This is a genomic window from Rhodococcus sp. PvR044 (assembly GCF_040548995.1).
Lineage (GTDB): Bacteria > Actinomycetota > Actinomycetes > Mycobacteriales > Mycobacteriaceae > Rhodococcus_G > Rhodococcus_G oryzae.
The window spans coordinates 1-922746 of the sequence record NZ_JBEPSX010000001.1 but is presented as its reverse complement, the minus strand read 5'-3'; the positions used below and the strand labels follow the sequence as shown (position 1 = coordinate 922746).

At 69.1% G+C, this 922746-nt stretch carries 817 protein-coding genes, 9 tRNA genes, 1 other RNA gene, 4 pseudogenes and 1 riboswitch (1 of these 832 only partly in view); of the genes and pseudogenes, 277 read left to right on the top strand and 554 right to left on the bottom strand.

The features are described 5' to 3' along the window. Positions 1 to 1595 carry the 5' portion of an ATP-dependent DNA helicase RecG gene (gene recG / locus ABIC28_RS04150; RefSeq protein WP_354577627.1) on the bottom strand. The gene continues 646 nt to the left of window position 1, outside the view, so 1595 of the gene's 2241 nt are visible here — the first part of the coding sequence; it begins with the start codon at positions 1593 to 1595; the stop codon falls past the left edge of the window. Between the two features lie 8 nt (positions 1596 to 1603). Further along, on the bottom strand, positions 1604 to 3238 hold the full coding sequence (locus ABIC28_RS04145) for a DAK2 domain-containing protein (RefSeq protein ID WP_245220879.1): 1635 nt from the start codon (positions 3236 to 3238) through the stop codon (positions 1604 to 1606). A 225-nt stretch (positions 3239 to 3463) separates the two neighbouring features. On the opposite strand from ABIC28_RS04145, the gene rpmB reads away from it, so the two are divergent. From rpmB to ABIC28_RS04110, 7 genes and pseudogenes are all read left to right on the top strand, one after another. Continuing rightward, complete coding sequence (gene rpmB / locus ABIC28_RS04140; RefSeq protein WP_072750141.1) at positions 3464 to 3655, top strand: 50S ribosomal protein L28; 192 nt, start codon at positions 3464 to 3466, stop codon at positions 3653 to 3655. An 83-nt stretch (positions 3656 to 3738) separates the two neighbouring features. Further along, positions 3739 to 4536 (top strand): enoyl-CoA hydratase/isomerase family protein, encoded by a 798-nt coding sequence (locus tag ABIC28_RS04135; RefSeq protein WP_097212636.1) that lies wholly within the window; start codon positions 3739 to 3741, stop codon positions 4534 to 4536. A gap of 402 nt (positions 4537 to 4938) precedes the next feature. After that, positions 4939 to 5091, top strand: a complete 153-nt coding sequence (locus ABIC28_RS04130) for a hypothetical protein (protein ID WP_179800613.1) — start codon at positions 4939 to 4941, stop codon at positions 5089 to 5091. Positions 5092 to 5396: 305 nt separating this feature from the next. Beyond that, positions 5397 to 6107, top strand: coding sequence for a DUF222 domain-containing protein (locus ABIC28_RS04125; RefSeq protein ID WP_354577623.1), 711 nt, complete (start codon positions 5397 to 5399; stop codon positions 6105 to 6107). Then, positions 6104 to 6454 (top strand): annotated as a pseudogene (locus ABIC28_RS04120) (DUF222 domain-containing protein); the annotation flags it as partial. The gene ABIC28_RS04125 and the pseudogene ABIC28_RS04120, both read left to right, overlap by 4 nt. Before the next feature lie 99 nt (positions 6455 to 6553). Next, a complete protein-coding gene (locus tag ABIC28_RS27235) occupies positions 6554 to 7369 on the top strand; it encodes an HNH endonuclease signature motif containing protein (RefSeq protein ID WP_502944993.1) in 816 nt (271 codons plus the stop codon). Next, entirely contained in the window at positions 7366 to 8019 is a 654-nt protein-coding gene (locus tag ABIC28_RS04110) for a DMP19 family protein (protein ID WP_354577620.1), read from the top strand. Before ABIC28_RS27235 ends, ABIC28_RS04110 begins: the two co-directional genes overlap by 4 nt. Before the next feature lie 84 nt (positions 8020 to 8103). Here ABIC28_RS04110 and ABIC28_RS04105 read toward each other — a convergent pair whose 3' ends face one another. Genes ABIC28_RS04105 through ABIC28_RS04095 form a run of 3 tightly spaced genes read right to left on the bottom strand, consistent with a single transcriptional unit; the run spans position 8104 to position 10290 of the window. Beyond that, positions 8104 to 8784, bottom strand: coding sequence for a uracil-DNA glycosylase (locus ABIC28_RS04105; protein ID WP_269588254.1), 681 nt, complete (start codon positions 8782 to 8784; stop codon positions 8104 to 8106). Then, on the bottom strand, positions 8784 to 9305 hold the full coding sequence (locus ABIC28_RS04100; protein WP_136906383.1) for a gamma carbonic anhydrase family protein: 522 nt from the start codon (positions 9303 to 9305) through the stop codon (positions 8784 to 8786). Before ABIC28_RS04100 ends, ABIC28_RS04105 begins: the two co-directional genes overlap by 1 nt. A gap of 13 nt (positions 9306 to 9318) precedes the next feature. Next, on the bottom strand, positions 9319 to 10290 hold the full coding sequence (locus tag ABIC28_RS04095) for a thiamine-phosphate kinase (RefSeq protein ID WP_354577970.1): 972 nt from the start codon (positions 10288 to 10290) through the stop codon (positions 9319 to 9321). A gap of 132 nt (positions 10291 to 10422) precedes the next feature. Between ABIC28_RS04095 and ABIC28_RS04090 the strand changes: the two genes are divergently transcribed. Together ABIC28_RS04090 and ABIC28_RS04085 are read left to right on the top strand one after the other, a co-directional pair. Further along, positions 10423 to 10650, top strand: coding sequence for an Lrp/AsnC ligand binding domain-containing protein (locus tag ABIC28_RS04090; RefSeq protein ID WP_354577617.1), 228 nt, complete (start codon positions 10423 to 10425; stop codon positions 10648 to 10650). Next, positions 10629 to 11252 (top strand): DUF3515 domain-containing protein, encoded by a 624-nt coding sequence (locus ABIC28_RS04085; RefSeq protein ID WP_097213556.1) that lies wholly within the window; start codon positions 10629 to 10631, stop codon positions 11250 to 11252. The genes ABIC28_RS04090 and ABIC28_RS04085 overlap by 22 nt, the downstream gene beginning before the upstream one ends. A 21-nt stretch (positions 11253 to 11273) precedes the next feature. On the opposite strand, the gene ABIC28_RS04080 is transcribed toward ABIC28_RS04085, so the two are convergent. Both ABIC28_RS04080 and ABIC28_RS04075 read right to left on the bottom strand, forming a co-directional pair. Further along, entirely contained in the window at positions 11274 to 12380 is a 1107-nt protein-coding gene (locus tag ABIC28_RS04080) for a D-alanine--D-alanine ligase family protein (RefSeq protein WP_097213657.1), read from the bottom strand. Positions 12381 to 12462: 82 nt separating this feature from the next. Continuing rightward, positions 12463 to 13461, bottom strand: coding sequence for an NAD(P)H-dependent glycerol-3-phosphate dehydrogenase (locus tag ABIC28_RS04075; RefSeq protein ID WP_097213557.1), 999 nt, complete (start codon positions 13459 to 13461; stop codon positions 12463 to 12465). Between the two features lie 109 nt (positions 13462 to 13570). On the opposite strand from ABIC28_RS04075, the gene cofC reads away from it, so the two are divergent. The 3 genes from cofC (at position 13571) to ABIC28_RS04060 (ending at position 17502) form a co-directional block, all read left to right on the top strand. Beyond that, the gene (gene cofC, locus ABIC28_RS04070; protein WP_354577613.1) at positions 13571 to 14278 is read left to right on the top strand and encodes a 2-phospho-L-lactate guanylyltransferase; all 708 of its coding nucleotides are present in this window, start codon (positions 13571 to 13573) and stop codon (positions 14276 to 14278) included. A 128-nt stretch (positions 14279 to 14406) separates the two neighbouring features. Continuing rightward, positions 14407 to 16542 (top strand): RNA degradosome polyphosphate kinase, encoded by a 2136-nt coding sequence (locus tag ABIC28_RS04065; protein WP_373560289.1) that lies wholly within the window; start codon positions 14407 to 14409, stop codon positions 16540 to 16542. Between the two features lie 33 nt (positions 16543 to 16575). Next, positions 16576 to 17502 carry an NUDIX hydrolase gene (locus ABIC28_RS04060; RefSeq protein ID WP_354577611.1) on the top strand — a complete coding sequence of 309 codons (927 nt, stop codon included), beginning with the start codon at positions 16576 to 16578 and terminating at the stop codon, positions 17500 to 17502. Positions 17503 to 17586: 84 nt separating this feature from the next. Here ABIC28_RS04060 and ABIC28_RS04055 read toward each other — a convergent pair whose 3' ends face one another. The 3 genes from ABIC28_RS04055 to leuC form a co-directional block, all read right to left on the bottom strand. Beyond that, a complete protein-coding gene (locus tag ABIC28_RS04055; protein WP_354577609.1) occupies positions 17587 to 18306 on the bottom strand; it encodes an HU family DNA-binding protein in 720 nt (239 codons plus the stop codon). Between the two features lie 154 nt (positions 18307 to 18460). After that, complete coding sequence (leuD, locus tag ABIC28_RS04050) at positions 18461 to 19072, bottom strand: 3-isopropylmalate dehydratase small subunit (protein ID WP_097213562.1); 612 nt, start codon at positions 19070 to 19072, stop codon at positions 18461 to 18463. Between the two features lie 27 nt (positions 19073 to 19099). Then, positions 19100 to 20524 (bottom strand): 3-isopropylmalate dehydratase large subunit, encoded by a 1425-nt coding sequence (gene leuC, locus ABIC28_RS04045; protein ID WP_179800677.1) that lies wholly within the window; start codon positions 20522 to 20524, stop codon positions 19100 to 19102. Positions 20525 to 20663: 139 nt separating this feature from the next. Here leuC and ABIC28_RS04040 point away from each other — a divergent pair, with 139 nt between their 5' ends. From ABIC28_RS04040 to ABIC28_RS04030, 3 genes are all read left to right on the top strand, one after another. Then, positions 20664 to 21383 (top strand): IclR family transcriptional regulator, encoded by a 720-nt coding sequence (locus tag ABIC28_RS04040; protein WP_097213564.1) that lies wholly within the window; start codon positions 20664 to 20666, stop codon positions 21381 to 21383. Between the two features lie 103 nt (positions 21384 to 21486). Further along, positions 21487 to 21987: a pyridoxamine 5'-phosphate oxidase family protein gene (locus tag ABIC28_RS04035; protein WP_354577605.1), complete on the top strand. Its 501-nt coding sequence runs from the start codon at positions 21487 to 21489 to the stop codon at positions 21985 to 21987. Positions 21988 to 22070: 83 nt separating this feature from the next. Further along, the gene (locus ABIC28_RS04030; RefSeq protein ID WP_077041171.1) at positions 22071 to 22253 is read left to right on the top strand and encodes a DUF5302 domain-containing protein; all 183 of its coding nucleotides are present in this window, start codon (positions 22071 to 22073) and stop codon (positions 22251 to 22253) included. Positions 22254 to 22375: 122 nt separating this feature from the next. Here the strand turns inward: ABIC28_RS04030 and ABIC28_RS04025 are convergent. From ABIC28_RS04025 to ABIC28_RS04010, 4 genes are all read right to left on the bottom strand, one after another. Further along, positions 22376 to 22448, bottom strand: a tRNA-Glu gene (locus ABIC28_RS04025). Positions 22449 to 22572: 124 nt separating this feature from the next. Further along, positions 22573 to 22644: transfer RNA gene (locus ABIC28_RS04020), tRNA-Gln, on the bottom strand. Between the two features lie 138 nt (positions 22645 to 22782). Next, complete coding sequence (gene gltX / locus ABIC28_RS04015; protein WP_354577602.1) at positions 22783 to 24258, bottom strand: glutamate--tRNA ligase; 1476 nt, start codon at positions 24256 to 24258, stop codon at positions 22783 to 22785. A 102-nt stretch (positions 24259 to 24360) separates the two neighbouring features. After that, a complete protein-coding gene (locus ABIC28_RS04010; protein WP_354577600.1) occupies positions 24361 to 25134 on the bottom strand; it encodes a fumarylacetoacetate hydrolase family protein in 774 nt (257 codons plus the stop codon). Between the two features lie 128 nt (positions 25135 to 25262). On the opposite strand from ABIC28_RS04010, the gene ABIC28_RS04005 reads away from it, so the two are divergent. Further along, entirely contained in the window at positions 25263 to 26477 is a 1215-nt protein-coding gene (locus tag ABIC28_RS04005) for an MFS transporter (RefSeq protein ID WP_181320864.1), read from the top strand. Between the two features lie 75 nt (positions 26478 to 26552). Here the strand turns inward: ABIC28_RS04005 and ABIC28_RS04000 are convergent, their stop codons facing one another. The 6 genes from ABIC28_RS04000 to ABIC28_RS03975 all read right to left on the bottom strand — a co-directional run bounded on the left by ABIC28_RS04000 (position 26553) and on the right by ABIC28_RS03975 (position 34721). Then, positions 26553 to 27566, bottom strand: coding sequence for a 3-isopropylmalate dehydrogenase (locus tag ABIC28_RS04000; protein ID WP_077041169.1), 1014 nt, complete (start codon positions 27564 to 27566; stop codon positions 26553 to 26555). A 30-nt stretch (positions 27567 to 27596) separates the two neighbouring features. Further along, a complete protein-coding gene (serA, locus tag ABIC28_RS03995) occupies positions 27597 to 29189 on the bottom strand; it encodes a phosphoglycerate dehydrogenase (RefSeq protein WP_097213568.1) in 1593 nt (530 codons plus the stop codon). A gap of 165 nt (positions 29190 to 29354) precedes the next feature. Beyond that, the gene (locus ABIC28_RS03990) at positions 29355 to 31049 is read right to left on the bottom strand and encodes a SulP family inorganic anion transporter (RefSeq protein ID WP_097213569.1); all 1695 of its coding nucleotides are present in this window, start codon (positions 31047 to 31049) and stop codon (positions 29355 to 29357) included. 153 nt (positions 31050 to 31202) lie between these two features. Next, a complete protein-coding gene (ilvC, locus tag ABIC28_RS03985) occupies positions 31203 to 32204 on the bottom strand; it encodes a ketol-acid reductoisomerase (protein ID WP_179800683.1) in 1002 nt (333 codons plus the stop codon). Positions 32205 to 32268: 64 nt separating this feature from the next. Beyond that, positions 32269 to 32772 (bottom strand): acetolactate synthase small subunit, encoded by a 504-nt coding sequence (ilvN, locus tag ABIC28_RS03980; RefSeq protein WP_027499209.1) that lies wholly within the window; start codon positions 32770 to 32772, stop codon positions 32269 to 32271. Continuing rightward, on the bottom strand, positions 32769 to 34721 hold the full coding sequence (locus tag ABIC28_RS03975) for an acetolactate synthase large subunit (RefSeq protein WP_354577595.1): 1953 nt from the start codon (positions 34719 to 34721) through the stop codon (positions 32769 to 32771). The genes ilvN and ABIC28_RS03975 overlap by 4 nt, the downstream gene beginning before the upstream one ends. A gap of 259 nt (positions 34722 to 34980) precedes the next feature. Here ABIC28_RS03975 and ABIC28_RS03970 point away from each other — a divergent pair, with 259 nt between their 5' ends. Next, positions 34981 to 35505, top strand: coding sequence for a PH domain-containing protein (locus ABIC28_RS03970; RefSeq protein ID WP_269588257.1), 525 nt, complete (start codon positions 34981 to 34983; stop codon positions 35503 to 35505). Between the two features lie 143 nt (positions 35506 to 35648). After that, positions 35649 to 37490 carry a dihydroxy-acid dehydratase gene (gene ilvD / locus ABIC28_RS03965; protein WP_097213571.1) on the top strand — a complete coding sequence of 614 codons (1842 nt, stop codon included), beginning with the start codon at positions 35649 to 35651 and terminating at the stop codon, positions 37488 to 37490. A gap of 98 nt (positions 37491 to 37588) precedes the next feature. On the opposite strand, the gene ABIC28_RS03960 is transcribed toward ilvD, so the two are convergent. Next, positions 37589 to 38608 carry a Glu/Leu/Phe/Val dehydrogenase family protein gene (locus tag ABIC28_RS03960; protein ID WP_257017720.1) on the bottom strand — a complete coding sequence of 340 codons (1020 nt, stop codon included), beginning with the start codon at positions 38606 to 38608 and terminating at the stop codon, positions 37589 to 37591. 422 nt (positions 38609 to 39030) lie between these two features. Here ABIC28_RS03960 and ABIC28_RS03955 point away from each other — a divergent pair, with 422 nt between their 5' ends. After that, on the top strand, positions 39031 to 40563 hold the full coding sequence (locus tag ABIC28_RS03955) for an amino acid permease (RefSeq protein WP_097213573.1): 1533 nt from the start codon (positions 39031 to 39033) through the stop codon (positions 40561 to 40563). A gap of 28 nt (positions 40564 to 40591) precedes the next feature. Here the strand turns inward: ABIC28_RS03955 and ABIC28_RS03950 are convergent, their stop codons facing one another. Continuing rightward, a complete protein-coding gene (locus tag ABIC28_RS03950) occupies positions 40592 to 41428 on the bottom strand; it encodes a DoxX family protein (RefSeq protein WP_257017721.1) in 837 nt (278 codons plus the stop codon). A 98-nt stretch (positions 41429 to 41526) separates the two neighbouring features. Between ABIC28_RS03950 and ABIC28_RS03945 the strand changes: the two genes are divergently transcribed. Beyond that, positions 41527 to 42666, top strand: coding sequence for a PQQ-dependent sugar dehydrogenase (locus ABIC28_RS03945; protein ID WP_097213574.1), 1140 nt, complete (start codon positions 41527 to 41529; stop codon positions 42664 to 42666). A 64-nt stretch (positions 42667 to 42730) separates the two neighbouring features. Here ABIC28_RS03945 and ABIC28_RS03940 read toward each other — a convergent pair whose 3' ends face one another. From ABIC28_RS03940 to ABIC28_RS03930, 3 genes are all read right to left on the bottom strand, one after another. Further along, on the bottom strand, positions 42731 to 43942 hold the full coding sequence (locus tag ABIC28_RS03940; RefSeq protein WP_097213575.1) for a cation:proton antiporter: 1212 nt from the start codon (positions 43940 to 43942) through the stop codon (positions 42731 to 42733). Between the two features lie 62 nt (positions 43943 to 44004). Further along, positions 44005 to 45525, bottom strand: coding sequence for an Asp-tRNA(Asn)/Glu-tRNA(Gln) amidotransferase subunit GatB (gene gatB, locus ABIC28_RS03935; protein WP_097213661.1), 1521 nt, complete (start codon positions 45523 to 45525; stop codon positions 44005 to 44007). 10 nt (positions 45526 to 45535) lie between these two features. After that, positions 45536 to 46186, bottom strand: a complete 651-nt coding sequence (locus ABIC28_RS03930) for a TetR/AcrR family transcriptional regulator (protein WP_097213576.1) — start codon at positions 46184 to 46186, stop codon at positions 45536 to 45538. 133 nt (positions 46187 to 46319) lie between these two features. Here ABIC28_RS03930 and ABIC28_RS03925 point away from each other — a divergent pair, with 133 nt between their 5' ends. Continuing rightward, positions 46320 to 47942: an MFS transporter gene (locus ABIC28_RS03925; protein WP_354577589.1), complete on the top strand. Its 1623-nt coding sequence runs from the start codon at positions 46320 to 46322 to the stop codon at positions 47940 to 47942. A 7-nt stretch (positions 47943 to 47949) separates the two neighbouring features. Here the strand turns inward: ABIC28_RS03925 and ABIC28_RS03920 are convergent, their stop codons facing one another. The 3 genes from ABIC28_RS03920 to ABIC28_RS03910 form a co-directional block, all read right to left on the bottom strand. Continuing rightward, positions 47950 to 48981 (bottom strand): 6-phosphofructokinase, encoded by a 1032-nt coding sequence (locus tag ABIC28_RS03920; RefSeq protein ID WP_097213577.1) that lies wholly within the window; start codon positions 48979 to 48981, stop codon positions 47950 to 47952. Positions 48982 to 49067: 86 nt separating this feature from the next. Beyond that, entirely contained in the window at positions 49068 to 49730 is a 663-nt protein-coding gene (locus ABIC28_RS03915; RefSeq protein ID WP_097213578.1) for a response regulator, read from the bottom strand. A 9-nt stretch (positions 49731 to 49739) separates the two neighbouring features. Next, on the bottom strand, positions 49740 to 50984 hold the full coding sequence (locus ABIC28_RS03910; protein WP_373560288.1) for a sensor histidine kinase: 1245 nt from the start codon (positions 50982 to 50984) through the stop codon (positions 49740 to 49742). Positions 50985 to 51150: 166 nt separating this feature from the next. On the opposite strand from ABIC28_RS03910, the gene ABIC28_RS03905 reads away from it, so the two are divergent. The 3 genes from ABIC28_RS03905 (at position 51151) to ABIC28_RS03895 (ending at position 53682) form a co-directional block, all read left to right on the top strand. Then, positions 51151 to 51801, top strand: a complete 651-nt coding sequence (locus tag ABIC28_RS03905; protein WP_354577587.1) for a hypothetical protein — start codon at positions 51151 to 51153, stop codon at positions 51799 to 51801. Further along, entirely contained in the window at positions 51798 to 53210 is a 1413-nt protein-coding gene (locus ABIC28_RS03900; protein WP_354577585.1) for an alpha/beta-hydrolase family protein, read from the top strand. Before ABIC28_RS03905 ends, ABIC28_RS03900 begins: the two co-directional genes overlap by 4 nt. A gap of 76 nt (positions 53211 to 53286) precedes the next feature. Next, positions 53287 to 53682, top strand: a complete 396-nt coding sequence (locus tag ABIC28_RS03895) for a hypothetical protein (protein ID WP_354577583.1) — start codon at positions 53287 to 53289, stop codon at positions 53680 to 53682. A 58-nt stretch (positions 53683 to 53740) separates the two neighbouring features. Here ABIC28_RS03895 and ABIC28_RS03890 read toward each other — a convergent pair whose 3' ends face one another. The 3 genes from ABIC28_RS03890 to ABIC28_RS03880 are packed head-to-tail and all read right to left on the bottom strand — an operon-like array spanning position 53741 to position 55953. Continuing rightward, positions 53741 to 54034, bottom strand: a complete 294-nt coding sequence (locus ABIC28_RS03890; RefSeq protein WP_097213583.1) for a DUF1330 domain-containing protein — start codon at positions 54032 to 54034, stop codon at positions 53741 to 53743. Positions 54035 to 54067: 33 nt separating this feature from the next. Next, the gene (locus ABIC28_RS03885) at positions 54068 to 55498 is read right to left on the bottom strand and encodes an MFS transporter (protein ID WP_354577580.1); all 1431 of its coding nucleotides are present in this window, start codon (positions 55496 to 55498) and stop codon (positions 54068 to 54070) included. After that, positions 55495 to 55953, bottom strand: a complete 459-nt coding sequence (locus ABIC28_RS03880; protein ID WP_245220878.1) for a MarR family winged helix-turn-helix transcriptional regulator — start codon at positions 55951 to 55953, stop codon at positions 55495 to 55497. The genes ABIC28_RS03885 and ABIC28_RS03880 overlap by 4 nt, the downstream gene beginning before the upstream one ends. A 144-nt stretch (positions 55954 to 56097) precedes the next feature. On the opposite strand from ABIC28_RS03880, the gene ABIC28_RS03875 reads away from it, so the two are divergent. Next, positions 56098 to 56697, top strand: a complete 600-nt coding sequence (locus ABIC28_RS03875) for a recombinase family protein (RefSeq protein WP_097213585.1) — start codon at positions 56098 to 56100, stop codon at positions 56695 to 56697. On the opposite strand, the gene ABIC28_RS03870 is transcribed toward ABIC28_RS03875, so the two are convergent. The 3 genes from ABIC28_RS03870 to ABIC28_RS03860 form a co-directional block, all read right to left on the bottom strand. Then, complete coding sequence (locus tag ABIC28_RS03870) at positions 56621 to 57064, bottom strand: DnaB-like helicase N-terminal domain-containing protein (protein ID WP_354577577.1); 444 nt, start codon at positions 57062 to 57064, stop codon at positions 56621 to 56623. The two genes, ABIC28_RS03875 and ABIC28_RS03870, sit on opposite strands and share 77 nt — an antisense overlap. 62 nt (positions 57065 to 57126) lie before the next feature. Continuing rightward, the gene (locus tag ABIC28_RS03865) at positions 57127 to 57276 is read right to left on the bottom strand and encodes a hypothetical protein (RefSeq protein WP_179800678.1); all 150 of its coding nucleotides are present in this window, start codon (positions 57274 to 57276) and stop codon (positions 57127 to 57129) included. A gap of 11 nt (positions 57277 to 57287) precedes the next feature. Continuing rightward, complete coding sequence (locus ABIC28_RS03860; RefSeq protein ID WP_097213587.1) at positions 57288 to 57884, bottom strand: TetR/AcrR family transcriptional regulator; 597 nt, start codon at positions 57882 to 57884, stop codon at positions 57288 to 57290. A gap of 110 nt (positions 57885 to 57994) precedes the next feature. On the opposite strand from ABIC28_RS03860, the gene ABIC28_RS03855 reads away from it, so the two are divergent. After that, positions 57995 to 58864 (top strand): SDR family NAD(P)-dependent oxidoreductase, encoded by an 870-nt coding sequence (locus tag ABIC28_RS03855; protein ID WP_097213664.1) that lies wholly within the window; start codon positions 57995 to 57997, stop codon positions 58862 to 58864. Between the two features lie 47 nt (positions 58865 to 58911). Next, positions 58912 to 60051: an NAD(P)/FAD-dependent oxidoreductase gene (locus ABIC28_RS03850; protein WP_354577573.1), complete on the top strand. Its 1140-nt coding sequence runs from the start codon at positions 58912 to 58914 to the stop codon at positions 60049 to 60051. Between the two features lie 90 nt (positions 60052 to 60141). Here ABIC28_RS03850 and gatA read toward each other — a convergent pair whose 3' ends face one another. Next, positions 60142 to 61617, bottom strand: a complete 1476-nt coding sequence (gene gatA, locus ABIC28_RS03845; RefSeq protein WP_354577571.1) for an Asp-tRNA(Asn)/Glu-tRNA(Gln) amidotransferase subunit GatA — start codon at positions 61615 to 61617, stop codon at positions 60142 to 60144. Then, positions 61614 to 61913 (bottom strand): Asp-tRNA(Asn)/Glu-tRNA(Gln) amidotransferase subunit GatC, encoded by a 300-nt coding sequence (gene gatC, locus ABIC28_RS03840; protein ID WP_027499190.1) that lies wholly within the window; start codon positions 61911 to 61913, stop codon positions 61614 to 61616. Before gatC ends, gatA begins: the two co-directional genes overlap by 4 nt. A gap of 296 nt (positions 61914 to 62209) precedes the next feature. On the opposite strand from gatC, the gene ABIC28_RS03835 reads away from it, so the two are divergent. Continuing rightward, positions 62210 to 62860 (top strand): ACT domain-containing protein, encoded by a 651-nt coding sequence (locus tag ABIC28_RS03835; protein WP_097213590.1) that lies wholly within the window; start codon positions 62210 to 62212, stop codon positions 62858 to 62860. A gap of 15 nt (positions 62861 to 62875) precedes the next feature. Here the strand turns inward: ABIC28_RS03835 and ABIC28_RS03830 are convergent, their stop codons facing one another. From ABIC28_RS03830 to ABIC28_RS03820, 3 genes are all read right to left on the bottom strand, one after another. Beyond that, positions 62876 to 63364 (bottom strand): GNAT family N-acetyltransferase, encoded by a 489-nt coding sequence (locus ABIC28_RS03830; protein ID WP_097213591.1) that lies wholly within the window; start codon positions 63362 to 63364, stop codon positions 62876 to 62878. Positions 63365 to 63469: 105 nt separating this feature from the next. Beyond that, a complete protein-coding gene (locus tag ABIC28_RS03825; protein ID WP_097213592.1) occupies positions 63470 to 64528 on the bottom strand; it encodes an S-adenosylmethionine:tRNA ribosyltransferase-isomerase in 1059 nt (352 codons plus the stop codon). Continuing rightward, entirely contained in the window at positions 64525 to 65226 is a 702-nt protein-coding gene (locus ABIC28_RS03820) for an SDR family NAD(P)-dependent oxidoreductase (protein WP_354577567.1), read from the bottom strand. The genes ABIC28_RS03825 and ABIC28_RS03820 overlap by 4 nt, the downstream gene beginning before the upstream one ends. A gap of 87 nt (positions 65227 to 65313) precedes the next feature. Between ABIC28_RS03820 and soxR the strand changes: the two genes are divergently transcribed. Beyond that, positions 65314 to 65787, top strand: a complete 474-nt coding sequence (gene soxR / locus ABIC28_RS03815) for a redox-sensitive transcriptional activator SoxR (RefSeq protein WP_354577565.1) — start codon at positions 65314 to 65316, stop codon at positions 65785 to 65787. A 12-nt stretch (positions 65788 to 65799) separates the two neighbouring features. Here soxR and ABIC28_RS03810 read toward each other — a convergent pair whose 3' ends face one another. Next, a complete protein-coding gene (locus tag ABIC28_RS03810) occupies positions 65800 to 66573 on the bottom strand; it encodes an IclR family transcriptional regulator (protein ID WP_354577563.1) in 774 nt (257 codons plus the stop codon). 136 nt (positions 66574 to 66709) lie between these two features. Between ABIC28_RS03810 and ABIC28_RS03805 the strand changes: the two genes are divergently transcribed. The 3 genes from ABIC28_RS03805 to ABIC28_RS03795 are packed head-to-tail and all read left to right on the top strand — an operon-like array spanning position 66710 to position 70327. Further along, a complete protein-coding gene (locus tag ABIC28_RS03805; RefSeq protein ID WP_097213596.1) occupies positions 66710 to 68098 on the top strand; it encodes an SLC13 family permease in 1389 nt (462 codons plus the stop codon). Continuing rightward, positions 68095 to 68886: an enoyl-CoA hydratase/isomerase family protein gene (locus ABIC28_RS03800; protein WP_354577560.1), complete on the top strand. Its 792-nt coding sequence runs from the start codon at positions 68095 to 68097 to the stop codon at positions 68884 to 68886. The genes ABIC28_RS03805 and ABIC28_RS03800 overlap by 4 nt, the downstream gene beginning before the upstream one ends. Positions 68887 to 68914: 28 nt before the next feature. Further along, positions 68915 to 70327, top strand: a complete 1413-nt coding sequence (locus ABIC28_RS03795) for an acyl-CoA synthetase (RefSeq protein WP_097213598.1) — start codon at positions 68915 to 68917, stop codon at positions 70325 to 70327. Between the two features lie 23 nt (positions 70328 to 70350). Here ABIC28_RS03795 and ABIC28_RS03790 read toward each other — a convergent pair whose 3' ends face one another. Continuing rightward, a complete protein-coding gene (locus ABIC28_RS03790; RefSeq protein ID WP_209925878.1) occupies positions 70351 to 71292 on the bottom strand; it encodes a MerR family transcriptional regulator in 942 nt (313 codons plus the stop codon). Positions 71293 to 71431: 139 nt separating this feature from the next. On the opposite strand from ABIC28_RS03790, the gene ABIC28_RS03785 reads away from it, so the two are divergent. Further along, positions 71432 to 72691, top strand: coding sequence for a hypothetical protein (locus ABIC28_RS03785; RefSeq protein WP_354577557.1), 1260 nt, complete (start codon positions 71432 to 71434; stop codon positions 72689 to 72691). 7 nt (positions 72692 to 72698) lie between these two features. Here ABIC28_RS03785 and ABIC28_RS03780 read toward each other — a convergent pair whose 3' ends face one another. The 9 genes from ABIC28_RS03780 to ABIC28_RS03740 all read right to left on the bottom strand — a co-directional run bounded on the left by ABIC28_RS03780 (position 72699) and on the right by ABIC28_RS03740 (position 82538). Further along, positions 72699 to 73253 (bottom strand): dihydrofolate reductase family protein, encoded by a 555-nt coding sequence (locus ABIC28_RS03780; protein WP_097213601.1) that lies wholly within the window; start codon positions 73251 to 73253, stop codon positions 72699 to 72701. 21 nt (positions 73254 to 73274) lie between these two features. Further along, on the bottom strand, positions 73275 to 75437 hold the full coding sequence (gene ligA / locus ABIC28_RS03775) for an NAD-dependent DNA ligase LigA (RefSeq protein WP_257017731.1): 2163 nt from the start codon (positions 75435 to 75437) through the stop codon (positions 73275 to 73277). A gap of 63 nt (positions 75438 to 75500) precedes the next feature. Next, positions 75501 to 76523 carry a methionine synthase gene (locus tag ABIC28_RS03770; protein ID WP_097213602.1) on the bottom strand — a complete coding sequence of 341 codons (1023 nt, stop codon included), beginning with the start codon at positions 76521 to 76523 and terminating at the stop codon, positions 75501 to 75503. Beyond that, entirely contained in the window at positions 76520 to 77608 is a 1089-nt protein-coding gene (gene mnmA / locus ABIC28_RS03765) for a tRNA 2-thiouridine(34) synthase MnmA (RefSeq protein ID WP_354577554.1), read from the bottom strand. The genes ABIC28_RS03770 and mnmA overlap by 4 nt, the downstream gene beginning before the upstream one ends. Beyond that, positions 77608 to 78867 (bottom strand): cysteine desulfurase family protein, encoded by a 1260-nt coding sequence (locus tag ABIC28_RS03760; protein WP_097213604.1) that lies wholly within the window; start codon positions 78865 to 78867, stop codon positions 77608 to 77610. Before ABIC28_RS03760 ends, mnmA begins: the two co-directional genes overlap by 1 nt. Positions 78868 to 78931: 64 nt before the next feature. Then, positions 78932 to 79795: a lysophospholipid acyltransferase family protein gene (locus tag ABIC28_RS03755; protein ID WP_269588280.1), complete on the bottom strand. Its 864-nt coding sequence runs from the start codon at positions 79793 to 79795 to the stop codon at positions 78932 to 78934. Continuing rightward, on the bottom strand, positions 79792 to 80607 hold the full coding sequence (locus tag ABIC28_RS03750; RefSeq protein WP_269588281.1) for a GNAT family N-acetyltransferase: 816 nt from the start codon (positions 80605 to 80607) through the stop codon (positions 79792 to 79794). The genes ABIC28_RS03755 and ABIC28_RS03750 overlap by 4 nt, the downstream gene beginning before the upstream one ends. 129 nt (positions 80608 to 80736) lie before the next feature. Further along, entirely contained in the window at positions 80737 to 81693 is a 957-nt protein-coding gene (locus ABIC28_RS03745; protein ID WP_097213606.1) for an electron transfer flavoprotein subunit alpha/FixB family protein, read from the bottom strand. Between the two features lie 44 nt (positions 81694 to 81737). Further along, positions 81738 to 82538 carry an electron transfer flavoprotein subunit beta/FixA family protein gene (locus tag ABIC28_RS03740; protein ID WP_354577550.1) on the bottom strand — a complete coding sequence of 267 codons (801 nt, stop codon included), beginning with the start codon at positions 82536 to 82538 and terminating at the stop codon, positions 81738 to 81740. A 274-nt stretch (positions 82539 to 82812) separates the two neighbouring features. Here ABIC28_RS03740 and ABIC28_RS03735 point away from each other — a divergent pair, with 274 nt between their 5' ends. The 3 genes from ABIC28_RS03735 to ABIC28_RS03725 are packed head-to-tail and all read left to right on the top strand — an operon-like array spanning position 82813 to position 86425. Then, positions 82813 to 83622: a class I SAM-dependent methyltransferase gene (locus ABIC28_RS03735; protein ID WP_502944992.1), complete on the top strand. Its 810-nt coding sequence runs from the start codon at positions 82813 to 82815 to the stop codon at positions 83620 to 83622. A gap of 32 nt (positions 83623 to 83654) precedes the next feature. Continuing rightward, positions 83655 to 85184: a 1,4-alpha-glucan branching protein domain-containing protein gene (locus ABIC28_RS03730; protein ID WP_209928890.1), complete on the top strand. Its 1530-nt coding sequence runs from the start codon at positions 83655 to 83657 to the stop codon at positions 85182 to 85184. Next, positions 85181 to 86425 (top strand): glycosyltransferase family 4 protein, encoded by a 1245-nt coding sequence (locus ABIC28_RS03725; RefSeq protein ID WP_097213610.1) that lies wholly within the window; start codon positions 85181 to 85183, stop codon positions 86423 to 86425. Before ABIC28_RS03730 ends, ABIC28_RS03725 begins: the two co-directional genes overlap by 4 nt. Positions 86426 to 86494: 69 nt before the next feature. Here ABIC28_RS03725 and ABIC28_RS03720 read toward each other — a convergent pair whose 3' ends face one another. Continuing rightward, on the bottom strand, positions 86495 to 87238 hold the full coding sequence (locus ABIC28_RS03720) for an acyltransferase (RefSeq protein WP_097213611.1): 744 nt from the start codon (positions 87236 to 87238) through the stop codon (positions 86495 to 86497). A gap of 16 nt (positions 87239 to 87254) precedes the next feature. Further along, on the bottom strand, positions 87255 to 87506 hold the full coding sequence (locus ABIC28_RS03715) for a hypothetical protein (protein WP_077041130.1): 252 nt from the start codon (positions 87504 to 87506) through the stop codon (positions 87255 to 87257). Between the two features lie 353 nt (positions 87507 to 87859). Between ABIC28_RS03715 and ABIC28_RS03710 the strand changes: the two genes are divergently transcribed. Further along, positions 87860 to 89158 carry an outer membrane protein assembly factor BamB family protein gene (locus ABIC28_RS03710; RefSeq protein ID WP_097213612.1) on the top strand — a complete coding sequence of 433 codons (1299 nt, stop codon included), beginning with the start codon at positions 87860 to 87862 and terminating at the stop codon, positions 89156 to 89158. Here the strand turns inward: ABIC28_RS03710 and ABIC28_RS03705 are convergent. The 12 genes from ABIC28_RS03705 to ABIC28_RS03650 all read right to left on the bottom strand — a co-directional run bounded on the left by ABIC28_RS03705 (position 89155) and on the right by ABIC28_RS03650 (position 100913). After that, positions 89155 to 90315, bottom strand: coding sequence for a class I SAM-dependent methyltransferase (locus tag ABIC28_RS03705; RefSeq protein ID WP_097213613.1), 1161 nt, complete (start codon positions 90313 to 90315; stop codon positions 89155 to 89157). The genes ABIC28_RS03710 and ABIC28_RS03705 overlap by 4 nt on opposite strands. Beyond that, positions 90315 to 91295, bottom strand: a complete 981-nt coding sequence (locus tag ABIC28_RS03700) for a class I SAM-dependent methyltransferase (protein WP_097213614.1) — start codon at positions 91293 to 91295, stop codon at positions 90315 to 90317. Before ABIC28_RS03700 ends, ABIC28_RS03705 begins: the two co-directional genes overlap by 1 nt. A gap of 66 nt (positions 91296 to 91361) precedes the next feature. After that, positions 91362 to 92141, bottom strand: coding sequence for an enoyl-CoA hydratase/isomerase family protein (locus ABIC28_RS03695; RefSeq protein WP_077041129.1), 780 nt, complete (start codon positions 92139 to 92141; stop codon positions 91362 to 91364). Between the two features lie 10 nt (positions 92142 to 92151). After that, positions 92152 to 92964, bottom strand: coding sequence for an NUDIX hydrolase (locus ABIC28_RS03690; RefSeq protein WP_097213615.1), 813 nt, complete (start codon positions 92962 to 92964; stop codon positions 92152 to 92154). A 72-nt stretch (positions 92965 to 93036) separates the two neighbouring features. After that, entirely contained in the window at positions 93037 to 93867 is an 831-nt protein-coding gene (locus ABIC28_RS03685; RefSeq protein WP_027499165.1) for an ABC transporter ATP-binding protein, read from the bottom strand. Between the two features lie 71 nt (positions 93868 to 93938). Beyond that, positions 93939 to 94601: a membrane protein YczE gene (gene yczE / locus ABIC28_RS03680; RefSeq protein ID WP_354577544.1), complete on the bottom strand. Its 663-nt coding sequence runs from the start codon at positions 94599 to 94601 to the stop codon at positions 93939 to 93941. A gap of 91 nt (positions 94602 to 94692) precedes the next feature. Beyond that, positions 94693 to 95199 (bottom strand): hypothetical protein, encoded by a 507-nt coding sequence (locus tag ABIC28_RS03675; protein ID WP_257017737.1) that lies wholly within the window; start codon positions 95197 to 95199, stop codon positions 94693 to 94695. A gap of 32 nt (positions 95200 to 95231) precedes the next feature. Continuing rightward, positions 95232 to 96044 (bottom strand): MerR family transcriptional regulator, encoded by an 813-nt coding sequence (locus tag ABIC28_RS03670; protein ID WP_354577542.1) that lies wholly within the window; start codon positions 96042 to 96044, stop codon positions 95232 to 95234. A 49-nt stretch (positions 96045 to 96093) separates the two neighbouring features. Next, entirely contained in the window at positions 96094 to 96846 is a 753-nt protein-coding gene (locus ABIC28_RS03665) for an aminoacyl-tRNA hydrolase (protein ID WP_097213617.1), read from the bottom strand. Then, positions 96846 to 98066, bottom strand: coding sequence for a phosphoserine phosphatase SerB (gene serB / locus ABIC28_RS03660; RefSeq protein WP_097213618.1), 1221 nt, complete (start codon positions 98064 to 98066; stop codon positions 96846 to 96848). The genes ABIC28_RS03665 and serB overlap by 1 nt, the downstream gene beginning before the upstream one ends. Before the next feature lie 108 nt (positions 98067 to 98174). After that, positions 98175 to 99908 (bottom strand): aa3-type cytochrome oxidase subunit I, encoded by a 1734-nt coding sequence (gene ctaD, locus ABIC28_RS03655; protein ID WP_097213619.1) that lies wholly within the window; start codon positions 99906 to 99908, stop codon positions 98175 to 98177. A gap of 171 nt (positions 99909 to 100079) precedes the next feature. Then, complete coding sequence (locus ABIC28_RS03650) at positions 100080 to 100913, bottom strand: DUF427 domain-containing protein (RefSeq protein ID WP_354577539.1); 834 nt, start codon at positions 100911 to 100913, stop codon at positions 100080 to 100082. A gap of 102 nt (positions 100914 to 101015) precedes the next feature. Between ABIC28_RS03650 and ABIC28_RS03645 the strand changes: the two genes are divergently transcribed. The 4 genes from ABIC28_RS03645 to ABIC28_RS03630 are packed head-to-tail and all read left to right on the top strand — an operon-like array spanning position 101016 to position 104702. Continuing rightward, positions 101016 to 102017: an ABC transporter substrate-binding protein gene (locus ABIC28_RS03645; RefSeq protein WP_354577537.1), complete on the top strand. Its 1002-nt coding sequence runs from the start codon at positions 101016 to 101018 to the stop codon at positions 102015 to 102017. A 36-nt stretch (positions 102018 to 102053) separates the two neighbouring features. Then, entirely contained in the window at positions 102054 to 103130 is a 1077-nt protein-coding gene (locus ABIC28_RS03640) for an ABC transporter substrate-binding protein (RefSeq protein ID WP_354577535.1), read from the top strand. Then, complete coding sequence (locus ABIC28_RS03635; RefSeq protein WP_354577533.1) at positions 103114 to 104208, top strand: HtaA domain-containing protein; 1095 nt, start codon at positions 103114 to 103116, stop codon at positions 104206 to 104208. Before ABIC28_RS03640 ends, ABIC28_RS03635 begins: the two co-directional genes overlap by 17 nt. A gap of 2 nt (positions 104209 to 104210) precedes the next feature. Beyond that, the gene (locus ABIC28_RS03630) at positions 104211 to 104702 is read left to right on the top strand and encodes an NUDIX hydrolase (RefSeq protein WP_097213624.1); all 492 of its coding nucleotides are present in this window, start codon (positions 104211 to 104213) and stop codon (positions 104700 to 104702) included. Here the strand turns inward: ABIC28_RS03630 and ABIC28_RS03625 are convergent. After that, positions 104674 to 105057: a VOC family protein gene (locus ABIC28_RS03625; protein WP_354577530.1), complete on the bottom strand. Its 384-nt coding sequence runs from the start codon at positions 105055 to 105057 to the stop codon at positions 104674 to 104676. The genes ABIC28_RS03630 and ABIC28_RS03625 overlap by 29 nt on opposite strands. A gap of 188 nt (positions 105058 to 105245) precedes the next feature. On the opposite strand from ABIC28_RS03625, the gene ABIC28_RS03620 reads away from it, so the two are divergent. From ABIC28_RS03620 to ABIC28_RS03605, 4 genes are all read left to right on the top strand, one after another. Further along, positions 105246 to 105752, top strand: a complete 507-nt coding sequence (locus ABIC28_RS03620) for a YbaB/EbfC family nucleoid-associated protein (protein WP_269588288.1) — start codon at positions 105246 to 105248, stop codon at positions 105750 to 105752. Further along, positions 105749 to 106063, top strand: coding sequence for a WXG100 family type VII secretion target (locus tag ABIC28_RS03615; RefSeq protein WP_097213627.1), 315 nt, complete (start codon positions 105749 to 105751; stop codon positions 106061 to 106063). The genes ABIC28_RS03620 and ABIC28_RS03615 overlap by 4 nt, the downstream gene beginning before the upstream one ends. After that, entirely contained in the window at positions 106063 to 106932 is an 870-nt protein-coding gene (locus ABIC28_RS03610) for a WXG100-like domain-containing protein (RefSeq protein WP_097213628.1), read from the top strand. Before ABIC28_RS03615 ends, ABIC28_RS03610 begins: the two co-directional genes overlap by 1 nt. Positions 106933 to 107022: 90 nt before the next feature. After that, the gene (locus tag ABIC28_RS03605) at positions 107023 to 107400 is read left to right on the top strand and encodes an RDD family protein (protein WP_257017738.1); all 378 of its coding nucleotides are present in this window, start codon (positions 107023 to 107025) and stop codon (positions 107398 to 107400) included. Here the strand turns inward: ABIC28_RS03605 and nrdF are convergent. Genes nrdF through nrdH form a run of 4 tightly spaced genes read right to left on the bottom strand, consistent with a single transcriptional unit; the run spans position 107397 to position 111265 of the window. After that, positions 107397 to 108371: a class 1b ribonucleoside-diphosphate reductase subunit beta gene (nrdF, locus tag ABIC28_RS03600; protein ID WP_097213630.1), complete on the bottom strand. Its 975-nt coding sequence runs from the start codon at positions 108369 to 108371 to the stop codon at positions 107397 to 107399. The genes ABIC28_RS03605 and nrdF overlap by 4 nt on opposite strands. Positions 108372 to 108405: 34 nt before the next feature. Beyond that, the gene (gene nrdE, locus ABIC28_RS03595; protein WP_077041116.1) at positions 108406 to 110592 is read right to left on the bottom strand and encodes a class 1b ribonucleoside-diphosphate reductase subunit alpha; all 2187 of its coding nucleotides are present in this window, start codon (positions 110590 to 110592) and stop codon (positions 108406 to 108408) included. Then, positions 110550 to 111008, bottom strand: coding sequence for a class Ib ribonucleoside-diphosphate reductase assembly flavoprotein NrdI (gene nrdI, locus ABIC28_RS03590; RefSeq protein WP_097213631.1), 459 nt, complete (start codon positions 111006 to 111008; stop codon positions 110550 to 110552). Before nrdI ends, nrdE begins: the two co-directional genes overlap by 43 nt. Positions 111009 to 111031: 23 nt before the next feature. Continuing rightward, positions 111032 to 111265, bottom strand: coding sequence for a glutaredoxin-like protein NrdH (gene nrdH, locus ABIC28_RS03585; protein ID WP_077041114.1), 234 nt, complete (start codon positions 111263 to 111265; stop codon positions 111032 to 111034). A gap of 329 nt (positions 111266 to 111594) precedes the next feature. On the opposite strand from nrdH, the gene ABIC28_RS03580 reads away from it, so the two are divergent. Both ABIC28_RS03580 and ABIC28_RS03575 read left to right on the top strand, forming a co-directional pair. Further along, positions 111595 to 112416, top strand: coding sequence for a siderophore-interacting protein (locus ABIC28_RS03580; protein WP_269588292.1), 822 nt, complete (start codon positions 111595 to 111597; stop codon positions 112414 to 112416). A gap of 43 nt (positions 112417 to 112459) precedes the next feature. Then, on the top strand, positions 112460 to 112639 hold the full coding sequence (locus ABIC28_RS03575; RefSeq protein ID WP_269588293.1) for a hypothetical protein: 180 nt from the start codon (positions 112460 to 112462) through the stop codon (positions 112637 to 112639). 61 nt (positions 112640 to 112700) lie between these two features. Here ABIC28_RS03575 and ABIC28_RS03570 read toward each other — a convergent pair whose 3' ends face one another. Then, positions 112701 to 113264, bottom strand: coding sequence for an NADPH-dependent FMN reductase (locus tag ABIC28_RS03570; protein ID WP_354577523.1), 564 nt, complete (start codon positions 113262 to 113264; stop codon positions 112701 to 112703). Positions 113265 to 113386: 122 nt separating this feature from the next. On the opposite strand from ABIC28_RS03570, the gene ABIC28_RS03565 reads away from it, so the two are divergent. Together ABIC28_RS03565 and ABIC28_RS03560 are read left to right on the top strand one after the other, a co-directional pair. Beyond that, complete coding sequence (locus ABIC28_RS03565) at positions 113387 to 113977, top strand: TetR/AcrR family transcriptional regulator (RefSeq protein ID WP_209928886.1); 591 nt, start codon at positions 113387 to 113389, stop codon at positions 113975 to 113977. Positions 113978 to 113986: 9 nt separating this feature from the next. Further along, the gene (locus ABIC28_RS03560; protein WP_354577521.1) at positions 113987 to 114766 is read left to right on the top strand and encodes an META domain-containing protein; all 780 of its coding nucleotides are present in this window, start codon (positions 113987 to 113989) and stop codon (positions 114764 to 114766) included. An 11-nt stretch (positions 114767 to 114777) separates the two neighbouring features. Here the strand turns inward: ABIC28_RS03560 and ABIC28_RS03555 are convergent, their stop codons facing one another. Next, positions 114778 to 115332: a nucleosidase gene (locus tag ABIC28_RS03555; RefSeq protein ID WP_097213635.1), complete on the bottom strand. Its 555-nt coding sequence runs from the start codon at positions 115330 to 115332 to the stop codon at positions 114778 to 114780. A 100-nt stretch (positions 115333 to 115432) separates the two neighbouring features. On the opposite strand from ABIC28_RS03555, the gene nadE reads away from it, so the two are divergent. Further along, complete coding sequence (nadE, locus tag ABIC28_RS03550; protein WP_354577519.1) at positions 115433 to 116272, top strand: NAD(+) synthase; 840 nt, start codon at positions 115433 to 115435, stop codon at positions 116270 to 116272. 81 nt (positions 116273 to 116353) lie between these two features. Then, positions 116354 to 117040: an SDR family oxidoreductase gene (locus tag ABIC28_RS03545; protein ID WP_354577517.1), complete on the top strand. Its 687-nt coding sequence runs from the start codon at positions 116354 to 116356 to the stop codon at positions 117038 to 117040. On the opposite strand, the gene ABIC28_RS03540 is transcribed toward ABIC28_RS03545, so the two are convergent. Together ABIC28_RS03540 and moaA are read right to left on the bottom strand one after the other, a co-directional pair. Next, positions 117041 to 117340, bottom strand: a complete 300-nt coding sequence (locus tag ABIC28_RS03540) for a MoaD/ThiS family protein (RefSeq protein ID WP_097213638.1) — start codon at positions 117338 to 117340, stop codon at positions 117041 to 117043. Further along, positions 117288 to 118361 (bottom strand): GTP 3',8-cyclase MoaA, encoded by a 1074-nt coding sequence (moaA, locus tag ABIC28_RS03535; protein ID WP_097213639.1) that lies wholly within the window; start codon positions 118359 to 118361, stop codon positions 117288 to 117290. Before moaA ends, ABIC28_RS03540 begins: the two co-directional genes overlap by 53 nt. Before the next feature lie 100 nt (positions 118362 to 118461). Here moaA and ABIC28_RS03530 point away from each other — a divergent pair, with 100 nt between their 5' ends. The 4 genes from ABIC28_RS03530 to ABIC28_RS03515 all read left to right on the top strand — a co-directional run bounded on the left by ABIC28_RS03530 (position 118462) and on the right by ABIC28_RS03515 (position 122898). Next, entirely contained in the window at positions 118462 to 119652 is a 1191-nt protein-coding gene (locus ABIC28_RS03530) for a molybdopterin molybdotransferase MoeA (protein WP_097213640.1), read from the top strand. A 71-nt stretch (positions 119653 to 119723) separates the two neighbouring features. Then, positions 119724 to 120689, top strand: a complete 966-nt coding sequence (gene moaCB / locus ABIC28_RS03525) for a bifunctional molybdenum cofactor biosynthesis protein MoaC/MoaB (protein ID WP_097213669.1) — start codon at positions 119724 to 119726, stop codon at positions 120687 to 120689. After that, a complete protein-coding gene (locus ABIC28_RS03520; protein ID WP_097213670.1) occupies positions 120682 to 121095 on the top strand; it encodes a molybdenum cofactor biosynthesis protein MoaE in 414 nt (137 codons plus the stop codon). The genes moaCB and ABIC28_RS03520 overlap by 8 nt, the downstream gene beginning before the upstream one ends. A gap of 261 nt (positions 121096 to 121356) precedes the next feature. Continuing rightward, positions 121357 to 122898, top strand: coding sequence for a DEAD/DEAH box helicase (locus tag ABIC28_RS03515; RefSeq protein ID WP_097213641.1), 1542 nt, complete (start codon positions 121357 to 121359; stop codon positions 122896 to 122898). Positions 122899 to 122901: 3 nt separating this feature from the next. Here ABIC28_RS03515 and ABIC28_RS03510 read toward each other — a convergent pair whose 3' ends face one another. Both ABIC28_RS03510 and ABIC28_RS03505 read right to left on the bottom strand, forming a co-directional pair. Beyond that, positions 122902 to 123957 carry a CobW family GTP-binding protein gene (locus ABIC28_RS03510; protein WP_097213642.1) on the bottom strand — a complete coding sequence of 352 codons (1056 nt, stop codon included), beginning with the start codon at positions 123955 to 123957 and terminating at the stop codon, positions 122902 to 122904. A gap of 73 nt (positions 123958 to 124030) precedes the next feature. Then, positions 124031 to 125161: an N-acetylmuramoyl-L-alanine amidase gene (locus ABIC28_RS03505; protein ID WP_502944990.1), complete on the bottom strand. Its 1131-nt coding sequence runs from the start codon at positions 125159 to 125161 to the stop codon at positions 124031 to 124033. Positions 125162 to 125357: 196 nt separating this feature from the next. On the opposite strand from ABIC28_RS03505, the gene murJ reads away from it, so the two are divergent. Then, positions 125358 to 126953: a murein biosynthesis integral membrane protein MurJ gene (gene murJ, locus ABIC28_RS03500; RefSeq protein WP_097213671.1), complete on the top strand. Its 1596-nt coding sequence runs from the start codon at positions 125358 to 125360 to the stop codon at positions 126951 to 126953. 69 nt (positions 126954 to 127022) lie between these two features. Here murJ and ABIC28_RS03495 read toward each other — a convergent pair. The 3 genes from ABIC28_RS03495 to ABIC28_RS03485 all read right to left on the bottom strand — a co-directional run bounded on the left by ABIC28_RS03495 (position 127023) and on the right by ABIC28_RS03485 (position 128519). Then, a tRNA-Ala gene (locus tag ABIC28_RS03495) sits at positions 127023 to 127095 on the bottom strand. Between the two features lie 158 nt (positions 127096 to 127253). Further along, complete coding sequence (locus ABIC28_RS03490; RefSeq protein WP_097213644.1) at positions 127254 to 127994, bottom strand: DsbA family protein; 741 nt, start codon at positions 127992 to 127994, stop codon at positions 127254 to 127256. Positions 127995 to 128030: 36 nt separating this feature from the next. Further along, on the bottom strand, positions 128031 to 128519 hold the full coding sequence (locus ABIC28_RS03485; RefSeq protein WP_097213672.1) for a MauE/DoxX family redox-associated membrane protein: 489 nt from the start codon (positions 128517 to 128519) through the stop codon (positions 128031 to 128033). 36 nt (positions 128520 to 128555) lie between these two features. On the opposite strand from ABIC28_RS03485, the gene ABIC28_RS03480 reads away from it, so the two are divergent. Continuing rightward, positions 128556 to 129299 carry a VIT1/CCC1 transporter family protein gene (locus ABIC28_RS03480; RefSeq protein WP_097213645.1) on the top strand — a complete coding sequence of 248 codons (744 nt, stop codon included), beginning with the start codon at positions 128556 to 128558 and terminating at the stop codon, positions 129297 to 129299. On the opposite strand, the pseudogene ABIC28_RS03475 reads toward ABIC28_RS03480, so the two are convergent. From ABIC28_RS03475 to ABIC28_RS03450, 6 genes and pseudogenes are all read right to left on the bottom strand, one after another. Beyond that, positions 129285 to 130481, bottom strand: a pseudogene (locus ABIC28_RS03475) (MFS transporter); the annotation flags it as partial. The gene ABIC28_RS03480 and the pseudogene ABIC28_RS03475 sit on opposite strands and share 15 nt — an antisense overlap. A gap of 34 nt (positions 130482 to 130515) precedes the next feature. Next, positions 130516 to 132159 (bottom strand): phosphoglucomutase (alpha-D-glucose-1,6-bisphosphate-dependent), encoded by a 1644-nt coding sequence (pgm, locus tag ABIC28_RS03470; RefSeq protein ID WP_097213673.1) that lies wholly within the window; start codon positions 132157 to 132159, stop codon positions 130516 to 130518. A 43-nt stretch (positions 132160 to 132202) separates the two neighbouring features. Further along, a complete protein-coding gene (gene crcB / locus ABIC28_RS03465; RefSeq protein ID WP_245221191.1) occupies positions 132203 to 132559 on the bottom strand; it encodes a fluoride efflux transporter CrcB in 357 nt (118 codons plus the stop codon). A gap of 5 nt (positions 132560 to 132564) precedes the next feature. Beyond that, positions 132565 to 132903: a DUF190 domain-containing protein gene (locus ABIC28_RS03460; protein WP_354577511.1), complete on the bottom strand. Its 339-nt coding sequence runs from the start codon at positions 132901 to 132903 to the stop codon at positions 132565 to 132567. A gap of 1 nt (position 132904) precedes the next feature. Beyond that, complete coding sequence (gene crcB / locus ABIC28_RS03455) at positions 132905 to 133309, bottom strand: fluoride efflux transporter CrcB (RefSeq protein WP_097213674.1); 405 nt, start codon at positions 133307 to 133309, stop codon at positions 132905 to 132907. Positions 133310 to 133318: 9 nt separating this feature from the next. Then, positions 133319 to 133960, bottom strand: coding sequence for an LON peptidase substrate-binding domain-containing protein (locus ABIC28_RS03450; protein WP_306455754.1), 642 nt, complete (start codon positions 133958 to 133960; stop codon positions 133319 to 133321). A 114-nt stretch (positions 133961 to 134074) separates the two neighbouring features. Here ABIC28_RS03450 and ABIC28_RS03445 point away from each other — a divergent pair, with 114 nt between their 5' ends. After that, a complete protein-coding gene (locus tag ABIC28_RS03445) occupies positions 134075 to 135277 on the top strand; it encodes a lipase family protein (protein ID WP_354577508.1) in 1203 nt (400 codons plus the stop codon). A 687-nt stretch (positions 135278 to 135964) separates the two neighbouring features. Here ABIC28_RS03445 and ssrA read toward each other — a convergent pair. Beyond that, positions 135965 to 136335, bottom strand: a transfer-messenger RNA (tmRNA) gene (ssrA, locus tag ABIC28_RS03440). A gap of 159 nt (positions 136336 to 136494) precedes the next feature. Here ssrA and ABIC28_RS03435 point away from each other — a divergent pair. Next, positions 136495 to 138582 (top strand): membrane dipeptidase, encoded by a 2088-nt coding sequence (locus ABIC28_RS03435; protein ID WP_209925851.1) that lies wholly within the window; start codon positions 136495 to 136497, stop codon positions 138580 to 138582. A 91-nt stretch (positions 138583 to 138673) separates the two neighbouring features. Then, on the top strand, positions 138674 to 140719 hold the full coding sequence (locus tag ABIC28_RS03430) for an elongation factor G-like protein EF-G2 (RefSeq protein WP_354577506.1): 2046 nt from the start codon (positions 138674 to 138676) through the stop codon (positions 140717 to 140719). Here the strand turns inward: ABIC28_RS03430 and smpB are convergent. From smpB to ABIC28_RS03395, 7 genes are all read right to left on the bottom strand, one after another. Continuing rightward, positions 140716 to 141192: an SsrA-binding protein SmpB gene (gene smpB, locus ABIC28_RS03425; RefSeq protein WP_077041093.1), complete on the bottom strand. Its 477-nt coding sequence runs from the start codon at positions 141190 to 141192 to the stop codon at positions 140716 to 140718. The genes ABIC28_RS03430 and smpB overlap by 4 nt on opposite strands. 67 nt (positions 141193 to 141259) lie before the next feature. Further along, positions 141260 to 142165 (bottom strand): permease-like cell division protein FtsX, encoded by a 906-nt coding sequence (gene ftsX, locus ABIC28_RS03420; RefSeq protein WP_077041092.1) that lies wholly within the window; start codon positions 142163 to 142165, stop codon positions 141260 to 141262. A 53-nt stretch (positions 142166 to 142218) separates the two neighbouring features. Beyond that, complete coding sequence (ftsE, locus tag ABIC28_RS03415; RefSeq protein ID WP_097213651.1) at positions 142219 to 142908, bottom strand: cell division ATP-binding protein FtsE; 690 nt, start codon at positions 142906 to 142908, stop codon at positions 142219 to 142221. Between the two features lie 65 nt (positions 142909 to 142973). After that, a complete protein-coding gene (locus ABIC28_RS03410) occupies positions 142974 to 143411 on the bottom strand; it encodes an Rv3103c transmembrane domain-containing protein (protein ID WP_354577502.1) in 438 nt (145 codons plus the stop codon). After that, positions 143408 to 144298 (bottom strand): mechanosensitive ion channel family protein, encoded by an 891-nt coding sequence (locus tag ABIC28_RS03405; RefSeq protein ID WP_269588304.1) that lies wholly within the window; start codon positions 144296 to 144298, stop codon positions 143408 to 143410. Before ABIC28_RS03405 ends, ABIC28_RS03410 begins: the two co-directional genes overlap by 4 nt. A gap of 4 nt (positions 144299 to 144302) precedes the next feature. After that, positions 144303 to 145406 (bottom strand): peptide chain release factor 2, encoded by a 1104-nt coding sequence (prfB, locus tag ABIC28_RS03400; RefSeq protein WP_097213653.1) that lies wholly within the window; start codon positions 145404 to 145406, stop codon positions 144303 to 144305. A gap of 49 nt (positions 145407 to 145455) precedes the next feature. Further along, on the bottom strand, positions 145456 to 146412 hold the full coding sequence (locus tag ABIC28_RS03395) for a metallophosphoesterase family protein (RefSeq protein ID WP_354577499.1): 957 nt from the start codon (positions 146410 to 146412) through the stop codon (positions 145456 to 145458). A 124-nt stretch (positions 146413 to 146536) separates the two neighbouring features. On the opposite strand from ABIC28_RS03395, the gene hisN reads away from it, so the two are divergent. Further along, positions 146537 to 147376: a histidinol-phosphatase gene (hisN, locus tag ABIC28_RS03390; RefSeq protein WP_354577497.1), complete on the top strand. Its 840-nt coding sequence runs from the start codon at positions 146537 to 146539 to the stop codon at positions 147374 to 147376. 1 nt (position 147377) lies between these two features. On the opposite strand, the gene ABIC28_RS03385 is transcribed toward hisN, so the two are convergent. Continuing rightward, a complete protein-coding gene (locus ABIC28_RS03385; RefSeq protein WP_257017743.1) occupies positions 147378 to 147704 on the bottom strand; it encodes a hypothetical protein in 327 nt (108 codons plus the stop codon). Positions 147705 to 147838: 134 nt separating this feature from the next. Here ABIC28_RS03385 and ABIC28_RS03380 point away from each other — a divergent pair, with 134 nt between their 5' ends. Together ABIC28_RS03380 and ABIC28_RS03375 are read left to right on the top strand one after the other, a co-directional pair. Next, positions 147839 to 148633 carry an LLM class flavin-dependent oxidoreductase gene (locus ABIC28_RS03380; protein ID WP_097213656.1) on the top strand — a complete coding sequence of 265 codons (795 nt, stop codon included), beginning with the start codon at positions 147839 to 147841 and terminating at the stop codon, positions 148631 to 148633. Between the two features lie 111 nt (positions 148634 to 148744). Beyond that, positions 148745 to 150649, top strand: coding sequence for an HNH endonuclease signature motif containing protein (locus ABIC28_RS03375; protein ID WP_354577494.1), 1905 nt, complete (start codon positions 148745 to 148747; stop codon positions 150647 to 150649). Here the strand turns inward: ABIC28_RS03375 and ABIC28_RS03370 are convergent. Further along, complete coding sequence (locus tag ABIC28_RS03370; RefSeq protein ID WP_097210631.1) at positions 150646 to 151014, bottom strand: DUF1304 domain-containing protein; 369 nt, start codon at positions 151012 to 151014, stop codon at positions 150646 to 150648. The two genes, ABIC28_RS03375 and ABIC28_RS03370, sit on opposite strands and share 4 nt — an antisense overlap. Before the next feature lie 145 nt (positions 151015 to 151159). Between ABIC28_RS03370 and ABIC28_RS03365 the strand changes: the two genes are divergently transcribed. Together ABIC28_RS03365 and ABIC28_RS03360 are read left to right on the top strand one after the other, a co-directional pair. Beyond that, entirely contained in the window at positions 151160 to 152662 is a 1503-nt protein-coding gene (locus tag ABIC28_RS03365; protein ID WP_097210630.1) for a multicopper oxidase family protein, read from the top strand. A gap of 15 nt (positions 152663 to 152677) precedes the next feature. Next, positions 152678 to 153004, top strand: coding sequence for a hypothetical protein (locus ABIC28_RS03360; RefSeq protein ID WP_097210629.1), 327 nt, complete (start codon positions 152678 to 152680; stop codon positions 153002 to 153004). On the opposite strand, the gene ABIC28_RS03355 is transcribed toward ABIC28_RS03360, so the two are convergent. The 6 genes from ABIC28_RS03355 to ABIC28_RS03330 all read right to left on the bottom strand — a co-directional run bounded on the left by ABIC28_RS03355 (position 153001) and on the right by ABIC28_RS03330 (position 159089). Beyond that, a complete protein-coding gene (locus tag ABIC28_RS03355; protein WP_306455715.1) occupies positions 153001 to 154515 on the bottom strand; it encodes a DUF4153 domain-containing protein in 1515 nt (504 codons plus the stop codon). The two genes, ABIC28_RS03360 and ABIC28_RS03355, sit on opposite strands and share 4 nt — an antisense overlap. A 101-nt stretch (positions 154516 to 154616) precedes the next feature. After that, positions 154617 to 155606 (bottom strand): HAMP domain-containing sensor histidine kinase, encoded by a 990-nt coding sequence (locus ABIC28_RS03350; protein ID WP_097210626.1) that lies wholly within the window; start codon positions 155604 to 155606, stop codon positions 154617 to 154619. Further along, positions 155603 to 156280, bottom strand: a complete 678-nt coding sequence (locus tag ABIC28_RS03345) for a response regulator (RefSeq protein WP_097210625.1) — start codon at positions 156278 to 156280, stop codon at positions 155603 to 155605. The genes ABIC28_RS03350 and ABIC28_RS03345 overlap by 4 nt, the downstream gene beginning before the upstream one ends. 77 nt (positions 156281 to 156357) lie before the next feature. Next, positions 156358 to 156990, bottom strand: a complete 633-nt coding sequence (locus ABIC28_RS03340) for a response regulator (protein WP_097210624.1) — start codon at positions 156988 to 156990, stop codon at positions 156358 to 156360. After that, positions 156987 to 158165, bottom strand: a complete 1179-nt coding sequence (locus tag ABIC28_RS03335; RefSeq protein WP_257017135.1) for a sensor histidine kinase — start codon at positions 158163 to 158165, stop codon at positions 156987 to 156989. Before ABIC28_RS03335 ends, ABIC28_RS03340 begins: the two co-directional genes overlap by 4 nt. Before the next feature lie 39 nt (positions 158166 to 158204). Then, positions 158205 to 159089, bottom strand: coding sequence for an amidohydrolase family protein (locus tag ABIC28_RS03330; protein ID WP_209925822.1), 885 nt, complete (start codon positions 159087 to 159089; stop codon positions 158205 to 158207). Positions 159090 to 159247: 158 nt separating this feature from the next. On the opposite strand from ABIC28_RS03330, the gene ABIC28_RS03325 reads away from it, so the two are divergent. The 3 genes from ABIC28_RS03325 (at position 159248) to ABIC28_RS03315 (ending at position 162416) form a co-directional block, all read left to right on the top strand. Continuing rightward, positions 159248 to 160660: an acyl-CoA dehydrogenase family protein gene (locus ABIC28_RS03325; RefSeq protein ID WP_097210623.1), complete on the top strand. Its 1413-nt coding sequence runs from the start codon at positions 159248 to 159250 to the stop codon at positions 160658 to 160660. Positions 160661 to 160688: 28 nt separating this feature from the next. Continuing rightward, the gene (locus ABIC28_RS03320; RefSeq protein ID WP_097210622.1) at positions 160689 to 161897 is read left to right on the top strand and encodes an acyl-CoA dehydrogenase family protein; all 1209 of its coding nucleotides are present in this window, start codon (positions 160689 to 160691) and stop codon (positions 161895 to 161897) included. A 210-nt stretch (positions 161898 to 162107) separates the two neighbouring features. Further along, complete coding sequence (locus ABIC28_RS03315) at positions 162108 to 162416, top strand: WhiB family transcriptional regulator (RefSeq protein WP_354577960.1); 309 nt, start codon at positions 162108 to 162110, stop codon at positions 162414 to 162416. On the opposite strand, the gene ABIC28_RS03310 is transcribed toward ABIC28_RS03315, so the two are convergent. Then, on the bottom strand, positions 162409 to 162756 hold the full coding sequence (locus ABIC28_RS03310) for a hypothetical protein (protein ID WP_143548388.1): 348 nt from the start codon (positions 162754 to 162756) through the stop codon (positions 162409 to 162411). The genes ABIC28_RS03315 and ABIC28_RS03310 overlap by 8 nt on opposite strands. Before the next feature lie 243 nt (positions 162757 to 162999). Here ABIC28_RS03310 and ABIC28_RS03305 point away from each other — a divergent pair, with 243 nt between their 5' ends. After that, on the top strand, positions 163000 to 164625 hold the full coding sequence (locus ABIC28_RS03305; protein WP_354577487.1) for an acyl-CoA synthetase: 1626 nt from the start codon (positions 163000 to 163002) through the stop codon (positions 164623 to 164625). Here ABIC28_RS03305 and ABIC28_RS03300 read toward each other — a convergent pair. From ABIC28_RS03300 to ABIC28_RS03285, 4 genes are all read right to left on the bottom strand, one after another. Then, entirely contained in the window at positions 164622 to 165281 is a 660-nt protein-coding gene (locus tag ABIC28_RS03300) for a type 1 glutamine amidotransferase (RefSeq protein WP_354577485.1), read from the bottom strand. The two genes, ABIC28_RS03305 and ABIC28_RS03300, sit on opposite strands and share 4 nt — an antisense overlap. Before the next feature lie 75 nt (positions 165282 to 165356). Beyond that, positions 165357 to 165433 (bottom strand) — tRNA-Met (locus ABIC28_RS03295). A gap of 14 nt (positions 165434 to 165447) precedes the next feature. Next, on the bottom strand, positions 165448 to 165786 hold the full coding sequence (locus ABIC28_RS03290; protein ID WP_354577483.1) for a hypothetical protein: 339 nt from the start codon (positions 165784 to 165786) through the stop codon (positions 165448 to 165450). 159 nt (positions 165787 to 165945) lie between these two features. Then, positions 165946 to 166022: transfer RNA gene (locus ABIC28_RS03285), tRNA-Met, on the bottom strand. A 448-nt stretch (positions 166023 to 166470) separates the two neighbouring features. Between ABIC28_RS03285 and ABIC28_RS03280 the strand changes: the two genes are divergently transcribed. Further along, positions 166471 to 167058, top strand: coding sequence for a transglycosylase family protein (locus ABIC28_RS03280; protein ID WP_269588310.1), 588 nt, complete (start codon positions 166471 to 166473; stop codon positions 167056 to 167058). A gap of 70 nt (positions 167059 to 167128) precedes the next feature. On the opposite strand, the gene ABIC28_RS03275 is transcribed toward ABIC28_RS03280, so the two are convergent. Next, positions 167129 to 170053 carry a UPF0182 family protein gene (locus tag ABIC28_RS03275; protein WP_097210616.1) on the bottom strand — a complete coding sequence of 975 codons (2925 nt, stop codon included), beginning with the start codon at positions 170051 to 170053 and terminating at the stop codon, positions 167129 to 167131. 82 nt (positions 170054 to 170135) lie between these two features. On the opposite strand from ABIC28_RS03275, the gene ABIC28_RS03270 reads away from it, so the two are divergent. Further along, complete coding sequence (locus tag ABIC28_RS03270; protein WP_257017121.1) at positions 170136 to 170753, top strand: PPA1309 family protein; 618 nt, start codon at positions 170136 to 170138, stop codon at positions 170751 to 170753. Positions 170754 to 170775: 22 nt separating this feature from the next. On the opposite strand, the gene ABIC28_RS03265 is transcribed toward ABIC28_RS03270, so the two are convergent. Then, positions 170776 to 171798, bottom strand: coding sequence for a YlbL family protein (locus ABIC28_RS03265; protein ID WP_097210615.1), 1023 nt, complete (start codon positions 171796 to 171798; stop codon positions 170776 to 170778). A gap of 90 nt (positions 171799 to 171888) precedes the next feature. Between ABIC28_RS03265 and ABIC28_RS03260 the strand changes: the two genes are divergently transcribed. The 3 genes from ABIC28_RS03260 (at position 171889) to ABIC28_RS03250 (ending at position 175588) form a co-directional block, all read left to right on the top strand. Beyond that, positions 171889 to 173262 carry a zinc-dependent metalloprotease gene (locus ABIC28_RS03260; protein ID WP_097210614.1) on the top strand — a complete coding sequence of 458 codons (1374 nt, stop codon included), beginning with the start codon at positions 171889 to 171891 and terminating at the stop codon, positions 173260 to 173262. Between the two features lie 98 nt (positions 173263 to 173360). Beyond that, the gene (locus ABIC28_RS03255; RefSeq protein ID WP_354577479.1) at positions 173361 to 174251 is read left to right on the top strand and encodes a hypothetical protein; all 891 of its coding nucleotides are present in this window, start codon (positions 173361 to 173363) and stop codon (positions 174249 to 174251) included. After that, positions 174248 to 175588, top strand: coding sequence for an ABC1 kinase family protein (locus ABIC28_RS03250; RefSeq protein WP_354577477.1), 1341 nt, complete (start codon positions 174248 to 174250; stop codon positions 175586 to 175588). The genes ABIC28_RS03255 and ABIC28_RS03250 overlap by 4 nt, the downstream gene beginning before the upstream one ends. Before the next feature lie 21 nt (positions 175589 to 175609). On the opposite strand, the gene ABIC28_RS03245 is transcribed toward ABIC28_RS03250, so the two are convergent. Further along, a complete protein-coding gene (locus ABIC28_RS03245) occupies positions 175610 to 176227 on the bottom strand; it encodes a TetR/AcrR family transcriptional regulator (RefSeq protein ID WP_097210611.1) in 618 nt (205 codons plus the stop codon). Between the two features lie 186 nt (positions 176228 to 176413). Here ABIC28_RS03245 and ABIC28_RS03240 point away from each other — a divergent pair. The 3 genes and pseudogenes from ABIC28_RS03240 to ABIC28_RS03230 form a co-directional block, all read left to right on the top strand. Beyond that, positions 176414 to 177568, top strand: a pseudogene (locus ABIC28_RS03240) (aromatic ring-hydroxylating oxygenase subunit alpha); the annotation flags it as partial. Further along, a pseudogene (locus ABIC28_RS03235) lies at positions 177542 to 177730 on the top strand (nitroreductase/quinone reductase family protein); the annotation flags it as partial. The pseudogenes ABIC28_RS03240 and ABIC28_RS03235, both read left to right, overlap by 27 nt. A 60-nt stretch (positions 177731 to 177790) precedes the next feature. Beyond that, a complete protein-coding gene (locus tag ABIC28_RS03230; protein ID WP_269588312.1) occupies positions 177791 to 178705 on the top strand; it encodes an exodeoxyribonuclease III in 915 nt (304 codons plus the stop codon). Between the two features lie 18 nt (positions 178706 to 178723). Here the strand turns inward: ABIC28_RS03230 and ABIC28_RS03225 are convergent, their stop codons facing one another. Together ABIC28_RS03225 and ABIC28_RS03220 are read right to left on the bottom strand one after the other, a co-directional pair. Beyond that, positions 178724 to 179002 carry a WhiB family transcriptional regulator gene (locus ABIC28_RS03225; RefSeq protein ID WP_077041064.1) on the bottom strand — a complete coding sequence of 93 codons (279 nt, stop codon included), beginning with the start codon at positions 179000 to 179002 and terminating at the stop codon, positions 178724 to 178726. 488 nt (positions 179003 to 179490) lie between these two features. Continuing rightward, on the bottom strand, positions 179491 to 181629 hold the full coding sequence (locus tag ABIC28_RS03220; RefSeq protein WP_097210609.1) for an ATP-dependent DNA helicase UvrD2: 2139 nt from the start codon (positions 181627 to 181629) through the stop codon (positions 179491 to 179493). An 87-nt stretch (positions 181630 to 181716) separates the two neighbouring features. Here ABIC28_RS03220 and ABIC28_RS03215 point away from each other — a divergent pair, with 87 nt between their 5' ends. Further along, a complete protein-coding gene (locus tag ABIC28_RS03215) occupies positions 181717 to 181974 on the top strand; it encodes a mycoredoxin (RefSeq protein ID WP_077041062.1) in 258 nt (85 codons plus the stop codon). A 15-nt stretch (positions 181975 to 181989) separates the two neighbouring features. On the opposite strand, the gene nudC is transcribed toward ABIC28_RS03215, so the two are convergent. Continuing rightward, positions 181990 to 182877 (bottom strand): NAD(+) diphosphatase, encoded by an 888-nt coding sequence (gene nudC / locus ABIC28_RS03210; protein ID WP_420030201.1) that lies wholly within the window; start codon positions 182875 to 182877, stop codon positions 181990 to 181992. A 38-nt stretch (positions 182878 to 182915) separates the two neighbouring features. Further along, a complete protein-coding gene (locus ABIC28_RS03205) occupies positions 182916 to 183986 on the bottom strand; it encodes a potassium channel family protein (protein ID WP_097210607.1) in 1071 nt (356 codons plus the stop codon). Between the two features lie 119 nt (positions 183987 to 184105). On the opposite strand from ABIC28_RS03205, the gene ABIC28_RS03200 reads away from it, so the two are divergent. Then, positions 184106 to 184486, top strand: a complete 381-nt coding sequence (locus ABIC28_RS03200) for a DoxX family protein (protein WP_354577473.1) — start codon at positions 184106 to 184108, stop codon at positions 184484 to 184486. Positions 184487 to 184526: 40 nt separating this feature from the next. On the opposite strand, the gene ABIC28_RS03195 is transcribed toward ABIC28_RS03200, so the two are convergent. Together ABIC28_RS03195 and ABIC28_RS03190 are read right to left on the bottom strand one after the other, a co-directional pair. Further along, positions 184527 to 187916, bottom strand: coding sequence for an ATP-dependent helicase (locus tag ABIC28_RS03195; RefSeq protein ID WP_354577957.1), 3390 nt, complete (start codon positions 187914 to 187916; stop codon positions 184527 to 184529). Continuing rightward, positions 187916 to 191215 carry an ATP-dependent helicase gene (locus ABIC28_RS03190; RefSeq protein ID WP_354577471.1) on the bottom strand — a complete coding sequence of 1100 codons (3300 nt, stop codon included), beginning with the start codon at positions 191213 to 191215 and terminating at the stop codon, positions 187916 to 187918. Before ABIC28_RS03190 ends, ABIC28_RS03195 begins: the two co-directional genes overlap by 1 nt. An 89-nt stretch (positions 191216 to 191304) precedes the next feature. Between ABIC28_RS03190 and ABIC28_RS03185 the strand changes: the two genes are divergently transcribed. From ABIC28_RS03185 to ABIC28_RS03175, 3 genes are read left to right on the top strand one after another with little or no spacing between them, the layout of a single operon-like run. Continuing rightward, positions 191305 to 192081 carry an alpha/beta fold hydrolase gene (locus ABIC28_RS03185; protein ID WP_209928871.1) on the top strand — a complete coding sequence of 259 codons (777 nt, stop codon included), beginning with the start codon at positions 191305 to 191307 and terminating at the stop codon, positions 192079 to 192081. After that, positions 192082 to 192378: an MGMT family protein gene (locus ABIC28_RS03180; protein WP_097210604.1), complete on the top strand. Its 297-nt coding sequence runs from the start codon at positions 192082 to 192084 to the stop codon at positions 192376 to 192378. A 12-nt stretch (positions 192379 to 192390) separates the two neighbouring features. Continuing rightward, positions 192391 to 192801, top strand: a complete 411-nt coding sequence (locus ABIC28_RS03175; RefSeq protein WP_354577468.1) for an ACT domain-containing protein — start codon at positions 192391 to 192393, stop codon at positions 192799 to 192801. 12 nt (positions 192802 to 192813) lie between these two features. Here ABIC28_RS03175 and ABIC28_RS03170 read toward each other — a convergent pair whose 3' ends face one another. From ABIC28_RS03170 to ABIC28_RS03160, 3 genes are read right to left on the bottom strand one after another with little or no spacing between them, the layout of a single operon-like run. Beyond that, positions 192814 to 194055, bottom strand: coding sequence for a kynureninase (locus ABIC28_RS03170; RefSeq protein ID WP_354577466.1), 1242 nt, complete (start codon positions 194053 to 194055; stop codon positions 192814 to 192816). Further along, entirely contained in the window at positions 194052 to 195062 is a 1011-nt protein-coding gene (locus ABIC28_RS03165; RefSeq protein ID WP_354577464.1) for an amidohydrolase family protein, read from the bottom strand. Before ABIC28_RS03165 ends, ABIC28_RS03170 begins: the two co-directional genes overlap by 4 nt. Positions 195063 to 195073: 11 nt before the next feature. After that, positions 195074 to 195937 (bottom strand): tryptophan 2,3-dioxygenase, encoded by an 864-nt coding sequence (locus ABIC28_RS03160; protein ID WP_257017118.1) that lies wholly within the window; start codon positions 195935 to 195937, stop codon positions 195074 to 195076. Positions 195938 to 196067: 130 nt separating this feature from the next. Here ABIC28_RS03160 and ABIC28_RS03155 point away from each other — a divergent pair, with 130 nt between their 5' ends. Further along, on the top strand, positions 196068 to 197291 hold the full coding sequence (locus tag ABIC28_RS03155; RefSeq protein WP_354577462.1) for an NAD(P)/FAD-dependent oxidoreductase: 1224 nt from the start codon (positions 196068 to 196070) through the stop codon (positions 197289 to 197291). Between the two features lie 28 nt (positions 197292 to 197319). Then, positions 197320 to 197664, top strand: a complete 345-nt coding sequence (locus ABIC28_RS03150) for a zinc ribbon domain-containing protein YjdM (RefSeq protein WP_097210599.1) — start codon at positions 197320 to 197322, stop codon at positions 197662 to 197664. Positions 197665 to 197671: 7 nt separating this feature from the next. On the opposite strand, the gene ABIC28_RS03145 is transcribed toward ABIC28_RS03150, so the two are convergent. After that, positions 197672 to 198175 carry a VOC family protein gene (locus ABIC28_RS03145; RefSeq protein ID WP_354577459.1) on the bottom strand — a complete coding sequence of 168 codons (504 nt, stop codon included), beginning with the start codon at positions 198173 to 198175 and terminating at the stop codon, positions 197672 to 197674. Between the two features lie 79 nt (positions 198176 to 198254). Between ABIC28_RS03145 and ABIC28_RS03140 the strand changes: the two genes are divergently transcribed. Further along, positions 198255 to 200024, top strand: coding sequence for an NTP transferase domain-containing protein (locus ABIC28_RS03140; RefSeq protein ID WP_354577457.1), 1770 nt, complete (start codon positions 198255 to 198257; stop codon positions 200022 to 200024). Here ABIC28_RS03140 and ABIC28_RS03135 read toward each other — a convergent pair. The 8 genes from ABIC28_RS03135 to ABIC28_RS03100 form a co-directional block, all read right to left on the bottom strand. After that, on the bottom strand, positions 199966 to 200649 hold the full coding sequence (locus ABIC28_RS03135) for a sirohydrochlorin chelatase (protein ID WP_502944989.1): 684 nt from the start codon (positions 200647 to 200649) through the stop codon (positions 199966 to 199968). The two genes, ABIC28_RS03140 and ABIC28_RS03135, sit on opposite strands and share 59 nt — an antisense overlap. Positions 200650 to 200708: 59 nt before the next feature. Then, complete coding sequence (locus ABIC28_RS03130) at positions 200709 to 201869, bottom strand: uroporphyrinogen-III synthase (RefSeq protein ID WP_097210595.1); 1161 nt, start codon at positions 201867 to 201869, stop codon at positions 200709 to 200711. Then, positions 201866 to 202285, bottom strand: a complete 420-nt coding sequence (nirD, locus tag ABIC28_RS03125) for a nitrite reductase small subunit NirD (RefSeq protein ID WP_097210594.1) — start codon at positions 202283 to 202285, stop codon at positions 201866 to 201868. Before nirD ends, ABIC28_RS03130 begins: the two co-directional genes overlap by 4 nt. A 108-nt stretch (positions 202286 to 202393) precedes the next feature. Then, entirely contained in the window at positions 202394 to 204904 is a 2511-nt protein-coding gene (gene nirB, locus ABIC28_RS03120; RefSeq protein ID WP_354577452.1) for a nitrite reductase large subunit NirB, read from the bottom strand. Next, on the bottom strand, positions 204901 to 206421 hold the full coding sequence (locus tag ABIC28_RS03115; protein WP_354577450.1) for an FAD-dependent oxidoreductase: 1521 nt from the start codon (positions 206419 to 206421) through the stop codon (positions 204901 to 204903). Before ABIC28_RS03115 ends, nirB begins: the two co-directional genes overlap by 4 nt. After that, positions 206418 to 208589 (bottom strand): molybdopterin oxidoreductase family protein, encoded by a 2172-nt coding sequence (locus ABIC28_RS03110; protein ID WP_097210591.1) that lies wholly within the window; start codon positions 208587 to 208589, stop codon positions 206418 to 206420. The genes ABIC28_RS03115 and ABIC28_RS03110 overlap by 4 nt, the downstream gene beginning before the upstream one ends. After that, the gene (locus ABIC28_RS03105) at positions 208586 to 209965 is read right to left on the bottom strand and encodes an MFS transporter (RefSeq protein WP_257017132.1); all 1380 of its coding nucleotides are present in this window, start codon (positions 209963 to 209965) and stop codon (positions 208586 to 208588) included. The genes ABIC28_RS03110 and ABIC28_RS03105 overlap by 4 nt, the downstream gene beginning before the upstream one ends. Positions 209966 to 210228: 263 nt before the next feature. After that, a complete protein-coding gene (locus ABIC28_RS03100; RefSeq protein ID WP_257017131.1) occupies positions 210229 to 211401 on the bottom strand; it encodes an MFS transporter in 1173 nt (390 codons plus the stop codon). A gap of 173 nt (positions 211402 to 211574) precedes the next feature. Between ABIC28_RS03100 and ABIC28_RS03095 the strand changes: the two genes are divergently transcribed. Then, positions 211575 to 212252, top strand: coding sequence for a FadR/GntR family transcriptional regulator (locus tag ABIC28_RS03095; RefSeq protein ID WP_097210588.1), 678 nt, complete (start codon positions 211575 to 211577; stop codon positions 212250 to 212252). A gap of 4 nt (positions 212253 to 212256) precedes the next feature. Here ABIC28_RS03095 and ABIC28_RS03090 read toward each other — a convergent pair whose 3' ends face one another. Next, entirely contained in the window at positions 212257 to 213105 is an 849-nt protein-coding gene (locus ABIC28_RS03090; RefSeq protein ID WP_097210587.1) for a TIGR02569 family protein, read from the bottom strand. Positions 213106 to 213161: 56 nt separating this feature from the next. Then, a complete protein-coding gene (gene moeZ / locus ABIC28_RS03085; RefSeq protein WP_209929266.1) occupies positions 213162 to 214346 on the bottom strand; it encodes an adenylyltransferase/sulfurtransferase MoeZ in 1185 nt (394 codons plus the stop codon). A 125-nt stretch (positions 214347 to 214471) separates the two neighbouring features. Between moeZ and ABIC28_RS03080 the strand changes: the two genes are divergently transcribed. After that, complete coding sequence (locus ABIC28_RS03080) at positions 214472 to 214918, top strand: acyl-CoA thioesterase (protein ID WP_097210586.1); 447 nt, start codon at positions 214472 to 214474, stop codon at positions 214916 to 214918. A 4-nt stretch (positions 214919 to 214922) separates the two neighbouring features. On the opposite strand, the gene ABIC28_RS03075 is transcribed toward ABIC28_RS03080, so the two are convergent. Next, a complete protein-coding gene (locus ABIC28_RS03075) occupies positions 214923 to 216041 on the bottom strand; it encodes a DUF3152 domain-containing protein (protein ID WP_209928859.1) in 1119 nt (372 codons plus the stop codon). 253 nt (positions 216042 to 216294) lie between these two features. Here ABIC28_RS03075 and fasR point away from each other — a divergent pair, with 253 nt between their 5' ends. Next, positions 216295 to 216939: an HTH-type transcriptional activator FasR gene (gene fasR, locus ABIC28_RS03070; protein WP_027500149.1), complete on the top strand. Its 645-nt coding sequence runs from the start codon at positions 216295 to 216297 to the stop codon at positions 216937 to 216939. An 82-nt stretch (positions 216940 to 217021) separates the two neighbouring features. Here the strand turns inward: fasR and ABIC28_RS03065 are convergent, their stop codons facing one another. Both ABIC28_RS03065 and ABIC28_RS03060 read right to left on the bottom strand, forming a co-directional pair. After that, positions 217022 to 217252, bottom strand: coding sequence for a DUF3107 domain-containing protein (locus ABIC28_RS03065; RefSeq protein WP_077041048.1), 231 nt, complete (start codon positions 217250 to 217252; stop codon positions 217022 to 217024). Positions 217253 to 217364: 112 nt separating this feature from the next. Then, positions 217365 to 218045: a ferritin-like fold-containing protein gene (locus ABIC28_RS03060; protein ID WP_097210584.1), complete on the bottom strand. Its 681-nt coding sequence runs from the start codon at positions 218043 to 218045 to the stop codon at positions 217365 to 217367. Between the two features lie 318 nt (positions 218046 to 218363). On the opposite strand from ABIC28_RS03060, the gene ABIC28_RS03055 reads away from it, so the two are divergent. Beyond that, entirely contained in the window at positions 218364 to 219971 is a 1608-nt protein-coding gene (locus ABIC28_RS03055; protein ID WP_097210583.1) for a DEAD/DEAH box helicase, read from the top strand. A gap of 9 nt (positions 219972 to 219980) precedes the next feature. After that, on the top strand, positions 219981 to 221195 hold the full coding sequence (locus ABIC28_RS03050) for an Rv3212 family protein (RefSeq protein ID WP_354577444.1): 1215 nt from the start codon (positions 219981 to 219983) through the stop codon (positions 221193 to 221195). Positions 221196 to 221199: 4 nt separating this feature from the next. Here the strand turns inward: ABIC28_RS03050 and ABIC28_RS03045 are convergent, their stop codons facing one another. Beyond that, positions 221200 to 221994 carry a ParA family protein gene (locus ABIC28_RS03045; RefSeq protein WP_077041046.1) on the bottom strand — a complete coding sequence of 265 codons (795 nt, stop codon included), beginning with the start codon at positions 221992 to 221994 and terminating at the stop codon, positions 221200 to 221202. A gap of 71 nt (positions 221995 to 222065) precedes the next feature. On the opposite strand from ABIC28_RS03045, the gene ABIC28_RS03040 reads away from it, so the two are divergent. Beyond that, positions 222066 to 222653, top strand: a complete 588-nt coding sequence (locus ABIC28_RS03040) for an acid phosphatase (RefSeq protein WP_097210581.1) — start codon at positions 222066 to 222068, stop codon at positions 222651 to 222653. Between the two features lie 22 nt (positions 222654 to 222675). After that, positions 222676 to 223149 carry a GNAT family N-acetyltransferase gene (locus ABIC28_RS03035; protein WP_354577441.1) on the top strand — a complete coding sequence of 158 codons (474 nt, stop codon included), beginning with the start codon at positions 222676 to 222678 and terminating at the stop codon, positions 223147 to 223149. 3 nt (positions 223150 to 223152) lie between these two features. Here ABIC28_RS03035 and ABIC28_RS03030 read toward each other — a convergent pair whose 3' ends face one another. Then, positions 223153 to 223515 carry a hypothetical protein gene (locus ABIC28_RS03030; RefSeq protein WP_097210579.1) on the bottom strand — a complete coding sequence of 121 codons (363 nt, stop codon included), beginning with the start codon at positions 223513 to 223515 and terminating at the stop codon, positions 223153 to 223155. Between the two features lie 100 nt (positions 223516 to 223615). Here ABIC28_RS03030 and ABIC28_RS03025 point away from each other — a divergent pair, with 100 nt between their 5' ends. Both ABIC28_RS03025 and ABIC28_RS03020 read left to right on the top strand, forming a co-directional pair. After that, positions 223616 to 224572: a diacylglycerol/lipid kinase family protein gene (locus ABIC28_RS03025; RefSeq protein WP_097210578.1), complete on the top strand. Its 957-nt coding sequence runs from the start codon at positions 223616 to 223618 to the stop codon at positions 224570 to 224572. 291 nt (positions 224573 to 224863) lie between these two features. Beyond that, on the top strand, positions 224864 to 225118 hold the full coding sequence (locus ABIC28_RS03020; protein ID WP_027500159.1) for a WhiB family transcriptional regulator: 255 nt from the start codon (positions 224864 to 224866) through the stop codon (positions 225116 to 225118). 93 nt (positions 225119 to 225211) lie between these two features. Here ABIC28_RS03020 and ABIC28_RS03015 read toward each other — a convergent pair whose 3' ends face one another. Both ABIC28_RS03015 and ABIC28_RS03010 read right to left on the bottom strand, forming a co-directional pair. Continuing rightward, positions 225212 to 226723, bottom strand: a complete 1512-nt coding sequence (locus tag ABIC28_RS03015; protein ID WP_354577438.1) for a sensor histidine kinase — start codon at positions 226721 to 226723, stop codon at positions 225212 to 225214. Positions 226724 to 226740: 17 nt separating this feature from the next. Then, on the bottom strand, positions 226741 to 226956 hold the full coding sequence (locus ABIC28_RS03010; protein ID WP_027500161.1) for a biotin/lipoyl-binding carrier protein: 216 nt from the start codon (positions 226954 to 226956) through the stop codon (positions 226741 to 226743). Between the two features lie 94 nt (positions 226957 to 227050). On the opposite strand from ABIC28_RS03010, the gene ABIC28_RS27230 reads away from it, so the two are divergent. Together ABIC28_RS27230 and ABIC28_RS03005 are read left to right on the top strand one after the other, a co-directional pair. After that, complete coding sequence (locus ABIC28_RS27230; protein ID WP_115967926.1) at positions 227051 to 227125, top strand: 50S ribosomal protein bL37; 75 nt, start codon at positions 227051 to 227053, stop codon at positions 227123 to 227125. 224 nt (positions 227126 to 227349) lie between these two features. Then, positions 227350 to 228015: a hypothetical protein gene (locus ABIC28_RS03005; protein ID WP_097210576.1), complete on the top strand. Its 666-nt coding sequence runs from the start codon at positions 227350 to 227352 to the stop codon at positions 228013 to 228015. A 67-nt stretch (positions 228016 to 228082) separates the two neighbouring features. Here ABIC28_RS03005 and rsrA read toward each other — a convergent pair whose 3' ends face one another. Together rsrA and ABIC28_RS02995 are read right to left on the bottom strand one after the other, a co-directional pair. Continuing rightward, positions 228083 to 228364, bottom strand: coding sequence for a mycothiol system anti-sigma-R factor (gene rsrA, locus ABIC28_RS03000; protein WP_097210575.1), 282 nt, complete (start codon positions 228362 to 228364; stop codon positions 228083 to 228085). Then, on the bottom strand, positions 228361 to 229035 hold the full coding sequence (locus tag ABIC28_RS02995; protein WP_097210574.1) for a sigma-70 family RNA polymerase sigma factor: 675 nt from the start codon (positions 229033 to 229035) through the stop codon (positions 228361 to 228363). Before ABIC28_RS02995 ends, rsrA begins: the two co-directional genes overlap by 4 nt. 157 nt (positions 229036 to 229192) lie before the next feature. On the opposite strand from ABIC28_RS02995, the gene ybaK reads away from it, so the two are divergent. Both ybaK and ABIC28_RS02985 read left to right on the top strand, forming a co-directional pair. Then, entirely contained in the window at positions 229193 to 229687 is a 495-nt protein-coding gene (gene ybaK, locus ABIC28_RS02990) for a Cys-tRNA(Pro) deacylase (protein WP_209928850.1), read from the top strand. An 89-nt stretch (positions 229688 to 229776) separates the two neighbouring features. Further along, positions 229777 to 230790: an LLM class flavin-dependent oxidoreductase gene (locus tag ABIC28_RS02985; protein WP_209928849.1), complete on the top strand. Its 1014-nt coding sequence runs from the start codon at positions 229777 to 229779 to the stop codon at positions 230788 to 230790. On the opposite strand, the gene ABIC28_RS02980 is transcribed toward ABIC28_RS02985, so the two are convergent. After that, entirely contained in the window at positions 230758 to 231573 is an 816-nt protein-coding gene (locus tag ABIC28_RS02980) for an SOS response-associated peptidase (RefSeq protein ID WP_209928847.1), read from the bottom strand. The genes ABIC28_RS02985 and ABIC28_RS02980 overlap by 33 nt on opposite strands. Before the next feature lie 38 nt (positions 231574 to 231611). Here ABIC28_RS02980 and aroA point away from each other — a divergent pair, with 38 nt between their 5' ends. Both aroA and rsgA read left to right on the top strand, forming a co-directional pair. Next, positions 231612 to 232922 (top strand): 3-phosphoshikimate 1-carboxyvinyltransferase, encoded by a 1311-nt coding sequence (gene aroA, locus ABIC28_RS02975; protein ID WP_209928846.1) that lies wholly within the window; start codon positions 231612 to 231614, stop codon positions 232920 to 232922. Beyond that, positions 232919 to 233929, top strand: coding sequence for a ribosome small subunit-dependent GTPase A (gene rsgA, locus ABIC28_RS02970; protein ID WP_179800472.1), 1011 nt, complete (start codon positions 232919 to 232921; stop codon positions 233927 to 233929). The genes aroA and rsgA overlap by 4 nt, the downstream gene beginning before the upstream one ends. 340 nt (positions 233930 to 234269) lie before the next feature. On the opposite strand, the gene ABIC28_RS02965 is transcribed toward rsgA, so the two are convergent. The 6 genes from ABIC28_RS02965 to ABIC28_RS02940 form a co-directional block, all read right to left on the bottom strand. Next, on the bottom strand, positions 234270 to 235511 hold the full coding sequence (locus ABIC28_RS02965) for a fatty acid desaturase family protein (protein WP_209928844.1): 1242 nt from the start codon (positions 235509 to 235511) through the stop codon (positions 234270 to 234272). A 110-nt stretch (positions 235512 to 235621) separates the two neighbouring features. Beyond that, the gene (locus ABIC28_RS02960; protein WP_097210567.1) at positions 235622 to 236848 is read right to left on the bottom strand and encodes a fatty acid desaturase family protein; all 1227 of its coding nucleotides are present in this window, start codon (positions 236846 to 236848) and stop codon (positions 235622 to 235624) included. Positions 236849 to 236953: 105 nt separating this feature from the next. Next, on the bottom strand, positions 236954 to 238069 hold the full coding sequence (locus ABIC28_RS02955) for a ferredoxin reductase (RefSeq protein ID WP_077041033.1): 1116 nt from the start codon (positions 238067 to 238069) through the stop codon (positions 236954 to 236956). Positions 238070 to 238143: 74 nt separating this feature from the next. Beyond that, positions 238144 to 238650: a DUF6912 family protein gene (locus tag ABIC28_RS02950; protein ID WP_097210566.1), complete on the bottom strand. Its 507-nt coding sequence runs from the start codon at positions 238648 to 238650 to the stop codon at positions 238144 to 238146. Between the two features lie 9 nt (positions 238651 to 238659). Further along, the gene (locus ABIC28_RS02945) at positions 238660 to 240027 is read right to left on the bottom strand and encodes a WS/DGAT/MGAT family O-acyltransferase (protein WP_077041031.1); all 1368 of its coding nucleotides are present in this window, start codon (positions 240025 to 240027) and stop codon (positions 238660 to 238662) included. Continuing rightward, entirely contained in the window at positions 240021 to 240443 is a 423-nt protein-coding gene (locus ABIC28_RS02940) for an HAD-IA family hydrolase (protein WP_097210565.1), read from the bottom strand. Before ABIC28_RS02940 ends, ABIC28_RS02945 begins: the two co-directional genes overlap by 7 nt. A gap of 169 nt (positions 240444 to 240612) precedes the next feature. On the opposite strand from ABIC28_RS02940, the gene ABIC28_RS02935 reads away from it, so the two are divergent. Continuing rightward, entirely contained in the window at positions 240613 to 241119 is a 507-nt protein-coding gene (locus tag ABIC28_RS02935; protein WP_097210564.1) for an Rv3235 family protein, read from the top strand. 5 nt (positions 241120 to 241124) lie between these two features. Here ABIC28_RS02935 and secA read toward each other — a convergent pair whose 3' ends face one another. The 19 genes from secA to ABIC28_RS02840 all read right to left on the bottom strand — a co-directional run bounded on the left by secA (position 241125) and on the right by ABIC28_RS02840 (position 262459). Next, positions 241125 to 243917 carry a preprotein translocase subunit SecA gene (gene secA, locus ABIC28_RS02930; protein WP_097210563.1) on the bottom strand — a complete coding sequence of 931 codons (2793 nt, stop codon included), beginning with the start codon at positions 243915 to 243917 and terminating at the stop codon, positions 241125 to 241127. Between the two features lie 111 nt (positions 243918 to 244028). After that, positions 244029 to 244703 (bottom strand): ribosome hibernation-promoting factor, HPF/YfiA family, encoded by a 675-nt coding sequence (gene hpf / locus ABIC28_RS02925; RefSeq protein WP_097210562.1) that lies wholly within the window; start codon positions 244701 to 244703, stop codon positions 244029 to 244031. A gap of 171 nt (positions 244704 to 244874) precedes the next feature. Beyond that, entirely contained in the window at positions 244875 to 245534 is a 660-nt protein-coding gene (locus tag ABIC28_RS02920; protein WP_097210561.1) for a ComF family protein, read from the bottom strand. 30 nt (positions 245535 to 245564) lie between these two features. Further along, positions 245565 to 247316 carry an MtrAB system accessory lipoprotein LpqB gene (gene lpqB / locus ABIC28_RS02915; protein ID WP_097210560.1) on the bottom strand — a complete coding sequence of 584 codons (1752 nt, stop codon included), beginning with the start codon at positions 247314 to 247316 and terminating at the stop codon, positions 245565 to 245567. Next, positions 247313 to 249046, bottom strand: coding sequence for an MtrAB system histidine kinase MtrB (mtrB, locus tag ABIC28_RS02910; protein WP_209928843.1), 1734 nt, complete (start codon positions 249044 to 249046; stop codon positions 247313 to 247315). The genes lpqB and mtrB overlap by 4 nt, the downstream gene beginning before the upstream one ends. Beyond that, positions 249043 to 249720, bottom strand: coding sequence for an MtrAB system response regulator MtrA (gene mtrA / locus ABIC28_RS02905; protein WP_097210558.1), 678 nt, complete (start codon positions 249718 to 249720; stop codon positions 249043 to 249045). The genes mtrB and mtrA overlap by 4 nt, the downstream gene beginning before the upstream one ends. Positions 249721 to 249785: 65 nt before the next feature. Beyond that, positions 249786 to 250427 (bottom strand): dTMP kinase, encoded by a 642-nt coding sequence (locus ABIC28_RS02900; RefSeq protein WP_097210557.1) that lies wholly within the window; start codon positions 250425 to 250427, stop codon positions 249786 to 249788. Positions 250428 to 250438: 11 nt separating this feature from the next. Continuing rightward, the gene (ahcY, locus tag ABIC28_RS02895) at positions 250439 to 251920 is read right to left on the bottom strand and encodes an adenosylhomocysteinase (RefSeq protein WP_097210556.1); all 1482 of its coding nucleotides are present in this window, start codon (positions 251918 to 251920) and stop codon (positions 250439 to 250441) included. A 67-nt stretch (positions 251921 to 251987) separates the two neighbouring features. Beyond that, positions 251988 to 252626: a TetR/AcrR family transcriptional regulator gene (locus ABIC28_RS02890; RefSeq protein ID WP_097210555.1), complete on the bottom strand. Its 639-nt coding sequence runs from the start codon at positions 252624 to 252626 to the stop codon at positions 251988 to 251990. Positions 252627 to 252634: 8 nt separating this feature from the next. Continuing rightward, a complete protein-coding gene (locus ABIC28_RS02885) occupies positions 252635 to 253873 on the bottom strand; it encodes an NAD(P)/FAD-dependent oxidoreductase (protein ID WP_269588328.1) in 1239 nt (412 codons plus the stop codon). Continuing rightward, complete coding sequence (locus ABIC28_RS02880; RefSeq protein WP_027500191.1) at positions 253870 to 254043, bottom strand: rubredoxin; 174 nt, start codon at positions 254041 to 254043, stop codon at positions 253870 to 253872. Before ABIC28_RS02880 ends, ABIC28_RS02885 begins: the two co-directional genes overlap by 4 nt. Then, entirely contained in the window at positions 254043 to 254207 is a 165-nt protein-coding gene (locus ABIC28_RS02875) for a rubredoxin (protein WP_209928842.1), read from the bottom strand. Before ABIC28_RS02875 ends, ABIC28_RS02880 begins: the two co-directional genes overlap by 1 nt. A 2-nt stretch (positions 254208 to 254209) precedes the next feature. Further along, entirely contained in the window at positions 254210 to 255424 is a 1215-nt protein-coding gene (locus ABIC28_RS02870; protein ID WP_209929263.1) for an alkane 1-monooxygenase, read from the bottom strand. A gap of 203 nt (positions 255425 to 255627) precedes the next feature. Further along, positions 255628 to 257157, bottom strand: coding sequence for an amino acid permease (locus ABIC28_RS02865; protein WP_097210550.1), 1530 nt, complete (start codon positions 257155 to 257157; stop codon positions 255628 to 255630). A gap of 83 nt (positions 257158 to 257240) precedes the next feature. After that, positions 257241 to 258161, bottom strand: coding sequence for a cation diffusion facilitator family transporter (locus tag ABIC28_RS02860; protein ID WP_097210549.1), 921 nt, complete (start codon positions 258159 to 258161; stop codon positions 257241 to 257243). Between the two features lie 65 nt (positions 258162 to 258226). Next, positions 258227 to 259459 (bottom strand): mannose-6-phosphate isomerase, class I, encoded by a 1233-nt coding sequence (manA, locus tag ABIC28_RS02855; protein ID WP_097210548.1) that lies wholly within the window; start codon positions 259457 to 259459, stop codon positions 258227 to 258229. Next, complete coding sequence (locus tag ABIC28_RS02850) at positions 259459 to 260571, bottom strand: tobH protein (protein WP_097210547.1); 1113 nt, start codon at positions 260569 to 260571, stop codon at positions 259459 to 259461. Before ABIC28_RS02850 ends, manA begins: the two co-directional genes overlap by 1 nt. A 59-nt stretch (positions 260572 to 260630) precedes the next feature. After that, on the bottom strand, positions 260631 to 261995 hold the full coding sequence (locus tag ABIC28_RS02845; RefSeq protein WP_097210546.1) for a phosphomannomutase/phosphoglucomutase: 1365 nt from the start codon (positions 261993 to 261995) through the stop codon (positions 260631 to 260633). 71 nt (positions 261996 to 262066) lie between these two features. After that, entirely contained in the window at positions 262067 to 262459 is a 393-nt protein-coding gene (locus ABIC28_RS02840; protein WP_097210545.1) for a DUF3499 domain-containing protein, read from the bottom strand. A gap of 81 nt (positions 262460 to 262540) precedes the next feature. Between ABIC28_RS02840 and ABIC28_RS02835 the strand changes: the two genes are divergently transcribed. After that, positions 262541 to 263035, top strand: a complete 495-nt coding sequence (locus tag ABIC28_RS02835; RefSeq protein WP_077041018.1) for a metallopeptidase family protein — start codon at positions 262541 to 262543, stop codon at positions 263033 to 263035. Between the two features lie 29 nt (positions 263036 to 263064). Here the strand turns inward: ABIC28_RS02835 and ABIC28_RS02830 are convergent, their stop codons facing one another. Continuing rightward, positions 263065 to 263298, bottom strand: a complete 234-nt coding sequence (locus ABIC28_RS02830; RefSeq protein ID WP_179800471.1) for a WhiB family transcriptional regulator — start codon at positions 263296 to 263298, stop codon at positions 263065 to 263067. Between the two features lie 475 nt (positions 263299 to 263773). Here ABIC28_RS02830 and cofD point away from each other — a divergent pair, with 475 nt between their 5' ends. Genes cofD through ABIC28_RS02815 form a run of 3 tightly spaced genes read left to right on the top strand, consistent with a single transcriptional unit; the run spans position 263774 to position 266639 of the window. Further along, positions 263774 to 264748: a 2-phospho-L-lactate transferase gene (gene cofD, locus ABIC28_RS02825; RefSeq protein ID WP_354577422.1), complete on the top strand. Its 975-nt coding sequence runs from the start codon at positions 263774 to 263776 to the stop codon at positions 264746 to 264748. Further along, positions 264745 to 266088 carry a coenzyme F420-0:L-glutamate ligase gene (locus ABIC28_RS02820; protein ID WP_354577420.1) on the top strand — a complete coding sequence of 448 codons (1344 nt, stop codon included), beginning with the start codon at positions 264745 to 264747 and terminating at the stop codon, positions 266086 to 266088. The genes cofD and ABIC28_RS02820 overlap by 4 nt, the downstream gene beginning before the upstream one ends. Beyond that, the gene (locus ABIC28_RS02815; RefSeq protein WP_354577418.1) at positions 266085 to 266639 is read left to right on the top strand and encodes an NUDIX hydrolase; all 555 of its coding nucleotides are present in this window, start codon (positions 266085 to 266087) and stop codon (positions 266637 to 266639) included. The genes ABIC28_RS02820 and ABIC28_RS02815 overlap by 4 nt, the downstream gene beginning before the upstream one ends. Positions 266640 to 267006: 367 nt before the next feature. Here the strand turns inward: ABIC28_RS02815 and ABIC28_RS02810 are convergent, their stop codons facing one another. The 5 genes from ABIC28_RS02810 to rfbD all read right to left on the bottom strand — a co-directional run bounded on the left by ABIC28_RS02810 (position 267007) and on the right by rfbD (position 272716). Further along, entirely contained in the window at positions 267007 to 268959 is a 1953-nt protein-coding gene (locus tag ABIC28_RS02810) for an HNH endonuclease signature motif containing protein (RefSeq protein ID WP_354577416.1), read from the bottom strand. A gap of 79 nt (positions 268960 to 269038) precedes the next feature. Then, on the bottom strand, positions 269039 to 269824 hold the full coding sequence (locus ABIC28_RS02805) for an SGNH/GDSL hydrolase family protein (RefSeq protein ID WP_354577414.1): 786 nt from the start codon (positions 269822 to 269824) through the stop codon (positions 269039 to 269041). A 43-nt stretch (positions 269825 to 269867) separates the two neighbouring features. Next, positions 269868 to 270962: a mannose-1-phosphate guanylyltransferase gene (gene manB / locus ABIC28_RS02800; protein WP_269588334.1), complete on the bottom strand. Its 1095-nt coding sequence runs from the start codon at positions 270960 to 270962 to the stop codon at positions 269868 to 269870. Beyond that, positions 270952 to 271845 (bottom strand): glycosyltransferase family 2 protein, encoded by an 894-nt coding sequence (locus ABIC28_RS02795; RefSeq protein WP_097210669.1) that lies wholly within the window; start codon positions 271843 to 271845, stop codon positions 270952 to 270954. The genes manB and ABIC28_RS02795 overlap by 11 nt, the downstream gene beginning before the upstream one ends. 10 nt (positions 271846 to 271855) lie before the next feature. Next, positions 271856 to 272716, bottom strand: a complete 861-nt coding sequence (rfbD, locus tag ABIC28_RS02790) for a dTDP-4-dehydrorhamnose reductase (RefSeq protein WP_097210532.1) — start codon at positions 272714 to 272716, stop codon at positions 271856 to 271858. A 106-nt stretch (positions 272717 to 272822) separates the two neighbouring features. Between rfbD and ABIC28_RS02785 the strand changes: the two genes are divergently transcribed. Continuing rightward, entirely contained in the window at positions 272823 to 274325 is a 1503-nt protein-coding gene (locus tag ABIC28_RS02785; protein ID WP_097210531.1) for an LCP family protein, read from the top strand. Positions 274326 to 274363: 38 nt separating this feature from the next. Beyond that, the gene (locus ABIC28_RS02780; protein WP_269588336.1) at positions 274364 to 275068 is read left to right on the top strand and encodes a TIGR03089 family protein; all 705 of its coding nucleotides are present in this window, start codon (positions 274364 to 274366) and stop codon (positions 275066 to 275068) included. On the opposite strand, the gene ABIC28_RS02775 is transcribed toward ABIC28_RS02780, so the two are convergent. The 11 genes from ABIC28_RS02775 to ABIC28_RS02725 all read right to left on the bottom strand — a co-directional run bounded on the left by ABIC28_RS02775 (position 275052) and on the right by ABIC28_RS02725 (position 286124). Further along, positions 275052 to 275303 (bottom strand): pyridoxamine 5'-phosphate oxidase family protein, encoded by a 252-nt coding sequence (locus ABIC28_RS02775; protein ID WP_209928834.1) that lies wholly within the window; start codon positions 275301 to 275303, stop codon positions 275052 to 275054. The genes ABIC28_RS02780 and ABIC28_RS02775 overlap by 17 nt on opposite strands. Positions 275304 to 275409: 106 nt before the next feature. Then, complete coding sequence (locus ABIC28_RS02770) at positions 275410 to 275739, bottom strand: polysaccharide deacetylase family protein (protein WP_269588430.1); 330 nt, start codon at positions 275737 to 275739, stop codon at positions 275410 to 275412. Positions 275740 to 275835: 96 nt separating this feature from the next. After that, the gene (locus ABIC28_RS02765; protein ID WP_269588337.1) at positions 275836 to 278286 is read right to left on the bottom strand and encodes an ABC transporter permease; all 2451 of its coding nucleotides are present in this window, start codon (positions 278284 to 278286) and stop codon (positions 275836 to 275838) included. Beyond that, positions 278280 to 279035, bottom strand: a complete 756-nt coding sequence (locus ABIC28_RS02760) for an ABC transporter ATP-binding protein (RefSeq protein WP_097210527.1) — start codon at positions 279033 to 279035, stop codon at positions 278280 to 278282. The genes ABIC28_RS02765 and ABIC28_RS02760 overlap by 7 nt, the downstream gene beginning before the upstream one ends. A gap of 103 nt (positions 279036 to 279138) precedes the next feature. Next, a complete protein-coding gene (locus ABIC28_RS02755) occupies positions 279139 to 279834 on the bottom strand; it encodes a response regulator (protein ID WP_097210526.1) in 696 nt (231 codons plus the stop codon). A 1-nt stretch (position 279835) separates the two neighbouring features. Beyond that, positions 279836 to 281026, bottom strand: a complete 1191-nt coding sequence (locus ABIC28_RS02750) for a sensor histidine kinase (RefSeq protein ID WP_097210668.1) — start codon at positions 281024 to 281026, stop codon at positions 279836 to 279838. 68 nt (positions 281027 to 281094) lie between these two features. Continuing rightward, positions 281095 to 282255 carry an acyl-CoA dehydrogenase gene (locus ABIC28_RS02745; protein ID WP_077041003.1) on the bottom strand — a complete coding sequence of 387 codons (1161 nt, stop codon included), beginning with the start codon at positions 282253 to 282255 and terminating at the stop codon, positions 281095 to 281097. Positions 282256 to 282379: 124 nt separating this feature from the next. Then, the gene (locus tag ABIC28_RS02740) at positions 282380 to 283054 is read right to left on the bottom strand and encodes a TetR family transcriptional regulator (RefSeq protein WP_354577407.1); all 675 of its coding nucleotides are present in this window, start codon (positions 283052 to 283054) and stop codon (positions 282380 to 282382) included. Positions 283055 to 283135: 81 nt separating this feature from the next. Next, complete coding sequence (locus ABIC28_RS02735; protein ID WP_097210525.1) at positions 283136 to 284242, bottom strand: Rv3169 family protein; 1107 nt, start codon at positions 284240 to 284242, stop codon at positions 283136 to 283138. A 99-nt stretch (positions 284243 to 284341) separates the two neighbouring features. Further along, positions 284342 to 284860, bottom strand: coding sequence for a 5-(carboxyamino)imidazole ribonucleotide mutase (gene purE, locus ABIC28_RS02730; RefSeq protein WP_097210524.1), 519 nt, complete (start codon positions 284858 to 284860; stop codon positions 284342 to 284344). Then, positions 284844 to 286124 (bottom strand): 5-(carboxyamino)imidazole ribonucleotide synthase, encoded by a 1281-nt coding sequence (locus tag ABIC28_RS02725; protein ID WP_097210666.1) that lies wholly within the window; start codon positions 286122 to 286124, stop codon positions 284844 to 284846. The genes purE and ABIC28_RS02725 overlap by 17 nt, the downstream gene beginning before the upstream one ends. 71 nt (positions 286125 to 286195) lie before the next feature. Between ABIC28_RS02725 and ABIC28_RS02720 the strand changes: the two genes are divergently transcribed. Beyond that, the gene (locus tag ABIC28_RS02720; RefSeq protein WP_097210523.1) at positions 286196 to 286756 is read left to right on the top strand and encodes a GtrA family protein; all 561 of its coding nucleotides are present in this window, start codon (positions 286196 to 286198) and stop codon (positions 286754 to 286756) included. Positions 286757 to 286758: 2 nt separating this feature from the next. Here ABIC28_RS02720 and ABIC28_RS02715 read toward each other — a convergent pair whose 3' ends face one another. From ABIC28_RS02715 to ABIC28_RS02695, 5 genes are read right to left on the bottom strand one after another with little or no spacing between them, the layout of a single operon-like run. Further along, a complete protein-coding gene (locus tag ABIC28_RS02715; RefSeq protein WP_097210522.1) occupies positions 286759 to 288042 on the bottom strand; it encodes a sensor histidine kinase in 1284 nt (427 codons plus the stop codon). Positions 288043 to 288054: 12 nt separating this feature from the next. Further along, entirely contained in the window at positions 288055 to 288732 is a 678-nt protein-coding gene (locus ABIC28_RS02710) for a response regulator transcription factor (RefSeq protein WP_097210521.1), read from the bottom strand. Positions 288733 to 288741: 9 nt separating this feature from the next. Then, positions 288742 to 289281 carry a PH domain-containing protein gene (locus ABIC28_RS02705; protein ID WP_077040997.1) on the bottom strand — a complete coding sequence of 180 codons (540 nt, stop codon included), beginning with the start codon at positions 289279 to 289281 and terminating at the stop codon, positions 288742 to 288744. A gap of 16 nt (positions 289282 to 289297) precedes the next feature. After that, entirely contained in the window at positions 289298 to 290509 is a 1212-nt protein-coding gene (locus ABIC28_RS02700) for an AI-2E family transporter (RefSeq protein ID WP_209928832.1), read from the bottom strand. After that, positions 290506 to 290967, bottom strand: coding sequence for a DUF6069 family protein (locus tag ABIC28_RS02695; protein WP_209928830.1), 462 nt, complete (start codon positions 290965 to 290967; stop codon positions 290506 to 290508). Before ABIC28_RS02695 ends, ABIC28_RS02700 begins: the two co-directional genes overlap by 4 nt. Before the next feature lie 155 nt (positions 290968 to 291122). Here ABIC28_RS02695 and ABIC28_RS02690 point away from each other — a divergent pair, with 155 nt between their 5' ends. Further along, positions 291123 to 291524 carry a DUF7144 family membrane protein gene (locus ABIC28_RS02690; protein WP_097210518.1) on the top strand — a complete coding sequence of 134 codons (402 nt, stop codon included), beginning with the start codon at positions 291123 to 291125 and terminating at the stop codon, positions 291522 to 291524. A 53-nt stretch (positions 291525 to 291577) separates the two neighbouring features. On the opposite strand, the gene ABIC28_RS02685 is transcribed toward ABIC28_RS02690, so the two are convergent. After that, the gene (locus ABIC28_RS02685; RefSeq protein ID WP_097210517.1) at positions 291578 to 292420 is read right to left on the bottom strand and encodes a biotin--[acetyl-CoA-carboxylase] ligase; all 843 of its coding nucleotides are present in this window, start codon (positions 292418 to 292420) and stop codon (positions 291578 to 291580) included. Positions 292421 to 292556: 136 nt separating this feature from the next. Here ABIC28_RS02685 and ABIC28_RS02680 point away from each other — a divergent pair, with 136 nt between their 5' ends. The 3 genes from ABIC28_RS02680 to ABIC28_RS02670 are packed head-to-tail and all read left to right on the top strand — an operon-like array spanning position 292557 to position 295140. Further along, complete coding sequence (locus ABIC28_RS02680; protein WP_097210516.1) at positions 292557 to 294197, top strand: acyl-CoA carboxylase subunit beta; 1641 nt, start codon at positions 292557 to 292559, stop codon at positions 294195 to 294197. Further along, the gene (locus tag ABIC28_RS02675) at positions 294194 to 294502 is read left to right on the top strand and encodes an acyl-CoA carboxylase subunit epsilon (RefSeq protein ID WP_097210515.1); all 309 of its coding nucleotides are present in this window, start codon (positions 294194 to 294196) and stop codon (positions 294500 to 294502) included. Before ABIC28_RS02680 ends, ABIC28_RS02675 begins: the two co-directional genes overlap by 4 nt. Further along, positions 294499 to 295140 carry a Maf family protein gene (locus tag ABIC28_RS02670; protein ID WP_097210514.1) on the top strand — a complete coding sequence of 214 codons (642 nt, stop codon included), beginning with the start codon at positions 294499 to 294501 and terminating at the stop codon, positions 295138 to 295140. Before ABIC28_RS02675 ends, ABIC28_RS02670 begins: the two co-directional genes overlap by 4 nt. Before the next feature lie 91 nt (positions 295141 to 295231). Here ABIC28_RS02670 and ABIC28_RS02665 read toward each other — a convergent pair whose 3' ends face one another. After that, positions 295232 to 319567, bottom strand: a complete 24336-nt coding sequence (locus tag ABIC28_RS02665; protein WP_354577399.1) for a non-ribosomal peptide synthase/polyketide synthase — start codon at positions 319565 to 319567, stop codon at positions 295232 to 295234. Positions 319568 to 320026: 459 nt separating this feature from the next. On the opposite strand from ABIC28_RS02665, the gene ABIC28_RS02660 reads away from it, so the two are divergent. From ABIC28_RS02660 to ABIC28_RS02640, 5 genes are all read left to right on the top strand, one after another. Continuing rightward, positions 320027 to 320923: a sulfurtransferase gene (locus tag ABIC28_RS02660; RefSeq protein WP_097210513.1), complete on the top strand. Its 897-nt coding sequence runs from the start codon at positions 320027 to 320029 to the stop codon at positions 320921 to 320923. Then, positions 320920 to 321333: a SufE family protein gene (locus tag ABIC28_RS02655; RefSeq protein ID WP_097210512.1), complete on the top strand. Its 414-nt coding sequence runs from the start codon at positions 320920 to 320922 to the stop codon at positions 321331 to 321333. The genes ABIC28_RS02660 and ABIC28_RS02655 overlap by 4 nt, the downstream gene beginning before the upstream one ends. A 106-nt stretch (positions 321334 to 321439) precedes the next feature. Then, complete coding sequence (locus ABIC28_RS02650; RefSeq protein WP_269588341.1) at positions 321440 to 322852, top strand: condensation domain-containing protein; 1413 nt, start codon at positions 321440 to 321442, stop codon at positions 322850 to 322852. A 188-nt stretch (positions 322853 to 323040) separates the two neighbouring features. Then, positions 323041 to 324828, top strand: coding sequence for an acetyl/propionyl/methylcrotonyl-CoA carboxylase subunit alpha (locus tag ABIC28_RS02645; protein ID WP_097210510.1), 1788 nt, complete (start codon positions 323041 to 323043; stop codon positions 324826 to 324828). An 83-nt stretch (positions 324829 to 324911) separates the two neighbouring features. After that, positions 324912 to 325247: a hypothetical protein gene (locus ABIC28_RS02640; RefSeq protein WP_209928827.1), complete on the top strand. Its 336-nt coding sequence runs from the start codon at positions 324912 to 324914 to the stop codon at positions 325245 to 325247. On the opposite strand, the gene ABIC28_RS02635 is transcribed toward ABIC28_RS02640, so the two are convergent. Together ABIC28_RS02635 and ABIC28_RS02630 are read right to left on the bottom strand one after the other, a co-directional pair. After that, on the bottom strand, positions 325240 to 326046 hold the full coding sequence (locus ABIC28_RS02635; RefSeq protein ID WP_097210508.1) for a tyrosine-protein phosphatase: 807 nt from the start codon (positions 326044 to 326046) through the stop codon (positions 325240 to 325242). The genes ABIC28_RS02640 and ABIC28_RS02635 overlap by 8 nt on opposite strands. A gap of 33 nt (positions 326047 to 326079) precedes the next feature. After that, positions 326080 to 326451, bottom strand: coding sequence for a MerR family transcriptional regulator (locus tag ABIC28_RS02630; protein ID WP_209928826.1), 372 nt, complete (start codon positions 326449 to 326451; stop codon positions 326080 to 326082). Between the two features lie 51 nt (positions 326452 to 326502). Here ABIC28_RS02630 and ABIC28_RS02625 point away from each other — a divergent pair, with 51 nt between their 5' ends. Beyond that, positions 326503 to 327144, top strand: coding sequence for an NAD(P)H-dependent oxidoreductase (locus ABIC28_RS02625; RefSeq protein WP_097210507.1), 642 nt, complete (start codon positions 326503 to 326505; stop codon positions 327142 to 327144). Between the two features lie 12 nt (positions 327145 to 327156). On the opposite strand, the gene ABIC28_RS02620 is transcribed toward ABIC28_RS02625, so the two are convergent. Beyond that, complete coding sequence (locus ABIC28_RS02620) at positions 327157 to 327612, bottom strand: carboxymuconolactone decarboxylase family protein (RefSeq protein ID WP_097210506.1); 456 nt, start codon at positions 327610 to 327612, stop codon at positions 327157 to 327159. Between the two features lie 73 nt (positions 327613 to 327685). On the opposite strand from ABIC28_RS02620, the gene ABIC28_RS02615 reads away from it, so the two are divergent. Continuing rightward, entirely contained in the window at positions 327686 to 328564 is an 879-nt protein-coding gene (locus tag ABIC28_RS02615; protein WP_097210505.1) for a sigma-70 family RNA polymerase sigma factor, read from the top strand. A gap of 4 nt (positions 328565 to 328568) precedes the next feature. Here the strand turns inward: ABIC28_RS02615 and lat are convergent, their stop codons facing one another. Beyond that, positions 328569 to 329900, bottom strand: a complete 1332-nt coding sequence (lat, locus tag ABIC28_RS02610; protein ID WP_097210504.1) for an L-lysine 6-transaminase — start codon at positions 329898 to 329900, stop codon at positions 328569 to 328571. 65 nt (positions 329901 to 329965) lie between these two features. After that, positions 329966 to 330406 carry an Lrp/AsnC family transcriptional regulator gene (locus tag ABIC28_RS02605; protein ID WP_097210503.1) on the bottom strand — a complete coding sequence of 147 codons (441 nt, stop codon included), beginning with the start codon at positions 330404 to 330406 and terminating at the stop codon, positions 329966 to 329968. Between the two features lie 50 nt (positions 330407 to 330456). On the opposite strand from ABIC28_RS02605, the gene amaB reads away from it, so the two are divergent. Further along, on the top strand, positions 330457 to 331977 hold the full coding sequence (amaB, locus tag ABIC28_RS02600; protein WP_209928822.1) for an L-piperidine-6-carboxylate dehydrogenase: 1521 nt from the start codon (positions 330457 to 330459) through the stop codon (positions 331975 to 331977). Here amaB and ABIC28_RS02595 read toward each other — a convergent pair. The 3 genes from ABIC28_RS02595 to ABIC28_RS02585 are packed head-to-tail and all read right to left on the bottom strand — an operon-like array spanning position 331928 to position 335201. Then, positions 331928 to 332809 (bottom strand): SDR family oxidoreductase, encoded by an 882-nt coding sequence (locus ABIC28_RS02595; protein ID WP_097210501.1) that lies wholly within the window; start codon positions 332807 to 332809, stop codon positions 331928 to 331930. The two genes, amaB and ABIC28_RS02595, sit on opposite strands and share 50 nt — an antisense overlap. After that, positions 332806 to 334269, bottom strand: coding sequence for a flavin-containing monooxygenase (locus tag ABIC28_RS02590; protein ID WP_209928820.1), 1464 nt, complete (start codon positions 334267 to 334269; stop codon positions 332806 to 332808). Before ABIC28_RS02590 ends, ABIC28_RS02595 begins: the two co-directional genes overlap by 4 nt. Then, entirely contained in the window at positions 334266 to 335201 is a 936-nt protein-coding gene (locus ABIC28_RS02585) for a patatin-like phospholipase family protein (RefSeq protein ID WP_097210499.1), read from the bottom strand. The genes ABIC28_RS02590 and ABIC28_RS02585 overlap by 4 nt, the downstream gene beginning before the upstream one ends. A 68-nt stretch (positions 335202 to 335269) precedes the next feature. Between ABIC28_RS02585 and ABIC28_RS02580 the strand changes: the two genes are divergently transcribed. Continuing rightward, a complete protein-coding gene (locus ABIC28_RS02580; RefSeq protein ID WP_209928819.1) occupies positions 335270 to 335887 on the top strand; it encodes a TetR/AcrR family transcriptional regulator in 618 nt (205 codons plus the stop codon). Beyond that, positions 335884 to 336909 carry an acyl-CoA dehydrogenase family protein gene (locus ABIC28_RS02575; protein WP_209928817.1) on the top strand — a complete coding sequence of 342 codons (1026 nt, stop codon included), beginning with the start codon at positions 335884 to 335886 and terminating at the stop codon, positions 336907 to 336909. Before ABIC28_RS02580 ends, ABIC28_RS02575 begins: the two co-directional genes overlap by 4 nt. Positions 336910 to 336937: 28 nt before the next feature. Here the strand turns inward: ABIC28_RS02575 and ABIC28_RS02570 are convergent, their stop codons facing one another. Together ABIC28_RS02570 and ABIC28_RS02565 are read right to left on the bottom strand one after the other, a co-directional pair. Then, positions 336938 to 338605, bottom strand: coding sequence for an alpha/beta hydrolase (locus ABIC28_RS02570; RefSeq protein ID WP_209928816.1), 1668 nt, complete (start codon positions 338603 to 338605; stop codon positions 336938 to 336940). A 12-nt stretch (positions 338606 to 338617) separates the two neighbouring features. Beyond that, the gene (locus tag ABIC28_RS02565; protein ID WP_097210496.1) at positions 338618 to 339034 is read right to left on the bottom strand and encodes a DUF7144 family membrane protein; all 417 of its coding nucleotides are present in this window, start codon (positions 339032 to 339034) and stop codon (positions 338618 to 338620) included. Positions 339035 to 339109: 75 nt separating this feature from the next. Here ABIC28_RS02565 and ABIC28_RS02560 point away from each other — a divergent pair, with 75 nt between their 5' ends. After that, complete coding sequence (locus tag ABIC28_RS02560; RefSeq protein ID WP_502944983.1) at positions 339110 to 343648, top strand: ATP-dependent helicase; 4539 nt, start codon at positions 339110 to 339112, stop codon at positions 343646 to 343648. After that, a complete protein-coding gene (locus ABIC28_RS02555; RefSeq protein ID WP_097210494.1) occupies positions 343635 to 344423 on the top strand; it encodes a DNA-formamidopyrimidine glycosylase family protein in 789 nt (262 codons plus the stop codon). Before ABIC28_RS02560 ends, ABIC28_RS02555 begins: the two co-directional genes overlap by 14 nt. Positions 344424 to 344588: 165 nt before the next feature. On the opposite strand, the gene ABIC28_RS02550 is transcribed toward ABIC28_RS02555, so the two are convergent. Both ABIC28_RS02550 and ABIC28_RS02545 read right to left on the bottom strand, forming a co-directional pair. Beyond that, entirely contained in the window at positions 344589 to 345176 is a 588-nt protein-coding gene (locus tag ABIC28_RS02550) for a TetR/AcrR family transcriptional regulator (protein ID WP_097210493.1), read from the bottom strand. Positions 345177 to 345204: 28 nt separating this feature from the next. Then, positions 345205 to 345972 carry an SDR family NAD(P)-dependent oxidoreductase gene (locus ABIC28_RS02545; protein ID WP_097210492.1) on the bottom strand — a complete coding sequence of 256 codons (768 nt, stop codon included), beginning with the start codon at positions 345970 to 345972 and terminating at the stop codon, positions 345205 to 345207. A 62-nt stretch (positions 345973 to 346034) separates the two neighbouring features. Between ABIC28_RS02545 and ABIC28_RS02540 the strand changes: the two genes are divergently transcribed. Then, complete coding sequence (locus tag ABIC28_RS02540) at positions 346035 to 346703, top strand: TetR family transcriptional regulator (RefSeq protein ID WP_245221173.1); 669 nt, start codon at positions 346035 to 346037, stop codon at positions 346701 to 346703. A 195-nt stretch (positions 346704 to 346898) separates the two neighbouring features. Continuing rightward, on the top strand, positions 346899 to 347393 hold the full coding sequence (locus ABIC28_RS02535) for a hypothetical protein (protein WP_097210491.1): 495 nt from the start codon (positions 346899 to 346901) through the stop codon (positions 347391 to 347393). A gap of 16 nt (positions 347394 to 347409) precedes the next feature. On the opposite strand, the gene glpD is transcribed toward ABIC28_RS02535, so the two are convergent. After that, positions 347410 to 349143, bottom strand: a complete 1734-nt coding sequence (gene glpD / locus ABIC28_RS02530; RefSeq protein WP_097210490.1) for a glycerol-3-phosphate dehydrogenase — start codon at positions 349141 to 349143, stop codon at positions 347410 to 347412. Positions 349144 to 349307: 164 nt separating this feature from the next. Here glpD and glpK point away from each other — a divergent pair, with 164 nt between their 5' ends. Further along, a complete protein-coding gene (gene glpK, locus ABIC28_RS02525; RefSeq protein WP_269588349.1) occupies positions 349308 to 350804 on the top strand; it encodes a glycerol kinase GlpK in 1497 nt (498 codons plus the stop codon). Between the two features lie 12 nt (positions 350805 to 350816). Here glpK and ABIC28_RS02520 read toward each other — a convergent pair whose 3' ends face one another. Together ABIC28_RS02520 and ABIC28_RS02515 are read right to left on the bottom strand one after the other, a co-directional pair. Beyond that, a complete protein-coding gene (locus ABIC28_RS02520) occupies positions 350817 to 352001 on the bottom strand; it encodes an aminotransferase-like domain-containing protein (protein ID WP_245221172.1) in 1185 nt (394 codons plus the stop codon). 174 nt (positions 352002 to 352175) lie between these two features. After that, positions 352176 to 353579 carry an NAD(P)H-quinone dehydrogenase gene (locus ABIC28_RS02515; protein ID WP_097210489.1) on the bottom strand — a complete coding sequence of 468 codons (1404 nt, stop codon included), beginning with the start codon at positions 353577 to 353579 and terminating at the stop codon, positions 352176 to 352178. 164 nt (positions 353580 to 353743) lie between these two features. Here ABIC28_RS02515 and ABIC28_RS02510 point away from each other — a divergent pair, with 164 nt between their 5' ends. Further along, positions 353744 to 354217 (top strand): gamma-glutamylcyclotransferase family protein, encoded by a 474-nt coding sequence (locus tag ABIC28_RS02510; RefSeq protein WP_027500255.1) that lies wholly within the window; start codon positions 353744 to 353746, stop codon positions 354215 to 354217. Here ABIC28_RS02510 and ABIC28_RS02505 read toward each other — a convergent pair. The 3 genes from ABIC28_RS02505 to ABIC28_RS02495 are packed head-to-tail and all read right to left on the bottom strand — an operon-like array spanning position 354214 to position 357300. Continuing rightward, on the bottom strand, positions 354214 to 355377 hold the full coding sequence (locus ABIC28_RS02505; RefSeq protein ID WP_097210488.1) for a M20 family metallopeptidase: 1164 nt from the start codon (positions 355375 to 355377) through the stop codon (positions 354214 to 354216). The genes ABIC28_RS02510 and ABIC28_RS02505 overlap by 4 nt on opposite strands. Then, positions 355374 to 356549 (bottom strand): M20 family metallopeptidase, encoded by a 1176-nt coding sequence (locus ABIC28_RS02500; protein WP_269588351.1) that lies wholly within the window; start codon positions 356547 to 356549, stop codon positions 355374 to 355376. Before ABIC28_RS02500 ends, ABIC28_RS02505 begins: the two co-directional genes overlap by 4 nt. A gap of 52 nt (positions 356550 to 356601) precedes the next feature. After that, positions 356602 to 357300 (bottom strand): enoyl-CoA hydratase/isomerase family protein, encoded by a 699-nt coding sequence (locus tag ABIC28_RS02495; RefSeq protein ID WP_097210486.1) that lies wholly within the window; start codon positions 357298 to 357300, stop codon positions 356602 to 356604. Positions 357301 to 357318: 18 nt separating this feature from the next. Here ABIC28_RS02495 and ABIC28_RS02490 point away from each other — a divergent pair, with 18 nt between their 5' ends. Beyond that, the gene (locus tag ABIC28_RS02490; RefSeq protein WP_209928808.1) at positions 357319 to 358131 is read left to right on the top strand and encodes a purine-nucleoside phosphorylase; all 813 of its coding nucleotides are present in this window, start codon (positions 357319 to 357321) and stop codon (positions 358129 to 358131) included. 11 nt (positions 358132 to 358142) lie between these two features. Continuing rightward, positions 358143 to 359648, top strand: coding sequence for a phospho-sugar mutase (locus tag ABIC28_RS02485; RefSeq protein ID WP_502944982.1), 1506 nt, complete (start codon positions 358143 to 358145; stop codon positions 359646 to 359648). A gap of 3 nt (positions 359649 to 359651) precedes the next feature. Here the strand turns inward: ABIC28_RS02485 and upp are convergent, their stop codons facing one another. Continuing rightward, positions 359652 to 360281: a uracil phosphoribosyltransferase gene (gene upp, locus ABIC28_RS02480; protein WP_097210483.1), complete on the bottom strand. Its 630-nt coding sequence runs from the start codon at positions 360279 to 360281 to the stop codon at positions 359652 to 359654. Between the two features lie 98 nt (positions 360282 to 360379). On the opposite strand from upp, the gene ABIC28_RS02475 reads away from it, so the two are divergent. Genes ABIC28_RS02475 through ABIC28_RS02455 form a run of 5 tightly spaced genes read left to right on the top strand, consistent with a single transcriptional unit; the run spans position 360380 to position 363883 of the window. Next, on the top strand, positions 360380 to 360703 hold the full coding sequence (locus ABIC28_RS02475; RefSeq protein ID WP_354577378.1) for a type VII secretion target: 324 nt from the start codon (positions 360380 to 360382) through the stop codon (positions 360701 to 360703). Between the two features lie 2 nt (positions 360704 to 360705). Further along, positions 360706 to 361923 (top strand): C40 family peptidase, encoded by a 1218-nt coding sequence (locus ABIC28_RS02470; protein ID WP_209928802.1) that lies wholly within the window; start codon positions 360706 to 360708, stop codon positions 361921 to 361923. Further along, entirely contained in the window at positions 361920 to 362276 is a 357-nt protein-coding gene (locus ABIC28_RS02465; protein ID WP_354577375.1) for a hypothetical protein, read from the top strand. Before ABIC28_RS02470 ends, ABIC28_RS02465 begins: the two co-directional genes overlap by 4 nt. Positions 362277 to 362295: 19 nt before the next feature. Further along, positions 362296 to 362601: a YbaB/EbfC family nucleoid-associated protein gene (locus ABIC28_RS02460; RefSeq protein WP_097210479.1), complete on the top strand. Its 306-nt coding sequence runs from the start codon at positions 362296 to 362298 to the stop codon at positions 362599 to 362601. 10 nt (positions 362602 to 362611) lie between these two features. Then, positions 362612 to 363883, top strand: a complete 1272-nt coding sequence (locus tag ABIC28_RS02455) for a SatS C-terminal domain-containing protein (RefSeq protein ID WP_209928801.1) — start codon at positions 362612 to 362614, stop codon at positions 363881 to 363883. 4 nt (positions 363884 to 363887) lie between these two features. Here ABIC28_RS02455 and ABIC28_RS02450 read toward each other — a convergent pair whose 3' ends face one another. From ABIC28_RS02450 to ABIC28_RS02440, 3 genes are read right to left on the bottom strand one after another with little or no spacing between them, the layout of a single operon-like run. Continuing rightward, positions 363888 to 364979, bottom strand: coding sequence for an adenosine deaminase (locus ABIC28_RS02450; protein ID WP_209928799.1), 1092 nt, complete (start codon positions 364977 to 364979; stop codon positions 363888 to 363890). Then, entirely contained in the window at positions 364976 to 366277 is a 1302-nt protein-coding gene (locus ABIC28_RS02445; RefSeq protein WP_209928798.1) for a thymidine phosphorylase, read from the bottom strand. The genes ABIC28_RS02450 and ABIC28_RS02445 overlap by 4 nt, the downstream gene beginning before the upstream one ends. Next, positions 366274 to 366693: a cytidine deaminase gene (locus ABIC28_RS02440; RefSeq protein ID WP_097210659.1), complete on the bottom strand. Its 420-nt coding sequence runs from the start codon at positions 366691 to 366693 to the stop codon at positions 366274 to 366276. Before ABIC28_RS02440 ends, ABIC28_RS02445 begins: the two co-directional genes overlap by 4 nt. 268 nt (positions 366694 to 366961) lie before the next feature. On the opposite strand from ABIC28_RS02440, the gene sdhC reads away from it, so the two are divergent. The 4 genes from sdhC to ABIC28_RS02420 are packed head-to-tail and all read left to right on the top strand — an operon-like array spanning position 366962 to position 370351. Then, positions 366962 to 367366 (top strand): succinate dehydrogenase, cytochrome b556 subunit, encoded by a 405-nt coding sequence (gene sdhC / locus ABIC28_RS02435; RefSeq protein WP_072753666.1) that lies wholly within the window; start codon positions 366962 to 366964, stop codon positions 367364 to 367366. Between the two features lies 1 nt (position 367367). Continuing rightward, the gene (locus ABIC28_RS02430; protein WP_077040953.1) at positions 367368 to 367808 is read left to right on the top strand and encodes a succinate dehydrogenase hydrophobic membrane anchor subunit; all 441 of its coding nucleotides are present in this window, start codon (positions 367368 to 367370) and stop codon (positions 367806 to 367808) included. A 15-nt stretch (positions 367809 to 367823) separates the two neighbouring features. Next, positions 367824 to 369575 (top strand): succinate dehydrogenase flavoprotein subunit, encoded by a 1752-nt coding sequence (gene sdhA, locus ABIC28_RS02425; RefSeq protein ID WP_354577370.1) that lies wholly within the window; start codon positions 367824 to 367826, stop codon positions 369573 to 369575. Further along, positions 369575 to 370351, top strand: coding sequence for a succinate dehydrogenase iron-sulfur subunit (locus ABIC28_RS02420; RefSeq protein ID WP_077040951.1), 777 nt, complete (start codon positions 369575 to 369577; stop codon positions 370349 to 370351). The genes sdhA and ABIC28_RS02420 overlap by 1 nt, the downstream gene beginning before the upstream one ends. 52 nt (positions 370352 to 370403) lie before the next feature. On the opposite strand, the gene ABIC28_RS02415 is transcribed toward ABIC28_RS02420, so the two are convergent. Together ABIC28_RS02415 and ABIC28_RS02410 are read right to left on the bottom strand one after the other, a co-directional pair. Further along, positions 370404 to 371519: a CapA family protein gene (locus tag ABIC28_RS02415; RefSeq protein WP_354577367.1), complete on the bottom strand. Its 1116-nt coding sequence runs from the start codon at positions 371517 to 371519 to the stop codon at positions 370404 to 370406. A gap of 51 nt (positions 371520 to 371570) precedes the next feature. Then, positions 371571 to 372308, bottom strand: a complete 738-nt coding sequence (locus tag ABIC28_RS02410; protein WP_354577365.1) for a GntR family transcriptional regulator — start codon at positions 372306 to 372308, stop codon at positions 371571 to 371573. A gap of 179 nt (positions 372309 to 372487) precedes the next feature. Here ABIC28_RS02410 and iolC point away from each other — a divergent pair, with 179 nt between their 5' ends. Genes iolC through ABIC28_RS02385 form a run of 5 tightly spaced genes read left to right on the top strand, consistent with a single transcriptional unit; the run spans position 372488 to position 378267 of the window. Beyond that, positions 372488 to 373465, top strand: coding sequence for a 5-dehydro-2-deoxygluconokinase (gene iolC, locus ABIC28_RS02405; RefSeq protein WP_280923558.1), 978 nt, complete (start codon positions 372488 to 372490; stop codon positions 373463 to 373465). After that, entirely contained in the window at positions 373458 to 374351 is an 894-nt protein-coding gene (iolB, locus tag ABIC28_RS02400) for a 5-deoxy-glucuronate isomerase (RefSeq protein WP_097210658.1), read from the top strand. Before iolC ends, iolB begins: the two co-directional genes overlap by 8 nt. Before the next feature lie 2 nt (positions 374352 to 374353). Then, a complete protein-coding gene (gene iolD, locus ABIC28_RS02395; protein WP_502944981.1) occupies positions 374354 to 376270 on the top strand; it encodes a 3D-(3,5/4)-trihydroxycyclohexane-1,2-dione acylhydrolase (decyclizing) in 1917 nt (638 codons plus the stop codon). Positions 376271 to 376304: 34 nt separating this feature from the next. Then, positions 376305 to 377210 carry a sugar phosphate isomerase/epimerase family protein gene (locus tag ABIC28_RS02390; protein ID WP_354577360.1) on the top strand — a complete coding sequence of 302 codons (906 nt, stop codon included), beginning with the start codon at positions 376305 to 376307 and terminating at the stop codon, positions 377208 to 377210. 16 nt (positions 377211 to 377226) lie between these two features. Continuing rightward, on the top strand, positions 377227 to 378267 hold the full coding sequence (locus ABIC28_RS02385) for a Gfo/Idh/MocA family protein (RefSeq protein ID WP_354577358.1): 1041 nt from the start codon (positions 377227 to 377229) through the stop codon (positions 378265 to 378267). Between the two features lie 14 nt (positions 378268 to 378281). Here ABIC28_RS02385 and ABIC28_RS02380 read toward each other — a convergent pair whose 3' ends face one another. Then, the gene (locus ABIC28_RS02380; RefSeq protein WP_354577356.1) at positions 378282 to 379028 is read right to left on the bottom strand and encodes a class I SAM-dependent methyltransferase; all 747 of its coding nucleotides are present in this window, start codon (positions 379026 to 379028) and stop codon (positions 378282 to 378284) included. Between the two features lie 119 nt (positions 379029 to 379147). Beyond that, on the bottom strand, positions 379148 to 379735 hold the full coding sequence (locus ABIC28_RS02375; RefSeq protein ID WP_269588357.1) for a TetR/AcrR family transcriptional regulator: 588 nt from the start codon (positions 379733 to 379735) through the stop codon (positions 379148 to 379150). 96 nt (positions 379736 to 379831) lie between these two features. On the opposite strand from ABIC28_RS02375, the gene ABIC28_RS02370 reads away from it, so the two are divergent. Continuing rightward, the gene (locus ABIC28_RS02370) at positions 379832 to 381505 is read left to right on the top strand and encodes an outer membrane protein assembly factor BamB family protein (protein WP_269588358.1); all 1674 of its coding nucleotides are present in this window, start codon (positions 379832 to 379834) and stop codon (positions 381503 to 381505) included. Between the two features lie 118 nt (positions 381506 to 381623). Here ABIC28_RS02370 and ABIC28_RS02365 read toward each other — a convergent pair whose 3' ends face one another. From ABIC28_RS02365 to ABIC28_RS02350, 4 genes are all read right to left on the bottom strand, one after another. Further along, positions 381624 to 381872 (bottom strand): helix-turn-helix transcriptional regulator, encoded by a 249-nt coding sequence (locus ABIC28_RS02365; RefSeq protein WP_097210467.1) that lies wholly within the window; start codon positions 381870 to 381872, stop codon positions 381624 to 381626. Then, positions 381862 to 382704: an ABC transporter permease gene (locus ABIC28_RS02360; RefSeq protein ID WP_269588359.1), complete on the bottom strand. Its 843-nt coding sequence runs from the start codon at positions 382702 to 382704 to the stop codon at positions 381862 to 381864. Before ABIC28_RS02360 ends, ABIC28_RS02365 begins: the two co-directional genes overlap by 11 nt. Continuing rightward, positions 382701 to 383630 carry an ABC transporter ATP-binding protein gene (locus tag ABIC28_RS02355; RefSeq protein WP_354577352.1) on the bottom strand — a complete coding sequence of 310 codons (930 nt, stop codon included), beginning with the start codon at positions 383628 to 383630 and terminating at the stop codon, positions 382701 to 382703. The genes ABIC28_RS02360 and ABIC28_RS02355 overlap by 4 nt, the downstream gene beginning before the upstream one ends. A 91-nt stretch (positions 383631 to 383721) precedes the next feature. After that, entirely contained in the window at positions 383722 to 384027 is a 306-nt protein-coding gene (locus ABIC28_RS02350) for a hypothetical protein (protein WP_354577350.1), read from the bottom strand. Positions 384028 to 384139: 112 nt separating this feature from the next. Here ABIC28_RS02350 and ABIC28_RS02345 point away from each other — a divergent pair, with 112 nt between their 5' ends. Then, complete coding sequence (locus ABIC28_RS02345) at positions 384140 to 385432, top strand: D-alanyl-D-alanine carboxypeptidase family protein (protein WP_097210463.1); 1293 nt, start codon at positions 384140 to 384142, stop codon at positions 385430 to 385432. An 18-nt stretch (positions 385433 to 385450) separates the two neighbouring features. Here ABIC28_RS02345 and yhjD read toward each other — a convergent pair whose 3' ends face one another. The 14 genes from yhjD to ABIC28_RS02275 form a co-directional block, all read right to left on the bottom strand. Next, positions 385451 to 386479: an inner membrane protein YhjD gene (yhjD, locus tag ABIC28_RS02340; protein ID WP_097210462.1), complete on the bottom strand. Its 1029-nt coding sequence runs from the start codon at positions 386477 to 386479 to the stop codon at positions 385451 to 385453. Between the two features lie 6 nt (positions 386480 to 386485). Continuing rightward, the gene (gene trpS, locus ABIC28_RS02335) at positions 386486 to 387574 is read right to left on the bottom strand and encodes a tryptophan--tRNA ligase (RefSeq protein ID WP_245221169.1); all 1089 of its coding nucleotides are present in this window, start codon (positions 387572 to 387574) and stop codon (positions 386486 to 386488) included. Positions 387575 to 387616: 42 nt separating this feature from the next. After that, the gene (locus tag ABIC28_RS02330) at positions 387617 to 388096 is read right to left on the bottom strand and encodes a barstar family protein (RefSeq protein ID WP_097210461.1); all 480 of its coding nucleotides are present in this window, start codon (positions 388094 to 388096) and stop codon (positions 387617 to 387619) included. Then, positions 388096 to 388491: a guanyl-specific ribonuclease gene (locus ABIC28_RS02325; RefSeq protein ID WP_097210460.1), complete on the bottom strand. Its 396-nt coding sequence runs from the start codon at positions 388489 to 388491 to the stop codon at positions 388096 to 388098. Before ABIC28_RS02325 ends, ABIC28_RS02330 begins: the two co-directional genes overlap by 1 nt. After that, positions 388481 to 390598, bottom strand: coding sequence for an MMPL family transporter (locus tag ABIC28_RS02320; protein ID WP_097210459.1), 2118 nt, complete (start codon positions 390596 to 390598; stop codon positions 388481 to 388483). The genes ABIC28_RS02325 and ABIC28_RS02320 overlap by 11 nt, the downstream gene beginning before the upstream one ends. A gap of 37 nt (positions 390599 to 390635) precedes the next feature. Next, positions 390636 to 391439 carry an exodeoxyribonuclease III gene (locus ABIC28_RS02315; protein ID WP_097210458.1) on the bottom strand — a complete coding sequence of 268 codons (804 nt, stop codon included), beginning with the start codon at positions 391437 to 391439 and terminating at the stop codon, positions 390636 to 390638. Positions 391440 to 391475: 36 nt separating this feature from the next. After that, positions 391476 to 392528: an NAD-dependent epimerase/dehydratase family protein gene (locus ABIC28_RS02310; protein WP_354577346.1), complete on the bottom strand. Its 1053-nt coding sequence runs from the start codon at positions 392526 to 392528 to the stop codon at positions 391476 to 391478. After that, on the bottom strand, positions 392513 to 392764 hold the full coding sequence (locus ABIC28_RS02305) for a hypothetical protein (protein ID WP_209928778.1): 252 nt from the start codon (positions 392762 to 392764) through the stop codon (positions 392513 to 392515). Before ABIC28_RS02305 ends, ABIC28_RS02310 begins: the two co-directional genes overlap by 16 nt. Next, positions 392761 to 394455, bottom strand: coding sequence for a fatty acid CoA ligase family protein (locus ABIC28_RS02300; protein ID WP_354577343.1), 1695 nt, complete (start codon positions 394453 to 394455; stop codon positions 392761 to 392763). The genes ABIC28_RS02305 and ABIC28_RS02300 overlap by 4 nt, the downstream gene beginning before the upstream one ends. Next, positions 394452 to 395354, bottom strand: a complete 903-nt coding sequence (locus tag ABIC28_RS02295) for a beta-ketoacyl-[acyl-carrier-protein] synthase family protein (protein ID WP_209928774.1) — start codon at positions 395352 to 395354, stop codon at positions 394452 to 394454. The genes ABIC28_RS02300 and ABIC28_RS02295 overlap by 4 nt, the downstream gene beginning before the upstream one ends. Positions 395355 to 395359: 5 nt before the next feature. Beyond that, complete coding sequence (locus tag ABIC28_RS02290; RefSeq protein ID WP_077040928.1) at positions 395360 to 396409, bottom strand: 3-oxoacyl-ACP synthase III family protein; 1050 nt, start codon at positions 396407 to 396409, stop codon at positions 395360 to 395362. A 61-nt stretch (positions 396410 to 396470) separates the two neighbouring features. After that, a complete protein-coding gene (locus ABIC28_RS02285) occupies positions 396471 to 397184 on the bottom strand; it encodes a formyltransferase family protein (protein WP_097210455.1) in 714 nt (237 codons plus the stop codon). Then, positions 397181 to 400201: a non-ribosomal peptide synthetase gene (locus tag ABIC28_RS02280; RefSeq protein WP_354577340.1), complete on the bottom strand. Its 3021-nt coding sequence runs from the start codon at positions 400199 to 400201 to the stop codon at positions 397181 to 397183. The genes ABIC28_RS02285 and ABIC28_RS02280 overlap by 4 nt, the downstream gene beginning before the upstream one ends. A 147-nt stretch (positions 400202 to 400348) precedes the next feature. Beyond that, positions 400349 to 401566: an NADP-dependent isocitrate dehydrogenase gene (locus ABIC28_RS02275; protein ID WP_097210453.1), complete on the bottom strand. Its 1218-nt coding sequence runs from the start codon at positions 401564 to 401566 to the stop codon at positions 400349 to 400351. A gap of 321 nt (positions 401567 to 401887) precedes the next feature. Between ABIC28_RS02275 and hutU the strand changes: the two genes are divergently transcribed. The 3 genes from hutU to hutG are packed head-to-tail and all read left to right on the top strand — an operon-like array spanning position 401888 to position 405727. After that, on the top strand, positions 401888 to 403582 hold the full coding sequence (gene hutU, locus ABIC28_RS02270) for a urocanate hydratase (RefSeq protein WP_097210452.1): 1695 nt from the start codon (positions 401888 to 401890) through the stop codon (positions 403580 to 403582). Positions 403583 to 403592: 10 nt separating this feature from the next. After that, positions 403593 to 404768 (top strand): imidazolonepropionase, encoded by a 1176-nt coding sequence (hutI, locus tag ABIC28_RS02265; protein WP_097210654.1) that lies wholly within the window; start codon positions 403593 to 403595, stop codon positions 404766 to 404768. After that, positions 404765 to 405727, top strand: coding sequence for a formimidoylglutamase (gene hutG / locus ABIC28_RS02260; protein WP_209928771.1), 963 nt, complete (start codon positions 404765 to 404767; stop codon positions 405725 to 405727). The genes hutI and hutG overlap by 4 nt, the downstream gene beginning before the upstream one ends. On the opposite strand, the gene ABIC28_RS02255 is transcribed toward hutG, so the two are convergent. The 3 genes from ABIC28_RS02255 to ABIC28_RS02245 all read right to left on the bottom strand — a co-directional run bounded on the left by ABIC28_RS02255 (position 405724) and on the right by ABIC28_RS02245 (position 409856). Next, on the bottom strand, positions 405724 to 406737 hold the full coding sequence (locus ABIC28_RS02255; protein ID WP_209928767.1) for a DUF4231 domain-containing protein: 1014 nt from the start codon (positions 406735 to 406737) through the stop codon (positions 405724 to 405726). The two genes, hutG and ABIC28_RS02255, sit on opposite strands and share 4 nt — an antisense overlap. Positions 406738 to 406839: 102 nt before the next feature. After that, on the bottom strand, positions 406840 to 408387 hold the full coding sequence (hutH, locus tag ABIC28_RS02250) for a histidine ammonia-lyase (protein WP_354577336.1): 1548 nt from the start codon (positions 408385 to 408387) through the stop codon (positions 406840 to 406842). Between the two features lie 77 nt (positions 408388 to 408464). Next, positions 408465 to 409856 (bottom strand): amino acid permease, encoded by a 1392-nt coding sequence (locus ABIC28_RS02245; RefSeq protein ID WP_209928764.1) that lies wholly within the window; start codon positions 409854 to 409856, stop codon positions 408465 to 408467. Between the two features lie 181 nt (positions 409857 to 410037). Continuing rightward, a riboswitch (SAM riboswitch) is annotated at positions 410038 to 410155 on the top strand. Between the two features lie 135 nt (positions 410156 to 410290). On the opposite strand from ABIC28_RS02245, the gene ABIC28_RS02240 reads away from it, so the two are divergent. From ABIC28_RS02240 to metX (ABIC28_RS02230), 3 genes are all read left to right on the top strand, one after another. Beyond that, positions 410291 to 411601, top strand: coding sequence for a bifunctional o-acetylhomoserine/o-acetylserine sulfhydrylase (locus ABIC28_RS02240; protein ID WP_097210446.1), 1311 nt, complete (start codon positions 410291 to 410293; stop codon positions 411599 to 411601). Then, a complete protein-coding gene (metX, locus tag ABIC28_RS02235) occupies positions 411598 to 412782 on the top strand; it encodes a homoserine O-acetyltransferase MetX (protein ID WP_420030195.1) in 1185 nt (394 codons plus the stop codon). The genes ABIC28_RS02240 and metX (ABIC28_RS02235) overlap by 4 nt, the downstream gene beginning before the upstream one ends. Before the next feature lie 262 nt (positions 412783 to 413044). Further along, on the top strand, positions 413045 to 414205 hold the full coding sequence (metX, locus tag ABIC28_RS02230; RefSeq protein ID WP_097210653.1) for a homoserine O-acetyltransferase MetX: 1161 nt from the start codon (positions 413045 to 413047) through the stop codon (positions 414203 to 414205). Between the two features lie 78 nt (positions 414206 to 414283). On the opposite strand, the gene ABIC28_RS02225 is transcribed toward metX (ABIC28_RS02230), so the two are convergent. Then, positions 414284 to 414595 carry a DUF3017 domain-containing protein gene (locus ABIC28_RS02225; RefSeq protein ID WP_097210444.1) on the bottom strand — a complete coding sequence of 104 codons (312 nt, stop codon included), beginning with the start codon at positions 414593 to 414595 and terminating at the stop codon, positions 414284 to 414286. Between the two features lie 9 nt (positions 414596 to 414604). After that, on the bottom strand, positions 414605 to 415465 hold the full coding sequence (locus ABIC28_RS02220; RefSeq protein WP_179800460.1) for a bifunctional methylenetetrahydrofolate dehydrogenase/methenyltetrahydrofolate cyclohydrolase: 861 nt from the start codon (positions 415463 to 415465) through the stop codon (positions 414605 to 414607). A gap of 32 nt (positions 415466 to 415497) precedes the next feature. Between ABIC28_RS02220 and ABIC28_RS02215 the strand changes: the two genes are divergently transcribed. Both ABIC28_RS02215 and ABIC28_RS02210 read left to right on the top strand, forming a co-directional pair. Further along, on the top strand, positions 415498 to 416019 hold the full coding sequence (locus tag ABIC28_RS02215; protein ID WP_179800459.1) for a GNAT family N-acetyltransferase: 522 nt from the start codon (positions 415498 to 415500) through the stop codon (positions 416017 to 416019). A 97-nt stretch (positions 416020 to 416116) separates the two neighbouring features. Then, positions 416117 to 416506: a winged helix-turn-helix transcriptional regulator gene (locus ABIC28_RS02210; protein ID WP_354577331.1), complete on the top strand. Its 390-nt coding sequence runs from the start codon at positions 416117 to 416119 to the stop codon at positions 416504 to 416506. Here ABIC28_RS02210 and ABIC28_RS02205 read toward each other — a convergent pair. From ABIC28_RS02205 to ABIC28_RS02195, 3 genes are all read right to left on the bottom strand, one after another. Continuing rightward, complete coding sequence (locus ABIC28_RS02205) at positions 416503 to 417111, bottom strand: pentapeptide repeat-containing protein (RefSeq protein WP_354577329.1); 609 nt, start codon at positions 417109 to 417111, stop codon at positions 416503 to 416505. The two genes, ABIC28_RS02210 and ABIC28_RS02205, sit on opposite strands and share 4 nt — an antisense overlap. 98 nt (positions 417112 to 417209) lie before the next feature. Beyond that, entirely contained in the window at positions 417210 to 417599 is a 390-nt protein-coding gene (locus ABIC28_RS02200; protein WP_354577950.1) for a pyridoxamine 5'-phosphate oxidase family protein, read from the bottom strand. A 126-nt stretch (positions 417600 to 417725) separates the two neighbouring features. Then, positions 417726 to 420047: an arylsulfatase gene (locus tag ABIC28_RS02195; protein WP_245221168.1), complete on the bottom strand. Its 2322-nt coding sequence runs from the start codon at positions 420045 to 420047 to the stop codon at positions 417726 to 417728. A gap of 390 nt (positions 420048 to 420437) precedes the next feature. Between ABIC28_RS02195 and ABIC28_RS02190 the strand changes: the two genes are divergently transcribed. Both ABIC28_RS02190 and ABIC28_RS02185 read left to right on the top strand, forming a co-directional pair. Beyond that, on the top strand, positions 420438 to 420695 hold the full coding sequence (locus ABIC28_RS02190; RefSeq protein ID WP_354577327.1) for a hypothetical protein: 258 nt from the start codon (positions 420438 to 420440) through the stop codon (positions 420693 to 420695). A gap of 689 nt (positions 420696 to 421384) precedes the next feature. Continuing rightward, on the top strand, positions 421385 to 422605 hold the full coding sequence (locus ABIC28_RS02185; RefSeq protein ID WP_354577325.1) for a protein kinase family protein: 1221 nt from the start codon (positions 421385 to 421387) through the stop codon (positions 422603 to 422605). Between the two features lie 325 nt (positions 422606 to 422930). Here the strand turns inward: ABIC28_RS02185 and ABIC28_RS02180 are convergent, their stop codons facing one another. Further along, positions 422931 to 423152 (bottom strand): Gp19/Gp15/Gp42 family protein, encoded by a 222-nt coding sequence (locus ABIC28_RS02180; RefSeq protein WP_354577323.1) that lies wholly within the window; start codon positions 423150 to 423152, stop codon positions 422931 to 422933. A gap of 42 nt (positions 423153 to 423194) precedes the next feature. Then, complete coding sequence (locus tag ABIC28_RS02175; RefSeq protein ID WP_354577321.1) at positions 423195 to 423737, bottom strand: DUF7691 family protein; 543 nt, start codon at positions 423735 to 423737, stop codon at positions 423195 to 423197. A 619-nt stretch (positions 423738 to 424356) separates the two neighbouring features. On the opposite strand from ABIC28_RS02175, the gene ABIC28_RS02170 reads away from it, so the two are divergent. Then, on the top strand, positions 424357 to 424560 hold the full coding sequence (locus tag ABIC28_RS02170) for a hypothetical protein (protein ID WP_354577319.1): 204 nt from the start codon (positions 424357 to 424359) through the stop codon (positions 424558 to 424560). Positions 424561 to 424606: 46 nt separating this feature from the next. Here ABIC28_RS02170 and ABIC28_RS02165 read toward each other — a convergent pair whose 3' ends face one another. Next, entirely contained in the window at positions 424607 to 424891 is a 285-nt protein-coding gene (locus ABIC28_RS02165) for a hypothetical protein (RefSeq protein ID WP_354577317.1), read from the bottom strand. Between the two features lie 415 nt (positions 424892 to 425306). Between ABIC28_RS02165 and ABIC28_RS02160 the strand changes: the two genes are divergently transcribed. Together ABIC28_RS02160 and ABIC28_RS02155 are read left to right on the top strand one after the other, a co-directional pair. Continuing rightward, a complete protein-coding gene (locus tag ABIC28_RS02160; RefSeq protein ID WP_354577315.1) occupies positions 425307 to 425732 on the top strand; it encodes a hypothetical protein in 426 nt (141 codons plus the stop codon). A 116-nt stretch (positions 425733 to 425848) separates the two neighbouring features. Continuing rightward, positions 425849 to 426082, top strand: coding sequence for a DNA sulfur modification protein DndB (locus tag ABIC28_RS02155; RefSeq protein WP_354577313.1), 234 nt, complete (start codon positions 425849 to 425851; stop codon positions 426080 to 426082). A 94-nt stretch (positions 426083 to 426176) separates the two neighbouring features. Here ABIC28_RS02155 and ABIC28_RS02150 read toward each other — a convergent pair whose 3' ends face one another. The 5 genes from ABIC28_RS02150 to ABIC28_RS02130 form a co-directional block, all read right to left on the bottom strand. Next, positions 426177 to 426485 carry a hypothetical protein gene (locus tag ABIC28_RS02150; protein ID WP_354577311.1) on the bottom strand — a complete coding sequence of 103 codons (309 nt, stop codon included), beginning with the start codon at positions 426483 to 426485 and terminating at the stop codon, positions 426177 to 426179. Positions 426486 to 426973: 488 nt separating this feature from the next. After that, positions 426974 to 427378 carry a hypothetical protein gene (locus tag ABIC28_RS02145; RefSeq protein WP_354577309.1) on the bottom strand — a complete coding sequence of 135 codons (405 nt, stop codon included), beginning with the start codon at positions 427376 to 427378 and terminating at the stop codon, positions 426974 to 426976. 90 nt (positions 427379 to 427468) lie between these two features. Further along, positions 427469 to 428236, bottom strand: a complete 768-nt coding sequence (locus ABIC28_RS02140) for a hypothetical protein (protein ID WP_354577307.1) — start codon at positions 428234 to 428236, stop codon at positions 427469 to 427471. A gap of 349 nt (positions 428237 to 428585) precedes the next feature. Then, positions 428586 to 429608 (bottom strand): AAA family ATPase, encoded by a 1023-nt coding sequence (locus tag ABIC28_RS02135; protein WP_354577305.1) that lies wholly within the window; start codon positions 429606 to 429608, stop codon positions 428586 to 428588. 550 nt (positions 429609 to 430158) lie between these two features. Continuing rightward, positions 430159 to 431127, bottom strand: coding sequence for a hypothetical protein (locus ABIC28_RS02130; RefSeq protein WP_354577303.1), 969 nt, complete (start codon positions 431125 to 431127; stop codon positions 430159 to 430161). 326 nt (positions 431128 to 431453) lie between these two features. On the opposite strand from ABIC28_RS02130, the gene ABIC28_RS02125 reads away from it, so the two are divergent. Then, positions 431454 to 432002 (top strand): hypothetical protein, encoded by a 549-nt coding sequence (locus tag ABIC28_RS02125; RefSeq protein WP_354577301.1) that lies wholly within the window; start codon positions 431454 to 431456, stop codon positions 432000 to 432002. Between the two features lies 1 nt (position 432003). Here the strand turns inward: ABIC28_RS02125 and ABIC28_RS02120 are convergent, their stop codons facing one another. Next, entirely contained in the window at positions 432004 to 433842 is a 1839-nt protein-coding gene (locus ABIC28_RS02120; protein WP_354577299.1) for a recombinase family protein, read from the bottom strand. Between the two features lie 20 nt (positions 433843 to 433862). Between ABIC28_RS02120 and ABIC28_RS02115 the strand changes: the two genes are divergently transcribed. Further along, complete coding sequence (locus ABIC28_RS02115; protein WP_354577297.1) at positions 433863 to 434327, top strand: tRNA (cytidine(34)-2'-O)-methyltransferase; 465 nt, start codon at positions 433863 to 433865, stop codon at positions 434325 to 434327. Here ABIC28_RS02115 and ABIC28_RS02110 read toward each other — a convergent pair. From ABIC28_RS02110 to ABIC28_RS02100, 3 genes are read right to left on the bottom strand one after another with little or no spacing between them, the layout of a single operon-like run. Further along, the gene (locus ABIC28_RS02110; protein ID WP_097210432.1) at positions 434324 to 435109 is read right to left on the bottom strand and encodes a class I SAM-dependent methyltransferase; all 786 of its coding nucleotides are present in this window, start codon (positions 435107 to 435109) and stop codon (positions 434324 to 434326) included. The genes ABIC28_RS02115 and ABIC28_RS02110 overlap by 4 nt on opposite strands. 3 nt (positions 435110 to 435112) lie before the next feature. Next, on the bottom strand, positions 435113 to 435349 hold the full coding sequence (locus ABIC28_RS02105) for a DUF167 domain-containing protein (protein WP_097210649.1): 237 nt from the start codon (positions 435347 to 435349) through the stop codon (positions 435113 to 435115). 8 nt (positions 435350 to 435357) lie between these two features. Further along, positions 435358 to 436245: a LysR family transcriptional regulator gene (locus ABIC28_RS02100; protein ID WP_077040915.1), complete on the bottom strand. Its 888-nt coding sequence runs from the start codon at positions 436243 to 436245 to the stop codon at positions 435358 to 435360. 91 nt (positions 436246 to 436336) lie between these two features. On the opposite strand from ABIC28_RS02100, the gene ABIC28_RS02095 reads away from it, so the two are divergent. Beyond that, positions 436337 to 437425, top strand: a complete 1089-nt coding sequence (locus ABIC28_RS02095; protein WP_209928755.1) for a TDT family transporter — start codon at positions 436337 to 436339, stop codon at positions 437423 to 437425. A gap of 19 nt (positions 437426 to 437444) precedes the next feature. On the opposite strand, the gene ABIC28_RS02090 is transcribed toward ABIC28_RS02095, so the two are convergent. Then, on the bottom strand, positions 437445 to 438572 hold the full coding sequence (locus ABIC28_RS02090) for a hypothetical protein (RefSeq protein ID WP_257017076.1): 1128 nt from the start codon (positions 438570 to 438572) through the stop codon (positions 437445 to 437447). Between the two features lie 195 nt (positions 438573 to 438767). Further along, a complete protein-coding gene (locus ABIC28_RS02085; RefSeq protein ID WP_027501746.1) occupies positions 438768 to 439037 on the bottom strand; it encodes a metal-sensitive transcriptional regulator in 270 nt (89 codons plus the stop codon). A 312-nt stretch (positions 439038 to 439349) separates the two neighbouring features. On the opposite strand from ABIC28_RS02085, the gene ABIC28_RS02080 reads away from it, so the two are divergent. The 5 genes from ABIC28_RS02080 (at position 439350) to ABIC28_RS02060 (ending at position 443229) form a co-directional block, all read left to right on the top strand. Beyond that, a complete protein-coding gene (locus ABIC28_RS02080; RefSeq protein WP_245221167.1) occupies positions 439350 to 440048 on the top strand; it encodes a TenA family protein in 699 nt (232 codons plus the stop codon). Then, a complete protein-coding gene (locus tag ABIC28_RS02075) occupies positions 440045 to 441067 on the top strand; it encodes an ABC transporter substrate-binding protein (RefSeq protein ID WP_373560227.1) in 1023 nt (340 codons plus the stop codon). Before ABIC28_RS02080 ends, ABIC28_RS02075 begins: the two co-directional genes overlap by 4 nt. Then, complete coding sequence (locus ABIC28_RS02070) at positions 441045 to 441815, top strand: ABC transporter permease (RefSeq protein ID WP_097210429.1); 771 nt, start codon at positions 441045 to 441047, stop codon at positions 441813 to 441815. Before ABIC28_RS02075 ends, ABIC28_RS02070 begins: the two co-directional genes overlap by 23 nt. Then, positions 441808 to 442671, top strand: coding sequence for an ABC transporter ATP-binding protein (locus ABIC28_RS02065; RefSeq protein ID WP_097210428.1), 864 nt, complete (start codon positions 441808 to 441810; stop codon positions 442669 to 442671). Before ABIC28_RS02070 ends, ABIC28_RS02065 begins: the two co-directional genes overlap by 8 nt. A 93-nt stretch (positions 442672 to 442764) precedes the next feature. Continuing rightward, positions 442765 to 443229: an Rv0313 family protein gene (locus ABIC28_RS02060; protein WP_245221166.1), complete on the top strand. Its 465-nt coding sequence runs from the start codon at positions 442765 to 442767 to the stop codon at positions 443227 to 443229. On the opposite strand, the gene ABIC28_RS02055 is transcribed toward ABIC28_RS02060, so the two are convergent. The 4 genes from ABIC28_RS02055 to ABIC28_RS02040 form a co-directional block, all read right to left on the bottom strand. Beyond that, positions 443230 to 444867: an FAD-dependent oxidoreductase gene (locus ABIC28_RS02055; RefSeq protein WP_354577291.1), complete on the bottom strand. Its 1638-nt coding sequence runs from the start codon at positions 444865 to 444867 to the stop codon at positions 443230 to 443232. Positions 444868 to 444954: 87 nt separating this feature from the next. Further along, positions 444955 to 445785 carry a DUF4349 domain-containing protein gene (locus ABIC28_RS02050; RefSeq protein WP_097210426.1) on the bottom strand — a complete coding sequence of 277 codons (831 nt, stop codon included), beginning with the start codon at positions 445783 to 445785 and terminating at the stop codon, positions 444955 to 444957. Positions 445786 to 445857: 72 nt separating this feature from the next. Further along, entirely contained in the window at positions 445858 to 449166 is a 3309-nt protein-coding gene (locus tag ABIC28_RS02045; RefSeq protein ID WP_354577289.1) for an error-prone DNA polymerase, read from the bottom strand. Positions 449167 to 449285: 119 nt separating this feature from the next. Then, on the bottom strand, positions 449286 to 450287 hold the full coding sequence (locus ABIC28_RS02040) for a zinc-binding alcohol dehydrogenase family protein (protein WP_354577948.1): 1002 nt from the start codon (positions 450285 to 450287) through the stop codon (positions 449286 to 449288). 122 nt (positions 450288 to 450409) lie between these two features. Here ABIC28_RS02040 and ABIC28_RS02035 point away from each other — a divergent pair, with 122 nt between their 5' ends. Continuing rightward, complete coding sequence (locus ABIC28_RS02035) at positions 450410 to 452521, top strand: MMPL family transporter (RefSeq protein WP_097210425.1); 2112 nt, start codon at positions 450410 to 450412, stop codon at positions 452519 to 452521. Positions 452522 to 452581: 60 nt separating this feature from the next. Here the strand turns inward: ABIC28_RS02035 and ABIC28_RS02030 are convergent, their stop codons facing one another. Beyond that, positions 452582 to 453070: a GNAT family N-acetyltransferase gene (locus tag ABIC28_RS02030; protein WP_245221165.1), complete on the bottom strand. Its 489-nt coding sequence runs from the start codon at positions 453068 to 453070 to the stop codon at positions 452582 to 452584. A 95-nt stretch (positions 453071 to 453165) separates the two neighbouring features. Here ABIC28_RS02030 and ABIC28_RS02025 point away from each other — a divergent pair, with 95 nt between their 5' ends. Beyond that, positions 453166 to 455145, top strand: coding sequence for an SDR family oxidoreductase (locus ABIC28_RS02025; RefSeq protein WP_097210424.1), 1980 nt, complete (start codon positions 453166 to 453168; stop codon positions 455143 to 455145). A 15-nt stretch (positions 455146 to 455160) separates the two neighbouring features. Here ABIC28_RS02025 and ABIC28_RS02020 read toward each other — a convergent pair whose 3' ends face one another. From ABIC28_RS02020 to ABIC28_RS02005, 4 genes are read right to left on the bottom strand one after another with little or no spacing between them, the layout of a single operon-like run. Beyond that, a complete protein-coding gene (locus ABIC28_RS02020) occupies positions 455161 to 455337 on the bottom strand; it encodes a DUF1737 domain-containing protein (RefSeq protein ID WP_097210643.1) in 177 nt (58 codons plus the stop codon). A gap of 29 nt (positions 455338 to 455366) precedes the next feature. Further along, positions 455367 to 456254: a ferredoxin family protein gene (locus tag ABIC28_RS02015; RefSeq protein WP_097210423.1), complete on the bottom strand. Its 888-nt coding sequence runs from the start codon at positions 456252 to 456254 to the stop codon at positions 455367 to 455369. 21 nt (positions 456255 to 456275) lie between these two features. Next, on the bottom strand, positions 456276 to 456881 hold the full coding sequence (locus tag ABIC28_RS02010; RefSeq protein ID WP_097210642.1) for a YdeI/OmpD-associated family protein: 606 nt from the start codon (positions 456879 to 456881) through the stop codon (positions 456276 to 456278). 49 nt (positions 456882 to 456930) lie between these two features. Beyond that, positions 456931 to 457446, bottom strand: a complete 516-nt coding sequence (locus tag ABIC28_RS02005; RefSeq protein ID WP_354577285.1) for a hypothetical protein — start codon at positions 457444 to 457446, stop codon at positions 456931 to 456933. Positions 457447 to 457470: 24 nt separating this feature from the next. Between ABIC28_RS02005 and ABIC28_RS02000 the strand changes: the two genes are divergently transcribed. Beyond that, entirely contained in the window at positions 457471 to 458292 is an 822-nt protein-coding gene (locus ABIC28_RS02000; RefSeq protein WP_097210641.1) for a helix-turn-helix domain-containing protein, read from the top strand. 38 nt (positions 458293 to 458330) lie between these two features. Further along, positions 458331 to 458903, top strand: a complete 573-nt coding sequence (locus ABIC28_RS01995) for a hypothetical protein (protein ID WP_097210421.1) — start codon at positions 458331 to 458333, stop codon at positions 458901 to 458903. A 15-nt stretch (positions 458904 to 458918) separates the two neighbouring features. Here the strand turns inward: ABIC28_RS01995 and ABIC28_RS01990 are convergent, their stop codons facing one another. Genes ABIC28_RS01990 through imuA' form a run of 4 tightly spaced genes read right to left on the bottom strand, consistent with a single transcriptional unit; the run spans position 458919 to position 464286 of the window. Then, positions 458919 to 459662, bottom strand: a complete 744-nt coding sequence (locus tag ABIC28_RS01990) for an alpha/beta fold hydrolase (protein ID WP_097210420.1) — start codon at positions 459660 to 459662, stop codon at positions 458919 to 458921. Positions 459663 to 459721: 59 nt separating this feature from the next. Continuing rightward, positions 459722 to 461866 (bottom strand): copper-translocating P-type ATPase, encoded by a 2145-nt coding sequence (locus tag ABIC28_RS01985; protein ID WP_502944980.1) that lies wholly within the window; start codon positions 461864 to 461866, stop codon positions 459722 to 459724. A 57-nt stretch (positions 461867 to 461923) separates the two neighbouring features. Further along, on the bottom strand, positions 461924 to 463492 hold the full coding sequence (locus tag ABIC28_RS01980; RefSeq protein WP_354577282.1) for a DNA polymerase Y family protein: 1569 nt from the start codon (positions 463490 to 463492) through the stop codon (positions 461924 to 461926). Continuing rightward, positions 463489 to 464286 carry a DnaE2-dependent mutagenesis accessory factor ImuA' gene (gene imuA' / locus ABIC28_RS01975; protein WP_097210639.1) on the bottom strand — a complete coding sequence of 266 codons (798 nt, stop codon included), beginning with the start codon at positions 464284 to 464286 and terminating at the stop codon, positions 463489 to 463491. The genes ABIC28_RS01980 and imuA' overlap by 4 nt, the downstream gene beginning before the upstream one ends. 210 nt (positions 464287 to 464496) lie before the next feature. Here imuA' and ABIC28_RS01970 point away from each other — a divergent pair, with 210 nt between their 5' ends. Then, positions 464497 to 465702: a serine/threonine-protein kinase gene (locus ABIC28_RS01970; protein ID WP_179800456.1), complete on the top strand. Its 1206-nt coding sequence runs from the start codon at positions 464497 to 464499 to the stop codon at positions 465700 to 465702. A 27-nt stretch (positions 465703 to 465729) separates the two neighbouring features. Here ABIC28_RS01970 and ABIC28_RS01965 read toward each other — a convergent pair whose 3' ends face one another. Both ABIC28_RS01965 and ABIC28_RS01960 read right to left on the bottom strand, forming a co-directional pair. Further along, entirely contained in the window at positions 465730 to 466386 is a 657-nt protein-coding gene (locus ABIC28_RS01965) for a response regulator (protein WP_097210418.1), read from the bottom strand. Continuing rightward, positions 466383 to 467756: an ATP-binding protein gene (locus ABIC28_RS01960; protein ID WP_097210417.1), complete on the bottom strand. Its 1374-nt coding sequence runs from the start codon at positions 467754 to 467756 to the stop codon at positions 466383 to 466385. Before ABIC28_RS01960 ends, ABIC28_RS01965 begins: the two co-directional genes overlap by 4 nt. Positions 467757 to 467900: 144 nt before the next feature. Between ABIC28_RS01960 and ABIC28_RS01955 the strand changes: the two genes are divergently transcribed. The 4 genes from ABIC28_RS01955 (at position 467901) to ABIC28_RS01940 (ending at position 470965) form a co-directional block, all read left to right on the top strand. After that, positions 467901 to 469310 (top strand): PspC domain-containing protein, encoded by a 1410-nt coding sequence (locus ABIC28_RS01955; protein ID WP_097210416.1) that lies wholly within the window; start codon positions 467901 to 467903, stop codon positions 469308 to 469310. After that, positions 469303 to 469518, top strand: a complete 216-nt coding sequence (locus ABIC28_RS01950) for a hypothetical protein (protein ID WP_097210415.1) — start codon at positions 469303 to 469305, stop codon at positions 469516 to 469518. Before ABIC28_RS01955 ends, ABIC28_RS01950 begins: the two co-directional genes overlap by 8 nt. 32 nt (positions 469519 to 469550) lie before the next feature. Then, entirely contained in the window at positions 469551 to 470447 is an 897-nt protein-coding gene (locus ABIC28_RS01945) for an aminoglycoside phosphotransferase family protein (RefSeq protein WP_179800455.1), read from the top strand. Between the two features lie 113 nt (positions 470448 to 470560). Then, on the top strand, positions 470561 to 470965 hold the full coding sequence (locus tag ABIC28_RS01940) for a PspC domain-containing protein (protein WP_269588391.1): 405 nt from the start codon (positions 470561 to 470563) through the stop codon (positions 470963 to 470965). A gap of 58 nt (positions 470966 to 471023) precedes the next feature. On the opposite strand, the gene guaA is transcribed toward ABIC28_RS01940, so the two are convergent. From guaA to guaB, 4 genes are all read right to left on the bottom strand, one after another. Continuing rightward, on the bottom strand, positions 471024 to 472610 hold the full coding sequence (gene guaA, locus ABIC28_RS01935) for a glutamine-hydrolyzing GMP synthase (RefSeq protein ID WP_097210412.1): 1587 nt from the start codon (positions 472608 to 472610) through the stop codon (positions 471024 to 471026). 120 nt (positions 472611 to 472730) lie between these two features. Further along, the gene (locus tag ABIC28_RS01930) at positions 472731 to 474500 is read right to left on the bottom strand and encodes a GMC family oxidoreductase N-terminal domain-containing protein (RefSeq protein WP_097210411.1); all 1770 of its coding nucleotides are present in this window, start codon (positions 474498 to 474500) and stop codon (positions 472731 to 472733) included. Positions 474501 to 474630: 130 nt separating this feature from the next. Then, the gene (locus tag ABIC28_RS01925) at positions 474631 to 475770 is read right to left on the bottom strand and encodes a GuaB3 family IMP dehydrogenase-related protein (RefSeq protein WP_097210410.1); all 1140 of its coding nucleotides are present in this window, start codon (positions 475768 to 475770) and stop codon (positions 474631 to 474633) included. Positions 475771 to 475835: 65 nt separating this feature from the next. After that, on the bottom strand, positions 475836 to 477359 hold the full coding sequence (gene guaB / locus ABIC28_RS01920) for an IMP dehydrogenase (RefSeq protein ID WP_097210637.1): 1524 nt from the start codon (positions 477357 to 477359) through the stop codon (positions 475836 to 475838). Positions 477360 to 477584: 225 nt separating this feature from the next. On the opposite strand from guaB, the gene ABIC28_RS01915 reads away from it, so the two are divergent. Further along, complete coding sequence (locus ABIC28_RS01915; RefSeq protein ID WP_027501780.1) at positions 477585 to 477989, top strand: DUF5319 domain-containing protein; 405 nt, start codon at positions 477585 to 477587, stop codon at positions 477987 to 477989. Between the two features lie 72 nt (positions 477990 to 478061). Here ABIC28_RS01915 and ABIC28_RS01910 read toward each other — a convergent pair whose 3' ends face one another. From ABIC28_RS01910 to ABIC28_RS01900, 3 genes are all read right to left on the bottom strand, one after another. Next, positions 478062 to 479138 carry an anti-sigma-D factor RsdA gene (locus ABIC28_RS01910; protein WP_097210409.1) on the bottom strand — a complete coding sequence of 359 codons (1077 nt, stop codon included), beginning with the start codon at positions 479136 to 479138 and terminating at the stop codon, positions 478062 to 478064. Continuing rightward, positions 479131 to 479709, bottom strand: coding sequence for a sigma-70 family RNA polymerase sigma factor (locus ABIC28_RS01905; RefSeq protein WP_097210408.1), 579 nt, complete (start codon positions 479707 to 479709; stop codon positions 479131 to 479133). Before ABIC28_RS01905 ends, ABIC28_RS01910 begins: the two co-directional genes overlap by 8 nt. A gap of 88 nt (positions 479710 to 479797) precedes the next feature. Continuing rightward, positions 479798 to 480592, bottom strand: a complete 795-nt coding sequence (locus ABIC28_RS01900; RefSeq protein WP_257017070.1) for a Cdc6/Cdc18 family protein — start codon at positions 480590 to 480592, stop codon at positions 479798 to 479800. A 484-nt stretch (positions 480593 to 481076) separates the two neighbouring features. Here ABIC28_RS01900 and ABIC28_RS01895 point away from each other — a divergent pair, with 484 nt between their 5' ends. From ABIC28_RS01895 to ABIC28_RS01880, 4 genes are all read left to right on the top strand, one after another. Further along, positions 481077 to 481370 carry a WhiB family transcriptional regulator gene (locus tag ABIC28_RS01895; RefSeq protein WP_027501783.1) on the top strand — a complete coding sequence of 98 codons (294 nt, stop codon included), beginning with the start codon at positions 481077 to 481079 and terminating at the stop codon, positions 481368 to 481370. 121 nt (positions 481371 to 481491) lie between these two features. After that, a complete protein-coding gene (locus ABIC28_RS01890; RefSeq protein ID WP_097210407.1) occupies positions 481492 to 482145 on the top strand; it encodes a fasciclin domain-containing protein in 654 nt (217 codons plus the stop codon). A gap of 31 nt (positions 482146 to 482176) precedes the next feature. Then, positions 482177 to 482827 carry an ECF RNA polymerase sigma factor SigK gene (sigK, locus tag ABIC28_RS01885; protein ID WP_097210406.1) on the top strand — a complete coding sequence of 217 codons (651 nt, stop codon included), beginning with the start codon at positions 482177 to 482179 and terminating at the stop codon, positions 482825 to 482827. Beyond that, on the top strand, positions 482827 to 483567 hold the full coding sequence (locus tag ABIC28_RS01880; protein ID WP_097210405.1) for an anti-sigma factor: 741 nt from the start codon (positions 482827 to 482829) through the stop codon (positions 483565 to 483567). Before sigK ends, ABIC28_RS01880 begins: the two co-directional genes overlap by 1 nt. A gap of 72 nt (positions 483568 to 483639) precedes the next feature. Here ABIC28_RS01880 and groL read toward each other — a convergent pair whose 3' ends face one another. Both groL and groES read right to left on the bottom strand, forming a co-directional pair. Next, a complete protein-coding gene (groL, locus tag ABIC28_RS01875; protein ID WP_097210404.1) occupies positions 483640 to 485256 on the bottom strand; it encodes a chaperonin GroEL in 1617 nt (538 codons plus the stop codon). Positions 485257 to 485343: 87 nt separating this feature from the next. Then, the gene (groES, locus tag ABIC28_RS01870) at positions 485344 to 485643 is read right to left on the bottom strand and encodes a co-chaperone GroES (RefSeq protein ID WP_027501788.1); all 300 of its coding nucleotides are present in this window, start codon (positions 485641 to 485643) and stop codon (positions 485344 to 485346) included. A gap of 230 nt (positions 485644 to 485873) precedes the next feature. Here groES and ABIC28_RS01865 point away from each other — a divergent pair, with 230 nt between their 5' ends. The 3 genes from ABIC28_RS01865 (at position 485874) to ABIC28_RS01855 (ending at position 488526) form a co-directional block, all read left to right on the top strand. Beyond that, positions 485874 to 486224: a DoxX family protein gene (locus ABIC28_RS01865; protein ID WP_097210403.1), complete on the top strand. Its 351-nt coding sequence runs from the start codon at positions 485874 to 485876 to the stop codon at positions 486222 to 486224. An 84-nt stretch (positions 486225 to 486308) separates the two neighbouring features. After that, positions 486309 to 488039, top strand: a complete 1731-nt coding sequence (locus ABIC28_RS01860) for a TIGR03767 family metallophosphoesterase (protein ID WP_097210402.1) — start codon at positions 486309 to 486311, stop codon at positions 488037 to 488039. A 43-nt stretch (positions 488040 to 488082) separates the two neighbouring features. Continuing rightward, positions 488083 to 488526 carry an RrF2 family transcriptional regulator gene (locus tag ABIC28_RS01855; RefSeq protein ID WP_097210401.1) on the top strand — a complete coding sequence of 148 codons (444 nt, stop codon included), beginning with the start codon at positions 488083 to 488085 and terminating at the stop codon, positions 488524 to 488526. A gap of 9 nt (positions 488527 to 488535) precedes the next feature. On the opposite strand, the gene ABIC28_RS01850 is transcribed toward ABIC28_RS01855, so the two are convergent. From ABIC28_RS01850 to ABIC28_RS01815, 8 genes are all read right to left on the bottom strand, one after another. Further along, on the bottom strand, positions 488536 to 489078 hold the full coding sequence (locus ABIC28_RS01850; protein ID WP_097210400.1) for a potassium channel family protein: 543 nt from the start codon (positions 489076 to 489078) through the stop codon (positions 488536 to 488538). Then, positions 489068 to 490120 (bottom strand): tRNA (adenosine(37)-N6)-threonylcarbamoyltransferase complex transferase subunit TsaD, encoded by a 1053-nt coding sequence (tsaD, locus tag ABIC28_RS01845; protein WP_097210399.1) that lies wholly within the window; start codon positions 490118 to 490120, stop codon positions 489068 to 489070. Before tsaD ends, ABIC28_RS01850 begins: the two co-directional genes overlap by 11 nt. Then, entirely contained in the window at positions 490117 to 490599 is a 483-nt protein-coding gene (gene rimI, locus ABIC28_RS01840) for a ribosomal protein S18-alanine N-acetyltransferase (RefSeq protein ID WP_097210398.1), read from the bottom strand. Before rimI ends, tsaD begins: the two co-directional genes overlap by 4 nt. Further along, the gene (tsaB, locus tag ABIC28_RS01835; protein ID WP_097210397.1) at positions 490596 to 491240 is read right to left on the bottom strand and encodes a tRNA (adenosine(37)-N6)-threonylcarbamoyltransferase complex dimerization subunit type 1 TsaB; all 645 of its coding nucleotides are present in this window, start codon (positions 491238 to 491240) and stop codon (positions 490596 to 490598) included. Before tsaB ends, rimI begins: the two co-directional genes overlap by 4 nt. 15 nt (positions 491241 to 491255) lie before the next feature. Then, positions 491256 to 491738 carry a tRNA (adenosine(37)-N6)-threonylcarbamoyltransferase complex ATPase subunit type 1 TsaE gene (gene tsaE, locus ABIC28_RS01830; RefSeq protein WP_097210396.1) on the bottom strand — a complete coding sequence of 161 codons (483 nt, stop codon included), beginning with the start codon at positions 491736 to 491738 and terminating at the stop codon, positions 491256 to 491258. Then, positions 491731 to 492807 (bottom strand): alpha/beta fold hydrolase, encoded by a 1077-nt coding sequence (locus tag ABIC28_RS01825; RefSeq protein WP_097210395.1) that lies wholly within the window; start codon positions 492805 to 492807, stop codon positions 491731 to 491733. The genes tsaE and ABIC28_RS01825 overlap by 8 nt, the downstream gene beginning before the upstream one ends. Further along, positions 492804 to 493961 (bottom strand): alanine racemase, encoded by a 1158-nt coding sequence (alr, locus tag ABIC28_RS01820; RefSeq protein ID WP_097210635.1) that lies wholly within the window; start codon positions 493959 to 493961, stop codon positions 492804 to 492806. The genes ABIC28_RS01825 and alr overlap by 4 nt, the downstream gene beginning before the upstream one ends. 100 nt (positions 493962 to 494061) lie before the next feature. Further along, complete coding sequence (locus ABIC28_RS01815; protein ID WP_097210394.1) at positions 494062 to 495522, bottom strand: NAD(P)H-hydrate dehydratase; 1461 nt, start codon at positions 495520 to 495522, stop codon at positions 494062 to 494064. A 49-nt stretch (positions 495523 to 495571) separates the two neighbouring features. On the opposite strand from ABIC28_RS01815, the gene ABIC28_RS01810 reads away from it, so the two are divergent. Further along, positions 495572 to 495916: a cupredoxin domain-containing protein gene (locus ABIC28_RS01810; protein WP_097210393.1), complete on the top strand. Its 345-nt coding sequence runs from the start codon at positions 495572 to 495574 to the stop codon at positions 495914 to 495916. Between the two features lie 15 nt (positions 495917 to 495931). On the opposite strand, the gene glmS is transcribed toward ABIC28_RS01810, so the two are convergent. From glmS to ABIC28_RS01795, 3 genes are all read right to left on the bottom strand, one after another. Continuing rightward, complete coding sequence (glmS, locus tag ABIC28_RS01805) at positions 495932 to 497797, bottom strand: glutamine--fructose-6-phosphate transaminase (isomerizing) (RefSeq protein WP_097210392.1); 1866 nt, start codon at positions 497795 to 497797, stop codon at positions 495932 to 495934. Positions 497798 to 497865: 68 nt separating this feature from the next. After that, positions 497866 to 498900 carry a sialidase family protein gene (locus ABIC28_RS01800; protein WP_209928753.1) on the bottom strand — a complete coding sequence of 345 codons (1035 nt, stop codon included), beginning with the start codon at positions 498898 to 498900 and terminating at the stop codon, positions 497866 to 497868. 203 nt (positions 498901 to 499103) lie between these two features. Next, complete coding sequence (locus ABIC28_RS01795) at positions 499104 to 500186, bottom strand: alpha/beta fold hydrolase (protein WP_097210390.1); 1083 nt, start codon at positions 500184 to 500186, stop codon at positions 499104 to 499106. A gap of 45 nt (positions 500187 to 500231) precedes the next feature. Between ABIC28_RS01795 and ABIC28_RS01790 the strand changes: the two genes are divergently transcribed. Further along, entirely contained in the window at positions 500232 to 501056 is an 825-nt protein-coding gene (locus ABIC28_RS01790) for a poly(ethylene terephthalate) hydrolase family protein (RefSeq protein WP_097210389.1), read from the top strand. On the opposite strand, the gene ABIC28_RS01785 is transcribed toward ABIC28_RS01790, so the two are convergent. The 14 genes from ABIC28_RS01785 to eccCa all read right to left on the bottom strand — a co-directional run bounded on the left by ABIC28_RS01785 (position 501032) and on the right by eccCa (position 516186). Next, on the bottom strand, positions 501032 to 501223 hold the full coding sequence (locus ABIC28_RS01785) for a hypothetical protein (protein ID WP_097210388.1): 192 nt from the start codon (positions 501221 to 501223) through the stop codon (positions 501032 to 501034). The genes ABIC28_RS01790 and ABIC28_RS01785 overlap by 25 nt on opposite strands. After that, a complete protein-coding gene (locus tag ABIC28_RS01780) occupies positions 501220 to 502458 on the bottom strand; it encodes a hypothetical protein (protein ID WP_097210387.1) in 1239 nt (412 codons plus the stop codon). The genes ABIC28_RS01785 and ABIC28_RS01780 overlap by 4 nt, the downstream gene beginning before the upstream one ends. Continuing rightward, a complete protein-coding gene (locus tag ABIC28_RS01775) occupies positions 502455 to 502700 on the bottom strand; it encodes a hypothetical protein (RefSeq protein ID WP_143548381.1) in 246 nt (81 codons plus the stop codon). Before ABIC28_RS01775 ends, ABIC28_RS01780 begins: the two co-directional genes overlap by 4 nt. Before the next feature lie 74 nt (positions 502701 to 502774). Further along, entirely contained in the window at positions 502775 to 504610 is a 1836-nt protein-coding gene (locus tag ABIC28_RS01770; RefSeq protein WP_097210385.1) for an acyl-CoA dehydrogenase, read from the bottom strand. Between the two features lie 88 nt (positions 504611 to 504698). Continuing rightward, positions 504699 to 504902 (bottom strand): PspC domain-containing protein, encoded by a 204-nt coding sequence (locus ABIC28_RS01765; protein ID WP_077040870.1) that lies wholly within the window; start codon positions 504900 to 504902, stop codon positions 504699 to 504701. A 184-nt stretch (positions 504903 to 505086) separates the two neighbouring features. Continuing rightward, positions 505087 to 506427, bottom strand: a complete 1341-nt coding sequence (glmM, locus tag ABIC28_RS01760) for a phosphoglucosamine mutase (protein ID WP_097210384.1) — start codon at positions 506425 to 506427, stop codon at positions 505087 to 505089. A 118-nt stretch (positions 506428 to 506545) separates the two neighbouring features. Next, positions 506546 to 507070: a 30S ribosomal protein S9 gene (gene rpsI / locus ABIC28_RS01755; RefSeq protein ID WP_097210383.1), complete on the bottom strand. Its 525-nt coding sequence runs from the start codon at positions 507068 to 507070 to the stop codon at positions 506546 to 506548. Continuing rightward, positions 507067 to 507510 (bottom strand): 50S ribosomal protein L13, encoded by a 444-nt coding sequence (gene rplM / locus ABIC28_RS01750; protein WP_097210382.1) that lies wholly within the window; start codon positions 507508 to 507510, stop codon positions 507067 to 507069. Before rplM ends, rpsI begins: the two co-directional genes overlap by 4 nt. 196 nt (positions 507511 to 507706) lie before the next feature. Next, complete coding sequence (gene rocD / locus ABIC28_RS01745) at positions 507707 to 508933, bottom strand: ornithine--oxo-acid transaminase (protein WP_097210381.1); 1227 nt, start codon at positions 508931 to 508933, stop codon at positions 507707 to 507709. Next, positions 508930 to 509799: a dimethylargininase gene (gene ddaH / locus ABIC28_RS01740; RefSeq protein ID WP_354577263.1), complete on the bottom strand. Its 870-nt coding sequence runs from the start codon at positions 509797 to 509799 to the stop codon at positions 508930 to 508932. The genes rocD and ddaH overlap by 4 nt, the downstream gene beginning before the upstream one ends. Positions 509800 to 509943: 144 nt before the next feature. Next, positions 509944 to 510234 carry a WXG100 family type VII secretion target gene (locus ABIC28_RS01735; RefSeq protein WP_077040866.1) on the bottom strand — a complete coding sequence of 97 codons (291 nt, stop codon included), beginning with the start codon at positions 510232 to 510234 and terminating at the stop codon, positions 509944 to 509946. Between the two features lie 82 nt (positions 510235 to 510316). Further along, positions 510317 to 510631: a WXG100 family type VII secretion target gene (locus ABIC28_RS01730; RefSeq protein ID WP_097210380.1), complete on the bottom strand. Its 315-nt coding sequence runs from the start codon at positions 510629 to 510631 to the stop codon at positions 510317 to 510319. Between the two features lie 144 nt (positions 510632 to 510775). Further along, positions 510776 to 512167: a type VII secretion-associated protein gene (locus ABIC28_RS01725; protein WP_143548380.1), complete on the bottom strand. Its 1392-nt coding sequence runs from the start codon at positions 512165 to 512167 to the stop codon at positions 510776 to 510778. Further along, positions 512149 to 516186 carry a type VII secretion protein EccCa gene (gene eccCa / locus ABIC28_RS01720; RefSeq protein ID WP_097210378.1) on the bottom strand — a complete coding sequence of 1346 codons (4038 nt, stop codon included), beginning with the start codon at positions 516184 to 516186 and terminating at the stop codon, positions 512149 to 512151. Before eccCa ends, ABIC28_RS01725 begins: the two co-directional genes overlap by 19 nt. A gap of 208 nt (positions 516187 to 516394) precedes the next feature. On the opposite strand from eccCa, the gene eccD reads away from it, so the two are divergent. Beyond that, on the top strand, positions 516395 to 517861 hold the full coding sequence (gene eccD, locus ABIC28_RS01715) for a type VII secretion integral membrane protein EccD (RefSeq protein WP_097210377.1): 1467 nt from the start codon (positions 516395 to 516397) through the stop codon (positions 517859 to 517861). Next, complete coding sequence (mycP, locus tag ABIC28_RS01710) at positions 517858 to 519246, top strand: type VII secretion-associated serine protease mycosin (RefSeq protein ID WP_257017064.1); 1389 nt, start codon at positions 517858 to 517860, stop codon at positions 519244 to 519246. The genes eccD and mycP overlap by 4 nt, the downstream gene beginning before the upstream one ends. Here mycP and eccB read toward each other — a convergent pair. Continuing rightward, positions 519213 to 520679, bottom strand: coding sequence for a type VII secretion protein EccB (eccB, locus tag ABIC28_RS01705; RefSeq protein WP_097210376.1), 1467 nt, complete (start codon positions 520677 to 520679; stop codon positions 519213 to 519215). The genes mycP and eccB overlap by 34 nt on opposite strands. A gap of 145 nt (positions 520680 to 520824) precedes the next feature. Between eccB and eccE the strand changes: the two genes are divergently transcribed. Then, positions 520825 to 522426, top strand: coding sequence for a type VII secretion protein EccE (gene eccE, locus ABIC28_RS01700; RefSeq protein ID WP_257017063.1), 1602 nt, complete (start codon positions 520825 to 520827; stop codon positions 522424 to 522426). 7 nt (positions 522427 to 522433) lie between these two features. Here the strand turns inward: eccE and ABIC28_RS01695 are convergent, their stop codons facing one another. Next, positions 522434 to 522997, bottom strand: a complete 564-nt coding sequence (locus ABIC28_RS01695; RefSeq protein ID WP_097210374.1) for an NADPH-dependent FMN reductase — start codon at positions 522995 to 522997, stop codon at positions 522434 to 522436. Between the two features lie 110 nt (positions 522998 to 523107). Between ABIC28_RS01695 and ABIC28_RS01690 the strand changes: the two genes are divergently transcribed. From ABIC28_RS01690 to ABIC28_RS01680, 3 genes are all read left to right on the top strand, one after another. Beyond that, complete coding sequence (locus tag ABIC28_RS01690; RefSeq protein WP_097210373.1) at positions 523108 to 523782, top strand: PadR family transcriptional regulator; 675 nt, start codon at positions 523108 to 523110, stop codon at positions 523780 to 523782. A gap of 138 nt (positions 523783 to 523920) precedes the next feature. After that, the gene (locus tag ABIC28_RS01685) at positions 523921 to 524952 is read left to right on the top strand and encodes an ABC transporter ATP-binding protein (RefSeq protein WP_269588415.1); all 1032 of its coding nucleotides are present in this window, start codon (positions 523921 to 523923) and stop codon (positions 524950 to 524952) included. Further along, positions 524949 to 525770 carry an ABC transporter permease gene (locus tag ABIC28_RS01680; RefSeq protein ID WP_354577257.1) on the top strand — a complete coding sequence of 274 codons (822 nt, stop codon included), beginning with the start codon at positions 524949 to 524951 and terminating at the stop codon, positions 525768 to 525770. The genes ABIC28_RS01685 and ABIC28_RS01680 overlap by 4 nt, the downstream gene beginning before the upstream one ends. A gap of 67 nt (positions 525771 to 525837) precedes the next feature. Here the strand turns inward: ABIC28_RS01680 and ABIC28_RS01675 are convergent, their stop codons facing one another. The 5 genes from ABIC28_RS01675 to ABIC28_RS01655 form a co-directional block, all read right to left on the bottom strand. Beyond that, entirely contained in the window at positions 525838 to 526710 is an 873-nt protein-coding gene (locus ABIC28_RS01675; RefSeq protein WP_354577255.1) for an Ig-like domain-containing protein, read from the bottom strand. Positions 526711 to 526763: 53 nt separating this feature from the next. Next, positions 526764 to 527909, bottom strand: coding sequence for an Ig-like domain-containing protein (locus ABIC28_RS01670; RefSeq protein ID WP_354577253.1), 1146 nt, complete (start codon positions 527907 to 527909; stop codon positions 526764 to 526766). A gap of 56 nt (positions 527910 to 527965) precedes the next feature. Continuing rightward, positions 527966 to 529924: an Ig-like domain-containing protein gene (locus ABIC28_RS01665; RefSeq protein ID WP_354577251.1), complete on the bottom strand. Its 1959-nt coding sequence runs from the start codon at positions 529922 to 529924 to the stop codon at positions 527966 to 527968. A 56-nt stretch (positions 529925 to 529980) separates the two neighbouring features. After that, positions 529981 to 531948 (bottom strand): Ig-like domain-containing protein, encoded by a 1968-nt coding sequence (locus ABIC28_RS01660; protein ID WP_354577249.1) that lies wholly within the window; start codon positions 531946 to 531948, stop codon positions 529981 to 529983. Positions 531949 to 532120: 172 nt separating this feature from the next. Continuing rightward, positions 532121 to 532711, bottom strand: coding sequence for a TetR/AcrR family transcriptional regulator (locus ABIC28_RS01655; protein ID WP_354577247.1), 591 nt, complete (start codon positions 532709 to 532711; stop codon positions 532121 to 532123). A gap of 55 nt (positions 532712 to 532766) precedes the next feature. Between ABIC28_RS01655 and ABIC28_RS01650 the strand changes: the two genes are divergently transcribed. Next, complete coding sequence (locus ABIC28_RS01650; protein ID WP_354577245.1) at positions 532767 to 533909, top strand: acyl-CoA dehydrogenase family protein; 1143 nt, start codon at positions 532767 to 532769, stop codon at positions 533907 to 533909. An 84-nt stretch (positions 533910 to 533993) separates the two neighbouring features. On the opposite strand, the gene ABIC28_RS01645 is transcribed toward ABIC28_RS01650, so the two are convergent. Beyond that, complete coding sequence (locus ABIC28_RS01645) at positions 533994 to 534953, bottom strand: chymotrypsin family serine protease (RefSeq protein ID WP_354577243.1); 960 nt, start codon at positions 534951 to 534953, stop codon at positions 533994 to 533996. A 222-nt stretch (positions 534954 to 535175) separates the two neighbouring features. Between ABIC28_RS01645 and ABIC28_RS01640 the strand changes: the two genes are divergently transcribed. Further along, positions 535176 to 535556, top strand: a complete 381-nt coding sequence (locus ABIC28_RS01640) for a PAS domain S-box protein (protein WP_143548410.1) — start codon at positions 535176 to 535178, stop codon at positions 535554 to 535556. Between the two features lie 19 nt (positions 535557 to 535575). On the opposite strand, the gene ABIC28_RS01635 is transcribed toward ABIC28_RS01640, so the two are convergent. Beyond that, entirely contained in the window at positions 535576 to 536130 is a 555-nt protein-coding gene (locus ABIC28_RS01635) for a CGNR zinc finger domain-containing protein (protein ID WP_097211084.1), read from the bottom strand. A gap of 54 nt (positions 536131 to 536184) precedes the next feature. On the opposite strand from ABIC28_RS01635, the gene ABIC28_RS01630 reads away from it, so the two are divergent. Then, the gene (locus tag ABIC28_RS01630; RefSeq protein ID WP_354577240.1) at positions 536185 to 537198 is read left to right on the top strand and encodes an EamA family transporter; all 1014 of its coding nucleotides are present in this window, start codon (positions 536185 to 536187) and stop codon (positions 537196 to 537198) included. A 15-nt stretch (positions 537199 to 537213) separates the two neighbouring features. Here the strand turns inward: ABIC28_RS01630 and truA are convergent, their stop codons facing one another. The 8 genes from truA to infA form a co-directional block, all read right to left on the bottom strand. Next, the gene (truA, locus tag ABIC28_RS01625; RefSeq protein ID WP_502944988.1) at positions 537214 to 538083 is read right to left on the bottom strand and encodes a tRNA pseudouridine(38-40) synthase TruA; all 870 of its coding nucleotides are present in this window, start codon (positions 538081 to 538083) and stop codon (positions 537214 to 537216) included. A 2-nt stretch (positions 538084 to 538085) separates the two neighbouring features. Further along, positions 538086 to 538631 carry a 50S ribosomal protein L17 gene (rplQ, locus tag ABIC28_RS01620; RefSeq protein ID WP_077040854.1) on the bottom strand — a complete coding sequence of 182 codons (546 nt, stop codon included), beginning with the start codon at positions 538629 to 538631 and terminating at the stop codon, positions 538086 to 538088. Between the two features lie 33 nt (positions 538632 to 538664). Then, complete coding sequence (locus tag ABIC28_RS01615) at positions 538665 to 539729, bottom strand: DNA-directed RNA polymerase subunit alpha (RefSeq protein WP_077040853.1); 1065 nt, start codon at positions 539727 to 539729, stop codon at positions 538665 to 538667. A 117-nt stretch (positions 539730 to 539846) separates the two neighbouring features. Beyond that, positions 539847 to 540452 (bottom strand): 30S ribosomal protein S4, encoded by a 606-nt coding sequence (gene rpsD / locus ABIC28_RS01610; protein WP_077040852.1) that lies wholly within the window; start codon positions 540450 to 540452, stop codon positions 539847 to 539849. Between the two features lie 21 nt (positions 540453 to 540473). Then, positions 540474 to 540884 carry a 30S ribosomal protein S11 gene (rpsK, locus tag ABIC28_RS01605; RefSeq protein WP_077040851.1) on the bottom strand — a complete coding sequence of 137 codons (411 nt, stop codon included), beginning with the start codon at positions 540882 to 540884 and terminating at the stop codon, positions 540474 to 540476. Beyond that, positions 540884 to 541258 carry a 30S ribosomal protein S13 gene (gene rpsM, locus ABIC28_RS01600; RefSeq protein ID WP_027503171.1) on the bottom strand — a complete coding sequence of 125 codons (375 nt, stop codon included), beginning with the start codon at positions 541256 to 541258 and terminating at the stop codon, positions 540884 to 540886. The genes rpsK and rpsM overlap by 1 nt, the downstream gene beginning before the upstream one ends. Positions 541259 to 541485: 227 nt before the next feature. Then, positions 541486 to 541599 carry a 50S ribosomal protein L36 gene (rpmJ, locus tag ABIC28_RS01595; protein ID WP_025347279.1) on the bottom strand — a complete coding sequence of 38 codons (114 nt, stop codon included), beginning with the start codon at positions 541597 to 541599 and terminating at the stop codon, positions 541486 to 541488. An 81-nt stretch (positions 541600 to 541680) separates the two neighbouring features. Further along, entirely contained in the window at positions 541681 to 541902 is a 222-nt protein-coding gene (gene infA / locus ABIC28_RS01590) for a translation initiation factor IF-1 (protein ID WP_003418601.1), read from the bottom strand. Positions 541903 to 542091: 189 nt separating this feature from the next. Here infA and dtd point away from each other — a divergent pair, with 189 nt between their 5' ends. Then, positions 542092 to 542523 carry a D-aminoacyl-tRNA deacylase gene (dtd, locus tag ABIC28_RS01585; protein ID WP_097211081.1) on the top strand — a complete coding sequence of 144 codons (432 nt, stop codon included), beginning with the start codon at positions 542092 to 542094 and terminating at the stop codon, positions 542521 to 542523. Positions 542524 to 542541: 18 nt separating this feature from the next. Here dtd and ABIC28_RS01580 read toward each other — a convergent pair whose 3' ends face one another. From ABIC28_RS01580 to rpsJ, 28 genes are all read right to left on the bottom strand, one after another. Further along, positions 542542 to 543456: a TAXI family TRAP transporter solute-binding subunit gene (locus ABIC28_RS01580; protein ID WP_354577234.1), complete on the bottom strand. Its 915-nt coding sequence runs from the start codon at positions 543454 to 543456 to the stop codon at positions 542542 to 542544. Continuing rightward, complete coding sequence (locus tag ABIC28_RS01575; protein WP_354577232.1) at positions 543453 to 544922, bottom strand: sensor histidine kinase; 1470 nt, start codon at positions 544920 to 544922, stop codon at positions 543453 to 543455. Before ABIC28_RS01575 ends, ABIC28_RS01580 begins: the two co-directional genes overlap by 4 nt. Positions 544923 to 544941: 19 nt before the next feature. Continuing rightward, the gene (locus ABIC28_RS01570) at positions 544942 to 545607 is read right to left on the bottom strand and encodes a response regulator transcription factor (RefSeq protein WP_097211078.1); all 666 of its coding nucleotides are present in this window, start codon (positions 545605 to 545607) and stop codon (positions 544942 to 544944) included. Positions 545608 to 545658: 51 nt separating this feature from the next. Beyond that, positions 545659 to 547020 (bottom strand): MFS transporter, encoded by a 1362-nt coding sequence (locus ABIC28_RS01565; protein ID WP_269588653.1) that lies wholly within the window; start codon positions 547018 to 547020, stop codon positions 545659 to 545661. 196 nt (positions 547021 to 547216) lie between these two features. Next, positions 547217 to 548011: a type I methionyl aminopeptidase gene (gene map, locus ABIC28_RS01560; RefSeq protein ID WP_097211076.1), complete on the bottom strand. Its 795-nt coding sequence runs from the start codon at positions 548009 to 548011 to the stop codon at positions 547217 to 547219. A 9-nt stretch (positions 548012 to 548020) separates the two neighbouring features. Then, positions 548021 to 548566 carry an adenylate kinase gene (locus tag ABIC28_RS01555; protein ID WP_027503168.1) on the bottom strand — a complete coding sequence of 182 codons (546 nt, stop codon included), beginning with the start codon at positions 548564 to 548566 and terminating at the stop codon, positions 548021 to 548023. Beyond that, positions 548563 to 549873 carry a preprotein translocase subunit SecY gene (secY, locus tag ABIC28_RS01550; RefSeq protein WP_097211075.1) on the bottom strand — a complete coding sequence of 437 codons (1311 nt, stop codon included), beginning with the start codon at positions 549871 to 549873 and terminating at the stop codon, positions 548563 to 548565. Before secY ends, ABIC28_RS01555 begins: the two co-directional genes overlap by 4 nt. A gap of 182 nt (positions 549874 to 550055) precedes the next feature. Then, a complete protein-coding gene (gene rplO, locus ABIC28_RS01545; protein ID WP_077040845.1) occupies positions 550056 to 550499 on the bottom strand; it encodes a 50S ribosomal protein L15 in 444 nt (147 codons plus the stop codon). Positions 550500 to 550501: 2 nt separating this feature from the next. Further along, positions 550502 to 550681, bottom strand: coding sequence for a 50S ribosomal protein L30 (rpmD, locus tag ABIC28_RS01540; protein WP_027503165.1), 180 nt, complete (start codon positions 550679 to 550681; stop codon positions 550502 to 550504). A 1-nt stretch (position 550682) separates the two neighbouring features. Then, the gene (gene rpsE, locus ABIC28_RS01535) at positions 550683 to 551333 is read right to left on the bottom strand and encodes a 30S ribosomal protein S5 (RefSeq protein ID WP_097211074.1); all 651 of its coding nucleotides are present in this window, start codon (positions 551331 to 551333) and stop codon (positions 550683 to 550685) included. Positions 551334 to 551364: 31 nt separating this feature from the next. Beyond that, a complete protein-coding gene (gene rplR / locus ABIC28_RS01530) occupies positions 551365 to 551772 on the bottom strand; it encodes a 50S ribosomal protein L18 (RefSeq protein WP_077040843.1) in 408 nt (135 codons plus the stop codon). 1 nt (position 551773) lies between these two features. Continuing rightward, positions 551774 to 552313: a 50S ribosomal protein L6 gene (gene rplF / locus ABIC28_RS01525; protein ID WP_097211073.1), complete on the bottom strand. Its 540-nt coding sequence runs from the start codon at positions 552311 to 552313 to the stop codon at positions 551774 to 551776. A 14-nt stretch (positions 552314 to 552327) separates the two neighbouring features. Further along, the gene (rpsH, locus tag ABIC28_RS01520) at positions 552328 to 552726 is read right to left on the bottom strand and encodes a 30S ribosomal protein S8 (protein ID WP_050063876.1); all 399 of its coding nucleotides are present in this window, start codon (positions 552724 to 552726) and stop codon (positions 552328 to 552330) included. Positions 552727 to 552868: 142 nt separating this feature from the next. Then, positions 552869 to 553054 (bottom strand): type Z 30S ribosomal protein S14, encoded by a 186-nt coding sequence (locus ABIC28_RS01515; RefSeq protein ID WP_005239644.1) that lies wholly within the window; start codon positions 553052 to 553054, stop codon positions 552869 to 552871. A gap of 3 nt (positions 553055 to 553057) precedes the next feature. After that, the gene (gene rplE, locus ABIC28_RS01510; protein WP_077040842.1) at positions 553058 to 553624 is read right to left on the bottom strand and encodes a 50S ribosomal protein L5; all 567 of its coding nucleotides are present in this window, start codon (positions 553622 to 553624) and stop codon (positions 553058 to 553060) included. 1 nt (position 553625) lies between these two features. Next, the gene (gene rplX / locus ABIC28_RS01505) at positions 553626 to 553940 is read right to left on the bottom strand and encodes a 50S ribosomal protein L24 (protein WP_027503160.1); all 315 of its coding nucleotides are present in this window, start codon (positions 553938 to 553940) and stop codon (positions 553626 to 553628) included. Further along, positions 553940 to 554308: a 50S ribosomal protein L14 gene (gene rplN, locus ABIC28_RS01500; RefSeq protein WP_027503159.1), complete on the bottom strand. Its 369-nt coding sequence runs from the start codon at positions 554306 to 554308 to the stop codon at positions 553940 to 553942. Before rplN ends, rplX begins: the two co-directional genes overlap by 1 nt. A gap of 250 nt (positions 554309 to 554558) precedes the next feature. Continuing rightward, on the bottom strand, positions 554559 to 554846 hold the full coding sequence (gene rpsQ, locus ABIC28_RS01495) for a 30S ribosomal protein S17 (protein WP_077040841.1): 288 nt from the start codon (positions 554844 to 554846) through the stop codon (positions 554559 to 554561). Continuing rightward, a complete protein-coding gene (rpmC, locus tag ABIC28_RS01490; RefSeq protein ID WP_077040840.1) occupies positions 554843 to 555079 on the bottom strand; it encodes a 50S ribosomal protein L29 in 237 nt (78 codons plus the stop codon). Before rpmC ends, rpsQ begins: the two co-directional genes overlap by 4 nt. After that, positions 555079 to 555495 carry a 50S ribosomal protein L16 gene (gene rplP, locus ABIC28_RS01485; RefSeq protein ID WP_027503156.1) on the bottom strand — a complete coding sequence of 139 codons (417 nt, stop codon included), beginning with the start codon at positions 555493 to 555495 and terminating at the stop codon, positions 555079 to 555081. The genes rpmC and rplP overlap by 1 nt, the downstream gene beginning before the upstream one ends. A gap of 3 nt (positions 555496 to 555498) precedes the next feature. Beyond that, positions 555499 to 556308, bottom strand: a complete 810-nt coding sequence (gene rpsC / locus ABIC28_RS01480) for a 30S ribosomal protein S3 (protein WP_097211072.1) — start codon at positions 556306 to 556308, stop codon at positions 555499 to 555501. Further along, positions 556308 to 556712: a 50S ribosomal protein L22 gene (gene rplV / locus ABIC28_RS01475; protein WP_027503154.1), complete on the bottom strand. Its 405-nt coding sequence runs from the start codon at positions 556710 to 556712 to the stop codon at positions 556308 to 556310. Before rplV ends, rpsC begins: the two co-directional genes overlap by 1 nt. After that, positions 556709 to 556990: a 30S ribosomal protein S19 gene (gene rpsS / locus ABIC28_RS01470; RefSeq protein ID WP_003940820.1), complete on the bottom strand. Its 282-nt coding sequence runs from the start codon at positions 556988 to 556990 to the stop codon at positions 556709 to 556711. The genes rplV and rpsS overlap by 4 nt, the downstream gene beginning before the upstream one ends. Before the next feature lie 13 nt (positions 556991 to 557003). Continuing rightward, a complete protein-coding gene (gene rplB, locus ABIC28_RS01465) occupies positions 557004 to 557843 on the bottom strand; it encodes a 50S ribosomal protein L2 (protein WP_077040838.1) in 840 nt (279 codons plus the stop codon). 40 nt (positions 557844 to 557883) lie between these two features. Continuing rightward, positions 557884 to 558189: a 50S ribosomal protein L23 gene (rplW, locus tag ABIC28_RS01460; protein WP_056818486.1), complete on the bottom strand. Its 306-nt coding sequence runs from the start codon at positions 558187 to 558189 to the stop codon at positions 557884 to 557886. Beyond that, positions 558186 to 558866, bottom strand: a complete 681-nt coding sequence (rplD, locus tag ABIC28_RS01455) for a 50S ribosomal protein L4 (protein WP_077040837.1) — start codon at positions 558864 to 558866, stop codon at positions 558186 to 558188. Before rplD ends, rplW begins: the two co-directional genes overlap by 4 nt. Then, positions 558863 to 559519 (bottom strand): 50S ribosomal protein L3, encoded by a 657-nt coding sequence (gene rplC, locus ABIC28_RS01450; protein ID WP_097211071.1) that lies wholly within the window; start codon positions 559517 to 559519, stop codon positions 558863 to 558865. The genes rplD and rplC overlap by 4 nt, the downstream gene beginning before the upstream one ends. Before the next feature lie 20 nt (positions 559520 to 559539). Then, positions 559540 to 559845 (bottom strand): 30S ribosomal protein S10, encoded by a 306-nt coding sequence (rpsJ, locus tag ABIC28_RS01445; RefSeq protein WP_003938093.1) that lies wholly within the window; start codon positions 559843 to 559845, stop codon positions 559540 to 559542. A 480-nt stretch (positions 559846 to 560325) separates the two neighbouring features. Between rpsJ and ABIC28_RS01440 the strand changes: the two genes are divergently transcribed. After that, on the top strand, positions 560326 to 560802 hold the full coding sequence (locus ABIC28_RS01440) for a hotdog fold domain-containing protein (protein WP_354577221.1): 477 nt from the start codon (positions 560326 to 560328) through the stop codon (positions 560800 to 560802). A gap of 19 nt (positions 560803 to 560821) precedes the next feature. Here ABIC28_RS01440 and ABIC28_RS01435 read toward each other — a convergent pair whose 3' ends face one another. Continuing rightward, entirely contained in the window at positions 560822 to 561625 is an 804-nt protein-coding gene (locus ABIC28_RS01435; RefSeq protein ID WP_354577219.1) for an oxygenase MpaB family protein, read from the bottom strand. Between the two features lie 271 nt (positions 561626 to 561896). Between ABIC28_RS01435 and ABIC28_RS01430 the strand changes: the two genes are divergently transcribed. Genes ABIC28_RS01430 through ABIC28_RS01420 form a run of 3 tightly spaced genes read left to right on the top strand, consistent with a single transcriptional unit; the run spans position 561897 to position 564543 of the window. Further along, positions 561897 to 562880 carry an ATP-binding cassette domain-containing protein gene (locus ABIC28_RS01430; protein WP_077040835.1) on the top strand — a complete coding sequence of 328 codons (984 nt, stop codon included), beginning with the start codon at positions 561897 to 561899 and terminating at the stop codon, positions 562878 to 562880. Further along, positions 562877 to 563692, top strand: a complete 816-nt coding sequence (locus ABIC28_RS01425) for an ABC transporter permease (protein ID WP_257017292.1) — start codon at positions 562877 to 562879, stop codon at positions 563690 to 563692. The genes ABIC28_RS01430 and ABIC28_RS01425 overlap by 4 nt, the downstream gene beginning before the upstream one ends. Continuing rightward, entirely contained in the window at positions 563689 to 564543 is an 855-nt protein-coding gene (locus ABIC28_RS01420) for an ABC transporter permease (protein ID WP_097211070.1), read from the top strand. Before ABIC28_RS01425 ends, ABIC28_RS01420 begins: the two co-directional genes overlap by 4 nt. A gap of 77 nt (positions 564544 to 564620) precedes the next feature. On the opposite strand, the gene ABIC28_RS01415 is transcribed toward ABIC28_RS01420, so the two are convergent. The 14 genes from ABIC28_RS01415 to ABIC28_RS01350 form a co-directional block, all read right to left on the bottom strand. Continuing rightward, positions 564621 to 591005, bottom strand: coding sequence for a non-ribosomal peptide synthase/polyketide synthase (locus tag ABIC28_RS01415; RefSeq protein ID WP_354577215.1), 26385 nt, complete (start codon positions 591003 to 591005; stop codon positions 564621 to 564623). A gap of 212 nt (positions 591006 to 591217) precedes the next feature. After that, the gene (locus ABIC28_RS01410; RefSeq protein ID WP_354577213.1) at positions 591218 to 600748 is read right to left on the bottom strand and encodes a non-ribosomal peptide synthetase; all 9531 of its coding nucleotides are present in this window, start codon (positions 600746 to 600748) and stop codon (positions 591218 to 591220) included. A gap of 507 nt (positions 600749 to 601255) precedes the next feature. Next, positions 601256 to 602161 carry an oxygenase MpaB family protein gene (locus ABIC28_RS01405; protein ID WP_354577211.1) on the bottom strand — a complete coding sequence of 302 codons (906 nt, stop codon included), beginning with the start codon at positions 602159 to 602161 and terminating at the stop codon, positions 601256 to 601258. Positions 602162 to 602185: 24 nt separating this feature from the next. Continuing rightward, on the bottom strand, positions 602186 to 602767 hold the full coding sequence (locus tag ABIC28_RS01400) for an Rv1363c family protein (RefSeq protein WP_179800493.1): 582 nt from the start codon (positions 602765 to 602767) through the stop codon (positions 602186 to 602188). Next, on the bottom strand, positions 602764 to 603975 hold the full coding sequence (locus tag ABIC28_RS01395; RefSeq protein WP_354577208.1) for an MlaD family protein: 1212 nt from the start codon (positions 603973 to 603975) through the stop codon (positions 602764 to 602766). The genes ABIC28_RS01400 and ABIC28_RS01395 overlap by 4 nt, the downstream gene beginning before the upstream one ends. Further along, positions 603972 to 605054 (bottom strand): MCE family protein, encoded by a 1083-nt coding sequence (locus ABIC28_RS01390; protein ID WP_097211065.1) that lies wholly within the window; start codon positions 605052 to 605054, stop codon positions 603972 to 603974. Before ABIC28_RS01390 ends, ABIC28_RS01395 begins: the two co-directional genes overlap by 4 nt. Next, entirely contained in the window at positions 605054 to 606172 is a 1119-nt protein-coding gene (locus ABIC28_RS01385) for an MCE family protein (RefSeq protein WP_354577206.1), read from the bottom strand. Before ABIC28_RS01385 ends, ABIC28_RS01390 begins: the two co-directional genes overlap by 1 nt. After that, positions 606169 to 607215: an MCE family protein gene (locus ABIC28_RS01380; protein ID WP_097211107.1), complete on the bottom strand. Its 1047-nt coding sequence runs from the start codon at positions 607213 to 607215 to the stop codon at positions 606169 to 606171. Before ABIC28_RS01380 ends, ABIC28_RS01385 begins: the two co-directional genes overlap by 4 nt. After that, complete coding sequence (locus ABIC28_RS01375; protein WP_097211063.1) at positions 607215 to 608264, bottom strand: MCE family protein; 1050 nt, start codon at positions 608262 to 608264, stop codon at positions 607215 to 607217. The genes ABIC28_RS01380 and ABIC28_RS01375 overlap by 1 nt, the downstream gene beginning before the upstream one ends. Continuing rightward, on the bottom strand, positions 608261 to 609490 hold the full coding sequence (locus ABIC28_RS01370; protein WP_209928721.1) for an MCE family protein: 1230 nt from the start codon (positions 609488 to 609490) through the stop codon (positions 608261 to 608263). The genes ABIC28_RS01375 and ABIC28_RS01370 overlap by 4 nt, the downstream gene beginning before the upstream one ends. Position 609491: 1 nt before the next feature. Beyond that, the gene (locus ABIC28_RS01365; protein ID WP_097211061.1) at positions 609492 to 610352 is read right to left on the bottom strand and encodes an MlaE family ABC transporter permease; all 861 of its coding nucleotides are present in this window, start codon (positions 610350 to 610352) and stop codon (positions 609492 to 609494) included. Further along, complete coding sequence (locus ABIC28_RS01360) at positions 610352 to 611161, bottom strand: MlaE family ABC transporter permease (protein WP_354577203.1); 810 nt, start codon at positions 611159 to 611161, stop codon at positions 610352 to 610354. The genes ABIC28_RS01365 and ABIC28_RS01360 overlap by 1 nt, the downstream gene beginning before the upstream one ends. Before the next feature lie 325 nt (positions 611162 to 611486). Then, entirely contained in the window at positions 611487 to 613073 is a 1587-nt protein-coding gene (gene fadD5 / locus ABIC28_RS01355; RefSeq protein ID WP_097211059.1) for a fatty-acid--CoA ligase FadD5, read from the bottom strand. A 195-nt stretch (positions 613074 to 613268) separates the two neighbouring features. Then, complete coding sequence (locus ABIC28_RS01350) at positions 613269 to 614066, bottom strand: enoyl-CoA hydratase (RefSeq protein WP_354577200.1); 798 nt, start codon at positions 614064 to 614066, stop codon at positions 613269 to 613271. Positions 614067 to 614370: 304 nt separating this feature from the next. Between ABIC28_RS01350 and ABIC28_RS01345 the strand changes: the two genes are divergently transcribed. Next, positions 614371 to 615603, top strand: a complete 1233-nt coding sequence (locus ABIC28_RS01345) for a TetR/AcrR family transcriptional regulator (protein WP_269588643.1) — start codon at positions 614371 to 614373, stop codon at positions 615601 to 615603. Between the two features lie 19 nt (positions 615604 to 615622). Here the strand turns inward: ABIC28_RS01345 and ABIC28_RS01340 are convergent, their stop codons facing one another. From ABIC28_RS01340 to ABIC28_RS01325, 4 genes are all read right to left on the bottom strand, one after another. Continuing rightward, the gene (locus ABIC28_RS01340) at positions 615623 to 617038 is read right to left on the bottom strand and encodes a wax ester/triacylglycerol synthase domain-containing protein (RefSeq protein ID WP_179800492.1); all 1416 of its coding nucleotides are present in this window, start codon (positions 617036 to 617038) and stop codon (positions 615623 to 615625) included. Positions 617039 to 617067: 29 nt separating this feature from the next. Then, positions 617068 to 618525: a wax ester/triacylglycerol synthase domain-containing protein gene (locus tag ABIC28_RS01335; RefSeq protein ID WP_097211055.1), complete on the bottom strand. Its 1458-nt coding sequence runs from the start codon at positions 618523 to 618525 to the stop codon at positions 617068 to 617070. Between the two features lie 105 nt (positions 618526 to 618630). After that, positions 618631 to 619527 carry an oxygenase MpaB family protein gene (locus tag ABIC28_RS01330; protein WP_502944979.1) on the bottom strand — a complete coding sequence of 299 codons (897 nt, stop codon included), beginning with the start codon at positions 619525 to 619527 and terminating at the stop codon, positions 618631 to 618633. 9 nt (positions 619528 to 619536) lie between these two features. Then, positions 619537 to 621066, bottom strand: coding sequence for an aldehyde dehydrogenase family protein (locus tag ABIC28_RS01325; protein WP_209928713.1), 1530 nt, complete (start codon positions 621064 to 621066; stop codon positions 619537 to 619539). A gap of 174 nt (positions 621067 to 621240) precedes the next feature. Between ABIC28_RS01325 and ABIC28_RS01320 the strand changes: the two genes are divergently transcribed. After that, positions 621241 to 622386, top strand: coding sequence for an acyl-CoA dehydrogenase family protein (locus ABIC28_RS01320; RefSeq protein WP_354577194.1), 1146 nt, complete (start codon positions 621241 to 621243; stop codon positions 622384 to 622386). Between the two features lie 44 nt (positions 622387 to 622430). Then, positions 622431 to 623126 carry a GntR family transcriptional regulator gene (locus ABIC28_RS01315; RefSeq protein WP_097211051.1) on the top strand — a complete coding sequence of 232 codons (696 nt, stop codon included), beginning with the start codon at positions 622431 to 622433 and terminating at the stop codon, positions 623124 to 623126. A 21-nt stretch (positions 623127 to 623147) separates the two neighbouring features. Here ABIC28_RS01315 and ABIC28_RS01310 read toward each other — a convergent pair whose 3' ends face one another. Continuing rightward, on the bottom strand, positions 623148 to 632267 hold the full coding sequence (locus tag ABIC28_RS01310) for a non-ribosomal peptide synthetase (RefSeq protein ID WP_354577192.1): 9120 nt from the start codon (positions 632265 to 632267) through the stop codon (positions 623148 to 623150). A 354-nt stretch (positions 632268 to 632621) separates the two neighbouring features. Here ABIC28_RS01310 and ABIC28_RS01305 point away from each other — a divergent pair, with 354 nt between their 5' ends. Further along, on the top strand, positions 632622 to 632954 hold the full coding sequence (locus ABIC28_RS01305; protein WP_209928710.1) for a hypothetical protein: 333 nt from the start codon (positions 632622 to 632624) through the stop codon (positions 632952 to 632954). Positions 632955 to 633020: 66 nt separating this feature from the next. On the opposite strand, the gene ABIC28_RS01300 is transcribed toward ABIC28_RS01305, so the two are convergent. The 6 genes from ABIC28_RS01300 to ABIC28_RS01275 all read right to left on the bottom strand — a co-directional run bounded on the left by ABIC28_RS01300 (position 633021) and on the right by ABIC28_RS01275 (position 670031). Continuing rightward, positions 633021 to 633242: an MbtH family protein gene (locus ABIC28_RS01300; protein WP_097211048.1), complete on the bottom strand. Its 222-nt coding sequence runs from the start codon at positions 633240 to 633242 to the stop codon at positions 633021 to 633023. A gap of 31 nt (positions 633243 to 633273) precedes the next feature. Beyond that, a complete protein-coding gene (locus ABIC28_RS01295) occupies positions 633274 to 665961 on the bottom strand; it encodes a non-ribosomal peptide synthase/polyketide synthase (protein WP_354577189.1) in 32688 nt (10895 codons plus the stop codon). A 629-nt stretch (positions 665962 to 666590) separates the two neighbouring features. Further along, entirely contained in the window at positions 666591 to 667016 is a 426-nt protein-coding gene (locus ABIC28_RS01290) for a PPOX class F420-dependent oxidoreductase (RefSeq protein ID WP_209928707.1), read from the bottom strand. A gap of 41 nt (positions 667017 to 667057) precedes the next feature. Continuing rightward, positions 667058 to 667807, bottom strand: coding sequence for an SDR family NAD(P)-dependent oxidoreductase (locus tag ABIC28_RS01285; protein ID WP_097211045.1), 750 nt, complete (start codon positions 667805 to 667807; stop codon positions 667058 to 667060). Next, a complete protein-coding gene (locus tag ABIC28_RS01280; protein ID WP_209929250.1) occupies positions 667804 to 668811 on the bottom strand; it encodes a phosphotransferase family protein in 1008 nt (335 codons plus the stop codon). The genes ABIC28_RS01285 and ABIC28_RS01280 overlap by 4 nt, the downstream gene beginning before the upstream one ends. Positions 668812 to 668822: 11 nt before the next feature. Further along, on the bottom strand, positions 668823 to 670031 hold the full coding sequence (locus ABIC28_RS01275; RefSeq protein ID WP_097211106.1) for an acyl-CoA dehydrogenase family protein: 1209 nt from the start codon (positions 670029 to 670031) through the stop codon (positions 668823 to 668825). 145 nt (positions 670032 to 670176) lie between these two features. On the opposite strand from ABIC28_RS01275, the gene ABIC28_RS01270 reads away from it, so the two are divergent. Then, complete coding sequence (locus ABIC28_RS01270; RefSeq protein WP_354577186.1) at positions 670177 to 671070, top strand: TetR-type transcription factor C-terminal domain-containing protein; 894 nt, start codon at positions 670177 to 670179, stop codon at positions 671068 to 671070. 8 nt (positions 671071 to 671078) lie between these two features. Here the strand turns inward: ABIC28_RS01270 and ABIC28_RS01265 are convergent, their stop codons facing one another. Together ABIC28_RS01265 and ABIC28_RS01260 are read right to left on the bottom strand one after the other, a co-directional pair. Beyond that, positions 671079 to 671993: an SDR family oxidoreductase gene (locus tag ABIC28_RS01265; RefSeq protein WP_209928704.1), complete on the bottom strand. Its 915-nt coding sequence runs from the start codon at positions 671991 to 671993 to the stop codon at positions 671079 to 671081. Between the two features lie 27 nt (positions 671994 to 672020). Next, a complete protein-coding gene (locus tag ABIC28_RS01260) occupies positions 672021 to 672485 on the bottom strand; it encodes a MarR family winged helix-turn-helix transcriptional regulator (RefSeq protein WP_097211104.1) in 465 nt (154 codons plus the stop codon). 57 nt (positions 672486 to 672542) lie between these two features. Between ABIC28_RS01260 and ABIC28_RS01255 the strand changes: the two genes are divergently transcribed. Continuing rightward, complete coding sequence (locus ABIC28_RS01255; RefSeq protein WP_502944978.1) at positions 672543 to 674075, top strand: MFS transporter; 1533 nt, start codon at positions 672543 to 672545, stop codon at positions 674073 to 674075. Positions 674076 to 674209: 134 nt separating this feature from the next. After that, on the top strand, positions 674210 to 675205 hold the full coding sequence (locus tag ABIC28_RS01250; protein ID WP_307861331.1) for a DUF6777 domain-containing protein: 996 nt from the start codon (positions 674210 to 674212) through the stop codon (positions 675203 to 675205). An 18-nt stretch (positions 675206 to 675223) separates the two neighbouring features. On the opposite strand, the gene ABIC28_RS01245 is transcribed toward ABIC28_RS01250, so the two are convergent. From ABIC28_RS01245 to ABIC28_RS01190, 12 genes are all read right to left on the bottom strand, one after another. Next, the gene (locus ABIC28_RS01245; protein ID WP_097211040.1) at positions 675224 to 675979 is read right to left on the bottom strand and encodes a FadR/GntR family transcriptional regulator; all 756 of its coding nucleotides are present in this window, start codon (positions 675977 to 675979) and stop codon (positions 675224 to 675226) included. An 88-nt stretch (positions 675980 to 676067) separates the two neighbouring features. Then, entirely contained in the window at positions 676068 to 676805 is a 738-nt protein-coding gene (locus ABIC28_RS01240; RefSeq protein ID WP_097211039.1) for an ABC transporter ATP-binding protein, read from the bottom strand. Next, entirely contained in the window at positions 676802 to 679519 is a 2718-nt protein-coding gene (locus ABIC28_RS01235; RefSeq protein WP_209928700.1) for an ABC transporter permease subunit, read from the bottom strand. The genes ABIC28_RS01240 and ABIC28_RS01235 overlap by 4 nt, the downstream gene beginning before the upstream one ends. Before the next feature lie 27 nt (positions 679520 to 679546). Then, on the bottom strand, positions 679547 to 680770 hold the full coding sequence (locus ABIC28_RS01230; protein WP_269588633.1) for an ABC transporter substrate-binding protein: 1224 nt from the start codon (positions 680768 to 680770) through the stop codon (positions 679547 to 679549). A 203-nt stretch (positions 680771 to 680973) separates the two neighbouring features. Further along, a complete protein-coding gene (locus ABIC28_RS01225; RefSeq protein ID WP_354577180.1) occupies positions 680974 to 682932 on the bottom strand; it encodes an acetoacetate--CoA ligase in 1959 nt (652 codons plus the stop codon). A 15-nt stretch (positions 682933 to 682947) separates the two neighbouring features. Continuing rightward, positions 682948 to 683295, bottom strand: coding sequence for a carboxymuconolactone decarboxylase family protein (locus ABIC28_RS01220; protein ID WP_083742898.1), 348 nt, complete (start codon positions 683293 to 683295; stop codon positions 682948 to 682950). Positions 683296 to 683360: 65 nt separating this feature from the next. Beyond that, positions 683361 to 684557: an acetyl-CoA C-acetyltransferase gene (locus ABIC28_RS01215; RefSeq protein WP_097211035.1), complete on the bottom strand. Its 1197-nt coding sequence runs from the start codon at positions 684555 to 684557 to the stop codon at positions 683361 to 683363. A 59-nt stretch (positions 684558 to 684616) separates the two neighbouring features. Continuing rightward, positions 684617 to 685453, bottom strand: a complete 837-nt coding sequence (locus ABIC28_RS01210; protein WP_097211034.1) for an HpcH/HpaI aldolase/citrate lyase family protein — start codon at positions 685451 to 685453, stop codon at positions 684617 to 684619. Continuing rightward, positions 685450 to 685935: a MaoC family dehydratase gene (locus ABIC28_RS01205; protein ID WP_077040797.1), complete on the bottom strand. Its 486-nt coding sequence runs from the start codon at positions 685933 to 685935 to the stop codon at positions 685450 to 685452. Before ABIC28_RS01205 ends, ABIC28_RS01210 begins: the two co-directional genes overlap by 4 nt. Continuing rightward, positions 685932 to 687095 (bottom strand): acyl-CoA dehydrogenase family protein, encoded by a 1164-nt coding sequence (locus tag ABIC28_RS01200; protein ID WP_097211033.1) that lies wholly within the window; start codon positions 687093 to 687095, stop codon positions 685932 to 685934. The genes ABIC28_RS01205 and ABIC28_RS01200 overlap by 4 nt, the downstream gene beginning before the upstream one ends. Next, positions 687092 to 689137 carry an acetyl/propionyl/methylcrotonyl-CoA carboxylase subunit alpha gene (locus ABIC28_RS01195; protein WP_354577176.1) on the bottom strand — a complete coding sequence of 682 codons (2046 nt, stop codon included), beginning with the start codon at positions 689135 to 689137 and terminating at the stop codon, positions 687092 to 687094. The genes ABIC28_RS01200 and ABIC28_RS01195 overlap by 4 nt, the downstream gene beginning before the upstream one ends. Positions 689138 to 689142: 5 nt before the next feature. Then, entirely contained in the window at positions 689143 to 690744 is a 1602-nt protein-coding gene (locus ABIC28_RS01190) for a carboxyl transferase domain-containing protein (RefSeq protein ID WP_097211032.1), read from the bottom strand. Positions 690745 to 690860: 116 nt separating this feature from the next. Here ABIC28_RS01190 and ABIC28_RS01185 point away from each other — a divergent pair, with 116 nt between their 5' ends. Further along, positions 690861 to 691460: an SACE_7040 family transcriptional regulator gene (locus tag ABIC28_RS01185; RefSeq protein WP_097211031.1), complete on the top strand. Its 600-nt coding sequence runs from the start codon at positions 690861 to 690863 to the stop codon at positions 691458 to 691460. Between the two features lie 111 nt (positions 691461 to 691571). On the opposite strand, the gene ABIC28_RS01180 is transcribed toward ABIC28_RS01185, so the two are convergent. From ABIC28_RS01180 to ABIC28_RS01105, 16 genes are all read right to left on the bottom strand, one after another. Continuing rightward, positions 691572 to 692243 carry a YoaK family protein gene (locus tag ABIC28_RS01180; protein ID WP_209928692.1) on the bottom strand — a complete coding sequence of 224 codons (672 nt, stop codon included), beginning with the start codon at positions 692241 to 692243 and terminating at the stop codon, positions 691572 to 691574. A gap of 57 nt (positions 692244 to 692300) precedes the next feature. After that, positions 692301 to 692564, bottom strand: coding sequence for a GlsB/YeaQ/YmgE family stress response membrane protein (locus ABIC28_RS01175; RefSeq protein WP_179800489.1), 264 nt, complete (start codon positions 692562 to 692564; stop codon positions 692301 to 692303). 182 nt (positions 692565 to 692746) lie between these two features. Further along, positions 692747 to 693856: an NDMA-dependent alcohol dehydrogenase gene (locus tag ABIC28_RS01170; RefSeq protein ID WP_097211029.1), complete on the bottom strand. Its 1110-nt coding sequence runs from the start codon at positions 693854 to 693856 to the stop codon at positions 692747 to 692749. Positions 693857 to 693878: 22 nt separating this feature from the next. Then, positions 693879 to 695381, bottom strand: coding sequence for an aldehyde dehydrogenase family protein (locus tag ABIC28_RS01165; RefSeq protein ID WP_354577172.1), 1503 nt, complete (start codon positions 695379 to 695381; stop codon positions 693879 to 693881). A gap of 85 nt (positions 695382 to 695466) precedes the next feature. Beyond that, a complete protein-coding gene (locus ABIC28_RS01160; RefSeq protein ID WP_097211028.1) occupies positions 695467 to 697134 on the bottom strand; it encodes a sigma-54-dependent Fis family transcriptional regulator in 1668 nt (555 codons plus the stop codon). Between the two features lie 12 nt (positions 697135 to 697146). Then, positions 697147 to 698820 (bottom strand): AMP-binding protein, encoded by a 1674-nt coding sequence (locus ABIC28_RS01155; RefSeq protein WP_097211027.1) that lies wholly within the window; start codon positions 698818 to 698820, stop codon positions 697147 to 697149. A 159-nt stretch (positions 698821 to 698979) separates the two neighbouring features. Beyond that, positions 698980 to 700314 carry an MFS transporter gene (locus tag ABIC28_RS01150; protein ID WP_097211026.1) on the bottom strand — a complete coding sequence of 445 codons (1335 nt, stop codon included), beginning with the start codon at positions 700312 to 700314 and terminating at the stop codon, positions 698980 to 698982. 127 nt (positions 700315 to 700441) lie between these two features. Continuing rightward, the gene (locus tag ABIC28_RS01145; RefSeq protein WP_097211025.1) at positions 700442 to 700960 is read right to left on the bottom strand and encodes a winged helix DNA-binding protein; all 519 of its coding nucleotides are present in this window, start codon (positions 700958 to 700960) and stop codon (positions 700442 to 700444) included. A gap of 99 nt (positions 700961 to 701059) precedes the next feature. Further along, positions 701060 to 701914 (bottom strand): alpha/beta fold hydrolase, encoded by an 855-nt coding sequence (locus ABIC28_RS01140; protein WP_257017277.1) that lies wholly within the window; start codon positions 701912 to 701914, stop codon positions 701060 to 701062. Positions 701915 to 701976: 62 nt separating this feature from the next. Beyond that, the gene (locus ABIC28_RS01135) at positions 701977 to 703548 is read right to left on the bottom strand and encodes a long-chain-fatty-acid--CoA ligase (protein WP_097211024.1); all 1572 of its coding nucleotides are present in this window, start codon (positions 703546 to 703548) and stop codon (positions 701977 to 701979) included. 43 nt (positions 703549 to 703591) lie between these two features. Further along, entirely contained in the window at positions 703592 to 704239 is a 648-nt protein-coding gene (locus tag ABIC28_RS01130; protein WP_354577168.1) for a 3-oxoacid CoA-transferase subunit B, read from the bottom strand. A gap of 76 nt (positions 704240 to 704315) precedes the next feature. After that, complete coding sequence (locus tag ABIC28_RS01125) at positions 704316 to 705080, bottom strand: CoA transferase subunit A (RefSeq protein WP_097211022.1); 765 nt, start codon at positions 705078 to 705080, stop codon at positions 704316 to 704318. Continuing rightward, positions 705077 to 705658 carry an RBBP9/YdeN family alpha/beta hydrolase gene (locus ABIC28_RS01120; RefSeq protein WP_354577166.1) on the bottom strand — a complete coding sequence of 194 codons (582 nt, stop codon included), beginning with the start codon at positions 705656 to 705658 and terminating at the stop codon, positions 705077 to 705079. Before ABIC28_RS01120 ends, ABIC28_RS01125 begins: the two co-directional genes overlap by 4 nt. A gap of 158 nt (positions 705659 to 705816) precedes the next feature. Beyond that, positions 705817 to 706872, bottom strand: coding sequence for a beta-keto acid cleavage family enzyme (locus ABIC28_RS01115; protein ID WP_097211020.1), 1056 nt, complete (start codon positions 706870 to 706872; stop codon positions 705817 to 705819). A 58-nt stretch (positions 706873 to 706930) separates the two neighbouring features. Continuing rightward, positions 706931 to 707779, bottom strand: a complete 849-nt coding sequence (locus tag ABIC28_RS01110) for a TauD/TfdA dioxygenase family protein (protein WP_097211099.1) — start codon at positions 707777 to 707779, stop codon at positions 706931 to 706933. An 80-nt stretch (positions 707780 to 707859) separates the two neighbouring features. Then, a complete protein-coding gene (locus tag ABIC28_RS01105) occupies positions 707860 to 708834 on the bottom strand; it encodes a quinone oxidoreductase family protein (RefSeq protein WP_354577164.1) in 975 nt (324 codons plus the stop codon). 245 nt (positions 708835 to 709079) lie between these two features. On the opposite strand from ABIC28_RS01105, the gene ABIC28_RS01100 reads away from it, so the two are divergent. The 3 genes from ABIC28_RS01100 to ABIC28_RS01090 all read left to right on the top strand — a co-directional run bounded on the left by ABIC28_RS01100 (position 709080) and on the right by ABIC28_RS01090 (position 712042). Continuing rightward, a complete protein-coding gene (locus tag ABIC28_RS01100; RefSeq protein WP_097211018.1) occupies positions 709080 to 710084 on the top strand; it encodes an AraC family transcriptional regulator in 1005 nt (334 codons plus the stop codon). A 175-nt stretch (positions 710085 to 710259) separates the two neighbouring features. Beyond that, the gene (locus ABIC28_RS01095; protein ID WP_097211017.1) at positions 710260 to 710646 is read left to right on the top strand and encodes a carboxymuconolactone decarboxylase family protein; all 387 of its coding nucleotides are present in this window, start codon (positions 710260 to 710262) and stop codon (positions 710644 to 710646) included. 49 nt (positions 710647 to 710695) lie between these two features. After that, positions 710696 to 712042, top strand: coding sequence for an MFS transporter (locus tag ABIC28_RS01090; RefSeq protein ID WP_097211016.1), 1347 nt, complete (start codon positions 710696 to 710698; stop codon positions 712040 to 712042). 53 nt (positions 712043 to 712095) lie between these two features. Here the strand turns inward: ABIC28_RS01090 and ABIC28_RS01085 are convergent, their stop codons facing one another. From ABIC28_RS01085 to mftE, 10 genes are all read right to left on the bottom strand, one after another. Then, positions 712096 to 713391 (bottom strand): haloacid dehalogenase-like hydrolase, encoded by a 1296-nt coding sequence (locus ABIC28_RS01085; protein WP_373560238.1) that lies wholly within the window; start codon positions 713389 to 713391, stop codon positions 712096 to 712098. A gap of 111 nt (positions 713392 to 713502) precedes the next feature. Continuing rightward, entirely contained in the window at positions 713503 to 714300 is a 798-nt protein-coding gene (eutC, locus tag ABIC28_RS01080) for an ethanolamine ammonia-lyase subunit EutC (RefSeq protein WP_097211015.1), read from the bottom strand. Then, a complete protein-coding gene (locus tag ABIC28_RS01075; protein ID WP_354577160.1) occupies positions 714297 to 715709 on the bottom strand; it encodes an ethanolamine ammonia-lyase subunit EutB in 1413 nt (470 codons plus the stop codon). The genes eutC and ABIC28_RS01075 overlap by 4 nt, the downstream gene beginning before the upstream one ends. Beyond that, entirely contained in the window at positions 715706 to 717139 is a 1434-nt protein-coding gene (gene eat, locus ABIC28_RS01070; protein ID WP_354577158.1) for an ethanolamine permease, read from the bottom strand. Before eat ends, ABIC28_RS01075 begins: the two co-directional genes overlap by 4 nt. Positions 717140 to 717249: 110 nt before the next feature. Then, positions 717250 to 717789: a DUF779 domain-containing protein gene (locus ABIC28_RS01065; protein WP_354577940.1), complete on the bottom strand. Its 540-nt coding sequence runs from the start codon at positions 717787 to 717789 to the stop codon at positions 717250 to 717252. Between the two features lie 166 nt (positions 717790 to 717955). Beyond that, complete coding sequence (gene adh / locus ABIC28_RS01060) at positions 717956 to 719479, bottom strand: aldehyde dehydrogenase (RefSeq protein ID WP_027500587.1); 1524 nt, start codon at positions 719477 to 719479, stop codon at positions 717956 to 717958. A 116-nt stretch (positions 719480 to 719595) separates the two neighbouring features. Then, on the bottom strand, positions 719596 to 720834 hold the full coding sequence (locus ABIC28_RS01055; protein WP_269588669.1) for a sigma-54-dependent transcriptional regulator family protein: 1239 nt from the start codon (positions 720832 to 720834) through the stop codon (positions 719596 to 719598). 114 nt (positions 720835 to 720948) lie between these two features. Then, positions 720949 to 722445: a mycofactocin dehydrogenase MftG gene (mftG, locus tag ABIC28_RS01050; RefSeq protein WP_269588627.1), complete on the bottom strand. Its 1497-nt coding sequence runs from the start codon at positions 722443 to 722445 to the stop codon at positions 720949 to 720951. A gap of 3 nt (positions 722446 to 722448) precedes the next feature. After that, positions 722449 to 723846, bottom strand: coding sequence for a mycofactocin biosynthesis glycosyltransferase MftF (mftF, locus tag ABIC28_RS01045; RefSeq protein WP_269588626.1), 1398 nt, complete (start codon positions 723844 to 723846; stop codon positions 722449 to 722451). 25 nt (positions 723847 to 723871) lie between these two features. Further along, entirely contained in the window at positions 723872 to 724558 is a 687-nt protein-coding gene (gene mftE, locus ABIC28_RS01040) for a mycofactocin biosynthesis peptidyl-dipeptidase MftE (protein ID WP_354577155.1), read from the bottom strand. A gap of 84 nt (positions 724559 to 724642) precedes the next feature. Between mftE and ABIC28_RS01035 the strand changes: the two genes are divergently transcribed. Both ABIC28_RS01035 and ABIC28_RS01030 read left to right on the top strand, forming a co-directional pair. After that, entirely contained in the window at positions 724643 to 725242 is a 600-nt protein-coding gene (locus ABIC28_RS01035; RefSeq protein ID WP_354577153.1) for a hypothetical protein, read from the top strand. Between the two features lie 24 nt (positions 725243 to 725266). Then, positions 725267 to 725836 (top strand): histidine phosphatase family protein, encoded by a 570-nt coding sequence (locus tag ABIC28_RS01030; protein ID WP_097211007.1) that lies wholly within the window; start codon positions 725267 to 725269, stop codon positions 725834 to 725836. A gap of 6 nt (positions 725837 to 725842) precedes the next feature. On the opposite strand, the gene ABIC28_RS01025 is transcribed toward ABIC28_RS01030, so the two are convergent. The 6 genes from ABIC28_RS01025 to mftA are packed head-to-tail and all read right to left on the bottom strand — an operon-like array spanning position 725843 to position 732619. After that, positions 725843 to 727795 (bottom strand): mycofactocin system FadH/OYE family oxidoreductase 2, encoded by a 1953-nt coding sequence (locus tag ABIC28_RS01025; RefSeq protein WP_354577150.1) that lies wholly within the window; start codon positions 727793 to 727795, stop codon positions 725843 to 725845. Then, complete coding sequence (locus tag ABIC28_RS01020; RefSeq protein ID WP_269588624.1) at positions 727792 to 729753, bottom strand: mycofactocin system FadH/OYE family oxidoreductase 1; 1962 nt, start codon at positions 729751 to 729753, stop codon at positions 727792 to 727794. Before ABIC28_RS01020 ends, ABIC28_RS01025 begins: the two co-directional genes overlap by 4 nt. Before the next feature lie 23 nt (positions 729754 to 729776). Continuing rightward, positions 729777 to 730952 (bottom strand): pre-mycofactocin synthase MftD, encoded by a 1176-nt coding sequence (gene mftD / locus ABIC28_RS01015; RefSeq protein WP_077040772.1) that lies wholly within the window; start codon positions 730950 to 730952, stop codon positions 729777 to 729779. A gap of 34 nt (positions 730953 to 730986) precedes the next feature. After that, entirely contained in the window at positions 730987 to 732204 is a 1218-nt protein-coding gene (mftC, locus tag ABIC28_RS01010) for a mycofactocin radical SAM maturase (RefSeq protein WP_354577147.1), read from the bottom strand. Positions 732205 to 732245: 41 nt separating this feature from the next. After that, a complete protein-coding gene (gene mftB, locus ABIC28_RS01005) occupies positions 732246 to 732536 on the bottom strand; it encodes a mycofactocin biosynthesis chaperone MftB (RefSeq protein WP_072750956.1) in 291 nt (96 codons plus the stop codon). Further along, positions 732521 to 732619 carry a mycofactocin precursor MftA gene (gene mftA / locus ABIC28_RS01000; RefSeq protein WP_072750957.1) on the bottom strand — a complete coding sequence of 33 codons (99 nt, stop codon included), beginning with the start codon at positions 732617 to 732619 and terminating at the stop codon, positions 732521 to 732523. Before mftA ends, mftB begins: the two co-directional genes overlap by 16 nt. A 110-nt stretch (positions 732620 to 732729) precedes the next feature. Here mftA and mftR point away from each other — a divergent pair, with 110 nt between their 5' ends. Next, positions 732730 to 733350 (top strand): mycofactocin system transcriptional regulator MftR, encoded by a 621-nt coding sequence (gene mftR / locus ABIC28_RS00995; RefSeq protein WP_245221159.1) that lies wholly within the window; start codon positions 732730 to 732732, stop codon positions 733348 to 733350. Positions 733351 to 733519: 169 nt separating this feature from the next. After that, positions 733520 to 734575 carry a ferredoxin--NADP reductase gene (locus tag ABIC28_RS00990; RefSeq protein ID WP_269588623.1) on the top strand — a complete coding sequence of 352 codons (1056 nt, stop codon included), beginning with the start codon at positions 733520 to 733522 and terminating at the stop codon, positions 734573 to 734575. Between the two features lie 51 nt (positions 734576 to 734626). On the opposite strand, the gene ABIC28_RS00985 is transcribed toward ABIC28_RS00990, so the two are convergent. Then, positions 734627 to 735364: a DNA alkylation repair protein gene (locus tag ABIC28_RS00985; RefSeq protein ID WP_354577143.1), complete on the bottom strand. Its 738-nt coding sequence runs from the start codon at positions 735362 to 735364 to the stop codon at positions 734627 to 734629. A gap of 122 nt (positions 735365 to 735486) precedes the next feature. Here ABIC28_RS00985 and ABIC28_RS00980 point away from each other — a divergent pair, with 122 nt between their 5' ends. Then, positions 735487 to 735858, top strand: coding sequence for an SPW repeat protein (locus tag ABIC28_RS00980; RefSeq protein ID WP_027500601.1), 372 nt, complete (start codon positions 735487 to 735489; stop codon positions 735856 to 735858). 135 nt (positions 735859 to 735993) lie between these two features. After that, positions 735994 to 736617, top strand: a complete 624-nt coding sequence (locus ABIC28_RS00975) for a TetR/AcrR family transcriptional regulator (protein WP_097210999.1) — start codon at positions 735994 to 735996, stop codon at positions 736615 to 736617. Positions 736618 to 736626: 9 nt separating this feature from the next. Here ABIC28_RS00975 and ABIC28_RS00970 read toward each other — a convergent pair whose 3' ends face one another. From ABIC28_RS00970 to ABIC28_RS00960, 3 genes are all read right to left on the bottom strand, one after another. Beyond that, positions 736627 to 737379, bottom strand: a complete 753-nt coding sequence (locus ABIC28_RS00970) for a glutamate racemase (protein WP_097210998.1) — start codon at positions 737377 to 737379, stop codon at positions 736627 to 736629. Positions 737380 to 737444: 65 nt separating this feature from the next. After that, on the bottom strand, positions 737445 to 738275 hold the full coding sequence (locus ABIC28_RS00965) for an SDR family NAD(P)-dependent oxidoreductase (protein WP_354577140.1): 831 nt from the start codon (positions 738273 to 738275) through the stop codon (positions 737445 to 737447). Between the two features lie 33 nt (positions 738276 to 738308). Then, entirely contained in the window at positions 738309 to 738788 is a 480-nt protein-coding gene (locus tag ABIC28_RS00960) for a MarR family winged helix-turn-helix transcriptional regulator (protein WP_097210996.1), read from the bottom strand. 99 nt (positions 738789 to 738887) lie between these two features. Between ABIC28_RS00960 and ABIC28_RS00955 the strand changes: the two genes are divergently transcribed. Next, a complete protein-coding gene (locus tag ABIC28_RS00955) occupies positions 738888 to 739745 on the top strand; it encodes an alpha/beta fold hydrolase (protein WP_354577138.1) in 858 nt (285 codons plus the stop codon). Positions 739746 to 739759: 14 nt separating this feature from the next. Here the strand turns inward: ABIC28_RS00955 and ABIC28_RS00950 are convergent, their stop codons facing one another. The 6 genes from ABIC28_RS00950 to ABIC28_RS00925 all read right to left on the bottom strand — a co-directional run bounded on the left by ABIC28_RS00950 (position 739760) and on the right by ABIC28_RS00925 (position 744462). Then, the gene (locus ABIC28_RS00950) at positions 739760 to 740860 is read right to left on the bottom strand and encodes a thiolase C-terminal domain-containing protein (RefSeq protein WP_354577136.1); all 1101 of its coding nucleotides are present in this window, start codon (positions 740858 to 740860) and stop codon (positions 739760 to 739762) included. Then, positions 740857 to 741309 carry a Zn-ribbon domain-containing OB-fold protein gene (locus ABIC28_RS00945; RefSeq protein ID WP_097210993.1) on the bottom strand — a complete coding sequence of 151 codons (453 nt, stop codon included), beginning with the start codon at positions 741307 to 741309 and terminating at the stop codon, positions 740857 to 740859. The genes ABIC28_RS00950 and ABIC28_RS00945 overlap by 4 nt, the downstream gene beginning before the upstream one ends. A gap of 9 nt (positions 741310 to 741318) precedes the next feature. Next, positions 741319 to 742518 carry an NAD(P)/FAD-dependent oxidoreductase gene (locus tag ABIC28_RS00940; protein ID WP_269588617.1) on the bottom strand — a complete coding sequence of 400 codons (1200 nt, stop codon included), beginning with the start codon at positions 742516 to 742518 and terminating at the stop codon, positions 741319 to 741321. A 156-nt stretch (positions 742519 to 742674) separates the two neighbouring features. Further along, positions 742675 to 743376 (bottom strand): SDR family NAD(P)-dependent oxidoreductase, encoded by a 702-nt coding sequence (locus tag ABIC28_RS00935; protein WP_354577133.1) that lies wholly within the window; start codon positions 743374 to 743376, stop codon positions 742675 to 742677. A gap of 55 nt (positions 743377 to 743431) precedes the next feature. Continuing rightward, a complete protein-coding gene (locus ABIC28_RS00930; protein ID WP_097210990.1) occupies positions 743432 to 743920 on the bottom strand; it encodes a twin-arginine translocation pathway signal in 489 nt (162 codons plus the stop codon). Next, on the bottom strand, positions 743917 to 744462 hold the full coding sequence (locus tag ABIC28_RS00925) for an Rv1363c family protein (protein WP_097210989.1): 546 nt from the start codon (positions 744460 to 744462) through the stop codon (positions 743917 to 743919). Before ABIC28_RS00925 ends, ABIC28_RS00930 begins: the two co-directional genes overlap by 4 nt. Positions 744463 to 744561: 99 nt before the next feature. Here ABIC28_RS00925 and ABIC28_RS00920 point away from each other — a divergent pair, with 99 nt between their 5' ends. The 5 genes from ABIC28_RS00920 to ABIC28_RS00900 are packed head-to-tail and all read left to right on the top strand — an operon-like array spanning position 744562 to position 747082. Beyond that, a complete protein-coding gene (locus ABIC28_RS00920) occupies positions 744562 to 745023 on the top strand; it encodes an Asp23/Gls24 family envelope stress response protein (RefSeq protein ID WP_027500612.1) in 462 nt (153 codons plus the stop codon). A 59-nt stretch (positions 745024 to 745082) separates the two neighbouring features. Beyond that, the gene (locus ABIC28_RS00915) at positions 745083 to 745361 is read left to right on the top strand and encodes an Asp23/Gls24 family envelope stress response protein (RefSeq protein ID WP_097211096.1); all 279 of its coding nucleotides are present in this window, start codon (positions 745083 to 745085) and stop codon (positions 745359 to 745361) included. Beyond that, on the top strand, positions 745358 to 745537 hold the full coding sequence (locus ABIC28_RS00910; RefSeq protein ID WP_072750969.1) for a DUF2273 domain-containing protein: 180 nt from the start codon (positions 745358 to 745360) through the stop codon (positions 745535 to 745537). Before ABIC28_RS00915 ends, ABIC28_RS00910 begins: the two co-directional genes overlap by 4 nt. Then, positions 745530 to 746522 (top strand): DUF6286 domain-containing Asp23/Gls24 family envelope stress response protein, encoded by a 993-nt coding sequence (locus ABIC28_RS00905; RefSeq protein ID WP_097210988.1) that lies wholly within the window; start codon positions 745530 to 745532, stop codon positions 746520 to 746522. Before ABIC28_RS00910 ends, ABIC28_RS00905 begins: the two co-directional genes overlap by 8 nt. After that, positions 746519 to 747082 carry a hypothetical protein gene (locus ABIC28_RS00900; protein ID WP_097210987.1) on the top strand — a complete coding sequence of 188 codons (564 nt, stop codon included), beginning with the start codon at positions 746519 to 746521 and terminating at the stop codon, positions 747080 to 747082. The genes ABIC28_RS00905 and ABIC28_RS00900 overlap by 4 nt, the downstream gene beginning before the upstream one ends. A 192-nt stretch (positions 747083 to 747274) precedes the next feature. Here the strand turns inward: ABIC28_RS00900 and tuf are convergent, their stop codons facing one another. The 5 genes from tuf to ABIC28_RS00875 form a co-directional block, all read right to left on the bottom strand. Next, complete coding sequence (gene tuf, locus ABIC28_RS00895) at positions 747275 to 748468, bottom strand: elongation factor Tu (protein ID WP_077040759.1); 1194 nt, start codon at positions 748466 to 748468, stop codon at positions 747275 to 747277. A 107-nt stretch (positions 748469 to 748575) separates the two neighbouring features. Beyond that, entirely contained in the window at positions 748576 to 750678 is a 2103-nt protein-coding gene (gene fusA, locus ABIC28_RS00890; RefSeq protein ID WP_097210986.1) for an elongation factor G, read from the bottom strand. Positions 750679 to 750812: 134 nt separating this feature from the next. Then, the gene (gene rpsG, locus ABIC28_RS00885; protein ID WP_027500619.1) at positions 750813 to 751283 is read right to left on the bottom strand and encodes a 30S ribosomal protein S7; all 471 of its coding nucleotides are present in this window, start codon (positions 751281 to 751283) and stop codon (positions 750813 to 750815) included. After that, positions 751283 to 751657 carry a 30S ribosomal protein S12 gene (gene rpsL / locus ABIC28_RS00880; RefSeq protein WP_027500620.1) on the bottom strand — a complete coding sequence of 125 codons (375 nt, stop codon included), beginning with the start codon at positions 751655 to 751657 and terminating at the stop codon, positions 751283 to 751285. The genes rpsG and rpsL overlap by 1 nt, the downstream gene beginning before the upstream one ends. A gap of 300 nt (positions 751658 to 751957) precedes the next feature. After that, positions 751958 to 752584, bottom strand: coding sequence for a TetR/AcrR family transcriptional regulator (locus ABIC28_RS00875; protein WP_354577127.1), 627 nt, complete (start codon positions 752582 to 752584; stop codon positions 751958 to 751960). A 152-nt stretch (positions 752585 to 752736) separates the two neighbouring features. Between ABIC28_RS00875 and ABIC28_RS00870 the strand changes: the two genes are divergently transcribed. Beyond that, positions 752737 to 752865, top strand: coding sequence for a hypothetical protein (locus ABIC28_RS00870; RefSeq protein WP_257017258.1), 129 nt, complete (start codon positions 752737 to 752739; stop codon positions 752863 to 752865). A 93-nt stretch (positions 752866 to 752958) separates the two neighbouring features. Here the strand turns inward: ABIC28_RS00870 and ABIC28_RS00865 are convergent, their stop codons facing one another. The 8 genes from ABIC28_RS00865 to ABIC28_RS00830 form a co-directional block, all read right to left on the bottom strand. Next, positions 752959 to 753759 (bottom strand): enoyl-CoA hydratase family protein, encoded by an 801-nt coding sequence (locus ABIC28_RS00865; RefSeq protein ID WP_354577125.1) that lies wholly within the window; start codon positions 753757 to 753759, stop codon positions 752959 to 752961. A 2-nt stretch (positions 753760 to 753761) separates the two neighbouring features. After that, positions 753762 to 754922, bottom strand: coding sequence for an acyl-CoA dehydrogenase family protein (locus tag ABIC28_RS00860; protein WP_097210983.1), 1161 nt, complete (start codon positions 754920 to 754922; stop codon positions 753762 to 753764). Further along, the gene (locus ABIC28_RS00855) at positions 754919 to 756931 is read right to left on the bottom strand and encodes an acetyl/propionyl/methylcrotonyl-CoA carboxylase subunit alpha (RefSeq protein ID WP_354577122.1); all 2013 of its coding nucleotides are present in this window, start codon (positions 756929 to 756931) and stop codon (positions 754919 to 754921) included. Before ABIC28_RS00855 ends, ABIC28_RS00860 begins: the two co-directional genes overlap by 4 nt. A gap of 11 nt (positions 756932 to 756942) precedes the next feature. After that, positions 756943 to 758541, bottom strand: a complete 1599-nt coding sequence (locus tag ABIC28_RS00850; RefSeq protein ID WP_097210982.1) for an acyl-CoA carboxylase subunit beta — start codon at positions 758539 to 758541, stop codon at positions 756943 to 756945. Next, positions 758538 to 759686: an acyl-CoA dehydrogenase family protein gene (locus ABIC28_RS00845; protein WP_209928673.1), complete on the bottom strand. Its 1149-nt coding sequence runs from the start codon at positions 759684 to 759686 to the stop codon at positions 758538 to 758540. The genes ABIC28_RS00850 and ABIC28_RS00845 overlap by 4 nt, the downstream gene beginning before the upstream one ends. Beyond that, entirely contained in the window at positions 759683 to 761425 is a 1743-nt protein-coding gene (locus ABIC28_RS00840; RefSeq protein ID WP_209928671.1) for an acyclic terpene utilization AtuA family protein, read from the bottom strand. Before ABIC28_RS00840 ends, ABIC28_RS00845 begins: the two co-directional genes overlap by 4 nt. After that, positions 761422 to 762216, bottom strand: a complete 795-nt coding sequence (locus ABIC28_RS00835) for a TIGR03084 family metal-binding protein (RefSeq protein ID WP_209928670.1) — start codon at positions 762214 to 762216, stop codon at positions 761422 to 761424. The genes ABIC28_RS00840 and ABIC28_RS00835 overlap by 4 nt, the downstream gene beginning before the upstream one ends. A gap of 1179 nt (positions 762217 to 763395) precedes the next feature. Further along, positions 763396 to 763878 carry a DUF309 domain-containing protein gene (locus ABIC28_RS00830; protein WP_269588611.1) on the bottom strand — a complete coding sequence of 161 codons (483 nt, stop codon included), beginning with the start codon at positions 763876 to 763878 and terminating at the stop codon, positions 763396 to 763398. Between the two features lie 115 nt (positions 763879 to 763993). Here ABIC28_RS00830 and ABIC28_RS00825 point away from each other — a divergent pair, with 115 nt between their 5' ends. Next, the gene (locus tag ABIC28_RS00825; RefSeq protein WP_097210978.1) at positions 763994 to 764455 is read left to right on the top strand and encodes an SRPBCC family protein; all 462 of its coding nucleotides are present in this window, start codon (positions 763994 to 763996) and stop codon (positions 764453 to 764455) included. 115 nt (positions 764456 to 764570) lie between these two features. Further along, positions 764571 to 765647 (top strand): class I SAM-dependent methyltransferase, encoded by a 1077-nt coding sequence (locus ABIC28_RS00820; protein ID WP_354577118.1) that lies wholly within the window; start codon positions 764571 to 764573, stop codon positions 765645 to 765647. 77 nt (positions 765648 to 765724) lie between these two features. On the opposite strand, the gene ABIC28_RS00815 is transcribed toward ABIC28_RS00820, so the two are convergent. Continuing rightward, on the bottom strand, positions 765725 to 766969 hold the full coding sequence (locus ABIC28_RS00815; RefSeq protein WP_097210976.1) for an acyl-CoA dehydrogenase family protein: 1245 nt from the start codon (positions 766967 to 766969) through the stop codon (positions 765725 to 765727). A 345-nt stretch (positions 766970 to 767314) separates the two neighbouring features. Between ABIC28_RS00815 and ABIC28_RS00810 the strand changes: the two genes are divergently transcribed. Then, positions 767315 to 767848 carry a class I SAM-dependent methyltransferase gene (locus tag ABIC28_RS00810; protein ID WP_354577937.1) on the top strand — a complete coding sequence of 178 codons (534 nt, stop codon included), beginning with the start codon at positions 767315 to 767317 and terminating at the stop codon, positions 767846 to 767848. Positions 767849 to 767872: 24 nt separating this feature from the next. Here the strand turns inward: ABIC28_RS00810 and ABIC28_RS00805 are convergent, their stop codons facing one another. Continuing rightward, a complete protein-coding gene (locus ABIC28_RS00805) occupies positions 767873 to 768262 on the bottom strand; it encodes a hypothetical protein (RefSeq protein WP_209928666.1) in 390 nt (129 codons plus the stop codon). 191 nt (positions 768263 to 768453) lie between these two features. Here ABIC28_RS00805 and ABIC28_RS00800 point away from each other — a divergent pair, with 191 nt between their 5' ends. Both ABIC28_RS00800 and ABIC28_RS00795 read left to right on the top strand, forming a co-directional pair. Further along, positions 768454 to 768891, top strand: coding sequence for a PaaI family thioesterase (locus tag ABIC28_RS00800; RefSeq protein ID WP_097210973.1), 438 nt, complete (start codon positions 768454 to 768456; stop codon positions 768889 to 768891). Then, complete coding sequence (locus ABIC28_RS00795) at positions 768888 to 769826, top strand: FAD-dependent oxidoreductase (RefSeq protein ID WP_354577115.1); 939 nt, start codon at positions 768888 to 768890, stop codon at positions 769824 to 769826. Before ABIC28_RS00800 ends, ABIC28_RS00795 begins: the two co-directional genes overlap by 4 nt. Here the strand turns inward: ABIC28_RS00795 and ABIC28_RS00790 are convergent, their stop codons facing one another. Together ABIC28_RS00790 and ABIC28_RS00785 are read right to left on the bottom strand one after the other, a co-directional pair. Then, a complete protein-coding gene (locus tag ABIC28_RS00790; protein ID WP_354577113.1) occupies positions 769827 to 770300 on the bottom strand; it encodes a MarR family winged helix-turn-helix transcriptional regulator in 474 nt (157 codons plus the stop codon). Then, a complete protein-coding gene (locus ABIC28_RS00785; RefSeq protein ID WP_354577111.1) occupies positions 770287 to 771405 on the bottom strand; it encodes an LLM class flavin-dependent oxidoreductase in 1119 nt (372 codons plus the stop codon). Before ABIC28_RS00785 ends, ABIC28_RS00790 begins: the two co-directional genes overlap by 14 nt. A gap of 279 nt (positions 771406 to 771684) precedes the next feature. Here ABIC28_RS00785 and ABIC28_RS00780 point away from each other — a divergent pair, with 279 nt between their 5' ends. After that, positions 771685 to 771825, top strand: a complete 141-nt coding sequence (locus tag ABIC28_RS00780) for a hypothetical protein (protein WP_179800488.1) — start codon at positions 771685 to 771687, stop codon at positions 771823 to 771825. 138 nt (positions 771826 to 771963) lie between these two features. Here the strand turns inward: ABIC28_RS00780 and ABIC28_RS00775 are convergent, their stop codons facing one another. Both ABIC28_RS00775 and ABIC28_RS00770 read right to left on the bottom strand, forming a co-directional pair. Then, complete coding sequence (locus ABIC28_RS00775; protein ID WP_097210969.1) at positions 771964 to 773487, bottom strand: DHA2 family efflux MFS transporter permease subunit; 1524 nt, start codon at positions 773485 to 773487, stop codon at positions 771964 to 771966. Continuing rightward, positions 773484 to 773900 (bottom strand): MarR family winged helix-turn-helix transcriptional regulator, encoded by a 417-nt coding sequence (locus tag ABIC28_RS00770; RefSeq protein WP_077043522.1) that lies wholly within the window; start codon positions 773898 to 773900, stop codon positions 773484 to 773486. The genes ABIC28_RS00775 and ABIC28_RS00770 overlap by 4 nt, the downstream gene beginning before the upstream one ends. Before the next feature lie 212 nt (positions 773901 to 774112). On the opposite strand from ABIC28_RS00770, the gene ABIC28_RS00765 reads away from it, so the two are divergent. Continuing rightward, complete coding sequence (locus tag ABIC28_RS00765; protein ID WP_097210968.1) at positions 774113 to 774601, top strand: SixA phosphatase family protein; 489 nt, start codon at positions 774113 to 774115, stop codon at positions 774599 to 774601. 10 nt (positions 774602 to 774611) lie between these two features. Here ABIC28_RS00765 and ABIC28_RS00760 read toward each other — a convergent pair whose 3' ends face one another. Next, positions 774612 to 775577, bottom strand: coding sequence for an NADPH:quinone oxidoreductase family protein (locus tag ABIC28_RS00760; RefSeq protein WP_209928658.1), 966 nt, complete (start codon positions 775575 to 775577; stop codon positions 774612 to 774614). Between the two features lie 137 nt (positions 775578 to 775714). On the opposite strand from ABIC28_RS00760, the gene ABIC28_RS00755 reads away from it, so the two are divergent. Further along, entirely contained in the window at positions 775715 to 776473 is a 759-nt protein-coding gene (locus ABIC28_RS00755; RefSeq protein ID WP_097210966.1) for an acyl-[acyl-carrier-protein] thioesterase, read from the top strand. An 18-nt stretch (positions 776474 to 776491) separates the two neighbouring features. Here the strand turns inward: ABIC28_RS00755 and ABIC28_RS00750 are convergent, their stop codons facing one another. From ABIC28_RS00750 to rplJ, 17 genes are all read right to left on the bottom strand, one after another. Next, positions 776492 to 778162: a 4Fe-4S binding protein gene (locus ABIC28_RS00750; protein ID WP_097210965.1), complete on the bottom strand. Its 1671-nt coding sequence runs from the start codon at positions 778160 to 778162 to the stop codon at positions 776492 to 776494. A 149-nt stretch (positions 778163 to 778311) separates the two neighbouring features. Next, positions 778312 to 778515, bottom strand: a complete 204-nt coding sequence (locus tag ABIC28_RS00745; RefSeq protein WP_077040743.1) for a hypothetical protein — start codon at positions 778513 to 778515, stop codon at positions 778312 to 778314. Between the two features lie 120 nt (positions 778516 to 778635). After that, entirely contained in the window at positions 778636 to 782595 is a 3960-nt protein-coding gene (locus tag ABIC28_RS00740; RefSeq protein WP_097210964.1) for a DNA-directed RNA polymerase subunit beta', read from the bottom strand. A gap of 120 nt (positions 782596 to 782715) precedes the next feature. Continuing rightward, entirely contained in the window at positions 782716 to 786222 is a 3507-nt protein-coding gene (gene rpoB / locus ABIC28_RS00735; protein ID WP_097211093.1) for a DNA-directed RNA polymerase subunit beta, read from the bottom strand. 418 nt (positions 786223 to 786640) lie between these two features. Then, a complete protein-coding gene (locus tag ABIC28_RS00730; protein ID WP_097210963.1) occupies positions 786641 to 787459 on the bottom strand; it encodes a hypothetical protein in 819 nt (272 codons plus the stop codon). Positions 787460 to 787610: 151 nt separating this feature from the next. Continuing rightward, positions 787611 to 788219: a hypothetical protein gene (locus tag ABIC28_RS00725; RefSeq protein ID WP_354577934.1), complete on the bottom strand. Its 609-nt coding sequence runs from the start codon at positions 788217 to 788219 to the stop codon at positions 787611 to 787613. A gap of 54 nt (positions 788220 to 788273) precedes the next feature. After that, positions 788274 to 789521 carry an MCE family protein gene (locus ABIC28_RS00720; RefSeq protein WP_097210961.1) on the bottom strand — a complete coding sequence of 416 codons (1248 nt, stop codon included), beginning with the start codon at positions 789519 to 789521 and terminating at the stop codon, positions 788274 to 788276. Then, on the bottom strand, positions 789518 to 790786 hold the full coding sequence (locus ABIC28_RS00715) for an MCE family protein (RefSeq protein ID WP_179800487.1): 1269 nt from the start codon (positions 790784 to 790786) through the stop codon (positions 789518 to 789520). Before ABIC28_RS00715 ends, ABIC28_RS00720 begins: the two co-directional genes overlap by 4 nt. Positions 790787 to 790800: 14 nt before the next feature. Continuing rightward, entirely contained in the window at positions 790801 to 792087 is a 1287-nt protein-coding gene (locus ABIC28_RS00710; protein WP_373560237.1) for an MCE family protein, read from the bottom strand. Further along, a complete protein-coding gene (locus tag ABIC28_RS00705; protein WP_097211091.1) occupies positions 792087 to 793082 on the bottom strand; it encodes an MCE family protein in 996 nt (331 codons plus the stop codon). The genes ABIC28_RS00710 and ABIC28_RS00705 overlap by 1 nt, the downstream gene beginning before the upstream one ends. Continuing rightward, positions 793079 to 794146: an MCE family protein gene (locus ABIC28_RS00700; protein ID WP_097210959.1), complete on the bottom strand. Its 1068-nt coding sequence runs from the start codon at positions 794144 to 794146 to the stop codon at positions 793079 to 793081. Before ABIC28_RS00700 ends, ABIC28_RS00705 begins: the two co-directional genes overlap by 4 nt. Further along, positions 794143 to 795507, bottom strand: a complete 1365-nt coding sequence (locus ABIC28_RS00695; protein WP_097210958.1) for an MCE family protein — start codon at positions 795505 to 795507, stop codon at positions 794143 to 794145. Before ABIC28_RS00695 ends, ABIC28_RS00700 begins: the two co-directional genes overlap by 4 nt. Continuing rightward, on the bottom strand, positions 795504 to 796364 hold the full coding sequence (locus ABIC28_RS00690; RefSeq protein ID WP_077040736.1) for an MlaE family ABC transporter permease: 861 nt from the start codon (positions 796362 to 796364) through the stop codon (positions 795504 to 795506). The genes ABIC28_RS00695 and ABIC28_RS00690 overlap by 4 nt, the downstream gene beginning before the upstream one ends. A gap of 3 nt (positions 796365 to 796367) precedes the next feature. Beyond that, positions 796368 to 797162 carry an MlaE family ABC transporter permease gene (locus ABIC28_RS00685; RefSeq protein ID WP_027500658.1) on the bottom strand — a complete coding sequence of 265 codons (795 nt, stop codon included), beginning with the start codon at positions 797160 to 797162 and terminating at the stop codon, positions 796368 to 796370. Between the two features lie 9 nt (positions 797163 to 797171). Next, positions 797172 to 798218: an ABC transporter ATP-binding protein gene (locus ABIC28_RS00680; RefSeq protein WP_097210957.1), complete on the bottom strand. Its 1047-nt coding sequence runs from the start codon at positions 798216 to 798218 to the stop codon at positions 797172 to 797174. Between the two features lie 294 nt (positions 798219 to 798512). Further along, positions 798513 to 798899 carry a 50S ribosomal protein L7/L12 gene (rplL, locus tag ABIC28_RS00675; protein ID WP_097210956.1) on the bottom strand — a complete coding sequence of 129 codons (387 nt, stop codon included), beginning with the start codon at positions 798897 to 798899 and terminating at the stop codon, positions 798513 to 798515. Positions 798900 to 799019: 120 nt separating this feature from the next. Next, positions 799020 to 799556, bottom strand: a complete 537-nt coding sequence (rplJ, locus tag ABIC28_RS00670) for a 50S ribosomal protein L10 (protein ID WP_027500661.1) — start codon at positions 799554 to 799556, stop codon at positions 799020 to 799022. A gap of 416 nt (positions 799557 to 799972) precedes the next feature. Between rplJ and ABIC28_RS00665 the strand changes: the two genes are divergently transcribed. After that, a complete protein-coding gene (locus ABIC28_RS00665; RefSeq protein WP_354577102.1) occupies positions 799973 to 801601 on the top strand; it encodes an MFS transporter in 1629 nt (542 codons plus the stop codon). A 61-nt stretch (positions 801602 to 801662) separates the two neighbouring features. On the opposite strand, the gene rplA is transcribed toward ABIC28_RS00665, so the two are convergent. From rplA to ABIC28_RS00610, 11 genes are all read right to left on the bottom strand, one after another. Continuing rightward, on the bottom strand, positions 801663 to 802379 hold the full coding sequence (gene rplA / locus ABIC28_RS00660; protein WP_077040733.1) for a 50S ribosomal protein L1: 717 nt from the start codon (positions 802377 to 802379) through the stop codon (positions 801663 to 801665). Positions 802380 to 802451: 72 nt separating this feature from the next. Next, positions 802452 to 802886, bottom strand: coding sequence for a 50S ribosomal protein L11 (rplK, locus tag ABIC28_RS00655; RefSeq protein ID WP_027500664.1), 435 nt, complete (start codon positions 802884 to 802886; stop codon positions 802452 to 802454). A 55-nt stretch (positions 802887 to 802941) separates the two neighbouring features. After that, positions 802942 to 803745: a transcription termination/antitermination protein NusG gene (gene nusG, locus ABIC28_RS00650; protein WP_097210954.1), complete on the bottom strand. Its 804-nt coding sequence runs from the start codon at positions 803743 to 803745 to the stop codon at positions 802942 to 802944. Positions 803746 to 803785: 40 nt separating this feature from the next. After that, a complete protein-coding gene (gene secE, locus ABIC28_RS00645; protein WP_179800486.1) occupies positions 803786 to 804190 on the bottom strand; it encodes a preprotein translocase subunit SecE in 405 nt (134 codons plus the stop codon). Positions 804191 to 804221: 31 nt separating this feature from the next. After that, positions 804222 to 804294: transfer RNA gene (locus tag ABIC28_RS00640), tRNA-Trp, on the bottom strand. A 180-nt stretch (positions 804295 to 804474) separates the two neighbouring features. Next, positions 804475 to 804903, bottom strand: coding sequence for a (3R)-hydroxyacyl-ACP dehydratase subunit HadB (gene hadB / locus ABIC28_RS00635; protein ID WP_097210952.1), 429 nt, complete (start codon positions 804901 to 804903; stop codon positions 804475 to 804477). Next, the gene (gene hadA / locus ABIC28_RS00630; protein WP_097210951.1) at positions 804903 to 805358 is read right to left on the bottom strand and encodes a (3R)-hydroxyacyl-ACP dehydratase subunit HadA; all 456 of its coding nucleotides are present in this window, start codon (positions 805356 to 805358) and stop codon (positions 804903 to 804905) included. Before hadA ends, hadB begins: the two co-directional genes overlap by 1 nt. A gap of 86 nt (positions 805359 to 805444) precedes the next feature. After that, the gene (rpmG, locus tag ABIC28_RS00625; RefSeq protein ID WP_027500669.1) at positions 805445 to 805609 is read right to left on the bottom strand and encodes a 50S ribosomal protein L33; all 165 of its coding nucleotides are present in this window, start codon (positions 805607 to 805609) and stop codon (positions 805445 to 805447) included. Positions 805610 to 805675: 66 nt separating this feature from the next. Continuing rightward, positions 805676 to 805748: transfer RNA gene (locus ABIC28_RS00620), tRNA-Met, on the bottom strand. A gap of 40 nt (positions 805749 to 805788) precedes the next feature. Continuing rightward, a tRNA-Thr gene (locus ABIC28_RS00615) sits at positions 805789 to 805861 on the bottom strand. Between the two features lie 146 nt (positions 805862 to 806007). Beyond that, positions 806008 to 806090: transfer RNA gene (locus ABIC28_RS00610), tRNA-Tyr, on the bottom strand. A gap of 153 nt (positions 806091 to 806243) precedes the next feature. Between ABIC28_RS00610 and ABIC28_RS00605 the strand changes: the two genes are divergently transcribed. Beyond that, complete coding sequence (locus ABIC28_RS00605; protein WP_027500670.1) at positions 806244 to 806735, top strand: YajQ family cyclic di-GMP-binding protein; 492 nt, start codon at positions 806244 to 806246, stop codon at positions 806733 to 806735. A gap of 143 nt (positions 806736 to 806878) precedes the next feature. On the opposite strand, the gene htpX is transcribed toward ABIC28_RS00605, so the two are convergent. Continuing rightward, a complete protein-coding gene (gene htpX / locus ABIC28_RS00600) occupies positions 806879 to 807751 on the bottom strand; it encodes a zinc metalloprotease HtpX (RefSeq protein WP_077040728.1) in 873 nt (290 codons plus the stop codon). Positions 807752 to 807865: 114 nt separating this feature from the next. After that, a complete protein-coding gene (locus tag ABIC28_RS00595; RefSeq protein WP_097210950.1) occupies positions 807866 to 808897 on the bottom strand; it encodes a polyprenyl synthetase family protein in 1032 nt (343 codons plus the stop codon). 195 nt (positions 808898 to 809092) lie between these two features. On the opposite strand from ABIC28_RS00595, the gene ABIC28_RS00590 reads away from it, so the two are divergent. After that, the gene (locus tag ABIC28_RS00590) at positions 809093 to 810301 is read left to right on the top strand and encodes a geranylgeranyl reductase family protein (RefSeq protein WP_257017310.1); all 1209 of its coding nucleotides are present in this window, start codon (positions 809093 to 809095) and stop codon (positions 810299 to 810301) included. On the opposite strand, the gene ABIC28_RS00585 is transcribed toward ABIC28_RS00590, so the two are convergent. The 9 genes from ABIC28_RS00585 to menD all read right to left on the bottom strand — a co-directional run bounded on the left by ABIC28_RS00585 (position 810294) and on the right by menD (position 821134). Continuing rightward, positions 810294 to 810644 carry a Zn-ribbon domain-containing OB-fold protein gene (locus tag ABIC28_RS00585; protein WP_245221157.1) on the bottom strand — a complete coding sequence of 117 codons (351 nt, stop codon included), beginning with the start codon at positions 810642 to 810644 and terminating at the stop codon, positions 810294 to 810296. The two genes, ABIC28_RS00590 and ABIC28_RS00585, sit on opposite strands and share 8 nt — an antisense overlap. A 192-nt stretch (positions 810645 to 810836) precedes the next feature. Beyond that, on the bottom strand, positions 810837 to 813161 hold the full coding sequence (locus tag ABIC28_RS00580) for an ATP-binding protein (protein WP_354577096.1): 2325 nt from the start codon (positions 813159 to 813161) through the stop codon (positions 810837 to 810839). Between the two features lie 75 nt (positions 813162 to 813236). Continuing rightward, complete coding sequence (locus ABIC28_RS00575) at positions 813237 to 813638, bottom strand: Zn-ribbon domain-containing OB-fold protein (RefSeq protein ID WP_354577094.1); 402 nt, start codon at positions 813636 to 813638, stop codon at positions 813237 to 813239. Then, positions 813635 to 814519, bottom strand: a complete 885-nt coding sequence (locus ABIC28_RS00570) for an alpha/beta fold hydrolase (protein WP_097210945.1) — start codon at positions 814517 to 814519, stop codon at positions 813635 to 813637. The genes ABIC28_RS00575 and ABIC28_RS00570 overlap by 4 nt, the downstream gene beginning before the upstream one ends. A gap of 103 nt (positions 814520 to 814622) precedes the next feature. Continuing rightward, positions 814623 to 816971 (bottom strand): ATP-binding protein, encoded by a 2349-nt coding sequence (locus ABIC28_RS00565; protein WP_354577092.1) that lies wholly within the window; start codon positions 816969 to 816971, stop codon positions 814623 to 814625. A gap of 87 nt (positions 816972 to 817058) precedes the next feature. Continuing rightward, the gene (locus tag ABIC28_RS00560) at positions 817059 to 817757 is read right to left on the bottom strand and encodes a demethylmenaquinone methyltransferase (protein ID WP_269588594.1); all 699 of its coding nucleotides are present in this window, start codon (positions 817755 to 817757) and stop codon (positions 817059 to 817061) included. Positions 817758 to 817815: 58 nt separating this feature from the next. Continuing rightward, positions 817816 to 818958, bottom strand: coding sequence for a glycosyltransferase family 4 protein (locus tag ABIC28_RS00555; RefSeq protein ID WP_354577089.1), 1143 nt, complete (start codon positions 818956 to 818958; stop codon positions 817816 to 817818). Between the two features lie 86 nt (positions 818959 to 819044). Then, positions 819045 to 819515: a DUF3592 domain-containing protein gene (locus tag ABIC28_RS00550; protein ID WP_209928650.1), complete on the bottom strand. Its 471-nt coding sequence runs from the start codon at positions 819513 to 819515 to the stop codon at positions 819045 to 819047. Beyond that, positions 819512 to 821134: a 2-succinyl-5-enolpyruvyl-6-hydroxy-3-cyclohexene-1-carboxylic-acid synthase gene (gene menD, locus ABIC28_RS00545; RefSeq protein WP_354577086.1), complete on the bottom strand. Its 1623-nt coding sequence runs from the start codon at positions 821132 to 821134 to the stop codon at positions 819512 to 819514. Before menD ends, ABIC28_RS00550 begins: the two co-directional genes overlap by 4 nt. A gap of 99 nt (positions 821135 to 821233) precedes the next feature. Between menD and ABIC28_RS00540 the strand changes: the two genes are divergently transcribed. Further along, the gene (locus ABIC28_RS00540; RefSeq protein WP_097210941.1) at positions 821234 to 822064 is read left to right on the top strand and encodes a siderophore-interacting protein; all 831 of its coding nucleotides are present in this window, start codon (positions 821234 to 821236) and stop codon (positions 822062 to 822064) included. A 63-nt stretch (positions 822065 to 822127) separates the two neighbouring features. Here the strand turns inward: ABIC28_RS00540 and ABIC28_RS00535 are convergent, their stop codons facing one another. The 4 genes from ABIC28_RS00535 to ABIC28_RS00520 all read right to left on the bottom strand — a co-directional run bounded on the left by ABIC28_RS00535 (position 822128) and on the right by ABIC28_RS00520 (position 825871). Next, positions 822128 to 823309, bottom strand: a complete 1182-nt coding sequence (locus ABIC28_RS00535) for a GDSL-type esterase/lipase family protein (protein ID WP_354577084.1) — start codon at positions 823307 to 823309, stop codon at positions 822128 to 822130. A 235-nt stretch (positions 823310 to 823544) separates the two neighbouring features. After that, entirely contained in the window at positions 823545 to 823991 is a 447-nt protein-coding gene (locus ABIC28_RS00530) for a DUF6918 family protein (RefSeq protein ID WP_077040721.1), read from the bottom strand. 66 nt (positions 823992 to 824057) lie between these two features. Beyond that, positions 824058 to 825086, bottom strand: a complete 1029-nt coding sequence (locus tag ABIC28_RS00525) for an o-succinylbenzoate synthase (RefSeq protein WP_097210939.1) — start codon at positions 825084 to 825086, stop codon at positions 824058 to 824060. Beyond that, positions 825083 to 825871: a 2-phosphosulfolactate phosphatase gene (locus ABIC28_RS00520; RefSeq protein ID WP_209928649.1), complete on the bottom strand. Its 789-nt coding sequence runs from the start codon at positions 825869 to 825871 to the stop codon at positions 825083 to 825085. The genes ABIC28_RS00525 and ABIC28_RS00520 overlap by 4 nt, the downstream gene beginning before the upstream one ends. 91 nt (positions 825872 to 825962) lie before the next feature. On the opposite strand from ABIC28_RS00520, the gene ABIC28_RS00515 reads away from it, so the two are divergent. Then, positions 825963 to 826856, top strand: coding sequence for a 1,4-dihydroxy-2-naphthoyl-CoA synthase (locus ABIC28_RS00515; protein WP_027500684.1), 894 nt, complete (start codon positions 825963 to 825965; stop codon positions 826854 to 826856). A gap of 5 nt (positions 826857 to 826861) precedes the next feature. On the opposite strand, the gene ABIC28_RS00510 is transcribed toward ABIC28_RS00515, so the two are convergent. Continuing rightward, a complete protein-coding gene (locus ABIC28_RS00510; RefSeq protein ID WP_245221154.1) occupies positions 826862 to 827962 on the bottom strand; it encodes an alpha/beta hydrolase in 1101 nt (366 codons plus the stop codon). Positions 827963 to 828188: 226 nt separating this feature from the next. On the opposite strand from ABIC28_RS00510, the gene ABIC28_RS00505 reads away from it, so the two are divergent. The 7 genes from ABIC28_RS00505 to ABIC28_RS00475 all read left to right on the top strand — a co-directional run bounded on the left by ABIC28_RS00505 (position 828189) and on the right by ABIC28_RS00475 (position 833246). Beyond that, positions 828189 to 828638 (top strand): hypothetical protein, encoded by a 450-nt coding sequence (locus ABIC28_RS00505; protein ID WP_097210936.1) that lies wholly within the window; start codon positions 828189 to 828191, stop codon positions 828636 to 828638. Positions 828639 to 828640: 2 nt separating this feature from the next. Further along, positions 828641 to 829030 (top strand): VOC family protein, encoded by a 390-nt coding sequence (locus ABIC28_RS00500; RefSeq protein WP_097210935.1) that lies wholly within the window; start codon positions 828641 to 828643, stop codon positions 829028 to 829030. A 101-nt stretch (positions 829031 to 829131) separates the two neighbouring features. Continuing rightward, positions 829132 to 830763: an MFS transporter gene (locus ABIC28_RS00495; RefSeq protein WP_097210934.1), complete on the top strand. Its 1632-nt coding sequence runs from the start codon at positions 829132 to 829134 to the stop codon at positions 830761 to 830763. Positions 830764 to 830967: 204 nt separating this feature from the next. Then, positions 830968 to 832194: an inorganic phosphate transporter gene (locus tag ABIC28_RS00490; protein ID WP_097210933.1), complete on the top strand. Its 1227-nt coding sequence runs from the start codon at positions 830968 to 830970 to the stop codon at positions 832192 to 832194. Between the two features lie 13 nt (positions 832195 to 832207). After that, complete coding sequence (locus ABIC28_RS00485; protein ID WP_097210932.1) at positions 832208 to 832483, top strand: hypothetical protein; 276 nt, start codon at positions 832208 to 832210, stop codon at positions 832481 to 832483. 31 nt (positions 832484 to 832514) lie between these two features. After that, entirely contained in the window at positions 832515 to 832829 is a 315-nt protein-coding gene (locus tag ABIC28_RS00480; RefSeq protein WP_307861328.1) for a DUF3349 domain-containing protein, read from the top strand. Between the two features lie 12 nt (positions 832830 to 832841). Beyond that, a complete protein-coding gene (locus ABIC28_RS00475; protein ID WP_257017235.1) occupies positions 832842 to 833246 on the top strand; it encodes a DUF3349 domain-containing protein in 405 nt (134 codons plus the stop codon). Here ABIC28_RS00475 and ABIC28_RS00470 read toward each other — a convergent pair. The 4 genes from ABIC28_RS00470 to ABIC28_RS00455 all read right to left on the bottom strand — a co-directional run bounded on the left by ABIC28_RS00470 (position 833243) and on the right by ABIC28_RS00455 (position 836714). Further along, entirely contained in the window at positions 833243 to 833848 is a 606-nt protein-coding gene (locus tag ABIC28_RS00470; protein ID WP_097210931.1) for a TetR/AcrR family transcriptional regulator, read from the bottom strand. The two genes, ABIC28_RS00475 and ABIC28_RS00470, sit on opposite strands and share 4 nt — an antisense overlap. Before the next feature lie 117 nt (positions 833849 to 833965). After that, the gene (locus ABIC28_RS00465) at positions 833966 to 834646 is read right to left on the bottom strand and encodes an SMI1/KNR4 family protein (RefSeq protein WP_209928648.1); all 681 of its coding nucleotides are present in this window, start codon (positions 834644 to 834646) and stop codon (positions 833966 to 833968) included. Positions 834647 to 834789: 143 nt separating this feature from the next. Next, complete coding sequence (locus ABIC28_RS00460) at positions 834790 to 836313, bottom strand: HNH endonuclease signature motif containing protein (RefSeq protein ID WP_354577079.1); 1524 nt, start codon at positions 836311 to 836313, stop codon at positions 834790 to 834792. A 53-nt stretch (positions 836314 to 836366) separates the two neighbouring features. Further along, on the bottom strand, positions 836367 to 836714 hold the full coding sequence (locus ABIC28_RS00455) for a DoxX family protein (protein ID WP_097210316.1): 348 nt from the start codon (positions 836712 to 836714) through the stop codon (positions 836367 to 836369). A gap of 91 nt (positions 836715 to 836805) precedes the next feature. Between ABIC28_RS00455 and ABIC28_RS00450 the strand changes: the two genes are divergently transcribed. The 4 genes from ABIC28_RS00450 to ABIC28_RS00435 all read left to right on the top strand — a co-directional run bounded on the left by ABIC28_RS00450 (position 836806) and on the right by ABIC28_RS00435 (position 840451). After that, positions 836806 to 837264: a MarR family winged helix-turn-helix transcriptional regulator gene (locus ABIC28_RS00450; protein WP_097210315.1), complete on the top strand. Its 459-nt coding sequence runs from the start codon at positions 836806 to 836808 to the stop codon at positions 837262 to 837264. Between the two features lie 4 nt (positions 837265 to 837268). Further along, positions 837269 to 838429 (top strand): o-succinylbenzoate--CoA ligase, encoded by a 1161-nt coding sequence (menE, locus tag ABIC28_RS00445; RefSeq protein WP_354577076.1) that lies wholly within the window; start codon positions 837269 to 837271, stop codon positions 838427 to 838429. 193 nt (positions 838430 to 838622) lie between these two features. After that, positions 838623 to 839621, top strand: a complete 999-nt coding sequence (locus ABIC28_RS00440) for an ATP-binding cassette domain-containing protein (RefSeq protein WP_097210313.1) — start codon at positions 838623 to 838625, stop codon at positions 839619 to 839621. Further along, positions 839618 to 840451: an ABC transporter permease gene (locus tag ABIC28_RS00435; protein ID WP_354577074.1), complete on the top strand. Its 834-nt coding sequence runs from the start codon at positions 839618 to 839620 to the stop codon at positions 840449 to 840451. Before ABIC28_RS00440 ends, ABIC28_RS00435 begins: the two co-directional genes overlap by 4 nt. A gap of 63 nt (positions 840452 to 840514) precedes the next feature. Here the strand turns inward: ABIC28_RS00435 and ABIC28_RS00430 are convergent, their stop codons facing one another. Further along, a complete protein-coding gene (locus ABIC28_RS00430) occupies positions 840515 to 841006 on the bottom strand; it encodes a MarR family winged helix-turn-helix transcriptional regulator (RefSeq protein WP_097210312.1) in 492 nt (163 codons plus the stop codon). A 183-nt stretch (positions 841007 to 841189) separates the two neighbouring features. Between ABIC28_RS00430 and ABIC28_RS00425 the strand changes: the two genes are divergently transcribed. Then, positions 841190 to 842638, top strand: a complete 1449-nt coding sequence (locus ABIC28_RS00425) for an MFS transporter (RefSeq protein WP_097210311.1) — start codon at positions 841190 to 841192, stop codon at positions 842636 to 842638. 39 nt (positions 842639 to 842677) lie between these two features. Here the strand turns inward: ABIC28_RS00425 and ABIC28_RS00420 are convergent, their stop codons facing one another. Then, positions 842678 to 845971, bottom strand: a complete 3294-nt coding sequence (locus ABIC28_RS00420; RefSeq protein ID WP_269588582.1) for an AfsR/SARP family transcriptional regulator — start codon at positions 845969 to 845971, stop codon at positions 842678 to 842680. Between the two features lie 122 nt (positions 845972 to 846093). Between ABIC28_RS00420 and ABIC28_RS00415 the strand changes: the two genes are divergently transcribed. Next, positions 846094 to 846963, top strand: a complete 870-nt coding sequence (locus ABIC28_RS00415; protein ID WP_209928639.1) for a 1,4-dihydroxy-2-naphthoate polyprenyltransferase — start codon at positions 846094 to 846096, stop codon at positions 846961 to 846963. Between the two features lie 77 nt (positions 846964 to 847040). On the opposite strand, the gene ABIC28_RS00410 is transcribed toward ABIC28_RS00415, so the two are convergent. Then, positions 847041 to 847424: a phage holin family protein gene (locus tag ABIC28_RS00410; protein WP_097210309.1), complete on the bottom strand. Its 384-nt coding sequence runs from the start codon at positions 847422 to 847424 to the stop codon at positions 847041 to 847043. 67 nt (positions 847425 to 847491) lie between these two features. On the opposite strand from ABIC28_RS00410, the gene ABIC28_RS00405 reads away from it, so the two are divergent. After that, complete coding sequence (locus ABIC28_RS00405; RefSeq protein WP_354577069.1) at positions 847492 to 848037, top strand: GNAT family N-acetyltransferase; 546 nt, start codon at positions 847492 to 847494, stop codon at positions 848035 to 848037. A 72-nt stretch (positions 848038 to 848109) separates the two neighbouring features. Then, positions 848110 to 848415: a hypothetical protein gene (locus ABIC28_RS00400; protein ID WP_097210307.1), complete on the top strand. Its 306-nt coding sequence runs from the start codon at positions 848110 to 848112 to the stop codon at positions 848413 to 848415. Between the two features lie 25 nt (positions 848416 to 848440). On the opposite strand, the gene ABIC28_RS00395 is transcribed toward ABIC28_RS00400, so the two are convergent. Both ABIC28_RS00395 and ABIC28_RS00390 read right to left on the bottom strand, forming a co-directional pair. Further along, positions 848441 to 849016: a Clp protease N-terminal domain-containing protein gene (locus tag ABIC28_RS00395; RefSeq protein WP_097210306.1), complete on the bottom strand. Its 576-nt coding sequence runs from the start codon at positions 849014 to 849016 to the stop codon at positions 848441 to 848443. A gap of 4 nt (positions 849017 to 849020) precedes the next feature. Next, complete coding sequence (locus ABIC28_RS00390; RefSeq protein WP_027500706.1) at positions 849021 to 849236, bottom strand: hypothetical protein; 216 nt, start codon at positions 849234 to 849236, stop codon at positions 849021 to 849023. 115 nt (positions 849237 to 849351) lie between these two features. Here ABIC28_RS00390 and ABIC28_RS00385 point away from each other — a divergent pair, with 115 nt between their 5' ends. Then, positions 849352 to 849654, top strand: coding sequence for a hypothetical protein (locus ABIC28_RS00385; protein WP_097210305.1), 303 nt, complete (start codon positions 849352 to 849354; stop codon positions 849652 to 849654). Between the two features lie 27 nt (positions 849655 to 849681). Here ABIC28_RS00385 and ABIC28_RS00380 read toward each other — a convergent pair whose 3' ends face one another. Beyond that, positions 849682 to 850158: a DUF8021 domain-containing protein gene (locus tag ABIC28_RS00380; protein ID WP_097210304.1), complete on the bottom strand. Its 477-nt coding sequence runs from the start codon at positions 850156 to 850158 to the stop codon at positions 849682 to 849684. Positions 850159 to 850341: 183 nt separating this feature from the next. Between ABIC28_RS00380 and ABIC28_RS00375 the strand changes: the two genes are divergently transcribed. Both ABIC28_RS00375 and ABIC28_RS00370 read left to right on the top strand, forming a co-directional pair. Beyond that, entirely contained in the window at positions 850342 to 850815 is a 474-nt protein-coding gene (locus tag ABIC28_RS00375; RefSeq protein WP_354577065.1) for a cupin domain-containing protein, read from the top strand. A 144-nt stretch (positions 850816 to 850959) separates the two neighbouring features. Next, complete coding sequence (locus ABIC28_RS00370) at positions 850960 to 852849, top strand: ABC transporter ATP-binding protein (protein WP_097210302.1); 1890 nt, start codon at positions 850960 to 850962, stop codon at positions 852847 to 852849. 66 nt (positions 852850 to 852915) lie between these two features. Here the strand turns inward: ABIC28_RS00370 and ABIC28_RS00365 are convergent, their stop codons facing one another. Continuing rightward, on the bottom strand, positions 852916 to 854577 hold the full coding sequence (locus ABIC28_RS00365; RefSeq protein ID WP_354577931.1) for a 2-isopropylmalate synthase: 1662 nt from the start codon (positions 854575 to 854577) through the stop codon (positions 852916 to 852918). A gap of 196 nt (positions 854578 to 854773) precedes the next feature. Between ABIC28_RS00365 and ABIC28_RS00360 the strand changes: the two genes are divergently transcribed. Continuing rightward, positions 854774 to 855469, top strand: coding sequence for a FadR/GntR family transcriptional regulator (locus ABIC28_RS00360; RefSeq protein WP_097210300.1), 696 nt, complete (start codon positions 854774 to 854776; stop codon positions 855467 to 855469). 33 nt (positions 855470 to 855502) lie between these two features. Here ABIC28_RS00360 and cds1 read toward each other — a convergent pair whose 3' ends face one another. Further along, complete coding sequence (cds1, locus tag ABIC28_RS00355; RefSeq protein ID WP_097210367.1) at positions 855503 to 856588, bottom strand: L-cysteine desulfhydrase Cds1; 1086 nt, start codon at positions 856586 to 856588, stop codon at positions 855503 to 855505. 8 nt (positions 856589 to 856596) lie between these two features. Beyond that, positions 856597 to 856935 (bottom strand): DUF4229 domain-containing protein, encoded by a 339-nt coding sequence (locus tag ABIC28_RS00350; RefSeq protein ID WP_354577062.1) that lies wholly within the window; start codon positions 856933 to 856935, stop codon positions 856597 to 856599. Positions 856936 to 857097: 162 nt separating this feature from the next. Here ABIC28_RS00350 and ABIC28_RS00345 point away from each other — a divergent pair, with 162 nt between their 5' ends. Further along, positions 857098 to 857310 carry a BldC family transcriptional regulator gene (locus ABIC28_RS00345; protein ID WP_077040695.1) on the top strand — a complete coding sequence of 71 codons (213 nt, stop codon included), beginning with the start codon at positions 857098 to 857100 and terminating at the stop codon, positions 857308 to 857310. A gap of 19 nt (positions 857311 to 857329) precedes the next feature. Here ABIC28_RS00345 and ligD read toward each other — a convergent pair whose 3' ends face one another. After that, a complete protein-coding gene (ligD, locus tag ABIC28_RS00340) occupies positions 857330 to 858304 on the bottom strand; it encodes a non-homologous end-joining DNA ligase (RefSeq protein ID WP_354577059.1) in 975 nt (324 codons plus the stop codon). Between the two features lie 143 nt (positions 858305 to 858447). On the opposite strand from ligD, the gene ABIC28_RS00335 reads away from it, so the two are divergent. The 3 genes from ABIC28_RS00335 to ABIC28_RS00325 all read left to right on the top strand — a co-directional run bounded on the left by ABIC28_RS00335 (position 858448) and on the right by ABIC28_RS00325 (position 860472). Beyond that, positions 858448 to 858930, top strand: coding sequence for a Zn-ribbon domain-containing OB-fold protein (locus ABIC28_RS00335; protein WP_354577057.1), 483 nt, complete (start codon positions 858448 to 858450; stop codon positions 858928 to 858930). Continuing rightward, a complete protein-coding gene (locus ABIC28_RS00330; protein WP_354577055.1) occupies positions 858927 to 860132 on the top strand; it encodes a lipid-transfer protein in 1206 nt (401 codons plus the stop codon). Before ABIC28_RS00335 ends, ABIC28_RS00330 begins: the two co-directional genes overlap by 4 nt. Before the next feature lie 136 nt (positions 860133 to 860268). Continuing rightward, a complete protein-coding gene (locus ABIC28_RS00325; protein WP_077040692.1) occupies positions 860269 to 860472 on the top strand; it encodes a hypothetical protein in 204 nt (67 codons plus the stop codon). Between the two features lie 45 nt (positions 860473 to 860517). Here ABIC28_RS00325 and ABIC28_RS00320 read toward each other — a convergent pair whose 3' ends face one another. From ABIC28_RS00320 to hemL, 8 genes are all read right to left on the bottom strand, one after another. Beyond that, positions 860518 to 862167: an NTF2-like N-terminal transpeptidase domain-containing protein gene (locus ABIC28_RS00320; protein ID WP_354577052.1), complete on the bottom strand. Its 1650-nt coding sequence runs from the start codon at positions 862165 to 862167 to the stop codon at positions 860518 to 860520. Between the two features lie 149 nt (positions 862168 to 862316). Next, complete coding sequence (locus tag ABIC28_RS00315) at positions 862317 to 863441, bottom strand: MinD/ParA family ATP-binding protein (protein ID WP_392978249.1); 1125 nt, start codon at positions 863439 to 863441, stop codon at positions 862317 to 862319. 33 nt (positions 863442 to 863474) lie between these two features. Continuing rightward, entirely contained in the window at positions 863475 to 864458 is a 984-nt protein-coding gene (gene ccsB / locus ABIC28_RS00310; protein ID WP_097210294.1) for a c-type cytochrome biogenesis protein CcsB, read from the bottom strand. Positions 864459 to 864474: 16 nt separating this feature from the next. Continuing rightward, positions 864475 to 866160 (bottom strand): cytochrome c biogenesis protein ResB, encoded by a 1686-nt coding sequence (resB, locus tag ABIC28_RS00305; protein WP_097210293.1) that lies wholly within the window; start codon positions 866158 to 866160, stop codon positions 864475 to 864477. After that, positions 866157 to 866990, bottom strand: a complete 834-nt coding sequence (locus ABIC28_RS00300) for a cytochrome c biogenesis CcdA family protein (protein WP_097210365.1) — start codon at positions 866988 to 866990, stop codon at positions 866157 to 866159. Before ABIC28_RS00300 ends, resB begins: the two co-directional genes overlap by 4 nt. A 5-nt stretch (positions 866991 to 866995) precedes the next feature. Beyond that, complete coding sequence (locus tag ABIC28_RS00295; RefSeq protein ID WP_097210292.1) at positions 866996 to 867589, bottom strand: TlpA disulfide reductase family protein; 594 nt, start codon at positions 867587 to 867589, stop codon at positions 866996 to 866998. Further along, a complete protein-coding gene (locus tag ABIC28_RS00290; RefSeq protein ID WP_179800445.1) occupies positions 867586 to 868254 on the bottom strand; it encodes a histidine phosphatase family protein in 669 nt (222 codons plus the stop codon). Before ABIC28_RS00290 ends, ABIC28_RS00295 begins: the two co-directional genes overlap by 4 nt. A gap of 34 nt (positions 868255 to 868288) precedes the next feature. After that, positions 868289 to 869620: a glutamate-1-semialdehyde 2,1-aminomutase gene (hemL, locus tag ABIC28_RS00285; protein ID WP_307861327.1), complete on the bottom strand. Its 1332-nt coding sequence runs from the start codon at positions 869618 to 869620 to the stop codon at positions 868289 to 868291. Between the two features lie 140 nt (positions 869621 to 869760). Between hemL and ABIC28_RS00280 the strand changes: the two genes are divergently transcribed. Beyond that, positions 869761 to 871299: an ATP-binding protein gene (locus tag ABIC28_RS00280; RefSeq protein ID WP_245221152.1), complete on the top strand. Its 1539-nt coding sequence runs from the start codon at positions 869761 to 869763 to the stop codon at positions 871297 to 871299. 9 nt (positions 871300 to 871308) lie between these two features. Here ABIC28_RS00280 and ABIC28_RS00275 read toward each other — a convergent pair whose 3' ends face one another. Together ABIC28_RS00275 and hppD are read right to left on the bottom strand one after the other, a co-directional pair. Continuing rightward, positions 871309 to 871668, bottom strand: coding sequence for a hypothetical protein (locus ABIC28_RS00275; protein WP_097210290.1), 360 nt, complete (start codon positions 871666 to 871668; stop codon positions 871309 to 871311). 73 nt (positions 871669 to 871741) lie between these two features. Then, on the bottom strand, positions 871742 to 872950 hold the full coding sequence (gene hppD / locus ABIC28_RS00270; protein WP_097210289.1) for a 4-hydroxyphenylpyruvate dioxygenase: 1209 nt from the start codon (positions 872948 to 872950) through the stop codon (positions 871742 to 871744). A 119-nt stretch (positions 872951 to 873069) separates the two neighbouring features. Here hppD and ABIC28_RS00265 point away from each other — a divergent pair, with 119 nt between their 5' ends. The 3 genes from ABIC28_RS00265 (at position 873070) to ABIC28_RS00255 (ending at position 875221) form a co-directional block, all read left to right on the top strand. Then, complete coding sequence (locus ABIC28_RS00265; protein ID WP_179800444.1) at positions 873070 to 873537, top strand: Lrp/AsnC family transcriptional regulator; 468 nt, start codon at positions 873070 to 873072, stop codon at positions 873535 to 873537. 119 nt (positions 873538 to 873656) lie between these two features. Then, positions 873657 to 874196, top strand: a complete 540-nt coding sequence (locus ABIC28_RS00260; protein WP_354577046.1) for a TetR/AcrR family transcriptional regulator — start codon at positions 873657 to 873659, stop codon at positions 874194 to 874196. Continuing rightward, positions 874193 to 875221 carry an SDR family oxidoreductase gene (locus ABIC28_RS00255; protein ID WP_209928632.1) on the top strand — a complete coding sequence of 343 codons (1029 nt, stop codon included), beginning with the start codon at positions 874193 to 874195 and terminating at the stop codon, positions 875219 to 875221. The genes ABIC28_RS00260 and ABIC28_RS00255 overlap by 4 nt, the downstream gene beginning before the upstream one ends. Here the strand turns inward: ABIC28_RS00255 and ABIC28_RS00250 are convergent. The 5 genes from ABIC28_RS00250 to ABIC28_RS00230 form a co-directional block, all read right to left on the bottom strand. Further along, positions 875218 to 876537 carry a class I SAM-dependent methyltransferase gene (locus tag ABIC28_RS00250; RefSeq protein ID WP_209928630.1) on the bottom strand — a complete coding sequence of 440 codons (1320 nt, stop codon included), beginning with the start codon at positions 876535 to 876537 and terminating at the stop codon, positions 875218 to 875220. The genes ABIC28_RS00255 and ABIC28_RS00250 overlap by 4 nt on opposite strands. A gap of 120 nt (positions 876538 to 876657) precedes the next feature. Continuing rightward, positions 876658 to 876999 (bottom strand): DoxX-related protein, encoded by a 342-nt coding sequence (locus ABIC28_RS00245; RefSeq protein ID WP_245221151.1) that lies wholly within the window; start codon positions 876997 to 876999, stop codon positions 876658 to 876660. Positions 877000 to 877025: 26 nt separating this feature from the next. Then, positions 877026 to 877562 (bottom strand): Rv1363c family protein, encoded by a 537-nt coding sequence (locus ABIC28_RS00240; protein WP_307861326.1) that lies wholly within the window; start codon positions 877560 to 877562, stop codon positions 877026 to 877028. A gap of 20 nt (positions 877563 to 877582) precedes the next feature. After that, positions 877583 to 877912 (bottom strand): thioredoxin, encoded by a 330-nt coding sequence (gene trxA / locus ABIC28_RS00235; RefSeq protein WP_097210284.1) that lies wholly within the window; start codon positions 877910 to 877912, stop codon positions 877583 to 877585. A gap of 93 nt (positions 877913 to 878005) precedes the next feature. Then, a complete protein-coding gene (locus tag ABIC28_RS00230; protein WP_077040672.1) occupies positions 878006 to 878431 on the bottom strand; it encodes a winged helix-turn-helix transcriptional regulator in 426 nt (141 codons plus the stop codon). A 128-nt stretch (positions 878432 to 878559) separates the two neighbouring features. Between ABIC28_RS00230 and ABIC28_RS00225 the strand changes: the two genes are divergently transcribed. Genes ABIC28_RS00225 through fahA form a run of 3 tightly spaced genes read left to right on the top strand, consistent with a single transcriptional unit; the run spans position 878560 to position 881830 of the window. Beyond that, on the top strand, positions 878560 to 879753 hold the full coding sequence (locus ABIC28_RS00225; RefSeq protein ID WP_097210283.1) for a homogentisate 1,2-dioxygenase: 1194 nt from the start codon (positions 878560 to 878562) through the stop codon (positions 879751 to 879753). Then, the gene (locus tag ABIC28_RS00220) at positions 879750 to 880628 is read left to right on the top strand and encodes a hypothetical protein (protein WP_097210282.1); all 879 of its coding nucleotides are present in this window, start codon (positions 879750 to 879752) and stop codon (positions 880626 to 880628) included. Before ABIC28_RS00225 ends, ABIC28_RS00220 begins: the two co-directional genes overlap by 4 nt. After that, positions 880625 to 881830 carry a fumarylacetoacetase gene (fahA, locus tag ABIC28_RS00215; RefSeq protein WP_097210281.1) on the top strand — a complete coding sequence of 402 codons (1206 nt, stop codon included), beginning with the start codon at positions 880625 to 880627 and terminating at the stop codon, positions 881828 to 881830. Before ABIC28_RS00220 ends, fahA begins: the two co-directional genes overlap by 4 nt. 4 nt (positions 881831 to 881834) lie before the next feature. Here the strand turns inward: fahA and ABIC28_RS00210 are convergent, their stop codons facing one another. Then, entirely contained in the window at positions 881835 to 882812 is a 978-nt protein-coding gene (locus tag ABIC28_RS00210; protein ID WP_097210280.1) for a DUF389 domain-containing protein, read from the bottom strand. A gap of 149 nt (positions 882813 to 882961) precedes the next feature. On the opposite strand from ABIC28_RS00210, the gene ABIC28_RS00205 reads away from it, so the two are divergent. Then, positions 882962 to 884881 carry an acyl-CoA dehydrogenase family protein gene (locus tag ABIC28_RS00205; RefSeq protein ID WP_354577041.1) on the top strand — a complete coding sequence of 640 codons (1920 nt, stop codon included), beginning with the start codon at positions 882962 to 882964 and terminating at the stop codon, positions 884879 to 884881. 25 nt (positions 884882 to 884906) lie between these two features. Here ABIC28_RS00205 and ABIC28_RS00200 read toward each other — a convergent pair whose 3' ends face one another. From ABIC28_RS00200 to ABIC28_RS00120, 17 genes are all read right to left on the bottom strand, one after another. Further along, entirely contained in the window at positions 884907 to 886715 is a 1809-nt protein-coding gene (locus tag ABIC28_RS00200) for a glycoside hydrolase (protein WP_179800443.1), read from the bottom strand. A 192-nt stretch (positions 886716 to 886907) separates the two neighbouring features. After that, positions 886908 to 888197, bottom strand: coding sequence for a HAMP domain-containing sensor histidine kinase (locus ABIC28_RS00195; protein WP_097210278.1), 1290 nt, complete (start codon positions 888195 to 888197; stop codon positions 886908 to 886910). Between the two features lie 29 nt (positions 888198 to 888226). Then, positions 888227 to 888889 (bottom strand): response regulator transcription factor, encoded by a 663-nt coding sequence (locus ABIC28_RS00190; protein ID WP_097210277.1) that lies wholly within the window; start codon positions 888887 to 888889, stop codon positions 888227 to 888229. 55 nt (positions 888890 to 888944) lie between these two features. After that, the gene (locus ABIC28_RS00185) at positions 888945 to 890420 is read right to left on the bottom strand and encodes a flavin-containing monooxygenase (protein WP_257017043.1); all 1476 of its coding nucleotides are present in this window, start codon (positions 890418 to 890420) and stop codon (positions 888945 to 888947) included. A gap of 77 nt (positions 890421 to 890497) precedes the next feature. Further along, positions 890498 to 892711: a heavy metal translocating P-type ATPase gene (locus tag ABIC28_RS00180; protein ID WP_097210276.1), complete on the bottom strand. Its 2214-nt coding sequence runs from the start codon at positions 892709 to 892711 to the stop codon at positions 890498 to 890500. After that, positions 892708 to 892911 (bottom strand): heavy-metal-associated domain-containing protein, encoded by a 204-nt coding sequence (locus ABIC28_RS00175; protein WP_179800442.1) that lies wholly within the window; start codon positions 892909 to 892911, stop codon positions 892708 to 892710. Before ABIC28_RS00175 ends, ABIC28_RS00180 begins: the two co-directional genes overlap by 4 nt. 11 nt (positions 892912 to 892922) lie before the next feature. Beyond that, the gene (locus tag ABIC28_RS00170; RefSeq protein WP_072842629.1) at positions 892923 to 893204 is read right to left on the bottom strand and encodes a metal-sensitive transcriptional regulator; all 282 of its coding nucleotides are present in this window, start codon (positions 893202 to 893204) and stop codon (positions 892923 to 892925) included. A 57-nt stretch (positions 893205 to 893261) separates the two neighbouring features. After that, positions 893262 to 893507, bottom strand: coding sequence for a hypothetical protein (locus ABIC28_RS00165; protein ID WP_257017042.1), 246 nt, complete (start codon positions 893505 to 893507; stop codon positions 893262 to 893264). Beyond that, the gene (gene mce1N / locus ABIC28_RS00160; RefSeq protein ID WP_097210273.1) at positions 893504 to 893992 is read right to left on the bottom strand and encodes a transport-regulating membrane protein Mce1N; all 489 of its coding nucleotides are present in this window, start codon (positions 893990 to 893992) and stop codon (positions 893504 to 893506) included. The genes ABIC28_RS00165 and mce1N overlap by 4 nt, the downstream gene beginning before the upstream one ends. Then, positions 893985 to 894416 (bottom strand): hypothetical protein, encoded by a 432-nt coding sequence (locus ABIC28_RS00155; RefSeq protein ID WP_097210272.1) that lies wholly within the window; start codon positions 894414 to 894416, stop codon positions 893985 to 893987. Before ABIC28_RS00155 ends, mce1N begins: the two co-directional genes overlap by 8 nt. Before the next feature lie 5 nt (positions 894417 to 894421). After that, positions 894422 to 894973 carry a hypothetical protein gene (locus tag ABIC28_RS00150; RefSeq protein ID WP_245221150.1) on the bottom strand — a complete coding sequence of 184 codons (552 nt, stop codon included), beginning with the start codon at positions 894971 to 894973 and terminating at the stop codon, positions 894422 to 894424. Positions 894974 to 894989: 16 nt separating this feature from the next. After that, on the bottom strand, positions 894990 to 895964 hold the full coding sequence (gene hemB / locus ABIC28_RS00145; RefSeq protein ID WP_269588665.1) for a porphobilinogen synthase: 975 nt from the start codon (positions 895962 to 895964) through the stop codon (positions 894990 to 894992). Between the two features lie 68 nt (positions 895965 to 896032). Next, positions 896033 to 897604, bottom strand: a complete 1572-nt coding sequence (locus ABIC28_RS00140) for a bifunctional uroporphyrinogen-III C-methyltransferase/uroporphyrinogen-III synthase (protein ID WP_097210271.1) — start codon at positions 897602 to 897604, stop codon at positions 896033 to 896035. A gap of 90 nt (positions 897605 to 897694) precedes the next feature. After that, entirely contained in the window at positions 897695 to 898711 is a 1017-nt protein-coding gene (gene hemC / locus ABIC28_RS00135) for a hydroxymethylbilane synthase (protein ID WP_097210270.1), read from the bottom strand. After that, entirely contained in the window at positions 898708 to 900105 is a 1398-nt protein-coding gene (locus tag ABIC28_RS00130; RefSeq protein WP_209928621.1) for a glutamyl-tRNA reductase, read from the bottom strand. Before ABIC28_RS00130 ends, hemC begins: the two co-directional genes overlap by 4 nt. Then, positions 900102 to 900929 (bottom strand): redox-sensing transcriptional repressor Rex, encoded by an 828-nt coding sequence (locus tag ABIC28_RS00125; protein WP_373560219.1) that lies wholly within the window; start codon positions 900927 to 900929, stop codon positions 900102 to 900104. Before ABIC28_RS00125 ends, ABIC28_RS00130 begins: the two co-directional genes overlap by 4 nt. A 168-nt stretch (positions 900930 to 901097) precedes the next feature. Next, positions 901098 to 901358 carry a glutaredoxin family protein gene (locus tag ABIC28_RS00120; RefSeq protein WP_097210268.1) on the bottom strand — a complete coding sequence of 87 codons (261 nt, stop codon included), beginning with the start codon at positions 901356 to 901358 and terminating at the stop codon, positions 901098 to 901100. A gap of 148 nt (positions 901359 to 901506) precedes the next feature. Here ABIC28_RS00120 and ABIC28_RS00115 point away from each other — a divergent pair, with 148 nt between their 5' ends. Further along, positions 901507 to 902505 carry an HAD family hydrolase gene (locus tag ABIC28_RS00115; RefSeq protein WP_097210267.1) on the top strand — a complete coding sequence of 333 codons (999 nt, stop codon included), beginning with the start codon at positions 901507 to 901509 and terminating at the stop codon, positions 902503 to 902505. Between the two features lie 61 nt (positions 902506 to 902566). On the opposite strand, the gene ABIC28_RS00110 is transcribed toward ABIC28_RS00115, so the two are convergent. The 8 genes from ABIC28_RS00110 to ABIC28_RS00075 all read right to left on the bottom strand — a co-directional run bounded on the left by ABIC28_RS00110 (position 902567) and on the right by ABIC28_RS00075 (position 910479). Continuing rightward, on the bottom strand, positions 902567 to 904924 hold the full coding sequence (locus ABIC28_RS00110) for an arylsulfatase (RefSeq protein ID WP_097210266.1): 2358 nt from the start codon (positions 904922 to 904924) through the stop codon (positions 902567 to 902569). A gap of 135 nt (positions 904925 to 905059) precedes the next feature. Then, positions 905060 to 906073, bottom strand: coding sequence for a lysophospholipid acyltransferase family protein (locus ABIC28_RS00105; RefSeq protein ID WP_097210265.1), 1014 nt, complete (start codon positions 906071 to 906073; stop codon positions 905060 to 905062). Next, positions 906070 to 907134, bottom strand: a complete 1065-nt coding sequence (locus tag ABIC28_RS00100; protein WP_354577033.1) for an NAD-dependent epimerase/dehydratase family protein — start codon at positions 907132 to 907134, stop codon at positions 906070 to 906072. Before ABIC28_RS00100 ends, ABIC28_RS00105 begins: the two co-directional genes overlap by 4 nt. 245 nt (positions 907135 to 907379) lie before the next feature. Beyond that, complete coding sequence (locus ABIC28_RS00095) at positions 907380 to 907481, bottom strand: 30S ribosomal protein bS22 (protein ID WP_003402602.1); 102 nt, start codon at positions 907479 to 907481, stop codon at positions 907380 to 907382. A gap of 221 nt (positions 907482 to 907702) precedes the next feature. Beyond that, on the bottom strand, positions 907703 to 907936 hold the full coding sequence (locus tag ABIC28_RS00090; RefSeq protein ID WP_077040650.1) for a helix-turn-helix domain-containing protein: 234 nt from the start codon (positions 907934 to 907936) through the stop codon (positions 907703 to 907705). 125 nt (positions 907937 to 908061) lie between these two features. Beyond that, positions 908062 to 908877: a pyrroline-5-carboxylate reductase gene (gene proC, locus ABIC28_RS00085; protein ID WP_209928619.1), complete on the bottom strand. Its 816-nt coding sequence runs from the start codon at positions 908875 to 908877 to the stop codon at positions 908062 to 908064. A 55-nt stretch (positions 908878 to 908932) separates the two neighbouring features. Next, a complete protein-coding gene (locus tag ABIC28_RS00080) occupies positions 908933 to 909817 on the bottom strand; it encodes a thioesterase family protein (protein ID WP_269588566.1) in 885 nt (294 codons plus the stop codon). Beyond that, positions 909814 to 910479 carry a MerR family transcriptional regulator gene (locus tag ABIC28_RS00075; RefSeq protein WP_097210261.1) on the bottom strand — a complete coding sequence of 222 codons (666 nt, stop codon included), beginning with the start codon at positions 910477 to 910479 and terminating at the stop codon, positions 909814 to 909816. The genes ABIC28_RS00080 and ABIC28_RS00075 overlap by 4 nt, the downstream gene beginning before the upstream one ends. A 107-nt stretch (positions 910480 to 910586) precedes the next feature. Between ABIC28_RS00075 and ABIC28_RS00070 the strand changes: the two genes are divergently transcribed. Further along, on the top strand, positions 910587 to 911003 hold the full coding sequence (locus ABIC28_RS00070; protein ID WP_097210260.1) for a hypothetical protein: 417 nt from the start codon (positions 910587 to 910589) through the stop codon (positions 911001 to 911003). A 9-nt stretch (positions 911004 to 911012) separates the two neighbouring features. Here ABIC28_RS00070 and ABIC28_RS00065 read toward each other — a convergent pair whose 3' ends face one another. The 3 genes from ABIC28_RS00065 to ABIC28_RS00055 are packed head-to-tail and all read right to left on the bottom strand — an operon-like array spanning position 911013 to position 914245. Beyond that, a complete protein-coding gene (locus ABIC28_RS00065; RefSeq protein WP_097210259.1) occupies positions 911013 to 911885 on the bottom strand; it encodes a sugar phosphate isomerase/epimerase family protein in 873 nt (290 codons plus the stop codon). Positions 911886 to 911897: 12 nt separating this feature from the next. After that, positions 911898 to 913295, bottom strand: a complete 1398-nt coding sequence (locus ABIC28_RS00060; RefSeq protein ID WP_354577029.1) for an Rv0497 family membrane protein — start codon at positions 913293 to 913295, stop codon at positions 911898 to 911900. Next, positions 913292 to 914245 carry a Ppx/GppA family phosphatase gene (locus ABIC28_RS00055; protein WP_077040644.1) on the bottom strand — a complete coding sequence of 318 codons (954 nt, stop codon included), beginning with the start codon at positions 914243 to 914245 and terminating at the stop codon, positions 913292 to 913294. The genes ABIC28_RS00060 and ABIC28_RS00055 overlap by 4 nt, the downstream gene beginning before the upstream one ends. 66 nt (positions 914246 to 914311) lie before the next feature. Between ABIC28_RS00055 and ABIC28_RS00050 the strand changes: the two genes are divergently transcribed. Together ABIC28_RS00050 and ABIC28_RS00045 are read left to right on the top strand one after the other, a co-directional pair. After that, the gene (locus ABIC28_RS00050; protein WP_097210257.1) at positions 914312 to 915106 is read left to right on the top strand and encodes a DUF3109 family protein; all 795 of its coding nucleotides are present in this window, start codon (positions 914312 to 914314) and stop codon (positions 915104 to 915106) included. A 71-nt stretch (positions 915107 to 915177) separates the two neighbouring features. Next, the gene (locus tag ABIC28_RS00045) at positions 915178 to 915525 is read left to right on the top strand and encodes a hypothetical protein (RefSeq protein WP_143548379.1); all 348 of its coding nucleotides are present in this window, start codon (positions 915178 to 915180) and stop codon (positions 915523 to 915525) included. Between the two features lie 170 nt (positions 915526 to 915695). On the opposite strand, the gene ABIC28_RS00040 is transcribed toward ABIC28_RS00045, so the two are convergent. From ABIC28_RS00040 to ABIC28_RS00030, 3 genes are all read right to left on the bottom strand, one after another. Beyond that, a complete protein-coding gene (locus ABIC28_RS00040) occupies positions 915696 to 916385 on the bottom strand; it encodes a winged helix-turn-helix domain-containing protein (RefSeq protein ID WP_097210255.1) in 690 nt (229 codons plus the stop codon). Continuing rightward, a complete protein-coding gene (locus ABIC28_RS00035) occupies positions 916382 to 917701 on the bottom strand; it encodes a sensor histidine kinase (RefSeq protein ID WP_097210254.1) in 1320 nt (439 codons plus the stop codon). Before ABIC28_RS00035 ends, ABIC28_RS00040 begins: the two co-directional genes overlap by 4 nt. Positions 917702 to 917860: 159 nt before the next feature. Then, positions 917861 to 918628 carry a phosphoglyceromutase gene (locus ABIC28_RS00030; RefSeq protein ID WP_179800450.1) on the bottom strand — a complete coding sequence of 256 codons (768 nt, stop codon included), beginning with the start codon at positions 918626 to 918628 and terminating at the stop codon, positions 917861 to 917863. Between the two features lie 145 nt (positions 918629 to 918773). Between ABIC28_RS00030 and ABIC28_RS00025 the strand changes: the two genes are divergently transcribed. The 5 genes from ABIC28_RS00025 (at position 918774) to ABIC28_RS00005 (ending at position 922604) form a co-directional block, all read left to right on the top strand. Beyond that, a complete protein-coding gene (locus ABIC28_RS00025) occupies positions 918774 to 919361 on the top strand; it encodes a TetR/AcrR family transcriptional regulator (protein WP_209928609.1) in 588 nt (195 codons plus the stop codon). Positions 919362 to 919451: 90 nt separating this feature from the next. Beyond that, complete coding sequence (locus ABIC28_RS00020) at positions 919452 to 919847, top strand: DUF3224 domain-containing protein (RefSeq protein ID WP_097210252.1); 396 nt, start codon at positions 919452 to 919454, stop codon at positions 919845 to 919847. A gap of 67 nt (positions 919848 to 919914) precedes the next feature. After that, a complete protein-coding gene (locus tag ABIC28_RS00015; RefSeq protein WP_354577025.1) occupies positions 919915 to 920565 on the top strand; it encodes a CatB-related O-acetyltransferase in 651 nt (216 codons plus the stop codon). Then, on the top strand, positions 920562 to 921461 hold the full coding sequence (locus ABIC28_RS00010) for a Vgb family protein (protein ID WP_354577023.1): 900 nt from the start codon (positions 920562 to 920564) through the stop codon (positions 921459 to 921461). The genes ABIC28_RS00015 and ABIC28_RS00010 overlap by 4 nt, the downstream gene beginning before the upstream one ends. A gap of 75 nt (positions 921462 to 921536) precedes the next feature. Then, a complete protein-coding gene (locus tag ABIC28_RS00005) occupies positions 921537 to 922604 on the top strand; it encodes a DNA polymerase IV (RefSeq protein ID WP_209928606.1) in 1068 nt (355 codons plus the stop codon). The last annotated feature ends 142 nt before the right edge of the window (positions 922605 to 922746 follow it).

The following is a 922746-nucleotide window of genomic DNA, read 5'->3' as shown; positions in this document are numbered from 1 at the left end:
CCGATCCGCGAGCACACCACATAGGCCTGCCTGCCGTCGGCGACCTCCTCGCGGATCCGTTCCCAGGCGCGGTCCACCCACGCAGGCTGGGTCAGAGCGGGCACGACCTTGCTGACGATGGGCGACCGCCCGCTGGGCAGCTGCCGCAGCGTCGAGGTCTCGAGGTCGCCGAGCACGGTCATCGCGATGGTCCGGGGAATGGGCGTCGCCGTCATCACCAGCAGGTGCGGGCTGAGCCCCTCGCGTGCCCGGCCCCGCAACTCGTCGCGCTGCTCGACGCCGAACCGATGCTGTTCGTCCACCACCACCATGCCGAGGTTGAAGAACTCGACGCCGTCCTGGATGAGGGCGTGGGTGCCGATGACGATCCCGGCATCGCCCGTCACCGCCTCCAGCAACGCGGCGCGGCGGGCCGCGACCGACATCGACCCGGTCAACAGGGCCACCCGCGTGGCCAGCTCGTCGGCGCCGAGTTCGCCTGCCATGGCGAGGTTTCCGAGCATCTGCCGCAGCGACCGGGCGTGCTGCGCGGCGAGCACCTCCGTCGGCGCCAGCAGCGCGCACTGGTAGCCGGCATCGATCACCTGCAGCATGGCGCGCAACGCGACGACGGTCTTACCTGAGCCGACCTCACCCTGCAGCAACCGGTTCATCGGGTGTGCCCGGCCGAGGTCGGCGGAGATCTCCTCGGCGACCGCGTGCTGCCCCTCGGTCAGGGTGAACGGCAGCCGCGTCTCGAACGCGGCGGCGACACCGTCGGGCTTCGGCGGGCAGGCGGGCGCCACCCGTCCCGCCACCTCGTGGCTGCGCTGCGCCAGCACCAACTGCAGGGCGACCGCCTCGTCGAACCGGAGGCGCTCGCGGGCGAGATCCACCTCGTCCTTCGTCTCCGGCAGGTGCACCGATCGCAGCGCCTCGTCGAGACCGATCAGCCCGTGCTCACGCCGAATCTCCTCGGGCAGCGGGTCCTGCACCTCGTCGAGCTGGTCGAGCACCTGACGGATGCACCGGAGCAGCGTCCAGCTCTCGACCTCGCGGGTCGCCGGGTACAGCGGGATGAGGTTCCGTTCGAAGATCGACATGTCGACCCCAGCGCCCGGATCCTGCGCGCTGCGCGCCATCCCAGCCAGGGCACCACCACCGCGCACCTTGCCCGCGGCCACCACCGAACCGTCGTCCTCGTCACGGTTCGGCAGGATGAGATAGCTGGGATGGGTGAGCCCCAGCTTGCCCCTGAAGTACTTCACGTTCCCCGAGAACATCGCGCGCACACCGGGTTTGATGGAGTGCGCCACCTTTTGCGGGTTGAAGAAGGTGGCGTCGACGCTCTGCTTGTCGGACGTCAGCACCACCTTGAGCATCTTCCCGCTGCGCGACTTCATCGAGATGATCGCGGCCGAGGTCACCGTCGCCAGGATCGTCAGGTGCGTGCCCTCGGGCGGCTCCTTCTCGCCGAGCTCGGCGCCCTGCGTCGCGTACCGGTGTGGGTAGTGCCGCAGCAGGTCCTGCACGGTCTCGATCCCGAACGCCTCCGCGAGCGGCTCCGCGACCTTGCGGCCCAGCAGGTGATCGATCCGATCGGTCAGAGTTGCCATCACACCGCCTATTCGACGCCGAGCTGCAGCAGATCCCCGGCCTGCCCGCCCTCGTAGACCAACACCTCGACGCCCGGGTGGCGCGCCGCGACATGCTCCGAGAGGAGGTCGGCGAAGCCCGCGGGAATCTCTGCCCCCAACAACAAAGTCAACAGTTCGCCGCCGACCCCGAGAACCTGGTCGATCAGGCGCCTGCCCGCCTCGGCCGGATCGGGCGCGATCACCACGACCTCGCGTCCGATCAGCCCGAGTCCGTCGCCGGCCTCGCACGTACCCATCAGGGTGAGCGCCCGCTCCGTCGCCACGCGCAACGATCCCCAGCGCGTCGTCGCTGCCGCCTCGGACATCGCGAACACATCGTCGACGGCGGCCCGACCCGGGTCGTGCACGGCGAGGGCGGCGAGTCCCTGCACCATCGACGAGCAGGGCAACAGCAGCACCTCGTGGCTCTCGTCGCGGGCGGCGACTCCGATGGTCACCAGCTCCGGCGCCGAGAGCGCGCCGTTCGGGAGCACCAGCACCTCACCGCAATCGAGCGCGCGAATCGCGTCGAGCAGCTGATCGGGGGTGACCGGTTCGTCACAGCGGAGCACCATCGCACCCTCCCCCGCGAAGAGGTCGGCGGCGCCGTCACCCGCGACGATCGCGAGAACCCCGCGGTCGGTCGCGCCTGCACGCCTGCCCACCCGCCCGGCACGCGTCTCGTCGAGGGCAAAGCAGGAGATCCGGATGTCGTGGGTGCGACCCGCCGCGAGCCCGGCCTCGACCGCGGGGCCGGGATCCGAGCAGTGCACGTGCACCGACCAGGAGCCCTCACCGTCACCGACGATGATCACCGAGTCGCCCAGCTCACCGAGCCGGGACCGCAAGGTGTCCACCCTTCGCGAGTCGGACCCGGAGAGCAGGTACATCACCTCGTAGTCCTGCTCGCCCGGCTCGTCCGCGCAGGCGGACGGCGGGACGACCACGCCGGGGGTCGCCAGCGTGACCGGCGCGACCACGATGTCCTGGCGCTCGGGTGTCGCCCCCGTGACCACGCCGACGAGCGCGTCGAGGATGACCAGCAGCCCGAGCCCGCCCGCGTCGACCACGCCCGCCGCGCCGAGAACGGAGAGCTGCGAGGGGGTGCGCGCGAGCGCCTCGGCGGCGGCGTCGGCGGCCTCCGTGGCCACCACCGACAGCGCCGCGTCGTGCGGGCACCCGTCCGCCGCCGCGGCGGCATGCCGGAGCACCGTCACGATCGTGCCCTCGACCGGGATGCTGATCGCCTCGGTCGCCAGCACGGCGGCCTCGTTCAGCGCACCGCGCAGCAGCCGGGCGTCCAGCGGCTCGTCGCCTGCGACCTCGGCGATCCCACGCAGCACCTGGGACAGGATCACACCGGAGTTACCGCGAGCTCCCGCGACCGCACCTCGGGCCAGGGCCGCGGCCACCGCACCCACCGAGGCGGCCGGGCCGACGACCTCGGCGCCTTCGGCAGCCGCGCGCATGGTGAACAGGAGATTCGTGCCGGTGTCCGAGTCCGGGACCGGGAAGACATTGAGGCTGTTGATCTCCTCGCAGCGGGCGACGAGGCCGTCCACGCACCATCGCGACCAACGCAGCAACGCCTCGCCGTCCACGCTGTCCAGGGCAATGAGCAACTCGACTCTTCCTCTCTGCCCTAGTGGGAACTGCTCGGCTCGGCCAGACTATCCTTCTCCACAGACGGTCCGCCCGGCTCCACGTGCGGGACAGGCCGGTTTGGTCAATCAACACGGATACGGTTACTCTTGCAGGGTTGCCTCGCAAGGGTCACTTCGGTGTCCCGTGTTCGTAGGCCAGCACCAAAGAAGATATCCGTACATCAATTCAAGGAGTTCGCGACTATGGCTGCCGTCTGCGACGTATGCGCCAAGGGGCCCGGCTTCGGTAAGTCGGTCTCGCACTCGCACCGGCGTACCAACCGTCGTTGGAACCCGAACATTCAGACTGTCCGGGCCCAGGTTGGACCCGGTACCCGTCAGAAGCTCAACGTGTGCACCTCCTGCCTCAAGGCAGGCAAGGTCGTCCGCGGCTGACGCGTTCCACGCTTTCACGACTGTGCCCCGACACCTCAGGTGTCGGGGCACAGTCGTATCTGCGGCCCCGATATGGTTCATCGGTGACTTCACTCGACGGCCTCAGCCACGTCCGCCTCGAAGGCGACGTACTCCGAATCGCAATCGCCACCGCCGACAACGGCACCTCCCTCGACTTCGACGGGGTGAGCCAGGGCACCACCGCCCTGCAAGCCGTGGCGGCGGGCACCCTCGCCGCGCGCAGCGTCCTGTTGATCGGCGAGGGCGCCAACTTCTGCGCTGGCGGCAACGTCCGGGCCTTCGCCGCCGCCGAGAACCGCGGCGAGTTCGTCGACTACCTCGCGCGCACCCTGCACGACTTCGTCCGCGCGATCGATGCCACCGAGATCCCCGTCGTCGCCGCGGTTCAGGGCTGGGCGGCAGGCGCGGGCATGAGCCTGGTCTGCGCCTCCGACGTCTCCATCGGTGGCCCGTCCACCAAGCTCCGCCCGGCCTACCCCTCGATCGGGTACACCCCCGACGGCGGCATGTCCTGGACGCTGCCGCGGATCGTCGGTATCGCCAAGGCCCGCGAGATCCTGCTCACCGACGCGATCATCGGCGGTGACGAGGCGGTGCGGCTCGGCATCCTGAGCAGGCTGGTCGGCGATGACGAGATCCGCGAAGAGGCACTGCGGGTCGCCCGCACCCTCGCGGCAGGCCCGACCGCCGCATATGCGGGCATCAAGCGCCTGCTCGCCCAGTCGGGTCAGCGTTCGCTGTCCGAGCAGCTGGACGCCGAGACCGCCTCGATCTCGGCGGCGGCCGCAGGCCCGACCGGCCGGGAAGGCGTCGACGCCTTCGTCGAGAAGCGTCGCGCCGACTTCTCCGCAGGCCAGTAGCTCGACCAGCGCTTCCGACAGGTTCACCACGCGCGATAGGAGGCCGGAGGGACTGCTCGCGAGCTGTCCCTCCGGCCCACGTATGCGGTCGGGCCGACTCAAAAGGCCACCCGAGCAACGGGCCCAAGCGTCTACGGGAGTTGGAAAACACCGATCCCAGGACTGACCGGCACCTGAGGCCAGGTGCCGCTCCCGTGCGGGAATACGCGGGCATTGACGTCGGCGATCGAGGCGACCGTGCCGCTACCGGCGACCACTGTCGCGGGGGCGTATCGGCACCACTCGTCCGGCGCGATGGACGCACTGAAGTCAGTGGGCTGTATGGCTCGGAGCACGGTGGTACCGGCCGCACCCGTGGTCAGATTTCGCCAGTTCACCGACACGTCAATACAGTCGAGCGTGGTGATCGAGGTCGTCGTCGGAGGACCGGCCGCAAAGGTGACCACGCCGGGAGCACCCGTCGTGGCCGTCGGCGTCACCGCTGCCAGCTGGTGCGGCACCCAGCATCTGAACCCAACCGTGCTACACGCCGAGACGAACGTCACCGGGACCTGAAACACCGTGGTCGCCGGGGTCGGCATGGGCGGCCCGTCCGCCTGCGCCGCGGCGGGCAAGCCAAGCGGGAACGCCAGACCAGCCGCGGACGCAACGGCCCAGGCGACGAACCGACGACGACTCGCGACATAGCGCATGGCGTGACCCTCCACGACAGAATCCGCCCCGACCTGCTGCAAAGTCAGCGTACTCGCGAGTCCGGACCGCCCCGCCGAACGCTGGTTTGGCCGGCCACGAGATGTGTGCCGACTGGATACGACTTCGTGATGACGTGTCGTGTCGGACCCCCACGCTAGAATTCGAACATGAGTTCGATCGATGACGCCGGGGCTGCGAGGCAGGTGCAGGAACACCTGTCCGCGATCGCCGACGCCGTCGAGGGACTGGGCGACTGCGATTTGACCGGGCTCTCCGACGCCGAGCTGACCGACACCATGCGCTGGTTGGAGAAAACGCTGCGCCGGGCCTCGGCGGTCGGCCACAACCTGATCGTCGAAACGGCCGAACGTTCGCTGCCCGGCAAGCTCGGTCACAAGTCCGTCAACAAGCTGCTCATCGGGGTGCTGCGGATCTCCGCGGCCGACGCCTCCGCTCGGATCACCGCGGCGAAATCGCTCGGTACCTGGCATGCGCTCTCCGGTCAGCCGCTTCCCGTGGACCTGCCCGAAACCGCTGCCGCGCAACGCGACGGAGACATCGGCCCGGACCACGCACGCGCGATACGCGAAGTCATCCGCAAGATCCCCCACACCGTCAGCAGTTCCGACGTCGCAGTCGCGGAGCAGATTCTGGCGGAACTGGCGCGCTCGGCCACGCCCGAGGACGTCGAGAAAGCCGGGCACGAGTTGCTCGCGCACCTGAACCCCGACGGCAACCTCACAGACGACAAGGACCGCAAGCGTCTTCGCGGGATCAGGTTCGGCCGCCAAGACCAGAACCTCATGACCCCGATCTCCGGGCACCTCGACCCCGAGACCCGAGCATTGCTCGACCCGATCTTGGCGAAGTGGGCATGAACAATCCCGACGACCCCGAATCACCCACCGGCGCCGCCGAACACCCCAGCGTCGACCGTGACCGGCTTGCCGCCGCCGCGGGCCGCGACACCCGCACCGCCGCGCAACGCAACCACGACGCCGTCAAGGAAGCACTGCGCGCACTCCTCGCATCCGGCGTCCTCGGTTCCCATCGCGGGCTGCCGGTAACCGCGATCATCACCATGACCCTCGATCAGCTCGAACACGCCACGGGTGTCGCCACCACCGCGTCCGGCGGGATCCTCCCCATTCGAGACGCACTGACGATGGCCGAACGCTCGCACCCAGTACTGGTGCTCTTCGACCACAACGGCAGACCACTGCACCTCGGACGTTCGAAACGCCTCGCCACCGCAGACCAACGACTCGCGTTGATCGCCGCCGATCGAGGCTGCACCAGACCCGGCTGCGACGCCCCCGCCACCATGACCGCCGTCCACCACGTCCACGACTGGTCCAAGGGCGGCGCCACCGACATCGGCAGCATGACCCTCGGATGCGACGGCTGCCACGCACTCATCCACGACGGCCCCGGCGGCTGGCAAACCCGCACCGCGTCCAAAGCCTCCAAATACGCCGGACGCACCGAATGGATCCCACCGCCGCACATCGACCCCGAACAGAAACCCCGGATCAACCACCGCCACCACCCGAAAGAGCTCCTCGAACGCGCCCGGCGAAAAGCGCAGGCGCGTCGAAAGACAGCGAGCGCCCACAATGCAGCCGTACGTTCAGCTCGCGGGGTCGTAGTGGAACGCGCGTACCTCCTGCGCGCACTGGCAGGCAACCGCGATCTTCGCAGCCCATTTCAGTGCCGCCTCGCGGGAGGGCAACTCCAGCACCGTGTAACCGCCTTCGAGCTGCTTCGTCTGCGGGTACGTGCCCTCGGTCACCGTGCCATCCCCATCGACCAGGACAGGCGGAACGCTCTCGTCGATTCCACCGCCGAACACCCAGACGCCGGCGTCCTTCGCCTCCTCCACCACCGCGTGCGACGCATCCGACGCTGCCTGCAGAACCTCGTCGGGAAAGTCCATGGCGCCACTCGGGAACGAGATCAGGTACTTCGTCATCGCGTCGACTCCTTCTTGACGTTTCAGGGATCGGATCCAATCCTCGCCCACGCGGCGCGCGCTGCACACAGGAATGAGACCCGACTCGGACCCATTACCCGCACTCTCCGGATCCGACAGGGACGTGTCATCACCCCAGTTCAGGACCTGATTAGGATCTCCGGGTGACAGAGGAACGATTCGACACCAACGGGACTAACCGCATCACCGGCGTCGCCCTCACCAATGCCGCCGTCGTGCTGACCCTCGCCGACGGGCAAACACTCACTGAGCCGCTCCGGCGCCATGTTCGTCTGGAGAAGGCGACACCCGCGGAGCGGGAGCGGTGGGCGCTGACCGATGACGGTCACGGCGTGAACTGGCCGGAACTGTGGGAGCCGAGCCCGGAGGGAATGGTGAGCGTGTGGGAGATCCTGCAGGATCGCCTCTACGACGCCGCACTCGGCCGACTCATGACCGCCGATTGGAACGTGGATGCGATCTCGCCGCGCGACTGCGACCTGGTCGCGCTGTGGCGGGCGGAGGCCGACATCAACAACGGCGGGTTCCTGCAGTTCCTCGGGAACTGGGGCATCCGCAATCACGAGACCGCGGTCACCGCATTGGATGCGATCGGCGCGGCGGCGGCCGCCGGCATCCTGCGGGCGATGTTCATCGTCGTCGAGCCGCACCTCGCCGCAGGCGGGATCGAATCGATCTCGGACATCTACGGCCGCCTGACCGAAGCCGACAACGGACGCCTGGGCGAGCTGGACGAAGCCTTCTGGGAGTACCCAGACCCGCTCACCCGCCTCGTCGTGGAGCACTACGGCCCCTGATCTCAAGGGAGACAAGCGTTCCTACCTGATGCTCAGTTCCCCCGACACCGTTGCATGAATATCAACCCACGGCGGGGCGATCGCTCAGGAGGGCAGCCGCCAGTCGACCGGCCCCTCCCCCAGTTCGTCGAGGAGCCGGTTGGCGCGGCTGAACGGCCGCGACCCGAAGAATCCACGCCGGGCCGACAGCGGCGACGGATGCGCGGACTCGATCACCGGCACATCGCCGAGCATCGGCTTCAGGGTGCCCGCGTCACGTCCCCACAGGATCGCCACCATCGGCTCGGGCCTCGCGACCAGTGCCCGGATGGCCTGCTCGGTCACGGCTTCCCAGCCCTTGCCTCGATGCGCGGCCGCCCTGCCGGACTCGACGGTGAGCACCCTGTTGAGCAGCAGCACGCCCCGCTCGGCCCACGACGTCAGGTCGCCGTTGCCGGGCGTGGGCAACCCCAGATCCTCGCTGTACTCGGCGAAGATGTTGCCGAGGCTGCGCGGCACCGGACGCACGTCCGGCGCCACCGAGAAGCTCAGTCCCACCGCATGTCCCGGCGTCGGGTAGGGGTCCTGGCCCACGATCAGCACCCGGACGTCACGAAACGGCTGCCGGAAGGCCCGCAGCACGTTCTCCTGAGCAGGCAGGGGGTCGCGGCCCTGCGCGGCCTCGTCACGCACGAACTCCTCCATCGCGGAGATCCGTCCCGCAACCGGCGCCAGGGCCTGCGCCCAGCCCGCCTCCATCAGCTCGTCGAGCGGTCGGGCCGGCATCAGTCGAGACGCCGGAGCGCGTCCCGGTAGAACGCGGCGTTCGCCGAATAGGTCTTCACGTTGATATCCAGGTGCCCCTCGGGCACCTCGTAGCCCTCGCGGATCTTCGCGGGCACGCCGAGCGCCATCCGGCGCGCGGGCACCTCGAACTTGAACGGGATGACGGCTCCGGCGCCGACGATCGCGCCGCTGCCGACCTTCGAACCGTTCAGCACGACCGATCCGGACGCGATCAGGCAGTTGTCGCCGATGGTGGCGCCCTCGATGTGCGCGCTGTGCCCCACCACGCAGCCCGACCCGATCACCGTCGGATCGATCGGGGTGCAGTGGATGACGGTGCCGTCCTGGATGTTGGTGTCCGCGCCGATCGTGATGGTGCCGTAGTCGCCGCGCAGCACCGCCTGCGGCCACACCGAGGCACCCGCGGCCAGGGTGACCGCACCGATCACCACGGCGTCGGGGTGGACGTACGCGTCCGGATGGATGTCGGGAACGCGGTCACCGAGGGCGTAGATAGGCATGCGGGCAATCTATCTAATCGAAGCTCTGCCATCCGCCGCCGCCCGCCCAGGAACGGCCGTCGACCTGCACGCCGTCACCGGCCAGGACCGACCCGATCCGACGCCAGCCCGAAGGCAGCGACGCATCGGCGGGGAAGGTCGCGGCCAGGGCATGGTCCTCGCCACCGGTGAGCACCCAGTCGAGCGCGTCCGCCCCCAGCGCCGTCGCTGCCTCGGAGAGCTCGGGCCCGGGTTCGAGCAGCGCGCCGTCCAGGTCCATCGCGACCCCCGAGGCTGTGCACATGTGCCCCAGATCGGCGATCAATCCGTCGGACACATCGGTCATGGCGGTGGCCCCTGCGCGCGCCGCAACCGGACCGCTCTCATAGGGTGGGACCGGAACCTTGTGCGCGGCAACCAGTTCCGGGAAACGATCCGATTCGGCGAGCAACGCGGCCAGTCCCGCCGCCGACCAGCCGAGCCGACCCGCGACGGCCACCTGATCGCCGGGACGCGCCCCGGACCGCAGCACCGGCGCGTGCCCGCCCAGGTCTCCGAGCACTGTGATCGAGACCACCAACTGCTCCGCCTGCACCATGTCCCCGCCGATCACACCCGCACCGAACCCGGCCACCTCGGCCCAGATCCCGTCCGTCAGCGCGTCGGTGACGGATACCGGCGTGCTCGGTGGGCACCCGATCGCGACCAGGAACGAGGTCGGCCAGGCGCCCATCGCGACGATGTCCGCGCCGTTCTGCGCGACCGCCTTGCGCCCCACCTGTTCGGGGGTCGACCAGTCCAGCCGGAAGTGCCTGCCCTCGACCAGCATGTCGGTCGAGGCGACCACCGCGCCGTCCGGCGCCCGCACCACCGCGGCGTCGTCTCCGGGGCCGAGCAGCGTGCTCTCGGGTTGCGCTCGACCCGCCACCGCCCGGTCGATCACCGCGAATTCGCCGATGTCGGCGACCGTGCGCCCGGCATCGGTGCCGCGATCAGTCGATTCGATGACGCACCTCCGAGGAATGAGAACCGGTACCCTTTATCGCAGCCGGGAGTGACCCGACCGTGCAAGTGGCAGGCCAGGGCCACCGCGACTCTACCGAGGTCGCGGGCACTGCACCGAGAAGGGGCGTCAGCGATGCAAGCTTTCGTTCTGATCCAGACCGAGGTCGGCAAGGCCCTGCTCGTCTCCGAGGTGATCAGCCAGCTACCTGGCGTTCTCAGCGCGGAGGACGTCCTCGGCCCCTACGACGTGGTGGCCCGGGTCGAGGCCGCGGATACGACCGAGCTACCAGGCGTGGTGCAGCGGATTCAACGCGTCCAGGGAATCACCCGGACCCTGACATGTCAGGTTGCGGCACACTAGTAACCGTGAACGACCCCGATCTCCCCGATTCCGCTGACGCTCCCGAACCCACAGAACCCCATCCCACCGCACGGCGCAGCCCGGCGCTGATCGCCGTCGCGGTCGCCCTCCCGGTCGCCCTTGTGGTCGGCGTGCTCGTCGCCGCCGTGATCGCCGGACGCGACCCCATCCAGGAGCCGGTCGCGCTCGGCACGGTGCCCGCCCCCGCCGCCGAGTCCCCCGAGTGCGCCGCCCTGATCGCGGCATTGCCCGAGAACCTCGGCGATTTCGAGAGAGCCGAACTGATGGATCCGGCCCCCGTTGGAGCGGCCGCCTGGCAGGCGGACGACGCCAAGGAGGTCGTGCTTCGCTGTGGGGTGGACCGTCCGCTCGAGTTCAACGCGGCATCGCCGTTGACGGTGGTCGACGCGGTGCAGTGGTTCGAGGTTCCCGGCGAAGAAGGACTGGACGCCAGCACCTGGTTCGCGGTCGATCGAGGCGTCTACGTCGCACTGACCGTGCCGCACGGATCGGGTCCGACCCCACTGCAGGACGCCTCGGCCGCAATCACCAGCACTCTGGAGCAGCGGCCGCTGGACCCGGCGCCCATTCCGACCCCATGACCCCGGGCCTGCCGGCCTGCGTCAGCGCAGGCCGGTCCCCCGGGCCAGCGCCGTCTCGACCAGGGTGGACACCAGGGTCCGGTAGTCGATCCCGGCCGCGTCCCACATCCGCGGGTACATCGAGATCGAGGTGAACCCGGGCATCGTGTTGATCTCGTTGATCACCGGGCCGTTCTCGGTGATGAAGAAGTCGACCCGGGCGAGCCCCTGGCAGTCGAGCGCGGCGAAGGCCCGCACGGCGATCGCCCGGATCTCCTCGCTGATCGCGTCGTCGAGCTTGGCAGGGACATCGAACTCGCAGATGTCGTCGAGGTACTTGGTGTCGAAGTCGTAGAAGGCGCCGTCGTCGCCAGCGAACTCCGGCATCCGGATCTCCGCCACGACACTGGATTTCACTGAGCCATCCGGGAATTCGAGGACACCGCACTCGACCTCGCGGCCGACGATGCCCGCCTCGACGATGACCTTCGGGTCGTGTCTGCGGGCCATTTCGATCGCCGCGTCGAGCTGATCCCATGATGACACCCGGGAGATACCGATCGAGGACCCACCGCGGGCGGGCTTGACGAACACCGGGAGGCCGAGCCGCTCGCGATCGGCGGGCGACACCGTCGCGGTGCCCGCGCGCAGCACCACCTGCTCACCGATCGGCAGCCCATCGGCCGCGAGCAGCTTCTTGGTGAACTCCTTGTCCATGCCCGCCGCGCTGGCCAGCACACCGGGACCGACGTACGGCAGGCCCGCGAGCTCGAGCAGGCCCTGGATGGTGCCGTCCTCTCCGTAGGCGCCGTGCAGGACCGGGAACACCACGTCCACCGACGCGAGGACCGCGCCCGCCTCGTCGTTGCTCAGCGACACAAGCGCGCCCGAACGGGTCGGGTCGGCGGTCAGGGTCAGTGCGGTACCCGCCGCGTCGACGGTGGGCAGTGAGCGGCCCGCGATGGTGAGGGCGTCGGGATCCGTCGGACCGAGCACCCAGGCACCGTCGGGGGTGATGCCGATCGGCACCACCTCGTAACGCTCGGGATCGAGGTTGCGAAGCACACTACCAGCGGAAACACAGGAGACCGAGTGCTCACTGCTACGGCCACCGAAGACCACAGCCACCCTCGTACGCGGATTACTCACGTACCGAACCGTACCGTTGGACCAACCGATCTGCCGCGTCAGGTCACCGCTGATCGGGACCGCGCGAACCGTTCGGGCCTGCTCACTCGGGCTTGGTGCGCCGCCCCAGGAGCAGTCCGACGGCATCCGGGACCGACATGCCCTCGTGGCAGACCCGATGAACCGCGTCGGTGAGCGGCATCTCCACGTCGTGACTCGCCGCCAGCGCCCGCACCGAGGTGCAGGACTTCACGCCCTCGGCCACCTGCCCCTTCGTGGCCCGTTGCGCGCTCTCCATGGAGCCGCCCGCACCGAGATGGTGTCCGAAGGTCCGGTTTCGCGAGAGCGGCGAGGAGCAGGTCGCGACGAGGTCGCCGACGCCCGCCAGCCCGGCCAACGTCGCCGGGTTCGCGCCGAGCGCCACCCCGAGTCTGATCATCTCGGCCAGCCCACGGGTGATGATGGTGGCGTTGGTGTTCTCCCCCAGGCCGATCCCCGACGCCATTCCGCAGGCAAGGGCGATCACGTTCTTGCACGCTCCTCCCACCTCGCAGCCGATCACGTCGGAGTTGGTGTACGGACGGAAATACCCGGTGGCGCAAGCCTTTTGAAGGTCCACCGCGCGAACGGAATCGGTGCACGCGATCACGGTGGCTGCCGGCTGGCCCGCGGCGATCTCCCTGGCCAGGTTGGGCCCCGACAGCACCGCCACCCGCGACGGATCCGCACCCGCCACCTGGCTGATGACCTGGCTCATCCGCATCAGTGTCCCGCTCTCGATGCCCTTCGCCAGGGACAACAGCGTCGAATCGGGCTCGATCGACGGCGCCCAGGCACCGAGGTTCTCGCGCAGCGACTGCGAGGGCACGGCAAGGACGACGATATCGGCACCCTCGAGCGCGACGCGATGATCACTGGTCGCCGACAGCGAGGGCGGCAACGCGATCCCCTCGAGGTAGAACGGATTCTGGTGATCGACCGAGATCGACTCGGCCACTTCGGGTCTCCGCGCCCACATCGTGACATCGGTGCCGGCATCGGCCAACACCTTCGCGAACGCCGTCCCCCAGGATCCCGCCCCCAGTACCGCTGCCTTGCTCATGGAATGTCCCTTCCCCTCGCCACCCGCTGCCACCGGGACCCAAGAGTAGACGGCCGCAGGGGCACCGCGGTCTGCTCGCCCGCTGCGGCGTGCTGGCAGGATTGCCGGTATGGACCCAGCGCATCGCACGCCGCCCGCGGGGCAGGCGCACGTGTTGATCGCGGTCAAGGAGCTCGGCCGGGCCAAGAGCAGGCTGGCCGCCCGCCTCGGGCCGCAGGAGCGGACCGCGCTCGTGCTGGCCATGCTGCGCGACACCTTGACGGCGGCCGCGAACGCGTCGGGGATCGCCGAGCTCACGGTCATCACCCCGGACCCGTCGGTGGCCTTCGTGGCGCGCGAGTGCGGGGCCGGGCACTATGCCGATCCGGCAGGCGAGGGCGGCGATCGCCTCAACACCGTCCTGCGGGCCGCCGCCACCCATGTGCGATCGACCCACTGCCGCGGACCCATCGTGGCGTTGCAGGGCGATCTCCCCTGCCTACGCCCGGACGAGCTGACGGCGGCGCTGGCCGCTGGCGCACGGGCACCCCGCTCCTTCGTGGTCGATCACCACGGCACCGGGACCGCGGCGCTGATCGTCGGGGATCCGGAGGCCGACCTCGACCCCGCGTTCGGCCCGGACTCGGCGCGGCGACACCGCCTTTCCGGGGCCGCGGAACTGACCGGCGACTGGCCGGGGCTGCGACTCGATGTCGACACCGCGGCCGACCTCGATGCCGCGGTGCTGCTGGGGCCCGGCCGGGCGACCGCCGCGGAGCTCGACCGGATCGGCTGGCCTGGCGTCGCGGGAACCGCCCGGCGAATTCACCGAAGATAAATGCGCATCGTTTGTCGCCCACTCGCGATCTGGGGGATGATCTACGCGTGAGTAACGGTGAGGTACGCGGACAGGACGCCGGGCAGCACACGGCGTCGGGAACCGGCGAGCGCGATTGGAGCGCACCGATCGTCAATCACCTTCCGGTGATCCCGACCGCGCCGCCCGCCGCCACCCCGGTGGTGGTCGACGGTTCGGTCATCCCCCTGCCGGAGGAGCGCTACCTCAACCGCGAGCTGAGCTGGCTCGACTTCAACTCCCGGGTGCTCAGCCTCGCCGAGGATCCGTCGCTTCCGCTGCTCGAGCGCGCCAAGTTCCTCGCGATCTTCGCCTCGAACCTCGACGAGTTCTACATGGTCCGGGTCGCGGGCCTCAAGCGCCGGGACGAGACCGGACTCTCGGTCCGTTCCGCCGACGGCCTGAGCCCGCGCGAACAGTTGGCGCTGATCGGCAGGCGGACCCAGGAGATCGCAGAGAAGCACGCCAGGACCTTCCTGGACAAGGTGCTGCCCCAGCTCGCCGAGGAGGGCATCTCCATCATCGGCTGGGCAGACCTCGATGCCGACGAGGAGGAGCGCCTGTCCGCGCACTTCCGCGAGCAGGTGTTCCCCGTGCTGACCCCCCTCGCGGTCGATCCGGCCCACCCGTTCCCCTACATCAGCGGCCTGAGCCTGAACCTCGCGGTGACCGTGAAGGATTCGTCGACGGGCGGCGAGCACTTCGCGCGGGTGAAGGTGCCCGACAACGTCGACCGGTTCGTCCGCGTCAACCGCACCGATTCCCCCGCGACCACCCCGGCCTTCCTGCCCATGGAGGCGCTCATCGCGGCGCACCTGAACGCGCTGTTCCCCGGGATGGAGATCGTCGAGCACCACGCCTTCCGTATCACCCGCAACGCCGACTTCGAGGTCGAAGAGGATCGCGACGAGGATCTGCTGCAGGCCCTCGAGCGCGAACTGGCCCGCAGGCGGTTCGGGTCGCCGGTGCGGCTCGAGGTCGCGGACGACATGACCGAGCACATGCTCGAACTGCTGCTGCGCGAGCTCGACGTGGATCCGGGCGACGTGATCCAGGTCCCCGGCCTGCTCGACCTGTCCTGCCTGTGGCAGGTCTACGGCGTCGACCGCGCCAACCTCAAGGACGCCCCCTTCGTGCCCGCGACCCATCCGGCATTCGGAGAGCGGGAGACCCCGAAGAGCGTGTTCTCGACGCTGCGCGACGGCGACGTCCTGGTGCATCACCCCTACGACTCGTTCTCCACCAGCGTGCAGCGGTTCATCGAGCAGGCGGCGGCCGATCCGCATGTGCTGGCGATCAAGCAGACGCTGTACCGCACCTCCGGCGACTCCCCGATCGTGAACGCGCTGATCGACGCCGCGGAGGCTGGCAAGCAGGTGGTGGCGCTCGTCGAGATCAAGGCACGGTTCGACGAGCAGGCGAACATCAAGTGGGCGCGCAAGCTCGAACAGGCGGGCGTGCACGTGGTGTACGGGCTGGTCGGGCTCAAGACCCATTGCAAGACTTGCCTTGTCGTACGCCGGGAGGGCTCGGCGATCCGCCGGTACTGCCACATCGGCACCGGGAACTACAACCCGAAGACGGCCCGGCTGTACGAGGACGTGGGCCTGCTCACCGCCGCACCCGAAATCGGTGCCGACCTCACAGACCTGTTCAACTCGCTGACCGGATACTCGCGTAAGGCGCAGTACCGGAACCTACTGGTCGCTCCCTACGGCGTCCGCGACGGCATCATCAAGCGGATCGACGCGGAGGTCGCGCGCCAACTCGAGGGCAAGTCCGCGGGAGTCCGCCTCAAGGCCAACGCCCTGGTGGACGAGCAGGTGATCGACGCGCTCTATCGCGCCTCGCAGGCAGGCGTGCAGGTGCAGGTGGTGGTCCGCGGTATCTGTGCGCTCAAGCCAGGGGTGCCGGGACTGAGCGAGAACATCGAGGTCCGTTCGATTCTCGGGCGGTTCCTCGAGCATTCACGCATCCTGCATTTCGTCGGCGCGGAGGAATTCTGGATCGGCAGCGCCGACATGATGCACCGCAATCTCGACCGGCGGGTGGAGGTGATGGCCCAGGTGAAGGATCCGCGGCTGGCACGTCAGCTCGGCGACATCTTCGACTCCGCTCTCGACCCGACCACCAGGTGCTGGGTGCTCCAGTCCGACGGGCACTGGGCGGCCTCGCCCGCCAGGGGTGAAAGCGTCCGCGAGCACCAGCAGGAGCTGATGCGCGGCCGCCGTGCAATCGGCTCGTAGGAACGTTTTCCGGCCACCACAGGAAGGCAGCCAGTGAGCTCGAAGTCGGATCGACCCATCAAGGCCAACATCTTCGCGGCAGGTGCCGTGCTCTGGCGTAAGTCACCGACCAATCCCTACGAGATCGAGATCGCACTGATCCACCGGCCCAAGTACGACGACTGGTCCTTCCCCAAGGGCAAGCTCGACCCCGGGGAGACGCCGATCGTCGCGGCGCTGCGAGAGGTGCAGGAGGAGACCGGGCTACGGGTGCGCCTGGACCGGCGCGTGACCCGAGTCGCCTACGAGATCCCCGGCCACCGCAAGCGCAAGCGGGTCGACTACTGGGCCGCCGAATCACTCGGTGGCGAGTTCGTACCGAATTCCGAGGTCGACGAGCTCCGGTGGGTGGCACCCGAGGACGTGGCAGGCGAACTCTCCTACTCGGTGGACGGCAAGGTGATGCGCCGGTTCCTCCGTGTTCCCGCCGACACCACCACCATGCTCGTCGTCCGGCACGGCAAGGCCGGACGACGGAAGGACTCTCCGGACGACACGCTACGACCGTTGGATCAGCTCGGGCGCGTCCAGGCCGAGGCGCTGGTGCCCCAGCTCCTCGCCTTCGGTGCGACGGCGGTCCATTCAGCCGATCGCATCCGCTGCGAGCAGACGGTGGAACCGCTGGCGCGTGCGCTGGGCACCGAGATCGTGGCGGAACCGCTGCTCTCGGAGGAGGCGTACGCGGAGGATCCGGCCGCGGCCCGGTCCCGCGTGCGGAAGATCGCCACGCTCGGCGGCGTCCAGGTGATCTGCAGTCAGAGCGGGGTGATCCCCGACCTGCTGAGCTGGTGGGCGGAACGGGACGGGATCACCCTGCCGCCTGCCCGCAACCGGAAGGCCAGCACCTGGGTTCTCTCGTTCTCCGGGGGCAAGCTGGTGGACGCCAGCCACATCGACAGCCCGCTGCCCGAGAACGCCTGAGGCGGCCACCGATCCGACAGAGGGCGGCGACGGTTTCCCGTCGCCGCCCTCGATCTCGTGCGGGGCACGAGTAGTCGGTCGTGCCTACTTCTTGCGAGCGGGCGCCTTCTTGGCCGGCGCCTTCTTGGCCGGCGCCTTCTTGGCCGGAGCCTTCTTGGCCGGAGCCTTCTTCGCGACGACCTTCTTGGCCGGAGCCTTCTTCGCGGGCGCCGCCTTCTTCGCCACGACCGCCTTCTTGGCCGGTGCCGCCTTCTTCGCCACGACCGCCTTCTTGGCCGGTGCCGCCTTCTTCGCCACGACCTTCTTGGCCGGAGCCTTCTTCGCGGGCGCCGCCTTCTTCGCCACGACCGCCTTCTTGGCCGGTGCCGCCTTCTTCGCCACGACCTTCTTGGCCGGAGCCTTCTTCGCGGGCGCCGCCTTCTTGGCCGCAACCTTCTTCGCTGCGGTCTTCTTCGCCGCTGCCTTCTTCGCAGGTGCCGCGGCCGCCGAGCCACGCTTGACCGCGGGTCCGCTGGCCGGAAGCTTCTGGCTACCGGCGATCACGGCCTTGAACTGGGCGCCCGGACGGAACGCAGGCACCGAGGTCGGCTTGACCTTGACGGTCTCGCCGGTGCGCGGGTTACGCGCGACGCGGGCCGCACGGCGACGCTGCTCGAAGACGCCGAAGCCGGTGATCGTGACGCTCTCGCCCCTGTGCACGGCGCGCACGATGGTGTCGACGATGTGCTCGACCGCATCGGTTGCCGTACGGCGATCCGAGTCCAACCGTTCGGTCAAGATGTCAATGAGCTCTGCTTTGTTCATGGAAGTCCTCCGCAAACTGATGGCCCATTGTCGGACCGACTAGCAAACACGGTAATCCGGAAAAGGGCAAGAGTCTATGTGCCACGCCAATTCTCATGTACCTCTCAGAGGCGTGGCACCCTCTTTCGTGCCTGAATCCCGTTAGTCGGTCGTATTAGTTTCCCTCGGCAACCCGTGCCGGGAGGGTGGCAGGTTTCCATGACGGCCTTGACTTTTCGAACTCCGAAATCGCATCTACCTGCCGCAATGTCAATCCGATATCGTCCAGACCCTCGAGCAGACGCCACCGCGTGTAGTCATCAATGTTGAAGCGCACCACCAGCGTTCCTGCGGTCACCGTGCGCTCCGTGAGATCCACAACAATTTCGAGACCGGGCTGCTCTTCAAGCAACTTCCAGAGCAGTTCGACGTCCGACTGGTCGACCTGAGCGGCCAGCAGACCGGCCTTGCCGGAGTTGCCGCGGAAGATGTCCGCGAAGCGAGAGGCGATCACTACGCGAAATCCGTAGTCCGATAGCGCCCACACCGCGTGCTCACGGGACGAGCCGGTGCCGAAGTCCGGACCCGCGACGAGAACCGAGCCCTTGTCGTACGGCGGAATGTTCAGGATGAACTCGGGGTCGGCCCGCCAGCCCGCGAAGAGGCCCTCCTCGAAACCGCTACGAGAGACCGACTTTAGGTAGACCGCCGGAATGATCTGGTCGGTGTCGACATTGGAGCGCCGCAGGGGGACGCCGATTCCCTTGTGTGTCGTAAAGGCTTCCATCAAATACTCCTGTCGTTCCGGTGGTCTTCAGTCCAGGTCCACGGGCGCCGAGAGCGTGCCTCGCACCGCCGTCGCCGCCGCAACCAGCGGGGAGACGAGATGGGTCCGCCCGCCCTTGCCCTGCCTACCTTCGAAATTCCGGTTGGAAGTCGATGCCGAGCGCTCACCCGAGGACAGCTGATCGGGATTCATGCCGAGACACATCGAGCACCCCGCCTGCCGCCATTCCGCACCCGCTGCGGTGAAGATCTCACCGAGGCCCTCCTTCTCGGCCTGCGCGCGAACCCTCATCGAGCCGGGGACGACCAGCATCCGCACGCCCTCGGCCACCTTGCGACCCTTCAGCACGCCCGCCACGGCCCGCAGATCCTCGATCCGGCCATTGGTGCAGGAACCGACGAAGACCGTGTCCACGGCGATCTCACGCAGCGGAGTGCCTGCCGTCAGGCCCATGTAGGTCAACGCCTTCTCGGCGGCCTGGCGTTCGCTCTCGTCGACCATCTGGGTGGGATCCGGCACCGAGTCGCCGAGCGGCGCACCCTGGGCCGGGTTGGTCCCCCAGGTGACGAACGGGGTCAGCGAGTTCGCGTCGATGTAGACCTCTTGGTCGAAAGTCGCACCCTCGTCGGTCTTCAGCTGCTCCCACGCGGCGACGGCGGCATCCCAGTCCGCGCCCTGCGGCGCGTGCGGCCGTCCCTTGATGAACTCGTAGGTGATCTCGTCGGGCGCGATCATGCCCGCGCGGGCACCGGCCTCGATCGACATGTTGCAGACCGTCATTCGGGCTTCCATCGACATTTGACGGATGGCCGATCCGCGGTACTCCAGGACATAGCCCTGGCCGCCGCCAGTGCCGATCTTCGCGATGACGGCGAGCACGACGTCCTTGCTCGTCACCCCGGGCTGGAGTTCGCCGTCGACGTTGATCGCCATCGTCTTGAACGGGCGCAGCGACAGCGTCTGGGTCGCCATCACGTGCTCGACCTCGCTGGTACCGATTCCCATTGCGAGAGCACCGAAGGCGCCATGCGTGGAGGTGTGGCTGTCGCCGCACACCACGGTCATGCCGGGCTGGGTCAGGCCCAGCTGCGGACCGACGACGTGCACGATGCCCTGGTCGAGGTCGCCCATCGGATGCAGGCGGACACCGAACTCCTCGCAGTTGCGACGAAGGGTCTCGACCTGGATACGGGAGACCGGGTCCGCAATCGGCTTGTCGATGTCGATCGTCGGGACGTTGTGGTCCTCTGTGGCGATCGTGAGATCGGGGCGGCGCAATGGCCTGCCCGCCAACCGAAGGCCGTCGAAGGCTTGAGGACTGGTCACTTCGTGAATGAGGTGCAGATCGATGTAGATGAGGTCCGGGTTACGCGATGCGCCCTCCCCCTCGCCCTGGACGACGACATGCTCGTCCCACACCTTCTCTGCCAGGGTGCGCTTTCTACTGACCATGTTCTCCACCTCTCAGTGTGACTAGTGCGTCCCGGACATCGGACGGCCTGGAGTGCGCCACTTCCATCATCTCCCCGATCACGCCCGATCGAAGCCGTCCGAATTTCCATCTCAGAATGCGAGACGGTAGTATCGCCCTATGAGACAGCATAGCGGCTCCCCCGCCTCGAGCGGGATCGGGGTGCTCGACAAGGCGATGACCGTTCTCCACGCCGTTGCGGAGCAGCCCTGCAATCTCGGAGAGCTGTGCGCCCGCACGGGTCTGCCCCGGGCGACGGCTCATCGACTGGCGGTCGGCCTCGAGGTGCACCGACTCCTCGCCCGCGACGGCGACGGACTCTGGCGCCCTGGCCCCGGCCTTGCTGAGCTGGCCCCGACCGCACACGACAGCCTCCTCGAGGCGGCCGCCATGATCCTGCCGCGACTGCGCGAGATCACCGGAGAGAGTGTGCAGCTGTACCGCAGGGAGGGCACCCAGCGGGTGTGCGTGGCCTCCATGGAGCCGCCCACCGGCCTCCGGGACACCGTACTGGTCGGCGCACGGCTGCCGATGACCGCAGGCTCGGGAGCCAAGGTGCTACTGGCATGGGCGGATCCGCAGACCCAGCGGGCGGTGCTGGCCGACGCGCTCTTCAGCGAACGGGCACTGCTCGAGGTGCGCAAGCGTGGCTGGGCACAGAGCGCCGCCGAACGCGAACCCGGCGTGGCGAGCGTCGCGGCGCCGGTGCGTGATGGCGCGGGCGTCGTGGTCGCGGCGATCTCGGTCTCGGGCCCGATCGACCGAATGGGCAGGCGCCCCGGCGCCCGCTGGGCCGCCGATCTCCTCGCCGCCGCGGACGCACTCCACAAACGTCTGTAGCCGCCTTCGCATCCGATGTGGCCCATATGGCCACAGTCACATGTGTGGCCCATGGCACAGTGCATGCGAGAACAGGTTCCAATCCCCATGGGAGGACAGCGCAGTGGGCACCAACCAACGTAGCCAGATCACGATGAACGACGACGAGATCGCCGGGTTCATCGAACGCAGCCGGATCGCCACCATGGCCACGGTCGGCGCGAAGGGCGCGCCGCACCTGATCGCCATGTGGTACGCCGTGATCGACGGCGAGATCTGGTTCGAGACGAAGTCGAAATCACAGAAGGCCGTCAACCTCCGCCGGGACAACCGGATCACCGTGATGATCGAGGACGGCAACACCTACGACACCCTGCGCGGCATCTCCATCGAGGGCACCGCCGAGATCGTCGACGACCGAGACGCCCTCTGGCAGGTCGGCGTCAGCATCTGGGAGCGCTACACGGGCCCGTACTCCACCGACGTGGACCCGGCGATCGAGATGATGCTCAACAAGCGGGTCGCCGTGCGGGTGAAGATCGATCGCATCCGGTCCTGGGATCACCGCAAGCTCGGATTGCCCCAGATGCCCGTGGGTGGCACCACTGCGGCTTTCCTGTCGTAGCGCCACCGCAGAAATCTGCGGGACTTCCCGCGGCGGCGGCGGTACCGTCACGGTGCGACCAAACAGAATGGGAGGAGCGCACCGTGACTGACTCCGCGAAGGATCAGAACGAGAACGATCAGATCAAGCAGCAGTTCCGCGAGGCACTAGAGCGCAAGAATCACAAGAACGCGAACCCGACGGCCGCCACGGCCGGCGATTCGAAGATTCATCACACGCACGGCCCCGCCGATCACAAACGAGAATTCCGCCGCAAGAGCGGCTAGCCGTTTCGAGCGAAGGCGCTCACCCGACTCGGGTGGGCGCCTTTTTTCGAGCGCCGCCCGTTCGATCTGCCGGAGACAAGAAAAAGACCCCCTGGCATGTGCCAGAGGGTCTTCTTCATTTGTAGCCCCGACGGGATTCGAACCCGCGCTACCGCCTTGAGAGGGCGGCGTCCTAGGCCGCTAGACGACGGGGCCAAGAACACGCTGTACTGATTTGTTGCGCTGCTGTGGAACTCTTCCGGAGAGAAGTTCCGCATCAGTGGAAGCTCGGCTAGCTTAGCTGGCCGGAGTTCAGAGTCAAAATCGTCTGAACTCTCCGCTGGGGTACCAGGACTCGAACCTAGAATGGCGGTACCAGAAACCGCTGTGTTGCCAATTACACCATACCCCAATGACCTCGGCGGCTCGCTCAACCTTGCGGCTGTGCTCTCCGTTTCGGACGAGGAGAACAATAGCAAAGCCCTAGGGCCATTCTCCAAATCGGCTGGTCAGGGGCCTGAAATTGCCCCTGGCCAGCCGACAGGAACTCCTACTGACCCACCTGAGCGCGTGCCGAGCGCAGCCGGGCCATCGTCTTCTCCCTGCCGAGCAGCTCCATCGACTCGTACAGCGGCGGGCTGATGTGTGAGCCGGTCACCGCGACCCGCACGGGCGCAAAGGCCTTGCGCGGCTTGAGTTCCAGGCCATCGATGAGAGCGGCCTTGAGAGACTCCTCCAGGTCCGCGCTCGCCCAGTTCGGCGTCGCCTCGAGCGCGGCGATCGTGGCGTCGAGCACGGGAGCGGAATCCGCGCCCAGGTTCTTCGCGGCCGCGGCCGGATCGATCGCGAACTCGGACTCGTCCACGAAGAGGAACTTGAGCAGATCCCACGCATCGGCGAGGACGACGATGCGCGTCTGCACGAGTTCGGCCGCGACGGCGAACGAGGCCTCGTCAAGCGACTCAACGGGATGACCGTGACCGGCCAGGAACGCCCGCAGCCGCGCCGTGAAATCGGCGGGGTCGAGCAACCGGATGTGCTCGGCGTTGATCGCGTCGGCCTTCTTCTGGTCGAAACGCGCCGGATTGGAGTTGACCTTCGAGATGTCGAAGGCCTCGACCATCTCCGTGAGCGAGAACACGTCGCGATCGTCCGCGATGCCCCAGCCGAGCAGGGCCAGGTAGTTGAGCAGGCCCTCGGGAATGAAGCCGCGGTCCCGATGGATGAACAGGTTCGACTCGGGGTCGCGCTTCGAGAGCTTCTTGTTGCCCTGTCCCATCACGAACGGGAGGTGACCGAACTCCGGGGTGAGCTCCGCGACGCCGATCCGCTGCAGCGCCTCGTAGAGGGCCAGCTGGCGCGGCGTCGACGACAGCAGGTCCTCGCCACGCAGCACGTGAGTGATCTTCATCAGCGCGTCATCCACGGGGTTCACCAGGGTGTACAGCGGGATGCCGTTGCCCCGGGTGAGCGCGAAATCGGGCACCGTGCCCGCCTTGAAGGTGGTCTCGCCGCGAACCAGGTCGTTCCAGGTCAGGTCGTGGTCGGGCATCCGCAACCGCACGACGGGCTTACGCCCCTCGTCGAGGTACGCCTGACGCTGCTCGGCGGTCAGATCGCGATCGAAATTGTCGTACCCGAGCTTGGGGTCACGGCCGGCCGCCTTGTGCCGCTCCTCGACCTCCTCGGGGGTGGAGAAGGACTCGTAGGCCTCCCCCGCCGCCAGCAGCTTCGCGACGACCTCGAGGTGCAGGTCTCGTCGCTGCGACTGGCGGTACGGCGCGTACGGGCCGCCGACCTCGGGACCCTCGTCCCAGGTCAGGCCGAGCCAGTTCAGCGCGTCGAGGATCGCCTGGTAGGACTCCTCCGAGTCCCTCGCGGCGTCGGTGTCCTCGATACGGAAGACGAACTTGCCGCCGTGGTGCCGGGCATAGGCCCAGTTGAACAGGGCCGTACGGATCAGCCCGACATGGGGCGTGCCGGTCGGCGAGGGACAGAAACGAACACGCACTTCGCTGGAGGTCATGGCTCACTTGGGTCGGAGGGGGGAATCGGTCCCCTACAGGCTAGTCTTCCCCGCCCCCACCCGGCCCGGCAGTGACCACCGACCGTCGCAACGCCGCCGGACTCAGCCCTTGGCGGCCACCGGGTTGGCGAGGGTACCGATCCCCTCGATGGTGACGCTCACGGTGTCGCCCGCGACGATCGGACCGACCCCCTCGGGGGTGCCGGTCAGGATGACGTCACCGGGGAGCAGCGTCATCACCGCGGAGACCCACTCGATGATCTTCGGAATGTCGTGCAGCAGAAGCGAAGTCCGGCTGCGCTGCTTGACCTCACCATCGACATCCGTCTTGATCTCGAGATCTGAGGCGTCGAGGGTGGTCTCGATCCACGGGCCGAGTGGGCAGAACGTGTCGTGCCCCTTGGCCCTGGTCCACTGACCGTCCTGGCGCTGTTGATCGCGCGCGGACACATCGTTCGCGGCGGTGTATCCGAGCACCACGTCGAGCGCCTTCGCGGCGGGCACGTCCTTGCAGGGACGCCCGATGATGATCGCGAGCTCGCCCTCGTAGTGCACCTCATTCGAGCTGGGCGGCAACATGATCGGCACGCCGGGGCCGATGATCGAGGTGTTCGGCTTGAGGAAGATCACCGGATCCTCGGGCGCCTCGGAGCCCATCTCGGCCGCGTGCGCCGCATAGTTCTTGCCGATGCAGATCACCTTGCTGGCCAGGATCGGCGCGAGCAGCCGGACATCGGCGAGCGGCCAGCTCCTGCCGGTGAATGTCGGGTTGCCGAACGGGTGCTCGGCGATCTCCTTCGCGGTCTGCGCGTCACCCTCCCCTTCGATGGAAACAAAGGCGACCCCATCGGGGCTGGCGATTCGACCTAGACGCATGGCGGCAGTCTATCGGCCGCCACCGGACCCCCGCGTCCGCCCGTGGCGCGCGGCCGGGAACGGCGCGATACACTCGATCTCAAATTCCATTCTATAAGATTCTCATTCCACATCTTGGGACGGCTTGCATGAGTGTTCAGGAACAGAACAGACAGGATCCGCAGATCACCGCGCCCAGGCGGTGGTCCATGCTCGGCCTCGGTGTCCTCGCCCAGGCTGCGGGCGGCGTATTCGCCAACGCGCCCGCCTTCCTCATCCCGACCCTGCACGACGCGCAGGGCATGAGCCTGGCCCGCGCCGGGCTGATCGCGGCCGCCCCGACGGTCGGCTTCCTCGTCAGCCTGTTCGCGTGGGGTGTGGTGGTCGACCGGATCGGCGAACGCCGGGTGCTGGCCATCGGACTCGGCGCCGCCGCCCTCGCGACTGCCGCGGCCGCCGCACTGAGCGCGTCCTTCCTGGCACTGGGGGTGTTCCTGTTCCTCGGCGGTGTGGCCGCCTCGAGTGCCAACGCCGCCAGCGGGCGGGTTGTGGTGGGCTGGTTCCCGCCGCACCGGCGCGGATTCGCGATGGGCGTGCGCCAGATGGCACTGCCCCTCGGGGTTGCGGTGGCCGCGCTGACCGTCCCGAACCTGGCCGCCGACCACGGGATCGGCTGGGCGCTGGCCGTGCCCGCGATCATCTGCGCGGTCGCCGCACTGGCCTGCCTGGTGTTCGTGGTCGACCCACCGCGACCCAGCCGCGCGGCCGCGTCGTCGCAGGGCCTGTTGGCCAACCCGTACCGGAACCAGAGCGTGCTGTGGCGAATCCACTCGGTCTCCGCGGTGCTGGTGGTGCCGCAGTACCTGGTGTGGACCTTCGTCCCGGTCTGGCTGATCACCGACCAGCACTGGTCGGCGGCGTCGGCGGGCATCCTCATCACCGCGACCCAGCTGCTGGGCGCGCTTGGCCGGATCGGTGCGGGAATCTGGTCGGACCGGGTCGGCAGCCGGATGGGCCCGCTGCGGACCGTCGCGGTCGCCGCGGCGCTGTCCATGGCGGCGCTGGCGATCACGGACTGGCTCGACTCGCCGATCTCCGTCGCCCTGATGGTGGTGGCCTCGGTGATCACGGTGGCCGACAACGGACTCGCCTTCACCGCGGTTGCGGAGATCGCGGGCCCGTATTGGAGCGGCAGGGCCCTCGGCGCCCAGAACACCGGCCAGTTCCTGGTTGCCGCGTTCGTGCCGCCGGTGTTCGGCGCGGTGATCGGGACTCTCGGCTTTCCTGCCGCCTTCGCGCTCGCCGCCGCGCTACCGCTGGCCGCCGCCCCGCTGGTCCCCGCCGACCCGCCGACATCGACGTGAACCAACCCCGAACGCACTCCGCCCGCGAACCTTTCGGTTCGCGGGCGGAGTGCTACTACGGAGTTTTCGCCGAGCCTAGAGGCTCGCGGCGATGCGGTCGCCGACCTCGGAGGTCTTGATCGGACCGTCACCGCGGGCCGCGAGATCGGCCTCGACGGCCTGCTCGACGCGGGCCGCATCCTCCTCGCGCCCGAGGTGACGCAGCATCAGTGCCACCGACAGGATCGCGGCGGTGGGATCGGCGATGCCCTTACCCGCGATGTCAGGAGCCGAGCCGTGCACGGGCTCGAACATCGACGGGTTGGTGCCCGAGGCGTCGATGTTGCCGGACGCCGAGAGACCGATACCACCGGTGACCGCGCCTGCCAGGTCGGTGATGATGTCGCCGAACAGGTTGTCGGTGACGATCACGTCGAAGCGCGACGGGTCGCTGACCATGTAGATGGTGGCGGCGTCGATGTGGCAGTACGCGGTCTCGACGTCCGGGTACTCGGCACCGACGGTCTCCACCGCACGAGACCAGATCGCGCCCGCGTTGGAGAGCACGTTGGTCTTGTGGATCAGCGTGAGGTGCTTGCGCCGCGTCTGCGCCAGCTCGAAGGCGTAGCGGACGACGCGCTCGGCACCGAACCACGTGTTGATCGACACCTCGGTGGCGATCTCGTGCGGCGTCCCGACGCGGATGGCGCCGCCGTTGCCGGTGTACGGGCCCTCGGTGCCCTCGCGCACCACCACGAAATCGATGTCCGGGTTGGCTGCCAGCGGCGACGTCGCGCCCGGGTACAGCCGCGACGGACGCAGGTTCACATGGTGATCGAGCTGGAACCGCATGTTCAGCAGCAGGCCACGCTCGAGGATGCCGGGGCCGACCAGGCGCGGGTCGCCGATCGCGCCGAGCAGGATCGCGTCGTGCTCGCGAATCTGCGCGAGCTCCGCGTCCGGCAGCAGTTCACCGGTCGCGTTGTAGCGCGTCGCACCGAGGTCGTACTCGGTGGTCTGCAGGTCGGGGACCAACTTGCGCAGCACCTTGAGCGCCTCTGCCGTGACCTCGACCCCGATGCCGTCGCCGGGAATGACTGCAAGCTTCATGTACTTACCCACTTCCTCGCAGAGACGAAATCAGGACAGGTCGACCTGGGCCACGCGGGCGTCGAGCTGTGCGACGACCTCCGCGACCTCGGCATCGCCGACCACGCGGTCCACGCGCAGGATGACGGTGGCGCCCTCGCCCTCCACGTCCTGGCTCAACGCCGCGGCCTGGATGTCGATGCCTGCGTTGCCGAGCACAGTGCCGAGGGTGCCGAGCACGCCCGGACGATCCTGGTAGTGCACGACGATGTTGTGGCCCTCGGCGCGCAGGTCGAAGCTGCGACCGTTGACGTTGACGATCTTCTCGATCTGCTGCAGGCCGGTCAGCGCGCCCGCGACGGCGGTGACGGTGCCGTCGGCCGCGACGGCCCGCACCTCGACCGCGCTGCGGTGCGTGAGCGCCTCGCTGTGCTTGTCGACCTCGACGCTCACGCCACGCTGCTCGGCGAGCGCGGGCGCGTTGACGAAGGTGACCGGCTCGTCGCTGCTGGCCGAGAAGAGTCCGCGCAGCGCGGCAAGGCCGAGGATCTCGACGTTCTCCGCCGACAGCTCACCGCTGACGATGACCTGGATGTTCTGCACGGCCTCCGGGGAGAGGGTGCCCGCGAGCAGACCGAGCTTGCGGACCAGGTCGAGCCACGGCGCGACCTCCTCGCCGACCGGGCCACCGGAGACGTTGACGGCCTCGGGCACGAACTCGCCCGCCAGCGCGAGCAGCACGCTCTTGGCGACGTCGGTGCCCGCGCGGTCCTGGGCCTCCGAGGTGGACGCGCCTAGGTGCGGGGTGACGACGACGTTGTCGAGGTCGAACAGCTTCGAGTCGGTGCACGGCTCGGTGTTGAACACGTCCAGGCCCGCGGCGCGGACCTTGCCGGAGACGAGCGCGTCGTACAGCGCATCCTCGTCGATCAGGCCGCCGCGGGCGGCGTTGACGATGATCAGCCCGTCCTTGGCAGTGGCGAGACGCTCGGCGTTGATCAGGCCGGCGGTCTCCTTGGTCTTCGGCAGGTGCACGGAGATGAAGTCCGAGCGCTTGACCAGCTCGTCGATGTCGACGAGCTCGATGCCGAGCTGCGCGGCGCGGGCCGCGGGCAGGTAGGGGTCGTACGCGATGACGTGGGTCTCGAACGCCGCGAGGCGCTGCGCGAACAGCTGTCCGATCCGGCCGAGGCCGACGACGCCGACCGTCTTGCCGAGGATCTCGGTGCCGTTGAAGCTCGAACGCTTCCAGGTCTTCTCGCGGAGGGTGCGGTCGGCGGCCGGGATCTGGCGCGCGGTGGCCAGCAGCAGGGCGACGGCGTGCTCGGCTGCGGTGTGGATGTTCGAGGTCGGCGCGTTGACGACCATCACGCCGCGCTCGGTGGCGGCCGGGATGTCGACGTTGTCCAGGCCGACGCCTGCACGGCCGACGATCTTCAGCTTGGTGCCCGCGGCGAGGACGTCCGCGTCGACGGTGGTCGCCGAGCGGACCAGGATCGCGTCGGCCTCGGGGACGGCGGCCAGCAGGGCGGGACGGTCGGGACCGTCGACCCAGCGCACTTCCACGCCATCGCCGAGCGCCTCGACCGTGGACGGCGCGAGCTTGTCTGCGATCAGAACAACGGGACGGCCTGGCTGGCTCACGAGTGAACTCCTGTGTTAGGTGTCGGGCGGATCGTCCGCGGCCCGGCGCCGCCTCGGGCGCCCACGTGAGGCCGTGACCGAAGACAGCTTAGTGTGCGGGCCCCCGGGTTTCGGCACCCTGGGTGCGCCGATACCAGATAGTGGACACCTCGTGGGACGGATCACTCAGCCGGAGCGGCCGGCCTCGAACGCCTCCACCGCGGCGTCGAGGGTCGGATAGAACCTGTCGTGGCCGAAACGGTCGCCGACCCCGAACAGGATCAGCCGATCCTTCACCGGTCCCTTCATCTCGGCGAAGACCAGTCGCACCCCGTGGCTGTCCAGGTACTGGTCGAGCTCCACCAGTTCGTCCACCGCCGTGGTGTCGAGCCCGGTCAACGGCTCCGAGGCGATCACCACCCATCGGACCGGATCGGGCGCGTCGGTGACGAGCCCCCGCACGTAGTCATCGAACAGCGCACCGTTCGCGAAGAAGAGCTGTGCGTCGAACCGCGCGATGACCAGGCCCGGGATCCGGTGGCCCTCGGGGTGCCTGGCGAGGTCGTGGTAGCCGTCGAGGTCGGGTACCACCACCAGTTCCGCACGGTACGGCTGCCACGCGTGCACGACGACGGCCACGAAGGACAGGGCGATCGCCACCACGATGCCCTCCAGCACCCCGACCAGCGCGACGCCGAGGAACGCGGCGATCGCCAGGGACGCCTCCACCTTGCTCATCCGCCACATCGCCACCATCCCGCGGACGTCCACCAGCGAGGTCGCCGCCACGATCACCACCGACGCCAGCACCGCCGACGGCAGGTAACCGGTGACGCCGGGCGCGACGAGGATGAACAGCACGATGGCCAGCGCACCGACCACCCCGACGAGCTGGGTCTTGGCACCGTTCTGTTCGGCGACCGGGGTGCGCGAGGAGCTCGCGGACATCGGGAATCCGCCGAGCAGCCCGCTGGCCACGTTGGCGGTCCCGATCGCTCGCATCTCGATGCTGCCGTTGACACTCTCGCCGCGCCGCGCCGCGAAGGTGCGCGAGAGCACCCCGGTGTCGGCGAACGCGATCAGCGCGATGCCCGCGGCCGGGACGATCAGGTCGGCGACGTCGGACCAGGCCAGCCCACCGAGCGCGGGTGCAGGCAGGCCCTGCGGCAGCGCGCCGACCATCGGGAGGTCGTCCTGCAGACCCAGGACGTAGGCCAGGATGATCGCGCCAACCACCGCGACCAGCACACCGGGGATGCGGCTGTGCAGCAGCTTGAAGGCCAGGATGACCGCGATGCCGCCGATGCCGAACGCGGCGGCGGTCGGGTCGATCTCGCCGTCGGCGATCGCGACAACGGTGTTGCGGGCCTCGTCGATGAGGTTGACGCCGTCGACGGAGAAGCCGAGCAGCTTCGGTATCTGGCTGACGACCACGACAAGGGCGATGCCGTTGAGGTAGCCGAGCCGAATCGGTTTGGACAGCAGGTCCGTGACGAAGCCCAGGTTCAGCAGGCCACCGGCGACCAGGATCAGGCCCATCAGGATCGCGAGCAGTCCGGCGAGGGCGACGGCCCGGTCAGGATCTCCTGCGGCGAGCGGCAGTACGGCCGCGCCGATGATCGGGGCGAGCGAGGAATCGGGGCCGAGCACCAGGATCTTCGAGGGCCCGACCAGTGCGTAGACGAGCAGCGGCACGATGGTGGCGTATAGGCCGGTCTCCGGGGGCAGGCCTGCCGCCTCGGCGTACCCCATGCCCGCGGGGATCAGCAGCGCGGTGAGCGCGACCCCGGCGGTGAGGTCGGGGCGCAACCAGGACCGCTCGTATCGGCGGGCGACCTCGACACCAGGAAGCCATGACCCAAGGGACGATTGTCGTGCCATCCATCACCTACCCCGGACAACGCAAGGGCCCGATGCCCTCCGTGACAGTCTGCACTGTCACGGGGTGACATCGGGCCCCGAAATGCGCTTCGCGCCCCGTGAGTCTTTTCGGCCCCCTACGGGACCAAAAGGACTCACGGGTGGCGCAGCCGCCTAAGCGGTTTCGGTGATCGGGCGATCGACCCAGCTCATCAGGTCGCGCAGCTTCTTGCCGGTGACCTCGATCGGGTGCTCGGCGTTGGCCTTGCGCAGGCCCTCGAGCTCGGTGTTGCCGTTCTCGACGTTGGCGACCAGCCGACGGGTGAACTCGCCGGACTGGATGTCGGCCAGGATCGCCTTCATGCGGTCCTTGGTGCCTGCGTCGATGACGCGCGGGCCGGAGAGGTAGCCACCGAACTCGGCGGTGTCGGACACCGAGTAGTTCATGCGCGCGATGCCGCCCTCGTACATGAGGTCGACGATCAGCTTGAGCTCGTGCAGAACCTCGAAGTACGCCATCTCGGGCGCGTAGCCGGCCTCGACCATGACCTCGAAGCCCGTCTTGACGAGCTCCTCGGTGCCGCCGCAGAGCACGGCCTGCTCGCCGAAGAGGTCCGTCTCGGTCTCTTCCTTGAAGGTGGTCTTGATGACGCCGGCGCGGGTGCCACCGATCGCCTTGGCGTAGGACAGCGCCAGGGCCTGGCCCTCGCCCTTCGGGTCCTGGTCGACGGCGATGAGGGCGGGAACGCCCTTGCCGTCGACGAACTGACGGCGCACCAGGTGGCCGGGGCCCTTCGGGGCGACCATGCCGACGGTGACGAACTCCGGGGCCTTGATCAGGTCGAAGTGGATGTTCAGGCCGTGCCCGAAGAACAGCGCGTCGCCGTCCTTGAGGTTCGGCTCGATGTCGTTGGTGAAGATCGACGCCTGCGCGGTGTCGGGTGCCAGCACCATGATCACGTCTGCCCACTCGGCGACCTCGGCGGGCGTGCCGACGGTCAGGCCCTGCTCCTCGGCCTTGGCCCGAGACTTCGAACCCTCCTTCAGGCCGATGCGCACATCGACGCCCGAATCACGCAGGCTGAGCGAATGCGCGTGTCCCTGGCTGCCGTAGCCGATCACAGCGACCTTGCGGCCCTGGATGATCGACAGGTCGGCGTCATCGTCGTAGAACATCTCGACTGCCACTGGTATTACCTCTCCTCGGTTATCTGAAGACTTGATTCGTGAATAGAAAGTACTAGCGGGCCGCGGTGATGGACTTCGGCCCACGGCCGACAGCCACGACACCGGACTGCACGATCTCCCGGATCCCGTAGGGATCGAGCATCCGCAGCAGCGCGTCGAGCTTCGACCGGGTGCCGGTCGCCTCGATGGTCACCGACTCGGGCGAGACGTCGATCACCTTGGCGCGGAACAGGTTCACCGTCTCGAGGACCTGCGTCCGAACGCTGGCGTCGGCCCGCACCTTGATCAGCACGAGCTCGCGGGCCACCGAGGCCTCGGTGTCCTGCTCGACGATCTTGAGCACGTTGATCAGCTTGTTGAGCTGCTTGGTCACCTGCTCGAGCGGGAACTCGTCGACGGTCACGACGATGGTCATGCGGGAAACGTCGGGGAGTTCGGTCCCCCCGACCGCGAGGGACTCGATGTTGAAGCCCCTGCGCGAGAACAGCGCGGCCACCCTGGCCAACACTCCCGGCTTGTCCTCGACGAGAACGCTGAGGGTGTGGCTGGTGCTCACTGGTTGTCCTCCCTTGCGGCGGCAGCGGCCTGGCCGGACTGCTGCTCGCGCTCCATGGCCTCGTGGATGACGGCGGGCTCGTTGACGGCCTCGTCGTCGTCGAACAGCGGCCGGATGCCCCGCGCCGCCTGGATCTCGTCGTTGCTGGTGCCCGCGGCCACCATCGGCCACACCTGGGCGTCGGCGCCGACGATGAAGTCGATCACCACCGGCTTGTCGTTGATGGACTGCGCCTCGCGGATCGCAGCCTCGACGTCCTCCTCGCGCTCGACGCGGATGCCGTGGCAGCCCAACGCCTCGGCGAGCTTGACGAAGTCCGGGATCCGGATCGCGCCGTGGGTGCCGAGGTTGGTGTTGGAGTAGCGCTGGTCGTAGAACAGCGTCTGCCACTGCCGCACCATGCCGAGGTTGCCGTTGTTGACCAGCGCGACCTTGATCGGCACGCCCTCGACCGCGCAGGTCGCGAGCTCCTGGTTGGTCATCTGGAAGCAGCCGTCACCGTCGATGGCCCAGACTTCCTTGTCCGGCATGCCCATCTTGGCGCCCATCGCGGCTGGCACCGCGTAACCCATGGTGCCGAGGCCGCCGGAGTTGAGCCAGGTGCGCGGCTTCTCGTACTTGACGAACTGCGCCGCCCACATCTGGTGCTGGCCGACGCCCGCGCAGTAGATCGCGTCCGGGCCCGCGAGCCTGCCGACCGCCTCGATCACGTACTCAGGGGACAGCGCGCCGTCCGACGGCTTGCCGTAGGCCAGCGGGTAGGTGTCGCGCAGACCGTCCAGGTACGACCACCACTCGGCGTAGTCGAGGGTGGTCCCGGTGGCCTGATCCGCCTTGATCGCCTCGATCAGCTCGGTGATCACCTCGCCGCAGTCACCGACGATCGGGACGTCCGCGTACCGGTTCTTACCGATCTCGGCCGGGTCGATGTCGGCGTGGATGACCTTGGCGTCGGGTGCGAACGAGTCGAGCTGACCGGTCACCCGGTCGTCGAAACGCGCGCCGAGGGTGATCAGCAGGTCGCTCTTCTGCAGCGCGCCGACCGCCGCGACGGTGCCGTGCATACCCGGCATGCCGCAGTGCAGCTGGTGGCTGTCGGGGAACGCGCCGCGGGCCATCAGCGTCGTCACGACGGGGATGCCGGTCAGTTCCGCGAGCTCGAGCAGCTCGGCGGACGCGTCGGCCTTGATGACACCGCCACCGACGTAGAGCACCGGCGCCTTCGACTCGGCGATCAGCCGGGCCGCCTCGCGGACCTGCTTACCGTGCGGCTTGCTCACCGGGCGGTAGCCGGGCAGGTGCATCTCCGGCGGCCACGAGAACGTGGTCTGCGCCTGCAGCACGTCCTTCGGGATGTCGACGAGGACGGCACCGGGACGACCGGAGGCCGCCAGGTAGAAGGCCTCCGCCATGATCCGCGGGATGTCAGCGCCGTCGGTGATCAGGAAGTTGTGCTTGGTCACCGGCATGGTGATGCCGGAGATGTCGGCCTCCTGGAAGGCGTCGGTGCCGATCAGGCTGCGACCGACCTGGCCGGTGATCGCGACGATCGGGACCGAGTCCATCTGCGCGTCGGCGATCGGGGTCACCAGGTTGGTGGCGCCGGGGCCGGAGGTCGCCATGCAGACGCCGACCTTGCCGGTGGCCTGGGCGTATCCGGTCGCGGCGTGTCCGGCGCCCTGCTCGTGCCGGACGAGGACGTGCCGAACCTTCTTCGAGTCGAAGAGCGGGTCGTAGACGGGCAGAACGGCGCCGCCGGGGATGCCGAATACAGTGTCGACCTCGAGCTCCTCGAGGGCCCGAACCACGGACTGGGCGCCGGTCACTCGCTCGGGGGCGACTTGACGGCGGGTACCGGGTTGGGCGGCCGGCGCTGCCGCGGGGCTGGGCTGACCCGTTCCCCCCGACTTGCGCGGCGTGGGCTGCGGCCGTGCGGTTGGTGCGCTCACTGCATAATCCTCTGGTCTTGACGGTTCAAGCTGGCTCCGGGCAAGAAAAAACCCCCGTCAGCAATCTTGCTGTACGAGGGTGGCGCGTCGTGCTTGTGAGTTGACGAAATCGACTCAGGCGGCGACGCGCCGGCCGATTACGAGGAACTCATTCTGCTTCACGCGCTCGAAGGTAGGCGCGTCAAGGGTGAACAGTCAACTTGGTGAGTCGGCTGTCCCAGAATGTGAGAAGCGCTGACCGCAATGCAAGGATGGTGCGGTGTCATCCTCATCGCAGCCCGTGCCACCGAACTCATCCTCGCACACCGCCGAACCGATCGAGCAGTCCATACACATCTCGAAGCTCGGACTCCTCGCGGTTGGCCTGCTGGCGATCTGCCTGAGCCCGGTCGTGCTCACCAAGCCGGTCCCCCTTCTGCTCCTGCTGCTGATCCCGGTCGCGGTCGCCTGGTGGATGCTGCGGGTACGGACCACGGTCACCGCCGAGGGACTGCGCCTGCGCCGGATGTTCTCCACCGAGAACATCGAGTGGAGCCAGATCAAGGGCTTCCGCTTCCCCAAGCGCGGATGGGCGCGTGCCGACCTGACCGACGGCCGCGAGGTGAGCCTGCCCGTGGTCACCTTCGGTCGGCTCCCCCAGATCGCGGCGGCCAGCGGCGGCCGGGTGACCGACCCCTACGCGGCCGCGGATCGCGCGGCCCGTGAGAAGGCCGCTGCCGAGAGGGCCGCCGCAGAGAATGACGAGACCGAGTCCGGCACGGAGTCGGATCCGGGAACGAAATAGCCCGCGAGTAGCGTTGCTACGGACACTCGACGCCAGGGCGCCGACGGCAGCAACCCCCTGCCGAGGACCCGCCCACCGGCCCAGCCCGCCGGAGCCGCTCGAGTCACGGCAACGTTCGCAGTTCGACGATTAAGGACAGTCCTATGCCCCCGTTGAGGTCCCGCACCACCACCGTCGGACGCAATGCCGCCGGAGCCCGCGCCCTGTGGCGCGCCACCGGAATGACGGACTCCGATTTCGGCAAGCCGATCGTCGCGATCGCGAACTCGTACACCCAGTTCGTCCCCGGGCACGTGCACCTCAAGGACGTCGGCGAGATCGTGGCCGAGGCCGTGCGCGCCGCGGGCGGCGTGCCCCGTGAGTTCCACACCATCGCGGTGGACGACGGCATCGCGATGGGCCACGGCGGCATGCTCTACTCGCTGCCCAGCCGCGAGATCATCGCCGACTCGGTCGAGTACATGGCGAACGCGCACACCGCCGACGCCCTCGTCTGCATCTCCAACTGCGACAAGATCACCCCCGGCATGCTCAATGCCGCGATGCGCCTGAACATCCCGACCGTCTTCGTCTCGGGCGGTCCGATGGAGGCAGGCAAGGCCGTCGTCGTCGGCGGCGTCGCGCAGGCCCCCACCGACCTGATCACCGCCATCTCGGCATCCGCGAACGACGCGGTGTCCGAGGAAGGCCTCGACGAGGTCGAGCGCAGCGCCTGCCCGACGTGTGGCTCCTGCTCCGGCATGTTCACGGCGAACTCGATGAACTGCCTCACCGAGGCACTCGGCCTTGCGCTGCCCGGCAACGGCTCCACCCTGGCCACCCACGAGGCCCGCCGCGCGCTGTTCTCCCGCGCGGGCACCACGGTCGTCGAGGCCGCGCTCAAGTACTACCGCGACGAGGACGAGTCGGTGCTCCCCCGGAACATCGCCACCCCCAAGGCGTTCCGCAACGCGATGGCCCTCGACGTCGCGATGGGCGGCTCGACCAACACGGTCCTGCACACCCTCGCCGCCGCCCAGGAGGGCGAGGTCGACTTCGACCTCGACACCATCGACGAGATCAGCCGCCTGGTGCCGTGTCTGTCGAAGGTCTCACCCAACTCCGATTACCACATGGAGGACGTGCACCGGGCAGGCGGAATCCCCGCACTGCTCGGCGAGCTGCGTCGCGCGAACCTGCTCGAGACCGATGTCTCCACAGTCCACACCAAGAGCTTCGACCAGTGGCTCGACGACTGGGACATCCGCTCCGGCAAGGCAACCGACGAGGCGATCGAGCTCTTCCACGCCGCACCGGGCGGGGTCCGCACCACCGAGCCGTTCTCCACGTCCAACCGCTGGAGCGCGCTGGACACCGACGCCGCAGGCGGGTGCATCCGGGACAAGGAGCACGCGTACACCGTCGAGGGCGGACTCGTGGTGCTGCGCGGCAACATCGCGCTGGACGGCGCCATCCTCAAGACCGCGGGCATCGACGAGGAGCTGTTCTCCTTCCAGGGTCCGGCGCTCGTCGTCGAATCGCAGGAGGAGGCCGTCTCGGTGATCCTGCAGAAGAAGATCAAGTCCGGCGACGTCCTCGTGGTCCGCTACGAGGGCCCCAAGGGCGGACCGGGCATGCAGGAAATGCTGCACCCCACCGCATTCCTCAAGGGTGCGGGCCTCGGCAAGGAGTGCGCGCTCATCACCGACGGCCGCTTCTCCGGCGGCACCTCCGGCCTGTCCATCGGGCACATCTCCCCTGAGGCCGCGGCGGGCGGCGTGATCGGCCTGGTGGAGAACGGCGACCAGGTCCGTATCGACGTCGCGACCCGGACCCTCGAGATCCTCGTCGACGACGCCGTGCTCGCCGAGCGCCGCGCCAAGATGGAGGCGTCCGAGCGTCCGTGGCAGCCGGTCGACCGCCAGCGCACCGTCACCACCGCGCTGCGTGCCTACGCGGCGCTGGCGACCTCCGCGGACAAGGGTGCCGTTCGCTACGTGCCGTAGTCCTCACCGTTCACAGACAGCGCCCCTGCGGTGCCGGGAATGCCCGGAACCGCAGGGGCGCTGTCGTATCGGCGGGATGCTCCCGCTCTTGCCCCGGCTCAGGCCGCGCGGACCTCCGCGATCCGCCGCTCGGCCAGCTCGATCGCGGCGGTGGAGGTGTCCACCCCGGTCACCCGGGCCCGGTCGAGGATCTCCATCACCACGTCCGCAATCCGGTCCACCTTGCCGACGAAGTCCGTCAGCCCGTTCACCTCGGCGTCGCAGGAGATCAGGCCGCCCGCGTTCGACACGAAATCCGGGACGTGCACGATGCCGCGGGCGGTCAGCGCGTCACCCGCGGCCTGCGAGGCGAGCATGTTGTTGGCCGCTCCGACCAGCGCCACCGCCTTGAGCCGGTCGACTGCACGCTCGTCGATCACCAGGCCTGGACCCGCGGGGCAGACCACATCGACGTCGGTCTGCAGGATCTCGTCCAGCGAACTCGCCTGCGCACCAAAACCTTCCACCGCGAGCCGCACCCGCTCCGGATCGGGGTCGGCCACCAGCACCGTGGCCCCGGCCGCGGAGAGGAGCTCGACGATCCCGAGGCCGACGTTGCCGGCACCCTGCACGGCTACCCGCAGCCCGTCGACGCCGTCGCGCCCCAGATGGTCGGCGACCGCCGAGATCGAGGCGACCACTCCCCTGGCCGTGTACGGCGAGGGATCGCGGCCGTCGCTGGAGACCCGGGGGGCGTGCTCCGCGATCACCTTCAGGTCCGCGGGTCCGGTGCCCATGTCGGCGCCGGGGATGTAGCGGCCACCGAGCAGCCCGATGTGCCTGCCGTGCGCCTCCAGGAGCGAACGCGTCTTCTGGCTGCGGGGATCGGCGTTGATCACACTCTTCCCGCCGCCGAGCGCCAGGCCGGCGAGCGCCGCCTTGTAGGTCATCGCGCGTGCGAGGCGCATCGCGTCCGCCGCGGCCGCATCGTCGGATTCGTACTGGCGGATCCGGACTCCCCCGAGCGCGGGCCCGAGGGTGGTGTCGTGCACGGCGATGATGCTGGCGAGCCCGTTCTCCACGCGCTGGATCGACAGCTGCTCGAAGTCCTGCTCGGCCAGGGAATTGATGGCGCTCACTACTGCTCCTGAGGTCAGCCCACGACAGATGACACCCTTGTGGGGCTGATCCGTTGCGGGACAGAGAGTTACGGCACTTGTGGCCGCGACGGGCGGAGTACCTGCCCGGCATGAACTGTAAGGCGCGTCACACGGATGTCAAGCCGTTGCCTGTTCCGCGCACGGCGACCCCGGGGTCGCGATCACGGGCCAAGGCAGCAGAATTGGCGAATCGGCCTAAACCAGGTGTGCACATCGCGCAGTTCGCCCGAGCGATTCGGCGCGCAGCTGAGCAGGATGCGCCATCGAGCGATCGGGTGTTGCGCATCGGGTTCACAGGTGGTTCTCTCTTCACGCCGATGAGACACAGATCACATCCGGTCAAGCACAGCCCCCACCCGGCGACCCACAAGGTCATCGGGAGTCAACCAAGGAGCCCATCCATGCCCGGAGTCGGTATTTGGCGCACCAAGTCCGTCGAACAGTCGATATCAGATACCGATGAACCCGGTACCCGCCTACGCAAAGAGCTGACCGCCTGGGACCTGACCGTCTTCGGCGTCGCCGTGGTCATCGGGGCGGGCATCTTCACCCTCACCGCGAGGACGGCAGGCAACGTCGCAGGGCCGTCCATCTCGCTCGCCTTCGTCCTCGCCGCCATCGCGTGCGGGCTCGCGGCCCTCTGTTATGCCGAGTTCGCCTCCACCGTCCCGGTCGCAGGCAGCGCGTACACCTTCTCCTATGCGACGTTCGGCGAGTTCGTCGCCTGGATCATCGGATGGGACCTCATCCTCGAGTTCGCGCTCGCGTCGGCAGTTGTCGCCAAGGGATGGTCGCTGTATCTGGGGAACGTGCTCGGAGCCAGCGGTTCGACCACCGCGCATCTCGGCCCGATCGACTTCGACTGGGGCGCCCTGCTGATCATCGGCGCGATCACCACCGTGCTCGCCATCGGTACCAAGGTGTCCTCGCGGGTGTCGGCCATCATCACCGCCATCAAGATCGCCGTGGTCCTGCTCGTCATCGTGGTCGGCGCGTTCTACATCAACAAGGACAACTACTCCCCGTACATCCCGCCGGCCGAGGGCGCGGCCAGCACGGCCAGCGGCATCCACCAGACCCTGTTCTCGTTCCTCACCGGCGCCGACGGCAGCAGCTACGGCTGGTACGGCCTGCTCGCCGCGGCCAGCCTCGTGTTCTTCGCGTTCATCGGGTTCGACGTCGTTGCCACCACCGCCGAGGAGACCAAGAACCCGCAGAAGGCGCTCCCCCGCGGCATTCTCGGTTCGCTCGCCATCGTCACCGTCCTGTACGTCGCGGTGACCCTGGTCCTGACCGGCATGGTCAAGTACACCGACCTGAAGACCGGCAGCCCGCTCGTCGGCGACAGCAGCGCCACCCTCGCGACCGCATTCGAGGCGCACGGGATCACCTGGGCTCAGTGGGTGATCAACTTCGGTGGCCTCGCCGGACTGACGACCGTCGTCATGGTCATGATGCTCGGCCAGACCCGGGTGTTGTTCGCGATGTCGCGGGACGGGCTGATGCCGCGCGGTCTCGCCAAGACCGGCACCAAGGGCACCCCCGTTCGGATCACCGTCGTGGTCGGCGTGATCGTGGCGCTGCTCGCCGCCTTCTTCCCGATGGGGACCCTCGAGGAGATGGTCAACATCGGCACCCTGTTCGCCTTCGTCCTGGTCTGCATCGGGGTCGTGGTGCTGCGCAAGACGCGACCCGACCTGCCGCGCGGATTCCGGGTCCCGCTGGTTCCCCTCGTGCCGATCCTCGCGGTGCTGGCCTGCGGGTGGCTGATGCTGAACCTGTCCGTGGAGACCTGGATCCGGTTCCTGGTCTGGATGGCGATCGGCGTGGTGATCTACTTCGCCTACGGCAAGCGCAAGTCGGTGCTCGGCCAGCGGCTCGCCGCCCAGTCCACACCGCCCCCGGAGGAGCAGCTGGAGACGGTCACCGCCTGACCGCCCCGATCGCGAACCCCCTGATCACTCAGATCAGGGGGTTCGCCCCGTTGAAGAAGATCCAGAGGCAGACGCCTGCCGCGACGCCGAGGATCAGCGCGACGAAGGAACCGATGTGCGGCCTGGTCGCCCACTTCCGGCCACCGTCCAGCGAGAACCGGCCGGGGCCGGTCAACACCACCGCGACGGCCGCGGCGACCAGCATCGTCTCGTGCTCGACGCCGGACGGTGCGAAGAACTGCAGTCCCGGCTCGGCCACCTGGCGAACGCACCACGCGTTGATCAGCACCGCGAGCACCGCGGCGCCGGCCAGCGGCGTCACAAGACCGATGATCAGGAGGGCGCCTGCCGCGACCTCACCGACCGCGGTGAGGATCGAGAGCAGTCGGGCCTGCTCGAAGCCGGCATCGAGGAGCGTCGTCTCGAAGCCGTCGAGTCCGGGGCCGTTCCACCAGCCGAACAGTTTCTGCAGCCCGTGGAACAGCGCGACCGTCCCGAGCCCGACCCGGAGGACGAGCAGGCCGAGGTCGAGCGTGCCTCGCCCGGACGGCGTCTCCGGCGCGATCGTCTCCGGCATCGCCTGCTGGACGGGCGAGGTGAATGCCGACACGACGGCAGGCTCGGACGGATCGGCGAACCGCAGTTCCTCGGTGGGATACACCTCGTCCGTGGGATACACCTCATCGACCGAACTGCCCCGGTAGGTCGGGATCTGCTCGGTGGGCATCAGCCCGAGGTCGTCGTCCGATACGGGCAGCGCGCCGCCGGCGGAGGTGGGAAGTTGCTCGGTCGGCAGGTCGAACGGACTGGAGGCGGTGCCATCGGCGCCGTCGCGGTCCGGGTTCCCTTGCTGCTTCGCTGTCACGATGGACAGCGTAAGGGCGAGCGGCAGATACGCGCTCCGGCGCGCCGCACCGGGCCGCCGTGGCGCCGCCCGCACCGGATTCCGTACCGTTTGCAGTCATGGGAGCAAGTCGGGTCAGGGTGTTGGCGGCCGTGTCGATCGTCGTCGCGGTGGCGGGCTGTGCCCGGTTCGACGACTCGGCAACGAGCCCGTTCACCCCCGCGCCGACGTTCGACGCCGGCGGCGAGCTCCGGCCCCGACCGCCCGGCACACCCCCGACCAGCCCCCGCGAGCCCCTCCCGACCGTCGAACCGGCGCCCTGCATCGACCCCGACCCCGCCGTCGTTGCGACCTGCCTCGACACCACCGGCGGCATGGTCATGCTGCCCGGCGGCGATTCGGCGCTGGTCACCGAGCGCCGCACCGGCCGCATCCTCCGCGTCACCCCCGGCAAGCCCACCGAGGAGTTCGCCCGACTCGACGTCGACGGCTCCACCGACGGTGGCCTGCTCGATGTCGCGCTGTCGCCGACCTTCGTCGAAGACAACCTGGTGTACGCCTATGTCTCCACCCCCGGCGACAACCGGGTGGTGCGGGTCGCACCGGGCGATGTGCCCAAGGACGTCCTGACCGGTATCCCGCGCGGATCCGTCGGCAACACCGGAGCCCTGACCTTCGCAGGCCCCAATGAACTACTGGTACTCACCGGCGACGCCGGAAACCCCTCCGCCGCAACCGATCCCGGCTCACTGGCCGGAAAGCTGCTCCGCGTGACCGCGCTGACGCCCGGGCCCCCCGGGTCACAGCCCTTCCCCCAGGTCGCGCTGTCGGGCATCGGCGGCGCGGGCGATGTCTGCGTGGACCCGACCGACCAGAACATCTGGGTGACCGACCGAACCCCGCTCGAGGACCGACTGCAGAAGGTCGCGCCGAACGGCGCGGCAGGCGTCCCGGTCTGGACCTGGCCGGACCGGCCCGGCGTCGCAGGCTGCACGGCGGGCGGCGGGTCGGTCGCCATCGCGCTGACCGAGGGCCGGGCACTCGCGCTGCTCGACACCGATCCGCAGACCGGCGCCGTGACCGCGGCGCCGTCGCTGATCGCCCAGGACCGGTACGGCCGGCTGGGCGCGGCCGCGCTCGGGGCCGAGAACACGATCTGGGTCTCGACCGTCAACAAGGCCGACGGCCATCCCGGCGGCCCGACCGATGACCGGGTGGTCAAGATCCCCGCACCGCAGGGCGGCGGCGGCTTCGACTGACCGTCGAGTGTGCAGCTGCCGGGGCATCGGCCGAGAACACCCGCCGGCAGGTGCACACTCGGCGCTAGCCGGTGGCGGGGGCCGGGACCTTCTTCGGCGCCTTCGGCGCGAGCAGCGAAGCGGACAGCGGCAACACCAGCACGGTGATCGCGCCCGCGGCGACCAGGATCGAGGCGTTCGACTCGGTCATCTGACCGGCGTTCACCGCGACCCCCGTCACCGCGACGATCAGCGGCAGACCGGTCGCGGCGTACAGCGCAACCTGCCCCCGCTCCCGCACGGTCGGCTGCGGATCCTTGAGCTCCGGACCCCGGTCGAAGCGTTCGGCGAAGAACACAGGCAGCCCGCGCACCAACAGGATCAGCACCAGGAACGCGAGCAGGATGCCCGGCGCAGCGGCCACGGCCTTGACGTCGATCGCCATGCCCGAGGTGACGAAGAAGATCGGGATGAGCAGCCCGAAGGCCAGCCCGTCCAACTTCGCCTCCAGCTTCTCGTCGCCCGACGGCATCGCGCGGCGCAGGATGAAGCCCGCGGCGAAGGCGCCAAGGATGATGTCGAGGTCGAAGATCGTCGCGACCGCGATCAGCGTGACCAACAGCAGGATCGTCAGCCGCACGGTCGTCTGGGCGGTGGTCTCGGAGCCCAGCCGGATGATCGAGGCCAGCTTCGAGCCCTCGCGGCGCAGGCCCGCGGGGATGAACGCGACCCCGACCGCAGCCGCCGCGAACGCCGCCAGCACGACCAGCGACGCGCCCGCACTCCGCGAGCTCAGCAGGATCGCCATCGCGATCACCGGGCCGAGCTCACCGAAGGCGCCGTGGTTGAGAACGGTTCGGCCCAAGCGGGTTCCGAGCATGCCGCTGTCCTTGAGGATCGGTAACAGCGTGCCCAGCGCCGTGGAGGTCAGGGCGATGGCCACCGCGATCTCCGCATTGATCGCGCCGGTGAGGCCGAGCAACCCGACCACCACGAAGGCCAGCACCAGGCAGGACAGCCAGGTGATCAGCGCCCGACGCCCGCCCCGACCGGTCAGCTCACTGGTGTTGATCTCGTAGCCGGCGAGCAGGAAAAGCATGCCGAGGCCGAGCTCGCGGAGCAGGTCGATCTCGCTGCCCATGACCGCGAGGTCGAGCACGTGCGGCCCGACGATGACGCCCGCGATCAGCAGCAGCACGACCTCCGGCACCAGCTTGCGTGGCACCAGCCCGGCGACCAGCGGAGCGATGACGGCGCAGAGCGCTATCCAGAAGAACGAAGCGGAAACTGAGGGCACCCGCCTGATTCTGCTAGACGGGGACCACCATCGACGACAGGACCCTCACGCCGTGTGTCGGCTCAGGAGCAGGCCGCGATGACCAGGTCCTTGACCTGAGCCGGGTCTGCCTGGCCCCGGGTCGCCTTCATGACGTCGCCGACGATCTTGCCTGCCGCCGCGACCTTGCCCGCGCGGATCTTCTCGGCGATGTCCGGGTTCGCGGCGAGCGCGGCGTCGACCGCGGCCTGCAGCGCCGAGTCGTCGCGCATCACGGCGAGTTCCCGCTTCGCCACGACCTCGTCCGGCTCGCCCTCGCCTGCCAGCACACCGTCGACGGCCTGCCGCGCCTGCTTGTTCGCCAGTGTGCCGTCGGCGACGAGCGCGATGATCCGCGCGAGCTGGGCCGGGGTGATCGGCAGCTCGGCCAGCGCCACGCCACGGGTGTTCGCCTGCTGCGAGAGGTACGCCACCCACCACGAGCGGGCCGCGTCCGCGGGCGCGCCTGCCTCGGTGGTCGCGATGACCAGTTCCAGCGCACCGGAGTTCACCAGGTCGCGCATCTCCTCGTCGGAGACGCCCCAGTCGGCCTGGATGCGGGCGCGGCGGATCCACGGCAGCTCGGGCAGCGTGCCGCGCAGCTCCTCGACCCACTCTGCTCTCGGGGCGACGGGCTCGAGGTCCGGCTCCGGGAAGTACCGGTAGTCCTCCGCGGTCTCCTTGCGGCGCCCGGCGGAGGTGGTGCCGTCGGCCTCCTGGAAGTGCCGGGTCTCCTGGATGACCTCACCGCCCGAGCTGAGCACGGCGGCCTGGCGGCGCATCTCGTAGCGGACGGCCACCTCGACGCTCTTGAGGGAGTTGACGTTCTTGGTCTCGGTGCGGGTGCCGAACTCCTTGGCGCCGATCGCCATCAGCGAGATGTTGGCGTCGCACCGCATCGACCCCTGGTCCATCCGGACGTCGGAGACGTCGAGCGACTTGAGCAGATCACGCAGCGCGGTGACGTACGCGCGGGCGACCTCGGGGGCGCGCTCGCCCGCACCGGAGATGGTCTTGGTGACGATCTCCACCAGCGGGACGCCTGCGCGGTTGTAGTCGAGCAGCGAGTGGCTGGCGCCGTGGATCCGGCCGGTGGCGCCGCCGACGTGCAGCGACTTACCGGTGTCCTCCTCCATGTGCGCGCGCTCGATCTCGACCCGCCAGGTGGTGCCGTCGTCGAGCACCACGTCGAGGTAGCCCTCGGTGGCGATCGGCTCGTCGTACTGCGAGATCTGGTAGTTCTTCGGCTGATCCGGGTAGAAGTAGTTCTTCCTGGCGAAGCGGCCCCACGGGGTGATCGAGCAGTTCAGCGCCAGACCGATGCGGATGGCGGACTCGACAGCCGACTGGTTGACCACCGGCAGCGAGCCCGGAAGGCCCAGACAGACCGGGCACACCTGGGTGTTGGGCTCGGCACCGAAGGTCGTGGGGCACGGGCAGAACATCTTCGTCGCGGTGTGCAGCTCGACGTGCACCTCCATGCCCATGACGGGCTCGAAGCGGGCGAGCACCTCGTCGTAATCGAGAAGGTCAGTACTTGTCGCCACCCGGCCGGCTGCAGTCATGGTCACGAGTTTATGCGCCCCGCTTCGGCAGCAGCAGGTCGGCCAGGTTGTCGATCTGCTCGTGCGCATCCGGCCAGGCATCGCGGGCCGCATCCGCGTGCGGATAACGGGTTTGCGCGAGCCTCAGCGCCACCATGCCGTGCGTCGCGCTCCACAGGTGCATCCCGAGCAGCACCGTCTCCTTCGCGTCCGCAGGCAGGTCCAGGTATCGCCCCACCTCCTCGGTGATGAGCCGGATGGCGCGGTGCGCGTGCGAGTCGGCCATCCTCTCGCCGGCCTGATGACGCAGGTTGGAGACGAACAGCACCCGGTAGTGACCGGGATTGGCCAGCCCATAGCCGACGTAGGCGTGCCCCATCGCCCGCAGCCGAGCGCCCGGGTCCTCCCCCGCCTCCTCGGCGGCCGCCTGCAGCACGGCGGCGAACTCCTCGAACCGGAGCTGCTTCACCGCCAGGTGGAGCTCCTCGCGATCGGCGAAGTGCAGATAGATGGAGGTCGGTGTGACGCCGACGCGCCTGGCGACGCCGCGCAGCGACACCGCGTCGACGTCGCCGGTCTCACCGAGCATCTCCGCGGCTGCCGCGAGGATGTCCGTTCGCAGCGACTCGCCCGCGCCCCGCCTGGACGGCGTGCGCTGGGTCTTCTTCCTCGTCGAAATCACGCGAGCCACCTTAGTCGCGGGGGTCAGCCGACCCGGGCCGGGCGTTCCGCATTGACACCCGTAGGGCTACGACTGTTAATTTACACCCGTAGCGCTACCCGATCCGGCACGGCGCGTCCGCAGAGGAGGACCGATGGCCGGTACCGGCTCGCTCACCGACATTTCCGACCGGCTGTCTCGAGCGACCTGCAAGCAGTCGCCAGCGGAGGCCACCGCGGAGTCGACCGCCGCCCATCCGACCGCCACGCTGATCACGGTCTGCATCGGGATGTTCATGCTGATGCTGGACATGACGATCGTCGCGGCCGCGCTGGCCAACATCCAGTCCTCCCTCGACGCCTCCCTCAGCGGACTGCAGTGGGTGGTCGACGCCTACACGCTGCCGGTCGCGGCGCTGCTGCTGACCGCGGCCACCCTCGGCGACCGACTCGGCCGACGCCGCCTCTACATCGTGGGCATGTCGATCTTCACGCTCACCTCGCTCGGCTGCGCGCTCGCGGGCGACATCGTGACACTCAACGTGGTGCGGGCGGTCCAGGGCGTCGGCGCGGCGCTGCTGTTCGGCGTCTCCCTGCCCCTCGTTGCCGTCGCCTTCCCCGATCCGATGAAGCGGGCAAGGGCGATCGGCATCTACGGCGCGGTGATGGCATCGGCGACCGCCGCCGGTCCCCTGGTCGGCGGGGCCCTCGTCACGGCGATCGGCTGGGAGTGGATCTTCCTGATCAACGTTCCCATCGGCATCGCCGCGGTGGCGTTGGCGTACCGGTACGTCACCGAATCCCGTGCGGACAGTGCGGCGCCCGCGGACTGGGCGGGTACAGGGCTGCTCACCCTCGCGCTCCTGTCCGGGGTGCTGGCGCTGATCGAGGGCAACGAGTGGGGCTGGTCGTCCACGCGGGTGATCGCCCTCGGCGCCACCTCGATCGCCGGACTGCTCGCCTTCATCGCCTGGGAGCTACGTGCCGCACACCCGATGCTGGACCTTCGCCTGGTCGTCCGGCCCGCCTTCGCGGCAAACGCGCTCGCGGCCTTCGCCGGAGCCGGAACACTCGTCGCCGCAACGAATTTCCTGGCGCTGTACTTCATCAACACACTCGGCCACGACCCGTTCCAGGCGGGTCTGCGGGCCCTGCCGCTCACCCTGTCCGCGCTCGTCGTCGCCCCGCCGATCGCCGTGCTGCACGACCGCCTGCCCGCGAGGTGGTCGCTGCCGGTCTCGATGGGGGTCGTCGCGGCTGGCCTGTGGCTGTGCACCGGTGCGGACGCGTCCACCACGTGGACGCACTACATCGCCGGGTCGATCCTCGGCGGCGCCGGACTCGGCGCGGTCACCGTGATCGCCTCGCAGTCCGCGCTGACCTTCGTCGAGGTGGACCGGGCAGGCATGGCCACGGGCGCGGTCAACACCGCCCGCCAGGTCGGCATCGTGGTCGGGGTGGCCGGCCTCGGCGCGGTCTTCTCGCACGCGGTCGCCGCCGAGGCGGGTGCCGGGCTCGCCTCGCTGACCGTCGGGACGATGACCGTCTCCGTCCCGGACGAGCAGGCCGACATGATCACCGAGGCACTCGGTTCCGGTGCCGGACAACGGGTCATCGAGTTCGTCCCCGATCAGTTCGCGGCCGCGGTGCCCGCGCTGTCCGAACTGGCACGCGGGGCGACCGCGCAGGGACTGGACGCCGTCATGGCGACGAGTTCGGCGATCGCGGCCGTGGCCACCCTCGCGGTCTTCGTGCTGCTGCGGATCGGGCGGCGCTGACCCGGGTTCACCCGAAGATCACCCGCATCTCCTGATACCGGTGCGCGGGTACCGACTTGTGGTCGACGAGCGCCTCGTCGAAACCCACCCGCACGATCTCCGTTCCGTGCAGCGCCACCATGTGGCCCCACTCCTCGTCCGCCACCAGATCGGTGACCGCCATGCCGAGCCTGGTCGCGAGGACACGGTCGAACGCGGTCGGAACGCCGCCCCGCTGGATATGGCCCAACACCGTCGCCCTGGTCTCGATTCCGGTGCGCTCCTGGATGATCGGCGCCAGCAGCTCGGCGATCCCACCGAGCCGCGGGCGGTCGAAACCGTCCATGCCCTTCGTCGAATGGGCCGCCGTCATGTCCGGCAGGGTGAAGCCCTCCGCGACGACAACCATCGGCGACCGGCCGCGTTCGCGGACGCTGTTCACCCACGAGCAGATCTGCTCGACACTCTCGGGCTGTTCGGGGATCAGGATCGCGTGCGCGCCGCCGGCCGTCCCCGAGTGCAGGGCAATCCATCCGGCGTTGCGCCCCATCACCTCGAGGACCATGCACCGCTTGTGCGAGTTGCCCGTCGTCCGCAGCCGGTCGATCGCCTCGGTCGCGATCTCTACCGCCGTGTCGAATCCGAAGGTGTAGTCGGTCTGGTCGAGGTCGTTGTCGATGGTCTTCGGGACCCCGACGATCCGAATGCCCTCGTCGAACAGGCGCTGCGACGCGGCGGCGGTGCCCTCGCCACCGATGGCCACCACCGCATCGACCCCGAGCCGCTCCATGGTGCGGGCGATGTTCTCCGCCCCACCGTTCGGTCCCTGATACGGACCGATGCGGCTGGTCCCGAGAATGGTCCCGCCCTCGTGCGAGAGTCCGCGGACGCGGCTGCGGTCCAGGGGCATCGCGTCGCCCTCGACCAGACCGCGCCACCCGTCGAGGAATCCGACGAACTCCTGACCGTGCACCTCGGAGCCCTTGAGCACCGCACCCCGGATCACCGCGTTGAGGCCGGGGCAGTCGCCGCCGCTGGTGAGAATGCCGATCGTCGTCATCGTCAATCGCCCGTTCTACGTGCAGGTGGATGCTCAGTGTCCCACTGCATACTGCCCTCGCCCGGCGGTTCGGGCACGCCGGCGGGTCAGCCGGGGGTGACCAGGCCCGTCTCGTAGGCCAGCACCACGGCCTGCGCCCGGTCCCGCAGGTGCAGCTTGCCGAGCACCTTGCCGACGTGCGTCTTGACGGTCTGCTCGGCCACGAACAGCGACTCCGCGATCTCGACATTCGACAGCCCGCGGGCGATCAGTTCCAACACTTCCCGTTCGCGGGGCGTCAGCGCCGCGAGCTGCGCAGGCTCGCGCCGTGCGGGCGCGCGCCTGCTGGTGACGTCGGCGATGAGCCTGCGGGTCACGGTCGGCGCGAGCAGTGCCTGCCCGTCCGCCACCACCCGGACCGCCCGGATCAGTTCCTCGGCGGGGGCGTCCTTGAGCATGAAGCCACTGGCACCGACGCGCAGCGCCTCGTAGACGTAGTCGTCGATGTCGAAGGTGGTGAGCATCAGCACCCGTACCGGCTTGTCGAACGAGACCGACAGGATCTGCTGCGCCGCCTCCAGCCCGTTCAGGTTCGGCATCCGCACGTCCATCAGGACGACGTCCGGGCGAAGGCGCATCACCTCGTCTACTGCGATCTTCCCGTCTGGGGCGTCGCCGACCACGCTGATGTCGGGCTGCGCGCCGAGCAGCGCGCCAAAACCCTGGCGCACCATCGCCTGATCGTCCGCAATGAATACCGTGATCGCCACCCGATCACCCTATGCCGGGGTGACGTGGCCGCTCGACACCGCCGTCCCCGGCATCGCCGGCACTCGCGCCAGCACCTCGAATCCGCCGTCGGGGCGCGGTTGCGCGACCAGGCTTCCACCCACCGACGAGGCCCGATCGATCATGCCGGTGATGCCGTGCCCACCGGCATGATCGGCGACGGTCGACACAGTGGTACCGACGGGCGGGTCGTTGACCACCGCCATGGTGGCGAGGCCCCCGTCCCGGCCGAGGATGACGCGAACCGGCGCCCCCGGCGCGTGCCGGGCCGCGTTGGACAGCGATTCCTGCAGGATCCGGTACATCGTCAGTCCCGCCGAATCGGACAACCGCTCGGGCATCCCGATCCTGTCCACCTGCACCTGCATGCCCGCCCGCCTGCTTCCCTCCACCAGCTCGTCGATCCGGTCGAGGCCCGGCATCGGGGCGTCCTCGGCGAGCTGGCCGTCGCTGCGGAGCACACCGAGCATGCCCCTGATCTCGTTGAGGGCATCGCGGGCGGTGGCACCGATCGATTCGAACTCCGCCCGTGCCGCGGGCGAGACGTCGTCGATCCGGTACGGCGCGCTCTGCGCCTGCACCACGACCAGCGACATGTGGTGCGCGACGACGTCGTGCAGGTCGCGGGCGATGCGCGCCTTCTCCTCGAGGATCGCCCGCCGCGCCCGCTCGACCTCGGTGACCTCCTCCTGGCGGGCGAGCTGCCGGCGGGAGAGCACCAGCCAGCGGATCAGCAACCCGAACAGCACCAACGCGGTCAGCCCGACCGCCCAGCCCCTGCCGTCCTGGCCAGGGGCGTTCGCGAGGAACAGCAGCGCAGTCGCCATCCACGAGACGCCGACGACGGCGAGCGGCGAGCGCATGCTGACGGCGAGGAGCAGCGCCATGATCACCATGACGTGCACGACCTGCCACGGAAAGTCGTAGTCGTCGGTGCGTTCGAACACCAGTGGGATCACCAGCGCGCCCGCCGCCGAGATCGCCCATCCCAGGGCGGGATTCGACCGAACCAGCAGCAGGGGCAGCGCCGCGAGCCCGGCGATGACCGGCTGCACCCCGGCCGGCACGTGGTGCGTGACCTGCAGCGTCGGCCAGGCGATGGCGAAGAGCACGCCCGTGACGAATACGATGAAGATGTCCACCCACAGACTCGAGCTCACCCGCTTGAGTCGCGGCGCGGCCGCCACGGCGGCGTCATTCGCGACCTTCTTGAGCGCACGATTTGTCTTACTCACATCCAGAACAGTAGGAACCGGGACCCGAAAAGTCCTCATACTGCGGGGTGAGACCGGCGCGGCACCAGGGTATGAGGGCGCCGCACCGACGCCCCCTGCGCGGGGACCCGGGAACCACGCTGCGGGGTGATGTGCCCTGGTCCCGCCGATTCCTAGCGTCTTCTCCATGCGGAAGACGACCTGGACAGCACTGACGGTGGCCGCGGCGGCCGCCCTGACGACCACCCTGATGGCCGACCCGGCCGCTGCGGAGCAGCCTCGCGAGAGCACCCCCACCGCGGCCGCGATCGCCTCGCTCACCACAGCCGATCACGCGGCGCCCGCGTCGTCGATCCCGGCGGACTTCGCCGCCACGATGGGCTACCGCCCGGCCGTCGAATCCGGGATGCTCGTGAACCCGAGCGGCGACTGCTCCTCCCCGGTCACGCTGCCCACCGAGTTCGAGACCGCCTGCAAGGCCCACGATCTCGGCTACGACCTGCTGCGCTATGCAGACCGCCACGGCGCCGCGCTCGGACCGTGGGCACGGAAAAGCCTTGACGCGCAGCTGGACCGGCGGATGCACGGCGCCTGCGACGCGCGCACGGTCGATGCGGCGCGGACCTCCTGCTACGTGATGGCCAACATCGCGAGCGCCGCGGTGACCTCGAACTCCTGGCGGCAGGGATATGTCGCACCTCGACCCGAGCCGATGACCGGCTACGCGCTCGCGGGCGGCGTGGGGGCCGTGCTGATCGTCGGTGCGGTCGCCGCGACCAGCCGGCGCGGGCGGGGTACCACCGCCGTCGGCGCGCCGACCCGATCGGCGCTCGCATGACCGCCGTGATCGATCGGCCCACCGCGACCGTCGACATCGCCGCCGTCGCACTGCCCCGGGTACTCACCAGCGTCGCCGTCACCTCGATGGTCGCGGTCTCGCTCGCGCCCTCCCTGCTCCCCCGCAGCGCGGTGGTCCAGGCGGTCCTCACCGGACTGCTCGCGGTGCTCGGCTGGGGTCTCGCGAGCGCGTGGCATCACCGGCCCCGAAGGCGCAGGGCAGGTGATCCCGCGCCGTCGCGGGACTCCGCACGGCTGCTGGTGCTGCTGGCGGGCGCGGTGACCGTGGCAGCGGCGATGCTGCTGGCCGATCACTGGCAGGACTCGCTGCGCGTCGCGATGGGCGTGCCGACGGTCGGCGGCGGACATTGGGCACAGGTGGTCGTGGGCGCCGCCGCCATCGCGCTGATCCTGGCGGCCGGGACGAGGGCCGTGGCGGCCGGTGTTCGTCGACTCGGCGCGGTGCGGTCGGCCGCGGTCGTCGCCGCGCTCGCGATCGCAACACAGTTCTGGGCCGGGCCCGCGCTCTGGCAGGCGCGCGCCCAGTCGTATCACGCGGCGAACACGACCGTCGACACCTCACTGCGGCAACCGGTTTCGTCGTCGATCTCCGGAAGCCCCGACTCGCTGACGTCCTGGTCCTCGCTCGGCGCCCAAGGACGCAAGTTCGTCGCCGCCGGGGCGGCCTACGGCGCGGTGCGCACCTACGCGGGCATCGACAGCGCCCCCGACCAGGACGGCCGGGTGCGCCTTGCCGTCCGCGAGCTGGAACGCGCAGGCGGCCTGGCCAAGTCCACCGTCGTGGTGGCCGTGCCCACCGGATCCGGCTGGATCGACGGCAACGCCGCGGAGGGTCTCGAGCAGCGCTTCGGCGACGACGTCGCCCTCGTGGGGGTGCAGTACTCCAGCGCCCCGAGCTGGGTGACCTTCCTGTTCGATCGCGATGCGGCCGAGCAGTCCGCGCGGGCGCTGTTCACCGCGGTCTCGGACCGGATCTCGCTGCTGCCCGCGGGGGAACGCCCCCGGCTGTACGTCTACGGGCAGAGCCTCGGCGCGGTGGGCGCGAGCTCGATCTTCCAGGACGAGGAATTGGGCGAGCGGGCCTGCGGCGCCCTCTACGCGGGACCACCCGCAGGCTCAGCCCGCACCGCTGGGGCGGTGGTGCTGGCCAACTCATCCGATCCGGTGGTGCGATGGTCGCCTCGGCTGTTGCTGCACCCGCCTGCACTGGACCGGACCCGGACCGACGCGCCGCGCCCGGCCTGGCTGCCGGTCGTCAGCTTCGTGCAGACCAGCGTGGACCTGCTCTCGGCCCTGGATGCCCCGGCCGGGCACGGCCACCGGTACGGCACCGACCAGGGCACGGCACTGCCCGACGGCGACTGCGCCACCGGTGCGGCCCCTGCATGACGTCGATCGCCCGGCATCGCGGTCTTCTTACCGATCAAGGCGGCAACCACTGGGGCATCCGTAGCCCCTGGAGCGGATGGTCGGCAGTTCCAACGGCGCCGGCAACGAAGCGCCCACTCACAGCCCGCACCGACGGTCACTCACGACCACGACGCCCTACCGGGCCGGGCCGCCTGGCGCCGGCAAGTCCAGCGCGCACGAGCACCTGTTCAGCGGCGGCGACCGTACCCATTGGCGCGAACTCGATTCCGACGTGTTCAAGGGCTATCTCCTCGAGGCAGCCATCGACAATGGCTCGCTTCAAGAAATGCTGCCCGAGAACCTCCGAGTGTCAGACCACCAGGGCTACTTCTACCCGAATGAGCTGTCCGCGCTCGTCCATCACGAATCGACCGACCTGGTCGCGACCGCCGCGAAGGACGTGATCGGCCGCGGCGACAACCTCGCTGTTCGCGACGGTGCGGCGCGCTGACGAGCCGGGGTGATCCCCGCAGTCGGCTTCGTGTTCGTCGCCGACGCAGCCTCGATCGTCAGTCGAGGCCTTCGATGATGCGGAAGTCGCGCTCGACGCCGTCAGCAAGTGCGGCCAGCGCCTCCTGGTAGGCCGCACTCGCATGTGCGGCGACCGCCTGTTCGAAGCAGTCGAACTCGATCAGGACGGTCCGCTCGCCGATTCCGGCGTCGTGTGCGACGACCCGACCGTCGCGGGCGAGCACCCGCCCGCCCCCGGCCTTGACGGCCGGAGGGGCCAGCTTGTTGTAGGCAGCCAGCTTCTCGGGGTCTGCAATGGTGCGGTAGGCGCTGACCCAGTAGCCCTTGGGCATGGAACCTCCAGTGTTGGGATGAGTGCATCTGACTTACGGGTTGGTCTCGGACGAGCGTCGGCGGGCGAGAGCGACGCTTGTCAGCGTCGTGATCGCCATGGCGCCGATGCCGACCAGCGCCGCGGTGGTGTAGGCGCTGTCGTCGGGAAAGAGGTGGCCGGGGCCGGTGCCCGCGGCGAGGATCAGGCCGCCGATGGCGCTGCCCAGGGAGTACCCGACGCTGCGGACGACGTAGTTGAAGCTCATTGCGCTCGACGTCTCGCTCTTGGGGGTGACGGCCAGGATGACACCGGGCATGGCGGCCGAGAAGCTGCCGACGCCGAAGCCCAGCACGCCCATGGCCGCGAGCAGTTCGGCCAGGTTGGACCGGGCGGTGGCGAACAGGACGAACCCGCCGCCGACGATGGCGGCGCTGCCGGCCAGGAGCAGGGGGCCGTCGATCCGTTCGCGGACCCGCGGCGTGAGCTTGCCGGCGACGAATCCCAGCACGGAGAACGGGATGAGGACCAGCCCCGCCACGAAGGTGGTCAGTCCGAAGCCGTAGCCGGCGCTGTGCGGCGTCTGCGCGTAGCGGGTGATGAGCGTGAGCAGGAGGTACATGCCGCTCCCGCCGACGAACATGGCGATGTTCGCCCCGGCGACCGCCGGGTGCCGTACCGCCCGGACGTCGACCAGGGGCGTCTTGGTTCGCAGTTCGGAAACGGTCCAGACGCAGAGCAGGAGTAGGGCGGCGACGGCAAGGGTCACCGCCACGGCGAGGTGTCGGCTCCACAGGCTCCCCTCGCCGGCCAGGAACAGGACGAGGAGCAGTCCACCCGCCAGGACGAGCGCACCGGCCACGTTCACGTGAGCGGAGCGGCCTTCGGGAGCTGCGGGCATGGAGCGCCACGCGGTCACGAAGGCGATGGCGGTGACGAGCAGGCCGAGGCCATAGGCGGCTCGCAGTCCGCCGAACTCGGCGAGCAGCGCGGCCAACGGGTAGCCGACGCCGGCTCCGATGATGGAGACCACTGAGATCAGGGCGATCGTGGCCGCGCTGCGCTCCTCGGGAAGATGGTCGCGGGCCACGCCCATCATCAGCGCAGTGAGACCGAGTCCGACGCCTTGGGCCGCTCTGCCCACGAGCAGCCAGGCGAACGGCAGCGGCAGCACGGTGAGCGCGCTGCCGACGACGACGATCGCCAGCGTGGCGAGAATCGTGCCCCGCCGGTGCGGACCGGCTCCGAGCCGGCCGAGGACGGGTGTGGCGACGGCGCCGCTGAGCAGGGCGATGGTCAGCGTCCACTGCGCGCTGTCGAGGGAGACCTGGAACGTGGTCGCCACGCTGGTGATGAGCGGCGTCCCGAGGCTGGCGACCGCCGCAACGACCAGGACGATGAACATCAGGGCGGGGACCAGCAGACGTGCCTCGGAACGTATCCGGGCAGTGCTCATGGGCTGGTCATGAGCCTGGGCCGCGGTCACCGGTCCGACTCCTCTCGGGCGTGGCCTTCGAGCTCCGCCAGATGCAGCAGCGCCGGAAGGGCTGCTGCCAAGGCCTCGATCTCGTCACCGGTGAGTTCGTCGATCAACCGCGCGTACGCGTCGACGCCCGCCTGGCGTCGCGTCCGGACGTACGACGCGCCGGCCTCGGTCAGGCACACCAGCGTGACCCGCTTATCGGACGGATCGCCCTTCCGCTCGACCAGCCCGGATGCCTCCATCACCCGGACCAGGACGGTCATCGCGGGCTGGGTGACGGCCTCGGCCACCGCCAGATCGGTGATCCGTCGCGGGCCGGTCTTGTCCAGGGTGGCCAAGGTGGCGGCGGACGTCAGGCTCATGTCGCGGGGAAGGCGTCTCACGGCCCTGGTGGCCAGACCGTAGAGGGCTGACCCGATGGCATCGGAAGCGCCGTGCGCGGCGTCTCGGCGACTCATGCCTGAAGCATAGCAACTTTATATAAATCCTTTATGCATCTCCCGATCGGGGTTCGGCGAAATCGACACTTTCTTCGTCGTACCGGACACTCCCCCGGCCGAGTGCTGTATTTGAAAACCTGGCTATTTGGGTATCCGGTAGGCATGTTCACTGGATACGCGCGGTGCGCCGCCCAGGGCGATGACGAACGCGAGCAGCGTGCGGCACTCGTCGAGCTCGGGGTGCCAGCGGACCGGATCTTCGTCGATCACGGGTTGACCGGCACCGACCGTGAACGCGAGGGATTGCCTGCCGCGCTCGCCGGGTTGTCGACCGGCGACACCCTGGTCGTCACGAAGCTGGAGCGTCTCGCGTGGTCAGTAGCCGACCTGAGTCACACGGTCACCAAACTCGAGGACCGGGGCGTGAAGCTGTCGTTCGACGGCGAGACGTACGACGCCGCGGATCCGATCGGGCGGAAGGTGTTCGCCATTCTCGGCACGACGTTCGCCGAGTTCGATTCCGGGCTGATCCGCCTGCGGACCTCGGGCGGGGTGGCCAAGGCCAAAGCTGAGGGGAAGTACCGGGGCCGCGTGCTCAAGCTCTCTCCCGAGCAGCAGAGCGAGCTGTTCGACCGGCACCAGTCCGGCAAGTACAAGATCGCCGAGCTGCAGAGCATGTACGACCTCAGCATGAAGGCGGTCTACAACTACGTGGACAGGGAAAGGCCGCCCGCGCAGCGAAGTAGATGCTGCGGTAGCTAGCGGCGACGACGCTGGCCGCGTATTGCCCCACTGAAGCGGTCGAGCTTCCCAGGGTCAGGACGGTGCGCAGGGCGTTGTGAACGGCGGTGGGGACCTTATCCCGTCCCGCCTGGGTGTAGCTGGCTGCGATGATCGTCGGGTCGTGCGGCTGACTGGCTGCGAGTGCGTCGCCGATCGCGGTGAAGATCGGGCGGTGGAAGGGGTTCTCGAAGTTGTCTTCCCGCATGTGGGTGAACAGGAATCGCAGGGTCGTTTCGTCGCGGGACCACAGGGCCGCGCACAGCAGATGTGCTTCTGGGTCCAGATCCATTTCGACATAGTCGATTTCCGGATCCGCGTCTGGCTCGTGTGTGTGGTGTTCCGTCATGTCTCCCCCCTCCCCCCCCTCGGGGCGGGCCAGGCGTCTCGCACCCGGCCCGCCAGTCTCGATCAAGCGTTGCTGCTGGCCTTCTCGACCTTGGCCGACCAGGACCGGTAGCCGGTGTCGGCGGTGCTCGACCACCATGGCCCGGCGCGCCCGTAGGCGCCGTCCTCGAGCACCTTCTCAGCCTTCTCGATGTTCCAGATGGACGGATCCACCTGCGGGGCAATCAGCTCGGGCGCACCGCCGCCAGGACCAGGTCGAGCAGGGAGTCCACATACGCCTCGGTCAGGCCTCCCAGCCCGAGCGCCCAACGGGTTTGGACAGGCCCGACCAGCAGGTCGACCGCGACCTCCAGGTCGGCGTCCGCCCGGATCGCGCCGGACAGGGCCGCGACCCGGAGCCGCTCGCGAATCGCCTCGCGCTGCGGCGCGAGCAGCCGATCGCGGTAGATCTCGGCGAGGTCCGGATCCGACTGGATCTCGATCATGACCGCGCGGAGGAAGGCATCGAAGCGCGGTTCGGTCATCTCCGCCACGGTGGCGCGCAGGAACAGCGCGAGATCCGCACGCAGGTCACCGGTTTCGGGCAGGGCGACCCCGTCCGGGCCGCCGGACAGCTCAAGCAGCGCGTCGAACAGCACCGCCCCTTTGGTCGGCCACCAGCGGTAGATCGTCTGCTTGCCCACGCCCGCGCGCGCCGCGATCGCCTCGATCGTCAGCCGGCCGTAGGGCACCTCGAAGACCAGCTCCGCGGTGGCGGTGAGGATCGCCGACCGGGCGCGCTCGCTGCGCCGCGCAGGCGCGGCCTTGGGTTCGGGTGTCATTCGCCCACCGTATCAGCGAGACGAGACGTTGCGTCTTGACACACCCTCATTGCGATGCCACTGTGGTTCACGAGACGCACCGTCTCGCGAACTCACCCGAGGAGGCCACGATTCCCACCACCGAACCCCGCACCTGGTTCATCACCGGCGCCGGACGCGGACTCGGACACGCCTTCGCCACCGCCGCGCTCGACGCAGGCGATCGGGTGGTCGCCACCGCCCGCGACGCGACGACCCTCCTGAACCTGGAGGCCGCCCACCCGGGGCGCGTGGCCGCGCTACGACTGGACGTGACCGATCGCGACGCCGCCGCCGAGGCCGTTGCGCGGGCCGTCGACCGGTTCGGCCGGATCGACGTCGTCGTCAACAACGCCGGGTACGGACTGATGGGCGCCGTCGAGGAGATCACCGAGGACCAGGCCAGGTCCCAGATGGAGACGAATTTCTTTGGCGCCCTGTGGGTCACCCAGGCCGTCATACCGCAGCTGCGAGCGCAGGGATCGGGACACATCATCCAGATCTCCAGCGTCGGCGCGGTCGGCGCGATGCCCACCTTCGGCCTCTACAACGCGAGCAAATGGGCCCTCGAGGGCTTCAGCGCCTCGGCAGCCGAGGAGCTCCGCCCGTTCGGGATCTCGGTGACGATGGCGCAACTCGGCGGTTTCGACACTGATTGGGCGGGCTCGAGCATGAGGTTCGCGACCGCGAACCCCGCCTACGACGAGACCCGTCTCGCCATCCTCGGGACCGCGGCATATCCGGACCCGAGCGCCCCGCCGCAGGCGGAGCCCGAGGACTCCGATCCCGAGTGGGTCGACGCCCCACCCGCGGAGGCGGCGGCCGCGCTCCTCGCATTGGTGGACAACCCGCACCCGCCGGTACGCCAGATCATCGGCACCGGCGCCCATCAGATGGTGAACATGGCCCTCGCCGCCCGCCGAGCGGATTACGAGGCGGACGCCGAGTTCGTCTGGCCGTAGCGCTCACACCCTTGCCTCCTCGCCCCCGGCGGGGGGAGCCTTGATGAATGCACACCGTGCTGATCCTCGGCGCCGGGTTCGGAGGACTCGAGCTGGCCGCGAGTCTGTCCGAATCGGTCGCCGACGAGGCCCGCGTCGTGCTCGTCGACAAGAGCGACTCGTTCATGTTCGGGTTCGCGAAGATGGACCTCCTCTTCAAGGGCGCGACCGAAGAATCGGTCCGGATTCCGTACCGCGACCTCACCCGGCCGGGCGTCGAGTTCCGGCAGGAGACGGTGACCTCGATCGATCCGAGAAACCGCCGGGTGATCACCGACCGGTCCGAGTACGAGCCGGACACCCTGGTGGTCGCGCTCGGCGCCGACTACGAGCCCGGCGCGACCCCGGGATTCCTGGCGGACGGGCACGAGTTCTACTCGGTCGACGGCGTCGGCCGGCTGCGCGCCCGGCTCGACGAGTTCACCGGCGGCAGGGTGGTGCTCGGCATCCTGAGCGTCCCGTTCAAGTGCCCGCCCGCACCCTATGAGGGCACCCTGCTCCTGCACGACGAACTGGTCCGGCGCGGACTGCGCGACCGGACGAGCATCCACGTGCTCAGCCCGATGGACTCGCCGATCCCGGTGTCGGCGGGAACCTCCACAGCCCTCGTCGAGGCGCTCGTGGAACGCGGCATCGAGTACTCGCCGGGACGCCTGGTCCACGCGCTCGACCCGTCGGCGCACCGCGCCCGCACGCGTGCAGGAGACCTCGATTACGACCTGTTCATCGGGATCCCGGCACACCGCGTGCCTGCCGTCGTCGCCGCCTCCGGCCTGACGGAGGGCGGAACGGACGGCTGGATCGCCGTCGACCAGTGCACGCTCGCCACGCCCTTCCCTGGCGTCTATGCCATCGGGGACTGCGCAGACGCCCCCGTCCCCCTGGCCGGGGCGTTCGCCGAGGACGCCGCCCGCACGGTCGCCCCGGTCATCGCCGCCAGGGCGCGATCAGAGCCTCAACCCGAGGTGAAGTACAGCGGCAGGGGCGCCTGCCACATCGAGTTCGGCGGCGGCCTTGTCGGCAAGGTGGACGCGGACTTCCTGTCCGGTCCGGCGCCCGTCGCTCCGTTCGTCGCGCCGTCGGCCGAGTTGGCCCGAGAGAAGGCGGAATTCGCCGCGGCCCGGCGTCGCCGGTGGTTCTCCGGCTGACCCGGCAGGAAAACGCCGAACGGGCGGTTATCGGGACATCGGTCTAGTGACCGAACCGATAACCGCCCGCTCGTGAGCGCGCGACGAATGTCAGCGCACGATGGGTCCGCGCGCGGCCTCGTAGGCCGCGCCCACCCGGTACAGCCGCTCGTCGGCCATCGCCGGGGCCATGATCTGCAGGCCGACGGGCAGCCCGTCGTCCGAGGACAGACCCGAGGGCACCGACATCGCGCAGTGCCCGGCCAGGTTGGTCGGCAGGGTGCACAGGTCGGAGAGGTACATCGCGAGCGGATCGTTGACCTTCTCCCCCAGCTTCCATGGGGTGAAGGGGCTGGTGGGCGAGACCAGCACGTCGACCGACTCGTAGGCCTTGTCGAAGTCGCGCGCGATGAGCGTGCGGACCTTCAGCGCCGAGCCGTAGTAGGCGTCGTAGTAGCCGGAGGACAGCGCATAGGTGCCGATCATGATGCGGCGCTTGACCTCCTTGCCGAATCCGGCGGCCCGGGTCGCGGCCATCACCTGGTCGGCGCTCATGTTGCCGTCGTCGACCCGCATGCCGTACCGCATCGCGTCGAAGCGCGCCAGGTTCGAGGAGACCTCGCTCGGCAGGATCAGGTAGTAGGCCGCGAGCGCGTGCAGGAAGTTCGGGCAGGAGACCTCGACGACCTCGGCACCGAGCTCGGTGAGCTGCGCGACGGCCGCGTCGAAGGAGGCGATGACGCCGGGCTGGTAGCTCTCCGAGTGCAATTCCTTGACGACGCCGACGCGCACGCCCTTGAGGTCGCCGCTCGCACCCTGACGGGCGGCCTCGACCACGGGACGGACCGGCGCGTTCACCGAGGTGGAATCGCGCGGGTCGTGGCCTGCGATCACCTCGTGCAGGAGCGCGGTGTCGAGGACGCTGCGGCCACACGGGCCGCCCTGGTCCAGCGAGGACGCGCACGCGACCAGACCGAACCGGGACACCGTGCCGTAGGTGGGCTTGGTGCCGACGGTGGCGGTCACGGCCGCGGGCTGACGGATCGATCCGCCGGTGTCCGTGCCGATGGCCAGCGGCGCCTGGTTGGAGGCGAGCGCGGCGGCCGAACCGCCGCCGGAGCCGCCCGGGATCCTGGTGGTGTCCCACGGGTTGCGGGTGGGTCCGTAGGCCGAGTTCTCCGTGGACGATCCCATCGCGAACTCGTCCATGTTGGTCTTGCCCAGCACCGGGATGCCGGCCTCGCGTAGCTTGGTGGTCAGCGTCGCGTCGTACGGCGACACCCAGCCCTCGAGGATCTTCGATCCGCAGGTGGTGGGCATGTCGGTGGTGGTGAACACGTCCTTGAGCGCGAGCGGGACACCGGCAAGCGCGGAGGCGGGCGCCTGGCCGGAGCCGATGGCGTCGTCCACGGACTTGGCGGCGCTCAGCGCCTGCTCCCCCGCAACGTGCAGGAAGGCATTGATCTCGCCGTCGACCGCGGCGATGCGGTCCAGGTGCGCCTGGGTGACCTCGACGGAGGACACCTCGCGGGCATGGATCTTCGAGGCGAGGACGGAGGCGTCCAACGCGGTCAGGTCGGTGGTCACTGCTCTTCCCCCAGGATCTGCGGCACGGCGAAACGGTCCTGCTCGACGGCGGGCGCGCCGGAGAGCGCCTGCTCGGGGGTGAGTCCTGGAACGATGACATCCGGGCGCGTCACGTTGGTGATCGCATTGGGGTTCGCGGAGGGCGGCACATCGTCCGTGGCGACCTCGGCCACCGTCTTGACATGGCTGAGGATCGAATCGAGCTGACCGGCGAACTCGTCGAGTTCGGCGTCGGACAGCGCGAGCCGGGACAGCCGGGCGAGGTGGGCGACCTCGTCACGGGAGATGGCAGGCACCGCGTGGGCCCCTTTCAGGTCGGAGACAGCGATCGGCCCCTAGCCTAGAGCGTCACCGCCCGGCCGCCACAGCCAGAGCCGGGGCCGGACGCGCCCCGGCGCGCGATGCGACTTCATTTCCGCGGCGGAACGATCACATGTCGCCCGTGTCACCGAACCGCGGCGAGCTGGGAGTCCGACGGGCAGCGGCGAATTCGCGGACACGTCCGGGCGGCACGCGGACCGCCAACGGTGCAAGGATGGGGTCACGGGCGAACCCACCGTTCCCCGACCACCCGCAATAGAAGGAACGCCCCGTGTCGTATCTCCTGCGTGTCCAGCTCCCCGATCGTCCAGGAAGCCTGGGCTCGCTGGCCGTCGCGCTCGGCTCGGTCGGAGCCGACATCCTCTCCCTCGACGTGGTCGAGCGGGGCGCCGGGTACGCGGTCGACGACCTCGTCGTCGACGTGGCGCACGGCTCGTTGCCGGACACCCTGCTGACCGCCGCGGAACAGCTCGCCGGCGTGCGCGTCGACTCGATCCGGCCCTACACCGGAATCCTCGACACCCACCGGGAACTGGAGCTGATCGATCAGGTCGCCACGGCCACCGACGACCGGCTCCAGGTCCTCGTCGACGGCGCCCCCCGAGTGCTGAGGGTCGGCTGGGCGACGGTGATCGGTATCGGCTCGCGCGGGACGTACCGGGTGGTCGGCAGCTCGGGAGCCCCCGAAACCCATGCCGGGGAAGCGCCGTGGATGCCGCTGACCAAGCCGACGGTCCTCGACGGCGAGGACGACTGGGTGCCGACGGTGTGGAAAGACATGAACACCACGCTCGCGGCGGCCCCCCTCGGGCATTCCGATCAGGCGCTGCTGCTCGGCCGCCCGGGCGGACCGGAGTTCCGGCCGTCCGAGATCGCGCGGCTCGGCTACCTGGCCGGCATCGTGGCGACCGTGCTCAGCTAGTCCCGCCCTGCCGGCTCACACGAACTCGCGCACCAGCACGGTGAGCGCGACGCCCGGCATCGGCTCCCAGTCGCGCTGGGGCGCGGGGACGAAGTCGTTGCGATCGTAGATGCGGCGAGCGTCGACCATGTCGGCCTCCGTCGAGATCACCACGCGCGCGAGCCCTCGGTCGTAGGCCTCGTCCAGGACGTGCTTCACCAGAGCCGAGCCCACGCCCTTGCCGCGGGCGGTCGGCGCGACCGCGAGCATCCGGAACTCCAGTTCGCCCGGCTCCGCGACATCGGCGAAGGGAGTGCCGGGCTCCGCGATCGTCAGCGAACCGACGATCTCGTCGCCTGCGACGGCCACCACGACCTCGGCGTGCTCCGCGCGGGTCGCGGTATCGCGCAGGCGGTTCACGTACGTGCTCGTGTCCGACACGAATCCACCGTCGACGTAGACGTCGACGGTCAGCTCGCCGATGGTGTCGTAGTCGGCTGGCGTTGCGGGGCGAATCTCGATCATGGCGTCACTATCGCAGGACTTTCGTGAGATCCGGTCACGCGTGCGGGCCGATTGTGAACAACCTCACCCCCCGACCAGGGCCGACGTGAGGGGCGCGAGCAGGCCTTATGCCCGCAGCAGCAACGCGCTGTCCCCGAACTCGTGCCACAGGTATCCCTCCGCGAGCGCGGCCTCGTAGGCCCTGCGCACCGCCGCTGGGCCCACCACCGACTCAAGCAGCATCAGGTGCGACGCGCCGGGGGCATGCCAGCCGGTGATCAGGCCGTCCACCACCCTGGCCGGCCGCCGCCCGCTCAGCACCAGGTCCGTCCAGCCCGCCCCGGCCACCGCCGTCCCGCCCTCGGTGGCCCCGGTTTCGAGCGCACGGGTCACCGTGGTGCCGACCGCGATGACCCGGCCGCCCGCGGCGCGCCGGTCGTTGATCAGCCGAGCGGTCCACTCGGGGAGCTCGTACCGCTCGGGAATCGGCGGCTCGCCTGGCTCGGCCGAGGAGACCGAGGTGTGTAGCAGGATCGGCGCGACCGCCACCCCGGACACGGCCAGGTCGGTCATCATCGGGTGCGTGAACGGCCTTGCCGCGCTGGCCATCTCCGCACTTCCCCGATCCTTCCCGAAGATGGTCTGGTAGTACGGCAGTGGCCACCGCTCCCGCACGTACGCATAGGTGATCGGCCGGCCGGCAACCGCGAGCAGATCCCGCGCGACGTCCGCGACGCCGTCGATCTCCGCGCGCCACAGCCGGATCGACGTCCGCGGCCAGGGTTCCCGCAGCGTCGCCTGCGCGCCGAGTGGAAGGCGAATGCGCATGCCGGCGGAGGCGGCACCGAGCGGCCCGGTGACCGGACCCGGCGCGCGCACCTCCACCACCCAGGCGCCGTCGTCGAGTGGCGTGGAGAAGTGCACGACCACCCGGCCCACACCGTCGACGGTGCCGTCGACCGCGGCGGCGAGGGTGGCCGACGTGTTCACAATCACAACGTCGCCGCCGCGCAGATACCGCGGCAGCTCGTGGAAACGGGCGTGTTCCACCCGGTCCCCCTCGGCCACCAACAGGCGCACGGTGTCCCGCAGCTGCCCGCGACTCTCCGGTGGGCCGCTCGCCTCCAGCCGGTTCGGCAGCACGAAGTCTGGCCCGGCCGCGGCCTCGACCCTCACCTCGGTCACGACGATGCCGCCGTGGTCAGCAGGTCCGCCGCGCGATAGCGGCCGCTCGCCGGTCGGGTATCGAGCAGCCACATCAGCGCGGGCACCACCGCTTCGGGTTCGGGCCGGTCGGAGATGTCCTCGCCCGGGAACGCCGCCTGGTGCATCGCGGTGCGCATGTCGCCCGGGTCGAACGCGTACACCGAGAGCCGCGGATGCTCCGCCGCGAGCACCGCCGTCGCGTGATCGAGGGCGGCCTTCGCCGCACCGTATCCGCCCCACCCCTCGTAGGCCTCGACCGCCGCGTCCGACGACACGTTCACGATCGCACCGCCAGCGCGGCTCACCGGTTCGAGCAGCGCGGAGATCAACGCCAACGGCGCGAGCACGTTCGTCGCGAACACTTTCGTCAGCTCGGCCTCGGGGTACCGTGCGAGCGCAGGCATCGGGCTCGGCCCGAGCGCGCTGGCATTGTTGAGCAGCAGGTCCAGCCGCCCGCGGGCGGCGATCTCCCCGCGGAGCCGTTCTCTGTGACGGGCATCGGTGACATCGCCCTGACACGTGGTGATCCCGTTCGCCTGCGCCGCGACCCGTTCGAGTGGCGCCGTGTGGCGGCCGGTGATGATCACCTGCCAGCCCCGCTCGGCCAGCGCGAGCGCCACCGCCCTGCCGAGGCCGGCCGATCCGCCGGTGATCAACGCCGTACTGGTGTCGTTCATCAGAGCTCCTTGCGTCCGGTGACTTCTGAGACCATCCTGAAAGCTCAAGTTCACTTGATGTCAAGGACCGCAGGTGAGGAGCTCCCCATGCGCACCACGGATCTGCTGACCGTCGGCGAGGTCGCGCGGCGCAGCGGCCTTGCCCCGTCCGCACTGAGGTACTACGAGGACCAGGGCCTGATCGCGTCGAGCAGGACGTCCGGCAACCAGCGGCGCTACCAGCGCAGCGTGCTGCGCAGGATCGCCTTCGTCCGCGCCGCAAGGAGCATCGGGCTCAGCCTGGAGGAGGTGGCCGAGGCGCTCGCGCAACTGCCGGACGGGCGCGCGCCGACCCGGGCCGACTGGACGAGACTCTCGCAGAGTTGGCGCGGCAGGCTCAACGAGCAGATCGATGCCCTCGTCGCGCTGCGCGACGGGCTCGACTCGTGCATCGGCTGCGGGTGCCTGTCCCTCAAGACGTGCGCGCTGTCGAACCCGGGCGATGCCGCCGCGAGCTACGGACCGGGCGCGGCCTACCTACCCAAGGCGCTGCACCCCGACGACGCGGACCGCTCCGCCTGATCGCCCCGCCGCTCAGACCCCGCGCGCCGACTCGAGGTCGAAGCGCAGCAGGGCATCCCTGATCGTCTGGGTCGCGGCATGCACTGCGAGACCGTACGTTTCGAACTTCTCGGCCGTTATCCGGCTCGTCGGACCGGACACCGACACCGATGCCAGCGGTTGTTCCTTGGCGTCGAGGATCGCCGCACCGATCGCGGTGATCCCGGTGCTCAGACCCTGATCGTTGATCGAGTAGCCGCGGCCCCGGATCTGCTCGATGGTCTCCCAGAGCACGTCGGCGTCGGTGATGGTGCTCGGCGTCCGCGGGGCGAGCCCGTCGGCCACATAGGACCGGACCGCATCGTCCGGCTGCGCCGCGAGAAAGGCCTGCCCGGTCGCGGAGGCGTGCATCGGGATCCGTTGCCCCAGTGGCATGAACGCGCGCAGGGCGTGCGCGGTGTCGAGCCGTTCGATGAGGACCATCTCGCGCCCGTCCGGGGCGCAGAGGTGGATGGTCTCCGTGGTCGCCAGCTGCAGCTCGTTCAGGGTGGGCAGCGCCGTTTCCCGGATCTGCTGATGGTCGCGCGCCTTGCTGCCCACCGAGAAGGCCCGGTACGTCAGGCTCCACCGCGTCGGCGCGGCGGAACTCGGCCGGAGCCAACCGAGTTCGTGCAGCGTCAGCAGGCACCTCTGCACGGTGCTCTTGGGCAGGTCCACCATCCTGCTGAGCTCCGACAGCCCGACCTGCTGCTCTTCGGCCACCGTCTCCAGCACCCGGAAGGCCGAAACGACGCTGTTGGTGGGCATGTGACCTCCGAGTTGATTGACGCTACGGCCCGATGTGAGCTAGCTTACACGGCATTGGTTCGCTAGGTAGACCAGTGTGCCACACAGTGGACCGAAAGGGAACACCCGCCCCCACACTCCTGGGAAAGGCAACCGCATGGCCCTACAGCTCACGGCGCTCGTCATCTTTGTCGGCGTCTTCTTGGTATCCACCCTCCGCAAGGTCCACATCGGGGTGCTCATGTTCGCCGCCGCGTGTGGCGTCGGGCTCTGGTTGGCCGACATGCCCATCGACGACATCATCGAGGGGTTCCCGCTGAGCATCCTGGTGCTGCTCGTGGGCGTGACCTACTTCTTCGCTATCGCCCAGGCCAACGGCACCATCGACCGCATCATCGAGGTCGCGCTCGCCAAGGTCGGCGACAACGCCGCCGTGCTCCCCTTCGTCTTCTTTGCACTGACGGCAGGGATCTCCGCGATGGGCTCACCGCTGGGCGGCCTGGTGATGGCCCCGATCGGCATGCCGATCGCCAGGAAGTACGGCATGGACCCGATGCTCATGGGCCTGGCGATCGGGACCGGCCTGAGCGCGGGCGCCTTCGCCCCGACCAGCCTCTTCGGGATCGTCAGCTACGGCACGGCACACGAGGCCGGGATCGAACTGAGCCCGCTCACCCTGTTCGCGGTTGCCCTCGTGGTCAACCTGGTGTTGCTGGTGGCCGCGTTCGTCATGTTCGGCGGGTCCAGATTGCGGCAACGTCACCTCGCACTTGCCACCGAGATCGGTTCGAGAACACCGTCTTTCGTCACCAGCATCGCCACCGGCGCGGGAACGGCCCAGTACGAGGGCGACGTCACGCACCGCATCGCCGGCAGCCGGTTCGATGACGGACCGGGGCACCAGCACGGAACGCTCACAGAACGGGAGCCGTTCACGGGGATCCAGATCGCCACGGTGGTCTGCATGGCCGGGCTTGTCCTCGCCGTCATCGGGATCTCCCTCGCCGGCCAGGACCCGGACATCGGGGTGCTGGGTTTCGCCTTCGGTGCGGTGCTGACGCTGATCGACCCGAAATCCGGCAACAGCGCCGTCGCGAAGATCGACTGGTCGACGGTCCTGCTGGTGGGCGGCATCATCACCTATGTCGGTGTCCTGCAGCACATGGGGGCCGTCGACCTGCTCGGGGAAACGGCGGGCACGGTGGGCGTTCCGATCGTCGCGGCACTGATCATCTGCCTCCTCGGTGGCCTCATCTCGGCCTTCGCGTCGACCACGGGCATGCTGGCCGCGCTCGTACCGCTGGCGTTGCCGCTGGTCGCCGCCGGCGACATCCCGGGCTGGGCCCTGATCTGCGCGCTCGCCGTCTGCTCCTCCATCGTCGACGTCTCGCCGTTCTCGACCGTCGGAGCGACCCTCGTCGCCTCGGTCGCCGAGGACCAGCGCGCCCGGATGACCGGCCTGCTGACCCGATGGGGGATGTCGATGGTCGTCATCGGCCCGGTTGCGCTCGTCGGCACCCTGGTCCTGCCTGCGATGGTGCTGTGAGCGAGGTGACCGTCGTGGTGGACGCCGGCGTCGCCACCATCACGATGGACAACGCATCCAGGATGAACGCCCTGACGCGCCCGCTGCTCGAGGCCCTCGGCCGCCGGATCGACGAGATCGGGAGACACGACGGAGTCGCCGCGGTCGTCCTCACGGGCACCGGTGACAATTTCTCTGCCGGGCTGGATGTTTCGGAGATCACCACCGAGACATCTCCGCAGGTGCTCGACGAGTTCGTCCAGGTCGAGGAGGCACTGGCGCGATGTCCCAAGCCGACCGTCGCCGCCATTCGAGGACACTGCATCGGCGGCGGCGCTCAGCTGGCGATCGCGTGTGACCTGCGGATCGCGGCGGAGGGAGCGCGATTCGCGATCACCCCGGCGAAACTCGGACTGATCTATCCCGCCCCGTCCGTCGAACGCCTCGTGCGGACCGTCGGACCGGCCGCGACGAAGCGGCTCCTGCTCACCTCCGACACCATCGACACGGCCACCGCGCTGCGCTTCGGCCTCGTTACCGACGTCGTGGCGGCCACGGACTTCGATGCCGAGATCCGGCGCGTCGCGTCGACGATCGCGTCAAGGGCGCCCGCCACCGTGGCGGCCGCGAAGCAGATGGTCGACGACACCGCCACCCGCGGAGGGGTTTCCGACGAGTTGTCCTGCCGGTGGACTACCCACCCGAATCCGGACCTCGCCATCGGTCTCGCCGCCTTCGCCGATCGACGAACACCCGTCTTCGCGGGCCCGGACGCAGCGCCGTCGGCACCCGACTCGCGTCGGGTCTGAAGAACCAACCCACCGAAAGGACTCACCAGTGCTTCTCTCGTCTTTGGATCCGTCTGGCCACCAGGCGGTGGACCTCGCCGATGCGATCACGCTCGGGGACACGAGCATGTCGCGGTCCGAACTGTTCTCCGCCGCAAGCGGCCTGGCGGCGGCGCTCCCCGACGCCGGTCCGGTGGCCGTCTGCGCGGAACCCACCCTCGAGACGATCATCGCCGTGACGGGCTGCCTGCTGGCCGGCGTGCCCGTGGTGCCCGTCCCGCCCGACTCGGGTCCGGCGGAACTCCGGCACATCATCGCGGATTCCGTTGCCACGCAATGGATCGGCCCCACGCAGATCGACAGCGGACTCCCGACCATCCCGGTGGACCGCAGGATTCGTGCAAGCAGACCGCTCGGGCGGCCGTCGATGGACGAGCTGGCCATGATCCTCTACACCTCCGGGACCACCGGCGCGCCCAAGGGCGTCCTGTTGACCCACCGCGCGCTCGCCGCCGGAATCGACGCCCTCGCCGACGCATGGCAGTGGACCGCCGACGACACCGTGGTGCACGGACTACCCCTGTTCCACATGCACGGCCTCGTGCTCGGAGTGCTCGCGTCCCTGCGGATCGGTTCCCGCGTCAACCACACGGTTCGGCCGAAACCGGCCGCCTACGCGGCCGCACCGGGGACCATGTACTTCGGTGTGCCCACGGTGTGGTCGCGGATCGCCGAGGACGAACAGTCCGCGCGGGCGCTGCGCGGGGCCCGACTCCTGGTGTCGGGAAGCGCCGCGCTCGCGGTCCCGGTTTTCGAACGGATCACCCAGCTCACCGGCCTCGCACCGATCGAGCGGTACGGGATGAGCGAGACCATGATCACCCTGAGCACCCGGCCGGACGGCGAACGCAGGCCGGGCTGGGTGGGGCAACCGGTTCGCGGTGTCGAGACCCGCCTGCGCACCGAGGACGGCCGGATCGTGGAGCACGACGGATCGAGCATCGGACGACTCGAGGTCCGGGGACCGATGCTGTTCGACGGCTACCTGAACCGGCCCGAGGCCACGGCCGCCTCGTGGACGGACGACGGCTGGTTCGTCACCGGTGACGTCGCCACCTGCGATCCGGCCGGACTCCATCGGATCGTCGGCCGCGAGTCGACGGATCTGATCAAGTCGGGCGGATATCGCATCGGCGCGGGCGAGGTCGAGGCGGCGCTGCTCGCACACCCCTCGGTCGCGGAGGTCGCGGTGGTCGGGGTCCCCGACAGCGACCTCGGTCAGCGGGTGGTCGCGTTCGTGGTCACGTCCGAGACGAGCCCCGGATCCTCGCTGGGCGATCGCCTGATCGACTACGTGGCGGGCGACCTCTCCCGGCACAAGCGGCCACGCGAGGTGCGATTCGTCGACGCCCTGCCGCGCAACGCGATGGGAAAGGTGCAGAAGGCGGCGCTCGCCCGGTAGCGGGGTCGACGGCGCCCGGCTCCCTACCCCGGCAGCCGGGCGCGCAGGGCCCGCAGGAACCAGTCGAGTGCGGCCGCCGAACTGTCCGGCGCTGCCCATCCGTTGACCACGGCGAGCAATCGGAGATAGCGCTCCCGGCGCGGGTCGTTCGCCGCCTCCAGCCGCGACAGCAGCCGCCGCCGAAGCGCGACGTCGTCGTCGGAACTGCCGCGCAGTCGGGCGTATTCCGCGGTCACGTCCGCCACCACCGGGTCGGCCGCGGACGAGGCCGGGTCGATGCCGGTGGCCAGCATCGGCTCGGCGTGGTCACGGACGACCGCGACGATCTCGCGGTGCACGCCCGCGCAGCCGTCGTGCACGCGGTCGTCTGCATGGCCGCTCGCCATCTCCCGCATGACGGCGCGAAAATCCGGATCCCAGGACAACTCGGCCAGTTCCAGCCACGCCTCGACCTGTTCGGCCTCGGGATCGTCGGGCAGTTCGGGGGTCATCGAGCGCATCATCCCCTCGAACGCGGGATCGCCGTCCAGCCCGCCGAAGGCGTGGTCGAGGAAATCGCCTATCAGGCTTCGCCGTTCGGTCTCGGACAGCTTGGCCAACTTGTGCACGAGCCTCATCTCCTCCGGGCCGGAGCCGCGCTTGGCCACCACCGACAACACCGTCCGCCGCAGGCGCAGTGTCCGGATCTGCGCCGCCAGCGCCTCCGCGTGCGCCGCCGCGACCTCGGGCAGGGAGGTCTGGCGGTCCACGACGCCCTTGATCGTGGCCAGGTCCAGTCCCAACTCGCGCAGCGTCCGCACGAGGTCCAGCCGCGCGACCGAGTCGACGTCATAGAGCCGGTAGCCGGCCGGGCTGCGGCCGGTCGCAGGCACGATCCCCCGATCCGCATAGAACCGAATGGCCTTGACCGTCAGTCCGGTTCGCCTGGCCAGATCACCGATCGAGTAGAGCGCGTCGTCGTCCATGTCCCCACTCTCGCGTCTCCCCCGGCGGGAGACTCAAGTCCCGTGCCGCGGCCATCGCTCCGACCTGCGGAAACGAGCTCAAGAACCGCTGCGCCGATGCTAGCCTGGATGGACGCGGCGACCGGAAAGGCGCTTGTCGATGAATGGACACATTCGGAGATCGGCCACGGTGGCGCTGGCGCTGGCCGCCTCAGCGTTTGTTGTCGCTCCCCCGCAGGCGCACGGTTTCGCCGAGGACATCTGCTACTCCGAGGGTGGAGCCCCGCCGCACAACTGTGCGCCCCTGCCGCAGTCGTGTCCGCTCGACGATCCAGACGGTCCCCTGTGCGGACTCGAGGCGTTCGTTCGCTACGGGTACACGTTGCGTCAGCCGCTCGGCGGGCGCAGCCTCGTGCATTCCGACTCGACCTACCTCATCGCCCGCACCGTCGGCTTCTCGGAGCGGGATGCGTATTGGATCGCGGCATACGACGAGGCGACAGACCTGGGCACCTTCGCGCCACGAGACATGAACGGCCAACTCGTCGCCGACGCCGCCGCCTTGACCACCAAGGACATCGGCGGTCTCGTGCGAACGCATTTCGCCACCGGCGGCTTCCTCTTCCATTTCCTCCCGACGATGCGGGGACCGTTCGATCCCGAGCCCGACGGGATGCGACCCGACGTCGGCGATCCCGCACACGAGGTCATGCTCACGCACGTGCGGCGGTGGGCCATGGCCGGGCCGGGCGGCAGCGCCCCGTTGTGCACGGGAGGCTTCACCAATCGCTCGGCCGACGGCGACTACGCCACTGGCGCAGCCTGTTACGCGGACCCGGAGCCGGCACAGATCAACGGCGTGTACAGCGTGGAGACCCCGGTAGCGATCCCGTTCACCAACGTCACCGGAGAGCAGGTCATCTCCGACGGTGTGTCATCGTCGCAATTCGACTCCTGGATCGGCGGCGATTCGTGGGATGCGAGGATCGGCATCTACATCCACGCCCTCGGTGATCGCATCTCACACCATGCCTGCACCGATGCCGGCACGATCAGCGCGCCGTCGCCGGACCGGCAGGAGTTTCGCATCGATCTGAACAAACCCACCTGTGACCAGGGCCCGCACGCGGTCCGCCACGAGTACGAGACCGGAGTGGATTTCGCCGGGCTCGAGTCGGAGGACCAGACCACGGAAGCGGCGCTGTCGATGGTCTACGACGAGCTCGTCGAATTCGCACGAATCCGCGGAACCCTCGATGCCAACGCCACCATGCCGTCGACCAAGAGCGCACTGCTACAGGGTGGGCTGCTGCCGGCCTTGGAAGTCAGGAATCCGGTCGAGCGGATGGAAGCCGTCACCGCTGTCGGTTGCCGGTTCGGTGTGTCGGCATTTCCCGGAAGTCCCGCCTGTCGGGGGTGATTGATTGCTATCGCGCTCGGTACTGCAGGAACACCGTCCCGCCCTCGAACCGACGCTCGTCGGCGAGCCGTAGGTCCAGCCGAACGCCCGCGGGTAGCGCCGGGGTGCCGCCGCCCACCACGGCAGGGACGAGATACAGCTGCCACTCGTCGACGAGTCCCGCCCGGATCGCGCAGGCAGCAAGTCCGGGGCCGCCGATCGACAGGTCGCGCGGCGAGGACGCCTTCAACGCTCGGATCGCCGCGGGATCGAACTCCCGCTCGAGCCGGGTGCGGGAGGTCGACACCGCCTGCAGGGTCGTGGAGTACACGATCTTGTCGGCGGCCCGCCACAGCGCGGCGAAGTCATCCGCCACAGGCGGGCCCGCGTCGCCGGCAACCGACTCCCAGCCGGCCATCACCTCGTACATGCGGCGCCCATAGAGGTAGGTGCCGATCGATCGCTCGCGGTCGTTGACGAAACCGTGCACTTCCTCGTCCGGCATGGCCCAGTCGAAATTGCCGTCGCGGTCCGCGACGTATCCGTCGAGCGAACAGATCGACGAGTAGATCAACGCGCCCATGTCGTCCTCCCGCTGTGCCTGCTATCCGGCGGTGTCGGCGTCGCCTTCCCCGCCTGCAGGCGTCACCGCGTCCGGGCCGCGCTCGAGCAGCAGTCGGAACCCGTCCTCGTCGAGCACCGGCACCCCGAGCTCGATCGCCTTGTCGTGTTTGGAACCCGGCGCCTCGCCCACCACCACGAACGCGGTCTTCTTCGACACCGAACCGGCGGCCTTGCCGCCGCGGATCAGGATCGCCTCCTTGGCGCCGTCACGGGTGAACCCGACGAGCGAGCCGGTGACCACGATCGACAGGCCCTCGAGGTTGCGCTCGATCGACTCGTCGCGGGCGTCCTCCATCGACACCCCGGCGGCGCGCCACTTCGCGACGATCTCGCGATGCCAGTCCACCGCAAACCATTCGACCACGGCGGCGGCGATGGTGCCGCCGACGCCGTCCACGGCCGCCAGTTCCTCCACGGACGCGTTCTCGATCCGCTCGAGGCTGCCGAACTCGGAGGCCAGCGCCCGGGCCGCGGTGGGGCCGACGTGCCGGATGGACAACGCCACGAGTACCCGCCACAGCGGCTTGTCCTTGGCCGAGTGCAGGTTGTCGAGGAGCCTGCGCCCGTTCGCCGACAGCGCGCCCGCCTTGGTGGTGAACAGCGAGGTCTTCATCAGGTCGTCAGAGGTGAGCGAGAACAGGTCTCCCTCGTCGGCGATCACTCCCGATTTGAGCAGCTCGGTCGCCGCCTCGTAGCCGAGCACCTCGATGTCGAAAGCGCCACGCCCCGACACGTGAAAGACCCTCTCCCGCAACTGCGCCGGGCAGGACCGCTGGTTCGGGCAACGGATGTCCGCGTCGCCCTCCTTGGCGGGGGCCAGCTCGGTGCCGCACTCGGGACAGTGTGTGGGCATCACGAACTCACGCTCGTCCCCGGTGCGCACATCGACCACCGGACCGAGCACCTCAGGGATGACCTCGCCCGCCTTCCTGATGACCACCATGTCGCCGATCAGCACGCCCTTTCGCTTGACCTCGGACCCGTTGTGCAGCGTCGCGAGCGAGACGGTCGATCCGGCAACCGTCACCGGCTCCATGTAGGCGAACGGGGTGACCCGGCCGGTCCGGCCGACGCTGACACGGATGTCGAGCAACCGGGTGGTGGCCTCCTCCGGTGGGTACTTGTACGCGATGGCCCAGCGCGGAGCCCGTGAGGTGGAACCGAGCCGCCGATGCAGCGCCATCTCGTCGACCTTGACCACAAGGCCGTCGATCTCGTGTTCCACGTCGTGGCGGTGCTCGTCCCAGTACGCGACCCTCGCCACGACCTCGTCGACGCCGCGGACTCGCGCGGTGTGCGTGGACACGGGCAACCCCCAGGCCGCCAGCGCGGTGTAGGCGTCGTGCTGGGACGCCGGTGCGAAGCCCTCGATCCGGCCGAGCCCGTGGCAGATCATGCCGAGCCGCCGCTTGGCCGTGACCGCCGGGTTCTTTTGCCGCAGTGATCCGGCGGCCGAGTTGCGGGGATTGGCGAACGGCGCCTTGCCCTCCGCGACCAGGGACGCGTTGAGGGCCTCGAAGTCCTCGAGCCGGAAGAACACCTCGCCGCGGACCTCGAGCAGCGACGGGATCGGGAACTCCTCGCTCGGCGTCAGCACGTGCGGGATCTCCTCGATCGTGCGCGCGTTGAGGGTGACGTCCTCGCCGGTGCGGCCGTCGCCGCGGGTGGCGCCGCGCACCAGCCTGCCGTTCTCGTAGACCAGGTTCAGCGCGACACCGTCGATCTTCACCTCGCACAGATAGTGCAGGTCGGAGCCATCAGGCGCGGAGCCTGCGGAGTGACCATCCAACACTGCGGCTTCCACCCGCCGCACCCAGGTGCGCAGCTCCTCCTCGTCGAAGACGTTGTCCAGGCTCAGCATTCGCTCGAGGTGGTCGACCGCGGTGAACTCGGTGGCGAACCCGCCGCCGACGAGCTGGGTGGGCGAGTCCGGGGTGCGCAGATCGGGGCGCGCCTCTTCGAGCGCGATCAGCCGGTTCAGCAGGGCGTCGAATTCACCGTCGGAGATGATCGGCGAGTCCCGCACGTAGTAGCGGAACTGGTGCTCGCGCACCTCCTCCGCGAGCCGCTGCCATTCTTCGCGTTCGTCGGAGGTCGCTGCTGACAGTGCTGGTTCAGACCCCTGGGCTGCGTTCTCGTCCACGCCGGAAGGTTATCGCAGGAGGCAGACAACGCCGCCGCTCGAGCGGGCGCCCGCGGGTCCGATTCAGTCGAACTCGGCGCCGTCCGCGAATGCCCTCGTCAGCTCGGCGGCGCGACGCAGCGCCGTCCGCGCCCACTCCGGGCTCGCGCCCGCGAGGCCGCATCGCGGCGTCACCGTCACCTGCGTGGCGAGGACGGATCGCGGGAAGCCCAGCCGGTCGACGAGGGTCACCGCGGGCTCGGCGAGTTCGCGCCAGCCCGGCGCGGGCTCGGCACCAAGGGTCGGCACCAGCCCGAGGGCCAGCGCGATGCCGTCCTCGAGCAGTTCGCCGACGCCGTCGAGGTCCGCGACCGTCAGCTCGCTCAGGTCCAGTCCGATCATCGCGGCGCCGCTGCGACGCAGCAGCCCCAGCGGCAGACCGGCGGCGCAGGAGTGCACCAACACCGGCGACTCCAGGCGGCCGATCACGGACGACAGGACGGCGAGCGCCTCCGGTTCGGGCATTGCGCGGGGGGTCTGCAGGATCGAGACGCCCGCCAGCGAACCGGCCAGCACCGCGGGCAGTCCTGGTTCGTCGAGCTGCACCACGACGGGCGAGCCGAGCCTGCGGGCCACCTCGTCGACGTGCACGCGCAGCCCCTCGGCCAGCGATTCCGCGAGGTCGCGCAGCGCGCCCGCGTCGGTGAGCACGCGATGCCCGCCGGAGAGCTCGACCTGCGCCGCCAGCGTCAGCGGCCCGACCGACTGGACCTTCACCGGCTGATCGGTGCCCCGGCGCCCGGCGACCTCCCAGGCCTCCTCGAGCGCGTCCAGGTCACGCCGGAGCAGGTCGCGGGCCCGACGCGTGACCGCACCCGGACGCTGCGCGAGCCGGTAGGCGGTGGTGGAGGTGTCGAACGGCAGGTCGACCAGCAGCGCGGCCGCGCGGCCGATCATGTCGGCGCCGACGCCGCGGTCGGGCAGTTCGACCAGGTGCGGCAGGGCGGGCAGTTCGCCCACCACGATGGCGGCGGCCTCCCGCGGATCGGTGCCGGGCCAGGAACCGACGCCGGTCGCGACGCCGACCGGGATGGACGGTGCCGTCACCGGCGGTCCGCGCCGGTGCCGACGATGGTGCCGCTACCGAGGACCTCGTCGCCCGCGGCGTCCGGCCGGTACAGCACGACGGCCTGTCCCCTGGCCACGCCGGTCAGCGGCTCGCGCAGCTGCACGTCCAGTCCTCCGTCGACGGGCACGACCACGGCCTCGGCCAGTCCGCCGTGCGCCCGGACCTGCACCACGCACTCGATCGGTCCCTGCGGCGCCGCGCCGGAGGTCCAGATCGCGCGCTCGGCCGCGATCGTCCAGACCTGCAGGCGCTCGGCCGAGCCGACGGTGACGGTGCCGGTCTCGGGTTCGATGGCGGTGACGTAGCGCGGCTTGCCGTCGGCCGCCGGGCCCTGCACGCCCAGTCCCTTGCGCTGGCCGATGGTGAACCCGTGCACGCCCTCGTGATCGGCGAGCACCTCGCCGGAGTCCGCGTCGACGACCTTGCCGGGCCGGATCCCGATCTTGGCGCCGAGGAAGGCCCGGGTGTCCCCGGACGGGATGAAGCAGATGTCGTGGCTGTCGGGCTTGTCCGCGACCGCGAGCCCGCGCTCGGCGGCCTCGGCCCGAATCTGCGGCTTCGGGGTGTCGCCGACGGGGAACATCGCCCGGGAGAGCTGCTCGGCGGTGAGCACGCCGAGGACATAGGACTGGTCCTTGTCGGCGTCGACCGCGCGGCGCAGCACGCCGTCCTCCAGTCGCGCGTAGTGACCGGTCGCGACCGCATCGAAACCGAGCGCCATCGCGCGGTCCGCGAGGGCGGCGAACTTGATCTTCTCGTTGCAGCGCAGGCAGGGGTTCGGCGTCTCCCCGGCGGCGTAGGACTCGATGAAGTCCTCGATCACGTCTTCCTTGAAGCGATCCGCGAAATCCCAGACGTAGAAGGGGATACCGAGGATGTCGGCGGCGCGGCGCGCGTCCCCGGCGTCCTCCTTGGAGCAGCAGCCACGCGAACCGGTGCGCAGGGTGCCCGGCGCGGTGGACAGCGCCAGGTGCACGCCCACCACCTCGTGTCCGGCGGTCACCGCACGCGCCGCCGCCACCGCGGAGTCCACTCCGCCGCTCATCGCCGCCAGTACCCGCATCAGCGTGCCCCTCCCCTGGCCCCGGCGCCCGCCAGGCCCGCCATCCTGGCCCGCTCGACCACCTGCGGCAGCGCCGCGATCAACGCATCGACATCGGAATCAGTCGAGGTGTGCCCCAACGAGAACCGCAGCGACCCGCGCGCGATGGTCGCGTCGACGCCCATCGCAATGAGCACGTGACTGGCGCTGGCGACCCCGGCCGTGCACGCCGACCCGGTCGAGCACTCGATCCCCGCCGCGTCGAGCAGCATCAGCAGCGAATCACCCTCGCAACCGGGAAAGGTGAAGTGCGCATTCCCGGGCAGTCGCTGATCGCCGACCGGGCCGTTCAGCACCGCCGTTGGCACCGCCGCGCTCACCCCGGCGATCAGCCGCTCGCGCAGCCTGATCAGCTCGGAGGAGCGGGAATCCATGTCCGACACGGTCTTCCGCAGCGCGGTGGCCATCGACACCACCGCCGCGGTGTCCAGGGTGCCCGCCCGCAGGTCGCGCTCGTGGCCGCCGCCGTGCAGCAGCGGCACGCACGGCACCTGGCGGCCGAGCAGCAGCGCTCCTGCGCCCTGCGGCCCGCCGAACTTGTGCGCGGCGACGCTCAAGGCGGAGAGCCCGCTGGCCGCGAAGTCCACCGGCAGCTGCGCCACGGCCTGCACCGCGTCGCTGTGAATCGGGACCCCGAACTCGGTGGCGACGGCGGCGAGTGCGGCGATCGACATGATCGAGCCGACCTCGTTGTTCGCCCACATGACGGTGACGAGCGCGACCTCGTCGGCGCCGGCGGCCAGCTCGACGCGCAACGCATCGGGGTCGATGCGGCCATGCCGGTCCACCGGCAGCCACGTCACCTCGGCGCCCTCGTGCTCCACCAGCCACTCGACCGCGTCGAGCACGGCGTGGTGCTCCACGGCGCCCGCGATGATCCTGCGGCGGCGCGGGTCGGCGTCGCGGCGGGCCCAGTAGATGCCCTTGACGGCCAGGTTGTCGCTCTCGGTTCCCCCGGAGGTGAAGATGACCTCCGACGGCCGTGCGCCCAGGTCGGCCGCGATGGACTCCCGTGCCTCCTCCACCCGGCGGCGGGCCGCGCGGCCCGAACCGTGCAGCGAGGACGCGTTGCCCACCGTGGCGAGGACCGCAGTCATCGACTCGATGGCCTCGGGCAGCATCGGCGTCGTCGCGGCGTGATCGAGATAGACCTGGGATGGCGCGCTGGACCGCAGGGTGGCATCACTGCGGTTGGAGGCGCTCGGGTGGGGCGTTGTCATGACCTGACCAGGATAGCCCGTCGGCCGGGGGCCGCTGCGACCGCGACTGTGCTGGTAGGCGCGCTCACGCCGCCGCGGTCTGACGCTCCTCCATGCCGTCGAGGATGTCCTGCACGGTCAGGTCCGCGCCGAGGATCACGCGCGCCGCCCGCTCGCAGCGCCGCGCCAGCTCCCTGCGGTCGGCGCCCGGCTCCTCCAGCGGCGCGAGCAGCACCTCCACGTCGAGCCTGCGCAGCCCGACCGTCCGGCGCAGCGACGCGGCCAGCGTCTGGTCCCCGACGAAGCAGGCCGTGGTGTCCAGCCGCCCGTCCGGCGTGCAGTACCTGATCCCGACGGGCTGCACCAGCGCGCCTGCCTCGACCGCGGACTGGAACAGGGCTGGGCGGAAGCTGCCGTAGGCGCGCCCGCACCAGGTGGTCCCCTCGGGGAAGGCCACCACCCGCCCACCTGCCCGCAGCCGCTCCGCGGCCTCGTCGACCGCGCCGGGCAGCTCGGACAGCCGCGCCCGGTCGATCGGGATGATCCGCATCCGCCGCGCCAGGGTCCCGAGCAGCGGCCAGTCCAGCAGGTCCGCCCTGGCCACGAAGTCCGCGGGCCCGAGCGCGCAGAGCACCAGCACATCGGCCCAGGAGACGTGCCCGGCCACCACCAGCACGCCCCGTTCCCCAGGATCGAGGTCGAGGCCGCGCTCGTCGCGCACCCGCAGCCGCATCCCCAGCCCGCTCAGCGCGGCCCGCGAATAGCCGCGCTGCAGCGAGCGGCGCCAGGATCCCGGCAGGACCCCACCCGCCAGCAGAACGGGCAGCGAGAGCAGCATCGCCGCGAGCATCGCGTACCGAACGGCCATCCGGGCCAGACCGGCCCGCTCCGCCGCAGTGGGCAGGCAGCCGTCGCCACAGGGGCTCGAGGGCATCCAGTCGTGTGTCATCGGACGATCAGCGGGACGGCGGCGGCGGCCGACCGCAGCCGGCTCAGGTAGCGCTCGTCGGCCTCCGCCATGCCAAGCAGGGCCACGAAGTCGGCGACGCCGAAGTCGGGGTCGTGGGCGGGCTCGCCGCAGATCGAGGCGCCAAGGCGCAGGTATCCGCGCAGTAGCGGGGGCAGCGCCGTGCGGGCGGGGGCCGCGATCTCGTCCAGGCCGGGCACCGGCCGCAGCGGGCGCGCCCGGAGGTCAGGGGCGGTGGCGTGCGCGTCGAGCAGTCGGTCGCGGACCCCGCGCACGTTCGCGCCCGGCAGATCAGTCGGTCGCGCCTGCATCGGCACCGACACGCACCCCATGGCCCAGCGGTAGCCGGTGAGCTCCAGGTAGTTGAGGATGCCGGCCCACATCAGGCCCAGCACCGAACCGGAGCGGTGATCCGGGTGTACGCAGGCCCGGCCCATCTCGACGAGCTGTGGGCGGAGCGGGTCGAGCGCGGCGAGGTCGAACTCGGTGGCGGTGTAGAGCCCGCCCGCGGCGATCGCGGCGTCCGGGGTCAGCATCCGGTAGCAGCCGACGACCTCGTCGGCCAGTTCGTCGCGCACCAGCAGGTGATCGCAATATTCGTCGAAGTGGTCGGCGTCGAGACCGTCGGAGATGCCGCGGACCGCGCCTTCGAAGCCCGGTTCGGCCGCGAACACCTGGTATCGCAGCCGCTGCGCTGCGATCCGGTGCTCGCGGTCCGAGGACAGCAGCAGGGTGTATCTGGGGACGGTGGTGACGCTCGGAAAATCGTTGATGAGGACCGGCGTTGTCGTCATGCCCCGAAGGGTCACCGAGCCGGGCGGCGTCCCGGCATCAGGTCGGTGTCGTGTCGATGCAGCTTCGGTGAACACGACGGCGGCCCCGCTCCCAAGCAGGGAACGGGGCCGCCGAAAGGTGACGCGGGATCAGCCCTTGTGAGCCTTGACCGCCTCGGTGAGCTGCGGTGCGACGTTGAACAGGTCGCCGACGACGCCGTAGTCCGCGATCTCGAAGATCGGGGCCTCTTCGTCCTTGTTGACGGCGACGATGGTCTTCGACGTCTGCATGCCTGCGCGGTGCTGGATGGCGCCGGAGATGCCGAGCGCGATGTACAGCTGCGGGGAGACCGTCTTACCGGTCTGACCGACCTGGAACTGGCCCGGGTAGTAGCCCGAGTCCACGGCGGCACGCGAGGCACCGACCGCGGCGCCGAGCGAGTCGGCGAGCTCCTCGACCACGCTGAACTTGTCGGCGCTGCCCACGCCACGGCCACCGGAGACGACGACCGACGCCTCGGTGAGCTCGGGGCGGTCGCCGCCGACGATCGGGTTGCGCGAGGTCACCTTGACGGCGCTCTCGTCCTGAGCCGGCACCTCGACGGTGACCTGCTCGGCGGCACCGGCCTGCGGCTGGGCCTCGACGGCACCCGGGCGAACCGAGATGACCGGGACCTCGCCGTTGGCCTTGGCCTCGACGGTGAACGCGCCACCGAAGATCGAGTGCACGGCGCTGCCGTCGGCCTTGACCTCGATGACGTCGCTGAGCAGGCCGGAACCGATCCGCGCGGCCAGACGTCCGGAGACCTCTTTGCCCTCGGTGGTGGCGGCGGTGATCACGGCGGCCGGTCCGGCGGACTCGACAAGGGCGGCGAGGACGTCGACCTTCGGGGTGATCAGGTAGCCGTCGATGTCATCGGACTCGGCGACGTAGATCTTCGCGGCGCCCGCGGCGGCCAGCGCCTCGGCGAGCTTGGCCGCGGTTCCGGCCGGGCCCGCGACGACCGCAGCCGGCTCACCGAGCGCGCGCGCTGCGGTGATGAGCTCGGTGCTGACCTTCTTGAGCGCACCCTCGGCGTGCTCGACGAGCACAAGTACTTCTGCCATTGCTGTCTTCTCCTACGTGTGGGTCTGCTGGTTGAGGGGCGCGATCAGATGATCTTCTGGCCGACGAGGTAAGCGGCGATCTTGCTGCCGCCATCACCCTCGTCGGTGACGCGCTCACCAGCGGTACGCGGGGGCTTGGGGGTGGACGCGGTGACGGTGGTGCCCGCGTTCGCGACGCCAACGGTCTCCGGGTCGACGCCGAGGTCGGCGAGGGTGAAGACCGAGACTTCCTTCTTCTTCGCGGCCATGATGCCCTTGAAGGACGGGAAGCGCGGCTCGTTGATCTTCTCGGTGACCGAGACGATGGCGGGCAGCGAGGCCTCGAGGCCGAAGATGCCCTCGTCGGTCTCGCGCTCGCCGGTGACCTTGCCGTCGGCGACGGTGAGCTTGCGCAGCTGGGTGAGCTGCGGGATGCCGAGGTACTCGGCGATGATGGCCGGAACGGCGCCGACGCGGCCGTCGGTGGCCTCGTTGCCTGCGATGATCAGGTCGGCCGGCTCATCGTTCTCGAAGCCGATCTGGCCGAGCGCGGCGGCCAGGGTCCAGCCGGTCTGGATGGCGTCGGAGCCGTGCAGAGCCGGGTCGTTGATGTGAACGGCCTTGTCGGCACCCATGGACAGCGCCTTGCGGATGGCATCGGTGGCGCGGTCCGGGCCGGCGGACAGCACGGTCACCTCGCCCCCCTGCGCCTCCTTGATGAGCAGGGCCTCCTCGACCGCGCGCTCGTTGATCTCGTCGAGCACGGCGTCCGCGGCCTCGCGGTCCAGCGTGAAGTCACCATCGCTGAGCTTGCGCTCGGACCAGGTGTCAGGAACCTGCTTGATCAAAACGACGATGTTCGTCATGGGTCTTCGTCGACCTCCTGTGTATTTCTGCCTGATGATCGAGAGCAGCTCCACGTCGAGGAGGAGCGCTCGCGTAACCGTCTCGTTCGCACGTCGGGTGTGCGTCAGATTACCCCATGTTAAGTTACCCGCTAGTAACTTGGGTGGGAAACCTCGTCCACCATAACGGCCAGGAGGATCATTCATGCCTGTGATGTGGACCACCCCGACCAGTTCTGACACCGAGGGCACTAACCTCCCAACGGTGAGCGATTCATCTGTCTCGACCCCGGCCATGTCCGTCGATGCCGATAGCAACCCGACGGCTGCCGAGGCGACCCCGCAGCCGAGCGAAGCGACCCTGCCGCTGACCGGCGAGCGCACCGTCCCGGGCGTGCCCGAGGAGAACTACTGGTTCCGCCGTCACGAGGTGGTGTACCGGCAGCTGCTCGAGCGCTGCGCCGGCCGCGTCGTCCTCGAGGCCGGGTCCGGAGAAGGCTACGGCGCCAACATGATTGCCGACGTCGCCGAGAAGGTCATCGGGCTCGACTACGACACCTCCGCCGTCGACCACGTGCGTGCCCGCTACCCGCGAATCGACATGCGCCATGGCAACCTGGCGGACCTCCCGCTGCCGGACGCCAGCGTCGGGATCGTGGTCAACTTCCAGGTGATCGAGCACCTGTGGGACCAGGCCCAGTTCCTGGCCGAATGCTTCCGCGTGCTGACCCCCGGCGGCGAGCTGCTGATCAGCACCCCGAACCGGATCACGTTCTCCCCCGGACGGGACACCCCGCTCAACCCGTTCCACACCCGCGAACTCAACGCCGCCGAGATGACCGAGCTCCTCGAGGAGGCCGGCTTCGTCGTCGACCTGATGACCGGCGTGCACCACGGCCCCCGTCTGCGCGAGCTCGACGCCAAGCACGGCGGCTCCTTCATCGATGCCCAGATCGACCGCGCGCTGGCGGGCGAGCCGTGGCCTGCGGACCTCGTCGCCGACGTCGAGGCCATCACCGTGGACGACTTCGCGCTCACCGAACCCGACATCGACGCCAGCCTGGACCTGGTCGCCATCGCACGGAAGCCCGCGGTGTCAGGGTGAACAAACCGACCGGAGTTGCGCAGGAACCGGGCATGTTCTGCCTGGTCCTGCACTCCCACCTGCCGTGGTTGGCCAACCACGGCCGGTGGCCCGTCGGCGAGGAATGGCTCTACCAGTCCTGGGCGGCCACCTACCTGCCCGTGGCCCGCGTGCTGCGCACGCTCGCCGCGGAGGGCCGCACCCGGCTGCTCAGCCTCGGCATCACCCCGGTACTGGCGGCCCAGCTCGACGACCCGCACTGCCTGGCCGGGATGCACCACTGGCTGGGCAACTGGCAGCTGCGCGCCCACGAGGCCGCAGGCATGCGCGACCAGCCGCACCGCGACCTCGGCGCCCGCGAGCACCGACTCGCCGCGGAGGCGCTGACCGACTTCGAGGAGCGCTGGGCGCACGGCGGCTCGCCGGTGCTGCGCGGGCTCGTCGACGCCGACGCCATCGAGCTGCTCGGCGGACCGTTGGCCCACCCGTTCCAGCCGCTGCTGCATCCGCGGCTGCGCTCGTTCCAGCTCAGCGAGGGCCTCGCCGACGCCAAGGCGCGTTGGGGCACGAAGCCCTCCGGGATCTGGGCACCCGAATGCGGCTACACGCCCGGGATGGAACGGGAGTACGACGCCGCGGGCGTGCAGCACTTCATGGTGGACGGCCCGTCGCTGCGCGGGGACACCTCCCTCGGCCGCCCGGTTCGCGAATCCGACGTGGTGGCCTTCGGCCGCGACCTGCAGGTCTCGTACCGGGTGTGGTCGCCGAAGTCGGGCTACCCGGGCGACGGCGCCTACCGCGACTTCCACACCTACGACCACGACACCGGGCTCAAGCCCGCGCGCGTCACCGGCCGCACCGTCGACTCGAAGGACAAGGCGCCGTACGACCCCGAACTCGCGGCCGCCGCCATCGACCGGCACGTCGCGGACTTCGTCGACACGGTCAGGTCCCGGATGCGCTCGGAGAGCGAGCGCATCGGCAGGCCCGCGCTCGTGGTGGCCGCCTTCGACACCGAACTGTTCGGACACTGGTGGTTCGAGGGTCCGCAGTGGCTGGAGAAGGTCCTGCGCGCGCTGCCGGAGGCGGGCATCCCGGTCGGCACCCTCTCCGATGCCAGGGCGGCCGGCTTCGTCGGCGAGCCCGTCCAGCTCGCCGACTCCTCCTGGGGCAGCGGCAAGGACTGGCGGGTCTGGGCGGGCGATCAGGTCGCCGACCTGGTCCAGCTGAACACCGAGGTCGTGCAGACCGCGCTGGACGCGGTGGACAAGGCCCGCGGGGCGCAGCGCGCGCCCGGCCGGCCGGAGCTGCGCGATCGGGTCAACGACCAGATCCTGCGCGAGGCCATCATGACCGTGCAGAGCGACTGGGCGTTCATGGTCAGCAAGGACTCCGCCGCCGGGTACGCCCGTGACCGTGCGCACCTGCACGCCCACGCCACCAGGGAGATCGCGGGCGCCGTCGCCGCGGGTCACCTGGACCGGGCGCGGCAGCTGGCCGACGGCTGGAACCACGCCGACGGGCTGTTCCCCTCGCTGGACGCCCGGCGACTCCCCGACGACGCGATCGGCGGTCCCGCATGAAGGTCCTGATGGTCTCCTGGGAGTACCCGCCGGTGGTGGTCGGCGGGCTCGGCAGGCACGTGCACCACCTGGCCACCGAGCTGGTGCAGGCAGGCCACGAGGTGGTCGTGCTCTCGCGGCGCCCCACCGGCACCGACGCGTCCACCCACCCGACCATCACCCACATCTCGGAGGGCGTGCTGGTGGTGGCGGTCGCCGAGGACCCGGCGCACTTCGTGTTCGGCGAGGACATGCTGGCCTGGACCCTCGCGATGGGGCACGCCATGGTGCGCGCGGGCGTCGCGCTCGGCAAGCCAGGGCTCGGCGACGGCTGGCAGCCCGACGTCGTGCACGCGCACGACTGGCTGGTCGCGCATCCCGCGATCGCGCTGGCCGAGTACTTCGACGTGCCGCTGGTCTCCACGCTGCACGCCACCGAGGCCGGCAGGCACAGCGGCTGGATCTCAGGGACGATCAACCGTCAGGTGCACTCCGTCGAGTGGTGGCTGGCCAACGAGTCGGACGCGATCATCACCTGCTCCGCCTCGATGGAGGAGGAGGTCACCGAGCTCTACGGTCCGCAGTTGCCGCCGATCACGGTGATCCGCAACGGGATCGACGTCACCACCTGGAACTACCGGCAGCGCGCGCCGCGCTCCGGCCCGCCGCGGCTGCTGTTCGTCGGCAGGCTCGAGTACGAGAAGGGCGTGCAGGACATCATCGCCGCGCTGCCCCGGATCCGTCGCAGCCACCCGGGCACCACGCTGGCCGTCGCGGGTGAGGGCACCCAGTTCGAGTGGCTGCAGCAGGAGGCACGGTCCAACCGGGTCCTGCGCTCGGTGGCCTTCCTCGGCAGTCTCGACCACACCGAGCTGCTGGGCTGGTTGCACGCGGCGGACGCGATCGTGCTGCCCAGCCGGTACGAGCCGTTCGGCATCATCGCGCTCGAGGCGGCGGCGGCGGGCACCCCGCTGGTCACCTCCACCGCGGGCGGGCTCGGCGAGGCCGTGGTCGACGGCGTCACCGGGATGTCGTTCCTTCCCGGCGACGTCGAGGGACTGACGTCGGCGGTGCGTGAGGTGCTCGACGATCCCGCGGGCGCGCAGCGCCGGGCCGAGGCGGCCCGCGAACGGCTCACCGCCGACTTCGACTGGCACAGCGTCGCGCTCGACACCGCGCAGGTCTACCTGAGCGCCAAGCGACGGGTGCGACACCCGTTGGCGCGCCCCGACATCCCCCAGCGGCCGCTCCCCGGCCGGTAGGCGGCTCCGCCGCCTGTGTGCGGTTGACGAGTCCCTGGACTCGTCAACCGCGCACAGGCGCGCAGCGCCTCAACGTGCTGCGGCGGCCTTCTTGCGCTCGATGTCCTCGAGGGCGGCGATGTACTTGGCCCGCTCGGCCGCGCCTGCCTCCCAGGCCTCCTTGCGGTTCTTGACGACCTTGACGGGCGCGCCGACCGCGATGCTGTAATCCGGGATCTCGCCCTTGACCACCGCGTGCGCGCCGAGCACGCAGCCGCGGCCGACGATCGTGTTCCTCAGCACGGTCACCTTGGCGGCGACCCAGGTGTCCGGACCGATCCGAACCGGGCCCTTCACGATGCCCTGATCCTTGATCGGGACGTTGACGTCGTCCATCCGGTGGTCGAAATCGCAGATGTAGCACCAGTCGGCGACGAGGGTGGAGGCGCCGATCTCGATGTCGAGGTAGGTGTTGACGACGTTGTCCTTGCCGAAGACGACCTTGTCGCCGATGCGCAGGGAACCCTCGTGGCAGCGGATCGCGTTGCCGTCGCCGATGTGCACCCAGCGGCCGATCTCGAGCCGCGACAGTTCGGGAGTCGAGTGGATCTCCACGTTCTTGCCGAGGAAGACCATGCCGCGCAGGATCACGTGCGGGTTCGCGAGCTTGAACTTGGCCAGCCGGTAGTAGCGCACCAGGTACCAGGGCGTGTACGCCTTGTTCTCGAGCACCCATCGCAGGGAATCACGGGTCAGGAACTTTGCCTGCTCGCTGTCGGTCCGACGTGATCCCCGCCACCTCGTGCGCAACGGTGCGCCCCACATGCTGGTCATGCCATGCAGCCTACGGTCAGCGGATGTGAGCTCCGCGACGGCCCACTCCGCCGCCCCCGCCGAGCCATCCGCCGCCGCCAAGCAGCGCCGCGACCAGCGCCGCCGTCACCGCGACCACGATGACCGCGAGCAGGGAGTTCGTCATCACGCCGATCAGCGTCGCGGCGCCGACGATCAGGCCGACGACGATCACCACCCCCGCCTGAGGCGTGCCGAGCAGGTGATTGTCGTTCGCGTCGACGCGCGGCGATCGGCGCGGCGCACTCAAATCTCCACCCCCTGACCCTTCCATGTCGCCATTCAAACACAATTGCGACCGGAATTGTGCGTTTCTGTCGGCTAATTATCGCAATTCGATACGGAATGTACCGAAATAACAGTCCAATCACAGGAGGCGCCGGACCTGCTCCGTCGCGCCACAATTGGACGCTTGTGATCACGCAGTCCCTTGAATTCTGAACCACTCACATTTTGCCCGCCGACCCCGCCCGGCGATCGGAACACGCGATTGTCCTGCGTTCAACGGATAGTCGATCCGCATTCTGCGAAGGGGCGGGTTCACACCCCGCGGTGCTCGGCCGGATAGTCTGCACCGAGCGAAATCCACACGAGGAGTGTTGAATGCGGCGTGTTCTCCGGTCGGCAGCGGTGTCGCTGACGGCAGTTTCGGCGCTGATCATCGGCGGCTGCAGCAGCGCACCACCGCTCGACGACGCCTACGCACCGAGCGGATGGCCCGCCATGCACGCGGACGCCCGCAACAGTGGCACCAGCCCCGCTGAGGGGGCCCGGTCGATCTCCTTCGACTGGTCGCGCCCGATCGGCGCACCGACCGCGACGGCCGCCTCGGTCGCGTCGAACGGCCAGATCTTCGTCACCTCGCGCAGCGAGAACGGCTGCAACCTCTTCTCGTTCGAGATCGAGACCGGCCGCAAGCGCTGGTGCAACCGGCTCGGCCCGGGCGTCGCGGTCTCGACCCCGCTCGTCGACCGCGTCACGAACGTGTACGTCGGCGAGGACGGCGCCATGAACTCCTTCAACGAGCACGGTCAGCTGCGCTGGCGCACCGTGGTGAGCGGGACGCCGCTGTCCGCCCAGTTCACCGCCGACGGAAACCTGCTGTTCGTCACGCATTTCGGCGTCGTCTCGGTGCTCAGTACCCAGACCGGCAAGGAGATCGTGCCGTCGTACCAGCTGATCCCGACCCCGACCTATGACGTCGCCCAGAACGTCCCGCTGCCGCCCGCAGCGCAGGGACTCGAGCAGTGCTTCTTCGGCGCCCCCGAGTGCCCCGTCTCCACGGCCCCGGCCATCGACCTCGCCACCGGCAGGTTCTTCGTGACCGTCTGGCGACCGGGCCGCCCGCACACCGAGCTGGTCGGCCTGCGCTACGCCGACGGCCGGATCAGCGAGGACTGGTCCTCCGCCGCACTGCCCGGCGGCGTGACGTCCAGCCCGGTGATCTCCGCCGACGGGACGACGCTGTACGCGAACGACAGCGCGGGCACGCTGTGGGCGCTCGATTCCGAGACCGGCGACCCCCGCTGGAGCCACGACCTCGGGTTCGCCGCCGCGGGCAGCCCCACCGTCGCCGCGGACGGCCTGATCATCCCGGCCGGCTCCGACAAGGGCCGCTTGCTCGCCCTCGAGGACAAGGGTGACCACGCCGAGTTGCTGTGGGAGCGAAAGGACGTCGTCCAGCTCGGCGTCCCGGCGCAGACCGGCGGCTCGACCGGCTACACCGTCGTCCGCGAGGGCGACACCGGTCTCGCGGTGCTCACCTTCGACACCGATACCGGCGAGACGCTCGACCAGGACACCCTGCCGGGCGCCGAGGGCTTCACCGTCGGCACGTCGATCGGCCCCGGTGGCGAGGTCGTCACCCCCACCCTGATCGGCGAGGTGTTCGTCCTCCGCTAGACCCGGACGCCCGCGGCGCAGACGAACGCCACCGGGGTGCGGCCGATCCGCGTCAGCACGACGCTCAGCGACGCCGAGCCGCGCAGCTTCAGCCGCGGGCGCAGCACCGCGGGGTCCACGTCGACCCCGCGCACCAGGATCTCGGCCACCCCGCAGTCGAGGCGGGCGAGCTCCTGACGCAGCGCCTTCTCGGAGTACTTGAGCTGCTCGATGATCCGGAACCCGCGCACGCCCGCGGGCACCGCGTCGCCGGTGAGGTACGCGATCCGCGGGTCGAGCTGCCAGAGCCCGTGCCGGGCCGCGTAGTGCCGCACCAGGCCCGCGCGCACCACCGCCCCGTCCGGGTCGACGATCCACTCCCCCGGTCCGCGCTCGGGGATCTCGTCCGGTTCGGCGTCGGTGAGCTCCAAGGCGGTGTCCGCGGTCAGCACGGTCGCGCGACGGCGAACCCCCGCCCCCGCGAGTCCGGGCGACCACAGGCAGGCCTCGCGCACGCCACCGTCGAGCGAGACGATCTCCACCTCGCCGGGCCACTCCAGCGCGTCGTAGTCCAGTCCGGGAGCGCATTTCACCGACAGGTCGCGGCCGCGGTACGCCTCCAGCAGGTCCGGCAGGGGCGGCTGCAGGGCGGCCGGGTCGTGCCTGCGCCTGCCGCCCGCCCGCCTGGCCGGATCGGCGAGGACGACGGTGTCCCGGGTGCAGGGCACCAGCGCGTCCGCACGGACGACCGTCGCGCCGGGCACGTTGTGTTGCGCCATCGCCAGGCGCACCGGGTCGAGATCGCTGCCGATCACCGCGCTCGCGACGCCGACAAGGGCGGACAGTTCCGCGCCAACCGAGCAGGTGACGTCGTGTACGGCCCGGCCCGCCACCCGGTGGGCTCGCCTGCGCGCGACCACCGAGGGCGTCGTCTGTTGCAGCGCGTCGTCGGTGAACAGCCAGTCCCGGCCACCGTCGATCTTGCCGACGGCTTTACGCCGCAGCAGCACCGTCTCGACCAGGGCAGCGGACCGGTCGACAAAACGCGCACGCACCCGGCCGATGTCGGCCAGGTGCGTGCGCGTCGAGAGTTCGAGCCGATCCACCTCGGTGAGGGCGGCGATGCCGTCCTCGGACGTCAGGTACCGCACGTCCTCCCGGGTGAACTCGTATCCCACTACTTCGGTTCGGGCTTCACGCCGGTGATCATCACGTTGTAGAAGAAGTTACGCGGGACCACGTGCTTGAGGATCTTCTCGTCCACCCAGCTCAGCGTCTTGAACCCACCGAACGCGAACTTGGCCCAGCCCCAGCCGAGCTTCTCCGGCGGAACCGCGGCCTCGAAGGTCCGGACCGGCCAGCCGAGCAGCGCCGCGGCGAACTCCTCGGTGATGGCCCGTACCTCGGTGCCGCCTGCCGACTTCGCCATGTTCTCGAGGTCGGTGGGGTCGAAGGTGTGGATGTCGACGACGGCCTCGAGCGCCGCGGCGCGGGAGGACTCGTCGAGCTCTTCCTGCGGACGACGCCAGCTGGCCAGGAACGGCAGCTTGGTGACCGTGGTGGTGGCCTCCCAGGTGGCGCGGCCGAGCCAGCGGGCGTAGAAGTTGCCGACCGTGGAGGGCTCGCCTGCGAAGACGAATCGGCCGCCCGGCTTGAGCACCCGAAGGACCTCGCGCAGCGACTGCTCGACATCCGGGATGTGGTGCAACACCGCATGTCCGACGACGAGGTCGAAGGTGTTGTCGTCGTACGGGATCCGCTCGGCGTCCGCGACGCGACCGTCGACCTCCAGGCCGAGGTGCTCGGCGTTGCGCAGCGCGACCTTGACCATGCCGGGCGAGAGATCGGTGACGGAGCCGGTCTTGGCGACCCCGCCCTGCATCAGGTTGAGCAGGAAGAAGCCGGTGCCGCAGCCCAGTTCCAGCGCCCGCTCGTACGGCAGCGGCAGGTCCCCTGCGACGGCGTCGAACCGGCCCTTTGCGTAGTCGATGCAGCGCTCGTCGTACGAGATGGACCACTTGTCGTCGTACGTCTCGGCCTCCCAGTCGTGGTACAGGACCTGGGCGAGCTTCGTGTCCTTACGAGCGGCCTCGACCTCTTCGGCGGTGGCGTGCGGACGCGGCGCGGGATCGATTCCGTCATTCGGGCTTGCAGTCATGGGTGAGAGCCTACCGGGTAGTAAGGAGTGTGAACAGGTTCTAGTTTTGCGGTGACATCCGGGCCGCTACTTGCCCGTGAACTGCGCCTTACCCGGGCCGTTCGCCACGAAGGACTCCATGCCGATCGTCCGGTCCTCGGTCGCGAAGAGCTGCGCGAACTGCTGTGCCTCGATCTTCAGGCCGGTGTTCAGGTCCGTGTCGAGGCCCTGATCGATCGACGCCTTGGCGGCGGCGAGGGCGCGGCTCGCGGCACCGACGAACTGCGAGGCCCACTTGCGGGCCGCGTTGTAGACCTCGTCGGGGGCGACCATCTCGTCGATCAGGCCGATCGCGAGGGCCTCCTCGGCGCCGACGAAGCGTCCGGTGAACACCAGGTCCTTGGCCTTGCTGGGGCCGATGAGGCGGGCCAGGCGCTGGGTGCCGCCGCCGCCGGGGATCACGCCGAGCAGCACCTCGGGGACGCCGACCTTGGCGTTGTCGCCCGCGATCCGGCGATCCGCGCCGAGCGCGATCTCCAGGCCGCCACCGAGGGCGTAGCCGGTGATCGCGGCGACGGTCGGCTTCGGGATCTCGGAGATGCAGCCGAGCGCCGACTGCAGGTCGCCCGCGACCGGGCTCATCTCGGCGAAGGACATCTCCGCCATCTCCTTGATGTCCGCGCCCGCCGCGAACACCTTCTCGCCGCCGTACACGATGACCGCCTTGACGTCGGCGTTGACGGTGGCCTCGCGGGCAGCGGCCCGGAGCTCCTCCTGCAACTGACGGTTCAGCGCGTTCATCGGGGGGCGCGCGAGCCGGATGGTGCCGATGCCGTCGGATACCTCGAGAGTCACAAACTCAGCCATGAAGCGAAGGCTACCTTTCGCCCCACGGGTGCGCCCCGGCGGCGTAGTACGGCTCCTGACCGGGGAATCGCACCCGCCACGAGCCGTCCTCCTCCTGGTACAGCGTCGGCAGGATCACCGGGATCTCCGGCTCGGCGGCGAGAACGTCTGCGACGGTGGCATATTGGCCGATCGCGCTCAGCTGGCTCCAGGTCGGCGGGAGCAGCATGGTGCGGCCCTCGATCCAGTCCGTGATGGCCTGCGCCGGGGTCTGCCAGGTGACCTCGGCGGCCTCCGACGTCTCGCCGTCCGCGATCTGACCGGCGGGGGCCGCGGCAACGAAGAAGCGGGTGTCGTAGCGCCTGCCCTCGCCGACCGGGGTGATCCAATTCGCCCACGGCCGAAGCAGATCCGCGCGCAGTACCAGGTTCTCGCGGGCGAGGAACTCGCTGAAGGAGAACTCGCGGGCCTCCAACTGCTTCCGTGCCTGCGCGTAGCCGGCGGTGTCCGCGACGACGGTGTCTGCGGTCGGCCCGGCCAGCAGCACGCCGCACTCCTCGAAGGTCTCCCGCACCGCCGCACAGACCAGCGCCTTCGCCCTGCCCTCGTCGACGCCGAACCGCTCGGCCCACCAGGAGACCGGGGGTCCGGTCCAGGCCACGTCCGCGTCGGCGTCCTGCGGGTCGACGCCGCCGCCGGGGAACACGGTCATGCCACCCGCGAAGGCCATCCCACCCACGCGCCGGAGCAGGAACACCTCGGGCCCGGACTCGGAGTCGCGCACCAGGATGACGGTGGAGGCGTCCTTCGGGGGAACTTCGGGGTGTGCTTCAAAAGTGGCCATGTGTCGGACGTTACAACGCCACCGCACCCATTAGTTCGCGCGGCTCAAGAAAGTGGCCTCCCGCGGGGCGCCTCAGCGGCGGTGCTGGCCAGGGAGCCGGGTGCGCCTGGCGAAGAACCGGCCGTCCACCTTGTCCAGGCTGATCGCCTGACTGAACGCGTGGGTCAGGTTCTCCGCCGTGATCACGTCGTCGATCAGACCCTGCGAGACGACCTCGCCCTCCTTGAGCAGCAGCGCGTGCGTGAAGCCCGGCGGGATCTCCTCGACGTGGTGGGTGATGAGCACGGTCGCGGGTGCGTCCGGGTCGGCGGCCAGGTCCGAGAGCCGCGCGACGAGCTCCTCACGCCCGCCCAGGTCCAGCCCGGCCGCCGGCTCGTCGAGCAGCAGCAGCTCCGGATCGGTCATCAGGGCCCGCGCGATCAGCACGCGCTTGCGCTCCCCCTCCGACAGCGTGCCGTAGGTCCGGTTCGCCAGGTGCTCGGCGCCAAGGCTCTCGAGCATCTCCACCGCGCGAGTGGTGTCCATCTCCTCGTAGCGTTCCCGCCACCGGCCGAGCACGGCGTAGCCGGCCGAGACCACGAGGTCGCGCACCACCTCGTCGGCGGGCACCCGGTGCGCGAGCGAGGAGGACGATAGCCCGATCCGCGGTCGCAGCTCGGTGACGTCGACGCGGCCGAGGACCTCGCCGAGCAGGTGCGCCTTGCCCGACGTCGGGTGCACCTCGGCGGCCGCGATCCGCAGCAGCGAGGTCTTGCCCGCGCCGTTGGGCCCGAGCACAACCCACTTCTCGTCGAGCTCCACCTTCCACGTCACGGGGCCGACCAGGGTCACACCGCCACGGCGGATGAGCACGTCGTCGAAATCGATGAGCAGATCGGGATCAAGTTCGGACACGACGCCCATCTTGACCTACCCGCTCGCGGCGCACGCGTCAGGACCGGGTTGCGTGTCGCCGGTCCCGGCTGCCGCGCAGGTCAACGAGCCGGGCAATCCTCGCGTGCGACTGCGGGCACCGACATCGCCGGTGCAACACCGCCGCCGCCCCGGTTCTGACCGAGCCGGTTCAGGAAGCCCATCATCAGCTGGATCAGGGGCCCGATGCCGAGCGCATAGACGACGGTGCCCACCCCGACGGTGCCGCCGAGCATCCAGCCGGTCGCCAGCACGGCCACCTCGAGTCCGGTGCGGACCAACCGCACCGACAGTCCGGTACGCGCGACCAGCCCGGTCATCAACCCGTCGCGCGGACCGGGGCCGAGACCGGCACCGATGTAGAGCGCCGCCGCGAACGCATTGAGGACGACCGCGATCAGCATCACCGGAATCCGGGTGGCCAGCGCGTCCAGCTCGGGGAGCATGGCCAGCGAGGTATCCACCGCCACCGCGATCACCACGACATTCGCGACCGTGCCGAAGCCGGGGCGCTGGCGGATCGGGATCCACAGCAGCAGCACCGCGGCACCGGTCAGCGCGGTGACGGTGCCGAAGCTCAGCGACGTCCGCTGCGCCACACCCTGGTGAAACACGTCCCATGGGTCGAGCCCGAGCCCGGCAACGACCATCAGCGCCATCGAGAAACCGTAGAGCCAGAGGCCGACGAAGAGCGCGACGAGACGGGAGGGCAGGCGGGTGAGCATGGTGGCCAGTCTCCCGAGAACTGGACCGGCAATAAAGTGCCACTTCGCCATCGCTGGACTGCACGAGTGGTATTCGTGGTACGCCAACCGGTCAGGTCGTCACGGCATCGAGCCGATCGAGCATCGCCCGCGGATCGTCCACATGCAGGCTCACGCCCGTGATCATGGTCGGTTCGTCACTGCGGAAGGCGATCGGGACGCCGCTTCGAAAGTCGATGTCGAGGACCGTGCCGTCCGGGCCCGGCAGATGCAGGCGGCCGTCGCGTACTTCCTCGTCGGTGCGATCGAACCGCCTGATCAGCCTCGTGGCGCCGATCTCGGTGAGATCGACGGTCGCCACGACAGCCGACCCCGATCGGAGGACGAGCTCGTCCTCGGTGACCAGGTGCGGGTGCACCGCTCGCCCGGCGAGCCAGCCGACGACCGCGAGGAGGGAGACAACCGTCGCGATCAGCAGCGTCACCCGCAGCCACTGCCACGGCACCAGCAGGTGGATGGCCACCGCCTCGATCAGCCCGGCGACCATGAACGCGAGCGGGAGCGCGACGGTGCCCTTGCTGTACCCGAACGCGGCCGCCTGGCCGTGTCTGTCGTCCACCTCACCTCGGACCCACATCCACATTGCGGCGATCACGGGGTGGCCCCATCAGGCGACATCCCGAGCCGTGCGAGGACCCGCATGAGGACCTCACACTGCGCCCGGTCGGGTACCAACTCGGCGACGGCCATCATCGGCCGCACCATCGGTGCCGCGGACTCCGCGTCCTCGACGATCAGGACCATATCGCCGTACTCCCGAGCGATCACCGACGCGAGTGCCTCAGCGAGAGAGTCGATCTCCTGCTTCGCCGCGGCGGGATCGGCGCCGACCAGTGCCGCGAACCGCCGGTACAGGCCGATCACCACCGCGCGCGAGTCCGGATCCGAGAGCACCCGCGTCGCGGCGTCGAACAGCGCGGAGGGACCCGTCCCGGAAACGGCGAGCAGTTCCCAGGCGTCCCGCTCGCGTTCGAACTCACGGCGGGTTCTGGGATCGCCTTCCGCCGAGATCAATTCGGCAAAGGCCACGGCCAGGTCGGCGGGCAGCGGCGAGACCGGCCGACCCTCGCGGTGTGCGTCGAGCATCTCCCGCAGCCGCAGGCGTTGGCCGCCCAGGCGATCGAGTTCGGCATCGATGCCGTCGATGAGCACCGTCAGGTCATCGCCGAGGTCATCCGTATCACCCTCTGCGCGGGCCGATTCCATGATCGTGGCGATCGAACCGAGCGGGATCCCCGCGGCGGCCAGCCATCGAATGCGGAGCAGCCTGATCAGATCCGGCAACTCGTAGGCCCGATAGCCGTTGGAGAGCCGTCTCGGCTCATCGAGAAGCCCGAGACGGTGATAGTGCCGGATCGTCCGAGGGGTGATTCCGGCCGTCTGGGCAAGGTCGCCGATTCGCATGAACCCAGCATCAACCATGACGCTGCGTCATGGTCAAACTCGGCGGTTCCTAGCCGAGCGCCGCGATCACGGTCATCGAGCCCGGGGCCACTTCGGTGTACCCGGCGTCGCGCACAGCGATCGCCCGCCGCTGCGCCACCAGCTCGCCGAGGGCCGCCCAGTGCGCCGGATCGGCGTCCCGCACGCTGCAGCGGTAGCCGTCGAGCGACCACGCCAAGGCCCGCTCGGGGTCCATCGCACCCGCCAACAGCATCGAGGCGTGCCCGACCTGGGCCGCGGCCTTGCCGACGGTCATCTCCAGGGAACGGTTCACCCATAGCACCGGCAGGCCCGACACCGGTTCGCCCGGCTCGTCGTGCTCGAGGTCGGTGCCCCCGATCTGGAGTTTGCGGACGCGCTGATCGACCTCGCCGACCGGGCCTGGCACGATGGCCCGGGCCTGCGCCCCGTCGACCTCGACCGTGACGCCGTCCACCTGCTGCGCGGCGAGCCACTGCGATCCCCTGGCCCGGCGCGCGACCTTCCGGATCCGCGAGCCCGTCCAGTCGAGCAGGGGCTGCTGCCACGGTCCCGGTTCGCCGTCGTCGGTCGCGCCTGCCCGCTCGTCGAGGCACAGCGCGACGGTCGCCGCGGCCGCGGCCGCCAGCAGTGCGCTGCGCGCGGGCGGGTGCACCTTGGTGATGTGCAGGACCATCGGCATCGCCAGCACCTGCGCCGGGTCTTCCGGGTCCGCGCGGCCGCCGTAGCCTGCCGCGAGCACCGCATGCCGGTCAAGGAAGGCGGCGGGGAGGCGCTCGTCCATCAGAGCGGCACCCGGCGCACCAGTCCGTCCTCGGCGTCGGCCGCCTCCACCTCGTGGCGGGTCACGCCGAGGATGAACAGCACCGCATCGAGGAACGGATGCGAGAGCGCCGCGTCCGCCACCTCCCGCAGTGCCGGCTTGGCGTTGAACGCGACCCCGAGGCCCGCGGCGTTGAGCATGTCGATGTCGTTGGCGCCGTCCCCGACGGCGACGGTCTGCTCCATCGCGACGCCGGACTGGGCGGCGAACTTGCGCAGCGCGACGGCCTTCGCGGCCCGGTCGACGACATCGCCGATCACCCGGCCGGTCAGCTTGCCGTCGACGATCTCGAGGGTGTTCGCCTCGACGAAGTCCAGCTCCAGCTCGTGCGCGAGGCCCTCGATCACCTGGCGGAAGCCGCCGGAGACCACGCCGCAGTGGAACCCGAGTCTGCGCAGCGTCCGGATGGTGGTGCGGGCGCCGGGGGTCAGCTCGAGCGACTCGCCCACCTCGTCGATGACCGAGGCGTCCAGCCCGGCCAGCACCGCGACCCGCTGGTGCAGCGACTCGGTGAAGTCGATCTCGCCGCGCATCGCGGCCTCGGTGACGGCGCGGACCTCCTCCTCCTTGCCTGCGCGGGCGGCGAGCATCTCGATGACCTCGCCCTGCACCAGGGTGGAGTCCACGTCGAAGACGATGAGCCGCTTCGCGCGTCGGGCCAGCCCGGCGCGCTCCACGGCGACATCCACGGCCTCTCCGACGGCCACCTCGGACAGTCCGGTGCGCAGGGCGGCGTCCGCCTCGGCACCGGTGTTGGCGGCGGTCACCATCAGCTCGAGACCGGTCACCGGGTAGTCCGCGATACCGCGGATGGAGTCGATGTTCGCACCCTGCTTCGCGAGTTCACGGGCGATCGTGCTGAACGAGCGGGCCGTGACCGGGCTGCCGAGCACCACCACCGCGTGGGTGGACGGCGCGGGCCGGGCCGCGGCGAACGAGCCGGACTCGACGTCGACCTGCATGCCGACGGTGGCCATCGCCCCCTCGAGCTCGTCCTGGAGGGCGTCGGCGTCGTTCGGGTAGGACACCAGGACGCCCAGCGTCAGGCGCCCCCGGATGACCACCTGCTCCACGTCCAGCAGGCTCACGCGGTGACGCGAGAGCGCCGCGAGCAGCACGGACGTGACGCCGGGGCGGTCCGGTCCCGTGACCGTGACCAACACCGTGGTGTCTGAACCCACCGAGAACTCCCTCCATCCCGCGGCCCAGACCGCGGATTCGAACCCATTGTGCCAATCACAAGGCCCCGCCCGAAGCTCGGGCGGGGCCTTGTGAGTTGTTCATTGCGGCTAGTGCGCGTCCTCGAGGACCGCGGTGGCCTTGCTGCCGTGGCCGGGCCCGACGTGCGCCTCGGCACGCATCCGCTCGACCATGTGCGGGTAGTGCAGCTCGAACGCCGGACGCTCCGAACGGATCCGGGGCAGCTCGGTGAAGTTGTGCCGCGGCGGCGGGCAGGACGTCGCCCACTCCAGGGAGTTGCCGTAGCCCCACGGGTCGTCGACCGTGACGATCTCGCCGTAGCGGTAGCTCTTGAAGACGTTCCAGATGAACGGCAGCGTGGAGGCACCGAGGATGAACGCGCCGATCGTGGAGATCGTGTTCAGCGTGGTGAATCCGTCGCTGGGCAGGTAGTCCGCGTAACGACGGGGCATGCCCTCGTTGCCCAACCAGTGCTGCACCAGGAACGTGGTGTGGAAGCCGATGAAGGTCGTCCAGAAGTGCCACTTGCCGAGGCGCTCGTCGAGCAGGCGGCCCGTCATCTTCGGGAACCAGAAGTAGATGCCCGCGTAGGTGGCGAACACGATGGTGCCGAAGAGCACGTAGTGGAAGTGCGCGACCACGAAGTACGAGTCGGTGACGTGGAAGTCGAGCGGCGGGCTGGCGAGCAGCACGCCGGACAGACCACCGAAGAGGAACGTCACCAGGAAGCCGACGGAGAACAGCATCGGCGACTCGAAGGTCACCTGGCCCTTCCACATCGTGCCGATCCAGTTGAAGAACTTCACGCCGGTCGGGACCGCGATCAGGAACGTCATGAAGGAGAAGAACGGCAGCAGCACGGCGCCGGTGGCGTACATGTGGTGCGCCCACACCGCGATGGAGAGGGCCGCGATACCCAGCGTGGCGTAGACCAGGCCGCTGTAGCCGAAGAGCGGCTTACGGCTGAACACCGGGAAGATCTCCGAGACGATGCCGAAGAACGGCAGCGCGATGATGTAGACCTCGGGGTGACCGAAGAACCAGAACAGGTGCTGCCAGAGCAGGACGCCGCCGTTGGCCGGGTCGAAGATGTGTGCCCCGAAGTGCCGGTCCACGAACACACCCAGCAGTGCTGCGGTCAGCAGCGGGAAGGCCAGGAGGATCAGGACGCTCGTCACCAGGATGTTCCAGGTGAAGATCGGCATGCGGAACATGGTCATGCCGGGGGCGCGCAGACAGATCACCGTGGTGATCATGTTGACGCCACCGAGGATGGTGCCGAGACCACCGACCGCGAGGCCCAGGATCCACAGGTCCGCGCCGACGCCGGGCGAATGCAGGGCGCTGGTCAGCGGGCTGTAGGCGGTCCAACCGAAGTCGGCGGCACCACCGGGGGTGATGAAGCCGGCGGTGGCGATGAGCGCACCGAACAGGTACAGCCAGTAGCTGAACGCGTTCAGGCGCGGGAACGCCACGTCGGGGGCGCCGATCTGCAGCGGCAGGATGTAGTTCGCGAAACCGAACACGATCGGGGTCGCGTACAGCAGCAGCATGATCGTGCCGTGCATGGTGAAGAGCTGGTTGAACTGCTCGTTCGACAGGAACTGCATTCCCGGAACCGCGAGTTCTGTTCGCATCAGCAGGGCCATGAGGCCACCGACGAGGAAGAACGCGAACGACGTCACCATGTACATGATCCCAAGAACCTTGGGGTCAGTGGTGGTGATCATCTTGTAGATGTACGAGCCCTTGGGTCCCAATCGCGCCGGGTAGGGCCTGGCGGCGTTTATCTCGGGGACTGGCTGGGGCGCTACGGCAGTCACTGATCCTCCTGAATGTGCCCTTGGTCGCTCCGCAGGCTCCGCTCAGGACGTCCGGCCCCGGGCTGCGAGGCGAACGTCCTCTTGCTTGCGCTCTGACGAATCGTAGACCGTCCCTCCACGATCCGCGGAGCCGGTCCTACCCATCGTCGTACTTCGTGTCGCGTACAGCCGTCACGCAGGCTCCGACCAGGGAGTACGCGGCCGCACCATCGGCGCTCCATCGACGATAACGTCGAGCCGCTCCTGAAAGAAGGCGACCAGTCCGGCGATCTGCGGACAGTCCGGCAGCGGGCGTTCGTAGCTCCACGCGACGTCGACTCCCGGCTCGCCCGCCTGCTCCACGGTGAAGTACGACGCCTCCCCCTTGTAGGCACACCATGTCCTGGTCGCCGTCGACGTCATGGCGACGCGGACATCCTCGCGCGGGAGGTAGAAGCGGGTCAGCGGCAGGCCGGTCTCGAAGAGCATCATCGACCGATCGGACTCGGCGATCAGAACGCCGTCGAGCTCCATCCGGACGCGCCGGGAGCTGCGGCGGACGTCGACCCGATGGAACGGGTCGCGCGGATGCCCCCGGACCGGTTCGTCCTCCTCGAGCCAGTCGAAGGCCTCGAAGTCCAGCAGCACCAGGTCGGCCAGCTCGGGATCGTCGGGACGAAACGCGACGCCGTCGAGAGCGGTGCCGTCGACCTCGATGGCCAGCGCGGTGCCCGGGCAGCTGTGGAAGCCGAATCCGGTCCGCGGATCGAGGACGGGATCGCCGTCACCGAGCGGAACGGGGACCGCAGGCGCGGCCGCGGCCGACGAGGCGGTCATCGGTGCCGCGACGTCCGCGACGGGCAGCGCGTAGACGGGGACCACGCGCCGCGGCTCCCACACCAACGCGGCACGGGTGGAGTCCGCCACGACCGCACCACCGCGCAGCGCCCGGATCCGCTTGGCGGTCGGCTGAAATCTCAGCTCGTCCAGGCCCCGCATCAACATCTGGCTCACCGAAACGGCCATCGCACCATTGTGCCCCCGCGCGGCCCTCCCGGCGGCGCACCACACGAGATAGGGCAGCCTTGCTAAGGTTTCGCTTACCTAATGATCTGACAGGAGTTCTCTGTGAAGGCACGCAAGAATCCGCTGCTCACGCTCGTCGCGGGAGCCGCAGCCGCAGTCTTCGTCCTGACCGGCTGTTCGACCACGAACACCGAGTCGGCCCCGGAGTCGGCCGCACAGGCGCAGTTCCCCCGCACCGTCGAGCACGCGCTGGGATCGACCGAGATCCCTGCCGCCCCGAAGCGGGTCGTCGCCCTCGACACCAGCTATTCCGACGCAGTCCTGCTGCTCGAGACGGACCTGGTCGGGTACGTCACCTATCGCACCGACACCCTGCCGGACTACCTCGGCGACGCCCGCGAGGAGTTCGCGAAGGACGCCGTCGCCGTGGGCCCGCTGGCGACGCCCAGCCTGGAGAAGATCGCCGAACTCCAGCCCGACCTGATCGTGTCCGCGAAGGTCCGGCACGGCGACATCTACGAGCAGCTGTCCAAGATCGCGCCCACGGTGATGTCCGAGACCACCGGGCCGACGTGGAAGGACAACATCCGCCTGCTCGGCACGGCCCTCGGCAAGGAGGACCTCGCCGAGCAGAAGATCGGCGCCTACGAGGACCGCGCGGCGGCCGTCGGCGCCGAGATCAACGCCAAGGCGAACAACCCCACCGTCTCGGTGGTCCGCTTCGCGGGTGAGCCGACCGCCCGGATCTACCGCAGCACCTCGTTCAGCGGCATCGTGCTCGACGACGCCGGGCTGGCCAGGCCGGCCAGCGCGGCTCCGGACCCGACGAAGCCCTCGAGCATCTCCAACGACATCAGCCCCGAGCTGATCACCGAGGCCGAGGCCGACCTGATCCTGGTCTCGACCTACCACGCCCCCGACGGCAGCACCGCGGTGGCCGACCACGCCAAGCCGTTCCTCACCAACCCGCTCTGGACGGGCCTGCGCGGCCGCAAGATCGACGTCGACGACACCGTCTGGATGTCCGCGGTCAGCGTGCAGGGCGCGGGCGGGATCCTCGACGACCTGGCCGCGGCCTACGACGTCGACCCGCGCCGCGGCTAGTCTCGACACCGCCCGTCAGCTCAGGAGGACCCCCACATGCGTAAGCCTCATCTCGTCCGCCGCGTCGTGCCCGCGGCCCTGCTCACGGCGTCGGCCGTGCTGCTCGCCGCGTGCGGCGGGTCCGGCACCGACGACGCCGCCGACGGCATCGTGCGCAGCACCACCACCGTCGCGGGCGCGGGCGTGCTCGGCAACGACCGAGATACCGAGAACGTCTGCGGCCCAACCGCTCCCGTGGACCCCGCGGGCGTGACGGGCACCACCCGCAAGGTCGTGCACGCGGCGGGCGAGACCGAGATACCGGCGGATCCGCAGCGGATCGTGGTGCTCGACACGGACAAGCTCGACACCGTCTGCGCGCTTGGCCTGCAGGACCGGCTGGTCGGCGCCGCGGTGACCGGGGCGGTCGGGTCCCAGCCCGAGTACCTCGGGCCGACGATCGCGGGCGTCGAATCGGTCGGGACGGTGCAGGAACCGGACATCGAGAAGATCGCGACTCTCAAGCCGGACCTCATCCTGGGCTCGAAGTTCCGCACACCGGAGCTGTACCAGCAGCTGAGCGCGGTCGCCCCCACCACGTTCACCGAGAAGGTCGGCACGACGTGGAAGGACAACCTGCTCCTCGACGGCGCCGCGCTCGGCCGCGGCGCGGCCGCCCGCCAGGCCCTCGACGACTACCAGGGCGCCGCCACCGCGACGGGCAACACCCTCGACTCCTCCCAGACGCAGGCCTCGGTGGTCCGCTTCATGCCCGGTGCCATCCGGATCTACGGGCCGGACAGCTTCTCGGGCCAGGTCCTCGCCGATGCGGGCGTCCAGCGCCCGACCTTCCAGCGCCTCGAGGACGCCAAGGACAAGCGCTTCGCGGAGCTCAGCGAGGAGCAGCTGAGCAATGCCGAGGGCGACGTCATCTACGTGAGCTTCTACGGCGACGAGGCCAGGGGCCAGGGTGTCGAGGTCATGAACGGCGGTCTGTGGCAGGGCCTTGGCGCCGTCAAGGACAAGCGCGTGTTCACGGTGGACGACGAGATCTGGATGACCGGCATCGGTGTGATCGCCGCCCGCGGCATCCTCACCGACCTGGAGGCCTCGCTCAATGGCTACGTCAACTAGGCGCCGCGGCGCCCTCCCCGCGCTCGCGGCCGCACTGATCGGGTCGCTGACGTGGGCGGCCCCGGCCGCTGCCGCGCCTGCCGAACCGACCGGGCACGCCAGGATCGAACTGTTCGCCGCCGACGGCACCACCGCGCTCGGCGACACCGCCGTGCACGAGGGTGACCGGATCGTGGTGCGCGGCAACGGGTTCGATCCGCAGGCCAACACCGGCGGACTGCCGGTACCGGTGCCGCCCGGCGTCCCGCACGGCACCTTCGTCGCATTCGGTGCGTTCGCCCCGCAGTGGCGTCCGTCCGAGGACGCACCGGCGCAGGCCCGGGTCGGGCAGCAGCGCTCGGCCACCGCGTGGGTGATGTCCGAAGACGCACTGAACCGGGTTCCGGACGCACCCTTCGATTTTCGTCGCACCATCCGCCAGCAGTGGGTCCCCCTCGCGGGCGACGGTTCCTTCACCGCCACGCTCACGGTGAAGAAGCCGGCGACCGCCGCCCCCGACGCGGTCTACGGGGTGTACACCTACGCCGCCGCGGACGCCGTCAACGCCGCGGAGGAGCTGTCCGTCCCTGTGAACTTCGACCCGGCTCCCGGGCCGAACGCGCCGACGCCGCCGGCGCAGGACCTGCTGTGGGCCCTCGCGCCCGGCTACACCGAGCTGGTGCAGCGCGGCACCCAGGGTTCGGTTGTGGTCAGCGACGGCGGGACGGTCCGCAAGGACGGCCGCCTCGCGTTCGAGCTCGAGTCCGCCGACGTCGATCCCTCGAGCGGCCACGGCACCGTTCGCTATCGGGGCACCGTGGTCTCCTTCACCCGCTTCCACCTCGCGGAGATCGCGCTGGCCGATCCGTGGATCGAGTTCACGCCCGAGGGCACGTTCCTGTCCGCGGAGACCTCCGAGGGCAACATGGTCGGCACCGACGCCATGACCCGGATCCGGTTCGCGCAGTTGGACGTTCCTGCTAACGCGGGCGTGTCCGAGTTCACCGATGTTCCCGCCCGGTTCGCGGCACCGCTGCAGCCGAGCATCCTGCTGCCGTACTCCGGCGGGCAGGCCGCCCCGGTCACCTTCCGGTACTAGCCGTGCCGATCCCCCGGTTCGTCAGCGACCTCCGCGCTCACGTCGGACACGCCCCGTTGTGGCTGTCCGGCGTGAGCGCGGTCGTCGTCGACGATACGGGGCGAATCCTGTTGACCCGCAGGGCCGACAACGGGTTGTGGGCGGTGGTCTCCGGCATCCTCGAACCCGGTGAGGAACCCGGCCCTGCGGCTCTCCGCGAGATCCTCGAGGAGACCGGGGTCGAGGCGGACCTCGTGCGCATCACCAGCGTCGACACCGCCGGGCCGATCACCTACCCGAACGGGGACGTCGCCAGCTACCTCGACGTCTGCTTCCTGGCACGACACACCGCGGGCGAGGCGCGCGCCGCCGACGAGGAGAACCTCGAGGTCGCCTGGTTCGCGCCGGACGCGCTGCCCGCGGACCTCACCGACAGCTCGACGCGGCGCATCGAGAAGGCCCTCCGCGACGTGCCCGAGGCATGGTTCAGCCGGCGTTCTCCCACAGACCCATGATGTTGCCCTCGGTGTCCTTGAAATAGGCCGCGAACCCCATCTCACCGACCGGCTGCTTCTCCCCGACCGTCGACCCGCCCAACTCGGCGATCTTGGCCAGGGCGGCGTCGATGCTCGGCACGTCGATGGTGATCACCGGCCCCTTCGGATACTCCGGGACGCGCTCGAACATGCCGCCGCCGATGTAGCCGGGTTCCGCGGGCATCCCCGACTCCGCGGCGGGCCCGGTCGAGACGATCGTGTAGCTCATCTCGGGCATCTCGACGATGTTCCATCCGAACGCCTGCTGGTAGAACGTCCTCGCCCGGTCCCCGTCGTCGAACGGGACCTCGAAGTGCACAACTTTTCCACTCATCGCCGCCTCCTCACCTGGGTGAATCCGACGTCCTCGACGCTAGACCTGATCCCCACGCAGGTGAAGGCATTTCGATTTCGGGTGGGCGCCCGATGAATGCCGTCTCCTCGACAACGCGATAATGTTCAGCTGCTCGGTCACGTCTGGTCGAGCACCGCTGGGGGCGGGCAACATCGCACGGGGGGCAGATGAACGAGGACAGTGCGCAGGATCTGCACGCACGGGGAAATGCACTGCAAGATCAGATCGACTCGATGCTGGACACTCTCGATCGGCAAGCCCGAGACCTGAGCGGGGCACGGGCACAGATTGCCCAGCTTCGCCTGCGCGGCGAATCGGTCGACAGACTCGTTCGCGTCGAGACGGATTCGACGGGCTCGGTGTTGAGCGTCGACATCTCACCGGATGCGTTCCGCCGGTCGACGCCGGACTCCCTTGCACTGTCGGTCGCAGACGCGGCACGCGACGCCGCCGCTTCCGCACAACGAGAAATGATGCGACTCATGGGGTCGGTTGTCGCTGCCGGCCACGAGGTGCCCGACCTGCCGGACCTCGTTCCCGGAGCCCCGAGCCTTCGCGACCTGCTTCCGAGCCTCGGGACAGAAGACAGCCCCGGCGACCCGGCCGCGGACCTTCAGGACGACGCGGACGACTACTACCGGGGCGGATCGATTCTCGAGGATCCCCGACGGTGAGCGGCAATGTGTGGGTCGACCCCGACCACCTTCGCAACCAGGCGCCGCGACTCGATGAGCTGGCGGAACGCACGGCAGGCATCCTTGCGGCCCTGCGTGCGGTCATCGCGAGCGAGGGTTCTTGCTGGGGAGAGGACGAGACCGGTATGGCATTCGCGGGCGGTTATCTGCCGGGTGCCGAGGTCGGCGAGGAGAGCATCGGCTTCGCGGCGGCGGCGATGGAGCAGATCGGAACAGGGCTCCGGGCCACGGCGGACGCCTTCGAGAACACCGACCGGACATCCAGTGCCGGCTTCGACGGGATCTCCTGATGGGTATCGAGGTTCCGGGCAGTGTGCGGTGGCTGTCCGAGACCGTGGTCGGATCCGACTGGCCCGATGCGGACGAAACCGCGATGCTGCGCCTTGCACACGGTTGGTACGAGGCAGCTTCGTCCCTGGGCGAGGTGACAGACGAGAGCGACGCGGTGATCCGGACTGCCCTCGGCGGGATCGAGGGCGATGTGAGCATCGCGATCGCGGACCGCTGGGCGAGGATCGGCCCCGAGGGGGCTCTCACGGAGATCATCGCGCTGTGCAGCGCACTCGGCGAGTCCCTCGAGGGTGCGTCCGAGGACGTGCGGATCGCGAAGCTGACGATCATCGCCGCACTCGTTGCGCTGGCGGTCGAGTTGGCGGCGATCGCTGCCGCAACGATCATGACTGCCGGTGCTGCGAGTCCCGCAGCTGTCGTCGCGCAGACCGCCACCCAGATCGCAGTCCGGATGGCCATCAAACAGCTGGTCCTCTCCTTGCTCAGGCGGGCCGCGGTCGGCGCGGCAAAGGGTGCCGCGATCGGGGCGGGCCTCGAGGCGCTCAAAGAAGCGGGCCTGCAGACCTACGAAATCCACCGGGATCGTCGCGACGGCTACGACTGGGGCGATGTCGCCGAGTCGGGCGGCCAGGGTGCCGTCAAGGGCACTGTGAGCGGCGCGCTCAACGGCGCGATGGGCATCGGTCTGCTCGACCCACGCAAACTGCTGACCGGGCAGGCGGGTGCCGAGGTCCAAGGCGCGACCGTCGGGGAAACCCGATTCACCGATGCCCTCATCGCGGAGGTCGCGGCGTCCACGGGGATCGACGAAGGCATCGCCGAGAAGCGGCGCGAGTTCGATGAACTACTCGACAGATTGGGGCCATGACCGATGGGCACACCCGGTTACGGAACAGGTAGCCCGCCACTTCAGGCGACGCGCGGAGCATCGGGAGACCCCCGATACCCGTCGCCGAGGATGCTACGTCGATACATCGCATTCGTCATCGACTTCGTACTGCACGTCGGGATCGCGTTCGGGGTGTACGCAGCATGCGATGCGATCGCCGACCTGTCGGCGTTGGCGTTGCCCGCGGCAGCCCTTGCATGGGTGACAGCGTCCTTCGTCCACCGCGTGATCATCCAGCGGATCTTCCACACGACCGCGGGCAAGGCCCTGTGTGGGTTGGTGATGATCAGGCCTGACGACGGGCGCTGGCCCACAGCCGGATTCCTGGTGAAGTGGTGGCTGATCGGCGTGGTCGTGATCTTCATCGACAACATGGCACCGACTGACGAGAACGGATTCCCGCCAGCCGTGCGACGGTGCGATGTGGAGGCGCTGGGCGCCCGCTAGAAGTCCCAGTCCTCGTCCTCGGTGTTCACGGCCTTGCCGATCACGTAGGAGCTGCCCGACCCGGAGAAGAAGTCGTGGTTCTCGTCCGCGTTCGGGGACAGCGCCGACAGGATCGCCGGGTTCACGTCGGTCTCGTCCTTCGGGAACAGTCCCTCGTAGCCGAGATTCATCAGCGCCTTGTTGGCGTTGTACCGCAGGAACTTCTTGACGTCCTCGGTGAGCCCGACCTCGTCGTAGAGGTCCTGGGTGTACTCGACCTCGTTGTCGTATAGCTCGAAGAGCAACTCGAAGGTGTAGTCCTTCAGGTCGTCGCGCTCGGCCTGGTTGAGCTGCTCGAGGCCCTTCTGGTACTTGTATCCGATGTAGTACCCGTGCACGGCCTCGTCGCGGATGATCAGCCGGATCAGGTCGGCGGTGTTGGTGAGCTTGGCCCGCGAGGACCAGTACATCGGCAGGTAGAAGCCCGAGTAGAACAGGAACGACTCGAGCAGCGTCGAGGCGACCTTGCGCTTGAGCGGATCTTCGCCACGGTAGTAGTCCATGACGATCTGCGCCTTGCGCTGCAGGTTCGGGTTCTCCTCCGACCAGCGGAAGGCGTCGTCGATGTCGCGGGTCGAGCACAGCGTCGAGAAAATCGAGCTGTAGCTCTTCGCGTGCACCGACTCCATGAACGCGATGTTGGTGTACACCGCCTCCTCGTGCGGGGTGATCGCGTCCGGGATCAGGCTGACGGCACCGACGGTGCCCTGGATCGTGTCCAGCAGCGTCAGGCCGGTGAAGACCCGCATGGTCAGCTGCTTCTCGTTCGGAGTCAGGGTGTTCCACGACGGGATGTCGTTGGACACCGGGACCTTCTCCGGCAGCCAGAAGTTACCGGTGAGGCGATCCCACACCTCGGCGTCCTTCTCGTCGGGGACGCGGTTCCAGTTGATCGCCGACACCCGGTCGATCAGCTTGATCTTCTCGCTCACGATTCCCTCACTCCATTCGAGCCGTACGCCACGGTCACAGCATGCACGAGACGCAACCCTCGACCTCGGTGCCCTCCAGGGCCATCTGACGCAACCGGATGTAGTACAGCGTCTTGATGCCCTTGCGCCACGCGTAGATCTGGGCCTTGTTGATGTCCCGGGTGGTGGCGGTGTCCTTGAAGAACAACGTCAGCGACAGGCCCTGGTCCACGTGCTGGGTGGCCGCGGCGTAGGTGTCGATGATCTTCTCGTACCCGATCTCGTAGGCATCCTGGTAGTACTCCAGGTTGTCGTTCGTCAGGTAGGGCGCCGGGTAGTAGACGCGGCCGATCTTGCCTTCCTTGCGGATCTCGATCTTCGACGCCACCGGGTGGATGGAGCTGGTGGAGTTGTTGATGTAGGAGATCGATCCGGTCGGCGGGACCGCCTGCAGGTTCTGGTTGTAGATGCCGTGCTGCTGCACGGACGCCTTCAGCTCACGCCAGTCGTCCTGGGTCGGGATGTGCAGGCCCGCATCGGCGAACAGCTGCCGCACCCGCTCGGTCGCAGGCTCCCACACCCGGTCGGTGTACTTGTCGAAGAACTCACCGGAGGCGTACTTGGACTCCGGGAAGCCCGCGAAGTACGTGCCGCGCTCCTTGGCGATCTCGTTGGACGCCCGGATCGCGTGGAACACCACTGTGTAGAAGTAGATGTTCGTGAAGTCGATGCCCTCGTCGGAGCCGTAGTGGATCCGCTCGCGCGCCAGGTATCCGTGCAGGTTCATCTGCCCGAGACCGATGGCGTGGCCGTCGTCGTTCGCCTTCCGGATCGACGGGACGGAGTCGATGGAGGTCTGGTCGGCGACGGCGGTCAGCGCGCGGATCGACGTCTCGATGGTCTGCGCGAAGTCCGGCGAGTCCATCGTCTTGGCGATGTTCAGCGAACCGAGGTTGCAGGAGATGTCCTTGCCGATGTGGCTGTAGGACAGGTCGTCGTTGAACGTCGACGGCGTGGAGACCTGCAGGATCTCCGAGCACAGGTTCGAGTGGGTGACCTTGCCCGCGATCGGGTTCGCGCGGTTCACCGTGTCCTCGTACATGATGTACGGGTACCCGGACTCGAACTGCAGCTCGGCGACGGTCTGGAAGAACTCGCGCGCCTTGATCTTCGACTTGCGGATGCGCTTGTCGTCGACCATCTCGTAGTACTTCTCGGTGACGTTGATGTCCGCGAACGGCTTCCCGTAGATCCGCTCCACGTCGTACGGCGAGAAGAGGTACATGTCCTCGTTCTTCTTCGCCAGCTCGAAGGTGATGTCGGGGATGACCACGCCGAGGGACAGCGTCTTGATGCGGATCTTCTCGTCCGCGTTCTCCCGCTTGGTGTCGAGGAAGCGGTAGATGTCCGGGTGGTGCGCGTGCAGGTACACCGCGCCTGCGCCCTGACGCGCGCCGAGCTGGTTGGCGTACGAGAACGAGTCCTCGAGCAGCTTCATGATCGGGATGACGCCCGAGCTCTGGTTCTCGATCTTCTTGATCGGGGCGCCGTGCTCGCGAACGTTGCTGAGCAGCAACGCGACTCCGCCGCCGCGCTTGGACAGCTGCAGGGCGGAGTTGATGGAGCGACCGATCGACTCCATGTTGTCCTCGATGCGGAGCAGGAAGCAGGACACGGGCTCGCCGCGCTGCTTCTTGCCCGAGTTGAGGAACGTCGGGGTGGCCGGCTGGAACCGGCCGGCGATGATCTCGTCGACCAACTGGGTCGCCAGGTGCTCGTCACCGGCGGCGAGGGTGAGCGCGACCATGCAGACGCGGTCCTCGAACCGCTCCAGGTACCGCTTACCGTCGAAGGTCTTGAGCGTGTAGGAGGTGTAGTACTTGAAGGCGCCGAGGAACGTCGGGAAGCGGAACTTCTTCGAGTAGGCGTGGTCGATCAGCGACTTGACGAACTCACGGCTGTACTGGTCGAGGACCTCGGGCTCGTAGTAGTTCTCCTTGACCAGGTAGTCCAGCTTCTCGTCCAGGTTGTGGAAGAAGACGGTGTTCTGGTTGACGTGCTGGAGGAAGTACTGGTTCGCGGCCTCGCGGTCCTTGTCGAACTGGATCTCGCCATTCGGGCCGTACAGGTTCAGCATCGCGTTGAGCGCGTGGTAGTCGAGCTCCCCCGCGGACGCGTCGGGTCGTGCCGCAGCGCGCTCTACACTCGCTGCCGGGGCTGCGTCTGTGATTGTCGGTGCCACTGTTCACTCTCCATGAATTGTTCGAGCCCGTCCCGGACTGCTACTACGTCTTCGGCGGTACCCATGAGCTCGAAGCGGTACAGGTACGGAACCTTGCACTTCTGCGAAATCACGTTTCCGGCATAGCAATACGACTCGCCGAAGTTCGTATTGCCGGCAGCGATCACCCCGCGGATGAGGGAGCGATTGTGCTCGTTGTTGAGGAATCTGATGACCTGCTTGGGCACATAACTCGTGTCGCGACCCGTCGCGGTGATCCCGCCCCCATAGGTCGGCAGGATCAGGACATACGGCTCATCGACCTCGAATGCGCCTTCGCGGTCATGCAGCGGAATGCGCGCTGCCGGGACACCCAGCTTCTGCACGAAGCGGTGGGTGTTCTCCGACGCGCTGGAGAAGTAGACCAGCGATGTCACAGCCGATCATCTCCGTGTGGTCTTCAGGCGGCGGCCGCGACGAGCGACTTGATCCGGTCCGGACGGAAACCCGACCAGTGATCCTCGCCCGCCACCACGACGGGGGCCTGCAGGTAACCCAGGGCCATCACGTAATCGCGGGCCTCCGAGTCCTCGGTGATGTCGATGACGGAGTACTCGATACCGGCCTTGTCGAACGCCCGGTAGGTCGCATTGCACTGAACGCACGCCGGCTTGGTGTAGACGGTGATGCTCATGTAAGTCCCTCTTTCTCTGGCTTACGGAACTGATGGTCAGTGACGCGGAAGATCATGTGGATCCCACCTACTGGACAGCGCTCCGGCCTGTGTTTCTCGACCGTTCCGGCTATGCCCTCTCGGTGTTCTAGACACTACACCTAGTGTCCGACATATCCATATAACGCGAGATGTTGTGAACCACATCCTTGAAATTCCCAGGTCGTAAGGCATCTGACCCCGCCACAAACGACCCGTCTCGGCGTGTCGCAGGTCACATTTCCGCCTTGCGGTGCGCGGCGCTTCCCCTCTGTGCATGCGGTCGGTGGCGACGGGCCTAGGGTGGGGCGGTGCCGACCGCCGAGGATCCCCAATTCCACGCCGCGGTGGTGTCGACCACCCACCTGTCCCCCAGCCTGCGCCGAATCCGATTCGCGCTCGCGGACCCCGCCGCGTTCGCCTCCAGCGGCGATCCCGACGAGCGACTGCTCGTCGAGTTCGGCGAGGACCACCGGCGCAGTTACACCGTGCGCCGCTGGGACTCCGGCACCGGCAACGTCGACATCGACTTCGCGGTGCATGCGGGCGGGCGGGCCGCCGAGTGGGCGCGGGCGGCCGAGCCGGGCGAGCCGGTCCGACTGTCCCACCCGAAGGGCTGGTACCGGCCGCCGCAGGACGCGCGCTGGCAGCTGCTGCTCGCGGACCTCAGCGCGCTGCCCGCCGCTGCTCGCATCATCGAGAACCTGCCGCCCGGCACCGGCGCCCACCTGGTCGCCGAGATCCCGGAGCCGGCCGACGAGCAGGACTGGGCCACCGACGCGGAGCTGACGGTGACCTGGCTGCACGACACCGGCAACGGCCGCACCCCGAGCGCACTGCCGGAGTGGCTGCGCGCGCACCGGCTCCAGGACGGCCCCGGCTACATCTGGTCGGCGGGCGAGACGGGCGCCTCGCGGCAGATCCGCAGGCACGTCCGCCGCGAGCTGGGCTGGGCGGCGGATCGATTCGACATCATGGGCTACTGGCAGGCGGACAAGGAACGCTGGCTGGCGCGGTACGCGGAGGTCGAGCCGCAGATCGAGGCGCTCACCATCAGCGAGCTGTCGGCCGGCCGCAGTATCGACGAGGTCCGCGACGCCGTCGACGACGCCCTCGAGCAGGCCGGGCTGTAGCCAGGATCGGGTCCTTGAGCTCGTCACCGAGCACGGCGGCCGGGTGCTGCAGCGGGCCCGCACCGACGGCACCGGGGATCAGCCCATGGAGATCCAGCTGTTCACGTTCGAATCCCAGTCGGCGTTGGACGGGTACATGCAGGACGAGCGCAGGCTCGCTCTCGCCGACGAACGCGACCGGGTTGTCGAACGCACCGAGATGATGCGGGTCACGCTCGATTGACCATGCACACGGGCCCGGGCGATGCGTGATGCACCGCCCGGGCCCGAATGGGAAAGATGCGTCAGGCGTCGACGAGCACCTTCGTGGCGTTCACCAGGTCGGCGACGACCTTGGCGAGCTGCGCCGAGACCTCGGCGTTCTCGCTGGCGTGCTTGTCGCCGAACTTCTCGAAGGCACCGCCGATGACGAGCGCGGTGTCCTCGACCACCTTGCCGCCCGCGATCCCGACGGCCTTGGTGGTGTCCTCGTGGGCCCACTTCGCGCCGTTGGCGCTCGGCGAGGCGCTGATCACGGCGACCGGCTTGCCCGCGATGGCACCGACGCCGTAGGGCCGGGAGATCCAGTCGATGGCGTTCTTGAGCACGGCGGGAATGGTCCCGTTGTACTCGGGCGTCACCAGCAGGAGGGCGTCGGCGGCACCGGCGGCCGCGCGCAGCGCCTCCACGCTGTCGGTGGTGCCCGGGACGTCGATGTCCTCGTTATAGAAGGGCACCTCGGCCAGGCCCTCGTACACCGTGACGTTCGCGCCCTCGGGTGCGACACCGACGGCGGTCTCGGCGAGCTGACGGTTGACGGAGGCGGCGCGCAGGCTGCCGACCAGGACGAGAACGTTGGCTTCAGACATTGGAGACTTCCTTCGATGATCCGGGGGCGCTTGCCGTTCTAGGTATATCAGCTAAGCGGACTACGGTCCACTTATATTCCGGGGAGGGTACGATCGGCCTCGTGCAGACCACCCCGATCCAGATGGCCGACCAGCCCGAGGCCGAACGGTGCGACGCCGTGCGCAACCGCGCGTTGCTGCTGAACGCCGCCGCCGCGCTGGTCGCGGAGCGGGGCGCGGACGCCGTGACGATGGATGCGGTCGCCGCGAAGGCCGGTGTGGGCAAGGGCACAGTGTTCAGGCGGTTCGGCAGCCGGTCCGGTCTGATGCAGGCCCTCCTCGACCACACCGAGCAGGAACTGCAGCACGCCTTCATGTACGGGCCGCCGCCACTTGGTCCCGGCGCCGAGCCCATCGACCGCCTCGTCGCCTTCGGCCGGGCCCGCATCTCGCTCGTGGACCTCAGCGGCGACACCCTCCGCGCGGTGGAGGACTCCCCCGAACTCCGCTTCGGCAGCGCCCCGCGCCAGGTCAGCCTCACCCACGTGGCGATGCTGCTGCGCGCGGCGGGCACCGAGGGCGACATCCCACTGCTCGCCCACAGCCTGCTCGCGCCCCTCGAGGCCTCGCTGGTCATGTACCAGATCCGCACCATGCACATGCCGATCGAGCGGATCGCCGACGCCTGGGAGCACCTGGTCCGACGGGTCACGGCACGCCCGGCGGGTCACTAGGCTCCTGGCATGCGCCTTCGCCGTGTAGCCGGACTCGCCCTGCTCGCCGCCGCCCTCCTCACCGCCTGCAGTGCGGAGAGCGCCTCGACGCCGAACGGTGAGGACCTGCAGGGACGGACCTTCATCTCCACCGAGGTCACGGGCACCCCGATCCCCGGCGGCGGGCCGCTCACCGTCGAGTTCGTGGAACCGGACAGGATCTCCATGACCGCCGGCTGCAACCGCGGCAACGGCACGGTCGACCTGTCCGACGGCAAGGTCGTCACCGGACCGATCGCGACCACCATGATGGCCTGCGTCGGCGACACCGCAGGCGCCGACGCGTGGATGACCTCGCTGTTCGAGGCAGATCCGGCCTGGAAGCTCGACGGCGACACCCTCACGCTGACCACGAGCGACACCTCGGTCACCCTGGTCGACAAGAAGGTAGCCACCCCGGACCGTCCGATCACCGGGACCACCTGGGTCGTCGACCAGTTGATCAGCCCGAGCGCGGTCACCACGTCGGTCGCCCTCGAGACCGCCGCCCCCACCCTGCTGATCACCGAGGACGGCTCGGTCAGCGGATCAACCGGGTGCAACCGGATGACCGGCACCGCCCAGATCACCGGAGACAAGGTGACCTTCGGCCCGCTCGCGACCACCAGGATGGCGTGCGAGCCCGACGTCGCCGAGGTCGAGCGGGCGGTACTGAACGTGCTCAGCGGCGAGACCACCTTCACCGTCGACGCGGACCGGGCCCGCGTGATGCAGGCGGACGGCGACGGACTGGGCCTGCGCGCCCAGTAGCGACGGCGGCGCTACAGGTTCTCGGTCAACCAGGTCGCGAGGATCCGGGCGCTCGCGTCCACCTGGGCAGGCCAGTCCATGGCCGATTCGTCGGCGCGATCGCTGACGTGCTTGACGATTCGGCACCCGACGCCCATCCGCGCGCAGGCCGCCGCCACCGCGAAGCCCTCCATGTCGACGAGGTCGGCCCTGGTCGCGAGCGCGTCCCGCACGACCGCATCGGAGATGAACACATCACCGGTCGCGAGCACCGAATCGTCGCCGTCGGGGAGCGTTATCCGGTCCGTCACCGGGTGTCCGAGCGAGCGCAGCACGTCCGCGCTGATGTCGTGATTGAGCACGGCCGACGGTACGAACAGACCGGCATGATGCTCGTGCAGCGCCCCCGCGGTGCCGATGTTGACCACCGCCGGGCGATCGTCGGATCGGTACCGCGCGAGCGCCTCCGTGACCGCGACCGCCGCGGCGACCTTCCCGATCCCGGTGACGACCACCTCGAATCCGTCTGGCACGTATGCGGCCTCCCCCTCGGTGGCGGACACGACGAGAAACCTGGGCGCGGTCACATTGGGCACGCGTGGCACTGTATCGCCGCCCGACCGGCCGCCGTCCGGGTCCCCGCGCGCACCCGCGCGCACACCGCCGACCGTCGCTAGAGTGACGCGCATGGCGAATCTCCGTGCGGAAATCCTGCAAGAACTCGGCGCGAAGCCGACCATCGACGCCGAGGGTGAGGTGCGCGCGCGCGTCGACTTCCTCAAGGGCTACCTGCGCTCCACTCCTGCCAAGGGATTCGTCCTCGGGATCAGCGGCGGCCAGGACAGCACCCTGGCGGGCCGGCTGGCGCAACTGGCGGCCGCCGAGCTGCGCGAGGAGGGCCACGACGCCGAGTTCGTCGCGGTCCGATTGCCGTACGGCGTGCAGGCCGACGAGCACGACGCCCAGACCTCGCTCGAGTTCATCAAGCCGGACCGCTCGGTGACCGTGAACATCAAGCCGAGCACCGACGCCGCGGCCACCGAGAGCGCAGGGGGTCTCGCCGAGATCATCGGGCACGACGGCGAGCTGCGGGACTTCGTGCGCGGCAACATCAAGGCCCGCGAGCGGATGGTGATCCAGTACGCCATCGCCGGACAGCTCGGCCACCTGGTGATCGGCACCGACCATGCCGCGGAGGCGATCACCGGTTTCTTCACCAAGTACGGCGACGGCGGCGTCGACCTCACGCCGCTCACCGGTCTGAGCAAGCGACAGGGCGCCGCGCTGCTGCAGCATCTCGGTGCCCCCGCAAGCACCTGGGCCAAGGTCCCCACCGCCGACCTCGAGGACCACAGGCCGGCGCTGCCCGACGAGGAGGCACTCGGCCTGCGCTACAGCGAGATCGACGACTACCTCGAGGGCAAGGAGGTGACCGCGGCGGTGGCCGAGAAGCTCGAGTCCATGTACCTGGGCACCCGGCACAAGCGCTCGGTCCCCGTGTCACCGCTCGACGACTGGTGGAAGTGACGCGATGAGCACCGTCCTGGTCGCGGGCGGCACCGGCACCGCGGGCGCGGCGGCGCCGAACTCCGCGCGCGCGGGCATCGGGTGCTGACACTGAGCAGGCACGCCCCCGAGGGGCCCGCCGCCGACCACGTCACCGCCGACCTGCTCACCGGCGAGGGCCTGCCCGCGGCGCTCGACGGCGTCGACGCGGTGATCTCCGCGGTGAACGGCCAGACCCGGCGGACCAGGCCTGTGTTCACCACTGGCGCCAGGAACCTGGCGCGCGCCGCCGAGGCGGCGGGTGTGCGACGAGTCGTGCTGCTGTCGATCGTCGGTGTCGACCGGGTGCGGTTCTCCTACTACGAGGCGCTGACCGAGCAGGAGGGCATCTACTCCGACTCCGGCCTGGACGTCCGGATCGTGCGATCCACCCAGTTCCACCAGCTGCTGCGGTCCATCTTCGCCACGACCGCGCGGTTCGGGGTGATCCCGGCGGTCCGCGGCGCCCGCTTCCAGCCGATCGACCCGACGGACCTGGCCCGCGCCCTCGCGGACGCCGCGCTGACCGAGTCCACCGACGACGGCAGGATCGAGGTCGGCGGTCCGGAGGTACAAACGATGCGTGAGCTGGCCGAGTCCTGGAAGCGCGCAACCGGCAGCCGGGCCCTGGTGCTCCCTGTTCCGCTCCCCGGCGCACCCGGCCGTTTCCTGCGCGCCGGGCTGAACCTGACCCCGGAAAACCGCTACGGCGCTGTCACATTCGACGAGTGGCTTGCCGCCGAGGGCTGATCAGCCGCCTGCGAACGGGGGCAGCACGTCGACACGCGACGCGGCCACCAGGGCGAGGTCGCGGGTCAACTCGTCGTCCTGCAGGAACGCGGCGACCGTCAGCACCCGCTCCATCTTGGGCCCGTGCCGCTCGACGAGCACGGACCTCAGCGCACCGAGGTCGGCACCCGCACCGATCCGCACGGATTCCTCGGTGCACCCGGCCGCTTCCGCCGCCGCCGCGAAATAACGCACCAGAATCGCCTGTTCAGCCACCGATCGCCCCCATGCTGCGTTGCGGCGGTTCGAAACCCTCCGCATTGATCCCGTGACCAGCCCACTTGTTCCACATCGCGCCCCGCCACAACTGTGCGAGGTCGTCGTCGCTCGCGCCCGAGCGCAACCCCGCGCGGAGGTCGATCTCGTCGTCGCTGAACAGGCAGGACCGGACCGTCCCCTCCGCGGTGAGCCTGGTCCGGTCGCAGTCGCCACAGAAATTCCTGGTGACCGAGGCGATGATGCCGACCGTGGCAGGGCCGCCGTCCACCAGCCATTCCTCTGCCGGGGCGGACGGATCGCCCGGGCGTCCCACCGCGGTCAGCTCGAAGCGCTCGCCCAGCACCTCCAGCAACCGGGTCGCGGCGATCATGGAGTCGCGGGCCCAGGCGTGGTCGGCGTCGAGCGGCATCTCCTCGATGAACCGGAGCTGACAGCCCTCCGAGAGGCACCACTCCAGCAGATCGGCTGCGCCGCCGAGGGTCTCCGGCATCAGCACGGCATTGATCTTCATCGGCGCAAGGCCCGCCGCGGCCGCAGCGCGGATACCCGCCAGCACCGAGGGCAGGCGGTCACGACGGGTGAGTTCGGCGAAGTGTGCCCGGTCGATCGAGTCGAGGGACACGTTCACGCGGGTCAGACCGGCGGCGGCAAGCGCCTCGGCGCGGTGCTCGAGGCCGACCGCGTTGGTGGTCATCGACAGCGGGATGCCCGGCACAGCCGCCGCACAGCCGGCGATCATCTCCTCGAGGTCGGGACGCATCAGCGGCTCGCCGCCGGTGAACCGGACCTCCCGGACACCGAGCTCCTCGACGGCGATCCGGACCAGCCGGACGATCTCCGCCGCGGTCAGCAACCGCTCGCGCGGGATCGCGGGCAGGCCCTCGGCGGGCATGCAGTAGGTGCAGCGCAGCGAGCACTTCTCGGTGATCGACACGCGCAGGTCCCTGGCCACCCGGCCGAACCGGTCGACCAACTCGGGGACGTCCGGGCGATCGGCGATCGACGGGTGGCTGTTGCGGACGCGCGGCAGCCCCATCTGGACCGGCCTGACGGTCGCAGTCATCGCGTCATCAGCTCTGCCACCCCACCAGTATGCGGCCAACACGGGTTGCTCGTCGCGCCGAGCGCCTGCCTAGGATTGGCCCCATGCCGCAGGAAACGCCATGACCAGCAGATCTGTCGAGGAGCACTCCGCCGAGGTGCAGCGCCTCCTCGCGCCGCTGCTGGCGCCGACCGTCGAGGACGTCGCCGTCACCGAGGCACTCGGACGGGTGCTGGGCGCCGACGTGCGCTCGCCGCTGGATCTCCCGCTCTTCCGCAACTCCCAGATGGACGGGTTCGCGGTCGCCGCCGCCTCGCTGACCGGGGTGCCGGTGACCCTGCCGGTCACGGGGACCATCGCGGCGGGTCCCGCCGAGCCTGCCCCGCTCGCCCCTGGCAGCGCGGTCCGGATCATGACCGGGGCCGTGATCCCGGCGGGCGCGGACGCCGTCGTCCCGGTCGAGGACACCGAGGCCGACGCCACCAAGGACATGGTGACCATCCGGGTGCCGCGCCGGGCGGGCGAGTACGTCAGGGAGGCCGGCACCGATGTACGGACGGGCGATCTGCTGCTGGCGGCGGGCACCCCGCTCGCTGCACGGCACCTGTCGTTGTTCGCGGCGGTCGGCCTCGCCACCGTCCCGGTCCTGCGCCGCCCGCGGGCGGCGGTCATCGCGACCGGTGCGGAATTGGTCCGCGCGGGCGAGCCGCTGCGGCCGGGACAGATCTACGAATCCAACTCAGTGGCACTGGCCGCGAGCCTGACGGCGAACGGCGCTGACGTGGTGTTCGTGGAACGCAGCGACGACGACCTCGCCGTGTTCGATGAGATCCTGCGCCGCGCAACCGCTTCCGCGGATCTGGTGATCACCTCCGGCGGGGTGTCGATGGGCGACTTCGAGGTGGTGCGCGAGGTGCTGACGCCGCTGGGCGGCTGGTTCGGGCACACCACCATGCAGCCGGGCGGGCCACAGGGCCTGGCCGAGATCGACGGCGTCCCGGTACTGAACTTCCCGGGGAACCCGGTGAGCACGATGGTCTCCTTCGAGGTGTTCGTGAAGCCGCTGCTTCGCCGGGCCGCGGGCCTGCCCGCCGTCCCCTTGGAGGAACTCGTGCTGACCGAGCCGATCACCTCGATCCAGGGCAGACGCCAGTTCCTGCGCGGCCGACGGGTCGACGCGGGCGTCGCCCTCGAGTCCGGGCCTGGCTCACACCTGGTCGGGGCGCTGGCCCGCGCGGATGTCCTGATCGACATCCCCGAGAATGTGACGACAATGAAGGCGGGAGACAACGTGCGGGTGTGGCCACTGTGATCGACGAACCGACGACAAACGGCCCGGCGGCGAACGAGCTGACTCATCTCGACGGCGAGGGCCGCGCGCGCATGGTCGACGTCAGCGCGAAGGCCACCACCACCCGGATCGCGGTGGCGGGCGGCGAACTGCAGACCACCGCCGAGGTGATCGCCCTGGTCCGCGCCGACGGCATGCCCAAGGCGGACGTGCTCTCGACCGCCCGGATCGCGGGCATCGCGGGCGCCAAACGCACCTCCGAGCTGATCCCGCTGTGTCATCAGCTGTCGCTGTCCTCGGTGAAGATCGAGTTCGGGTTCACCGAGGACACCATCACGGTCGAGGCCACCGCCAAGACCACCGGGCAGACCGGCGTCGAGATGGAGGCGCTGACCGCGGTCGCCGTGGCAGGCCTGACGCTGCACGACATGGTCAAGGCCGTCGATCCCGCCGCCACCATGAACGGTGTGCGATTGCTGACCAAGGAGGGCGGCAAGCGCGGGCACTGGGTTCGCCCCGATGCCGTCGAATCCGAGGGCGAGGCCGAGGCCGATGCCCACGACGAAACCCCCACGGCCGGACCTGGATCCGCCGTGGTCCTGGTCGCCTCCACCGGTGGCGCCCGCGGTACCCGGGAGGACACCACCGGACCGGTTCTCGCGGAATGGCTGACCGCGCAGGGCCTCTCGGTGCGCGGTCCCCTGGTGTACGCCGACGCCGACATCGCCGCCGGGCTGGCCGACGCGCTCACCGGTGCACCGGCGCTCGTGGTGACCACCGGCGGCACGGGCACGTCCCCCACCGACCAGACCCCGGAGGCCACCCGCGCCGTGCTGGACCGGGAGCTGCCCGGACTCGCGGAGGCCATGCGCCGCAAGGGGTCCGAGAAGACCCCGTACGCCTCGCTCAGCCGGGGGCTGTCCGGTTTGTCCGGCCGCACCGTGGTGGTCAACCTGCCGGGATCACCTGGTGGTGTCCGCGACGGCATGTCGGTACTCGAACCGATCCTGGAACACCTGCTGGCGCAGGTTGCGGGCGGAGGTATGCACGATGCGTGAGCTACTCGCTCTCATCTCGACCGAGCCCATCGACCAGGCCGCGGTGGACGCGGCGGTCGCGGGACCCGAGCACGGTGCGGTGGTGCTGTTCAGCGGCGTGGTGCGCAACCACGATGGCGGACAGTCGGTCTCGGCACTGGAGTATCAGGCGCACCCGGACGCCCAGCGCTTCCTGCGCGAGTGCTGCGAGCAGGTGTCCGCCGAGACCGGGCTCCCGGTCGCGGCCGTGCACCGGGTGGGCCCCCTGGTCGTCGGGGACCTGGCGCTGGTCGCCGCGGTCGCGGCGCCGCACCGCGCGGAGGCCTTCGCGGCCTGCTCGGTTCTGGTCGAACGCATCAAGGCGGAGGTGCCGATCTGGAAGCGGCAGCACTTCGCCGACGGCGTCACCGAATGGGTTGGGCTGTAGAGGTGTGACGCAGCCGACGGTCGGAGCGGTCCGATCGTCGGCTATCCTGGGTGACACCTGGCGCGGCTGTATGCGCGCCAAACGTCGTGGAACGCTTCCTCAACGAACTCGTTGATCGGTGCACCCAGCACGAGCTCTTCTTACGGCGATCGATTTTGCCCACCGGCAATCTCGCCATCTTGTGCTGACAGACGTGTGGATCCTTTCGATTCCCCGTGCGTCGAACAGTGCAACCCGATGCCTGAAAGGCACTCGACCCACATGACGAAATCCTTTGCTGAACTCGGCGTGCGCGAACCCCTCATGAGGGCGCTCGCCGACGGCGGCATCACCTCTCCCTTCCCGATCCAGGTCGACACCCTGCCGGACACCCTTGCCGGCCGCGACGTGCTCGGACGGGGCAAGACTGGCAGCGGTAAGACGCTCGCGTTCTCCATCCCGATGGTCGCCCGCCTCGCCGGTGACCTGGCGGGCGGCAAGCGTCGCCCGGGCCGCCCCCTCGGCCTCGTCCTTGCCCCGACCCGCGAGCTCGCCACCCAGATCACCGCGACGCTCGAGCCCCTCGCCGGCGCCTACGACCTGCGCGTCACCACCATCTTCGGCGGCGTCTCGCAGCACCGTCAGGTGCAGGCCCTCAAGGCGGGCGTCGACATCGTCGTGGCCTGCCCCGGCCGCCTCGAGGACCTGATGAAGCAGAAGTTCGTCTCCCTCGACGCCGTCGAGATCACCGTCCTCGACGAGGCCGACCACATGGCCGACCTGGGCTTCCTGCCCGTCGTGACGCGGATCCTCGCGGCCACCCCGACTCAGGGACAGCGGCTGCTGTTCTCCGCGACCCTCGACAACGGCGTGGACAAGCTGGTCAAGCGCTTCCTGCACAACGAGGTGCTGCACTCGGTGGACGAGGCCAACTCGCCCGTCGCCGCGATGACGCACCACGTGTTCGACGTGCACGGCGTCGACGCCAAGAAGGACCTCGTGCACAAGCTGGCGTCCGGCACCGGCCGCCGGATCCTGTTCATGCGCACCAAGCACCAGGCCCGCAAGCTGGCGCGTCAGCTCACCGAGGCCGGTATCCCCTCGGTTGACCTGCACGGCAACCTGTCGCAGGCCGCGCGTGACCGCAACCTGGCCGCGTTCTCCGCAGGCGAGGCCCGCGTCCTGGTCGCGACCGACGTCGCGGCGCGCGGGGTGCACGTCGACGATGTGGAGCTGGTCGTGCACGTGGACCCGCCCGCGGAGCACAAGGCGTACCTGCACCGCTCCGGCCGCACCGCGCGCGCGGGCAGCGCGGGCGACGTCGTGACCGTGGTGCTGCCCGAGCAGCGCAAGGACCTCGCCATCCTCATGCGCAAGGCCGCCATCAAGGTGACCCCGCAGCAGGTGACGGCGGACTCCGATCCGGTCAACGCGCTGGTCGGCGAGATCGCGCCGCACGTCATCCCGGCACCCAAGCCCGCCACCCAGCCGCAGGGCCAGGGCGGCGGCGGCCGCCGTGGCGGCGCAGCCGGTGCCGGTCAGCGTCGTGGCGGCGCCCAGGGCGGCGCTCGCAGCGGCGGCGGCCAGGGCGGCACCCGTGGCGGCGGTGCGCAGGGCGGCGGCCGTGGCCGCGGACAGTCCGGTTCCGGGACCGGCCGCAGCGGCGAGGGTGCCGCCACCGGCGGCGGTCGGGGCTCGGGTGGCCGCGGGCGCGGCCAGGGTTCCGGGCAGCCCACCGTGATGTACAGCAGCGAGACGCCGGGATCCGGCGGCTCGCAGGGCGGCGGCAGCAATCAGCGCCGCAGGCGCGCCACGCGTCCCTAGGTTCTAGTTCTCCACCACGTAGCGGTGCACGCCGGTCATGGCCGCCGCGGCGGTGCCGTGCGATTGCGCGGCACCGCTTTCGTGTATCCGGACACACTCGTCGATGCGCCGCCGCAGCGCGTCCACGTCGATGCCGGAACCGATCAGCACCAGTTCGGTGACGCGCGCCGCTCCCCTGCCCCATGGGCCCGTCTCGAACCGGATGTGTCTGCCGACGGTCTGCAGCGTGTACCGCTGGGTGTGTCCGGGAATGCCGAAGTACACAAAGCCTTTGACTCGATACAGGCCGGGTGGCGGATCCTCCAGCAGACGGGTCAGGGCCCGAGGGTCCATCGGCCGGTCGCTGGTGAACGTCACGGCCTCGTAGCGGTCGTGCAGATGATCATGGCCGTCACAGTCGTGGTCGTGCGGATCGGCGAGCAGTTCGTCGAGACTGAGCTGACGCGGACCGTCGTCGACCCGGGCCACCTCGTCGAAGAGCAACCTCGGATCGATGCGGCCGTGCGCGGTGGGCAGCACCGGCGCCCGGCCGCCCAGCTCCCCGACGCGGGCCAGCACCGACTGCAGGTCGTGCTCGGAGATCCGGTCGGTCTTGTTGAGTACCAACAGGTCCGCCATCCGCACGTGAAGATCCAGCTCGGGGTTGGCCACCCTGGTGTCCTCGAACTCCACGGCGTCGACCAGCACCACCAGCCCGCCGTAGACGATGCGCGGATTCTCACTGCCGAGCACGAGGCGGACCATGTTCCGCGGCTCCGCCAGCCCGCTGGCCTCGACGACGATCACGTCGATGTCCGAGCGAGGGTGGGCCAGCCGGTCGAGCATCGAGTCCATCTCGCTCACGTCCACCGCGCAGCACAGGCAGCCGTTGCTCAGCGAGACCATCGAATCGACCTGGCCCGCCACCATCATCGAGTCGATGTTGACGGCGCCGAAGTCGTTGACGATGACGCCGATCCGCACGCCGCGGTTGTTGCGCAACAGGTGGTTGAGCATGGTGGTCTTGCCTGCACCGAGGAATCCCGCGACCAGGACCACCGGTATCAATCGCTTTGCCACACGACCTCCCGTCTCGACCGGCCACCCATCTTAGGTCGGTCGAAACGGGTTCGAGTGCGCCCCTGTCGGGCGATCAGTTCTTGGCGCCCTGCGCCGTCAACGCCTCGAGCAGCCCGCTCAGCAGATTCGAGACCAGCCCCAGGTTCTCGCCGGTCGCCAGCCCGGTGAAACCGCCGAGGCCCAGCTGCTCGAGCAGCGGCTGCAGCAGCACGAGCACCTGGCTGAGCCCCGCGTCCGCCGGGGCGGCCTTCTCGGTTGTCGTCGCGCTCGGGGGTGCGGGCTTCGTGGTGGTCTTCGTGGACGGCGTCGACGGTGTGGCCGGCTCGACGGCCGTCGCGGTCGTCGTGGGCGCAGCAGCCGTGGTGGTGGTGGTCGTGGTCGCGTCGGTTCCCGTGGCAGGCGTCGAGGCGACCGTCCCGCCCTCCATCAGGAAGTTGACCGCGCCGGTGGTGATCGCGATCGCGTGCTTGAGCCGACCGTCGAGGCTGTCGAGGACCGCCGAGTCCTCGGGGTTGGACCCGTTGCCCATCTCGACGAAGACCAGCGGGACGGTGGTGAGCGCGGGACCGGCCACGTCGCCGCGGGTCTGCAATCCCTCGACGACCCCGGCGTAGTTCGCGGGCGTGAAGCCGTTCTTGACGTAGACGTCGCGCATCGCCCGCGAGGCCTCGAGGCCCTTACCGGACTGCGCCTTGTCGACGGCCGGGTCGGGCACCGGCAGCTCCGGGATGATCATGTGGAACCCGCGCCTGCTCGCGTCCGCCTCCGCGGTGGTGGAGTCGGCGTGGATGCTGATGGCCAGGTCCGCGCCCGAGTCGTTGGCCGCCTTGGCTCGCTCGTCCACGCAGCCGCCCCAGCCGGAGTCGTCCTGATGGCTGAGCACGACCTTGGCGCCCAGGGTCTCCAGGCTGGTCTTCACCAGCTGCGAGACGTCCCAGTTGATCGTGTGCTCGGCGAGACCGCCCTGGCTGGTCATGCCGGTGGTCTGGCAGTCCTTCTTGCCCCCGCGGCCGTCGTCGACCTGCCTGGAGAGGTTCTCGGAGTGGGCCGTGCCCTGGTGCCCGGGGTCGAGGAAGACCGTCTTGCCGGTCAGCGGCGTCTCGGCTGCGGTGTCGGCTGCGGGTTCGGCCAGCGCCGCCGCGGGCAGCACCATCGCGGTCAGGGTCGCCGCGGCAAACCCGGCCATCATCGTGGTCATCTTCATCTTCGGGATGGGCGCCGGGTGCGGGTTGGTCCGCGGGCGCCGCTCTCCTTCCACACAGGTAACACCAGTCACTCAGGTCACATTCGGCACCAAGTGAAACAGATGTTTCGCCGACAGGCGAGGATCCGCGGCAACCGTTGGGTTTCCGTGACCTGACGCCCGGGTTCCCCGGGCACGCGCCGTGCGGTGGGGCACCATGGATCGCGTGGGGGACATTCAGAGCACGCTGGCGCGCTCGACTGGCGCGGTCGCGACCGCGACCGTGGCAAGTCGCGCGACGGGTTTCATCCGCACGCTCGCGCTGGCGGCCGTACTGGGCACCGCGGTGGTCGGCGATGCGTACAACGGGGCGAACAGCCTGCCGAACATGGTCTACGAGCTGCTGCTCGGCGGGGTGATGAGCAGCGTGTTCGTGCCGGTGCTGGCGCGGGCCCGGTTGCGCGGACGCGCCCATTCGCGCGAGTTCACCCAGCGCCTGCTGCTGGCCACGATCATCGGTGCCGCCGTGGCGACGGTGGTCGCGGTGCTGTGCGTTCCTCTGTTGGTCGGGGCGCTGGTGTCGGATTCGGACCAGTCGAAGTTGACGACCGTGCTGGCGTATCTGTTGTTCCCGGAGATCTTCTTCTACGCGCTCGCGGCGACGGTGACCGCAGTCCTGAACGTCCGCGACAGCTACGTGCCGGCGGCCTGGGCGCCGGTCCTCAACAACGTGATGGTCCTCGCCACGGTCGGCATTTTCGTGCTGGTGCCCGGCCCGATGACGTTGACACCGTCTTCGATGACCACCGCACAGGTATTGGTCCTCGGCATCGGCACCACAGCCGGCATCGTCGGACAGGCCTCGTGGACGGTCGTGGCACTGCGCCGGACCGGATTCCGGTGGAGCTGGCGGGTCCGGCCCCTGCCGTACACGTGGAGGCCGGTGCGCGTCGGGGCCGGCCTGCTCGGCTGGATCGTGGCCTATGTCGCGATCAGCCAGGTCGGCGTGACGTTCGTGCTGCTGGTGGCCTTCGACCACGGCGGCGTCTCGACCTACACCTACGCGGACCTGTTGTTCCAGGTCCCGTACGGAATCCTCGGTGTGTCCCTGCTGACCGTGCTCACCCCGCGCATCGCCCGCGCCGTCGCCGACGACGACCGCGGCGCACTGATCGCGGACATGGGGCGAGCCGCCCGGTACTCGGTGGTCGCGCTGGTCCCGGCCGCCGTCGCGATGACCCTGCTGGGACCGATGCTGACCACGGTGATGTTCATCGGTCGCGTCGACGTCGACGCCGCGCGGCTCATCGGCATCTCGCTGGCGCTGTCGGCGTTCGGACTCGCGCCGTTCGCTCTGGTCATGCTCCAGCTCCGGGTCTTCTACGCGGGCAACGACATGCGGACACCGGCGCTGATCAACGTCGCGATGGTGGCGACGAAGATCGCCGTCGTCGCGCTGAGCGCGGCCACCCTCCCGAGCCAGGTGGTCGTGGTGACGCTGCCGGTCGCGAGTTCCCTGTCCTACCTCGTCGGCGCCGTGTGCGGACACTTGGCGCTGCGACGCCGCTACGGACTGCTCGGCTTCCACGCCGTGCTCGAGACGTTCACACGCGTGCTGTGGGCATCGGTCGTCGCGGGCCTGTTCTGCGTCGCGTCCGTCGGGCTGTCCCATCGGTTCATCGACAACCCGCGCGAGGCCGCGGCGGTCACGCTGCTGGCGGCCGCGGCCTTCGCCGTGCCGGCGTTCCTGCTCGCCGCCAGGACGATCGGCGTGCCCGAGGTCCGCCACGCCAGGTCGCTCCTGCTCGGCTGAACCGCGACATCGGCTGAACTACGACAAACCCTCATCTCGCGGTTCGCGAGATGAGGGTTTTGTTGTGGGTGGAGCTAAGGGGACTCGAACCCCTGACCCCCACACTGCCAGTGTGGTGCGCTACCAGCTGCGCCATAGCCCCGTATTCGGTTGTTTCTCCGCACCGGAGTGCGTGCTCCTCCGTGCTCGAAGAAAGTTACACCATTGCCACTCCGGCCAACAAATTGCCTGGTCAAAGCCTACTCGGATGGAGCGAGGGGCGGGCGGCTCGCTCTCGCCGTCCGCCCCTCGCGACCCGAGTCAGTTCAGCTCGGCGACCCAGTTCGGATTCCCGAGGGCATCGATCATGGTGCCGTTCACGATGACGGTGGGCGTTCCGGCCGCACCGCTGGCCGCGAGCGCCTCGCGGCCCTTCTGCGCCGCCGCGGCGGCGTCGTTCACCTTGGCGCCGTCCGAGATGCACGCCACCGCGGCGTCGTTGGCGCCGGAGTCCTTGGCGATCTGGGCCAGGTCCGCATTGGAGTGATCCGAGGAGCCGTTCTCCTTTGGCTGGTTCTCGGGCGAGAACAGCGCCGCGTGGAACTTGGAGTAGGCGATCGCGTCGCCGCTCTCCGCCACGCACATCGACGCGGCCACCGCGCGGGTCGAGTAGTCACCGCTGGCCGAGAGCCGGTTGAGGAAGTCGAGGACGTGGTACCGCACCGCGACCTTGCCCTCGTCGACCTTCTGCGCCAACTCCTGGCCGTTCGTGTTCTCCAGCTCGGCGCAGTACGGGCACATCGGATCCTCGAAGACGTCGATCGTGGTGGCCGCCTCCGGCTGACCGATCCGCACGGCGCCGTCCTCCTGCACCGCCACCTGCACGGCCGAGTTCGACACGGCCCCATAGCCCTCGTTGCGCGGCTTGCTGCGGTTGCTCTGCCAGATCACCCCGCCGATCACGACAGCGGCGATCACCAGGATCGCCAACCCTCCGAGAATGTACGTCGACCGACTCGACGTCGGCTGCAGAGAGGTGACGGGCTTGTTCTTCGCATTCACAGATGCAGTCCTTCGCTCCGAGAGTCAAATGTGGCTTTACTCTGCCATCTCATGCTGAGCGGGCACTGAGAGTGCGGGCCTCGATCCGGGCCCCAGCGCGAACGGGCTGCGGGGGAAGACGGTGAGCCACGCGGCCATGGCGAGGAACCCGACGTCGCGGGCGATCTCGCGGGCGTAGTCCCAGCCGTCGACATCCGCGGCCCCGCCGCCACCGAAGCAACCGCAGTCGATGGACAGCCCGCGCGCCCACACCGAGATGATCACCCCGATCAGCACCACGAGTAGCAGCGCCGACGCGATCGCCGCGATCCGGACCCCCAGGCCGATCAGCAACAACAGTCCGAGCGCTATCTCGAGGAACGGCAGCGTGTTCGCGACCGGCCGCACCAACGACTCCGGCAGCAGCTGGTAGGCGCGCACGGCGATCACCGTTCCCGCCGGGTCTGCGGCCTTGAGCACTCCCGAGATCAACCAGACGGCGGCAAGCCCGAGCCTGGCGAGCAGGCTGACGATACGAATCCACACCTGGCCCACGGTACCGATCGGCGTAGATTCACCGGTATGAGCGAGCCGCAGCCGGGGCCCGACGCCACCGAGAACGCGCTCCCCCATGAGTTCGATCACACCCATTCGAACGTGTCCGGCGGCTGGCTCCGAGCGGCGACGTTCGGCGCGATGGACGGCCTGGTCACCAACACCTCGCTGATCGCAGGCGTCGGCGGCGCGGGAGTCGACGCGCACACCGTGATCCTCAGCGGCGTCGCAGGCCTGGTGGCAGGCGCGTTCTCCATGGCCCTCGGCGAGTTCGCCTCGGTCTCCACCGCGAACGAGCAGATCGAGGCGGAGGTGAAGGTCGAGACGCGTTCGCAGGCCCGCTACCCCGAGGCCGAACAGGCCGAACTGGTCGAGACCTTCACCGCGATGGGGATGAGCGAGGCGACCGCGGAGGCCGCGGCCGCCGAGGTACACAACGACTCCGCACGCGCGGTGAACATCCACCTCACCCACGAGCTCGGCGTCAACCCAAGCGAGAAGCCCTCACCGCTGGTGGCGGCCGGTTCCTCGTTCCTGATGTTCTGTGTCGGCGCGATCATCCCGCTGATCCCGTACCTGCTCGGATTCGAGTCACTCGTCGCCGGGCTGACCGTTGGCGGGATCGGCCTACTGATCGTCGGCGCGATCGCGGCGAGCTTCACTGCGAAGTCGAAGGTCCGCGGTGCGCTCCGGCAGCTCGCCTTCGGCGGGATCGCCGTCGCCGCCACCTACCTGGTCGGCGCGCTGATCGGGGTCGGCATCCCCGGTTGACGCCTGTGGGATGGTCCGCGGCGCGACGAGCCAGAACGCGATCGGGAGCAGCATCAGCGCGCCGGTGACCGCGAAGGCCACCCCGTAGGACAGGTACTGGGCCAACACCCCGGCCACCAGCGGACCGGCCACCACCCCGACGTCGGAGGCCATCTGGAAGGTGGCCAGCACCGGACCGCCCCTGGCCTTGGAGCCGATCACGTCCGCGACCGCGGCCTGCTGGGCCGGGTTCATCAGCCCGGACCCCACGCCCGCGACGAGCGACAGCGCGAGGAACACCAGCAGGTTCTCGCTGAATCCGAGGAGCATCGTCGCCGCCCCTGCGACGGCCAGCCCGGCCAGCACGAACGGCCGCCTGCCGCGCACATCCGACATCCGGCCCGCCGGGATCTGCACCAGCGCGTTGCCGATCGCGTACACGGTCAGCGCCACACCCGCCAGCGCGGTGCCCTGGTCCAGCGCCTCGACCACGAACAGCGGCACCATCGCGACCCGAACGCCGAACGACACCCAGCCGTTGGCGAAGTTCGACACCAGGGAAGCGCGGTAGGTGGCCGACGCCAGCGTCTCGCGCAGCGTCATCGTGACGACGTGGCCGCCCGAATCCGGTGCGGCCAATGCGGACTCGCGCAGGCTGAGGTACACCACCGCCGCCGCGATCAGCAGCGCGACGGCGTAGATGAGGAACGGGGCGCGCAGCCCGAAGCCGGCGAGCGCGCCGCCGACCAGCGGCCCGCCGATGGTGCCGAACAGGAAGGACGTCGCGTACAGCCCCGACACCCGCCCGCGGATGCCCGGCGGCGTGATCCGGATCAACAGTCCGAGCGCGGACACGGTGAACATGGTCGACCCGATGCCGCCGATCGCCCGGAACAGCAGCAGCTGCCAGTAGCCCTGGGCGAAGGCCACCGCACCGGACGAGACCGCGACGATCAACAGCCCGGTGAGATACGTCGGGCGCTCCCCCAGCCGCTGGACCAGCGCCCCACTGAGAGGCGCGAACAGCAGTCGCATCAGGGCGAACACGCTGATCACCGAGAACGTGGCGATGTACCCGACGTCGAAGCTGCGGGCGAACTGCGGCAGCGCAGGGGCGACGATGCCGAACCCGAGGGCGATGACGAAACTGGCGGAGACCAGGACCCAGATCTCGCGTGGCAGCTTATTTGCGGTGGTATGCATGATTGCCACCGATCCTAGCCAGCGGCGCAAAGGCTCAGGCGTCTGCTCCCAGCGCCCGCGCCACCAGCTCCCGCGCCTCGTCCTGCACCTGGGCGAGATGCTCCCCGCCCCTGAACGATTCGGCGTAGATCTTGTACTTGTCCTCGGTACCCGACGGCCGCGCGGCGAACCAGGCGTTCTCCGTGCAGACCTTGAGCCCACCGAGCGCCGCACCGTTGCCGGGCGCCGCGGTGAGCGTGGCGGTGATCGGCTCGCCCGCCAGCTCGGTCGCGGTGACCTGCTCCGAGGACAGCGCCGCCAGGGCGGCCTTCTGCTCTCGGGTGGCGGGTGCGTCGACCCGGGCGTACTCGGGGCTGCCGTACCGCTGCGCCAGCTCGGCGTACCGGGCCGCGGGCGAGCGCCCGGTGACGGCGGTGATCTCGGACGCCAGCAGCGCCATGATGATGCCGTCCTTGTCCGTCGTCCACACCCGGCCGTCGGTGCGCAGGAACGATGCCCCGGCGCTCTCCTCGCCGCCGAAGCCCAGCTCACCCGTCAGCAGGCCCGGCACGAACCATTTGAACCCGACTGGTACCTCCACCAATTCCCGGCCGAGACCCGCCACCACCCGATCGATCATCGATGAGCTCACCAAGGTCTTGCCGACCTTGGTGCCCGGCGCCCAGCCTGGCCGGTTCGCGTAGAGGTAGTCGATGGCCACCGCGAGATAGTGGTTCGGGTTCATCAACCCGCCGTCTGGGGTGACGATGCCGTGCCGATCGGCGTCCGCATCGTTGCCGGTGGCGATGTCGAACCGGTTCCGCGCCCCGATCAGCGAGGCCATCGCGTCCGGGGACGAACAGTCCATCCTGATCTTGCCATCGGTGTCGAGGGTCATGAACCGCCACGTCGCATCCACCAGTGGGTTCACCACCGTCAGATCGAGGCGGTGGCGCTCGGCGATCGCACCCCAGTAGTCGACGCTGGCACCGCCGAGCGGATCCGCGCCGATCCGGATGCCTGCGTCGCGGACCGCGTCGAGGTCGACCACGTTCGGCAGGTCGTCGAGGTACGTGGCGAGGAAGTCGTAGGGACGGGCTGCGCTCGCGAGCGCCGCGGCGAGCGTGACCCGCTTGACCCCGACCAGGCCTGCCGCGATCAGCTCGTTTGCGCGGGCCTCGATGGACGCGGTCGCGGTGCTGTCTGCGGGGCCACCGTGTGGCGGGTTGTACTTGAATCCACCGTCGCGTGGCGGGTTGTGCGAGGGCGTCACCACGATGCCGTCTGCCGGTGCGGCCGTACCGGAGGCGTTGTGCCGCAGGATCGCATGACTGACAGCTGGGGTCGGGGTGTAGCGGCCGCCGGAATCGATCAGCACCACAACGTCATTGGCCGCGAGGACTTCGAGCGCGCTGGTCCAGGCGGGCTCGGAGAGCGCGTGGGTGTCGCGGCCGAGGAACAGCGGTCCGGTGATCGACTGACGTGCCCGATACTCGGCGATGGCCTGCGTGGTGGCGAGGATGTGCGCCTCGTTGAAGGCGCCGTCCAGGCTGGATCCGCGGTGCCCTGAGGTGCCGAACGCGACCCGTTCGTCCGGGTTCTCCGGATCGGGGATGCGGCTGTAGTAGGCCGTCACCAGCTGCGCGAGGTCCTCGAGATCCTGCGGCTGGGCAAGCGTGCCCGCTCGATCGTGCGCCACGGCGCGCCTCCTCGTTCGGTGATTGTCGGTCATGGCCATTCGATCACGCGAGCGCGGCGTGCGCGACGGCGAACCCCAGTGCCGCGGCGGCGATCCCGGCCGCGACGCTGACCACGATGTTGGCCAGCGCGTACAAACGCACCCCGTCCTCGACGAGCCGGACCGTCTCGTAGCCGAAGGTGCTGTACGTGGTCAGCGCACCACAGAATCCGGTGCCCACGAGGGCCATCACCTCACCGCCATGGGCGGCGCCGCCGACCAGCGCACCGAGGATCAGCGACCCGATCACGTTCACAGTGAGGGTCCCCAACGGGAACGCGCTGTCGGTGCGGGAACCGACGGCGCGGTCGAGCAGGAAGCGCGTGGGCGCGCCGACCATGCCGCCGAGGACGACCAGCATCACCGTCACGGCCGGTCCTCGGTGAAGTGCACCCGCTCGACGCCCTCGAGGGTCACGGTGGCCTCGGTGAGCAGTTCACCGATGCCGTCAAGGAACACGCGGATCCGCTCCTCGGTGTCCACCGCGACCACCAGCAGCGGCAATCCGTCGGCCAGGTCGAGGAGCCTGGTGGTGTGGATGTGCGCGGACGCGCCATACCCCTCGACACCCCGCCACACACTGGCACCGCTCAGCCCGGCGGCACGGGCGCGCTTGACGATCTCCTGGTACTTCGGCTTGTGATGCCAGAGGTCGTCCTGCCCGAGGATGATCGACAGCCGCATCTCCGTGCGCGAGTAAGACATGTCAGCTTCCTTTCCCGGCGACGGCACCGGTGATGAGCCGCGCGCCCCACACTCCCACCAGGACGGCGGCGAGCGCCGCGATCACCGTCCCGAAGAGATAGCCGAACGCGATCGGATAGTTGCCGGACGCCAGCAGCCCCCGCACCTCGACCGCATAGGTCGAGAAAGTGGTGAAGCCGCCGAGCACCCCGACCCCGAGGAATGGTCGCAGCAACCGGTGCGCCGTCCAGACCTCGGTGATGAGCACCATGAGGATGCCGATCAGCAGGCAGCCGGTCACGTTGGTGATCAGCGTCGCCCACGGGATCTCCCGAGTGGGCATCGCGTGCGCGATGCCGTATCTCGCGAGCGCACCGATCCCGCCGCCGAGCGCGACCACCGCGAGTAGCGATCCCTCACCGCGCATGTCGATCACCTACTCCGACAGCCTGAACCGCACCGCGGCGATCACGTCGCCGAGGGCCTCGGCGAGGACCATCAGACGTTCGCCCGGCCCGGGCGCCGACAGCAACCTCAGCCGATCCACCGCGACAAGCGGGAGGGTCGCCGCGAGGGCGTAGACGCGGTCGCCCATCTCACCCGGCAACTCGTCCAATTTGGGAAACCCCGGTACCGGGATGCCACGCACCGCCGCGGACCTGATCAGCAGCCCGCCGAGTTCGTCCACCAGCGCGCCGACCTCGTCGATCGAGTCCGACCCGAAGTCCGAACCCTCGTCGGGCCACGGTTCCACGTCCGCCCGCGGGTAGGGGTTGTCCGGCAGCCAGCGGCGCACCCGGATGCGGCCCTCGCCGACGCAGCCGAGCAGCAGTCGCCCTCCCTGCACCCGCTCGTAGTCGACGATCCGCGCCACGGTCCCGATGTCGGCGCGCTCGTCGCCGCCGCCCACCTCGTGGCCGCGGGTGATGAGGACCACGCCGAATCGCCGGAGGTCCGGGGACGAGGTGAGGTCCTCGACCATCTCGAGGTAGCGCGGCTCGAACACCTGCAACGGCAGCAGCTCACCGGGGAGCAACACGGACCCGAGCGGGAACATCGGCAGAGCATCCACGGTCACAGCATGCCCTCGATCCGGGTGTCGCGCCGATAACCGCGAAAGAGCGCGCCGATCTTCGCTAGTGTGAGCTGCGTCATGGTGCCGGTTTCTCCCACCATTCATCGGAGGCTTTCGATGAGAGTCACACTCAGAGATTCCGCTTCGGCCCTCCTCGCGGCACTCGCGCTCGCCATCTCACCGGCGATCACCGCGCCGCCCGCGGCCGCACAGGCCCAGCCGCTGATGCCCGCGCCCGACCCCGACCCCTTCTACTGGGCGTCGCCGGACCTGGCCGCCAGGGCGAACGGCGACATCCTCCGCAGCAGACCGGTCGACGTCTCCCGGTTCGGGAACGCGGACGGCTGGCAGATCGCCTACCGCTCCACGAACTCGTCGGGCCACCCGGTTGCCGCCGTGACGACCGTCCTCGTCCCGCGCGGCGGAGTGGACCGGCCGCTGCTGTCGTACCAGGCCATCATCAACGCACTCGGGACCCGATGCGGACCGTCACACACGTTGTTCAACGGACAGCTCCAAGAGGCCCCGGTGGTGAACCTCGCACTGATGCGGGGCTGGGCGATCGCCCTGCCCGATCACCTCGGCCCGACCAGCGCCTACGGCGCCGCCAGGCTGGGTGGTCAGATCGTCCTCGACGGGGTACGAGCGGTGCAGCACCTGCCCGAGGCGAGGCTCGGTCACAGCCCCGTCGGGCTCGCCGGCTACTCGGGCGGCGGGATGACCAGCGGCTGGGCGGGTGCCCTGGCGCCGACCTACGCCCCCGAACTCCCCATCGTCGGCGTCGCGGCGGGCGGCGTCCCTGCGAACCTCAGCGAGCTCGCGAACGGGCTCGGGACCGCGCCGCATCCCCTGTTCGGCCTCGGCTTCGCCGCCACGCTCGGTCTCGAACGCGAGTACCCGTCCTCGATCCCGTTGGCCAGCGGCCTCACCGGCGCGGGCCTGGCCCTGCGCGACCGGATCGCCAACGCCTGCTCCCAGGAGATCATCGACGCCGGGGCAAATCACAGCGCGGCAGAGGTATCCGCCGATCCAGCCAAGATCAACGAGCCTGCCGTGCGGGCGATCTTCGACCAGAACAGCCTGATGATGTTCCCCGGAGTCCCCCGGGCACCGGTGTACGTCTGGCACGGCAACGGCGATCAGCTGGCCCCCCTGGATTCGATCGCGGCGACCGTCGGCAGATACTGCGCGGCCGGTGTTCCTGTCCAGTTCAGCGTGTTCCCCGGAGACCACGGCCCGACCAGCATCGAGGGGCTACCGGGGGTGCTCGGCTGGCTCGACGGCAGGTTCGCCGGTCAGCCCGCGCCGAGCAACTGCTGAGGTCTGCGGCGTGACGTCGGGTACGCGATTCGTGGCTCACCCATCGACGACTCGGCTGCCCTCGACGTCCTGCAAGGGGCGAGCACCTACCACGTGTACATCCTCGCGGGCCTGAATTCCGCCCGGCCGGACCTCGGGTCGGCGGCTATCTCACCGAGTTCGGGGAGCGTGCGATGGCATCGGCGGAGCTCGGATGTCACCGCCCTGCTCCCCCCGCCGCGCTGACCCGGCCGGGTTCGGCACACGGCACCGAACACAGCGAGGCCCCGCAGCCGACTTCGACTGCGGGGCCCTCTCAGCTGGCGTTGAGCGTGGGCACGCTCACGCAGAAAGCGATGCGACGCCTGCGACGCCCGCGATCACCGCAACCAGCGCCGACACCAAGGTCGCCCCTGCTGCGACCATGGTGAGATCCTCTGCTGTCGATCCCATGTGATCACTCCTTCTCGACCGTGAAGCCTCGCTTCGCTGTGACGCCACCTCGGCGCTGATGCATTTGTAGCCGAGCGAAAGCATCATCACCAAGCCCTGAACACCCTGGGGCGCAATGCATTACAAGAAAGAAACCTGGCGGTAGGGTTCCGTAACCCGACGTTACGCATCGGCAACACTGGAGCTCCTGGCCGCGTGTCTCCTGCACAAAAAGGGCCAGGCCGGAGAGTCTGTGATGACTCTCCGGCCTGGCCTGTGTGGAGCTGCCGGGAATCGAACCCGGGTCCTCCGCCGAATCGCTAGGGCTTCTCCGTGTGCAGTTCGCTAAGCCTCTACTCGGATCTCCCGGTCTCGCGAACAAGCCGTGATGACGATCCCAGTCACTGTTTGATGTCCCGAACGACTCCGTGACCGAGCCGACCGGTAAAGCCCTCTAGCTGATGCCAGTACCCGACCCGAGGGCGAGATCGGACTGACAGACACGCTTCGCTACTTAGGCAGCGAGAGCGTAGTCGCGCTGATTGGAATCGGCGCTTATAGGTTTGCAGCGACGCTTACGGTGGTCTCTTGCCTGCACCGACACGCTTCCCCTAACTCAACGTACAAAGTCGAAACCGTTCAGCCCCGTACGTACCCAGCACCGTGCTGGGACCACATACTGTAACGCCCCTGCGCCGCGAAATCATCCCATTAAATTCTGCGGCGTTTCATCTGGACGTCCGTCCAAAATCAACTACCCTTCTCAGCAAAATAGTTAGCTGATTGATCGGGGAAGTCGAAGCCACATGACACATCAACCAGGGCGTACACGCCGTCGATGGGTAAACGCGCTGGCCGCCACGCTGGCGCTGGTCCTGGCCGGCGGTGGGATCGCGGCGTCTCAGCCCTCGTCCGACCCGATCGGCCCCGGTGACGATCCCGTCTTCGGGCTGGCGAACGGCTGCTACGCCCTCAAGTCGGAGCAGAGCGGGAAGTTCGTCCGCCGCGCCGACGGCGGCTACCGCGCCGACGCCGACACGGTCGGCGGTGCCGAGGCGTTCCGCACGCATGCGGCGCAGCTGGGCCGGTTCATGTTCTACGGCAAGGGCGGCGACATGCTCGCCCACGACGGCAAGAGTGCGGTGGTCTCGACCCGCGACGCGCTGCCGACCACCGACTGGACGCTGACGCACACCGACGGCACCTACGCGGTCACCGCGACGGACAACGGCAGCCAGCTCACCGCCGCGAACGGTGGGCTGGAGCTCACCGACCCCGGCGTCAATCCCGCGGGCGGACGATTCGTCCTCACCCCGGCCGAGGGCTGCGCGACCTTCCCCGACTCCGAGGTGAACGCGACCGGTAAGCCGCTCTCCGGCACCGGACCGAACGGCGAGGTGCGCGGGTTCATCGACGCGCACGTCCACCTCGACGCCAACCTGTTCATCGGCGGCCAGGTGCACTGCGGCACCCCCTTCGACCCGCAAGGCATCACCGTCGCGCTGCGCGACTGCGCCGACCACGGCAAGGACGGGATGCCGGCGCTGCTCGAGAACATCCTGTCGCACGGCAGCCCGGTCGCGGAGCACGACACCGTAGGCTGGCCGACCTTCGAGGACTGGCCGGACGCCGACTCGCTGACCCACGAGCAGACCTACTACCGGTGGGTGGAGCGCGCCTGGCGCGGCGGACTGCGCATCTTCACCAACCTGTTGGTGAACAACCGGGTCCTCTGCGACATCTACCCGCTCAAGAACCGCTCCTGCAACGACATGGACACCATCCGTGCGCAGGCCGAGCAGGTCCGGCAGATGCAGGACTACATCGACGCCCAGTACGGCGGCCCCGGCCGCGGCTGGTTCCGGGTCGTCCGATCTCCCGAGGAGGTCCGCAAGGTCGCCAGCGAGGGCAAGCTCGCGGTGACGATCGGCATCGAGACCTCCGAACCGTTCGGGTGCTCGCAGCGCAACGACGTGCCCCAGTGCACCGAGGCCGATGTCGACCGTGGCCTCGACGAGGTCTACGCGATGGGCGTGCGGCAGATGATCGTCACGCACAAGTTCGACAACGCCTTCGGCGGTGTCCGCTTCGACGGCGGCATCCAGGGCATCGCTGTCAACGCGGGCAACTTCCTCAGCACCGGCAAGTTCTGGGAGGCCGAACCCTGCAAGGGCCCGGTGCACGACAACCCGCTGCTCTCCTTCGGCGACGCGCCGGCCGAGGTGATGTCCGCGCTGCCGCCCGGTGTCACCACACCGGTCTACCCGTCCGGCCCGCTGTGCAACACCCGCGGCCTGACGAAGCTCGGCGAGCACATGGTCCGCGGCATGATGGATCGCGGCATGATCGTCGACGTCGACCACATGAGCGTCAAGACCGCCGAGGACACTCTCCGGATCCTCGAGGAGGCCAAGTACTCCGGTGTGGTCTCGAGCCACAGTTGGACCGACCCGCTGAACTACGAGCGGATCTACGCGCTCGGCGGCTTCGTCGCCGCCTACGCCTCGGGCCTCAACTCCGACCCGAAGAAGGAGAACTTCGTCACCGCCTGGCGCAAGGCCCGCGCGGACCGCAGCGAGGACTACTACTACGGCTTCGGCTACGGCGCGGACACCAACGGCTTCGGCCCGCAGGCGCGCCCGCGTGAGGACGCCGACACCAACCCGCTGCAGTATCCGTACAAGACCTTCGACGGCGGCACGACGATGGATCGCCAGCGCACCGGCGAGCGCGTCTTCGACCTCAACAAGGACGGCGTCGCGCAGTACGGGCTGATCCCCGACTGGATCGCGGACATGCGGATCGCCGCCGGGGACGACGGCGACCAGATCATCGAGGACATGAGCCGCGGTGCCGAGGCCTACCTGCAGATGTGGGAGCGCGTCGCGAAGTAGGTTGTTGCACCCTCGATAGGTCATTCCTCCGGCTGCGACGGGCCGACCCGCCTAGAATCGGGTCAGCCCGTCGCTGCGGGAGGAGACATCGATGGCCGACCGGATGACGGTTCGCGCGGGCAACGCCCCACCCGCCTCGCGTCCCGAGCAGCTGCGCAATGTGGTCCTGATCGGGTGCAGCGGCGCGGGCAAGACCACGCTGGCCGAGTCGCTCGCGTTCGCCGCAGGGGCCATCGGCCGGGCCGGCCGGATCCCGGACGGCAACACGGTCTCCGACTACGAAGAGATCGAGCACCAACAGCAACGATCGGTCCAGCTCGCGGTCCTGCCGCTGGAGTGGAACGGCTGCAAGGTCAATCTCCTCGACCCGCCTGGCCATCCCGACTTCGGCGCCGAGCTGCGGGCCGGTCTGCACGCCGCCGACGCCGCCGTCTTCGTGGTCTCGGCCACCGACCCGGTGACCACCCCCACCCGCGCGCTGTGGCGCGAATGTGCCGCGGCAGGCATCCCCCGCGCCATCGTGGTGGCCAAACTCGACGTGGCCCGCGGCAGCTTCGACGAGATCCTCACCGCCTGTCACGACGCGTTCGGCCTCGGCACCGACACGCTGCGGCCGGTCTACCTCCCGGTCTTCGCCGACGGCAGGCCCTGCGGGTCGCTCGGCCTGCTCACCGGGCGCAGCTACGGCGAACCCGGCGCCTGCCCCGATGCCGACGCGGCGCGCGAGAGCCTCGTCGAGGCCATCTCCGGCCAGGACGACGGCCTCATGGAGCGCTACCTCGCGGGCGAACCGCTCGACGAGGAGGCGCTGACCGACGGCCTGCGCCGGGAGATCGTCGACTGCGCCCTGCACCCCGCCCTCGCCGTCACCGACAACGGCGTCGGCGCGGCGGAACTGCTCGACCTCATCACCGGCGCGTTCCCGGATCCCACCCACCGGCGCGGACCCGCGCCCGCGGCCGACCCCGAGGCCCCGCTCGCCGCTCAGGTCATCCGGATCACCGGCGACGCCTACGTCGGCCGCATCAGCCTCGTACGCGTCTTCTCCGGCACGCTGCTCCCCGACACCCACGTCCACGTCGCAGGCGCGGCAGCCACCTCCGGTGAGAGCACCGACGAGAAGGTCACCACCCTCACCGGCCCGTTCGGCAAGCTGCAGCGACCGGTGCCCGAGGCGGTCGCGGGCGACATCGTCTGCCTGCCCAAGCTGACCGTCCACATCGGCGACACCATCGGCGACACCGAGGACCCTGCCCCGCTGGAGGCATGGGCGCTGCCGGTGCCGCTGCTGCCGGTCGGCGTCGAGGCGCACAGCAAGACCGACGAGGACAAGCTCTCCCAGGCACTGACCCGGCTGACCACCGAGGACCCGGCCCTGCGGCTGGAACAGAACCCGGACACCCACCAACTGGTCCTGTGGTGCACGGGCGACGCGCACGCCGAGGTGGCGCTCGACCGGTTGCGCAACCGGCACGGCGTCCACGTGGACACCGTGCCGTACCAGGTGGCACTGCGGGAGACGTTCGGCGGCAACGCATCCGGGCACGGTCGGCTTGTCAAGCAGTCCGGCGGCCACGGCCAGTACGCGATCTGCGACCTCGAGGTCGAACCGCTACCGACCGGATCGGGATTCGAGTTCCGCGAACACGTGGTGGGCGGTGCGGTCCCGAAGGGCTTCATCCCGTCGGTGGAGAAGGGCGTGCGCGCCCAACTGGAGAAGGGCGTGGCGACCGGTCACCCGCTCGTGGACGTGCGGGTGACCCTCGTCGACGGGAAGGCGCACTCGGTGGACTCCTCCGACGCCGCCTTCCAGACCGCCGCGAGCCTCGCCCTCCGCGACGCCGCGGGGCACACCTCGATCCGACTGCTCGAACCGGTCGCCGCCGTCGCCGTGACGCTCCCCGACGACTATCTCGGCGCCGTTCTCAGTGACCTGTCTGCCAGGCGTGGCCGGGTCCTCGGGACCGAGGTGAAGGGTCCGGGACTGTCGTTGCTGCGGGCCGAGGTGCCCGAGATCGAGCTCGCCCGCTACCCGGTCGAGCTCAACTCACTCGTGCACGGCAACGCCGAGTTCTCCCGCTGCCACCTGCGCTACGAGCTGATGCCCGACGCGCTGGCGGCCCAGGTCGCACGCTAGCGGCTCATGCCCTTCACGCGGCGCCCGAGCTCACGAGTGACCTCCCGCTCGGCCGTCCGTCGCGCGAGGTCCTGACGCTTGTCGTAGTCCTGCTTGCCCTTGGCGAGGGCGAGCTCCACCTTGACCTTGCCGTCGGAGAAGTACATCGAGAGCGGGACCAGCGTCTGGTTCCCCTCCCTGGTCTTGCCGACCAGGTGCTCGATCTCGCGCTTGTGCAGCAACAGCTTCCTGGTCCGCCGCGGCGAATGGTTGGTCCAGCTGCCCTGGGTGTACTCGGGGATGTGCAGCCCGCGCAGCCACACCTCGCCGTCGTCGACGGTGGCGAAGGCGTCGACCAGCGACGCCTTGCCCTCGCGCAGGCTCTTCACCTCGGTGCCGACCAGCGCCACGCCCGCCTCGTAGACGTCGATGATCGAATAGTTGTGTCGCGCCTTGCGGTTGGTCGCGATGACCTTGCGGCCCTTTTCCTTCACGTTCGGGCCCCTTCAGTCCGCGCAGTGATCGAGTTCTGTCCCCAGGATATGCCCGGGGCGCAACCGATTACTCACGGACGTAGAGCCGCAGCGTGATGTAGGCGGTGATCGCGGCCATGCCGACGCCGGTGAGCACCAGGAACGGCGACACCAGCAGCACGTCGCTGTTCGAGATCCGGGCGACGATGTTCGCGTCGTAGACGTCGGTGAGCACGTCGTCGATGAACAGATTCTTCGCGGTGAACAATCCGGCGATCGCCAGCACGGCACCGATCAGCGCGGCGACCACGGCCTCCAAGAGGAACGGGAGCTGGGTATACCAACGGGTCGCGCCGACGAGCCGCATGATCCCGACTTCGGTGCGACGGGTGAACGCGGCGATCTGCACCATGTTCGCGATCAGCAGGATCGAGGCGATCGCCTGCACGATGGCGATCGCGAAGGCCGCGTTCCGGATTCCGTTCAGCACGCTGAACAACCGCTCGACCAGGTCACGCTGGTTGAGCACGCTCTGCACACCAGGTCGAGCACCGAACGAATCGTTGATCACCCCGAACCGCTCCGGGTCGCTGAGCTTGATCTTGAACGAGGCGGGCAGCGAGTCTTCGCTCACCATCGACGCGAGCTCGGGCTGGTCCTTGAACACCCGCTCCTTGGCGTCCGCCACCGCGTCCGCGCGGTTGAGGTACTGCACGGACACCACCGACGGGGTGCTCTCGAGATCGCTGCGCAGGGCCGAGCAGATGTCCTGGTTGCAGTCGGGGTCGGAGATGGACACATCATCGGTGAGGAAGATCTGCACCTCGACCCGATCGAGGAAGATCTGCTGCGTCTTGCCCGCCATCTGGACGACGAGGAGTCCGCCGCCGAACAGGGCGAGCGAGATCGCGGTCGTCAGGATCATCGCGATGGTCATCGTGATGTTGCGGCGCAGGCCGGTGAAAACCTCGCTGAAGATGAAGCTGGCGCGCATCGGAAAGTCTTGTCCTTCGTATGTCGGGGTGAACGGCGAGGGGTCGGGGGTACCTAACGCCCCACGCCGTAGACACCGCGGGCCTCGTCGCGCACCACGCGTCCGAGGTCGAGTTCGACCACCCGGCGCCGCATCGAGTCGACGATGTGGTGGTCGTGGGTGGCCATCAGCACGGTGGTTCCGGTGCGGTTGATCCGTTCGAGCAGCAGCATGATGTCGCCGGTGGTGTCGGGGTCGAGGTTGCCGGTGGGCTCGTCGGCGAGCAGCACCAGCGGCCGGTTCACGAATGCCCGCGCGATGGCGACGCGCTGCTGCTCACCGCCGGAGAGTTCGGTGGGCAGTCGGTCCGCCTTGCCGGACAGGCCGACCAGGTCCAGCACCTCAGGAACGGTGCGATCGATCACGTTGCGCGGCTTGCCGATCACCTCGAGGGCGAAGGCCACGTTCTCGGTCACGGTCTTCTGCTGCAGCAGCCGGAAGTCCTGGAAAACGCAGCCGATGCTCTGCCGCAGCTTCGGCACCCGGCGCGCGGACAGCCGGTTCACGTGGAAGTCCCCGACCTTGATGTCGCCCGAGGTGGGGGTGTCCTCCTTGAGCAGCAGCCGCATGAAGGTGGACTTCCCGGACCCGGAAGGGCCGATCAGGAAGACGAACTCGCCCTTGTCCACCGAGACATTCACCTTGTCCAGTGCAGGCCTCGACGAGGTCTTGTAGGACTTGGACACATTCTCCACGCTGATCACGGGGAGCCAGTTTAGCCGTTATCCGACGGTGACCTTGGGTTTCGACGGACCCGCAGGTCCAGGCCCTACGGGGTGGGTGTGGGCGGTGTGGTCGACGTCTCGGGGGTGGCCGTCACGACCCCCTCCGGCAGCTCCACGCCGGACGGGACTGACAGCCACGGCGGCAGCACCACGACGGGCGGCGGGGTGGTCGTGACCGGCTGCTGTGAGGTGGTCGAAGGCGCACCAGTTGTGGTGCTGCTGCTGGGCGGCGGGGTGGTCGTGCTCGGCTCCGAGCGCTGCGGGGTCGGCGACTGGGTCTCCGAAAGCACCGGCGCCGTAGGCCCGATCACATCGTCTTTGGGCGGTTCCGGATTGAGGTATCCATGCAGCATCGCCGTGGCGACGAACGCCACGGAGAGGGCGACCGTGGAGGTCCTGGCGCGGCCGAGCGTCTTCGGCACCGACCAGCGTCGCTCCTGCTTGTTGGCCGGTTCCGTCTTCTTCGCACGTTCGGCGGTCATACGTTGTCCCCGATCTGATCGGCCGCCAACTCCGGGCCAACCAGGATCCCCTCCCGGCGCAGCGCCTCGGCGACCCGCACCCGCAGCTCGCGTCCCACCTGGAACTGCTTGCCGGGCAGGGTGCGCGCGACCATCCGGATGTTGACGGTGTCCAGCTCGAGACTCTCCACGCCCATCACCGACGGCTCGTCGAGGAGGAGCGGTTCGAGATCGGCGTCCGCGAACGCCTCGCGGCCGACACCCCGCAGTACGTCGTTGACGTGGTTGATGTCCGCAGTGGCGGGAATCGGGACGTCGACCACGGCCCGCGCCCAGTCCTTGGACAGATTGACGGCCTTGACGATCTGTCCGTTGGGCACGGTGATGACCTCGCCGTCGGAGGACCGCAGCCGCGTCACCCGCAGGGTCACATCCTCGACCGTTCCGTAGGCGTCCTCCGACGATCCGGTGATGGCGATCCTCGCGACGTCACCGAAGCCGTACTGCCGCTCGGCGATGATGAAGAAGCCGGCCAGGATGTCCTGCACCACACGCTGCGCGCCGAAACCGAGCGCGGCACCGAGCACGGTCGCGGGCGCGACCAGGCTCGCCACCGAGAAGCCGAGCCGCTGCAGCACCTCGATGGTCACCAGGGTGTACACGATGATGATGAGCACCCAGGTGATCACCTGGGCCAGGGCGTGCCTGTGCTTGGTCGCCTCCGAACGGACCAGCGCGTCGCCCTGGTGGTAGTTCAGGTCGATCCGATCGGTGACCTTGTTCCCCAGCCAGGAGAGGAACCGCCCGACCAGCAGCCCGCCGATGACATAGAGCACGATCTCCAGGCCGCTGGACCTCAGCCAAACTTCGAATCCGGTATCCGGGACCAGCTTGAACGCCGTGAACACCGACTCAGACCTGCTCCGCGCTCATCCGCCAGCGGATGCCGGACTCGAGGAAGCCGTCGATGTCGCCGTCGAGCACCGCCGACGGGTTGTTCACCTCGTACTCCGTGCGCAGGTCCTTGACCATCTGATAGGGGTGCAGCACGTAGGAACGCATCTGGTTGCCCCAGGAGCTGCCACCGTCGCCCTTGAGGGCGTCCATCTCGGCCCGCTCCTCGCGGCGCTTGACCTCGAGCAGCTTGGCCTGCAGCACCCGCATGGCCGAGACCTTGTTCTGCAGCTGCGACTTCTCGTTCTGACAGGTCACCACGATGCCGGTGGGGATGTGCGTCAGCCGCACCGCGGAGTCGGTGGTGTTGACCGACTGACCGCCGGGGCCGGACGAGCGGTAGACGTCGACGCGGACGTCGTTCTCGTTGACCTCGATGTGGTCGGTGGTCTCGACCACCGGCAGCACCTCGACCTCGGCGAAGGAGGTCTGCCTGCGGCCCTGGTTGTCGAACGGGCTGATCCGCACCAGGCGGTGGGTGCCCATCTCCACGGAGAGGGTTCCGTACGTGTAGGGCGCCTTGACCGCGAAGGTCGCACTCTTGATGCCGGCCTCTTCGGCGTAGGAGACGTCGTAGACCTCGACGCCGTAGCCGTGCTTCTCGGCCCAGCGGATGTACATGCGCATCAGCATCTCGGCCCAGTCCGCGGCGTCGATGCCGCCCGCGCCGGACCGGATGTTGACCAGCGCGTCGCGCTCGTCGTACTCACCCGAGAGCATGGTCTTGACTTCCATCGCCGCGATGTCCTCGCGCAGCGACGCACGCTCGGTATCGGCATCGGCGACGGCGTCGGCACCCTCGTCCTCGGCCAGCTCATAGAGCACCGGCATGTCGTCGAGGCGGCCGCGCAGGCCCTCGACCCGGCGCAGCTCGGACTGCGCGTGGGAGAGCTGGCTCGTCACCTGCTGGGCGTGCTCCTGGTTGTTCCACAACTCCGGATCCGCCGCCTGGTGCTCGAGTTCGTCGATGCGCCGGCGCAGCTCCTCGACGTCCAGCACCCGCTCGACGGTGGTGAGGGTGGTGTTGAGCTCGGCCAGGTCTGCGGAAACGTCGGGATGCACAAGAATCAAGGTTACCGGTGCCCGCAGGGGATTGCCGCCGCGGTCGCCCTCAGGTGACCGCGCCGGGCCAGCCCGGCGACGGAACGACCACGGGGCCGGGCCGGCCGTCGACGCGGAACTCCGCCGTCCGGATCACCGCGTTCCGCCGGAAGTCGAGCGCGTGGACCCGGACGGTCGGCCCGTCCACCTCGATCCGCAGCCCCTGGTTCTCGTTCCGGTCGACGGGCTCCTCACCACCGCGGCCGTCCGGGCCGAATCCGGTCTGCACTGCGCCGGTGTTGACCGCCGCGAACCCGTCCGGGTGCCCGCCCGGCACGGTCCGCCTGGTCAGCCAGTCCTCGCGATACAGGCTCCAATGGGTGTGGCCGCTCAGCAACAGCACGTTGGGGAACCCGGCGAGCAGAGCCAGCAGCTCGTCGGATTCCGCATAGTCACCGCTGTAGATCTTCGGCGCCTGGGTGAGCTGATCGGTGAACGTCCCCGACACCGTGCCCGGCAGCGCGTGATGGCTCATCACCAGCACCGGGCGCTCGCGCGGGCGCTCCTCGACGGTGTCCCGCAGCCAGTCCAGCTGGGTGCGGCCGAGGATCACACAGTGCCCACTCGCCTCGCTGCCGTCCGTCGTGCCGAGCCGGATCACGGGAACCCCGCCGACCTCGTGCGCGGAGAACAGCCCCGGCATCGCCGAGTACCGCAGGAACCGCGCGACCGATACCTCACTCGATTCACCGTTGTAGAACTCGTGGTTGCCGATCGTGTACAGCGCGTCCGGATGCTCGCTGCGGCGCAGCCGGTCGAACAATTCCTCGTACTCGTGCTCGCGGCCGTTCGGGGTGAGATCCCCGTTGACGAGTAGCGCGTCCGCCCGGCCGAACGCCGCGAGTCCGTCGAGCGCACGGTCGAGGTCGGTGAGGTCGCCCTGGATGTCGGAGATAACGTCGAACCAGACGGCCGTCGACGGCTTCGGAATCGGCTGGGCAGGTGGGCCGGGCGTGGGCGCGGTCATACCGAGGAATTCTGCCGCGGCAAGACTCGCCAGCGCGCCACCTCCGAAGAGAACACTGCGCCGTGTCAGCATCACGAGCCCGATCGTCACAGTCACGGCGAAACGGCCGCCCGACTCGCGCTGAATGCGCGGTGAATCGCCGAGGAAGTCCGGACCCGGGTCGAGTACCGTCTTCGCCGTGACCGATCTCGAACTCGCACTGCGCATCGCCGATGAGGCCGACACCATCACCATGGCCCGCTTCGGCGCGCTCGACCTGAAGGTCGACGACAAGCCCGACCTCACCCCGGTCTCGGACGCGGACCTCGCGGTCGAGCGGGCGGTCCGGGCGGTGCTGGCGGCGGAGCGGCCGGACGACGCGGTCCTCGGCGAGGAGTTCGGCGGCGACGCGACGTTCGAGGGCAGGCAGTGGGTGGTCGACCCGATAGACGGCACCAAGAACTTCGTCCGCGGGGTTCCGGTATGGGCCACGCTGATCGCGCTGCTGCAGGACGGGGTTCCGGTGGTCGGCGTCATCAGCGCACCGGCATTGAAGCGACGTTGGTGGGCCGCCGAGGGTACGGGCGCCTTCGCGTCGTTCGATGGCGGTGAGCCCACTCGGATCTCGGCGTCCGCGGTTGACCGGTTGGAGTCGGCGAGCCTGAGCTTCGCGAGCCTGAGCGGCTGGCGTGACCGCGGGATCCGCGACCAGTTCATCGCACTCACCGACGAGGTGTGGCGGGTCCGCGGCTACGGCGACTTCTACTCCTACTGCCTCCTGGCCGAGGGCGCGCTCGAGATCGCAGCCGAACCCGAGGTCTCGCTGTGGGACCTGGCACCGTTGGACATCCTGGTGCGCGAGGCGGGCGGACGCTTCACCGCGCTCGACGGCAGCGCGGGCCCGCACGGCGGCAGCGCGGTGGCGAGCAACGGCCTGCTGCACGACGCGGTGTTGGAGCGCCTGGGACAGTCGGGCACCGAGTAGCTCAGGGGCCACCCGAGAGCGAGTAGGCGATGTATCGATCGCCCCACTTCAGGAAGGCGCTCGTCGTGGCCTCACCGCGGACTTCATCGTTCTGCCACTGATAGATACCGTGCACGGGCGGCAAGAAGCCCGCTCGCTCGAGCGTCCAGGCCTCGGTGTGAGTGGGGCCGTACCGCTGATCAAGTTCCTCGCGACTGAACTCTGTGTTGCCAAGAAGGTAGGTCCTGCCGAGTGACTCGATTCTTTCTGGCGGAGTGAAGACGTTGACACTACGGTAGACAAGCATTGTGTAGAGCAGACCCGCCCCGAAAATCGCCGTGAGCGTCAAGGCCCCTACGCGGAGCGCTCGACGAGCTGGGAATGGCATGGCTCACAGTACAACCCGTAGGTCAGGCTGGATGGTCGCACTCACAACTGCGCAGACCCATCCGATTGTGGGCACAGCGGCGCTATGGTTCGACGATGCGTCATGCAATCTACGTGCCGCTCTTCGGCGCACTGGCTGACCCGCACGCGATCACCGACATTGCACAGGCCGCTGAGAATTCGGGCTGGGATGGGCTTTTCGTTTGGGATCACGTCCTGAGTCCCATAGCGGGCGAGTGGGCGATCGCGGATCCCTGGGTGGTACTGGCCGCTGCGGCAACAGTCACCAGCCGGATCAAGTTGGGGCCGATGGTGACACCACTGCCACGACGGCGGGTGATCAAACTGGCACGCGAGACGGTGACCCTCGACCACCTGAGTCGTGGCCGACTGATCGTGGGGTTGGGCACAGGCAGCGATGCCGGGCGAGAGTACTCGGCCTTCGGTGACGTCGCCGATCCTCGTCAGCGTGGCCGAGCGCTCGATGAAGGCGCCGAAGTTCTGGCCGCATTGTGGGCCGGCGAGACCGTCACCCACCGTGGGCTCCTGGTGGCAGAAAACGTGCAGATCCGCCCCCGGCCGGTCCAGCAGCCACGGATTCCGCTGTGGTTCGGTACCGAGCGCACTTCGGGCCGCCCGATAGAGCGAGCCGCACGATACGACGGAATCTTCCCACTCGAAACAGATGCGGCAGGGGTTGCGCGCATCGTGGAGAGAATCGAGACCGTGCGTGGTTCGTCTGGGTCGTTCGATATCGCAGTGGTAGCTCGTCCTGGCGTCGACCTCGAGGCACTCAGCACGGCCGGCGCCACATGGGCGATGCACGCCTTTTGGCCAGGACATACCCCAGAACAGGTACTTCGAGTGATAGATCGAGGCACCCCCGACTGAATCCTCGGAATCATCTTGTCGGTGGCCCCACATAGACTCGTACACATATTCGATACCGGGGGGTTTCGAGGTGGCGCCGCAGGTGAGGGCGCCCGCGCCGTCGAGCGCCCGGTGGATTTCGAGGACGGTGCCGCGGCTCTGTCGGCGTTGCGGGAGTACGGGCGGGCGGAGAACATCGCCGCCGCGCACAAGGTGTTGACGGCGGCTGCGTTTGCGCGGCGGCAGTTCGCGCACGAGGTTGATCTGTTCGGGGAGGAGTTCGCCTACCGGGCCGGGCGGTCGGCGGAGATGGAGACCTCGCTGGCGTTGGGTGTGAGTGCGTTCACCGCGGAACGGTATGTGGCGGTGGGCAATGCGTTGGATCTTCGGTTGCCGTTGATTCGTGAGGTGTTCGTGTCGGGGCGGGTGGACTTTCCGCGGGTGTTCGCGCTCGTCGACGCGACCGCGGAGATCTCCGATGCCACCCTCGCCCTGATGGAGGGCCATCTGGCGGACGCCGCGCTGTATTTGACGCCGAAGAAGTTGGTGGCGGAGGTGATGCGGGAGTTGATCCGCATCAACCCCATCGAGGCAGAAGAGTTGCGCAAGCGGCGTGAGCGTCACTGTCGTCGGGTGTCGGTGACCGCGGACCTGCACGGCATGGCCCAGGTATATGCGACGCTGACGGCGGCGGAGGGCCGGACCCTCGATTCGCTCGTCCAGGAGATGGCGGGCACCGTCTGCCGGGAGGATCCCCGCACCGTCGACAACCTGCGTACGGATGCGTTCATGGCGCTGGTGCACGGCGAGAGCTATCTGCACTGTCAATGCGGGCGCGATGACTGTCCGACCGCGCATTTGCCGCGCACCGAGCGGCCAAAACCCGAGGTGCATATCCATATCGATCTGGAGAGTCTGCTGCGGTTGGCGGATCATCTCGGGCATGTGGAGGGTCACGGGCCTATCGATCCGGAGTTGGCGAGGTTGCTCGCCGGGGATGCGACGTGGCAGGCGGTGATCACCGATGCAAGGCGCATCGATGCCGAACGAAACGGCTCTGTGGGCGATGGGGGCGAGGGCGACAGCTACTGCGGTGGCGACACCAACGGCAATGACGACGGAGTCAGCGGCGGCGAGATTGCCTGCGACAAAGCCGCTGAGGGACGCCGCGACGGCCAACTGCCACGAGAACCGAAGTCCGACAGCGAGTCAGGGGAACCCAACCCAGGGGATAGCTCTGTCGCGAACCCGACACCGGGAGTCCCGACCCGCTACCGCCTCCGACGCAGGACCGCGGGGCAACTGCCGCCGCGGCAGGACTCACCGAGGCCATCACCGGACACGAACACACGAGGGCCGCGGATCACCAACATTCTCGACGCGATCACCGCGAACCCTGCCCTGCTCGACGGCCAATACCCGGACGGGCACGGCGGATACGACCACCCACCCCGCGGAGCCCTGACCTACCGGCCCAGCAACACCGTCCGCACCGCGGTCTTCGACAAGTACGACACCTGCACCTTCCCTGGCTGCACCGTCAAGGCCCGCGACTGCCAGTTCGACCACATCGTCGAATTCGACCCCGACAACCCACACGCGGGCGGCTGGACTATCGAGAGCAACGGCGAACCCGCCTGCATCTGGCACCACCAGGCCAAGACCGACCGACTCTTCCGCGTCGTCCGCCTCGACGGCGACGTCATCGTCTGGATCGGCCAACACGGCGCAATCGGCGTCACCCTGCCCCTGCCGGCCGAACAACGACCCAGCGCCCGCACCAAGAAACCCGCAGCGCGGCCGACCTCGAAGCCGCCACCCGCACCACCGCCACCCGAACCACCCGACCCCGGGATCTACGAACTGACCTGGTGGGAAACCCACATGCACCCCACCGACCTACCCCCGACGCTCCCGGAACTCGCCACCATCACCGACCCCGGCCACCTCGCCCGATGCGCACAACTCCGCGCCCACCACGCCGAACACCTCGCGATCCTGGGCGAACGTCTCCGCCATCAACCCCCGCCGTTCTAGAACACGGCCGCGGTGATCAGCGCGAGCAGCGGGGTGATCCCCTGAACCACCGCCGGCCGCAGGTACTTTGCGCCCGTCGATGCGAGTACCACCGCGGCACCGACGATGCACACACAGCAGAAGACGACGATGGCGTGCCCGGCGGCGCCCCCGATGATCAGGCCGACAACGATGCCGATCGCCAGGAAGAGGTTGTAGAAACCCTGGTTGTAGGCCAACGGACGGGCGACATCCGCGTCCTGCTGGCTGGTCAGTCCGAAGCGTTTCCAGACCTCCGGGCGCGTCCACCACACGCTCTCCATGGCAAAGATCACGACGTGTAGCGCAGCAGCGAGACCAGCGAATATCTGGGCGATGACCGGCATGACAGAACGATGCCACACCGGCACGGGCATCGCGCGGTAACACAGCACGACTGCCCGCACAAGGCCCGCTGGGAGGAGCCGAATCGCCGAAACCCCGGCCTCCGGGCGGGCGGCACGCGCTCCCCCGCCCCGAAGACTCGAGGGCATGAACGTCGTCTCCAGGCGCGCCTTCCTGATGGGGCTCGCCGCCACCCCGATCGCCCTGTCCGCCGGATGCGCTGCCGGCCGGCCGAGTCCGGCGGGAGCCTCTTCCCGGCCGCTGCCCATCCCTCCGCTCGCGACCGCTACGACCGACGGGGCGGGTGCGCGGCATTTCACCCTCACCGCAGGGGCGGGCAGCTCGGAGATCGTGGCAGGCAAGTCGACCGCGACGTGGGGGTTCAACGGTTCGATGCTGGGTCCGACCATCCGCGCCCGCCGCGGCGAGTCGGTCGCGTTCACCATCGACAACGGCCTGCCCGAGGCGACCACGGTGCACTGGCACGGGATGCACGTGCCCGCCCGCTTCGACGGCGGTCCGCACCAGACCATCGAGCCCGGCGCCCGCTGGGAGCCGGCATGGACGGTGAACCAGCCGGGCGCGACCCTCTGGTACCACCCGCACCCGCACGGCTCCACCGAGAAGCACGTCTACCGCGGCCTGGCCGGACTGTTCCTGGTCGACGACGAGGTCACCGACGCCGTCGACCTGCCCAAGACCTATGGGGTGGACGACATCCCGCTGATCATCCAGGACAAGCGCTTCACCGCCGACGGAACCCTCGACGAGTCCGACCCCACCGACATCGGACTGCTGGGCGACACCATCGTCACCAACGGGATCGCAGGCGCCCACCTGCCGGTCAGCACCGAGAGGGTTCGGCTGCGGATCCTCAACGGCTCCTCGGGCCGGATGTACAACCTCGGCTTCGCCGACGATCGCGAGTTCCACCTGGTCGCGAGCGACGGCGGCCTGCTTGCGGCGCCCGTGCCGCTCACCCGGGTCCGGCTCAGCCCCGGCGAGCGGGCGGAGATCGTGGTGGCCGTGAACGGCTCGAACGCGCTGCTGCGCGCGCTGCCCCACGAGGACCACGCCGGACTCGACCGCGGCGACGCGGCCGCATTCGGCGTGCAGGAGAGCTTCGACGTCCTCGAACTGCGACCCAGCGAGAACCCGACCGGCTCACCCGCACTACCCGCATCGCTGGCGACCATCGCACGGCTCGACCCCACGGGTGCGGCCGCCGAGCGCAGCTTCGAGCTCCAGTGGTTCATGATCAACGGCGCCCAGATGGACATGAACCGCATCGACTTCTCCCCCACCGTCGACACCACCGAGGTGTGGACGGTGCGCAATGTCGACAACTGGCCGCACAACTTCCACGTGCACGACGTGCAGTTCCAGATCATCGACATCGACGGCAGCCCGCCGCCCCCGGCACTGGCCGGCTGGAAGGACACCGTCTACACGCCGCCGGGCGTCCGGTTCCGGCTGGCGCTGCGCTTCACCGAGTACTCCGACCCGACCTTTCCGTACATGTACCACTGCCATCTGCTGCTGCACGAGGATCAGGGCATGATGGGGCAGTTCCTCGTCCTCGAACCGGGTCAGAAGCCCGCTCCGATGGCGATGGACATGGACATGTCACACCAGGGGCACGGCGGCTAGCGGTTGGGAGGCCTGATGGAACCGGACGAGGTCGATTTCGCGCACACCGACGCGGCCGACCGGAAGCGGCGCGAGAAGGCCACCGAACTGGCCCGGTTCGCGTGGGACCGGGCCATCAGCGGAGCCGAGCTCCTCGACCTGCCCGACGACCGGTTGCGCAAGCTCGCGAGGGCAGCGGGCGCGAATCCGCCGAGCACCAGGGAGACCTGGACCGTGGTTGCCGACCTGCTCGACCAGAAGTCGACATGGGCCGCGGCGAACCCCGACCACCCGCAGGCCACCCCGGCGCACGCCGACGAGAAGATCATGTGGGTCAAGCGGCCCATCCCGCCCTGGACCTAGCCCAGCGAGAAAAGGTCGGTGCACTCCCCTACCGGCCTCGCCCGCAGGATCTCGCGCGCACGCGACCGCGCGTTGTTGTACTCGAACCACGCCGTGTCGTCGTCGACGTCCATCCCGAGCAGCGCGCACGAGCGTGCAGGCTCTGGCAGCCGGTCGAGGGCGGGCACCGCATCGACGGACAGGCCGCGCAGGTACCCGACGTCGATGTGCCCCGTGTCGGCGTACCGCTGCGCGTTCCGCTCCGCGATGTAGCCATCCGGATTGAGCGCGGCGAACCCGAGCAACCCCACCGCCACCGAAGCCAGCACCGCCCGCGGCAGCCACCGCGCCGACATCCGCACCCCGGCCACCATCAGCAACACGAAGACCACACCCAGCCACAGCTCAGTCGCCATCACGCCCACGCGCAGCCGGGTGAAGCCGAACTCGTTCTCGTACAGCGACATCCGATGCACCGCCGACGCGACGATCACGAGGGTGAGGACGCAGAGCGCCCCGAGGAGCAGGCGGGCGCTCAACCGGTCCCCCGAGTCCCGCCGATCCACCTTCCGGACGGCGACCGCGATGACGGCCAGGGTCAGGACGGTGACCGCGGTGAGCTGCCAGAAGCCCTGCCGCGCGTAATCGGCGTAGGTCAGATCGTCCGTGTCCTGCACATGGTCGTCCCCGCCGAACAGCACCCGTACCTGCACCGCGACGAAAACGACGAACAGCAGGTCCAGCAGCGCCAGCGGCACCGCCCATTCCCACCGCGCGACCGGGCGACCGGGCCGGGGCGCCAGTGCATCGAATCGCGGGGTCCGTCGCCGCAGGTAGGCCCCCGCGAGGGCGGTGCCCACGACGAGAAAGCCGAGAATCAGGCGGCCCACCGGATTCGTCACCTGCACGTCGGGAACCACGGCGCCGAACAGCTCGGCGAACTCCGGATCCGCGCTGACGAAGAGCGAACCGAACACCAGGATCAGCACGACGCTGATCGCCGTCACGGCGAGCACCCGTCCCGGTTTCACCCCCCGCCCGGTCCGTAGCCGGGCGCGGCCACGCCGCACCCAGCCGCTCACCCGCACGGGGGTGAGCCAGACCGCGGTCGACGCCAGCGCGAGGCCCGTCCACGTCCAGCCGCCGACAAGGGCGACCGATCCGACGACCCAGCTCGCCACGACGCACAGCGTGATCAGCCACTCGGCGCCGCGCACCGCCGCCACCGCGAGCAGGGCGAGGGCGCCGAGGGCCGCGCCGATCTGCAGCCCCGTCGGACGCGGACGAACGGTCGCGAATGCGGTCGCCGCCACCGCCACTCCGGTCAGGAGGTAGGCGATGCTCACCACCGTCACCTGCAATGTGAGGGTGGCGATGGCGCCGGCACCCAGTGCAGCGGCCAGGGTCGCGCGGGGGGCCATCGACGTGTGGTCCTGCCGCCACATCCCGCGTGGCCAGCGCCAAGGGCGGCCGCCCCGCACCATTTCGGGGCGCGCCGCCGTCATCGCTCGGTTCATCGTCTCTGCGCTCATCTGGTCCTCCTGATCCGCGCCCACCCGGCACGCGGGCAGGCGTCATCACGGGACCGGCCGGGAAGGCCGGACCCCCAAGGGAATTCGTCTTGTTGGTTGCGCTAGGTCTGTGGAATCGACACCCGGATGCAGCAGCCCGGACCCGTGTCGAGGACCTCGATACGGCCGCTGTGCAGCTCGACCGCCCAGCGTGCGATCGCCAGGCCGAGGCCGGTCCCGCCGTCCTGCGCGCCGCCGCGGGTGAAGCGCTCGAACACCCGGGACCGGTCGGCCACGGGGATGCCGGGGCCGTCGTCGTGCACGTCCAGGATCAGCTGGCCCGAGTCCTGGTCGATCCGGACCCGGACCCGCACGGGCGCATCCGGCGAACCGTGCCGCGCCGCGTTGTCGAGGAGGTTGGTGATCACCTGATGGAGTCGGGCCGTGTCCGCGACGGCGCGCAGCCCCGCCGGTGTCACCTCCACCAGGGCAGGCAACGGACCGCTGGGGCCTGCGGCCTGCCGGATCACCTCGTCCAGGAACGGCTCGATCTCGAAGGTGGTGCGCTGCAACGGCACCGCGCCACCCTCCAGCCTGGACAGATCCAGCAGGTCCGCCACCAGGCTGCCCAGCCGTTCGGTCTGGGCGAGCGCCGACCGCATCGTCTGCTGATCGGCCGTCTCGACGCCGTCGACCACGTTCTCCAGCACCGCCTGCAGGGCCGCGATGGGGGTCCGCAGCTCGTGTGAGACGTTGCCGATCAGCTCACGGCGGTATCGGTCGTCGGCCTCGAGGTCCTCCGCCATCTGGTTGAACGCCGTCGCCAGCTGGCCGATCTCGTCCCGCGACGTCGAACGCACCCGGCGCGAATAGTCGCCGGTCGCCATCGCCCGCGCCGCGGCGGTCATCTCCCGCAGCGGCGACGTCATGCCGTGCGCGAGTACCTGCGTCACCGCGAGCGCGGCGAGGAGGGCCGCGAGCAACGCGAACCGGAACTGCCACTGCGCGGTGATCCAGAAGGTCAGCGAGGCGAGGAACAGCGAGGCGACCACCAGCAGGCCGGTCTTGGCCTTGAACGAACGCAACGGGTCCAGCGGCCTCGGCCAGTTCACCTCGGCACCTCCAGCGCGTAACCGACCCCGTGCACGGTGCGGATCATGTCGCCGCCCAACTTGCGGCGCAACGCCTTCACATGGCTGTCGACGGTGCGACTACTGGCCGACTCGCCCCAGCCCCAGACCTGTTCGAGCAGCGTTTCGCGGGCGATCGCCGCGCGCGGCCGCAGGGCCAGGTGCGCCAGCAGGTCGAACTCGGTCCGGGTCAGGTGGACCTCCTCGGATCCGAGCCGGACCCGCCGAGCGGTGAGGTCGATCGTCACCTCGCCGATGGCGAGGGTCTCGGGCTGCTCCGGCACGGCACGCTCGGAACGGCGCAGCAGCGCGGCCACTCGAGCGACCAGGATCCGCATGCTGAAAGGCTTGCTCAGGTAGTCGTCCGCGCCCACCCCGAGCCCGATCACCATGTCCGTCTCGTCGGCGCGGGCGGTCAGCATCAGCACCGGAACCGGCCGGGTGGCCTGGATACGCCTGCACACCTCGAGCCCGTCGAAGCCAGGCAGCATGACGTCCAGCACCACCGCGTCCGGGTCGAAGCTCGCGCACGCGGACACCGCGCCCGGCCCGTCCGCCGCCGTCTCGACCTCGTACCCCTCCGCGCGCAACCGCGCGGCAATCGACTCGGAGATCGTGCGTTCGTCGTCGACGACGAGCACTCTTCGCTGGGTCATGCATCGACTGTATGGGCCGGGTGTGGGGATGCCCGGCAGGAGTTGTGAAGGTTGTGTGCAGGTTTGTGGGCCGCGACTCAGCCGAGTTTGTGCGAGTAGACCGCCAGCCGGACGCGGTTGTCGCAGGCGGTCTTGTCCATCAGGTTGGCGATGTGCGTCTTCACGGTCGTCACCCCGAGGTGCAGTCGGTCGGCGATCTCCTGATTGCTCAGCCCGTCACCGACGAGGGCCAGCACCTCCTGCTCACGTGCCGTCAGCGCGACGCCCGCGTCCCCGGACGGCTGCGGGCCGGTCTCGAGCGCGCGATCGACCAGGCGGCGCAACAAGTCGGGTGAGAACAGCATGTCGCCGTCGACGATACGGTGGATCGCGCTCAACAGATCGGTGGGCGCGGTGTCCTTGACCAGGAATCCCGCCGCCCCCGCCGCCAGCGCGGGATAGAGGTGATCGTCGTCGTCGAAGGTGGTGAGCACCAGCACCTTTGCCTGCGGCCGCGACCCCAGGATCTGGCGGGTCGCCTCGATGCCGTCCAGTCCCGGCATCCGCAGGTCCATCAGGATCAGGTCCGGAGACAGCTCGGCGGCCAGCCGGACCGCCTCGACCCCGTTCGCCGCCTCGCCGATCACCTCGAGGTCCTCGGTCGACTCGCACAGCATCCGCAGCCCGGCGCGGACCAGGCGCTGGTCGTCGACGATCAGCAATCGGATCACTTCTCCCCCTCCGCTGCCGTGACGGCGGCGCCGGGGAGCCAGGCATCGACCTCCCACCCCCGCTCGGTGGGGCCGACGTCGAGGGTGCCGCCGACGAGTTCGACGCGCTCCCCCATCCCGATGATCCCGTGCCCGGCCGGATTCGGGACGCCCGCATCATGGCCGGAGTCGGTGACCCGGACGGCGATTCCCGCACTTCGGTGTGCCACCGTCACCGCGACCGCCCCGCCAGGGTCCACGTGCTTCATGACATTGGTCAGCGATTCCTGCACCACCCGCAGCAACGTGAGCCTGCCGATCGCGTCCAGCCCGCGGAGGTCCTGGTCCACCTCCGAGGAAACCGTGAACCCCGCCGCCCGGGTGCGCTCGATCGCGGCCTCGATCTCCGTCGGCACCGCGTCGGACTCGACCAGCGCGACCTCGCCCAGCGCCGGATCCCGCAACGCCACCAGCAGCCTGCGGATGTCGGAGAGCGCATCGGAGGCCGTCGCGTGCACGTCGTCGAGCACCTCGTGTACCCGCGGGTCCGCATCTGCGAGCACGTGCCGCGCGACCCCGATCCGCAGCACGATCGATGCCATGTGGTGCGCGACGAGGTCGTGCAGTTCCCTCGCCAGCGCACTGCGTTCGGCGGTCCTCGCGTGGAGTTCGGCTTCGGCCCTGCGTGATTCGGCCGACGCTGCCTGCGCCCGGTAGGTCACCGCGAGGTCCCGTTGCGCACGCAGGTACAGCCCGAGCAGCAGGGGTAGGCCCACATACGCCACCGTCGAGACCGCGGTCGCGGGGCGCCAGAAGTCCGTGTGGCTGTCGACCCAGATCCCGGCTAGCACCGCACCGGTCCAGCACGCGGTCGCCGTGACCACCTGCCAGGTCCGATGTGTGCGCATCGCGACCTCGGCCAGCGACACCGCCCCCAGATACGGGACCAGCTCGGACAGCCCCCACGCGTCCGCGGCGAACAGCGGAACCGCCAGCGCGGACAGCACGACAGAGACGGGTAGCGGCCACCGGTCGCCCACGACGAAGACCGCGGCCGCGGCCACGGACAGCAGCCAGTAACCGGCAGGCACCTGGTACTCGCCAGGGAAGTCGCTCGCGAGCAGCATCAGCGGCACCAGGACCAGGGGCGCACAGCGCACCAGCGGGCGCAGGTCGCGACGCGGTCGGATCTCGATCACGACTCAACGGTAGGTGAGCCGATGGTCGGAAACCTCCTACCTGGGGAGGAGGCCGTAGACGCGCCGCGCGTTCGTCTCGAACAGCGCGGACCGAGCGTCGGCATCGAATTGCGCCGCCGCTGCCCGGTATCCGTCGTACAGCCGGTCGAACTCGCCGTACATGCGGTCCACCGGGAAGTTGCTCGCAAACATCGCCCGCCGCGGACCGAAGACCTCCAGGCACCGAAGCACCCACGGCCGCTGGGCCGCCCCGTCCAGGGTGTGCAGCGCCATGCCCAGCCCCGAGATCTTGCACTGCACGTTCGCGCGCTCACCGAGCACACCGAGCGCGGCCGACCACTCATCGAAATCCGCTGCGGCGATGGGCCATCCGGCGTGCTCGAGCACCACGGCCAGGTTCTCGTGGCCGCGCAGGACCTCGGACCAGCCCGGCATGGAGCGGGGATGCGCGACGAGGTCGAACACCAGCGAGTGCCGCCGCAGGTAGTCGAGCAGCGGCACGGTCACCTCGGAATCAGGGCGGAGCCCACGCAGCACCCGGATCCCACGGAAGAGCGGGTTGCGTCGCTGCGTGTCGAGGTCGGCCCGGATCGAGGGCCAGCCGGCGGCGGGGTCGACGGTGCCGATCGCCGCAGCGGGCCAACCGTCCGCGCGTGCGAGCTCCCCGATCCACTCCAGTTCGTCGAGATGTGTTCCGGTTCGGCTGACGGCCGAGACATGTACGATCGCGCGGACCTCATAGCCGGCGGTGTCGACGAGGTAGTCGGCCGCGGTGTAGTCGTGTGCCAATCGGCGCAGGTCACCGAGCGTGGAGGGCCTCGCGTCGCCCCGCTGCTGCATCAGCGGGTACCACGGCCGTCTCGACGGCAGCCAGTGATGCACATGCGGGTCCACGATCGCGATGGCCTGGTTGTCCGCCATGCCCCCAGCCTGGTCGCGGGCGGTATCGACGATCAAGCGCGGTCACCGCGGAATGGGAGACCGGGCTGGTGACCGTGATCACTCTGATGAAATTCTCGACTTCCTATCTTACTCCGGAGTAAGATAACGGGTGTCCACGACCGAACACCGAGAAACTGGTGATCATGAGTAAGCAAGACAGCGTTGTGAGAGCAAACGGCGCCAAGCGTGAGCCCCGCGACACCTCCGCCGTAGGCCTGAACCCGGTGAAGCGGGACGCGATGGGAGCAGCCATGCGGGTGCTCACCAAGATCACCGGCTCGGAGCTCGCCGAGAAGTACAACCTCCGCCAGACCATCGACCGGGTCACCTACGAGGGCACCAAGACCGGCTTCAAGACGCTCGGAGCTGCGACCAGGACGTTCACGAAGGTCTCGGGCGGCGGCCAGCCGAAGCGTCTGCCCACGGCCGAGGCCAAGAACGCCGACTACTTCGACATCACCCCGAACGACGAGCAGAAGATGATCGTCGAGACGGTCCGCGATTTCGCGGGCGAGATCCTGCGCCCCGCCGCGCACGACGCGGACGCGGCCGCCGCCTCGCCCGCCGACCTGGTCGCGCGCGCCGCGGAGCTCGGCATCACCCTCATCAACGTGCCCGAGGAGCTCGACGGCGCCGCCAGCGAGCGCGGCGCGGTCACCAACTCCCTCGTCGCCGAGGCGCTCGCGCACGGCGACATGGGCCTGGCGCTGCCGATCCTCGCGCCCAGCGGCGTCGCGGTCGCCCTGACCCAGTGGGGCACCGACAGCCAGCAGCAGACCTACCTCCCGGCCTTCACCGGCGAGAAGGTGCCGAACGCGGCAGTTGTGGTCAACGAGCCCCGCGCGCTGTTCGACCCGTTCGCGTTGCAGACCAAGGCGGTTCGCTCGCCCAGCGGCTACAAGCTCAACGGCGTCAAGTCCTTCGTGCCCGCCGCCGCGGACTCCGAGCTGTTCATCGTCGCGGCCGAGCTGGACGGCAAGCAGGCCTTCTTCATCGTCGAGTCCGACGCCAAGGGCCTCGTCGTTGAGGCGGATCCCAGCATGGGACTGCGCGCGGCCGGCCTCGGCCGGCTGATCCTCACCGACGTCTCGGTGCCCGAATCCGCCATCCTCGGCGACGGCGACGCCGCCCAGCGTGCGGCCGACTACGCCAACGCCATCCGCCTGGCCCGCCTCGGCTGGGCCTCGATGGCGGTCGGCACCAGCCAGGCCGTGCTGGACTACGTGATCCCCTACGTCAACGAGCGCGAGGCGTTCGGCGAGCCGATCAGCCATCGCCAGGCGGTGGCCTTCATGGTCGCCAACATCGCCATCGAGCTCGACGGCCTGCGACTGGTCACCCTCCGCGGCGCCTCCCGCGCCGAGCAGGGTCTGTCCTTCGCGCGCGAGTCGGCGCTGGCCCGCAAGCTCGCCTCGGAGAAGGGCATGCAGATCGGCCTCGACGGTGTGCAGCTGCTCGGCGGCCACGGCTTCACCAAGGAGCACCCGGTCGAGCGCTGGTACCGCGACCTGCGAGCCATCGGCGTTGCCGAGGGCATCGTCCTCATCTGACGCCGCTGCTGTCCACTAGGAGACTTTGATGATCAACCTCGAACTTCCCAAGAAGCTCAAAGCCTCTGCGAACCAGGCACACCAGGTCGCAGCGGAGATCTTCCGGCCCATTTCGCGCAAGTACGATCTGGCCGAGCACGAGTACCCCGTCGAACTCGACACCATGGCGGCCATGATCGAGGGCCTCAACGACTCGGGCGGTGACGTCGGTGGCGCTGCCGGTGGCCGGTCGGAGGCCTCCACCGAGCTGCTCGGAAACTCCAACGGCGGCAACATGGCCGCACTGCTGAACGCGCTCGAGACCTCGTGGGGCGATGTCGGCCTGATGCTCTCGATTCCCTACCAGGGACTCGGCAACGCTGCGATCGCGGCGGTGTCGACCGACGAACAGCTCGAGCGCTTCGGCAAGGTCTGGGCCTCGATGGCCATCACCGAGCCCAGCTTCGGTTCTGATTCCGCGGCCGTCACCACCACCGCCGTCCTGGACGGCGACGAGTGGGTTCTCAACGGCGAGAAGATCTTCGTGACCGCGGGCGAGCGCTCCACCCACGTCGTGGTGTGGGCCTCGGTCGACAAGTCGAAGGGCCGCGCCGCGATCAAGTCGTTCGTGGTGCCGCGGGACGCCCCTGGCCTGTCCGTCGCGCGTCTCGAGCACAAGCTCGGCATCAAGGCGTCGGACACCGCCGTGCTGCTGCTCCAGGACTGCCGGATCCCCAAGGACAACATCCTCGGCAGCCCCGAGGTGAACGTGGAGCAGGGCTTCGCGGGCGTCATGCAGACCTTCGACAACACCCGCCCGCTGGTGGCCGCCATGGCCGTCGGCGTCGGCCGGGCCGCACTCGAGGAACTGCGCGGCATCCTGGCCGAGGCGGGTGTCGAGGTCTCGTACGACACCCCCGCCTACAACCAGCACGCGGCGGCCGCCGAGTTCCTCCGCCTCGAGGCGGACTGGGAGGCGTCCTACCTGCTGTCGCTGCGGGCGGCCTGGATGGCCGACAACAAGAAGCCGAACTCGCTCGAGGCGTCGATGTCCAAGGCGAAGGCGGGACGCACCGGCACCGACGTCACGCTCAAGGCCGTCGAGCTGGCAGGCAGCCTCGGATACTCGCAGCACACGCTCCTGGAGAAGTGGGGCCGCGACTCGAAGATCCTCGACATCTTCGAGGGCACCCAGCAGATCCAGCAGCTGATCGTGGCGAGGCGCGTGCTCGGAAAGTCGTCTGCCGAGCTCAAGTAGTCTGCGCTGCACGCTGTTTCATGCAACGTCCGCCCCCGTCGCCTCCAATGGCGGCGGGGGCGGACTCGTTGCACTGAGCGGTCTTGCATCACCAAAGCGCTTGATTAACAACAATTTCCACGAAATTACCCCTGGGAATCCGGATAATCGAGTAAGGCATGATTCGCCTACGTGACGCGTTCATCGAATAGTGCCCGACTGGCGCTGGGGATCAATGTCCCCGGTGACTTCGACCCGCCACTCCCCGCAGATCAGTGCACCTGGGTGGAACGCGCGCTGTGCCGCACCGAGCACCCCGATCAGATGTTCGTTCGTGGCGCCGCCCAGCGCGAGGCGGCCACATTGTGTCGGCGGTGCCCAGTCATCGTTCAGTGCGGCATCGAGGCACTCGACAACGCAATCGAATACGGCGTGTGGGGTGGGATGACAGAGCGTCAGCGGCGGGCTTTGCTCAAGCGTCACCCCAACGTCGAGTCGTGGGCCGATCTGATGGAGATCGACTCCACCGGCCCTACGTGATGAGTGCGATGCCGACGCTCGGGCCGCCGTCCGGCAAGTGCACGAGCGGGCTGTTGGTGAACTTCAGCGGCGTCGGGTCCCACCGCATCAGCGGAAAGCCGACATTCTCCTGCCAGGTCTCGCGCAGGTTGACCACGATCGGACTGGCGAGAGAGCCGGGTTCGACCCAGAAGGTGTCCGGGGCGACCGCTTCGTAGATCGGGAGCCCCGCATTCCGCGCCGCGATCAGAGTTTGGGTCGTCAATCCCTGCGGAGCGGCGATGTCACCGACGGCGGCACCCGCCGCGAAAGCCGTGACAGGCGCCAGCGGATCTGCTGTCGCAGCCGCCGGTGCCGCCACACCGACACCGATCGCGACCGCGGCGCGGCACCCATGACACATGCTTCGACGTGATCATCACAGATCCCCCTCAATCGAAACCAGAAACCTACCAATCTGTCGGTTTTCTGCCCGCGCTTCGTTACAGCGGCCGCTTTCACGCTCCCTCGCGCCGTTCGAAACCTGCCACCGGGCACCCACCCCGCACTAGGCTGAGGACCATCCACTCACCGGATCGATTCTGGGCTCAGGGGGCAAATTCCAATGCCGGGTGTTCTGACGAAGACGATCGATACCCTCGGGGCGGCGCGGGTGATGGTACGCGCGGGTCTCGTCCCGTTTCCCCGGGTAGACCGGGGCATCGCGGCCATCCTCGCGGTCCGCAAATACGGCCCCTTCGCCGGGCCGATCCACGCGCACGCCGAGGCCGGACTCGACGCGGTCGCGATCATCGACGAACACGGGCAACTGACCTACGCCCAGCTCGAGCAGCAGTCCAACGCCCTGGTGCGGGCCTGGGAGGCGAACGGCATCGCTCCGGGGTCGGTGATGGGCGCCATGTGCCGCAACCATCGCGGCCTGGTCCTCACAATGCTCGCCGCCGCGAAGCTGGGCGCCAAGCTGGTCCTGATGAACACCGGCTTCGCTCCCCCGCAGCTGGTGGATGTCGCTGCCCGCGAACAGGTTCGGTCGTTCGTCTACGACGAGGAGTTCGCCGACGTCGCCGCGGCCCTACCCTCGGACGTGCGGCTCTTCCTGTCCTGGGGCAAGGACACCGGGCACGGGGCCCGAACGCTCGACGATCTCATCTCCGGTCAGCCCACCAGCGCCGTCCCCCATCCGGCCACGCACGGCAGCTTCGTGTTGCTCACGAGTGGCACCACCGGAACCCCGAAGGGCGCACCGCGCGAGCGCACCTCGCCGCTGGCATCCGCCCAGTTCCTGGACCGGGTGCCGCTGCGTCCCGGCCAGACAATGGTGATGGCGGCGCCCGCCTTCCACGGCACCGGCATGTCCCAGTTCGCGATCGCGCTTGCGCTCGGCCAGACGGTCGTCATGCAGCGCAAGTTCGACCCCGAGGGCAGCGTCCGCCTCGTCGCCGAGCAACGGGCCGACGTCCTCGTCGTGGTCCCGACGATGCTGCAGCGGATCATCGACCTCGGCCCCGAGATCCTGTCGAAGTACGACACCACCAACCTCAAGATCATCTTCGCCGCGGGGTCCGCCATCTCCCCCGATCTGAGCAGGCGCACCACCGGGGCCTTCGGCCATGTTCTGCACAACCTGTACGGCTCAACCGAAGTCGCGGTTGCGACAGTCGCCACGCCTGCCGACCTCGCGGTTGCACCCGGCACCGCAGGCAGAGCGCCGGTGACCTGTCACGTCGAGCTCTACGACGACGCGGGGGTGCGGATCACCGAACCCGAGTCGGTGGGCCGGATCTTCGTCTCCAGCGGACTGAGCTTCAGCGGATACACCGACGGCCGCGACAAGGAGCGGATCAACGGGCTGCTCGCCACCGGCGACGTCGGGCACTTCGACAAGGACGGGCTGCTATTCGTCGACGGCCGCGACGACGACATGATCGTCTCGGGCGGCGAGAACGTCTACCCCCTCGAGGTCGAGAACCTGCTCTACGAGCGCTCCGATGTGCTGGAGGTGGCGGTGATCGGCGTCGACGATGCCGAGTTCGGCCACCGGCTCAAGGCATTCGTGGTGCCGACACCGGACTCCACACCCGACGATCAGGTGCTCAAGGCCTACGTGAAGGAGCACCTCGCCCGCTACAAGGTGCCCCGCGAAGTGGTCTTCCTCGAGGAGTTGCCCCGCAATGCCACCGGAAAACTGCTCCGGCGGGTCCTGATCGAGATGGAAACCCCGAAGGACTAATCGAGGAATGCGCCGATGATGGTCCGGCCGACGGCTTCGATCGCCGCCAGCTGATCCGCGTCGGGCGCGGTGCCCGCAGGCATGTGCTCGCGCAGCACGGGCAGTTCCGCAGCCGTCAGCTCGACATGGAACTGCAGGCCGTAGGCGTTGTCCCCGACCCGGAAGGCCTGGTGCGGATAGGACGCGCTGCCCGCGAGCAGCACCGCTCCCTCCGGCAGGTCGAAGGTGTCGCCGTGCCAATGCACCACCGGCATTTCGCCGCCGAGACCACCAAAGACCTTGTCCGACTTCGCGGCATCGGCGAGGGTGACCGTCCCGGCACCGAATTCTCCTGTGGGGCCCTCGAATACGTTGGCCCCGAGCGCCGCCGCGAGGAGCTGGGCACCGAGGCACACCCCGATCACCGGGACGCCGAGATCGAGGCAGTCACGGATCAGCGCGCGTTCGGCCGCCAGGTGGGGGTGGCCGGCGTCGTCGAGCGCATTCATCGGACCACCCATGACCACCAGTCCGGCGCACTCGGACGCCTCCGGGAGGCTGTCTCCGTCGAAGGGCTCGCAGACCGAGTAACCGATCCCCCGTGCGCTGAGCACGGTCCCGATCAGGGCCGGCCCCTCGAAGGCGACATGCTTGATGATCCACCAGGTTTGAGTCACCGGCCAAGACTGGCACAACAGCGACATCACCGAGAAACGACGAAAGCCCGGTCCGAAGACCGGGCTTTCGTTCATTGGTAGCGGGGACAGGATTTGAACCTGCGACCTCTGGGTTATGAGCCCAGCGAGCTACCGAGCTGCTCCACCCCGCGCTGCACTGATAACTCTACACGAGAATTGGGGCACTCCCGACCACAGCCGGATCCAGCGGATCGGCAACCCGATCCAGCGACTCCCAGGTCGACTCGTAGCGCCTGCGCGTCACCTCGTCCGCGTCCTGCAGAAGGGCATCCAAGAGCGACTTCGGATCGCGTCGCCACGCCGCCACGACCCTCGCGACCTCCTTGTCGGAGAACACACCCGATCGGGCAACCGCGGAGATCCACTCCTCGAACACACCACATCGGATCCGTTCGACAGCACCCCGATCGAAGCCGCCCTCGACGAAATCGTGAGAGAACATCGCGGCGACGTAGTCACCATGAACCAACTGTTCGGTCTTCATGGGGTGAGCACCTTCCCTGGCGTGGCTGGCGAGACGTTCACAGCCTGCCGCCTACCGGCCCCGATGACGACGGGAGTACTACCCAGGTACATACCTGTTTCCGCATCGGGAACCCAGGAAACGACGAAAGCCCGGTCCGAGGACCGGGCTTTCGTTCTTTGGTAGCGGGGACAGGATTTGAACCTGCGACCTCTGGGTTATGAGCCCAGCGAGCTACCGAGCTGCTCCACCCCGCGATGCATTTACGAAGTTACACGAGCGGCGGAACAGAACACAAATCGCGTGCGGCGGGGCCGGAAACCGCCCCCCGGAAAGCACGGAAACAGGTGACCCAAGGCACAAATGGGCCGTGATCCCAGCCACATAACGGACGCGTAACGAACACGCATCCTGTTGACAACGGCGCGCACTCACCTGCGGAAATGCTCGATCCGGCACGGATTTTCGGGTGCAGGGGACGTCCGGACGGCGGGATGACCGTGTCGAAAATGTTGCGTACGGTCGCCACCGGCCCGAAACAACCGGGCTTAAGCCGACCCGCCGCTGCTCACTCTGCCCCGCGGGATCGGAACCCCGAAACCTTCGAGGGGCAGGGACGCGGCGCCAGTGTTTGTGTGCCGGGCGAGAGGAACTCACTCCGCCCCAGGCCGGCCCGTTCGCAAGCGCGGAGAGGATTCACCCCGCATGACGACTCGCAAGATGACCACGCGTGCCCTCGGATGGGTTGCCGCCACCGGCGCACTCGTCGCAGTTCCCTTCGGCCTCGCCACCGGCACCGCCAGCGCCGCCTCCCACAACTGGGACGGCGTCGCACAGTGCGAGAGCGGCGGCAACTGGGGCACCAACACCGGCAACGGCTACTACGGCGGCCTGCAGTTCTCCCAGAGCACCTGGACCGCCAACGGCGGCAGCGGCTCGCCGCACGGCGCATCCAAGGCCGAGCAGATCCGCGTCGCGGAGAACACCCTCGCCAGCCAGGGCCCCGGCGCCTGGCCGGTGTGCGGTCAGTACCTGAGCACCGCGACCGAGGACGTTGCCCCGGAGCCGGCCCCCGCGCCCGCCCCCGCGCCCGCTCCGGTCGAGATCCCGGCCGTCCCCGCGGTCATCGCCCCGGCCCTGCCTGCCCTCGAGACCATCCCGGCGCCCGCCGCCGACCAGGTCAAGAAGGCGTCCGACGCCGCCGTCGCCCTGGCGAACCAGCACGGCTTCGGAGATCAGATCCAGCAGCTGATCGCCAACAACGGTGTGGCCCTCGCGAGCCTGACCCGCTGATCCAGCGCACGACAGCAAAGGGGCCCTGCCATCCGACCGGATGGCAGGGCCCCTTTGCTGTCGTGCGCTGTTACTTGGGTAGCCCCTGGTAGGCGTCGACCGCCTTCTGCAGCCGGTCGAGCGCCGCACCGTACGCCGCGAAGTCGCCGCTCTGCTGCGCCGTCTTGACCGCCCCGAGCGCTGCGTCGACCTCGGTCAGCGCGGCGTCGACGTTACCGCTCGGTGCCGGCGGCGGGACCGCGGTCGGTCCGCCCGGCGGCTGCGCCTGCTGCTCCCCATCCGTCGCAGGCGCCGCCCCGCCCGGCGCGGTCGCCACAGAGGCTGCCCCCGAACCGAACACCTGATCCAGCGCCTCCGCCAGCGTCGGCGCATAGCCGACGCGGATGCCCTTCGTGTCGGTGAAGCTCACCAGCACCGCGGTGAGCTGCGGGAAGGCATTCGTCGAATTCCGTTGGGTGTACAACGGTTCGACGTACAGGATGCCGCCCTCGGCGATCGGCAGCGTCAACAGATTGCCGTACTGGATCTTGTTCGACTGCTTGATCAGCGACAGCGCGCTGGCCACCGTCTGATTCGACGTCATCGCGGTCTGTGCCTGCTGCGGGCCCTGAGTCTGCGTCTCCGTCGGCAACTGCAGCACGGTGAACTTGCCGTAGTCCTTCGGATCCGACGCGACCGAGATGTACGCGGCCAGCAACTCCCGGTTGTATCCCTCCATCGGGCTGGTCAGCTTGAACTCGGGCTTTGCCGTCTCCTCGTTGCCGAGCAACACGTAATAGGGCGGCTGGTTCTTATCCGTCTCCACCGTGGGGTCGCTGGGGACCGACCAGAAGTTGTTGTTCGTGAAGAACTCGTTCGGGTCGTCCACGTGGTACTTGGCGAGCATCTCCCGCTGCACCTTGAACAGGTCCTCGGGGTATCGGAAATGCGCCCGCAGGTCGTCGGTGACCGCGCTGTTGGGCTGAACCGTGCCGGGGAAGACGCCCATCCAGGCCTTGAGAACCGGGTCCTGCTCGTCCACCTGGTACAGGGTCACCGTTCCGTCGTAGGCGTCGACGGTGGCCTTGACCGAGTTCCGGATGTACGAGACCTCTTTCTTCGGCAGCAGCCGTCCGGTGGCCTGGTCGACGCTGTCCTCGACCAGGCCGTCGAGCGAGGAGCGCTGCGCGTACGGATAGTTGTCGAGTGTTGTGTAGGCATCGACGATCCACTGCATCCGGCCCGCGACCACCGCGGGGTAGATGGTGCCGTCGGTGGTCAGCCACGGCGCGACCTGGTTCACCCGGTCCCGGGGGTCGCGGTTGTAGATGATCTTCGAATCGTCGCCGATCGCACCGGAGAAGAGGATGTTGCGCTCGGTGTACTTGGCCGCGAACGCCATGCGGTTCACCCAGTTGCCGATCCCGACACCACCGGCGCCGGTGTAGGTGTACTTCGAGTCGTCCGTGTCGTACTCGCGGGGCTCGCCGCCCGCAGCGCCGACGATCGCGTAGTCGGCGTCCGACTTGGCGATCACCTCGCCGTAGTAGATCCGCGGATTGTCCACCCGCAGAGCCGGATCCGACGGCTGCGTCTTGAGGTCGCTGACGCTGTAGATCGGGTAACCGCCGGTGTTGTTCTGGCTGTCCCCCGAGACCTTGGTCACCTGATTGGCGGGCGCGGCGACGAATCCGTTGCCGTGCGTGTACACGGTGTGCTTGTTGATCCAGTCGGTCTGGTTCCCGCTCAGGCTGGCGGGCGAGAGCTCGCGCGCCGCCACCACGAAGTCGCGCAGCTGACCGTTCATCTCGTACCGGTCGATGTTGAGCGCCTTCGGGAAGGCATAGAAGTTCTTCAACTGCTGCTGCGCGGTGAACGTCGGCGACAGGATGTTCGGGTCGAGCAACCGCGTGTTGGCGATCGTCGTCACGTCCGCGGGCACATCCTGCGGCTGCTTCGTCGCGACACCCGTGTAGTCGACGTATTCGACGGTGTCGTCGGTGATCCCATACGCCTGCCTCGTCGCCTGGATGTTGCGCTCGATATACGGGCTCTCCTTCTGCGCGGCGTTCGGCTTCACCGAGAACTGCTCGACCACCAGCGGGTAGACGGCGCCGATCAGGATCGAGGAGAGCACCAGCAGCGCGGTGGCCATAGCGGGGATCCGGATGTCGCGCAGGAAGATCGCGGCGAAGAACGCGAGGGCGCAGATCACCGCGATGGCCATCAGGATCAGCTTGGCAGGCAGCACCGCATTGATGTCGGTGTAGCTGCCGCCGGTGAAGGTGGGCTCCTTGCGGCTGCTCGAGAGCAACGAGTACCTGTCCAGCCAGTAGCCGACGGCCTTGAGCAACACGAAGGTGCCCGCCAGCAACGCGAGCTGGACGGTCGCCGCCTTGGTCAGCGCGCCGTCCCTGCCGCTGAGCCGGAGCCCGCCGAAGACGTAGTGCGTCAACAGGTTCGCGAAGAAGGCGATGAGGACGGCAACGAACAGCCAGTTCAGCACGAGCCGGAAGAACGGCAGGTCGAAGGAGTAGAAGCCGATGTCGAGGCCGAACTGGGGGTCCTTGATACCGAACGACTCACCGTGCAGGAACAGCTGCACCGTCACCCAGTTCGACTGCGCGACCAGTCCGGCGAGAAGACCCATCGCGACCGGGATGCCGATGCCGAACGCCTTCAGCCGACCCATCACCGTGGTCCGGTACCGGGCGATCGGGTCGTTGGGCCCGGCGACCGGCACGAACACCGGACGGGAGCGGTAGGCCAGCAGCAACGCCAGGAACACCGCCCCACCGACCAGCAACGCCACCGCCAGGAACAGCAGGAGCCTGGTGACCAGCACCGTGGTGAAGACGGTCCGGAATCCGACCTCGCCGAACCACAACCAATTGGTATAGGTGTCGATCAGCCGGGGACCGATCAGCAACAGTGCCGCGGCTACGAGCGCCAATACCAGCAGCACTCGACTTCGACGGGACAACGACGGTAAGCCGGTGGGGGGCCGCATGCCCACGTGCCACTCTCCAGTGATTCGGGCGGCGCACAGGCGCCGCGGTGGTTGTGACCACTCTACGTGTGGGTGGGAGGATGGGACCGTGAGCGATAGCAATGGCGTGTACTACGGCCACCCGGCCGACTTCTCCGTCGACGCACTCCCCCGGTGCATACGCGAGGTGTCGGACTTCGTCGACGCGGGCGGATGGGGTCAACCGCCGGTGATGTTCGCCCTCGTCCCCACCGCCGTCCTGGCCGCCGCGGAGCCCGACCTCATCGATCAGCTCGAGGACGGCACCGAGCTGACGCCGGTCGAGCAGGAGCCGTTCCCGGAGGACATCGGTGGCGGCACCCCCGCGCTCGACGAGTTCCTGTCCACCACCAGCTGGCCCGCGGAGGTCGTCGGCTGCGCCCTGGTGCAGGAGATCGTGGTGTTGCCGCCGACGGCCGAGTCCGATCTCGACAGCGCGGTGGCACCGGTGGTGACCGACGAGCACGCCGCCGACGAGATCGCCCGCGCCACCGCGAACGCCCACCCCGAACGCCGCGAGGCCCGGCTCATCGCCGCGGTGCTGCGGGACGGCCCGTCCGTCTGCGTGCTCCAGCTCAAGCCGGAGGAAGACGACCTCGATGCCGAACCCGAGCTGCTCACCTACGAGGACCTCGCGCCGAACCTGGTGAACGCGCTGTACGCGACGTTCGACGCGCCCGACGACTGACCCGCGGGGCCGAAAACCGGCCCTAGCAGGCGGGCGCGTCGCCGCCGGAATTCAGCGAGTCGAGCGCCGACACCGCGCCGTCGAGGTTGTCCACCTTCACCAGCCGCAGACCCTCGGGTACCCGCTGACGGGCCTCGTCGCAGTTCTTCGACGGCACCAGGAAGGTGGTCGCCCCGGCTTCGCGGGCGGCGAGCAACTTGTACGGGATGCCGCCGATCGGGCCGACCTCTCCCTCGGAGTCGATGGTCCCGGTGCCGGCCACGAACCCGCCACCGCTGAGTTCGCCGGGCGAGAGCTTGTCGATCACCGCGAGGGTGAACATCAGTCCGGCCGAGGGGCCGCCCACCTCGGCCAGGTTGAACTCCACGGTGAACGGGACCTCGGGCTTCTCCTGCGGCGTGATCCCCAGGTAGCCGTGGTCCGTGGCTCCCGGCCGCGCGCCGAGCGTCACCGGCACGGTCATCTCCTGGCCGTCGCGACGCAGCAGCACGCTGACCTCGCTGCCGGGTTCGAGTTCGGCAACCGCCCGCTGCACCTCACCGACAGTCTTGACCTGCGTGCCCTTGATGGCGAGCAGCTGGTCGCCCGGCCGCAGCGCGTCCTTGGCCGGTCCGTCCTCGGCTACGTCGACCACCTCGAGCGCGACGGGCAGGTTCAAGTAGTGCAGCGCGGCGAGCTCCGCGGAATCCTCCGACTGCGCGAAGTCCGCCTCGTTCTCCTGCTTGACCTCGTCCTTGCTCTTGTCCGGCGGGTACACCTCGGAGCGCGGTACCAGGCCGTAGCGCCCACTGATCCAGTTCCCGAAGGCCTCGAAGATGTTGAGTCCGTCACGGACCGAGACGGTGGTCATGTTCAGGTTGCCCGACGTCGGATCGATCTCGGTCCCCTCGATCTCGACCACGGGCTTGCCGTCGGCCTCGCCGAGGGTGTTGAAGGTGGGTCCCGGTCCGAGGGCCACGAACGGCACGGTCACCGCGGTCCCGAGAGTGAAGAGCGCCACCACCGGCACCAGCGCAGCGGCCAGGGTCACCATCCGTCGATTCACCCGGCCCAGCGTAGAGGGCGGCCTGGCGTGTTCGCGCTGAGCGTCATCTCCGCCGCCACCAACCCCCACGATGCCTTGTACCGTTGAGCCATGAGCAATCCGCCGTTTGGTTTCTCGAGTTCCGACGACGATCCCGACCGTGACAAGGGTCGGGACGGCGAGGGTTCGCCCGGTCCGGGCGGGATCCCGTTCGGCTTCACCCCCGAGGGCTTCGACCCCACGCAGCTCGGCCAGATGCTCACCCAGTTCGGGCAGATGCTCAGCGGCATGGGTGGCGCGATGGGCACCGGCGGTAGCGGCCCTGTCAATTACGACCTCGCCAAGAAGCTCGCCCTCCAGCAGCTCGGCTCCGTGGCCCCGATCTCGAGCGGAACCGGCACCGCGGTCGCCGACGCCGCCCACCTCGCGGAGGTGTGGCTGGACGGCGCCACCACCCTGCCCGCCGGCGCGTCCAAGGCGGTCGCCTGGACGGCAGCCGACTGGCTCGAGAACACCCTCGACACTTGGAAGCGCCTGTGCGACCCGGTGGCCGAACAGATCTCGGGCATGTGGGCGAGCGGCCTCCCCGAGGAGGCCAAGCAGATGGCGGGCCCGATGATGGGCATGCTCGGACAGATGGGCGGGTTGGCCTTCGGCTCTCAGCTGGGCCAGGCCCTCGGCCAGCTCTCCTCCGAGGTGCTGACCTCCACCGACGTCGGGCTCCCGCTCGGCCCCAGTGGGGTGTCGGCGCTGCTGCCGACGGCGATCGAGAAGTTCAGCGAGGGTCTCGAGCAGCCCGATCGCGAGATCCTGGTGTTCCTCGCCGCACGCGAGGCCGCTCATCACCGCCTGTATGTTCACGTGCCGTGGCTCCGACAGCGACTGCTGGCCACCGTCGAGGAGTACGCGCGCGGCATCCGGATGGACTTCTCCGCGATCGAGGAGGCCGCCCAGGGCATCGACCCGAGCGCGCTGACCGATCCGTCGAAGATCGAGGAGATCCTCCAGCAGGGCGCCTTCGAACCGCAGACGACGCCCGAGCAGAAGCAGGCCCTCGAACGCCTCGAGACCATGCTCGCCCTCATCGAGGGCTGGGTGGAGACCGTGGTGTCCGAGGCGCTCGGCGACCGGCTGCCCGGGGTGGCCGCCCTGTCCGAGACGCTCCGCCGTCGCCGCGCCACCGGCGGTCCCGCGGAGCAGACGTTCGCCACCCTCGTCGGCCTGGAACTACGCCCCCGCAAGGTCCGCGAGGCGTCGCGCCTGTGGCACCTGCTCACCGAGAGCGCCGGGATCGAGGGCCGGGACGGGGTGTGGGCGCACCCCGATCTACTGCCGGACTCCTCCGATCTGGACAGCCCCGCCGGATTCGTCGACCGTGTGGTCGGCGGCGGCACCAGCGCCTTCGACGACCCGATCGCGCAACTCGAGGCGACCGAGGCCCGCGAGCGTGAGCAGGGTGGGGACACCGACCGACCGACGGAGTAGCGGCCGGAACGAAAACCCCAGGCCATCGGCGCCGCGCCCCTGTGGATAACCGGGTGCGCAGCGCTCGTCTGCGCCGCCGCACCTGCAAGGGTCGGGACATGACACCGGCCTCGGCACTGAGCGCGGGTCCGCGGCTCGATCCGCGGATCCCGATCCTGGTTCGGCCCAGCGGTACCGTCCAATTGGGCTGGGACCCCGAGCGCGCCCTGCTGCTCACCGTGCCGACCGGGGTCGCCCCTCCTGCGGTGGCCGCGCTGCTGCGACTGCTCGACGGCCAGCACAGTCACGACGAGATCCTCAGGCGGGCACGGGAGATCGGGCTGACCGCCGCCGACATCGAGGCCCTGCTGGCCGAGTTGGCCGGAGCAGCGCTGTTGATGCCCGCGACGCCTGCACCCCGCTGCGTCACGGCCGTGCACGTGCACGGCCGTGGGCCGCTCTCCGACGGCATCGCGGGCTCGCTCGGGGATGGCAGGGTGCGGCTGACCAGATCGGTGCCGTTCGGCGGCACCGGGGTCCCTCGCATCGACCGGTCGGCCCTCGTGGTCCTGGCCGACGAGTTGGTTCCCGATCCGGGATTCGTGGCCGGGCTCGTCGAGGCGCGGACACCACACCTGCAGGTCCGGCTCCGCGATGGGTCCGGCATCGTCGGACCGCTGGTGCTGCCCGGCCACACCAGCTGCCTGCGGTGCGCCGACCTCACCAGGACCTCGCGCGACCACGAGTGGCCGCACCTGGCCGCGCAGTTGCTCGGCGCGGTCGGGCATGCGGACCCGGCGGCGATCTTGGCCACCACCGCGCTCGCGCTCGCGGAGCTGAACGTGCTGATCGCCGCGCAACCCGCGCGCTCACCCACCTGCCTCGACACCACCCTGGAACTGAACCTGACGACGTATCGACTGGTCAGGAGGACGTGGCCGCGGCATCCCGACTGCGGATGCCGCCGCCGCGCCGGACATGTGGGCGAACCGGCGAATCGTCAGCCATGATGGTGGGCGTGTCAGACATCCCCCGCAGCAGTTCCGCCCGCACCGCCAAACTGGCGAGCATTCCGCTCGGGATCGCGGGACGCGCTGCGGTCGGGTTCGGCCGCAAGCTGGTCGGCGGCGACCGCGAGGAGATCGACGCCAAGCTGACCCAGCAGGCCGCCGAACAGTTGTTCACCGTGCTCGGCGAGCTCAAGGGCGGCGCGATGAAGCTCGGGCAGGCGCTGAGCGTGATGGAGGCCGCCGTCCCGGAGGAGTTCGCGGAGCCGTACCGGGAGGCTCTGACGAAGTTGCAGGCGGAGGCGCCACCGTTGCCCGCCAAGAAGGTGCACCGGGTGCTCGGCGAGCAGCTCGGCAGCAAGTGGCGCGACCGGTTCGCCTCCTTCGACGACGTTCCGACGGCGTCGGCGAGCATCGGGCAGGTGCACCGCGCCGTGTGGTCCGACGGCCGCGACGTCGCGGTGAAGGTGCAGTACCCCGGTGCGGACGAGGCCCTGCGCGCCGACCTGCGCACGCTGTCCCGCTTCGCCGGGATGTTCAGCTCGGTGATCCCGGGTGCGGACGTCAAGCCGGTCCTCGAGGAGCTCACCGCACGCACCGAGGACGAGCTGGACTACCGCATCGAGGCAAACAACCAACGAGCCTTCGCCGCCGAGTTCGCGGGCGACCCCAAGTTCGCGATCCCGAAGGTGGTCGCGAGTTCGCCGAAGGTGGTGATCACCGAATGGATGTCGGCGACACCGCTGTCGACGATCATCGCAGGCGGCACCGCCGATCAGCGCAACAGCGCGGGCGCCCTGCTCGCCGAGTTCCACTTCGCCTCGCCCGCCAGGGTTGGACTGCTGCACAGCGATCCCCACCCCGGCAATTTCATGATGCTCGAGGACGGCAGGCTCGGCGTCATCGACTACGGCGCCTGCGCGCCGATGCCAGGCGGGTTGCCCCCGGTGCTCGGGAGGATGGTGCGGCTCGCGCTCGAGGAACGGTTCGACGAACTGACGGAACTGCTGCGCGCCAACGGATTCGTGCTGCCCGGCCGCAAGGTCACAGATCAGGAGATCGCCGACTACCTCCGTCCCTTCACCGACCCCATCCACACCGAGTCCTTCCACTTCACCAGGGCCTGGCTGCAGAAGGCGGCCGGGACCGCGACGGACTTCTCGTCCGCACAGTTCCGGACCGCACGGGCACTGAACATGCCTGCCGAGTACGTGATGATCTTCCGAGTGCTGCTCGGCTCGGTCGGTATCTGCGCGCAGCTCGACGCCTACGCGCCGTATATGGAGATCCTCACGAAATGGCTGCCCGGCTTCACCGAGGACGTGCTGGAAACGGAGTAGCCGCCCGACGGCCGGTCGCTGTCACCCTGCACCGGCCCGCGTCCTCATCCGATCCACCGCCGGCGCGACCCACGTGCGCAGGTAGCTCCGCAATTCGGCACCGCTGCGGGGCGGCCGGCCGGGGTCGATGACGAACGACTGCGCGATGCGGAGCATGTGCTCGACCAGTTCGTCGAGATCGGCGCCGGTCAGACCTGCCTCCGCCCAGTCGACGGCGAACCGGTCGAGGATCGACCGGCCGAACGTCAGCGCTGCGTCGGATGTGACTCCCGCCGACAGGGCGCTGGCTCGCCCGGGCGCGAGCACCATGTTCAGGTACTTCTCCTCCGGTATCTGTTCCAGCGTGTAGGCAATGCTCTCGACGACGGCATCCGCGGGGTCACGGATCCCGCCGAGGTGTGCGGCGAGGAAGTCCAGGAAAGGACCGGCCTGGGCGATCGCGGTGGCGCCGAGCAGTGCCTCGGCAGTCGGGAAGTACCGGTAGACAGTCTGTCGGGTGACCCCGAGTTCGCGGGCGACTTCGGTGATGCTGACGTCGCCGCCAGACCGGTCGAGTGCCTTGCGGGCGGCAGCGAGAATGCGGGCGATCGCCTCGTCGTCGTCGGCCGGTGCCGCGCCCGACCAGCCGTGTGTCCGCATCGGCCCTTCTTCCTCCCGCTCGCGATTGTCGGTCGAACCCTACCCGCGCGCGGGTGCCAGGAGCCGGCCCGAGCACCCGCATACCAATCCGAGGCAAAATTAGACCGTACAAGTGGACGTCATTGTATGGTCAAGACGCGGCCGACCCGACTGGAGGCCGTCCTCGACCCGGAAAAGGACCAGACGATGACCATGCAGCCCGAAAGCCTTCGACCGGGACTCACGGCCGACCTCACCCGCCGCGCACTGCGGCACGTCCTCGACGGCACGACCGACATGGCCGTGTCACCACTGCGCGTACCGATGCACTACTACCGAGACCCGAAGACCACCGAGTTCGAAGAGGCACAGCTCCTGCGACGCACCCCGCTCGCGATCGTGCCCAGCGCCCAGGTGGGACGGCCCAACGACTACGTAGTGCGGAGCGTCCTCGGCGACTCACTCCTGGTCACCCGTGACAGCGGCGGAACCGCGCACGTGTTCCTCAACTACTGCCGACACCGCGGCGCGATGCCGGCCTGCGGCTCCGGCAATGCCGCTCGCTTCACCTGCCCCTATCACGCGTGGACGTACAAGAACACCGGAAATCTGGTCGGCATGCCGGGCAAGGAGGGCTTTACCGGCATGGACCGTGCCGACTACGGACTGGTGGAACTGCCGAACCAGGAGCGCCACGGATTCATCTGGGCGGTACTGACGGCAGACGAATCCATCGACGTGGACGCACATCTCGGCGACTTGGGCCCGGAACTGGCACAGTTCGACTACGCCTCCTACGGCTACCACGACGAGCGGGAGTTCGAGTCGGACGTGAGCTGGAAGGGTGCGCTCGAGGCCTTCGCCGAGAGCTACCACTTCCCGTTCGTCCACTCCGAGAGCGTGATCGGCCAGAACACAGTCGCGAACACCTCGATCCACGATGCGTTCGGCCGCCACCATCGAATGGGCTTCCCGTTCAACTGGATCCGCGACCTGGACACCAACCCGCAGGGAATGTGGGACCCGGCAATGAACTTGGGCGTGGTCTATTGGATCTATCCCAACCTGATTCTCGCGAACAGCCCGGTCGGTGTCGAGGTACTCGAGATGCTCCCGGCCGGGTCCCCGACACGATGCGCAGTCCGCCACAGCTGGATGGCGCGCATCCCCGCCACCACCGATGAACAGCGAGACCTGTACGACACCGTCTTCGCGCAGGTTCACGGCGCCGTCCGCGACGAGGACTTCGCAATGCTGCCACAGTGCGGCGAGGGGGTGCGCCGGAGCCAGCACGACCACATGATCATCGGTCGCAACGAGATCGGCGTCCAGCACATGATCAAGACCTTCGCTGCCGAACTCCGGCGTGGCGCTCGACTGAGACGACCCACTGTCGGACGACACAGGCCCGTCCCGACGCTCCTGCTCGAGCATCAGGGCCGCAAGTCCGGCACCGTTTGCCGCACCCCGTTGCTCTACATCGGGAACGGGCCGGACATCGTTGTTGTCGCGTCGCAGGGTGGGTTGCCGAAACATCGGGTCTCCCGGGCGACGGCGTGGGCCGACTGCCTACACTGGGCGCTCGTGCGGATCGCGACCTTCAACGTCAACGGTATCCGGGCCGCGCAGCGGCGTGGTTTCGAGCAGTGGCTGCGCGAGCGCGACCCCGATGTGGTGGCCGTGCAGGAGATGCGGTCCCGCGCGGCCACCATCCCGCCGGGGGTGTTCGGCCCCTATCACCTCGCCTACGACGAGGGCGTGCTGGCAGGCCGCAACGGCGTCGCGGTCCTGACCCGGCACGCGCCCGCAGCGGTGCGGACGTGGAGCGGCACCGCCATGCTGCGTGCACCCGGCGAAACCCACACCCACACAGTCGAACTCGGCCCCGCTCCGCTGGCGCGGGGCCTGCGCGAGTTCGCCGACCAGGGGCGGTACATCGAGGTCGACCTCGCCGACGCTCCGATCACCGTCGCGTCGCTGTACCTGCCGAAGGGCGGTCTCCCCGCCCATCTGCAGAAGCCCGGGCGAATGCGGGAAGCCCCGGACGGCGGCGCCCGTTACGAGCGCAAGATGCGTTTCTTGGACGGGTTCGCGCGACAGCTGACGCGCTCACGCCGCGACGCCAGGGCACGCGGACGCGAACTGCTGCTCATGGGCGATCTCAACATCGCGCACACCCGACACGATGTGCGGAACTGGCGGCGCAGCAACCAGGTCGAGGGCTACCTCCCCGAGGAACGCGAGTGGTTCGGCTCGATCCTGTCCCCCCGCACCCTCGTCGATGTCGTCCGAGATCGGTGCCCGGACACCGACGGGCCCTACTCCTGGTGGTCGTGGCTGGGGCAGTCGTTCGCCGACGACACCGGTTGGCGCATCGACTACCACCTCGCGACCCCCCGGCTCGCCCGGGCGGCCGTCGCGGCGGGCACCGACCGTGAACCCGCCGCGGACCTCCGGATGAGCGATCACGCCCCGGTCGTCGTCGACTACGAACTCTGAGTCCGCCCTGCCGACCGGTCAGGCGCAGACGGCCACCTTCCTCGGGCGACCGCGGGGACGCTTGCGCGCGATGACGACACCCTGATCGAGGATCTCGCCACCCCACACGCCCCACGGTTCGGCGCGGTCCAGAGCCGCGCTGAGGCAGCGGGCACGGACCGGGCACTGTGCGCACAATGTCTTCGCCTGCTCGAGCTCGGCGGGGGTCTCACCGAACCAGAGATCGGGATTGTCGGCTCGACAAGGCAGTTCGCGTCGCGCGGGTGCGATCACGGTCGGCTCGCTGATGGCGGTCACGGTCCGGAAATCGTCTCGGCATGTCGCGGTAGACACGTCGTTCTCCTTAAAGCTCTGCGATGGATTCAGGTCGTGGTGCGAACCGAAAGCCGGGCTTTGGAGCAACGAGCTCAAAAACAAAGGCCACGGTCCGCTGGTGCGTCCGTGGCCAAGAGGAAGGAGTACCTACCGAATGGTGATTCGGCTTCTACTCCGGGGCACGGACAAAAGCGCTGCTGCGTGTGCGCGATGGCGGACGACGCGCTTCGGCGCCACCGCCCACGTAGCTGCGGGCAGGTGAGCGGCGCCTGCGACACGAGTGGTCGCCGCGTACGCGTTCGCGCTGCGGTTCCAATCGATCATTGCCGTTCACCTCCCTTTTCGTTCGTGCCGTCCCGCCGGTACCGGGGCACCTGCGGGCTTGTCGCGACGGCAAGCCGGAGCTCACTGCGTCGGAGACCAGGGTATGCGGTCACCTCGGAACCGCACAACCTATTTTTGACCTGGGGTTATCCCGATTCGTCTGCGCTAACGGGCACTTCACCCCGCACCACCGCGAGCACGTCGGCACCGAAGCGCTCGAGCTTCTTCGCGCCGATGCCCGGGATCGACACCAGTCCACGGTCGTCCTGCGGCTGCTGTTCCGCGATCGCGGTCAGCGTGTTGTCGCTGAACACCACGTAGGCGGGCACCTTGAGCTCCCTCGACTTCGCGGACCGCCACGCCTTGAGCGCGTCGAACAGCGCGAGGTCCAGATTCGACGGGCAGGTCTCGCACCGGCCGAGCATCGTCGCGTTGGTCCCGAGGAGTTGCTTGCCGCACACTCGGCACCGCGGGCGCTTCTTCTGCGGCGCGGGCTCCGCGATCCGGGACGCGGGCGAGTCCTCGGGGATGAGACCGTGCAGGAACCGCGAGCGACGCCTGGACTTTCGGCCGCCCGCGTTGCGGGCCAGGGCCCAGGACAGCTGCAGGTGCTCGCGCGCCCGGGTGACCCCGACGTAGAGCAGTCGGCGTTCCTCCTCGACGGCCGCCTCGTCGTCGGGTGACTTGCTGTCACCGAGCGCGTGGGCGATCGGCAGGGTGCCGTCCGCGAGCCCGACCAGGAACACCGCGTCCCATTCGAGCCCCTTCGCCGCGTGCAGCGAGGCGAGCGTGACACCCTGCACCGTCGGTGGGTGCCGGGCCTCGGCACGGGCGGCCAGATCCTTGAGCAGTCCGTCGAGGTCGAGGTCCGGCTCGTGCACCAGTAGGTCCTCGGTGAGCGCGACGAGCGCACCGAGCGAGGCCCAGCGCTCTCGGGCCTGGGCGCCCACCGGTTCGGAGTCCGTCAGTCCCAGCGGTACCAGGATCGCGCGGACAAGCGTGATCAGTTCCTTGCCGCTCCCGGCCTCGGGCGGCAGGTCGTCGCGGCCGGCGGCCTGCCGGAGCGCGGACACGGCCTGGCGCACCTCTGGCCTGGTGAAGAAGCCCTCGCCCCCGCGCACCTGGAACGGTATGTCCAGCTCGGTCAGCGCCTGCTCGTGTGCCTCGGACTGCGCGTTGATGCGGTAGAGCACCGCGATCTCCGCGGCCGGGGTGCCGCCCGCGATGAGCTTCTGGATCGCCTTCGCGACTCCCGCGGCCTCGGCGGGCTCGTCGTCGAACTCGACGAACTCCGGCGCCGGACCCGGGGGGCGCTGCCCGATCAGCTTGAGCCGGGTGCCCGCGATCCGGCCGCGCGCGGCGCCGATGACCTGATTCGCCAGCGATACGACCTCCGGCGTCGAGCGGTAGTCACGCTCGAGGCGGACCACCGCGGCGTCGGGGAAGCGCCGGGAGAAGTCCAGCAGGTACCGCGGCGTGGCACCGGTGAACGAGTAGATGGTCTGGTTCGCATCGCCGACGACGGTGAGGTCGTCGCGCTCGCCCAGCCAGGCGTCGAGCACCCGCTGCTGCAGCGGCGTCACGTCCTGGTACTCGTCCACCACGAAGCAGCGGTACCGGTCGCGGAACTCCTCGGCGACCGTGGAGTGCTCCTCCAGGGCGGCCGCGGTGTGCAGAAGGAGATCGTCGAAGTCGAGGAGCATCGCGCCGTCGCGGACCTTGAGCGCCTCGTAGGCGGCGTAGACGTCGGATACCTTCACCGCGTCCGCGGGCGGTTCCCGTCGCGTCCGCGCTGCCGCGGCCGGATAGTCCTCGGGCGCGATCAGCGATGCCTTCGACCACTCGATCTCGCCCGCCAGATCGCGGACGGATTCGGTGCTGGTGGACAGGCCGACCCGGTTGGCCGCCTGCGCGACGATCGCGAACTTGCGGTCGAGCAGGTCCCACTGGGTGTCGCCGACGACCTGGGGCCAGAAGTAGCGGAGCTGACGGAGCGCGGCGGCGTGGAAGGTCCTGGCCTGCACCTGGTTGGCACCGTCGCCGATGCCAAGGGTGCGCAGCCGCGCCCGCATCTCGCCCGCGGCGCGCGCCGTGAACGTGACCGCGAGCACCTGTCCGGCGGAGACGTGCCCGCCCGCGACGAGGTGCGCGATCCGGCGGGTGATCGTCCTGGTCTTGCCCGTACCCGCGCCTGCCAGTACGCATACCGGTCCTCGTGGCGCGAGCACCGCGGCCGACTGCTGGGGGTCCAGGCCCGTATCGTCCGCTGACATGGCGTCCATCATGGCAGGGCGCACCGACAGCTCCGCATCGAGTCGTCGGGATCACAACCGGCGTGGAACAGAGCCGACGGCCGTGGTGTTATATCCGCCGTGACCGCTACAGAGACCGCCACCGACCTGACCATCTACTCCACCACTTGGTGCGGGTACTGCCGACGCCTCAAGAAGCAGCTCGACGAGTCCGGCATCAGCTATGTCGAGATCGACATCGAGGACGATCCGGCGTCCGCCGACTTCGTCGGCAGCGTCAACGGCGGCAACCACGTGGTCCCGACCGTGAAATACGCCGACGGCAGCACGGCAACCAATCCGACGCTGGTCCAGGTCAAGCAGGCGCTCGGTCGCTGACGTGCGGGCCGCTAGCTAGGCCTTCGCCCACGCCTCGAGCATCCCGCGGGCGATCGACACGGACCCCGGCACCAACAGCCGGGCGTCCGTGTCCGCGGACCAGTCCCCCGCCTCGAGTGCGGCCTTGACCTCGTCCCGGCCGAACCAGTGCGCCTCGGCGATCTCACCGTCGGCGAAGATGATCGGCGCGTCGGGATCGCCCACCGCGGAGAACCCGATCATGACCGACCGGGGGAACGGCCACGGCTGACTGCCCAGGTACCGGACGTCGCTGACCACGAGCCCGACCTCTTCGGCGATCTCCCTCATCACGCAGGCCTCCAGCGACTCGCCCGCCTCCACGAACCCGGCGAGGACCGAGAAGCGCCGCTCGGGCCAGTTCCCGTTCCGCGCCAGCAGCACCCGGTCGGCGCCGTCGTGGACCAGGCAGATCACCGCGGGATCGGTGCGCGGGAACTCCTCGTGACCGGTGCTGGTGCTGTGTCGCGACCAGCCGGAGATCGTCGGCGTCGTCGCGGCCCCGTCGACGGGGCTGAACCCGGCGCTGTCGTGCCAGTTCAGGATGGCGATGGCCGTCGTCAGCAGGCCGGCGCTGGTGTCGGCCAACCGGTCCCCGACGAACCTGAGGTCACCCAGTTCGCCGGTCAGCGCGGCCGCCACCCGGATCGCCCACAGGTGCCTGCCGTCGCGGCGGCCGAGAAAGACCGCACCGGAGACCGGTTCGGGCCCGAGTTCGGCCGCGGGGTCGAGGACCAACTCGGAACCGTCGAGCCGGACCTGACCACGGTGGTTCACCCGGAGCACCAGCGCGTCGGCCCAACCAGACCGCAAAGCCTCACTGTCCGAGCGCAATTCCTCGGCTCGGTCCAGCGCCGACCGCGACAGCATCGGCACGTCGGTCATTTCGAAGTTGGCCACGACCCCAACCCTAGGTGTCGCGCCTAATTGCTCACGCGGCGGATGTAGAGCAGGCGGTCGTTCTCCTCGACGGCGTCGACCTCGGGGCTGCCGACCCGGACCAGGCGGCCCTCACGCACCACACCGAGCACGATGTCGGACAGGTGCCGCGGCGAGCCGCCGATCTCGTCGCGTTCCACCTCGCGCTCGGCGATCGCGAACCCGGCCTCGGGGGTGAGCAGGTCCTCGACCATCTCGACGACGGTCGGGGTGGTCCTGGCGATGCCGAGCAGTCGTCCGGCGGTCTCCGAGGAGACGACCACCGAGTCGGCGCCGGACTGACGCAGCAGGTGCGCGTTGTCCGTCTCCCGGATCGAGGCGACGATCTTCGCCTTCGGGGCGAGCTCTCGGGCGGTCAGGGTGACCAGGACCGCGGTGTCGTCGCGATTGGTCGCGACGATGATCGCCGCCGCGTGCTGTGCGCCTGCCAGCCGCAACACGTCCGACTTCGTGGCCGACCCGTGCACGGTCACCAACCCGAGGCTCGCGGCGGACTCCAGCACCGTGGCGTCGGTGTCGACCACCACGATGTCGGAGGCCGCGACGCCGTCCCCGAGCATCGCTTCGACCGCGGTGCGGCCCTTGGTCCCGTATCCGACGACGACGGTGTGATTGCGCACGGCATGCCTCCAACGCTGGATCTTGAATGCCTGGCGGGAACGCTCCGTCAGTACCGAGAGCGTGGTGCCGACCAGGATGATGAGGAAGAGCACCCGCAGCGGCGTGATGACCACGACGTTGATGAATCGAGCGCTCGGGGTGATCGGGGTGATATCACCGTAGCCGGTGGTCGAGAGCGAGACCGTCGCGTAGTAGAGGCAGTCCAGGAAGGACAGCTCGTTCTCCTGGGCGTCCCGGTACCCATCACGATCGAGATAGACGACAACGACGGCGGCCATCAGCACCACGACGGCCATCAGGACCCGCCGGTAGATCGCGCTCGCGGGACTGCGCAGCACCTCGGGGATCCGCAGCACCCCGACCAACGCGAAGTCCGGCCGATCGGTCAGAGCCGCCTCCTGGTTGCGTAGCCGCGCACGCAATTTACCGGCCATGACGTGTTCTCCAGTTCGCTGACATCGGCTGGCAGCCTAACCCCCGATCCGGCGCCTGGGCCGGACAACCACGCGCGGCGCGTCTGGCGCGCCCGGTTCCGGTGGGGCAGGCTGGCGGCATGAAGATCTCGCCTGCCACCGGACTCGCCGCTCTCCTGCTGGGAACGGGCACGCTGCATTTCGTCAGCCCCAAGCCGTTCGACAGCATCGTCCCGCGCGCGTTGCCGGGCAGTGCCCGCACCTACACCCACCTCTCAGGTGCGGCCGAACTCGCGATCGGGGCGGCCATCGCGGTGCCGCGGACGAGGCGGCTCGGCGGTGCGCTGGCCGCGGCGCTGTTCGTCGCGGTCTTCCCCGCGAACGTGCAGATGGCCGCGGACTGGCTCGGCCGCAGCTCGACGCCGCTGCCGCTCAGGGCGATTGCGGTCGCTCGCCTGCCACTGCAGATTCCGCTGATCCTCGCGGCCATGAAGGTTCGCAAGGGCGACGTCGACTCCTGACCGTTCACCCAGTGCCAGGATCCGGTCGAGCTGCAAAACCCTAACTGGGCTCGGTGCTCGCCCCCGCCGAGTCGATCAGGCGGGCGAGCGCGTCGCCGTCGGGCAGCTCGGTCGGCGCGATGGTCCGTCCGCTGCGCACATAGTGGAACGCCGCACGGACCTTACCCAACGGCACCGGCGGACCGCCCCTGGCGGCGGACCGCGCCGACATCAGCTCCGACCACGCCAGCCGGTAGGCCGCGAGCTGCATCACCACCGCCCGCTCGTTTGCAGCCGACGGCTCGGCACCGGTCTTCCAGTCGATCACGGTCCACCCGCCGTCCGGGTCGGCGAAGACCGCGTCGATGCGACCCCTGATCACCGTGCCCGCGATCGATGTCTCGAACGGGACCTCCACCTCGACCGGGCTGCGGTTCGCCCAATCCGAGCGCAGGAAGGCCTCCTGCAGCCCTTCCAGGTCGGTGTCTCCGACGGCCCCTGTGTCGGCGGCGCCCGGCAGCTCGTCCAGATCCAGCAGCCTGGTGGCACCGAACCTGCGCTCGATCCAGGCGTGAAACGCGGTTCCCCTGCGGGCCAGCGGATTCGGCGGATACGGCAACGGCCGACGCAGCCGGGCCGCGAGCGCATCGGGCGCGGCGGCCAGTTCCACCAACTGGCTCACCGACAGCTGTGCGGGCAGCGCGACCTCGGCGCGGGTCAGCGCCCGCTGCCTGCGCTCGGCCAGCAGCACGTCCACGTCGGCGGCCCAGCCCTCCGGGTCCGCATCGTCGTCTTCGGCCTCGTCTTCGTCTTCGTCTTCGGGGCCGAGCGCGATCAGTTCGGCCAGCACCAGTTCCGCGCCGTGTTCCACCGGATCACGCCTGCTCCCCAGCGGATCGCTCGGCCACTGCGCGGTCACCGGCTCCGCGGTGAGCGGATTCTCCGCGTCCTCGTCCGGGGCCTGCGCCCACAGCTCCACCGTCCCGATCGGTTCGGTCGGGTCGGCACTGTCGACGAGCTCGCGCATCTCCAGCAGGAACTCCGACGGACCCCGTGGCGCGCTGCCCGACTCCGACCAGTGATGGCCGGACAGATACAGCGCCCGCTCGGTACGGGTGAGCGCCACGTAGAACAGGCGCCTGTCCTCGTCGAGCCTGCGCCGACCCAGCGCGGCCTTGTGGTCGGCGAGGGCGTCCTCGAGGTCCTTGCGGTTGAACAGTTCCTCGAGATCGAGCACCGGGACACCTTCCGCGCCATCGCCGTCTCGGGCCCGGTCGCCGCGCAGCGCGGGCGGCAGTTCACCGACCGCTCCCAGCCAGCTGCCGGAGGCGGTCTTCGACGGGAACACGCCCTCCACCAGGTGGGGCACCGCGACGACCTCCCACTCGAGCCCCTTCGCCGAGTGCACCGTCAGGACCTGCACCCGATCCGGCGCGACCTCGACCTCGCCGGGGGCCAGGCCCTTCTCGATCGTTTCGGCGGCCGACAGGAAGGCCAGCAGTCCGGTCAGCGTCGCCGTGGAATTGCGGGAGTACCCGGCGACCGCGTCCGCGAAGGCGTCCAGATGCTCGCGGCCCGCACCACCGTCACCTGTGAAGCGCAGCCGGGCCTGCGCCTCGATGCCGATCCCCAGCACCCGCTCCACCTCGGCGACCAGCTCCGTGAGCGGCTGACCGATGCGCTCGCGCAGCGAGACCAGTTCGGCCGCCAACGCCCCGATCCGGGCGTAGCCGAGGGGCGAATAACGCTGCGGCCCACCGGGGTCCGAGATCGCGTCGGCCAGACCGGCGAGCTCGGCGTGCTCGCCGGGGAGCGCGGCCTCGAGAGCCTGGTCGAGGCTCGCCGCATCGGTGACCGCTCCCCCGGTGCCGTGTGTCGACCCGATCGCCAGCTCGCGCGCCCTGCGCCACAGCGCGGCCAGGTCGGCGGCCCCGATCTGCCACCTCGCCCCGGTCAGGATCCGCATCGCCGCGCTGCCCGCGAGCGGATCGGCGACCATCCGCAGCATGGCGATGACGTCCGCGACCTCGGGTGTGTGCAGCAACCCGCCGAGCCCGACCACCTCGACCGGCAGGCCGTGGCGGCGCAGCGCGGCCGCGATCGGCGCGGCGTCGGCGTTGCGGCGGATCAGGACGGCCGCGGTGGGCGGGGCCTGGCCGGAGGCGGCCGCGGCGGCGTACTCCTCGGCGATCCGGGCGGCGAGCCAGTCCCGCTCGCGTTCGACGTCCTCGGTGACCGCGAGCCGGACGTCACCTGCGACCGCACCGGGCCGCGGTCGCAGCTGCTGCACGGGAACCCCACGCTCGCGCAGCGATTCCGAGGCCGCGTTCGCGAGGGTCAGCGCCTCGGGCGGGTTCCGCCAACTGGTGAGGAGCTCGAGGCGCGGCGCGGGATCGCCGCCCGGCAGCGGGAAGTCGGTGGCGAACCTGGGCAGGTTGGCCGCCGACGCGCCCCGCCAGCCGTAGATGGACTGCATCGGGTCGCCGACGGCGGTCAGCGCGAGGTCGCCGTCCTCGCCGCCGCCGAACAGCGAGGACAGCAGCACCCGCTGGGCGTGCCCGGTGTCCTGGTATTCGTCGAGCAGGACCACCCGGAAGCGCTTCCGCTCCGAGCGCCCCACCTCGGGATGCTCCGAGGCGACCCGGGCGGCCAGCGACATCTGGCTCCCGAAGTCGAGAGCTCCCTCCCGCCTGAGCGTCTCGGAGACCCGCTGCACCAGCGGCAGCAGGGCGACCCGCTCGTGCTGGGTCTCGAGGACGTCGAGCAGTTCCTTCTTCGGCCCGCCGCGCTGCTTGGGGCCCGCGGGCAGCGTGTGGATCAGCTTGTCCAGCTCGGTGTGTGCCTCGCGCAGGTCGTCCGGCTCGACCAGATGCTCGGCCAGCTGCCCGGACAGCGCGAGCACCGCCTCGGTGAGCGAGGTCGGGGTGCGGTCGGTCTCCAGGTCGCCGTCCCATGAGCTGACCACCTGGTGCGCGAGCTGCCACAGCTCGGTCTCCGACAGCAGCTCGGCGGACGGCTCGATCGGCAGCAGCAGCCCGTGCTCGGACAGCAACCGGCCGGCGTAGGAGTGGTAGGTGCTCACCTCCGGCTCACCGCCGAGGATCCGCCCGCGCAGGTCACCGGTCGGATCGAGCTTGCGCAACAGGGCCGAACCGGCAAGGCGCGCAAGACGTTGCCGGATCCGGCTGGTGAGCTGCTGGGCGGCCTTGCGGGTGAAGGTGAGCCCGAGGACCTGCTCGGGGTCGACCAGGCCGTTGGCCACCAGCCAGACCACCCTGGCCGCCATCGTCTCGGTCTTGCCCGCTCCCGCGCCCGCGACCACCAGGGTCGGCCCGAGCGGCGCCGCGATGACGGCTGCCTGTTCGGCGGTCGGCGGATGCTGGCCGAGCGCGACCGCCAGGTCGGCCGGGCTCACCCGGACCCGACTCCTCCATGTCTCGGTGTCCCGCATCATCCCTCGGTCACCTGCCGTCCGGTCTCCTGTGCCGGGCAGCTCGACCGGGCGGGGCAGTGCCTGCACCCGTCGTTCGGCTGCGCCCGGAACCCTGGGCCCTTGGTGGCCGCGGCCGCGTCGTGCACCACGGTGAGCCACTCCTGTTCGCCGTCCTCGCCGAGCGGGGTCTGCAGGCGCTGGGTGGCGCCCTCCTTCTTGTTCGGCTTCGCCACGAACACCAGGCGCGCCCCGCCCGGCTCCGAGGGCGGCTCGCCCTCGATCGCGCCTGCCAGCGCCGCCACCTGATAGGTCGCCAGCTGCGCGTGCTGCTGCGCGGCCTCCTTGCTGACCGGGCTGCGCGCGGTCTTCACGTCCACGATCACCGGCCTGCCCTCGGTGTCGCGCTCGAGGCGGTCGATCCGGCCGCGCAGCCGGATCTCGGCTCCGCCCTCCTCGCGTGGTTCAAGGACGCCGTCGACGGCGACCTCGACGCCGACCTCCGTGAGCTCGCCGCGCGAGAGCCGCAGCCACTCGGAGAAGCTGTCGAGCATCTGACCGGTACGGTCCATCTCCCGTCTCGAGTACCACTGCGAGCCGAGATCGACCGCGTCCCAGGCGGTGGCGAGCGCCTTGCGCACCTGGTCGGGCGGCAGCTTGCCCGCCACGGCCTGGACCAGGGTGTGCACCAGGGTCCCGGTCACCGCGTGGGTGTTCTCGCCGTCGGTGCCGCCGTTGCGTTCGAGCGCCCACCGCAACGGGCACGTGCTCAGCTGCTCGATCGTCGACGGCGACAGCGGGACCGGCCCGTCGTCGGGTTCCCACAGCGGGGCGTCGGTGCTCATCCCGCCCACACCCCACCAGTTCTGCGGATGCGCGCCGCGCACACCGTCCCTTGCCAGCCGGGCGAGTTGCCGAGCCGCCCGGGCCTGACGCTGCGGATCGCTGCGGGCGAGGTCCGGATCGCACACGGCCCGCCGGAGTTCCGCGACCAGCGACGGCAGCGACAGCACCCGCCCCGCGGGCACCGGCTGCTCCACGACCGCCTCCGCGGGACCGTCGTCGCCCTCGACGCGGCCGATGAGCTCGTCCACGAACCGCGAGGGCACCAGGTCCGCATCCCCTGTCGCCGACTCGACGGCGGTGATCAGCAGGGACCGGCGGGCCCGACTGCAGGCGAGCAGGAACAGTCGCCGCTCCTCGGCCAGCAGCGGGGCGGTCCGCGACAGCTGCGACTCGCTCGCCGGGGAGGCGTCGCCGACGCCGGCGGTGAGATCGACCAGCACCTCGGTGCCCAGCAGGGTGCCGCGGGCCCGCAGGCCCGGCCACAGCCCCTCCTGGACCCCTGCGACGGCCACCACGTCCCATTCCCGGCCGGCCGCGGAGTGCGCGCTGAGCACCGTGACCGCTTCTCCGGGGACCGCGACGGTCCTCGAGTCGGTCGAGATCTGTTGTTCGGAAAGGTATTCCACGAAACCGGCGAGAGTCGCCCTTGGCAACCGGTCGACATAGCCGGCGGCGGCGTCGAAGAGCGCGACCACCGCGTCGAGGTCCCGGTCCGCCTGCGCGCCGATCGGCCCGCCGCGCAGCGAGGCGGCGGCCCACCGCTTCTCCAGGCCGGTCGCCTGCCAGCTCGCCCAGAGCACGCCCTCGACGCCGCGCCCCTTCCGGTGGGCGGCCCTGGCCTGGCCGAGGATCGACAGGACCCGGCGCAGGGCGGCGGACTCGCCGTCGCTGAGCTTGGCGATCAGGCCGCGGTGCTCGTCCTCGCCGTCGACGATCAACGACCGCAGGAGGTCCGCGGAGTCGCGCTGACCACCGGCGGCGAGTTCCACCCTGCGCAGGCCACGGCGCAGCCGGCGCAGCGTCACCGGATCGGATCCGCCGACCGGTCCGGACACCAGCGCCAGCGCGTCCTCGCCGGTGAACTCGACGCCCGCGACCGCGCGCAGCACCAACAGCAGACCGCCGACCGAATGCTGCCGGGCGAGTGGGAGTTCCGAGGCCGAGGTGGTGACGGGGACACCCGCGGCCAGGAGGGCGCGACGCAGCGGGGCCAGCACCCGCGGCACCGACCTGACCACGACCGCCATCCGCGACCAGGGCACACCGTCGTGCAGGTGTGCGCGGCGCAGGGTGTCCGCGATCAGTGCGGCCTCCTTGCCCTGGGTGCCGAGCACCTGCACCTGGGCCCGGCCCGGTTCCTCGGTCGCGGCCGCCGCGCCCCGATGCGGCGGCCGACCGGGCAGGCGGCCGGCGATCGCGGCGGTGACCGCCGAGATCCGTTCCGCGCAGCGATGATCGGTGTCGAGGATGAGCCGGTTCTGCGAGCCGGTGTCGGCGACGTCCATCAGGAACCGCGGGTCGGCACCCCGGAATCCGAAGACCGCCTGGTCCGGATCGCCCGCCACGACGGACAGGTCGGTGCCCGCGCCGATCAGCCGGACCAGCTCGGCCGCCTGCGGGTCGAGGTGCTGGGCGTCATCGACGAGCAGGTACCGGATCCGTGAGCGCTCCTGCTGCAGCAGCTCCGGGTCGGTGGCGAACGCGGTCAGCGCCGCGCCGACGAGTTCGGCCGCGTCGAGCGCGGGTGCCGTGGCCTCGGGGGCCTCCACCCCGACGGCGCCGCGCAACAGCATCACGTGCTCGTAGTGGGCGGCGAAGCGTCCGGCCGCCACCCACTCCGGCCGTGAGTGCGTCCGGCCGAGGGCGATGAGGTCCTCGGGCCCGAGGCCGCGCTCGCCTGCCCTCAGCATCAGATCACGCAGCTCGACCGCGAAGCCGGTCAACGACAGCGCGGGCCGCAGCCGCTCAGGCCAGTGCTGGGCACCGTCCGCGACGTCACCTCGCAGCATCTCGCGCAGCACCGCGTCCTGCTCGGCCCCGGTGATCAGCCGCGGCGGCGGGTTGGAATGCGCGGCGGCCTGCAGGCGGAGCACCGCGAACGCGTACGAGTGCACCGTCCTGACCAGCGGCTCACGGGTGGCCCGCAGCGCGTCGGGGCCGGCGGACCCGAGCAGACCCGCGGTGATCGCCTCCCTGACCACGGTGGCGGCGCGGCGTGAATGGGTCAGCACGAGAATCGATTCCGGGTCGCACCCGCCGTCGGCGATCCGCGAGACCGCGAGGTCGACCAGCAGCGAGGTCTTGCCCGTGCCCGGGCCGCCGAGCACCTGCCACGGCCGTCGACCCCGGCCTCCGCGCGGCACATCCATCAGCCGCTGTGCTTCGGGGCCCCACGCCCGGCGCGGGCCTGCCTCCGTCGACCGACGGACCAACGTGGCGGTGGCCCGCCGCGACTGTTCCCGATCGACCGACATGGGTGGCATTCCATCACGGGAGGCCGACAACCACCGCCGCGCGTCCGCCGCGTCCTCCGTGGTCCGTGGGATCCGGCAAGATGTCCGGCATGGGCGAGATCCACATCCACCGCTTCGGGCCCCCGGTCGGCAGGCAGGTCATGGCGCTGCACGGCCTCACCGGCCACGGTCAGCGCTGGCAGCACCTCGCGGAGGGGCACCTGCCCGAGGCCAGGGTGATCGCGCCCGACCTGCGGGGCCACGGCCGCTCGACGTGGTCGCCGCCATGGGGCATCGCCGACCATGTCGACGACCTCGTCGGGGTCCTGGAGTCGGAGGCCACCGAGCCGGTCGTGCTGGTGGGCCACTCGTACGGCGGCGCCATCGCCGTGCACCTGGCCCGCCGTGTACCGGAGCGGGTGCGCGCCCTGGTGCTCCTCGACCCCGCGATCGGAATGGATCCGGCGTTCATGGCGGAGATCGCCGACCTGACCGTCCGGTTCCCGGACTACACCGACGCCGCGGAGGCGCGTTCGGAGAAAGTGCACGGGGCGTGGGCGGACGTGGCGGACGAGGTGCTCGACGTCGAGCTCGCCGAGCACCTGATCGACCGCGAGGGCGGCCGGGTCGGCTGGCGGATGTCGATCCCCGCGATCGTGGCGTCCTGGGGCGAACTGGCCCGGCCGTTCGTGCTGCCGCCAGCGGACCTGCCCACGATCCTGGTGCAGGCGATGCGGGTGCAACCGCCGTACGTCACCGCGGCGTTCCGGACCGCCCTCGCGGCACACCTCGGCGATCGCCTCACCGTGGTCGAGATGGACGTCGATCACATGGTCGGGCAGGCCAGGCCGGTGGACGTCGCGGAACTGATCGGGAAGCTGCTGTAGGTGGCCGCCACCACGGAGGCGCAGATCGAGCGGGTCCGCGAGCTGGTCGCGGCGATCCCGCCCGGCAAGGTGGCGACCTACGGCGACATCGCGGCGGCCGCCGGGCTGTCGAGCCCCAGGACCGTCGGCTGGATCATGCGCACCGACTCGGCCGACCTGCCGTGGCACCGGGTGCTCGGCGCGAGCGGCAGGCCTGCCGCCCATCTCGCGCACCGTCAGATCTCGAAGCTGGCGCTCGAAGGTGTGCCGATCCGTGACGGACGGGTCGACCTCGCCGCCGCGCGACACGAGTTCTGAGATCGTCGAGCGATGAGCGGCGAACGCGACCTCGAGGTCCTGATCTCATCGATGAACCCGGTCCGACGTCCGGGGACGTTCGTATTCGTCTCGGTGCCCGCTGCAGCGGCCGCCGGGATCCCGGCTGCGGCAACGATCACGGAGGAGGAGGGCGTCACCCTGGTGGTCGCCAAGGCGGAGGCCGACGCCCGCGGCTGGGGCTACGACTTCGAAGCGGCCTGGCTGACGCTGCGGGTGCACTCCGCGCTGGACGCCGTCGGGCTCACCGCGGCGGTGAGCTCGCGGCTGGCCGAGGCCGGCATCAGCTGCAACGTCATCGCCGGATACCACCACGACCACCTGCTGGTGCCCGTCGACGATGCGTCGCGTGCGATCGACGAGCTGAACGCGCTGGCCGCCGAGGCTCGGGGCCGCCGGGCTTGACCGATCGGCTGCTCAGTCCCCGACCGCCAGCTCGGCGCGTATCGCCTCCACGCCGGCGACCACCTCACTGAAGCTGGTGCTCAGCGGGCTCAGCCCCAGCCGAAGACCCTCGGGCGCCCGGAAGTCGGGTATCACCCCGCGCTCCCACAGCAACGGTGTCGCGGCCCGGAAGTGCGGGTGGTCGATGGTGACGTGGCCGCCGCGCAGACTCGGATCGACCGGCGACGCGATCGTCACCCCGATCGGAACGAGCGACTCGGCTACGAGCTCGAGCGCGAACTCGGTGAGCCGCACCGATTTCGCCCTGATCTCACCGATCCCCGCCCCGTCGATGAGCTCGACGGTGTCGCGCATTGCGATCATCCCCAGTATCGCCGGCGTGCCACTGAGGATCCGCCGGATGCCGCGCGCGGGCCGGTAGCCCGCCGCCATCTCGAAAACGTCCTCGCGGCCCATCCACCCCCAGATCGGCTGCACGAACTCCTCCAGCAGCCCGGCGCGGACATAGGCGAACGCGGGCGATCCGGGCCCACCGTTCAGGTATTTGTAGGTACAGCCGACGGCGAGATCGACTCCCCACTCGTCGAGTTCGATCGGGACCGAGCCGACCGAGTGGCACAGGTCCCACAACATGAGCGCGCCCGCAGCATGCGTGACCCGGGTGATCGAGGCGGCGTCGGCCAGATAACCCGACCGATAGGCGACGTGGCTGAGCACCACCAGCGCGGTCCGGTCCCCGACCACCGCGGCGACCTCGTCCGCGCGCACCCCGCTCCGCGGGTCCGACTCGATCCACCTCAGAGTCATCCCGAGCTCGGACGCGACCGCCTCGAGGACGTAGCGGTCGGTGGGGAAATTGTCTGTGTCCACCACGATCTCGTCGCGCCCCGGCCGCAGCGCGACGGCGCCCCTGGCCAGCTTGTAGAGCAGCACGCTGGTGGAGTCGCCCACCGCGGTCTGGCCCGCGGCCGCGCCGAGCACCACCCGCCCGAGTTCATCGCCGATGGTCAGGGGCAGGTCGAACCACTCCTCGTCCCAGCCACGGATCAGCCTGCCGCCCCAGGACTCGGCGACGAAGCGGGCCACCTGCTCGGCACCCGCCTTGGTCGGCCGCCCCAGCGAGTTCCCGTCCAGGTAGGAGACGACGGACGGGGCGTCGACGAACAGGTCCCGGTACGAGCACAGCGGATCGGTATCGTCGAGTTCGACGGCGCGCACCGAGAAGTGTTGTGGGACAGGACTCGAGAGACTCATCCGAACTGCTCCTTGATCTGCGCCGGCTCGAGGTTGCGGGTCGAGGCGAGCCAGGAGGCCCAGTGCCTCTCATCGCTGGGCGGCGCACCCGGCGCCCACGCGAGCCGGGTCGAGGTGCCCGGCGGCCACGGGATGGTGATCGACTCCAGCACCGCCACCCGATCGAGGCCTGCGTCGAGCAGGGCGTCGAGTTCACGCGGGTTGAGTCCGACCGGCTGCGGACCGTTGCCCTGGTCGGTTCCGTACTTCACGACCCCGCCACACGCACGGAACCGGCGAAGGTTGTCGGTGGCGACATCGAATTCGCCTCCGCGGCCGTGGATATCGAGCGTGCTGATCCACCGCATCGACGCCGCCATCGCCGTGAGCAGTTCCTCGGGCAGGCGCTCGGTCCACGGGGTGTGCGCGAGTCGTTCTACTCCGGCCTCGAAGGCGCGCGCGGCCTGGCCCCGTCCCTCCGCGTGCGCGACGACGGGAACTCCGTCCGCGTGCGCGGCTCCGACCAGTGCGTCGAGCGTCGCGTCGTCGAACACCGGCCCCGCCGCGCTGTTCAGCATGATCTTCACGAAGGACGCGCCCGCCCTGACCTGGGTGTCGACGGCGCTCGCCGCCGCCTGCGGTCCGTCGACCACGCGCACCGACTCGGCCGCCGCCCAGGACCGGTCGGTGGGGTATCCGCCAGGGGCGGTGAGGAACTGACCCGCAAAGCTCACCTCGGGTAGTCCGGTGTGCACCGCCGCGTCGGCGAACGGGGCGAGAACCGACGGCGGCGAGCCGAGGTCGTGCACCACCGCCAGCCCACCCGCGAAGAGGGCGCCGGCATCGACCAGCCCGAGGTGCACGTGGGCGTCGCGCAGGCCCGCGAACACCACGCCGGGAATCTCGAGATCGGCGCGCCCGTCCATGGCGTTCCGCCGCCGAGCCGAGACCAGCAGATCGCCGCCAACCGTCAGTCGGCAGCGTCCCAACCACGCCCCGCTCCACAGGTTCGCGACGTCGACGTTCATGCCCCGGCCCGTCAGTTCCCCAGCTCGGTGCGTACCGCGAACAGCTCGGGAAAGAAGCTGAGTTCGAGCGCGCGCTGTAGGTACCCCGCGCCGCCAGAGGACCCGCCGGTGCCGGTCTTCATCCCGATCACCCGCAGCACGGTCCGTAGGTGCCGAAACCGCCAGAGCTGGAAGCTCTCCTCCAGGTCGACGAACTCCTCGAAGGACTCGTACGCGGGCCAGCAGTCCCCCGGATGCTCGTAGACGTGCTTGACCAGCGGCATCAGCTCTGGGTTCAGCACATAGGCCGCGGTGACCTCGCGGTCCAGCGCGGAGCCGGGCACGTCGTAGCCCGCACGGGCGAGGCAGCGCCAGAACTCGTCGTACAGGGTCGGCTCGCCCAGGAGATCGTCGAGGACGGCATGGGACGGCGGATCCGCCTCGAACACCCCGAGCAGGTCCGCGTTCTTGTTCCCGAGGATGAACTCGACGGCCCGGTACTGGTACGACTGGAATCCGGATGCGCTGCCGAGGAAACCTCGGAACTCGGCGTACTCGGTCGGCGTCAGCGTCGCCAGGATCGACCACTGCTCGGTCATCGACTTCTGGATGTGCTTGACGCGGGCGATGCACTTGAGCGCTACCCCGATGGCGTCCTCGGCGAACGCGGCGCGGGCCGCGCGGATCTCGTGCAGGACGAGCTTGAGCCAGAGCTCGGTGGTCTGGTGCGCGATGATGAAGAGCATCTCGTCGTGGTGCTGCGGCTCGCTGACCGGGTTCTGCGCGCTGAGCAGCGTGCCCAGGTCGAGGTAGGAGCCGTAGCTCATTCTGGCGCTGAAGTCCGTGACGATGCCAGGCTCGAGCTCCCGGAAGTTCGGTTCACCGCCCAGCGTCATGCGTGTGATTGTCCGCCGACCTGCGGATATCGTCCGCGGCCGTGGCCGAATCGTTGTGTTTACATCCGCACCGGGCAACTGCGACACTGAAAGGCGGCGTATTTCTACGACCGAATCGCGGTGAGCGATCATGGGCGGCGAGTACGACGTCGCAATTGTCGGATCGAGCCTGGCCGGGTGCACGGCCGCCATCCTGCTCGGACGCCGAGGCCTGCGGGTGGCGCTGCTGGAGGCGAATCGGAATCCGGCGGCGTACAAGCGAATGTGCACGCACTACATCCAGTCGTGCGCGCTCCCCACCCTCCAGCGGCTCGGACTCGACTCCGAACTCGAGGCCGCCGGGGCGATCCGCAACCACGGCAACGCCTGGAGTCGATTCGGCTGGGTCGAGGAACCGGAACCGACAAACCGACCATCGCACGGCTACAACCTCCGACGCGAGATCCTCGATCCGCTGATGCGGCGAACCGCCGCCAAGGCGCCGGGTGTCGATCTGATGTTGGGCGCGAAGCTGCGTGAGCTGACTCGAGGTCCCGATGGGCGCGTCGACGGTGTGGTCGCCGACCGCGTGGGACGGCTCTCCTGCCGACTGGTCGTCGGCGCGGACGGTCGGTTCTCGAAGGTGGCCCGGCTCGCCGGCCTACCCGGCCGGGAGTCCCGGAACGACCGCTTCGCCTACTTCGCCTCCTTCGTGAACGTCACCATCCCCCATGGGCAATCGGTCCAGCTGTGGCTGCTCGAGCCCGACGCGGCATACGCGTTCGGCAACGATGCCGGGGTCACCGTCCTCACCGCCGTGCCCGACAAGAGCCGACTGCCGGAGTTCGACGACGACAAGGAGGCAGCGCTGGTGCGCATGTTCGAGGGTCTGCCGGACGCCCCGGACCTGACCGATGCGGAGCGAGTGTCCGATGTCGTCGGCACCCGCGACTACCCGAGCGTCACCCGGCTCCGCATCGCCGCTCCCGGCGTCGCGCTCGTCGGGGACGCCGCCCTGGTACTCGACCCTGTCTGGGGCGCCGGGTGCGGCTGGGCGCTGCAGACCGCCGAGTGGCTGAGCGACTCCGTCGCGAAACCGCTCGTGACCGGCACCGACCGAGAGATAGACCGGGCGGCACGTCGCTACCAGCGTCATCACCGGATGCGACTGTGGCCGCACCAGTTCTTCGCGATCGAATTCAGCCAGCGTCCTCGACTCAATCCGCTGCAACGCCTGCTGTTCGCAGGCGCCGCCCGCGATCCGTGGGTGGCGGACCGGTTCTTCGCGTACGGCACCCGCAACCGCTCGCCCTTCGTGATGCTCTCTCCACGAATGCTGGCCCGCGCGGCGCGCGCCAGGCGAGCGGTCCGGTGACGATCCTCCTCGCGAATACGATGGACAGATGGATCAGACCCTGCCCCCGTGCCCCCAGTGCTCCTGCGAGTTCACCTACGAGATGGGCTCGCTCCTTGTCTGCCCGGAATGCGCACACGAGTGGGCGGCGGGCGCGGGCGATGACGAGGGCACCGACGTGATCCGCGACGCCGTCGGCAACGTGCTCGCCGACGGCGACACCGTCACGGTGATCAAGACGCTCAAGGTCAAGGGCAGCCCGACCGGCATCAAGTCGGGCACCAAGGTGCGCAACATCCGTCTGGTCAAGGGCGTCGGCGACCATGACATCGACTGCAAGGTCGACGGCATCGGTCCGATGCAGCTCAAGTCGAGCGTGGTCAAGAAGGCCTGACTCGGGGTTACGTCGACGGTTGCACCAGTGGGGCGCCCGCGACGTACTCCATCGCGGCCACGAATTCCGGCTGCTGCGAACGGATCTCGAGTTCTTCGGGCGTCAGATCCACCACGCGGGTCTGAATCCACCACAGGTTGCCCAGCGGATCGCGGACGCGACCGACGCGATCCCCGAAGAAGAGTTCGGTCACCTCCGTGACCGGCGTTGCCCCCGCCTCAAGTGCCTGCAGGAAGGTGGCATCGGCGTCCTCGACGTACAGCCGCAGGAAGCCGGGCGTGTCCGGCCAATCCGGGCGACCGTCGAACATCATCACCACCGAGTCCCCGATCCGCACCTCCGCGTGTCCGATCGCGCCCCCGTACTCGACGCGGGCCAGTTCCTCGGCGTCGAACGCGTCCCGCACGAAGTCGAGCAGCCGCGCGGTGTCCCGGGAGATGATCCAGGGCGTGACGGTGGCGTAGCCCTCGGGGACTGGCCGGACCTGGGTGGATTGCGTCGTCTTTTCCATGCCTCCGACGCTAGGGAGGATCGAGGACAACCGGCGTCCTCAATTCGAATCACCTGCAGATCAATGGGATCATCTATCGATGACCACCGGCGCTCCCTCGGCATACGATGCAGTCATTCTCGCCGGCGGATCCGCCACCCGGATGGGTGGCGTCGACAAGCCCGCGATCGTCATCGCCGGCCGTTCGATGCTGCGCGCCGCGCTCGACGCCGTCGCCGGGGCGGAGCGGGTGGTCGTGGTCGGACCGCACCGCGACGACCTCGCCGCCTCGATCGCACAGACTCAGGAATCGCCTGTCGGCGGCGGCCCGGTCCTCGCGATGGACGCGGGCCTGCTCGAGTTGGGCGGCGGCACCACCCCGGTGGTGGTGATCGCCGCCGACCTACCGTTCCTGTCCGCGGCATCGATCGAGAGCCTGGTCGCGGCGCTAGACCGCGAGCCGAGTGCACCCGCGGCCTTTGCGCTCGACGAATCCGGTCGGGTGCAGTTCCTCCTCGGTGTGTGGCGCCGGGATGCGCTGTCCGCGGGGCTCGACGAGCTCGGGCGCACCGATCTGGCCAACAGGCCGATGAAGACACTGATCCCGGCCGGGTACGTCACCGTTCCCATGGCCGGGATCTCCGACTGCGACACCGAGGCCGATGTCGCAGCCGCCCGGGCGCGCAGCGCCTCCCCCGCCGTCGGTCTCGATGAGGCCAGGCGGGCCGTCCGCGAGGCCGTCGCCATGCTGCCCGCTCGCTCGGCCGCCCCGCTCGCCGCGATCGGGGGGGTGCTGGCGCGACCGATGCTCGCCGCCGACGCGCTGCCCCGGATCGACATCTCGGCGATGGACGGCTACGCCGTATCCGGCGACGGCCCCTGGCAACTCGACACGGCCATCCGCTATGCCGGCTCGGAGGACGAGGTCGAACTCGAACCCGGGCACGCGGTGCGCATCGCCACCGGTGCCCATGTGCCGTCCGGGGCCACCTCCGTCGTGCGCGACGAGCACGTCGAACTCGCGGACACCACGCTGAGCAGGCGCCCGGACGCACCGGTCCGCGACGACACCCGCAGGCGCGGTGAGAACTGGCAGCCGGGTGCACCGCTCGCGGAGGCGGGCGAACCGGTCACCCCCGCCGTCGTCTCGGTGGCGCTCAGCGGCGAGGTCACCGAACTACTGGTCCGTGGGCCCGTCACGGCCCACATCGTGGTGACCGGGGACGAGATCCGCCGGGACGGCCCGTTGCGCACCGGCCAGACCCGGGACAGCCTCGGACCCGTGATGCCGCATTTCTTGTCCTGGTGCGGGATTCGCACGGCCGCCGAATCGCACCTGCGCGACACCGTCGGGGGCTTCGATGAGCTACTGGCGCAGCCGGTTTCGGACACGGGAGCGCAACCCGACCTGATCGTCATCGTCGGCGCGACCGGGGGCGGCGCCGCCGATCACCTGCGGATGGCGCTCACCCGCTGCGGCGCCCGCCTGGTGGTCGGGCGGGTGCGATGCCGGCCGGGCGGTTCGCAGGTGGTCGCGGTGCTGCCGGACGGCCGCATCGTGCTGGGGTTGCCCGGCAACCCCTTCGCGGCGGTCGCCACGCTGCTCATGACGGCGCCTGCCGTGGTCGCCGCGCTCACCGGCGCCCCGGCCCCTACCCGGCCGCGCGCGCCGATCGAGAACGCCGCGGAACTCGCCTCCGACGCCCCTCGGGTCGTCACGGCCACCCGACGGTCAGACGGTCACTGGTACGCGACCGCGCCGGTGGGGACGGCTCACCTCGCCGCGCTGATCGGGGCCGACGCCCTCGCGATCATCGAACCGGCAACGCCTGACGGTGGCTCCGCGGAACTGCTGCCGTTGCCTCGTTGACGGACGCGATGTCCGCGCAGCCGGCGCGATAGCGGTCGGCCAACAGCCGAACCAGAGCCGGGTGCACCCCGAGCGGCTCGGCCACCCCGTCCGATCCGGCATCGACCAGCCTCCGGTGGAACAGGCCGTGCGCCAACAGATACGAGGCGATGAACACCCGGCGGTGACCCGCCGACCGCAGCCCCTCGACCACCTCGAGCACCCGCGGCTCCGCAGTCGCGACGTAGCCGATGTGCACCGTGCTCCGGACCAGTTCCGCGAGCATCATGGCGCCGCGGCGCACGTCGGCCAGCGCGCGCGGATCCGACGATCCGGCCGCCGCGAGCACCACCGCGTCGCCCGGCCGCCAGCCCGCCTCGCGCAGGCGCTCGAACAGCACGGTGGCCAGCACCGGGTCCGGCCCGAGTGCCCTGGTGACGGTCACATCGGGGTGCCCGGAATCGACGACCTCGCGCGGGACGTCCGTGTGCACGTGATACCCCGAGGCGAGAAAGGCGGGCACCACGACGGCGGGCCCGCCGAGGTCGCGGAGCACCTCCGAGGGCGACGGACCGAGGACGTCGACGAAGGCGACGCGGGTGGTGCCCACCTCGTCCGCCACGGCATCGGCGAGCGCGGCGACCATGTCGACGCCGCGCGGGCTCCTGGTGCCGTGCGCGACGAGCACCAGCGCCGGCCCGGCCACTAGTCGTCCCCGCAATCGACCGGGTCGAGCGCGAGACGGTAGCCGCGCTTGACCACCGTCTGCACGATCTTCGGGGCGCCGAGACAGGTCCGCAGCCGCGCGATGGCGGTCTCCACCGCGTGGGTGTCCTCGCCGCCGCCGGGGAGCACGGAGAGCAACTCCTCCCGCGAGACGACCCGTCCGGGCCGGTGCGCCAGTGTTCGCATCAAAGCCATTGCGGCAGGAGCGAGTTGACGAACCTCGCCGTCCACGACGACACATCCGCCCCGCACGCTCACGTCGTGACCCGCCGCGCGCAGGCGCATCGAGCGGCGCGGCAGCTCCTCGGCGATGTGCCGGGCCAGCGACCCGAGCCTCGCCCGCCCCGGCATGGTGCTCGGGACACCGAGCGCCTCGAGCGGCGCCGCGGTCACCGGGCCGACGCAGACCGCGAGCACCCGGGTGCGCAACGAGTTCAGCAACGGATCGATGAGACCGATCTCCTTGGCCCGGATCAGCATCGACGCCACCGCGGGCGCGCTGGTGAAGCTCAGCGCGTCCAGACCCCCTCCGACGGTCAGCTCGATGAGCCGGTCCATCGCGGTGGGGTCGTCGGGCTGGGTCCACCGGTACACCGGAACCGGGACGACCTCGGCCCCGGCCACCCGCAGCACCTCGCAGAAATCGGGCAGCGGCTCCCACTCGGTGGTGGCGCCGTGCAACTGCACGGCGATCCGCTTGCCCTCGACACCCTCGGCCAGCAGGTGATCGATCACCTCGGCCGACGACTCGGAAACCGGGGACCACTCCTCGCGCAGGTCCGCGGCGCGGATCGCGCCCTTTGCCTTCGGACCGCGGGCCAGCAGCCGGGCGGTCGACAGCGCGCCGCCCAACTGCTCGGCGAGGCCCCAGCCATCGGCGGCCTCCATCCAGCCGCGGAACCCGATTCCGGTGGTCGCGACCGCGATCTCGGGCGGGTTGTCGATCAGTTCCCTGGTCACCCTTTCCAGCTCGGCATCGTCGACGAGCGGGATGATCCGGATCGCGGCCGCGTGCACGACGGTGGCACCGCGACGGGTCAGCAGGGTGGTGAACTCCTCCGATCGCCTGGCCGCGGTCACCCCCACGGTGAAACCGGACAGAGGCTCACCGACCTGCGGCACCGCCTTGCCCTCGCTCATGCGCTGTCCGCCACGGCAGACGAGGTGCTGTGGACCTGGACCATGCCCGCCCAGACCCGCACGTCGTACACCGGCAGCCGGACGGACTCGTCGTCGAGGCAGCGCCCGTCGACGAGCGAGAACACCTGCTTGAGCAGGGGCGAGACCACGATGGGCTCGCCTGCCCTGTCCCCGACCAGGCCGCGCGACATCACCGCCGCGCGCCCGAAGGGGTCGATGTTCCCCACTGCGTAGAGCGAGCCGTCCTCCATGAGGAACAGGGCTGCCTGCTCGCCCCCCCGAATCAACACCGCGACACCGAGCCCCGGGATGAGGTGGCTGAGCGGGCAGGCCGAGGTCCATTCGAGTCGTCCGTCGTTGACGCTCTCGCGTCCGGGTCCGGTCACGTTGTGCGCCTTCATCTCGATAACGGTCATCATCGTGGTCCTCCTGTAATGCAGGCTTACTTTCTACTTTTCCGGTGTTACCTGGGCGTTAAGCCGTGATTCCCTCGGGGTAAGCAGGTTCTGAGCGGTCGTCATCCGCTACTGGGAGATCGTGGCTGGCATCGGCGGAATCCCCATCAGGACCGGGATCTTGCGATCGCCGGACTCGTCGAACACCACGGTCGGGTCGGCCTCCTCCGGTGCGTTGACGAAGGACACGAAGCGCGAGAGCTTCTCCGGATCGTCGAGCACGCCAGCCCACTCGTCCTGGTAGCCCTCGACGTGCTTGGCCATGGCCGCCTCGAGCTCCTCGGCGATACCAAGGCTGTCCTCGCAGACCACGGCCTTGAGGTGATCGAGGCCGCCCTCCATAGCCTCCACCCACGGCGCGGTGCGCTGCAACCGGTCGGCGGTGCGGACGTAGAACATCAGGTACCGGTCGATGTAGCGGATCAGCGTCTCGTCGTCTAGACCACTGGCCAGCAGCTGCGCGTGCTTGGGCGACTGGCCGCCGTTGCCGCCGACGTAGAGGTTCCAGCCGTTCTCGGTGGCGATGACGCCGACGTCCTTGCCGCGGGCCTCCGCACACTCACGCGCGCACCCGGAGACACCGAACTTGATCTTGTGCGGGGAACGCAAACCGCGGTAACGGTTCTCGAGTCCGACGGCCATGCCAACGGAGTCCTGGACGCCGTACCGGCACCAGGTGGATCCGACACAGCTTTTCACCGTGCGCAGCGACTTGCCGTAGGCCTGACCGGACTCCATGCCGGCGTCGACCAGTCGCTTCCAGATCGCGGGCAGCTGCTCGACGCGGGCACCGAACAGATCGATGCGCTGGCCACCGGTGACCTTGGTGTACAGACCGAAATCCCGTGCCACCTCACCGATCACGATCAGCTGCTCGGGTGTGCACTCGCCACCGGGCATCCGCGGCACCACCGAGTAGGTGCCGTTCTTCTGGATGTTGGCCAGGAAGTGGTCGTTGGTGTCCTGCAGCGAGGCCTGGTTCCTGTGCAGGATGTGATCCGAATCGGTCGAGGCCAGGATCGAGGCGACCACAGGCTTGCAGATGTCGCATCCGCTTCCGGTGCCGAACTTGGTGATCAGCGCGGAGAAGGTGCGGGTACCGGTCGCCATCACGATCTCGAACAGCTCCGCGCGCGACTGCTCAAAATGCTCGCAGAGAGCCTTCGACATCACCACGCCGGACGAGGCCAGTAGCTGCTTGATCGTGGGCAGGCACCCCCCGCAGGTGGTTCCCGCGTTGGTGCAGCTCTTGACGGACGCGATGTCGCAGGCGCCCTCGGCGATCGCACCGCAGATGGCGCCCTTCGTGACGCCGTTGCAGGAGCACACCTCGGCATCGTCGGGCAGCGATCCGGCGCCGGGCTTCTCGCCCGCAGGCGAGATCAGCGACGCCGGGTCGCCGGGGAGCTCGCGTCCCACCAGGGGCCGCAGTGACGCGTACGCGGACGCGTCGCCGACGAGGATGCCGCCGAGCAGGATCTTGGCGTCGTCGGACACCACGAGCTTGGCGTAGGTGCCCTTGGCCGCGTCGCTGAGGACCACCTCGAGCGCACCGGGCGTCTGCGCGTGCGCGTCACCGAAACTGGCGACGTCCACCCCCATCAGCTTGAGCTTGGTGGACAGGTCCGCGCCAGGGAACTCGGCCGCGCCGCCGAGCAGCCGATCGGCCACGATCTCGGCGGTGGTGTAGCCGGGCGCCACCAGGCCGTACGCGACGCCCTCGACGGCCGCGCACTCGCCGACGGCGTAGACGGCCTCGTCGGAGGTCCGGCAGCCGAGATCGGTGAGGATGCCGCCGCGTTCACCGACCTCGAGTCCGGCCGCACGGGCCAGCTGATCCTGCGGCCGGATGCCCGCGGAGAACACCAGCAGCGCCGCCTCGATCACCGATCCGTCCGAGAGCTCGACGCTCACGCCGTCGGGCCCCTCGGTGATGGCGGCGGTGCCGACGCCCGCGTGCACGGTCACGCCGAGGTCGGTGACCAGCCGCGCCAGCAGCGCGCCGCCGCCCTCGTCGACCTGCAGCGGCATCAGCCGCGGGGCGAACTCGACCACATGCGGGGTCATGCCCATCAGCCGGAGCGCATTGGCCGCCTCCAGGCCCAGCAGGCCGCCACCGACGACGACGCCGACCGCCCCCGGACCCGCCTTCTCCGCGGTGGCGCGGATACCGTCGAGATCGTCGAGGGTGCGGTACACGAAGCACTCGGGTCGGTCGTGGCCGGGAATCGGCGGCACGAACGGGTACGAGCCGGTGGCCATGACGAGGGCGTCGTAGCCGAGGGTGTCGCCGGCGCCGGTGGTGACGGTGCGTGCGGTGCGGTCGATCGCGACAGCCCGCTCGCCGGTCCGCAGGTCGACCAGCGGGTCACCGGCGTAGTCGTTGCCCGCGAGCGCCAGTTCCTTTGCGTCCCAGGACCCGACGTACGAGGATAGGCCGACCCGGTCGTAGGCGGGCAGCGCCTCCTCACACAGAACGGTCACTCGCCACTGGGCGTCCTCGTCCCGCGCGCGCAGCGCCTCGACGAATCGATGGCCGACCATTCCGTGCCCGATCACCACTACCGACTTGTTGTTCATGCTGCGCCCTCTTCTTCGATCGATGGTGTTTCGTGTGCTGGTTGGTCTCTTGGTTCCGGATCCGAGTTACGTAGCCATTCGCAGATGCCATGGACGACGGAGCTGCAACCGCCGCAGCCGGTGGTCGCCCTGGTTTCCGTGGCCATGGCCGCCACGCTGCGCGAGCCCGCCTTCCACGCCGTGGTCAGCTGCGACTTGGTCACCGAGTTGCACCTGCAGACCACAGCCGACCCCGGCATGGTGGCCGGGCTCGCCACCTCGACGCCCGCGCCCGATCCGCGGCCGATGAGAAGCGACATCCGATCCACCGGAACCGGCAGCTGCGCGTCGAACAGCTGGGTCAGGGTGCCGACCACGTCGGGGTTTCCCAGCAGCACCGCCCCGACCACCCGGTCCTCCCGCACCACGACCTTCGCGTAGCGCCCCCGGGTCGGGTCGGCCAGGGTCAGCACCTCGCTGTGGCTGCAGTGCATCTCGGCGCTGATGTCGCCCATCGAGGCGAGGTCGATGTCGTGCGCCTTGAGCCGCGTCACGTTCGCGGTCCCGTGGTAGGTGGCGAATCGGTTCTCGCCCGCGAGCCGCTCGGCCACCACCGCGGCCTGCTCCCAACCCGGCTGCACCAGTCCGTAGACCTCGCCACGGTGCTGCGCGCACTCCCCGATGGCAGAGACGCGCGGGGCGCTGGTTCGCAGCAGGTCGTCGACCACGATGGCCTGATCGATCGCGATGCCCGCGGACTCGGCCAGCGACACCTCCGGCCGGATCCCCGCGGACAGCACCAGCAGATCGGCGGGCAATTCGGTCTCGTCGTCGAGCACCACGGTCCGGTTCTCTGCGTCGCGGGCGACCGCCCTGCGACCGAGCACCATCCGCATGCCGAGCTCGGTGAGCACCCGGGTCAGCACCGCGCCGCCCGCGGGGTCGAGCTGGCGCTCCATCGGAAAGTCCTTGGGGTGCACCACCGTGACGTCCATGCCACGCATCAGCAGTCCGCGGGCCGCCTCCAGTCCGAGCAGGCCGCCGCCCAGCACGACGGCACTGGAACCGCCGGCGGCCGCGGCGATGATCTGGTCGCAGTCGCCGATCGTGCGGAACGCGGCGACGCCGTCGACCAGCGTGCCCGACTCGTCCACCGCGCCCGCGATCGGCGGGATGAACGATCGGCTACCGGTCGCCAGCACCAACTCGTCGTAGCCCATCTCCTCGTGACCGGCCCCGGTGCCGTCGTCGCAGCGCACGGTCCGTGCGGCCGTGTCGATGCCGGTCACCCGGACACCGGAGCGGACGTCGATGCCCTGACGCTCCCACCAGCCGTCCGGCTTGAGCCGGGTGTCGCGGCCGGTGATGCTGCCCGCCAACACGTTCGAGAGCAGGATGCGGTTGTAGGCGGGGTGCGCCTCGGCACCGATCACCACGATGTCGAGCCGCGCTCCGTCCGGGTCCCGTCGCCGCAGTTCCTCCGCCAGTCGCGAGCCGGCCATGCCGTTGCCCACCACCACGATTCGGGTCCTGGTCATGCCATCGCCTCCGTGTCTGATGTCGACTGACGTATCGTCTCCAGCCTCACCGCACATGCCTTGAACTCCGGCATCCCGCTCGTCGGGTCGAGAGCCGGGTTGGTCAACAGGTTCGCCCGACCGGAGCCGGCGAAATGGAACGGCAGGAACACGGTGTCGAGCCGCATGCTGTCGTCGCAGCGCACAGTCGCCTCGGTCCGGCCCCGCCTGCTCACCACGGCGGCCTGCTGACCCTCGACGAGGCCCACCCGGTGCGCGGTGTCGGGGTGCACCTGCACGAACATCCCGCCCGCAGCGCGGACCAGTTCGTCGATCCGGCGGGTCTGCGCCCCGGACTGGTAGTGCGCGAGGACCCGTCCCGTCGTGGCCACCAACGGGAACTCGGCGTCCGTCCCCTCGCTCGGCCCACGGTGCTCCACCGCGACGAAACGCGCACGGCCGTTCGGGGTCTCGAATCGATCAAGAAACAAACGCGGTGTCCCGGGGTGCTCGGGCTCGCCCGCTGGGGTGGCCGGGCACGGCCAGTGCAGCGCGGCGCCCTCGTCCAGCCGGGCGTAGCTGATCCCCGAGTAGTCCGCGACCCCGCCCGCGGAGGCCAACCGGAGCTCTTCGAAGACGGCCTCGGGATCGGTTCCGAACCGACCCGCGGGCTGACCGAGACGGCGCGCGAGCCCAGCCAGCACCTCGAGCTCGGAACGCGGTCCCTCGGGGGCGGGCACGGCGGCCTTGCGGCGCAGCACCCTGCCCTCGAGGCTGGTCATGGTGCCCTCTTCCTCTGCCCACTGCAGGACCGGCAGGACGACGTCCGCCATGGCGGCGGTCTCCGAGAGCAGGAAGTCGTTGACGACCAACAGGTCCAGCGCGGACAGTCGGTCCACGACATGGCCGGCTCGGGGAGCCGACACCGCGAGGTTCGCCCCGTGCACCATCAGCGCGCTCGGCCCGCCGGGCGTGCCGATCGACTCGAGCAGCTCGTACGCGCTCTTGCCCGGGCCGGGCAGCTCGGCGGGGTCGATGCCCCACACCTGCGCGACATGCACCCGCGCGGCGGGATCTGTGATCTTGCGGTAGCCGGGCAGCTGATCCGCCTTCTGCCCGTGCTCGCGACCGCCCTGCCCGTTGCCCTGCCCGGTGATGGCGCCGTAACCGCTGCCCCGGCGGCCGGGCAGCCCGAGGGCAAGGGCCAGGTTGATCACGGCCGAGACGGTGTCGGTCCCGGTCGCGTGCTGCTCGGCTCCCCTGGCCGTCAGGATGTAGGCACCAGCGTCGGACTGCTGTGCGCGCCACAGGATCTCCACCGTGCGGCGCAGCGCGCTCACCGGCACCCCGGTGACCCGCTCGGTGCGCTCGGGCCACCACTGCGCGGCGGCCAGCCAGGCATCGTCGAATCCCTCGGTGCGGGCGCCGACGAAGTTGTGGTCGATCCGGCCGTCGAGCACGGCCAGGTGCAGCAGGCCCAGTGCCAGCGGCAGGTCGGTGCCCGGGCTCAACTGCAGGTGCACCCCGCCGCCTGCGAGCGCGCGTTCCACGGTGGCCGTGCGCCGGGGGTCCGCGACGATGAGTCCGCCCGCGTCCGCCGCGGTCGCGAGGTGACCGACGAACGGCGGCATGGTCTCGGCGACGTTGCCGCCCAGGATCAGGATCGCCCGCGCCGCACCGAGATCGGCCACGGGGAAGGGCAGACCGCGGTCGAGCCCGAAGGCCTTGCCACCCGCTGCCGCCGCCGAGGACATGCAGAACCGGCCGTTGTAATCGATGTTCGAGGTGCGCAGCGCCACCCGGGCGAACTTGCCCAGCTGGTACGCCTTCTCGTTGGTGAGCCCGCCGCCGCCGAAGATGGCAACGGCGTCGCGCCCGCCTTTTGCCTGCGCCGCCGCGAAGCCGTCGGCCACGATGTCGAGCGCGGTGTCCCAGCTCGCGGGGGTCAGTTCCCCGTCCCGGCGCACCAGCGGTGCGGTGAGCCGGTTCGGGTTCCGCAGCAGTTCCGCACTGGTCCAGCCCTTCTGGCACAGCCCGCCCCGGTTGGTGGGGAAGCTCCGACCCGTGACCGTCGCGGTCAGGGCCTGATCCGTTGCCGAGGAGTCCCGCGCGATGTTCATCGCGCACTGGAGTCCGCAGTACGGGCAGTGGGTGGGGGTGGAGACCAGTGACGGAACTGCGATGGTCATACCAGCACCGACTCCTCGGTCTCGGTGACGTCCCTGGCCGCCGGGCGGCGCAGGAACACCACATAGGTGACGACGATGCAGGCCAGGTAGAAGCCGAAGAAGACCCAGAACGCCATGGTCGCGGACTTGGCCGGGCTCAGGTACGAGGCCCGGAGCACCAGGTTGATGCCGACGCCGCCGAGTCCACCGATCGCGCCCGCGAACCCGATCAGCGCGCCTGACATGCTGCGGGACCAGGAGGCCTTCTCGACCTTGCTGAGCTCGTCCATGCCCTGGGCCTTGGCCTCGAAGATGGACGGGATGATCTTGTACACCGAGCCGTTGCCGACGCCGGACAGGATGAACAGCGCGATGAAGCCCAGGACCAGGATGGCCAGCGTGCCGGTGGTCGCGGGGCCCGCCGCACGGTCGTCGAGGGTGCTCGCGCCGACCACGACCGCCGCGGCCAGCGCCATCGCCGAGAAGGTGTACAGCGTGATCTTGCCGCCGCCGACGCGGTCCGCGAGCTTGCCACCGATCGGCCGGGCGATCGAGCCGAGCAGCGGTCCGATGAACGCGATCTGTGCGGCGTGCAGCGCGGCCTGGGCGGGGGTGTCGCCGCCTGCCAGGAAGTTGATCTGCATGACCTGGCCGAAGGCGAAGCTGTAGCCGATGAAGGAACCGAAGGTGCCGATGTACAGGAAGCTGATGACCCAGGAATCGCGGAACTTGAGCGCCTTGCCCATCGCCCGCAGGTCGGCCTTCTGGTTGCCGAGGTTGTCCATGAACAGCGCGGCGCCGATCGCGGCGATGCCGACGAAGACCAGGTAGATCGAGCAGACGATCCAGGGCTCGGTGTTACCGACGGTGGCGATCACGAGCAGACCGATGAGCTGGATCAGCGGCACGCCGATGTTGCCGCCGCCCGCGTTCAGGCCGAGGGCCCAGCCCTTGAGGCGCTGCGGGTAGAAGGCGTTGATGTTCGTCATCGAGGACGCGAAGTTGCCGCCGCCGACTCCGGCGAGGGCCGCCACCAGCAGGAACGTGGTGTAGGAGGCGCCTGGGTTCAGCATCAGCACCAGGGTCAGCACCAGGGGGATGAACAGGACCAGCGCGCTGAACACGGTCCAGTTGCGCCCGCCGAACCGCGCGGTCGCGACGGTGTAGGGGATGCGGAGGATGGAGCCGACCAGGGTCGGGACCGCCACCAGGAAGAACTTGCCCGCAGGGTCGATGCCGTAGACATCGGTCGGCATGAACAGGATCATCACCGACCAGATGGACCACACCGAGAAGCCGACATGCTCCGCGATGACCGACCAGACGAGATTGCGCTTGGCGATGTCCTTGCCGCCGGCCTCCCAGGCCTCGACGTCCTCGGCATCCCATTCCGCGATGTAGTGCTTGCGATTCGAGAACTTGTCCTCGAGCGCGCCGGCTGTTGCCGTGGCTTCGTCCGAACGTGTGGTCACCGGGTCTCCTCTATGCGTGGGAGACCTAAAGGTACGAGTCGGATGTTGCCGAGGTGCTGCCGGCAATGACTCCGGAATGAACTTGCGCTCACGAACGCGGAGGCCGGTTGGTGAGGACGTTTCCGCAGGTAAACGCCGTGTTACGGCGTGTGACGACCGCTCACAGCAGGGTCAAGATGTGACAGGTGTCACAACCAGCTGTCCTCGAGGAACCTCGGTTTGCACGCCACGTAGCCCGCGACCAGGATCACCGCGACCGCGCCGAGCAACAGGGCGAACGGCCAGGTCCAGCCGCCGGTCAGGTCGTGCAGGATGCCGAACAGCAGCGGGCCGATGCAGGCCACCGCATACCCGAGCCCCTGGGTGAAGCCGGAGAGCGCGGCCGAGCCGGCCGCGGTGCGGGTACGCAGGTTGATCAGCGTCAACGACATGGGGAACGTGCTCGGGCCGAGGCCGACCAGCAGGATCCACAGCACCGGGGCCGCCATGGGCGCGAACAGCAGACCGGCGAATCCGGCCAGGTAGAACACGGCACAGGCGACCACGACGGGGTACGGGTTGGCAATCCGCGCGCACAGCGTTGGCGCCCCGATCGCCGCGATGAATCCGACCGCGGAGAACAGCGCGACCATGGCACCGCCGAATGCCGCGCTCGCGCCGGCCTCGGTCAGGATCTTCGGCACCCAGGTGAACATCGAGTACGTGATCAGCGAGGTCATACCGAACATCCCGGCCATCCCCCAGGCCACGGGCGAGCGCCACGCACGACCGCGCTCGCCGTGCTCCGTGTGCGGTTCCGCGGAGGTGTCGACACGGTCTCGGCCGCGCCTGCTGATCACGATGCCGACCCAGGGCAGGGCCGCAGCGAAGGCCAGCAAGGACCACAGCCCGAGCGAGACGCGCCACCCGTAGGCGTCCGCGACCGGCACCGCGACGAGCGCGGGAAGGAAGGTGCCGACCTGCACACAGGTGATGTAGATCGTGCTCATCATCGCGACGCGGTCGGAGAAATAGCGCTTGACCAGCGGCGGGATCACCACGTTGCCGATCCCCATGCCACCGAGGGCCAACGCGGAGAGCGCGAGCAGGGCCGCGGTGTCGGACACCATCGAGCGGGTCGCGATCCCGATGCCGGTCATCAGCATCGCCCCGAGCGCCACCCGCTCCAGGCCGAACGTCAGGGCCAGCCGGGGCGTGAGCAGCCCGAAGACGGCGAACATCGCCGTGGGCAGCATCCCGAAGACACCGACGATGGTGGACCCGAACCCGACGTCCCTGCTGATCTCGTCGAGCAGCGGGGTCAGGGAGGTGACGGCGGTGCGGAGCGTGAGCGCGGAGAGCACGATCGCGACCAGCACCATCAGCCGGCCGGTGACCAGTGCGCGGCGGTCGATCGGGTGCCGATGCCGTTCGGTTGCTTGCACGGACACCGCACACCTCGTTCCCTCAACAAATGATCGCAAAATCATAGGATGAATGGATGATCCGATGCAACTGAGTATGATGCGCAGACGTCTTACCAGAGAGGGACCGCGTGCAACCCGTACGACGAACAAGCCTCATCGCGCAGGTCACCGACCAGCTGCGCGCGGAGATCGTGGCCGGCCGCTGGCCGACCGGCTCTCGGATTCCGACCGAGCCGGAACTCGCCGAGCTGACGGGGACCGGGCGCAACACGGTCCGCGAAGCGGTCCAGGCGCTCGTGCACGCGGGCATGCTCGAACGACGCCAGGGTTCGGGCACCTACGTGATCACCACCAGCGACCTCGGCGGGACGCTCGGCAAGTACTTCGCGGCCGCGCACGAGCGGGACATCCTCGAGTTGCGTCAGGCCCTGGACGTCACCGCGGCCGCCCTCGCCGCGCGGCGCCGCGACGACACCGACATCGCAACCCTGCGCGATCTGCTCGCGCGCCGGAACCTGCTCTGGTCGCCCGTCGAGGGCGCGGCCGACACGACGGCCGCCGTCGCCGCCGATCTCGCCCTGCATCGCGCGATCGTCGCGGCCAGCCACAACGAGGTGTACCTCGAGTTCTACGACTCGTTACTGCCCGCCATCGAGCAGACCATCCTCCGCCACCCCGTCGCGGCCGAGAACTCCTACGAACCCGAGCACGACCAGCTCGTGCAGGCCGTCATCGACGGCGACAGCGAGCGCGCGGCGACCGCGGCGCGCCGGTTCCTCACCGAACTCCTCGCCCACCGCACCTGAGTCGCTAGAGCATCAACCGGATCAGGTCCGCGGTGCGGACCAGGCCAGGCAGCGCCTCCGCCGTCGAGCGCGGATGCAGCGCATGCACCGCCAGACGGAACATCAGGGCGCGCAACAGCATCTGCGGCCATTCCGGCAGATCTTCCCACCGGGCGATCAGCTCCGCGTCGGCTCCGCCCCAGGACAGCGCGTCCACCACGACGACCCCGGCCGCCCAGGCCACGGGCCGCCAGTACGGGGTGATGTCGGTGATGCCGGGTGCCTCCGAGCCGGAGAACAGGACGGTGCCGAAGAGGTCGCCGTGCACCAGCTGATCGGGGCTGCGCACCGGCTTGCGCAGGGTCGCGAGCTGCCCGATCAGCTCCACACTGGTTCGGCCGTCGTCCGTGACCGCCTCGAACTGGCCCTTGACCGCCCGTAGGGGAACCTGCTCCCACGCGGCCCGATCGGCCGCGACGAACACGTCGACGTCCGCCCACGGCGCCACCGGGGGCTGCACCAGGAACCGAGGCCGCTCGAGGGGCGCGGTCGCCGCGTGCAGCCGCATCGACAGCGAGACCACCTCGTCGTGCCGCGGCTCCGGCGAACCGCCGATGAATGTGTCTGCCCGCCATCCCGATACGACGTAGCGTCCGTCTGTTGCCCGGACCGGCCTCGCGATCCGCACCCCGTCCGCGGTCAGCGTCTCGCGCACCTTCGCCGACCATGCGGCGCGGGCGTGGTCGGCGACCGGCGAGAGGACGACATCACCGCAACGCCAACCGCCGTCCCAGTCGGCTCCGAGCGGAATCGGAACCGTCTCGCGCAGACCGAAGGTGGAGCGCACGTGCTCGGGAGGTTCGACAGAGCTCACGTCAACAACGCTACCGCCGTCAGGCCTGTCGCCGTCCCTGACGCGCCGGGTCTGCCTCAGTACACCGGCAGGGACTTGTCCACCTGGTTCGCCCAGGCGATCACGCCGCCCTGCAGATGGGTCGCATCGGCGAAGCCCGCCTTCTTCAGTGCGGCCAGTGCCTCGGCAGACCTGATGCCGGTCTTGCAGTGCAGCACGATCGGCCGGTCCTGGGGCAGCTCCGCGAGCGCCTCACCGGAGAGGATGCGGTCCTTGGGGATGAGCGTCGCCCCCGGCAGGTGGACGATGTCCCACTCCACCGGTTCGCGGACGTCGACGATCTCGATCTCCTTGCCCGCGGCCAACATCGCGGCCAGTTCGGGCGCCGTGATCGTCGAGTCCGCGGCCGCGGCCACACCCTCATCGGACACCACGCCGCAGAACGCGTCGTAGTCGATGAGCTCGGTGATCGGCTCCCGGGCCGGGTCACGGCGCAGCTTGATGGTGCGATAGCTCATCTCGAGGGCGTCGTACACCATGAGCCTGCCGAGCAGCGACTCCCCGATTCCGGTGATGAGCTTGATCGCCTCGGTGGCCATGATCGACCCGATCGAGGCGCAGAGCACGCCGAGCACGCCACCCTCGGCGCACGACGGCACCATCCCCGGCGGCGGCGCCTCCGGGTACAGGTCCCGGTAGTTCAGCCCGCGTCCGTCCGGGGCGTCCTCCCAGAAGACCGACGCCTGCCCCTCGAACCGGTAGATCGAGCCCCAGACGTACGGCTTGCCCGCGAGCACCGCGGCATCGTTGACCAGGTAACGGGTGGCGAAGTTGTCGGTGCCGTCGAGGATCAGGTCGTACTGCGCGAACAGCTCCACCGCGTTGTCGGGCTCGAGCCGGAACTGGTGCAGCCGCACCTCGACGTTGGAGTTGATCTCGAGGATGGAGTCACGAGCGCTCTCGGCCTTGGGCCTGCCGACGTCGTCCTGCCCATGGATGACCTGGCGCTGCAGGTTGGACTCGTCGACCTCGTCGAACTCGACGATGCCGATGGTGCCGACGCCCGCTGCGGCCAGGTAGAGCAGCGCAGGCGACCCGAGCCCACCCGCGCCGATCACCAGCACCCGGGCGTTCTTGATCCGCTTCTGCCCCACCATGCCGACGTCGGGGATGATCAGGTGCCTGCTGTAGCGCGCCACCTCGGCGCGACTCAGCTCGGCCGCGGGTTCGACCAGCGGCGGCAATGAGTTCTTGGACTTCAGGTCAGACACGACGGCTCCTACGGTCTACGCGCTCACGCAGCTACAACGCTCCGCACGAGTCCATTCTTCCCCCGGTCGGTTACGGTCGGTCGCCCTGGTACGCACGATGTTCGCGAGGAGTCCCGATGAGCACCGCCCCGACCCCGACCACCGATCCGGTCTCCTACCGCGCCGAGGTGCCGGTGCGGTGGTCGGACATGGACGTCTTCCAGCACGTCAACCACGCCAGGATGGTGACCCTGCTCGAAGAGGCCCGGATCGACTGGCTGCGCAGCGTCGGCCCGGAGGCGTCCGAGTTGCTCGGGACCTCGGTGGTGGCACACATCGACGTGCGGTACCGCTCCCCGCTCACCCACGCGGACAGCCCGCTGTCGGTCACGATGTGGATCGAGCGATTGCGCACCGTCGACGTGACCGTGCGCTACGAGGTGCGCGCGGCAACGGCGCAGGCGGATTCCCGGCCGGCCGTCGAGGCCGTCACCCAGCTGGCCCTCGGCGATCCGCACACCCAGCGGCTGCGCCGCCTGACCGCGGACGAACGCGCGCTCCTCGCGACCTGGGTACGGGGCTAGTCGACTAGCCGCGCGGGTGCGGCCAGGGGTTGAACCGGCAGGTCTTGCCGTCCATCGGCACCACACCCTCCGGGTCGAGCTTGGCGATGTCGTTGTTCGAGGTGCCGAAGGTCTGCTGCATCATCACCGGTGCCAGTCCCCCGTCCGACTCGCAGGGCTGATGGTCCTGATAGCCGATGGCGTGACCGACCTCGTGGTTGATCTGGTACTGCCGGTATGAGCCGATGTCGCCCTGGAAGGAAATCGCGCCGCGGACCCAGCGCGGCTCGTTGAGGACCACCCGGTTGATCGACGGGTTGTAGCAGGAGACCTCGAGTTCGATGTCGTATCCGCAGGCCTGGCGAACGGTCATCTGAGACGTCAGCGACACCCTGAACGAGGGTTCGCCGCTGTCGATCCGGCGGACCGCGAACCGCTGGTCCTTGGTCCAGCTCTTCGGGTTGGCCAGGGTCTGGTCCACCATCCGGCCGAACGCCTCGTCGCCGCCGAAACCGGACGTGTCGACGCCGTCCTCGACCTCGACGGTGTACGTGAAGACCTGCTCGGTGCCCTGCCCCGCCTGCCCGGTGCCACCTGGGATCACGTGCCACGTGCCCGCGCCCTGAGCTGTGAACGGTCCGCCGTCCGGGAGGGCGCCGGACGGGATCGTCGCGGCGAAGTTGCCGTCGGCCTGCGGCGGTACGCCGATCACGTCGGTGCCGTCGGTGGCCGTGCTGAGTGCACCGAGACCCGGGCCGTCGCCGGTCTCCGATTCGGGGGAGCTGCCGCCGCCGCGGATCGCGTCGACGGCGACCAGCACGGTGACCACCAGCAGGATCGGGATCGCGTACGCCCGCCATCCGTACACGGAGACGAACTTGCCGAGCTTGCTCTGCTTACGGGCCTGACGTTCCGGTCTCGGGGCGCGGGGTCGTCCCGGCTCGCGACTGGTGGGATCCCATTGCGCTCGAAGCGGCTGATGGGAGCCGGTCTCACGGCGCCCGTAACGCTCGTCGTCGGGGTACCGATCGTCTCGGTAGTCGTCGCCTGCGCGCGTGGCCGAGTAGCGGTCGTCGGGGTAGTCACTGTCGCCGGAGCGACGCGGAGCGTCGCCCCGCAACCGCGGTCCACCTCGATCTGTCACGGAGCCAGAATCTCACAGACCGGCGCCACGGCGATTCGGCGCGCCGAACGTCGCCCCGACCGGGCACCCGACGGCGACATGCCGACACCGACCGCATCACCTGGAATACTCACTTACACAGCATGCGCCATTGTGAGGGTGGCCCGGCGATCGTCCGGGTATCGTTCGATGACTTTGTGCACTCAGTGCAGTGAGCACCCTCACGGCACCGCACGGGTCAGTGATGGTGGATAGGCAGCAGATTGGGAGCACGATGACAGAACTCGCGGATCGGGCCGCAGCACCAGCCGGCCAGACCACCAAACGCAGCACCCGCCTTCCCCGCGACGCGCGGCGGTTGCAGCTGCTCCAGGCCGCGAGCGAGGTCTTTGTCACCAGGGGCTATCACGCTGCGGGCATGGACGAGATCGCCGAGTGCGCGGGTGTCAGCAAGCCCGTGCTGTACCAGCACTTCCCCGGCAAGCTCGACCTCTACCTCGCGGTGCTGCAGAGCTACGTGGACAGCCTGATCTCGGGCGTGCGGCAGGCCCTTCGGTCGACCACCGACAACAGGCAGCGCGTCCGCGCTGCCGTGCAGGCCTTCTTCGATTTCGTCGACAACGACAGCCAGGGCTACCGGTTGGTGTTCGAGTCCGACGTGATGGGTGACCCGCAGGTCCTTGCGCGGGTCGACCAGGCCACCGAGGCCTGCGTTGACGCCGTCTTCGACCTGGTCAGCCACGACTCGGGACTCGATCCCTATCGCGCCCGCATCCTCGCGGTCGGGCTCGTCGGCACCAGCCAGTTCACCGCGCGCTACTGGCTGCAGGCCAACCGGCCGATCCCCAAGGAGGAGGCCGTCGACACCACCGTCGTGCTCGCCTGGGGCGGACTGTCACACGTGCCGCTGCAGCACTGAACCGCGCGACACGAACCACACAGGCACATACGAGAACGGGGCGCGGATGACCGCGCCCCGTTTCTTCGTCCGCTTCGTCAGATCAGCTGGTCGCGGCGAACCCGACCTTGCGGCTGTCCGACGGTCCGATCTCCACGTACGCGACCTTGCTGGCCTGGATCAGGAACTTGCGTCCCTTGTCGTCGACGAGCGCCAGCACGCCGCCCTCGCCGCCGAGTGCGCCCGCGACCAGGGCCTCGACCTCTTCGGATGTCTGTTCGCTGTTCACGATGAGCTCGCGCGGGCTGTCAGAAACACCGATCTTGACCTCCACGGCCAACCTCCGAAATCTCGTGCCATCACTACCGAAGCCCAAGGCTAGTGCAGCCGCTCGCCGCCGCGCCCGCGCTGTGCGTGTGCTGAGAGCGAACAGCAGCGGACCGGCCTCACACGAGTCCGAGCACCGTCATCCGCTCGGAGTGCCGTTCCTGCATCCGGTCGAACATGGCAGCGATGCCGCTGAGGTCGCCGCTCGCGGTGATCACCAGCTCGGTCAGATCCTGGCGCTGAGCCATCACGTACTGCGCCTGGGTGATCGCCTCCCCCAGCAGCCGACGTCCCCACAGCATCAGCCGATCCTTGTCCTGCGTGCTCGAGCGGACCGCCGCACTGACCTCGTGCACCACGAACTCCGAGTGCCCGGTCTCGGCGAGCACCTCGCGCACGACGCCTGCGACCGACGGGTCGAGGGAGTCCGCGATCTCCAGGTAGAAGTCCGCGGCGATGCCGTCGCCCACGTACGCCTTGACCAGCGATTCCAACCAGGTCGAGGGGTGCGTGGAGGCGTGATAGTCGTCCAGCGCCGCCACGAACGGCTTCATCGCGGAGTACACGTCGTGCCCGCGTGCGGTCAACGCGGACTGGAGGGTCTCGAAGTGGCTCATCTCCGCGGCCGCCATGCTCGCCAGCGCGACCTTCCCCTGCAGGGTCGGCGACATCTGCGCGTCCTCCGCGAGGCGATAGAAAGCCGAGATCTCGCCGTACGCGAGAACGGCGAACAGTTCGCCCACTCCCGGATGATCGGCGGCGATGGCTGGCGTCAAAGAATCCGACGAATTGGCTCCCATGCGCACAGCCTAGACGTCGCGCGGCGCTCCTCGACCGGGGCCGCGCCAGGGCGGAGACGGTGAGATTGGCCATGCAAATACCGGCAGAGGCGGTCGCGCAAGCTACCATGGACGCGGGCAGCCGCCCGTAGCCCGAGCAAACGGGCCGACACAACCACGCGGCGACCCGCAGATAATGTGCGCGCACCTGATCTTGAAGTCCCTTCCCGCGCCGCGTCGAGATCCCCAGATTTCCGCGCTCAGGCAGCAGGAAGCGCGACTCACGGACGAGGGCACCGACATCGGCCGACAATCGGCCTGGCCCCACCTCGTGCGCGCGTGCCAACGAGGAAGGCCAGACCCCTGAGCAAGATCACGATCGACCATGAAGACGACGCGACCGAAACCACTCTCTCCGCCCAGCTCGACGAGACCCACACCGCCCCGACCTTCGCCGAACTCGGCGTCCGGGACGAGATCGTCCGGGCCCTCGCGGAAATCGGCATCGACCGCACCTTCGCCATCCAGGAGCTGACCCTGCCGCTCGCGCTGGCGGGCGACGACCTCATCGGCCAGGCCCGCACCGGCATGGGCAAGACCTTCGGATTCGGCGTCCCGCTGCTGCACCGCATCGCAACCGGCGACACCGGCACCGCGACGCTGGACGGCACCCCCCGCGCGCTGATCATCGTGCCGACCCGCGAGCTGTGCATCCAGGTCACCGAGGACCTGGTGAACGCGAGCAAGTTCCTCAAGGCAGGCAACCGCAAGCTCGAGGTGCTCTCGATCTACGGCGGACGCCCGTACGAGACCCAGATCGCCGCGCTGCAGAAGGGCGTCGACGTCGTCGTCGGCACCCCGGGCCGGCTGCTCGACCTTGCCAAGCAGGGCCACCTCATCCTCGGCAAGGTCGGAGTGCTCGTGCTGGACGAGGCCGACGAGATGCTCGACCTCGGCTTCCTGCCGGACATCGAGCGGATCCTCGGCATGGTCCCCGACAAGCGCCAGACGATGCTGTTCTCGGCCACCATGCCGGGACCGATCATCACCCTCGCGCGCACCTTCCTGACCCAGCCGACGCACATCCGCGCCGAGGAGCCGGAATCGTCGGCGGTGCACGACCGCACCAGCCAGCACATCTACCGGGCACACGCGCTGGACAAGGCCGAGATGGTTGCCCGCGTGCTGCAGGCCGAGGGTCGCGGCGCCACCATGATCTTCACGCGCACCAAGCGGACCGCGCAGAAGGTGGCCGACGATCTCGCCGAGCGCGGGTTCTCCGTCGGCGCAGTGCACGGCGACCTCGGCCAGGTGGCGCGAGAGAAGGGCCTCAAGGCCTTCCGCACCGGCAAGATCGATGTGCTGGTCGCCACCGACGTCGCGGCCCGCGGCATCGACATCGACGACGTCACCCACGTCATCAACTACCAGTGCCCCGAGGACGAGAAGACCTACGTGCACCGCATCGGCCGCACCGGTCGCGCGGGCCGCACCGGCATCGCGGTCACGCTGGTCGACTGGGACGACATCCCCCGCTGGCAGCTGATCGACAAGGCACTCGGACTCGGGATCCCTGACCCCGCCGAGACCTATTCCAGCTCCGAGCACCTGTACGCCGAGCTGAACATCCCGACCGACGCCAAGGGCACGATCAAGCGGGCCAGGCCCGAGCGCGCGACGGAGACCGGCGGCGACTCCGCCGACACCACCGGCACCGAGCGGAGCGAGAAGTCCGAGCGCCCGGCGCGCACGCGGTCCCCCCGCAAGCGCACCCGCGGCGGTCGCAGCACCACCGAAACCAACACCACCGCAGCGGTTTCCGACGCCCCGGCAACGGACACCACCGCACCCTCGGGCGACGGCACCGCGCCCGCGCGCCGTCGCAGGCGTCGGCGTAAGCCGGCGGCAGCGGCAGCCGCACCCTCCGTGGCCGTGGCCTCGGAGTAGCCCGCCGCCGTGGTCGCACCGGAGCGGCGCACGCGCGCCGACCTCATCGCCGCTGCCGCGATCGCGGTCGTCGTTTTGCTCGCCGCCGGTGTGATCTGGCTGCGCAGCGACGCCAGGGGCACCACCTCGATCACCGCGGAAACCCCTGCCACACCGGCAGATACGGCGCTGTCCATCCCGGAGAACGTCACCGAGATCTGGCGCGCCGACAGCGCATCGACCGGGCGTCCGGTCGTCGCGGGTGGCGCCGTGGTGACCGCGGAGGGCGGTGCGGTCATCGGTCGCGACCGTGACACGGGCACGCAGCTCTGGAACTACACCCGGGACCTGCCGCTGTGCGGGGTGATCGGGGCGTGGAACTCCGTCGTCTCGGTGTACCACGACGGTCGCGGCTGCGGCGCCGTCACCGAACTCGCAGGCGCGGACGGCGCCCGGGTGGCCCAGCGCAGCAGCGATGCCGACGACGCCGTGGTCCTGTCCGAGGACGGCACCTACGTGACCTCGCGCGGGATGGACCGGATGGAGCTGTGGCGTTCGGATCTGGTGCGCACCCTGGAATTCGGCCGCGTCGACGCGCCGGTGAACCCGAACACCCAGCCACGCTCGGGCTGCGAGCTGGTCTCGTCGGCGTCGAGCAGCACGCGGCTCGCGGTACTCGAGCGCTGCCAGGACGAGCCCGCCGACCGGCTCAGTGTGTTGAACCCCGCTCCCAAGGACAACACCGAACCCGACGAGTACGGCTCGAGCGTGCTCGCCGATCTCGACCCCGGCGTCACCGGTGCGAAGGTCCTCGCCGTCGCGGGTGACCGCACCGCCGTCTACCTGCCCGCCGGACCCTCGACGGGGGCCAGGGTCGGCGTCTTCGACGGCTCCGGCACGCCCATCGCCATGCACCCGGTACCGGCCGATGTCTCCGCCGATTCGAAGGTGGTCAAGGTCGGTTCGGTGTACTCGTGGTGGACGGGTTCACGGGTGATCGCCCTTGGCGCAACCGATTTCGTGCCCCGGTGGACCATCGAGGGGGCCATCGGCCCCGGCGCGCTGATGGCGGGCCAGATGCTGGTCCCCGTCGACGGTGCCATCGCCGTGCACGACCTGTCGACCGGAGCCGAGGTGCGTCGGATCGCCGTGTACCGCGCGGGCGAGCAGGCCCCGATCACCAGTGCGGTGGTCGGCACGGTGCTGCTCGAGCAGCGCGGGGACGACCTCGTCGCCCTGCGCTGAGGAGTCAGGCCGTGGGGCTGAAGGTCACCAGGTCCGCGCCGGTGTCCCAGTGCGCAACCAGTTGCTCGGCCAGCTCCCGGTAGGCGAGGGCGCCCTTGTTGCGCCTGCCCGCGAGGACCGTCGCCCCCGAGGCCGAGGCCTCTGCGAACCGCACCGTGCGCGGGATCGGCGGCGCCAGCACGGGCATCTCGTAGCGATCGGCCACGTCGGAGATCACGTCACGACTGTGCGTCGTGCGGGCGTCGTAGAGCGTCGGCAGCGCGCCGAGCAGGCGCAGGTCGGGGTTGGTGATCTGCTGCACCTCGCCGACGGTGCGGAGCAACTGTCCGACGCCGCGGTGCGCCAGCGTCTCGCACTGCAACGGCACCAGCACCGAGTCGGCCGCGGTCAGCCCGTTGAGGGTCAGGACGCCCAGCGACGGCGGGCAGTCGATCAGCACGATGTCGTAGTCGTTGTCCAGCGTCGCCAGCGCGCGCTTGAGCGCGAACTCCCGGCCAGGCCGCATCAGCAGCATCGCCTCAGCGCCTGCGAGGTCGATGGTCGCCGGCACCAGCGAGATGCCCTCCTCGGTGTCGAGGATCACCTCGCGCAACGCCGCCTCGCCGGTCAGCACCTCGTGCACCGACGATTCGACCCGATCCGGGTTGTGTCCCAACGAGAACGTCAGGCAGCCCTGAGGGTCCAGATCCACCACGAGCACCTTGCGCCCGAGACCCGCGAGCGCGGCCCCAAGCGAGGCAACCGTCGTGGTCTTGGCGACCCCACCCTTTTGATTCGCCACAGCGAGCACAGTTGTCACGGGGTGATCTTTGCGCACTTCGTCGGATGTGGCGAGCGGTCGGGCTCAGATCGTCCTGGCATCATGGCGGCATGAGCACCGCACGCCCCCGCATCGCCCTGGTCAGACACGGCGCAACGGAGTGGGCACTGAACGGCAGGCACACCGGCAGCACCGACATCCCGCTCACCGCGGCGGGAGAGGAGCAGGCACGGGAGGCCGGGCACCGGATCGCCCGGCTGGGGCTGCGGGACCCGCTGGTCCTGACCAGCCCGCGCAGCCGGGCCACCAGGACCGCGGAGCTGGCCGGACTCGAAAGGGCCACCGCCTGGGACGCGCTGGCGGAGTGGGACTACGGCCGGTACGAGGGCCTGACCACCCTCGAGATCCGCGAGAGCGTGCCGGGCTGGACCGTCTGGTCGCACCCGTGCCCGGGCGGGGAGAGCGCCGAGTCCGTGGCGGCCCGCGCCGATATGGTGCTGTCGACGGCGCTGTCACAGCTCGAGGAACGCGACGTGATCCTCGTCGGGCATGCACACTTCTCCCGCGCCCTGTTGGCCCGGTGGGCCGAGCTCCCGGTCACCGAGGGCAGGCGGTTCGCGATGGACCCGGCGGCGATCTCCGTGCTCGGCTTCGATCACGGTGTTCAGCAGATCAATTCACACAACGTCACCTGTTGACGCGATTCGAGAGAGAGCAATCATGATCCGGCGGGCCACCCCCGACGACGCCGCTGCCATCACCGGCCTGATCTACGACCTGGCCGACTACGAGAAGGCCAGGCACGAGTGCACCGTGACCGTCGAGCAGATCACCACCGCCCTGTTCGGCGAGAACCCGTCCGCCTTCTGCCACGTGGCCGAGGAGGCGGGAGACGTCATCGGATTGGCGCTGTGGTTCCGCAACTTCTCCACCTGGGACGGCGTCCACGGGATCTACCTGGAGGACCTCTTCGTCCTGCCCGAGCGGCGCGGCGCCGGCCACGGGAAAGCCCTGCTGGCCGCACTGGCCAAGGAATGCGCCGACAACGACTACAGCAGGCTCAGCTGGTCGGTGCTGAATTGGAACGCGCCGTCGATCGCGTTCTACGAGTCGCTCGGTGCGACCGCCCAGGAAGAGTGGACCACCTACCGCCTGTCCGGCGACGCCCTCGGCAGCCTCGCCGAGCAGGCGTAGCGGCTAGGAGGCCTCGTCGCCGTACTCGTCGGCCATCCACCGCGACGAGGGACTGCTGAAGAGCAACACCAGCGCGGCGACCGCGACCACCGCGAGCAACACCCCGTACGCCGGCTGGTGCGAGTCGGTCAGCAGCGACCAGGACACCGGGAGCAGCAACAGCTGGGCGACGACGGCGATCGTGCGACCCCATCGCCTGCCCGTGATCAGCGCGATGCCCGCGGCCAGGACCGCGCCACCGAGGATCGCAAACCACGCCGCGGTGCCGTATCCGCTGGTCGCGGTCTGATCGTGGCCGAGGAGGCCGCGGATCACGAGCACGATCGCGATGCCGACCGCGACGGTGCCCTGCAGGGTCACCAGCATTCCGGCCCAACGGACCGTGGCGGGCGGGCTGGGGCGTGTGGGCTGTTCTGGCACCGCGCCAGCCTATAGAACGCGAAGCTCCCCGCTAGGGTGGTGTCCTGTGCGCGCGCTGCTGATCGTCAACCCGAATGCCACCTCGACGACCCCCGCGGCGCGTGATCTGCTCGCGCACGCCGTGTCGAGCCGAGTCCAGGTGCGGGTCGCGCACACCACCCACCGCGGTCACGCGGGCGAGCTCGCCCGGCGCGCTGCCCTCGAGGGCATCGGCCTGATCGTCGTGCACGGCGGCGACGGAACCGTGAACGAGGTCATCAACGGGCTGCTCGGCGCGCCCCGGCCGGATTCCATGAGCGAGGTCCCGATCGGACCCATCCCGCTCATCGCGGTGGTCCCCGGCGGCTCGGCCAACGTGTTCGCCCGCTCGCTCGGTATCAGCGCGGATCCCGTGGCGGCGACCAATCAGCTCATCGAGCTACTCGCCCTGCGTCAGAACAGGCGGATCGGACTCGCCCATTGCGATAACCGCTGGTTCACCTTCAATGCCGGCATGGGCCTCGACGCCCAGGTGTGCGAGGCGATCGATGCGAGCCGCGGCAACGGCCACCCGGCGACGCCGTCGCGCTACGTCCGGAGCGCGGTCCGCGCCTTCTTCCGCAATCGGGGCACCGAACCGACACTGACCGTCCAGGTACCCGGCCACGACCCCGTCGAGGGCGTGCACTACGCCTTCGTGTCGAACTCCAGCCCGTGGACGTACCTGAACGACCGTCCCGTCCGGATCAACCCCGAGACCACGTTCAGCACCGGCCTCGGCGTCTTCGCGATGCGGACGATGAGCGTCCCCAAGACACTGAAGTTGGTCCGGCAACTCCTCACGCCCGGCGCACAACCCAAGGCGCGCAACCTCTTTCGGGTCGACGACGTACCGACGATCCTGATCCGCTCGAGCACACCGATCGCTCTGCAAATGGACGGCGACTACATCGGCATGCGCACCGAGGTCGAGTTCGTCTCGGTCCCCGACGCGATCTCGGTCGTGGCGCCCAGCGGCGTCTGACGACTCGGCCCATCCCTCTGTCGCCACACTGCGCGATCCTCCCCAACATGAGAAAATGCCAAGAAATCCTACGGGACTAGTGCAATCTCGCCGCAACCGGGGTAGAAAGTAGCCCAGACCACATAGGGCAACCTAACAGAGTGAGTTACCCCACGAAGCGGTCTGATTCCATTGACATCCCGCTAGTTCGTGAAAGCATTCACAAGCAACAGCGCGGAAACATTTCACACAATGCGCATGAACTCAGCGATACGAAATGGTGCAGAACGCACCCGGTTAAGGAGCAGAAGGATGGACTGGCGCCACAACGCAATTTGTCGGGATGAAGACCCGGAATTGTTCTTTCCCGTGGGCAACAGCGGTCCGGCCATCGCCCAGATCGCAGACGCCAAGCTGGTGTGCAACCGGTGCCCCGTCACCGCCGATTGCCTGTCCTGGGCACTCGAGTCCGGCCAGGATGCAGGCGTCTGGGGCGGCATGAGCGAGGACGAGCGCCGCGCCCTCAAGCGTCGCAACGCGCGCACCCGCGCCCGCACCACGGTCTAGCAACACAGCACCGTACGAACGGGCCCGGCACCATGATGGTGCCGGGCCTCAGTCGTTTCTGGGGGTCGACCGTTTCTGGGGGCGGATCCGCGACTACACGCGGTTCGCGCGGCGCCCGAGCGGCACCCGCAGAGCGGCGTCGGTTCCGCCGCCTTCCGCGGGATGCAGCCCGAGCGAACCGCCCAACTCGGCGGATACCAGGGTCCGGACGATCTGCAGGCCGAGTCGATCGGACCGCTCCAGGCTGAAGCCGGGCGGCAGGCCGCTGCCGTCGTCGTGGATCACCACGTCCAGCCAGCGCGCGGACCGCTCCGCGCGCAGCGTCACGGTGCCGGGCTCTCCCGGCTCGAAGGCGTGCTCGATCGCGTTCTGCACCAGCTCGGTCAGCACCATGACCAGCGGGGTGGCCCGTTCGGCCGGGAAGACACCCAGGCTCCCCTCGCGACGGATCTGGACCGCGCTGCCCACCATGGCGACGTCGGCCATGATCGGCACAAGGCGATCGACCACCTCGTCGAGGTTGACCTCCTCGTCCACCGACATGGACAGGGTGTCGTGGACGAGCGCGATCGAGGTCACCCGGCGCACCGATTCGCTCAGCGCCTGACGCGCCTCGTCGTTGTTGGTGCGCCTGGCCTGCAGCCGCAGCAGCGCGGCGACGGTCTGCAGGTTGTTTTTCACCCGGTGGTGGATCTCCCGGATGGTCGCGTCCTTGCTCAGCAGCGCGCGGTCGCGGCGCTTGACCTCGGTGACATCGCGGATCAGCACCGCCGCGCCCGCGGGCTGGCCGCCCGGCCGCAGCACCAGGGTGCGCAACAGCACCGTGGCCCCGCGCGCCTCCACCTCCATCCGCTTGCCCGCCTTGCCCGCGAGCGCGGCCCTGATGTCGTTCGCCACGTCCTGGGAGTCGAACGGGTCGGTGACCAGCGTCCTGGTCACCGAGGCCAGGTCGCTGCCCGTCAGGGTCGTGGTCGTCAGACCCATCCGGTGGTAAGCCGAGAGCGCGTTCGGGCTGGCGTAGACGACGGTCCCGTCGGAGTCGAGCCGGATGAAGCCGTCGCCCGCGCGCGGGCTGGAGAGGATCTCGCTGTGTTCTTCCGGCGTCGGGAAGGTGCCCTCGCTGATCATCTGACACAGATCCGCGGCGCAGTCGAGGTACGCGACCTCGAGCGGGCTGGACTGCCGATGCTGGGTGGGGTTGGTGTCGCGGCTGAGGACGGCGATCACGTCCCCCGCGCAGCGGACGGGGATCGCCTCGCGGCGTACCGGCGTCCCCTCGCCGGGCGGGCCGTCCTTAACCCGCACGATCCGCCACTCCGTCAGCGCCTGGCGTACGTGCGGGTGCTCGGCGTCCGAGACCACGGTGCCGACGGCGTCCTCGGCGAACGCGGTGGGGGCGGTGGTCGGACGGCACTGCGCGACGCAGACCACCTCACCGTGGCCGGCGACCTCCGGGTTGCCGCTGTCCGCGCCCACCCACAGCAATACGTCGGCGAACGACAGGTCGGCGAGCAGCTGCCACTCCCCGACCACCCGCTGCAGGTGGTCGACCGCGCTGCCCGGCAGGTCGGTGTGTTCGGCGAGCAGGTCACTGAGGGTGGACATCGATCAGGGTGTGGCGGTCAGGAGATGACGGCGATGAGGTCGCCCTGCTGGATGACGTCGCCGACCGTGACATCCACCGAGGTCACGCGGCCGTTCACCTCGGCGATCACCGGGATCTCCATCTTCATCGACTCCAGGATCACGAGGGTGTCACCCTCCTTCACCTCGTCACCTTCGGCGACAACCACCTGGAAGACGGTGGAAACCATCTCGGCACGCACGTCTTCTGCCATCGAGCACCTCGCTTGTCTAGACCTGCCAATGGAAGTACAGCCAACCACACGTGGAAGAATGTCCCGGAGCGAGATCAGAGGGAAGGAGACAACCATGGGTAAGCGTGGTCGCAAGAAGCGCAGCCGCAAGGGCAACAAGGCCAACCACGGCAAGCGTCCAAACAGCTGACGCGCCGTAGGCGAAGCCTCACGAGGGCCGGGACATACTGTGTCCCGGCCCTCGTTGCGTCTCATAGGCACTGAGGAATCAATCCTCCGAAATATCGTTATACACAACAGTTTTCACAATCTCCGACGGAACTGGGCGGCCGTCCATACGATGACCGCACGCGGCCGGGGCACGCTCTGAGCACTCCCCCAACGCGACCTGACATCGCCTGAGATCGGAGATCCGTGTCCCGCCCCACCACCATCACCCGGCGCGTCGCGACCATCGTCGCCACCACAGCCCTGGTCGTATCCGGTCTGGTCGCCGGCGTCGGCACCGCAGGCGCCATCGGCTCCTCGGACCTCGGCATCGGCTTGCCCAACCACCCCGAGCTGATCCCCACCGCAATACGCACCGCGGAGAACGTATCGGTCACCCGGGAGGTCATCGGCCCCAACGCCGGCTATGCGGGCGACAAGATCACCTTCAGGACCACGATCTCCGCTACGGCGGGGCCGGCACGGCAGGTCACCAGAATCATCGACCGCGCACAGCTCATGTTCTACGTCCCGAACACGGCGAAACTCACTTACACCAGCGCAAACGGCACCCGCACCACCGAGGCGGTGACACCGACCTACGTCAAGGCGACACATGACGGCCTCAACCTGACCGATCAGGGGGGAATGGAAGTATCGAGCGCTGGGTGGCCGATCTCCGTCGAATCCGGCGCCACCGTGGTCTTCGAGATCACCTACCAGTGGATCGATTTCCGAGGCAGGCCCTCCATGGAGGATGGCGTGGCCTACACCGGTGTGGGAATCGACGTCACCGGGCTGGACACGCTGGACTGGCCCAAGATGACCACGTCCTTCGGCAGTCTCCACAAGGGCGGCCCCTTCGGGAGCTGACCTCACCGAATCGATCGACGACGAGGGCCGCCCGGGAACTCCCGGGCGGCCCTCGTCGCGCGTATGCCTACTGTCCGGGGTCGACCCGCGTGATGATCGTCGTGCTGCGCAGCTGGATCTTGAGCCGCTCCCGCAGCCCGTCCGGCGCGTGCTCGCCGCCGCACTTGCGGTTCACCAGGGACTTGACCTTCTCCTCGATGCCATAGGCCTCGAAGCAGGATCCGCAGTCCTCCATGTGCCGCTTCAGCCGGGCGCGCGTCGTCTCGTCGCACTCGTTGTCGAGCATCAGCCACACGTCCGCGATCACCGCGGAGCAGTCCAACCGCTCGAACTCGTCCTGCTCGCTCACCGGGTCGCCTCCTGCTCCTGCGCCGCCGCCGACGCCGCGGCGCCGCTCCGGTTGAATCCACGTTCTCGTGCCACGTCGGCCAGCAGCCCACGCAGCTGCTTGCGCCCGCGATGCAGGCGGGACATCACGGTACCGATGGGCGTGCCCATGATCTCCGCGATCTCCTTGTAGGGGAAGCCCTCGACGTCGGCGTAGTACACCGCCATCCGGAACTCCTCAGGCAGCTCCTGCAGGGCCGCCTTGATGTCGTCGTCGGGCAGGGCGTCGAGCGCCTCCACCTCCGCGGACCGCAGGCCCTGCGAGGTGTGCTCGGCGGTGGCCGCGAGCTGCCAGTCGGTGATCTCGTCCGTCGGGTACTGCGCAGGCTGACGCTGCTTCTTGCGGTACGAGTTGATGTAGGTGTTGGTCAGGATCCGGTACATCCAGGCCTTGAGGTTCGTGCCCTCCTTGAAGGAGCGGAACGCCGAATAGGCCTTGATGTAGGTCTCCTGGACCAGGTCCTCCGCGTCGGCCGGGTTGCGGGTCATCCGCAGCGCCGCGCCGTAGAGCTGATCCAGCAGCGGCAGCGCATCGCGCTCGAACCGCGCGGTCAGATCGCCGCCCGACTCGTCCTGCGGTGGCTGATCGTTCTCGGGCCGGTCGTCAGGCACGCTGATCCCTTCGCTCGCCATAGGGATCAAGGCTACCGCTACCCGGTCGAGGGGACTGCGGTCAGCGGGGCGCTCGAGGCACTGCACCGACACCTACGACTCCTTTCGAGAGGGACCAACGTGCTGGGTGTAACGCCGGTCCACAGCGTTGTGTTCCCGGCTCACTAGAGTCGGCGCCATGGCCGGTACCTCGACCCCCGCGACCCAGGCGCTCTCCAAGGGCAAGATCGCGCACCGCGTGCACAGCTACGAGCACGACTCCGCCAACGCCTCCTACGGGGCAGAGGCGGTGGACGCACTGGCCGGGCAGCTCGGACTCGAGCCGGCGCAGATCCTCAAGACCCTGGTGATCAAGACCTCGGACGGCAAGCTGGCGGTCGCCGTGCTCCCGGTCCCCGAGAAGCTCTCCCTCAAGGCCGCGGCTGCCGCACTGGGGTCGAGCAAGGCGGTCATGGCCGAGCAGGCCGAGGCGCAGCGGTCCACCGGCTACGTGCTCGGCGGCATCTCCCCGCTCGGTCAGCGCAAGCGGCTGCCGACCGTGATCGACGCCTCCGCCGCGAACTGGGACCGGGTGCTGTGCAGCGCGGGCAGGCGCGGGCTGGAGATCGACCTGGACCCGGCCGACCTGGTCCGGCTGACCGGTGCGGTGCTCGCCCCGATCACCGCGGGCTGACCAGAAATACTCGGGCCCCGGCGACGGTTGCACCACGAGGCGCTCATCCCGCCGACGACAGTCATCTCCCGAACAAAGGCGGCACCACCGTGACGGTTCCACTCTCCATCCTCGATCTGGCGCACATCGGCGAGGGCGAGAGCGCAGGCGACAGTTTCCGGTCGAGCGTGGAGATGGCGCAGCGCGCCGAGCAGTGGGGCTACCGGCGGATCTGGTACGCCGAGCACCACAACATGCCGTCCATCGCCTCCTCGGCCACCAGCGTGCTGATCGCTCACATCGCGGCGCACACGCAGCGGATCCGCCTCGGCGCAGGCGGCATCATGCTGCCCAACCACGCGCCGCTGACCATCGCCGAACAGTTCGGCACCCTCGCCGAACTGCACCCCGGCCGGATCGACCTCGGGCTCGGCCGCGCACCGGGCAGCGACCAGAAGACCATGCGGGCGCTGCGCCGCGACCCCGCGTCCGCGGAGTCGTTCCCGCAGGACGTGCTGGAGCTGCAGGGCTACCTGACCGGTCCGTCGCGGATCCCGGGGATCGAGGCGACGCCGGGCAAGGGCACGAACGTGCCGCTGTACGTCCTCGGTTCGTCCCTGTTCGGCGCCAAACTCGCCGCCGCGCTTGGACTTCCGTACGCATTCGCATCGCACTTCGCCCCCAACGCGCTGCTCGACGCCCTCGCGATCTACCGCCGCGAGTTCCGCCCCTCGGCCCAGCTCTCCCAGCCCTACGTGATCGCCGCCGTCAACGTCATCGCGGCGGACACCCAGGACGAGGCGGACCGGCTGTTCCTCGAGACCAAGCGCAAGCGGGTCGGGCTGTTCGTCGGTCGGGGACGGACCTTCACCCCCGACGAGGCGGACATGATCCTCGAATCCCCCGCCGGCCAACAGGTGCTGCAGATGGTGCGGTACTCGGCCGTCGGGACGCTCACCGTGGTGCGTGAGTACCTGGACCGATTCGGTGAGGAGACCGCCGCCGACGAGCTGATGGTCGTCTCCTCGGCGACCGACCGCGCGGCCTGGCTGCGCTCGCTCGAGCTGGTGGCCGAGGTCAGCGACCTGTCCTCACAGCAGGGTGATCTGCTCGCCGACCGCTGACCCCGGCGCCCCGACCGGCGCGATCAGCTCCGGACCGTCGTTCCTGACGCTGTTCACCCGATCCGACACCCGCCGGATCTCGATGCCCGCCGCGACCGCCTCGTCGATCGGGTCCAACAGGTCGTCGGGTGCGTCCGCGTCCGGGTCGAGCCAGCTCTGCCACCGATCGGGCGTGAGGATCAGCGGCATCCGGTCGTGGATCGACTGCAGCGAGCCGACGGAGTCCGTGGTCAGGATCGTGACGCTGAGCAGTGGTGGGCCGTCGGCGTCCCGGTCCCGCCACACCGACCAGAGGCCGGCCGCGTACATCCGGGAGCCGTCGGTCGGGGTCATGAAGTACGGCACCTTCACAGCCTTGCCCTTCGCCGCCGGTTCCGTCAGCCACTCGTACCAGCCGTCCATCGGCACCAGGGCGCGCTTGGTCTTCAGCGCCGTGCGGAAGGCGGGCTTGGTTGCGGCGGTGTCCGCGCGGGCATTGAACAGCGGCGCGCCCTTCGCAGGACGGCTGACATTGCCCGAGGCTGCGCCCGAGGAGCTCGGTGCCGCCGCCTTGGTCCATGGCGGGATCAGGCCCCACCGCATCCGCCGGATACGACGGGTCGGAGTGTCGTCCGGGTGCTCGTGCGAGTGCCTGCTCACCACGGCGAGCACCGGGTCGGTCGGTGCCACGTTGTAGCTCTCGGCCGGCTCGCGCGCACCCCCGGGACCGGACGTCTCGTCGATCGCATCCAACTCGACCGCGAGCAGCGCCGGGTCGACCGTCGTCGCATATCTGCCGCACATACGACCATTGTGTCTCGCACCACCGACACTCTGGGAAGATGGTGCACGTGAGTCTGTGGAGAGCACCCGTCGCCGCATCGCCCGTGCATGCGTCCGTGACCCTGCCCGGGTCCAAGTCGATCACCAACAGGGCGCTGATCCTGGCCGCGCTCGCCTCCGGTCCGTCGACGATCACCGGCGCGCTGCGCAGCCGCGACACCGACCTGATGATCGACGCCCTGCGCGCCCTCGGCGTGCGGATCGACGACGGCGACGAGCCCACCACCCTGCGCGTGACCCCCGGGCCCCTTGGCTCCGCCGCCGTCGACTGCGGCCTGGCGGGCACCGTGATGCGGTTCCTGCCGCCGCTCGCAGCGCTGTCCGACGGCACCGTCGAGTTCGACGGCGACGAGCAGGCCCGCACCCGGCCCCTGAACACCATCCTCGACGCGCTGCGCGGTCTCGGCGTCGACATCGACGGCGACGGCCTGCCCTTCACCGTGAACGGGCACGGCAAGGTCTCGGGGGGCGTCGTGACCATCGATGCCTCGGGTTCGTCCCAGTTCGTCTCCGGGCTCCTGCTCTCCGCCGCGCGCTTCGACGACGGCATCACCGTGCGCCACGAGGGCCGTTCGGTGCCCTCGATGCCGCACATCGACATGACCGTGGAGATGCTCCGGGAGGCGGGGGTTCTGGTCCAGACCCCCCGCGACGGCGGCGACGCCGACACCTGGCGCGTGTCCCCCGGGCCCGTCGACGCGGTCGACTGGGTGATCGAGCCCGACCTGTCCAATGCCACCGCGTTTCTCGCCGCGGCCGCGGTGACCGGCGGCTCGGTCAGCGTGCCGCTGTGGCCGGACCGCACCACGCAGCCGGGCGACGCCATCCGCGGCATCCTCACCGAGATGGGCGCCGAAGTGTCGCTGGCGAATTCGACGCTGACCGTGCGCGGGCCGCGTAGCCTTCGTGGCATCGACGTTGACCTGCACGACATCGGCGAACTCACCCCCACCGTCGCGGCCCTGGCCGCCCTGGCGGACGGGCCGTCAACGCTGCGCGGGATCGCCCACCTGCGCGGTCACGAGACCGACCGCCTCGCCGCCCTGCGGACCGAGATCAACAATCTCGGCGGTGCCGTCACCGAGACCGAGGACGGGCTGCACATCGAGCCGCGCCCGCTGCACGGGGGCGCGTGGCACTCCTACGCCGACCACCGGATGGCGACCGCGGGAGCGATCCTGGGCCTGGTGGCGCCGGGCGTGGAGATCGAGGACATCGGCACCACGGCCAAGACCCTGCCCGGATTCGAGAACCTGTGGGCGACGATGTTGAACCAAAGCAGCGCCGACCAGACCGGAGCGCCCTCCTGACTGCGCGCCGGTACGACGAGTCCGATGTCCGGGTCCGCCCGGGCAAGGGTTCGCGTCCGCGCACCAAGACCAGGCCGGAACACAAGGGCGCCGAGACGGCGATGGTCGTCTCCGTGGATCGCGGGCGATGGGGTTGCGTCCTCGGCGACGATCCGGACCGCCTGGTGGTCGCCATGCGCGCTCGCGAGCTCGGCCGGACGCCCATCGTGGTTGGCGACCAGGTGGGCGTGGTCGGCGACGTCTCCGGCCGCACCGACACGCTGGCCCGCATCGTGCGCGTCGAGGAGCGCTCGACGGTGTTGCGGCGGACGGCCGACGACACCGATCCGTTCGAGCGGATCGTGGTGGCCAACGCCTCCCAGCTGCTGATCGTGGTCGCCCTGGCTGACCCGCCGCCCCGCACCGGATTCGTCGAGCGGGCTCTCGTCGCCGCCTACGTCGGTGGGCTGGCGCCGATCCTCTGCCTGACCAAGGGCGATCTGGCCGACCACGCGGAGTTCGCCGCCGCCTTCGCCGATCTGGACGTGCCGGTGATCCTCGCCGGCCAGGACGATCCGCTCGGACCGGTCAAGGACGCGCTCGCCGGAAAGGTCACCGCACTGATCGGCCACTCGGGCGTCGGGAAGTCGACCCTCGTCAATCGCCTTGTGCCCGATGCCGATCGGGCCACCGGCGTGGTCTCCGGCGTCGGCAAGGGTCGGCACACCTCGACCCAGTCGGTGGCCCTGCCGCTGCCCGATGCCACGGGGAGCGGACGCTCCGGTGGCTGGGTGGTCGACACGCCAGGAATCCGCTCGTTCGGCCTGGCACACATCTCGCCCGACGACGTGCTCGGCGCGTTCACCGACCTGGCGGCAGCCATCGAGGACTGCCCGCGCGGCTGCAGCCACCTGGGCCCGCCCGCCGACCCCGAGTGCGCGCTGGACCGCCTCGAGGGCGAGGCCGCCCGCCGGGTCGCCGCCGTGCGATTGCTGCTGGTTGCGCTCAATTCCAACGAGGCCTGGTAACGGTTTCGTCACCGGACAAGGTCACGGTCGGGTCAACTCCCCCGTGAAATCCCATGTTTGTAGTAATCGTGTTTTTACACTGTTTGGGCTCGACCTGATTCGAATCACTTCAAGGTCAAGACACACCGGGATCACCCGATCTCACCGTCACGACACAAGGAGTTTCAGATGGGTAGTGCAGAAGTCATCCTCGCCGCCGGATCGTCCATCATCGGCGACATCCAGAGCATTTTCGGAACGTTGCTCGACACCGGCTCGGCATTGGTCGGGTCCTAGCAAAGCAAAGTGACGTGAGTGCCCCGTCACCGCGGGGCACTCACGTCACCTTCCACAGATCAGTTCAGCGGGAGAACAGTCCCCGCACGGTCCTGCGCTTCTTCGCCTCACGGATGGCGGTGCGCAGACCGCGACTACGGCCGGTGACCGGATCCACCGTCAGCACCGCCTTGGTCCCCTCCCACTTGCGCTCCGAGGCGGTCTCCGGCGCATCGTCGGTGGTGTCGCGCAGGTACTGGTTGGGCAGTGACAGCTTGGCGATCGTCCGCCAGGCCTTCGCGTACTGAACCAGCAGGGGGCCAGTGGTGTAGGGCAGGTCGTACTTGTCGCAGAGCGCCCGCACCCGCACCGCGATCTCGGCGTACCGGTTCGACGGCAGGTCGGGGAAGATGTGGTGCTCGATCTGGTAGCTGAGGTTGCCGGTCATGAAGTCCATCACCGGGCCGCCGCTGATGTTGGCGCTGCCGAGCATCTGCCGCAGGTACCACTGGGCCTGGGTCTCGTTGTCGACATCGTCCTTGGTGAACTTCTCGGCGCCGTCCGGGAAGTGTCCACAGAAGATCACCGCGTTGGTCCACACGTTCCTGATCATGTTCGCGGTCAGGTTCGCGGTCATCGTCGACTTCCACGCCTTGCCGGTCAGGGCAGGGAACAGGACGTAGTCCTTGGCGAGCTGCTTGCCGACCTTCTCACTGACCTCGCGCAGCTTGCGCTTGGTCTCGGCGCGGTCGTCGCGTCCCATGGCGACCTTGCCCAGCTCGACGTGTTGCGCGGCGATGCCGAACTCGAAGAACAAGGCCAGCACGGTGTTGTACGCGATGTTGCCTGCGTTGAACGGCTTCCATCGCTGGTCCCGCGTGACACGGAGCAGGCCGTATCCCACGTCGTCGTCCATGCCGAGGATGTTGGTGTACTTGTGGTGCAGGTAGTTGTGCGTCTGCTTCCAGTGCGCCGACGGCCCGACGACGTCCCACTCCCAGGTGCTCGAGTGCACCTCGGGATCGTTCATCCAGTCCCACTGGCCGTGCATGACGTTGTGGCCGAGCTCCATGTTCTCGATGATCTTCGCCGTGCCGAGCAGTCCGGCGCCCAGCAGCCACAACGGGCGCTTTCGGCTGCCGAACAGGACGGCCCGGCCCGCGACCTCGAGGCCGCGCTGCAGGCGGATGGTGTTGCGCAGGTAGCGGGCATCCCGCTCGCCGCGCGACTCCTCGATGTCGCGGCGGATCGCGTCCAGCTCGATACCGAGCGCTTCCACATCCGCCTCGGTAAGGTGCGCGTATTCCTTGACGTCCGCAATCGCCATTCCGGCTCTCCCCGCAGTCGATCAGTTCCCTTGGTTCCGACCTACCGTACCGTAAGTTACGGCTGCGTAGGTTACCTGGACCGAGGTGTGATCCAACTCACGGGGAGAGCTCAGCGACGACGCTGGCGGAGCTCGCGCAGCGCCGACCTCAGGCCGCTGCGCCTGCCGGTGACCGGGTCGACCCGAAGCGGATTCAGCGATCCCTCCGAGCGGAACTTGCGCTCCGAACTGGTCTCCGGCGCGTCGTCGGAAGTGGCCGTCAGGAACCGGTCCGGCAGGGCCAGCTTGTGAATCGTCCTGAGCGCCAACAGGTACTGGCGCGCCAACGAGCCCGTCGTGTACGGCAGGTCGTACTTGTCGCACAACGCCTGCACCCGGACCGACACCTCACGGAGCCGATTGCTCGGCAGATCCGGGAACAGGTGGTGCTCGATCTGGAAGCTGAGGTTGCCGCTCATGAACGCCATCACCCGGCCCGCCTTGAAGTTGGCGCTGCCGAGCATCTGCCGCAGGTACCACTCGGGCTTCGTCTCGTTGCGGTACTGCTCGACGGTGAACTTCTCCGCCCCGTCCGGGAAATGCCCGCAGAAGATCACCGCGTACGCCCACAGATTCCTGGCGAGGTTGGCGGTCGCGTTCGCGGTCAGCGTGTGCTTCCACGCCGGACCGGTCAGCGCCGGGAACAGCACGAAGTCCTTCGCGACCTGCTTGGCGGCCTTCGCGTAGAACTCCCGATTCAGCTGGGCGACGTTGGCGCCGCCGCGCTTGAGGTCCTCGGCCTTGGCGCTCCCCAAGTCGTGCATCGCGATGCCCCACTCGAAGGTGGTCGCGAGCAGCACGTTCGCCGCGGGCTGCATCAGGTTGATCGGCCGCCACGGCTCATCGCGGGTCATCCGGAGGATCCCGAATCCCACGTCATGGTCCATCCCGACGATATTGGTGTACGTGTGGTGCGAGTAGTTGTGCGCGCGCTTCCACTGCGACGTCGGACCGGTCATGTCCCACTCCCACGTGGTGGAGTGGATCTCCGGATCGTTCATCCAGTCCCACTGGCCGTGCACCACGTTGTGGCCGAGCTCCATGTTCTCGATGCACTTGGCAAGGGCCAGCATGGTGGTGCCCGCAAACCAAGCCGGCCGGTACTTGCTGCCGAACAGGGTCAGCCGGCCGCCGACCTCGAGGACGCGCTGGAGCCGGATGACATTGCGGATGTACCGCGCATCGCGCTCACCGCGCGAATCCTCGATGTCGCGGCGGATCTCGTCGAGCTCGCGCCCGAGCGCCTCGATGTCGGCTTCGGTGAGGTGTGAGAATTCTTTGATGTCCGTGATGGCCATCAGGGCCCTCCGATGGGGATAGATAGATTGCCTGCGGAGGCCCCCGCGGCGTATCCGATACCGACAACGATAGCCGACATCCGTGAACTCGAGATGACGAAGAACCTAGAGGTCAAAGGTGCAGTCACCAGCAGCCGAGGCGATGCATGTCTGCACCCGCTCGCCCTCGCCGTGTTCGCGCCCGGACCGCAGATCCCGGGTGTGACCGGCGACGAGGGGAACCACACAGGTCTGGCAGATTCCCATCCGGCACCCGAACGGCATCTGGACCCCGACCTTCTCTCCGGCCTCGAGCAGGGTGGTCGCGCCGTCGATCTCGATGCTGCGGCCCGTCTTGGTGAAGGTCACCGTGCCGCCCTGCCCGGCGTCGTCCGCGCGCGAGATCGCGAACCGCTCGGTATGAAGCCGGTCGGCGAGACCCTCCTCCTGCCAGACGCGTTCGATCTCGTCGAGCATCGGCGTCGGCCCGCACGCCCAGGTCTGCCGCTCGCGCCAATCCGGGTACAGCGCGTCGAGGTCCGCCAGCCGGAACCGGCCACCGGTCCTGGTGTGCTGGACCTGGGAGACGAAATTGGGATGCGACTCGTGCAGCGCCGACAACTCCTCGCCGAACATCACGTCCTCGGCGGTCGGCGCGGAATGCACGTGCACCACGTCCGGCAGCTCGTCTCGGCGGACCATCGCGCGCAGCATCGCCATCACGGGGGTGATGCCGCTGCCCGCGGTGAGGAAGAGGATCTTCTCCGGCGGCGGCTCCGGGAGCGCGAAGTTGCCCTGCGGCGCGGCCAGCCGGATCACGGTCCCCGAGGGCACGCCGTTGATCAGGTGGCTCGACAGCTTGCCCTCCGGCATCGCCTTGACCGCGATCGAGATCCGCTTCTTCTCCCAGTTCGGCGGGGAGGTCAGCGAGTACGACCGCCAGTGGAATCGTCCGTCCACGAGCAGTCCGATGCCGATGTACTGGCCCGGCTGGTAGTCGAAGTCGAAGCCCCACCCGGGCTTGATCACGAGGGTTGCCGAGTCCGCGGTCTCCTTGCGGACCTCGATGACCTTGCCGCGCAGCTCGCGCGCCGACCACAGCGGGTTCGCCAGGTGCAGGAAGTCGTCCGGCAGCAGGGGCGTCGTCACCCGCGTCACCGCTCCGCGCAGCATGTTCAGCTTCGGCCGGCGGGGCGCCGAGATATCGGCAGCAGGCGCCTCGAGCCAGTTCCTCAAACCCATCAACAATCCATCCACTCGCGTAGGTTACGGAACCGTAGGTTACCTACACGCGTGCCCTGCTGTCACGCGGACCGTCACAACAGATCGAGTAAGAATGCGAGCTCCTGGGTGGCATACCAGGCCAACTCGTGATCCTCGGCGTCACCGAGCACGAACTCGGCGTCCGCATCACCCAGATCGGCCGCGTCGATCGCCTCGACCGCCTTGGCGATCGCCGGCTCCGCCTCCGCGAGATCGACATGGACCGACGCGACCTCGGCGAGGGTCACCGGCGCCGCCAACCGGACCACGGCGTCGTCGAGATCGGGCCGCAGCTTCACCTCGTCCACGTCGGCGGCGATGACCGCGCGGCGCTGGTTGCTCGCGACGCCCTCGTCATCGTCCTCGGCGGCCAGCAGTCGCAGCGAGGCACGTGCCGCCTCCGTCATCGCGACCTCGGCCAGCTCATCGTCGTCGCCGGAGGCGTACGCCTCGCGCAGCGCCGGGGTGACCGCGAACGCGGTGCGGCTCACCGGATCGAACTCCTGGTCCGCGACCAACCTCTGCAACATCGCGATGGTCGCCGGGATGTAGACCCTCATGCGTAATCCTTATGTAGTGGCATCCAACAGCTCCTCGAGCGACTCGTACAGAAGCGCCGTCACCACATCCACGTCGGACATCGCATCGCGGTCGGCATTCAAACCGTAGTAGACGTGGCCGTTATATGACGTCAGGCCGACACTGAGCGTCTGATTCTTCAGCAACGGCGACACCGGATACATCTCGAGAACCTTCGCCCCGCCCAGGTACAGCGGGGACTGCGGGCCGGGCGCATTGGTGATCATCAGGTTGAACACCCGTTGCGAGAGCCCACTGGCCACCCGCAGGCCCATCGCGTGCAGGGTCGCAGGCGCGAGACCGGACATCCGGGCCAGCGGCAGCGCGGCCGACCTGTTCTGCTTCGTGTGTGCCTCGGTGGCGTGCGCGATGTGCGAGAGCCGCACCACGGGGTTCAGCTCCCCCACCGGCAGGTCGACAAGGAACGAGGACACCCCGCGCTCGGCGACCCCGGAATCGACCGCCATCGGCACCAGCGCACGCACCGTGGTGAACGCGGTGACCGGCTCGCCACGGGACAGCAACCAGTTCCGCAGCGCCCCGGTCAGCACCGCCAGGATCGCGTCGTTGACCGTGCACGAGTACTTGTCACGGACGGCCCGGTAGTCCGCAAGGGACGTCTTCGCGACCGCGAATCGCCGGTTCCGGGAGATCGGCGCGTTCAGCGGGCTGGTGGGCGCCGTGTGCGCGGCGGTCCGGACCACCGCGGCGATGTTGCCTGCCACCTCGGCCGCCGTCCCGATCAGGTCGCCGACCGCCATCCGGAGGGTGGCCGCACCCTCGCTCGGGCGCGCGACCATCTCCGCGACGGCGTCGAGCACCAGCTCCGCCTCGCGCGGTTCGCGACGCGGCATCCACAGTTCCTCGATCGGCGGCGGCGGCGTCTTCGTCGGGTCGAGCAGCACCTGGCCGATCTCGAGCGCGTGCTCGCCGTCCACCAGCGAGGAGTGCGATTTGGTGAAGATCGCCACCCGGTTCTTGGACAGCCCCTCCACGAGGTACATCTCCCACAGCGGCCGGGACCGGTCCAGCGGTCGCGAGGTCAGTCGCGCCACCAGGTCGTGCAACTGCTCGTCGGACCCCGGCTTCGGCAGGGCCGAACGCCGAACGTGATAGGTGATGTCGAAGTCCCTGTCGTCCACCCAAACCGGACGGGCGAGGCCGAACGCCACCTCCCGCACCCGCTGCCGATATCGCGGCACCAGCGCGAGCCGGTTCTCGACGCGGGTCAGCAGGTCCTCGTAGTCGAGACCCGACCGCGGCGGCTGCAGGATCGACAGCGAACCGAGATGCATCGGGGTGTTGCTCGCCTCGAGGAAATAGAACGACGCGTCGAGAGTGGTCAACCTGTTCACCATTGCACCGGCACCCCCTGCCCGAGATCGAAGAGTATCCGCAGTTCCTTTGCCGTGGTCTCCGCGTCCACGTGGTGTACCCCGACCATCCCAGACTCGGCGGCGCCGCGGACGTTGACCGCGAGGTCGTCCACGAACACGCAGTCCACCGGTGCCAGTCCGAGACGATCCGCGGTCAACCGGTAGATCCGAGGGTCGGGCTTGGCCATTCCGACGTCGCCGGAGAGCACCACCTCGTCGACCAGAACCCCGTTGCCGAGCCCGCGCAGGTCCGCGCCCGCAGGCCCGCCGGGATCGTTGCTGAGGATGGCCGAGCGGACCCCGACCGCGCGCAGTGCCCCGATGATCGCGGTCAGTCCCGCGCGGTCCGAGCCCGGCCCGGCCAGCACGCCGCCGAAGTCCACCACCAACCCTTGCATCCGCCCACCCTATGGCTCCGGGAACATCCGCGCGCGACGAGGTTCGCGAGAACCCGCGCGCCGCTTCCTGATCCGTGCGATCCTTCAGTCCGTCCGGCCTCTCCTCGGACTCGGCACCGCTGCCCGGCGACTCGTCACGAGCCGCCCGTCGAGACAGGAGACGTCCCTCATGCGTGACACCCACAGGTTCTTGACCCAGGCCCCTCGATGCGAACCGCCCATTGCGGGCCGGACGGAGCCTCGAGCGGCCGCACACCGCGCTCCGACCCGCTCGCCGCACAGCGGTCGATCCCCCGTCAGCGGCCGCGGTCACGGGAGGCCACCGGCCGAGGCCGTCGCCATCGACCCCGACGCGCAACGGTTCGCCGAGCACGCCCTCCGGCTGACGCTCGAGGTACTCGACCGTCGGCGTCCCCCCGCGCAACTGCGGCCGCTGCTGGCGCCGGCGCTGGTCGGGCTCGTCGGCACGCTGGCCCAGCGACCCCTGCCCGCCCGAGGGCTCGGCGTCGCCTGCCTGGGCCGCGTACATCTGCGACCGAGCGGTGCCGACTCCGCCGAGGTGTTCGGCAGCTACTCGCGCGGGCCGCGGATGTTCGCCGTCGCGGCCCGCCTCGAACGCACGCCAGCCGCCCTCGGATGGGGCGGCTGGCGTGTCACATCACTTCAGGTCGGCTGAGGCCGTCACTTCTTGCGCTTGGACCGTCCGGCCTGTCGGCGCTCGCGTCGGGAACCCTCGCCGGCACCCGCGGCGGTCCGGCGGACCTGAGCGTTGCCGTCCTCGGCGGGACCCGAGTAGGTCAGCCTGGTCTCCTCCGACGCATCGAGCCCCTTGGCACGCAGCGCGGCAGGCGCGGCAGGGGCCGCGGGAGCGGGCTCCTCGGTCGGCAGCACGGCGGGCGCCTGACGCGCCGCGGTGGCGGCGGCCGTCCAACCCGAGTGCTCCGGTTCGGCCGCGGGCGCGGCCTCGACCTGAAGGTTGAACAGGAATCCGACCGACTCCTCCTTCAGCCCCTCCAGCATTGCGGTGAACATGTCGAAGCCCTCGCGCTGGTATTCGACCAGCGGGTCACGCTGGGCCATCGCCCGCAGGCCGATGCCCTCCTTGAGGTAGTCCATCTCGTAGAGGTGCTCACGCCACTTGCGGTCGAGAACCGACAGCAGCACGCGACGCTCGAGTTCACGCATCCCGTTCTCGCCTGCGATCTCGTCGATCTGTCGCTCGCGCGCGTCGTAGGCCGCCCGCACGTCCGCCAGCAGCGCCTCGCGCAGTTCCTCGCGGGTGAGATCGCCGCGCTCGCCGATCTCGGTCTCGCCGGTCAGCTCCTTGTGGTCGATGCCGACCGGGTACAGCGTCTTGAGCGCCGTCCACAGCTGCTCGAGGTCCCAATCCTCCACATAGCCCTCAGCAGTGGCGCCGTCGACGTAGGCGGTGACCACGTCGGTGATCATGCCCTCGACCTGGCCCTCCATGTCCTCGCCCTCGAGGATCTGGCGACGCTCGGCGTAGATGACCGTGCGCTGCTGGTTCATCACCTCGTCGTACTTCAGGACGTTCTTGCGGATCTCGAAGTTCTGCTGCTCTACCTGCGTCTGCGCGCTCTTGATGGCCTTGGAGACCATCTTCGCCTCGATCGGCACGTCGTCGGGAAGGTTGAGGCGCGTCATGATCGACTCCAGCGCGGCACCGTTGAACCGTCGCATCAGCTCGTCGCCGAGCGACAGGTAGAAGCGGGACTCGCCCGGGTCGCCCTGGCGGCCGGAACGGCCTCGGAGCTGGTTGTCGATGCGGCGCGACTCGTGCCGCTCGGTGCCGAGCACGTACAGTCCGCCGGCCTCGCGCACATCCTCCGCGTCGGCCTTGACCTGGGCCTTGACCTCCTCGAGGGCGGGCTCCCACGCGGCCTCGTACTCGTCGGGGGTCTCGACCGGGTCCAGCCCCTGCTTGCGCAGATGCAGGTCGGCGAGGATGTCGGGGTTTCCGCCCAGCACGACGTCGGTGCCACGGCCGGCCATGTTGGTGGCCACGGTGACCGCACCGGTGCGGCCGGCCTCGGCGACGATGGTCGCCTCCTGCTCATGGAACTTCGCGTTGAGGACGCTGTGCGCGACGCCGCGCTTGGTGAACTGCTTCGACAGGTACTCGGAGCGCTCGACGCTGGTGGTACCGATGAGGACCGGCTGGCCCTTCGCGTGGCGCTCGGCGACATCGTCTACGACGGCGGCGAACTTCGCCTCCTCGGTCTTGTAGATCAGGTCGCCCTGGTCGACTCGGACCATCGGACGGTTCGTCGGGATCGGGATCACGCCGAGGCCGTAGGTCTGGTGCAACTCGGCGGCTTCCGTCTCGGCCGTACCGGTCATGCCCGAGAGCTTGTCGTAGAGACGGAAGTAGTTCTGCAGGGTGATCGTGGCGAGCGTCTGGTTCTCGGCCTTGATCTCGACCTTTTCCTTGGCCTCGATGGCCTGGTGCATGCCCTCGTTGTAGCGGCGTCCGACCAGGATGCGTCCGGTGAACTCGTCGACGATGATGACCTCGCCGTCGCGGACGATGTAGTCCTTGTCCTTCTGGTAGAGCTCCTTGGCCTTGACGGCGTTGTTCAGGTAGCTGACCAGCGGCGAGTTCGCGGCCTCGTAGAGGTTGTCGATGCCGAGCTGATCCTCGACGAGTTCGACGCCCGCCTCGTGCACGCCGACAGTGCGCTTCTTGATGTCGACCTCGTAGTGCACATCGCGCTTGAGCAGCGGCGCGATGCGGGCGAACTCGCCGTACCACTTGCTGGAGGCGTCGGCCGGGCCGGAGATGATCAGCGGCGTGCGGGCCTCGTCGATGAGGATCGAGTCGACCTCGTCGACGATGGCGAAGTTGTGGCCGCGCTGCACCAGGTCGTCGAGGCTGTGCGTCATGTTGTCGCGCAGGTAGTCGAAGCCGAACTCGTTGTTGGTGCCGTAGGTGATGTCGGCCGCGTACGCCGAGCGCCGCTCGGCCGGGGTCATCCCCGACAGGATCACGCTGGTGTCGAGTCCGAGGAAGCGGTGCACACGGCCCATCCACTCGGAGTCGCGCTTGGCCAGGTAGTCGTTGACCGTGACCACGTGCACGCCGTCGCCCGCGATCGCGTTGAGGTAGGCCGGGAGCACACAGGTGAGGGTCTTGCCCTCACCGGTCTTCATCTCGGCGACGTTCCCGAAGTGCAGCGCCGCGCCGCCCATGACCTGGACGGTGTAGTGCTTCTGGCCGAGCACCCGCCAGGAAGCCTCCCGTGCCGCGGCGAACGCCTCGGGCAGCAGCTCGTCGAGGGTCTCCCCGCGGGCGTACCGCTCCCGGAACTCCGCAGTCTTCGCGTGGAGTTCGGCGTCGGACAGGGCCTCCACGTCGGGCGAGAGGGTGGATACGTGCTCGGCGATGTGCTTGAGCCGCTTGACCATGCGACCTTCACCAACACGGAGCAGCTTCGAAAGCGACAACGACGGCACGGGCTTAAACGTCCTCAATCCTCGGCGGGCAGGTGGTGTACATGGTGGAGCCGGTCGGGAGAGTTCTCTCCCAACCGGCTCCATGGTAGGCGTTAACTCAATTGACCGGGGTCAGGCCAGTCGGATCAGGCCATAGTCGAACGCGTGTCGCCGGTAGACGACAGAGGGCCGATCCGATTCCTTGTCGTGGAACAGGAAGAAGTCGTGGCCGACCAGTTCCATCTCGTACAGGGCGTCATCGACGCTCATCGGTGCTGCGGTGTGCACCTTGGTCCGCACGACCTGACCTGGGCCGTCGGGCGGCGCGGTCTCGGATTCGAGTGACAGGTCGGGCGAAATCGCCAGGGAATCGTCCTCGGCGAGCGCCGCGGTCGCCTCGGCCACCGAGACCGGTGTCTTGTCGCCGTAGTGGACGCGGCGCCGATCCTTGGTGCGGCGCAGTCTGCTCTCCAGCTTGGTGGTCACGCCCTCGAATGCCGCGTAGAAACTGTCGGCGGTGGCCTCAGCCCTGGCGACGGGGCCCTTGCCCCTGGCGGTGATCTCGACGCGCTGGCAGCTCTTGGCCTGCCGTCGATTGCGCTCGTGATAGAGCTCCACATCGAAGAGGTAGATCGTGGGATCGAAGCGCTCGAGCCGAGCCAGCTTCTCTGAGACATACACACGGAAGTGGTCGGGGACCTCGACATTGCGGCCCTTCACCACAATGTCGGCGCGCGGGCCGTCAGGCTGCCCGGCCGAGTCCGTCTCTTCTTCGAAAAAAACCGAGGCTTTTGAAGGGTTCGTCACGGTACCTCCAGGTTACGGCCGTGTCACCGCGGTGACAGTCGGCGGGTGATCTGCGCCGGGAGGGGACCGCCCGGCGCCAGGTTTGGGGTATCACCTCCCGCCCGTGTCGTCGGTTGTGTTGGCGACGCTAGTCCGAGTTGGACGCGAGTGCCAGCGTTCTCCCCGATTGATTCATGCGGCGCCGATCACAAGCACGGCATCGACCCTGACACCGCTCCCGGCGAGCACCCGCACGGACTCCGCGGCCGTCGCCCCGGTCGTCAGAACGTCGTCGACGAGCACCACGCAAGCAGACCGGCCGGTTCGCGCACCGGGGGCCACCACGATCCGACCCGACAGGTTCTCGACGCGCGCCCGCGCCGAGAGTCCGACCGAATCCCGAACTCCCCGAGCAAGTTTCAGAATCGGCAACACCGCAACCGGTTCGGGCGACAGCGCCGACACCGCCGCGAGCGCCGCCCGGGTCACCGGGTCTCCCCCACGCACCCGCGCCGCCCTCGCCCGGGTCGGCGCCGGCACCAAGGCCAATCCGGCGAGTTCCGGCGGGTCGATCTCGCCGAGTTCTCGAAGCCGCCCAAGAGCACCGGCCAGCGCCTGCCCCAGCGGCCTCGCCAGGTCCCGGCGTCCGCGCTCCTTGGCGGCGATCACCGCGCTCCGTCGCGGACCCGTGTACCGCCCCAGCGCCCAGGCCGGAACCCCCGGATCGAGCCGGGGAGCGAGCCGCACCGGATCGCCCGACAGCTCCGCCCGGCAGCGGTCACACCAATCGGTGCCGACCGCCCCGCAGCCGCCGCACTCGCGGGGCAGGATCAGGTCGACGAGCGCGCGCATGCACCGCAGTGTGCACCCGCGCTACGACAGTCAGCCGGGCAGCACGGGGGTGGCCTTGACACCGGTCAGTCCGGGCACCTCACGCCAGTACCGATCGGACGCCGGGTCGTTGTTGTTGAGCTGGAACACCCCGCGCGCGTCTCCGACGAACACCGTCGTCGGGGAGGCGTCGACGGAGTCCACCGGCGACGTCAGGTTCCGGCTCGGCAGCGCGTCCATCCGGGAGCCGTCCTGCGACACCATGACCACCGGGATCTCGGACGCCGCCCGGACCACCACCACGGAGTCGGCACCACTCCAGTCCAGAGCCACCGCCGGGCTGCCGAGACCGACCGCGGCCGGCCGTGGATTCGTGAGCTGATACTGGCCGTCCGGACGACGCTCTGCGGTCGCCACGTACACCTTGCCGTCGACGATGATCGCCGCCCGCACCCCGTCTCGGGACAGCCGCAGTTCGGTGATGGACCCGCCCAGCCCGGCGATCGCGGCCGAGTCGACGGGCTGAACGGACATCTGGCCTGCCGGGTCCCGCTCGGCGCGCACCACCCGGGAACCGTCCACCACCGCCCAGATGGACCCGTTGTCGGGCGACCAGGTGGGCCTGGTGATGGACCCGCCCTGGAGCAGCGGCACCGCGTCACCGTCGATCGGTCCCGCCATCAGCGTCCGGACCGTCCCGGACGCCCGTCCCGCCGCCGACACGCCCGCAGCCCATCTGCCGTCCCGGGACAACGCGATCGACTCGAGGCTCGTCGCCGAGCCGAAGTAGCCGGGCCTCGGCGACACGCCGGTATCGGTCACGCTGACCAACGCCCCGTCCCGCAGCGCGTTCAGCCCGACGACCCCGCTCACCGAGGCGGTCGGGTTGGTCGAGGCGACGTCGGCGGTGCTCCATCCCTGCGGGAACCGCTCGTCGAGCGGCTTGCCGTCCGCGAGCAGCACATACGGCCCGGAGATCTCGGCCGTGGCGAGGGTCCACACGACCTGCGCCGCCAGCAGCTCGCGCTGGTGCTGGTCGAGTCCCTGCGCGCCCTGGAAGTCGATGCGGACGCCGCCGAACCCGATGCCGACGCCCTCGGTGCGGCCGTCGGCCTTGGTGACCGGCCCGCGCCGCGACAGGCCTGCCAGCTCGTTCTCGACCGCGTTCGCCAGCACCGCCTTGGGGCCCGCGATCAGCAGGTCCACCAGCCGCTCCGGGAGGTTCTCCTGGCGCGCCGAGATCCAGCGCAGGTCGGGAACCACCATGTTCTCGCCGGGAGCGACGAAGTACAGGGCGTTGCGCTGATAGGTCTTGAGAAACTGCGGCCGGTCCATGATCACGCCGGGCGGGAGTTCGTCGATCCGCCACTGACCGTCGGTTCGGTGCAGGTGGACCTTGGCCTCGAAACTCCCCTCGGTCGCCTGATAGGAGCCGCCGGGTTCGAGCTGACCGACCTTGTTCGCGCGGATGGTGAAGGTGGCCGTGTCGCCATTGCGCTGTTCCTCGAGCACGTCCACCTTGTCGACGATGGTCGTGCTCGCGGCGTCGTCCCAGCGCTCCGCCGCGGCCGGGGTCAGGAACTGGCGTGCCGCGGCATGCCGGTTCAGCGGGTCCGTGCTGGCCGCGAAGAAGTCCCGCAGCAGCAGGTTCGGCTCGCGGCCGGGCAGCGGCACCGGCACCTCCCCGGTGACAGGGCTGGGCGCGATGGTGCCGATCGCCTGCGGGGTGGACGAGTCGGGGAGGCTGGCGCAGCCGGCAAGCAGGAAAACCGACGCCAGCGCCGCGGCGATTCGTACCCTCATGGCCGCTCCCTGAGCATCGGCACGCTGCTCGCCTCATCCGGGTCGAGCGACTCGCTCCGCGTCTCGAGCCCGTCGTCGGATCGGGCGGTCCCCGGAATCGGCTGACCCTGAGCGTGTTTGCGGGTCGACGGCTTCAGCGGCAGCGGACTGCTGGTGATCTTGTGGCCGCGCACCAGGGGCAGCGTCAACCGGAAGCATGCGCCCTCCCCCGGCTCGCCCCACGCCTCGAGTCGGCCGTCGTGCAGCCGCGCGTCCTCGAGGCTGATGGCCAGGCCGAGCCCGGTTCCCCCGGAGCGGCGCACCCGGGATGGGTCCGACCGCCAGAACCTGTTGAACACCAGCTTCTCCTCGCCTGGGCGAAGTCCGATCCCCTGATCCCGCACGATGAACGCCGCCGCGTCGGCATCCGCGCGCAGCCGCAGCAACACCGGCTTGCCCTCCCCGTGGTCGATCGCGTTGGCGAGCAGGTTCCGCAGGATGCGCTCGACCCGGCGCGGATCTACGGACGCGATCACCGGCTCGTCCGGCAGATCGAGGATCAGCTCGGTCGAGGACTCACGGGCGAGATGACGGATCGTCGACACCGCGGCCCGCGCGCTCATCCGCAGGTCGAGTTGTTCGTTGGACAGCTCGGCGACGCCCGCGTCGTGGCGGCTGATCTCCAGCAGGTCGTTCAGCAGCGACTCGAACCGGTCCAGCTCGGCGACGAGCAGCTGGGAGGAACGCCGCATCGCCGGATCCAGGTCCGCACTGCCGTCGTGGATCAACTCGGCGGCCATCCGCACGGTGGTCAGCGGGGTCCGCAGCTCGTGGCTCACATCCGAGGTGAACCGCTTCTGCAGGTTGCCGAACTCCTCGAGCTGAGTGATCTGTTTGGACAGGCTCTCCGCCATGTCGTTGAAGGAGACGGCCAACCTGGCCATGTCGTCCTCGCCGCGGACCGGCATCCGTTCCTTGAGCCTGCCGTCCGCGAAGCGCTCCGCGATCCGCGAAGCCGACCGGATCGGGAGCACCACCTGACGCGCGACCAACATCGAGATCGCGGCCAGCAACACCAACAGCACCGCGCCGCCGATGAGCATCGTGCCGCGCATCAGCGACAGGCTCTTCTCCTCGGCCGCCAGCGGGAACACCAGGTACAGCTGCAGGCCGGCAACGTCGGACGCCACCGGGCTGCCGACGATCAGCGCCGGACCGGAGTAGCCCTCCGGATCCGAGACCGTCGCGAACTGGTAGCTGACCTGATCCTTCCTGACGAACTCTCGGAGGTTGTCCGGGATCTGCCCGATCGGGCCGCTCGACTCGGTTTGATGTGGCGGCACAGCCGGTGCCACCAGGACGGGAGTGAAGGTGCCCGCGGCGCCCGAGGCCGCGCCCGCATCACTCTCCCGATTCGTCAGCGCCGCGCGCGCCCCGTCGAGCTGGGTCTCGAGCGAGGTGCCGTCGTCGGCTCCCGCCAACTCGTTCTGCACGGTGCTTCGCGCACGGTCCATCTCCTCGGTGGCGGCGGTGATCTTCGCCTCGAGCAGCCGATCGGTGATCTGGCTGGTCAGCACCACGCCGAGAATGGTGATGACCACCAGCGACAGCGTCAGGGTCGAGACCACGACCCGGAGCTGCAGGGAACGCCGCCACAGATGCCCGAGCAAATGACTCAGGTCCTTGCAACGACGCAGCAGCGGCGTGAACGTTCCGTTGATACGCCGCCGCGTACGAGAGAATCGGATCACGGCGGTCCGGCCTTGTAGCCGACCCCCCTGACCGTGAGCACCACTTCGGGATTCTCAGGATCGGTTTCGACCTTGGCGCGCAGCCGCTGGACGTGGACGTTGACCAGGCGGGTGTCGGCGGCGTGGCGATATCCCCACACCTGCTCGAGCAGGACCTCGCGGGTGAAGACCTGGCGGGGCTTGCGGGCCAGGGCGACGAGGAGGTCGAACTCGAGGGGCGTGAGGGCGATGAGCTGGCCCTCACGGGTGACCTTGTGGGCGGGCACGTCGATGACGATGTCCGCGATGCTGAGCAGCTCGGCCGGCTCGTCCTCGGTGCGCCGTAGCCGGGCCCGCACGCGGGCGACGAGCTCCTTCGGCTTGAAGGGCTTCATGATGTAGTCGTCGGCACCCGACTCGAGCCCGAGCACCACATCGACGGTGTCCGTCTTGGCGGTCAGCATCACGATCGGGACCCCGGAATCGGCACGCAGCACCCGGCACACGTCGATGCCGTTCATCCCCGGCAGCATCAGGTCCAGGAGCACCAGGTCAGGTCGGATCTCTCGGACCGCGGTCAGCGCCTGCGTGCCGTCCCCGACGACGAAGGGCTCGAAGCCCTCCCCACGGAGCACGATGGTGAGCATCTCGGCCAGAGCCGTGTCGTCATCGACAACCAGAATGCGTGGCTTCATATCCCTATCGTGTCATCTCGGGACGCCGGAACCCGTCGTTGCGTGGGGTCCGGCGCAGTGTGTCGTCATATCCACTGTGCCAGATCCGCGGCGAGTGCCGCCGGATCGACGTTCGGGTCGATCAGCTTCCAGCTCGAGACCCACTCCCGCTTCGCCAGTCCCCGGTACACCGCACCGGTCCTGGTCTGCAGGTCCGAGTCCCGCTCATAGGCGTCGAGTTCGCGGGTCGAGTCGGAGGCCTCCCTGGCCAGCGCCCGCGCCCGCGCCAGTTCGACCGGCACGTCGAGCAGCATCTGCAGCGCCGGCCGCGGCAGGCCGAGGCGATCGAACTCCAGCTCGCGCACCCAACGGACGAACTCGCCGTCCGGCCCCTGCCGCAGGCGGGCCGCACCGTAGGCCGCGTTGGAGGCCACGTACCTGTCGAGCAGCACGATGTCGTGTCGCTCGAGCAGGTCCGTCAGTTCCGCCACCGCGCCGCCTCGGTCGAGTGCGAAGAGCACGGCCATCGCGTTGACCGACTCGGCCAGGTCACCGTGGGCGCCCTTGAGCGCCTCGGCGGCGAGATCCGCGTGGATCGAGACGCCGTAGCGGGGAAAGGTGTCCACAGCGACGCGGACGCCGGCCGACGTGAGCTCGGAGACGAGCTTGTCGACCAGCGTCCGCTTGCCCGCGCCATCGAGACCCTCCAGCGCGATCAGTGTTCCCACTGCGGTGTTGCTCAGTACCGGTAGTGCTCGGGCTTGTACGGGCCCTCGACGTCCACGCCGATGTACTCGGCCTGGTCCTTGGAGAGCTTGGTCAGGGAGCCGCCGAGCGCCTCGACGTGGATCTTCGCGACCTTCTCGTCCAGGTGCTTGGGCAGGCGGTAGACCTCGTTGTCGTACTCGTCCGGCTTCGTCCACAGCTCGATCTGGGCGATGACCTGGTTGGAGAAGCTGTTGCTCATCACGAACGAGGGGTGGCCGGTGGCGTTGCCCAGGTTCAGCAGGCGTCCCTCGGACAGCACGATGATCGAGTGGCCGTCCGCGAACGTGAACTCGTCGACCTGCGGCTTGATGTTGATGCGGGTGACGTCGGCCGCCCGCTCCAGACCTGCCATGTCGATCTCGTTGTCGAAGTGACCGATGTTGCCCAGGATCGCCTGGTGCTTCATCTGCTTCATGTGCTCGAAGGTGATGATGTCCTTGTTACCGGTCGAGGTGATGACGATGTCGGCCCAGCCGATCGCCTCCTCCACCGTCTTGACCTCGAAGCCGTCCATCAGCGCCTGCAGGGCGTTGATGGGGTCGATCTCGGTGACCGCGACCCGCGCGCCCTGGCCGCGCAGCGCCTCGGCGCAGCCCTTGCCGACGTCGCCGTAGCCACAGACCAGCGCCGCCTTGCCGCCGATCAGCACGTCGGTGCCCCGGTTGATGCCGTCGAGCAGCGAGTGCCGGGTGCCGTACTTGTTGTCGAACTTGCTCTTGGTGACCGAGTCGTTGACGTTGATGGCCGGGAACGTGAGCTCACCGGCCGCGGCCACCTGGTACAGGCGCAGCACGCCGGTGGTGGTCTCCTCGGTGACGCCCTTGACGGACTCCGCGATGGTCGTCCACTTGGACTTGTCCGCCTCGAGCGACTGACGCAGCAGCGCGAGGAACACCTTGTACTCGTCCGAGTCGTGCTCGTCGTCGGTGGGCGGCACGACGCCCGCCTTCTCGAACTGCGCGCCCTTGAGCACCAGCATGGTGGCGTCGCCGCCGTCGTCGAGGATCATGTTCGCGGGCTCGCCCGGCCAGGTGAGCATCTGCTCGGCGGCCCACCAGTACTCATCCAGCGTCTCGCCCTTCCAGGCGAACACGGGGATGCCCTTGGGCTCCTCCGGGGTGCCGTGCGGGCCGACGACGATCGCGGCCGCGGCGTGATCCTGGGTGGAGAAGATGTTGCACGAGGCCCAGCGGACCTCGGCGCCGAGCGCGGCCAGCGTCTCGATCAGCACGGCGGTCTGGATCGTCATGTGCAGTGACCCGGAGATGCGGGCACCCTTGAGCGGCAGGACCTCGGCGTACTCACGACGAAGGGCCATCAGGCCCGGCATCTCGTGCTCGGCGAGACGGATCTCCTTGCGGCCGAACTCGGCGAGCGAAAGGTCCGCCACCTTGTAGTCGATTCCGTTGCGGGTATCCGCCTCGAGCTTGTTCTCAGACACTGAGGTCGTCATCTGCCTCTCCTGGTTGCCGATATCTCGGGTAAGGCTATCGGGTTTCCTCCTGGGGCGGGCGCGCGAGTTACGCCTCGGCGGCGCCGACGATCGCCTCGATGAAGGGCACGAAGATCCGGGCCAGGTCCTCGGCGACGTTGCGATCGGAATCCGGCGGCATCGAGATGTAGCTGATCGCCAACCTGACGATCCCCCGACTGAGGACTCCGGCATCGGCAGGCGAAGCCTGAATCCAGCTGCGCTCCAATGTTTCCGCGAGCCTTGCCGAGGCGTGGTCGAGCAGCGGGGCACTGTCGGTGGTGATCAGCCGCAGCAGGTCCGGCTTGGCTTCCCCGGTGAGCAGCGACTGGACCAGCGGATCGGAGGCACTCTGCTGGAAGAACGTGGTGAACGCCTCGACCAGCCCCACGTGCGGCAGGCCCACGTTGCCGTAGATGGAGTCCTCGATGGCCCCGACGAAGCGGTCCGCCAACTGCAATGCGTACGCCTGCGCGAGACCCTGCCTGGACTTGAACTCGTTGTAGACGGTCTGCCTGCTGACCCCGGCTTCGGCCGCGATGTCGGTCATGGTCACCTCGGACCAGTCCTTGACCGACAGCAGATCCCGCATCGCGCCGAGAACCGAATCCCGCAGCAGTGTGCGGGTCGCCTGTTGGAACGGGATTCGGTTCGTCGGTGCCATGGTGGCGAGAGTGGCAGCATGCATCCGGGCCGTCAAACAGGAACCCGCTGACTCAACGCCGTGAGGTCCTGGCTCTCATCCGCCAGGAGCGCCGGATCGATCGTCGGGTGCTCGCCGATCAGGACTCGCGCGGCGCGGAGGTCCTTGGGCCTGCCGAGGGTCACCGCGCCGACCAGGCGGCCGTCCCGCCGCGCGAGCAGGGTGAAATCACGCCCGGCGATGCTGCCCCGAACGACGGTGTCGTCGTCGGCCTGCGGCCACCCCGCGATCTGGAGATTGAGCCCGTACTGCGAGGACCAGCACCAGGGCACCTCGCGGGCCGGAGCGGGCTCCGCGCCCGCCAGGCCCGCGAGCATTGCCCGCGCGGCCCCGGCGCCCTGGGTCTGCGCGGAGTTCCAGTGCTCGGTTCGATGCCTGCCGCCCAGCACGAGATTCGGGCAGTTGGCCACGTCCCCCGCCGCATACACACCGGGCTCGGAGGTGGCGTGGCGCTCGTCCACCACGATTCCGTCCGCGGTGGCGAGCCCGGCCCGCTCCGCGAGGAGCGTGTTCGGCACCATTCCGACCGCGAGCAGCGCCGCGCCCGCGGACCACACCGTCCCGTCGTCGGCGGTGGCACGCACCCCGCCCGCGCCGTCCGAGGCGAGCTCGGCGAGCCGCACCGAGGTGTGCAGCGCCACGCCGTTTTCGCGGTGGATCTGCTCGTACAGCGCGCCGACCTGCGGCGGGAGTACCCGGTGCAGCGGCGCGGGCGCCGCTTCGAGCATCGTCACCTCGGCACCGAGGCCCCTGGCGGTGGCGGCGACCTCGGAACCGATCAGGCCCGCCCCGATCACCAGGATCGAATTGGTCCGGTCGATGGCGGCACGCAGCGGTGCCACGTCGTGCATCGACCGCAGCGCCAGCACCGCGTCACCGGCCGAGTGCTCGATGCCGCGCGCCCGGCCGCCGGTCGCGAGGAGCAGGGCGTCGTACGGCAGCTCCTCGCCGGTGTCGAGCCGGACCGATCGGCCGGCCAGGTCGATCGAGATGACGGCCACCGACGTGCGGAACTCGATCGCTCGCTCGGTCCAGTAGTCGGCCGCGCGGATCCGGGCCTTCTCCGCGGGCATCGTCCCGAGCAGCAAGTCCTTCGAGAGGGCGGGCCGGCGGTACGGATGCGCGGGATCGTCGCCGATCACGGTCACCGCTCCCGAGAAGCCCTCCGCCCGTAGCGTTTCGGCAGCGGTGATCCCGGCTACCCCGGTGCCCACGATCACGATGGAGCTCACGAGCGGGCAACCTCGACCATCTCGAAATCGGCCTTGGCCGCGCCACAGTCGGGACAGCTCCAGTCATCGGGAATGTCGTCCCAGCGGGTGCCGGGCGCGATGCCGTCCTCGGGCCACCCCAGTTCCTCGTCGTACTCGAAACCACACTGGACACAGCGGTAGAGCTTCATCATTCAGTCCTCTCGAAATCGATCTTCTCCCGCACTCCGCAGTCCGGGCAGCACCAGTCGTCGGGAACCGAATCCCATGGGGTGCCTGCCGGGAATCCTTCTCGCGGGGCACCTTTCAGTTCGTCGTAGCGGTAGTCGCATACCGGGCACTGATAGGCAGCCATGATCACGCCGCCCCGTAGCGGGCGAGGATCCGCTCACGCTTGGCCGGCTGGACGTTCACCCGGGTGATGTCGCCGTCGTAGTGGTCGAGGACACGCTTGTCCATCACCTTGCGCCAAACCGGCGGGAAGTACGCGAGGGAGATCATGCTGGCGTAGCCGCTCGGCAGGTTAGGGGCGCCGTCCATGCTGCGCAGCGTCTGGTAGCGCCGCGTCGGATTGGCGTGATGGTCGCTGTGCCGCTGCAGGTGGTACAGGAAGATGTTGGTGCAGATGTGATCCGAGTTCCAACTGTGCACCGGGGCGCAGCGCTCGTAGCGGCCACTGGCGGTCTTCTGACGAAGCAGTCCGTAGTGCTCGAGATAGTTCACGGTCTCGAGCAGCGAGAATCCGTAGACGGCCTGCAGTAGCAGGAAGGGCAGCACCTCCCAGCCGAACCCGGCGACGAGCGCGACGTACAGGACGGCGGACATCAGCCAGGCGTTGAGCACGTCGTTGTGGATGCTCCACGCGCTCTTGCCGAGGCGCTCCATGCGGGCCTTCTCCAGCTCCCACGACGACTTCAGGCTGCCCCAGACGCTGCGCGGCAGGAAGGACCAGAAGGTCTCGCCGAATCGGGCACTGGCCGGGTCCTCCGGGGTGGACACGCGAACGTGGTGGCCGCGGTTGTGCTCGATGTAGAAGTGCCCGTAGAAGGTCTGGGCCAGGGTGATCTTGGACAGCCAGCGCTCGAGCTCGTCCTTCTTGTGACCGAGTTCGTGGGCGGTGTTGATGCCGATGCCTCCCATCACCCCGATGCTGAACGCGAGTCCGATCTTGGAGGCGAGCCCCAGGCCGCCCTCGATACCCAGCCAGGCGAGGTTGTCCGCGGTCCACAGGTAGCAGGCGAACACCAGGCTCGCGAGCTGGAACGGGATGTAGACGTACGTGCAGTACCGGTAGTACTTGTCGTTCTCGAGCCGCTCCATCACCTCTTCCGGCGGGTTCTGGCCGTCCGGCCCGAAGAAGATGTCGAGCACCGGCAGCAGCCCGTAGACGAGGATCGGCCCGATCCACCACCACACCGGCGAGACCGCGGACCAGCCCAGCTCGTTGAATCCCCAGACCAGTCCGGCCGCGAGGAAGACGGCGGTCGGCGGGATCAGCCCCAGCAACCACAGATGCCGCTTCTTGTCTCGCCACTGCTCGGCGGGTGCCTGCGCCCCCGGATCGACCTGCATTGCCACGACTGCCTCCTCTGGGAACGGGGCCCGGCGCTGTGAGGTGGGCCACGTAGAAATAGACGATATGCCACCTTTCGTCTGCTGTCTATACAAATCGAATGATTTGTACACGCGGGGAATCCGACCGATGAACGCAGAACACCCCGCCGGGATCCGGCGGGGTGTTCGCAGCACAACGGTTCGGCCTGGTCGGCCCGGGGTCAGAGCCCGACCCCGCCTGGCCCCTCCGGACCACCGAGGTGACCGAGTGCCTCGGCCTCCACCCCCGGCTGGGGCCTGCCACGTAGGCCCACCATCGAATGCCGGTACCCGTAGAGGAAATAGACGACGATGCCGATCGCCATCCAGACGACGAAACGGATCCAGGTCTCCACCGACAGGTTGAGCATCAGCCACAGGCAGGCCAGCACCGCGAGGATCGGCACCAGCGGGACCAGCGGGACCCGGAAGCCGCGCGGCAGGTCCGGCCGGGTACGACGCAGGACGATCACGCCGAGGCACACCAGCACGAACGCGAACAGGGTGCCGATGTTGACCATCTCCTCGAGGGTCCCCATCGGGAAGAAGCCGGCGAGCAGCGCGGAGACGACACCGACGATGACGGTGATCCGCACCGGGGTCCCGTTGCGCCCGGTGTGCGCCAGTTGGCGCGGCATCAGCCCGTCCCGCGACATCGCGAACAGCACCCGGGTCTGGCCCAGCAGCATCACCATCACCACGGTGGTCAGGCCGGCCAGGGCACCCAGGTTGATCACCCACTGCGCCCAGGTGATGCCGTGGTACTCGAACGCCGTCGCCAGCGTCGAGTTCTCGCCCGCGAGGTCGGTGTACTTGACCATGCCGGTGAGCACCAGCGTCACCGCGACGTACAGGACGGTCACGATCAGGAGGGAGGCGATGATGCCTCTCGGCAGCGCCTTCTGCGGGTTCTTGGTCTCCTCCGCCGTGGTGGCCACGACGTCGAATCCGATGAACGCGAAGAACACCAGGCTGGCGGCGGCAAGCAGGCCGTACCAGCCGTAGGTGCTGCCACCCGCGCCCGTGAGGTAGGAGAACAGCGACTGGTGGATGCCCTCGCCGGTACTGCCCGGCTGCGACGGCGGGATGTACGGCGAATAGTTGTCCTTGTTGATGTAGAAGGCACCGACGACGATCACCAGCAGCACCACGCCGACCTTGATGCCGGTGATCACTGCGGACACCCGCGATGACAGCTTGGTGCCGGTCACGAGGATGACGGTCAGGGCCGCGATCAGCAGGATCGAACCCCAGTCCATGTCCACCGGCCCCATCGAGATCACCGTCGACCCTTCGGCGCCGATCACATTGCCGAGGTACAGCGACCACCCCTTGGCCACCACCGAGGCGGCAAGGGCGAATTCCAGGATGAGGTCCCAGCCGATGATCCAGGCGACGAACTCGCCGAACGTGGCGTAGGAGAAGGTGTACGCGCTGCCGGCGACCGGGACGGTCGAGGCGAACTCCGCGTAACACAGCGCGGCCAGTCCACACGCGATGGCGGCGAGCACGAACGCCAGCGAGACCGAAGGCCCGGCAACATTGCCCGCGGTGCGCGCGGTCAGCGTGAAGATGCCCGCACCGACGACCACCGCGACGCCGAAGACCGTCAGGTCCCAAGCCGTGAGATCCTTCCGGAGCTTGCTGTCCGGCTCGTCGGTGTCCGCGATCGACTGCTCGACCGACTTCGTTCTGAAAATCCCGGATCCCATCGCTACCTCCTCGTGAGGGAATGCGGCCAAGCCTATTGCGCCCGGCACCCCTCACACGAGGTTTCGCCGCGGTGGCGCGTCGGCTACGAGGCGGGTTCCCGGTACAGGTCAGGCTCGAGGTAGATGACCCGGGCCAACGGGACCGCGGCGCGCACCCGGGCCTCTGCCTCGTCGATCGCGGCCGCGACGGTCTCGATATCGGATCCGGGCGCGATCGCCACCTTCGCGGCGACGAGCATCTCCTCGGGACCGAGGTACTGGGTCTTGCAGTGGATGACCCGGTCGATCTGCTTGCCGTCGACCAGCGCGGCCAGGATCCGCTCCTCGTCGTCCTCCGTGGCACCCTCGCCGATCAGCAGGCTCTTCATCTCGATGATCAGGATGACCGCGATGATGCCGAGCAGGACACCGATGCAGAGCGTGCCGATGCCGTCGAAGACCGGGTTCCCGGTGAGCATCGACAGGCCGACACCACCGAGCGCGAGGACCAGGCCGACGAGCGCGCCGGTGTCCTCGAGCAGCACGACGGGCAGCTCAGGGCTGCGCGAGGTCCGGATGAAGTGCCACCAGCCGGCCTGCCCCTTGAGCGGACGGGATTCCTTGACGGCGGTGAGGAAGCTGAAGGTCTCCAGCCCGATCGCGATCACCAGGATGATCACGGCCACGATCGGGGACGTCAGGTCCTCCGGATGCTGGATCTTGTGGATGCCCTCGTAGATGGCGAACATCGAGCCGAGGGTGAACAGCACCAGGGCCACGACGAAGGAGTAGAAGTAACGGTTGCGGCCGTACCCGAACGGATGCAGCCTGGTGGCCGCCCGATTCGCCCTGGCCTGCCCGAACAGCAGCAGACCCTGGTTCGAGGTATCCGCGACCGAGTGCACCGACTCGGCGAGCATCGACGAGGAACCGGTGATGAGGAAGCCGACGAACTTCGCCACCGCGATACCGGCGTTCGCGAGCAATGCCGCGACGATCGCCTTCTTGCCACCATGAGCGGACACAGCAGTTCTCCTCTCCCCGATCGCATCTGCGACCCGGGCATCGATCAAACCTGACTAGGGGGTGTTCACCCGACAGCGGCGCTGAACACCTGCGCGGTCGAGGTCCGGGCGACGGCCACGAGCTCGGGATCCGAGGCCGCGATCCACGCCGCGCCGCCCTGCTCGAGATCCAGGGTCTTTCCGCCGCTCCGAAGTGTGACAGATCCGGAGGTGCACAACAGTATCCGCGGTCCGGCGAGTTCGAACTCCACCGAGGCGGGGTGCCGATCGCCGGATCGGTCCAGGTCCACCCGCGTCAGCGCGAACTCGGGGGCGGGCGTCTCGTAGACGACGGTGGCGGCACCGGGGACCGCGGACGGCGTCAGCACCGGCCCGGTGAGCGGCTCGAAGTCGAGCACCCGTAACAGTTCTGGCACGTCGACGTGCTTGGGGGTGAGCCCGCCACGCAACACGTTGTCCGAGTTCGCCATCACCTCGACAGCGAGCCCGTGCAGGTACGCGTGCAGGTTCCCGGCCGCGACGTAGAGGCCCTCGCCCGGCTGCAGGGTGATCCGGTTCAACAGCAACGAGGCCAGCACGCCCGCGTCGCCCGGGTAGGACTCGCCCAGACCGAGCACGGTCCGCAGCTCCGCGGTGTACGCGCGCGAGCCGGGCCCACCCGACAGGTACCGAACACAACCCTCGAGAATCTGTGGGAGCAGCGCTTCGAGCGCGGGCGGGGGCAGCGTGATCCAGGTGGTGAACAGCGCCCGCAAACCCGACGAATCGGGCTGTCCCGCAAGGAGAGCGATGTAGTGATCGAGCGCGGGCACCTCGAGTGCCATGAGCAACTCGATGGTCCGATGCGGATCCCGGAACCCGGCGAGCACCTCGAACCGGGTCAGCGCCACCACCAGTTCCGGCTTGTGACTGTCGTCGCGGTAGTTGCGTACCGGTGAGTCGAGCGGAATCCCGGCGGCCTCCTCGCGCTGGAAGCCCTCCTTGGCCTGAATCGCGCTCGGGTGGGCCTGCAGCGACAGCGGTTCCTCGGCGGCGAGCAGCTTGAGCAGGAACGGCAACCGGTCACCGAACTCGGCCCGCGCCCGGTCACCGAGCTGGCCGGCCGGGTCGGCGTCGACCGCCTCGAGCAGCGAGACCGGGTCCGCGCCGCCGAGCAGACGTGCCGGGTCGGCCGGATGGGCGCCGAGCCAGACCTCGGCCTCCGGATGGTTCGACGGCACGGGCCTGCCACACAGTTCGGCGATAGCGGTGCGCGAACCCCAGGCATAGGTGCGCAGCGCGCCTTCGAGCAACTGCACTAGCTACCGCCGATCAACTGCAGATAGGCCGCGGCCATCTCCAGGCGCACGGCCGTCACCGCCAGCTGCTCGATCTCGGTGCGCTCCCCAGCCATCTCCCGGCCCCCCTTGTCGATCTCTTCGTCGTCCTCCACGGCGAGCACCAGCTCGGCATCGCGCAGGACCGCGATCCTGCGCGATGCCGCGGCCTTGGTGGCCGCGCTGGACAGCACGAAGACCCGCACCGGATTGCTCGGTGGCGGACCGTCGAGTTCCTCGTCATGGAAGATCGGATCGTATCCAGCCGCGTCCGCGACGGATCCGCCGGACGCGAATCGTGTGGCCGAGGCCACCACATCGCTGAGGTCGGCCGCCGCGACCACCGCGCCCGCGGTGCGCATGAGCACCTCGGCTCCGTGCCGTGCGAGCGCGCCGGTTGCCGGGCCGTCTCCGGCGAGCACCACCCGGCGTCCACCCATGCGGACAGCCAGTGACTTCGCGGGATTGTGGAACACCTCGTTGGCCGGGTGCCCGCGCAGCGCCTCCGCGTCGACCGCGTCGGCGAGTTCGTGTAAGTCAGGCAGCAGGTTGTCGGTGCGCGACGGCCCGAGCACGGTCAGCACCGCGAGACCGGCGGACAGGTACCGCAGGAACCCGTGCTGATCGGCGACGCGAATGCGCGGCGGCAGCTGCATCGCCCGTCCGGCACCCGCTGCGCGGAGCGGCCCCTCGTCCGGCGCGGCGATCACTACCTCGGCGCCCCGGCGCAGAGCCGAATCGACCGCGGACAGCAACAGTGGATCCCCCGCGTCCTCGCCGGCGACGACCACGACATCGAGCGAGCCGACCCACGGCGGGACCGCGGGCAGGTGCAGGATCGGCACGCCGATCCGGGCGCCGAGCGCACCGGTGAGCACCGAGGCGGCCCGGCCTGCGCGGCCACCGCCCGTCACCAGGACGATGCTGCGCGGGCGGAGATCCCTGATCCGATCGAGGGCGCCCTCGTTGACCGACTCCGCGGTGGCCCGCACCTGCGCGCCACCGAGCGCGGCGGACCGCAGCGATCCCTCGGAATCGGCTGCGGTGACGCTTGCGGAGTCATCGAGGTCGAGAAGGTGTGACGGAGCCGTCATGGCGTCCTTCCTCTCTCGCTCTGCCCGGGGCAAGAATTCTACGGCTCTTCCCGTGTCCGCTAGGCGCGCACGACACCAAGTATCTCAGCCACCAGCGCTTCGACCTCTTCGACCGTCCGTGCTTCCACGTTCAGCCGCAGCAAGGGCTCGGTGTTCGAGGCGCGCAGATTGAACCACGCGCCCTGGCCGAGATTGACCGTGACACCGTCGAGGCGGTCGACGGACTTCGTGCGGCCCGAGAAGGCGGCGAGGACGGCGGCGGTCCGTTCGGCGGCGTCGGCGACCGTCGAGTTGATCTCGCCCGAGGCCTCGTAGCGCTCGTAGCTCTTCATCAGGTCGGATAGCGGTCGGTCCTGCTCGCCGAGCGCCGCGAGTACGTGCAGCGCGGCGAGCATGCCGGAGTCGGCGCCCCAGAAGTCGCGGAAGTAGTAGTGCGCCGAGTGCTCGCCGCCGAAGATCGCGCCAGTCTCCGCCATCTGCTGCTTGATGAAGGAGTGCCCGACCCTGGTCCGCACCGGAGTGCCGCCGAGCTCGGTCACCAACTCGGGCACCGCCCTGGAGGTGATGAGGTTGTGGATGATCGTGGCGCCGGGCTCCTTGGCGAGCTCCCGCTCCGCGACCAGTGCCGTCACCGCGGACGGGGACACCGGGTTGCCGAGCTCGTCGACGACGAAGCAACGGTCCGCGTCGCCGTCGAAGGCGAGGCCGATGTCCGCGCCGGTCTGCCGGATCCGCTCCTGCAGGTCGACCAGGTTCTTGGGGTCGAGCGGGTTGGCCTCGTGGTTCGGGAAGTTCCCGTCGAGCTCGAAGTACATCGGATCCACGCTCAGCGGCAGCGGTTCGAACACGGCCGGGACCGTGTGCCCGCCCATGCCGTTACCCGCGTCCACCGCGACCGACATCGGCTTCATCGACGACAGGTCGACGAGGCCTCGGACGAAGTCGGCGTACTCGGCGAGCACATCCTGCTCGCTGACCGAGCCCGCCTCACCGTCGTAGCCGGGCACGCCCTCGATGACCTCGGCCGAGATCGTCGCCAGCCCTGTGTCCTGTCCGACCGGCTTGGCGCCCGCACGGCACAGCTTGATCCCGTTGTACTTCGCGGGGTTGTGGCTCGCGGTGAACATGGCACCCGGACAATCGAGCAACCCCGACGCGAAGTACAGCTGATCGGTGGAGGCGAGGCCGATGAGGACGACGTCGAGCCCCTGGGCCGTCACTCCGTCGGCGAACGCGTTCGCGAGCTCCGGCGACGACTCCCGCATGTCGTAGCCGATGGCCACGCGGTCGGCGCCGGCGCGGACCAGGCGGGCAAACGCGCCACCGACATCACGCACGAAGTCGACATCGATCTGTTCGCCCACCACTCCGCGGACGTCGTATGCCTTGATGACGGCATGGACGGATTCGGCGGGACGTGCCACTGCGATAACTCCTGCGTTCGGGGACGGTCTTGATCGGTGCACCGCCAGCCTAGTGCCAGGTGCCGCGCGGGTCAGTTCGTGGGATCGGGCAGAACCCGCAGATGGCCGCGACGACCGGTGCGCGGGGCCGGGGCAGGCGCGTGTGCCGTTTCCACCGAACCCGACGCCACGGAATCGACGGATGCACGCTCGGGCATACCCGCCTCGCGGACGGCCTCGGCGAGTGCCGTGAGGTCGTCCTCGTCCGGGGTGGTGGTGGAGAAACCGCCCTCGTAGCGGACCAACTCCCAGCCCTTCGGCGCGGTGATCCGGGAAGCATGCGTCTCGCACAGATCCCAGGAATGGGGCTCGTCGACGGTGGCGAGCGGACCGACCACTGCCGTCGAGTCCGAATAGACATACGTCAGCGTCGCAACGGCGGGGTTCTTACACCCAGGCCGGCAGCATCGACGCAGTGCTCTCACGCTGATGAGGGTAGCTGGCAGACCCGCAGGCTCCTACTCGGACACACCGGAAGCCGATGGGTGTCGGTAGGATTGACCTTCATGCGCAGAGCCCGACACGGACGACCGTTGACCTCCCGATCGGCCGCTCGACGGGGACGCGGTATCCGCGGACCGGTGCTCCCGGCGAGTGTGCCCGCATGGCGCAGCCGGGCGGAGAAGTTCGACATGCTGGTCCTGGAGGCGTTCGCCCCGATCGACGCCCGCTGGCACGATCGGATCACCAAGCTCGACATCGCCGTCGACGAGGTGCCGAAGATCCGCGCGCTCGACCCCGATTCGGTCACCTGGCCGCCGGAGGTGGTGGCGGAGGGACCGGTGCCGCTCTCGCGACTGGTACCGGCAGGCGTTGACCGGCACGGCGCCGCCACGAGAGCGCGACTGGTCCTGTTCCGCCGGCCCCTCGAATTGCGCGCCAAGCGTCAGGAAGATCTCGTCGATCTGTTGAACGAGGTGTTGGTCCGGCAGGTCGCCACCTACCTCGGAGTCGACCCTGAAGTGATCGACCCGGAGCTCGGTGAAGACCCCGAGGACTGAAAAGTACTTGATCCGTAAAGGATCCGGCTCTAGACGATTCCGCGCTTGAGCCGACGACGCTCGCGCTCCGAGAGTCCCCCCCAGATTCCGAATCGCTCGTCATTGGAGAGCGCGTACTCGAGGCACTCGTCGCGAACCTCGCAACCGAGGCAGATTCGCTTTGCCTCGCGGGTCGAGCCACCCTTCTCGGGGAAGAATGCCTCGGGATCGGTCTGAGCGCACAGGGCGCGCTCCTGCCACTGATCTTCGATGTTCTCGAACATCTCATCAAATCCGGTGACCAGGCTCAGCTGAGGCCGTACCGGCTCCCTCTCCCCCAAAAGTTCGCCAACACCCTCCACTGCGTTCGCTGTGAAATCGGTCTGCGGTTCGTAATCAAGCGCGCTCAGAAGTCGTGATCCCTCGTACTGGTTGGGCATCGTTCCGCCTCCTCACCTTGGATTGCGCAGAAAATTCCGGTCACTTTCGTTCCCCGACAATGTCATCCACTCCGAACGAACGTTCGAATCAAGGTTCGCCACAACTGATCTCGGGTGGCGAAGGTTGAATGACATACCTGTGATTAGACACGGCACCGAGCGCTGGGGTCAAGCTGTTGGGCAATTCCCCTTACCACCACACACGGCGGAATCGCCTCGACGACGCATTCGTGCGCGTCACCAGCGTGTCGCACCGGCTGTCGCCGATCGACCGGTGCAAGTCGGCTGCACCGGCGCAGGACGCCTAGGCTCTTGAGCTGTGAGAGTCACAGTATTGGTCGGCGGCGTCGGCGGAGCCCGTTTCCTGCAAGGTGTGCGGAGCCTGCTCGGAGAATCGGATGCCGCGGGCGCACACGAGATCACCGCGGTCGTGAACGTCGGAGACGACGTCTGGATGCACGGCCTGCGCATCTGCCCGGACCTGGACACCTGTATGTACACGCTCGGCGGCGGCATCGACCCCGAGCGGGGTTGGGGTCACGTCGGCGAAACCTGGAACGCGAAAGAGGAACTCGCCGCCTACGGCGCGAAGCCGGATTGGTTCGGTCTCGGCGACCGCGACATCGCCACACACCTCATCCGGACCCAGATGCTGCGCACCGGCTATCCACTGTCGGCGGTCACCGAGGCGCTGTGCAATCGCTGGCAACCCGGGGTGCGGCTGCTCCCGGTGACGGACGACCGCAGCGAAACCCATGTGGTCATCACCGATCCGGCCGACGACGAGCAGCGGGCGATCCATTTCCAGGAATGGTGGGTCCGCCACCGCGCCCAGGTTCCGACGCACAGCTTCGTGCACGTCGGTGCCGACAAGGCCACGCCTGCACCCGGGGTCATCGATGCGATCGAGAACGCGGACGTGGTGCTCCTGGCACCCTCCAACCCGGTGGTCAGCGTCGGCGCCATTCTCGCGGTACCCGGGATCCGGGGCGCGCTGCGAACCGGCAAGGCAAAGGTCGTGGGCCTGTCGCCCGTCATCGACGGAAAGCCGTTGCGCGGCATGGCCGACGAATGCCTGGAGGTGATCGGCGTGGAGACCACCGCCGAGGCGATCGGACGCTACTACGGCGCCCGCTCGGACACCGGGATCCTGGACGGCTGGCTCGTCCACGAGACCGACACCGCACAGGTTCCCGGAGTCCAGGTCGAGGCGGTCCCGCTGCTGATGACCGACCCGGAGACGACGGCGGAGATGGCACGGGCCGCGCTGCGCTTGGCCGGGGTCACGGTGTGAACGGCGATCACGGTGCACGCGGTTCCATCGAGATCCTCCCCGTGCCAGGACTTCCCGAGTTCCGGCCGGGCGATGACCTGGCCGCTGCGATCGCGGCTCAGGCGCCCTGGCTGGTGGACGGCGACGTGCTGGTCGTCACGAGCAAGGTCGTCTCGAAGGTCGAGGGCCGAATCGTGGCCTCCCCCACCGATCCCGACGAACGCGATGCCGTTCGCCGACGCCTGGTGCACCAGGAAGCGGTCCGGGTCGTGGCTCGCAGGGGCCGCACCCTGATCACCGAGAACAGGCTGGGCATCATCCAGGCGGCGTCCGGCATCGACGGATCGAATGTGGACCCGGCGGAGCTGGCCCTACTGCCGGAAGACCCCGACGCGAGCGCTCGGCAGTTGCGTGAACGGCTGGCCGAACTGCTGGGCGTGAGCGTCGCCGTGGTCATCACCGACACCATGGGACGGGCGTGGCGGGTCGGCCAGACGGACGCCGCGATCGGCGCATCCGGACTACCGGTGCTGCACGGCTACGCGGGATCGGTCGATGCCCAGGGCAACGAGCTCTATGTGACGGAGGTGGCGGTCGCGGACGAGCTCGCGGCGGCGGGCGATCTGGTGAAGGGCAAAGTCGGGAGCGTACCGATCGCCGTGGTCCGCGGGTTCGAGTTCGCGGACGACGGTTCGGTGGCGCGGGACCTGGTGCGGCCGGGCGAGGAAGACCTGTTCTGGCTCGGCTCCAACGAGGCAGTGGAGCGCGGCCGCCACGAAGCCCTTCTGCTGCGCCGCTCGGTGCGTGAGTTCTCCACCGAATCGATTGATCCGCAGTCCCTTCGGGAGGCGATCGCGGATGCCCTGACGGCACCGGCACCGCACCACACCCGCCCGGTGCGCTTCGTGTGGATCCGCACGGCCGCGACCCGCAGGCGCCTGCTGAACGCGATGCGGGAGCAGTGGCGCTCGGATCTCACCGCGGACGGGCTGAGCCTGGAGAAGATCACCGCGCGACTCGACCGCGGAAACATCCTGTTCGAGGCGCCGGAGCTGGTGATCCCCTTCTGCGTGCCCGAGGGCGCGCACCGCTACCCCGACGAGGCCAGGACCAGGGCCGAACAGACGATGTTCACCGTCGCCGCGGGCGCCGCCGTGCAGGGGCTGCTGGTGTCGTTGGCCACCAAGGGAATCGGTAGCTGCTGGATCGGTTCGACCATCTTCGCGGCGGACCTCGTGCGGGCCGAACTCGGCTTGCGCGCGGATTGGCAGGCGCTCGGCGCCATTGCCGTCGGGCATCCTCTCGAGCCCCTCGCGCCTCGCGTGACGAGCGAGCCCGGAGACCTGCTGGTGGAAATGTGAGTGCACAGTCCCTGCACCGTTCGGCGCGCGAGGCGTTGCTGGGCTGGCAGACGCCGAACGCTGCCGACGAGTCGTTGCGGCACACCATGCTCGCGTTCCTCGACTCCGCACCGCTGGGCTGCCTGCGTGAGCACGCCCCCGGCCACATCACCGCGTCGTCCCTGGTCCTGAGCGAGGACGGGCAGCAGGTGCTGCTGACCCTGCATCCGAGGGTCGGTCGCTGGATCCAGCTCGGCGGCCACTGCGAGGCAGCTGACGAGACGGTCGTGGGCGCGGCACTGCGGGAGGCCACCGAAGAGTCCGGCATCGAGGGCCTGCGGATCGACCCGATCCTGCTCTCCGCGCACACGCACCCGATCACCTGCTCGCTGGGCCAGCCGACGCGGCATCTCGATCTGCGGTTCCTCGTCTGGGCGGAGAACGATGCACCGATCGTCGTCAGCGACGAATCGACCGATCTGCGATGGTGGCCGGTCGATGCACTGCCGGAGACCGCCGAGCGGGAGACCATCGATCACCTGGTGCAGTTGGCCCGGCTGCGCTCGCGTTGACCGCGGTCACACGGGAGGTGGATCGACATCAGAACCGGCTGTACCCAAGGAGCTCCCGTGAAGAGACTGGTCTGCGCCCTGGCCATACCCGATGGTTCTTGCCAGCTGTGGGGCCGAGCCCCCAGGACCATCGGCTCCGTCCTCATACGAGGAGGCGATCCACGAGTTGGTGTGCTTCAACCCCGGGACCACATTCGCAGAGATGGATGGCGATATGCGTTCCTTCGCTGCTGAACAAGGACTATCCGTCGATGAGGTAGTCCGGAATAGCGTCCTCCAGGCACGGGCATATGTCGAGGTTGATGGCGAACTCGGGAAGCCGTGCCGGGATCGGTAGGGCGTAGTTCACGCGGACCCATGGGCACTGTCAATAGGGCGGCGGCTGATGACGAAAGCGTTCGCCCAGTACTGCCTGGTGTTCTGCGAAGTGGGCGCGGAGTTCTGCGCACCGCGCGAGGTGGCCGGGGTCGGTGATGGTCGCGAGCTCTGGGAGCGTCGGGGGTAGATCGGTGGGCTGCATGTGTGTTTCCCACCAGGTCGGTTCGTAGATCCCGAGGTCGGGTGGTTCGAGTGGCGCCGGTGCGGGCGTCGGCTTCGCAACCGGTCGAGGTTCGGGCCTTCTTGGCCGGTTGCTGGGTCGCTGGTCGACCGGCAGCGGCAGCGTGACCCCGATTGCGCCGTGTTGGCCGATCCAGACGATGACATCGCCCTCGAGGCGGACGACGCGGAAGAGGCGGTCGGTCTTGGCCTGGTGGTGCCAGATGCACGCGGGTTCGCCGTTGCTCTCCACGGTCCAGCCGCCGGCGTGGGGGTTGTCGGGGTCGAATTCGACGATGTGGTCGAACTGGCAGTCGCGGGCCTTGACGGTGCAGCCGGGGAAGGTGCAGGTGTCGTACTTGTCGAAGACCGCGGCACGGACGGCGTTGCTGGGTCGGTAGGTCAGGGCGCCGCGGGGTGGATGGTCGTGTCCGCCGTGCCCGTCCGGATGTTGGCCGTCGAGCAGGGCCGGGTTCGCGGTGATTGCGTCGAGTATGTCGGTGATCCGGGGACCACGAGAATTCTTGTCCGGGGATGGATTCGGCGGGCTGTGCCGTGGAGGAAGCTGCCCAGAGGGTCTCCGCCGCAGCCGATAGCGGGACGGGATACCGGGTACCCGGGTGGAAGCAGAGGTGTCCCCTGAACCGTTGCCACCCTTTGTTTCCTGTGGCACTTGGTCACCCTGCGGGTCACCTGGCGGTTCACCTACTTCGCAGATCGCTTCTGGCGCCTCAAACTCGGTGTCGGTGGTGCAGTCACCATCACGGCCAGACTCGCCTTCATCGCCGACAGTGGCGTTTCGCTCCGCCTCGATGCGCCGAGCATCGGTGATCACCGCCTGCCATGTCGCGTCACCGGCGAGGAGTCGAGCAAGCTCCGGATCGATCGGTCCGTGTCCCTCCAGATGCCCGGGATGATCGGCCAGCCGCAGCAGACTCTCCAGGTCGATGTGGATGTGGACTTCTGGTTTCGGCCGTTCAGGTCGGGGTAGGTGTGCGGTCGGGCAGTCGTCGCGCGCACACTGGCAGTGCAGATAGATCTCGCCGTGCACCAACGCCATGAACGCATCCGTGCGCAGATTGTCGACCGTCCGCGGATCCTCCCGGCAGACCGTGCCCGCCATCTCGCAGATCAACGAGTCGAGGGCGCGGCCTTCGGCGGCGGTGAGGGTGGCATACGCCTGCGCCATGCCGTGCAGATCCGCAGTCACCGACACCCGACGAGAGTGACGCTCCCGACGCTTGCGCAACTCCTCTGCCTCGGCCGGGCTGATGCGAATTAACTCCCGCATCACCTCCGCCACCAACTTCTTCGGCGTCAAATACAGCGCCGCGTCCGCCAAATGAGGTTCCATCAGGACGAGCGTGGCGTCGGAGATCTCCGCGGTCGCGTCGACGAGCGCGAACACCCGCGGAAAGTCCACCCGACCCGACACGAACACCGCACGAATCAACGGCAACCGCAGATCCAGCGCATTACCCACCGCCACATACCGTTCCGCGGTGAACGCACTCACACCCAACGCCAGCGAGGTCTCCATCTCCGCCGACCGGCCGGCACGGTAGGCGAACTCCTCCCCGAACAAATCCACCTCGGATGCGAACTGCCGCCGCGCAAACGCCGCCGCCGTCAACACCTTGTGAGCCGCCGCGATGTTCTCCGCCCGCCCGTACTCCCGCAACGCCGACAGCGCCGCGGCACCGTCCTCGAAATCCACCGGGCGTTCGTCCGCGCGGGCGCCCTCCCCTGCGGCACCACCCCGAAACCCCCCGGTATCGAACATGTGTACGAGTCTACGCTCGGCCACCGACACCGATCCGACAACGAACGACCCGGTCGCTCAGAGCGCCTTCGCGGCGCACTCAGCCCTCCGCAGAGATCGATTCCAACACAGGACGTCTCGCCGCCACGGTGTCGCCCGAGGACTTTCCGGTCAGTCGGCGCCCGATCCACGGACCGACGAAGTCCTTGGTCCAGATGTAGTTCACCCGACGCCGCTCGGCCTTGCTCAGCACCGGCGCCGGCCCGAGATCGGGGCCCTCGAGCTCGTGGCTGACACCGAGCGCATCGAGGGTCTCGACCGCCATCCGCTGATGCCCTGCAGTCGACATGTGCAGGCGGTCCCAGTCCCACATCCGTTCGTCGTCATAGCCGTCGAACCGCCAGAAATCGACAACCACCGCACCGTGCCGGTCCGCGACCTCGCGGACCAGTTCGTTGTAGATCGCGATGCGCCCGCGGATCTTGCCGAACACGGCCGACCACCCCGCGTCGTATGCCGTCCACAACGCCACCGTCGCCCCGCTCGCGGTGAGCTTGCCGATCGCCTCGTCGTAGCGGTCCACCATCGCGTCGATGTCCACCGACGGACGCATCAGGTCGTTCCCGCCGCCGTAGATCGTGACCAGATCCGGCCCAAGGGCGAGCGCCTGATCGACCTGGTCGTCGATGATCTGCCCCAGCAGCTTTCCGCGGACCGCGAGGTTGGCGTACCGGAAGTCCTCGCTCTTGCCCGCGAGCTGCTCGGCGACGCGATCCGCCCAGCCCCGCAGCCCGTTCGGCCGCGCCGGGTCGTGATCGCCGAGCCCCTCCGTGAACGAATCCCCGAGGGCGACGTAACGATTGAAGACAGGTTCCGGCGAATTCATCGCATAGATTTTGCCAGAATGGGCCAGGTCACACCTGCACGGGTTACACGTCGGTGGAGAACCGGACCCCGCCGTCGGGCAGGGCAACGCCCGGCCAGACCCGCGCACCGCGGAGCAGTTCGCAGCGGGCGCCGACGTCAGCGCCGTCGCCGATCACCGCATCGCGCACCAGCGCCCGGGGCCCGATCCGCGCGCCGAATCCGACGATCGACCGTTCCACCGTCGCGCCCGCTTCGATGACCGCGCCGTCGAAGACGACCGCACCGTCGAGCCGTGCGCCCGCGCCGATCTCGGCGCCGCGTCCGACCACCGTGCCGCCGATCAGCACCGCGCCGGGCGCGATGCCCGCGCCCGGGTGCACCAGCGACTCTCCCCGCGGGCCCTCGAGCGCGGGTGAGGGCGCGATGCCGCGCACCAGATCAGCGGACCCGCGGACGAAGTCCTCCGGCGTGCCCATGTCGCGCCAGTACGCCGCGTCGACATGCCCGAAGACGCGTCGCCCCTCGGCCAACAGCCCGGGGAACACCTCACGCTCCACCGAGACCGGACGCCCGGCCGGGATCTTCTCGATGATCTCGCGCCTGAAGACGTAGCAACCGGCGTTGATCTGGTCGGTCGGCGGATCCTGGGTCTTCTCGAGGAAGTCCGTGACGCGGCCGTCGCCGTCGGTCGGCACGCATCCGAAGGCCCGCGGATCCCCCACCCGGACCAGGTGCATCGTCACGTCCGCCTCTGTGGTGCGGTGCGTATCCAGCACGGCCCGAAGGTCGGTGCCGCCGAGCACGTCGCCGTTGAAGACGATCACGTTGTCGGCCCTGAGCTTGGGCAGCACGTTCCTGATGCCGCCACCGGTGCCGAGCGGCTCGGTCTCGGTGACATAGTCGATCTCCAGACCCATCGACGACCCGTCGCCGAAGTAGTCCTCGAAGACCTCGGCCTTGAACGAGGTGCCGAGCACTACGTGTTTGATCCCGGCCGCGCCGATGCGCGCCAGCAGGTGCTGCAGGAAGGGCAGGCCCGCCGTCGGCAGCATGGGCTTCGGCGCGGAGAGCGTCAGCGGCCGCAGCCTGGTGCCCTTACCGCCGACGAGAACCACCGCGTCCACGTTCGGTTCGCTCGTCACTTGGTCATTCACCATCGTCTGCAGTCCCCTCGTTCTTCGCCCTGTTCCGTACCGCGGCCGCGACGGCCACCTTCGACCGCACCGCGAGACCGCCGCGTAGCGCCCACCGAAGCGGCGCCTGCCACCAATGCGGATGCCGATCGGCCTGGAAGCGGTAGGCGCTCTGGTGATGTGCCGGCAGCATCAACTCGGGATGGCGCCCTGCCGCATGTCCCTTGGCGTGGGTCACCTCGGCCGAGGGCACGAACACGTTGTGCCAGCCCGCGCGGCCGAGTCGATCGCCGAAGTCGACGTCCTCCATGTACATGAAGTACCGGGAGTCGAACCCGTTGATCGAGTCGAATGCGGCGCGACGCACCAGCAGGCAGGACCCGGAGAGCCACCCCACAGGGCGCTCGGACACCTGCTCGTTCTCCTGGCGGTACCGCTGGGTCCACGGATTGGACGGCCAGACGGTGCCGAGGAGGGCGTGGCCTGCGCCCGAGACGAGCCCGGGAACCTGGCGCGCCGACGGGTAGACGCTGCCGTCGGGTTCCAGCACCATCGGACCGAGTGCGCCCGCGCGGGGCCAGCGCTGAGCCGCGTCGAGCAGCACGTCGAGGGAGCCGGCGCCCCAGCGGAGATCGGGATTCGCGATCACCACGAACTCCACATCGGGGTCCAGCTCGGCCACCGCGCGGTTGATGGCACCGCCGTAGCCGATGTTCCCGCCCGTGCGCAGCAGGCGCACGTTGGAATTCTGTTCGAGGGCCGCCTCGGGAGCACCGTCTGTCGACCCGTTGTCGGCCATGACGACCTGGGTCTCCAACGTCGTGGCTTCCTCGAGGGTGTCGAGGAAACTCTGAAGGTGCTTGCCCGGCGAATAGGTCACCGTCACCACGGCCAGCTGCGAACTCACGCCGGCAACCCTAGTCGCTGGCCGGCGGCAACTGCGCCAGGGCCGCCGTCAGCGCCTCCTGCCACGGCCGCAACGGGGTCAGGCCGGCGTCCACCCAGGATGCCTCCGACAGCACCGAGTACGCCGGCCGCGGCGCTGGCCGCACGAACTGGGCACTGGTGCAGGGGCGGACCCTCTCCCGATCCGCACCGACACCGGCGAACACCGCCCTGGCGAGGTCGAACCAGCTCGCCTGGCCGGCGTTCGTCGCGTGCAGCACCCCGCCCGGCACCTCAGGCGAACCGGCCAGCTGCAGCAGGCCGTCGGCCAGGTCACCCGCATAGGTCGGCGACCCGATCTGGTCGTCGACCACGTCGACCGTGTCGCGCTCGCGTTCCAGGCGCAGCATCGTGGCCACGAAGTCCGCGCCCACACCGGTGTAGACCCACGCGGTCCGCACCACGAGGGCGTTCGGGTCGGCGGCGAGCACCGCGCGCTCGCCGTCGAGCTTCGTCCGCCCGTAGGCGGTCCGCGGCCCGGTCTCCGAGTCGGTCTCATATGGGCTGGCCGCGTCGCCCGCGAACACGTAGTCCGTCGACACATGGATCAGTCGGGCGCCGACACGCGCGGTCGCCGACGCCAGATTCCGTGGGCCGAGCACATTCACCCGCTCGGCGGCCTGCTCGTCGGATTCGGCCGCATCGACGGCGGTGTATGCAGCGCAGTTGATGACGACGGTGCCGGGCTCGACGAGCCTGTCGACCGCCTCACCATCGGTGATGTCCAGGTCTCTTGACCCGAATCCGACGATGTCGAGACCGGCCGCGGAACCGCGACGCAGCAACTGCGTGCCGAGCTGGCCACCGGCCCCGGTCACAAGGATCTTTCTCACACAGGAAAGTCTGGCACGCCGGTCCGCGGACACCGGAACCACGCGTCCCCACCAGTAGCCTGGACCCCGGTCGGGGTGAACCACATGCAGAGTTAGGGGGCATCAGGTGCCGGACAACGAGGGAGCTCCGACGGCGAGGCGTACCGCCTTCGGTCGGGGCCAGATAGCCGTCGCGGCCGCGTCGGTCCTCGTCCTCCTCATCACCGGATTCGCGTGGCGCAGCGTCGATGCCCTCACGTCGAACCTCGCAACCGCGCGACTCGAGCTGGGCGACGGCGGCAAGGACGGCGCGGTCGACATCCTCATGGTCGGCACCGACAGTCGCACCGACGCGCACGGCAATCCGCTCTCCGCCGACGAACTGGCCTCGCTCAGGGCAGGCGAGGCGGAGGCAGACAACACCGACACCATCGTGCTCATCCGGGTCCCCACCGACGGCGGCTCTGCGACGGCCGTCTCGATCCCACGCGATTCGTATGTCGAGGTCCCCGGCATCGGCCATTCGAAGATCAACGCCGCCTTCGGGGCCACCCGGGCCACCGAGCAGCAGCGGTTGCTCGACGAGGGCGAGTCCGAGGACGAGGCCGACAAGGCATCGACCCAAGCCGGCCGTGAGGCCCTGATCAAGTCGGTAGCGAACCTCACCGGCATCACCGTCGACCACTACGCGGAGGTCGGGCTGCTGGGATTCGTCCTGCTCACCGACGCCGTCGGCGGTGTCGATGTGTGCCTGAACAACCCGGTCGACGAGTGGATGTCCGGTGCGAAGTTCCCAGCGGGCGAACAGACCCTCAGCGGGTCCAACGCATTGTCCTTCGTCCGGCAGCGACACGACCTCCCGCGCGGCGACCTCGACCGGATCGTCCGCCAGCAGGTGTTCATGGCGTCGCTGGTGCACGAGGTCATCAGCGCCAAGACGCTGAGCAATCCCGGCAAGCTCGCGCAGCTGAGCTCCGCGGTGCAGCGTTCGGTCGTGCTCGACGACGACTGGGACATCATCGATTTCGCGAAGCAACTGCAGGGCCTCGCGGGCGGCGAGGTCAAGTTCCAGACCATCCCGGTCGTCGACCTCAACGCGATGACCGACTACGGCGAGTCGATCGTGCAGGTGGACCCGAAGGCCGTCCGCACGTTCGTTGCCGGCCTGGTGGGCGAGCACGACAGCGGCAGCGAGGCCACCGGCACCGGCGAGGCGCCGTCCATCGACACCTCGAAGGTCACCGTCGACGTGTCCAACGACAGCGGGATCGGCGGGCTCGCGTCCCGGGTGTCCGAGGCACTGACCGAGCAGGGCTACGTGCAGGGTGAGGTCGGGAACAACACCGGCACCACGGTGAGCACGAGCCGCGTCCTCGCGGCCGACCCCGATTCCGACGCGGCGAAGGCCGTCGCGGCCGCGCTCGGCGGCCTGACGATCGTCGGCGACAGCTCGCTGTCCGCGGGCACGGTGAAGGTCCTGATCGCGGCCGATTACACCGGCCCCGGTTCCGGCTCCGACTCCACCTCGGAGCCGACCTCGGATATCGTCGACATGGGCACCAGCCCCACCCCCGCGCCCCCTGGCCCGGCGATCGACGCCGGGAACAAGGGCCCGCGGTGCGTCAACTAGCGAGAACGGCGGCGGAAGTGCCCGACCCGAACACATCCGTGACCAACCTGAGCGCGGCATTTCTCGATCCGATCCTGCAGCAGGATCCGGCCGGCCCGCGCATCACCTACTACGACGATGTCAGCGGCGAGCGGATCGAACTGTCCGCGCTCACCCTCGCCAACTGGGCCGCCAAGACCGCCAACCTGATTCGCGACGAGTTCGGCCTGCTGCCGGGCGCCCGGATCTGTGTGCTGCTCCCCGCGCACTGGCAGAGCGCCGCCGTGCTGCTCGGCTGCTGGTGGGCCGGCGCCGAGGTGCTGCTGGCGCCCGCGGACGACGCGGAGCTCGCGCTGGTCGCGGCAGACCGGCTGGCCGAGGTCGAGGACGTGCCCGAGGTCGCGGTGCTCTCGCTCGACGCGTTCGGTCGCCCCGCCGAGGGGCTCCCGATCGGCGTCACCGACTACGCCACCTCGGTTCGCGTGCACGGCGACCAGTTCCGGCCGGATTCCGGAGCGTCGTCGGCTCTCGACGGCATGTCGATCGCCGAGGTGCTCACCGCGGCAACGGACTCCGCCGCGGCCCAGTCCATCGGCCGCGCGGATCGCGTGCTCTCGAGCTCAGAGTGGGGCACCACGACCGAACTGATCGACGGCCTGCTCGCGGTGCTGGCGGCCGGCGCCTCGCTGGTGCAGGTCGCGCGCCCCTCCGACGACGCGATGACCAGGCGGATGGGCACCGAGAAGATCACGATCCGACGCTGACCCGATCGCCTGCGTGATCGACGGTCCAGATCCGGCTGCGCAGATCCCCTCCCCGAATCACCTGGATTCGCCAGGGATCAAGGCGCAGGACGTGTAGTTCGGGATCGTCGGGCGACCGCCAGAAGTTGCCCAGGTCGTATCCCGCCCCACGCGGGCTGGTCCGGCGATAGAGGTCCCACACCCGGCGCCTGGTGTCGCCGTCGTCGACCCATTCCGCGACCGTGTCGACCGCCACCGAATTGTTGCCGGGCGCCCAGTACGAGAAGTTCGTGTGCGGGTTCCCGCGCGGGTGCGCGGCTTTGACCGGGGTCCGGTAGGTGGCCAGCCAACCGACGTCACCTTCATGCCACTCTCCCGACGTATCCGCCGTCGACCAGTCCGGCCTCGATCTCGAATCGGTTGCGGTGCATCGGATGCCGAACCTCTTCGATGAGGTAGCGGACAACGAATCCGAGACCGTACCGGGCCCACTGCTCGGCATGGACCGCCTCGTGACGCAGGGTCGCGGCGCCGGTGTTTCGCCCGGTCAGGTAGGCCCCACCGATCGTGGTTCCTCCCCGCGCGAAGCCGAACCGCATCCCGGCACAGACGAAAAGGGCGAACTCCTCGTCGAAGGCGATCCTGGCACGCAGCGCCGCCGCGTACGCCAGCGCCGCCACTGTCGCCACCATCGACCCCGCGCTGCCCCGCGAGGCCCGGGCCAGTCGGAGTCGACCGGCCCGGGCCTCGCGTCGCAGCGAACTCGGTCCCGCAGGCACCCCTCCAGATTAGGCCGCCATGGCCTCGACGGGCGTCACCTTCGCGGCGCTCCTCGCCGGCAGCAGCGCCGCGATCACCCCGGCGATCCCGCCGACCAACACCGTCGCCACCAACTCCGGCCACGGCAGCGAGGGCAGCACCAGATCGTCGACACCGAACACCGAGGCCGTACCCGCCAGCCCGAAGGCCAGCCCGAGCACCACTCCGAGCACCGACGCGACCACCGACACCAGGACCGCCTCGTAGATCAGCAGGGTTCGCAGCCCGGCCCGGGTGACACCGATCGACCGCAGCAGACCGCTCTCCCGCCGACGTTCGATCACCGACAGCGCCATCGTGTTGCCCACCCCGATGACCGCGATCAGGATCGCCACCGACAGCAGTCCCACCACGATCATCAACATGGTGTCCAGGACCGAGTTCAGTGCCGCTCGCATGGACACCGCCCCGCCGATCTCCGCGGTGGGAACGATGTCGGTGGCCAGCGCGGTGACCTCACGTTGCGCGGTCGCGATCTCGTCGTCGGTCAGGCCATCCGCGATCCGGATCCACAACGAATCCGCGGCCGGGTTCGCCGTCACCGCGGCCAGGTCCTCACGGACCATGAGCGGCGGCGGACCCTCCGTGCCTTCCACAACAGTCAGGCTCCGGGTGGTGCCCGCGCCCCGGACGTCGATCGGCTCGCCTGCGCGCGCGCTGAGCTCCTGGAGGAGCTCCGGCGGAATCACGATCTGGCCGGACCTCGGCAGCGTGATCGGCACCCGCAACACCGCGGCTGCCTGCGCCGGATCCACCCCGGTCACGGTCAGCTCCTTCCCCGCAGCGGTGCTCACCTCGCCGCGTGAGAGCTCCGCGACCGCGGTCACCCGGTCCACGCCGCCGATCCGCTCGCCCATCGTCACCGGCAGCGCGGAGCCAGCGGCACCGTCCACCGAGACATCGACGGGGAACTGCTCGTCCAGCGCGCCCGGGGCGCTGGCCTTGACGGTCGCGATCCCGACGATCATCGTCGCGGTCACGGTGACGCCGATCAGCAATGCCGTTGCCGTTGCCGTGGTGCGGCGGGGATTGCGGCCCGCGTTGCCTGCCGCCAGCTCCCCCAACGGACCCGACACACGTCCCAGCCCCCTACCGAACGCCGCAACCGCGGGCGGGATGATGTACCGGCACAACAGGATCACCGCCACGAAACAGACCAGCGCACCCCCCGCCGCCACCAGTACCTGCTTGCCCAGCACACCGGCGGTCAGCACCGCGACGCCACCGATCAGGCCCACCACACCGACGAGCCGTCGCACCCGCGACGCCGTGACGGGTTCGGGCTTCGCCTCGGCCGGGGTCAGGGCGGCGAGCGGCGACACGGTGGTGGCAGCCCGCGCGGGCGCGACCGCCGCCAGGTACGTGACGACGACCCCGACCAGCAGACCGACCGCGAGCGCACCGGGCGAGACGGAGAGGTTGTCCAGCGGGATGGGAACATCAAGCGCGCCTGCGACTTCGGTCACGCCCGCAGCCAGGGCCACGCCGGTCGCAAGGCCGGCGAGCGAGGCCAGCAGCCCCACCACCAGCGACTCGATGCGGACGCTGCGGCGAATCTGATCGCTCGTCGCGCCGACGCAGCGGAGCAACGCCAGCTCCTGGGTCCGCGCCGCCAACAGCACCGCGAACGTGTTCGCGATGACCAGGCCGGACACCACCACCGCGAGCGCACCGAATGCGAGCAGCACGTTGCGCAGCATGTCGCTGCTGCCGAGGAAGCTCGCCGAGACGTCCTCGGCCTTCTCGGCGCCTGTGATCACCGTCGCGCCTGGCGGCAGCGCGGCGGCGACGGCCTCGCGGTCACCGCCCGCCACCCGCATCTCCCTGGCGGCCTGACCGTCGGTCCATGCCTCGATGTCCGCCGCGGTGCCATAGACCGAGATCCCGTCCATCCGCTGCGCGGTGCCGTCGAGGTCCACCGTGCCCACGACCGTCGCCTCGCCCGCCTCCGGGCCGGTGCTCTCGCCCAGCGCGGTCACCGAGACTCGTGTCCCGATGGGTAGGTCCGAGTTCGAGCCGACCGCGATCTCGCCTGCCGCGCTCGGAAATCGACCGTCGGACAGTTTCTGCCAGCGCAGACCCGCATCCGCGGCCAACGAGGTGGCCGTGCCGAACGACTTGTCCGAACCCGCCGCCGTCACCTTCACCGGCGTGGAGACGTCGGTGGTCACCGCCCGCACCCCTGCTGCCGACCGGACGGCATCCGCGGCCCGCTGCGCCTGGAGGCCGTCCCCGAGATCGGAGACCACGAAGTCGGTACTCCGATACTGTCCGGCAAGGGAATTGGTGACGCCCGCGGTGGCCGTCGAACTGAGCACCAGGGTCGCGACGACAAAGGCAACCGCGATGAGCACCGCGAGCATCGCGGCCAGGTATCGCCCGAAGTGCGCGCGCGCCTGTGCGAGGGTGAGCCTCAGCATGCCCGGGTCCCGAGTTCGCGCATCGTCTCGATCACCGAATCGGTCGTCGGGCGATCGATCTCACCGGCGATCCGTCCGTCGGCGATCAGCACCACCCGGTCCGAATAGGACGCCGCCACCGGGTCGTGGGTGACCATCACGACCGTCTGCCCGAACTCTCGGACGCTGGAACGGAGCAGCTCGAGAACCTCGGTGCCCGAGCGTGAATCGAGGTTTCCCGTCGGCTCGTCCGCGAAGATGACGTCGGGCCTGGGCAGCAGGGCCCGGGCGACCGCGACGCGCTGCTGCTGGCCGCCGGACAGCTCGTGCGGCAGGTGTCCGAGTCGCTCGGTGAGACCCAGTCTTCCGACGACCTCCGCCATCCACTCCGGATCTGGGTCCACTCCGCCCAGTCGCATGGGCAGCAGCATGTTCTCCTCCGCGGTGAGCACCGGCAGGAGGTTGAAGGCCTGGAACACGAATCCGATTCGGTGCCGACGCAATTCGGTCAGCTCCCGGTCGCTCAGCCCGGTCAGCTCGGTGTCCCCGAGGTACACCAGCCCGGACGTCGCCGTGTCGAGCCCGGCCAGGCAGTGCATCAGGGTGGACTTGCCCGACCCCGACGGTCCCATGATCGCGGTGAAGGCCGCGCCCAGGAACTCGGTGTGCACACCGTCGAGGGCGCGCACGGCCGCCTCGCCCTCGCCGTAGCTCTTGCTCAGGCCGACGGCGCGGACCGCGGCGGTTCGTGTGATGGTGGGTGCATTCATGTCCTCGACGCTACGAACGACACCCACTCGGCGCGTCGGCGTGCGGACGGATCCTCGCTGCGGCCGCGTCATACCTGGGTAGGACGGCTGCCTCTCCCCGGTCCTACCCGCCCAGCAGATCCTCCGGCTGCACCAGCCCGGTCTGGTACGCGAACACCACCGCCTGCACCCGGTCCCGCGATCCCGTCTTCGCCAGCACCCTGCCCACGTGCGTCTTCACGGTCGCCTCGGAGACGAAGAACTTCTCCGCAATCTCGGTGTTGGACAATCCGTGCGCCATCGCCTCGAGCACCTCCACCTCACGGGGCGTCAGGTCGTCGGGCAGTTGCGGGCGCTCGACGGTGGACGCGCCTGCCAGCATCGGACCCACGTGCTGGAGCAGCCGACGCGTCGAGCGGGCCGCGATCACCGCATCCCCCCGGTACACGGTCCGCAGCGCGGCGAGCAGGTCCTCCGGCTGCGCGTCCTTGAGCAGGAAGCCGCTGGCACCGGCGGAGATCGCGGCGACCACGTATTCGTCGTTGTCGAAGGTGGTGAGCACCACCACCTTCGGCGAGTGCTCCAGCGCGGTCAGGCGGCGGGTGGCCTCGATGCCGTCCAGGTTCGGCATCTGCACGTCCATCAGCACCACATCGACCGGAACCCGCGCGAGCTCACGCAGCGCCTGCTCGCCGTCCGAGGCCTCGACCTCGACGCTCATGTCGGGCTGGGAGTCGATCACCATCCGGAAGCCCGCTCGGACCAGCTGCTGATCGTCGACGATCGCGATCCGGATCGGATCCGTTGTGGCATCGGACATGTCATTCACCTCTCGAATATGGCAGCGCGGTGTGCACCCGGTAGCCGCCGCCTGCGGCGGGTCCGGCCTCGAATCTGCCGCCGTACAACTCGGCCCGTTCGCGCATGCCGAGCACACCCTGCCCACCCGCGGAGGGCGCGACCAGGGCGCCGGACGCTCCCCTGCCGTCGTCGACGACAGTCAGTTCCAGCGCACTGTCGGTCCAGCGCTCGGTGACCTCGACACTCGCCGCAGGACCCGCGTGCTTGAGCACGTTGGTCAGCGATTCCTGCACGATCCGGTACGCCGTCAGCTCGGCGCCGGTGGACAGCACGCGTCGCTCCCCGTCGGTGGTGAGCTGCACGTCGAGGCCGCCCTTGCGGACCTCTTCGATCAGCGTATCGATATCCGAAACCCCTGGCGTCGAGGAGTACTCGCGTGGCCGGTCCTCCCTCAGCACGGATAACAGCGCGCGCATGTCAGTCAGCGCCTGCCGCCCGGTCTGGGAGATGGTCTCCAGCGCCGTGACCGCCGCGGCGGGATCGGCGGCCGCGCTGTACCGACCACCGTCGGCCTGCGCGATCACGACGGTCAGCGAGTGCGCGACGATGTCGTGCATCTCCCGCGCGATCCGGGTGCGCTCATTGATGGCGGCGATCTCCGCCTCCTGCGCGCGTTCGAGTTCGAGAAGCCGGGCCCGCTCGGTGAGCCCCTCGAGTTCCTGGTTACGCACCCGGCGCAGGTCGCCGAACGCCCACACCGCGGTGACGTACACGATGAGGAACGCGATCAGGAAAGCGTGGGCCTGCCATGTGGACTCCGCACCGCCGAAGTACCGGAGGCCCGCCGCGATCACGCCGAGGATGGCCGCCGCCAGGCCCCATCCGCTCGCCCACCTCGGTCCGTACGCCGCCAGCGCGTACAGCGCGATCGGAACGCAGATACCGGGCATGACGAGGTTGGTCTGGTCACTCGAGATGATCAGATACGCCACCGAGAAAAACGCGACCACGGCGGCGGCCGCGACCGGCCGGATGCGACGCCAGGCCAGCGGCACGGTGAGTCCCAGCGCGATCACCACGTCGACCCACCCGACGGCCACCGACGCCGCCACCCCGATGAGCGCGAAGAAGGCCGCGACACTGCGATCGATCCCGACGACGTGATCGGCGCTCCAGCGGTACCAGCGCTCACTCAGCGGGAATCGGGGCATGGCCCCCAGGGTAAACACCTGTGGCCGGTGAGCGAGCTCACCGGCCACAGGTCGACTCACGCGTCAGCTCACTTGAGCAGCGCGCGCGACATCACGACTCGCTGAATCTGGTTGGTGCCCTCGTAGATCTGGGTGATCTTGGCGTCGCGCATCATCCGCTCGACCGGGAAGTCGGTGGTGTAGCCGGCGCCACCGAACAGCTGCACGGCGTCGGTGGTCACCTCCATCGCGACGTCCGAGGCGAAGCACTTGGCGGCGGCCGAGATGAAGCCGAGGTTCTTCTCGCCACGCTCGGCGCGGGCGGCCGAGGTGTAGACCATCAGACGAGCGGCCTCGACCTTCATCGCCATGTCGGCGAGCATGAACTGCACGGCCTGGAAGTCGGAGATCGACTTGCCGAACTGCTTGCGGTCCTTGGTGTACGCGAGGGCAGCGTCGAGCGCGCCCTGCGCCAGGCCGACGGCCTGGGCACCGATGGTCGGGCGGGTGTGGTCCAGGGTCTGCAGAGCGGTCTTGAAGCCGGTGCCGGGCGCGCCGATGATGCGGTCGCCGGGAATACGGCAGTTCTCGAAGTACAGCTCCGCGGTGGGCGAGCCCTTGATGCCGAGCTTCTTCTCCTTCGGGCCGACGACGAAGCCCTCGTCGTCCTTGTGCACCATGAAGGAGGAGATACCGTTGGCCCCCTTGTCGGGGTCGGTGACGGCCATGACGGTGTACCAGGTCGACTTGCCGCCGTTGGTGATCCAGCACTTGGAGCCGTTGAGGATCCAGTCGTCACCGTCGGCCTTCGCGCGGGTGCGCATGCTGGCGGCGTCGGAACCCGCCTCCCGCTCGGAGAGCGCGTAGGAGGCCATCGCCTCGCCCGAGGCGAGCGACGGGAGGACCTGCTGCTTGAGCTCCTCGGAGCCGTTGAGGATCAGGCCCATGGTGCCGAGCTTGTTGACGGCGGGGATCAGCGAGGACGAGCCGCAGACGCGGGCCACCTCCTCGATCACGATGCAGGTGGCCACGGAATCGGCGCCCTGGCCGTCATAGGCCTCGGGGACGTGGATCGCGTTGAAGCCGGAGTTGACGAGTGCCTTGAGCGCCTCCTCGGGGAACCGGGAGTTCTCGTCGACATCCTTCGCGTAGGGCGCGATCTCCTTCTCCGACAGCGCGCGGATCGCGGCCCGCAGCTCATCGTGCTCGTCGGCGAGCTTGAACAGGTCGAAGTCGGGGTTGCCAGCCATCTGGTTGCTCCTCGTGGAGGTCTCGGGGCGCGGCACTCAGTGCCATTCACGGGCAATCATACCGCACCGACCCGACGAGAAGCCGGTAAGACGTGCCACACTGCGGCACCGAGTGCCACCTCCCCTACTCGCCCTCCTCGAGCCTGCGGCGCAGCAGCTCCGCCACCCGGCGCGGTGCGGTGCCGCGCGGGAACACCGCCACCACCATCTCGCCGTCGCCGTCGGCGACTGAGGCATCGGGTCGGCCGACCTCGCGGCGGATATCGGCCAACGCCGCGCGCAGGTCCTCGGAGGTGGTCCGGGCGCCGTCGCGCACCATCCGGCGCAGCAGGTAGTTGTGCGTGGCGGTCACCGAGGCGGAGAACTGCACCATCGACAGGTCCGGCTCGCCGGGCAGCGCGCGGCGCAGGTAGTCGACGAACAATCGCTCGTACCGGAATCCGGTGACGATCTCTCTGTCCCGCAGCGCGGGCACCTCGTGCACCACCGCGTAGCGCCGGGTCGCCATGTCGTTCCACTGCGAGAACCGTTCGAAGACGATCATCGCGGCGTCGCAGACCGCATCCCACGGGTCGTCATGATCGGCGGCGAGATGCTCCTGCGCCTGGGCCAGCAGGATCTCGTGGTCGGCGAACACCACGTCTTCCTTGGAACGGAACTGCCGGAAGAAGGTGCGACGCGAGATGCCTGCCGCCTCGGCTATCTCGTCGACGCTGGTCGCCTCGTAGCCCTTCTCGGAGAAGAGCCGCAACGCCTCCGACACCACGTGGAGACGGAAACGGTCAGTGTCGTCGGGCATGAGCACAGCGTAGGCGGCTGCGCCACCCGTGCGCGGTTGACGAGTCCCTGCACCCGTCAACCGCGCACGGGCGCGCAGCGCCTACTGCGCCACCGAACCCCAGTCCACGAAGCCGGTTGGATCGTGCCTGCCCATGCTCGCGTGCTCGAACATGCCTGCACCCGGAACACCGTTGCAGGTGACACTGGACGGATACTCGTTGACGCCGTAGGGAATTCGTGCCGCGATCGCGGGGTCGGTGAGGTCGTACACCGACCGGGAAGTCCAGTTGCGGCCGCGCCATTGCCCGTGCGTCCACTCCGGGTCGCCGCCGTATCCCGCACCGACATGCAACGCGAGACCGTCGCGCGGGGCCACCTCGACGGTCAGCGGGCTGCCGTCGGAGGCGGTCAGGTGCAGCGTCGCCGCGAACGGCCTTCGGGTACCGGGGTGGTACTTGATGTCGTAGCGCGGCCAGCCGAGCTGCTCGATCCGGCCGTCGTTCCAGACCCGGGTCGCATCGTTCAGCGTCCGGTAGCCGTCGGGGTTCTCCTGCAGGATCACGATGATCGAGAACTCGTCGAAACGCAGCGGCACGTACATCCACCAGAAGCCCTCGGACGGCTCGTCGGCGAGCCTGCCCGCCGGGTCCCCGTCGCCGACAGGGCGGATGCCCCAGGAACGATCGCGGCTGCCGATCCACCGATCCGGGCTCACCACGACGTCCTCGCCGTCGACCGACAGCACGCCGGTCCACGTGCCGGTCTGTGCGAAACGACTCGCGTCCAGGGTCGGCCGGAACTTGCTCATCAACAGGTGCGGCTGCTCCGAGATCGCCGGGCCGGAACCCTCCCACGTGAGGTCGAACCCGAGCCCGCCCTCGCCGTCGCCCTCGCAGACCATCCGCAGCCTGCGCAGCGGCTCGAGCACCTCGATCCGATACCCGCCGACGGCGAGATCCATCGACCGCTCCTCGAGCGCATCGGAGAACTTGACCGCCCACTGCCGCTCACCCTTGCGGATGGTGGCGAACGCGTCGGTGACACCGAGGTTCGGGTACACGCCGAAGCCGCTCACCAGGAACAGCTCGCCCTGGGTGTCGATCGCGTTGAAATAGGACCGGTCGTAGAAGTTCTTGTCACTGGAGGCGACCCGGGCCATCGAGAGCGGCGTCTGATGGATCGGGTATTCGTCAAGCGGCGCAGGCATGGGGACACTCCCTGAGGATTCGTTACAGCGTCAAACGTAATCCGGACGACGCCATTTAACCCCGGGAGATCCGCTCAAGTGAGCCGATTGGCAGAACTCTCAGTCCAGCAGCTTCGCGCGCAGCGCCGCGTCCTTCTCCAGCACCATCGCCTCGAGTCCGGCCTGGAACGTCGCCATCGCCGCACGCAGCGCGGGGTCCGAGGCGCCGAGGATCCGCGCCGCCAGCAACCCGGCGTTGCGCGCGCCACCGATCGACACCGTCGCGACCGGCACGCCCGCGGGCATCTGCACGATCGACAGCAGCGAGTCCATGCCGTCGAGGTACTTGAGCGGCACGGGCACGCCGATCACCGGGAGCGGCGTCGCCGAGGCGACCATGCCCGGCAGGTGCGCCGCCCCACCCGCGCCCGCGATGATCACCTTGATGCCGCGATCGGCGGCGTCACGGGCGTAGTCGAGCATCCGCTGCGGGGTCCGGTGCGCCGAGACGACACCGACCTCGAACCGGATCCCGAACTCGGCGAGCGCCTCGGCGGCCGCCTCCATCGTCGGCCAGTCCGAGTCGCTGCCCATGATCAGGCCGACAACGGGCCCATTCGAATCACTCACCGTGCACATCCCATCCGTCGGTCCATTCCCCGTGTGAGAGCCAGTGTGCCGCCCGCTCGGCGCGCTCACGCACCGCCGCGACGTACGCCTCGTCGGCGATCGAGCCCTGCGCGCCGCCGACCACGTTGACGTGCCCGATCTTGCGTGCCGGCCGCTCGCCCTTGTCGTAGAGGTGCACCTTCGCGTCGGGCATACGGGCGAACAGGTGGTGCAGGCGCTCGTCCATGCTCATCTCCGGGGCCGACTCCGCGCCCAGCACGTTCGCCATCACGGTGACCGGCGCGATCGGCGCCGTGTCGCCGAGCGGATAGTCGAGCACCGCCCGCAGGTGCTGCTCGAACTGCGACGTCCGCGCCCCGTCCTGGGTCCAGTGCCCGGAATTGTGCGGCCGCATCGCCAGCTCGTTCACCACCAGCCGTCCGTCGGTGGTCTCGAACAGCTCCACCGCCATCGACCCGACGACGCCCAGCTCGGCGGAGATGCGCAGCGCCATCTGCTCGGCCTCCATGGCCAGCGAATCGGACAGCTCGGGGGCGGGGGCGATCACCACCGCACACTGCCCGTCGCGCTGCACCGTCTCCACGACCGGCCAGGTCGCGCCCTGCCCGAACGACGACCGAGCGACCATCGCGGACAGCTCACGCCGCATCGACACCTTCTGCTCGACCATCAGGGCGACGCCCTTGTCGAGCTGCTCGGTCACGATGGCCTCCGCCTCGTCGGAATCCGCGGGCATCCACACACCGCGCCCGTCGTAGCCGCCCCGAACCGCCTTGATCACGATCTGCCAGTTGTGCTCGTCCCCGAAGCGCACGACGTCGCCCGCCCAGGTGATCTCCGCGAACGCGGGCACGGGCGCGCCCAGCTCCGCGAGCTTGCGTCGCATGGCGAGCTTGTCCTGCGCGTAGATCAACGCCTGCGGCGGCGGCTGGACGTTCACGCCCTCCGCGACGAGGACCTCGAGGTGCTCGGTCGGGACGTGCTCGTGGTCGAAGGTCAGGGCGCTGGCCCCGGCCGCGACCTCCCGGAGCGCGTCGAGGTCGGTGTGGCTGCCGATCACGACATCCGCGCACACCTTGGCGGCCGGCTCGTCGGGGCCGCCGGAGAGCACCCGGAGGCACTGACCGAGTTCGATGGCGGCCTGATGGGTCATCCGGGCCAACTGCCCGCCGCCGATCATCGCGACCACCGGCAATCCGGCATTCGGGCCGCGGGGGGTGCTTGGGCGGTGCTGGGATCCGGAATCGACGCTCACGGCAGTCAATGGTGTCATGACGGCCTTCGAACCCACGATCGGAGTGTCAGTTCGTCGGATCGGCATCCTCTTTCGTACACTCAGTCGTTGTGTCTTTAGTCGATCAGGCGGTCAGCCGCGTACCCCAGCCCTACCGGGACGTGGTCCTTCGCCATCACGAGCTGATCAAGTTCGCGATCGTCGGCGGCACGACCATGGTCTTCGACCTCGCGATCTTCTACTCGCTGAGCCTCACGATCCTCGAGCAGAAGCCCGTCGTCGCCAAGATCATCTCCGGCGTGATGGCCACGATCTTGAGCTACATCCTCAACCGAGAGTGGTCATTCAAGAACCGCGGCGGCCGCGAGCGCCACCACGAGGCGTTGCTGTTCTTCACCATCAGCGGCATCGGCGTCGTCATCGCCGCAGCCCCGCTGTTCATCGCCAACAACGTCTTCGACTTCCGGTCAACGGCGAGCCTGACCACGCTGGTGATCGTCGACTTCATCCTCAACTACGTCATCGGCAACGTGCTGCAGATGGTCTTCCGATTCTGGGCACTGCGCCGGTTCGCGTTCCCCGAGGAGAACGCCAGGGGCACGGCGGCCGGGTCCACCGGCTTCGACCCGACGCCCGAGGAACTCGCCGAGGAAGAGCTCGGACACAGCTAGCGCTAGCGCGGCTCCGCATCGGGCGCCATCGGCAGGAACGCCGCGAACAGCGCGGGTCGCCTGCGCTGGAGATCGAGCCGGCCGCCGTCCGCCTCGACCAGGGCCCTGGCCAACGCCAGCCCCACCCCCGTCGAGCCACCGCCGGAGAACCCGCGGTCGAAGATGTGCGGGGCCAGTTCGTCGCTGACGCCATCGCCCTCGTCGCCGACCTCCACGCAGACCATCGCCTCGCGCTCCGCCGTCCCCGGCACCGACCGGACTGCGACGGTGCAGGTGCCCCCGCCGTGCATGAGCGCGTTGTCGACCAGCACGGACACGGACTCGCGCAGTCGCGAGGACCTGGCCGTCGACATCACCGCGGCCTCGCCCCTCAGCACCAGGTCCCGTCCCGCGTCCCGATAGGGCCGCTGCCAGTCCGAGACCACCCCGGCGAGCTCCCGGACCACCGCGACGGGTTCAGGGAGCTCGCCTGCCATCCGGGACGACCGCACCAGCTCGTCGATCGCCACCGTCAAACGGTCCACCTGGGCCAGCGCCTCCGTCGCCTCGTCGACCACCGCGGGATCCGGGTGCACCGACAACTCGTCGAGCCGCAACCGCACGGCGGTGAGCCTGCTGCGGAGCTGATGGGAGACGTCGCCGACCAGTGCCCGCTCGCGCTGCAATCGCCCGGCGATCTCGACGGTGACCGCGTCGAGCACGTCGGACACCCGGTCCAGTTCGGCGATCCCGTGCCTGCGCGGGTCCTTGCGGAAGTCGCCCTCCGCCAGCCGGGCGGCGCGGCCCGCGACGTCCCGCAGCGGATCCGCGAGCCGCCTGGCGGTCACCGTCGCCACCGCCGCGCCCGCGCCGAGTGATGCCAACACCACCAAGGCGACCGCGCCGACCGCCTGCTGCTGGAGCGATCGCATCGAATCCGACGGTGCCTCGAGACGCAACGAACCGGAGCGGCCCATGGAGAGCGACTCGCTCAGTGGCTGCTCGACCGCGGGCTCGCCGATGTCGACCTGCACCTCGCGATCGCCCGGGGTCGGATAGATCACGGTGAGTTTGGCGCCTGCGGGGACCACCAACCGCAGTGGCGCCGTGTCGAGGCCGTCCACGATCACGCCCTGCTCGCCCTCCTGCGAGACGATCTCCGCCGCCATCCGGTCAAGCCTGGCCTGCAGATCGCTCCTGGTGAGGTCCTCGACCCACAACCAGGCGGTGTACATCAACGGCAGCCCCAGCAGGAGCGCGATGAGGATGACGACGGCCAGGATGGAGAGCAGGATTCGGCGGCGCACGGCTGCGCCCGGCTAGGTGTTCAGCCGGAAGCCGACGCCCCGCACGGTCGCGATGCGCCGCTCGGCGACCGGACCCTCGTCGCCGATCTTCCGGCGCAGCCACGACATGTGCATGTCGAGGGTCTTGGAGCCGCGCAGATCCGCGTCACCCCACACCTCCTGCAGGATGACGTCGCGCGAGACCACCTCGCCCGCCCGGTCGAGCAGGACCTTGAGCAGCTCGTATTCCTTGTTCGCGAGGATGACCTCGGAGCCACCGACCAGCACGCGCCTGGCGGCGGGTTCGAGCCTGATGTCCCCCACCGCGATGGCGGTGTCCTCGGAGCCACCTCGGCGGCGCATCAAGGCGCGGACCCGCGCCATCAGCTCGGCCAGCCGGAACGGCTTGCCCACGTAGTCGTCGGCGCCCGCGTCGAGCCCCACCACGAAGTCCACCTCGTCTGTGCGCGCCGTCAGCATCAGTACCGCGAGGTCGGAGCCGCCTGCGCGTAGTTGCCTGCACACCTCCAGCCCGTCCATGCCGGGCAGGCCGAGGTCGAGAACCAGCAGATCGAATGACCCGCTCAGAGCGAGCTCGAGGGTCCCGGGACCGGTCGGTTCGACGGTGACCGTGTAGCCCTCACGGCCAAGGGCACGGGAGAGCGGGGCGGCAATGGCCTCGTCGTCTTCGGCAAGCAGTACGGCTGTCACGACCCCAGCCTACGGAGCGGCCCCACCGTACTCCGTCGGCGGACCGGAATCGAGATTCATCGCGTCGAACACCTGGTGATACAGAAGCGAATGCACCCGCTGCACATCGGGGATGTCGTCGAACTCCAGCGGATCGTCGGCCGCCGACGCGATCACCAGGGTGCCGGTCCGCAGCATCCGGTCGATCAGTCCGTGCCTGAACTGCACGTTGCTGATCCGCCCCATCGGGATGTCGATCCCCGTGTGGGTGATCACGCCGTGCCGGATCAGCACCCGTCGGTCCGTGACGATGAAGTGGGTGAACTTCCACCTCAACAGCGGTCCGACACAACGCCACCCGACGATCCCGACCCAGGCCACCGCAACCACGATCAGCGCGACGGAGCGGGCGGTCCCGTCGAGCCGGTCCTGGGCCAGTCCGAGCGCGAACCCGGCGAGCGCCGTCGCCACGATGAACGTCAACGCGGGTAACACCAGCATCTTCCAATGCGGGTGTCGGTGCAGCAGCAGCTCCTCGTCCGTGGCGAGGGCGTCCTCCGGATATCCCATCAGGAAAGCGTATCGACTACTTCACTTTCTCGACCGCACCCTCGATTTCGGACTCAACCGCATCCTCGACCTCGGATTCGGCCTCCGCGTGCAGCTCCGCTGCCTTCTCTGCGGCGTCGGCCTCGGCCGTCGCCAGCTCCTCCGCGGTTGGTGGGGAGCCCGTGATCAGTGCGTTGGCCCACCGGGTCGACGGATCGATGTCGAGCAGGAGCGCCTTGGCCAGCAGCGTCATCGGAATGGCGAGCAGCGCACCGAGCGGCCCGATCACCCACGCCCAGAACACCAACGCCAAGAACGTGAGCGTCACCGACAGCCCGACGGCATCGCCGACGAACTTCGGCTGGATCACCGACTGGATGATGACGTTGATGACGCTGTAGACGACGATCACCCACAGCATCAGCATCGGACCGCCCTCCAACAGTGCGATCAGTGCGGGCGGGATCACTCCGATGACGAACCCGATGTTGGGGATGTAGTTGGTGATGAAGGAGAGCAGTCCCCACAGGATCGGCAGCGGGATGCCCAAAGCCCAGAGCGCGCCCGCGTCGATCACGGCGACGATGAGGCCGAACACCGTCGAGACGATGAGGTAGCTGCGGGTACCGCTGGCGAAGGAGGAGAACGCGTAGGCGATGTCCGCGCGGGAGTAGGCCATCGCGCGCATCCGCTCGCCGAACGAGCTCGCGTCCATCGCCATGAAGATCAGGAGAGCCAGGATGAAGAAGAGATTCGAGAAGACACCCAGCAGCCCGAGCAACACGTCGTCGACGACACCGATGATCTTGCCGAGATCGACGCTCGAGAGCGCCTTCTCCACCTGTTCGGAACCGATGTTCAGCTGGGCGAACTGTTTCTGCACGTTGGCGATCAGCTCGTCGGCCTTGTCCGAGTACTGCGGCAGCAGCGTTGCCAGCTGGGCGATCGAGACGACGAGCGCCGCAACCAGACCGAGCAGGATCAGGTAGACGGCCGTCAGCGTCGAGATCACCGCGACCCATTTGGGCGCGCCCTTGCGCTGCAGCCAGTCGCCCAGCGGCTGCACACCCACCACCAACATCAGCGCCAGGAACACCGGCCCGATGATCCCGGCGAAGGCCTTGGTGCCGGCAATCGCGACCACGGCGCCCGCGAGGCCGAGCAGCACGATCAGCCCGCGCGGCAGGGTCGAGGGGGGCACCGGGGACGACGGGGTGGGCACGAGCACTGTGGCGACGGATCGACTCATTTCCACACCGCGGCTCGACCGGCGACACCGGGCAACAGCCCGAGGATCGGCAGGCCGATGGCGAGGTGGACCAGACTCGTGGCGATCCGGTCACCCATCACCGCGTCATAGGCGAAGGGCAAGATGGCCAGAGCAAGCGTGATCAGGCCGATGATCCAGCCGAAGAACGAGTCGCCGCCCGGGGTGGTCAGCAGCAACAGATAGAGAAGCCCGGCGGCGATGAGCGCCCCGACGAACCCGATGATCGCGAACCGGACCGCGACGGTGGTCTCGGGCATCCAGTTCGGCGAGAGCGGCATCAGGTCGAAGACCCGGAGGATCACCGTGGCCACCAGCGCGCTGAGCGCGGTGACCAGCGCGGCCGCGGCGGCACCCGCCCAGAACTTGCCCCCTGCGATGCCGCGCGTTGGCGCTCCTTGGGTGCCGGACATGCCCGGCTGTCCCTGATAGTTCGTCATTGCTGCTTTCCTCCCTCGATCTCACAGTCGATCACAGTGAGCGTCGCACCTACCGCGCCGTGCACGCTTCACCCACGACGGATGAGGCACAAGTGTCTAACGGGACTCACACTGCTTGTCGAAGCACCACTCCCATTTCTGAGAGAGGAACAGCTATGACGGCAAACCGCGCGGACAACAGCGTCAAGCAGGGATTCGCGGCCGGAGGCTCGATCGCGGCAGCGGTCCTGCTGCTGACCGTGGGCATCCTCCAGGTCTTCCAGGGAATCTCCGCGCTCGCCAAGGACAGCGTCCTGATCGTCGGGCCGGAATACTCCTACGCGCTCAACACCACGGGCTGGGGCTGGATTCACCTCATCGTGGGAATCCTCATCGCGCTGACCGGCTTCGGTCTGCTCACCGGTGCGACCTGGGCGCGGATCGCGGGCATCTTCCTGGCCGCCCTCTCGATCATCGCCAACTTCATGTGGCTGCCCTACTACCCGTGGTGGTCGATCCTGATCATCGCCCTCGACGTGGTCGTCATCTGGGCCATCGCGACGTGGGACAACGACTAGCCACGACGCTGTGCTGAAGAGGGTGCGGGCCATGGGCCCGCACCCTCTTGTCGTCATTCCTGCGGGCGCAGGTGCGTGATGTCGCCTGCCGAGACCGCGACCGGTTCCCTGCCACCGTCCGGGCTGATCACGATCCGGCCCTGCGCATCGATCCCGCTCGCGGTGCCCAGCAGTTCGCCGCCGCCCGGCAGTTCCGCGCGGACGCGCTGCCCGATCGTGGCGCACCGATCCCGGTACGACTCGGCGAGCGCCTTTGTGTCCCAACCATTCCGCTGCCATTTCGTCCACTCCGCCGCCAGCGCACGGAGCAATGCGCGCACCACGGTGTCCCGATCGGTTGTGGCGGCACCCGCGAGCGCGAGCGAGGTGGCGGTCGGCACCGGCAGTTCCGACTCGGTGAGGCTGACGTTCAACCCGATTCCGAGCACGACCGACGGGACCGGTGCGGTCGCGGCGACCTCGGCCAGGATGCCCGCCACCTTCTTGCCACCGATCAGGACATCGTTCGGCCACTTCAGCACGGCATCCACCTCGGCGACCGATCGCATTGCATCGACCACCGCGACGCCCGCGAGCAGCGGGAGCCACCCCAGATCGGCGGGATCGATCCCCGGCATCCGCAGCAACACCGAGACGGAGACAGCCGACCTCGGCGGTGCCACCCAGGAGCGGGCGTGCCTGCCCCGGCCGTGGTCCTGGAACTCCGAGATCAGCACCGCGCGGTCGAGGGCGGAGTCCGCCGCCCTGGCCAACAGGTCGGCGTTCGTCGAACCGGTCTCGGTGACGACGTCGAGACTCGAGTAGAAGGCGTGGGGGTCGCCGCCTGCCATCCCACGCACCAGCGCTCTGCGCAGTGCGTCGGCGACGAGCGGGGGCCGATTCAGATCGGTGTACATGCCGATCAGACTATGGGCTCCGGCCGCTGCGGCGGGGATCACAATTTCGTACTGGCCAGTAGCTTGGGTTCAATGATTGAACGCAACCTGACCTCGGTCAACAGGCACCGAGAGCGGCTGGATAAGCTCTGTCCTCATGACCAGTGTCCAGGAGCCCACTGCGCCAGAGGCGACAAACACCCCTGATATCCACACGACGGCTGGAAAGCTCGCCGACCTGCGTAGACGTCAGGAAGAGGCGAAGTACCCCAGCGGCGAAGCCGCCGTCGAGCGGGTGCACGCGAAGGGCAAACTGACCGCCCGTGAGCGCATCACCGCGCTGCTCGACGAGGGCTCCTTCGTAGAGCTCGACGCTCTCGCCCGGCACAGGAGCGTGAACTTCGGTCTCGCCGACAACCGCCCGTTCGGCGACGGCGTGGTGACCGGCTACGGCACCATCGACGGCCGCGACGTGTGTGTCTTCTCCCAGGACGCCACCGTGTTCGGCGGCAGCCTCGGCGAGATCTACGGCGAGAAGATCGTCAAGGTCATGGACCTGGCACTCAAGACCGGCCGCCCGCTCGTCGGCATCAACGAGGGCGCGGGCGCCCGCATCCAGGAGGGTGTGGTCTCGCTCGGCCTCTACGGCGAGATCTTCCACCGCAACGTGCAGGCCTCCGGCGTCATCCCGCAGATCTCGCTGATCATGGGCCCGGCCGCAGGCGGCCATGTCTACTCCCCCGCGCTGACCGACTTCGTCGTGATGGTCGACCAGACCAGCCAGATGTTCGTCACCGGCCCCGACGTGATCAAGACCGTCACCGGCGAGGACGTCACCATGGAGGACCTGGGCGGCGCCCACACCCACATGGTCAAGTCCGGTGTGGCCCACTACGTCGCCTCCGGCGAGCAGGACGCCCTCGACTACGTCAAGGACCTGCTCAGCTACCTGCCGAGCAACAACCAGGCCGCCGCGCCGCGACTGGCCCCGTCCGACCCGATCGTCGGCTCCATCGAGGACTCGCTGACCTCCGAGGACATCGAGCTCGACACCCTGATCCCGGACTCGCCGAACCAGCCGTACGACATGCACGAGGTCATCCGGCGCATCCTCGACGACGACGAGTTCCTCGAGGTCCAGGCCGAGCGTGCCGCGAACATCATCTGTGGCTTCGGTCGCGTCGACGGCCGCAGCGTCGGCATCGTCGCGAACCAGCCCACCCAGTTCGCCGGCTGCCTCGACATCAACGCCTCCGAGAAGGCCGCCCGCTTCGTGCGCACCTGCGACGCCTTCAACGTCCCGATCATCACCCTGGTCGACGTGCCCGGCTTCCTTCCCGGCACCGAGCAGGAGTACAACGGCATCATCCGCCGCGGCGCCAAGCTGCTCTACGCGTACGGCGAGGCCACGGTCGGAAAGATCACCGTCATCACCCGCAAGGCGTACGGCGGCGCGTACGACGTCATGGGCTCCAAGCACATGGGCGCCGACCTGAACCTCGCCTGGCCGAGCGCGCAGATCGCGGTCATGGGCGCCTCCGGCGCCGTCGGCTTCGTCTACCGCAAGCAGCTCAAGGAGGCCGAGGCCTCGGGCGCCGACGTCGACGCGCTGCGCCTCAAGCTGCAGAACGAGTACGAGGACACTCTGGTGAACCCGTACGTCGCTGCCGAGCGCGGTTACATCGACGCGGTCATCCCGCCGTCGCACACCCGCGGTCAGATCGTGGCGGCCCTTCGCCTGCTCGAACGCAAGCAGGTTTCCCTTCCGCCCAAGAAGCATGGGAACATCCCGCTATGACAGCGACGAGGGAAACGACACTCGAAGACGTCGAGGTGCTCTCCGCAGCCGCGGAGGCCATCGACTCCGCTACGGTCGAGGACGTGGCTGCCGACAGCAAGGGCTCTCAATTGCCGGTCATCACGGTGGTCAAGGGCAAACCAACCGACATCGAGGTGGCGGCACTGGTGACCGTCTTCGCCGCCGCTGCAGGCGCCGAGGAAACACCGGCCGACACTCGTCCGGCCGAGCGGTGGGGCGACCCCGCAGGCATGCACCGGGGCGCCGCCCCCCTGTCCCCGTACGCGTACTCGAACCGTCGGTGACCACGCTCGTTCTGGCCTCGGCCTCGCCGGCACGGTTGACCGTGCTGCGCAAGGCCGGGGTCGAGCCATTCGTACGGGTCTCCGGAGTCGACGAGGACGCGGTGCAGGAAGCGCTCGGCCCCTCGGCAGCGCCATCGCGGGTGGTCACCGAGCTCGCGCGGGCGAAGGCCACCGCCGTGCTCCCCGGGCTGCCGGCGGAGGTCTCCGCCGACGCGGTGGTGATCGGCTGCGATTCGATGCTGCTGATCGACGGCACCCTGCAGGGCAAGCCGCACACCGCCGACGTGGCCCGGGCCCGCTGGCGTTCGATGATGGGTCGCAGCGGCACCCTGCTCACCGGGCACTGCGTGCTGCGGGTGCGCGACGGGGTGACCGTCGGCGAGGCCGGCGCGGACAGCGCGACGATCGTGCACTTCGGGACCCCGTCCGGGGACGATCTCGAGGCCTACCTCGAGTCCGGCGAACCCATGCAGGTCGCGGGCGCGTTCACGCTCGACGGGCTCGGCGGGTGGTTCATCGACCGGATCGAGGGTGATCCCTCCAGCGTGATCGGCATCGGCCTGCCGTTGGTCCGCCGACTGCTCGGCGAGGTCGGCGTCGGCATCTCCGAGCTCTGGGCCGCGACCCCGGCCACCTGAACTCGAAGCCCCGCCCACTGAAAGTCATCGCCCACCGAGACCGCGATCGCGGTGTCGGTGGGCGACTTCATGTCCCGACCGAGGCCCGTCCCTACCGGACCCGGTTCCCGCCGGTGTGCTCCTTCAGGACGGGTCCGACGACACGCAGTGCGGCTGGCGACGTCATTCCCCAGTGGGTGCTGGCGATGCGATGGTTCTGGACATCGCCACTGACGTACGACTGCCAGCCGGTGGCCGCGAACCGACCCGTGGGGTCGTCCTCGGCAGCGGTGAAGAACAGCAGGTCGCCCTCGAACACTCCGGGCCGGTACGACGCGGTGAGGCCCGCATTGTGCTCGGCAGCCGCGAGCAGGCGCCCGACGACCTCGGCGGCCTGCTCCTCGCTCTGCCCGGTCAGCTGACCGAACATGGCCACCGCCTGGGGCAGGGTGACGTCCGCGACCAGCTGATCACCGGCTCCATCCATTCCCATGCCGCTGAGGACCTCGGCCATGGTCACCGAGCCGTTCGGCGAGGTCGGCAGGGTCTCCGCGGTGAAGCTGTCGAGCATCGCCAGCAGTTCCACCACCTCGCCCTGTTCCTGCAGTTGCACCGCGATCGCATGGCTGATCGTGCCACCGAGGGACCACCCGAGCAGGTGATACGGGCCGGAGGGCTGCACCCGACGGATCTCGCGGAGGTAGAGCTCGGCGACGGCCTCGATCGAACCGGGCAGCTCACCGTCGCCCTGTGCCGCCGGGGTCTGCAGGCCGTAGATCGGACGATCCGCATCGATGTGCTGGGCCATTCCCACGTAGCACCACGCCAGCCCGACGATCGGGTGGACGCAGAACACCGGCGGCTTCGACCCCGCCGCGCGGATCGGGAACAGCATGTCGAAGGCCTGCCCGACGACATCGTCGGCGCCACGCTCGATCTGCCGGGCCAACGCCTCCGGCGTGGCATCGGAGAACAGCCACGGCAGCTGGACCACGGTCTCGAGTTCGGTCCGCAGCCGCCCGACCACCCGCATGCCGATCAGCGAATTGCCACCGAGCTCGAAGAAGTTGTCGTCCAACCCCACTCGCTCCACACCGAGCAGCTCCGCGAACACCGCCGCGACCGCCTGCTCCGTGGCGGACACGGGGGCCCGGTACTCGCGTGCCGCGATCTCCGGAACCGGCAGCGCCCGACGCTCCAGCTTGCCGTTCGCGCTGAGCGGGAACTCGTCGAGCACCATGATCGTCTCCGGGATCATGTACGACGGCAGTGCCGCGGACAGACCCCGGCGAAGCGCCGCGGTGTCGATCTCACCCTCGCCGACCACATAGCCGATCAGCTGCTGGCCCGAGGTCCCCGAGTGCACGACGACCACCGCCGCCCGCACCGACGGGTCCGCCACCAGCGCGGCCTCGATCTCGCCTAGTTCGATCCGCAGACCGCGCAGCTTCACCTGGAAGTCGGTGCGGCCGAGGAATTCCAGCTCGCCGCCGGAGTTCCACCGGACAAGGTCGCCGGTTCGGTACAGGCGCTCGCCGGGACCACCGCACGGATCGGCGACGAACCGTTCCGCGGTCAGGTCCGCCCGGTCGTGATAGCCGCGGGCCAGCTGTGCGCCCGCCAGGTAGAGCTCACCCGGCACGCCAACCGGCACCGGCCTCAGCCGTGAGTCGAGCACATGCGCCCGGGTGTTCCACACCCCGCGACCGATGGGCACCACCGCACCGACGTCGGGCCCGATCCGATGCGCGGTCGAGGTCACGGTGACCTCGGTGGGTCCGTAGGTGTTGTCGAGCACAGCGATGGACCGGGCCGCGAAGCGACGAGCCAGCTCGGCCGGGAGTTCCTCACCACCGGCCAGGACGTAGCGAAGCGACGCAGGCAGCTGCAGCTGCGGATCGGCAAGGAAGACGTCGAGCATCGACGGCACGAACTCCATGATCGTGACCGACTGTTCCTCCGCGACGGCCACCAGGTACTCGGGGTCCCGATGTCCGCCCGGCTTCGCGATCACCGTGCGGGCACCCACCTGCAGGGGCATGAACAGCTCCCACACCGACACGTCGAAGGTGACGGGGGCCTTCTGGAGCACGGTGTCGGACGGACCCAGTGGGTACTGGCCCTGCATCCAGGCGATCTGGTTCACCACCGAACCGTGTGTGACGGTCACGCCCTTCGGTCGACCGGTGGACCCCGACGTGAACATCGCGTACGCGACGTTGGCCGGCCGCAACGGTCGGAGACGATCCGCATCCGTCAACGCGGTGTCGGCGAAGCCGGACAGGTCGAGCCCGTCGATCTCCATCACGTCGACCGAGGCCGGCAGGTCACCGGCGTCCTGTGATCTCGACAGCACCACAACCGGATTCGCGGTCGCCACGACATACTCGGTGCGCTCGTCCGGATGCTCCGGATCGATGGGCAGGTAGCCGCCGCCGGCCTTGAGGATGGCGTACATGGCCACCATCAGGTCGACCGAGCGATACATGCCGAGCCCGACCAGCGTCTCGGGCCCGACACCGATCGAGACCAGGTGGCGCGCCAGCCTGTTCGCCTCGCGGTCGAACTCCCGGTAGGTCAGCTCCTGCTCGCCGAAGATCAGCGCGGTGGCATCGGGCGTGCGTTCGACCTGTGCCTCGAAGGCATCGGCGAGCGTGAGTGCGGGTACGACGACATCGGTCTCGTTCCAGCGTTCCATCTCGGAACGTTCCGTGTCGCTGCGCAGTTCGATCGCGTCGACACTCACCGTGGCGTCCTTGGTGACCGCCTCGAGGATCGCGGTGAACTTCTCCGTGAAGCCGACCACCGTCGACTCGTCGAAGAGGTCACGCGCGTAGTTGAACACCCCCCGGATCCCGGTGCGCCGCGCCTCCTGATCGAACTCGGTCGACAGCGTCACCTGAAGGTCCAGCTTCGCCCCGTCGGGTACCGCGTCGAGCGGGGTGACAGTCAGCCCGGGCAGCGCGACCTCCGCTCGGGCGAAGTTCTGCACCACGAGCAGCACCTGGAACAGCGCCGAGTAGGCGGTCGACCGCCTCGGGTTGAGCACCTCGATCAACTGCTCGACCTGGGTGTCGGCGTGGGCGAAACCGTCGATGTCGTTCGCGCGGACCTCGTCCAGGAAGTCGGTGAACGCGGTCGCGGCCTCGACCCGGTTGCGCAGAACCAACGTGTTGCCGAACATGCCGATCAGGTCGTCGAGGGCCTCCTCACCTCGGCCGGCGACCTGCACTCCGATCACGATGTCGTCGCTGCCGGAGAGCCTCGACAACAGCACCGCGAGTGCGGCGTGGGCCACCATGAAGAAGGTCGAGTTGTGTTCCCGCGCCATGCGGTCGATCCGATCCGCGAGATCCGCCGACAGCACGAAGTCGACGTAGCCGCCGCGGTTCGACGCGACCGCGGGACGCGGCCGATCGGTCGGGAGCTCCAACAGGTCGGGAGCCCCATCGAGGTGCTGTGTCCAGTAGCCGATCTGCTTGGCGGACAAGCTGTTCGGATCGTCCTGATCGCCGAGCAACGCTCGCTGCCACAGTGCATAGTCCGCGTACTGCACCGCCAATGGCGCCCAACCGGGCTCGAGGCCCATGCGTCGCGCCTCGTAGGCGACGAGTATGTCCCTCGACATGGGCGCCATGGACCCACCGTCGCTGGAGATGTGGTGCAGGACGATGGCGAGCACGAACTCGTCCTCGTCGAGCTGGAACAGGCCGGCCCGCAACGGGACCGCCGCGGCGACGTCGAACCCGCCGCCGACGATCCCGATCAGCCGAGACCACATCTGATCCTCGTCGATGCGCTCCGGCTCGAGCGGCGGCACCACGTCGGCAGCGGGCAGGATCACCTGCTGCGGTCCCTCCGCCGAGTCCGGGAAGACCGTGCGCAGCGCCTCGTGACGCTCCACCACGTCGGCGATGGCCGCGCGCAGCGCCGCGGTGTCCAGCGCGCCGCTCAGGCGCACCACGAGGGGGATGTTGAACGCGGGCGAACTGGTGTCGAACTGGTTGAAGAACCACATCCGCTGCTGTGCATGTGACAGCGGGATACGTTCCGGCCGAGGACCCGCAACCAGCGCGGGGCGCCCGCCCTCGCCTGCGTGACGCTCCACCGCAACTGCGAGCGCGCCGACCGTCGACGCCTCGAAGAGCACTCGAACCGGCACCTGCGCGTCCAGCGCAGCACCCAACCGCGAGATCACCTGGGTGGCGATCAGCGAGTTGCCACCGAGGGCGAAGAAGTCGTCGTCGACGCCGACGCGTTCGACCCCGAGCACATCGGCGAACACGCCCGCCACGATCTCCTCGATCGGCGTCGACGGCGCCCGGTATGCGACGGCCTCGAAGGCAGGCACCGGCAGCGCCTTTCGGTCGAGCTTGCCGTTGACCGTCACCGGCAGCGCGTCGAGGACCACCAACTGGGCCGGCACCATGTACGCCGGCATCGATCCCGACAGCTGGGTGCGCAGTTCCTGCGGGTCGAGTGCGATCTCCTGGTCGGCGACGACGTAGCCGAGCAGACGCTGTCCGGTGTGCGGGTCCTCGTGCACCGTCACCACGGCCTGCGCCACCCCGGCGCAGGCCAGGAGGGCGGACTCGATCTCGCCGAGCTCGATCCGCAGACCGCGAAGCTTGACCTGCGAATCGGCGCGGCCCATGAAGTCGAGCTCGCCGTCGGACGTCCAGCGCACCAGGTCGCCGGTCGCGTACATCCGCGTACCTGCCTCGCCGAACGGGTTGGCCACGAACTTGCCCGCGGTGAGCTCGGCGCGGTCGTGGTAGCCGCGCGCCAGCCCGGCGCCGGAGGTATAGAGCTCACCGACCACGCCGATCGGCACCGGCCGCAGCCGAGTGTCGAGGACCACCGCACCGACGCCGCCGATCGGCGCGCCGATGGTGATCGGGTCACCGGCGGCCAACGCCCCCGTCAGCGTGACGACGATGGTGGTCTCGGTCGGGCCGTAACCGTTGAAGAACCGTCGTCCCGGCGCCAGCCGCGCGACCAGCTCCGGCGGGCAGACGTCGCCGCCGACGCCCACCATCTCCAGGTCGGGCAGATCCTCGGCGCGCATGGTCCCCATCGCGGCGGGCGCGCTCATCAGGTGGCTGACCCGCTGCTCGCGCACCAGCCCCGCGAGTTCGTCACCACCGACGACCTCCGGCGGCGCCACCACCATCGTGGCGCCTGCGCTGAAGGAGGTCAGCATCTCGAACATCGAGGCGTCGAAGCTGGCCGAGGCCAGGCGCAGCACCCGCGACTTGGCGGTGATGACCATCTCCGGGTGGGCGTCCGCGGAGAATGCGGACAGCCCGGTGTGGGTGACCACCACGCCCTTCGGCAGGCCGGTGGAACCCGAGGTGTAGATCATGTACGCGCCGTTGCCCGCGGACAGCGGCGCCGTCCGGTCGCGGTCGGTGACCGGGGCGGACGAGAGCCCGTCGGCCGTCGCGCCGTCGAGCTCGAGCCAGTCGGTGGTGCCCGGCAGATCCTCGCGGACCCCGGCGACCGTCAGCCCCAGGACCGCGGCGGAATCGGTGAGGATGTGCTCGATCCGTGCGAGCGGCAGCGCCGGGTCCACCGGCACGAACGCGGCCCCGCTCTTGGCGACCGCCCACATCGCGACCACCGACTCGAGCGACCGCGGGAACGCCAACGCCACGAACGTCTCCGGCCCGATACCCCGCGAGATCAACAGCCGCGCAATACGGTTCGACGTCGCATCGAGCTCCGCATAGGTCATCTCGGTGCCACTCGCGGCCAGCGCGACCTTCTGCGGGTCCACTGCCGCGCCGGCGGCGAGCATCTCCGGCAGCAGTCGCGCCTGCAGCGGTCGTGCGAGCGCGCGCTGCGCCAGGGTCGCCCGCTCGCCCTCGTCGAGCAGGTCCAGCTCGCCGACCACCACGGCCGGTTCGGCCACGATCGATCCCAGCAAGCGCACCAGGCGCTCGACGAAGACTCGTGCCGTGCACTCGTCGAACAGGTCCGCCGCGTAGGTGAGCGAACCGGCCAGGCCGTCCGCGCTCTCCCGGAAGGTCAGCTCGAGGTCCATCTTCGCGACCGCGGCGTCCGCCTCGAGCGGCGACACCTCGATGCCCGGCAGCTCGAACGAGGCCAACCCCTGGTTCTGCAGCGACAGGGCCACCTGGGCCAGCGGCGGGTGCGCCTGCGATCGAGGCGGGTTCACCACCTCCACGACCCGCTCGAACGGCACGTCGGCATTGCCGAACGCGGCCAGGTCCACCGCGCGGGTGCGCGCCAGCAACTCGGCGAAGGTCAGGGTCGGGTCGACCTGCGTGCGCAGCACCAGGGTGTTGACGAACATGCCGACCACGTCGTCGAGCTCGGCATCACCCCGACCGGCGATCGGGCTGCCAATGGTGATGTCGGTGGACCCGCTCAGGCGGGCCAGCTGCACCGTCAGTGCCGCGTGCAGCACCATGAACAGCGTGGACTGACGCTCCCGAGCCAGCTCCGTCAGCTGCCCCAGCAGCTCCGCGTCGATTGTAAAGTCGGTACGCGCGCCGCGCATCGACGCCACCGGCGGCCGCGGGCGGTCCGTCGGCAGTTCCAGGAGTGCGGGCACCCCTGCCAGCTGCTCGACCCAGTAGCCGAGCTGGACTGCCGCAGGCGACTCCGGGTCGTCCTCCGACCCGAGCACCTCGTGCTGCCACAGCGCGAAGTCCGCGTACTGCACCGTCAGGGGCGCCCACGTCGGGGCCTGACCCTCGGTCCGCGCCAGGTACGCCACCATCAGATCCCGCGCCAACGGCCCCGCCGAGAATCCGTCGGACGAGATGTGGTGCACCACGAACGCGAAGACATGCTCCGTCTCCGAAACGCGGAACAGGCTTGCCCGCAACGGGATCTCCGCAGACACGTCGAAGCCCCGCAGCGCGAAACCGGTGAACGCGGCCATCAAGCCGTCCGCAGACACCGCCACCTCGTCCAGCTCCAACCGGACGTCGTCGATGCCGACGACCACCTGGGACGGGCCGTCCGCCGAGTTCGGGAACACCGTCCGCAGCGACTCGTGCCGCTCGACAACGTCACCGACGGCCGCCCGCAGGGCCGCGACGTCCAGCTCGCCCGACAGCCGCACCGCGACCGGAATGTTGTAGGCAGGCGAGGCGGTGTCGAACTGGTTGATGAACCACATCCGGGACTGCGCGGGCGAGAGCGGGATCCGCTCCGGCCGGGGGCCCGCCACCAGCGCGGGGCGCCCACCGGAGCCCGCGTGCTGTTCGAGGGCCACGGCGAGGGCCGCTACCGACGACGCCTCGAAGAGCACGCGGACCGGAACCTGGGCATCCAACTCCGCGCCCAGCCGCGAAACCACCTGTGTGGCGATCAGCGAGTTGCCACCCAACTCGAAGAAGTCGTCGTCTGCGCCGACCCGCTCCACGCCGAGCACATCCGCGAACACCCCGGCCACGATCTCCTCGATCGGCGTCGACGGCGCCCGGAAGGCCCGCACCTCGAACACCGGGGCCGGTAGCGCCGTCCGATCCACCTTGCCGTTGGCACTCAACGGAATCCGATCGAGCACCGTCACCGACGAGGGCACCATGTACGCGGGCAACCGCGTCGCCAGCGCCGACCTCAGGTCGTCTGCCGAGACGGTCTCACCCGGCACCGCCACCACATAGCCCACCAGCCGGTCACCGAGGTGTCGGTCGTGGTGCAGTACGACCACAGCCTGTCCGACCGAGCCGTGTTCGACCAGCGCGGCCTCGATCTCTCCGAGCTCGATCCTCTGACCGCGCAACTTCACCTGGAAGTCCGACCGCCCGATGTACTCCAGGTTGCCGTCACCGTTCCACCGCACCAGGTCACCGGTGCGGTACATCCGGGAACCGTTGTCCCCGAAGGGGTTGGCCACGAACCGGTCCGCCGTCAACCCGAACCGGCCACCGTAGCCGCGACCCACGCCGATGCCGCCGACGTAGAGTTCGCCCTCCACACCGGTCGGGACCGGCTGCATCCGCCGGTCCAGCACGAACAGGTCGATGTTCGCGATCGGGGATCCGATCGGTACGCCGGAGCCGTCGGAGACCGCCGCGTCGAACGCGGAGACCACGTCCGAGGCCTCGGTCGGTCCGTAGCTGTTGACCACCCGCAGACCGGAATTCATCAGCGTCTCGAACTTGCCGATCCGGATCGCCTCGCCACCGAGGAAGACCACCTCAAGGGCGGACAGGATCCCGTCGGCGTCGGTGTCGACGACCGCCTCGAACGCGCTTGGCGACATGTTCGCCACCCTGACACCCGACCCGACCGCGGCGCCGGCCTCGACAATCCGCAGGATGTCCCGCGCGTCGAAGCCGTCGGCGGCGAGATGGATCGCGCGCCCCTCCGTCAGCGCCGCCCACACGTTCTTCTGCGTCAGGTCGAAGCTCGGCGAGGAGGCGATCAACAGTCCACCGACGGCGGGCAGTTCACGTCGGTACCAGGCCAGGGTGTTCTCAATGCCTGCCATCGGCACCAGCGTCGGCTTCGGCTTGCCCGTCGACCCGGATGTCGAGATGACGTAGCCCAGCCGCAGCCCCGCCGCGGGCTCACGCCACCGGTCGACAGGACGCGCGGAAACCTCACCGGCCCCTACGAACTCGTCCATTGCGACGACCGGGATCGGCAGGTCCCTGGCCGACGCACTCACCACGCACCGCGCACCGGTGTCGTCGAGGATCGACTCGATCCGATCCGCCGGGTACGTCGGATCGATCGGCGCGTAGGCCGCACCGGCCTTCCACGCCGCCAGCATCGCGACGACCCACTCCACCGACCGCGGCAGCACCAGCGCCACCACATCGTCGACGCCGACACCCAGCCGGACCAGTTCGGCCGACAACGCCGTCGATCGTGTGTCGAGCTCCGCGTAGGTCACCGATTCGTCACCGGCCGCCACCGCGACCGCGTCGGGGAACCGGTCCACCCGGTCACCGAACAGCGACACCGGAGACGTCACCGACACCGCCGAGCGCCTGCCCCGCGACCACCCGAGCACGCGGGCGCTCTCGACCTCGTCGAGAATCTTGACGTCGCCGACGGCGACGGACATGTCGGCCGCCATCGCGGACAGGATCCGCTGAAGCATCTCGGCGAACGACGCGACCGTCGACTCGTCGAAAAGATCTGTCGCGTACTCGAACTCGGCCTGCATTCCCCCGCCCGCCGCGTCAACCTCAGACATCGTCAGCTGCAGGTCGACCTTCGCTGCCGCTGCGTCGTAGTCGACTCCCGAGATCGTCAGTCCCGGCAGCTCGAACGAGGCCTCCGCGAAGTTCTGGAACACCAGCATCACCTGGAACAACGGGTGACGGGCCTGCGAGCGAGCCGGGTTGAGCACCTCGACCAGCCGCTCGAACGGTACATCGGCATGCCCGAAGGCCTGCAGATCCGACTCCCGGGCGCGCACGAGCAGCGCTGCGAGGGACTCGGACTGGTCCAGCTCCGTCCGCAACACCAGCGTGTTGACGAACATGCCGACGAGGTCGTCGAGGGCCGCGTCGCCGCGACCCGCCACCGGGGTGCCGACAGCGATGTCGTCCGTACCGGACAGACGCGAGAGCAGGACCGCCAAGGCCGCGTGCACGACCATGAACAGCGTGACGTGGTTCTCCCGCGCCACCCGGTTCAGCCCGCGCTGCAGGTCGGCATCGAGCGAGAAGCGATGCCGCGCACCACGGTACGAGGCGACACTCGGCCGAGGCCGGTCACCCGGGAGGTTCAGCTGGTCCGGCAGACCCTCCAGCGCGTCCCGCCAGTGGGTGAGCTGACCGGCGATCAGGGACGTCGGATCGTCTTCGGAGCCGAGGACCTCACGCTGCCACAGAGCGAAGTCCGCGTACTGCACGGCCAGCGGTGCCCAGCCCGGTGCCTGTCCGCGACTGCGGGCCTCGTAGGCGACCATGACGTCGCGGGCCAGCGGCCCGACGGAGAACCCGTCGGCCGCGATGTGGTGCACGACGACGACGAGAACGTGCTCGGCGTCGGAGAGCTCGAACAGCCGCGCCCGCACCGGAGCGCCGGTCGTGACGTCGAATCCGGCCGAGGCCACCTCGGTCAGTGCCGGGATCAGCGTGTCCGGGGTGAGCGGGAGGCCGACAATGTCGATTCCGGCCTCGGAGGAGGTCAGGATCCGCTGCCGTGGGCCGTCGTCCGAGCCGGGGAAGACTGTCCGCAGGGACTCGTGCCGCTCGAGCACGTCAGCCAACGCGGCCCGCAGCGCATCGACGTCCAACTCGCCCGACAGACGCAGCGCGATCGGCACGTTGTACGCCGACGACTGCGGATCGAACCGGTTGAGGAACCACATTCGTTGCTGCGCAAGCGACAACGGGATTCGCTCCGGGCGCGGAGCCGCGACCAGCGCCGTGCGTCCGCCCGCACCGGCGTGCCGCTCGACGGCCACCGCCAGTGCCGCCACCGACGACGCCTCGAACAGGAGGCGTACCGGAACCCGGGCATCCAGCGCCGCACCCAACCGCGAAACCACCTGCGTGGCGATCAGCGAGTTGCCACCCAACTCGAAGAAGTCGTCGTCTGCGCCGACCCGCTCCACGCCGAGCACATCCGCGAACACCCCGGCCACGATCCCCTCGATCGGCGTCGACGGCGCCCGGAAGGCCCGCACCTCCAACTCCGGCACAGGCAAGGACTTCCGGTCCAACTTGCCCACCACCGTGCGCGGGAGCTCGTCGAGCACCACCACCTGCGCAGGCACCATGTACGTCGGCAGCACAGCGGACAGCCCATCGCGCAACACCTGCGGTTCGAGCGCCGAATCCGCCTCACCCACCACGTAACCGAGCAACCGCTGTCCGGTGTGCGGGTCCTCGTGCACCATCACGACCGCCTGCGCCACTCCGTCGCAGCCGGCCAGTGCCGCCTCGATCTCGCCGAGCTCGATCCGCAACCCGCGGAGCTTGACCTGCGAATCCGCACGCCCCACGAAGTCCAGTTGGCCGTCTACGGTCCAGCGAACCAGGTCGCCAGTCGCATACATCCGACTCCCAGGGGCGCCGAACGGATTCGCCAAGAACCGGCTCGCCGTCAGCGCGGAACTGCCGTGGTAACCCCGCGCCAGCCCGGCACCCGACAGGTACAGCTCTCCCACCACCCCGAGAGGGACCGGCCGCAGCCGCGCATCGAGCACCGCGGCGCCCGCTCCCCCGATGGGTGCACCGATGGTGATCCGGTCGTCCACCGACAGCGGCGCCGTCAAGGTGATGACGATGGAGGTCTCCGTCGGACCATAGCCGTTGAAGAACCGGCGCCCCGGCGCCAACCGCTCCACCAACTCCGGCGGGCACACGTCACCGCCGACACCCACCATCTCGAGATCCGGCAGGTCCTCGCCGCGCATGGTTCCCAACGCCGCGGGCGCGCTCATCAGATGGCTCACCCGCTCGTCCCGCAACAGCACCGCGAGCTCGTCGCCACCCATGACCTCCGGCGGCGCCACCACCATGGTGGCGCCGGTGCTGAACGCGGACAGCATCTCGAACAGCGACGCGTCGAAGCTCGCCGACGACAGTCGCAGCACGCGCGACGCGGCCGTGATCGCCAGCTCCGGACGTGCCTCGGCCATGAACGTCGCGAGACCGGTGTGGGTCACCACCACGCCCTTCGGCGTGCCCGTCGACCCTGACGTGTAGATCATGTACGCGGCGGTGTTCGCGGACACCTGCGCCGTCCGGTCCCGATCCGAGACCGGGCCGTCCGGCAGCCCCTCGGCCACCTCGCCGTCCAACTCGAGCCACTCGACGAGGCCGGGCAGCCCATCACGGACCCGGGTCATCGTCAGCCCCAGCACCGCACCGGAATCGGTCAACATGTGCTCGATCCGCGCGTCCGGCAGCGCAGGATCCACCGGCACGAACGCGGCCCCGGTCTTGACGACCGCCCACATCGCGACCACCGACTCCACCGTCCGCGGGAACGCCAACGCCACAAACGTCTCCGGCCCCACACCCCGCGAGATCAAAAGCCGGGCAAGACGATTGGACGACCCGTCCAACTCCGCATAGGACATCTCGGTGCCGCTCGCGGTCAGCGCGACCGCCGCCGGGTCGACGGCCGCTCCGAAGCCGAGGATCTCCGGCAGCAGCCGCACCGGCAGCGGCGCCGCGATCGCGCGCTCCGCGAGCACCGACCGCTCCCGAGGGTCGAGCAGATCGGCCTCGCCGACCAGGACCGACGGGTCGGCCGAGACCGCACCCAGCACCCGCACCAAGCGGTCGACGAACCGCTGGGCGGTGCCGCCGTCGAACAGGTCCGCCGCGTAGATGAGCGAGCCCGACATGCCCGCCTCGCTCTCGCGGAAGGTCAACTCGAGATCGGTCTTCGCGAGGTCGGTCTCCTGGTCGAGCATCGTCACGCGGACGTCCGGCAGCTCGAGCGAGCCGACGCCCTGACTCTGCAGCGACAGCGCCACCTGGAACAACGGCGAATACGCCTGCGAGCGAGGCGGGTTGGCGACCTCGACGACGCGTTCGAACGGCACGTCTGCGTGCCCGAACGCGGCCAGGTCGACCCCGCGGGTCTGGGCCAGCAGGTCCGCGAAAGTCGCGGTCGGATCGACCTCGGTGCGCAGCACCAGGGTGTTGACGAACATCCCGACCACGTCGTCCAGCGCCGCCTCGCCGCGGCCGGCGATCGGGCTGCCGACGGTGATGTCGGTGGAGCCGCTGAGCCGAGCGAGCTGGAGCGAGAGCGCCGCGTGCAGGACCATGAACAGGGTCACGCGGTGCTCGAGCGCGAGCCCACGCAGACGATCGGTCAACTCGGCGTCGACGACGAAGTCGACGCGGGCACCGCGATAGGAGGCGACCGCAGGCCGGGGTCGGTCGGCGGGCAGGTCGAGCACGGCAGGCACGCCTGCCAGTCGCTCGGCCCAGTAGGCGAGCTGGACCGATGCCAGCGAGTCCATGCGGTCCTCGGACCCGAGTACCTCACGCTGCCACAGCGCGTAGTCCGCGTACTGGACCGCCAGTGGCGCCCAGGCCGGGCACTCGCCGCGGGTCCGGGCCGCATAGGCGGTGACCAGGTCGCGGGCCAGCGGCAGCGTCGAGAATCCGTCGGCGCTGATGTGGTGGACCACGAGCACCAACACGTAGTCGCCTGCGTCGAGGCGGAAGAGGCCGCCGCGCAGCGGGATGGCGGCGGTGACGTCGAATCCACCGGAGACGAGCTCGACGATCGCCGTCCGTAGCGCGTCCTCGCCGTCGACGTCGACGGGACTGAGGTCGACGGGCATCTCGGTCGCCGGCAGGATCCGCTGTTGCGGACCGTCAGCGGAATCCGGGAACACCGTGCGGAGGGATTCGTGCCGGTCGATCACGTCGTGCACGGCGGCGGCGAGCGCGGCGGCGTCCAACTCGCCGGTCAGGCGCATCGCCAGCGGGATGTTGTAGACCGCGGACGTGGGGTCGAATCGGTTGAGGAACCACATCCGCTGCTGTGCCAGCGACAGCGGGATCCGGTCCGGCCGGGTCCCGGCCACGAGCGGGATCCGGTCCGCGGCCTCGTGTGTGTCCACCAGGGCGGCGAGGCCTGCCACGGTCGAGCTACCGAAGATCTCCCGAACCCGCAGGCCGGTGCCCGCGGTGGCGTTGAGCCGCGCGACAACCTGGGTGGCGCTGAGCGAGTTGCCGCCGAGCGCGAAGAAGTCGTCGTCCGCGCCGACCCGCTCGCTCCCGAGCACCTCGGCGAAGATGTCGGCCACCACCTGCTCGGTGGCCGTGCGCGGCGGCAGGTACTCGCGCACCTCGAACACCGGCGCAGGCAATGCCTTCCGATCCAGCTTGCCACCCGGTGTCAACGGCACCGCCTCGAGCACCGTCACCGATGCCGGCACCATGTACTCCGGCAACCGATCGCGCACGAAGCTCGTCAACGCGGAGGTCTCCACCGGGGCGCCTGCCCGCGGCAACACATACGCGACCAGCGACCGGCCACCGGCCGGGCCGTCGAACCCGACCGTCGCCGCGAAATCGACGTCCGGATGAGCGGACAGCACGGCGTCGATCTCACCCAACTCGATCCGGTGGCCACGGATCTTCACCTGGGCATCGGTCCGTCCGAGGTACTCGAGCGTCCCCTCCCGAGACCACCGCACCAGGTCACCGGTCCGGTACAGCCGCGACCCCGCGCCTCCGAACGGGTTGGCCACGAACCGCTCCGCGGTCAGCGGCAGCCGCGCGTGGTAGCCGCGTGCCAGCCCGGCTCCCGACAGATAGAGCTCTCCCGCGACGCCGACCGGCACCGGGTGAAGCCGGGCGTCGAGCACCACGACGTCGGTGCCAACGACGGGACCGCCAAGCACCACCGGCCGACCCGCGACCATCGGGTCCGAGTGCACCGCGACAACCGTCGACTCGGTCGGCCCGTATGCGTTGAACATCCGTCGGCCCGGCGCCCACCGCTCGACCAGTGAGGCCTCGCAGGCGTCACCGCCGACGACGACGACCTCGAGCTGCTCGAGCCCGGCCGGATCGACCGTCGCCAAGGCCGCGGGGGTCACGAACGCGTGTGTCACCCGCTGCTCGCGCAGCAGGTCGGCGAGGGCTTCGCCGCCGTAGACGTGCGTCGGCGCCACCACCATCGTGGCCGCGCCGCCCGCCGCCATCATCAGTTCCAGGATCGACGCGTCGAAGCTCGGCGACGCGAAGTGCAGGGTCCGCGAATCGGTCCGCACCCCGTACCGGTCGCGCTGGTCGTCCACGAACGCACCGAGACCGGCGTGGCTCACCACCACGCCCTTCGGGACACCCGTCGACCCGGACGTGTAGATCACGTAGGCCGGGTTCTCCGGCCGCACCACGCCCGACAGCTCGCCGCCGGTGACCGCCGCCGAGCTCCGGTCCGCGACCCGAGCCGCAGCACTGGCGTCGTCGAGCACCAACCAGTGCACCGAGTCTCCCAGCGCGGGCCGGTTCTGCCCGACGGTCACACCGACCCGCGCGCCGGAGTCGGAGAGCATGTGCTCGATCCGGTCGGCCGGATACGTCGGATCCACCGGCAGGAATGCGGCACCCGTCTTCGCCACCGCCCACACCGCGGTGACGGACTCGACGGACCGTTCCAGGGCCACGGCCACGCAGGACTCGGGCCCGGCGCCCATGCCGATCAGCTCACGCGCGAGACGATTCGAGCGCACATCCAGCTCGGCGTAGGACAGAGCTGTCCCCTCGAACACGATCGCGTCCCCGCCCGGGTTGCGGTCCGCCGCCTCCGCCAGCAGCGCCGCCAGGGTCACCCCCGGCCGCTCGGACCGCGACGGCGCGCCGCCCAGCGATCGCAACGCCGTCCGTTCGGACTCGTCGAGAATCTCGACGTCACCGACGGCTCCGTCGGGCCGTTCCACCGCAGCGGCCAGGATCCGCAGGAAGCGCGCCGCGAACTCGAGCACGGTGGCCTCGTCGAACAGGTCACTCGCATAGACGAACTCGGCTGCGGCGCCCTCCCCGTCAACCAGCTCGCCGACCGTCAGCTGCAGGTCGAACTTCGCGACCCCGAAGTCGAGGGGTTCACGGTGGATCTGCAGTCCGGGCAGGGCGAAACCGTCGACCTGCAGGTCCTCGAACGCCAGCACCACCTGGAACAGCGGGTGGTACGCGGTGGATCGGGCCGGGGCCACCACCTCGACCAGTCGCTCGAACGGCACGTCCGCCTGTCCGAACGCGGCGAGGTCGACATCCCGGATCTCACGGAGCAGTTCGTCGAAGGGCAGCGCGCCGTCGACCTCGGAGCGCAGCACCAGCGTGTTGACGAACATGCCCACGACGTCGTCGAGCGCCGACTCGCCGCGGCCGGCGACCGGGGTGCCGATCGCGATGTCGGTGGACTCGCTCAGCCTGGCCAGCAGAACCGCGAGCGCGGCGTGCAGCACCATGAACGGCGTCGCGTTGGCGCGGCGGGCGAGCTCGCGGACGCCGTGGTAGACGTCGGCGTCGATGCTGAACGGCACTCCGGCGCCGCGGTAGGTCGGGGTCGCCGGACGCCGGTGGTCGTGGGGCAGGGCCAGCAGGTCCGGCAGACCCGCCAACTGCTGCGACCAGTACCCGAGCTGCCGCGCGGCCAGCGACTGCGGGTCTGACTCCGATCCGAGGATCTCCTGCTTCCACAGCGCGTAGTCGGCGTACTGGACCGGCAGCGGCTCCCATCCGGGCGCCGTGCCGTGCGCGCGAGCACTGAACGCGGACATGACATCACGCGCCAACGCCTGCATCGACCACCCGTCGATGCTGATGTGGTGCACGACCATCGACAGGACGTGCTCGTCACCGGCCACCCGGAACAGGCGCAGCCGGATCGGCAGTTCGGTGGTGACGTCGAAGCCGCCCGCGACCTCCTCGCGGAGTCGGTCCGCGAGCTCGGCCGGCGCCATCGCCGCGACCGGCAGGTCGACCGCGACCTCGCCGACCGCCAGGATCTGCTGGCTTGGACCGTCGACCGAGTCGGGGTAGCGGGTGCGCAGGGACTCGTGCCGGCCCGTCACGTCCGCGACCGCGTCCCGCAACGCCGCGACGTCGAGGGTGCCGCTCAGCCGCAGTGCCACGGCGACGTTGTAGGCGCCGGAGCTGGTGTCGAACTGGTTGAGGAACCACATCCGGGACTGCGCCGGCGAGAGCGGGACCCGGTCCGGACGGACCGCCGGCACCAGGGGCGGCCGCACGCCGGCGCCGTTGGCGTCGTCGAGCCGGGCAGCCAGTGCCCCGACCGTCGGCGACTCGAACAGATCCCGCACGCTCACCCGCACACCCAGCTCCGAGTCGAGCCGTGCGAGCAGACGGGTGGCGAGCAACGAGTTGCCGCCGAGGTCGAAGAAGTTGTCGGACGCGCCGACCTGAGGCTTCCCGAGCAACTCCGCACTGATCCGCGCGACCACGATCTCGGTGGCGGTGGCGGGGGCGACGAATTCTGCGCCCGTGAACTCGGGTTCCGGCAGCGCCTTCCGATCGAGCTTGCCGTTCGCGTTCAGCGGAAACGCGTCGAGGACGATGAGGACCGAGGGCACCATGTACGCCGGCACGTCGCGCCCGACGGACTCGAGCAACGCCGCGCGGTCGATCTCCGCGCCGGCCGCCGGCACCACGTATCCGGCGAGGAACTCGCCGCCGGCGCCGCCGCGCAGCAGCACCGCGGCCTGGCCGACCGAGTCGTCACGCGTGAGCGCCGACTCGATCTCGCCCAGCTCGATGCGTTGGCCGCGCAGCTTCACCTGGAAGTCGGTGCGCCCCAGGTACTCCAACTCACCCTGAGAGTTCCACCGGGCCAGGTCGCCGGTCCGGTACATCCGCGCGCCCGGGCGGCCGAAGGGGTCCGCCACGAAACGGTCCGCCGTCAGGTCCGGCCTCTGGACGTACCCGCGCGCCAGCTGGACGCCCGCGAGGTAGAGCTCTCCCGCGGCACCGACCGGGAGCGGACGCAGCCTGGCGTCCAGCACGTAGGTCTGGGTGTTCCACACCGGTGCGCCGATCGGGACGACCGGCTCCGCTCGGTGCGTCTCGTGGAAGGTGACGTCGACCGACGCCTCGGTCGGGCCGTACAGGTTGTGTAGCCGCGCCCGGCTGCGCCGGTGGAACTCGGCGACCGCGCTGGGCGGGAGCGCCTCGCCGCTGGCGAACACGTGGCGCAGGGACTCACACCGGGACAGGTCGGCGTCGGCGAGGAACAGTTCGAGCATCGACGGCACGAAGTGCAGCGTCGTGATCCGCTGGTCGTGGATCACCGCCTCGAGGTACCGCGGGTCGCGGTGGCCGTCGGGTTCCGCGATGACCATGCGGGCGCCGGTCTGCAACGGCCAGAACAGCTCCCACACCGAAACGTCGAAGGTGACCGGCGTCTTCTGCAGCACCGCGTCGTCGCCGCCGAGCGGGTACCTGCTCTGCATCCACAGCAGTCGGTTCACGATGCCGGCGTGCGGGACCGCGACGCCCTTGGGCCGCCCGGTCGAGCCGGACGTGTAGATCACGTAGGCGGTGTTGTGACCGCGCAACTGCGCCCGCTCGGACTCCTGCAGCGGGGCATCGCCCTGGCCGGACAGGTCCATGGTGTCCACCGCCACCGTCGTCGCGGCGTCGGGCATGGCGGCGGCGTCGGCCGAGGTGGTCAGCACCAGCACCGGCCGGGCCTGGGACAGCACGTAGTCCGTCCGCTCGGCGGGCTGGTCGGGATCGATCGGCACGTACGCGCCGCCCGCGGCGAGGACCGCGTAGATGCTCACCATCAGGTCGACGGACCGTCGCATCGACACCGCGACGAACGACTCCGGCCCCACCCCGGCGGCGAGCAGGTACCGCGCCAGTCGATTGACCCGGCGGTCGAATTCGCGGTACGAGACGCACTCGTCCCCGGCCACCAACGCGACCGCGTCCGGGGTCGAGGCGACCTGCGCGGCGAACAGGTCGACCAGGGTGGCCGGGGCCACTGGGTGGTCGGTGTCGTTCCACTCCGCGACCACGAGGTCCCGCTCGCCCGGGGCGAGGATGTCGATCTCCTCGACCGCGAGACCGGGCTGCGCCGCCATCGTGTCCAAGATGCGGATCAGCCGGGAAGCCAACAGCGTCACGGCATCCCGATCAAAGGATTGCGGGCTGTACCGCAGGTTCAGTCGCAGCCGCGGGTCGAGGATCGACATCAGCGTCAGCGGGAAGTGCGTCGCGTCGTGTGCGTCGAGGTCGAGCACCCGCATTCCGCCGATGTCGGTGTTCTCGTCGAATCCGGACTTGTCGACCGGATACGACTCGAACACCGTCAAGGTGTCGAAGAGCTCCCCCAGACCGACCGCAGCCTGGATGTCACCGAGTCCGACGTGATGGTGATCGAGCAGGTCCGCCTGGTCGGCCTGCAGCCGGGACAGGAAGTCCGAGACCGACTCGTCCTGGTCGACGCGGACGCGGACGGGCACGGTGTTGATGAACAGGCCCAGCATGGACTCGACGCCTGCCAGCTGCGGCGGGCGTCCGGATACGGTGGCGCCGAAGGTGACGTCGTCGCGGGAGAGCAGCCGGGCAAGCAGCAGCCCCCACGCCGCCTGGATCACCGTGTTCACGGTCACCCCGAGCTCGCGGGCCATCCGGCCGATCCCGTCCTCCAGCCCGGCGGGCAGATCGACGACCAACTCCTCGGGCAGCGGTCCCTGCTCCCCCGGCAGCCGGGCAGGCGCGAGCAGGGTCGGTTCGGTGACGCCGTCGAGTGCGCGACCCCAGGCCGCGTGTGCGGCCGCGGTGTCACAATCGGCCAGCCAGGCGAGGTACTCGCGATAGGAGCGCGGCCGGGCCAGGCCCGCGATGTCGGCGCCCGCGGCATAGGAGATCAACAGTTCCCGCACCAGCAGCGGCATCGACCAACCGTCGAGCAGGATGTGGTGATTGGTGATGGCGAGCACGTACCGCTCGGGCGCCGTGCGCACCAACAGGATCCGTAGCAGCGGCGGGCTGTCCATCGGGAACCGAGCGGTCCGCTCGTCGTCCAGTAGCTTCTCCAGGCGCACGTCCCGCTCGTGCTCGGGCAGCGCCCGGACGTCCACCTCCCGCCACGGCAGGTCGACGCGCTCGACCACGATCTGCACGGCGGAACCGTCCTCCGCGTAGCCGAACGCGGTACGCAGATTCTCGTGGCGCCGAACCAGATCCGTTGCGGCGGAACGCAACCTGCTCGAATCGACGACCCCCGCCAGGTTGAGCCTCAGCTGCGCGGTGTACACGTCCACCGTCTGCTCCGACAGCTCGGCGTGGAAGAGCAGGCCACGCTGCAGCGGCGAGAGCGGCCACACGTCGGACAGCAGCGGGTACCGGCTCTCCCACCGCTCGATCTCGGCCTGACCCACCCGGACCAGCGGGAAGTCCGAGGGCGTGAACCCGCCCGCGGCGGGCAGCTCGGCGCGCGCCGCAAGCCCCACCAGTGCACGCTGCCAGAGTCCGGCGAGCTCGGCGACGTCGTCGGCGGTCAGCAGTCCGGTCGGGAAGGCGAAGGTCGCCGAGAGCCGCGGCCCGTCGACTCCGTCGTCGACCACCGCGTTGACGTCCACCACCGCCCCGACGGTCAGATCGGAACCGCTGGCGGCGTTGAGGTCCGGTGCGTCCGGGTCCGGGATCCACCCGAGACCCCGCATCGACTCGGGCACCTGGGCCGCGCCGGTGCGTCCGAGATAGTTGAAACTGACCTGAGGCACGCGCAACGACGCGAGCACCGGAGAGGTCGCGTCGTCGAGGTACCGCAGCACGCCGAATCCGACACCGCGATTCGGAACCGCGTGTAGTTGCTCCTTGACGGCCTTCATCACTGCGCCCGCCGCGGTGCCCCCGTCCACGGCGTCGGCGAGATCGACCCCGGTCAGGTCCAATCGCACCGGGAACAGGCTGGTGAACCAACCCACCGTCCTCGACAGGTCCGCACCGGCGACGGCCTCGTCCTCGCGGCCGTGACCCTCGAGGTTGAGCAGGAGCGAGGGCAACTCGAGCCCGCGATCGCGGCGCCATGCCGACACCGCCACGGCGAGTGCGGAGATCAGCCCCTCGCTGACTCCGCACCGGAAGGCAGCAGGCAGGGTGGTCAGCAGGGATTCGGTGACGGCGGTGGTCAGCTCCACCCGCACCCGGCCCGCGGTCTCCACCGTGTCCAGATCCGGGTCGAGGTCCCTGGTGCCGAGCGCCGGGTCCGGACCCGAGAGAACACCCGTCCAGTAGTCCATTTCGCCGGCGAACGTCTTCGCGGCGGCGGAATCGGCGACGCCGTGGGCCCACCTACGCAGCGAGGTCCCGATCGGCGTGAGTTCCGGCGTGGCGCCAGCGGAAGCCTGCATCCACGCCTGCGCGAGGTCGGGGACGATGGTGCGCCACGACACCCCGTCGACGACGAGGTGGTGGGCGACTATCAGGAGCCGGTCCGCCGATTCCGTTGTCAGCCATACGAACTGGATCATGATTCCGCCGGCGGGGTCGAGTCGGCCCGCGGCCGTCTCGCACTCCTCGAGCAGGGCTTCGGTCATGCCGGCCTGGGTCACGGTGACAGTGCGCAGCAGCCGTTCCGGGTCGAGCGAGTCGGCCCTGGTCTCGAAGACCCAGCCATCTCCGTCGGGCAGGAACCGCGCGCGCAGCGCGTCGTGACGATCGGTCAGCGCGGCGACGGCGGCGGTCAGCGAGGCGTGGTCGATGCCGTCGGGCAGGGTGAGGGCGATCGCCTGGAAGAACGTGCCCGGTCCTCCGCGGTCGAGCATCGAGTGCACGATCGGCGTCAGCGGCACCGCTCCGATGCCCCCGCCCGCGAGCTCCTCGAGCGCAGTGTTCTCCGCGCCCTCTGCCTGGACTGCGATCTTCGCGATCTCGACGATTGTCTTGCGCTCGAAGACGTCCCGCGCCGAGAACCGCAGTCCACGTGCCTTGGCCCGCGCGACGAGCTGGATGGCGATGATGCTGTCGCCGCCGACCGCGAAGAAGGACTCGTCGACACCGATGCGCTGGACGCCGAGCAGCTCCGAGACCACCTCCGCGATCAGCTTCTCGGCCTCGGTGACCGGTTCGCGGTACTCCGCCGTGGCGGTGCCGAACACGGGGATGGGCAACGCGCGCCGATCCAGTTTGCCGGCGGTGGTCAGCGGGACGTGGTCGATCACCATCACCGCGGACGGCAGCATGTGACCGGGCAGGAACTCCCCGGCGCGGGTGATGACAGCGGCCGGATCCACCGCGTGACCGGTCCGGGGACGTACGTAGGACACCAGCGCGATCGCGCCGTTGCTGCGCTCGTGCGCGATGGTGACCGCGAAGTCGATCCCGTCCTGCGACGTCAACGCGGCGTCGATCTCGCCGAGCTCGATCCGGAATCCGCGGATCTTGACCTGGTGGTCGGCGCGTCCGACGAACATCAGCTCGTGATCGGGAGTCCACCTGACCTCGTCGCCGGTCCGGTACATCCGAGAACCGGGCTCCGCGAAGGGATTCGCGACGAAACGGTCGGAGGTCAGCCCCCGCCGGTCGTGGTATCCGCGGGCGAGCGCGGGGCCGGCCAGGTACAGCTCACCAATGGCCCCCACCGGCACCGGGCGGAGCAGGCGATCGAGCACAAGGGCGCTCGCACCCTGGATCGGCGCACCGATGGTGATCCGATCGTCCACCGAGAGCGGGCGGCCGGTCGTGATGACGATCGTCGTCTCGGTCGGCCCATAGCTGTTGGTGAACCTGCAGACGTCGGCGAACTTCCCGACCAGGTCCGGGGTGCAGACGTCGCCACCCACGACCACCGCCTGCAGGTCGACGAGACCCTTCGGGTCGACCGACCCGAGCACGGTCGGCGCCGAGATGATGTGGGTGACCCGCTCCGATCGCAGCAGGTCCACGAGGTCCTCGCCGCCGTACACCTCGGGCGGGGCGACCACCATCGTCGCGCCTGCGGTGAAGGCCTGCAGCATCTCGAAGACCGAGGCGTCGAAGCTGGCGGACGAGAAACGCAGCACCCGGGAGGCCGAGGTGATCCCCAGCTCCTGGCGCGCCGCAGCCGCGAAGTTGACCAGACCGGCGTGGGTGACCACCACGCCCTTGGGCAGCCCCGTCGATCCCGAGGTGTAGATGACGAACGCCGGGTTTCCGGTGCGCAGCGGACGTCGCCGGTCCGCGTCGGTGACGGGATCCGTCGGCAGCACCGAGTACCGGGCGGTCGTCTCCTCGTCGTCCGTGATCAGCCAGTCGACCGAGGACGGCAACACACCCCGCTGCGCCGCCGTGGTGAGCCCGACCAGGACGCCGGAGTCGGTGACCATGTGCAACTTGCGATCGACGGGCAGTTCCGGGTCGATGGGCAGGAAGGCCGCACCGGACTTCGCCACGGCCCACACGGCCACCAGCGCCTCGACCGACCGGGCGAAGGAGAGGGCCACGAACGACTCCGGGCCGACGCCGCTGTCGATCAGCAGCCGAGCGAGCTGGTTGGACCGGGTATCGAGTTCGCGGTAGCTGACCCGATCCTCGCCTGCGACGATCGCGAGGCCGTCCGGATTTGCCGTCGCACCGTCCGCGAACAGGTCCGGCAGGAGTCGGGCATCGGAGGCCGCGGGCCCACGCAGCGGCACCAACTCCGCGCGCTCGTCGTCGTGCAGCACGTCCAGATCGGACACCAGCGCGGCACGATCGGCCGCGGCGAACTGCGTGAGGTACTCCAGGAACCGCGCGTGGTGCCCATCCAGGTCCTCGGCGGTGTACAGGTTCGGGTTCGCCTCGAAGTCGATGTGGGGCCGGCTCCCGGCGACGCTCGGATAGATGTTGACGGACAGGTCCTCGACCGGCCCGGTGGTCAGGACCCGCATCTGCCCGGTCAGGGTGCCAAGGCGGATCTCGCTGTGGAACATCATGATGTTGATCGCGGGACCGAAGAATCCACGCTGTCCCGCACCCGAGCCGAGTCCGCGCCGGATGTCCTCGTGGCGATAGCGCTGGTGGCGCAGCGCCCCGGTCAATTCCAACTGCACCTGGGAGACGAGGTCCGAGACGGTCGTCTCGTTGCCGACCTGCACCCGCAGCGGGATCACGTTGGAGACCATGCCGCCGGATCGGCGCATCCGGGCGGTCGTCCGTGCCGACACGGGCAGGCTCAGCGCGACATCGCTCTCGCCGGTCAGCCGGGAGAGGAAGGCCGCGACCGCGGCGATGGCGGTCGGGGTGAACTGGGAGTCCTGTCCCTCCATGGCCGCCTCGGTCGCAGCGGCCATCGGCCCTCCGGCCACCAGCGAGAAGGCGCCGACCGCCGCGGTGCTGGCGGCGAGGCTGATCGGCTCGGGCAGGTCCCGGGTCCGCTCTGTCCAGTACTCGCGGTCCTTGGCGAACCGGGTGGACTCCCGGTAGCGAGCCTCGTCCTCGCAGATCTCACGGACGGGACTGGCGGTGAGCTCGGCGGCGGGCCTGCCCTCGGCGGTCGCCGTGTACAGCTCGGCCACGCGGTTCATGTACGTCATCGCGCCGAATCCGTCGAGCACGATGTGGTGGATGCGGGCGTACCAGTAGTAGTGGTCGTCCCCGAGCCGAAGGACGGCGGATTCGATCAACCGGTCCGTGAGCAGGTCGATCGGAGCGCTGTACTCGGCACGCATCCAGTCCTCGGCCGCCTGGGCCGGATCGGCCGCGGACCGCAGGTCGATGACCTTCATCTGGTCGTTGAGCGTCGCGTCGACGACCTGGGCGGGATCACCCTCGTGTTCGACGATCCGCAGCATGCCGGTGCCCATCTCCCGCGAACCAAGGGCCCCCGCGGCCCGCAGGGTCTCGACGTCGAGGTCACCGACCACCTCGACACACTGGGCGATCGTGATCGGCACATCCGGCAGCAGGTGCTGCGCGAACCAGATCCCGCGCTGCGCAGCCGACAGCGGGAACGCTTCGGCACTGCGGTCCGCATCCAGCTGCGGATGCGAGTGGCGGGGATCGGACTCACGGACAGCGTCGCGTGCAGGAACCACGGGTAGAACCTCTCGAGATGATTGCTAAGCCCGAAGAGACTCGGCGATTAGGCAAGTGTCCAGTTGATGGGGCGATGCGTGGGCAATGTGTGGTTTGCGGCGGGGTCCTTCAGTGCCGATGGCGAGTGCTGGGCACGCGAATTACGCACGCGGATCGGCGCGTGTCTGTGCGGGAGACTACGAGACACCGCGGGCATCGCGCATGCGAATGGTCCAATTGTCCGACAAATTACAAGGGAGCCCCCGGATCGATTCGACATCGAATCGATGCAGGTCAACGTGCCACAAGGCGGCTAACGACGATTCCCCTACCGGCGTTGTCCGGAGTCCGAAACCGCGAACTATACACTTCATCCCGCGCGAGGCCCGCGCCGATCGACGTCGGCGCGGGCGGCACACCCGGCGCCGTCAGCTTAGAATCGACGGCGACCCATTTGCCGCCTCGTCAGGAGATCCCCAGTGCCCGTAGCGCCCGACCCGAACCCCTCCTTCGCGGCGTACGCCCATCCCGAACGACTGGTCACCTCCGAATGGTTGGGCGCTCACATCGGCGCACCGGGCGTCAAGATCGTGGAGTCGGACGAGGACGTGCTGCTCTACGACGTGGGCCACATCCCGGGCGCGGTGAAGATCGACTGGCACCTCGACCTCAACGATCCGGTGACCCGCGACTACATCGATGGCGAGGCCTTCGCGGACCTGATGAGCCGCAAGGGCATCAGCCGCGATGACACCGTCGTGATCTACGGCGACAAGAGCAACTGGTGGGCCGCCTACGCGCTGTGGGTGTTCACCCTCTTCGGCCACGAGGACGTGCGACTGCTGGACGGCGGCCGGGACGCGTGGATCGCGGAGGACCGGGGCACCACGCTCGACGTGCCGGAGAACCCTCGCACCGACTACCCGGTGGTCGAGCGCGACGATGCCGCCATCCGCGCCTTCAAGGACGACGTCCTCGGGCACCTGGGCAAGGGACCGCTGATCGACGTCCGCTCGCCCCAGGAGTACACCGGCGAGCGCACCCACATGCCCGACTACCCGGAGGAGGGCGCCCTCCGCGGCGGCCACATCCCGACCGCGGCGTCGATCCCGTGGGCAAAGGCCGCGGCGCCGGACAGCCGGTTCCGCTCCCGCACGGAGCTGGAAGAGATCTACGCCGCCTACGCGCCGACCGACGACGTGGTCGCGTACTGCCGTATCGGCGAGCGGTCGAGCCACACCTGGTTCGTGCTCACCCACCTGCTCGGCTTCGACAAGGTGCGCAACTACGACGGTTCCTGGACCGAGTGGGGCAACGCGGTGCGGGTCCCGATCGCCAAGGGTGAGGAGCCCGGAGAGGTCCCGGCGACCGCATGAGCCTGCCCGAACCGCTCGCCGAGATCGTCGACGACTTCGCCGCCGTCGACGGTCAGCAGAAGCTGCAGTTGTTGCTCGAGTTCAGCCGCGAACTCCCCGATCTGCCCGCCGAGCTCGAGCAGGCGGCGATGGAACCGGTCCCCGAGTGCCAGTCGCCGCTGTTCCTCTCGGTCGACGCCGCCGACAGGGAGCACGTGCGGTTGTACTTCAGCGCCCCACCCGAGGCGCCGACGACAAGAGGCTTCGCGTCGATCCTGCACCAGGGCCTCGACGGCCAGAGCGCCAAGGCAATTCTCGATGTCCCCGCCGACTTCTATTCGGCGCTTGGCCTCGCGGAGGCGGTGAGCCCGCTCCGGCTACGCGGGATGTCCGCGATGCTGACGCGCATCAAGCGACACCTCACGGACTGATCGAGACCTGCACACCGACCCGCCCGCCGGTAGACTCCCGGACGGGCGGGTCAGTGTTGTCCTCCCCATCCATCAGCACACCACTCGCAAGAATTGGATGTTGCCAATGGAATTCACCGAACTCTCCGATTACCCCATCTCCGCGGGCACCCTCACCGAGTGGCTCCCGTCCGCGCCCTTCGACGACGGATCGTCGCCCTGGTTCGACGATCCCCGGCCCGCGTCGTACGTGCACGAGGCTCGCCTGCGTCAGGCCACCCGCACCACCGGTCCCGAACACGGATCGTGGCTCGGGACAGCATTCGAGATCACCGGACAGCTCGACACCGCGGCCCTCGCACACGCGCTGAACGAGTGGATCGATCGGCACGAGGCGCTGCGAAGTCACGCGAGCATCAGCCCGACCACAGGCGCGGTCAGCCGTCACACGATCGAGACGGGGCGGGTTCGGGTCACCGCCCGCAGCCACGGCTACCGGACCAGCGGTGCAGAGAACCACGCCGACCTGGCCGAGCTGTTCGACGGCTGCACGTCCCCGCTGTCCTGGCCCTCGTATGCCTTCGCCACGCTGGTGCCGCCCGGCCCCGACGATCGCTTCACCGTGTTCCTCGCGGCCGACCACGCGATCATCGACGGCCTGTCCGTCGTGATCGTCGCGCAGGAGATCGAGGCGCTGTACCGGCAGGCCCGCGGCGGCATCGACGCCGACCTGTTCCCGGTGGGCAGCTACGTGGACTTCGGGGCCCGTGAACGGGACACCGCGGCCGAGCTGGACCCCGGCCACCCGGTGGTCGAACTGTGGCGGTCGACCCTCGATCACTGCGGCGGGACCCTGCCCGAGTTCCCGCTCGACATCGGCGCCGCCGACCCCGGCCAGGTGCCGCAGAGCGGCGTGTCCGCGTGGGCGCTCGACGCCGACGGCGCGGACGCGTTCACGCTCGCCTGCCGCAAGCTCGGTCACAGCTTCTTCGCGGGCACCCTCGCGTGCCTCGGCATCGTCGGAGCCGAGCTCGCGGGCGAGCCGCGATTCGAGGCGGTCACCCCGATGCACACCAGGAACGACCCGCAGCTGGCCGCGTCGGTCGGCTGGTATGTGGGACTCGGCCCGATCTGCTTCGACGTGTACGGCGCCCAGTCGTTCGGCGAACTGGCGGCGCGCGCGCAGGCGCAGATCGCGGCGGCGAAGCCCGCGGCCCGGTATCCCTACGAACGGGTCAGTGAGGTCCTCACCACCGCGGCCAGGCCGCGATTCGTCGTCTCCTACATGGATCTGCGCTTCGTTCCTGCGGCGACGCAGTGGCCGGAATGGAACGCGCGGGCCCTGCGGAGCAAGCAGTACGAGCACGACGTGCACATCTGGGTGAACCGAACCCCTCGAGGTGTGAACATCGCCGCCCGGTACCCCGACACCGGTGAGGCGGCGGCCAACGTCCACCGCTATCTCGGCCGGCTCCGGAACCTGATGGAGGAGGTCGTGGGCACCGGTACCTGCACGCTCGCGGACCAGATCACCCGGTGACCGGAAGAATTACTGGTCAGTAGGGTTTGGCCGCCCCACGGGGCCTTCGCGACGAATTCGCTATCCGATTACATAGGGCCGGTGGGCGATGCCTACACTCCGATGTGATGCCCGTAACCACCCCGCCGGGTACGACCCCCGGAAGGGGATCGAACAGCGGGTACCCCTTGCGACAAACAGGAGGCTCAGTGCCCAGTCATGCCAGCGCGCACATCACCAAGGTGCTCGTCGCCAACCGCGGCGAAATCGCCGTGCGTGTGATCCGGGCGGCAGCGGACGCAGGCCTGGCCAGCGTCGCCGTGTACGCCGAGCCGGATGCCGACGCGCCGTTCGTGCGCCTTGCCGACGAGGCCTTCGCCCTCGGCGGCCAGACATCCGCCGAGTCGTACCTCGTGTTCGACAAGATCCTCGACGCAGCGAAGCGGTCCGGTGCCGACGCGATCCACCCCGGCTACGGCTTCCTGTCCGAGAACGCCGACTTCGCCCAGGCCGTCATCGACGCCGGGCTGATCTGGATCGGTCCCTCGCCGCAGTCCATCCGCGACCTCGGAGACAAGGTCACCGCCCGGCACATCGCCGAGCGCGCCAAGGCCCCGATGGCCGCAGGCACCAAGGACCCGGTCAAGAACGCCGACGAGGTCGTGGAGTTCGCCAAGCAGTACGGCGTCCCGGTCGCGATCAAGGCCGCCTTCGGTGGCGGTGGCCGCGGCATGAAGGTCGCCCACACCATCGAGGAGATCCCCGAGCTCTTCGACTCCGCCACCCGCGAGGCGATCGCCGCCTTCGGCCGCGGCGAGTGCTTCGTCGAGCAGTACCTCGACAAGGCCCGCCACGTCGAGGCCCAGGTCATCGCCGACCAGCACGGCAACGTCATCGTCGCGGGCACCCGCGACTGCTCGCTGCAGCGCCGCTTCCAGAAGCTGGTCGAGGAGGCGCCCGCGCCGTTCCTCACCGACGACCAGCGCGCCCGCATCCACTCCAGCTCCAAGGCAATCTGCAAGGAGGCCGGCTACTACGGCGCGGGCACGGTCGAGTTCCTGGTGCAGGGCGACACCGTCTCGTTCCTCGAGGTCAACACCCGCCTGCAGGTCGAGCACCCCGTCACCGAGGAGACCGCCGGCATCGACCTCGTCCTCCAGCAGTTCAAGATCGCCAACGGCGAGGAGCTGGAGTTCACCGAGGATCCGGCACCGCGTGGCCACTCCTTCGAGTTCCGGATCAACGGCGAGGACGCGGGCCGCGGCTTCCTGCCCGCCCCCGGTCCGGTCACCAAGTTCGTCCCCCCGACCGGCCCCGGCGTCCGCATGGACTCCGGCGTCGAGTCCGGCTCCGTCATCGGCGGCCAGTTCGACTCGATGCTGGCCAAGCTGATCGTCACCGGCGCCACCCGCGACCAGGCGCTCGCCCGCGCCCGCCGCGCGCTGGCCGAGTTCCACGTCGAGGGCCTCGCGACGGTCATCCCGTTCCACCGCGCCATCGTCGAGGACCCCGCGTTCATCGGCAACGGCGAGAGCTTCGACGTCTACACCAAGTGGATCGAGAACGAGTGGAAGAACACCGTCGAGCCGTTCACCGCCGGTGAGGCGCTCGACGAGGACGAGGCGCTGCCGCGTCAGTCCGTCGTGGTCGAGGTCGGCGGACGCCGCGTCGAGGTGTCGCTGCCCGGGCAGTTCTCGCTCGGCGGCGGCGGGTCCACCAACGGTGCCACCCGCAAGAAGCCGAAGCCGCGCAAGCGTGGCGGCGGCGCGGGCGGAGCCGCGTCCGGTGACGCCGTCACGGCCCCCATGCAGGGCACCGTCGTCAAGGTCGCCGTCGAGGAGGGCCAGGAGGTGGCCGAGGGCGATCTGATCGCCGTGCTCGAGGCCATGAAGATGGAGAACCCCGTCAACGCGCACAAGGCCGGCATCGTGACCGGACTGGCCGTCGAGCCGGGCGCCGCCATCACCCAGGGCACCGTCCTGGCCGAGCTCAAGTAGCTCGCAATCCAACGACGAACGCCCCGACCGCATCAGCGGTCGGGGCGTTCGTCATTACATCGAGAGACGGGAACGGCGAGTAGATGGAACCGATCGAGGTCAACGCGGGCGCCTGGTACCTGCGCGCGCTGCGCGCCGACGAGCGGGTCGACGACCGGCCCGCCCTCGCCGACGGCGGGATCGACGACCCTGACTACGTCGCCACCCGCACCGCGCAGTGGGCGTCCGACGAGCACTACTCGTGGGCGGTGTGCCAGCCGAACACCGGAGAGCTGCTCGCCGAGGTGGGCCTGACCCTGGACGGACCCAGGGCCGCGCTGGCCGGCTGGGCCCGTCCAGGGCACGAGGATGCGCTCGGTACTGCGACGACCGTCATCCGCCGGTTCGCCGAGGGCGCGTTGGAGCTGACTGTTACGTGAGCAGGTTCGTGCGCAGCGCGTCCCGGTCGGCCGCCGAGATCCCGAGGCCGTCCGCGAAGTAGCCCTCGAAGTCGCCGAAGCCGGAGCGAACCTGCTCGATCGCGGCCTCGAGGTAGGGCCTGCGCACGCCGAGGATCGGCAGGAGGAGGTCGGGGTTGCCGCCCGCGGCACGGAACTTGTCGAAGACCGGCTCGAACGAGGGCAGCAGCTGCTCGTTGGTCAGCAGGTAGTCCGCGAACGCGTCCTCCTCGCTGACCCCGAGGAACAGCAGCAGCGACGCCGACGCCCAGCCTGTCCGGTCCTTGCCGGTGGTGCAGTGGATCAGCGCGGGCGCGCCCTCCGCGCGCGCCAGGTCCGTGAACAGCATGCGGTAGGACGAGACCGCGCTGGGCAGGGTGACGAACTCTCCGTAGACCTTGAGCAGGAATTCGTTGGTGTCGCCGGTGCCGAGCAGCTGCTCCGCCACCTTCGGGTCGGTGAGGATGTGCTGCATCATCGCCGGGGCCGCGCTCGGGTCGGTGTCCGCGAGGACGTCCAGCGCCACCTCCTTCGCGCCGCTCGGGGCCCGGTCGGGCAGCAGCTCCCGCTCGGATTCGGTCCGCAGGTCGAAGACCGTGGTGATCCCCAGGGCGTCCAACGCGGCGACGTCACCGTCGGCCACGCGCCCGAGGTCGGTCGACCGGTAGACGACGCCGGTCCTGACCCGGGCCCCTTCTGCCGCCGGGTAGCCGCCGATGTCGCGTAGGTTGGGCACCGAAGGGATGGGAATGCCGGCGCCGACCGTGGAAGAAGTGCTCATATCAGCACGGTAGACCACGATCCCGCGCCGCTCTCAGGCCCGCCCGTAATTTCGTTCGATGTTTGAACGGATTTCATGGATGCTCGCCTTCTCGGCAAGCAGACGCGCGATACCCGCGTCCAACTGGCGACTGCGCTCGTCGAGCTTGGCCAGAGCGGCCTCGCGCTCGTCGTCCGATGGGTTCGGCTCGTCGCCGCACACGATGTGCAGCATCGCGGCCGCCTCGGACAACGTCAGACCCGATGCCAGCAGGCATCGGACATCGTCGACCGTCTTCGCGTCCTCGGGCGCGTAGCGGCGATAGCCGTTGAGGTCGCGGCCGGGCGAGAGCAGGCCGGCGCTCTCGTAGTGACGAAGCATCCGGGCACTCGCGCCCGTCACGGCACTCAGCTCACTGATCCGCATCAGCCCTCCACCCTTGACATTGACGTTAATGTCATACTTTACGTTGGCCGCATGACAAACGAAACGACTCGACCGAACGTGGTTCTCGTGGTTGCCCATCCGGACAACGACTCGGCCACCTGGGCCATCGGCCGCGCAATCGAGCAGGGCATCGAGACCGACGGGAACGCGACCGTCACGACGCACGACCTCTCTCGAGCGGGATTCGATCCCGTCTTCGGCGAGCAGGATCTCGCGCACTACCGGCAGGCCGGTGCCGTCCCCGCCGACGTGCTGCGGGAGCAGCGACTCCTTGATTCCGCGGACGTGGTCGTCGTCCTCTTCCCCGTGTACTGGTGGGCCATGCCCGCCCTCGCCAAGGGCTGGATCGACCGCGTGTTCACCCGCGGCTGGGCCTACGACGACGGCCCGGACGGCGGTCCGAGCGCGATCGACCAGCTGCACTTCGTCGGGGTCGCCGCCGTCGACGGCGGAACCTACGATCGGCGCGGCTACCGCGAGGCGATGACCACCCAGCTGCAGCACGGCATCGCGGGATACTCCCGAATCGAGGAGTCGTCCGTGCGGCTGCTCTTCGGAGCGGAAACCGATGACCCGCAGGTGCACGAGCACCTGATCGCCGAGGGCTACAAGATCGGCGCCGACATGGCGCAGCGTGCGCAGCTCGTCTTCGATCGGGCCGGCGAATCCTGAGCTGGGCGCCTACTACCCCCAAGCCCCCGCGACCTGCCGGGTGGCGGCGTTCACCCGATTCCAGACGTTCACCGTGGCGATCGACAGGATCAGCGACGCCAACTCCTGCTCGTCGTAGAGGTCCGCGGCCTCGTCCCACACCTGGTCCGGCACCGCGTCCGCCCGATCGCTGAGCCGGGTGACCGCCTCGGCCAGCGCCAGTGCAGCGCGTTCGGCGTCGGTGAAGTACGGAGTCTCCCGCCACGCCGCGACGGCGAACACCCGCTCGTCCGACTCGCCGCCCTTCTTCAGCTCGCGGGCGTGCATGTCGACACAGACGCTGCAGCCGTTGATCTGGCTGGCCCGCAGGTGGACCAGCTCGTGTGTGGTCTTCGGAACGGTGCCGCTCTCGCTCGCCTTGCCCAGCGCCAGCAACGCTTCCATCGCGCCTGGAACCACCATTGCCGGGTTGCCCATTCGTGCCTGCATAATGACCCCTCCAGTGTTGTCCGGGTTTTCGTCCGTCACAGTGATGACGGAACGCGACGGGAGAATGTGACAGATGGACGAGAACGACTCCTTGGCGCTGCGTTTCGAGGACCACCGCACCCATCTGCTGGCGGTGGGCTACCGAATGCTCGGCTCGTTCAGCGATGCCGACGACGCGATCCAGGAGACCTGGCTGCGACTGAGCCGGTCCGAGGCCGAGAGCCTCACGAATCTCGGCGGGTGGCTGACGACGGTCATGGGACGGGTCTGCCTGGACATGCTGCGCTCTCGCAAGGTCCGCCGCGAGGACTCCATCGACGACCAGCAGCTGCCCGATCCGATCGTCAGCGCGGTGGAGGGCACCGACCCCGAACACGAGGCGCTGCTCGGCGATTCCGTCGGCCTCGCACTGCTCGTGGTCCTGGACACCCTGACCCCCGCCGAGCGCCTCGCCTTCGTGCTGCACGACATGTTCGCGGTGCCCTTCGAGGAGGTGGCGGCCGTCGTGGGGAAGACCACCGCCACCACCCGGCAGCTCGCCAGCCGCGCCCGCCGCCGCGTCCAGGACTCGACCCCGGTACCCGATCCCGACCTCGCCCGACAGCGGGAGGTCGTGGACGCGTTCCTCGCCGCATCCAGGGGCGGCGACTTCGACGCCCTCGTCGCCGTCCTCGACCCCGACGTGGTGCTCAGGGCCGACACCGGCGTCGGAATCCTGAAGGTGGTTCGCGGGGCGGAGGCGGTGTCCGCGCAGGCGCTCAGCTTCGCGCGGTTCGCCCACTCGTCCGTGCCCGCGCTCGTCAACGGCACGGTCGGAATGGTCAACGCACCGGACGGCCTGCTGCAGTCGGTCATGGCCGTGACCATCACGAACGGCCGGATCGTCGAGATCCACATCCTCGCCGATCGCCCTCGCCTGGAGCGCCTCGAGCGGGAGGCAGCCAGGGGCTGACGCGCTACCGGCTCAGCAGCCGATCGAGCGCATCGACTGCGGCGTCGAGTTCGGCCACCGTCACCGTGAGCGGTGGCCGGAACCGGATGCCGCGCTCCCCCGTCGCCAGGATCAGCACGCGCTCGCGTTCGCGCATCTGGGTGACGAGGGCATCGCGCCTGGCGGTCGAGTCCAGGGTGCATGCGCACATCAGCCCCCGCCCGCGGGGGTCGGTCACGGTCGGGTGCCGCTCGGCCAGTTCGACGAGCCGCGAGAGCAGGTGCGCGCCGAGCAGCCGGGCCCGGTCGATCAGCCGGTCCCGTTCGATCACCTCGAGGATGCGGCGGGCCCGGACCATGTCGGCCAGGTTGCCGCCCCAGGTCGAGTTGATCCGCGAGGCCACCCGAAACACGTTGTCGGGCACCTCGTCCACGCGACCACCGGCCATGATCCCGCACACCTGCGACTTCTTCCCGAACGCGACCACGTCGGGCGCGAGCCCGAGCTGCTGGTACGCCCACGCGGTCCCGGTCAGTCCGACGCCGGTCTGCACCTCGTCGAGCAGGAAGAGGGCGTCGCGCTCGTGGCACAGCGCCGCCATCTGCTGGAGGAACTCGGGCCTGAAGTGGTGGTCCCCGCCCTCGCCCTGGATCGGCTCCGCGATGAAGCAGGCGATGTCGTCGGGATGTCGATCGAACGCCAGTCGCGCCTGTGCCAGCGCCCGCTCGTCGGCCTCGTCCGCGTCGCGGCCGGGCTCGAGGAAGGGGGCGTCGATGCGAGGCCAGTCGAACTTCGGGAACCGCGCGACCTTGTTCGGGTCGGTGTTGGTCAGCGACAGCGTGTACCCGCTCCGGCCATGGAAGGCGTGGGTCAGGTGCAGCACCCTGGTGCCGAGCGCCGGATCGAGCCCGCGGGCCTCGTTCGTCCGGCTCTTCCAGTCGAACGCCACCTTGAGCGCGTTCTCGACGGCGAGCGCCCCGCCGTCGACGAAGAACAGGTGTGGCAGTGCCGGGTCGCCGAGGACCCGGACGAAGGTGCGCACGAACTCTGCCATCGGCACGGTGTAGATGTCGGAGTTGCTCGGCTTGTTCACCGCGGCGGTGGTGAGCTCCGCCAGGAAGGTCTCGTCCGCCGCGAGGTCGGGGTGGTTCATCCCGAGCGCCGAGGACGCGAAGAAGCCGAACATGTCCAGGTAGGTGGTGCCGTCGCGCTGATCGACGAGCCGCCGCCCGTGCGATCGCTCCAGATCCAGGACCAGGTCGAAGCCGTCGACCAGCAGGCTCGCCCGCAGCACCTCGTGCACCTCGTCAGGGGCGAGGCCGGGGACGGGCCGAGAACGCCGGATCGCGGTGCTCATACCCCAAGATTATGTTAATAATCCTGTCAGAGTCACTAGTATGTGGAAAATTGTTCGGCACTTAGCTAGTCACCGTAAAATGTTTGCAGAATGATGGTGCTGCGCGTCCGTACGTTCGCGGTCGACCGGATCTCCTGCAGCAGCGCCTCGAGCGCCCGCGGCGACGCCACTCGCACCAGCAGGACGTAGCTCTCCTCCCCTGCGACCGAATGACAGGCCTCGATCCCCGGGATGTGCTCGAGGCGGGCAGGCGCGTCATCGGGACTGGACGGGTCGAGAGGGGTGATCGCGACGAACGCCGAGAGCTGGTTGCCCAGCGCTTCCGGATCGACCTTCGCGGCGTAACCCCGGATCACCTGACGGGCCTCCAGCCTGCGCACCCGGGTCTGGACGGCCGACACCGACAACCCCGCCTTCTCGGCAAGCGTCGCCAGCGTGGCCCTGCCATCGGCGATCAGTTCACGCACCAACAGGGTGTCGATCTCGTCCAGTGTGTCCGGCACCAAGGCAGGCTAACTCAGCGGACACTGGAGCAGGCACCGACAGGAGGAACACCATGGACCTTCCCGACACCGAGACCCTGCGGACGATGGCCGAGACGGCGTTGCGCGCATGCGGTGCCCGTGACGAGCACCCGTCGTCCGATGGCACCCTGCTCGCCCGCACCCCGATCACCGGCGGAGTCCTGTGCCGGCTGACGCCGTCCACACCGGCGCAGGTCGCCGACGCCATCACCGACGCGCACGACGGATTCCTCCAGTGGCGGACGGTGCCGGCACCGCAGCGTGGCGCGCTGATCCGACGGCTCGGCGAACTGCTGACCGAGCACAAGTCGGACCTCGCCACCCTCGTCACGCTCGAGGCGGGAAAGATCACCTCCGAGGCGCTCGGTGAGGTCCAGGAGATGATCGACATCTGCGAGTTCGCGGTCGGCCTGTCCCGCCAGCTGTACGGCAGGACCATGGCGTCCGAGCGCCCCGGACACCGCCTGATGGAGACCTGGCATCCGCTGGGCGTGGTCGCGGTGATCTCCGCGTTCAACTTCCCTGTGGCGGTGTGGTCCTGGAACACCGCGATCGCCCTGGTGTGCGGGGACACCGTGGTGTGGAAGCCGTCGGAGCTGACGCCGCTGACCGCGATCGCGTGTGATGCATTGCTGCGCAGGGCCGCCGAGGACGTGGGCGCGCCCGCCGGGGTCCATCGTCTTGTCCTCGGCGCCGGTCCCGTCGGTGAGCAGCTCGTCGACGACCCGCGGGTCGCCCTTGTCAGCGCGACCGGGTCGGTCCGGATGGGCAGGGAGGTCGGACCGCGGGTCGCGCAGCGCTTCGGCCGGTGCCTGCTCGAACTCGGCGGAAACAACGCGGCCGTGATCGCGCCGTCTGCAGACCTCGACCTGGCCGTGCGGGGGATCGTGTTCTCCGCGGCAGGCACGGCAGGCCAGCGGTGCACCAGCCTGCGCAGGCTGATCGTGCACTCCTCGATCGCCGAGGAGACGATCGAGCGGGTCGCGACCGCCTTCCGGCAACTCCGCGTCGGCAACCCACTCGAGGCGGACACCCTCGTCGGTCCGTTGATCCGCGAACGATCGTGGGAGGCCATGACGGTCGCGCTGGACAAGGCCAGGGCGGACGGCGGCACCCTGGTGTGGGGCGGCGAACGGGTGGAGGCGGTCGGCGGCCACTACGTCTCCCCCGCGCTGGTCCGGATGCCCGCGCAGACCTCGGTGGTGCGCGAGGAGACCTTCGCCCCCATCCTCTACGTGCTCACCTACGAGGCCCTCGACGAGGCGATCGCGCTGCACAACGATGTGCCGCAGGGGCTTTCGTCCGCGATCTTCACCACCGACCAGCGCGAGGCCGAACGGTTCCTCGCGGCGGACGGCTCCGATTGCGGGATCGCCAACGTGAACATCGGCACCTCAGGAGCGGAGATCGGCGGCGCATTCGGCGGCGAGAAGGAAACCGGGGGCGGCCGCGAGTCGGGATCCGATTCGTGGAAGGCCTACATGCGGCGCGCCACCAACACCGTCAACTACTCCGATCAGCTTCCGCTCGCGCAGGGGGTGAAGTTCGGCTGATCGACTTCACCCGTTCGTCATAGTCTGCTCGCCCTGCCGGGTCGACGGACGTCACCGCCCGGTTCCCGCCGATCACCCGGCGCACCAGGGTGATCAGCGCTTCGGGGGCCAGCGCCAGGCCGACATCCAGTGCGGCCAGGTAGCCGGGCACCGGGGTCTGCGCGCGCCGCGTCGACACCGTGCGCACGACCGCCGCCGCGATGTCCTCGGGGTCGACGGTCGGCAGCCCCTTGCCGAGCGGGAGCCCAGAGGTCAACGTCGTCCGCACGGCACTGGGCAGCACCGTGGACACGCTGACGCCCGCCTCCGCGAACTCGAGGCGGGCCGTCGAGGAGAGTCCGACGGCGGCGAACTTGCTGGCGTTGTACACGGCCAGCCCCGGGATCGCGATCTTGCCCGCGAGCGAGGCGACGTTGACGATGTGGCCGCGGCCGCGTGCGACCATCGCGGGGGCCACCGTCCGCATGCCGTGGATCAGCCCCCACACGTTCACGTCGAGGGTGGTCTCGCCGATCTCGTCCGGTTCGTCCAGGAAGGCGGCCACCGGCATCACGCCTGCGTTGCCGACCAGGATGTCGATCGGGCCGAGATCGGCGATGACGCCTGCGACGCAGGCATCCCACGACGCCCGGGTCCGCACGTCGAGCGTGTAGGCCCGTGCCGCCGAACCGATCTCGGCCGCGACCTCGTCGGCCGCGCCGCGATCGAGGTCGGCGACCGCGATCAAGGCGCCGCGCGCGGCCATGGCGTGTGCGGTCGCACGGCCGATGCCACGGCCCGCTCCGGTGATGAGGACGACCGCACCGCGCAGATCGATCTCGGGATACTTCATCGCGTCTCCATCTCGTATGCACGCTCGTCGAACTCGCCGAGCCTGGTCTTCATCCGCGCCGTGGACCACGGCCAGTTGAAACTGTTGCGCCCGTTCACGTCCAGGAAGTAGCTCTGGCATCCGCCGGCGTTGTAGACGGTGGTGGCCAACGCCTGCTGCACCTCGGCATTGAAGGCCGCCTGCACCTGCTGGCGGGTCTCCATCCGGGTCCAGTTGCCGTCCTTGGCCGCGGCGATCGCCTTCGCCAGGTATCCCAGCTGCGCCTCGAGGATCATGAACGCCGAGGTGTGGCCGGTGCCGAGCGCCGGGCCCAGCAGCACATAGGCATTGGGGAAGCCGGCGATCGTGGTGCCGAGGTAGGCCTGCGGGCTGCCCTTCCAGTGCTCGTCGAGGCTGCGGCCCTCACCGTCGAAGATCTTGCCGCCGATCGGCATGTCGAGGATGTGGAAGCCGGTGCCGAAGATGATCGCGTCGACCTCCCGCTCGGCACCGTCGGCCCCGACCACGGTGTTGCCCCGGACGGAGGCGACCGCGTTGGCGTGCACCTCGACATTGGGGCGGGTCAGCGCCGGGTAGTAGGTGTTCGACAGCAGCATGCGCTTGCAGCCGAGGGTGTAGTCGGGCGTGAGTGCCTTCCGCAGCTCCGGGTCGCGCACCTGGGCACGCAGCTGCACCTTGCCGATCTGCTGCACGATCCGCAGGATCCACGGGTGCCGGAATCCGAGCCCGAGCGCCTCCATGATCGAGTACTCGATCGCGCGCAGGGCGCGATGCGCGCCCGGGACACGGCGCATCACCCAGCGTTCAGCCTTCGGCACGTGATGGTCCGGCTTCGGCAGCACCCATTGCGCCGTGCGCTGGTAGAGGTGTAGCTCCCCCACGGTCGGTGCGATCGCGGGCACGAACTGCACCGCGGAGGCGCCGGTGCCGACGACCGCGACGCGCTTGCCTGCCAGGTCGTAGTCGTGATCCCAGCGCGAGGAGTGGAACACCTTGCCGCCGAAGGTGTCCAGGCCGGGGATCGGCGGCACCAGCGGCTCGTTCCATGGCCCGACGGCCGCGACGACGGAGTTCGCGGTGAGCGTGCCCGTCGAGGTCTGCAGCACCCAGCGGTGGGCGGGCTCGTCCCAGTCCGCGCGGATCAGCTCGGTGCCGAATCGAACGTGCGCGTCGACCCCGTGTTCAGCGGCGGTGCGGTCGATGTAGCCGCGGATCTCGTCCTGACCCGCGAACAGCCTGGTCCACTCCGGATTCGGCGCGAACGAGAACGAGTACAGGCCGGACGGGACGTCGCAGGCGCACCCGGGGTAGTCGTTGTCGCGCCAGGTGCCACCGACCGAGTCGCCCTTCTCGAGGATCGCGAAGTCCGTGATCCCCATCCGTCGCAGGGTGATCCCGGCGCCGATGCCGGAGATGCCGGCCCCGACGATGAGGACCTCGAAGTGCTGTTCCTGTGTCATGCGAGCGCCTTTCGGGTCGTGCGGAGGGCGGCCTCCAGCGTGGCCAGACGCCTGCGGTCGTCCATGAAGTTCGGGCCCATCACGGCCAGGTCCTCGGCGGTGGCGTCGAGCCGGATGACCCGGGTGCCGGCCGCCTCGACGGTGGTGATCTCCGCGTCCAGGCCCGCGCTCATCCAGCTCCGCAGGACCAGTCGTTCCGCGCGGGCGGCTCCCCTGGCGCGGACGGGGCCGGTGGAGGCCATCGGCGCCAGCACCACCAGTTCGTCGAGTTCGAGCGGGGCGAGGACGTCCGCGGACGCGGTCGAGGCGGCGCCGCCGTCGACGTAGCGGCGGCCCTTGATCCGGACGGGTGGCATCCAGCCCGGGATCGCCCAGGACGCGCGGAGCGCCTGCGACAGTGTCGCTTCCGGCGCACCGGGCGAGCCGAACGCGACGCGGGCTCCGGTGTCGTAGTCCATCGCGACGAGCCAGGTCGCGGGGTGCGGGACCCAGGAACGGTCGGGGTTCAGTCCCACCGCGAGCCGGTGCAGCCAGGACGCGTCACCCCCGCCGGGCGGCAGCAACCCGCTCAGTGCCGTCACCGGCGCCACCTCATGGCGCAGGCCCGCGCGCACCAGCTTCGGCGAGCCGAGCCCGAGTCGAGGCAGCGGCGGCACCCGGCCGGGGGCGTCCGCCAGGTGATCGCGCAGCGCCGGATGGGTCGGCTGCTCCCCCAGCTGCATGGCCAGGATCTCGTCCACGCCAACCCCGCTGCCGAGCATGGTGACCAGTTCCGCGCCCGCCGAGGTGCCGACGAGAACGTCCGCCTCGCGGGGGTCCCAGCCGAGGCTGTCGCGCACCGCCACCAGCGCGGCAACGGTCCAGGCCGCGCCGAGAGTTCCGCCGCAACCGATGACGAGGCCGCGACGGAGTTGTCTGTCACTCGAAGTCATATTCAGAAACTAACAGTATTTGGATACGATGGGTATACCAAGAGTGAGAATTTTCGAGAGGACCGCAAATGGCACGCTTGACCAGGTCGGAGAGCCAGGCCCAGACCAGGACCAATCTGATCGCGACCGCCCGCGACCTGTTCCTCGCCGACGGGTTCGCCGCGACCTCGCTCGAGAAGGTCGCCGAGGAGGCCGGCTACTCCAAGGGCGCGGTGTACTCGAACTTCCGCAACAAGAACGAGCTGTGCCTGGAGGTGCTCCAGCTGATCCACGTCACCAAGGGCGCCGAGGTGGCCGAGGTGATGTCGCGGCAGGCGCCGCTGGAGGAACGGCTGACGGCGTTCGAGGACTGGGCGCAGCGCACCCTCGGCGATGTCGGCTGGACGACGCTCGAGTTCGAGTTCATCGTGCTGGCGCGCCACGACCCGGAGCTGCGGGCCGCGCTCGTGGCCAGTCTCGACATGGCGCGTGGCATCGTGGCGGCCCTGCTCGATGCGCTCACGGCGTCCGGGGAGGTCACGCTCCCGATGTCGGTGGACGACGCCGCGACCAGCGTGCTGAGTATGGGCGTCGGCCTCGGCATCCAGCGCGCCATCGACCCCACGATCTCGACCGGCATCGTCACCCGAAACCTCCGCGCGCTTCTCACTGCTGCCGGCCCCGCGGATCTACCCTCACAGGCGTGACGAACTGGCCCGAGCTCGCGCGCGAGATCGCCGACGACGTGCTGTACCCCGCCGCCGACAGCGTCGATGCCGACGGCGAGATCCCGCTCAGTCACTTCGAGGCGCTGGCCGCGGAGGGCTTCTACGGCCTCGCCGCACCGACCGAGTTCGGCGGACCCGGTCTCGGTATCGACGACCTGGTGGCGGTGGTGGAGACGCTGTGCGGCGGCTGCCTCGCCACCTGTTTCACGTGGATGCAGCACCACGGCGTGGTCGCGGGGCTGGCGTCGAGCCCGAATCATGATCTGCGCGATGAATATTGGGACGGGTTGATGGACGGGTCGGTCCGGGCAGGCGTCGCCTTCGCAGGCGCCATCCCGCAGCCGCCGCTCCTGTACGCGCGCCGCGTCGAGGGCGGGTACGTGCTCGACGGCGTCGCGCCGTTCGTGACCGGCTGGGGCATCGTCGACATCCTGCAGCTGAGCGCCCGCGACGAGTTCGACGATTCGATCGTGCACGCCATCGTCGACGCGGCCCCCGGCCAGGGCGTGTCGGTGGAAGAGCTGCCGCTGATCGCCGCGCGCGGGAGCAACACCGTCCGGATGCGGTTCGACGGCTTCGAGGTGCCGGACGAGCGGGTGAGCAAGGTGGTGCCCCAGGAGGAGTTCGCCGCCGGTCAGGGATTCGGGTCCTGGCTCAACGCGTGCATGGCGATGGGCGTCGCCCGGCGCTGCCTCACCGAGCTCGGCGAGCGGGGCGTGGACACCACCGGATTCGCGTCGGAGGCGACGGCGGTCCGGGCGAATCTCGATGCCGCACTCGGCGGCCGGTTCGACCTCTTCGCGGCGCGGGCCCAGGCCTCCGAGCTCGCGATCCGGGCCGCCGCCGCGCTGGTGACCGCGACGGGCAGCTCCGCGGCCGTCAGCGGCGCCACCGCCGAACGGCTGATGCGCGAGGCCACATTCACACTGGTGGCGGCGTCGAGGCCGCAGATGCGAGCGGCCTTGCTTGGCGAGCTCGGGGCTGACGCCGCCGGCGTCTGAACCGTCTCGACGCGGCGGCCGATCGCCACTACCCGCCGGTGCCGATGACGGTCCTGAGGGTGGCGAGCTGCTCGCCGGTGAGATCCACGGGCTGCAGCACCGCGTTCCATCCGTCGACGTACTCGGACGTGTACTTGTGGCCGTGACCGCCGGGAACGCCGGTGGAGAACGGCAAGTCTGCGGTGATCTGCCAGAACGTCACGAACGGTATCCAGACCATTTCCTCGAGCACGTCCCGCCCCGGCGGCTGACCGATCCAGTCCGGCTCACTCAAGATCAGGTTCGGACTCCACCAGACGATCGGGTCCGAGGGATGCATCAGGTACAGAACGCGGCTGCCGTCCCAGGGGCTCCCCTCGGGGGGAATCCCGGCCTCGGGGTCGTTGCTGAATCGCACCGTTCGCCCGTCCTTGTAGACGGGCTCGACCTCCGGGCTCCCCGGCTCACGCCGGTCGCTGAACTCGCGGAACAGCGTGTTGAAGTTGGGAGGGCCGGCGAACAACGTTCCCGAGGTCCGGTTGCGCAGGTCGTACTCACCGCTGAAGGCGGTCTCGCCGCCGAACGAGCCAAGGCTCTCCCCCGCGACGAACAGCCGGGGACGGGCATCCTGCGGCAGTTTCGACCACACGTCGTAGACCGCGTCGAACAGATCGCGGCCCGCCTCCCTGGCCTTCGATTGATCGACCAGGTAGGAAATCCACGACGGCAGGTACGAGTACTGGATCGCCACGGTCGCCGCGTCGCCACCGGTGAGGTACTCGAAGCTGTCCACCAGGGCCGGATCCACCCAGCCGCTCCCGGTCGTCGTCACCACGAGCAGGTTGGCGCGCTGGAAGCCTCCGGCACGGCCGAGGTCCTCGACCGCCAACGCCGCCCTCGACTCGGAATCGTCCGACGACGCCAGACCGGCGTAGCTGCGAATCGGTTCCAGGGCCGGGTGGTCGACGAACTGGCCGATCTGATCGGTGGTCGGACCTGCGCCGATGAAGCTGCGTCCCTGCCATCCCAGCGAATCCCACGGCACCACTGAGCCGGGGCCGCCTGACCGGAGGCCGGTCGCGGGCTGCTGGACACCTTCCGGAGTCATCGTGTCGCGCAACGAGAACGCCCCGTTCGCGACGCTGACGAGGCCTCCGAGCAGCACTCCCGAGACCACCGCGTAGACGATTCCGGCAATCAGGAACCACCCGACAACGCTCGCCGCCCGCTGGCCGATCCACCGGTCGAGCCGCCGCGCGCTCCAGCGATACATGCCGCGAATGCCGCGCCCGATCGCAATGAGGAGACAGAACACCACCGCCGCGACGACGGGCGCGAGCACCACCAGCGGAACGTTGTACTCGGTGACACCCATCAACGCGCGGATCTGGTGCTGCCAGTACTGCCCTGCCGCGAACGAGACTGCGAACAGCACCACCGCACTGACGAGGAAGACCAGCCACGAGCGACGTCCCGGGCGCCGAGCAGCTCTATCGGCGAACGCGCGCCACACGAAGGCCGCGAACACGCCCAGCCCGTACCCGATCGCGGCGGTGATTCCACAGACCACCCCTTGCAGCACACCCCCGCGCGGGAGCAGCGACGGCGTGAACGACAGGCACGCGAAAACGAGTGCACCCCAGCACCCGGGCAGCGTGACATACAGCAGCTTCCTGTGCTCACCGGACTCGGGCGTATCCACGACCGTCGACACCATGGCCACCTCCGCCTACCGCAACGGCTTCTCCCAGCCGGAGCTCGGAATCCAGGTCCATACCGCCCAGATGACGAATACATCGAGGACGATGATCAGGCCGGCCCACCCCGGGGCGTAGGGCAGCCACAGGAAGTTGACCACGATCGACAGTGCCGCGATGACGATCGCCAACGTCCGCGCCCATATCCCGGCCCGGAACAAGGCGACACCCACCAGCGCGATCACCACACCGAGGGCGATGTGGATCCAGCCCCACGCGGTCAGATCGAGCTCGTAGGTGTAATCGACGCCGACGGTGAAGACCTCGTCGGTGCCGACCGCAGCCAACCCCTGAAGAACCTGGAGCACGCCGACGGCAACCAGAAGCACCGCGGCCCCGATCGAGGTGCCGGCGGCGACCTCCTGCTTGACGCTCGACTTCTCGGACACGACGGTTCACCTCTCCGGACTCGGATGCAGTACGCCTCCCTCAGTGTGCGCCCAGTGTCGGGGGCCCGAGGCACTATGGACACCATGGACACGGTGCTCGGCAGGTTCTCCGCCCCCACCCGGGAGTGGTTCGCCGGCGCCTTCCCCGCGCCCACCGCCGCCCAGCTCGGGGCCTGGGACGCCATCGCCGACGGCTCGCACGCGCTGGTCGTCGCGCCGACCGGATCCGGCAAGACACTCTCCGCGTTCCTGTGGGCGCTCGACCAGCTGGCCGCCCGCCCGCACGACGATCAGCGCCCGCCTGGCACCACCGTCCTGTACGTCTCGCCGCTCAAGGCGCTCGCGGTGGACGTCGAGCGGAACCTGCGCGCCCCGCTGGTCGGCATCACCCAGACCGCCAAGCGCCTTGGCCTGACGCCGCCGGAGATCACCGTCGGCGTCCGTTCCGGCGACACCAGCCCCGCGGATCGCCGTGCCCTGGTGCGCACACCCCCCGACATCCTCATCACCACGCCCGAGTCGCTGTTCCTCATGCTCACCTCGGCGGCCCGCGAATCGCTCGCCACCGTGCAGACCGTGATCGTCGACGAGGTGCACGCCGTCGCGGCGACCAAACGCGGTGCACACCTGGCTCTCTCGCTCGAGCGGCTCGACATGCTGCTCCCCCGTCCTGCGCAACGGATCGGGCTGTCCGCGACGGTCCGCCCGCACGAGGAGGTGGGCCGCTTCCTCACCGGGTCCGCGCCCATCCACATCGTCTGCCCACCCTCCCCGAAGACCTTCGACCTGACCGTGCGGGTACCGGTCGAGGACATGACCGAACTGGGGGTCACGACACCGGACGAGAATTCCGTTTCCCCGGCCCCACAACAGGGTTCGATCTGGCCGCATGTGGAGGAGCAGATCGTCGACCTGGTCCTCGAGCACCGGTCCTCGATCGTGTTCGCCAATTCCCGCCGGCTCGCGGAGCGGCTCACCGCCAGGCTCAACGAGGTCTATGCCGACCGCCTCGGCGCCCCGGTCGAGACCGTGCACAAGCCGGCCTCGCTGATCGGCTCCACCGCCGAGGTGGGGCACGGCGCCGAGGCGCTGCTCGCCCGCGCCCACCACGGCTCGGTGAGCAAGGACCAGCGCGCGCTCATCGAGGACGACCTCAAATCCGGGCGGCTGCGCTGCGTGGTGGCCACCAGCAGCCTCGAGCTCGGAATCGACATGGGCGCGGTCGATCTCGTCGTGCAGGTGGAGGCGCCGCCCTCGGTGGCGAGCGGGCTGCAGCGGGTCGGGCGAGCCGGGCACCAGGTCGGGGAGATCTCCAGGGGGGTGCTCTTCCCCAAGCACCGCACCGACCTCATCCACTGCGCGGTCACCGTGGAACGGATGACCGCGGGCCGGATCGAGGCGCTCGCGGTCCCGGCGAACCCGCTCGACATCCTGGCCCAGCACACCGTGGCCGCCTGCGCCCTCGACCAGCTCGACGTCCAGTCCTGGTTCGACGCGGTCCGCCGCACCGGGAACTTCGCGACACTGCCCCGGTCCGCGTTCGACGCCACCCTCGACCTGCTGGCGGGCCGCTACCCGTCCGACGAGTTCGCCGAGCTGCGCCCGAGACTCGTCTGGGATCGCGACGCCGATGTCCTCACCGGCAGGCCCGGCTCACAGCGGCTGGCCGTCACCTCCGGCGGAGCGATCCCGGACCGCGGACTGTTCGCCGTGTACATGGTGGGTGAGAAGGCCTCCCGGGTCGGCGAGCTCGACGAGGAGATGGTCTACGAGTCGCGGGTGGGCGACGTCTTCGCGCTCGGCGCCACCAGCTGGCGGATCGAGGAGATCACCCACGACCGGGTCCTCGTCAGCCCGGCCTACGGCCTGCCCGGCCGGCTCCCGTTCTGGCACGGTGACGGCCTCGGCAGGCCCGCCGAGCTCGGCGCGGCTCTGGGCGAGTTCCTGCGCGAGATGTCACTCGGCGCGGACACGGATCTGCGGGCCCGCCTGGCCGACCAGGGCCTCGACACCAACGCCACCCAGAACCTGCTCGCCCTCGTCGAGGAGCAGCGCACCGCCACCGGACAGGTCCCCACCGACCGCACCCTCGTGGTCGAGCGGTTCCGCGACGAGCTCGGCGACTGGCGACTCGTGCTGCACTCGCCCTACGGGCTGCCGGTGCATGCGCCCTGGGCCCTCGCGGTCGGCGCCCGGCTGCAGGAGCGGTACGGGATCGACTCCGCGCCGACCGCATCCGACGACGGCATCATCGTCCGGCTACCGGACACCGAGGACGCCCCGCCCGGCTCGGAGCTGTTCGTCTTCGATCGCGACGAGATCGCGGACATCGTCACCGAGCAGGTCAGCAACTCCGCGCTGTTCGCGTCCCGATTCCGCGAGTGCGCCGCCCGTGCCCTGCTGCTGCCGCGGCGCAACCCGGGCAAGCGGGCGCCGCTCTGGCAGCAGCGACAGCGCTCCGCCCAGCTGCTCGACGTCGCGCGCAAGTTCCCGACCTTCCCGATCCTGCTCGAGACCGTCCGCGAATGCCTGCAGGACGTCTACGACCTGCCCTCCCTCACCGCCCTGTTCGACGGCATCGGCCGCAAGCAGATCAGGCTCGTCGAGGTCGAGACGCCGTCGCCGTCGCCCTTCGCGGGGGCGCTCCTCTTCGACTACGTCGGAGCGTTCATGTACGAGGGCGACAGCCCGCTCGCCGAGCGACGGGCCGCCGCCCTGTCCCTCGACTCCACCCTGCTCGCCGAACTGCTCGGCCGGGTGGAGCTGCGCGAACTGCTCGATGCCGACGTCATCGACCTCACCGAAGGCGAACTCCAACGCCTCGTCCCCGATCGCAGGGCAAAGGATCTCGAGGGGGTCGCGGACCTGCTGCGCCTGCTCGGGCCGCTGACCGACTCGGAGATCGCGAACAGGACGCACGGTGATGCCGCGCTCTGGGTCCGCGAGCTCGAAGCGCAACGTCGGGCCATGCGGGTCGGCTTCGCCGGCGAGCAGTGGTGGGTGGCGATCGAGGACGCGAGCCGGATGCGCGACGCGCTCGGCGTGCCGCTGCCGATCGGCACCCCGGCCGCGTTCATCGAACCGGTCGACGACCCGCTCGGCGACCTCGTCGCGCGCTACGCCCGCACCCACGGACCGTTCTCCCTCGCCGACGCGGCCGCCCGGTTCGGACTCGGGACCTCCGTGGTCCGGGACGTGTTGCGCCGCCTCGCCGCCGACAAGCGCGTGCTGGAGGGCGAGTTCCGGCCCGCAGCCGCGGGCAGCGAGTGGTGTGACGCCGAGGTGCTGCGGCGGCTCCGGCGCCGCTCCCTCGCCGCCGCCCGCAAGGAGGTCGAGCCGGTCGAGCCGTTCGCGCTCGGCCGCTTCCTGCCCGACTGGCAGCACATCGGCGGCGGCCTGCGCGGAATCGACGGGGTGGCCGCGGTGATCGAACAGCTTGCGGGCGTACCGATCCCCGCCTCCGCCTGGGAACCGATGATCCTGAGTTCGCGGGTGCGCGACTACCAGCCGGCGATGCTCGACGAGCTGACCGCCACGGGCGAGGTGCTGTGGTCGGGCGCAGGCGCGATCTCCGGCAGCGACGGCTGGGTGTGCCTGCACCCGGCCGATGCGGCGCCGCTGACGCTGGCCCCGCCCGTCGACACGGAGCTGTCCGAGCAGCAACGCCAGATCCTCGACGCGCTCGCGCCGGGTGGCGCCTACTTCTTCCGGAACCTCTCGGACCTGATCGGCGGGACCGACGACGCCGCCCTCGCGGCCTCGCTGTGGGAGCTGGTGTGGGCCGGCCACCTCAGCAACGACACCTTCGCTCCCCTGCGTGCCCTGTTGTCGGGGCCCTCGCGCTCGACGCCGAGCCACCGGGCGCCGCGCCGGGCACCGCGAGCCCGGCCCTACCGCGCCCTCGCCCGTCCGGCGTTGCCGAGCCGGACCGGGCCGCCCACCGTCGGCGGACGGTGGTCGCTGCTGCCCGAACTCGAACCCGACCCGACCATCCGGGCACACGCGCGGGCGGACGTGCTGCTGGACCGGTACGGCGTGCTCACGCGGGGATCGGTGGTCAGCGAATCGGTCCCCGGTGGCTTCGCCCTGATGTACAAGGTGCTGCGGGGTTTCGAGGACAGCGGGCGGTGCAGACGTGGGTACTTCGTCAACACCCTTGGCGCCGCACAGTTCTCGACCTCCGAGGTGGTCGACCGGCTGCGGGCCTACGGCGACCGGGTCGGCCCGGCCAACGCACCAGCCGCCGTGACCCTCGCCGCGACGGACCCGGCGAACCCGTTCGGCGCCGCGCTGGCCTGGCCCGCCACCGCGGGCGGGCACCGGCCCGGCCGCAAGGCGGGCGCCCTGGTGGTGCTCATCGATGGGGAGCTCGCGCTGTACGTCGAGCGCGGCGGCAAGACCGTGCTCACCTTCACCGATGATCCCGGCGCATTGCACGGTGCGGCCGGATCGCTGGCCGCCGTGGTGGACCACGGCGGCGTCGACAAGATCGTCATCGAGAAGGTCGACGGCGAGTCCGTGCACACCAGCCCCCTCTCGCCGGTCCTCGTCGAGGCCGGTTTCGCGGCGACTCCGCGCGGCCTCCGCAAGCGGGCCCTCCATGCCCGAGGGTGACACCGTCTGGCAGGTCGCGGGGCAGCTCCGCGCCGCGCTCGCGGGCCGGCCGCTCACCGTCTGCGACATCCGGGTGCCGCGCTTCGCGACCGTCGACCTCACCCCTGGACCGGTCGACGAGGTGGTCAGCAGGGGCAAGCACCTGCTGATCCGGGTGAGCGGGCAGACCGTGCACACCCATCTGAAGATGGAGGGCGCCTGGCACGTCTATCCCGAGGGCGGACGCTGGCGGAGGCCCGCGTGGCAGGCGCGGATCCTGCTGGGCACCACCGACTTCCTCGCGGTCGGGTTTCAGCTCGGCATCGTCGAGGTCCTCGCCAGGGACGAAGAGGAGCGGGCGGTCGGTCATCTCGGGCCGGACCTGCTCGGCCCCGACTGGGACCCCGACCGCGCCGCGACGAATCTCGCCGCCGACCCCGCCCGCACGATCGGCCTGGCCCTGCTGGACCAGCGCGTGATGGCGGGCATCGGCAACGTCTACCGCAACGAGCTGTGTTTCCTGCGCGGAGTGCACCCGGCGACCCCGGTGGCCGCCGCAGGTGAGCCGCACGCGTGGGCCGAACTCGCGCACCGACTACTGGTGGCGAACCGGGACCGCGTCGTGCGCATCACCACCGGAGACCGCCGGCGCGGCCGCAGCACCTGGGTGTACGGCCGTTCCGGCAGGCCCTGCCTGCGCTGCGGCACCCTCGTCAGGGGCGGGGTCCTCGGCGACGGAACCCACGTAAGCGAACGGCAGATCTTCTGGTGTCCGCGCTGCCAACCGTCCGTCTGAGCTAGTGCCTCGTGCCCGAAGTCAATTGATGGTTGCCGGGGATCCACGTGGATGCATCGCCAGGCGGAGGAGTCCCAGGTAGCGGGGTTCTACCTGGGACTTCGACAACGCAGCGAGGCGCCGCGTGGGCCCCGGCAACCGCGAGAAGACTTCGGGCGCGAGGCACTAGGGACGGCTCGCCCGGTCCAGCAGGCCGAGGCAGTGCCGGATCAGCGTCTCGCGGGGCACGGTGACCGTGCCGTCGAGGTAACCGATGAACAGACTCGTCAGGGCCCCGACGAGACCGAGCGCACGCAGGGTCCGTTCGTCGGGATCGGCGACGCCTTGCAGTTGATCCTGCACCAGCACAACGAAACTCGGGGCGAGTTCCAGGCCGCGCCCGCCCAGTGCGGGTTCCCGCAGCGGCGCCAGCAGCAGGACCCGGCCTGCTTCGGGGTGGTCGAGGACGAGGGCAACGAACGCGCGGACGGCGAGTTCCGCGATCTCCGTCGGCGTCTCGGCGCCCGCGACCGCGGACACCAACGCGTCGCGGGCCCGCTCACCGACCTCCGCGTACACACCGCGGATGTAGGCGTCGCGGTCGTCGAAGCTCTCGTAGAAATACCGCTCGGTGACCCCGGCCGCGCGGCACGCCGCGCGCACGCTCACCGCGGGCCCGCCTGCCGCACCGAGCAGATCCACCCCGACCTCGAGCAGGCGCGTCCGTCGCTGCAGACGGCGCTGATCGAGGCCGGGGCGGTCGGTGGTGCTCATCGGACCCAGTGTATTCGGGCCCGGTCGATCACATGTGGGTGCCGCCGTCGATGCGAATCTCGGTGCCGGTGACGAACTTTCCGTCGTCGGAGGCGAGCATCGCGATCACGCCTGCGACGTCCTCCGGCGGCGCGAAGCCCTCGCCGATCCACGGGTAGAGCTTGCCGATCAGAGTCGGGTCCAGGTCGTGCTCCGGGAAGCCCGGGTTGCTGGTCATGCCGGAGGCGATGCTGCCGGGCTCGACCGCGACAGCGCGCAGGCCGGCCTTGGCGTACTCGAGGGCGATGGCATGGGTGAAGGACCGGATGCCGCCCTTGGTGGCCGCGTACGCCGCCATGTACGGGTGCGCGAACGACGCCGAGGTGGAGCTGAAGTTCACCACGACACCCTGACCGTTCTCGACCAGCGCGGGCAAGGCCTCGCGGGTGACCAGGAAGGTGCCCGTGAGGTTGACGCCGATCACCTTGTTCCAGAAGTCGAGGCTGGTCTCGTGCGTGTGCGAGGCGCGCAGGATGCCCGCGGCGTTGATCAGCACCTGCAGCCCGCCGAGGTCCTTGATCGCGCCGCCGATGGCCTCCTGTACCGACGCCTCGTTCGAGATGTCGACGACGACGGTGGTCAGGCGGTCCGCGGCCCCGGCCTCCTCGGCGCGGGCGCGCGTGACCGCGAGCCCCTCCTCGGACACATCGGCGGCGGCGACCACGCCGCCCTCCGCGAGAATCCGGGCGACCGTCGCCTGACCGATGCCGGATCCGGCCCCGGTGATGAGCGTCTTGCGGCCCTCGAAGCGGTTCATGAACTGATCTCCTTCTACTGGGTAGTGGTGTGTTCCCGGTCTCAGCTGCACGTTACGCCGAGATGGCACAACGTGCCATGATGGTGTCCATGGCGGACCCCGGCGCACAAGCCCCCCTCCCTCTCACCGAGCGACGGCGACTCCAGACCCAGCTCGAGATCGCACACTGCGCGGCCGAGCTGTTCGCCGCGCGGGGCGCGTCCGCGGTCACCGCCGAGGACATCGCGACCGCCGCCGGAATCAGCTTGCGGACCTTCTACCGGTACTTCCGGACAAAGGAAGAGGCGGTCACCCCGATGCTCGCCGGCGGGGTCCGGGATTGGATCCACGACCTGGCCCGTGGCCCCCGCGACCTCCCGGCGGCCGAGGCACTCGAGCGGTCCGCGCGCCGCGCCCTCTCCCGCACCGACCGGGCAGGCGTCGATTCACTGCGGCTGACGCACGAGCTCTTCCGGGCGATTCCCGGCGACCCCGGACTCGAGTCCGTCTGGTTCCGGATCGTCCACGACACGGAGGAGTCGCTCGTCGAGGTCCTGCGCGACCTGATGGGCCCCGAGGCCGACCCGCTGGACGTGCGGCTGATGGCGGTGGCAGGCAACACCGCGATGCGCATCGCCATCCAGACCTGGGCGGATTCGGATGTGGCCGCCGGAAGCGACGGCACTCCCGCCGAGATCGTCGCGCGATGCATCCGGACGCTCACCGCCGGTCTGCGTACTCCTCAGGGATGACACGACTCTCAGCGAGTTCACACCTGGCGCTGATGTGTGTCAAGGGTTCGCTCGTGATCCTTGAGACATGATCACATTCCCGCTCGTCTTCATCGTCCTGACCGCCATGGCCGTGTCCGGCCTCGCCGCTCGTTCGGTTCCCTCGACCGTGGTCCGCACGCGTTGACCCGGACGGACGTGGAAAGCTCTACGTCCATGGAGCGAACACCCCTGGACGTCGAGGACTCGGCGAGTCGGATCAGCGCGTACGTCTACGGCAACGTCCTGGTGCTCGCCGCCCTCATCCCGTTGCACGACGCCAGCACCTCGCACGCCGCCATGGTGGTCATCGGCACCGTGCTGTCGACCTTCATCGCGCACGCCTTCGCCGAGTCGGTCGGCAGGAGCGCCCGAATCGGGCGCCCGCTGACCCGATCCGAGCATTTCGAGGAGCTCCGCGACTCGGTGCCGGTGCTGACCTCCGGGCTCGTCCCGGCGGCGGTGGTCGGGCTCGACGCCCTCGGCGTGCTCGAGGGGCAGACCGCGCTGTTGCTCGCCGAAATCTGGGTGGTCAGCCGCATCGCCGGCCTCGGCATCGTCATGACCCGCCTGCGCGGCGAGAAGCTCAGCAGGCACACCCTGGTGGCCTGCAGCCTGCTGGCCTTCGTCGCGATCGCCGTGGTCGCAGTGAAGCTCGTGCTGACGCACTGACCCCCGGCGCAACCGATCAGCGCGAGATCGGCACCGGCTCCAGGATCTCCGCCCTCGCCTCGGGCGCGGCGGCCCGCAGGGCGTCCGCCGCGGAGTCGTCGGGCTCCGCCTGCGAGTGGACCTCCGCCTCGACCCGCGCGCGATAGGTCTCCACCTCCCGGTCCACGGTGGCCGCGTCCCAGCCGAGGACCGGCGCCACCAGCTGCGCGACCTGCTCGGCGCAGTTCACCCCGCGGTGCGCGTACTCGATCGAGATCCGGGTGCGCCGCGCGAGGATGTCCTCGAGGTGCAGCGCGCCCTCGGCTGCGGCCGCGTACACCGCCTCGACCTGAAGGTAGTCGGGCGCATCGGTGATCGGTTGCAGCAGTTCCGGGGTATCCGTCGCGAGCCCGAGCACCTCGTGGATCAGCGAACCGTACCGGTCGAGCAGGTGCTTGACCCGGTACGGGTGCAGCCCGTACTGCTCACCGACCGCTGTCGTCTGGTTCACCAACGCGAAGTATCCGTCCGCCCCGACCAGCGGCACCTTCTCGGTGATCGAGGGCGCGACGCGGGCCGGAATGTCCTCGGAGGCCATGTCGACGGCGTCCTCCGCCATCACCCGGTAAGTCGTGTACTTGCCACCGGCGATCGCCACCAGTCCCGGCGCGACCCGCGCCACGGCGTGCTCACGCGAGAGCTTGGACGTCTCGTCGCTCTCCCCCGCGAGCAACGGCCGCAGCCCGGCGTACACGCCGTCGATGTCGTCGTGGGTAAGCGGCGTGACCAGCACCTTGTTCACGTGGCCCAGGATGTAGTCGATGTCCGCCTTGGTGGCGGCCGGATGGGCGAGGTCGAGATTCCAGTCGGTGTCGGTGGTTCCGATGATCCAGTGGTTTCCCCACGGGATCACGAACAGCACCGACTTCTCCGTGCGCAGGATGATCGCCGCCTCGCTAACCACCCGGTCGCGGGGCACCACGATGTGCACGCCCTTGCTCGCACGCACGCGGAACCGCCCACGCTGGTTGGAGAGCGCCTGGATCTCGTCGGTCCACACACCGGTCGCGTTGATGACGACGTGACCGCGGACCTCCGTGGTGCTGCCGTCCTCCGAATCCCGCACCCGCACACCGGAAACCCGGTCGGCCTCGCGCAGGAATCCGACCACCTGCGTCGAGGTGCGGACCACCGCGCCGTAGTGCGCGGCGGTGCGGGCCACGGTCATGGTGTGGCGGGCATCGTCGACGACGGTGTCGTAGTAGCGGATCCCACCGACCATCGAGTTCCGCTTGAGGCCGGGTGCCAGGCGGAGCGCGCCCGAGCGGGTGAGGTGCTTCTGCGCAGGCACCGACTTGGCGCCGCCCATCGTGTCGTAGAGGAAGATCCCGGCCGCCATGTACGGACGCTCCCACACCCGGTGGGTGATCGGGAACAGGAACTTCAACGGCTTGACGAGGTGCGGGGCTAGCGTCGACAGCGAGAGCTCGCGCTCGCGCAAAGCCTCACGCACCAGTCCGAATTCGAGCTGCTCGAGGTAGCGCAGGCCGCCGTGGAACATCTTCGACGACCGCGAGGAGGTGCCGGAGGCGTAGTCGCGCGCCTCGACAAGGGCGACACGCAGCCCCCGGGTGGCGGCGTCGAGCGCGATGCCCGAGCCCACGACTCCGCCACCGACGACGACGATGTCGAATTGCTCGGATCCCAGCTGGTCCCACGCATCCTTGCGCTGTTGCGGGCCCAGAAACTGTGCTCCCGATTGCTTGCTCAACGCATGCTCCTGTGAGTTGTCGACGAATCAGCACCAAGGCTAGGCCATGTCGACCGGTCTTCGCTGCCTCGAACGGGTGGTATGCAGCACCGGGACGACGCTTGGGAAGGGCGCCGTCTCACGATCGACGTGAATTGTGAGGCGCGCTTTAGTAGCTTTTAGCCGTGTATGTCGCCGCGATCGACCAGGGCACCACCTCGAGCCGATGCATGATCTTCGATCATGACGGGCTGGTGGTCGCCTCCGCTCAGAAGGAACACGAGCAGATCTTCCCTCGTGCGGGGTGGGTCGAGCACGATCCGGAGGAGATCTGGCGGGCCACCCGCGAGGTCGTCGCGGCCGCCCTGGCCAAGAAGGATCTGACCCGGCACGACATCGCCGCGGTTGGCATCACGAACCAGCGCGAGACCACCGTGGTCTGGGACCGCCGCACCGGCAAGCCGGTGTACAACGCGATCGTCTGGCAGGACACCCGCACCGACGAACTCTGCACCGAACTCGCCGGCGACGAGGGCCCGGGACGCTACCGCGAGCGCACCGGGCTGCCCCTGTCCACCTACTTCTCCGGCCCCAAGATCCGCTGGATCCTCGACAACGTCGAGGGGGCCCGCGAGCGAGCCGAGGCGGGCGAGCTCTGCTTCGGCACGATGGACACCTGGATCCTGTGGCACCTCACCGGCGGCGCGGACGGTGGGCTGCACGTCACGGATCCGACCAACGCGTCCAGGACCATGCTGATGGACCTGCGGACGCTCGAATGGGATGAACAGATCTGCGCCGAGTTCCGGATCCCGACCTCGATGCTGCCGCAGATCCGCAGCTCCTCCGAGGTGTACGCGCAGGTTCGCGAGCGCGGCATCCTGGCCGGGGTGCCGATCGCGGGCATCCTCGGCGACCAGCAGGCCGCCACCTTCGGGCAGGCCTGCCTGAGCGTCGGTGAGGCCAAGAACACGTACGGCACCGGCAACTTCCTGCTGCTCAACACCGGCACCACCCCGATGCCGAGCAGCAACGGGCTCCTCACCACCGTCTGCTACCGGATCGGCGACGCGCCCGCCGTGTACGCGCTCGAGGGTTCGGTGGCGGTCACCGGATCGCTCATCCAGTGGCTGCGCGACAACCTCGGGATCATCAACTCCGCCAAGGAGATCGAGGGACTCGCCGCCAGCGTGGAGGACAACGGTGGGGCATACTTCGTGCCCGCGTTCTCCGGTCTGTTCGCGCCGAGGTGGCGCCCCGACGCACGCGGGGCGATCGTGGGGCTGACCAGGTTCGTCAACAAGGGGCACCTCGCGCGGGCCGCGCTGGAGGCCACCGCCTTTCAGACCCGTGAGGTCCTCGAGGCGTGCCTCGCCGACTCCGGTGTCGAGCTGACCGCCCTGAAAGTGGACGGCGGCATGGTGCTCAACGAGATCCTGATGCAGTTCCAGTCCGACATCCTCGACGTCCCGGTGATCCGGCCGGTGGTCAACGAGACCACCGCCCTCGGCGCCGCCTACGCCGCGGGGCTCGCGGTCGGGTTCTGGGCGGGCGAGGACGACATCCGCAAGAACTGGGCCGTCGGGCGCACCTGGAAGCCCACCATGGCCGCGGCCGAGCGTGATCGGCTGTACCGGGAGTGGAACAAGGCCGTCGAGCGGACCTACGACTGGGTCGACTAGGCCCCCCTGCGCTCAGCGGCCTCTGTGCGCCGCCGCCAGCCGGCCGACCGCATCGCTCAGGGTCGACTCGTCGTTGGTGGTGAAGCACAACCGCGCGGTGCCCCGATGGTCACCACCGACGGCAAAGGCCGATCCGGGCACGAACGCGACGCCGTGGTCGAGTGCGGCAGGCAGCAGCAGCCCGGTGTCGGTGCCGTCGCGGAACTCGAGCCAGCAGAACATGCCGCCGCCGATCTCGGTCGCGGACACGGCGTCACCGAACGCGCCGGTGACCGCGGAGGCGAGCGCCCCGGCGCGGGCGCCGTACACGGCGCGGATCCGCGCCAGGTGCCCGGCCAGCCACGGTCCGTCGGCCAGCATGGTCGCCGCGATCTGCTGGGTCAACGCCCCGCCGCACAGGTCCGCGCCCTGCTTGACCAACTCGACGGCGTCGCAGACCGCGCGCGGGCCGCGCAGCCACCCGACCCGTAGCGCGGGTGCCAGGATCTTCGACGCGCTCGAGAGCCGGATGACCCGGTCGGAGTGGTCCGCGACCGGTGCGGGCGGCGCGCCGTCGAACCAGATCTCGCCGTACGGGTCGTCCTCGATCACCCAGAATCCGTACGCCTCGGCGAGTGCGGCGAGGTGCCGCCTGCGCGCGACGGACATCGTCGCGCTTCCGGGGTTGTGGAAGTTGCTCACCGTGTGCACCAACGTGGGCCGTTCGCCCGCGGCGAGGAGCTCCTCCAGGTGGTCGGTGCGCATCCCGTCCGCGTCGAGCGGCACCGTCAGGATCCTCGCCTCGGCGAGGCGGAGCACCTGGAGGGCCCCCGTGTAGGCGGGTTCCTCGACGACGACCGTGGCGCCGGGGTCGAGCAGCACCTGGGCGAGCAGGCTCAGCGCCTGCTGGGACCCGTGGGTCACCACCACCTCACGCGGGTCCACCGAGCGCGATCCGGCTGCGGACTCCCGCGCCGCGATCACCTCGCGCAGGCCGAACCAGCCCGCGGTCTCGGTGTACTGGACCGCGTCGGGTCGCGCGAGCACCGCCTCGCTCGCCTCGCGGATCCGCTCCCGAGGGATGAGCTCTGGGTCGGGCAGCCCGCCTGCCAGGCTGACGATCTCCGGGCGGGCGGTGATGGTGAGCAGATCCCGGATCGCCGAGCTGCGCAGCCCGTTCATACGGCGTGCGAACGCGGGGTGCGGGGACGGGGACATGAGACCTCCCGGGGCAGGCGGGGACAGGACGAGGCAGAAACACCTGGTCGTCCCGGGTCTGCGGGGCGGGAGGCGCCGAAGCGGGGGGCCGATGGTCGCGGCCGGCACCATCGACTATCACACAGGCGGGCCCACGATATGAACCCTCTGTTTCATATCGTGGGACCAGCGAGGTCAGTCGAGGTCGTCGTGGCGCATCAACTGGCGGGCGGCCTCGGTGATGGATCCGGTCAGCGACGGGTACACCGAGAAGGTCTGCGCCAGGTCGTTCACCGACAGGTTGTTCTGGACCGCGATGGCGATCGGGAGGATCAACTCCGACGCGGTCGGGGCGACCACGACCCCGCCGATCACCACGCCGGTGGCCGGGCGGCAGAAGATCTTCACGAAGCCGCGGCGCAGTCCCGACATCTTGGCCCGCGGGTTGGTGTTCAGCGGGAGCATCACGGTGCGCGCCGGCACCTCGCCGTCGTCGATCGAGGCCTGGCTGACACCGACGGTGGCGATCTCGGGACGGGTGAACACCGCGGAGGCGACGGTCTTGAGCTTGATGGGGCTGACCCCCTCGCCAAGGGCGTGGTACATCGCGATCCGGCCCTGCATCGCCGCGACGGAGGCCAGCGGCAGCAGTCCGGTGCAGTCGCCCGCCGCGTAGATCCCCGACACCGAGGTTCGCGAGACGCGGTCCACCCGCAGGTAGCCGCCCGGGTCGAGCTCGATGCCCACCCGCTCGAGTCCGAGATCGTTGGTGTTGGGGATGGAACCGACCGTCATCAGGGCGTGGCTTCCGGTGACCACCCGACCGTCGGCCAGCGTCACCGCGATGCCGTCCGCGGTGCGCTCGACGGAGTCGGCGCGGGCGTGCTTGACCAGCGTCACACCACGCTCGGACAGCGCATCCTCGAGGACGAGGGCCGCGTCCGCGTCCTCGTGCGGCAGCACCCGGTCGCGACTGGAGACCATCGTCACCTTGACGCCCATCTCGGTGTAGGCGGAGACGAACTCGGCGCCGGTGACGCCTGAACCGACCACCACCAGGTGCTCGGGCAGCGAATCGAGGTCGTAGAGCTGACGCCAGTTCAGGATGCGCTCGCCGTCCGGCTTGGCGGTCGGCAGAATGCGGGGGCTCGCGCCGGTGGCGATCAGCACGACATCGGCGTCGAGTACCTGCTCGCCGCCGCCGTGCAGCGTCGCCTTCACCTGGTGCGCCGCCATCCCGAGCTCCTGGTCGATCAGCTCCCCGTGCCCCGCGAGCAGCTCGACGCCGACGGTCTGGAGCCGATCCCTGATGTCCGAGGACTGGGCCTGCGCGAGGCTCTTGACCCGGGAGTGGATCTGCGGCAGCGAGATGGTGGCCTGGGACGGCTCAAGGCTGATGCCCAGGTCGGTGGCCCGGCGCATGTCCGTGCGCACCCCGGTCGAGGCGATGAACGTCTTCGACGGCACACAGTCCCACAGCACGCAGGCACCGCCGACCCCGTCGCAATCGATCAGCGAAACCGACGCACCGTGCTGGGCGGCGACGAGCGCCGCCTCATACCCGGCCGGTCCGCCGCCAATGATCACGATCCGGGTCATTCATCCTCCAGTTGTTCGGGAGCTGTTACGCAGGGTGTCGGTGCGTTCCACGCTATTGCACCGGCCCCTTCCGACGCACGTTGGCACGGGTTCCCTGCGGCGAACGGGTTTCGTTTTGCTGTGTGCGGTTCTGCAGTCACCCCGACACGGTTTAGGCTTTCGCCGTGCCGATCTACGCCGCTTACGGATCCAACATGCATCCGGAGCAGATGCTCAAGCGCTGCCCGCACTCGCCGATGGCGGGAACGGGCTGGCTGCACGGTTGGCGATTGACCTTCAGCGGCGGCGACATCGGCTGGGAAGGCGCACTGGCCACCGTCGTCGAGGACCCCGACTCCAGCGTCTTCGTGGTGCTCTACGACGTCCCCGACGAGGACGAGGTGAGCCTCGACCGGTGGGAGGGCTCCGAGCTCGGCATCCACCGCAAGATACGGCTCCGCGTCGACACCGACGGCGAACCGGTGCTGGCCTGGCTCTATGTCCTCGACGCCTACGAGGGCGGGCTGCCCTCCGCGCGCTACCTCGGCGTGATGGCCGAGGCCGCCGAGATCGCGGGAGCGCCCGCCGAGTACGTCCGCGATCTGCGAACCCGCAACAGCCGCAACGTGGGCCCCGGGACTCCCGGCTACCCCAGCTAGAGAACGCCCGCCGCGGCCAGCGGCAGGTTGGCCAACACCCGGACACCGACCCCGAGCGCGCGCTCGTCCAGATCGAAGGTCGGCTGATGGATGTCGAGCTGCGGCCCGACTCCCGACCACACCCCCAGGCGGGCCATGGCGCCGGGAACCTCCTCGAGATACCAAGAGAAGTCCTCGCCGCCGCCCGACTGCGGGGTGTCCGATCTCGCGTCCGGTCCGATCGCGGCGATCGCGCTCTCGAAGATCCGGGTGGAGTCCTCGTCGTTCACCACCGGCGGCACGCCGCGCCGGTAGTTGAGCTGATAGCGCACCCCCGTCGGCGCCAGCAGACCGTCCACGATCTCGTGGACCATCGGTTCGAGCAGCGCCCAGGTGTCGTGGTCGCCGGTCCGGACGGTCCCGATCAGCCTGCCCGACTGAGGAATCGCGTTCGGTGCCTGACCCGCGGTGACCGCGCCCCACACCATCACGGTGCTCGTGCGCGGATCGATCCGCCTGCTCAGCATTCCCGGCAGTCCGGTGATGACCGTGCCGAGGGCGTACACCAGGTCGGTGGTCAGGTGCGGTCGGGACGTGTGCCCGCCCGGGGAATCGAGAATCAGTTCGACGGTGTCCGCCGCGGAGGTGATCGCACCGAGCCGGACGCCGACGCGGCCCGCCTCCAGCCGTGGGTCACAGTGCAGCGCAAAGATTCTCGACACCCCCTTGAGGGCTCCGGCCGCGACCGCCTCCAGTGCGCCGCCGGGCATCACCTCCTCGGCGGGCTGGAAGATCAGCCGCACCCCGACCGGCAGGTCCGGCGCCTGGGCGAGCGCAAGGCCCGCGCCGAGCAGGATGGTGGTGTGTGCGTCGTGGCCACACGCATGGGAGACCCCGGTGACCGTGGACGCGTAGGGCGCTCCGGTGGCCTCCTGGAGCGGCAGCGCGTCCATGTCGGCCCGAAGCGCGACCCGCGGGCCGTCCGGGCCGATGTCACAGGTCAAACCGGTTCCGCCGGGAAGGATCTCGGGTGCCAGGCCGGCCGCGATCAGGCGGGTCGCGACGAACTCGGTGGTGGCGTACTCGTGCCGGGCCAGCTCCGGGTGCGCGTGGATGTGGCGCCGCCACGACGAGAGGTCCGCGGTGTGGTCGGCGACCCAGCGGTCGATCCACTCGGTCATCGACCGCCCACCCCCCGCCGCTGTGCGCCGTCGAGCAGACGCGCCCGCTGTTCGGGGTCGGTCGCCGCACGGATCGCGGTGCCCGCCAGCGCCACCGCGCCGTCGGTGACCGCGCGGTCGGCGGACTCGGTCACGCACGCCGCGGCGAACGCCGGCTGATGGGTGGCCGCACCGCCCGACTCGATCCCGATCACGGGGTGGATCCCCGGCAACACGTGCGTGACGTTGCCCATATCTGTGCTGCCCAAGGGACGCGATCCTTCCAATGCCGGGGCCAACGGACTGCGCCCCATCTCCACTATCAGTTCACGATAGGACCGGACCAGCCACGGATCGGGCCGCAGTTCGGTGTAGTTCGGTGAGACGGTACGAATCTCGTGCGTGCACCCGGCCGCCAGCGCGCCCGCCTCGAAGCAGGCCAGCGCCCGTTCCGTCAGTTCGGTGAGCGAATCCGCGGTCTGCGCCCTCAGGTAGTAGTGCATCTCGGTCCTGGCGGGCACGATATTCGGCGCGATCCCGCCGTCGCTGACGATCCCGTGCATCTGCTGGCCCGCGGACAGGTGCTGACGGAGCAGCCCGAGACCCACCTGCGCGATGGTGGCCGCATCGGCCGCATTGCGCCCGAGCTGCGGCGATGCCGAGGCGTGCGCCTCGCGGCCGCTGAAGACGACGGCCAGATCGGCCATCGCGAGTGAGGTGGCACCCGCGATGTCCTCCGGGCCAGGGTGGACCATCATCGCCGCACCGAGGTCGTCGAAGACACCACGCTCGAGCATCAGCACCTTGCCGCCGCCGCTCTCCTCGGCAGGGGTGCCGAGCACCCGGACGGTGATACCGAGGCGGTCCGCGAGCGGCGCGAGCGCAAGGCCCGCGCCGACCGCGGACGCCGCGATGATGTTGTGCCCGCAGGCGTGTCCGATCTCCGGCAGCGCGTCGTACTCCGCGAGGATCCCGATGACCAGCTCGCCGCTGCCATAGCTGGCGGTGAACGCCGTCGGCAGTTCGGCAACCGGCGACTCGACGTCAAAACCCCGCTGCGAGAGCAGTTCCGCGACCTTTGCGGCGCTGCGATGCTCCTCGAAAGCGAGCTCCGGCTCCGCGTGGATCGAATGCGACAGCGCGACGAGGTCGGACGCCGCTGTCGCGACCGTACCGACCACTTCCGAATTCACGGCTCCAGTATCTCATCCGTGTCCGGCGTCACCCGCCGCTCGAGCCCGATGGCTACCCGAAGCTGAGGTTCGACGGATCCGTCGGCACGGCGAAAGCCTCGAGGACCGGCCGGTGGATACCGGACTTGATCCCGGCGAGGTTCGGCCCGTGCAGCGCCGTCGACGCCGCCGCCCGCGCCACCGCGGCGGCCAGCACGCCGTCGCCGTCCGCCGTCTGGTTCACGATCCCGGCCGCCAGCGCGTCCGGACCGCCGTACCTGCGGCTGGTGGTCATCGCCTCGACCGCGGTCTGGCGGGGCAGGGCGGTCGTCATCAGCGCGTTCATGCCGATGGTGAACGGCATGTTCAGTGCCGCCTCCGGCAGGCTGTAGAAGCCCCGGTCCGCGCGCATCACGCGCAGGTCCTGCGAGGTGGCGAGCATGGCGCCCGCCCCGAACGCGTGGCCCTGCACGGCGGCGACCGTGACCATCGGGAAGTTCAGCAGCCGGGTGAACACGGTGTGCACCTGGTCCAGGTACCAGTGCGACTTGTCGAGGTTGCCGAACAGCCAATCGGTGTCGAGACCATTGCTGTAGAACTTGCCGGTGGCGTAGGTGACCAGGGCAGCGGGACCCTCATGGGCCTCGACCTCGTCCAGCTTCGCGTGGATCTCGGTGATCCAGTCCGGATGGAAGCGGTTCTCGCTGTCCGTCTGACCCTCGGCACCGAGGTACAGGATGAATACGTCGCCGTCGCGCTCAAGAAATGGCATATGGGCACAATAGCGGCCATGGACGATTCCGATTTGGTCGCCGACCCGTTCGGCACCGCGGCGCGGGCCGCGAGTGTGCTCGCCGAACGCACCGGTGTACCCGCCCACGACGTGGCGGTGGTGCTCGGCTCCGGTTGGCAGGCCGCCGCGGATGCGTTCGGTGTCCCGACCGCCACGGTGCCGATGGCGGAACTGCCCGGCTTCGCCGCTCCGTCCGCGTCCGGGCACGCCGGGCAGGTGCGCTCGGTGCGCGTCGGCGACACCCGGGTGCTGCTGCTGCTCGGTCGCACGCACGCGTACGAGGGGCACGACCTGACCCGGGTGGTGCACCCGGTCCGGACGGCCTGCGCCGCGGGCGCGGGGACCGTGATCCTGACCAACGCGGCGGGTGGGATCCGGGAGGGCATGAGTGTCGGTACACCGGTCCTGATCTCCGACCATCTGAACCTGACGGCCAGGTCGCCGCTGGTCGGCGCCGAGTTCGTGAACATGGTGGACGCGTACTCCCCCGATCTGCGCGCGCTCGCCAGGCGGATCGACCCGACACTGGCCGAGGGCGTGTACGCGGGCCTGCCGGGACCGCATTACGAGACCCCCGCCGAGATCCGGATGCTGCGGGTGCTCGGCGCCGATCTGGTCGGGATGTCGACCGTGCACGAGGCGATCGCGGTCCGGGCGATCGGCGCACGGGTGCTGGGGCTGTCGCTGGTGACCAACCTGGCCGCAGGCATCACCGGCGAACCGCTCGACCACTCCGAGGTGCTCGCGGCGGGTGCCGCGTCCGCCGCCCGGATCGGCGAACTGCTCCGCGACCTGGTCGCCCGGCTGTGACGGACCAGACAGTGACGGACGAGAGCGGGACACCGCTGACCTTCGGCACCGCCGGACTGCGCGGACCGCTGGGTCCGGGTCCGGGCGCGATGAACGTCGACACCGTCGTCCGGACCACCGCCGGGCTGGCGTCCTGGTTGCAGGCCCGCTGCCTCGGCGGGTCCACCGTGGTGGTCGGCCGGGCCGCGCGGCACGGTTCGCGGGAGTTCGCCGCCGCGACCGCGGAGGTGCTCGCAGCGGCCGGATTCGACGTGGTGGTGCTGCCCCGACCACTGCCGACACCGGTGCTGGCGTTCGCCGTCCGCAGGCTCCGCGCCGCCGCGGGAGTCCAGATCACCGCCTCGCACAATCCCGCAACGGACAACGGATACAAGGTGTACACGGACGGCGGGGCACAGCTCATCGCGCCCGCCGACCGAGAGATCGAGCACGCCATCGCGGCGGTCGGTCCGGCCCTCGCGGTTCGCAGGGCCCCCGCCACTCCCACCGACGACGCACTGCTCACCGAGTACCTCGCGCGGGTGGCGGCGCTCCCACACGGGAGCAACCGGGACCTGCGCATCGCGCTGACCCCGCTGCACGGAGTCGGCGGGGACACCGCGATCGCCGCCCTGACCGCGGCCGGATTCACCGATCTGCACACCGTGACAAGCCAATTCGATCCCGACCCCGACTTTCCCACCGTGCGGTTCCCCAATCCCGAGGAGGACGGGGCCACCGACGCCCTGCTCGAGCTCGCCGAGAGCGTCGGCGCAGACCTCGCGATCGCGCTCGACCCGGACGCGGATCGGTGCGCGGTCGGCGTCCCAGGACCCGACGGGTGGCGGATGCTGCGCGGCGACGAGACCGGCGTCCTGCTCGGCGACCACGTGCTGGCCACCGCGGGGCCTGATCCCCTCCTGGCGACCACGATCGTGTCCTCGCAATTGCTCGCGAAGGTGGCGGCGGCAAGGGGCGCCCGGTTCGCCGAGACGCTCACCGGCTTCAAGTGGCTGGTCCGGGCGGGCGCGGGCCTGGTCTACGCCTACGAGGAGGCGCTCGGGCACTGCGTCGACCCGGAGGCGGTCCGCGACAAGGACGGGATCTCCGCTGCCGTGCTGATGGCCGATCTGGCGGCGGGGCTCAGGGCGCGGGGCCGATCCCTGCCCGACGTCCTCGACGACTACGCGGTCGAGTTCGGGGTGCACGCGGGCGACCAGGTGTCGCGGCGGGTCGGGCACCAGGGTGAGCTCGCGGACCTGATGGCCCGCCTGCGTGCCGACCTGCCGCGGTCGCTGGCCGGCGACGTGGTCACCGCCGAGGACCTGCTGGCCCGGCGCGGCGCGCTGCGCACCGACGCGGTCGTGCTGCGCGGTGAACGCACCCGAATGGTGGTGCGGCCGTCCGGAACCGAGCCCAAGCTCAAGTGCTACCTCGAGGTCGTCGTGGACGTCGACGACCGCGCCGGCCTTGACCGAGCGCGGGCCGAGGCCGCGCGCCGACTGAGCGAGCTGCGCGACTACGCGCGCGAACTGTGACGCTCAGATCCAGCGCGGGCCGAACTGCCGGTCGCCCGCATCGCCGAGACCGGGGACGATGTACGCGTCGTCGTTGAGTCCCTCGTCGATGCTCGCGGTGACCAACCGGACCGGGAATCCCGAGTCCTTCAGGGCCGTGACGCCTTCCGGGGCGGCGACAACGCACACCGCGGTGATGTCGACCGCTCCCCTGGTGACGAGGAGTTCGATGGTGCGCACCATCGAGCCGCCGGTGGCGAGCATCGGGTCGAGCACGTACACGGGGATCCCGGACAGGTCGTCGGGCAGCGATTCGAGGTACGGCACGGGCTGATGGGTCTGCTCGTCACGGGCCATGCCGACGAAGCCGACCTGCGACTGCGGGATCAACGAACTCGCCTGCTCGACCATGCCGAGCCCGGCACGCAGCACCGGCACCAGCAACGGCGGCGTGGCCAGCCGGACCCCGCGGGCGGGTGCGACCGGGGTCTGCACCTCGAACACCTCGATCTCGGCGTCGCGGATGGCCTCGTAGATGAGCATCTGGGTCAGCTCGCGCAGCGCGGAGCGGAAGGTCGGGTTGTCGGTGCCCGCGTCGCGCATCGTGGTCAGCAGCGAGGCGGCGAGCGGGTGATCAACCACATGGGTGTCCATGGCGAAAAGAATATGCGGGGAATTCGCGTCGATGGAACCGGAACGACGTCGGCGGCGTCCAACCATGTAACGCACAGTTCTGACCCCGGGGGAACGACATGAGTGAATTTTTGGCCGTGACCGAGGGCATCCGCGCCTACGGCGCGACGGCCTCGTCGATGGCGGCGCAGGTCGAGACCGCCGCGATGGGGACGGCGGCGGCGGGCCCCGTTCTGCTCGGACCCGCCTTCGGGCTGATCGGCGGCGATTTCGTCGCCGCCTTCGCGACGGCGCACGGCGGCCACGCGGCCGCGCTGACGAACCTCGCGCGGACACTCGGCAGCATGAGCGAGGCCGCGCACGCCTCGGCCGCGGCGTACGACTCCGCGGACCTGGGCGCGGCCACCGGCCTCAGCGCCACGGGCAACGGACTGGAGGCCTGAGCATGATCGGGATCGACCTCCTCGCCCGCCCCATCATCGAACTCGTGGAGACGTTCGGCACCGGCGTGATGCCGTCCGGCGGACCGGCCGATGCCATGAAGATCGCCTCGATCGCGCTGGACTCCGCGTACGCGGTCGGCAAACTCGGCATCGCCGAACTCGGCGGCGTGTGGACCGGTGTCGCGTCCGATGCCGCCGTGGCGAAGGCGGACCAGGCCCAGGCCCAGCAGGTTCAGCTCTCCGACCGGGGCAACGAGATCGCCGGGGTCCTCACGGTCGCGTCCCGCGACGTGAACACCGGGATGGTCGAACTCGAGGGCATCCTGCAGTCGTTCATCTCGGTCGCCGTCGCGGCGGGCCCCACGCTCACCACCCCGCCCGGCCAGATCATGATCATCGCCGCCGCGATCGATCACCTCTCCCGTGGGCTGACGGTCGTTGCCCGCGTCCGTGCCGAGCTGACCGCGCACACCGCGAAGATGACGGCGCTGACCGCACCCGAGCAGTCAACGGATCCCGCGGACCCCGGTGCCGCGCAGGCCCCGATCCGCCCCACGGCATCCGCGGGCGCCGGCACCACTCCCGCGTCCTCGCTGCAGCAGCGCGGCGACGCCTTCAGCGGCTTCGGCAACAGCTTCGGCAACGCCGCCTCGTCCGCCCCGAGCAACGCCTACTCCGGCTTCAGCGGCGCGATGGGTCAGCCCGGACGCGGGCTCGGCGGCGGCAACCCGCTCGGGCGGGGCGCGGGCACCGCTCCCCCCGAGATCGGCAAGGCCCCCACCCGCCAGCGAACCGGCAGCAGCTCGGACCCGCTGGGCAGCAGCGAGGGCGTCGAGATCTTCCTGCCCGACGGCAGCACCGCGATGGCACCGAACCGGGAGGCCGCGGACGCGGTCCGCAACGCGCTCAGCCAGCAGGGCGTGCCCTACGAGTGGGGTGGCACCACTCCCGGCCAGGGCCTGGACTGCTCCGGGCTCACCCAGTGGGCGTACGGCGAAGCCGGCGTGGAGATCCCCCGGCTCGCCCAGGAACAGAACGTGGGCGTCCCGGTGAGCCAATCCGACCTGCAGCCCGGCGACCTCGCCGTCTGGGACGGCCACGTCGCGATGGTGATCGGAAACGGTCAGATGGTCGAGGCCGGGGATCCAGTGCAGGTGAGTTCGGTCCGCACCGAGAACATCGGCATGGGCTTCCATGGCTTCTACAGGCCGACCGAATGAACGCCGACGAGGTCGCGGTCGCGACGGCCGAGGAGGTCATTGTCGCGACGGTGGGAAACCGCGCGGGAACCGTCACCGTGCGCGCCACCGATCAGGGCATGCCCCTGGCGATCCACATCGACCAGCGTGAACTCCGTTATGGCGGAACGCAACTTGCCGCCTCGATCCTCGAGGTCTGCACGCGCGCCACGGCGGAGGCGAAGGTCCGCAGACGCGCCGACCTGACCGAGCAGGGCGTGCCCGCCGAGGTGCTCGACGCGCTCGGCCTGCCGACCAGGAACGAGTTGGCCGCCGCCGCGTACCAGGAGGACGAGGAAGAAGCCGCCCCCACGAGTTGGATGCGGCAGCTGTGAACGAACGAAGGACAACGCCGTGAACAGCGGACACCAGATGGACCTCGTGGTCGAGCGTGCCACCGGCCTGGCCAACAGCCTCGAGGACGCGCTGCACGACCTCACCCGCGCGCGGGCCCGGGTGACCCACGAATCGGGTCTGGTCAGCGTCGAGGTCGACCAGAACGGCGGGATGAGCGGCCTGTGGATCTCCGAGTCGATCGCCCATGTCGACTCCCGCGAGCTCGCGGCGATGATCACCGCCACCGCGGCAAGGGCAGCCCAGATGGTGGCCGACCGCCGGGAACGGATACTGGCGTCGCTGCAGGCCGCGTTCACCGACTAGGCTGCCAGCCATGGCAGGAGACATCGTCCCGATCCAGCTCGGTCTCACCGATGGTGACCTCGTCACGCTGTGGGCTCCCCAGTGGCGCGAGGGGGACGACGAGTGGGAGGCGTTCCTCGGTCACGACGAGGACCTCTACGCCTTCGAATCGGTCGGCGAACTGGCCGCGTTCACCCGCACCAACTCGGACAACGACCTGGTCGAGCACCCGTCCTGGTCGACGTTGTCGGCCTTGGGGGCCTCCGAGCTGGAACCCGACGAGACGCACGTCTACGACCTGGTCGGCGTGCCCGAGCTCGCCGCGGGGGATCCGGACGCCCTGACCATCGCCGAGCTCGAGGAGACCCTCGAGATGGTGCGCACCATCGGCGAGGTGTGCGAGCTCGACGCCGTCACCAAGTTCTTCGGCGGCCATCCCGTCCTCGGGGCACTGCCCGGCGGGGTGAACGCGTTCGCGGGCCGCGACGGCGAGGAGCTGTGGGTCCAGATCGGCACCGCGGTCGCGAGCGGTTGGGACGACGTGCTCGACGCGATCGATGCGATCGTCGCGACCCCAGAGGTCGACAAGGCCGCCGTCGCGGTCGCCGAGGCCGAAATCCTTGCCGCCGAGGAGAACATCGTCGACGCAGAGGACGCCGCGGAGGAATCCGACGAGGACGAGGACGACCTCGAGTTCATGACGGTCGACCTCGACGACGACACCGCCGACCCGATCGCCCTTGCCGCGGAGGACGAGTCGTTCTGGGCGTCCGTCGGCATCGACCCGATCAAGATCATCACCTCGGGCGCGGAGTACTACACGCTGCGGTGCTACCTCGACGACGATCCGATCTTCCTCGGCAGGTCGGGCCGCATCCTGGTCTTCACCTCGGAGCGCGCGCTGGCCCGCTACCTGGCCGACAACCACGACCACGACCTCGCACAGGTGAGCACCTACTCGGACGTGCAGACCGCGGCGGTCGACGGCGCGCTCGAGATCGAGGTCACCGACGAGAACGTCTACGTGTTGCCGGGCCTCGCGGACGATCTCGCGCAGGGACCCCAGTCGGTCGACGCGGACCAGCTCGACCTCGCGGTCGAACTGTTCACCGACGCAGCCGATTACGCGGACGACGACTCCACCGAGCAGGCCCTCGCCGCATCCACGCCGCTCGGCTGGTACGTCTCGTACACGCTCAACCCCGACCCCACCCGAATGGCACCGAACCCGCCGTTCGACGCCGAATCGGAGGCCTGGCGGGTGCTCGAGCGCGAGTTCGAGGCGCGCCTGCGGGTCGAGTGATCGGCTAGCCGATCAGCACCGCGTAGCCGGGTTTGACCACCTCGTCGATCAGGCGCAGACGCTCGGGGAACGGGATGAACGCGGACTTCATCGCGTTGATCGTGAACCGCTCCAGGTCGCTCCAGCCGTAGCCGAACGTCGTGACCAGCTTCAGCATCTCCTCGCTCATGCTGGTCGCGCTCATCAGCCGGTTGTCGGTGTTCACTGTGACACGGAAGCGCTCCCTCGCCAGCAGGTCGAAGGGGTGCTTCTCCAGGCTCTCCACCGCACCGGTCTGCACGTTCGAACTCGGGCACAGCTCCAACGGGATGCGCTTGTCCCGCACGTAGTTCGCGAGCCGGCCGAGGCTCGCGGTGCCGTCCGAGGCCACGGTGATGTCGTCCGTGATCCGCACCCCGTGGCCCAGCCGATCCGCGCCGCAGAACGCGATGGCCTCGTGGATGGACGGTAGCCCGAACGCCTCGCCCGCGTGGATGGTGAAGTGCGCGTTGCTCGTCCGCATGTACTCGAATGCGTCGAGGTGCCTGCTCGGCGGATGCCCGGCCTCGGCGCCCGCGATGTCGAATCCGACCACCCCGCGATCCCGGAACCGCACGGCCAGTTCGGCGATCTCCCGCGACCTGGCGGCGTGCCGCATGGCGGTGAGCAGACAGCCGATCCGGAGCTCGCGTCCGAGTTCGCGTGCCGCGGCCACACCCTCCTCGAACCCGAGCAGCGTGTGGTGCACCACCTCGTCCAGGCTCAGCCCCGCCTCCAGGTGCTGCTCCGGGGCGAACCTCACCTCGGCGTAGACCACCGAGTCCGCGGCCAGGTCCTCGGCACACTCCCTTGCGACCCGGGCGAGCCCCTCCTGCGTCTGCATCACCGCGACCGTGTGCTCGAAGGTCTCCAGATAGCGCACCAGGGAGCCGCTGCCCGCGGCCTCGGCGAACCACTCCGCCAGCGAGTCGGCGTCGGCGGCGGGCAGGGCGTCGTAGCCGACCTGCTGAGCCAGCTCGAGCACGGTCGCCGGCCGCAGTCCGCCGTCGAGGTGATCGTGCAGGAGTGCCTTGGGCGCGGTCCTGATGTGGGCGAGATCGAGCGGTGTCGGGCTCATGCTCCGACGCTAGACCCGCTCAGGCCGATCCGCTCGAAGACCAGCGGCGTCGACGGCGGCGTGTCGCCGACGCTCCACGCGTCCGCAAGGGCGGCCAGCGCCGGGTCGAACAGGCGCGGCGTGTCGCTGTACAGCGTGAACAGCGGCTGACCAGCGGCGACGGTCTCCCCGGGTTTGGCGTGCCAGCGCACCCCCGCGCCTGCCTGCACGGCCTGACCCTGACGCTCGCGGCCCGCGCCGAGCCGCCAGGCCGCGACACCGACGGCCATGGCGTCGAGCCGGGTCAGCACGCCGGACTCGGTCGCCCGCACGACCTCGTGATGGCGGGCGGTCGGCAGGGCGGCGCGTGGGTCCCCGCCCTGTGCGCGGACCATCGACCGCCAGCGATCCATCGCCCGCCCGTCGCGCAGCGCCCGCTCCGGGTCGATCCCGTCGATGCCTGCCGCCGCGAGCATCTCGCGAGCGAGTGTCAGCGTCAGTTCCACGACATCGGCGGGCCCGCCGCCCGCGAGCACCTCCAGTGACTCCGCCACCTCGAGGGCGTTGCCCGCGGTGTTGCCGAGCGGGCTGTCCATCGCGGTGAGGAGGGCGACCGTGCGGACCCCGGCATCAGCGCCGAGATCGACCATGGTGGACGCCAATTCCCGCGCGTCGTCGAGGTTCTTCATGAAGGCACCGGAGCCGACCTTCACATCGAGCACCAGCGCCCCGGTCCCCTCCGCGATCTTCTTGCTCATGATCGAGCTGGCGATCAGCGGGATGGACTCGACGGTGCCGGTCACATCGCGGAGCGCGTAGAGCTTGCGGTCGGCGGGCGCCAGGCCCGAGCCCGCGGCGCACACCACCGCGCCGACGTCGGGGTCCGACAGGATCGAGTGGATCTCCTCGGCACCGAGGTCGGCTCGCCAGCCCGGAATCGACTCAAGCTTGTCGAGGGTGCCCCCGGTGTGGCCGAGGCCGCGCCCGGACAGTTGCGGGACGGCCGCCCCGCAGGCCGCCACCAGCGGGGCCAGCGGCAGGGTGATCTTGTCGCCGACACCGCCGGTCGAGTGCTTGTCCACGGTCGGCCTGCGCAGGCGCGAGAAGTCCATCCGGCCGCCCGAGGCGACCATCGCATCCGTCCATGCGGCGGTTTCCGCCCTGGTGAGTCCACGGAAGACGATCGCCATGGCCAGCGCCGACATCTGCTCGTCCGCGACCTCGCCCCTGGTGTACGCGTCGATCACCCAGTGGATCTGCGCCGCGCTGAGCTCACCGCCGTCCCGCTTGGCTGTGATGACGGAGACGGGATCGGTCATGACCTCGCCCCTCCGTCCTGCCGCACCCGGTCCAGGTCCTGCGGCCCGAACGCCGCAGGTAAGAGCTCTGCGAGCGGCACGGCTCCGCCGGGAGCATCGACCAGGAGGTCGCCGCCACCGTGCTCGAGCAGTAGTTGCCTGCAGCGTCCGCACGGCATCAGCGTCTGCCCGCTGCCGTCCCGGCAACTGAAGGCGACGAGGGTCCCGCCGCCCGTAGAGTGCAAGTTACTGACCAGTCCACATTCGGCGCACAGGCCGAGTCCGTATGAGACATTTTCCACATTGCATCCGACGACGATTCGTCCATCGTCGACCAGCGCCGCCGCGCCCACCGGGAACCCCGAGTAGGGCGCGTAGGCGGATCTCATGGCGCGATCAGCATTGTCGCGCAACGTTTTCCAATCGATTTGGGCCACGGTGAGCCATCCTGGCACGCCCACTGAATGGATGCAGAAGATCCCCGAGATGGCCCCTCGGGCCATTGGACAGGCAAACCTAAGAAGGTCGCCACCTCGTCGTACGAACCGCCTCTCGAATTAGTTCCCCGATTGGACGGGGATTACAGTTCAGTCAGTCGGTTCAGGTACACGTCGCGCCAAGGCTGAAAACTCCAGGGTCGTCCCAGATGAAACAGCCAAACGGGGTGCGGCACGTCCACCAAAGACGTTGGAGGCACAGCACTCGATGAGTAGCACGACTGAAGCCGCTCCGGCGAAGGAGCGCACACGGTCGCTATACCGGGGCGACCCCGGCATGTGGTCCTGGGTTCTACACCGGATCACCGGAGTCGCGACATTCTTCTTTCTCTTCGTTCACGTTCTCGACACCGCACTGGTGCGAGTCAACCCGGACACCTACGACCGGGTCATCGAGACCTACAAGAACCCGCTCGTCGGGCTCATGGAGCTCGCCCTGGTCGCGATGGTTCTCTACCACGCACTCAACGGCGTCCGCGTGATGCTCGTCGATTTCTGGTCGAAGGGTCCGCAGTACCAGCGCCCGATGCTCTGGATCATCATCGCGATCTGGTTCGTCGTGATGATTCCCGGCGCCGGTCGCATCTTCTACAACATGTTTGCGGGGCACTGACATGACTGAAGCCAAGACTCTCGGCACGTCCTACGACCGTCCCGCCAGCCTGGAGAACCCGCGTTCGCCGCGCCGCGTCGCGAAGAACAACTTCGAGCTCTACGCCTGGCTGTTCATGCGCCTGTCCGGACTCGCGCTGATCGTGCTGGTCCTGGGGCACCTGTTCATCATGCTGATGGTTGACAACGGCGTGCACCGCATCAACTTCGCGTTCGTCGCGGGTCGCTGGTCCAGCCCGTTCTGGCAGTTCTGGGACCTCACCATGCTCTGGCTCGCCCAGCTGCACGGCGGCAACGGCCTGCGCACCGTGATCGCGGACTACTCGCGCAAGGATTCGACGCGCTTCTGGCTCAACACGGTTCTCGTGGTGTCGATGATCCTGATCATGGGCCTGGGCACCTACGTCATCTTCACCTTCGACCCCAATATCGTCGCGAGCTAGGGGAGCAGAAACTTCATGCAGGAACATCGTTATGACGTGGTCATCGTCGGTGCCGGCGGCGCCGGCATGCGCGCAGCCATCGAGGCCGGCCCTCGGGTGCGCACCGCGGTCCTGACCAAGCTCTACCCCACCCGCAGCCACACCGGCGCGGCCCAGGGCGGCATGTGCGCCGCGCTGGCGAACGTGGAGGAAGACAACTGGGAGTGGCACACCTTCGACACCGTCAAGGGCGGCGACTACCTCGCCGACCAGGACGCGGTCGAGATCATGGCCAAGGAAGCCATCGACGCGGTCCTCGACCTCGAGAAGATGGGTCTGCCGTTCAACCGGACCCCCGAGGGCAAGATCGACCAGCGCCGCTTCGGTGGGCACACCCGTGACCACGGCAAGGCGCCCGTGCGCCGTGCGTGTTACGCCGCGGACCGCACCGGTCACATGATCCTGCAGACGCTCTACCAGAACTGCGTCAAGCACGACGTCGAGTTCTTCAACGAGTTCTACGCGCTCGACATCGCGCTGACGGAGACCGAGGAGGGCCCCGTCGCGACGGGCGTCATCGCCTACGAGCTCTCCACCGGCGAGATCCACGTCTTCCATGCCAAGTCCATCGTGTTCGCCACCGGCGGCTCGGGACGCATGTACAAGACCACCTCCAACGCCCACACCCTCACCGGTGACGGCATGGGCATCATCTTCCGCAAGGGCCTGCCCCTGGAGGACATGGAGTTCCACCAGTTCCATCCGACAGGCCTCGCGGGCCTCGGCATCCTGATCTCGGAGGCCGTCCGAGGCGAGGGCGGCATCCTCCGCAACGCGGACGGTGAGCGCTTCATGGAGCGCTACGCCCCCACCATCAAGGACCTCGCGCCCCGCGACATCGTGGCCCGTTCCATGGTGCTCGAGGTGCTCGAGGGCCGCGGCGCAGGCCCGAACAAGGACTACGTCTACATCGACGTGACCCACCTCGGCGAGGAGGTGCTCGAGGAGAAGCTCCCCGACATCACCGAGTTCGCCCGCACCTACCTGGGCGTCGACCCGGTCACCGAACTGGTGCCCGTGTACCCGACCTGCCACTACGTGATGGGTGGCATCCCCACCAAGATCCGCGGTGAGGTGCTCCGCAACAACGACGACATCGTTCCCGGCCTGTACGCCGCGGGCGAGTGCGCCTGCGTGTCCGTGCACGGCGCGAACCGTCTCGGCACCAACTCGCTGCTCGACATCAACGTGTTCGGCCGTCGCGCCGGCATCGCGGCCGCCGAGCACGCCGAGAACACCGACTTCGTGCCGCTGCCGGCGAACCCGGCGAAGATGGTCGAGGAGTGGCTCGCGGTCATCCTCTCCGACCACGGCAGCGAGCGGGTCGCGGACATCCGCACCGAGCTGCAGCAGACCATGGACAACAACGCGTCCGTGTTCCGCACCGAGACCACGCTGAGCAACGCACTCAAGGACGTCCGCGCCCTCAAGGAGCGGTACAACCACATCACCGTGCAGGACAAGGGCAAGCGCTACAACAGCGACCTGCTCGAGGCCGTCGAGCTCGGCTTCCTGCTGGAGATGGCGGAGGTGACCGTCGTCGGCGCGCTCAACCGCAAGGAGTCCCGCGGCGGCCACGCGCGCGAGGACTACCCGGACCGCAACGACGCCGAGTACATGCAGCACACCATGGCCTACAAGGAAGGCGACGGTCTGCTCTCCGACATCCGTCTCGACTACAAGCCGGTAGTCATGACCCGCTACGAGCCGATGGAGCGTAAGTACTGATGTCCGCACCCGTTGTAGACAAGGACGCCCCCGCGCTGCCGCCCGTTCCCGAGGGCGCCGTGATGGTGACCCTCAAGATCGCCCGTTTCAACCCCGAGGACGGCGAGGGCCAGCACTGGGACAGCTTCCAGGTCCCGACCCTGCCCACCGACCGCCTGCTGAACCTGCTGCTCTACGTGAAGGGCTACCTGGACGGCACGCTGACGTTCCGTCGCTCCTGCGCGCACGGCGTCTGCGGTTCCGATGCCATGCGCATCAACGGCGTGAACCGGCTCGCCTGCAAGGTCCTGATGCGCGACATGCTGCCGAAGGACCCCAGCAAGACCCTCACCATCACGGTCGAGCCCATCAAGGGCCTGCCGGTGGAGAAGGACCTGCTCGTGGACATGGAGCCCTTCTTCGACGCGTTCCGCGCCGTGAAGCCGTTCCTCATGACCACCGGCAACGAGCCGACCCGCGAGCGCATCCAGTCGCAGGCCGACCGCGCGCGCTTCGATGACACCACCAAGTGCATCCTCTGCGCGTGCTGCACCACCTCGTGCCCGGTGTACTGGAGCGACGGCAGCTACTTCGGCCCCGCCGCGATCGTCAACGCGCACCGGTTCATCTTCGACAGCCGCGACGAGGGTGCCTCGGAGCGTCTGGACATCCTGAACGACAAGGATGGCGTGTGGCGCTGCCGCACCACCTTCAACTGCACCGACGCGTGCCCCCGTGGCATCCAGGTGACGAAGGCGATCCAGGAAGTCAAGCGCGCTCTGCTGTTCGCGCGCTAAGCGATTCAGACACCGAAGGCGCGGTTCCCGGCAACGGGAACCGCGCCTTTTGTCATTCCCTCCCCCGGTCCGGACGGGCGAGGAGGGCGCCGCCGCCTGCCGCGTCCACCCGGGTTCCGAGGTCGCGACCGAGTCCGTCGAGGACCCCGCGTAGCCATTCGGCATCGGCCGCGCAGGCACGGCGCAGCCGCATCCGCCGAGATTGCATCGGCACGATCCGGAACTCGCGAAGCTCGTGCGTCCCGGCATCGAGAGTGACCAGGTACAGCGGCCTGAGGTCGTCGCGGAACCGTTCGTATCCACCGATCCCCTCGTAGTCGTTGATCAGGTCGCCGCAGCCGTACAGGATCGGCCTGCCTCGGTAGATCTCGACGGGGCGCGGGTGGTGCGACGAATGACCGTGGACGATGTCGACGCCGCCGTCGACCAGCCGGTGTGCGAATCGCACCTGCGCCCCTGGCACACCGAAACCCCAGTTCGATCCCCAATGCACCGAGGCCACCACCAGGTCGCCTTCGCGGCGCGCCCGCAGCACCCGGTTGATCACGGCGTCGGCGCCGCTGTTCGACAAGTCCGCGAGCAGCGCCAGACCCGGGCGGCCGCCCCTCGCCGCGTCCAGGGGCGAGACACCGGCGGACTCGGCGCCCATCGACCAGATCAGCGCGCGGCCCGCCGCGGTGTGAACCGCAACCGGAGCCCACGCCTGCCGGGCCGTCCGGCCCGCGCCCGCGTGCCGGACACCCGCGCGGCGAAGCGTGCGCAGTGTCTCCTCGAGACCGCGGACGCCGAAGTCCAGGATGTGGTTGTTCGCCAGGACGCAGACATCGATGTCGGCGGCGGTGAGCACCCCGACATTCGATGGGTGCATCCGATAGTTGATCCCCTTGGGCGCGTAGTCCTCGGAGGTGGTGACGGCGGTCTCCAGGTTGATCACCCGAAGGTCGGGCCCTGACTCCTCGAGGACCTTCAGCGCCGCGCCCCATGGCCAGTCGTAGTCGACCGGTGCGGCGATCGCGCCGCTCACCCGCTCGGCCAACGAGACATACTCGCGCGCGTCGCGAACGCAGCGCTCCCGCAGCGCAGGCGAGCCCGGACACGGCAGGATCTGGTCCACGCCCCTGCCGGTCATCACGTCCCCGGCGAGGAACAGCGTGATCGTCTCGGCCATTAGTCGTCACCCAGATCCACGGTAGTCACCTCGGACCACCGCGGGCGGCGGCTACCGGTCGACCACGGTCATGTCGAAGTGGTACATGGTCGCGCGGTAGACGTGGCTGCCGAATTCCACCACCCGGCCCTCGTCGTCGAAGGCGGTGCGGTTCATCGTCAGCAACGGCGCCCTGATCTTCTCGTCGAGCAGCGCGGCCTCGGCCCGGTCGGCGGCCTTGGCCCCGATCCGTTGCCGCGCCAGGCGGATGTGCACCCCGCGGGTGCGCAGCGACTGGTACAGCCCGTGCGTCTCCAGTTCCTCGGGGCCGGGCGCGAGGGCCGCGGGCAGGTGGTTGGTCATCAGCGCGAGCGGCTCGCCGTTGCTCAGCCGCAGCCGGCGGATGGTCGCGACCTCTTCCTGGCCGAGCAGGTTCAGCTCCCGCGCGACGTCCTCGGTCGGCGCGCCGACCCGGTACTCGAGCAGCGTGGTGGTCGGGTTCTGGCCGGCCTTGGCGAGGTCGTCGAAGAGGCTGGTCAGCTCGATCGGCCGGTGTACCGGGCCCTGCACCACCTGGGTTCCGACGCCGCGCTTGCGCACCAGCAGCCCCTTGTCGACCAGTTCCGCGATGGCGCGCCTGGCGGTGGGCCGGGACAGGTTCAGCCGCTTGGCGAGATCCAGCTCGTTCTCGAACCGGTCCCCCGGCCCCAGGTCACCGCCAAGGATGGCGCCCTCGATCGCCTGCGCCAGCTGGAAGTACAGCGGCACCGGACTCGACCGGTCGAGTTCAACGGCAAGCGGTGCAGCCACTCTCGGCTCCGATCATCGACGGCGACCGCGCCCGTGCGGCCACCGAAAGGCAGGCTGAGGCGAAGATTAACACCAGTCGACCGAAAGTTAGAATGTCAGGACAAATGGTTGACATTCCCCCGCGGAGTGGCGCAGAGTTTGCATCAGAGATCAGTCTCCATCAACGTCGGGAGTCCCTCTTGGCAAACACGGGAAATCGACTGTTCGACGTGCTCGCCATCGGGCGATGCGGCGTCGATCTCTACCCGATGCAGACCGGTGTCGGCCTCGAGGACGCTCAGCTCTTCGGCAAGTTCCTGGGCGGCAGCGCGGCAAACGTGGCCGTCGCGGCGGCCCGCCTCGGCCTCCGCAGCGCGCTGATCTCCGGCGTCGGCAGTGATCCGTTCGGCGCGTTCGTGCGCGCGGAACTCGCCCGCCTCGGTGTCGACAACCGGTACGTCCGCACGGATCAGGAGTACCCGACACCGATCACGTTCTGCGAGGTCTTCCCGCCCGACCGGTTCCCGCTGTACTTCTACCGCCGCCCCGCCGCGCCGGATCTGCAGCTGCGCGCGGACGAGATCGACACCGCGGCCGTCCGGTCCGCGGCGCTGTACTGGTCGACGCTGACCGGCCTGTCCGAACAGCCAAGCCGCGACGCTCATTTCGCCGCGTGGCTGGCGCGGGGCCGCTCTCGGCACACGGTGCTCGACCTCGACTACCGGCCGATGTTCTGGGACTCCCCCGCGGCGGCCACCGCCGTGGCGCGGCGGGCGCTACAACAGGTCAGCGTGGCGGTGGGAAATCTCGAGGAGTGCGAGATCGCGGTCGGCGAGTGCGATCCACGCCGGGCGGCCGACGCGCTGCTCGACCTCGGCGTCGAGCTCGCGGTCGTCAAACGCGGGCCTGCAGGCGTGCTCGCCAGGACGCGGGACGAGACGGTGACCGTGCCGCCCGTCACGGTCGAGGTGGTCAACGGGCTCGGCGCGGGTGACGGCTTCGGCGGCAGCCTCTGTCACGGCCTGCTCGCCGGCTGGCCGCTGGAGAAGACGCTGCGCCATGCCAACGCGGCGGGTGCCATCGTCGCCTCGCGCCTGGAATGCTCCACCGCGATGCCGACCTCGGACGAGGTCGCGGCCCTCGCCGAACAGTCCGCCGTGGGGGCCGTCGATGCCTGACCCGAACCACCTCCCCGCGGGCACCGCCGCTGACGGCCCGTTCGCGCTGGCCATCACCCCGGAGTCGGCGGGCTGGAGCGCGTCGAGCCTGTGGATCCTCGAGCTACCGCCGGGCGGGCGGGTCGACCTCGACTCCGGCGACGACGAGATCATCGTGCTGCCGCTGTCCGGGTCCGCCGCGGTGGGCTGCGAGAGTCGCGAGATCACCCTCGCCGGTCGGCGATCGGTGTTCGACGGACCGAGCGATTTCGGCTACGTGGGGCGGGGACGTCCGTACGCGGTGGGCAGCGTCGACGGCGGGCGCTTCGCCCTGTGCGGCGCGCGGGCGGCAACCGACCTCCCGTTCCGCCACGTCGCGGCGGCCGCGGTCCCGGTCGAGCTGCGCGGCGCCGGGCACTGCAGTCGTCAGGTGCACAACTTCGCGATGACCGACACCTTCGACGCCGATTCGATCCTCGCCTGCGAGGTGATCACCCCGGCGGGCAACTGGTCCTCGTACCCCAGCCACAAGCACGACGAGGACACCGCACACGAGTCCGCACTCGAGGAGATCTACTACTTCGAGTTCGGCGAGACCGGAGGGCGGGCGGTGGATCGGGGCCGGCGCGGGTTCGGGTTCCACCGGGTGTACGGCACGCCGGACCGACCGATCGACGTGCTGGCCGAGGTGCGTACCGGGGACGCCGTGCTGGTGCCGCACGGCTACCACGGACCGTCCGTGGCCGCGCCCGGCTACGACATGTACTACCTGAACGTGATGTCCGGGGCCGGCACCGGGCGGTCCTGGCGGATCGTCGACGATCCCGCCCATGCCTGGGTCAGGCAGACCTGGCTCGGCCAGGACGTCGACCCCCGGCTGCCCATCCCCCGGACCACAGGAGCGTGAGCGTGGCTGAGCGACAGGACGTAGCGAACACCGAAGCGACGGTGCGGCTCTCGGTCGGCCAGGCCGCCGTGCGGTTCCTGGCGAACCAGTTCACCGAGCGCGACGGCGACCGCGTCCGGCTGTTCGCTGGCTTTCTCGGGATCTTCGGCCACGGCAACGTCGCAGGACTCGGGCAGGCGCTGCTGGAGGCCGAGCTCGAGGATCCGGGCCTGATGCCGTACGTGCTCGGGCGCAATGAACAGGCGATGGTGCACACCGCCGCCGCGTACGCCCGGGCGCGCGGCCGGCTGCAGACCTGGGCGGTGACGACGAGCGTCGGACCGGGCGCGACGAACATGGTCACCGGCGCCGCGCTCGCCACCATCAACCGCCTGCCGGTGCTGCTGCTGCCCGCCGACACCTTCGCCACCCGGGTCGGCGCCCCGGTCCTGCAGGAGCTGGAGCTGCCGTCCAGCGGCGACGTCACGGTGAACGACGCCTTCCGTCCGGTGTCGCGGTACTTCGACCGGGTGTGGCGGCCCGAGCAGCTGCCCGCGGCACTGCTCGGCGCGATGCGGGTGCTCACCGATCCGGTCGAGACCGGCGCGGTGACGGTGGCGATCCCGCAGGACGTGCAGACCCAGGCGCACGACTGGCCCGAATCGCTTTTCGCGGAGCGGGTCTGGCACATCGGACGTACCCTGCCGCAGCGCGCCGCGCTGGCGCGCGCGGTCGAGGCCATCCGTGCCGGACACAGACCGCTCATCGTCGCCGGCGGCGGCGTCCTCTACTCGGACGCGTCCGAGTCGCTGGCCCGGTTGGCCGGGCTCACCGGGATCCCGGTGGCGGTGACCCAGTCCGGCAAGGGCGCTCTGGCGTCGGAGCACCCACAGTCCGTCGGTGCGATCGGCGCCACCGGGACCACCGCCGCGAACGAGCTCGCCGCCGCGGCGGACGTGGTGATCGGGATCGGCACCCGGTACACCGACTTCACCACCGCCTCCCGATCCGCGTTCGCCCATCCGGACGTGCGGTTCGTCAACATCAACGTCGCCTCCGCGGACACCGCCAAGCTGTCCGGGGTGAGCGTGGTCGCGGACGCCAGGGAGGCGCTCGATGCCCTCACCGCGGAACTGCACGATCACCGGGTGCCGCAGGAATACCGGATGCGGGCAACCGAATTGGTGACGATCTGGGATGCCGCCGTCGACGCGACCTATCGGTCCACGGGCGCGGGTCTCACCCAGACCGAGGTGATCGAGCTGGTGAACACGCTCTCGGACCCGACGGATGTGGTCGTGTGCGCGGCGGGCTCGCTACCCGGTGACCTGCACAAGCTGTGGCGGGTGCGCGACCGCGCGGGCTATCAGGTGGAGTACGGCTATTCGTGCATGGGATACGAAGTGGCAGGCGGTCTCGGCGTCGCGATGGCATGCCCCGGGCGCGATGTGTTCGTGATGGTCGGCGACGGTTCGTATCTGATGATGGCCACCGAACTGGTGACGGCGGTCCAGGAAGGGATCAAGGTGATCGTCGTGCTGGTCGACAACCACGGGTTCGCCTCGATCGGAGCGCTGTCGGAATCGGTTGGCTCGCAGCGCTTCGGCACCCGATACCGTTACCGGTCGCCGGACGGCCGACTCGACGGCGGCCCGCTGCCGGTCGACCTCGCGGCGAACGCCGCCAGTCTCGGCGTCGACGTCATCTCGACCCGCACCGCGAGCGAGTTCACCGACGCCGTCAAGACCGCCAAGGCGAGCGCGCGCAGCACTGTGTTGTATGTCGAGACCGACCCGCTGGCCTCCGCGCCGGACAGCCGGTCCTGGTGGGATGTACCGGTTTCCGAGGTCGCGACCCTGCCGTCTGCCCGGCAGGCCCGCGCGGGGTACGAATCCCGCAAGCGGGCCCAGCGGCACCACCTGCGCCCGTCCGAGAGCTGAGAGAGTCGCACCGAGCGGCTGGAGAGGAGCCATGATGAGCGTGATCCGGGTCGGATCGGCGCCCGTCTCCTGGGGTGTGTGGTTCGGTGCGGACCCGCGACAGGTGCCGTACGGGCGGTTCCTGGACGAGGTGTCCGCGGCCGGCTACCGGTGGATCGAGCTGGGCCCCTTCGGGTACCTGCCCACCGACCCGCAGCGGCTCCGTGACGAACTCGGCGCCCGCGATCTCCTGCTGTCCGCCGGGACCGTCTTCGAGCGCCTGCACCAGCCGGATTCATGGGATGCGGTGTGGGAATCGGTCCGCCGAGTGGCCACGCTGACGGCCGGGGCCGGCGGGCGGCAGGTGGTGGTGATACCCGAGATGTGGCGCGATCCCGCGACCGGGACCGTGCGCGAGGACAGCCACCTCACCCCGGAGCAGTGGCGCGCCAAGATGTCAGGGGTCGACCGGCTCGGCCGGGCGATGTTCGAGGAGTTCGGGGTGTCGCTGCGTTACCACCCCCATGCCGACAGTCACGTCGGCAGACAGGACGAGGTGGTCCGGTTTCTCGAGGACACCGACCCGAGGTTCGTGAACCTGTGCCTGGACACCGGCCACATCAGCTACTGCGGCGGCGACAACCTCGCGATCATCGGCGACTATCCCGACCGCATCGGCTACCTGCATCTCAAGCAGGTCGATCCGGCCATCGTCGCCAAGGCCGCCGAGCAGGATCTGACGTTCGGCGAGGCCGTCATGCTCGGGGTGATGGTCGAACCGCCGCGCGGCGTCCCCGAACTGCCCCCGCTGCTCGCCGCGGTGGAGAAGCTGGACGTGGACCTGTTCGCGATCGTCGAGCAGGACCTGTATCCGTGTGCGGGCGACGTGCCGCTACCCATTGCCGCGCGCACCCAGAAGTACCTGTCGGGATGCGGTGTCCCGGCTCTCCGGTTCGACTGATCAGGAGGAGCACACCATGTCTGGTACCGAGGACCTGCGGGTGGCCGTGCTGGGAGTCGGCGTCATGGGGGCCGATCACGTGGACCGGATCAACCGGCGGATCAGCGGCGCGCGGGTCACGGTGATCAGCGACACCTCCGCCGAACGGGCCGCGGAGGTCGGTGCGAGCGCACCGGATGCGCAACTGGTGGCCGATCCGTTCGAGGCCATCGCCGTCGAGGACGTGGACGCGGTTCTGCTCGCCACGCCGAGTGCCGTGCATGCAGAGCAGGCACTCGCCTGCGTGAACGCGGGCAAGCCGGTGCTCTGCGAGAAGCCGATGGCCACCGACGCGGAGGGCGCACTCGCGATCGTCAGGCGGGAAGCGGAACTCGGTCGGCGGCTCGTGCAGGTCGGGTTCATGCGCCGGTTCGATCACGAGCACCAGCGGCTCAAGTCCCTGATCGATGCGGGCGAGCTCGGCCAGCCCCTCGTGATGCACTGCGTCCATCGGAACCCGGCGGTGCCGCCGCAGTGCGACAGCGCGGCGGTGATCTGGAACTCGGTGGTGCACGAGATCGACGCGACGCGGTACCTGTTGGGCGAGGAGATCATGGCGATCACGGTGCTGCGGCCGACGCCGAGCTCCCATGCGGCGGAAGGACTTCAGGATCCACAGCTGGTGATCCTGGAGACCGAGACCGGCCGGATGGTGGACATCGAGGCCTTCGTCACCAGCGGCGTCGGCTACGAGGTGCGAACCGAGGTCGTCGGCGACCGGGGCAGCGCCATGATCGGCCTCGACGTCGGGCTGGTGCGGCGGACCGACTCCGGACGGTGGGGCGGTCAGATCACGCCCGGCTTCCGGGAGCGGTTCGGGCAGGCCTACGACAGCGAAGTCCAGCGCTGGGTGGACGCCGTCCGGGCAGGCGGCGGATCCGGCGACTGTGTCGACGGCCCCGGCGCCTGGGATGGCTATGCCTCCACCGCGGTGTGCACGGCCGGGATCCGATCGCTGGAGACCTGGGACCGGATCGAGGTGGACATGGTTCCCCGCTCGACCGTCGACGGCTTGTGAGGATCGTCGCCAGGTCAGCCGCGTGTCGCGCTGATCTGCAGCCGAACGTAATCGACGACCGGCTCGGGCAGCCGTTCGGCAACGGCGTGCACGAACGGCCTGCGTTCGTCGTCGGGTAGCTCACGCAGCTGGGCGCCGAGCAGAACGGTGGCGACGAATGCTTCCAGTTGTTCGCCGCGCTCCAGGGTCGCCGGGTCCTCGACCAGGCGGACGTCGATGTCGGTGAATCCCGCGTCCCGTAGGCGATCGGTCGTTTCGGCGGCACCGGCGAAGTTCCAGATCTCGCTGCCGTCGGCGTCGCTCACGGCTCGCAGGGCAGTACGGAATGTCGCGAGGTTGCCTGCGCCTCCCGCCTCGGCGACGAACCTCCCACCTGGCCGCAGCACCGCGGCCACAGTGCGAAACACCGCCGCGTGGTCCGGCAGCCAGTGCAGGGTTGCCACGCTCAGCGCCGCATCCGCCGGTCGCGGCAGGACCATCGGTTCGCGGACGTCCGCATGAAGGACGTCGATTCGATCCAGCTGCGATTCCAGCCGGGTGCGCAGCTCCCGCAGCATCTGCGCGGAGCCGTCCACGGCGATCACCCGGCCTTGCGGGAGCAATCCGAGAAGCCGTTCGGCATCCCGTCCCGTCCCGCAGCCGAGATCGAGAACGGTCTCGCCGCCGTCCAGCTCCAGCCGCGCGATCGCGGCGGCGCCCCACCGCTTGTGCGGCAGCGGTAGCGCGTCGTAGGTTCGGGCGTCCCACTCCAGCAACTCCACAACAGCCCCTCCCTGTTGCCTACATTCCAACACAGTCGAGTCCATTATTTAAGAAATTGAATCCATATATTGGGATGCGATGCAGATCCCATTGCGCACTTGCCAGGCCCGCTGGCCTCTCAAGCCAGGATGCCGTGCAGCAGCAAGTCCGTCAGCGAGGTGGCGAGGCGTTCGAGGTCGTCGACCTCGCGGATCGACAGTGCAACGATTGCCGCACCCGCCAACGTGTCGAGCAGAGTTCCCGCGTCGATTCCCGGTCGCACCTGCCCAGCCCTTGCCCCGTCGGCGAGGGTCTGCGCGAGGCCTTCGCGGGCCCCCGCAAGCAGGCGCTCGGCCAGGACCTTCTTCAGGGCAGGATCCGACCGCATGTCGCACATCAAGCCCGGGACTGCCTCTCGGGTGACCGGGTCACCGAAAAGCGCCACCGCACCGAAAACCAGTCTCCTGACTTCATTTTCGACCTGATCGTCAGACACCCACTCAGCCGTCAACGGGGGAAACACAGCCTCGTGAACGATGTGAACCTTGGCCGGCCACCGGCGGTAGACGGCGGGTCGACCGACACCAGCGGCCACCGCGATCGAGTTGATCGTGATATCGGAATAGCCGACTTCGACCAGCAGTCGGCGAGTCGCGGAGAGTATCGCGGCGTCGACCGCCGGGTCTTGATGCGGCCCCAACTTGTGCGTAGTGCTTCCCCGCGCCACCCAACTTCCCCCTTGACGTCGATGTGACTGGCGTTACATGCTGTCACGGCTTCAGGCGATACACCATGTAACGCCTAATTGTACGGGAGGTGCTAGTTGCTGAAATCGACATGGATCACTCGCAGGTCCGCGACCGTCCTCGCCTGCGCCGCGCTTGCGGCTACGGGCGTTGGCGCACCGAACGCGGCCGCGGACACACCTGGCATCGATGCGTACTACGCGCAGACCGGCTGGGCGACCCTGCACGGCGACGCCGGCAACCGGAAATCGGTCCCGGTCTCGCCGAGTGATGAGTACAAGTCCGCATGGTCCGGGCTGGCGAACGCTTCGGTGCTCACAGCCCCCGTGGTCGGCCCGGATGGGACGACCTATGTCACCACCGGACTCGGACCGGGTCAATCCAATCTGTACGCGTACGCACCCGACGGAACGCTGAGATGGAAGTCTGCCGAGTGGCAGAACTCCGAGGACTTCGACAGCTGCGCCGTCCTTCAGAGCCCGCTGGTAGCCCGCAACGGCGAGCTCTATGTCAGCGACTGCAATCAGCTGTGGGCGTTCCGCCCGGATGGTCAGGTGAAGTGGAAGATTCCGCTGCCCGATGCGGTCCCGGGCGCCCCCTGGCAGGAACCCGCCCGGGCAACCCCGTTCCGACCACTGGTCACCGCCCAGTTCCTCGCTGACGGCTCCGTCATGGGTGTCACGACGTGGAACAAGGTGGTGGTGGTCGACCCGGCGACCGGAGCGTTGCGGGCACCCGTGACGCAGTTGCCTGCCACCGCGGCGCCGGCGGCGAGCCAACCCCAACCGCCCACTCTCCTCGGCGGCGGACTACTCGATCCCGAACTCAAAGCCCCGGCATGGGAACTGTTCTGGGGCGGCACCATGCCGCAGGCCAACACGCCGTCGGTGTCGAACAAGACCGGCCGGATCTTCACCGTCGCATCGGACATGACGAAGGGGTACGTCTACGGAATCGACTACGCCCCCGGCGCGGACGGTGCGCGGGGCACGATCACACTCGCCTTCAGCGCACCCGTCGGCAGCGGCAGCGGCTCGAGCCCGTCGATCTCGGCGGACGGAAGCGCTGCCTACGTCACCGACAACACCGGAATCCTCTACGCGGTCGGGGCCAACGACGGGGCGATCCGCTGCACCGCAGATGCCGGCAGTAACGGGGGCTCACCGACCGCAGGTCCTGACGGACACATCTACCTGCTCGGCGATCAGGGCGCGAGCCTGACCTCCTACGATGCTCAGTGCCAACGGCGTTGGAGTGGTGACTATTCGGCGCTCGCGAAAGATGTCCTCCCGGTCAGCCCGACGGTCGGGGAACCCACCTGGAGCGCGGGAGGCCCTCCGACCATCACCCGCGACGGACTGCTCGCACCGATCTCACTCGGCTACAAAGTCCCGCTGGGGCCCGGCCGCGCTCCATTCGTGGCAACAGATTTCCGGCTCGTGAAGATCGACCCAGCGAACGGCATGGTCGAGAAGGTTCTCGCAGCCGAAACCGGCGAGAGCGACGGATTCACGGTGCCGAACACGATGAACGACCTCGTCGTCGCCGGGTACGGCGCGATAGGCACCTCTGCACTCGAACCGGCCCGTGGCGCAATCGATCCGCGGTTGCCTGACGGGCACAAGATGCCCCCGCTCCGCGGTGGGATCGAGGCCTTCCTCCCCGCAGGCGCCCCAGGGGCCGGATCCTCGGGATCGAGTGGCTCCTCCAGTAGTTCAGGACAAGGCATCGGCAGCGTTTTCGGGAGCTGAGCACCGATACATACGGAAGGACTCGTCGGCGAACACAGAGGACCTCGCGGCCGGTCTGGCGCGGGGTCCTCTGCGCTGACGATGTCCTGCATCGACGACATCGTTCGTGGCTTCTGTGTCAAGAATCGGCGACTGCGGCACCCGACCCCAGACGGGGAAAGGGCTCCGTGGAGAACACGACCTCCACCGCCACCTCGAAGTACGCCGCGATCCGCAACGCCAGGTGCAGGCTGGGGCTGTATTCGCCGCGCTCGAGGTAGCCAACGGTCTGATAGTGGACCCCCAGCGCCTCGGCCAGTTCCCGCCGCGAGATGCCCCGCTCGGCGCGGAGCATCGCGATGCGGTTGTAGATGACCTCAGAAGGCACGCTGCATCGCCTTGTCCCGCCGCTCGGCCATGCTCGATCCTGATTCGTGACGCGCCATGCGTCGCAACACTACCGGCGCGATCATCAGGCCTACGACGGCCCAAACACCCAGCACCGCCGCGGTCTCGAGGTGCCGCCAGGACTGGCCGATCTCGATTGCGACCGCCTCCTCGGGCAGCAGCGCCGAGCGCATGCCGAGGCCGAGCCAGTACATGGGGAAGGACTGGCCGACGGCCTGCAGCCAGCCCGGCAACGCGGTGATCGGGTAGAAGATGCCCGAGATGGCGATCAATCCCATCAGCGGCATCGTCAGCAGAAAGGCCGTCCGCGTGTCGAGCACGCTGCCCAGGATCGCGCCGAATGGCAGCACGGCCAGCAGCCCCAAGGCCACCACCCACACGAAAGTCACCACCGCGCCCGGTCCGGACAGCGAGGAGCCACCGATGATCACCATGCCCACCCCGAGCACGACAACCACCTGCACGATCACCGACCCGGCGGAGGCCACGATCTTGCCGACGAAGTAGCCGGTCATGCCCCGCGGCACCGCCTTGGCGCGCAACAGCGTCCCGTCCTCGCGGTCCAGCACCAGCACGTTGAGCAGGGCATACATGCCGTTGAACGCGATGATGCTGCCGAGCAGACCCGGCACGGCCAGCTCGGCGACGGACAGCCCGCTGTCGCCGTACATACGGCCACGCAACAGGAACAGAACGGCGAGCGCGATTGCGGGCGTGAGGAACTGGCCGATCAGGTCGGGGCCGTTGGTGTACAACTGCCGCAGTTCGATGCCGCCGCGGGCGAGACCGGCGCGGGTGGCAGTGGCGTTCATCGGGTGACCTCCGCGAGGGTGTGGACGGGCTCGGTCGCTTCGCCGGACTCGGCGCGCTTGACCAGGGTCATGTAGGTGTCTTCCAGCGAGGCTCGGCGCACCTCGAGGTCGGCGATGCTCTCGCCGTGCTGCTTGAACAGCTCGTGCACGTACTTGGTCGACTCGGTGGTGGTGTGGACGAAGCGCCGACCGTCGACGGTCCAGCTCACCTGGGCTTCGCCTGCGATCGACCGGGAGAGTTCGTCGGGCGAGCCGTCGGCGATGATCCGGCCGCCGGCCAGGATCAGGATCCGGTCGGCCAGGATCTCGGCCTCGTCGAGGTCGTGCGTGGTCAGCAGCACGGTGGTGTCCTCGAGGTCGGCGAGCCGGTGCACCAGATCGTGGAAGTCGCGCCGCGCCGCCGGGTCGAAGCCCGCGGTCGGTTCGTCCATGAACAGCAACTCGGGCCTGCCGACGACGCCGATCGCCACGTCCAGCCTGCGCCGTTGACCGCCGGACAGCGTGGAGATCTTGGCGTCGGCCTGCTCGGCCAGGCCGACCAGCTCGATGAGGTCGTCGGTGTCCCACGGGCGTTGGACCCGGTCGGTGGAGAAGGGGCGGTAGTACGCGCCGAGATGGGCGAGCAGTTCACGCACCCGCCACTTCGCGTGATCGCGCCAGGACTGCAGCACGACGCCGATCCGAGCGCGCCACTGTTCGTCGCCCTGTTCGGGGTCGACACCCAGGACCGCGACGCGGCCGGCCGAGCGGCCACGGAAGCCCTCCAGGATTTCGATGGTGGTGGTCTTGCCCGCCCCGTTGGGGCCGAGCATGACCAGCACCTCGCCGCGCCGTGCCTGGAATGTCACGTCACGCAGAACCTCGTTCGTGTCGTACTGCATTCGCAGCGTGTCGACATCGAGAACAACCCCATTGTGCGAAGTCATGCACCCTCCCTGTCATCGGTCTTCGATGATTTGTAGCATACCTACTACATTTCAGGGCAGCAATGCTCCACCACTACGGTGTCAAACGCGTTTAGGAGGCTTCGTCCCGGAGCGACCGCTCCCTCGCCTCCTTGGCGCGTTCGACGAAGGCGGAGAAGGCCGGGATCTGCGCGGCAGGCACCCTGAACGGCAACACCTGGAACGGAATGCTCACCCCCGTGGTCTGGAGCCTCACCTTCCAGTCCTCCCCCTTGGGGACGACGTGCACCTCGAGGAGCTCCGCGTGCACGAAGAAGATCCCCGGTGCGAATCGGGGCGTCGCGATGGTGACGATGTCGCCGTCGAGCGTCAGCAGAATGTCCCCGTCGATGCGCACCCGGTGCCGGTTCGTGGTCATGACGCTCATTCGAGCACGACCACGGCCGGCACGGCCGCTCTCGACCCGATTCGATCACGGGCCGGTGTGGAAACTTGGACCCCAGCACCGGGTCGAATACCCTGCATCCTCGATGAACGCGCCCGCACGAGCCCTGACCGCACTGGCCGCCGTCGCCTCGATCGCCCTGGTCGGCGCGCCGGCGGTCGCGCAGCCCTCCCCCATGCCGCCGGATTCGAGCACGACCACCACCACGCCGTTCACCACCCCGAACACCGACCACTGCCCGCAGCGCAACTCCCCGCCGCAGGCCATCGATCTCTCCGAGGTGCCTGCCCCCGGACAGACCGCGCCCGCCGCGCTACCCGTCCCCGCCCGGCCGGTCGGCGGCGCCCGCCTCGGCGAGTGCGGCGCCATCGCTCCCGACGGCGCACCCGGTCTGCCCGCCGAGATCTCCGCGACCGGGTGGGTGCTCGCCGACCTCGACTCGGGCGCCGTGATCGCGGCCAAGGACCCACACGGGCGCTACCGCCCCGCGAGCACCATCAAGGTGCTCCTCGCGATCCTCGCCCTGCGCGAGCTCGACCTCGACACCACCGTCACCGCCACCGCCGACGACGCGAACGCCGAGGGCAGCGCGGTCGGCCTCGGCAAGGACGGGCGATACACCAACCGCCAGCTCATGCAGGGCCTGGTGATGGCCTCGGGCAACGATGCCGCGCACGCGCTCGCCGCGCAGCTCGGCGGCGACGAGCGCACCGTGGAGAAGATGAACGAGCTGGCCCGCTCGCTCGGCGCCCTCGACACCCGCACCGCCACCCCGTCCGGCCTGGACGGGCCCGGAATGTCCAGCTCCGCATACGATCTCGCCGTCATCTTCCGTGAGGCCATGCGGGACAAGACCTTCGCCGATTTCATCCATACCGAGTCGGTACCGTTCCCTGGATTCCCGAAGGACCCCACCGACCCGGAGGACAAGGACCACCCCGGGTTCACCCTCGCCAATGACAACAAGCTGCTCTACAACTACGACGGAGCACTCGGAGGCAAGACCGGGTACACCGACGATGCGCGGCAGACCTTCGTCGGTGCCGCCGAACGCAACGGCCGAACGCTCGTGGTGACCCTGATGGCGGGTGACGTCAAACCGATTCGCCCGTGGGAACAGGCCGCCCGACTCCTCGACTACGGTTTCGCGCTCCCGGCGTCGGAAACGGTCGGCACCCTCACGGACTCGACCGAGGCGCAGACAGCCGCACCGGTGACCCTGGCCGCACCACCGTCTAGTCCGGTCGGCGGTCCGATCGCCGCGGCCGCGCCTGCGGACTCCAGCCCCGGGTTGTCGAGAACAGCTGTCGCGGTAGTCGGTTCGGCAATCGTCGGCATGCTCCTCGTCGCGGCCGCGCGGCTCCGACGTCGGCGCTGACCGGGCCGAGACCGAAGGTCAGTCGCGGCGCCTGCGCCGACGAATCAATCCGCCGAGTCCGACCGCGGCCGCCGCGCCCACCCCGACCAGGGCGAGGGCCTCGGACATCGTCGGCCCCCTCGCCGGCGCCTGCTTCACCTCGATGATCGCCGGATCCGGCGGCGGCACAAACGCCTTCACCTCGTTCTCGTGCGCCGTCGCCGCCCATGCCGTGGAGAAGAGCACCAACCTCGCAGTGAAGTAGATGAACACCAGGAGGCCGATGATCGGGCCGAAGGCGGAGCCCGCCGGACCGTTGGTGACCGCCTTCAGGTAGATCGCGCCCAGCCGCTTGAACAGCTCGAACCCCACCGCCGCGAACAACGCCGCCTTTGCCGCACTGCGCAGGGTGATGGGCTCGCGGGGCAACCGTGAGATGACCCAGACGAACAGTGCCCACGTCGCCACCACTGCGAGCAGGCTCGACAGGACCCGCACCAGGGTGCCCACCCAGCCGATGTCGTCGATGCCGAGCCATCCCAGGACCCGCCCGGTGGTGCTGCCCTCACCGATCACCGACAGACCGACCGAAACGATCAGGGCCAGTACCAGACCCACCAGCTTCGCGAGGTCCTTCAGCTTGGTCCGCAGGAACCCTGCAGTGGGATGGCGCTGGTCCCACATCGCGCTGAGCGCCTCGCGCAGGTTCGCCATCCAGCCCAGGCCCGAGTACGCGGCGACGACCAGACCGATGACACCCACCGTGGTGCGTGCGGCGATCGCGGCATCGATCAGCTGGTTGATCTGGACGCCCAGGTCTCCCGGCATCGCCTTGCTGACCGCATCGTGGATCGTGGTCAGCAGCTCGGGGTGTCCGACCAGGATGAAACCGGTGACCGCGAAGCCGACCATCAACAGCGGGAACAGCGCGAACACGCTGAAATAGGTGATCCCGGCCGCGAAGTAGTCGCCCTTCTGCGCCTGGTACCGCCCGCCCGCACGGATCAGGTGATCAAGCCACGGCCGCGTCGCACGGAGACGCTCGAGAAGCGCTTTGACGTCCGGCACCGCGGATCACCCCTTGTACTTCAGGAACCCCACCTTGTCATAGACCGTCGCCAGAGTCCGCTCGGACACCTCGCGGGCCCGTTGCGCGCCCGCATCCAGGATGCGGTCCAGCTCGGCCGGGTCGGCCATGTACGCGTCGACCTTCGCGCGGAGCGGGGTCACGAACTCCACCAGTACCTCGGCGGTATCGGACTTCAGGTCGCCATAGCCCTTGCCCTCGTAGCCCTTTTCCAGGTCCTCGACGCTGGTGCCGGACAGTGCGGACTGAATGGTCAGCAGGTTGCTCACGCCCGGCTTGGTCTCCCGGTCGAAGCGGATCTCGCGCTCGTTGTCGGTGACGGCGGACTTGATCTTCTTCGCCGACACCTTCGGGTCGTCGAGCAGATTGATCAGTCCGGCGGCCGACGCCGCCGACTTGCTCATCTTCGACGTGGGGTCCTGCAGGTCGTAGATCTTGGAGGTGCCCTTGATCATCTGCGCCTCGGGGATCACGAACGCCTTGCCGAACCGCGTGTTGAACCGCTGCGCCAGGTCACGCGCCATCTCCAGGTGCTGGCGCTGGTCCTCGCCCACCGGTACCCGCTGCGGGCGGTACAGCAGGATGTCGGCGGCCATCAGCACCGGATACGTGAACAGGCCCACCGTCGCGGACTCGGTGCCCTGCTTGGCGGACTTGTCCTTGAACTGCGTCATCCGGCTGGCCTCGCCGAAGCCGGTGATGCAGTTCAGCACCCACGCGAGCTGCGCGTGCTCGGGCACCTGGCTCTGCACGAACAGCGTCGACCGATCCGGGTCGATGCCGAGCGCCAGCAGCTGGGCGGCGGCGATCTTCGTGCGGCGCCGCAGCTCCTTGGGCTCCTGCGGGACCGTGATCGCGTGCAGGTCGGGAATGAAGTAGAAGGCGTCGAAATCATCCTGCAGGGGCACCCACTGCTGCAGCGCCCCGAGAAAGTTGCCGAGATGGAACGAGTCGGCGGTGGGCTGGATGCCCGAGAGCACCCGCTGGCGGGCGGCGGTGCCGGGCGCGGCGGGGGCGGTGTTCACCGGGGCGGTGTCCGATGACGGTGCGGACGGCGACGATGCGGAACTCGACATGGCCCCGATCCTTTCATGCCCGGTCACCCACCTGGAATTCGATTACGGCTCCACCCACGCGAGCTCCCCGCCCGCCGACGTCCAGCGGCGGGCCAACGCGCTCGCCGACGGTCGATCCGCCTGCAGGATCACCCGCAGCAGACCGTCGGTCCGGTCCTTCGCGCCGTCCTCGACGGCGTCGACGAACCAGCCCAACTCGCCGGGCTCGTCGGCCAGCAGGTCCGCCGCGTCGCGGATCATCAGCACCAGTCCCGGCGACTCGCCCAGCCAGTCGTCGGCGTCGCGCAGGCACTCGTCGAACGCGTCCTTGTTGGCACCGAAGTAGTACGGGAACTGCAGGGCCGCGGCGAATTCGTCGAACAGGGCGTCGGTCGTCCGCATCTTCGGCGCTCGCACCACCCGCACGGTGTAGCCGCGCTCGGAGAGCGCGTAGGCGAGGGTGTCGCCGACCGGCGCGGTACCGGTCAGCATGCCCGCCACCGGACCGGTTCGATCGGTGATGAATCCGTCCACCGTTGTCATCAGCGCATCCTCACAAATGTCGTGTAGTGATCACCGGTGTACCAGGCCGAACCGTCACTGCCGGTGACGATGCGCTGCGCGTCCCTCGGTTTTCCGCGCTGCTTCGGGTTCACGTCCCACTCGCGGTAACCGACCGCCCGACCCGACCCATCCGTGGTGGGCAGTTGCCGCTCCCTGTTGCCGAAGCGGTCACCGCCCTTGGTGCCCGGCGCCACGGCCGAGTCCGGCCAGGTGCCCTCGTCGATCTTCTGCAGGGTCGCGACGGCTGCCGCGGGAACCCCGGTCTGCGCCGACGAGCCCGGTTTGTCCTGGCCGGTGGTCAGCAGCAGTGCCGCCACGATGGCGACCAGCACCAGCACCGCCGCGGCGATCACACCGCGGGACCTAGTGGACATTGACCCGCTCCCTCAACCGGACCATCGACGCGGGCGCCCACCAGTTGGCCTCGCCCATCAGCTTCACCAGCGCGGGCACCAGCAACATCCGGACCACGGTGGCGTCGATGATCAGCGCGACGATCATCCCGACCCCGATGAACCGCATCACGGACAGGTCGGAGAGGGTGAAGGCACCGGTCACCAAGATCAGCAGGGTCGCGGCCGCGGTCACCACCCGCCCCGTCTTGGCCGCGCCGATGCGCACCGCCTCCTCGGTGGTCGCCCCGGCCCGCCGCGCCTCGACCATCCGCGAGATCAGGAACACCTCGTAGTCGGTGGAGAGACCGAAGACCATCGCGATGATCAGTACGACCATCCCCGAGATCAACGGTCCAGGGGTGACGTTGAGCAGGCCCGCCAGGTGGCCGTCGTAGAAGATCCAGGTGAGGATGCCGAAGGTCGCGCCCAGGCTCAACGCCGCCATCAGCACGGCCTTGATCGGCAGCACGATCGACCCGAACGCGAAGAACATCAGCACCAGCGTCGCGATCACCATCACCGCGATCATCACCGGCAGATAGTGCAGGACCGAATTCACGCTGTCGACCGACAACGCGGTGATCCCGCCGAGCAGCAACTCGGTGCCCGCGGGCGCCTCGATCTCGTCGAGTCTGCGGACCGTGTCGACCGCGGCGACCGAGCGGTCCGGGTCCTCCAGAACCGCGCGGACCGCGACCATCCCATCGGCGGTACCCACGGTGATCGCCTGCTGGACGCCGTCGGTCGCCCCGATCGCCGCGATCACCTCGGTGACCGCCGCATCGTCGGGTGGCGCGCCGTCCTCGCCGCGGATCACGACGGTCGCGCCGCTGCTCGCGATCGGGAACTGCGCGGTGAGCTGCTCCACCGTCGTGCGCGTCTCGTTGCCCGGCGGCAGCGCTGTGTGGTCCACATCGCCGAAACGGGTCCCCAACAGCGGCAGCGTCAACAGCAACAGCACGGTCACGATGGTGACGGCGATGACGACCGGCCTGCGCATCACGGCGGTCGCGAGCGCGCCCCAGAAACGTTGCGCGCGAGCCTCACCCCGCTCGAACGCCCCGCGGCGCCAGGTCAGCGCGTCGATCCGAGGGCCAAGGATGGCGAGCAGCGCGGGCAGCGCCGTCAACGAGAGCACCGCGGCCAGCGCGACCGCGGCCATCGCGCCGAACCCGAGCGATTTGAGCATCTGCTGCGGGAACACCAGGGTGCCCGCGAACGCACACAGCAGCAGCACCGCGGAGAACGCGACCGTGCGGCCCGCGGAGGCCATGGTCCTGGTGACCGCCTCGTCGGTGCCCGCGCCTGCCGCCAACTCCTCGCGATAGCGGCTGACGATGAAGAGTCCGTAGTCGATCGCCATGCCGAGCCCGAGCAGCGAGGCGATGTTCACCGAGAACACGCTGACCTCGAGGAACATCGAGAGCAGGCGCAGCGCGGCCAGCGCGCCGAACATCGAGAGCGCGCCGATCGCGACCGGGATCGCCGCGCCGACCAGCCCGCCGAAGACCAGCACCAGCACCAGCAGGGTGACCGGCAACGAGACCATCTCCGCGACCACCAGGTCGCGCTTGGACTCCTTGTTGACCTCGTCCGCGATCGCGCTGAACCCGGACAGCTCGGTCGACACCCCCGGCACGGTCAGCTGCGGTTCGAGTTCCGTGAACGACTCGATCCGCTCGCTCTCGCTGCCCGCCACGAAAACCACTGCCAGCGCGGTGGATCCGTCGGCGCTGCGCAGCAACGACCGGATCGGGCCCGTCGCGCTCCAGTAGTCCTCGATCGGCTCCGCCAGCAGGCCCCGATCGACCTCGGCGAGCCGGGCCGACACCGCGGGGCCGATGTCGTCGACGGTCTTACCGTCGGGGGCACGGTAGATCGCGACGATGTCCGGGCTGCGGATCCCGAAATGGTCGGCCAGCAACTCGTCGACGAGCGCCGCCTCACTGGACGGGTCGATGTCACCGCCCTGGCTGAGCCGGTCCAGCACACCGGATCCCCACAGGCCCCCGAGGAGCATGGCGCCGACCACGACCGTCAGCACGGCCCAACGGCGCCCCAGCACGAACGATGTCCACCGCGTCACGGTGGAAGACTAGCGGTATCGGACTGGCGGTATCGGACTAGCGATACTGGACGGTGACCGGCGCGTGGTCCGACCACCGCAGGTCGTAGGACGCGGCCCGCTCGACGACGGCCTGCTTCGCCCGCTCGGCGAGCACGGGCGTCGAGACCTGGTAGTCGATCCGCCAGCCAGAGTCGTTGTCGAATGCCTTGCCGCGGTAGGACCACCAGGTGTAGGGACCCTCGAGGTCCGGGTGCAGCCGGCGCATCACGTCCACCCAGCCGAACTCGCCGAACACCGAGCCCATCCACTCGCGCTCGTTCGGCAGGAAGCCGGAGTTCTTCTTGTTTCCCTTGTGGTTCTTCAGGTCCAGCTCGGTGTGCGCGATGTTCCAGTCGCCGCACACCACCACGTGCCGGTCCGCCCGCTCGGCCGCCGCTGCCGTCGCGGCCAGATACGGTCCGAAGGATCCGAGGAACCGTTCCTTCTCCACCTGCCGCTCGGTCTCCACCTCCCCGGAGGGGAGGTACAGGCTGGCCACCGTGAGGTCGTCGAAGTCGGCCTCGATGTATCGCCCGGCCTCGGCGAACTCCTCGTCCCCGTGCCCGATCCGCACCGCGTCCGCCTGCCTGCGCGACAGGATCGCCACCCCGTTGCGGCCCTTGGCCGACGGCTGGGCGGAGGCCAGGTGCCAGCCGGCCTCGAGGGCAGCGGCCAGGGTGGTGGCGAGTTGCTTGTCGTCGGCGCGGGTCTCCTGCAGGCAGATGACGTCCGCCTCGGTGGACTCGATCCACTCCAGCATGCCCTTCTTGGCTGCGGCGCGGATCCCGTTGACGTTGACGGTGGTGATGATGTGCGGCACGGGTAGGAACCGTAGCCCAACCGGCCGACAGCGCCGCTATCGCAGCGGGGCCGCCAGCGCCTCGAGTCCGCCCTGCTCGTCCACCCAGTCCTTGAAGGCGGCGAGCCCCTTGTCCCGGTCCACCACCGGCCGGTAGCCGAGGTCGCGCCGCGCGGCGCCGGTGTCGAAGGTCGCGCTGCGCGTCATCAGCGCGATCACGTACCGCGACAGCGGCGGCGACCAGCGCTTCGCGATGTAGGGCACCCGCCAGATCGCCTCCGCGATCGTCACCACGGCGGCCAGCACCCGAGGGTTGGGTCTGCGGCTGGGCGGGGCGAACCCGAACATCCGTGACACCACCCCGACGAACTCCCACACGTTGGTGGTCTCGGCGTCCGCGATGTAGTACGGCCTGCCCCCGACCTGGTCCGAGCCCGCGGCCCGCACGCACGCGTCGACGATGTTGTCGACGTGGCAGAGCGAGGCGTAGACGTCCTTGCCGCCGGAGATGTCCGGCAGGGAGCCCTCGGATGCCTTCGCGAGCAGCCGGACGATCGGACCGGACCGGTCGCCCGCACCCCAGATCGCCCGCGGCCGCAGCGCGCAGGTGATCAGGTCGGGGCCGTTCGCCTCCAGCACGAGCCGCTCGGCGGCGGCCTTCGTCTCGGAATACAGGTTGAGGTACCTGCTCGGGTACGGGACCGACTCGTCGACGTCGATCTGATCGCCGCCGTCGTACTCCATCAACGCGCTCGGGCTGGAGATGAACACGAAGCGCGACACACCGTTTCGGCGGGACGCCTCCAGCAGGTCGACGGTCGCCTGCACGTTCTCTTTCCAGAATTGTTCGCGGACACCACGTTCGTCCACCCTCGCGGCGCTGTGGAACACCACGTCCACTCCCCGCGTCGCCTCGAACAGGGAGTCACGGTCGGTGAGGTCGCCGTAGACGATGGTCAGCTTCGAGGTGTCGCCGAGATCGGTGAGGTTGCTGCTGCGGCGCACCAACACGGAGACGTCCATCTCGCCGTCCGCGACCAGTCGACGGGCGAGTGCGCCACCGAGGAATCCGCTCGCACCGGTCACCAGTGCCCTCACTGGGTCCGCCACCAGGTCGCACCGAGCAGCATCGTCATCGCGGCGATCTTCACATCCGAATGCCCCCGTGCGCGGCCTTCCTTCAGTGCGGCCGGGATCTGCGCGGCGTGCGCTCCGACACTGAGCACCACGTCGATCCACCACAGCGCCCGCGCGACACGGTTGCCGGAGGGCCGGATGAGCCCGGCCACCAGGTAGATCCATCCCAAGACCGGGATGACACGCAGCAGCATGACCTTCGTATTCATCGTTCCGCCTTCACCAATTGCGATGCCGCCCAGACCGTCAGCTTCTCGCGCCCGATCTTCGCGTTGTGCCGGATGTCGACCGGGAAGCCGGGATGGAAGAGGAAGTCGTGGATTCGATCGGTGGTGTGGCTCTGTCCCCCGAGCTCACGCAGTTCCTCCTCGATCCGCGCCCGTTCGCTCTTCCGGACCCCGGGCATCAGCTCGACACAGAGCACCGGGCGGGTGTCGCTGTCACCACGGACACCGACCAGCGCGGTCCGGAACACCTCCGGGACCGTGTTGAAGATCTGCTCGCACTGGACGGTGAACAGCGCTCCGTCCGCGGTGCGGACCCGCTGACTCTTGCGCCCGCAGAACCAGATCCGGCCACCCTCGTCGATCCAGCCCAGGTCGCCCGTCCGGTGCCAGGTACGGTCGCCGTCCCTGATCTTGCCGAGCGCGTTCGCCGCCTCCGGCCACGCGTAGCTGGTGCTGACGTTCGGCCCGGCCACCACGATCTCGCCGATCCCACCCGCGGCCGTCTCGTCGGACCTGGTGGGGATCGGCTCGTCGGTGATGCCGACGACCCTCGCCTCGAGGCCGAGCGCCGGTCGCCCGATGCACGTTCCCGCGCCTGCGTGAGCCCGGGCGACGAACTCCCCGAGCAGCTCGCGTGACTCGATCGCCGACATCGGCAGCGCCTCCGTCGACCCGTAGCCGGCGATCACCTCGGCCTCGGCTGGCAGGATCGAGCGGAGCGCCGCGATGGCGTGGTCCGGCACCGGCGCGCCACCGGAGTAGATGGACCGCACGGACGGCAGCCGCACGTCGTGCGTCTGCGCGTACCGCACCAGCGGAACCAGCACGGCAGGCGAGGCGAACATCGTCCGTATGTCGAACCGGTGGATCGCGTCGACCACGCGCGCGGGATCCGTCGAGCCCACCTCCCCCGGCACGATCGGCGGCAGCACGCAACGGGATCCGAGCATCAGGTCGAGCACCCCGAAGATCGGCAGCGTGATCAGGGACGTCTCGGGCGGCACCCGCTTGCGGGCGTCGTCAACCTGGTCCAGCATCGCGGCGAGGTTGCCGTGGGTGAGGTTGACGGCCTTGGCGGGGCCGGTACTGCCCGTGGTGAAGGCGATCATCATCACCTCGTCGGCCGGTGCCTCCTGGCTCGCGGCCACCGGCCGGTCCGGCGTCCGGCCCCAGGCCCGCAGGGAATGGCCGCCCCACAGCTTGCGCCCGACGGTGACCTTGACCCCCACCGTCGCGAACGACGAACGGAACACCAACCGCAGCAGGTGCGCCTTCGAGATGCCGATGAACGCCTGTGGGGAAACGGATTTCAGGCAGGTGAGCATCGGACGCAGACCCATGCCCGGGTCGATCACGACGGGCACAGCCGCCACCTTCAGCAAACCGATCATGATGGCGTAGAACTCGGGCCCAGGGGTGACCAGCAGCAGGGTTCGCACCCCGCGCCGGATCCCGATCTCCTCGAACCGCTGGGCGAGCAGATCGGACCAGTCGTCGAGCTCCCGATAGGTCAGCCGACCGTACGTCGGCACACCCGCCTCGCCCTTGCCGTCCGGTGAGATCACCGCCTCCAGATCCGGGTGCGCCCGCGCGATCGCCCGGATCCGTTCCACCGATCCGCAGTGCGCCGCCGGGCGGGCGGGCGCCGCGGTCGTGGTCGTCGCCCTGCTCACGCCGTCGGTGCCAGCCGGTACACGGTGGCGGCCGCGCTCGGCCCGGCGCCCGCTGCCACGAACAGCACGGTGTCGTAGCCGGCCAGGATCGCCTCGTCCACCTGGTGATACGCCGCCGTCAGCGCGGCGGTGTGCGCGTCACCCTCGACCACACCGCTGCCGAGCACCGCCTCCGGTGCGATACCGAGCTGCGCGGCCAGGGCGGCCGGGAACCCCGCGGTCGGCCGCGAGCTGATCAGCGCGGTCCGAGACAGGTCCAGCCCGCCCTCGTGCGCTCCGATCGCCTTACCCGCCGCGACACCTGCCACCTCGAGCAGACGCTCCTCGAACCCGTCCTCGCGCTCCACGGTCACCAGCGAGCGACCGTGGACACCCATCTCGGCGATATTGGCGAACCCCCTCGTCGCCGGGGTCCCCTCCAACTCCGCGACGTGCACGGGGCCGAATCCCGATGGGGTGTCGGTCTTCTCGAGCAACATCGCCGCCCCCGCCGTGACGAACGGGAAGTCCGCGGCGGGCCTGCGTCGCTGGAGCGAGGGGTGGGTGTCCCCGGAGACGACGAGAACGTACTGCGCACTGTCGGTTTCGAGAAGGGCGGTCGCCACCTGCACCGCGTTGAGCACACCACAGGCCCCGTTCATCAGGTCGAACGAGAACGACCTGCTCACGCCCTCCGGATACTCGAGGCCGATGCCCGCCTCCCGCTGGATGAGCGCCGCGATCGCCGGCTCGAACAGGTTCGAGTCGCGGTAGACGCCGGTGTTGATGAGCACGCCCACCTGCTCGGGCTCGACGCCTGCACTGCTCATGGCGCCGCGCGCCGCGCGAGCGGAATGCTCGATGGCGCTCGTCGTCGCGGTGGCCACGCTCATCCCGGTGGACTTGATCGAGATACCCATGTTGCTCAGACCTCCAGGGACGTGATCGTGGCGGACACGTAGCCGGTCACGATGCCGGATGCCGCAGGAACCATCAGGATCTTCGATCCCTTCGGGACCGCCTTGTCCTTCAGATGGTCGTGCAGCACGATGAAATGCGAAGTGCTGGAGGTGTTGCCGTACTTCTCCACCACGTTGAGCGCGGGCGGCATCGGAGTGCCGAACTCCTTCTCGCCGAGCGCGTTCATGTACACGACGGCCGAGGCGCCGAACTGGTGGTGGATGACGAAGTCGAACTCCTCGTCGGCGAAGGTCTGGCCGCGGGCAGCGAGGAACTCCCGCTGCGCGTTCGTCCACAGCAGGAACCGTGATTCGTTGTGCATCTTGCGGTTGTCGGTGTACAGCGCGATGCCCGGCGACTGGTCACTCGGCATACCCATGCACAGGTCGGAGTACTCCGACGCCGTCATCAGCTCGATGTAGTCGATCTTGTCGGCGTCGTCGACGGATCGGTCCATGATCACGGCAGCGCCCGAATCGCCCACGGACAGCGAGGCGAACTGCAGGTCGTACTTCTCCGAGATCTCGCGCACCGCGGTCTCCGAGATCGGGGTGATGTGCTCGCCGCTCACGACCATCCCGTTGCGGACCGCGCCGGAGCGGATCATCCGGTCGAGCACGTAGACGCCACTGAGCATCCCCGCGCAGGCGTTGGACAGATCGAAATGGATGGCGCCCTTGACGCCCAGCTCCTTGCCGAGCATCGACGCGAAGGACGGCTCCAGGTACATGAAGTCCCTGTCCTTGCTCCGCGAGATCGAGGTCGAGATGATCACGTCGAGATCGCCCGCCTCGTAGCTCGATCGGGACAGCGCGTCACGGGCGGCGTTGCAGGCCAGCGTGAACGAATCCTCGTAGTTGTCCGCGCTGGAGTCGTACACCCGGCGGTCCACAACTCCCGTGATCGCCTGCAGATCGAAGCTCGGCGGCACGGCGAGCTTGGCGAGCAGGTCCTTCGTGCTGAGTACCGCGGACGGGAGGTACGCGCCTATCGATTCGAACCTCGACTGGGTCATCTTGGATCCTCTTGGGGGTCGGTAGATCTGGCTGGTGGTTCGGCGTTCTCTTGGTGGAGCGTCACATCAGTGCGGCGGCCTCGAGATCCGGCACGGCGCCGCCTGCCGCCGCGGCCGCGATCGCCGGGTAGCGAGGAGCAAAGACCCCGAGCGCGGTTGCCCGCTCGAAGTTCGCGTCGCCGCGGTGCCCCGGCAGCTCGCGAATGCTCGCCGCACCGTAGTAACCGCCGGGGACGACGGCTGCGGGCGCCGACGGTGCCGGCCCGGTCATCACCGCGTCCAGGCTCCGCTCGAACAACTCGTGGCAGGCGCGCAATCCGTTCATCATGACATCCTGGAAGCGGTCGTCGGGTGCGATCGCGAACCGCTCGACGTCGACCACAGCTCCGGTGTCGATGCCGGAGTCGACCCGGTGCAGCGTCGCCGCGTACTCGTCGCGGCCCTGGAGAATCGCGTGCACGATCGCGGCGGCGGGCAGTCCACGGAACTCCGGCAAGGGGCCGTTGTGGATGTTGTAGATCCGCAGGTCGGAGTTCACGAGCGCGGGACCGAAGATCATGGGGTTGTTGATCGACCACACCACCGAGTCGGTGCACGCCTCCGCAAGCACTGCTGCCTCGGCGTCGACATCCGTGGTCTCGAGGTGCGCTAGTCCCTCGAGCCCAGCAGGCGCGGCATCGCCGGGCCCGGTGCACACCAGGTCAACCGTGAAATCCGATGCGGACGCGAATCGCGCAGCGCGCCAGAGCAATGCGCCGCTTCCCACCAGGATCATCCGAGCTCCCCCGCCCGCTTCGCATAAACGGCGGCGGCGCACACCCTGCCGAGGGTGAGCTGGTGCACCAAGTCCTCGAGCTCGGCGACGAACGCCGCTTCGCCTGCGCGTCCGACCACCGTGCGCGAGACCTGCGAGAGCATCTCCACCGACGCCAGTGAATCCCCGCCGAGGGCGAAGAAATCCGAATCCGCGCGCAGGGTGCTCACATCGACCATGAGGACCTTCGCCCAGATCGCGGCGATCTCGTCCTCGATCCGCCGGTCGGGCTCGGCCGATCCGGGGCCCTTCGCGGTGTCGGTCGCCTGCTCCGGGATCACCGCGTCGGCGACGCTCAGTCCCGCGCTGTCGAGCTTCCCGTTGGCGGTCAGTGGAATCGCGTCGACGATGTGGATCTCGGCCGGGATCATGTAGGCGGGCACCTTCTGCGCCAGGAAGTCCCGGAGCTGCTGTGCATCTGGCGCGTCCGTCTCGCCAGCGCCCACCACGTACGCGGCCAGGACGTTGTCGCCGCGCTCCGCGCGCCGGACCGCCGCCACCGCGGCCCTGCCGACCAGGGGATGCTGCTCGATGGCGGCCTGGACCTCGCCGGGCTCCACGCGATTGCCCCTGATCTTCACCTGGCTGTCGACGCGACCCGCGAACTCGAGCGCACCGCCGGGAAGTCGGCGGCCGAGGTCACCGGTCCGATAGCACCGTTCGCCCGTGGACAGGGTGACGAAGCGTTCGGCGGTGACGTCCGGCCGGTTCAGGTAGCCGCGCGCCACCTGGGGGCCGCCGAAGTACAGCTCACCGATCTCTCCGTCGGGCACCGGCAGGCGATCCGGGTCGAGCAGATGAACCGTGGTGTCTGCGGCAGGCCCACCGATCGGTACCGGCTGGGGCGCGGCCGACGGCTCGTCGTCGAGGACAAGGGCGGTACACACGATCGACATCTCCGCGGGCCCGTAGCTGTTGAGCAGCCGGCAGTCCGGGCCGAACAGTTCGCGGGCACGCGCGGCCAGCGGCCCGTGCAGCGCCTCGCCTCCGATGCTGACCGCCCGCATCCCCACCGGCCGCAGCTCCAGCCGGACCATCACTTCCAGCAGGCTCGGCGTCACCATCATCGTGTTCACCGTGGAACCCTCGAGCATCTCCGACAAGACCAGGTGATTGATGTCGTCCGGCACCAACACCACCGCACCGCCGCTGAGCAGCGGGAGCAGCAGCGCCGCGCACGCCATGTCCGCCGCCTGCGTGTGATAGTGCGCGTAGCGGGTCTCGGGCCCGAGCCGGTACCAGTCGGTGGCCGAGCGCATCAGGTTCACGATGCCCCGGTGTTCGACCTGGACGCCCTTGGGCCGTCCCGTCGAGCCCGAGGTGTAGGTGACGTAGACCAGATCGTCGGCAGTGGCGAGGTCCGGCAGCTTGTCGGCGCCGGAATGGGGCAGGTCGTCGACCACCAGGACATCGGTTTCGCCGAACGCGGCCCGCCCCTTCGACGCCCGCTCGGTCACGCAGTGGCGCACACCGGAATCCGCGAGGATTCCGAGAATCCGCTCGTCCGGGTGCTTGGGGTCGAGCGAGAGAAAAGCGGCGCCCGCCTTGAGGATTCCCAGATGTCCCACCACTGCGTCGAGCGACCGACGCGCCAGCACCGCGACGACGTCGCCGTGCCGCACACCCCGGCCGCGCAGTTCCGCTGCCACCACGTCGGCACGGGCGTCGAGCTCCGCATAGCTGAGCTGACCGTCCGGGCCGATCGCGGCAGGCGCGTCCGGCGCGCTCCGGACCAGGCCGTCGAAGATGCTCGTCACCGTTCGCCCCGGCCCGGGGGCCTGTGCCCCGATCGGCCCCGGCTGCACCTGGGCTCCGAGTGCGGTGGCGATATCGTCCAGCAGTCGCTCGAGTCGAGACGCGATCCCCGCACCGTTGCGGCAGGAGACCACGAGTTCGGTTCGCCCGCGAGCCTCCAGCACCGCGATCGAGAGCGGCACCATGCCCGTGTGGACCGGCAGGCCCCACACCTCGGTGGCGGCGAATCCGGGAAAGCTCAACTCGTCGAGATCGACTGTCCCCGTATGGGAGACGATCGCCGACACCAGGTTTCCCCCGGTACGGGTGCCGATGGACATGCCGGCGCGCAGGATGGACCGTGCCATCCACACCGGCATCTGCTGCAGCCCACCGTTGTTCATCTCACCGAGCTCGCGGGACTCCACCATCCCGCGCAGCAGTTGGGCATGGATGCGCGACCAACCGTCCCCCGGCGTCGCGTCGAGGAACAGCGGCAGCGCCAGGTTGGCCGTCGACCGCAGGTCCTTGTCGTGCCGACGCAGATCGACGGGGACCATGATCCGGGTCTTACCCCCGACCGCAGCCGTGATCAGCTCGGCGATCCGGGCGACCACCGCGGGCGAGGTTCCCTCCACGGTTCGCCTGCGCCAGAGGAAGTCCGACTCGCCGGGGGCCGGGCGGGCCCGCCCGAACGGCGAACGCGCGGTGGGGATCAGCGCGGTCGGCTTGCCGTCGATCCCGAGCGACTCGACGAGGCCGTGGTCGGCGATCGCGTCCCGCGCGCCGACCGTCCGATCGCCGCGCAGCAGGCGGAACACCTCGGCAGCCCACAGATGCAGGCCCTTTCCGTCCATCACGCCATGAAAAGCCCTGAACACCAGAATATTCCGAGTGTCTCCTAGCAGCAGGACCTCACAGGTCGGTCCATGCTCCGGGTCGAGCGGACGACTCAGCATCGGATGGTCGTCGAGCGGGGTGTCCACCAACGAGTGTTCCGTTGCCACCACCACGGGGGGCGCGATGCGGCTGTCCACCCATCGCTCGCCGCGCCGCACGAGCCGGGCACCGGGGCAGGATTCGGACGCGCCCGCGACCGCGACCGCGAGGTCCCGCTCGTCGACCGAGCCCGTCCCCTGGACCACCAACTGGATGGCGAAGGGAGGGGCAAGCGTCTGCATCGCCAGATACAGACGCTCGGTGGGTGAGATCAGTCGTTCGAAAAGGGGCACAACGGAAGACAACGTCGCTCCTAGCCAGGGGGGTGCCGGAATAGTATCGGTTCGACGGTGACTCTGCATGGGGTTGCTCGAGTCGGTCCCTGACAAACAAAAAGTGGGACCCGCCCCGACCTGGGGCTGGTCCCACTTTCCGACTCCCTGCGGCCTCCGCTATCGGCTGGCCTTCTGCATGTTCTCGTCCAGCGCACCGAGGAACTCCTCGGTGGTGAGGTAGCCCTGGTCGCCGCCGACGAGGGACGCGAGGTCCTTGGTCATCTGACCACCCTCGACGGTCTTGATGACGACGTCCTCGAGCTGCTGCGCGAACGCGATCACCTCGGGGGTGTTGTCCAGCTTGCCGCGGTGCTCGAGACCCCGGGTCCACGCGAAGATGGACGCGATGGGGTTGGTCGAGGTGGGCTTGCCCTGCTGGTGCTGGCGGAAGTGCCGGGTGACGGTGCCGTGCGCGGCCTCCGCCTCACAGGTCTTTCCGTCCGGCGTCAGCAGCACCGACGTCATCAGTCCGAGCGAGCCGAAGCCCTGGGCGACGGTGTCCGACTGGACGTCGCCGTCGTAGTTCTTGCATGCCCAGACGTAGCCGCCCTCCCACTTGAGTGCGGAAGCCACCATGTCGTCGATGAGGCGGTGCTCGTAGGTCAGGCCCGCCGCGTCGAACTCGGACTTGAACTCGGTCTCGTAGACATGCTGGAAGATGTCCTTGAACGCGCCGTCGTACGCCTTGAGGATGGTGTTCTTCGTGGAGAGGTATACCGGGTAGTTCTGCTGCAGGCCGTAGTTGAGCGAGGCCCGCGCGAAGTCCGTGATGGACGAGGTGAAGTTGTACTGCCCCTGGACGACGCCGCCGCCCTCGGGGAAGTTCACCAGCTCGTGCTCGATCGGCTCGCTGCCGTCCTCGGGCGTGTAGGTGATCATCACCTTGCCGGGACCGGGCACCTTGAAGTCGGTGGCGCGGTACTGGTCACCGAACGCGTGACGGCCGATGATGATCGGCTTGGTCCAGCCCGGAACCAGTCGCGGAACGTTCGAGATGATGATCGGCGCGCGGAAGATCGTGCCGCCGAGGATGTTGCGGATGGTCCCGTTGGGGGAACGCCACATCTTCTTGAGGCCGAACTCCTCGACGCGAGCCTCGTCCGGCGTGATGGTGGCGCACTTGACGCCGACGCCGTGCTTCTTGATCGCGTTCGCGGCATCGATCGTGACCTGGTCATCGGTCTTGTCGCGGTACTCGATACCGAGGTCGTAGTACTCGAGATTCACATCCAGGTACGGATGGATCAGTTTGTCCTTGATGAACTGCCAGATAATGCGGGTCATCTCATCGCCGTCGAGTTCGACGACAGTGCCTTCAACCTTGATCTTGGACATGTGGTATTCGCGTCCTCCTAGGAAGTTTCCCCTGGTCACACGGCTCGGGCCCCGCTTTGTGAGCGAGACCACGAACGACTCAATCAGTAATCTATACAACCCGTGCGAACCGGGTCGATCCGCACCAAACAAGACGAGCGTACTGCTAAGCGACTCGGACGCAACCGCTGGCCCGGCCCCGGCGAACCTACCGATCGGTAGCTTTGCGCAGCTCAAGCGCGGATTCGGGCCGTGACCTCGGCGCCGATTCCGCCGAACTCTGGCCAACCCGGTTCCGACGGAGTGTGATGAGTGGGCGGACGTCATCGAGGGGAGATCGAGATGACCGAACGTGCCGACGCCGGTCCACGACCGGTCCGCGCCCCGCGCGGCAACACCCTGACCTGCCGGGGGTGGCAGCAGGAGGGCGCCCTCCGGATGCTGATGAACAACCTGGACCCGGAAGTGGCCGAGCGCCCCGACGACCTGGTCGTCTACGGCGGCACCGGCCGCGCCGCCCGCAACTGGGCGTGCTTCGACGCGATCGTGCGGACGCTGCGGACGCTGGCCGACGACGAGACGCTGCTGGTGCAGTCGGGCAAGCCGGTGGGGGTTCTGCGCACCCACGAATGGGCACCGAGGGTCCTGATCGCCAACTCCAACCTGGTCGGCGACTGGGCGAACTGGGAGGAGTTCCGCCGGCTCGAGGCGCTCGGCCTGATCATGTACGGCCAGATGACCGCAGGCTCCTGGATCTACATCGGCAGCCAGGGCATCCTGCAGGGCACCTACGAGACGTTCGCTGCGGTCGCCCGCAAGCTCGCGGCCTCTGGTCGGTATGAGCACAGAGGGGGCTCGCTGACAGGCACGATCACCCTGACCGCCGGGCTGGGCGGCATGGGCGGGGCGCAGCCGCTGGCGGTGACCATGAACGGCGGTGTCGCGATCTGCGTCGAGTGCGACCCGGACCGGATCAATCGCCGCATCGCGCATCACTACCTCGACGCGAAGACCGAGAGCGTCGAATCGGCGCTGGAGATGGCCGTCCTCGCCCGCCACGAGCGCCGCCCGCTGTCGATCGGACTGCTCGGCAACGCGGCCGAGGTGGTGCCGCGACTGCTCGCGATGAACGCGCCGATCAACATCGTCACCGATCAGACCTCCGCGCACGACCCGCTGAGCTATCTGCCGGTCGGGATCGCCGTCGAGGACTGGCACAGGATGGCCGAGAAGGACCCCGACTGGTTCACGACCGAGGCCCGCGAGTCCATGGCCGCGCACGTCGAGGCCATGGTCGGGTTCAAGGACGCGGGCGCCGAGGTCTTCGACTACGGCAACTCGATCCGCGACGAGGCGCGGCGCGGCGGCTACGACCGGGCGTTCGATTTCCCCGGCTTCGTGCCCGCGTACATCCGCCCCCTGTTCGAGGAGGGCCGTGGCCCGTTCCGCTGGGTCGCGCTGTCCGGCGACCCCGCCGACATCGCGGCCACCGACAGGGCCGTCGTCGACCTTTTCCCGGACGACGAACACCTGCGTCGGTGGATCACACTCGCGGGCGAGAAGGTCCGTTTCGAGGGCCTGCCCGCGCGCATCTGCTGGCTCGGCTACGGCGAACGCCACCGGGCCGGCCTGAGATTCAACGAGATGGTCGCGTCCGGCGAGGTGTCCGCGCCGCTGGCCATCGGCCGTGACCACCTCGACGCCGGCTCGGTGGCGTCCCCGTACCGGGAGACCGAGTCGATGGCCGACGGATCGGACGCCATCGCCGACTGGCCGCTGCTCAACGCGCTGGTCAACACCGCGTCCGGGGCCTCGTGGGTGTCCATCCACCAGGGCGGCGGAGTCGGTATGGGACGGTCCATCCACGCCGGCCAGGTGTGCATCGCCGACGGCACCGAACTGGCCGCGCGCAAGCTCGAGCGGGTGCTCACCAACGACCCGGCCACCGGCGTCATCCGGCACGTCGACGCCGGCTACCCCGCCGCGGCCGGGGTGGCGACCGCCCGCGGCCTGCGCGTCCCGATGTGGGAGGGCTAGTGCCGTGAGCATCAGCCCCTGGGTGGTCGTCGACAACATCGGCACCCTGGTCACCAACGACCCGGAGGCCGGCGAGGGCAGGCTCGGGCTCATCCGTGACGCCGCCGTGGTGCTGGGTGACGGCGTCGTCCAGTGGGTGGGCGCACGTGCCCACATCCCGCAGGGCAGCGCGGACGCCACCGTGGACCTCGACGGCCGGGCCGCGCTGCCCGGGTTCGTCGACAGCCACGCGCATCTTGTCTTCGGCGGCGAACGGGCCGAGGAGTTCGCCGCCCGGATGGCGGGCACCGCCTACGCCGCGGGCGGCATCCGCACCACCGTCGCGGCAACCCGCGGCGCGACGGACGCCGAGTTGAGCGCGACCGCCGCGCGACTGGTGGCCGAGTCCGTCCGCTCGGGCACCACCACGATCGAATGCAAGTCGGGATACGGGCAGTCGGTCGTCGACGAACTGCGGAGCCTCGAGGTGGCCGCGGAGGTCACGCCCGAGACGACGCTGCTGGCCGCGCACCTGACTCCGCCCGAGTTCGAAGGCGACACCGATGCGTACGTGCGGATGGTGTGCACGGAGATGATCCCGGCGTGCGCGCCGAACGCCAGGTGGATAGACGTGTTCTGCGAGACAGGGGCATTCGACGAGCACCAGTCGCGGGCGGTGCTCGAGGCGGGCATCGCCGCCGGCCTCACGGCACGGGTGCACGGCAACCAGCTCGGCCCCGGCCCCGGGGTCCGACTCGCCGTCGAGCTACGCGCCGCCTCCGTCGACCACGTGAATTTCGTGACCGGCGAGGATGTCGAGGCGCTGGCATCGGGCGAGACGGTCGCGACGCTGCTGCCGTGCGCCGACTTCTCCACCCGCAACCGGTATCCCGACGCCAGGACCCTGCTCGATGCAGGCGTCACCGTCGCGCTGGCCTCGGACTGCAACCCCGGCACGAGCTACACGACCAGCATTCCGCTGTGTATCGCCCTTGCGGTACGCGAGATGCACATGAGTCCGGACGAGGCAGTCTGGGCCGCGACGGCGGGCGGCGCCGCGGCGCTGCGGCGCAACGACATCGGACACATTCGGGTCGGGGCCAGGGCCGACCTGATCGCGCTGGACGCGCCCACGCACCTGCACCTGGCCTACCGGCCGGGTGTGCCGCTGGTCCACGAGGTGTGGAAGGACGGGTACCGACGATGACGAAGGTGGACCTCATTCCCGGCGCCTGGTCGGGACGCGACGACGGCCCCGGCCCCGAGCACCTGCGCTGGCATTCGGCGATGTCCGCTTTCCATGCCGACATCGCGCCGGGGGCAACCGTTCTGGTCGGCTTCCGCAGCGACGAGGGCGTACGGCGGAACCGAGGCCGACCGGGGGCCGCGAGGGGTCCGACCGCCCTGCGCCACGCGCTGGCGTCGATGGCACTCGCGGCGCCGATCCGGGTGTTCGACGCGGGCGATGTGGCGGTCGCCGTCGGTCACCTCGAGGACGGGCAGCGGCGGCTCGGCGATGTGGTGGCCGGGCTGCTCGACGCAGGCCATTTCGTCGCGGTGCTGGGCGGCGGGCACGAGGTCGCCTACGGAAGCTATCTCGGGCTGTCGACCTCGGCTGCGGGCATGTCCGGCGCGCGGCTCGGGGTGCTGAACCTGGACGCGCACTTCGATCTCCGCGACGATCCCGCGCCGAACTCCGGGACACCGTTCCGGCAGATGGCCGACGCCGAGGCGGAGCGCGGTCGGCTGCTGAACTACGCGGTGCTGGGCATCGCGCAGCCGAGCAACACCGCGGCGCTGTTCACGCGCGCCGTATCACTCGGCGTGCGGTACCTGCTCGACGACGATTGCGGCACGGCGAACCTGCCCGCCGTGGAGTCGTTCGTCGACGAGTTCCTCCGGACGGCCGACCTGGTGCACCTGACCATCGACCTGGACGTCCTGCCCGCGTCCGTCGCACCCGGCGTCAGCGCCCCCGCGGCGTTCGGGGTGCCGCTCGAGGTGATCCAGCGGGTGTGCGACATCGTCGCGCGTAGCGGCAAGCTCGCAGTGCTCGACATCGCGGAGCTCAATCCGAAGCTCGACTTCGACAACCGGACCGCACGAACCGCGGCGAGGCTGATCCATCGCGTCGTCACCTGGCGGGCGCCGCCGGCCGAGGCCTAGTCGACGTCGGGTCTTCGCTCGGACCACTTGGCCATCCAGCTCGCGTTCTCCGCCGAGATCGCGCCCTCACAGTCGTCGACGAAGGCCTTCCACGCGGCCGGGTCGGTGGGCGATCCGCTTGTCCGCCACTCGTTCACGCGCCTGCCCAGCCGACCCGCACAGGCGGAATAGCTCATCGCGAGGTAGTCGTACCTGCTGCCGGCCCGGTGAGCCGCAACCGCTCCCCCGAGCGTCGTCAGCACGGCCACCCAGGGTGCGAGGCCGGATGACGGTTGGTCACCCGCCGAAGTGTCGGCGTCGCCGGCGAGAACCGTGACAACGGCGGCGACGCTCGCGGTCGCCACGCTCAACCCGAGCGCCACCCGTCGCAGGCGCCGGGCCCGCCCCGCGTACGCGCAGGCCCTGGGTCGGTAGTACTCGGTGATCTGACTCTGCACCCGATCCCGGACGTAGTCCCCCGGTGTCATCGGTCCAGGAACCACCGCGTCGCGGACCTCCGCGTCGTCCTCGCCGAACTCGGCGAACTCGGCGAACTCGGCGAACTCGGCGACAGAGGCCAACAGGTCCTCGACGGCCTCCTCGATCTCCGCGACCTCCGCTGCCAGTCGCGCGGGCGCGTCCGCGCCGTCGAAGGGAACCGCCCCGGCCCGAAACCTCAGCACCAGTTGCTTGATGCCCTCCGAGGCGGCCCGAGCCCTGGTCCAGCGACGGACCGCGTCGGGCGTGAGCAGGAAGGCCGTCACGACGGCCGCGATGGCCAGGCACACCGCGCCGAACGCCGCCACCGGGACCCTGGCCACGTCGGCCGTCCTCAGGAAGGTCGCGGTCGACGTCGCTGCGATCGCGCCCGCGGCGCCGAGGTAGAGCACGGCCGCGCGGGCGATGTCGATACGCCTCTTGAGACGGTCGGCCACGAGGGACCAGCGAACGCGTGTCACCCAGATCGAGGCGACCAACGCTTCCTCATCGCTCGTCGCGCGCTCGGTCGGCACGGCGCGGGAAACAGCCATGACGACCACCTCGTTCACAACGACTCGGGTCCGCCCGCATACCCATGCTGTGCCCCGGCGCCGTGCAGGTCACGGGTAGTCGGCTACCCGATCCCGGTCGACTCAGGCGAGGTCCCCGACCAGCATCTCGGCGCTGCGCAGCAGCGCACCCGAGGCCGCCAGCTCGACGGCGGCCCCGATCTCGGGGGCGAGGAACCGGTCCGGGCCGGGTCCGCCGACGCGGGCCCGGATCGCGTCCCGCACCGCGGCGGTCGCGGGCGACGGACGCAGCGGGGCCCGCAGGTCGAGCCCGCGCGCCGCGGTGAGCGCCTCGATCGCGAGCACCCGGGTCAGACCGTCGATCGAGTGGCGGAGCTTGCGCGCGGCCGACCATCCCATCGACACGTGATCCTCTTGCATGGCCGAGGACGGGATCGAGTCAACGCTCGCAGGCGACGCCAGCCGCTTGAGCTCCGAGACGATCGCGGCCTGGGTGTACTGCGCGATCATGTGCCCGCTGTCCACCCCCGGATCGTCGGCCAGGAACGGCGGCAGCCCGTGGCTGCGCGCGGTGTCGAGGAAACGGTCGGTGCGGCGCTCACTCATGCTGGCCAGGTCGGCGATGACGATCGCGAGGAAGTCCAGCACGTAGGCGACCGGCGCCCCGTGGAAGTTGCCGTTGGACTCGACCCGGCCGTCGAGGGTCACCACCGGGTTGTCGATGGCGCTCGCGAGTTCGCACGCCGCGACCCGTTCGGCGTGCGCGAGGGTGTCCCTTGCGGCGCCCGCGACCTGCGGCGCGCACCGCAGCGAGTAGGCGTCCTGGACCAAGGGGCAGTCGGGGGTGGCGTGGCTGGCGACGATCTCCGAGCCCGCCAGCAGCCGGACCATGTTCGCCGCCGCCGCGGCCTGTCCGGGATGCGGCCGCAACGCCTGGAGATCGGCGGCGAACACGCGGTCCGTGCCGAGCAGCCCCTCGACGCTCATCGCGGCGGTGATGTCGGCCAGCGGCAACAACCGGCGCAGGTCGTCGCAGGCGAGCACCAGCATGCCGAGCATCCCGTCGGTGCCGTTGATGAGCGCGAGGCCCTCCTTCTCCTCGAGGGCCAGCGGGTAGATCCCCGCCGCTGCCAGCGCATCGGCGGCAGGCAACTGCTGCCCCGCGGCGTCTCGGACCAGGCCCTCCCCGGTCACCGCGAGCGCGATGTGCGCGAGCGGTGCGAGGTCGCCCGAGCAGCCGAGGCTACCGAATTCGGGGACCACGGGCGTGATCCCGGCCGACAGCAACGCGGCGTAGGTGTGCGCCACCGCGGGTCGTGCGCCGGTGCGCCCGGTCGCCAGCGTGGCCAGGCGCAGCAGCATCATCGCGCGTACCACCTCGCGTTCGACCTCCGGACCGCTCCCCGCGGCGTGCGAACGGATCAGGCTGCGCTGTAGCTGGGCCCGCAGCTCCGGCGGGATGTGCCGGGTGGCCAGCGCGCCGAAACCGGTGGACACGCCGTACACCGGACCGAAGTCCCTCGCGAGCGCCTCGATGTGCGCCCTGGTCGCCGCCATGGCCGAGACGGCCTGATCCGACAGTCCCACCGCGGCGTCGGAACGGGCCACACGCAGCACCTGGCCTGGCGTCAGGGGGCCGACGCCGACCAAGACCGGTCCGGGACTGTCCACCGCGGGCTCCTCCGTCGGGAAGCGAGCTGCTGCTCACATCCTCCCGCCGAATCGGGCGCGGCGCAGGGGAATCGCCGTCAGGACGGCTGATGCACGAGTTCCGGCTCCGATTCCGGCTGCGGACGGACGAAGCGGAAGTAGGCGAGGGTGAGCAGGATCAGCCACACGGCCCCGACCACCAGCGCCACCCTGGTGTCCGCGGAGAAGGCGAGGACGACGATCACGAAGACCAGGAAGGCGATCGCCAACATCTGCCCGTACGGCCAGAACGGCACCGGGAACTTCAGCTCCGCCGTCTCCTCCGCGCTCATCCGGCGCCGCGACCGGTATTGCGACAACAGGATCATCAGCCAGACGAAGATCGTGGCGAAGGTGGCGATGGAGGCGATCACGAGGAAGACGGACTCCGGGATCGCGTAGTTCAACAGCACCCCGACCAGCAGGGCCACGATCATGATGACCACCGTCATCCACGGCACGCCGTTGCGCGAGACCCGCCGCATGATCGCGGGCGCCTGCCCGCGTTGCGCCATGCCGAACATCATCCGGCCTGCGCCGAAGATGTCGCTGTTGATCGCCGACAGCGCCGCCGTGATCACCACGATGTTCAGCACGGTCGCGGCGGGGCCGATGCCGAGGCCCTCGAAGATCTGCACGAAGGGGCTGCCGTCGGTGCCGATGCTCTGCCACGGGTTGATCGCCATGATCACCGCAAGTGTGAGCACGTAGAACAGCATGATCCGGATCGGCACCGTGTTGACCGCGCGCGGGATGGTCCGCTCGGGATCCTGCGCCTCGCCCGCGGTGACACCGATGATCTCGGTCCCGCCGAAGGCGAAGACGACGATCGCGAAGCAGCCGACGAAGCCGCCGAAGCCGGTCGCGAAGAACCCGCCCTCGGACCACAGCTGGCTGATCCCCGTACTGGTGTCGTGGATCCCGAAGCCGAAGATCAGGATCGCCACACCCGCGGCGATCATCGCCACGATCGCCGCGACCTTGATCAGCGTGAACCAGAACTCGAGCTCGCCGAACACCTTGACGCTGAGCAGGTTGATCGCGCCGATGAAGAAGACGATCGCCAGCACCCAGATCCACCGCGGCACGTCGGGGAACCAGAACCCCATGTAGACGCCGAATGCGGTCACGTCCGCGAGGCAGACGACGATCATCTCGAAGGTGTACGTCCACCCCGTCATGAACCCGGCCAGTGGCCCGAGGTGCTTGCTCGCGTACTCGCCGAAGGAGCCCGACACCGGATTGCTCACGGCCATCTCGCCGAGGGCGCGGAGCACGATGTACACCGCCAGGCCACCGATCAGGTAGGCCAGCAAGACCGACGGACCGGCCTGTTGGATCGCCGCGGCGGAGCCGTAGAAGAGTCCCGTCCCGATCGCGGAGCCGAGTGCGATGAACCGGATGTGCCGGGCGGTGAGACCTCGGGTCAGCGCCGTGGCGGCGGCTTTCACTATCGGTCTCCCTGCGAGGTACTCGAAACTCGGGCGATGCCAAGAACTTGATGATGGCGACCAGGAGCCTAGCCCTGTAATGCAGGTCACCCGCCGTCGCCGTGTCTCGCAGGGGCCTCGGTCACACCGAAACGCCGCCCTAGCTGTCGACCGTTCGATCCGAGCCGCTAATATCGAGGGCGGTCATGAGTGCCAGCATCAAGCCCCGGCTAGCTGGTCGGCAACCCTCCATCCGCGGTGGGGTGCCCCGGGTGATGACCGGGTTGTCCGAGAAACAGTTCGGATGACAAGCGCGGGTCCGTCGGGACGGACCCACAAACCGGGCCACGACCCACCGGAGGTTCACCATGTGTTGTTGTCGCAGATAGGACCCACTCTTGCCCCCTGGCGCCTGAGCTGCGCCGATCTCCCCAATTTCTTGGAGTAGACAACACATGAGCGAGAACACCCCCGTCACCGACCCGACCGCGGCCTGGAGCTTCGAGACCAAGCAGATCCACGCGGGCCAGACGTCCGACGCGACCACCAACGCCCGCGCCTTGCCGATCTACCAGACCACCTCGTACACGTTCAACAACACCGATCACGCGGCGGCACTGTTCGGTCTGGCCGAACCGGGCAACATCTACACCCGGATCATGAACCCGACCCAGGACGCGGTCGAGCAGCGGATCGCCGCGCTCGAGGGCGGTGTCGCGGCACTCCTGCTGGCCTCGGGTCAGGCCGCGGAGACCTTCGCCATCCTCAACCTGGCCGAGGCAGGCGACCACATCGTCTCCAGCCCGCGCCTGTACGGCGGCACCTACAACCTCTTCCACTACACGCTGCCCAAGCTCGGCATCACGGTCAGCTTCGTGGAGGACCCCGACAACCTCGAACAGTGGCGTGCGGCCATCCAGCCGAACACCAAGGCCTTCTTCGGCGAGACCATCTCCAACCCGAAGAACGACGTCTTCGACATCCCCGGTGTCTCGGCCGTGGCGCACGAGAACGGCATCCCGCTGATCGTGGACAACACGGTCGCCACCCCGTACCTGATCCGGCCGCTCGAGCACGGCGCGGACATCGTGGTGCACTCCGCGACGAAGTACCTCGGCGGCCACGGCACGGCGATCGCGGGCGTCATCGTCGACGGCGGCAACTTCGACTGGACCCAGGGCAGGCACACGAACTTCACCACGCCCGATCCCAGCTACCACGGCGCGGTGTTCGCGGACCTCGGCGCGCCCGCGTTCGCGCTCAAGGCCCGCGTGCAGCTCCTGCGCGACGTGGGCGCAGCGGTCTCGCCGTTCAATGCCTTCCTCATCAGCCAGGGCCTGGAGACGCTGAGCCTGCGTATCGAGCGGCACGTCGAGAACGCCCAGCGGGTCGCCGAGTTCCTGCAGGCCCGGCCCGAGGTCACCTCGGTCGCCTATGCCGGCCTGCCCTCCTCGCCCTGGTACGAGCGCGGCCAGCAGCTCGCACCGAAGGGTGCGGGCGCGATCGTGGCGTTCGAGCTGGCCGGCGGGGTCGACGCGGGCAAGAATTTCGTCAACGCCCTCACCCTGCACAGCCACGTCGCCAACATCGGCGACGTGCGTTCGCTCGTCATCCACCCCGCCTCCACGACGCACTCGCAGCTGACCCCCGAGGAGCAGCTGGCATCGGGCGTGACCCCGGGCCTGGTGCGGCTCGCCGTCGGCATCGAGGGCATCGACGACATCCTGGCCGATCTCGAGGCCGGTCTCGCGGCGGCGGCATCTTGACAGTGCGCTCCGAGTCAGACGCCCGTTCGGCGCGGCCTTCGCGGGGAGCCCGACCGGCCCTCGCGGGGTTCCCGCCGCCGAACGGGCGGTTGACGGGCATCGGTATCGGCGCACTCCGACTGGAGAACGGCGTCGTCCTGCCCGATGTCACCCTCGCCGTGCAGGCCTGGGGTGAGCCGAACGCCGACCTCGACAACATCGTGCTCGTCGAACACGCCCTGACCGGCGACTCACACGTCTCCGGTCCCGTCGACGACGAGCACCCGTCGCCGGGCTGGTGGAACGGCATGATCGGCCCCGGCGCCCCCATCGACACCGACGAATGGTGCGTACTGGCCACCAACGTCCTCGGCGGCTGCCGCGGCACCACCGGTCCCGCCTCGCTCGACCCGGACGGCCGGGCCTGGGGATCACGCTTTCCGGAGATCTCCATCCGCGACCAGGTCGAGGCGGAACTCGCGCTCGCAGACGCGCTGGGCATCGACCAATTCGCGGCGGTGGTCGGCGGCTCGATGGGCGGCATGCGGACCCTCGAATGGACTGTCGGCCACCCCGACCGCGTCCGGTCCGCCCTGATTCTCGCGGTCGGGGCGCGGGCGACCGCGGACCAGATCGGCACCCAGACCACCCAGATCGCCGCGATCACCGCCGACCCCGACTGGCAGGGCGGCGACTATCACGGCACGGGACGGGTGCCACGCGCCGGACTCGGGATCGCCCGACGGATCGCGCACCTGACCTACCGCACCGAGGACGAACTCGACACCCGATTCGGCAACGCCACACAACCAGGCGAGGACACCTGGCAGGGCGGCCGCTACGCGGTGGAGAGCTACCTCGAGCACCAGGCCGACAAGCTGGTCGCCCGCTTCGACCCCGGCACCTACGTGCTGCTCACCGAGGCGATGAACCGTCACGACGTCGGCCGCGGCCGCGGCGGCATCGAGGCCGCACTGGCCTCCACCCCCGTCCCTGTCATCGTCGGCGGCGTCGACTCCGACCGGCTCTACCCACTGCGCCAGCAGGAGGAACTCGCCCAGCATCTGCCCGGGTGCGACGGGCTTCGCGTGGTGAACTCCCGCTACGGCCACGACGGCTTCCTCACCGAGGCCGAATGGGTCACCAAGCTGCTCGGCGAGACCATGGCGCTGGCCCGGGCGGGCCGTAGCTCCGCTGAATAGGGCGAATCTCGCGGGGCCGTACGGATGGACTGTCGGCCACCTCACCGAGGCCGAACGGGTCACCAAGCTACTCCGCGAGACCGCCGGCTCTGGCCAAAATCGACAGCATCGGGGCCGCGGGCGGCCAACCCGGATTCATGCCAGCGAAAAGTTTCCGGATTGCCCTCATCCTGGACGCTTGATCGATAACATTCCCGCCGTGTCAACACCAACGATCAACCTCAGCACCCCCGTCGAGCAGCTCGCGACCGACGCCACCGTGATGGCGGTCACCGCTGAGTCGGTCACCCGCAGCGTCGTCGCGTTTCCACCGACGAACGGGTGTCTGACCGAGATCCGCATCGGCACGCTCCAGCTGGAGGGCGGTGGTGTCCTCCCGGACGTCACCGTCGCCCTGCAATGCTGGGGCACCCCCAGCCCGGAGCTCGACAACATCGTGCTCGTCGAGCACGCCCTGACCGGCGACTCGCACGTCACAGGGCCCGCCGACGACGAGCACCCGTCGCCGGGCTGGTGGAACGGCATGGTCGGCGCCGGTGCCCCCATCGACACCAACGAATGGTGTGTGATGGCCACCAACGTGCTCGGCGGCTGCCGCGGCACCACCGGACCGAGCTCGCTCGCACCCGACGGAAAGCCATGGGGATCACGCTTCCCCCTGATCTCCGTCCGCGACCAGGTCGCGGCCGAGGTCGCCGTGGCCGACGCGCTCGGCATCAGGCAATTCGCCTCCGTCGTCGGCGGTTCGATGGGCGGCATGCGCGTCCTCGAATGGACGATCGGCCACCCCGACCGCATCGGCTCGGCCCTTGCCCTTGCGATCGGTCCGCGCTCCACCGCGGACCAGATCGGCGGCCAGACCACCCAGATCGACGCCATCACCACGGATCCGAACTGGCAGGGCGGCGACTACTACGGCACCGGCAGGAGCCCGGATTCCGGGCTGAGCATCGCCCGCCGGTTCGCGCATCTGTCGTACCGCGGCGAGGAGGCCCTGGACCTGCAGTTCGAGAACGCGGCACAGCAGGGCGAGGACATCTGGCGCGGCGGCCGGTTCGCGGTGCAGAGCTACCTCGAGTACTGCGCGGACAGGCTGGTGTCGAGCTTCGACGCCGGCTCCTACGTTGCGCTCAGCGAGGTCGTCTGCCGATATGACGTCGGTCGCAACCGCGGCGGGATCGCGGCCGCGCTGGCGTCGACCCCGGTCCCGGTGGTCGTCGGGGCCATCGACTCGGACCGGATCATGCCGCTGCGCCATCTCCAGGAGATGGCGGACCTGCTGCCGGGCTGCGCAGGCCTGCGGGTCGCGCGGTCCGACGCCGGGCACGACGGCTTCCTCACCGAGGTCGACTGGGTCACCTCGCTGGTCGACGAGACCTTGACGCTGGCCAGGGCCAGCAGGGTGAACACCGCAGTGGCGTGATGCGGTGCTGCCGCCGTGACGGCGGCAGCACCGCGCTCGCGGCGCCCGCAACCACGGGCGCCCCGATCAGGGCACCCCTCAGTCGGTGCCCAACGGATCGATCGAGACCGCCAGCCACACGATCGCGGCGCCGACCGCGGTCAGCGCCCCCACGTCGAAGCGCTGACCCCGGACCGCGAGCAGCCCAACCCGCTCGGTGGGCAGGCACAGCCGGAATCCGGCGGCCAGCAGCGTCGCCAGCCCGAATACGAAGGCACCGCGACGCCATCGGTCGGCGAGCACGAAGACCACCGCGACGAGCACCACAGTGAACACCGCCAACAGGGGCAGGTTCTTACGAGCGAAGCGCACCCAACGGTTCGCCGTCGGTGCGGACGTCTGAGCGGTCATCGCCGGGTTCTACTCGGAGCCCGCTGCGAGCCGCTCCGCGCGCTCCACGACGTTGGTCAGCAGGAAGGCTCGCGTCAGCGGCCCGACGCCGCCCGGGTTCGGTGAGATGAACCCCGCGACCTCGCGGACGCTGTCGTCGACATCACCGCGCAGACCGTCGGCGGTCCGGCTGACACCCACATCGAGCACCGCGGCGCCCGGCTTGACCATGTCCGCGGTGATCAGTCCCGGAACCCCGGCCGCCGCGACGATGATGTCGGCGCGCTCGACCTCGGCCGCGAGGTCCTTGGTTCCGGTGTGGCAGAGGGTGACCGTGGCGTTCTCGCTGCGACGGGTCAGCAGCAGACCGATCGGCCGGCCGACGGTGATGCCACGGCCGACGACCACCACGTGCGCACCGTTGATCGGCACCTCGTAACGACGGAGCAGGTGCACGATGCCGCGGGGGGTGCAGGGCAGCGGTGCCTCCTTGCCCAGCACCAGCCGGCCCAGGTTCACCGGGTGCAGCCCGTCGGCGTCCTTGCCCGGGTCGATCCGCTCGAGCGCGGCGTTCTCGTCCAGGTGCTTGGGCAGCGGCAGCTGCACGATGTACCCGGTGCACTCGGGGTTGGCGTTGAGCTCGTCGATGGTGGCCTCGAGCTGGGCCTGGGTGATGTCGGCGGGCAGGTCGCGCCGGATCGAGGTGATCCCCACCTTGGCGCAGTCGTTGTGCTTACCGCGCACGTAGGCGGCGGATCCGGGGTCGTCGCCGACCAGGACGGTGCCCAGCCCGGGCGTGATGCCCTTTGCCTTGAGCGCATCCACTCGGGCTTTGAGATCGATGAAGATCTCGTCGCGGGTTGCCTTGCCATCCAGGATCGTCGCAGTCACGGCCACCATTGTTTCAGGTATGACTGGATGGCATGGCAACGACTCCCGAACAGGCACCCGATCTCGTCGGCCCGAGGGTGGTGCTGACCGCGATCCGCCCCGAACACCGCGACCGGCTGCGCGAGATCCACCGCCAGCCCGACGTCCGCAGATGGTGGCAGATTCCCGACGACGACTGGCCCGAGGTCGAGGAGCCGGACACCGTCAAGTACACCGTGCTGGAGGACGACCAGGTCATCGGCTTCGCCCAGTGGTACTGCGAACCGGACCCCGACTACCGGCACGCCGGGCTGGACCTGTTCCTCTCGTCGGGGACGCAGGGCCGGGGCCTCGGCACCGAGGTGGTGCGGGTCATCTGCGCTCATCTGATCGATGACCACGGGTTCCACCGGCTGGTCATCGACCCGAAGCTCGCCAACACCCCCGCGATCGCCTGCTACCGCAAGGTGGGCTTCAAGGACGTTGGGGTGATGCGCGAGTACGAGAAGAACAAGGAAGGCACCTGGGACGACGGGCTACTGATGGACTTGCTGGCGCGCGAGTTCGTGCGCTGAGGCGCAGGGCCCGTCAGCCCTCGGGGTACAAGACGGGCTTCAGCTCCGCCCAGGTCCGTCCGGCCGTCAGGAAGCGGGTGTCGGCGACTTCCTGCTCGTGCTGCGCGAGGCGCATTACGGCGTGACGCGATTCGATGAGATGCGGGCGGACCTCGAGATCCCCCAGGCCGCGTTGAGCTCGCGATTGAAGGGGCTCGTCGACGAGGAACTGCTCGAGCGGCGCCCCTATCGAGAGGAGGGTTCGCGCACCAGGGACGAGTACGTGCTCACCTCCAAGGGCCGCGCACTGTTACCCGTCCTGATCGCCCTGATGCAATGGGGCGACCGCTACGCGAGCACGGGCGGCGCATTCCGGCTCCACCATGCCGGATGCGGCGGGACCGTGACCGCTCGTCTCGTGTGCGACTGCGGGCATCTCGCCGAACCGGCGGACCTGGTTGCCACCGCGACCGAGGACGCCGACATCGTGGCGGACGGGAGTCGCTAGGGCTCGACGATCAATCCGTGCGCGGCGGCCATCGCGATCGCCTGCGTCATCTCGATCTTCGTCTGGTCCAGCTTGGCGCTCGTCCACAGTGCGGCATCGACGTGCGCACCGCGCAGGTCCGCACCCTCGAGCCGCAGGCCGCTGGTGCGGGCGCCGAACAGGTCGACGGACTGCAGCACGGCCTGCCGCAGGTCGGCGTCGACGAGGTTGGCCTCGCGCAGTCGACAGTCGGTGAGGTTGACCCCACGAAGGTCGGCCTTGCCGAGCGAGGCGAGCGTGAAGTCCACCTCGTCGAACTCGATCGGCCGGATGCGGCAGTCCTGGAAGTTGGAACCGAGCAGGCTGGAACTCCGGAACACGCTGTGCCACAGCCGCGTCCGATTGAAGGTGCAGGACCGGAACGCCGTCACGGTGTGATGCGAACCGGACAGGTCCGCGCCGGTGAAGTCGCAGTCGGTGAACACCACCCGTTCCGTGCGCAGCTCGCTGAGGTCCGCGTCACGGAAGTTGCAGCCGGTGTAGTGCCGATCCTGCCAATTCTGACGCGGCAAACGCGCGTCCGAGAAGTCCTCGCCGACGAATTCCTCGGGGTGTTCCGATGCCATGTGGCCATCCTGCCCCCACCCACCGGCGCGGCGGCGCGGCGGTGGCCGACCGCCCGCGGCACCCGGTCTGCTACTCGGCGCCGATCAGGCCGGAGGCGTCAGGCGCACCCGGGTCGGGGTGATCCGCAGTTCGGTGCTGTAGACCCGGTCGATCTCCTCGACCGTGGTCCCGAGTTCACCGGTGATGCTGGCCTCGTACTTGTCGAGATAGGCACGCAGGCCGCTCGACTTCTTGTTCGGCGTCGCCGACGCGGTGCCGTTGATGACGACGATGTCGGCGCCGTGCGGTCGGAGTTGAAATTCAGGGTGACCGTCGGTCGCTCGGCGATGTTGTGCACCTTCCGCGATCCAGGGGCGCTGAACACCACCAGATCGTCACCGTCCGGCACGAACCAGACCGGGTTCGGTGCCGGCGCTCCGCTGTCGGTAACGGTGGTCAACCAGGCGATGTGATCCTCTGCGATGTGGCGACGAGCCTCGGGCGGCATGTCCATGTCGGCCTCCAATCGGGGTCTGTCTCGACGATACGACCGATCGGCGGCCCGGGGCGCTGAACGGCCCGCCACCTGTACCCGGGATCAGTAGGGATTCGCTATGCCCCCCTATCTGACCGCTCAGATGTATTCGACCAGCATCTTCTCGATGTGGCCGGTGAACGGGAACGGCGCCCGGTCGTAGTAATCCAGAGACACCGGCGAGCCGAGACAGGTGCCGATGTCGAGGCATTCGTTGGCGGTGAAGATCAGGGGCACACTGATCGGGACGATGCCGTCGGCGACCTGTTCACCATCGACGCAGACGGTGATGTGCAGCGGCCCGCCGGGCCGCGGTTCGGTGAATTCGGTGATTGTCTCGATTGTCTTCCTGCCGGTGGTCACTGCGGTCGCCGACCGGATCTTGGTGCGCATGAGGATGAACAGGTTGTACTCAAAGCAGAGGTACCCGTCGTCGAGGTAGCAGGTCAGTCCGCCGCCGGCGCCGCCGAGCGCGTAGAGGACACCGTCCGCCTGGTCCGGGATGCTGACTTCGAGGGTGACGCGGTTGTTCTTGTTGCCCAACGCGGGGGCACAGAACTCGGGCATCCGAGTGATGGGCCCGGGGAACTCCCACCGTGTGTAGGGCGGGGTGATGCGTTGGTCCGGGTGCAGGACCGGCACCCACAGTCCGCCGCCGATCGGGAGTGCGTGGTTCTTCGCCGCTTCGATCGCGAAGATCTCCTTAAGCTGGGCGAGTTTGTCTGGGCGTTGCGCGGCGAGATCGTGGTTCTGGGTGAAGTCGTCGTCGAGGTGGTAGAGCTCCCACACGTCGTCGTCGGGGGTCCAGTCGGTGATGCCTGGCGGCAGGCCGGGCAGCCACGGCACTCGCGGGCCGAATGCCGACGCCATCCAGCCGTCGTGGTAGATGGCGCGGCTGCCCATGACCTCGAAGTACTGCGTGCGTTTGCCGCCGGGCGCGTCGCGGTCGAGGAGGGTCTCCGCGAAACCGGCTCCGTCGAGGGGGTCCTGCGGGAATCCGTCCACCACCCGGGGCGGGGCGATCCCCACGATGTCGTAGATGGTGGGGACGATGTCGTTGCAATGCAGGAAGCGGTCGCGTGGCACCGGGTCGGGGGTGATGGTCGCCGGCCAGCGGACCGCCAGCGGGTTGCGGGTGCCGCCGAGGTGTGAGGCAAGCAGCTTGAGTCCCTTGAACGGCGTGCTGCCCGCCCAGGCCCAGGCGGCGTGGTACTGATTCTCGGTCTTCGGGGACCCCAGCGCGTCGAGTCCGCCTAGTTGGTCGAGCGCGGCGATGTGCTGCGCCGCGGTGGTGGGGATGCCGTTCTGGGCGATCAGTTCGCAGATGGTCCCGTTCTGTCCCTCGCCGGAGGATCCGTTGTCGCCCCAGATGTAGAAGACCAGGGTGTTCTCGCCATATCCGAGCCGGTCCACCTCATCGACGAGGCGACCGACCTGGACGTCGCAGTGTTCTGCGAACCCCGCCGCGACCTCCATCAGCCGCCGCTGGAACGGTTTCTCGTCGTCGGGGATGTCGTCCCATCCCGCCATGTCCGGGTGCCGTTCGGTCAACTCCGCCTCGGGTGGGATCCATCCCTTGTCCTTGGCCCGTGCGAAGACCCGCTGCCGGTAGGCGTCCCAGCCGTCGTCGAACTTGCCCGCGTACCTGTCGGCCCAGTCCTTCATGATGTGGTGCGGCCCGTGTAGGCAGCCGCTCGCCCAGTACAGGAAGAACGGCTTGTCTGCGTCGAACGCCTTGTGTTTGCGCAGCCAGTCGATCGCGTCGTCGGCGAGGTCCGCGCTCAGGTGGTAGCCCTGTGCGGGGGTCTTCGGGGGCGCGACGAGGGTCGTGTTGCGGACCAGGTTGGGTTCGTACTGGGAGGCCTCCCCGGCAAGAAATCCGTAGAAGTAGTCGAAGCCCAGCCCGGTCGGCCAGTTGCCGAACGGACCAGCGGCGGTGGTCTCCTCCGCGGGGGTGTTGTGCCATTTGCCGAACGCGGCGGTGCTGTAGCCGTAATGCCGCAGGACCGTCGCGGCGGTGGCGCTGGAGCCGGGAATGTGTCCGGAATAGCCGTCCCAGTCGTTGGCCAACTCGGCGATCTGGCCGTTGCCGACGCGGTGGTGATTGCGGCCGGTCAGCAGGGACGCCCTCGTCGGCGAGCACATCGCAGTCGTGTGGAATCGGTTGTAGGACACCCCCTCCGCGCAGATCCGGCTCAGGGTGTCGGTGCGGACCTCGCCACCGAAGGTGTCCGGCAGTCCTGGTCCGGCGTCGTCTATCAAGACGATCAGCACGTTGGGTGTGTCTTCGGGCAGTCGGCGCACCTTCGGTCGTGGCCGATATGTCGATTCCTGCATCGTGCGTCCGGCGATGCTGCCGGGTGGGGGTGGTGGGAACGGCAGCGTGTCGCCACCGGGGATTGGATCGGCGATGATGCCCATCGTTATGCCTTCCGAAGGCCTACCAAGATCGCCGCCGTGACCCAGCCGGCAGCGCCGTCTGACACAAACAATCACAGCACGAATCGGTCCATCCCGCGATCATCCTTTCCCGACGGAGGAACTTCGCCGGCGCGTCCCGATCATCGGCCGTTGGCGGAACTCGCTGACCAGCACCGTCCCGGTAGCCCCGTCCAGTGAAGATCTTCATCCCGGGGCGGCGATCGGGACACCTGGGTCCGTGAACGGCCCGCCACCTCCGGTGGCAAGCTGATGCGGTGTTCCGATTGATGTTCCACGAGTCGGACAGCAACCTCCACAAAACCTGAACAGCCCCCGGCGGTGGTGCGAACACCGTCCGAGGGCCTAGGTCCACAACGGAGGGAACCCGTCATGCACCGTTCACGCAGCATAACCACGCCCACAAGCGGATTCACCATCACCTGCGAGGTCGAGAGCGCGTACCCCGAGCGTGTCGCACTCGGGGCCATCGACTCCCTTGCAGGCGCATCCCGATTCATTCGGGAGCGCATCAACTGCGTAGCCCGGATCTCGAATGACCCGGTCGTCGAAGTCTGGACCGACGAGGACGGGGCCACCGTCGCCCGGTTCGAGTCCGGTACCCACCGCATCTACCGCGTCACTCCGTAGCGGCCCGTTGGGTCGTGCAGGTTTCCCACCAGCACCTGTGCGGCCTTGCGGGTCGGTTTCGTGCTGCCGGCCACTCCGGTACGCCAGGCGCTCCCCTCCGCAACGCTCCAAACTCCTGTGCCCGTGGGTTTCCCAACGGGTAGGCCGCTTCACCAGCGGTGCCGTCGCCCGTCAGAGGGGCCACTGCACCCTTTCTCGATCACACGTAGCTCACCCGGTAAAGGCGGACTCGAGCGGGAACGGCTGTGGTAGCCGTACGAGCGCGTGGAACATCCCAGTCCCGGCAGCAGCCGAGTAATACCCGGCGCTGCGTTCACACCAACCGACCGGAGCGAGACGACCGACCGGCATGATGTGCTCCCGTACCTTGTGCGGTACGGGGTACGCCCCGCCCTCCCTCCGCTCCACTCTCTCCCGGCATGAGGCCGGTTCGGGAGGTGGTCCTACTTCGCACTTTGCGGATGGGCTACAGGTGCTGCCGTGACGCGATATCGGGGCATGGTTCGTGGGAGATTTCCGGGGTGGGGTTTACGACTCCGGCACCCGTGGTGCTCCGCTCGGTTCAACACCGCCGCCCATTAGGTGTCCGTCTAGTTGGGGCGGCGGCCACGACAGGGCCTCGATATCGGCGCTCGGGCCCACGTCATGCCGATCGCTTGAATACGGACGGGCGATGACAAGATGCACGCGTGACTACACCAGCGGAGAGACGTCTAGAGCGGGTCCTTAGGCAGTACAATGCCGAGCTAGTCAATCTCGACTACCTCGAGTTGTACACCGGGCACCGAAATCCCTTCGCAAGTCGGGATACTCTTAAGCACGCGTTCGCGTCGATCCATGAGCGACTCGACCTCCAGTTCGTTTTCATGAATGGCAAGGCGCGCGATGGACAGTCGGGACACTTCAACGCCCAAAATAGTCGCACACTGCTGGACCTAATTGACGAAGTGCGCGAGTTGAAAAACGCGTTGGAGATGACTGGAAGATCCCTCACCCTCGCGCCGGAGTATGAGCGGGCTCTTGAAGGTTCCAAGACTTGGCTGCGTCCGAGCGACGGAAGTCCGATCCCCGAAGGCTTCACGCCTGTGCTGGTGGAAAAGTACGACACGGTGTTCGGGTTGTCTGACACCGCGATAAAGCTAGCTGACCACTCGAAGGTCAATCTCGTCCTTGTCGGTGAAGGTTCCTTCGCATTCGTCCACAAATTCGTGGACCCGAACTACGACCTAACGATCGCCAGGAAGAGGCTGAAACGCGAGGCGGACGAGCGGGACCTCGAACGGTTCCGTCGTGAGTACCAGATCATGAAGGGCCTTGATTTCCTGTACATCCTCAAGGTCTACCGGTACAACGAGGAGGAGAACTCCTACACGATGGAGTTCTGCGAGAGCACGCTCAAGGAGTACATCAAGCGGCGAAATAACCAGCCGAAGTTCGGCTTCGAGACCCGACGGAGGATCGCGCTCCAGTTCCTCTTCGGACTGAATCACCTGCACGAAGAGGGCATCTGTCATAGGGATTTGAGCATGGGGAACATCCTGCTTCGCGTGTATTCCAACGAGACGGCCACGGTCAAGCTCTCGGATTTCGGCCTGGCGAAACCGCGCGATTCCGACTTCACGAGAGTGGAGACCGATATCCGGGGAACGTATGTGGATCCCGCACTCGTCAAGTTCAAAGAGTTTGCGCCAGTCAACGATATCTGGTCGGTCGGATTCGTACTTTCGTACATCTTCAAAGGCGTCGACCAGCTCCTGCCAGGCACCGATCCGCTCGGCGAGATCATCCAGAAGTGCTCTCATTCAGACCCGACACAGCGGTATCAGACGGTGCGCGAGATCATCGCAGCGGTCGAAAACCTTAAGGTCAAGCCGAATGAAACTCCGGCCGGAATACTGAGGATCCGCTAGAAGGGGCATGGAACGCGGTCGGCTCACTTCCGCACCATCACGTAGTCGACGTGAGCAGGAGTCGAGGAGTCGAGGAGTCGAGAGGAGCCCCAGGTCAACAGCCTGGGGCTCCGCCGTGTAGGAGAGCATCCACACATGGTGACGTGACCACGTGGCGACGTAACGACGTAACGACGTATATACGCACAGTCACATATGCGACTGGTCGAACGTCACGTGATCACGGCATACAGACATACAGACATACAGACATACAGGCATACAGGCATACAGGCATACAGGCATACAGGCATACAGGCATACAGGCATACAGGCATAGAGGCCGCTATCCCCACGGATAGCCCCCGGAGCCGAACAACGGACCTCGGACGGGTGCAACTAGGTTGGGGACGGTGGTGAAGACCTGGATCGGTCGGATCCCGAGGATCTGCAGCTCCTCGGGGATGATCTTGCGCTTGCCCGAGGATGCCTCGCCGTTGAACTGGTACGAGTACCCGCCGTCGGTTTCCGACGTGTACCCCTCGGGGTTGCGGACGACCCGCAACACTGCCTCGGCCTCGGCCTCGGGATTGCCCCGGGTTGGGTGAAATCACCACGGCGGATAGAAGACTCCGAAGATTCCGAGATTCGATGTGGACGCCGCTTCCTGGACCCACCCCATCCAAAGGCTGATGGCCTCAGTTGCTCTGGGGTCTAGGCTGGCACGCTGATCCGGGGTGACTGTCAGCCATTGCTGCCACACGCTCCGGCATTCAGCGTTGGACCAATGACGGCCTACCGTGAAATCGTCGGGCCGGGCCGCGTCGATGTTCAGCGCTGCCAGCTCCTCGCCGAGCCACTCGACCCACTCAGCATTGAGGTCGTCCAGCCAGCGGCAATCGAATCCAGAGGCCAAGGTGCAGTAAGCGTCATTGAAGGTGTTGTCCCAGTCATTGCTGGTGGCCTCGTCGAAGATCAGCCTCCGCAATGCTTCGAGTTCAGTGATCTCCTCGGGCTCACGCTCCTCGAGGTCGGCTTCGAGGTCTTCTCGGTTCTCCTCGACGATTCGGGCGAACAGCTCGCCATCGCGTGATCCGGTCGCGGCCTCGATCTTGGCGACGTCGGCCAAAGCGAAGCTGATGTAGATGCCCATCCACGCACCGTAACGATGAGCACCGACACTGGCCAGCGCTGAACTCGGTGACTGCCTCCGATCCGACTGCACTATTCCGCCTCTGATCGCTCGGTCCAGTGCCCTGCCTAGTTCTCTCCCAAGTCCTCTGTTTGGTTTGTAGCGTCCCGGCAACTTAAGTGGCGCCTGGCCTGCCTGATTACGGGCGGTCCGGGGTGGTCCAAGCGAAACAGTGTTGGCGAAAGTTCTCCGGGGACCAGCCAGCGGTCCGCGCAAGCTCGATCGCAGCGCGTACCTCGGCAGGGTGGACACCGAAGTGGATGGACCTGTTGCTGGCCGGGAAGGAGAGCATGCCGGTACCCGGGGGTTCGGGCTCCTTGGCCCACAGCGTGGTTACGACAGCGTGGTTACGTCAGCCGCTCGTGAGAAGCGCCCCCCAATGCGCCGAACACGCTCCCGGCTGTCGAGCCTTGCCGCCGCCGGCTGTGCTGATCGACTTGGAAACCCGTACACGATGGCTCAACCGCATAACCACCCGGTCAGGATGGGGGCCGGGGATCCCCTCCCTGGGGTGCCTGAACTGCGGAAACAAGGGATCGAGAGTCGTCGGCCCGGTGTTGTCGGACCCTGGACCTACGATGTGCCGAGGCAGACTGACGACAACGGGACTCGGCCGGCTCTCGACGGCCTGGACGCGTTCTTTGCAGCGGTACTCGGCGAGGAACGCAGCGAGTCGAACCTGGTGCTGGCGAACCCGTGTTGTGCCTCAAAGGGTGAGATTCACTCGATCCAGGACATCCCCGTGATCGGGGACGGCGGCTTACTGGCCCTCTTCCAGGAGTAGCCGGCCTATCGGGCACGTACTGAGCAGCTCGTGGACTCGCCCCAGCTCATGCCAACGCGGATAGGTCGCCCGTGGTGACGGGCGCACCGTTGCGGAGCCGCTCGAACGCCTCGGGGGCGGTCTGGCCCGCCTTGAACGCCTTGTCGAGCGCACGGATCAGCTGGGTGCGGGTCTCCCTCGACTCGTCACTTCCGTCGATCTTCAGGAACAGGATGCGGGAGTCGTTGGTGTAGAGAGTGACTCCCTCGTACGGCTGTGCCCATCGACCTGGGCCTGCCAGCGGGACGGCCCCGAAGACACGGTTCTTGCCCCCGCCACGGTACGACCACACCCGCGAGGCCGCGAACGCCGCTGCCGCCGTGGATGTCTCGATGTGACGTCCCAGTGGGATCGCGATGTCCTCGCCGTGAACGTTGCTCCGGTGTGTTGGGTGGTCTCACCCGGTGCCGTTGAGCTGGCAACCGATGCCTTCCCATACCGTCCTGTTCTAGGCCGTACCGGTGCTCCCGCTGCCGTTCTGCTGCCTTGCCGCCCCCGGTGACTTCCCTCTCCCTGCTTCCTCATACTGGCCATCTCTGCGCTGAGGGAAGGGCTAGTCAAGGGGGCCGATAGGCATCACGGAGTGACGCGAAGCGCCCTTTACTCGACCGTATCGAAGTCAGATCAGCGGGCGCCATGAGGGAGGATGGGGTAATTCCGGGTGTATGGATCTGGGTTGTCGGTCTGTTGCTCTAGGATTCCGGCTCGTGCAGAGATTGTTTCGTTTCTCCTTCGAACTTCGGGCTCCTCTCACTACGCAGCAGGCCAATTTGGTACTGCCCGCAATCCGTGCGCTGATGAAGCGAGAGGGGCTGGAGCCGAATTACGGACAGCTCGAACCCGAGGGCGAGGATCAGTGGATGATGTCCGGCTGGACTGCCGATCTTGACTACGACGTATTCCTGGATCGCTATCCAGGGGGGTCGTTCGCTTGGCATGCCGGTCTTGACTACGACGTATACCTGGAGCGCAATAGGGAAATGTCGTTCGAGGATTGGCAAGAGTCGGTGCAGGAAGCCATAAAGCAGATAGTGGCGGAAGCGAATCCGGCGGCGTGGGCGTCCTGTGAGTGGCGCTACTCGGATGACGAGGACTTTGAAGTCCTCGTCTATGAGGACGCTAACGACGAGTGATGCGCTCGGTCTTTGGGTTGTAGTCGTCGTCGGTCGGGACCACAGCCAGTCGACCTAGGCAGGAGGTGGCCGATGCGCCTCCGACTGCGGGAGGTCGGTCGGGTACGGCGCCAGGCGTGCCCAGCACTGCTCGGTTGATGCAAGAAGTGGCCGGAGAGGAATGGCGCACGAAGCAGTACGAGCGGCTGGCCAGGGAAATCGATTGGCGGAGAGATGCGGCGATCTGGAAGGGCAACATCGTGTCCAACGATGGAAAAATTGCAACCAACCGTGCACCTGTGAAGCAGGCCGCCGAGAACGTCAAGACTCAACTCGGGCTTCCCCGCTCGAGCGACGGACTGGCCCCGTAAGACAGCCGTATCGTTTCGGAGTAGCTCAGGGCGCTGTGCACCGCGATGGCCCCCGGTCGCCCACGCGACTGGGGGCCGTTTGCTATTCATGCCGTCATTGGTCTTCGTCGCGGTAGTCCCATTCGAATGACACCTTTGCATGCGGCACCGCCTCGGTCACTCGACGCTGCAACGACTCCTCGAAGGGCGGGCGCCACCTGTAAAATCCGCTGAAACCTACCCAATCCTCGGAGAACACGCGCACGTCACGTCGGGTCCCGTCTTCACTGTCTCGCAAGGCGATGATCGTGTCGCTGTCCAGTTGCGTCTCCTTCAGCACCTCCTCGAACAATTGAGCGATCACTTCAGCGTCGCTGGTGGGCAGGTCGTATACGGTGAAGCAGATAGCGATAGATGTAGTCACTCCGAAGACGATAAGTTTCGCGTACGACAGGATGGCTTTGGTCTCGTCTGTGCATTCAGGGTGGTGTATGTAGCCCACGGAAGCCGCTCTCTCGTGTCCCGGCGACTTCCCCTTGAATCGACCGAGTGAGGTCAGACAATTGGGCCATGAGGAGGCCAGGGATCCAAGCAACCGTCACGGCCTTGATTGCAAAAGTCCCCTCCTCAGCCGGACCGCTTCGGCCTGCGACACGACCCCGGCCCGGTGGCCGATGCGGACACATAGGGGCAGGGGACGTAGACCTGCCACCTGAATGGTGCTCCTCGAACTGGTTGAAACTCGACCCCCAGCAAGTCGAATTGTTCCTGTTCAGGGCACCATTGTTCGTTTCCGACACGGGCGCCCGCTCAGTCAGCGCGAAAGCGCGAGGCTAGTAACACTTGCCCCGAGGGGCCCGGTTCTGATGCGGACCGGGCCCTCGACGATCCCAATTCACTGACGTCGCTGTGTCACGGGCGAGTGCTGTTTATTGTCCCGCCCCCGCCGGCCAGTGCCGCGTGGAGGACGCGAGTGCCGTTGAGCGGCATGGTCGATGAACGCTGCCGGGTGGCCCCGGCGAGTGCTGTACGGATCAAGTCCGGTGTCGATTGCGCTGCATGCTGTTCGGCTTGTTGCTTGGCCTCGCGTTCGGCGACGAACTCTTCGTGCCGGCGGTGGACCTCGATGGCGATGTCGTACCACTCTGGTTCCGGCTTATCGTCGGGGAGGCCGGGAACCGCCGTGACGTGCCGCTCCTCTAGCCTGCGACCGACCGCCTGAGCAAGGCCGCCTTGGATGGCGTCGGGCTTCCGATTGGTCGAGTTGATCTGGCGGATCAGCAGTGCTGCCGCACTGAGGTTCCTACGGGTTGTCATTGAGTCTCCTGCCTTTGCAGTTGGTGTTGTGGTGGCGTGAGCGGCCCCCGGAGGTCGGTCGCCGGGGGCCGCTCGGGATACGTGGGTTGTTCAGTGGACGATCGTCACGCGGCTGTTGACCTCCTCCGACGACTGCCGGATCTCGGCGCACTCGCGCAGTGTGTTGATCCCGAACTCGATGCCCTCGCGAGCTGCGGTGTAGAACATGGGATTGAGCGAATGCAACGTCGAATCGACATTGTTCTTGTACTGAGCGGCGTCGAGCTTGGCGAGCTGCAACGCATCCGCAGGCCGCAGGATGCGAAGCGCAACCTCGACATCGAGGCCGGCGAAGCCCGGAAGGTTTCTGGTCCCAGCGACCCAGGACGAAACCTGGTTGAGCCAAGCAGCTTCAGTCTGTGCAGTCGCATACGCGGTCACTGCAGCAGGACCCGCCTTCACCAGCGAGTCGGAATCGACCTTGTCGGGGAGTTCGCCGACGGCGGCGATGTACGCCGCTGCACGCTTTTCGAACTCCGGCGTCAGCTGCTCGATCACGACTGGAACGGCTTCAGTCGCCTTGCCCAGCACTTCACGGGCGGCTTCGTCGAGCATTCGATGCTTGGCCTCGTCCAGCGGGGTGCGGCTGAGGTGATCGCCTGTCTTCAGCGCGGGTACAAGCCGGTTGGCGAAATCGATAAGCTTCTCCTCTGCGTTGGCCGCGGTGATGTCGGCCAGGTCGAACTCGACCGTGTGGCCGGTCTCGACCCAACGGATCGCTTCGAACACGTCGACGGCGGTCGAGAGTTCCTTGGGGAGCTTGACGCCCAAGCTGCTCCAGTTGCTGACTGTGTGGGCGGTGCTGATGGTGTCGTACATAATCTTCCTAACTGTTGTGGGATGTGCTCTCGGCACACCCCGATGAGAGCTGCCTGTTGGCAGCCCTGGGTCACCACCCGTCTCGTGGTGACCGATGGGGTTCGGTTGTCCTCCTCGGGACAACCCGAATGAAGAATCACCGGCGCTCCGGTGATCCATCGGATTGATCTGAGTGGCAGCCGCATCCAGACGGCTGCCAGTGATTCACGTGATCGAGGTCGATCACATGAGATGAGGGCCGGTCTATACCGGCCTAGTCATCTGATCCCCCAACCGCTACCAAGCGGTTGAGAAGTGGGGGTGGTGGTGAGGAACGAACCACCTAAGGGGGAAACCACTACCACCACCACTACGCGGCCAGCTCCCAGGTCGTCGTCGGCCCACTACCGGTGCGAGCGAGCACCTTCGACACTCCGCCCTTAATGAGCTGGTCTCTGCAAGTCCATGCGGACTTGCCGAACTCGGCTGCCAGCAGCGGAGCAGCGGCATTCACGCCGATGCCCTGGCAGTTGGCAACCACCCACTCGGCCATTGCCCGGTTCGTGTCCAACGTGGCCTTCTCGCGGGATTGCTTCGGCTTCTCAGCTTCCGACTCGGAACGCGACACCCACGGCCCCTGCGACAGGACCCGGTAGTCCGGACCTTGCATCGGCTCCGCGATGACTTCACGCGGTTGGTCGAGCATGTTCGACTGGACCACCAACGCAGTGTTCCCGCCACGGAGCTTGCGACGGGAAGTCTGCCGCGCATGAATCCAGACGCGAGACTTCTGCACTGCTACCGATGCGCCCATTGAGGTAGCACCGGCGACAACCTGCCCCTTCTCGGACTCATGGTGAAGCACTACGACGGGAACACCTTGGTTCGTGAGCCTGGTGAGTCCGTCGAACACGGTCGTCACAACCAGGGCATCGTTCGTGTCTCCGGTGGCACCCATGAGGTTGTCGACCACCACGAAGTTGACCCCTTCGCTGACGAGATGGTCCGTGAGGGTCTCCCACTCGTCCGATCGTGCAGTGCGCCCGATGTGGAAGACCGGTACGTCGACCTCGACGCCTTCCGGCAGCGCCTTGTGGATGCGCTCCCCGTACTCCTCATCGGAACCGGGGTCCGTCCACAGAATCGCCGGTTTCCACAGTTTCGTATTGTCCGCTGGCTGAGTTCCCAGGAACTCCCGGTCTTCGACCAGCAAGGAGAGCAACATCGAACACACCAGGTACGACTTACCGACGTTCGACCTTCCGTAGATCATCGTGATTGATGAACTGACCAGCTCAGGGAACACCCATCGCTCGGCTTGCTTCGATCGTTCGTACGCTTCCTTGGTCGTGGAGCGCGGGAACCGCCTCGCGATGTCGATGGTGTGGCTCAAACGATTGACCTCCTCAGGTCGGTTATGCGCCGGATGCCGGCGTGGTTGCGGTCCCGGACCAGGTGGTCCGGCTGGTGTGGGGTCAGTTCGTCAGATCGGCCTTGAGTGCCCTCAGCGCGTCGCGGCAGCGGACTGCGTACCGCTTGCGGGCTGCCTTCTGGCAGACCTGGCATCGTCCGTTTCGACGGTGGGGCCGTCGTGCGGGTGTTCAGTGCATCTGTAGGCAGGCATGTGCCACCTCCTTCGGATCGAATACGGGTAGTCGTTGTGGGTCGAGAACGCCCCCGGGTCTGCTGTCCGACGAGACAGACCGGGGGCGACCCTCAGGAGACGGGACACGGGCTAGGCGTCCCTTATCCGTCCGATCACGCGGACGGCTCACACGCTGACGCAGGTGGACCAGCGTGGGGTTCAGGCGGTCGGCGGGAAGGGAGAGAACGCACCGCCGCTCTTCCGCCGGCGGCGCTCTAGCGGAGCTGCCGAGCGGCACGCCGCGCGGGGGGTGTACCCCTCTACTTCTAATGAACCACGTGCGCGCTTTTGACCCTGATCATGCCGAAATGCAATGTGAGACACGCCATGTAGTGCGTTCTCCCCTGATCAAGGCGTATTCGCTGCACCGGCTACGCGGGAAGAACTTCCATCGCGACGCCACTCGATCCCATCCCGGCGTCAGAGCGAGCGGCTTCGGGGTACCTCCTGTGCCGTACCTGCGGGCGATCCGGTCCGCGCTCGACAGTGGATTCCGGCACGTCGGTCGACGGCGCAGGTCGATGATCGCCTGGTGGATCGGCAGCGGGTATCCCTCACGCTCGGGGCTATACGGCTGCGACAGCTCCACGAGGACCTCACGGGCCTCGATCGAGGTGATCTGACGAGACCGGGCATTGTGGTGCAGGTACGGCAGTCGCTCGCGGGGTGCTGGTACCGGCTTGAACATCTCGGGATCTCGCCGAGGCTGTAGCCGGCTCCACTCCGTCGGTGCAATGTCCATCTCGCCGATCCCCGCGACCGTGATCGTCGACAATTCCGGCAGCCGCCGAGGCAGCTTTCGACGAGGACTCTCCTCCGCCCGTCGAGCACGGTCGCGGGCGTTCTTGACGTCTTTGCGGCAACGCTCCGAGCAATACTCCGGCTGAGCGCCGGCGTTGCGGTGCACAACCCCATCGGGCTCGGTTGGCAGCTCCAGCGGGTTGCCACACGATCGGCAGACCTCGAGCTGGTTCTGGTTCGTTGCGTCCTTCTGGCTGACGGCGTAACCGCTTGGGTCCAGGCCCTCCGGCCATGTGTCGACGTTCCTTCGCTCCCATCGACCCCGGTCGAGGTGCTCCCAGCACCGATACGGTGCGAGACCCTTGGAGTTGCCGGTTCCTTTGGAATCCTTCGTGGCCTTTGGCTTCTCAGCCTCGGCTGCCAGCTCCGGATGCTCCGCGAGGAACTGCTGCCAGCCCGCAGGATTTCCGTAGCGCAGATCACTAGCCGCGTCGATCAACTCGCGGTCGAACGTCGGCGCGCTCACGCGGCCACCATCACGTAGTAGGTCAAAGTCATCTCGTTGTTGTTCATGGCAGCTCGTCCCGCTGCCGTGGGTTGGTCCGGATCTGGACCGCGTCATCGACGACCCGTGAACATTGGCATGGTCGACACATGTCGGTCAAGGTGTTAATGCCGATGTGACCTGAATCGCTAACACATCGCCAGACGTATGTCGCCCGGGGTAATGTGACAGGCGTGACGAGTTCGGATCGAGCAGGTAGACGCGACGTCGACGTTTCCGTTGTGCAGCGGATCGGTCCGTGGCAGGTCGAGTTGGGTTGGCCCGACGACTCATTCCAGGTAGGCCCGGTGTCCATCACGATCACGGCGGCACCGGACGCAACGGATGACCAATTGCTGGGCGGTCTGTCATCTACGGTTCTCCGTCAGATCGATTTCCCAGCGGCCAGGTCAGACTGGCAAGTGCAAAGAATCGTGACGCCGAAACCTATCGACTCGGCAAATTCGCCGAAGTGGTTGTCCCCGTGGACGAAGGAAGAGGTCATGAACTCGCGAGCGGAGGGCTTACAAGAGACTCTTGCTCGCGACGGAGTGGCTGACGGATACCTCGCCCTGCTCGCCGAGGCGTACGTGGCTCTGGTTGGCTCGGGAGAAAGCTCGGTCGCGGCGAAGCTCGCCGAGATGACCGGTCGATCCCGCGACACTGCGAGGCAGCACCTGCACCGTGCCCGTAAGGCAGGGATGCTCACCTCGATCCCCGGTAAGGCGGGCGGCGTGCTGACCGCCAAGGCGATCAAGGCCATACAGCATGAGATTGAAGGTCCAGACGCCCCCGAGGCCGAATGGGAAATGGCACAGCGCCTTGCGGCCAAAATGGGCGGGGGAGCGTCGAGCTAGGTCACTCCTCGGACTCGCCCAGCGGAACCTCGATCCACTCCCCGGATGGCTGGTGGTAGAAGCCTCTGCCGTCGATGGTCCACACGATCCGCACATCGTCGTCGTTCGTAATCTCCGAAATACCGATCTCGCCGAGCCAGTTCGGGGTCTCGACCTGCTCGCCGGACTTCAGGACAACGACGGTCCTGTCCTCGTGGGTCTCGATTCCCCGGATGCCGGCCTCTCGCATCGTCGCCCAGTGCTCCGGCAGGAGCTTGGTGTGATCAGCCGGGTCCACGTCGCGGTGCGGGTCATTGTCGGCCAACGTACGACGCTGGGTCACTCCCGAGACCAGCGTCTGCCTCAAGGGCTCGGGCGTGTAGACGCTGCTGACCCACACGGAGTCTGGCCCTCGCCCTCGGTCTGTGAGACCGAACCCGAACGTCATCCCTGACTTCATGATGAGCTGCCACCGCTCAGCCTCCCCTAACGCCTCCCAGGCGTCGCGGTATGTGCCGCCGATCTGCTTGTACTCCCATCGAGCCTCTCGAACCGGCTGCGTCTCAAGATTCCGGATCCGCTCGTCCAGCGCGGTGATCTGCCGCGTGATGCGCTGGCGTGCGGTTGCTGACCCGAGAGTCCCCAGCACCTCGGTGAGCTCGTCCAGCGCCGCGACTGCGTCCCTGAGCTCCCGCTCGGTCGAATCGCCCGGAGCCCACACTCGCTCCATCACCGGCAGGTCGCCGGCCTCATCCAGGAACGACTCCGCTACGGCCTTCTCGGCCTGGTCGGCAGGGATCATCGATGCCCGCTCATGCTTCTGGATGTTCGGGCAGCGGTAATAGAAGTACTCGTGCCCCCTGGAGACGGTGCGGTTGTGCCACAGCGGAGAGTGGCACCAGTAGCAGTAGACGAGCCCGACCAACGGGCTGGCATCCGGTCGCCGGTAGTGGCTACGACGCTCTCGGTGACCGTCGAATATCGCTTGGAGGGCCTCCCACTCGTCGGCATCCACCAGCGGCTCATCCGCGAGTTGCAGGGGCATCCCGTCGTCTCCGCGTGCGACCTGGCCCTTGTGGTGGACATATCCACGCAGGGCCGGGTTCGTCAGCAGGTTGCGGAGCGCAGTAGACCGCCACTCCGAAGCCCTCTTCTCCCCCGCTGCCAACTTCAGCGACGGCTTCCCCACCTTTGCCGTCTCGTAGTAGTCCCGTGGCGTCCTGTACCCGTCATCGTTCAGCTTCGACACGACTCGAGACACGGGCTTACCGTCCAGCACGTCGGCCACGATCTCCCCGACCAGGTCAGCCGCCACCTTGTCGATCTCAAGCATCCAGCCGCCACCAGCACGCTGCTTCTTGCGGTACCCGAACGGGGGTTTGCCACCTGCGAACCGAGCCGACTCCCTCAGCTTCACACGGGAGCCCCTTGCCCTCTCGCGGATAGCCTCCAGTTCCCCCTCTGCAAGGCCGGCGATGACGCCGGCCAGCATCCGACCAGCCCACGAGCCGAGATCGATAGACTCAGAGCAGGAAACCAGCGTCTTGTTGTGGTCCATGCACCAGCCGAACAGCTTGTTGAGCTGGATTGCGTTACGACCGAGCCGGTCGAGCTTCCACGCGGCGATGACGTCGTAGTCCTCGACACGATGGTTCAGCCACTGGCCTAGCTGCGGAGTATCGAACGGGTCGACTGCACCAGATACGTCCGCATCCTCGGCCCAGCCGACCACGGTGTGGCCCTGGATTTCGGCCCACCGCTGAACCGCCTCGCGTTGACGTTCGATCGAGGTCGACTCGTCGGTAAGTCGGGACAGTCGGAGCCTGCCGAGAACGCGCAGACCTGGAGAAGCCGATTCCATATCCTGTACGGTAGCCTGTTGTGTACAGGTTGATGTTCCACGAGCCTCGCATCCCACCGAATACCGGCAACGCGATCCGACTTGTCGCGGGCACCGGGTGCGAGCTGCACCTGGTCGGTCCGCTCGGCTTCGACCTGTCCGAGCCGAAGCTGCGCCGGGCGGGCCTGGACTACCACGACCTGGCCTCGGTGACCGTGCACGAGAACCTCGAGGCGGCGTGGGCCGCGCTGGCACCCGAGCGGGTGTACGCGTTCACCGCGCACGGGCAGACCTCGTTCGCGGACGTCGAGTACCAACCGGGCGACGTGCTGCTGTTCGGCCCCGAGCCGACCGGGCTGTCGGCAGAGGTGCTCGCGGACCCGCACGTCACCGCCCAGCTGCGGATCCCGATGGTCCCGGGCAGGCGCTCGCTCAACCTGTCCAATGCCGCGGCCGTCGTCGTGTACGAGGCCTGGCGCCAGCACGGCTTCGCGGGCGGGAGCTAGCGTGGCCCGGTCGCCACGGCGAACGCCACCCGCATCTGGGTGAACCGGAACAGGCCGGGACCGCCCGAGACCTCCTCGTAGGCGCGCACCACGTCGTCGACGAACCGCGGCACCCGGTCTTCGTCCAGCCGGGCGGTCCAGGCCGCGAAACCCACCGCGCACCAGCGGGAGAACTCGTCCCGCGATCCGAAGTCCCAGTCGAGATCCGAGGTCCGCAGGTCGGTCACGACGAGGCCGGCCGACGCGGCCAGCTCCGGATAGGCGGCCGGGTCCACGTGGGTGAACGGCGCCTCGAACTCGGCGAACGAGGCGGCCCACGCCTGCTCCCGGCACACGCGCATGGCCACCGACTCGAGGCTCGGCCGCTCGCTCGCGCACACCATCTGGATGATCCCCCGCGCGCTGGGGTGCGCGGCGCGGGCGATGCCGGCCAGCGCCCGGCGCTGCTCGCTCACCCAGTGCAGCGCGTTGAACGAGACCACGACGTCGAACTCGTCCTCGAACGGCAGCTCGCGCGCGTCCGCGACGAGGAAGGTCGCGGACGCCCCATCGGGCACCGGCCTCGACCGGGCCTTGTCGATCATTTTCGCCGAGACGTCGACACCGACCACCGACCCCCGCGGCAACCGCCGGGCCAGGGCGAGCGTGATGAACCCGTCGCCGCACCCGACGTCGAGCAGACGCTCGGTGCCGGTCAGCTCGAGACCGGACAGCGACCTCTCGGCCAGCGTCCGCTGCAGGCCACTGACCTCTGCGTACCCCTCACCGTCCCATTCGGACACGGGTCAATCCTGCACCTCGAAGCGCTTGTGGCGGGAGGTTTGCCCGGATATCAGCCGCACAGACCTCTTCGGCAGGCCCAGATGCGCGGCGAGCAACTCCTCGGCGGCCTTGTTGGCCTTGCCCTCCACCGCCGGTGCGCGCACGTACAGCAGCAGGGTGCCGTCCTCGAGGACCTCGACCAGCGGCCCCTTCTTGCTGTTCGGCTTGATCTGCGCGGCGACGACGCGGGGTCCGGACACCGGCGCCCTCACCCCGCCGCGATGTCGAGGAAGTCGCGGGCGGGCCCGCGCAGGCCGCGATCAGCGGACCACACCGCGAGCAGCCGGCGCGGCAGCCGAAGGCCCTGCACCTCGACGGACACCAGTCGTCCGTCCGTCAGGTCCGCCGCCACCGCCAGCGAGGACACCACGGCGGGCGCGTTGCCCGCGACGACGGCGGCCTTGACCGCCGTGCACGAGGTGAGCTCGAGCAGCGGGTCCACGCACCCGGGTACGGCGTTCTCGAGCGTGTTCCTTGTCCCCGAACCGAACTCGCGCTGGATCAACGGTGTCCTGGCGAGTTCGATCGGGGTGATGGGCGCCGCGCTCGCCCACGGGTGCCCGGGAGGGACGACCACCACCAACTCGTCGCGCGCCACCTCCCGCGCATGGAGTCCGGCCGGCACGTCCGGCCCCTCCACGAAGCCGAGGTCCGCCTCCCCCGCCAGCACCTGTGCCGCGACGTCGGTCGAGTTCAGCAGCCGCACCGAGGTCACCACGGTCGGGTTCTTGCGCCGCATGGTCACCGTCCAGCCCGGCACCAGGTACTCGGCGATCGTCATGCTCGCCGCCACCGTCAGGTTGGCCTCGCGCTCGCCGCGCAGCGCCGAGATCCCCGACGCCAGCTCCTCGGCGGCGGCGAGCGTGCCCGCCGCCCACTCCAGCACGAGCCCGCCCTCGTAGGTCGGGGTGACGCCGGTGGTGGCGCGGTCGAACACCCTGATCCCGAGCAGCCGTTCGGCCGAGCGGATCCGGGCGCTGACGGCCTGTTGGCTGAGTCCGTGTTCGCGACCCGCGGCCCCCATGCTGCCGAGCCGGGCGACGGAGACCAGGACGTCGAGGGCGGCGAGTTCGGGGACACGCGGGGACAACGGCATACCAACAGAATAGGCCGCCACAACCTGAAGTTGTGACAAGCCAACCACAAGCCGTCTACCGGCGCCGACGTCCGGACGGCAGTCTTTAATCATGCTCACGACCGCCCCCGCCCCCGCCACAACCGCCCGCCGCAGCCCCGCGTTGGCGCACCTGACGCCGAACTGGTTCGCGGTGGTGATGGGCACCGGGATCATCGCGGTGGGCGCGGCCTCGCTCCCGGTAGATCTGCCGGGCCGCGACTCGATCGCGCGGGGGTTCTGGGTGCTGGCGACCGCCGCGTTGCTGCTGCTCTCGGTCGCATTCGCGACCCACTGGGTGCGCCATCGCGAGCAGGCACTCGGCTACGCCCGCAATCCGGCGATGGCGCCCTTCTACGGCGCACTGCCGATGGCCGTGCTGACCGTCGGCGCGGGCACCGCGGCCGTCGGCACCGAGATCTTCGGCCCGTCCGCCATCGTGGTCGCCGCGGTCCTGTGGGCGCTCGGCACCGTGGCCGGGGTCACCGCGGCCGTCGTCGTGCCGCCGCGCATGTTGTCCGGCGGCACTCCCGGTCCCGTGTGGCTGATGCCGGTGGTGCCGCCGATGGTGTCCGCCACCACCGGGGCCGCGCTCATCCCCCACCTGCCGGAGGGCCAGGCCCGGCTCGCCATGCTGATCGGCTGCTACGCCCTTTTCGCGATGGCCCTGACCGCGGCCGTCGTGACGATGGCGGTGGTGATCCGGCATCTCGCCCGCACCGGGCTGCCCGCCGTGCAGGCCATCCCGACCATGTGGATCCCGCTGGGCATCATCGGGCAGTCGATCGCCGCCGCGAACCTGCTCGGACGGGTCTCCGACACCACGGTCTCGTCCGGCGCGGCCGCCGGGCTCCGCGCGTTCGGCATCGCCTACGGCACCGCGATGGCGGGTGTGGGCGCGCTGGTCCTCGGCTACGCGTGTCTGCTCACCGCACGGGCCGCGGGCCACGGGCTCCGCTTCTCGATGAGCTGGTGGAGCTTCACCTTCCCGCTCGGTGCCTGCGCCGTCGGCGCGGGAGCGCTGGGGATCGCAACCGATTCCGTTGCCGTCCAGTGGTTTTCCGTGGCCCTGCTCGCATCGCTGCTCGCCATCTGGGCCGTGGTCGCCGCGAACACCGCGCGCGGGGTGTGGACGAGGGCACTGTTCGTCCCCGCCCCCTGAGCCCCGCCGTCGCGCGGCGTCAGAGCAGGAACACCAGCACCGCACCGATCAGGGCGACCGCCGCGATGAGCGCGAGCGCGCCGGCCAGCATCACCGGCCTGCCACCTCCCGAGGGTGCGTCCGCGTCCGCGTCGCCGTCGGGATCTGCGTCCGCGTCGCCCTCCCGAACGGCCTGGATCGCCCCGACCGCGGATGCGGTGAGCAGGCTCGAACGTTCGTGGGCGTCGGTCACCTCGCGCACCGAACCCGGGATCGCGCTGATCACCTCGGTGACGTCATACGACGGCGGCAGGCCGATCCGTCGGATCGCCATCGCCGGGGTCTGGAATCCGGCGGCCAGGATCGCCGCACCCAGCGCGGCGGCCTGCTCCGGACCCGGGCCCACCACGCTGTGCACGCCGAGCCGGTCGGTCAGCGCGGTCGCGACGCCCTTCATGGCAACCGTGTCCCGCGCCACCAGTCCGTCCCCGGTCACGATCACGGCGTCGAGGTTCGAGGGCAACCACCCGAAGGCCCCGAGCGCGGTGGAGAGCTGCGCGGTCGGCGACGTCCCGCTGCCCGCGGGGAACCGGAAGGAGCGACCGACCAGGACACCCGAGCGCACCAGGCTCACGGTCGTTCCCGCGTCGTCCGCGTGATACGTCCCGATCAGCTGGCCCGGTGTCTCCGCGACCTCGGATTCGAACCAGGCACACGTCGCCTCGGCGTCGGACACCAGCGTGATCTGCGGCATGCCGCCGTAGTCGAGCGATTCGCGGAGGTCCGCCACGGACTCGGAATCCCAGTTGGACGGGTAGGTCGCCCAGACGTGCGGCGTGCCGCCGTCCCGACCACCGTGGTCCGGCAGCGGCTCACACTCGTGCAACAGGCTGCTGATCGCCGTCGCGACCACGTCCTCCGCCCGATAGCGGGTGCCGTCGCTCGCCGCGACCCCCTCGGGGTCGCCCACTCTCGACAGGAACCCGGACAGCGTGTGCTCCGTCCCACCGTCCTGTCCGACACCGCCGAGCACGGTGCTCCCATCCGAGCCAACATGCAGCACCGTGTCGCGGACGATGACTATGGGGTCCGGGGTTCCCACGCCGTTCGACGCGATCACCGTGTGCGACACGATGCTGCCCACCCTGAGCCCAATTCCCACGGACACGCCAACACCTCATTCGGTATGAACAGATCACCGCCCGCGCGCCGAATCATTCAGCGCGCGGCCGGGTTACATCTTGCTATGCCGACGTTCAGGTGGGCGTTGCGACACGACGGCAAGAGCGCCCGGTTCCCATTTCTTTACGACGCCCGAGCGGGCGTTCGGGGTCCGGCGGACCGCCGGTGGCGCGGCCAGGCGTCAGGCCAACGCCAGGAAGAGCTTCTCGAGCTCCGCCTCGGTCATCGGCTCCTGGTTGTCCCGGTTGGTTCCGGACAGGCAATCGCGCAGGCCGGTAGCGACGATCTTGAAGCCGGCGCGGTCCAACGCACGCGAGACCGCGGCGAGCTGGGTCACCACGTCCTTGCAGTCGCGGCCGCTCTCGATCATCGAGATGACGCCCGCCAGTTGGCCCTGCGCGCGCCGCAGCCTGTTGAGCACCAACGCGATGCTCTCCTCGTCACCCGTCATTGCGCCACTCCCTGTTCTCACGTCCGGATCCGTCGACTCCAATGGTACCCGCCGGGGTATGTGAACGCGGGCGGGTGCGGCCCTGGCCTGCACGGATGCTAATGTCAGCCGTGTTGAGACACGGGGTGCTCCGCAAGTCGCGGGGCTGAGAGCAGACCCGAGAACCTGGCCAGGTAATGCTGACGAAGGGATGTCATGGTTTCGCATACGCCCACCACGGGGGGCACCGCTGGCGACTGCTTGCAGGTCGCTCGAAACAACACCGCTGGCGACTGCTTGCAGGTCGCTCGAAACAACACCGCTGGCGACTGCTTGCAGGTCGCTCGAACTGACCGCTTCACCGAACACCTCTGGGATCACACCAAGGCGCTGCGCGTCGCGATCGACGAGTTGGAGTTCCTGCGCCGTCTGGGCGACGGCAGCCTGCCGCTGGATGTCTTCCGCTTCTACGTCGAGCAGGACTCGCTGTACCTGAGCGGGTACGCCAAGGCGCTGGCCGTCCTCGCCTCGCGGGCACCCGACCCGGCGTCCGCCGCCTTCTGGGCCACCTCCGCCGCCAGCGCGGCCGTGGTCGAGACCTCGCTGCACGAGGACCTGCTGTCGGGCGGTGTGCTGCCGCCCGCCGAGCAGGAAGCCCGCCACTCCCCGACCTGCCTCGGCTACGTCTCGTACCTGATCGCGGCGGCGGCCACCGAGCCGTACCCGGTCGCGGCGGCGGCGATCCTGCCGTGCTTCTGGATCTACGCCGAGGTCGGGCGCGACCTGGCCGCGAGCGCGGCGAAGGTGCTGGCCGCCGATCCCGGACATCCCTACGCGCAGTGGGTGTCCACCTACGACGCCGAGGAGTTCCAGACGGCCGCGGCGACCGCCCGCACCCTGGTCGACGCGGCCGCGGCCGCCGCCACCCCGGGCGAGCGCGAGGCGATGGTCGAGGCGTTCACCGTCGCGACGCGGTACGAACTCCTGTTCTGGGACACCGCGCTCCACCCGCAGCCCTGGCCCGCGCCGTGAGCGCCCGGATCCGCCGCGCGCTCGCGGGCGCCGTCGTCGCGCTGTCCTCGCTGTCGTTGCTCACCGCGTGTGGCTCCGACACCGATTCCGGGGAGACCATCCGGTTCGCCCTCGACTGGACCCCGAACACCAACCACACCGGGCTCTTCGTTGCGCAGCAGCAGGGGTACTTCGCCGACGCCGGGCTGGACGTGGAGGTGTTGCCGTACAACAACACCGCGGTAGACACCCTCGTCGACGCAGGCAACGCCGAGTTCGGGATCAGCACCCACGACGCGTCGACGTTCTCCCGCGCCTCCGGCGCGCACACCATCTCTGTCCTGGCGCCGCTGCAGCACTGGGCGACCGCGATCGGCGTCCGCGCCGACCGGGCCGACATCGTCAGCCCCAAGGACCTCGACGGCAAGACCTACGCCGGGTTCGGCGATCCGGGAGAGAACGAGACGCTCCGCCAGGTGATCCGAAACGACGGCGGCACCGGCGATTTCAACTCGGTCACCCTCGGCACGTCCGCGTACGACGCCGTCTACTCGGGCAAGGCCGACTTCACCGTCTCGTACTTCGCATGGGAGGGCATCGAGGCCGAGCACGCGGGCACCCCGATGCGGTACTTCCGCTACACCGACTACGGGTTCCCCGACGCCTACGCCATCGTGGTCGACGGCAACGAGGACTGGCTCGCATCGCACCCCGAGCAGGCCCGCAAGTTCGTCCAGGCGCTACAGCGGGGCTACCAGTTCGCCGCTGACAACCCGGACGAGGCCGCGAAGATGCTCGTCGAGGCCAACCCGGGCGCCTTCAACGACGAGTCACTGGTGGTCGAGAGCCAGCGGATGCTCGCCTCGCAGTACATGAAGGACGCGGCCGGGAAGGTCGGCACCCAGACCCTGCCGCAATGGGCAGGCAACTCCGAATTCCTCTACCAGCACGGACTGCTCGCCGGCCCGGACGGCAACACGTTGACCACCGAACCCGACTGGTCGACGTACTTCACCAATGACTACCTCGGCCCTTCGTAGACTGACCCCCGCCCTGGTGGTGGTGGCGGCGCTGGTCGTCGCCTGGCAGATCTATGTCGATGTCAGCGGGATCCGTCCGCAACTGTTGCCGTCACCGGTGCGCGTCGCGCAGCAGGGCTGGGGGCACCGCGAGGAGATCGCCGTGCACGCGGGCGCCACGCTGACGGTGACCCTGATCGGGTTCTCGGTGTCGCTGGTCCTGGCGTGGGCGCTGGCGATCCTGGTGGATTTCTCGCCGTGGTTGCGCCGCGCGTTCGTGCCGTTGTTCGTGGCCTCGCAGACGCTGCCGATCATCGCGATAGCCCCACTGATGATCATCTGGTTCGGGTTCGGCCTGCTGCCGAAGGTCCTGGTGATCGCGCTGGCCACCTTCTTCCCTATGGCGATCGGGCTGATCGAGGGGTTCGCCTCGACCGAACGGGAGGCAGGCGCGTTGCTGCGCAGCATGCGCGCCACGCGCTGGCAGGTGTTCCGGTACGTCCGGCTGCCGTCCGCGCTGCCGCGGTTCTTCACCGCGCTGCGGATCGGCATCACCTACGCCGTCGTCGGGGCGGTGTTCGCCGAGTACGTCGGGGCCAGTAAGGGACTCGGCATCTACATGAGCCTGCAGAAGAACTCGTTCCGTACCGACCTGGTGCTGGCGGCGGTGCTGATCACCGCCGTCATCAGCATCGCCCTCTACCTGCTCACGTTCGCGGTGGAGCGGGTCGTTGCCCCGTGGTCCCGGATGGAGCACGGCCATGGCTGAGGCACGGGGATCGAGGATCTCGCTCGAGGCGATCACCAAGTCGTATCCGCTGCCCGGGCGCGGCGGCGGTGCCGCCCATCGACTCGGCGGCGGTGCCGCCCGTCGACACGGCACCGGTTCGCGCCTCGTGCTGGACCGGGTGTCCTTCGACGCCGCCCCAGGCGAGTTCGTCTCCGTCATCGGCCCGAGCGGCTGCGGCAAGAGCACGGTGTTCAACATCCTCGCCGGGCTGGACTCGCCGGACTCGGGCCGGGTGCTGGTCGGCGACGGGGCCGCGTCGGGAACCCCGCACAGCGCATACATGCCGCAGAAGGACCTGCTGTTCCCGTGGCGAACGGTCCTCGACAACACCGCGCTCGGGCTCGAGGTGCAGGGGATCGACAAGCGGGAGGCCAGGCGCCGCGCCCGCGAGCTGTTCCCGATCTTCGGCCTGTCCGGGTTCGAGGACGCCCGCCCGTTCCAGCTGTCGGGCGGGATGCGCCAACGAGCCGCGATGCTGCGCACGGTCGTCCAGGACCGCGAGCTGCTGCTGCTCGACGAGCCGTTCGGTGCGCTCGATTCGCTGACCCGCACCGAGATGCAGGACTGGCTGCAGCAGGTGTGGCAGCGGTACCGGTGGATGGTCCTGATGATCACGCACGACATCCGTGAGGCGGTCTACCTCTCCGATCGGGTGATCGTGCTGTCGGCCCGGCCCGCCACCGTGCGCCGGGAGGTGCGGGTGAACCTGCCGCGGCCTCGGGAGCTGTCCGTCGTCACCTCGCCGGAGTTCGTCGCTCTGGAGCAGGAGCTGCTGGAGGTGCTGCACGAGGAGTCGCGCCGCGCGCTCGCCGAACAGGAGTCCGCGCCTCGATGACCCGCGGGTCTGGCGCCACCGACGCGCTGCGGCCACACTGGAGTTGAATCCCGGGTCGACGACGAGCCGGGGCGACACCGCAGGAGAATTGCCATGGGTAGCAGGGGACCGTTCGGCATCGATCCGGAAGACATCGAGCGCATCGCCCGCGAGGCCAGTGCGGGACTGCGCGACGCGGCCGAGAAATTCGGCAGGTTCCTCGACGATGCGGGCATCCCCTACTCGCACTCGTTCAATGTGGGAACCAGCACGTCGTGGCCCCGACCGCGGCCGGAGACCACGGGTGATGCCGGCGACGGCGTGTGGGCCATCTACACCGTGGACGAGGACGGGTCCGCCCGGGTGGACCAGGTGTTCGCGACGGAGCTCGAGGCACTGCGGATTCACAAGAACAACACCGACCCGAGGCGACTGGTGCGGTTCCTGCCGTACGGGGTGACGGTGAGCGTGCTCGACGAGGACACCGCCGATGCCTCCGACTCCGCAGCCTCGGCAGACTCCACGGACGAGCCCCCGACCGGCGACACCGGCCGGGCACCCACCGACGACGAGAGCTAGCTAGACCAACTCGGCGACCGGTGTCCGCCCGGCCTGCCAGGTGCGATAGCCGCCGTCCAGGTTGCGCACCCTGCGCCCGAGCTGACGCAGCAGCTGGGTCGCCGTGTGGCCGCGCTGGCCGACCTGGCAGACCGCGATCAGCTCGCCCTCCGGCAATTCGGCTGTGCGCGAGCGCAACTGGTCTAGCTCGATGTTGACCGCGCCGGGGATCGAGCCCAACGCGAACTCGGCAGGGGTGCGCACGTCCACCAGCACCGCACCGGCCTCGACCAGCGCGGGCAGCTCGTGCCACTGCACCGTGGTGGTGGTGCCGGTGCGCAGGTTGTCGGCGACGTAGCCGAGCATGTTCACCGGGTCCTTCGCGGAACCGAACTGCGGCGCGTATGCCAGTTCGAGGTCCGCCAGTTCGGCGGCGGTGAGGCCGCCGACCATGGCGGTGGCGATCACGTCGATGCGCTTGTCCACACCGTCACCGCCGACGCCCTGGGCACCGAGGATCGCGTCGGTGTCCGGGTCGACGAGCAGCTTGAGCGACATGCCCTGCGCGCCCGGGTAATAGCCGGCGTGCGACTGCGGGTGTGTGTGGATGGCCCGATACCCGCGGCCCGCGGCGCGCAACCGCTTCTCGTTCCAGCCCACCGCGGCCACCATCAGCGAGAACACCCCGACGATCGCGGTGCCGACAACGGGACGCGCCCTCACCGGCCTGCCCGCGATCACGTCCGCGACCAGCCGGCCCTGCCGATTCGCGGGGTTCGCCAGCGGGACCAATCCGGCGCCGCCGGTGAGCGCGTCGGTCTTCTCGACCGCATCGCCGACCGCGTAGACCCCCGCCGCGGAGGTGCGCATGCTCTCGTCGACCACGATGCCGCCGCGGGGCCCGATCTCGATGCCCGCGCCGACGGCCAGCGCTGTCTCCGGCCGCACGCCGATCGCCATCACGACGATGTCGGCCGGGACCAGCCTGCCGTCGGCGAGGGTCACGGCGTCCGCGCCGATTCCGGTCACCTGGGTGCCGAGCTCGAGCCGGACGCCGTTGCCGCGCAGCTCATCCGCGACCGGCGACGCCATCTCGGGATCGAGTGGGGCCAGCACCTGGTCGGCCAGCTCGACGACGGTGACCTCGAGTCCACGGCGTCGCAGGTTCTCGGCGAGTTCGACGCCGATGAACCCGGCCCCGACGATCACCGCGGTGCGGGCGTCGGCATCGAGCGCGCCGACCAACCGGTCCACGTCCTCGACGTCGCGCAGGACCAGCGCGCGCCCCACGCCCTCGATGTCGGGGACGATGGGGCTCGCGCCGGGGCTGAGCACCAGCGAGTCGTACGGCTCCACGGTCTCGTCGCCGGTCCGCAGATCGCGGACGGTGACCGTCCCTGCGACGGGGTCGACGGCGACCACCTCGCTGCGCACCCGGACGTCGAGCCGGAACCGGGCGGCAAGGCTCTCCGGGGTCTGCAGCAGCAGCGCCTCCCGGTCCTCGATCACCCCTCCCGCGTAGTAGGGCAGCCCGCAGTTCGCGAACGACACGTGCGCACCGCGCTCGAAGACGACGATCTCCGCCTCCTCGTCCAGGCGACGCAACCTGGTCGCGGCGGACATACCTCCGGCGACCCCACCCACGATGACGACCTTCACTGCGACTCCTCTCAGTCGACCCAAATTATACCCCCTAGGGTATCCGTTCGGCCGTGGACGTGACCGGCCACACCGGGACGCCGGGGGTCAGCGCCTGCGTACCAGCCGCACGACGGCGTACCCGACGAGGACGACCAGCGCGGCGAAGCCAATCCAGGGGACGGCCCGGCCGAGGAAGACGATCAGTCCGTGCAGCGCGGACAGCAGCGCGTGCCACCCGGCCACGACGCCGTCCAAGAAGCTGTCCGGGTCCGCGCTGTCCGGCCCGTCGGTGGTGATGTCGATCGAGATGGTCGCGAGCTCGACCTGGTCGGACAGCGCGCGCCGCTGCGCGACGAGGCTGTCGAGTTCCGCCTGCCGCTCCGCGAGCGCGTTCTCGGCTTCGATCAGATCCGCAGTGTTCGCGGCGGTCACGATCAGCCCCTGCAGTCGCGTGACCGAGGCCTGCAGGGCACCGATCCGCGCGTCGAGATCCTGGGTCTGCATGGTGACATCGCTCTTGCTGACGCTCACCCCGGTCACCTCGCCGAGGTCCGAGATCTCGTCGAGGGTGGCGGTGAGGCGGTCCGCCGGGATCCGTACCGTCAGCGAACTGCTCGGCTCGGTGTCGTCGGTCCGCGGCCGCTCGGTCCGGTCGTCGACCCGTCCGCCCGCATCCTCGACGATGCGCACGACGGCATGGCCGGTGTCGACGGGATCGGCCGAAGTGAGCGAGACCGTGCCGGTGGTGACCTCCTGACGTTCGGCGAGGCCCTCCGCGGGCGCCGGGGCGAGCTTCGCATCGGGTGCGGTGCCGGCATCGGCACCGGCCGCGAGCGACGACTGCGACTCGGACTGCGACTGCTCGGGTTCGCCGCCACTGCACCCCGCCAACAACGCGATCAGGATCAGGATCGTGGCGAGCGCGGGAGCCTTCATACCGGGATGCTAAGCCGGTGGGCGCCGGCGGACGGAACTCCGACACGCCGCTCGGCGATCACTCGGTTCGGTTCACCGGAAATCCCTCGACCTGCCCGTCATCCGCAGGTCCATCCGCTGCAGCCGGTCCGCCACCACCGTCACCGCACCCTCCGCGTTCTGCACCTTTCCTCGGACCAGCAGCGCGGGCGCGGTGTGCGCGAGCGTGCGGTATCGGGCCCACAGCCCCACCGAGCAGACCACGTTCACCATCCCCGTCTCGTCCTCGAGGTTGATGAAGGTGACTCCGCCCGCGGTGGCCGGGCGCTGGCGGTGGGTGACCGCTCCCCCGACCAGCACCCGGTCGCCGTCGGGCACCGCCAGCAATCCCGATGCCGGGGTCACGCCCAGCGCCTCGAGCTGGGGGCGCAGGAACTCGGTGGGATAGGAGTCCGGCGAGACCCCGGTCGCCCACACATCCGCGGCTGCGAGCTCGACGTCGCTCATCCCGGGCAGGGTGGGCGCGACGGTGGAGGCACCCATGCCCGGCAGCCGGCCCGGCCGCTCCCCCGCGGCCGCCCCCGCCGCCCACAGCGCCTGCCTGCGCGACCCGGAGAAACAGCCGAGCGCGCCCGCGGTGGCCAGCGACTCCGCCTGCGGGGTGGTCAGTTCCACCCGACCGGTCAGGTCGAGCAGAGAGGTGTAGGGACCGCCCTCGCACCTGGCCGCCACGATCTTCTCCGCCAGTGCCGAACCGATGTGCCGCACCTCCCCGAGACCCAGCCGGACCTCCAGTCCGTCGCCCTCGAGCGTGGCGTGCGCCAGGCTGGCGTTCACGTCCGGCCCGTGCACCCGGACCCCGTGCCTGCGGGCGTCGGCGACCAGCGACTGCGGGGAGTAGAACCCCATCGGCTGGGCCCGCAGCAGGCCTGCGCAGAAGGCCGCCGGGTGGTGCAGCTTGAACCAGGCCGAGTAGAACACCAACGCGGCGAAGCTCTGCGAATGGCTTTCCGGGAAGCCGAAATTCGCGAAGGCGTACAGCTTCTCGAAGATCCGGTCCGCCACCTCCCCTGTGACGCCGTGCAGTTCGCGCATCCCGTCGTAGAACCGGCCGCGCAGCCGTTCCATCCGCTCCGGCGACCGCTTGGACCCCATCGCCCGGCGCAACTGGTCGGCCTCGGCCGCGGTGAACCCGGCCACGTCGACCGCCATCTGCATCAGCTGTTCCTGGAACAGCGGCACCCCCAGGGTCCGCGCCAGGGCCTTCTCCAGCGACGGGTGATCGTAGGTGACCGGCTCGATCCCGTTGCGGCGCCGGATGTACGGGTGCACCGAGCCGCCCTGGATGGGCCCGGGACGGATCAGCGCCACCTCCACCACCAGGTCGTAGAAGTTGCGCGGCTTCAGTCGCGGCAGGGTGGCCATCTGGGCGCGGGATTCCACCTGGAACACGCCGACCGAATCGGCGCGCTGCAGCATCTCGTAGACCGCCTCCTCGGACAGGTCCAGCCTGGCCAGATCCACCTCGAGATTCTTGTGCTCGGCGACCAGGTCGATCATGTAGTGCAGCGCGGAGAGCATGCCGAGCCCGAGCATGTCGAACTTGACCAGCCCCACCGCCGCGCAGTCGTCCTTGTCCCACTGGAGAACGCTCCGGTCCTCCATCCGCGCCCATTCCACCGGGCACACGTCGGCGATCGGACGGTCGCAGATCACCATGCCGCCGGAGTGGATGCCGAGATGCCGGGGCAGGCCCTCGATCTGGCCCGCGAGCTCCAACACCGCGGGCGGGATGTCGGTATCGGTCTCCTGAGAGACGCCGGTCCATCGGCTGACCTGCTTGCTCCACGCGTCCTGCTGGCCCTGCGAGAAGCCAAGTGCCCGAGCCATGTCCCGCACCGCCATCTTGCCTCGGTAGGTGATGACGTTCGCGACCTGCGCCGCATAGGCGCGGCCGTAGCGGTTGTAGACGTACTGGATCGCCTCCTCACGGCGATCCGATTCGATGTCGACGTCGATGTCGGGTGGGCCGTCTCGTTCGGGCGAGAGGAACCGCTCGAACAGCAGCTTGTTCCCGACCGGGTCGACGTTGGTGATGCCGATCGCGTAGCAGACGGCCGAGTTCGCCGCCGATCCCCTGCCCTGACAGAGGATGTCGTTGCGGTGGCAGAAGGACACGATGTCGTGCACGACGAGGAAATAGCCCGGGAACCCGAGCTGGGCGACGATCGTCAGCTCGTGCTCGATCTGCCGGTAGGCGTCGGGCCGCTGCTCGGGGGTGCCGTAGCGCCGCCGGGCGCCCGCCATCGTCAGTTCGCGCAGCCAGCTGTTCTCGTCGTGGCCCTCGGGCACCTCGAACGGCGGTAGCTCGGGCGCGATCAGCCGCAGGTCGAAGGCACACTCGCGGCCCAGCTCGACCGCGCCCGGCACCGCGGTGGGATGCGCGGCGAACAGCCGGGCCATCTCCGCCCCGGACCGCAGGTGCGCGCCGCCGGTCGGCCCCAGCCATCCGGCCGCCTCGTCCAGGCTCTGCCTGGCACGGACCGCCGCCATCGCCATGGCCAGGCGTCGGCGCGGCGGTCCGGCGAAATGCGCTGCGGTGGAAGCGATGACGGGCAGACCCGCCGCCCTGGCGAGCTCGGCCAGCGCACCGTTGCGTTCATCGTCCTCAGCCACGCCGTGGTGGGTGAGCTCGACGGCGACCCGGTCCCTGCCGAACCTCTCGACCAGCCCACGCAGCTCCGCCTCCGCCGCCGAGGCGCCCCCGGAGTCGAGCGCCATACGCACGTGCCCCTTGCGACAGCCGGTGAGAATCTGCCAGTGCCCACCCGCCGCCTCGGTCAGCGCGTCCAGGTCGTAGCGCGGCTTGCCCTTTTCGCCGCCCGCCAGGTGCGCCGCCGCGAGCTGCCGCGACAGCCGCCGGTAGCCCTCCCGCCCGCGCGCCAGCACCAACAGATGGGTGCCACCCGGGTCCGGTGTCCCGGTCCGCGAACCGGCCGAGTCCGCATCGTGTGACGGCAGGGACAATTCGGCCCCGAAGACGGTGCGCATGTTCAGCTCCTTGGCCGCTTCCGCGAACCGCACCACCCCGTAGAGCCCGTCGTGGTCGGTCAGCGCGATCGCCTCGAGCCCCAGCCGGACCGCTTCCTCCACCAGTTCCTCGGGCGGGCTCGCGCCGTCGAGAAAGCTGAAGGCCGAGTGCGCATGCAGCTCCGCGTACGGCACGGTCGGCGTCTCGTCCCGGGAGATCGGGCCGGCGCGGTACTCGCCGCGCTTGCGGGACCAGGCAGGGCTGTCGCTGCCGTCGCCGGGGTACATCGCCTCCGGCGGGTTCCGTCCCGGCCTGCCGGAGAGCACCCGCTCCATCTCCGACCATGTCGGCGGCCCGTTTCCCCAGCCCATCGCGTTCACCTTCCCTGCGCATCCGGCCGCCGGGGATTCGGCGGCGGAGCCCGAGCGGGGAAGGCGCATCGAACGTGTGTTCTATTATGGTCCGAGCCGGGCGCAGGAGTCAACCGGCCTCACACGATGAGCACCGCCGCGCCGGTCACCCGCCCCTCCTTCAGGTCCGACAGCGCCCGGTCGGCCTCGTCGAGCGAGTACCCCATCGCACTGACCAACAGCCGATGCGTCCCCGCGAACTCCAGGAACTCGCGGGCGTCGGCGCGGGTGTTGGCCGTGACCGATCGCAGCGTGCGCTCCTGGAACAGGTGCCGCTGATAGTTCAGTGGCGGGATGTCGGAGAGGTGGATGCCCGCGACGGCCAGCGTGCCGCCCCGATCCAGGGCGGCCAGCGCGGTCGGGACCAGCTCGCCGACCGGGGCGAACAGGATCGCCGAGTCCAGCGGCACCGGCGGCGGATCCGCGGCGCCGGAGGCCGAGGAGGCACCGAGTTCGAGCGCCAGCTCCCTGGCCCGCTCCCCCCTCGTCATCACGTGGACCTCGGCGCCCCGAGCCAGCGCGACCTGAGCCGCGAGATGGGCGCTGCCACCGAAGCCGTAGATCCCCAGGCGCCCGCCCTCGGGCACGTCCGCACACGTCAATGCCCGGTAGCCGATGATCCCGGCGCACAGCAGGGGCGCCAGCTCCTCGTCCAGGTAGCCGTCGGGCAGCCGGTGCGCGAACGCCGCGGGCACGGTGGCGAACTCCGCGTACCCGCCGTCGACGTCCCACCCCGTGTACCGCGAGTGCGGGCAGAGGTTCTCCCGACCCCGGCGGCAGTACCGGCACTCGCCACAAGTCCGCCGGAGCCACCCGATCCCGACCCGGTCGCCGAGACCGAAGTCCGAGCCGGCCTCGTCGCCCCACCCGACCACCTCGCCCACCACCTCGTGGCCGGGCACCACGTGGCTGCGATGCACGGGCAGATCGCCCTCGACCACGTGCAGGTCGGTGCGGCAGACGCCGCACACGCGCACCCGCACCAGCAGCTCCGATGGGCCCGGTTCCGGCACCGGCAACTCGGCGAGCTCCACCGGCTCGCCGCGCATCGGCCCTGGCTCGCGGACCCGCCATCCCGACATGACATCCGGAATGCCCATGGGTCCACTCTCCGCGTTTCGGCGGCCGGGCACCAGGGGAAGTCCCGCGCAGGCCATCGGTAGAGTCGGGGCGCATCCGACCCCCCGATCCGAGAGAGTCATACATGACGCGCTGGGCCAAATTCGTCGTCTCCCGGAAATGGTGGGTCCTGATCCTGACGGTGCTCGCCGTGCTGATCAGCGGACTCTGGGGACTCGGGGTGTTCAGCAAGCTCAGCCAGGGCGGCTATATCGACCCGAACAGCGAAGCGGCACAGGTCAGCTCGCTGGTCAACGAGAAGTTCGGCCCGCAGGCACCGGACATCGTCGCGATCTACACCGCGCCCGAGGGCAAGACCCTCGCGGACATCGGCCCCGAGGTCGAACAGAACCTGGCGGCCTTCCGCGACCAGGTACCCACCCTCGCCACCGCCTCGTACTGGTCCGTCGACCCGAACACCGCGAAGCTGATGACCTCGAACGACGGCACCAAGGCCCTCGCGACGATCTCGATCGACTGGGACGCGGGCGCGGAGTTCACCGAGCTCGACAAGATGACCGCGGCACTCACCCCGCCCGGCATCGACACCGAGTTCGCGGGCGGCACCGTCGTCGGGTACTCGTTCAACGTCCACCTGCAGCAGGACCTGGTGCGCGCGGAGGCCATCGCGCTGCCGATCACCCTGCTGCTCCTGGTGGTCGTCTTCGGCACCGTCACGGCCGCGGCCGTGCCGGTGTTCGTCGGAATGCTCGCGGTGCTCAGCGCGCTGGCGATCCTGCGGCTGCTCACCACCGTCACCGAGGTGAGTTCGTTCTCGATCAACGTCGCCTCCCTGCTCGGCCTCGGCCTGGCCATCGACTACGGCCTGTTCATCGTCAGCCGCTTCAGGGAAGAACTGGCCTCTGGCACCGAACCCGGTGCCGCGGTGCGCCGCACGGTCGACACGGCCGGCCGCACCGTGATGTTCTCCGGATTGCTGTTGGTCTGCGCCTTCGCGGGCATGCTGGTGTTCCCGCAGGCGGTCATCCGTTCGCTCGGCTTCGGTGCGATCGCCGCCGTGACCGGGGCCGCGGTGCTCTCCCTCACCGCGGTGCCCGCGCTGCTCGCGGTCCTCGGCCACCGGATCAACTCGCTCGCGTGGCGGCGCGGAACCGTCGAACGCGGCGAGGAGCGGGCCCGCAAGTTCTGGGGTGGCGTGGTCACCAAGGTGATGCGCAGGCCGGCCACGGTGGCGGTGACCATCACCGCGGGCCTGCTGCTGCTGGCCGCCCCGCTGTTCGGCGCGAGCCTCGGCGAGGTCACCTACACCGCCCTGCCGCCGAACGACCCGGCCCGCACCGCGGCAGACACGCTGTCCACCGAGTTCCCCACCACCGGTGAGGCCGCGACGGTGATGGTGCGCGGCGAGAACGGGGCGCCGCCCACCACCGCCCAGCTCAGCGAGGTCGGCGCGCAGGTGCGGGCCGTCGACGGTGTCGCCGCGGCGCGGATGGTCGCGGCGGCCGACGATTTCGCGGTCCTGTCCGCGACCTACGCCGAGGGGGCGACCCCGGGCCAGGTCGTCCGCGATGTGCGGGCCATCCCGGCCCCGGCGGGCGTCGACGTGTTGGTCGGCGGCGGCGCCGCCCTCGTCGACGACGGCAACGACGCGGTCACGGCGAAGCTGCCCCTGATGCTCGCGATCATGGTCGGCTCGACCCTCGTGCTGCTGTTCCTCGCGTTCGGGTCGGTGGTCCTGCCGATCAAGGCTGTGGCGATGGCCGGGCTGAGCATGGCCGCCACGTTCGGCGTGCTGACCTGGATCTTCCAGAACGGTCACGGCGCCGAACTGCTCGACGTGACCCCGGCTCCGCTCGAGGCGACCTTCGTGGTCCTGATCCTCGCGGTGGTGTTCGGCCTCTCCACCGACTACGAGGTGTTCCTCATGTCGAGGATGGTCGAGGCGCGGGCGAACGGGGCGACCACCGAGGAGGCCGTGCGCTTCGGCGCCGAGCGGACCGGCCGGATCGTGACCACAGCCGCGGCGCTGCTGATCATCGTGACCGGCGCCTTCACCATCTCCGGGCTGTCGATCATGCGGTTCCTCGGTGTCGGCATGATCCTGGCGCTGATCATCGACGCGACCGTGGTCCGGATGCTGCTGGTCCCGTCGCTGGTCAAGCTGATGGGCGAGGCGAACTGGTGGGCGCCGGCCTGGATGCGCAAGCTGCACGAGAAGGTCGGCATCGGGCACTGATCGGAAGGCGGGCACCGTGACCGGTACACCGGTGGTGCCCGCCGACCCGTCGACATGCGTTCAGGGCACCCGCTTGGCGAGATGAACCAACGCGTAGCCGCCAGGAGTCGGCGTGCGATGGGTTTCCTCATATCCGAACCGGGCGTAGAGCCGGAGGTTGCCCAGGCTGCGCTCCCCCGTGAACAACCGAATATCGGTCACCGACGCGGGCAGGTGCTCCTCCACGATGGTCAGCAGGCGACTGCCCAACCCTCGTCCCTGCACATCCGGGGCTACGACCAGCCTGCCCAACTCGGCGACATTCGGCTCCACCGACGAGACGCGGAAGCGAACGGCGGCCACGAGGCGATCGGCCTCATCGCGTAGACCGACTGCCGTGACACCGGGTTCGGAGAGTTCGCTCGACAACTCGCCGAATGACTGAGTCAGCGGAGGTAGATCCAGATCGTGGTGGGCCTGGGCCTCGGTCACATAGGCGGCACGCTGCAGGGTCAGCAACTCACCCGCCGCCCCCACCGTCAACCGCACCACCGATTCCATGGACTCCATGGAATCCACTTTTCCAGGTGCCGACCATCACCCCTTCCACAAGTTATTACTTCGGAGTAAGTTAACCGGCGTAGCCCTATGTAGGAGGAGAGCTGATGTCGACCTACATCGTGACCGGCGGGACCGGGTTCCTCGGCCGCAACGTGCTCGCGCTGTTGCTGCGCCGCGACCCCGACGCCCAGGTGCACGTACTGGTGCGACCGGCCTCGATGGCCCGGCTCGAGCGCCTGGCCGCCGACTGGGAGGGCGGCGACCGGGTGCACCCGCTGATCGGCGACCTCACCGAGCCCGGGCTCGGCCTCGAGGCCACACCGCCCGCCGCCGACCACCTCCTGCACCTCGGCGCGATCTACGACATGACCGCGGGCGACGAGCAGGCGAGCACCAACGTCGAGGGCACCAGGTCGGTCATCGAGCTCGCCCAGCGGACCGGCGCCACCCTGCACCACGTGTCCTCGATCGCGATCGCAGGCGACTACAAGGGCACGTTCACCGAGGACGACTTCGACCTCGGCCAGGGCTTCCCCACGGCGTATCACCGGACCAAGTTCGAGGCCGAGAAGCTCGTGCGCGAGGCCCCAGGGCTGACCTGGCGGGTGTACCGCCCCGCCGCGGTCGTCGGGGATTCGACCACCGGCGAGATGGACAAGATCGACGGGCCGTACTACCTGTTCCCCGCCATCGCCGGGCTCGCCAGGCTGCCCTCGCGACTCCCGGTTGCGGTGCCCAGCCTCGGCGCCACCAACCTGGTCCCCGTCGACTTCGTGGCCAAGGCCATCGTCGCGCTGATGCAGGCACCCGGCCACGACGGCGAGGCCTTCCACCTCGTGAACCCCGAACCGCAGCCGATGCGCGAGGTGTACGCGGCCCTGGCCCAGGCCTCCGGCGCCCCGCATCCGGTGGCCGACCTGCCCGGCGTCGTCGCCGCCCCGGTGATGCGACCGCCGTTGCGCACCGTCAAGGCCGCCAGGAACGTGGTGCTGGGCCGGCTCGGCATCCCGCCGGTCATCCTCGACCACCTCACGCTGCCCACCACCTTCGACTCCGCCAAGACCCAGGAGGCGCTGCGCGGTACCGGGATCACCGTGCCGCCCTTCGGTTCCTACGCAGGCACCCTGTGGTCCTACTGGGAACGCAACCTCGACCCTGCGCGCAACCGCCGGTCCGGCCTGCTGGCAGGCAGGCACGTGATGATCACCGGCGGGTCGTCGGGGATCGGGCGCGCCTCGGCGCGCGCGGTCGCCGCCAAGGGCGCGACCGTGCTGCTGCTGGCCCGCGGTGCGGAGGAACTCGAGGCCACCGTCGCCGAGATCCGGGCCGAGGGCGGCACCGCGTTCGGGTACCCCTGCGACATCACCGACGGGGAATCGGTCGACCAGACCGTCAAGACCATCCTCGACGAGCACGAGCACGTCGACATGCTGGTCAACAACGCCGGCCGATCGATCCGACGCAGCGTGTTCGCCTCCACCGACCGGCTGCACGATTACGAACGCACCATGGCCGTCAACTACTTCGGCGCGGTCCGGCTGGTCCTGGCGCTGCTCCCCCAGATGCGCGAGCGCGGCTTCGGGCATGTCGTGAACATCTCCAGCGCCGCCGTGCAGAGCCATACGCCCCGGTTCTCCGCCTACGTCGCCAGCAAGGCCGCCCTCGACGGATTCACCGACACCATTGCCTCCGAGACGCTTTCGGCCGGCATCACCTTCACCACCATCCACATGCCGCTGGTCGAAACCCCGATGATCACGCCGTCGGGGAAGGCGAACATCGGCAAGGTCATCAGCCCGGAGAAGGCCGCGGCGATGGTGGTTCGCGGGTTGATCGAGCGCCCCAAGCGGATCGACGACCCGCTGGGCACCCTCGGCGAGTACGGGCAGCTGTTCGCGCCCGGCGTCAAGGACCGGGTGCTGCACCGGATGTACCGGGCGTTCCCGGACTCCCCCGCCGCCAAGGGTGTGACCGAGAACGGCGGCGCCGTCCCCGTCGCACCGCCCGCGGCGAAACCGAGGCATTCCACCGTCTCGAAGGTGGGACGACGGATCGCCCGCGTGGTGCCCGGCACCCACTGGTGACGCGGGGCGATCGGGCTAGCGCGGACGGATCAGCGCCTGCGCCACGATGACCCGATCGCCGTCGAAGGTGACGGCGGGCGATCCGTGCAGGTCGTAGCCGGCGTCGAGGGCGGCACTGACCCGCAGACAGAACTCGGCGTCGTCGGGCCCGGTGAGGACGCGGTATCGCGGCAGGTCACTGTTCTCGGCCATGCACCCCAGTGTCGCAGGGACCGCGGCGATCACGAGGCAAGCGGCCGGACCGATTCCGCGACCAGCGCGACGACGGCCTTCGACGCGGCGCCACAGCTCGGTGGGCGTGCCTCCAGTTCGGTCCGCGACAGCTCGACCACCCAGGCCCGGCCGTCACGGTGGCGGACCACCGGCAGCACGCCGGACTCGTCCACCGTGAGGTCCGAGGCGCTCGCCGAAACCTGCTCCCGCACCGCGATTTCTGCGACCTGGCCGGCCGAGTCCCAGCAGCTGCGGCCGCGCAGCCCGTCGAGCTGGACCTCGCCGCGACCGGCCGCGAGCACCGCCTCGACGCTCTGTCGCGCGCCGAGCCGTCCGTAGGTGTACCCCGTCGGGAGCAGGATCATCGACGGCGCGAACCGGTGACCGCCGGTGTGCGAGCACTCCCACACCGAATCCCCGAACCGCGCGGACAGTTCCGCCGCGATCGGCCTGCCGAGCACCGCGCAACACTGATCGCGCTTGCCGTGCGCACACACCAGGGTCACCGGGTCGGTCACCGGACGCCCGATCCCCGGCGCCGAGGCGGGCAGCTCGAGATCGAGGTCCAGCAGTGCGGCCGGATCGGCCACCTCCAGCCGCTCGCACCAGGCACCGGACGGATCCGACCGCCCGATCAGCACGGTGCGCCTGGCCGGCGGGGCCGTGGCCCGGCCCGGCCTGCGGATCAGCAGCAGTCGCACGCCCGCGGCCTCGGTCCGTCGTTCCAGTTCCGCGGACAGCTCGGGCCCGAGTGCCTCACCGCCGAGCACGTCGCGGCCCCAGGCGCCGGGGTGTTCGAGACACAGCCAGCCGGTGACGCGCGCCGCGGTCCCTGCAAGCGGCTCGTCCGTCGCGGAGAGCGCGGAGCAGGTCGGCGTGGGGGCTGGGGCGGTCACCCGACCATTGTGCCCGCGGCGTCACCCATGGATCTTCTTGCCCTCGGCGAACATCTGCACGAACTTCTCGATCCGGCGGGCGCGGGTCTCCGGCTTCTTCGCCTCCTGCAAGCGGTAGCAGACCGCGTAGCGGTTGACCTTGTTCAGGGTGCCGAAGAACTCCTCCGCCGCGGGGACCAGTGCCAGCGCCTCCAGGAAGTCCTGCGGCACGGTCGCGGTGGACTGCGCCTCGTAGGCCCGCTCCCAGCGGCCGTCGGCCCTGGCTGCCTCGATCTCCGCCAGCCCCGACGGCTGCATCAGGCCGTCGGCGATCAGCCGCTCGGCCTTCTCCCGGTTCCGCTTGGACCACGGGCTGCGCCTGCGCCGGGGGGTGAAACCGCGCAGCGAGAAGTCGTCGTCGCACTTGCGGGCCTGACCGTCGATCCAGCCGAAGCACAGCGCGACCTCGACGGCCTCGTCCCAACTGGGGCTGGTCTGGGCCGACCCCTTCTTCGCGAACTTGAGCCAGATGCCGGGTGAGCTGTCGTGGTGCGCGGCCAGCCACTCGCGGAAGCTCACCTGGTCCGGGAAGTGCTCGATGCTGCGTTCTGCGGGGCGAGCGGAGCGACGGGGGGTGTTTCCAGCCATGGTTCCAACGTAGGCGGCGACCACGACAGGGTCTTGAACAAACGCGCCGCTATCGGCGGCCGGTCGCCATGCCCGCCCACACCCGCACGAAGCCCTGCGACAGGTACGCGAGGGTGCCGAGGCTCAGCACCCACTTGGTGATGCTGACCGTCGACGTCGCGCGCACCACCGGGTCGGTGATGCGGTCGCGGTGGTCGAGCAGGTACAGGTCGACCACGTTCTCCACGTAGTCCGCGGCCGCGGCGACGACCGGGGCCGCGGACAGCGCGCGCCGGGTGGTCGGGGACAGATCGGAGAGCTGGCCGAGCCGCTTGGCACCGGTGCACAGGGCGACCCCGTAGATGACCGGATGGATCATGTCCGGCCCGAAATGACTGCGGAACCGGGCCGTCTCCGCCTCGTCCATGCTGTCGAGGACGGCCCGATAGGAGCCGGCGGACATCGCGGTCTGGGTCTTGAGGAGCTTGGGCCCTGCGGGGCCGAGCAACCGCGCGATGTTGGCCTGCGAGAGCAGATATGCGGCGGACCAGCCGATGAGCTTGCCGTCGAGCGCAGTCAGTGTCATATCCCGATCGTAGGATCGATGGCGATGACCGAATCGACCCCACCCCACGGCACACCGGAGGCGGTGCTGCACCCCGACGAGGCCGCCGAGCGCTTCACCGTCGCACGGCGGCACCCACGAGAGTCACTGGCGCCCTTCGTCGAGTACATCTGGATCGTGCACTGGGCGGTCGACGGCACCCACGAACAGCAGGTGCTCCCGCAGCCGAGGATCCACCTGGCCGCCGAGGAAGGCCGACTGCTCGTGCACGGGGTGAGCCGCGATCCGTTCAGCCGAAAGCTGATGGGAACCGGGCACGTGATCGGCGTGGCGTTCCGGGCGGGAGGGTTCCGTCCGTTCCTACGGTCGAGCGTCGGCGCGCTCGAGGGCACCGTGCAGCCCGCTGGGGACCTCCTCGGTCGGGGCGACGGCCCGGTCGCGGCCGCGGCGCTCGACACCGTCGACGACGACGAGATGACCGCGCTCGTCGAGGACTACCTCGAAGCCCTACGGCCGGAACGCGATCCGTCCGCTGAGCGCGTCGCCGCGCTGATGGACCGGATCGAGCACGACCCGAGCATCCACCGGGTCGACGAGGTGGCCGCGCTGGCCGGGATGAGCGTGCGCAGTCTGCAAAGGATGTTCACCGAGTACGTCGGCATCGGGCCCAAATGGGTGATCCAGCGTCACCGCCTGCTCGACGCCGCCGAGCAGGCGCACAGCGGACACCCCGTGGTGTGGGCGGAGTTGGCGGACCGGCTCGGGTACAGCGACCAGGCGCACCTGATCCGCGCGTTCACCGCGGCGGTCGGGACCCCACCCGCCACCTACGCGAGACAAGCCGGGAGCTGGCGGCCCCGCGGGTAGGCTCCGGTTCGGGTCGGGCCGACGACGGGGGGCTGCGGATGCGGCAGTGGTTGGCGACGTTCTGGGATCGGCCGCCGGGATGGTCGCTGCTGGCCACCACCGCGCTGGTGTGCGGGGCGGCGTTGTGGGCGTTCACCTTTCCTACGCCGAACAGCTGGATCCTGATCCTGTTCTGTCTCTGGCCCGCGGCGCTGATCGCGATCTGCTGGACCGCCAAGACCGCGACCTTCCTCGCGCGCCGCAATCCCTGGTCCCCTTGGATCCTCGCGGTGCCCTTGGTCGCGCTGATCAGCGCCGCGCTGCTCGTTTTCGACGCACCACTGCAGGCGCGCTGGCAGTTCTCGCAGTCGGACTTCGCGGCGTCCGTCGAGGAGATCCGGTCCGGCGCCAACCGGAGCGACTTCGACGGCGGGATCGGCGGTTACGACATCCGGGACGTGCGCACGCACGGGGACAACGTCTACTTCGTGGTCTCCGACAGCGGCTTCCTCGATGACGACGGTGTGGCCTATCTGCCGGACGGGGAGCCCACGACGCCCGACCCGGTGGGCGAGGGCGTGCAGGTCTGGCACCTGCGCGGCCCCTGGTATTCGTTCAGTGCGGGGTGGTGACCCGGCGGCAGGCGATCAGTCCGCGAGGAACGCCGTGACGGCGGCCTCGAACTGGTTCGGCCGGTCGCGGTGCACGCTGTGGCCGACCTTGATGGTGATGGCCTCGCACCGCGAGATGGCGGCCGTGGCAGCGGCCAGCCGGTCCGGATCGACCATCCCACCCGGACCGCCGCTGATCACGAGGGTCGAGGCGGTGATCCCGGGCAGATTCTGCCACCACACCGGGTTCGGTTCGCGGAACTGGGCCAGCGCGCTGCGGGTCATCGACCGGTCGAACGCGAGGACCGCACGCGGGTGTCGGACCACCCCGGTCACCGCGTGCCAGAGTTCGACCGGCGTCGGCAGCCTGCTGCTCATCCGCCCCAGCGTCTCCCCGGTCCGGAGCGGGAGGGGCGCCTCCTCGAGAACCAGCCGCCGCACCAGGTCCGGGCGCGCCTGCGCGACCAGCGAGGCCGTGTGCCCGCCGAGCGAGTGCCCGACCAGGTCCACCCGTTCGAGCCGGAGGTGGTCGCACAGATGCAGGAGGTCGTCGCCGAACTGGGGGAACAGATAGGACGGTGCGTGCGCGCTGCGGCCGTGGCCACGCAGGTCGAGGGTGACGACCCGGCGCCCACGGCCGACCAGGGTCCTGGCGAACCGGTCCCAGGTGTGACTGTCGCCGCCCATGCCGTGCACCAGGATCACCGGAACCGGGTCGGCGCCACCGGAATCGCGAAAGGAGAGCTCGACGTCGTCGGCGGTCGTGGCGGTCATCAGCATCACCGTGCGCAACCGCCCTTCGCAGCCTCGGCCATCTCGTCCGAGGCCACGTGGTGAGGTTACCCAGGCCGCTTCGCGAGGACAGCCGAGGGCCGCAGGTCCAGCCGCCGCAGCAGCTGCGCGTTGATCGCGACGACGACCGTCGAGGCCGACATCAACAGCGCCCCGACCTCCATCGGGAGGGTGAACCCCCACGGCGCGAGCACCCCGGCCGCGAGCGGCACCGAGATCAGGTTGTATCCCGCCGCCCAGCTCAGGTTCTGGATCATCTTCCGGTAGGTCGCACGGGAGAGTTCGATCACCGACAGCACCGAGCGGGGGTCGTCGCTGGCGAGCACCACACCCGCGGACGCGATGGCCACGTCGGTGCCCGCACCGATCGCGATCCCCACGTCGGCCTGCGCCAGCGCGGGCGCGTCGTTGACGCCGTCCCCCACCATCGCGACCTTGCAGCCCGCGGACTGCATGGCCTTGACCTTGGCACCCTTGTCCTGCGGGAGGACACCGGCGAAGACCTCGTCGATTCCCAGTCGCTGCGCGACCGACTGAGCAACCGCCTCCGCGTCCCCGGTGATCATGGCGACGTGCACGCCACGCTCGTGCAGGTCGTCGATGGCCTGCTTCGATTCGGGACGGATCTCGTCGGCGAGGGCCACGGCCCCGGCGACCGCACCGTCTCGGATCACGTGCAACACGGTCGAACCCTGGCCGGACCATTCGTCGGCCTGCGTCAGGGCGGCGAGGCCGTGGCTCGCGTGCATTCCCGGTCCACCGACGCTGACCTCCGCGCCCGCGACGGTGCCGGTCACCCCCACCCCGTTGCGCGCGTGGAAGGCGGTTGCCGCCCGTACGGCGAGTCCGCGCTGCTCGGCGGCGGCGACGATGGCCCCGCCGAGGGGGTGCTCACTGTCGCGCTCGACGGCGGCGGCCAGCTCGATGACCTGGTCCTCGGTGTGCCCGGGCGTCGCCGCGACGGAGACGACGGCGGGCTCCCCCTTGGTAAGAGTGCCGGTCTTGTCGAACAGCACGGCGTCGACCGTGCGCATCGACTCGAGGGCCCTGCGGTCCGTGATCAGCACACCGGCGCGGGCCGCCCGCTCGGTGGCGATGGAGACGACCAGCGGGATCGCCAGGCCGAGCGCGTGCGGGCAGGCGATGACGAGAACGGTGATGGTGCGGGTGACCGCGGATTCGGGGGCGCCGAGGATCAGCCAGGCGACGGCGGTGAGCACCGCGGCGCCGAGCGCGAACCAGAACAGCCAGCCCGCGGCCCGGTCCGCCAGCACCTGGGCCCGCGACGACGAACTCTGCGCCTCGCTCACCAGCCGCTGGATACCTGCGAGCGCGGTGTCGTCCCCGACCGCGGTGATCTGCACGCGCAGAGCCGAATCGGTGGTGACCGTGCCCGCGACGACCCGGTCGCCCGGCGCGCGGCGGACCGCCGCCGACTCACCGGTGATCATCGACTCGTCCACGTCGGCCGCGCCGGAGACGACCGTTCCGTCGGCCGGGATCCGGCCGCCGGGCCGGACGATGACGAGGTCGCCGGCCGTCAGCTCGGAGGTCGGCACGGTGACCGGCTCGTCGCCGTCGAGCCGCTCCGCCTCGTCCGGCAGCAGTGCCGCGAGGGATTTGAGTGCGCTCGACGCCTGCCCCAGCGAGCGCATCTCGATCCAGTGCCCGAGCAGCATGATCACGATGAGGAGCGCGAGCTCCCACCAGAAGTCCAACTCGTGGTTCAGGATTCCGAGGCTCGCGCCCCAGGACGCGACGAAGGCCACGGTGATGGCCAGCGCGATCAGCAGCATCATCCCGGGCTGGCGGGCCTTGATCTCGGCGACCGCGCCCGTGAGGAAGGGTTTGCCGCCCCAGACGTACATCACCGTGCCGAGGACCGGCGAGATCCAGGTGACGGGTCCGCTGTGCGGCAGCCTGTACCCGATCAGGTCGGCGAACATCGCATTGGCGAGCACAACCGGAACGGCGATCGCGAGCATGATCCAGAACAGCCGCCGGAACTGCCCGACGTGGTCGCCGTGACCGGCGTGGCCCGCGTGACCTTCCTGGCCGCCATGACCTTCGTGGCCGTTGCGGCCGTGATCGTGCACCTTGTGGCCGCCGACGACGGTCGCCTGATCGTGTCCGTGCCCCGCATGTTCGGCGGGTGCCCTATGTCCGGCATGAGTTCCGCGACCCGAAGCCATGACCCGACGATATACCCATAGGGGGTACCCTGCAAGGTGGCGAACAGCACCCGAACCTCACTCGTACACGCCCTCCACGGTCCAGACCCCCTCGGCGCAGATCAGCAACAACGCCCTCGGCTCGTCCAGCAGCACCTGCGCCCTGGCCGCCCGCTGTGCCGCCGCCGGATCCCACCAACGCTCGTCCACCGGCCACGGCCCCGCCCAGCCCTGCAGCTCCCACTTCCGCCTGCCCCAGCGCAGCCGGACCGGCGCCGCGCTGAACGCACCGCGCTCGGTGACCAGCACGGCCGCGCCGTCCGCCCCCTCCAACGCCACCCGCGGCCGGCCCGACAGCACGGCCGAGGGCGACGGTTCGGGCAGCCGCCCGGGCCAGGGCGCGGAGGGGTCCGCGGCCGGTCTCAGCTCATCCCCGAGAGGCAGCAGGGTGACCCGCTCGAACGGCCCCCTGCCGCCGCTGAGCACCGCCACCTGAACCGCATCACCCCCGAGCAGACCCTGCACGCGCACCAGCGCCCGCCTGGCCCGCTCGTCCTCGGCGCCGACCCCGCCCCACAACCCCAGTTGCAGCGCGCCCGCCGCGACCACCTCCACGGGCTCGAGGCGCAACACTTCGATGCCCGCCGTCGGCCGCGACTCGCTGCGTCCGGTGAGCCAGCCGTCCAGCTGCCAGCGCACCCGGTCCGCCGTGCCCTCGGGCGTGAGCGGTTCCGCGCACCGCCAGGTCCGCGAAAGATGTTCCCCGTTACCAGTGCTCGCATGGACCAGCAGCCTGGTGCACGCGACCGACGCGGCGGACAGCTTGGCGTGCAGCCGCTCGGCCAGTGCCCGCCCCGCGAAGGCAGCCACGTCCACCCGCTCGATCGGTGGATCACAGCGCTGTTCGACGTCCAGGTCCGGTGGCAGCCGCCGTGCCGATGGCGGACGCTCGGGCTCCCCGCGCGCACTGCGGTGCGCCGACACCGCATCGGAACCGAACCGGGACGCCACCGCCACCGGGGTCAACGCCGCGAAGTCGCCGATGGTCCGCAGCCCCAACCGGTGCAACAGATCGACCAGGTCCGCGCGCCCCTTCGCCGCCAGGCTCGGCTCCGCGGCGAGCTCGGCCACCGGGATCGGGGCGAGGAACTCGGCACCCTCTCCCGGGGGGACCAGAGCGGCCCTGCGGGCGGCGATCACCGCGGTGGACAGCTCGTCCGCGATCCCCACCTGACACTCCACCCCCGCCGCCGAGGCCTCGTCGATCAGCCGCTCGGCGGCGGCGGGCTCGGAGCCGAAATAGCGGCTGACCCCGCGCGCGGCGAGCACCAGCAACCCAGGCCGCAACACCTCCACGCCCGGCGCCACCGCATCGATCGCCGCGGCAACCGGCTCGAACAGCCGGGCGTCCCGGCCCACGTCGACCACGAACACGTGCAGCCCCGGGCAGCGCCCCTGCGCCTCCCTCTTGCGCAATCCCCTGCGCACCCCCTCCGACCGCGCCGTCGCCGAGCAGGCCACGACACGATTTCCCAGCGTCACCGCGACGGGTTCCGTCGGGGGCAGATCAGCCGCCGCCGCGGCCGCGATCGCGGGCCAGTCGGGACACCAGAGCGCCAGCACCCGCGCGGATTCACCGGGGGTCACAGCGACACCGCTTCCTGGAACGCCCCTGGCTGCCGCACCGTCTCCGCCGTCCACTCCACCCGGCCGCGAACCGGCCGCAGATCGAGATGGGTGGTGCGGGGCTGGAACGCCCGACCCCTCGCGCTGACCGCCAGCCGCAGCGCGCGCAGCCGCCCGCGCCCCAGTTCGGCGCCCTGCCCCATCCCGTCGTAGCCGCACACCCTGGCCTCGAGCCGGACCTCCGCGCCGTCCCAGTGCCCGTCCGTCACCACCAGGGTCGAGCCCTTGCTCCGCGCCCTCGCCACCACCGCACGCGCCCGCGAGGGCGGCACCGCGAGCCCGCCGAGACCCAGCACCACCAGGTCCAGCCCGTCGAGCAGGACGGCCGCGACCTCCACCGGGTCCGGGCCCGGGTCCGGGATCAGCGCGAGCCTGCCGAGCTCGGCCCCCATCTCCGTTGCGGCCAGCAGACCCAGCCGGGGCAGGCCGATCACCGCCGCGTGACCGCCGGCCTCGGTCACCGAGGCGAGCAGGCCGAGCAACAACGAGCCCGCCCCCGACACGGACACCACCGAACCCCGCGCCAGCCCCCCGCGCGGCAGCAGCGACGCCAGCGCGGGAGGAACGGGGAGGATGCCCGCGGACCCGGCGGGCTGCGGGAGCCCCTGGTCCTCGGCCGGCTGCGGCACGGGCCGGGCCGCAACCGATTCGCCCCGCGCGGGCACGGCAGCCATCCGGCGCCGGAGCTGCTCGAGCCGTTCCTGCCTCGACAACCCGGCAAGGTCCGACCGTCCCGAATCGGCCACCTCGGACATCGCACCAACCACCGACACCACCGTCTCCCACCTTTGCTCCACCGCCGTCACGGCCGGTCGATCACCCACGGGGAAGACGCGGTTATCGAACACGCATTCGAACTCTTCTCAGTAAAGACCCTCCTCCCGACATCCGTCAAGACGAGGGGAAACCGCCAGTTCAGCGTCCGCTCGAGACGTCCGGTCGCGCCCTCCACTAACCTCTCGGATGTGACGGAGCAAGAACAGTCGAAGCGGATCGCCGGACCGGATTACCTGGTGGCGGGCCGCTACCGACTGCGCTCCAAGCTGGGCAGCGGCGGCATGGGCGCGGTCTGGCTGGCACAGGACACGCTGCTGCACCGCGAGGTCGCCATCAAGCAGGTCACCTCGACGGCCGGGCTGACCGAGGAGGCCGCGCAGGAGATCCGGGCGCGGGCCATGCGCGAGGGCCGGATCGCGGCGAAGCTGTCGCACGACCACGCGATCGCCATGTACGACGTCGCACTCGAACACGGCGACCCATGGCTGGTCATGGAGTACCTGCCCTCACGCAGCATGGCCCAGGCCCTCAACGTCACCGAGACACTGCCGCCGCTCCAGGTCGCACAGATCGGGGCCCAGGTGGCCGACGCCCTTGTCGACGCGCACGAGGCGGGCATCGTGCACCGCGACATCAAGCCGGGCAACATCCTCATCGCCGATCGGGGGCGGGCGGCGGGCACGGTGAAGATCAGCGACTTCGGGATCTCCCGGGCCAAGAGCGATGCCACCCCCACCCAGTCCGGCGTGATCACCGGCACCCCGGCCTATTTCGCGCCTGAGGTCGCGCGCGGGGGCGATCCCACCGAGGCCTCGGACGTGTTCTCGCTCGGTGCAACGCTGTACACGGCCACCGAGGGACAGCCGCCGTTCGGGATCGACGAGGACTCCATCGCCCTGTTGCACCGGGTGGCGAAGGCGGAGATCATGCGGCCGGTCAAGAGCGCCGAGATCACCGACGCACTGCTGCACATGCTCGAGCCGGACCCCTCCCGCAGGCCCACCATGAGCGAGGCCCGCGATCTGCTCGCCTCGCTCGCCGCAGGCGCGGGCGGCAACCTCTCCTATGTCCTCGACTCGCCGCTGTTGGAGGCCGACGGCACGGTCCCGTTCTGGGCCAGGCGCGGCGCCGCGGGCGGGCAGGTGCGCCGCTCGAACCGGCTGCCCACCAGCACCATCGCGGGCCTGCCCGCGGTCGACCAGAACGTCCCGCTCGGCAATGTCCCCCGCCCCGGACCCCGGGTGCCCGGGCCGCCGAGCCTGGCCGTGAACCCGGCGGCCCCTGCGCCGTCGCGCCGGTCCGTCCCCACCCCGCCGATGGCGCTCGTGCTGACGCTCATCGCGATCGCCGCCATCGCCGTCGTGGTCCTGACCATCGCGCTGATCACGATGTGACCGGCCGGTCGACGGACTCGCTTCGAGTCAGTCGATCTGACGCCGGTGCGCCCACCGGGTGAGCGCGTTCCTGTTGGACTGCTGGGTCTTTCGCAGCACGTTCGAGGCGTGGGTCTCGACCGTCTTCACCGAGATCACCAGGTCCTCGGCGATCTCGCGGTAGGTGTACCCACGGGCGAGCAGCCGCAGCACCTCCAGCTCACGCGGGGTGAGCGAGTCCAGCTCGGGATCGAGCGGCGGCTCCGGGGCGGCCGACTTCCCCGTGAAGGAGTCGAGCACGAAGCCCGCCAGACGGGGTCCGAACACCGCGTCGCCACCTGCAACCCGGCGTACCCCGTCCGCGAGCTCGGATCCGGAGATGGTCTTGGTGACGTAGCCACGAGCGCCGGCCCGGATCACCGCGATGACGTCCTCCGCCGCATCGGACACGCTCAGCGCCAGGCACACCGGCCCCGCCGCGATGCCACCGAGCACGGCCACCCCGCCGCCGTCCGGCATGTGCACGTCCAGGAGCACCACATCGGGTGTCGTGGCGTTGATGCCCGCGATCGCCTCGGCCACCCCGCCCGCCTCGCCGACGACCTCGATGTCCGGTTCCGATCCGAGCTCGGCCCGCACCCCGGACCTGAACACGGCATGGTCGTCGACCAGAAATACGCGATACGCGGTGGTGGGGGTGCTCACCTGGGCTGCTCCTCGGGACGGGACTGGGGATCGGACTCGGGCTGGATCTCGGGATGCGGCATCAGCTGTCGCGACCACTCTAGAACAGCGGCCTCCTCGGCCGTGGGCCCCGCGCCCTCGTCGCTCGGAGGCCCGTCGTGCCCATTGCCGTTGCGGGGCATCTGAATCCGTACCTCGGTCCCGCGTCCCACCGTGGAACGCACCTCCACCACGCCGCCACGGCGTTCGATCCGGGCCCGGATCGACTTGGCCAGGCCCTGCCGATCCTCCGGCACCGCGTCCACATCGAAACCGGTACCGCGGTCGCGCACAAACACATTCACCTCGTCGGCCTCCGCCTCGGCGAACAGGTCGACATTCGTCTCGCCGGAATGCTTGGCGGCGTTGACCAGTGCCTCGCGGGTGGCGCCCAGCAAGGCCGTGATGCTCTCCTTCGACAACCCGGACTCGGCAGGGCCGACGTCGAGCCGGACATCTCCGACGGTGACCGGGCGCACCGTGATGCCGTGCTGGTCCTCGACCTCACCCGCGATGGTCCGCAGCGCCTCGGCCAGGCTGGCGTGCGCGGCCTCCCCGCCGTCGAACAGCCACTTGCGCAGCTCGCGTTCCTGGCCGCGCGCGAGGCGTGTGACCTCCTGCGGTCGGTCGGCCTGCTTCTGGATCAGCGCCAGCGTCTGCAGCACCGAATCGTGCAGGTGCGAGGCGATCTCCTCGCGCTCCTCGTTCCGGATCCGGGCGGCCCGCTCGTCACCGAGATCCCGCCACATCCGCAGCCACAGCGGCACGGTCAGCAGCCCGGCGCCGATCAGCGTCACCAACACCGCCAGCAGCGACGACCGCAGCGAGTTCAGGTCGACCCGCGCGATCACCACCACGCCGAGGCCGATCACGATGAGGCTGGCACCGCCGAGCACCCGCGCCCAGGTCAGCACCGTCGGCCGCTGTGGCAGCCCGAGCGCCGAACGCGGCCCGCCCGAATCGAACTCGCGCCACACCAGCGCAGCACCGACGGCCACCACGATCACCGGGGCTATCACCGACGCCGCGCTGCCGCTGAACAGCCAGGCCAACGACGCGGACAGCGCCAGTCCGATCACCGCGAGCCCGAGGGCCCGGCGTCGCTCGACGGGGCTCGGCGGCTCGGTATCCGAGCCGGGAGGGGTGAAGATCCACAGCAGCCCGTAGGCGACGATGCCCGCCCCGGCCAGCGCGGCGAGGAACACGAACGCCACCCGCACCTTGAGGACGTCTATGCCGAGATGGTCGGCGATCCCGCCCGCGACACCACCGACCACCCGACCGCCGACACGGCGCTCGAGGCGGGAGTAGGGCGCCTCTCCGGTGGGGAGGGCACGCGGGACCGGCTGCACAACATCGATGGTGGCACGCCGACCGCCCGACGCGCATCAGGGTCCGACCCTGAACCGACCGCGGGCACCCCGACCTGGTCCCCGGCGAAAGATCAGGGTTTCTCCCGATGTGCACGGCGGCCTGCGCCGACGACGATTGTCATCATGAGCAATCCGAACTTCCAGGAACAGCTGCACGAGTTGTGGCGCACCCGTCCGGTGCGGTTGCCCAGGCAGGGGCCGATCGCGGGCGTCGCCGCGGGAATCGGCCACCGCTACCGCGTGGATCCCGTGCTGATCCGGGTCGCCTTCGCGGTGTCGACCGTCTTCGGCGGGGTCGGCATCGTCCTCTATCTCGCCGGCTGGCTGCTGCTCCCCCAGGCGGGCGACCAGACGTCCGCGGCGGAATCGCTCGTCGGCCGCGGGCACAGTTCGGAGTCCGGCACCAAGACGGTGGTGCTCGCTGTCGCGCTGATCATCGCGCTCAGCACGCTCGGTCCCGTCGGCGTCGGGGCGGGCGGCTCCGGCCTGATCAGCCTCGCGCTGATGCTCGGCGGCCTGTGGCTGCTCTACCAGCGCACACCGGTGCCACCGGGGCTGCCCGCGGATGCTCATCCGGCGACCGCTCACCCCGGCGCGATGTTCCCGCCGAGCCCGTTCCCGTCGACCACGTTCCCGTCGACGACGCCGTACACGGTCGGCGCGTACGCGACGCTGCCGCAGACCTACGAGCCCTCCACACCGCCCACCGCCCCGACGCCGGAGCCGGCAGCGGCAGCACCCGCCGACGCGGCCGAGGCCGCCGCAGCTCCAGCTCCCGAGGCAGCTGCTGCTCCCGAGGACATGGCCGCCGCTGCCGGCCCGGGCGCGAGCACGGACACCGGCGCGGTCACGACCGACGTCCCCCAGCCGCCGGCCTGGGACCCGCTCGGCGTCGCCCCCTTCGCGTGGGATCTCCCCGAGCCCACCCCGCCCGCACCGCCCGTGCTCCCGAAACCACCGAAGTCCCGCCTCACCACCACGGTGCTCGGCCTGGCCATCATCGCGGCCGCGGCCACATGGGCGGTCAGCTCGGCCACCAACGCGGAGTGGCTGACCCCCGCCCGGATCGGGGCCGTCGCGCTCGCCGTGATCGGCATCGGGATGCTCATCGGGGCCTTCCTGCGGAGGGGCTACGGACTGCTCGTCGTGACCGGTCCCCTGATCGGCTTCGTCCTGTTGGCCTCGCTGATCGGGCCCATCGACTGGAACGCCGAGAACATGGGCGACAAGACCTGGACACCCACGGCCGCCGACCTCCAACCCGAATACTCGGGCCGGATGGGAGATTTCACGCTCGACCTGCGTTCCGTCCAGCTCGACAAGGACAGAACGGTGGACGTGGACCTCAACTTGGGTTCGTTCACGGTTCTCGTCCCCCCGAACATGGACGTGAAGAACACGTGCTCCATGGCGTTCGGGGAGGCCAACTGCCTGCCCGAGGGCATCAACGGTGGGGCCGACGGAACCGGCGGCCCCGTACTGACACTCAACATGGACGGAACGTTCGGAGAGATGCGGGTGGATCGTGGCTGAGAACACCGAAACCACAGACAAGGCGGGGCGCCGCCCCTCGGCACTGCTCTTGCTCTCGGGACTGGCCGCGCTGCTGGTCAGCGTGTGGGCCCTGATCGGGCCGTTCCACTTCGAATCCCTCGGCGACGCCCAGTTCCGGTGGATCGTCGTGATCGCCGCGGTGGTCGCCGGATTGATCCTGGTCTTCGCCCCCGGCCGTCGTAAATAGTGCAGGCGATCCCCGACTCCTACGGCGCCCGGGTGCGTTCCTACGCCCCGGACGCCGAGGAGTGGTTGCGGCGACTGCCCGGGCTGATCGCGCGCCTGCTGAACGAGTGGGGGCTCACCAGGGACGGCTCCCAGCTCTGGCACGGCAATGTCGCCGTCGTGATCCCGGTACTGCTGCCCGACCGCACGCCTGCCGCGCTGAAGGTGTCGTACCCTGCCGCCGAGTCCGCGAGGGAGTCGGCGGCACTCGCGCGCTGGGACGGCAGCGGCGCGGTCCGCATGCTGCGCGCGGACCCCGACGAGCAGGCGATCCTGCTCGAACGCCTGGATCCGACTCGGTCGCTGCTGAGCGTGCCGGTGCCGCAGGCGATCCCGATCTGGGGCGAGCTGATGCGCGGACTGTCGATCATCGTGCCGGACGGCGAGTTCGACACCCTGCCGGACCTGGCCGCGCGCTGGGAGGAGGAACTGCCGGACCTGTGGCGCCGCCTCGGCAGGCCGTGCTCGCAGTGGCTCATCGAGGATGCCGTCGCCGTGTGCCGGGAGCCGGCGGGCAGTGCGGTACTCGTCCACACGGACCTGCATTTCGAGAACATCCTCGCGGGCCCGGACGGCTGGCGGGCCATCGACCCCAAGCCGCTGTCCGCGGTCGGTGAGTTCGCGGTCGCGCCGATGCTGTGGAATCGCTTGGCGGACTTGGACGGCAGGCGCGGCGCGGGACTGCGGACACGCTGTGACGCCCTCGCCGACTCCGCAGGGCTCGACAGGGAACTGGCCCGGCGATGGTCGATCGCGCGCGAGGTGGACAACCATCTCGACTATCTGAGCAACGGCGAGGCCGCAGACGCGCAGCGTTCGTTGTGGGTCGCGACCGCGCTGTCCGGGCGCGAGGACCCCCATGTCGACCCCGCCGCGCTGGCCGCACCCTGAGACGCCGGAGCGGAGCCTGCGCAGCGACCCTGACACGGCCCCGAGTCCTCCCGACGAAAGATCGGGGTGCTTCCCGATGGTGCGCGCCGCGGCCGGTCGACAGTATTGATCACATGATCACGAACGAGACCGCGACGCCGAAAAGCACTTTCCTCCAGGACCTTCCGCAGCGACTGCCCGATGAGGGACTGATCGCGGGTGTCGGCGCCGGGATCGCGCGCCGACTGAACGTGAGCACGACGAGCGTCCGGCTGGCCCTGCTGCTCTCGCTGCTGTTCGCCGGCGCGGGTGTCCCCGTCTACCTCGCCGCCTGGCTGCTCATGCGAAAGCCGGACGAGACGAGGTCGATGGGCGAGTCGCTGCTCAGCACGGACACCGGCGAGTCCAGGACCATGCCGATCGTGCTGGCCACCGCGACCGTCATCACCGCGGTCGGCTGCGCCCTCCCGGTCGGCGCGGGCCTGCTCGGCATGATCGCACTGGTCGGCGGCTACCTGTACCTGGACGGCCGGAAATGACTGTGCGCGTGTTGCACCCCGGTCGGGGTGCAACACGCGCACAGGGCGGCGGAGCCGCCTACTCCCACTCGATGGTGCCCGGCGGCTTGCTGGTCACGTCCAGCACCACCCGGTTCACCTCGGCCACCTCGTTGGTGATGCGGGTGGAGATCCGCTCGAGCACGTCGTACGGCAACCGCGTCCAGTCCGCGGTCATGGCATCCTCACTGGAGACCGGGCGCAGCACGATCGGGTGACCGTAGGTGCGGCCGTCGCCCTGCACACCGACACTGCGCACGTCGGCGAGCAACACCACCGGGCACTGCCAGATCTGCCCGTCCAGGCCCGCGGCCGTCAGCTCTTCGCGCGCAATGGAATCCGCCTGGCGCAGCGTCTCCAACCGGTCCTGGTCGACCGAGCCGACGATACGGATCGCGAGGCCGGGGCCGGGGAACGGCTGCCGGGCGACGAGCTCCTCCGGCAGGCCGAGCGCGCGGCCGACCGCACGGACCTCGTCCTTGAACAGCAGCCGCAGCGGCTCGACCAGCTTGAACTGCAGGTCCTCCGGCAGACCGCCGACGTTGTGGTGACTCTTGATGTTCGCGGTGCCGGTGCCGCCGCCGGACTCGACGACGTCCGGGTACAGGGTGCCCTGGACCAGGAAGTCGACGGTCTCGCCGTGCGCGGCGCTCTCGCCGAGCACCTCGGAGACCGCGCCCTCGAAGCTGCGGATGAACTCGCGGCCGATGATCTTGCGCTTGGTCTCCGGATCGGTGACGCCCTCGAGCTCACCGAGGAAGGTGTCGACCGCGTCGACGGTGATCAGCTTCGCGCCGGTCGCGGCCACGAAGTCCTGCTGGACCTGCTCGCGCTCGCCCGCCCGCAGCAGGCCGTGGTCGACGAACACACAGGTGAGCTTGTCGCCGATCGCGCGCTGGACGAGCGCCGCCGCCACCGCGGAATCGACGCCGCCGGACAACCCGCAGATCGCCTGTCCGTCGCCGACCTGCTCGCGGACCTGCTCGATCAGCGACTCGGCGATATTCGCGGCGGTCCAGCTGGACGGGATGCCCGCGATCTCGTGCAGGAAGCGGCTCAGCACCTGCTGGCCGTGCGGGGAATGCAGCACCTCGGGGTGGTACTGGACGCCCGCGAGGCGCCGGGCGCGGTCCTCGAACGCGGCGACGGGCGCGCCCGCGCTGGTGGCGGTCACCTCGAAGCCCTTGGGCGCATCGGTGACCGCGTCGCCGTGACTCATCCACACCGGCTGGGTGGTGGGCAGGCCCTCGTGCAGCACGCCGCCGTCCACGCTGAGCTGGGTGCGTCCGTACTCGCGGGTTCCGGTGTGGGTGACGGTGCCGCCGAGCGCGCCCGCCATCGCCTGGAATCCGTAACAGATGCCGAACACCGGGATGTCATGGTCGAAGAGCCGGGCGTCCAGCTGCGGGGCGCCTTCCTCGTACACGCTCGACGGTCCGCCGGAGAGGATCACCGCGAGCGGCTTGCGCTCGACGATCTCCTCGATGGTCGCCGTGTGCGGGACCACCTCCGAGTAGACGTTCGCCTCCCGCACCCGGCGAGCGATCAGCTGCGCGTACTGCGCCCCGAAATCGACGACGAGAACGGGCTGCTGCTGAGCTGGGCCGGAGTGCTGGGTATCTGCCACGTGGCCAGTCTAATCGGCCCAGCTCCCCCGCCCCGCGCACCCCATCACCGGCTACGCCTGCCCCGAACGCAGGAAGCCCCCGACCGCACGAGTCGGGGGCTTCCTGGAGTCGAACGGCGGTCAGGCCGCGCCGGTTCCGGTCTTCTCCTGAGCGGCACCGCCGCTGCCCTCATGAGCGGCACCGCCGCTGCGGATCTCCACGATGGGCAGCACCAGAGCCGCGGGGGCGCTCGCAGGAACCACCGGACTGTTGGGCGCGATCGGGTTGATCCGCCGGTAGCCCTCGCCCTGCGCCGGACGCAGATCCTGCTCGCCCTTGTTCGGCCACAGCGACGCCGCACGCTCGGCCTGCGCGCTGATCGTCAGCGACGGGTTCACACCCAGGTTCGCCGACACCGATGCCCCGTCGACCACGCTCAGGGTCGGGTAGCCGTACACCCGGTGATAGGGGTCGATGACCCCGTGCTCGCGGTCCGATCCGATCGCGCAGCCACCGAGGAAGTGTGCGGTCAGCGGGATGTTGAAGATCTCGCCCCAGGTGCCACCCGCGATGCCGTCGATCTTCTCCGCGATCCTTCGGGTGGCGTCGTTGCCCGCCGGGATCCAGGTCGGGTTCGGTTCGCCGTGACCCTGCCTGCTCGTGACCTTGCGGCCGAAGACACCGCGCTTGGTGTAGGTGGTGATCGAGTTGTCCAGGTTCTGCATGACCAGGGCGATGATGGTGCGCTCGCTCCAGTTCTTCACCGTGAGCATGCGCAGCATCTGCATCGGGTTCTTCGCGACCACGCCGAGGAATTTCACCCAGCGCGGAGTGGTGCCACCGCCGTCGGTCATCAGCGTCTGCAGCAGACCCATCGCGTTCGAGCCCTTGCCGTAGCGCACCGGCTCGATGTGGGTGTCCGCGGTCGGGTGGAACGAGGAGGTGATGGCGACGCCCTTGGTCAGGTCCATCGCCGGGTCAACCTTCAACTTGCCCGCGCCGACGATCGATTCGGAGTTGGTGCGGGTGAGTTCGCCGAGCTTGTCGGACAGGCGTGGCAGCGAGCCGCTGTCCTTCATCTCGTGCATCAGATGCTGGGTGCCCCAGGTGCCTGCGGCGAGCACGACATTCTGCGCGGTGTAGGTCTTGTGGTTCTTGCGGATCTTGGCGCCGGTGCGCCGGGTCACCACGTCCCAGCTGCCGTCGGAGGCCTCGTGCAGCCCGGTCACCGTGGTCATCGGGATGATCGTGGCCCCGGCCTTCTCGGCGAGGCCGAGGTAGTTCTTCACCAGGGTGTTCTTCGCGCCGTGCCGGCAGCCCGTCATGCACTCGCCGCACTCGATACACCCGGTGCGGTCCGGGCCCGCGCCACCGAAATAGGGGTCCGGGACGGTCTTGCCCGGCTCGCCGAAGAAGACGCCGACCGGGGTCTGGATGAAGGTGTCGCCGACGCCCATGTCCTCGGCCACCGACTTGATGACCTCGTCCGCGGGGGTCATGTGCGGATTCTGCACGACACCCAGCATCTTGCGGGCCTGGTCGTAGTACGGGCTGAGCTCGTCGTGCCAGTCGGTGATGTCACGCCACTGCGGGTCCTCGAAGAAAGAGGCAGGCGGCTTGTAGAGGGTGTTGGCGTAGTTCAGCGATCCGCCGCCGACGCCTGCGCCCGCGAGGATCAGCACATCGCGCAGCAGGTGCACGCGCTGGATGCCGTAGCAGCCGAGCGCGGGCGCCCAGAGGAACCGCTTGAGGTCCCAGCTGGTCTTCGCGAAGTCCGCGTCGGCGTACCGACGGCCGGCCTCGAGAATGCCGACCCGGTACCCCTTCTCCACCAACCGCAGCGCCGTCACGCTGCCTCCGAAGCCGGATCCGACGATCAGGACATCGAAGTCCGTTGCACGCTTGCCCATCTGGACACCTCCACCATGAACCTGGATTAGTTACTCGTCAGTATGCACCGGATCCCTGTGACCGATGCCACAAGGGTTGCCTAAGTGTAACGACAGGTATCAGGAACAGGCAGAATGCCGCCGATGACGGTCAGGCACGCACCGTCAGGCCGACCTTCTGGAACTCCTTGAGGTCCGAGTAGCCGGACTTCGCCATCGAGCGACGCAGTCCACCGACCAGGTTCAACGAACCGTACGGATCGGCCGACGGTCCGGTCAGAACCGTGTCGAGCGACGGGCGGTCACCGAAGGCGACCGGCAGCAGTGCGCCACGCGGCACAGACGGATGCGCGGCAGCCGAAGGCCAGTACCAGCCGCCGCCCGGCGCCTCCGCCGCGACCGCGAGGGGCGCACCGAGGACCGCGGCGTCCGCGCCACAGGCGATGGCCTTGGCCAGGTCGCCCGAGGTGGTGATGTCGCCGTCCGCGATGACGTGCACGTAGCGCCCGCCGGTCTCGTCGAGGTAATCGCGACGCGCGGCCGCGGCATCCGCGATCGCGGTGGCCATGTGCACCCCGATGCCCAGCACCTCGCCGGTGGTCGTGGCGCCCTCGGTGGAGCCGTAGCCGACGATGACACCCGCGGCACCTGTGCGCATGAGGTGCAGCGCCGTGCGGTGATCGCTCACGCCGCCCGCGATCACCGGGACGTCGAGCTCGGAGATGAACGTCTTGAGGTTCAGCGGCTCGCTCTCGCCGTGCGCGACATGCTCGGCGGAGATGATCGTGCCGTGGATCACCAGCAGGTCGATCCCGGCCTTCACCAGCTCAGGCGTCAGTGCGCGCGCGTTCTGCGGGCTGACCCGGACCGCGGTGGTGACACCGGAGTCGCGCACCTGCGCGACGGCCGCCGCGAGCAGGTGCGGCTGGATCGGCGCCGCGTGCAGCTCCTGGAGCCGGGCGATCGGTGCGTCCGGGTCCTCGTCCGTCTCGGCGAGGTGCACCAACTCGGCGAGCTTCGCGTCGACGTCGGCGTGCCGACCCCACAGGCCCTCGCCGTTGATCACGCCGAGCCCACCGCGCTTACCGAGCTCGATCGCGAACGAGGGCGAGACCAGCGCGTCGGTCGGGTGCGCGAGGACCGGGATGTCGAAGCGGTACGCATCGAGCTGCCAGGCTGTCGACACCTCCTTGGAGGACCTGGTCCGGCGGGAGGGGACGATGTCGATGTCGTCCAGCTCGTAGGTGCGACGGGCGGTTCTGCCCATGCCGATTTCAACGAGGTCGCGCACGCGCGCCCCTTTCTTCGTTGTGGCTGATGCTTGCCTGGATCTTCGCTGGAAACTATCCCGCGCGGCTACCGCGCGGCGTAGTTCGGCGCTTCCACCGTCATGGTGATGTCGTGCGGGTGGCTCTCCTTGAGACCCGCGGCGGTGATCTGCACGAACTGCGCCTCCTGCAGTTCCTCGATGGTCGCGGATCCGGTGTAGCCCATGGCCGCGCGCAGGCCGCCGGTGAGCTGGTGGATCACCTGCGTCAGCGGGCCACGGAACGGAACCCGACCCTCGATGCCCTCGGGAACCAGCTTGTCCTCGGCGAGCACGTCGTCCTGGAAGTACCGGTCCTTGGAGTAGGACTTGCCCTGCCCGCGGCTCTGCATCGCGCCGAGCGAACCCATGCCGCGGTAGCTCTTGAACTGCTTGCCACCGACCAGGACCATCTCTCCCGGGGACTCGGCGGTGCCGGCGAGGAGCGAGCCGAGCATGGCGGCGGACGCACCGGCCGCGAGCGCCTTGGCGACATCGCCGGAGAACTGCAGGCCGCCGTCGGCGATGACCGGGACGCCGAGCGCCTTGCACGCCGCGGTGGCCTCGAGGATCGCGGTGATCTGCGGGGCACCGACACCGGCGATGACGCGGGTGGTGCAGATCGAGCCGGGACCGACACCGACCTTGACGCCGTCCGCGCCCGCCTCGACCAGTGCGAGGGCACCTGCCCGGGTCGCGACGTTGCCACCGATGAGCTGGACGCGATCGCCGATCTCCGCCTTGAGCTTCGCGATCATCTGCAAGATGTTGACCTGATGGCCGTGCGCGCTGTCGACGACGAGCACGTCGGCCCCGGCGTCGGCCAGCGCCATCGCGCGGGCCCAGGCATCGTCGCCGACACCGACGGCGGCGCCGACCAACAGGCGGCCGTCCCGGTCTTTGGTGGCGTTCGGGTGCTGCTCGGTCTTGACGAAGTCCTTGACGGTGATCAGTCCGGTGAGCTTGCCCTGGCCGTCGACGATCGGCAGCTTCTCGAGCTTGTGCCTGCGCAGCAGCCCGAGCGCGGCCTCGGCAGTGACGCCCTCGCGCGCGGTGATCAGCGGGGCCTTGGTCATCACTTCGGCCACCGTGCGGTTCTGGTCGACCTCGAAGCGCATGTCGCGGTTGGTGATGATGCCGACCAGCTGACCGGCGTCGTCGGTGACCGGTAGCCCGGAGATCCGGAACCGCGCGCACGTTGCGTCGACCTCGGCGAGCGTGTCCGACGGCTTGCAGGTGACCGGGTCGGTCACCATGCCGGCCTCGGACCGCTTGACCGTCTCGACCTGACCGGCCTGCGTCTCGACCGAGGAGTTGCGGTGCAGCACGCCCATCCCGCCCGCACGCGCCATCGCGATCGCCATCCGAGACTCGGTGACAGTGTCCATCGCCGAGCTCACCAGCGGAACCTTGAGCCGGATCTCGCGGGTCAGCTGGCTCGAGGTGTCCACCTGGTTGGGAACGACGTCCGACGCGGCGGGCAGCAGCAGCACGTCGTCGAAGGTGAGTCCCAGCATGGCAACCTTGTCGGGGCGGTCCCCTCCGGTACGCACGTGCCCTCCGGAAATACTCATGCGGCTCGGGACCCTTTCCTGGAACTGTGGTGCGCCGCCGTGCGGGGCGTCGAATCCCCGCGGCGCGGTCAAGTCGTGATTGCTTCGGGACTGAGAAGAATGCTCGGTCGAGGGCGAACTATTCCCTCAGCCCGTCCACCATGGTATCGGCTGGACACGGGTGCGAGCGAACGCGGTTCGTGTGACGGCTGGCGCAGACCCGCCTGCGCTGCGTACCGTGGACCTGTGCGTGATCAATTGCCCCCCGGTCTGCCGCCGGATCCGTTCGCCGGCGACCCCTCCGATCCGTCGGCCGCGCTGGACGCGATCGAGCCGGGTCAGCCCCTCGACCCCCATGAGCGACTGGCCGTGGAAGAAGACCTCGCGGACCTCGCCGTCTACGAGGCCCTGCTCGGCCACCGCGGCATCCGCGGGCTCGTCGTGTGCTGCGACGACTGCCAGCAGGATCACTACCACGACTGGGACATGCTGCGCGCCAACCTGCTGCAGCTGCTCGTGGACGGCACCGTGCGCCCGCACGAGCCCGCCTACGACCCGGTCCCCGAGGCCTATGTCACGTGGGACTACTGCCGCGGCTACGCGGACGCGTCGATGAACGAGGCGCTGCACGGCGACGGCTTCGACGCCTGACCCACCCCCGACACGACGAAACGGCCCGACAAGGAATTCACCTTGTCGGGCCGTTTCGTGTCTGGGCTCGGATCAGCTGGGGGCCAGTTTCGACGTCAGGTCCCGCGGCGTTGGCGTGTCCTGGGTCGGTGGCTCGATCCTGGTGGTGGTCGGCGCGGGCGGGACCGTCGTCGGCACCACCGGCGGGCTGGTGATCACCGGCGGGACCGTCAGGTCGACCGGCGGGATCGTAGTCGGCGGTACCTGAGTCGTCGGCACCCCCGGCTCGACCGGCAGGATAGTCGGCAGGCTCGGGAGGTTCGGCACGGTGGTGGGCAGCACCGGCGCGGTCACCGTGGTCCCGTCCAGCGTGACACCCGGCACCACGGGCAGTCCGGGGACAGTCCCGGCCGCAGAGGGCAGCGTGGTCGTCGTCGGAGGGGTCTTGGCGGCATCGGCCACCAGTCGCTCCCGCCAGGCCGTCAGCTCGTCGTGCTTGGCCGACTCGTTCACGCCGTCGACCCGCTTGCGTGCGGACTCGAGCACCACCAGCGCCGCCTGCGGGTCGCCTGCGCGGATGAGGCGCTCGGCCTCCTCCAGGTTGGTGGTCGTGTCGATGCCCGCGACGGTCGAGTTGGCGCGCTCGGTGAACACGACCTCCTTGACCTTCCACAGCGGATCACCCGGAACGGCGTTGTAGGAGAAGACCGTCAGCCCGGCCATCACGACGGCGACGGCCGCGGCAGCGCCCGCGATGGGCCGGAGCAACCGCAGATTCGAGCGGCGGGGTGAGCCGATCGTCGCGAGTTCGCGGTCAACGGCGGCGGCCACCTGGTCGAGGTCGGGCTCCACCGGCATGGCGGGGGCGAGGATCTCGGCGCGCCATGCGGTCAGCAGGGTCGCGAGCTCGAACTCCTCGGGGCTGTTCGTCGCGATCGGGCCGTCACCGGCGATCGCGTCGATGAGGGCGTCGTCCCGCGCGATGGCGGCGAAATCGACGGCGGTCGCATCCGCGGACTCCTCGGCGTCGCCGAGGGACGACGCGTCGGTGTCACCGAGGGACGACGCGTCGGTGTCACCGAGGGACGACGCGTCCGGGGTGAGATCGGCACCGGACGTGTCCCGCTGCGTTCCCTCGTCGTCCCCACCACGCTTGCTGCCCCTAGCCATACATCTCACCCGCTTTCGCAACTTCGTTCTTCAACTTCGCGAGCGCCCTGTGCTGGGCGACCCGTACTGCTCCGGCCGTGCTGCCCACGGCAGCTGCCGTCTCCTCCGCCGACAGGCCGACAACCAAACGCAGGACCAGGATCTCCCGATGCTTCTCGGGGAGGGTTCCCAATAGTGCGCTCATCTGCCGGGTGGTCTCCGAGTCCAGAGCGAGCTTCTCGGGTCCCTCGTCGGTGGAGATGACATCTGGTACCTCGGCCATCGACTCGGCTTTGTTACGCCCGGCGTTCCGATGTGCATCTGCCACCTTGTGCGCGGCGATGCCATACACGAATGCCATGAAGGGACGGCCCTGATCCTGATACCGCGGCAATGCGGTCATCACTGCCAGGCATACCTCCTGCGCCACGTCGTCCGCGGACAGTTGTCCCCTTTCCGCGGCTCCGACCCGTGATCGGCAGTAACGCACAACCAAGGGTCGAACACTCTCGAGCACTCGAGACAAGGCAACTCGATCGCCCTGCGCTGCCGCAGCGACGGCTGAGTCCAACTCCTCGCTCGTATTAGTCATCGTCAGAGTGATTCCTGGCGTTACAGTGGCGCCCGCTCCAGAGCGCTCCCACCTGGCGGTGGAACGTTTGAAGGATAGCGACAGACACTCACAGATCCCTGAATCGGCCACCGCGGTCGGAGATTTGCCGTCGACATTCATCCCGGATCGCCACCGCGTCCGCACCGGGACGGACTCCATTGACAAGCATCGCCGCGGCCCAGCGCAGTGGCAACAGCCCGTGCTCGGCGCACCGGTCCAACACCTGTTCGCCCAGATCAAGTGCCGCGGCGGGATCCGGGCCTGCGCTGTGGGCGGCCGCCAGCAGGAGGTCCGACTTCACCTGGTGCCGAACCGAGTCGACGCCCCGGGCGAGTTCGACGGCCGCGCTCGCGTGCCGACGCGCCGTGACGGGATCCCCCGACGCCAACGCGATCTCGGCGGTCACCCAGTTCAGGCGGATGCGCTGCCGCCACAGCCCTTGGTCGTTCCCGACCAGCGGCGCGCACCGCTCGAGCAGCGCGGAACCGAGTGCGAGCCGCCCGCAGCCGAGCGCGTCCGCGGCCAGCCCGGTCAATGCGTCGCATCGAGCGGCGGTCAGCGCCGACTCCTCCCCGCCCGCCGGTCCGGCGAGTGCCGCGAGCGCGCGCCCGTCGAAGCCCGCAGCCAGCCGATGCCACCCGAGTTGCCTGAGCAACGAGGCCTCCGTGCTCAGCGCGAGCGAGGCGACGACCGGGCTCGGGCGCCCCCGTGCGATGCGCAGGAGTTCGGTGCGGGCCGCGGCGTATCGCCCCTGTCCACCGAGCGTCACCGCCATGAGCCAGCGCTGTTGGTTGTCGTCAGCGGCAGGCAACGGAGCCAACCCGGGCTGGTCGCCGAATGCGGCGTTGATCAGTGTCCCCACCAGGCCAAGAGTAGGGCCGGCCCGCGCGCCCCTGCGCCGCACCCACCCTCGCCCGAATACCCATTCGCGTCGCGTTTGTCGAGAGTTACGGGCGCGTCGACGTATTTCAAGGTTGAATCAAAGATTGAATCAGGCAACTGATTCAGAGTCCGGTTTGTGGCAATTGCGTTAACCAAGAATCTCAACCCCGCTCCGCGCGCCGACAGGGCACACACCACGCCCTCCTACCGCATCGGACCAGCAAAAGTACTCGTCAGCACCCACAACAGGACACCGAGGCCGAGCCGGAGGACCGGCGCAGCGACAGCTGATCACGGCTACATGTCCTTGTCTATGAACAGAACGTTAAATTCTCGTGCGAACACTATGGAAATCCCCACTTGAAGAACTATTGACTCGTTTTCCGCAATACCTCTAACGTTGCCGAGACGAATTGATTTCAGACCTGGAGGCTCTTCAGGTGTATGGATGGACAGGAGATGGCATGCCTCAGCCGAATCACCTCCCCGGACCGAACGCCGATATCTGGGACTGGCAGATGCACGGCCTGTGCCGCGGAGTCGACTCCGCGATGTTCTTCCATCCGGACGGTGAGCGGGGCCGGGCACGCACCCAGCGTGAGACCCGCGCCAAGGAGATGTGCCGTCAGTGCCCCGTGCTCGCGCAGTGCCGCAGCCACGCCCTCAGCGTCAGCGAGCCGTACGGGATCTGGGGCGGCATGTCCGAGACCGAACGTGAGATGCACGCCCGCAGGGGCCGCCACCGCATCGCGGTGTAGACGACGTCGTCTCGGCGCGGCCCCGGCTTCCTGGGCCGCGCCGAGATGCGTGACCCATCCTCTGCACCACCCGCTCCGAATGCCTTCCCGACAGCACTCGCACAACTCGGGAAGGCAGTCCATGAGCATCAGCACCACGCGCATGCGAACCCTCGCCATCGCGGCCACCGCGTCGGTCGCCCTGATCGGCGTCTCGGCGTGTTCCTCCGCAAACAGCGACGACTCCGCGCCCTCCTCCCCCTCGTCCGGTGACGAGATGTCACCGGCGATGACGGCCGACCCCGCAGTGAATCTGGTCGGGCCCGGCTGCGCGGACTACGCCGAGGCCGTGCCGCAGGGCGACGGCTCGATCTCGGGGATGGCCCAGGATCCGGTGGCCGTCGCCGCCTCGAACAACCCCCTCCTCACCACCCTGGTGGCCGCGGTCTCGGGGCAACTCAACCCCGACGTCAACCTCGTCGACACCCTCAACGGAGGGCAGTTCACCGTGTTCGCACCCGTCGACGACGCATTCGCCAAGGTGGATCCGGCCACCATCGACACGCTGAAGACCGACGACGCGCTGCTGACGAAGGTCCTCACCTACCACGTGGTGCCCGGCCAGATCACGCCGGACGAGATCGCCGGCCGGCACCCGACGGTCGAGGGCACCGCGGTGACCGTGACCGGATCGGGGGACGCCCTCAAGGTCAACGACGCGAATGTGACCTGCGGCGGCGTGAGCACCGCGAATGCCACCGTCTACCTCATCGATTCTGTGTTGATGCCGCAGTAACGTGACTATCGATGAAGGAAAACGGACAGTCGTGACGGACCCGGGGTCCACGGATTCCGGCGCCGCGCCCGATCACGGCATCGACGAGGCGGCCTGCCCGGCTGACGTCGGGCAGGCCCTTGCCGTGCGCGCGGCCGAAGCGGCCGAGCTGGCCGCCCTGCTTACCCGCGCCGCCGACGGCGATTCGGGGTCGTTCGCCGAGCTGTACGACCGGACCTGCGCCCGCGTCTACGGAATGGTGCTGCGGGTGCTGCGCGATCCGGGCTTCGCCGAGGAGACCACCCAGGAGGTCTACCTCCAGCTCTGGCGCACCGCCGACGACTTCGACGCGACAAGGGGCTCCGCGGTGTCCTGGCTGATGACCCTCGCGCACCGCAGGGCGGTCGACCGGGTCCGGTCGGAACAGTCGCACTCGAACCGCGAGGTGGTCTACGAGTCACGCAACCGTGGCAGCGAATTCGACGAGGTCGCCGAGGAGGTCTCCGGGCGCCTGGACAGGCAGGCCGTCATCGAGTGCCTCGACACCCTCACCTCGGTGCAGCGCGAGTCGGTCTCGCTCGCCTACTACGGCGGACGCACCTACCGCGAGGTCGCCGCCCAGCTCGGGGTCGCGCTGCCGACCATCAAGACCCGGATCCGGGACGGGCTGGTCCGGCTCAGAGGATGCTTGGGGGTGGTGTGATGGACGACGACCAGATCGACCTGGCCCACGCCTACGCCCTCGATGCGCTCGACGCGGACCAACGCCGTGCGGTCGAGCAACTCCTCGCGACCTCCGACGACAACCTGCGGGTCGAATTCGAGGCGGTGGTACGCCAGGGCCGGGAGACGATGGCGGCCACCGCCGCCGCGTACGCGACCCCTCCGCCCGCACACATCCGTGAACGCCTGCTGACGCAGATCGCGCGGGAGCCCCGCCTCGGCCCGGGTCGGGCGGCGGCGCCGGTCTCGCTCACCGATCGGCGGCGCGCCACCCCCCGGTGGCGTCTGGTGGGCGCCGCGGCGGCCGCCGTCGCGCTGCTCGCGGGCGGCGTGTTCATCGGACAGCAGCTGCGCGAGACGACGCCGCCGCAGCCGGTGGCGGCCCAGGTGATGAGCGCCCCTGACGTCCGGACGTCCTCGACGGAGGTGCCAGGCGGCGGCTCGGCGACAGCCGTCTACTCCCGGTCGACCGACGCCGCGGTGCTGATGATGAACGACGTCACCCCGCCCGCTTCGGACTCGGTCTATCAGATGTGGCTCTTCGCGGGCACCGGTGCGCCGGTCTCGGCGGGCATGATGGCGCCGGATCAGGTGTCGCCCTCGACCGTGGCCGTACTCGACGACCTGGACGGCGCCTCACTGCTCGCCTTCACGGTGGAACCCGCGGGCGGCTCGGAGCAGCCGACCACGGACGTGTTCGCCTCGCTGCCACTGGGATAGAGAAAGCGACAGGCCCCGGACGAGGATCCGTCCGGGGCCTGTCGCTGCTGTCACCAGGGGGCGACGGTGGTGCTAGTGGCTGTGGCCGTGGCCGTGATCCGCATCGGCGGCCTCGACCGGCTTCTCGACGACCGTGGCCTCGGTGGTGAGCACCATCCGGGCGACCGAGGCCGCGTTGACCACCGCGGAACGGGTCACCTTGACCGGGTCCACCACACCGTCGGCGAGCAAGTCGCCGTAGGTGAGAGTGGCGGCATTGAAGCCGTGACCCTTGGGCGCCTCGGCGACCTTGCTGACCACGACCGAGCCGTCGACGCCCGCGTTCGTAGCGATCCAGAACAACGGGGCCGACAGCGCCGCGCGCACGACCTCGACGCCGGTCGCCTCGTCGCCGGAGAGCGATGCGGCCAGCGCGCCGAGCGTCTGGCCCGCCTGCACCAGTGCGGAGCCGCCGCCGGGCACGATGCCCTCCTCGACCGCGGCCTTGGCCGCGTTGACCGCGTCCTCGACGCGGAACTTGCGCTCCTTGAGCTCGGTCTCCGTTGCGGCACCGACCTTGATCACCGCGACGCCACCGGACAGCTTGGCGAGGCGCTCCTCGAGCTTCTCGCGATCCCAGTCGGAGTCGCTGTTCTCGATCTCGCGACGCAGCTGACCGACACGGGCCTCGATGTCCGCCTCGGTGCCTGCGCCGTCGACGATGGTCGTCTCGTCCTTGGTGACGACGACCCGACGGGCGCTGCCGAGCAGCTCCAGGCCGGCCTCCTTGAGGGTCAGGCCCACATCGGAGTTGATGACCGTGCCCGCGGTGACGACCGCGAGGTCGTCGAGGAACGCCTTGCGCCGGTCACCGAAGAACGGCGCCTTCACCGCGACGGCCTTGATCGTCTTGCGGATGGAGTTCACCACCAGGGTGGAGAGCACCTCGCCCTCGACGTCCTCGGCGATGATCAGCAGCGGCTTGCCCGCCTCGGCGACCTTTTCGAGCAGCGGCAGGAAGTCCGGCAGCGAGCTGATCTTCTCGCGGAAGAGCAGGATCAGCACATCCTCGAAGATCGCCTGCTGCGCATCGATGTCGGTGACGAAGTAGGGCGAAAGGTAGCCCTTGTCGAACTGCACGCCCTCGGTCACGACGAGCTCGGTCTGCAGTGTCGAGGACTCCTCGACGGTCACGACGCCGTCGACGCCGACACGCGTCATCGCCTCGCCGACCAGCTCACCGATCTCCTCGTCGCGCGAGGAGACGGTGGCGACCTGAGCGATCGCGTCCTTGCCCTCGACGGGGGTCGCGGCGGCGATGAGAGCCTCCGACACGGCATCTGCGGCCTGGCTGATGCCCACACCGAGTGCGATCGGGTTGGCGCCGGCGGCGACGTTCTTCATACCGCCGTGGATCAGCGCCTGGGCGAGCACGGTGGCGGTGGTGGTGCCGTCGCCCGCGACGTCGTTGGTCTTGGTGGCGACGCTCTTGACGAGCTGGGCGCCGAGGTTCTCGAACGGGTCCTCGAGATCGATCTCACGGGCAATGCTCACGCCGTCGTTGGTGACGGTGGGGCCGCCGAACGCCTTGGCGAGCACCACGTGTCGACCGCGGGGGCCGAGGGTGACCTTGACCGCGTCCGCCAACGTGTCGACGCCGCGCTCGAGAGCCCGGCGGGCGGTCTCGTTGAACTGGATTTCCTTGGACATTTGCTCAGCTACTCCTGGATTGGGAGGGTCCGCAACGCGATCCGCCCCGGGCCCATGTGTGGGACGCCGGGGCGGTTCGCAAGTGGCTTACTTGGAGATGACAGCCAGCACGTCACGTGCCGAGAGGATCAGGTACTCCTGGCCGGCGTACTTGATCTCGGTTCCGCCGTACTTGCTGTAGATGACGGTGTCGCCTTCCTTGACGTCGACCGGGATGCGGTTGCCCTTGTCGGTCACACGCCCTTCGCCAACGGCGACGACGGTGCCCTCCTGGGGCTTCTCCTTGGCCGTGTCGGGGATGACCAGGCCTGAGGCAGTCGTCGTCTCGGCCTCGTTGGCCTGGACGAGGATCTTGTCCTCGAGCGGCTTGATGTTCACGCTCGCCACGATGAGCCCTCCACTTTCAGGGGTTTATGCGTCCAGGGCTGTTCCCAGGACGTGATGGTGTGTTCGTACGCTTGCGGCATCTCACTCGAGCCCCGTCGTCGCGGGTGCCGAGGCTCGGTCAGCGCCAACTAGCACTCTATACATGCGAGTGCCAGCGCTCAAGGTCGGCGGGTACTTAGGTGCTCGATGCGAGATTTGTGTGGATTGGGGGGTCAGGACCGGAGTTCACCATGTTCGTCGCCACCGTCATCGTGACCGTTCTGCTCGCCGCACTCCTCGGGTACGCGGCCATCCGGAAGCTGAGCAACCGGGAGGCGGTGGTTCGGGAATACGCCGAGCTCGGTGTGCCCGAGAACCGCCTGAACTCGCTGGCGGGAGTCCTCCTCGCCGGCGCCGCCGGCCTGGCCCTCGGCCTGGCGCTGGCCCCGCTCGGCGTCGCCGCCGCGATCGGGGTGATCTGCTACTTCACCGTGGCCGTCGTCGTCCACATCCTCGCCCACGACCCGAAGCACCTCCCCGTCCCGCTCACGTACGCGGCGCTCGCCGTCGCCGCGCTCGTTCTGCGCCTCGCGTCGAGTTGATCGACCGGCCGCGCAGTCGCGGCCGATGTCGCGGGACGGCGGCGTGAACCCGAGGTGTACGGCAGGTGACCTAGAGTCGTCGCCGTGGCAAACATCAGCAGGCGCGCATTCATCGGACTGGCCGGACTCGGAGCCGCGGGAACCCTCGGGGCCGGCGCATTCGGGAGAGCGCCGTGGGGTACCTGGTACGCCGCGGCCGACACGCTGCCCGCCTCCTTCGCAGGCACCACCCTCGAGGCCGTCGCAACTCCGGTCGGCGGAACCGGCTACCGGACGCTCACCGCGGGCCCCGGGTGGCCGATGATCGTGCGGGGCGAGCTCGCCGAGGCACGGTCGGGACGCGAGGAGCGCAGGACCGCCCTCGCGTCCGTGGTGCAGCTGACCGACCTGCACATCCTCGACGCCCAGTCCCCCATGCGTTTCGAGTACGTGCATCCGCTGAACGGGTCGGCGTTCCGACCGCACGAGACGCTCACCACGCAGGGCCTGGTCTCGCTCGTGTCGCGGATCAACTCCCTGCCCGGCGGCCCGCACACCCGCCGCGCGTTCGACGCCGTGGTGACCACCGGCGACAACACCGACAACAAGGAGCACGCGGAGCTCGGCTGGCTGCTGACCGCGCTCAACGGCGGCACCTTCATCCCGAACACCGGTGCCGCGGATCGCTATGAGGGCGTACAGAACTCCGGGGCGGACCTGTACTGGAACCCCGAGTCACCGATCCGCGACATCTACAAGAAGGCTGGCTTCCCGGAGATGCCGGGACTGCTCGGCGCTGCGGCCCTCACCCCCGTCACGAGCCCGGGCCTGCGCACCCCCTGGTACAGCGTGTTCGGCAACCACGACGACTCGATCCAGGGCACCATCCCCAGCGGAATCGGACCGCTCGAGGCCATGTACACCGGCTCGATCAAGATCGAGGCGCCCGATTCCGAGCAGGCCCGCGCGATCGGCAGCGCCGCGAGCTCGGATCCGGCTGCGCTGCCAAGCATCCTCGCCGCGGTCACCACCCCGCCGCGCATCGTCACGCCCGACGGCAACCGGGCACCGTTCACCCCGCGGCAGTACATCGCCGCCCACCTCGACCCCAGGAACGCGGGCCCCGGACCCGTCGGGCACGGCTTCGCCCCCGACGCGGGCGAGACCGGCATCGGCTTCTACTCGTTCGAGATCGCGCCGGGCGTGGTCGGTATCAGCATGGACTCCACCAACCGCGCCGGTTTCGTCGACGGCTCCCTCGGCGAGGCCCAGTTCCGCTGGATCGAACAGACCCTGCAGGCGGGCAGCAGCCGCTTCTTCGACGCGGGCGGCCGCCCGGTGACGCAGTCCCGGCAGGACACCTACTTCCTGTTGTTCAGCCACCACACCAGCGGCACGATGGACAACCTGATCCCCGACCCCGAGAATCCCGGCGAGCGCCGTCACTCCGGCGCCGAGCTGCTGGACCTGCTGCACCGCTTCCCGAACGTGCTCGCCTGGGTGAACGGGCACACCCACGAGAACAAGATCACGCCGCACCCGGGTGCAACTGCCGCACAGGGCTTCTGGGAGATCAACACCGCCTCGCACATCGACTTCCCGCAGCACGCGCGGCTGATCGAGGTTGTCGACAACACCGACGGCACGCTCTCGCTGCTGACCACGCTCGTCGAGTCGGACAGCCCGTACGAGGTCCGGCACGGGGACTTCAGCCAGGAGGGCCTGGCCTCGCTGTACCGCGAGTTGTCCTTCAACGACATCCACGCCGACCCGAAGCTGCTGGGCGGATCCGTCGATCACAACACCGAACTGGTGCTGGTCTCGCCGCGCGCATGACGGTTTTGTTGCATCTCAGATGCAAGTATCATACGGTCGGTACGTGCAGCTGACGCGTTTCACCGACCTTGGGCTGCGCGTGGTGATGCGCCTGGCCGCCTCCCCTGGAGGCGGCGGCCTGACGACAAGTCAGGTGGCGGATCAGATGTCGATTCCGTACACGCACACGGCCAAGGTCGTTGTCCGGCTACGCGAACTCGGCATGGTCGAAGCCCGCCGCGGTCGGGGCGGCGGGCTCACGATCACCGAGGCGGGTCGGCACACCTCGGTGGGCACGCTCGCCCGCGCCCTCGAGGGCGACGAGGAGGTCGTGAACTGCGAGGGCGACCATCCGTGCCCGCTGCGCAGCGGCTGCCGTCTCCGCAGCGCACTGCGCCGCGCCCAGATCGCCTTCTATGACTCCCTCGACGGGGTCACCATCGACGACCTGCTCCGGGCGCCGACCGGGCTGACCCTGCTGGAGTTGTCCGCCCCCGTCAGGGCCTGACGCCGGCGCTCACGTCGCGGCGTCCTTGCGTCGCTGTCCCAGCCGCACCGCGGCCGTGATGATGCGGACACCGACCGCGAGCAGGAACAGGTTCCCCACGATCTGCGCCGAGACGACGGCCCTGGAGACCTCGGTGGTCGCGGTGATGTCCCCGAACCCGACAGTCGAGAAGCACACCAGCGTGAAGTACACCGAATCGATCTTCGTCAGCGGCTCGTTGAAGTTCTCCGGCCCCGACAGGGACATCAGGTGGTACAGCGTCGCGAACGCGAGCAGGTACCCCGGCAGCATCAGCCCGAGGCCCTCGATCGCCTGCAGCCCCGGATGCTCCGCGCGCACGATCTTCCGGATCTGCCAGGCGAAGAGCGCGCCGACGAAGACCAGCCCCAGCACCAGCCCGCCGATCGCGGAGGCGGATTCCAGGTTCTGCATCGGGATGACGAAGTACACGAACACCAGCGCGGCCGCACTCAGGAGCGTGCGGATGGCGACGCGCCGGATCAGCCTGCGCCGCTGCTCCTTCGGCAGCTTCTCGATCCGGTCATCGACCATCGCTCGCCGTCCGTGACTGGCTGACGGTCACCGAGAGGCCCGGATCCGTGGCGACCGTCAACGGAGACGGCGTGGCGCCCCCGGCGATGACGTGCGCTCCCAATGCGGCGATCATCACCCCATTGTCGGTGCACAAGCGCGGCTTGGGGATGCGAAGGGTCAAACCGGCCTCGGCGCAACGCTCCTCGGCGAGCGAACGGATACGTGAATTGGCGGTTGCCCCGCCGCCGAGCACCAGCGTGTCGACGCCGACGTCGGTCGCCGCTCGCACCGCCTTCATGGTGAGCACATCGGCCACCGCCTCCTGGAAGGACGCCGCGATGTCGGGGATCGGGAGCGTCTCCCCCGCCCGCTCCTTCGACTCCACGAAGCGCGCGACCGCCGTCTTGAGCCCGGAGAACGAGAAGTCGTAGCGGGCGTCGCGCGGTCCGGTCATGCCGCGAGGAAAGGCGATAGCCCGCGGATCCCCTTCCTGCGCGGCCGCATCCAGTGCCGGGCCGCCGGGGAACCCGAGTCCGAGCAGCCGGGCCACCTTGTCGAATGCCTCACCCGCGGCGTCGTCCACTGTGGTGCCGAGCTCGACGATCGGCCGCGCCAGGTCCTCGACGTGCAGCAGGTGGGTGTGACCGCCCGAGACCAGGAGGGCAACGCACGGCGGCATCGGGCCGTGCTCGAGGGTGTCCACCGCGACGTGCCCGCCCAGGTGGTTCAGCGCATAGAACGGCACATCCCAGGCCGCGGCGTACGCCTTCGCGGCGGCCGCGCCGACCAGCAGCGCCCCGGCAAGCCCCGGTCCGATGGTCACCGCGAGCGCGTCCGGCTTCGCGATCCCCGCCTGTGCGAGGGCCCGCCGCATGGTCGGGACGATCGCCTCGAGATGGGCACGCGAGGCCACCTCCGGCACCACGCCTCCGTAGCGGGCGTGCTGATCGACGCTCGAGGCCACCTCGTCGGCTAGGAGCTCACAGGTGCCGTCCTCGTGCCACCGGACGATGCCGACGCCCGTTTCGTCGCACGAGCTCTCGATCCCCATCACGATCATGACAGCTGCCCCTCGACCCGGGCGGCGGGCCTGCGCATGGTGTACGCGTCGGCGCCGCTGGGCTGGTAGTAGTTCCTTCGGGTCCCGACGATCTCGAAACCCGTTCCCCGGTACAGGGCGATGGCCGGCTCGTTGTCCGTGCGGACCTCGAGGAACACAGGACCGCCGTGTTCATCGGCCTCCCGCAGCAGCGCGTCGAGCAGTTGCGCGCCGAGGCCCAGTCGCTGGTGGGCGGGATCGACCCCGATGGTGTGCACCTCGGACTCGGCGTCGGCCCCACGCCCGAGCAACGCGATCCCCGCGTAGCCGAGCATGGTGCCGGACTCGGCGCGGGCGACGAAGTAGCGGTTGTGCTGCCCGGTCAGCTCCGACCGGAACGCCTCCGCGCTCCACGGGCTGTCACCGGGGAACAGCACCGTCTCCAGCTCCTCGCAGCGGGTTGCGTCGGCCGCGGTCATCCCGACGATCCGCGCGGTCATTTCTTCCGGTCCGCGATGGCGACCGCGTCGGGGCGACGCAGGTACAGCGGCACCAACGGCGCGGGCTCCGCACCGGAACGCAGTGCTGCCACGGCCACCGCGACCAGACCCGAGGGCGACGGCGTCTCGACCGGCTCCACGGGCAGGTCGAACAGGTCGACGTGACCGGCCGATCCCGCGATCGCCTGGGAAGGAGTCGGCTCGAGGTCCGCGGGCTTGTTCACCTCCGGGCCCTGCACGCGGGCACCGCCGCTGTAGCGCGCCCAGTACACCTCGCGGCGACGGGCATCGGTGACCACCAGCAGATCCCGTCCCAGCGCGGCCTCGATCGCGATCGCGTCCAGGCTGCAGACACCGTGCACGGGAATCCCGAGGGCATCGCCGAACGCGGCCGCCGTGGCCATGCCGACCCGCAGGCCGGTGAACGGGCCGGGGCCACAACCGACCACGACGGCATCGAGGTCCGACGGGGCGAAGCCCGCCTCCGCGAGGCATTCGAGGATGTGCGGGGTCAGCACCTCCGCGTGGGCCCTCGCGTTGACCGTGATCCGGGTCGCCAGGGTTCGTGGGGTGTCGCCCTCAAGGCGCACCACCCCGGCTGTTACGGCAGGCGTGGCGGTATCGACCGCGAGTACGAGCACGGTTACCGAGGATACCTAGGAGACCCAGGCCCATTGCGCCGTGCGCACGTCCGACTCCGGTTCGCGCCGCAACCGCACCAGCAGATGCCGCTCGGCCAGGTGCTCGACGACGCCCTCGCCCCACTCGACCACCACGACGGCACCCGCGAGGTCCGTGTCCAGGTCCAGGGCGTCCAGTTCGTCGAAGGTCTGTCCCGGATCGGCGCCGATGCCGAGCCGGTACGCGTCGACGTGCACCATCGCCACCGGCTCACCGCCACCGGGCCGCTCGCCGCCCGCGCGATGCTCGCGGGCGATGATGAACGTCGGCGAGCTGACCCGGCCCTGCACGCCGAGCCCGGCCGCGATCCCCCGCGAGAGCGCAGTCTTACCAGCACCGAGCGGGCCGTCGAGCACCACCAGGTCGCCCGCGTTCAGCTCCAGGGCGAGGCGCCTGCCGAACGCCTCGGTGTCCTCGGTCGTCGGCAGGTGGATCGTGCGCGGATCGTGGTCAGCCACCGACAACCGTCCGTTCGGAATCGCCCTGCTCGGCGATGGAGCGGCCGACGAGTCGGTCGATCGCGTCCGTCACCCGGATCGGGAACTCGAGCTGCACCAGGTGCCCGCCGCCGACCACGCGCACCAGCTCGGACTCCGGCAGCTCGGCCGCCATGGCCTCGGACTGGGAGAAGGGCAGGATCATGTCCGCGTCCCCGCAGAGCACCAGCGAGGGCAGCTCGGCGATGACCGGAAGCGCCGCCGATTCATCGTGCAGCTCAAGTGATTTGAGGAAGTTCACGATCGTGGTCACCGACGTCTGGTTGAGCATCCACTCGGAGAACCGCATCAGCGAAGGACTGACATCGGTGCCGTACGAGGCGGAGCGCAGGATCGGGGAGATCAGCATGCGTGCGGCGCCGCGCCCGAACTGGACCAGACCCGGCGAGGTGCGGACCGCGAGCCGGAACGCGTCGATCACGGGGTTCTGCAGGTTCCTGCTCAGCCCGGTCTTGTTCAGGCCCTCGGCCGCGGTGGAGATGAGCCCGACCCCGATCACCTTGGTGCCGAACAACTCCGGCACCTGCCTGGCCAGCGCCAGTATCGTCATACCGCCCATCGAGTGTCCGACGAGCACCACGGGGCCCCTGGGCGCGACGGCCTGGAGGATCACATCGAGATCCCGGCCCAGCTGACCGATGGTGCAGCTCGCGGATGCGGGGACCGCGGACCGGCCGTGCCCACGCTGATCGAAGAAGACCATTCGAACGGCCTTGCCCCAACGCTTCTCGAGCTGGCGCCGTTGAAAATGCCAGGACTCCATGCGCAGGCAGTAGCCGTGCACGAAGACCACCGTGAGGGGTGCGTCCGCGGGACCTACCTCCCGGACCGCGAGCGCCGTGCCGTCCTCGGCCGCGACGATGCTGCCGCGGTCGGCGCTCATCAACCGGAAGTCCTCCTTGGCGTACCGGTCTCGCCTGCCACCGCGGCGGGCGGCCGGACGGTGCCCGACGGTGACCCCCGCGAGCGCGCCGAGCGCGGCGGCGCTGACCGCACCTCCGACGAGGCCCGCCTTCCCGAACGGATTCATCGCAGGTCCTCCCTGCCGGTGAAGCCCCGGACGATTCGCCCCCGAACCCCGGTCACCACTTCGTAGTGGATGGTGTCGAGTGCGTCGGCCCAGTCCTGGGCCACCGGTTCGCCGTCGTCGCCGCTGCCGAACAGCACCGCCACGTCGCCCTCCGCGATCCCCGCAGGATCCGGTCCGAGGTCCACCACCACCTGATCCATGCACACCCGGCCGATCTGTGGGTGGCGCCGACCACCGATCTGCACCTCGAAGCGGCCGCCGAGGGCGCGCGGGATGCCGTCGGCGTAGCCGACCGGCAGCAGGGCGACCGTGGTGTCGCGGGGCGCGATCCAGGTGTGCCCGTACGACACGCCCTCGCCCGCGGCGATCTTCTTCACCAGCGCCACCCGCGCCCGCAGTGTCATGGCGGGCCGCAGTCCGAATCCGCCGAGTTCCGGCACCGGAGAGAGCCCGTAGATCGCGATGCCGGGACGGACCATGTCGAAACGCAGGTCCGGCCGGGTCAGCACGGCGGCCGAGTTCGCCAGGTGCACCAGCTCCGGACGCAGTCCCACCCGCCTGGCCTCGGCCACGGCGTGCTCGAGGCGGGCGGCCTGGGTGTCGATCATCGGGTGGTGCGGCTCGTCGGCGTGTGCCAGGTGGGAGAACATCCCGCGCAGCCGCACCGCACCCTCGGCCTCCGCCCTGGCCAGATCCCGAAGGGTGTCCTCGAGTTCGAACGGCGAGACACCGTTGCGCCCCAGTCCGGTGTCGACCTTGAGGGTGACGGTCGCCGTGGACCCGAGCGCACGGGCCGCCGCGACCACCGATCCCAGGTGCCGGGGCGAGGACACGCTCAGTTCGATTCCTGCGGCGATCGCGGCGGTGAAGTCCGTGTCGGGAGTGTGCAGCCAGGACAGGATCGGCGCGTCGATGCCCGCGGCCCGCAATTCCAGGGCCTCCTCGACCGTGGTGACCCCCAGCTCGGCGGCCCCGGATGCGAGCGCCGTGCGCGCCACCGCTGCCGCCCCGTGGTTGTAGGCGTCGGCCTTGACCACGGCCATCACCGCGGCGTCGCCCGCGTGTTCACACAACAGGCGGACGTTGTGGGCGATCGCATCGAGATCGATCAGCGCTTCCGCCTGCGGCGCGTACGGGCCAACCGCGGAAGTCATGCGCAGATCGTCCCATACGGACAAGTCGGAGGTCACGATCCACGATCCTGCCATTGACCACCGAAAGGCCAAATGATTTCCATCACTAACGAGGTCACATTTAGGGCACCGCTTGGGCACGAAGCACCCTCACCGCCGCCCTGACCTGGCACAACAGTGCATCGGCCGAGATGGGCGCGGCCGTGCCCGAGCCCTGCCCCGCGGCCAGGTTGGCGGCCAGCGAGTGTGCGCGGGCGCCCATCGCCGCGGCGGTCAGCGGCGCAAGACCGGTCGACATGAGGGCCCCGATGACGCCGGACAGCACGTCCCCGGCGCCGGCGGTCGCGGGTGCGGAGCCACCGGCCTCGTTGAGCAGGACCGATCCGTCCGGATCTGCGACCACCGTGCACCGTCCCTTGAGCAGCACGCTGATCCCCCACTCGGCCGCCAGGCCGCGGGTCGCCGCCACCCGGTCGGCCGCCAATCTCTGCGAAGCGGAGGCGTGCCCGGTGAGCCGGGCGAACTCCCCGGCATGGGGGGTCAGCAACGTCGGCGCCGACCGGTCCGTGACGAGCCCTGGCTCCGCGGCCACCAGAGTGAGTGCGTCGGCGTCCACCAACACCGGCAGGTCGGTACCGAGGACCGCGCGCAGCACCGTCAGCGCTTCCTCGTCGACCCCCATCCCCGGGCCGACCACCCAGGCCTGCACCCGGCCTGCGGCGTCGAACCCGTCCACCGCGACCACCTCCGGCCAGCGCGAGAGAACCTGCGGTGCAGCGGTTCCCGCGTACCGAACCATGCCGGACGTGGCGGTGACCGCGGCTCCCGCACACAGCACGCCCGCACCGGGATAGCGCGCGCTGCCCGCGATCACCCCGACCACGCCCTGGCTGTACTTGTCGTCCGCAGGTCCAGGCATCGGCCAGCGGGCGCCGACCTCGGCCGCGGTCGGTGTTCGCACCGAGGCGTCCGGGAGGTCGAGGCCGATGTCGACGAGTTCCACCCGGCCGCAGTGCGCGGCCGCGAGGGCGTGCACCGGCTTGAGCGCCCCGAACGCGACCGTGACCGAGGCCGTCACGGCGGGCCCCGCCGTGACCCCGGTGTCGGGATCGACCCCGCTCGGCAGGTCCACCGCGACGATCGGCACGCCGACCCTGGCCACCAGCGCGGCGGCGGGCGGCCGCAACGGCCCCCGGCCCGAGATCCCTACGATGCCGTCGACCACCAGGTCGGGGTCGCCGAGATCGGCGTCGGCGCCCACCTCGACCCGCCCGCCGACGGCGCGCAACGCCGCCAGCCCCGCTGCGTGGGCCCTGACCGGGTCGAGCAGGATCGCCTGGACCGCGACCCCGCGCCTGCGCAGCATCGCTCCCGCCCACAGCGCGTCCCCGCCGTTGTCGCCGGAGCCGACGAGCAGAGTCACCCGCCTGCCCGCCACACCTCCAGTGCGAGAACGTAGTTCGGACGCCACCACGGCGGTCAACCCGTACGCGGCGCGGCGCATCAGGGCGCCGTCGGGAAGCGCGGCGAGCAGCGGGGCCTCGGCGGCCCGCACCTGGTCGGCCGTGAAGTAGTCGCGCATCGAATCACCGTATCTCGCCACGGCCGTCGTTCGGGGCTACCCTTTATCCATGCGCGCACTCGGCGCCACCATCGCAACCGGACTGCTCGTCGCATCGGTACTCGTGGGTAGCGGCAGTCCGGCGCAGGCGCGGGACAAGACCGTCGAGATCAACAACAATGCCTTCTGGCCGTCCACCTCACGAATCCTCATCGGCGACACCGTCACCTGGGAGTTCAACGACGAGGGCACCGAACACAACGTCACCGCGACCGGGAAGGGCACCGCAGAGGGCGACTTCGCCAGCGAGACGATGTCCGAGGGCGAGTTCAGCCACACGTTCATGAGGCATGGCACCTACCCGTACGAATGCACCCTGCACCCGCAGATGAGCGGCACCGTCATCGTGCGATGACGGCGCCACGCGCATCTATTCGACGGTGACCGACTTCGCCAGGTTGCGCGGCTTGTCCACGTCGTAGCCGCGGGTCTGCGCGACCTCGGCCGCGAACACCTGCAGCGGGACCGTGGACAGCAGCGGCTGCAGCAGGCTCGGCGCCGCCGGGATCTCGATGAGGTGATCGGCGTGCGCGCGCACCGCCTCGTCGCCCTCCTCCGCGATCACGATGGTCCGTGCGCCGCGCGCCTTGATCTCCTGGATGTTGGAGACCAGCTTCGAGTGCAGGACCGCGCGGCCCTTCGGCGACGGCATCACGACGATGACCGGAAGGCCCTCCTCGATCAGCGCGATCGGCCCGTGCTTGAGCTCGCCCGCGGCGAATCCCTCGGCGTGGATGTACGCGAGTTCCTTGAGCTTGAGCGCACCCTCGAGTGCCACCGGATACCCGACGTGGCGTCCGAGGAACAGCACGGTCGGCGAGTGCGCCAGTTCCCGCGCCAGCGCCCTGACCGGTTCGACCGTCTGCAGCACGCGCGCGACCAGGTCCGGCATGGCCTCGAGATCGCGGTACTCCCTGGCCACCTCGTCCGGGTACTTGGTGCCGCGCGCCTGCGCCAGCGCCAGCCCCACCAGATAGTTCGCGGTCACCTGGGCCAGGAACGCCTTGGTGGACGCGACACCGATCTCCGGTCCGGCCCGGGTGTAGAGGACGGCGTCGGCCTCGCGCGGGATCTGGGACCCGTTGGTGTTGCACACCGCGAGCACTCGCGCCTTCTGGTCCTTCGCGTGCCGCACCGCCTCGAGGGTGTCTGCGGTCTCACCGGACTGCGAGATCGCGACGACGAGCGTCGAGCGGTCGAGAACCGGGTCGCGGTAACGGAATTCGCTCGCCAGCTCCACCTCGACCGGCAGCCTGGTCCAGTGCTCGATCGCATACTTGGCGAGCAGGCCGGAGTGGTAGGCGCTGCCGCAGGCCACGACGAACACCTTGTCCACATCGCGGAGCTCCTGATCGGAGAGCCGCTGCTCGTCGAGAACGATGCGACCGGCATCGAAATGCCCGAGCAGGGTGTCGGCCACCGCGGCCGGCTGCTCCTCGATCTCCTTGAGCATGAAGTAGTCGTGGCCGCCCTTCTCGGCGGCGGCGAGGTCCCAGTCGATCCGGAACGGACGCGTGGGGACGTCCTCGTTCCCGTCGAAGTCGGTGACCGTGTAGCCGTCGGCGGTGATGACGACGACCTGGTCCTGGCCGAGCTCGACCGCATCGCGGGTGTGCTCGATGAAGGCCGCGACGTCGGATCCGAGGAAGGTCTCGCCCTCGCCGACGCCGATCACCAGCGGGGTGGACCGGCGGGCCGCGACGATGGTGTCCGGGTGGTCGGCGTGCGTGAACACCAGGGTGAACGCGCCCTCCAGGCGGCGGATCACCGTCCTGGCGCTCTCGACGAAGTCTCCGGCGGTGTCACCGGAGGCGTAGGCCCGCGAGACCAGGTGCACCGCCACCTCGGTGTCGGTGTCGGAGGCGAACTCGACGCCGTCGTTCTCGAGCTCGGCGCGCAGCGGCGCGAAGTTCTCGATGATGCCGTTGTGCACGACCGCGACCTTGCCCTCGGCGTCCCGGTGCGGGTGCGCGTTGCGGTCGGTCGGCCTGCCGTGCGTCGCCCAGCGGGTGTGGCCCATGCCCGTGGTGCCGACGAAGCGCTCGGTGCCGGTCTCCGCGAGCTCGGCCTCGAGGTTGGCCAGCCGGCCCGCCTTACGCTCGATCGCGACGCCGCCCACACCGTCGAGGACCGCGATACCGGCCGAGTCGTAGCCGCGATACTCCATCCGGCGCAGCGCCTCCACCACGACGTCCAGCGCCTGGCGGTGGCCGACGTATCCCACGATTCCGCACATGGGTCACCAGGGTACTGGGCTGCCGAACCCCTGCCGACCGGGAGGGCGTGGGCGCCGGGTGACCTGGGTCACGGTGCGACCGGCCCGGTGCCGAACAACGCCGTGCACACCCCGTTGTGCAGTTCGACGGCGACCTGCAGAACCCTGGACCCACCCGCGACCGGCAGCAGCGGAGAGCTGTAATTCGCACAGGTCTTGTTCTTAGCGCTCGGCGCCGCCACCGGCGCCGGGATCTCGAACCAGTTGCCGGCCCCGAAGTTGTCGTTGGCGAGCAGGACCCTGCCGTTCTTCGCCGACGGCTTGCCGTCCTTGCCGACGTAGGTCTGGCCGCCGAGCACCAGTCGGGTGCCGTTCGGCCCGCCCGGCACGGACTGCAGGTACGGCGAGTGCTGGAAGTAACTGCCGTCGGCGGTGGTCACCCTGACCCCCGGGTCGGTCGTCGCACCCCAGTTGACGCCGTCGTGCGAGACCTTGACGTACGGGCTGCAGTACTCGGCGCCGAAGTTGCACATCTCGTAGGTCGAGGCGAACCGTCCGTCCGCCAGCCGGGTCACCACGGCCATGCCGGGACGCACGCGCTGCGGATCACGCGCGAGGATCACCTGCTTGTCGACCCAGTCCAGGCCGTTGACGGAGGACACCCTGCTCAGCACCTGTGAGTGCCGCGGCATCTCGGTCTCGTCGGCGTAGTACAGCCACAGGGTGCCCGCCGCGTCGACGACGAACTCGGGCTCCCAGACGCCCTCGTGGTTCGGGGACCTGGCAGCGACGCCCAGCGGCACCCAGTCCCGGCCGCCGTTCAAGCTCGCCCACACCTTGATGGCGATCCGCCTGTCACGGCCCGCCTCGTACCCGACCGTGCCCGCCCACAGCAGCGTTCCCGGAGGCAGCAGGCCGGCCTGCTGCGGCACCTCGAAGAGGGTGCTGCAGCACAGCCCCGAGTTGGCCTCGGGGTCACGGACCGCGCCGATCGGATGGAAGCTGGCGCCGTCGTCGGTGCTCTCGAGGATCGGAGAGAAGTAACCCTGCGCATCGCGGCTGGTCATCGACGCCAGGATCGTGCCCGACTGCTTGAGCCGGACCAGGCGCGGATACTCCCCCACCCCGAGCACCGAGGGACCCGGTTGCGCTATGGCGGGGGTGGGACCGGCGACCAGGAGAAACAGGAACGAGAGTGCGAGACAATATGCTGCTCTGCGCAAGGTGCACCGTCCGGATAGTCGGGAAGTCCCGCGAATTCAAACAGACCGGAACCCCCGATCGTGATGCTTTCGCGACATTCCGATTCCGGGTGCGCAACCGGCAGTTATTGTGCTGTGATATCCGGCTCGGACCTGGTCAGGAAGTCGGCCAGTGCGGGCCACATCGTCTCGCGGGCCGCGCGACCGGTGAGCACGCCGAGGTGCCCGCCGGGGAACGCACCGAAGCGGACCGATGGCGCCCCTGTGAGCAGTTCGGTGAGGTGATGGACGGCCTTCACGGGCGCGAGCCCGTCGCCCGCGCCCGCGATGACCATGGTCGGTACGTCGATCTCGCTCAGACTGACCCGCCTGCCCCCGATCTCCATGTGGCCGGTCGCGAACTCGTTCGACCGCATCACCACGTGATAGAGCTGGCCGAAGGTGCGACCCGGGTACGCATACATGCTGTTCATGAAGCGGTCCACCGCCTCGAGCTGCTCGAGGTGGTCCCTGTCGTCGAGGTTCGCGAGAACGGTGAACGGCCTGGTCAGATACTTGTCGACACTCGCCGCCTTGAAGCCGAGGCTGGTCAGCGGGGCCGGGATGTTTCCGAGCGCCCGATAGAGGGGCGCAACGGTATAGGGACCGAACAGCCGGTCGAGCGGACGCAGGGTCGCGAACAGCGGAACCTGCCGCAGGTCGAACGGGCTGGCGATCGGGGTCAGTGAGGCCAACGGCAACTCCGGATGTGCCGCGGCCGCATAGACGGCGAAGATCCCGCCCAGCGACCAGCCCGCGAGGTGCACGAGCGCGCCGCCCGCGTCGTCACTGACCACCTGCACCGCATCGGGGATCACGTCGTCCACCCAGTGCTCGAAGCCGCGGGTCCGGTCCTGGAAGTTCACCGGGCCGTAGTCCACGACATACACGTCACGACCGGTTTCCATCAGGTATTCCACGACGCTGCAGCCACGGCGCAGGTCGAAGGCGACAGAGGTGGCCGCCAGCGGCGTGACCAAGAGCAGGGGCACACCCGTCGCCGCACGGTCGGCGGAGCGGAACCGGCGGATCGTGCGCTCGGCGTTCGAGTCGACGACCTCCGACGGCGTCGGCCGCAGGTCCGCCAGCCCGTTCGACCCGAGTCGGGCGCACACGTTCTCGAACGCGCGGGTCAGATCGCGGGGCACCGGTACCGGAATGCCAAACACTTGTCGCTTCTCCCTCGTGGTTCTCGATCGGATACGGTCATCCTCGTGGCGCCGACTCCTAAGACCCTGGCCTCTCAGCTATCTAAGCGCGGTCCGCACAAGGTGCTGCGCGGCGACCTCTCCCTCGCGGGCCAGCCCGGTGTGGTGTACACACCGGCGGAAGGCTTCTCGCTGCCCGCGGTCGCGTTCGCGCACGGCTGGATGACCGGCGTCGACCGGTACGCCCAGACCCTCACCCACCTCGCGTCCTGGGGCCTGGTAGTGGCCGCACCCGCCACCCAGCGCACGCCGGTCCCCTCGCACCTGGGCCTCGCCGCGGATCTGCGGACCGCGGTCGACATCTGTGCGGGCGTGCGCCTCGGCCCCGGGAAGATCAGCGTCGACGCGACCCGGGTGGCCTACGCCGGCCACGGCATGGGGGCGGGCGCTGCGGTGATCGCGGCCGCCCAGCACGGCCCGGCCGCGGCCGTCGCCGCACTGTTCCCGGCACCGACCTCGCCGTCGGCCGAGAAAGCCGCAGCCACCCTCGCGGGTCCCGGGCTGATCATCGCGGGCGACGAGGACATCGATTCGCTGAACTGCAATGCCCGCTCGATCGCCGAGGCCTGGGGCGGACAGGCGATCCTGCGGACGGTCGACGGCGGCTCGGCCGGCGGACTCCCCGAGGGCCGCAGGATGCTCGGCGCGCTCGGACTCGGCGGTTCCGAGCGCCGGACGCAGAAGACGACGCGCGCGCTGCTGACCGGATACCTGCTCTATCACCTGCTCGGCGAGACCCGGTACGAGCAGTTCGCGCTGCCAGGCGCCCACCTCCCTGGCTCCCTGGCCGTCGAGCTGGCCGCCGATCAGACGAGCCAGCTCACCGGGTAGCCGTCGGCCGGCTCCGTCTCCGCGGCCGGTGAGTCCACTGCCGCGGAACACAATTGACGCGAACGCGCCTCGGCGGCGAGGTTCGCGTCCGCGATGGCGACCCGGATCCGCTCGAGCGCGGCGGAATGCTCGGCGAGCACCGATTCCGCCCTGAGCCGGTTCCTCACAGCGGACCGGCCTCGGCCAGTTCGGCCCCCGATTCCGGCGCCGGGTCGGCGGGGCGCTCGTCGACGGTCGACGCGGGGGCCTTGGACCTGCCGTCGCGGGCCTGCCGCGGGGTCGGTACTGGCGGCATGGGTTCGGGCGCCGGGGCATCCGACACCGGGGGTTCGGGCACCGGGTGATCCCCCTGGTCGGCGGCGGGATCGGGCGACGCAGGCGGTTCCGGCGGTTTCGTGATCGGCGCGGATTCGGTTGCCCGCGAATCGCATTCGCACAGATTCGGTTCACCGTCCGCTCCGATCTCGACACGGTAGGTTCTCGGCTCGCCATCCTCCCGCACCAGCTGCAGGGTCTGGCCCTCGGTGGTCTCGACGACGACCATCGTCACCGTCGGTTCGGCGGCCGCCACCGGCGCGACGGGCGACTGCGCGGGAGCCGCCGGGGTGAATCCGGCGACGGGATCGTCCACCCGGTCGACCGCACCGAATCCGTCCGGATCGGAGCCGGCGAGTTCCATTGCGTCCGAGACCAATCGGTGCGCGCCGTCGATCGCCCTCGCGGTCGCGTCGCACAGCTCGAGGACACATGAGAGCTGCGCCTGCACGTGCGGCACGAACACTTCACTCAGCCACGTCGAGGTGAGGTCGACGGCGACGTCGAGAAGCCGGTCGCCGACCAGCGCCCCGGAACGCACCACGGACGGGATCATCGGGGTCAGCTCGGCGAACAGACCGGACGCCTGCCGCAACAGCCCCCACGCGTTGTCGCCGGACTCGAGCCGCACGACCGCGATCATCAGGTCGATCTCCGCCGGGGTGCGCCCCGCGATCTGCGTCGCGTCGAGTTCGTCCATCACGGTGGCGTTCGCCGCGACCACCGTCGCGATGACATCGGCGGCCGCCAGCAGGGCAGCGTGCACGCCTGCCATGGCCTCGGTGCTCGCGCGGGCGCGATCGAGGTCGGCGTCGAGCGCCGCCAGCGCCGAGTCGGCCGCGACGCCCTCCCACCCGGCCGCGAGGCCGAGGATCAGCTGCTGCTGCGCGTCGCACTGCGCGCGCATCGTGTCGACCGCGGCCCCGACGACGTCCGCGTCCGCGCGCAGCGCCGCGAGATCGCTCACGGCGAGTCCGAAATACCGCTCGCTGAGCTGGTCGTAGTCGATCGTCGGCTCGGTCACGGACCCCAGCCTCGGCAGGAACCGGGCGAAGTACGCCAGTTCGTCCGAAGCGGCCGGATTCACCGGTCCGCCCCGCCGACGGTCCCGGCGTTCTCCCTTTCCTGCCACGCATACGCGGCGATCGCCGCATCCAGCCGGTGCGCGTTCGACCTCGTCGCCTCCGCCCAGGCCAGCACGGGACCGGCGAGCCGTTCGTCACGGCTCCGCAGCGCCGCCGCCGCCGCGTCCAGCGCTGCCGCGGAGGTGACGAACCCCGCCGTGACGGTTCGCAGCGCCGCCACGTCCAGTTCGAAACGCTCCCCCACCACGACTCCCCCCGCCGGATACACCTGTCAGGAGTACAGACGCAGCCGGTGCCCGTTCGGTTCCCTCCGGTGACCTAGAAGGCCTCTTCCTCCAGCTCCATGATCTCGTTGTCGATCGACTCGAGGATCACCTTCGTCGCGGCCAGGTGCGGCAGGACATTCTTGGCGAAGAACGACGCGACCGCGACCTTGCCGCGATAGAACGACCGATCCTTGGCCGGTGCGCCACCGTCGAGGGCGGTCAGCGCCACCTCGGCCTGAGCCAGCAGACGCCACGCGATGAGCAGGTCTCCCACGGCGTACAGGAAGCGCACCGAGCCGAGTCCGACCTTGTACAGCTCGGACGGCTGCTGCTGAGAGGCCATCAGGTAGCCGGTCAGGATCCCCGCCATCTCCTGCACGTCGGTCAGTGCGGTCTCGAGCAGCGCCCGTTCGGTCTTGAGGCGGCCGTTGCCCGCGGCGCTGTCGATGAACTGGCGCACCTGACCCGCCACGTGGGCGAGCGCGACCCCACGGTCGCGGGCAATCTTCCGGAAGAAGAAGTCCTGTGCCTGGATCGCCGTGGTGCCCTCGTAGAGGGTGTCGATCTTGGCATCGCGGATGTACTGCTCGATCGGGTAGTCCTGCAGGTAGCCGGAACCACCGAGGGTCTGCAGGCTCTCGGTGAGCAACTCGTAGGCCCGCTCGGAGCCGACGCCTTTGACGATCGGCAGCAGCAGATCGTTCACCCGCTCGGCGAGCTCGGCGTCGGCACCGGACACCAACTCGGCGACATCGGCGTTCTGATGCGCCGCGGTGTAGAGATACACCGCGCGCAGGCCCTCCGCGTACGCCTTCTGCATCGCCAGGCTGCGGCGCACGTCGGGATGGTGGGTGATGGTCACCCGGGGCGCGGACTTGTCCGTCATCTCGGTGAGGTCCGCGCCCTGCACGCGCTCCCTGGCGTAGGCCAAGGCGTTCAGGTATCCGGTCGACAGCGTCCCGGCAGCCTTGGTGCCCACCATCATTCGAGCGTTCTCGATCACCTGGAACATCTGGGCGATGCCATTGTGTACCTCGCCGACGAGCCAGCCGACGGCCGGTACATCGGTGGCTCCGAAGGTCAGCTCGCACGTGGGTGAGGACTTGATGCCCATCTTGTGCTCGACACCGGTGACGTACACGCCGTTGCGATCGCCGAGTTCGAGGGTGTCCGGATCGAAATGGACCTTCGGGACGTAGAACAGGCTCAGGCCCTTCGTCCCCGGGCCCGCACCCTCGGGACGGGCCAGCACCAGGTGGAACAGGTTCTCGGCGGTGTCCCCGACGTCGCCGCCCGAGATGAACCGCTTGACGCCCTCGATGTGCCAGGTGCCGTCGGTCTGCTGGATCGCCTTCGTGCGGCCCGCACCGACGTCAGACCCGGCGTCCGGTTCGGTCAGCACCATGGTGCCCGCCCACCCACGCTCGAATCCGGCCTTGGCCCAGTGCTTCTGCTGTTCGGTCCCGACGGTGTAGAGCACGCTGGCCATCAACGGCCCCATGTTGAAGAAGCTCGCCGACCCGTTCGCGGCGACCAGCATCTCGCCGATCGCCCAGACCAGGGGGGCCGGAGCGGGCACACCGCCCATGCCCTCGGGCAGGCCGAGGCGTGACCACCCGGCCTCGTTCACCGCCTCGACGGTCTTGCGCAGTGAATCGGGGACGACGATCGCGTGGTTCTGGGCGTCGAACTCGACGGGATGGCGATCCGCGTCGACGAAGGACGCGGCGACCGGCCCCTCTGCCAGCCTCGCGACCTCCGCGAGGATGTTGCGCACGGTGTCGGCGTCGAGGTCGCCGTAGGCACCACCGTCGAGCAGCTTTCCGATCCCGAGCACCTCGAACAGGTTGAACTCAATATCGCGCACGTTGCTCTTGTAGTGACCCATCTCGCCGAACCCTCCCTAGTCGTCGATTCGCAAAGAAGCCTGCCCGACAAGAGATTCAGTACGCAACCGTAGGTAGCGGGACGCCCGCTCAGAACTCGCTCTTCGGGATGAAGATCCACATCGCCAAGTAGATGAGGAACTGCGGGCCCGGCAGCAGACAGGAGGCGACGAAGAGCGCTCGCACCAGCCACGGCTTCCAGCCGAGGTACTGGGCGAGGCCGGCGCAGACGCCGCCGAAGATGTTCCCGGTGCGGGCACGAGTCAGGCGACGGCTGGTGGTCTGGGTGGTCATGGTGCTCCCTTTCGTCGGACGGTGCAGCGGCTCGCTGCGTTGTCCTCCACTATTCGGGAGTCGATGTCCTCACCGCATCGCGCTGAGGGTTGATTTCGGCATCGGGGTATCCCCTTGGAGGATGAGTCGAAACCCCTGGCCGGTTCGGGGTTCACCCCTAGTCCGCGACCACGGACGCCGCGCCCTAGACCGAGGCGACACGGTCCGCGAGCCCATCGGCCAGCTTCTGCGCGATCTCGATCTCGGTGGCCTCGACCATCACCCGCACCAGCTGCTCGGTGCCGGACGGGCGGAGCAGCACGCGGCCGGCCTCGCCGAGCATCGCCTCGGCCTCGGCAACCGCCTCGAGCACTGCGGGCGCGCAGGCGACCGCGGCCTTGTCGGTGACCTGGACGTTGACGAGCACCTGCGGCAGCGTGCGCATCACCGCGGCCAGCTCACGCAGCGACTTGCCGGTCTGGGCCATCCGGCCCATCAGCCTGAGCCCGGTGAGGACGCCGTCGCCGGTGGTCCCGAAGCCGGGCAGCACCACGTGTCCCGACTGCTCGCCGCCGAGGCTGAACGAACCGTTGCGCAGCTCCTCGAGGACGTACCGGTCGCCGACCGCCGTCGTGCGGACCTCGATACCCGCCTCACGCATCGCGATGTGCAGGCCGAGGTTGCTCATCACCGTCGCGACCAGGGTGTTCTGGGCCAGTTCGCCGGACTCGCGCATCGCGAGGGCGAGCACGCTCATGATCGCGTCACCGTCGACCACGGAGCCGGTGGCGTCGACGGCCAGGCACCTGTCCGCGTCCCCGTCGTGCGCGATGCCCAGGTCAGCGCCGTGTGCGAGCACCGCGGCCTGCAGCTCTTCGAGGTGGGTGGAACCGCAGCCGTCGTTGATGTTGAGGCCGTCGGGATCGGCGTGGATGGCGATGACCCGCGCGCCCGCCGCCCGGTAGGCCTCCGGGCCCACCGTCGAGGCGGCGCCGTTCGCGCAGTCCACCACCACGGTCAGCCCGTCGACACGGTGGGTGGTGGCGCGAGTGAGGTTCTCGAGGTACCGCTCGGCCGCGTCGGTCGCGGTGCGGACGCGACCGATGCCGGCGCCGGTCGGCCGCGGGATCAGGTCGCGGTCGGCGATGGCGGCCTCGATGCGGTCTTCCGACTCGTCGTCGAGCTTGTGACCGCCCGCCGCGAAGATCTTGATGCCGTTGTCCGGCATGGGGTTGTGCGAGGCGGAGATCATCACGCCGAGCGCGGCGTCGTAGGCGCCGGTGAGGAAGGCGACGGCAGGAGTGGGCAGCACGCCGACGTTGATGACGTCGACGCCCGCCGCGGTGAGCCCGGCGGTGACGGCCGCCTCGAGCATCTCACCGCTCGCGCGGGGGTCCCGTCCGAGGACGGCGATCGGTCGGGGCGCGCCCCGCTCGGAGAGCGCCAGCACAGAGGCTGCCGCCCCCGCGATCCGCAGCGCCAACTCGGCGTCTAGCTCCGCATTCGCCAAGCCGCGCACGCCGTCCGTACCGAACATCCGACCCATGTAAACAGACCCCTCTGTCTTTGCTACGACAAGAGCAGGCGTCCGGTACTGCTGGACGCCTGCTCTTGTTGGTGAACAGGTGCCGATGCCGACCCTCGGGGCCGGCATCGGCGACACATCAGCGCTTGGAGTACTGAGATGCCTTACGGGCCTTCTTCAGGCCGTACTTCTTGCGCTCGACGGCGCGGGCGTCACGGGTGAGGAAGCCGGCGCTCTTGAGGGCCGGGCGATCCTCGGGGGTGACCTCGATCAGGGCGCGGGCGATGGCCAGACGCAGGGCGCCTGCCTGTCCGGACGGTCCGCCGCCGTGCAGGAGGGCAACGATGTCGAAGGACTCGGTGCGCTCCACGGTGACGAGCGGGGCCTTGATGAGCTGCTGGTGCACCTTGTTGGGGAAGTAATCCTCCATGGTGCGGCCGTTGAGCTTGAACTCGCCGGTGCCGGGGACCATGCGGACGCGGACGACCGCCTCCTTACGACGGCCGACGGTCTGGATCGGACGATCGATGTAGATCGGGGCTGCGGGGGCGACTGCCGCCTCGGCCTCGAACTCCTCGACGATCTCGGGCTGATCCGCGGAGTCGAACTCCTCCACCACGGTCTCCTCGACAACGACCTCAGCGGTCTCGTTCTGCTCGGTCACTGGGCCACCTGCTTGATCTCGAACGGAACCGGCTGCTGCGCGGCGTGGGGGTGATTCGGGCCTGCGTAGACCTTCAGCTTGCCGGCGATGGCGCTGCCGAGCTTGTTCTTCGGGAGCATGCCGACGACGGCCTTCTCCACGAGGCGGTCGGGGGTCCGCTCGAGGACCTCGCCGACGGTGCGGGACCGCAGGCCACCCGGGTATCCGGAGTGGTTGTACAGGAGCTTGCCGTCGCGCTTGTTGCCGCTGATCGCGACCTTGTCGGCGTTGATGATGACGACGAAGTCGCCGCCGTCAACGTGCGGTGCAAAGGTGGGCTTGTGCTTGCCGCGGAGCAGGTTCGCTGCCTGCACGGCAAGTCGGCCGAGCACCACGTCAGTGGCGTCGATGACGTGCCACGTGCGGGTCACATCTCCGGCCTTCGGGGTGTACGTAGACACAGAACTTCCTCGTCATATCGTGTAGCTGCTGGCCACAGCGTGTGGTCCGGATGATCTCGGCGGCCAGTGGAGACCCGAGAACCCGCACTACAACGGGCACGTGAGTGCCGCGCCGTACCGCACGCCGACGTAGAACCATACCGCGCAGGTCAGGGCCTGGTCAAAGTCGGTCCCGGTGGCTCACCGATCCCGTGGCTCACCGCTGGCCGAGCGCGTCCGCCAGCTGCTCGACCGCCCAGGTGATCTCGTCGCGCTCGATGACGAGCGGCGGCGCCATCCGGATGGTCCCCTCGTGCGCGTCCTTCGCGAGTACCCGGCGGGCGAGCAAACGCTCGCAGACGACCCGGGCGCCCGGCTGACCGGCCGCCAGCTGCACGCCTGCCCACAACCCGCGCCCGCGGACCTCCGAGACCTGTTCCTGCGGCAGCTGCCCGAGCAGATCGTGCAGATGGGCGCCCAGTTCGCGGCTGCGCTGCTGGAACTCCCCCGTCTCCAGCAGCCGGACCACCTCGCTGCCGACCGCGCAGGCGAGCGGGTTCCCGCCGAAGGTGCTGCCGTGCTGACCGGGGCGGATCACCTCCATCACCGACCGGTCCGCCACCACGGCGGAGACCGGGATCAGCCCACCACCGAGCGCCTTCCCGAGGATGTAGACGTCGGGGACGACGTTCTCGTGATCGCAGGCGAAGGTGTCGCCGGTCCGGCCGAGACCGCTCTGGATCTCATCCGCGAGCATGAGGATCGAGTGCTCGTCGCACAGCGCCCGGACCGCGGCGAGGTAGCCGTCGGGCGGGACCAGCACACCTGCCTCGCCCTGGATCGGCTCGATCAGGACGGCCACGGTGTTCGGGGTGACCGCGGCCGCGAGCGCGTCGAGGTCGCCGTAGTCGACGGTGAGGAAACCGGGTGCGTACGGGCCGAAGCCGTCGTGCGCATCGGGGTCGGTGGAGAACCCGACGATGGTGATGGTCCGGCCGTGGAAGTTCCCGGCGAAGGTGATGATCTCGGCGCGGTCGGCGGCGACACCCTTGACGTCGTACCCCCAGCGCCTTGCCAGTTTCAGCGCGGTCTCGACGGCCTCGGCCCCGGTGTTCATCGGGAGCACCGCCTCCTTGCCGCACAGCCGGCTCACGTCCTCGCAGAACCCGGCGAACGCCTCGTGCTGGAACGCGCGGCTGGTGAGCGCGAGCGTGCCGAGCTGCGCACGGGCGACCTCGACCAGTCGCGGGTGCCCGTGCCCGAAGTTGAGCGCCGAGTACCCGGCCAGCATGTCGAGGTACTCGACGCCGTCGATGCCGCGCGCCCAGGCACCGCGCGCCGAGTCGATGACCACCGGCAGCGGATCGTAGTTGTGCGCGCTGTGCGCCTGGGCCCGCGCGAGTTCCGCGAGCGTGCCCGCGGTCACCGGCACCCGCGCGTTCATCGGGCCGCCTGTATCTCGCGATAGCCGCGGAGTTCGAGGGTGCAACATTTGATCCCACCGCCGGACTTGAGGAACTCCGAGAAGTCCACCGGGACCGGGGTGTACCCACGCTCGGCGAGCAGGCCGGCCAGCCGCTGCGCCTGACTGGGCAGCACCACGTTGCGGCCGTCGCTGACCAGGTTGAGGCCGAGCCACCGGGTGTCGGCCTCCTCGGCGATGACGGCGTCGGGGAACAGGTCTCGAAGGACCGCGAGGCTCTCGGGGGCGAATGCCCCCGGCAGGTAGGCGACGGTGCGATCGTCGAGGACGCCGAGCGCCGTGTTGAGGTGGTAGTACCGGGGATCGATCAGCCGCAGGGTGACCACCCGGCGGCCCAGGTGCCGGGCCTCCTCGGCGTGCGCGCGCTCGTCGGTGCGGAACCCCGTTCCCGCGCAGACGATGTCGCCGACCACCAGCAGGTCGCCCTCACCCTCGTTGATGTACCGAGGACGGGTGGGCCGGAACAGTCCGTTGGCGCGGAACCAGCGCAGCACGTGGTCGGCCTCCGCGGCCCGCTGTTCGGTTCGGTACCGGGCACCGAGCGCGACCCCGTCGATGACGAGGCCGCTGTCGGTCACGAAGACCATGTCCGGGAGCCCCGGCACGGGATCGATCGTCAGGACCTCGTGTCCGAGCCGCCGATAGGTCTCGACCAGGTGCTCCCACTGCGACATCGCCAACGCGGTGTCGACGGGATCCTCGGGTCGCATCCACTCATTGATGCTGTAGACCACGTCGAAGAAGGTCGGGGGGCACATCAGGTAGCTCCGCGGCCGCGCGCGGCGGGCGTCCGTCGGGCCGGGATCGGCCCCTGCGGTCTGCGTCATCCCCTGCCCCTTTCGGCGAAGGTGCTACGAGTATCCGCGCCAGGCGAAACCGAATCAATGACCTGGCCCCGAACACGAGAATTCCCCGGTGGCTCTCCTCCACCGGGGAATTCTCATGGCATGAACGCAACCAGCGCGCCGATCTCAGGCCCAGCTGGCGGCCGCACTGTTGTTCGTCGCGTTCATGTCGTCATTACCGGCGCCGACGGCCCGACCGATGGCCTCGAGGACCTGGTTCAGCTCGTTGGCCGCGGAATCCCACTTGGCCTGCTGCGCCTGGTAGGCCTCCGACGCGGAGCCCTCCCACTCGGCGACGAGCGGCGCGAGGTAGCTCTTCAGGTCGCCCAGCTTGCCGTTGATGTTGCCGCTGGTGGCGGCGATGTCCGCCCTGGCGCCGTCGATGGCGCCGAAGTCGTAACGCATGGTCCCGCTCATGGGTCCTCCTACTGTGTGGATCGAAGCAGTCTGGTTCGAAAAAGGGTGTCGCCCACCCGGGTCCGGCCCGAGCGCGCGGGACTCAGATGTTGAGGCCGCCGCCCGCGTTGTTGATGGCGCTCGAGTGGTCGTCCTGCACCGCGGCGTAGGCGACGCCATTGGCCTTGATGTTCTCGCTGATCGCGAGCAGCGACTCGTTGAGGCGCTTGGCGCTGGAGTCCCAGCGGACCATCAGGTTGTCGAACGCGACCTTGGCTGCGCCTTCCCAGGCACCGTTGACGGCGGCGAGCCGACCCTGCAGCGAGGACAGCTGCCCCTGGATGTCCGCGTTGACATCGCCCACGTGCCGCGACGCGGTCTCCATGGTTTCGGTGGTAGTCCTCATCTGACCGCTCATGACCAGCTCCTTAGAAATCGTCCGCGTCCTGGATTTCCAGCCCCCTCTGGACTGAGACGGACCGCGCCTACAGATAGTTGGACGCGCGCGCCCAGCCGTTCGGTTCCATCGAATCCGAACCAATTTCCGCGAGCAGGCAAGCGCTCAGCGGCCGGCGATCACCGTCGAGCGAACTGCCTGCTCACACGGGTCTGCGAGGTCACGCCACCGATCCGGCGAGGTCTGGCAGCCGACACTGACCTGCAGCCCGTCCTCGACGAGGACAGACCACCGGACCTCGGTATCGGGGTCCGGTCTCTCCCGGTACAGAAGTCCCGGCCGCCCGTCGACGGCACCGCGCTCGATCGCGCTGAAGGTCTCCGGCCGCATCTCGGCGCGCCGACTCAGGGTGTGCGCCACCGCCTCGAGATCCGCCCCAGGCGTCAGTTCCTGCGCCACGACCAGGATTCGTGCGGCTGCGCCCTTCTCCGGCACCAGCTCCACCCGGGCCGCGTCGCCGCGGTCGGCGCGTTCGCGCCACCCAAGGGGAACGGTCACGCTCACCCGGCCCGCGCGTGCGGATGACTGCGCCTGCACCTCCGTGTCCGGCTCCGCCGATGCGCGAGGATCGCCGCCTCCCGCGACGACGACAACCGCGGTGATCGCCGCGACCACGAGCACACCGGCCGCGACAAGCGGGCCCCACCGGCCGACGGTGGCCCACCGCGACCGGCGCACCACCGGCGCGATCGTCTCGGGCGCGGCCGGCGTCTGAGCCACCATGTCGAGCCCACGGGCCAGCGCACCCGCCGCGACGGCGGAGCCAGAGACCACCCTCGCCACCACCGGCAGATCCCACCCCGCCTCGATCGCATCGACGATCGAGAGTCCAGCCGTTCCCGGCAGTTCGCCGGTGACGAGGATTCTCGGCGGTCGTTCGGGGCACAGTTCACGCATCGCCGCGGCGAACTCGCCTGCCACATCCGGGTTGTCACGCAGATCCGACGAGCCCAGTTCCGCCCGGTGTACGCAGTCGTCGCTCTCGGCACCGGGCACCGAGGCCGTCGTCTCGAGGAACCCGACCTCGAGCACCGCGCTTCCGGTCGGCATCGGCTCGGGCGACCACCGCGCCAGCGCCTCCGGGACACCGATCAGGAGCACCCCCTTGCCTATCCCACGGCCTGCCTTGACCAGGGCCCGCCGACGACCGCGACCCCAGTGCGCCGGGTGGGTGAGCACCACCAGATCCGGCGCGGTGCGCACCCCGAGTCCGGCCACCAGGTGCCCCAGCACGCCTGCGAGCACCTCGTCCATCGGGAACACCCGATCGCCGAGCGAGAGGTACTCGTCGTCGACATACCGGATCGGGTACGGCTCGAAGGACTCCGGATCGGCGATCCCCGCGGCGAAGGCCCGGTCCCCGAACCGCAAACCGAAGGAGTCTGCGTACACCGCCGCCGGGCAATCGAAGTGCACGCCCGCGTGGCACCCCCACACCGTCGACTCGGTGAGGTGGATGGCCAGCACCCCGTCCGCGGTCACAGCGGCGGAAGCCACGCCACCTGTACCAGGGAGGCACCCGCCCTGGTGACCAGAGTGCCTCGGCCAGGCGGCATCTCACTGGGGCGGACGGTGCCGATCAGGTTGCCCTCGTCGCGGCTTCCGCTCATCACGAGACCCGCCGGCACGAGGTCACGCAACCGCGCGATGATCGGCTCGTACAGCGCCCGGGCCGCGCCACCGGAACGGCGGGCGATGACCAGGTGCAGGCCGATGTCGTTGGCGTGCGGCAGGTACTCGAGCAGCGGGGTCAGCGGGTTCCCGCTCGAGGTGGCGACGAGGTCGTAATCGTCGACCACCACGTAGATCTCGGGTCCGGTCCACCAGTTCCGGTCGCGCATCGCCTGGATGGTGATGTCGGGCGCGGGCATCCGGGTCTCCATGATCGATGCGAGCTCGTTCATGAACTTGGTCGCCGTCACCGAGTTCGGCGCGTACCCGGCGAGATGATCGCCCTCGACGACCCCCAGCATGGTCCGCCGGTAGTCGATCTGGATGATCTTGGCCTGCGATGGGGTGTTCGATTCCATGATGCCCGCGCAGATCCCGCGCAGCAGCGTGGTCTTACCGGACGCGCTGTCGGCGAACGTGAGCATGTGCGGCTGTTCCGCGAAGTCGACGAAAGCCGGCGCCAATTCGGCCTCGTCGATGCCGATCGGGATCCGGAGACACCCGCCATCGCCCGCGGGCGGTCCGCCCGCCGCCGCCATCGCGACCAGTTCGGCGCGTGGGAATCGTTCGGGGAGCATCCGCACCGGCGGTGCGGCGCGCCCGACGGTGACCGCCGAGATCCGCGCGACGGCGTCCGCGACGCCCGCGGTGAGGTCGGCACTGGTCGGGTTCCCGTCCACTCGCGGCAACCCCGTCAGCAGGTGCAGTCCCTCCCGCGTCATGCCGCGGCCGGGTCGCCCTTCCGGCACGCGGGATGCCTTGGGCCTGCCCACGTCCGAATCCGACGGGTCGCCGAGCCGGAGCTCGATCCGGGTGCCCAACTGATCCTTGAGCGCCGGGCGGATCTCGCCCCACCGGGACGCCGTGAGGACCACATGCACGCCGAACGAGAGGCCCTGACCGGCCAGGGCACCGATCTGCGCCTCGAGGGGTTCGAAGTCCTGCCGAATACTGGGCCAGCCGTCGATCACCAGGAACACGTCGCCGAACGGGTCCCCGGACACGCCGAGCGCTCCAGGCTCTCGGGTCGCTCCGCGGGCTCCGCTCTCGTGGCCGCCGGTGGCCGGATCGAGCGAACGAAGCCGCCGGAACTCGGCCATCGAATCGATGCCCAGCTCCCGGAAGCGGTGTTCGCGCTGACGCACGATGGAGTTCATCTCGGCGACGGTGCGCCGCACCCGGTCCACGTCGAGGCGGTTCGCGACCGATCCGACATGCGGGAGTCCGGCCAGGCCTGCCAGGGTGCCGCCGCCGAAGTCGAGGCAGTAGAACTGCACCTGCTCGGGGGAATGGACAAGGGCCATCGACATGATCACGGTGCGCAGCACGGTCGACTTGCCCGACTGAGGTCCGCCGACGATCGCCATGTTGCCCTGGGAGCCGGAGAGATCCACCACCAGCTCGTCGCGCCGCTGGTCGTAGGGCCGGTCCACGATACCGATCGGCGCCCGCAGCGTGCTGACCGCGGAGACCGGCTCGACCAGAACGGATCTCGGCAACAACGAGTTCAGGGTCGGCGGGTCCTCAAGCGGGGGCAGCCACACGTTGTGGGCGGCGGGACCGCGTCCCCGGATCCGGTCCACCACCGTCTCCAGGACCGTCAACCCGCTCGGTTCGGGCGCCACGTCCGCGGCACTCGGCGGCAGCGCGGCCGGGACATCGACGATCAGGTCGGACACCGGCGCGGCGGTGAACGGGCGCGGCCTCAGGTCGATCGGGGACGCGGCGGCCTCGATCGCGGCCCGCGATCGGCCACCGAGGTAGGGACCGGAGACATAGGCGGCCGCGAACCTGACGATCTCGGCGGAGTCGCACTTGAGGTAGCCGGAGCCCGGTGTGCCCGGGAGGTGGTACGCGTCCGGCACACCGAGGACGGTGCGGGACTCGTTGGCAGAGAACGTCTTGAGGCCGATCCGGTAGGAGAGGTGACTGTCGAGCCCGCGAAGCTTGCCTTCCTCGAGCCGCTGGCTGGCCAGCAGCAGGTGCATGTGCAGTGATCGGCCCAGCCGCCCGATCGCAACGAACAGGTCCGCGAACTCCGGCTGCTGACTGAGCAGCTCGGAGAACTCGTCGACCACGATGAACAGCGCGGGCAGCGGGGCGAGGTCGGCTCCGGCGGCACGCGCCTTCTCGTAGTCGGAGACGTTCGCGAAGTTGCCCGCCGAACGCAGCAACTCCTGCCTGCGGTTCATCTCTCCCGCGAGGGCGTCCTTCATCCGGTCGACCATCGCCAACTCCTCGGAGAGGTTGGTGATGACCGCGGCGACGTGCGGTGCCCCCTCGAGTCCGAGGAAGGTGGCGCCGCCCTTGAAGTCGACGAGCACGAGGTTCAACGATTCCGGCGAGTGGGTCGCCAGCAGCCCGAGGACCAGGGTGCGGAGGAACTCCGACTTCCCCGATCCGGTCGCGCCGATGCACAGGCCGTGGGGGCCCATGCCGTTCTCGGCGGCTTCCTTGAGATCGATCTCGACCGGTGAGCCGTCCATACCGACGCCGATCGGTACGCGCAGGCGCTCGCGCGCGGTCCTCGGCGCCCACGCCACCCCCGGGTCGAGGGTGGCGACATCCGGGATACCGAGCAGGTGATGCCAGCTCGCCACCGGCTGACCGTCCTCGACCGCATCGGTCGTCTGCTGGGTCGTCGTTCGGTAGGGGGCCAGTCGCCTGGCTGCGGTCTGCGCCTGATGGGTACTGAGCTGATCCGCCACCGCGAAGATCTCGATCCCGGAACCGCTTCGTGCGCCGATGGATTCGCCATCCATCACCAGCTGGATCCCACGACTCGCCGCCAGCTTGGGGCAGTATCCGCTGAGGTCGAGCACCGTCACGGAATCGAGGCCGCCGTCGATGATGGACTCGCCGTCCAGGATCCCGCCGTCGATCACCACGATCATCTGCGCCACCCCGGGAGTGGCCGGGGCGTTGCGCGAGTACCGATTGCGGACGGCCAGCTGCGGCCCGAGCGAGGCCTCGAGCTCCATCAACGAACCGAAGAACATCCTGCTGGTGCCTGCCCCGTCCTGCGCCTCCGGATGCTGCGAATGCGGCAGCCATTTTGCCCATTCCCACTCGGGCGCGGTGTCGGGACCGCAGACGACCGCGACCTGCAGCTGATCGGGACCGTGGAAGGTGCACAGCTGCACCAGCATCGAACGCACCATCGCCCTGGCCGCCTGACGGTCACCGTCGACCCCGATGGCAGCGAAACCGCGCACCGATACCGCGGTCGGCAGCTCGTGGACCACCGAATGGGTGCGCACGAATCGTCGCAGCGACACCGCGGCGACCGGTTCGAGGTCCTCCACGGGGCCGGTCTCCGGCGCGATCAGGCGGGTCGCCAGCCGTTGGCTGCCTCGGCCGACCCGAACGTGGCAGTAATCCGGATCGGCGACCCGCCGCTCCCACATACGCGCGGTCCCCGCGAGCGTCCACAGGAACCTCGGATCCGGGTGACTCCACTCGAGCGCCGCACGCTGCTTGTCGCCGGTGTCGTAGACGTCCCGTCGCAGCTGATCGAGGTAGCGCAGATAGTCCTTGCGGTCCTCGTTCGCCTCCGCCGACCTGGCGCCCCCGCCCTTTCCGCCCCCGCCCGCGAGCATCCCCAGCATCGAGACGACCATCATCACCGGGAACAGCAGCGACATCGGGTTGGCTGCCATGCCGGAGGTGAACATCAGGGCGACCATGCCGAGCATCGCCACCACCATCACCACCGGCAGCAGCTTGGTGAGCAGGTTGCCCGGAATGATCTTCGGGATCTCGGGCGGCGCCTGCAGGCTCAACTCGCCTCCCGGCGTGCGCGGCACCTCTCGGCGCGCCCTACGTACGAATCGCACGGTACTCACGCGCGTTCACCCCCCAGATTCCGCTTTGGCAATCCCGAAATGGACCCCACTCCCCTGGGTCGACACCTCGAGCCATGAGAGGTTAGCCCATCCCGCGGGCGCCCCACGGCGCCGGGCCGAGGAGCCCGATGTCGTAGAGTGCACCCGTTAGGCGAGGATCGGTGCAGGTGGGGCCCTGCACACCGAGTTTCTTGGGGGGAAACGAACAATGACCGCTGCGCGCGTGGATGCGTCGCCGGCCGACGCACATCGGGGTGGCCGCACCGACCTGTGTCGCCTGACGATCCTGGCGGATCACACCCAGGTGGACCTCGCGGTCCCGTTCGGGGTGCCGCTGGCTCTGATCATTCCCGGCATCGTCGACATGATCGAAAGCCACAGCATCGCAAACGACTTCGCCACACCCGCCGAGCCGTTCGAGCCCACCGAGTGGGTGCTGGCACGGATCGGGCAGTCACCGCTGTCGGCCACCCTCAGCCTCGGTGAACACGGAGTTCGCGACGGCGACCTGCTGGTCCTGCAGTCCGCGCCGACGAGCGCCCCGGCACCCCTGTTCGACGACATCATGCACAATGTCGCTGCCCTGGAGGCCGACCGGTACCGGCGCTGGACCCCGCTCTCGGCACGGGTGATGGGCAGCGCCGTCGCGGTTCTCGCCACGGTGGCAGGCGCCGGGGCTCTGCTGCTGGCGCGCGCCGAATCGGACAGTCTCGTCGGCGCGTTCGCGGCCCTGTTCGTCGCCGCCCTGCTGATCACGGCGGGCACCGTGGTGAGCCGGATCTATCTCGACCGTGCCGCGGCCGCGGTGCTGTGCGCATGCGCGATGCCCCTCGCGTTCACCGCGGGCGCCCTGATGGTGCCCGGCCGACTCGGCGCGCCTGGCCTACTACTCGGGGTTGTGACCTGCGGTGCGGCCGCCGCACTCGCGCTGCGGATCAGCGGCGTCGGTCTCTCCCTGTTCACCGGGATCGCGGCCGCCGCGCTGCCGGTGTCCGCCGCCGCCGCGGTCGGCACGCTGACCGAACAGCCCACCTACGCGATCGGTGCGGTGCTCGCGGCCGTCGCCCTCGTCGGGCTCGCTGCCGCCCCGCGCATCGCGATGTTGTTGGCCAAACTCCCCCTGCCACCGGTGCCCGCACCGGGCTCGGCGGTCGATATCGAAGAGGAGGCACTGGAGCCGGACGCCGCGCTGCCCTCGTTCGCCTCCCTCGCGTTGCGAGCGGCCCGTGCGCGGCAGTACCTCACCGGCCTCGTGTGCGCGATGACCGCACTGACCGCGGTGGGCACCCTGGTCGCCGCCAGGGTCTTCGCCGATGGCGGGATCTACTGGCCCGGGACAATTCTCGCGACCGTGTGCGCGGGAGTCCTGATGCTCCGCGGCCGCACCTACGCCAGTGCCGAGCAGGCGGCACCCCTCATCGGCGGCGGTGCGGCCATCGTGCTGATGCTCCTCGTCGGCGCCGCCGTCACCAATCCCGGACAGTCCGTCGGCGTCTTCGCGCTCGCGATCGTCGTCGCGGGTCTCGCGCTCACGCTCGGTGTCATCGCGCCGAACCAGACCTTCTCGCCGGTCCTGCGTCGCTGCGTCGAACTGCTCGACTACGCGGCCATCGCCGCGGTGGTCCCGCTGGTCTGCTGGGTGTCCGGGCTGTTCACCATGATGCGCGGCCTGTGAGCGGCCAGGCACGACGGATCCCGATCGCGCTCGCCGGCGTCGCCCTCGCGGTGTCACTCGGTCAGGCGACCGCGATCGCGGTCCCCCCGCCGTCGATCGACCCCGGCCGGGTGCCGCCCAACTCGGCGCCGTCCGGACCGAAGACCGAGCTCAGGGACCCCTGCTCGACCACGCAGCCGGTCGCCGATCTGGCACAGGTCCCGCCGCCGCAGCGCGCACTGGACCTGGAGTCGGTGTGGCCGCTCAGCACCGGGCGAGGTCAGACGGTGGCGGTGATCGACACCGGGGTCGAGCGGCACAGCCGCCTGCCCGGACTGATCCCCGGCGGGGACTACGTCTCCACAGGCGACGGCACCCAGGACTGCGACGCGCACGGAACCCTGGTGGCGGGCATCATCGCCGCGAATCGCAACGGTCAGACCGGATTCGCAGGCGTCGCTCCCGATGCCCGGATCCTGAGCATCCGGCAGTCGAGCAACATCTATCGGGAAACCGACGGCCGCAAGGACGCCGAGGGCCAGAACGCGAAGGGTGTGGGGAACGTGAGCACCCTCGCCCGGGCCATCCGTCACGCCGCGGACTTCCCCGGTGTCACGGTCATCAACATCTCCGAGGTGGCGTGCGTCCCCGCAGGCGCGGGCGACAGCGCGGCGCTCGGCGCCGCCGTCGACTACGCCGCCCGCATCAAGGACATCGTCGTGGTCGCCGCGGCAGGCAACCTCGACAGCGAGGCCTGCAAGGCATCGAACCCGCCACCGGACCCCGCCACACCCCATGCGAGTCCATGGGATTCGGTGACCACCATCGCGACCCCGGCCTGGTACGACGATCAGGTGCTCGCCGTGGGCTCGGTCGACCAGGACGGCGCGCCGTCCCCCTTCACCGTCCCCGGACCCTGGGTCGACGTCGCGGCGCCCGGCACCGAGATCACCTCGCTCGACCCGCGCCGGCCGGAGCCGACCGGGCTGACTGATTCCGTCAACGGCGGCTCGGTTCAGGGCACCAGCTTCGCCGCCCCCTACGTGGCCGGCACCGCTGCCCTGATCCGGGCTCGGTTCCCGCGGTTGACCGCCCGGCAGGTCATGGACCGGATCGAACAGACGGCGCACGCGCCGGCCGACGGATGGGATCCGTTCGTCGGACACGGCGTCATCGACCCGGCGGCCGCCGTGACTGCGGAGCTTCCCGGTTCCGTACCCGCGGACGAACCCCAGTCCACCGCGATCGCCATTCCCGAAGCGCCTGCGCCGCCCGACGACCGTCCACGAAAAGTCGCCGTGGCGGGAGCGGGCGGCGTCGTTGCGCTGCTCGGGCTCGGGTTACTGGCCTCGTTCCCGTTGCGCCGCAGGCTTCACCGGGACGGCGGCGAAACGTCGACCGGCTGATCGTCGGGGGCGACCCCGTCGTGCGCCAGGAAGGCCGCTTCCCTGCCGAGCATCGGGCCCGGGGCGAGCAGTCCGACGATTGACCACGGTGCTGCGACGCTCCCGTCGGTGAACCCGAGAACCTTTGCGGCGTCCACGTTCTCGACGCCATAGCGGACACCCGTGTCCGCCACGAAGAACAGCGCACCCTTGCGTTCGCTGGACGGGTCCATACCTGCGGCCTGAACCAGCCCGCCGCTACCCGGTTTCAGGTATGCGGTGTCGACCATGGGGCCGGTGCCGTCCGCCTGCGCCAGCGAGACCATCTCGGCGTCGCGCGGGAGCGGGAGCGCGTTCCCCGTGATCACCGTGACCGTGGCGTTGAGACCCCCGTCGGATTCGTCGGCCCCCTCGATCGGCTGCCAGGACAGGCAGCTCACCGGACTGCTGTCGATGTCGACGATTTCCGGCGCCGTCTCCGGGAAGGTGGACACGGCAAGGTCGTTCACCTGTGGAGGTCGCGACACGACGTCGAGACTGACCTCGTCGGCCTCCGCGCTGCCCTGCGAGTCGGACGCCCGGATCAAGTCACTGGTGGCTTGGCTGATCCGCTGCAACCCACCGCGCAGCACCACGTAGGACTTGCTCCCCTGGGCATCCTTGGCCCGGATCACCGATCCGATCGTCTTGCCCTGCACCGGATAGTCCGGCTGCTCGCCCGCCCCACTGATCTCGGGCGGCGCGATCGCCTGCGCCTCCGGGATGGCATTGAGCAGGCCGGGGCTCACCGGCCGCGGCTCGACTCCGTCCAATCCGAAGGCGAGGGACACCGCGCGATTGTTCGGGTCGATCCGGGCTCGCTTGCCGTCGTAGACGAGAAAGGTGCCGTCCGTCCCCGTCACCAGCAGCGCTTGGCCGTCGGCCAGGGTCGAGACGTTCTCACCGAGCTCGGGATCTCCCGCGATGACGGCGGTCCTGATCGCCTTGGTGCCACCGGAGGCGATGGAATCGCACACCGTCCACGCGGTCGGCTCACCGTGCGGAAGTGCCGATGGCGCACCAGGAATGCCCATCAGGGCGCCGCGCGGACGAGTGCCGAGCTCCGACTCCTTGACGATCACCGGCGTTGCAGCGTCGCCCGCGATCAATCGGGCGGACGCCAGGTTCAGCACCGGATGGAGTGTGTCCTCCACCATCACGAACATGGCCCCGGAATCCTTGCCGACGACGATCTGCGCGTCACCGATCTTGTCCTGCGGCCGGATCAACGCCAGCGCTCCGCACCCGGCGAGCCCGATGACGGCCAAGACCGCCCCCACGGTCAGAGCCCGAGACTGGGTTCGCATCGGGTCGTGCAGCATCCGCACATCCCGGCGAACCAGGGCGTGTTCCATCCGACGAACCAAGAAGCGATACCCGTTGACCTGCCAACGCGTGGTCGGCTGTGCTGCCATGATCCCTCCCCCGTTTGGCGCGCACTACGGAGGGACACAGTACAGTTCTGTCGAAGAACCGAGCGGCGGGGACCGCACGGATCAGGGGGGATGGGGGAAGACTGTGTCTCGACGGCGGGGGCGGCGTCTGCGTGTGGTGCCGAGGGTGTCGATCCGAAATCTGGTCATCGCGCAGCTGTTGGGTGCAGGCGCGGGCGCAGCGGCGGCAGGCTTCGGTGCGACCTGGTGGCCGGCCGTGGCCGTCGGAGCGGCCGTCGCACTGCTCGGCCTGATCCCGGTCGGCGGACGCTGCGTACTCGACTGGGCGGCCACCGGATGGCGGTATCTGCTGCGGCGCGAACGCCGCCTCGGGGAGACATCCGACTTCCGCGCCCCGTCGGGTCCCGTGGTCGGGCTGCACTGGGACGACGGGTCGGTGGTCGCGGTCATCGAGGTGCTGCCGATTCCCGGCAATCTGACTCAGGTCACCCGCGACGGATTCGAATCGGTCCACCGGCTGCCGGCGCTCGCGCTCGCCGAATCGATGACACAGCACGACATCAGTCTCGGTGGCATCGACATCGTCAGTCACGGCTATCGCGCGAGCGCGGGCAGCCCCGCCACCGAGGTGTACGACCAGCTGGTGGGTCCGCTGCCCGCGATGGCCCAGCGGACGGTGTGGCTCGCGGTTCGATTCGACGCGACCGCCCAGTCCGATGCCGTCACGCGGCGCGGCGGCGGCACCACCGGTGCCGCGCGGGCCGCATCGGTCGCGGCACTGCGGATCGTCCGCGCACTGTCCGAGGCGGGCTGCCCGTCTCGGCTGCTCACCGCGGGCGAGATCACCTCCGCCGCAGCGCAGATCACCCGTGGCGTCCGGCCCGACTCGTTCGCCCGTTCCTGGTCCCACACTCCGCTGCCTGGCGTGTGCAACACCGGCTATGCGATCGATCCGCGGGTGCTGTCCGACGACTTGCTGGCCAAGCTGTGGGTACCGTCGAGCCTCGGTACCACGGTGACCGTGCGGCTGCGCCCCGGCGCACGCGCGGGCGAGGTCCGGGTCGCTGCCTCCTGCCGGATGACCACCCGCACCCTGCCGGAGCGGCTCGACCTCCCCGGACTCATCTCGATGCAGGGCAGGCAGGCCGACGGACTGATCTCCAACCTGCCGTTTGCCTCGGCCGATCTCGACTCGCTGACCCCGTTCACGGACTTCTCCGCAGCGCAGCTCGATGCTCTGGCCCTGCCGCTGTCCGGGTGCGGGCAGCTGATCGGCTCGGACAACTACGGGCACGGACTGACGGCCCGGATCGTGGGGCCCGAGATCGAGTACGTGGACGTGCTCGGCGAGTTGTACCTCGCGCAGCAGTTGGTCTTCCGCGCCATCGCGACGGGAGCCCGGATCCAGATCCACTCGGACCGTCCCCAGGTGTGGGGTTCGCTGATCGACTCCATCGCCACACCCGACCGGTTGCGGCTGATCGACGACCCCACCCGGCTCGACCCGACCTTCACGGCGGTTCTGTTCGACGGGGTGGAGCCGGTGCCGCCGCGCGCCGGGGTCACCACCATCCGGATACGCGACGTGCACGAGCCCGCGTCGGCGATCGATCCGCAGATCTCGATCGTGCAGCCCGGCGCGGGCGGCGACCGTGTCACCCTCCGAGCCGACGGCAATCAGGTCGACCTGGTGTTGGTCACCATCGCGCAGGAGACCGCGTTCATCGGCAGGCCGAGGGCCACGCGCCCGCTTCAGCCGGCCCGGTGAGCAGCGGTCAGCCGGGATACGGATCGGCGACGCGCGCGGTCCGGAGCGCCTCGGCCCACCACGCCAGCTGATCGAGCATACGGACGGAGCCGTCGATCGCGGCTCCGTCCTGGGTCTCGCCGTCCGGACCGAATCGCTTGCGCGCCTGGTGAAAACTGACGGTCTGCCGGATCGAGACCATGTGCACCTCGGCCACCACCTGACGTAACTGTTCGGTGGCGCGCAGTCCGCCCGACAGCCCGCCGTAGGAGACGAAACCGACCGGCTTGGCCCGCCACTGCTGCTTCGCGGTGTCGATCGCGTTCTTCAGTGCGCCCGGATAGCCGTGGTTGTACTCCGGGGTCACCACCACGAACGCCGCTGCGGCGTCGACCCGTTCGCGAAAGACGGCCGCTTCGGGGCCGTCGGACAGATCGGCGGGCAGCGCGATGTCGGCGAGGTCGAGCACACCGACGTCGAAGGCCCGATGCGCGCGCGCCCGACGCACGAACCAGTCGGCGACGACGGGTGCGAACCTCCCGACGCGGACGCTGCCGATGATCACCTCGAGCCGGATCGGTTCCGTTGCCACGCCTCATCGAACCACGTGCCGCGGACGTCCTCGGCACCCCCTTGCCCCAATATCCGAGCCCGTATACTCTGAGTCGAGTATTTGAGTCGGGATCCAACGGGAGGGCGACGATGGCCAGAACACGGGCGTTCTCCCGAGGCAATCCGCTGGCGCTGGCGATCCTCGGGCTCGTCTCCGAGCGGCCCATGCACCCGTACCAGATGTCCCAGACCCTCAAGGACCGCGGCAAGGACGACTCCGTCAAGCTCAACTACGGATCGCTATATTCGGTGGTCGAGTCGCTGGCCAAACAGGGAATGATCGAACCGGTCGGCACCGAGCGGGACGGAAACCGGCCACCGCGGACCGTCTACGGCATCACCGACTCCGGCGCCGCGGAGGTCGAGGCGTGGATGCGTGAACTCCTCTCGAGCCCGACCAAGGAATACACCCAGTTCCTCGCGGCGCTGTCGTTCATGCCGCTGCTGAGCCCGGACGTGTCGGTCCAGCTGCTGCGACAGCGCCTGGCCCGGCTCGACGACCGGATCGGGCAGCTCGACGCGACGATCGCCGCGACGGCGTCCTTCCTGCCCGAGCTGTTCGTCGTCGAGAACCAATACGAGCTCGCGCTGCTCCGGGCCGAGCGGGACTACGTCGCGAGCCTGGCCGGGCGCATCGCGGACGGCAGCCTCGGCGGCGTACGCGGCTGGCGGTCGCTGCACGAGCGGCTGGCCCAGGGCCCCATTCCCCCCGACGAACTCGATGCGATCTTCCGATCCGAGGGGGTACCGCCGCCACAGCACTAGCGACGAAACAGCAACGGCCCGGGTGCGCCAACACCCGAGCCGTCACCGGATCCGAACCGACCGACACTCGCGCATCGATGCGTTTCGTCTGCACCGATCAGCATAGACGCGCGAGGCACGCCGGTTCACCCACCACTCATGAGTGAGGAACCAGAGATGCACGCAGTGAACCCGGTCGCCGTCGAAGCGACCGACCTGGTCAAGACCTATCCGGGCGGCCGGAAACAACCGGACGTCAAAGCCCTTGACGGCCTGTCCTTCTCCATACCGGCGGGCACCGTGTACGGGATGCTCGGCCCGAACGGGGCCGGCAAGTCCACCACGACCAAGATCGCCGCCACGCTGTCGACCGCGACATCCGGCACCGTGCGGGTCGCCGGCTTCGATGTCGGCTCCGCCCCCGACGCGGTCCGCGGCCAGATCGGTTACGTCTCGCAGGGCACCGGTGCCGATCCCCGGCAGACCCCGTTGGAGTCGCTGATGATGGCCGCACGGCTACGCGGGGTCCCCCGGGCAGCCGCGCGCGACCGCGCGACCGAACTCCTCGCGCAGTTCGACCTCGCCGATGCCGCCGACCGGCGGGTCGGCACGCTGTCCGGCGGGATGCGACGCAAGCTCGACGTCGCGATCGGACTGATCCATGCGCCGGCGGTGCTGTTCCTCGACGAGCCGACCACCGGGCTCGACCCGGAGGCGCGGGCCGAGATGTGGGCCGAGATCCGCAGGCTCTCGGCCGAGACCTCGCTGACCGTCGTGCTCACCACGCACTACCTCGAGGAGGCGGACGAACTCGCCGACCGCCTGGTCATCATCGATCACGGCCGTGCGGTCGTCGAGGGCACGCCAGGTGAGCTCAAGGCCACGCTCGACGGCGACACCCTGTCCGTCGATCTGATCGAACCGGACCCCGCGTCGGTCCGCGCGGCGGCCGGCTCGATCGCCGCCCTGCGCGACGTGGTGGTCGAGGCCCGCGGCACCAGCGGCAGGCTCATCGCGAGGGCCGATGACGCCCCCGCGGTGATCGGCTCAGTCATCTCGGCCTTCGATTCGGCCGGAATCGGCTTCGGGGCGGTCTCGGTCTCGCGGCCGTCCCTCGACGACGTCTATCTCCACTACGTCGGCCACGCCTTCGAGGTCGACGCCCAGAACGGGAAGGCGGCCCGGTCATGACCACAGCGGTGCTCACCCACTCCCCCGCCCGCACCGACCATCGTGCCCGCTGGTCGGTCGCCGCGGGGCAGATATTCCGGCGCTGGAGCGTCAACACCATGCGCGAGGCCTGGGGCGTCGGGGTCTCGCTGTTGCAGCCGGTGATCTGGATCCTGTTGTTCGGTCAGGTCTTCACCTCGATCGGGACCATCCCCGGCTTCGGCTCCGACGGCTACATCACCTTCCTGGTGCCGGGAATCCTGATGATGACGGTCCTGTACTCCGGCGCCTGGGCGGGCACCGGCTACATCGAGGACATCGACAACGGCGTGATGGACCAGCTCCTCACCGCCCCGGTCCGTCGATCCGCGCTGGTGGCCGGCCAGCTCGCGCAGCAACTGGTGGTGGGACTGCTGCAGTCCGCGATCGTGCTGGTGATCGGCTTCGCGGGCGGCGCCCGGTATCCGGGCGGAGTCGGGGGCGTCGGGCTGGCACTGGTCGCGGCGACCCTGCTGGCCGCCGCGTTCTGCTCCCTCTCGACCGCAGTCGCGCTGACGACCAGGAGTCACCTCGCACTGATCGGCATCGCCCAGATGGTGGTGCTGCCGGTGACGTTCCTGTCCACCGCGATGATGCCGCGGGACCTCATGCCCGGGTGGGTGCAGGCCGTCTCTCGGTACAACCCGATGACATGGTCGGTAGAGATCGCCAGGACGGGCCTCGCCGGCACCGCGAACTGGGGCGAGATCGCCTGGCAGCTGGGCCTTCTGACCGCATTGGCCACCGCGGCGTTCGCCTGGTCGATCGCGGCGTTCAACAGTTACCGGCGCGCGCTCTAGATCCCGCTCCGCCCCCGAACACGACAGGGCCCCGCCGAGCTTCGGCGGGGCCCTGTCGCTTACGCGTCTAGGAGCCGAAAGGCAGCCCGGCCGAACCGGTTCCGCCGCCGCTACCGCCCGACACGTTCACGGACAATGTCGGCGAGGCCGACCCGAGGAATCGACCCGCGCCCGAGTACACCGCGGTGATCGGGTGACTCCCGTTCGTGTCGAAGGTGTGCGGGAGCGTCGCCTTGCCGTCCACGACGTTGACGGGTGCACCGATCGGGGCATCAACGTCCTTGAACTGCACGGTGCCTCCGGTGGGAACCGGGGCCACCGTCGCCGACAGCTCGACGGCGGTGCCCGCCGACGCCGAACCGGGCACGGTGAGCCCGGTCGTGGTCGCGGTGTCCGGCGTCTCGACGGTCGCGAAGACGCCGATCGGGTTGAACACCTGCGTCGAACCGAAGGTGTTCACATCGAACGTCAGGCCGCTGTCGAACGTGCCCGCGGGCGCGTTGTCCGGAACCTTGTACGACAGCTCCAACGACACCGTCCGGTTGACGTTCTTCGACAGCATCCACGCACTGAGCGAATTCGACACCGACACCCGGTTGTTCGCCACATCCACGCTCGGCGTCACCGCCGACGTCGACGCCGCCGACACCTTCGCACTGCCCGGCACGTACTCGAACCCGGCCGGATGCACATCGGTGATCTTGTTCAGGTACCGGTCGATGATGCTGTTCACCGAGAACTCGGTCCGATACGTCACCACCTCACCCGGGAACACCGAACCATCACCGAGCAACGTCTTCGTCGCCACGATGTTCGTGGACGTCACCGTCGCCGACTGCTGCGCCGCCGACGCGACACCACCACCGACCCCGAGACCGAGGGCGACAACGGCCGCCGCGCTGATCGCGGCCGCCGCGCGGCGCATCACCGTCTGAGACATGAGAATTCCTCCAAGGTGCTTGTGTGGAACTGAATGCGACCGGGCCCTGGTGATCAGGAGCCGAACCCGAGCGACCCGGTGCCGCCGGTGTTCGCCCCGGTGACCTTGAGTGCGGTGGCCGCGGAGGTCGACGCCTTGAAGCCGGGCGCACCCGAGTACACGCCGGTGATCTGATGATCACCCGCGGTGTTGAACGTGAACCACAGCGTGGCCTTGCCGTCCACCACGCCCACCGGGCCGCCGATCGGGGTGTCGCCGTCCTTGAACTGCACCGTGCCGCCTGCCGGGGCGGGGGTCACTGCGGCGACCAGGCTCACCTGGACGCCGGTCTGCGCGTCGTTCGCGAGGCTGAGCACCGTCGAGGTCGCGACGTCGGGCATCGACACCGCCACCGTCGAAGGCGCAGAGGTCGAACCCGCGAATCCCGGCACGCCCGAGTAGACCGCGGTGATGCTACGCGGGCCCGCCGTGGCGAACGCATGCGACAACGTCGCGGTGCCGTTCACGACATTGGCAGGCGTACCGATGTTCACGTCGCCGTCCTTGAACTGCACGGTACCGCCCGCGACAGACGGGGACACCGAGGCCGACAGGTCAACCGCGACACCCACGGTCGCGGCCGCAGGAGCCGTCAGCTGCGTGGTGGTCGAGGCCGGGCCCTGCACGTCGATCGTCACGCCGATCGGGTTGAACACCTGCGTCGAACCGAAGGTGTTCACATCGAACGTCAGGCCGCTGTCGAACGTGCCCGCGGGCGCGTTGTCCGGAACCTTGTACGACAGCTCCAACGACACCGTCCGGTTGACGTTCTTCGACAGCATCCACGCACTGAGCGAATTCGACACCGACACCCGGTTGTTCGCCACATCCACGCTCGGCGTCACCGCCGACGTCGACGCCGCCGACACCTTCGCACTGCCCGGCACGTACTCGAACCCGGCCGGATGCACATCGGTGATCTTGTTCAGGTACCGGTCGATGATGCTGTTCACCGAGAACTCGGTCCGATACGTCACCACCTCACCCGGGAACACCGAACCATCACCGAGCAACGTCTTCGTCGCCACGATGTTCGTGGACGTCACCGTCGCCGACTGCTGCGCCGCCGACGCGACACCACCACCGACCCCGAGACCGAGGGCGACAACGGCCGCCGCGCTGATCGCGGCCGCCGCGCGGCGCATCACCGTCTGAGACATGAAAGTTCCTCCATTTGCAGCACAAAGCATTGTTGGATCGAAACAGAACTGAAGACTCAGGAACCGAACTGGCTGGAACCGAACGACCCGTCGCCACCGGCACCGGCCACCGTCACCGTGCTCGCCTGAGAACCCGCACCCGAGAAACCTGCGAACCCGGAGTACGTCACCGAGATCGAATGAGCACCCGGCGAATCAAAGGTATGCGACAGCTTCGCCTTACCGTCGACCACATTCACCGGACCACCGATCGGGGTCGCACCATCCTTGAACTGCACCGTGCCACCATTCGGAGTCGGCGACACAACCGCCGAGAACTCCACCACGACACCACGATCCGCAGTCGCAGGCGCCGTCAACACGATCGACGTCACCACGGCGGGAACCGGAACCGACACCGACTGCACCGCAGAGGTCGAACCCAGGAAACCGGGAGCACCCGAGAACACAGCCGAAATCGCATGCGAACCAGCAGCAGCGAACGTATGCGACAGCACCGCCTTACCGTCCACCACATTCACCGGAGCACCCAGCGCCAGATCACCATTCTTGAACTGCACCGTGCCACCGGCGGGAGCGGGCGAGACCGTCGCCTTCAACTCCGCAGGCGCACCCACGAACGCCGTCGCAGGCACCGTCAGCTGGGTCGACGTCGCGACATCGGCAACCGACACGGTCACCGTCGCGGCAGGAGAGGTCGAACCGGTGAACCCGGCACCGCCGGAGTAGACAGCGGTGATCGACTTCGCACCCGCAGCATCAAAGCTGTGCGACAAGGTCGCCACACCACCGGCAACCGCAACCGGACCACCGATATTCGCGGCACCGTCCTTGAACTGCACCGTGCCACCCGCGGCAGCCGGAGCAACCGTCGCCTTCAACTCAACCGCCGCACCCACATTCGCCGTCGCAGGCACCGTCAGCGTCGTGGTGGTCGCCTCATCCGGCACCGACACCGTCACCGTCGCCGCAGCAGACGTCGAACCCGTGAAACCAGCACCACCCGAATACACCGCGGTAATCGACTTCGCACCCGCAGCATCAAAGCTGTGCGACAACGTCGCCACACCACCGGCAACCGCAACCGGACCACCGATATTCGCGGCACCATCCTTGAACTGCACCGTGCCACCCGCGGCAGCCGGAGCAACCGTCGCCTTCAACTCAACCGCAGCACCCACATTCGCCGTCGCAGGAACCGTCAACGTCGTCGTGGTCGCCGCGTCGGGAGCCGACACCGTCACCGCCTGGGCGGCCGACTGCGAGCCCTCGGCTGTGGCGGTCGGGAGGAACTTCGCGGAGAGGTTGTGCGCGCCGGCGGTGGACGGCGTCCAGCCGACCGTCACTGCGCTGCCGACGAGCGGTCCCTCACCGATCTTGGCGGCACCGTCGTAGAACTCGACGACATTGCCCACGGCGCCGCCCGCGACGGTCGCGGTCAGCTGCACGGCCTGCCCGACAGTCGCGGCCGGCACGGGGGCAAGCGTCGTGGTCGAGGCGTTCTTGCGGACCGACACCGTCGGGCCCTTGCCGTCATAGGTACCGCTGCCGAGCGTCCCGGAGTAGTGCACCGTGGTCATCAGCGGCACGCCTCGGGCACAGTCGGCACCCACCTTGTACGAGAACTCGAAGGTCCGCAGATTCGGCGAGATGCTCGGGTACAGCGCCCAGCTGCCGGACACCTTCGCGAAGTCGGCGCCCTGGCTGTCGAGTCCCTGTCCGGAACCGTCGACCTTCGCGGAGCCGTCCACATAGGTCAGGCACGGCGGATGGATGTCCTTGACCTGCTGGATGTACTCGACGACTCCGCCGGTCCGGTCGAAGACGGTCTTCGAGGTGATGGTGTCGCCTGCGGCCGGGGTGACGTCGCTGATCGTGCGGGTGATCCGCTCGTTCCCGTCATCCCAGGTCACCGAGCCCGGCGCCGCCGAGGCGACCCCGACCCCGAGACCGAGCACCGCGAGGGCGGCACCACTCACCGCCGCCACCGCGCGGCGCATCATCAGACCGGACATGAAAGTTCCTCCATTTGCAGCACAGAGCATTGTTGGATCGAAACAGAGCTAGAGACTCAGGAACCGAACTGGCTGGAACCGAACGACCCGTCGCCACCGGCACCGGCCACCGTCACCGTGCTCGCCTGAGAACCCGCACCCGAGAAACCTGCGAACCCGGAGTACGTCACCGAGATCGAATGAGCACCCGGCGAATCGAAGGTGTGCGACAGCTTCGCCTTACCGTCGACCACATTCACCGGACCACCGATCGGGGTCGCACCGTCCTTGAACTGCACCGTGCCACCATTCGGAGTCGGCGACACAACCGCCGAGAACTCCACCACGACACCACGATCCGCAGTCGCAGGCGCCGTCAACACGATCGACGTCACCACGGCGGGAACCGGAACCGACACCGACTGCACCGCAGAGGTCGAACCCAGGAAACCGGGAGCACCCGAGAACACGGCCGAAATCGCATGCGAACCAGCAGCAGCGAACGTATGCGACAGCACCGCCTTACCGTCCACCACATTCACCGGACCACCGATCGGGGTGGAACCGTCCTTGAACTGCACCGTGCCACCGGCGGGAGCGGGCGAGACCGTCGCCTTCAACTCCGCAGGCGCACCCACGAACGCCGTCGCAGGCACCGTCAACGCCGTAGAGGTCGCAATCTCCGGAGCCGAGACCGTCACCGTCGCCGCCTCCGAGGTCGACGTCGTGAAGCCGGGAGCACCGGAGTAGACCGCGGTGATGGTGTGCGGACCGGCGGCGTCGAACGCATGCGGGATCGTGGCCTTGCCGTCCACCACGTCTGCCGGGCCACCGAGGGCGGTGCCCCCGTCCTTGAACTGCACCGTGCCACCCGCGGGGGTCGGCGACACCGTCGCCGACAGGTCGAGCGCCGCACCCACGTTCGCCGTGGCCGGTACCGTCAGCGTCGTCGTGGTCGCGACATCGGCAACCGACACCGTGACTGTCGCCGCAGCAGACGTCGAACCTGTGAAACCCGCACCACCCGAATACACCGCGGTGATCGACTTCGCACCCGCAGCATCAAAGCTGTGCGACAACGTCGCCACACCAGCGTTGAGAGTGACCGGACCACCGATGTTCGCGGCACCATCCTTGAACTGCACCGTGCCACCCGCGGCAGCCGGAGCAACCGTCGCCTTCAACTCAACCGCCGCACCCACATTCGCCGTCGCAGGCACCGTCAACGTCGTGGTGGTCGCCGCGTCGGGCACCGACACCGTCACCGTCGCCGCAGCAGACGTCGAACCCGTGAAACCCGCACCACCCGAATACACCGCGGTGATCGACTTCGCACCCGCAGCATCAAAGCTGTGCGACAACGTCGCCACACCAGCGTTGACCGCAACCGGACCACCGATATTCGCGGCACCATCCTTGAACTGCACCGTGCCACCCGCAGCAGCCGGAGCAACCGTCGCCTTCAACTCAACAGCAGCACCGACATTCGCCGTCGCAGGAACCGTCAACGTGGTCGTGGTTGCGGTCTCGGACACCGATACCGTCGGTCCCTTGCCGTCATAGGTGCCGCTGCCGAGCGTTCCGGCGTAATGCACCGTCGTCATCAGCGGTACGCCGCGGGCGCAGTCGGCGCCCACCTTGTAGGAGAACTCGAAGGTCCGCAGGTTCGGCGAGATGTGCGGGTAGAGCGACCAGCTGCCCGCCACCTTCGCGAAGTCGGCGCCCTGGCTGTCGAGGCCGCGCGGCGAGCCGTCGACCTTCGCGGAGCCCTCCACGTAGGTCAGGCACGGCGGATGAATGTCCTTGACCTGCTGGATGTACTCGACAACCCCACCGGTCCGGTCGAAGGCGGTCGTCGACGTGATGGTGTCGCCCGCGGCCGGGGTGACGTCGCTGATCGTGCGGGTGATCCGCTCGCTCCCGTCGTCCCAGGTCACCGAGCCCGGCGCCGCCGATGCGGCACCACCGCCGATCCCCAGACCGAGCACCGCGAGGGCCGCACCACTCACCGCCGCCAGCGCACGACGCATCACCGCATGTGACATTCTTGTTCCTCCATGCATCCAGGGACCGCGCGAATGCATAGCCAGACCTAGAACCGGTTACAGATCGCACGAAATGCGGCAACCATAACCAACCGCCATCGCGCTGCGATGCCAAATTGAGATGATTGCCGTCGCGGACATTCGTCCAACTGTGAAATTGCAGGTCAGAGGTTCACACCGCGAGACCATGGGTGAGCAGCGCCGCCAGTTCGAGATATGCCTGGGCGTCCGGGAGCCCCGTTGACTCCGCGACCCGGCGCTGCTGGATGCGCACCATCATCGCCGCGGCCACATCGGCGACGAAGGCGGCATTGACGTCCCGGAACTCGCCCTCCCGGACCCCCTCCGTGATCAGTTCCTGCACCCGTCGGGCGGCGAACCGAGTATTGCGCTCGTAGATCTCGCGGGCCGCGGCATTGCTCGCGAGGTCGTCCATGAAGCGGGTCGAGGCCGGCCGGAGTTGCTCGCCCACCGCCTCCAGGTAAGTCCCGATTCGTTCGCGCGCGCCGACGACACCGTCGAGCCGGGACTCCACGCGCTCGGTGGCACCCCGAAAGAAGTGCACCGTCGCGGCGCGGACCAGCTGTTCCTTGCTGTCCGCGAGCGCGTACAGCGTCGACTTCGAACACCGCAACCTGCCCGCGATGTCGTCGAGCGTCAGGTGGGCGAAGCCCTCCTCCAGGAGCAGGTCGACGAGCTGATCAAGCAGCTGCGCTCGGCGCGCGGCGCCACGCACGGCCGGAGCACTGGAGCGGGTTGCCATACCGCTAACTGTACTGCAGTATCTTTTCTAGTACTACTCACCGGAGGAGACCGCCGTGCCCGTCGAACGCCTGCTGCCCAGCCAGGAAGCCCGCGACCTGATCGAACTGACCCGCGACGTCGCGGACAAGGTGCTGGCACCGAAGGTGAACGAGCACGAGAAGTCGGAGACCTTCCCCGAGGGCGTCTTCCCGGCCCTCGGCCAGGCCGGGCTGCTGAGCCTGCCGTATCCCGAGGAGTTCGGCGGCGGCAACCAGCCGTACGAGGTGTACCTGCAGGTGCTCGAGGAACTCGCCGCGCGTTGGGCCGCCGTCGCCGTGGCGACCAGCGTGCACAGCCTCTCCTGCTTCGCACTTGCCACCCACGGCACCGACGAGCAGAAGTCCCGGTGGCTCCCGGACATGCTGGGCGGCAACACCATCGGCGCATACAGCCTCTCCGAGCCGCAGGCCGGCTCCGACGCCGCCGCGCTGAGCTGCAAGGCGACGCCCGTCGACGGCGGTTTCCGGATCAACGGATCCAAGGCCTGGATCACCAACGGCGGCCGGGCCGACTTCTACACCCTGTTCGCGCGCACCAGCGACGACGGTCCGCGCGGCATCTCCTGCCTGCTTGTGGACTCCGGCACCGAGGGTTTGAGCTTCGGCAAGCCCGAGGAGAAGATGGGGCTGCGCGCCGTCCCCACCACGTCCGCCCACTACGACGATGCCTTCGTCCCGCAGGAGCGACTGATCGGAGCGCAGGGACAGGGCCTGCCGATCGCCTTCAGCGCGCTCGACTCGGGCCGCCTCGGCATCGCCGCGGTCGCGGTGGGGCTCGCCCAGGGCGCGCTCGACGACGCCGTCGCATACGCCAAGGAACGCACAGCCTTCGGCAAGCGGATCATCGACCACCAGGGTCTCGGATTCCTGCTCGCGGACATGGCCGCCGCGGTCGACTCGGCCCGCGCCACCTACCTGGACGCGGCGCGCAGGCGCGACGCCGGTGTGCCCTACTCGCGCAACGCCAGCGTCGCGAAACTGGTCGCCACCGACGCCGCGATGAAGGTGACCACCGATGCCGTCCAGGTGTTCGGCGGGTACGGCTACACCCAGGATTTCCCGGTGGAGCGGTACATGCGCGAGGCCAAGATCACCCAGATCTTCGAGGGCACCAATCAGATTCAACGCTTGGTGATCGCGCGGTCGCTCGCCGGCTAGGCGATCCGCGCACTCTCAACAGAGTGACAAGAGCCCCGCCCTTGACTCAACCAGTCAAGGGCGGGGCTCCGGCGTTTCCGGGAACTAGTTGTTGGTGAGCTGGAAGCCCTTGCCGGTGAAGCCATCCGGCTTAGAGTTCATGTCCTGGAGGATGATCTTCGCCGAGTTGTAGTAGTACTGGTAACCAAGAACTGTCGGGCCCTGTCCGGAGACAATCCCGGCCCACTTGTGGGGCTCCAACCTCCCGACGAGCGGGCCGCCTGAGTCACCAGCCCTGTTCTTTATGTTTCCGTACGAGACGCCACTGAGCTCGTGCGTCACTGTTCCGCATCGATTCAATTGGGACTGCGGCTGACCGGCCTGCGCGTTGGCCTGGGTCGTATAGGACCCCACCTGGCAGAGCTGAGCAAAGGTCCCGGGTGCGACCAACTGCCCGGAACTACCCGTGAGGTTCGTGTTGATCTTGAACCAGGGCACCGACGGCGTGACAACAGGCCCGTGAGTAGCGGACGGGAGGAATTCGTCCGTACTGAACGGAGTCACCCCGTCCGCCTCGAACTCATACGTGGGCGCCGTCATGACCTGACTCGAGAGCTGAATGTGCGGTGCGAACTCAATGACCATGTAGTCGAGCGGGAGAGTCTTCTGAATATTCGCCTCCCCGCTTGCTTCTGCGGGCCACTGAGCTGTCGGGCGGGAGTCTGCGGATATGTATCGAATCCAGCCGATCGGACCGGATTCCTTGTCGCGCCAGTCCCACACGCGCTGGCCGTCGTCGTTGGTTGTGGTGTGGGTTGCCTCCGCGACCCCCTTGCCGATTTCCCACGGGTTGCAGTGCCCAGCAGTGATGCCCACCTTTCGGCCCCCTGCGTCGGTACCGACGGCGCCCAGCGTGCATTTGCCCTTCTCGAACTGGAGGCGCATGCCGGGAGCCGCAATCTTGGTCGGCGTTGCCGGATCGGCCCCTGCTGTGCCCGCTGCGAGCGTGAACGCCATCGCGACCGCGGAAGCAAGGCTGGCGAGTCGCCGGGTTGAGCGTTTCATCAATTCCCCTCCGAAAGATGTTGCTGTCACTCAAATGAAGGACGATGGGGAGAATAGACCGAACGGTCCGATATGCGCGGCGGATTGGAAAGACCCCGGTCATACGCCAACCCGGCAAGTGTCATGTGTCACGTTGCGCACCCACATCGCCGCTGACACATTGACCTGCAAGGCTCACGACGCTGGGCCGAGCCAAGACTGAGGCCAGTCGGGAGGTCGCGGGTGTCTTCGAGTTCCGTGAGTGCGATCAGTGGTGCCCACTATCGATCGCTCATCCACAACGTCAACATGCCGGTGATCGTGCACAAGAGCAACGATCACGTCGTCGATGTCAACCGGGCCTTCGCAGACCTCCTCGGATATTCACTGCCCGAGGCGCGCACCCTGGGTCCTCGCCAATTCATCCATCCGAGTCTCATCGAAGAACACGATCGCGGACACACCCAGCTGATCAACGGCGAGCAACTCGGCCTGTCCGCGGACGTCGATCTGGTGCGCAAGGACGGCGGCGTCATCCGGGTCAAGGTGAACAAATCGGTTGCCCGGCACAACGCCGAAACTGTGGTGATGACCGTGATCGAGGGCGTCGCGCGGCAGGTCTGACCGCGTAGCGCCGTGCCATCTAGCGGGCGGCGGCCTCGGCCCTGCGCGCCCGATATGCCGCCACGTTCGCCCGGTTCCCACAGTTTCCCGTATCGCAGTACCGCCGGGACCTGTTGCGGGACAAGTCGATCAGAACCGAATCACAATCGGGCGCCACGCAGTGACGCAAACGGTCGAGGTCGCCGACGCGGATGACGTCGACGATCGCCATCGCCGCCTCGGCTCCCATCCGGTGCACCAACGGATCGTCATCCGCGGTGACGTGCAGGTGCCAGCCCCAGTCGCCGTGCTCGGTCAGGCGGGGCATGGCCTTTGCCTCCAGGAGCAACGTGTTCACGATCTGCGCCGCGTCACGGTCGCTGCCCGACTGCCACAACCGGGCGAGCCGTGGCCGCAACGCACGCACCGCGCGCAACTCCGCCTCGGTGCCGTCGCGCCTGCCGCTCCAGTCGTGTTCAGTCAGGAACGCGTCGAGTGCGGCCACGTCGGGCAGCAGCTCACGGCCGCCGAGTCCGGTGTTGACCAGTGCCGCCGCGCAGATCAGGGCCCTCTCGGTGTCATGGGCTATATACACTTTGACTCCTGACGACTCGCCTCATACCGTCATGAGTCTAATCAGGTTTCACTCATGACAGGAGACGCCGACGTGCACAGCAGCGCGGCCGTGGCCATCCGGACCGGTACCGCCCTGAGCGTGCTCTCCGCCTTCACCTTCGGGATGTCGGGCCCGTTCGCCAAGTCGCTGATGGGTGTCGGCTGGTCCCCCGGCGGCACGGTGCTCGCACGGATCGCCGGGGCCGCCGTCGTGATGCTGGTCATCGCCGCGATCGCCGACCCGTCCGGACTGCGCACCGCACACCGGCACGCCAAGACGATCGTGCTGTACGGCCTGATGGCGGTGGCGGGCGTCCAGGCCAGCTTCTTCCTGGCGCTGCAGTACCTCTCGGTCGGCGTCGCCCTGATGATCCAGTTCCTCGCGCCGCTACTGGTCATCGGCTGGGCGTGGGCGACCCGGGGCGAGCGCCCCGGCCCGGTGACCCTGCTCGGCACTGCTCTGGCGCTGGCGGGCGCGGTTGGCGTGCTCGACCTGTTCGGGTCCGTCGAGGTCAGCCTCGCGGGCGTCGCGTGGTCGACCATCTCGATGGTCTGCCTGGCCTGCTTCTTCGTCATCTCGGACCGGACCTCCGACACGTTCAGCCCGCTGGTGCTGACCGCGACCGGGATGAGCGTCGGCGCCGTCGCGATCGGCTGCGTCGGACTGATCGGAGTGCTGCCGCTGAGCGCGACGGCCGCGGACACCACGCTGGGGTCGGTCGAGTTGGCCTGGTTCGTCCCGCTCGCCCTGCTGATCCTCGTGAGCACCGTCGTCGCCTACCTGTCGGGCAGTGCCGCGGTCGCCCGGATCGGGCCGACGTTGACCTCGCTGGTCCTGCTGACCGAGGTACTGTTCGCCGTCATCGCCTCGTGGATCCTGCTCGGCGAATCGATGACGCCCGTCCAGATCATCGGTGGTGCGGGGATGCTCGGCGGCATCGCGCTCGCCCGGCTCGGCGGCGCCGGCGGCCGACGACCACCGTTGCCCGCGCCGCAGCCCGCCGAGTGTGCAGTTACCGACCTGCCCTCTCGGCCGATGCCTCGGTAGCTGCACACTCGGCGATCAGTCGCCGCAGCAGCCGCCCGGCACCGCCCGCACCTCACGGGTGACGGCGTTGCGCTCGGCGAGATCCTCGTCGGCCGGGTAGTCCACCCGCACCAGGCTCAGCCCGTGCGCGGGCGCGACCAGCACCGAACTCGACCGCTCGCGCTGCTCCAACAGCCCGACCGTCCACTCGACGCTGCGGCGGCCCTCACCCACCGCCAGCATCGCGCCGACCAGGCTGCGGACCATCGACCAGCAGAAGGCGTCCGCGCTGACGTGCGCGATGACGATGTCGCCGTCGCGCACCCAGTCGAAGCGCTGCAACTCGCGGACCGTCGTCGCGTTCTCCTTGCGCCTGCAGAACGCGGCGAAGTCGTGCAGACCCAGCAGCCCGGCCGACGCCCGGCTCATCGCGTCGAGGTCCAGGTCCTTCGGCACCGAGACGGTGTCGCGGGCCCGCAACGGCTCTACGCCGTACTTCGCGGTGCTGATGCGGTATTCGTAATGCCTGCGGATCGCCGAGAACCGGGCGTCGAATTCGGCTGGCACCGCGGTGACCGCCTTGATCCGGACGTCCGGCGGCAGGAACCGCGCGAATCGGCGAACCAGCCGGCTGGGGTCGTCCAACGGCGCCGCGAGGTCCATGTGCGCGACCTGCCCGGCCGCGTGCACGCCCGCGTCGGTCCGTCCGGCGACGGTCAGTTCGACCGGTTCGCGGAGCACGGTCGACAGTGCCTGCTCGAGCACCCCACACACCGTCCGGAGCCCGGGCTGGCGCGCCCAGCCGGAGAAGTCGGTGCCGTCATAGGTCACATCGAGGCGATAACGAACGAACCCGCCACCCCCGGAGGGGGCGACGGGTTCGTTGCGAGGTTCTGACGCGTTCAGCGTTAGTCCTTCTTGGCCTCGTCCGCGTCGGCGGCGGTGGCGGTCTCGTCCTCGAGAGCCTCCACGACTGCGTCCGCGTTCTCGACCTCGGCCTCGGTCGCCTCGGCCTCGACGGCCTCCACGACGTTCTCGGCCGGGGCCTCCTGCGAAGCCTTCACGCGACGCGCGCGATCGGCCTCGGAGGTGACGGTCTGCTCCTTGACGAGCTCGATGATCGCCATCGGAGCGTTGTCACCCTTGCGGGGGACGGTCTTGATGATGCGGGTGTAGCCGCCATCGCGCTCCGCGTAGAACGGACCGATCTCCGCGAACAGGGTGTGCACGACATCCTTGTTACGGATGACCTTGAGCACCTCACGACGGTGAGCCAGCGTACCGGCCTTCGCGTGCGTGATGAGCTTCTCGGCGTAGGGCCGCACGGCCTTGGCCTTGGCCTCGGTGGTGGTGATGCGACCGTGCTCGAAGAGCGCGGTGGCCAGATTGGCGTAGATCGCCTTCTGGTGCGAAGCCGACCCGCCGAAGCGAGCACCCTTCTTGGGCTTGGGCATGATGAATCTCCTAGTAAGGAACCGGTGAGCTGACTACAGCTGTTCGGTCTCGGCGTAGTCCTGGTCGTTGCCCTCGGCGTCGCTGAAGGCTCCGGCGTCCGTGTCGCTCCAGGTTCCGGTGGCGGCGTCGTAGCCGGCAACGGTGGTCGGATCGAAGGAGGCCGGGCTGTCCTTGAGGGCAAGGCCGAGCGAATGCAGCTTGACCTTCACCTCGTCGATGGACTTCTGACCGAAGTTGCGGATGTCCAGCAGATCGGACTCGGTGCGACCAACCAGCTCGCCGACGGTGTGAACACCCTCGCGCTTGAGGCAGTTGTAGGAACGGACGGTGAGGTCCAGGTCCTCGATCGGCAGTCCGAAGGAAGCGATGTGATCGGCCTCGGCGGGCGAGGGTCCGATCTCGATGCCTTCTGCTTCGACGTTCAGCTCACGGGCCAGGCCGAAGAGCTCAACCAGGGTCTTGCCCGCCGAGGCGAGCGCGTCCCGAGCAGTGATGGAGTTCTTGGTCTCCACGTCCAGCACGAGCCGATCGAAGTCGGTGCGCTGCTCGACGCGGGTGGCCTCCACCTTGTAGGTGACCTTGAGCACCGGCGAGTAGATCGAGTCGACCGGGATACGGCCGATCTCGGCGCCGGACGCCTTGTTCTGGACGGCGGGGACATAGCCGCGACCGCGCTCGACGACGAGCTCGATCTCCAGCTTGCCCTTGTCGTTCAGGGTGGCGATGTGCAGATCCGGGTTGTTCACCGTGACGCCGGCCGGGGGCACGATGTCGCCTGCAGTCACGGCACCGGGGCCCTGCTTGCGGACGTACATGGTGACCGGCTCGTCCTCTTCGGAGCTCACGACCAGGCCCTTGAGGTTCAGGATGATGTCGGTGACATCTTCCTTCACGCCGGGGACGGTGGTGAACTCGTGCAGGACGCCGTCGATACGGATGCTGGTGACAGCAGCGCCGGGGATCGACGACAGCAGGGTGCGGCGAAGCGAGTTGCCGAGGGTGTACCCGAAGCCGGGCTCAAGGGGCTCGATGACGAACTTCGAGCGGTTGTCAGCGATGACCTCTTCGGTCAGCGTGGGTCGCTGAGAAATGAGCATGTGGTTTTCCTCCTGTACGGACGTCCGCTATTTGACGCCCACGATGGATGGCGCCTCCGGCACCCGTGCGCCTTCCCCCAGCCGGGGCTGTCGGAAAGGCGCACGGGGCACAAGGCATTACTTCGAGTACAGCTCCACGATCAGCTGCTCCTGCAGCGGAACGTCGATCTGCGCGCGCTCGGGCACATTGTGGACCAGGACGCGGAGGCGACCCGGAACGACCTGCAGCCAGCCGGGAACCGGACGGTCGCCGACGGTCTCGCGGGCAACCTGGAACGGCAGCGTGCTCAGCGACTTCTCCTTGACATCGATGATGTCGTACTGAGAAACGCGGTAGCTCGGGATGTCGACCTTCTTGTTGTTCACGAGAAGGTGGCCGTGGCTGACGAGCTGGCGGGCCTGACGACGGGTACGGGCCAGGCCGGCGCGGTACACGACGTTGTCGAGACGGGTCTCGAGGATGCGCAGCAGGTTCTCGCCGGTCTTACCCGGGCGACGCACCGCTTCCTTGTAGTAGCGGACGAACTGCTTCTCCATGACGCCGTAGGTGAAGCGAGCCTTCTGCTTCTCCTGCAGCTGGAGCAGGTACTCGCTCTCCTTGATCCGCGCGCGGCCGTGCTGGCCCGGCGGGTAGGGGCGACGCTCGAACGCCTGGTCTCCTCCGACGAGGTCGACGCGCAGACGACGCGACTTGCGGGTGATGGGGCCGGTATAACGTGCCATTTTCTAAACCTTTCCTTCCCGCTAGACCCGACGCCGCTTGGGCGGACGGCAGCCGTTGTGCGGCTGAGGGGTGACATCGGAGATGGTGCCGACCTCGAGGCCAGCAGCCTGCAGCGAGCGGATCGCGGTCTCGCGTCCCGAGCCGGGGCCCTTGACGAAGACGTCGACCTTCTTCACGCCGTGCTCCTGCGCCTTGCGGGCAGCGCTCTCGGCGGCCAGCTGAGCGGCGAACGGGGTCGACTTACGCGAACCCTTGAAGCCCACATGGCCCGAGGACGCCCACGAGATGACGTTGCCGGCCGGGTCCGTGATGGACACGATGGTGTTGTTGAAGGTGCTCTTGATGTGAGCGGCGCCGTGCGGGACGTTCTTCTTGTCCCTGCGACGTGCCTTCTGGGTCTTCTTCGGACCGGTGCGTGACTTAGGGGGCATTACTTCGCCTTCTTCTTGCCGGCAATGGTGCGCTTGGGGCCCTTGCGGGTGCGCGCGTTGGTCTTGGTGCGCTGTCCACGCACGGGCAGACCACGACGGTGGCGCAGGCCCTGGTAGCAGCCGATCTCGATCTTGCGACGAATGTCCGCCTGAACCTCGCGGCGAAGGTCACCCTCGACCTTCAGCGACTCCTCGATGTACTCGCGGAGCTTGGTCAGATCCTCGTCACTGAGGTCCTTGCTGCGCAGATCCGGGTTGACACCGGTGGCCGCGAGGATCTCCTTGGAGCGGGTACGGCCGACGCCGTAGATGTAGGTCAGTGCGATCTCCATACGCTTTTCGCGAGGAAGATCAACACCTGCGAGACGTGCCATGTTGGCATTTCCTATCGGTGTGCGGAGGTCTGCTCCCAGTCCGTCCCCTGTGTCCTCTGATCGCTCAGAGCGTCTTTCAACTAACTCAGTGGGGCCCCGGCCTCCGTGCCGGGGGTGCACCCGGATGTGCTGCTCGGGCCGAAACCCGTTGGCCGTCATCCTGGCTGGTGCTGAGAGGTCTTCTTTTCAGTTGCGTCGGACAAGCCGATCGCAAGTCGTGCAGGTGGTTATCCCTGACGCTGCTTGTGACGCAGGTTGTCGCAGATGACCATGACCCGGCCGTTACGACGGATCACCTTGCACTTCTCGCAGATCTTCTTGACGCTGGGCTGAACCTTCACGTCTGTCTAATCTCCTGTGTGGTCGCCCACCGGTGGGTGGACATGGTTTCCCCAGGCCAGATGTGGCCCGGGAAGTGTGTGTTACTTGTACCGGTAGACGATGCGACCGCGAGAGAGGTCATAGGGCGACAGCTCTACGACGACACGGTCTTCCGGCAGGATGCGAATGTAGTGCTGACGCATCTTCCCGCTGATGTGCGCGAGGACCTTGTGGCCGTTCTCGAGCTCAATGCGGAACATTGCATTGGGCAGCGGTTCGACTACGCGTCCCTCGACCTCGATGGCCCCGTCTTTCTTAGCCATATCCTCCGCGATCCGTTGGTGGGCATCGTTCTCCGTTACGGTGATGCGCACGCGGTAGAGAACCGGCGAGCCGCACAGACGCACGAAACGACCGGCACGCAGGGCGCACCGTTGATCTAGCTTACCGGAGTTCGCTCACCAGGCCAAATGCGGGTTCAATCCCCCCGAACCCCAGAAGGGACGTGAAGAGTGCGCGCGGTGGTGCAACGGGTCACCCAGGCGGCCGTCGAGGTCGACGGTCACACCGTCGCCAGCATCGCGCCGGACGGCCAGGGGCTGCTGGTCCTGCTCGGCGTCGGACACGGCGATGATCCCGCGGTCGCCTACGCCCTCGCCGCGAAGGTGTGGAAGCTCCGCATCCTGGACGACGAGCGCTCGGCCTCCGACATCGGCGCGCCGATCCTGGTGGTCAGCCAGTTCACGCTGCTCGCGGACACCCGCAAGAGTCGGCGCCCGTCCTGGTCGGCCGCCGCGCCGCGCGCCGTGGCCGAGCCGCTGGTGGACGCGTTCGCCGACGCGCTGCGCGGGCTGGGCGCGGACGTCCAGACCGGACACTTCGGCGCGCACATGCGCGTCAGCTCGGTCAACGACGGCCCCGTCACACTGCTGCTCGAGGCCTGAGGAGGCTCGTTCGGCTCCTCACCCGTGCCAGCGACGGTAGGCCTCGGCCGCACCCGGGTGCAGCGGAACCCCAGCGGTGGTGATCAACGAGCGGCCGTCGAGGAACTGGGTGCCCGACGCCTCCGGGGGCACCAGATCGGCGGCCCGGTACAGCAGCAGGTCGACCACCTCGGCCGCGAGCACATCAGCCAGACCCTCCGCCGCCAGCAACAGGTTCGCGACTCCGACCGTGCCGACGGCGGGGCCGCCCGGGTACGCGTCCGCGGGGATCGTCACCGGGTCGTACACCTGCCCGAACCGGTCCCTCATCGGCGAAACCAGCTCGGACAGGTCTACCAGTCGCATGCGGGCGGGAATGTCCAACGCCGCGGTCGGCACCCCGCCCGCCCAGAGCAATGCGTCGATGGAGCCCGCCTCGAGCTCTTCGGTCGCCGCATCCAACGGCAGGTGGGTGACGGTGAGCTCCGAGGCGGGATCCAGCCCGGCCGCGATCATCATGCGCTCGCCGGTCAGCGCGGCACCGGAACCCTCCGCACCCAGGTTCACCCGCATTCCCCGTAGGTCCCCCGCCGCCCCGACCGGGCTGTCCGCACGGACCACCAGCTGGAGATAGTTCTCGTACACCCGGCCGATGGCCACGGCGTCCACCGTCATCGGATCGACCGAGTCCGCGAGCGTGAGGGCCAGGTCCACCTCACCGCGGGCCAGCAGGTCGAGGTTCTCGCGGGATCCGCTGGTGACCACCGGCTCGATCCGCAGGTCGTCGGTTTCGGCGGCCGCCCGCGCCAGCAGTCCGGCGAAGGCGTGATACAGACCGCCGTACTCGCCGGACGCGATCCGCACTACCGCGGGACCCGATCGCGAGCCGCACCCGGCCGCGGCGGCCAGCGCTCCCGTGGCGGCCAGGGCGAGGAACCCGCGGCGGGTGATCACGACGCCGACCCGTCGCCGGACGCGTTGCCTGCGCGTCCCGGGTCCGTCGCGGGCAGCCGCACAGTGACGGCGAGCCCGTGCGGAGAGACCCTGGCGATCGTCATCGTGCCCCGGTTCGCCCGGGCAAGGGCCCGCGCGATGGGCAGGCCGAGCCCTGAGCCCCCGGCGGGCCCTCCGGCCGCACTCGTGCCCCGGAAGAACCGGGTGTCGAGGCGGTCGACCTCCGGGGCGGACACGCCGACCCCGTCGTCCGCGATCTCGATCCTCGTCCATCCCGGCTCCGTGGACACGGTGATCCGGGTGTGCGACCCTGCCCCCGCGTATCGGCACGCGTTGCTCAAGGGGACATCCAGGATCTGCGCCAGGACGTCGGGCGAGACCGCCGCCTCGTGTGACGGCCCGGGTTCGACCAGGGTGAGCTCCACCCCCGCCCGCGCAAACGCCTGATGCCAGGCGTCGACCCGTTCGTGGGCAACCGAAGCGGGATCGCAGCGTTCAGTCACCGTCGAGGCCGGGTCGGCAGGGGCGAACCCGGACGCGCTCTCGGCGACCGCGAGTGCCAGTAGACCGTCGAGAAGGGAGGTGAGCCGGTCGACCTCGGCGGCGGCGCCGCGGAAGGTGGCGGCCGCGCGGTCCGGGATCGAGGTCTCCAGCGAATCCAATCGGATCGTGAGGGCCGCCAGCGGATTACGCATCGCATGCGCGGTGTCCGCCACCAGCTGCCGCTGCGCCTCGGCCGAGTCGGCGACCGCCGCCGCCATCGCATCGAAGGACTCGGTCAGTTCGCGGACCTCCGGCGGCCCGCCGTAGCGACGCGCGATCGAGGCGGGCGCACCCTGCCCGTGCCGGGGGGCCGGCAGGGTCGCGGTCAGCGCGGCGACCCCGTCGGACAGTTCCCCGAGCGGTCGCAGCACCCACCGGCTCAATACCAGCGCCAGCGCCGTGAACACGGCCATCGCGACCACCGCTCCGGCCGTGATGACCGCCCACGCCCGCGCGATGTCCGTTCGCGCGCGTTCGGTGGACGCCTCGATCACCACCGCGCCGTCCACCTGGACGCCGGTGCCGACCGGCCGGGCCACCAGCATGGCGGGCGCGCTCCACGGCATCAGCCGCTGGGTCACGGCGGGCCGCTGGTTACGGCGGGCGGCCGCGACGGCGTCCCCGATGGCGGGATCGCTCCGCTCGATGCCGGCCTCGACCACCACGGCGCCCCGCGCGTCGACGACGAGCACTCCCTCGGAGTAGAGGTCCGAGTACCGCGCGACCTCGTCGGCAAGGGCTCTGGGGTCACCCGATCCCACCGCGTCGCCGGAGAGCAGGGCGAACCTGTCCGCATCGCCGCTGCGCGCCAGCACGAGCTGTTGCGTGCGGTTGGTGGCGACGGTCAGCGTCAACGGCACCGCGAACGCCAGCACCGCGAGGGCGGCGAATCCCGTCAGCGCGGCGAGCAGCCGTCGGCGCATCGCGGGATCTCCCTTCCGGTCACGAACCCCACCGGTAGCCGAATCCTCTGATCGTCGTGATCAGTCCCGGCCGGTTCAGCTTCGATCGCAGACCGGTCATGTGCACGTCCAGCGACCGTGAGACGGCGACGAACGCGTCGCCCCAGATCCGATCCATCAACTGCTGCCTGCTCACCGCGGACCCCGGCCGCTCGACGAGCACCTCCACCAGTGCGAACTCCTTCTGGGTCAGCCCGATGTCCACCCCGTCCACCTCGACGACGCGAGCGCGCCGGTCCACCCGGACATCGCCGGTGACCACCACGTCTGCGGCGCGGGCCGGCGACGGCGCCTGCGCCGCGCGCCTGGTGACGGTGTCCAGCCGCGCCGTCAGCTCCGCGATGCGCGGCGGCTTGACCAGGTAGTCGTCGGCGCCACCGCGCAGCCCGCGAACGATCGACCGCTCGTCGCTGCGCGCGGTGAGGATGAGAACCGGGACCGAGCTCACCTCACGTAGCTGCCGCAGCACCTGCAGGCCGTCCGCATCGGGCAGGCCGAGATCGAGGATCACCGCGTCGAATCCGCGGTGCGCCACGAGCAGGTCCGAACCGCGCCGCATGCGCTCGGCGACGTGGCCGCGGGCCCCGAGGGCCTCGATCAAGGCCTCGCCGACCCCGTCGTCGTCCTCCACCACCGCTATCCGCACGCGCCGACCCTCCCCCCGCTCCGGAGAAGGGTCGGCGGGCGCAGCGCGCGGTCAGTTGTGGACGCCAACGATCTCCCTGTCCCGTGCATCGGCTCCGGCGGCGGCACCGGCCTCTGCCTCAATGGTGGACTGCGCCGATGTTTCCCGCATGAAGAAGTAGGTGATCAGTGAGATCGCCACGCAACCGGCGACGTACCAGAAGAACAGCGACTCGTGGCCGGCCTTCTTCAGTCCGAGCGCGATCAACTCGGCGGTGCCGCCGAAGATCGCCACGGTCAACGCGTACGGGAGCCCGACGCCGAGGGCCCGGATCTTCGTCGGGAACAGTTCGGCCTTCACGATCGAGTTGATGGAGGTGTAGCCGGTGACCAGTACCAGCGCGAGCATCATCAGACCGAAAGCGGCGAACGGGTTGGTGGTCTGTGCCAGCACCGTCATGATCGGCACCGTCAGCACCGTGCCGCCGACGCCGAAGAAGATCAGCAACTTGCGCCTGCCGATGCGATCCGACAGCGCACCGGCCAGCGGCTGCAGCACCACGAAGGCGAGCAGCGCGACGAAGTTGATCCACGCGACCGTCGTCTTCGAGATGCCGGAGGTGTTGATCATGAACTTCTGCATGTAGGTGGTGTACGTGTAGAACGCGACGGTGCCGCCGATCGTCAGACCGACCACCAGCAGGCACTCACGCGGGTACTGCAGCAGGACCCGCAGCGAGCCGCGGGACTCCGCGGGCGTCTGCGCGTTTCGCGCGGTCTCCGCCCGGAACGACTCCGATTCGTCCATGCCACGACGAAGCAGCATCACCACCACCGCACCGGTGGCGCCGATCAGGAACGGGATCCGCCAGCCCCAGCTGTACATCTGCTCGGAGGTCAGCACCTGCTGCAGCACGATCTGCACGCCGAGGGCGGTCAGCTGGCCTGCCACGAGCGTCACGTACTGGAAGCTCGAATAGAACCCGCGCTTGCCGGGCGAGGCCACCTCCGACAGGTAAGTCGCGCTGGTGGCGTACTCACCACCCACGGAGAGGCCCTGCAGCAGGCGCGCGAGGAGCAGCAGCACGGGAGCCGCGATACCGATCGTGGCGAAGCCCGGAGTCAGCGCGATCATCAGCGACCCCGCCGCCATCACCGTGACCGACAGGGTGAGCGCGGACCGCCTGCCGAACTTGTCCGCGTAGCGACCGAGCGCCCAGCCGCCGAGCGGGCGCATCAGGAATCCGACGGCGAACACGGCCGCGGTGGACAGCAGCTGGGCGGTCGGCTCCCCCTCCGGGAAGAACGCCTTCGCGAAGTACACGCTGAACGCTGCGTAGACGTACCAGTCGTACCACTCGACCAGGTTGCCGATCGACCCACGCAGCACGTTGGCGACGACTCTCCGCTCACCGACGTTCTTTGTCGTGCTCATCAGATCTCCTTCCGGACGCCCCATTGCGCCGCTCGGAGATACTGTGGTCGCTGTCACACAGGGCGGGAAGGCCTGCGCGGCTTTCCTAACACTCCCTTAGGCAAGTCGCGCCCGAGCCCGGATCCGTTGCCCCGAAACCAGAACGGGCACCCACGGTCGGGAGTCGACCGCGGATGCCCGCTGGGATGGTGTGTGCCTACTCGGGACGGAGCGTCAAGATCCGCGGGCCGTCCTCGGTGACCGCGACGGTGTGCTCCCAGTGCGCGGCCCTTGATCCGTCGGTGGTCACGACGGTCCAGTCGTCCTCGAGCACCTCGGTCTCGTGGGTCCCCAGGGTCAGCATCGGCTCGATGGCCAATACGGAGCCGATGACGAGCTCGGGTCCCTTGCCGGGCGCCCCCTCGTTCGGCAGGAACGGATCCATGTGCATCTCGCGGCCGATGGCGTGACCGCCGTACCCGTCGACGATGCCGTACTTGCGTCCGTGGGCCTTCGCGGCGGCCAGGGTGCCCAGCTCGATCGCATGCGAGACGTCGGTGAGGCGGTTGCCTGCGATCATGGCCGCGATTCCGGCCTCCATCGACAGCCTCGTCGCCTCGCTGAGCAGCTCGTCCGCCTCGATGATCGTGCCGACACCGAAGGTCCAGGCGGAGTCGCCGTGCCAGCCGTCGAGGATCGCGCCGCAGTCGATGGACACCAGGTCGCCCTCGACCAGAACGTCCTCGGCCGACGGGATCCCGTGCACCACACGGTCGTTCACCGACGAGCAGATCGAACCGGTGAACCCGTGGTACCCGAGGAACGACGGGACGGCACCGGCGTCACGGATGGTCTGCTCGGCCAGCTGATCGAGCTCGAGGGTGCTCACGCCGGGTTTCGCCGCGTTGCGCACCGCGACGAGTGTCGCTCCGACGACGGCGCCTGCCGCCGCCATCGCGTCCAGCTCGCCCGCGGTGCGGAAGGGAACTACCTTCTTACGACGAAACCCCACGACTGCCTCTTACTTACCGAGCGCGGCGAGTGCGCGCGCGTTGACCTCGTCGACCTCGCCGACTGCGTCGACGGTGACGATCTGACCCGCGTAGTGGTCCAGCAGCGGCGCGGTCTCCTCGCGGTAGACACGCATCCGGTTCCGGATCACGTCTTCGGTGTCGTCCGCGCGACCACGGGCGAGCATCCGCTCCACCACGACATCGTCGTCGACCTCGAATGCGAGCACGCCGTCGAGCTTGGCGTTCAGCTCGCCGAGGATGCCCTCGAGCGCCTGCGCCTGATCGACCGTGCGGGGGAAACCGTCGAGCAGGAAACCGTTCACGGCGTCCGGCTCGGAGACCCGGGCGCGAACCATGTTGTTCGTGATCTCGCTGGGCACCAGGTCGCCCGCGTCGAGGTACTTCTTCGCCTCGAGCCCGAGCGCCGTCTGCTGCCCGATGTTGGCGCGGAACAGGTCGCCCGTGGAGATGTGCGGAACGCCGAGCTTTTCCGACAGGATGGCGGCCTGAGTGCCCTTACCGGCACCGGGAGGACCAAGGAGGACAAGTCTCACTTGAGGAACCCTTCGTAGTTGCGCTGCATGAGTTGGCTCTCGATCTGCTTGACGGTGTCGAGGCCGACGCTGACGAGAATCAGCACCGCCGCACCACCGAAGATGCTGGCCCCGGCATTCCCCGAGAGGAAGAAGTTGGGCAGCGTCGCGATGAGACCGAGATAGATGGCGCCCGGCAGCGTGATGCGGCTGAGCACGTAGTTGAGGTAATCCGCCGTCGGGCGGCCCGGCCGGATGCCCGGGATGAAGCCACCGAACTTCTTCATCTCGTCCGCGCGTTCTTCAGGATTGAAGGTGATCGCGACATAGAAGTAGGTGAAGAAGACGATCAGCAGGAAGTAGATGAGGATGTAGACCGGGTTGCTCGGGTTCACCAGGTACTTCTGGATGATCTCCTGCCACCAACTCGGATCGGTGGACGTGCTGGCACCGGTCAGCTGAGCGATCAGGTTCGGCAGGTACAGCAGTGACGACGCGAAGATCACCGGGATGACGCCGGCCTGGTTGACCTTCAGCGGCAGGTACGTCGACGAGCCGCCGTACATCTTCCGGCCGACCATTCGCTTGGCGTACTGCACCGGGATGCGCCGCTGGCCCTGCTCGACGAAGACGACGCCTGCGATGAGGGCGAGGGCCGCGACACAGACCATCGCGAAGACCAGACCGCCTCGGCTGTCGAGGACGGCCGTGCCCTGAGACGGCATGCGCGAGGCGATGCCCGAGAAGATCAGCAGAGACATGCCGTTGCCGACGCCGCGCTCGGTGATCAGCTCGCCGAACCACATCACCAGGGCCGAACCGGCCGTCATCACCAGGACGATGGTCACCAGGCCGAAGATGGACTGGTCGGCGATGATGTCTTCCTGGCAACCCTGCAGCAGCTGGCCGCGCGCTGCGAGCGCAACGATGCCGGTGGCCTGGAGGATGGCCAGCGCGATCGACAGGTACCGCGTGTACTGGGTCATCTTCGCCTGGCCCGACTGGCCCTCCTTGCGGAGTTCCTCGAACCTGGGGATGACCACCGTCAGCAGCTGCACGATGATGCTCGCCGTGATGTACGGCATGATGCCGATCGCGAACACCGTCAGCTGCAGCAACGCGCCACCGGAGAACAGGTTGATCAGCGAGTAGATGCCCGCCGAGTCACCACCGGAGATCTGATCGATACAGGTCTTGACGTTCGCGTAGTCGACACCGGGCGACGGCAGCGTCGCACCGAACCGGTACAACGCGATGATGCCGAGGGTGAAGAGGATCTTCCGCCTCAGGTCGGGAGTCCTGAGGGCCGAGACGAAGGCGGAAAGCAAAGATCCTCCTGGCACTGGCAGAACGCGAGCGGGATCGCTCACGAGGCGAAATGAACTTTAGAACACTAGCAGTGACACCCGTTCACTCAGCCCCGATAGACCATGTGAGTCAGGTTAGACGAATGGCCGCAGCACGTCCCTTCGGGATGCGCTGCGGCCATCGGTCTCGAACTACTGGTGGATCACAGCTCGGTGGTCGTCCCACCGGCAGCGGCGATCTTCTCCTTGGCGGCACCGGTGAACTTGTTCGCGGTGACCTGAACGGACACCGTGAGCTCTCCGTCGCCGAGGACCTTCACGAGCTGGTTCTTGCGAACCGCGCCTGCCTCGACGAGCTCGGCAACGCCGATGGTCCCACCATTGGGGAACAGCCGGGCGATATCGCCCACGTTGACGACCTGGTACTCGGTCCGGAACGGGTTCTTGAATCCCTTGAGCTTGGGCAGACGCATGTGCAGCGGCATCTGTCCACCCTCGAAGGCTGCGGGCACGTTCTTGCGGGCCTTGGTGCCCTTCGTGCCGCGACCTGCGGTCTTACCTCGCTTGCCGCCCTCGCCTCGACCGACGCGGATCTTGTCGGACTTGGCACCGGGGGCGGGGCGCAGGTGGTGCAACTTGATGGTCATGGTTAGACCTCCTCAACTGTGACGAGGTGGCGGACCACGTTGACCAGGCCACGGTTCTGCGCGTTGTCCTCGCGGACGACGGTCTGACGGATGCCCTTCAGACCGAGGGTGCGCAGGCTGTCGCGCTGGTTCTTCTTGGTACCGATCGAGCTCTTTACCTGGGTGACCTTAAGTTCAGCCATCTCAGACTCCCTGTCCCGCACGTGCACGCAGCATGCCGGCCGGGGCCACGTCCTCGATGGGCAGTCCGCGGCGAGCGGCCACCTCCTCGGGACGCTGGAGGCCCTTGAGGGCGGCGACGGTCGCGTGAACGACGTTGATTGCGTTGTCGCTACCGAGCGACTTCGACAGGATGTCGTGGATACCCGCGCACTCGAGCACGGCACGCACCGCGCCACCGGCGATGACACCGGTACCGGCGCTGGCCGGACGGAGCATGACCACACCGGCAGCCGCCTCACCCTGGATGGGGTGAGTGATGGTGCCACCGATCATCGGAACGCGGAAGAAGCTCTTGCGAGCCTCCTCGACACCCTTCTGGATGGCCGCGGGAACTTCCTTGGCCTTGCCGTAGCCGACGCCAACGAGCCCGTTGCCGTCGCCCACGATCACGAGGGCGGTGAAGCTGAAGCGACGACCACCCTTGACGACCTTCGACACGCGGTTGATGGTGACAACGCGCTCGATGTGGTCCGACTTCGGGGCCGCCTGGCCGCCACGACGATCGTCACGACCGCCGCCACGACGATCGCCGCCGCCGCGGTTGTCCCCGGTGTTGGGGCCATTCTGTCCGGCGGGTCCGCTGCCGCCGTCACGCCTCTGACGTCCCGGCATCAGACTGTCCTTCCATTCGTGAACTTCATCATCAGAACTTCAACCCGCCTTCGCGAGCAGCGTCCGCCAGGGCCGCGATGCGACCGTGGTAGCCGTGGCCACCGTGGTCGAAGACCACGGCCTCGACGCCGGCTGCCTTCGCGCGCTCGGCGATCAGCTGACCGACCTTCGCGCTCAGGGCCTTCTTGTCGCCCTCGGCCGCACGCAGGTCCGGCTCGATGGTCGACGCGGCGGCCAGGGTGCGGCCGGCCAGGTCGTCCACGAGCTGGACGTGGATGTGGCGCGAGGACCGGTTCACGACCAGGCGCGGACGCTCGGGCGTGCCCGAGACCTTCTTGCGCAGACGGAAGTGACGACGCGTCTTCGAGAGACGACGCGTGGTGGACGCATCCTTGCCCAGCGGAATCCGCTTGGCTTTCTGGTTTGCAGTCTGGCTCATATCACTTACCCGTCTTTCCGACCTTGCGGCGGATCTGCTCACCCTCGTAACGCACGCCCTTACCCTTGTACGGGTCCGGACGGCGAAGACGACGGATGTTGGCCGAGATCTGGCCGACCTTCTGCTTGTCGATACCCGAGACCGAGAACCGGGTGGGCGTCTCGACGACGAAGGTGATGCCCTCGGGGGCCTCGATCGGCACCGGGTGGCTGTAACCCAGCGCGAACTCGAGGTCCTTGCCCTTGAGCGCGACGCGGTAACCCACGCCGTGGATCTCCATCTTCGTGGTGTAGCCCTCGGTGACACCGGTGATCAGGTTGGCGACCAGGGTGCGCGAGAGGCCGTGCAGCGCGCGGCTGCGACGCTCGTCGTCCGGACGGGTGACCAGAAGGGCACCGTCCTCGCTCTTGGCAACGCTGATCGGCTCGGCGATCGTCAGCGCCAGGGTGCCCTTGGGGCCCTTGACCGAGACGTTCTGGCCTTCGATGGTGACGTCAACGCCCGCGGGGACGGTGACCGGAATCTTTCCAATACGCGACATTGTGGTGGCCTCCCTTACCAGACGTAGGCGAGGACTTCGCCGCCGACGCCCTGCTTGGCCGCCTGACGATCCGTGAGCAGGCCGGAGGACGTGGAGATGATCGCCACGCCGAGGCCGCCCAGGACCTTGGGCAGGTTGGTGGACTTCGCGTAAACCCGGAGGCCGGGCTTGGAAACGCGCCGGACACCCGCGAGGCTGCGCTCACGGCTGGGTCCGTACTTCAGGTCGACGATGAGGGTCTTGCCCACCTCGGCGTCCTCGGTACGGAAATCGGAGATGTAGCCCTCGCGCTTGAGGATCTCGGCGATGTTCGCCTTGATCTTCGAGTGGGGAAGCTTCACCTCGTCGTGGTACGCCGAGTTGGCGTTGCGCAGACGCGTCAAGAAGTCTGCGATTGGATCGGTCATGGTCATGGGGTTGACCTGTTCACCTTTCTCGCAGCGGTTCCCATGCAACACCGGGTCCGGCACTCGTGGAGCGCCTGCCGGTCGTGGGCCTACAGCGAAGGGGTTTTCCTTTGGACTGGCTCACGGATGCAAGCCAGAAGTGTTGTGGCTACCAGGAGCTCTTGTGAACGCCCGGCAGCTCGCCCGCGTGCGCCATCTCGCGAACGCAGATTCGGCACAGGCCGAACTTGCGGAACACCGAGTGGGGACGGCCGCACCGCTGGCAGCGGGTGTAGGCGCGCACCGCGAACTTGGGCTTCTTGTTGGCCTTGTTGACCAGTGCCTTCTTCGCCATGGCTCAGTTCTCCTTGAACGGGAAGCCGAGGTGCTTGAGCAGGGCACGGCCTTCTTCGTTGTTGGTCGCGGTCGTCACGACGGTGATGTCCATACCGCGCGGGCGATCGATCTTGTCCACATCGATCTCGTGGAACATCGACTGCTCGTTGAGACCGAAGGTGTAGTTGCCGTTGCCGTCGAACTGCTTGCCGGACAGGCCGCGGAAGTCCCTGATACGGGGCAGCGCGATGCTGACCAGGCGATCGAGGAACTCCCACATGCGGTCGCCACGGAGGGTGACGCGCGCGCCGATGGGCATGCCCTCACGCAGCTTGAACTGCGCGATGGACTTGCGAGCCTTGCGGATCTCGGGCTTCTGGCCGGTGATCAGTTCGAGGTCGTTGACCGCGCCGTTGATCAGCTTCGCGTCGCGGGCGGCGTCTCCGACACCCATGTTGACGACGACCTTGACGACGCCGGGGATCTGCATGACGTTCGCGTACTCGAACTCCGCGTTCAGCGCGTCCTTGATCTCGGCGCGGTAGCGGGTCTTCAGACGGGGAACGATCTTGTTCTCAGTGCTAGTCATCTCAGATGTCCTTCCCGTTCTTACGGGAGATCCGAACCCGCTTGCCGTTCTCATCGGTGCGGTAGCCCACGCGAGTGGCGTTACCGTCCGAGTCCACGACCTGCACGTTCGACACGTGGATCGGGGCTTCCTGCGTCACGATGCCGCCGGAGGAGGCGCCACGCTCGTTCGCGGAGACCGCGGTGTGCTTCTTGATCCGGTTCACGCCCTCGACGAGGACCTTCTCGGTCGCCGGGAAGGCCTGGATGACCTTGCCCTTGGCGCCCTTGTCCTTGCCGGCGATGACCAGAACGGTGTCACCCTTGTGCACCTTCATCACAGCACCTCCGGGGCGAGCGAAACGATCTTCATGAACTTCTTGTCGCGCAGCTCACGACCCACGGGTCCGAAGATGCGGGTGCCACGGGGATCGTGATCAGGCTTGATGAGAACGGCAGCGTTCTCATCGAACTTGATGTACGAGCCGTCCGGACGGCGGCGCTCCTTGGTGGTACGGACGATGACGGCCTTGACGACCTCGCCCTTCTTGATGTTTCCACCCGGGATGGCGTCCTTGACGGTGGCGACGATGATGTCGCCGATCCCGGCGTAGCGACGAGACGAACCGCCGAGAACGCGGATGCAGAGAATCTCCTTGGCACCCGTGTTGTCGGCGACGCGCAGTCGCGACTCCTGCTGAATCACTGATCTCTCCTAAGACCTGGATTTTCGTACGCACCGGATTACCGACCCGATGCGCGCGGTCTGTTACCCGGCCGTACCCACATGCGGGCATGCGGAGGCATAGGCAACCGCTCTAGTGTAGGGAACACGCCGAGGGAATCCAAATCGCGCGCTATCGGCGTCGATTGTGGTTGTGCACTCCCCCGCTGGTGGCACACACAAAACGGCCCGCCCCCAACCGGGGACGGGCCGTTTCGGTGTAGTGCTCTTCTTACTTGGCCTTCTCGAGCACCTCGACCAGACGCCAGCGCTTGGTCGCCGACAGCGGTCGGGTCTCCATGAGCTGGACGCGGTCGCCGATGCCGGCGATGCCGTTCTCGTCGTGCGCCTTCACCTTGGTGGTACGGCGGATGATCTTGCCGTACAGCGGGTGCTTCACACGATCCTCGAGCTCGACAACGATCGTCTTCTCCATCTTGTCGGAGACGACGTAGCCGATGCGGACCTTGCGGGTCCCACGCTCTTCAGTCACTGCGGTGTCCTTCTCGTTCTCACTCATGCCGCGTCTCCCGCACTCGGGGCGGCTGCGAGGCCGAGCTCACGCTCGCGCATGACGGTGTAGACGCGCGCGATCTCGTGGCGGACAACGCGCAGACGACGGTTGTTGTCCAACTGACCGGTCGCCATCTGGAAGCGAAGGTTGAACAGCTCTTCCTTCGACTCGCGGAGCCGGGTGACCAACTCTTCTTCGCTGAGCTCACGGAGCTCTGCGGCTGGGGTTCCAGTAGCCATCAGAACTGCTCCTCCCTCGTGACGATCCTGCACTTGCACGGGAGCTTGTGCATCGCGCGACGCAGGGCCTCGCGAGCAATCTCCTCGTTGGGGTAAGTCATCTCGAACATGACCCGACCGGGCTTGATGTTCGCGACCCACCACTCGGGCGAACCCTTACCGGAACCCATTCGGGTCTCGGCCGGCTTCTTCGTGAGCGGGCGATCCGGGAAGATGTTGATCCAGATCTTGCCGCCACGCTTGATGTGGCGCGTCATGGCGATACGAGCGGACTCGATCTGACGGTTGGTGATGTACGCGGGCTCGAGAGCCTGGATGCCGTAGTCACCGAAGGTCACCTGAGTTCCGCCCTTGGCGGCACCCGAACGGCTCGGGTGGTGCTGCTTGCGGTGCTTGACCCGACGGGGGATCAACATGCGTCAGCCCTCCTGATTCGTCTCGGTCGAAGCCGGAGCTTCTGCGGTGGCGGTCGCAGCGCGGCCGGCCTCGGTGCTGGTCGCCGTGGTGCCCGAGGCACCGGAGCGACGCGGACGGCTCGGACGCTCGCGACGGGGGCGATCGCCGGCCGGGGCTGCAGCGCTGGCGAGGGCTTCACGCTTGCCGCCGACGATGTCGCCCTTGTAGATCCAGACCTTCACGCCGATGCGGCCGAAGGTGGTCTTGGCCTCGTAGAGCCCGTAGTCGATGTCCGCACGCAGCGTGTGCAACGGAACCCGACCCTCGCGGTAGAACTCCGAGCGGGACATCTCGGCGCCGCCGAGACGGCCCGAGCACTGCACCCGGATGCCCTTGACGTTCGGCTGACGCATGGCCGACTGGATGGCCTTGCGCATGGCGCGACGGAAGGCAACACGGTTCGACAGCTGCTCCGCAACACCCTGGGCCACGAGCTGGGCCTCGGCCTCAGCGTTCTTGACCTCGAGGATGTTGAGCTGCACCTGCTTGCCGGTCAGCTTCTCCAGCTCGGCGCGGATGCGATCGGCCTCGGCGCCGCGGCGGCCGATGACGATGCCCGGACGCGCGGTGTGGATGTCGACGCGAACCCGGTCACGGGTGCGCTCGATCTCCACCTTCGCGATGCCGGCCCGCTCCATGCCGGTGGCGAGGAGCTTGCGGATGGCGACGTCTTCCTTGACGTACTCCGCGTACTGCTTGTCTGCGTACCAGCGAGACTTCCAGTCGGTGGTGATGCCGAGGCGGAAGCCGTGCGGGTTGATTTTCTGGCCCACTACTGAGCACTTCCCTTCCGGCGATTGCGGGTCGAGGTGCCGGCCTTGGGCAGGCTCTCCACGATCACGGTGATGTGGCTAGTGCGCTTGCGGATCCGGAACGCACGGCCCTGTGCACGCGGCTGGAACCGCTTGAGGGTCGCACCCTCGTCCACGAACGCCGTGGCGACGACAAGCGTGCTCGGGTCCAGGTCGAGGTTGTTCTCGGCGTTGGCCGCTGCGGAGGCGATCACCTTGGCGACCGGCTCGCTCGCTGCCTGCGGCGCGAACTTCAGGATCGACAGCGCGTCCTCGACGGAACGCCCGCGAACCAGATCCACAACGCGACGCGCCTTCATCGGCGTCACACGCACGTGGCGCGCGACGGCCTTGGCGGTCGGGTTGGCGGTTTCGGTGTTACTCATCGCCTCTTCGCCTTCCGATCATCCTTGATGTGACCCTTGAACGTGCGGGTCGGTGCAAACTCTCCGAGCTTGTGTCCGACCATCGAGTCGGAGACGAACACGGGGACGTGCTTACGGCCGTCGTGGACCGCAAACGTGTGTCCGATGAAGTCCGGGATGATCGTGGAACGACGGGACCAGGTCTTGATGACCTGCTTGGTTCCCTTCTCGTTCTGCACATCCACCTTCGCGAGGAGGTGGTCATCGACGAACGGGCCCTTCTTCAGGCTGCGTGGCATTCTGAACTCCCTCCTAGCGCTTGTTCTTGCCGGTACGGCGGCGGCGGACGATGAGCTTGTCGCTCGGCTTGTTGGGCTTGCGGGTACGGCCCTCAGGCTGTCCCCACGGGCTGACCGGGTGGCGACCACCGGAGGTCTTGCCCTCGCCACCACCATGCGGGTGGTCGACCGGGTTCATCACGACACCACGGACGGTCGGGCGCTTGCCCTTCCAGCGCATACGGCCGGCCTTGCCCCAGTTGATGTTCGACTGCTCGGCGTTGCCGACCTCGCCGACGGATGCGCGGCAGCGCACGTCGACGCGACGGATCTCACCGGACGGCATACGCAGGGTCGCGTAGGGGCCTTCCTTGCCCAGCAGCTGGATGCTGGCGCCTGCGGAGCGGGCCATCTTGGCGCCGCCGCCCGGACGCAGCTCCACCGCGTGGATGGTGGTACCGGTCGGGATGTTGCGCAGCGGCAGGTTGTTGCCCGGCTTGATGTCGGCTCCGACACCGGACTCGACCTTCGCGCCCTGCTTGAGGTCCTTCGGCGCGATGATGTAGCGCTTCTCGCCGTCGGCGTAGTGCAGCAGGGCGATGTTCGCCGTGCGGTTGGGGTCGTACTCGATGTGAGCGACCTTGGCCGGCACGCCGTCCTTGTCGTTGCGACGGAAATCGATCAGCCGGTAGGCGCGCTTGTGACCGCCACCCTTGTGACGGGTGGTGATACGACCGTGGGCGTTACGTCCACCGCGACCGTGCAGCGGGCGGATAAGCGACTTCTCGGGAGTCGACCGAGTGATCTCGGCGAAGTCCGAGACGCTCGAGCCACGACGGCCCGGGGTAGTCGGCTTGTACTTACGGATTGCCATGAGTCTTCTCGTCCTCTATGTCTCGTCAAGTCCCGCCCGCTTACGCGACCGGTCCTCCGAAGATCTCGATGGGCTTGCTGTCGGCGGAGAGGGTGACGAGCGCGCGCTTGGTGTCCTTGCGCTTGCCGTAACCGAACTTCGTCCGCTTGCGCTTGCCCTGACGGTTGGCGGTGTTGACACTCGTCACAGTGACGCCGAAGACCTTCTCGACGGCAATCTTGATCTGCGTCTTGTTCGAGTCCGGGTGCACCAGGAAGGTGTAGGTGCCTTCCTCGATCAGTCCGTAGGACTTCTCGGAGATGACCGGGGCCAGCAAGATGTCGCGGGGATCAGCGATGGTGCTCACTTGCTCTCCTCCTTGCTGTCTGCCTGGGCGGACTCGGCCGGCCCGTGGATGAACGCGTTGAGCGCCTCGACGCTGAACACAATGTCATCGCTGTTGAGCACGTCGTACGTGTTGAGCTGGTCGGGTGCGATGGGATGCACGCCTTCCAGGTTCTGCACGCTCTTCCATGCCGCGATGTCTGCACGCCCGACGACGAGCAGGAGCTTCTTGCGATCCGAGATCTCGCCGAGGAACGACTTCGCGCCCTTGGTGGACGGGGTCTGACCCGACACCAGTTCGGTGATCACGTGGATGCGCTCGTTGCGCGCCCGATCGGAGAGGGCACCGCGCAGGGCGGCTGCCTTCATCTTCTTGGGGGTCCGCTGGCTGTAGTCACGCGGCTGCGGGCCGTGGACGACGCCACCACCGGCGAACTGCGGGGCGCGGGTCGAGCCCTGACGGGCGCGGCCGGTGCCCTTCTGACGCCACGGCTTCTTGCCACCGCCGCGAACCTCGCCGCGGGTCTTGGTGGAGTGCGTGCCCTGACGTGCAGCGGCGAGCTGCGCGACGACGACCTGGTGCATCAGCGCGATGTTGGCCGTGACGTCGAAGATCTCAGCGGGGAGATCGACGGTGCCGTTGGTCTTGCCGCCGGCGGCCTTGACGTCGAGGGTCAGCTTGGTTGCGGTCTCGGTCATGCGGACGCACCACCCTTCACTGCGGTCTTGACGATCACGAGACCACCCTTGCGGCCCGGGATCGCACCCTTGATGAGAAGCAGACCGTTCTCGGCGTCCACCTTGTGGACCGAGAGGTTCTGCGTCGTGATGCGGTCGCTACCCATGCGGCCCGACATGCGCATGCCCTTGAACACGCGGCCGGGGGTGGCGCAGCCACCGATCGAACCCGGGCGACGGTGCACGGCCTGCGCGCCGTGGGAGGCGCCCTGGCCGGCGAAGCCGTGCCGCTTCATGGTTCCGGCGAAGCCCTTGCCCTTGCTGGTTCCGGTGACGTCGACGTAGGCGCCGTCCTCGAAGACCTCGGCGGTGAGCTCCTGGCCGACCTCGTACTCGGAGGCATCCGCAACGCGGAGCTCCACGACGTGGCGACGGGGGGTCACACCGGCCTTGGCGAACTGGCCGGACTCCGGCTTGTTGACCTTGCGCGGGTCGATCGCACCGAACGCGAGCTGCACGGCGCTGTAGCCGTCGCGCTCCTCGGTACGAATCTGGGTGACCACGTTCGGTCCGGCCTTCACGACGGTGACCGGGACGACCCGGTTGTTCTCGTCGAAGACCTGGGTCATGCCGAGCTTGGTGCCCAGGATTCCCTTGATCTTGTTCTCAGTCATTGTTTTTGTCTCCGCCGCGCTCACTGGATGTTGACATCAACGCTGGCCGGCAGATCGATGCGCATGAGCGCGTCGACTGTCTTGGGCGTCGGGTCGAGGATGTCAATCAGCCGCTTGTGGGTACGCATCTCGAAGTGCTCGCGCGAGTCCTTGTACTTGTGCGGCGAGCGGATGACGCAGTACACGTTCTTTTCAGTCGGCAACGGCACCGGTCCAACGACACGGGCCCCGGTACGGGTCACCGTCTCGACGATCTTGCGCGCTGACGCATCGATCGCCTCATGGTCGTAGGCCTTGAGCCTGATGCGGATCTTCTGTCCCGCCACGCTTGTGTCCTCTTCCTTGCCCGTTATGAATTAGGCCCTTGTAGACCCTGGGGGGCTACCTCGTTCGTGTAGACCCGTCATGGGCTACCTCGTTTGCACAGTTCCTGCCTTGCCCATGACTGTCCGAACGTTGGCGACCGGGCAAGTACCCGATCCGCTGCCGCTGTTCATCTGTCATGGTTCTCCGGTACACGCGGTCGGGCGTGTCGCCCTACCTCTCACACTCAAGGCACAATTGTCCCCTGAACATGAATACCGGATGCGCTCGCAAGTGAGCGCAGGTACTGCTTCCGTCCTGCATTGGCCTCGGCCCCGCACTGACTGCCGGAGCTTCGGTCATCTCTCGCCCGCCGCCAGACGCAGTGGAACACGACCGGGGTCTAGGCAACCCGAACAGTATGCCGCAGACCGGCCAGGAGTTCAAATCCGATCCGGGCCGACCGGACGCCAAGTAACTTACTCCAAAGTAAGATAGTGCTCATGACGACTCAGACACCCACCTACCGCGGCTGGCTCAAGCTCCCCCGAAACCGCATCGGCGGGGCGCTGTTCTCGCTGGGCATGTGCCTGCGGGTGCCCTACTTCGCGACAGTGCTCCCCCACGTCACCCGCCTCGAGCCGGGACGCTGCGAGGCGCGGGCACCCAAGTGGTGGGGCGTGCACAACCACATCGGCACCTTCCACGCCATCGCCGCGTGCAACCTCGCCGAGGCGGCGATGGGCATGCTCGCGGAGGCAACGGTGCCCACCTCCCACCGATGGATCCCGAAGTCGATGAACACCCGATACCTCGCCAAGGCCGACACCGGGCTGCGCGCCGTGGCGACGGTGCCAGACCTCCCGGACTTCACCGAGATCACCTCCGGCACGGACCTCGTGGTGTCCGTCGCGCTCTACGACAAGGCAGGCACCGAAGTGGTGCACGCGGACATCACCGTCTGGGTGAGCCCGAAGTAGCCGCAGGCGGCTGCGCCGCTCAGGCCGCGAGAGAGCCCCGCGAGCGCAGCCGCCTACGCATGTCCCATAGATAGACGGACCTGGGCGCGTGCCGGATCGCCCTGGGGATGCGGGGGTAGACCCAGGAAGCGAGCGTCATCACCCGATCGAACCTGCGCTGGTCCCGCTCGTTCCATGGCAACTCGAACTGCTGCCGCAATCGCTCGGGCAGCAGCCCCGTCGTGAGCCACCGATACGCGGGCAGATTCGCGCGAATGAGAAACGGCGCCAGGACCGGGTGGAAGAGGTCCCTCGAGACGGCCCGGACCTTCGCGTCCACCTCGGCACCGTCGATCTGCTGCTTCCAGTACGCGGCGAATTCGGCACGATCGCGCGGCCAGAGTCCGTCCGGCACCTGCAGCGCGGTGCCCAGGATCGCGTACTCGCGGTACAGGGCGTCGGCATTGGCGTCGTCGAGCGTGCCGAAGACGCGTTCGTACAGGGTGACGGCGCTCTCGTAGAGGGTGGCGGCCACCCACAGCTGAAGCTGCGGATCAAAGGCGTTGTAGTCATCCGAGCGCACCTTGGCGTGCGCCTTGTTGACCATCCTGATGACGGCCGCGCGTTCCTCGTCGGTGCCGTAGACGACTGCATATATATAGGTCATCGTCGTCCGCAGCCTGTCGACTGCCCGATAGGCGAAATCACTGTGGTCCGCGACCCCGTGACCGACGCCACGATTCGCCACCTGGAGCAGGATCGCCCGCCCGCCCGCCGCAAGCATGATCCCCTCGCCCGCCAGATCCTGGATTGTCACTGCCGCCCGCCGAGTCATGATCGTCATGCAACCACACCGCCGCCCTGTTCACCAGACCTTTCAAAATGTAGATAAAAAGCGGTGCTCAACAGCAGTATACGAAATCGGAGAAGCGTCATTTCGATTCGATTTGCTGTTAACTTAGCGGCAGAACGCCCAGGTGAGCGACCGGCTGTACACCGGGGTGGACGAACTCGCCGCGACATCGAGTCCGCGAGACGGGAAACCGGACCCCGACATGTGACGAATCCAGCGCTGTCGACCACCCGCGAAGTGGACGCATGACATACTCGCGTGCATGCCTTCACCCCACTCTGCCGTCCTGGTCGAGGGAATCACGAAGTCGTTCGGCGACGTGCATGCGTTGCGCGGCGTCAGCTTCGAGGTTCCCCGAGGGACCGTGCTCGGCATCCTGGGCCCGAACGGCGCAGGTAAGACCACCACGGTCAATGTGCTCTCGACGCTGCTGCGCCCCGATTCGGGCCGCGCGTTCGTTGCCGGCCATGACGTGGTCGAGCAGGCCGCCTCCGTGCGACGCAGCATCATGACGACCGGTCAGTACGCGGCGCTGGACGAATCACTCACCGCTCGAGAGAACCTCGTGCTCTTCGGGCGGCTCCTGGGCTTGACCAAGCAGTCCGCCAAGGCCCGCGCCGAGGAACTGCTCCGCCAGTTCGATCTGGGGTACGCCGCCGACCGCAAGGTGTCCGGATTCTCGGGTGGCATGCGGCGGCGCGTCGACATCGCCTGCGGGCTGGTCACCCGCCCCGAGGTGGTCTTCCTGGACGAGCCGTCCACCGGTCTCGACCCGCGCAGCCGTCAGGGCGTGTGGTCGCTGGTGTCCGACCTCAAGGCACAGGGCATCACCATCCTGCTGACGACGCAGTACCTCGAGGAGGCCGACGTCCTCAGCGACAACATCGTGGTCATCGACAAGGGCACCGTTATCGCCGAGGGCACCGCCGACCAGCTCAAGGAGCGCACCGGCGGCAGCTACTGCGAGGTCGTGCCCGTGCAGCTCGCGGATCTGCCGCGGGTCTTCAATGTGCTGATGAGCCTGGTCCCGCCCGAGTACATCACCGAGACCGGACACGACCGGCTCTCGATTCCCGCGCAGTACGGCGCGCAGACCCTGGCCGAGGTGCTGCGCCGGCTCGACATCGCGCGGATCCCGCTCGCCGACATCGCGCTGCGCCGACCGTCGCTCGATGACGTGTTCCTGGCACTGACAGGAACGAGGGCCGAGGACGAGGAACCCGAGCAAGCGAGCGTTGCGTCGTGACCGCCGTCGCCGCGAGCCCGGTCGTGATCGCACGCACCGGGCGGCACCGCAAGCCGCAGCTGTCCAGCATGCAGCAGTGGCTGGCGCTGTCCGGGCGCAACGTGCACACCATGTGGTCGCACGGCCAGATCTTCGTCGCGGTCCTGGCTCCCCTGATCTTCACGCTCGGCTTCTATCTGCCGCTGAAGTTCGTCATGAAGGTCCAGGGCATCGACTACGCACAGTTCGTGATGCCGATCATCGTGCTGCAGGCGATGGCGTTCACCGCGATCTCGGCCGCGGGCCGCGCCGCGACCGAAGCATCCAACGGGATGAACGCGCGTTTCCAGACCATGCCGATCTTCTCCGCCGTCCCGCTGGCCTCGCGGGTGACCGCGATGTTCATCCATGCGGTGATATCCCTCATCGCCGCCGTCACCTACGGCCACGTCATCGGGTTCGAATTCGTCGGCGGTACGACACTGGCCGTTGGCTTCTGTGCGTTGGCGCTCGCCGTCGGCATGACGCTCGCGATGGCGGGCGATGCCCTCGGCACCCTGACCAAGAGCCCGGAGATCACCAGCCAGTCGCTGACTCTCCCGCAGCTCATCCTCGGCATGTTCTCGAGCGGGTTCGTCCCGGAATCGCAGTTCCCCGAGTGGTCCCAGGGCTTCGTCAGGAACCAGCCGATCTCGCAGTTCTCCGTCTCGATGCGCTCGATGGCCGAGGGCGGCATCACCCTGCACCAACTGACGCCGTCGCTGCTGTGGATCGGTGGACTGCTGCTCGTCTCGGTCCCGCTGTCGATCTGGGCGAACGTGAGGCGAGGATGACCGACCTGCAGACCCGGGAGGCCGGCCCCCTCACTCACAGCTTCCCGGTCGTGACCGACCCGCCGTCCGAGACCTCCTGGCCCGCCCTCATCGAGCACAGCAAGCTGCAGGCGGGCAGGCTGCTCCGCGGCTGGCTCCGCGACCCCTTCACCATCCTGCAGGCGGTCATCTACCCCGCCGTCACCATGCTGATGTTCTGGGCCGTGCTGGGGATCTCGATCACCAAGGCGACCGGAGTGAACAGCATCTTCGGCACCGCCCCGATGATGACCCTGGTCGGCGCCATGTTCGGATGCATCGCCAGCGGCCTGTCATTGAAGCAGGAGTGGAAGAAGGGGCTGCTCGCACGCTTCTGGATCCTGCCGATGCACCGGGCGGCCGGATTGGTGAGCCGCCTGATCGCCGAGTCGATCCGCATCATGATCACGACGGTGCTGATCGTGCTGGTGGCGATCCCGCTCGGTTTCCGATTCACCCAGGGCCCCCTCGCCGCCGTCGCGATGCTGTTCGTCCCGCTGCTGCTAGGACTGGGGTTCGCGACACTTGTCACCATGCTGTCGGTGATGGCGGCCAAGGCGCCGCTGGTGGAGCTCCTCTCGCTGCTGTGCACCCTGTTGATGTTCTTCAATTCCGGGTTCGTGCCGACCGCGGCCTACCCGGTGTGGCTGCAGACGTTTGTCGAGAACCAGCCCATGTCGTGCGCGATCGACGCGATGAAGGGCCTGACACTTGGCGGCCCGGTCGCGGAGCCGCTGATCAAAACGGTGTTGTGGTCGGTCGGGGCCATCCTGGTGTTCACCTACCCCGCCATCAAGGGCTACCAGAGGGCCGCACACAACCCCGCCTCCTGATCCCGGCCCCAACACCATCTCCGCCGTACTAAGAAAGGCCCCGCCCTCACGGGCGGGGCCTTTCTCGTTTCCTGTCGCTACTCGACCGGGCCGGCCAGCAGTTCCCGGAGGACCGGCGCCATCTCCTCGAGCGCGGCGGGGCTCATCATCGCCCAGTGCGTGCTGTGCACGGACCGGTGCCGGACCGTGCCCGAGACCGCCTGGCCCCATGACCGCGCCGCGATGGTGTCGTCCTGGCGTCCCTGCGCCGCGGTGAACAGCACCAGGTCGCCGTCGAAGCGGCCGGGGACGTAGCGCCGCATCAGTTCCGCCGAGTTCGTGGCCGAAGCGACCATCTGTCGCAGCCACTCCTCGGACACCGCGGACAGCGGGCCCCCGGTGGATGCCCGGATCAGGTCCAGCACCTCGTCGATGCCGGCCTCCGACGGATCGAGGTCGGCCGTCGCCGCGATACCGAAGCCGCCGAGGATCTCCTCCGCCGTCACCGCCGCGCCCTCACCGAGTGCGTCGGCCGCGTCGCCCGCGAAGCTGTCGAGCATGATCAGCCGCTCGACCGACTCCCCCGCCGCCTGGAGCTCGACGGCCATGGCGTGCGCGATGACGCCGCCGAGCGACCAGCCCAGCAGCCGGTACGGCCCGCTCGGCTGAACGGCCCGGATCTCCGTCACGTAGCGGTGCGCGATCTCCTCGATCGAGTCCGGCAGCGTGGCGTCGCCGGACGCGGCGGGCGACTGCAGACCGTAGACCGGCGTCTCACCGTCCAGCACCGGGGCCAGGGCGGTGTACGCCCACGACAGCCCAAGCACCGGGTGCACGGCGAAGACCGGCGACCGCTCACCCGCGGCGCGGATCGGGAGCAGGACGTCGAACATGTCCGCCCCGGTCCCGCTCGCGCCCTCCGCGCCGGACTCCGCGTCGATCGCGGCCGCGATGCCCTCGGCCGTCGGGTCGAGGAACACGGCCCGCAGCGGCACCGTGACCCCGAGCACCTCGGTCAGCCTGGACATCACCCGGGTCGCGGTCAGCGAGTTTCCGCCCAGATCGAAGAAGGACGCGTCCACGGACACCTTCTCGATCTCGAGGACCTCCGCGAGCACCTCTGCCACGGCGGCCTCGGTGGCCGTGCTCGGGGCCCGGTACTCGCCGGTGTCCTCGAACTCCGGCACCGGAAGCAGCTTGCGGTCCAGCTTGCCGCTGGGGTTGAGCGGGAACTCGTCGAGTCCGACGACCGCGTTCGGCACCATGTACACCGGCAGCGCCGTCGCCACGTACCGCTTCAGTTCGTCCGGGTCCACCGTGGCGCCGTCCTGCGGGACCACATACGCGACCAGGTGGTCGCCGCGGTCGTCGGACTGCACCAGGACGGCTGTCTGCCGAACCCCGTCGAAGCCCCGCACCGCCGACTCGATCTCCTCGAGCTCGATGCGCTGGCCGCGCAGCTTGACCTGGAAGTCGGTGCGCCCGATGTACTCGAGGACCCCGTCCGCCCGTCGCCGGACCAGGTCGCCGGTGCGGTACATCCGGTCGCCCTCGGCGCCGAAGGGGTTCGCCACGAAACGGTCCGAGGTGATGCCGGGCCGGGTCAGGTACCCCCGCGCCAGCTGCGGGCCTGCCAGGTACAGCTCGCCCGCCACCCCGGCCGGGGTGGGCCGCAGCCCCGCGTCCAGCACGTGCACCCGGACGTTCCACTGCGGCAAGCCGATCGGCGTCGTGACCGTGTCCTCCGGACGCGCCTCCCAGTTGGTCACCGAGACCGCCGCCTCGGTGGGCCCGTACATGTTGTGCAGGCCCGCGTCGGTCAGCTCACGCCATCGTGCCGCCGTCTCGGGCGGCAACGCCTCGCCGATCACGAAGGCCCGCTTGAGCGTTCGCAGCGACGGCGCGTCGACGACCGCGACGAACACGCCGAGTGGCGACGGCACGAAGGTAGCCGTGGTGATCCCGTGCCCGGCGATCAGCCCGGCCAGGTACTCCATGTCCTTGTGTCCGTCGGGCTTGGCGATCACCAGGCGGGCACCGTTCTGCAGGGCCCAGAAGAACTCCCATACCGAGACGTCGAACGTCATCGCGATCTGCTGCAGCACCACGTCGTCGGCACCCAGTCCGTACTCGGACTGCTTCCACACCAGCTGGTTCACGATCGCCCGGTGCGTCAGGACGACACCCTTCGGCTTTCCGGTCGATCCCGACGTGAACATCACGTACGCCGTGTTGTCCAGATGCAGCGGCGCACGCCGGTCCGCGTCGGTCACCGGGGCATCGTCGTAGGCCGAGGTGTCGAGCTGGTCGATCTCGAGCACCTCGAAACGCAGGTCGACGTCGATCCGGTCGCGCCGTGTGCTCAGCACGCACACCGGGTCGGCCGTCTCCAGCACGTAGGTGGTTCGCTCGGCCGGATGATCGGGGTCGATCGGAACGTAGGCACCGCCGGCCTTGACGATCGCGTACATGCCGATCATCAGGTCGAGCGAACGCCGGATTCCCAGGCCCACCATCGACTCCGGGCCCACGCCCAGCTCGATCAGGTACCGCGCCAACCGGTTGGCCCGCGCGTCGAATTCCGCGTAGGTCAGTTCCTCGCCCTCGAAGACCAGCGCCACCGCATCCGGGGTGCGCGTCACCTGGGCATCGAAGAGGTCGGCAAGGGTCGCGGCCGGGATCTCGTGATCGGTCGCGTTCCAGCGATCGAGTTCGGCGTACTCCGCATCGGAGAGCACGTCGAGATCCCCGACCTTCGCGTCCGGGTTCCGCTCGATCGCCGAGAGGATCCGATCGACCCGGTCCAGGATCGACTCGACCTCGTCGGGCGCGAACAGGTCGGTCAGGAACTTCGCGTCCAACTGCAGGCGATCACCTGCCTCGATGTACAGCGACAGCGGGAAGGTGTTCGCGTCCACACCGCCGACGCCGAGCAGGCGCATCCCGTCGATGTCCGCGTCGCCAGTCGCGCTCGCGGCGTCGACCGGGTAGGACTCGAACACGGTGATGGTGTCGAACACGGAACCGGTGCCGGTGCGCTGCTGGATCGTCTGCAGGCCCACATGGTGGTGTTCGAGCAGGTCCGACTGCTCGCCCTGCAGCCGGAGCAACAGCTCGGTCACCGTCTCCGCCCGGTCCACGCTGACGTGCACCGGCAGCGTGTTGATGAACATGCCGACCATCGATTCCACGCCGGTCAGCGCGGGCGGGCGCCCGGAGACCGTGGCACCGAACACGACGTCGTCGCGGCCGATCAGGCGCGAGAGCACCAGGCCCCATGCCATCTGCACGACGGTGTTGAGCGTGACGCCGAGCTCACGTGCGAGTCCCGACAGCGCCCTGGTGCGCTCGGCCGACAGGTGCAGGCTGACCTCGCCGGGGAGCGAGGACTGCTCGCGTCCGCGGTCCGCGGGCGCGAGCAACGTCGGCTCCTCGGCACCGAGCATGGAGCCCGCCCACTGCTCCAGCGAGGCCTCGGCGTCGCGGGTGGACAGCCATTCGAGGAAGTCCCGGTAGGAGCGGACCGGCGGCAGCACCGATCCGTCGCCGCGCGCCGCGTACAGCACGATCAGGTCCTTGAGGAGCAGCGGCATGGACCAGCCGTCGACCAGGATGTGGTGGCTGGTCATGGCCAGCGAGTACGTGCCGTCCGCACGCCCAACGAGACTGAACCGGACCAGCGGGGGCTCGGACATGTCGAACCGGCGCTGCCGGTCCTCGTCCAGGACCCGCTGCCGCTCCTCGTCACCGCGGTGACCGAGATCCACCTCGCGGAACTGAACCGGCGCGCCGTCCACGATCACCTGGACGGCATTGCCCGCGTCGTCGTGCCGGAACCCGGCCCGCAGGTTCGGGTGCCGGTCGACCAGTGCCTGAGCGGCCGCGCGCAGGCGGCCGGCGTCGACGAGTCCGCCGAGTTCGATCACCACCTGCGAGGTGTAGACGTCGAGCGAGGTGGAGGTCTGCGCCAGCATCGAGTGGAAGAGCATGCCCTCCTGCAACGGCGTCAACGACCAGACGTCCGCGAGGGTCGGGTACTCCGCCTCGAACCGCTCGATCTCGTTCTGTGACAACGACACCAACGGCAGATCCGAGGGTGTGAACTGCGCCGACCCGGTCGCCGCGGCCCACCGGCCGATGGCCTCGAGGGCCCGGGACCAGAGTTCGGACAGCTCGCGCACCTCGGACTCGTCGATCAGGCCAGGGGGGAACGCGAAGGTGGCGCTCAGCCGTGCGCCCGTCACCGAGGCGTTGATGTCGACGACCGCGGCCGCGGGCAGGTCCGCGTCCGGAGCCGCCGACACCGAGAGCTCGCCCTTCGGCGCGGGCAGCCACCCGATCGGTGCGGAGCCCGTTGGCTCCTCGCCGCCGAGCTGGCCGAGGTAGTTGAAACCGATCTGCGGCAACGGCTGAGCGGCCAGCTCGGCCGCGGTCCGCTCGTTCAGGTACCGCAACAACCCGTACCCGATGCCCTTGTTCGGCACGGCCAACAGCTGCTCCTTGACCGCCTTGACGGCCGAGCCGACGGCGGGTCCGCCTGCAAGGGCCTCGTCGAGGTCGAGGTCGATCTCGGGCAGGTCGAGTCGGAGCGGGAACATGCTGGTGAACCAGCCGACGGTCCTGGTCAGGTCGGCACCGGGAACGGTGTCTTCCTCGCGACCGTGGCCCTCGAGCTTGATCAGCGTCGAGGACTCGTCGACGCCGCGATCACGCCGCCACGCCGAGACGGCGAGCGCCAGCGCGGCGAGCAGGCCGTCGTTGACGCCGCCCCGGACGGCCGCGGGCACCGCGGTCAGCAGGGCGTCGGTGGCCTGCTCGGACAGCACGACCTTGACCTCGGCGATGGACGCGAACAGATCGACCGCGGGGTCGAGCGGGCGCGATGCGAGCAACGGGTCCACCCCGCCCTGCACCGTTCGCCAGTACGCCATCTCGGCTTCCCTGGCCGGGCTGTTCGCCTCCTCGGCCAGTCCGTGTGCCCAGCGGCGCATGGACGTCCCGACGGGCGGGAGCTCCGGAGTGGCGCCCGTGGTGACGGACTGCCAGGCGGCCACCAGATCGGCGACCAGGATGCGCCAGGACACACCGTCGACGACGAGGTGGTGGGCGACGATGAGCAGTCGTCCCGACCCGTCGGCATCGGGCTCGGGATCGAACCAGACGAACCGGACCACCGAACCGGTGGCGAGGTCGAGCTCCGCGGCGGCGTCCTCGAAGGCGGGTGCCGCGAGTGCGTCGAACTCGGCGCTGCCGGGCAGGGCGCCCGCGCCGAACTCGACCCGGGCGACCATCGCGTCCACGTCGACCGAACCCGCGTCGCCGATCGACAGGATCGGCTCCGCGCCGGTCTGCGGGATCGACGACCTCAGCATGTCGTGCTGGTCGAAGACCGCACGCAGGGTCGCCACCAGCCCGGCCCTGTCGATGCCCTCGGGCAGCGCCAGGAAGGCGGGCATGAGCATCCGGTTGTGGCCGCCGGGCCGCTCGGTCATCCACCGCATTATCGGGGTGAGCGGCATCTCGCCTACTCCCCCGCCCTCGAGTTCGGCGAGCACCGTCGCGCCACCGGACTCGGACATCAGCGTGGCGACCTGAGCCAGTCCGGCAACGGTCTTGCGCTCGAACACATCCCGCGCCTTGAGCACGACACCGGCGGCCTTGGCCCTGGTCACCAGCTGGATCGAGACAATGCTGTCGCCGCCGAGCGCGAAGAAGGAATCCGTGACGCTGACCCGCTCGACGCCGAGCACCTCGGCGAACAGGCCGGCCAGGATCTCCTCTACCGGGTTCGTGGGAGCCACGAACGATTCGAGCGAGGAACCGAAGTCGGGCTCGGGCAGCGCCTTGCGGTCCACCTTGCCGTTGACGGTCAGCGGGATCGCATCGAGGACCACGATCGCCGACGGCACCATGTGCGCGAGCAGCGAGCGCCCGACGAACTCGGTCAGTGCGGCCACGTCGACCGTCGCGGACGCGACCGGGACGACGTACGCCACCAGCACCGTGGCGCCCGACGGTCCCTGCCTGCCGACGGTGACCGCGAAGTCCACCGACTCGTGTGCGGACAGCGCCGCGTCGATCTCGCCGAGCTCGATGCGGAAGCCGCGCACCTTGACCTGGAAGTCGCTGCGTCCGACGTACTCGATCTCGAGCCTCGACCGGTCGCCCGCCTCGGATCGATCCACCCAGCGCACCATGTCGCCGGTGCGGTACATCCGGGATCCGGCCTCGCCGAACGGGTTCGCCACGAAGCGGTCCGCGGTCAGCGCGCGGCGGTCGTGATAGCCGCGTGCCATCTGCGCCCCCGCGAGATAGAGCTCACCCGCGACCCCGACCGGCACCGGACGCATCCGGCGGTCGAGCACCGTCGCGGACATGCCGCGGATCGGCCCACCGATGGTGAGGATCTCGCCCGGGGTCAGTGCCCCGCTGATCGTCGCCATGATGATCGTCTCGGTCGGGCCGTAGCCGTTGTAGAAGCTGCGGCCGGGCGCCCAGATGTCCACCAGGTTGTCCGGCACCGCCTCGCCACCGGCAACCAGGTGCTGCAGGCAGTCCAGGCCCTCCGGCGAGACGGACGCGAGCGCGCCAGGGGTGATGAACGCGTGGGTGACGCCTGCCGAGGAGATGATGTCCGCGAGCTCGGTGCCGCCGTACACGCCGGGAGGCACGATCACCATGGCCGCGCCCGCGCCGACGGCGAGCAACAGCTCGAGCATCGATGCGTCGAAGCTCGGCGACGAGAAGTGCAGGGCGCGCGACCGGGCGGTGACGCCATAGCGCTCGCGCTGCTCCGCGGCGAAGTTCGCCAGGCCCTGGTGGCTGACCACGACGCCCTTGGGCAGTCCAGTGGAGCCGGAGGTGTAGATCACGTAGGCCGCGTGCCGCTCTCGAACCGGCGCACGGCGATCCGCGTCGGTGACCGGATCGGTCGACCCCAGATCCACGGCCGCCGCGAACTCGGGGTCGTCCAGGACGAGCCACGAGACGGTGGTCGGCAGGTCCGCCAGGTGCTCGGCATCGGTGATGCCGACGAGGGCGGACGAATCGGTGGTCATGTGCTCGATCCGGTCCGACGGGTACGCCGGGTCCATCGGCACGAAGGCACCGCCGGACTTCGCGATCGCCCACAACGCAATCTGCGATTCAACGGACCGCGGCAGCGCCAGCGCCACGAACGACTCGGGGCCGACGCCGCGGTCGATCAGTACCCGCGCGAGCGCATTCGAGCGATCGTCGAGTTCGCCGTACGACACGGTCCGGTCGCCCGAGACCAACGCCGGGGCATCCCGGTCGGTCGCGGCGGCGGCCAGCAAGTCGGGCAGCATGCGGGTGGCAGGCTCCGCGGCCGGGCCGGACACCGGCGACAGCGCAGCGCGCTCGTCCGGATCGGTGACCTCGACGTCGCCGACCGGGGTCGACGGCGCCGAGACGACGGTGCCGAGCACCCGCAGGAAGCGCTCGGACAGGGTCCGGACCGCGTCCTCGTCCACCAGTTCGGTGGCGTGGATGAACTTCAGGTGCAGCGCGCTGTCCAGGCTGGCCGTCATCGCGACCGGGTAGTGCGCGGCATCGATGCCGTCCATGCCGAGCACCCGCATCCCGGCGATGTCGGTCTGCGAGGTCGCACCCGCCATGTCGACGGGGAACGACTCGAACACCGCGAGGGTGTCGAACATCGCGGCTTCGCCTGCGGCGCGCTGGATCTCGGCCAGGCCGACGTAGTGATGGTCGAGCAGGTCGGCCTGCTCGGCCTGCACCCGGGTGAGCAGCTGCGCCACCGACTCCGACGGGTCCAGGTGCACGCGCAGCGGCACGGTGTTGATGAACAGGCCGATCATCGACTCCACGCCGGGGATCTCCGGCGGCCGGCCCGAGACGGTGGCACCGAAGACGGTGTCCTCGCGGCCGGTCAGCGACCCGAGCAGGATCGCCCAGGACACCTGCACGAAGGTGTTCGGCGTGACGCCGAGTTCGCGTGCGCGGGCGACGAGTTCCGCGGTCTCCGCAGCACCCAACTGCGTGAGGTACTGACCGGAGGTGCTGTCCTGCTGACGACCCCGGTCGCCGGAGATGAGCAGCGTCGGCCCCTCGACACCACCGAGCGAGTCCTCCCACGCCTGCAGCGAGCGCACGTGATCACGCTCGGCCAGCCACGCCAGGAAATCGCGGTAGGAGCGTGCCTGCGGCAGCACCGAGGCGTCGCCGTCCGCTGCGTACAGCACCAGCAGTTCCTTGAGCACCAACGGGGTGGACCAACCGTCGATCGCGATGTGGTGGTTCATCACCACCAGCTCGTACTCGCCCTCCCCGAGGGTGATCAGCGTCAACCGCATCAGCGGCGGCGCGCCGAGGTCGAACTTGGCCAGTCGGTCGTGCTCGACGATCCGGGCCCGCTCTGCACCCCGGTCGGCCTCGTCCATGCCGGACAGGTCGACGGTGACGAACGGGATCTCGGTGCCCTCGAGCACCACCTGCGCCGCGATGCCCGTGTCATCGGTGACGAAGGCGGTCCGGAAGCTGGGGTGCCGATCGATCAGGGCCTGAGCGGCCCGGCGCATCCGGTCGGCATCGACGACGCCACCGAGCCGCAGACACAGCTGTGCCGTGTAGACGTCGACGGCGGACTCTGCCAGCGCCGCATGGAAGTACATGCCGTACTGCAGCGGTGAGAGGGACCAGATGTCCGACATCGTCGGGAATCGCGCCTCGTAGCGCTCGATCTGCGACTGGGTCAGCGAGACCAGCGGAAGGTCGGAGGGGGTGAACCCGCCCGCGCCCGGGCTGCTCGCATGGCTCGCGATCGCGTCGAGCGCATCGGTCCACAGCTCCGCCAGCTCGTCGACGTCCGCGGCCGACAGCACGCCGGTCGCGAAGTCGAACACCGTCGAGAGTGTCTCGACGCCTTCGGAGTTCGACACGACAGCGTTGATGTCGAGCGCGGCGACCGGCATGTCCGGGTCGAGTGCCGACCCGAGAACGCCGCCGTCGCCGACCGGCACCCAGCCCATGTCGCGCATCTCGTCGGTGACCTCGAACGCGCCGGTCCTGCCGAGGTAGTTGAACCCGATCTGCGGGGCGGCGAAACCGCTCAGCTCCTGGGCCGTGTCGGCGTTCAGGTACCGCAGCAGTCCGTATCCGATGCCCCGGTCCGGGACGGCGAGGAGCTGTTCCTTGACCGACTTGATCGCCTGGCCCGCGGCCGGGCCGCCCGCGAAGGCGTCGTCGAGGTCCACACCCGACACGTCGATCCGCACCGGGAACAGCGAGGTGAACCAGCCGACGGTGCGGGACAGGTCCGCGCCCTCGACGGCCTCTTCCTCGCGGCCGTGTCCCTCCAGGCCGAGCAGGGTCGCCGACGCGGCGACGCCGCGCCGCTCACGCCAGCGCGCCACGGCGAGGGCAAGGGCGGCGAGGAGTCCGTCGTTGACACCGCCGCCGAACGCCCGCGGTACCGCGGTGAGCAGCCCCTCGGTGGTCTCGGCGGATGCCTCGACCCGGACCCCCGCGGTCGCCGACACCACGTCGAGAGCGGGATCGACCGGACGCGACCCGAGCGTCGGGTCGGCCCCCTCGAGCACGCTGCGCCAGTATCCGAGCTCCTCGGTGCGCCGCTCGGACACCGCGGCCTCGGCGAGTCCGTGGGCCCACCGTCGGAGCGAGGTACCGACCTCGGGCAGCTCGGGCTCCGCACCCGACTGCACCTGACCCCACGCAGAGGCAAAGTCCGGCAACAGGATCCGCCAGGACACACCGTCGACGGCCAGGTGGTGGATCACCATCAGCAGGCGACCGTTGGTGTCACCGGCCCCGGCGGACGGGTCGAACCAGACGAACTGGGCCACGATCCCCGCCGTGGGATCGAGCCGGTCTGCGGCCGCCTCGAACTCGCCACGGACCAGCGCGGCGAACTCCTCGGTGCCGGGCCGCGATGCGAACTCGACGCGATGGATCAGCCGTGCCGACGGGACCGACCCGGCCTCGGTGACGGTGAGCCCGGAGCCGTCGTCGTTCCAGCGCAGACGCAGCGCGTCGTGCCGGTCGAGGACGGACTGGATCGTCGATTCCACGGTGGCACGGTCGATTCCGTGCGGCAATGTCACGAAGCTCGACTGTGAGTACCGGCGCAGCAGTCCGCCACGCTCGGCGGTGGCCCGCATGATCGGCGTGAGCGGCATCTCGCCGACGCCGCCGCCCGGCAGCTCCGCCAGGGTGATGGCAGCCGCGGCGGCCTCGCCCGCGACCGCGGCGAGTGCGGCGACCGTGCGGTGCTCGAAGACCTGCCGGGCGGTGAAGGCCAGGCCTGCGGCCTTCGCCCTGGTGACCAGCTGGATCGACATGATGCTGTCACCGCCGAGGGCGAAGAACGACTCCTCGACGCTGACCCGCTCCAACCCGAGCACCTCCGCGAACACCGCGGCGATCGTCTGCTCCGCGGGGGTGCGGGGCGCGACGTAGGTGTCGGCGACGGATGTGAACTCCGGTGCGGGCAGCGCCCGCCGGTCCAGCTTGCCGTTGCTGGTCACGGGCATCGCCTCGAGCACGATGAGGGCGTCCGGCACCATGTAGCCGGGCAACGCCTTGGCCACCTCGGCCCGCACGTCGCCGGTGTCGACGGTGACGCCCGTCGCGGCCACCAGGTAGGCGACCAGGCGCTGACCCCGTTCGGTGTCCGCCGCGATCACCACCGCCTGGTCCACCGACGGGTGGTCCAGCAGGGCCGACTCGATCTCGCCGAGCTCGATCCGCTGACCCCTGATCTTGACCTGGAAGTCGGTGCGTCCCAGGTACTCCAGCTGCCCGTCGCGACGCCAGCGCCCGAGGTCACCGGTCCGGTACATGACGGAGCCGGGTGCACCGAAGGGATTCGGCACGAATCGCTCCGCGGTCAGCCCCGACCGGGCGTGGTAGCCGCGGGCAACCTGACCGCCCGCGAGATAGAGCTCTCCCCTTGCGCCAGGGACCACCGGGTTCAGGCGCGAGTCGAGCACATAGGCCTGGCTGTTCCACACCGGGATGCCGATCGGCATGGTGCCGGTCTCGGTGCCGTCCGCCCAGTAGTGCACCGAGGTCAGTGTGGTCTCGGTCGGCCCGTAGGCGTTGTTGATCCCGAGCGACGCGCTTGCCAGCGTGCGGGCCGCGAGCTCGGGACTCAGGGCCTCGCCCGCCAACTGGAGCGAGCGCACCGACTGCGGGAACGCCAGCTCGGGGCTGGACAGGAAGGCCGCCAGCATCGACGGCACGAACCCGAGAGTGGTGACGTTCCACCGACGGGAGACGTCGATGAGGTACTCGGCGTCGCGGTGCCCGTCCGGCTTCGCGATCACCAGGTGACCGCCGGAGATGAAGGGCACGAACAGCTCCCACACCGACGGGTCGAACACGATCGGCGTCTTCTGCAGCACAACGTCCGAGGCCGTCATCTCGTACTCGCCGATGAACCAGCTGAGCTGGTTGACGATCGCGGCATGACTGACGGCCACGCCCTTGGGCACACCGGTGGAGCCGGAGGTGAAGATCACGTACGCGGGATTGCCGCGGCGTAGCGGACGCAACCGCTGGGCATCGGTGATCGGGGCGGCATCGAGATGACCGGTCGGAGCCGAGTCGATCTCCACGACCGGAACACCCGCGGGCAGCTCGACCCCGTCCCACGACGTGGTGAGGACGGCGACGGGCTGCGCGATCGAGAGCACCAGCTCCAGTCGTTCGGCCGGCTGATCGGGGTCGACCGGCACGTAGGCGCCGCCCGCCTTCATCACGGCGTACATCCCGACCATCATCTCGAGGGACCGGCGGGCCGCGAGGACGACCAGCGTCTCGGGTCCGACACCCTCGGAGATCAGGTGCCGGGCCAGACGATTCACGCGGGCGTCGAACTCGGCAAAGCTGAGGGTGGTGTCCTCGAAGGTCATCGCGGGCGCATCGGGCGTCCGCGCGACCGAACGGTCGATCAGCTCCACCAGGGTGGTCGGCTCCACCGGAACCGCGGTCTGGTTGAACTCGGTCAGCACGCGCTCACGCTCGTCCGGCTCGAGCAGGTCGATGTCCCCGACGACGACCTCGGGGTCGCCGACGGCCGTGGTCAGGATCCGGACGAACCGCTGCGCCATCCGCTCCACGCTCTCGCGGTCGAACAGCGAGGTCGCGAATCCGAACACGCCAGCGAACCCGGTGTTCCCGGCCTCGTCGGACTGCTCGGAGAAGGAGAGCTCCAGGTCGTACTTCGCCTGGCCCAGGTCGGTGGACAGGCCGCTGACCGTCAGGCCGGGCAGCTCGAAGACCGGGGTGTCGACGTTCTCGAAGCCGAACGACACCTGCACCAGCGGGGCGTGTGCGGTCGACCGTTCCGGGTCGAGGATCTCGACGAGCCGCTCGAACGGCAGATCGGCGTGCGAGAAGGCCTGCAGATCGCCCTCGCGGACCGTCTCGAGAACCGACCGGAAGGTGTCGGCCGACTCCATCTGCGTCCGCAACACGAGGGTGTTGACGAACATGCCGACGATCGGGTCGAGTGCCTCCTCGCCACGCCCGGCGACGGCGGTGCCGACCGCGATGTCACCGGTGCCGCTCATGTGCATCAACAGCACTGCGTAGGCGGCCTGCATCACCATGAACGAGGTGGTGCCCGTCGTCCGCGCGAGCGCATCGATCTGAGTCGACAGGTGCGACGGGACCTCGAAGTCCACCCGCTCGCCCAGCATCGACTGCATGGCGGGCCGGGGGCGGTCGGTGGGCAGCTCCAGCAGGTCCGGCAGGCCGGACAGGGCATCACGCCAGTGGTCGACCTGCTTGGCGATCACCGACTCCGGGTCCGATTCCGCGCCGAGGACCTCGCGCTGCCAGAGCGCGTAGTCGGCGTACTGCACCGGAAGCGGTTCCCAGTGCGGCGCCTCGCCCTGTGCGCGTGCCACGTAGGCACTCATCACGTCCCGGGCGAGCGGCGCCATCGAGGAGCCGTCCGCGCTGATGTGGTGCACCACGACCAACAGCACATGCTGGTCGGCTGCCAGTTCGAACAGGGCCGCGCGCACCGGCATCGAATCCGTGACATCGAAGCCCCGGCCGGCGAAGTCCGCCGCCCTGGCCATCAGCTCCGGCTCCGTGACGGCGATCCGGTCGAGCTCGATCGACGCCGCGGCCACCTCGATCACGCGCTGTTCCGGTCCGTCCGGGCCGGAGGGGTAGATCGTCCGCAGCGACTCGTGCCTGGCCAGCACGTCGAACATGGCCTGCTGCAATGCCTCCACGTTCAGCACACCGGACAACCTGACCCCGAGCGGGATGTTGTACGCGGCCGAGGCGGTGTCGAACTGGTTGAGGAACCAGATCCGCTTCTGTGCCATCGACAGCGGGATCCGGCCGGTCCGCGGACGCGCGACCAGCGCGGGGCGGTTGACGTCCCTGCCGGACATCGATGCCGCGGCCACCGCCAGCGACTCCACCGTTGGGGCGTCGAACAGCTCCCGCACGCCCATCGAGATGCCGAGCGCGGCGTTCACCCGTGCCACCACCCGGGTGGCCACCAGTGAGTTGCCGCCGATGTCGAAGAAGTCCTGATCCGCCGAGACCCGGTCCACGCCGAGGACGTCGGCGAAGACCCCCGCGATCACCTCTTCCACCGGGTTGCGCGGGGCGCGGTACTCAGCGGCCGACTCGAAGACCGGCTCGGGCAGTGCCCTGCGATCCAGCTTTCCGTTGGGCGTCAGCGGGATCGAATCGAGCTCGACGAAGGCCGAGGGCACCATGTGCGCGGGCATCTCGACGCCCGCGTACTCGGCGAGGACCGACCTGTCGATGCTCCGACCGGTGCCTGCGAGCACGTACGCCACGAGCACCGTGTTGCCCGAGGCGGTCTTGTGGCCGATCGTCGCCGCGAACTCGACGCTCTCGTGCCGGGTGAGAACCGCGTCGATCTCGCCGAGCTCGATGCGGAAGCCGCGCACCTTGAGCTGGAAGTCACTGCGGCCCACGTATTCGATCGCCAATGCGGCGGTGTCATCCCCCGTCGCTCCGTCGGTCTCGATCCAGCGCACCACGTCGCCGGTCCGGTACATCCGGGACCCGTCCTCCGCGAACGGGTTCGCGACGAAGCGGTCCGCCGTCAGCGCGAACCGCTGGTGATAACCGCGGCCGAGCGCGGGGCCCGCGAAGTACAGCTCGCCCGGCACCCCTACCGGGACCGGGTGCAGGCGACCGTCGAGCACCATCGCGTCGGCACCGCGGACGGGACCGCCGATGTTGATCGATCCGCCCGGCACCATCGGCCGGCTCATGGTGATCACCATCGACGTCTCGGTGGGACCGTAGACGTCGAACAGTCGCCTGCCGGGCGCCCACCTGGCGACCAGCTCGGCCTGCACGGCCTCGCCGCCGACCGCGACGTCGGTGAGCTCGTCGAGCCCGACCGGGTCGACGGTCGCCAGTGCGGCCGTCGTGACGAAGGCGTGGGTCACCCGCTCCTCACGCAGGAAGTCACCCAGCTCCTGGCCGCCGTAGATGCTCGGCGGCGCGATCACCATCGTGGCGCCCGAGCCGATCGCGAGCAGCAGTTCCAGCACCGCACCGTCGAAGCTCGGCGACGCGAAGTGCAGGGTCCGCGAGTCACGGGTCACCGAGTAGTGCTCTCGCTGCGCCGCAGCGAAGTTCGCGAGGCCGGTGTGCGTGACGAGCACGCCCTTGGGCTTACCGGTGGAGCCCGAGGTGTAGACCATGTAGGCCCCGGACTCGACCTTCAGCGGCCGAACCCGATCGGTGTCGGTGATCGACTCGGACGACTGTTCGTCGACCGAGGCGGAGAACTCGACGTCGTCGAGCGCCAACCAGGTCACCGAGCCGGGCACGGAGTCGATGCTGGCCAGGTCGGTGAGTCCGACCCGAACGCCGGAATCCGCGGCCAGGTACTCGATCCGCTCCTGCGGGTACGACAGGTCGAGCGGCACGAAGGCGGCACCGGTCTTGGCGATCGCCCAGACCGCGAGCACCGATCCGGCGGACCGGGACAGCGCCACCGCGACGAAGTCCTCGGCGCCGACGCCTGCTCCGATGAGCCTGCGCGCCAGCCTGTTCGAGAGTTCGTCGAGCTCGCTGTACGTCATCGCGAGGTCACCGAACTCCACCGCGTGCGCATCGGGGTTCAGCGCGACGGCCGCGGCCAGCAACTCCGGCAGGGTGGCCGGCGCGATGCTCGGGGTTCCTGACACCGGCGCGAGTCGTGCCCGCTCGCGCGAATCGAGCAGGCTCAGGTCGCCGACCGCCTGCGCCGGAGCCGCGACGACGGCCTCCAGTACCCGAAGGAAGCGAGTGGCGAAGTCCCGGACCGTCGACTCGTCGAACAGATCTGAGGCGTAGGTGAACTCGGCGGTCAGCCCGCCGCCACCCGCGGGGTCGCTCTCCATCATCATCAACTGCAGGTCGAACTTCGCGACCTGCAGGCCGCTCTCCAACGCGCTCACCGTGAGCCCCGGCAATTCCAGCGCGGCCTGCTCGAGGTTCTGGAATCCGAGGATCACCTGGGCGAACGGCGAATGCGCCCGCGAACGGGTGGGGTTGAGCGCCTCGACCAGCTGCTCGAACGGCACGTCGGCGTTGCCGAAGGCACCGAGGTCGGTCTCCCTGACCTGCGCGAGGAGCTCGGCGAAGGAAGCATCCGCATCGATGGCCGTACGCAGCACCAGCGTGTTGACGAACATGCCGACGAGATCGTCGAGCTGACGTTCGCCGCGTCCCGCGACGGGCGTCGCGATGGCGACGTCATCGGTGTTGCCGAGTCGAGACAGGAACACCACGAGCGCCGCGTGCACGGCCATGAACAGGGTGGCCCCGTGTTCGCGGGCGAGCGCGTCCAGGCGTGCACGCAGCTCGGGGTCGACGGCGAAGGAGACGCTGCCCGCCCGGAAGGACTGCTGCGAGGGCCGCGGGCGGTCCCCCGGGAGTTCGAGGACCTCGGGGATCCCCGCGAGTGCCGTTGTCCAGTACTCGATCTGCTGCGCCGCCAACGACTTCGGATCGTCGGGGGTGCCGAGGACCTCGCGCTGCCAGATGCTGAAGTCCGCGTACTGGACCTCGAGCGGGGTCCACCGCGGCGCCTCGCCCGCGGTGCGCGCGAGGTAGGCGGTGACCAGGTCCCTGGCCAGCGGCGCGGTCGAGGCGCCGTCGGACGAGATGTGATGGATCGACATCGCCAGTACGTGCTCGGCGACATCCGTGTCGGCGATCTGGACGATCTTGACCCGCAACGGGATCCCGGTCGTCACGTCGAAGCCCTGGGAGAAGAACGCGACCAGCTCGGCCGCGAGGCCGGACTCGGAGACGGTCGCGGTGCTCACGTCCAGGTCGACATCGGCCGCGGGCACGATCAGCTGGTGGGGACCGTCGTCGGTGTTCGGGAACAACGTCCGCAGGGACTCGTGGCGTTCGAGGACGTCACCGAGCGCGGAGCGGAGGATGTCGGTGTCGAGTGCGCCGGTGAGCCTGATCGCCATCGGGATGTTGTAGACCGGCGAGGAGGTGTCGTACTGGTTCAGGAACCACATACGAGACTGAGCCAGCGACAACGGGATCCGGCCAGGGCGCGGTCGGGCCGACAGTTCGCTGCGCGCCTCGGCGCGGCCTTCCCCGAGTTCGATCCGGGCGGCCAGTTCGGACACCGTCGGCGCCTCGAAGAGGTCGCGCAGACGGAGCGCCGCCCCGGTCCCCGCGTTGACCCGGGCCACGACCTTGGTCGCGACGAGCGAGTCGCCGCCGAGGGCGAAGAAGCTGTCGGTCGCGGACACCCGGGGCACCGACAGCAGCTCGCCGTACACGGCCGCGACGATCTCCTCGACGACATTCGCGGGCGCCCGGTAGGACTCCTCCGCGGAGCCGAAATCGGGATCCGGCAGCGCCTTCCGATCGACCTTTCCGCTGGGGGTCAGCGCGAACTCGTCGAGGACCACGACCGCCGAGGGCACCATGTAGTCGGGCAGGGCACGTCGGGCCACCTCGGTGACCGCGTCTTCGAGTCCGTCCGCGGTGTCGGCGGGGACCACGTAGGCGACCAAGCGGTCGATCCCGGTCTCGGTGGTCTTGACCACCACGGCGACCTGGCCCACCCGCGGGTCGGCCAGCAGCGCCATCTCGATCTCGCCGAGCTCGACCCGCAGACCACGGATCTTCACCTGGAAGTCGGTGCGGCCGACGTACTCGAGTTCGCCGTCGGTGTTCCAGTAAACGACGTCGCCGGACTGGTACATCCGCTCGCCGCCGCCCCGGAACGGGTTCGCCACGAACCGGGCCGCGGTGAGCGCGAACCGGCTTCCGTAGCCGCGGGCGAGCACCAGCGGACCACCGATATACAGCTCGCCGGGCACTCCGGGCGGCACCAGGCGCAGGTGCTGGTCGAGCACATACAGCTCGTAGTTCGGCAGCGCGGGTCCGATCGGGACCCGGCCGTCGGGGTAGCCGGTGGTCACCGAGCTCAACCGGTGATCGGTGATCATGTCGGTGGCCTCGGTCGGCCCGTAGTTGTTGTGCAGCCGGGTGCCCGCCGCCTCGAGGTGCGCGAGCCTGGCCGGGTTGAACGACTCGCCGCCCAGGTGCAACGACCGCAGCGCGGGCAGCACCGACTGGTCCGTGTCCGCGTCGAGCAGCGTGGCGAAGGCGCTCGGCGCCAGGTTCGCGTTGACCACCGAGCCGCCACCGATGATCTCGAGGATCTCGACCGGGTCGAAGGGGTCCCCCGCCAGGTGCAGCACGCCACCGTCGGACAGTGTGACCCACACGTTCTTCTGCGTCTGGTCGAAGACCGGCGAGTTCGCGACCAGCGCACCGTCACCCGGCTCGAGGCGGATCTCACCGCGGTACCACTCGGCGGTGTTGAGGACGCCGGCCATCGGCACCAGGGTCGGCTTCGGCCTGCCGGTCGATCCCGAGGTGGTGATCACGTAGGCGAGGCGGTGACCGGCACCGGGTTCGGTCCAGCGATTCGGTGGGGCCGTCTCCTGCCTGCTCGCGAGCCGGGCCTCGGTGTCCGCATCGCCCAGCCGCACGAGCGCTCCGGAGTAGGCGAGCTCCTCGCTCCACCCGTCCGCGAGCACCACGGCCCGGACCTCGCAGTCCTCGAGAACGGCTGCGATCCGGTCCGCGGGCGCCTTCGTGTCGACCGGCAGGTAGGCCGCGCCGACCTTCCACGCGGCGAGCATGCCGACCACCCAGTCCACCGAACGCGGGACGACCAGGGCCACCACGTCATCGATGCCGACGCCCGCGGCGATCAGCTCATGCGCCAACCGGTTGGCGCGACGGTCGAGCTCGCCGCGCGTGACGCTCGTGCCCGATGTCAGCACGGCGATCGCGGACGCGTCCTCGGCGACCCGTGCTTCGATGCGTTCGAGCAACGTCTCGGGGGTGCGGGCGAGTTCCGTGCGGTTGTACGAGTCGAGCAGCTGCAGCTCGTCGTCGGTGATCAGGCGCAGCGAACCGACGTTCGCCTCCGGACGCGCCACGAACTCGCGCAGCACCCGGATCGTGCGGTCGAGATGACCCGCGACGGTCGCCTCGTCGAAGGCCTCGTGCTGGAACTCGGCGGCGAGGTGCAGACGGCCGTCGACGGGAGCGGCCACGATCGAGAGCGGGAAATGGCTCGCGGCCGCGGATTCCACACCCATCAACCGCATCCCGGCGATGTCGACGTCGCCGCCCACCCCGGAGGTGTCCACCGGATAGGACTCGTAGATCACGGCGGTGTCGAACAGCGCGGCGTCACCCGCGGCCCGGTGGATGTCGGTCAGCCCCACGAAGTGGTGGTCGAGCAGCCCCGCCTGCTCCGACTGCAGGCGTACGAGCAGCTCGCGCACCGGCTCGTGCGGAACGAGCTGCACGGCAACGGGAATGGTGTTGATGAACAATCCGGCCATCGACTCCACGCCGGACAGGTCCGACGGCCGACCGGACACGGTGGCACCGAACACCACGGTGCCGCGACCGCTGAGCATGCCGAGCACGACGCCCCATGCCGTCTGCACCAGCGTGTTCAGCGTGACGCCCAGCTCCGCCGCGAGCGCCTCGGCACCCGCGGTCTCCTCGGCGGAGAGCGAACCCTCCACCTTGCCCGGCACCGCAGCGTGGTTGACGCCCTGCACCGCAGGCGCCAGCAGGGTCGGATCATCCGCTCCGGCGAGCGCGTCGCGCCAGGTCTCCAGCGACTGCGCGCGGTCCTGTCCGGCGAGCCAGTGCAGGTAGTCCTTGTAGTCCCGGGCCCGCGGCAGCGCCGAATCGTCGCCGTCCATGGCGTAGAGCGCCATCAGCTCGCGGATGACCAGGGGGGTCGACCAGCCGTCCAGGATCACGTGGTGGTTGGTGAACACGAGCTGCCAGCGATCGGCCGCCAACGCGAGCAGGGTCAGCCGGACCAGCGGCGGCGTCGCCATATCGAAGCCCGTCGCGCGGTCCGCATCGAGGATCCGCTGCCGCTCGGCCGCCCTCGACTCCTCGTCGAGGCCGCTGAGATCGTGCAGGGTGAGCGGGGCCCGGGTGTCGCCGACGACGACCTGGACCGATCCCACGGCCTCGTCGACCAGGAACACCGAGCGCAGGTTCGGGTTCCGGACCAGGAGCCGGTCGGCGGCGCGCCGCAGCCGATCTGCATCGACCGATCCGGTCAGGTCGAGCACGAACTGCGCGGTGTAGACGTCCACCACGTCCGGCATGCCCTCGGTGAGCAGTGCGTGGAAGAGCAGGCCGTGCTGCAGCGGGGACAGGGACCACAGGTCCTCGACGCTCGGGTACCGCGACTCGAACAGTTCGATCTGGTCCTGCGACAGGGACACCAGTGGCAGGTCGGACGGGGTCAGACCGCCGGCCGCCTCCGTGCGCGCGTGCGCGCTGATCGCGGTCATCGCGGCGCGCCAGAATCCGGCGAACTCCTCGACCTCCGCCTCGCTGAGCACACCGGTCGCGAACGACAGGGTCGCCGACAGGCCGCCGCCCGGCAGCACCGACGCGTTGATCTCCAACGCGGACTCGGGCGCCATGGCCGGATCGGCCGCGCCGCCGAGCGCGCCGCCGTCGGTGACCGGGATCCAGCCGAGGCCACGGATCTCGTTGGTGAGCTCCCCGGTCCCGAACCGGCCGAGGTAGTTGAAGCTGATCTGGGGAACCGCCCCGGAGCTCAGCTCCGCGCCGGTCTCCGGGTTGAGGTACCGCAGCAGGCCGTACCCGATGCCGTTGTCCGGCACCGCCAGCAGCTGCTCCTTGACGGCCTTGACCGCAGATCCTGCCGCTGCCCCGCCCGCGAGCGCGTCATCGAGGTCGGCCCCACCGAGGTCGAGCCGAACGGGGTACACGCTGGTGAACCAGCCGACGGTCCGCGAGAGATCCGCGCCCGGCACGACCTGGTCCTCACGGCCGTGTCCCTCCAGGGTGATCAGGGTCGAGGACTCCGCTGCTCCGCGTCCGCCGCGGGCTCGCCGCCACGCGGCGACGGCGACGGCGAGGGCCGCGAGCAGTCCGTCCTGGGCGCCGCCCCGGAATCGGGCGGGCACCCCGGTGAGCAGCCCGTCGGTCACATCGGCAGGCAACTCGAGAGAGACCTGTCCCCTGGTCGCCACGGTGTCGAGCCGCGCGTCGAGCGGCCGCGATCCGATCGGCGCCTCCGGCGTCGCCAGAACCTCACGCCAGTAACCGAGTTCGGTCACCCGGGAGTCCGAACGTGCCTCGTCCGCGAGGGCGTGCGCCCACCGACGCATCGAGGTGACCTCGGGCTCGAAGCTCGGCGTACCGCCTGCGACGATCTGGCCCCAGGCCGAGGCGAGGGCGGGCACCAGCAGGCGCCAGGACACGCCGTCCACCACGAGGTGGTGCAGTACCAGGAGCAGGCGTCCGTTCGCCTCGCCGAGCTGCGATGCCGGATCGAACCAGACGACCTGCACCATCGCACCGGCGGCGGGGTCGAGTCGGTCCGCGGCCGCGTCCAGTGCCGCGGCCGCAATTCGCTCGAATCCCGCACTGCCGGGGGCATTCTCGGAATCGAACTCGATCCGGTCGATCACCGAGTTCGCGTCGACCGAGCCGAGCTCACGGGCGCGCAGCACGGGCGCGTCCCCGTCAGCGGAGGCCAGCACCGACCGAAGCATCGGATACTGGTCGAGCACCGCCTGCACCGTCGCAGCCAGGGTGCCGCGGTCGAGTCCGAGCGGCGCCGTCAGCAACACCGCCTGGGAGAACCGTGACCCCGCGCCGTTCTCCAGCGCCCAGCGCGCCACCGGCAGCAGCGGCATGTCGCCGACACCGCCGCCGGGAAGCTCCTCCAGCACCGCGACGCCCGCCTCGGCGACCGTCGTGGCGACCAGGGCAAGACCGGTCACGGTCTTGCGCTCGAAGACGTCCCTTGCCTTGATCAGCACGCCCGCGGCCTTCGCCCTGGCCACCAACTGGATCGAGACGATGCTGTCACCGCCCAGCGCGAAGAACGAGTCGGCGACGCTGACCCGGTCGACGCCGAGCACCTCGGCGAAGAGGCCGGCCAGGAGTTCCTCCATCGCATTCGACGGAGCGACATACGATTCCGCGGCCGAGCCGAAGTCCGGTTCCGGCAACGCCTTCCGGTCCACCTTGCCGTTGATCGTCACGGGCAGCGCGTCGATCACCACGATCGCCGACGGCACCATGTGCGGGGCCAGCGAACGGGACACGAACTCGGTCAGCTCGCGGTCCGCGAGCGCGGCACCGGGCACCGGCACGACGTAGGACACCAGCACGGTGGCACCGGCCGGTCCCTCCCTGCCGATCGTGTATGCGGTGTCGACGGACTCGTGCGCCGCCAGTGCGCCGTCGATCTCACCGAGCTCGATCCTGAAGCCGCGCACCTTGAGCTGGAAGTCGCTGCGCCCCACGTACTCGATCTCGAGCCGGGACCGGTCACCCGAGACCGACCGGTCGACCCAGCGGACGAGGTCACCGGTGCGGTACATCCGGGCGCCAGGCGCTCCGGACACGTCGGCCACGAACCGGGACGCGGTCAGGTCGAAGCGGCCGTGATAGCCGCGGGCCAGCGCCGGGCCCGCGAGATAGAGCTCACCCGTCACACCGAAGGGGACGGGGCGCAGTCGCCCGTCGAGGACCACCGCGGACACCCCGCGGATCGGGCCACCGATGGTGACGGGCGCGCCCGCGACCATCGGTTCCGAGATGGTCGCGATCATGGTGGTCTCGGTGGGGCCGTACAGGTTCCGGAAGGGATAGGTGGGCGCCCACTTGGCCACCAGTTCAGGACTGACCGCCTCACCCGCGACCGAGATCGACTCCAGGTCGACCAGGCCGGTGGGATCGACGGTGTTCAACGCGGCGGGTCCCGTGTAGCCGTGCGTGACCCGCTGCTCGAGCATCACCTCGCGCAGCTCGTCGCCGCCGTAGATGCCCGGTGCCACGATGACGGCGGCCGCGCCCGCGACCGAGGCCATCAGCAGTTCCCACACCGCGCCGTCGAAGCTCGGCGACGCGAAGTGCAGCACCCTGGACGTGGCCTGCACGCCGAACTTCTGCTGGTGCTCGGCGACGATGTTGACCAGGCCGGTGTGCGTGACCGCGACGCCCTTGGGGAGGCCGGTGGAGCCGGAGGTGTAGACCATGAACGCCGGGTTGTCCACGTGCGCGGCCGTGGTGCGATCGGCGTCGAGGATCGGATCCGTACGCTCGGCGTTCCAGTCCGCGAGGAAGCCCGGGTCGTCCATCGCCAGCCAGCGCACACCGGACGGCAGTCCGGCGAGCGCCCCGGTCGTGGTCAGGCCGAGCGTCGCCCCCGAGTCCGAGGCCATGTGCTCGATCCGGTCGGCGGGGTAGGCGGGATCGATCGGCACGAACGCCGCGCCGGTCTTCGCGACCGCCCACACCGCGACCGCCGACTCGATCGACCGCGCGAGGGAGAGCGCCACGAAGGTCTCGGGGCCGGCCCCGAGCGAGATCAGCACCCGGGCAAGGGCGCTGGACCGGTCGTCGAGCTCCCCGTAGGACACCACGCGGTCGCCGGAGACCAGGGCCGGGGCACCGCGTTCCGCGGCTCCGGAGGTCAGCAGCTCCGCCAGCGAGACCGGGGCCGCGGAATCCGCGCCACGCACGGGCGTGAGGGCCCTGCGCTCGTCCGGGCTGGTGATCTCCACGTTGCCGACCGGAACCGACGGATCGGCGGTGACCGCCTCGATCAGGCGCACGAACCGCTCCCCGAGGGTGCGCACGCTGGTTTCGTCGAACAGGTCGGTCGCGTAGACCAGGGTGCCGGTCATCCCCGAGTGATCGGCCTTCTCGCCCACCGAGAGCTGCAGGTCGAACTTCGCGAAGGTCACGCCCGGGTCGACCTCGCCGACCACGAGGTCGGGCAGTTCCAGGACCGCGGCCTCGGTGTTCTCCAGCGCGATGACCACCTGGAAGATCGGCGAGTGCGCGGTCGACCGCTCGGGCGCGAGGAGCTCCACCAGGCGTTCGAACGGTACGTCCGCGTGCGCGAGCGCACCGATGTCCGATTCCCTTGTGCTGCGCAGCATCTCGACGAACGACTTGGCCGGGTCGACCACGGTCCGCAGCGCGAGGGTGTTGACGAACATGCCGACGAGGTCGTCGAGTTCACGCTCGCCACGACCCGCGGTTGGGGTACCGAGGACGATGTCGTCCGTGCCGGACAGCTTGGAGAGGAGCACGGCGAACGCGGCGTGCACGGCGGTGAACAGGGTCGCCTCGTGCTCGCGCGCCAGCTCGAGCAACCGGCCGTGCAGATCCTGACCGATCTCGAACTCGACCCGGGCGCCCTCCATGGAGATGACCGCGGGACGCGGGCGATCGGTCGGCAGCGGCAGCACCTCCGGGATCCCGGCGAGCTCGTCGACCCAGTAGCCGACCTGCCGCGCCAGCAGCGACTCCGGGTCGTCCTCGACACCGAGCAGCTCGCGCTGCCACATCGCGAAATCCGCGTACTGGACCTCGAGCGGCGCCCAGTCCGGGCCATGACCGCTCGCCCAGCTCGAGTACGCGATGACGACATCCCTCGCCAGCGGCGCCATCGACGCGCCGTCCGAGGAGATGTGATGCACCAGGAACAGCAGGACGTGCTCGTTCTCGGTCAACCGGAACAGGCGCGGCCGGACCGGGATCTCGACGGTCACGTCGAAGCCCCGCGACGCGAGGTCCGCGAGCGTCGTCATCAGGTCGGCCTCGTCACGGACATGGACCGGGGTCAGATCGATGTCGAGTCCGTCGGCGGGCAGCACCACCTGGTGCGGACCGTCCCCGTCGTCCGGGAACACGGTGCGCAGCGACTCGTGCCGCTCGAGCACACTCGCCACCGCGGCCGCCAAGGCCTCGGTGTCGAGCGACCCGGTCAGCCGGATACCGAGCGGGAGGTTGTAGGCAGGCGACGAGGTGTCGAACTGGTTGATGAACCACATCCGAGACTGAGCCAGCGACAACGGGATCCGCTCGGGTCGCGGCTGCGCCACGAGTTCCGGCCGATGACGACCGGTCCCCGCCCCCGCGGCCGCGAGGGCGGCCAGCCCGGCCACCGTCGGTGCGTCGAACACCTCGCGCAGATTCACGTCCGAGCCGAGTGCCGCGTTGGCCCGCGCAACCACCCGGGCCGCCGACAGCGAGTTGCCGCCGATCTCGAAGAACGAATCGTCGGCGCCGACCCGCTCGATGCCGAGGATCTCGCCGAAGATCTGCGCCACCACGATCTCGGCCGGGGTCGACGGCTCCCGGTAATGATCGGAATGCGACTCGAACTGCGGGCGCGGCAGCGCCTTCCGGTCGATCTTTCCGCTCGTGTTGAGCGGCATCTCGTCGAGCACGAGCAGCAGGTCGGGAACCATGTACGCAGGCAGGGTCCGGCCCACGTCGGCAAGCACCTGATCGGTGTCGATCGTCGCGCCCGCGACCGCGGTCACGTACGCCACGAGTCGCTGCACCCGGTTGTCGTCGTGCACGACGACAATGGACTGCAGGACATCGGCATTCGCGACCAGTGCGGATTCGATCTCACCGAGCTCGATCCGCAGACCTCGGATCTTGACCTGGAAGTCACTGCGCCCCAGGAACACCAGTTCGCCGTCGCTGCGCTCGCGCACCAGGTCGCCGGTCCGGTACAGCCGGGCGCCGCCGGAGCCGAACGGGCTCGCGACGAATCGTGATGCGGTCAGGGCGGTCATGCCGCCGTAGCCGCGGCCGACCGCGTTGCCACCGATGTAGAGCTCACCCGTGATACCAGCGGGCACCGGCCGCAGACGGCCGTCGAGGACGTGGTAATCCACTCCCTCCCAGGCGGTACCGATCGGGATCTGGCCCTGTTCGACGTCAGGGGCGGAGAGGTCCAGCTCGTAGATCGACGTGACGTCGGAGGCCTCGGTCGGACCGTAGCTGTTGATCATCCGCGTCTGCGTGCCGATCAACCCGTTGTACGCGGCGGGCCGGATCTGCTCACCGCCCAGGATCACGGCGCCCAGGTTGGTCAGCACGCCCTCGGTGTCGAGGTCGGCCAGCACCTCGAAGGCGCTCGGCGCCATGTTGGCGATCTGGACGTCCCCGGTACCGATCTGACGCAGGATCGGCTGCGGGTCGAAGCCGTCCTCGGACAGGTGCAGCGTGCCGCCGTACGCGAGCGCGACCCAGATGTTCTTCTGGGTCAGGTCGAACAGCGGCGAGTTCGCCATCAGGACGCCGGTGCCTGCACCGAAGTCCAGCATGCGGCGGTAGGCCTGGAAGGTGTTGGAGACGCCGCGCATCGGCACCAGCGTCGGCTTCGGACGGCCGGTCGATCCCGACGTCGAGATGACATAGGCCAGTCGCAGGCCCGCGTCGTCGTCCGTCCACGGATCCCGATCCGGATCCGTCGCCTCGTGCGCCTCCAGGCGCGCCACGGTGTCGGGATCGTCGAGGACCGTCACCCCGAAGGGAGCGTCCGCCAGCGCGGGCCACCCGCTCAGTGCGACCACGGCCCTTGCCCCGCTCGCCTCGATGAGCCCCTCGGTCCGCTCGAGCGCCCACGCGGGGTCGAGCGGCGAGTAGGCGGCGCCGAGCTTCCACGCCGCGAGCATGCCGACGATCCACTCGAGTGAACGGGGAACGATCAGGGAGACCACATCGTCGGGTCGCACCCCACAGGAGGCGAGTTCCCGCGCCAACTGGTTGGCCCTGCGGTTCAGCTCACCACGGGTGGTCGGGCGGCCGTCCTCGACGACGGCGATCGCCTCGGGATCGCGCTCGACCCACTCCTGCCACAGGGCGACGGCCGAGACCAACGGCCATCCGTCGGCGGGCGCCTCGGCGGCCACCTCGGGAAGGTCGAGGGTGGAGGCGTCGGCGTGGATCCTGTCGAGCACGCCACCGATGCCGCCCTCGGCGGCAACGATCGTCGGAACCAGACCGGTGAGGACCACGGACACGATGGCATCGGCATCCATCCCGCGATCGGACAGTGCCCCCGCCAGCAGCTGCAGACGCTCATCGAGCTCCCGATACGTCACCGACATACCGTCGACCGACACTACGATCGTGTCCGGGCGGTCCGAGGCGAGAGCGGCGATCGATCGAGTCAGATCCGCAGCAGACAACAGTTCCTCCGAAGCATTCGAGCTAGTTCGTTCGTTTACGCATCACAGAACAGCGAGCCGTCCGATGCGACGAATCACCGCAGCTAAACATACGGGACCGACACAACGAGGCTCGCTGCTGTGGATCAGTGACCGGTCACAAGGCGAACCATCGGATCCTTCGAATGTCGTGCCGCCGCTGCCGCGGCGTCGGCGACCAGCCGGTCGACCACGTCGGCGAAGCCGTCGCCCGCACCGCTGCCGCCCGCGGCGAGCAGGATGGTCGGCACCAGGCTGGTCAGGGCAGTCGTGACGATGGCCTCGACCGCCATGCCGCGGTCCGCGAGCGACGCGGTGAGCAGCTTCAGGCGCTCGTCCATCTGCCCGTAGGTGACGCTGATCCCGTCGTGCTCGAGAGCGATCTCGGCGGGCACCACCTCGGCCACCGCGGCGACCAGCACCGGCAGGTCGTCGACGGTGGGCCCCACGATGCTCGGCGACTCGTCGACGGGCGCGCTCCAGATGTCGATGTCGCCGACGATCACCTCGGCGTCATCGGCCACGGCCGTCACGATCCGCAGGAAGCGATCGGCGAAGCTCGAGACCGTGGCCTCGTCGAAGAGGGCGGCCGCGTAATTGAACGAGGCGGACAGGCTGGTCACCTTGCCCTCCGCGTCCCGGTTCTCCACGAGGGTCAGCTGCAGGTCGAGCTTGGCCGCGACCAACCCGCTGTCGAACTCCGACGCCGTCAGGTCCGGGAGCTCCAGGGTCGGACGTCCCAGGTTCTCGAACGAGAGCATCACCTGCGCCAAGGGCGAGTAGGCGGTCGACCGCTCCGGGTTGAGCCGCTCCACCACGCTGTCGAAGGGCACGTCGGCGTGCGCGTAGGCCTCGAGGTCGACCTTCTTGGCCTGCTGGACCACCTGGGTGAAGGTCGCGCCCGGGTCGACCCCCGCCCGCAGGACGAGCGTGTTCACGAACATCCCGACCAGACCGTCGAGCTCGGCCTCGCCGCGCCCGGCAACCGGGGTGGCGATCGCGATGTCCTCGCCGCCGGTCAGACGGGCGAGCAACACCGCGAGCGCGGCGTGCGTGACCATGAACAGCGTGGCGTCGTTGCCGCGCGCGATCTCGTGCAGTCGGGCGAGCAGATCCGCGCCGATCTCGAAGTCGACCTTGCCGCCGTCCATCGACTGCCGCGCCGGCCGCGGCCGGTCGGTGGGCAGCTCGATCAGCGCAGGCATGCCGCTCAGCGTCCGCTCCCAGAAGTCGAGCTGACGCGAGGCCAGCGACTCGGGGTCGTCCTCGGCGCCGAGGACCTCGCGCTGCCACAGCGCATAGTCCGCGTACTGCACCGGGAGCGGCTCCCAGCCGGGCTCGTGCCCGGTGACCCGCTGCCCGTAGGCGAGCATGACGTCCCGTGCCAGCGGCCCCATGGAGGCGCCGTCGGCGCTGATGTGGTGCACGACCAGCGCGAGCACGAACTCCTGATCGCCCACCTGGAACAACCGCGTCCGCAGCGGCGGCGACGAGGTCACGTCGAAGCCGTGGGAGGCGAACTCGACCAGCCCGCTGGTGAGCGCCTCCTCCGCGCATTCCACCGGGTCGAGATCGATCGGGACCGAGGAGACCGGGAGCACGACCTGCCGCGGCACCCCCTCGTCCGCCGGGTAGACGGTCCGCACCGATTCGTGGCGCGCGAGCACGTCCGTCACGGCCGAGCCGAGCGCGTCGAAATCGAGGCTGCCGTACAGCCGCACGGCGATCGCGATGTTGTACACCGGCGACGCGGTGTCGAGCTGGTTGATCAGCCACATCCGCTGCTGCGCGAGCGAGAGCGGGAGGCGATCCGGCCGATCCCCCGCCGCCAGCGCGGGCCGCGGCGCACGTCCGTCCGTGCTGACCGCGCGCGCCGCGAGATCCCGCACCGTGGACGCCTCGAACAGGTCGCGCACCCCGAGTGCCGCGCCCGCCGCCGAGTTGACCCGGGCAACCACCCTGGTCGCGGACAACGAGTTCCCGCCGAGGGCGAAGAACGAATCGGCCGCCGACACCCGATCCAGACCGAGCACCTCCGCGAAGATCCCGGCCACCAGTTCCTCGACCGGAGAATCTGGCGCGACGAATTCGCTCCCGTCCGAAACGAATTCGGGTTCCGGCAGCGCCTTGCGATCGAGCTTGCCGTTCACCGTCAGCGGCAGCGCGTCGAGCAACACGATCGATGAGGGCACCATGTGCCCCGGCAGGCTCTGACCCAGGAATTCCTTCAACTCGGCGGCATCGACCGCCTCCTCGGAGACCGGGACCACGTACGAGGCCAGCAGGATGTCGCCGGACGGACCGGGACGCCCGACCGTGACCGCGAAGTCGACCGATTCGTGGGCGCCGAGCGCGGCGTCGACCTCGCCGAGCTCGATGCGGAAGCCGCGCACCTTCACCTGGAAGTCGCTGCGGCCCACATACTCGATTGCCAGGCCGGTGTCCGTGCCCGGCGCCTCGATCCACCGCACCACGTCCCCGGTGCGGTACATCCGGCTACCGGGCCCACCGAACGGGTCGGCCACGAAGCGCTCGGAGCTCAGGGCTGCCCGGCCGTGGTAACCACGGGCCAGCGCGACCCCCGAGACGTACAACTCGCCCGCGACGCCGACCGGGACCGGGCGCAGTCGCGCGTCCAGGACCACGGCCGACACGCCACGGATCGGTCCGCCGATGGTGACGGGCTCGCCCGCGACGAGCCGGTCGCTGATGTTGGTCGCGACCGTGCCCTCGGAGGGGCCGTAGGCGTTGAACATCGCCCGGCCGACGGACCACCGCGCCACAAGGTCCGGGCTGCAGGCGTCGCCACCGACGACGACTGTGCGGACGGTGTCGAGTCCGGACGGATCGACGGTCGCCAGCGCCGCAGGGGTGACGAAGGCGTGGGTCACGCCCTCGGTCGCCAGGAGCGCGCGGAGTTCCTCGCCTCCGTAGATCTCCGGTCCTGCGATCACCATCGTCGCTCCGGCACCGACCGCGAGCAGCAGTTCGAGCACCGAGGCGTCGAAGCTGGGCGAGGAGAAGTGCAGCGTGCGCGAGGACGCGGACAGCGCATACCGCTCCCGCTGCTCGCTCGCGAAGTTCGCCAGTCCTGCGTGGGTGACGACGACGCCCTTCGGCAACCCGGTGGAGCCGGAGGTGTAGATCATGTAGGCGCTGTGCTCGAGCCGCAGCGGCGCCTGCCGCTCCTCGTCGGCCACGGCGTCCACCGCGAGGCCCTCGCAGCGCGCGATGAACTGCGGATCGTCGAGCACGACCCAGGTGACCGACTCGGGCAGCCCGGCGCGGTGCGCGGCGACGGTCAGCCCGATGCGCACACCCGAATCGGACACCATGTGGGCGATCCGGTCCTCGGGGTAGCCCGGGTCGATCGGCAGATACGCGCCGCCCGCCTTCGACACCGACCACACACCGAGCACGGATTCGACCGAGCGCGGCAATGCCAACGCCACGAACGTCTCCGGGCCGACGCCTGCCGCGATGAGCGCGCGCGCCACCCGGTTCGAGCGCTCGTCGAGCTCGGCATAGGTCAGCTCACGGCCGCCTGCGACCAGCGCCACCGACCGCGGGTTGGCCGTTGCCGCCGCCGAGAGCAGCTCGGGCAGAGTCGATCCCGCGACCGCACCGGTGCCGCGCACCGGTACCAGCCGGGCGCGCTCGTCTGCTCCGAGCAACTCGATCCCGCCGACGCGCGCATTCTGGTCCGCCGCGAACGCCTCGAGCACCCGCACGAGGCGGCCGAGGAAGCCCTCGACCGCGGCACGGTCGAACACCGACGGCATGTACTTGAGGTTCAGCTCGAGCGTCTCGCCGAGCAGTCCGACGACCGCGAGCGGGTAGTGCGAGCCGTCACGGACCCCGACATCGAGCAGACGCATGCCCGCGATGTCGGAGTGCTCGGTCAGCCCCTGCCGATCGACGGGGTAGGACTCGAGCACCACCAGGGTGTCGAACAGGTTTCCCTTGCCCTGCGCCGTGAGGATCTCGCTGAGACCCATGTGCTGATGGCCGAGGGTCTCGGACTGCTCACGCTGGACGCGGGAGAGCAGCTCCGCGACCGACTCCTCGGCGTCGAGCTCGATCCGGACAGGGACCGTGTTGATGAAGAGACCGACCATCGATTCCACGCCTGCCAACTCCGGCGGACGACCCGAGACGGTGGCACCGAAGACGATGTCGTCGCGGGCAGTGAGCTGGCCGAGCACCACACCCCATGCCGCCTGCAGCAGCGTGTTCGTGGTGACCTCGAGGGAGCGACCCAGCTCGGACAGGCGCCGGTCGAGGTCGGCGGACAGCGCCGCGGACACCTCCTCGGGCACCGCGTCCTCCGCGGCCGCCTCGCTGCGGGCCGCCAGCAGGGTCGGCTCCTCGATGCCCGCGAGCACCCGATGCCACCTGGCCGTGGTGGCCTCGGCATCCTGGGCCGCCAGCCACGAGAGGAAGTCCCGGTACGAGCGGGCCCTCGGCAGCACGTCGGACGAACCGGCCGCCGCGTAGAGGGTCAGCAGATCGCGGATGATCAACGGGGTCGACCAACCGTCCATCAGGATGTGGTGGTTGGTGACCGTCAGCAGCCACTTCGCGGGCGCCGACTTGATCAGGTGGAAGCGGGTCAGCGGCGCCGAACCGAGATCGAATCGGGTGGTCCGATCCGCCTCCAGGATTCGCTCCACCTCAACCGCGGCGGCCTGCGGGTCCATCGACGACAGGTCGGTGTTGGTCCAGGGCAACTGCGCGTCGTGCAGCAGCACCTGCAGGACCTCGCCCCCGTCCTCGTCCTGCACGAAGGCGGTCCGGAAGTTCTCGTGCCGGTCGATCAGTGCCTGGCCGGCCGTCCGGAGACGATCGGCATCGACGTCGCCGCCGAGCTCGATCAGGATCTGCGCGGTGTAGACGTCGACGTCCGAGGACAGCAGAGAATGGAAGTACATGCCGTGCTGCAGCGGCGCCAGCGGCCACACGTCGGTGAGCTTCGGGTACCGCTGCTCGAGCCGGTCGACCTGCTTCTGCGACAGCTCGACGAGATTCAGGTCGGACGGTGTCAGTCCGCCCGCGTCGCTTCCGCTCGCAAAGGTCGCGATCGCCTCGAGGGCGCACGCCCACCAGTGACCGAGCGACCGGGTCTCGTCCTCGCTGAGCAGTCCGCCCGCGAACGTGAACGAGGCGGCGAGGTGTGCGTTCGGGCCCTCGCCCTCGATGCCTGCGTTGATCTCGACGGTCGCCGACAGCGGGGTCGTGCCGTCGGTGGTCGACATGAATCCGCCGATGCCGACGGAGTCGTCCGGCGTCCACGGAGCGCCGATCAGGTGCTCGCCGACCGACGCCGTGCGTCCCAGGTAGTTGAAGATGATCTGCGGCTCCGCCATGGCGGCCAGCCGGGCCCCGGTCGCCTCCCCGAGGTGACGCAGCATGCCGTAGCCGAGGCCGCCATCGGGAACCGCGAGCAACTGCTCCTTGACCGCCTTGACCACCGCACCCGCGGCCGGACCCGCAGCGAGCGCATCGTCGAGATCCGCACCCGCCAGGTCGAGGCGAACCGGGAAGATGCTGGTGAACCAGCCGACCGTGCGGGACAGATCGGCCCCGGCGATCACGTCGTCGTCGCGGCCGTGGCCCTCGAGGGACAACAGGACCGAGGACTCGTCGACGCCGCGGTCGCGGCGCCAGCGGGCGACCGCGAGCAACAGTGCCGAGAGCAGTCCGTCGTTGACGCCACCGTGGAACGCACGGGGGATGCTGGTCATCACGGCCGAGGTGACCTCGGGCGAGATGTCGATCCGGACCGTCTGTGCGGTCTCCGCCGTGTCTACGGCCGTGTCGAGCGCGCGCGAGCCGAGCACGGGGTCCGGTCCGTCGAGAACCTCTCGCCAGCGGTCGAACTCGTCCGCGCGGGCATCGCTGCCCGCCTCCTCGGACAGGCCGTGCGCCCACCGGCGCATGGAGGTGCCGACCGGCTCGAGGGCCACCGGCTGTCCGGCGGCGGTGTTCGACCACGCGATCGCGACGTCGGGAATCAGCACTCGCCAGGAGACACCGTCGACGGCGAGGTGATGGATCACGATCAGCAGGCGACCCGCACCGGACGGAGAGGTCGTCCTGACCACGGCCAGCATCACCCCGGCCGCGGGGTCGAGCCGGTCGGCAGCCGCGTCGAGCAGTTCGTCGACGGCGGCCTCGAACTCATCGGTACCGGGCTCGACGGTGAGGGAGACCGCGCGCATGAGGTCTCCGGCACGCACCACACCGGGCTCGCCGACCCGGAAGATCCACTCCCCGTCCGCATGTCGCGACAGGCGTGAACGCAGCGCATCGTGGTGATCGAGCACGGACTGCAGCGCGTCCCGCAGGTGTCCGTCGTCGACGGCATCGGGCAGCGTCAACAGGACCGCCTGGGCCAGCCGATCGAAGCGCCCCCGATCGACCATCCACCGGACCACCGGCAACAGCGGGAGGTCACCGACGCCGCCGCCCGGCAACTCGTCGAGCACGAACTGGACGTCGTCGCTGAGCTGACGGCGCGTGACCACCTCGGCGAGGCCCGCGACCGTCTTACAGTCGAACACGTCGCGGGTGGTGAACACCGCGCCGGCCTCCTTGGCGCGGGAGACCAGCTGGATCGACATGATGCTGTCGCCGCCGAGGGCGAAGAAGCTGTCCTCCACGCTGACCTCGTCGAGGCCGAGCACCTCGGCGAACACCGCGGCGATGGTCTTCTCCATCGCGGTGGCCGGTGCCACGAACGCGGAAACCGGGGTCCGGAAGTCCGGTTCCGGCAATGCCTTCCGGTCCACCTTCCCGTTCGCGGTCAGCGGCAGCCGATCCAGGACGATGATCGATGCGGGCACCATGTAGCTGGGCACCAGCTCACCGACGTGACCGATGACGGCGGCGACGTCGAGGTCGGCGCCCGCGGCGGGAACGGCGTAGCCGATCAGTCGCTGCCCGAGATCGCTCTCGTGGACCAGCACGGTGGCCGCCACCACGTCCGGGTGCGCGAGGACGGCGGCCTCGATGTCGCCCAGCTCGATCCGGAGTCCGCGGATCTTCACCTGGAAGTCGCTGCGGCCCTGGAACTCGAGCTCGCCATCGGAGTTCCACCACACCACGTCGCCGGTGCGGTACATGCGCGTCCCAGCGCAGCGGAAGGGGTCCGCAACAAACGTCGACGCGGTGAGGCCGAACCGGTTGCCGTATCCACGCGCGACACCGGCACCACCGACGTACAGCTCCCCGGTCACCCCCGCGGGGACGGGCCGCAGGTGCTCGTCGAGGACGTACAGATCGACGTTGGGCAGCGGCCCACCGATCGGGATCCGCCCATCCGGGTAGCTCGCGTGGTCGACAGACACCTCGTGGAAGGTCGTCATGTCGGTCACCTCGGTGGGACCGTAATGATTGACCAGTCGGGTGCCTGCCGAGGCGAGATGACCCAGCCGGTCCATGCGCATGGCCTCGCCACCGAGGAAGACCGCATCGAGCTTGGGCAGGACACCCCTGGTGTCGTGATCGAGCAGGACGTTGAACAGGCTCGGCGCCATGTTCGCGACCCGCACGACCTCGCTGTCGACGATGTCCAGGACCTCGACCGGGTCGAACGGATCGCCCGCGAGATGGACCGACCAGCCCTCCGACAGTCCCACCCAGACGTTCTTCTGGGTGGCATCGAAACTGGGTGAGCCGGCCACGAGCAGGCCTTGGCCGGGCTGCAGCGCAACCTCTCCGCGGTACCAGTCCACGTTGTTCGCGAACCCGTGCATCGGGACCAGCGTCGGCTTCGGCCTACCGGTCGAACCCGAGGTCGAGATGACGTAGGCGATGCGCTCGCCCGCGCACGGCTCGGCCCACCGATTCGCGGGGGCGGTGGGATCGAGTTCGGCGACGGCGGCCTGCGAGATCGGATCGTCGAGCAGGATGATCTGGCCGTCGAATCCGGCCCGCTCCCACGCGCTCGTGGCGACCACGCAGCTCACCGCGCAGTCCTCCAGGATCGACTGCACCCGATCGGTGGGCAGCGTCGGGTCGACGTAGGCGTACGCGGCCCCCGCCTTCCACGTGGCCAGCATCCCGACGACCCAGTCCACCGACCGCGGCACCATCAGCGCCACGATGTCGTCGGCCCCGACGCCCCTGGTGATCAGCTCGCGCGCGAGCTGATTGGCGCGCCGGTCGAGGTCGCCCCTGGTGACGGACTTTCCGGACCCGACAACCGCGACAGCGCCTGCGTCCCGCCGAACGCTCTGTTCCCAGCGATCGATGATGTTCGGTTCGAAGGGGGCCGACCCGCCCGCGCCGAGGGATCGGAGGTGCTCCGCCTCCCCCACCTCGAGGAGGTCGATGCCGCGCACCTCGGAATCGCGCGCCGCCGACAGGAAGCGCTCGAGATAGCTCAGGAATCGGTGGTGGTAGGCGTCGAGATCGGACGCGCTGTAGAGGTTGGGGTTGCCCTCGAAGTCGATCTGGACGCTCTTGCCCGCAACGCTCGGGTAGAGGTTGACGGCCAGGTCCTCGACAGGGCCCGTGCTGAGCACGGTGAACCGGCCCGTGAGATCACCGAGCCGGATCTCGCGGTGGAACATCATGATGTTGATCGACGGTCCGAAGAAACCGCGCTGGCCGTCGACGGTCCCGGCATCGCGGCGCATGTCCTCGTGCCGGTACCGCTGGCGCCGCAGGGCGCCGGTCAGCTCGAGGTTCGCCTTCCCGATCAGGTCCTCGACGGTGGTGTCGCCCTCGATCCGCAGCCGGATCGGGACGACATTGGACACCATGCCACCCGACCTGCGCAGAACCGCGGACGATCGTGCGGAGACCGGCAGGCTCAGCACCACGTCGGCGTTGCCGGTCATCGCGGCGAGGTAGCCGGCGAAGGCGGCGACGATGGCGGGGGTCTCGCCGACGACGCTCGCGGACGCCGTCGCGCTGAGCAGCTCGGCCGTGGACGGCGGTACCTGCTTGCCCGCCACGGTGGCATGCGAGTCGACGGGCGCGGTGCGGCCCGCGAGGCTGGGCGCCGCAGGCAGGTCGACGACGCGCTCGATCCAGTACTCCCGGTCCCGCTGGAAGCGGTCGGAGTTGCGGTAGGCGAGCTCGTCCTCGTAGATCTCGACGAGATCGGCAGCCTTGCCCGGAGCGATCTCCCGACCCTCTACGAGCGCTGTGTACACCTCCGCGGCGCGGTTGAGCATGTTCATCGCGCCGAAGCCGTCGATGGAGATGTGATGGAAGCGGCAGTACCAGTAGCTGCGATCGTCGGCCAGCTTCAGAACCGTCGACACGTTGAGGCGCTCGACGAACAGGTCACGAGCGGATCCGTAGTCGTTGCGCATCCAGGCCTGCGCCGCCGCGATCGGGTCCTCGTGCCCGGAGAGATCGATGAACTCGACGCGATCGTCGATCGTTCGATCGACGATCTGCTGGGGAAGACCGTCATCGGCAATCAGTCGCAGGTAGGCGGAGCCGAGCTCCATGCCGGCGAATCGGCATGCCGCTGTGAGGACGTCCACGTCGAGGACACCGTCGACCTCGACGTACTGAGCGATGTTGAGCGGAACATCTCCTGCGGCCTGCTGAGCGAACCACATGCCACGCTGCGCCGACGAGAGCGGAAACGGTGCGGCATCCTGCGGGTGCGCGCTCACCTGCGCCCCTTCATCCGAAGATTCAGCAGGTCCGACCGTACCCAGGGCGTCCAACGTTCGCTCCCCCATCTCGACGACACTCCGTCGCTGTATCCCGTCATGGCCCCGCCCAAGCGGCGAAATGGTCTTCCGTTCAGTCCACCCATCACATCGCCGCTCGAACGATCCGCGTTAGCCGTTTTCCCGAAGTAACCCTGCGCCGCACACATAAGTCCACGTCAGCGAGGGTGCCCGCCATCGGTGAACAGCGCGCACGGCCCATCGACCGCGTCGAGGATCGCTCGATCGGCCTGTGCAGGTTGCGGAGCCTGCCTCCACCTCCCAATGACCCCCGTCACAGCACGCAGTCGCTGATGACCTGCAATACAGCAACCGAAATCATCGCACACCAAAGACGGGAGACCCATTCAGCCGACACGCGTTACGCGCTATTTGCTACCAGCACCCGACTGTTACTAGCGAGTAACTTATCGTTCATCACATTTCGGCGAAACCCGCCCCCGCGGACTAGATCAGCGCCCGTCCGGCGCCGATCCGCCGGCGAATGTCGCGCATCAGCACGTAGTTGGCTCCGTGCCGGACGAACCGAGGCAGGAACCGATTGACGAACGAGACGAATACGAACAGGTGCTCGAATCGCCTGCGATCGTCCTCGTTCCACTCGACCCGGAGCTGCTCGCGGAACAGCGGCGGCAGGAAACCGACGGTCAGGAACGTCAACAGGTTTCCGAAGACGAGCCGCAGCGGCCACCCGATCATCCGCAGGTTCACCAGGGCCATAAGATAGGCGCGGACCGTGTCGTCCATCGACACCCGCAGGCAGGCGTTGTTCCAGTAACTGTCGAAGTCGGCCCGGGTGGCCGGCCACATCTCCTCGGTGACCTGCAGGGTCGTGCCCAGTGTGCTCGACGATTGATAGAACGACTCCTTCTGTTCCTCGGACATCGCTCCGTGCAGGAGCTGGTGGGTGTCCTCGAACCCGATGTACAGGCAGGCCGCCACCCACATCTGGAGCTCGCGGTTGAAGGCGTTGTACTTGACTGGGCTGTTCTCGCCCGAGCGCACCTGCCGGTGTGCGACGTTGACCGCCTCCCGGTAGGCCAGGCGTTCTTCGTCGGTTCCCAGAATCGCGACGGTGAGGTACTGAAAGGTCGTCCTGGCCCGCTTCCAGGGATGGCGCATCAGGCTGCCGGACTCCACCTTGCTCTCGATCACCCCGTAGGCCACCTCGGGCCTGCTCAACTGCATGACCACGTTCGCCGCGCCGCCGGCGAAGGACCAGAAGTCCAATGCCTCGGAGATGTGCGCGGGTCGCCGCGTCCACCTGCGCGCGGACGAGGTGATCCGGATCCGGGTCTGTGCCGCGGTCAGGGCCGATCCGCCGGCCGGGGCACCCGAGTGGTGAGTGGGCATCGCTTCCCCAGTCCTCGTCCGTGACTATTTGGTGTCGACGTTGTCGACGATCCATCGGTCGCCCTCACGGACGAGAGAGACCACCATCCGGTACTTCTGGGAGTTGCCGTCGGGCGAGACGACGTTCTTCGCCTGCTGGTCCACGAAGACGAGCACCAGCGCGGATGAGTCGTCGATGCGCTCGACCGCCACGTGGTCCGCGGTCGCGGTCGCCTGGCCCTTGCCCTCCGTGACGATCTGCGCGAGCGCGTCGACCATCTGGCTGTACTTGTCCGCGAAGGCCGGGGTCGACATCTCCATGATCGCGTCCCGGTTCGCATCCAGGCTCTGGAAGTCGAACGAGGACATCGCCACCGAGTACTCCCGCGCGATGTCGACCGCCTCGGCGCGTAGCGCGTCGACGTGCCGGGCACGGAGTACCTGGATCGTCAACACCGCCGTCGTGGCGAGCAGCGCGAGCACCAACAGCAGCGCCACGAGCGCCGACGGTCGACGCAGCGAAGCGATCGCGCGACGTGGCGGCACGGGCCCGATCTCGCTCTCCGCGGTGGGCGGGGGTGCGTCGGACTCCCGCGGCGTAGTGGCTGTGATGCTGTCGGTTGTCATCGTCCGAGATCCTCCAGAAGCGATTTCCAGTAGTTCAATGCCTCGACCCCGGTGGGGATGAGGATCGGGTCGGCGACAACGGGGGGACCGATGGGGGTCCCCGGCGTTGTGGCGTTCTGCAGGCCCAGCTCGTCGGGACGGGGTGCGTTCCTGGCGCCACGCTGAGCGATGTTCGATCCCGGCGGGCAGTAGTAGGTGAGATCGGTTTCGGTCGGACTCACGTCGCCGACCGCCCTGCGCACGGTGTCGTAGCTGCAGACCGGCCCCTGCGTGGCGACGAGAGCGAAGTTCGCCCGGTCCCCGGTGACGATCGACTCCAGCTTGCCCAGGCCCTGTGGAATACCGACGAGACCGGCAGCGAGGGCATCGCTGCGATCCGAGATGATCGGCTCCACGGTCACCAGGTTCGCGAGCACGGCCCCGAACGTGTCGTGGTAGCGGTCGAACAGGGTCCTGGCATTGCCGAGCGCCTGCGGGGAGGTGTCGGCGAGGTAGACGAGAACCGGCGCGTTCGAGTCGAGCTGCTCGGTGAAGTTGCGCGCGGCCGCCATCCCCCGCCCGAACGAATCGGACTGTCCCGCCATCGCTCCGACCAGACTCGTGGTCCGCTCGAGAAGGGCCTTGAGCATCGGAGCCTGCTCGTCGAGCTGAGCCGACAGCCGATCACCGTGATCGATCATGCTCGCCATCGCCGGACCGAGACCGTCGAACGACGCGCCGAGCTCCGTGCCGATATCGCTGACCGCCTGCGGATCGATGTCCTCGAGCAGTCGGGCCGCCTGCAACATCATCTGACCCATCTGGACCGGCTGCGCGTCGGCGGGCGCGGCGAGCTCGTCACCCTCCGCGAGGTACGGACCCAGCTCGGTGTTGGGGAAGATGTCGACGTTCTGGATTCCCGCGGCTGTCCCCATCCCGACCCGGGCGACGCTGTCCCGCGGGATCAGGGTCCCCGGGTCCAGGTCGAACTCCACACGGGCACCGCGGATGTCGGGGTCGAGCGACACCCCCGCCACCTTCCCGACCGTGACCCCCCGGTAGGTGACGCTGGTGCCCGCGGTGAGCCCGAGCGCGTCCGTCATCGTGGCATGCACCCGGACCGGGTCCCCGAACGCCTGCGGCCCGAGGACGTAATTGATACCGAACGGGATGACGATCGCCGACGTGAGGGCGAACAGCACCAGCTGGACGAGCACGAGGCGTCTCATCGGACACCACCCGGGACCGGCGCGGACAGCGGGACACCGCCGGTCAGCAGCGATGTCAGCGTGCCCGCGGGCGGGCTCGCGGCGCCGCCGGGCAGCGCTCCTCCGGTGATCAACTTGTCGATGCCCCCCGGGATGTCGAGCGCGCCATCGAAGTTCAGGTAGTCCCCGTGCACCGAGCGCCCGAAGTTCCCCAGGAAGGTGTTCATGTTGTCCAGCGTCGTGGCGATCCTGCCGTTGACGCTGTTCAATGCCCCGATCACCGTGCCGGCATCGGCAAGCATGCCGTCGATGCCCTGCGGCGACGCAGCGAGGATGGCGTCGGTATTGGTCGCGAGCGCGGTCGTCGAGGCGAGCAGCGACGCGATGGAATCCCGTTGCTGCGTGAGCAGTTCGACCGCACCCGGCATCGCGTCGAGGTAGCCGTCGACGACCCGTTGCTGATCTGCCAGCTGCTGCGAGACCCGTGCAGCGAGGTCGATGGCGGCATCGAACTCGCTCTGGTTGGCTGTCGCGCCCGCCATCAGCGAGGCCAGCGTGTCCATCAGTCCCCGAACCTCCCCCGACCGGCCCGCGAACGCCGTGTTCAACTCGCCGACGACGGTCTGCAATTGACTCAGCCCGCTTCCGCTGACGATCGTGCCGAGGGTGGCCAGCGCACTCTCGATCTGCGGACCGATCGTCGTGCGGGACTCGGCGATGACATCGCCGTTCCGCAGCGGCCGCGATGAGGGCTGCGTGGGTTCGGTGAGCCGGATGAACGGGTTCCCCAGTGCGGACGGCAGTTCCACAGACGCCTCGACGTTGTCCGGCAGTTCGGTCGCGAGTTCGAGACTCAACGAGACCCTCGCGCCCACCGTGTCGGTCGCAAGGCCCGCGACGCGACCGATCACCTTCTGCCCACCCCGCACATCGGCACCCGGCAGCAATCCATCCGCGGTGGCGAGCTGCAGCGTGACCGTGTAGCCGGGACCGTCCGCCGAGCGGCCAAGCGGCAGGTCCGCGATGCCGACGCCACAGCCCGACAGGAGCAGACTGCCTGCCAGCGTGGCGCAAGCGAGACCCACCGACGTGCGGCGCATCAATTCCCCCTCGGCGCCTGCGCGGCCCCGGTGACCGCCGAGACGATGCCCAGCGGGTCAGACGCACTGACCGGGAACGAGATCGGATTGGTGAACCCGGCCCCGGTACACAGCGGCAGCGGGTAGGCGTCACAGAGCGGCTTCGCGACAGCGAACTGGGTCAGCGACGTCGAGACGTTCAGCCGGATCCGGCCCCGATTGTCGGGCCCGACGGTGTTGGAGAGGTTCTGCATCAGCAGCGGCACCACATCCATGAACTCGGCGAGGCCGGCCTGGTTCGCGGCAAGCGTGTCGCCGAGCACCCGCGTGTTCTCGGCCATCGTGCCGACATCGTCTCCGTGTCGGGTCATGAAGTCGTTGACCTGATCGAGCACCACGCGCAGGTCCTGCAGCGGACCGGCGATGTCGATCTTCCGCGCCGACCATTCGTCCCCGAGCTCGCCGAGGTCAGCGACGAGGGAGTCCAGGCTCACCTGACGGGCATCCAACGCCACCATCAGCGTGTTGATGTTGCGCACGAGCGCCCCGATGTCCTCGGCCCGCGCTCCCACCACTCCCGTTGCCGCACTGAGGCTCTTGATGGCGGAGTTGAACTGGTCGCCGTTGCCGCGCCAGTTGTCCGCGACCTCGGTCAACAGGTCGCCGGTGCTGCCACCAGGCCGGTCCGGTGCACCGCCACCGAGGGCATCCGCGAGCGTGCTGATGCTGCCCATCAGCCCGTCGAAGTCGATCGGGGCGTGGCTGCGTTCCATGGGGATCTCGGCACCGTCCGCGAGCATCGGCCCGCCACCGTAGGTGGGTCCGAGTTCGACGTGCCGGTCGCTGATCACCGACGGGTTGAGCACATAGGCACTCGCGTCTGCGGGCAGCTCCACCTCGCCGGGCACCGTCATCGTCACACGCACCGAGGTGCCCTGCGGCTGTACCGCGATCACCGACCCGACCGGGACTCCGAGCACGGTGACCTTGCTACCGGGGTAGATCCCGTTGACGTAGCTGAAGTTCGCGTACACCGTCTTCGAGTCGTCGGTGCGGGCGAAGACGAACCATCCCGCCGTCACCAGCGCGACGGCGAGTGTCAGCGCGGTCGCCACTCGCGACCATCGGGCGGCGGTCATCTGCACCCCTGCATCACTCCGAGGGAACACAGCATGTTGTCCGGGATCACCGCGGCAGGCGCGTTGACATCTGTCCAGGCCCCGTTACCGGTCGCATCGGTCGCGGATCGGAGGGCGGGTGGCAGCCGGTCCATCAGCACCTCGATGTTGCCCGCGTTCGCCTTCAGCGTGTCGGTGATCGACACGAGGTTCGTGACCAGCTGTCCGAACTCCTCCTGATGGTCGGACATCGAGGCGGACAGGGTCGACACCACCGCGCTGAGGTTGTCCACCAGTTCGGTCAGCGCCTGCTTCCTGACGGCGAGGATCTGCACCACGGTTTGCGCGTTCGACATCGTCGTCGCCAGCGAATCACTCTGACGGACAACGAGATCGGAGAGCGAACGGGACATGACGAGAAGTTCGTCTATTTGCTGCCCATTCTCGGCGAACGCGGCCGATGCGCCGCTGAGCCCGGCGAGGGTCTTCCCGAGTTGGTCCGAATCGGCGGGCATGATCTGGGACAGCGTGGTCATCATCGCCTGAATCGAGTCGACATCGACACCCTCGGCAGCCGCCGTCGCGTCCCTGCTGACGTCGTCGAGGCTGTACGGAACGGTGGTGCGGGAGCGCGGGATGACGGTGCCGCCGTCGTCTACCCCGGCGGGCACGATCTCGAGGTACCGTTTGCCGAGTACCGTCTTGAGCCGCACGGTTGCGGTGCTCTGATTGCCGAGCGGCTGCTGCTTGTCCAACCGGAAGTCGACCCGGACGTGGTCACCCGACAACTCGATTCCCTCCACCCGGCCGGCGGGGACCCCTGCCACGTAAACGGGGTCACCTCCGGACAACCCAGCGGCGTTGTCGAGTTCGGCGACAAAGGGACCGGTCCGCGCCAGATACCACGCCTTCGGCGCGCCGATCGCGATCCCGAGGCCCGCCACCAGTGCGATGATCCCGAGGGCGCCCAGCACCATCGGCGTGCCGCTGCCAGGCCGTCGCTCGCCGGTGAACAGAAACCGCGTGGCGCCGACGACCACGTCGATCAGCTTCACCAGGAACATCATGAGCACACCGGCGAATGCGTGCTGCCGAAGATGTTTGCTTCCACATCGCCCGCCTTCAGGGTGAAGTTGCAGAGGTAGAGATTGACGAATCCGCCGTAGCTGCCCATCCGGTTGATCGCGGCCCCGAACTCCGGCATCTTGGCCACGAAGGCGTTGAACTCGTCGGTGCTCGCGACCCAGCTGTCGGTCACCGCCTTCAGATCGGTCACGGACCTCCCGAAGGCCCCGTTGGACCGGGCCATCGCCTGCGCCATCTGAGCGACCGCCCGGTTCCCGTCGCCGAGCAGTGCGATCAGTTGGTCGCTGTTGCCGGCCACCGAAGTGCTCAGCCCGCTGAGCCCCGCGAGCAGCTGCTCGAGCTGAGGGGCCCTCGCTTCGACCGAGCCGAGCAGCGAGACCAGGTTGTCGACCAGCTGCTCGATCACGTCCTGCCGATCGACCAGCCCGGTGCTGAGCGAGCCGATCTGTGCGAGCAGGGTGGCGATCGTCTGCCCCTGTCCGCTGAAGGTCTCGACGAATCCACGGGTGAGGGTGTTGACCTGGTCGGGGGCGAGCGCGTCGAACAGCGGACGAAACCCGTTCATCAGAGCGGTCAGGTCCACCGGCGGCGTGGTCTGCGCGACCGGGATCAGCCCACCCGGTTCGAGGGCGGCCGGGCGCTGCCCGATCGCCACGGTGTCGATCGCGGCGCCGTCCGGTTGGGTCAGCGCGATATAGCGCGCGCCCAGCATGTCGCCGTATCGGACCGCGGCGGTGACGTCCGTGGCCAGTCGGTGCTCCGATTCGACCTCGATCCGGACCACGGCCTTGCTGGTGCCGCCGCCCGCGTCGGCGAAGTCGATGGTCTCGACGCGCCCAACCCGAACACCCGCCATGGTCACCGGGTTGCCTGGGCTCAGGCCCTCCACGTCGGTGAATTCGAGCGTGTACCGGTCGGTGGCGCCGCGCACAGGAACCGTCAGCGTGTTCACCACGAACGACCCGCACAGCAGGCCGGTCAAGCAGAATCCGACGGCCTTCAGCGCGGGCACCCAACCGATCTTCATCGGACGGTCACCTCACTGCCGCGCACCATCGGTCCGAGCATGACGACGGTGGCCGGGTTCGGGACGGCATCGGGGTCGGCGGTCGCGCGATTCTCGCGCAGGCCGGCCTCGAGAAGGTTCAACACGGGGGCCTCGCGTCCCACATCGACCACGGCCTGGCGTCCCGGTTGGGCGGACAAGACCTGGGCCCCACCGCAGTCGGCGCCGTACTCGTCGCCGTAGCGCGGGCAGTCGGACGCCGTGTACGGCAGCGGGCCCTGAAAGGTCGGCACCGCGGTGATGTTGAACTTTCCCGTGGCGAACACCCGAGCGCCCGCCGCCCCGAAGGTCTCGGCCCCGGACAGCGTGTCGACCAGGCCGGCCGGGTTCGCCGCGGTGGTCGCGAGGATCGTGCCTGTCGAATCGACCACGGTGATGATCTGATCGCGCTGCTCGCCGACGAACGACGCCGCCACCGAGGCGAATCCCGCCGCGCTCCCGAGCATGGCCGCCACCTGATCGCCGTGATCGACCATTCGCTGCGATACCGATGTCGCCGCGGTCAGGGTGGCGAGCACGTCCGGTGTCGCCGTGTCGAGCGCCGCCATCACCGAACGGAAATCGGGAGTCGCCCCGACGAACTGCTCGGCGGCGGGGCCGAGCGTTCGCGATGCCGAGCCGAGCCGGTCGACGATGCGGCCGACCGTCTCCCCCCGCCCGTCGAGCGCCTGGCCCAGCGCGGTCAGCGCGGTCTGCATCTTCTGAGGCTGCATGTGGTCGAGGACGTCGACCATCTTCGTGTAGATCCCGTAGAGGGCCACCGCGTCCGGACCGGCATCGACAGCGATCGCGTCACCGTCCGCGAGCGCGACCCCAGCCAGGGCGTTCGGGTCGTCGACCAACTGGATGTAGATGTCCCCGAAGAACGTCCGGGGTACCACCCGCGCTCGGACCGAGGACGGCACCTGCCCGATCGCGGCGGCATCGATCTGCAGGCGGACCACGGAAGACTTTGTGCCCGATTCGATTCCGGAAATCCTGCCGATATTGACACCGGAATAGCGCACCGGCGCCTCACCGGTGATCAGGCCCGCCGACGCGGGAATGGCGACGACCACCTCGGGATCGCGCTGCAGGTTCCCCGATCCGCGTAGCACCAGCGTCACCACGACGAGCGCACCGACGAGCACCGCGACCGCCCCGCGCAGCGCCAGCCACCCACGCGATCGTCCCGTGAACTGGTCCACCTCAGACCCCCATTCCGGGGATCTCGGGGACCAGGCCCCACAGCGCGAAGGTCATCAGCACATCGAGGATCCCGATCGCGAGGATCGCGGTGCGCAGCGCGCGGCCCGCGGCCTGCCCGACCCCCGCGGGTCCGCCCGAGGCGTAGTAGCCGTATGCGCAGTGCACCAACGAGACCACCGCGGCGAAGACCACCGCCTTGAGTGCGGCGTAGACGAGGTCCTGTGGGGACAGTGCCAGGTGGAAGAAGTAGTCGTAGGTACCCGCGGAGGCACCGCCCCAGAACACGATCACGAGCCGCGTCGAGAGGTAGCTCGCGAGCAATCCGACCATGAAGATGGGGAGGACGCAGACCATGGCGGCCAGCACCCGGGTGCCGGCGAGGAACGGGATCGAGCGAATTGCCATCGCGTCCAGCGCGTCGATCTCATCCGAGATCCGCATCGCGCCGATCTGGGCTGTGAATCCGGTGCCGACCTTGGCCGCCAGCGCGATGGCGACCACGACCGGTGCGAGCTCGCGGGTGTTCGCGATGGCGGAGAGCATTCCCGACATCGTCGTCATCCCGACCAGTTCGAGACCGCGCTGCGTCTCGACGCCGAGCATCATCGCGGCGGCGAGGGACATCGCGAACACGATTCCGATGGTGCCGCCCCCGGACAGCACCGAATTGGTACCGAAGCTGACCTCGCTGATCTGACCGAGGACATGCTTGCGATACCTCGTGAGCGCGAACGGGATCGATGCGACGGTCCGCGCGTAGAAGGTCACGTGCCTGCCGACGTCGACCAGAGCCCCGTAGACCGCTCTGGCGGGCACGGTCGACTGACGCCGGACGCGGACCATCGTGTCGAAGCCGACCATCAGTAGGACCCCACGGCCGGGACGATCACGGTGTAGAGCGCGGAGAGTGCGGCGTTGACGATGAACACGAGGGCGAAGGCGATCACCACCGCCTCGTTGACCGCATCCGCGACTCCGCGGGGCCCAGCCTTGGTGTGCAAGCCCTTGAAGGTCGCGACCAGGGTGGACGTGAGACCGAAGACCGCCGCCTTCACCAGCGCCATCACGAAGTCGGACATCCGTCCGTACTGGCTGAAGGTCGACATGAACGTTCCGGCCGGAAGATGTTGAACATAAATGTGATAGAGGTAGCAGGCCATCACGCCGCCGAAGGTCACCATCGAACACAGCGCGAGCGAGACCACCACCGCCGCGACCAGCCGGGGCGCGACCAGTCGCTCGACGACGTCGATGCCCATGACCTCCATGGCATCGATCTCCTCCCGGATCTTGCGTGACCCCAGGTCGGTACAGATCGCCGAGCCCGCCACGCCCGCCATCATCAGCGCACACACGAGCGCGGCGGCCTGCCCGACGATGATGAATGCCACCACCGCACCCGAGTACCCACCCGCACCGATCCGGCCCGCGAGCTCGCCAACCGACACCGCGATGAACACGCCGATCGGGATCATCAGCAGCAATGAGGGGCCGGTGCTGACCCGGCCGATGAACAACGTCTGAGTGATGGTCTCGTGCAGGGACAATCGGCGGCGGAACAACGCTCGGGCCAATGCCACGAGCGAGAGAACCGCGAATCCGATCAGGTACCCGCCCTGGTTCGCGACGTCACGAACCGGCCCCTTGGCGACCGGTAGTTCGTATGTCATCGCCAGAGCCCCCTCTCAACCGGTTCGCGGTCGAAACCGCGGACGTCGAATGTGTGAAGCCTCTCACGGCTCGCACTCCGTCGCAAGGATTAAGTGAACGATGATTCTCATATAATTCGATGAGAGGTCCTCGCCGGGAAGCCGCCAATGGGGACTCTGTTGATCCTCTATACCAATGGATTACGTGTCATCCGGTACGACTTCTACCGAAAAGCCGTGTTAGTGAATATTCCGCTCTATCGCGTCGAGCAGGGGACCGGAGGTCCCGCGAAGCGAGAGCGAGGCATGGACGACCCTCCCCGTCGTCCATGCCCCCGAGCGGGTGTCAGCCCGCTCTGACCGACATCGATCCGTGGCCCTTGCGCAGCTCGCCCTTGACCACCTTGCCGCTGGCGTTGCGCGGCAGCGCGTCCACGATGACCAGCTCCTTCGGGTGCTTGTACCGGGCCAGCCGACCATCGAGGAACTCGGACAACTCGCCGAGGGTGAGATCGTCACCCCGCAGCGCCACGACGGCGACGGGCACCTCACCCCACCTGTCGTCCGGTCGCCCGATCACCGCCGCTTCCAATACCTTCGGATGTGCGAACAGCGCGTTCTCGACCTCGGCGCAGTAGATGTTCTCCCCACCGGAGATGATCATGTCCTTCTTCCGGTCGACTACGAAGATGAACCCCTCCTCGTCCTGCCGAACCAGGTCTCCGGAGTGGAACCAGCCGCCCGCGAACGCATCCGCGGTGCCCTGCGGGTTCCGCCAGTACTCGCGCATCATGGTCGGTCCCCGGTAGACGATCTCGCCGACCTGCCCCGCGGGCACGTCGTTCATCTCGTCGTCCACGATGCGTGCCTGGATCGTCGGGATGACCTTTCCGACCGATCCCAGCTTGCGCACCGCGTCCTCGCCGTCCAGAACACACGTGATCGGCGACATCTCGGTTTGCCCGAACACCGCAACGTTGACCGCGTCGGGAAAGGTGTCCGCCATCGCGTGCAGTACCACGTCGGAAGCCGGCGCAGCACCCCAGCTGATCACCCGCAGGGCCAGATCACGCTGGCGGACAGTCGGTTCCGCGCACACCGCCTGCCATTGCACCGGCACGAGGAAGGCTGTGGTGACCCGCTCCGCCTCCCATACTTCCAGCAGTTCCGTTGGGTTGAATGCGCCGAGCGGATGGATCACCGTCGGCACTCCGAGCACCAGGGACGGAGCCATGCTCCCGAGCGCGGCGATGTGGAACATCGGCGAGGCACAGAACCCGACGTCGTCGCCACCCGACATCCGCAGGGCCCGGATACAGGTCAGGGCCTGCGCCTGCATGTTCGCATGCGAGAGGACCGCCCCCTTGGGGCTGCCCGTCGTGCCGGAGGTGTACATGATCAGCGCGGGGGTGTCCTCGATCAGGTCGATCGGCGCGTGCGCCGCGCCGTCCTCGTCGACCAGTTCTTCGTAGCCGAGCACGCCGTCCGCGCCCGGCTGCCCCACGACGACACAGGTCGACAGGGCAGGAACCTGAGCTCGCACAGCAGCGACAAGGGGCGCCAGCGGTACGTCGGTCAGGACCGCGGTCGCGCCGCTGTCGGTCACGATGAATGCGATCTCGGGCGGAGTGAGTCGGAAGTTGACCGGGACCGCGATGGCGCCGAGTGAATTGACGGCGAGGACCGCCTCGAGGAATTCGGGGCGATTGAGCATGACGAGCAGAACCCGGTCGCCGAACCCGACACCTCGCCGGGCGAGTGCGTCCGCGAACGACTCCGAGCGCAGGTGCAGCTCGGACCACGTGGTGGTGGCCCCCTGGAAACGGAGCGCCACCGCGTCTGGCCGCATGGCCGCGTGGGTGGCGACCTGATTGTTCCAATGGTTCCTACGGGCCTGCAGCGGCTGCGAGAGCAGATCATCGCTGAGCGACATCCTGGTGTTCCTTCCCTGTCACGGTGTGGCTGGCTGACGTACCCTCACGGATGCGCCCAGTATGGCAACACGCGATCCAGCGCGAGGCCTTTTTGTTAACACAGATTCGCATCGAGAAAGCCAGCCCTGACTGGACGTTTGTTCAATCAGGGCCCGGGCCGTCCGGGATGCACGCCGGGCAGGCCGTGTCGTGCCTCAGCGGCCGAATTCGGGCGCCCGGCCACCGAGCATCGCTGCGACACCTTCCCGGAAATCGGGTGCTGCCAGGAGTTCGATCTGGCCCTCGGTTTCCCGTTCGAGCGTCTCGTCGATTCGGGCGAGGGTGGTGGCGGTCAGCGCGCGTTTGGTCAGTTCGATCGCGCGCCGCGGACCGCGGGCGAGCGTGGCCGCGACCGCTCGAACATGAGACGACAGTTCGTCCTCGGGGAGCATCCGGGCGATCAATCCGGCGGCTACGGCATCTGTGGCTCCGAGCTTCCTCCCGAGCAGCGCCATCTCGCTCGCTCTTGCACGCCCGACCGCCGCAGGGACGAGCAGACTCGATCCACCGTCGGGCATCAGCCCGACGTTGACGAAGGCCAACAGGAAGTACGCACTCGGCGATGCGAATGCCAGATCGGCCGCGAAGGCAATGGACGCACCGACTCCGGCCGCCGCCCCGTTCACCTCCGCGATCACCGGGATCGGCAGGGTGAGGATCGCCCGGACCACCCGGTTCGCCGAGTCCATCACGACACGGGGATCCGCCTCGGGACCGTCGGCCGCCGCGGCGAGGTCGGCGCCGGTCGAGAAGGCCGCGCGCGCTCCACCGATCACCACGACCCGGACCGACGGGTCTTTCGCGCGCCCGGTCAGCAGGTCGCCCATGGCGTCCATCGTCGCCAGGTCGATCGCGTTCATCCGCTCCTGCCTGTCGACGGTGATCCGCAGGATCCCATCGCCGAATTCGACCCGCAGCCCGGCGATCACCTCGAGCTCGGGGGTCGCCGTCATCGGAGGGCCCCCACAGGTCGGGACACGGTCATGCTTCCCCTTTCGATTCGGCGCACATGCCGGCGGTCGACGTGCGGGCCACGGCCGGCCCGCGCCAGTGAGCACGCTCACACCGTGCGAATTACCGTTAACTTTTATGCACCTGCTCGAGGTTGTCAATAGCGAATGCCGTTGCTAGTCCGGACTTTGCGATGGCGATCTACGGGGAAGCGTCGGCGTCGGCACCGGAAACCCGAATTCGCTTTCGGGCCGAAGCCACCAGGCTCTCGGTTAGGATTGCTGCGACCGAAGTCAGGAGACGTCGATGCCCCAGACGACCACCGGCCGGCCGGCTTCGGCCGCCGCGCCCGTTCGGCGACGACCGAAGGACCGCAAGGCGCAGATCGCCTTGGTGGCGGCGCAGGCCTTCAGTGAACGGGGCTATCACGCGGTCGGCGTGGACGACATCGCCGCCACTCTCGGTATCTCCGGCCCTGCCCTCTATCGCCATTTCCCCAACAAGTACGCCTTGCTGGTCCATGCCGCGATGGGAACGGTCGGCGCCCTCCGATCGGCCTCCGATGCCGCCGCCGAGTCCGACGATCCGGACCGCACCCCTGAGCTCCGGTTGGATTCCGTGCTGCGAGCACTGATCGTGACGACCGTCGAAAGCCGCAAGACCGGTGGGCTCTACCGGTGGGAGGGCCGCTACCTCCGACCCGACGACCGGGACCTGATGCGGACCGAGTTCGTCGCGGTGACCCAGAACGTCGCGGGGCCGCTGCGCGCGTTGCGACCCGACCTCACCGAACGCGAATCGGTGATCCTCGCTGCAGCCGCGCTCAGCGTGATCGGGAGCATCACTGCCCACAGCGCCGCGCTGGCGAACCGCAAGATCGAGAAGCTCCTGCTCGGCACCGCGTGGGGCGTGTTGAGATGCGACCTGGCCGGCGCGCCGCCCGCGACGACGACGATCGACGATCCCGCCGCACAGCGCGGACTCGCCGTGACGTCCAAGCGTGAACTACTGCTCGCGGAGGCGGTGAAGATCTTCCACGACCGCGGCTATCACGAGTCGAGCATCGAGGAGATCGGCGCCGCAGCCGGCATCAACGCGTCCAGCGTCTACCGACACTTCCCCAGCAAGGCGGACCTGCTGGCGGCCGCATTCCACCGGGCGGCCGATCGCCTGGCCATGGCGACGGCCGCGGCGCTCGCCGCCTCCACCGACCCGGATGAGGCGCTCAGTCGACTCTCGGCCACCTATATCGACCTGGCATTCACGCATCCCGAGGTGCTCTCCGTGTACTTCTCGGAGATAGGCAACCTGCCCAAGCAGGAGCGCACCAACCTCCGCAACGTGCAGCGCCTGCACGTCGAGGAGTGGGTCCACCTGCTCACCGCGGTACGGCCAGAGCTGTCCGCGGTCGAGGCCAGGTTCCTGGTGCACGCGGCTCTCGGCCAGACCCTCGACGTGGGCCGGCTACTCCATTTCGACACCGGCGCACAGGCCCGCGGCCGGATGCAGACCCTCATGCTGACGGTGCTGCACAGCTGACCGGCCGCGAGCCGTCGCCTCAGGCCGTGGCGCCGCTCATGATCGCCGATTCGAGCTCGTCGTACGACTCGTGCAGCAGTTCGACGTATCGATCGTCGTCCGGCAACTGCAGCGGATCCGCGGTGACGTTGATCGTGAGGACGTCCCCGACGCTGTCGACCCGGTGCGCAAGACCGGCGAGCCCCGAGAGCGGGCACAGGCCGAAACTCGCGACCACCGTCGCATCGCCGAGCTTCATGTCCGCCGGCCCCTTGGGCACGTTCGAGACGAGCGCGTTCCCCAGGCTGACAGTCGACGACTCCGGCTTGGGCAGCGCGCCGAGAACCGCAAGGCCCGCGCGAAGGAGGGCGCCGGGAACGGCACCGGGGAGCTCATCGAGCGTCAGCGACGCGGGAGTGGTCGTGCGGACCCGTTCCTCGAGGACCGAATCGTGGATCTCCCGCACCCGCTCGACCGGATCCTCGGTCTCGGTGTGCAGATCCACGTACATGGTCACGAACCGGTTTCGCGACGTCGCCTCCACTGTCGAGCGGGTCGACATCGGGACCCCAGCACCCAGCGAACCGGCAGGCACCTCGCCTGACGCGTGCAGGTAATTCCGCATCGCCCTGCCGATCACGGCGAGCACCAGGTCGTTGACCGTGACCTCGCCGAGCCTTACCTTCATCGCACGCAGGCCGCCGAGCGGGAGTATCGCGGTGTTGAAAACCCGGTCAGGGCCCAACGGCTGGTTGAGCGTCGTGCGCGGGCGAACGGCGGTGGGCGTCCGGTACAGCCCCAGATCGCTCCCGAGTTGCATTGCACGCTGCGCCGAGCGCGCCCTGAGGAGTTCCTGTGCGAGCCGACCCAGATTCCGTGGGGTCGATCCGAGCGCCCGCGCCAGCATTCCGACCTGCGACGGCGGCGCGGCCGGGTCCACGACCTCGACGATTTCGTCCTGCTCGTCCGGCTCCGCCGCGAAGAGGCGGCGTGCGATCGCGGCGCTCAACATGCCGTCGGCCGCCGCGTGATGCAGCTTCAGCGCCGCCACGGTGGCCTCACCCGCGATGCCATCGATCCCGCGGACGCCGGAGATCACGTGGAGTTCCCATGGCGGCCTTGACTCGTCCATCGGGCTCTGCAGCAGGTCGGCGAGCAACGTCCGCACGTCCTCCCAGCGCTCGGCCGTGTGGAAGACGAGGTGATTGTCGACGGAGAACTCCGGGTCCTCCGCCCAGTACGGATGGTCGAGGTCCAACGGCACGCGGACAACCCGCTGTCGCAGGATCTCCATCCCGCCCGCGCGGTCCGCGATCCACCGGGTGATCTCGGCGGGATCCGGACGTCGATCCGAATCACGTTCGGCCACAAAGGCATACGCGGTCATGGTGGCCTGTTTGGCCTGTTCCTTCTCCACGTACAGAAATACGGTGTCTCTCGGATGCATCTGCTCCATGTACCGCCTCATCCCCAACACGCGCCGCTTCACCCCGAGGCGACGCTCCCGATGTCCAACCGTACCGGCGAACCATTCCCGAGGCAGATCTGGTCCCTTAGCTCGGCAAACGACTCGAGAAGGAGTTCGCGATAGCGGCGGATGTCGGCCAACTGCACTGGATCGGCGGTGACATTGACGGTGAGGGAGTTGCCCACCGAGCCGATGGCGTGGGCCACCCCGCCCAAACCCACGAGCGGCGCGAGGCCGAAGCCTGCGACCACGGTCGCATCGCACAGGCGCAGGTCCGCACCGCCACTGCGCACGCTGCTGACCAGAGTGTTGACGTAGTGGATCGAGTCCGCCCGTCGCTTCGGCCGTCCGTAACCGATCCGCAGCGCGGCTCGAATCGCCCATCCGGGTATGACCCCGACGACATCGCAGGAAGCCGCAACGGCCTCGGCCGGAATGCTCAACCGCTCGCGCTCCTCCAGGACCGACCGATGGATCGCGCGGGCCCGCGCGATCGGATCGACCGTGGCGGTGTGCAGGTCCACCGCCATCGTGAGGAACTGATTTCGTGACTCGGAGGCGCGGGTGCGGCGGATGGACATCGGAACCGCGGCGGCCAGCGAACCCGCAGTCGGGCCATCGATCTCGTGGAGGTACCTCCGCAACGCGCCCGCGATCACCGTCAGTACGAGGTCGTTGACGGTGACCTCGCCGAGCGCGGCCTTCATGTCCCGCACTTCGTCGAGCGGGAGGAACGCCACGTCGAACACCCGATCGGGGCCGAGCGGCTGGTTGAGCACGGTCCGCGGCCGCTTCGCGACGGGCAGGGTGTGCGTGCCCTCCTCGCGCTCGACCAGGAGTCGGTGGCGCGTCGCGCGGAACTCTCGCAGGCCGCCGACGAGCTCGCCGACCTTGCGCGGGCACGCTCGGACGGCGGAGGCGAACAGACCGGCCGGGGCCGGTATCTGCAGGGCGGCGACCGGCCCGCCGGGGCGAACAGCCGGAACCGGGCCTGCCGCGAACAGCGTCCTGGAGATGGTGGTGCTCAGCTCGCCGTCCGCCATCGAGTGATGGAACTTCATCACCGCGACCGTGGCCTCCCCCCCGACGCCGGGGATACCGCGGACCCCGGTGACGACGTGGAGTTCCCACAGCGGCCTGGACCGATCCATCGGCTGCTGTACGAGCTGCGCCATCCATTCGCGCAGCTCCTGCCATCCCGAGCCGTCATGGAAGAAGAGGTGATCCTCGACGGAGTGCTCGGGATCCTCGACCCAGTAGGGATGGTCGAGGTCGAACGGGACGCGGACCAGTCGTTGGCGCAATACCGCGATCCCGCGAGCGCGGTCGGAGATCCACTGGGCGATCTCCCGGCGATCGGCCGGGTGAGCCTGCGAACCATCGGGGACGAACGCGTAGGCGGACAGAAAGGTCTGCCAGGCGACGGGACGCTCCACATAGAGGAACACCGCATCCCTCGGATCGACCTGCAGCACGTAACTCCCCGTTCGTCGACCCCTGCCGGCGAGACGGTACCGTTTGACACTAAGCCCCGCGCATCGAGGCTCCCGCAGCGCGGGACGACGCGCGTTCCCCGCCGGTCAGCCCCGACCGTGGTTCTGGTCCACTCCGAGATCGCTCGGCCGGTAGCCAACCGGGTATCCGGGATAGGTCCGGTTGTGCGGGTCCCTTGCGGCCTTCGACCTCCTGCGCGGCGGCAGCAGCCGGACAGCCTTGGACCGGGCAACCAATCCGCGCTGCGCGACGCCCGTCATCCAGGCCGGTGCGGCCGGGAACCCGAAGGCCGCGCGCATCTGCTGATCCAGCATCGCGTAGACCCCCTGACGCACGGCAGGCCGAAGCGGACGGGGGAACCACGCACAGAACAGGTCCCGGGTGTAGACGCCGATCAGGTGATTGTCCTCGGTGTACCGGAAGCGCTCGGCCTCGTACTCGATCTTGAACCGGTAGAACTCCTGAAAGTCCTCCGGAATGTCCTTGATACCCATCCGCAGTCCGACCTCCCGATAGAAGAGGAAGGAGGCAAGCCGTTCGTTCGGGTGCAGTGGGCGCCATCCGTAGCGGTCGATCCAGTCCAACGGATCGAAGGCGAAAGTGCTCAGCACGTACAACATGTCCGAATTGTCGATGTCGTACTTCGCGTGCATCCGGTTCACCATTCGCAGCGACTCCGTGCCGCGGGGCGAGTCGTAGCCGTGCTCGACGAGTTCTGCCATCAGCAGAGCGGTGTCGTCATAGCGCTTCTGCGGCCGCTTCTCGAACTCCCCGGTCCGGCGCAGCAATGCGGAGATCGTGGGCACGCAGTAGGTCCGGAACAGCGCGAACTCGAGCGCGCGCTGATAGTCCCACGGAAACTCGAAGCCGGCGGTGATCCGATGGATCTCGTGGTTGTCCGTTGCCGGATCGAGTTGCTCGATCCGGTGGAGCCAGCCATACCTGCCGCGCGGTCGGGACGGGTTCTCGTTCACCAGCAACATGGTGTCCTCTCAGCTCCGGCCGTGCCGCGTCTTGAGCAACCACGCGGCGATCTTCATGTCCCGGGGTTTACGTTCCATCGACAGCAGGTTCAACGGCGCCCGGTACTTCTGCCGGGCAACCGACTTGGCGCGGCTGAACTCGCGCAGTCCGTCGGCGCCGTGGATCCGGCCGAAGCCCGACTCCCCCACCCCGCCGAACGGGAGCGCGGCCACGCCCGCGAATCCCAGCACCGAGTTGATCGTGACCACTCCGGCTCGCAACCGCTCGGCCGCCTCCACCGCCCGCCTGCGGTCACCGGTGAAGATCGAGGCACCGAGTCCGTACTTGGAGGCGTTGGCCGCAGCAATCCCCTCGTCCAGGTCCGCGACCCGATTGATCACCACCGTCGGACCGAAGGTCTCCTCCCGGACGGCGCTGCTGTCCTCCGGAACATCGACGAGGATCACCGGTTCGACGAAGGGCCCGCGGATCGACTCCTGGCCGCCGAGCACCGCGCGACCGCCCCTGGCGAGGGCGTCGTCGATCTGCCCGCGCACCACCTCCGACTGCCGTGCCATCGTCATCGGCCCATACGAGGAGTCCGGGGCACCGCCGGGTCGCAACCGCTTGGCCTTCTCGGTGACCTTCTGCACGAACGTGTCGAACACCCCGTCCGCCACATAGATTCGTTCCACGCCGACACAGGTCTGGCCCGCGTTGCCCATGGCGCCGAAGACGGCGAAACTCGACGCCTCCTCCAGATCCGCATCTGCGTCCACCAGCATCGCGTCCTTGCCGCCGCACTCCGCGACCATCGGGGTCAGGGTCTCCGCGCACAAGGCCATCACCTTCTTGGCGGTCGGCGTCGAACCGGTGAACGCGACCTTGTCGACCCCGGCCCTGCACAGCGCGGTCCCTGTGCCGCCGTCACCCGTGATCACCTGCAGCACAGGCTGGTTGGGGACGAGCGCTTGCCACTTGTCGGCGATCCACACTGCGACACCCGGCGTCAGCTCACTCGGCTTGAAGACCACCGCGTTGCCCGCCGCGAGTGCGTACGAGATCGAACCCATCGGCGTGTACAGCGGATAGTTCCACGGCCCGATCACCCCCACCACGCCGAGCGGCTGGTATCGGACGGTCGCCTCCTGATTGGCGCTCACCAACCCGGCGGGCACCTTCTTCTTGCCGAGCACCTTGGCGGCGTTGCGGGCGGCCCAATCCAGGTGCTCGACGGTGAGCATCACCTCCAGCAGGGCGTCGCCCGGCGGTTTCCCGGTCTCGCGGGAGATCACGGCAGCCAGGGCCTGCGCGTCGGATGCGATCGCCGTCTTCCAGTCCAGCAGCCATCGCTTGCGTCCGTCGAAGCCCAGCGACTCCCACCACCGCGCGGCGGGGCGAGCCCGCTCGACGACCCTCGCGACCTCGTCCGCATCCGCGACCGGGTAGCTGGCGATGACCTCGTCGGTGCGCGGATCCAGCGACTCGATCACCCCCGCCCCCGCGGGAGACCCGGCTGTCTCGGTGAGCTCGTGCTTCTTGGCCGCCTGCTGTGGCATGGACAGTTCCCTCCGTCGCCGATCGCCTCTAGATACTTCGCATCAAATATATTTGATGTGATGTAGTGTTATGGACATCACATTAGGCGGCGGCGGGCCCGCCGACAAGACCACATCGACACTGATCCCCCGGCGCGCACCGTGCGCCCACCCAACCAGCGGGAGCCAACGAAGATGAGCGTTGAATTCACCACGGAACAGAAGGCATTCGCCAAGGCCGTCACGGACTTCTGCAAGCGCGAGGCCGGCACGCGCGAGAAGCGCGATCAGTTGACGGATCACGGCGCGCACAATCACAACCAGGGCGTATACGAGAAGATGGCCGAGCTGGGCTGGCTCGGGCTGACCATCCCCGAGGAATTCGGCGGCTCCGACGCGACCATGGTCGACATGTGCATCCTGCTCGAGCAGACCCAACGCGGGATGTTGCCGATCGGCGCGATCGGGCCGACGCTCATCACCGGCGGGGCATACGCCAAGTTCGGCACCCCGCAGCAGAAGGACGAGGTGCTGCGCGGCATCGTCCGCGGTGCGTCCCAGTCGATCTCGATGTCCGAGCCCGAGGCCGGCTCCGATGTCGGGAACCTGAGCACCAAGGCCGAGCAGACCTCGGACGGCTGGCTGGTCAACGGCCAGAAGACGTGGTGCTCCAACGCCCACATCTCGGAGAACATCCTGCTCGTCGCGCGTACGAGCCGCGGCGAGAACAAGCACGAGGGCATGACCATGTTCCACGTGCCCGCCCGCACGGACGGCCTGAAGATCAGCCCGATCGAGCTGATGGGCGGCCAGAAGGAGACGAACGACCTCTACTTCACGGACTGCGTCCTCCCCGCGGATGCGGTGGTCGGCGAGGTGGGGAACGGCTGGCGTCAGCTGATGACCGGACTGAACTTCGAACGGCTGATCCTTGCCGCGATGATCCTGGGGACCGCGGAGCGGGCCTTCGACGACACCCTCGGGTACATCACCCAGCGCAAGCAGTTCGGCCGGCCGATCGGCAGCTTCCAGTCGCTGCGGCACCGGATGGCGGACCTCGCCACCGAGATCGAATGCACCAAGCTGCTCGTCTACAACGTCGCGCGCGAGGCGGACGCCAACCCGGACAAGGTCCTCGCCCGAGAGGCCTCGATGGCCAAGCTGAAGGCGACGGAGACCGCCAAGCGCGTCGCCCTCGAGGGCATGCAGATGATGGGCGGGTACGGCTACGCCACCGAGTTCGACATGGAGAAGCACGTCCGCGGGGCGCTGGTGTCCACCAACTTCGGCGGGACCAGCGAGATCCAGCGCGACATCATCGGCAAGACGTACGGCTTGTAGCCGCTGGCAGGCGTTTAAGCTGATTGCCGTCAGAAGGAGACTCGATGACCTCGTCCGCCACACCACGCCCCAAGGAGGCGCGCGCGCTCCGTCGCCGCCCCCAGCTCTCCGATGACGTCGCGGTGCACGTCCGCAACCTCATCATGTCGGGCGGGGTGCGGCCGGGCGAGTTCATCCGTCTCGACGAGACCGCCGCCGAACTCGGGGTCAGCGTCACCCCTGTCCGCGAGGCCCTGCTGACACTGCGCAGCGAGGGCCTCGTGGAGCTGGTGCCGCACCGTGGGTACGTCGTCGCCGCTCTCAGTCGTGGCGACATCAACGACGTCTTCTGGCTGCAGGGGCAGATCGCCGAGGAGCTGACCTCGAGGGCCACCGCGGCAATCGACAAGGAGACCCTCGACGAGCTCCGCGCCATCAATGTGAAACTGGCACGTGCCGTGGAGGATTCGGATGCGGCACGGATCGAGGACCTCGAGTTCGGCTTCCATCGGATCCTCAATCGGTTGGCGGGTTCCGCCAAGCTCTCCCGGTTCCTGCTCAATGCGACCCGGTATACGCCGGTGCACTTCTACTCGGCGGACCACGGCTGGGGCGATGCCGCCATCGCGAGCCACGACCGGCTGATCGACGCGATGGCCGTGGGGGACGCCGAGGAGGCCGGGCGCGAATCCCGGGCGCACTTCCTCGACGGGGCGCAGCGACTGATCAGCCACCTCGAAGACGTCGGGATCTGGGACTGACGGTGTAGTCGTCACCGAGCGCTAGCGGGTCACCGCCTCCGCGCCGGACCACCAGCCGTCGAGGACGCGGGCGATCACGGCCAGTGCCTCGGGCGAGGCCATCCCCCAGTGCGTCGATTCCACCGGATGATTGTGGATCGCGCCGTCCACCACCGACCGCCAGGTCGAGGCCCCGAGCGACCCGCTCCTGTCTTCCTGCGCCGCGGTGAAGTACACGACATCTCCCGCGAACGACTTCGGACGATGCGCGGCCAGCAGCACGAGGGATTCCACCACTGATTCGACGGCCTGTGCCCGGTCGTGGAGGCGGATCCCCTCCGGGACCAGCCCGCCGAGCAGCTCGTCCGGTGTCGGCTCATCGAGGACCGACCGTGCAGGCGCGGCCTCGTGATCGGCGAAGCTGTCCATCATCGCCAGTAGCGCGACATCCTCGCCCTCTGACTGCAATTGGACCGCCATTGCCTGCGCGATCACGCCACCGAGCGACCACCCCAGCAGGTGATAGGGCCCCTCGGGTTGAATCGAACGGATCTCGCGCACGTACCTGTCGGCCCATTCACCGATCGAACCCGGCGCCCAGCCGGAGCTCCCGAGCGCGGGCGACTGCAGGCCGTAGATTCCGCGGTCGGACTCGAGGTGCCGGGCCAGGCCGGCGAACGCCCACGAGAGCCCGCCGATCGGGTGCACGCAGAACAGGGGCGGCTCGGATCCACCGACGCGGATCGGGAGCAGCACCTCGAAGGACTCCTCACCGTCCGCGTCGGCCCTCGTGCCGGAGTCGATCCGGTCGGCGAGCCCCGCCGGGGTCGGCTCGGAGAACATCCATTGGAGGCGAACCTCGGATCCGAGTCGGGCCGTCAGCCGAGCCACCACGCCGGTGGCGATCAGCGAGTTGCCGCCGAGCTCGAAGAAGTTGTCGTCCACACCGACCTGGCCGACACCGAGCACCTCGGCCAGCACCTCTGCGATCGCGACCTCCGTCGCGGACACCGGTGCGCGATACTCGCGGGCGACCGGCACCGGCGCGGGCAGAGCCGAGCGGTGAAGCTTGCCGGACGCGTTCACCGGCAACGCCCCCAGCCTCACGAACACGCTCGGAATCATGTACTCCGGCAGGGCGCGGCCGAGGGAGGCGCGGGCGACGCCCGGATCGAACGACGGGTCGCCGACCACATACCCGACCAGTTGTGGATGCCCCAGGCTGTCCTGCCGGACCACGGCCACGGCCTGCTCGACCCCGTCGAGCCCGAGCAGGGCCGCCTCGATCTCGCCGAGCTCTATCCGCAGACCACGCAACTTCACCTGGAAGTCAGTACGACCGATGTACTCCAGCTCACCCGCGGCGCTCCAGGTCACCAGGTCACCGGTCCGGTACATCCGCGCACCCGCACCACCGAACGGATTCGCCACAAACCGATCCGACGTCAGATCACTACGACCCACATACCCGCGGGCCAACTGCACACCCGCCAGATACAACTCACCCGGCACCCCCACCGGCACCGGCCGCAACCGCGAATCCAACACGAACACCTGCGTGTTCCACACCGGCGCACCGATCGGCACCGACACCTCATCCGCCGCAGTGACCTCATGGAAGGTCACGTCCACCGCGGCCTCCGTCGGCCCATACAGATTGTGCAAACGCGACGACGGCAACACCTCACGCAACAACGCCGCCGTCTGCGCGGGCAACGCCTCACCCGAAGCGAACACCCGCCGCAACGACACCGCCTCCACCACCGACGGCTCCGCCACGAACACCGCCAACATCGACGGCACAAAATGCGCCGTCGACACCGACTCCTCCACGATCACCCGAGCCAGATACGCCGGATCCCGATGACCATCCGGCACCGCGATCACCATCCGGGCACCAACCTGCAACGGCCAGAACAACTCCCACACCGACACATCGAAGGTCACCGGAGTCTTCTGCAACACCACATCATCAGCCGACAGCCCGTACTCGCCCTGCATCCACAACAGACGATTCACGATCGCCGCATGCGAAACCGCCACACCCTTGGGCCGACCCGTCGAACCCGACGTGAAAATCACATACGCCGTATTGGACGGCACCAACGGCGCCAACCGATCCGCATCAGTGACCGGCGCATCGGAGAACGACGCCAGGTCGACCGCGTCGATCTCCACGACCTCGGCCGCCGCGGCCGTGAAAACGTCGCGAGAGGTGCTCAACACACAGACCGGGGACGAGGATCCGAGTACGTGCGCCACCCGCTCCCCCGGCTGGTCCGGATCCACCGGCACGTACGCGCCACCCGACTTGATCACCGCATACACACCGACCAACAGATCGATCGACCGACGCATCGCCAACGCCACCAGCGATTCCGGACCGACACCGATGGAAATCAATTGCCGCGCAAGGCGGTTCACCCGAGCATCGAACTCGACATAGGTCAGAGCCTGGCCCTCGAACACGAGCGCCACCGAATCCGGCGTCCGCGCCACCTGCCCGTCGAACAGATCGACCAATGTCCGCGGCGCCACCGGATGTGCGGTGGCGTTCCACGCGCCCAGGATCGCCTCGCGACCCTCCTCGCCGATGAGGTCGATATCGCCGACCGGGCATTGCGGGTCGGCCGCCATCGCGTCGAGAATCCGGCCGAACCGGCGCGCGAAACCGTCCACCGTCGACCGGTCGAACAGGTCCGTCGCGTAGACCAAGGAAACCGACAGTCCGCCTGCACCTGCCTGTTCCACGACCGTCACCTGCAGGTCGAACTTCGCCACCTCGACCGCCGCGCCGACCCCCGATACGTGCAAGCCCGGCAGCTCCAGGTCCGGCTGCTCGAGGTTCTGGTAGGACAGCATCACCTGGAAGAGGGGGTGCCTCGACATGGACCGCTCCGGATTGAGCACCTCCACCACACGCTCGAACGGGACCTCTGTGTGCCCGAACGCACCCAGATCCGATTCACGCACGCGCGCCAGGAGTTCCGTCGACGATTCCGCCCCCTCGACCGACGTCCGCAGCACCAGGGTGTTGACGAACATGCCGACCAGATCGTCCAGTTCGGCTTCGCCGCGACCGGCCACCGGCGTGCCGACCGCGATATCGGAGGTACCGCTGAGCCTGCTCAACAACACCGCGAGGCCCGCGTGCACTGCCATGAACAACGAGGCATTGTGCTGTGCGGCCCAATCGGACAGTCCGGCCCGGGTGCGCTCGCTGATGGGGGTGTCCACCCGGGCACCCGCGTGTGTCCGGACCGCCGGACGCGAACGATCCGATGGCAGATCCAGCTGTGCGGGCAGCCCGGACAGCGCGCCGCGCCAGTACCCGAGCTGCCGCGCCACGAGCGACGAGGGATCGGACTCGTCACCGAGAACCTCACGCTGCCACAACGCGAAGTCGGCGTACTGCACGGCCAACGGCGACCACACCGGTACCTCGCCCCTGACCCGCGCGACATAGGCCGCCATGACGTCTCGCGTCAGCGGCCCCATCGAGAAGCCGTCGGCACTGATGTGATGCACCACGATCGCCAGCACGTGCTCGGTCGTGGTCACATGGAAGAGGGCCACCCGGATCGGGACCTCGGCCGCCACGTCGAAACCCGCCACCACGAGTTCGGCCACACGATCGGACAGGTCGCCCGTCGACACCTCGACCGGGACCAGATCCGGGACCACCCACGCCGCGGGCACGATCACCTGAGAAGGACCATCACTCGACTCCGGATACATTGTGCGCAACGACTCGTGTCGCTCGAGCACGTCGCGAATCGCCGAACGCAGCGCCGCGACATCGAGTGCACCCGACAGCCGCACGACGACCGGGATGTTGTTCACGGCCGACTCCGGATCGAACCGGTTCAGGAACCACATCCGCTGCTGCGCCAGCGACAGCGGAATGCGATCCGGTCGGGGCCTCGGCGCCAGCACCGCTCGCGCCGACCCGGAGTCCCGCTCGACCCGCACCGCGAGCGCCGCCACCGTCGGGGACTCGAACAACAGCCGAACCGGAACCGTCACGCCCAGCACGGAGCCGAGACGCGCCGCCACTCGCGTCGCGATCAACGAGTTCCCACCGAGGTCGAAAAAGTTGTCGTCCAACCCGACTCTCGGAAGACCGAGCACCTCCGAGATCGTCCCGGCGACGATCTCCTCGACCGGTGTCGACGGTGCGCGGAACGCCGTCGACACGAATTCCGGCGCAGGCAGAACGCCTCGGTCGAGCTTCCCGTTCACCGTCAACGGGATCTCGTCCAGCACCGTCACCACCGACGGCACCATGTGCGAGGGCAGGGTCCTCGCGGCGAACGTGGTCAGCTCCTCGGGGTCCGCCGACGCTCCGGCGGCCGCCACCACGTACGCGGCCAGCACCGTCGCCCCCGACGGGGCGGGACGGCCCATCGTCACCGCGAAATCCACCGACGGGTGCGCGGTCAGCGCCGCATCGACCTCGCCGAGTTCGATGCGGAAGCCGCGGATCTTCACCTGGAAGTCGCCGCGCCCCACGTACTCGAGTTCCAGATCCGACAGTCGGCCCTGTGCCGCTGGGGCGAGCCACCGCACCATGTCGCCCGTCCGGTACATTCGTGCACCGATCGACGAGAAAGGGTTCGCCACAAAGCGATCCGCGGTCAGACCCGATCGGTTGTGATATCCCCGCGCCATCGCCGGACCCGCGACGTACAGTTCGCCGACCACCCCCACCGGCACCGGGCGAAGCCGTCGGTCGAGCACCATCGCGGTCACCCCGCGGATCGGGCCGCCGATCGTCACCGCCTCGCCGGGCACGAGCGCCGCGCTGGCCGACACCATGACGGTCATCTCGGTCGGCCCATACGCGTTGTACAGGTCCCGGTCCGCACCCCAGCGGATCACCAGGTCCGAGCTCAGTGCCTCGCCGCCCATGACGACCACCCGCAGCGAATCGAGTCCGTCGGGCGCGAGCGCGGCCGCAGCGGACGGGGTGATGAAGGCATGGGTGACCCGCTGGCAATCGATGACGTCCGCCAGCTCACCGCCCCCGTACACGCCGGGGGGCACGATCACCAGGGCCGCTCCGGCCGCCGTCGCCATCAGGATCTCGAGGATCGATGCATCGAAACTGGGCGACGAGGAGTGCAGTACCCGAGATGAGGCCGTCACCGAGTACCGCTGCCGCTGCTCGAGGGCGAAGCTCGCGATGCCCTGATGCGTGACCACCACGCCCTTGGGAACCCCGGTCGAGCCGGAGGTGTAGATCATGTACGCCGGCTGGGCCGGGAGCATCGCAGCGAGCCTGTCCCGATCGGCGACCGCCGCCGTCGAGAGCGCAGCCCACTCCACCACAACGGCGTCGGCGTCGAGCGTCACCCAGTCCGCGTCCGGCAGGGCGTCCGTGTACCCGGCGACGGTGAGGCCGACCACCGCACCAGAGTCGGCGAGCATGTGTCCGAGGCGATCGACGGGGTAGGCGGGGTCCATGGGTACGACGGCTGCGCCGGTCTTCGCCACCGCCCACAGCGCCAGCATCGACTCGACCGATCGGGGCAGGGCGACCGCGACGAACGACTCCGGTCCGACACCGCGCGCGATCAGCAAGCGCGCCAGAGCGTTCGAGCGGGTGTCGAGCTCGCCGTAGTTCACGGTGCGGGAGCCGAACTCCAGTGCGGGCGCCGTCCGTTCGGTGACAGCCGCCGCCAGCAGCTCGGCAAGGGTGACCGGCGACTCCGCGGGGCGGCCGGCGACCGGGCACAGCGCCGCGCGCTCACGGGCGTCCATCACGTCGGCGTCCCCGATCGGCGCCGATGGATCCTGCGCCACCGCGTCGAGCAGCCGGACGAACCGTGCGGCCAGTGTGCGCACGGTCGACTCGTCGAACAGGTCCGTGGCATAGATGAAGGTGCCCGCGATTCCCGATCGGTCGGCCCGCTCCCCCAGTGCGAGCTGTAGATCGTATTTCGCGTACACGAACCCGGGATCGACCTCGCTCACCGCCAAGCCGGGCAACTCCAGGACCGCGGGCTCGGCATTCTCCAACGCGAGCACGACCTGGAAAATCGGCGAGTGCGCGGTGGACCGTTCCGGTGCGAGGACCTCCACCAGTCGCTCGAAGGGCACCTCTGCGTGCGCCAGCGCACCGATATCCGATTCCCTTGTGCTGCGGAGCAACTCGGCGAAGGACACCGAGTGGTCCAGCACGGTCCGCAGGGCGAGCGTGTTGACGAACATGCCAACCAGGTCGTCGAGTACGTGCTCCCCGCGGCCGGCCGTCGGCGTCCCGATGACGACGTCGTCGGTGCCCGAGACCTTCGACAGCAACAACGCGAACGCCGCGTGCATGGTGGTGAACAGGGTCGCCTCGTGCTCGCGGGACAGCGCCGACAGCCGGCGGTGCAGGTCCGCTCCGATCTCGAACTCCACCCGTCCACCCTCGAGCGAGGCGGCGGCCGGGCGTGGGCGGTCGGTGGGCAGTGGCAACAGATCGGGAATGCCGGACAGTTCGTCGAGCCAGTACCGGACCTGGTGCGAGAGCAGGGATTCCGGGTCGTCTTCGCTGCCGAGCAATTCGCGCTGCCAGATCGAGTAGTCCGCGTACTGCACCGAGAGCGGCTCGGGCTCATATCGACCGCCGGCCACCGCGCTCGTGTAGGCGGCCACCACCTCACGCGCGAGCGGCGCCATCGAGACGCCGTCGGCCCCGATGTGGTGCAGCAGGAACAGCAGCACGTGCTCGCCCCCGCCGAGCTGGAACAGTCGCACCCGGACCGGCGGCTCCACCGTCACGTCGAATCCGGCCGCCGCAGCCGCGGCGAACCTGCCGCGCAGGTCCGCCTCGTCCGCGACCAGAATCCGACGGAGATCTGCATCGACCCCGGCGACCGGGATCACCACCTGCCGCGGTCCCTCGCCGTCGTCCGGGAACACCGTGCGCAGTGATTCGTGCCTATCCAACACGCTCTGGACCGAGGTTTGCAGCGCCTCATGGTCGAGTTCGCCGACCAGCCGGATCCCGAGCGGGAGGTTATATGCGGGCGATGAGATGTCGAACTGGTTGATGAACCACATCCTGGCCTGTGCCAGGGACAGGGGGACCCGATCCGGGCGTGGCCCGGCCACCAGTTCGGGCCGACGACGCGCGCCGTCGGCCCGAACCGACGCCAGGGCGGCGAGCCCCGCGACGGTCGGCGCGTCGAACACCTCTCGTAGACTCACGTCGCATCCGAGTGCCGCGTTGACCCGGGCCACCACCCGTGCGGCGGACAGCGAGTTGCCGCCGTGATCGAAGAAGGAATCCTGGGCCGCGACCCGTTCGACCCCGAGGATCTCACCAAAGATCCGCGCGACCACCACCTCGGCCGGGGTCGACGGCTCACCGTGCTCACCAGGTGCGGATTCGAAGTCCGGCCTCGGCAGCGATTTCCGATCGAGCTTGCCGTGCACCGTGATCGGAAACTCCGCGAGTGTCAGCACGGTGATCGGCACCATGTACTCGGGCAGCGAACGGCCAAGGAACGCACGCAGCTCATCGCCGTCGATGAGCGCCTCGGCGGCGGCGACCGCGTAGCCGACCAGCTGCTGGTTTCCGGGAACGTCCTCTCTGACCACCACGACCGCCTGCGCCACCGTCGGGTGTGCGAGCATCGCGGACTCGATCTCGCCGAGCTCGATCCGCAGGCCGCGCAACTTCACCTGAAAATCGTTGCGTCCCAAATATTCCAGCTCGCCGGATACATGGGATCGCACCAGGTCGCCGGTCCGGTACATCCGCTCACCCGCGGCCCCGAACGGGTTGGCCACGAACCGATCCGACGTCAGATCACTACGACCCACGTACCCGCGGGCCAGCTGCACACCCGCCAGATACAACTCGCCCGGCACCCCCACCGGCACCGGATGCAGGCGCGAATCCAACACCAGCACCTGCGTGTTCCACACGGGCACACCGATCGGCACCGACACCCGATCCGCGGCTGTGACCTCATGGAACGTCACATCCACCGCGGCCTCCGTCGGCCCGTACAGATTATGTAATCGCACCGACGGTAGAACCTCACGCAGCGACCCAGCCGTCTGCGCCGGAAGCGCCTCACCCGAGGCGAACACTCGTCGCAGCGAACTACAACCCGCCATACCCGGCTCCGACACGAACACCGCCAACATCGACGGCACAAAGTGGGCGGTCGACACCGACTCCTCCGCGATCACCCGAGCCAGATACGCCGGATCCCGATGACCATCCGGCACCGCGATCACCATCCGAGCACCGACCTGCAACGGCCAGAACAACTCCCACACCGACACATCGAACGTCACCGGGGTCTTCTGCAGCACCACGTCGTCGACGGTCAGCCCGTACTCGCCCTGCATCCACAACAGACGATTCACGATCGCGGCATGGCTCACGGCCACACCCTTGGGCCGGCCCGTCGAACCCGACGTGAAGATGACGTACGCCGCGTTCTCCGGCGCCAGCGGCGCCATCCGATCCGCATCCGTCACCGGCGCATCCGAAAACCCGCCGAGGTCCAACTGCTCGAGGACCACACCCGGTGATCCGGCGGGCAGAGCCGCGCCGTCGGCGCCGGTGGTGAGTACGACAACCGGCGCGGTGGTCTCGAGCACGTGCGCCGTGCGCTCGGCCGGGTGGTCCGGGTCGAGGGGGAGGTAGGCGCCGCCTGCCTTGACCACGGCGTACACGGCGACCAACAGGTCGATCGACCGACGCATCGCCAGCGCGACCACGGTGTCCGGACCGACCCCGTCGGCGATGAGATGGCGCGCCAGCCGGTTGGCGCGGGCGTCGAACTCTGCGTAGGTCAGCGCGTGCCCCTCGAACACCAGAGCGACCGACTCCGGCGTCCGCGCCGCCTGCTCGTCGAACAGATCCGCAAGGGTGCTCCGGGCAGGCGGGGCCTCAAGCGCCTTGGCGTCCCGCTCGATGGTGTCCAGGACCGCGCCCAGGCCACCCTCGGCCGCGACCACCATCGGTGCCAGTCCGGACAGGGTCACCGAGACGATGGCCTCAGCGTCCAATCCCCTGGCAGCGAGCGGTCCGGCCAGCATCTGGAGGCGCTCGTCGAGTTCCCGATAGGTCACCGACACATCGTCGACTTTCACGACGACCGCGTCGGGGCGAGTAGCCGCGACGGCGGCGACCGACCGGGGGAAATCCGACAACACCTACTCCGAAACTATTGAGCCCTCGCCATGCCCGAATCCCCCCTGCACCATTTGGCATGACCATCGCGTAGTGCGACACCGAGGGAAAAGACTACGTGACCGGCACACATCCCGCCCGGACTCGGTCACGGCCACGACCGCCCTCCCCGACCCACTCCTGTGGCGTCTCCTGAGAGCCCTGGCAGGCCGCACATAGGGCGACCGAAACCGTTTGCCGTGCCCCGGCTCTCGCGATCCAGCGGAGGTCTCGTTTCGTAACAAAAACCGACCAGACGGTTTATCTTGCTTCGGCGGATTGTCGTTCACAGCAAAGGAGCCCGCAGGACACGCACCACCCGGTTACTCACAGGCTTGCTCGCCACCTCGGCCCTACTGCTCGGCCTGGGCGTCGCGTCCGCCCTTGCTGACCGAGTTCCGGGCCCGGCCGTACCACCCGCAAAGGTTGTCGGACCGGGCACCACGATCACGTTCGACGACTACACGGAGTACGGCTACTGGTGCACACGGGGCGCCGGCACCGATTCCGCCGGTCGCAAGGTAGGCATCACCGCAGGCCACTGCAACCCGCAGGTAGATCCCGACAACCCAACCAACGACCCCGATCACACCGACGCCGACGCCGACGCCGACGGCAACAAGATCCACACCGCGATCGTGGGTCCCGCGCGGGGCACGCACACCTGATCGATTCCGAAACGAGAAACCGGCCCGAGAGCTGAGCTCTCGGGCCGATTCGTCGTTCGGTGACGCCTACTTGTCGGCGTCCCCCGCCATCGCATCGATCAGGCTCTTCGGCCGCATGTCGGTCCAGTTCGCCTCGACGTAGTCGACGCACTCCTGGCGCGAGGAGGGGCCGTGCACCTCGTTCCAGCCCGCCGGGACCTTCGCGAACATCGGCCACAGCGAGTGCTGACCCTCGTCGTTCACCAGCACGAGGAACTGGCCGTCCTCGTCATCGAAGGGGTTGCTCATAGATCTACCTTTCTTTCGTCATGTCCTGAATTCACTTGCGCTCCTCGGTGTTCCACGCCTCGTGCAGCACCTCCCCGATCAGGGAGAGAGAGCTCGGGCCTGCCATGCCCCAATGGGTGGCCGGGGCGCCGTGCGTGATGATGCGGCCGTCCACCCCGTCCCGCCAGGTGGCTGCACCGACGGCGCCGCTGGGATCGTCCTCGAGCGCCGCGAAGTAGTGCAGGTCGCCCTTGAACCTGGGCGGCACATAGCCCTCGATCAGCGTGACGGACTCATCGATCGCCCGCACGGCGGCCGCAACGCGTTCGGCCCCGATGGCGTTGAACGGCGCGGGCAGATTCTCGATGATCCCGGCCAGCATCTCCTCGGACAACTCCTCCAGCAGCGGGTTCTCGCCTGCCTCCAGGCCACCGTCCGCCGTCAGGGCCGGGACCAACCCGCCCAGCAGGTCACCGACGGTCAGATCCCGGTCCACCAGGGTCCCGTCCGCCGGCTGCTGCGCGAAACTGTCCATCATCGCCAACAGTTCGACCTCCTCGCCCACCTCCTGCAGCTGCGCGGCCATGGCGTGCGCGATCATGCCGCCGAGAGACCAGCCGACCAGGTTGTAGGGCCCCTCCGGCTGCACGGTCCGAATCGTCTCGACGTACAACCGCGCCCACGCCTCGATCGACTCCGGCAGGTCCGCGGTCCCGGAGAGCACCGGCGACTGCAGGCCGTACACGCCGCGCTCGCGATCGACGTGCTGTGCCAGTCCGGCGAACGCCCACGAGATTCCGATGACCGGATGCACGCAGAACACCGGCGGCTTGGACCCTCCCGCCCGCAGGGGGATGAGGACATCGAAGGCCGCGTCCTCGGCCAGGTTCTCGAACCCGAGACCGGCCGAGTCGATCCTCGCGGCCAAGGACTCCACCGTCGAATCCGTGAACAGCCACAGCACCGGAACCCGAAGGTCCAGTTCGGCGCCGATCCGAGCCGTCACCTGCGTCGCCAGCAACGAGTTGCCGCCGAGCTCGAAGAAGTCGTCGTCCGCGCCCGCCCGCTCGACCTCGAGCACCTCGGCGAACGCGTCGGCAACGACCTCCTCTGTCCTGGTCGTCGGGGCCCGGAACTCCCGGACCGCGAAGACCGGTTCCGGAAGGGCCTTCCGGTCCAGCTTGCCCACGGGGGTGATCGGGATCTCGTCGAGAACCATGATCGCCGCAGGCACCATGTACGCGGTCAGCGACTGCGCCGCGAACTGGGTCAGCTGCGCGGGATCCACGGTGCGGCCCGCAGCCGGGAGCACATACGAGACGAGCGACGTCGAGCCCGAGGCGGTGGTGTGCCCGATCGTGGCCGCGAACTCCACGTCCTGGTGCGACGACAGCGTGGCGTCGATCTCGCCGAGTTCGATTCGCAGTCCGCGCACCTTGACCTGGAAGTCGGAGCGCCCGAGGTGCTCGACCTGACCGTCTTCGGTCCACCGCACGACGTCACCGGTCCGGTACATCCGCTCGCCGGACGCCCCGTACGGGTTGGCCACGAACCGGTCCGCGGTCAACGCCTGCCGGCCACGGTAACCCCGCGCGAGCCCGACACCGGCAAGGTACAGCTCACCGACCACGCCGACGGGGACCGGCTGCATCCGGTTGTCGAGAACCATCAGGCGCGTGCCCGCGGTGGGCCCGCCGATCGTGATGGGGCCACCCGGCACGAGGGCGCCGGTGCACGTGGCGACGATCGTCGCCTCGGTGGGACCGTAGGCGTTCACGAACCGGCGGCCGACAGCCCACTTCTCCATCAGATCCGGCGGACAGGTGTCCGCCGCCACGATGAGGACCCGCAGCTCGTCCAGCCCCGTCCGATCGACGGAGCCGAGCGCGGCGGGTGTGATCAACGCGTGGGTCACCCTCTCGTGGCGCAGCAGATCGGTCAACTCGGATCCGCCCCACGCGGTCGGCGGCGCGATGACCAGCGTCGCACCCACTCCGACCGCCATGAGCATCTCATAGACGGAGACGTCGAAGCTGGGAGACGCGAGGTGCAGGATCCGCGAGTCCCTGTTTGTCAGGTAGTCGCGCTGCAGGTGGTCACGCACGTTGGCCAGGCCCGCGTGCGTCACGACGACACCCTTGGGCAGACCCGTCGAACCCGAGGTGTAGAGCACGTAGGCCGGGTGCTCGAGTCGCAGTGTCGCGAGCCGGTCCTCTTCCGTGACCGGCGCCGCGGACAGCTCCCGCACACGAGCATCGACCGCGGCATCGTCGAGCGCAGTCCACGGCACCAGCGGCGACAACTGGTCGCTGAACCGCTGCATCGTGACGCCAAGGACCGCACCCGAATCGGCCAGCATGTGTGCCACCCGGTCCGTCGGATAGTTCGGGTCCACCGGCACGAAGGCGGCGCCGGTCTTTGCCACCGCCCACACCGCGAGCACCGAATCAGCCGACCTCGGAATCGCTACTGCCACAGTGGTCTCCGGGCCGGCACCCTGCTCGATCAGCATTCGTGCCAACCGTGAGGAATGCTCGTCCGCCTCCTGGTAGGTCCACCGCTCGCCCTCGAAGGACAGCGCGGTCGCGTCGGGGTCGATCCGCACACCCGCGACGAGGATGTCGGGGAGCAGACGCGGCGCACCGTCGCGCTCGGCGGCAGGCGTCGTCGCGATCGGATCGAGGCGGCTCAGCAGATCCGCCCGTTCCTCGGGTGCCAGGATCTCGATCTCACCGACCGGAACGGAGGGGTCGAGCCGGATCGCCGACAGGATCCGCAGCAGACGCTCCGCGAATCGCGACACCGTGGCCGCGTCGAAGAGGTCGGTTGCGTAGAGGAACTCCGCCGACAGTCCGCCGGCCGCACCGTCCTCGTCGAACAATTCGGCGACGGTGAGCTGCAGGTCGAACTTTGCGACCTGGTCGTCGATCTCCAGTTCGCTCAGCGTCAACCCCGGCAGCTCGAAGCTCGCCGAATCCGCGCTCTGGAAGCCCAATGCGACCTGGAACAGCGGATGCCGCGACGTGGAGCGGGCCGGCTCCAGCACCTCGACGAGCCGCTCGAACGGCAAGTCCGCGTTGGCGAACGCCGACAGATCGGTGTCCCGGGCGCCTTCCAGCAGTTCGCCGAAGCTCGCGCCCGCGGCCACGGTCGTCCGCAACACGAGGGTGTTGACGAACATGCCGACGAGATCGTCCAGCTCCCGCTCGCCCCGGCCGCCGATGGGCGTACCGATCGAGATGTCGTCGGTCCCGGACAGCCGCGCCAGCAGCACCGCGAGCGCCGAGTGCAACACCATGAACAGGGTCGAATTGTGCTGGTGCGCGATATCGGTCAACGCACGGTGGAGGTCGGCGTCGATCGTGAATGCCTTCGTGGCACCGCGGTTCGACGACTGTACCGGCCGCGGCCGGTCCGTGGGCAGGTCCAACTGATCCGGCAGCCCGGACAGCTGCCGAGTCCAGTAGGCCAGCTGGCTCGAGATCAACGACTGCGGGTCGTCCTCGTTGCCGAGCACCTCCCGCTGCCACATCGTGTAGTCCGCGTACTGCACCGCCAGCGGCGTCCAGCCGGGCGTCGTGCCTGCGGACCGTGCCGCATACGCCACCATCACGTCGCGAGCCAGCGGACCCATCGAGAGAGCATCGCCTGCGATGTGGTGAACCACCAGCACCAGCACGTACTCGGGCATTTCGGTTGCGGTGTGCTCGACCCGCAACAGGGCTGCGCGCACCGGAACCTCGGCCGTCACGTCGAAGCCCGTCGCCACGGTCCTGATCACCCGATCGATGAGGTTCGACTCCGGTACCGTCGCGACGACCAACTCGGGAACAGCCTGCTCCGCGGGAAGAATCACCTGGTGGCCGATCCCGTCCACTGCCGGGTAGACCGTTCGCAGCACCTCGTGCCGCGCGACCACATCGGCGATCGCCGCGCGCAGCGCCGGGACGTCCAGCTCACCGGACAGCCGCACGGCAGCCGGAATGTTGTACGCCGCCGACGTCGTGTCGAACTGGTTGACGAACCACATCCGCGACTGCGCGGTCGAGAGCGGAATCCGCTCAGGCCGCTCCCCCGCCGTCAACGCGATCCGGCCGCCGCTCCTCGCGGAGACGTCCAGCCGCGCGGCGAGCAGCTCGACGGTGGTTGCCTCGAAGAGCTCACGCACCGCAACGCGCGTGTCGAGCGCACCGCCCAGGCGTGCGGCGACCTGCATCGCGACCAGCGAGTTGCCGCCCAACTCGAAGAAGTCATCGTCCAGGCCGACCTGTTCGAGCCCGAGCACCTCCGCGAAGGTCGCGGCCACCAGTCGCGCGGACGCGGTCTCCGGTGCCCGGTACGCCCTGGCCTCGAACAGCGGCGCAGGCAGCGCCTTGCGGTCCAGCTTGCCCGACGAGTTCAGCGGGAACTCGTCCAGCACCACGACGGCCGCCGGAACCATGTAGGTGGGCAGCGAGGTCGACGCGAAGCCGACGAGGTCGGCGGGCACCACGTGGGAGCCCTGCGCGGGCACCACATAGGCCACCAACTGATCGCCGGTGGCGGTCGAGACCACCAGCACGGCCGCCTGCAGCACCGACTCGTGCGACAGCAAGGCCGTCTCGATCTCGCCCAGCTCGATGCGCTGGCCGCGGAACTTGACCTGGAAGTCGGTGCGACCGATGTAGCCGAGTTCGCCCTCCGGTCCCCAGAACACCAGGTCGCCGGTGCGATACATCCGCTCGCCACGCTCGCTGAACGGATTCGCCACGAAACGATCCGAGGTCAGGTCGACCCGTCCGTAGTAACCGCGCGCCAGCTGGTCACCCGCCAGGTACAGCTCGCCCGGCACCCCGACGGGGACCGGCCGCAGCCGCGAGTCGAGCACGAACACCTGCGAGTTCCATTGCGGCCGTCCGATCGACACCGCGGCCGCGTGGCCGTCTCCGGTCACCTCGCGGTAGGTGATCGACACGGCGGCCTCGGTCGGCCCGTACAGGTTGTGCAGCCGGGCCGGGCTGATCTCCGCGAACGCGCGCACCGTCTCGGCAGGCAACGCCTCACCGATCACGAACACGTGCCGCAGGGAGGCGAGCGCCGCACCGGATGCGTACTCCGCGAACACGGTCAGCATCGACGGCACGAAGTCCGTGACCGTGACCGAGTGCTCGGCGATCTTCTCGGCGACGTACATGGGGTCGCGGTGACCATCGGGCGTCGCCACCACGAGGGTGGAGCCGACGCGCAACGGCATGAACCAGCCCCACAACGACACGTCGAACGTGGTCGCGGTCTTCTGCAGGTAGACATCGGAGCCGTCGAGCAGGTACTCGCCCTGCATCCATTCCATCTGGTTCACGATCGCGCCGTGGCTGACCGCGACACCCTTCGGCTTGCCGGTCGACCCGGACGTGAAGATCACGTACGCCGGGTGCGAGGGCAGCAGGACCGACGAGCGATCCGCGTCGGTCACCGGCTCGGCCGAATACCCCGACACGTCCACCTCGTCGATCCGCAGGACCGACCTGTCCCCCGGAACCTGGAAATCATCCCGCGCGGTGGTCAGGACGCAGGCCGGACCGGCGGTCTCGAGGATGTGACCGATCCGCTCCACCGGATGGTCCGGATCGACCGGCACGTAGGCACCGCCCGCCTCGAGCACCGCATAGATGCCAACCACGAGATCGAGCGAACGACGGATGGACAAGGCCACCAACGACTCCGGCCGAACGCCCTCGGCGATCAACAGCCGCGCCAACCGGGCGACCCTTGCTCCGAATTCTGCGTAGGTCAGTGACTCGCCCTCGTACACCACGGCGGTGGCGTCGGGGGTGGCGGCGGCCTGACGACGGAACCCGTCCAGCAAGCGCTGCCCGGTGGGCAGCTCGTACGCCGAATCGTTCCAACCCTCGAGCATCACCGCGCGCTCGGCGGGTTCGAGCAACTCCACATCGCCGACCCGTGCCGACGGGTCCGAGGCGATCGCCTCGAGCATCCGGGTGAACCGTTCGCCGAACCGGCGGATGGTCGACTCGTCGAACAGGTCGGTGGCGTAGGCCAGGTGCACCCGGATCCCGCCGGGCATCCCGTCGGGGCCGTGGTTCTCCGACACCGTGACCTGCAGGTCGAACTTGGCGATCTCCTCGTCGAACTCGACGCTGGAGACCGTGAGCCCGTCCAGCTCGAGGCTCTGCTTGGCGAGATTCTGGAAGAACAGAGCCACCTGGAACAGCGGATGCCGCGCCTGCGACCGCGTCGGGTTGAGCACCTCGACCAGCCGCTCGAAGGGCACCTCCGAGTGTCCGAACGCACCCAGATCCGTCGTCCGGACACCTGCGAGCAGCTCCGTGAACGACTGCGCCGGATCGACTTCCGCCCGCAGCACCAGCGTGTTCACGAACATGCCGACGAGATCGTCCAGCGCGGCGTCGCCGCGCCCGGCGATCGGCGCACCGATCGCGATATCGGTGGTCCCCGACAGCCGCGCCAACAGCGCCGCCAGCGCGGCGTGCACCACCATGAACACGGTGGCGCCCTGATCGCGGGCAACGGCACCGAGCGCGGCATGCAGATCCGCGTCGAGGTCGAAGCCGATCGCCGCACCGCGGTTCGAGGCGATGGCCGGCCGCGGCCGATCGGACGGGAGATCCAGCTGGGCGGGCAACCCGGCCAGTGCCTGCGTCCAGTATCCGAGCTGACGCGAGATCAGCGACTCCGGATCGTCCTCCGAGCCGAGCACCTCCCGCTGCCACAGGCTGTAGTCCGCGTACTGGACCGACAGCGGCTCCCACGACGGCGCTACGCCCATGGTCCGGGCGGCGTAGGCCAGCATCAGATCGCGCACCAGAGGGCCCATCGAGAACCCGTCGGCGGCGATGTGGTGCACCACGAAGACGAGGATGTGCTGGTCGGCTGCGGAGGCGTCGTCCACGACGCGCAGCAACGCGACCCGCAGCGGGACATCGACGGTGACGTCGAATCCGGTGGTCACGATGGACGCCGCGCGTTCGAGCAGTTCGCCCGCCCTGACCGGAACCGGGGTCAGGTCAGCGGTGATCTCGTCGACCGGCCGGATCACCTGATGTCCGGTGCCCCCGTGCTCCGGGTACACCGTGCGCAGGATCTCGTGCCTGGCCACCACGTCGGCGAACGCCGCCCGCAGCGCCGCCACGTCGAGATCGCCCGCCAGCCGGACCGCGGCCGGGATGTTGTTGACCGCGCTGGCATGGTCGAACCGGTTGAGGAACCACATCCGTTGCTGCGCAAGCGACAGCGGGATCTGCTCCGGACGCTCCTGCGGGGTGAGCGCAATCCGTCCGCTGCCCGCCTGCGTCCCGACGAGTACTGCGAGAGCCTCGACGGTCGATGCCTCGAACAGCGCGCGCACCGGCACCGTGGTGTCGAGCGCCGCACCGAGCCGCGCCGCGGCCTGGGTGGCGATCAGTGAGTTGCCACCGAGTTCGAAGAAGTCGTCCTCGGCGCCGACCCGCTCGGCACCGAGGAGATCCGCGAAGGTCGCCGCGACGATCTCCTCGATCGGTGTCGCCGGGGCACGGTAGACCCGCGCCTCGAAGGCCGGCGCGGGCAGGGCCTTGCGGTCCAGCTTGCCCGACGCGTTGAGCGGGAACTCCTCGAGCACCACGAACGCCGACGGCACCATGTACGCGGGCAGCGTCGCGGCCAGCGCGGTCTTCACCGCACCGGTCTCGACCACCGCGTCCGGTGCTGGCACGACGTAGCCGACCAGCCGCTCACCCGCGATCGGATCCCGGAGCAGGACGACCACCGACTGGGCTACCTCGGGCAGGTTGGTCAGCGCGGCCTCGATCTCGCCGAGCTCGATGCGCAGACCGCGCAGCTTCACCTGGAAGTCGGTTCGCCCGATGTACTCGACCTCCCCGGCGCCGTTCCACTTCACCAGGTCACCGGTGCGGTACATCCGGGAGCCCGGGACGAACGGGCTCGCCACGAAACGATCCGCGGTCAGGTCGGGCCGCTCGACGTAGCCGCGGGCCAGCTGCTCGCCGGCCAGGTACAGCTCACCCGGCACCCCGATCGGCGTCGGCCGCAGTCGACCGTCGAGCACGAACACCTGGGTGTTCCACACCGGCGCACCGATCGGCACGCTCGTCCGGTCCGCCTCGGTGACCTCGTGGAAGGTGACGTCGACGGCGGCTTCCGTGGGCCCGTACAGGTTGTGCAACCCGGCCTGCGGCAGGGCCGCGCGCAGCCGGTCCGCGGTCTCGGCGGGCAGCGCCTCACCCGAGGCGAACACCCGCACGAGCGAACGTGCCTGTACTGCACTCGGTTCGGCGGCAAAGACCGCCAGCATCGACGGAACGAAGTGCATCGTGGTCACCGACTCGGCCACGATCGTCCGCGCCAGGTACGCGGGGTCGCGGTGACCGTCCGGCACGGCGATCACCAGGCGAGCGCCCACCTGCAGCGGCCAGAACAGCTCCCACACCGACACGTCGAAGGTCACCGGGGTCTTCTGCAGGACGACGTCGTCGCCGCCGAGCCCGTACTGACCCTGCATCCAGACCAACCGGTTGACGATCGCGCCGTGTGAGACCGCGACACCCTTCGGACGGCCGGTGGATCCGGACGTGAAGATCACGTAGGCCGAGTGGTCCGGCCGCAACGACGCAACCCGCTCCGCGTCCGTGATCGATCCGCCGTCCACATCACCGAGTTCCAGCTCATCGATGCACAGGATCGGCCGCGCACCCGCGCGGTCGAAGCCGTCCCGTGACGTGGAAAGCACGCACACCGGCTTCGCCGTGTCGAGGATGTGGCCGATCCGCTCGGCCGGCTGATCCGGATCCAGTGGCACATAGGCCGCGCCCGCCCGGACCACCGCGTAGATCGCGATCATCATCTCGAGGGAGCGGCGAATCCCGATCGCCACCATCGACTCCGGGCCCACGCCCATCCGGATGAGGTGGCGCGCCAACCGGTTCACCCGGTCGTCGAACTCCGCGTAGGTCAGCGAGGCGGACTCGAAGGTGAGCGCGATCGCATCCGGCGTGCGGGCGACCTGCTCGTCGAACAGGTCGACCAGCGTCTGCGGTGCGACCAGCTCGTCGGTGGCGTTCCAGTCGAAGAGCACCCGCTCGAGCTCGTCCTCGCCGAGCAGCTCGATGTCACCGACCAGTGTCCCCGGCGCCACGACGACGGCGCGCAGGATCCGCACGAGCCGCTCCGCGAAGGTGGACACGGTCGCCGCGTCGAACAGGTCGGTGGCGTACCGCAACGCGCCACCCATCGCGTTCGTCTCGTCGATCCCCTCGGCGATCACCAGGGTCAGATCGAACTGCGTCACCTCGACCTCGTGTGCCACCGGGCTGATCGTCAGATCAGGCAGCTCGAAGCTGGTGTCGGTACGGGACTCGAACGTCATCGACGCCTGGAACAGCGGCGAATGGGACTGTGAGCGAGCCGGGTTGAGCACATCGACGAGGCGCTCGAAGGGCACCTCGGCGTGTTCGAACGCCGCCAGGTCGGCCATGCGGACCTGGCCGAGCAACTCAGCGAAGGCCACGTCGGACGCAACGTCGGTGCGCAGCACCAGGGTGTTGACGAACATGCCGATCAACTCGTCCAGCGCGGCGTCGCTGCGCCCCGCGATCGGCGTGCCTATCGCGATGTCTGCGCTGCCGGTCAACCGGGCCAACAGCACCGCGTACGCGGCGTGCACGACCATGAATGTGGTGACGCCGTGTGCACGGGCCAACGCCTCGATGCCCGAGGCGAGCTCGGCGTCGATGTCGAACTCGAGCCGCGCTCCGCGGCCCGACGACACGGCCGGACGGGGCCGGTCGGTAGGCAGCTCGAGCACGTCCGGCAGGCCGGCAAGGGCATTCTTCCAGAACGCGATCTGCCGCGCGGCCAGTGACTGTGCGTCGTCCTCCGAACCGAGCACTTCGTGCTGCCACAGCGTGAAGTCGGCATACTGCACCGGCAGCGGCGCCCACACCGGGGGCTGTCCGGCGGTGCGAGACGCATAGGCCAGCATCAGGTCTCGAGCCATCGGCCCGGTCGAGACGCCGTCCGCGCTGATGTGATGGACGGCCATCAACAGCACGTACTCGTCGGATCCGACATCGAGCAGCGCACCCCGCACGGGGACCGCGGCGGTCACGTCGAAACCGGCGCCCAGGATCTCGATCACCCGGGCAGACACGTCCTGCGGGTCGACCCGCACCGGCGCCAGGTCGAGCTCGACCTGGTCCGCGGGCACGACCACCTGTACCGGTCCCTCACCGTCGTGCGGGAACACGGTCCGCAGCGACTCGTGCCGTTCGAGTACGTCACGAACCGCGAGGTCGAGCGCCTCGACGTCGAGGCTGCCCTGCAAGCGGATCGCCAGCGGGATGGTGTACGCGGACGAGGACGGATCGAACTGATTGAGGAACCACATCCTGTTCTGCGCCAACGACAACGGGATACGGTCCGGCCGCGGCCGGGCGACGAGGGCCGGCGCCGAGGACGACGCCGCGGCCGCCTCGGCCCGCTCGGCCAGTCCGGCCACCGTCGAGGCCTCGAACACCGCACGCACACCGAGCCCGCAGCCGAGCGCGGCATCGACCCGCGACACGAGTCGCATCGCCAGGAGCGAGTTGCCACCGAGAGCGAAGAAGTCGTCATCGGCGCCGACACGCTCGACTCCGAGCAGTTCCGCGAACACCGCCGCCACCGCGACCTCGGCGGCGGTGCCGGGCTCGCGGAACTCGACGGTCGCCGTCGTGAAGTCCGGCTCCGGCAGCGCCTTGCGGTCGACCTTGCCCGCACTGCTGAGCGGGAACTCGTCGAGCACCAGGATCTGCGACGGCACCATGTACGCGGGCAGTTCTGCCGCCACTGCGGCGCGCAGTTCGGACGCCGTAGCCGACGCCCCCGGTCGCGCGCTCACGTAGCCGACCAGGTGCTCACCGGCGTGCCGGCTGCGGACCACGGTCACGACGGCCTGCGCCACCGCCTCGGACCGCATCAACGCCGACTCGATTTCACCGAGCTCGATCCGCAGTCCGCGCAGCTTGACCTGGAAGTCGGTCCGGCCCAGGAACTCCAGCTGACCATCCGCGTTCCACCGCACCAGGTCGCCGGTGCGGTACATCCGCTCGCCCGGGTCACCGAACGGGTCCGCCACGAACCGCTCCGCGGTGAGATCCGCGCGGCCGAGATAGCCGCGAGCAAGCTGGACTCCCGACAGGTACAGCTCACCAGCGGAACCCACCGCAACCGGGTGCAGGCGGGTGTCCAACACCACCGCACGGGCGTTCCAGCTCGGTCCGCCGATCGGCACCGTCACCCGGTCACCGGCCAGACGTTCCACGTCCGGCTCGAAGATGATGCCGACCGTGGTCTCGGTGGGGCCGTAGGTGTTGTCGATGCTGGTCCCGGTCGCAGCGGCGAAGTCCCGCAACAACGCGGGCGAGAGTTCCTCGCCACCGGCGATCACGTACCGCAGCGACTCCAGCGACGAGGCCGCCCCGGCCGACAGGAACATGCTGAGCATCGACGGGACGAACTCGGCGATCGTGATCGACTGCTCGCCGATCAGGCGCGCCAGGTATTCGGGGTCGCGGTGCCCGTCGGGCGTGGCGAGCACGACGCGGCCACCGACCTGCAGGGCGGCGAAGCACTCCCACAACGACACGTCGAACGTGGCGGGGGCCTTCTGCACCACGCGATCCGCCGCGGTCATCGAGTACCGGTCGATGAGCCACGCCAGGTAGTTCGCGATCGACTCGTGACTGACCGCGACGCCCTTGGGCCTGCCGGTCGAGCCCGAGGTGTAGATCACGTAGGCGGTGTTCTGCGGCCGCAACGGCGAACGCCGTTCGGAGTCGGCGACCGGCGCGCCGTCGTAGTCGCTCAGATCCGCCTCGTCGATCACGATCACCGCCTGGTCCGCCGCCAGGCAGCCCCGGTCCCTGCTGGTGGTCAGCACGCACACCGGTGCCGCGGACTCGAGCACGTACTCGGTGCGCTCGGCCGGGTGGTCGGGGTCGATCGCGACGTACGCGCCACCCGCCTTGACGATCGCGTACATGCCGACCATCAGCTCCACCGAGCGGCGCACCGCGAGGCCGACCAGCGCTTCGGGGCCGACTCCTTCGGCGATCAGCCTGCGCGCCAATCGGTTCGCCCGCTCATCGAACTCGCGGTAGCTCAGCTCTTCGCCCTCGAACACCAAGGCCACCGAGTCGGGGGTGCGCGCCGCCTGGCCGTCGAACGGGTCGATCAACGTCATGGGCCCGAGATCGACCGCGGTCTGGTTCCACTCCCGCAGCACCCGCTCGCGCTCGTCGGCCCCGAGCATGTCGACGTCCCCGACCACGGACTCCGGATCCGCGACGGCGGCCCGGAGCACACGCACGAACCGGTCGGCGAAACCGGCCACCGTGGACTCGTCGAACAGGTCCGTGGCGTAGGTGAAGTCGGCAGCCATGCCTGCGGGCTCTCCGTCGGTCGAGATGGCCTCGCCGATCGTCAGATCCAGGTCGAACTGGGTCACCCGCACACCCGGATCGAGGGCGCCGATAGTCAGTCCGGGCAATTCCAGCTCGGTCTGTTGCTGGTTCTGCAACGTCAGCGACACCTGGAACAGCGGCGAGTACGACTGGGACCTCGTCGGGGCGAGAGACTCCACGAGCCGTTCGAACGGCACGTCGGCGTTCCCGAATGCGCCGAGATCACCGACGCGAACCCGCCCGAGGACCTCCGCGAAGGTGTCGGAGGGCTCGACCCGAGTGCGCAGCACCAGGGTGTTGACGAACATGCCGACCAGGTCGTCGAGGGCCGCATCGCCGCGGCCCGCGATCGGGGCGCCGACAGCGATGTCGGTGCTGCCGGACAGTCGGGCGAACAGCACCGCCAGGGCGGCGTGCAGCACCATGAAGGGTGTCGCGCTGTGTTCGCGGGCGATCCGCTCGACACCGGTCCGCAGGCCGTGATCGATCTCGAAGGGCAGCCGCGCCCCTCGGTTGCTGGCGATTGCAGGACGCGGCCGGTCCGTCGGAAGCTCCAGGAGCTCCGGCACGCCTGCGAGAGCGCTCCGCCAGTAGTCCAACTGGACGCTGATCAGGGAGTCCGGATCGTCCTCGGCTCCGAGCAGCCGACGCTGCCACAGCGCGAAGTCTGCGTACTGCACGGCCAGCGGCGACCACGCAGGCGCCTGCCCGGCGCTGCGGGCGACGTAGGCAGCCATCACGTCACGCGTCAGCGGTGCGACGGACCAGCCGTCGCCGCTGATGTGGTGCACGGTGAGCACCAGGACGTGGTCCCGGTCGCCGACCTCGAACAGCGCCGCGCGCAGCGGTACCTCGGCGGTGACGTCGAAGGGCGCGGACAACACTGCCACGATGCGCTCGAAGATCTCCGCCTCGGCGACGGCGACCGGACGCAGATCCGGGACCGCCTGTGCCGCAGGCACAATGAGTTGCTGGGCCTCGCCGTCGACCTCGGGGTAGACGGTGCGCAGCGACTCGTGGCGTTCGAGCACGTCCACCACCGCGGCCTGCAGCGCATCGGTGTCGAGGTCGCCGGCGAGCCTGATCGCCACCGGGATGTTGTAGGCCGCCGAGTCGGGCTCGAAGCGGTTGATGAACCACATCCGCTGCTGAGCCAGCGACAGTGGCAGTCGCTCCGGGCGCTCCTGGGCGACCAGCGCCGCCCGGGCACCACGACCACTGATCTGCTCCACGGCCCTCGCCAGGCCGGCAACCGTCGAGGCGTCGAACAGTGTAACGACCGGCACCGAGGTGTCGAACGCCACGCCAAGCCGCGCGGTGACCTGGGTGGCGATCAGCGAGTTGCCGCCGAGGTCGAAGAAGTCGTCGGCGGCGCCGACCTGCTCGAGATCGAGCACGTCGGCAAAGACCTCCGCGACGACTCGCTCGGCTTCGGTGCTCGGCGCAACGAACTCGCGAACCGCGAAGACGGGCTCCGGCAACGCCTTCCGGTCCAGCTTGCCCACCGGAGTACGCGGGATCTCGTCGAGAACCATGATCGACGCCGGCACCATGTGCGCCGGCAGGATCCGGGCGACGGCCGCCTCGAGCGCGACCACGTCGACGTCGCCCGCTGCCTTCACGTAGGACACCAGCACGGTGGTACCTGCCGGTCCGGGGTGGCCGAGGGTGACCGCGAATTCGATCTGGGGCTGGAGGGCCAGCGCCGCGTCGATCTCGCCGAGCTCGATCCGGAAACCTCGCACCTTGACTTGGAAGTCGGTGCGGCCCAGGTAGTCCACTTCCCCGTCCGCGGTCCAGCGGGCCAGGTCGCCGGTGCGGTACAGCCGCGATCCGGGCTTACCGAACGGATCGGCGACGAAGCGGTCCGAGGTCAGGGACGGACGGGCCCGGTAGCCCCGTGCCAGACCCGGGCCGGACAGGTAGAGCTCACCGACGACGCCAACCGGCACCGGACGCAGCCGGCCATCGAGGATGGTGCTGCGGATGCCCGCGGTCGGCCTACCGATGGTGATGTGCTGGCCCGGGGTCAGTGCGTCGGTGCGCGTCGCGATGACGGTGGCCTCGGTCGGACCGTAGGCGTTGATGAACCGCCGACCGGGCGCCCAGCGCGCCATCAGCTCCGGCGGGCAGGCCTCACCTGCGACCGCGACGGTCACGAGTTCATCGAGGCCGCGGTGGTCGACGGTCGCCAGCGCGGCGGGCGTGATCACCATGGTGGTGACCCGCTCACGGCGAAGCAACTCGGCCAGCTCGACGCCGCCCCAGACGTCCGGCGGCGTGACCACCATGGTCGCGCCGACGCCGTATGCCAGCAACAGCTCGTAGACGGAGACGTCGAAGCTCGGCGAGACCACGTGCAGGGTCCGGGACCGCGCATCGGCCCGGAACGTCGAACGCAGGTGGTCCCGCAGGTTGGCCAGTCCCTCGTGCGTGACCACGACGCCCTTGGGCAACCCGGTCGAGCCGGAGGTGTAGATGACGTACGACGGATGCTGCGGCCGGAGCGGCCGGGTCCGGTCCGCGTCGGTGACCGGAGCCGCGGACTGCGCGGCCGCACCCTCCTCCAGTGTCTCGAGCGCCAGCCACTGCACGGACGCGGGCAGCGTCGGCAGATACGCCTCGGTGGTGACACCGAGCACGGCGCCGGAGTCGGTGACCATGTGGGTGATCCGGTCCGCCGGGTAGTTCGGGTCCACCGGGAGGAACGCGGCACCGGTCTTCGCCACCGCCCACACCGTCAGGATCGAGTGCACCGAACGACGGATGGCGACCGCGACGGTCGTCTCCGGGCCGGCACCGTACTCGCGGAGCGCACGCGCCAGGCGCGAGGAGCGCTCGTCGAGCTCGCGGTAGGTGAGATCGCCGTCCTCGCCGACCAGTGCGATCGCCGCGGGGTCGAGAGCCGCAGCGGCCGCGAGGATGTCCGGCATCAGCTGCGGGCCGACCGCACCCGACGCCCCGCCGGGGCGCCCGACGGTCTCGGCGTCATGGCGGGCGATCAGGTCGGACCGCTCCGAAACGGTGAGGACCTCGAGATCACCGACCGGGCGCTGCGGATCGGTCAGCGCGCCGTCGAGGATCCGGACGAAGCGGTCCGCGAAGCCCCGCACTGTCGCCGCATCGAAAAGGTCGGTGGCGTAGCCGAACTCGGCCAGCATCTCGGTCGGCTGTGCACCGGGCCGGAGGGTCAACTGCAGGTCGAACTTCGCGCCGCCGATCCGAGCGTCCTCCGCGGACACCGTCAGACCGGGCAGCTCGATCTGGGACTCGCCCATGTTCTCGAACGAGAGCGCCACCTGGAACAGCGGGTGCCGGGCCGTCGACCGAGCCGGGTTCAGTGCCTGGACCAGCTGCTCGAACGGCACTTCGGCCTGGCCGAAGGCCGCCAGGTCTCGGCTGCGGACCTGGCTGAGCAGGGCGTCGAACCCGACGGCCGGGTCGACCTCGGTGCGCAGCACGAGGGTGTTGACGAACATACCGATCACGTCGTCGAGCGCCTGCTCGCCACGACCGGCGACGGGGGTGCCGACGGCGATGTCGGTGGTGCCGGACAGCCGCGACAGCAGCACGCTCAGCGCCGCGTGCACGACCATGAACGTGGTGACGCCCCGGCGTCGGGCGTAGTCGTGCAGAGCCTCGAGCGTGGTCGCGGGGATCTCGAAGGCGACCCGGTCACCGGCGAACGTCTGCGCGGCCGGACGGGGTCGGTCCGACGGCAGGTCGAGCTGGTCCGGCACTCCGTCCAGCGCCTCGCGCCAGTGGTTGATCTGGCGGGCCAGCAGGCTGTCGGGATCGTCCTCGTTGCCGAGCACCGCGCGCTGCCAGAGGCTGTAGTCCGCGTACTGCACTGCCAGCGGAGCCCAGTCCGGCGCCGCCCCGGCCGTGCGGGCCGAGTAAGCCAGCACCACGTCACGAGCCAGCGGGGCCATCGAGAATCCGTCCGCGGCGATGTGGTGAACCACCACCAGCAACACATGCTCGGTAGGACTGACCCGGTACAGGCGCACGCGCAGCGGCACCGCGTCGGTGACATCGAAACCGGTGCCCATCTCCGTGGCTGCGGCCGTCACCAACCCGGCCTCGTCGACGTCGATCGGGACCAGCTCGACGGCCACCTCGGTCACCGGCAGGATCACCTGCGACGGTCCTTCCGGCCCGTCCGGGTACACGGTGCGCAGCACCTCGTGCCGGGTGAAGACGTCCGCGACCGCGGCCCGCAGCGCGGCCAGGTCCAGGGTCCCGGTGAGTCGGATGCCGGCCGGCACGTTGTAGGCCGCCGAATCCGGAGCAATCCGGTTGAGCACCCACATCCGCTGCTGTGCCAGCGAGAGGGGGATCCGTTCCGGACGCTCCCCTGCCACCAGTGCGATCCGGTCGCCTGCACCGACGTGCGCCTGCACCCGCGCGGCCAACTCGACCACGGTCGGGGCCTCGAACAGCCAGGCCACCGGGATCTGGGTGTCGCGCGCGGCGCCCAACCGGGCGGCGACCTGGGTGGCGATCAGCGAGTTGCCGCCGAGAGCGAAGAAGTCGTCATCGAGACCGACGGCGTCGAGGCCGAGCAGGTCGGCGTAGACACCGGCCACCAGCTGTTCCGCCTCGGTGCCGGGCTCCCGGAACTCCGCAGCCTCGAACTCGGGCTCCGGCAGCGCCTTTCGGTCGATCTTGCCGTTGATGTTCAGCGGCAGCGCCTCGAGGACCACGAATGCCGCCGGAACCATGTAGCTCGGCAACGCCCCCGCCACGGCGGCCTTCAGGTCGGCGGTGTCGAGCACCGCACCGGCGGCAGGCACCAGGTACGCCACCAGACGGTCCCCGGTGCGCTCGTCCGATCGCGCGGTCACCACGGCGGCGGCGACCGACGCCTCTCGGGTGAGGGCGGACTCGATCTCACCGAGCTCGATCCGGAAGCCGCGCACCTTGACCTGGAAGTCGCCGCGCTCGAGGTATTCGAGTTCGCCGTCCTGGCGCCAACTGACCAGGTCGCCGGTGCGGTACATCCGCTCACCCGATGCCCCGAACGGGTTGGCCACGAAGCGATCCGCGGTGAGGTCCGCACGGCCGTGGTAGCCCCGTGCGAGCTGCGCTCCGGCCAGGTAGAGCTCCCCCGCGACCCCAACGGGAACCGGGTTCAGGCGACCGTCGAGCACGAACACTCGGGTGTTCCACTCCGGGACGCCGATCGGCACCGACGCGATATCGGCGTCGGTGACCTCGTGCGCAGTCACCGACACCGCGGCCTCGGTCGGGCCGTACAGGTTGAACAGGCGGGCAGCGTTCGCCGCCAGGAAGTCCTGCGCCGCGGCAGCGGGCAATGCTTCGCCGATCGCGAGCACGCGACGCAGCGAATCAGACAACGCCGCACCGGAAGCCGCCGCCGAGAGCATCGACACCGTCGAGGGCACCGCGTGCAGCGTGGTCACCCGCTGGGCACGCAGTAGGTCCAGCAGGTAGCCGGGATCCTGCTGGCCGCCCGGCTTTGCGATGACCATCCGGCCACCGGAGACCAGCGGGGACCAGAACTCCCACACCGACAGGTCGAAGGTCGCCGCGGTCTTGAGCAGCACCGAATCCGACCCGTCGAGCCCGAAAGCGTTGTTCTTCCACACCAACTGGTTGACGATCGCGGAATGACTGACCGCGACGCCCTTGGGCTTGCCGGTCGAGCCGGAGGTGAAGATCACGTACGCCGGGTGCTCCGGACGCAGCGGACGGATCCGCTCGGCGGCCTGCACCGGTCCGGCGGGGAATCCGGTCAGGTCGGCGCTGTCCAGGAAAAGGACAGACCTGTCCCCTGCATCGCGGAAATCATCTCGCGCGGTGGACAATACGCAGACCGGTGCCGCGGTCTCCAGGATGTGACCGGTCCGTTCCGCCGGCTGGTCGGGATCGACCGGCACGTAGGCGCCACCGGCCTGGACCACCGCGTACATGCCGACCACCAGGTCGATCGACCGACGCATGGCGAGGACGACCAGGGATTCCGGTCCCACGCCGAGCTCGATCAGCGCGCGGGCGACGCGGTTGACGCGCGCGTCGAACTCGCGGTAGCTCAGTTCCGTGCCGTCGAACCACAGCGCCGGTGTATCCGGGGTCGCCAAGGCCTGGGCACGGTAGAGATCGGCCAGGGTCTGGTCCGCGACGTCCGCACGGGTCTCGTTCCAGCCCGTCAGCACCTGCGTGCGTTCGGCCTCGTCGAGGACCTCGATGTCGCCGACTGCGGTGTCCGGCTTCGCGACTCCGACCTCGAGCACCCGCACGAACCGGTCCGCAAAGCGCTCGACCGTCTGCTGGTCGAAAAGGTCCGTGGCGAAGTGGAACAGCGCCTCGACACCGTCGGGAGAACCGTCGGCGGCGAATCGTTCGACGAGGAACAGCTGCAGGTCGAACTGGGTGATGCCGTTGTCCACGTCCAGTGCCGACACTGTGAGACTGGGCAGTTCCAGACTCGTCTGTGCGAGGTTCTGAAACGAGAACCCGACCTGGAACAGCGGGTGCCGGGCCGTGGACCGGGTGGGGTTGAGGACCTCCACGAGGCGTTCGAACGGCACGTCGGCGTTGCCGAAGGCCGCGAGGTCCGCATCCTTCACCGTGGCCAACAGCTCGGCGAAGGACTTGCCGCCGTCCACCGCGGTTCGCAGGACGAGGGTGTTGACGAACATGCCGATCAACCCGTCCATCGCGGCCTCGCCGCGACCGGCCGTCGGTGTGCCGACAGAGATGTCGTCGGTTCCGGACAGCCGGGCCAGCAGCACCGCCAGCGCGGTGTGGGTGGCCATGAAGACCGTGGCCCCCTCGCCGCGAGCGAACTCGGCAAGGTCCTTGTGCAGCTGCCTGTCCAGCTCGAAGACCACCCGGCCGCCCCGGTTGGACCGCACGGCGGGCCGGGGCCGGTCACTCGGAAGGTCGAGCTGGTCGGGGCTGCCGGCGAGCGTGCGCTGCCAGAAGTCGAGCTGCTGCCCGGCCACCGACCGCGGATCCGATTCGTCCCCGAGTACCCGTCGCTGCCAGAGCGCGTAATCGGCGTACTGCACCGGAAGCTCCACCCAGGCAGGCGCAGTCCCGCCGAGCCGGGAGGTGTACGCGGTCATGATGTCACCGACGAACGGCGCGATCGACGAACCGTCTGCCGCGACGTGATGGATGACCGCGGCCAGGACGTACTCGGTCGCCGACAGCTGGAACAGGGCGATCCGAAGCGGGATCTCTGCCGTCACGTCGAACCGGGTGGTCGCGAGTTCGTACAGCCGCTGGGGCAGTTCCTCGGAGTCCACCCGGATCTGGGTCAGAGCCGGGACCGCGTCCGCGGGCGCCGCGATGACCTGAATCGGGCCGTCCTCGGTCTCCGGGTAGTGGGTACGCAGCGACTCGTGCCGCGCGGCCACGTCCGCGAGTGCGACCTCCAGCACCGCGATGTCGAGCGCGCCGGTCAGTCGAATCGCCATCGGGATGTTGTAGGCAACCGACTGCGGGTCGAATCGGTTGAGGAACCACATCCGCTGCTGCGCCAGCGACAGCGGAATCCGTTCCGGCCGGGGCTGGGCCACCAGTTCCGGACGCGCTCCACTGCCCGCGAGGCCTGCGACTGCGGACGCCAGAGCGGCGACGGTCGTCGCCTCGAACAGCAGTCGCACCGGCACCCGGGCCTCGAATGCGGCACCCAGTCGCGCCGTCACCTGCGTGGCGATCAGCGAGTTGCCACCGAGCTCGAAGAAGTCGTCGTCCAAACCGACCCGCTCGAGACCGAGCACCTCGGCGAACACGGTCGCGACAAGCTCCTCCTCACGCGTCGACGGAGCCCGATACGCGGTCGCCTCGAAAACCGGTGCGGGCAACGCCTTCCGGTCCAGCTTCCCGACCGGAGTCAACGGAATCCCGTCGAGCACCATCACCACCGCAGGCACCATGTGCCCGGGCAACGACTCCGCCAACGCCGCCTTCAACGCAGCCGGCTCCAGAACGACCCCGTCCGAACCGAGCACATACGACACCAACGACGTCGTCCCACCCACACCCTGGTGACCCACGGTGACCGCGAACTCCACACCCGACAGCGCCGACAGCGCCGCATCGATCTCACCGAGCTCGATCCGGAACCCACGCACCTTCACCTGGAAGTCACTACGACCCAGGTAGTCCAGATCACCATCGGCAGTCCACCGCACCAGATCACCGGTCCGGTACATCCGATCACCCACCACCCCGGTGGGATCCGCCACAAACCGGTCCGCCGTCAACCCCGGCCGACCCCGGTAACCACGAGCCAACGCCGGCCCCGCCAGGTACAACTCACCGACGACACCGACCGGAACCGCACGCAGGCGACCGTCCAGCACCATCGCCCGCACTCCGCGCACCGGGGGTCCCAGTGTGATCGGCTTTCCGGGGACCAGTGGGGCGGTGGTCGTGACGACGATGGTGGCCTCGGTCGGACCGTAGCCGTTGAGGAAGATGTGGTCGTCGGCCCAGCGTGCCATCAACTCCGGCGGGCAGGCCTCACCACCGACACCGACCACCCTCAGGTCCGGCAACTCCTCCGGCTCGACGCTGGCGAGCGCGGCCGGGGTCATCATCACGTGGGTCACCCGTTCGCGGCGCAGCAGGTCGACGAGGTCGGCGCCGCCGTACACGGTGGTCGGCGCGATGACCAGCGTCGCGCCGGCGCCCGCGGCGAGGAGCATCTCGTTGACGGAGATGTCGAAGCTGGGCGACCCGATGTGCAGCGTCCGGTCGTCGGCCGAGATCCAGTAGTCCGCCTGCTGGTAGACGCTGAAGTTCGCCAGACCGGTGTGGCTGACGACCACGCCCTTGGGCAACCCCGTCGAACCCGACGTGTAGATGATGTAGGCGGGGTTCGTCACCCGCAGCGGGCGGAGTCGGTCGGCGTCGGCGATCGGCGCTGGCGACATGCTCGCGCATCGGCTGTCCATCTCGTCGCCGTCGAGCACCAGCCACGGCACCGAAGCGGGCAGCCCCTCGACATGTGCACCGATCGTGACACCAAGCACCGCACCGCAATCCGTCACCATGTGGGTGACACGGTCGGTCGGATACTTCGGGTCGACCGGCACGAACGCGGCACCGGACTTGGCGACGGCCCAGACCGCGAGGACGGATTCGATCGAACGGGGTATCGCGATCGCGACCGCGGTCTCCGGCCCGGCACCGGCCTCGATCAGGACGCGAGCCAGCCGTGACGACCGCTCGTCGAGTTCCTGATAGGTGACGTCGACGCCCGACAAGGTCAGGGCGACGGCCGACGGCCGCAGCGCCACCGCGGTGGTCAGCACGTCCGCCAAGTTCCTCGGCTCGACATCGGCCCCACCGGTGCGAACCGGAAGGGTGGCGCGTTCCGTGTCGTCGAGGATGTCGATGTCGCCGACGACGACCTCCGGGACGGAGGCCACGGCCGCCAGCACCCGAACCAGTCGACCACCGAACCCGGCCACCGTGGCCTCGTCGAACAGGTCTGTGGCGTAGCCGAGTTCGACCGCCAGCCCGGCGGGGACGCCGGCCTCGTCGATCGACTCCGACACCGTCACCTGCAGGTCGACCTTGGCCACGTGCGCGTCGAACTCGACCTGGGTCACCGTCAGACCGGGCAGTTCGAGACCGGGGAGCCCCAGGTTCTGGAAGGAGAGCGCGACCTGCGCCAGCGGGGCCCGCGCCTGCGAGCGGGTCGGGGACAGGACGTCCACCAATCGCTCGAACGGTACGTCGGCATTCCCGAACGCGGCGAGATCGACCGACCTGGTCCTATCGAGCAACTCGGCGAATGGCGCACCGGAATCCACCTCGGTGCGCAGCACCAGGGTGTTGACGAACATGCCGACGAGATCGTCCAGCGCCGCCTCGCCGCGACCGGCGATCGGCGCTCCGACCGCGATGTCGCTGGTTCCCGAGAGCCGTGCCAACAACGCGGACAGCGCCGCGTGCACGACCATGAACATCGTCACGCCGCGGTCCCGGGCCAGACCGGCCAGTGCCGCGTGCAGGTCGGCGTCGACCGTGAGGTGGTGCGCTGCACCACGGCCCGAGGCAACCGCAGGCCGCGGCCGGTCACTCGGCAGGTCCAGCTGGTCCGGCAACCCGGACAGCGCGGACTTCCAGTAGTCGATCTGCTTCGCCGCCAACGACTCCGGGTCGTCCTCCGAGCCGAGAACCCCGCGCTGCCACAGCGCGTAGTCGGCGTACTGCACGGCCAGTGGGGCCCAACCCGGCTGCTGACCGGCGACTCGGGCCGAGTAGGCGACCATCAGGTCACGCATCAGCGGCCGCATCGAGAACCCGTCGCCTGCGATGTGGTGCACGACGAACACCAGCACGTGTTCGATGCCGGGTTCGAGGACGAACAGTCGGACGCGCAGCGGGACCTCGACGGTGACGTCGAAGCCGGTGCCGGCCTCGCGCAGGATCTCCGCGAAGAGGTCATCCTCCGCCAGTGGGGTCGGCGCAAGGTCCGGGACGGACTGCTCGGTGGGAACGACGACCTGGATCGGACCGTCGACGGTCTCGGGGTAACGGGTCCGCAGGATCTCGTGGCGATCCACCAGGTCCGCCACTGCGGCCTGCAGGGCCGCGGCGTCGATGGGGCCCGAGAGTCGAATCGCCGCCGGAATGTTGTTCACCGCGGATGCGGTGTCGAACTGGTTCAGGAACCACATCCGTGACTGGGCCGGGGAGAGCGGAACCCGTTCCGGCCGAGGCTGCGCGACCAGTGCGGGCATGGCTCCGCCACCGGCCAGCGCGTCGACAGCGCCGGCCAGTCCCGCCACGGTGGGCGCCTCGAACAGGACGCGCACCGGCACCTTGGTCTCCAGTGCCGCACCGATCCGCGCGGCGACCTGCGCCGCGATCAGTGAGTTGCCGCCGAGGTCGAAGAAGTCGTCGTCCAGACCCGCCCGGTCGAGTCCGAGCACCTCCGCGAACACCCCGGCCACGACGACCTCGCTCGTCGACACGGGGGCACGGAACTCGCGTACTTCCACGGCAGGCGCGGGCAGCGCTCGCCGATCGAGCTTGCCGTTCACGGTCAGCGGAATCTCTTCGAGTACAACGAAGTTCGACGGAACCATGTACTCGGGCAGCACGCCGGCCAATCCCTCGCGCACCGCCCGCACATCCAGACCGGTGGTCTCCTCGGGCACCAGGTACGCCACGATCCGGGCCGAATCGGCGGTATCCTCGCGCACGATCACCGCCACCTGTGCCACGCCCGGCTCCGCCAGCAGCGCGGCCTCGATCTCGCCGAGCTCGATTCGGAAGCCGCGCACCTTCACCTGGTCGTCGGCACGTCCCAGGTACTCGAGCTCCCCGTTGCGGTTCCACCGAGCGAGGTCACCGGATCGGTAGAGCCGGCCCGATCCGAACGGGTTGGCGACAAAACGAATTGCGGACAGATCCGGCCGGCCCAGGTAGCCGCGCGCCAACTGAACGCCGGCCACATACATCTCACCGGGAACTCCGATCGGCACCGGCCGCAGCCGGTGATCGAGCACGAAGACCTGCAGGCCGGCGATCGCCTGACCGACGACGCTGCCGGCGGCCTCCGCGACCGTCCTGGCGTCGAGCGCCCGGAACGACACGTGCACGGTGGTCTCGGTGATGCCGTACATGTTCACCAGCACCGGGGTCTCGCCGCGGCGCCGGTACCAGTCGGACAGCCGAGGCAGCTCGAGCGCCTCACCACCGAAGATCACGTAACGCAGCGCGAGCTCGGCCGGGTTCCGCCGATCGGCCTCCGCCAGCTGGTAGAACGCCGACGGAGTCTGGTTCAGCACCGTCACCCGCTCGCGGGCCAGGAGGTCGAGGAACTGCTCCGGCGAACGCGACGTGTAGTAGTCGACAACCACCAGCGTCCCGCCGTACAGCAGCGGACCCCACAGTTCCCACACCGAGAAGTCGAATGCATAGCTGTGGAACATCGTCCACACGTCGGAGGAATCGAATCCGAACCGGCCCTCGGTGTTGCGCATCAGACGGGTCACCGTCCGATGCGGCACCTGCACGCCCTTCGGGCGTCCCGTAGACCCCGACGTGTAGATCACGTAGGCCACGTTGGCCGGGCGCAGCGGCGCGATTCGGTCCGAATCCTGCACTGCGGCCGACGAATGCGACGACACGTCCACCACGTCGATCTCGACGACCGGCAGGTCAGTCGGCAGATCCATCTCACGGCCGACCGTGGTCACCACGCACACCGGTGCCGCGTCGGCGAGCATGAACGCGATCCGGTCCGCCGGATACGTCGGATCCACCGGCAGGTACCCACCACCGGCCTTGAGCACCGCGAGCAACGCCACCACCAGGTCCGCAGACCTCGGCAGCGCCACCGCCGCGAGCGTCTCCGGTCCCACACCCATCGTGATCAACTCGCGTGCCAGCTGGTTGGCCCGCGCATCGAGCTCCCGGTACGTCAGGGACGCACCGTCGAACCGAACAGCGACGGCATCGGGACGAACCACTGCCGCGGCATCGAATGCCTCGACCAGGGTCGCGTCGACACCCTCGTCGACTCCGGAGGAGTTCCACGACGACAGCAGGGATTCCCGCTCGACGGGCTCGAGCAGGTCGATGTCGCCGACGACGACGGCGATATCGGCCACCACCGCCTCGAGCACTCGCACCCACCGGTTCTCGAACGCCCGCATGGACGGCTCGTCGAACAGGTCGGTCGCATAGGTCAGTTCGGTGACGATCCCAGCGAACTCATCTGCACTGTCAAAGGACTCAGTCAGGTCGAGCTGAAGGTCGAACTTTGCGACCTGCTCGTCGTACTCCAGCGCACGGATGCTGAGTCCGGGGAGTTCCAACTCGGTCTGTCGCTGGTTCTGGAAGGCCAGCGACACCTGGAACAAGGGGTGACGTGCCTGCGAGCGCGCCGGGGACAGCACCTCCACCAACCGCTCGAACGGGACGTCGGCATTGCCGAGGGCAGCCAAGTCGGTCTCCTTGGCCCGGGCGAGCACCTCCGCAAAGCTCGCACCGGGGTCCACCTCGGTGCGCAGTACCAGGGTGTTGACGAACATGCCGACGAGATCGTCGAGCGCCGCGTCACCACGGCCTGCCACCGGGGTACCGACCGCGATGTCCGTGGTTCCGGAGAGCCTGGCAAGCAACACCGACAGGGCCGCGTGCACGACCATGAACAGGGTCGCGCCCTGCTCGCGAGCGACCCGATGCAGTTCCCGCTGCAGCGACGGCGCCAGCGTGAAGCGGTTCGTGGCGCCCCGATACGAGGCAACCGCGGGCCGCTGCCGATCGGCCGGCAGGTCCAGCTGGTCCGGCAATCCCGACAGCACGGACTTCCAGTGGTCGAGCTGCGTCACCGACAAGGACTCCGGGTCGTCCTCGGAGCCGAGCAGCTCATGCTGCCACAGCGCGAAGTCGGCGTACTGCACCGGCAGCGGCACCCACGCGGGCTCGACGCCCTGCGTCCGCGCCGAGTAGGCGACCATCACATCGCGGGCCAGGGGCGCCATCGACCAGCCGTCACCACTGATGTGGTGCACCACCATCGCCAGCACGAACTCGCCGGCGGCGCCGTCCGCACCGGCCACCCGGAACAGGGCGACGCGCAGCGGAACCTGCACGGTGACGTCGAAGCCCTTGGAGAAGAAGCCGACCAGCGTCTGGGGCATTTCGGAGGCCGCGACGACGACCGGTGCGAGCTCGGGAGCGACGTCTTCGGCGTCCAGGATCATTTGCCGCGGGACCGAATCGACCTCTGGGAACAACGTCCGCAGCGACTCGTGCCTACCGATGACGTCGGCGATAGCGGAGCGCAGCGCAGCGACGTCCAACTCACCCGAGAGAGAAAGGGCCAACGGCAGGTTGTACGCGGTCGACTCGGGATCGAACTTGTTGAGGAACCACATCCGCTGCTGCGCGGCGGACAACGGAATCAGGTCCGGGCGGGGGCCCGCTGCCAACGCCTTGCGGCCGACTCCGGCCAGGTCCTCGACGCGGGCGGCGAGTGCCTCGACGGTCGCCGCCTCGAAGAGCAGTCGAACCGGGACGACGGTGTCCAGTGCGGCACCCAGTCGCGCCGTCACCTGCGTGGCGATCAGCGAGTTGCCACCGAGCTCGAAGAAGTCGTCGTCCAAACCGACCCGCTCGAGACCGAGCACCTCGGCGAACACGGTCGCGACAAGCTCCTCCTCACGCGTCGACGGAGCCCGATACGCGGTCGCCTCGAAAACCGGTGCGGGCAACGCCTTCCGGTCCAGCTTCCCGACCGGAGTCAACGGAATCCCGTCGAGCACCATCACCACCGCAGGCACCATGTGCCCGGGCAACGACTCCGCCAACGCCGCCTTCAACGCAGCCGGCTCCAGAACGACCCCGTCCGAACCGAGCACATACGACACCAACGACGTCGTCCCACCCACACCCTGGTGACCCACGGTGACCGCGAACTCCACACCCGACAGCGCCGACAGCGCCGCATCGATCTCACCGAGCTCGATCCGGAACCCACGCACCTTCACCTGGAAGTCACTACGACCCAGGTAGTCCAGATCACCATCGGCAGTCCACCGCACCAGATCACCGGTCCGGTACATCCGATCACCCACCACCCCGGTGGGATCCGCCACAAACCGGTCCGCCGTCAACCCCGGCCGACCCCGGTAACCACGAGCCAACGCCGGCCCCGCCAGGTACAACTCACCGACGACACCGACCGGAACCGCACGCAGGCGACCGTCCAGCACCAGTGCGCGGACGCCCGTCACCGGGCCGCCGATGGTGATCGGCTGACCGACCGCGAGCGGTCCGGTGGTGGTGGCGATGATCGTTGCTTCCGTGGGACCGTAACCGTTGACGAAGTCACAGACAGGACTCCACCTGGCGACCAGTTCCGGCGGGCATGCCTCGCCGGCGACCATCACCATGCGCAGGTCGGTCAGGTCCGACGGGTCGACCGCGGCCAGCGCGGCCGGGGTGACCGATGCATGTGTCACCCGCTCGCGCCGCATGAGCTCGGCGAGTTCGGCACCGCCGTAGATCGTCGGCGGAGCAATCACGACGGTGCCGCCCGAGCCGTAAGCCAGCAGCATCTCGTAGATGGACACGTCGAAGCTCGGTGATACGAAGTGCAGGATCCGTGAATCGCGCGTCGTACCGAAGGACGCGCGCTGATCGGCAACGACGGCGGCCAGCCCGTCGTGTGTGACCGCGACGCCCTTCGGCCTGCCGGTGGAGCCCGACGTGTAGATCAGGTAGGCGACGTTGGCGAACTGCAGCGGACGCACCCGGTCCGGGTCGCCCACCGGTGTCAGTGCCAGTGCGGCGAGTTCGTCCTCGACTGCGTCTGTTCCGAGCGCCAGCCACGCGATGCCAGAGGGCAACTGACCGAGGAAGGTGTCGACGGTGACGCCGACGACGGCAGACGAGTCCTCGATCATGTAGGCAATACGGTCGATCGGGTAGTTCGGGTCGACCGGCACGAACGCGGCACCGGTCTTGGCCACCGCCCACACCGCCAGCACGGATTCGAGCGACCGGGTCAGCGCGACGGCAACTGTGGTCTCGGGCCCTGCGCCGCGGGTGATCAACAGCCGGGCCAGCCTCGACGACGCCTCGTCGAGGTCATGGTAGGTCAGTTCACGCCCCTGATCGGACACGGCGACACCGGTCGGATTCGCGGCTGCAGCACTCTGGAGGATGTCAGGCAAGAGCCGCTCGGGCTCCCCCTCACGGCCGGAGCGGCTCAACAGGTCGATTCGCTCCTCGCCGGAGAGGATCTCGATGTCACCGACCGGGCGACTGGGCTCGCGCAGCGCCGACCGGAGGATCCGGACGAACCGCTCCGCGAATCCGGACACCGTCGACTCGTCGAACAGATCTGTGGCGTAAATGAATTCGGCGTCCATTACGGAATCGGAACCGCCGCGCAGGGTCAACTGCAGGTCGAACTTGGACAGATCGACCTCGACCTCGCTGGCGGACACCGACAGCCCCGGGAGCTCGAGGGTGGTCGCGCCCATGTTCTCGAACGACAGCGCCACCTGGAACAGCGGGTGCCGGGAGGTCGAGCGCGCCGGGTTGAGCACCTGGACGAGTTGCTCGAAAGGCACGTCGGCATTGGAGAATGCGGCCAGGTCGACGTCGCGGACGCGGGCAAGCAGATCGACGAAGGACGAACCGGCATCTACCTCGGTGCGCAGCACCAGGGTGTTGACGAACATGCCGATGACGTCGTCGAGTGCCTGCTCGCCTCGACCGGCGACCGGGGTACCGACCGCGATGTCGGTGGTACCGCTGAGGCGTGCCAACAGCACGCTCAGCGCCGCGTGCACAACCATGAAGGCGGTGACGCCCTGGGCCCGGGCCAGCGCGCCCAGCGCCCGGACCGTGTCCTCCTCGATGGTGAAGCGGACCCGGCCGCCGTCGAAGGACTGGACAACCGGGCGGGGTCGGTCCATGGACAGGTCCAGCTGGTCGGGCAGCCCCGCCAGCACCTCACGCCAGTGGCTGATCTGCTTGGCGGACAACGAGTTCGGATCGTCCTCGGATCCGAGCACCTCGCGCTGCCAGACGCTGTAGTCCGCGTACTGCACTCGCAGCGGCGCCCAGTCCGGTGCCACACCCGTGGCCCGGGCGGTGTAAGCCGTCATCACGTCACGAGCCAGAACCGCCCACGACATGCCGTCCGCGGCAATATGGTGAACGACCAACGCAACGGCGAGTTCGTCCGCCCCGACCGCGAACAGTCGCACCCGGAAGGGGATCTCCTCCGCCACGTCGAATCCGAGGGACGCGAAGTCCGTGAGCCGAGTCGCCAGTTCGTCCTCGGTCACCTCCTGCGCGACCACGTCCAGGTCCACTTCTGCGAGGGGCAGGATCACCTGGAACACGCCGGCCGCCGACTCGGGGAACACCGTGCGCAGCGCCTCATGCCGGCCGAGCACGTCGAGCAGGGCCGCGCGCAGGGCAGGCACATCGGTGCGTCCGGCGAGCCGGACGACGAGCGGCAGGTTGTAGGTGGCAGCTGCGGTGTCGTACTGATTGAGGAACCACATCCGCTGCTGCGCAAGCGACAGCGGAAGCTGCTCCTGCCGAGTCCTGGCCACCAGTTGCGGGCGCTGCTCCCCCTTGGCGCTGGCCTTCTCCGCCCGGTCCGTGATCGCCGCGACGGTCGGGGCCTCGAACAGCGTCCGCACGCCGAGCCGGATGCCGAATGCCGCGCCAATCCGGGCGACCACGTGGTTGGCGTTGAGCGAGTTACCGCCCAGCTCGAAGAAGTTGTCGTCCAGGCCCACCTGATCCGCGTCGAGCACGTCCGCGAACACCGAGGCGACGATCTCCTCCGCGGGAGTCCGCGGGGCACGATAGGCCCGCTCACCGAGCGTGAACACGGGCGCGGGCAGCGCCTTGCGATCCAACTTGCCACTGGCGTTGAGCGGGAACGCCTCCAGCACCGTCAACGCCGACGGCACCATGTATGCCGGCAGCACACGCTCGACTGCGGATCGCAGCTCGTCGACGTCCAGCACGGCGCCCGCCGACGGCACCACGTAGCCGACCAACTGCTCGCCGGCCGCCGAATCCGCGCGCACCACGACCACACACTGCGCCACCTCGGGCAGCGCACAAAGCACCGCCTCGATCTCGCCGAGCTCGATCCGCAGACCGCGCAACTTCACCTGGAAGTCGGTGCGGCCGATGTAGTCCAGCTCGCCGGAGTCGTTCCAGGACACCAGGTCACCAGTCCGGTACATCCGTTCACCGGACGCCCCGAACGGGTTCGCCACGAACCGATCCGACGTCAGGTCACTGCGACCCACATACCCGCGGGCCAACTGCACACCCGCCAGATACAACTCACCCGGCACCCCCACCGGCACCGGCCGCAACCGCGAATCCAACACGAACACCTGCGTGTTCCACACCGGCGCACCGATCGGCACCGACACCTCATCCGCCGCAGTGACCTCATGGAAGGTCACGTCCACCGCGGCCTCCGTCGGCCCATACAGATTGTGCAAACGCGACGACGGCAACACCTCACGCAACAACGCCGCCGTCTGCGCAGGCAACGCCTCACCCGAAGCGAACACCCGCCGCAACGACACCGCCTCCACCACCGACGGCTCCGCCACGAACACCGCCAACATCGACGGCACAAAATGCGCCGTCGACACCGACTCCTCCACGATCACCCGAGCCAGATACGCCGGATCCCGATGACCATCCGGCACCGCGATCACCATCCGGGCACCAACCTGCAACGGCCAGAACAACTCCCACACCGACACATCGAAGGTCACCGGAGTCTTCTGCAACACCACATCATCAGCCGACAGCCCGTACTCGCCCTGCATCCACAACAGACGATTCACGATCGCCGCATGCGAAACCGCCACACCCTTGGGCCGACCCGTCGAACCCGACGTGAAAATCACATACGCCGTATTGGACGGCACCAACGGCGCCAACCGATCCACATCCGACACCGGCGCATCCGAGAACGACGCCAGGTCGACCGCGTCGATCTCGACGACCTCAGCCCCCGGGGCCGTGAACTCGTCACGCGACGTCGAGAGAACGCACGCGGGCTCGGCGGTGTCGAGGATGTTCCCGATTCGATCCGCTGGCTGATCCGGGTCCACCGGCACGTACGCACCACCGGCCTTGACCACCGCGTACACACCGACCAACAGATCGATCGACCGACGCATCGCCAACGCCACCAACGATTCCGGACCGACACCGATGGAGATCAGATGTCGCGCAAGGCGATTGACCCGAGAATCGAAATCCGAGTAGGTCACCGACTCGCCGTCGAACGACAATGCGACCGCACCGGGCGACCGCACCACCTGAGCGTCGAACATCGACACCAACGTGCCGTCCTCGACCACCCGATCGGTGGCGTTCCAACCCGACAGTGCGAGGGTCCGCTCGGCCTCGGTGGTGACGGTCAGGTCCCACACCCGCTGGGCCGGGTCCGCGGCGAGGAACTGATCGAAGAAGGCGAGGAACCGGTCGTGGTGCCCCTTCGCCTGCTCCTCGGTGTACAGGTTCGGGTTGGTCTCGAAATCGACGTGCGTCCGGGTGCCTGCGACGCTCTGGTAGAAGTTGACGGCCAGGTCCTCCACCGTGCCGGTGGACAGAATGCTGAGCTCACCGACGACGGGACCGAGGGCGAGCTCGTTGTGGAACAACATGATGTTGACCAACGGGCCGAGCAATTCGCGCTGCATCGTGCTGTTGGACGAATCGCGCCGGATGTCCTCGTGACGGTACCGCTGGTGGCGCAGCGCCCCGGCGACCGCGACCTGAACGGACTTGAGCAGCTCTTCGACGGTCGTGCCCGTGCCAACGTGCAGCCGCAGCGGGACCACGTTGGAGAGCATGCCGCCGGACTTGCGCATCGAGGCCGTCGTCCGAGCCGTCACCGGCAGGCTGAGGATCACGTCGCCGGCATCGGTCATCTGGGCCAGGTACGCGGCGAACGCCGCGATGAGCATCCCCGACGGCGAGGAGTCGTGCCGGGCCACCGATTCGGCCATCAGCGCCTCGGTGCCGGCGGACAGCGCCGCGCTCGCGATGCCGTTGAGCGCGGCGGGCGGCGCGGTCCGCTCGGTCAGGCTGGTGCCCTCCTCCATGCCCTTGACGCGGTCGGCCCAGTAGGCGGCGTCGGACTGGAACCGGGTGCTCTCGCGGTACGCGACCTCCGATTCGTAGAGGCTGCGCAGCGTGCTCGCCTTGGACGGGGTGGGCTCGTGCCCCTCGATCAGCGTCGAGTAGAGCTCGGCGACGCGGGTCATGTAGGCCATCGCACCGAAGCCGTCGAGCGCGATGTGATGCACGCGGGAGTACCAGAAGTACCGCTCGTCCTCGATCTGCAGCACGACCGCGGCGATGAGGCGGTCCTCGAGCAGGTCGATCGGTGCGCTGAATTCGGCCTGCATCCAGTCCTGCGCGGCACGTTCCGGGTTCTCGTAGCCGCGGAAGTCCTGGTAACCGACATGGTCGTCGATCGTCAGGTCGATCACCTGTTGCGGGGTGCCGTCCACCTCGATCAGGCGGAGGAACCCGGTGCCGAACTCGGCGGATCCGATCTGGCTGGCGTCGTCGAGAATCTGCAGATCGAGCGGGCCACGCAGGTCCACGAACTGCGCGATGTTGATGGGGACCTCAGGGTCGACATGCTGCGCGTACCACATTCCGAGCTGCGCGGGCGACAGCGGAAAGACATCGGACTGGCACTCGATCGAGCTGCGGCCGTCGTTGTCTTCGTTGAGCATGATCGGCTTCAACTGATACCTCATTTTCCGGAACACCGCGGAGTCCCAAACAACCACTTGAATCCCCTCGCCCCCAGCCCATGGGCGCAGCAAAGACAGGTAAGGATCCAAATCAGATTCGACAAGGAAGAGACCGCATCGCCGATACGCGCGAGCGGGAACGGGTGCGCGCCGAGCGCACTGAGAACTATCGTCTGGTCATGCGACCTGTCACGTGGTCACACAACTTCCCGCGGTTCGCGCGATCGCCGAACTGCGACGAGGTCTCAACCTCATCGTGAAGGACACCGAAGCAGCCCCCTGCGCACCGAGTCCATGGATCCACCCTGCGCTCATTGATCGCCCTCCCGAGGAACAATCACGCCGCCACGAGTGGCAACGTCCCGAAATCGCGGCGAGTTCTGCCCGCACCGCAGGATGTAATCTACATCTCAACCAGGTCCGCTCATGCCCTTTTGGTATTTCTTCTAACAAGCGTCCAAGACCTGGCCCGGATTGTCGCGATCCGCACGCTCATCCAGCGCTTCGACACGGCGGACGCTCGATCATCTTCCCAGCTCAGCGGCGTTTCACAGCACGCGAACGCACCTTGTGCGCTAGTCACAGCGGTATTGTGATTCGGTCACAGGCCGTGACCTTGGGACACGATCCGGTCAGCCGGTGACGTCCAGATCGGCGATCACCTTGGTCGGACGGAGCCGCACCACCAGCTCCCCTGGCACGCCGTTCCGACGTCCGAACTCCTCCGCCCGGTCCGGCCCCATGTACCGGCCACCGATCGCGGTCGCGATGCGGATCAGTTCCTCGGGGTCCTCGGACACGGTGGCCACGCCCTGCACCTGGACGAAGGCATACGGCGGCTGTTCGAGGTCCACGCAGAGCACCACCCGGCCGTCGCGCGCCACGGCGCGGCCCTTGGCGGAGCCGGTGCCGGTGTTGAAGACCAGATCGTCACCGTCGACGACGAACCACACGGGAGCGACCAGCGGCCGGCCGTCGGACGCGGTGAAACCGAGCTTGCCCGTCCGGGTGCCCGCCGACAGGAACTCGCGTATCGCGGGATCGGCCAGAGTGATCACCCGCGGGAGGCTACGCGGTCGGGCCGTCGCGCGCGCGACTTTCAGGCGCGATAGCCGTCGGTGCCCGCCCTGGCCATGATGATATTCGGGATCACGGCCCGCGACGACAGCCTCAGCAGCGCGTCGACCACCTCGACGACATCGTTGACCTCGAGCATCGCCCCCGGCGGCACCTGCTCGTGGGTCCACGCGCTCATATCGGTGTCCACGAACGCGGGCGCAATGGTCGTGGCGCACACCCCGCGGCCGGACTCCTCGGCGTTCAACGTCGCCGCCATGCTGATCAGCGCCGCCTTCGTCGCGCCGTAGACCGCGAGGCCCTGCTCCGCGTACACACCGGTGATGGACGCGAGCGCGATCACCTTGGCACCACGGCCCGGGTTCGCGGCGGCGCCCGCCCGCAGCAACGGCAACGACTCCTGGAGCAACTGGAACGGCCCGCGGAAGTTCACCGCAACGGTCTTGTCGAACCGGCGCAGCGGAAAGTCCCCGATCTCCCCCGCGGTGCCGACTCCCGCGTTCAGGATCAGCGCGGTCATCGGGCCGAGCCGGTCCGCGTGTGCGGCCGTCACCCTGGCGATATCGGTCTCGTCGGCCATGTCGCCCGCGATCGGCACCACCTCGGGCGCCCCTGCGGCGCGCAGCCCATCCGCGACGGAGTCGAGCCGCGCGGGGTCCCTTGCGGTGATCGTCAACGAGTATCCCGACTGCGCGAGCCGAGTCGCGATCCCGAGCCCGATCCCCCGCGAGGCCCCCGTGACCAGGGCCGTCCTGTTCTCGCCGTCGCTCACAGCGTCACTCCCTTCAGTGCCCGCAGCCCCGCCGCGATGAACTCGGGCGTCGCCTCGGCGGCCCGCACCGCGCCGGCGCCGGAGTCCGATCCCTGCAGCGCGCGATGGGTGATGCCCTCACCGATCACACCCAACTTGAAGTTGGCGAGCGCGAGATAGAAGTTCCAGTCCCCGAGGTCGCGGCCGGACGCGACGGCGTAGCTCTGCGCCAGCGCGCCCGCCGACGGCAGCCGATCGCTGGTCCAGGCCGCCTGGGATCCGAGCACAAGGTCGAACACCGGGTCCCGGTACACACACATCAGGGCGACGTCGGTCAGCGGATCACCCAGCGTCGACATCTCCCAATCCACCACCGCCCGGACCCGCCCCGGGTCACGGGGATCCAGGATCGTGTTGTCGATCCTGAAGTCGCCGTGCACGATCGACGCGGCCGAGGTCGCGGGCATGGCCTCGGTGAGCGCGGCATGCAGGACCGCCACATCGGGAAGCTCCCTCGTCTTGACCCGATCCCATTGTCCCGCCCAGAGTTTCACCTGCCTCGCGACGAAGCCGTCGGGCCGCCCGAAGTCGCCCAGCCCCACCGCCCGGTAGTCCACCGCATGCAGATCGGCCAGGACTCGCACCAGCGTGTCGGCACTGGCCTCGACCTGATCATCGGAGAGCCCGGCGAGGTCGGCCTGATCCCGGACCACCGTGCCCTCGACGAATTCGACCACCGTCATCGGCGCGCCGAGTGCAGAGCCGTCGGCATCGAAGGCCACCGTCCGCGCAACCGGCACGGCCGTGCCCTGCAGCGCCGAGGTCACGGTGTACTCCCGAGCCATGTCGTGCGCCGACGGGGTCAACCCACTGGTCGGTGGCCGTCGCACCACCCACGACGACCGGTCGTCCCAGGCCCGGTAGGTCAGATTGGATCGGCCGCCGCTGATCAGCTCGACGTGCAGCTCCCCATGCAATTCGATGCAGCTGTCGGACAGGAACCGCTGCAGCGCAGCGATGTTCATTCCGGGAAGGCTCACTTCGCACCCCTCAGCTCGCGCTTGGCTGCCCCGACGACCCGCTTGGCGATGGCCCAACGGTGCACCTCGGACGGCCCGTCGTAGACCCGGAACGGACGGACCTCCCGGGAGAGCCGCGCCAGCGGCAGGTCGCCGGAGACCCCCATCCCGCCGCACATCTGCATGCTGCGGTCGACGATCCGGAAGACCGCCTCGGCGGCGTAGGTCTTCGCGATCGATGTCGCGTTCGACGCCGGGTCGCCGCTGTCGAGCTCCCAGCAGGCCCGTATCAGCAGAGCCCGGGTGGCGGCGATGTCGATTTCGTTGTCCGCCACCATCTTCTGAACCATGCCGAGGTCGCCCAGCCTGGATCCGAAGCCTTCCCGCTCGGCTACCCGGGCAACCGCGACGTCATGGCCGCGGCGCGCGGCGCCCAGCCAGCGCATGACGTGGGTCATCCGGGCCGGGCCGAGCCGCACCTGGGCGTACTCGAAGCCGCGGTCGACCTCGCCGAGCACCGCGGCGTCGGGAACCAGCAGGTCCTCGAAGAAGACCTCGCAGTGCCCGCCGATCATCGCCCGGTCCAGGGTGTCGATGTGTCGCCCCACCCGGATCCCGGGACTGTCGGCGGGCGCGAGGAACATCGTGGCCCCGCCACGCTGACCGGGCTCGCCCGAGGTGCGCGCCATGATGATGAAGAATCCGGCGCCGTCGGCGCCGGTGATGAACCACTTGTGCCCGTTGATCCGCCAGCCGCCATCCGCTCGGACCGCGCGGGTGGTCAGCGCCGACGGGTCCGATCCCGCTCCCGGTGCCGGCTCCGTCATCGCGAAGGCCGAACGGACGTCCCCGTGGGCCAGTGGCGCGAGGAACTGCTGCTTCTGCTCCGGGTTGGCGATGTGCGCCAACATGTGGACGTTGCCCTCGTCGGGCGCCGCGATGTTCAACGCGGTGGGACCGAACAGTGAGTAGCCGGCCTCCTCGAACACCGGGGCACGGTCCGACATGTTCAACCCGTGGCCGCCGAACTCGAGCGGGGCGTGCGGGGCGAACACCCCGGCGGCCTTGGCCGCCTGTTGCATGCCGATCCGCAGCGCGTCGCCGCCGCCGGCCGTGATGTCCCCGGCGTGCTCGTCCTCGATGGGCAGGATGACGTCGCGGGTGAAGGTCCTGGTGCGGTCGATGAGGTCCTGGACCTCGGGGGAATAGGTCAGATCGATCGACACACTCACTCCTCCTTCGTCACGTAGCCGAACGATCGCTCGGCAGCTGATTTCCACACGATCTCACAGGTTTGTCTGCCCGTCAAAGGAGTTCAGTAGATGCCAACGTGTAGCATGTTCAGCATTACTGAACAGATTGGATCGAGAGTTGACCAAGCCGGAGCACCTGCCCGACACGATCAGGCGGACGCGCCGGTCGGCGGGCCTGACATTGCGAGAGCTCGCGGGGCGGATGGCGATCAGCCCGGCGACGCTCAGCGCCATCGAGAACGGCAAGACCGGCGTCTCGGTCGAGCGACTGCACGCCCTCGCCGGGGCGCTCGACACCACCGCCGCACGGTTGGTGGGCGATGCCGGCACCACCCTCGCCCGCGGACCCTCCACCGCGGACCGCCGAGTGCGCACTTCCCGGCGCGAATCCCCAGGAGCGGCGGCGGCAACTGCACAGTCGACGGGTGACTGGCGCATGTTCCCAGCACTGCGCATCGACCCCGTGCTCGCGGCCGCGATCGACTCGTTCGTCGAGACCGGGTATCACGGCGCGACCATGCGCTCGATCGCCGAGCGGGCGGGCATGAGCGTTCCCGGCATGTACCACCACTACCGGGACAAGCAGGAGCTACTGGTGCGGGCGCTCGATCTCACGATGGACGAGCTGCACTGGCGGGTGCGGGCGGCACGGGACCAGGGCACCGGCGGGCTCGAGCGCGTCGGCCTCATCGTCGAGGCGCTCGCGCTCTATCACACGCACCGCAGGGAACTCGCATTCATCGGCGCCAGCGAGATGCGTAGCCTCGAACCGGCGAACCGGGCGCGGATCACCGACTCCCGCAATCAGATCCAATACCTTCTCGACGACGAGATCGACGCTGCGATCGCCGAGGGAAGCCTCATGACGCGGCATCCGAGGGATGCCGGACGGGCCATCTCGACGATGTGCACATCACTGCCGCAGTGGTTCCGGATCGATGGACCGTCCTCGCCCGAGCAGATCGCCGCGGAGTACGCGAGCTTCGCTCTCGATCTGCTCGGGCGGGGGTGAGTGCGGGGCTACAGGCCCTGACGCGAGTTCTCGTTGCGCGACTGCCCGGCCATGTCCGAGTTCGGTCGCGCCTCGGCGACCAGCGCCGGGATGACCTCCCCCAGCTCCGCCGGATCCCAACGGGCGTTCTTCGACACCCCGGGGCCCGCCACCCAGGTCTCCGCGACGCTGATCGAACCGCCGTGCACATTGAAGATCCGGCCGGTGATGCCGTCGGACTCCGGCGATCCGAGCCAGACGACGGTCGGCGAGATGTTCGCCGGTGCGGCGGCATCGAAGCCGGTGCGTTCCTTCTCGGCCTCCATCGCAGCGACGAAACCCTCTAGGCCCGCGGTCATCTGGGTGAGAGCGGTGGGGGCGATCGCGTTGACGGTGACGCCGAGCCGGGCGAGCTCGTCGGCGAGGATCACGGTGAACGCCGCGATGCCCGCCTTCGCGGCGCCGTAGTTCGCCTGCCCGATGTTGCCGTACAGGCCCGAGGGCGAGGAGGTGTTGATGATGCGCGGGTGCGCGACAGGGGTGCCCGCCTTGTGCTGCTCCCGCCAGTACGACGCCACGTGCTGCGACGGCGCGAACGTCCCCCGCAGGTGCACGCGCATGACGTCGTCCCACTGATCGACCGTCATGTTGACGAACATCTTGTCGCGGAGGATGCCCGCGTTGTTGACGAGCACGTGCACGGTGCCGAACGTATCGATCGCGCTGCGCACCAGCCGGCCTGCGCCGTCGAAGTCCGAGATGTCGTCCTTGTTCGCGATGGCCTCGCCGCCGAGCGCCTTGATCTCCTCGACGACCGCCTCGGCGGGCCCGAGGTCGTTGACGACGACCTTCGCTCCCTGCCTGGCGAACTCGAGCGCGTGCTCACGGCCGATGCCGCCCGCGGCGCCGGTCACGATCACGACGCGTCCCTCGTTGATGCCCATCCGTGCAACTCCCTCGCAGCTTGTCGGTCAGTCCCTCGGCCAGCTGAGACCCTGTCGGTCCTCGATCTGTTCGTTCAGCCGCCGCAACAAGGTAACCAGATCCCGTCGATCCTTCTCGTCCCAATCGGCGACGAGGGAGTTGATGCCGTCGACGTTGTGCTGCCGGTCGGAACGCAGCGCGCGCAGTCCGCCCTCCGTCGGCCGGAGTTTCCTCGCCGTGCCGCCCTGCGGGTCGGGAATTCTCTCGGCCAGCCCCTGCCGGACGAGCGCGGCGGTCTGCCGGTTGATCGTCGAGACGTCGAGGCCGAACGAGTCCGCCAGCTCCTTCAACGTCATCGGCTCGCCGATCTCGAGGCGACTCAACAACAGATACGCGGATCGGTCGAGCGCCTGCTGTTCCAGCCATCGCTTGGTCACCAGGGTGGTGTGGCGGGCCATCAGCGTGATCTCGCGCTCCAACCCGCGACCCGGGTCGATCTCCTCGGATTCCATCAGGGTCATCCTCGCATCACGCCGCCATACTCCCACCGATTGTGCACGATACATACGATGTGTACCGTACACATCTATTGCTTTCTTCGAACTCGATCAGCGCATAGAACACAAGAGAAGAGGTCCGTCGTGACCATTGCTGCCGACAGCGCGACGCGGCGCACCCGCTCCTCCACCTGGATCCTCGCCACGCTGGCGTTCTCCGGCATCGTGGTCTCGCTCATGCAGACCCTCGTCGTGCCGCTGATCCACGTCCTGCCCGAGCTGTTGAACACCTCGGCCTCCACCGCGTCCTGGGTCATCACCTCCACCCTGCTGGCCGCGGCCGTCGTCACGCCGGTCTCGGGCCGCCTCGGCGATATGTTCGGCAAGCGGCGAATGATCCTGGTCAGCATGGCTTTCCTGGTCGCGGGATCGGTGGTGTGCGCGCTGAGCGAGACCGTCCCCCTTGTGATCATCGGCCGCATCCTGCAGGGCGCGGCGACCGGGGCGATCCCGCTCGGCATCAGCATCCTTCGCGACGAATTGCCCGCCGAGAAGGTGGGCGGCGCGATCTCGGTGATGAGTTCGACGATGGGCGTCGGCGGTGCGATCGGCCTGCCGCTGGCCGCGGCGACGGCACAGAACTTCAACTGGCACATGCTGTTCTGGGCATCCGCGGTGCTGGGCGCCCTGGTCGCGATCGCGGTCGCGATCCTGGTCCCCGAGTCATCCGTCCGCAATCCGGGCCGGTTCGACTACCTCGGCGCGGTGGGGCTCGCGGCCGGCCTCGTCTCGCTGTTGTTGGCGATCACCAAGGGCGCCGAGTGGGGCTGGACCAGTGCGACCACCCTCGGGTTGCTCGCCGCGGCCCTCGTCGTGTTCCTGGCGTGGGGGTTCGCCGAGCTGCGCACAGCAGCGCCCCTCGTCAACCTCCGGGTGTCCGCCTCCCGACCGATCCTGCTGACCAACCTGGCCTCGGTCATGACCGGATTCGCCATGTACGCAACGTCGTTGACGGTTCCGCAGCTGCTGCAGTCACCGCCGGAGACCGGCTACGGACTCGGCCAGTCGATGGTCATGGCCGGGCTGTGCATGGCGCCCGCAGGCATCGTGATGATGCTGCTCTCGCCGGTCTCGGCCCGCATCACCAACCGGTACGGCCCGCGGACGACCCTGATGGTCGGCACCGTCGTCATCGCCGTCGGCTACCTGATCGGCGCCGTGCTGATGAACGAGGTCTGGCAGATCGCGCTCGTCTCGACCATCATCGGTGCGGGGATCGGCGTCGCGTATGCGGCCATGCCCGCCCTGATCATGCGCTCGGTCCCGCTGCACGAGACGGCGGCCGCGAACGGCCTCAACTCCCTGATGCGGATGGTCGGAACGTCCTTCGCGAGTGCCGTGATGACCGTGGTGCTGGCCAACATGACCATGTCGTTCGGCCCGGCCCTTGTGCCGACGCACCGGGCGTTCGTGGTGACATTCCTGATCGGCGCCGCGGCCGCGTTGCTGGCGCTGCTCATCGCGGCCTTCATCCCGCGTCGGGTCCCCGCGTCCGTCGTTGCCCCCACGCCGGCCGCGGACCTGGAGCCCGAACCGGCTCGCTGAGCACCGCGCCCGAGGTCCCGTAATAGAGCCCGGCCGCCCCACCGAGTGCTTACGATGTGTGCGTGGCCACCGTCATCGCCGGGCAGGCCGCACGGTCTGCCCGACGAAGCACTGTCGCAAGGACCGGTCCACGTGTGGGACACGTGCCGGGTCGATGGCTCGTGGTCGCGTGTGCCGTGGTGGTCGCGGCGTGTTCGAACGGACAGGAGACCCAGCCGCGGCCCCTGGCGCTGGACCGGGTGATCTCCGACGGCCGGTTGCCCTGGACCGACCGCCTGCTACCCCCGCAGATCCCGACGGTCGTCCCGCCCGGTCCGCCCGGCGCCGACCTCCCGAACGCGGACGCAGGCGTCAGCGTCTCAGGCGATCGCGTCGGTCTGTACGGCGGAAGCCTCGACCGGGTCCTGTGCGACCGGGAGCGGCTGGTCGCAGACCTCGAGAGCGATCCGGTCAAGGTGGAGGCCTGGTCCGGCGTGCTCGATGTCGACGACGTGCGGAGCTACGTGCGCACCCTCACGCCCGTGCTGCTGCGCGCGGACACGAGGGTGACCAACCACGGCTACAGCGGACAGCGCGCGACGTCGTATCAGTCGGTCCTCGAAGCCGGGACCATCGTGCTGATCGACGACCACGGAACGCCGCGGGTCCGATGCGCGCGGGGAAGCCCGCTGAGCGATCCGCGCTCGAGTTCGGAGCCTGCCGCGGCGGAGGACGAGTGGCCCGGCTACGACGCCGAGCGACTACTGCTCGTACAACCCGCCCAGCAGCCGATGGCGCAGGTCACGGTCGTGGACCTGACGACCGGCGGCCTCGCGGCCGTACCGATCGGGGCGGGACCCCAGCAGCCGGCGGATCGGCCCGGCGCGCTGCCCCCGATGCCACCCCCGGGCCCGCCCCCGCCGCCTCCGCCCGCGGCACAACTAGAGCCGCTCGCGGTCGCGCCGCCACCCGTCCAGAGACAGGCGCCCGCTCCGGCGCCCGAGCCACCACCACCGGCGCCCGCACCGCCCCCACCCGCGCCGGAACCACCGCCGCCCGCGCCCGCGCCGGTTCCCGCGGCCCCACCCCCACCGCCGCAGATCCAGGTCCAGATACCCGGGCTGCCGCCGCTGGTGATCCAGGTGCCCTGATCCCTACGGTCTACAGAGCTACGACAACACCTCGACGAGGGTCGTCTCGGTGTCGCCGATCATGTACTTCTCGATCGCGTCGAGGTGCTTGCGCCAGAACTCCTGAGCGGCGGTGGCATCGCCCTCGCGCAGCAGCCCGAGCAGCTTGAGATAGGCGCGATGCGCCGCACGGGCGGCGGGACGCTCGTTGCCGCCGCCATGCGAGGCGATGAAGAGGGCGTTGTGTGCATCGATGATGTGCACCAGCATCCCGCCGAGCACCGCGAGCGTCTGGTTTCCGGCGAGGTCGATGAGCGCCTGGTGGACATCGACGTCGTGGCGGGCGAACCCGGCGGAGTCCTCCACGAGGTCGGCACCCGCCTCGATCAGTTCCGCGAAGGTCGCGAGTGCCTCGCCGCGGTTGCCCTCCGCCAACATTCCCACCGCGGACACCTCCAGCGATGCCCGCGCCCGGTACACGTCGATGAGCGGTGTGCCCTGGTACTGCAGCAGCAGGCCGGTGTACCGCGCGGCCACCGATGCGTCGGGCGCCAAGACCCTCGCGCCCCCGTGTGCGCCGCGCAGCACCGTGATGATCGATTCGGATTCGAGGATCCGGAATGCCTCGCGCAGGGTCGGCCGCGACACCCCGAACTGTTCCATGAGCACGGCCTCGTTGGGCAACGGGTCGCCCACGTTGAGTTCGCCGGTGATGATCCGGCGCCGCAGGTTGGCTGCCACCAACTCACCGGCCTTCGGCACCCGGACCACCGTCGACTTCGTTCCGGACGTCACTCGCACCCCTCGCTCCTTTTTGGGTCACGCCCCGCGCTGACCAGGACAGATGACCGACCAAGGGTACAAGAGTTGACCGAATTGCTTGTTAACCACTCTCCCCCGGCTCACCCGACGAGAGATAGGCCCGCTGAACCGCGTCGAGGTCCGCGCCGATCTCGGCGGCCGTCCCCTCCAGCATCACCTGACCGCGGCGCATCACGTACACGCGATCCGCGACCCGCAGGACCTGGCGAACGTGCTGCTCAACCAGCAACACCCCGAGATTCTGGGTGTCCGCGGCCGCCCGCACCACGTCGAGGAGCCGCGCCACGATCTGCGGTGCCAGCCCGAGCGACAGCTCGTCCGCCAACAGCAGCTTCGGGTTCCTGGCCAGCGCCCTTGCCAGGGTGAGCATCTGCTGCTCGCCGCCGGACAACAGGCCGGCCGGTCGCCCGAGCAGCGCGCGCAGTTCCGGGAAGATCGCGCACGCGGCATCGGCCTTGACGCCCGCCAGCCGCAGGTTGTCCGCGGCTGTCAGCCCCATGATCACCGACCGCTCCTCGGTGACATAGCTCAGGCCGCGCCGCGCCAGGGTGGCGAGCGATGCCTTCTTGTCGGAACCGAGCACGGACACTCGGCCCGAGATCGGCGCCAACTCGCCTGCCACCGTCAGCATCGTCGTGGACTTGCCTGCGCCGTTGGCTCCGATCAGCGCCACCACCTCCCCCGAACGCACGGTGATGTCGAGGCCGCGGCACACCACGGTCCCGCCGTAGCCGGCACTGAGGCCCTGGCATTCGAGCACCGTCGTGGACGGCACGGCCTTCTCCTGGGTGGTGGTCATCGTGCTGCCTCCGTCGTGTCGTCTTCTGTGCCCAGGTAGGCGTCGCGAACCGCCGGGCTGGCGGCGATCTCCTCGGGCGTGCCGGCCGCGAGCACCCGGCCGGCTGCGAGCACCACGATCCGGTCACAGGTGGACATCACCAGACCCATGTCGTGTTCGATCAGGAGCACCCCGGCCCCGCGTTGCACGGCCAGGTGCCGAATGGCGACCGCGAGTTCTCGACTCTCTGCGTCGTCCAGTCCGGCCGCCGGCTCGTCGAGCAGGATGACGGAGGGAGCGGAGGCAACGGCGCGGGCGATACCCACCAGCCGGCGCTGGCCGTATGACAGCTCGCTCGGCAGCACGTCCAGGTCGTTCTCCAGCTCGAAGTCCCGCACCACCGCCGATGCACTCGGTGAGAGGGGATGGCGGCCCGGGGTGACGAGGTCGGTGAGCCGGGCGAGCCAGGTGGACTCGTCGGCGCCGGCGTGGATGTTCTCGCCGACCGTGACGTCCTCGAACAGCTCGAGCGACTGGAAGGACCGGCGCAGGCCGCCCTTGGAGCGCCGCGCGGTGGACCAGCCGGTGATGTCCTGGTCCCCCAGCGTGAGCTTGCCGGCCGCGGGGCTGACGAATCCGGTGATGGCGTCGATGACGGTGGTCTTGCCTGCGCCGTTGGGCCCGATCAGGCCCACTACCTGCCCGGGCGCGATGTCGAGGTCGACGCCGTCGACGGCGGTCACACCACCGAACCGGACTGTCAGGCCGCGCACCGTCAGTGGCGTCGGGGTGACCGACCCGGTGGGCGCCTCGTCTGACAGCTCATGTCCACGGCGCTTCTTGCGCGCCAGCACCGCAGCCAGTGCGGGGTTCTTCCGCACCCCGCGGGAGATCATGTCGGCGATGCCGTTCTGGTTGGTGAGCAGGGTGACGATGAGGATCACGCCGCCGAGCAGCGCGGCGATGGCCAAGCCCGACAGCAGCCGGCTGAAGACCGCGCCGGGCGCCATGAGCGAGCCGATGAGGCTACCCGTGACAAACCCGAGGCCGCCGGTCACCGCCTGGACCACGGCGTTGATCGACGCGAACACGTTGAACTCGAGGTAGGTGACGGCGGTGTTGCGCAGGCCGAGGAGGATGCCTGCCACCGCGGCGAGGCCGGACGCGAGCGCGAAGGCGTAGATCTTGACCCCGAACACGCTGATGCCGAGGGAGGCCGCGGCCCGCTCGTTGGTGCGCACGGCGATGAGCCGTCGCCCGGTGCGCGAGCGCCGCAGGTTCGCGACAATCAGACCGCAGACGACCAGCGCCACGAGGCACACCGTCGCCCACCGCTCGGGATGGACACTGGGCGTCACATCGAGTCCGAACAGGCTCAGCTGATGGATCTTCACCGAGCCCTCGAGCTTGTCGCCGGTGAAGGTCGGGTTGTTGAACACCATCTCCTGGATGGTGAACCCGAGTCCGAGGGTGACCACCGCCAGGTTCACACCGCGCGTCCGCAACGCCGGCAGTGCGAACACCACACCGATCGCGATCACCGCCGCCACGCTCACCAGGGCCGCGGGCACCAGTGGCCAGCCGGCCTCGCCGACGAGTCGCGCGGCGAACAGCGCGCCCAGGCCGCCGACGGTGTACTGGGCGAGCGAGAGTTGGCCGGCGAAGCCGGTCAGCACCACGATCGAGAGCAGGAACACCGCCGCGGCCAGGGTCAGTGTCAGCGACCGCAGCCAGTCGCCACCGCCCAGGATGATGCCCACGGCCACCAGGATCCCGAGGACGACGAGCGGCCAGCGGATCTCGCCGGAACCGAGCTTGGGCAGCCGCTCTGAGACATGGCTGCGCAACGGCAGCCCCTTCCCCCGCACCACCAGCACCACGAGGATCACCAGGAACGGCACAGCCCGGTTGACGCCGGTGAGCGTTTCCATCCCGAGCAGATCCCGCAGGTCGTCCTGGTACAGGACGACCAGGCTCTCACCCACGCCGAGCAGCAGGCCGCCGATCAGGGTCAGGGGGAAGGAACGGAAGCCGCCGAGCAGCGCCGCGGCCAGCGCCGAGACCGTCACGATCACCACGAAGGCCGACGGGGTGAGCCCGGTCAGGGGCGCCACCATGATGCCGGCCGCACCGGCAAGGGCGCCGCCGACGGTCCAGGTCAGTGTGGCGAGCCGCTGCGGCGACCAGCCGAGCGCGGCGGCGGCCCGCTCGTTCTCGGCGGACGCGGTGATTGCCAGGCCCACCCGGGTGAAGTTGGTCCACGCCCACAGCGCAGCCGTCGACAGGATCGCGATACCCAGCAGGATCATCCGATCCTGCTGCACCACAACGCCTCCCCAGCGATACGCCTCGTCGGGCAGGAAGGTCTTCACCCGGATCGACGTACTGCCGTAGTACTGCTGCACCCCCGCCTGCAGGATCACCATCAGGCCGAGGGTGGCGGCCAGCCGGACGATCGGCGCGGCGTTGGCGAGCCACCGCAACACCAGCAGCTGAAATGCCAAGCCGATCAGTCCGGCCACCACGACCGCCACCAGGAAGGCCGGCAGCAGCCCCCAGTGTTGGTCGTGCCGAAGGGTTTCCAGGCATATGTAGGCCCCCACCATGGCGATCGCGCCCTGGGCGAAGTTCACCACTCCGGATCCGCGGTAAACCAGCACGATGCCCTGCGCCAGGAGCGCGTAGGCGGAGCCCGCTCCCAGGCCGAGAATCGCGAACTGCAAGAACTCAGTCATTCGTCAATCTCCATGGTGGGGCGTGAACTAGGCGGTGGGGGTGCGCAGGTCGTACTGCGTGGGATCGGTGACAAGCACGTCACCGTCGAACGACATCTTGTACATCATCGAGTTCGAGATCCGCGGGAAGATCCCGAACTGCTCCACCGCTCCCGGAGTCCAGGCCGGGATCAGGCCGGCCATGTCGATGTCCTTGGCGTTCTCGAATCCCTTCCAGATGTCCGCGGCGTCGATCGTCCGGTTCTTTGCCACCTCGCCGAACGCGCGCACCGACAACCACGGGTTCACCGCATCGCCGGTGAGGTTCTGCAGCTCGAGCTCCTCCTTGCCGGACTTGTCCATGTCCGCCAGGAAGTCCTTGAGGCCGGGGAAGTCCTCGGTGCTCGACGAGGGCGCGGGGGTCGGGCTGGTGTACGTCGAGCTGGTGGCGAAGGTGCCGAGGTCCTGCAGGTCGGCCTGGGTGAAGCCCGCCGTCCCCAGCGCGAAGGTCAGCTTCGACCCGAGCTGCTCGAACGCCTGGGCGATCGGGTTGGCGTCGGTGGCGCCCAGCGCCATGATCACGCCCTGTGCGTCATTGCGCTCGGCCGCGGCGATGAACTGGGTGTAGTCGGTCGCGCCCGCGCCCACCGCCACGTCGTTGACGATCTCGGCGCCCTTCGCCTGTACCGCCGGGGTCAGCAGGCCGACCAGCTGCGCGGTGACCGGCAGGTCGGGACGCATCAGGGAAAGCTTGGTCTTGCCCTGCGCCACCAGGATGTCGATCATCCCGTACAGGTTGAGCAGCGAGCCGGAGAACGGGGTGTAGACATTCGTGGCGGTGAAGTCCGCCATGTTCACCGGGTTCAGCCCGACCCGGGCGATGCCGGCGTCGAACAGGATCTTCGACGTCGCCTCGGACGAGGCCGGCGTGAAGTCTGCGAGGGTCGCGACTGCCCCCTCGGAGACCATCTTGTTCGCGCAGTCGACCTCCTTGTTCGGATCGCCCATGGAGTCGCACTGCAGCAGTTCGAGCGGGCGTCCGTTCACGCCGCCCCGCTCGTTGAATGCGTCGACCGACGCGACCATGCTCGCGGCGTAGGTGGCGGATCCGAGGCCCGGCGCCTCGATGGGCACGATCTGACCGACCTTGATCGGATCACCGGTCGCGGCGTTGTCGGCCGCGTCTGCGCCGCTGTCGCTGCTACAGCCCGCGGCGAGCAGGCTTGCGGTCGCGAGAGCGGCGATCGCGGGGGCGATTCTCTTGAAGTTCACGGCGCGTCCTTTGCATGTGGGCAGCTTCCATCTCGGACGCCAACGCAGTTCCACCCCGTTGAACTGCGGTTACCCGCTCGCCCTCCGTCGCGGAACCGCGCTGCCGCCCGCCTTGGCTGCAGCGTATGGGAACGCGATGCAAAATATGGCGAACTTCACAAAAATTCAGTTACATGATGAGACGCAATTATCTCCCGCCCAGGTCAGGGCCTCTGCTGGAGATACCAGTCGATCAGCTCGGGGGCGTCGATCGCGCTCCGATCGAGGATCCGGTCCGCGTCGGCGCCCTGGAACATCCGCTTGATCGGCACCTCCAGCTTCTTGCCGGTGCGGGTGTGCGGGACACCGGGCGCCGCGATGATCTCGTCGGGCACGTGCCGCGGCGACGCCTGCTCGCGGATCGTCGACTTGATCCGATCCTCGAGCGCGCCGTCGAGCACCGCCCCGTCCGCGAGCACAACGAACAGGGGCATCCAATACCCGCCGTCCGGCTGCTCGGCCCCGATGACGAGCGCCTCGGCGATCTCGGGCAGGCGTTCGACGGCCTGATAGATGTCGGCGCTGCCCATCCGGATCCCGTTGCGGTTGAGCGTCGAGTCCGAGCGGCCGTGCATCAGCACGCTTCCCCGCTCGGTGATGGTGATCCAGTCGCCGTGCCGCCACACTCCGGGGAAGTCGTCGAAGTACGCGTCGTGGTAGCGCTTTCCGTCGGGGTCGTTCCAGAATCGGATCGGCATGGACGGCATCGGCTTGGTGATGACCAGTTCCCCCACATCACCACGGATGGGCACGCCGCCCTCGTCGTAGGCCTCGAGCGCGACGCCGAGGAAGGGCGCGGACAGTTCGCCCGGCCAGATCGGGACGGTGCGCGCGCCGCCGATGAATGCGGAGACCACGTCGGTGCCACCGGTGATGGAAGCCACCGGCACACCGACGTTCTCGGCGATCCAGAGCGAGGAGGACGCCGGCAGTGTCGATCCGGTGATCCCCACCGTGCGCAGCGCACTCAGGTCGTGGTCGCGACGCGGGACCACGCCCGCCTTCGCGCAGGCGAGCACGTAGCCCGGACTGGTGCCGAGCACGGTGGCCCGGTGCCGCGCGGTGAGCGCCCACAGCGAATCGACGTCCGGGTACCCGGGGTTGCCGTCGAAGCAGACGATGGTGGCACCGACCAGCAGTCCGGCGATCTGGAAGTTCCACATCATCCAGCTCGGGCTGGTGTACCAGAAGAAGGTGTCCTCGGGCCCGATGTCCATCTGCAGGGCAACCGATTTCAGGTGCTCGAGGAGCACACCGCCGTGCCCGTGCACGATCCCCTTCGGCAGGCCGGTGGTGCCCGAGGAGAACACCACCCAGAGCGGATGGTCGAAGTCGACGCCCACCGGTTCGAGCGGCGCCTCGCCCGCGGTCGCCGCGGCCCAGGACAGGACTCCCTCGGGCTCACCGGACTGGGAACCTGCGTCCGCACCGAGCCGCCGCACCAGCACGGTCGTCGTCAGGCTCGGCATCCCGGCCCGCAGTTCCGCGATCGAGTCGCGGCGGTCGTGCAGCTTGCCGCCGAAGCGGTAGCCGTCCGCGGTGATCAGCACCGACGGTTCGAGCTGGCCCAGCCGGTCCAAGGCGGCGGGGGCCGAGTAGTCCTGGCCGCAGGCCGCCCAGATCGCGCCGAGGCTCGCCGTCGCGAGGAAGGCCACGACGGTCTCCGGGATGTTCGGCAGGTAGCCGACCACCCGGTCGCCCGGACCGACGCCGTTCGCCCGCAGGGTCGCGGCCAGCGCACCCGCCTGCCTGCGCAGCTCCGCCCAGGACATGGTGACGTCCTCGGCGGCCGTCTCACCGGAGTAGACGATGGCGGGCCGGTCCGAGCGCTCGTTGCGCAGCACCTGGTCCACGTAGTTGAGCCGGACCCCGGGGAACCACACCGCACCGGGCATCCGGTCCTGCGCGAGCACCTCGCCGACCGGCGTCGCGGACCTGAGCCCGAAGTAGTCCCAGACCGACCGCCAGAAATCGTCGAGATGCTCGACCGACCATCGCCACAGCGAGTGGTAGTCGGGCACGGACACCGAGTACTCCCGCTCCACCCATGAGGCGAAATCGGTGATCCGGGCGTTCCGCACGTCGTCGCGTGTCGGTTCCCACTGCGGCTGAAGCGATTCCATGCGGTTCGTCCTCTCTCAGTCAGTCTGTTTCGGCCCGAGGTCCTCGGTGAGGACCTCCTGCACCACGCGCATCGCGGCGAGCGCGGCAGGCGCGCCGCAGTACCCGCTGGTGTGGATGATCGCCTCGGTGATCTCCTCGCGGCTCAGTCCGTTCCGGAGTGCACCGCGGACGTGCCCGCGCAGCTCCGATTCCGCGCGCAGCGCCGTCAGCATGCCCAGGTTCAGCAGGCTGCGGTCCCGCCGGCTCAGACCGTCGCGGGTCCAGACCGAACCCCATACCGTCTCGGTGATGTGCCGCTGGATCGCCTCGCTGTCGGTGCCGAGGTCGCGGGTCAACGCGCGATCGACGAAGTCGTCGCCCATCACCTCACGCCGGACGGCGAGGCCGGCGTCGAACCGGCCGCCGCCCTCCCCTTGGCCCTGGCCTGTCACTTCTTCGGGACCCGGATGATCAGGGCGTCACCCTGACCGCCGCCGCCGCACAGCGCGGCCGCGCCGACGCCACCGCCGCGACGCTCCAGTTCCAGCGCCAGGTGCAGCGCGATCCGCGCACCGGACATGCCGAGCGGGTGTCCGACAGCGATCGCACCGCCGTTCACGTTGACCTTGGCCGGGTCCAGACCGAGCTCGCGAGTGGACGCGATGCCGACGGCCGCGAAGGCCTCGTTGATCTCGACGAGGTCGAGATCGGTTGGTGCGATGCCCTCCTTCGCGCAGGCCTTTGCGATCGCGCGTGCGGGCTGCGACTGCAGGGTGGAGTCGGGGCCGGCCACCACGCCGTGCGCGCCGATCTCGGCGATCCAGCTCAGGCCCAGCTCCTGCGCCTTGGCCTTGCTCATCACGACCACGGCGGCGGCGCCGTCGGAGATCGGCGAGGCCGAGCCGGCGGTGATCGTGCCGTCCTTGCTGAACGCAGGGCGCAGCGTGCTCAGCGACTCGACGGTGGTGTCGGCCCGGATGCCCTCGTCCTCGGCGAAGACGATCGGATCGCCCTTGCGCTGCGGGATCTCCACCGGCACGACCTCGTTGTCGAACAGGCCGTTCTTCCAGGCGCGCGCGGCGTTCTGGTGCGAGGCCGCCGCGAACGCGTCCTGCTCCTCGCGGGTGATGTGGGTGGCTTCCTGCTGGTTGACCTGCTCGGTCAGCAGCCCCATCGCCTGGTCGGTGAAGATGTCGTGCAGGCCGTCGTACGCCATGTGGTCACGCATGGTCACGTCGCCGTACTTGAAGCCCTCACGGCTCTTCTCCAGCATGTGCGGTGCGCGGCTCATCGACTCCTGGCCACCGGCGACCACGATGTCGAACTCGCCCGCGCGGATCAGCTGGTCGGCCAGCGCGATCGCGTCGACACCAGAGAGACACACCTTGTTGATCGACAGGGCGGGCACGTCCATCGGGATGCCCGCGGCGACGGCCGCCTGGCGCGCGGGCATCTGACCGGCGCCCGCGGTGAGCACCTGGCCCATGATCACGTACTCGACACTCTCGGGCGCGACGCCCGCCTTCTCCAGCGCGCCCTTGATGGCGATGCCACCGAGATCGGACCCGGAGAAGCCCTTCAGCGAACCGAGGAGCCGACCCATCGGGGTACGGGCTCCGGCGACGATGACAGTGGACTCGGACATCAGCTTGCTGTTCCCTTCACATTTCTCAGCCACTTCGGATTTCTCGGCGACTGAACTGTTCACAACGATTCACTCCGGCGGACGATCGCCTCCGCGTGCCGAAGCACCGGCGCGTCCACCATCTTCCCCTCGAAGGCGAAGACCCCGCGCTCCTCGGACACCGCGGCGAGCACCCTGCGCGCCCAGGCGAGGTCCTCCGCGCTCGGTTCGTAGGCGGCCCGGATCACCGCGACCTGGCTCGGATGGATGGCCACCTTGGCGTCGAACCCGACCGCGACCGCGTCGAGGGACTCCGCGCGCAGACCATCGAGGTCTTTGATGTCGAGGTAGACCGAGTCCAGCGCGAACCTGGCGTGTGCCTTGGCCGCCAGCAGTGAGCCGGAGCGCACGTGCCTGGCCACATCGCGATAGGAGCCGTCGGTGTGGCGGCTGGCGTTCCCACCGAGCGCCGCGACCAGGTCCTCCGCACCCCACATCACCCCGATCGCGTTCGCGACCTGTGCGGACTCGGCAACCGTCAGGGCGCCGAGCGGGGACTCGATCAGGGCGATCACCTGGCGCGGGGCGAGGGAGCGCACCTGTTCCGCCGACTCGCACTTGGGCAGCATCACCCTCGGGTAGCGGGTCTGTAGCAGCGCCTCCAGGTCGAGCGCCTGGTCCTCGGTGCCCGCCGCGTTGATCCGCACCACGGTGCGCTCGGGGTCGAGCGGGGTGTCGATCAGCGCGCGACGTGCGGCCGCCTTGTCCGCGGGGGCGACGCCGTCCTCGAGGTCGAGGATGACGACGTCCGCGGCGGCCGCGGCCTTCGCGTAGCGCTCCGGCCGATCCGCCGGGCAGAAAAGCCAGGCCGGGCCGGGCGGTGTCCACCCCGAGGAGTGACCGGAGTTCGCTGTCATGACGGCCTCTTCCTGACCAGCGTCTTGCGCACCGCGATCGCCACCACGTCGCCGTGCTGGTTCCGCGCGGTGTGCGCCAGGGTGATGATGCCCTCGCCCGGCCTGCTCTTCGACTCCCGCTTGTCGGTGATCACCGTCTCGGCGTACATGGTGTCGCCGTGGAAGAGCGGCTTGGGGAAGGAGATCTCGGAGAACCCGAGGTTCGCGACGATCGTCCCCTGGGTGAGCTGGGCGACCGACAGGCCGACCAGGGTGGACAGCGTGAACATCGAGTTCACCAGCCGCTGGTTGAACGGCGGCAACTGCTCGCTGAACGCGGCGTCCAGGTGCAGCGCCTGAGTGTTCATCGTCAGCGTGGTGAACAGGACGTTGTCCGCCTCGGTGATGGTGCGACCGGGGCGGTGCTCGTAGACGACGTCGGTCTCGAACTCCTCGAACCAGAGCCCGCGCTGGACGACCCTCTTGCGGTCCGGCTGGCTCACAGCCCGGCCTCGCGCGCGATCAGCATCAGCTGCACCTCGGTGGTGCCCTCGCCGATCTCGAGGATCTTGCTGTCCCGGTAGTGCCGGGCGACCGGGTACTCGTTCATGAAGCCGTAGCCGCCGAAGATCTGGGTGGCGTCGCGGGCGTTGTCCATCGCGGCCTCGCTGGCGACCAGCTTGGCGATGGAGGCCTGCTTCTTGAAGGGCTTGCCCGCCAGCATGAGTGCGGCCGCGTCGTAGTACGCGGTGCGGGCGACGTGCGCGCGCACCTCCATCCGCGCGATCTTGAAGGCGATGGCCTGGTTGGCGCCGATCGGCTTGCCGAACGCCTCGCGCTCCTTGGCGTACTTGACCGACTCGTCCACGCAGCCCTGCGCCGCACCGACGCTCAGCGCCGCGATCGCGATCCGACCCTCGTCGAGGATGCGCAGGAAGTTCGCATACCCACGCCCGCGCTCGCCCAGCAGGTTCTCCTGGGGCACCCGAACATCCTGGAAGGTCAGCGGGTGGGTGTCGGAGGCGTTCCAGCCGACCTTGTTGTACGCCGGCTCCGCGGTGAATCCCGGCGTGGAGGTCGGCACCAGGATGGTGGAGATCTCCTTCTTCCCGTTCTCCTTCTCGCCCGTGACCGCGGTGACGGTGACCAGGCGGGTGATGTCGGTGCCGGAGTTGGTGATGAACTGCTTGTTGCCGTTGATGATCCAGTCGCCGCCGTCTTCCTTCGCGGTGGTCCTGGTGCCCCCTGCGTCGCTGCCTGCTCCCGGCTCGGTGAGGCCGAACGCGGCCAGCGCCTTGCCGCTCGTGAGCTGCGGCAGCCACTCCTGCTTCTGCGCCTCGTTGCCGAAACGGTAGATCGGCATCGCGCCGAGCGAGACGCCCGCTTCCAGGGTGATGGCCACGGACTGGTCGACCTTGCCGAGCTCCTCGAGGGCGAGGCACAGCGCGAAGTAGTCGCCGCCCTGTCCGCCGTACTCCTCGGAGAACGGCAGGCCGAACAGGCCAAGCTCGGCCATTCCCGCGACGACCTCGTACGGGAAGGTGTGGTTCGCGTCGTGCTCGGCGGCGACCGGCGCGACGACGGTCTGCGCGAAGTCGCGGACCACCTTCGCGAGCTGCTGGTACTCGTCGGGCAGCGATCCGGAGGAGAGGTAATCGGTCATGCCGCGGCGCCCTTCGTTGTCGTCTCTGCGAGTTCGGGTTGTCCTGAGTTATCGGAAGTTTCGGGTGCATGCGGGATCACGCGAGCGAGGATCTGGTCGACCTTCACCTGGTCGCCCGCCGCGACGAGCAACTCGACGGTGCCGTCGATGGGCGAGGTCAGCGAGTGCTCCATCTTCATCGCCTCGACCACGACCACCGCGGTGCCCGCGGCGACGGTCGCGCCGTGCTCCACGCCGACCGCGATGACCGCGCCCGGCATCGGGCTGGTGATCTCGGCCTCCCCCGCGTGCGCGTCACCCGTGCGGACGCTGACCTCCCGAACCTCGCGAAGGACCGCGGTCCCGTCGGTGCCCGAGAGCCAGATGTGACCGTCGTGGGCGGCCACCAGGTAGCTCGCCCGCAATCCGTCCACCGCGACGGACAGCGTGGAACCGTCCAATGATGCGGTCAGCCTTCGTGTTTCGCCATCCTCCATCGACACCAGCGCGTCGCCGGGCGTACCGACGATCCGCACGTGGTCGGTGCGGGCAGGCGAGGCGAGCCGGATGCTGGTCGGCGCCGGGGTACCGACCCGCCAGCCGGTCGGTCGCTCCCACAGGTCGGCCTCGGTGCCCTGGGGCCAGCGCGTCAGCCACCGGTAGGCGCCCGCCGCCATGAACTGCGCACCCGAGGCGTCGACCGCGACATAGTCCTCGAGCCTGCGGTCGAGCAGACCGGTGTCGAGGCGGCCCGCGACGACGTCCGGGTCCGCGAGCAGGAACCGCGCGAAGTCGATGTTGGTGACCACACCGAGCACCGCGGTGTCGGCGAGCGCCCGGTCGAGCTTGCGGAGCGCCCCGGCGCGGTCGGCGGCGTGCGCGATGACCTTCGACAGCATCGGGTCGTAGTCGCTGCCGACCTCGGTTCCCGCCCGCAGGCCCGAATCGATCCGGATACCGGGGCCGGACGGCTCCACGACGTCGAGGACCAGTCCGCCCGTCGGCAGGAAGCCGCGGGCGGGGTCCTCGGCGTAGACGCGGGCCTCGATGGCATGGCCGGTCATGGTGATCTCGTCCTGGGAGATGCCGAGCTTCTCGCCTGCGGCAACCCGGACCTGCCACTCGACCAGATCGAGCCCGGTGACCATCTCGGTGACCGGGTGCTCCACCTGCAGGCGCGTGTTCATCTCCATGAAGAAGAACTCGTCGGGGCGGTCCGCGGAGACGATGAACTCCACAGTGCCCGCGCCGGTGTAGTCGACGCTCCGCGCGGTGTTGCAGGCCGCCTCGCCGATCCGGGCGCGGGTGGCCTCGTCGAGCAGCGGCGACGGCGCCTCCTCGATGACCTTCTGGTGACGACGCTGCAGGCTGCACTCGCGCTCGCCGAGGTGTACGACGTTGCCGTGGGTGTCGGCGAGGATCTGCACCTCGATGTGCCGGGGGCGCAGCACGAAACGCTCCAGGAACAGGGTGTCGTCGCCGAAGGCGGAGGCGGCCTCGCGGCGCGCGCTCGCCAGCGCGTCGGCGAGCTTGTCCGGCTCCTCGACCAGCCGCATGCCCTTGCCGCCGCCGCCCGCGGACGGCTTCACGAGAACCGGGTACCCGATGTCCACGGCCGCGGCGATCAGCTCGGCGTCGGTCAGTCCGGGCCTGGCGATGCCGGGCACCACAGGGACGTCGAACTCGGCCACCGCGTTCTTGGCGGTGATCTTGTCGCCCATCACCTCGATGGCCCGGGCGGAGGGCCCGAGGAAGGCGATGCCCGCGTCCGCGAGGGCGGCCGCGAAGGCCGCGTTCTCGGAGAGGAATCCGTAGCCGGGGTGCACCGCCTGGGCACCCGTCCGCTTCGCCGCGTCGACCACCTTGGCGATGTCGAGGTAGCTCTCGCGCGCCGCCGCGGGGCCGAGCAGGACCGCGGTGTCGGCCTCGCGCACGTGTCGCGCGCCTGCGTCCGCCTCGCTGTACACCGCCACCGAGCGGATGCCCATGGCACGCAGGGTGCGGATGACGCGGACCGCGATCTCGCCGCGGTTGGCGACGAGAACGGTGGAAAATTCAGTCATCTCACTCACATCCTGAAGACGCCGTAGGAGACCGGCTCGAGTGGCGCCTGAGCGCACGCCGAAAGTGCCAGTCCTAGAACAGTTCTGGTGTCCGCGGGGTCGATGATTCCATCGTCCCACAGTCGGGCGGTCGAATAGTAGGGGTTGCCCTGTGCCTCGTACTGCGCCCGGATCGGCGCCTTGAAGGACTCCTCGTCCTCGGCGGACCAGGGCTTGCCCGAGGCGTCGAGCTGGTCGCTGCGGACGGTGGCCAGCACCGAGGCCGCCTGCTCGCCGCCCATCACCGAGATCCGCGCGTTCGGCCACATCCACAGGAACCGGGGCGAGTAGGCGCGGCCACACATCGAGTAGTTGCCCGCGCCGTAGGAGCCGCCGATCACCACGGTGAGCTTCGGGACGCGTGCGCACGCCACCGCGGTCACCATCTTGGCGCCGTGCTTGGCGATGCCGCCCGCCTCGTAATCGCGGCCGACCATGAACCCTGCGATGTTCTGCAGGAACAGCAGCGGCACGCTGCGCTTGTCGCACAGCTCGATGAAGTGGGCGCCCTTCATCGCGGACTCGGCGAAGAGCACGCCGTTGTTGGCGACGATGCCGACCGGGTGTCCGTGGATGTGGGCGAAGCCGGTGACCAGGGTCTTGCCGTACTCCGCCTTGAACTCCTGGAAGCCGGATCCATTGCCGGCACCGCCGGCGCCACCGTCCACGATCCGGGTGATCACCTCGTGCACGTCGTACGGGGTGCGCGGGTCCGTCGGGACGACGTCGTAGAGCTCCGCCTGCGGCGCGGTCGGCTCGACCGTCGGGATCACGTCCCATGGCCGGTCCGTGCGCGGGCCGAAGGTCGCGACGATCCGCCGCACGATGCGCAGCGCGTCCTGATCGTCCTCCGCGAGGTGATCGGTGACGCCGGAGACCTTCGAGTGCAGGTCACCTCCGCCCAGGTCCTCGGCCGTGACGACCTCGCCGGTCGCGGCCTTCACCAGCGGCGGGCCACCGAGGAAGATGGTGCCCTGGTTGCGCACGATGACGGCCTCGTCGCTCATCGCGGGGACGTAGGCGCCGCCCGCGGTGCAGGAGCCCATCACCGCGGCGATCTGCGGGACGCCCTTGGCGCTCAGGTTGGCCTGGTTGAAGAAGATGCGCCCGAAGTGCTCGCGATCGGGGAAGACGTCGTCCTGGCGGGGCAGGAAGGCGCCGCCGGAGTCGACCAGGTAGAGGCACGGCAGGTTGTTCTGCAGCGCGATCTCCTGCGCGCGCAGGTGCTTCTTCACGCTCATCGGGTAGTAGGTGCCACCCTTGACGGTGGCGTCGTTGGCCACGATGACGCACTCGCGACCGGAGACCCGACCGATGCCGGCGATCACGCCCGCGCCGGGGCACTCGTCGTCGTACATGCCGTTCGCGGCCAGCGGCGAGAACTCGAGGAACGGGCTGCCCGGATCCAGCAGGGTGTCCACCCGCTCGCGCGGCAGCAGCTTGCCCCTGCTCACGTGGCGTTGTCGCGATTGCTCACTGCCGCCGAGCGCAGCGGTCGCGAGTCGCTCGCGCAGCTCGGTCACCAGGCGTACGTGCTCGCCCCGGTTGCGCTCCCCGTCGATGGTCATGTCGTCGCCCTGTCTGCTCAGATCGGTTCGCGGTCAGTTAATTGCCAATAACCGAATCTAAGATAACTATGATTAACTGAGTTGTCCAGACCCACAGGTTGAAGGGAGGTGCCGACGTGACAACCGATGATTCGGCGCTGACCAAGCGCGGCCGCGCGAAAGCAGATCGCCGTCGGCAGCTCCTGCAGGCCGCCGCCCGCCTGATCGCCGAGCGTGGTTTCGCCGGGGTTCGCCTCGAGGACCTCGGATCCGCGGTCGGGATCAGCGGCCCCGCCGTCTACCGGCACTTCCCCAACAAGGAGGCGCTGCTGGTCGAACTGCTGGTCGACATCAGCCGTCGCCTGCTCGAGGGCGGTATCTCCGTCGCCGACGTGGCCTCGACCCCGGACGAGGCGCTCGCCGGCCTGATCGAGTTCCACCTCGACTTCGCGCTCGGCGAGCCCGACCTCATTCGAGTGCAGGACCGCGACCTGGAGTCGCTGCCCGCGGCCGAGCGCAGGCAGGTCCGGCAGTTCCAGCGCCGCTACGTCGAGGTGTGGGTCGAGGTCCTCCGGAAGGTCGACGCGGACCTGGCGGAGTCGGATGCCCGGATCAAGGCGCACGCGACGTTCGGCCTGATCAACTCCACCCCGCACAGCGTGAACCCGTCCGCTCCCGCCCACACCAGGGCGGTGCTGCGCGCGATGACTGCGGCGGCGCTGGCTCCTGGGGTCTGAGGCCTCGGCGCCCTCGCCGTGAGGACGCACACCCCTTCACAAGGTCGCACCCCCTTTGGGGCGCCAAATCCTGTGCGTTCTCAACAAAAGCTGTGCGCGGCCGGCTCCGGCCTACGGCCCGATCGACGGGATGTCACGCGCCGCGCTGAGGCGATCCCGCGCAAACATCACCGCGAGCAGCAGCGCCAACGCGACCGCGGCCCACAGGCCGGCCAGCCCGACCCCGCGGTGCACCGCCGCGCCCGCGGCCACCCCGAGCACCAGGCCGAGCCACAGCCCGGCGAACCGTACCCACTCCCACCGCGGCCCGCCGGTCAGCGCCGCGGCGATGCGCTGCCCCAGCTTGACCAGCGTGCCGGTCATGTAGGTGAGGCTGATCGAGGACTCGCCCGTCCGCTCGAACACGGTGTTCTCCGCCCCCATCGCCAACGCAAGCGCGGCGACCACGACCTGCCGCGGGCCGATAGCCGAGGCCGTCACCGCCGCAACCAGCAGGCCCGCGACGAGGCACATCACAATCGATCTGCGGCGCGCGTGAGCAATCCGCCCCAACACCGAACCCAGCACCACACCGAGCACGAACAGCCCGATGACCGCGGCGCCGACCGCGGCGACATGCCAGTGGCCGTCGACCGCACCGACCGCCATGCGAGTGGAGTTCCCGCTCATGAACGAGACGAAGAACCCGCCAAGGGTGATGTACCCCATGGCATCGACGTAGCCGGCCAGGGCCGCGAGTAGCACCGCGTAGACAAACGTTCGGCGCCCGACATCGACTACCACTGAGTCCCTACCCGGATGGGGTCGGCCGCAGACGCCGCGGCGGCACGCCGGTCGCGGCTACTCCTTCCTCGTCAGCGCGGTGTAACCGAGGGTCAGCACGGCCGCTGCCGCGATGCTGATGATCCAGCGCCACCAGTCGATGCCCTTCGTGTCGCCGGTGTCGCTGATCATGCCCCAGATCCAGTACCCGATGAGTGCACCGGCGATGCCGAGCAGGACGGTGATGACCCATCCCATTGCCTGCTTGCCAGGGATCACCAGGCGTGCGAGCACGCCGATGACCGCGCCGAAGATGATGGTGCCGATGATGTCGCCGATCATTGTGGGCTCCTCTCGTGCCACCTCAGTCGCGCGATCGCGTGCTGGGTTGTCGATCTTGATAGTGACACGGTGACGTCGTCGGAGGAACCCCTGCCGCCCCAGACCGGCGGTGCCCCGCTCTCCTGTGGTCCGGAGAGCGGGGCACTCGGTGCACGGCCGGTCGGGGGAACCGGCGTCACCGGTCAGGCGTGCACGATCACCCCGCGGATGTTCTTGCCGCTGCGTAGATCCTCGTAACCCTGATTGACGTCCTCGAGGCGGTACTGCGTGGTGATCAGCTCGTCGAGCTTGAGCTGACCCGCGTCGTAGAGCCGCAGCAGCTTGACGATGTCGTACTGCGGATTCATGGACCCGAACAGCGAGCCCTTGATGGTCTTCTGGTTCAGCGTCAGGTCGCAGCCGGACACCTGCACGGTGAGCTTCGCCGGATCGGCCAGCCCCGTGATGACGACGGTGCCGCCCTTGCCGATCACCGCGGTCGCCGCGGACACGACCTCCGCGTCCACGGTGCCGACCAGGATCAGGGCGGCGTCGGCGCCCTGGCCCCAGGTCAGTTCGTTCACCTTCTCGGCGGCACTCGCCGCGTCGGCGAAGGCATGGGTGGCGCCGAACTTCAGCGCGGTCTCGCGCTTGAGGGCCACCGGATCGACGACGACCACGTACTTGCAGCCCGCGCTGACCGCTCCCTGCACGGCGTTGATGCCAAGGCCGCCGATGCCGTAGATGACGGCGGTGTCACCCGCGTGCAGGTTGCCCGCGTTGACCGCGGTTCCCCACCCCGAGGGGACCCCGCAGCCGACCAGCACCGCGGTCTCCAACGGCAGCCAGTCGTCCACCTTGACCACCGAGTGCTGCGAGATGGTGGCCCGCTCGGCGAACGTGCCGAGCATGCACATGGCACCGAAATCGGTTCCCTTGGAGTGGAACCGGAAGGTGCCGTCCGGCATCGAACCCTCCAGGATGGTGGCACCCATGTCGCAGAGGTTCTGCCTGCCCGTCGAGCAGTAGCGGCAGGTGCCACAGTTCGGGATGAAGCTGCACACCACGTGGTCGCCGGGCTTGACCTTCGTGACGCCCGGCCCGACTTCCTCGATGATCCCCGATCCCTCGTGCCCACCGACGATCGGATAGCGCGGCGGCAGGTCACCGTCCGTCAGGTGTAGGTCCGAGTGGCACAGGCCAGCGGCGGTGTACTTGATCAACACCTCACCGGGGCCGGGGCCGTCCAGATCGAGCTCCATCAACTCGAACGGCTTTCCGGGCTCCAGGAGCACGGCTGCGGTCGTCTTCATGGTTTCTCCTCGTAAGTTGTTGTCAGAGCGCGATGTTGACGGACTTGGTGATCGTGTAGGCGTCGAGTCCGGCCGCCCCCAGCTCGCGGCCCCAGCCGGACTGCTTGTATCCACCGAAGGGCATCGCGGTGTCGAAGCCGTTGTACTGGTTGATCCACACGGAGCCGGCCTTGATCTGCCGCGCGGTGCGGTGCGCCTTGGAGATGTCGCGGGTCCAGATTCCCGCGGCCAGGCCGTAGATCGAGTCGTTCGCGGCAGCGGCGACGCCGGCCTCGGCGTTGAACGGCAGCGCCGCGACCACGGGGCCGAAGATCTCCTCGCGGACGATGCTGAACTCCGGCTTGACGTCCACGAAGACGGTCGGCTCGACGAAGTAACCGGTCTCGCCCCACCGCTTGCCGCCGGTCAGCGCCCGGGCGCCGTCCGCGAGGCCCTCGCGCAGGTAGCCGGTCACCTTGTCGAACTGTTCCTGCGAGACGAGCGGGCCCAGTTGGGTCGCCGGGTCGAGACCGGGTCCGATCTTCACCTGGCTCGCCGCGTCGGCGACCGCCTGGGTGAACTCGTCGAAGATCCTGTCCTCGACGAACAGCCGCGTCCCGGCGACACAGCACTGACCGTGGTTGAAGAGCCAGGCATTGAGCGAACCCTCCACGGCGGCATCGAAATCGGCGTCCGCGAAGACGATGTTCGGGCTTTTGCCGCCGAGCTCGAGGGAGACCTTCTTCAGGTTGCCCTTGGCGGCCTCGACGATCTTCTTCCCGACCTCGGTCGAGCCGGTGAAGGCGATCTTGTCGACGTCGTCGTGCGCGGACAGCGCGGCGCCCGCGTCGCCGAATCCGCTGATGATGTTCACGACGCCGGGCGGGAAGCCTGCCTCCTGGAACACATCACCGAGCAATAGCGCCGTCAGCGGCGTCTGCTCGGCGGGCTTGAGGATGACGGTGTTACCTGCGGCGAGTGCGGGCGCCAGCTTCCACGAGGCCATCAGCAGCGGGAAGTTCCACGGCACGATCAGCCCGCACACACCCACCGGCTCGCGCAACGTGTAGGCGTGGAACTGGGCACCCGGCGCAAAGGGCATCGACACGTTGACCGTGCTGCCCTCGATCTTGGTTGCCCAGCCGGCGTAATAGCGGAACACGTCCGCGGCCCAGGCGACATCCACCGCGGACGCGATGCCCGCCGACTTGCCGTTGTCGAGCGCCTCGAGCTGACCGAACTCCTCGGCCCGCTCGCTGAGGATGTCGCCGACGCGCCAGAGCAGGCGCTCGCGCTCGTTCGGCTTCATGCCGGGCCACGGGCCGTCGTCGAACGCCACCCGCGCGGCGCGAACCGCCCGGTCGACGTCCTCGGCCTGACCATGTGCGACCTCGGTCAGCGCGTTCCCGGTCGCGGGGTCGTAGGTCGGGAAGGTGCGACCCGAGGCGGCCGGGGTCCATTCGCCGCCGATCAGCAGCTTCTTCGGGCCGCCGGTCAAGAACCCCTGCACCTCGGTCTTGAGCGGGAAATCGGCGATCGCCGTCATCGGTTCCTCCTGCGAGAGTTGGTGTGTGATGCACGCCATACTTCGCCGGTTCCGATACGGATAACTGTGCGACTTCCGGACAGCCCTAGGGCGTCACCTCGAGCGCACGGATTCTCGAATACAGTGTGCTACGGCTGATTCCGAGCTTCGCGGCGGCATGCACCTTGTTTCCGCCGCATTCCTGCAATGCATCGATGATCGCCTGGCGTTCCGCACGCTCGCGGCCCGCGAGGCGGGAGACGCGCGAGCTGGTCCGGTACGCATCGGGCAGATCCGCGAGCCCGAGCCTGGTGCTCGCGCGGTCGCGCGCCGTCCTGGTCAGCACCACCCGCAACTCGGTCAGGTTGCCCGGCCACTCCCCTGCCACCAGTGCCTCGAGCGCGGTCGAGGTCAGGCTCAGCCCGGGCTCGATCTCGTCGAGCATCGCCTGGGCGATCTCCGGCAGTTCGCCGAGCCGCTGACGGAGCGGGGGCACCGCGATGCGCTCGGGGCACCGCGCGATCATCGCCGCCGCGGCCGGGGGGAGTTCCTCGATCGGGCTGCTCGTCAGCACCATCCGAGGTCCGCCCTCGGCGACCAGGAGGTCCGTGACCACGGGAAGTATCGACGCGGGCAACAGGTGCGCGTGTTCGACGGCCAGCACGCCACCCGACGTCGATGCCTGCTCCAGCAGCGCCGACAACCATCGACCCTGCCCGACTATCGGTATCCGCGAGGCATCCGTCCAGTGCACGGCGTCGACGCCTGCGAGATCGCGCACGGCCGTGGTGCGGCCCGAACCGGACTCGCCGACGATCGCAACGGACTCGGCGGTCGCGCGCACCCGTCGCAATTCCGAGCGCGCCCGGTCCACGACCCCCGCACGGTCGGCGCGGCGCCTGATCGGCACGTGCTGTCGGTGCACCTGCTCGACCAGAAACAGTGTGCCCCCGTTCGTTCCGGCGATCCGGTCGGCCTGCACCTTCGCCAGCTGGCCGGAGGCCAGTTCGAGGTTCACCGTGCGCGATTGGTCCGGCAAAAGGTCGGCCGCGAGCCCGCGCAGCGCGGCGTGGTCGGCCACGTCGAGGAGATCGAGCGCGGTCCGGTTGCTCAGCAGGATGTCCTCGCCGATCGCGGCGACGGCGACATGGCGTTGCGGCGATACCCGCTGGAAGGCGTCCACCAACCGCTGCTCCGACGCCCGCGAACCCTCGAGCAGGCGCCGCTCGATGTCCGCCGCGGCGCGCTGCAGAAAGGGCGCGAACAGCGAGTTCGCCCGCGGGGCAATGCAGGTCATGTCCAGGATCCCCTCGACCCTGTGCGTCACCGGATGCAGGATCGGATGCCCGTAGCAGCTCAGCCCCTTCAGGCGCTCCAGGTAGTGCTCCTCGCCGTTGATGACGATTCCGCGCCGCACCTCGACCGGGGTACCGATCGCGTTGGTGCCCGCGGTGTCCTCACCGAACCTCGAGCCGATCACCGCGCCGAGCTTCTCCATCTTCCGCTCGACCTGATGGTTGTCGAACACCCGCGCCACGATCCGGCAGTCCCGGTCGGCGAGCAGGAGGCACAGCCCGGTGCCCGCGATCTGGATCGCAACCTCGTCGAGGATCGGGCGCGCGGCCCGCAGCAATCGGCTGGAGAGGTCCAGGTCGGTTGCCGGGTCAGCGTCGAAGCCGTCCCCCGGGCCGACGCCACTCAACGCGGATCGCTTCCAGGACAGCGCTATCTCGGGCCGGACCGGTTCCCGCCCGCTCGTCTCGCCGGGGTTCATCAGCCGGCCCGCCTAGCCCCGCCCGATCAACTCGACGGACTGCTCGCGCATGTCGATCTTGCGGATCTTGCCGGTCACCGTCATCGGGAACTCGTCCACGACGTGGACGTACTTCGGGATCTTGTAGTGCGCCAGCTTCCCCGCGCAGAAGGCCCGCACCGAGTCCGCGTCCAGCTCCGGCGCGCCCTCACGCATCCGGATCCACACCATCAGTTCCTCGCCGTACTTCGCGTCCGGCACGCCGATCACCTGGGCGTCGAGGATGTCCGGATGCGAGTAGAGGAATTCCTCGATCTCGCGGGGATAGATGTTCTCGCCACCGCGGATCACCATGTCCTTGATCCGGCCGGTGATGGCGACGTAGCCGTCGGCGTCCATCACTCCGATGTCGCCGGTGTGCATCCACCGTGCGGTGTCGATGGGCCCCAGTTTGTATGGTCGCTCCGCAGGCTCCGCTCCGGCAGGCTTCTCCGGGGTGTTCTCCCAGTAGCCGAGCATCACCGAGTACCCGCGCGTGCACAGCTCGCCCGCCTGTCCCCGGGGCAGCGTCAGCCCCGTCGCCGGGTCGACGATCTTCACCTCCAGGTGCGGACCCACCCGGCCGACGGTGGACACCCGCTGCTCGATCGTGTCGTCGGATCGGGTCTGCAGCGAGACCGGCGAGGTCTCGGTCATGCCGTAACAGATGGACACCTCCGCCATTCCCATCTGCTCGATCACCTGCTTCATCACCTCGACCGGGCACGGCGAACCGGCCATGATCCCGGTGCGCAGGCTGGACAGGTCGTAGCTCGCGAAGTCCGGGTCGGCGAGCTCGGCGATGAACATCGTCGGCACCCCGTACAGGGAGGTGCACCGCTCGGCCTGCACGGCCTCGAGGGTGGCCTTCGGATCGAACGCGGGGCCGGGGATCACCATGGTCGCGCCGTGGGTGGTGCACGCGAGGTTGCCCATCACCATGCCGAAGCAGTGGTAGAACGGCACCGGGATGCACACCCGGTCCGCCTCGGTGTAATGGCACAGCTCGCCGACGAAGAATCCGTTGTTGAGGATGTTGTGGTGACTGAGCGTCGCACCCTTCGGGAATCCCGTTGTACCCGAGGTGTATTGGATGTTGATCGGGTCGTCCGCGGAGAGTGCGGACTGCGCCGTCGCCAGCCTCGACGGGTCGGCGGACTGGGCTGCGGTCCCGTCCGTGACCAGCGCCTGCCAATCCGTGCTGCCGAGCAGGATCACCGATTCCAGGTCGGCGCACTGCGGCCGGACGGTCTCGATCATCCCGGCGTAATCGGAGGTCTTGAAGCTCGGCGCGGCCACCAGCATCTTGATGCCCGCCTGCTCGAGCACGTACTGCAATTCGTGCGACCGGTAGGCGGGGTTGATGTTCACCAGGATCGCGCCGATCTTCGCGGTGGCGAACTGGATCAGCGTCCACTCCGGGCAGTTCGGGGCCCAGATGCCCACCCGGTCACCCATGCCGACCCCGCGCTGCAGCAGGCCCGCCGCGACACCGTTCACGTCGGCGGCCAGCTCGGCATAGGTCCATCGCCTGTCTGAGGGCCGGTCCACGAGCGCGTCACGGTCGCCGTGCGCCGCGACCGTCCGATCGAAGTTGTCCCCGATGGTGTCGCCCAGCATGGGGGCATCCCAGACTCCCGAGGCGTAGCTGGGCAGTGCGGTGCTCATGTGATTCCTCTCCTGGGCGCCGGTGAGCGCCTCGGGGAGGGCCCGCCGGTGCGGGCCCTCCCGTGGTCGAACCTACTCGTGCGGATGTGACTTACGACATAGTCGGCGGTGCGGGGTGACCGTAACTGTCCAAGGTCCGGACACCCCGCCCGCGGGTGGCTAGAGCGCGTGATCCTTGGTCTCGACCAGCGCCTTGGTGCAGAAGAAGCTCAGCACCGACAGTCCGGCGAGCATCAGACCGATCGCGAAGCTGCCGTAGGTGGAGGCGAGCGGCGCGGCGATCAGCGGCGGGATGGCGCCACCGAGCACGCCCGCCAGGTTGTAGCCCAGGCCCGCGCCGGTGTAGCGGTACCGCGTCTGGAACATCTCGGGCAGCAGCGCACCGCAGGGGCCGTAGGCGATCCCGAAGATGGCGAGCGTGCCGAACATGCCGATCACGAACGCGACGGGCGATCCGGTGTCGAGGATGGGGAACAGGGCAAGCGCCCAGACCAGCGCGGCGACGCAGGACGCCATGATCACCTTGCGGCGACCGATCCGGTCCGAGTAGAGCGCGGAGACGATGATCGCGATACCGAAGACGACGGCGGAGGCGATGCCGACCATCAGCACGAACGGACGGCTGAAGCCGAGCGTCTTGGTTCCGTAGCTGGTGAGGAAGGCCGTGCCGAGGTAGAAGAAGGCGAACAGCGTGGCCAGGGCCCCTGCGGAGAGCAGGATCTCCTTGCGCTGGTAGCGCCAGGCGTCGAGGAACGGCAGGGTCCTGGGCGCCGCGTCCGGCCCGTCGAGTGCCCGCTGCGCCTGGTTGGCGCGGAAAACCGGGGTCTCCTCGATGGCGAGGCGCATGTACAGGCCGATGCCGACCAGGACGATGGAGAACAGGAACGGCACACGCCAACCCCAGGTGAGGAAGGCCTCGTTCGAGTCGCCGAGCACGGCCCCGGTGATGAGGAAGGTGCTGCTGGAGAGGATGAAGGCGATGGCGGGGCCGAGCTGCGGGAACATCGCGTACAGGCCGCGCTTGCCCGGCGGTGCGTACTCGGCGGTCAACAGCGTCGCGCCTGCCCACTCGCCGCCGACCGCGAAGCCCTGCCCGAAACGGAGCAGCACGAGGATCAGCGGGGCCGCGACCCCGATCGTGGAGGCGCTCGGCAGCAGACCGATGAGCAGGGTCGAGATGCCCATCAGGAGCAGCGTCGAGATCAGGGTCTTCTTGCGGCCGATCCGGTCGCCGTAGTGGCCGAACAGCATCGCGCCGACGGGCCGGGCGATGAACGCGACGGCAAAGGTCGCGAACGAGGCGACTGTTCCTGCTGTCGATCCCAATGCCGGGAAGAACACCTTCGGGAACACCAGCGCCGCTGCCGTCCCGTAGATGAAGAAGTCGTAGAACTCGATGGTGGTGCCGATGCAACTCGCGATGGCCACCCGGCGCACGCTGGTGCGCGGGGGCGCGGCGATCACCGTTCCTTCTACTGGCGACACTGTCGTCATGTGTTCCTCTTCTCGAGCCAGGAGTGATGCCCGGTCGGGCGTCACTGACTGCGAGGAAAGGTAGTGACGTGGCTCACGTGACGACTACCCCCGAAAGGGGGGTGGCGTGAGCCACGCCACTGTCGGCCTACTGCGCGGAGGCGCTGAGGATCTCGCGGCGCAGCTCGGACCACACCACCGCGTAGGTGTCCGAGAACGAATCGCCCGACTTCACCCGGTCGAGGGAATCCGCGAGCAGCTCCTGGTAGCGGGCCAGGCGGGGCACGTACGCGGAGACGTCGTCGAACACGTCCGACGCGCGGCGGTCCAGGTCGACGAGCGAATCGATGTCATCCTCGGTCAGCTCGGCGAACTCCTCGTCGAGCGGCTCGAAGCGCTCGACGACCTCCGCGAACAGGTCCTCGTCGATGGAGACGCGCTCGGCGTCGAGCTGATCCTCGAGCTCGGTCACCCCCGCGTCGGTGAGCGAGACCCCGGCGTCGCCGGAATCGGAGGCGCGGCCAGCCGCGACCAGCGCGTCGAGCGCGGCCTGCGCCGAGGACTCGGTGACCCCGAGCTGCACGGCCAGTACCGGTGCCGACACCGAACCCTTCAGTCGCACCGACTGCAACAGAGCCAGCTCATCGACATTGCCTGCAAAGGCCATTGCGTATCTCCTTTTGGTGCCCGGAACCGGGCGTCGTCACCGCCCCGAGGGTCAGGGGCCAGCTACATCCTTTTGGATGACCGTCACCGGCGTCAACACTTACGCCAGGCCGTCGAGAAAGCCGCCGACCTCCATGGTGAACACGGCATTGTCGTCCCCGGCGACCATGTGCCCCGCAGCGGAGACGTTGACGGCGGAGGCGTGCGGGATCAACCCGAGCAGCTCCTCGACCCCGTCGGTGCTGACGATGTCCGACTTGCCGCCGTGCACCAGCAGGGTGGGCACCTCGACGGCCCTCGCCGCCGCGACCATCCGGCCGTGGTGGTCGGAGGTGATGACGTCGCCAACTCCCCCCGGCCGGGCGAACGCGGGATCCCAGTGCCAGTACAGGCGACCGTTCGACCGTTCCCGGACGTTTCGGCGCAGCCCTTCGATGTTCGACGGCCTGGTGCGGTGCGGCTGGTAGGCGGCCACCGCGTCGGCGACCTCGTCGAGGCTGGCGAATCCGTCGGGATTGCCCCGCATGAAGTCGGCGATCCGCCTGACGCCCTCGGGTTCCACCTTGGGCGTGATGTCGACAAGGACCAGGCCACGCATCAGTCCGGGGTTCTCACCCTCGGCGATCAATCCGGTCATCCCGCCAAGGGAGGCCCCGAAGAGCACCGGCATCTCGCCGAGCTGGTCGATGACGCCGCGCAGGTCGTCGACCAGGCCGTCGACCCGGTAGTCGCCGTCCGGCGCCCAGTCGCTGTCGCCGTGACCGCGCGCGTCGAGGGTGTAGACGGTCCAGCCGTCGCGCGACAGGGTCGCCGCGGCCCGGTTCCAGGAGTGACGGGTCTGGCCGCCGCCGTGCAGCATCAGGACCGCACCGCGGCCGGCCAGCCCGTCGTCCGATGTCCAGCGGTCGGCGGCGATGGCCCCCGCTCCCCCGCGGAACTCGATGGTTTCATTCACGCCTCACACCGTAGGAAGCGCCCGGCACCGCCGTGTGGGCGGTGCCGGTGGACGTGCCCGGATCAGCGCGCGGGTTCGGACATCGCCGCGAGTTCGCGCTTGAGGATCTTGCCGGTGGCGGTCATGGGCAGGACGGTGGCGAACTCGATCGAGCGCGGGTACTTGTAGCTCGCCATCTGTTCCTTGCACCAGGCGATCAGTTCATCCTCGGTGATCTGCGCATTCGGCTCGAGGATGACGAACGCCTTGATCTCCTCGCCGTGGCTCTCGTGCGGCACGCCGATGACGGCGACGAGGGAGACGGCCTCGTGGGTCAGCAGGACCTCCTCGATCTCGCGCGGGTAGACGTTGAACCCGCCACGCACGATGAGGTCCTTGGCACGGTCGACGATGTAGTAGAAGCCGTCCGCGTCGCGGCGGGCGAGGTCGCCCGTCCGGAACCATCCGTTGTGCATCGCCTCGGCGGTGGCCTCGGGACGATCGAGGTAGCCCGCCATGATGTTGTGCCCCCGCAGCGCGATCTCCCCGACCACGTCGGCGCCCGACACGGTGTTCCAGTTGTCGTCGATCAACCGCGCCTCGACGCCCCAGACCGGCACGCCGATCGACCCGGGACGCGGGTCCCGCTCGGGGTCGCTGAAGAGGGCCAGCGGGGAGGACTCGGACAGCCCGTACCCCTCGAGGATCTGGACGCCGAACCGCTCGGCGAACCGGGTCAGGATCTCGACGGGCAGCGCCGCACCGCCCGAGATGGCGCGGCGAATGGTGCCTGCGATCCGGTCGACGTCCACCGTGCCGTCGAGCGCGCCGAGCAGGGCCCAGTACATGGTCGGGACCCCTGCGAATACGGTGATGGCCTCGTCGACCATCAGGCGCAGGGCCGCGGCGGCCTCGAATCGGGGCAGCAGCACCAGGGTGGCACCGACCGACAGGCCCGCGTTCATGGTGACGGTCTGCCCGAAGGAGTGGAACAACGGGAGGGTCACCAGGTAGTTGTCGTGCCGGACCGGGTTGCTGTCGAAAAGCCGGTTCGCCGTCGCAGCGTTCATCACCATGTTGGAGTGGGTGAGTTCGGCGCCCTTGGGCTTGCCGGTGGTGCCGCTGGTGTACAGGATCACCGCGGCGTCGCCCGCCTCACGGACCACCGACTTCGCCTCCGTCGACACGCCGTCGAGTGCGGCGGTCAGCGTGGTGACGCCGTCGACCGGTGCCACCGCGCCTGGTTCCGCGGTGATCAGGTACATCTGCCTGCACCCGTCCGTCGCGTCGAACCCGGCGCGGCCGAACTCGCCCATCGGCAGGTCCGCTGTGCCCTCGAAGCAGAAGTACGCCTTCGCGCCCGAATCGGCCAGGTGGTAGGCGATTTCGCGGCCCTTGAGCATCACGTTGAGCGGGACGACGACCGCACCGGCCTTGAGGATCCCGTAATAGACGATCGGGAACTGGGGCAGGTTCGGGCAGGAAAGCGCCACCCGGTCTCCCGGCTCGATGCCCCGCGACGTCAACAGATTTGCCACCTGGTTCGCACGGGCGTCGAGCTGCGCGTAGGTCAACCGCTCCCCGTCGAGGACAAGCGCCGCCCGGTCGGGGTACCGGCGGGCGGAGTCTTCGAGGAGCATGGACAGGTTCAGCACGCTGAACTCACTTTCGGTTGTCGTGGTGGAGGTGGTCGGTGGCCTATGCGAGCGGCGCGTCGGTGGCCGCGCGCACCGACTCCTCCGTCACGCCGGGTGCGCATTCGCGCAACACCAGACCCGCCTCGGTGACGTCGAGGACGGCGAGGTTGGTGATGATCCGGTGCACCACACCCTGACCGGTGAGCGGAAGGGTGCACTCGCGCACGATCTTCGATGTCCCCGACCTGTCGGTGTGTTCCATCAGCACGAGGACCCGGCGGGCGCCGTGGACGAGGTCCATCGCGCCGCCCATGCCCTTGACCATCGCGCCGGGCACCATCCAATTCGCCAGGTCGCCGGTCTCGGACACCTGCATCCCGCCGAGCACGGCGGTGTCGATGTGCCCGCCACGGATCATCCCGAACGACAGCGCGGAGTCGAAGAACGAGGCGCCGGGGTTGACCGTGACGGTCTCCTTCCCTGCGTTGATCAGATCCGCGTCCACTCCGTCCTCGTCCGGATATGCCCCGGTACCGAGGATCCCGTTCTCGCTGTGCAGGACCACCTCGAGCCCGGGCGGGAGGTGGTTCGGGATCAGGGTCGGCAGCCCGATGCCGAGGTTGACGTACTCGCCCGCCGAGAGCTCCGCCGCGGCCCTGGCCGCCATCTGCTCGCGGGTCCAGCCGACCACTGTCAAGGTCGAGGTCATGAGGGAAGGTCCTTTCGGAGCATCGCAGCGAGGAACGAGCGAGGAGCGAATGGAAGGGCCGTACCGGGTAACACGGTCATACCACTGCCGCCTTCCGCGCCGTCACCGTGCGCTTCTCGATCTGCTTGTCCTGCACGCCCGTTGCGACGATGCGGTCGACGAAGATCCCCGGCAGATGGACCTGCGCCGGATCCAGCACACCGGGCCGCACCAGGGTCTCCACCTGCGCGATGCACACCCGGCCCGCCATCGCGGCGAGCGGGTTGAAGTTGCGTGCCGCCATGTTGAACACCAGGTTGCCCTCGGTGTCCCCGATCGCCGCGTGCACCAATGCGAAATCGGTGGTGATCGATTCCTCGAGCACGTACCGCTTGCCCGCGTACTCGCGGACCTCCTTCGGCGGGGACGCCACGGCGATCGATCCGTCGCCGTCGTAGCGCCACGGCAGCCCACCCTCCGACACCGGGGTACCGACCCCGGCCGGGGTGAAGAACGCAGGAATGCCCGCACCACCGGCGCGGAGCCGCTCGGCCAGTGTCCCCTGCGGCGACAGCTCGACCTCCAGCTCACCGGCCAGGTACTGCCGGGCGAACTCCTTGTTCTCGCCGACGTACGACGCGATGACCCGACGAATTCTCTTCTGCTCCAACAGCAGACCGAGCCCGTGGCCGTCTGTTCCGCAGTTGTTCGAGGCGACCTCCAGATCGGTCGCCGACCCTTCCGCGATCGCGGCGATCAGCGCGTCGGGGATCCCGCACAGACCGAACCCGCCCACCGCCAACGAGGCACCGCTGCGGATGTCGGCGACCGCATCCGCGGCCGAGACGAACACCCGGGTCACGAGGCGACCTGCTTCGCACGAGTCAGCTCGAGGAGGAGTTCCTCGGCTTCCGGCCAATACCCGTAGCCGGCAGCGGGGTTGAGATGTCCGACCTCACCGAGATCGACCAGGCGGCTGCCCCACGTCTCGGCCATCCCCGCGATCCGTCGGTGGCTCCCGAGCGGGTCGTTGCTGCTGGCGGCGACGATGCTGGGGAACGGCAGCCGGCGCCGCGGGATGGGGTTCCAGCCATTGCGCTCGAGGTCCTCGATCACCGGGTAGCCCTCGGGCAGAGGCTGTTCCAGGTCGGCGGGGGTGGCGAGCAGAGCGCCCTGGATCGTCCGGGTCGGCTGCTGGGCCCAGTGCACGGTGATCATGACGCCCGCGCTGTGGGCGACCAGGACGACCGGCCCCGGGATCTCGGCCAGCACGGCGTCGAGCGCCGCGACACGCGCGCTCAGGCTGAGCTTGTCGTGTTCGAGCGGCGGCACCGTGCGCACTCGGTCGAGCTTGTCTGCGAGCAGGGTCTGCCAGTGGTCGGCGACGTGGTCGCGCAGACCGGGCACGATCACCACGGTCGGATCGGCGATGCTGTTCAAGTGGACTCCCGAAGCTGCTGTTTCACAATGAGATCGGGATCCGGATCGGATCCCTGTCGGGTCGGGGCGCGGCACAAGCAGGTGCCGCGTCCCGACCCGTCCGTCGATCGTCGAGCCGGCGCTGCTGCCTCGGCTCGACGATCGGTTGGGTGGCCGGATCAGGCGTGCTGGGTGAACCCGACCTGCCCGGGCTTGCGGTTCGGCGCGTAGCCGAGCTTGGCGAGGGTCTCATCGGCATCGGCGTAGGTCTCGCCGATCCGGTAGATGTCGCGGGCCTCCTTGGCGGTGGCGACCTCGCGGCCGAGCTCGTTGGCGACACGCACCAGCTGGCGGACCTGCTCGGCGGAGGTGATCTTGACCTCGCCGCTTGGCGCCCACAAGTTGTCCTCGTTGCCGCAGCGCGGGTGCAGGCCCATCGCGATGGCCATCGTGTTCACCGGCAGCACGCTGCGCATCAGCGTCTCCAGCGTCAGGCAGGCGCCGTCCGGGACCCTGTTGATGAACTGCATCATGTTGTACGGGTTCGGGCCGTCGAAGCCGCCGCCGATCGCGACCCAGGTCAGGTTCAGCGGGCCGGTGTAGAAGCCGCGGCGGATCAGGCGCTCCACGGTCTCGAGCTGGGGGATGCTCGAGAGCTGGAAGTGCGGCTGGATGCCTGCGGCCTGCAGGCGGCGCAGGTGCTCCTCGACCCACTCGGGGCCGGCGGGGACGGTCATCTCGCGGTAGGTGTGCGCCAGTTCGGCGTTCTCAAGGGAGGTGCCCTTGATGTCGCCCGGGGTCATCAGGTCCATGATGTTCATCTGGCTGGTGTTGATCGCGATGGTGACCTGGTCCGGCTTCGGGTCCAGCTCGGCGAGCATGTGGCGCACGTCGTCGGAGAGCCACTTGGCGTCCGCACCGTCGCCCTCGGGGGCGAAGGAGATAGAGCCGCCGACCTGCAGGATCATCTCCGGGACTGCCTCGCGGAGGCGGCCGAGGAGCTCGTTGAACTTCGACAGGCGCTTGGAGCCCTTGCCGTCCTCCTCGCGGACGTGGATGTGCAGCACGGTGGCGCCGGCCTCGAAGCAGTCGACGGCCTGCTGGACGTGCTCGTCCATCGTCAGGGGCAGGTCCTCGGGGAAGTCCTCCACCGCCCACTCCGGGCCGTACGGCGCAACGGTGATGACCAGCTTGTCCTGGTTTTCCGGGAACAGCGCGTCGTCGTGAAAGTGCATGTCTTTTCTCCTGTCGATTTGGCTGGAAAAGCCTGGAGTGGAAGAGAATTCGTATGGATCAGAAGGGACGGTCGCCGACGATGCCCGCGCGTTCCATCTTTCGGACCGCGGGCCAGTAGTCCTGGACCGCGTAGTGCTGCGTCGACCGGTTGTCCCAGATCGCCACGCTGTTGCGCGTCCACCGCCACCGCACCTGGTACTCGGGGATGGAGGCCTGGCTCTGCAGGTAGCGCAGCAGTTCACCGGCTCCTGGCGCGTAATCGATTCCCCAGCGCACGTTCTCGGCGGTGTGGAAATTCGTCAGGTGGGTGGTGAACGAGTTGACGAACAGGATCTTCTCGCCCGTCTCGGGGTGCGTACGCACCACCGGATGCTCGGCGTCCGGGAAGCGTTCCTTCAGTTCGAGTCGCTGCTCGATCGGCAGCCGCGCTCCGAAGGTCGCCTCGATGCTGTGTCGCGCCCGCAGGCCCTCGATCTGCTCCTTGACGTGCTCGGGCAGCCGGTCGTAGGCCAGCGCCATGTTCACCCACATGGTGTCGCCGCCCACCTCCGGTCCCTCGATGCACCGCAGCACGCAGCCCATCGGCGGGTTCTCCCGCCACGTCGCGTCGCAGTGGTAGGCGTTCTCGAACCGCTCCGGCGGGCTGTCGAGGTCCTTGTAGATCCGCACCAGGCCCGGGTGATCCGGGTCGCTGCCGAGTGCGGGGTGGTCCTCGAGCGACCCGAACCGCTCGGCGAGGGCGACGTGCTCTGCCCGGCTCATGTTCTGGTCACGGAAGAACAGCACCTTGTGCTCGAGCAGCAGCGACTTCAGTTCCGCGAAGCGCTGGTCGTCGCGCGCGACATCGGCGAGATCGACGTTGTGGATCTCCGCGCCGATGCTGCAGGTCAGCGGTCGTGCATCCATCGCCGCGGCGGCGATGTCGGTTCGACCGGTCACGCGGTCGATGGTTGTGGTCATGACGCTCTCCTGTTCGTGTTTCGGGTTCAGACCGAGAAGACCGAAGAGCCGATGCTGATACCGGCCTCCAGGTCGCGATGAGCCTTCTCGGCGTCCTCGAGCCCGTAACGCTGGTTGATCTCGATCGAGATGCGGCCGGCTGCGACATGACCGAAGAGCTCACCCGCGAGCTCCGCCCGCTCGGCCGGATCGGCGATGTAGTCGGCGAGCGCGGGCCGGGTCACGAACAGCGACCCCTTGACCGCGAGCTGCATGGCATCGATCGGCGGGATCGGGCCGGAGGCGGTTCCGAAGGCCACCAGCAGACCCCGGCGGGCCAGCGAGTCGATCGAGGTCTGGAACGTGGACGCCCCGATGCTGTCGTAGACAACAGGCACGCCCGCCCCGCCGGTGAGCTCACGCACCCGCTCGGCGACGTTCTCCCGCGTGTAGACGATGACCTCTCCGCACCCGTGAGCACGCGCGACCGCCGCCTTCTCGTCGGTCGACACGGTGCCGATCACGTTGACGCCCAGCAACTTCGCCCACTGGCAGAAGATCAGCCCGACGCCACCCGCGGCCGCGTGCAGCAGCACCGTGTCGCCTGCCTTCAGCGGGTGGATCCGGCGCAGCAGGTACGAGGTGGTGAGGCCGCGCATGGTCATCGCGGCCGCGGTCTCGAACTCGATCCCATCCGGAAGTGCGATGAGGTGTGTGGCGGGCATCACGCGCTCGGTGCTGTACGCACCGAGCGGGCTACCCGTGTACGTGACGCGGTCACCCTCCTGGAAGTCGGTGACACCGGCACCGACCGCCTCCACCACGCCCGCACCCTCCACACCCATGCCTGCGGGCAGCGGCGCGGGATACATCCCCGTACGGAAGTAGGTGTCGGCGAAGTTCAGGCCGACCGCCCCGTGGCGGATCCGCACCTCACCCGGCCCCGGGTCGCCGACCTCAACGGATTCCCACCGCAGAACCTCCGGGCCGCCGGTTTCGTAGAAGCGGATCGCCTTTGCCATTGCCTTCTCCTTGATCGTGGTTCCACCCCTGGTCGGGCATCTCGCTGCGCTGTGGCGCAGCGGTCGATGTGCCCTTCGCGGGGCCCGCAACCGGAGGCGATCGACGCATCCGGTGTGACTCAGCTGACACAACAGTAGCCACGCGATGGGGTTCACACTTATCCTGACGGGACATATTTGTTTCCCGTTCGGGACACCCCACTGCAGGGCGCCGAGCGGGACACCCGAGATGGAAGGCGACGCGAATGGCCAAGCCGCTCGCCCGGTATGCCTCACTGACCGGCTACATCGAATTGAGCCGTGCCCTGTCGCTCGACCCGGTGCAGCTGCTCAGGAGCGCTGGGCTCGACCCGGCCGGGCTGGACCTGCAAGACCGCTGGGTGCCCGCGGCCTCCGTCGCCCGTCTCCTCGAGTTGTCCGCGGCGACCTCGGGTCGCCAGGACTTCGCCCTGAAGCTGGCCGAGCGCCGTCGTCTGTCCACCCTCGGCCCACTGAGCGTCAGCATCCGGGACGAGCCGGACGCCCGAAGCGCGCTCCGGATGCTGATCCGGTACCAGCACACCTACAACGAGTCGCTGAACATCCGGCTGTCCGAGCGCGACGGCCTGGCCACGATCCGCATCAGCATCGATCCCGGCGAACCCGTACCGGTCCGGCAGTCCGTCGAACTGGCGGTCACGGTGACCCACCAGCTGCTGAGGCACCTACTGGGCGAGCGGTGGCATCCGGTGTCCGTCAGCTTCGAACACGACCGACCGGCCGACGACACGACGCACCGCCAGGTCTTCGACGCGCCGCTGCACTTCAACAGCGAGTTCACCGGAATCATCACCTACACAGGCGATCTGGACGAGCCGAACAGGCTGTCCGACCCACTGCTGCGCTCCTACGCGAAACAGTTCCTCGACACGCTCACCACGCCCGAGGAACCCACGCTCACCAATCGCGTACGCGAACTCGTCGAACTCCTGCTGCCGAGCGGACGCTGCTCGATCGAGCAGGTCGCGCGCAGCCTCGGCGTCGACCGTCGCACGGTGCATCGGCACCTCGCGAAGTCAGGACAGACCTTCACCTCGGTCGTCGACTCGACCCGGGCCGAACTCGCGAAACGCATGGTCGCCGGCCGCCGCTACTCGTTCACCGAGATCTCCGAGCTGCTCGCCTTCTCGACACCGAGCAGCTTCTCCCGGTGGTTCCATCAGCAGTTCGGCATGAGCCCCCGCGATTGGCGCAAACAAACCGAGGGTTAGGTCGGTTTCCAACGGCAGGTGCCCCCACCCCGGGAGCATGTCCCGAAATGCAAAGAATTCCGTCCCGCACGGGCAATTATTCGACTCACGAGCGACGTAACGTGATCCAGGCCACTATCGGGCCGGGCCAATAGCCCACATCACACCCGATTCGTTCTCCGTGAAACGAGCAGCCATGACCGCTGAGCCGATACCCACTCCGACGCTCGACCGAATGAAGCAGGCTGGAAGCTGGAATCCACTGTGGGACACCTTGTCCCAGTGGGATCCGGAGTGGACCGAGCAGTTCATGGCGATGAACGCCACGCCCGTGCGGCGTGGGGTGTTCACACCCGAGTTCGTCGAACTGCTGAGCATCGCCATCGATGCCGCCGCCACCCACATGTACGCGCCTGGAGTTCGTCGGCACATCCGAGCCGCACTCGAGCTCGGCGTGTCCAGGGAGGAGATCCTCACCGTCCTCGAGATGGTGAGCGTCCTCGGGATCCACGCCTGCAATCTCGGCGTGCCGATCCTCGCGGAGGAACTCGACGCGTACGAGTCCCGCCGCGCGACCAACTGAGCGCCGGCCCCACACCTTCCCCCTGCCAGCCGCACCCCCAGGAGCATCCATGGGACTGACATCCACCACGCCCGAACTCGAGATCGCAGCAACCGATCCGCCGAGTTCGGTGACAGCCACCGCACGCCGCAGCCGGCGCTCGTACTATCCCTGGCTCGTCTTCGCCCTCACCTTCGCGTTGCTGTTGTCCGACTACATGTCTCGCCAGGTACTCAGTGCCGTCTTTCCTTTCCTGAAGACCGACTGGGACCTGTCGGACTCGCAGCTCGCGTCGCTCACCAGCATCGTCGCGCTGATGGTCGGCCTGCTGACACTGCCGCTCTCCCTCCTGGCGGACCGATGGGGCCGGGTCAAGAGCCTGGTGCTGATGGCCACGCTGTGGAGCATCGCGACGCTGTTGTGTGCGGTCGCATCCAACTACGAGCAGATGCTGGCCGCCCGCTTCCTCGTCGGTGTCGGCGAAGCCGCCTACGGGAGCGTCGGGATCGCCGTCGTGCTCGGAGTCTTCGCGCCGCGAGTCCATTCCACTCTGAGCGGCGCCTTCATGGCCGGAGGCTCCTTCGGCTCGGTTGTCGGCGTGTCACTCGGCGGCGTCATTGCCGTGCATCTGAGCTGGCGTTGGTCCTTCGCCGCGATGGCGGTGCTCGGCCTCCTGCTCGTCGCCCTGTTCCGTGCCCTCGTCACCGAGCGCCGGTTGGCGGAGCACGCCGCCGACCAGAATGTCGCGACGGTAGGAACGACGGGAACCACCATCCGGGTCCCGGTGTCGAGCCTGTTCACCAATTCCGCGGTGTGGTGCGCGTATCTGGGCGGCGGCCTGCAGATGTTCACCGCCGCGGTGCTGCTCGCCTGGACCCCGAGCTTCTTCAACCGGTACTACGGCATGGCTCCCGACAAGGCGGGCGCGATCGCATCGGTGTTCGTGTTGCTCATCGGTACCGGCATGATCGTGTGCGGCATCATCACCGACCGGGTCAGCAGGACCAACCCGGCCATGAAGTGGTCCAGCGCCGTCGCCTTCTGCCTGATCTCGTTCCTCGCGCTCGGAGTGGGACTTCGCCTGGACACCGGGGCCCCGCAGCTGGTCCTGCTGGGAATCGGAGCCTTCTTCGCCGCGGGATCCTCGGGCCCGTCCGCCGCCATGGTGGCCAGCCTGACCCACCCGTCGGTGCGGTCGTCCGCACTCGGCACCCTCACCGTGGCCAACAATGTCCTCGGCCTGGCATTGGGTCCCTTCGTCATCGGCATCCTCGCCGATCGCCTGGGCCTGCTCGAGGCCCTGCAGCTGTCGCCCCTGGTGTACGTCCTCGCCATCGTCGCCCTTGTCGCAGGTAAGCGCCTCTACCCCGCCGGGCTCCAGAAGCTCGCGGCACAGAGCGCAGCCGCGGCGGCCTGAACGCAGCGAGTGGGGTCGGTCACCGAACCGACCCCACTCGCTGCGTTCGCACGTCAATAGACGGTGTCGGCCTGGTCCTCGATCACCGATCCATCGGCCCGGTGGACCGCTCCCTTGCCGCCGTCCGCAGCGGTGTAGGCCTTGGTCGAGCAGGGGTAGGGCTCCTCCGCACGGTCCTTCGGATCGAGGAACATCGGATTGACCAACCACCGGTCGTCGCTGTTGTCGTAGGCATTGCACATGAGCTCGGCATTGTTACGGTTGATCACCAGGCGCGCCCCGGTCGCGTCCCCGAGGAACGTCACGTCGGTCACCGAGTCGCCTGCCGCGAAGACCTGGCGCCGATCCGCGGGCAGCTGATCGAACGCCGCTGGGCCGTTGACCCCGAACACGACCTCGTTGACCTGGCACCGTTTGCCGTCGATGTACGGGATGACCGAGTCCTCGCCGTCGGCCACGCCGCCACAGCCCTGGAGGTGCCTCGTGAGGACACCGTTCTCGACCACCGGACGGACCCCCATCGCCCGTTCGGGCGTCAGGCCCAGTTCCTCCGACCACACCCGCACCACGGGCTCCGCCGACGCCGAGATGATGCGGACATCGAAGCCGTTGGTGCGCAACACCTTCACCAGGTCGGCGATCTGGGGGTAGTACCTGACGTACCCGTCGACCTCGGTGGTCCCCACGGTCTGTTCGGCGCCCTCGGGGGCGGCGAGGTTCTCCGTTCTCGCCGCCCTGGCGTACTCGGTCACCTCGTCGACCGAATGACCACCCATCAACTGAACCGCCCAGGCGTACGCGGGCTTCGTCCGCCGATGGTCGTACCCGGCGAAGGCCGGCTTCCCGGAGGTGGTCTCGTCGTCGAGCACGGCGACGATCTCGTCGGCGCAGTCGAGATCGGAAGCTGTCGGCAGTGGGAGACCGGGCGGCACCTCGTTGCCGCACGCCGCCCCGAGTGCCGCGATCGCATCCGGGGCCAGGAATCGGCTCGTCGACGCCCAATCCGCGCCCTCGGGCTGAAGGATCTTGTCGTTCCTGATCATCCAGTAGGCGGTCGCGCTGCCGATGTCGTTCTTGACCACGGTGTTGTCCCAGTCGAACAGCGCGAGCGGGGCGCCCTTGGCGGCGTCTCCGTCGACGCCACAGGTGCCCTTCTCCGCGATCATGCGGTCCAGCAGCTGCCGGTTCTCGCCGAACCATTCGAGCCCCGCGTCGAGGGCGGCGCAGCTGCTGGTGTCGGGCGCGGCAGCGGCGGCTCCGTCACCGCCGGACGAACAGGATGCGGTCAGCGCGATCACACCGGCCAGGGCACCCACCCAGGCTGCGCGGGTATGGAAAGACTTCACCAGGAATCCTCTTTCTCGAAGGATGCGGGCGCGCGGAAGCACACCGGCACACGAACCACGCCGGTACACACAGCGGCGACGAAGGGAGAACCTCTCGGCCGGAGCCCGAGCAGGTCAGTCGAGGGTCAGGACCTCTCCGGAGGACAACGCGTCGGACCGCGAGGTGTCCTTGAGGTCCACACCGGAGCGTCCGAGCTTGCGGGCACCGGACACCAAGCCCGCCACCACCTTTGCGGCCTGGGCGTAGCCGAGTCCCTCCGGCGGGTGGATGTTGGAGACGCAGTTCCGATCGGCATCGGTGCGGCCGGCTCGGGGCAGGTGCGTCAGGTAGATGCCGAGGCTGTCCGCCACCGACAATCCCGGCCGCTCCCCGATCAACACGATCAGGGTGCGCACCCCCATCGCCTCGGCGATGTGGTCGCCGAGCGCCACCCGCGCCTCCGTCGCGATCACCGGCGGCGCGAGCGAGTACCTGTCCGAGAGTTCCTCGGCCAGCGCCCCCAGCAGCCCGGCCCCGTGATCCATCAGGGCACGGGGTGAAAGCCCGTCCCCGAGAACGAATCCCAGATCGGCACCGCTGTGCGGCACGCCCGCCAGATCGGCAGGCAGTCGTCCGAGATCGGGCCTACGCAGGTACTCGGCGCGGCTGCCTGCCCGGCTCGTCACCCGCACGGGGCTGCCGAGACCGAGCGCCTCGACCTGCCGGGCCAGCTCGTCGGCGTCCAACGGTAGGTGCACCGCATCGCGGGCCGCGGCGTGCGCGGCACGGAACTCGAGCACCCGGTCGGTTGGCAGCGAGTCCCCGGCCCTGCCCAGCCCGATCCGTGACTGGGTGCTGAGCCGCAGCTCGTCCCAGAAGTCCGGTGGATCCGTATCGGTCCGTGCGGTGCCCGCACGCTTCTCGAGGTTCACAGCGCCCCCGTCAGTGCGCGCAGCGGTGAGGCCGCCGCATCCACCGGGAGCACCCGGCCCGCCGCGTCGGTCATGCCGAGCCTGTGCAGCCAGGCCTCGAACTCCGGGGCTGGACGCAGCCCCAGCACCTGCCGGACATACAGCGCGTCGTGAAAGCTCAGGCTCTGATAGCCGAGCATCACGTCGTCCGCCCCGGGGACCGCGATGACGAACGCCGTCCCCGCCGCACCCAGCAGGGTGAGCAGGGTGTCCATGTCGTCCTGGTCGGCCTCGGCGTGGTTGGTGTAGCAGACGTCGACGCCCATCGGCAGCCCCAGCAGCTTCCCGCAGAAATGGTCCTCCAGCCCGGCCCTGATGATCTGCTTGCCGTCATACAGGTATTCCGGACCGATGAAACCGACCACCGTGTTGACCAGGAGCGGTTCGAGGTCGCGGGCCACCGCGTACGCGCGCGTCTCCAGCGTCTGCTGGTCCACGGGACGGCCGCCGGTGCCGAGGTGGGCACCGGCACTCAGGGCCGAGCCCTGGCCGGTCTCGAGGTACATGACGTTGTTGCCGACGGTGCCCCTCCCGAGCGAGCGGCCCGCGGCGTTGGCCTCCCGCAGCAGGGGCACGGTGACACCGAAACTCGCGTTCGCGCCCTCGGTGCCCGCGATGGACTGGAACACCAGGTCCACCGGCACGCCCGCCTCGATCAGGTCCATCGTCGTGGTCACGTGGGAGAGCACGCAGGACTGGGTGGGGATCTCGAACCGCTGCCGGATCTCGTCGAGCAGGTGGAGCAGGTCCGAGGTGGCGTGCGGAGAGTCGGTTGCCGGGTTGATCCCGATCACCGCGTCCCCGCAGCCGAGCAGCAGCCCGTCCAGGGTGGCGGCCGCGATGCCGCGCGGGTCGTCGGTCGGATGGTTGGGCTGTAGCCGGGTGCTCAGCCTGCCGGGCAGCCCGACCGTGGTCCGGAACCCGGCGGTGACCACGGCCGCCCGCGCGACCGCGATGAGGTCCTGGTTCCGCATGATCTTGCTGACCGCCGCCACCATCTCCGGCGTCAGGCCCGGCGCCACCGCCCGCAGCGTGGCGGCCGCGCCGTCACCCGCGGCCACCTCGAGCAGCCAGTCCCGCAGACCCCCGACCGTCAGGTGCGAGATCGCCTGGTACGCAGCGCGATCGTGCGAGTCGATGATCAGCCTGGTGACCTCGTCGGTCTCGTACGGCACCAGCAACTCGTGCAGGAACCGGTCGAGTGGGACATCGGCGAGGGCCCACTGCGCGGCCGCCCGCTCGGCATCCGAGGCGGCCGCGCATCCGGCCAGCTCGTCGCCGCTGCGCAGCGGGGTCGCCTTCGCCATCAGCTCGACGAGCCCGTAGAAGGTGTGGGTGGTGCCGCCGATCTGCTGGCTGTAGAGCGTCATTCGAGTTCTTCTTCCGCCTTCGCGAGAATCGCGAACTCCTCATCGGGCGAGTTGGCCACCAGGTGGTGCCGGCTGTAGAAGCCGAAGTAGGCCATAAAGGCGCCGAACGCGACCACGGTCCACATCGCCGCCGTCGGATCGACCAGGAAGGTGGCGATCACCGCCGCGATGGCGATCACCAGCGCGAAGGATGTCGTGACGATGCCGCCCGGGGTTCGGTACGGACGCGCCATGCCCGGCTCGCGCTTACGGAGCACGATGTGGCTGACCATCATCAGCACGTAGCTGACCGCCGCACCCAGCACCGCCATGTTGAGCAGCATCGCGCCCTCGCCGGTGAGCGAGAGGATGAAGCCGATGACGCCGGGGACGATCAACGCGAGGGTCGGGGCCTTGCGGGAGTTGGTCACCGAGAGCCTGGTCGGCAGGTACCCTGCGCGCGAGAGCGCGAAGGTCTGGCGGGAGTAGGCGTACATGATCGAGAAGAAGCTGGCGACCAGGCCCGCCAGGCCGATGTAGTTGACGGCCTTGGCCGCTCCGCCGTCGCCGAGCGCTTGCACCAGCGGGTTGCCCGAGGTCGACAGGGCCTCGGCTCCGAGCGCGCCGGTGGCGAGGAAGAGCACGGCCGCCCCGGTGACGATCAGGAGCAGCATGCTGATGATGATGCCCTTCGGCACGTTCTTCTCCGGCTCGCGGGCCTCCTCCGCGGCGAGCGGAACACCCTCCACCGCAAGGAAGAACCAGATGGCGAACGGCACCGCCGCCCAGATTCCGAACCAGCCGAAGGGCAGGAAGCTGGAACTGCCCGCCGCGCCTGGGTCGGCCGCGATATCGGTCAGGTTGCTCGCGTCGAACAGGCCCCAGGCGGACACCGCGAACACCACCAGCCCGACCAGTGCGATCGCGGTGATCACGAACATCGCCTTCAGCGCCTCGCCCGCACCGGTGAGGTGGATGCCGATGAAGATGGCATAGACCGCGAGATAGACCCACCAGCCGTCGGTGATCCCGAACAGGTTCAGCGACTCGACGTAGCCACCGATGAAGGTGGCGATCGCGGCGGGCGCGATCGCATACTCGATGAGAATCGCTGTGCCGGTTGCGAATCCGCCCCATGGCCCGAGCGCTCGCCTGGCAAAGGTGTAGCCACCGCCCGCGGCGGGCAACGCGGAGGACATCTCGGCCATGCCGAGCACCATCGCCAGGTACATGCCGGCGATGACGACGCCCGCGATGAGCAGACCACCGAAGCCGCCCTGGGCCAGCCCGTTGTTCCACCCGGCGTAGTCACCGGAGATCACGTAGCTCACGCCGAGCCCGGCCAGCAGCAACCAGCCGGCGGAGCCCGACTTGAGTGTCCGCTTCGCGAGGTACTCGCTGTCCTCGTTGTGGAAGTCCTCGTGCGAGGCCTTCTTGGTGGTGATCGCCATGGCGACCTCCTTCTCCTAGTGAATGATCACACGACACCGGCGGCGCCACCAGGGGCGGCGCGGCTGCGCATAGTGTTGAAGATCTACGTCATGGATTGATGTCCACGGAGTTACGACTGATCGGCCCTCGGGCCGCCAGGGACGGGACAGGCGTCGACGGCCTCGGCGACCACCTGGGGTTCGGCGGGCGGTTCGGGCCGCCTGCCCTCTTCCCAGCTCTGCCCGGTGACCGGTTCGACCTCGGCGAGCGCGCCGTTCTCCTCGGGGGTGAACGCGCGAGCCCGGCTAAGGAAGCGCACTCCCTCCGGCGTCTCGAGGCTGAACCCCGAGCCGCGCCCCGGGACCACGTCCAGCACCAGCTGGGTGTGCTGCCAGGCCGCGAACTGTGTGCCCGAGATCCACACGGGCACCGCGTCGTCACCGTCGGGAACCGAGCTCGGCACCTCGCCGACACCGAGCCGAAGGTCGAGCAGCCCGACCAGGACGTCACGGTCGCCGACGATGAATTCGCCTGCGGGATAACACATCGGGGCCGAGCCGTCGCAGCATCCGCCGGACTGGTGCATCATCAGGGGTCCGTGGACCACGCCGAGGCGACGGAGCAGATCCATCGCCGCCGCGGTCGCGACGATACGGCCGGGCACCGTCATCGGGTCGGCCATGGGGACCTCCGTCTCGGCGAGAAGTGGAGACACGGCGCCCGCCTCGGGGGGATGAGCGGGCGCCGCGTCATGGTCACGGCGCCCGCCGCAGGGGGGCATTGGCGGGCGCCGTGAGATCGGGGGCTCGGGCCGTGAGAGGCCCCGAGCCTGCGGGTCAGAAGAAGCCCTGTGCCTTCGGGGCGTAGCTGACGAGCAGGTTCTTGGTCTGCTGGTAGTGGTCGAGCATCATGTGGTGGTTCTCGCGGCCGATCCCCGACTGCTTGTAGCCGCCGAACGCCGCGTGCGCGGGGTACTGGTGGTACGTGTTCGTCCACACCCGCCCTGCCTGGATGTCGCGGCCGGCGCGGTAGGCCACCCCACCGTCGCGGGACCAGACCCCGGCACCGAGGCCGTACAGGGTGTCGTTGGCGATCTCGATGGCCTCGTCGTAGTCCTTGAAGGACGTCACCGACACCACCGGCCCGAAGATCTCCTCCTGGAAGATCCGCATCTTGTTGTTGCCGGTGAACACCGTCGGCTGCACGTAGAAGCCGCCGGACAGGTCGCCACCGAGCTCGGCGCGCTCGCCACCGGTCACCAGCTGGGCGCCCTCGGCCTTGCCGATCTCGATGTAGGACAGGATCTTTTCCAGCTGGTCGTTGCTGGCCTGCGCGCCGATCATGGTCTCGGTGTCGAGCGGATCACCCTGGCGCACCGCCTTGGTACGGACGGCCGCCATCGCGAGGAACTCGTCGAAGATCTCGCCCTGGATGAGCGCGCGGGACGGGCAGGTGCACACCTCGCCCTGGTTGAGCGCGAACATGGTGAAGCCCTCGAGCGCCTTGTCCTGGTAGTCGTCGTTGGCGGCGAGCACGTCGGAGAAGAAGATGTTCGGGCTCTTGCCGCCGAGCTCCAGGGTGACCGGGATCAGGTTCTGCGACGCGTATTGCATGATCAGCCGGCCGGTGGTGGTCTCGCCGGTGAAGGCGATCTTCTTGATCCGCGGGCTCGAGGCGAGCGGCTTGCCCGCCTCGGTGCCGAAGCCGTTGACGATGTTGAGCACGCCTGCGGGCAGCAGGTCGCCGATGATGCCGATCAGGTGCAGGATCGACGCCGGGGTCTGCTCCGCGGGCTTGAGCACGATCGCGTTTCCTGCGGCCAGCGCAGGCGCCAACTTCCACACGGCCATCAGGATCGGGAAGTTCCAGGGGATGATCTGACCGACCACACCGAGCGGCTCGTGGAAGTGGTACGCGACGGTGTCGCTGTTGATCTCCGAGAGCGAGCCCTCCTGCGCCCGGATGGCACCCGCGAAGTACCGGAAGTGGTCGATGGCGAGCGGGATGTCGGCGTTCAGGGTCTCGCGGATCGGCTTGCCGTTGTCCCAGGACTCGGCGAGCGCGATCGACTCGAGATTCTGCTCCATCCGGTCCGCGATCTTGTTCAGGATGACCGCGCGCTCGGCCACCGAGGTCTTGCCCCATGCCGGGGCGGCGGCGTGCGCGGCGTCGAGGGCGAGCTCGATGTCCTCGGCGGTGCCACGGGCGATCTCGCAGAACGGCTGACCGGTGACCGGGGTCGGGTTCTCGAAGTACTGCCCCTTGACGGGCGGCACCCATTGTCCACCGATCCAGTTGTCGTAGCGGGACTGGAAGGACATGACGGAATCGGGTGAACCCGGACGGGCGTACACGGTCATCGAAGGCTCCTCGTGGTGTGCTGTCTCTCCCCTGCCGGCGACGCGAGTGTCGCCATGGGGTGTGATTCAGAACACTAGGATTGCGAGGGTTGCAACAACGTTGCGTCCGATGGAACTCAGACTCCCAGCCGCCGGTCGAGCGTCTCGATCCTCGACTTGACCTGGTCATACATCGGCGATCGGCGGTCCATCGAGGACAGATAGGCGGCCCACGCGCCGGTGTCCTCGCGGCCATCGACCGTGCTCGTCCACTTGGCGAGCAGGCCCTGGTCGCCCGCCCGCAGCAGCGCCGCACGCATGCGGCCGCGCAGGTCCGCCCTGATCTCCTCGACCCCGGGCGCGACCGAGCCGGGCAGGACCGGACCGCGATAGACCCGCAGAGCGGCCGCGGCGTCACCTCGATCGAGCGCGTGACGGACCTCCTGCACGTCCGAGCCGAGTTCGGTCAACAACCGATACGGACGGGAGCCGAGGCCCGCGGCGCCGAACACCTTCCGCAGGCGCGACATCTCCGCCCGGATGGTCACCGAGTCCAGCTCCGACTCGTCGAGCAGCACCGCGAGGTGGTCGGAACTGAGACCCTCTGGGTGTTCGGCCAGCAGCAGCAGGATCTCGGCGTGCCGCTGCGAGAGGCTCGTCCGGTCGCCGTCCCGCACGAGGGTCGGCCGTTCGGATCCGAGCACCTGGAGACGCGGTGAGGCATTGCCGAGGAGCCGGGGCGAGTTCAGCAGGTGCAGGCGGAGCTCGGACTCCGCCGCGGCGACGGTGGCCCGGATCAACGAGAGCACCTCGGGCACCGCCACCCGCGGTCCGCCGGTGATGTCGATGGCGCCGAGGATCTGCCCGCTCATCGGGTCGTGCACGGGAGCCGCTGAGCAGCTCCAATCGTGGACCGTGCGGCTGAAGTGCTCGGCCTCGAAGATCTGTACGCAGTGGTCGAGCGCGAGCGCGGTGCCGGGGGCATTGGTGCCGACGCGGTCCTCGCTCCAGTCGGCCCCCTCGACGAAGTTCATCGCGAGCGCCCGGTCCTTGGCCTGCGAGTCGCCCTCCACCCAGAGCAGGCGCCCCTCGGCGTCGCTGATCGCGACGAGCAGGCCGGTGTCGGCGGCGTCGTCGACCAACAGCTTGCGGACCACGGGACGGATCAGCGCCATCGGATGCGCGGCGCGGTACCGCTCCAGTTCGATGCCGTCGAGGTCGACGCCGTCGCCGACGGCATCTGGGTTCACGCCCTTGTTCCGGCTGCGCAACCACGAATCGAGCACCACCGACCGGACCGGGTCGTGCCCGGCGGCCGCGGGATCGACGGACCGCGCCGGGTCACCGTCGACGAACGACCTGTGGGCAGACGACATCAGCCGCGCCAGCTGCGCGACATCATCGCCCGGCCGTACGGCAATCCAGGGGTTGCCGTGCGTTGCTCTGGTCAATCGAGTTCCTCCGTGACGTCCCCACAACTGTAACGCCGGTCACACTCTGCCACTTCCCTGGGCATCATGGGTGGGACTCGTGCCGCCCTCGATCAGCGCGGACACCCGTTCCGCGATCATCACCGCGGTCGCGTGCGGGCCGCGTGAGGTCACCACGGGCATCACCGAGGTGTCGGCTACCAGGACCCCGTCCACGCCGATCACCCGGCAGCGGTCGTCCACGACGGCGTCTCGGTCGGCCTCCGACCCCATCCGGCAGGTTCCGGACAGGTGCAGGGACGTGCCGAGGTTCTCCAATGGCTCGATCGGCGATCCCGCCCCCTGGCAGGCGGCCACCCGTCCGAACGCCGCCGAGGTCAGCAACCCCCGCGCCAGATCGAGGCCGGACCGCATCGCTGCCCGGTCGGCCGCGGAGACCAGGTACCGGTACCGGATGACCGGCGGGTCCGCAGGGTCGGACGACCGCAGGGTGAGCTCGCCCCTGCTGTCCGGGCGCATCAGCGCCACCCCGAGCCGTGGTTCCGCGTCGAGCACGCCCGGAATGATCTGCGCGAAGGGCGCGGTGTACGGACGGATCTCGATGCCGTCCGCCTCCAACACCGCCTCCAGGACGGCGGTGCGCTCCTCCCTCGGAACGAGCAGGCGAGGCCGGTACGCGAGTGTCACCTCGGGATGGTCCCCGAAGTCACGACCGACACCGGGCCGATCCGCGATCACCGGCAGCCCGTGTCCCGAAAGATGTTGCGCCGGACCTATTCCGGAGTGCATCAACAGATGGGCGGTACCGATCGCACCCGCGCACAGCACCACCTGACGGGCCCGCAGCAGGCGCCGCTCACCCGCGATCTCGGCCTCGACTCCCACCGCCCGCACGCCGTCGAACACCACGCGGCGGGCGACGACGCCGGTCCGCACCCGCAGGTTCGGTCTGGCGAGGTTCGGTTCGAGGTATGCGGACGCCGTGCTGATCCGGTGCCCCGCGACCGCGTTGAGCGGCACCGGACCGGCACCGTCCGCGTTCGGCTCGTTGAGATCCGCGGCATACCCGAACCCCTCCGCCTCGCAGGCGTCGAGGAAGGCGGAGCTGACGGGATGCATGTCCTCGCGACCGATCCTGGTCACCGGCATCGGACCGTCGTCACCGTGCCAGCGAGGGTCCCCCACCCGGTCCGTCTCGAGCTTCCGGAAGTACGGCAGCACTTGGGAATACGACCACGTCTGCGGCCAGCTCCGAAAGTCGGATTCGGTACCGCGGATGAAGTAGCCGCCGTTGACCGCCCCTGACCCGCCGAGCACCCGGCCACGGGAGATGGTCGTGCTGCGCCCCGGCCGCAATTCGACCGGGTAGCTCGCGGCGACATCGCTGCGCGGTCCGACCGGCAGCAGCCCGAGCGGCCCTGGATCGCTCGACCCGGGTCCAGCCTCGATCAACAGCACCGCACGATCGGGGTTCGCACTCATGCGCGCCGCCACGACGCACCCGCTGGACCCGCCGCCCACCACGATCACATCGGCCACCGGATCGGGGGCCGGCACCGGTCAGCCCCGCAGCCGGGGCTTCAGCGCGGCGAGGCTGCGCTCCGCGATCGCCCCGCGCCAGAGCCCGGTGCCGTAGGCGATGTCGTCCATCCGCTTGAACACGGTGTGCCGCACCGGCCCCAGCCCTCCGGGCTCGCGGTGCGTGTACCAGTCCGCGAGGCCCTCGGCCACGGCCACCGCCAGCAGGGCGCGGCGGACTCGGGACGAGACCAAGGCGGCCACCAGCGTCACCGGCCAATAATGCCTGCACATCGCGGATGCGAGCTGCCAGACTCCGCCCGCGAAGCCCTGCGCGGTGAGGACGACCGAGATCCGGGTGGGTTGGTCGAGTTCCCGGAACGTCCGGCGCAGGCGGATGACGGTGACGAGCTGCGCGACCAGGGAGCCGGCGAGGCCGAGCCTGGTGCAGGTCGCGGCGAGCAGGACGGCCAGCAGCGTCAAGGGCGACATGGCGACGGGCGGCACCAGCCCCTCGTGCCGGAGCGCGAGCGGAGCCGCACCCGTGCCGTAGAAGAGCTTGCGCCCGAACCACTTCCGGAACGAGACGCGGTGATCATGGGCGACATTGGCGATCGGCTCGTAGCGCAGCCGCCAGCCGTCCGCATGCAGTCGCCAGCAGAGGTCGACGTCCTCGGCCACATGCATCTCCGCGTCGAAGCCACCGCACTCCTCGAGCGCGCGCCTGCGCACCAGCATCGCCGCACTGGGCACGTAGGACACCGGGCTCCCCGCCCGCACCGCGCCCTCCTTGCGCCCCAGATCGAGGGAGGATCGAGCGTGCTCGTAGCGGCCGATCGCGCCCGCATCCGGCTCGAGCGCGACGATCCGCGGTGCGGTCATCGCTACCGCCGGGTCACTGAAGTGGCCCAGCATCGCCTCGAGCCAGCCGAGCCGGGGTACCACGTCGGAATCCAGGAAGGCTACGTACTCCGTTGTCGCGGCGGCCATTCCGGTGTTACGGGCGGCAGCAGGACCGAGCGCTGTCGGATGCCGGAGAACCCGCACGTCGGCCCGCCCGTCGCAGCACGGCGGAGTCGTCACCGGATCGTCGGAGCCGTCGTCGACGACGATCACCGAGAGTCCGCGCAGCGCGGGCAGCAGTCGGTTCAAGCCGGTGATGTTGTTGTGCAGGGGGATGACGACCGTGACGTCCTGATTCGACGGCGAGCTCATCGGCCGGGGGTTCGCCACCCCGGAATCGAGGAGGTGCCGGGCAACCTGTGCGGATTGGGTGTCGACGACCTTCAGGTATCCGTCACCGATCATCGCCGCCGCCGTCGGGGCGAGCTTGAGCATCCGGGTCGGGGAACCCCCGATCAGTACCCGTCCACCCGAGAAGGTGCGCACCTTGGGATCGATTCTCACCCCGAATCCGTCGGGCAGTCGAGCTTGGCGCATCAGGTGATCGTATTCGGATCTGCTCTCACCGCAACATGCCTTTGCCATCTGGTTGCCATCGCAACACCGCCGCAACACAACGCGCCAGCATCTGCTCGAACATCCGTTCACCCTCGGCCACACTCGCCCCTGTCGGATCGCCGAGCACCCCGTTCGCGCTGACGGACGCGATCCCACCGGCCCGCAACCGGTCCATCAGCGCACCGATCGGTTCGGTGACGCCCGGTTGCGCCCTGTCCATCCGCACGTCACCTGGCGAAAGGTGCAGCAGCAGGGAGGTTTCAGTGCGCCCCGCGTGCGCATCGGCCCCCGGCACCGCGCAGGGCAACCAGGCGACGTCCCTGCCCTCGTAGCGCAGCAACGCGACCGCCTTGGCGAGGGTGGGCGCGTTACCGCCGTGCCCGTTCACCAGCAACACGCGCGGGGACCAGCGACACGCCGAACGCCCGTATTCGACGACCACCGCCTCGAGCGCGGGCGCGCCCAGCGAGACGGTTCCCGCGAATCCCTCGTGCTCACCGCTGGCGCCGTAGGCGATGGCGGGGGCGACCGTCATGCCGGGCAGCGACCGCGCCACCGCGACCGCGATCCGGGTGTCGGTGTCCAGCGGCAGGTGCGGCCCGTGCTGCTCGACCGAACCGACCGGCACCGCGAGGACGGGTGCGTCGGCGTCGATGTCGGGCCAGGTCGCGCCCGCGAGGTCCAGTGGCATGCATCGATGCTATTCCGACGGGAGTCGCAGACGGCCCGACGACTACCATCGACTCACCCACAGGACCCTCGGCTGGAGGATGGCGTGACGCTGGACCGGATGCCGCTCAGAGGATTTGGCGTCGTCAACTTCGAACTCATGCTGCTCCGCCGGATGCACGACCATCAGCAGGCACTGGTCGGGGCAGCCCTCAAGAACCTCGGCAAGAGCGCCACCGACCTGCGCGCCGCGCACGCCCAGTGGCAGCGCGGCCTGCGGGGCGGCTTCTCCGGTGGCGCGGCGCGGTACCGACTCGCCCTCGGCAAGCCCGCCGTGGTGAGCTCGCGCACGGTGCCCGTGGTCGGCGAGCTGGCCGTCGAGGCCTGGCCGATGCCGCTGTGGCCCGGGCTGCAGTTCCAGATCGCCTTCGGGCCGGGCGGGGACGTCGTCGACGAGCGGTTGGCCAGGATGGCCGACTCGACCGCGCCCGCCATCGCCTCGGTGGCGGACCTACGACCGTGGCTACTGGTCATCGACGACGTGGAGGCGGCCTGCTCCCCCGTTCGTTACCGCATGTCCGGCGGTGCAGTCGCCAGCCATGCGGCCGCCGCCTTCACCACTCCTGACGGTGCGGCCTGCGAGGCTCAGTTCTCCTGGGGCCTGCTCCAGTACGCCGCGGATACCGGGAACCAGCGGGCGGACTGACCGGCAGAAGGGCAGGATGACGCCATGGCCGAGGACGAGGCGACGCGCGCGACGACGATCATGCTGATCCGGCATGCGGAACGGCCCGAGGGCGACGAGCCACCCTTCGGCGTGGACCGCGCCGGGTCCCGGTGCGACGAATCGCTCACCCCGGTCGGCTGGCAACGCGCCACCGCCCTCGCCGCACTCTTCGCGCCCGACGGCGGCGAGCCACCCACCGGGCTGGTGCGCCCGCGGGCCCTGTTCGCCTCGACACCGCGCAAGAAAGACGGCAGCAAGCGCTCGCTGCAGACGATCTCGCCGCTCGCCGACAAGCTCGGCCTAGAGGTGGACACCGACTTCGGCCGTTCCGACGTCAAGGCACTCGCCGAGCGGGTACTGCGCACCCCCGGCCCGGTCCTCATCTCCTGGCAGCGCGAGTACCTCCCGGAGATCGTCGATACGCTCGGCGAGGTCGATTCCACACCGCCCGACCCGTGGCCCGAGGACCGCTTCGACGTGATCTGGGTGCTCACCCGGAACGGCGCGCAAGGCTGGGTGTTCAGCCAGCTGCCACAAGGCCTGCTGCCGGGCGACCGCGCCACCGGCATCTGACACGCGTCAGAGCGCGACGGCGACCCGGTGGCCCTCCCGCACCGCCGCGTCCGCGCGCCGCGGGGTCAGCGCGTCACCTATCCGGTGAACCTCGAACTCGCTCCCGGACAACTGCTTCCAGAGTCGGTCCTCGGGCTGCTGGTGCACCGCACACACCACCCAGTCGAACTCCGACTCGGAGGTGATCCCGGTCGGATGATGCAGCAGCGCGACCCTCACCGCCGACCCCGGCGCGTCGGCGACCGCCATCGGCACCAGGTCCGTGAGCTGCGCGATGCCCTTGCGGTGCGCCCTGCGCTGCCAGCCCTCCATGTCCAGCGTGAGGCCAAGGTCCTGGCCGACGATCATGCCGTTGGTCGCGACTGTCACCACACAGCCACGGTCGGCCAGCGATTCGGCGACCGACGTCGCCTGGTGGAAGCCCAGCTCGTCGATCACGAGCACCCGGCCGCCGGGTTCGACCCGGCCCTCGAGCACGTCCCGCACGTCCACCACCCGCGCCGACTCGCCCGCCCACCCCGGCCGTCGCGGCCGGGCCCCGGTCGCGACGATCACCGCGTCGGGCGCCAGTGACCGGAGCAGGTCCGCGTCCACGTCGACGCCGGTCATGACCTCGACCCCGGACCGCACGCATTCCGCCTCGAGATTCCGGACCAGCTCGCCGAACTCGGCCCGGCCTGCCGCACCCGCCGCGACGCGGACCTGGCCGCCGGTGCGGGCGTCCCGCTCGAACAGCGTCACCCGGTGACCGCTCTGCGCGGCGGTGGCCGCGGCCTGCAACCCGGCCGGTCCGCCGCCGATCACGCACACCCGCAGGCCGAACCGTCGGGGCATCGGCAGCGGCACCGATTCCCTTCCGGCCCTGGGATTCTCGACACAGCCGAGCCAACGGCCCAGACCGACCCTGCCGATGCACTCCTGGTTGCAGGACAGGCAGGTCCGAATCTCACCGGATCGTCCTGCCGCTGCCTTGGCCGCGAAATCAGGGTCTGCGATCTGCCCGCGCACGACCCCGATCAGGTCGCAATGGCCCTCCTCGATCGCGAGATCCGCCTGCTCTGGGTCCGTGAACCGGCCGACGCCGATCACCGGCAGCGTCACCCTCTTGCGGATCGCGTTCGGGATGAACAGGGCGTATCCGCGCGGGACCGCCATGGAGCCCTCGATCAGGTGCAGGGTCTGCGTCGCCATGCCGATCGAGGTGTTGATGTAGTCGACCTGCCCGCAGGCCTCCACCATCGCGGCGACCTCGACCGCCTCGTCGAGATGGATGCCGTTCTCGATCGACTCCTCACCGGTCAGCCGCACGCCCAGCACCGGCTCGGGCCCCAGCGCCGCGCGCACCGACGCCACGATCTCGAGCAGGAATCGGGCACGATTCGCCAGGGCGCCCCCGTACCGATCGGTGCGCCGGTTGGTGTCGGGCGAGAGGAAGGCCCGCACGATCGAGGCCTGTGAGCACTGGATCTCGACACCGTCGAAGCCGCCGCGCCTGCAGTGCTCGGCGGTCGTTGCGAAGCCGGCGACGAGCTCCGCGATCTCGGCCGGGTCGAGCGCCTTCGGCACCTCGCGGAACAGCGGGTCGGCCACCGGGCTCGGCGCCAGAACCGGCCGCCGCGAGTACATCCCGGAGCCCTGCCCGCCGTTGTGGTTGAGCTGGGCCAGGATCACCGAACCGTGGGCGCGCACCGTGTCGGTGAGCGTCCGGTAGTGCGGGATCACCTCGGGTCGGTAACCCTGGATCAGCTTCTCGTACGGCCAGTCCGACGGGTGGGTGCTGTGTTCCTCGGTGATGATCAGTCCCGCGCCGCCCTTGGCGCGCGCCTCGTAGTACGCGATGTGCTGCTCGGTGGGAAGGCCGCCGCGGGCACTGTTGGTCAGATGCGCCGAGAACACCACCCGGTTACGCAGGGTCAGCCGCCCCAGGGCCAACGGGGTCAGCAGGTGCCGGTGGGTCATGGCCGCGTCTCCCGGCGAAAGGCCACCACTGCCGCCGCCCGGCCCTCGCGGATCGCTTCGGCGGCGGTTCGCGGTGCCAGGCAGTCCCCGATCCGGACCGATGCGGGCGACGGCAGGACCAGGGATTCCTCGGGAAGCCGGTGTGTGCAGTCGATCAGGGTGGCGGCGGCCTGCAGCCGCCGCTCGCCGGTGTGGACGTTCTCCAACAGGACACCGCCGGCGGCGATCGAGCGAACGGTCGTGCTCAGGTGGCGCGCGATGCATGCCCGCTGCAGCCGGGCATTGGCGGCGGAGAGGTCACCGGTCCGGCCCAACTGAACGCCGACGACCTGGTCCGGTGTCGCGATGGACACCTCGCGGCCGCGGGCGGCGAGCCATTCGGCGACGCCGACGGCCGCCTGGTCCCCCACCGGGTCGAACACCAGGATCGGGCCGTCCCGCAACGGCTTTCCGGCCAGCACCTCCTGGGGGCCCACGATCTCGACGCTCGCGTGGCGGTCACCGGGCCACGGGCTCGGCACGCTTCCTGTCGCCAGGATCACCGCGCGGCCCGCAGATCTCGCCGCGTCGATCTCCTCGGCCGTGATCGCGCGGCCGGTCTCGACGTTGACGCCCAGCCGGCGGCATTCGGACTCCAGCCAGTCGACCAGGGTCGCGAGCGAGTCGCGACCGGCACCCACCGCGGCCACCCGCAGCATGCCGCCGAGCCGGGAACCGCGCTCGGCGAGGGTGACCCGGTGGCCGCGCAACGCCAGCACTCGCGCGGCCTCGAGCCCTGCGGGCCCGCCACCGACGACCAGGACGTCACCCGGCTCCGGGGCGGGCGACCCCTCGTCGGGCTCGATGCTCTCGTGCCCGGCCGACGGATTCCCGACGCAGGTGATGATCGGATTGCGCGGGTCGCGGACCTGACAGGTCTGGTTGCACAGCAGGCACGGCCGCGGCGCGGCCTCCGACTGCTGCCGGGTCTCGCCGCCGCGGCACGCCTTGAGCACAAGGTCCGGTTCGGCGATCTGCGCGCGGGTCATCTCCACCGCATCGGCGACGCCGTCCGCGAGCGCGCGCTCCGCCAGTCCGGCCTCGGTGACGCTGCCCTGCAGCACGACCGGCACCGCGCCCGCCACCGCCGCACGGATCGACGAACACAGTTTCACGTTGAACACCGGCGCCGTGTGGGCGTCCGGCCGGTACGCCTCCACCGACATCGGACCGCCGCGGACGACCACGAGCAGGTCGAGCGATTCCGCCAACTCGCGGGCGTGCTGTGCGGCGATCTCGGGGGTGATCCCCGCCCATGGCGCGAGTTCGTCGCAGCTCAGCCGCAGCGACAGCACCCGGTCGGGACCGAGCTCGCCGCGGACGGCCTCGATCACCTCGCGGGTGAGCCTGAGCCGGTCCACGCCGTACCCGTCGCCGCGCAGGTTCGTCAGCCCGGAATGGAACTGCCGCAGCAGCGACCGCGGTCCCGCGTCGAGTTCGACCCCGTCCATCCCGGCGTCCCTGGCCGAGGCCGCGGCCGACCGGAATCCCGCTGTCAGCGAGTCGATCTCGGCCCGTTCCATCTCCATGGGCAGCTCGCGGGTGACGACGTCGGCCACGCGCGAGGGCCCCCACAGCGCCGACTGCGAGTGCGCGCTCGAGCCCTGCAGCCCGGTGTGGCCGAGTCCGGCCAGTACCAGCGTCCCGTGCGGCCTGCACGCGGCCGCGATGTCCCGCCAACCGGGACCGCAATCCGCGGCCAGCGGCGCCCGCTCGTACGGCCAGTCGTCGGCGTGCACCGAGGCGACCTCGGTGACGAGGATGCCCGCACCACCGCGCGCCCGTCGCTCGTAGTACGCGACGTGGCGCCCGGACAGGGCACGGTCGCTGCCCAGGTTCGTCTCATGGGGCCCGAACAGCACCCTGGACCGGGCGGTGCGCCCGGCCAGGGTGAGTCCTTCGATCAACCGCTGCGTCACGACCTGCGACGCCTACGCCTGGCTCAGAGGCCGAGCGGGCGGGCGAATCCCGGCGGGATGACGATGTCCGCGGCGGTCAGGTCCTGCACGGATGAGTGCCCGAGACCCAGTAGCGCCGAATCGATTCCGCCGCGGAGGATGTCGAGCACGTTCTCGACACCCGCCTGGCCGTTGGCCGACAGGCCCCACAGGTAGCCGCGACCGATCATCACCGCGCGGGCACCGAGGGCGACCGCCTTGACGACATCGCTGCCGCGCCGGATGCCACCGTCGAGCAGGACCTCGATCTCACTTCCGACGGCCTCCGCGATCGCGGGCAGCGCCCGGATCGGCGCGGGGGTGCCGTCGAGGTTGTTGCCGCCGTGGTTCGACACCGAGATCGCGGTGACGCCCGCGTCGGCCGCGCGCTTGGCGTCGTCGACCCGCATGACGCCCTTGAGCATGAACGGACCGCCCCACTGCTCACGCAGCCATGCGACGTCCTCCCAGGACGGCAGCGGCGTGCCCATCCACTCGCCGTACGCGCCGAAGAAGGTCGGGGGCTGCTCGCCGGGCGCGGCCAGGTTGGGGGTGGTCAGGTCCGGCACCCGGCCGGTCTTCGCGAACTCCCACAACCACTTCGGCCGGGTGATGGCCTCGGGCGCGAACCGGACCATGGCCTTGAGGTCCATCTTCTCCGGGATCGCCGGGCTGCCCCAGTCGCGTCCGTGCGAGAACGACCAGTCCAGGGTCATGATCAGCCCGGTCGCCCCGGCCGCTCGCGCCCGCTCCATGCGCTGCAGCAGCACCTCCCGGCTGCCGACCCAGTACATCTGGAAGAAGGTCTGCGGGTTGGCCGCCGTCACCTCTTCGATCGACTTGCTCGCGAACGAGCTCAGCCCCATCGCGATGCCGCGGGCGGCGGCGGCCCTTGCGACCGCGACCTCGCCGTCGGGGTGCACGGCCTGCACGCCGGTCGGCGAGATCAGCACCGGCATCGAGATCGGCTGTCCCATCACGGTGGTCGACAGATCACGCTTGTCCGACAGCCCCGCGACGTGCGGGGCGAATCCGAGCTCACCGAAGGCAGACGTGTTGTCGTCGAGGGTCAGGCCCTGCTCCGAACCGGCGATCAACGCGCCGTACACCGACTTCGGCAGCCGCTTCTTGGCCCGCCGCTGCGCCTCGGCAACGGTTTCGAACCAGGCATTCTTGGCCATCACTGAACCTTTTCTACTGAGTGAACGAGTCTCGTTAATTCATGCCCGCGAGCGGGTTCTCGTCGCAGACCTTGGCGGGCGGGCGCACCATCAGCTGCAGCGGGACGGGCGCCCGCGGGGTGCGACGGTTCCCGGTGCGGGAGTGGTCGACGCTCGACTTGGGGATCTCGCCGCGGGTGCCCGCGAGCGCGGCCTCGCCGTAGCCCTGCACGCACTCGGGGTCAGGACCGTCCATCGGCAGGCCGGTGAAGAACTTGGCCGCCATGCAGCCGCCGCGGCAGGAGTCGTAGTGGTCGCACTTGCTGCACGCGCCGCCGGTCTGCGGGGAACGCAGCTCGGTGAACAGCTCGGAGTGCTGCCACACGTGCTGGAAACCACCGTCGGCCACGATGTTTCCCGCGAGGAACTGCTCGTGGATCGCGAAGGGACACGCGTACACGTCGCCGACCGGGTCGATCAGGCACACCACCCGTCCGGCGCCACACAGGTTCAGGCCGGGGAGCGCGTCGCCGTAGGCGGACAGGTGGAAGAACGAGTCGCCGGTCAGGACCCCTCCGCCGTTCGCGACGAGCCAGTTGTACAGCTCGCGCTGCTGCGGCTGCGTCGGGTGCAGCTCGTCCCAGACGTCGGCGCCACGGCCGGACGGGCGGAGCCGGGTGATCCGCAGCGTCGCGCCGTACTTGTCGGCGAGCGCCTTGAACTCGTCGAGCTGGCCGACGTTGTGGCGGGTGACGACGACGGAGATCTTGGCGTCCTTGAAGCCCGCCTCGGCGAGATTCTCGAGCGCACGGACCGCCATCGCGAAGGAGCCGGGGCCGCGAACCGCGTCGTTGACCTCAGCGGTCGCGCCGTCGATGGAGATCTGCACATCGACGTAGTCGCTGGCCGCCAGTCGCGCGGCGACCTTCTTGTCGATCTTCACACCGTTCGTGGAGAACTTGACGCCAACCTGGTGCTCGGTGGCGTAGTCCACGAGCTCCCAGAAATCGGACCGGACGGTGGGCTCGCCGCCGCCGATGTTCACGTAGAACACCTGCATCCGCTGCAGCTCGTCGATGATGGACTTGCACTGCTCGGTGCTCAGCTCGCGCGGATCGCGCCTGCCGGACGACGACAGGCAGTGCACGCAGGAGAGGTTGCAGGCGTAGGTGAGCTCCCAGGTGAGGCAGATGGGCGCGTCCAGTCCGAGTTCGAACTGGTCGACGAGCCGGCCGACCGGGGCGGGTGCGGGGCGATCGAGCATGGAGGTCATGGGCTGTGTCCTCGAGGAGTGGGGTGGCGGATCGGGCGAGCTCAGGCCGCGGACGCGCCGGGCACGATCATCTTCGAATCGGCCAGCGTGGCGAGCGCACGGGCGTAGGTGTCCACCTGCGCCTCGTCGATACCCGCCGCGCGGATGGCCGTCCTGGCGTCGGGATGGTCGGGCAGGGCCCGCACGATCTCGACGATGGTGCGGTTCTTCAGGAACGAGAGCTTCCTGGTCCCAAAGTGGTAGAGCAACGCCCCGAAAGGTTCGGGGCGAAGCGCCACCTGCGGGTGAAGCTTCCACCCGGTGTCGAGATCCACGGTCAGTACACGCCGCACATGCCGTCGATCGAGACCTCTTCGACCAAGGCCTCCTCGACGAGCTCGGTCCCGGCAACGACGCTTTCGCGATGCTCAGACATCTACATACCTCCTGTGTCAGGGTTGGCGTCAGTCACGGCGATCAGTTCGCTGTGACTCGGCTCACCACACTAATGGCATCGAGTGCACAATGAAAGGTCCGGAGGGGAAATTGACGCAGGCCGGTAGCAAACCCGCAGGTCGCATAGGTCGTCGGCCGTCGACGACGCGCGATCGGATCAGCAATATCGGCATCGAACTGTTCGCCGAGCACGGTTTCGAGGAGACCAGCGTCGATCAGATCGCGGAGGCCGCCGGTATCGCCAGGCGCACCTTCTTCCGCTACTTCCCCTCCAAGAACGCGGTGCCGTGGGGCGACTTCGACCTACATCTGGCGAACATGCGCGAGCAGCTCGCGGAACTCCCCCGCGACATCCCGCTTGCAGAGGGACTCGCCTCGGCGCTGCTCGAGTTCAACAGCTTCTCGCCCACCGTGGCCGCGCTGCACCGCAAGCGGATGGAGATAATCCTGCAAGCCCCGGCGCTGCAGGCGTATTCGATGGTGATGTACGACGGCTGGCGCGGCGTGATCGCCGACTACGTGGCCGACCGGATGGGCTGCCGACCCGGCGATCACCTGCCCCGCACGATCGGCTGGATGGTCCTCGGCATCGCCCTCTCGGCCTATGAGCAGTGGCTCACCGACGACTCCCTCGAGCTGCCCGATCTGCTCCGCGCGGGGAGCGAGGTCCTCTCACACGGGCTCGGCACCTCCGCTGCCGGACGCGACTGACCAGCCCGATCGCCGCCGCCGGGTGGCGCGGCCGACCATCCCTGAGCTGCCGCATCCCGATTATCGGGATCGCCACTCTGCAATTTACGATCCACCTGGTTGCATGTTTTCCTGCTACATTTGAAAACTAGAACACGTTCCAGATTCACCCCCGAGAGGATCCGCCGCGATGACCACCGTTGACATGCCGCACAGCTCCAGGTCGGTTGTCCTCACCGTCTCCGGGGTCGTCGAGGAGACCTCCGACGCCAGGTCGCTGGTCTTCACCGTCCCGGACGAGCATCGCGGCAAGTTCGACTACAAGCCCGGCCAGTTCCTCACCCTGCGCATTCCCAGCGATCAGACCGGTTCCGTGGCCCGCTGCTACTCCCTCGCCAGCTCGCCCTTCAGCGACTCCGAGCCGAAGGTCACCGTGAAGCGGACCGTCGACGGATACGGCTCCAACTGGCTGTGCGACAACGTCAAGGCCGGCGACACCATCGAGGTGCTGCCCCCGTCCGGTGTGTTCACGCCCAAGTCGCTCGACCACGACTTCCTGCTCTGGGGCGCGGGCAGCGGGATCACCCCGGTGATCTCTATCCTCAAGTCCGCGCTCACCGAGGGCACCGGCAAGGTGGTGCTGATCTACGCCAACCGCGACGAGAAGTCGGTCATCTTCGCCGACGAGCTGCGCGGCCTCGCGGCCCAGTACCCGACCCGCCTGACCGTCGTGCACTGGCTCGAGTCCCTGCAGGGGCTGCCGACGCCCGACCAGTTCGCCACCCTCGCCAAGCCGTTCGGCGGCTTCGAGTCCTTCATGTGCGGCCCCGGCCCGTTCATGGACACGGTGCACAAGGCGCTCGCCGAGGCGGGCGTCCCGCGCAACTCCGTGCACGCCGAGGTGTTCAACTCGCTCGCGGGTGACCCGTTCCAGGACGTGGCGCTCGAAGAGGTCACCGAGGAGGAGGCCGCGGACGCCGCCACCGTCGAGGTGCAGCTCGACGGTGAGACCCACACGATGAGCTGGCCGCGCAAGCAGACCCTCGTCGACATCATGCTGTCGAAGGGTCTCGACGTGCCGTACTCCTGCCAGGAGGGCGAGTGCGGCTCCTGCGCCTGCACCGTGCTCGAGGGCAAGGTCGAGATGGAGAACAGCGAGATCCTCGACCCCGAGGACATCGCAGCCGGCTACATCCTCGGCTGCCAGGCCCGCCCGGTCACCGACCACCTCAAGATCGAGTTCTAGGCGGCTTCGCCGCCCGTGCGCGGTTACCGAGTCCCCACACTCGTCGAGCGCTCACGGGCGGCGTAGCCGCCTGTACCGCGCGCGGGTGTCCGCGTCCAGGTGCTCGGTGGCGTAGCTGAGCGCGGTCGCGCCCATCGCGGCGGCGTGCTCGTCGAGGAACCCCGTGAGCAGCTGCCGGTCCACCTGTTTGCCGACCTCGCGCAGCATCCAGCCGAGCGCCTTCTGGGTGAGGTCGCGCCGGTCCTCGAGCAGACGCGGCGCCAGCTCCAGTGTGGTGGTCGCGTCGCCTCGGCGGATGAACCCGAACGTGGTCAGCAGCGCCACCCGGCGCCGCCACAGGTCGGGGTCCGCGCCGAGCTCGTGGACCAGGTCTCGCGGCCGGTCGAACAGCCACCCGCCGAGCACCGTCACCGCCGAGGTGTCGACCAGGTCCCAGTTGTTCACCCGACCCCGGAGCACGGCGGCCAGATAGAAATCGGCGATCCGCTCGCGCTCGGCCTCGTCGCGCGTCCGCGCTCCGGAGGCCCGCGTGAACCGGCCGTTCAGTATGACCAGCGCGGCCAGGCGGTGCTCGTGCACCTCGCTGTCGAGCAGCGCGTCGACCTCGGCCAACGGCAGGTCCGCGAACCGCTTCGCCACCGTTCGGGTGGCGGGCACCCGAACACCGATGAAGACGTCACCCTCGCCGTACTCGCCAGGGCCGGTCTTGAAGAACCGCTGCAGCTCGACGACATCGGCCGGGCTCGACACCAGTGCCAACGCCCTGGTCACCGCCGCCGCATCGTCCATGCCCCGACCTTGCCAGACGGCGGGGCCGGGCGAATCAGAACCGACGTCGCGCAGCTATTGATCGGCCGGTCAATCAGGGTTATACCTGAGGTAGCGGGGTTCCCTCGTCGAGGAGGCAGGAAATGAAGGCAGCAATGGCTCGGTGGCAGGATTGGGCCGCCGTGGTGATCGGCGTGGTCGTGGCGCTGTCCCCGCTGTGGATGGACACGAACGACGCCGCGATGTGGTCGATGATCGTGCTGGGTGCACTGGTGGCGGTCGCGGGGTTGGCGCACATGATGTCGGCAGAGATGCCGGCGCTCCCGTGGGCGATGGGCGTTCTCGGCGTGCTGATGTTCCTCTCTCCGTGGGTGATGGGCTTCGCCGACATGGCAGGCGCCGCCTGGACCTCATGGATCGGCGGAGTGCTGACGGTGCTCACGGCGATGGCCGCGATGCCGGAGGGCTCGAGGCTGCACATCGGACACGGCGGCGGATTGGCGACGCATCACTGACGGACCGTCGATCCCTGACAGAATCGAACAACAGTCCCGTGCTGGAGCGAAGGCCGTCGGCCTCGCTCCAGCCGGTCGGACATCCGGGCTCGGTCAGATGATCGCGCCTGACGAAACACGTGTGGAGGCAACCGAATGCCAGGTCCGCGCCAACGCCGGACCGCCAGCGTGGATGGTGACGCGAGGGAGCTGATCCTCGACGCCGCCGAGGAGTTGATCGCCGAGTCGGGCTTCGACGCGACCTCGACCGCGGCCATCGCGAAGCAGGCGGGCGTGCCGAAGGGCCTGGTTTTCTACTATTTCCCGACCAAGTCGGCGATCCTCACCACGCTCATAGCCGAGCGACTGCCCGCGGAACCGCTGGCCGACGTCGCCGGGCTGGTGGTCACCGGCGAACCGGAGTCCACCCTGGTCAACCTCGAGGCCGCGCTCAACCTCAGGGACCACCACTCCTCGGTGATGCGGGTGATCATCTGGCGCGAGGCGGAGACCCACCCCGCCGTCCGCGCGCACCTGCGGCGATTCCGCACCTACCTGCACGATGCGACCGTCGAGGTCCTGCGCGCGAGCTCGCCGGTGGCGGTGTCCGCGCGGGTACTCGATTCCTGCGCGACGATCTGGGTGGCCGCGATGTTCTCCGTCGCCAGCATCGACCGGCTCCGCGATCTCGACGGCACCCGCGAGCACCGCGAGGACCTGGGCGGCGTCGCTCGCGTGGTGGCCGCGGGCCTCGAACAGCTCGGCACCGCCGGGGCCTAGCGACGTGCGTCAGCCGAGCAGGCGGCCGGCCTCGAACGCCGCAGCACCTGCGGGCAGCTCCCCCGGCCTGCCACTGAGCAGCACCTTCACCGAGCCGCTTCCGCTCGCGTCCCGGCCGAGCGCGTCGATGCGCCGGAGCGTCTGGGCCGCGACGGCCTCCGCGCTGTCGAAGAGGGTGACCCCGGCGGGCAACTGGTCCGCGATCTCCTCGGCCATCAGCGGATAGTGCGTGCAGCCGAGGACCACCCCGTCGCAGTCGACCGGGGTGCGAGCCACGGCGTCCGCGATCGCCCGCTTCGCCAGGTCGGTGTCGCCAAGGTCGATCGCCTCGGCCAGCCCGTGACACGCCACCCCGACCACGGCGGTGCCGTTGGCGAACCGCTCGATCAGGTCGGCCTGGTACCGACTGGCGGTGGTGGCCGCGGTGGCCCAGATCGCGACCGAGCGACTGGCCGCGGCCGCCGGCTTGATCGCGGGCACGGTCCCGATCACCGGGATCGCGTCGCCCAGCCGGTCCCGGACATGGTCGAGGGCGGTCACGCTGGCGGTGTTGCAGGGCAGCACGACGACCTCGGCACCCAGGTCCACGGCGTGCTCGGCCGCCCCGACCACGCGATCGATCACCCACTGCTCGGGCTTGGGCCCCCAGTGCGCGCCGTCCGGGTCGAGTGAGAGCAGCAGGTCCAGTTCGGGGCGGAGACGCCGCAGCCAGGCCGACGTCGGCAGCAGCCCCAGGCCGGAGTCGATGAGCGCAACAATCACCCGACAAATCTATCCCGACGCCGCGGCCGGGCCGTCCCCCCGTCCCCCCGTCCCGCCGACCCGCGCTACCCGGTCCTCCCACGCTCCTCGCTGAGGCGTCGGAACATCGCGTTGACTCCGACCTTCCCCGCGATCCGCTCCGCTAGACGGGGGGCCAGCGCGGCAAACGACAGCAGCGGGCGGATCGGGGCGCCACTCTCGATGACCTCGGGCAGGTCGCGTCGGATGGCCGTCACCACCCTGTCCGCCACCTTCGACGTGGTGGTCTCGCCGATCACCCGATTGGACCGGAAACCGCGCTCGACCATCCGCTGGTACATGCCGTCGCCGCCGATGAATCCCGGACACACCACGGAGAATCCGACCGGCGACTGCCCGTACTCGGCACGTAGCGACTGGGCGAGCCCGATCAGGGCCGCCTTGGTCGCGGCATACGGCCCACAGAACGCCGGCCCGTACTTGCCCGCCATCGAGCTGATGAACACGACATGGCCGCGGCCACGCGCCAGCATGCCCGGCAGCACGTGCCTGGTGAGCAACATCGGCGCCGAGAGGTTGACGTCGACCATCGCCGTCAGCTCCTCGGGAGTGAGCGCGGTGAACGCCGCAACATTCTCGACACCGGCATTGTTGACCAGGACGTCGATCGGGCCGAAGGATCGCTCGACGTGCTCGATCAGGGCCCCGGTCGCATCCAGGTCCGCGAGGTCGGCCGGCACCGAGTCCGCCCGCGCTCCGGTCGCCCGCAGGGCCGCCGCCGTGGCGTCGAGGGCGTCCACCCGCCTGCCGGTGACCACCAGGTCCATGCCCTCACGTGCGAGCGCGCGGGCGATGACGGGGCCGAGCCCACCGGTCGCCCCGGTCACCAGCGCGACGCGGCCGCGCAGCGATTCCATGGACCCGAGCCTTCTCCGGCCACGGACCGGATGTCAACGACTCCCGTCGGTGCCGCCCGCCGCGGATCCGACCGCCTCGTTCATCACTCCGAGAAATCGGGTCACCGCGGCCAGCTCGGCCTCGTCGAACTCCCCGATCGAGGCGATCATGCGCCCGATCAGCGGTCCGAAGAACGACCAGCCCAGGTACTTCGCCTGTTCCTGCACCCGCAGCAGCACCCGGCGGCGGTCGCCGGGGTCCGGTGTCCTGCCGATGTGGCCCGCCCGTTCCAACCGGTCGAGCAGGGCGGTGGTCGCCGCCGAGCCAAGACCCAGCTGCCCGCCCAGCCAGCCCGGCGTCGCGGCGATCCCGGCCCGGTCGGCATCGAGCAGTGCGATGAGCGCGCGGAGGTCGGTCGCGTGCAGGCCGTTGCGGCTCGCGAACGCGGCACCGAACTGGTCCAGTTCGACGGTCAGCCTGCGCAGCTCGTGCACGAGCTGCAGTGCCGCGCCGGGGTCGTCGGTCGCGCTCACTGCCCTGCTCCCACGATCACTCCTTGATTCATATCTCTCGATGAACAATTATCTCTATCATCGAGATTATCTGATGCCGAGAGAACCAGGGGGCGGTCCATGGACGACGACACGCAGATCCGCACGAAAGGCCGGTTCGACGCCGCCTACGACGCAGTTCTCGCCCGCTGGGGCGGGGTGACCGCCCTGGAGACCACCTCCGAATTCGGCCTCACCCGCGTCCACGCCTGCGGACCGACCGGGGCGCCGCCGGTTCTCCTGCTCCACGGCGGCGGTGCCACCTCGACCGCCTGGTCCACGGTCGCGACCGCGCTCGGCCGGACGCACCGGGTGTACGCCCCGGACCTGATCGGGGACGTCGGACGCAGCGTGCCCGGCGACCGCCGGCCACGCACCCCCGCGGACCTGATGACATGGCTCGATGCAGTGCGCGCCGAACTCGGCCTACAGCGGGCCACGCTGATCGGACACTCCTACGGCGCGTGGATGGCCCTCGCCTACACGCTCGGCCACCCGGATCGGGTGGACCGGCTCGCACTACTCGACCCGTCGGACTGCTTCTCCGGATTTCGGGCCGGATATCTGCTGCGGGCACTCCCGATGTTGCTGCGCCCCAATGAGAACCGGGCACGGCGCTTCATCGAGTGGGAGACGGGCGGGCGGGCGCTCGACCCGGACTGGCTGACCGTGTACGCGCTCGGCGCCGCGGGGTCCCCGCGGCCGCGGATCGTGCTACCGAAGCGGCCGTCGAGGACCGCGCTCGGCGAGCTGCACGTCCCGACCCTCGTTGCGCTCGCCCAGGATTCGCGGGCGATCGATGTCGACCGGGTGGCCGCGGCGGCGCGCGGCGCCCTCCCGGACGTCCGGATCGAGGTCCTGCCGGACAGCAGTCACCACAGCCTGCCCGGACACGAGCCGGGCGAGCTGACCACGATCCTCGCGGATTTCCTTTCCTAGCAGCGCTTCTCGCGTCAGCGCACCAGCAGCATGCAGCCGGCGACGGTCGCGCCGCCGACGCCGACGACGGCGACCTCGGGCGGGCCGTCGAGCTGGGCGGTCGACTCGCCCCGCAGCTGTGACGCCGCCTCCGCGACGAGCTCCAGCGCGGCCGATCGTCCCAGCCCCAGTTGGCCGCCGTGTGGGTTGAGCGGCAGCGCGCCCGCTCTCGAGATCCGCTGTCCCCCGGCGACGAACGCGCCCGCCGTCCCCGGCCCACAGAACCCGAGCGCCTCCAGCCACATCAGCGCCAGAATACTGAACTCGTCCTCGAACAGTGCGACGTCCACATTCTCGGGGACGAGTTCGGTGCCCTCCCAGAGCCTTTCGCCGGCATCGTGGATCGCCATTCCCGTCAGGTCGGCACGCTGTTCCCACAGCGGGCTCACGTTCCGCGCCGCCGCGACGGCCTCGACGGTGACCGCGGGCCCGGGCAGATCTTCCGCCAGGTCGCCGGGACTGATCAGCACGGCGACCGCCCCTCCCGCGGGGAGCGCGCGGTCGTACTCGCAGAGCGGATCGGCCAGCATCGGGGCGTCCAGGTACTCCCGAAGCCCGAGGCCCCGCCCGCTGTTTCGGCCCGCGGTCAGCGCGATCTGGGCCAACTCGACCCGGGTGAGCCCGAACGCCTCGATGTAACTGCGCGCCGCGAGCGCCGTCGTCACCAGTTCCGTTCCGGCCCCGTATGGTGCGTGCCACTGTGCCCACCCGGACACCGACGGCCGGCCGGCGAAACGCCGTGCAACCCGCGCGGGCGACGGCGGGTCGCACGCCTCGATACACAGCACGTGGGTGGCCAGGCCGGAGATCACCGCCGCCACCGCGGCCGAGACCGCGGTCAGCACGCCGAGCCGATTTGATTCCGCTGTGCGCCAGGCGAGTTCGAGACCGAGGGCGTCCGCGACATCGACCACGTCCGGCAGCCCGCAGGTGACGAGCCCGTCGACGGCGCCACCGGTCAGGCCCGCATCTGCCAGCGCGCCGCGGGCGGCCATGGCTGCGACTCGAACATCGGCGGACCCGGGTCCGCGTGGCACCCGGCCGATCCCGCTCACCACGGCCCCCTTGGTGATCACGACACGGCCTCCAGCCGGTCCTCCGGCAGCTCCAGCTCCTCGATCTCGGCGAACGGAAGCCAGAAGTCGCCGCCGAGGTGCTCGAAATACAACCGGATCGGCGTGTCCACGCGCAGGGCGCCCGGCTCGGTCCCGGTCAGGCCCAGCAACAGCCGGATCCCCTCCTCGAGCTCGACCACGGCGACGAGGTAGGGCTGCGCTGCCGGGTCGCTCCGCGGGCTCCGCTCTTGGTCGTTCACCTCGGTCCAGGTGAGCAGCACGCCCTTTCCCGTGACCGGCTCGATGGTGAAGTCGGCCGACCAGCAGTGCCTGCAGCATCGCGACGGCGGGAACGACCAACGCAGGCAGTGCTCGCACCGCCGCACCGACAACCGTCCGGACGCGCCCGACGTCCAGTGCGCTGCGGTCAGATCCGTCAGCTCAGGCAGCGCCCGCTGGTCATGGACCATACATTCACGTTAGACGCCCGCGGCCTCGATCACCTCGGTGATCGGCACGCCACTCGCGATCTTCGCCCTGGTCTTCATCACCGCTCCCGCGAGACCGCCGCCGACCACGGCGACGAGAACGCCGTCGCGCTCGTAGTACGCGAGGAACTTGCGGCCGTCGTCGCGGACCAGGTGCACGGTGTCCGTGGCGGACGGCTCGCCGAGCGCCTGGATCTTGATGTCGTACTGGTCGCTCCAGAAGTACGGGACCTGGCCGGGTCCGGTGGGCGCGTCGGCGCCGACCAGCGCCAGTGCCAGCGCCTTTGCCTGGTCGCCCGCGCTGGTCCAGTGCTCGACCCGCCGATGGCCCTCGGGATGGCGCCATGCGGCGACGTCACCGACCGCCCACACGTTCGGGTCACTGGTCCGGCCGCACTCGTCGGCGAGCACGCCGCCGCCCGCGCGCGGCTCGGCGACCTGCACGCCCGAGCCGTCCAGCAACTCGGTGACCGGGACGGAGCCGATGCCGATGACCACCAGGTCGGCCGCGACCTCGGTGCCGTCGGAGAGCACGGCACCGGTGACCCTGTCCTCGCCGAGCAGGGCGGTGAGGCCGACGCCGGTGCGCAGGTCGACACCCTCCTCGCGGTGCAGTCGGGCCACGAGGCCACCGATCCGCTCGCCGAGCACGGAGGCCAGCGGGGTGGGCTGCGGCTCGATCAGGATGACCTTCATGCCGCGTGCGCGCATGCTCGCGGCGAGTTCGCACCCGATGAACCCGGCCCCGACGATGAGGGCGGTCCGATCGGCGGCGAGCTCGGAACGCAGCGCCATCGCATCCTCGAACGAACGCAGCACGTGCACGCCACCCAGTTCGGCCAGTCCGGGGATCCGGCGCGGGACGAGCCCGGTGGCCACCACCAGGTGGTCGTAGTCGACGGTCGATCCGTCGGCGAGGGTCACCGTGCGGGCGCCGGTGTCGACACCGGTCGCGGCCGCGCCGAGCCGCAGCTCGATGCGCTGCTCCTCGAAGAATTCGGCCGGCTTGAGGGTGACGTCGTCGCGCTCACCGCGGACGACCTCCTTGGACAGCGGGGGCCGGTCGTAGGGCAGGTGTGGTTCCGCGCCGATCAGCGTCAGTTCGCCGTCGAAGCCCGCCCGCCGCAGTTCCTCGGCGGTCCGCAGACCGGCCAACCCGGCACCGACGACGACGACCCGTCCAACGCTCATCCCGCTCAACCTCTCACCCGATGGATCGTTGTGCGCCCAGGTGGGCCACGCACACTTCATACCAAACTGACACGTGTTCTAGATAGCGTGCCCTAAGGAGCCGAGGAATGCCACACCCCGGGATCTCGACGGGCGACGGGAACGGCGCGAAGGCGCTCAGCCGACCCCGGGAACCGGGACCTGGGCGCCGGTCATCGCGGCCGAGGACTCGCCGATCAGGAACGCGATCACCTCGGCGATCGCCTCGGGTGCGACCCAGCCCTTGCGGCTCGACCCTGGCTGGCTCGCCCGGTTGCCGGGGGTGTCGATCACCGAGGGCAGCACCGCGTTCGCCCGGATGCCCTCGTCGCGGTACTCCACCGCCAGTGCGCTGATGAACGCCAAGACCGCGGCCTTCGACGTGACGTAGCCCGACGCACCCGAGAAGGGTGCGAAGGCCGCCTTGGTGGACATCGCGACCACCGACCCGCCACCGGCGTCGATCATGAACGGCAGCGCGGCCTGGGTGCACAGGTACAGCGGGCGCAGGTTCAGCCGCAACATGGCCTCGAAGTCCTCGATCGGGCTCTCGTGGACCCGCGCGCCGCTGGCGAAGCCGCCGACCAGGTTCACCACCGCGCGCAACGGCGCCTGTTCGTCGCCTCCCGCCAGGGCCGCCACCTCGGCGACACCCGCCGGGTCGAACAGGTCGGCGCGCGCGAGGACGAGCCTCGGGTGCGAATCCAGACGCTCGAGTTCCTTCTCCGTGATCCACGGAACCACCACGCGCCACCCGTCCGCGAGCAGCCTCTTGGTGACCGCGACCCCTAGCCCGCCGGTGCCGCCGGTCAGGAGCACGCTCCGTCCTGATTCGGTCATGATCCGCTTCCTTCCAGAGTTGTTGTCGAGGTTGAACTCTCGCGCGCGGGCCCGATCACCTCGCGTCGAACTCGGAGATCAGCCAGCGACCGTCCACCTTCCGCAGCGCCACCTCGGCACCGACGGTCCTGTCGACCGGCGCCTGCTCCGCCGCTGACGTAGTCGACTGCTCGACGAACACCAGCACCTCGGCGCTGTCGTCGGTCAGGGAGGTCAGTCCGGTCCCGGTGACCGTGGCGGTCGCGGTGATCTTCTTGTCCGTCGCCGCGGGCACGATCACCCCCTGCGCGAGCCGGTCGTGGTAGTCCCTGAACTCCCCCGTCAGCAACTCGCGCGCGGCCGCCATGTCCGCGAAGACGGTCTCCGGCGTGTAGGTCAGGAGAGCCTTCGCGCCGTCCGCCGCAGCCTGCTGGACCTCGGCCCTTGCCCGATCGTCCACCCGCTGGTCCGGCCGGTACTGGGCGAAGTACAGGAACCCGGCAAGCGCCGCCAGCACCAGGACCGCTGCGGTCAGTCCGACCATCAGCCTTCGCTGCGCACTCACGACAGGTACTCCACCCTCGAGATCTTCGACTGTTCCCGATCGACGGTCACCCGGAGCCGCTGGACGCGCTGCTGGTCCTGTGCCCCCGTTCCGTTGCTGACCCGCGACGCTACCTGCACAAGAACCGTGGCGGAATCCGCCGCCTCCGTCTCGATTCCGGCGGCTGCCGACTCACCGACCGTGGTCACCTTGGCGTCCCGCACCACCGTGATGAAACCCTGCGATCGCCGATCGAAATCGTCGTAGAACTCGCCGGTCGCGCCGTCGAGCACCCGTTGCACGTCGGCCTCGGCATTGTTGTGGTCGATGGTTGTCAGGTTGAGCGCACCCTCCCTGGCGACCCGCAGATAGGTTTCCCGTTCGGACTGCAGCTCCGATGCCGAACGGTGTTGCCAGAGCATGACTCCGCACGCGGTCGCCAGCAGCACGGCGACCACGGCGAGCAGCGCCGGTCCCGCCACGAGCGCTCCCCGCGGCCGGGATCCGGTCGCGACGGCGGGCGACGCGGCCCCCGCGGGATCCGCATCCTGAACTCCTGCCATCGGGTCAATTCCTTCGTCGACGGTGCGGTGGACTGCTCCACGTTAGGTGAATCGGCGCACGGGCGTCGCAGCGCGCCCACACTCACTAGAGTTGAGTGCGTGACCACCGATCCGAACAGGGGCATCGCCCCAGTGCACTACGGCACCTCCACCACCGAGCTGGTGAGCTCGCAGGGGCGCACGATCATCGCCGACGCGGTCGTGGCGAAGATCGCCGGTATCGCCACCCGGGAGATCAGCGGCGTGTTCGATGTCGGCGGCGGCACCGCCCGCGTTGTCGGCGCGCTGCGCGACCGCATCCCGGGCGCCCGCGTCAACCACGGCCAGGGCGTCGCCGTCGAGGTCGGCGAGAAGCAGGCCGCCATCGACATCGGCATCGTCGCCGAATACGGCGTCGCGCTGCACGAGCTGGCGGCCGGCATCCGGCGCAACGTGATCGCGGCCGTGGAGCGGATGACCGGACTGGAGGTCACCGAGGTCAACATCACCGTCTACGACGTCGTCCTGTTCGACGAGAACGAGCAACCGGGCGAGACCGACGGCAGACCGAGAGTCCAGTGACACCGGAGCGGAGCCCGCGCAGCGACCCGGGAGCACAGGAGCGGAGCAGCGACCCGGAGGTGGAGCCCGCCGAGCTGATCGCGGACGCGGTGCTCGCGGTACCGGGAGTCGCGGGGCTGCACGGCGGGATGTTCGGCGAGGTCGCGACGTACCTGCCGGGCCGGCGGGTGCTCGGTGTCGCGCTCGGCGACGACTCCTGCGCCATCCACATCAGCGTGCGCTATCCGGCGCACGTCATCGAGACGGCGGAGCGGGTCCGCGCGGCACTCGTCCCGATGCTCGACGTCCCGGTCGATGTCACGGTCGAAGACGTACTCACGGAGAGGACAGCGCCATGAACAGCACAGTCGTCGGTCTGATCGCCGGCCTGCTGCTGGCGATCGCCGTAATCCTCGGTGGTTTCAGCGGTTTCGTGTTCGCCGTGCTGTTGGGCGGCTTCGGTATGGCCATCGGGGCCCACCGTGACGGGCACGTCGATCTGGGCGCGCTGTTGCGGAGCCGGGGCCGTGGCTGACGGCACGAGCGAGGCGGGCGGAGCGACCCGGCAACGCACCGCGGAAGCCGACCTGGACGAGGAGCGCAGCACCAGGGGCCAGCTGATCATCAAGGATCGCGCGGTTTCACGGATCGCCGTGGCGGCTGCCCTCCAGGTGCCGGGTGTGGTCCGCCAGCGCGGCGGCCTGTCCCGGCTCACCGGCCGCGACCTGCCGCGAGCAGAGGTGTCGATGGGAACCGAGTCGGTGGCCGTCACGCTGTACATCGCGGTGGCATGGCCGTGCCCGATCGCCCTGCTCTCCCGCGAGGTGCACCGCGAGGTGGGCGATCGTATCGCCGCCCTCAGCGGCCTGCCCATGGACCAGCTGCACGTCGTCGTCGCCGCTGCGGTGCCAACCGCGGCACCGGAGGGGGCCGAGGTCGACAGTCAGCAGTTCGCGGCGCCCGGCGCCGCCCTTGCACCCCTGGTCCCGTCGCGGGCACCGATCACCCGGCCCGCGGCGGCCCCGGTCGCGCTGCTCTTCGCCTGCGCCCTGCTGGTTCTCGCGGTGCTGACCGGACGCGAGTTCCTGATCGCGCACGAGGTCATCGCTCCCGCCGCGTGGCTGCGCAATTCGATCGAGTGGTCCGCACGCCAGCACTGGGAGCCGTGGATGGTGCCTGCCGCGGCCGCGGCCGTGTTCGCCGGCCTGGTGCTGATCTTCGTGGCGGTCAAGCCGCGGATCCGCACCCATCTGCCGCTCGGCGACGCGGGATCTGCGGTGGTGTGGGTGCGTCCAACCGATGTGGCGAGGATGTGCAGCGCGCAGGCACGCACGGTGGCGGGTGTCCGGTCGGTGCAGACCATCGTCGACGGCAAGCGGACCACCGTCCGCATCTCCCCCGACGGTGAGGTCGCGGCCCCCGCGCTCGAATCGGCCGTGCGCGACGCGGTGGAGCCGGGGCTGGCGACGCTCGCAACGCCCCGTCCGCTGCGCGTCCGGATCGGCAAGGTGCGAGGGTGAGGCGCCGCACGTCGGTCATCGACAGGTCGATAGCGCTCGGCGCCGGCCTCGCCCTGGTTGCTGCGGGCGCACTGGCCCTGACCTGGAACATGGACCTCGATGTGTCCCAGGAGTTCTGGCGACGATTCGACCGGGCCGAGTACGCGGCGATCCCGACCAGGGACTGGTGGCCGACGCTGCTCGGCGTCGCCTGCGTCGCCAGCCTCGTGGCCGGGGTCACGCTGCTGGTGATCAACCTCCGGCGCGGCCGGACCTCGACGGTGCAGATCGGGGACGTCCTCGGCGACTCCGACCTGTCGGTCGACCTCGGGCCGATGGCGGTCGGGCTGGCCTCGGAGCTGTCCACCCTGGAGGGGGTCCGCTCCGTGCGGGCCGCCGCCGTGGACGATCGCGGTCTGCTGACCCTGCGGGTGACGGTGATCGCCGACCCCGCGGTCGATATCGCCGAGTTCACCCGCGACGCCGAGTCCCTGGCCAGGTCCATGGCCGCGGCTCTGCCCGATGCCCCCGTCGCCACGCAGGTGCTGCTTCACCTCGACCGCGCTGATCTACCGGGCTGACCAGCCCTCTTCGCCATCCCGGGGGGGTGCCCCGGCCCGGAGCCAGAGCCGGGCCGTACATGCACGCCCGGGGCGAGGAGGAAACTCCGTCCCGGCCCGGCTCAGGTCCCCGGAAACGCCGAATGGCGCCCACTCCCGAGGGAGTGAACGCCATTCGGCTTTGGTACTGCTAGATCAACAGGTGAAACTAAATCACTTGTTGATCTTGGTGACGCGACCGGCGCCAACGGTGCGGCCACCCTCACGGATGGCGAACCGCAGGCCCTCGTCCATGGCGACCGGCTGGATCAGCTTGACGGACATCTCGGTGTTGTCACCGGGCATGACCATCTCGGTGCCCTCGGGCAGGGTCACGACGCCCGTAACGTCCGTGGTACGGAAGTAGAACTGCGGGCGGTAGTTGTTGAAGAACGGCGTGTGGCGGCCGCCCTCGTCCTTGGACAGGATGTAGGCGTTGCCCTCGAACTCGGTGTGCGGGGTGGTGGTGCCCGGCTTCACGACGACCTGGCCACGCTCGACATCTTCGCGCTTGATGCCACGAACCAGCAGACCGACGTTGTCGCCCGCCTGGCCGGAGTCGAGCAGCTTGCGGAACATCTCGATGCCGGTGACGGTGGTCTTGGTGACCGTCTCCTTGATGCCGACGATCTCGACCTCTTCGTTGACGTTGACCACGCCACGCTCGATACGACCGGTGACGACGGTGCCACGACCGGTGATCGTGAAGACGTCCTCGACGGGCATGAGGAACGGCTTGTCGGTCTCACGGACGGGGTCCGGGATCGAGTCGTCGACGGCCTGCATGAGCTCGAGAACGCTCTCGCCCCACTTGGCGTCGCCCTCGAGCGCCTTGAGCGCCGAGACCTTCACGACGGGCGCGTTGTCGCCGTCGAACTCCTGCGACGACAGCAGCTCGCGGACCTCCATCTCGACGAGCTCGAGGATTTCCTCGTCGTCGACCATGTCGGACTTGTTGAGCGCGACCAGGATGTAGGGAACACCAACCTGGCGGGCGAGCAGCACGTGCTCGCGGGTCTGCGGCATCGGGCCATCGGTGGCCGCGACCACGAGGATGGCGCCGTCCATCTGCGCCGCACCCGTGATCATGTTCTTGATGTAGTCCGCGTGGCCCGGGGCGTCGACGTGCGCGTAGTGGCGCTTCTCCGTCTGGTACTCGACGTGGGAGATGTTGATCGTGATACCACGAGCCTTCTCCTCCGGCGCCTTGTCGATCTGATCGAAGGCCGAGGCCTCGTTCAGGTCCGGGAACTTGTCGTGCAGGACCTTGGTGATCGCCGCCGTCAGCGTGGTCTTGCCGTGGTCAACGTGACCGATGGTCCCGATGTTGACGTGCGGCTTCGTCCGCTCGAACTTCGCCTTCGCCACTTGATGGCCTCCTGTATTCGTGCTTGCGCTATGCAGCAGTGCGGTTGGTTATTACTTGGTCGTGCTCAGCTGGTGAAACTCGCCAGCGGTCGTGCTCCCAGCTGGTGTTACTCGCCGGTCGCCTTGGCGATGATTTCCTTCGAGACGTTCGCGGGAACCTCTGCGTAGGAATCAAACACCATGGAGAAGTTCGCCCGACCCTGGGTCTTCGACCGAAGGTCTCCGATGTAGCCGAACATCTCCGAGAGCGGAACCAGCGCCTTCACGACACGGGCACCACTGCGTTCCTCCATGGCCTGGATCTGGCCACGGCGGGAGTTGAGGTCGCCGATCACGTCGCCCATGTACTCCTCGGGCGTGGTCACCTCGACAGCCATGAGCGGCTCGAGGATGACCGGACCGGCCTTGCGGGCGGCTTCCTTCAGTGCCTGCGAACCGGCAACCTTGAAGGCCATTTCGGACGAGTCGACGTCGTGGTACGCACCGTCGAGCAGCGTCAGCTTGAGGTTCACCAGCGGGTAGCCGGCGAGCACGCCGTACTGCATGGCGTCGCGCGCACCGTGGTCGACGGAGGGGATGTACTCACGCGGAACGCGGCCACCGGAGACCTTGTTCTCGAAGGTGTAGGGCTCGCCTTCCTCGCCGATGTACGGCTCGAGCGCGATGATCACCTTGGCGAACTGACCCGAACCACCGGTCTGCTTCTTGTGGGTGAACTCGTGCTTGTCGACCGTCTTGGTGATGGTCTCGCGGTACGCGACCTGCGGCTTGCCGACGTTGGCCTCGACCTTGAACTCGCGACGCATGCGGTCGACGAGGATGTCGAGGTGGAGCTCGCCCATGCCGCCGATGACGGTCTGGCCGGTCTCCTCGTCGAGCTCGACGGAGAAGGTCGGGTCCTCTTCGGCCAGCTTCTGGATCGCGGTGCCCAGCTTCTCCTGGTCGGACTTGGTCTTGGGCTCGATCGAGACCTGGATGACCGGGTCCGGGAAGCTCATGGACTCGAGCACGATCGGGTCGGCCTGATCGCAGAGGGTGTCACCGGTGGTGGTGTCCTTCAGACCGATCATCGCGTAGATGTGGCCGGCCACGGCCTCGTCGACCGGGTTCTCCTTGTTGGCGTGCATCTGGAAGAGCTTTCCGATGCGCTCCTTCTTGCCCTTGGTGGCGTTGAGCACCTGGGCGCCCGGATCGATCCGGCCGGAGTAGACGCGAACGAAGGTCAGCTTGCCGAAGAACGGGTGCGACGCGATCTTGAAGGCCAGCGCCGAGAACGGCTCGTCCTTGCTCGGCTTACGCGTGATGATCTCGTCCTCTTTGTTGAGGACGTGACCCTCGACCTCGCCGATGTCCAGCGGGGTCGGCAGGTAGTCGATGACCGCATCGAGCATGGGCTGAACACCCTTGTTCTTGAACGCGGAGCCACAGAGAACCGGGTAGATCTCGGAGTTGACCGTCAGCTTGCGGATGGCGCCCTTGATCTCCTCGACCGTGAGCTCCTCACCGCCGAAGTACTTCTCCATGAGCGCGTCGTCGGTCTCGGCGACCGTCTCGAGCAGCTTGGTGCGGTACTCGTTGGCCTTCTCGACGAGATCCGCGGGGATCTCCTCGATGGTCGGCTCGGCACCGGTCGGCACCACGCCGCGCCAGGTGACGGCACGCATCTCGACCAGGTCGACGACACCGTCGAAGTCGTCCTCGGCACCGATCGGCAGCTGGATGACCAGCGGCTTCGCGCCGAGACGATCGATGATGGTCTGGACCGTGAAGTAGAAGTCCGCGCCCATCTTGTCCATCTTGTTGACGAAACAGATGCGCGGAACGTCGTACTTGGCGGCCTGACGCCAGACCTGCTCGGACTGGGGCTCGACGCCCTCCTTGCCGTCGAAGACGGCGACGGCGCCATCGAGCACGCGCAGCGAGCGCTCGACCTCGACCGTGAAGTCGACGTGGCCCGGGGTGTCGATGATGTTGATCTGGTTGTTGTTCCAGAAGCAGGTCACGGCGGCAGACGTGATCGTGATGCCGCGTTCCTTCTCCTGCTCCATCCAGTCCGTCGTCGACGCACCGTCGTGCGTCTCACCGATCTTGTAGTTGACACCGGTGTAGAACAGGATGCGCTCGGTGGTGGTGGTCTTGCCGGCATCGATGTGCGCCATGATGCCGATGTTGCGGACCTTGTTCAGGTCGGTCAGCACTTCCTGTGCCACAGGATTCTTCCCCGCTCGTAGCTCGTGTCGGTCCTTCGCGGACCACGTCTTTTTGTGTTGTCAGCCGGCCCGTGAGGAACCGACACATAGTGGCAACGCCGGTGCGGCACATTAAGTGCCGCCCCGGCGCCAGATCACCAGCGGTAGTGCGCGAACGCCTTGTTGGCTTCAGCCATCTTGTGGGTGTCCTCGCGACGCTTCACGGCTGCACCGAGGCCATTGCTGGCATCCATGAGCTCGTTGGCGAGACGCTCGACCATGGTCTTCTCACGACGTGCACGCGAGAAGGTCACCAGCCAGCGCAGGGCCAGCGTGGTGGAGCGGCCGGGGCGAACCTCGACCGGCACCTGGTAGGTGGCGCCACCGACACGGCGGCTGCGCACCTCGAGGGCGGGCTTGACGTTGTCCAGCGCGCGCTTGAGGGTGACGACCGGATCGGTGCCGGTCTTCTCACGCGCCTGCTCGAGGGCTTCGTAGACGATGCGCTCGGCGGTGGACTTCTTGCCGTCCAGCAGGATCTTGTTCACGAGCTGCGTGACCAGCGGCGACCCGTAAACGGGGTCGTTGATCAGCGGGCGCTTGGGAGCGGGGCCCTTACGTGGCATTAGCTCTTCTCCTTCTTGGCGCCGTAGCGGCTGCGTGCCTGCTTGCGACCCTTGACACCCTGGGTGTCGAGGGAGCCGCGGATGATCTTGTAGCGAACACCCGGGAGGTCCTTCACACGACCGCCACGGACGAGCACCATCGAGTGCTCCTGGAGGTTGTGGCCCTCACCGGGGATGTACGCCGTGACCTCGACCGAGCTGGTCAGGCGGACACGCGCGACCTTACGGAGCGCGGAGTTCGGCTTCTTCGGGGTGGTGGTGTACACGCGGGTGCACACACCACGACGCTGCGGGCTTCCCTTCAGGGCAGCGGTCTTGAGCTTCGCGACCTTGTCGCGACGCCCCTTTCGGACCAGCTGGTTGATGGTTGGCATATACCGGCTTTCTTCTGTCGACCGATCTGCGCTTGGCAGGTCTGGTCGTTGTGTAATTAGGGATCTAGCAGTTGGAGCAAGAAAACGCTGCTCCTCACCCGTCCCTCGACCCCGAGGTCGGGCGTGTCGCATACCCCCACACAGGCAGCCGAATGCTCGTCTCTGAGGAGAGCGCGCGCGCGGCCTTACCTTGCTAGGCACACAAATCGACCCGGGCAGGCCGGGCACGACCCACAACGATACCCGGCGGCGCGCCTTCAGGTCAAAGCGAGTCGATCGGTGGTAACGGCCCGCGCCGGGTCACGACAGGGCCACCGGTTGCTGGTCCCCCGACCGCCTGCGGTGCAGGACCGAATCGAGATCTACGGCCCACTGCTTGATCAGCTCGGCCCGCCGTTTGGAGTCGTCGGTGAGGACATCGGCCAGGCCGAGCCCGCGCGCCAGGTCGAGCGTGAGCTGCACCCACCGGTGCGCGATGAGGTCGCCGTCCTCCACCCCGAGCATGGCGACGGCCGTCCGGTGCGCGACCCGGCCGAACTTCTCCTCCAGCGGCAGCACCCGCTCCCGCAGTGCCGGGTCCGAGGCCGCGGCGGTCCACACCTGCAGGGCCGCCTTGAACAGGGTGCCGGTGTAGTACTCCACGAGGCGGGTGACGATCGCCTCGGTGCGGCCTGGCCCGGCGGGCAGGCCGGTGGCCTCCAATCGGGCGGCCTCCATCCGGCTGTCGAACATGAACTCGAGCGCGGCCGTGATCAGGTCCTCGCGCGTCGGGAAGTGGTGCTGGGCCGCGCCGCGGGAGACCCCCGCACGCTTGGCGACCACACCGACCGTGGTCGCGGCCCAGCCCTGGTCGGCCAGGCAATCGATGGTCGCCTCGAGCAACCGCTGCCGCGTCAGCCGGCTTCGATCCTGCTGCGGTTCACGCATTCGGCACCTCCCGCCCCCATGTAAATTCCCGTTATCTTTACGTTATCTTCGCCACAAACGCCTTGCCTCAGCCGTTACCTGCCGGTACGAAGGTTCCCGGTGCACCTGATGCGCCCCTATGAGAATCACCGAACACAACCAAGGAGCACATCATGGGTTCTGCAGAATTCGCTTCCGCATTCGACGCCATCAGCACCTTCGCCGGCGCGATCGGCGACCTCACCGGTGGACTGGGCACCCTCGTCGGTTCCGTCGACGGGCTGGTCAACCCGAAGGCCTGATCGCCTTTACGTAACACCCGACAGGACCCGCGCTCGACTCCTCGAGCGCGGGTCCTGTCGTATCCGGCCACCACGTACTCCTCGACGTCCTTGCTATTCGCTCGGTGCCCAGGCAGGCGGGCGGCGCTGGAAGAAGGCGGTCATGCCCTCGACGGCCTCCGGCGATCCGAACAGTCTCGCCGACTGGGCGGCGAGCTCCTCACCGTAACGGTCGAAGTCGGCGAGCATCCGCGCGGTGGTCAGCCTCTTCGACTCCGCCAGTCCCTGAGGGGACGCCAGCGCGAGCTCCGCGCAGACCTCCGCGACGGTCACCGCGGCGTCCTCGGACGCGATGGTGATCAGGCCGAGGCGTTCGGCCTCCGCCGGACCGAACTTCTCGCCGGTCAGGAAATACCGGCCCGCTGCCCGGGAGGTCATCCTGGGCAGCACCGTGAGCGAGATGATCGACGCCGCCAGCCCCAGCCGCGCCTCGGTGAGCGCGAAGGTGCTCGACGGACCGGCGATCGCGATGTCGCACGCGCCGACCAGACCCATGCCTCCGGCACGGACGTGACCGTCGATGCGGGCGACGATCGGCTTCGGCAGTTCGAGGAACTCCCGAAGCAGCTCGGTCATCTGAGCCGTGCGCCCCGCGGCCAGCTCCGCCGGGTCGGCATCCGATGCTCCGCCCGCCTCCGACAGATCCGCGCCGGCGCAGAAGGTGCCGCCGGTGTGGGTGAGCACCACCGCGCGGACCGAGTCGTCGGCCGCCGCGTCCGCCAGCGCCTGCCGGAGTTCGCCGACCAACCGCGAGGAGATCGCGTTGCGGTTGTGCGGTGAGTCCAGGGTGACGGTGGCGAACCCGCCCGCGACCTCGGAGCGGACGTACGGCGCGCTCGTCTCGGGAACCGTCATGGTCAGTACGACCTCGGCAGCCCGAGCGAGTGCTGGGAGACGAAGTTGAGGATCATCTCCCGGCTCACCGGCGCCACCCGCGCGATCCGGGCGGCCCCGAGCATGGCGGCCAGTCCGTACTCCTTGCTCAACCCGGCGCCACCGTGCGTCTGGATGGCCTGGTCGAGCGCCTTGATGCTCGCCTCGGCCGCCGCGTACTTCGCCATGTTCGCGGCCTCGGCCGCGCCGAAGTCGTCGCCGCTGTCGTAGAGGAACGCGGCCTTCTGCATCATCACCTTGGCCAGCTCGAGCTCGATCTTCGCCTGGGCGAGCGGGTGCGCGATGCCCTGGTGCGCCCCGATCGGGGTCTTCCAGACGGTGCGCTCCTTCGCGTACTTCACCGCGGCGTCGATCGCGTACCGGCCGACGCCGATCGCCATCGACGCACCGAGGATCCGCTCCGGGTTCAGGCCGGCGAACAGCTGCATGAGTGCGGCGTCCTCCGATCCGACCAACGCCTCACCCGGCACCCGGACCTCGTCGAGGAACAGCGTGAACTGGTGGTCCGGCTCGATGATGTCCATTTCCATCGGCGTCTTGACGAAGTTCTCGGTGTCGGTCGGCACGATGAACAGCGCAGGCTTGAGCTTGCCGGTCTTGTGGTCCTCGGTCCGCGCCACGATCAGCACCGCGTCCGCCTGGTCCACACCCGAGATGAAGATCTTGCTCCCGGTCAGGATCCAGTCGGCGCCGTCGCGGCGGGCGGTGGTCGAGATCTGGTGCGAGTTGGAGCCCGCATCGGCCTCGGTGATCCCGAACGCCATGATCTTGCTGCCGTCGGCGAGGCCAGGGAGCCACTGCTGCTTCTGCTCATCGGTGCCGTACTTGCCGATGATCGTGCCGCAGATCGCGGGCGAGACCACGACGAGCAGCAGCCCCGCGCCGTGCGCGGCCAGCTCCTCCTGCACCAGGGCGAGCTCGTAGATGCCCGCTCCCCCGCCGCCGTACTCCTCCGGCAGGTTGACCCCGAGGAAGCCGAGCTTGCCCGCCTCGTTCCACAGCTCGGTCAGCGGCTCGCCCCTGCGCGACCGCGGCAGCACGTAGTCGACGTAGTTGAAGCGCTCGCCGAGCTTGGACACCGCCGCGCGCAGTGCCTTCTGCTCGTCGCTCTCGATAAAACTCATGCCGATTCCTCTTCCGTCTCTTCAGGTTCAACAATGGCAAGGACAGACCCGACGTCGACCTGCTGGCCGACCGAAACCGGGAGCTCCACGAGCACACCCGACGCGGGGGCGGTGATGGTGTGCTCCATCTTCATCGCCTCGAGCCAGACGATCGGCTGGCCGAGCGTGACCGAATCGCCCTGCGCGGCGCCGAGGCGGATGACCGCGCCCGGCATCGGCGCGAGCAGCGAACCCGCCGCGACGATCGTCGCCGGATCCACGAACCGTGGGGTCGCGGTCAGGGCGACCGGTCCGAGCGGCGAGTCGACGAACACCTCGTCGCCGTACCTGGCGACGTCGAAGGTCCGGCGCAGGCCTGCGACCTCCAGCACCACCACGTCCGGGGTCGAGGACACCAGCGAGACGTGCTCGAAGCCCTCGGCCCGAAGGCCGCCCCGCCCGAGCAGGTATCGGATGTCGTACTCCCCCGACGCGCTGGTGTACTGCTTGAACTGCGGCTGCGACGTCAGGTTCCGCCATCCGCTCGGGATCTGGCCGTCGACGCGAGCCGCCGCCCGGTTCGCCGCGGCATCGGCCAACGCCGCCGCCAGCGCGGACAGCGCCTCGGCATCCGGATCGGCCAGCGGCCGCGCCAGGGTGTCGAGCCCGTGGGTGTCGAAGAAGGCGGTGTCGGTGTCCCCGGCCAGGAAGGCCGGGTGCCGCAGGATGTTCACCAGCAGATCCCGGTTCGTCCGCAGGCCGTGCAGCGCGGTGCGGGCCAGCGTCGAGGCGAGCAGCTGCGCGGCCTGTCCTCGGGTCGGCGCGAACGAGATGACCTTGGCGAGCATCGGGTCGTAGTGCACCCCGACCACCGAGCCGGCCACCACGCCGGAGTCCAGTCGCACGCCCTGCCGGTCCAGGACCGCGAATTCCTCCACCGTGCCGGGGAGCTCGATGCGGTGCACGGTCCCGCTCTGCGGCTGCCAGTTCTTCGCCGGGTCCTCGGCGTAGAGACGGACCTCGATCGAGTGTCCGCGCAGCGCCGGGGGTTCGGCAGGCAGCGCGACGCCTGCGGCGACCTGCAGCTGCAGGTCCACCAGGTCGAGTCCGGTGGTGCACTCGGTGACCGGGTGCTCGACCTGCAGCCGGGTGTTCATCTCGAGGAAGAAGAACTCGCCGCGCTCGTCCGCCAGGAACTCGACGGTGCCCGCACCCTCATAGCCGATGGCGTTCGCCGCCAGCCGCGATGCCTCGAAGAGCCGCTCACGCATGCCGGGGGTCCGCTCGACCAGAGGCGACGGGGCCTCCTCCACGACCTTCTGGTGCCTGCGCTGGATGGAGCACTCGCGCTCGCCCACCGCCCACACCGTGCCGTGCTTGTCGGCCATCACCTGGACCTCGATGTGCCTGCCGGTCTCGAGGTAGCGCTCACAGAACACCGTCGGATCGCCGAAGGCGGACTGCGCCTCGCGCCGGGCCGCCTCCAGTTCGCCTGCCAGCGCTGACAACTCGCGCACCACGCGCATGCCGCGGCCGCCGCCACCGGCCGACGCCTTGATCAGCACGGGCAGGTGTGCCTCGGTGACCTCGTCGGGCGCGAGCTCGGCCAGGACGGGAACGCCCGCGGCGTCCATCAGCTTCTTGGACTCGACCTTGGAGCCCATCGACTCGATGGACTTGACCGGCGGACCGACCCAGGTGAGGCCCGCGTCTTCGACCGCCTGCGCGAATCCCGCATTCTCCGAGAGGAATCCGTAACCGGGGTGGATCGCGTCGGCGCCCGCGGCACGCGCCGCGTCGATGATGAGGTCGGCCCGAAGGTAGGTCTCGGCCGGGGTGTTGCCGGGGAGCCGGATGGCGGCGTCGGCCTCGGCCACGTGCGGGCTTGCCGTGTCCGCGTCGGAGAACACCGCGACGGTGCCGACGCCGGTCCGACGCGCGGTCGCGAACACCCGCCGCGCGATCTCGCCGCGGTTTGCCACAAGAACGGACTGGATCGCCGGTCCGAGCGAAGCGTTAGGGGAAGTCATCACGGTCTGCCTCACATGCGGAAGACGCCGAAGTTCTCGGTGCCTTGGATCGGGGCGGAGGCAATGGCCGAAAGGCACATTCCCACCACCGTGCGGGTGTCACGCGGATCGATGACGCCGTCGTCGTACAGCCGGCCGGACAGGAACATCGGCAACGACTCGGCCTCGATCTGGTTCTCGATCATGGCGCGGATGCCGGCGTCGGCTTCCTCGTCGAACGCCTGTCCGCGGGCCTCCGCGGAGGCCCTGCTGACGATGGAGATGACGCCCGCCAACTGTGCGCCACCCATGACCGCGGACTTCGAACTCGGCCAGGCGAACAGGAATCGGGGATCGAAGGCCCTGCCGCACATTCCGTAGTGGCCGGCTCCGTACGAGGCGCCGAGCAGGATCGAGATGTGCGGCACCTTCGAGTTCGCCACGGCGTTGATCATCATCGAGCCGTGCTTGATCATCCCGCCCTCCTCGTACTCCTTGCCGACCATGTACCCGGTCGTGTTGTGCAGGAACAGCAGAGGGGTGTTGGAACGGTTCGCCAACTGGATGAACTGGGTGGCCTTCTGGGACTCCTCGCTGAACAACACGCCTCGGGCGTTCGCGAGGATGCCGACCGGGTAGCCGTGCAGCTCCGCCCACCCGGTGACCAGCGAGGAGCCGTACATCGGCTTGAACTCGTCGAAATCGGATCCGTCGACGATGCGGGCGATCACCTCGCGCGGGTCGAACGGGATCTTCAGGTCCGCCGGGACGATGCCGAGGAGTTCCTCCGGGTCCGCCAGCGGCTCGATCACCTCGGCCCGGGGCGCCGGCCCCTCCTTCTTCCAGTTCAACCGCTTGACGATGCTTCGGCCGATGCGGATCGCATCCTGCTCGTCGACGGCGAAGTAGTCGGCCAGACCCGACTTGCGCGCGTGCATCTCGGCGCCGCCGAGCGACTCGTCGTCCGACTCCTCGCCGGTGGCCATCTTCACCAGCGGTGGGCCGGCGAGGAACACCTTGGAGCGCTCCTTGATCATCACCACGTGATCGGACATGCCCGGGATGTAGGCACCACCCGCGGTCGAGTTACCGAACACCAGGGCGATCGTGGGGATCCCGGCCGCGGAGAGCTGGGTGAGGTCGCGGAACATCCGACCGCCCGGGATGAACACCTCCTTCTGGGTCGGTAGGTCCGCGCCACCGGACTCGACGAGCGAGATCACCGGCAGTCGGTTCTGCATCGCGATGTCGTTGGCCCGGAAGCCCTTCCGCAGCGTCCACGGGTTGCTGGTGCCGCCACGGACGGTCGGGTCGTTCGCGACGATCAGGCACTCGATCCCCTCCACGACGCCGATACCAACCACCGTGCTCGCGCCGACCGGGAAGTCGCTTCCCCACGCCGCGAGCGGGCACAGCTCCAGGAACGGCGAATCCGCATCGATCAGCAGCTCGATCCGCTCACGGGCGAGCAGCTTGCCTCGCTTATGGTGCCGCTCCACGTACTTCTCACCGCCGCCTGCCAGCGCCTTGGCGTGCTCGGTCTCGAGCTCGGCGAGTTTGGCGTTCATCGTCTCCACCGCGGTCGCGTACACCTCCGACCCGGTGTCGAGGGTGGACCTGAGAACCGTCATGACTGATACCCCAATCGCTTTGCCGCCAATCCGGTGAGGATCTCGGTGGTGCCACCGCCGATCCCCAGGATTCGCATGTCCCGGTATTGCCTTTCGACTTCGCTTTCCCGCATGTAGCCGAGCCCGCCGAACAACTGCACCGCCTGATTCGCCACCCACTCGCCCGCCTCAACGGCGGTGTTCTTCGCGAAGCAGACCTCGGCGATGAAATCCTGATCCGATTCCAGCGAGCGCTCGACGAGGGCGCGGGTGTACACCCGCGCCACGTCGACCCGACGAGCCATCTCGGTGACGGTGTTCTGCACCGGCTGCCTGCTGATCAGCGGCCTGCCGAACGTCTCCCGGTCCCGGCACCATTGCAGGGTCAGGTCCAGGCATCGCTTGGCGCTCGAGTACGCCTGGGCGGCAAGCGCGATCCGTTCGGTGAGGAAGGCCTGCGCGATCTGCTGGAACCCGCTGTTCTCGCCACCGACCAGGTTCTCCGCAGGAACCCGGGCGTCCACGAAGGACAGCTCCGCGGTGTCTGAGGCCAGCCAGCCCATCTTCTCGAGCTTGCGCGTGACCTCGAAGCCGGGCGTGCCCTTCTCGATGACGAGAAGCGACACCCCGGCCGCCCCTTCCCCACCGGTGCGGACCGCGGTGACCACGAAGTCGGCGCGGCAGCCGGAGGTGATGAACGTCTTTGCCCCGTTGACGACGAAGTGGTCGCCGTCCCGAACGGCCTTGGTCCGCAGGTGCCCCACGTCCGAGCCGCCACCGGGCTCGGTGATCGCCAGTGAGCCGATCAGCTCGCCCGCGAGGGTGGGCCGCACCCAGCGGTCGATCTGCCGCTCGTCGCCGGCAGCGACGAGGTGCGGCAACGCGATGCCCGAGGTGAACAGGGAGGCGAACAGGCCACCCGACCCGCCCGCGTAGTGCATCTCCTCGCAGATGGTCACGGCGTCGACGAGGTCGCCGCCGGACCCGCCGACCGACTCGGGGAACCCTGCGCCGAGCAACCCGAGCGCGCCCGCCTTCTTGTGCAGCTCACGCGGCAGCTCGCCGTGTCGCTCCCACTCGTCGAGGTGGGGCAGCACGTCCTGCTCGGCGAATCGGCGAACCGTCTCGCGCAACGCCTTTCGCTCGTCGGTGGTCCACACGCTCACAGTGTTCCTCCCAGGGGTTCGCTACCGAGCAGAAGTTCTTCCGGAATGTCGATGTGCCTGGCGCGTAGCCACTCCCCGAGGCCCTTGGCCTGCGGATCGAATCGGGCCTGCGAGGCGACGCCCGCCCCGAGGATGCCCTCGATGACGAAGTTCACCGCGCGCAGCTTCGGGAACAGGTGGCGAGTCACCGGCAGCCCCGCCGCCTCAGGGAGCAGCCGCCCGAGCTCCTCGACCGTGAGAGTGTTGGCCAGCCAGCGCCACTGTTCGTCGGTGCGAACCCAGACTCCGACGTTCGCGTTGCCGCCCTTGTCGCCACTGCGGGCGGCCGCGATCGTACCGAGCGGGACACGGATCGTCGGCGTCGTCGGCAATGCTTGCGGCAGTTCGGGATCGGCCGCAGGCGCCAGTTCCAGCGTCGGCCCGCTCGGGGCGATCGGGATCCTGGTGCCGTCGGGCAGGACCGCGGTGTGCGGCACCTCGGCGGCGTCGACGTAGCCGGGGGTGAACACGGCGTACGGCTGTCCGTTCGACGGCGGCGCCGTCAGGCTGAAGCCCGGGTAGCTGGCCAGCGCGAGCTCGACCGACACCGACGAGAAGGCTCGACCGACGACGTTCGGATCCGGATCGCGAACGACGCAGCGCAGCAACGCGCTCGCCGTCTCCTCGGTGTCCGCATCCGGGTGGTCGGTGCGCGCGAGGGTCCACGTCATCTCGGCCGGCTTCGTGGTCATCCACGCCTCGAACTGCGTGCGGGCGAGCTCGGCCTTCGCCGCGATGTCCAGGCCGGTGAGGATCATCGTGAACTCGTTGCGGAACCCGGCCAGGGCGTTGAGGGAGACCTTCAGCGTCGGCGGCGGCGCCTCACCCCGCACCCCGCTGATGCGGACCCGGTCGGGTCCGTCGGAGGAGAGTTCGAGGGAATCCATCCGGGTGGTGACGTCCGGTCCGGCGTAGCGGCCGCCGGTGATCTCGTAGAGCAGCTGAGCGGTGACGGTGCCGACGCTGACCGCACCCCCGGTGCCCGCGTGCTTGGTGATGACCGAGGATCCGTCCGCGTGGATCTCCGCGATCGGGAATCCGGGTCGCCCCATGTCGGCGATCTCGGTGAAGAAGGAGTAGTTGCCCCCGGTCGCCTGCGTGCCGCACTCGATCACGTGCCCGGCCGCGACTGCTCCGGCCAGCTGATCGAAATCCGTTCGCTCCCAGCCGAAGTGCGCCGCCGCGGGTCCGACGATCACCGACGCGTCGGTGACCCGGCCGGTGACCACGACATCCGCGCCCGCGCCGAGGCATTCGACTATGCCCCACGCGCCGAGATAGGCGTTGGCGGTCAGCGGAGCGGGCGCGCCCGACGCACCGGCGAGCCCCAACTCCGCCGCCCTGGCGATCAGGTCATCGCCCTCGACATGGGCGATGACCGCGCCGAGACCGAGCCGCTCGTTCACCTCGCGCAGCGCCCGCGCCAGCCCGCCCGGATTCAGCCCTCCCGCATTGGCGACGATCTTGACGCCCTTGTCCAGCGCCAGCCCCAGGCAGTCCTCGGCCTGGCGGAGGAACGTCTTGGCATATCCCCGGGAGGGATCCTTCATCCGGTCGCGACCGAGGATCAGCATCGTCAGCTCGGCGAGGTAGTCGCCGGTGAGGTAGTCGAGTTCGCCGCCCTCGAGCATCTCGCGCATCGCCGAGATGCGGTCTCCGTAGAAGCCGGAACAGTTTCCGATCCGGACCGGGTTTGTCATGCGTCCACCTTCGGGTCACGGCCCGCGCCGGGAGGACCGGCGAAGACCTGGGCGATTGCGATCCACGCGGTGGCATCGGGTCCCACCGCGGTCAGGTCCAGATCCGCCGGGTTCGCTCGCTGGGTGACCAGCAGGCAGAAGTCCGCGGCGGGGCCGGTGACGCGCTGCGCGGCGTCTTCGGGGCCCCAGGTCCAGACCTCGTCGCCCTCAGGGGCCGTCAGCTCGAACCGGAACTCCCCCGCGGGCGGGGTCAGTTCGTTCACCGCGTACGCGAAGTCACGGGTGCGCACACCGAGATGGGCGATGCTGCGCAGGCGGTTGGTCGGCGGGACGTCGACGCCGAGCGCCGCGGCGACGTCCTGCCCATGCGCCCAGGTCTCCATCAGCCGGGCGGTGGCCATCGACATCGCACTCATCGGCGGGCCATACCAGGGCAGCTTGGTACCGCTCGGCACCGCAGCGAGCGCTTCGGCCAGTGTGGACCGACCGGTGCGCCAGTCCGCCAACAGTTCGGCGGGCGGCCGGGCGGCCTCGATCTCGGCGGCCTCGTCGACGAAACCGAGGGGGTTCTTCCATGCCTCGGCCAGCGACTCGGCGAAGGCCTCTGGATCGATGACCGCCATCAGCGAGGCGCGATCGGTCCAGGCCAGGTGCCCTATCTGGTGGGCGATCGACCAGCCCTTGGCGGGCGTCGGGCCCGCCCATTGTTCGTCGGTCAGGCTCGCGACCAGCGCGTCGAGCTGATCACCCTCCACCCGCAGGTCCCCGATGGTGGTACCCAGATCGGCCATGAATGCTCCCTTGAGAAGTGCTGCGACCAGCATCACACCGCGAGCCATAAAAATCAAGCACGCTTGCTTGTTATTGGCTCCCAGCCTGCCCGTCATGAACGCCCAGAGATTTTCCCGCGATTCTCGCACCCTGCGCGCGCCGATGGGGTTTGATGCTCGGAAAGCAAGGCGAGCGTCCAGTTGCTTGTGGCCGGCCGCCACCCCTCGGCGATTCGCGGCTGCCGCACCCCGCCGCCCCACCCTGCGCACCGACGGACATACGATCCACGAACCCCTTTGCGCCACAATCGATTACGCCAAAGAATGGTCATCCGATTCCGCTACACCGGAGGCATCCCGTGCGGTAGAACTGGTGCGCGCCGAGCTCTGGGGTGCACTTTCCATCCATCGACACGAGGAGACATCTATGCCCGCGTTCGACTTACCGACCCTGTTCTCCCTGCCGGCGCAGGACATCTTCGCCGGCATCATCATCGGCCTGCCCTTCGGCATCGAGCTCCCGATCGGCAGCTGATCCGCTAACACCGGCGCCCCATTGGACGAGACTGAACCCAAAGAAATGAGATGTAGGTCACGACAGTTGCCGGTTTGTGACCTGACCGAGATCTCGTGCGGTAGAACTACAACACGCGCGCAATTCTCGGCGCATCACCATCGAGAAAACAGGGAGCACTCATGCCGTCTTCGTCCGAACTCTCCACCCTCTTCGGCGCCCTCAGCACCGTCTTCGGCATCCTCGGGTCCTCGGAGACCTCGGGTGGCGGCTCCAGCGAGTAGTCATGTGAGCACACTGTGGGGGCTGCCGGCGACTCGGCGGCCCCCACAGTGCTGCCCGGGGTCGATCATTTCGATGTCGAATTCACTCCACAGCAACGCATTTCGGCGCAGCGGAGGCGGATTGCGGAATCGAACCCACGCCCGCGGCGCGTGCGGTAGAACTGGACGCGCGCCCGGTCCGAGGGCGCATCTCCAGCACATGAGAAATCACCAGGAGCCGAAGCTATGAACCTGAGCGCGTTGATCGCCACCCTGTTGGGCCTCGTCGGCCCCGCCGAGACCACCACCGACGGAAAGTTTGTCGGCAGCAGCACCGGGAACGTCGGCAGCACCTTCCCCTGATCGACACGCGCGGGTCTGCGCGCTGAGCGCGCGGACCCGCGCACCAGCCGGGCGACCCGGTCAACACCCCCGGCGCAGCAGCCGTGGTGTGCTCGGCACCGGGATCTCCGAACCCGCGCCCGCCAGCCCGTCCAGCACGCCCTGCGACCAGGCCACCAGGCCGGCGACATCGAGACCGTGCGGAGCGCCCGTCTCGAACCCCCGGATCCGGTCCTGGCCGCGATGCAGCAGCGACTGGGCGCCGACGATATTGCCGCGCAACAGATGCGTCAGCCCCACCGCGAGTTGCGCAAGCCCCTGCCAGAGCTCGCGTTCGGAATCCGGCGCCGCCTTCCACGAACCCTCGAGCACCTCGTGCGCATGGAACGGCATGCTCGCATCCAGCAGGCGCTGGGCTTCCGCAATCGCCTCCGCAGGGGTCAGCAGGACCTCCTCCTGCACCCGCCCGACGCCCTCGGCGCCGCGCGGCAACGGCCTCCCCAACCCGTCGCGGGGGCGCGCATTGAGCGGCCTGCCCCGGCCGTCCCGTTCACGCTGCTGCATGCCTCCAACTGTAGTGAAGCCGATGGAACTCACAGCCGAACCCCTGTCCAGGTAACTGTGAAAGCTAGTACCGTCTACGTAGGCCGACAGGGCCGACGTCGGTACGAGGAGAGACATGGGCACCATTCACATCACCGCGGTCGCGAAGGTTCCGGTGCACGCCGGCTTCTCCTATGTGGACGACTACAAGAATGTGCCGGCGTGGATGTTCGGGGTGACCCGGTTCGAGCCGGTCGGCGAGCAGACCCAGGGACTCGGGGCCACCTTCGACGCCACCATGCAGCTCGGCCCCAAGGCCATGAACTCCAGGGTCACGATCACCGAGTGGGAGCAGGACCGGCTGATCACGCTGGCCTCGGTCGACGGGATCTCGAACTCGTCGACGTGGCGATTCGCTCCGGCGAGCGACGACACCACCGAGATGACGGTGGACTTCGAGTACTCGCTGCCGGGCGGACTCGCAGGCAAGGTGCTCGCGAAGATCGTCGAGCCGATCGTCGGAACGGCCATCAAGCACACCGAGTCCACCCTGCGTCGCCGGGTCGAGGAGCTTGCGCGCACCGGCGCCACCGGGTGATCCCACCTCCGTCGCGTGCTTCACCCGGCGAACGAACGGTGACAGCGCGCCACGCTCGGACGACGATGGTCCGGGAGGGACGCATCCGTCGTCTCCGAGACGCGGGAGGGGGCTCATGTCCACAACGCAACCGGTCGCCGAGGCCGACGCTCTCGCCCAACGCCTCGTCGAGGCCGCACTCGGCACCGTCGATCTGCTGTCCATCCACCTCGGCGACCGCCTCGGCTGGTACCGGAGTCTGCGGGTCGACGGCCCGGCGACGCCGGAAGAACTCGCCGCCCGCACCGACACCCACCCTCGGTACGCGCGGGAATGGCTGGAGCAACAGGCCGTCACCGGTCTGATCGAGGTCGATTCCGACGGACCCCGACGATTCACGTTGCCGCCTGCGGCGGCGGAGGTGCTCACCGACGGGTCCAGCCTCGCCTACCTCGCGCCGCTGGCCCGGATGCTCTGCGCCGCGGCCGAACAGATGCCCGCGCTGCTCGAGGCGTATCGCTCCGGCGGAGGGGTCGGCTGGGCACAGTACGGAGCCGACGCCCGCGAATCGCAGGCCGAGATGAACCGCCCCTGGTACGAGCGGGCCCTGCCGGAGGCCCTGCGGTCGGTTCCCGACCTGGACGCGCTGCTTCGCGAGCCGGGCACCCGGATCGCCGACCTGGGCTGCGGCGGCGGCTGGTCGACGATCGCACTCGCCAGGGCGTACCCGGCTGCCACCGTGGACGGGCTCGACATCGACGCGGCCTCGGCGCGGCTGGCCTCGAGCAACGGCGACGCGAACCCGGACGTCGCGTCCCGCGTCTCCTTCCACTGCGGCGATGCCGCCCGGCTACCCGCGTCCACCTTCCGCTGCGTGTTCGCCTTCGAGTGCGTGCACGACATGCCCGATCCCGTCGGGGTGCTCGCCGCTGCCAGGCAGTCGCTGGTCCCCGGGGGCCGCGTTGTCATCATGGACGAGGCGGTCGCCGGCTCCTTCGACCCTCACGGCGACGAGACCGAGCGACTGATGTACGGCTTCAGCCTGCTGATCTGCCTGCCGGACGGCATGAGCCACCGGCCCACCGCCGCCACCGGAACCGTCATGCGCCCGGACACGCTGCGCGGCTATGCGTTCGAGGCGGGATTCACAGGATTCGAGATACTCCCGATCGACGGCTTCGGGTTCTGGCGCTTCTACCAACTGACTGCCTGACGACCTCGCCGCCGCCACCGGAGATCGGTGACGGCGGCGAGGAAGAATCGGAGAGAGTTCGCCGTTGCGGCGCTGGGTCAGGCGCTGAGCAGGCCCTTCGCGATGTGCGTCACCTGGATCTCGTTGCTACCCGCGTAGATCATCAGCGACTTCGCGTCACGCGCGAGCTGCTCCACCTTGTACTCGGCCATGTAGCCGTTACCGCCGAACAGCTGAACGGCCTCCATGGCGACCTCGGTGGCGGCCCGCGAGGAGTACAGCTTCATCGCCGATGCCTCGGCGAGGGTCACCTTGTTGCCTGCGGCGGTGCGCTCGATCGCGTTGAACACCATGTTCTGCACATTGATCCGGGCGACCTCCATCTCTGCCAGCTTGAGCTGGATGAGCTGGAACTGAGCGATCTCCTTGCCCCACAGCTTGCGGGTCTTGGCGTAATCGATGCACAGCCGGTGGCACTCGTTGATGATGCCGAGCGCGAGGGAGGCGATGCCGATTCGCTCGGCCGCGAAGGACTCCTTGGCACTCTCCTTGCCGTCGCCCTTTGCCGGGTTCTCGGTCTCGCCGAGCAGCCGGTCCTTGCTGATCCGCACGTTGTCGAAGAACAGCTCGCCGGTGGGCGAGGAGTTCATGCCCATCTTCTTGAACGGCGGGCTCTGGGTGAAGCCCTCCATGCCCTTGTCGAGCACGAAGCCGAGCACCTTGCGGTCGCGGCGGTCCACGGAGGAGTCGCCCTCGTCGAGCTTGGCGTACACGATGGTCACGTCGGCGTACGGGCCGTTGGTGATGAACGTCTTCTGACCGTTCAGGATGTAGTCGTCCCCGTCGCGGCGGACGTAGGACTTCATGCCACCGAACGCATCCGAACCGGAGTCGGGCTCGGTGATCGCCCACGCGCCGACCTTCTCCATCGTGACGAGCTCGGGCAGCCAGCGCTTCTTCTGTGCCAGCGTGCCGCGGCTGCGCAGCGTGCCGACCGTCAGGCCGAGGCTCACGCCCATCGACGCGACCAGGCCGAGGCTCACGCCCGCGAGTTCGCTGTTGAGGATGACGCCCATGCTGCCTGCGCCGCTGAAGCCGCCGCCCTTCTCGCCGGACTCGGGGACGGTCTCGCCGCGCTCGCGCGCTTCCTCCTTCGCGAAGGCCTTCTCGAGCGCCTCGCTCGCCATCTCGTCCATGCCGAAGGTCGAGTACATCTTCCGGATGATCTCGAACGGGGGCAGCTCGCCGCTCTCGAGCTTGTCGACGTGCGGCTTGATCTCCTTCTCGATGAAGCCACGCAGGGCGTCGCGGAACATCAGGTCGGTGTCAGACCACTCGTACATGTCGGGAACTCCCATTGATCGGCGGATCGTGCGCAACGTGCGGCACGCGAAGACGGCGCCGCGACTGCGCGGACACTCACCCCCAAATATAGAACACGTTCTTGTTTTCTGACAGCATCCTGCCGCATGCGCCAGGACCCGACGGCGACCGCGGGCACGACCGTCGACCCTGGACAGACCGATTTTCCGGGGAGCACACTGGCACCGGCGAGAGGATCCACGATGGCCGAACCCCGAGTCGAACCCGACGTGCCGATCGTCGACGCGTGGGGGCGGGCGTGATCACCTGGTACCGGCTGGCCTACCGGCTCGGCCTCACGCCGTGGGGAGTGGGCGGGCCAGTCGATCGGCGCGCAGCTGACCGCGTTCCTCGACCGCCGGGACGCGCAGGCGGGACCGCCTGGGAAAGCCCTCGACGCGGGGTGCGGTACCGGCTCCCACGCCATCGAATTGGCCCGTCGCGGCTGGCAGGTGACCGGCATCGACGCCGTGCCGCTGGCGGTGACCCGGGCCCGGGCGCGGGCCGAGGAGGCCGGGGTCGAGGTGACATTCGTGCTCGGCGATGTCACCGAACTCGAGAAGTCGGTCGGCCGCGGATATCGATTCGTGCTCGACATCGGGTGCTTTCACGGTCTCACCGCCTGCGAGCGGGACCACTACGCCGACGAGCTCACCCGGATCACCGAGCCAGGGGCGAGTCTGCTGATGTTCGCCTTCGGCCCCGGCCGACGGGGACCACTCCCCCGCGGCACGGACCGCGCCGAGGTGGAGCGTACGTTCGCCGGGTGGCGGCTGATCTCCGACGCCGCGGACAGCGGGGCGCTGCCGCGACCGGTCCGACGGGGGAACCCGCGCTGGTTCCACCTCGCCCGGTCATGAGGTGGTCGGGCGTCGACCGCGCAGTCAGGCCACTGCGGGCCGGTCTCGCCTGCTGGTCTTCCGATGGTGCTTACGCCCGGTCAGCGCCCAGCGCCGATCGGCCACCCGCGTCGTGCGGTGGTGGCGCTCGATGGTGAACTCCGTGATCGGTAGCCGCTCCAGCAGGCGGATGTCGGCACACGGGTCGCCGTTCACGCCCTGCTCGAGCAGCGAGAACGCCGTGTGGTTGACGGCGTGGATCGCGAGCCGGAGCGCGTCGAGCGCGCTCGGCCGCGGTCCGAACCTGGCCAGGGTGTGCCTACCCTGCACGGTGGTTCCGACCACCGCATAGAAGTGCCATTCCCCGGCGTGCTCCGAGTCGCCCGAATCCACGGGCTCGCCTGGCTGGTGTGTGGGACCGGATACAGTGCCCATCTTGCGCCTTCTTCCGTCTTCCGGTGTGGCGTCTCTACGACGGTAACGCGGGCCACCGACACCGTCCGTGTGCCTCGCCGGTGCGCGGGATACGGGTTTTCCCCGACTTTTCCCGGCGAACCGGGGAGCCGTCGACGTGGCACCATCGCATTCACGCACCACATGTGATTCGTCACCGACACCGGGAGTGATTGCTCGTGACCCTTTCTCTCGACGAGGCCGCGGAAACCCTGGCCGCGCAGCCGTTCAGCACCCTGGTCGGCGCCCGGTTGACCGCCTTCACCGACGGCGCCGCCACCCTCACGATCCCGATCCGCCCGGAACTGCTGCAGCAGCACGGGTTCGTGCACGGCGGTGTGCTGTCCTACGCGGCGGACAACGCGCTCACCTTCGCGGCGGGCAGCGTGCTGGGGCCGAGCATCGTGACCTCCGGGTTCACCATCACCTACCTCCGTCCCGCGATGGGGACCGCATTGCGCGCGGAGGCGACGGCGGTGAGTTCGGGCCGCAGGCAGGCACTGTGCCGCTGCGAGATCTATGCGGACACCGAGAACGGGCCGGTGCTCTGCGCCGCCGCCCAGGGCACAGCCTCGGTCATCGACCTCGGCCGGACCACCACCTCCTCATGAGCACCGAGGCCACCGTGATCGGCGGCGGTGTGATCGGGCTGACCTGCGCACTCGAACTCGCGCGGGCAGGCCACGACGTCACCGTCCTGACGGCCGATCCGACAGCGGAGACGACCTCCGCGGTCGCCGCGGCGATCTGGTTCCCCTACGAGGCGTCACCCGCCGACGCCGTGCTGCGCTGGTCGACCGAGTCCGCGGCGGCGTTCGTCGGCCTCGCAGCGGACTCCTCGGCAGGCGTGGCCCTGCGAACCGGCACGGTGCTCGAGCGGTCCACTGCGCCGGACCGCTGGTGGACCCCGGCGGTGCCTGGACATCGGGTGATCCCGGGCGAGGAATTGTCGTCCGGCGTGACGAGCGGGGTGCGCTGCACGGTCCCGGTGATCGACATGGGCCGTTACCTGCCGTGGCTGGCCCGCCGGTGCGAAGCCGCGGGCGTGCGGGTGATCAGGAAGCGGGTCGACGACCTAGCGGAGGTCACCGGGGAGCTGATCGTGGTCGCGGCCGGCCTGCGGTCGGCCGCACTGACCGGGGACGCCCCGCTGATCCCGCTGCGCGGCCAGGTGGTGCGCGTGGCCAACCCCGGGCTGACCGACTGGCTGATCGACGACGACAACCCGGCCGGGATGACCTACGTGGTGCCGCGCTTCGAGGACGTGGTGTGCGGCGGCACCGCCGAGCCCGGGTCCTTCGACACCGCCGTCGATCCCGAGACCGAACGCGCGATCCTCGAGCGGTGCTACGACCTGGTGCCCGAGCTGCGGGGCGCGCCGATCCTCTCCCGCGGCGTCGGCCTTCGTCCGACCCGGCCCTCGGTGCGACTGGAGGCGCTACCCGGCGCGCGCCGGATCATCTGCTGTTACGGGCACGGCGGCGCCGGGGTGACCCTCTCCTGGGGCTGCGCGCGGGAGGTGGCCGCCCTGGCGGGCCGAGCCTGACTACTGTTGCGCCAGTCGCAGTTTCGTCGTCAACCGCTCGAGCTCCGCGAGCTCCTCTCGGTCGAGCGCGGTGCCGACGTGGCGTCGGATCTGCGCGGCGTGCCGCCTGCCGATGCTGCGCTGCATGGCCCGCCCCTGCTCCGTGAGCGCCACGATCGTGCCCCGCCGGTCGTGCGGATCCGGCAGCCGGTCCAGCAGCCCGGCCTGCTCGAGTCGATCGACCATGCGGCTGAGGGACGGCTGGGTCAACAGGATCTCCCGGTTCAGCTCGTGCAGCCTGGCCCGTTCGTCCGGGCGGCGGCTGAGCGTGAACAACACGTCGTACTCGCGGCGGCCGAGGGGATCCCATGCGTCGGCCGACTCGAACTGCCGCATCAGTGCCACCTGGGCACGGAACAACGCCTCCCACGCGTCGGCGGCCAGCTCGGTGGTGCTGCGCGGCCGCCCGCCGCCGGGCGGTTCAGTGGGCGGCATCGGTCGACGCCTCGAGGGTGCCGACGCGACCGTTCCGCTGCGCCAGCAGGCTCGCGTGCGTCGGCGGGTTCTCCGGCACGTGGGCCGGGCGCCGGGCCGCGAACTCGCGGCGCAGCACCGGGACGACCTCGGAGCCGAGGAGGTCGAGCTGCTCGAGCACCGTCTTCAGCGGCAGGCCCGCGTGGTCGACCAGGAACAGCTGGCGCTGGTAGTCACCGAAATAGTCCGCGAAGGCCAGCGTCTTCTCGATCACCTGCTCGGGTGTGCCGACGGTCAGCGGGGTCTGCTCGGTGAACTCCTCCAGCGAGGGTCCGTGACCGTAGACCGGCGCGTTGTCGAAGTAGGGCCGGAACTCCGCGACCGCGTCCTGCGAGTTCTTGCGCATGAACACCTGCCCACCGAGGCCGACGATGGCCTGGTCGGCACTGCCGTGCCCGTAGTGCTCGAACCGCTCGCGGTACAGGTTGATCAGCGCGATGTAGTGCTCCTTGGGCCAGAAGATGTTGTTCGCGAAGAAGCCGTCGCCGTGGAACGCGGCGATCTCGGCGATCTCCGGGCTGCGGATCGAGCCGTGCCAGACGAACGGCGCGATCCCGTCGAGCGGACGCGGTGTGGAGGTGAAACCCTCCAGCGGGGTGCGGAACCGGCCCTGCCAGTTCACCACGTCCTCGTCCCACAGCCGACGCAGCAGCTGGTAGTTCTCCAGCGCGAGCGGGATTCCCTCGCGGATGTCCTTGCCGAACCAGGGGTAAACGGGCGCGGTGTTGCCGCGGCCCATCATCAGGTCGACGCGGCCGTCGGCGAGATGCTGCAGCATCGCGTAGTCCTCGGCGATCTTCACCGGGTCGTTGGTGGTGATCAGGGTCGTCGAGGTGGACAGGATCAGGTTCTCGGTCTTGGCGGCGAGGAATCCGAGCATGGTCGTCGGGGAGGACGGCACGAACGGCGGGTTGTGGTGCTCGCCTGTCGCGAAGACGTCGAGGCCCACATCCTCCGCGTGCTTGGCGATGGTCGTCATCGCCTTGATGCGCTCGTGCTCGGTCGGCGCCCGCCCCGTGGTGGGGTCAGGCGTGACGTCGCCGACGCTGAAGATTCCGATCTGCATGGTGACTCCCTCGAGCTGGATTGAACACGTCCGCTATTTCAATGCGTTTGCATGAATTTCCAACCGCGTCGGGGTCCGGGGTATTCCGCCCCCGCACAGCACCCCCGGGCGCGGCGGATAGGGGATGTCGGGCCAACCGGGGCAGCCGCCGGCCTGCCCCGATCGGGATCCCCTATTCACCCCCTAATCCGCCGTCACTCGCACCGATCGGCGGGGTGTCCGGCGTACCAATGGGACTCGACGCCGACCGGCGTCGCTCACCACGCGACAGGAGTACTCATGTCCTTCTCTGCCCTCTTCTCGTCCCTGTTCTCCTCGATGTTCGGTGGCCAGTTCGACAGCGGCTCGCTCGGCGGCACCATCGGCGGCGGTGCCGGTGGCGGCGCGAACGGCGGCGGCGCAGCCGGATTCGAGTCCTGATCCGCCCAGCGGCCGCGACCTAGGGCCTGGGCCTGGGGCCTGGGGCCTGGGGTACCAAACGACGATGGCCCGCACTCCCCCTCGGGAGTGCGGGCCATCGTCGTGAGAGTCGAGTTGCCCTCTAACTCAGCGAGTAACTCAGTGAGCCATCACCTGGGTCGCGTCGACCGGGGCCGCGGGCTTGCTCCTCGGCAGCAGGAACGCCGGGATCAGGGTCAGCAGGAGCAGCACCAGCGCCACCGTGAAGGTGTTGCCGAACGCGTCCGCAGCGGCGTCCAGGCCCTGCTCCACCGCTCCGGGCGGCATCTGCTCCGCGATCGAGGGATCCTGCCCGGCCGCGATGGCCGGTCCGGCGAGCGGGCGCGACAGCATCTGGTTGGTGAGCACCACCGACATGGTCGCGGTACCGACCGAGCCTGCGACCTGCTGGACGATGTTCATCAGCGTCGAACCGCGGGCAACGGTCTCGTTGGTCAGCGTCTGCATCGCCGCCGTCATGATCGGCATCATGGTGCCGCCCATGCCCAGGCCCATCACGAACAGGGCACCGAGGAGCACGACGTACGAGGTGTCGGCACCGACCTGGGTGAACACTGCCATGCCTGCGGCGATCAGGGAGAGGCCGCACAACACGATCTTTCCGGGACCGATCTTGTCGACGAGAGTGCCCGCCAACGGCATCGTGAGCATCGCGCCGATGCCCTGCGGGGCCAGCAGCAGACCGGCCGTGAGGGTGGTCTCACCGCGAACCTGCAGGAAGTAGCTCGGGAACAGAAGGCCGGCACCCATGAACGCGATCACGAACATCGTCGACGTGATGACCGCGATGGTGAGCTTGCGGTTCTGGAACAGGTGCAGGTCGATCAGTGGGTGGTCGGCGCGGAGCGCGTGGAACACGAAGCCGATCACCAGCGCCAGGCCGATCACAGCGGGGACCAGCACCCGAGTGGCCGCAACGGTGCCGGTCTCCGGGATCGAGGAGACGCCGAACAGGAACAGCGCGAGACCGGGCGAGAGCAGCAGCATGCCGAGGAAGTCGAAGGACTCGGACGGGCTCGGGTTGTCCTTGGGCAGCAGCACGAACGCGGCGGTCAGGGCGATGATGCCGATCGGCAGGTTGATCAGGAAGATCCAGTGCCAACTGGCGCTCTCGATCAGCCAGCCACCCAGGATGGGTCCGCAGATGGGTCCGAGCATCATCGGGATGCCCAGCACGGCCATGACGCGGCCGACGCGGTGGGGACCCGCGGCCTTGGTCATGATCGTCATGCCCAACGGCATCAGCATGCCGCCGCCGAGGCCCTGCAGGACCCGGAAGCCGATCAGCGACTCGATGTTCCATGCCATAGAGCACAGCACCGAGGCGCCGACGAACAGCACCAGCGCCGTCATGTAGAGGCGCTTGGTGCCGAACCGGTCAGCCGCCCACCCCGTCACGGGGATGACGGTCGCCAGGGCCAGGGTGTACGCGGTCATGGTCCAGGCGACGGTTGCGTAGGTCGCGTTGAACTCGGACATGAACGTCGGCAGCGCCACGCTCACGACCGTCACATCGAGGATCGACATGATGGCACCGATCACCACCACGCTGGCGATCTTCAGAACTGCGCCGTCGATCTTGTCCGAGGCCGCGGGGGCGCCCGGAGGTGTCGGCGTCGTCATGGGTTCTCCTGACAATTGGCTCGCAGAACATCTCCCGCGAGAATGGGTTTGAGCGACTCGTACAGCCGGTCACGGTCCGAGTCCGAGAGGCGGGCCGCGAACGCTCGCAGCTCGCCCTTCTTGCTGTCGATGTGGCCGGAGGCGATGGCTCGACCGGCCTCCGACAACGAGATCCTCTTGATGCGGCGGTCCTTCGGATCCTCGCGGCGCTCCACCAGACCCTGATTGACCAGTTGGTCGATGTTGCGACCCGCGGCCGCGACGGACAGGCGCAGCCGCTCTGCCACCTCGTTGATCGCAACCGGCTTGCCGTGCTGCGCCAGCATGAACAGAGTTCGCACCTGCGAGAACGACAGGTCCACGGCGATCAGCTTGTCCATGGACTCCGACTCCCCCACCCCCAGCAGCCGCATGATGAACTCGTCGAGCGCCTGATACAGGTCTTCGGGGGAAGCGGCCACTCGTGCAATAGTAGCGATCGCGCAACTATTGCCCAAACGATATTAATGTGAAGGGCATCACGTCCGCCGCCGAGGCTCGAGCGCCCGCAGAGAGATCCGACCACGGTCTCAGGTCGCCGGGCAATCGAATTTCCGGCCGCCAACCGGCTCGCTACTGTCGGGACATGCCCTCGAAGGTTCTGATCCTGCTCCGACACGGCAAGTCCGCCTACCCCGACGGCGTGGCCGACCACGAGCGTCCGCTCGCGCCGCGCGGGCAACGCGAGGCCGGGCTGGCGGGCGACTGGATCCGCCTGACCCAGCCCCCGGTCGACGCCGTGCTCTGCTCCACCGCCACCAGGACCAGGCTCACCCTCGCGGCCAGCGGCATCGACGCTCCCGCCCGCTACGCCGACACGCTCTACGGGGCGAGTGCCGCCGAGGTGCTGCGCGAGATCGCGAGTACCGACGCGGCCGTGCGGACCCTGCTCGTCGTGGGGCACGAGCCCGGCATCCCGGACACGGCACTCGCGCTCGATCCGGGCGGCCCGCTCGCCGAACGGATCGCGGACCGCTTCCCGACCTCGGCCATGGCGACCCTGGCGGTGACGGGGTCCTGGGCCGACCTCCTCGTCTCACGCGCGCGCCTGACCGACTTCCACATCCCGCGCTGAGCGAGGCCAGCTACTCGCGGACGAGCACCGCCTTGCCGAGCACCTGACCGGCCTCGAGGTCCGCCAGCGCGCGGGCCGCGTCGGCGAGTGGATACCGGGCCTTGACCAGCGGCCGCAGGCCCTTCCCCACCAGTTCGGTGAGGTCCGCATGGGTGCGCGCCAGCGCCGAGGGGTCGGTGCGCAGGAACTCACCCCAGGCGGCGCCCACGATGCTGATGTTGCGGAACAGCACCCGGTTCACCTTCACGGACGGGATACCGCCGCCCGCAAACCCGATCACCAGCAGCCGGCCCTCCGGCGCCAGCACCCGGACGGCATCGTCGAAGGCGTCGCCGCCGACCGGATCGACCACCACGTTCGCGCCGCGGTTCTCGGTCAGCTCGCCCACCCGGGCTGCCCAGCCCTCGTCGAGCGCCACCACCTCGTCCGCGCCGAGTTCGCGGAGGAACTCGTCGGCCCCCGCCCGTCGGACCACCGCGATCACCTTCGCGCCGTGTGCCTTCGCCAACTGGATGGCCGCGGTGCCGACACCGCCCGCGGCACCGAGCACCACCACCGTCTCGCCCGCCACCAGGCCCGCTCGCCGGGACAGCGCGAACTCCATCGTCTGATAGTTGATGATGAGCGAGGCAGCCTCCTCGAAGCTCAGATCGGCCGGTATCGGCATCACCCGGGAGGCCGCGATCGCGACGCGCTCCGCGTAGCCACCGAGATCGGACATCGCCAGCACGCGGTCCCCGACCGCGAAGCCGCTGTCGTCCGGAGCGGACACCACCACCCCGGCCACCTCGGCGCCGGGGACGAAGGGCGGCTCCGGCCGCAGCTGGTACTTGCCGTAGCTGATGAGCAGGTCCGGGAAGCACACCCCTGTCGCGCGCACGTCGATCAGCACCTTGCCCGTCGCGTCCGGCTCGGGCACCTCCTGCAGGGCCATCCCTGCGGGCCCGGTCAACTCCGAGACCACAACTGCTTTCACCACAGACCTCCGTGTTCGCGCGCCATCGCAATCTCTTCTGCGATCCGACGCCCTGACGCTAGTCCTTGTCTCGCCGCGCCTGCGCGGGAAAGATACTGTTCGCGTCACGCCGGTGATCACCGCAGAGGAGCGCAGTCTTGGACTTCGATCAGCCGCTCGCCGTTCCCCCCGCCGACGGGCTGGGGTTCGCCACCTCGTGGCCGGTCCGTACGGGCGACGTCGCTCCTGACAACCGGCTCCGGCTCGACGGCATCACCCGGTACCTGCAGGACATCGGGTCCGACAACCTGGACGCCTCCGAACTCGCCGATCTCGACCCGCTGTGGATCGTGCGGCGAACCGTGATCGACGTCGTCCGCCCCGCACTGTGGCCGGACCGGATCCATCTGCGCCGCTGGTGTTCCGGCCTGTCGACCCGCTGGTCGGCGATGCGAGTGCAGCTCACCAGCGAGAAGGGCGCGCTGATCGAGACCGAGGGCTTCTGGATCAACATCAGCCCCGACACCGGGATGCCGACCCGGATCAGCGACAAGGGCATCGCCCTGCTGTCGCGGACCACCGACGAGCACCGACTCAAATGGCGCCCGTGGCTCGGCGGGCCGCCGCCGGAGGACGACGGCACCGACGCCCGATTCCACCTGCGCTCGACCGACCTGGACCCGATGGGCCACGTGAACAACGCGGCGTACTGGCACGCCGTCGAGGACCACCTCGTGGCCCGGCCCGACCTGCTCGCCGGCCCGCACCGCGCCGTTCTCGAATACAACGCGCCCATCACCGGAGGCGAGGACGTCCACGTCCGCGCCACGCAGGACGCCGAGTCGATGAGCCTGTGGTTCCTTGTCGGCGGCGAAGTGAGGGCCGTTGCCCGGGTCTCGGGCATCGACCACTACTGAGCCGCCGACCGGCGGCCCCTACTTCTTGGCGATCGCCACCATCTCGGCGAGGTCGAGCAGCTTGACCCGCGGCCGACCGGACGCCTTGCCGAGCTCGCGCTCGCGGGCGTCGATCGCCTTCCACCCCGCCCAGTCCAGCGCCTCGGGCTGACGGTCCGCCAGCAGCGCCTCGAGCGCCTCGCGGTCGCCCTTCGGCGCGGGCAGCCGGTCCGCGGCGAGGTCCTCGATGACCAGCGCGATGGTGTCGTGCGCGCACTGCCGGTTGGTGCCGATCACGCCGGAGGGCCCGCGCTTGATCCAGCCTGCGGTGTAGGTGCCCGGCATCGGCTCGCCGGACTCCGGGTAGGTGACCCGGCCTGCGACGTTCGCGATCGTGCCGCGCGCGTCGTCGAACGGCAGGTCCGCGACCGGCACGCCCCGGTAGCCGACCGAGCGCAGCACCATGCGGGTCTCGAGCAATTCGGTCTGATCTGTGCTGCTCGCCCGCAGCGTGCCGTCCGGGCCCTCGACCATCTCGTTGCGCGCCACCACGACCCCGCTGACGTGGTCGTCGCCCTGGATCTCGACGGGCGAGGCCAGGAACCGCAGCACTATCCGCTTCACGTGGCCGGCAAGGGGACGCTCCGCGTACTCGCGCAGGATCTCCATCTTCAGCCGCTTGGCCGGGTTCTCCGCGACCTCGGCCGCGCTGTGGCTGTCGAGCTCGAGCTCGGCCGGGTCGACGATCACGTCCACGTCGGGCATCTGTCCGAGGGCCAGCAGCTCCGGGCTGGTGAAGGCCGCCTGGACGGGTCCGCGCCTGCCCAGCACCACGACCTCGCGGACGGCGCTGCCGCGCAGCGCTTCCACCGCGTGCTCGGCCATGTCGGTGCGGGCCAGCTTGTCCGGGTCGGTGACCAGGAGACGGGCCACGTCGAGCGCGACGTTGCCGTTGCCGACGATGACCGCGCGCGTGCCGGACAGGTCGAAGGTGTGGTCCGCGTACTCGGGGTGTCCGTTGTACCAGGCGACGAACTCGGTGGCGGCGAGGCTGCCGGGAAGGTCCTCACCGGGGATGCCGAGGTGCCGGTCGCTGGGCGCACCGACCGTGTAGAGCACCGCGTGGTGGTGCTCCATCAGGTCCTCGTGCGTGAGGTGCTTGCCGACCTCCACGTTCAGGTGCAGCCGGAAGCCGGGACGCCGCGAGACCTCCGCGAACACGTCGGTGACCGCCTTGGTCTCCGGGTGGTCGGGCGCCACGCCCGCGCGCACCAGGCCCCACGGCGTCGGCAGGCGGTCGAACATGTCGACCTCGATGCCCGAGCGCTTGAAGGAGAGCAGCTCGCGGGCGGCGTAGAAGCCGGACGGCCCGGCGCCGACGATCGCGACGCGGAAGGGTTCCTGGTCGGTCTTGGGGAACTTCAGCGAGGGGGCGGGATCCGCGTACTCGATCTCGGTGCCCGCGAAGTAGTCGGCGTTGATCTTCGAGTACCGCGCCATCGCCTCGGGCAGGTCGTCGTCGCGGAAGATCGCGTCCACCGGGCACGCATCGACGCAGAGCCCGCAGTCGATGCAGGTCTCCGGATCGATGTAGAGCATCTCGGTCGACCTGAATCCGCGCTCGTCCGGCGTCGGATGGATGCAGTCCACCGGGCACACCTCGGTGCAGCTAGCGTCGTTGCAACAAGGCTGGGTGATCACGAACGCCACTGTCGGCCTCCTCCAAAACTAGAACCTGTTCCTGCGACAATACCCGGCTGGTGCGAGCAAAGTCACAGAGGATCAGAGGATAGCCGCGCTGCCCCGCTCCCGACCGGATTCGGGCAGGTCGCGGGCGCCCCGATGGACCTGTCGGCGGGTCAGCCGAGGAACTTCTTGCCCGCCACCACGGCCACGCCGAGCAGGATCGCCAGGATCAGCGCCCAGCCGAAGCCGAGCAGCCACCAGGCCACCCCGAAGATCACGATCGCGGGCGCAGCAGCAACCAACGAGATCGCCGGATTCTCGCGGACCACCTCGAGCGCCGACTGCGCCTTCGAGCGGTCGATACCCTTGCCTGCCATCGAATCCTCCGTGGTGGTCGCCCGAACCGATGCCGGGGAATGTCCCTCCAACAGTAGACGCGAAACGGCCCCCGCACCCATTGCTGGGGGCGGGGGCCGTTTCACAGGCGCAAGAAGCGCTTACCGGTAATCGGTGCTGAAGCCGTAGTCGTCGAGCGGAACAGCAGCTCCGGTCCCGGTGCCGAAGCCTTCGGGGCTGTAGTACTGATCGTCGTACGACGGCACGGCGTAGGCCGCGGCGCGCGCCTCTTCGGTCGGCTGAACCTGGATGTTCCGGTAACGGTTGATGCCCGTACCGGCAGGGATCAGCTTGCCGATGATGACGTTCTCCTTGAGACCGATCAGCTTGTCCGAGCGGCAGTTGATGGCCGCATCGGTCAGCACGCGAGTGGTCTCCTGGAAGGACGCCGCCGACAGCCACGAATCGGTCGCCAGCGAGGCCTTGGTGATGCCCATGAGCACCGGACGACCGGCTGCGGGCTCACCACCCTCGGCGACGACGCGACGGTTGGCCGCCTCGAACTCGGAACGCTCGGTGAGCGAACCGGGCAGGAACTCGGTGGCGCCGGAGTCGATGATCGTCACGCGACGCAGCATCTGACGAACGATCGTCTCGATGTGCTTGTCGTGGATCGACACACCCTGGCTCCGGTACACCTCCTGAACCTCGTTGACCAGGTGGATCTGCACCTGACGCGGGCCCATGACGCGCAGCACCTCGTGCGGATCGGCAGCGCCCTCCATGAGCTGCTGGCCGACCTCGACGTGGTCACCGTCCGCCAGCAGGCGCTCGGAACCGTCGTCGTGCTTGAAGACGCGCAGACGCTGACGCTTGGACAGCTTGTCGTAGACGACCTCTTCGCCGCCATCGTCCGGGACGATGGTGATCTTGTAGAAGCGGTCGCCGTCCTCGAGCTGCACCCGTCCGGTGACGTCGGCGATCGGGGCCTTGCCCTTGGGGACGCGGGCCTCGAACAGCTCCTGGACACGCGGCAGACCACCGGTGATGTCCTCGCCTGCGACACCACCCTGGTGGAAGGTACGCATGGTCAGCTGGGTACCCGGCTCACCGATGGACTGGGCGGCGACGATGCCGACAGCCTCACCGATGTCCACCAGCTTGCCGGTCGCCATCGAGCGGCCGTAGCAGGTGGCGCAGACGCCGGTGCCGGTGGTGCAGGTGAGCACGGAGCGCACCTTCACATCGGTGATGCCGGCCTCGAGCAGTGCGTCGATGGCCGGGTCACCCAGGTCGGCGCCGCGCTCGACGATGACCGTGCCGTTGGCGTCGACCGCGTCCGCGGCCAACGTGCGGGCGTAGGTGCTGGTCTCCACGTGTGCATCCCGGATCAGCGAGCCGTCGGCCTGCTTCTCCGCGATCGTGGTGACGATGCCGCGCTCGGTGCCACAGTCCGTCTCGCGAACGATGACGTCCTGCGAGACGTCCACCAGACGACGGGTCAGGTAACCCGAGTCGGCGGTACGCAGCGCGGTATCTGCCAGACCCTTACGGGCGCCGTGCGTGTTGATGAAGTACTCGAGAACGGTCAGGCCTTCCTTGAAGGAAGACTTGATCGGACGCGGGATGAACTCACCCTTCGGGTTCGTCACCAGGCCCTTCATACCGGCGAGCGACCGAACCTGCGTCATGTTGCCGGCGGCGCCGGACTTCACGATCATCGGGATCGGGTTGTCGTCGGGGAAGTAGGCCTCCATGGCCTTACCGACCTCGTCGGTGGCCTCGGACCAGATCTTCACCAGGGCGCTGTTGCGCTCGGTGTGGTTGAGGGCACCGCGCTGGTACTTCTTCTCGATCTGCTCGGCCTGGCCCTCGAACTTGTCCATGATCTCGGACTTGCTCGGCGGCACAAGGACGTCGGAGATCGAGACCGTGACGCCCGAACGGGTCGCCCAGTAGAAGCCGGCGTCCTTGAGCTTGTCCACGGTCTGCGCGACCACGATCATCGGGTAGCGCTCGGCGAGATCGTTGATGATCGTCGCCTGACGCTTCTTCGGCATCTGCTCGTTCACGAACGGGTAGTCCGCGGGGAGCAGCTCGTTGAAGAGCACGCGACCCAGGGTGGTCTCGGCGATCCAGCCGTCGCCGTAGTTCCAGCCGCCGTCGGGGAACAGCTCGTCCTCGAGCTCGCGCGGCGGACGCTGGGTGGTCAGGCGGACCTTGATCTGGGCCTGGACCTTCAGCGCGCCACGATCGACGGCCATGATCGCCTCGGCGGGCGACGAGTAGGCGCCGACCTCGGGACGATCCTTGCCTGCCGCGACGAGCTCACCGACGACACCCTCGTCCAGACGGGTCAGGTGGTACAGACCGGTCACCATGTCCAGACGCGGCATGGCGAGCGGGCGACCCGACGCGGGCGACAGGATGTTGTTCGAGGACAGCATCAGGATGCGGGCCTCGGCCTGCGCCTCCGCGGACAGCGGGAGGTGCACGGCCATCTGGTCACCGTCGAAGTCGGCGTTGAAGGCCTCACACACCAGCGGGTGCAGCTGGATGGCCTTGCCCTCGACGAGCTGCGGCTCGAAGGCCTGGATGCCGAGGCGGTGCAGCGTGGGTGCACGGTTCAGCAGCACCGGGTGCTCGGCGATGACCTCTTCGAGGACGTCCCACACCTGAGCGCGCTGACGCTCGACCATGCGCTTGGCCGACTTGATGTTCTGCGCGTGGTTCAGGTCCACCAGGCGCTTCATCACGAACGGCTTGAACAGCTCGAGAGCCATCAGCTTCGGCAGACCGCACTGGTGCAGCTTGAGCTGCGGGCCGACGACGATGACCGAACGGCCCGAGTAGTCGACGCGCTTGCCGAGCAGGTTCTGACGGAAACGACCCTGCTTGCCCTTGAGCAGGTCGCTCAGGGACTTCAGCGGGCGGTTGCCCGGACCGGTGACCGGACGTCCACGACGGCCGTTGTCGAACAGCGCGTCGACGGACTCCTGCAGCATCCGCTTCTCGTTGTTGACGATGATCTCGGGCGCGCCGAGATCGATCAGTCGCTTGAGGCGGTTGTTGCGGTTGATCACGCGGCGGTACAGGTCGTTCAGGTCGGAGGTGGCGAACCGGCCACCGTCGAGCTGAACCATCGGACGCAGCTCCGGCGGGATCACCGGCACGGCGTTGAGGACCATGCCCATCGGCGAGTTGCCGGTGGACTGGAAGGCCGCGACGACCTTGAGGCGCTTGAGCGCGCGCAGCTTCTTCTGACCCTTGCCGCTGCGGATGGTCTCCCGGAGGATCTCCGCCTCGGCGTCGATGTCGAAGTTCTCCATCAGCTTCTGGATGGACTCCGCGCCCATCGCGCCGGTGAAGTACTCGCCGTAGCGGTCCACCATCTCGCGGTAGAGGCCCTCGTCGACGATGAGCTGCTTCGGGGCGAGCTTGGTGAAGGTCGTCCAGATCTCCTCGAGCCGGTCCAGCTCGCGCTGGGCCCGGTCACGGAGCTGACGCATCTCGCGCTCGCCGCCGTCCTTGACCTTGCGGCGCACGTCGGACTTGGCGCCCTCGGCCTCGAGCTCGGCGATGTCCGACTCGAGCTTCTGTGCGCGGGCCTCGAGGTCGGCGTCGCGCTGGTCGGCGACGGACTTCTTCTCGACCTCCATCTCGGCCTGCAGGGTGGAGAGCTCGTTGTGGCGGAGCTCGTCGTCGACCGCGACGATCACGTAGGCGGCGAAGTAGATGATCTTCTCGAGATCCTTCGGCGCCAGGTCCAGCAGGTAACCGAGACGGCTCGGCACGCCCTTGAAGTACCAGATGTGGGTCACAGGAGCGGCGAGCTCGATGTGGCCCATGCGCTCACGGCGCACCTTCGCGCGGGTCACCTCGACGCCGCAGCGCTCACAGATGATGCCCTTGAAGCGGACGCGCTTGTACTTACCGCAGTAGCACTCCCAGTCCCGGGTGGGGCCGAAGATCTTCTCGCAGAAGAGGCCGTCCTTCTCGGGCTTGAGCGTGCGGTAGTTGATGGTCTCCGGCTTCTTGACCTCGCCGAACGACCACTGACGGATGTCCTCAGCGGTGGCAAGGCCGATGCGGAGTTCATCGAAGAAGTTGACGTCGAGCACGTAACTTCCTTTCCCCAGAGGGATTATGGTGTGCGCTTCTCAGCGCCTACCTGTCTGCCAAATTCAAATGTGGGCTACGCCCCCGGGCCACATCAACGACGTGGCCCGGGGACCAAACACCTAGTTCGCGAGATCGTCCACGGTCGCCGCCTCGTTCCTGGACAGGTTGATGCCCAGGTTCGCTGCCGCACGCTCGAGATCCTCGTCGTCGCCGTCGCGCATCTCGATGGCCGCGCCGTCCGAGGACAGCACCTCCACGTTGAGGCAGAGCGACTGGAGCTCCTTGAGGAGCACCTTGAACGACTCGGGGATGCCCGGCTCGGGGATGTTCTCGCCCTTGACGATGGCCTCGTACACCTTCACGCGGCCGACCACGTCATCCGACTTGATGGTGAGCAGCTCCTGCAGCGTGTATGCCGCGCCGTAGGCCTGCATCGCCCAGCACTCCATCTCACCGAAGCGCTGGCCACCGAACTGGGCCTTACCGCCGAGCGGCTGCTGGGTGATCATCGAGTACGGACCGGTCGAACGAGCGTGGATCTTGTCGTCGACGAGGTGGTGCAGCTTGATGATGTACATGTAGCCGACCGAGACCGGGTACGGGAACGGCTCGCCGGAGCGGCCGTCGAACAGGGTGGCCTTTCCGTCCGGGCCCACCATCTGCTCGCCGTCGCGGTTCGGCAGGGTCGCGCCAAGCAGACCGGTCAGCTCGTCTTCCTTGGCACCGTCGAACACCGGGGTGGCGATGTTGCTGTCGGCCGGGGCCGAGAGCATCTCCTCGGGCAGGGTCGAGGCCCAGTCCGGACGGGTGCCGTCGCTGGCGATCTGCACGTTCCAGCCGGTCTTGCCGATCCAACCCAGGTGGGTTTCCAGGATCTGACCGATGTTCATACGACGCGGCACGCCGTGGGTGTTCAGGATGATGTCGACGGGGGTGCCGTCGGACAGGAACGGCATGTCCTCCTGCGGGAGGATCTTGCCGATGACACCCTTGTTGCCGTGGCGGCCGGCGAGCTTGTCGCCGTCCTGGATCTTGCGCTTCTGTGCCACGTAGACGCGGACCAGCTCGTTGACACCGGGGGGCAGATCGTCGTCGTCATCGCGCGAGAACACGCGGATGCCGATGACCTTGCCGTTCTCACCGTGCGGGACCTTGAGGGACGTGTCGCGGACCTCACGGGCCTTCTCACCGAAGATGGCGCGCAGCAGACGCTCCTCCGGGGTCAGCTCGGTCTCGCCCTTCGGCGTGACCTTTCCGACCAGCACGTCGCCGTCACGGACCTCGGCACCGATGCGGATGATGCCGCGCTCGTCGAGGTCGGCGAGGACCTCGTCCGAGACGTTCGGGATGTCGCGAGTGATCTCCTCGGCACCGAGCTTGGTGTCGCGGGCGTCGATCTCGTGCTCCTCGATGTGGATCGAGGTCAGGACGTCCTCTTCCACGAGGCGCTGCGACAGGATGATCGCGTCCTCGTAGTTGTGGCCCTCCCACGGCATGATCGCGACGAGCAGGTTCTTGCCCAGCGCCATCTCACCGGCTTCGGTGCAGGGACCGTCGGCGATGACCTGGCCGGCCTCGACCCGGTCGCCCTCGTCCACGATCGGACGCTGGTTGGCGCAGGTGCCCTGGTTCGAGCGGGCGAACTTGCGCATCCGGTAGGTCTTGCGGCTGCCGTCGTCCGCCATCACGGTGACGTAGTCGGCCGAGACCTCCTCGATGACGCCGGTCTTCTCGCTGACGACGACGTCGCCCGCGTCGACCGCGGCGCGCAGCTCCATGCCGGTGCCGACCAGCGGCGCCTCGGAACGGACCAGCGGCACTGCCTGACGCTGCATGTTCGCACCCATCAGGGCGCGGTTGGCGTCGTCGTGCTCGAGGAACGGGATCATCGCGGTCGCGACGGAGACCATCTGTCGCGGCGAGACGTCCATGTAGTCGACGTCCTCGGCCGGGATCAACTCGACCTCGCCGCCCTTGGTGCGGACGAGGACGCGGTCCTCGGTCAGGCGACCGTCCTTGTCGACCACGGCGTTGGCCTGGGCCTTGACGTGGCGGTCCTCCTCGTCGGCGGTCAGGTAGTCCACCTGGTCGGTGACCTGTCCGTCGACGACCTTGCGGTACGGGGTCTCGATGAAGCCGAACGGGTTGACCCGCGCGTACACCGACAGCGAACCGATCAGGCCGATGTTCGGGCCCTCAGGGGTCTCGATCGGGCACATGCGGCCGTAGTGCGACGGGTGCACGTCTCGCACCTCGAGGCCGGCGCGCTCACGGGACAGACCACCGGGGCCGAGCGCCGAGAGACGACGCTTGTGGGTCAGGCCCGACAGCGGGTTGTTCTGGTCCATGAACTGCGAGAGCTGGGAGGTTCCGAAGAACTCCTTGATCGCGGCCACGACGGGACGGATGTTGATCAGGGTCTGCGGCGTGATCGCCTCGACGTCCTGGGTCGTCATCCGCTCGCGCACGACGCGCTCCATGCGGGACAGGCCCACCCGGATCTGGTTCTGGATCAGCTCGCCAACGGTGCGGAGACGACGGTTACCGAAGTGGTCGATGTCGTCGACCTCGACCGGGACCTCGACGCCGTCGGGCGCCGTCATCGCGGTGTCACCGGCGTGCAGGCGCACCAGGTACTCGATCGTCGCGACGATGTCTTCCTCGGTGAGGGTCGACGCGGTGATCGGCTGGCCGTGGTTCAGGCCCAGCTTCTTGTTGATCTTGTAGCGACCAACGCGGGCGAGGTCGTAGCGCTTCTCCTTGAAGAACAGGTTCTCCAGCAGGGTCTGCGCGCTCTCCTTCGTGGGCGGCTCGCCCGGACGCAGCTTGCGGTAGATGTCGAGCAGCGCCTCGTCGGTGCCTGCCGTGTTGTCCTTCTCCAGGGTGGCCATGAGGATCTCGGAGAAGCCGAAGCGCTCCGTGATCTGCTCGGTGGTCCAGCCGAGGGCCTTGAGCAGCACGGTGACCGGCTGACGACGCTTGCGGTCGATGCGGACGCCGACGGTGTCGCGCTTGTCGACGTCGAACTCCAGCCACGCACCGCGGCCGGGGATCACCTTGACGCTGTGCAGGTCCTTCTCGGTGCCCTTGTCCACGGAGTGGTCGAAGTAGACACCCGGGGAGCGAACGAGCTGCGAGACGACGACGCGCTCGGTGCCGTTGATGATGAAGGTGCCCTTGTCGGTCATCATCGGGAAATCACCCATGAAGACCGTCTGGCTCTTGATCTCGCCGGTGTTGTTGTTGATGAACTCCGCGGTGACGAACAAGGGCGCCGCGTAGGTCATGTCCTTGTCTTTGCACTCATCGGTCGAGGCCTTGACCTCGTCGAAGCGCGGGTCCGAGAAGGACAGCGACATCGATCCCGAGAAGTCCTCGATCGGGGACAGCTCGGTGAGGATGTCCTCCAGACCGCCGGTGACACTGCCGTCGCCGCGGGCGGCTGCCCGCTCACGCCATGCAGGCGATCCGATCAACCATTCAAAAGAATCCGTCTGTAGATCAAGTAGCCCTGGAACTTCGAGAGGTTCGCGAATCTTCGCGAACGAGACCCTCTTCGGGGCTCCGGGGATTCCGGCATTTGCCTTGGTCTGGCTAGAGACTGCCAAGATGCGTCCTTCCAGCACCTCACGCGGGCCGCTCGTGCTGCGCGACCGCCGCTGTATCTGCTTCTTCATGTGGGGCGAATTCGCTGGTCACAACCCGAACGAAACTCGCCAACAGACGCAGGAAGCGAACGCTTCACAGGCGGTGAGGTGGAGAGGTGGACAGGAGGCAGCCAGCGCAACGTCCAAAGGTACCCGAAGTCGACGCAGAATACAACTGGACAGGGCAGCCCAAACGGTGCCCAAGCCTGGCGTCCGTGCAATCCCTCGCGCCCGGTGCCTCCATTTGCGCCGGCGCGATCTTGCGCGGACCCGCTCCTACAGAAGGAGCGATCTCGCATGTCTCGCCATTAGAGTGACGCCTCAACCCCGCCGCGTCAAGACACGTCTCGGCGATTTGCCCCGCGGACACCGCCGGGACACCCGATCCGAGCCCCGATCAGCGGTCCCGGATGTCCGTGATCACCCAGTGGTCGCCGGACTTCGCCATGGTCACCGACAGCGGTCCCTGTGCGCTCCCCTGCGCCGCACCGTCGTTGGTCGCACTCACGTTCATGCTGGCCACGAGCTCGGCGCGGTCGTCCGAGAGCAACTTCAGACCGATGTCGGTCACCTCGGCGTTGGTGGCCGTCTTCGTCTGGATGACGGCATCCTTGGTGACCGCGGCGGTCTTGTCGAACTGTTCGCGCATGGCGTCGTCGAGGACCGCCCGCGCGTTCTCGAAGTCCTGCTCGACCGTGTCGAACTTGTACGTGTAGAGCGTCTGGATCGCATTTTTCGCGTCGGCCGTGACCTTCGAGGTCTCCGAGGTGTCGACCCAGGCCTGGTTCGGGACGTCGGCACCGGGCCGGAACGCGGCGACGAGCGCGAAGACACCGAGCCCAAGCGCCACCAAGCCGATCGTGGTGACCCGCTTCCAGCCCGCCATGACCATTTCCTGGTCGACCACAGGCTCGTCGACCGATTCTCCGTCGACCGCGGCCTCGGGAGCGGACGACGCGTCGGCGTCCGCCCCGGTCGCGCGCGGGCGCAGGGAACTGGTCCGGTTGATCGTCTTCGGCGCCTGCTCCGGCTCGGTCGCGGCGCTCTCGCCGCTCGCGTCGGCCACTACCGCTGCGGTGGCCTCCGTGTCGCCCGTGGCCTCCGCGGCGGCGACAGGCGTCCCTGCGGGCGGGCTGACGACATCGGGGCCCACTGCCACGACCTCGGTCTCGGTCGCGGCCGAACTCGCGGGCGGGGTGGCCTCGGGTTCGCTCACGGGTCCGCGGGGCATACCGGACCCGGTACCGGCCACGCGGGGGCGACGCCCCTTGGGCTGGGGCGTGCTGGTGGTGCGACGACGTGGGGGCACTGTTCGATACTCCTTAGCTGTTCCGCTGCCGGATTGCCGCTGGTGCGGGGCCGAGGCCCTACTGTCCGCCGGACTCGGGAGCGGGGGCAGGGGCCCCTTCGGGCACGGGCGCCGGGGCCGGGGCGGGTGCCGGGGTGCCGGGGTCCATGGCGAGAGGCTGGCCGACGTTCTCGACCTTCGAGGCCTTCCAGACGCCGTCGACATCGGTCAGACCGATTCGCATCGTTATCTTGACCTTGCTGGTCGGCTTGTTCGGCCAGGTCGTGGTCGTGGTGAGCACGACGAGCGAGTTCGCGGTGCCCTCGTCGCGGCTCATCGCGGTGAGCGCGGCGTCGAGCACGTGCGCCTCACTCTTCGCGCCGGTCTGCTTGACCTGCTCGGCCATCTGATCCTTGGTCTCGGCCAGCGCATTGAGCATCTCGTCGCCGGTGATCGACGACTCCATGTTCGCGAACGTCTGGTCCAGATTCCCCGAGTCGACGGTGTTGAGATTGATCGCTGACTGGCGCGCGCCGGTCAGCGCGTCGTCGCGCGCGGCGGCCGCCGGCTTGTCCGAGAACAGGGCATGACCCCAACCGAACCCGAACCAGACGGCGGCCACGAGGGCCCCGATGGCGAGCACACTCACCGCAGCGAGAACAGGCTTCAGCAGTTTCGTGCTACGCATCACTTTTTCTACCCTACTACTTGGTAACTTCTGCTCGACTCCGCCGGAGCGGCATCACTTCGGGGTGATGCCGAGCAAGGGCGCGAGCTGCGTCGCGATCGGGTTGAGGTTGAGCTTGTCCGGATCGACCTTCGGCTTGTTGTCCCACGGCTGCGGTGTGGCCGGGTCCGCGTACACGATCCGGTTGGCGCTACGCACGCCGGTGACGCTGCCCAGCGGCGTGGTGCAGTTGGCCTGCATGTTCAGCGGGAACTCGTCGCGGGTCGGGTCGAAGTCGGGGTTCTCCCGCTTCATCTGCGCGAGGATCTCGTGCGTCCCCTCGTAGCCCTGGGTGCACGGCGGCGGGTTGTTGGTCTCCAGCAAAAGGCCCTGGTGCAGGGTGCCGTCGCCGGGCGCCGCGGTGCTCGCTCCCGCCGCCAGTCCCGGAAGGAACATCAACAGGGCGTTGAGTGCCAGGGTCCGCGGACCGAGGGCCGCCGTCACCAGCGCCAGGTTGTCCAGGTCGGTGGTCAGGGCCGGGCCCGCCGAATCGATCAGCGAACCGACCTCGTTGCTCGCGGCGGTGCCGGTCTCGATGAGGCGCCGCAGGTCCGGATCGCTGGCCCGGAGCTGGGCAGCCACCAGGTCCAGATCGGAGCTGAACTGGCGGATCGCCGAGGACTGCTCCGACTGGGTGTCGAGCACGGTCCTGGTGTCCCGGATCAGCGTCAGCGTCTGCGGCAGGTTGTCGATCCCCTCCTGCGAGAGGGTGTTGAGCGAATCCACCAGTACCTGCAGGTCGTCACCCTTGCCGTTGAACGCCTTGCCCAGCTCGGTGACCGTGGTGTTCAGCGCCTTCAAGGGCACCGAGCGCACCAGCGCGTTCGTGCTCGCCAGCACCTCCTCCACCGGAACCGGGGTGGCGGTGTCCTGGCGGACGATCAGCGATCCGTCCTCCAGGTAGGGGCCCTCGTCACTGCTCGGCTGCAGGTCGACGTACTGCTCACCGATCGCCGACCGGTTCGCCACCACGGCCTTGGCCGAGGACGGGATCTCCGGGGCGCTGGTGTTGATCTTCAGGTCGACCAGCACGCCGTCGTCGGTGAGGTGCAGGTCCCCCACCGTGCCGACCGGCACGCCGCGGTAGCTGACCTCGGCGTTGGTGAAGATGCCGCCGGAGTCGGCGAAGTCCGCCTGCACCGTGTACTGGCCGAATCCCAGCAGGTTGTCGAGCCGCACGTACTTCGCGCCGACGTAGAGCAGGCCGACGATCGCGACCAGCGCGAACGCCACCAACTGCCAGCGCACCAGAGCCGACCTCATCGTCCACCCACTCCCAGCTTGTCGAGCAGACCGCTCAGCGGATTCTGGTCCTTCTTCTCGGCGACCGGCTCGGTGCCGGGCGCCACCGGGGCGCCAGGAGCGGGCGCGGGCTTCGGGACGATCGGCGGCAACGGCAGGATCGAGACCGTCGGCCAGCCGGGCCGCGGGCCGTTCCCGTTGTAGTACGGGTTCGACGGGTCCACCTTCGGGACGTATCCGCCGTATCCGGGCGGCGGCGGAACGTAGACCGGGTCGGGCAGTCCCACCCCGAGCGCCTCGAACTGCTGGCCGAGTCGCATGTCCAGCGAGAGGAAGAGGTTCATCGAGTTGCCGTGGATGACCTTCTCCGCACCGTCCGGGAACGGGAACGTCGGGATCAGCGGGAGCACGGTCACCAGGTCCTCGCTCGAGTCGGCGAGCGCCTGCAGGGTCGGCCGCAGCGCGCGCAGGTCGGCGATCAGGTTGTCCTTGGACTGGACCAGCACGTCGGTGCCGACCTGACCGAGCCGATCCAGCTGGGTGAGCATCTGGATGAACTGCGGTTCCTGCTCGTTCAGGACCTGCACCGCGGGAGGGATCTCCGCGAGGATCTTCTCGATCTGATCGGTCTGCTCGTTGACCCGACCGGTGAGGGTGTCGAGCCCGTCGAGCGCCCTTGTGATGTCGTCGCGCTGCTTGTTCAGCCCGTCGATCAGCGTGTTCGCCTGGTCGAGCAGACTGCGTGCCTTGGACTCGCGGCCGTCCAGGGCCGTGGTGAGCTCGTGGATGATCGGCTGCAGCTGGGCGACCCCGCCGCCGTTGAGCAGCAGCGACAGCGCGCCGAGCACCTGCTCGATGTCGGTGGCGTGCCGGGTCCGGTCCACGGGGATCGTCGACCCGTCACTGAGCCGGGCCGCGTCGGCGTTGACGGGCGGGGCCTTGAGTTCGATGAACTTCTCACCGAGCAGGCTGGTCTGCTGCACCGACGCAAGCGCGTTCGCCGGCAGATCGACCGCGGAATCGACGACGACACCGACGGCCGCCGTCCAACCGTCGTCCGGGACGTCGATGCTCTCCACCCGCCCGACCGGGACGCCGTCGACCTTCACGGTGGACTGGGGCACCAGGTCGAGCACGTCATCGAACTCCACCGTCAGGTGCATCGGGTCGCTGCCGAGGTCGGCGCCACCGGGCAACGGAATGCCGTAGATGCCCTTGGACCCACAACTCGCGACCGTCAACGCGACGACGCATGCGCCGACACCGATCGCAACCGAACGCTTCACTGACCGTTCCTGCATCACTGGCCACCCCGCGGGATGTTCTGGTCGCTGAGGCCGGGGGCCTGCGAGTTTCCGAGTCGGGGCGAGACGTTTCCTGGGACCGTACCGGGCTGCGAGGGCCGCTGGAGGTTGTCGCCGCTGAGGATGCCGAACGGCAGATTCAACGACGGTGTCTTCACGCCCGCGGTCACCTGGTCCATGATCATCTTGCAGTTCTGGATCAGCGGCGCCATCTGGCGACCGAGCGCGTCGAACTTCGGGTCGCCCGGCATCAGCTTGCCGAGGTCGATCAGCTTGCACAGGGTCCCGAACGGGTCCTGCGTCTCGGGCAGGTTCACCCTCGAGGCAAGCGTTCCGGACTCCGCGTCGTACGAGTTCACGACGTTGCTGATGGCGATCGGCAGGGTGGTCAACGCGTCGACCAGGTCCTGCCGGTTGTCGGCGAGGGTCTGCGTCACCTGGACCAATCCTTCCGCGTTGCTCGTGACGGCCTCCTGGTTGTCGCGGACGAACACCGCCACGTCACCAAGCGCGAAGGAGAGCTGGTTCAGCGCGTCGCCGAGGTTCTTCCTTTCCCCGGCCAGGAAGCCGCTGAGATCGGAGAGCTGGGAGTTGAACTGGCGCACCTGCTCGTCGTTGGCCGCCAGCGCGCTGACGAAGGTCTGCAGGTTCCGGATCGTCTCGAACAGGTCACCCCTGTTGAGATTGAGGGTCTCGGCAGCCTTGGACAGCTCGGTGATGGTGGCGCCGAGCGCCTCACCGTTGCCGTCGAGGTTCTTGGCCGCGGTGTCGACGAACTCGGACAGCGCGCCGTCCTTGTTCGCCCCCTCCGGCCCGAGCGCCCTCGACAGCTCGTCGATGCTCGAGTAGAGCTGATCGACCTCGACCGGGGTCGCGGTCCGCTCGCGGGGAATGGTGGCGCCGGACTCCATCGCCTCGCCGCCCGAGTACGCGGGGGCGAGCTGGATGTACCGGTCGGACACCACCGACGGGGTGATCTGCGCGGCCTTGGCATCTTCGGGGATCTTCACCCCGCGATCGACGCGCATGGTGACCCGGACCTGGTCACCCAGTGGCTCGACCTCGTTGACCGAGCCGACCTTCACGCCGAGCACCCGGACGTCCGAGCCGTCGTAGATGCCGACCGACTTGTCGAAGTACGCGGTGATCTTGGTGGTCCCCGCTCGGGTCAACAGCCACCAACCGCCGAATCCCAGCACCAGCAGCCCCACCAGTACCAGCGCGGTGGCCACGATCTGACGGCTGCTGAACTTCTGCATCCTTCCCGAGGTCACGCCGGTCATCAGTTGCCCCCAATGGTTCGAACGGGATCGCGGTAACCCGGGATGAGCGGGAGCGCGGGCGGCGTCAGGTTCACGACCACCTGGTCGAACCAGCGACCGTTGCCGACGATGTTCGCGTACAGCCGGGTGAACGGTGCGTACAGCTTGATCGCCCGGTCCAGGTTGGCGTTGTTGTCCTGCAGGATCTGCACGACGCCGCGGAGCTGCTCGAGCGCGGGACCGATCTGCGCCTCGTTGTCCTTGACCAGCCCGGTCAGCTGCTGCGAGAGCCGCTGGGTGCCGGTGAGCAGCTGGGAGATCGCCTGCTGGCGGCTGTTCAGCTCGCCGAGCAGCAGGCCTGCGCTGCCGATCAGCTTGGTGAACTCGGCGTTGCGGTCGGCGAGCACCTTGGAGGTGTCCGCGGTCGCGGCGAAGAGCTTGCGCAGCTCCTCATCCCGGCTACCGATGGTCTTCGACAGCCGCGTCACCCCGTCGAGCGAGGCCCGGATGTCCGCGGGCGTCTCGGAGAACGCCTCGGACAGCGTCTTCATGCTCTGCGCGAGCTGCGGCGTGTCGATCGCGTCCAGCGTGGTGGTCGCGTCGCCGAAGGCGTCGAGCACGTCGTACGGGGAGGTGGTGCGCTCCAACGGGATCGTGTCCCTGGCGTCCAGGGTGTCGGATCCGCGCGGGTCGAGGGCCAGGTACTTCTGGCCGAGGACCGTCTTGATCTGAATCGACGCGGTGGTCTGGTCGCCCACCCAGGCGTCCTTGACCTTGAACGCGACCTCGACCTTGTCGCCGTCGAGCTCGACGGCGGTCACCTTGCCGACCTTGACGCCCGCGATGCGGACCTCGTTGCTCGGCTTGAGCCCGGCCGCCTCGGTGAACTGGGCCCGGTAGGTGGCGCCCGCACCGATGATCGGCAGGTCATCGAGGAAGAAGGCCGACACCGTGGCGAGCAGCGCCACCACGATGCCGAGCGCTCCGATGGCGGCTGGGCTACGACGTTGCTTCACTGTCCGGCCCCGTTCGCCGAGCACCGCGGTGCGGAGTTGGTGTAGATCGGCTGATTGACGGTCGGGAGTCCCGTCGGCAGGTTGAGGTACGGCGACTCGCCGGGACCCGCGACGACGTCGAGTCCGCACAGGTAGAACTGGAACCACGACCCGTAGCTCGCGATGCGGGACAGCTTGTCCAGCTTCACCGGCAGGGTGGCCAGGATCTTGTTCACGTCGTCGCTCTGCGCGTTCAGCGTCCCGGCCAGCGTGTTGAGCGCGGACACCGAGCCCTGGATCGACGGCCTCGTCGGTTCGAGCACGTCCGCGGTGGCATCGGCCAGCCCGGCGAGCGAGGTCACCGCGCTCCCGACCACGCCGCGATCGTTGGCCAGCCCCGTGACGAGCTGCTCGGTGTTGACGATCAGCGAGCTCAGCTCCTCGTCGTGCTTGTTGACGGTCTCGAGAACCCCGTTGAGGTTGTTGATCACGTCGCCGATCACTCGGTCCTTGTCCGCGATGGTGTTGGTCAGGCTGGCCGTGTTGCGCACCAGTTCGGAAATCGTGCCGCCCTCGCCCTGGAACACCTGGATGATCTGGAACGACAGCTTGTTCACGTCGTCGGCGCTGAGCGTCTGGAACAGCGGCCGGAAGCCGTTGAAGAGGGTCGTCAGGTTGACCGCGGGCTTGGTGCGCTCGATCGGGATGGTCGCGCCGCCGGACAGCTTCATGCCCTGCGCGCCCTCGCCCTGCTCCAGCGCGATGTAGCGCTGGCCGACCAGGTTCCGGTAGCGGATCGTGGCGGTCGAGCTGGCCGGGAGCCAGTCGCGGTCGGTCAGCGAGAACTGGACCTTCGCCTCCCGCTCGTTGACGATCGCGATCTCGTTGACCTGTCCGACGCGTACGCCCGCGATTCGGACCTCGTCGCCCTTGTTGAGCGACGCGACGTCCGTGAAGATCGCGTTGAACTTGGTACCACCGCCACCGCTGGTGTTCGCGATGGTCAAGGCCAGCGTCGCGGTCGCCAACACTGTGACGACGGCGAAGATGATGAGCTTGATCAGGGGAGCCGCGAGACCTCTCATCGGACACTCACCTCCGTTCCCCTCAATGCCGGCGCGCCCAGCAGCGTCGTCCAACCCGGCACCGCCTCCGGCAGGGTGCCGGTGCCCTTCCCGTAGATGACTGCCAATGTGTCCTGCTCGAGTGTCGATCCGGTGTAAGCGGCGGGCGTATTCTGCCCGGTCGCGGGGCTCGGGACCACCGAGTACTGCGGGGCGGCGGGCGACGGCACGAACGAGGGGCCCGGGTTGCGCGAGGGCACCTGGTAGGAACCGTCGTTGTACGAGCCGCCCGGGTACTGGCCGAACTTGTAGCCGGGCGCCGCAGGCTGATAGCACTTGGCGCCGCGGTTGTCGAAGAGCCGGGGCTCGTCCTGGTTCGGCAGGTAACGCCCCTTCGGGTTCACGAACACCGTGGCCGCGCGGGCGCCCGGGTGGTCCTTGAGGCTGCCGTCCGGGTTGAGCCCGAGGATGGCGCTTGCGCTCTCCACGATCGGCACGAACTGCGAGAAGGTGCAGCCGAAGGTCGGCGATGCAGCGGCCAGGACCTCGAGGGCCTCCCGCGAATCCGCCGCGATGGAGATCAGCGAGTCCTTGTTGACCTCCAGGAAGTCCGCGGTGCTGCCTGCGGTGGCGGTGACCGAGGACATCAGCGCCCGGATCTGGTTCTGCTGCTGGACCACGGTCGCGCCGGTGGTCCGCAGGTTGTCGAACGCATTGATCAGGTCGGGAGCGGCTTCCGAGTAGGTCTGCGAGAAGTCCGCGAGACCGCGCAGGCCCTCCTGCAGGTTCGGCAGCTCGGTGTTGACCCCGGCGAAGATTGTCTCGAGTCGCTCGATGCTCAACCCGATGTCGTTGCCGCGCCCCGCAAGTGCCTGCGACAGCGCACCGAGGGTGTTCGCCAGGTCCTGCGGCGGAACGGCCTGCAGCAGCGGCAGCAGCCCGTCGAGCAGTTCGCCGACCTCGATCGCGTTGCCGCTCTTGTCCTGGAGCAGCGTGTCGCCCTGCGAGATCGGGGCGGCGGTGTCGCCTGTCGGCACGATCAGCGAGACGTAGCGCTCACCGAACAGGGTCTTCGGCAGCAGCCGCGCCGTCGCGTTGGACGGGATCAGCTCGGCCTTGTCGGGGTCGATCGCCAGGACCGAGGTGACCTTGCCGTCTTCGGTCGAGGCCGACCGCACCTCACCCACGATCAACCCGCGCACCTTCACGTCCGCGTGGCTGGGCAGCGAGTTGCCGACCGAGTCGGTCACGAGGTTGACCTTCACGACCTCTTTGAACGACTTGTTGTACATCCCGATCGTGAACACCAGGAACAACGCGAGAACGAGAAAGAATGCCAGGCCAAGAATGCGTCGGCGCAGCACCGAACCACCGTCGGTCATCCGGCCACCCTCACTGTGGTCGTGGTGCCCCAGATGGCGAGGCTGAGGAAGAAGTCCAGCACCGCGATCGTCACGATCGCGGTCCGCACCGCCCGGCCGACGGCGACGCCCACGCCCGCCGGTCCGCCGGAGGCGTTGTAGCCGTAGTAGCAGTGGATCATGATCAGCACGAAGGCGAAGACCAGCACCTTGCCGAAGGACCAGAGCACGTCCACCGGCGGTAGGAACAGGTTGAAGTAGTGGTCGTACGACCCGCTCGACTGCCCGTTGAAGACGGTGTTGATCAGCCTCGATGCCAGATACGCGGCCATCAGACCGACGATGTAGAGCGGCACGACCGCGATGAACCCGGCGATCATCCGGGTGGTGACCAGGAACGGCACACTCGGCACCGCCATGACCTCGAGCGCGTCGATCTCCTCCGAGATGCGCATGGCACCGAGCTGGGCGGTGAAGCCACAGCCGACCGTCGCCGACAGCGCGAGGGCAGCCACGAGCGGGGCGATCTCGCGGGTGTTGACGTACGCGGAGAGGAAGCCGGTCAGCACGGAACTGCCGAGCTGCTCGAGCGCCGCGTACCCCTGCAGGCCCACGACGACGCCGGTGAAGCCGGACATCATCACGATGACGCCGATCGTTCCGCCGATGACGGCCAGCGCACCGCTGCCGAAGGTGACCTCGGCGAGCAGCCGGAGGACCTCTCGGCCGTAGTGCGTGAGCGTCCGCGGAATCCAGCCGATTGCCCTTGCGTAAAAGGACATCTGGTCGCCGGCGCGATCGAGAACGTGCAGCGGCGCGCGGGTCACCTTGCGCGCACGCATCAGTGTCCGGTCGCCGCGACCCTTGGCGATCGTCATGGGTTAAGCCCCCTTGGCAGGAACGACTTGCAGGTACACCATCGTGAGGATCAGATTGGCGAAGAACAGCAGCAAGAAGGTGATGACGACCGTCTGGTTCACGGCCTCGCCAACGCCCTTCGGCCCTGGATTGGGGTGCAGGCCCTTGTAGGCCGCGACCACGCCCGCGATGACGCCGAACACGGCGGCCTTCGCCTCCGCGATGTAGAGGTCCGGCAACTGCGCGAGCGCGGAGAAAGAGGACAGGTAGGCGCCGGGGGTGCCGCCCTGGAGGATCACGTTGAAGAAGTACCCGCCCGCGATGCCGACCACCGAGACCAGCCCGTTGAGCAGCACCGCCACCAGGATCATCGCCAGCACGCGGGGGACCACGAGGCGCTGGACCGGGTTGATACCGAGCACCTCCATGGCGTCGATCTCCTCACGGATGGTGCGCGACCCGAGATCGGCCGTCACCGCCGAGCCTGCCGCACCGGCGATCAGCAGCGCGGTCACGATCGGACTGCCCTGCTGGATCACCGCCAGCACGCTGGCCGCACCCGTGAAGGACTCGGCGCCGAGCTGCTTGATCAGCGATCCGGTCTGCAGTGACACCACCGCGCCGAACGGGATCGCGACCAGCGCTGTCGGCAGGATCGTCACGCTCGCGATGAACCAGGCCTGTTCGATGAACTCCCGGAACTGGAACGGCTTCCTGAACGTGTTCCGCACGACATCGACGAAGAGCTGAAATATCAACCCGGCCTGTGTCAACGCGGCCGTCAGCGGACTGAGCAGCGTGCTCTTGGTACCCCCCATCGGCGCGTGCTACCCGCGTCCCCAGGAAGACGTCTCCATGCCGGAGTCGTCATATGCGGGAATCACCTGAGTGTTGTCCTCGGTGTCAAGGCTCTCCTGGATCGCGATCTGGGCATTGTGCGGCAACGTGTGCATGATCTGGCGGACGCGCTCCTGACGGCGGGCGACGGCCTGACGGAACGGCATACCGGGGGTGGCCTTCATCTGCGGGACGATGCCCTCGACGTCGTCGACACCGCCGTGGTGGTGGCCTGCATCGACCATCGCCTGCTCCTGCGCCATCTGCGCCTCGTCCTTCTCCTCGGACATGCCGATCGGGCCGAGCATGCTGCCGTTGAGGAACTGCTTGACCACCGGCTCGTCGCTGGTGAGCAGCACCTCGCGGGGACCGAACATGACGAGCTCCTTGCGGAACAACATGCCGATGTTGTCCGGCACGGTGCGCGCGAGGTTGATGTTGTGCGAGACGATCAGGATCGTCGCGTCGATCTGCGAGTTGATGTCGATCAGCAGCTGGCTGATGTAGGTCGTGCGGACCGGGTCGAGGCCCGAGTCGGGCTCGTCGACCAGGATGATCTCCGGGTCAAGCACGAGCGCCCTTGCCAATCCGGCGCGCTTGCGCATACCGCCGGAGATCTCACCGGGGAGCTTGTTCTCGGCACCGATGAGTCCGACGAGCTCCATCTTGCCCATCACGATGTTGCGGATCTCGGACTCGGACTTCTTGGTGTGCTCACGCAGCGGGAAAGCGACGTTGTCGAAGAGGTTCATCGACCCGAACAGCGCACCGTCCTGGAACAGCACACCGAACATCTTCCGGATCTCGTAGAGCTCTCGGCTGGAGCACTCCAGGATGTCGGTGCCGTCGATGACGATCGAACCGCGCTCCGGACGGAGCAGGCCGATCAGCGACTTCAGGAACACCGACTTGCCCGTACCGGACGGGCCGAGCAGGGCCGTGACCTCCCCCGGGGGGAGCGTCAGGGTGACGTCCTGCCAGATCTTCTGCGAGCCGAACGACTTGGTGAGTCCCTCGACTACTACCTCTACTCCCACCGAAAACCTCCACGCTTTTCGACACACTGACCCAATGTGGGTTGGGTCACTCTATCGCATCGAAGTGGTACCTGTGACGCTGAATGCTACTCATGAGTAGGGTTCGGGTGCAATCTGGCCCCTCCATGTCCGATTTATCCCCTCTGAACTGCATCGATGCGTCGCCTCAACGCTGAACAACCGTCCACTTCTGACGCGCTCGAGGTTCGGAATCCGGGCACCAAAAAGGGCCGCTCCCCTGACGGGGAACGGCCCTTTTGTCGAGCGTGAGCGCTGCGTTGTTACGCGGCGGTCTTACTTGACGGAGATGGTGGCGCCTGCGGCGACCAGCTTCTCCTTGGCGGCCTCGGCCGCATCCTTCGAAACCTTCTCGAGGATCGCCTTCGGCGCACCCTCGACGAGGTCCTTGGCCTCCTTCAGGCCCAGGCCCGCGACGACCTCACGGACGACCTTGATGACCTGGATCTTCTTGTCGCCGGCCGACTCGAGGACGACGTCGAACTCGTCCTGCTCCTCAGCGGCGTCCGCGGCGGCGGCCGGGGCACCGGCGGCGGCAACGGCGACCGGCGCAGCAGCGGTGACCTCGAAGGTCTCCTCGAACGCCTTCACGAACTCCGAGAGCTCGAGGAGGGTGAGCTCCTTGAACTGGTCCAGCAACTCTTCGGTGGTGAGCTTCGCCATGATGGCGGTCCTTCCTGTAAGTCCCATGTCGCTGATCCGCGACGAGGTGGGAGTGGTTTGGTACGTGATACGCAAGACCTTGTTCGCACCCGCGAGGGCGCCCGTCCGGTCTCGTGCGGATCAGCTTTCGGCTGCGGAGCCTTCCGCGGCCTTCTTGTCCTGCAGCGCAGCGGCCAGACGGGCCATCTGCGAGGCGGGGGCATTGAACAGGCCAGCGGCCTTTGCCAAGTTGCCCTTCATCGCGCCGGCGAGCTTGGCCAGCAAGATCTCGCGGGACTCGAGGTCCGCGATCTTGTTGACCTCGTCCACGGACAGCGCATTGCCGTCCATGTAGCCGCCCTTGATGACAAGCGCCTTGTTGTCCTTCGCGAAGGCCTTGATGGCCTTCGCTGCGTCAACCGGCTCGCCCTTGATGAACGCAATGGCGGTCGGTCCGACGAACAGGTCGTCAAGGCCCTCGACGCCCGCCTCTGCGGCGGCGCGCTTGACCAGGGTGTTCTTGGCGACGGAGTAGGTTGCGCCTGCTCCGAGCGCGCGTCGCAGCTGCGTCAGACTGGTCACCGACAGACCACGGTATTCGGTGATCACGGCGGCAGTCGAACCCTTGAACTGCTCAGTGATCTCCGTGACTGCGGAGACCTTTTCGGGCTTTGCCATACTTCGCCTCCTCTCGTGACATCGTGTTGGTGCACCCTCGGGATGCGGCCGTGACAATGCAAAACGCCCCGGTGCAGGCACACGGGGCGTTACGAAGAGATCCGGACCCAGCTCGCGCGAAGGCCCACCACTCCCCTACCTCGTCCTCCTGCGTGGGCCGTCGGGCTGTGTCCCGAACCTTCAACCAATGCCTCACGACATCGGTGACCAACGGTCTTGGGTAGAACTTCTTGGGGTGAACTCGAAATAGATCGAACTCTTCCGGAGAGAGTACCCGAACGGGCCTGACCATCCAAAACGAGCCGCCACGGGAAGCCTGGATCGTGACAGCCATCACATCTGACCCCCTAGGGTGACGGACCAGTCCCAAATTGACTGTTATATGTAGTTACACATAGCGAGTACCGTCACAACCCATGACCACGCTGGAACGCACCATCCCACCCGACAACAGGGTCGAGCTGATCTCCTCGCGCACAGGGCGATTCGCGGCACTCGCCGTGATCTGCCTCGCGGAACTACTGGTGGTTCTCGACAACACGATCGTCAATGTCGCCCTGCCCTCGATCGGCGTCGAACTCCACACCGGGGTGAGCGGACTGCAGTGGGTGGTCGACGCCTACACCCTCACCTTCGCCGGCCTGCTGCTGGCCTGCGGCAATCTCGGAGACCGGTATGGCCGTCGACGCATCATGATCATCGGCCTGATCGGCGTCGGGGTGATGTCCGTGGCCGGCGCCAACGCCGAGACCCTCGGGCAGGTCATCGCCGCCCGGGCCGCCATGGGCGTGTTCGCCGCCGCGGTCTTCCCCGCCACCCTGGCCCTGATCATCAACATCTTCACCGACACCCGCGAGCGCGCGCTTGCCATCGCGGCCTGGACCGCGATGGCCGGCTTCGCCATCGCCATCGGACCGATGTCCGGCGGCTGGCTGCTCGAACACTTCTCCTGGCACTCGGTGTTCTGGATCAACGTCCCCGTCGCCGCGGTCGCGATCATCGCGACGCTGCTCCTCGTCCCTGAGTCCAAGGCCGCCGTCGTCGGCCGACTCGACCTCCCCGGGATCGTGCTGTCCATCGCGGGCATCACGCTGTTGGTCTGGTCGATCATCGAGGCCCCGCGCTACGGCTGGCTCAGCCTCGCCACCCTCGGTGGGATCGCGGCGGCGGCGGTACTCCTCGGCGCGTTCGTCTGGTGGCAGTTGCGCACCCCGACACCGATTCTCGACATGCGCCTGTTCCGGATCCGCAGATTCTCGCTGCCCGCGCTGGCGATCGCGATCGCGTACTTCTCGATGTTCGGGTTCCTGTTCCTGATCACCCAGTACTTCCAGGGAGTGCGCGAGTACACCCCGCTCGAGTTCGGCATCGCCTCGCTCCCCTTCGCGGTGAGCGTGGCGGTCGGCGCGCCCATCGCCACCCTGCTCGCGCAACGCATCGGCACCACCGCGGTCATCGTCTTCGGTCTGCTGCTGACCGGGCTCGGGCTCTACCTCGGCGGACTCGTCGACGTCGACAGCACCTACCTTGCCGACGTGTTGCCGTCGATGGTCTCGATGGCGCTCGGCCTGGCGATCGTCCAGGGCCCCGCCACCGAATCGATCATGTCCTCGCTCCCCCTCGACGAGGCCGGTGCCGGCTCGGCCGTCAACGACACCACACGCGAGATCGGCGGCACCCTCGGCGTGGCAGTGCTCGGGTCCATCGTCGCCTCGTACTACTCGACGACGATCTCGCCGATCATCGACCGGGTGCCCGCGATGCTGATGAACGAGGACGAGAAGGGATTCGCGCGGGCGACGGTCCTCAGTGTTCTCGAGATCCGCAAGCGGGAGATCCCGACGATGCTCGAACCGCAGCGGGAGAACCTGATCACGGCGATGAAGTCGGCGGTACTACAGGGCTCCCAGACCGCCTCCCTTGTCGCGGCCGGTGCGGTGGTGGTCTGCGCGATCATCGTCGCGATCTTCCTGCCATGGGCGCCGTCGAAGGAGAACGCCGTCCTGCTCGCCTGGCGGAACGATGAGGCAGACCCACAGCCGTAGGGACCGCAGACACGAAGAAGGCCGGTACGGAGATCCGTACCGGCCTTCTTGTCGAGCTGTCTTACTCTGCAGCATCCTCGAGGAGGTTGCGGGTGCGGTTCGGGTCCACCGGGATGCCCGGTCCGGTGGTGGTCGAAACCGTGACCTTCTTGACGTAACGGCCCTTCGCGGAGGACGGCTTCGCACGCAGGATCTCGTCCAGCGCGGCGCCGTAGTTCTCCACCAGCTTGGCGTCGTCGAAGGACGCCTTGCCGATCACGAAGTGCAGGTTGGCCTGCTTGTCGACGCGGAAGTTGATCTTTCCGCCCTTGATCTCGTTGACGGCCTTGGTCACATCGGCGGTGACGGTGCCCGTCTTCGGGTTCGGCATCAGGCCACGCGGTCCGAGGACGCGGGCGATGCGGCCGACCTTGGCCATCTGATCAGGGGTCGCGATCGCGGCGTCGAAGTCCAGCCAACCGCCCTGGATGCGCTCGATCAGGTCCTCGGCACCCACCGCGTCCGCGCCGGCAGCCTCGGCCTCGGCGGCCTTCTCGCCCACGGCGAACACGATCACACGGGCGGTCTTACCGGTGCCGTGCGGGAGGTTGACGGTGCCGCGAACCATCTGGTCCGCCTTGCGGGGGTCGACGCCGAGTCGAACGGCGACCTCGACGGTCGCGTCCATCTTCGTGGAGGAGGTCTCCTTGGCGAGCTTCGCAGCCTGCAGTGGGCTGTAGAGCTTGGCCTGGTCGACCTTCTCGGCGGCGGCGAGGTACGCCTTGCTGCGCTTTGCCATGTGTTCTGTCCTTACTAATGGTTCAGTTGTGGTTTCGGGCCTGGCCGGCCCTCCCACGCGATCTGGAGCTGCTTAGCCCTCGACGGTGATACCCATCGAGCGTGCGGTGCCGGCGATGATCTTCGCGGCCTGCTCGATGTCGTTCGCGTTGAGGTCTTCCTGCTTGGTCTTCGCGATCTCGCGCACCTGGTCCATGGTCACCGTGGCGACCTTGGTCTTGTGCGGCTCGCCGGAGCCCTTCTGCACGCCTGCGGCCTTGAGCAGCAGTCGCGAGGCGGGCGGGGTCTTCAACTTGAAGTCGAAGGTCCGGTCCTCGTAGACGGAGATCTCCACGGGGATCACGTTGCCGCGCTGCGACTCGGTGGCCGCGTTGTAGGCCTTGCAGAACTCCATGATGTTCACGCCGTGCTGACCAAGCGCGGGACCCACGGGCGGTGCAGGGTTAGCCTGACCGGCCTGGATCTGAAGCTTGATGAGCCCGGCGAGCTTCTTCTTCTTGGGGGGCATCTTTCGTTCCTAATTTCTTGTGTGTGTCTTGCTACTGCAGTGCAAGTTTTTGTGGCTAGATCTTCGCGACCTGCGTGAAGGACAGCTCGACCGGCGTCTCGCGACCGAAGATCGACACGAGGACCTTGAGCTTCTGCTGCTCGGCGTTGACCTCGCTGATGCTGGCGGGCAGCGTCGCGAACGGGCCGTCCATGACGGTGACCGACTCACCGACCTCGAAGTCCACCTCGATGAGGGGCTTCGCGACGGAGGCTGCGGCTTCGCCGGTTCCTGCGGCAGCGGCGACGGGCTTCTTCGCGCCCTCCTGCGGCATCAGGAACTTGACGACCTCGTTGATGGTCAGCGGCGACGGCCGCGAGGTGGCGCCGACGAAGCCGGTGACACCGGGCGTGTTGCGGACCGCGCCCCACGACTCGTCGTTCAGTTCCATCCGGACCAGGATGTAGCCGGGCAGCACCTTGCGATTGACCTGCTTGCGCTGGCCGTTCTTGATCTCGGTGACCTCTTCGGTCGGGACCTCGACCTGGAAGATGTAGTCGCCGACGTCCAGGTTCTGCACGCGGGTCTCGAGGTTGGTCTTCACCTTGTTCTCGTACCCGGCGTACGAGTGGATCACATACCAGTCGCCGGGCGCGCGGCGGAGCGCGGCCTTCATCTCGGCAACGGGATCGACCGGCTCCTCGGAGTCGGCGGCGATGGCGTCGTCTGCGGAAGCTGCTGCCTCTTCGACGGGAGCGTCGGCCACGGGAGCGTCACCCTCGCCGAGGACTGCCGCGTCAGCGGACTCCGCGGCGACCGCGTCATCGGCAACATGCTCTGCGGCTGCAGCCTCAATTGCGTCGTTCTCGGGGGTGCTCACTGGCGCACTCGCTTCCTCTCATCACGTTCGGTGTCCGGCGTCAGCCGAACAGCCAACTGACGCCCTTGATGAACGCCAGGTCCAATCCACTGATGAACGCGACCATGAAGGCCACGAACGCCAGTACAACGGTGGTGTAGGTGATCATCTGCTTGCGGTTAGGCCAGATCACCTTCCGGAGTTCCGTGATCACCTCACGGAGGAACTTCCTCAGGCGCTTGAAGAGATTCTCCTTGCGCGGCTTCTCCGGCTTGGCCTTCGTGGCCAAGGGGGTGCCTGCGACCTTCGCGGCCTGCGACTCGGTCGCGGCGGCATGGGTACGACGACCCGGACGCTTTCCAGTCGGACGAGAGGCGACGGGAGCTGAATCACTCGCGCCGGCCGCGGTGGCGTCGACGTCCGGAGACCCCGCCGCGCTATCGGCCTTTCCGCGATCCTCGCTCACCGTCGTTCCTCTCAGTCGCTGACATCCGGGGCAGGGGCGACAGGACTTGAACCTGCAACCTGCGGTTTTGGAGACCGCTGCTCTGCCAGTTGAGCTACGCCCCTCTGGTTGACCGACGCGTCCCGATCATCATGATCCGGACCGATCAACCTCTCTGTGACCACACAACACGCGCGCTACCCTCAGCGGCCCGAATGGGCACGTAGGGCAGCGCGCAGCGCTGGTTGATCCCAGAAATCTCAGTGTACTGCACGGTAGTCGAACAAACCGAATCGGCTGGTTACTCAGCCGAAGCGCACGGTCGCGGTAGCGCGACCGAAGATCTTCTTGTCGTCCACTTTGGCGACGATGGCGACCACGGCGGAGCGGGCCTCCTCGTCGACGGACTTCACCTTGCCGGTGAGGACGATAACGGCACCCTTGCCGTCGTTGGGCACGACGACAGGGCTGGTGAAGCGAACGCTGTATTCGGTGACCGCACCCGGATCGCCGAGCCAGGAGGTCACATAGCCGGCGCCGATGCCCATGGTGAGCATCCCGTGCGCAACCGCACAGGGGAGGCCGAGCTTCTGCGCCGTCGCGTCATCCCAGTGGATGGGGTTCGGGTCGCCGGAAACGCCTGCGTACTGCACCAGGTCGGACCTGGTCAGGGGCACGGTCTCTTCGGGCAGTTCCTCGCCGACGGAGATCTCCGCGAAATCGCGAACGGACATCACTCGACCTCCTCGGCATGCCGACCGACCAGTGTGGTGTACAGGGTCTGGACGACCTGGCCGTCCTGATCGGTGATCTCGTTGCGGGTCACGATGATGTCGCTACCGCCCATCGTTCGGATCGAGTCGACATACACGTCGCAGTACAGACGGTCGCCGACCTTGACCGGACGGTGGTAGACGATGCGCTGATCGGTGTGCAGGACCCGGCTGAGGTCCAGCTCGACGTCCAGGGCCTTGAAGAACTCTTCCTGCGCGAGGAAGCCGAAGACAGCAATGAAGGTCAGCGGGGCCACGAGGGTGTCGTAGCCGATCTTCCTGGCGGCCGCTTCGTCGCGGTAGACCGGGTCGTCGCTCTTGACGGCGCGCGCATACTCGCGCACCTTCTCACGACCGACCTCGTAGTAGTCGCTGAACCTGTGATGCAGGCCAACGAGATCAGGACTCAACTTCACAGCAACGCAACCTATCTGCTTGGGACGCAGCTAGGCCAGGAAGCCGGGAACCGACCCCTACGATCTCCGCGTCGACTCGAAGAGTACTAGCGCGACTCGCGGTGCGCCTGATGCGTTCCGCAGTTCGGGCAGAACTTCTTGATCTCGAGACGATCGGGATCGTTACGACGGTTCTTCTTGGTGATGTAGTTGCGGTGCTTGCATACCTCGCAGGCCAAGGTGATCTTGGGCCGAACGTCAGTCGAGGCCACGGGATGCCTTCTTTCGGATAAATCTGATCGGGGTCAATCAGGGAGTGTTCTATGTGTCCACTTGTGTAGCGATGGCCGGACTTGAACCGGCGACACAACGATTATGAGTCGTTTGCTCTACCAACTGAGCTACACCGCCTCGGTGCATCGGTGCCAGTCTATGGACACCCAATCCAGCGAGCCCCCTAACGGAATCGAACCGTTGACCTTTTCCTTACCATGGAAACGCTCTGCCGACTGAGCTAAGGGGGCATGCTTCCGCGCACTTCGTTCATGCGCTGAAGCCTCCAAGAGATTACACAGCGGCGGGGCCGAGTGCCAAACCCGCAGGTCAGGAGCTCTTTCCATCCGTGTAATCAACGAGCCCCGGCGAGCTTGCGCTCACCGGGACCCGGAGGTGGCAGGTGTAGGATTCGAACCTACGTAGGCATAAGCCGACGGATTTACAGTCCGCTCCCATTGGCCGCTCGGGCAACCTGCCTGGTGTCATCCAGATCAGATCCGAAGTACTCCGGACCATCTCTGGCGCGGACAAGAGAATACCTCTACCGGGGCGGGTAAATGCAAACCGTGTGGTTATCGTGGGGTTCTCACGCGCTGGCGCAGGCCCGCGCACGATGAACTAGGAGTTGCCGTGGCGGATTCGTCCTTCGATGTGGTGAGCAAGGTTGACCGGCAGGAAGTGGACAACGCGCTGCACCAGGCGGCCAAGGAGCTGTCGACGCGTTTCGACTTCCGCAACACCGGCGCGAGCATCGACTGGTCCGGCGAGGAGGCGATCACCCTGACCGCCGACACCGAGGAGCGGCTGCTGGCGGCGCTCGAGGTGTTCAAAGAGAAGTTGATCCGCCGGGACATCTCACTCAAGGCGTTCGACGCCGGCGAGCCCGCGCAGTCGGGCAAGATCTACAAGCTGTCCGGGACCCTGGTCCAGGGCATCACCACCGAGAATGCGAAGAAGATCTCGAAGAAGATCCGCGACGAGGGCCCCAAGGGCGTCAAGGCGCAGATCCAGGGCGACGAGCTCCGCGTCAGCAGCAAGAAGCGCGATGACCTGCAGGCCATCATCTCGCTGCTCAAGGGCGAGGACTTCGGCATCGCGCTGCAGTTCGTCAACTACCGCTGATCACCCGATAGCGCATCGAGGGGACCGCGACGGCCGCACCGGCCGCGCGGTCCTCTCTGCGTCGGCGGCGGCCCGACACGATGGGGCCGATCCGCATTCACCCAGACTGACCAGCGAACAACCTTGTCCCCCAGCGATATCCGTCACTCAGGCAGTCGTCGGCCCGCCATCTTCTCCAAGCGGTCGATCCGCTCCGCCATGGGCGGGTGGGTGGAGAACAGCCGGCTCATCTTGTCCCCCGCCCGGAACGGGTTCGCGATCATCATGTGCGACTGCGCGGCGATCTTCGGCTCCGGCGGCAGCGGGGCGGCCTCCACGCCGCGCTCCAGCTTGCGCAACGCCGAGGCGAGCGCCAGCGGATCACCGCTGAGTTCCGCGCCGGACTGGTCGGCCTGGTACTCCCTCGAGCGCGAGACCGCCATCTTCACCACCGAGGCCGCGATCGGACCGAGCAACGAGACGAGCAGCAGCGCCAGCGGGTTCGGCCTGCCCTCGCCGCGGCCGCCGAACATCGAGGCGAACATCGCCATGTTGGCCAGGCCCGAGATGACCGCGGCCATCGCACCCGCGACCGAGGAGATCAGGATGTCGCGGTTGTACACGTGCGAGAGCTCGTGGCCGAGCACGGCCCGCAGCTCCCGCTCGTCGAGGATCTGCAGGATGCCGCTGGTGCAGCAGACCGCCGCGTTGCGCGGGTTGCGACCCGTGGCGAAGGCGTTCGGCGCGGCCGTGGGGCTGATGTAGAGCCGGGGCATCGGCTGGTGCGCCGTCGTCGCCAGTTCGCGCACGATCTTGTAGATGACAGGCGCCTCGACCTCGGTGACCGGCTGCGCGTGCATGGCCTTGAGCGCCAGCTTGTCGCTGTTGAAGTACGCGTAGCCGTTCATCCCGACCGCGAGGACGATCGAGAAGATGAGGATGCTCCTGTTGTTGAACAGCGCCCCGATGAACACGATCAGCGCGGACATCCCCACCAGCAACGCGAAGGTCTTCAACCCGTTGGAATACCGGTGCACGTTGGGCCCCTTTTCTCGCCGGACACTCAGTTGAACAACGAAAGAGCCCGGAGGGACGTTCCCCCGCACGCAGCGCGTCGGCGAGCCACGTGGACCCGAGCCGAGACGTTACCGTCAGCCGACCCGCGCGATCGTGTAATCCACCAGCCGTCCCAGCGCGTCGTTCGCCGGCCCCTGCGGCAGCTCCGCGAGCTGCGCGTGCGCCGAGTCGGCGTACTCCGCCAGCTTGGCCTTGGCAGCCGCCATGCCGGGGGAACGCTCCAGCAACGCCAGCGCCTCCGCGACGGCGTCGTCGTCGGTGACCGGGCCGTCGAGCAGCACCCGCAGTCGATCGGCGTCGGGGCCCTCCTCACGCAGCGCGTAGAGCACCGGCAGGGTGTGCACCCCCTCGCGCAGGTCGGTGCCAGGGGTCTTGCCGGACTGCGCGGCGACCGAGGAGATGTCGATGATGTCGTCGGAGATCTGGAAGGCGGTGCCCACCGCGTCGCCGAGCCGCTCGAGGCGGACCACGTCGTCGGCGCTCGCTCCCGAGAAGGTGCCACCGAACCGACCGCAGGCCGCGATCAGCGATCCCGTCTTCTCCCACACCACCTTCAGGTAGTGGTCGACGGGATCCTGCTGCTCCTTGACGCCGATGGTCTCCCGCATCTGCCCGGTGACGAGCTCGGCGAAGGTCTCGGCGATGATCCGCACCGCCTCGGGTCCGAGCGTGGACACCAGCCGGGAGGCGTGCGCGAACAGGTAGTCGCCCGCCAGGATGGCGATGGAGTTGCCCCAGCGCGAGTTCGCGCTCGGGGCGCCGCGTCGCATCGTCGCCTCGTCCATCACGTCGTCGTGGTAGAGCGTGGCCAGGTGCACCAGCTCGACGACGGTGGCCGCGGTGATGGTCGCCGGGTCCGTCGGATTGGGGCCCAGCTGCGCCGTGAGCAGGGTGAACAGCGGCCGGAACCGCTTGCCACCCGCCTTCGCCAGGTGCAGCGCCGCCTCGGTGAGAAAGTCCTCGCCATCCGAGAGCTCACTCACCAGCAGGCTCTCGACCTCGGCGAGACCCCCACGCACCACCTCGGCCAGCGCCGGATCCCCCAGATCCACGCCGGCAACGACCGTGCCCATCGCTTCGCTCGTGCTCACGATCTCAGTACCCATCCCGTCTCGCGTGATGCCCAGCAACCGATGCCATAACTGTCACGGTAGTGAACCTATCGGGTTCGCGGCCCGTCGGGCTGACCACAGCGGTCCACCCCGGCCTGAGAAGATACTGGGGTGGTGCCATCGCCTGTCGACCCCGATCCCTCCGCCGCCCGTTCCGAGGCGCCCGATGACGTCCCCGCGCAGGCCGAAGTGGTGGTGATCGGCGCAGGTCCCGCCGGTTCCGCGGCGGCGGCATGGGCGGCGCGCGCGGGCCGCGAGGTGCTGCTCGCCGACTCCGCCACCTTCCCGAGGGACAAGACGTGTGGCGACGGACTCACCCCGCGCGCCGTGGCGGAACTCGTCCATCTCGGCCTCGGTGACTGGCTCGCCACCCGCGCCACCAACCGCGGCCTGCGGCTGAACGGGTTCGGGCAGGAGTTGGAGCTGCCGTGGCCAGGCGGCTCACTGCCGAGTACCGGCAGCGCCGTCCCGAGAACCGAACTCGACGACCGGATCCGACAGGTCGCGCTCGACGCCGGTGCCCGGATGGTGCAGGGCGCCAAGGCCGTCGATGCCGACCGGGAGGGAAACCGGGTGCAGTCGGTGACCCTCCAGACGGCCGATGGGCCACGCACGGTCCGATGCGAGCACCTCATCGTCGCCGACGGCGTGCGCTCCACCCTCGGCAAACGTCTCGGCCGCGAGTGGCATCGCGACACCGCGTACGGGGTGGCGGCCCGTGCCTATGTCCGCTCGGCCCGCAGCACCGACCCGTGGATCACCTCGCACCTCGAACTGCGCGACCGCGAGGGGACCCTGCAGGCCGGCTACGGCTGGGTGTTCCCGCTCGGCACCGGCGAGGTCAACCTCGGCGTCGGCACCCTGGCCACCGCGAAGCGGCCCGCGCCCGGCGCACTCCGGCCGCTGATCGAGCTGTACGCGGAGCAGCGCCGCGACGAGTGGCGGCTCGACGGCCCTGTGCGCGCGGTGGCATCGGCTCTGCTCCCGATGGGCGGGGCGGTGTCCGGGGTGGCGGGGACCAACTGGGCGATCATCGGCGACGCCGCGGCCTGTGTGAACCCGCTCAACGGCGAGGGCATCGACTACGGCCTGGAGACCGGCTCGATGGTGGCCGAGGTGCTCGGGGCCCCGGACCTCACCGAGCTGTGGCCGACCCTGCTGCGGGAGCGGTACGGGCAAGCCTTCTCGATCGCCCGTCGGCTCGCAGGCCTGCTCACGGTCCCGCGGGTGCTGCCTGCCTCCGGGCCGCTGGCGATGCGTTCGCGTGCGCTGATGACGATCGCGGTCCGGGTGATGGGCAATCTCGTGACCGACGCAGATCGCGACCTGACCGCGCGGGCGTGGCGGGCGTCGGGGTCTTCCTCGCTGCGACTCGACTCCCGGCCGCCGTTCAGCTGATCGCGACCCGATCTGCGACAGCCTGCCGGACGGCGAAGACGGGGAACCGCTCCCCCGGTTCCGCCAGCCGGAACTCCACCCGCACCGACCGATCAGGATGCGCCGGCAGCTCCCCCTCGATCCAGGTGTAGATCCAGGGCCCCTCGTCGAGCTCGACGATCGCGAGGGTGCACGGCACCAGCGCCAGCGGGAGGGCGGCGGACGAACAGTCCACCACCGTCCACGACACCACGGTCCCCGTGCCTGCGGCCCGCACCCGCTCGAGCTCGTCCCGTCCACACGAGGTGCACTTCGTCTCCTCGGGGGCCAGCAGCGTCGCGCACGCCTCGCATCGCAGGATCATCAGCGCCCGCCGCCGGACACGGACACTTCTCGCACCTGTGGATGTGCACTGCACCTGTCGCTCGAACATCGGGGACCTCGGCTTCCTGAGCTGATGACGACTCAAGTGTCCCTTTTGCCCGGCTCCCCGGCGACGGTGGAACCACCCGGGTGGGTACCTGTTTTCTCCGCCGACCGACCCCCGACGCGGGCGTCAGAGCGATTGGGTGCCGACCTGCGCCTGCTCGACGACCCACGCCGCGATCTGCGCCCGGGAGGTGAAGCCCATCTTGGCGAGAACGTGCTCGACGTGGCCCTCGACGGTCCGCGGGGCGATCACCAGTTGCTCGGCGATCGCCCTGTTCGTCAGGCCCTGCGCGACCAGGTCGGCGACCTGCCGCTCACGTCGGGTCAGGGCCGAGGCGACGCCCGAGGTCGGCGCCCCCTGGAGTTGCTCGTCCAGCGCGTACGCGATGCCGTCATCGAAGCTCAGGTTGGCGCCCTGCTCGAAAGCCGACTCGTAGGCGCGCTTGGCGAGCGCGCTGCGGACCTGCAGCTCCGACTCCTCGCGGTACGCAAGCAGGGGTGGTATCACGACCCCTGCGCTGCCGACGACCCGCCACAGCGAGTTGGCGATGCCGAACAGCACGGCCGCGCGCCTGGCGAGCCGATCGCCCGCGGCGACCCAGGCCAGCGCCTCGACACAGATGGCGGATCCGAGCGGATCGTCTACGACGCGGCTGAGCCGAAGGCCCTGCTCGAGCAGCCCGGCCGCCCGCCGGGGATCGCTCTGCCACAACGCGAGCCCGAGGGTCGACAGCGAGTAGGCCCGGTACACGGACTCGCCGCGGGATTGGGTGATCTCGAGAGCCGCCTCCTGGCAGGCGATCGAGCGCTGCGTGTCCCCGAGCAGCCCGCATGCCAGCGCGAGGCCGAGCAGCGTCGCGAGCCGTAGCACCAGCTCCCTGCCCGTGTGGAAGGCGTCGGTGATCTCCTCGAGGGAGGAAACGGCCAGCCGCATGTCTCCGCTGCACACCGCGAGCTGCCCGACGGCGAGGGTCACGAGCGCGTGGGCCTGAGCGTCGTCGAGGACCTCGGCGGCCTCACGCGCCCGCTCGACCAGCGCCGCGCCCGCCTCGATGTCGCCCTGGTTGCCTGCCAGCACGCTGTTCGCGTACAGCCCCCACAGCCACTCCACGGTCGGCTGCCCGTCCTGGCGGTCGAGGAACTGATCGAGCCAGTGCCTGCCCTCCCCGAGCAGGCCCCTGGACAACCAGAACGGGGCGAGGGCATCGGCGATACGCAGGCCTGCCGCCTCCTCTCCCGGCTCGGTCAGGCAGAACTCCATCGCCTCGCGCAGGTTCGGCTGCTCCCGCCCCAGCCGTGCCATCCACTCCATCTGCCGCGGACCGATCCACTCGGCCTCCACGCGGATCACGAGCTGCTGGTACCAGTCCCGGTGCCGCCGCCGCATCGAAGCGTGTTCACCGGATTCCGCCAACTTCTCACGGCCGTACTCGCGGAGGGTCTCGAGGAGCCGGTAGCGCACCACGGCACCCGCTTCCTCCCGGATCAGGATCGACCTGTCGACCAGCGCCGCCACCACATCCAGCAGGTCGTCCGGGCTCAGGTCCCCGGCACAGATGCCCTCCGCCGCATCCAGCTCGAAACCACCGGTGAACACCGACATCCGCCGCCACAGCATCCGCTCCCGCTCGGTGCACAGCTCATGGCTCCAGTCGATGCACAGGCGCAGCGTCTGTTGCCGCGTCGGCGCGCCGCGACTACCCCCGGTCAGCAGGCTGTAGCGATCGTTCAACCGGTCCAGGATCTGTTCCGCGGACATCGCCCTCATGCGCCCCGCGGCCAACTCGATGGGCAGCGGCAGCCCGTCCAACCGCTGACAGATCCGGGCCACCGCGACCTGGTTGTCCTCGGTGAGCCCGAACTCCGGGACCGCGGCGGACGCCCGTTCGGCGAAGAGCGCCACGGCGTCGCCCCCAGCCGAACCGCGCCCGGACGAGCGCAGATCCGGATCCGGGACCGACAGCGGCGGCACCCGCAGAAAGGCCTCAGCTCCGATGCCGAACGGCTCGCGGCTGGTCGCCAGGATCCGGAGGTCCGGGCAGCGCCGCAGCAACGCTTCCGCGAGCGCCGCGGCCGCGTCGAGCACGTGTTCGCAGTTGTCCAGCACCAGCAGCAGCCGTCGATCGGCGAGGTACTTTGCCAGCGAGTCCTGCGTGCGATTCGTCGACTGCTCCCGCAGCCCCAGCGTCGCGGCCACCAGGTCGGGCAGCAGCGCCTCCTCCCGCAGCTCGCCGAGCTCGACCAGCCACACCCCGTCCTCGAACGACCGCCGCGAGTCCTCGGCCACCCGGAGCGCGAGCCGGGTCTTGCCGACCCCGCCGATCCCGGTCAATGTCACCAGGCGCGAGACAGACAGCAGCCGCCTCGTCTCGGTCACCTCGCGGCGACGGCCGACGAAACTGGTCAGCTCGAGCGGCAAGTTCCCGACCTTGCCCCGGACAGCGCTAGCCATCGAACCGTCACTCTCAACACGCCGGTCCCCTGCCCAATCGACGCTACCCCCGGAGCGGGGTGGCGGGGGGCCGTGTCAGGCGACTCGAACGGCAGGCGCGTGTTGGCAGCCGTGGAACACCGGGTACCGCTCGTCGGACTCCAGGTGGTCGAACTCCACCCGGACCGGGTGGCCGGGGCGAACCGCGATCTCACCCTCGATCCAGCTGCAGATCCAGGGCCCGTCGTCGAGCGCGACGACGGCCAGCATGGACGGCAGGGCGTCGTCGTCCGCACCGGCCCGCGCACGGTCGGCCAGCTTCCAGGTCACCATCGACCCGAGCCCGGTCGACGGCACCCGCGACAGGTGGTCGCTCCCGCACGATGAGCAGGTCACCGCGACCGGCGCAAGGAGCAGCTCACAGCACTCGCAGCGCCGGATCATCAGCGTGCGCGCGGACAGGCCTGCCCACAGGTGGGTCCCGCCCGCGACCGTCACAACGTCACCGCCGCGGGTGTGTGCGGCTGCGTCTGCTCCGCGCCGAACACGGTCCCCATCGCGGTGCCGAATCCGTGCGGGTCGTCGATCAGCCAGCCGTGGTTGCCCGCGACGGTGACGACCGTGGGATTGCGGAGCGCGATGCGAAGGGATTCGAAGCTGGCGCGCGGGATGAACGTGTCGTCGCCGCCCCAGAGCAGCGTCACAGGAAGGCCGCGCTCCGCCAACTCGTCGAGTTCGCCGCGCAGATCCGCGTTTCGGGCCAGGTGCGAGAGGCGCCACATCGCGAGCGGATTGCGCAGCACGTTGCCCACCGCGTCCGCGGTGATCGCCAGCAGGCCCGCGACGGACGGCCGAATGGCTAGGGCGTCGCCGGTGGCCGCCGCGCCCCAGTCCCACAGGGGCCGCTCGCCGATCGGGCGCACGTCGCCGCCCCCGGGGGACCATGCGGCCCCGCCCACGGAGTTGACCAGCACCAACCGCGCCACCCTTGGTCCGAGGTCGTGTGCGGACTGGATCGCGACCCCACCTCCGAACGAGTGGCCGACGAGCGTCACCGGTCCCGCGATACCGATCGAGTCGAGGAACTCGCCGAGCCAGCGTGCGTACCCGGCCAGGTTTCGCTCCTGCGGGGGAAGTTCCGCGGTGCCGCCGAATCCGGGAAGTGAGGGCGCGAACACCCGCACTCCCTGGGCTGCCATCCGAAGCAGTGCGCGGTCGTAGGCGCGGGGGGTCAGCGCGTATCCGTGCAGGAACACGACCGGAGCGCCCGCACCCGCAACCGCATAGGACGCCGCCCGACCCTCGACGAGGGTGTTCTTCCAGCTGGTGTTCCTCGCCTGGCTGACAACGTAGGGGTGGCTTGTCGGGTGCTGCAACATCGAGGGCCTCGGCTTCGCGGTCGCGGATATGACCCAGCACACATTGCCGCTTGCGCCCGGTGACCGTCAGGGCGGAACTACCCGGATGTATACCTGTTTCTGATCAGGCCCCCCGTTGCGCGTCAGGCTCCTGCTCCCGCGTCCGCTCGAGATACCAGGCGGCGATCTGGGTGCGCGAGGTGAACGCGAGCTTGGCCAGCACCCGCTCGACGTGTCCCTGGGCCGTCCGCGGGGAGATGACCAATTTCTCGGCGATCGCCCTGTTCGTGAGGCCCTGTGCGACCAGCTCGGCGACCTGCATCTCCCGCCGGGTCAGGCTCACGGCATCCTCCACCGCAGGCGGCCCAGCCGGCCGGCGTTCACCGAGCGCGTAGCCGATCGCCTCGCGGAAATCCATTCCCCTGCCGCGGCGCCGTGCCTCCTCGAAGGCTCGATCGCCGAGTGCCGCTCGTGCCCGCTGCTTGCACTCCGCGTGGTGGCTGAGCAGGTTGGGCAGTGTGACGGTGATGCCCCCTTCCGCTTTCGCCAGCGCGTTGGCGGCCCCCAACAGCACGGCGGCCCGGTCCGGCGCGTCCTCGACTGCCGCGATCCACCCCATCGTCTCGAGGCACCACGTGGCGATGATCGGGTCGTTGACCCGTCGGATCAGGCGCAGGGCCTGCGCCAACTGTGCGGACGCCCGGGTCACGTCGCCCTTGTGCAGGGTCGCAAGGCCGAGCCCCCACAGTGCGTACGCGCGATAGTAGGACTCGCCACGCGACGCGGTGATGGCGAACACCTGCTCGTAGCAGGCGACCGACCGGTCCTCGTCGCCGAGGAGTCCGCTGGCAACCGCCAACCCGAGCAGGCACCCGATCGCCCGTTGGAGTTCGCCGGTCGGCCGACTCGTCTGCAGTGCGTCTTCGAACGAGCTCCGCGCGCCCTTGAGCTGGCCGCTGAACAGTGACCGGAAACCGGTCGCGTACCCGGCGGCGGCCCGCAGCATCGGATCGCCCAGCTCCTCGGCGAGCGCACCGCATTCCTCCACGAGGGCGGTGGCGGTGGCGAATTCTTGCTGCATGCCGGTCATGACGCTGGCCCCGAACAGCGCGAGCACCCGGTCGGCCGTGCGTCGATCGCCCGACCGCGCCAGCGCGCGATCCAGCCAGCGCCTGCCCTCGCTGATCAGCCCGCGGCAGATCCAGTACAGGTACAGGGAATTGACCATCCGGAGGCAGGCGTCGGCCTCGGCGTCGCCGGGCGCGGTGAGGCTGAAATGCAGCGCCTCCCGCAGGTTCGACGTCTCCCGCTCCAGGCGGCCGATCCACGACACCTGGTTGGGCCCGATCCACTCGGTCTCGGCCGTATGGGCCAACCGCGCGTACCAGTCCCGGTGCCCGCGATGCAGCCCGTCGCGGTCACCCGATTCCCGCAACTTCTCGTTCCCGTAGGCGCGGAGGGTCTCGAGCAGCCGGTACCGCACCGCGGGACCCTGCTCCTCGCGGATCAAGATCGACTTGTCGACCAAGGACGCCAGGACGGCGCGCAGGTCGTCCGAGGACAGCTCCCCCGCACAGATCCCCTCGGCGGCGTCGAACTCGAATCCACCCGAGAACACCGACAGCCGGGCCCACAGCTCCTGTTCCCGGACCGAGCACAGCTCGTGGCTCCATTCGATGCTGGACCACAATGTCTGCTGACGGGTCGGAGCGCCGCGGCTGCCAAGGGTCAGCAACCGGAATCTATCGGTCAACCGCTGCAGAACCTGTTCGGCCGTCATCGCGCGCAGCCGCACCGCCGCCAACTCGATCGGCAGCGGCAGGCCGTCCAGCCGGTGGCAGATCCCGGCGACCGCACGCCTGTTGTCCTCGGTGAGGGTGAACTCGGGTACCGCGGCGGCGGCCCGCTCGGTGAACAGCGCCACCGCGTCGTATCGGGGAAGGCCCTGCAACGAGGGCGCCTCGTCGCTGCTCGGGGCCGTCAGCGGCGGCACCCGCAACACCGCCTCGCCGCTGATGCCGAGGGCCTCCCGGCTCGCGGCGAGAATGCGCATCTCGGGGCAGGCCGTCAGCAACGACTCCGCCAGGCCCGCGACCGCCTCGACGAGGTGCTCACAGTTGTCGAGCACCAGCAGCAGGCGGCGGGTGGCGAGGTGGTCCGCCAACACCTCCTCGGGAAGGTGGGCGAGCTGGTCCCGAAGTCCGAGCGCGGCGGCCACCGTGGCAGGCACCAGCGTCGGGTCGTACACCTCACCCAGTTCGACGAGCCATACCCCGTCGTCGAAAGCACGCCGGGAATCCTCGGCCACTCGCAGTGCCAGCCGGGTCTTACCGACGCCGCCGATCCCGGTGAGCGTCACCAGACGCGACTCGGACAGCAGCCGTCGCGCCTCGGTCACCTCATGGCGACGGCCGACAAAACTGGTCAGCTCGAGGGGCAGGTTCCCGACCTTGCCTTGCACGGTGGGCGGCATCGAAGCGTCACTCTCATCACACGGTCCCCTGCCCTTTCCACGTTACCCGCCGCGATCGTGCCGACGGGCGGGTTGCCGTGGGCTGGACTACCGTTCGGCGCGGTGCAGCGCCACGACGCCGCCGGTGAGGTTGCGCCACTGCACGTTCTTCCAGCCGGCCGCCTCGATCTTGAGGGCCAACTCCTCCTGCGTGGGCCAGGCCCGGATCGACTCCGCGAGGTACACGTAGGCATCGGGGTTGCTGCTCACCGCGCGCGCCACCACCGGCAGCGTCTTCATCAGGTACTCCATGTAGACCGTGCGGAACGGGCCGAACGTCGGGGTGGAGAACTCGCTGACCACCAGCCGTCCGCCGGGCTTCGTCACCCGGGCGATCTCCCGCAGTCCTGCCTCGAAGTCGGAGACGTTGCGCAGGCCGAACGAGATGGTCGCGGCGTCGAACACCGCATCCGCGAACGGCAGTGCCATCGCGTCGCCCGCCACCATCGGCACCCGACGGTCGGCGCCTGCCTTCAGCATGCCCTTCGAGAAGTCCGCGGCCACCACCCAGGCACCGGAACGCCCGAGCTCGACCGTGGACACGCCGGTGCCCGCCGCAAGGTCGAGCACCCGCTCCCCCGGCTTCAGGTCGAGCGCCGCGCGCGTCGACTTGCGCCAACTGCGGTCCTGCCCGAACGAGAGCACCGTGTTGGTGAGGTCGTACCGCTTCGCGACGCCATCGAACATCGACGCGACCTCGTGCGGATCCTTCTCCAGCGAGGCCCGAGACCCGTGTGTTGTTGCCACACCGTTGACGTTACAGGCGCGCGCCGGGCGCCCCGCGCCCAGTTCGCGCACGGGTGGCTCAGGCCGAGCGCTGCGCCGGGACACCGCGCGAGCCCGTCACGTCCTCGTAGTGGCCCAGCAGTTCGCCGCACACCGAGGACCACGTGCGGTGCAGCACCGACCTCCTGGCGGACGCTCCGAACCGGGCGCTCGTGGCCCGGTCCCGCAGCGCGATCACGGCGCTGGGCAGCAGCTCCTCGAAGCGCTCGACCGGCAGCAGGTAACCGTTGCTGCAGTGCGCGACGAGATCGCGTGGTCCGCCTGCGTCCGGACCGATCACCGGGACACCGCTGGCCAGGGCCTCCTGCACCGCCTGGCAGAAGGTCTCGTGCTCGCCCGGGTGCACGAACAGGTCGAGGCTCGCGTAGGCGTTGGCCAGCTCGTCTCCCCCGAGTTGCCCGGTGAACACCGCCGACGGCATCAGCCGCTGCAGCCGCGCCCGTTCGGGGCCGTCGCCGACGATCACCAACTGCAGGCCGGGGTCGCCGGCCAGCACGGCCAGCCGCTCGACGTGCTTCTCCGGGGCCAGCCGTCCGACGAACCCGATCACCAGCCGGTCGGCGTCGCACCAGCTCGCCCGCAGCTCCGCGCTACGCCGGGAAGGCGCGAACCGCGTGGTGTCCACCCCGCGCCCCCAGCGGAACACCCTTGGCACACCTCGCGATTCGAGCGCCTCGACGGCGGCCGTGGACGGGGCGAGGGTGCGGGCGGCCCCGCGGTGCAGGCGGCGGGTCCACCGCCACGCCGCCCTGCTGGTCAGTCCGAGGCCGTAGCTCTGCGCGAAGCCGGCCACGTCGGTCTGGTAGACCGCGACGGCGGGCACGTCGAGCCGGTTGGCGGCGGCCAACCCTCCCGCGCCGAGCAGGAAGGGCGACGCCAGGTGCACGACGTCCGGGTCGAAGGACCGCAGCGCCGAGGTGATCCCCGGCTGCGGGATGCCGACGGGGAGGGAGCTGACCCGCGGGATCATCACGGCAGGCACGCGGTGCACCGGGAACCCGTCGTGTGAGGTCGGGGCGGCCGGGCGGCCGGCGACACTGTCGGGGGCCACGAGCAGCGCCTCGTGTCCGTGGCGCCTGAGGTGCTCGAGCACCCGGATCACCGAGTGGGTGACCCCGTTCATGTTCGGCAGGAACGACTCCGCGACGATGGCTACTCGCACCCGCCCAGTGTCCGCGCCGCGCGGGCCGGGACGGGAAGGCCGAGGTGTCCGGGCGGCGAAGTTCCGGCGAAACCTGGGCTACCGGGTCAGTCGGGCGGGGCCGCCGTCACATCAGGCGGCTCGGCCGCCGTCACATCAGGCGGCTCGGCCGCCGTGCGCCGCCGGACCAGCCACAGCGCGGGCAGGGTGATCAGCCACGTCACCGCGATCACCGAACCAGCGGGGACCAGCGCCACCCGGACATCGCGACCGGACACCCGGACCAGGTCCGGATCGGACCTCGCGTACTCGACGTCGATCCGCTGGCCGACCATCAGCTCGGTCGGGTACAACACGCCGAGCCGCGGGTTCTTGGTGACCCCGTCCGGGGTGACGAAGCTGATCGCCGAGCGCAGCCGGCCGGCGGAGAGCACCTCCGCGGTGGCCACGCCCTTGTCGGACTCGATCGTGAGGTCGTTGCGCCAGGCCGCGACCACCAGCAGCACCGCAAGCACCGAGATCCCGATCGCCGCGACCAGGATCCCCTTCCTGACCCGGCCCGCCACCGTCGGCGTCACAGCTGCGCCCGCACCGCGGCGTGCAGTTCGCGCAGCCCGGAACGTTCGGTCGCGACCTCGAGGACCCTGATCCCCGCGGTGTTCGGCTCGGTCAGCGCCGCCGCCAACTGCTCGGGGTTCACCGCGTGGTGCTCAACCCGGTAGGCGGCGCAGAGCGCGGACAGGTCCATCCCGTGCGGGGTGCCGAACACCCGCTCGAAGACACCCGCGTACTGCGGGTCGCCCTGCTCGAGGAGCTCGAAGATGCCGCCGCCGTCGTCATTGGCCACCACGATCGTGAGGTCGCGCGGCCGCGGCTCCCCGGTGCCGATCAGCAGGCCGGAGGCGTCGTGCAGGAAGGTCAGATCGCCCATCAGCGCGAGGGTGCGGGTGTTCTCCCCCTGCGCGGCCATCGCCGCACCCACCGCCGTCGACACGGTGCCGTCGATACCCGCGACGCCACGGTTCGACAACACCCGGACGCCCGGCCGCGGATAGCTGACCAGGGCAGCGTCCCGCACCGGGTTGGACGCACCGAGCAGCAGCTGGTCGCCCTCGCACAGCGCGTCCATCACCACCTTGGCCACGTGCAGACCGGTCGGCTTCGGATGCGCCGAGAGCTGTTGCCGCACAGCCTTGTCCGCATGCTCGGTGAGGTGCCGGCAACGCTCGAGCCAGGCCGCGTCGGGGGCGCCGGACACGACGGCGCGGGTGCCGGTGGCCAGCACGTTGCCGGACACGTCGGGCCAGCGCGGGCCGGTGGTGAGCGCGAACACCGACACCCGGGGGTCGGCGAGCAGCTTGGCCACCGGACGGTGCAGCGTCGGCCTGCCGGTGATCACCGCCTGCCGGGGCTTGAGCTGGGGCAGCGCAAGCGGGTGCAGCGGGATGCCGTGCATCGGCGCGGTCGGCTCGGCGACCGTCGGCAGACCGGCGAGCTCCGGCCGATGACCCGAACCGTGGCCGGAGATCACCACGGTGTCCGGCGTCAGGTCCAGCTCGAGCGGCACGTCGAGGGTCGCGTGCGTTGTGGTCGTCCACGGGGCGCCGTCGGGCCTGCCCTCCGGCACGGGGCCCTGGACGTGCGCGCCGGGCACCAGCGGTTCCCGCAGCGGCACGTCGAAATGCACAGGTCCCGCGTTGCCGGACCGTGCACCCCTGGCAGCGGCGAGGACCCGGCAGACCGCCGACCGCCACTGACTGTTCTGGTCGACGCCCTCGTCGGCGAGGCCGAGGCTGATGGTGGCCCGCACCTGGCTACCGAACAGGCCCAGCTGCTCGATGGTCTGGTTGGCGCCCGTCCCGAGGAGTTCGTAGGGGCGGTTCGCGCTGAGCACCACGAGCGGGACCCGGGCGTAGTTCGCCTCCAGCACCGCGGGGCCGAGATTCGCCACGGCGGTGCCGGAGGTCATCACGATCGGCACCGGATGTCCGCTGCCGATGGCAAGGCCGACCGCGAGGAATCCGGCGGTGCGCTCGTCGATCCGCATGTGCAGCCGCAGCCGTCCGGCCGTGTCCGCGGCCTGCAGCGCGAAGGCCAACGGCGCGTTGCGCGAACCCGGGCAGAGCACCACGTCGCGCACCCCGCCGCGGATCAATTCGTCGACGACGGCGGTGGCCTGGGCTGTGGACGGATTCACGGTTCCAGGGTGTCAGACGGCCGCCCGCCGACGGGCGGCGGTCCGGGCACACCGTCAGTTAGGATTGCCTGAGCTAACCACCCCGCGAGGAACGAGACCATGGCCAAGCGCAGCAAGTTCGTCAAACCCGAGGACCGGCACATCACCAGGGCCCGGGTGCTCGGCAGCAAACAGGTGAGCCCCAACTTCATCCGCGTCACCATCGGCGGCGAGGAGCTGCGCAGCTTCACCCCCATGGGGTTCGATCAGTGGTTCCGCATGTTCATCCCGCAGGATGGCCAGACCACGCTGCGGGTGCCGAGCGCGACCAACAACCTGTGGTACGCCCAGTACCTGGCGATGTCGAAGAGCACCCGGCCGGTGGTCAGGAACTACACGGTCCGCGGATTCCGCGGCGCGGACGAGGCGGTGTTCGGTGAGAACATCCCCGAACTGGACATCGATTTCGTCTCGCACGGCGACACCGGACCGGCGTCGGCGTGGGCCGGGTCGGCGACGCCGGGGGACGAGGTCGCGCTGCTCGACGAGGGCCTGATCTACAACCCGACCCCGGAAGCGCAGTGGCAGCTGTTGGTAGGCGACGAGAGCGCGCTGCCCGCCATCATGGGCGTCCTGGGCTCGGCGCCTGCCGATCTGCGCGCCGAGGTCTTCGTGGAGATCCCGCACGCCGAGGACGCCCAGCAGGTGACGACGCCCGAGGACGTGAACCTGCACTGGCTCGTCCGCTCCGACCCGCACGATCGGCCCGGGGTCCTCGCCCTGGAGACGGTGCGGGAGGCGGAGCTGCCCACGGGGCCGTCCTACACGTTCGTCGCGGGCGAGAGCGATCTGTCGACGGGCCTGCGACGGCATCTGGTCAACGACCGCAAGGTGCCCAAGTCCGATATCGCCTTCACCGGCTACTGGCGCCACGGGAAGTCCGCACCCTAGGCGGCTGCGCCGCCTGTGAGTCTTTCTGGCCCCGTGAAGGACCAGAAAGACTCACAGGGGTGGCTACGGACGCCCGGTCAGGTACATCCCGCTGTGGTCCTGCCCCGCCGTGTTGCGGCAGGTGAAGTTGCCACTCGGCTTGGCGTACAGCAGGTCGATGCAGCGGCCGAGCGCGAGCTGGCCGAAGTAGTTCGGGTGCATCGACTCCTGACGGTTGCCCTGCGTGGTCCATCCCATGTCCAGCCAGCGCATCCACTCGCTGGTCGCCCCTGACGGCGCCGACGAGGCGCTCACCTGCTTGGCCGCCTTGGCGCAGACCTCATGCCCGTCGAAGGCATCGCCGAGGTCGAGGAACTGCACACCCTTCGCGGCAGCGACACCGGCGAGGCGGTTGGAAATCTGCGGCACCAAGGAATCTCGGGCCCAGTTGGCGTCGCCGTCCCAGAGCGGGCAGCCGCCGGTGTTCGCCCGCGCCCAGCCGCTTTCCGAGTACCGGTTATCCGCCGCGCGGGGGGTCGGCGAGGGCGCCGACTGCAGCATCACGCGATAGTCGGCGGCCGCGTAACCGGCACCGGACATCACGGCACGGATCTCGTCGATGGACTTGGCGACACCGTCCATCGCGGCATTCATCTTGCCGTCCACCGCCGCCTGCTGGTCGTCGTTGCAGTAGGAGTACCAGACCAGGTAGTCCTGAACGCAGGTCGAGATGACGTCGGCGAATCCGAGGTCGTTCCCGCCGATCGAGAGGGTGATCAGCTTGACCTTGTTGGCCGCGGCGACCGCGGCCAACTGATCGGCCTGCGGCGCCTCACCCTTGAAGGCCTGGCCGCCGTTGGCGGCCCGGAAGATGTTGGCGGTGACGGCGCCCGAGCAGGCCAGGTTGATCCTGGTCTGCGCGACGGACGCGGCACTGTTCACCTCGGCCGAATCGGAGCGGTCGCAGCCGTTGGCGTAGGTGCTGCCGTACACACGGGTGGGGTCGTAACCGCTGCCCGTCCAGGCCCGGTCGGTGCCGTCGCGGCTGCCGGAGGTGGTGAGGCTGTTGCCCTTCCACCGTCCCGCCTCGCCGGACATGTAGCTGTCGCCCATCGACACGCTCGCCGTCGGCCCGGCGGGAGCAGCAACCGCGGGTGTGGCGAGCACCGACAGACCGGCGGCGGCCAGGGGTACCGCCAGCAGGGCGGCGAGCAGACTCCTGGCGCTGCGGCCGGCGGCAGATTTGTTGCATGTTTCGACCAACACGGGCTCCTGGGGATGGGCACACCTGTCCTACGAGGACAGGCACGCATTCGTACGTGGGGAGGTCGCCGGCCGGTGACGCGAGGGAGTCTGGCACGGGCCAGCTTGCTACCGCCGGGTAATCGCAATTTTTGCGTTAAACACTTCGGCGACGACCCGACGGCGCCGAGCCCACATACGACAGGTGGGCCGGATCCCCCAGGGATCCGGCCCACCGTCTACCACTGTGGCGTGGTGACTAGCTTGCGTGCTTCTCCACGAGCGCACCGAGACGCGGGAGCGCCTCGATGACGTTCTTCTTCGCCGACGGGCGCATCGTCGAGTAGACCTTCTTGATGGCGGACTTGCTGGTGCCCTCGATCTTCTCGTCGGTCACGCCGAGGAGCGCGTCCGCAACCTGCTCGCTTCGCGCGCTGAGGAAGTCGCCGAAGCCGGCGCCACCGGCCGCGCCGAAGTCCTGCCAGAACGGCTCGAGGCGGGAGATGAATCCGGGCAGCAGTCCCTCGACGGCCTCCGGCACGATCGACGGTCCGACCTTCTTCACGGCTCCGTAGCCGCCCTTGACCGCGAGGCCCGAGGCGCCCGTCTTCTCCGAAACCTCGGCGTCGATCAGCTCCTGCACGTCCGCGACCACGGCGGGCAGCCGGGACGGGTCGAGAAGGGTGTCATTCAGTGCTGCAACCACTTTCAATGCCTCCGATGTTGACTTGGGTGTCGCGCCAGACCTTATACGACGCGGAGCCCAACCGGCTTACTCAGCATCCGCCGAGAGCAGCTCGTGACACCGCTCGAGCCTCGCGAGCCACCACCGTGTGCGCTCCGGTGAGGCTGACAGCCCGGCCACCCGCTCCGGGTCCGGCACGACCGCAGAGGCAGGCAGCGCCCCGTCCACCATCGCGCGTGGCGCCGCGACATCGGCCTCGAACAGTCCGCCGGTGCCGAGCCCGCAGGCGTACTCCAGCTCGGGCAGCGCGGCCGCCGCCGCCAGCCCCGCACCCATCCCCACCGCGGAGTCCAGCGCGCTCGAGACCACCACCGGCACACCGTGCTCCGCCAATTCGGCGGCGAGACTCAGCAGTGCCCGCATGCCGCCGAGGGGCGCGACCTTGACCACCGCCACGTCGGCACCGCCCGCGCGCACGACCCTCATCGGATCCTCCGCCCGGCGGATGCTCTCGTCCGCGGCGATCCGCACCCGCGCGCGACCGGACGCCGCCGCGTGATCGGCCAGGCGCCTACGCAATTCGACCAGTTCGGGGACGGAGGCGCACGGCTGCTCCGCGTACTGGAGCGGTCCATCCGAGGACAGCGCCAGCAATGCCTCCTCCGCCTCGTCGAGACCCCACCCACCGTTCGCGTCGACCCGCACGTGCTCGATCTGCGCACGGACCGCCTCGACCCGCGCGAGGTCCTCGGCGAGCGACCGCCCCCGCTCGGCGACCTTCACCTTCGCCGTCCCCGCGCCGGGGAACCGGGACAGGATCTCGGGCACCCGCGCCGCCTCCACCGCGGGCACGGTCGCGTTGACGGGCACCATCGCGCGCAGCGGCGCGGGCGGGCCCAGCCAGGCGGCCTCGATCGCGGAGCGGAGCCAGGAGGCGGCCTCGGCGTCGGCGTATTCGGGGAATGGGGCGAACTCGCCGAAGCCTGCGGGCCCGCGCAACAACAGCACCTCACGAGTGGTGATGCCGCGGAAGCGGACTCGCATCGGAAGGCTCACCACGACGGCGCCCTCGCGAAGCTCGGACAGTGGCGGCAGCGGCACCGGTTCGCCGCTCATGACGCGGCGTCCACGAACGCCTCGCCCCGCAGCAGCGGGACCACGGCGCTGGTGTCGAGCTCGGCGGCGATGTCGACGTCCTCGCCGAATCCCTTGTCGACGAGCTCCCGGCCGCTCGCGCAGTCACGCAGCCTGTCCCTCAGGTCGCCCTCGGCCGCGGCAAAGGCCTCGGCGGCCGCGCGGGCCTCCGGAGACGCCGCCCCCGCACCCAACGCCCCGAGCGCACGGAGCACCGCGCCCGCACCCCACAGATCCTCCAGGCCAGGGCGGATGTCCCCATCCGGCCAGCGCTCCCCCGCCGCGATCACCGCCACCCGCGGCGGCCGGGCCGCTCCGCCCCGAGCCGAGAGCCAGTGCGCCACGGCGGTGGCGTTGCGCAGCGAGGCCCCCACCACCTCGACCCCGGCCTCGGCCAGCCCGAAGGACAGCGCGGATCCGTTCGGGGACGGCAGCACCAGCCTGTGCCCGCGCGTATCCGGCAGCCGACCAGGGCCGAAGGCGGCCCGGACCGAACCGGGCGAGAGGCTCACGTCGCCCGGCACCGCCCGTGATCGGCCGACCGCAACGGTCGCACCGCGTTCGGCGGCGTAGCCGGCGGCGGACGCGGGGTCCCATCGATAGGGGTACACGCCCACGCCGCCGTCCAGCGCGACGGTCAGCGTGGTGGTGAACGACAGCACGTCGACGACGACCGCGACGTCGCAGTCCTCGATCAGGGCAGCGGCGCCCGCCGGTCCCCAGTCGAACCGGAGTCGGTACGCACCCTGACGGTGAGCGGGAAGCATGCCGTCATCCTCGCACCTGACCTCATGGCCGGCCCGGCAGCAACACCACCATCGGCGCCTCGCGGTCGGGCGGGGCCTATCCTTGGCGATCGTGACCTTCAATCCGCAGCTGTGGCGTCCGGTTCCCGGGTTCGAGAACCTCACCGATATCACCTATCACCGGCACATCACGCAGGGCACCGTCCGCGTCGCCTTCAACCGTCCGGAGGTGCGCAATGCGTTCCGGCCGCACACGGTCGACGAGCTGTACGCCGCCCTCGACCATGCCCGGATGACCTCCGATGTGGGCGCGGTGCTGCTGACCGGCAACGGTCCCAGCCCCAAGGACGGCGGCTGGGCGTTCTGCTCGGGAGGCGACCAGCGCATCCGCGGACGCAGCGGCTACCAGTACGCCGCGGGCGAGACCGCCGACACCGTGGACAAGGCGCGCGCGGGCCGGCTGCACATCCTGGAGGTGCAGCGCCTGATCCGTTTCATGCCGAAGGTGGTGATCTGCCTCGTCAACGGCTGGGCCGCGGGCGGCGGGCACTCGCTGCACGTGGTCTGCGACCTGACACTGGCCAGCCGCGAACACGCACGGTTCAAGCAGACCGATGCGGACGTCGGCAGCTTCGACGGCGGATACGGCAGCGCCTATCTCGCGAAGATGGTGGGGCAGAAGTTCGCCCGCGAGATCTTCTTCCTCGGTGATGCGTACACCGCCGAGCAGATGCATCAGATGGGCGCGGTCAACAAGGTCGTCGACCACGCCGAGCTCGAGGACGTCGCGCTGGAGTGGGCCGAGAAGATCAACGGCAAGTCCCCGCAGGCGCAGCGGATGCTCAAGTACGCGTTCAACCTGGCCGACGACGGCCTGGTCGGCCAGCAGCTGTTCGCCGGCGAGGCCACCCGGATGGCCTACATGACCGACGAGGCCGTCGAGGGCCGGGATGCGTTCCTGGAGAAGCGCGATCCCGACTGGTCGCCGTACCCCTGGTACTTCTAGGCGGCCTACAGCCCGAGCGCCTGACGCAACGTGGGCCATGCCTTGGGCAGCTGGTCCTTCCAGTACGCCCAGGCGTGGACGCCGGTGGGCTCGTAGTCGACGGTGGCCGGGATGCCCAACTCCCGCAGCTTTCGGTCGAGCCGCTTGGTGCACTGGTTCGCCGCCGCCTCGATGGCCCCGCCGACCACGATCCGCTCGGCATCGGTGCCTGGGCCCTCGTGCCTGCCTGCGATACCCGTGGCGACCGACATGTAGATGGGCTTGCCGCGCAACGCCTCCGCGTGACGCACCGTGTCGTGCGCTTCCCACTCGGGACCACCAGGAACACCCCACAGGTTGGCCGGGTCCCCGCCACGCGAGGACACCGTGACCTGCGTGCTCAGCCGACCGATGTCGTCGGTGGTCGAGTAGCAGCCGCTGAAGACCGCGATGCCGCGGTACAGGTCGGGGTGCCGGTGCGCGAGCATCATCGCACCCTGGGCGCCCATCGAGTTGCCCGCGATCGCGTTGACGCCGTTGGTCTTCAGCCGGGCGTTGATCAGTGGCGGCAGCTCCTTGGTGATGAAGGTCTCCCACTTGTGCAGCCCGATCTTCGGATCGCGCTTGTCCCAGTCGGTGTAGAGGCTGGCCACCCCGCCGTTGGTCATGACCACGTTGGCGTTCTTGTCGGCGAAGAACTTCGGGGCATCGGTCATGTACATCCACCCGCTCTGGTTCTCGTCGGCACCGACGCCCTCGAGCATGTACAGGGTGGGCCGCGGGACGCTGCCGTCCGCGGGGAGCAGCACGTCCACGCCGACCTCGCGGTGCAGCGCGGGCGAGGCGATGAGGAACCGCGCGACCCGTTCCGAGGTGAACTTCTCCGAGACGATCGACGGGGTGACGATGTCGTCGCGCAGCGGGGGTATCGGCCCCGGATCGTCGCGCCCCCACTCGGGCATCGTCGATCCGGAGGTGACGCTGCCCGAGTCCGAGCTGCCGCCCGCGCTGCCCGAATCCGAGCTGCCCGAACTGCCCGCGCTACCCGAGTCACTGCCCGTGCCCGGTGCCGCGACGGCCTCGCCCGAGCCTGCCAACACCGCGATCGCGACCAGGGCCACACCCATTGCCCGGCCCAACGCAGGACGACGACACGCGAAATTCATGGACTCCCCCAGCCTCGACGTTGTCGATCGGATGCGGGCACCAGACGGCCCGGACCGCCGGCCTCCTTGGCGGCGGCACCGATCGCCGAGACGGTACCGCGTTCGGGTGGGCCGCGCAGGGGAATTCGTTCGCCACTGTCACGAATCTCGCGCCCGCGACCGACACCGGATCGGGCACACTGAACGCATGGGCGTCGACCGCGAAGAGCCTGCACCCGAACACCGTCGGCCCGACGGTGTCACCGACGCCGAGATCGCCGCCGCCGGGCGGGTCTCCGAGGCCCTCGAGACGGTCGAGCGGGCCCGCGGGCACCTGTACGGGTTCCACCAACTCATCGGGCACGCGCACCTGCAGCTCGCCGAGGCGGTCGATATGCTGCGCGCGGCCGGCCACGGTGAGCGGGCCGACAAGCTCCTCGAGGAGCTGGTCGGCCGGAACGTGCTGGCGGGCCGCTGGACCTTTCAGGTGGTGGAGGAGTTCGACGACGGGTACTGGTCGGAATTCCGCGAGCACGAGCAGGCGGTGCGCGAGGAGCTGCTCGGCGGGCGCAGGCACCTGTACGAGGCGGAGATGAAGCAGCGCAGACGGACACCGGGCAGGCCCGGGCACGAGGCCCGACCCGCGGAGCAGGAGTGAGCATGGAGATTCTGAGCAGCCGGACGATCCTGCGGCCGGCCGACTATCCGACCACCCTGGCGTTTTACGCGCAGACCCTGGAGCTCGCGGTCGCGCGCGAGTATCCGGGCGGCACGGTGTTCTTCGCCGGGCAGGGATTGATCGAGGTCGCCGCCCACGGCGCATCCGGGGTGAGCACCCGCTTCGACGGTGCCCTCTGGTTTCAGGTTCGCGACCTCACGGCCACGCAGACGGAACTGGTGCTCAAGGGCGTGCAGATCATCCGGGAGGCGCGGCAGGAACCGTGGGGCCTGCACGAGTTGTGGATAGCCGACCCCGACGGCGTCCCGATCGTGTTGGTGCAGATCCCGGCGGACCACCCGATCCGGAGGGACGGCCGCCCGGCCCCCTAGCCGGTTGCGGCACCGATTCTCTCGGCGCGGCGCCGTTGACGACCGAGGCCCTCGCAGCGGACGATTCGTGCACGCGGAACCCATCGACCCCGAGGTCACCGATGAGCACAGCTGCTCGGCACACGTCCTCCACCCGAACCGGCAGCGGCCTGGTGCTCGCGGTGCTGGCCTCCGGCCAGTTCCTGATGACGCTGGACAGCTCCGTCATGAACGTCTCGATGGCCACCGTGGCCGCAGACCTGAACACCACGATCACCGGGATCCAGACGGCGATCACGCTGTACACCCTCGTCATGGCCACGCTGATGATCACGGGCGGCAAGGTGGGCAGCATCCTGGGCCGTCGCCGCGCCTTCGGCATCGGGCTGGTCATCTATGCAGCGGGGTCCTTCACCACGGCCGTGGCACCGAACCTGGCCGTGCTGCTGATCGGCTGGTCACTCCTGGAGGGCATCGGCGCCGCGCTGATCATGCCCGCGATCGTCGCCCTGGTGGCGAGCAACTTCCCGGCGGAACGTCGCCCTGCGGCCTACGGCCTGGTCGCCGCGGCCGGGGCGATGGCCGTCGCCGCGGGCCCCCTCATCGGCGGCGCGGTCACCACGTACGCGTCCTGGCGCTACGTCTTCCTCGGCGAGGTCGTCATCGTCGTGTTGATCCTGTTGGTGCTCAGGAGGATCGAGGACACCCCGCCGGCCAAGGTGCACCTCGACCTGGTGGGATCGGCCCTGTCGGTGCTGGGGTTGGGCATGCTCGTGTTCGGGGTGCTCCGCTCGAGCGAATGGGGCTGGATCCGGCCAACGCCCGACGGCGTCCAGTTGATGGGAGTGTCCGCGACCCTGTGGTTGATCCTCGCCGGATTGCTGGTCGCCTATGTGTTCCTGCTCTGGGAAACCCGGCTGTCCAAGGCGGGCGCCGAGCCACTGCTCGATCCACGGCTCCTGCAGAACCGTCAGCTCAGCGGCGGCCTGACGATGTTCTTCGCGCAGTTCATGGTGCAGGCCGGGATCTTCTTCGCGGTCCCGCTGTTCCTCTCGGTGGTCCTCGAACTCGACTCGCTGCAGACCGGTCTGCGGCTGCTCCCGCTCTCGGTGGCTCTCCTGCTCGCCGCAGCGGGCATACCCAAGCTCTGGCCTCGTGCGGCTCCCCGCCGGGTGGTGCGGTGCGGTCTCGGTTCGATGATCGTCGGGATCCTGGTCCTCGTCGCCGGGTTGGACCCCGGCGCCAATGCCGCGATCGTCGCCGTCCCGATGCTCCTGATGGGACTCGGGCTTGGTGCGTTGGCGTCCCAGCTCGGCGCGGTCACCGTGTCCGCGGTGCCGGACTCGCAGAGCGCCGAGGTCGGCGGGCTGCAGAATACGGCGACCAACCTCGGCGCGTCACTGGGGACAGCACTGATCGGTGCGGTGCTCATCACGACGTTGAGCGCCGCGACCGTCGACGGGATCCAGGACAACCCCGACGTGCCCGTCGCCGTGCAGCAGCAGGCCACCACCGAGCTGGCCGCCGGGGTCCCGTTCCTGTCCGACACCCAGCTGACCGCGGCGATGGACGAGGCCGGGGTGAGCGGCCCGACCGCCGACGCCGTTCTCGCGGTCAACGCGGACGCACGACTGGAGGCGCTGCGGGTGGCATGCGGCCTCGCCGCGCTCCTCGCCGTCCTCGCGCTGTTCTTCACCGCGAACATCCCCCGCGAACCGGTCGGGTCGAGCGGCCCATCGCGGCGCGAGGAGTGACGGGTCCTGGCCCGGTGAGCTTCGACACATTTCGTTCCTGACCCTGACGGTTCGCATGGCGACAGGGCGGTGCGCACGCCGTTCGGGGCCCGCCCGAACCGCCAGGACCTGGCCCGACGGGCGGCGGCGCGGCGTGCTCGAAAGCACGCGCGAACAGCGGGTACAGACTCGACTTTTACGCGTTCGTAACGGAGGATCGAGGCCGTGAACGCGGAACTCATCGTTCTTCTTGTCGTAGTTGTCACAGCCCTCGGGTTCGACTTCACCAACGGCTTCCATGACACCGGCAACGCGATGGCGACGTCGATTGCGACCGGGGCACTCAAACCCAAAGTCGCGGTTGCGCTTTCCGCAATCCTCAATCTGGTGGGCGCGTTCCTCTCGGTGGAGGTCGCGGCCACCGTCGCGAAGGGCGTGGTCAACCTCAACTCCGTCGGCGGCGAGGATCTGCTGTTCATCGTCTTCGCCGGACTTGTCGGCGGAATCATCTGGAACCTGGCCACCTGGCTGTTCGGCATCCCCTCGAGTTCCTCGCACGCGCTGTTCGGCGGCCTGATCGGCGCGGCCCTCGCCTCCCTCGGGATGAACGGCGTGGAGTGGGGCGGCGTGCTGAGCAAGGTGGTCATCCCGGCACTGCTGGCGCCGGTCGTCGCCGGCCTCGTCGCCACGGCAGGAACCTGGATGATCTACCGGATCACCCGCGGCGTCAGCGACGAGACCAAGGATTCCGGGTTCCGGCTCGGCCAGGTCGGCTCCGCGTCGCTGGTGTCCCTCGCTCACGGCACCAACGACGCGCAGAAGACGATGGGCGTGATCTTCCTGGCCCTGGTCGCCCACGGCACCCTCAACGCCGACTCCGACATGCCGTTCTGGGTGAAGCTGAGCTGCGCGGTCGCGATCGCCCTCGGTACCTACCTCGGCGGCTGGCGCGTGATCCGCACCCTCGGCAAGGGTCTGGTGGAGATCGCGGCGCCGCAGGGCATGGCCGCGGAGGCGTCCTCGGCCGCCATCATCCTGACCTCCAGCCACCTCGGGCTGCCGCTGTCCACGACGCACGTCGCCACCGGCTCGATCATGGGTACCGGCGTCGGCCGCCGCGGCGCCGAGGTGCGCTGGGGCGTCGCGGGCCGGATGGCGGTCGCCTGGCTGATCACCCTGCCGTCGGCCGCGCTTGTCGGCGCCGTGTGCTGGGGCATCGCGCAGCTGATCGGCGGCCTGCCCGGCGTGCTGGCGGTCTTCGCGATCCTGCTGCTGCTGGCGGGCTGGATGTATGCGCGTTCGCGCAGGCAGCCGATCGACTCGAGCAACGTCAACGCGGAATGGGACGGCGGCCTGATCCCCGCCGAGGACATCCCCGGCCCGCCGGCGAACCCGACCCCCGCGCCCGCACCGGCCGCGGAGCCTGCCCCGCGCGACAACGTGACAGCCTGAGGAATACAGCACCATGGATCTTCTCTCGAAAACCGTCGATTCGCTGTGGCAGGTCGTCGCGGTGGGGCTACTGCTCGGGGCAGGCCTGCCCGCGATCTTCGCGCTCGGCCTGCGGGCACTGGACTCCGGTTCGACCACCGATCCCGCCGCGGCGACGACCACCCGCAAGCCGGCTGCCGTCATCGCAGCCGGTACATGCTTCGCCGTGGTGGTCGTGGCGATCATCACCGGCATCCTGTTCGTCATGCAGGGCTTCCTCAGCCACACCTTCGGCATCGAGATCTTCTAGCGTCGGCCCACGAGTCGAGAGGCAACAGTTCGTGTCCTCAGCAAAATCAACGTTCCCACTATCCGTGCTGACCTGGCTGCAGGACGGGTACCCGCAGGGCGTCCCGCCGAAGGACCGCATCCCCTTGGTGGCCCTGCTCCACCACGAGCTGACCGCCGAGCAGATCAAGGACGTGGCCGTCGCGCTCGCCGAATCGCGGGGCGAGGGCGAGGACCCGACCGTCACCCACGCCGAGATCGGCGAGCTGATCGAACAGATCACCCACGAGGCCCCGTCGGATCACGACATCGCCCGGGTCCGGTCCGTGCTCGCCGCGGCCGGGTGGCCGCTCGGCGACGAGCCGTAGGGACGCACCGTCGTGGCCCTTCCACCGTTCCTCACCTCGATACTCGGGTGGCTGCGTGCCGGGTATCCCAACGGTGTGCCCGAACAGGACTACATCCCGTTGATCGCCCTGCTCCGCAGGCGCCTGTCCGACGAAGAGGTCCATGCGGTCACCGACGCACTGGTCGAGCAGTTCCCGCCGCCGATCGACAAGATCGACATCCAGGTGCTCATCACCAAGGTCACGGACGAGATGCCCGTCGAGTCCGATGTGGAGCGGGTGCGCGCACACCTCGCGGCCGGGGGCTGGCCGCTCGCCGACGAACCCGGTGACGGGCCGAACGGGGCGACGACCCTGCGCGCGCTCGACCGTGACGCCGAGTCGGCCACCGGCGACGGGGCATCGGCGGACGGGGACACTCCCCCGGAATCCGGCTAGGCGATCAGCCCATCGATGATCCCGCGGGCGATCGGCGCCGCCTCCGATTCCCCCATCTGTAGGGCGGTGTTGACCGCACTCATCAGCGCCTCGATCTCGAAGGCCAGCGCCGCGGCGTCCCTCCCCTCCGCCGCGCCCTGATCCTTGGCCCGCCGGATCTCGCGGGTGAGCAGTTCGCGCAAGTCCCGCTGATCGGCCGCGATCGCGTCACGCACCGGCCCCGGCCTGCTGTCGAACTCGGATACGGTCGCGACCCGGAAGCAACCGCCGGGGAACACCGGCGCCGACACGAAGTCGAACCAACGGTCGATCAGGGCCCGTAGCCGGGGCAGCCCGCCGGGCTCCTTCAGGCTCGGCCGGACGACGTGCTCGATGAACACCTCCCTGGCCGACTGCACCGCGGCGACCTGAAGGTTCTCCTTGGTGCCGAAGAGAGTCGCGACGCCACTCTTGCTCAGCCCGAGATCGGTGGCGAGCCTGCCGATGCTAAGACCGGTCAGTCCCTCGACCGAGGCGACGTCCGCCGCGTGCCGGGCGATCGAGGCGCGGGCCAGCGCCCCCTTGATCAACCGCTGATCGGAAGTCTGAGCCGTATCCACCATCGCTTCATTCTCTACGAGATCTTGCGATTGCACGAACGGTCGTACGTTCGACATGACGGCCTGAGGCCCACACCTGGCGATCGTCGTCGCAACCGCGCTGCGGGGGGACGTGACACCTCAGTCGTGGTTCGCGCCGTGATCGGCGAACTCGGCAAAGCTCCCCACCTGGTCTACGTCCGGATCGAGGGCGCGGGCTAGCCAGAGTTCGTACCAGTCGAGGAACGTCAGCGGCTCGCGGGTGTCTGGGTGAAGCACCGGCAGCGCGGCGGCGTGCTCGTAGCTGTGCCACCACACCTGCCCCGCGGCCGGGCCGCGCAGGATCAGGAGGTCGTACATGCCGCACCCCTCGTTCGCGAGGAAGGTCGCGCCTCGGTGGATCCGGCCGATGTTCTCTGACCACTGGAACTCGGAGTCCTCAGCGGCGGGCGCGCAGGGTCGCTCGGCGGTGAAGGGGAAGTCCGCGGCGTAGTCGATCGCGGCGTCTTCGGCCTCCTGCGCCAGCGGGAGCAGTCCGAGCATCGGTCCGGCTCCGCCGTCGCCCACCCGGGTGATCCACTCGAAATAGTCGGCAGGAAGGCCGACGCCGAGCCGGTTCTCGAATGCCGCCAGAACGTCCGGGTCCGCGGGAGCAGCGTGCTCGTAGCGATGCACGGCTGCCCCGTGGATGCCGCATCTGTAGCCGATGACCTCCCGGTCGCCGAGCGAGACGACCGTGGTCCTCAGATCGGCTACTCGAAGTCGGTCGAGGCCGGTCAGGATCCCGGCGATCCGGTCCGCGTGCATTTGCGCGTGTTTCATAGTCACATCCTGACGGATGCGACGACGTGTCTCTGGGTTCGGTGACACACCTACATTGACAGGCGCGACCTACACGCCCGACCTCGGTCAAAGTAGCCAGGCGCGTCCTGTCGATCTTCGCTGCAACTCGACACGGCCGGACGCTACGGGAGACCGTCTGAGGCCGATCCTTCGCCCCGCGCATCTCCCCACGGCCATGACCCATCCCGCCTGCGCATGCCGGTCTCCCTGCGGGCGTTGGCCTTTCGTCGGGCGCGGTCGAGGAGCTCTTTCGGGTGGTGGCGGTGGTTGACGCGGGGTTTCTGTTCGGGGTCGATGTGCGTTGGTGGGCTCCATTCGGTGCGTCCGGCGTATTCGGAGTCTTTGGGTGCGGTGCGGGTTTTCCAGTCGCCGGGCCCGTCGTGGATGAGGGCGTGGCAGCCATCGCATCCGAGGGTCAGCGCGCCGATGTCGGTGGTGCCGCCCTTGGACCAGTCGTGGACGTGGTGGACGGCGGTCATGGTGGCGGGGGCGTCGCAGCCGGGTCTGGTGCAGCCGCGATCGGCGGCGATCAGAGCCAGTCGTTGGTCGGCGGTGGCGAGGCGTTTGCTCCGTCCGAGGTGCAGTGGTCGGCCGTTGTGGTCGAAGAGCACCAGCACCGGATGTGACCGTTCGGCGAGCTTGAGGGCGTCCTTGATGGGGACGATCCCGCCGGAGGCGGTGGTGACCACACCTGGTTGTTGTTCGAGTTGATCGATTGTCATCGTCAGGATCGTCGTCACCGGCAACCCGCGGTGCGAGCCGAGGACTCCGGAACCGAGGAGGGCGCGCAGCGCTTCCTTGACGGCGTCGTGGTTGCGTTGCGCGGCGGTGCGGGTGTTACGGCCCGCGGCGGCGGCAAGCTGGTCGCGGTCGACACCGGGGTGTTCGGCGGCGCCGGTGGGTGATTCGGGGTCGTCGGGATTGTTCATCCCTGGCCGCGCCCATTTCGCGAGGATCGGGTCGAGCAACGCGCGGGCCTGGGGGTCGAGGTGCCCGGAGATCGGTGTCGTCAAATTCTGATCCTGCCGGCCGAGGCGGATCCCGCGAAGACGCTTGCGGTCCTTGTCGTCTGTGAGGTTGCCGTCCGGGTTCAGGTGCGCGAGCAACTCGTGCCCGGCCTTCTCGACGTCCTCGGGCGGTGCCGAGCGCGCCAGTTCCGCCAGAATCTGCTCCGCGACTGCGACGTCGGAACTGCTGACGGTGTGGGGGATCTTGCGGATGACTTCGCCTATCGCGCGGGCATGGTCCGGGCCGATGTCTCCGTCGCGTTGCGCGGCAGCGGTTTCGGGCAGGTCCACGGGAAGCGGCTGACCGGAGAGCGCATGCCAGGTACCCAGTGACTTCGCCGCGGTGATCCGAGCGGAGGCGTCGGCCGCGGAGATCCGCAGCACTCCGATGAGTAGCTTGTTGAAGGTTTTGTGGCCGAGCTTGCCGGGTAGGGAACGTTCGGCCGTTTCGACGATCAGGTTGTGGCCGACCGCCGAGGCCCGGCGCAGCGTTTTCTCCAACCGGCGCATGGTGTCGGTCAGCTCGGCGTCGGAGAGCCCGGTCAGATCGCTGTCGCACAGTCCCTCGATGGCATCGGCGATCGTGGACAGGTGTTCCTGCACTTGTCCCGAAGCCCCGACCTTGTCGATCGAACTCATGTTCGAATTCTACCGCCGGGGTCCGACACACTCCCCGGGCCGAGGATCACACCTCACGCAGAGGTAATACGGAGCACCACCGCGACGACTGCCGCCAGCCCGAGCACGACCGCGGGCGCGATCGCATAGTCGTGGGCTCGCACGTGTGCGACGACGGCGCCGAGGAAGTACAGGGCGACACCGATCGCCGCCGCTACGCCGATCACCGGCACCACGAGCCCGATCAGCAACCCGGCGGCACCCGCAGCCTTGGCGAGGGCGAGACGCGGCAGCCACGCATCGGGAACGCCGAGTTCCGCGAAGCCCCCGACCAGCTTCTCGTTGCGGGTGAAGGTGAGAAACGCCGAGGTACTCAGGGCCAGGGCGAGGACCACAGCGATGACGGCATAGGCGATGAACATGAGCGACCTCCAATTGTTTACCTGGCAAGATCGTTGAAGCGTAACAATGATTGACGAGGCTCCAAAATGGAGGTCCTGATACGGTGACTGAATGGCTGCAGAACGGGTCGACGGCGCCCCCACCGACCGCCTCGGGTTCATCCTCGCCTGGCGCGGCGAGGCCACCAGCGCCCGGATTCGCGGTGCCCTCGGGGTAACCGGACTGCACCCGCGCCACGCGATGACCCTGATGCACCTCGGCACCGGCCCGGTGAGCCAGCGAGCGCTCGCCGACATGCTCGAGGTCGACCCCAGCCAACTCGTCGCGATCCTCAACGAACTGGAGAGCGACGGCCTGGCCGAGCGGCGCCGCGATCCGGCCGACCGGCGGCGACATATCGTGGAGATCACCGAGGCGGGCACGGCGGCGCTCCGGAAGGTCGACTCCGCACTGAACGAGGCCGAACGCGAACTGTTTGCCGCCTTCTCCGAGCGCGACCTCGCGTCACTGAGGACCATGCTCGACCGGGTCGACGTGGCGTCCGTGCAGCACGAGTGCTCGGAAGACTGAGACGGTGACCGGCACGCTCGAGGTCCTACCCGTCCGATCCGGCCCGGCCACCCGAGAGACACTCCCCCAGCTCGAACGCGCGCTCGCGGGCGACGGCCCGGCGCTGCTCCCCGTGCCCGCCGACGACGACCGCGAGATCCGGCGCCTGACCGATGCCCTGCACCCGGGTGAGCCGATCGACGGATCAACCGCTCTGGTCGTCGCGACATCGGGGACCACCGGGACCCCCAAGGGCGCTCTGCTCACCGGCGCCGCGCTGCGCGCCAGCGGCGAGGCCACCCACGCCCGCCTCGGCGGTCCCGGGTCGTGGTTGCTGGCGCTCCCCGCACACCACATCGCGGGGATCCAGGTGCTGCTGCGCAGCCTGCTCGCCGGCACCGAGCCAGTAATAGTCGACGTCGCAACGGGTTTCGACCCCACCCTGCTGCCGGGCGCGATCGAGGCGATGACCGGACCGCGCCGCTACACCTCGCTGGTGCCGACCCAGTTGATCAAGGCGCTCGAGCACCCGGCGGCGACGGCCGCGCTGGCCGAGCTCGACGCGGTACTGCTCGGGGGTGCCGCGACCCCGGCGCCGGTGCTCGAACGGGCACGCACCGCGGGCATCAACGTCGTCCGTACCTACGGAATGAGCGAGACCTGCGGCGGCTGCGTGTACGACGGGGTACCGCTCGACGGGGTACGGGTGCGGATCGCGGACTCCCGCGTGCTGTTGGGCGGACCGGTGCTGGCCTCGGGGTACCGCGGACTGCCCGACCATCCGGCGTTCGCGGAACCGGGATGGTTCCGCACCGACGACGCGGGCCTGTTGTCGGACGGCGTGCTCTCGATCACGGGCCGGCTGGACGAGGCGATCTCGACGGGCGGGCTGACGGTCGTCCCGCAGGTTGTGGAGGCGGCATTGTCCGCCCATCCCGCGGTTGCCGAATGCGCGGTGTTCGGGGTTCCCGACGCGCGGCTCGGCCAGCGCGTGGTGGCGGCGGTCGTGCCTGCCGCGGGCACCGCGCCCACCCTCGTGGATCTGCGCGCCCACGTGGAGCGGACCGTGGACTCGACCGCGGCACCCCGCGAACTGCACCTGATGCCGGCGCTGCCGCTACGCGGACCCGGCAAGGTGGACCGCCGGGCACTGGCCGAGCAGTTCACCGGCCCCGCGACGGTATAGCGCTCTCACTCGGCGCGCTGCGATCCCGTCGAGGACCGCTCGCACCAGCTCGTCGACCAGGGTTGAGTCACCGGCCTTGCACCGCGACAGCAACGACTGTCGCGCCCCGGCAGTCCCCGCATGCGCGACGCAAGGCCCGTGCAAGGGCGGCCCCGCACTGTTGTGTCATTCGAATTCCACGAAAGGACACCGCATGAACCTCTCGGTTCCCCCCGCCATCGAAGCGGTTGGGTTGGTCAAACGATTCGGAGACGCCACGGCCGTCGACGGCGTCAGCCTCACCGTCCCGACCGGTTCCGTCTACGGCGTGCTCGGACCCAACGGCGCAGGCAAGACCACCACCGTCCGGATGCTCGCCACCCTGCTGCGACCCGACGGCGGGCAGGCCCGGGTCTTCGGCCACGACGTGGTGCGCGAACCCACCGCCGTCCGCTCCCTGGTGGGGGTCACCGGCCAGTACGCCTCCGTCGACGAGGACCTCACCGCCACCGAGAACCTGATGATCTTCTCCAGGCTGCTCGGACTCTCCCGATCGGACGCCCGCCGCAAGTCCGCCGAACTGCTGGAGGAGTTCGACCTCGTCGAGGCCGCAACCAAGCCACTGAAGAACTTCTCCGGCGGCATGCGCAGGCGTCTCGACCTGGCCGCCAGCCTGATCGCGCACCCGCCGCTGCTGTTCCTCGACGAGCCCACCACCGGCCTCGACCCGCGCACCCGCGCCCAGATGTGGGAGACCATCCGCCGACTCGTCGCGGAGGGCTCCACCGTCCTGCTCACCACGCAGTACCTCGACGAGGCCGACCAACTGGCCGACCGGATCGCGGTCATCGACCGCGGCAAGGTCATCGCCGACGGCACCGCCGACGAACTCAAGGCCTCGGTCGGGATGTCCGCGCTGCAGCTCAAGCTCGTCGACAAGACGCGCGTCGAGCAGACCCGATCGCTGCTCGCAGAATCGCTCGGCGTCGAGGTCGCGATCACCCCGGAGGCGGGCAGGCTCACCGCCCCGCTGACCGACCCGTCGGTCACCCCCGAACTGCTGATCAGGCTGCGCGAGCACGGGATCGCGGTCGACGAGATCACGGTCAGCAAGCCCAGCCTCGACGAGGTCTTCCTCACCATCACCGGCCACGGAACCGACGAATCCGATTCCGCCGCAGCCGAGTCCGACACCGAACGGAGCGTCGCATGACCACCGCCACCCTCGTACCCGACACCAGGAGCACCCATCCCGGACCGCCGCCCGCGGCTCGGTCGATCAGCCTGAGCGAGACCGTCGCACAGTCGATCACCATGGCCCACCGTGGCCTGATCAAGCTCAAGCACAATCCCGAGCAGCTGTTCGACGTGGTGATCCAGCCGCTGATCTTCACGGTGATGTTCACCTACATCTTCGGCGGCGCCATCTCCGGCGACGTCAAGTCCTACCTGCCGATCATCATTCCCGGCATCCTCGTGCAGACCGTCATCACGGCCTCGATCGTCACCGGCACCCAACTGCGCGAGGACATGGACAAGGGTGTGTTCGACCGGTTCAAATCCCTTCCCATCGCCCGCATCTCACCGCTCGCGGGCGCGCTGCTCTCGGACATGGTCCGCTACTTCATCGCCACCACCATCACCTTCGCCATGGGCCTGGCGATGGGCTACCGACCGGGCGGCGGCGTGATCGGCGTCGTCACGGCCGGACTGCTGGTGATGGTGTGCGCCTTCGCCATCAGCTGGATCTTCGCACTGATGGGCGTGCTGATGAACAAGGCCTCGTCGGTGCAGGGCATCTCGATGCTCATCCTGTTCCCGCTGACCTTCATGTCCAACGCGTTCGTGCCCTCCCACACCATGCCCGGCTGGATGCAGGCCTTCGTGAACGTGAACCCGGTCTCGCACCTGGTGACCGCGGTGCGTGATCTGGCCAACGACGGCCACTTCGGCATCCAGGTCGTATGGGCCCTGCTCGGTGCCGCGATCATCGTCGCGGTGATGGCACCGCTGACCGTCCGGACCTACATGCGCAAGACCTAGCCGCGGCGGTCGCCGCTCGAGAGATCCGTATCCCGTTCGGGGTACGGATCTGTCGTGTCGCGGCTACTCCGAATCGCTCGCCTCGGCAGTTCCCGAGCTCCCCGGGCGCGGCCACGGCCGCCCGGCCAGTCGCTCGATGTCGGTGTTGAACCGCTTGAGCCACCCGGCGAACGCCTCGACGTCCTCCGGAGCCCAGTCGGCCATCACGCTCCCCAGCGCCCGGACGTTGTAGGACCGTTCCGCCTCGAGGCGGCGCTCCCCCTCGGCGGTGATGGCGAATTTGCGGGCCATGCCGCCGTCGGGGTCCGGGATGCGTTCGACGAGTCCGGAATTCAGCATGGCGGAGGTCTGGCGGTGCAGGGTCGAGGTATTGAGCCCGAAGGCATCGCTGAGCTCCCCGATGGACATCGGTCCGCCCATGCTGATCCTGCTGAGCAGCGTGTAGGCGCTGCGGTCGAGCTGATATTCGTCGCGCCGGGGCCGCGGGTTGTGCAGATTGAGATGCCGCCCGAGCAGCATCGTCTCGAACTCGATCAAGTGCGTGGGCTTGTCCATGCGGCCTTCCGTCGATCCCCGTGTCGCCCGCCGGTCCGGGCTTCCAGAGCGGGAGTCGCCTCGGTTGCACGATACCCATCGCATGCACGGTGCAGGGGATTTGCATAATGCAATTGATATGTATTGTGCATACTCTGTGTATCGAGCACATCCAGTGCTTTCGCGAAGTCGAGGAGATGGTCCGTGTCAGGTCCGAGCCCCACCGTCAACCCGAATGGCCTGGTCGGGGTGCTTGCCTTCACCGGCATCGTCGCCGCGCTCATGCAGACACTGGTCGTCCCCCTGATCGGGGACCTGCCGCGCCTGCTCGACACCACCGCGTCCAACGCATCCTGGGTGATCACCGCGACACTGCTGGCGGGCGCGGTCGCGACCCCGGTCACCGGACGACTCGGAGACCTGTACGGCAAGCGCCGCATGCTGCTGGTCTGCTCGGTACCGCTGATCGCCGGCTCGATGCTGTGCGCGGTGGCGTCGTCGGTACTGCCGATGATCGCCGGACGGGCCCTACAGGGCATCGGGATGGGCATGATCCCGCTGGGCATCAGCGCCCTGCGGGACCTGGTGCCGCCCGCGCGCCTGAACTCCTCGATCGCCCTGATGAGCGCGTCCATGGGAATCGGTGGCGCGGTGGGCCTGCCGCTCGCCGCGGCCGTTGCCGAGGGCACCAGCTGGCGCGTGCTGTTCTGGGGTGCCACCGCGTTGAGTGTCCTGGTCGCCGTGGCGATCTGGCGGTTCGTGCCGGGCACACCGGTGCTGGGCGCGGGCGGCCGCTTCGACCTGCTCGGCGCACTCGGGCTCGGCGTCGGCCTGGTGTGCCTGCTCACCGCTGTCTCCAAGGGCGCCATCTGGGGCTGGACCAGCGGCACCACCATCGGCCTCTTCGTCGCCGCCGTCCTGGTGCTGCTCGCCTGGGGCTGGTGGGAGCTGCGCACCGTGGATCCGCTGGTCGACCTTCGGGTGACCGCTCGGCGGCAGGTGCTGCTGACCAATATCGTCGGCGTCGTGATCGGCTTCGCGATGTACGCGCAGTCGCTGATCATCCCGCAGTTGCTGCAGCTGCCCGAGTCCACCGGGTTCGGCCTGGGTCAGTCGATGCTGGCGATGGGCCTGTGGATGGCGCCCGGCGGCCTGGTGATGATGCTGGTCGCCGCCCTCGGTGCCCGGCTCTCCACTGCGCGCGGACCGAAGATCACCCTGCTGGCGGGCAGCCTGGTCATCGCCACGGGCTACGGGTCCTCGATGCTGCTGATGGGCTCGACCTGGGGCCTACTGATTGTGGTCTGCATCTGCAGCGCAGGCATCGGCCTCGCCTACGGGGCGATGCCCGCGCTGATCATGGGTGCGGTACCGCTGTCCGAGACCGCATCCGCCAACAGTTTCAACACCCTGATGCGCTCCCTCGGCACCTCGATGGCCGCGGCCGTCGTCGGCGTGGTGCTCGCCCAGATGAGCGTCCAGGTCGGGGATTACACCCTGCCCACCGAGAACGGGTTCCGGACCGGACTGCTGATCGGCTGCGGGGTCGCCCTCGTCGCCGCCGCCGTCACCGTGGCCATCCCCGCACGCCGCGCGAGCACGCCGGTGCCGAGCCCCACCGCCGCCGAACCACACGAGCTGTCGAAGGCCTGATAGTCATCGGCTGCCCGCGCCCAGGCGCGGGCAGCCGATTCACAGTGGCGTTCTCTCCCCATCCGTACGGTCACGCAGCGCCACCAGGATCTCGTCACGCGCGACCCTCCGCGGCATCCGCTCGACCCGTGCCAGTTCCGCGTCCACCCGTTCCACGCCGAGCGCCTCGCGTGCCACGCCCAGGTGTCGCGACGACTGCATCGACGGAAAGTCCTGTCGGGCGGCGACCCTGGTCGACAGGGCGATCATCCGCAACCCGCCCGCGGGGTCCCGCCCGGTCGCGATGTCGAAGCTGCCCACCGCACACGCAACCCCGCCGGTCTGCGGAAGATCCGGGTAGCCGTCCGGCCCGAGATGTGTCATGACCATCCCCGCGTAGGTGTCGACCAGGTCCGCGATCTCGTCGCCGCGACCCGCCAGCGCGTGCGCGGCCACCGTCGCCGCCAGCAGCATGAAGCCGAACGGATCCGGGGTCACCCCCGTGTTCTCCCAGCCGACCAACTCCAGCGCGTGCCGGTACCCGCGCAGCCCCGCATCCACCGAGCCCTCGGCCAGGTCCACCTCCGCCATCGCCGCCGCGATCGCGCCCGCGCTCTGCCTGGCATCGCCAAGGCCGAACGTCGACCGGTCCCCCGCAATGGACAGTTCCACCTGCTCAACGGCCGACCCGCCCGCCACCAGTTCCCGTCGGGCCTCCTCGACACGGCCGGCACCGACCAGCGCGGCCCCGATATAGCTGCGCAGCGTGGTGCTCTCCTCGTACGCGTGCAGGTCCCAGAGCAGTTCGGCGGCCCGCCGGTAGTACCCGACCGCCTCCCCGTATCGCGCGGACTGCCCGGCGAGGCTGCCGAGGTGCTGCAGCACCATCGCCAGGCCCCAGACGTCTCCGCCTGCCTCCGCGATTTCCCTGGCCGCCATGGCGTCGGACCAGGAGCCGTACAGGTCGCCGCTGTTCTCCCGCAGGTTGGCCCGGGCCATGTAGGCCGAAGACCGTGCCGACGGGTTCTCGGACCGGATCGCACGAGCGAGCTTGCGGGCCAGACCCTTTCCCGATACGGGCATGGTCACCAGCGAGGCGTTCATCCGTACCGCCTCGTCGATGTCCGTCCGAGAGGCCAGGATCGCCCGGAGCCGCAGCCGGGTCACGGCCAGCGCCCTGCTGACACCGACGAACGCGGTGTGACCGACGATGACCAGGTAGGTCAGCGCCAGGCAGTTCCCCGACAGCGACTCCGGGCTGTACCGCCTGGGGTCGATCTCGAGGACCCGGGGCGCGAGTGCGATCACCTCGGAATGGGCCCCGCGGAAGGACCACGTGACACCCAGCACCGGGAACACGGTCAACGCGCCCACCCCGTCGCCGACGGACAGCGTGTGGCGCAGCACGGCGAGCAGGTTGTCGTGCTCGGCCTCGATCCGGAGGGCGGTGGCGACCTGATCGCCATCGAGGAAGTCCCGCACCGCATCCAGACAGAACGATTGTGCCCAGGCGACTGTGCGGGCAGCGACCTCGTCCGACTCGTCCGCGCCGGCCAACTCCCCGTCGCCGAATTCCCGCACCGTCTCGAGCATGTGGTAGCGCAGCGCCGAGGAATCCGCCCCCTCGACGACCGAGAGCATCGACTGGTTCACCAAACCGTCGAGGGCATCGGCGATATCGGACACCTCGCCCCACTGCGCCACCTCGACGGCCGCGGCGAGGGTGAAACCCGCAGGGAACCTGCACAATCGGCGCAGCGCAGCCTGCTGATCCGCTTCGAGCAGATTCCAACTCCACTCGATCACCGCCCGCAGGGTGCGGTGTCGCTCCGGCGAGGTCCGGTCACCGGAGCGCAGCAGCGCGAACCTGTCGTCGAGCCTGGCGTTGATCTCCGCGACGCTCATCGTGCGGACCCGGGCGGCAGCCAGCTCGATGGCGAGCGGTAGACCATCGAGCGTCCGGCACAGCCGCGCGACCTCCACCGGATCGAGCCGAGCCGCCGGACGCACGGCCAGCGCACGAGCCCGAAACAGATCCGTTGCGGGCGAACCGGACTCGTCGATCAGCAGGGGCGGCAACGGGTACACCGCCTCGGCGGTGATCGCCATCGGGGCCCGGCTGGTGGCCAGCACGGTCAGGTTCACGCTTGCCGCCACCAGGTCGGCCACCACCTCCGCGACATCGTCGATCAGGTGCTCGCAGTTGTCCAGGATCAACAGCGTCGGCCGGGCCGACAACGCCTCCCGGAGCCGGTCGCGAGCGTCGTAGATGCGAGCCCTGTTCAACGCGGTGCCGGGGGTGAGTTCGGCCTCACTGAGCCCGAGCGTGCCGCTGATCGCCGTGACCACGTCCTCGCCGCTGCGCAGCGACGCGAGCTCGACGAGGGCGACCGGAACCCGCTCCGCGGCCCGCGAGCCGAGCGCGTGCGCGACTCGGGTCTTTCCGGTTCCACCGGGACCGAGCACGGTCACCACCCGGGAGGTCGTCAGCAGGTCCTCGATCACGTCCAGGTCCGCCTGGCGTCCCAGCAGCGCGTTCGGCGCCGCGCGCAGGCCGACCGCCATCAGGGCAGGCCGGGGCGCGGCGCGGGCGGGCTCCGGCGCCGAGTCCGCCGGGAGCGCACGTACCGGCAGTTCCCCGCTCAGCACAGCGGCATTGAGCCGCACCAGTCGCGGCGACGGGTCGGTGCCGAGTCGGTCCGCGAGCCGGCGGCGGAGTCCGGCGAACACCTCCAGCGCGTCGTTCGCGCGGCCGAGTCCGTTCAGCACCACCATCAGCTGTTCGTGCGCGCGCTCGTCGAGCGGGGCGCGCGCTGCCATCTTCTCGGCCAGCGGCAGCGCCTCACCCAGTTCACCTCCCTCGATGAGGGCGACGACCTCCACCGCATCCAACGCGGCCAGTCGCGCCTGACCCTCGTCGACCAGCTCCCGCGCCAGCTCGCCTGCCGGCAGGTCCGCGCCGGGTTCGCCGCGCCACAGCGCCTTGGCCCGGCGGATCGTGTCGATGGCCCCGCGCGGGTCACCCTCGGAGATCAGCTGCTGCGCCTGTTGCTCCCACATCCGCGCGAGCGTGAGGTCGACCTGCGCACGGGTGAGGTCGAGCCGATACCCGGCGGGCCCCATCTCGATCGCACCCTCGGGCAGTGCCCCACGCAACCGCGAGATCTGGGTGTGCAGCGCATTGATCGGCGAACGCGGCGGCGTGTCTCCCCACACGTCCTCGATCAGGGCCTGGGCACTGCGGCTGCGGCCGGGCCTGCAGGCCAACGCCACCAGCAGGCTGCGCGCCCGTGCCCCCGGCAACGGCACCAGCTCACCGCCTCGGCGCGTCGAGATATCACCCAAAAGGGACACGACAATCAGTGGCCGGGGATCAGCGGTCACTGCGGAGTCGCTCGTATCGGGTTGCACCGGCGACAATGCTAATCGGAGCGGCGGTCCGCATGCGGAATGTGGGTAGGTGCAAGGATCGCTTCATGGCTTCTGTCTCGCAGTGGATCGAGGGTGCCCGACCGCGCACCCTGCCGAACGCGATTGCCCCGGTGCTGGTCGGTACCGGCGCCGCGGCCTCCCTGGGCGGCGCGGTGTGGTGGAAGGCCGTGCTGGCCCTGGTGGTCTCGGTGGCGCTCATCGTCGGGGTGAACTACGCCAATGACTACTCCGACGGAATCCGCGGCACCGATGACGTCCGGGTCGGGCCGCTGCGGCTGGTCGGCTCGAAGCTCGCCTCGCCCGCCGCCGTGAAGCGGGCGGCCTTCGCCTGTTTCGCGCTCGCCGGGGTGGTCGGGGTGGTGCTCGCCCTGACGTCCGCCTGGTGGTTGATCCTGGTCGGTGCGCTGTGCATCGCCGGCGCCTGGTACTACACCGGAGGCAGGAATCCGTACGGGTACAGCGGTTTCGGCGAGGTCGCGGTGTTCGTCTTCTTCGGACTGATCGCCGTGCTGGGCACCCAGTTCGTCCAGGCGGAGCGGATCGACTGGGCGGGCGCGGTCTCGGCCGTCGCGGTCGGGTCGTTCTCGAGCGCGGTGCTGGTGGCGAACAACCTGCGCGACATCCCGACCGACACCGAGTCCGGCAAGCGCACCCTCGCGGTGCGGCTCGGCGACCGGGGCACCCGCACCCTGCATCTGGCACTGCTGGTGGTGCCGTTCGTGGTGACCCTGGTCCTGGTGGCCCGCACCCCGTGGGCGCTGGTCGGATTGGTCGCACTTCCGTTGGCGGTCAAGGCCAATGCCCCCGTGCGTTCCGGCGGACAGGGCCTGGCCCTGATCCCGGCGCTGGCCGGAACCGGGCTGGCGATGCTGGTGTGGGGCGCGACGACCGCGCTTGCACTCGGCCTTGGCTGAGCTGAGCCGAGCGGCGCGCCAGAGCGCCGAACAGACGCACGGCGCCGCCCCGCCGTAGCCGACGCTGACCGGCTGCCTCAGCGTTTCGCCGAGGGCACCACCGCGGTGAGCACGAAGTTCACGATCGAGATGATCAGGGCACCCCAGACCGCAGTCCAGAACCCGTCCACGGAGATACCGAACTCGGTCGTCTCGGTGATCCACGAGGTGAGCATGAGCATCAGCGCGTTGATCACCAGGGTGAACAGGCCGAGGGTGAGGATCAACAGGGGCAGCGACAGCAGCTGCACCAGCGGCTTGATGAAGGCATTGATGACAGTGAACACGAACGCGATGAACAGGATCACCAGGATGTCGTTGCCCGTCCCCCCGTCGGAGGTGGCGATGTCGATGCCGGTCACCCAGGAGGAGGCCAGCCAGATCGCGATCGCGTTGATCGCCAGACGAATCAGCAAAGTCATGCGTGCATGCTGGCACACCGGAGAGAAGCGGGCGGCGCGGCGGCGGCCCAGCGGCTAGAAAGGACGGGTGATCCGTTCGGCCACCGCCACAGACCTCGTCCACCTGCCCGCCATCGAGATCGCCGCGGGCGTGCCGTTCCGATCGGTCGGGATGGATGCGGTGGCCGACGACGCTCCGCCCACGGTGAGCGAGTTGGCCGAGTATCAGCGCGCGGGCCGGGCCTGGGTCGCGACGACGGACGACGACAGCCCGATCGGTTACGCGCTCGCCCTGGTGGTCGACGGCGCCGCCCACATCGAGCAGGTGTCCGTCGACCCCGCCCACGCCGGGCGTCGACTGGGGGCGGCGCTGATCGACGAGGTCGAGCGCTGGGCCGCCGAGAGACGCCTCCCCTGGCTGACCCTCACGACGTTCACCGAGGTGCCCTGGAATGCCCCGTACTACGAGCGGCTGGGGTTCCGGGTGGTGCCCGTCGACGAGCTGACGTCCGGGCTGAGGTCCATCCGCGAGCACGAGGCGGAACACGGCCTCGACGCCTGGCCGCGGGTGACCATGCGGCGCATCGTGGGATCGACACTTCCCCCGCAACCGAACCGGCGCGATACTGACTGAGGGAGGGCCCCGGCCGGGTTCGAGCACGCGGACGACCCGGGCGGCGCAACGCCGGGGGCACGAGGAGCCATCATGAGCGTGGTCGTCATCCTGCATTTCGACGTCGCGGATGTATCCGCGGCCAAGCAGTCACTCGCCGACAACGCCGCCTTGCTCGACGAGATCGGCGGCGACGCCAAAGGCCACGGTGCTCGACATCACCGGTTCGCGGCGAACTCGGGCGGACTGGTCGCGGTCGACGAGTGGGACAGCGCGGAGGGCTTCCAGAAATTCTTCGACGGTAACGACAAGGTCGCACGGGTCACGGCGGCGGCGGGCGTCCAGGGCCCACCGACGATCGAGGTCCTGGAACCGGTCGAGGCGGCGGGCACCTTCTGACCGAGCGGGCCGCCCCCCCAAGGCCCTAGGCCGCGCGGTCGAGCAGTTCGAGAATCTTCCCGCGCAGTTCGTCCGGGTCGACCTGCGCAGCCATCACGTCGCGGGCGCCCGCGTCGTCGCCGCGGAGAAGGCCGAGCAGGATGTGTTCGGCACCGATGTGATCGTCCTTGCGTGCCAGCGCTTCACGGAGCGAGAGCTCGAGGGCCTTCTTCGATGCCGCCGCGAACGGGGTGTGCCCGCCGACCAGCCGGCCGAACCAGCCGCGCCGCTCGCCCGGTTCCGCACGATCGAGGGCGTTCTCACCGAAGCCCGCCTCGAGGCTCTCCCGCACCGCATCGAGATCGATGCCGATCGACCTGAGCGCCTCGGCGTCCTCCGCGCCGAGCGCCTGGCCGCCCCGAGCCTCGGCTGCCGCGGCACGCGTCGCCTCGAGGGTGAGTCCGGCATCGTCGAGTGTGCGCCCCAGCGGGGTGCCTACCGCTGCCGCGACCACGCCGAGCAGCAGGTGCTCGGTGCCGATCTGCGGGGCCTTGAGCGCCTTGGCCTCCGCCTGCGCCCCGATCACCGCGGTGCGCGCCTCGGTCGTGAACCGTTCGAACATCCCGCTACCTGCCCTTCCTGTTGTGTTTCTGGTGAACTGCCTGCCTGCTGACCTCGAGCGAGTCGGCGATGGCCTGCCAGGACCAGCCCTGCCTGCGGGCGTTCTGGACCTGGATCGTCTCCAGTCGTTCGAGCAGCCTGCGCAGCGCGAGCACCGCCCGCAGGCCCACCTTGGGGTCGGGGCTGCCCGCCGCGGCCGCCAGATCCGTTGCTTCGGTCATGTTTGTCAATTTAAATTGACATCTCGAACCTGTCAAGCGGGGTTGACACGAAGGGCCGCGACCGGACAGCGGCTACCTTGGTGATGAGTTGACGTCGACCCGAGGAGCATCACCGATGGCATTGCCCAAGACCGCCGTATCCGCGCTCGCCGCAGGAGGACTCGTCGGCGGTTTCGCCGTCGCCCAGCAGACCGGCAACCGCCCGCTCGGCGGCGCCGTGCTGGCCGCGGTCGGCGCAGTGTGCACCACCAGCTGGGTGCAGGGATCGGGACCCGCACGGGGTGCCGCGCTGCTCGCCACCTACCTCGGCGCGTTCGGCGCCTCACATCCGCTGGCGAAGAAGATCGGCGCGTGGCCGTCGGTGGGAGCGGTGGCGGCGGGCACCGCCCTCGCCTCTCAGCTGATCAGCAAGAGCTAGGTCGGGCTCAGCCCGCCTGTCGCCCGCTCAGAAGAGCGACTTCGGCTTGATGTGCGCGACGATGGCGTGGATGGTTCCGTCCGGTACCTCGAAGGTCTCGGTGATCTCGACGGTCATCAGGCGCAGATCGCCGACGCCCGCGTCCAGCAGGTACGTGGTGGTGACGACGTCGCCGGACTCGGACATCCGCAGGTCCCTGATGCCCCGGATTACCCGGTACTGCGGGCCGTGCTCGAGGTCCCTGGCCATCTGCGGGCCGTTGAAGCCGGTCTTGAGCCCGGCCTCGACCCGGGTCGCGTCGGGGGCAAACTTCACGGCGGACGCATCGTGCGAGATCAGCGCATCGATGTAGGCCCTGGCCACCGCCTCGCGCTCGGTATCGACCCGCGCCGGGTCGGCCGATACGGCCGGGCCGGCGGTCGCGGGTCCGGCCGCGATCACCGCGACTGCCACCGCAGTGGCGATTCCGGCGGCCGACAGGGCGAGAATTCGACGAGTGCGCATGCGCGAATCCTAGCTAGAACCTGTTCCAGATGCGACGAGTTCCGGCCGCACGCCAGACGATCGACCCGACCGTTCCGTCGCGGAATCGGCCGGACTGCGGGACGATCGACACAGGCGAGAGCCGTGCCGCGGGCAATCCCGCCCCGCCACCGCCCCGGTTCTCCGAACCGAACGGATCCGGACATGACTGCCGTGACCAAGTTCGCCCGACTGGCCGTACCCGCCGCCCTCGCCACACTGTGCGCGGTGAGTGTCGGCGCGCCCGCACTGGCCACGCCGCCGTCGGGCGTGACCGCGGAGGATCTCGCCGAGCTCGAACTCAACCCGTCGTTGCGCCCCCCTCCGCCGCCAGGGCACCCGCCGGTCCCCGGCGAGGTGGAGGGCACCCTGCGCCGGATCGTGATCGCCCCCGGCGGCAGCACGGGATGGCACCACCACAACGGCCACGTCCAGGGGATCGTCGCCGCGGGCACGCTGACCCGCGTGTTCGCCGACTGCTCCCGCCAGGTCTCCCCCGCCGGCTCGTGGGTCACCGAGGACCCCGGCGGGGACCACGTCGGACTGAACCTGGGAACCGAGCCGGTGGTCCTGCTCGTGACGTATCTGCTCCCCGACGACGAACCCTTCGCCGAGGACGCGCCCGCGCACTGCCCATGAGGACCATCGAGCGGTGACCGGCACACCGGGCTTGACCTCAAGTTCACTCGAGGTTCTACGGTCGGTGCAGACGGGCGGGCAATCCGGGTATGTCGGACCCCCTCCGTAGCGTTGCACCGGTCACACCAACCCGAGAGGTCCACCATGAGCATGGAATCCGTCGCGTGGAGCTCGATGTACCGCATGATGAACTCCCACGACGAGAAGCGGCCGTTCTCGATGGCGACGGTCCGTCGAATCCTCGGCTTCGCCAAGCCACACCACCGCAAGCTCGCAAAGTTCCTGCTGATCAGCGTCGTGACGGCCGCCCTCGCCGTCGCCACGCCCGTGCTGGCGGGACGCGTGGTCGACGGCATCGTCAACGGCTCCGACGCAAGCGTCGTGATCAGACTCGCGGTGTTGATCGCGCTGATCGCGATCGTCGAGGCGGGCCTCGCGCTGTACAACCGCTTCCTGTCCGCGAGCATCGGCGAGGGCCTGATCCTCGACCTGCGCACCGCGGTCTTCGACCACGTGCAGAAGATGCCGATCGCGTTCTTCACCCGCACCAGGACCGGGGCGCTGGTCAGCCGCCTCAACAACGACGTCATCGGCGCCCAGCGGGCGTTCAGCGACACCCTCTCCGGGGTCGTCGCAAACCTGGTCACCCTCACCCTGACACTCGTCGTGATGCTCAGCATCTCCTGGCAGATCACCGTGCTCTCGCTGCTGCTGCTGCCGGTCTTCGTGTTGCCCGCCCGCCGGATCGGATCCCGGATGGCGCACCTGCAGCGCGAGGCGGCGAACCACAACGCGACCATGAGCACGCAGATGACGGAGCGGTTCTCCGCTCCCGGCGCGACGCTGGTCAAGCTGTTCGGCCGTCCCGCCGAGGAGTCCGCCGAGTTCGCCACCCGCGCCGGACGGGTGCGCGACATCGGGGTGCGCACCGCGATGGTGCAGTCCGCCTTCGTCACCGCGCTGACCCTCGTCTCCGCCCTGGCCCTCGCGCTGGTCTACGGGCTCGGCGGCTTCTACGCACTCAAGGGTCAGCTCGACGCGGGTTCGGTTGTGGCCCTGGCGCTGCTGCTGACCAGGCTGTACGCACCGCTGACCGCCCTCGCGAGCGCACGGGTCGAGGTGATGAGCGCGCTGGTCAGCTTCGAGCGGGTCTTCGAGGTGCTCGACCTCGAGCCGCTGATAGCCGAGAAGCCGAACCCGGTTCCGGTGCCGGACGGACCGGTGTCGGTGGAGTTCGACAAGGTGCGCTTCGCGTACCCGTCCGCGGACAAGGTGTCGCTGGCCTCGCTCGAGGAGGTCGCGCAGCTCGACAACCGCGGCGGTGTCGAGGTCCTGCACGAGCTGTCGTTCCGCGTGGAGCCCGGCCAGATGGTCGCGCTGGTCGGCTCGTCCGGCGCGGGCAAGTCGACCATCGCGCAACTCGTGCCCCGGCTCTACGACGCCGACTCCGGCGCCGTCCGGCTGTCGGGGGTGGACGTGCGGGACCTGTCCGCGGCGTCGATCCGCGGCGCGGTCGGGATGGTCACCCAGGACGGGCACCTGTTCCACGAGTCGATCCGGGCGAATCTGCTCCTGGCCCGGCCGGGAGCGACCGAGGAGGAGCTGTGGGAGGTGCTCGGCCGGGCCCGCCTGACCGAACTGATCGCGGCCCTGCCCGACGGACTGGACACCGTCGTCGGTGAGCGGGGATACCGCCTCTCGGGCGGCGAGCGTCAGCGACTGACCATCGCCCGCCTGCTGCTCGCGCACCCGCGGGTGGTGATCCTCGACGAGGCCACCGCACACCTGGACTCCACCTCGGAGGCCGCGGTGCAGGCTGCACTCGGCGAGGCACTGGCCGGCCGGACCTCGGTGGTGATCGCGCACCGACTGTCCACGATCCGGGCCGCGGACCAGATCCTGGTCATCGAGGAAGGCCGGGTCCTCGAGCGCGGCACCCACAACGAGCTGCTCGCCGCAGGCGGACGGTACGAGGAGCTGTACCGCACCCAGTTCGCGGACACCGACGCCGACGCGAAGGTCACCGCGAGCTGAGAGTCCGGGCAGGCCGCGGTCGACGATCGCGGCCTGCCCGGTCACGGCGCTCGGATCGGGCCGGACCTATCCGGTCGCGGTGACCGCGGCCAGCACCGACTCGAGCGCCGACGCGGTGACCGAGGAGTCCAGCCCGACGCCCCACCGTGTGGTCCCGTCGATTCGGCACTGCGCGAACGTGATCGCCCGGCCGTCGCCGCCCTCGCCCACCGACTGCGCCGCCAGGCTCAGCACCTCCACCTCCCACCCGCGCTCGGACAGGATCCTGGTCAGCGCATCGACGGGTCCGCTCGCAGTCGCAGCCCCCACGACGGGTGCGCCGCCCACCGCGGCCTCGATCCGCAGCTCATCACCGGCCTCCCGGTGCTCGACCGTCCACCGCGCGAGCTCACCGCGGTTCCCGTACTCGGCGAGCAGCAGGTCCCACAGCTGCTGCGCGGTCACCTCGACCCCACTGTCGTCGGCGGTGCGCTGCACCCGACGCGCGAAGTCGATCTGCAGACCCCTTGGCAGGTCGATGCCGTACCCGCTCTGCAACAGGTACGCGATGCCACCCTTGCCGGACTGGCTGTTCACCCGGATCACGGCCTCGTAGTCGCGGCCGACGTCGCGGGGGTCGATCGGCAGATAGGGCACGTCCCATGACGCCCGGTCCGGATCCGTCCCCGCAGCCCGTGCCGCGGCGTGATGGTGGGCGAAGCCCTTCTTGATCGCGTCCTGATGAGTGCCCGAGAACGCGGTGTACACCAGGTCGCCGCCGTAGGGATGGCGCTCGTGCACGTCGATCCTGTTGCAGTGCTCCACCGTTCGGCGCACCGCGTCGAGGTCGGAGAAGTCGATCATCGGGTCGACGCCCTGGGCGTGCAGGTTCAGACCCAGCGTCACCAGGTCCACGTTCCCGGTCCGCTCGCCGTTGCCGAACAGGCAGCCCTCCACCCGCTGCGCGCCCGCCAGCACCGCCAGTTCCGCGGCCGCGACGCCGGTGCCGCGATCGTTGTGCGGGTGCACCGAGAGGATCACCGAGTCCCGCTTGGCCAGGTGTCGGTGCATGTACTCGATCTGATCCGCATAGACGTTCGGGGTGGCGATCTCCACCGTCGCGGGCAAGTTGTGGATCACCGGCCGGTCCGGGTCGGCGTCCCACAGTTCGGTGAGGCTGTTGCACACCTCGAGGACGAAGTCCGGCTCGGTCAGGTTGAACACCTCGGGCGAGAACTCGAAGCGCGTGCCGGTCGCGGTGTCGCCACACCGGGCCACGTCCTGCGCCGCGTCGAAGATCAAGCGGTGTAGCTCATCTCGATCGCGTCCGAGCACGACCGACCGCCAGGTCGGCGCTGTCGCGGTGTACATGTGCAGCACCACGTTCGGCAACCCGCGCACCGATTCGAAGGTTCGCTCGATCAGGTCGGTGCGGGCGGCGGTGAACACCACGATGGTCACGTCGTCGGGCACCAGCCCGAGCGTCGCGAGGTCGCGGACGAAATCGAAGTCGGTCTGGCTGGCGGAGGGGTAGCCGACCTCGATCTCCTTGTAGCCCATGGCGATCAGTTGCTCGAAGAAGCGGCGCTTGCGCGCCGGGTCCATCGGCTCGGCCAGCGCCTGATTGCCGTCGCGCAGGTCGACGGGCACCCAGAGAGGCGCGATGGTGGTCCGGTTCGAGGGCCACGTGCGTTCGGTCAGCGGCACCGGCACCCGGTCGATGTACGGCCGGTAGCGGTGCGAGGGCATCGGGGACGGGGCTTGGGGGTTCCAGTTCACGGTGGGTCTCCTGTGCGGATCGAGATCGATCGACCGGCACGGCCGAACCCCGCGGCGGGGAGCCGGTCCGGTCAGACCCCGCCGCGGCGTCCGAGGAGCAGTCCGCGAATGGCCACGTCGGCTAAGCTAGACGAAACCAACTTGTCTGACAACCTGAGGAGTTTGTGTGGTCGCAGCGCCCCTTCGAAATCTGCTCGCCGACCAGACCGCCGAGCTGCTGCTGGCGCGACTGAGCGCGGGCGAATGGGCGGTCGGCGCCAAACTGCCGGGCGAGACCACCCTCGCAGCCGAACTCGGCGTCGGCCGATCCACCGTCCGTGAGGCGCTCCGGATGCTCTCCGGACAGGGATTGCTGCGGTCGCGGCAGGGCGCGGGCGTGTTCGTCGAGCGCACCGAACCGGTGCCCGCCGACGGCTGGGACGGCGTGCTCCGCGCCGAGGCCATCGCCGCGGTCGTCGAGGTACGCAACGCGATCGAGGTGGAGGCCGCCCGATTGGCCGCGCAGCGCGCCACCGCGCGGGACGTGACGGCGATGCGGCGTGCACTCGGGCTGCGCTCGGCCGCCGTGACGTCGGACCATCACGCCTTCGTCGAGGCCGACATCGCGGTCCACCGCGCGGTGGTCGCGGCTGCACACAACCGGGTTCTCAGCGAACTGTTCGAAACCTTCGTGCCACGGCTGACCGAGGCGCTGGTCGAGATGATCGAGCTGTTGGACCTCCGCGAGACGGACCAGGAACCGAACTCGGACGAGCACCTCGCCCTGGTGGAGGCGATCGCGGCGGGCGACGAGGAGGCCGCCGTCCGGGTCAGCCGCGCGCACCTCGGCGCGATGCTCGCGGCGGTCCGGACGCCCCGCTGACGGCGGCGATCGGCACCACCCGGCGAGGGGGCGTCAGGCGGACCAGCGCCCGGTGGCCGCGAAGGCCTCCAGCACCGCGGTCGGCTCGGTCAGGTCCATCCCCTCGCCGCGCACCCACTCGTCGTTGAAGTACGTTCCCGCGTACCGTTCCCCGCCGTCGCAGAGCAGGGTCACCACGCTGCCCGTGCGGCCGGCGGCCAGCATCTCCGCGATCACGCCGAACGCGCCCCACACGTTGGTCCCGGTGGACCCGCCGACCCGTCGGCCGAGGACCTCGCTCACGTGCCGGGCGGCCGCGATCGACCCCGCGTCCGGCACCGGCACCATCCGGTCCACGACCTGCCCGACGAACGAGGGCTCGACCCGCGGCCTGCCGATGCCCTCGATCCGCGACGGCATCCCGGTCTCGTAGGCGGCGGACGCGGTCTCATAACCACCGATGAACGCGGAGTTCTCTGGATCGACCACCAGCAGCCGGGTGGCGTGCCTGCGGTACCGGATGTATCGCCCGATGGTGGCGCTGGTGCCGCCGGTGCCCGCACCGACCACGACCCAGTCCGGGATCGGGTGCTGCTCGAGCGTCATCTGCTGGAAGATCGACTCGGCGATGTTGTTGTTCCCGCGCCAGTCGGTGGCCCGCTCCGCGTGGGTGAACTGGTCCATGTAGTGGCCGTTGCACTGGGACGCGAGCCTGCTCGCCTCCGCGTAGATCTCCGAGGGGCGATCGATGAAGTGGCAGCTGCCGCCCTGCGCCTCGATGAGCGCGATCTTCGCGGGGCTGGTGCTCCGCGGCATCACGGCGACGAAGTCCAGGCCGAGCAGCTTCGCGAAGTAGGCCTCGCTGACCGCGGTCGACCCCGACGACGCCTCGATCACCGTGGTGCCCTCGGTCACCCACCCGTTGCAGATGGCATACAGGAACAGCGACCGCGCGAGCCGATGCTTGAGGCTTCCGGTGATGTGGGTGGACTCATCCTTGAGATAGAGCTGGATGTTCCACTCGGCCGGCAGCGGATAGCGCAGCAGGTGGGTGTCCGCACTCCGCTGGGAATCGGCGTCGATCAGCCGAACCGCGTTGTCCACCCAGTCCCTGGGCGCGCTGTGGTCGACGACCCCCATCGCGGCGGTCACTTGCGGCCGTCTGCGTCACCGGATCCGTCGCCGCGCAGCTTGGCCCGCAGATCGTCGCGGTCCGCCCGGCGCTGGGCATCCACCGCGGAGATCTCCTCGTTGACCCGGGTACGCAGCTTGCCGAACAGCACGAGCGAGAGCGGCAGCGCGATGATCACCGCGAAGATCAGTGCCACCAGCAGCGGCACGTCCACGTTCAGCAGCACACTGACCCCGAGGATGATCGCCGCGATCAGGACGACGAGACCCAGTCGGGCCACGGTGTACAGACCGAGGTCCCGCGCCAGCGAGCGTTTGGCGTTCGACGGGGCGGGGTTCTGCGAGGAATCAGTCACCCTCCCAGGTTACCGACCCGCCGATCACCGGCCCCGGGTGCCGGACTTATCCGATTTGCGAATTACTTCCGCTTTACCAAATCGGGATCGTTCGAGTACCCGGGGCACCGGGTGCCAGGATGTCCGCACGTTCGTACCGCACAAGCGCATGGAGGATTCTCGATGAGCGCCCCGTCGTTCCGCGCCGCCCAGGAATCGCTGCTGACCCCAGGTCAGGTTGCCGCCCTGTTCCACGTCGACCCGAAGACGGTCACCCGATGGGCTCACGCCGGACGCCTCGGCTCCCTGCGCACCCCCGGCGGTCACCGCCGATTCCGCGAGTCCGAGGTGATGGAGCTGCTGCAGTCGCTGACCACCGAGGCCACCACCCGCTGACAGAGCCCGGCCCGCCGCCTCACGTCCGCTCGGGTTCCGGCGGCACGGCCGCACCCTCGCGTGCATCGCGCTCGGCCCACTCGAGCAGCGGCGCTATGTCGAACGTCGCGTCGTCGATCCCCTTGTGCAGGTCGCCGAGCTCCGCGAATCGAGCGGGCATCGTGCCGATGGTGAAGTCCTCGGGCCGCGCATCGTCGACCTCGTCCCAGCGCAGCGGCGCCGACACCCGCGCGTCCGGGACACCGCGCACCGAGTACGCCGCGGCCATCGTGTGGTCGCGGGCGTTCTGGTTGTAGTCGACGAACAGCGCCGCCGGGTCCCGATCCTTGCGCCACCAGGCGGTGGTCACCTCCTCGGGCGCGCGCCGCTCGACCTCCCGCGCGAACGCAAGCGCCGCCAGCCGGACGTCGCCGAAATCGTGCTCCGGCGCGATCCGGACGTAGACGTGCAAGCCGCGCCCGCCGGACGTCTTCGGCCACCCGGTCGCGCCGATCTCGTCGAGCATCTCGTGGACGACGGCCGCGACGCGGCGCACCCGACCGAAGTCGCACTCCGGCATCGGATCCAGGTCGATCCGCCATTCGTCGGGCTTCTCTGTGTCACCGCGACGGCTGTTCCATGGATGGAACTCGACCGTACTCATCTGCACCGCCCAGGCAACGGCTGCCAGTTCGGTAACGCACAGCTCGTCGGCATACCTGTCATAGCGCGGGAAATGCAGGCGGACCGTCTCCAGCCAGGACGGCGCGCCGCGCGGGATCCGCTTCTGGTGCACCTTCTCCCCCGCCAATCCCTCGGGGAACCTGTGCAGCATGCACGGCCGCTCGTAGAGCGCGCGCACGATGCCGTCGCCTACGGACAGGTAGTACTCGACGAGGTCGAGCTTTGTCGCCCCGGTTGCGGGAAAATAGACGCGATCCGGGTTCGAGACACGCACCACCCGGCCGTCGACCTCGATCTCGACGGCCGGACTCCCGCCCTTGCTGGCAGCCATGGTTCACAACGTATCCGGATCCGACGCCCGCTGGGCGGGATCTCGCCCTCGACATCGCCGATCCCGTGCGATACTGCAACACGTTCTACTTCGGGACACCGGTCCCGACCGTCCGATCAGGCTCGACAGCAGATGAGGTTTGCATGAGCGACACCGCCACACAGGCCGCCGGCGACAGCGTCACACCAGCAGTAGCGGGCTGGTTCACCACCGGCCCGGCACCGGCCCTGATCGGCACCTCGTGCCAGTCGTGCGGCACGATCTCGTTCCCGCGGGAGACCACCTTCTGCAAGAACCCCGCCTGCTCGGGCGAGGAATTCGAGGACGTCGAGCTCTCCCGCCACGGCAAAGTGTGGTCGTACACCGACGCCCAGTACCAGCCGCCGGCCCCGTACATCCCGACCACCGACCCGTACGTGCCGTTCGCACTTGCCGCGGTCGAGCTGCCGGAGGGCCTCGTCGTGCTCGGACAGGTGGCCGACGGCTTCGGCGTCGACGACCTGAAGGTCGGCGACGACGTCGAGTTGGTCGTCGAACCCCTCTACACGGACGAGACCGGCGTGCGCACCATCTGGCGCTGGAAGCCGACCACCACCGACACGAACCCGAACGGAGCACAGGCATGAGCGGCGCAGGATCCAACAACGACGTCGCGATCCTCGGTGTGGGGATGCACCCCTGGGGCAAGTGGGGCCAGTCGTTCGTCAAGTACGGCGTCGCGGCGGCCCGTGCCGCCCTCGCCGACTCCGGCGTGAACTGGCAGGACGTCGACTTCATCGTCGGCGGCGAGACCGTCCGCAACGGCTACGGCGGATACGTCGCGGGCGCGACCTTCGCCCAGGCCCTCGGCTGGAACGGCGCCCGCGTCGCCACCTCGTACGCGGCGTGCGCCACCGGCGCACAGGCCCTGGACACCGCCCGCGCGCGGATCCTCGCCGGCCTGAGCGAGGTCGCCCTTGTCGTCGGGGCCGACACCACCCCGAAGGGCTTCCTGGCCCCGGTCGCAGGCGAGCGCTGGGACGACCCGGACTGGCTGCGGTTCCGCCTGATGGGCATGACCAACCCGGCGTACTTCGCGCTCAACGCGCGCCGCCGCATCGACCTCTACGGTGCGACCCCGGAGGACTTCGCCGCGGTCAAGGTCAAGAACGCCAAGCACGGCCTGAACAACCCGAACGCCCGGTACCGCAAGGAGGTCACGGCGGCCGACGTGCTGGCCTCCCCCGTGGTGTCCAACCCCCTGCACCTGCTGGACATCTGCGCGACCTCCGACGGCGGCGCGGCGATCATCCTCACCTCGATGGAGTACGCCCGCAAGATGGGCATCGCGGAACCGGTTCGGATCAAGGCGATCTCGACCGTCACGCCGACCTTCCCGCAGACCATCATGGACATGCCGAACTTCTCCACCGACTCGGCCTCCGCGGTGCCCGCCCCGGAGCGGACCTTCAAGGAGTCGATCGGCTACGCGGCGTACGAGGAGGCAGGCATCTCGCCGGAGGACGTCGACGTCGCCGAGGTCTACGACCTGGCCACCTCGGTCGAGCTGGACTGGATCGAGGACCTCGCGCTGTGCAAGCGCGGCGAGGCCGAGCACCTGCTGCGCGCGGGCGAGACCACCATCGGCGGCCGGATCCCGGTCAACCCGTCCGGCGGCCTGGCCTGCTTCGGCGAGGCCGTGCCCGCCCAGGCGCTGGCGCAGGTCTGCGAGCTCACCTGGCAGCTGCGCGGGCAGGCGGAGGGCCGTCAGGTCGAGGGTGCCCGCATCGGCATCACGGCGAACCAGGGCCTGTTCGGCCACGGCTCCTCGGTGATCGTCTCGGCCTGACATCACACGCCTGTCACGAACGGGCGGTCATCGGAGCATCGGTCGACAGACCTGCCCGAAGACCGCCCGTTCGTGTGTTCAGACAATGGTGCCGCCGCGCCGTGACGCGGCTACGCTCGAATCAAGGAGGTGCGTCGTGATCTATCTGGTGACGCTGATAGCGCTGGTGATACTGGCGGTGCTGTTGTGGAAGGCCTTCGGCCCCGACACCTCCGCGCCGCCCGCGGGACGTGTTCTCGGTCCGGACGACGACCCGGAATTCTTGTGGCGGATGAACCGTCGGGCCCACCCCACCACGGGCGAGAACCCCGAGAGCGGCCCGGTCGACCCCAAGGAGTGAGCGGCACGCCAGGTGATCAGGACGGCGTGATCAGGACGGCGGCGATCAGGGAGTCGGCGGCTTCGCCATCTCCTTGAACAGCTTGCTCGTCATCTTCACGGCCTGGTCCGAGCCGTCCGCGTCCTTGACGAAGACCGCGAACGCCAGATCGCCCTTCGACCCGTAGAACCACCGGTCGTCCTCGAACGAGCCGGTCATCCCGATGAGGTCGCCTTGATCGGCCAGCATCGAGGCGGGCCCGCGGTGCACGTTCTCCCACATCATCGTGCGCAGCCGGTCGTTCACCTCCCGTGGCATCGGTGCGGGCGACTCGTCGGTGGTGGCCGGCTGACCTGCGGCGATCACCGGCACCGCGGTCGATCCGCGGGCGACCGAGGCCGCGACGAGGGTCATCCCGAGGGGGCTGACCTTCACCTGCTTGTCCGTGTCGGGTCCCGACTCCGTCCGCATGAGGTTGGCGCCCTTACCGTCGAGGTCGTCGGTCCGCTGTTCCAGGCCGGGCATCTTGTAGTCCATACCGAGGCCGAGCTGGCGGGCGGCGTGCTGGATGTCGGTGTTCTGCGCGGTCGCCGCGGCGCCGACGAGATCGAGGGCCGACCCGGCCGGGAACTGCCCGGTGAACGCCACCGGACCCATCTCCGCAGCCTGATTGTTCTGGGTGACCGCCAGCACCGCTCCGGTGGAGGGCTGCATCATCACGATGACGGCGGGCGTGCCGACGCTGACCACCGCCTCCTCTGCGGCCAGCTGCACCCGCGGGTCGAGGGTGGACCGGATGTCGGGCCCGGGCGGCCCCTGGAATCCGGTCTGCCGGATCAGCGTGCCGTCGGGGTCGACCGCGTGCACCGCCCAGCCCGCGGTCTCGTCTCGGTTGAGCTGCCAGACGTTGCGCATGGCGTCGACCATCGGCCCGGACACCCGGCGGTCGTTGCTGATCAGCTTGAGTCTCTGATCGATAACGACGCCGGGAACGGCCCGCAGGTCGTCCTCGAGCACCGCGAAGTCGTCGTCGCGCAGGCTCACCGCGGTGATCCGCTGGCCCGGCGTCGCGGCCAGTTCCTGCATCAACGTGGGCCCGGTGATGAGCGGCGCGACCGGCTCGATGACCTTTGCCAGCCTGTTCGTGCTGAGCACCGGGTCGGGCATGGCGCCGGGGTCGAGGGTGACCGTGTTGATGCGCTGCTCGGTCATCATCAGGTTCCCGGCGATGTCGAACACCCGCGGGGGCGCGGCATCCGTGCGGTCGTAGCGGAGGGTCCGGCCGTGCCCCAGCCCCGGCGCGAGGGTCTGCGGTTGCCACGAGACCCGCCAGCCGATGCTGAGCTTCCTGACGCGGCCATCGATGTTGTACTGCCAGTTCTTTCCGTCGCCGAAGCTCCAGTCCGCGGTCGCGTTGAAGATCCCGGCGTCGTCACCGAGCGGGATGTACTGGTTGACGTCGAACGTGGCCTTCTCGGCGTGCAGGCCGTCGAAGGCCTGGGTGATGGCCGCCTCGGCCGCCGCCGGGTACGAGGTCAACTCGGCTGCCTCGCCGATGTCGCCCTCGGTGAGGGCGGCGGCGAAGCGCTCGACCACGGATTCGGGGTCGGTCTTGGGCCCATCGAAGAACCCGCTCACCACCCCGACCGCAAGCGAGAGTGCCGTGGCCAAGGCAATGCCGTTCCACATCCGAAGCTTGTGCCGGACCGCGCGCATGTTCCGATCATCCGCCCGAAGACCGTTATCGCAGCGAACACGGGGTCACAAGTCCGCCACAGTTGGGTGACGTTGCGCGAACGCTGAGGCTGACCTTCAGGGTCGGGTCACGCGATGCTCACGGCCCGATCACGAGCAAATCGCTTGCGTCAGAGCCGATCTTGCATCGCAAAACTGGACATCGGGAAGTCCGCGGCGACAGCCGCGGCCAGCTCGAGCAGGGCGTTCCTGGTCTGCGGGCGGAGCCGGTCGAGGTCGATCTCGGCGCCCTCCTCCAGGTGCGGGTCGAACGGGATCAGGCGAACCGCCCGGCAGCGCTGCTCGAAGTGCTCGACGACCTTCGCGAGGTCCACCTTGCCCGAACGCGGGCGCACGGCATTGACCACCGCCACCGACTTGCTCACCAGGTCCGCGTAGCCGTGCGCGTCGAGCCAGTCCAGCGTCGCCGACGCGCTGCGGGCGCCGTCGACGGAGCCCGAGCTCACCACGACCAGCGAGTCGGCCTCCTCGAGGATGGTCTGCATCGCCGAGTGCATGAGTCCGGTGCCGCAATCGGTCAGCACGATCGAGTAGAACTTCTCGAGCATGTCGATGGTCGTCGAGTAGTCCTCGGCACTGAAGGCCTCGGAGACGGCCGGGTCGCTGTCCGAGGCGAGCACCTCGAGGCGATGCGCGCTCTGCGACGTGTACCCGCGCACGTCGCTGTACTTCTCGATGCTGTCGGCGTCGCGCAGCAGGTTACGCACGGTCGCGGGCGTCTCGAGCGGGATCTTCTGGCTCAGGGTGCCGCGGTCCGGGTTCGCGTCGACCGCGATCACCCGGTCGCCGCGCAGCGAGGAGAAGGTGGACCCGAGCGTCGCGGTCGTCGTGGTCTTGCCGACGCCGCCCTTGAGGCTGAGCAGCGCGATCTTGTAGCAGCCCTGCAGCGGCTGGTTGACCTGTTTGGTCAGCTCCAGGCGGCGCTGTTCCTTGGCGCTGTTGCCGACGTTGATGTACCGGCCCGACAGTTGGTAGAGCGCCTTGCGCCACCCCGCGGTCGGGGCCGGCTTGACCTGCTTGAGCAGCAGCGACGTCGACAGGTCGCGGGCCGAGACGACGTGGTGTCGCTCGGGTGCTTGCTGGGCGGCCGCGGGTCCGGCCTGCGCGGACGGCTGTGCCGCCTCCGGACTCACGGACTCCCACGAACCGACGTTGTTCTGCGCCACGGCGGCACTCCCCCTGTTGCTGACACTTCCCCCAGGACTCGCCCCAGCGCCGAGTCCGCGCTGGACAATAGCAGGCCGCGCGGTCTGGTTCCTATCGGAGAATCAGTTGAGACCGGCGTAGGAGTGCAGGCCGGAGACCACCATGTTGATGATGAACAGGTTGAAGAGCATCGCGACGAACCCGGCGATGTTGATCCACGCGGCCCTGGTGTCCCGCCAGCCGGAGGTCGCCCTCGCGTGCAGGTAGGCGGCGTAGATCACCCAGGCGATGAAGGACACGGTCTCCTTGGGGTCCCAGCCCCAGAACCGGCCCCAGGCCGCTTCGGCCCAGATGGCGCCGAGGATCACGCCCGCACCGAACAGCGGGAAGGCGATGATGGTGGTCTTGTAGGCCAGCCGGTCGAGGGTCTGCGCGTCGGGCAGCCGCTCCGCGACCTTGCCCCAGAAGCCGTCGCCCTCCTCGCCCTTCGGCTGCCGCATCCGGAGCAGGAACATCAGGCTGGCGACGCCGGAGACCAGGAAGATGCCGCTGCCGGTGGCCACGATGGTGACGTGGATGGGCAGCCAGTACGAGCGCAGCGCGGGCACGACCGGGGCGGCGTCGGCGTAGAGCACGGTGGCCGCGAGGAACATCAGCGGGATCACCACGACGAGCACGAACACCCACAGCGAGCGGTAGGTCTGCTTGCGCAACAGCACCAACCCGATCAGCATCGCGGCCGCGGTCGCCATCGTGACGAACTCGTACATGTTGCCGAGCGGGAACCGTTCGGTGGCGAAGCCGCGGAGCACGATCGAGCCGATGTGCAGCGCGACGCCGACCACCAGCAGCGAAAGTGCCATGTTGCCGAGCCGCTCGGACCACGGCTTACGTGGCGCCTCGACCACCTTGCCGGGCACGGACGGCGCCGCGGGAGCGGTGACGCCACCCGCGGCCACCAGCTCGCGCGCCTCGCGAGCCTGGACCTCGTTCGCCCGCGCTGTCGCGTACTGGGCGATCAGCAGCACGAAGGCCAGGACGTAGATCGCGAACGCAGACTCGAACGCCCAGTCGCTGTACTGGGCAATGGTCTCGTTGATCGGCATGGTTTTCTCCTGCGCCTCAGGCGCGGTTCTCCGAGGTGATCTTCGTGTTCAGGTCCGCGAGCAGACGGCTGCTCAACCGGTCGAACTCGTCGCCCCAACCGGCCTGGTCGGTGCGGGCGAGCCCGCCCAGTTCTACTACGGTACGTCGTCGATGCGGATCCAATGTATCCGACACCGTGTCGGCATCCGGATCGGCGGGGTACACACGCACCCAGATCCGGCGCCGCTTGATCAGCAGCGACACCAACAGGCCCGCCATCATCGAGATCGCGAACACCAGCACCCACTGCTGCGCGGGGTCGTGCGAGACCTGGAGGTTGACGAATTCCTTGGCCCCGTCGAACTGCACCTTGGTGCCGTCCGCCAGGGTCGCGCTCTCGCCCGGCCGCAGGTTGACGCGGTCCTGCTTGGCCATCCGGCCCTGGTTGACGAGCTCCTTGCTGAGTGAGAACAGCGACTGGGGGTTGCCGGTGTCGAGCCCGGTGTCGCCCTTGTAGATGTCGATCGCGACGGCCGGGTCGGTCATCGCCGGGTAGCTCGAGGCCAGCAGGTTGCCGTGGAACAGCGCGGTCGGCGCGAACAGCCCCTCGATGCCGATCTGGTTCTTGCGACGCTCGGTGGAATCGGGGTACATCCCGCCAGGCGGGTCGAACCGCATCGCCCCACTCGAGAGGAAGGTGGTCGCGTCGTCGGGACGCCACTGCAGCGTCTCGGTGCGCGTCTCCCCGTTCGGGAAGGTCACGGTGAACGTCGGCGCGTAGCCGTGGCCCTGCAGGTACACCCGGTCGCCCGCGACCCGCAGGGGGTGGTTCACCTGCAGCCGCTCCTCGCGCCAGGTGTTGTTCGCCAGGTCGTCGCCTGCCTGGTACTCGATGTTGGAGGTGAACATCTCGGCCTGGCCGTTGTCCAGGTAGTCGGCCTTGAAGTCCTTGACCTTCACGCACAACGGCGTCAGACCAGTGCCGTCCTCGGAATAGCCGGCCCGGAACCCATCGAACGCGGCTGGCGAGGTGGTGCAGAAGCCCGGGCCGCCGTCGGCGATCACCACGACGTTGCCCTCGTAGCTCATCAGCTTGCCGATGGCGATCGCGGCGAGCAGGCCGACCAGCGACAGGTGGAAGAGCAGGTTGCCCGCCTCGCGCAGGTAGCCCTTCTCCGCCGACACCGTGACCTCGCCCGGCTTGCCCGCCCGCAGCTCGTCGCCAGTGCGGGTGACCGTGCGCCAGCCGCGCAGCTGCCCGCGGACCAGGGCCGCGACGGCCTCCGGCTCGTCGGCGACGGTGACCTCGGTGTGGTGCGGGAGCCGGGCCAGGTTGCGCGGCGCCGCGACCGGCTTGGTGCGCAGCGCCTTGTAGTGCTCCCAGCAACGGGGCGTGATGCAGCCGACCAGCGAGATGAACAGCAACGCGTACACGGCGGTGAACCAGAAGCTGCCGAACACGTCGAACAGTTCCAGCTTGTCCATCAGCGGACCGAGGGTGGGCCGGTTCGCGATGTACTCGTCGACCTTGCCCGCGTTCAGGCTGCGCTGCGGCAGCAGTGCGCCGGGGATGGCCGCGAATGCCAGCAGGAACAGCAGCACCAGCGCGGTCCGCATGGAGGTGAGGCCGCGCCAGGTGTTGCGCACCAGCGCGACACCTCGTCCGGCGAGGGACTGGCGCCGCGGCGGCGTCGAGGCCGGCCTGTCTTCTGTCACCGTCATATCGGCAACGTCACCTCCGAGATGAACGCGTCACGAACCCAACCAACGAAGACGTCCCAGGCGCCGGTGACCAGGGCGATGCCCACCGCCACCAGCATCAGGCCGCCGAAAATCTGAATGGCGCGCGCATTGCGGCGCAGCCAGCCGACCCCACGCAGCGCGCTAACCGAGCCGAACGCCAGGATCACGAACGGCAGCCCGAGGCCGATGCAGTACGCCACGATCAGGGCCACGCCCCTCGCGGCGGTCGCACCCTCGGTGCCCGCCGCCACGGACAGCACCCCGGCGAGGGTCGGTCCGAGGCACGGCGTCCACCCGAGCCCGAACACCGCCCCGAGCAGCGGCGCGCCGATCAGCCCGGACACCCGACGCGGCTCGAAGCGCACGTCCCGCTGCAGCGCGGGCACCAGCCCGATGAACACCAGGCCCATCGCGATGGTGATCACGCCGCCGACCCGCTGCAGCACCTCCCGGTTGACGGTGAGGGCGGAGATCAGGCCGAACACCGAGGCGGTCGCCAGCACGAAGACCACGGTGAACCCGAGCACGAACAGCCCGGCGGCGCCTGCGACCCGCAGGCGCGCGGCGGACCTGGTGTCGGCCTCGGTCTTGAGGGCACCCGCCTCGGCCGCGGTCACCGCGGGTGCGTCCGCGCCGACGATTCCGGCGAGGTAGGACAGGTAACCAGGCACCAGCGGCACCACACACGGCGAGGCGAAGGACACCAGTCCCGCGAGCATGCAGGCGCCGAAGGCGAGCAGCAGCGGCCCGGAGGCCGCGGTGTTGCCGAAGGTCTCACCGATCCCGGCGGCCAGGACGGCGTCGTTCATGGTGCTCACTGTTCCCGCGCAACCCTCTCCACCACCGGCTGGAGATCCTCCGCCAGCAACGCCTTGAGGTACACCGCGGCGACCCGGTGCTCCTTGTCGAGCACCAGGGTGGACGGGATGACGCTCGTCGGGAACTTGCCGCCGAGCGCGGTCAGCGTGCGCATCGACGGGTCGTAGACCGACGGATAGCCGACGTTGTTGTCGGTGACGAAGTCCTTGGCCTTGTCCTGCTGCAGATCCCGGACGTTGATGCCGAGGAAGGCGACGCCGAGATCCTTGGTGTTCTCGTAGACCTTCTCGAGGTCGTCGGCCTCACCGCGGCACGGTCCGCACCACTGGCCCCAGAGGTTGATGACCACCGGCTGACCCTCGAAATCGGACAGCGACGTGGTCTTGCCCTCGACCATGAGGTCGGGCCCGGAGATGTTGCCAATGGTCCCGCGTTCGCTGGGCGGGTCGTAGAAGATCTCCGTCTGCCCGCCGGGCGAGACGAAGTCGAACGTGCCGCCCTGCGCGACGGCGTCGGTGCCGGTGCCGCAGCCGGCGGTGACGGCGGCGACCGCCAGCACCGCGGCTGCCACCCGGGCGACCCGCCTCATGCCCCGGTCACCCTCGGATCGGATGCGCCCGCGGGCTCCGAGTAGACGATGTCGACCAGGGTGTCGCCCTCGTAGACCAGCGAGGTCAGCGAGGCCAGTCCGCACTGGCGGTGCCGCGGGTCGTGCCAGAGCCGCTCGCCCTGCAGGAAGCGGCGCAGCGTCCACACCGGCAGCTGGTGGCTGACGCACACGGCCTCGTGCCCGACGGCGGCGACGCGCGCGGTGTTGACGGCGGCGAGCATGCGGTGCGCGATCTGCAGGTACGGCTCGCCCCAGGACGGGGTGAACGGGTCGCGCAGCTTCCACCAGTGCCGCGGCCTGCGCAGGGCACCGTCGCCGACCGAGACCTTGAGCCCCTCGAACTCGTTGCCCGCCTCGATCAGGTTGTCGTCGGTGACGAGGGTCAGCCCGTGCTCGCCCGCGATCGGCGACGCGGTCTCCTGCGCGCGCTGCAGCGGCGAGGCGACGACGTGGGTGATGTCGTGGTCGGCGAGCACCGAGGCGACCGTGCGGGCTTGCGCCTGGCCGGTCACGGACAGCCGGTAGCCGGGCAGCCTGCCGTACAGGATGCCCTTCGGGTTGTGCACCTCGCCGTGACGAAGGACGTGCACGATGGTGCGCGACTCGGCGGGGTCGGGCGTCGGCGTCTGCTGCAGGGTGCTCACGTGGATTGGCTCCGTGATCTAGGGGTTGCTGGATCTAGGTGGTGGGTGCCTGCGCGGCCGCGGCCGCCTTGGCTGCGGCCGGCAACGCGGCGGCGATACGGTCGAACGCGGCGTCGTCGAGGGCCGCGGAGACGAACCAGGCCTCGTAGGCGCTCGGGGGTGCGTAGACGCCGCGGGAGAGCAGCGCATGGAAGAAGGCGGGGAAGCGCCAGGTGTCGCTCGCCTTCGCCTCCGCGTAGTTGGTGACAGGGCGGTCGGCGAAGAACACGCTCACCATGGTGCCTGCAAATTGCACCTGGTGCCGCACGCCTGCCTCGGTGAGGGCGTCGCCGAGCATCCGGCCGAGGGTCGCGGAGTTGCGTTCGAGGGCGTCGTACACGCTCTGATCTGCGGCGCGGAGGCTGGCGAGGCCCGCGGCGACGGCGACGGGGTTCCCGGACAGGGTGCCCGCCTGGTACACCGGGCCGGCGGGTGCGAGGTGGCCCATCACGTCGGCGCGGCCGCCGAACGCCGCGGCGGGCAGTCCCCCGCTCATCACCTTGCCGAAGGTCATCAGGTCGCCCGCGACGCCGTCGATCCCGTACCAACCGGCCGAGCTGACGCGGAAGCCGGTCATCACCTCGTCCATGATCAGCAGCGCGTCGTGCGCGGTGCACAGCCGGCGCAGGCCCTCGTTGAACCCGGGCTTCGGCGCGACGGCGCCCATGTTGCCCGCCGCGGCCTCGGTGATGACGCACGCGATCTGCTGGGGGTTCGCGGCGAAGGCCTGCGCGACCGCGTCCAGGTCGTTGTAGGGCAGCACGATCGTGTCGGAGGCCTGCGCGCCGGTGACGCCGGGCGAGGTGGGCAGCCCGAGGGTGGCGACGCCGGAACCCGCGTCAGCGAGGAGGGCGTCCACGTGGCCGTGGTAGCAGCCGGAGAACTTGATGATCTTGGAGCGGCCGGTGAACCCGCGGGCCAGCCGGACCGCGCTCATGGTGGCCTCGGTGCCGGAGTTGACCAGGCGGACCTGCTCGACGGGACCGACCCGGTCGACGATCGCCTCGGCGAGCTCGATCTCACCCTCGGTGGGGGCTCCGAACGAGAGCCCGGTGGTCGCGGCCTTCTGCACGGCCTCGACGACCGCCGGGTGCGCGTGCCCGAGGATCATCGGTCCCCATGAGCAGATGAGGTCGACGTAGTCGTTGCCGTCCACGTCGGTGAGCGTGTAGCCGGACGCCTTGGCTATGAAGCGGGGTGTGCCGCCCACCGATTGGAACGCCCGCACCGGGGAGTTGACGCCCCCGGGGATGACGGCGCCCGCCCGCTCGAAGAGCTGCGCTGAGGTGCTGGCGGGCTGAAAAGAGGCGCTGGTGGGAGCAGTCACGGCCTCCAGTGTCCCAGTTCGCGAGAATTTGCCAACGACAGGGTGTAGGAGAGGAGCCTGCGGAGCGACCGAGGTCACAGCGGAGGGGACCGACATCACAGCGCAGCGGGCCCCTAAGCCGTGATGTCAGGATGTTCGGCATGGAACCCATGCTGGACGCACTGCAGGCGCACCGACACGAGCTCTACGAACACTTCCAGGCCGCCCGGGTCGCCGTGTCCTCGGACGGCAGGGAGGTCTCCTTCATGGCCCCCGTCGAGACCGGCGTCGAGGTCGGCGGGTTCGCGGTGATCGAGTTCGAGGGCGCGCGCCGGGTCGCGGTCCAGGTGCGCGAGGTCCGCATGGTCGAGCGGGAGGGTCCGCAGCTCGACTTCGCGGTGCGCGACCAGATGGCCAAGCTCGGCGTCGTCGCGGCCAGCGCCCGTCCGATGATGCGATCGCTCAGCGGCAATGCGACCACGCTCGGCGAGTTCGACGGCGACTTCTTCCTCGAGCGGCATGCGGTCGAGCCGTTCGGCGAGCGCCCGATCCGGCCCGCGACAGAGGACGAGGTCGGCCTGATCGCCGGCGGCCTGACCGGGACCGCCGCCGCCATCGAGATCGGGGTGCTGCGGCAGGCGTCGAGCGTCCCGGCCCGGCTGCGATCGACGGGGTTCGCACGTCACACCTTCATGTGCGGGCAGTCCGGCTCCGGCAAGACCTACACCACCGGGGGCCTGCTCGAACGACTGCTGGGCTCGACCGAGCTGCCGATCATGGTGCTCGACCCGAACTCCGATCACGTGTTCCTCGGGTCCTGTGACCCCGAGGACTGCTCGCCCGCCGCCGCCCGTCACCGTGAGGTCGCGGCCGGGGTGCACGTGGCGCGGGCCCGTGGCTACGGCGCCGCGCACACGCTGTGCCTGGACTTCAGCGACCTCGACCTCGACGTCCAGGCGCTGCTGCTTCGGATGGACCCGATCCGCGACCTCGACGATTTCCGTGCGCTGCGACAGGTCACCGAAACGTTGACGGCGCCGTACTCCGTCGATGACCTGGAGGCCGCTGCCGCCGCCCACCACGACACCGAGCGACTGGCCGCCCGGATCGGCAACCTCCGGATCGGCGAGTGGGACCTGTGGCGGCGCGGCGACGAGCGCTCCGCGATCGAGTACGACGTGAGCCTCGCACGCTGCATCGTCGTCGACATCGGGAGCCTCTCGCGGCCGGACGAGCGGACCGCGGTCGCGCTGGCGATCCTGGGCAGGCGGTGGGCGGGCCGCCGGGACCGCGAGCCGGTGCTGCTCGTCATCGACGAGGCGCACAACGTGCTGCCCGCCACCACCGAGGACCCGCTGCTGGCGGCGACCGCCGAACTCGGCGCGCTGATCGCAGGCGAGGGCCGCAAGTTCGGGCTGCACCTGTTCGTCGCCACCCAGCGGCCGGGCAAGGTGCACCCCAACGTGGTCTCGCAGTGCGACAACCTGGTGCTGATGCGGATGAACGGCGCCGCCGACATCGAGGACCTGAGCACCCTGTTCTCACACGTGCCCGCGCCGATGCTGCACCGCGCGACCGGATTCGGGCTCGGTCAGGCGCTGTTCGCCGGGCCGATCGCGCCGGTGCCGCTGCTCGCCCAGGTGGGTACCCGGGTCAGTCCCGAGGGCGGCGGCGACGTGCCGACGACCTGGGCGGGCTGAGGCCCCGCCTCAGAGGACCGGGCTGGGGCTGTCCACGATCAGGCCGTGGCAGACGCCGGTCGGCAGGCAGACCTCGTTGATCCGGACCATCCCGATCCGGGCGCCGTCGACGAGCCGGTAGAAGGAGAAGTTCCGGCCGTCGATGCTGTGCGCGCGGACGCCGGGCACCGAGGTGAAGTCCTTGTTGGTGTTCAGCACGTCGTCCTCGGTGAGCACCGGGTTGACCTGGTACTCGGTGTGACTGCCGTCGACGAGCAGGGTGTACGGGGCGGCAGACGCCGCGGGGGCTGCCGTGGCCGTCGCGGCCGTACCGGCGGCGATGGCGATTGCTCCGAGTGATCCGGCGACGATGCGGGTGACTGAGCTCATAAGTAGTCGATAGAACACGACTCGTGCACGGTTCGCCAGCGCAACGAGTACCGATCCGGTCACGGCAATGGCGTCAGAGGTTTCCGCGTGCCGCCTGCTCGCGCTCGATCGACTCGAACAGGGCCCGGAAGTTGCCCTTGCCGAAGCCGAGCGAGCCGTGCCGCTCGATCAGCTCGAAGAACACCGTCGGCCGGTCGCCGAGCGGCCTGGTGAAGATCTGCAGCAGGTAGCCGTCCTCGTCCCGGTCCACCAGCACCCCGCGGCGTTTGAGCTCGGCGACGGGCACCCGCACCCGACCGATCCGGGCCCGTAGCTCGGGGTCGTCGTAGTAGGCGTCGGGGGTGTCAAGGAACTCGACGCCCTCCGCGCGCAGCGCGTCGACGGTGCGCAGGATGTCGCTGGTGGCAAGCGCGAGGTGCTGGCAGCCGGGTTCTCCGTAGAACTCGAGGTACTCGTCGATCTGCGACTTCTTCTTTCCGGGCGCCGGCTCGTTGAGCGGGAACTTGACCCGGTGGTTGCCGTTCGCGACGACCTTGGACATCAGCGCCGAGTACTCGGTGGCGATGTCGCCCCCGACGAACTCGGCCATGTTGGTGAAGCCCATGACCCGGTTGTAGAAGCGCACCCAGTGATCCATCCGGCCCATCTCGACGTTGCCGACGGCGTGGTCGAGCGCCTGGACGAGGCGCTCGGGCGCACCGGGGCGGCGGACGAATCCCGAACTGCGCGGGGCGAATCCGGGCAGGTACACCCCGCCGTAGCGGCTGCGGTCGACGAGCGTGTGCCTGGTGCTGCCGTAGGTGGCGATGGCGGCGCGGCGCACCGTGCCGAAGTCGTCGGTGAGGTCGTGCGGTTCCTCGAGGACCGTGGCGCCCTGCGACCGCGCCCGCTCGATGCAGCGGTCCACGTCGAGCACCTCCAGCGCCAGGTCCACCACGCCGTCGCCGTTTCGGCGGTGCCGGTCGGCGAGCGGGCTGTCGGGGCTGACCGCCCCCTCGAGGACGAACCGGACGGAGCCGGACTCGAGCACGAACGACTTGTGGTCGCGCTGACCGGTTTCCGGCCCCGCGTACGCGACCAGGGTCATGCCCCAGGTGGAGACGAAGTAGTGGGCGCTCTGGGTGGCGTTGCCGCAGACGAACACCACCGCGTCGATCCCGACCACCGGGAAGGGGTCGGCCGCGTCGTCGTGTTCGACCAGCCCGACGAGCCGGTGCAGATCGTTCGCGCGCAGGTGCGCGGCGCGCTCGCGCGGGGTCAACCGAATGTCCGCGATCGTCATGAATTCACTGTGACCTCGGCCCCCAGGCTGCGCAACGATGAGGATTGACGCTGCTCAATATGTACAGAATGCTGGAGCGCGACGGTGAATTGTTGGACAAAGTGACCAGGAGCGCACCGATGAGCATCGATCGCCTCGACGCCGACCTGCTGGAGCTCCTGCACGCCGAGCCGCGCGTGGGGGTGCTGGAGGCGTCCCGCCGGCTGGGCGTCGCCCGTGGCACCGTGCAGGCCCGCCTGACCCGCCTCGAACGCGAGGGCGTGATCGAGAGCCTGGCCCCGACCCTCAATGCCGAGGCCCTTGGCTTTCCTGTCACCGCGTTCGCGACCCTGGAGATCGTCCAGGGCAGGGGGCACCGCGCGGTCGTCGAGCACCTCGCCGCGATTCCCGAGGTGCTCGAGGCGCACACCACCACCGGCGCGGGCGACGTGCTGATCCGGGTGGTGGCGCGGACGCATTCGGACCTGCAGCGCGTGATCAACCAGATCGTGGACGGGCTGAACGTGCTGCGGTCGTCCACGGTGATCGCCCTGGAGAACCAGATCCCGCTTCGCCACCTGCCGCTGGTGCGGGCCGCGGTGCACTGACCGTCGAGTGTGCAGTTGCGGTCGCCCGCACTCGGGCGATGCCCCGGCAACTGCACACTCGACGGACGCCCCGGCCGCCACCGCTCGCTAAAATATGTAGACCGGTCTATATTGAGCTCATGAAAAAGGGCGAGGAGACCAGGCTGCGGATGATCACGGTCATGGCGGCCGCAGTCGAGGAGAAGGGCGTGGCCGCGACCGGCGTCACCGAGGTACTCGAACGAAGCGGGGCGCCGCGCGGCTCGCTCTACTTCCACTTCCCCGGCGGCAAGGACGAGCTGGTCGAGGCCGCGCTCCGGCAGAGCGCGGGCACCCTCGACGACCTGATGGCCGGCTCCCTCGGCGGCTCCCCCGCGGATGTCATCGCCCGGATCCTGGAGGCGCTCGCCGACCGGCAGGTCGCCTCCGACTTCACCAAGGGCTGCCCGATCGCGACGGTCGCCCTCGAGACGGCGGGCACCGACCCGCTCGGCGGGGTGTGCGCCGAGATCTACGCCGACTGGGAGGCCTCCCTCACGGACCTCATCGGCGACGCCGCGCTGGCCACCGAGGTCTTCGCCCTCATCGAGGGCGCACTCCTGGTCGGCCGGGTCCGGCGGTCCCGCGAACCCATCGACGCCGCGGCCCGCGCGGTCCGCAAGTTACTGGAGGACTCATGAGCACGCCCGACACCCTCGTCATCGGCTCCACCGGACTGATCGGCCGATGGCTGATCCCCGAACTCACCCGCCAGGGCAGACACGTCGCCGCCATGGTCAGGAACGCGGCCGAACGCGGCGACGAGCTCCGCGGCTGGGTGGCCGCCCACGGCGGGAACACCGAGCTGCTGACCATCGTCGACGGGGACCTGACCGCGCCGGGTCTCGGTCTGGACCCGTTGCCCACCGTGCGCGACGTCTACAACCTGGGCGGCCGGTTCGCCTTCGGGCTCACCGAGACCGAGGCCCGCGCGGTCAACGTCGACGGGGCCGTGGCCGCGCTGCGCTGGGCGCAGGAACTGCCGCGGCTGCGACGGTTCGTGCACATCAGCGGGTACCGCGTGGCGGGCGCCACCGTGAACTCCACGCTCTACCGCGACAAGGGCGCCTACGAGGCCAGCAAGGTCGAGGCCGACCACGCAGTGCGCGATCACGCCGAGGCCAACGGCATCGCATACGCGATCGTCAACCCGTCGACGGTCATCGGCGACTCCGTGACCGGCGAGACCACGCAGTTCATCGGGCTGGCCGACATGGTCCGCGACCTCCACCGCGGCAAGCTCCATGTGATCCCCTGCGGCAAGGACGTCTGGGTCCCCGTGGTCACCGCGGACTACTTCGCCCGGTTCCTCGCCGCCGTACCCGAGCACGCGGAACCCGGTGCGGCGCTGTGGGTTCTCGACGAGGACACGCCGCTGCTGGGCGACCTGCTCCGCGACGTCGCGCAGACACTCGGCGTGCGACCCCCTCGATTCCACGTGCCGGTCGGGCTGATCCGGCGGCTGCCCGCGCGGCTGACCGGCGCGGATCCGGAGACGCTCGGCTTCCTCTCCGCCGACCGGTACCCGACCGAATCCGCACGGGCACTCGCCGAGCGGGCGGGACTGGCGGCGCCTCCCCTGCCGCAGGCCATCCGGGCCTGGGTCGGCTACCTGGTCGCGAGCGACTTCGGGAAGCGCATCCCGGCTCCGACGCCGGTTCGCTAGTCCACCAACCACTCCCGCCGGGTCAGCGGCATCCCGCGGACACCGGTGGCGTCGGCGCGGACCGCGAGGACCTGGTGGATGGTGATCCGGCCCCGCTCGAAGGACAGCGCGCTCGCCGCCAGGTACAGCAGCCAGGTCCGCGCCCGCGCCGCGCCGACCAGGCGCACCGCCTCGTCCCAGTCGCGGCGCAGGTTGTCGACCCACTGGCGCAGGGTGCGCGCGTAGTGCTCGCGCAGCGCCTCGGAGTCCCGAACCTCGAGACCTGCCCGCTCCAGCGCGCCCGCAACGTGACTGAGCGGCAACAGTTCCCCGTCCGGGAAGATGTAGCGGTCGACGAAGGTCGGCTTCGGGTGTTTCTCGGTGACCAGCGGCGCGACGGAGGCGATCGCGTGGTTGAGCAGGCGTCCGCCTGGCCGCAGCAGGCTCGTCAACCGGTTCGCGTACTCGTCCAGCCGGGAGTCGCCAACGTGCTCGGACATCCCGATGCTGGAGATCGCGTCGTACGGGCCGTCGTCCACGTCCCGGTAGTCCTGGAGCCGGATCTGCACCCGGTCGGACAGCCCCGCCTCCGCGACGCGGGCGGTTGCGCGCTCGCACTGCTCCCTGCTGATCGTCACGCCGACCACGCTCACCCCGTGCTCGCGTGCGGCGTGGATGGCCATCGAGCCCCAGCCGCAGCCGACGTCGAGCAGGCGCATGCCCGGGGCCAGCTCGAGTTTGCGGCAGATCAGCTCCAGCTTCGCCCACTGCGCCTGCTCCAGGGTGCCGGAGTCGCGGTCGGTCCAGTAGGCGCAGGAATAGACCATGCTCGGGCCGAGAAACAGTCGGTAGAAGTCGTTTCCGACGTCGTAGTGATGCGAGACGACTGCGGCGTCGCGCGCCTTGCTGTGCTTGGACCCGCGCCGCCTGCCGATCTCCTCGGCGGGTGGAGCAGGCGGCGGCCCCACCGCACCGAGCCGCAGGAAGCTCGACACCACCCGCCGGATTCCGGCCCGGTCGAGCGTGCGCAAGTCACGGCGGGCGACCCGCTCGATCACCTCCGGACCATCGAGCAGCGCGAAGATGTCCCCGTCGATCTCCATGTCGCCCGCGACATAGGACCGGCCGAGCCCCAGTTCGTTGGGGGACCACAGGATTCGGCGCAGCGCCCTGCGGTTCCGGAAGGCGACCGTGACCTCGGCGTCCGCCGAGCCCGCGACGGACCCGTCCCAGCACCGCACCCGCACCGGGAGCTGGCCACCCGCGATCGTCTCGAATGCCGACAGCAGCCGCGCGGCAGCGGTTCTCGAGCCCGGTTCGGTACGCGTTGCACTCATCGAGCCTCCAATGAGGTGTGCACTCCGGTCCCGTTCACCCTAAAACGCCCGCCGAGTGTGCGCCTCCCGACACTCCCACTCGGCCGATGCCCCAGCAGATGCACACTCGGCGGCCACGGCTCAGCGGCGGCGGGCCAGCTGACCGCAGAGCCAGGCGGTGTAGGCGAACAGGCCGACCGAGCCGAGGACCCGGGTCCGGCGGTAGACGATCGCCAGTCCGAGCAGCAGCTCCGTCGCGCCGTTGCGGTAGGTCCACTGCCGCGTCTCGCGGGGGAAGGCCTTCGCGGTCAGCCCGTCGAAGGCGCGTGGTGCGGTGAAGTGCGCAGCACCGGTGCCCGCCAGGGCCACACCGAGCACCCGCGCGGGAATGCTGTCCGCGCTGCGGGCCCGGATGACGACCGGGTTCTTCGGCTCCCTTCCTGCCACCAGAGCCTGTGCTGCCCTGCGCTTTCTGCGACTCATCTGTCCTCCTGGGTGTGTGGATGGGGCTAGAGCAACTGGACGTTGGCGAACTTCCACTCGCCGCCGTCGCGGACGAGGGAGAGCTGCATGCGGTTTCGGTCCACCCACGGTTCCTGCGAGTTGGAATTGGTGACGGTCTGGTCGAGGAACACGACCACCTCCGCACTGTCAGGGCCGGTCTCCGCGAGTCCGGCCGCGATGATCTCGGCCGACGAGGTGGCCTTGTACTGCACGATCATGTCCTTGAGGTTCGACGCCACCTGCGTGTACTGCCCGGCGAACTCGCCCACCGAGTTCCCCCGGACCACGGACAGGCTGTTGTCGAGGTTCTCGAAGCTGTACGTCGCCAGGTCGGTGGCGAATCGCCGACCCGCGTCGAGGGCCTCCATCCTGGCCTGCTCCTGCTGGTGGTCCGCCCAGATCGTGTACGAACCCCAGCCGAGAAGGCCGAGCAGGACCACCCCGGCGGCGATCGCCGCCAGCGCGCGTCGGGTGAGGCGCCTGCCCTTTCCGAGTGTGCACCTGCCGGCGCATCGCCCGAGAGCGAGCGCCGGCAGGTGCACACTCGGCGATCAGCGCGGGGTCAGGCGGCAGGCAGATGCGGTTCCAGCGCCCGCATGATCGCCGCGCGGGGCTTGGCGCCGACCATCGTCGTGACCACGTCTCCGCCGATGAACAAGGCCATGGTCGGCATGCTCATCACCTGATACTCCCTGGCGATCCCGGGATTCTCGTCGACATCCAAGGCGATGACGGCGAGGCGACCGGCCTCCTCGTCGGCGATCTGCTCGAGGACCGGCGCGACCATCTTGCACGGCGGGCACCAGCTCGCGGTGAACTCGACGAGGACTGGCGTCTCGGACGAGAGCACGTCGGCGGCGAAGGCGGCATCGGTGGTGGTGGCCAGGGACATGGAGCACTCCTTTGTCTCGGTACTTGCTGAACTCGGTACGTGCTGACTCGGTACTTGCTGTCTCGATATCTGCTGCGGGGTCGAGCGTCGAACTCAGCGGTTGACCTGGGCGATGACTCGGTCGTGCACGTCCGCGTCCCCGCCGCATTCACACACCAGGCGCGCGGTCACCCGGCCGCCGCAGCCCGTGTGCCGGTAGACCACCTCGGGCACCCCGCCGTCGGCGAGGTGCTTCTCCCCCCAGTCGGAGAACGCGGCCAGCACCGGCAGCAGGTCCAGCCCCGCATCGGTGAGGACGTACTCCTGCCTGGCCCGGCTGCCCGGGACCCGGTAGTCCCTGGTGGCCAGCACGCCCGCGGCGATGAGCCGCTGCAGGCGGTCCGACAGCACCCCGCGCGGCGCGCCGGTGGCGGCCCGGAGCTCGTCGAAGCGGCGGAGGCCGAGCGCGACCTCGCGCACGATCAGCAGGGCCCACCGCTCGCCGACCACGGCGAGGGTTTCGGAGAGGGTGCACGTCACAGTGCTGAGTCTAGACCCAGGACTTAGCTATCTGCCAGGCCAGCGGCGATATAGTGGCGACTGATGTGATCCGCATCACATCACGGGGCCGAGGGGGCGGTCCGAAGCGCGACGCCGGGAGGAACGCCATGCCCTTCTACCGCCAGGTCGGCCAGGTGCCACCGAAGCGACACACGCAATTCCGCGCGCCCGGCGGCGACCTCTATCGCGAGGAACTCATGGGCGAGGAGGGCTTCTCCTCCGACTCCGCGCTGCTGTACCACCTCGGCACCCCCTCGGCGATCGTCGACTCGACGGCATGGGAACTCCCCGACCAGTCGCTGACGCCCAATCACCCCCTCCGGTCGCGGCACCTCAAGCTCCACGAGCTGGCGCGGAGCCCGGGGGACACCGACCCCGTGACCGGTCGACGGCTAGTGCTCGGCAACGACGACGTCCGGATCTCCTACGTCGCGGCGCAGCAGGATTCGCCCCTGTACCGGAACGCCGTCGGCGACGAGTGCGTCTTCGTCGAGTCCGGATCCGCCACCGTCGAGACCGTGTTCGGAGCGTTCGGCGCCCACCGCGGCGATTACGTCCTGCTCCCGCGCGGCACCACCCATCGGTGGCTGCCGAACCCCGGTGAACCGTTGTGCGCGTACGCGATCGAATCGAGCAGCCACATCGGGCCCGTCCACCGCTACCTGTCACGATTCGGACAGCTGCTCGAGCACTCACCCTATTGCGAACGCGACCTGCACGCACCGACCGAGCCGCTGCTGCGCGACGGCACCGACGTCGAGGTGCTGGTCAAGCACCGCGGCAACACCGGGCTGGTCGGCACCCGCCTGGTCTGCCCCACCCACCCGTTCGATGTGGTCGGGTGGGACGGCTGCCTCTACCCGTACACCTTCAACGTCGCCGATTTCGAACCGATCACCGGACGGGTGCACCAGCCCCCGCCCGCCCATCAGGTGTTCGAGGGAGCGGGGTTCGTGATCTGTAACTTCGTGCCGCGTAAGGTCGACTATCACCCGCTCGCCATCCCGGTGCCGTACTACCACTCCAACGTGGACTCCGACGAGGTCATGTTCTACGTCGACGGCGACTACGAGGCGCGCAAGGGCTCTGGCATCGGTCGCGGCTCGATCTCCTTGCACCCCGGGGGAATCGCGCACGGACCGCAGCCGGGGGCGGCCGAGGCCAGCATCGGCGCCGAGTATTTCGACGAGCTCGCCGTCATGGTCGACACGTTCCGGCCGCTCGCGCTGGGCGAGGGCGGGCTGGCGGTCGAGGATCCCTCGTATGCCTGGTCCTGGTCGGGTCGGGGGCCGTCGTCATGACCGCCCTACTCGCGCACCTGGTCGACGACGCAGGCCTGTTCGAACCCGCCGGGCTCGACATGGCGGCGGCGGTGACCCGCCACCGCCGCGACCTCGCGTCCGGTCAACCGATGCTCACGCACCGGTTCGTGTGCCCCGCGTCGCGGATCCCCGAGCTGCTCGGCCACCTCGATGCCGACGACCGGTTCGCGGTGCTGATCACCGCGGACGTGCCGGTACTCGCGGATGCCCTTGCGGCACTACACCACTCCCCCTGCACCGAGCTGGTGGGCATCGAGTCGAGGCTGATGGCGGGACACGGGGACCTGGCTGCGTTGATCGATGCCGCCGGGGGCGCGAAAGCGGCGGTGCCCTTGTTCGTGGAGCCAGCGACGTTCGCCGACACCGCCGGGGTGATCTCCGCGCTGGCCGAGCGCCGGGCCGGAGACGGGGCGCCGCTCGGGGTGAAGCTGCGCTGCGGCGGGACCGACGCCGAACTGTTCCCGACGCCGGCCGCGCTGGCCGTCGCGCTGGTCGCGGCCGCGGGCGCGGGGGTGCCCGCCAAGGCCACGGCCGGGCTGCACCACGCGATCCGGCAGATCGACCCGGCGACCGGCCTCACCCATCACGGGTTCCTCAACCTGGTGCTGGCCGCGGACGCCGCGCGATCCGGATCGGCCGCGGCGACCGCCGCGATGCTGGCCGACGAGGACCGGGACCGGCTGCGCGGGGTCGCCCGCGCGCTGCACGACCCGGTGCCTGCCCGGGCGGTGCTGACCTGTTTCGGGTCGTGCGACACCGAGACCCCGATGCTCGAGGCGGTCCGGCTCGGCCTCGCGCCCACCCGATCGGGCGGCGGCCCTGCCACTTTCGGACTGGGAGGGGCCCAGGAATGACCGACGGTGTTGTTTCGAGCGACCTGCAAGCAGTCGCAAGCGGGGCTGAACTCCCGTACGGCGTGTTCTCCACCGGCGCCCTGCACCGGCACATCGGCGTCGCGATCGACGACCAGGTGCTCGACCTCACCTCCGTCATCGACGAGGCCGCGCTGCGGTCGACCACCCTCAACGCCTTCCTCGCCCTCGGTCGCGCCCGCTGGGCGGAGGTACGCGCCGAGATCACCGCGCTGGTGACGGACCCGGCGAACCGGCAGCGGATCCGGCCGTATCTGCACCCGCTGTCCGAGGTGCAGATGCACCTGCCGTTCGACGTCGCCGATTATGTGGACTTCTACGCGTCCGAGCAGCACGCCACCAACCTGGGCCGGATGTTCCGTCCCGGCGAGCCGCCGCTACCGCCGAACTGGAAGCACCTGCCGATCGGCTATCACGGCCGCGCCGGCACGGTCGTACCGTCCGGCACCGCCATCGTGCGGCCGACCGGCCAGCGCAAGGCCCCGGACGAGTCGTCGCCAACCGACGGTCCGACCCGCAGGCTCGACATCGAGGTCGAGCTGGCTTTCGTGGTCGGTACCCCGAGCGATCTCGGAACTTGCATCCGGACAGCGGACTTCGCCGATCACGTCTTCGGCGTCGTCCTGCTCAACGACTGGTCCGCCCGCGACCTGCAGTCCTGGGAGTACGTGCCGCTCGGCCCCTTCCTCGGCAAGTCCTTCGCCACCTCGATCTCGCCGTGGGTGGTACCCCTGGCCGCGCTGGAGGCAGCCCGGCTGCCCATCGGGCCGCAGCACCCGGAGCCGCTCGAATACCTGCGCGACACCGAGAACTGGGGCCTGGACATCGATTTCGAGGTCCAGCTGAACGGGCAGGTCGTCTCCCGGCCCCGCTACCGCGGGATGTACTGGTCGCCCGCACAGATGTTGGCGCACCTGACCGCCAACGGCGCCCGCCTGCGCACCGGTGACCTGTTCGCCTCGGGGACCGTCTCCGGGCCCGGACGCGACCAGGTCGGGTCGCTGATCGAGCTGACCGACGCGGGCCGGGCACCGATCACCCTGGCCGACGGCAGCACCCGCGCCTTCCTCGAGGACGGCGACGTGGTGACCATCGCGGCCACCGCGCCCTCCCCCGCAGGCGGACGGTTCGGGCTCGGCGCGGTGACCGGGACGATCCTGCCCGCGGTGCCGCGCAGGAGGTGAACCGCTACCCGTCGCCCTCGACTCGTTGACCGACGGTGTGTTGCACCACCACGGCCGGATTCCAGGGGACGATCTCGTCCACCGAGGCTTGGAGGTCGTCGATCGGTGGTAGGTCGGCCGGGCTCGTGACATCGACGAGGACGGTGTCCGACTGGACCGTGACCGTGCCGACCTCGGCGGACGGGGTCCCGCTGAGCCACTGCTCCGTGGCATCGCGCACCTGGCTCGCCCAGAGACTCGAGAGCGAATTGAGCACCATCGGGACGGCCACGACGACGGACGCCGCGGCGATGGCGAGGTAGGCGCGAGTGCGCCGAACTGTCCCGGGGGTTTCGGCCGCATCACGCGCGTAGCCCGCGAGCATGAGGACCATCGTGCAGGCGGTGACGAGGGCCAGCATGTTCGACAGGAACAGCACCAGCGCCCCGGCGGCGAGGGACGGCGCCCCCGACCCGAGGCAGACCCCGACCACTCCCAGCGGCGGCACGAGCGAGATCGCGATCGCCACGCCGGGGAGCACGTCACCGACGTCGCGCCGGGCGATGGCGATCGATCCGGCGAACCCGGTCGCGATCGCGGCCAGCAGATCCATCAGGGTCGGCGAGGTCCGCCCGGTCACCTGCGAATTGGTCAGCACATTGGTGGGATTCGGGAGAAGCTGCGCGATCAACGCGCCGAGCGCGACGACGGCGATGGCACTGACGAGGACGTACAGCAGGCTCCGGCCCACCGCCCCGGCCCGCGCGGTGACGATGCCGAGCCCGATGCCCAGGATCGGCGTCGAGAGCGGGGCCACGATCATCGCTCCGATGACGGTGGCGGTGGAGTCGCTGATCACGCCTGCGACGGCGATCGTCGCGGACAGCAGCAACATCAGCCAGTAGGCCGACCGTTTCGCGGTGACATCGCCGACCTCGAGGTCCAGGCGATCGCCGAGCTCGTCGAGGGTGCGGCGTTGGTTGTCGGGTATCAGCGTGATCATCGTCGTCCTCGCGCATCGGCATCTCGACCCTGACCTGGCGAGGTCAGCATAGGACTGTGGGCACCCTCCGAGCGGCACCGTCGACCCGCGCGCCGGAACGCGCCGCGACGCCGGCGCACGGCGGCCATCGCTGCGCTACCGTCGGACTCATGGCCACCACAGCGGACCACCTGCGGACCACACTCGACGGGCAGTGGCGGGAGGTGCGCGAGAAGGTCCGGGTGGACCTGACCCGCGAGGAATTCGCCCCGCACTTCACCCCCGACCTCAAGGCCGCCAGGGCCACGGCGCTCGATCAGATGCGGATTCTCGCCGAATCCGGCTACGCGGCCAACGGCTTCGCGGCCGCGCACGGCGGTACCGGCGACGTCGGCGCCGCGGTGACGAGCATCGAGATGCTCGCCATGTCGGACCTCTCGCTGATGGTCAAGGCGGGCGTCCAGTGGGGTCTGTTCGGCGGCGCCATCGAGAACCTGGGCACCGCACGCCATCACGCGGCCTACGTCAAGCCGCTGATCGATCTCGACCTGCTCGGCTGCTTCGCGATGACCGAGACCGGCCACGGCAGCGACGTCCAGGCACTGGAGACCACCGCGACCTACGACCCGGCCACGCAGGAATTCGTGATCGACTCCCCCACACCGTCGTCCCGCAAGGACTACATCGGCGGTGCGGCCCAACACGCCCGGATGGCAGCGGTATTCGCCCAGTTGATCACCGCGGCACCGGGCGAGGAGGCGACGTCACGGGGCGTGCACTGCTTCGTGGTGCCGATCCGCGGCGAGGACGGCGCCGACCTGCCGGGGGTCACCACCTCCGACTGCGGCCACAAGGGCGGTCTGCCCGGGGTCGACAACGGCCGGATCGTCTTCGACCAGGTGCGGGTGCCGCGGGAGAACCTGCTCAACAAATACGCCGACGTGGCTGAGGACGGGACGTACTCCTCCCCGATCGAGAACCCGAACCGGCGCTTCTTCACCATGGTGGGCACCCTGATCCGCGGCCGCGTCACCGTCGGCGGGGCCGCGGGCGCCGCCGCCCGGGTGGCGCTGAGCATCGCGACCCGATACGCGTTGCAGCGCAGGCAGTTCGACAAGCCCAAGAATGATGACGAGGTCCTCATCATGGACTATCTGGTACACCAGCGCCGGCTGCTGCCGCTGATCGCGAAGTCCTACGCCCTGCACTTCGCGCAGAACCAGCTGGTGACCCGGATGCACGACATCCAGACCGCGGACGAGGTGGACCCGCAGGAGCAGCGCGAGCTGGAGGCAAGGGCCGCCGGGCTCAAGGCCGCAAACACCTGGCACGCCACCCGCGCTATCCAGGAATGCCGCGAGGCCTGCGGCGGCGCCGGGTATCTCACCGAGAACCGGCTCGTCGCGCTCAAGGCCGACACCGACGTGTTCACCACCTTCGAGGGCGACAACCACGTGCTCACCCAGCTGGTCGCGAAGGAGCTGCTCACCGCGTATGCCGACGAGGTGCGCGGCATGAGTCCCGTCGACTGGATGCGCTTCGCCGCCACCACCGTCTCCGACGTGGTCAAGAAGCGCACCGCGGCCCAGCAGATCATCCAGACCATCCTCGACACCCGGCAGGACAACGAGGAGGACGGCAGCCTGTTCAACCGGGGCACGCAGCTGAAGATGTTCGAGGATCGCGAGGAATACCTGCTGTCCACGGCGGCCTGGCGGCTGCAGGGCGCGCAGAAGCGCGAGGACGACCCGTTCGACGCCTTCAACTCCGTGCAGGACCATGTGCTGCGCGCGGCCGAGGCGCACATCGACCGGGTGGTGCTGGAGGCGTTCGTCGCGGGCATCGACTCGTGCGAGGACGAGGAGGCCGCCGACCTGCTCGGTGACCTGTGTGACCTGTACGCGCTCACGGTCATCGAGGACGACAAGGCCTGGTTCATGGAGCACCGGCACCTGTCCGTCGAGCGCGCGAAGGCGGTGACCCGCGGCGTCAACGAACGCTGTCGGACCCTGCGCCCGCACGCCCTGACCCTGATCGAGGGGTTCGCGGTGCCGGAGTCCACGCTCGGCGCGGCGATGCTGGGCGGCTGATCGGCGGCCCGCCCGCGGCGTCTCGTCACGGACACAGCGTCGTCACCTCGCCGCCGATCGATGCGGCCACGCAGCCCGGCTGCACCGCGCCGAGGTCGGCATCCTCGAAAGCGCGGTCGCCGAAGTTCGCCGTGACCTCGAGCGTTCCGTCGCCAAAGGTGGTGCGCTGCACCGTGCGATCCTCGGTCAGCCGGCGGAAGTCGGTCATCGGCTCGGTTCCGGCGGCCTCCTGGATGGTGGCGAAGAACTTCTGCATGGTCGCCATCCGCGGACCCTCCTCCGCGATGGTCTGTGCGTTCAGCGCGTAGTTCAACGGCGTGTTGTAGAGCATCGCGAGCAGCGCGCGGGTGGTCTGCTCGGACGGCAGCTTGTTGAAGGAGAGCTCCCACCGATCCGTGCTGACCACCGAATCGTGCAGCACCGTCTCGTACAGCGGCACACGGTACTTCGGGTCGAACATCCCGGTTCGCAGCTTCGCCGGCAACTCGACCGGCTTGAAGAAGGCCGCCGGTCCGTTCTTCCCCCAGTACGCACCCCACGTCGCCTTGTCCCGTTCCACCTTCCAGAGGTCGTTCAGCACCGGGGTGCTCGAGCCGTGGCTGAAAGCCACGACGCCGTTGGCCCACGACCCGACCGTCTCCGATCCCAGCACCAGGTCCTCGCCGATCACCCCCATGCGATCGAGGCGGTTCTGCCGGTCCCCGGACTGGGTCATCCGATGATCGGGGCTGTGGTCGTCGAACACCTCACCCGTCGCATCGACGTCGAGGAAATAGCTGTTCGCACCGTTGTCCACCTTTGCGGCGACCCGACTCGCCAACAGGTCCGGACGCGCAGCCAGCGCCTGCGAGCTCAGGTAGCAGCCCCTGCCGCCAAATCCGCCCACCCGCTCGCCGTTCTCGTCGACGACGCAGTCCCCCGGCCATACCCCGTCGGGCCATCGGGACGACGGATTGTCGACCTCGCCCGCCGGGTCCTGCGCGTTGCCGAAGGTGTCGTACGGGCCGACGAGATAGCCCGCGGCCGTTGCCGTCTCGACGGCCTCTCTGCTCATCGGCTGCTCGTCCGAGTCGTAGCCCAGCCACATTCTCGAGAGGCCGAGCTCCTCGAGCCTGCGCATCGACTCGGGGGTGCGGCCGTCGCCCCACAGGTAGGCGTGGAAGGCGCCGACGAGCTTCTCGGTGTCCGGGTTCTCGGCGATCTTCTCCTTCAGGGTGCGCAGGCCGCCCTGCTGCAGCAGCAGCGCGCGGTAGTCCTTCGCCGCTGCCACCGGCGATCCGTCGGTGACCGACAGTGCCACGGTGTACGTGCCGGTGCCCCTGGCCTCACTGAACTCGTGCACGGACGTGCCGCGCAGCCGGCCATCGACCGAGCTGAACCCGAGGGTGGTGCCGATGTCGGTCGGGACCAGGTAGCTCGCACCGAGCGCGCCTGCGCTGTATCCCCAGAACGGCATGGTCAGGTCCTGCAGCCGTTCGCCCTCCTCCCCGACCAGGCCGGTGTCGGGGTCGTTCCAGAAGACGTCGTCGACCGGGATGCTCAGCCCCTCACCCCGCGGCAACTGCAGGTCCCGCGCACCCGCGCCCGTCACCGGCCACGCCAGCTCCTGATCGCCGCCGCCGGTCATGTCGACGACGAGCCGACCGTCCCGCACGCTCGCCGTGACGTCGAGACCGCGTTCGGGATACGACCAGTGCGCGCGGTCGGCGTCCACCGAGATCTTCCCGGGTGCTCCCAGGTCCGTCGCAGCGGCGGCGGACAGCTCGACGGGGCCGCGAACGGTCAGGTCGTTCACGTCAACCCGCGCCTCACCGCCCGCAATCGGCACGATCACCGAGCTCCCGTCCACGCGTATCGCCGAATCAGACTGCCCTGCAGAACATCCCGTTGCCGCGAGCGCCAATGCCACGGCGCCCACCGTTGCCGTGGCGACAGCTCGAGTCGATTTCAGTGCTCTCATGATCAGCGAAAGTAGGCGCCGAACGTTAGAGAAAGATCAGAGCAGCCCGCCGAGCGGCAGACGGGCTCACCGGGAGGGTGGCAACCGCACCGCGAAGAGCGCACCGCCGTCGGATGCATTTGCCGCGGTGATCATCGCCCCGTGTGCTCGGGCGATCTGCTGCGCCATGGCGAGACCGAGCCCGGACCCCGCGGTGCCCCTCGAGCGCGCCGATCGGTAGAAGCGCTCGAAGACCAGACCCAGGTCCGCCTCGTCGATGCCGGGGCCGTGATCGCGCACCGTGAGGACGCCCTCCGCAAGGGCGATGTCGACCGCGCCGCCTGCCGCGCTGAACTTGGCCGCGTTGTCGACCAGGTTCGAGACGAGCTTCGCCAGCCGCGCGCGGGTTCCGTGCACGGTGTGCGCGCTGACCGAAACCCGGAAGTCGATCTCCGGCCAGTGCGCGCGGGCAGCCTCGACGACCTCCGCCACGACGTCGTCGAACGCCACGTCCTCGGCCGCGATATCCGGTTCGGATCCCTGTGCGAGGTCGACGATGTCGTCGATCAGCGTGCGCATGTCGGCGGTGCTGCGTGCCAGCGCCGCCCGCACCCTTGTCTGCTGCTCGTCGGTCAACCCGTCGCCTCTCGCCAGCAGTTCGGCGTTCGCGATGATCCCAGTCAACGGTGTCCTCAGCTCGTGCGAGGCGTCGGAGACGAGCTGACGCTGCGCGCGGAGAGCGTCGTCGAGGGCCCGCAGCATGGTGTTGATCGATTCGCCGAGCTGCGCCAGTTCGTCGGAGCCGTCCACGACGATCTCCCGACTCGGGTCGCGTTCCTTCGCGACCCACTGCGCCTCGCGGGAGAGTCGGGCGACCGGCCGGAGCGTGTAGCGCGCCACCGCGTAGCCGAGCGCAGCGCTGATCACGATGCCGACGCCGCACAGCAACGCAAGGAACCTGGCGATCCGGTCCAGCGCCCGGAATTGCTGATCGGCGCGGACGGCGACCAACAGCGCACCGCCGTCCAGCAGCGGGGTCACGTACATCCGACCGGGAAGGCCCACGAGATCGATGTTCGTCAGGAATGGATCCGACTCGCCTCTGATGACGGCGTCGACGCCCTCCGGTTCCGGCAGCACGACGGGCCGCTCGTCCACGGTCTCGAGCACCTCGAAGCACGCAGGCGAGGCGAGCGTCGCGCATTCGGTCCCATCGCCCAGGTCCTTGCCCGCGTGCAGTTGCAGCTGCAGCGCGGTCGCCTCCCGGATCAGTCCGAGATCCAGGCTCCGGTACACCTCGCGGGAGGAGATCCAGTAGGCCCCGGCCGCGCAGGCGAGCACCACCGCCGCCACGGCGAGCGACGTGACGATCGCCATGCGCGTCCGGATGGGCAGGCGGCCCCGCCTCACGGCGGCGCCAACCGATAGCCGAGGCCGCGGACGGTCTGGATGATGCGCGGCTCGCCGCCCGATTCCAGCTTCGTGCGGAGATAGCTGACGTAGACGGCCAGCGAATTGGACTGGGGTCCGAAGTCGTGCCCCCAGACCCGGTCGGTGATGACCTCCCGCGTCAGCGTCTGACCGGCATTGGCCAGCAGCAGCTCGAGCAGCGCGAACTCGGTCTGCGTGAATTCGATGCTCCGACCCGAACGGACACCGCGCCGGGTCTCCGGGTCGATCGTGAGGTCCCCGAATTCCACCGCCTCGGGGGGCGCCGCCCGGCGCAGCAGCGCCCGCACCCTGGCCGCCAGTTCATCGATGTCGAAGGGCTTCGGCAGGTAGTCGTCCGCGCCGGCGTCGAGCCCGGCGATCCTGTCGCCCACCTCGGAGCGGGCCGTCAGCACCAGGATCGGGATCCGATCGCCCTGCCCCCGCAGCAGCCGGCACACCGACAGCCCGTCGACACCCGGCATCATGACGTCGAGCACCATCGCCGCGAAGGTGTCCTGCGCGATCGCCGCCAGCGCCGCGCTCCCGTCGCCCACCGACCGCACCTCGTGTCCATCGAGTTCGAGCGCGGTCACGACGGCCTCCCGCACCGAGGGATCGTCGTCGACGACAAGGATCATCTCCCCATCGTGCCCGACGTCGGTCCGCCCCGGCCACGACTGTCGCCGGTCGACCTCAGAGGAGATGGTGGTCGCGCCTGCTCACCCGCCGGGTCCGCAACCAGTACTGCCACGAGAATCCCGGCCACACAGAGTGGTTGGTTCCGTTGGCGTCGACGTACCAGCTCGAGCACCCACCCGTGCTCCAGACCGCGGTGCCCAGGCGCGCGTGCAGGTCGTCGTGGAAGGCGGCCTGCGCGTCCGCGCGGACGTCGAGGGCGCTCACACGCTCGCGGTCGACCAGTTCCATCGCCCGCAGCGCGTACCGCACCTGTGACTCGATCATGAACACCACCGAGTTGTGCCCCAGCCCGGTGTTGGGCCCGGTGAGGAAGAACGCGTTGGGCAGGCCCGAGACCGAGATGCCCAGATGGGTTCGGATCCCGTCCCGCATCCACCGCTCCTGCAGGGTCACCCCGTCGCGGCCGGCGAGGGGTAGCCGGGCCAGCGAGCCGGCCACCCGGAAACCGGTCGCGTACACGATGACGTCCGCCGCGCGGGTCGTCCCGTCCGCGGTGACGATGCCGTCCGGCGTGATCTCGGCGATCCGGTCCGCGATCAGCTCCGTGCCCGGCCGGGCCACCGCCGGGAAGTAGTTGTCGGAGCGCAGTATTCGCTTGCAGCCGATCCGGTAGTCCGGGGTGAGCTTCGCCCGCAGAGCGGGGTCCGGGATCTGGCGGCGGAGGTGCCGCTCGGCCCGCCACTCCATCGGCCGGGTCAGGGCTGGGCGCCCGTTGAGGCCGATGGCAAGCAGTTCGGCGTTCCAGTAGGTCAGGCTCCTGACGAGTCCGCGGAGGACCGGTACCCGCCCGACCGCGCGCGTGAGCCGCCCGGCCTCCCGGCGCGGCAACACCCAGGGCGGCGTGCGCTGGTACAGCTGGACCGAGCCGGCCACGGCCGCGAGCTCGGGCACCATCTGGATCGCGCTCGCGCCGGTTCCGATGACCGCGACCCGCTTGCCGGTGAGGTCGACGCTGTGGTCCCATCGCGCCGAATGAAACGCGGGCCCACCGAAGGACGCGGCCCCCGGTGTCTTCGGCACCTTGGGCAGATGGAGGGCTCCGGTGCCGACCACCAGGTACTGCGCCACGAACTCCAGGCCGGTGGTGGTGAACAGGTGCCACCGCCCGTCGACCTCGTCCCAATGACCGCGCTCGACCTCGACGCCGAACTCGATCTTGTCCCGGAGGCCGTACTTGACGCTCACCTTGCGGAGGTAGCGGAGGATCTCCGGCTGCGATGCCCGGACTCCGCCCCACGCCTGCTGTTCGAAGGAATACGAGTAAAGGGCGGACGGCACGTCGCACTCGCAGCCGGGGTACGTGTTCTCCCGCCAGGTGCCGCCGACGTCCTCGGCCTTCTCGAGCACGATGAAGTCGTCATGACCCGCTCGGGTCAGGCCTGCCGCCATGCCGAGCCCGGCGAAGCCCGCCCCGATGACCACCACCCGGGTGTGCCGAACCTCTCCACGACCTGTCACTGCCTGCTTCACCGATCTCCCTGCCCTCACGTCAACTTGAACAGTGTTCAAGTTGACGTGAGGTCAGCGCAAATCGGCAGGGCTGGGTGTCAGCGGAATCTCCGCAACCGCAGACTGTTCCCCACCACGAACACCGAGGACAGCGCCATCGCCGCGCCCGCGATCATCGGGTTCAGCAGGCCGAGCGCGGCCAGCGGGATGGCCGCGACGTTGTAGGCGAACGCCCAGAACAGGTTCGCCCTGATGGTGCCGAGCGTGGCCCGCGAGAGCCGGATCGCCTGCGGCACCGAGCGCAGGTCGCCGCGCACCAGGGTCAGATCGCCCGCCTCGATCGCGGCGTCCGTCCCGGTTCCCATCGCCAGCCCGACGTCCGCGGTGGCGAGCGCCGCCGCGTCGTTCACGCCGTCGCCGACCATGGCGACGACGGCGCCGTGGCGCTGCAGGCCCGCCACATGCGCGACCTTGTCGGCGGGCAGGACCTCCGCGATCACCCGGTCGATGCCGACGCTCCGCGCCACCGCGTGCCCGACCTCGGCACGATCGCCGGTCAACAACACGGGGGTCATGCCGAGCGCCACGATCTGCGCGACCGCCTCCGCGCTGGTGGGCTTGACGGCGTCGGCGACCGTGATGGCGCCGCGAATCGCGCCGTCCCAGGCCACCGCGACGGTGGTACGCCCGGCCGCGAACGCCGACCGCAGCTCCGCGGGGATCGGGCCGTCCGGCCGCCCGACACTGACCCGGACCCCGTCGACCAGTCCGACGACGCCGATCCCGGGGCGGTTCTCGAACTCCGTCACCGACGGCGCCGGGCCGCCCGCGACGGCGATCGACCGGGCCACCGGATGTTCCGACGCGCCCTCCACCGCGGCCGCAAGCGCCAGCACTCGATCGGGGCTCTCGCCGTGCGCCGCGACCACCTCGTCGAGCGTCATCCGGCCCGTGGTGACGGTGCCGGTCTTGTCCAGCACGACGGTGTCGATCCGCTTGGTCTGCTCGAGCACCTCGGGCCCCCTGATCAGGATTCCGAGCTGGGCGCCGCGACCTGTGCCAACCAGAAGCGCCGTGGGCGTGGCCAATCCGAGCGCACAGGGGCAGGCCACGATGAGCACCGCGACCGCGGCGGTGAAGGCCTCCGTCGCTGCGTGCCCGGTGACCAGCCAGCCCGTCAGTGTCGCCGCCGCGATGACCAGCACCACCGGGACGAACACCGCAGACACCCGGTCCGCGAGCCGCGCCACCGCGGCCTTGCCGTTCTGCGCCTCGGTGACGAGCGCGGCGATGTGGGCCAGCTGGGTGTCGGCGCCGACCCTCTCGGCTCGCACCACGAGCCGCCCGTTGGTGTTCACGGTGCCGCCGACGACGGCGTCACCGCCGGACACCTCGATCGGCACCGACTCACCGGTGACCATCGACGCGTCCACGGCCGCGGCGCCCTCGAGCACCCGCCCATCGGTGGCGATCTTCTCCCCCGGCCGCACCACGAACCGGTCCCCGACCCGCAACTCGCCCACCGGGATTCGTCGCTCGGCGTCGGCTCGCAGCACCGCCACGTCCTTGGCACCGACCTCGATCAGCGCCCGCAGCGCGGCGCCGGCGCGGCGCTTGGCCCGTGACTCCGCGCACCTGCCCGCGAGCAGGAAGACGGTGACCGCGGCGGAGACCTCGAGATAGATCTGTCCCGACGGATCGTGCGCGCCCAACCGCAGCGCGAACTCGTGGGTCATCCCGATATGCCCAGCGGTGCCGAACACCAACGCCCACACCGACCATCCGTATGCGGCGAGGGTGCCGATTGAGACGAGCGTGTCCATCGTCGAGCTGCCGTGACGGGCGTTCGTCAGCGCCGCCCGGTGGAACGGGTAACCGCCCCAGAACACCACAAGGGTGGTCAGCGCCAGCGCCACCCATTGCCAGTAGTCGAACTGAAGCGCCGGGATCATCGAGAGCGCGACGACCGGGACCGCGGCCACCGCCGAGATCGCCAGGCGCCTGCCGAGGTGATCCGGCGGCGGTTCCGCGGGCCCGGCAGCGGCGGGGCCCGCGGGGACCGACACGGCCGCGGAGTAGCCCGCAGACTCGACCGCGGACACCAGTTCGGCGGGCTGCACGCCCGCCGGATAGCGAACGTGGGCCCGCTCGGTGGCGAAATTGACGGTGGCGCGGACGCCGTCGATCTTCGCCAGCTTGCGCTCGATCCGGTTCGCGCAGGAGGCGCACGTCATCCCGCCGAGATCGAGGTCGAGCTCGCGCTCCGCGACGTCGACGGTGTCCAGCGCGTCACGACCCGCGGCGGCGGTCATGACGCCAGCTCGTAGCCCGCCTCTTCGACCGCCTCGGCGACGGCCCGCGGGTCGAGCTCGGACTCACTGGTCACGTGGACCTCCCCGCTGGCCAGGTCCACGAGCACCTCGGTGACACCGGCAATGGCGCCGACCTCCTCGGTGACCGAGGCGACGCAATGCCCGCAGGTCATGCCCATGACGGTGTATGTGCTCTGCATCAGAATTTCTCCTACGAGCGGACGAGACGGGCGATCGCGTCCGAGGCCTCTTTGACCTTGGCGTCGGCCTCCGGGCCGCCCTTCTTGGCCGCCTCGACGACGCAGCCCGCGAGGTGCGCGTCCATCAGTTTCAGCGAGACCGACTGCAGTGCCTTCGTCGCCGCGGACACCTGGGTCAGGATGTCGATGCAGTAGCGGTCGTCGTCGACCATGCGCGAGATGCCCGCGACCTGTCCCTCGATGCGGCGAAGCCGCTTGAGGAGGTCGTCCTTCTCCGGGGAGTATCCGTTCATGCCCCTACCATACCCCCCGTGGGTACTAGCCGCCAGGGCGGGCCGCTGTTCGACCGGTCACTGCGGACCGCCGCGGTGCCGCCTCCTGACCACGTCGATCACCAACAAGCCGGCCACGATCACCAGCGCGGTCGCCGCCCCGATCCAGGTGCCCGAGTAGTGCGTGCCGGTGAACGCGGGCGCGCCGTCCATCGCGGGCGCGAAGTCCGAGGTCTGCACGCCCCTGCACCAGCACCAGACCGCGGCCGCGGTAGCGAGCACCGCCAGGACCAGCTCCAGGATCCGCGTCATCCGTTCGCTCACCGCTCACCGTCCTCCGCCTCGTCCGCCACCAGCCGCTCCAATTCGGTCCGCAACCCGTCACCGTCCCGCGCCCACGCCCGCACCACCGAACCGTCCCGCAGCCGCAGGCCGATCGCGGTACGGCGTCGCGGCACCCCGGACAGCTCCCCGAGCGACGGGGCGCTCTCCCACGGCTCCAGATCCTCGGCGAACGGATCCGCCTCGGGCAGGACCTGGGCGATATCGGCCACCCCGAGGGTCTCGGCGCCGTTGCGCAACACCGCCGGGGTGAGCAGCACGCTCGCGTGCCGCCGCGCCGCCACCACCTGAAGGGCGACCAGTCCCGCGAGCAGCACCGAGAACAGCGCCAACCCGAGCCAGTGCACACCCGAACCGATGATCGCGTCCGCGACGAGCACGACCAGGCACAGCGCGGGGCCGAGCGCGACCAGCCACCACCGTCCGCCCGGTTCCTCGAACAGGATCCGCTCGGCCGCGTCACTCACCGGCAAACCACTCCGCCGAGGACCTCAGGTAGACGAGCACGCTGGCCACCAGCGCGAGCAGCGAGACCAGCAGCGTCGGCACCTGACCCAGACCGGTCGCCAGCAGCCCGAGCTGCAGCACGAAGAACACCGCCGACAGCGCGACGACCGCCCGCCGAAAACGCGGATCCCCCGCCCTCGTCGGCCCCGCCATCAGCCCGACGCCGAGCCCGGTGAGTAGCGAGACGGCGCCGGAGCCACGCAGCAGCACGATGAACTCGTCCACGCTGTCGGGGTTTGCACCGTGCTCCACCAGCTGCTCACGTATCGCGGTGCCGGGCGACGTCAGGGCCAACAACCCGAAGAGCACCAGCAGCGCCGCACAGACCAGCCACAGCCCGTACGCGACATCGACAGGGCGAGGACGGGCCCGCGCGTCACCCATGACGGCTACTGCGCCTTCGGTCCGGGCACGAAGTACCGGTTCGACTCGCTCCGATGCATCAGGATCACCGCACCGACGGACAGCACCGCCTGCAGGATCCCCGCCCCGCCCGCGACCATCCCGGCCACGCCGCCACCGGCGCCGAGCCCGAACAGCGCGGGGATCGCGAAGAAGACCATCGTCACACCGATCATGGTGACCAGCATCCGGGCCCAGTTCCTGCCGCTGCGCATCTTGAACACGAACAGCAGGTACAGGCCGGTCAGCGCCAGCCCGAGCAGCGCGGTGACGCCGAGCCCGACCAGCAGCAGACCCTCGGCCGCCGAGGTGCTGATCTCCACCGTCGGATCCTGGGCGTGCACGTCCTTGATCAGCTGATCGGCAAAGGTCTTCCGATCCGCGGCCACCATCGCCAGGGTGGCGAACAGGTTCACCACACCGAGAGCGGCGACCCCGCACAGCAACTGGAAGGCGGTACCCACGTCGACGGGCGCCGCGGGTCGCTGGTCCTGCGCGGCGGGGCCGGTCGGGGGCGCTGGCGGCCATGGGGCGGTCATGACACCACCGTAACCATCACAACCGGGCTGCGAACTCGGCGGCCCAGTAGGTCAGCACGATGTCCGCACCCGCGCGGCGGATGCCGAGCAACGACTCCAGCACGGCGGCGTCGCGGTCGATCCAGCCGTTCTGCGCGGCGGCGGTGATCATCGAGTACTCACCCGAGATCTGGTAGGCCGCAACGGGAACCGTGGACATGTCGGCGACCTCCCGCAGCACGTCGAGGTACGACATGGCCGGCTTCACCATCACCATGTCCGCGCCCTCGTCCAGGTCCAGGTCGACCTCGCGCAGCGACTCCCGCCGGTTGGCGGCGTCCTGCTGGTAGGTGCGGCGATCCCCGGAAAGCGACGACCCGACGGCCTCGCGGAAGGGGCCGTAGAAGGCGGACGCGTACTTGGCGGAGTACGCCAGGATGCCCGTCTCCTGATGGCCCGCGTCGTCGAGACCCTCGCGGATCGCGGCGATCTGTCCGTCCATCATTCCGCTTGGCCCGAGCAGGTGCGCCCCGGACTCGGCCTGCGCAACCGCCATGTCGACGTAGCGGGTCAGTGTCGCGTCGTTGTCGACCCGACCGTCCGCCGCGAGCACCCCGCAGTGGCCGTGATCGGTGAACTCGTCGAGGCAGGTGTCCGCCATGATCACGGTGGAGTCGCCGAGCTCGGCGCGGAGCACGCGCAGGGCCCGGTTCAGGATGCCGTCGGGATCGGTCGCACCCGAACCGTTGGCGTCCTTGTCCTCGGTCCTGGGGACGCCGAAGAGCATCAGCCCGCCGACACCCGCCTCGACCGCCTCGGCGGCGGCGCGGGTCAGTGAGTCGAGGGTGTGCTGGAAGACGCCGGGCATCGAACTGATCTCGCGCGGCTCGCCGATGCCGTCCGCGACGAACATCGGCAGCACCAGATGCCGTGGTTCCAGCGAGGTCTCGGCGACAAGGCGACGCAGCGCCGGGGTGGCGCGCAGGCGTCGGGGACGTTCGGCGGGAAAGATGGATGCCCTCCTTCGTCGGCTGTGAGCGGTTGGCGAGTCCCTGGACTCGTCAACCGCTCACGGGCGCGTCAGCGCCTACGGGACTTCTTGCGCGGGGGCGGCAGCGCACCCTCGGCACGCAGCCGGGCGGCGTGCTCGGCGAGCGCCTCCACCAGGGGGCCGACCTGAGCGGTCTCGGGCTGCACGTCGACCCGGAGGCCGAACTCGATCGCGGTCTCCGCGGTCTTCGGCCCGATGCACGCCACCAGCGTGCGGGCGTGCGGCTTGCCGGCGATGCCGACCAGGTTGCGCACGGTCGAGGACGAGGTGAAGCAGACCGCGTCGAACCCACCAGTCTTGATCATCTCGCGGGTCTCGGCCGGCGGCGGCGCCGCCCGGACGGTGCGGTAGGCCGTGACGTCGTCGATCTCCCAGCCGCGCTGGCGTAGGCCCTCGGCCAGGGTCTCGGTGGCGATGTCGGCGCGGGGCAGCAGCACCCGGTTGACCGGATCGAAGACGTCGTCGTACGGCGCGAACTCGGCCAGCAGACCCTCGCTGGACTGCTCACCGGACGGCACCAACTCGGGGTTGATACCGAACGAGCGCACCTTGTCCGCGGTGGCCTCGCCGACGCAGGCGATCTTGACGCCGGAGAACGCGCGGGCGTCGAGCCCGAACTCCTCGAACTTCTCCCAGACCGCGCGCACCGCGTTGGTGGAGGTGAAGACCACCCACTGGTAGCGGCCGTCGACCAGGCCCTTGACCGAGCGCTCCATCTGCGCGGGGCTGCGCGGCGGCTCGACCGCGATCGTGGGCACCTCGATGGGGATGGCGCCGTGCGTGACGAGGCGATCGCTCATCTCGCTGGCCTGCTCCTTGGTGCGCGGCACCAGGACGGTCCAGCCGTACAGGGCGCGCGACTCCCACCAGGACATCTTGCTGCGCTGGCTGACCACCTTGCCGACGGTCACGATCAGCGAACCGACCAGCTCGGAGCCGGCCTCGTTCAGCGTCGCGAGGGTGGCCTCGACGGTGCGCTGCTGGCAGGTGGTGCCTCGGACGGTGATCGCGGCGGGCGTCTGCGGGGCCAGGCCGTTCTCGACCAGCTCGCTCGCGGTCTCCGCGAGGTGGCCCGCGGTGGCGTGCAGCACCAGCGGTCCCGGCGCCGCGGCCAGCGCGGCCCAGTCGACCTCGCCGCGGACGTCGACCTCGGTGTGACCGGAGCCCAGCGGCATGCCCGCGTAGCTCGGCACCGCGGATCCGGCGGGCAGGCCCGGCAGAATCTCGAACTGCACCTGGGTCCGCGCCACCGCGGTGACCTCGGCGATCACCGAATCGGTTGTGAGCGGGTCGCCGGAGACCAGACGGACCACGTCGTGCCCGTTCTTGGCCTCGGCCACCAGGGTCTTGGCGACCTCGGCCGGCTCGCCGAGCGCGGGGCGCACCTCGAACGGCGGGTTCTCGGGGTCGATCTCCTCACCCTTGACCAGCAGTCCGGTGCCGACCAGCGCGGTCACGCCCTTGTCGACGTCGGGATCCGTGAACGCCAGGGTGGCGGCCGCGAGGACGTCGCGCGCCCGGACGGTGAGCAACGCCGGGTCGCCCGGGCCGGCGCCCACGAACAGGATCCGTCCGGGGGTGTTCTTGCGGACTCGGCTCATCGGTTGTTCTCCAGTGCGTTCATGTGTCTAGCAATGTCAGGGACATGGGAATGGGCGCGCGGTTTCGAGGAGCGCGCCGACGGCAATGGCTCACTCATCGGTCGGTCCGCCCTCCGGATCGCTTTCGGTCGCCTTGCCCATCAGGGCGCGGGCGCCCAGGTCGAGCAGTTCGCGGGCCACCTCGCGACCGAGTTCCTCGGCGCGATCCGGCGGTCCGACGGTCGAGGCCCTGATCGAATCGGAGCCGTCCAGCGCGGCCGCACAGCCGCGCACCGACAGCTCGTCGAACACCCGGCCGTCGTCGTCGATGGACTCCACGATCTCCGCGATCGCGCCGACCGGGGCCGTGCATCCGGCCTCGAGCTCGGCCAGCAGCGCGCGCTCCGCCGTGACGGCGGCGCGGGCGCTCGCGTCGTCCAGCTCGGCGAGGATGGCGATCAGCGCGGTGTCACCCGCGCGGCATTCGACGGCCAGCGCGCCCTGCGCTGGGGCGGGCAGCATCTGCACCGGCTCCAGCGACTCGGTGATCACGTCGAGCCTGCCGATCCGCGAGAGCCCCGCCCGCGCGACGACGACCGCGTCGAGCTCGCCGTTGGCGACCTTGCCGATCCTGGTGTCGAGGTTGCCGCGCAACGGCTGGATGTCCAGGCCGAGGCCGAGGGCCCGCAGCTGGGCGATGCGCCGCGGCGCGGAGGTTCCGATCCGGGAGCCGGCAGGCAGCTCACCGAGCACCATCCCGTCGCGCGCCACCAGCGCATCGCGCGGATCCTCGCGTTCTGGCACGGCGGCGATGACCACGCGCTCGTCGGGCGCGGTTGGCAGGTCCTTGAAGGAGTGCACGGCGATGTCGACGTGCCCGGCGGCGAGCTCCTCGCGCAGCGCGGCGGTGAACACGCCGACGCCGATCTTCTCGACCGGTCCGGAGAACTGGTCGCCCGCGGTCTTGACGATCACCAGCTCGGCGGGGTGGCCCGCGGCGATCAGCGCGTCCCGGACGGTGCCGGCCTGAGTGGTGGCCAGCAGGCTGCCCCTCGTGCCGATGCGCAGAGTGGCCGCGGGGGCCTGCTCCGCGGTGGTGTCCCTGGTGGATGCGGCGGTTGCACTCATGACTGCATCCCCTTCCATACGTCCATCGCCTCGGCCTCGTGGCCTGCCGTGAAATCGTCCGCGAGCTCGACCGCGCGGATCTCCATCGGCGTCGCGACGGCCTCGACGGACCCGGGGGTCAGCTCGAACAGCTCACGCAGCGCGGCCGCGTAGGAGTCGCCGCCTGGGGCGCTGGCCAGCTGCTTGACCCGGACGGTCGGCGCGTGCAGCAGCTTGTCGACGACGCGGCGCACGGTGCGCGCGACCTCGTCGCGTTGCGGATCCTCGAGCCCGGGCAGGCGCGAGTCCAGCCGCAGCAGCTCGGCCTCCACCACGTCGGCGGCGCGTTGACGGAGGGCGGTCACGGTCGGGGTGACCTCGGCCAGACGCTGTCCGGCCAGGTAGGTGGCGAGCTCGCCTGCGACGATCTCGCGGGCCGCCTCGGTGTCCGCGGCGGCCGCGCCAGCCGCCGGATCGCGCTGCAGGGCCGCCATGTCGAAGATGCTCACGCCGGGCAGTCCGGCGATCGCGGGCTCCACGTCGCGGGGCAGCCCCAGGTCGCAGATCACCAGCGGTCGCTGCGCGGAGTCCCGCTTCGCCAGCGCGAGGTGCGCGTCGGCGAGGGTGACCACCGCACCGACCGCGCCGGTACAGGTCACCATCACGTCCGCCTCGGCCAGCGCGGACGGCAGGTCGGCCAGGTCGACGGTCGTGCCGTCCACCCCGGCGGCCCGCACGGTCTCGGCGAGGCGCTCGGCCCGCTCCCTGGTGCGGTTGGCGACGATGACGCGGCCGATCCCGGCCCGCGTCAGGTGCGCGACGGACAGGCCGCCCATCGAGCCCGCGCCAACCACGACGGCGGTACGCCCGGCGAGCCCGTCACCGAGCAGGTCCGAGGCGCGGTCGAGGGCGACCGACACCACCGAGGCGCCCGCGCGGTCGATCCCGGTCTCGGAGTGCACCCGCTTGCCGACCCGCAGCGCCTGCTGAGCCAGCTCGTGCAGCACCCGGCCCGCGGCCTGCTGGTTGTCGGAGATCGCGTAGGCGGTCCGGATCTGGCCGAGGATCTGCTGCTCGCCGACGACCATCGAGTCGAGGCCGCTGGCCACCGCGAACAGGTGCTCGGCCGCCGCCTCGCTGTAGCGCACGTATGCGTGCTTGGTCAGGTCCGGCAGCTCCATGCCGGAGTGCCCGGCGAGCAACTCGCCCACGTCGGAAAGCGCGCCGTGGAAGGCGTCCACCACCGCATAGATCTCCACCCGGTTACAGGAGGAGACGATCATGACCTCCGAGACATGGTCCGAGCTCATCATCTTGTCGATCAGCTTCGGCCGATCGGTGTCGCCGATGGCGACCCGCTCGAGGACGGAGACGGGAGCGCTGCGATGCGAGATCCCGACCAGGAGAACACTCACGGTGCCATCACCGATCCATTCGTTGTCGAACCAGAGCCTGACGAAGCCGAGCGTGCCGTGCGGAGCCCCACCGCCGCCGAGGCCGCAGCGGGCTCGGTTTCGGCGTTGCGGGCGCTGTGGAAGGACAGCACCTGCATCTCCACGGCGAGATCCACTCGGCGGATCTCGACGTGTTTCGGGACATCGAGCGGCGAGGCCGCAAAGCTCAGGATGCAGCGCACACCGGCATTCACCAGCAGGTCGCACACCTCCTGGGCAGATTCGTCCGGGGTCGCGATGACCCCGATGGTGGCGTCCAGCTCGCGGCACGCGGCCTCGAGCTCGGCGACGTCGCGAACGGTCAGCGCGTCGACGGTACTGCCGATCCGGTCGGGATTTCGGTCGAACAGGCCGACCATCGTGAATCCGCGACGGCCGAACCCGCCGTAACGGGCCAGGGCCTGCCCCAGGCTGCCGACGCCGACCAGCACCACCTGGTGGCCGCGGTCCAGTCCGAGCGCGGCCTCGATCCGGGCGCGCAGCTTGGTGACGTCGTATCCGACGCCGCGGACCCCGTTCGGGCCGAGGAAGGAGAGGTCCTTGCGCAGTTTCGCGGAGCCGACTCCGGCCGCGGTCGCGAGTTCCTCGCTGGAGACGATGAGCGTGCCGTCGTCGGCCATCACACCGAGCACCCGCAGATAGGTGGCGAGCCGGGTGACGGTGGCCTGCGGCAGGTCCCGCACCGTTGTGTCCGCGCGGGCGACGTCGGTTCCGGAACGAGACGCGTTCTCAGCCCCTGCGACGCCACGGGCAGAGAACCCATGCGGCTGGTGCTGTTCGGTCACGTTGGTGGCTCCTCGTCCGGCCATGCACATGGCCGGTTCTCACGCTGATCCGGGGGGACTGTTCACACCACGGTAACTGCTTGTGAACCCATGCACAAAGTCGCCGGATTCCGGATTCACCCGCTGCGACCTGCGCGGCGTCCGGATGCGAGGGGTGTCAGGTCGGCCTCAGATTGTCAAATCCGATCGCAGCCGAGGCTCGTCGACCTCCCAGTAACTGTGCTCACGGCCGTCGAGCAGGACGACCGGCAGCCGGTCGCCGTACTCGGCGCGCAGCTCGGGATCGGTCGCCGCGGCCACGTCGACGTCGACCGATTCGAGTTCGAGGCCGAATTCCCCACACAACCGCAGCAGCTGAGTGCGCGCTACGTCACAGGAGCCGCAGCCGGCCCGGGTCAGCAGGGTGATGGTGTGTGCGGGGTCGGTCATGGCTCCACTGTGCCACCGCCACCTGCGCCTTCCGCGGGCCGCCCGCGGAGACGCAAGTCACAGCGGCCACGCGGGCGGCGATCCACCCGGTGCGCCCCCGAGGCTGGGGATAGGGTGGGCCGCAGTTGGACGAACACAGGAGGTATGAGTGCCTGGTCGATCTGGTCCGACCGGCTCGGGAGTGGGCGCCGGCTGGCTCGACGCCAAGCGTCCCCGCCGACGCGGCAGGAACCCCTTGGGGCCCAGCGACGCCCAGCTGCGGGCCAGTCTCGCAGGTGAGGCCAGCGCGGACGCCGCCATCGCCTTGCACGAGGCGGCGACGAGCGAGGCCGAGGCGGGCGGCGAACTCGGTGCCCGAGGGACCGAGGGCGGCGTGCCGCTCGACCTGACCGCGGCGGCGTTCTTCGACGTGGACAACACCATGGTCCAGGGCGCCTCGATCATCCACTTCGCCCGCGGCCTCGCCGCCCGCAAGTACATCTCGCTCGCCGACATGGCCAGGTTCGGCTGGCAGCAGCTCAAGTTCCGGGTGACCGGCAAGGAGAACAGCGACGACGTCGCCAGCGGCAAGGAACGGGCGCTGGCCTTCATCGCGGGCCGCGAGACCGCGGAGTTCTCCCGCCTCGGCGAGGAGATCTACGACGAGCTGATCGCCGACAAGATCTGGCCGGGCACCAGGGCGCTGGCGCAGATGCACCTCGACGCCGGTCAGCAGGTGTGGCTGGTGACCGCGACCCCGGTGGAACTGGCCCAGGTCATCGCGAAGCGGCTGGGGCTGACGGGCGCGCTGGGAACCGTCGTCGAGAGCGAGGACGGCAAGTTCACCGGCCGACTGGTCGGCGACATCCTGCACGGCGCGGGCAAGGCACACGCGGTCCGGACCCTGGCCGTGCGCGAGGGCCTGAACCTCAAGCGCTGCACGGCGTACTCGGACAGCCACAACGACGTGCCGATGCTCTCGCTCGTCGGCACCGCCGTGGCCATCAACCCGGACGCCGACCTCAAGGAGGTCGCGCGCAACCGCGGGTGGGAGATCCGCGACTACCGCACCGGACGGAAGGCCGCGAAGATCGGCGTCCCGACCGCGCTCGCGCTCGGCGCGGTCGGCGGCGCGCTGGCCGCCGTGATCAGCCGCCGCAAGCACTGACGCAACCGTGCGCGAGTCGTACCCCGGCCGGGGTACGACTCGCGCACGGGCGGCGGAGCCGCTACTCCCTCGACAGCATCGCCGCGGCCGTGTGCTCGAGGTCGATGTAGGCCTCGCCGCTGACGTCCACGACCACCCGGTTCAGCGCGCCGCCGGTGAAGGCCCACGGGGCTTCGCCCGGGTAATCGTCGGTGACCGGTTCGCCGACGTCACGGCCGATGGTGAGCCCGGTGCCGCCCAGGCCGAACACGCCCGGCTGGGTCCGGATCCGGCCCTCCCCGACCTGGTGATCTCCGTAATAAAGGCGGAGCAGTCCTCGCGCGGTGCCCGGCGGGTCCTCGCCGTCCTTGTCGAACGAGGCGCCGAGGATCATCCGGTCGCCGGTGGGCAGCTCCTCGGTTGCGCTGATCCGCTGCTGCTCGCTGCCGAGGAAGTTGTAGACGTAGTGCAGCCGGTTGTCCCGGACGTACAGCGCGTGCCCGCCGAAGCGGCCGCCCTGCGCGAACAGCACCCCGGATACGCCGGGGGACGGCAGGCCGACGAGCGCCCCCAGCGAGTACGAGCGGTTGCGCACGGCCACCGCCACCGACTCGGGCACGGCGGCGCCGCCGGGCCGGTACACATACCGGGTGCGGAGCGGGGCAGGCCGCGGGCGCGGCGTCATGAGGATCTCGACCGGATAGCGGTCGTCGAGCGGCAGCGCCCCGTTGGCGCCCGCCTCGTGGAACCACAGCCCGACCAGTTCCGCGAGCCTGCCCGGCTCGGCGTCGGCGAGGTCGTGCAGCTCGGTGCGATCGACGTCGGTGTTGTAGAGCTCCCAGGTGTCGTCCTGGAAACGACCCCAACCGCTGATCGCCGGATGGGTGGTGACGGCCTTCCAGCCGTCGTGCCAGATGCCGCGGGTGCCGAGCATCGAATAGAACTGGGTGTGCCGAGCGCTGGGGATGCCTGCGGTGTCGAAGCTGTAGCGCATGCTCACGCCCTGGATCGGGTGCTGGGTGTACCCCTTGACCGTCTCCGGCATCTCGACGCCGAGACAGTCGAGCACCGTCGGCATCACGTCGATGGCATGGTGGTACTGATCTCGGATCTCGCCGCGGGCGGCGATCCCCTCCGGCCACGAGATGATGCACGGATCGCACGTGCCGCCATTGAACGAGTAGCGCTTCCACATCTTGAACGGGGTGTCGAATGCCATCGCCCAGCCGTTCGGATAGTGGTTATAGGTCCGGTACCCGCCCAGTTCGTCGAGCATGGCCATGTTCTCGGCCAGGTCGTCGGGCACGCCGTTGAAGAATTTGTTCTCGTTGACCGAGCCGTCGGGGCCGCCCTCGCCGCTGGCGCCGTTGTCGGAGACCAGCACCACCATGGTGTTGTCGCGCTGCCCGATGTCCTCGAGGTAGTCCAGCAAGCGCCCGATCTGGTCGTCGCAATGCGAGACGAAGCCGGCGTACACCTCGGCCATCCTCGCGAACAGCCGCTTCTCGTCGTCGGAGAGCGTGTCCCAGCGCCGGGTGTGATCCAGCATCGGGAACGGCTGGCCGTCGGGTCCGCGGCGGGACTCCGGGGTGCCGATCGGGTTCAGCGGCGGCAGCTCGGCCTCCGGCGGGATCAGGCCCATCTCCTTCTGCCGGGCCAGGATCTCGTCACGCATCGCCTCATAGCCTGCGTCGAACCGGCCGCGGTAGCGGTCCGCCCACTCGCGCGGCACATGGTGCGGTGCGTGCGCGCAGCCGGGCGCGTAGTAGAGGAACACCGGCCGGTCCGGCGCGATCGTCTTCACGTCGTCGAGGAACTCGATCGCCCGGTCGGTGATGTCGACGCCGAGGTGGTAGCCCTCCTCCGGCCGGGAGGGCGGATCGACCGGGTGGTTGTCGTGGACCAGATCCGGGTGCCACTGGTTGGTCTCGCCGCCGAGGAATCCGTAGAACCGCTCGAAGCCCCGGCCGATCGGCCAGCTCGCCTTGCTGGAGGCCAGGTTCATCTCGTCGGCCGCGCACAGGTGCCACTTGCCGACCATCGCGGTGCTGTAGCCGCGTTCGACGAGTACCTCGGCGAGGGTGGCGCACTCACCTGGAACATGGGCGTTGGCGCCGGGGAACCCGATCGACGCCTCGCTGATGCAGCCCATGCCGTTGACGGTGTGGTTACGGCCGGTGAGCAGACAGGAGCGGGTCGGCGAGCACAGGGCGGTGGTGTGCCACTGGCTGTAGCGCAGCCCGCCGGCCGCGATCCGGTCGATGTTCGGCGTCTCGATCGGGCCGCCGTAGCAGCTCAGCGCCCCGAAACCCAGGTCGTCCAGCACGATGTACAGCACATTCGGGGCGCCCTGCGGCGCCCTCGGCTGCTCGTACGGGCCCCAGTCGGGAACCGAGTCGCGAATGTCGAGGTTGGTGATCCCGCGGAATGACCTGGCCATGGTGTGGCTCCCTGTCGAGCCCCCCTGTCCCACCAAAGCACAACGACGGGGCGATCACCAGGTCCGCCAGGGGACCCGGCGATCGCAACGCGGGTTCGCTTGTCGGACAACCGATCCCGGACGAGACTCCCCGATTCAGCCCAGGAACACGTTGCGCCGCTGGGCGAGCAGCCGGTACAGGGTCTGCTGAATGGTCTCCCGAACGTGGTCGGTCAGCTCGAAGGTCACCATCGGGTCCTCCGCGCACACCGCGTCGTAGGAGTCGGTCTGGATCGGCTCACCGAACTCGATGTACCACTTCGACGGCAACGGGATCAGTCCCAGCGGACCCAGGTGCGGGAAGAACGGCGTCACCGGGAAGTAGGGCATCCCGAGCAGCCGCGCCAGGGACTTGAGGTCGCCGATCTTCGGGTAGATCTCCTCCGAGCCGACGATCGAGCACGGGATGATCGGGGCGCCGGTGCGCAGCGCGGCGCTGACGAACCCGCCCCTGCCGAAGCGCTGCAGCTTGTACCGCTCGCTGAACGGTTTGCCGATCCCCTTGAATCCCTCGGGGAAGACCGCCGCCACCTCGCCGGTCCGCAGCAACCGCTCGGCATCCGGGTTGCAGGCCAGGGTGTGTCCGGCCTTGCGTGCGATGTTGCCGACGACCGGCATCTCGAAGGCGAGATCGGCGGCGAGCATCCGCAACGGGCGATGCGCCGGATGGTGGTCGAACATCGCCACCGAGGTCATCAGCCCGTCGATGGGGACCACGCCTGCGTGGTTCGCGACCACCAGCGCACCACCCTCGGAGGGCACGTTCTCGATCCCGCGCACCTCGACCCGAAACCAGCTGTCGAACAGCGGTCGGAGTATCGGCAGCCAGACGTTCTCGGTGAAGTGCGGGTCGAAGCCGAATTCGTCGACCTGGTAGTCGCCGGTGAGCCTGCGGCGGAGGAACTCCGCGATCGCGACCACCGGGTCGGCGACCAGGTCCCTGGCCGACTCGAGCACCACACCGGGCAGCGACGGCGACGCCTGCTGCGGAACACCGAACAGCGGGCGCGGCTCGGGCAGTGATTCGCCGCCCTGCGGCACGCCAGGCGCGGGCCGAGCCCGCCGCCCGGCGGCGTCGTGCAACGGGATCACCTTGGCCACATCACTCATTGCTGCTCTCCCCCGACTCCGACCAACTGCTGTACCCGTGATTCGACCGACCGAAGCCAGTCCTCGCTGATCATCGGGCTGATCCCGGCCCCGTTGATCAGATCGTCCAGTCCCTGCATCGTCGTCCACCGCGGCTCGAAGCCCAGTTCCGCCCGCATCCGGCCGGTGTCGAACCCACAGCCGAAATGGAAGTAGTCGAGCTGCTCCTTGGTGAAGTCACGCATCGAGGGTCCCATCAGTGCCCGCCCGAGGGTCCTGAACAGCTGTGAGGGCACCGGCACCGCGAGGCCACCCGCCCGCCGGACCGCCTGGGAGAGCATCACGACGCCGTCCGCCGCGATGTTGAAGGTTCCCGCTGGACCGGAGACCGTGGCGAGCTCGAGTGCGGCCAGCGCGTCCTCCTCGTGCAGGAGTTGCATCCGGGGATCCCGGCCGAGGACCGTCGGCACCACCGGCGAGTTCAGGTACCGCGACACGGGCCCGCTCATCCGCGGACCGATCAGCGGCGCCATCCTGAGCAACGAGACCGCGATCTCCGGCCGTCTGCGCCCGAGGCTGCGCGCGTATCCCTCGATCTCGATGATGTCGCGGGCGAACGCGCCGCGCGGGGGCGTGCGGGCACTCATCTCCTCGGTGAACTTCGCCGGGTCCCGCGCGCTGCCGCCGTAGACCGCACCGGACGAGCGCACCACCACCTTGCGGACGTCAGGAGACTTCTGGCACACCGCGAACAACTGCATGGCCCCGAGGACGTTCATGTCCTTCATGGCGGCCCGGCTGCCGGACTTCGGGGCCTTGGGGATCGAGGAGGCGTGCACCACGGTGTCGACCCTGGCGTTGCAGATCACCTTGCCGATGAGCGGGTTCCTGATGTCGGCCCGTACGAACTCCGCGCGCCCCATCCGCCGCAGCATGTCCTTGCTCGGCGACACGGCGTCAACGGCGATGACCCGCTCGATGTTCGGATTCTGCGCCAGCCTGGCCACCAGGTACCCACCGAGGAACCGGCTGGCGCCGGTCACCAGCACCACACCGGGCGGCTGCACTCCGCGGTCGCTCATTACCTCCACACCCCACCCCTGCCTCTCGGGCCACACCTGCGAGCCTAGCCACACCCGGCCGGAACCGCACGGCTCTTAACGAGTCCGAAACACCTGTTTACCTGCAATTTTACGACCCCGAAGGAGGAATATTCATCCTCCCGATGCTGGACGTACGCCTAGTCGCCCCCGAATGCAGCGATGCCCGCCACCTCTCGGTGACGGGCATCGGAGGGACTGGGTCCCACACCTGCGAACTCGGCGATCTACTTACCGAGCTTCCTACGCTGCACTCGCGTCCTACGAAGCAGCTTGCGGTGCTTCTTCTTCGACATGCGCTTGCGTCGCTTCTTGATCACTGAACCCATGGCGGGTATCCCTCACGTTCTTCTCTAGCGGTCCTGCGCACGCCGGTGACGTACGCGTGCGTTACGAATCTGGCGCTCGGCCTCGTATCTGCTAACCCAGCGCCTGATGACACCGGCTGGCTGGCACGACAAGTGATCATCGTACCGGTGCGGCCTCGCTCCGCAGAAACCGAGCTTCCGTTATCCCCCGGATACCGCATCCGGGGGACATCAGGACCGGTTCAGCCCGCGTCGAAATACGAGGTTTCCAGGTAGTCGTGCACCGCCTTCGCATGCACTCGAAATGACCGGCCCACCCGCACCGCGGGCAGCTCGCCGTTGTGCACCAATCGGTACACCGTCATCTTGGAGACCCGCATCAGCGCCGCCACCTCGGCGACGGTGAGAAACTGCGTGCCGCCGACCATGGGTTGACCGTCGGGGTTGGACCCCTTCGACTTACTTGTAGACACCATTAATCCACATACCTCCGGCACGTCTCGCGCCGCCGGCTTCCCCTCCGGCGGAACAGACACGCACGTGCTGTAATCAGCTTAGCGGGACGGATGGGGTTACAGCGACGGGTGTGGAGTACCAATATCTATTCGGTACCTCCACCGAGAGCGGCGGACCTGCTCTTCGCCGCCACCAACGCTTCGTAGAACGCGGTCCGGACCCCGCCACGCTCGAGCTCGCGCAATGCGGCCGCGGTGGTGCCACCCGGCGACGTCACGGCGGCACGCAGATCCGCGGCGGACTCGCCGGACCGGTCGAGCATGGCCGCCGAGCCGAGCATCGTCTGCACGACCAACTCGGTCGCGGTGGCCCTGGTCAGGCCGATGCCGACACCGGCGTCGACCATCGCCTCGGCGATCAGGAAGAAGTAGGCGGGCCCGGACCCGGACACCGCTGTGACCGCGTCCATCTGCGATTCCGCGACCGCGATCACCTTGCCGACCGACGCGAGGATGTCGGTGACCAGCGCGAGGTGCTCCGCCTTCGCGTACCGCCCACCGGCGATCGCGCTGACCCCCTCGCCCACCAGCATCGGCGTGTTGGCCATCACGCGCACGACAGGGAAGCCGGCGGGCAGCTTGGCCTCGTACCGGGACGTCGGCAGGCCTGCCGCCAGCGTGACCACCAGCTGTTCGCGGTCGCCGTCCAGCTCGACCGACGTCAGCTCGGCCATCACGGAATCGACGTCGTTCGGCTTGACCGCGATGACCACGACATCGGCACCCTCGGCGGCATCCGCGATCGTGGTCGCCCTGATCCCGAACAGGGCGGTCAGCTCGGCCGCCCGCGCGGGGAAGGACTCCGCGACGACCAGATCCTTCGGCGCGCGACCCGACTGAAGCAGACCCGCGATCAGCGCCTCGCCGATCCTGCCGCCACCGATCACTGCAATTCTCGTCATGCCCGCAAGCCTGCCATGTAGCCGTCGGGGGGCCGCGACGGAGGTCCGGCCCCGGTCAGCCCTTCGGGATCATGGCCAGCTGACGGCTCTGCACCACGGCGTGCCCGGCCTCGTCGAGGACGAGATGGTCCTCCTCGAACCAGGTGTCGCCCAGCACGGTGGCGCTGGCCATCACCCGCAGCCATCCCGGCGCGGGGAGCCGGCGCAGGTAGGTGGTCAGCTGGACGGTCGGCGCCCACCCGAACATGCCGCGGTTCATCGTCACCGGGGCGCTGATGTCGCCGGTCATCAACGCGAACAGCACCGCGACGTCGGTGTCGACCTCGTCCTCGGCGAACGGGCGCACCCACATCCGGTTCACCGGGTCACCCTGCTGCCCGGACAGGAACAGCGCGGCGGACGGATCGACCCGCAGGTCGCAGCCCTTCGCGACGTGCACGATCTGCCCCATCGGATGGTCGGGGGTGATGTGGACGGCGTCGGCGGGCGGCACGGCGGGCAGATCGGCCAGCGCGAGGGGCTCCTGATGCCGCGGGTCGGCGACGTCCGGCACACCGAGCGTCACCGCCGCGGACACCGCGACCTTCTCACCCTGCATCAGGTCCACGTCGACCAGGCACACCTGCCTGCCGCGCTTGCGCACGGTGGTGATCAGCCGCACCTCGCCGGGGTCGGGTGCGTTGAGGTAGCTGGCGCTGACCGCGATCGGCTGCATGGCACTCGTGTCGACGGGCCGGGCCGCGCTTGCCTCCTCGCGCGGCGCCCGGATCACCTCGCGCGCGGCAGCGGCGCACAGCGCCATCATGCAGCCGCCGTGCACCTTCGGCCCGATGGTCCAGATCGGGTCGATCAACGCGGCGAAGGCGCCGCCGCCCAGGTCCGTCAGCGTGGTCAGGTCCGCGAAGGGGCGGGTCGAGGTGAGGGTGGCGGGCGGGGTCATCGGGTTTCCTCTCGGGGGTCCTGTGCGCTCGGCGGAGCGATTCCGGCCGGCGGGAAGCTTCTGGAAGCGATGTCCTGGTGGGCGAGCCTGCGCATCGCGGCGATCACCGGCTCGTAGATCGCGGTGCCGAGCACGGCGTACTCGACGGCCGCCTGGGTGGATCCGGTCGGCATCAGCGCGAGGTCGACCTCCGCGATCCCCATGATGTGCCTGCCATAGGCGTCGATGCGTTCGTCGGTCATCGGGATGCCGACGTCCTCGACCGCCTTCAGCGCCCGCTCGAGCTGTCCGACCGCAGGGAAGGCCGGGTCGTAGACCTGCCCCAGCCGTTCGAGCAGGCGACGGGCGCGAGGCTGCTCGCGCGCCTCGGCATCCGCGGCCTCGTCCGGGTATGGCGGCAGCGTGGCCACCGCCCGCCCGAGGGTGTCGTAGAGCCCGTCGACGGGCTCGTCGGTCAGGCGGATGATCGCGCGGATCTTGTGAATCGGCAGCCCCGCCCCCGCCAGCGCCTTGATCAGCGCGAGCCGCCGCAGGTGCTCGGGACCGTAGCTGGACTGGGTCGCGCTGGTCGGTTCGCCCGACATCAGGACGCCCTCGCGCAGGTAGTACTTGATCGTCGCCAGCGGGAGACCCGACCGCTCGACGAGCTCGGAGACGCGCATCGGTCCTCCCGGTTGACGGAAAGTTTGGATACTTCTACTATCCAACTACTGGATAGTAACGCTATCCAGGCAATCCCGAGAGTACCCCCCGACCCAGGAGACCCGCTATGGACCCCATCCTCACGATCGTCGTCGGCGTCACCCTCCTCACTGTCGTCGGTATCGCCTTCGGGGGCACGTTCATGCTCCGGATCGTCACCGGGAAACAGGGCGCCAACGCCCTGCAGAAGTCGATGTTCCGCGCCGGGCACGCACACGCAGGGGTCCTGGTGACCCTCGGTCTCGTGGTCGCCCTGCTCACCCAGGCCGCGGGCGTCTCGCCTGGGTGGTCGGCCTCGGGTTCGATCCTCGTGCTGTCAGCGGCGATCTTCGTCCCCGCCGGGTTCTTCTTCTCCGTGATCGGCACTGATCCCGTCCGCCCGAACGCCTGGATGCGATCGGTGTGGGTCGGCTTCGGGGTGCTGGTCGCCGGGCTCATCGTCGCGGGGATCGCGGTGATCACCGCGGGCGTCGGCGCGCTCTGACGACCGTCGCTAGGACCGGGCGCCCACCGACAAGTGTTCGCGGGCGAAGGCGAGCGACTGCGCGAGCATCGACGACCGCTCGGCCTGGGTGCGCGCGTTCTGGGTGTTGATCTCCAGCACGGCCTGTCCGTCGAAGCCGCTGTCGACGAGGTGCCTGCACAACTGCGCACACGGCTGATTGCCGTGCCCGGGGATCAGGTGCTCGTCGACCGACGCGCCCCGCCCGTCCGCCAGGTGCAGGTGGGTCAGGCCCGAACCCATCCGCCGAGCCAGGTCGAGGGCGTCCATGCCCGCCGTCGCGGTGTGCGAGAGGTCGAGCGTGTAGTGCGCGTGATCGCTGTCGGTGGGGTCATAGCTCGGCGCGAAGGCGGACACCCCCGGGCCGGGCCCGCCCCGCTTCTCGAGCCGTTCGGCCGACTTCGCGCGCTTGCCCCAGAAGCGATCCGCTCGCATCGGGAACATGTTCTCCACCGCGACCGCGACGTCGCTGCGCTCCTCGAGCTCGCGCACCTGGTCGGCGAAACCCTCGGAGTACTTGCGCTGCCAGCGGAACGGCGGGTGCACGACCACGGTGCGCGCGCCGAGTGCTTCGGCGGCGCGGACCGACTTCTCCAGCTTGGCGGCCGGGTCAGCGCCCCACACCCGCTGCGAGATCAACAGGCACGGGGCGTGCACGGCCTGCACGGGAACGGCGTACTTGCGGACCAGCGCCTTGACCGCGTCCAGGTCCTGGCTCACCGATTCCGCCCAGACCATCAATTCGATGCCGTCGTAGCCCAGTTCGGCGGCGTACTCGAACGCCGCCTCGGTGTTCTGCGGATAGACCGAGGCAGTCGAGAGTCCGACGAGGATCTTGCGTGTCCCGGTTCGAGTGCCGTCCATCGCCACCCTCGGTCAGGTCGTGAGCAGGAAGGCGAGCGGACCGATCGTCACGAACACACCGACGATGATCGCGATCAGCAGGCTCACCATGTCGTCGGTCTGTCGCAGGATCCGGACCACCGCCACCAGGCCTGCGATCACCAGCACCGCGAGGACCAGCGCCACCCAGGGCAGCACGTCCCACAGCTTCTCGAAGCCCTTGAACAGCAGCCCACCGACCAGCAGGGCGACGATGCCCTGACCGATCAGTACCGCCCACTCGCGGGCCGCGTGCTTGTCGTCTCGATCGGAGGGCGCGTCCTCGACCGCTTCATCCGGCTCCCGATCCGCGAGGTCCTCCGACTCCGCGGAGCCGGGCACCGAGTCCTTGCGCGCCGCGCCGTCGCGCACCGGGACCTCGGGCGCCGATTCCCTGAGCGCCTGTTCCTTGAACGTGGACGTCTTCGGCACCACGATCCTCGGGATCTCGCCGGTGACGTGCACCAGCGCCCTGGCCTCCTCCAGCGTCTCCCGACGGGCGGTGCCCGCGGCCCTGGCCTGTCGCATGAGGTCGCCCTCGAGGCTGGACCCGGACAGCATCGCGGGCTCTCGGATGGGGGTGTATGGGACGAACCCGGGGCGCGGGGCGGGCGGAGCCTCCGCGACCGGCATGGCCGCGGTCTTCGGCTGCTCGGCGATCGGGGCGCGCATGGAGGTCTTCGGCTTCTCGGCCTGCGCGGGCTGGGCGTCGACCTGGGTGAGGGCGCCGGACCGGTATTGCGGGGGCAGGGCGGCCGCGGTGGCCGGGGGCGTGACATCGGGCGCCGCGGTAACCCGGTACTGCGACGGCATCACGGGGGCCGGAGGAGCGGGGGGCGCAGGCGCGGGGGTCGGTGTGACGGAAGCGGATGGGGGCGCGACTCGTTCGTACTTCGGAGCCTCGAACTTCGGCTCGACCTTCGGCGCCTCGAACTTCGGTGCCTCGAACTTCGGTGCCTCGACCCTCGGCTCCTCGGCCTTCGGCGGCTCGGGGACCGGCGGGATCGTGGGGCGCTCCCTCTCGGGGACGGTGTACCGCGCGACGACCGACGGCACCGGAGTCCGGTCAGCGCGCCGGGACCGGGGCTGAGCGGGAGGCGACGGGGTGACGGCCGGTGCGGGGGCGGGGGCGGGCGCAGGCGCAGGCGGCGTGACCGGCGCGGGCGCGGGAGCGGGCGGCGTGACGGATACCTCGGGCACCTCGGGGATCGTGTGCCGCGAATCCTCGGGAGGCCTGACGACGGGGATCTCGCCGGTCAGTTCGGCGACGCTGATCCCGCCGCCTGCCACTCCCCTACGCCGACGTCCACCGCGGGACTCGACCTGCTGGCCGTTCCTGGCGAGCAGCTCGGCAACTGAGACCTGCCCGGTGTCCTCGGATCCTTCGCTCATCGCGCACTCACCACCAGTTCTCCGCCCATCTCGGTATCCAGCTTCCGCAGGATCAGCCCCTCACGCAGAGCCCAGGGGCAGATCTCCAGCGAGTCCACCGACAGTGCCCGCATGCTTGCCTCCGCAATCAGTGCGCCCGCCACGATCTGCTGGGATCGGTCCGAGCTCACACCCTCCAATTCTGCGCGGTCCGACGTCGTCATCCTAGAAATGAAGGCGATCAGTTGGCGCAGACCGCTGGCAGTCAGTGTCCTCTGTACCCGGGGTCCGGCGGCGGAGGGCGCGGCCCCGGTGAGTCGTGCCAGGGACCGGAACGTCTTGGAGGTCCCGACCACCCGATCCGGTGCGCCCGCGGCACGCAGGGCCTTGGCCGGCTCGACCAGCTCGGCGTCGAGCCAATCGCGCAACACCGCCACCCTGCGCTTGCCGGGCGGGTCGGCCTGCAACCAGTCCCGGGTCAACCGTCCGGCACCGAGCTGGAGGGAGAACGCGACGTCCGGGTCCTCGTCGCCGCCGGAGGCCAGCTCCAGCGAGCCGCCGCCGATGTCGAAGTTCATGATCCGGCCTGCGCTCCAGCCGTACCAGCGCCGCACCGCGAGAAAGGTCAGCCGGGCCTCGTCGACGCCGGACAGCACCTCGAGCGCCACCCCCGTCTCGTCCCGGACGCGGGCCAGCACCGCCTCGGAGTTGGTCGCGTCGCGGACCGCCGAGGTCGCGAAGGCCATCAGCTCGCCGCATCCGGAGGTCGAGGCGATGCTCGCGAAATCCCGCACCGCCGCGACCAGCTTGTCGGCCCCGCCCGCGGTGATGTCACCGCGGTCGTCGGTGTTCTCGGCGAGCCGCAGCGTCGACTTGGTGGAGCTCATCGGCGTCGGGTGAGCGCCCCTGTGGGCATCCACCACGAGTAGATGAACCGTGTTGCTTCCGACGTCGAGTACCCCTAACCGCACGTGACCACGGTACTGGGTCTACCGTCGAGACTTGTGACAGCAGGCAACACCACGCCCGATTCGAAGATGGAGCCGACGCCGGAAGTCGACCCCGACTTCCCCCGCGAGTGGATCGAATTCGTGGACCCCGCCAACGCCGAACATCTCGTGGTGGCGGACCTGACCTGGCTGCTTTCGCGCTGGACCTGCGTGTTCGGCACCCCCGCGTGCCAGGGCACCGTGCCGGGACGTCCGGACGACGGCTGTTGCTCGCACGGCGCCTTCCTCTCCGACTCCGACGACAAGGCCAAGCTCGACCGGTCAGTGAAGCTGCTCACAAAGCGCGACTGGCAGTTCATGGAGAAGGGCCTTGGCAAGAAGGGCTACGTCGAGGAGGACGACCTCGACGACGAGCCCGCGCTGCGCACCAGGCGGTACCAGGGCGCCTGCATCTTCCTCAACCGGCCGGGATTCGAGGGCGGGATCGGCTGCGCGCTGCATTCGATGGCGCTGCGCAAGGGCATCGAGCCGCTCGAGGTCAAGCCTGACGTCTGCTGGCAGCTGCCCGTCCGTCGCACCCAAGACTGGGTGGAGCGGCCGGACGGCTCGCAGATCCTCAAGACCGTGATCACCGAGTACGACCGACGCGGCTGGGGCGAGGGCGGCGAGGACCTGCACTGGTACTGCTCCGGATCGCCCGACGCACACGTCGGTTCGAAGCCGGTGTGGCAGAGCTACGCCCCCGAGCTGACGGAGCTGCTCGGCAAGCCCGCCTACGAGGAGCTGGCCAAGCATTGCCGTCGCCGCGCGGGGCTTGGCCTGATCGCCGTGCACCCGGCGACCACCGCCGCGCAGGAGAAGGCCGACCAGCCCCGACCGTAACGGCCGGTCTGCGTTGTCCCGATAACGGATCAGGAGGGTGCATCGGCCCTCCCCGTCGTAGGGGGATGCTCATGTTCACTCGCACACTCGCAACGGCCGCGCTGGTCGTCGGCGCCGCACTGACACTGGCCCCTGGCGCGTCGGCCGCCGAGCCCGACGACCCGTACGGCTTCAACGCGGTCCGCGACCGGACCGACTATTTCGTCGCGCCCCTCGACGCCGGTGCGCTGATCGGCCCGAACACCTATAAGCCGATCATCCTCAGTCCGTACGGCGCCACCCGCAAGATCGAGTGCCGCGGCGACGGTCACTACGTCCAGATCCACGAGTGCAAGCAGTACGACACGAACAACGTCGCGCACGACCTCCAGCTGGTCGCCAACCCGATCCGCCCGGTCTACGTCTACAACCCGTTCTAGCCCCCGAGTCCTCTGGCGCCAGGAACTGTGCCGTGGGGCCCGCCCCCCCCCCCCCCCCCCCGCCCCCCCCCCCCCCCCGGGCCCCCCCCCCCCCCCCCGCCCCCCCCCCGGCCCCCCCGCCCCCCCCCCCCCCCCCCCCCCCCCCCCCCCCCCCCCCCCCCGGCCCGGTGTCAGCCCTCCAGCTTGTATCCCAGCCCGCGCACGGTGACCAGATGCTCCGGCTTGGCCGGATCGGCCTCGATCTTCGACCGCAGGCGCTTGACGTGCACGTCGAGGGTCTTGGTGTCGCCGACATAGTCCGCGCCCCACACCCGGTCGATGAGCTGGCCGCGGGTGAGCACCCGGCCGGAATTCCGCAGCAGGTACTCGAGGAGGTCGAACTCCTTGAGCGGGAGCATGACCGTGTCGCCGTTGACCTGGACGATGTGGCGCTCGACGTCCATCCGCACCGGGCCCGCCTCGAGCACGCCGTCGTCGGCGTCGTTGTCGGAGTCGTTGTCGGCGCCGCGCCGCAGCACCGCCCGGATCCGGGCGATCAGTTCCCTTGCCGAGTAGGGCTTGGTGACGTAGTCGTCAGCGCCCAGTTCCAGTCCGACGACCTTGTCGATCTCGCTGTCGCGGGCGGTGACCATGATGACAGGAACGCCGGAGCGCGCCCGGAGTTGCTTGCACACGTCGGTGCCGCTCATCCCGGGGAGCATCAGGTCCAGCAGGACGATGTCCGCGCCGGACCGGTCGAACTCGGCGAGGGCGGACGGTCCGTCCCCCACCACCGTCGCCTCGAACCCCTCCTTGCGGAGCAGGAACGCGAGCGGGTCGGCCAACGACTCCTCGTCCTCCACGATCAACACATTCGTCACCGGTTTGCCTCCAGACTCGGCGCAGCCTCGTGCTGCGTCACTTCGTGATCGATCGATGCGGTCTTGTTCGCTGCGGACGTCTCGTCCGCAGCCGGGGGTGCGTCCGCGATGGGCGCTGACCTGAGCTGGGCCACTGGGCCCGAGATCGCGCTCCTCACCGGGGCGTCATCGGCTTCGTCGGAGAGTTCCTCGTGCCACGGAATGTGCAGCGTGAAGGTGGACCCGGTGCCGACCTTGCTCCACAGCGTGATGGAGCCGTTGTGGTTCGCGGCCACGTGCTTGGCGATCGCGAGACCGAGCCCGGTGCCGCCGGTGGACCGGGACCGCGCCTTGTCGACGCGGAAGAAGCGTTCGAACACCCGCTCCTGGTCCTCGCTCGCGATGCCGATCCCACGGTCGGTGACGGCGATCGCGACCTTGTCCCCTCGCCTGGACCGGCTCACCGACACCGGCGATCCCTGCGGCGAGTACGCGATCGCGTTCTCGACCAGGTTCGACAGCGCGGTGATGAGCAGGGTCCGGTCACCCCGCACCTCGAGTCCGCTCGGCCGGTCGGCGGTGACCGTGATCCCGGCCGCCTCGGCGGTGAGCCGCGAACGGCGCATGGCCTCCTCGACCACCTCGTCCACGTCGACCACCTCGAGGTCGGGCAGCTTCTCCGCGCCCTGCAGGCGGGAGAGCGCGATGAGTTCGCTGACCATGTTCCCCAGCCGCTTCGATTCGCTGAGCACCCGCTCGCCGAAGTGCCGCACGGATTCCGGGTCGTCGGCGGACTCGAGGAGCGCCTCGGCCAGCAGGCCCATCGCACCGACCGGGGTCTTGAGTTCGTGGCTGACGTTGGCGACGAAGTCGCGGCGAGTGGCCTCCATGCGGACCTGCTCGGAGTCGTCGTCCGCGAACAGCACGACGAACCGGCGGTCCTGCTCGCTGAGCAGACGGGCCACCCCACGCACCGCGATCTTGTTCCTGCCGCGCGCCGGGTTCTTGATGCTGAGATCCATCTCGACCGGCACCCCGGTCGTCAGCACCTGATTCGCCGCCTGCCATGCCCGTTCCTCGACGGTGCGGTTGCGCACCAGGCCCAGCTCCTCGGCGCGCGGGTTGAAGAGCACCACGTCGTGGAACCGGTCCACCACCGCGATGCCGCTGTGCGAGGCGAGCACGATGAGGTCGAGGACCTGGGACATGGTCAGGCCGGCCTGTTCGGCTTCGCGCCTGGAGAATCGATTCTTCAGGAACGGGACCAGTACCCCGCCGACCAGGTATCCGCCGAACGCGGCGACCACGGCCAGGAGTACGGCCTGAACAACACTCACAGCGCAATCGTACGGTCGGGTAAAGCCAGACGGACGCAGGGTGGAGGCATTTCACCGCACGTCATGGCCCCGCGGCGCCCCGTTCTCCGGCTGTTCACCCGGTGTTGGCCCGAGATCCCGCCGTGGTGGCGGCGGGGTCCCGGGCCGACATCGGAACTGCTACTTCGCGCCCTGGCTGGCGACCGCGGCAGCGCCTGCGGCGGCGGCCTCGGGGTCGAGGTAGGTGCCACCCCGGTTGAGCGGGGTGAGGCTGCCGTCCGCCGCGACCTCGAGGTCGTAGCGCAGCGGGATGCCGGTGGGGATGTTCAGCCCGGCGATGTCCTCGTCGGAGATGCCGTCCAGGTGCTTGACCAGCGCGCGCAGCGAGTTGCCGTGCGCGGTGACCAGGACGGTCTTGCCCGCCTTGAGGTCCGCGGAGATCGTCTCCTCCCAGTACGGGATGAGGCGCTTGACCACGTCGAGCAGGCACTCCGTCAACGGGACCTCGTCGAGGCCCGCATAGCGCGGGTCGGCGTCCTGGCTGTACTCAGTGCCCGCCTCGATCGGCGGCGGCGGGGTGTCGTAGCTGCGACGCCACAGCATGAACTGGTCGTCGCCGTACTCGGCCTTGGTCTGAGCCTTGTTCTTGCCCTGCAGCGCGCCGTAGTGCCGCTCGTTCAGACGCCAGTCGCGCACGACCGGGATCCAGTGCCGGTCGGCGGCGTCGAGGGCGATGTTCGCGGTGCTGATCGCCCGGCGGAGCAGGGACGTGTACAGCACGTCGGGCAGCACGTCGTGCTCCTTGAGGAGCTGACCCGCCCGCTTGCCCTCACCGATGCCCTTGTCGGTGAGCGGCACGTCCACCCAGCCGGTGAACAGGTTCATGGCGTTCCATTCGCTCTCGCCGTGGCGGAGCAGCACAAGGGTTCCGGTACTCATGCCCACAATCCTGGCATGACGGCCGACGGCCGACGGCCACCGCCCGCGGCGCCGCCCCCGCAGGGTCGATTGGGCAGTCGGGGTTGACTCCTATCGCAACTAATGTAGCTTTAAGAAACCGGCAATCACCGAACCAACGCAGCAGGAGTTGTCTTTGGAGCCCCAGAAGCGCCCCGGCGGCCGCAGCGCACGGGTCCGCGACACCGTCCGCACGGCCACCCTCGCCGAGCTCGCCCTCCACGGCTACCAGGGCTTGACGATCGACAACGTCGCCCAACGCTCCGGCGTCCACAAGACCACCGTCTATCGCCGTTGGGGCACCCCCGAAGGCCTGATCGCCGATGCCCTCGAACTCGCCGAGTCCGAACCGTGGCCCATCCCCGACTCCGGCTCCATCGAAGGCGATCTCCGTGGAATCACCGACCTCGTCCGCACCGGTTTCGCCGACCCCGAAGCCGGCCCCATCGCGTCCGCCTTCATCGCCGCGGCCACCCAGAATTCGGCCGCCGCGCAGGCCCTCCGCCGCTTCTACGCCGCCCGCCACACCCAATCCGCCGAGGTGGTCCGCCGCGCAGTCGCCCGCGGCGAACTCCCGGCCACCGTCGCCGCCGAGGACCTGATCAGATTCGCGGTGGCCCCGGTCTACTACCGACTCTTCATCGCCCACGAGCCGGTGACGGAACAAGACGCGCACCGCGCTGCTGACGCTGCGCTGGCGGCCGCACGGGCAGGCGTCATCTGACGGCTGCCCTCGCGGCCGCGACCATTCCAACCCCGACACGCACGTCGAGTCCGATCGCCGCAGCAACTCAACTCAACTCAGGAGAAACGTATGACTGACCAGCAGATCGGCCGCACGATCGACGCCTCTTTCGAGATCACCGATTGGGACGAGACCGTCTACGAAGAGCCGGACGAGGGACCCAAACTGACCAGGGTCCGAATTCGCAAGCGCTACCACGGTGCGATCGAGGGCTCGGGCGTGGTGTCGGTTCTCACGGCCCAGGGAGCTGCCGGTGCAGGCTATGTGGCCTCCGAACGGGTCGAGGGCACACTCGACGGCCGTGCCGGCACCTTTGTCATCCAACACGGCGGTCTGGCCAACGGCACCGAGCAGAGCAGCTTCGGGTCCATTGTCCCTGGTTCCGGCACCGGAGAGCTCGCGGGGATCTCGGGCCACGCGAAAGAGGCTCAGCAGGAGGTCCTCTCCCTGGTGTACACGCTGTAGTTCGCTCGACATCCGCGGCCGTTCAGCTGCGCACCATCCCGACCCGCCGACACCGAAGGACCCAGCGTTGTCACCTGATCCGACCACTGTTCACCCGCTGCCTGCCCACGACCGCGTGGTGTTCCTCAAACCGCTGGTCAGCTCGCCGCAGATCGTCGTGGGCGAGTACACCTACTACGACGACCCGGATGGCGCGACGGACTTCGAGCGTCGCAACGTGCTCTACGCATACGGACAGGAGCGCCTGATCATCGGCAAGTACTGCGCGATCGCCGCGGGGACGAGTTTCCTGATGGCAGGCGCCGAGCATCCGACGATGGGTGTGTCCACGTTTCCGTTCACCATGTTCGGCGGCCGGTGGGCCGAGCAGACTCTCGACATCGTCACCGCCATGCCCAGTCGCGGCGACACAGTCGTCGGCAACGATGTGTGGTTCGGCTACCAGGCGACCGTGATGCCCGGTGTGCGAATCGGCGACGGCGCCATCATCGCGGCCGGCGCGGTGGTCACCGTCGACGTTCCGCCGTACACGATCGTCGGTGGCAATCCGGCCAGACCGATCCGGCGACGCTATGCCGACGCGGACATCGACCGGCTGCTGCACGCCGCATGGTGGGACTGGCCTGCCGAACTCGTCACCGAACACGCCCGCACCGTCATGGCCGGAACACCGGCCGACATCGAGCGCATCGCCCTCGACCACAAGGAGAAGGCATGACGACCCACGTCAGCATCGACGAGCACGCGGTACCCGGCGGCGGCCCGTACGCGATCACTGTCGGCCCGGACCGCGCGCTCTGGTTCACGCTGGTCCACAGCGGTCAGATCGGCCGCCTCGTGCCCGGCGAGCCGCCCACGAACCACCAGCTCGACCCGGACAGCGGGCCGACGATCATCGTCACCGGACCCGACGGTGCACTCTGGTTCACCGAATACCGGTCCCACCGCATCGGACGGATCACCACCGACGGCGTACTCGACGAGTTCGCACCGCCAACACCGAACTGCGGGCCGTTCGGCATCGCCGCGGGACCCGACGGTGCGCTCTGGTTCACCGAAACCGCAACCGACCGAATCGGACGGATCACCACCGACGGCCAGGTCACCGAGTTTCCCCTCCCGACCGCCGGCGCGTTTCCCTCCGCGATCACCGCCGGCACCGACGGCGGAATGTGGTTCACCATGAACCAGGCCAACGCGATCGGCCGCATCGGCACGGACGGCGACGTCACCATCCACCCGCTCCCCACCGAAGCCGCAGGACCCGTGGGGATCACCACGGGCCGCGACGGAACCCTCTGGTTCGTCGAGATCAACGCCGGCCAGATCGGCCGGATCACCCCGGACGGAACGATCGACGAGTTCCCGCTGCCCGACCGCGCCGCTCGACCGCACGCCATCGCCAGCGACGACAACGGCGGGTACTGGTTCACCGAGTGGGGCGCCAACCGCATCGGCACAATCAGCCCGGACGGTGCGATCTCGGTACACGAGCTGCCCACCCCGGGATCCGAGCCACACGGGATCACCCTCGGCCCGGAGGGTGCACTGTGGACAGCACTCGAAACCGGCGCCCTCGCTCGCATCACCAGGTCGACCCACACCAACGCCTAGACAACGAGCCTGCCTGCGATCGGATCGGGGCGTGGCGCGCCGGCAGCGGACATCCTCGGCCCGCACACTGGGTGAATGAGTACCGCGCCGCGCGACCGGTGGGTGCTGCACGTTGACCTCGACCAGTTCGTCGCAGCCGTCGAGGTCCTGCGACGGCCGGAACTACGTGGCAGGCCGGTGATCGTCGGCGGGCGCGGCGACCCCACCGAACGCGGCGTGGTCTCCACGGCCTCGTATGAGGCCCGCGAGTACGGGATCGGATCGGGGATGCCGCTGCGGGTCGCCGCGCGCAAGCTCGCCACGCGCGAGATCACCGACGCGGTTTTCCTCCCCGTCGACGGCGAGGCCTACTCCGCCGCATCGCAGCGGGTGATGGACACCCTGCGCGGGCTGGACGCGGTGGTCGAGGTGCTGGGCTGGGACGAGGCGTTCCTCGGCGTCGCCACCGAGGATCCGGTCGGCTTCGCCCGCGCCGCCCAGTCCGCCGTGCTCGCGGCGACCGACCTGCACTGCTCGGTCGGCATCGGCGACAACAAGCTGCGCGCCAAGATCGCGACCGGCTTCGGCAAGCCGCGGGGCGTGTACCTGCTCACCGCGGACAATTGGTTCGACGTGATGGGCGACCGCGCCACCGACGCGCTGTGGGGAATCGGGAGCAAGACCGCGAAAAAGCTTGCCGCCCTCGGCATCCACACCGTCCGCGAGCTGGCCGACGCCACCGACGGCGAGCTCGCCGCGGCCTTGGGTCCGACCACCGGGCCGTGGCTGCACCGGCTCGGCCGTGGCCTCGGCGGCGAGACGGTCACCGCCGAGCCATGGGTGGCCCGCGGCCACGGCCGGGAGACGACATTTCAGCACAACCTCACCGACCCCGAGCAGGTGGCGGCCGAGGTGCGCCTGCTCGCCGAGCGGGTCACCGAGGACCTGCGGGCGGAGGGGCGAGCGGCGGTCCGGATCACGCTGAAGGTTCGGTACGCACCGTTCGACACCCACACCACCGGTGCGCCGCTGGCCGAGCCGACGCTGGACCCGGCGGTCATCGCGGACGCCGCCGCGGCGCTGACCGGGCGACTCGATCCGGGCCGCGAGGTCCGGCTCCTCGGCGTCCGGCTCGAGATGACCCCGCCCTCCACCGAGAGCTAGCCGGACCCGAGACGCGGGGGGGGCGCGGCCCCCCCCCCGGCCCCCCCCCCCCCCCCCCCCCCCGGGGCCCCCCCCCCCCCCCCCCCCCCCGCGCCCCCCGCGCCACACCCCCCCGCCCCGCGCGCGCACCGAAGTGCATGAC

Coding starts and splice junctions, on each gene's coding strand:
- ABIC28_RS00565 (WP_354577092.1), bottom strand. CDS start 816,971: ATGCCGCCCACCGTGCAAGGCAAGGTCGGGAACCTGCCCCTCGAGCTG.
- fadD5 (WP_097211059.1), bottom strand. CDS start 613,073: ATGTCGCTCAGCGATGATCTGCTCTCGCAGCCGCTGCAGGCCCGTAGG.
- aroA (WP_209928846.1), top strand. CDS start 231,612: ATGGTGCACGTGAGTCTGTGGAGAGCACCCGTCGCCGCATCGCCCGTG.
- ABIC28_RS02635 (WP_097210508.1), bottom strand. CDS start 326,046: ATGAGCACTTCTTCCACGGTCGGCGCCGGCATTCCCATCCCTTCGGTG.
- ABIC28_RS01670 (WP_354577253.1), bottom strand. CDS start 527,909: ATGTCTCAGACGGTGATGCGCCGCGCGGCGGCCGCGATCAGCGCGGCG.
- ABIC28_RS01685 (WP_269588415.1), top strand. CDS start 523,921: ATGAGTGAGGAACCAGAGATGCACGCAGTGAACCCGGTCGCCGTCGAA.
- ABIC28_RS02620 (WP_097210506.1), bottom strand. CDS start 327,612: ATGCAGGCACGAATGGGCAACCCGGCAATGGTGGTTCCAGGCGCGATG.
- ABIC28_RS02195 (WP_245221168.1), bottom strand. CDS start 420,047: ATGGGCATCATCGCCGATCCAATCCCCGGTGGCGACACGCTGCCGTTC.
- ABIC28_RS03355 (WP_306455715.1), bottom strand. CDS start 154,515: ATGAGCGCAGAGACGATGAACCGAGCGATGACGGCGGCGCGCCCCGAA.
- ABIC28_RS01405 (WP_354577211.1), bottom strand. CDS start 602,161: ATGCCCACTCACCACTCGGGTGCCCCGGCCGGCGGATCGGCCCTGACC.
- ABIC28_RS03665 (WP_097213617.1), bottom strand. CDS start 96,846: ATGGACGAGCGCCTCCCCGCCGCCTTCCTTGACCGGCATGCGGTGCTC.
- ABIC28_RS00745 (WP_077040743.1), bottom strand. CDS start 778,515: ATGGCAGGCAAGGGTATCGACCGCTCGAAGGCGCAGTCGGCGCTCGAG.
- ABIC28_RS02560 (WP_502944983.1), top strand. CDS start 339,110: ATGGACACCATGGACACGGTGCTCGGCAGGTTCTCCGCCCCCACCCGG.
- ABIC28_RS04090 (WP_354577617.1), top strand. CDS start 10,423: ATGCAAGCTTTCGTTCTGATCCAGACCGAGGTCGGCAAGGCCCTGCTC.
- ABIC28_RS01680 (WP_354577257.1), top strand. CDS start 524,949: ATGACCACAGCGGTGCTCACCCACTCCCCCGCCCGCACCGACCATCGT.
- ABIC28_RS02655 (WP_097210512.1), top strand. CDS start 320,920: ATGAGCCTGCCCGAACCGCTCGCCGAGATCGTCGACGACTTCGCCGCC.
- ABIC28_RS01255 (WP_502944978.1), top strand. CDS start 672,543: ATGTGTACCGTACACATCTATTGCTTTCTTCGAACTCGATCAGCGCAT.
- rpsM (WP_027503171.1), bottom strand. CDS start 541,258: ATGGCACGTCTCGCAGGTGTTGATCTTCCTCGCGAAAAGCGTATGGAG.
- ABIC28_RS01735 (WP_077040866.1), bottom strand. CDS start 510,234: ATGAGCGGGACCATGCGTTACGACTTCGGCGCCATCGACGGCGCCAGG.
- ABIC28_RS02390 (WP_354577360.1), top strand. CDS start 376,305: ATGAGCGTGATCCGGGTCGGATCGGCGCCCGTCTCCTGGGGTGTGTGG.
- ABIC28_RS03395 (WP_354577499.1), bottom strand. CDS start 146,412: ATGACCGCGCCCACGCCCGGCCCACCTGCCCAGCCGATTCCGAAGCCG.
- ABIC28_RS02520 (WP_245221172.1), bottom strand. CDS start 352,001: ATGTCCCCGTCCCCGCACCCCGCGTTCGCACGCCGTATGAACGGGCTG.
- ABIC28_RS03860 (WP_097213587.1), bottom strand. CDS start 57,884: ATGACACCCGAACCCAAGGCCGCGCCTGCGCGGCGCAGCGAGCGCGCC.
- ABIC28_RS00985 (WP_354577143.1), bottom strand. CDS start 735,364: ATGGACGATGCGGCGGCGGTGACCAGGGCGTTGGCACTGGTGTCGAGC.
- hutG (WP_209928771.1), top strand. CDS start 404,765: ATGACGAAGGTGGACCTCATTCCCGGCGCCTGGTCGGGACGCGACGAC.
- ABIC28_RS00485 (WP_097210932.1), top strand. CDS start 832,208: ATGGATCTTCTCTCGAAAACCGTCGATTCGCTGTGGCAGGTCGTCGCG.
- ABIC28_RS01430 (WP_077040835.1), top strand. CDS start 561,897: ATGCCTTCACCCCACTCTGCCGTCCTGGTCGAGGGAATCACGAAGTCG.
- ybaK (WP_209928850.1), top strand. CDS start 229,193: ATGGCCGGTACCTCGACCCCCGCGACCCAGGCGCTCTCCAAGGGCAAG.
- ABIC28_RS01765 (WP_077040870.1), bottom strand. CDS start 504,902: ATGACCACCCAGACCACCAGCCGTCGCCTGACTCGTGCCCGCACCGGG.
- ABIC28_RS03925 (WP_354577589.1), top strand. CDS start 46,320: ATGGCCGGTACCGGCTCGCTCACCGACATTTCCGACCGGCTGTCTCGA.
- ABIC28_RS01095 (WP_097211017.1), top strand. CDS start 710,260: ATGACCGCTGAGCCGATACCCACTCCGACGCTCGACCGAATGAAGCAG.
- ABIC28_RS00120 (WP_097210268.1), bottom strand. CDS start 901,358: ATGACCGACCCCGCACACACCATCACCCTGCTGACCCGGGCCGGCTGC.
- ABIC28_RS03035 (WP_354577441.1), top strand. CDS start 222,676: ATGATCCGGCGGGCCACCCCCGACGACGCCGCTGCCATCACCGGCCTG.
- ABIC28_RS00020 (WP_097210252.1), top strand. CDS start 919,452: ATGACTGACCAGCAGATCGGCCGCACGATCGACGCCTCTTTCGAGATC.
- ABIC28_RS00065 (WP_097210259.1), bottom strand. CDS start 911,885: ATGGACGGCACTCGAACCGGGACACGCAAGATCCTCGTCGGACTCTCG.
- mftE (WP_354577155.1), bottom strand. CDS start 724,558: ATGCCACTGGACCTCGCGGGCGCGACCTGGCCCGACATCGACGCCGAC.
- ABIC28_RS01130 (WP_354577168.1), bottom strand. CDS start 704,239: ATGACCTCGACCTTGACAGTGGTCGGCTGGACCCGCGAGCAGATGGCG.
- ABIC28_RS00045 (WP_143548379.1), top strand. CDS start 915,178: ATGTTCACTCGCACACTCGCAACGGCCGCGCTGGTCGTCGGCGCCGCA.
- iolB (WP_097210658.1), top strand. CDS start 373,458: ATGCCTGACCCGAACCACCTCCCCGCGGGCACCGCCGCTGACGGCCCG.
- ABIC28_RS02540 (WP_245221173.1), top strand. CDS start 346,035: ATGGCACAACGTGCCATGATGGTGTCCATGGCGGACCCCGGCGCACAA.
- rplK (WP_027500664.1), bottom strand. CDS start 802,886: ATGCCCCCCAAGAAGAAGAAGCTCGCCGGGCTCATCAAGCTTCAGATC.
- ABIC28_RS02430 (WP_077040953.1), top strand. CDS start 367,368: ATGACTGAAGCCAAGACTCTCGGCACGTCCTACGACCGTCCCGCCAGC.
- ABIC28_RS03245 (WP_097210611.1), bottom strand. CDS start 176,227: ATGCGGACACACGGCTGGTCGGGCGCGGCACCGGCCGACGACGACGAG.
- ABIC28_RS02765 (WP_269588337.1), bottom strand. CDS start 278,286: ATGCTGAGGCTCACCCTCGCACAGGCGCGCGCGCACTTCGGGCGATAC.
- ABIC28_RS03345 (WP_097210625.1), bottom strand. CDS start 156,280: ATGACCCAGCGAAGAGTGCTCGTCGTCGACGACGAACGCACGATCTCC.
- ABIC28_RS02945 (WP_077041031.1), bottom strand. CDS start 240,027: ATGGTGAACAGGTTGACCACTCTCGACGCGTCGTTCTATTTCCTCGAG.
- ABIC28_RS00505 (WP_097210936.1), top strand. CDS start 828,189: ATGGGCGTCGACCGCGAAGAGCCTGCACCCGAACACCGTCGGCCCGAC.
- ABIC28_RS03205 (WP_097210607.1), bottom strand. CDS start 183,986: ATGGCCGGTAAATTGCGTGCGCGGCTACGCAACCAGGAGGCGGCTCTG.
- ABIC28_RS03700 (WP_097213614.1), bottom strand. CDS start 91,295: ATGACTGCAAGCCCGAATGACGGAATCGATCCCGCGCCGCGTCCGCAC.
- ABIC28_RS01210 (WP_097211034.1), bottom strand. CDS start 685,453: ATGACAGCGAACTCCGGTCACTCCTCGGGGTGGACACCGCCCGGCCCG.
- ABIC28_RS03480 (WP_097213645.1), top strand. CDS start 128,556: ATGAGCGAGCCGCAGCCGGGGCCCGACGCCACCGAGAACGCGCTCCCC.
- ABIC28_RS03725 (WP_097213610.1), top strand. CDS start 85,181: ATGAAGGTCCTGATGGTCTCCTGGGAGTACCCGCCGGTGGTGGTCGGC.
- ABIC28_RS03020 (WP_027500159.1), top strand. CDS start 224,864: ATGGACTGGCGCCACAACGCAATTTGTCGGGATGAAGACCCGGAATTG.
- ABIC28_RS04105 (WP_269588254.1), bottom strand. CDS start 8,784: ATGCCGGCCCGACCGCTCGACGAGCTGATGGAGGCGGGCTGGGCGCAG.
- ABIC28_RS03140 (WP_354577457.1), top strand. CDS start 198,255: ATGACCACCGGCGCTCCCTCGGCATACGATGCAGTCATTCTCGCCGGC.
- lat (WP_097210504.1), bottom strand. CDS start 329,900: ATGAGCACCGCGATCCGGCGTTCTCGGCCCGTCCCCGGCCTCGCCCCT.
- guaB (WP_097210637.1), bottom strand. CDS start 477,359: ATGAGTATTTCCGGAGGGCACGTGCGTACCGGAGGGGACCGCCCCGAC.
- ABIC28_RS02360 (WP_269588359.1), bottom strand. CDS start 382,704: ATGAACGCCACTGCCACCCGCGCCGGTCTCGCCCGCGGCGGCATCGAA.
- ABIC28_RS00500 (WP_097210935.1), top strand. CDS start 828,641: ATGGAGATTCTGAGCAGCCGGACGATCCTGCGGCCGGCCGACTATCCG.
- hppD (WP_097210289.1), bottom strand. CDS start 872,950: ATGACGATCGCGGACATTCGGTTGACCCCGCGCGAGCGCGCCGCGCAC.
- ABIC28_RS00095 (WP_003402602.1), bottom strand. CDS start 907,481: ATGGGTTCAGTGATCAAGAAGCGACGCAAGCGCATGTCGAAGAAGAAG.
- ABIC28_RS00450 (WP_097210315.1), top strand. CDS start 836,806: ATGGCTGCAGAACGGGTCGACGGCGCCCCCACCGACCGCCTCGGGTTC.
- rpmD (WP_027503165.1), bottom strand. CDS start 550,681: ATGGCTGAACTTAAGGTCACCCAGGTAAAGAGCTCGATCGGTACCAAG.
- ABIC28_RS02630 (WP_209928826.1), bottom strand. CDS start 326,451: ATGCGGATCAGTGAGCTGAGTGCCGTGACGGGCGCGAGTGCCCGGATG.
- ABIC28_RS02205 (WP_354577329.1), bottom strand. CDS start 417,111: ATGGCATCGGAACACCCCGAGGAATTCGTCGGCGAGGACTTCTCGGAC.
- ABIC28_RS01675 (WP_354577255.1), bottom strand. CDS start 526,710: ATGTCTCAGACGGTGATGCGCCGCGCGGCGGCCGCGATCAGCGCGGCG.
- ABIC28_RS03905 (WP_354577587.1), top strand. CDS start 51,151: ATGCGGAAGACGACCTGGACAGCACTGACGGTGGCCGCGGCGGCCGCC.
- ABIC28_RS02345 (WP_097210463.1), top strand. CDS start 384,140: ATGAACGCGCCCGCACGAGCCCTGACCGCACTGGCCGCCGTCGCCTCG.
- ABIC28_RS02505 (WP_097210488.1), bottom strand. CDS start 355,377: ATGACCGAGTGGATCGACCGCTGGGTCGCCGACCACACCGCGGACCTC.
- ABIC28_RS02215 (WP_179800459.1), top strand. CDS start 415,498: ATGGCAACGACTCCCGAACAGGCACCCGATCTCGTCGGCCCGAGGGTG.
- ABIC28_RS02880 (WP_027500191.1), bottom strand. CDS start 254,043: ATGAAGCTCTACCGCTGTGTCCAGTGTGGTTTCGAGTACGACGAGGAA.
- purE (WP_097210524.1), bottom strand. CDS start 284,860: ATGTGCACGGTGAGTGATTCGAATGGGCCCGTTGTCGGCCTGATCATG.
- ABIC28_RS03305 (WP_354577487.1), top strand. CDS start 163,000: ATGCCGGGTGTTCTGACGAAGACGATCGATACCCTCGGGGCGGCGCGG.
- fasR (WP_027500149.1), top strand. CDS start 216,295: ATGACAGAACTCGCGGATCGGGCCGCAGCACCAGCCGGCCAGACCACC.
- ABIC28_RS03605 (WP_257017738.1), top strand. CDS start 107,023: ATGCTACGTCGATACATCGCATTCGTCATCGACTTCGTACTGCACGTC.
- ABIC28_RS00300 (WP_097210365.1), bottom strand. CDS start 866,990: ATGAACGACGCCGTCCTGGCCGCCGGGATCGGTGAGACCTTCGGCAAC.
- ABIC28_RS02695 (WP_209928830.1), bottom strand. CDS start 290,967: ATGACGAACTATCAGGGACAGCCGGGCATGTCCGGCACCCAAGGAGCG.
- ABIC28_RS03780 (WP_097213601.1), bottom strand. CDS start 73,253: ATGGGCGCGTTGATCTACTCGTCGATCTGTTCGCTCGACGGATACGTC.
- ABIC28_RS03610 (WP_097213628.1), top strand. CDS start 106,063: ATGGGTATCGAGGTTCCGGGCAGTGTGCGGTGGCTGTCCGAGACCGTG.
- ABIC28_RS01220 (WP_083742898.1), bottom strand. CDS start 683,295: ATGGGCGACGACTTCGTCGATCGCGCGTTGACCCGCGACCTCGGCACC.
- ABIC28_RS01105 (WP_354577164.1), bottom strand. CDS start 708,834: ATGGCAAAGGCGATCCGCTTCTACGAAACCGGCGGCCCGGAGGTTCTG.
- ABIC28_RS00850 (WP_097210982.1), bottom strand. CDS start 758,541: ATGACGGTTCTCAGGTCCACCCTCGACACCGGGTCGGAGGTGTACGCG.
- ABIC28_RS00245 (WP_245221151.1), bottom strand. CDS start 876,999: ATGAGTCGCAGAAAGCGCAGGGCAGCACAGGCTCTGGTGGCAGGAAGG.
- ABIC28_RS02350 (WP_354577350.1), bottom strand. CDS start 384,027: ATGACCACGAACCGGCACCGGGTGCGCATCGACGGGGACATTCTGCTG.
- ABIC28_RS00080 (WP_269588566.1), bottom strand. CDS start 909,817: ATGACCCCGCCCGCCACCCTCACCTCGACCCGCCCCTTCGCGGACCTG.
- ABIC28_RS02025 (WP_097210424.1), top strand. CDS start 453,166: ATGTCGACCTACATCGTGACCGGCGGGACCGGGTTCCTCGGCCGCAAC.
- ABIC28_RS00295 (WP_097210292.1), bottom strand. CDS start 867,589: ATGAGGCGGGTCGCCCGGGTGGCAGCCGCGGTGCTGGCGGTCGCCGCC.
- rplC (WP_097211071.1), bottom strand. CDS start 559,519: ATGACTGAGAACAAGATCAAGGGAATCCTGGGCACCAAGCTCGGCATG.
- ABIC28_RS03560 (WP_354577521.1), top strand. CDS start 113,987: ATGCGCCTTCGCCGTGTAGCCGGACTCGCCCTGCTCGCCGCCGCCCTC.
- ABIC28_RS00540 (WP_097210941.1), top strand. CDS start 821,234: ATGGCCAAGCGCAGCAAGTTCGTCAAACCCGAGGACCGGCACATCACC.
- ABIC28_RS03115 (WP_354577450.1), bottom strand. CDS start 206,421: ATGACCAGGACCCGAATCGTGGTGGTGGGCAACGGCATGGCCGGCTCG.
- ABIC28_RS00595 (WP_097210950.1), bottom strand. CDS start 808,897: ATGGGTACTGAGATCGTGAGCACGAGCGAAGCGATGGGCACGGTCGTT.
- ABIC28_RS02325 (WP_097210460.1), bottom strand. CDS start 388,491: ATGTCCACTAGGTCCCGCGGTGTGATCGCCGCGGCGGTGCTGGTGCTG.
- ABIC28_RS02420 (WP_077040951.1), top strand. CDS start 369,575: ATGTCCGCACCCGTTGTAGACAAGGACGCCCCCGCGCTGCCGCCCGTT.
- ABIC28_RS00470 (WP_097210931.1), bottom strand. CDS start 833,848: ATGGTGGATACGGCTCAGACTTCCGATCAGCGGTTGATCAAGGGGGCG.
- gltX (WP_354577602.1), bottom strand. CDS start 24,258: ATGACCTCCAGCGAAGTGCGTGTTCGTTTCTGTCCCTCGCCGACCGGC.
- ABIC28_RS00955 (WP_354577138.1), top strand. CDS start 738,888: ATGGACGACGACACGCAGATCCGCACGAAAGGCCGGTTCGACGCCGCC.
- ABIC28_RS03805 (WP_097213596.1), top strand. CDS start 66,710: ATGGCCCTACAGCTCACGGCGCTCGTCATCTTTGTCGGCGTCTTCTTG.
- ABIC28_RS03040 (WP_097210581.1), top strand. CDS start 222,066: ATGAGCACCGCACGCCCCCGCATCGCCCTGGTCAGACACGGCGCAACG.
- ABIC28_RS00520 (WP_209928649.1), bottom strand. CDS start 825,871: ATGCTTCCCGCTCACCGTCAGGGTGCGTACCGACTCCGGTTCGACTGG.
- ABIC28_RS00415 (WP_209928639.1), top strand. CDS start 846,094: ATGGCTTCTGTCTCGCAGTGGATCGAGGGTGCCCGACCGCGCACCCTG.
- ABIC28_RS00775 (WP_097210969.1), bottom strand. CDS start 773,487: ATGACGACGCCGACACCTCCGGGCGCCCCCGCGGCCTCGGACAAGATC.
- ABIC28_RS00430 (WP_097210312.1), bottom strand. CDS start 841,006: ATGGACAAGCCCACGCACTTGATCGAGTTCGAGACGATGCTGCTCGGG.
- ABIC28_RS01940 (WP_269588391.1), top strand. CDS start 470,561: ATGATCACGAACGAGACCGCGACGCCGAAAAGCACTTTCCTCCAGGAC.
- soxR (WP_354577565.1), top strand. CDS start 65,314: ATGCGCACCACGGATCTGCTGACCGTCGGCGAGGTCGCGCGGCGCAGC.
- ABIC28_RS00910 (WP_072750969.1), top strand. CDS start 745,358: ATGAACAGCACAGTCGTCGGTCTGATCGCCGGCCTGCTGCTGGCGATC.
- ABIC28_RS01360 (WP_354577203.1), bottom strand. CDS start 611,161: ATGACATACGAACTACCGGTCGCCAAGGGGCCGGTTCGTGACGTCGCG.
- ABIC28_RS03330 (WP_209925822.1), bottom strand. CDS start 159,089: ATGGCGGACAACCAGGCCATCGCGATCGTGGACCCGCATGTGCATCAC.
- ABIC28_RS03690 (WP_097213615.1), bottom strand. CDS start 92,964: ATGGCCACTTTTGAAGCACACCCCGAAGTTCCCCCGAAGGACGCCTCC.
- ABIC28_RS00830 (WP_269588611.1), bottom strand. CDS start 763,878: ATGCAGCAGCGTGAACGGGACGGCCGGGGCAGGCCGCTCAATGCGCGC.
- ABIC28_RS00255 (WP_209928632.1), top strand. CDS start 874,193: ATGAGCACGCCCGACACCCTCGTCATCGGCTCCACCGGACTGATCGGC.
- rpsQ (WP_077040841.1), bottom strand. CDS start 554,846: ATGAGTGAGAACGAGAAGGACACCGCAGTGACTGAAGAGCGTGGGACC.
- ABIC28_RS01630 (WP_354577240.1), top strand. CDS start 536,185: ATGACAGGAGACGCCGACGTGCACAGCAGCGCGGCCGTGGCCATCCGG.
- mftF (WP_269588626.1), bottom strand. CDS start 723,846: ATGCGCCAAGCTCGACTGCCCGACGGATTCGGGGTGAGAATCGATCCC.
- ABIC28_RS00585 (WP_245221157.1), bottom strand. CDS start 810,644: ATGATCCTGCGATGCGAGGCGTGCGCGACGCTGCTGGCCCCCGAGGAG.
- ABIC28_RS01225 (WP_354577180.1), bottom strand. CDS start 682,932: ATGGAATCGCTTCAGCCGCAGTGGGAACCGACACGCGACGACGTGCGG.
- ABIC28_RS00250 (WP_209928630.1), bottom strand. CDS start 876,537: ATGAGTGCAACGCGTACCGAACCGGGCTCGAGAACCGCTGCCGCGCGG.
- ABIC28_RS02755 (WP_097210526.1), bottom strand. CDS start 279,834: ATGTCCGATGCCACAACGGATCCGATCCGGATCGCGATCGTCGACGAT.
- ABIC28_RS02555 (WP_097210494.1), top strand. CDS start 343,635: ATGCCCGAGGGTGACACCGTCTGGCAGGTCGCGGGGCAGCTCCGCGCC.
- rpsG (WP_027500619.1), bottom strand. CDS start 751,283: ATGCCACGTAAGGGCCCCGCTCCCAAGCGCCCGCTGATCAACGACCCC.
- ABIC28_RS03185 (WP_209928871.1), top strand. CDS start 191,305: ATGGGCGAGATCCACATCCACCGCTTCGGGCCCCCGGTCGGCAGGCAG.
- ahcY (WP_097210556.1), bottom strand. CDS start 251,920: ATGACGACCTCAGTGTCTGAGAACAAGCTCGAGGCGGATACCCGCAAC.
- ABIC28_RS02060 (WP_245221166.1), top strand. CDS start 442,765: ATGGGTAGCAGGGGACCGTTCGGCATCGATCCGGAAGACATCGAGCGC.
- imuA' (WP_097210639.1), bottom strand. CDS start 464,286: ATGTCCGAGGTGGCCGATTCGGGACGGTCGGACCTTGCCGGGTTGTCG.
- ABIC28_RS03640 (WP_354577535.1), top strand. CDS start 102,054: ATGCGTAAGCCTCATCTCGTCCGCCGCGTCGTGCCCGCGGCCCTGCTC.
- ABIC28_RS00090 (WP_077040650.1), bottom strand. CDS start 907,936: ATGGTGTCTACAAGTAAGTCGAAGGGGTCCAACCCCGACGGTCAACCC.
- trxA (WP_097210284.1), bottom strand. CDS start 877,912: ATGTCCCTGGCCACCACCACCGATGCCGCCTTCGCCGCCGACGTGCTC.
- ABIC28_RS03280 (WP_269588310.1), top strand. CDS start 166,471: ATGACGACTCGCAAGATGACCACGCGTGCCCTCGGATGGGTTGCCGCC.
- ABIC28_RS02455 (WP_209928801.1), top strand. CDS start 362,612: ATGGCAGGAGACATCGTCCCGATCCAGCTCGGTCTCACCGATGGTGAC.
- ABIC28_RS00805 (WP_209928666.1), bottom strand. CDS start 768,262: ATGGGCACTGTATCCGGTCCCACACACCAGCCAGGCGAGCCCGTGGAT.
- rpsL (WP_027500620.1), bottom strand. CDS start 751,657: ATGCCAACCATCAACCAGCTGGTCCGAAAGGGGCGTCGCGACAAGGTC.
- ABIC28_RS02020 (WP_097210643.1), bottom strand. CDS start 455,337: ATGGCCGAGAACAGTGACCTGCCGCGATACCGCGTCCTCACCGGGCCC.
- metX (WP_097210653.1), top strand. CDS start 413,045: ATGGCGGTCACCGCTGAGTCGGTCACCCGCAGCGTCGTCGCGTTTCCA.
- ABIC28_RS01810 (WP_097210393.1), top strand. CDS start 495,572: ATGCGCGCACTCGGCGCCACCATCGCAACCGGACTGCTCGTCGCATCG.
- ABIC28_RS00700 (WP_097210959.1), bottom strand. CDS start 794,146: ATGAGAGGTCTCGCGGCTCCCCTGATCAAGCTCATCATCTTCGCCGTC.
- ABIC28_RS02875 (WP_209928842.1), bottom strand. CDS start 254,207: ATGGCTGCCTATCAGTGCCCGGTATGCGACTACCGCTACGACGAACTG.
- ABIC28_RS04000 (WP_077041169.1), bottom strand. CDS start 27,566: ATGAAGCTTGCAGTCATTCCCGGCGACGGCATCGGGGTCGAGGTCACG.
- ABIC28_RS01385 (WP_354577206.1), bottom strand. CDS start 606,172: ATGACCGCCGCCCGATGGTCGCGAGTGGCGACCGCGCTGACACTCGCC.
- ABIC28_RS01350 (WP_354577200.1), bottom strand. CDS start 614,066: ATGACGGCGACCCCCGAGCTCGAGGTGATCGCCGGGCTGCGGGTCGAA.
- ABIC28_RS00385 (WP_097210305.1), top strand. CDS start 849,352: ATGGCATTGCCCAAGACCGCCGTATCCGCGCTCGCCGCAGGAGGACTC.
- ABIC28_RS03745 (WP_097213606.1), bottom strand. CDS start 81,693: ATGGCAGAAGTACTTGTGCTCGTCGAGCACGCCGAGGGTGCGCTCAAG.
- ABIC28_RS02515 (WP_097210489.1), bottom strand. CDS start 353,579: ATGACCCGGATCGTGATCATTGGCGGCGGACCGGCCGGGTATGAGGCG.
- ABIC28_RS03430 (WP_354577506.1), top strand. CDS start 138,674: ATGGCCGACCGGATGACGGTTCGCGCGGGCAACGCCCCACCCGCCTCG.
- hisN (WP_354577497.1), top strand. CDS start 146,537: ATGCGCGGTGAATCGCCGAGGAAGTCCGGACCCGGGTCGAGTACCGTC.
- ABIC28_RS01880 (WP_097210405.1), top strand. CDS start 482,827: ATGGACGACGACCAGATCGACCTGGCCCACGCCTACGCCCTCGATGCG.
- rpsE (WP_097211074.1), bottom strand. CDS start 551,333: ATGCCGGGACGTCAGAGGCGTGACGGCGGCAGCGGACCCGCCGGACAG.
- ABIC28_RS00280 (WP_245221152.1), top strand. CDS start 869,761: ATGGAACCCATGCTGGACGCACTGCAGGCGCACCGACACGAGCTCTAC.
- ABIC28_RS03720 (WP_097213611.1), bottom strand. CDS start 87,238: ATGACCAGCATGTGGGGCGCACCGTTGCGCACGAGGTGGCGGGGATCA.
- gatB (WP_097213661.1), bottom strand. CDS start 45,525: ATGACTGCAGCCGGCCGGGTGGCGACAAGTACTGACCTTCTCGATTAC.
- ABIC28_RS01930 (WP_097210411.1), bottom strand. CDS start 474,500: ATGGGCAAGCGTGCAACGGACTTCGATGTCCTGATCGTCGGATCCGGC.
- ABIC28_RS03625 (WP_354577530.1), bottom strand. CDS start 105,057: ATGAGTGGAAAAGTTGTGCACTTCGAGGTCCCGTTCGACGACGGGGAC.
- ABIC28_RS01995 (WP_097210421.1), top strand. CDS start 458,331: ATGCGGCAGTGGTTGGCGACGTTCTGGGATCGGCCGCCGGGATGGTCG.
- ABIC28_RS02850 (WP_097210547.1), bottom strand. CDS start 260,571: ATGACGGCTCCGTCACACCTTCTCGACCTCGATGACTCCGCAAGCGTC.
- ABIC28_RS01340 (WP_179800492.1), bottom strand. CDS start 617,038: ATGGAGCAGATGCATCCGAGAGACACCGTATTTCTGTACGTGGAGAAG.
- trpS (WP_245221169.1), bottom strand. CDS start 387,574: ATGTCGAGTTCCGCATCGTCGCCGTCCGCACCGTCATCGGACACCGCC.
- ABIC28_RS00875 (WP_354577127.1), bottom strand. CDS start 752,584: ATGCGTGAACCGCAGCAGGATCGAAGCCGGCTGACGCGGCAGCGGTTG.
- ABIC28_RS03875 (WP_097213585.1), top strand. CDS start 56,098: ATGTTCACTGGATACGCGCGGTGCGCCGCCCAGGGCGATGACGAACGC.
- ABIC28_RS02615 (WP_097210505.1), top strand. CDS start 327,686: ATGGACGAGAACGACTCCTTGGCGCTGCGTTTCGAGGACCACCGCACC.
- ABIC28_RS00205 (WP_354577041.1), top strand. CDS start 882,962: ATGGCCACCACAGCGGACCACCTGCGGACCACACTCGACGGGCAGTGG.
- ABIC28_RS02070 (WP_097210429.1), top strand. CDS start 441,045: ATGACTACCTCGGCCCTTCGTAGACTGACCCCCGCCCTGGTGGTGGTG.
- ABIC28_RS01955 (WP_097210416.1), top strand. CDS start 467,901: ATGAGCAATCCGAACTTCCAGGAACAGCTGCACGAGTTGTGGCGCACC.
- ABIC28_RS00525 (WP_097210939.1), bottom strand. CDS start 825,086: ATGAGCGGCGAACCGGTGCCGCTGCCGCCACTGTCCGAGCTTCGCGAG.
- ABIC28_RS02465 (WP_354577375.1), top strand. CDS start 361,920: ATGAACGCCGACGAGGTCGCGGTCGCGACGGCCGAGGAGGTCATTGTC.
- ABIC28_RS00945 (WP_097210993.1), bottom strand. CDS start 741,309: ATGGTCCATGACCAGCGGGCGCTGCCTGAGCTGACGGATCTGACCGCA.
- ABIC28_RS04055 (WP_354577609.1), bottom strand. CDS start 18,306: ATGAACAAAGCAGAGCTCATTGACATCTTGACCGAACGGTTGGACTCG.
- ABIC28_RS03150 (WP_097210599.1), top strand. CDS start 197,320: ATGGATCAGACCCTGCCCCCGTGCCCCCAGTGCTCCTGCGAGTTCACC.
- eccD (WP_097210377.1), top strand. CDS start 516,395: ATGACCGCTGCGCGCGTGGATGCGTCGCCGGCCGACGCACATCGGGGT.
- yczE (WP_354577544.1), bottom strand. CDS start 94,601: ATGCTCACCCGCCTGCCCTCCCGTCTCGTCGCGCTCTTCGTCGGCCTC.
- ABIC28_RS00395 (WP_097210306.1), bottom strand. CDS start 849,016: ATGTTCGAACGGTTCACGACCGAGGCGCGCACCGCGGTGATCGGGGCG.
- ABIC28_RS03460 (WP_354577511.1), bottom strand. CDS start 132,903: ATGTCTTACTCGCGCACGGAGATGCGGCTGTCGATCATCCTCGGGCAG.
- ABIC28_RS00140 (WP_097210271.1), bottom strand. CDS start 897,604: ATGAGCCGAGTCCGCAAGAACACCCCCGGACGGATCCTGTTCGTGGGC.
- ABIC28_RS03695 (WP_077041129.1), bottom strand. CDS start 92,141: ATGGCTGAGTTTGTGACTCTCGAGGTATCCGACGGCATCGGCACCATC.
- ABIC28_RS02570 (WP_209928816.1), bottom strand. CDS start 338,605: ATGGTGTCGACGGTCGTGGATACGCCCGAGTCCGGTGAGCACAGGAAG.
- ABIC28_RS01990 (WP_097210420.1), bottom strand. CDS start 459,662: ATGCTGATGACCGCCACGACCGCCGACGACGTCGAGCTCTCCTTTCGC.
- ABIC28_RS00990 (WP_269588623.1), top strand. CDS start 733,520: ATGACCACCGTTGACATGCCGCACAGCTCCAGGTCGGTTGTCCTCACC.
- ABIC28_RS01345 (WP_269588643.1), top strand. CDS start 614,371: ATGCCCCAGACGACCACCGGCCGGCCGGCTTCGGCCGCCGCGCCCGTT.
- ABIC28_RS04005 (WP_181320864.1), top strand. CDS start 25,263: ATGAGTGTTCAGGAACAGAACAGACAGGATCCGCAGATCACCGCGCCC.
- ABIC28_RS01910 (WP_097210409.1), bottom strand. CDS start 479,138: ATGGCTAGGGGCAGCAAGCGTGGTGGGGACGACGAGGGAACGCAGCGG.
- ABIC28_RS02330 (WP_097210461.1), bottom strand. CDS start 388,096: ATGACAACGGTGGACGGATTCATCACCGATCGAACCGGTCCGGTGGCG.
- ABIC28_RS01325 (WP_209928713.1), bottom strand. CDS start 621,066: ATGCCACAGCAGGCGGCCAAGAAGCACGAGCTCACCGAGACAGCCGGG.
- ABIC28_RS02140 (WP_354577307.1), bottom strand. CDS start 428,236: ATGTACGACACCATCAGCACCGCCCACACAGTCAGCAACTGGAGCAGC.
- rpmC (WP_077040840.1), bottom strand. CDS start 555,079: ATGGCTACTGGAACCCCAGCCGCAGAGCTCCGTGAGCTCAGCGAAGAA.
- moaA (WP_097213639.1), bottom strand. CDS start 118,361: ATGACTGCGACCGTCAGGCCGGTCCAGATGGGGCTGCCGCGCGTCCGC.
- ABIC28_RS01575 (WP_354577232.1), bottom strand. CDS start 544,922: ATGCGCCGACGGCTGCTCGCCGCGCTGACGGGATTCGCCGCCCTCGCG.
- ABIC28_RS02960 (WP_097210567.1), bottom strand. CDS start 236,848: ATGGCCATCACGGACATCAAAGAATTCTCACACCTCACCGAAGCCGAC.
- ABIC28_RS02690 (WP_097210518.1), top strand. CDS start 291,123: ATGACGGCAAACCGCGCGGACAACAGCGTCAAGCAGGGATTCGCGGCC.
- ABIC28_RS03515 (WP_097213641.1), top strand. CDS start 121,357: ATGACGAAATCCTTTGCTGAACTCGGCGTGCGCGAACCCCTCATGAGG.
- ABIC28_RS02940 (WP_097210565.1), bottom strand. CDS start 240,443: ATGCAAGGGTTGGTGGTGGACTTCGGCGGCGTGCTGGCCGGGCCGGGC.
- ABIC28_RS03145 (WP_354577459.1), bottom strand. CDS start 198,175: ATGGAAAAGACGACGCAATCCACCCAGGTCCGGCCAGTCCCCGAGGGC.
- ABIC28_RS01235 (WP_209928700.1), bottom strand. CDS start 679,519: ATGACTGAGTTCTTGCAGTTCGCGATTCTCGGCCTGGGAGCGGGCTCC.
- ABIC28_RS02040 (WP_354577948.1), bottom strand. CDS start 450,287: ATGTCGGGATGGCGGGTCCGCGAGCCAGGGCCGATGCGCGGCGAGCCG.
- ABIC28_RS00925 (WP_097210989.1), bottom strand. CDS start 744,462: ATGGCAGGAGTTCAGGATGCGGATCCCGCGGGGGCCGCGTCGCCCGCC.
- cds1 (WP_097210367.1), bottom strand. CDS start 856,588: ATGGGGGTCGTCGACCACAGCGCGCCCAGGGACTGGGTGGACAACGCG.
- ABIC28_RS00570 (WP_097210945.1), bottom strand. CDS start 814,519: ATGTTGCAGCACCCGACAAGCCACCCCTACGTTGTCAGCCAGGCGAGG.
- ABIC28_RS00980 (WP_027500601.1), top strand. CDS start 735,487: ATGAAGGCAGCAATGGCTCGGTGGCAGGATTGGGCCGCCGTGGTGATC.
- ABIC28_RS02475 (WP_354577378.1), top strand. CDS start 360,380: ATGAGTGAATTTTTGGCCGTGACCGAGGGCATCCGCGCCTACGGCGCG.
- ABIC28_RS02870 (WP_209929263.1), bottom strand. CDS start 255,424: ATGCAGGTCGATCCGGGGGCGCAGGCACCCGCCGAGCAGTGGCGAGAC.
- ABIC28_RS00440 (WP_097210313.1), top strand. CDS start 838,623: ATGAACCTCTCGGTTCCCCCCGCCATCGAAGCGGTTGGGTTGGTCAAA.
- ABIC28_RS01165 (WP_354577172.1), bottom strand. CDS start 695,381: ATGACGGCGATCGCCGATTTCCCGCTCAAGACCGAGGTGCAGGGGTTC.
- mftA (WP_072750957.1), bottom strand. CDS start 732,619: ATGTCTGAGCATCGCGAAAGCGTCGTTGCCGGGACCGAGCTCGTCGAG.
- ABIC28_RS00260 (WP_354577046.1), top strand. CDS start 873,657: ATGAAAAAGGGCGAGGAGACCAGGCTGCGGATGATCACGGTCATGGCG.
- ABIC28_RS00835 (WP_209928670.1), bottom strand. CDS start 762,216: ATGGCCGATCTGGGTACCACCATCGGGGACCTGCGGGTGGAGGGTGAT.
- ABIC28_RS03060 (WP_097210584.1), bottom strand. CDS start 218,045: ATGGGAGCCAATTCGTCGGATTCTTTGACGCCAGCCATCGCCGCCGAT.
- ABIC28_RS01865 (WP_097210403.1), top strand. CDS start 485,874: ATGTTCGTCGCCACCGTCATCGTGACCGTTCTGCTCGCCGCACTCCTC.
- ABIC28_RS00335 (WP_354577057.1), top strand. CDS start 858,448: ATGAGCGACACCGCCACACAGGCCGCCGGCGACAGCGTCACACCAGCA.
- ABIC28_RS00685 (WP_027500658.1), bottom strand. CDS start 797,162: ATGGGGGGTACCAAGAGCACGCTGCTCAGTCCGCTGACGGCCGCGTTG.
- rpmB (WP_072750141.1), top strand. CDS start 3,464: ATGGCTGCCGTCTGCGACGTATGCGCCAAGGGGCCCGGCTTCGGTAAG.
- ABIC28_RS00105 (WP_097210265.1), bottom strand. CDS start 906,073: ATGAGTGATGTGGCCAAGGTGATCCCGTTGCACGACGCCGCCGGGCGG.
- ABIC28_RS03635 (WP_354577533.1), top strand. CDS start 103,114: ATGGCTACGTCAACTAGGCGCCGCGGCGCCCTCCCCGCGCTCGCGGCC.
- fahA (WP_097210281.1), top strand. CDS start 880,625: ATGACCGACGGTGTTGTTTCGAGCGACCTGCAAGCAGTCGCAAGCGGG.
- amaB (WP_209928822.1), top strand. CDS start 330,457: ATGGACCTTCCCGACACCGAGACCCTGCGGACGATGGCCGAGACGGCG.
- ABIC28_RS00345 (WP_077040695.1), top strand. CDS start 857,098: ATGAGCGCCCCGTCGTTCCGCGCCGCCCAGGAATCGCTGCTGACCCCA.
- ABIC28_RS03685 (WP_027499165.1), bottom strand. CDS start 93,867: ATGGGCGTCGTGTCCGAACTTGATCCCGATCTGCTCATCGATTTCGAC.
- ABIC28_RS00100 (WP_354577033.1), bottom strand. CDS start 907,134: ATGAGCGACCGCGGAGTGCAGCCGCCCGGTGTGGTGCTGGTGACCGGC.
- ABIC28_RS00690 (WP_077040736.1), bottom strand. CDS start 796,364: ATGACGATCGCCAAGGGTCGCGGCGACCGGACACTGATGCGTGCGCGC.
- ABIC28_RS02450 (WP_209928799.1), bottom strand. CDS start 364,979: ATGAGCCCGACACCGCTCGATCTCGCCCACATCAGGACCGCGCCCAAG.
- ABIC28_RS01380 (WP_097211107.1), bottom strand. CDS start 607,215: ATGTTCCTGGTGAAGCTGATCGACGTGGTCGTCGGCGCCACGCGGTTT.
- ABIC28_RS00380 (WP_097210304.1), bottom strand. CDS start 850,158: ATGCGCACTCGTCGAATTCTCGCCCTGTCGGCCGCCGGAATCGCCACT.
- ABIC28_RS01090 (WP_097211016.1), top strand. CDS start 710,696: ATGGGACTGACATCCACCACGCCCGAACTCGAGATCGCAGCAACCGAT.
- ABIC28_RS02550 (WP_097210493.1), bottom strand. CDS start 345,176: ATGAGCACCACCGACCGCCCCGGCCTCGATCAGCGCCGTCTGCAGCGA.
- ABIC28_RS01030 (WP_097211007.1), top strand. CDS start 725,267: ATGGCCGAGGACGAGGCGACGCGCGCGACGACGATCATGCTGATCCGG.
- groL (WP_097210404.1), bottom strand. CDS start 485,256: ATGTCCAAGGAAATCCAGTTCAACGAGACCGCCCGCCGGGCTCTCGAG.
- ABIC28_RS02495 (WP_097210486.1), bottom strand. CDS start 357,300: ATGCCATTTCTTGAGCGCGACGGCGACGTATTCATCCTGTACCTCGGT.
- mftD (WP_077040772.1), bottom strand. CDS start 730,952: ATGGCCAAGAATGCCTGGTTCGAAACCGTTGCCGAGGCGCAGCGGCGG.
- rimI (WP_097210398.1), bottom strand. CDS start 490,599: ATGACCGCGCGGATCGTCGGGATGACCGCGGCCGACGCAACCCGCTGC.
- ABIC28_RS01100 (WP_097211018.1), top strand. CDS start 709,080: ATGGCCAAGCCGCTCGCCCGGTATGCCTCACTGACCGGCTACATCGAA.
- ABIC28_RS04085 (WP_097213556.1), top strand. CDS start 10,629: ATGTCAGGTTGCGGCACACTAGTAACCGTGAACGACCCCGATCTCCCC.
- ABIC28_RS02935 (WP_097210564.1), top strand. CDS start 240,613: ATGCGTGACACCCACAGGTTCTTGACCCAGGCCCCTCGATGCGAACCG.
- ABIC28_RS03620 (WP_269588288.1), top strand. CDS start 105,246: ATGAACGAGGACAGTGCGCAGGATCTGCACGCACGGGGAAATGCACTG.
- ABIC28_RS01300 (WP_097211048.1), bottom strand. CDS start 633,242: ATGAGCAACCCCTTCGATGACGAGGACGGCCAGTTCCTCGTGCTGGTG.
- ABIC28_RS03945 (WP_097213574.1), top strand. CDS start 41,527: ATGGGAGCAAGTCGGGTCAGGGTGTTGGCGGCCGTGTCGATCGTCGTC.
- ABIC28_RS04100 (WP_136906383.1), bottom strand. CDS start 9,305: ATGCCTATCTACGCCCTCGGTGACCGCGTTCCCGACATCCATCCGGAC.
- manB (WP_269588334.1), bottom strand. CDS start 270,962: ATGGTGAATGACCAAGTGACGAGCGAACCGAACGTGGACGCGGTGGTT.
- ABIC28_RS03810 (WP_354577563.1), bottom strand. CDS start 66,573: ATGCCCACCAACAGCGTCGTTTCGGCCTTCCGGGTGCTGGAGACGGTG.
- ddaH (WP_354577263.1), bottom strand. CDS start 509,799: ATGACGCAGACCGCAGGGGCCGATCCCGGCCCGACGGACGCCCGCCGC.
- ABIC28_RS03540 (WP_097213638.1), bottom strand. CDS start 117,340: ATGCGGAGGGTTTCGAACCGCCGCAACGCAGCATGGGGGCGATCGGTG.
- rplR (WP_077040843.1), bottom strand. CDS start 551,772: ATGAGCCAGACTGCAAACCAGAAAGCCAAGCGGATTCCGCTGGGCAAG.
- ABIC28_RS00075 (WP_097210261.1), bottom strand. CDS start 910,479: ATGCGCGTCTCCGAGCTCGTCGAGCGGTCGGGTCTCCCGCTGGCGACG.
- rpsD (WP_077040852.1), bottom strand. CDS start 540,452: ATGGCACGTTATACCGGCCCCATCACCCGCAAGTCGCGTCGTCTGCGC.
- ABIC28_RS03740 (WP_354577550.1), bottom strand. CDS start 82,538: ATGACGAACATCGTCGTTTTGATCAAGCAGGTTCCTGACACCTGGTCC.
- ABIC28_RS02745 (WP_077041003.1), bottom strand. CDS start 282,255: ATGGCTGGCAACCCCGACTTCGACCTGTTCAAGCTCGCCGACGAGCAC.
- ABIC28_RS02000 (WP_097210641.1), top strand. CDS start 457,471: ATGACCGAATCGACCCCACCCCACGGCACACCGGAGGCGGTGCTGCAC.
- ABIC28_RS02980 (WP_209928847.1), bottom strand. CDS start 231,573: ATGTGCGGCAGATATGCGACGACGGTCGACCCGGCGCTGCTCGCGGTC.
- ABIC28_RS00070 (WP_097210260.1), top strand. CDS start 910,587: ATGGACCCCATCCTCACGATCGTCGTCGGCGTCACCCTCCTCACTGTC.
- ABIC28_RS02085 (WP_027501746.1), bottom strand. CDS start 439,037: ATGACGGGTGACGAGGAGAGCATCGCGTTGGTGCTCAACAGGCTGCGG.
- ABIC28_RS01330 (WP_502944979.1), bottom strand. CDS start 619,527: ATGTTGCTGGTGAACGAGAACCCGTCCCGACCGCGCGGCAGGTATGGC.
- ABIC28_RS03195 (WP_354577957.1), bottom strand. CDS start 187,916: ATGCGGGACACCGAGACATGGAGGAGTCGGGTCCGGGTGAGCCCGGCC.
- ABIC28_RS00870 (WP_257017258.1), top strand. CDS start 752,737: ATGGGTTCTGCAGAATTCGCTTCCGCATTCGACGCCATCAGCACCTTC.
- ABIC28_RS02355 (WP_354577352.1), bottom strand. CDS start 383,630: ATGACTTCGCACAATGGGGTTGTTCTCGATGTCGACACGCTGCGAATG.
- hadB (WP_097210952.1), bottom strand. CDS start 804,903: ATGTCCGTTCGCGATTTCGCGGAGATCTCCGTCGGCGAGGAACTGCCC.
- ABIC28_RS01160 (WP_097211028.1), bottom strand. CDS start 697,134: ATGAACCCCGGCGAGACGAGCGGGCGGGAACCGGTCCGGCCCGAGATA.
- glmM (WP_097210384.1), bottom strand. CDS start 506,427: ATGGGTCGGATGTTCGGTACGGACGGCGTGCGCGGCTTGGCGAATGCG.
- ABIC28_RS03750 (WP_269588281.1), bottom strand. CDS start 80,607: ATGACGACAACGCCGGTCCTCATCAACGATTTTCCGAGCGTCACCACC.
- ABIC28_RS01115 (WP_097211020.1), bottom strand. CDS start 706,872: ATGCACTTTCACGACGACGCGCTGTTCCCGGAAAACCAGGACAAGCTG.
- ABIC28_RS00465 (WP_209928648.1), bottom strand. CDS start 834,646: ATGAAACACGCGCAAATGCACGCGGACCGGATCGCCGGGATCCTGACC.
- ABIC28_RS00820 (WP_354577118.1), top strand. CDS start 764,571: ATGTCCACAACGCAACCGGTCGCCGAGGCCGACGCTCTCGCCCAACGC.
- rplA (WP_077040733.1), bottom strand. CDS start 802,379: ATGGCAAAGCGCAGCAAGGCGTACCTCGCCGCCGCCGAGAAGGTCGAC.
- ABIC28_RS00965 (WP_354577140.1), bottom strand. CDS start 738,275: ATGGAATCGCTGCGCGGCCGCGTCGCGCTGGTGACCGGGGCGACCGGT.
- alr (WP_097210635.1), bottom strand. CDS start 493,961: ATGACTTCCGCGGTTGGCCCGTACGCGCCGCAGGCGGAAGCGCTGATC.
- ABIC28_RS03445 (WP_354577508.1), top strand. CDS start 134,075: ATGAGAGTCACACTCAGAGATTCCGCTTCGGCCCTCCTCGCGGCACTC.
- upp (WP_097210483.1), bottom strand. CDS start 360,281: ATGGACACCCATGTGGTTGATCACCCGCTCGCCGCCTCGCTGCTGACC.
- ABIC28_RS03365 (WP_097210630.1), top strand. CDS start 151,160: ATGAACGTCGTCTCCAGGCGCGCCTTCCTGATGGGGCTCGCCGCCACC.
- ABIC28_RS03730 (WP_209928890.1), top strand. CDS start 83,655: ATGTTCTGCCTGGTCCTGCACTCCCACCTGCCGTGGTTGGCCAACCAC.
- ABIC28_RS02950 (WP_097210566.1), bottom strand. CDS start 238,650: ATGAGGGTCTACATCCCGGCGACCATCGCGATGTTGCAGAGGTTGGTC.
- sdhC (WP_072753666.1), top strand. CDS start 366,962: ATGAGTAGCACGACTGAAGCCGCTCCGGCGAAGGAGCGCACACGGTCG.
- ABIC28_RS02740 (WP_354577407.1), bottom strand. CDS start 283,054: ATGCCCGACGACACTGACCGTTTCCGTCTCCACGTGGTGTCGGAGGCG.
- rplB (WP_077040838.1), bottom strand. CDS start 557,843: ATGGCAATCCGTAAGTACAAGCCGACTACCCCGGGCCGTCGTGGCTCG.
- ABIC28_RS01665 (WP_354577251.1), bottom strand. CDS start 529,924: ATGTCCGGTCTGATGATGCGCCGCGCGGTGGCGGCGGTGAGTGGTGCC.
- ABIC28_RS02735 (WP_097210525.1), bottom strand. CDS start 284,242: ATGCCTGCGCCGCTTGACGAATACCCGATCCATCAGACGCCGCTCTCG.
- ABIC28_RS01565 (WP_269588653.1), bottom strand. CDS start 547,020: ATGAGCACGACAAAGAACGTCGGTGAGCGGAGAGTCGTCGCCAACGTG.
- ABIC28_RS00330 (WP_354577055.1), top strand. CDS start 858,927: ATGAGCGGCGCAGGATCCAACAACGACGTCGCGATCCTCGGTGTGGGG.
- ABIC28_RS02295 (WP_209928774.1), bottom strand. CDS start 395,354: ATGGGTATCTCGATCAAGTCCACCGGGATGAGCGTGGCCACCGCGACG.
- leuC (WP_179800677.1), bottom strand. CDS start 20,524: ATGGTCAGTAGAAAGCGCACCCTGGCAGAGAAGGTGTGGGACGAGCAT.
- nadE (WP_354577519.1), top strand. CDS start 115,433: ATGGCGAATCTCCGTGCGGAAATCCTGCAAGAACTCGGCGCGAAGCCG.
- ABIC28_RS00665 (WP_354577102.1), top strand. CDS start 799,973: ATGACCACGCTGGAACGCACCATCCCACCCGACAACAGGGTCGAGCTG.
- ABIC28_RS00180 (WP_097210276.1), bottom strand. CDS start 892,711: ATGACCGCCGCCGCGGGTCGTGACGCGCTGGACACCGTCGACGTCGCG.
- hutU (WP_097210452.1), top strand. CDS start 401,888: ATGACCGAACGTGCCGACGCCGGTCCACGACCGGTCCGCGCCCCGCGC.
- rplE (WP_077040842.1), bottom strand. CDS start 553,624: ATGACTAGCACTGAGAACAAGATCGTTCCCCGTCTGAAGACCCGCTAC.
- ABIC28_RS02680 (WP_097210516.1), top strand. CDS start 292,557: ATGACCAGTGTCCAGGAGCCCACTGCGCCAGAGGCGACAAACACCCCT.
- ABIC28_RS00720 (WP_097210961.1), bottom strand. CDS start 789,521: ATGAGGTCGGCTCTGGTGCGCTGGCAGTTGGTGGCGTTCGCGCTGGTC.
- ABIC28_RS03990 (WP_097213569.1), bottom strand. CDS start 31,049: ATGGCACGACAATCGTCCCTTGGGTCATGGCTTCCTGGTGTCGAGGTC.
- ABIC28_RS03565 (WP_209928886.1), top strand. CDS start 113,387: ATGGCCGACCAGCCCGAGGCCGAACGGTGCGACGCCGTGCGCAACCGC.
- ABIC28_RS00460 (WP_354577079.1), bottom strand. CDS start 836,313: ATGAGTTCGATCGACAAGGTCGGGGCTTCGGGACAAGTGCAGGAACAC.
- ABIC28_RS02585 (WP_097210499.1), bottom strand. CDS start 335,201: ATGACTTCGAGTGACAGACAACTCCGTCGCGGCCTCGTCATCGGTTGC.
- ABIC28_RS03370 (WP_097210631.1), bottom strand. CDS start 151,014: ATGCCGGTCATCGCCCAGATATTCGCTGGTCTCGCTGCTGCGCTACAC.
- ABIC28_RS00220 (WP_097210282.1), top strand. CDS start 879,750: ATGACCGCCCTACTCGCGCACCTGGTCGACGACGCAGGCCTGTTCGAA.
- ABIC28_RS03895 (WP_354577583.1), top strand. CDS start 53,287: ATGGTCGGCAGTTCCAACGGCGCCGGCAACGAAGCGCCCACTCACAGC.
- ABIC28_RS02470 (WP_209928802.1), top strand. CDS start 360,706: ATGATCGGGATCGACCTCCTCGCCCGCCCCATCATCGAACTCGTGGAG.
- ABIC28_RS02590 (WP_209928820.1), bottom strand. CDS start 334,269: ATGACACAGGAACAGCACTTCGAGGTCCTCATCGTCGGGGCCGGCATC.
- glmS (WP_097210392.1), bottom strand. CDS start 497,797: ATGTGCGGAATCGTGGGATACGTCGGCCACCGCCAGGCGCTGGACGTC.
- ABIC28_RS00175 (WP_179800442.1), bottom strand. CDS start 892,911: ATGCAGAGCACATACACCGTCATGGGCATGACCTGCGGGCATTGCGTC.
- ABIC28_RS01515 (WP_005239644.1), bottom strand. CDS start 553,054: ATGGCGAAGAAGGCACTGGTCAACAAGGCCAACAAGAAGCCCAAGTTC.
- ABIC28_RS02175 (WP_354577321.1), bottom strand. CDS start 423,737: ATGGGCATCTACATCAGCTTCGCTTTGGCCGACGTCGCCAAGATCGAG.
- ABIC28_RS00710 (WP_373560237.1), bottom strand. CDS start 792,087: ATGACCGGCGTGACCTCGGGAAGGATGCAGAAGTTCAGCAGCCGTCAG.
- ABIC28_RS03505 (WP_502944990.1), bottom strand. CDS start 125,161: ATGAAGATGACCACGATGATGGCCGGGTTTGCCGCGGCGACCCTGACC.
- ABIC28_RS03175 (WP_354577468.1), top strand. CDS start 192,391: ATGAGCGGCGAACGCGACCTCGAGGTCCTGATCTCATCGATGAACCCG.
- ABIC28_RS03100 (WP_257017131.1), bottom strand. CDS start 211,401: ATGGTGCTGGTCGCGATCGTGCTCTCCGCGCTCACGCTCCGCACCGCC.
- ABIC28_RS00495 (WP_097210934.1), top strand. CDS start 829,132: ATGAGCACAGCTGCTCGGCACACGTCCTCCACCCGAACCGGCAGCGGC.
- ABIC28_RS01260 (WP_097211104.1), bottom strand. CDS start 672,485: ATGGAATCCGAGGAGATCGACCCGGGTCGCGGGTTGGAGCGCGAGATC.
- ABIC28_RS02830 (WP_179800471.1), bottom strand. CDS start 263,298: ATGTTCGAGAACATCGAAGATCAGTGGCAGGAGCGCGCCCTGTGCGCT.
- ABIC28_RS00005 (WP_209928606.1), top strand. CDS start 921,537: ATGAGTACCGCGCCGCGCGACCGGTGGGTGCTGCACGTTGACCTCGAC.
- ABIC28_RS02255 (WP_209928767.1), bottom strand. CDS start 406,737: ATGGCTGTTTCCCGCGCCGTGCCGACCGAGCGCGCGACGAGCGATGAG.
- ABIC28_RS02490 (WP_209928808.1), top strand. CDS start 357,319: ATGGACGATTCCGATTTGGTCGCCGACCCGTTCGGCACCGCGGCGCGG.
- ABIC28_RS02955 (WP_077041033.1), bottom strand. CDS start 238,069: ATGGGTTTGAGGAACTGGCTCGAGGCGCCTGCTGCCGATATCTCGGCG.
- ABIC28_RS00435 (WP_354577074.1), top strand. CDS start 839,618: ATGACCACCGCCACCCTCGTACCCGACACCAGGAGCACCCATCCCGGA.
- murJ (WP_097213671.1), top strand. CDS start 125,358: ATGGATCGCGTGGGGGACATTCAGAGCACGCTGGCGCGCTCGACTGGC.
- ABIC28_RS04040 (WP_097213564.1), top strand. CDS start 20,664: ATGAGACAGCATAGCGGCTCCCCCGCCTCGAGCGGGATCGGGGTGCTC.
- ABIC28_RS03255 (WP_354577479.1), top strand. CDS start 173,361: ATGACACCGGCCTCGGCACTGAGCGCGGGTCCGCGGCTCGATCCGCGG.
- ABIC28_RS02595 (WP_097210501.1), bottom strand. CDS start 332,809: ATGAAGTATCCCGAGATCGATCTGCGCGGTGCGGTCGTCCTCATCACC.
- ABIC28_RS02750 (WP_097210668.1), bottom strand. CDS start 281,026: ATGCCCCGATTCCCGCTGAGTGAGCGCTGGTACCGCTGGAGCGCCGAT.
- rpsH (WP_050063876.1), bottom strand. CDS start 552,726: ATGACCATGACCGATCCAATCGCAGACTTCTTGACGCGTCTGCGCAAC.
- ABIC28_RS00320 (WP_354577052.1), bottom strand. CDS start 862,167: ATGCGCGCGGTCCGGCACAAGCTTCGGATGTGGAACGGCATTGCCTTG.
- rpsS (WP_003940820.1), bottom strand. CDS start 556,990: ATGCCACGCAGCCTGAAGAAGGGCCCGTTCGTCGATGACCACCTCCTC.
- ABIC28_RS03320 (WP_097210622.1), top strand. CDS start 160,689: ATGATCAACCTCGAACTTCCCAAGAAGCTCAAAGCCTCTGCGAACCAG.
- adh (WP_027500587.1), bottom strand. CDS start 719,479: ATGACCGTGTACGCCCGTCCGGGTTCACCCGATTCCGTCATGTCCTTC.
- ABIC28_RS00275 (WP_097210290.1), bottom strand. CDS start 871,668: ATGAGCTCAGTCACCCGCATCGTCGCCGGATCACTCGGAGCAATCGCC.
- ABIC28_RS00265 (WP_179800444.1), top strand. CDS start 873,070: ATGAGCATCGATCGCCTCGACGCCGACCTGCTGGAGCTCCTGCACGCC.
- ABIC28_RS00975 (WP_097210999.1), top strand. CDS start 735,994: ATGCCAGGTCCGCGCCAACGCCGGACCGCCAGCGTGGATGGTGACGCG.
- ilvC (WP_179800683.1), bottom strand. CDS start 32,204: ATGTTCTACGACGATGACGCCGACCTGTCGATCATCCAGGGCCGCAAG.
- ABIC28_RS03135 (WP_502944989.1), bottom strand. CDS start 200,649: ATGGTCGCCGCGCTCGCCGATGCCGTGGCGGACGAGGTGGGCACCACC.
- ABIC28_RS01055 (WP_269588669.1), bottom strand. CDS start 720,834: ATGTCGTCTGCCCACAGGTCGTTCGTCGACGGTGACCCGGCGCGGTCC.
- ABIC28_RS03880 (WP_245220878.1), bottom strand. CDS start 55,953: ATGAGTCGCCGAGACGCCGCGCACGGCGCTTCCGATGCCATCGGGTCA.
- rplF (WP_097211073.1), bottom strand. CDS start 552,313: ATGTCGCGTATTGGAAAGATTCCGGTCACCGTCCCCGCGGGCGTTGAC.
- ABIC28_RS01295 (WP_354577189.1), bottom strand. CDS start 665,961: ATGAGGTATCAGTTGAAGCCGATCATGCTCAACGAAGACAACGACGGC.
- ABIC28_RS02120 (WP_354577299.1), bottom strand. CDS start 433,842: ATGGAATCGGCTTCTCCAGGTCTGCGCGTTCTCGGCAGGCTCCGACTG.
- ABIC28_RS00790 (WP_354577113.1), bottom strand. CDS start 770,300: ATGCCGCCCACTGAACCGCCCGGCGGCGGGCGGCCGCGCAGCACCACC.
- ABIC28_RS00510 (WP_245221154.1), bottom strand. CDS start 827,962: ATGGGTGTGGCCCTGGTCGCGATCGCGGTGTTGGCAGGCTCGGGCGAG.
- ABIC28_RS01065 (WP_354577940.1), bottom strand. CDS start 717,789: ATGACGGTGCCCGGCCGTATCGTCGCGACCGCGGCGGCGATGGATCTG.
- ABIC28_RS00815 (WP_097210976.1), bottom strand. CDS start 766,969: ATGTACGAGTGGTCTGACACCGACCTGATGTTCCGCGACGCCCTGCGT.
- ABIC28_RS03260 (WP_097210614.1), top strand. CDS start 171,889: ATGAGCAATCCGCCGTTTGGTTTCTCGAGTTCCGACGACGATCCCGAC.
- ABIC28_RS03570 (WP_354577523.1), bottom strand. CDS start 113,264: ATGTCTGAAGCCAACGTTCTCGTCCTGGTCGGCAGCCTGCGCGCCGCC.
- ABIC28_RS02580 (WP_209928819.1), top strand. CDS start 335,270: ATGGCACGCTTGACCAGGTCGGAGAGCCAGGCCCAGACCAGGACCAAT.
- ABIC28_RS01075 (WP_354577160.1), bottom strand. CDS start 715,709: ATGACGCTCTACAGCCAGCAGATCGGCGGCACCACCCACACCTTCTAC.
- ABIC28_RS03190 (WP_354577471.1), bottom strand. CDS start 191,215: ATGTCGGTCGATCGGGAACAGTCGCGGCGGGCCACCGCCACGTTGGTC.
- ABIC28_RS00785 (WP_354577111.1), bottom strand. CDS start 771,405: ATGCAGATCGGAATCTTCAGCGTCGGCGACGTCACGCCTGACCCCACC.
- ABIC28_RS02030 (WP_245221165.1), bottom strand. CDS start 453,070: ATGGAGTCCATGGAATCGGTGGTGCGGTTGACGGTGGGGGCGGCGGGT.
- ABIC28_RS03850 (WP_354577573.1), top strand. CDS start 58,912: ATGCACACCGTGCTGATCCTCGGCGCCGGGTTCGGAGGACTCGAGCTG.
- ABIC28_RS01985 (WP_502944980.1), bottom strand. CDS start 461,866: ATGGCTTCGGGTCGCGGAACTCATGCCGGACATAGGGCACCCGCCGAA.
- ABIC28_RS02725 (WP_097210666.1), bottom strand. CDS start 286,124: ATGACACCATTGACTGCCGTGAGCGTCGATTCCGGATCCCAGCACCGC.
- ABIC28_RS02100 (WP_077040915.1), bottom strand. CDS start 436,245: ATGCCGTTGTCCCCGCGTGTCCCCGAACTCGCCGCCCTCGACGTCCTG.
- sdhA (WP_354577370.1), top strand. CDS start 367,824: ATGCAGGAACATCGTTATGACGTGGTCATCGTCGGTGCCGGCGGCGCC.
- ccsB (WP_097210294.1), bottom strand. CDS start 864,458: ATGCCGATCAACGAGACCATTGCCCAGTACAGCGACTGGGCGTTCGAG.
- ABIC28_RS01145 (WP_097211025.1), bottom strand. CDS start 700,960: ATGGCCTTTGCAGGCAATGTCGATGAGCTGGCTCTGTTGCAGTCGGTG.
- crcB (WP_097213674.1), bottom strand. CDS start 133,309: ATGCGCGGTGAGGGATCGCTACTCGCGGTGGTCGCGCTCGGCGGCGGG.
- ABIC28_RS02810 (WP_354577416.1), bottom strand. CDS start 268,959: ATGTTCGATACCGGGGGGTTTCGGGGTGGTGCCGCAGGGGAGGGCGCC.
- ABIC28_RS00840 (WP_209928671.1), bottom strand. CDS start 761,425: ATGACAAACCCGGTCCGGATCGGAAACTGTTCCGGCTTCTACGGAGAC.
- ABIC28_RS02095 (WP_209928755.1), top strand. CDS start 436,337: ATGCTCACGACCGCCCCCGCCCCCGCCACAACCGCCCGCCGCAGCCCC.
- leuD (WP_097213562.1), bottom strand. CDS start 19,072: ATGGAAGCCTTTACGACACACAAGGGAATCGGCGTCCCCCTGCGGCGC.
- eccB (WP_097210376.1), bottom strand. CDS start 520,679: ATGGCAGCACAGCCGACCACGCGTTGGCAGGTCAACGGGTATCGCTTC.
- ABIC28_RS04010 (WP_354577600.1), bottom strand. CDS start 25,134: ATGCGTCTAGGTCGAATCGCCAGCCCCGATGGGGTCGCCTTTGTTTCC.
- ABIC28_RS01170 (WP_097211029.1), bottom strand. CDS start 693,856: ATGAAGACGACCGCAGCCGTGCTCCTGGAGCCCGGAAAGCCGTTCGAG.
- ABIC28_RS01815 (WP_097210394.1), bottom strand. CDS start 495,522: ATGCGCGACTACTTCACGGCCGACCAGGTGCGGGCCGCCGAGGCCCCG.
- ABIC28_RS02285 (WP_097210455.1), bottom strand. CDS start 397,184: ATGATCCTGGTGGGAAGCGGCGCATTGCTCTGGCGCGCTGCGCGATTC.
- ABIC28_RS00410 (WP_097210309.1), bottom strand. CDS start 847,424: ATGACTTTGCTGATTCGTCTGGCGATCAACGCGATCGCGATCTGGCTG.
- ABIC28_RS03380 (WP_097213656.1), top strand. CDS start 147,839: ATGCGTCATGCAATCTACGTGCCGCTCTTCGGCGCACTGGCTGACCCG.
- ABIC28_RS03220 (WP_097210609.1), bottom strand. CDS start 181,629: ATGATGGACGCCATGTCAGCGGACGATACGGGCCTGGACCCCCAGCAG.
- ABIC28_RS01395 (WP_354577208.1), bottom strand. CDS start 603,975: ATGAGACGCCTCGTGCTCGTCCAGCTGGTGCTGTTCGCCCTCACGTCG.
- ABIC28_RS02650 (WP_269588341.1), top strand. CDS start 321,440: ATGGAATTCACCGAACTCTCCGATTACCCCATCTCCGCGGGCACCCTC.
- ABIC28_RS03785 (WP_354577557.1), top strand. CDS start 71,432: ATGAATGGACACATTCGGAGATCGGCCACGGTGGCGCTGGCGCTGGCC.
- ABIC28_RS00050 (WP_097210257.1), top strand. CDS start 914,312: ATGGAGCCGACGCCGGAAGTCGACCCCGACTTCCCCCGCGAGTGGATC.
- rplL (WP_097210956.1), bottom strand. CDS start 798,899: ATGGCGAAGCTCACCACCGAAGAGTTGCTGGACCAGTTCAAGGAGCTC.
- crcB (WP_245221191.1), bottom strand. CDS start 132,559: ATGCTGGTCGTCCTCGGCGGCATGGTCGGCGCGCCCACGCGCTTCCTG.
- ligD (WP_354577059.1), bottom strand. CDS start 858,304: ATGGCTGCCAGCAAGGGCGGGAGTCCGGCCGTCGAGATCGAGGTCGAC.
- ABIC28_RS01280 (WP_209929250.1), bottom strand. CDS start 668,811: ATGAACATCGCTGCGCTGCAGCGGTTCCTGTCCGACAGCTGCATCGAA.
- ABIC28_RS03200 (WP_354577473.1), top strand. CDS start 184,106: ATGAAGATCTCGCCTGCCACCGGACTCGCCGCTCTCCTGCTGGGAACG.
- ABIC28_RS00195 (WP_097210278.1), bottom strand. CDS start 888,197: ATGGCGATCGTCACGTCGCTCGCCGTGGCGGCGGTGGTGCTCGCCTGC.
- ABIC28_RS02700 (WP_209928832.1), bottom strand. CDS start 290,509: ATGAGTCGATCCGTCGCCACAGTGCTCGTGCCCACCCCGTCGTCCCCG.
- ABIC28_RS00765 (WP_097210968.1), top strand. CDS start 774,113: ATGCCCTCGAAGGTTCTGATCCTGCTCCGACACGGCAAGTCCGCCTAC.
- ABIC28_RS01690 (WP_097210373.1), top strand. CDS start 523,108: ATGGCCAGAACACGGGCGTTCTCCCGAGGCAATCCGCTGGCGCTGGCG.
- ABIC28_RS02995 (WP_097210574.1), bottom strand. CDS start 229,035: ATGGCGAGCGAAGGGATCAGCGTGCCTGACGACCGGCCCGAGAACGAT.
- ABIC28_RS01175 (WP_179800489.1), bottom strand. CDS start 692,564: ATGATCGGCGACATCATCGGCACCATCATCTTCGGCGCGGTCATCGGC.
- ABIC28_RS00155 (WP_097210272.1), bottom strand. CDS start 894,416: ATGGGTGACGCGCGGGCCCGTCCTCGCCCTGTCGATGTCGCGTACGGG.
- nudC (WP_420030201.1), bottom strand. CDS start 182,877: ATGACCGACGTGCCGATGCTGTCGCGGTCGGCGCTGGACCGAGCCGAG.
- ABIC28_RS02625 (WP_097210507.1), top strand. CDS start 326,503: ATGACAAACGAAACGACTCGACCGAACGTGGTTCTCGTGGTTGCCCAT.
- ABIC28_RS03530 (WP_097213640.1), top strand. CDS start 118,462: ATGACCAGCAGATCTGTCGAGGAGCACTCCGCCGAGGTGCAGCGCCTC.
- ABIC28_RS02305 (WP_209928778.1), bottom strand. CDS start 392,764: ATGAATACGAAGGTCATGCTGCTGCGTGTCATCCCGGTCTTGGGATGG.
- cofC (WP_354577613.1), top strand. CDS start 13,571: ATGGACCCAGCGCATCGCACGCCGCCCGCGGGGCAGGCGCACGTGTTG.
- rplX (WP_027503160.1), bottom strand. CDS start 553,940: ATGAAGGTGCACAAGGGTGACACCGTTCTGGTCATCGCCGGCAAGGAC.
- rpsK (WP_077040851.1), bottom strand. CDS start 540,884: ATGCCCCCTAAGTCACGCACCGGTCCGAAGAAGACCCAGAAGGCACGT.
- ABIC28_RS03170 (WP_354577466.1), bottom strand. CDS start 194,055: ATGAGTCTCTCGAGTCCTGTCCCACAACACTTCTCGGTGCGCGCCGTC.
- ABIC28_RS02045 (WP_354577289.1), bottom strand. CDS start 449,166: ATGGGCTGGGGAAACGGGCCGCCGACATGGTCGGAGATGGAGCGGGTG.
- ABIC28_RS03760 (WP_097213604.1), bottom strand. CDS start 78,867: ATGACAACGCCCCACCCGAGCGCCTCCAACCGCAGTGATGCCACCCTG.
- ABIC28_RS01155 (WP_097211027.1), bottom strand. CDS start 698,820: ATGAGCACCGCACTGCCCAGCTACGCCTCGGGAGTCTGGGATGCCCCC.
- nrdH (WP_077041114.1), bottom strand. CDS start 111,265: ATGAGCATCACCGTCTACACCAAGCCGGCGTGCGTTCAGTGCAATGCG.
- ABIC28_RS01240 (WP_097211039.1), bottom strand. CDS start 676,805: ATGACCACCACCCAGGAGAAGGCCGTGCCGTCCACGACGGTGCTCGAA.
- rplP (WP_027503156.1), bottom strand. CDS start 555,495: ATGTTGATCCCCCGTCGGGTCAAGCACCGCAAGCAGCACCACCCGAGC.
- ABIC28_RS01150 (WP_097211026.1), bottom strand. CDS start 700,314: ATGACGACAGTGTCGCCAGTAGAAGGAACGGTGATCGCCGCGCCCCCG.
- ABIC28_RS01905 (WP_097210408.1), bottom strand. CDS start 479,709: ATGACTAATACGAGCGAGGAGTTGGACTCAGCCGTCGCTGCGGCAGCG.
- ABIC28_RS00010 (WP_354577023.1), top strand. CDS start 920,562: ATGACGACCCACGTCAGCATCGACGAGCACGCGGTACCCGGCGGCGGC.
- ABIC28_RS00210 (WP_097210280.1), bottom strand. CDS start 882,812: ATGATCACGCTGATACCCGACAACCAACGCCGCACCCTCGACGAGCTC.
- ABIC28_RS00150 (WP_245221150.1), bottom strand. CDS start 894,973: ATGACCGCCCCATGGCCGCCAGCGCCCCCGACCGGCCCCGCCGCGCAG.
- ABIC28_RS02050 (WP_097210426.1), bottom strand. CDS start 445,785: ATGAAGGCTCCCGCGCTCGCCACGATCCTGATCCTGATCGCGTTGTTG.
- ABIC28_RS01265 (WP_209928704.1), bottom strand. CDS start 671,993: ATGGGCATCAACGAGGGACGCGTCGTGATCGTGACCGGCGCCGCGGGC.
- ABIC28_RS02225 (WP_097210444.1), bottom strand. CDS start 414,595: ATGACCGCTCAGACGTCCGCACCGACGGCGAACCGTTGGGTGCGCTTC.
- ABIC28_RS00580 (WP_354577096.1), bottom strand. CDS start 813,161: ATGGCTAGCGCTGTCCGGGGCAAGGTCGGGAACTTGCCGCTCGAGCTG.
- ABIC28_RS03955 (WP_097213573.1), top strand. CDS start 39,031: ATGCCCGGAGTCGGTATTTGGCGCACCAAGTCCGTCGAACAGTCGATA.
- ABIC28_RS02290 (WP_077040928.1), bottom strand. CDS start 396,409: ATGACCCAGTCGAGGTTCGAATCGATAGGCGCGTACCTCCCGTCCGCG.
- ABIC28_RS01730 (WP_097210380.1), bottom strand. CDS start 510,631: ATGAGCGGTCAGATGAGGACTACCACCGAAACCATGGAGACCGCGTCG.
- ABIC28_RS02760 (WP_097210527.1), bottom strand. CDS start 279,035: ATGAATGCACCCACCATCACACGAACCGCCGCGGTCCGCGCCGTCGGC.
- ABIC28_RS01825 (WP_097210395.1), bottom strand. CDS start 492,807: ATGAATCCGTTCGGGAAGGCGGGCCTCGTCGGAGGTGCGGTCAGCGCC.
- ABIC28_RS02415 (WP_354577367.1), bottom strand. CDS start 371,519: ATGGCCGAGACGATCACGCTGTTCCTCGCCGGGGACGTGATGACCGGC.
- ABIC28_RS01375 (WP_097211063.1), bottom strand. CDS start 608,264: ATGAAGATCGGTTGGGTGCCCGCGCTGAAGGCCGTCGGATTCTGCTTG.
- ABIC28_RS03755 (WP_269588280.1), bottom strand. CDS start 79,795: ATGACACACGACTGGATGCCCTCGAGCCCCTGTGGCGACGGCTGCCTG.
- ABIC28_RS03250 (WP_354577477.1), top strand. CDS start 174,248: ATGATGGTGGGCGTGTCAGACATCCCCCGCAGCAGTTCCGCCCGCACC.
- ABIC28_RS00695 (WP_097210958.1), bottom strand. CDS start 795,507: ATGACCGACGGTGGTTCGGTGCTGCGCCGACGCATTCTTGGCCTGGCA.
- resB (WP_097210293.1), bottom strand. CDS start 866,160: ATGACGGTGACAGAAGACAGGCCGGCCTCGACGCCGCCGCGGCGCCAG.
- ABIC28_RS03830 (WP_097213591.1), bottom strand. CDS start 63,364: ATGATCGAGATTCGCCCCGCAACGCCAGCCGACTACGACACCATCGGC.
- ABIC28_RS02865 (WP_097210550.1), bottom strand. CDS start 257,157: ATGGGATCCGGGATTTTCAGAACGAAGTCGGTCGAGCAGTCGATCGCG.
- ABIC28_RS00855 (WP_354577122.1), bottom strand. CDS start 756,931: ATGACTTCCCCTAACGCTTCGCTCGGACCGGCGATCCAGTCCGTTCTT.
- ABIC28_RS27235 (WP_502944993.1), top strand. CDS start 6,554: ATGACCGCCGTCCACCACGTCCACGACTGGTCCAAGGGCGGCGCCACC.
- ABIC28_RS01435 (WP_354577219.1), bottom strand. CDS start 561,625: ATGACGATCATGACTCGGCGGGCGGCAGTGACAATCCAGGATCTGGCG.
- ABIC28_RS03870 (WP_354577577.1), bottom strand. CDS start 57,064: ATGACGGAACACCACACACACGAGCCAGACGCGGATCCGGAAATCGAC.
- ABIC28_RS00455 (WP_097210316.1), bottom strand. CDS start 836,714: ATGTTCATCGCCTATGCCGTCATCGCTGTGGTCCTCGCCCTGGCCCTG.
- tsaD (WP_097210399.1), bottom strand. CDS start 490,120: ATGATCGTGATGGGGATCGAGAGCTCGTGCGACGAAACGGGCGTCGGC.
- ABIC28_RS03435 (WP_209925851.1), top strand. CDS start 136,495: ATGACACATCAACCAGGGCGTACACGCCGTCGATGGGTAAACGCGCTG.
- ABIC28_RS03155 (WP_354577462.1), top strand. CDS start 196,068: ATGGGCGGCGAGTACGACGTCGCAATTGTCGGATCGAGCCTGGCCGGG.
- ABIC28_RS02920 (WP_097210561.1), bottom strand. CDS start 245,534: ATGCGCGCGCTCGTCGACCTGATCCTGCCCCGCGAGTGCGGCGGCTGC.
- ABIC28_RS03290 (WP_354577483.1), bottom strand. CDS start 165,786: ATGAAGACCGAACAGTTGGTTCATGGTGACTACGTCGCCGCGATGTTC.
- lpqB (WP_097210560.1), bottom strand. CDS start 247,316: ATGAGGGTACGAATCGCCGCGGCGCTGGCGTCGGTTTTCCTGCTTGCC.
- ABIC28_RS01850 (WP_097210400.1), bottom strand. CDS start 489,078: ATGGTCGATGACCGGATCGAGAAGCTGCCGAAGGAGCAGCGGCGCAGG.
- ABIC28_RS00725 (WP_354577934.1), bottom strand. CDS start 788,219: ATGCGTAGCACGAAACTGCTGAAGCCTGTTCTCGCTGCGGTGAGTGTG.
- ABIC28_RS03015 (WP_354577438.1), bottom strand. CDS start 226,723: ATGTCCACCCTCAGTGACCTGCTCGCCGAACACACCGACCTGCCGGGC.
- ABIC28_RS02705 (WP_077040997.1), bottom strand. CDS start 289,281: ATGGGATATCCGGAGGACGCCCTCGCCACGGACGAGGAGCTGCTGCTG.
- ABIC28_RS03030 (WP_097210579.1), bottom strand. CDS start 223,515: ATGCTGGTGACCCTGCAGGGCACCGTCGCGGTCGGCATCGCGATCGTG.
- ABIC28_RS00390 (WP_027500706.1), bottom strand. CDS start 849,236: ATGACCGAAGCAACGGATCTGGCGGCCGCGGCGGGCAGCCCCGACCCC.
- ABIC28_RS02200 (WP_354577950.1), bottom strand. CDS start 417,599: ATGCCGCCCGAGGCTCGTCGCCACATCGCAGAGGATCACATCGCCTGG.
- ABIC28_RS02545 (WP_097210492.1), bottom strand. CDS start 345,972: ATGAACCGCTTCGAGGGCCGCAAGACGCTCATCACCGGGGCCGGATCC.
- ABIC28_RS04125 (WP_354577623.1), top strand. CDS start 5,397: ATGAGTTCGATCGATGACGCCGGGGCTGCGAGGCAGGTGCAGGAACAC.
- ABIC28_RS02535 (WP_097210491.1), top strand. CDS start 346,899: ATGGAGCGAACACCCCTGGACGTCGAGGACTCGGCGAGTCGGATCAGC.
- ABIC28_RS02675 (WP_097210515.1), top strand. CDS start 294,194: ATGACAGCGACGAGGGAAACGACACTCGAAGACGTCGAGGTGCTCTCC.
- nirB (WP_354577452.1), bottom strand. CDS start 204,904: ATGAACAACAAGTCGGTAGTGGTGATCGGGCACGGAATGGTCGGCCAT.
- ABIC28_RS00375 (WP_354577065.1), top strand. CDS start 850,342: ATGACTGCCGTGACCAAGTTCGCCCGACTGGCCGTACCCGCCGCCCTC.
- ABIC28_RS00825 (WP_097210978.1), top strand. CDS start 763,994: ATGGGCACCATTCACATCACCGCGGTCGCGAAGGTTCCGGTGCACGCC.
- ABIC28_RS01200 (WP_097211033.1), bottom strand. CDS start 687,095: ATGACCGATTACCTCTCCTCCGGATCGCTGCCCGACGAGTACCAGCAG.
- ABIC28_RS03890 (WP_097213583.1), bottom strand. CDS start 54,034: ATGCCCAAGGGCTACTGGGTCAGCGCCTACCGCACCATTGCAGACCCC.
- ABIC28_RS00365 (WP_354577931.1), bottom strand. CDS start 854,577: ATGCCCTCGCACCGCTACCGGCCGTACATCGACCGGGTGCCGGTGCCG.
- ABIC28_RS04075 (WP_097213557.1), bottom strand. CDS start 13,461: ATGAGCAAGGCAGCGGTACTGGGGGCGGGATCCTGGGGGACGGCGTTC.
- ABIC28_RS03735 (WP_502944992.1), top strand. CDS start 82,813: ATGTCCGTCGATGCCGATAGCAACCCGACGGCTGCCGAGGCGACCCCG.
- ABIC28_RS03650 (WP_354577539.1), bottom strand. CDS start 100,913: ATGGCCGTTTCGGTGAGCCAGATGTTGATGCGGGGCCTGGACGAGCTG.
- ABIC28_RS03160 (WP_257017118.1), bottom strand. CDS start 195,937: ATGACGCTGGGCGGTGAACCGAACTTCCGGGAGCTCGAGCCTGGCATC.
- ABIC28_RS01315 (WP_097211051.1), top strand. CDS start 622,431: ATGACCTCGTCCGCCACACCACGCCCCAAGGAGGCGCGCGCGCTCCGT.
- ABIC28_RS03900 (WP_354577585.1), top strand. CDS start 51,798: ATGACCGCCGTGATCGATCGGCCCACCGCGACCGTCGACATCGCCGCC.
- ABIC28_RS03520 (WP_097213670.1), top strand. CDS start 120,682: ATGCGTGAGCTACTCGCTCTCATCTCGACCGAGCCCATCGACCAGGCC.
- ABIC28_RS01390 (WP_097211065.1), bottom strand. CDS start 605,054: ATGCGCCGCACGTCGGTGGGTCTCGCTTGCGCCACGCTGGCAGGCAGT.
- ABIC28_RS01615 (WP_077040853.1), bottom strand. CDS start 539,729: ATGCTCATTTCTCAGCGACCCACGCTGACCGAAGAGGTCATCGCTGAC.
- rplD (WP_077040837.1), bottom strand. CDS start 558,866: ATGACCGAGACCGCAACCAAGCTGACCCTCGACGTCAAGGCCGCCGGC.
- ABIC28_RS02065 (WP_097210428.1), top strand. CDS start 441,808: ATGGCTGAGGCACGGGGATCGAGGATCTCGCTCGAGGCGATCACCAAG.
- eat (WP_354577158.1), bottom strand. CDS start 717,139: ATGGCGATCACCACCAAGAAGGCCTCGCACGAGGACTTCCACAACGAG.
- ABIC28_RS01660 (WP_354577249.1), bottom strand. CDS start 531,948: ATGTCACATGCGGTGATGCGTCGTGCGCTGGCGGCGGTGAGTGGTGCG.
- rplO (WP_077040845.1), bottom strand. CDS start 550,499: ATGACCATCAAGTTGCACCACCTGCGCCCCGCCCCCGGTGCCAAGTCC.
- ABIC28_RS01440 (WP_354577221.1), top strand. CDS start 560,326: ATGACGACTCAGACACCCACCTACCGCGGCTGGCTCAAGCTCCCCCGA.
- rplV (WP_027503154.1), bottom strand. CDS start 556,712: ATGAGTAACACCGAAACCGCCAACCCGACCGCCAAGGCCGTCGCGCGC.
- ABIC28_RS01770 (WP_097210385.1), bottom strand. CDS start 504,610: ATGGGTCACTACAAGAGCAACGTGCGCGATATTGAGTTCAACCTGTTC.
- ABIC28_RS02685 (WP_097210517.1), bottom strand. CDS start 292,420: ATGTACACCGATCTGAATCGGCCCCCGCTCGTCGCCGACGCACTGCGC.
- ABIC28_RS03165 (WP_354577464.1), bottom strand. CDS start 195,062: ATGAACGTCGACGTCGCGAACCTGTGGAGCGGGGCGTGGTTGGGACGC.
- ABIC28_RS01320 (WP_354577194.1), top strand. CDS start 621,241: ATGAGCGTTGAATTCACCACGGAACAGAAGGCATTCGCCAAGGCCGTC.
- nirD (WP_097210594.1), bottom strand. CDS start 202,285: ATGACCGTTATCGAGATGAAGGCGCACAACGTGACCGGACCCGGACGC.
- mftC (WP_354577147.1), bottom strand. CDS start 732,204: ATGACCTCCATGCTCGATCGCCCCGCACCCGCCCCGGTCGGCCGGCTC.
- ABIC28_RS03360 (WP_097210629.1), top strand. CDS start 152,678: ATGGAACCGGACGAGGTCGATTTCGCGCACACCGACGCGGCCGACCGG.
- ABIC28_RS01400 (WP_179800493.1), bottom strand. CDS start 602,767: ATGACAACCGACAGCATCACAGCCACTACGCCGCGGGAGTCCGACGCA.
- ABIC28_RS01420 (WP_097211070.1), top strand. CDS start 563,689: ATGACCGACCTGCAGACCCGGGAGGCCGGCCCCCTCACTCACAGCTTC.
- ABIC28_RS02770 (WP_269588430.1), bottom strand. CDS start 275,739: ATGGTGGCGACAGTGGCGGCGCTGGCGTACGCGGCGGCGCTGCGTGCC.
- ABIC28_RS00170 (WP_072842629.1), bottom strand. CDS start 893,204: ATGAACGGATACTCCCCGGAGAAGGACGACCTCCTCAAGCGGCTTCGC.
- ABIC28_RS03920 (WP_097213577.1), bottom strand. CDS start 48,981: ATGACGACGATCGGCATTCTCACCAGCGGCGGCGACTGCCCCGGCCTC.
- ABIC28_RS00935 (WP_354577133.1), bottom strand. CDS start 743,376: ATGACCGAATCAGGACGGAGCGTGCTCCTGACCGGCGGCACCGGCGGG.
- ABIC28_RS00110 (WP_097210266.1), bottom strand. CDS start 904,924: ATGGCCAGGTCATTCCGCGGGATCACCAACCTCGACATTCGCGACTCG.
- ABIC28_RS02640 (WP_209928827.1), top strand. CDS start 324,912: ATGGAACCGATCGAGGTCAACGCGGGCGCCTGGTACCTGCGCGCGCTG.
- hemC (WP_097210270.1), bottom strand. CDS start 898,711: ATGAGTGCAACCGCCGCATCCACCAGGGACACCACCGCGGAGCAGGCC.
- ABIC28_RS02275 (WP_097210453.1), bottom strand. CDS start 401,566: ATGTCCAAGATCAAGGTTGAAGGCACTGTCGTCGAACTCGACGGCGAT.
- ABIC28_RS01110 (WP_097211099.1), bottom strand. CDS start 707,779: ATGGATGCACGACCGCTGACCTGCAGCATCGGCGCGGAGATCCACAAC.
- ABIC28_RS01645 (WP_354577243.1), bottom strand. CDS start 534,953: ATGAAACGCTCAACCCGGCGACTCGCCAGCCTTGCTTCCGCGGTCGCG.
- ABIC28_RS00225 (WP_097210283.1), top strand. CDS start 878,560: ATGCCCTTCTACCGCCAGGTCGGCCAGGTGCCACCGAAGCGACACACG.
- ABIC28_RS01655 (WP_354577247.1), bottom strand. CDS start 532,711: ATGGCAACCCGCTCCAGTGCTCCGGCCGTGCGTGGCGCCGCGCGCCGA.
- ABIC28_RS00795 (WP_354577115.1), top strand. CDS start 768,888: ATGAGCACCGAGGCCACCGTGATCGGCGGCGGTGTGATCGGGCTGACC.
- ABIC28_RS00865 (WP_354577125.1), bottom strand. CDS start 753,759: ATGACGGTTCCCGAGACGAGCGCGCCGTACGTCCGCTCCGAGGTCGCG.
- ABIC28_RS01215 (WP_097211035.1), bottom strand. CDS start 684,557: ATGTCCGAGTCCACTGTCATCGTCGCCGGAGCCCGTACCCCGATGGGT.
- mnmA (WP_354577554.1), bottom strand. CDS start 77,608: ATGCGGGTACTGGCGGCGATGAGCGGCGGAGTGGACTCCGCGGTGGCG.
- mtrA (WP_097210558.1), bottom strand. CDS start 249,720: ATGAAGCCACGCATTCTGGTTGTCGATGACGACACGGCTCTGGCCGAG.
- ABIC28_RS03010 (WP_027500161.1), bottom strand. CDS start 226,956: ATGGCAGAAGACGTGCGTGCCGAGATGGTTTCCACCGTCTTCCAGGTG.
- ABIC28_RS00060 (WP_354577029.1), bottom strand. CDS start 913,295: ATGAGCGAAGGATCCGAGGACACCGGGCAGGTCTCAGTTGCCGAGCTG.
- ABIC28_RS01890 (WP_097210407.1), top strand. CDS start 481,492: ATGAGCATCAGCACCACGCGCATGCGAACCCTCGCCATCGCGGCCACC.
- ABIC28_RS03130 (WP_097210595.1), bottom strand. CDS start 201,869: ATGAGCGAGGGCAAGGCGGTGCCGCAGGTCGGTGAGCCTCTGTCCGGT.
- ABIC28_RS00940 (WP_269588617.1), bottom strand. CDS start 742,518: ATGAGCGTTGGACGGGTCGTCGTCGTCGGTGCCGGGTTGGCCGGTCTG.
- ABIC28_RS03410 (WP_354577502.1), bottom strand. CDS start 143,411: ATGACCGCCGAACGTGCGAAGAAGACGGAACCGGCCAACAAGCAGGAG.
- ABIC28_RS03080 (WP_097210586.1), top strand. CDS start 214,472: ATGAGCACCGCCCCGACCCCGACCACCGATCCGGTCTCCTACCGCGCC.
- ABIC28_RS01190 (WP_097211032.1), bottom strand. CDS start 690,744: ATGACCATCGACGGGGAGCGCAACCGGGGCGAGCACGTACGCCTGGTG.
- ABIC28_RS02190 (WP_354577327.1), top strand. CDS start 420,438: ATGCACCGTTCACGCAGCATAACCACGCCCACAAGCGGATTCACCATC.
- ABIC28_RS01365 (WP_097211061.1), bottom strand. CDS start 610,352: ATGGTCGGCTTCGACACGATGGTCCGCGTCCGGCGTCAGTCGACCGTG.
- ABIC28_RS00770 (WP_077043522.1), bottom strand. CDS start 773,900: ATGCGGCTGCTGGGGGTGGGGGAGTCGGAGTCCATGGACAAGCTGATC.
- ABIC28_RS02385 (WP_354577358.1), top strand. CDS start 377,227: ATGTCTGGTACCGAGGACCTGCGGGTGGCCGTGCTGGGAGTCGGCGTC.
- rocD (WP_097210381.1), bottom strand. CDS start 508,933: ATGAACGCGCGGGTGCCGGTGACCGCGGGCACGCTCGCGGAACTCGCG.
- ABIC28_RS03820 (WP_354577567.1), bottom strand. CDS start 65,226: ATGAACGACACCAGTACGGCGTTGATCACCGGCGGATCGGCCGGCCTC.
- ABIC28_RS02035 (WP_097210425.1), top strand. CDS start 450,410: ATGACGCGCTGGGCCAAATTCGTCGTCTCCCGGAAATGGTGGGTCCTG.
- ABIC28_RS00370 (WP_097210302.1), top strand. CDS start 850,960: ATGAGCATGGAATCCGTCGCGTGGAGCTCGATGTACCGCATGATGAAC.
- ABIC28_RS01195 (WP_354577176.1), bottom strand. CDS start 689,137: ATGACTGAATTTTCCACCGTTCTCGTCGCCAACCGCGGCGAGATCGCG.
- ABIC28_RS00400 (WP_097210307.1), top strand. CDS start 848,110: ATGAGCGTGGTCGTCATCCTGCATTTCGACGTCGCGGATGTATCCGCG.
- proC (WP_209928619.1), bottom strand. CDS start 908,877: ATGACGAGAATTGCAGTGATCGGTGGCGGCAGGATCGGCGAGGCGCTG.
- ABIC28_RS03790 (WP_209925878.1), bottom strand. CDS start 71,292: ATGGACGACGACGCGCTCTACTCGATCGGTGATCTGGCCAGGCGAACC.
- ABIC28_RS01895 (WP_027501783.1), top strand. CDS start 481,077: ATGCCTCAGCCGAATCACCTCCCCGGACCGAACGCCGATATCTGGGAC.
- ABIC28_RS03670 (WP_354577542.1), bottom strand. CDS start 96,044: ATGCGAATCGGCGACCTTGCCCAGACGGCCGGAATCACCCCTCGGACG.
- ABIC28_RS02445 (WP_209928798.1), bottom strand. CDS start 366,277: ATGACCGATCCCGTCTCCGTCATCACAGCCAAGCGGGACGGCGGTGAG.
- rplQ (WP_077040854.1), bottom strand. CDS start 538,631: ATGCCCAAGCCCAAGAAGGGTGCTCGCTTCGGCGGGTCGGCTTCGCAC.
- ABIC28_RS03110 (WP_097210591.1), bottom strand. CDS start 208,589: ATGACCATCGCAGTTCCGTCACTGGTCTCCACCCCCACCCACTGCCCG.
- ABIC28_RS02005 (WP_354577285.1), bottom strand. CDS start 457,446: ATGACACTGACTGCGCTCGACGGCAAGCTCATCGGCTGGTCCGCCGCA.
- ABIC28_RS03710 (WP_097213612.1), top strand. CDS start 87,860: ATGCGGCGTGTTCTCCGGTCGGCAGCGGTGTCGCTGACGGCAGTTTCG.
- ABIC28_RS00780 (WP_179800488.1), top strand. CDS start 771,685: ATGTCCTTCTCTGCCCTCTTCTCGTCCCTGTTCTCCTCGATGTTCGGT.
- ABIC28_RS00190 (WP_097210277.1), bottom strand. CDS start 888,889: ATGATCCTTGTCGTCGACGACGATCCCTCGGTGCGGGAGGCCGTCGTG.
- ABIC28_RS02965 (WP_209928844.1), bottom strand. CDS start 235,511: ATGGCGATTGCGGACGTCAAGGAATACGCGCACCTTACCGAGGCGGAT.
- ilvD (WP_097213571.1), top strand. CDS start 35,649: ATGCCCCCGTTGAGGTCCCGCACCACCACCGTCGGACGCAATGCCGCC.
- ABIC28_RS02835 (WP_077041018.1), top strand. CDS start 262,541: ATGCGCAGAGCCCGACACGGACGACCGTTGACCTCCCGATCGGCCGCT.
- ABIC28_RS02890 (WP_097210555.1), bottom strand. CDS start 252,626: ATGCATGCTGCCACTCTCGCCACCATGGCACCGACGAACCGAATCCCG.
- ABIC28_RS00860 (WP_097210983.1), bottom strand. CDS start 754,922: ATGAGTTTTATCGAGAGCGACGAGCAGAAGGCACTGCGCGCGGCGGTG.
- ABIC28_RS02010 (WP_097210642.1), bottom strand. CDS start 456,881: ATGGCTGGAAACACCCCCCGTCGCTCCGCTCGCCCCGCAGAACGCAGC.
- moaCB (WP_097213669.1), top strand. CDS start 119,724: ATGGTCGACGTCAGCGCGAAGGCCACCACCACCCGGATCGCGGTGGCG.
- ABIC28_RS02805 (WP_354577414.1), bottom strand. CDS start 269,824: ATGAATTCGCCGGAACCTGTCTTCAATCGTTACGTCGCCCTCGGGGAT.
- ABIC28_RS02240 (WP_097210446.1), top strand. CDS start 410,291: ATGAGCGAGAACACCCCCGTCACCGACCCGACCGCGGCCTGGAGCTTC.
- infA (WP_003418601.1), bottom strand. CDS start 541,902: ATGGCTAAGAAAGACGGGGCCATCGAGGTCGAGGGACGCGTAGTCGAA.
- ABIC28_RS01025 (WP_354577150.1), bottom strand. CDS start 727,795: ATGACCCACCGGCACCTGCTGACCCCGTTGGCCCTGGGGCGGCTGACC.
- ftsX (WP_077041092.1), bottom strand. CDS start 142,165: ATGCGCGCCAGCTTCATCTTCAGCGAGGTTTTCACCGGCCTGCGCCGC.
- rplJ (WP_027500661.1), bottom strand. CDS start 799,556: ATGGCAAAGCCCGAAAAGGTCTCCGCAGTCACGGAGATCACTGAGCAG.
- ABIC28_RS02145 (WP_354577309.1), bottom strand. CDS start 427,378: ATGACAACCCGTAGGAACCTCAGTGCGGCAGCACTGCTGATCCGCCAG.